The organism is Rhizobium sp. FG113 (assembly GCF_057809895.1).
In genome coordinates this window covers 402,969-1,325,714 of the sequence record NZ_JBMDKV010000001.1, presented here as the reverse complement: position 1 = coordinate 1,325,714, position 922,746 = coordinate 402,969, and the positions used below count along the sequence as shown (strand labels likewise).

General features: G+C 60.8%; 851 protein-coding genes, 6 pseudogenes and 4 riboswitches (2 of these 861 running past the window's edge). Of the genes and pseudogenes, 446 read left to right on the top strand and 411 right to left on the bottom strand.

What is annotated here, in order from left to right; translation table 11 throughout:
- Positions 1-967 carry the 5' portion of an aldo/keto reductase gene (locus ACODTZ_RS05900; RefSeq protein WP_489024452.1) on the bottom strand. It extends 26 nt beyond the left edge of the window, so 967 of the gene's 993 nt are visible here — the first part of the coding sequence; the start codon lies at positions 965-967; its stop codon lies off the left edge, out of view.
- A gap of 249 nt (positions 968-1,216) precedes the next feature.
- Here ACODTZ_RS05900 and ACODTZ_RS05895 point away from each other — a divergent pair, with 249 nt between their 5' ends.
- Positions 1,217-1,597, top strand: coding sequence for a hypothetical protein (locus tag ACODTZ_RS05895; RefSeq protein WP_489024450.1), 381 nt, complete (start codon positions 1,217-1,219; stop codon positions 1,595-1,597).
- On the opposite strand, the gene ACODTZ_RS05890 is transcribed toward ACODTZ_RS05895, so the two are convergent.
- Complete coding sequence (locus tag ACODTZ_RS05890; RefSeq protein WP_489024449.1) at positions 1,594-2,622, bottom strand: methionine synthase; 1,029 nt, start codon at positions 2,620-2,622, stop codon at positions 1,594-1,596. The genes ACODTZ_RS05895 and ACODTZ_RS05890 overlap by 4 nt on opposite strands.
- 27 nt (positions 2,623-2,649) lie before the next feature.
- Positions 2,650-3,633 carry a DUF1852 domain-containing protein gene (locus ACODTZ_RS05885; RefSeq protein WP_489024447.1) on the bottom strand — a complete coding sequence of 328 codons (984 nt, stop codon included), beginning with the start codon at positions 3,631-3,633 and terminating at the stop codon, positions 2,650-2,652.
- Positions 3,634-3,836: 203 nt separating this feature from the next.
- Positions 3,837-4,050: riboswitch (cobalamin riboswitch) on the top strand.
- A gap of 172 nt (positions 4,051-4,222) precedes the next feature.
- On the opposite strand from ACODTZ_RS05885, the gene ACODTZ_RS05880 reads away from it, so the two are divergent.
- The gene (locus ACODTZ_RS05880; protein WP_489024445.1) at positions 4,223-5,110 is read left to right on the top strand and encodes a LysR family transcriptional regulator; all 888 of its coding nucleotides are present in this window, start codon (positions 4,223-4,225) and stop codon (positions 5,108-5,110) included.
- A gap of 130 nt (positions 5,111-5,240) precedes the next feature.
- Here ACODTZ_RS05880 and aztD read toward each other — a convergent pair whose 3' ends face one another.
- A complete protein-coding gene (gene aztD, locus ACODTZ_RS05875) occupies positions 5,241-6,470 on the bottom strand; it encodes a zinc metallochaperone AztD (RefSeq protein ID WP_489024443.1) in 1,230 nt (409 codons plus the stop codon).
- A 218-nt stretch (positions 6,471-6,688) separates the two neighbouring features.
- Positions 6,689-6,910: riboswitch (cobalamin riboswitch) on the top strand.
- A 249-nt stretch (positions 6,911-7,159) separates the two neighbouring features.
- On the opposite strand from aztD, the gene nrdH reads away from it, so the two are divergent.
- From nrdH to nrdF, 4 genes are read left to right on the top strand one after another with little or no spacing between them, the layout of a single operon-like run.
- Complete coding sequence (gene nrdH / locus ACODTZ_RS05870; protein WP_489024441.1) at positions 7,160-7,381, top strand: glutaredoxin-like protein NrdH; 222 nt, start codon at positions 7,160-7,162, stop codon at positions 7,379-7,381.
- A gap of 10 nt (positions 7,382-7,391) precedes the next feature.
- Entirely contained in the window at positions 7,392-7,805 is a 414-nt protein-coding gene (nrdI, locus tag ACODTZ_RS05865; protein ID WP_489024439.1) for a class Ib ribonucleoside-diphosphate reductase assembly flavoprotein NrdI, read from the top strand.
- Complete coding sequence (nrdE, locus tag ACODTZ_RS05860; protein ID WP_489024437.1) at positions 7,775-9,943, top strand: class 1b ribonucleoside-diphosphate reductase subunit alpha; 2,169 nt, start codon at positions 7,775-7,777, stop codon at positions 9,941-9,943. The genes nrdI and nrdE overlap by 31 nt, the downstream gene beginning before the upstream one ends.
- Positions 9,944-9,958: 15 nt before the next feature.
- A complete protein-coding gene (nrdF, locus tag ACODTZ_RS05855) occupies positions 9,959-10,948 on the top strand; it encodes a class 1b ribonucleoside-diphosphate reductase subunit beta (RefSeq protein ID WP_489024436.1) in 990 nt (329 codons plus the stop codon).
- Positions 10,949-11,055: 107 nt separating this feature from the next.
- On the opposite strand, the gene ACODTZ_RS05850 is transcribed toward nrdF, so the two are convergent.
- Positions 11,056-11,937: an AraC family transcriptional regulator gene (locus ACODTZ_RS05850; RefSeq protein WP_489024434.1), complete on the bottom strand. Its 882-nt coding sequence runs from the start codon at positions 11,935-11,937 to the stop codon at positions 11,056-11,058.
- A 142-nt stretch (positions 11,938-12,079) separates the two neighbouring features.
- On the opposite strand from ACODTZ_RS05850, the gene ACODTZ_RS05845 reads away from it, so the two are divergent.
- From ACODTZ_RS05845 to ACODTZ_RS05805, 9 genes are all read left to right on the top strand, one after another.
- A complete protein-coding gene (locus ACODTZ_RS05845) occupies positions 12,080-12,823 on the top strand; it encodes an SDR family NAD(P)-dependent oxidoreductase (RefSeq protein ID WP_489024809.1) in 744 nt (247 codons plus the stop codon).
- 15 nt (positions 12,824-12,838) lie between these two features.
- Entirely contained in the window at positions 12,839-13,234 is a 396-nt protein-coding gene (locus ACODTZ_RS05840) for a VOC family protein (protein ID WP_489024432.1), read from the top strand.
- A gap of 1 nt (position 13,235) precedes the next feature.
- Positions 13,236-14,219 (top strand): saccharopine dehydrogenase family protein, encoded by a 984-nt coding sequence (locus ACODTZ_RS05835; protein WP_489024430.1) that lies wholly within the window; start codon positions 13,236-13,238, stop codon positions 14,217-14,219.
- Positions 14,220-14,232: 13 nt separating this feature from the next.
- The gene (locus ACODTZ_RS05830; protein WP_489024428.1) at positions 14,233-14,559 is read left to right on the top strand and encodes a nuclear transport factor 2 family protein; all 327 of its coding nucleotides are present in this window, start codon (positions 14,233-14,235) and stop codon (positions 14,557-14,559) included.
- Between the two features lie 104 nt (positions 14,560-14,663).
- Positions 14,664-15,134, top strand: coding sequence for a nuclear transport factor 2 family protein (locus ACODTZ_RS05825; RefSeq protein ID WP_489024427.1), 471 nt, complete (start codon positions 14,664-14,666; stop codon positions 15,132-15,134).
- Between the two features lie 195 nt (positions 15,135-15,329).
- On the top strand, positions 15,330-15,713 hold the full coding sequence (locus tag ACODTZ_RS05820; RefSeq protein ID WP_047511429.1) for a glyoxalase superfamily protein: 384 nt from the start codon (positions 15,330-15,332) through the stop codon (positions 15,711-15,713).
- Between the two features lie 298 nt (positions 15,714-16,011).
- The gene (locus ACODTZ_RS05815) at positions 16,012-17,187 is read left to right on the top strand and encodes a helix-turn-helix transcriptional regulator (protein ID WP_489024425.1); all 1,176 of its coding nucleotides are present in this window, start codon (positions 16,012-16,014) and stop codon (positions 17,185-17,187) included.
- Between the two features lie 145 nt (positions 17,188-17,332).
- A complete protein-coding gene (locus ACODTZ_RS05810) occupies positions 17,333-17,854 on the top strand; it encodes a DUF6790 family protein (RefSeq protein WP_489024423.1) in 522 nt (173 codons plus the stop codon).
- Positions 17,841-18,203, top strand: a complete 363-nt coding sequence (locus ACODTZ_RS05805) for a hypothetical protein (RefSeq protein WP_489024421.1) — start codon at positions 17,841-17,843, stop codon at positions 18,201-18,203. The genes ACODTZ_RS05810 and ACODTZ_RS05805 overlap by 14 nt, the downstream gene beginning before the upstream one ends.
- Positions 18,204-18,227: 24 nt before the next feature.
- On the opposite strand, the gene ACODTZ_RS05800 is transcribed toward ACODTZ_RS05805, so the two are convergent.
- Positions 18,228-18,596 (bottom strand): MliC family protein, encoded by a 369-nt coding sequence (locus tag ACODTZ_RS05800; protein WP_489024419.1) that lies wholly within the window; start codon positions 18,594-18,596, stop codon positions 18,228-18,230.
- Positions 18,597-18,972: 376 nt separating this feature from the next.
- Here ACODTZ_RS05800 and ACODTZ_RS05795 point away from each other — a divergent pair, with 376 nt between their 5' ends.
- The 7 genes and pseudogenes from ACODTZ_RS05795 (at position 18,973) to ACODTZ_RS05765 (ending at position 24,428) form a co-directional block, all read left to right on the top strand.
- On the top strand, positions 18,973-19,293 hold the full coding sequence (locus ACODTZ_RS05795) for a GCG_CRPN prefix-to-repeats domain-containing protein (protein ID WP_489024417.1): 321 nt from the start codon (positions 18,973-18,975) through the stop codon (positions 19,291-19,293).
- Between the two features lie 15 nt (positions 19,294-19,308).
- On the top strand, positions 19,309-19,788 hold the full coding sequence (locus ACODTZ_RS05790) for a DUF992 domain-containing protein (RefSeq protein WP_489024415.1): 480 nt from the start codon (positions 19,309-19,311) through the stop codon (positions 19,786-19,788).
- Positions 19,789-19,816: 28 nt separating this feature from the next.
- Positions 19,817-20,092 carry a hypothetical protein gene (locus tag ACODTZ_RS05785; protein ID WP_052214222.1) on the top strand — a complete coding sequence of 92 codons (276 nt, stop codon included), beginning with the start codon at positions 19,817-19,819 and terminating at the stop codon, positions 20,090-20,092.
- A 42-nt stretch (positions 20,093-20,134) separates the two neighbouring features.
- A pseudogene (locus ACODTZ_RS05780) lies at positions 20,135-20,764 on the top strand (hypothetical protein); the annotation flags it as partial.
- Positions 20,765-20,947: 183 nt separating this feature from the next.
- Positions 20,948-22,201, top strand: a complete 1,254-nt coding sequence (locus ACODTZ_RS05775; RefSeq protein WP_489024413.1) for an alpha/beta fold hydrolase — start codon at positions 20,948-20,950, stop codon at positions 22,199-22,201.
- Positions 22,202-22,204: 3 nt separating this feature from the next.
- Entirely contained in the window at positions 22,205-22,969 is a 765-nt protein-coding gene (locus tag ACODTZ_RS05770) for a bestrophin-like domain (RefSeq protein ID WP_489024411.1), read from the top strand.
- A 310-nt stretch (positions 22,970-23,279) separates the two neighbouring features.
- Positions 23,280-24,428: a helix-turn-helix transcriptional regulator gene (locus tag ACODTZ_RS05765; RefSeq protein WP_489024409.1), complete on the top strand. Its 1,149-nt coding sequence runs from the start codon at positions 23,280-23,282 to the stop codon at positions 24,426-24,428.
- A 90-nt stretch (positions 24,429-24,518) separates the two neighbouring features.
- Here ACODTZ_RS05765 and ACODTZ_RS05760 read toward each other — a convergent pair whose 3' ends face one another.
- Entirely contained in the window at positions 24,519-24,953 is a 435-nt protein-coding gene (locus ACODTZ_RS05760; protein ID WP_489024807.1) for a hypothetical protein, read from the bottom strand.
- Positions 24,954-25,932: 979 nt separating this feature from the next.
- Between ACODTZ_RS05760 and ACODTZ_RS05755 the strand changes: the two genes are divergently transcribed.
- Together ACODTZ_RS05755 and ACODTZ_RS05750 are read left to right on the top strand one after the other, a co-directional pair.
- Positions 25,933-26,943 carry an ABC transporter substrate-binding protein gene (locus tag ACODTZ_RS05755; RefSeq protein ID WP_489024408.1) on the top strand — a complete coding sequence of 337 codons (1,011 nt, stop codon included), beginning with the start codon at positions 25,933-25,935 and terminating at the stop codon, positions 26,941-26,943.
- Between the two features lie 75 nt (positions 26,944-27,018).
- A complete protein-coding gene (locus ACODTZ_RS05750; RefSeq protein WP_489024406.1) occupies positions 27,019-28,392 on the top strand; it encodes an amidohydrolase family protein in 1,374 nt (457 codons plus the stop codon).
- A 53-nt stretch (positions 28,393-28,445) separates the two neighbouring features.
- Here ACODTZ_RS05750 and ACODTZ_RS05745 read toward each other — a convergent pair whose 3' ends face one another.
- From ACODTZ_RS05745 to ACODTZ_RS05720, 6 genes are all read right to left on the bottom strand, one after another.
- Positions 28,446-28,820, bottom strand: a complete 375-nt coding sequence (locus tag ACODTZ_RS05745; protein WP_489024404.1) for a glutathione S-transferase N-terminal domain-containing protein — start codon at positions 28,818-28,820, stop codon at positions 28,446-28,448.
- Between the two features lie 262 nt (positions 28,821-29,082).
- Positions 29,083-30,567: an NAD(P)-binding domain-containing protein gene (locus ACODTZ_RS05740; protein ID WP_489024402.1), complete on the bottom strand. Its 1,485-nt coding sequence runs from the start codon at positions 30,565-30,567 to the stop codon at positions 29,083-29,085.
- A gap of 86 nt (positions 30,568-30,653) precedes the next feature.
- Positions 30,654-31,607, bottom strand: coding sequence for a LysR family transcriptional regulator (locus ACODTZ_RS05735; protein WP_209235360.1), 954 nt, complete (start codon positions 31,605-31,607; stop codon positions 30,654-30,656).
- Between the two features lie 88 nt (positions 31,608-31,695).
- Entirely contained in the window at positions 31,696-32,457 is a 762-nt protein-coding gene (locus ACODTZ_RS05730) for an ABC transporter permease (RefSeq protein ID WP_489024400.1), read from the bottom strand.
- A gap of 1 nt (position 32,458) precedes the next feature.
- Positions 32,459-33,241, bottom strand: a complete 783-nt coding sequence (locus ACODTZ_RS05725) for an ABC transporter permease (protein ID WP_489024399.1) — start codon at positions 33,239-33,241, stop codon at positions 32,459-32,461.
- 1 nt (position 33,242) lies between these two features.
- On the bottom strand, positions 33,243-34,082 hold the full coding sequence (locus ACODTZ_RS05720) for an ABC transporter ATP-binding protein (protein ID WP_489024397.1): 840 nt from the start codon (positions 34,080-34,082) through the stop codon (positions 33,243-33,245).
- Positions 34,083-34,368: 286 nt separating this feature from the next.
- On the opposite strand from ACODTZ_RS05720, the gene ACODTZ_RS05715 reads away from it, so the two are divergent.
- Together ACODTZ_RS05715 and ACODTZ_RS05710 are read left to right on the top strand one after the other, a co-directional pair.
- On the top strand, positions 34,369-35,421 hold the full coding sequence (locus ACODTZ_RS05715) for a questin oxidase family protein (protein ID WP_489024395.1): 1,053 nt from the start codon (positions 34,369-34,371) through the stop codon (positions 35,419-35,421).
- Positions 35,418-36,920: an amidohydrolase family protein gene (locus tag ACODTZ_RS05710; protein WP_489024393.1), complete on the top strand. Its 1,503-nt coding sequence runs from the start codon at positions 35,418-35,420 to the stop codon at positions 36,918-36,920. The genes ACODTZ_RS05715 and ACODTZ_RS05710 overlap by 4 nt, the downstream gene beginning before the upstream one ends.
- A gap of 198 nt (positions 36,921-37,118) precedes the next feature.
- Here the strand turns inward: ACODTZ_RS05710 and ACODTZ_RS05705 are convergent, their stop codons facing one another.
- Entirely contained in the window at positions 37,119-38,279 is a 1,161-nt protein-coding gene (locus tag ACODTZ_RS05705; RefSeq protein WP_489024392.1) for an ROK family transcriptional regulator, read from the bottom strand.
- A 183-nt stretch (positions 38,280-38,462) separates the two neighbouring features.
- Here ACODTZ_RS05705 and ACODTZ_RS05700 point away from each other — a divergent pair, with 183 nt between their 5' ends.
- The 8 genes from ACODTZ_RS05700 to ACODTZ_RS05665 all read left to right on the top strand — a co-directional run bounded on the left by ACODTZ_RS05700 (position 38,463) and on the right by ACODTZ_RS05665 (position 46,522).
- Positions 38,463-39,773, top strand: coding sequence for an extracellular solute-binding protein (locus ACODTZ_RS05700; protein WP_489024390.1), 1,311 nt, complete (start codon positions 38,463-38,465; stop codon positions 39,771-39,773).
- Positions 39,774-39,844: 71 nt separating this feature from the next.
- Positions 39,845-40,735 (top strand): carbohydrate ABC transporter permease, encoded by an 891-nt coding sequence (locus ACODTZ_RS05695; protein WP_489024388.1) that lies wholly within the window; start codon positions 39,845-39,847, stop codon positions 40,733-40,735.
- 3 nt (positions 40,736-40,738) lie between these two features.
- Positions 40,739-41,656 carry an ABC transporter permease subunit gene (locus ACODTZ_RS05690; protein ID WP_489024387.1) on the top strand — a complete coding sequence of 306 codons (918 nt, stop codon included), beginning with the start codon at positions 40,739-40,741 and terminating at the stop codon, positions 41,654-41,656.
- A gap of 3 nt (positions 41,657-41,659) precedes the next feature.
- Complete coding sequence (locus ACODTZ_RS05685; RefSeq protein ID WP_489024385.1) at positions 41,660-42,784, top strand: ABC transporter ATP-binding protein; 1,125 nt, start codon at positions 41,660-41,662, stop codon at positions 42,782-42,784.
- Positions 42,781-43,611: a glycerophosphodiester phosphodiesterase family protein gene (locus ACODTZ_RS05680; protein WP_489024383.1), complete on the top strand. Its 831-nt coding sequence runs from the start codon at positions 42,781-42,783 to the stop codon at positions 43,609-43,611. Before ACODTZ_RS05685 ends, ACODTZ_RS05680 begins: the two co-directional genes overlap by 4 nt.
- A 22-nt stretch (positions 43,612-43,633) precedes the next feature.
- A complete protein-coding gene (locus ACODTZ_RS05675; protein WP_489024381.1) occupies positions 43,634-44,464 on the top strand; it encodes a glycerophosphodiester phosphodiesterase family protein in 831 nt (276 codons plus the stop codon).
- The gene (locus ACODTZ_RS05670) at positions 44,461-45,291 is read left to right on the top strand and encodes an inositol monophosphatase family protein (RefSeq protein ID WP_489024379.1); all 831 of its coding nucleotides are present in this window, start codon (positions 44,461-44,463) and stop codon (positions 45,289-45,291) included. Before ACODTZ_RS05675 ends, ACODTZ_RS05670 begins: the two co-directional genes overlap by 4 nt.
- 244 nt (positions 45,292-45,535) lie before the next feature.
- Positions 45,536-46,522 carry a hypothetical protein gene (locus ACODTZ_RS05665; protein WP_489024377.1) on the top strand — a complete coding sequence of 329 codons (987 nt, stop codon included), beginning with the start codon at positions 45,536-45,538 and terminating at the stop codon, positions 46,520-46,522.
- A 20-nt stretch (positions 46,523-46,542) separates the two neighbouring features.
- Here the strand turns inward: ACODTZ_RS05665 and ACODTZ_RS05660 are convergent, their stop codons facing one another.
- Positions 46,543-46,782 carry a hypothetical protein gene (locus tag ACODTZ_RS05660; protein WP_209235346.1) on the bottom strand — a complete coding sequence of 80 codons (240 nt, stop codon included), beginning with the start codon at positions 46,780-46,782 and terminating at the stop codon, positions 46,543-46,545.
- Positions 46,783-46,942: 160 nt separating this feature from the next.
- On the opposite strand from ACODTZ_RS05660, the gene ACODTZ_RS05655 reads away from it, so the two are divergent.
- The 8 genes from ACODTZ_RS05655 (at position 46,943) to ACODTZ_RS05620 (ending at position 56,607) form a co-directional block, all read left to right on the top strand.
- The gene (locus tag ACODTZ_RS05655; RefSeq protein ID WP_489024375.1) at positions 46,943-47,920 is read left to right on the top strand and encodes an AAA family ATPase; all 978 of its coding nucleotides are present in this window, start codon (positions 46,943-46,945) and stop codon (positions 47,918-47,920) included.
- A complete protein-coding gene (locus tag ACODTZ_RS05650; RefSeq protein ID WP_489024373.1) occupies positions 47,917-48,870 on the top strand; it encodes a DUF58 domain-containing protein in 954 nt (317 codons plus the stop codon). Before ACODTZ_RS05655 ends, ACODTZ_RS05650 begins: the two co-directional genes overlap by 4 nt.
- On the top strand, positions 48,870-49,376 hold the full coding sequence (locus ACODTZ_RS05645) for a DUF4381 domain-containing protein (protein ID WP_489024372.1): 507 nt from the start codon (positions 48,870-48,872) through the stop codon (positions 49,374-49,376). Before ACODTZ_RS05650 ends, ACODTZ_RS05645 begins: the two co-directional genes overlap by 1 nt.
- Positions 49,363-50,352: a vWA domain-containing protein gene (locus ACODTZ_RS05640; protein WP_489024370.1), complete on the top strand. Its 990-nt coding sequence runs from the start codon at positions 49,363-49,365 to the stop codon at positions 50,350-50,352. Before ACODTZ_RS05645 ends, ACODTZ_RS05640 begins: the two co-directional genes overlap by 14 nt.
- A complete protein-coding gene (locus ACODTZ_RS05635; RefSeq protein WP_489024368.1) occupies positions 50,349-51,902 on the top strand; it encodes a VWA domain-containing protein in 1,554 nt (517 codons plus the stop codon). The genes ACODTZ_RS05640 and ACODTZ_RS05635 overlap by 4 nt, the downstream gene beginning before the upstream one ends.
- A complete protein-coding gene (locus ACODTZ_RS05630) occupies positions 51,899-53,221 on the top strand; it encodes a BatD family protein (RefSeq protein WP_489024367.1) in 1,323 nt (440 codons plus the stop codon). Before ACODTZ_RS05635 ends, ACODTZ_RS05630 begins: the two co-directional genes overlap by 4 nt.
- A gap of 197 nt (positions 53,222-53,418) precedes the next feature.
- Entirely contained in the window at positions 53,419-55,083 is a 1,665-nt protein-coding gene (locus ACODTZ_RS05625) for an arylsulfatase (RefSeq protein WP_489024365.1), read from the top strand.
- Between the two features lie 78 nt (positions 55,084-55,161).
- Entirely contained in the window at positions 55,162-56,607 is a 1,446-nt protein-coding gene (locus tag ACODTZ_RS05620) for an MltF family protein (protein ID WP_489024363.1), read from the top strand.
- A 70-nt stretch (positions 56,608-56,677) separates the two neighbouring features.
- Here the strand turns inward: ACODTZ_RS05620 and ACODTZ_RS05615 are convergent, their stop codons facing one another.
- Positions 56,678-57,322: a ThuA domain-containing protein gene (locus ACODTZ_RS05615; protein ID WP_489024361.1), complete on the bottom strand. Its 645-nt coding sequence runs from the start codon at positions 57,320-57,322 to the stop codon at positions 56,678-56,680.
- A gap of 72 nt (positions 57,323-57,394) precedes the next feature.
- Positions 57,395-58,678, bottom strand: coding sequence for an ABC transporter substrate-binding protein (locus tag ACODTZ_RS05610; RefSeq protein WP_489024360.1), 1,284 nt, complete (start codon positions 58,676-58,678; stop codon positions 57,395-57,397).
- A 137-nt stretch (positions 58,679-58,815) separates the two neighbouring features.
- Here ACODTZ_RS05610 and ACODTZ_RS05605 point away from each other — a divergent pair, with 137 nt between their 5' ends.
- From ACODTZ_RS05605 to ACODTZ_RS05550, 12 genes are all read left to right on the top strand, one after another.
- Positions 58,816-59,847, top strand: a complete 1,032-nt coding sequence (locus ACODTZ_RS05605; RefSeq protein WP_489024358.1) for a LacI family DNA-binding transcriptional regulator — start codon at positions 58,816-58,818, stop codon at positions 59,845-59,847.
- A 5-nt stretch (positions 59,848-59,852) separates the two neighbouring features.
- On the top strand, positions 59,853-61,709 hold the full coding sequence (locus ACODTZ_RS05600; RefSeq protein ID WP_489024357.1) for a DUF2264 domain-containing protein: 1,857 nt from the start codon (positions 59,853-59,855) through the stop codon (positions 61,707-61,709).
- Positions 61,706-62,716 carry a hydroxyacid dehydrogenase gene (locus ACODTZ_RS05595; RefSeq protein WP_489024356.1) on the top strand — a complete coding sequence of 337 codons (1,011 nt, stop codon included), beginning with the start codon at positions 61,706-61,708 and terminating at the stop codon, positions 62,714-62,716. The genes ACODTZ_RS05600 and ACODTZ_RS05595 overlap by 4 nt, the downstream gene beginning before the upstream one ends.
- Before the next feature lie 302 nt (positions 62,717-63,018).
- A complete protein-coding gene (locus ACODTZ_RS05590) occupies positions 63,019-64,455 on the top strand; it encodes a GntP family permease (protein ID WP_112949266.1) in 1,437 nt (478 codons plus the stop codon).
- 97 nt (positions 64,456-64,552) lie between these two features.
- Positions 64,553-65,131 carry a HupE/UreJ family protein gene (locus ACODTZ_RS05585; RefSeq protein ID WP_489024354.1) on the top strand — a complete coding sequence of 193 codons (579 nt, stop codon included), beginning with the start codon at positions 64,553-64,555 and terminating at the stop codon, positions 65,129-65,131.
- 71 nt (positions 65,132-65,202) lie between these two features.
- On the top strand, positions 65,203-65,901 hold the full coding sequence (locus tag ACODTZ_RS05580; protein WP_489024353.1) for an urease accessory protein UreF: 699 nt from the start codon (positions 65,203-65,205) through the stop codon (positions 65,899-65,901).
- Between the two features lie 62 nt (positions 65,902-65,963).
- On the top strand, positions 65,964-66,485 hold the full coding sequence (locus tag ACODTZ_RS05575) for a YqhA family protein (RefSeq protein ID WP_112981048.1): 522 nt from the start codon (positions 65,964-65,966) through the stop codon (positions 66,483-66,485).
- 40 nt (positions 66,486-66,525) lie between these two features.
- Entirely contained in the window at positions 66,526-67,413 is an 888-nt protein-coding gene (locus tag ACODTZ_RS05570; RefSeq protein WP_489024351.1) for an urease accessory protein UreD, read from the top strand.
- Positions 67,414-67,437: 24 nt separating this feature from the next.
- Positions 67,438-67,740, top strand: a complete 303-nt coding sequence (ureA, locus tag ACODTZ_RS05565) for an urease subunit gamma (protein ID WP_018897749.1) — start codon at positions 67,438-67,440, stop codon at positions 67,738-67,740.
- A gap of 10 nt (positions 67,741-67,750) precedes the next feature.
- Entirely contained in the window at positions 67,751-68,056 is a 306-nt protein-coding gene (locus ACODTZ_RS05560) for an urease subunit beta (protein ID WP_037179617.1), read from the top strand.
- Between the two features lie 9 nt (positions 68,057-68,065).
- On the top strand, positions 68,066-69,769 hold the full coding sequence (gene ureC, locus ACODTZ_RS05555; RefSeq protein ID WP_489024349.1) for an urease subunit alpha: 1,704 nt from the start codon (positions 68,066-68,068) through the stop codon (positions 69,767-69,769).
- Between the two features lie 103 nt (positions 69,770-69,872).
- The gene (locus tag ACODTZ_RS05550; RefSeq protein ID WP_489024347.1) at positions 69,873-70,853 is read left to right on the top strand and encodes an urea transporter; all 981 of its coding nucleotides are present in this window, start codon (positions 69,873-69,875) and stop codon (positions 70,851-70,853) included.
- Positions 70,854-70,901: 48 nt separating this feature from the next.
- On the opposite strand, the gene ACODTZ_RS05545 is transcribed toward ACODTZ_RS05550, so the two are convergent.
- The 6 genes from ACODTZ_RS05545 to ACODTZ_RS05520 form a co-directional block, all read right to left on the bottom strand.
- Entirely contained in the window at positions 70,902-74,048 is a 3,147-nt protein-coding gene (locus ACODTZ_RS05545) for an efflux RND transporter permease subunit (RefSeq protein ID WP_489024346.1), read from the bottom strand.
- The gene (locus ACODTZ_RS05540; protein ID WP_489024345.1) at positions 74,045-75,082 is read right to left on the bottom strand and encodes an efflux RND transporter periplasmic adaptor subunit; all 1,038 of its coding nucleotides are present in this window, start codon (positions 75,080-75,082) and stop codon (positions 74,045-74,047) included. Before ACODTZ_RS05540 ends, ACODTZ_RS05545 begins: the two co-directional genes overlap by 4 nt.
- 380 nt (positions 75,083-75,462) lie before the next feature.
- Positions 75,463-76,512: a helix-turn-helix domain-containing protein gene (locus ACODTZ_RS05535; RefSeq protein WP_489024343.1), complete on the bottom strand. Its 1,050-nt coding sequence runs from the start codon at positions 76,510-76,512 to the stop codon at positions 75,463-75,465.
- Between the two features lie 378 nt (positions 76,513-76,890).
- Entirely contained in the window at positions 76,891-77,952 is a 1,062-nt protein-coding gene (locus ACODTZ_RS05530) for a helix-turn-helix domain-containing protein (RefSeq protein ID WP_489024342.1), read from the bottom strand.
- 264 nt (positions 77,953-78,216) lie between these two features.
- A complete protein-coding gene (locus ACODTZ_RS05525; protein WP_489024340.1) occupies positions 78,217-79,659 on the bottom strand; it encodes a metal-dependent hydrolase family protein in 1,443 nt (480 codons plus the stop codon).
- A gap of 108 nt (positions 79,660-79,767) precedes the next feature.
- Positions 79,768-81,597: an SLC13 family permease gene (locus ACODTZ_RS05520; RefSeq protein WP_489024339.1), complete on the bottom strand. Its 1,830-nt coding sequence runs from the start codon at positions 81,595-81,597 to the stop codon at positions 79,768-79,770.
- A gap of 500 nt (positions 81,598-82,097) precedes the next feature.
- On the opposite strand from ACODTZ_RS05520, the gene ACODTZ_RS05515 reads away from it, so the two are divergent.
- From ACODTZ_RS05515 to ACODTZ_RS05500, 4 genes are all read left to right on the top strand, one after another.
- Positions 82,098-83,039, top strand: a complete 942-nt coding sequence (locus ACODTZ_RS05515; protein WP_489024337.1) for an alpha/beta hydrolase — start codon at positions 82,098-82,100, stop codon at positions 83,037-83,039.
- Between the two features lie 140 nt (positions 83,040-83,179).
- Positions 83,180-83,701: a DUF1269 domain-containing protein gene (locus tag ACODTZ_RS05510; RefSeq protein WP_489024335.1), complete on the top strand. Its 522-nt coding sequence runs from the start codon at positions 83,180-83,182 to the stop codon at positions 83,699-83,701.
- A gap of 57 nt (positions 83,702-83,758) precedes the next feature.
- Positions 83,759-85,573: an SLC13 family permease gene (locus tag ACODTZ_RS05505; RefSeq protein ID WP_489024333.1), complete on the top strand. Its 1,815-nt coding sequence runs from the start codon at positions 83,759-83,761 to the stop codon at positions 85,571-85,573.
- A 150-nt stretch (positions 85,574-85,723) separates the two neighbouring features.
- Positions 85,724-86,761 carry an AI-2E family transporter gene (locus ACODTZ_RS05500; protein ID WP_489024331.1) on the top strand — a complete coding sequence of 346 codons (1,038 nt, stop codon included), beginning with the start codon at positions 85,724-85,726 and terminating at the stop codon, positions 86,759-86,761.
- A gap of 19 nt (positions 86,762-86,780) precedes the next feature.
- Here ACODTZ_RS05500 and ACODTZ_RS05495 read toward each other — a convergent pair whose 3' ends face one another.
- The 3 genes from ACODTZ_RS05495 to ACODTZ_RS05485 form a co-directional block, all read right to left on the bottom strand.
- The gene (locus tag ACODTZ_RS05495; RefSeq protein WP_489024329.1) at positions 86,781-87,086 is read right to left on the bottom strand and encodes a hypothetical protein; all 306 of its coding nucleotides are present in this window, start codon (positions 87,084-87,086) and stop codon (positions 86,781-86,783) included.
- Positions 87,087-87,393: 307 nt separating this feature from the next.
- A complete protein-coding gene (locus ACODTZ_RS05490) occupies positions 87,394-88,365 on the bottom strand; it encodes a DMT family transporter (protein ID WP_489024328.1) in 972 nt (323 codons plus the stop codon).
- A gap of 124 nt (positions 88,366-88,489) precedes the next feature.
- On the bottom strand, positions 88,490-89,692 hold the full coding sequence (locus ACODTZ_RS05485) for an MFS transporter (RefSeq protein WP_489024327.1): 1,203 nt from the start codon (positions 89,690-89,692) through the stop codon (positions 88,490-88,492).
- A gap of 107 nt (positions 89,693-89,799) precedes the next feature.
- Here ACODTZ_RS05485 and ACODTZ_RS05480 point away from each other — a divergent pair, with 107 nt between their 5' ends.
- From ACODTZ_RS05480 to ACODTZ_RS05465, 4 genes are all read left to right on the top strand, one after another.
- A complete protein-coding gene (locus tag ACODTZ_RS05480) occupies positions 89,800-90,738 on the top strand; it encodes an AraC family transcriptional regulator (protein WP_489024325.1) in 939 nt (312 codons plus the stop codon).
- Between the two features lie 251 nt (positions 90,739-90,989).
- Positions 90,990-91,451, top strand: coding sequence for a nuclear transport factor 2 family protein (locus ACODTZ_RS05475; protein WP_489024323.1), 462 nt, complete (start codon positions 90,990-90,992; stop codon positions 91,449-91,451).
- A gap of 61 nt (positions 91,452-91,512) precedes the next feature.
- Positions 91,513-92,094 carry a TetR/AcrR family transcriptional regulator gene (locus ACODTZ_RS05470; RefSeq protein WP_489024322.1) on the top strand — a complete coding sequence of 194 codons (582 nt, stop codon included), beginning with the start codon at positions 91,513-91,515 and terminating at the stop codon, positions 92,092-92,094.
- Between the two features lie 301 nt (positions 92,095-92,395).
- Positions 92,396-93,154, top strand: coding sequence for an alpha/beta fold hydrolase (locus ACODTZ_RS05465; RefSeq protein WP_489024805.1), 759 nt, complete (start codon positions 92,396-92,398; stop codon positions 93,152-93,154).
- Positions 93,155-93,378: 224 nt separating this feature from the next.
- Here ACODTZ_RS05465 and ACODTZ_RS05460 read toward each other — a convergent pair whose 3' ends face one another.
- The 3 genes from ACODTZ_RS05460 to ACODTZ_RS05450 are packed head-to-tail and all read right to left on the bottom strand — an operon-like array spanning position 93,379 to position 95,700.
- Complete coding sequence (locus tag ACODTZ_RS05460; protein ID WP_489024321.1) at positions 93,379-93,963, bottom strand: HD domain-containing protein; 585 nt, start codon at positions 93,961-93,963, stop codon at positions 93,379-93,381.
- Complete coding sequence (locus ACODTZ_RS05455) at positions 93,957-94,679, bottom strand: SDR family NAD(P)-dependent oxidoreductase (RefSeq protein WP_489024319.1); 723 nt, start codon at positions 94,677-94,679, stop codon at positions 93,957-93,959. Before ACODTZ_RS05455 ends, ACODTZ_RS05460 begins: the two co-directional genes overlap by 7 nt.
- Before the next feature lie 34 nt (positions 94,680-94,713).
- Positions 94,714-95,700, bottom strand: a complete 987-nt coding sequence (locus ACODTZ_RS05450) for a GntR family transcriptional regulator (RefSeq protein WP_489024317.1) — start codon at positions 95,698-95,700, stop codon at positions 94,714-94,716.
- Here ACODTZ_RS05450 and ACODTZ_RS05445 point away from each other — a divergent pair.
- The 12 genes from ACODTZ_RS05445 (at position 95,693) to ACODTZ_RS05390 (ending at position 109,754) form a co-directional block, all read left to right on the top strand.
- On the top strand, positions 95,693-96,667 hold the full coding sequence (locus tag ACODTZ_RS05445; RefSeq protein ID WP_489024316.1) for a nucleoside hydrolase: 975 nt from the start codon (positions 95,693-95,695) through the stop codon (positions 96,665-96,667). The two genes, ACODTZ_RS05450 and ACODTZ_RS05445, sit on opposite strands and share 8 nt — an antisense overlap.
- Before the next feature lie 127 nt (positions 96,668-96,794).
- Positions 96,795-97,832 carry a BMP family lipoprotein gene (locus ACODTZ_RS05440; protein ID WP_489024314.1) on the top strand — a complete coding sequence of 346 codons (1,038 nt, stop codon included), beginning with the start codon at positions 96,795-96,797 and terminating at the stop codon, positions 97,830-97,832.
- A 72-nt stretch (positions 97,833-97,904) separates the two neighbouring features.
- Positions 97,905-99,524 (top strand): ABC transporter ATP-binding protein, encoded by a 1,620-nt coding sequence (locus tag ACODTZ_RS05435; protein ID WP_489024312.1) that lies wholly within the window; start codon positions 97,905-97,907, stop codon positions 99,522-99,524.
- Positions 99,525-99,529: 5 nt separating this feature from the next.
- Positions 99,530-100,624: an ABC transporter permease gene (locus tag ACODTZ_RS05430; RefSeq protein ID WP_489024311.1), complete on the top strand. Its 1,095-nt coding sequence runs from the start codon at positions 99,530-99,532 to the stop codon at positions 100,622-100,624.
- Position 100,625: 1 nt separating this feature from the next.
- The gene (locus ACODTZ_RS05425; protein WP_047511308.1) at positions 100,626-101,546 is read left to right on the top strand and encodes an ABC transporter permease; all 921 of its coding nucleotides are present in this window, start codon (positions 100,626-100,628) and stop codon (positions 101,544-101,546) included.
- 52 nt (positions 101,547-101,598) lie between these two features.
- Entirely contained in the window at positions 101,599-102,525 is a 927-nt protein-coding gene (locus ACODTZ_RS05420; RefSeq protein WP_489024309.1) for an NAD-dependent epimerase/dehydratase family protein, read from the top strand.
- Positions 102,526-102,536: 11 nt separating this feature from the next.
- Entirely contained in the window at positions 102,537-103,520 is a 984-nt protein-coding gene (locus tag ACODTZ_RS05415; protein ID WP_489024307.1) for a nucleoside hydrolase, read from the top strand.
- A 35-nt stretch (positions 103,521-103,555) separates the two neighbouring features.
- Positions 103,556-104,845, top strand: coding sequence for a styrene monooxygenase/indole monooxygenase family protein (locus tag ACODTZ_RS05410; protein ID WP_489024305.1), 1,290 nt, complete (start codon positions 103,556-103,558; stop codon positions 104,843-104,845).
- 5 nt (positions 104,846-104,850) lie between these two features.
- Positions 104,851-105,384: a flavin reductase gene (locus ACODTZ_RS05405; RefSeq protein WP_489024304.1), complete on the top strand. Its 534-nt coding sequence runs from the start codon at positions 104,851-104,853 to the stop codon at positions 105,382-105,384.
- Complete coding sequence (gene hydA / locus ACODTZ_RS05400; RefSeq protein ID WP_489024302.1) at positions 105,385-106,797, top strand: dihydropyrimidinase; 1,413 nt, start codon at positions 105,385-105,387, stop codon at positions 106,795-106,797.
- Between the two features lie 7 nt (positions 106,798-106,804).
- Positions 106,805-107,704 (top strand): ribokinase, encoded by a 900-nt coding sequence (locus ACODTZ_RS05395; protein WP_489024300.1) that lies wholly within the window; start codon positions 106,805-106,807, stop codon positions 107,702-107,704.
- An 88-nt stretch (positions 107,705-107,792) separates the two neighbouring features.
- Positions 107,793-109,754 carry a pyridoxamine 5'-phosphate oxidase family protein gene (locus tag ACODTZ_RS05390; RefSeq protein WP_489024298.1) on the top strand — a complete coding sequence of 654 codons (1,962 nt, stop codon included), beginning with the start codon at positions 107,793-107,795 and terminating at the stop codon, positions 109,752-109,754.
- A 67-nt stretch (positions 109,755-109,821) separates the two neighbouring features.
- Here the strand turns inward: ACODTZ_RS05390 and ACODTZ_RS05385 are convergent, their stop codons facing one another.
- Positions 109,822-110,526, bottom strand: coding sequence for an aspartate/glutamate racemase family protein (locus ACODTZ_RS05385; protein ID WP_489024296.1), 705 nt, complete (start codon positions 110,524-110,526; stop codon positions 109,822-109,824).
- Between the two features lie 192 nt (positions 110,527-110,718).
- Here ACODTZ_RS05385 and flgD point away from each other — a divergent pair, with 192 nt between their 5' ends.
- The 3 genes from flgD to ACODTZ_RS05370 all read left to right on the top strand — a co-directional run bounded on the left by flgD (position 110,719) and on the right by ACODTZ_RS05370 (position 112,828).
- Entirely contained in the window at positions 110,719-111,153 is a 435-nt protein-coding gene (gene flgD / locus ACODTZ_RS05380; protein ID WP_489024294.1) for a flagellar hook assembly protein FlgD, read from the top strand.
- Positions 111,154-111,386: 233 nt separating this feature from the next.
- The gene (locus tag ACODTZ_RS05375) at positions 111,387-111,845 is read left to right on the top strand and encodes a DUF6130 family protein (RefSeq protein WP_489024293.1); all 459 of its coding nucleotides are present in this window, start codon (positions 111,387-111,389) and stop codon (positions 111,843-111,845) included.
- A 170-nt stretch (positions 111,846-112,015) separates the two neighbouring features.
- Positions 112,016-112,828, top strand: a complete 813-nt coding sequence (locus ACODTZ_RS05370) for a DJ-1/PfpI family protein (protein WP_489024291.1) — start codon at positions 112,016-112,018, stop codon at positions 112,826-112,828.
- A 115-nt stretch (positions 112,829-112,943) separates the two neighbouring features.
- Here ACODTZ_RS05370 and ACODTZ_RS05365 read toward each other — a convergent pair whose 3' ends face one another.
- Complete coding sequence (locus ACODTZ_RS05365; protein ID WP_489024290.1) at positions 112,944-113,492, bottom strand: nuclear transport factor 2 family protein; 549 nt, start codon at positions 113,490-113,492, stop codon at positions 112,944-112,946.
- A 250-nt stretch (positions 113,493-113,742) separates the two neighbouring features.
- On the opposite strand from ACODTZ_RS05365, the gene ACODTZ_RS05360 reads away from it, so the two are divergent.
- The 7 genes from ACODTZ_RS05360 (at position 113,743) to ACODTZ_RS05330 (ending at position 118,820) form a co-directional block, all read left to right on the top strand.
- Positions 113,743-114,333, top strand: coding sequence for a TetR/AcrR family transcriptional regulator (locus tag ACODTZ_RS05360; protein WP_047511292.1), 591 nt, complete (start codon positions 113,743-113,745; stop codon positions 114,331-114,333).
- A gap of 71 nt (positions 114,334-114,404) precedes the next feature.
- Positions 114,405-115,034 carry a hypothetical protein gene (locus ACODTZ_RS05355; RefSeq protein WP_489024288.1) on the top strand — a complete coding sequence of 210 codons (630 nt, stop codon included), beginning with the start codon at positions 114,405-114,407 and terminating at the stop codon, positions 115,032-115,034.
- A 93-nt stretch (positions 115,035-115,127) separates the two neighbouring features.
- Positions 115,128-115,976 carry a cytochrome b/b6 domain-containing protein gene (locus ACODTZ_RS05350; RefSeq protein ID WP_489024286.1) on the top strand — a complete coding sequence of 283 codons (849 nt, stop codon included), beginning with the start codon at positions 115,128-115,130 and terminating at the stop codon, positions 115,974-115,976.
- On the top strand, positions 115,973-116,749 hold the full coding sequence (locus tag ACODTZ_RS05345; protein ID WP_489024285.1) for a molybdopterin-binding protein: 777 nt from the start codon (positions 115,973-115,975) through the stop codon (positions 116,747-116,749). Before ACODTZ_RS05350 ends, ACODTZ_RS05345 begins: the two co-directional genes overlap by 4 nt.
- A 135-nt stretch (positions 116,750-116,884) precedes the next feature.
- Positions 116,885-117,148: a hypothetical protein gene (locus tag ACODTZ_RS05340; RefSeq protein ID WP_489024283.1), complete on the top strand. Its 264-nt coding sequence runs from the start codon at positions 116,885-116,887 to the stop codon at positions 117,146-117,148.
- Positions 117,149-117,195: 47 nt separating this feature from the next.
- Positions 117,196-117,768: a DUF308 domain-containing protein gene (locus tag ACODTZ_RS05335; protein WP_489024281.1), complete on the top strand. Its 573-nt coding sequence runs from the start codon at positions 117,196-117,198 to the stop codon at positions 117,766-117,768.
- Positions 117,769-117,908: 140 nt separating this feature from the next.
- Positions 117,909-118,820 carry a LysR family transcriptional regulator gene (locus ACODTZ_RS05330; protein ID WP_489024279.1) on the top strand — a complete coding sequence of 304 codons (912 nt, stop codon included), beginning with the start codon at positions 117,909-117,911 and terminating at the stop codon, positions 118,818-118,820.
- Between the two features lie 150 nt (positions 118,821-118,970).
- On the opposite strand, the gene ACODTZ_RS05325 is transcribed toward ACODTZ_RS05330, so the two are convergent.
- From ACODTZ_RS05325 to ACODTZ_RS05315, 3 genes are all read right to left on the bottom strand, one after another.
- A complete protein-coding gene (locus ACODTZ_RS05325; protein WP_489024278.1) occupies positions 118,971-120,164 on the bottom strand; it encodes an MFS transporter in 1,194 nt (397 codons plus the stop codon).
- Between the two features lie 89 nt (positions 120,165-120,253).
- Positions 120,254-121,672, bottom strand: coding sequence for an NAD-dependent succinate-semialdehyde dehydrogenase (locus ACODTZ_RS05320; RefSeq protein ID WP_489024276.1), 1,419 nt, complete (start codon positions 121,670-121,672; stop codon positions 120,254-120,256).
- Positions 121,673-121,741: 69 nt separating this feature from the next.
- Positions 121,742-121,996 (bottom strand): Atu4866 domain-containing protein, encoded by a 255-nt coding sequence (locus ACODTZ_RS05315; protein ID WP_489024274.1) that lies wholly within the window; start codon positions 121,994-121,996, stop codon positions 121,742-121,744.
- A gap of 105 nt (positions 121,997-122,101) precedes the next feature.
- Here ACODTZ_RS05315 and ACODTZ_RS05310 point away from each other — a divergent pair, with 105 nt between their 5' ends.
- A complete protein-coding gene (locus tag ACODTZ_RS05310; RefSeq protein WP_489024273.1) occupies positions 122,102-123,019 on the top strand; it encodes a LysR family transcriptional regulator in 918 nt (305 codons plus the stop codon).
- A 64-nt stretch (positions 123,020-123,083) separates the two neighbouring features.
- Here the strand turns inward: ACODTZ_RS05310 and ACODTZ_RS05305 are convergent, their stop codons facing one another.
- Positions 123,084-123,713 (bottom strand): TetR/AcrR family transcriptional regulator, encoded by a 630-nt coding sequence (locus ACODTZ_RS05305; RefSeq protein WP_489024271.1) that lies wholly within the window; start codon positions 123,711-123,713, stop codon positions 123,084-123,086.
- Positions 123,714-123,782: 69 nt separating this feature from the next.
- Here ACODTZ_RS05305 and ACODTZ_RS05300 point away from each other — a divergent pair, with 69 nt between their 5' ends.
- From ACODTZ_RS05300 to ACODTZ_RS05290, 3 genes are all read left to right on the top strand, one after another.
- Positions 123,783-124,745, top strand: coding sequence for an alpha/beta hydrolase (locus ACODTZ_RS05300; protein ID WP_489024269.1), 963 nt, complete (start codon positions 123,783-123,785; stop codon positions 124,743-124,745).
- Between the two features lie 169 nt (positions 124,746-124,914).
- Positions 124,915-125,874, top strand: coding sequence for an alpha/beta hydrolase (locus ACODTZ_RS05295; RefSeq protein WP_489024267.1), 960 nt, complete (start codon positions 124,915-124,917; stop codon positions 125,872-125,874).
- A gap of 112 nt (positions 125,875-125,986) precedes the next feature.
- Positions 125,987-127,432 (top strand): NAD(P)-dependent oxidoreductase, encoded by a 1,446-nt coding sequence (locus ACODTZ_RS05290; protein WP_489024265.1) that lies wholly within the window; start codon positions 125,987-125,989, stop codon positions 127,430-127,432.
- 36 nt (positions 127,433-127,468) lie between these two features.
- Here the strand turns inward: ACODTZ_RS05290 and ACODTZ_RS05285 are convergent, their stop codons facing one another.
- On the bottom strand, positions 127,469-128,497 hold the full coding sequence (locus tag ACODTZ_RS05285; RefSeq protein ID WP_489024263.1) for a LacI family DNA-binding transcriptional regulator: 1,029 nt from the start codon (positions 128,495-128,497) through the stop codon (positions 127,469-127,471).
- Positions 128,498-128,618: 121 nt separating this feature from the next.
- Between ACODTZ_RS05285 and ACODTZ_RS05280 the strand changes: the two genes are divergently transcribed.
- The 16 genes from ACODTZ_RS05280 to ACODTZ_RS05205 all read left to right on the top strand — a co-directional run bounded on the left by ACODTZ_RS05280 (position 128,619) and on the right by ACODTZ_RS05205 (position 142,870).
- Positions 128,619-129,485, top strand: a complete 867-nt coding sequence (locus ACODTZ_RS05280) for a carbohydrate ABC transporter permease (protein WP_112981089.1) — start codon at positions 128,619-128,621, stop codon at positions 129,483-129,485.
- Positions 129,482-130,414 carry a carbohydrate ABC transporter permease gene (locus ACODTZ_RS05275; RefSeq protein WP_489024261.1) on the top strand — a complete coding sequence of 311 codons (933 nt, stop codon included), beginning with the start codon at positions 129,482-129,484 and terminating at the stop codon, positions 130,412-130,414. The genes ACODTZ_RS05280 and ACODTZ_RS05275 overlap by 4 nt, the downstream gene beginning before the upstream one ends.
- A 3-nt stretch (positions 130,415-130,417) precedes the next feature.
- On the top strand, positions 130,418-131,530 hold the full coding sequence (locus ACODTZ_RS05270) for an ATP-binding cassette domain-containing protein (protein ID WP_047515146.1): 1,113 nt from the start codon (positions 130,418-130,420) through the stop codon (positions 131,528-131,530).
- A 29-nt stretch (positions 131,531-131,559) separates the two neighbouring features.
- Positions 131,560-132,810 (top strand): ABC transporter substrate-binding protein, encoded by a 1,251-nt coding sequence (locus ACODTZ_RS05265; RefSeq protein ID WP_489024260.1) that lies wholly within the window; start codon positions 131,560-131,562, stop codon positions 132,808-132,810.
- Between the two features lie 60 nt (positions 132,811-132,870).
- Positions 132,871-133,347, top strand: a complete 477-nt coding sequence (locus ACODTZ_RS05260) for a VOC family protein (RefSeq protein ID WP_489024258.1) — start codon at positions 132,871-132,873, stop codon at positions 133,345-133,347.
- Between the two features lie 24 nt (positions 133,348-133,371).
- A complete protein-coding gene (locus ACODTZ_RS05255; protein ID WP_047515139.1) occupies positions 133,372-133,848 on the top strand; it encodes a VOC family protein in 477 nt (158 codons plus the stop codon).
- A 61-nt stretch (positions 133,849-133,909) separates the two neighbouring features.
- Positions 133,910-134,728 (top strand): aldo/keto reductase, encoded by an 819-nt coding sequence (locus tag ACODTZ_RS05250; RefSeq protein ID WP_489024256.1) that lies wholly within the window; start codon positions 133,910-133,912, stop codon positions 134,726-134,728.
- A gap of 10 nt (positions 134,729-134,738) precedes the next feature.
- Entirely contained in the window at positions 134,739-135,563 is an 825-nt protein-coding gene (locus ACODTZ_RS05245) for a 3-keto-disaccharide hydrolase (RefSeq protein WP_489024254.1), read from the top strand.
- Positions 135,564-135,577: 14 nt separating this feature from the next.
- Complete coding sequence (locus tag ACODTZ_RS05240; protein WP_489024252.1) at positions 135,578-136,336, top strand: sugar phosphate isomerase/epimerase family protein; 759 nt, start codon at positions 135,578-135,580, stop codon at positions 136,334-136,336.
- Positions 136,337-136,340: 4 nt separating this feature from the next.
- Positions 136,341-137,114 (top strand): sugar phosphate isomerase/epimerase family protein, encoded by a 774-nt coding sequence (locus tag ACODTZ_RS05235; RefSeq protein ID WP_489024251.1) that lies wholly within the window; start codon positions 136,341-136,343, stop codon positions 137,112-137,114.
- 5 nt (positions 137,115-137,119) lie between these two features.
- On the top strand, positions 137,120-138,019 hold the full coding sequence (locus ACODTZ_RS05230) for a TolB family protein (protein ID WP_489024249.1): 900 nt from the start codon (positions 137,120-137,122) through the stop codon (positions 138,017-138,019).
- Positions 138,020-138,238: 219 nt separating this feature from the next.
- Positions 138,239-139,189 (top strand): BadF/BadG/BcrA/BcrD ATPase family protein, encoded by a 951-nt coding sequence (locus ACODTZ_RS05225; RefSeq protein ID WP_489024247.1) that lies wholly within the window; start codon positions 138,239-138,241, stop codon positions 139,187-139,189.
- Entirely contained in the window at positions 139,186-140,052 is an 867-nt protein-coding gene (locus ACODTZ_RS05220; RefSeq protein WP_489024245.1) for an amino acid ABC transporter permease, read from the top strand. Before ACODTZ_RS05225 ends, ACODTZ_RS05220 begins: the two co-directional genes overlap by 4 nt.
- Entirely contained in the window at positions 140,049-140,834 is a 786-nt protein-coding gene (locus tag ACODTZ_RS05215; RefSeq protein WP_047515116.1) for an amino acid ABC transporter ATP-binding protein, read from the top strand. Before ACODTZ_RS05220 ends, ACODTZ_RS05215 begins: the two co-directional genes overlap by 4 nt.
- Before the next feature lie 69 nt (positions 140,835-140,903).
- On the top strand, positions 140,904-141,797 hold the full coding sequence (locus tag ACODTZ_RS05210) for an ABC transporter substrate-binding protein (RefSeq protein WP_489024243.1): 894 nt from the start codon (positions 140,904-140,906) through the stop codon (positions 141,795-141,797).
- A gap of 65 nt (positions 141,798-141,862) precedes the next feature.
- A complete protein-coding gene (locus ACODTZ_RS05205) occupies positions 141,863-142,870 on the top strand; it encodes an SIS domain-containing protein (RefSeq protein ID WP_489024241.1) in 1,008 nt (335 codons plus the stop codon).
- On the opposite strand, the gene ACODTZ_RS05200 is transcribed toward ACODTZ_RS05205, so the two are convergent.
- A complete protein-coding gene (locus ACODTZ_RS05200; protein WP_489024240.1) occupies positions 142,843-143,913 on the bottom strand; it encodes an ROK family protein in 1,071 nt (356 codons plus the stop codon). The two genes, ACODTZ_RS05205 and ACODTZ_RS05200, sit on opposite strands and share 28 nt — an antisense overlap.
- Before the next feature lie 595 nt (positions 143,914-144,508).
- Here ACODTZ_RS05200 and ACODTZ_RS05195 point away from each other — a divergent pair.
- Positions 144,509-145,921, top strand: a complete 1,413-nt coding sequence (locus ACODTZ_RS05195) for a lipopolysaccharide biosynthesis protein (protein ID WP_489024238.1) — start codon at positions 144,509-144,511, stop codon at positions 145,919-145,921.
- A 25-nt stretch (positions 145,922-145,946) separates the two neighbouring features.
- Here ACODTZ_RS05195 and ACODTZ_RS05190 read toward each other — a convergent pair whose 3' ends face one another.
- The 4 genes from ACODTZ_RS05190 to ACODTZ_RS05175 all read right to left on the bottom strand — a co-directional run bounded on the left by ACODTZ_RS05190 (position 145,947) and on the right by ACODTZ_RS05175 (position 151,584).
- On the bottom strand, positions 145,947-146,963 hold the full coding sequence (locus ACODTZ_RS05190) for a glycosyltransferase family 2 protein (RefSeq protein WP_489024236.1): 1,017 nt from the start codon (positions 146,961-146,963) through the stop codon (positions 145,947-145,949).
- Positions 146,964-147,009: 46 nt separating this feature from the next.
- A complete protein-coding gene (locus ACODTZ_RS05185) occupies positions 147,010-148,644 on the bottom strand; it encodes a P-loop NTPase family protein (RefSeq protein WP_489024234.1) in 1,635 nt (544 codons plus the stop codon).
- 7 nt (positions 148,645-148,651) lie between these two features.
- Positions 148,652-150,679, bottom strand: a complete 2,028-nt coding sequence (locus ACODTZ_RS05180; protein WP_489024232.1) for a glycosyltransferase — start codon at positions 150,677-150,679, stop codon at positions 148,652-148,654.
- Positions 150,680-150,852: 173 nt separating this feature from the next.
- On the bottom strand, positions 150,853-151,584 hold the full coding sequence (locus ACODTZ_RS05175; RefSeq protein WP_489024230.1) for a sugar transferase: 732 nt from the start codon (positions 151,582-151,584) through the stop codon (positions 150,853-150,855).
- Positions 151,585-151,869: 285 nt separating this feature from the next.
- On the opposite strand from ACODTZ_RS05175, the gene ACODTZ_RS05170 reads away from it, so the two are divergent.
- The 3 genes from ACODTZ_RS05170 to ACODTZ_RS05160 all read left to right on the top strand — a co-directional run bounded on the left by ACODTZ_RS05170 (position 151,870) and on the right by ACODTZ_RS05160 (position 154,786).
- Positions 151,870-152,982, top strand: coding sequence for a glycosyltransferase (locus ACODTZ_RS05170; protein ID WP_489024228.1), 1,113 nt, complete (start codon positions 151,870-151,872; stop codon positions 152,980-152,982).
- Positions 152,983-153,026: 44 nt separating this feature from the next.
- A complete protein-coding gene (locus tag ACODTZ_RS05165) occupies positions 153,027-154,352 on the top strand; it encodes a polysaccharide biosynthesis/export family protein (protein ID WP_489024226.1) in 1,326 nt (441 codons plus the stop codon).
- A 140-nt stretch (positions 154,353-154,492) separates the two neighbouring features.
- Positions 154,493-154,786 carry a hypothetical protein gene (locus ACODTZ_RS05160; protein WP_489024224.1) on the top strand — a complete coding sequence of 98 codons (294 nt, stop codon included), beginning with the start codon at positions 154,493-154,495 and terminating at the stop codon, positions 154,784-154,786.
- 298 nt (positions 154,787-155,084) lie between these two features.
- Here the strand turns inward: ACODTZ_RS05160 and ACODTZ_RS05155 are convergent, their stop codons facing one another.
- Both ACODTZ_RS05155 and ACODTZ_RS05150 read right to left on the bottom strand, forming a co-directional pair.
- Positions 155,085-156,113 (bottom strand): glycosyltransferase family 2 protein, encoded by a 1,029-nt coding sequence (locus ACODTZ_RS05155; protein ID WP_112981107.1) that lies wholly within the window; start codon positions 156,111-156,113, stop codon positions 155,085-155,087.
- Positions 156,114-156,283: 170 nt separating this feature from the next.
- The gene (locus ACODTZ_RS05150; protein ID WP_489024223.1) at positions 156,284-157,726 is read right to left on the bottom strand and encodes a hypothetical protein; all 1,443 of its coding nucleotides are present in this window, start codon (positions 157,724-157,726) and stop codon (positions 156,284-156,286) included.
- A 206-nt stretch (positions 157,727-157,932) separates the two neighbouring features.
- Here ACODTZ_RS05150 and ACODTZ_RS05145 point away from each other — a divergent pair, with 206 nt between their 5' ends.
- From ACODTZ_RS05145 to fabI, 8 genes are all read left to right on the top strand, one after another.
- Complete coding sequence (locus ACODTZ_RS05145; RefSeq protein WP_489024222.1) at positions 157,933-158,787, top strand: glycoside hydrolase family 16 protein; 855 nt, start codon at positions 157,933-157,935, stop codon at positions 158,785-158,787.
- Between the two features lie 75 nt (positions 158,788-158,862).
- A complete protein-coding gene (locus ACODTZ_RS05140; RefSeq protein WP_348531773.1) occupies positions 158,863-159,174 on the top strand; it encodes an exopolysaccharide production repressor protein in 312 nt (103 codons plus the stop codon).
- Between the two features lie 52 nt (positions 159,175-159,226).
- Complete coding sequence (locus tag ACODTZ_RS05135; protein WP_489024220.1) at positions 159,227-160,651, top strand: phosphomannomutase; 1,425 nt, start codon at positions 159,227-159,229, stop codon at positions 160,649-160,651.
- 35 nt (positions 160,652-160,686) lie between these two features.
- Entirely contained in the window at positions 160,687-162,114 is a 1,428-nt protein-coding gene (locus ACODTZ_RS05130) for a mannose-1-phosphate guanylyltransferase/mannose-6-phosphate isomerase (RefSeq protein ID WP_489024218.1), read from the top strand.
- A 310-nt stretch (positions 162,115-162,424) separates the two neighbouring features.
- A complete protein-coding gene (locus tag ACODTZ_RS05125; protein ID WP_489024216.1) occupies positions 162,425-164,674 on the top strand; it encodes a DUF3141 domain-containing protein in 2,250 nt (749 codons plus the stop codon).
- Positions 164,675-164,690: 16 nt separating this feature from the next.
- Positions 164,691-165,701 (top strand): phosphate acetyltransferase, encoded by a 1,011-nt coding sequence (locus tag ACODTZ_RS05120; RefSeq protein ID WP_489024214.1) that lies wholly within the window; start codon positions 164,691-164,693, stop codon positions 165,699-165,701.
- A 4-nt stretch (positions 165,702-165,705) separates the two neighbouring features.
- The gene (locus tag ACODTZ_RS05115; RefSeq protein ID WP_489024213.1) at positions 165,706-166,905 is read left to right on the top strand and encodes an acetate/propionate family kinase; all 1,200 of its coding nucleotides are present in this window, start codon (positions 165,706-165,708) and stop codon (positions 166,903-166,905) included.
- Positions 166,906-166,932: 27 nt separating this feature from the next.
- Positions 166,933-167,715, top strand: a complete 783-nt coding sequence (gene fabI / locus ACODTZ_RS05110) for an enoyl-ACP reductase FabI (protein WP_489024211.1) — start codon at positions 166,933-166,935, stop codon at positions 167,713-167,715.
- 219 nt (positions 167,716-167,934) lie between these two features.
- Here the strand turns inward: fabI and ACODTZ_RS05105 are convergent, their stop codons facing one another.
- The 6 genes from ACODTZ_RS05105 to ACODTZ_RS05080 all read right to left on the bottom strand — a co-directional run bounded on the left by ACODTZ_RS05105 (position 167,935) and on the right by ACODTZ_RS05080 (position 173,036).
- Positions 167,935-168,420, bottom strand: coding sequence for a MarR family transcriptional regulator (locus tag ACODTZ_RS05105; protein ID WP_047514135.1), 486 nt, complete (start codon positions 168,418-168,420; stop codon positions 167,935-167,937).
- A 120-nt stretch (positions 168,421-168,540) separates the two neighbouring features.
- Complete coding sequence (locus ACODTZ_RS05100) at positions 168,541-169,572, bottom strand: 2,5-dihydroxypyridine 5,6-dioxygenase NicX family protein (protein WP_209235259.1); 1,032 nt, start codon at positions 169,570-169,572, stop codon at positions 168,541-168,543.
- A 44-nt stretch (positions 169,573-169,616) separates the two neighbouring features.
- On the bottom strand, positions 169,617-170,270 hold the full coding sequence (locus ACODTZ_RS05095; protein WP_489024208.1) for an N-carbamoylsarcosine amidohydrolase: 654 nt from the start codon (positions 170,268-170,270) through the stop codon (positions 169,617-169,619).
- Between the two features lie 11 nt (positions 170,271-170,281).
- Positions 170,282-171,034 carry an aspartate racemase/maleate isomerase family protein gene (locus ACODTZ_RS05090; protein WP_047514142.1) on the bottom strand — a complete coding sequence of 251 codons (753 nt, stop codon included), beginning with the start codon at positions 171,032-171,034 and terminating at the stop codon, positions 170,282-170,284.
- A 68-nt stretch (positions 171,035-171,102) separates the two neighbouring features.
- Positions 171,103-171,903 (bottom strand): alpha/beta fold hydrolase, encoded by an 801-nt coding sequence (locus tag ACODTZ_RS05085; protein WP_112982346.1) that lies wholly within the window; start codon positions 171,901-171,903, stop codon positions 171,103-171,105.
- Positions 171,900-173,036 (bottom strand): FAD-dependent monooxygenase, encoded by a 1,137-nt coding sequence (locus ACODTZ_RS05080; RefSeq protein WP_111562482.1) that lies wholly within the window; start codon positions 173,034-173,036, stop codon positions 171,900-171,902. Before ACODTZ_RS05080 ends, ACODTZ_RS05085 begins: the two co-directional genes overlap by 4 nt.
- Before the next feature lie 360 nt (positions 173,037-173,396).
- Here ACODTZ_RS05080 and ACODTZ_RS05075 point away from each other — a divergent pair, with 360 nt between their 5' ends.
- The 12 genes from ACODTZ_RS05075 (at position 173,397) to ACODTZ_RS05020 (ending at position 190,730) form a co-directional block, all read left to right on the top strand.
- Positions 173,397-173,954 (top strand): (2Fe-2S)-binding protein, encoded by a 558-nt coding sequence (locus tag ACODTZ_RS05075; RefSeq protein ID WP_489024205.1) that lies wholly within the window; start codon positions 173,397-173,399, stop codon positions 173,952-173,954.
- On the top strand, positions 173,951-177,493 hold the full coding sequence (locus ACODTZ_RS05070; RefSeq protein ID WP_489024203.1) for a molybdopterin cofactor-binding domain-containing protein: 3,543 nt from the start codon (positions 173,951-173,953) through the stop codon (positions 177,491-177,493). The genes ACODTZ_RS05075 and ACODTZ_RS05070 overlap by 4 nt, the downstream gene beginning before the upstream one ends.
- Positions 177,494-177,506: 13 nt before the next feature.
- The gene (locus ACODTZ_RS05065) at positions 177,507-180,191 is read left to right on the top strand and encodes a carbohydrate-binding protein (RefSeq protein WP_489024201.1); all 2,685 of its coding nucleotides are present in this window, start codon (positions 177,507-177,509) and stop codon (positions 180,189-180,191) included.
- Between the two features lie 18 nt (positions 180,192-180,209).
- Positions 180,210-182,447: an MGH1-like glycoside hydrolase domain-containing protein gene (locus ACODTZ_RS05060; protein ID WP_489024199.1), complete on the top strand. Its 2,238-nt coding sequence runs from the start codon at positions 180,210-180,212 to the stop codon at positions 182,445-182,447.
- A 374-nt stretch (positions 182,448-182,821) separates the two neighbouring features.
- Entirely contained in the window at positions 182,822-183,898 is a 1,077-nt protein-coding gene (locus ACODTZ_RS05055) for an ABC transporter substrate-binding protein (RefSeq protein WP_489024197.1), read from the top strand.
- Positions 183,888-184,802: an ABC transporter permease gene (locus ACODTZ_RS05050; RefSeq protein ID WP_112435501.1), complete on the top strand. Its 915-nt coding sequence runs from the start codon at positions 183,888-183,890 to the stop codon at positions 184,800-184,802. Before ACODTZ_RS05055 ends, ACODTZ_RS05050 begins: the two co-directional genes overlap by 11 nt.
- 10 nt (positions 184,803-184,812) lie before the next feature.
- Positions 184,813-185,592 carry an ABC transporter permease gene (locus tag ACODTZ_RS05045; protein WP_047514160.1) on the top strand — a complete coding sequence of 260 codons (780 nt, stop codon included), beginning with the start codon at positions 184,813-184,815 and terminating at the stop codon, positions 185,590-185,592.
- Positions 185,579-186,628, top strand: coding sequence for an ABC transporter ATP-binding protein (locus ACODTZ_RS05040; protein WP_047514163.1), 1,050 nt, complete (start codon positions 185,579-185,581; stop codon positions 186,626-186,628). The genes ACODTZ_RS05045 and ACODTZ_RS05040 overlap by 14 nt, the downstream gene beginning before the upstream one ends.
- A gap of 2 nt (positions 186,629-186,630) precedes the next feature.
- Positions 186,631-187,221 carry a cysteine hydrolase family protein gene (locus tag ACODTZ_RS05035; protein ID WP_111562489.1) on the top strand — a complete coding sequence of 197 codons (591 nt, stop codon included), beginning with the start codon at positions 186,631-186,633 and terminating at the stop codon, positions 187,219-187,221.
- Between the two features lie 61 nt (positions 187,222-187,282).
- Positions 187,283-187,762, top strand: coding sequence for a MarR family winged helix-turn-helix transcriptional regulator (locus ACODTZ_RS05030; RefSeq protein ID WP_489024193.1), 480 nt, complete (start codon positions 187,283-187,285; stop codon positions 187,760-187,762).
- A 33-nt stretch (positions 187,763-187,795) separates the two neighbouring features.
- The gene (locus tag ACODTZ_RS05025) at positions 187,796-190,159 is read left to right on the top strand and encodes a beta-glucosidase family protein (RefSeq protein WP_489024191.1); all 2,364 of its coding nucleotides are present in this window, start codon (positions 187,796-187,798) and stop codon (positions 190,157-190,159) included.
- Between the two features lie 76 nt (positions 190,160-190,235).
- A complete protein-coding gene (locus ACODTZ_RS05020; protein ID WP_489024189.1) occupies positions 190,236-190,730 on the top strand; it encodes a GNAT family N-acetyltransferase in 495 nt (164 codons plus the stop codon).
- 23 nt (positions 190,731-190,753) lie between these two features.
- Here the strand turns inward: ACODTZ_RS05020 and ACODTZ_RS05015 are convergent, their stop codons facing one another.
- From ACODTZ_RS05015 to pcaD, 10 genes are all read right to left on the bottom strand, one after another.
- Positions 190,754-191,470, bottom strand: a complete 717-nt coding sequence (locus tag ACODTZ_RS05015; protein ID WP_489024187.1) for an ABC transporter ATP-binding protein — start codon at positions 191,468-191,470, stop codon at positions 190,754-190,756.
- Positions 191,451-192,215, bottom strand: a complete 765-nt coding sequence (locus tag ACODTZ_RS05010) for an ABC transporter ATP-binding protein (protein ID WP_489024185.1) — start codon at positions 192,213-192,215, stop codon at positions 191,451-191,453. The genes ACODTZ_RS05015 and ACODTZ_RS05010 overlap by 20 nt, the downstream gene beginning before the upstream one ends.
- A complete protein-coding gene (locus ACODTZ_RS05005) occupies positions 192,212-193,225 on the bottom strand; it encodes a branched-chain amino acid ABC transporter permease (RefSeq protein ID WP_489024183.1) in 1,014 nt (337 codons plus the stop codon). Before ACODTZ_RS05005 ends, ACODTZ_RS05010 begins: the two co-directional genes overlap by 4 nt.
- 1 nt (position 193,226) lies before the next feature.
- Entirely contained in the window at positions 193,227-194,090 is an 864-nt protein-coding gene (locus tag ACODTZ_RS05000) for a branched-chain amino acid ABC transporter permease (protein ID WP_489024181.1), read from the bottom strand.
- Between the two features lie 199 nt (positions 194,091-194,289).
- Positions 194,290-195,462 carry an ABC transporter substrate-binding protein gene (locus ACODTZ_RS04995; RefSeq protein WP_489024179.1) on the bottom strand — a complete coding sequence of 391 codons (1,173 nt, stop codon included), beginning with the start codon at positions 195,460-195,462 and terminating at the stop codon, positions 194,290-194,292.
- Positions 195,463-195,587: 125 nt separating this feature from the next.
- Entirely contained in the window at positions 195,588-196,637 is a 1,050-nt protein-coding gene (locus ACODTZ_RS04990; protein WP_489024177.1) for a 3-carboxy-cis,cis-muconate cycloisomerase, read from the bottom strand.
- Positions 196,638-196,696: 59 nt separating this feature from the next.
- On the bottom strand, positions 196,697-197,311 hold the full coding sequence (gene pcaG / locus ACODTZ_RS04985) for a protocatechuate 3,4-dioxygenase subunit alpha (protein ID WP_489024175.1): 615 nt from the start codon (positions 197,309-197,311) through the stop codon (positions 196,697-196,699).
- Positions 197,311-198,060 carry a protocatechuate 3,4-dioxygenase subunit beta gene (pcaH, locus tag ACODTZ_RS04980; RefSeq protein ID WP_111562499.1) on the bottom strand — a complete coding sequence of 250 codons (750 nt, stop codon included), beginning with the start codon at positions 198,058-198,060 and terminating at the stop codon, positions 197,311-197,313. Before pcaH ends, pcaG begins: the two co-directional genes overlap by 1 nt.
- 9 nt (positions 198,061-198,069) lie before the next feature.
- A complete protein-coding gene (pcaC, locus tag ACODTZ_RS04975) occupies positions 198,070-198,474 on the bottom strand; it encodes a 4-carboxymuconolactone decarboxylase (protein WP_489024173.1) in 405 nt (134 codons plus the stop codon).
- Positions 198,467-199,276, bottom strand: a complete 810-nt coding sequence (gene pcaD, locus ACODTZ_RS04970; RefSeq protein ID WP_489024171.1) for a 3-oxoadipate enol-lactonase — start codon at positions 199,274-199,276, stop codon at positions 198,467-198,469. Before pcaD ends, pcaC begins: the two co-directional genes overlap by 8 nt.
- Positions 199,277-199,369: 93 nt before the next feature.
- Between pcaD and pcaQ the strand changes: the two genes are divergently transcribed.
- Entirely contained in the window at positions 199,370-200,335 is a 966-nt protein-coding gene (pcaQ, locus tag ACODTZ_RS04965) for a pca operon transcription factor PcaQ (protein WP_489024169.1), read from the top strand.
- Here the strand turns inward: pcaQ and pobA are convergent.
- Genes pobA through ACODTZ_RS04945 form a run of 4 tightly spaced genes read right to left on the bottom strand, consistent with a single transcriptional unit; the run spans position 200,314 to position 204,126 of the window.
- The gene (gene pobA, locus ACODTZ_RS04960; protein ID WP_489024168.1) at positions 200,314-201,486 is read right to left on the bottom strand and encodes a 4-hydroxybenzoate 3-monooxygenase; all 1,173 of its coding nucleotides are present in this window, start codon (positions 201,484-201,486) and stop codon (positions 200,314-200,316) included. The genes pcaQ and pobA overlap by 22 nt on opposite strands.
- Before the next feature lie 41 nt (positions 201,487-201,527).
- Positions 201,528-202,733, bottom strand: coding sequence for a 3-oxoadipyl-CoA thiolase (gene pcaF / locus ACODTZ_RS04955; RefSeq protein ID WP_489024166.1), 1,206 nt, complete (start codon positions 202,731-202,733; stop codon positions 201,528-201,530).
- The gene (locus ACODTZ_RS04950; RefSeq protein WP_489024164.1) at positions 202,730-203,422 is read right to left on the bottom strand and encodes a CoA transferase subunit B; all 693 of its coding nucleotides are present in this window, start codon (positions 203,420-203,422) and stop codon (positions 202,730-202,732) included. Before ACODTZ_RS04950 ends, pcaF begins: the two co-directional genes overlap by 4 nt.
- The gene (locus tag ACODTZ_RS04945) at positions 203,419-204,126 is read right to left on the bottom strand and encodes a 3-oxoacid CoA-transferase subunit A (RefSeq protein ID WP_489024162.1); all 708 of its coding nucleotides are present in this window, start codon (positions 204,124-204,126) and stop codon (positions 203,419-203,421) included. Before ACODTZ_RS04945 ends, ACODTZ_RS04950 begins: the two co-directional genes overlap by 4 nt.
- 122 nt (positions 204,127-204,248) lie before the next feature.
- On the opposite strand from ACODTZ_RS04945, the gene ACODTZ_RS04940 reads away from it, so the two are divergent.
- On the top strand, positions 204,249-205,010 hold the full coding sequence (locus tag ACODTZ_RS04940; protein ID WP_489024160.1) for an IclR family transcriptional regulator domain-containing protein: 762 nt from the start codon (positions 204,249-204,251) through the stop codon (positions 205,008-205,010).
- 3 nt (positions 205,011-205,013) lie between these two features.
- On the opposite strand, the gene ACODTZ_RS04935 is transcribed toward ACODTZ_RS04940, so the two are convergent.
- Positions 205,014-205,691, bottom strand: coding sequence for a GntR family transcriptional regulator (locus tag ACODTZ_RS04935; protein ID WP_112435482.1), 678 nt, complete (start codon positions 205,689-205,691; stop codon positions 205,014-205,016).
- Between the two features lie 157 nt (positions 205,692-205,848).
- Between ACODTZ_RS04935 and ACODTZ_RS04930 the strand changes: the two genes are divergently transcribed.
- Positions 205,849-206,523 (top strand): FCD domain-containing protein, encoded by a 675-nt coding sequence (locus tag ACODTZ_RS04930; RefSeq protein WP_112435481.1) that lies wholly within the window; start codon positions 205,849-205,851, stop codon positions 206,521-206,523.
- An 18-nt stretch (positions 206,524-206,541) separates the two neighbouring features.
- Here the strand turns inward: ACODTZ_RS04930 and ACODTZ_RS04925 are convergent, their stop codons facing one another.
- Positions 206,542-208,437 (bottom strand): bifunctional sugar phosphate isomerase/epimerase/4-hydroxyphenylpyruvate dioxygenase family protein, encoded by a 1,896-nt coding sequence (locus tag ACODTZ_RS04925; protein WP_489024157.1) that lies wholly within the window; start codon positions 208,435-208,437, stop codon positions 206,542-206,544.
- Between the two features lie 206 nt (positions 208,438-208,643).
- Here ACODTZ_RS04925 and ACODTZ_RS04920 point away from each other — a divergent pair, with 206 nt between their 5' ends.
- The 6 genes from ACODTZ_RS04920 (at position 208,644) to ACODTZ_RS04895 (ending at position 213,000) form a co-directional block, all read left to right on the top strand.
- Positions 208,644-209,474, top strand: coding sequence for a transporter substrate-binding domain-containing protein (locus tag ACODTZ_RS04920; RefSeq protein WP_489024155.1), 831 nt, complete (start codon positions 208,644-208,646; stop codon positions 209,472-209,474).
- Between the two features lie 97 nt (positions 209,475-209,571).
- Positions 209,572-210,018 carry a type II 3-dehydroquinate dehydratase gene (gene aroQ, locus ACODTZ_RS04915; RefSeq protein ID WP_489024153.1) on the top strand — a complete coding sequence of 149 codons (447 nt, stop codon included), beginning with the start codon at positions 209,572-209,574 and terminating at the stop codon, positions 210,016-210,018.
- Between the two features lie 28 nt (positions 210,019-210,046).
- Complete coding sequence (locus ACODTZ_RS04910; protein WP_047514235.1) at positions 210,047-210,715, top strand: amino acid ABC transporter permease; 669 nt, start codon at positions 210,047-210,049, stop codon at positions 210,713-210,715.
- Between the two features lie 9 nt (positions 210,716-210,724).
- A complete protein-coding gene (locus ACODTZ_RS04905; protein ID WP_047514238.1) occupies positions 210,725-211,366 on the top strand; it encodes an amino acid ABC transporter permease in 642 nt (213 codons plus the stop codon).
- A 63-nt stretch (positions 211,367-211,429) separates the two neighbouring features.
- A complete protein-coding gene (locus ACODTZ_RS04900; RefSeq protein ID WP_489024803.1) occupies positions 211,430-212,158 on the top strand; it encodes an amino acid ABC transporter ATP-binding protein in 729 nt (242 codons plus the stop codon).
- An 11-nt stretch (positions 212,159-212,169) separates the two neighbouring features.
- Positions 212,170-213,000, top strand: coding sequence for a shikimate dehydrogenase family protein (locus tag ACODTZ_RS04895; protein ID WP_209235231.1), 831 nt, complete (start codon positions 212,170-212,172; stop codon positions 212,998-213,000).
- A gap of 33 nt (positions 213,001-213,033) precedes the next feature.
- On the opposite strand, the gene ACODTZ_RS04890 is transcribed toward ACODTZ_RS04895, so the two are convergent.
- From ACODTZ_RS04890 to ACODTZ_RS04805, 18 genes are all read right to left on the bottom strand, one after another.
- Positions 213,034-213,801 carry an anti-sigma factor family protein gene (locus ACODTZ_RS04890; RefSeq protein ID WP_209235230.1) on the bottom strand — a complete coding sequence of 256 codons (768 nt, stop codon included), beginning with the start codon at positions 213,799-213,801 and terminating at the stop codon, positions 213,034-213,036.
- Positions 213,798-214,325, bottom strand: a complete 528-nt coding sequence (locus ACODTZ_RS04885; protein WP_489024149.1) for an RNA polymerase sigma factor — start codon at positions 214,323-214,325, stop codon at positions 213,798-213,800. Before ACODTZ_RS04885 ends, ACODTZ_RS04890 begins: the two co-directional genes overlap by 4 nt.
- A gap of 71 nt (positions 214,326-214,396) precedes the next feature.
- Complete coding sequence (locus tag ACODTZ_RS04880; RefSeq protein WP_489024147.1) at positions 214,397-215,854, bottom strand: YncE family protein; 1,458 nt, start codon at positions 215,852-215,854, stop codon at positions 214,397-214,399.
- Positions 215,855-215,870: 16 nt separating this feature from the next.
- The gene (locus ACODTZ_RS04875) at positions 215,871-216,359 is read right to left on the bottom strand and encodes a DUF305 domain-containing protein (RefSeq protein WP_489024145.1); all 489 of its coding nucleotides are present in this window, start codon (positions 216,357-216,359) and stop codon (positions 215,871-215,873) included.
- A gap of 74 nt (positions 216,360-216,433) precedes the next feature.
- Complete coding sequence (locus ACODTZ_RS04870) at positions 216,434-216,877, bottom strand: nuclear transport factor 2 family protein (protein WP_489024143.1); 444 nt, start codon at positions 216,875-216,877, stop codon at positions 216,434-216,436.
- A 25-nt stretch (positions 216,878-216,902) separates the two neighbouring features.
- A complete protein-coding gene (locus ACODTZ_RS04865) occupies positions 216,903-218,171 on the bottom strand; it encodes an epoxide hydrolase family protein (protein WP_489024141.1) in 1,269 nt (422 codons plus the stop codon).
- A 73-nt stretch (positions 218,172-218,244) separates the two neighbouring features.
- The gene (locus ACODTZ_RS04860) at positions 218,245-218,598 is read right to left on the bottom strand and encodes a putative quinol monooxygenase (protein WP_209192283.1); all 354 of its coding nucleotides are present in this window, start codon (positions 218,596-218,598) and stop codon (positions 218,245-218,247) included.
- Positions 218,599-218,648: 50 nt separating this feature from the next.
- Positions 218,649-219,650: a zinc-binding dehydrogenase gene (locus ACODTZ_RS04855; RefSeq protein ID WP_489024139.1), complete on the bottom strand. Its 1,002-nt coding sequence runs from the start codon at positions 219,648-219,650 to the stop codon at positions 218,649-218,651.
- Between the two features lie 58 nt (positions 219,651-219,708).
- Complete coding sequence (locus ACODTZ_RS04850) at positions 219,709-220,464, bottom strand: SDR family NAD(P)-dependent oxidoreductase (RefSeq protein WP_489024137.1); 756 nt, start codon at positions 220,462-220,464, stop codon at positions 219,709-219,711.
- A 167-nt stretch (positions 220,465-220,631) separates the two neighbouring features.
- Positions 220,632-221,573, bottom strand: a complete 942-nt coding sequence (locus tag ACODTZ_RS04845; RefSeq protein WP_489024135.1) for a LysR family transcriptional regulator — start codon at positions 221,571-221,573, stop codon at positions 220,632-220,634.
- Between the two features lie 148 nt (positions 221,574-221,721).
- Positions 221,722-222,969 carry an amidohydrolase family protein gene (locus tag ACODTZ_RS04840; protein WP_489024133.1) on the bottom strand — a complete coding sequence of 416 codons (1,248 nt, stop codon included), beginning with the start codon at positions 222,967-222,969 and terminating at the stop codon, positions 221,722-221,724.
- A complete protein-coding gene (locus tag ACODTZ_RS04835) occupies positions 222,966-224,543 on the bottom strand; it encodes a gamma-glutamyltransferase family protein (protein WP_489024131.1) in 1,578 nt (525 codons plus the stop codon). The genes ACODTZ_RS04840 and ACODTZ_RS04835 overlap by 4 nt, the downstream gene beginning before the upstream one ends.
- Positions 224,543-225,736: an amidohydrolase family protein gene (locus ACODTZ_RS04830; RefSeq protein ID WP_489024129.1), complete on the bottom strand. Its 1,194-nt coding sequence runs from the start codon at positions 225,734-225,736 to the stop codon at positions 224,543-224,545. The genes ACODTZ_RS04835 and ACODTZ_RS04830 overlap by 1 nt, the downstream gene beginning before the upstream one ends.
- A gap of 96 nt (positions 225,737-225,832) precedes the next feature.
- Positions 225,833-226,933: a BMP family ABC transporter substrate-binding protein gene (locus tag ACODTZ_RS04825; RefSeq protein WP_489024127.1), complete on the bottom strand. Its 1,101-nt coding sequence runs from the start codon at positions 226,931-226,933 to the stop codon at positions 225,833-225,835.
- Between the two features lie 46 nt (positions 226,934-226,979).
- On the bottom strand, positions 226,980-227,900 hold the full coding sequence (locus tag ACODTZ_RS04820; RefSeq protein WP_489024125.1) for an ABC transporter permease: 921 nt from the start codon (positions 227,898-227,900) through the stop codon (positions 226,980-226,982).
- Entirely contained in the window at positions 227,900-228,976 is a 1,077-nt protein-coding gene (locus ACODTZ_RS04815; RefSeq protein ID WP_489024123.1) for an ABC transporter permease, read from the bottom strand. The genes ACODTZ_RS04820 and ACODTZ_RS04815 overlap by 1 nt, the downstream gene beginning before the upstream one ends.
- Entirely contained in the window at positions 228,966-230,537 is a 1,572-nt protein-coding gene (locus tag ACODTZ_RS04810) for an ABC transporter ATP-binding protein (protein WP_489024121.1), read from the bottom strand. Before ACODTZ_RS04810 ends, ACODTZ_RS04815 begins: the two co-directional genes overlap by 11 nt.
- Before the next feature lie 223 nt (positions 230,538-230,760).
- Positions 230,761-231,459: a GntR family transcriptional regulator gene (locus ACODTZ_RS04805; protein WP_489024119.1), complete on the bottom strand. Its 699-nt coding sequence runs from the start codon at positions 231,457-231,459 to the stop codon at positions 230,761-230,763.
- A gap of 331 nt (positions 231,460-231,790) precedes the next feature.
- Here ACODTZ_RS04805 and ACODTZ_RS04800 point away from each other — a divergent pair, with 331 nt between their 5' ends.
- Positions 231,791-233,866 carry a methyl-accepting chemotaxis protein gene (locus tag ACODTZ_RS04800; protein ID WP_489024801.1) on the top strand — a complete coding sequence of 692 codons (2,076 nt, stop codon included), beginning with the start codon at positions 231,791-231,793 and terminating at the stop codon, positions 233,864-233,866.
- 160 nt (positions 233,867-234,026) lie between these two features.
- Here ACODTZ_RS04800 and ACODTZ_RS04795 read toward each other — a convergent pair whose 3' ends face one another.
- Both ACODTZ_RS04795 and ACODTZ_RS04790 read right to left on the bottom strand, forming a co-directional pair.
- Positions 234,027-234,839 (bottom strand): arginase family protein, encoded by an 813-nt coding sequence (locus tag ACODTZ_RS04795; protein ID WP_489024117.1) that lies wholly within the window; start codon positions 234,837-234,839, stop codon positions 234,027-234,029.
- Positions 234,840-234,981: 142 nt separating this feature from the next.
- Positions 234,982-235,923: a hydrogen peroxide-inducible genes activator gene (locus ACODTZ_RS04790; protein ID WP_489024115.1), complete on the bottom strand. Its 942-nt coding sequence runs from the start codon at positions 235,921-235,923 to the stop codon at positions 234,982-234,984.
- A 160-nt stretch (positions 235,924-236,083) separates the two neighbouring features.
- Between ACODTZ_RS04790 and katG the strand changes: the two genes are divergently transcribed.
- Positions 236,084-238,258, top strand: a complete 2,175-nt coding sequence (katG, locus tag ACODTZ_RS04785; protein WP_489024113.1) for a catalase/peroxidase HPI — start codon at positions 236,084-236,086, stop codon at positions 238,256-238,258.
- 117 nt (positions 238,259-238,375) lie between these two features.
- Here katG and ACODTZ_RS04780 read toward each other — a convergent pair whose 3' ends face one another.
- From ACODTZ_RS04780 to ACODTZ_RS04765, 4 genes are all read right to left on the bottom strand, one after another.
- On the bottom strand, positions 238,376-238,573 hold the full coding sequence (locus ACODTZ_RS04780; RefSeq protein ID WP_489024111.1) for a hypothetical protein: 198 nt from the start codon (positions 238,571-238,573) through the stop codon (positions 238,376-238,378).
- Between the two features lie 199 nt (positions 238,574-238,772).
- Positions 238,773-238,988: a hypothetical protein gene (locus tag ACODTZ_RS04775; protein ID WP_413392761.1), complete on the bottom strand. Its 216-nt coding sequence runs from the start codon at positions 238,986-238,988 to the stop codon at positions 238,773-238,775.
- A gap of 9 nt (positions 238,989-238,997) precedes the next feature.
- Positions 238,998-240,014 carry a ParB N-terminal domain-containing protein gene (locus ACODTZ_RS04770; RefSeq protein WP_489024109.1) on the bottom strand — a complete coding sequence of 339 codons (1,017 nt, stop codon included), beginning with the start codon at positions 240,012-240,014 and terminating at the stop codon, positions 238,998-239,000.
- A gap of 62 nt (positions 240,015-240,076) precedes the next feature.
- On the bottom strand, positions 240,077-240,661 hold the full coding sequence (locus tag ACODTZ_RS04765) for a hypothetical protein (protein WP_489024107.1): 585 nt from the start codon (positions 240,659-240,661) through the stop codon (positions 240,077-240,079).
- Positions 240,662-241,049: 388 nt separating this feature from the next.
- On the opposite strand from ACODTZ_RS04765, the gene ACODTZ_RS04760 reads away from it, so the two are divergent.
- The gene (locus ACODTZ_RS04760) at positions 241,050-241,946 is read left to right on the top strand and encodes a fructose bisphosphate aldolase (RefSeq protein WP_489024799.1); all 897 of its coding nucleotides are present in this window, start codon (positions 241,050-241,052) and stop codon (positions 241,944-241,946) included.
- A 43-nt stretch (positions 241,947-241,989) separates the two neighbouring features.
- Here ACODTZ_RS04760 and ACODTZ_RS04755 read toward each other — a convergent pair whose 3' ends face one another.
- The 5 genes from ACODTZ_RS04755 to ACODTZ_RS04735 form a co-directional block, all read right to left on the bottom strand.
- On the bottom strand, positions 241,990-242,295 hold the full coding sequence (locus ACODTZ_RS04755) for a hypothetical protein (protein ID WP_047514307.1): 306 nt from the start codon (positions 242,293-242,295) through the stop codon (positions 241,990-241,992).
- 130 nt (positions 242,296-242,425) lie between these two features.
- Positions 242,426-242,713, bottom strand: a complete 288-nt coding sequence (locus ACODTZ_RS04750) for a hypothetical protein (RefSeq protein WP_489024105.1) — start codon at positions 242,711-242,713, stop codon at positions 242,426-242,428.
- Positions 242,714-242,827: 114 nt separating this feature from the next.
- Positions 242,828-245,938 (bottom strand): efflux RND transporter permease subunit, encoded by a 3,111-nt coding sequence (locus tag ACODTZ_RS04745; protein ID WP_489024103.1) that lies wholly within the window; start codon positions 245,936-245,938, stop codon positions 242,828-242,830.
- 14 nt (positions 245,939-245,952) lie between these two features.
- Positions 245,953-247,149: an efflux RND transporter periplasmic adaptor subunit gene (locus tag ACODTZ_RS04740; protein WP_489024101.1), complete on the bottom strand. Its 1,197-nt coding sequence runs from the start codon at positions 247,147-247,149 to the stop codon at positions 245,953-245,955.
- A 159-nt stretch (positions 247,150-247,308) separates the two neighbouring features.
- Positions 247,309-248,073 (bottom strand): SH3 domain-containing protein, encoded by a 765-nt coding sequence (locus ACODTZ_RS04735; protein ID WP_489024099.1) that lies wholly within the window; start codon positions 248,071-248,073, stop codon positions 247,309-247,311.
- Positions 248,074-248,381: 308 nt separating this feature from the next.
- Here ACODTZ_RS04735 and ACODTZ_RS04730 point away from each other — a divergent pair, with 308 nt between their 5' ends.
- The 3 genes from ACODTZ_RS04730 to ACODTZ_RS04720 all read left to right on the top strand — a co-directional run bounded on the left by ACODTZ_RS04730 (position 248,382) and on the right by ACODTZ_RS04720 (position 250,792).
- Positions 248,382-249,101 (top strand): response regulator, encoded by a 720-nt coding sequence (locus ACODTZ_RS04730; protein ID WP_489024097.1) that lies wholly within the window; start codon positions 248,382-248,384, stop codon positions 249,099-249,101.
- Positions 249,102-250,439 (top strand): ATP-binding protein, encoded by a 1,338-nt coding sequence (locus ACODTZ_RS04725; RefSeq protein WP_489024095.1) that lies wholly within the window; start codon positions 249,102-249,104, stop codon positions 250,437-250,439.
- A 92-nt stretch (positions 250,440-250,531) separates the two neighbouring features.
- Positions 250,532-250,792, top strand: a complete 261-nt coding sequence (locus ACODTZ_RS04720) for a hypothetical protein (RefSeq protein WP_112435447.1) — start codon at positions 250,532-250,534, stop codon at positions 250,790-250,792.
- Positions 250,793-250,886: 94 nt separating this feature from the next.
- On the opposite strand, the gene ACODTZ_RS04715 is transcribed toward ACODTZ_RS04720, so the two are convergent.
- The 11 genes from ACODTZ_RS04715 to ACODTZ_RS04665 form a co-directional block, all read right to left on the bottom strand.
- The gene (locus ACODTZ_RS04715; protein WP_489024093.1) at positions 250,887-251,207 is read right to left on the bottom strand and encodes a hypothetical protein; all 321 of its coding nucleotides are present in this window, start codon (positions 251,205-251,207) and stop codon (positions 250,887-250,889) included.
- Positions 251,208-251,325: 118 nt separating this feature from the next.
- The gene (locus ACODTZ_RS04710) at positions 251,326-251,565 is read right to left on the bottom strand and encodes a cysteine rich repeat-containing protein (protein WP_489024091.1); all 240 of its coding nucleotides are present in this window, start codon (positions 251,563-251,565) and stop codon (positions 251,326-251,328) included.
- A gap of 251 nt (positions 251,566-251,816) precedes the next feature.
- Positions 251,817-252,968, bottom strand: coding sequence for an SAM-dependent methyltransferase (locus ACODTZ_RS04705; RefSeq protein WP_489024089.1), 1,152 nt, complete (start codon positions 252,966-252,968; stop codon positions 251,817-251,819).
- Complete coding sequence (locus tag ACODTZ_RS04700) at positions 252,940-255,597, bottom strand: nitrate reductase (protein WP_489024088.1); 2,658 nt, start codon at positions 255,595-255,597, stop codon at positions 252,940-252,942. Before ACODTZ_RS04700 ends, ACODTZ_RS04705 begins: the two co-directional genes overlap by 29 nt.
- Positions 255,598-255,803: 206 nt before the next feature.
- Entirely contained in the window at positions 255,804-256,139 is a 336-nt protein-coding gene (gene nirD / locus ACODTZ_RS04695) for a nitrite reductase small subunit NirD (RefSeq protein WP_047514341.1), read from the bottom strand.
- A gap of 4 nt (positions 256,140-256,143) precedes the next feature.
- Positions 256,144-258,606, bottom strand: coding sequence for a nitrite reductase large subunit NirB (gene nirB / locus ACODTZ_RS04690; protein ID WP_489024086.1), 2,463 nt, complete (start codon positions 258,604-258,606; stop codon positions 256,144-256,146).
- 4 nt (positions 258,607-258,610) lie between these two features.
- Positions 258,611-259,408: an ABC transporter ATP-binding protein gene (locus ACODTZ_RS04685; RefSeq protein ID WP_489024084.1), complete on the bottom strand. Its 798-nt coding sequence runs from the start codon at positions 259,406-259,408 to the stop codon at positions 258,611-258,613.
- 11 nt (positions 259,409-259,419) lie between these two features.
- Positions 259,420-260,313: a nitrate ABC transporter permease gene (ntrB, locus tag ACODTZ_RS04680; RefSeq protein WP_489024082.1), complete on the bottom strand. Its 894-nt coding sequence runs from the start codon at positions 260,311-260,313 to the stop codon at positions 259,420-259,422.
- Positions 260,314-260,369: 56 nt separating this feature from the next.
- Positions 260,370-261,668 (bottom strand): CmpA/NrtA family ABC transporter substrate-binding protein, encoded by a 1,299-nt coding sequence (locus ACODTZ_RS04675; protein WP_489024080.1) that lies wholly within the window; start codon positions 261,666-261,668, stop codon positions 260,370-260,372.
- Positions 261,669-262,039: 371 nt separating this feature from the next.
- Positions 262,040-263,311: a CmpA/NrtA family ABC transporter substrate-binding protein gene (locus tag ACODTZ_RS04670; protein ID WP_489024797.1), complete on the bottom strand. Its 1,272-nt coding sequence runs from the start codon at positions 263,309-263,311 to the stop codon at positions 262,040-262,042.
- Positions 263,312-263,363: 52 nt separating this feature from the next.
- Entirely contained in the window at positions 263,364-263,966 is a 603-nt protein-coding gene (locus tag ACODTZ_RS04665) for an ANTAR domain-containing response regulator (protein ID WP_413392779.1), read from the bottom strand.
- Positions 263,967-264,196: 230 nt separating this feature from the next.
- Here ACODTZ_RS04665 and ACODTZ_RS04660 point away from each other — a divergent pair, with 230 nt between their 5' ends.
- From ACODTZ_RS04660 to ACODTZ_RS04650, 3 genes are all read left to right on the top strand, one after another.
- Positions 264,197-264,499, top strand: coding sequence for a BA14K family protein (locus tag ACODTZ_RS04660; RefSeq protein WP_489024078.1), 303 nt, complete (start codon positions 264,197-264,199; stop codon positions 264,497-264,499).
- Between the two features lie 92 nt (positions 264,500-264,591).
- Entirely contained in the window at positions 264,592-265,986 is a 1,395-nt protein-coding gene (locus ACODTZ_RS04655) for a sensor histidine kinase (RefSeq protein ID WP_489024796.1), read from the top strand.
- Positions 265,983-266,603, top strand: coding sequence for a response regulator transcription factor (locus tag ACODTZ_RS04650; protein WP_112982887.1), 621 nt, complete (start codon positions 265,983-265,985; stop codon positions 266,601-266,603). The genes ACODTZ_RS04655 and ACODTZ_RS04650 overlap by 4 nt, the downstream gene beginning before the upstream one ends.
- A 3-nt stretch (positions 266,604-266,606) precedes the next feature.
- Here ACODTZ_RS04650 and ACODTZ_RS04645 read toward each other — a convergent pair whose 3' ends face one another.
- From ACODTZ_RS04645 to ACODTZ_RS04580, 14 genes are all read right to left on the bottom strand, one after another.
- The gene (locus tag ACODTZ_RS04645) at positions 266,607-267,149 is read right to left on the bottom strand and encodes a hypothetical protein (protein WP_112982890.1); all 543 of its coding nucleotides are present in this window, start codon (positions 267,147-267,149) and stop codon (positions 266,607-266,609) included.
- 79 nt (positions 267,150-267,228) lie between these two features.
- Positions 267,229-267,516, bottom strand: a complete 288-nt coding sequence (locus ACODTZ_RS04640) for a hypothetical protein (RefSeq protein WP_489024076.1) — start codon at positions 267,514-267,516, stop codon at positions 267,229-267,231.
- A gap of 12 nt (positions 267,517-267,528) precedes the next feature.
- Positions 267,529-267,939: a response regulator gene (locus tag ACODTZ_RS04635; RefSeq protein WP_489024074.1), complete on the bottom strand. Its 411-nt coding sequence runs from the start codon at positions 267,937-267,939 to the stop codon at positions 267,529-267,531.
- 8 nt (positions 267,940-267,947) lie between these two features.
- Positions 267,948-268,253 carry a hypothetical protein gene (locus tag ACODTZ_RS04630; protein WP_052213778.1) on the bottom strand — a complete coding sequence of 102 codons (306 nt, stop codon included), beginning with the start codon at positions 268,251-268,253 and terminating at the stop codon, positions 267,948-267,950.
- A 92-nt stretch (positions 268,254-268,345) separates the two neighbouring features.
- Positions 268,346-268,942, bottom strand: a complete 597-nt coding sequence (locus ACODTZ_RS04625; RefSeq protein WP_162724877.1) for a BA14K family protein — start codon at positions 268,940-268,942, stop codon at positions 268,346-268,348.
- Positions 268,943-269,052: 110 nt separating this feature from the next.
- Complete coding sequence (locus tag ACODTZ_RS04620) at positions 269,053-269,451, bottom strand: DUF1236 domain-containing protein (protein WP_037183745.1); 399 nt, start codon at positions 269,449-269,451, stop codon at positions 269,053-269,055.
- A gap of 202 nt (positions 269,452-269,653) precedes the next feature.
- Positions 269,654-271,831, bottom strand: a complete 2,178-nt coding sequence (locus tag ACODTZ_RS04615; RefSeq protein ID WP_489024072.1) for an Ig-like domain-containing domain — start codon at positions 271,829-271,831, stop codon at positions 269,654-269,656.
- Between the two features lie 229 nt (positions 271,832-272,060).
- Positions 272,061-272,306, bottom strand: coding sequence for a formate dehydrogenase subunit delta (locus tag ACODTZ_RS04610; protein ID WP_112982420.1), 246 nt, complete (start codon positions 272,304-272,306; stop codon positions 272,061-272,063).
- Between the two features lie 3 nt (positions 272,307-272,309).
- Positions 272,310-275,189, bottom strand: a complete 2,880-nt coding sequence (fdhF, locus tag ACODTZ_RS04605; protein ID WP_489024070.1) for a formate dehydrogenase subunit alpha — start codon at positions 275,187-275,189, stop codon at positions 272,310-272,312.
- 264 nt (positions 275,190-275,453) lie between these two features.
- Positions 275,454-277,010: a formate dehydrogenase beta subunit gene (locus ACODTZ_RS04600; RefSeq protein WP_489024068.1), complete on the bottom strand. Its 1,557-nt coding sequence runs from the start codon at positions 277,008-277,010 to the stop codon at positions 275,454-275,456.
- Positions 277,007-277,486: a formate dehydrogenase subunit gamma gene (locus ACODTZ_RS04595; protein ID WP_489024066.1), complete on the bottom strand. Its 480-nt coding sequence runs from the start codon at positions 277,484-277,486 to the stop codon at positions 277,007-277,009. Before ACODTZ_RS04595 ends, ACODTZ_RS04600 begins: the two co-directional genes overlap by 4 nt.
- Before the next feature lie 159 nt (positions 277,487-277,645).
- Entirely contained in the window at positions 277,646-278,542 is an 897-nt protein-coding gene (locus ACODTZ_RS04590; protein ID WP_112982424.1) for a LysR family transcriptional regulator, read from the bottom strand.
- A gap of 198 nt (positions 278,543-278,740) precedes the next feature.
- Positions 278,741-279,601: an urea carboxylase-associated family protein gene (locus ACODTZ_RS04585; RefSeq protein ID WP_209235185.1), complete on the bottom strand. Its 861-nt coding sequence runs from the start codon at positions 279,599-279,601 to the stop codon at positions 278,741-278,743.
- Positions 279,602-279,637: 36 nt separating this feature from the next.
- Entirely contained in the window at positions 279,638-280,342 is a 705-nt protein-coding gene (locus ACODTZ_RS04580; protein ID WP_018898090.1) for a GntR family transcriptional regulator, read from the bottom strand.
- A 399-nt stretch (positions 280,343-280,741) separates the two neighbouring features.
- On the opposite strand from ACODTZ_RS04580, the gene ACODTZ_RS04575 reads away from it, so the two are divergent.
- Both ACODTZ_RS04575 and ACODTZ_RS04570 read left to right on the top strand, forming a co-directional pair.
- Positions 280,742-281,527, top strand: coding sequence for a transporter substrate-binding domain-containing protein (locus ACODTZ_RS04575; protein WP_489024063.1), 786 nt, complete (start codon positions 280,742-280,744; stop codon positions 281,525-281,527).
- 95 nt (positions 281,528-281,622) lie between these two features.
- Positions 281,623-283,119: an amino acid ABC transporter permease/ATP-binding protein gene (locus ACODTZ_RS04570; protein WP_489024062.1), complete on the top strand. Its 1,497-nt coding sequence runs from the start codon at positions 281,623-281,625 to the stop codon at positions 283,117-283,119.
- A gap of 83 nt (positions 283,120-283,202) precedes the next feature.
- On the opposite strand, the gene ACODTZ_RS04565 is transcribed toward ACODTZ_RS04570, so the two are convergent.
- From ACODTZ_RS04565 to ACODTZ_RS04555, 3 genes are read right to left on the bottom strand one after another with little or no spacing between them, the layout of a single operon-like run.
- Entirely contained in the window at positions 283,203-284,915 is a 1,713-nt protein-coding gene (locus ACODTZ_RS04565; RefSeq protein ID WP_489024060.1) for an acetyl/propionyl/methylcrotonyl-CoA carboxylase subunit alpha, read from the bottom strand.
- Entirely contained in the window at positions 284,912-286,534 is a 1,623-nt protein-coding gene (locus tag ACODTZ_RS04560; RefSeq protein ID WP_489024058.1) for a 5-oxoprolinase subunit B/C family protein, read from the bottom strand. The genes ACODTZ_RS04565 and ACODTZ_RS04560 overlap by 4 nt, the downstream gene beginning before the upstream one ends.
- Complete coding sequence (locus ACODTZ_RS04555; protein ID WP_489024056.1) at positions 286,531-287,301, bottom strand: LamB/YcsF family protein; 771 nt, start codon at positions 287,299-287,301, stop codon at positions 286,531-286,533. The genes ACODTZ_RS04560 and ACODTZ_RS04555 overlap by 4 nt, the downstream gene beginning before the upstream one ends.
- A gap of 177 nt (positions 287,302-287,478) precedes the next feature.
- On the opposite strand from ACODTZ_RS04555, the gene ACODTZ_RS04550 reads away from it, so the two are divergent.
- Positions 287,479-288,165 (top strand): GntR family transcriptional regulator, encoded by a 687-nt coding sequence (locus ACODTZ_RS04550; protein ID WP_489024794.1) that lies wholly within the window; start codon positions 287,479-287,481, stop codon positions 288,163-288,165.
- Positions 288,166-288,187: 22 nt separating this feature from the next.
- Here the strand turns inward: ACODTZ_RS04550 and ACODTZ_RS04545 are convergent, their stop codons facing one another.
- From ACODTZ_RS04545 to ACODTZ_RS04515, 7 genes are all read right to left on the bottom strand, one after another.
- The gene (locus ACODTZ_RS04545) at positions 288,188-289,135 is read right to left on the bottom strand and encodes an NAD(P)-dependent oxidoreductase (RefSeq protein WP_112982431.1); all 948 of its coding nucleotides are present in this window, start codon (positions 289,133-289,135) and stop codon (positions 288,188-288,190) included.
- Between the two features lie 63 nt (positions 289,136-289,198).
- Positions 289,199-289,918: a GntR family transcriptional regulator gene (locus ACODTZ_RS04540; protein ID WP_348531769.1), complete on the bottom strand. Its 720-nt coding sequence runs from the start codon at positions 289,916-289,918 to the stop codon at positions 289,199-289,201.
- An 85-nt stretch (positions 289,919-290,003) separates the two neighbouring features.
- Positions 290,004-290,825: an alpha/beta fold hydrolase gene (locus tag ACODTZ_RS04535; protein ID WP_489024054.1), complete on the bottom strand. Its 822-nt coding sequence runs from the start codon at positions 290,823-290,825 to the stop codon at positions 290,004-290,006.
- A 3-nt stretch (positions 290,826-290,828) separates the two neighbouring features.
- Complete coding sequence (locus ACODTZ_RS04530; RefSeq protein ID WP_113234974.1) at positions 290,829-291,674, bottom strand: carbohydrate ABC transporter permease; 846 nt, start codon at positions 291,672-291,674, stop codon at positions 290,829-290,831.
- 1 nt (position 291,675) lies between these two features.
- The gene (locus ACODTZ_RS04525) at positions 291,676-292,614 is read right to left on the bottom strand and encodes a carbohydrate ABC transporter permease (protein WP_113178220.1); all 939 of its coding nucleotides are present in this window, start codon (positions 292,612-292,614) and stop codon (positions 291,676-291,678) included.
- 15 nt (positions 292,615-292,629) lie between these two features.
- Positions 292,630-293,934, bottom strand: coding sequence for an ABC transporter substrate-binding protein (locus ACODTZ_RS04520; protein WP_047503444.1), 1,305 nt, complete (start codon positions 293,932-293,934; stop codon positions 292,630-292,632).
- A gap of 46 nt (positions 293,935-293,980) precedes the next feature.
- The gene (locus ACODTZ_RS04515) at positions 293,981-295,063 is read right to left on the bottom strand and encodes an ABC transporter ATP-binding protein (RefSeq protein WP_489024052.1); all 1,083 of its coding nucleotides are present in this window, start codon (positions 295,061-295,063) and stop codon (positions 293,981-293,983) included.
- Between the two features lie 298 nt (positions 295,064-295,361).
- Here ACODTZ_RS04515 and ACODTZ_RS04510 point away from each other — a divergent pair, with 298 nt between their 5' ends.
- The 16 genes and pseudogenes from ACODTZ_RS04510 to ACODTZ_RS04435 all read left to right on the top strand — a co-directional run bounded on the left by ACODTZ_RS04510 (position 295,362) and on the right by ACODTZ_RS04435 (position 312,647).
- Entirely contained in the window at positions 295,362-296,150 is a 789-nt protein-coding gene (locus ACODTZ_RS04510; protein ID WP_047503451.1) for an SDR family oxidoreductase, read from the top strand.
- A 2-nt stretch (positions 296,151-296,152) separates the two neighbouring features.
- Positions 296,153-296,299, top strand: coding sequence for a hypothetical protein (locus ACODTZ_RS04505; protein ID WP_489024050.1), 147 nt, complete (start codon positions 296,153-296,155; stop codon positions 296,297-296,299).
- 12 nt (positions 296,300-296,311) lie between these two features.
- Positions 296,312-297,292, top strand: a pseudogene (locus tag ACODTZ_RS04500) (pyridoxal phosphate-dependent aminotransferase); the annotation flags it as partial.
- 43 nt (positions 297,293-297,335) lie between these two features.
- Positions 297,336-298,214: an alpha/beta fold hydrolase gene (locus ACODTZ_RS04495; RefSeq protein ID WP_112982436.1), complete on the top strand. Its 879-nt coding sequence runs from the start codon at positions 297,336-297,338 to the stop codon at positions 298,212-298,214.
- Between the two features lie 5 nt (positions 298,215-298,219).
- On the top strand, positions 298,220-299,473 hold the full coding sequence (locus tag ACODTZ_RS04490; RefSeq protein ID WP_489024048.1) for a hydantoinase/carbamoylase family amidase: 1,254 nt from the start codon (positions 298,220-298,222) through the stop codon (positions 299,471-299,473).
- Positions 299,473-300,402: a cupin domain-containing protein gene (locus ACODTZ_RS04485; protein ID WP_489024047.1), complete on the top strand. Its 930-nt coding sequence runs from the start codon at positions 299,473-299,475 to the stop codon at positions 300,400-300,402. Before ACODTZ_RS04490 ends, ACODTZ_RS04485 begins: the two co-directional genes overlap by 1 nt.
- A complete protein-coding gene (locus ACODTZ_RS04480) occupies positions 300,402-301,340 on the top strand; it encodes a nucleoside hydrolase (RefSeq protein ID WP_047503469.1) in 939 nt (312 codons plus the stop codon). The genes ACODTZ_RS04485 and ACODTZ_RS04480 overlap by 1 nt, the downstream gene beginning before the upstream one ends.
- 344 nt (positions 301,341-301,684) lie before the next feature.
- On the top strand, positions 301,685-302,620 hold the full coding sequence (locus ACODTZ_RS04475; protein WP_209235169.1) for an ABC transporter ATP-binding protein: 936 nt from the start codon (positions 301,685-301,687) through the stop codon (positions 302,618-302,620).
- A gap of 22 nt (positions 302,621-302,642) precedes the next feature.
- A complete protein-coding gene (locus ACODTZ_RS04470; protein ID WP_489024044.1) occupies positions 302,643-303,422 on the top strand; it encodes a class II aldolase/adducin family protein in 780 nt (259 codons plus the stop codon).
- A 51-nt stretch (positions 303,423-303,473) separates the two neighbouring features.
- A complete protein-coding gene (locus ACODTZ_RS04465) occupies positions 303,474-304,499 on the top strand; it encodes an ABC transporter substrate-binding protein (protein ID WP_489024042.1) in 1,026 nt (341 codons plus the stop codon).
- Between the two features lie 5 nt (positions 304,500-304,504).
- A complete protein-coding gene (locus ACODTZ_RS04460) occupies positions 304,505-305,293 on the top strand; it encodes an ABC transporter permease (protein WP_112982441.1) in 789 nt (262 codons plus the stop codon).
- Positions 305,290-306,048, top strand: coding sequence for an ABC transporter permease (locus ACODTZ_RS04455; protein WP_047503477.1), 759 nt, complete (start codon positions 305,290-305,292; stop codon positions 306,046-306,048). Before ACODTZ_RS04460 ends, ACODTZ_RS04455 begins: the two co-directional genes overlap by 4 nt.
- 6 nt (positions 306,049-306,054) lie before the next feature.
- Positions 306,055-307,356 carry an LLM class flavin-dependent oxidoreductase gene (locus tag ACODTZ_RS04450; protein ID WP_489024040.1) on the top strand — a complete coding sequence of 434 codons (1,302 nt, stop codon included), beginning with the start codon at positions 306,055-306,057 and terminating at the stop codon, positions 307,354-307,356.
- A gap of 365 nt (positions 307,357-307,721) precedes the next feature.
- Entirely contained in the window at positions 307,722-308,279 is a 558-nt protein-coding gene (locus tag ACODTZ_RS04445) for a TetR/AcrR family transcriptional regulator (RefSeq protein ID WP_112982443.1), read from the top strand.
- 39 nt (positions 308,280-308,318) lie between these two features.
- Positions 308,319-309,512, top strand: a complete 1,194-nt coding sequence (locus ACODTZ_RS04440) for an efflux RND transporter periplasmic adaptor subunit (protein WP_489024038.1) — start codon at positions 308,319-308,321, stop codon at positions 309,510-309,512.
- Positions 309,513-309,518: 6 nt separating this feature from the next.
- Positions 309,519-312,647 (top strand): multidrug efflux RND transporter permease subunit, encoded by a 3,129-nt coding sequence (locus ACODTZ_RS04435; RefSeq protein WP_489024036.1) that lies wholly within the window; start codon positions 309,519-309,521, stop codon positions 312,645-312,647.
- Between the two features lie 80 nt (positions 312,648-312,727).
- Here the strand turns inward: ACODTZ_RS04435 and ACODTZ_RS04430 are convergent, their stop codons facing one another.
- The 3 genes from ACODTZ_RS04430 to ACODTZ_RS04420 all read right to left on the bottom strand — a co-directional run bounded on the left by ACODTZ_RS04430 (position 312,728) and on the right by ACODTZ_RS04420 (position 315,878).
- On the bottom strand, positions 312,728-313,942 hold the full coding sequence (locus tag ACODTZ_RS04430; protein WP_489024034.1) for an MFS transporter: 1,215 nt from the start codon (positions 313,940-313,942) through the stop codon (positions 312,728-312,730).
- Between the two features lie 45 nt (positions 313,943-313,987).
- On the bottom strand, positions 313,988-314,476 hold the full coding sequence (locus ACODTZ_RS04425) for a GNAT family N-acetyltransferase (protein WP_489024032.1): 489 nt from the start codon (positions 314,474-314,476) through the stop codon (positions 313,988-313,990).
- 148 nt (positions 314,477-314,624) lie between these two features.
- Complete coding sequence (locus tag ACODTZ_RS04420) at positions 314,625-315,878, bottom strand: multidrug effflux MFS transporter (protein ID WP_489024030.1); 1,254 nt, start codon at positions 315,876-315,878, stop codon at positions 314,625-314,627.
- 429 nt (positions 315,879-316,307) lie between these two features.
- Between ACODTZ_RS04420 and ACODTZ_RS04415 the strand changes: the two genes are divergently transcribed.
- Complete coding sequence (locus ACODTZ_RS04415) at positions 316,308-323,342, top strand: DUF4082 domain-containing protein (protein ID WP_489024029.1); 7,035 nt, start codon at positions 316,308-316,310, stop codon at positions 323,340-323,342.
- Positions 323,343-323,394: 52 nt separating this feature from the next.
- Entirely contained in the window at positions 323,395-324,615 is a 1,221-nt protein-coding gene (locus tag ACODTZ_RS04410) for a GTP-binding protein (protein WP_489024027.1), read from the top strand.
- 313 nt (positions 324,616-324,928) lie between these two features.
- Here the strand turns inward: ACODTZ_RS04410 and ACODTZ_RS04405 are convergent, their stop codons facing one another.
- Positions 324,929-325,132, bottom strand: a complete 204-nt coding sequence (locus tag ACODTZ_RS04405) for a cold-shock protein (protein WP_018896919.1) — start codon at positions 325,130-325,132, stop codon at positions 324,929-324,931.
- 224 nt (positions 325,133-325,356) lie between these two features.
- Here ACODTZ_RS04405 and ACODTZ_RS04400 point away from each other — a divergent pair, with 224 nt between their 5' ends.
- Entirely contained in the window at positions 325,357-325,653 is a 297-nt protein-coding gene (locus tag ACODTZ_RS04400; RefSeq protein ID WP_112981816.1) for a YkgJ family cysteine cluster protein, read from the top strand.
- Here ACODTZ_RS04400 and solA read toward each other — a convergent pair.
- From solA to ACODTZ_RS04370, 6 genes are all read right to left on the bottom strand, one after another.
- On the bottom strand, positions 325,650-326,807 hold the full coding sequence (gene solA, locus ACODTZ_RS04395; RefSeq protein ID WP_489024025.1) for an N-methyl-L-tryptophan oxidase: 1,158 nt from the start codon (positions 326,805-326,807) through the stop codon (positions 325,650-325,652). The two genes, ACODTZ_RS04400 and solA, sit on opposite strands and share 4 nt — an antisense overlap.
- A 10-nt stretch (positions 326,808-326,817) precedes the next feature.
- A complete protein-coding gene (locus ACODTZ_RS04390; RefSeq protein ID WP_489024023.1) occupies positions 326,818-328,311 on the bottom strand; it encodes an HAL/PAL/TAL family ammonia-lyase in 1,494 nt (497 codons plus the stop codon).
- Entirely contained in the window at positions 328,308-329,084 is a 777-nt protein-coding gene (locus ACODTZ_RS04385) for an ABC transporter ATP-binding protein (RefSeq protein WP_047503518.1), read from the bottom strand. Before ACODTZ_RS04385 ends, ACODTZ_RS04390 begins: the two co-directional genes overlap by 4 nt.
- A 27-nt stretch (positions 329,085-329,111) precedes the next feature.
- Complete coding sequence (locus tag ACODTZ_RS04380) at positions 329,112-329,816, bottom strand: ABC transporter permease (RefSeq protein WP_047503521.1); 705 nt, start codon at positions 329,814-329,816, stop codon at positions 329,112-329,114.
- Between the two features lie 10 nt (positions 329,817-329,826).
- Positions 329,827-330,552 carry an ABC transporter permease gene (locus ACODTZ_RS04375; protein ID WP_489024021.1) on the bottom strand — a complete coding sequence of 242 codons (726 nt, stop codon included), beginning with the start codon at positions 330,550-330,552 and terminating at the stop codon, positions 329,827-329,829.
- Positions 330,553-330,648: 96 nt separating this feature from the next.
- Positions 330,649-331,491, bottom strand: coding sequence for a transporter substrate-binding domain-containing protein (locus ACODTZ_RS04370; RefSeq protein WP_489024019.1), 843 nt, complete (start codon positions 331,489-331,491; stop codon positions 330,649-330,651).
- A 186-nt stretch (positions 331,492-331,677) separates the two neighbouring features.
- On the opposite strand from ACODTZ_RS04370, the gene hutC (ACODTZ_RS04365) reads away from it, so the two are divergent.
- Entirely contained in the window at positions 331,678-332,433 is a 756-nt protein-coding gene (gene hutC, locus ACODTZ_RS04365; protein WP_489024018.1) for a histidine utilization transcriptional repressor HutC, read from the top strand.
- A 322-nt stretch (positions 332,434-332,755) separates the two neighbouring features.
- Here the strand turns inward: hutC (ACODTZ_RS04365) and ACODTZ_RS04360 are convergent, their stop codons facing one another.
- A complete protein-coding gene (locus ACODTZ_RS04360; RefSeq protein WP_489024016.1) occupies positions 332,756-333,358 on the bottom strand; it encodes an outer membrane protein in 603 nt (200 codons plus the stop codon).
- Between the two features lie 344 nt (positions 333,359-333,702).
- Here ACODTZ_RS04360 and ACODTZ_RS04355 point away from each other — a divergent pair, with 344 nt between their 5' ends.
- Positions 333,703-334,590: a DUF6030 family protein gene (locus tag ACODTZ_RS04355; protein WP_489024014.1), complete on the top strand. Its 888-nt coding sequence runs from the start codon at positions 333,703-333,705 to the stop codon at positions 334,588-334,590.
- A gap of 10 nt (positions 334,591-334,600) precedes the next feature.
- Here ACODTZ_RS04355 and ACODTZ_RS04350 read toward each other — a convergent pair whose 3' ends face one another.
- The 7 genes from ACODTZ_RS04350 to ACODTZ_RS04320 all read right to left on the bottom strand — a co-directional run bounded on the left by ACODTZ_RS04350 (position 334,601) and on the right by ACODTZ_RS04320 (position 342,531).
- A complete protein-coding gene (locus ACODTZ_RS04350; protein WP_489024012.1) occupies positions 334,601-335,749 on the bottom strand; it encodes a serine hydrolase domain-containing protein in 1,149 nt (382 codons plus the stop codon).
- 21 nt (positions 335,750-335,770) lie between these two features.
- On the bottom strand, positions 335,771-336,802 hold the full coding sequence (locus tag ACODTZ_RS04345) for a histone deacetylase family protein (protein ID WP_489024011.1): 1,032 nt from the start codon (positions 336,800-336,802) through the stop codon (positions 335,771-335,773).
- 68 nt (positions 336,803-336,870) lie between these two features.
- Positions 336,871-337,905, bottom strand: a complete 1,035-nt coding sequence (locus tag ACODTZ_RS04340; RefSeq protein ID WP_489024009.1) for an ABC transporter substrate-binding protein — start codon at positions 337,903-337,905, stop codon at positions 336,871-336,873.
- 22 nt (positions 337,906-337,927) lie between these two features.
- A complete protein-coding gene (locus ACODTZ_RS04335; RefSeq protein WP_112981824.1) occupies positions 337,928-338,728 on the bottom strand; it encodes an ABC transporter permease in 801 nt (266 codons plus the stop codon).
- On the bottom strand, positions 338,721-339,641 hold the full coding sequence (locus tag ACODTZ_RS04330; RefSeq protein WP_489024007.1) for an ABC transporter permease: 921 nt from the start codon (positions 339,639-339,641) through the stop codon (positions 338,721-338,723). Before ACODTZ_RS04330 ends, ACODTZ_RS04335 begins: the two co-directional genes overlap by 8 nt.
- A gap of 1 nt (position 339,642) precedes the next feature.
- Entirely contained in the window at positions 339,643-340,743 is a 1,101-nt protein-coding gene (locus tag ACODTZ_RS04325) for an ABC transporter ATP-binding protein (protein ID WP_489024005.1), read from the bottom strand.
- A 117-nt stretch (positions 340,744-340,860) separates the two neighbouring features.
- Positions 340,861-342,531: an amidohydrolase gene (locus ACODTZ_RS04320; protein WP_489024003.1), complete on the bottom strand. Its 1,671-nt coding sequence runs from the start codon at positions 342,529-342,531 to the stop codon at positions 340,861-340,863.
- A gap of 186 nt (positions 342,532-342,717) precedes the next feature.
- On the opposite strand from ACODTZ_RS04320, the gene ACODTZ_RS04315 reads away from it, so the two are divergent.
- Together ACODTZ_RS04315 and ACODTZ_RS04310 are read left to right on the top strand one after the other, a co-directional pair.
- Positions 342,718-343,116 (top strand): (R)-mandelonitrile lyase, encoded by a 399-nt coding sequence (locus tag ACODTZ_RS04315; protein WP_111565086.1) that lies wholly within the window; start codon positions 342,718-342,720, stop codon positions 343,114-343,116.
- Positions 343,116-343,817 (top strand): dihydrofolate reductase family protein, encoded by a 702-nt coding sequence (locus ACODTZ_RS04310; RefSeq protein WP_112950392.1) that lies wholly within the window; start codon positions 343,116-343,118, stop codon positions 343,815-343,817. The genes ACODTZ_RS04315 and ACODTZ_RS04310 overlap by 1 nt, the downstream gene beginning before the upstream one ends.
- A gap of 62 nt (positions 343,818-343,879) precedes the next feature.
- Here the strand turns inward: ACODTZ_RS04310 and ACODTZ_RS04305 are convergent, their stop codons facing one another.
- The 5 genes from ACODTZ_RS04305 to ACODTZ_RS04285 form a co-directional block, all read right to left on the bottom strand.
- Positions 343,880-344,494 (bottom strand): alpha/beta hydrolase, encoded by a 615-nt coding sequence (locus tag ACODTZ_RS04305; RefSeq protein WP_489024001.1) that lies wholly within the window; start codon positions 344,492-344,494, stop codon positions 343,880-343,882.
- A 12-nt stretch (positions 344,495-344,506) separates the two neighbouring features.
- Positions 344,507-345,463, bottom strand: coding sequence for a glutathione S-transferase family protein (locus ACODTZ_RS04300; protein WP_489023999.1), 957 nt, complete (start codon positions 345,461-345,463; stop codon positions 344,507-344,509).
- Positions 345,464-345,573: 110 nt separating this feature from the next.
- Positions 345,574-346,491, bottom strand: coding sequence for a LysR family transcriptional regulator (locus ACODTZ_RS04295; protein ID WP_489023997.1), 918 nt, complete (start codon positions 346,489-346,491; stop codon positions 345,574-345,576).
- A 90-nt stretch (positions 346,492-346,581) separates the two neighbouring features.
- Positions 346,582-347,181 carry a nitroreductase family protein gene (locus ACODTZ_RS04290; RefSeq protein WP_489023995.1) on the bottom strand — a complete coding sequence of 200 codons (600 nt, stop codon included), beginning with the start codon at positions 347,179-347,181 and terminating at the stop codon, positions 346,582-346,584.
- Positions 347,182-347,361: 180 nt separating this feature from the next.
- A complete protein-coding gene (locus ACODTZ_RS04285; protein ID WP_489023993.1) occupies positions 347,362-347,580 on the bottom strand; it encodes a hypothetical protein in 219 nt (72 codons plus the stop codon).
- A gap of 168 nt (positions 347,581-347,748) precedes the next feature.
- Here ACODTZ_RS04285 and ACODTZ_RS04280 point away from each other — a divergent pair, with 168 nt between their 5' ends.
- Together ACODTZ_RS04280 and ACODTZ_RS04275 are read left to right on the top strand one after the other, a co-directional pair.
- On the top strand, positions 347,749-348,000 hold the full coding sequence (locus ACODTZ_RS04280; protein ID WP_047503574.1) for a DUF982 domain-containing protein: 252 nt from the start codon (positions 347,749-347,751) through the stop codon (positions 347,998-348,000).
- 121 nt (positions 348,001-348,121) lie between these two features.
- Positions 348,122-349,939: a bifunctional diguanylate cyclase/phosphodiesterase gene (locus tag ACODTZ_RS04275; RefSeq protein WP_489024793.1), complete on the top strand. Its 1,818-nt coding sequence runs from the start codon at positions 348,122-348,124 to the stop codon at positions 349,937-349,939.
- 12 nt (positions 349,940-349,951) lie between these two features.
- On the opposite strand, the gene ACODTZ_RS04270 is transcribed toward ACODTZ_RS04275, so the two are convergent.
- The 7 genes from ACODTZ_RS04270 to ACODTZ_RS04240 all read right to left on the bottom strand — a co-directional run bounded on the left by ACODTZ_RS04270 (position 349,952) and on the right by ACODTZ_RS04240 (position 358,547).
- Positions 349,952-351,673 (bottom strand): glycerol-3-phosphate dehydrogenase/oxidase, encoded by a 1,722-nt coding sequence (locus ACODTZ_RS04270; RefSeq protein ID WP_489023991.1) that lies wholly within the window; start codon positions 351,671-351,673, stop codon positions 349,952-349,954.
- A 59-nt stretch (positions 351,674-351,732) separates the two neighbouring features.
- Complete coding sequence (locus ACODTZ_RS04265) at positions 351,733-353,262, bottom strand: FGGY-family carbohydrate kinase (RefSeq protein ID WP_489023989.1); 1,530 nt, start codon at positions 353,260-353,262, stop codon at positions 351,733-351,735.
- Between the two features lie 7 nt (positions 353,263-353,269).
- Positions 353,270-354,130: a DeoR/GlpR family DNA-binding transcription regulator gene (locus ACODTZ_RS04260; protein ID WP_018896947.1), complete on the bottom strand. Its 861-nt coding sequence runs from the start codon at positions 354,128-354,130 to the stop codon at positions 353,270-353,272.
- A gap of 103 nt (positions 354,131-354,233) precedes the next feature.
- Positions 354,234-355,181 carry a D-ribose ABC transporter substrate-binding protein gene (locus tag ACODTZ_RS04255; RefSeq protein ID WP_018896948.1) on the bottom strand — a complete coding sequence of 316 codons (948 nt, stop codon included), beginning with the start codon at positions 355,179-355,181 and terminating at the stop codon, positions 354,234-354,236.
- Between the two features lie 86 nt (positions 355,182-355,267).
- Positions 355,268-356,320 (bottom strand): ABC transporter permease, encoded by a 1,053-nt coding sequence (locus tag ACODTZ_RS04250; RefSeq protein ID WP_047503584.1) that lies wholly within the window; start codon positions 356,318-356,320, stop codon positions 355,268-355,270.
- A gap of 23 nt (positions 356,321-356,343) precedes the next feature.
- Entirely contained in the window at positions 356,344-357,894 is a 1,551-nt protein-coding gene (locus ACODTZ_RS04245) for a sugar ABC transporter ATP-binding protein (protein WP_047503587.1), read from the bottom strand.
- Positions 357,891-358,547 carry a DUF2291 family protein gene (locus ACODTZ_RS04240; RefSeq protein WP_112981835.1) on the bottom strand — a complete coding sequence of 219 codons (657 nt, stop codon included), beginning with the start codon at positions 358,545-358,547 and terminating at the stop codon, positions 357,891-357,893. Before ACODTZ_RS04240 ends, ACODTZ_RS04245 begins: the two co-directional genes overlap by 4 nt.
- Positions 358,548-359,466: 919 nt before the next feature.
- Between ACODTZ_RS04240 and ACODTZ_RS04235 the strand changes: the two genes are divergently transcribed.
- The 8 genes from ACODTZ_RS04235 to ACODTZ_RS04200 all read left to right on the top strand — a co-directional run bounded on the left by ACODTZ_RS04235 (position 359,467) and on the right by ACODTZ_RS04200 (position 367,380).
- Positions 359,467-361,020 carry an FGGY-family carbohydrate kinase gene (locus ACODTZ_RS04235; RefSeq protein ID WP_112981836.1) on the top strand — a complete coding sequence of 518 codons (1,554 nt, stop codon included), beginning with the start codon at positions 359,467-359,469 and terminating at the stop codon, positions 361,018-361,020.
- 85 nt (positions 361,021-361,105) lie between these two features.
- Positions 361,106-362,620: a glycerol-3-phosphate dehydrogenase gene (locus ACODTZ_RS04230; protein WP_112981837.1), complete on the top strand. Its 1,515-nt coding sequence runs from the start codon at positions 361,106-361,108 to the stop codon at positions 362,618-362,620.
- Positions 362,621-362,631: 11 nt separating this feature from the next.
- Positions 362,632-363,564, top strand: a complete 933-nt coding sequence (locus ACODTZ_RS04225) for a TIM barrel protein (RefSeq protein WP_112981838.1) — start codon at positions 362,632-362,634, stop codon at positions 363,562-363,564.
- Between the two features lie 64 nt (positions 363,565-363,628).
- Positions 363,629-364,564 carry a sugar-binding transcriptional regulator gene (locus ACODTZ_RS04220; protein WP_489023985.1) on the top strand — a complete coding sequence of 312 codons (936 nt, stop codon included), beginning with the start codon at positions 363,629-363,631 and terminating at the stop codon, positions 364,562-364,564.
- A 41-nt stretch (positions 364,565-364,605) separates the two neighbouring features.
- Complete coding sequence (locus ACODTZ_RS04215) at positions 364,606-365,403, top strand: triose-phosphate isomerase (protein WP_489023984.1); 798 nt, start codon at positions 364,606-364,608, stop codon at positions 365,401-365,403.
- Complete coding sequence (gene derI / locus ACODTZ_RS04210) at positions 365,400-365,855, top strand: D-erythrulose-4-phosphate isomerase (RefSeq protein WP_489023982.1); 456 nt, start codon at positions 365,400-365,402, stop codon at positions 365,853-365,855. Before ACODTZ_RS04215 ends, derI (ACODTZ_RS04210) begins: the two co-directional genes overlap by 4 nt.
- Before the next feature lie 358 nt (positions 365,856-366,213).
- Positions 366,214-367,056 carry an alpha/beta fold hydrolase gene (locus ACODTZ_RS04205; RefSeq protein WP_489023980.1) on the top strand — a complete coding sequence of 281 codons (843 nt, stop codon included), beginning with the start codon at positions 366,214-366,216 and terminating at the stop codon, positions 367,054-367,056.
- Between the two features lie 186 nt (positions 367,057-367,242).
- On the top strand, positions 367,243-367,380 hold the full coding sequence (locus tag ACODTZ_RS04200) for a DUF1127 domain-containing protein (RefSeq protein WP_111565103.1): 138 nt from the start codon (positions 367,243-367,245) through the stop codon (positions 367,378-367,380).
- Between the two features lie 36 nt (positions 367,381-367,416).
- Here the strand turns inward: ACODTZ_RS04200 and ACODTZ_RS04195 are convergent, their stop codons facing one another.
- Genes ACODTZ_RS04195 through ACODTZ_RS04175 form a run of 5 tightly spaced genes read right to left on the bottom strand, consistent with a single transcriptional unit; the run spans position 367,417 to position 372,329 of the window.
- A complete protein-coding gene (locus ACODTZ_RS04195; protein ID WP_489023978.1) occupies positions 367,417-368,487 on the bottom strand; it encodes a DUF2218 domain-containing protein in 1,071 nt (356 codons plus the stop codon).
- Positions 368,484-369,311, bottom strand: a complete 828-nt coding sequence (locus ACODTZ_RS04190; RefSeq protein ID WP_489023976.1) for an ABC transporter ATP-binding protein — start codon at positions 369,309-369,311, stop codon at positions 368,484-368,486. The genes ACODTZ_RS04195 and ACODTZ_RS04190 overlap by 4 nt, the downstream gene beginning before the upstream one ends.
- A complete protein-coding gene (locus ACODTZ_RS04185; protein WP_489024792.1) occupies positions 369,308-370,342 on the bottom strand; it encodes a FecCD family ABC transporter permease in 1,035 nt (344 codons plus the stop codon). The genes ACODTZ_RS04190 and ACODTZ_RS04185 overlap by 4 nt, the downstream gene beginning before the upstream one ends.
- 2 nt (positions 370,343-370,344) lie before the next feature.
- Positions 370,345-371,385 carry a FecCD family ABC transporter permease gene (locus ACODTZ_RS04180; protein ID WP_489023974.1) on the bottom strand — a complete coding sequence of 347 codons (1,041 nt, stop codon included), beginning with the start codon at positions 371,383-371,385 and terminating at the stop codon, positions 370,345-370,347.
- Positions 371,382-372,329, bottom strand: coding sequence for an iron-siderophore ABC transporter substrate-binding protein (locus tag ACODTZ_RS04175; protein ID WP_247750381.1), 948 nt, complete (start codon positions 372,327-372,329; stop codon positions 371,382-371,384). Before ACODTZ_RS04175 ends, ACODTZ_RS04180 begins: the two co-directional genes overlap by 4 nt.
- 361 nt (positions 372,330-372,690) lie before the next feature.
- Between ACODTZ_RS04175 and ACODTZ_RS04170 the strand changes: the two genes are divergently transcribed.
- A complete protein-coding gene (locus tag ACODTZ_RS04170; RefSeq protein WP_489023972.1) occupies positions 372,691-374,832 on the top strand; it encodes a TonB-dependent siderophore receptor in 2,142 nt (713 codons plus the stop codon).
- Between the two features lie 56 nt (positions 374,833-374,888).
- Here the strand turns inward: ACODTZ_RS04170 and ACODTZ_RS04165 are convergent, their stop codons facing one another.
- On the bottom strand, positions 374,889-375,779 hold the full coding sequence (locus ACODTZ_RS04165) for a helix-turn-helix domain-containing protein (protein WP_112981847.1): 891 nt from the start codon (positions 375,777-375,779) through the stop codon (positions 374,889-374,891).
- 187 nt (positions 375,780-375,966) lie between these two features.
- Positions 375,967-376,668, bottom strand: a complete 702-nt coding sequence (locus ACODTZ_RS04160; RefSeq protein WP_489023969.1) for a GntR family transcriptional regulator — start codon at positions 376,666-376,668, stop codon at positions 375,967-375,969.
- 121 nt (positions 376,669-376,789) lie between these two features.
- On the opposite strand from ACODTZ_RS04160, the gene ACODTZ_RS04155 reads away from it, so the two are divergent.
- The 7 genes from ACODTZ_RS04155 (at position 376,790) to ACODTZ_RS04125 (ending at position 383,299) form a co-directional block, all read left to right on the top strand.
- Positions 376,790-378,304: an aldehyde dehydrogenase family protein gene (locus ACODTZ_RS04155; RefSeq protein ID WP_489023968.1), complete on the top strand. Its 1,515-nt coding sequence runs from the start codon at positions 376,790-376,792 to the stop codon at positions 378,302-378,304.
- A 253-nt stretch (positions 378,305-378,557) separates the two neighbouring features.
- Positions 378,558-379,508, top strand: a complete 951-nt coding sequence (locus ACODTZ_RS04150; RefSeq protein ID WP_047503633.1) for a sugar ABC transporter substrate-binding protein — start codon at positions 378,558-378,560, stop codon at positions 379,506-379,508.
- Between the two features lie 69 nt (positions 379,509-379,577).
- Complete coding sequence (locus ACODTZ_RS04145; RefSeq protein ID WP_197067282.1) at positions 379,578-380,597, top strand: ABC transporter permease; 1,020 nt, start codon at positions 379,578-379,580, stop codon at positions 380,595-380,597.
- Entirely contained in the window at positions 380,597-381,334 is a 738-nt protein-coding gene (locus ACODTZ_RS04140; protein WP_016554332.1) for an ATP-binding cassette domain-containing protein, read from the top strand. The genes ACODTZ_RS04145 and ACODTZ_RS04140 overlap by 1 nt, the downstream gene beginning before the upstream one ends.
- Positions 381,335-381,365: 31 nt before the next feature.
- The gene (gene kduI, locus ACODTZ_RS04135) at positions 381,366-382,208 is read left to right on the top strand and encodes a 5-dehydro-4-deoxy-D-glucuronate isomerase (protein WP_489023965.1); all 843 of its coding nucleotides are present in this window, start codon (positions 381,366-381,368) and stop codon (positions 382,206-382,208) included.
- Positions 382,205-382,960 carry a 2-dehydro-3-deoxy-D-gluconate 5-dehydrogenase KduD gene (gene kduD, locus ACODTZ_RS04130; RefSeq protein ID WP_489023964.1) on the top strand — a complete coding sequence of 252 codons (756 nt, stop codon included), beginning with the start codon at positions 382,205-382,207 and terminating at the stop codon, positions 382,958-382,960. Before kduI ends, kduD begins: the two co-directional genes overlap by 4 nt.
- Positions 382,961-382,966: 6 nt before the next feature.
- Positions 382,967-383,299, top strand: a complete 333-nt coding sequence (locus ACODTZ_RS04125; RefSeq protein WP_047503648.1) for a cupin domain-containing protein — start codon at positions 382,967-382,969, stop codon at positions 383,297-383,299.
- Positions 383,300-383,512: 213 nt separating this feature from the next.
- Here ACODTZ_RS04125 and ACODTZ_RS04120 read toward each other — a convergent pair whose 3' ends face one another.
- The 6 genes from ACODTZ_RS04120 to ACODTZ_RS04095 are packed head-to-tail and all read right to left on the bottom strand — an operon-like array spanning position 383,513 to position 388,428.
- The gene (locus ACODTZ_RS04120; protein WP_489023962.1) at positions 383,513-384,238 is read right to left on the bottom strand and encodes an SDR family oxidoreductase; all 726 of its coding nucleotides are present in this window, start codon (positions 384,236-384,238) and stop codon (positions 383,513-383,515) included.
- A gap of 24 nt (positions 384,239-384,262) precedes the next feature.
- On the bottom strand, positions 384,263-385,135 hold the full coding sequence (locus tag ACODTZ_RS04115; protein ID WP_489023960.1) for a sugar phosphate isomerase/epimerase family protein: 873 nt from the start codon (positions 385,133-385,135) through the stop codon (positions 384,263-384,265).
- Positions 385,132-385,593: a C-glycoside deglycosidase beta subunit domain-containing protein gene (locus ACODTZ_RS04110; protein WP_112982758.1), complete on the bottom strand. Its 462-nt coding sequence runs from the start codon at positions 385,591-385,593 to the stop codon at positions 385,132-385,134. The genes ACODTZ_RS04115 and ACODTZ_RS04110 overlap by 4 nt, the downstream gene beginning before the upstream one ends.
- A 40-nt stretch (positions 385,594-385,633) precedes the next feature.
- Positions 385,634-386,389 (bottom strand): ATP-binding cassette domain-containing protein, encoded by a 756-nt coding sequence (locus ACODTZ_RS04105; protein WP_209233984.1) that lies wholly within the window; start codon positions 386,387-386,389, stop codon positions 385,634-385,636.
- Entirely contained in the window at positions 386,386-387,402 is a 1,017-nt protein-coding gene (locus tag ACODTZ_RS04100) for an ABC transporter permease (RefSeq protein ID WP_489023957.1), read from the bottom strand. Before ACODTZ_RS04100 ends, ACODTZ_RS04105 begins: the two co-directional genes overlap by 4 nt.
- Positions 387,403-387,453: 51 nt before the next feature.
- Positions 387,454-388,428 carry a sugar ABC transporter substrate-binding protein gene (locus ACODTZ_RS04095; RefSeq protein WP_489023956.1) on the bottom strand — a complete coding sequence of 325 codons (975 nt, stop codon included), beginning with the start codon at positions 388,426-388,428 and terminating at the stop codon, positions 387,454-387,456.
- Positions 388,429-388,563: 135 nt separating this feature from the next.
- On the opposite strand from ACODTZ_RS04095, the gene ACODTZ_RS04090 reads away from it, so the two are divergent.
- Complete coding sequence (locus ACODTZ_RS04090) at positions 388,564-389,817, top strand: ROK family protein (protein ID WP_209233982.1); 1,254 nt, start codon at positions 388,564-388,566, stop codon at positions 389,815-389,817.
- 27 nt (positions 389,818-389,844) lie between these two features.
- Here the strand turns inward: ACODTZ_RS04090 and ACODTZ_RS04085 are convergent, their stop codons facing one another.
- The 3 genes from ACODTZ_RS04085 to rhtA are packed head-to-tail and all read right to left on the bottom strand — an operon-like array spanning position 389,845 to position 394,226.
- The gene (locus tag ACODTZ_RS04085; RefSeq protein WP_489023954.1) at positions 389,845-390,882 is read right to left on the bottom strand and encodes a siderophore-interacting protein; all 1,038 of its coding nucleotides are present in this window, start codon (positions 390,880-390,882) and stop codon (positions 389,845-389,847) included.
- Positions 390,882-391,949, bottom strand: a complete 1,068-nt coding sequence (locus ACODTZ_RS04080) for a GNAT family N-acetyltransferase (protein ID WP_489023952.1) — start codon at positions 391,947-391,949, stop codon at positions 390,882-390,884. The genes ACODTZ_RS04085 and ACODTZ_RS04080 overlap by 1 nt, the downstream gene beginning before the upstream one ends.
- An 18-nt stretch (positions 391,950-391,967) precedes the next feature.
- Positions 391,968-394,226, bottom strand: a complete 2,259-nt coding sequence (gene rhtA, locus ACODTZ_RS04075; RefSeq protein WP_489023950.1) for a TonB-dependent siderophore receptor RhtA — start codon at positions 394,224-394,226, stop codon at positions 391,968-391,970.
- Between the two features lie 169 nt (positions 394,227-394,395).
- On the opposite strand from rhtA, the gene rhrA reads away from it, so the two are divergent.
- The gene (gene rhrA / locus ACODTZ_RS04070) at positions 394,396-395,346 is read left to right on the top strand and encodes a rhizobactin biosynthesis transcriptional regulator RhrA (protein ID WP_112950164.1); all 951 of its coding nucleotides are present in this window, start codon (positions 394,396-394,398) and stop codon (positions 395,344-395,346) included.
- 53 nt (positions 395,347-395,399) lie between these two features.
- On the opposite strand, the gene ACODTZ_RS04065 is transcribed toward rhrA, so the two are convergent.
- The 9 genes from ACODTZ_RS04065 to ACODTZ_RS04025 all read right to left on the bottom strand — a co-directional run bounded on the left by ACODTZ_RS04065 (position 395,400) and on the right by ACODTZ_RS04025 (position 407,279).
- On the bottom strand, positions 395,400-397,205 hold the full coding sequence (locus ACODTZ_RS04065) for an IucA/IucC family protein (RefSeq protein WP_489023948.1): 1,806 nt from the start codon (positions 397,203-397,205) through the stop codon (positions 395,400-395,402).
- Complete coding sequence (gene rhbE, locus ACODTZ_RS04060) at positions 397,189-398,547, bottom strand: rhizobactin siderophore biosynthesis protein RhbE (protein ID WP_489023946.1); 1,359 nt, start codon at positions 398,545-398,547, stop codon at positions 397,189-397,191. The genes ACODTZ_RS04065 and rhbE overlap by 17 nt, the downstream gene beginning before the upstream one ends.
- Position 398,548: 1 nt before the next feature.
- The gene (gene rhbD / locus ACODTZ_RS04055; protein WP_489023944.1) at positions 398,549-399,136 is read right to left on the bottom strand and encodes a rhizobactin siderophore biosynthesis protein RhbD; all 588 of its coding nucleotides are present in this window, start codon (positions 399,134-399,136) and stop codon (positions 398,549-398,551) included.
- Positions 399,129-400,886 (bottom strand): IucA/IucC family protein, encoded by a 1,758-nt coding sequence (locus ACODTZ_RS04050; RefSeq protein WP_489023943.1) that lies wholly within the window; start codon positions 400,884-400,886, stop codon positions 399,129-399,131. The genes rhbD and ACODTZ_RS04050 overlap by 8 nt, the downstream gene beginning before the upstream one ends.
- Complete coding sequence (locus tag ACODTZ_RS04045) at positions 400,876-402,384, bottom strand: pyridoxal phosphate-dependent decarboxylase family protein (protein ID WP_489023942.1); 1,509 nt, start codon at positions 402,382-402,384, stop codon at positions 400,876-400,878. The genes ACODTZ_RS04050 and ACODTZ_RS04045 overlap by 11 nt, the downstream gene beginning before the upstream one ends.
- Before the next feature lie 2 nt (positions 402,385-402,386).
- Positions 402,387-403,742, bottom strand: coding sequence for a diaminobutyrate--2-oxoglutarate transaminase (gene rhbA / locus ACODTZ_RS04040; protein ID WP_489023940.1), 1,356 nt, complete (start codon positions 403,740-403,742; stop codon positions 402,387-402,389).
- Positions 403,743-403,820: 78 nt separating this feature from the next.
- Positions 403,821-405,092 (bottom strand): RhtX/FptX family siderophore transporter, encoded by a 1,272-nt coding sequence (locus ACODTZ_RS04035; RefSeq protein ID WP_489024790.1) that lies wholly within the window; start codon positions 405,090-405,092, stop codon positions 403,821-403,823.
- Positions 405,093-405,354: 262 nt separating this feature from the next.
- A complete protein-coding gene (locus ACODTZ_RS04030; RefSeq protein ID WP_047503689.1) occupies positions 405,355-406,272 on the bottom strand; it encodes a DMT family transporter in 918 nt (305 codons plus the stop codon).
- 179 nt (positions 406,273-406,451) lie between these two features.
- Positions 406,452-407,279, bottom strand: a complete 828-nt coding sequence (locus ACODTZ_RS04025) for a TfuA-like protein (protein ID WP_489023938.1) — start codon at positions 407,277-407,279, stop codon at positions 406,452-406,454.
- A gap of 111 nt (positions 407,280-407,390) precedes the next feature.
- Here ACODTZ_RS04025 and ACODTZ_RS04020 point away from each other — a divergent pair, with 111 nt between their 5' ends.
- The 5 genes from ACODTZ_RS04020 (at position 407,391) to ACODTZ_RS04000 (ending at position 413,034) form a co-directional block, all read left to right on the top strand.
- Positions 407,391-409,331: a hypothetical protein gene (locus tag ACODTZ_RS04020; RefSeq protein WP_489023937.1), complete on the top strand. Its 1,941-nt coding sequence runs from the start codon at positions 407,391-407,393 to the stop codon at positions 409,329-409,331.
- A 26-nt stretch (positions 409,332-409,357) separates the two neighbouring features.
- Entirely contained in the window at positions 409,358-409,576 is a 219-nt protein-coding gene (locus ACODTZ_RS04015; protein ID WP_018901692.1) for a hypothetical protein, read from the top strand.
- Positions 409,577-409,882: 306 nt separating this feature from the next.
- A complete protein-coding gene (locus ACODTZ_RS04010) occupies positions 409,883-411,382 on the top strand; it encodes an aminotransferase class V-fold PLP-dependent enzyme (protein WP_489023935.1) in 1,500 nt (499 codons plus the stop codon).
- Positions 411,369-412,247, top strand: coding sequence for an MBL fold metallo-hydrolase (locus tag ACODTZ_RS04005; protein ID WP_489023933.1), 879 nt, complete (start codon positions 411,369-411,371; stop codon positions 412,245-412,247). Before ACODTZ_RS04010 ends, ACODTZ_RS04005 begins: the two co-directional genes overlap by 14 nt.
- Before the next feature lie 4 nt (positions 412,248-412,251).
- On the top strand, positions 412,252-413,034 hold the full coding sequence (locus tag ACODTZ_RS04000; RefSeq protein ID WP_489023931.1) for a sulfite exporter TauE/SafE family protein: 783 nt from the start codon (positions 412,252-412,254) through the stop codon (positions 413,032-413,034).
- Positions 413,035-413,038: 4 nt separating this feature from the next.
- Here the strand turns inward: ACODTZ_RS04000 and ACODTZ_RS03995 are convergent, their stop codons facing one another.
- On the bottom strand, positions 413,039-413,959 hold the full coding sequence (locus ACODTZ_RS03995) for a DMT family transporter (protein WP_047503708.1): 921 nt from the start codon (positions 413,957-413,959) through the stop codon (positions 413,039-413,041).
- 220 nt (positions 413,960-414,179) lie between these two features.
- On the opposite strand from ACODTZ_RS03995, the gene ACODTZ_RS03990 reads away from it, so the two are divergent.
- Positions 414,180-415,037, top strand: coding sequence for a sugar phosphate isomerase/epimerase family protein (locus tag ACODTZ_RS03990; protein ID WP_489023929.1), 858 nt, complete (start codon positions 414,180-414,182; stop codon positions 415,035-415,037).
- Between the two features lie 44 nt (positions 415,038-415,081).
- Here ACODTZ_RS03990 and ACODTZ_RS03985 read toward each other — a convergent pair whose 3' ends face one another.
- A complete protein-coding gene (locus ACODTZ_RS03985; protein ID WP_489023928.1) occupies positions 415,082-415,963 on the bottom strand; it encodes a sugar phosphate isomerase/epimerase family protein in 882 nt (293 codons plus the stop codon).
- Positions 415,964-416,091: 128 nt separating this feature from the next.
- Between ACODTZ_RS03985 and ACODTZ_RS03980 the strand changes: the two genes are divergently transcribed.
- The 3 genes from ACODTZ_RS03980 (at position 416,092) to ACODTZ_RS03970 (ending at position 419,730) form a co-directional block, all read left to right on the top strand.
- Positions 416,092-417,582 (top strand): GMC oxidoreductase, encoded by a 1,491-nt coding sequence (locus ACODTZ_RS03980; RefSeq protein ID WP_489023926.1) that lies wholly within the window; start codon positions 416,092-416,094, stop codon positions 417,580-417,582.
- Positions 417,583-417,599: 17 nt separating this feature from the next.
- The gene (locus tag ACODTZ_RS03975) at positions 417,600-418,658 is read left to right on the top strand and encodes a Gfo/Idh/MocA family protein (RefSeq protein ID WP_489023924.1); all 1,059 of its coding nucleotides are present in this window, start codon (positions 417,600-417,602) and stop codon (positions 418,656-418,658) included.
- 106 nt (positions 418,659-418,764) lie between these two features.
- Positions 418,765-419,730 carry a VOC family protein gene (locus ACODTZ_RS03970; RefSeq protein ID WP_489023922.1) on the top strand — a complete coding sequence of 322 codons (966 nt, stop codon included), beginning with the start codon at positions 418,765-418,767 and terminating at the stop codon, positions 419,728-419,730.
- 34 nt (positions 419,731-419,764) lie between these two features.
- On the opposite strand, the gene ACODTZ_RS03965 is transcribed toward ACODTZ_RS03970, so the two are convergent.
- The 4 genes from ACODTZ_RS03965 to ACODTZ_RS03950 all read right to left on the bottom strand — a co-directional run bounded on the left by ACODTZ_RS03965 (position 419,765) and on the right by ACODTZ_RS03950 (position 424,770).
- Positions 419,765-420,328, bottom strand: coding sequence for a manganese efflux pump MntP (locus ACODTZ_RS03965; protein ID WP_112950181.1), 564 nt, complete (start codon positions 420,326-420,328; stop codon positions 419,765-419,767).
- Positions 420,329-420,405: 77 nt separating this feature from the next.
- A riboswitch (yybP-ykoY riboswitch) is annotated at positions 420,406-420,502 on the bottom strand.
- A 170-nt stretch (positions 420,503-420,672) separates the two neighbouring features.
- A complete protein-coding gene (locus ACODTZ_RS03960) occupies positions 420,673-422,436 on the bottom strand; it encodes a tetratricopeptide repeat protein (protein ID WP_489023920.1) in 1,764 nt (587 codons plus the stop codon).
- A 142-nt stretch (positions 422,437-422,578) separates the two neighbouring features.
- A complete protein-coding gene (locus ACODTZ_RS03955) occupies positions 422,579-424,333 on the bottom strand; it encodes a peptidoglycan D,D-transpeptidase FtsI family protein (protein ID WP_489023918.1) in 1,755 nt (584 codons plus the stop codon).
- A 119-nt stretch (positions 424,334-424,452) separates the two neighbouring features.
- On the bottom strand, positions 424,453-424,770 hold the full coding sequence (locus ACODTZ_RS03950; RefSeq protein WP_489023917.1) for a hypothetical protein: 318 nt from the start codon (positions 424,768-424,770) through the stop codon (positions 424,453-424,455).
- Positions 424,771-425,034: 264 nt separating this feature from the next.
- Between ACODTZ_RS03950 and ACODTZ_RS03945 the strand changes: the two genes are divergently transcribed.
- Positions 425,035-426,366 (top strand): sensor histidine kinase, encoded by a 1,332-nt coding sequence (locus tag ACODTZ_RS03945; protein ID WP_489023915.1) that lies wholly within the window; start codon positions 425,035-425,037, stop codon positions 426,364-426,366.
- Entirely contained in the window at positions 426,363-427,040 is a 678-nt protein-coding gene (locus ACODTZ_RS03940) for a response regulator (protein ID WP_489023914.1), read from the top strand. The genes ACODTZ_RS03945 and ACODTZ_RS03940 overlap by 4 nt, the downstream gene beginning before the upstream one ends.
- A 16-nt stretch (positions 427,041-427,056) precedes the next feature.
- On the opposite strand, the gene ACODTZ_RS03935 is transcribed toward ACODTZ_RS03940, so the two are convergent.
- A complete protein-coding gene (locus ACODTZ_RS03935) occupies positions 427,057-427,518 on the bottom strand; it encodes a hypothetical protein (RefSeq protein WP_489023912.1) in 462 nt (153 codons plus the stop codon).
- 61 nt (positions 427,519-427,579) lie between these two features.
- Entirely contained in the window at positions 427,580-427,972 is a 393-nt protein-coding gene (locus ACODTZ_RS03930; protein WP_489023911.1) for a hypothetical protein, read from the bottom strand.
- A 296-nt stretch (positions 427,973-428,268) separates the two neighbouring features.
- Between ACODTZ_RS03930 and ACODTZ_RS03925 the strand changes: the two genes are divergently transcribed.
- Entirely contained in the window at positions 428,269-429,279 is a 1,011-nt protein-coding gene (locus tag ACODTZ_RS03925; protein WP_489023909.1) for an iron ABC transporter substrate-binding protein, read from the top strand.
- 751 nt (positions 429,280-430,030) lie between these two features.
- On the opposite strand, the gene hutC (ACODTZ_RS03920) is transcribed toward ACODTZ_RS03925, so the two are convergent.
- The gene (gene hutC, locus ACODTZ_RS03920; RefSeq protein ID WP_489023907.1) at positions 430,031-430,750 is read right to left on the bottom strand and encodes a histidine utilization transcriptional repressor HutC; all 720 of its coding nucleotides are present in this window, start codon (positions 430,748-430,750) and stop codon (positions 430,031-430,033) included.
- Positions 430,751-430,806: 56 nt separating this feature from the next.
- Positions 430,807-432,168 carry a formimidoylglutamate deiminase gene (locus tag ACODTZ_RS03915; RefSeq protein WP_489023905.1) on the bottom strand — a complete coding sequence of 454 codons (1,362 nt, stop codon included), beginning with the start codon at positions 432,166-432,168 and terminating at the stop codon, positions 430,807-430,809.
- Positions 432,169-432,290: 122 nt separating this feature from the next.
- Between ACODTZ_RS03915 and hutI the strand changes: the two genes are divergently transcribed.
- From hutI to hutU, 4 genes are all read left to right on the top strand, one after another.
- The gene (gene hutI / locus ACODTZ_RS03910) at positions 432,291-433,553 is read left to right on the top strand and encodes an imidazolonepropionase (protein WP_489023903.1); all 1,263 of its coding nucleotides are present in this window, start codon (positions 432,291-432,293) and stop codon (positions 433,551-433,553) included.
- The gene (gene hutH / locus ACODTZ_RS03905) at positions 433,550-435,085 is read left to right on the top strand and encodes a histidine ammonia-lyase (RefSeq protein WP_489023901.1); all 1,536 of its coding nucleotides are present in this window, start codon (positions 433,550-433,552) and stop codon (positions 435,083-435,085) included. The genes hutI and hutH overlap by 4 nt, the downstream gene beginning before the upstream one ends.
- Before the next feature lie 205 nt (positions 435,086-435,290).
- Positions 435,291-436,091 (top strand): N-formylglutamate deformylase, encoded by an 801-nt coding sequence (gene hutG, locus ACODTZ_RS03900; RefSeq protein ID WP_489023899.1) that lies wholly within the window; start codon positions 435,291-435,293, stop codon positions 436,089-436,091.
- 42 nt (positions 436,092-436,133) lie between these two features.
- A complete protein-coding gene (gene hutU / locus ACODTZ_RS03895; protein WP_489023898.1) occupies positions 436,134-437,822 on the top strand; it encodes a urocanate hydratase in 1,689 nt (562 codons plus the stop codon).
- A gap of 93 nt (positions 437,823-437,915) precedes the next feature.
- On the opposite strand, the gene ACODTZ_RS03890 is transcribed toward hutU, so the two are convergent.
- Complete coding sequence (locus tag ACODTZ_RS03890; protein WP_489023897.1) at positions 437,916-438,125, bottom strand: hypothetical protein; 210 nt, start codon at positions 438,123-438,125, stop codon at positions 437,916-437,918.
- 63 nt (positions 438,126-438,188) lie between these two features.
- Between ACODTZ_RS03890 and ACODTZ_RS03885 the strand changes: the two genes are divergently transcribed.
- From ACODTZ_RS03885 to ACODTZ_RS03870, 4 genes are all read left to right on the top strand, one after another.
- The gene (locus ACODTZ_RS03885; protein ID WP_489023896.1) at positions 438,189-438,773 is read left to right on the top strand and encodes a HutD/Ves family protein; all 585 of its coding nucleotides are present in this window, start codon (positions 438,189-438,191) and stop codon (positions 438,771-438,773) included.
- Positions 438,774-438,950: 177 nt separating this feature from the next.
- The gene (gene tauA / locus ACODTZ_RS03880) at positions 438,951-439,964 is read left to right on the top strand and encodes a taurine ABC transporter substrate-binding protein (protein ID WP_489023894.1); all 1,014 of its coding nucleotides are present in this window, start codon (positions 438,951-438,953) and stop codon (positions 439,962-439,964) included.
- Positions 439,965-440,029: 65 nt separating this feature from the next.
- On the top strand, positions 440,030-440,821 hold the full coding sequence (locus tag ACODTZ_RS03875) for a taurine ABC transporter ATP-binding protein (RefSeq protein WP_112533824.1): 792 nt from the start codon (positions 440,030-440,032) through the stop codon (positions 440,819-440,821).
- A complete protein-coding gene (locus tag ACODTZ_RS03870) occupies positions 440,818-441,672 on the top strand; it encodes an ABC transporter permease subunit (RefSeq protein ID WP_489023892.1) in 855 nt (284 codons plus the stop codon). The genes ACODTZ_RS03875 and ACODTZ_RS03870 overlap by 4 nt, the downstream gene beginning before the upstream one ends.
- Before the next feature lie 53 nt (positions 441,673-441,725).
- On the opposite strand, the gene ACODTZ_RS03865 is transcribed toward ACODTZ_RS03870, so the two are convergent.
- The 4 genes from ACODTZ_RS03865 to ACODTZ_RS03850 are packed head-to-tail and all read right to left on the bottom strand — an operon-like array spanning position 441,726 to position 445,591.
- Positions 441,726-442,646: an iron-siderophore ABC transporter substrate-binding protein gene (locus ACODTZ_RS03865; protein WP_489023890.1), complete on the bottom strand. Its 921-nt coding sequence runs from the start codon at positions 442,644-442,646 to the stop codon at positions 441,726-441,728.
- 4 nt (positions 442,647-442,650) lie between these two features.
- Complete coding sequence (locus tag ACODTZ_RS03860; RefSeq protein ID WP_489023889.1) at positions 442,651-443,475, bottom strand: ABC transporter ATP-binding protein; 825 nt, start codon at positions 443,473-443,475, stop codon at positions 442,651-442,653.
- Positions 443,472-444,527 carry a FecCD family ABC transporter permease gene (locus tag ACODTZ_RS03855; protein ID WP_489023887.1) on the bottom strand — a complete coding sequence of 352 codons (1,056 nt, stop codon included), beginning with the start codon at positions 444,525-444,527 and terminating at the stop codon, positions 443,472-443,474. Before ACODTZ_RS03855 ends, ACODTZ_RS03860 begins: the two co-directional genes overlap by 4 nt.
- Positions 444,524-445,591, bottom strand: a complete 1,068-nt coding sequence (locus tag ACODTZ_RS03850) for a FecCD family ABC transporter permease (RefSeq protein WP_489023885.1) — start codon at positions 445,589-445,591, stop codon at positions 444,524-444,526. Before ACODTZ_RS03850 ends, ACODTZ_RS03855 begins: the two co-directional genes overlap by 4 nt.
- 293 nt (positions 445,592-445,884) lie before the next feature.
- Between ACODTZ_RS03850 and ACODTZ_RS03845 the strand changes: the two genes are divergently transcribed.
- Positions 445,885-447,327, top strand: a complete 1,443-nt coding sequence (locus ACODTZ_RS03845) for an FAD/NAD(P)-binding protein (protein WP_489023884.1) — start codon at positions 445,885-445,887, stop codon at positions 447,325-447,327.
- A gap of 25 nt (positions 447,328-447,352) precedes the next feature.
- Here the strand turns inward: ACODTZ_RS03845 and ACODTZ_RS03840 are convergent, their stop codons facing one another.
- The 5 genes from ACODTZ_RS03840 to ACODTZ_RS03820 all read right to left on the bottom strand — a co-directional run bounded on the left by ACODTZ_RS03840 (position 447,353) and on the right by ACODTZ_RS03820 (position 451,714).
- Positions 447,353-447,883 (bottom strand): carboxymuconolactone decarboxylase family protein, encoded by a 531-nt coding sequence (locus tag ACODTZ_RS03840; RefSeq protein ID WP_489023882.1) that lies wholly within the window; start codon positions 447,881-447,883, stop codon positions 447,353-447,355.
- 115 nt (positions 447,884-447,998) lie between these two features.
- Positions 447,999-449,015: a diguanylate cyclase domain-containing protein gene (locus ACODTZ_RS03835; protein ID WP_489023880.1), complete on the bottom strand. Its 1,017-nt coding sequence runs from the start codon at positions 449,013-449,015 to the stop codon at positions 447,999-448,001.
- A gap of 179 nt (positions 449,016-449,194) precedes the next feature.
- A complete protein-coding gene (locus ACODTZ_RS03830; protein WP_489023878.1) occupies positions 449,195-449,458 on the bottom strand; it encodes a DUF2934 domain-containing protein in 264 nt (87 codons plus the stop codon).
- Between the two features lie 143 nt (positions 449,459-449,601).
- The gene (locus ACODTZ_RS03825) at positions 449,602-450,681 is read right to left on the bottom strand and encodes a Gfo/Idh/MocA family protein (protein ID WP_489023876.1); all 1,080 of its coding nucleotides are present in this window, start codon (positions 450,679-450,681) and stop codon (positions 449,602-449,604) included.
- Between the two features lies 1 nt (position 450,682).
- Positions 450,683-451,714, bottom strand: a complete 1,032-nt coding sequence (locus tag ACODTZ_RS03820) for a Gfo/Idh/MocA family protein (RefSeq protein WP_489023874.1) — start codon at positions 451,712-451,714, stop codon at positions 450,683-450,685.
- 520 nt (positions 451,715-452,234) lie between these two features.
- Between ACODTZ_RS03820 and ACODTZ_RS03815 the strand changes: the two genes are divergently transcribed.
- Positions 452,235-453,611 (top strand): FRG domain-containing protein, encoded by a 1,377-nt coding sequence (locus ACODTZ_RS03815; protein ID WP_489023872.1) that lies wholly within the window; start codon positions 452,235-452,237, stop codon positions 453,609-453,611.
- Between the two features lie 76 nt (positions 453,612-453,687).
- On the opposite strand, the gene ACODTZ_RS03810 is transcribed toward ACODTZ_RS03815, so the two are convergent.
- Positions 453,688-456,096: an autotransporter outer membrane beta-barrel domain-containing protein gene (locus ACODTZ_RS03810; protein WP_489023870.1), complete on the bottom strand. Its 2,409-nt coding sequence runs from the start codon at positions 456,094-456,096 to the stop codon at positions 453,688-453,690.
- A 357-nt stretch (positions 456,097-456,453) separates the two neighbouring features.
- On the opposite strand from ACODTZ_RS03810, the gene ACODTZ_RS03805 reads away from it, so the two are divergent.
- Entirely contained in the window at positions 456,454-456,759 is a 306-nt protein-coding gene (locus tag ACODTZ_RS03805) for a hypothetical protein (RefSeq protein WP_018901642.1), read from the top strand.
- Positions 456,760-456,761: 2 nt separating this feature from the next.
- On the opposite strand, the gene ACODTZ_RS03800 is transcribed toward ACODTZ_RS03805, so the two are convergent.
- The 6 genes from ACODTZ_RS03800 to ACODTZ_RS03775 form a co-directional block, all read right to left on the bottom strand.
- Positions 456,762-457,115, bottom strand: a complete 354-nt coding sequence (locus ACODTZ_RS03800; RefSeq protein ID WP_489023869.1) for a DUF2147 domain-containing protein — start codon at positions 457,113-457,115, stop codon at positions 456,762-456,764.
- 202 nt (positions 457,116-457,317) lie between these two features.
- Positions 457,318-459,321, bottom strand: coding sequence for an aldo/keto reductase (locus ACODTZ_RS03795; RefSeq protein ID WP_489023868.1), 2,004 nt, complete (start codon positions 459,319-459,321; stop codon positions 457,318-457,320).
- 56 nt (positions 459,322-459,377) lie between these two features.
- A complete protein-coding gene (locus tag ACODTZ_RS03790; RefSeq protein ID WP_489023866.1) occupies positions 459,378-460,463 on the bottom strand; it encodes an ABC transporter ATP-binding protein in 1,086 nt (361 codons plus the stop codon).
- Between the two features lie 14 nt (positions 460,464-460,477).
- Positions 460,478-461,314 carry a carbohydrate ABC transporter permease gene (locus tag ACODTZ_RS03785; protein ID WP_018901638.1) on the bottom strand — a complete coding sequence of 279 codons (837 nt, stop codon included), beginning with the start codon at positions 461,312-461,314 and terminating at the stop codon, positions 460,478-460,480.
- Positions 461,311-462,171 (bottom strand): carbohydrate ABC transporter permease, encoded by an 861-nt coding sequence (locus tag ACODTZ_RS03780; RefSeq protein WP_018901637.1) that lies wholly within the window; start codon positions 462,169-462,171, stop codon positions 461,311-461,313. The genes ACODTZ_RS03785 and ACODTZ_RS03780 overlap by 4 nt, the downstream gene beginning before the upstream one ends.
- A gap of 67 nt (positions 462,172-462,238) precedes the next feature.
- Positions 462,239-463,513, bottom strand: a complete 1,275-nt coding sequence (locus tag ACODTZ_RS03775) for an extracellular solute-binding protein (protein WP_112435662.1) — start codon at positions 463,511-463,513, stop codon at positions 462,239-462,241.
- Between the two features lie 86 nt (positions 463,514-463,599).
- Between ACODTZ_RS03775 and ACODTZ_RS03770 the strand changes: the two genes are divergently transcribed.
- The 5 genes from ACODTZ_RS03770 (at position 463,600) to ACODTZ_RS03750 (ending at position 468,874) form a co-directional block, all read left to right on the top strand.
- A complete protein-coding gene (locus ACODTZ_RS03770; RefSeq protein ID WP_047503809.1) occupies positions 463,600-464,511 on the top strand; it encodes a helix-turn-helix domain-containing protein in 912 nt (303 codons plus the stop codon).
- 132 nt (positions 464,512-464,643) lie between these two features.
- Positions 464,644-466,488 carry an IlvD/Edd family dehydratase gene (locus tag ACODTZ_RS03765; RefSeq protein ID WP_489023863.1) on the top strand — a complete coding sequence of 615 codons (1,845 nt, stop codon included), beginning with the start codon at positions 464,644-464,646 and terminating at the stop codon, positions 466,486-466,488.
- 196 nt (positions 466,489-466,684) lie between these two features.
- On the top strand, positions 466,685-467,845 hold the full coding sequence (locus tag ACODTZ_RS03760) for a fumarylacetoacetate hydrolase family protein (protein ID WP_489023861.1): 1,161 nt from the start codon (positions 466,685-466,687) through the stop codon (positions 467,843-467,845).
- Positions 467,846-468,023: 178 nt separating this feature from the next.
- Positions 468,024-468,269, top strand: coding sequence for a hypothetical protein (locus ACODTZ_RS03755; protein ID WP_449090036.1), 246 nt, complete (start codon positions 468,024-468,026; stop codon positions 468,267-468,269).
- A gap of 167 nt (positions 468,270-468,436) precedes the next feature.
- Positions 468,437-468,874: a helix-turn-helix domain-containing protein gene (locus tag ACODTZ_RS03750; RefSeq protein WP_018901631.1), complete on the top strand. Its 438-nt coding sequence runs from the start codon at positions 468,437-468,439 to the stop codon at positions 468,872-468,874.
- Between the two features lie 130 nt (positions 468,875-469,004).
- Here the strand turns inward: ACODTZ_RS03750 and ACODTZ_RS03745 are convergent, their stop codons facing one another.
- The 5 genes from ACODTZ_RS03745 to ACODTZ_RS03725 all read right to left on the bottom strand — a co-directional run bounded on the left by ACODTZ_RS03745 (position 469,005) and on the right by ACODTZ_RS03725 (position 473,907).
- A complete protein-coding gene (locus tag ACODTZ_RS03745; RefSeq protein ID WP_018901630.1) occupies positions 469,005-470,186 on the bottom strand; it encodes a M20 aminoacylase family protein in 1,182 nt (393 codons plus the stop codon).
- A gap of 105 nt (positions 470,187-470,291) precedes the next feature.
- Positions 470,292-471,071: an amino acid ABC transporter ATP-binding protein gene (locus ACODTZ_RS03740; RefSeq protein WP_112435666.1), complete on the bottom strand. Its 780-nt coding sequence runs from the start codon at positions 471,069-471,071 to the stop codon at positions 470,292-470,294.
- Positions 471,068-472,000: an amino acid ABC transporter permease gene (locus ACODTZ_RS03735; RefSeq protein WP_112435667.1), complete on the bottom strand. Its 933-nt coding sequence runs from the start codon at positions 471,998-472,000 to the stop codon at positions 471,068-471,070. Before ACODTZ_RS03735 ends, ACODTZ_RS03740 begins: the two co-directional genes overlap by 4 nt.
- Complete coding sequence (locus tag ACODTZ_RS03730) at positions 471,997-472,887, bottom strand: ABC transporter substrate-binding protein (protein ID WP_026283574.1); 891 nt, start codon at positions 472,885-472,887, stop codon at positions 471,997-471,999. The genes ACODTZ_RS03735 and ACODTZ_RS03730 overlap by 4 nt, the downstream gene beginning before the upstream one ends.
- A 39-nt stretch (positions 472,888-472,926) precedes the next feature.
- On the bottom strand, positions 472,927-473,907 hold the full coding sequence (locus tag ACODTZ_RS03725) for a substrate-binding domain-containing protein (RefSeq protein ID WP_489024788.1): 981 nt from the start codon (positions 473,905-473,907) through the stop codon (positions 472,927-472,929).
- 101 nt (positions 473,908-474,008) lie between these two features.
- On the opposite strand from ACODTZ_RS03725, the gene ACODTZ_RS03720 reads away from it, so the two are divergent.
- From ACODTZ_RS03720 to ACODTZ_RS03690, 7 genes are all read left to right on the top strand, one after another.
- Positions 474,009-475,337 (top strand): aminotransferase-like domain-containing protein, encoded by a 1,329-nt coding sequence (locus tag ACODTZ_RS03720; protein WP_489023858.1) that lies wholly within the window; start codon positions 474,009-474,011, stop codon positions 475,335-475,337.
- Positions 475,338-475,589: 252 nt separating this feature from the next.
- Positions 475,590-475,745, top strand: coding sequence for a hypothetical protein (locus ACODTZ_RS03715; RefSeq protein ID WP_489023856.1), 156 nt, complete (start codon positions 475,590-475,592; stop codon positions 475,743-475,745).
- Between the two features lie 103 nt (positions 475,746-475,848).
- On the top strand, positions 475,849-477,132 hold the full coding sequence (locus ACODTZ_RS03710) for an extracellular solute-binding protein (protein WP_489024786.1): 1,284 nt from the start codon (positions 475,849-475,851) through the stop codon (positions 477,130-477,132).
- A gap of 85 nt (positions 477,133-477,217) precedes the next feature.
- On the top strand, positions 477,218-478,150 hold the full coding sequence (locus tag ACODTZ_RS03705) for a carbohydrate ABC transporter permease (protein WP_489023854.1): 933 nt from the start codon (positions 477,218-477,220) through the stop codon (positions 478,148-478,150).
- A complete protein-coding gene (locus ACODTZ_RS03700; RefSeq protein WP_047503834.1) occupies positions 478,147-478,989 on the top strand; it encodes a carbohydrate ABC transporter permease in 843 nt (280 codons plus the stop codon). Before ACODTZ_RS03705 ends, ACODTZ_RS03700 begins: the two co-directional genes overlap by 4 nt.
- A gap of 27 nt (positions 478,990-479,016) precedes the next feature.
- Positions 479,017-482,037, top strand: coding sequence for an alpha-mannosidase (locus ACODTZ_RS03695; protein WP_489023852.1), 3,021 nt, complete (start codon positions 479,017-479,019; stop codon positions 482,035-482,037).
- A gap of 132 nt (positions 482,038-482,169) precedes the next feature.
- On the top strand, positions 482,170-483,414 hold the full coding sequence (locus ACODTZ_RS03690; protein ID WP_489023850.1) for an ROK family transcriptional regulator: 1,245 nt from the start codon (positions 482,170-482,172) through the stop codon (positions 483,412-483,414).
- 5 nt (positions 483,415-483,419) lie between these two features.
- On the opposite strand, the gene ACODTZ_RS03685 is transcribed toward ACODTZ_RS03690, so the two are convergent.
- On the bottom strand, positions 483,420-484,493 hold the full coding sequence (locus ACODTZ_RS03685) for an ROK family transcriptional regulator (RefSeq protein ID WP_489023848.1): 1,074 nt from the start codon (positions 484,491-484,493) through the stop codon (positions 483,420-483,422).
- Between the two features lie 403 nt (positions 484,494-484,896).
- On the opposite strand from ACODTZ_RS03685, the gene ACODTZ_RS03680 reads away from it, so the two are divergent.
- Positions 484,897-486,072, top strand: a complete 1,176-nt coding sequence (locus ACODTZ_RS03680; protein WP_489023846.1) for a hypothetical protein — start codon at positions 484,897-484,899, stop codon at positions 486,070-486,072.
- 87 nt (positions 486,073-486,159) lie between these two features.
- Here ACODTZ_RS03680 and ACODTZ_RS03675 read toward each other — a convergent pair whose 3' ends face one another.
- The 4 genes from ACODTZ_RS03675 to ACODTZ_RS03660 all read right to left on the bottom strand — a co-directional run bounded on the left by ACODTZ_RS03675 (position 486,160) and on the right by ACODTZ_RS03660 (position 491,476).
- The gene (locus ACODTZ_RS03675; protein WP_489023844.1) at positions 486,160-487,245 is read right to left on the bottom strand and encodes a quaternary amine ABC transporter ATP-binding protein; all 1,086 of its coding nucleotides are present in this window, start codon (positions 487,243-487,245) and stop codon (positions 486,160-486,162) included.
- Positions 487,238-488,125 (bottom strand): ABC transporter permease, encoded by an 888-nt coding sequence (locus ACODTZ_RS03670; RefSeq protein ID WP_018901608.1) that lies wholly within the window; start codon positions 488,123-488,125, stop codon positions 487,238-487,240. The genes ACODTZ_RS03675 and ACODTZ_RS03670 overlap by 8 nt, the downstream gene beginning before the upstream one ends.
- Before the next feature lie 111 nt (positions 488,126-488,236).
- On the bottom strand, positions 488,237-489,238 hold the full coding sequence (locus ACODTZ_RS03665) for an ABC transporter substrate-binding protein (protein WP_489023842.1): 1,002 nt from the start codon (positions 489,236-489,238) through the stop codon (positions 488,237-488,239).
- A 195-nt stretch (positions 489,239-489,433) separates the two neighbouring features.
- A complete protein-coding gene (locus tag ACODTZ_RS03660; protein WP_489023840.1) occupies positions 489,434-491,476 on the bottom strand; it encodes an oxidoreductase in 2,043 nt (680 codons plus the stop codon).
- 218 nt (positions 491,477-491,694) lie between these two features.
- Between ACODTZ_RS03660 and ACODTZ_RS03655 the strand changes: the two genes are divergently transcribed.
- A complete protein-coding gene (locus tag ACODTZ_RS03655; protein ID WP_111560414.1) occupies positions 491,695-491,940 on the top strand; it encodes a DUF982 domain-containing protein in 246 nt (81 codons plus the stop codon).
- A gap of 76 nt (positions 491,941-492,016) precedes the next feature.
- On the opposite strand, the gene ACODTZ_RS03650 is transcribed toward ACODTZ_RS03655, so the two are convergent.
- On the bottom strand, positions 492,017-493,237 hold the full coding sequence (locus ACODTZ_RS03650) for an MFS transporter (protein WP_489023838.1): 1,221 nt from the start codon (positions 493,235-493,237) through the stop codon (positions 492,017-492,019).
- A gap of 104 nt (positions 493,238-493,341) precedes the next feature.
- Here ACODTZ_RS03650 and ACODTZ_RS03645 point away from each other — a divergent pair, with 104 nt between their 5' ends.
- A complete protein-coding gene (locus ACODTZ_RS03645; RefSeq protein ID WP_489023836.1) occupies positions 493,342-494,238 on the top strand; it encodes a LysR family transcriptional regulator in 897 nt (298 codons plus the stop codon).
- Between the two features lie 82 nt (positions 494,239-494,320).
- Here ACODTZ_RS03645 and ACODTZ_RS03640 read toward each other — a convergent pair whose 3' ends face one another.
- The gene (locus tag ACODTZ_RS03640; protein ID WP_489023834.1) at positions 494,321-494,929 is read right to left on the bottom strand and encodes a helix-turn-helix domain-containing protein; all 609 of its coding nucleotides are present in this window, start codon (positions 494,927-494,929) and stop codon (positions 494,321-494,323) included.
- Between the two features lie 284 nt (positions 494,930-495,213).
- On the opposite strand from ACODTZ_RS03640, the gene ACODTZ_RS03635 reads away from it, so the two are divergent.
- From ACODTZ_RS03635 to ACODTZ_RS03625, 3 genes are all read left to right on the top strand, one after another.
- On the top strand, positions 495,214-495,519 hold the full coding sequence (locus tag ACODTZ_RS03635) for a UBP-type zinc finger domain-containing protein (RefSeq protein WP_489023832.1): 306 nt from the start codon (positions 495,214-495,216) through the stop codon (positions 495,517-495,519).
- Between the two features lie 88 nt (positions 495,520-495,607).
- Positions 495,608-496,225 carry an NAD(P)H-dependent oxidoreductase gene (locus tag ACODTZ_RS03630; RefSeq protein WP_489023830.1) on the top strand — a complete coding sequence of 206 codons (618 nt, stop codon included), beginning with the start codon at positions 495,608-495,610 and terminating at the stop codon, positions 496,223-496,225.
- Complete coding sequence (locus ACODTZ_RS03625) at positions 496,218-498,131, top strand: monovalent cation:proton antiporter-2 (CPA2) family protein (protein WP_489023828.1); 1,914 nt, start codon at positions 496,218-496,220, stop codon at positions 498,129-498,131. Before ACODTZ_RS03630 ends, ACODTZ_RS03625 begins: the two co-directional genes overlap by 8 nt.
- A gap of 39 nt (positions 498,132-498,170) precedes the next feature.
- Here the strand turns inward: ACODTZ_RS03625 and ACODTZ_RS03620 are convergent, their stop codons facing one another.
- The 4 genes from ACODTZ_RS03620 to ACODTZ_RS03605 all read right to left on the bottom strand — a co-directional run bounded on the left by ACODTZ_RS03620 (position 498,171) and on the right by ACODTZ_RS03605 (position 502,210).
- On the bottom strand, positions 498,171-499,868 hold the full coding sequence (locus ACODTZ_RS03620; protein ID WP_489023826.1) for an FAD-dependent oxidoreductase: 1,698 nt from the start codon (positions 499,866-499,868) through the stop codon (positions 498,171-498,173).
- Between the two features lie 189 nt (positions 499,869-500,057).
- Positions 500,058-500,936 carry a 3-deoxy-manno-octulosonate cytidylyltransferase gene (locus ACODTZ_RS03615; RefSeq protein WP_489023824.1) on the bottom strand — a complete coding sequence of 293 codons (879 nt, stop codon included), beginning with the start codon at positions 500,934-500,936 and terminating at the stop codon, positions 500,058-500,060.
- Entirely contained in the window at positions 500,933-501,433 is a 501-nt protein-coding gene (locus tag ACODTZ_RS03610) for an acyltransferase (RefSeq protein WP_489023822.1), read from the bottom strand. Before ACODTZ_RS03610 ends, ACODTZ_RS03615 begins: the two co-directional genes overlap by 4 nt.
- Before the next feature lie 78 nt (positions 501,434-501,511).
- Positions 501,512-502,210: a glycosyltransferase gene (locus ACODTZ_RS03605; RefSeq protein ID WP_489023820.1), complete on the bottom strand. Its 699-nt coding sequence runs from the start codon at positions 502,208-502,210 to the stop codon at positions 501,512-501,514.
- Between the two features lie 325 nt (positions 502,211-502,535).
- Between ACODTZ_RS03605 and ACODTZ_RS03600 the strand changes: the two genes are divergently transcribed.
- The gene (locus ACODTZ_RS03600; protein ID WP_489023818.1) at positions 502,536-503,003 is read left to right on the top strand and encodes a GNAT family N-acetyltransferase; all 468 of its coding nucleotides are present in this window, start codon (positions 502,536-502,538) and stop codon (positions 503,001-503,003) included.
- A 33-nt stretch (positions 503,004-503,036) separates the two neighbouring features.
- Here ACODTZ_RS03600 and ACODTZ_RS03595 read toward each other — a convergent pair whose 3' ends face one another.
- The 3 genes from ACODTZ_RS03595 to ACODTZ_RS03585 form a co-directional block, all read right to left on the bottom strand.
- On the bottom strand, positions 503,037-503,294 hold the full coding sequence (locus tag ACODTZ_RS03595; RefSeq protein ID WP_489023816.1) for a hypothetical protein: 258 nt from the start codon (positions 503,292-503,294) through the stop codon (positions 503,037-503,039).
- 124 nt (positions 503,295-503,418) lie between these two features.
- Positions 503,419-504,573, bottom strand: coding sequence for a YcaO-like family protein (locus ACODTZ_RS03590; protein ID WP_489024784.1), 1,155 nt, complete (start codon positions 504,571-504,573; stop codon positions 503,419-503,421).
- Positions 504,574-504,681: 108 nt separating this feature from the next.
- Positions 504,682-505,125 (bottom strand): helix-turn-helix domain-containing protein, encoded by a 444-nt coding sequence (locus tag ACODTZ_RS03585; protein WP_489023814.1) that lies wholly within the window; start codon positions 505,123-505,125, stop codon positions 504,682-504,684.
- Between the two features lie 357 nt (positions 505,126-505,482).
- On the opposite strand from ACODTZ_RS03585, the gene ACODTZ_RS03580 reads away from it, so the two are divergent.
- Positions 505,483-505,683, top strand: coding sequence for a hypothetical protein (locus ACODTZ_RS03580; RefSeq protein ID WP_047503895.1), 201 nt, complete (start codon positions 505,483-505,485; stop codon positions 505,681-505,683).
- Here ACODTZ_RS03580 and ACODTZ_RS03575 read toward each other — a convergent pair.
- Positions 505,680-505,973, bottom strand: coding sequence for a hypothetical protein (locus tag ACODTZ_RS03575; protein WP_489023812.1), 294 nt, complete (start codon positions 505,971-505,973; stop codon positions 505,680-505,682). The genes ACODTZ_RS03580 and ACODTZ_RS03575 overlap by 4 nt on opposite strands.
- Here ACODTZ_RS03575 and ACODTZ_RS03570 point away from each other — a divergent pair.
- Positions 505,972-507,291: an O-antigen ligase family protein gene (locus tag ACODTZ_RS03570; RefSeq protein WP_489023810.1), complete on the top strand. Its 1,320-nt coding sequence runs from the start codon at positions 505,972-505,974 to the stop codon at positions 507,289-507,291. The genes ACODTZ_RS03575 and ACODTZ_RS03570 overlap by 2 nt on opposite strands.
- A gap of 66 nt (positions 507,292-507,357) precedes the next feature.
- Here ACODTZ_RS03570 and ACODTZ_RS03565 read toward each other — a convergent pair whose 3' ends face one another.
- The 5 genes from ACODTZ_RS03565 to ACODTZ_RS03545 all read right to left on the bottom strand — a co-directional run bounded on the left by ACODTZ_RS03565 (position 507,358) and on the right by ACODTZ_RS03545 (position 512,556).
- Positions 507,358-507,936: a sugar transferase gene (locus ACODTZ_RS03565; protein ID WP_489023808.1), complete on the bottom strand. Its 579-nt coding sequence runs from the start codon at positions 507,934-507,936 to the stop codon at positions 507,358-507,360.
- Between the two features lies 1 nt (position 507,937).
- The gene (locus tag ACODTZ_RS03560; protein WP_489023806.1) at positions 507,938-508,873 is read right to left on the bottom strand and encodes an NAD-dependent epimerase/dehydratase family protein; all 936 of its coding nucleotides are present in this window, start codon (positions 508,871-508,873) and stop codon (positions 507,938-507,940) included.
- A gap of 43 nt (positions 508,874-508,916) precedes the next feature.
- Positions 508,917-510,833 carry a polysaccharide biosynthesis protein gene (locus ACODTZ_RS03555; protein ID WP_489023804.1) on the bottom strand — a complete coding sequence of 639 codons (1,917 nt, stop codon included), beginning with the start codon at positions 510,831-510,833 and terminating at the stop codon, positions 508,917-508,919.
- Positions 510,834-510,914: 81 nt separating this feature from the next.
- Positions 510,915-511,733 (bottom strand): glycosyltransferase family 25 protein, encoded by an 819-nt coding sequence (locus ACODTZ_RS03550; RefSeq protein WP_489023802.1) that lies wholly within the window; start codon positions 511,731-511,733, stop codon positions 510,915-510,917.
- A 364-nt stretch (positions 511,734-512,097) separates the two neighbouring features.
- Positions 512,098-512,556, bottom strand: coding sequence for an Lrp/AsnC family transcriptional regulator (locus ACODTZ_RS03545; RefSeq protein WP_018901300.1), 459 nt, complete (start codon positions 512,554-512,556; stop codon positions 512,098-512,100).
- Positions 512,557-512,743: 187 nt separating this feature from the next.
- On the opposite strand from ACODTZ_RS03545, the gene ACODTZ_RS03540 reads away from it, so the two are divergent.
- From ACODTZ_RS03540 to lpdA, 7 genes are all read left to right on the top strand, one after another.
- Positions 512,744-513,997: a D-amino acid dehydrogenase gene (locus tag ACODTZ_RS03540; protein WP_489023800.1), complete on the top strand. Its 1,254-nt coding sequence runs from the start codon at positions 512,744-512,746 to the stop codon at positions 513,995-513,997.
- Between the two features lie 361 nt (positions 513,998-514,358).
- Positions 514,359-515,546, top strand: a complete 1,188-nt coding sequence (locus tag ACODTZ_RS03535; RefSeq protein ID WP_489023798.1) for an acetyl-CoA C-acyltransferase — start codon at positions 514,359-514,361, stop codon at positions 515,544-515,546.
- Positions 515,547-515,564: 18 nt separating this feature from the next.
- The gene (locus ACODTZ_RS03530) at positions 515,565-516,692 is read left to right on the top strand and encodes an acyl-CoA dehydrogenase family protein (RefSeq protein WP_489023796.1); all 1,128 of its coding nucleotides are present in this window, start codon (positions 515,565-515,567) and stop codon (positions 516,690-516,692) included.
- Positions 516,693-516,754: 62 nt separating this feature from the next.
- Positions 516,755-517,987 carry a thiamine pyrophosphate-dependent enzyme gene (locus ACODTZ_RS03525; protein WP_489023794.1) on the top strand — a complete coding sequence of 411 codons (1,233 nt, stop codon included), beginning with the start codon at positions 516,755-516,757 and terminating at the stop codon, positions 517,985-517,987.
- A 1-nt stretch (position 517,988) separates the two neighbouring features.
- The gene (locus tag ACODTZ_RS03520; protein WP_489023792.1) at positions 517,989-519,002 is read left to right on the top strand and encodes an alpha-ketoacid dehydrogenase subunit beta; all 1,014 of its coding nucleotides are present in this window, start codon (positions 517,989-517,991) and stop codon (positions 519,000-519,002) included.
- Between the two features lie 2 nt (positions 519,003-519,004).
- Positions 519,005-520,267 carry a dihydrolipoamide acetyltransferase family protein gene (locus tag ACODTZ_RS03515; RefSeq protein WP_489023790.1) on the top strand — a complete coding sequence of 421 codons (1,263 nt, stop codon included), beginning with the start codon at positions 519,005-519,007 and terminating at the stop codon, positions 520,265-520,267.
- A 5-nt stretch (positions 520,268-520,272) separates the two neighbouring features.
- Complete coding sequence (gene lpdA, locus ACODTZ_RS03510; protein WP_489023788.1) at positions 520,273-521,670, top strand: dihydrolipoyl dehydrogenase; 1,398 nt, start codon at positions 520,273-520,275, stop codon at positions 521,668-521,670.
- A 37-nt stretch (positions 521,671-521,707) separates the two neighbouring features.
- Here lpdA and recX read toward each other — a convergent pair whose 3' ends face one another.
- The 6 genes from recX to ACODTZ_RS03480 form a co-directional block, all read right to left on the bottom strand.
- A complete protein-coding gene (recX, locus tag ACODTZ_RS03505; RefSeq protein WP_489023786.1) occupies positions 521,708-522,259 on the bottom strand; it encodes a recombination regulator RecX in 552 nt (183 codons plus the stop codon).
- Positions 522,260-522,358: 99 nt separating this feature from the next.
- Entirely contained in the window at positions 522,359-522,574 is a 216-nt protein-coding gene (locus ACODTZ_RS03500) for a hypothetical protein (RefSeq protein WP_018901290.1), read from the bottom strand.
- 129 nt (positions 522,575-522,703) lie between these two features.
- On the bottom strand, positions 522,704-523,546 hold the full coding sequence (locus tag ACODTZ_RS03495; protein ID WP_112981189.1) for an ABC transporter permease: 843 nt from the start codon (positions 523,544-523,546) through the stop codon (positions 522,704-522,706).
- 2 nt (positions 523,547-523,548) lie between these two features.
- Positions 523,549-524,427 carry an ABC transporter permease gene (locus ACODTZ_RS03490; protein WP_489023783.1) on the bottom strand — a complete coding sequence of 293 codons (879 nt, stop codon included), beginning with the start codon at positions 524,425-524,427 and terminating at the stop codon, positions 523,549-523,551.
- On the bottom strand, positions 524,424-525,521 hold the full coding sequence (locus tag ACODTZ_RS03485; protein WP_489023781.1) for an ABC transporter ATP-binding protein: 1,098 nt from the start codon (positions 525,519-525,521) through the stop codon (positions 524,424-524,426). The genes ACODTZ_RS03490 and ACODTZ_RS03485 overlap by 4 nt, the downstream gene beginning before the upstream one ends.
- 57 nt (positions 525,522-525,578) lie before the next feature.
- Positions 525,579-526,754 (bottom strand): extracellular solute-binding protein, encoded by a 1,176-nt coding sequence (locus ACODTZ_RS03480; protein ID WP_113177537.1) that lies wholly within the window; start codon positions 526,752-526,754, stop codon positions 525,579-525,581.
- Between the two features lie 212 nt (positions 526,755-526,966).
- Between ACODTZ_RS03480 and ACODTZ_RS03475 the strand changes: the two genes are divergently transcribed.
- Together ACODTZ_RS03475 and uxuA are read left to right on the top strand one after the other, a co-directional pair.
- Positions 526,967-527,689, top strand: a complete 723-nt coding sequence (locus ACODTZ_RS03475) for a GntR family transcriptional regulator (RefSeq protein ID WP_018901285.1) — start codon at positions 526,967-526,969, stop codon at positions 527,687-527,689.
- 43 nt (positions 527,690-527,732) lie between these two features.
- Positions 527,733-528,920, top strand: coding sequence for a mannonate dehydratase (gene uxuA / locus ACODTZ_RS03470; RefSeq protein ID WP_489023778.1), 1,188 nt, complete (start codon positions 527,733-527,735; stop codon positions 528,918-528,920).
- An 18-nt stretch (positions 528,921-528,938) separates the two neighbouring features.
- On the opposite strand, the gene ACODTZ_RS03465 is transcribed toward uxuA, so the two are convergent.
- From ACODTZ_RS03465 to ACODTZ_RS03425, 9 genes are all read right to left on the bottom strand, one after another.
- Positions 528,939-529,706 (bottom strand): SDR family oxidoreductase, encoded by a 768-nt coding sequence (locus ACODTZ_RS03465; RefSeq protein WP_489023776.1) that lies wholly within the window; start codon positions 529,704-529,706, stop codon positions 528,939-528,941.
- Between the two features lie 79 nt (positions 529,707-529,785).
- Complete coding sequence (locus ACODTZ_RS03460; protein WP_018901283.1) at positions 529,786-530,544, bottom strand: FadR/GntR family transcriptional regulator; 759 nt, start codon at positions 530,542-530,544, stop codon at positions 529,786-529,788.
- Between the two features lie 19 nt (positions 530,545-530,563).
- Positions 530,564-531,625: a four-carbon acid sugar kinase family protein gene (locus ACODTZ_RS03455; RefSeq protein WP_489023774.1), complete on the bottom strand. Its 1,062-nt coding sequence runs from the start codon at positions 531,623-531,625 to the stop codon at positions 530,564-530,566.
- The gene (locus tag ACODTZ_RS03450) at positions 531,622-532,614 is read right to left on the bottom strand and encodes an ABC transporter ATP-binding protein (RefSeq protein ID WP_018901281.1); all 993 of its coding nucleotides are present in this window, start codon (positions 532,612-532,614) and stop codon (positions 531,622-531,624) included. Before ACODTZ_RS03450 ends, ACODTZ_RS03455 begins: the two co-directional genes overlap by 4 nt.
- Entirely contained in the window at positions 532,614-533,621 is a 1,008-nt protein-coding gene (locus ACODTZ_RS03445) for an ABC transporter ATP-binding protein (RefSeq protein ID WP_047503954.1), read from the bottom strand. Before ACODTZ_RS03445 ends, ACODTZ_RS03450 begins: the two co-directional genes overlap by 1 nt.
- On the bottom strand, positions 533,621-534,580 hold the full coding sequence (locus tag ACODTZ_RS03440; protein ID WP_489023771.1) for an ABC transporter permease: 960 nt from the start codon (positions 534,578-534,580) through the stop codon (positions 533,621-533,623). The genes ACODTZ_RS03445 and ACODTZ_RS03440 overlap by 1 nt, the downstream gene beginning before the upstream one ends.
- A 2-nt stretch (positions 534,581-534,582) precedes the next feature.
- Positions 534,583-535,539 (bottom strand): ABC transporter permease, encoded by a 957-nt coding sequence (locus tag ACODTZ_RS03435; protein WP_489023769.1) that lies wholly within the window; start codon positions 535,537-535,539, stop codon positions 534,583-534,585.
- A 158-nt stretch (positions 535,540-535,697) separates the two neighbouring features.
- Entirely contained in the window at positions 535,698-537,347 is a 1,650-nt protein-coding gene (locus ACODTZ_RS03430; RefSeq protein WP_489023767.1) for an ABC transporter substrate-binding protein, read from the bottom strand.
- Between the two features lie 151 nt (positions 537,348-537,498).
- On the bottom strand, positions 537,499-537,624 hold the full coding sequence (locus ACODTZ_RS03425; protein WP_489023765.1) for a hypothetical protein: 126 nt from the start codon (positions 537,622-537,624) through the stop codon (positions 537,499-537,501).
- Positions 537,625-537,651: 27 nt separating this feature from the next.
- Between ACODTZ_RS03425 and ACODTZ_RS03420 the strand changes: the two genes are divergently transcribed.
- From ACODTZ_RS03420 to ACODTZ_RS03395, 6 genes are all read left to right on the top strand, one after another.
- Positions 537,652-538,557, top strand: coding sequence for a dihydrodipicolinate synthase family protein (locus ACODTZ_RS03420; protein ID WP_489023763.1), 906 nt, complete (start codon positions 537,652-537,654; stop codon positions 538,555-538,557).
- 12 nt (positions 538,558-538,569) lie between these two features.
- Positions 538,570-539,754, top strand: coding sequence for a sialidase family protein (locus ACODTZ_RS03415; RefSeq protein WP_489023761.1), 1,185 nt, complete (start codon positions 538,570-538,572; stop codon positions 539,752-539,754).
- A gap of 346 nt (positions 539,755-540,100) precedes the next feature.
- On the top strand, positions 540,101-541,234 hold the full coding sequence (locus tag ACODTZ_RS03410) for an iron-containing alcohol dehydrogenase (protein WP_489023759.1): 1,134 nt from the start codon (positions 540,101-540,103) through the stop codon (positions 541,232-541,234).
- 30 nt (positions 541,235-541,264) lie between these two features.
- Positions 541,265-542,254: a 4-hydroxythreonine-4-phosphate dehydrogenase PdxA gene (gene pdxA, locus ACODTZ_RS03405; protein ID WP_489023757.1), complete on the top strand. Its 990-nt coding sequence runs from the start codon at positions 541,265-541,267 to the stop codon at positions 542,252-542,254.
- Positions 542,255-542,328: 74 nt separating this feature from the next.
- Entirely contained in the window at positions 542,329-543,294 is a 966-nt protein-coding gene (locus ACODTZ_RS03400; protein WP_489023755.1) for a hydroxyacid dehydrogenase, read from the top strand.
- 35 nt (positions 543,295-543,329) lie between these two features.
- On the top strand, positions 543,330-544,391 hold the full coding sequence (locus ACODTZ_RS03395; protein WP_489023753.1) for an Ldh family oxidoreductase: 1,062 nt from the start codon (positions 543,330-543,332) through the stop codon (positions 544,389-544,391).
- 3 nt (positions 544,392-544,394) lie between these two features.
- Here ACODTZ_RS03395 and fhuB read toward each other — a convergent pair whose 3' ends face one another.
- From fhuB to ACODTZ_RS03380, 3 genes are read right to left on the bottom strand one after another with little or no spacing between them, the layout of a single operon-like run.
- Positions 544,395-546,362, bottom strand: coding sequence for a Fe(3+)-hydroxamate ABC transporter permease FhuB (gene fhuB / locus ACODTZ_RS03390; protein ID WP_489023751.1), 1,968 nt, complete (start codon positions 546,360-546,362; stop codon positions 544,395-544,397).
- Positions 546,359-547,264, bottom strand: coding sequence for an iron-siderophore ABC transporter substrate-binding protein (locus tag ACODTZ_RS03385; protein ID WP_489023749.1), 906 nt, complete (start codon positions 547,262-547,264; stop codon positions 546,359-546,361). The genes fhuB and ACODTZ_RS03385 overlap by 4 nt, the downstream gene beginning before the upstream one ends.
- A 20-nt stretch (positions 547,265-547,284) precedes the next feature.
- Positions 547,285-549,417 (bottom strand): TonB-dependent siderophore receptor, encoded by a 2,133-nt coding sequence (locus ACODTZ_RS03380; protein WP_489024782.1) that lies wholly within the window; start codon positions 549,415-549,417, stop codon positions 547,285-547,287.
- Between the two features lie 174 nt (positions 549,418-549,591).
- On the opposite strand from ACODTZ_RS03380, the gene ACODTZ_RS03375 reads away from it, so the two are divergent.
- Both ACODTZ_RS03375 and ACODTZ_RS03370 read left to right on the top strand, forming a co-directional pair.
- A complete protein-coding gene (locus tag ACODTZ_RS03375) occupies positions 549,592-550,521 on the top strand; it encodes a LysR family transcriptional regulator (RefSeq protein WP_489023747.1) in 930 nt (309 codons plus the stop codon).
- Positions 550,522-550,629: 108 nt separating this feature from the next.
- Positions 550,630-551,766 (top strand): calcium:cation antiporter, encoded by a 1,137-nt coding sequence (locus ACODTZ_RS03370; RefSeq protein WP_489023745.1) that lies wholly within the window; start codon positions 550,630-550,632, stop codon positions 551,764-551,766.
- Between the two features lie 6 nt (positions 551,767-551,772).
- On the opposite strand, the gene ACODTZ_RS03365 is transcribed toward ACODTZ_RS03370, so the two are convergent.
- The 8 genes from ACODTZ_RS03365 to ACODTZ_RS03330 all read right to left on the bottom strand — a co-directional run bounded on the left by ACODTZ_RS03365 (position 551,773) and on the right by ACODTZ_RS03330 (position 560,466).
- Complete coding sequence (locus ACODTZ_RS03365; protein WP_489023743.1) at positions 551,773-552,831, bottom strand: ABC transporter ATP-binding protein; 1,059 nt, start codon at positions 552,829-552,831, stop codon at positions 551,773-551,775.
- Positions 552,832-552,835: 4 nt separating this feature from the next.
- Complete coding sequence (locus ACODTZ_RS03360; protein ID WP_047503993.1) at positions 552,836-553,666, bottom strand: carbohydrate ABC transporter permease; 831 nt, start codon at positions 553,664-553,666, stop codon at positions 552,836-552,838.
- A 3-nt stretch (positions 553,667-553,669) separates the two neighbouring features.
- Positions 553,670-554,605 carry a carbohydrate ABC transporter permease gene (locus tag ACODTZ_RS03355; protein ID WP_018901263.1) on the bottom strand — a complete coding sequence of 312 codons (936 nt, stop codon included), beginning with the start codon at positions 554,603-554,605 and terminating at the stop codon, positions 553,670-553,672.
- Positions 554,606-554,828: 223 nt separating this feature from the next.
- Complete coding sequence (locus tag ACODTZ_RS03350) at positions 554,829-556,088, bottom strand: ABC transporter substrate-binding protein (protein WP_018901262.1); 1,260 nt, start codon at positions 556,086-556,088, stop codon at positions 554,829-554,831.
- A gap of 42 nt (positions 556,089-556,130) precedes the next feature.
- Positions 556,131-557,297 (bottom strand): PLP-dependent transferase, encoded by a 1,167-nt coding sequence (locus ACODTZ_RS03345; protein WP_489023740.1) that lies wholly within the window; start codon positions 557,295-557,297, stop codon positions 556,131-556,133.
- Positions 557,294-558,016, bottom strand: coding sequence for a FadR/GntR family transcriptional regulator (locus ACODTZ_RS03340; RefSeq protein ID WP_489023738.1), 723 nt, complete (start codon positions 558,014-558,016; stop codon positions 557,294-557,296). The genes ACODTZ_RS03345 and ACODTZ_RS03340 overlap by 4 nt, the downstream gene beginning before the upstream one ends.
- A 662-nt stretch (positions 558,017-558,678) precedes the next feature.
- Positions 558,679-559,347, bottom strand: a complete 669-nt coding sequence (locus ACODTZ_RS03335; protein ID WP_489023736.1) for a hypothetical protein — start codon at positions 559,345-559,347, stop codon at positions 558,679-558,681.
- 885 nt (positions 559,348-560,232) lie between these two features.
- A complete protein-coding gene (locus ACODTZ_RS03330; protein ID WP_489023734.1) occupies positions 560,233-560,466 on the bottom strand; it encodes a hypothetical protein in 234 nt (77 codons plus the stop codon).
- Between the two features lie 223 nt (positions 560,467-560,689).
- On the opposite strand from ACODTZ_RS03330, the gene ACODTZ_RS03325 reads away from it, so the two are divergent.
- Positions 560,690-562,651 carry a DNA cytosine methyltransferase gene (locus ACODTZ_RS03325; protein ID WP_489023732.1) on the top strand — a complete coding sequence of 654 codons (1,962 nt, stop codon included), beginning with the start codon at positions 560,690-560,692 and terminating at the stop codon, positions 562,649-562,651.
- Between the two features lie 226 nt (positions 562,652-562,877).
- On the opposite strand, the gene ACODTZ_RS03320 is transcribed toward ACODTZ_RS03325, so the two are convergent.
- Genes ACODTZ_RS03320 through ACODTZ_RS03310 form a run of 3 tightly spaced genes read right to left on the bottom strand, consistent with a single transcriptional unit; the run spans position 562,878 to position 565,577 of the window.
- A complete protein-coding gene (locus ACODTZ_RS03320) occupies positions 562,878-563,186 on the bottom strand; it encodes a hypothetical protein (protein ID WP_489023730.1) in 309 nt (102 codons plus the stop codon).
- Positions 563,183-565,060, bottom strand: a complete 1,878-nt coding sequence (locus ACODTZ_RS03315; protein WP_489023728.1) for an AAA family ATPase — start codon at positions 565,058-565,060, stop codon at positions 563,183-563,185. The genes ACODTZ_RS03320 and ACODTZ_RS03315 overlap by 4 nt, the downstream gene beginning before the upstream one ends.
- Before the next feature lie 10 nt (positions 565,061-565,070).
- Positions 565,071-565,577 carry a hypothetical protein gene (locus tag ACODTZ_RS03310; RefSeq protein WP_489023726.1) on the bottom strand — a complete coding sequence of 169 codons (507 nt, stop codon included), beginning with the start codon at positions 565,575-565,577 and terminating at the stop codon, positions 565,071-565,073.
- Between the two features lie 573 nt (positions 565,578-566,150).
- Between ACODTZ_RS03310 and ACODTZ_RS03305 the strand changes: the two genes are divergently transcribed.
- Positions 566,151-566,681 carry a nucleotidyltransferase domain-containing protein gene (locus ACODTZ_RS03305; RefSeq protein WP_489023724.1) on the top strand — a complete coding sequence of 177 codons (531 nt, stop codon included), beginning with the start codon at positions 566,151-566,153 and terminating at the stop codon, positions 566,679-566,681.
- Between the two features lie 152 nt (positions 566,682-566,833).
- On the opposite strand, the gene ACODTZ_RS03300 is transcribed toward ACODTZ_RS03305, so the two are convergent.
- Positions 566,834-568,018, bottom strand: a complete 1,185-nt coding sequence (locus tag ACODTZ_RS03300) for a hypothetical protein (RefSeq protein WP_489023722.1) — start codon at positions 568,016-568,018, stop codon at positions 566,834-566,836.
- Positions 568,011-569,015 carry a nucleoid-associated protein gene (locus tag ACODTZ_RS03295; protein ID WP_489023720.1) on the bottom strand — a complete coding sequence of 335 codons (1,005 nt, stop codon included), beginning with the start codon at positions 569,013-569,015 and terminating at the stop codon, positions 568,011-568,013. The genes ACODTZ_RS03300 and ACODTZ_RS03295 overlap by 8 nt, the downstream gene beginning before the upstream one ends.
- Before the next feature lie 550 nt (positions 569,016-569,565).
- Here ACODTZ_RS03295 and ACODTZ_RS03290 point away from each other — a divergent pair.
- The 5 genes from ACODTZ_RS03290 (at position 569,566) to ACODTZ_RS03270 (ending at position 571,703) form a co-directional block, all read left to right on the top strand.
- On the top strand, positions 569,566-569,772 hold the full coding sequence (locus ACODTZ_RS03290) for an AAA family ATPase (protein ID WP_489023718.1): 207 nt from the start codon (positions 569,566-569,568) through the stop codon (positions 569,770-569,772).
- Positions 569,773-569,982: 210 nt separating this feature from the next.
- Positions 569,983-570,192 (top strand): hypothetical protein, encoded by a 210-nt coding sequence (locus ACODTZ_RS03285; protein WP_489023716.1) that lies wholly within the window; start codon positions 569,983-569,985, stop codon positions 570,190-570,192.
- A gap of 9 nt (positions 570,193-570,201) precedes the next feature.
- On the top strand, positions 570,202-570,441 hold the full coding sequence (locus ACODTZ_RS03280) for a DUF6894 family protein (protein WP_489023715.1): 240 nt from the start codon (positions 570,202-570,204) through the stop codon (positions 570,439-570,441).
- 102 nt (positions 570,442-570,543) lie between these two features.
- Complete coding sequence (locus ACODTZ_RS03275; protein ID WP_489023714.1) at positions 570,544-570,990, top strand: hypothetical protein; 447 nt, start codon at positions 570,544-570,546, stop codon at positions 570,988-570,990.
- Positions 570,991-571,004: 14 nt separating this feature from the next.
- Complete coding sequence (locus ACODTZ_RS03270) at positions 571,005-571,703, top strand: MOSC domain-containing protein (RefSeq protein ID WP_489023712.1); 699 nt, start codon at positions 571,005-571,007, stop codon at positions 571,701-571,703.
- Between the two features lie 3 nt (positions 571,704-571,706).
- Here ACODTZ_RS03270 and ACODTZ_RS03265 read toward each other — a convergent pair whose 3' ends face one another.
- Together ACODTZ_RS03265 and ACODTZ_RS03260 are read right to left on the bottom strand one after the other, a co-directional pair.
- Entirely contained in the window at positions 571,707-573,374 is a 1,668-nt protein-coding gene (locus tag ACODTZ_RS03265) for an FAD/NAD(P)-binding protein (protein WP_489023710.1), read from the bottom strand.
- A 78-nt stretch (positions 573,375-573,452) separates the two neighbouring features.
- Positions 573,453-573,686: a DUF2171 domain-containing protein gene (locus ACODTZ_RS03260; RefSeq protein ID WP_489023708.1), complete on the bottom strand. Its 234-nt coding sequence runs from the start codon at positions 573,684-573,686 to the stop codon at positions 573,453-573,455.
- Between the two features lie 1,281 nt (positions 573,687-574,967).
- On the opposite strand from ACODTZ_RS03260, the gene ACODTZ_RS03255 reads away from it, so the two are divergent.
- Positions 574,968-575,252 (top strand): helix-turn-helix domain-containing protein, encoded by a 285-nt coding sequence (locus tag ACODTZ_RS03255; RefSeq protein WP_489023707.1) that lies wholly within the window; start codon positions 574,968-574,970, stop codon positions 575,250-575,252.
- Between the two features lie 275 nt (positions 575,253-575,527).
- On the opposite strand, the gene ACODTZ_RS03250 is transcribed toward ACODTZ_RS03255, so the two are convergent.
- The 3 genes from ACODTZ_RS03250 to ACODTZ_RS03240 form a co-directional block, all read right to left on the bottom strand.
- Positions 575,528-575,680 (bottom strand): BA14K family protein, encoded by a 153-nt coding sequence (locus ACODTZ_RS03250; RefSeq protein WP_489024780.1) that lies wholly within the window; start codon positions 575,678-575,680, stop codon positions 575,528-575,530.
- A 497-nt stretch (positions 575,681-576,177) separates the two neighbouring features.
- Entirely contained in the window at positions 576,178-576,684 is a 507-nt protein-coding gene (locus tag ACODTZ_RS03245) for an MgtC/SapB family protein (protein WP_489024778.1), read from the bottom strand.
- A gap of 476 nt (positions 576,685-577,160) precedes the next feature.
- Positions 577,161-577,328 carry a hypothetical protein gene (locus ACODTZ_RS03240; RefSeq protein WP_489023705.1) on the bottom strand — a complete coding sequence of 56 codons (168 nt, stop codon included), beginning with the start codon at positions 577,326-577,328 and terminating at the stop codon, positions 577,161-577,163.
- Between the two features lie 248 nt (positions 577,329-577,576).
- On the opposite strand from ACODTZ_RS03240, the gene ACODTZ_RS03235 reads away from it, so the two are divergent.
- Together ACODTZ_RS03235 and ACODTZ_RS03230 are read left to right on the top strand one after the other, a co-directional pair.
- Positions 577,577-577,777, top strand: coding sequence for a hypothetical protein (locus ACODTZ_RS03235; RefSeq protein ID WP_489023703.1), 201 nt, complete (start codon positions 577,577-577,579; stop codon positions 577,775-577,777).
- A gap of 287 nt (positions 577,778-578,064) precedes the next feature.
- A complete protein-coding gene (locus ACODTZ_RS03230; protein WP_489024776.1) occupies positions 578,065-578,598 on the top strand; it encodes a GXWXG domain-containing protein in 534 nt (177 codons plus the stop codon).
- 140 nt (positions 578,599-578,738) lie between these two features.
- Here ACODTZ_RS03230 and ACODTZ_RS03225 read toward each other — a convergent pair whose 3' ends face one another.
- Entirely contained in the window at positions 578,739-579,989 is a 1,251-nt protein-coding gene (locus ACODTZ_RS03225) for a GGDEF domain-containing protein (protein WP_489023701.1), read from the bottom strand.
- A gap of 128 nt (positions 579,990-580,117) precedes the next feature.
- Positions 580,118-580,867 carry a transporter substrate-binding domain-containing protein gene (locus tag ACODTZ_RS03220; protein WP_489023700.1) on the bottom strand — a complete coding sequence of 250 codons (750 nt, stop codon included), beginning with the start codon at positions 580,865-580,867 and terminating at the stop codon, positions 580,118-580,120.
- 276 nt (positions 580,868-581,143) lie between these two features.
- On the opposite strand from ACODTZ_RS03220, the gene ACODTZ_RS03215 reads away from it, so the two are divergent.
- The 3 genes from ACODTZ_RS03215 (at position 581,144) to ACODTZ_RS03205 (ending at position 583,652) form a co-directional block, all read left to right on the top strand.
- Positions 581,144-582,424, top strand: a complete 1,281-nt coding sequence (locus ACODTZ_RS03215; protein WP_489023699.1) for a putative bifunctional diguanylate cyclase/phosphodiesterase — start codon at positions 581,144-581,146, stop codon at positions 582,422-582,424.
- The gene (locus tag ACODTZ_RS03210) at positions 582,414-582,827 is read left to right on the top strand and encodes a BLUF domain-containing protein (protein WP_489023697.1); all 414 of its coding nucleotides are present in this window, start codon (positions 582,414-582,416) and stop codon (positions 582,825-582,827) included. The genes ACODTZ_RS03215 and ACODTZ_RS03210 overlap by 11 nt, the downstream gene beginning before the upstream one ends.
- A 315-nt stretch (positions 582,828-583,142) precedes the next feature.
- Positions 583,143-583,652, top strand: a complete 510-nt coding sequence (locus tag ACODTZ_RS03205) for a lipocalin family protein (RefSeq protein WP_489023695.1) — start codon at positions 583,143-583,145, stop codon at positions 583,650-583,652.
- A 765-nt stretch (positions 583,653-584,417) separates the two neighbouring features.
- Here the strand turns inward: ACODTZ_RS03205 and ACODTZ_RS03200 are convergent.
- Positions 584,418-584,780 carry a hypothetical protein gene (locus tag ACODTZ_RS03200; RefSeq protein WP_489023694.1) on the bottom strand — a complete coding sequence of 121 codons (363 nt, stop codon included), beginning with the start codon at positions 584,778-584,780 and terminating at the stop codon, positions 584,418-584,420.
- Between the two features lie 20 nt (positions 584,781-584,800).
- Positions 584,801-585,784: an SDR family oxidoreductase gene (locus ACODTZ_RS03195; RefSeq protein WP_489023692.1), complete on the bottom strand. Its 984-nt coding sequence runs from the start codon at positions 585,782-585,784 to the stop codon at positions 584,801-584,803.
- A 121-nt stretch (positions 585,785-585,905) separates the two neighbouring features.
- Here ACODTZ_RS03195 and ACODTZ_RS03190 point away from each other — a divergent pair, with 121 nt between their 5' ends.
- On the top strand, positions 585,906-586,421 hold the full coding sequence (locus tag ACODTZ_RS03190) for a pyridoxamine 5'-phosphate oxidase family protein (protein WP_489023691.1): 516 nt from the start codon (positions 585,906-585,908) through the stop codon (positions 586,419-586,421).
- Positions 586,422-586,994: 573 nt separating this feature from the next.
- Here the strand turns inward: ACODTZ_RS03190 and ACODTZ_RS03185 are convergent.
- The 3 genes from ACODTZ_RS03185 to ACODTZ_RS03175 form a co-directional block, all read right to left on the bottom strand.
- The gene (locus tag ACODTZ_RS03185) at positions 586,995-587,321 is read right to left on the bottom strand and encodes a hypothetical protein (RefSeq protein ID WP_489024775.1); all 327 of its coding nucleotides are present in this window, start codon (positions 587,319-587,321) and stop codon (positions 586,995-586,997) included.
- Between the two features lie 62 nt (positions 587,322-587,383).
- Complete coding sequence (locus ACODTZ_RS03180) at positions 587,384-587,575, bottom strand: CsbD family protein (RefSeq protein WP_489023689.1); 192 nt, start codon at positions 587,573-587,575, stop codon at positions 587,384-587,386.
- 221 nt (positions 587,576-587,796) lie between these two features.
- Positions 587,797-589,020, bottom strand: coding sequence for an adenylate/guanylate cyclase domain-containing protein (locus tag ACODTZ_RS03175; protein WP_489023688.1), 1,224 nt, complete (start codon positions 589,018-589,020; stop codon positions 587,797-587,799).
- Positions 589,021-589,215: 195 nt separating this feature from the next.
- Between ACODTZ_RS03175 and ACODTZ_RS03170 the strand changes: the two genes are divergently transcribed.
- The 8 genes from ACODTZ_RS03170 (at position 589,216) to ACODTZ_RS03135 (ending at position 598,075) form a co-directional block, all read left to right on the top strand.
- Positions 589,216-589,659: a PRC-barrel domain-containing protein gene (locus ACODTZ_RS03170; protein WP_489023686.1), complete on the top strand. Its 444-nt coding sequence runs from the start codon at positions 589,216-589,218 to the stop codon at positions 589,657-589,659.
- Between the two features lie 160 nt (positions 589,660-589,819).
- Complete coding sequence (locus tag ACODTZ_RS03165; RefSeq protein ID WP_489023684.1) at positions 589,820-590,068, top strand: hypothetical protein; 249 nt, start codon at positions 589,820-589,822, stop codon at positions 590,066-590,068.
- Positions 590,069-590,704: 636 nt separating this feature from the next.
- A complete protein-coding gene (locus ACODTZ_RS03160) occupies positions 590,705-591,121 on the top strand; it encodes a helix-turn-helix domain-containing protein (protein WP_489023682.1) in 417 nt (138 codons plus the stop codon).
- 161 nt (positions 591,122-591,282) lie between these two features.
- Entirely contained in the window at positions 591,283-594,780 is a 3,498-nt protein-coding gene (locus ACODTZ_RS03155; RefSeq protein WP_489023681.1) for a response regulator, read from the top strand.
- Positions 594,777-595,610, top strand: a complete 834-nt coding sequence (locus ACODTZ_RS03150) for a CheR family methyltransferase (RefSeq protein ID WP_489023679.1) — start codon at positions 594,777-594,779, stop codon at positions 595,608-595,610. Before ACODTZ_RS03155 ends, ACODTZ_RS03150 begins: the two co-directional genes overlap by 4 nt.
- Positions 595,607-596,173: a chemotaxis protein CheB gene (locus ACODTZ_RS03145; RefSeq protein ID WP_489023677.1), complete on the top strand. Its 567-nt coding sequence runs from the start codon at positions 595,607-595,609 to the stop codon at positions 596,171-596,173. The genes ACODTZ_RS03150 and ACODTZ_RS03145 overlap by 4 nt, the downstream gene beginning before the upstream one ends.
- Before the next feature lie 3 nt (positions 596,174-596,176).
- Positions 596,177-597,733, top strand: a complete 1,557-nt coding sequence (locus ACODTZ_RS03140; RefSeq protein WP_489023676.1) for a response regulator — start codon at positions 596,177-596,179, stop codon at positions 597,731-597,733.
- A 186-nt stretch (positions 597,734-597,919) separates the two neighbouring features.
- Entirely contained in the window at positions 597,920-598,075 is a 156-nt protein-coding gene (locus ACODTZ_RS03135) for a hypothetical protein (RefSeq protein ID WP_489023674.1), read from the top strand.
- Positions 598,076-598,217: 142 nt separating this feature from the next.
- Here ACODTZ_RS03135 and ACODTZ_RS03130 read toward each other — a convergent pair whose 3' ends face one another.
- The 4 genes from ACODTZ_RS03130 to ACODTZ_RS03115 all read right to left on the bottom strand — a co-directional run bounded on the left by ACODTZ_RS03130 (position 598,218) and on the right by ACODTZ_RS03115 (position 601,305).
- On the bottom strand, positions 598,218-598,529 hold the full coding sequence (locus ACODTZ_RS03130; protein WP_489023673.1) for a hypothetical protein: 312 nt from the start codon (positions 598,527-598,529) through the stop codon (positions 598,218-598,220).
- On the bottom strand, positions 598,526-600,397 hold the full coding sequence (locus tag ACODTZ_RS03125; RefSeq protein ID WP_489023671.1) for an AAA family ATPase: 1,872 nt from the start codon (positions 600,395-600,397) through the stop codon (positions 598,526-598,528). Before ACODTZ_RS03125 ends, ACODTZ_RS03130 begins: the two co-directional genes overlap by 4 nt.
- A 10-nt stretch (positions 600,398-600,407) precedes the next feature.
- Entirely contained in the window at positions 600,408-601,025 is a 618-nt protein-coding gene (locus ACODTZ_RS03120; protein ID WP_489023669.1) for a hypothetical protein, read from the bottom strand.
- A 112-nt stretch (positions 601,026-601,137) separates the two neighbouring features.
- Entirely contained in the window at positions 601,138-601,305 is a 168-nt protein-coding gene (locus tag ACODTZ_RS03115; protein WP_489023667.1) for a hypothetical protein, read from the bottom strand.
- A gap of 209 nt (positions 601,306-601,514) precedes the next feature.
- Here ACODTZ_RS03115 and ACODTZ_RS03110 point away from each other — a divergent pair, with 209 nt between their 5' ends.
- From ACODTZ_RS03110 to ACODTZ_RS03095, 4 genes are all read left to right on the top strand, one after another.
- A complete protein-coding gene (locus ACODTZ_RS03110; RefSeq protein ID WP_489023665.1) occupies positions 601,515-601,871 on the top strand; it encodes an oxidoreductase in 357 nt (118 codons plus the stop codon).
- A 79-nt stretch (positions 601,872-601,950) separates the two neighbouring features.
- Positions 601,951-602,145 carry a hypothetical protein gene (locus ACODTZ_RS03105; RefSeq protein ID WP_489023664.1) on the top strand — a complete coding sequence of 65 codons (195 nt, stop codon included), beginning with the start codon at positions 601,951-601,953 and terminating at the stop codon, positions 602,143-602,145.
- Positions 602,146-603,449: 1,304 nt separating this feature from the next.
- Positions 603,450-603,794: a hypothetical protein gene (locus tag ACODTZ_RS03100; protein ID WP_489023662.1), complete on the top strand. Its 345-nt coding sequence runs from the start codon at positions 603,450-603,452 to the stop codon at positions 603,792-603,794.
- Positions 603,795-604,059: 265 nt separating this feature from the next.
- Positions 604,060-604,452 carry a CBS domain-containing protein gene (locus ACODTZ_RS03095; protein ID WP_489023660.1) on the top strand — a complete coding sequence of 131 codons (393 nt, stop codon included), beginning with the start codon at positions 604,060-604,062 and terminating at the stop codon, positions 604,450-604,452.
- A 10-nt stretch (positions 604,453-604,462) separates the two neighbouring features.
- Here the strand turns inward: ACODTZ_RS03095 and ACODTZ_RS03090 are convergent, their stop codons facing one another.
- Positions 604,463-606,328, bottom strand: coding sequence for a diguanylate cyclase domain-containing protein (locus ACODTZ_RS03090; protein ID WP_489023658.1), 1,866 nt, complete (start codon positions 606,326-606,328; stop codon positions 604,463-604,465).
- Between the two features lie 149 nt (positions 606,329-606,477).
- On the opposite strand from ACODTZ_RS03090, the gene ACODTZ_RS03085 reads away from it, so the two are divergent.
- From ACODTZ_RS03085 to ACODTZ_RS03060, 6 genes are all read left to right on the top strand, one after another.
- Positions 606,478-606,981 (top strand): DUF2934 domain-containing protein, encoded by a 504-nt coding sequence (locus ACODTZ_RS03085; protein ID WP_489023657.1) that lies wholly within the window; start codon positions 606,478-606,480, stop codon positions 606,979-606,981.
- A 368-nt stretch (positions 606,982-607,349) separates the two neighbouring features.
- Positions 607,350-608,534 carry an acetate/propionate family kinase gene (locus ACODTZ_RS03080; protein WP_489023655.1) on the top strand — a complete coding sequence of 395 codons (1,185 nt, stop codon included), beginning with the start codon at positions 607,350-607,352 and terminating at the stop codon, positions 608,532-608,534.
- Between the two features lie 11 nt (positions 608,535-608,545).
- Positions 608,546-610,924 carry a phosphoketolase family protein gene (locus tag ACODTZ_RS03075; RefSeq protein WP_489023654.1) on the top strand — a complete coding sequence of 793 codons (2,379 nt, stop codon included), beginning with the start codon at positions 608,546-608,548 and terminating at the stop codon, positions 610,922-610,924.
- 572 nt (positions 610,925-611,496) lie between these two features.
- A complete protein-coding gene (gene rnk, locus ACODTZ_RS03070; RefSeq protein WP_489023652.1) occupies positions 611,497-611,910 on the top strand; it encodes a nucleoside diphosphate kinase regulator in 414 nt (137 codons plus the stop codon).
- Positions 611,911-612,445: 535 nt separating this feature from the next.
- On the top strand, positions 612,446-614,395 hold the full coding sequence (locus ACODTZ_RS03065; RefSeq protein WP_489023650.1) for a DNA cytosine methyltransferase: 1,950 nt from the start codon (positions 612,446-612,448) through the stop codon (positions 614,393-614,395).
- 23 nt (positions 614,396-614,418) lie between these two features.
- Positions 614,419-614,799, top strand: coding sequence for a hypothetical protein (locus tag ACODTZ_RS03060; RefSeq protein WP_489023649.1), 381 nt, complete (start codon positions 614,419-614,421; stop codon positions 614,797-614,799).
- Here the strand turns inward: ACODTZ_RS03060 and ACODTZ_RS03055 are convergent.
- The 4 genes from ACODTZ_RS03055 to ACODTZ_RS03040 all read right to left on the bottom strand — a co-directional run bounded on the left by ACODTZ_RS03055 (position 614,787) and on the right by ACODTZ_RS03040 (position 617,130).
- Positions 614,787-615,137: a hypothetical protein gene (locus ACODTZ_RS03055; protein WP_489023647.1), complete on the bottom strand. Its 351-nt coding sequence runs from the start codon at positions 615,135-615,137 to the stop codon at positions 614,787-614,789. The genes ACODTZ_RS03060 and ACODTZ_RS03055 overlap by 13 nt on opposite strands.
- A 598-nt stretch (positions 615,138-615,735) precedes the next feature.
- Complete coding sequence (locus ACODTZ_RS03050; RefSeq protein ID WP_489023645.1) at positions 615,736-615,891, bottom strand: hypothetical protein; 156 nt, start codon at positions 615,889-615,891, stop codon at positions 615,736-615,738.
- A 36-nt stretch (positions 615,892-615,927) separates the two neighbouring features.
- Positions 615,928-616,506, bottom strand: a complete 579-nt coding sequence (locus ACODTZ_RS03045) for an alpha/beta hydrolase (protein WP_489023643.1) — start codon at positions 616,504-616,506, stop codon at positions 615,928-615,930.
- A gap of 171 nt (positions 616,507-616,677) precedes the next feature.
- Positions 616,678-617,130 carry a DUF2383 domain-containing protein gene (locus ACODTZ_RS03040; RefSeq protein WP_489023641.1) on the bottom strand — a complete coding sequence of 151 codons (453 nt, stop codon included), beginning with the start codon at positions 617,128-617,130 and terminating at the stop codon, positions 616,678-616,680.
- Between the two features lie 168 nt (positions 617,131-617,298).
- Here ACODTZ_RS03040 and ACODTZ_RS03035 point away from each other — a divergent pair, with 168 nt between their 5' ends.
- The gene (locus ACODTZ_RS03035) at positions 617,299-617,868 is read left to right on the top strand and encodes a type 1 glutamine amidotransferase domain-containing protein (protein ID WP_489023639.1); all 570 of its coding nucleotides are present in this window, start codon (positions 617,299-617,301) and stop codon (positions 617,866-617,868) included.
- Between the two features lie 85 nt (positions 617,869-617,953).
- A complete protein-coding gene (locus ACODTZ_RS03030; RefSeq protein WP_489023638.1) occupies positions 617,954-618,124 on the top strand; it encodes a hypothetical protein in 171 nt (56 codons plus the stop codon).
- 59 nt (positions 618,125-618,183) lie between these two features.
- Here ACODTZ_RS03030 and lov read toward each other — a convergent pair whose 3' ends face one another.
- On the bottom strand, positions 618,184-619,170 hold the full coding sequence (lov, locus tag ACODTZ_RS03025; RefSeq protein WP_489024773.1) for a blue-light-activated histidine kinase: 987 nt from the start codon (positions 619,168-619,170) through the stop codon (positions 618,184-618,186).
- Positions 619,171-619,379: 209 nt separating this feature from the next.
- Here lov and ACODTZ_RS03020 point away from each other — a divergent pair, with 209 nt between their 5' ends.
- Entirely contained in the window at positions 619,380-619,709 is a 330-nt protein-coding gene (locus tag ACODTZ_RS03020; RefSeq protein WP_489023636.1) for a response regulator, read from the top strand.
- A gap of 534 nt (positions 619,710-620,243) precedes the next feature.
- Here ACODTZ_RS03020 and ACODTZ_RS03015 read toward each other — a convergent pair.
- Positions 620,244-620,531 (bottom strand): hypothetical protein, encoded by a 288-nt coding sequence (locus ACODTZ_RS03015; RefSeq protein WP_489023635.1) that lies wholly within the window; start codon positions 620,529-620,531, stop codon positions 620,244-620,246.
- Positions 620,532-620,941: 410 nt separating this feature from the next.
- Between ACODTZ_RS03015 and ACODTZ_RS03010 the strand changes: the two genes are divergently transcribed.
- The gene (locus ACODTZ_RS03010) at positions 620,942-621,232 is read left to right on the top strand and encodes a hypothetical protein (protein WP_489023634.1); all 291 of its coding nucleotides are present in this window, start codon (positions 620,942-620,944) and stop codon (positions 621,230-621,232) included.
- A gap of 185 nt (positions 621,233-621,417) precedes the next feature.
- Here ACODTZ_RS03010 and ACODTZ_RS03005 read toward each other — a convergent pair whose 3' ends face one another.
- On the bottom strand, positions 621,418-621,822 hold the full coding sequence (locus ACODTZ_RS03005; RefSeq protein ID WP_489023632.1) for a low affinity iron permease family protein: 405 nt from the start codon (positions 621,820-621,822) through the stop codon (positions 621,418-621,420).
- A 457-nt stretch (positions 621,823-622,279) separates the two neighbouring features.
- On the opposite strand from ACODTZ_RS03005, the gene ACODTZ_RS03000 reads away from it, so the two are divergent.
- Both ACODTZ_RS03000 and ACODTZ_RS02995 read left to right on the top strand, forming a co-directional pair.
- Positions 622,280-622,540, top strand: coding sequence for a DUF2188 domain-containing protein (locus tag ACODTZ_RS03000; protein ID WP_489023630.1), 261 nt, complete (start codon positions 622,280-622,282; stop codon positions 622,538-622,540).
- Positions 622,537-622,920 carry a GFA family protein gene (locus ACODTZ_RS02995; protein ID WP_489023628.1) on the top strand — a complete coding sequence of 128 codons (384 nt, stop codon included), beginning with the start codon at positions 622,537-622,539 and terminating at the stop codon, positions 622,918-622,920. The genes ACODTZ_RS03000 and ACODTZ_RS02995 overlap by 4 nt, the downstream gene beginning before the upstream one ends.
- Positions 622,921-623,014: 94 nt before the next feature.
- On the opposite strand, the gene ACODTZ_RS02990 is transcribed toward ACODTZ_RS02995, so the two are convergent.
- Entirely contained in the window at positions 623,015-623,314 is a 300-nt protein-coding gene (locus ACODTZ_RS02990; protein ID WP_489023626.1) for a hypothetical protein, read from the bottom strand.
- 539 nt (positions 623,315-623,853) lie between these two features.
- Between ACODTZ_RS02990 and ACODTZ_RS02985 the strand changes: the two genes are divergently transcribed.
- Complete coding sequence (locus ACODTZ_RS02985; RefSeq protein WP_489023624.1) at positions 623,854-624,096, top strand: hypothetical protein; 243 nt, start codon at positions 623,854-623,856, stop codon at positions 624,094-624,096.
- A 61-nt stretch (positions 624,097-624,157) separates the two neighbouring features.
- Here the strand turns inward: ACODTZ_RS02985 and ACODTZ_RS02980 are convergent, their stop codons facing one another.
- The 5 genes from ACODTZ_RS02980 to ACODTZ_RS02960 form a co-directional block, all read right to left on the bottom strand.
- Positions 624,158-624,325, bottom strand: a complete 168-nt coding sequence (locus ACODTZ_RS02980; protein WP_489023623.1) for a hypothetical protein — start codon at positions 624,323-624,325, stop codon at positions 624,158-624,160.
- Complete coding sequence (gene xth, locus ACODTZ_RS02975) at positions 624,322-625,125, bottom strand: exodeoxyribonuclease III (protein WP_489023621.1); 804 nt, start codon at positions 625,123-625,125, stop codon at positions 624,322-624,324. The genes ACODTZ_RS02980 and xth overlap by 4 nt, the downstream gene beginning before the upstream one ends.
- Before the next feature lie 18 nt (positions 625,126-625,143).
- Positions 625,144-625,383, bottom strand: coding sequence for a hypothetical protein (locus ACODTZ_RS02970; protein WP_489023620.1), 240 nt, complete (start codon positions 625,381-625,383; stop codon positions 625,144-625,146).
- Positions 625,384-625,515: 132 nt separating this feature from the next.
- Positions 625,516-626,679: a zinc-dependent alcohol dehydrogenase gene (locus tag ACODTZ_RS02965; protein WP_489023618.1), complete on the bottom strand. Its 1,164-nt coding sequence runs from the start codon at positions 626,677-626,679 to the stop codon at positions 625,516-625,518.
- Positions 626,680-626,721: 42 nt separating this feature from the next.
- On the bottom strand, positions 626,722-627,597 hold the full coding sequence (locus ACODTZ_RS02960; RefSeq protein WP_489023616.1) for an SDR family oxidoreductase: 876 nt from the start codon (positions 627,595-627,597) through the stop codon (positions 626,722-626,724).
- A gap of 245 nt (positions 627,598-627,842) precedes the next feature.
- On the opposite strand from ACODTZ_RS02960, the gene ACODTZ_RS02955 reads away from it, so the two are divergent.
- Both ACODTZ_RS02955 and ACODTZ_RS02950 read left to right on the top strand, forming a co-directional pair.
- Complete coding sequence (locus ACODTZ_RS02955; protein ID WP_489023614.1) at positions 627,843-628,724, top strand: alpha/beta fold hydrolase; 882 nt, start codon at positions 627,843-627,845, stop codon at positions 628,722-628,724.
- A gap of 122 nt (positions 628,725-628,846) precedes the next feature.
- The gene (locus tag ACODTZ_RS02950; protein WP_489023612.1) at positions 628,847-630,130 is read left to right on the top strand and encodes a cation:proton antiporter; all 1,284 of its coding nucleotides are present in this window, start codon (positions 628,847-628,849) and stop codon (positions 630,128-630,130) included.
- Positions 630,131-630,295: 165 nt separating this feature from the next.
- Here ACODTZ_RS02950 and ACODTZ_RS02945 read toward each other — a convergent pair whose 3' ends face one another.
- Complete coding sequence (locus ACODTZ_RS02945) at positions 630,296-630,553, bottom strand: GlsB/YeaQ/YmgE family stress response membrane protein (RefSeq protein ID WP_489023611.1); 258 nt, start codon at positions 630,551-630,553, stop codon at positions 630,296-630,298.
- Between the two features lie 275 nt (positions 630,554-630,828).
- Between ACODTZ_RS02945 and ACODTZ_RS02940 the strand changes: the two genes are divergently transcribed.
- Complete coding sequence (locus ACODTZ_RS02940) at positions 630,829-631,266, top strand: helix-turn-helix domain-containing protein (protein WP_489023609.1); 438 nt, start codon at positions 630,829-630,831, stop codon at positions 631,264-631,266.
- 128 nt (positions 631,267-631,394) lie between these two features.
- Here the strand turns inward: ACODTZ_RS02940 and ACODTZ_RS02935 are convergent, their stop codons facing one another.
- The 3 genes from ACODTZ_RS02935 to ACODTZ_RS02925 are packed head-to-tail and all read right to left on the bottom strand — an operon-like array spanning position 631,395 to position 633,465.
- Entirely contained in the window at positions 631,395-631,814 is a 420-nt protein-coding gene (locus ACODTZ_RS02935; protein WP_489023607.1) for a hypothetical protein, read from the bottom strand.
- A 50-nt stretch (positions 631,815-631,864) separates the two neighbouring features.
- Positions 631,865-632,401, bottom strand: coding sequence for a DUF4142 domain-containing protein (locus ACODTZ_RS02930; protein ID WP_489023605.1), 537 nt, complete (start codon positions 632,399-632,401; stop codon positions 631,865-631,867).
- Between the two features lie 11 nt (positions 632,402-632,412).
- Entirely contained in the window at positions 632,413-633,465 is a 1,053-nt protein-coding gene (locus ACODTZ_RS02925) for an alpha/beta hydrolase (protein WP_489023603.1), read from the bottom strand.
- Positions 633,466-633,693: 228 nt separating this feature from the next.
- On the opposite strand from ACODTZ_RS02925, the gene ACODTZ_RS02920 reads away from it, so the two are divergent.
- The 5 genes from ACODTZ_RS02920 to ACODTZ_RS02900 all read left to right on the top strand — a co-directional run bounded on the left by ACODTZ_RS02920 (position 633,694) and on the right by ACODTZ_RS02900 (position 639,056).
- Entirely contained in the window at positions 633,694-634,770 is a 1,077-nt protein-coding gene (locus ACODTZ_RS02920; protein ID WP_489023601.1) for a catalase family protein, read from the top strand.
- Positions 634,771-634,820: 50 nt separating this feature from the next.
- Positions 634,821-637,097 (top strand): FdhF/YdeP family oxidoreductase, encoded by a 2,277-nt coding sequence (locus ACODTZ_RS02915; RefSeq protein WP_489023599.1) that lies wholly within the window; start codon positions 634,821-634,823, stop codon positions 637,095-637,097.
- A 128-nt stretch (positions 637,098-637,225) separates the two neighbouring features.
- Positions 637,226-637,537 carry a PepSY domain-containing protein gene (locus ACODTZ_RS02910; protein WP_489023598.1) on the top strand — a complete coding sequence of 104 codons (312 nt, stop codon included), beginning with the start codon at positions 637,226-637,228 and terminating at the stop codon, positions 637,535-637,537.
- 21 nt (positions 637,538-637,558) lie between these two features.
- Positions 637,559-638,161: a general stress protein gene (locus ACODTZ_RS02905; RefSeq protein ID WP_489023597.1), complete on the top strand. Its 603-nt coding sequence runs from the start codon at positions 637,559-637,561 to the stop codon at positions 638,159-638,161.
- Between the two features lie 85 nt (positions 638,162-638,246).
- Positions 638,247-639,056, top strand: coding sequence for a mechanosensitive ion channel family protein (locus ACODTZ_RS02900; protein WP_489023595.1), 810 nt, complete (start codon positions 638,247-638,249; stop codon positions 639,054-639,056).
- Positions 639,057-639,065: 9 nt separating this feature from the next.
- On the opposite strand, the gene ACODTZ_RS02895 is transcribed toward ACODTZ_RS02900, so the two are convergent.
- Positions 639,066-640,118 (bottom strand): YihY/virulence factor BrkB family protein, encoded by a 1,053-nt coding sequence (locus ACODTZ_RS02895; protein ID WP_489023593.1) that lies wholly within the window; start codon positions 640,116-640,118, stop codon positions 639,066-639,068.
- A 180-nt stretch (positions 640,119-640,298) separates the two neighbouring features.
- On the opposite strand from ACODTZ_RS02895, the gene ACODTZ_RS02890 reads away from it, so the two are divergent.
- Positions 640,299-641,276, top strand: a complete 978-nt coding sequence (locus ACODTZ_RS02890; RefSeq protein ID WP_489023591.1) for a L,D-transpeptidase family protein — start codon at positions 640,299-640,301, stop codon at positions 641,274-641,276.
- A 62-nt stretch (positions 641,277-641,338) separates the two neighbouring features.
- On the opposite strand, the gene ACODTZ_RS02885 is transcribed toward ACODTZ_RS02890, so the two are convergent.
- The 10 genes and pseudogenes from ACODTZ_RS02885 to ACODTZ_RS02840 all read right to left on the bottom strand — a co-directional run bounded on the left by ACODTZ_RS02885 (position 641,339) and on the right by ACODTZ_RS02840 (position 656,590).
- A complete protein-coding gene (locus ACODTZ_RS02885) occupies positions 641,339-641,578 on the bottom strand; it encodes a DUF2934 domain-containing protein (RefSeq protein ID WP_489023589.1) in 240 nt (79 codons plus the stop codon).
- 152 nt (positions 641,579-641,730) lie between these two features.
- Entirely contained in the window at positions 641,731-642,366 is a 636-nt protein-coding gene (locus ACODTZ_RS02880; RefSeq protein WP_489023588.1) for a glutathione S-transferase family protein, read from the bottom strand.
- Positions 642,367-642,528: 162 nt separating this feature from the next.
- Positions 642,529-643,368 carry a haloacid dehalogenase type II gene (locus ACODTZ_RS02875; RefSeq protein WP_489023586.1) on the bottom strand — a complete coding sequence of 280 codons (840 nt, stop codon included), beginning with the start codon at positions 643,366-643,368 and terminating at the stop codon, positions 642,529-642,531.
- Between the two features lie 94 nt (positions 643,369-643,462).
- The gene (locus tag ACODTZ_RS02870) at positions 643,463-644,659 is read right to left on the bottom strand and encodes an FAD-dependent monooxygenase (RefSeq protein ID WP_489023584.1); all 1,197 of its coding nucleotides are present in this window, start codon (positions 644,657-644,659) and stop codon (positions 643,463-643,465) included.
- Between the two features lie 330 nt (positions 644,660-644,989).
- Positions 644,990-645,178, bottom strand: a complete 189-nt coding sequence (locus ACODTZ_RS02865) for a hypothetical protein (RefSeq protein WP_489023582.1) — start codon at positions 645,176-645,178, stop codon at positions 644,990-644,992.
- A 230-nt stretch (positions 645,179-645,408) separates the two neighbouring features.
- Entirely contained in the window at positions 645,409-647,661 is a 2,253-nt protein-coding gene (locus ACODTZ_RS02860) for a glycosyltransferase (protein WP_489023580.1), read from the bottom strand.
- Entirely contained in the window at positions 647,658-650,891 is a 3,234-nt protein-coding gene (locus ACODTZ_RS02855) for a glycosyltransferase (protein WP_489023578.1), read from the bottom strand. Before ACODTZ_RS02855 ends, ACODTZ_RS02860 begins: the two co-directional genes overlap by 4 nt.
- 10 nt (positions 650,892-650,901) lie before the next feature.
- A pseudogene (locus ACODTZ_RS02850) lies at positions 650,902-652,041 on the bottom strand (glycosyltransferase family 1 protein); the annotation flags it as partial.
- 39 nt (positions 652,042-652,080) lie between these two features.
- A complete protein-coding gene (locus tag ACODTZ_RS02845; RefSeq protein ID WP_489023576.1) occupies positions 652,081-653,280 on the bottom strand; it encodes a glycosyltransferase in 1,200 nt (399 codons plus the stop codon).
- Positions 653,273-656,590, bottom strand: a complete 3,318-nt coding sequence (locus ACODTZ_RS02840; RefSeq protein WP_489023575.1) for a DEAD/DEAH box helicase — start codon at positions 656,588-656,590, stop codon at positions 653,273-653,275. Before ACODTZ_RS02840 ends, ACODTZ_RS02845 begins: the two co-directional genes overlap by 8 nt.
- Positions 656,591-657,185: 595 nt before the next feature.
- On the opposite strand from ACODTZ_RS02840, the gene ACODTZ_RS02835 reads away from it, so the two are divergent.
- The 4 genes from ACODTZ_RS02835 (at position 657,186) to ACODTZ_RS02820 (ending at position 659,226) form a co-directional block, all read left to right on the top strand.
- On the top strand, positions 657,186-657,728 hold the full coding sequence (locus tag ACODTZ_RS02835; RefSeq protein ID WP_489023573.1) for a YidB family protein: 543 nt from the start codon (positions 657,186-657,188) through the stop codon (positions 657,726-657,728).
- 17 nt (positions 657,729-657,745) lie between these two features.
- Positions 657,746-658,234, top strand: coding sequence for a hypothetical protein (locus ACODTZ_RS02830; protein ID WP_489023572.1), 489 nt, complete (start codon positions 657,746-657,748; stop codon positions 658,232-658,234).
- A 75-nt stretch (positions 658,235-658,309) separates the two neighbouring features.
- The gene (locus ACODTZ_RS02825) at positions 658,310-658,543 is read left to right on the top strand and encodes a DUF6894 family protein (protein ID WP_489023570.1); all 234 of its coding nucleotides are present in this window, start codon (positions 658,310-658,312) and stop codon (positions 658,541-658,543) included.
- A 527-nt stretch (positions 658,544-659,070) separates the two neighbouring features.
- Complete coding sequence (locus ACODTZ_RS02820) at positions 659,071-659,226, top strand: entericidin domain-containing protein (protein ID WP_489023568.1); 156 nt, start codon at positions 659,071-659,073, stop codon at positions 659,224-659,226.
- A gap of 634 nt (positions 659,227-659,860) precedes the next feature.
- Here ACODTZ_RS02820 and ACODTZ_RS02815 read toward each other — a convergent pair.
- Both ACODTZ_RS02815 and ACODTZ_RS02810 read right to left on the bottom strand, forming a co-directional pair.
- Positions 659,861-660,715: a phytanoyl-CoA dioxygenase family protein gene (locus ACODTZ_RS02815; RefSeq protein ID WP_489023566.1), complete on the bottom strand. Its 855-nt coding sequence runs from the start codon at positions 660,713-660,715 to the stop codon at positions 659,861-659,863.
- 560 nt (positions 660,716-661,275) lie between these two features.
- Positions 661,276-661,533, bottom strand: coding sequence for a DUF2934 domain-containing protein (locus ACODTZ_RS02810; RefSeq protein WP_489023565.1), 258 nt, complete (start codon positions 661,531-661,533; stop codon positions 661,276-661,278).
- Positions 661,534-662,055: 522 nt separating this feature from the next.
- On the opposite strand from ACODTZ_RS02810, the gene ACODTZ_RS02805 reads away from it, so the two are divergent.
- Positions 662,056-662,388 (top strand): low affinity iron permease family protein, encoded by a 333-nt coding sequence (locus ACODTZ_RS02805; protein WP_489023564.1) that lies wholly within the window; start codon positions 662,056-662,058, stop codon positions 662,386-662,388.
- Positions 662,389-662,476: 88 nt separating this feature from the next.
- Here the strand turns inward: ACODTZ_RS02805 and ACODTZ_RS02800 are convergent.
- The 3 genes and pseudogenes from ACODTZ_RS02800 to ACODTZ_RS02790 form a co-directional block, all read right to left on the bottom strand.
- Positions 662,477-662,524 (bottom strand): annotated as a pseudogene (locus tag ACODTZ_RS02800) (hypothetical protein); the annotation flags it as partial.
- A gap of 82 nt (positions 662,525-662,606) precedes the next feature.
- Entirely contained in the window at positions 662,607-662,963 is a 357-nt protein-coding gene (locus ACODTZ_RS02795; RefSeq protein WP_489023562.1) for a response regulator, read from the bottom strand.
- Positions 662,964-663,010: 47 nt separating this feature from the next.
- Complete coding sequence (locus ACODTZ_RS02790; protein WP_489023560.1) at positions 663,011-664,642, bottom strand: sensor histidine kinase; 1,632 nt, start codon at positions 664,640-664,642, stop codon at positions 663,011-663,013.
- A gap of 236 nt (positions 664,643-664,878) precedes the next feature.
- On the opposite strand from ACODTZ_RS02790, the gene ACODTZ_RS02785 reads away from it, so the two are divergent.
- The 10 genes from ACODTZ_RS02785 to ACODTZ_RS02740 all read left to right on the top strand — a co-directional run bounded on the left by ACODTZ_RS02785 (position 664,879) and on the right by ACODTZ_RS02740 (position 673,932).
- Positions 664,879-665,784, top strand: a complete 906-nt coding sequence (locus ACODTZ_RS02785; protein ID WP_489023558.1) for a PhnA-like protein — start codon at positions 664,879-664,881, stop codon at positions 665,782-665,784.
- A gap of 23 nt (positions 665,785-665,807) precedes the next feature.
- Positions 665,808-666,308 carry a DUF3597 domain-containing protein gene (locus ACODTZ_RS02780; protein ID WP_489023556.1) on the top strand — a complete coding sequence of 167 codons (501 nt, stop codon included), beginning with the start codon at positions 665,808-665,810 and terminating at the stop codon, positions 666,306-666,308.
- A 37-nt stretch (positions 666,309-666,345) separates the two neighbouring features.
- Positions 666,346-666,849: a YciE/YciF ferroxidase family protein gene (locus ACODTZ_RS02775; RefSeq protein ID WP_489023554.1), complete on the top strand. Its 504-nt coding sequence runs from the start codon at positions 666,346-666,348 to the stop codon at positions 666,847-666,849.
- Positions 666,850-666,918: 69 nt separating this feature from the next.
- Entirely contained in the window at positions 666,919-669,069 is a 2,151-nt protein-coding gene (katE, locus tag ACODTZ_RS02770; protein ID WP_489023552.1) for a catalase, read from the top strand.
- 117 nt (positions 669,070-669,186) lie between these two features.
- On the top strand, positions 669,187-670,110 hold the full coding sequence (gene ypfJ, locus ACODTZ_RS02765) for a KPN_02809 family neutral zinc metallopeptidase (RefSeq protein ID WP_489023550.1): 924 nt from the start codon (positions 669,187-669,189) through the stop codon (positions 670,108-670,110).
- Positions 670,110-670,625 (top strand): hypothetical protein, encoded by a 516-nt coding sequence (locus tag ACODTZ_RS02760; protein ID WP_489023548.1) that lies wholly within the window; start codon positions 670,110-670,112, stop codon positions 670,623-670,625. The genes ypfJ and ACODTZ_RS02760 overlap by 1 nt, the downstream gene beginning before the upstream one ends.
- Positions 670,626-670,633: 8 nt before the next feature.
- Positions 670,634-671,080, top strand: coding sequence for a DUF421 domain-containing protein (locus ACODTZ_RS02755; RefSeq protein ID WP_489023547.1), 447 nt, complete (start codon positions 670,634-670,636; stop codon positions 671,078-671,080).
- Between the two features lie 192 nt (positions 671,081-671,272).
- Positions 671,273-671,602 carry a hypothetical protein gene (locus tag ACODTZ_RS02750; protein ID WP_489023545.1) on the top strand — a complete coding sequence of 110 codons (330 nt, stop codon included), beginning with the start codon at positions 671,273-671,275 and terminating at the stop codon, positions 671,600-671,602.
- Between the two features lie 110 nt (positions 671,603-671,712).
- On the top strand, positions 671,713-671,943 hold the full coding sequence (locus ACODTZ_RS02745; RefSeq protein ID WP_489023543.1) for a DUF6894 family protein: 231 nt from the start codon (positions 671,713-671,715) through the stop codon (positions 671,941-671,943).
- Positions 671,944-672,465: 522 nt separating this feature from the next.
- Entirely contained in the window at positions 672,466-673,932 is a 1,467-nt protein-coding gene (locus ACODTZ_RS02740; protein ID WP_489023541.1) for a sensor histidine kinase, read from the top strand.
- A gap of 52 nt (positions 673,933-673,984) precedes the next feature.
- Here ACODTZ_RS02740 and ACODTZ_RS02735 read toward each other — a convergent pair whose 3' ends face one another.
- Together ACODTZ_RS02735 and ACODTZ_RS02730 are read right to left on the bottom strand one after the other, a co-directional pair.
- Complete coding sequence (locus tag ACODTZ_RS02735) at positions 673,985-674,230, bottom strand: hypothetical protein (protein WP_489023540.1); 246 nt, start codon at positions 674,228-674,230, stop codon at positions 673,985-673,987.
- 342 nt (positions 674,231-674,572) lie between these two features.
- Positions 674,573-674,773 carry a hypothetical protein gene (locus ACODTZ_RS02730; RefSeq protein WP_489023538.1) on the bottom strand — a complete coding sequence of 67 codons (201 nt, stop codon included), beginning with the start codon at positions 674,771-674,773 and terminating at the stop codon, positions 674,573-674,575.
- Between the two features lie 73 nt (positions 674,774-674,846).
- Between ACODTZ_RS02730 and ACODTZ_RS02725 the strand changes: the two genes are divergently transcribed.
- A complete protein-coding gene (locus ACODTZ_RS02725; protein ID WP_489023537.1) occupies positions 674,847-675,251 on the top strand; it encodes a helix-turn-helix domain-containing protein in 405 nt (134 codons plus the stop codon).
- Here ACODTZ_RS02725 and ACODTZ_RS02720 read toward each other — a convergent pair.
- From ACODTZ_RS02720 to paoA, 8 genes are all read right to left on the bottom strand, one after another.
- Positions 675,248-675,724: an NUDIX hydrolase gene (locus ACODTZ_RS02720; protein ID WP_489024771.1), complete on the bottom strand. Its 477-nt coding sequence runs from the start codon at positions 675,722-675,724 to the stop codon at positions 675,248-675,250. The genes ACODTZ_RS02725 and ACODTZ_RS02720 overlap by 4 nt on opposite strands.
- 114 nt (positions 675,725-675,838) lie before the next feature.
- Positions 675,839-676,045 carry a hypothetical protein gene (locus tag ACODTZ_RS02715; protein ID WP_489023535.1) on the bottom strand — a complete coding sequence of 69 codons (207 nt, stop codon included), beginning with the start codon at positions 676,043-676,045 and terminating at the stop codon, positions 675,839-675,841.
- Position 676,046: 1 nt separating this feature from the next.
- Positions 676,047-676,247, bottom strand: a complete 201-nt coding sequence (locus ACODTZ_RS02710; RefSeq protein WP_489023533.1) for a hypothetical protein — start codon at positions 676,245-676,247, stop codon at positions 676,047-676,049.
- Between the two features lie 262 nt (positions 676,248-676,509).
- The gene (locus ACODTZ_RS02705) at positions 676,510-677,151 is read right to left on the bottom strand and encodes a nucleotidyltransferase family protein (protein WP_489023531.1); all 642 of its coding nucleotides are present in this window, start codon (positions 677,149-677,151) and stop codon (positions 676,510-676,512) included.
- Complete coding sequence (locus tag ACODTZ_RS02700; RefSeq protein ID WP_489023529.1) at positions 677,144-678,076, bottom strand: XdhC family protein; 933 nt, start codon at positions 678,074-678,076, stop codon at positions 677,144-677,146. Before ACODTZ_RS02700 ends, ACODTZ_RS02705 begins: the two co-directional genes overlap by 8 nt.
- A gap of 22 nt (positions 678,077-678,098) precedes the next feature.
- Positions 678,099-680,303, bottom strand: coding sequence for an aldehyde oxidoreductase molybdenum-binding subunit PaoC (gene paoC / locus ACODTZ_RS02695; RefSeq protein ID WP_489023527.1), 2,205 nt, complete (start codon positions 680,301-680,303; stop codon positions 678,099-678,101).
- A 5-nt stretch (positions 680,304-680,308) separates the two neighbouring features.
- Positions 680,309-681,259, bottom strand: a complete 951-nt coding sequence (locus tag ACODTZ_RS02690) for an FAD binding domain-containing protein (protein WP_489023525.1) — start codon at positions 681,257-681,259, stop codon at positions 680,309-680,311.
- Positions 681,256-681,903 (bottom strand): aldehyde dehydrogenase iron-sulfur subunit PaoA, encoded by a 648-nt coding sequence (gene paoA, locus ACODTZ_RS02685; RefSeq protein WP_489023523.1) that lies wholly within the window; start codon positions 681,901-681,903, stop codon positions 681,256-681,258. The genes ACODTZ_RS02690 and paoA overlap by 4 nt, the downstream gene beginning before the upstream one ends.
- Positions 681,904-682,041: 138 nt before the next feature.
- On the opposite strand from paoA, the pseudogene ACODTZ_RS02680 reads away from it, so the two are divergent.
- Positions 682,042-682,212 (top strand): annotated as a pseudogene (locus tag ACODTZ_RS02680) (PRC-barrel domain containing protein); the annotation flags it as partial.
- Between the two features lie 398 nt (positions 682,213-682,610).
- Here the strand turns inward: ACODTZ_RS02680 and ACODTZ_RS02675 are convergent.
- The 4 genes and pseudogenes from ACODTZ_RS02675 to ACODTZ_RS02660 form a co-directional block, all read right to left on the bottom strand.
- Entirely contained in the window at positions 682,611-683,504 is an 894-nt protein-coding gene (locus tag ACODTZ_RS02675) for an alpha/beta fold hydrolase (RefSeq protein WP_489023521.1), read from the bottom strand.
- Positions 683,504-683,689 carry a DUF3008 family protein gene (locus tag ACODTZ_RS02670; RefSeq protein ID WP_489023520.1) on the bottom strand — a complete coding sequence of 62 codons (186 nt, stop codon included), beginning with the start codon at positions 683,687-683,689 and terminating at the stop codon, positions 683,504-683,506. Before ACODTZ_RS02670 ends, ACODTZ_RS02675 begins: the two co-directional genes overlap by 1 nt.
- Positions 683,690-683,765: 76 nt before the next feature.
- Positions 683,766-684,377, bottom strand: coding sequence for a flavodoxin family protein (locus tag ACODTZ_RS02665; protein ID WP_489024769.1), 612 nt, complete (start codon positions 684,375-684,377; stop codon positions 683,766-683,768).
- Positions 684,378-684,512: 135 nt separating this feature from the next.
- Positions 684,513-684,869, bottom strand: a pseudogene (locus tag ACODTZ_RS02660) (hypothetical protein); the annotation flags it as partial.
- A 763-nt stretch (positions 684,870-685,632) separates the two neighbouring features.
- Here ACODTZ_RS02660 and ACODTZ_RS02655 point away from each other — a divergent pair.
- Complete coding sequence (locus ACODTZ_RS02655) at positions 685,633-686,220, top strand: type II toxin-antitoxin system VapC family toxin (protein WP_489023518.1); 588 nt, start codon at positions 685,633-685,635, stop codon at positions 686,218-686,220.
- A 376-nt stretch (positions 686,221-686,596) separates the two neighbouring features.
- Positions 686,597-688,741: a DNA cytosine methyltransferase gene (locus ACODTZ_RS02650; RefSeq protein WP_489023516.1), complete on the top strand. Its 2,145-nt coding sequence runs from the start codon at positions 686,597-686,599 to the stop codon at positions 688,739-688,741.
- Positions 688,742-688,798: 57 nt separating this feature from the next.
- On the opposite strand, the gene ACODTZ_RS02645 is transcribed toward ACODTZ_RS02650, so the two are convergent.
- On the bottom strand, positions 688,799-689,494 hold the full coding sequence (locus tag ACODTZ_RS02645) for a hypothetical protein (protein ID WP_489023514.1): 696 nt from the start codon (positions 689,492-689,494) through the stop codon (positions 688,799-688,801).
- A 172-nt stretch (positions 689,495-689,666) separates the two neighbouring features.
- Entirely contained in the window at positions 689,667-689,837 is a 171-nt protein-coding gene (locus ACODTZ_RS02640; RefSeq protein WP_489023512.1) for a hypothetical protein, read from the bottom strand.
- 107 nt (positions 689,838-689,944) lie between these two features.
- On the opposite strand from ACODTZ_RS02640, the gene ACODTZ_RS02635 reads away from it, so the two are divergent.
- From ACODTZ_RS02635 to ACODTZ_RS02550, 18 genes are all read left to right on the top strand, one after another.
- Positions 689,945-690,346: a hypothetical protein gene (locus ACODTZ_RS02635; protein WP_489023510.1), complete on the top strand. Its 402-nt coding sequence runs from the start codon at positions 689,945-689,947 to the stop codon at positions 690,344-690,346.
- A 45-nt stretch (positions 690,347-690,391) separates the two neighbouring features.
- On the top strand, positions 690,392-690,700 hold the full coding sequence (locus ACODTZ_RS02630; RefSeq protein ID WP_489023508.1) for a hypothetical protein: 309 nt from the start codon (positions 690,392-690,394) through the stop codon (positions 690,698-690,700).
- 51 nt (positions 690,701-690,751) lie between these two features.
- A complete protein-coding gene (locus ACODTZ_RS02625) occupies positions 690,752-691,075 on the top strand; it encodes a hypothetical protein (RefSeq protein ID WP_489023506.1) in 324 nt (107 codons plus the stop codon).
- 64 nt (positions 691,076-691,139) lie between these two features.
- The gene (locus ACODTZ_RS02620; RefSeq protein ID WP_489023504.1) at positions 691,140-691,463 is read left to right on the top strand and encodes a hypothetical protein; all 324 of its coding nucleotides are present in this window, start codon (positions 691,140-691,142) and stop codon (positions 691,461-691,463) included.
- Positions 691,464-691,737: 274 nt separating this feature from the next.
- Positions 691,738-692,388, top strand: a complete 651-nt coding sequence (locus tag ACODTZ_RS02615; protein WP_489023502.1) for a hypothetical protein — start codon at positions 691,738-691,740, stop codon at positions 692,386-692,388.
- A 46-nt stretch (positions 692,389-692,434) separates the two neighbouring features.
- Positions 692,435-692,779, top strand: coding sequence for a hypothetical protein (locus ACODTZ_RS02610; RefSeq protein ID WP_489023500.1), 345 nt, complete (start codon positions 692,435-692,437; stop codon positions 692,777-692,779).
- Positions 692,780-692,873: 94 nt separating this feature from the next.
- Positions 692,874-693,467 carry a hypothetical protein gene (locus ACODTZ_RS02605; RefSeq protein WP_489023498.1) on the top strand — a complete coding sequence of 198 codons (594 nt, stop codon included), beginning with the start codon at positions 692,874-692,876 and terminating at the stop codon, positions 693,465-693,467.
- 84 nt (positions 693,468-693,551) lie between these two features.
- Positions 693,552-694,445 (top strand): hypothetical protein, encoded by an 894-nt coding sequence (locus ACODTZ_RS02600; protein ID WP_489023496.1) that lies wholly within the window; start codon positions 693,552-693,554, stop codon positions 694,443-694,445.
- An 11-nt stretch (positions 694,446-694,456) separates the two neighbouring features.
- Entirely contained in the window at positions 694,457-694,867 is a 411-nt protein-coding gene (locus tag ACODTZ_RS02595) for a hypothetical protein (protein ID WP_489023494.1), read from the top strand.
- Between the two features lie 199 nt (positions 694,868-695,066).
- A complete protein-coding gene (locus ACODTZ_RS02590; protein ID WP_489023492.1) occupies positions 695,067-695,396 on the top strand; it encodes a hypothetical protein in 330 nt (109 codons plus the stop codon).
- Positions 695,397-695,508: 112 nt separating this feature from the next.
- Positions 695,509-697,698: a hypothetical protein gene (locus tag ACODTZ_RS02585; protein WP_489023490.1), complete on the top strand. Its 2,190-nt coding sequence runs from the start codon at positions 695,509-695,511 to the stop codon at positions 697,696-697,698.
- Between the two features lie 11 nt (positions 697,699-697,709).
- Entirely contained in the window at positions 697,710-698,786 is a 1,077-nt protein-coding gene (locus tag ACODTZ_RS02580; protein ID WP_489023488.1) for an ATP-binding protein, read from the top strand.
- Positions 698,787-698,788: 2 nt separating this feature from the next.
- Complete coding sequence (locus tag ACODTZ_RS02575; RefSeq protein WP_489023487.1) at positions 698,789-700,600, top strand: TniQ family protein; 1,812 nt, start codon at positions 698,789-698,791, stop codon at positions 700,598-700,600.
- A gap of 91 nt (positions 700,601-700,691) precedes the next feature.
- Positions 700,692-700,892, top strand: coding sequence for a hypothetical protein (locus tag ACODTZ_RS02570; protein WP_489023486.1), 201 nt, complete (start codon positions 700,692-700,694; stop codon positions 700,890-700,892).
- A gap of 104 nt (positions 700,893-700,996) precedes the next feature.
- Positions 700,997-701,497: a hypothetical protein gene (locus ACODTZ_RS02565; protein WP_489023485.1), complete on the top strand. Its 501-nt coding sequence runs from the start codon at positions 700,997-700,999 to the stop codon at positions 701,495-701,497.
- A 1,114-nt stretch (positions 701,498-702,611) separates the two neighbouring features.
- A complete protein-coding gene (locus ACODTZ_RS02560; protein ID WP_489023484.1) occupies positions 702,612-703,280 on the top strand; it encodes a type IV toxin-antitoxin system AbiEi family antitoxin domain-containing protein in 669 nt (222 codons plus the stop codon).
- 304 nt (positions 703,281-703,584) lie between these two features.
- Positions 703,585-703,950, top strand: coding sequence for a hypothetical protein (locus tag ACODTZ_RS02555; RefSeq protein ID WP_489023482.1), 366 nt, complete (start codon positions 703,585-703,587; stop codon positions 703,948-703,950).
- Between the two features lie 117 nt (positions 703,951-704,067).
- The gene (locus tag ACODTZ_RS02550) at positions 704,068-704,322 is read left to right on the top strand and encodes a helix-turn-helix domain-containing protein (protein ID WP_489023481.1); all 255 of its coding nucleotides are present in this window, start codon (positions 704,068-704,070) and stop codon (positions 704,320-704,322) included.
- A 176-nt stretch (positions 704,323-704,498) separates the two neighbouring features.
- Here ACODTZ_RS02550 and ACODTZ_RS02545 read toward each other — a convergent pair whose 3' ends face one another.
- Positions 704,499-707,288 carry a bifunctional aconitate hydratase 2/2-methylisocitrate dehydratase gene (locus tag ACODTZ_RS02545; protein WP_489023479.1) on the bottom strand — a complete coding sequence of 930 codons (2,790 nt, stop codon included), beginning with the start codon at positions 707,286-707,288 and terminating at the stop codon, positions 704,499-704,501.
- A 580-nt stretch (positions 707,289-707,868) separates the two neighbouring features.
- Between ACODTZ_RS02545 and ACODTZ_RS02540 the strand changes: the two genes are divergently transcribed.
- Positions 707,869-708,198: an ArsR/SmtB family transcription factor gene (locus ACODTZ_RS02540; RefSeq protein ID WP_209236294.1), complete on the top strand. Its 330-nt coding sequence runs from the start codon at positions 707,869-707,871 to the stop codon at positions 708,196-708,198.
- 221 nt (positions 708,199-708,419) lie between these two features.
- A complete protein-coding gene (locus ACODTZ_RS02535) occupies positions 708,420-709,223 on the top strand; it encodes an inositol monophosphatase family protein (protein WP_489023477.1) in 804 nt (267 codons plus the stop codon).
- A gap of 5 nt (positions 709,224-709,228) precedes the next feature.
- On the opposite strand, the gene ACODTZ_RS02530 is transcribed toward ACODTZ_RS02535, so the two are convergent.
- The 8 genes from ACODTZ_RS02530 to ACODTZ_RS02495 all read right to left on the bottom strand — a co-directional run bounded on the left by ACODTZ_RS02530 (position 709,229) and on the right by ACODTZ_RS02495 (position 717,306).
- Positions 709,229-710,089 (bottom strand): glycerophosphodiester phosphodiesterase, encoded by an 861-nt coding sequence (locus ACODTZ_RS02530; protein WP_489023475.1) that lies wholly within the window; start codon positions 710,087-710,089, stop codon positions 709,229-709,231.
- Positions 710,064-711,143, bottom strand: a complete 1,080-nt coding sequence (locus ACODTZ_RS02525; RefSeq protein ID WP_489023473.1) for an ABC transporter ATP-binding protein — start codon at positions 711,141-711,143, stop codon at positions 710,064-710,066. Before ACODTZ_RS02525 ends, ACODTZ_RS02530 begins: the two co-directional genes overlap by 26 nt.
- 36 nt (positions 711,144-711,179) lie before the next feature.
- Positions 711,180-712,007, bottom strand: a complete 828-nt coding sequence (locus ACODTZ_RS02520; protein WP_489023471.1) for an ABC transporter permease — start codon at positions 712,005-712,007, stop codon at positions 711,180-711,182.
- Positions 712,004-712,885: an ABC transporter permease gene (locus ACODTZ_RS02515; protein WP_489023469.1), complete on the bottom strand. Its 882-nt coding sequence runs from the start codon at positions 712,883-712,885 to the stop codon at positions 712,004-712,006. Before ACODTZ_RS02515 ends, ACODTZ_RS02520 begins: the two co-directional genes overlap by 4 nt.
- An 11-nt stretch (positions 712,886-712,896) precedes the next feature.
- Positions 712,897-714,042, bottom strand: coding sequence for an extracellular solute-binding protein (locus ACODTZ_RS02510; RefSeq protein ID WP_489023468.1), 1,146 nt, complete (start codon positions 714,040-714,042; stop codon positions 712,897-712,899).
- Between the two features lie 180 nt (positions 714,043-714,222).
- On the bottom strand, positions 714,223-715,170 hold the full coding sequence (locus ACODTZ_RS02505; RefSeq protein ID WP_489023467.1) for a lytic transglycosylase domain-containing protein: 948 nt from the start codon (positions 715,168-715,170) through the stop codon (positions 714,223-714,225).
- 123 nt (positions 715,171-715,293) lie between these two features.
- Positions 715,294-716,283, bottom strand: a complete 990-nt coding sequence (locus tag ACODTZ_RS02500; protein ID WP_489023466.1) for a LacI family DNA-binding transcriptional regulator — start codon at positions 716,281-716,283, stop codon at positions 715,294-715,296.
- Positions 716,284-716,301: 18 nt separating this feature from the next.
- Positions 716,302-717,306, bottom strand: coding sequence for a Gfo/Idh/MocA family protein (locus tag ACODTZ_RS02495; protein WP_489023465.1), 1,005 nt, complete (start codon positions 717,304-717,306; stop codon positions 716,302-716,304).
- A 197-nt stretch (positions 717,307-717,503) separates the two neighbouring features.
- Here ACODTZ_RS02495 and ACODTZ_RS02490 point away from each other — a divergent pair, with 197 nt between their 5' ends.
- The 7 genes from ACODTZ_RS02490 to ACODTZ_RS02460 all read left to right on the top strand — a co-directional run bounded on the left by ACODTZ_RS02490 (position 717,504) and on the right by ACODTZ_RS02460 (position 725,201).
- Complete coding sequence (locus tag ACODTZ_RS02490) at positions 717,504-718,796, top strand: ABC transporter substrate-binding protein (RefSeq protein WP_489023464.1); 1,293 nt, start codon at positions 717,504-717,506, stop codon at positions 718,794-718,796.
- Positions 718,797-718,881: 85 nt separating this feature from the next.
- On the top strand, positions 718,882-719,769 hold the full coding sequence (locus tag ACODTZ_RS02485) for a carbohydrate ABC transporter permease (RefSeq protein WP_047504043.1): 888 nt from the start codon (positions 718,882-718,884) through the stop codon (positions 719,767-719,769).
- Position 719,770: 1 nt separating this feature from the next.
- A complete protein-coding gene (locus tag ACODTZ_RS02480) occupies positions 719,771-720,682 on the top strand; it encodes a carbohydrate ABC transporter permease (protein WP_047504045.1) in 912 nt (303 codons plus the stop codon).
- A 21-nt stretch (positions 720,683-720,703) separates the two neighbouring features.
- Entirely contained in the window at positions 720,704-721,789 is a 1,086-nt protein-coding gene (locus ACODTZ_RS02475; RefSeq protein ID WP_489023461.1) for an ABC transporter ATP-binding protein, read from the top strand.
- 25 nt (positions 721,790-721,814) lie between these two features.
- Positions 721,815-722,561, top strand: coding sequence for a ThuA domain-containing protein (locus tag ACODTZ_RS02470; RefSeq protein WP_209236282.1), 747 nt, complete (start codon positions 721,815-721,817; stop codon positions 722,559-722,561).
- Positions 722,562-722,775: 214 nt separating this feature from the next.
- Positions 722,776-724,230: an NADP-dependent succinate-semialdehyde dehydrogenase gene (gene gabD, locus ACODTZ_RS02465; protein ID WP_209236281.1), complete on the top strand. Its 1,455-nt coding sequence runs from the start codon at positions 722,776-722,778 to the stop codon at positions 724,228-724,230.
- A gap of 443 nt (positions 724,231-724,673) precedes the next feature.
- The gene (locus ACODTZ_RS02460) at positions 724,674-725,201 is read left to right on the top strand and encodes a hypothetical protein (protein WP_209236501.1); all 528 of its coding nucleotides are present in this window, start codon (positions 724,674-724,676) and stop codon (positions 725,199-725,201) included.
- 7 nt (positions 725,202-725,208) lie between these two features.
- Here the strand turns inward: ACODTZ_RS02460 and ACODTZ_RS02455 are convergent, their stop codons facing one another.
- The 4 genes from ACODTZ_RS02455 to ACODTZ_RS02440 all read right to left on the bottom strand — a co-directional run bounded on the left by ACODTZ_RS02455 (position 725,209) and on the right by ACODTZ_RS02440 (position 729,291).
- The gene (locus ACODTZ_RS02455; protein ID WP_489023458.1) at positions 725,209-726,126 is read right to left on the bottom strand and encodes a LysR substrate-binding domain-containing protein; all 918 of its coding nucleotides are present in this window, start codon (positions 726,124-726,126) and stop codon (positions 725,209-725,211) included.
- Between the two features lie 22 nt (positions 726,127-726,148).
- Positions 726,149-727,729 (bottom strand): alkyl hydroperoxide reductase subunit F, encoded by a 1,581-nt coding sequence (gene ahpF, locus ACODTZ_RS02450; RefSeq protein WP_489023456.1) that lies wholly within the window; start codon positions 727,727-727,729, stop codon positions 726,149-726,151.
- 105 nt (positions 727,730-727,834) lie between these two features.
- A complete protein-coding gene (gene ahpC / locus ACODTZ_RS02445; RefSeq protein WP_018901244.1) occupies positions 727,835-728,398 on the bottom strand; it encodes an alkyl hydroperoxide reductase subunit C in 564 nt (187 codons plus the stop codon).
- Positions 728,399-728,586: 188 nt separating this feature from the next.
- Positions 728,587-729,291 carry an SDR family oxidoreductase gene (locus ACODTZ_RS02440; protein WP_026283494.1) on the bottom strand — a complete coding sequence of 235 codons (705 nt, stop codon included), beginning with the start codon at positions 729,289-729,291 and terminating at the stop codon, positions 728,587-728,589.
- A 128-nt stretch (positions 729,292-729,419) separates the two neighbouring features.
- Here ACODTZ_RS02440 and gcvA point away from each other — a divergent pair, with 128 nt between their 5' ends.
- Complete coding sequence (gcvA, locus tag ACODTZ_RS02435; protein WP_489023454.1) at positions 729,420-730,319, top strand: transcriptional regulator GcvA; 900 nt, start codon at positions 729,420-729,422, stop codon at positions 730,317-730,319.
- Between the two features lie 166 nt (positions 730,320-730,485).
- On the top strand, positions 730,486-731,853 hold the full coding sequence (gene guaD / locus ACODTZ_RS02430) for a guanine deaminase (protein WP_489023452.1): 1,368 nt from the start codon (positions 730,486-730,488) through the stop codon (positions 731,851-731,853).
- A gap of 8 nt (positions 731,854-731,861) precedes the next feature.
- Here the strand turns inward: guaD and mmsB are convergent, their stop codons facing one another.
- Complete coding sequence (gene mmsB, locus ACODTZ_RS02425) at positions 731,862-732,737, bottom strand: 3-hydroxyisobutyrate dehydrogenase (protein WP_209236274.1); 876 nt, start codon at positions 732,735-732,737, stop codon at positions 731,862-731,864.
- Between the two features lie 170 nt (positions 732,738-732,907).
- Here mmsB and ACODTZ_RS02420 point away from each other — a divergent pair, with 170 nt between their 5' ends.
- The 4 genes from ACODTZ_RS02420 (at position 732,908) to ACODTZ_RS02405 (ending at position 736,631) form a co-directional block, all read left to right on the top strand.
- Entirely contained in the window at positions 732,908-734,095 is a 1,188-nt protein-coding gene (locus ACODTZ_RS02420) for an acyl-CoA dehydrogenase (RefSeq protein WP_489023450.1), read from the top strand.
- A gap of 95 nt (positions 734,096-734,190) precedes the next feature.
- Positions 734,191-734,649 (top strand): DUF4126 domain-containing protein, encoded by a 459-nt coding sequence (locus ACODTZ_RS02415; RefSeq protein WP_489023448.1) that lies wholly within the window; start codon positions 734,191-734,193, stop codon positions 734,647-734,649.
- Complete coding sequence (locus ACODTZ_RS02410) at positions 734,649-736,016, top strand: FAD-containing oxidoreductase (protein WP_489023447.1); 1,368 nt, start codon at positions 734,649-734,651, stop codon at positions 736,014-736,016. The genes ACODTZ_RS02415 and ACODTZ_RS02410 overlap by 1 nt, the downstream gene beginning before the upstream one ends.
- A gap of 39 nt (positions 736,017-736,055) precedes the next feature.
- Positions 736,056-736,631, top strand: a complete 576-nt coding sequence (locus ACODTZ_RS02405) for a DedA family protein (RefSeq protein ID WP_047504088.1) — start codon at positions 736,056-736,058, stop codon at positions 736,629-736,631.
- Positions 736,632-736,642: 11 nt separating this feature from the next.
- On the opposite strand, the gene ACODTZ_RS02400 is transcribed toward ACODTZ_RS02405, so the two are convergent.
- Positions 736,643-737,686 (bottom strand): NAD(P)-dependent alcohol dehydrogenase, encoded by a 1,044-nt coding sequence (locus ACODTZ_RS02400; RefSeq protein WP_489023445.1) that lies wholly within the window; start codon positions 737,684-737,686, stop codon positions 736,643-736,645.
- A 340-nt stretch (positions 737,687-738,026) separates the two neighbouring features.
- Here ACODTZ_RS02400 and ACODTZ_RS02395 point away from each other — a divergent pair, with 340 nt between their 5' ends.
- The 5 genes from ACODTZ_RS02395 to ACODTZ_RS02375 all read left to right on the top strand — a co-directional run bounded on the left by ACODTZ_RS02395 (position 738,027) and on the right by ACODTZ_RS02375 (position 743,510).
- Positions 738,027-739,052 (top strand): sulfate ABC transporter substrate-binding protein, encoded by a 1,026-nt coding sequence (locus ACODTZ_RS02395; protein WP_313760307.1) that lies wholly within the window; start codon positions 738,027-738,029, stop codon positions 739,050-739,052.
- Positions 739,053-739,060: 8 nt separating this feature from the next.
- Complete coding sequence (gene cysT, locus ACODTZ_RS02390) at positions 739,061-739,918, top strand: sulfate ABC transporter permease subunit CysT (protein WP_489023443.1); 858 nt, start codon at positions 739,061-739,063, stop codon at positions 739,916-739,918.
- Positions 739,908-740,783, top strand: coding sequence for a sulfate ABC transporter permease subunit CysW (gene cysW / locus ACODTZ_RS02385; protein ID WP_489023441.1), 876 nt, complete (start codon positions 739,908-739,910; stop codon positions 740,781-740,783). The genes cysT (ACODTZ_RS02390) and cysW (ACODTZ_RS02385) overlap by 11 nt, the downstream gene beginning before the upstream one ends.
- A gap of 9 nt (positions 740,784-740,792) precedes the next feature.
- Positions 740,793-741,833, top strand: coding sequence for a sulfate/molybdate ABC transporter ATP-binding protein (locus ACODTZ_RS02380; RefSeq protein ID WP_489023439.1), 1,041 nt, complete (start codon positions 740,793-740,795; stop codon positions 741,831-741,833).
- 222 nt (positions 741,834-742,055) lie between these two features.
- Complete coding sequence (locus ACODTZ_RS02375) at positions 742,056-743,510, top strand: sensor domain-containing diguanylate cyclase (protein ID WP_489023437.1); 1,455 nt, start codon at positions 742,056-742,058, stop codon at positions 743,508-743,510.
- A 22-nt stretch (positions 743,511-743,532) separates the two neighbouring features.
- Here ACODTZ_RS02375 and ACODTZ_RS02370 read toward each other — a convergent pair whose 3' ends face one another.
- The 3 genes from ACODTZ_RS02370 to ACODTZ_RS02360 form a co-directional block, all read right to left on the bottom strand.
- Positions 743,533-744,582, bottom strand: a complete 1,050-nt coding sequence (locus ACODTZ_RS02370) for an alpha/beta hydrolase (protein WP_489023435.1) — start codon at positions 744,580-744,582, stop codon at positions 743,533-743,535.
- Between the two features lie 119 nt (positions 744,583-744,701).
- The gene (locus ACODTZ_RS02365) at positions 744,702-745,523 is read right to left on the bottom strand and encodes an endonuclease/exonuclease/phosphatase family protein (RefSeq protein ID WP_489023433.1); all 822 of its coding nucleotides are present in this window, start codon (positions 745,521-745,523) and stop codon (positions 744,702-744,704) included.
- A 95-nt stretch (positions 745,524-745,618) separates the two neighbouring features.
- Complete coding sequence (locus ACODTZ_RS02360; RefSeq protein ID WP_489023431.1) at positions 745,619-747,082, bottom strand: phospholipase D-like domain-containing protein; 1,464 nt, start codon at positions 747,080-747,082, stop codon at positions 745,619-745,621.
- A gap of 291 nt (positions 747,083-747,373) precedes the next feature.
- On the opposite strand from ACODTZ_RS02360, the gene ACODTZ_RS02355 reads away from it, so the two are divergent.
- From ACODTZ_RS02355 to glgX, 5 genes are all read left to right on the top strand, one after another.
- A complete protein-coding gene (locus ACODTZ_RS02355) occupies positions 747,374-747,634 on the top strand; it encodes a DUF2934 domain-containing protein (RefSeq protein WP_489024767.1) in 261 nt (86 codons plus the stop codon).
- 298 nt (positions 747,635-747,932) lie between these two features.
- The gene (locus tag ACODTZ_RS02350) at positions 747,933-748,106 is read left to right on the top strand and encodes a hypothetical protein (protein WP_018901217.1); all 174 of its coding nucleotides are present in this window, start codon (positions 747,933-747,935) and stop codon (positions 748,104-748,106) included.
- A 100-nt stretch (positions 748,107-748,206) separates the two neighbouring features.
- On the top strand, positions 748,207-748,938 hold the full coding sequence (locus tag ACODTZ_RS02345; RefSeq protein ID WP_489023429.1) for a glutathione S-transferase: 732 nt from the start codon (positions 748,207-748,209) through the stop codon (positions 748,936-748,938).
- 78 nt (positions 748,939-749,016) lie between these two features.
- On the top strand, positions 749,017-749,811 hold the full coding sequence (locus tag ACODTZ_RS02340) for an SDR family NAD(P)-dependent oxidoreductase (RefSeq protein WP_489023427.1): 795 nt from the start codon (positions 749,017-749,019) through the stop codon (positions 749,809-749,811).
- A gap of 99 nt (positions 749,812-749,910) precedes the next feature.
- The gene (gene glgX / locus ACODTZ_RS02335; RefSeq protein ID WP_489023425.1) at positions 749,911-752,001 is read left to right on the top strand and encodes a glycogen debranching protein GlgX; all 2,091 of its coding nucleotides are present in this window, start codon (positions 749,911-749,913) and stop codon (positions 751,999-752,001) included.
- 36 nt (positions 752,002-752,037) lie between these two features.
- Here the strand turns inward: glgX and ACODTZ_RS02330 are convergent, their stop codons facing one another.
- Complete coding sequence (locus tag ACODTZ_RS02330; RefSeq protein WP_489024765.1) at positions 752,038-753,558, bottom strand: adenylate/guanylate cyclase domain-containing protein; 1,521 nt, start codon at positions 753,556-753,558, stop codon at positions 752,038-752,040.
- A gap of 532 nt (positions 753,559-754,090) precedes the next feature.
- Between ACODTZ_RS02330 and ACODTZ_RS02325 the strand changes: the two genes are divergently transcribed.
- Positions 754,091-754,921, top strand: a complete 831-nt coding sequence (locus ACODTZ_RS02325; protein ID WP_112436644.1) for an MBL fold metallo-hydrolase — start codon at positions 754,091-754,093, stop codon at positions 754,919-754,921.
- Here ACODTZ_RS02325 and ACODTZ_RS02320 read toward each other — a convergent pair.
- Together ACODTZ_RS02320 and ACODTZ_RS02315 are read right to left on the bottom strand one after the other, a co-directional pair.
- Positions 754,918-755,670, bottom strand: coding sequence for a polysaccharide deacetylase family protein (locus ACODTZ_RS02320; protein ID WP_489023424.1), 753 nt, complete (start codon positions 755,668-755,670; stop codon positions 754,918-754,920). The genes ACODTZ_RS02325 and ACODTZ_RS02320 overlap by 4 nt on opposite strands.
- On the bottom strand, positions 755,670-756,755 hold the full coding sequence (locus tag ACODTZ_RS02315) for a glycosyltransferase family 4 protein (protein WP_489023423.1): 1,086 nt from the start codon (positions 756,753-756,755) through the stop codon (positions 755,670-755,672). The genes ACODTZ_RS02320 and ACODTZ_RS02315 overlap by 1 nt, the downstream gene beginning before the upstream one ends.
- Positions 756,756-756,947: 192 nt before the next feature.
- Here ACODTZ_RS02315 and ACODTZ_RS02310 point away from each other — a divergent pair, with 192 nt between their 5' ends.
- Both ACODTZ_RS02310 and ACODTZ_RS02305 read left to right on the top strand, forming a co-directional pair.
- Entirely contained in the window at positions 756,948-758,666 is a 1,719-nt protein-coding gene (locus ACODTZ_RS02310; RefSeq protein WP_489023421.1) for an adenylate/guanylate cyclase domain-containing protein, read from the top strand.
- Positions 758,666-759,544, top strand: coding sequence for an FkbM family methyltransferase (locus ACODTZ_RS02305; RefSeq protein WP_489023419.1), 879 nt, complete (start codon positions 758,666-758,668; stop codon positions 759,542-759,544). Before ACODTZ_RS02310 ends, ACODTZ_RS02305 begins: the two co-directional genes overlap by 1 nt.
- On the opposite strand, the gene ACODTZ_RS02300 is transcribed toward ACODTZ_RS02305, so the two are convergent.
- Positions 759,545-760,024: a class I SAM-dependent methyltransferase gene (locus tag ACODTZ_RS02300; RefSeq protein ID WP_111560949.1), complete on the bottom strand. Its 480-nt coding sequence runs from the start codon at positions 760,022-760,024 to the stop codon at positions 759,545-759,547.
- A gap of 317 nt (positions 760,025-760,341) precedes the next feature.
- On the opposite strand from ACODTZ_RS02300, the gene ACODTZ_RS02295 reads away from it, so the two are divergent.
- Positions 760,342-761,496, top strand: coding sequence for a DUF3095 domain-containing protein (locus ACODTZ_RS02295; RefSeq protein ID WP_489024764.1), 1,155 nt, complete (start codon positions 760,342-760,344; stop codon positions 761,494-761,496).
- A gap of 10 nt (positions 761,497-761,506) precedes the next feature.
- Here the strand turns inward: ACODTZ_RS02295 and ACODTZ_RS02290 are convergent, their stop codons facing one another.
- Positions 761,507-762,847, bottom strand: a complete 1,341-nt coding sequence (locus tag ACODTZ_RS02290; RefSeq protein WP_489023417.1) for a nucleotide sugar dehydrogenase — start codon at positions 762,845-762,847, stop codon at positions 761,507-761,509.
- 429 nt (positions 762,848-763,276) lie between these two features.
- On the opposite strand from ACODTZ_RS02290, the gene ACODTZ_RS02285 reads away from it, so the two are divergent.
- The 10 genes from ACODTZ_RS02285 to ACODTZ_RS02240 all read left to right on the top strand — a co-directional run bounded on the left by ACODTZ_RS02285 (position 763,277) and on the right by ACODTZ_RS02240 (position 777,893).
- Positions 763,277-764,620 (top strand): adenylate/guanylate cyclase domain-containing protein, encoded by a 1,344-nt coding sequence (locus ACODTZ_RS02285; RefSeq protein WP_489023416.1) that lies wholly within the window; start codon positions 763,277-763,279, stop codon positions 764,618-764,620.
- A gap of 148 nt (positions 764,621-764,768) precedes the next feature.
- A complete protein-coding gene (locus ACODTZ_RS02280; RefSeq protein ID WP_489023414.1) occupies positions 764,769-766,667 on the top strand; it encodes an ABC transporter ATP-binding protein in 1,899 nt (632 codons plus the stop codon).
- The gene (locus ACODTZ_RS02275; protein WP_489023413.1) at positions 766,661-768,571 is read left to right on the top strand and encodes an ABC transporter substrate-binding protein; all 1,911 of its coding nucleotides are present in this window, start codon (positions 766,661-766,663) and stop codon (positions 768,569-768,571) included. The genes ACODTZ_RS02280 and ACODTZ_RS02275 overlap by 7 nt, the downstream gene beginning before the upstream one ends.
- 3 nt (positions 768,572-768,574) lie before the next feature.
- A complete protein-coding gene (locus tag ACODTZ_RS02270) occupies positions 768,575-769,573 on the top strand; it encodes an ABC transporter permease (protein WP_047504155.1) in 999 nt (332 codons plus the stop codon).
- The gene (locus ACODTZ_RS02265) at positions 769,573-770,745 is read left to right on the top strand and encodes an ABC transporter permease (protein ID WP_489023411.1); all 1,173 of its coding nucleotides are present in this window, start codon (positions 769,573-769,575) and stop codon (positions 770,743-770,745) included. The genes ACODTZ_RS02270 and ACODTZ_RS02265 overlap by 1 nt, the downstream gene beginning before the upstream one ends.
- 85 nt (positions 770,746-770,830) lie before the next feature.
- Complete coding sequence (locus ACODTZ_RS02260) at positions 770,831-772,039, top strand: glycosyltransferase family protein (protein WP_047504158.1); 1,209 nt, start codon at positions 770,831-770,833, stop codon at positions 772,037-772,039.
- A gap of 11 nt (positions 772,040-772,050) precedes the next feature.
- Entirely contained in the window at positions 772,051-773,298 is a 1,248-nt protein-coding gene (locus tag ACODTZ_RS02255) for a glycosyltransferase family 4 protein (protein WP_489024762.1), read from the top strand.
- Positions 773,295-774,431 (top strand): glycosyltransferase family protein, encoded by a 1,137-nt coding sequence (locus tag ACODTZ_RS02250; RefSeq protein WP_489023409.1) that lies wholly within the window; start codon positions 773,295-773,297, stop codon positions 774,429-774,431. The genes ACODTZ_RS02255 and ACODTZ_RS02250 overlap by 4 nt, the downstream gene beginning before the upstream one ends.
- Positions 774,432-774,616: 185 nt before the next feature.
- Positions 774,617-777,331, top strand: coding sequence for an ABC transporter ATP-binding protein (locus tag ACODTZ_RS02245; RefSeq protein WP_112435220.1), 2,715 nt, complete (start codon positions 774,617-774,619; stop codon positions 777,329-777,331).
- Positions 777,332-777,425: 94 nt separating this feature from the next.
- The gene (locus ACODTZ_RS02240; protein ID WP_018901196.1) at positions 777,426-777,893 is read left to right on the top strand and encodes a cyclic nucleotide-binding domain-containing protein; all 468 of its coding nucleotides are present in this window, start codon (positions 777,426-777,428) and stop codon (positions 777,891-777,893) included.
- Positions 777,894-777,976: 83 nt separating this feature from the next.
- On the opposite strand, the gene ACODTZ_RS02235 is transcribed toward ACODTZ_RS02240, so the two are convergent.
- Positions 777,977-779,308 (bottom strand): MFS transporter, encoded by a 1,332-nt coding sequence (locus ACODTZ_RS02235; protein ID WP_112435221.1) that lies wholly within the window; start codon positions 779,306-779,308, stop codon positions 777,977-777,979.
- Positions 779,309-779,694: 386 nt separating this feature from the next.
- Between ACODTZ_RS02235 and cyoA the strand changes: the two genes are divergently transcribed.
- From cyoA to ACODTZ_RS02200, 7 genes are all read left to right on the top strand, one after another.
- On the top strand, positions 779,695-780,831 hold the full coding sequence (cyoA, locus tag ACODTZ_RS02230) for a ubiquinol oxidase subunit II (protein ID WP_112435222.1): 1,137 nt from the start codon (positions 779,695-779,697) through the stop codon (positions 780,829-780,831).
- A 49-nt stretch (positions 780,832-780,880) separates the two neighbouring features.
- On the top strand, positions 780,881-782,884 hold the full coding sequence (cyoB, locus tag ACODTZ_RS02225; protein ID WP_113177200.1) for a cytochrome o ubiquinol oxidase subunit I: 2,004 nt from the start codon (positions 780,881-780,883) through the stop codon (positions 782,882-782,884).
- A gap of 4 nt (positions 782,885-782,888) precedes the next feature.
- Complete coding sequence (cyoC, locus tag ACODTZ_RS02220) at positions 782,889-783,509, top strand: cytochrome o ubiquinol oxidase subunit III (protein ID WP_018896979.1); 621 nt, start codon at positions 782,889-782,891, stop codon at positions 783,507-783,509.
- Positions 783,506-783,907 carry a cytochrome o ubiquinol oxidase subunit IV gene (cyoD, locus tag ACODTZ_RS02215; RefSeq protein ID WP_018896978.1) on the top strand — a complete coding sequence of 134 codons (402 nt, stop codon included), beginning with the start codon at positions 783,506-783,508 and terminating at the stop codon, positions 783,905-783,907. Before cyoC ends, cyoD begins: the two co-directional genes overlap by 4 nt.
- Before the next feature lie 50 nt (positions 783,908-783,957).
- The gene (locus tag ACODTZ_RS02210) at positions 783,958-784,710 is read left to right on the top strand and encodes an SURF1 family protein (protein WP_489023405.1); all 753 of its coding nucleotides are present in this window, start codon (positions 783,958-783,960) and stop codon (positions 784,708-784,710) included.
- Positions 784,711-784,807: 97 nt separating this feature from the next.
- Positions 784,808-785,569 carry a histidine phosphatase family protein gene (locus ACODTZ_RS02205; RefSeq protein ID WP_489024760.1) on the top strand — a complete coding sequence of 254 codons (762 nt, stop codon included), beginning with the start codon at positions 784,808-784,810 and terminating at the stop codon, positions 785,567-785,569.
- Between the two features lie 154 nt (positions 785,570-785,723).
- Positions 785,724-786,020, top strand: a complete 297-nt coding sequence (locus ACODTZ_RS02200; protein ID WP_489023404.1) for a hypothetical protein — start codon at positions 785,724-785,726, stop codon at positions 786,018-786,020.
- A 19-nt stretch (positions 786,021-786,039) separates the two neighbouring features.
- Here ACODTZ_RS02200 and ACODTZ_RS02195 read toward each other — a convergent pair whose 3' ends face one another.
- The 4 genes from ACODTZ_RS02195 to ACODTZ_RS02180 form a co-directional block, all read right to left on the bottom strand.
- Positions 786,040-786,873: an ABC transporter permease gene (locus ACODTZ_RS02195; RefSeq protein ID WP_489023402.1), complete on the bottom strand. Its 834-nt coding sequence runs from the start codon at positions 786,871-786,873 to the stop codon at positions 786,040-786,042.
- On the bottom strand, positions 786,873-787,697 hold the full coding sequence (locus ACODTZ_RS02190) for an ABC transporter permease (protein ID WP_489023400.1): 825 nt from the start codon (positions 787,695-787,697) through the stop codon (positions 786,873-786,875). The genes ACODTZ_RS02195 and ACODTZ_RS02190 overlap by 1 nt, the downstream gene beginning before the upstream one ends.
- Before the next feature lie 144 nt (positions 787,698-787,841).
- Positions 787,842-788,975 carry an ABC transporter substrate-binding protein gene (locus ACODTZ_RS02185; RefSeq protein ID WP_489023398.1) on the bottom strand — a complete coding sequence of 378 codons (1,134 nt, stop codon included), beginning with the start codon at positions 788,973-788,975 and terminating at the stop codon, positions 787,842-787,844.
- A 54-nt stretch (positions 788,976-789,029) separates the two neighbouring features.
- Positions 789,030-790,160, bottom strand: a complete 1,131-nt coding sequence (locus ACODTZ_RS02180) for an ABC transporter ATP-binding protein (RefSeq protein ID WP_489023396.1) — start codon at positions 790,158-790,160, stop codon at positions 789,030-789,032.
- A 303-nt stretch (positions 790,161-790,463) separates the two neighbouring features.
- Between ACODTZ_RS02180 and ACODTZ_RS02175 the strand changes: the two genes are divergently transcribed.
- Genes ACODTZ_RS02175 through ACODTZ_RS02155 form a run of 5 tightly spaced genes read left to right on the top strand, consistent with a single transcriptional unit; the run spans position 790,464 to position 795,522 of the window.
- Positions 790,464-791,300, top strand: a complete 837-nt coding sequence (locus ACODTZ_RS02175) for a metallophosphoesterase family protein (RefSeq protein WP_489023394.1) — start codon at positions 790,464-790,466, stop codon at positions 791,298-791,300.
- Positions 791,297-792,460, top strand: coding sequence for an ABC transporter ATP-binding protein (locus ACODTZ_RS02170; RefSeq protein ID WP_489023392.1), 1,164 nt, complete (start codon positions 791,297-791,299; stop codon positions 792,458-792,460). The genes ACODTZ_RS02175 and ACODTZ_RS02170 overlap by 4 nt, the downstream gene beginning before the upstream one ends.
- On the top strand, positions 792,453-793,379 hold the full coding sequence (locus ACODTZ_RS02165) for a carbohydrate ABC transporter permease (protein ID WP_047504204.1): 927 nt from the start codon (positions 792,453-792,455) through the stop codon (positions 793,377-793,379). Before ACODTZ_RS02170 ends, ACODTZ_RS02165 begins: the two co-directional genes overlap by 8 nt.
- An 11-nt stretch (positions 793,380-793,390) precedes the next feature.
- A complete protein-coding gene (locus tag ACODTZ_RS02160) occupies positions 793,391-794,227 on the top strand; it encodes a carbohydrate ABC transporter permease (RefSeq protein ID WP_112949457.1) in 837 nt (278 codons plus the stop codon).
- A 29-nt stretch (positions 794,228-794,256) separates the two neighbouring features.
- On the top strand, positions 794,257-795,522 hold the full coding sequence (locus ACODTZ_RS02155; RefSeq protein WP_018896966.1) for an ABC transporter substrate-binding protein: 1,266 nt from the start codon (positions 794,257-794,259) through the stop codon (positions 795,520-795,522).
- Between the two features lie 51 nt (positions 795,523-795,573).
- Here the strand turns inward: ACODTZ_RS02155 and ACODTZ_RS02150 are convergent, their stop codons facing one another.
- Positions 795,574-796,566: a substrate-binding domain-containing protein gene (locus ACODTZ_RS02150; RefSeq protein ID WP_489023390.1), complete on the bottom strand. Its 993-nt coding sequence runs from the start codon at positions 796,564-796,566 to the stop codon at positions 795,574-795,576.
- 370 nt (positions 796,567-796,936) lie between these two features.
- Between ACODTZ_RS02150 and ACODTZ_RS02145 the strand changes: the two genes are divergently transcribed.
- A complete protein-coding gene (locus tag ACODTZ_RS02145) occupies positions 796,937-798,037 on the top strand; it encodes a DUF2218 domain-containing protein (RefSeq protein ID WP_489023389.1) in 1,101 nt (366 codons plus the stop codon).
- 211 nt (positions 798,038-798,248) lie between these two features.
- Entirely contained in the window at positions 798,249-798,479 is a 231-nt protein-coding gene (locus tag ACODTZ_RS02140; RefSeq protein ID WP_018896963.1) for a hypothetical protein, read from the top strand.
- A 58-nt stretch (positions 798,480-798,537) separates the two neighbouring features.
- Here ACODTZ_RS02140 and minE read toward each other — a convergent pair whose 3' ends face one another.
- From minE to minC, 3 genes are read right to left on the bottom strand one after another with little or no spacing between them, the layout of a single operon-like run.
- Complete coding sequence (minE, locus tag ACODTZ_RS02135) at positions 798,538-798,795, bottom strand: cell division topological specificity factor MinE (protein WP_018896962.1); 258 nt, start codon at positions 798,793-798,795, stop codon at positions 798,538-798,540.
- A complete protein-coding gene (gene minD / locus ACODTZ_RS02130; RefSeq protein WP_018896961.1) occupies positions 798,792-799,607 on the bottom strand; it encodes a septum site-determining protein MinD in 816 nt (271 codons plus the stop codon). The genes minE and minD overlap by 4 nt, the downstream gene beginning before the upstream one ends.
- A 31-nt stretch (positions 799,608-799,638) precedes the next feature.
- The gene (gene minC, locus ACODTZ_RS02125) at positions 799,639-800,361 is read right to left on the bottom strand and encodes a septum site-determining protein MinC (RefSeq protein ID WP_112949416.1); all 723 of its coding nucleotides are present in this window, start codon (positions 800,359-800,361) and stop codon (positions 799,639-799,641) included.
- Positions 800,362-800,755: 394 nt separating this feature from the next.
- Between minC and ACODTZ_RS02120 the strand changes: the two genes are divergently transcribed.
- From ACODTZ_RS02120 to ACODTZ_RS02095, 6 genes are all read left to right on the top strand, one after another.
- A complete protein-coding gene (locus ACODTZ_RS02120; RefSeq protein WP_047504222.1) occupies positions 800,756-801,649 on the top strand; it encodes a substrate-binding domain-containing protein in 894 nt (297 codons plus the stop codon).
- Positions 801,650-801,822: 173 nt separating this feature from the next.
- Complete coding sequence (locus ACODTZ_RS02115) at positions 801,823-803,340, top strand: sugar ABC transporter ATP-binding protein (RefSeq protein ID WP_112981267.1); 1,518 nt, start codon at positions 801,823-801,825, stop codon at positions 803,338-803,340.
- A complete protein-coding gene (locus ACODTZ_RS02110) occupies positions 803,337-804,299 on the top strand; it encodes an ABC transporter permease (protein ID WP_037179243.1) in 963 nt (320 codons plus the stop codon). Before ACODTZ_RS02115 ends, ACODTZ_RS02110 begins: the two co-directional genes overlap by 4 nt.
- A gap of 19 nt (positions 804,300-804,318) precedes the next feature.
- Positions 804,319-805,263 carry a tagatose kinase gene (locus ACODTZ_RS02105; RefSeq protein ID WP_489023385.1) on the top strand — a complete coding sequence of 315 codons (945 nt, stop codon included), beginning with the start codon at positions 804,319-804,321 and terminating at the stop codon, positions 805,261-805,263.
- A gap of 1 nt (position 805,264) precedes the next feature.
- Positions 805,265-806,545 (top strand): D-tagatose-bisphosphate aldolase, class II, non-catalytic subunit, encoded by a 1,281-nt coding sequence (locus ACODTZ_RS02100; protein WP_489023383.1) that lies wholly within the window; start codon positions 805,265-805,267, stop codon positions 806,543-806,545.
- 109 nt (positions 806,546-806,654) lie between these two features.
- The gene (locus ACODTZ_RS02095) at positions 806,655-807,668 is read left to right on the top strand and encodes a LacI family DNA-binding transcriptional regulator (protein WP_113177209.1); all 1,014 of its coding nucleotides are present in this window, start codon (positions 806,655-806,657) and stop codon (positions 807,666-807,668) included.
- 82 nt (positions 807,669-807,750) lie between these two features.
- On the opposite strand, the gene ACODTZ_RS02090 is transcribed toward ACODTZ_RS02095, so the two are convergent.
- Complete coding sequence (locus tag ACODTZ_RS02090; RefSeq protein ID WP_489023381.1) at positions 807,751-808,899, bottom strand: beta strand repeat-containing protein; 1,149 nt, start codon at positions 808,897-808,899, stop codon at positions 807,751-807,753.
- Between the two features lie 371 nt (positions 808,900-809,270).
- Between ACODTZ_RS02090 and ACODTZ_RS02085 the strand changes: the two genes are divergently transcribed.
- Positions 809,271-810,461 (top strand): acyl-CoA dehydrogenase family protein, encoded by a 1,191-nt coding sequence (locus ACODTZ_RS02085; RefSeq protein ID WP_489023379.1) that lies wholly within the window; start codon positions 809,271-809,273, stop codon positions 810,459-810,461.
- 94 nt (positions 810,462-810,555) lie between these two features.
- Here the strand turns inward: ACODTZ_RS02085 and ACODTZ_RS02080 are convergent, their stop codons facing one another.
- Both ACODTZ_RS02080 and ACODTZ_RS02075 read right to left on the bottom strand, forming a co-directional pair.
- Positions 810,556-810,684: a hypothetical protein gene (locus ACODTZ_RS02080; RefSeq protein ID WP_489023377.1), complete on the bottom strand. Its 129-nt coding sequence runs from the start codon at positions 810,682-810,684 to the stop codon at positions 810,556-810,558.
- Between the two features lie 21 nt (positions 810,685-810,705).
- Positions 810,706-811,122, bottom strand: a complete 417-nt coding sequence (locus tag ACODTZ_RS02075; RefSeq protein WP_489023375.1) for an organic hydroperoxide resistance protein — start codon at positions 811,120-811,122, stop codon at positions 810,706-810,708.
- 581 nt (positions 811,123-811,703) lie between these two features.
- On the opposite strand from ACODTZ_RS02075, the gene ACODTZ_RS02070 reads away from it, so the two are divergent.
- A complete protein-coding gene (locus ACODTZ_RS02070) occupies positions 811,704-812,702 on the top strand; it encodes an NAD(P)-dependent alcohol dehydrogenase (protein WP_413391237.1) in 999 nt (332 codons plus the stop codon).
- Between the two features lie 159 nt (positions 812,703-812,861).
- Here ACODTZ_RS02070 and ACODTZ_RS02065 read toward each other — a convergent pair whose 3' ends face one another.
- From ACODTZ_RS02065 to ACODTZ_RS02055, 3 genes are all read right to left on the bottom strand, one after another.
- Positions 812,862-814,178, bottom strand: a complete 1,317-nt coding sequence (locus tag ACODTZ_RS02065) for an ATP-binding protein (protein WP_489023373.1) — start codon at positions 814,176-814,178, stop codon at positions 812,862-812,864.
- Entirely contained in the window at positions 814,175-814,915 is a 741-nt protein-coding gene (locus tag ACODTZ_RS02060) for a response regulator (protein WP_018898117.1), read from the bottom strand. Before ACODTZ_RS02060 ends, ACODTZ_RS02065 begins: the two co-directional genes overlap by 4 nt.
- 96 nt (positions 814,916-815,011) lie before the next feature.
- Entirely contained in the window at positions 815,012-816,052 is a 1,041-nt protein-coding gene (locus ACODTZ_RS02055; protein WP_489023372.1) for an alpha/beta fold hydrolase, read from the bottom strand.
- A 310-nt stretch (positions 816,053-816,362) separates the two neighbouring features.
- Between ACODTZ_RS02055 and ACODTZ_RS02050 the strand changes: the two genes are divergently transcribed.
- The 3 genes from ACODTZ_RS02050 (at position 816,363) to ACODTZ_RS02040 (ending at position 820,627) form a co-directional block, all read left to right on the top strand.
- Positions 816,363-818,135 (top strand): cytochrome c biogenesis protein DipZ, encoded by a 1,773-nt coding sequence (locus tag ACODTZ_RS02050; protein WP_489023370.1) that lies wholly within the window; start codon positions 816,363-816,365, stop codon positions 818,133-818,135.
- A 48-nt stretch (positions 818,136-818,183) separates the two neighbouring features.
- Positions 818,184-818,945 carry an alpha/beta fold hydrolase gene (locus ACODTZ_RS02045; protein ID WP_489023368.1) on the top strand — a complete coding sequence of 254 codons (762 nt, stop codon included), beginning with the start codon at positions 818,184-818,186 and terminating at the stop codon, positions 818,943-818,945.
- A 215-nt stretch (positions 818,946-819,160) separates the two neighbouring features.
- On the top strand, positions 819,161-820,627 hold the full coding sequence (locus tag ACODTZ_RS02040) for an MDR family MFS transporter (RefSeq protein WP_489023367.1): 1,467 nt from the start codon (positions 819,161-819,163) through the stop codon (positions 820,625-820,627).
- A gap of 138 nt (positions 820,628-820,765) precedes the next feature.
- Here the strand turns inward: ACODTZ_RS02040 and ACODTZ_RS02035 are convergent, their stop codons facing one another.
- A complete protein-coding gene (locus ACODTZ_RS02035; protein WP_489023365.1) occupies positions 820,766-822,712 on the bottom strand; it encodes a methyl-accepting chemotaxis protein in 1,947 nt (648 codons plus the stop codon).
- 296 nt (positions 822,713-823,008) lie between these two features.
- Entirely contained in the window at positions 823,009-823,620 is a 612-nt protein-coding gene (locus tag ACODTZ_RS02030; protein ID WP_489023364.1) for a nucleotidyltransferase family protein, read from the bottom strand.
- A gap of 244 nt (positions 823,621-823,864) precedes the next feature.
- Between ACODTZ_RS02030 and ACODTZ_RS02025 the strand changes: the two genes are divergently transcribed.
- Genes ACODTZ_RS02025 through ACODTZ_RS02015 form a run of 3 tightly spaced genes read left to right on the top strand, consistent with a single transcriptional unit; the run spans position 823,865 to position 826,808 of the window.
- Positions 823,865-824,995, top strand: coding sequence for an ABC transporter substrate-binding protein (locus ACODTZ_RS02025; RefSeq protein ID WP_489023362.1), 1,131 nt, complete (start codon positions 823,865-823,867; stop codon positions 824,993-824,995).
- A 2-nt stretch (positions 824,996-824,997) separates the two neighbouring features.
- Positions 824,998-826,062 (top strand): FecCD family ABC transporter permease, encoded by a 1,065-nt coding sequence (locus ACODTZ_RS02020; RefSeq protein ID WP_489023360.1) that lies wholly within the window; start codon positions 824,998-825,000, stop codon positions 826,060-826,062.
- A complete protein-coding gene (locus ACODTZ_RS02015) occupies positions 826,056-826,808 on the top strand; it encodes an ABC transporter ATP-binding protein (protein ID WP_489023359.1) in 753 nt (250 codons plus the stop codon). The genes ACODTZ_RS02020 and ACODTZ_RS02015 overlap by 7 nt, the downstream gene beginning before the upstream one ends.
- A gap of 4 nt (positions 826,809-826,812) precedes the next feature.
- On the opposite strand, the gene ACODTZ_RS02010 is transcribed toward ACODTZ_RS02015, so the two are convergent.
- The 4 genes from ACODTZ_RS02010 to cysP form a co-directional block, all read right to left on the bottom strand.
- The gene (locus ACODTZ_RS02010; RefSeq protein WP_489023357.1) at positions 826,813-827,847 is read right to left on the bottom strand and encodes a sulfate/molybdate ABC transporter ATP-binding protein; all 1,035 of its coding nucleotides are present in this window, start codon (positions 827,845-827,847) and stop codon (positions 826,813-826,815) included.
- Positions 827,844-828,752: a sulfate ABC transporter permease subunit CysW gene (gene cysW / locus ACODTZ_RS02005; RefSeq protein WP_489023355.1), complete on the bottom strand. Its 909-nt coding sequence runs from the start codon at positions 828,750-828,752 to the stop codon at positions 827,844-827,846. Before cysW (ACODTZ_RS02005) ends, ACODTZ_RS02010 begins: the two co-directional genes overlap by 4 nt.
- A gap of 2 nt (positions 828,753-828,754) precedes the next feature.
- The gene (gene cysT, locus ACODTZ_RS02000; RefSeq protein ID WP_489023353.1) at positions 828,755-829,576 is read right to left on the bottom strand and encodes a sulfate ABC transporter permease subunit CysT; all 822 of its coding nucleotides are present in this window, start codon (positions 829,574-829,576) and stop codon (positions 828,755-828,757) included.
- Positions 829,577-829,681: 105 nt separating this feature from the next.
- Positions 829,682-830,668, bottom strand: a complete 987-nt coding sequence (gene cysP, locus ACODTZ_RS01995) for a thiosulfate ABC transporter substrate-binding protein CysP (protein WP_489023352.1) — start codon at positions 830,666-830,668, stop codon at positions 829,682-829,684.
- Between the two features lie 298 nt (positions 830,669-830,966).
- Positions 830,967-831,078, top strand: a riboswitch (TPP riboswitch).
- Between cysP and ACODTZ_RS01990 the strand changes: the two genes are divergently transcribed.
- The 10 genes from ACODTZ_RS01990 (at position 831,070) to ACODTZ_RS01945 (ending at position 845,564) form a co-directional block, all read left to right on the top strand.
- Positions 831,070-831,678 (top strand): YkoF family thiamine/hydroxymethylpyrimidine-binding protein, encoded by a 609-nt coding sequence (locus ACODTZ_RS01990; RefSeq protein WP_047504290.1) that lies wholly within the window; start codon positions 831,070-831,072, stop codon positions 831,676-831,678. (Overlaps the previous riboswitch by 9 nt.)
- 37 nt (positions 831,679-831,715) lie before the next feature.
- Positions 831,716-832,540 (top strand): ABC transporter permease, encoded by an 825-nt coding sequence (locus tag ACODTZ_RS01985; RefSeq protein ID WP_489023350.1) that lies wholly within the window; start codon positions 831,716-831,718, stop codon positions 832,538-832,540.
- Positions 832,537-833,325, top strand: coding sequence for an ABC transporter ATP-binding protein (locus ACODTZ_RS01980; RefSeq protein WP_489023348.1), 789 nt, complete (start codon positions 832,537-832,539; stop codon positions 833,323-833,325). Before ACODTZ_RS01985 ends, ACODTZ_RS01980 begins: the two co-directional genes overlap by 4 nt.
- Entirely contained in the window at positions 833,322-834,362 is a 1,041-nt protein-coding gene (locus tag ACODTZ_RS01975; protein WP_489023346.1) for an ABC transporter substrate-binding protein, read from the top strand. The genes ACODTZ_RS01980 and ACODTZ_RS01975 overlap by 4 nt, the downstream gene beginning before the upstream one ends.
- A gap of 225 nt (positions 834,363-834,587) precedes the next feature.
- Complete coding sequence (locus ACODTZ_RS01970; protein WP_489023344.1) at positions 834,588-836,423, top strand: methyl-accepting chemotaxis protein; 1,836 nt, start codon at positions 834,588-834,590, stop codon at positions 836,421-836,423.
- Positions 836,424-836,859: 436 nt separating this feature from the next.
- Complete coding sequence (locus ACODTZ_RS01965) at positions 836,860-842,370, top strand: glutamate synthase-related protein (protein WP_489023342.1); 5,511 nt, start codon at positions 836,860-836,862, stop codon at positions 842,368-842,370.
- 2 nt (positions 842,371-842,372) lie between these two features.
- Entirely contained in the window at positions 842,373-844,142 is a 1,770-nt protein-coding gene (locus ACODTZ_RS01960; RefSeq protein ID WP_489023340.1) for a sulfite reductase subunit alpha, read from the top strand.
- 254 nt (positions 844,143-844,396) lie between these two features.
- Positions 844,397-844,600 carry a hypothetical protein gene (locus ACODTZ_RS01955; protein WP_018898056.1) on the top strand — a complete coding sequence of 68 codons (204 nt, stop codon included), beginning with the start codon at positions 844,397-844,399 and terminating at the stop codon, positions 844,598-844,600.
- Between the two features lie 166 nt (positions 844,601-844,766).
- Complete coding sequence (locus ACODTZ_RS01950) at positions 844,767-844,991, top strand: hypothetical protein (RefSeq protein ID WP_112981293.1); 225 nt, start codon at positions 844,767-844,769, stop codon at positions 844,989-844,991.
- Positions 844,992-845,309: 318 nt separating this feature from the next.
- Positions 845,310-845,564 (top strand): DUF982 domain-containing protein, encoded by a 255-nt coding sequence (locus ACODTZ_RS01945; RefSeq protein WP_081992903.1) that lies wholly within the window; start codon positions 845,310-845,312, stop codon positions 845,562-845,564.
- A gap of 15 nt (positions 845,565-845,579) precedes the next feature.
- Here ACODTZ_RS01945 and ACODTZ_RS01940 read toward each other — a convergent pair whose 3' ends face one another.
- The 4 genes from ACODTZ_RS01940 to ACODTZ_RS01925 all read right to left on the bottom strand — a co-directional run bounded on the left by ACODTZ_RS01940 (position 845,580) and on the right by ACODTZ_RS01925 (position 850,994).
- Positions 845,580-846,032, bottom strand: a complete 453-nt coding sequence (locus ACODTZ_RS01940; protein ID WP_489023338.1) for a hypothetical protein — start codon at positions 846,030-846,032, stop codon at positions 845,580-845,582.
- 23 nt (positions 846,033-846,055) lie between these two features.
- Entirely contained in the window at positions 846,056-846,550 is a 495-nt protein-coding gene (locus tag ACODTZ_RS01935) for a hypothetical protein (RefSeq protein ID WP_047504318.1), read from the bottom strand.
- Between the two features lie 179 nt (positions 846,551-846,729).
- On the bottom strand, positions 846,730-849,882 hold the full coding sequence (locus ACODTZ_RS01930) for an efflux RND transporter permease subunit (protein ID WP_489023337.1): 3,153 nt from the start codon (positions 849,880-849,882) through the stop codon (positions 846,730-846,732).
- Positions 849,882-850,994 (bottom strand): efflux RND transporter periplasmic adaptor subunit, encoded by a 1,113-nt coding sequence (locus tag ACODTZ_RS01925; RefSeq protein WP_162724784.1) that lies wholly within the window; start codon positions 850,992-850,994, stop codon positions 849,882-849,884. The genes ACODTZ_RS01930 and ACODTZ_RS01925 overlap by 1 nt, the downstream gene beginning before the upstream one ends.
- A 773-nt stretch (positions 850,995-851,767) precedes the next feature.
- On the opposite strand from ACODTZ_RS01925, the gene bcsN reads away from it, so the two are divergent.
- The 7 genes from bcsN (at position 851,768) to ACODTZ_RS01890 (ending at position 862,114) form a co-directional block, all read left to right on the top strand.
- The gene (gene bcsN, locus ACODTZ_RS01920) at positions 851,768-852,778 is read left to right on the top strand and encodes a cellulose biosynthesis protein BcsN (RefSeq protein WP_489023336.1); all 1,011 of its coding nucleotides are present in this window, start codon (positions 851,768-851,770) and stop codon (positions 852,776-852,778) included.
- 59 nt (positions 852,779-852,837) lie between these two features.
- A complete protein-coding gene (gene bcsA, locus ACODTZ_RS01915; protein ID WP_489023335.1) occupies positions 852,838-855,027 on the top strand; it encodes a UDP-forming cellulose synthase catalytic subunit in 2,190 nt (729 codons plus the stop codon).
- Entirely contained in the window at positions 855,027-857,600 is a 2,574-nt protein-coding gene (locus tag ACODTZ_RS01910; RefSeq protein WP_489023334.1) for a cellulose biosynthesis cyclic di-GMP-binding regulatory protein BcsB, read from the top strand. The genes bcsA and ACODTZ_RS01910 overlap by 1 nt, the downstream gene beginning before the upstream one ends.
- Positions 857,597-858,649: a glycosyl hydrolase family 8 gene (locus ACODTZ_RS01905; RefSeq protein ID WP_112435267.1), complete on the top strand. Its 1,053-nt coding sequence runs from the start codon at positions 857,597-857,599 to the stop codon at positions 858,647-858,649. The genes ACODTZ_RS01910 and ACODTZ_RS01905 overlap by 4 nt, the downstream gene beginning before the upstream one ends.
- The gene (locus tag ACODTZ_RS01900) at positions 858,646-861,018 is read left to right on the top strand and encodes a cellulose synthase (RefSeq protein WP_489024757.1); all 2,373 of its coding nucleotides are present in this window, start codon (positions 858,646-858,648) and stop codon (positions 861,016-861,018) included. The genes ACODTZ_RS01905 and ACODTZ_RS01900 overlap by 4 nt, the downstream gene beginning before the upstream one ends.
- Before the next feature lie 130 nt (positions 861,019-861,148).
- Positions 861,149-861,316 (top strand): hypothetical protein, encoded by a 168-nt coding sequence (locus tag ACODTZ_RS01895; RefSeq protein WP_165936891.1) that lies wholly within the window; start codon positions 861,149-861,151, stop codon positions 861,314-861,316.
- Positions 861,317-861,445: 129 nt separating this feature from the next.
- Positions 861,446-862,114, top strand: coding sequence for an HAD-IA family hydrolase (locus ACODTZ_RS01890; protein ID WP_402930221.1), 669 nt, complete (start codon positions 861,446-861,448; stop codon positions 862,112-862,114).
- Positions 862,115-862,186: 72 nt separating this feature from the next.
- On the opposite strand, the gene ACODTZ_RS01885 is transcribed toward ACODTZ_RS01890, so the two are convergent.
- The 6 genes from ACODTZ_RS01885 to ACODTZ_RS01860 all read right to left on the bottom strand — a co-directional run bounded on the left by ACODTZ_RS01885 (position 862,187) and on the right by ACODTZ_RS01860 (position 869,264).
- The gene (locus tag ACODTZ_RS01885) at positions 862,187-863,512 is read right to left on the bottom strand and encodes an ABC transporter substrate-binding protein (RefSeq protein ID WP_489023332.1); all 1,326 of its coding nucleotides are present in this window, start codon (positions 863,510-863,512) and stop codon (positions 862,187-862,189) included.
- An 82-nt stretch (positions 863,513-863,594) separates the two neighbouring features.
- Complete coding sequence (locus tag ACODTZ_RS01880; RefSeq protein WP_489023330.1) at positions 863,595-864,446, bottom strand: carbohydrate ABC transporter permease; 852 nt, start codon at positions 864,444-864,446, stop codon at positions 863,595-863,597.
- Complete coding sequence (locus tag ACODTZ_RS01875; RefSeq protein ID WP_489023329.1) at positions 864,443-865,378, bottom strand: carbohydrate ABC transporter permease; 936 nt, start codon at positions 865,376-865,378, stop codon at positions 864,443-864,445. The genes ACODTZ_RS01880 and ACODTZ_RS01875 overlap by 4 nt, the downstream gene beginning before the upstream one ends.
- Entirely contained in the window at positions 865,371-866,471 is a 1,101-nt protein-coding gene (locus ACODTZ_RS01870; protein WP_489023328.1) for an ABC transporter ATP-binding protein, read from the bottom strand. The genes ACODTZ_RS01875 and ACODTZ_RS01870 overlap by 8 nt, the downstream gene beginning before the upstream one ends.
- 247 nt (positions 866,472-866,718) lie before the next feature.
- Positions 866,719-868,230: an arabinosylfuranosidase ArfA gene (arfA, locus tag ACODTZ_RS01865; protein ID WP_489023327.1), complete on the bottom strand. Its 1,512-nt coding sequence runs from the start codon at positions 868,228-868,230 to the stop codon at positions 866,719-866,721.
- A 107-nt stretch (positions 868,231-868,337) separates the two neighbouring features.
- Entirely contained in the window at positions 868,338-869,264 is a 927-nt protein-coding gene (locus ACODTZ_RS01860; protein WP_018898037.1) for an ArsR/SmtB family transcription factor, read from the bottom strand.
- A gap of 178 nt (positions 869,265-869,442) precedes the next feature.
- On the opposite strand from ACODTZ_RS01860, the gene ACODTZ_RS01855 reads away from it, so the two are divergent.
- A complete protein-coding gene (locus ACODTZ_RS01855; protein ID WP_489023326.1) occupies positions 869,443-869,823 on the top strand; it encodes a hypothetical protein in 381 nt (126 codons plus the stop codon).
- Between the two features lie 57 nt (positions 869,824-869,880).
- Here ACODTZ_RS01855 and ACODTZ_RS01850 read toward each other — a convergent pair whose 3' ends face one another.
- The 6 genes from ACODTZ_RS01850 to ACODTZ_RS01825 all read right to left on the bottom strand — a co-directional run bounded on the left by ACODTZ_RS01850 (position 869,881) and on the right by ACODTZ_RS01825 (position 878,884).
- Entirely contained in the window at positions 869,881-871,251 is a 1,371-nt protein-coding gene (locus ACODTZ_RS01850) for an alpha-glucosidase/alpha-galactosidase (RefSeq protein WP_111560626.1), read from the bottom strand.
- Positions 871,252-871,272: 21 nt separating this feature from the next.
- Positions 871,273-872,940 (bottom strand): ABC transporter ATP-binding protein, encoded by a 1,668-nt coding sequence (locus tag ACODTZ_RS01845; protein ID WP_489023325.1) that lies wholly within the window; start codon positions 872,938-872,940, stop codon positions 871,273-871,275.
- Between the two features lie 14 nt (positions 872,941-872,954).
- Complete coding sequence (locus ACODTZ_RS01840) at positions 872,955-874,088, bottom strand: ABC transporter permease (RefSeq protein ID WP_111560628.1); 1,134 nt, start codon at positions 874,086-874,088, stop codon at positions 872,955-872,957.
- A gap of 1 nt (position 874,089) precedes the next feature.
- A complete protein-coding gene (locus ACODTZ_RS01835; protein ID WP_489023324.1) occupies positions 874,090-875,097 on the bottom strand; it encodes an ABC transporter permease in 1,008 nt (335 codons plus the stop codon).
- 107 nt (positions 875,098-875,204) lie between these two features.
- Positions 875,205-877,292, bottom strand: a complete 2,088-nt coding sequence (locus ACODTZ_RS01830) for an ABC transporter substrate-binding protein (protein ID WP_489023323.1) — start codon at positions 877,290-877,292, stop codon at positions 875,205-875,207.
- Between the two features lie 125 nt (positions 877,293-877,417).
- A complete protein-coding gene (locus ACODTZ_RS01825; RefSeq protein ID WP_047504373.1) occupies positions 877,418-878,884 on the bottom strand; it encodes an alpha-glucosidase/alpha-galactosidase in 1,467 nt (488 codons plus the stop codon).
- 201 nt (positions 878,885-879,085) lie between these two features.
- Here ACODTZ_RS01825 and ACODTZ_RS01820 point away from each other — a divergent pair, with 201 nt between their 5' ends.
- Entirely contained in the window at positions 879,086-879,976 is an 891-nt protein-coding gene (locus ACODTZ_RS01820) for an AraC family transcriptional regulator (RefSeq protein WP_112981306.1), read from the top strand.
- Positions 879,977-879,989: 13 nt separating this feature from the next.
- On the opposite strand, the gene ACODTZ_RS01815 is transcribed toward ACODTZ_RS01820, so the two are convergent.
- Together ACODTZ_RS01815 and ACODTZ_RS01810 are read right to left on the bottom strand one after the other, a co-directional pair.
- Positions 879,990-880,439 (bottom strand): YbaN family protein, encoded by a 450-nt coding sequence (locus ACODTZ_RS01815; RefSeq protein ID WP_489023322.1) that lies wholly within the window; start codon positions 880,437-880,439, stop codon positions 879,990-879,992.
- A gap of 84 nt (positions 880,440-880,523) precedes the next feature.
- The gene (locus ACODTZ_RS01810; RefSeq protein ID WP_489023321.1) at positions 880,524-882,638 is read right to left on the bottom strand and encodes an FUSC family protein; all 2,115 of its coding nucleotides are present in this window, start codon (positions 882,636-882,638) and stop codon (positions 880,524-880,526) included.
- A gap of 119 nt (positions 882,639-882,757) precedes the next feature.
- Between ACODTZ_RS01810 and ACODTZ_RS01805 the strand changes: the two genes are divergently transcribed.
- From ACODTZ_RS01805 to ACODTZ_RS01790, 4 genes are all read left to right on the top strand, one after another.
- Positions 882,758-883,219 carry a MarR family winged helix-turn-helix transcriptional regulator gene (locus ACODTZ_RS01805; RefSeq protein WP_489023320.1) on the top strand — a complete coding sequence of 154 codons (462 nt, stop codon included), beginning with the start codon at positions 882,758-882,760 and terminating at the stop codon, positions 883,217-883,219.
- Between the two features lie 261 nt (positions 883,220-883,480).
- Positions 883,481-884,866 carry an HlyD family efflux transporter periplasmic adaptor subunit gene (locus ACODTZ_RS01800; protein ID WP_112950615.1) on the top strand — a complete coding sequence of 462 codons (1,386 nt, stop codon included), beginning with the start codon at positions 883,481-883,483 and terminating at the stop codon, positions 884,864-884,866.
- Between the two features lie 64 nt (positions 884,867-884,930).
- On the top strand, positions 884,931-886,232 hold the full coding sequence (locus tag ACODTZ_RS01795; protein WP_313760803.1) for a glycoside hydrolase family 88 protein: 1,302 nt from the start codon (positions 884,931-884,933) through the stop codon (positions 886,230-886,232).
- On the top strand, positions 886,217-888,379 hold the full coding sequence (locus ACODTZ_RS01790) for a glycosyltransferase family 2 protein (protein ID WP_489023317.1): 2,163 nt from the start codon (positions 886,217-886,219) through the stop codon (positions 888,377-888,379). The genes ACODTZ_RS01795 and ACODTZ_RS01790 overlap by 16 nt, the downstream gene beginning before the upstream one ends.
- 85 nt (positions 888,380-888,464) lie before the next feature.
- On the opposite strand, the gene ACODTZ_RS01785 is transcribed toward ACODTZ_RS01790, so the two are convergent.
- The 13 genes from ACODTZ_RS01785 to ACODTZ_RS01725 form a co-directional block, all read right to left on the bottom strand.
- Positions 888,465-889,487 carry an LLM class flavin-dependent oxidoreductase gene (locus ACODTZ_RS01785; protein WP_047505334.1) on the bottom strand — a complete coding sequence of 341 codons (1,023 nt, stop codon included), beginning with the start codon at positions 889,485-889,487 and terminating at the stop codon, positions 888,465-888,467.
- A 478-nt stretch (positions 889,488-889,965) separates the two neighbouring features.
- The gene (locus ACODTZ_RS01780) at positions 889,966-890,100 is read right to left on the bottom strand and encodes a DUF1127 domain-containing protein (protein WP_489023315.1); all 135 of its coding nucleotides are present in this window, start codon (positions 890,098-890,100) and stop codon (positions 889,966-889,968) included.
- Positions 890,101-890,265: 165 nt separating this feature from the next.
- The gene (locus ACODTZ_RS01775) at positions 890,266-891,234 is read right to left on the bottom strand and encodes a 3'-5' exonuclease (RefSeq protein ID WP_489023313.1); all 969 of its coding nucleotides are present in this window, start codon (positions 891,232-891,234) and stop codon (positions 890,266-890,268) included.
- A 203-nt stretch (positions 891,235-891,437) separates the two neighbouring features.
- A complete protein-coding gene (locus ACODTZ_RS01770) occupies positions 891,438-893,117 on the bottom strand; it encodes an ABC transporter permease (RefSeq protein WP_489023311.1) in 1,680 nt (559 codons plus the stop codon).
- A gap of 28 nt (positions 893,118-893,145) precedes the next feature.
- Positions 893,146-894,108: an ABC transporter substrate-binding protein gene (locus ACODTZ_RS01765; RefSeq protein ID WP_209193342.1), complete on the bottom strand. Its 963-nt coding sequence runs from the start codon at positions 894,106-894,108 to the stop codon at positions 893,146-893,148.
- A gap of 28 nt (positions 894,109-894,136) precedes the next feature.
- A complete protein-coding gene (locus ACODTZ_RS01760) occupies positions 894,137-895,210 on the bottom strand; it encodes an ABC transporter ATP-binding protein (RefSeq protein WP_489023309.1) in 1,074 nt (357 codons plus the stop codon).
- A 192-nt stretch (positions 895,211-895,402) separates the two neighbouring features.
- Positions 895,403-896,530 (bottom strand): pyrroloquinoline quinone biosynthesis protein PqqE, encoded by a 1,128-nt coding sequence (gene pqqE / locus ACODTZ_RS01755; protein WP_489023307.1) that lies wholly within the window; start codon positions 896,528-896,530, stop codon positions 895,403-895,405.
- Positions 896,530-896,823, bottom strand: a complete 294-nt coding sequence (gene pqqD / locus ACODTZ_RS01750; protein ID WP_489023305.1) for a pyrroloquinoline quinone biosynthesis peptide chaperone PqqD — start codon at positions 896,821-896,823, stop codon at positions 896,530-896,532. Before pqqD ends, pqqE begins: the two co-directional genes overlap by 1 nt.
- Positions 896,823-897,605 carry a pyrroloquinoline-quinone synthase PqqC gene (gene pqqC / locus ACODTZ_RS01745; protein ID WP_162724779.1) on the bottom strand — a complete coding sequence of 261 codons (783 nt, stop codon included), beginning with the start codon at positions 897,603-897,605 and terminating at the stop codon, positions 896,823-896,825. The genes pqqD and pqqC overlap by 1 nt, the downstream gene beginning before the upstream one ends.
- A complete protein-coding gene (gene pqqB, locus ACODTZ_RS01740) occupies positions 897,577-898,491 on the bottom strand; it encodes a pyrroloquinoline quinone biosynthesis protein PqqB (protein ID WP_489023303.1) in 915 nt (304 codons plus the stop codon). The genes pqqC and pqqB overlap by 29 nt, the downstream gene beginning before the upstream one ends.
- A 44-nt stretch (positions 898,492-898,535) precedes the next feature.
- Positions 898,536-898,631: a pyrroloquinoline quinone precursor peptide PqqA gene (gene pqqA, locus ACODTZ_RS01735; protein WP_018896842.1), complete on the bottom strand. Its 96-nt coding sequence runs from the start codon at positions 898,629-898,631 to the stop codon at positions 898,536-898,538.
- 144 nt (positions 898,632-898,775) lie between these two features.
- On the bottom strand, positions 898,776-899,606 hold the full coding sequence (locus ACODTZ_RS01730) for an aldo/keto reductase (protein ID WP_489023301.1): 831 nt from the start codon (positions 899,604-899,606) through the stop codon (positions 898,776-898,778).
- Between the two features lie 22 nt (positions 899,607-899,628).
- Positions 899,629-900,822, bottom strand: a complete 1,194-nt coding sequence (locus tag ACODTZ_RS01725; protein WP_489023299.1) for an MFS transporter — start codon at positions 900,820-900,822, stop codon at positions 899,629-899,631.
- A 130-nt stretch (positions 900,823-900,952) separates the two neighbouring features.
- On the opposite strand from ACODTZ_RS01725, the gene ACODTZ_RS01720 reads away from it, so the two are divergent.
- Positions 900,953-901,846 carry a LysR family transcriptional regulator gene (locus ACODTZ_RS01720; RefSeq protein ID WP_111560645.1) on the top strand — a complete coding sequence of 298 codons (894 nt, stop codon included), beginning with the start codon at positions 900,953-900,955 and terminating at the stop codon, positions 901,844-901,846.
- 78 nt (positions 901,847-901,924) lie between these two features.
- Here ACODTZ_RS01720 and ACODTZ_RS01715 read toward each other — a convergent pair whose 3' ends face one another.
- Positions 901,925-902,914 (bottom strand): aldo/keto reductase, encoded by a 990-nt coding sequence (locus ACODTZ_RS01715; protein WP_313760495.1) that lies wholly within the window; start codon positions 902,912-902,914, stop codon positions 901,925-901,927.
- A 365-nt stretch (positions 902,915-903,279) separates the two neighbouring features.
- On the opposite strand from ACODTZ_RS01715, the gene ACODTZ_RS01710 reads away from it, so the two are divergent.
- The gene (locus ACODTZ_RS01710; RefSeq protein WP_047504423.1) at positions 903,280-903,567 is read left to right on the top strand and encodes a hypothetical protein; all 288 of its coding nucleotides are present in this window, start codon (positions 903,280-903,282) and stop codon (positions 903,565-903,567) included.
- A gap of 35 nt (positions 903,568-903,602) precedes the next feature.
- Here ACODTZ_RS01710 and ACODTZ_RS01705 read toward each other — a convergent pair whose 3' ends face one another.
- A complete protein-coding gene (locus ACODTZ_RS01705) occupies positions 903,603-904,508 on the bottom strand; it encodes a LysR family transcriptional regulator (protein WP_489023296.1) in 906 nt (301 codons plus the stop codon).
- Positions 904,509-904,799: 291 nt separating this feature from the next.
- On the opposite strand from ACODTZ_RS01705, the gene ACODTZ_RS01700 reads away from it, so the two are divergent.
- From ACODTZ_RS01700 to ACODTZ_RS01690, 3 genes are read left to right on the top strand one after another with little or no spacing between them, the layout of a single operon-like run.
- Positions 904,800-906,245 (top strand): c-type cytochrome, encoded by a 1,446-nt coding sequence (locus ACODTZ_RS01700; RefSeq protein WP_489023294.1) that lies wholly within the window; start codon positions 904,800-904,802, stop codon positions 906,243-906,245.
- A gap of 50 nt (positions 906,246-906,295) precedes the next feature.
- Positions 906,296-906,823: a sugar dehydrogenase complex small subunit gene (locus ACODTZ_RS01695; RefSeq protein ID WP_489023292.1), complete on the top strand. Its 528-nt coding sequence runs from the start codon at positions 906,296-906,298 to the stop codon at positions 906,821-906,823.
- Between the two features lie 13 nt (positions 906,824-906,836).
- Positions 906,837-908,471 (top strand): GMC family oxidoreductase, encoded by a 1,635-nt coding sequence (locus ACODTZ_RS01690; RefSeq protein WP_489023291.1) that lies wholly within the window; start codon positions 906,837-906,839, stop codon positions 908,469-908,471.
- A 117-nt stretch (positions 908,472-908,588) separates the two neighbouring features.
- Here ACODTZ_RS01690 and ACODTZ_RS01685 read toward each other — a convergent pair whose 3' ends face one another.
- The gene (locus tag ACODTZ_RS01685) at positions 908,589-909,299 is read right to left on the bottom strand and encodes a transcriptional regulator NanR (protein ID WP_113236075.1); all 711 of its coding nucleotides are present in this window, start codon (positions 909,297-909,299) and stop codon (positions 908,589-908,591) included.
- Positions 909,300-909,489: 190 nt separating this feature from the next.
- Between ACODTZ_RS01685 and oiaX the strand changes: the two genes are divergently transcribed.
- From oiaX to dhaL, 13 genes are all read left to right on the top strand, one after another.
- Positions 909,490-910,749 (top strand): 3-oxo-isoapionate-4-phosphate decarboxylase OiaX, encoded by a 1,260-nt coding sequence (gene oiaX / locus ACODTZ_RS01680; RefSeq protein ID WP_113236074.1) that lies wholly within the window; start codon positions 909,490-909,492, stop codon positions 910,747-910,749.
- 4 nt (positions 910,750-910,753) lie between these two features.
- On the top strand, positions 910,754-912,088 hold the full coding sequence (locus ACODTZ_RS01675; protein ID WP_489023289.1) for a four-carbon acid sugar kinase family protein: 1,335 nt from the start codon (positions 910,754-910,756) through the stop codon (positions 912,086-912,088).
- A gap of 1 nt (position 912,089) precedes the next feature.
- Positions 912,090-912,848, top strand: a complete 759-nt coding sequence (locus ACODTZ_RS01670) for a triose-phosphate isomerase (RefSeq protein ID WP_489023287.1) — start codon at positions 912,090-912,092, stop codon at positions 912,846-912,848.
- A 55-nt stretch (positions 912,849-912,903) separates the two neighbouring features.
- Positions 912,904-913,341 (top strand): D-erythrulose-4-phosphate isomerase, encoded by a 438-nt coding sequence (gene derI, locus ACODTZ_RS01665; RefSeq protein ID WP_489023285.1) that lies wholly within the window; start codon positions 912,904-912,906, stop codon positions 913,339-913,341.
- A gap of 76 nt (positions 913,342-913,417) precedes the next feature.
- Positions 913,418-914,245 carry a phosphogluconate dehydrogenase C-terminal domain-containing protein gene (locus ACODTZ_RS01660; RefSeq protein ID WP_489023283.1) on the top strand — a complete coding sequence of 276 codons (828 nt, stop codon included), beginning with the start codon at positions 913,418-913,420 and terminating at the stop codon, positions 914,243-914,245.
- 76 nt (positions 914,246-914,321) lie between these two features.
- Positions 914,322-915,263: a D-ribose ABC transporter substrate-binding protein gene (locus tag ACODTZ_RS01655; protein ID WP_018896825.1), complete on the top strand. Its 942-nt coding sequence runs from the start codon at positions 914,322-914,324 to the stop codon at positions 915,261-915,263.
- Between the two features lie 84 nt (positions 915,264-915,347).
- Positions 915,348-915,992: a DUF2291 family protein gene (locus tag ACODTZ_RS01650; RefSeq protein ID WP_489023281.1), complete on the top strand. Its 645-nt coding sequence runs from the start codon at positions 915,348-915,350 to the stop codon at positions 915,990-915,992.
- Positions 915,993-915,994: 2 nt separating this feature from the next.
- Positions 915,995-917,539, top strand: coding sequence for a sugar ABC transporter ATP-binding protein (locus ACODTZ_RS01645; protein WP_489023279.1), 1,545 nt, complete (start codon positions 915,995-915,997; stop codon positions 917,537-917,539).
- Entirely contained in the window at positions 917,536-918,600 is a 1,065-nt protein-coding gene (locus ACODTZ_RS01640; RefSeq protein ID WP_018896822.1) for an ABC transporter permease, read from the top strand. Before ACODTZ_RS01645 ends, ACODTZ_RS01640 begins: the two co-directional genes overlap by 4 nt.
- A 3-nt stretch (positions 918,601-918,603) precedes the next feature.
- Entirely contained in the window at positions 918,604-919,638 is a 1,035-nt protein-coding gene (locus ACODTZ_RS01635) for a Gfo/Idh/MocA family protein (RefSeq protein WP_489023277.1), read from the top strand.
- Complete coding sequence (gene apnL, locus ACODTZ_RS01630; RefSeq protein ID WP_489023275.1) at positions 919,635-921,512, top strand: D-apionate lactonase; 1,878 nt, start codon at positions 919,635-919,637, stop codon at positions 921,510-921,512. The genes ACODTZ_RS01635 and apnL overlap by 4 nt, the downstream gene beginning before the upstream one ends.
- Positions 921,513-921,570: 58 nt before the next feature.
- The gene (locus tag ACODTZ_RS01625; RefSeq protein WP_489023273.1) at positions 921,571-922,587 is read left to right on the top strand and encodes a dihydroxyacetone kinase subunit DhaK; all 1,017 of its coding nucleotides are present in this window, start codon (positions 921,571-921,573) and stop codon (positions 922,585-922,587) included.
- Positions 922,587-922,746, top strand: partial view of a dihydroxyacetone kinase subunit DhaL gene (gene dhaL, locus ACODTZ_RS01620; RefSeq protein ID WP_489023271.1) — the start only. It continues 485 nt past the right edge of the window; only the first 160 of its 645 coding nucleotides appear in the window; it begins with the start codon at positions 922,587-922,589; the stop codon falls past the right edge of the window. Before ACODTZ_RS01625 ends, dhaL begins: the two co-directional genes overlap by 1 nt.

The following is a 922,746-nucleotide window of genomic DNA, read 5'->3' as shown; positions in this document are numbered from 1 at the left end:
GATCCGGATAACGGCTGGCATGCAGATCGATCTGCGCGACCGCTGCCTCGATTTCCCGAAGGTCTTCGTCGGAAAGCTCGATTTCCGTCGCGCCAATGTTCTCGTTGATACGCGACAGTTTTGTTGTTCCGGGGATAGGCACGATCCAGGGCTTCTGCCTCAGCAGCCAGGCCAGCGCGATCTGCGCAGTGGTGGCGTCCTTGCGCTTGGCGATTACGGCGAGCAGATCGATCAGAACCTGGTTTGCCTGCCGCGCTTGCGTCGTAAACCGCGGCATGTTGTTGCGCATATCGGTGCTGACGAAGGTCGTGCTCTGGTCAATGCTTCCGGTCAGGAAGCCACGCCCGAGGGGGCTGTAGGGGACAAGGCCGATGCCGAGCTCTTCCAGCAGCGGCAGGATTTCCGTTTCAAGCGGACGCCACCACAGGGAATACTCGCTTTGAAGGGCCGTGACCGGCTGGACCGCATGGGCGCGACGGATCGTCTGGGCGCCGGCTTCGGACATGCCAAAATGCTTGACCTTACCCTCGGCAACCAGATCCTTAACCGTTCCAGCGACATCTTCGATCGGCACATTTGGATCGACGCGATGCTGGTAGAAGAGGTCGATCGTCTCGATATCCAGCCGCTTCAGCGATGCCTCGGCGACGGCGCGGATATGCTCCGGTCGGCTGTTGACGCCGGACCAAGGGGTGCCGTCGGGCTTGATGTCAAAGCCGAACTTCGTTGCGATGATAACCCGATCGCGGACAGGAGCGAGCGCCTTGCCAACAAGACTCTCGTTGATAAACGGCCCGTAAGCCTCTGCCGTATCGAAGAAAGTAACTCCGGCATCCACTGCCCCGCGAAGGACATCAATCATTTCCGTTTCGTCCGGCCTGGTGCCGTAAGACTGGCTCATGCCCATGCAGCCAAGCCCAATCGCGGATACCTCAAGACCACTTTTGCCGAGTAGACGTGTTTTCATACGACTTTTCCTTCAAATTGTCCGATGACCGAACAGTGCATACGGTCCTTCAAGGACCAATGCCGGTCGATGGAGCATTGACGAACATGAGGACGCGCGGTTCACGACAAAGCGGCCAGAGAATTGTCCAAGCACGATCAAGCAGCTCGCGATCTTCAGGTCCATCAATGCATTCGCCAAAATATTCATCCTCAAGATAGAGAGGTATGAAGCATACGGTTAGGTCCTGCCGGCCGATAAGGTTTATGAATGGGGAGCATCAATGCGCAACTACACCGGCGCAGGGGGAGGTTGTCCTATGAGCAGAACGAAGTGCCGCGGCGCTCTGCAGCGATCACTGGATTCAAACAGGCGCTTCTTTCTCCATGTAGTCGCTACCGCGAACTGAACCGACACGACAACCACGTCGTCAGCCTGGATAAGTCCAACAACACCTCGATGGAATTGCCGTCACCGCTTGTAGCGAAGCGCGTCCAGAAGCATCGAAAATGGCGCGCACCATTGCTCAAGAACGTGAATGAGGCATCCCTCCAGAAGATCGGGTTGGACGAGATCCTCAGGAATGAACGCGTCGCCGAAGCGGTGATCCAACATGTTGATGTCGGCCTCCTGATGCTCGCCCATTCCTAGGCCGAGACCTCCCTTCGAATGATCTCGGCGCCGGCGCTCAAGGCTTTCAGTTTGCCCCGTGCGACTTGACGAGATAGGGGCGCCATGCCGCAGTTGGTGCAGGGATAAAGCTTGTCGGCATCCACGAACTGCAGTGCTTTTCGCAGGGTATCGGCGACTTCCTGCGGGGTCTCGATGGCATTTGACGCCACGTCGATGGCTCCCACCATCACCTTCTTGCCCCGGAGAAGTTCGATGAGATCGATCGGCACATGGGAGTTGTGGCATTCCAGCGAGATGAGATCGATATTGGATTTCTGCAGCTTGGGGAAGGATTCCTCGTATTGCCGCCACTCCGACCCCAGGGTTTTCTTCCAATCCGTATTGGCCTTGATGCCGTAGCCATAGCAAATATGGACGGCCGTTTCGCACTTCAGGCCTTCGATTGCCTTTTCAAGGGTCGCGACGCCCCAATCATTCACTTCATCAAAGAAGACATTGAACGCGGGCTCATCGAGCTGGATGATATCAACACCAGCCGCCTCCAACTCCCTCGCTTCTTCATTGAGGATCTTGGCAAACTCCCAGGCGAGCTTTTCGCGGCTTTTATAGTGCGCGTCATAAAGCGTATCGATCATCGTCATCGGCCCCGGCAAGGCCCACTTGATCGGCTGCCTAGTCTGCTGTCGCAGAAACCTGGCGTCCTCGACAAAGACCGACTTTGGCCGAGACACGGCACCGACGACGGTCGGAACGCTCGCATCATAGCGATTGCGAATCCTCACCGTCTCCCGTTTCTCGAAATCAACGCCATCAAGATGCTCGACGAATGTCGTGACGAAGTGCTGGCGCGTCTGCTCGCCGTCGCTGACGATATCGATGCCTGCCTGTCGTTGATCGTCCAGGGCCAAACGCAGGGCGTCTCGCTTGCCTTCGGCCAATTCCTCATCCTGCAACTTCCATGGCGACCAGAGTTTTTCAGGTTGAGCCAGCCACGAGGGTTTGGGCAAGCTGCCGGCGGTTGAGGTGGGCAACAGTTTTTTCATGATAAGCGACCTTGTGTCTTTGGTTCTTCAACGAGCGTGATTGGCAGACCATTGTTCAAGAATGGCCCTGTACGGCTTGATGAAGTGCTCCTCGGCAAACCTTCCTTGCTCGACAGCCAATCGACTTCGTTCCTCGCGGTCGTAGACGATGCGCGTGAGCGAATAATCCTGGTGCTTCAGGTTGGGCTGATAGCAGGCGCCTGCCGCAGAGTTGGCGTTGTAGATCTCGGGCCGATAGATCTTCTGAAACGTCTCCATCGTGCTGATGGTGCTGATCAGTTCAAGATTGGTGTAATCATCGAGCAGGTCGCCGAGGAAATAGAAGGCAAAAGGTGCAACGCTGTTCGGAGGCATGAAGAAGCGAACCTGCAGCCCCATTTTCTGGAAGTAGAGATCCGTCGAAGACAACTCATCCTGTTCGTATTCGACACCCAATACGGGATGCTGATTTCCTGTCCTGCGATATGTCTTGCTGCTCGAGGCGCTGAGGCAAATGACTGGCGCCTTGTGAAAATGCGCTCTGTAGGCATCCGAGTTCAGGAAGCACTTGAACAGGTTTCCATGCAGATCGCCGAAATCGGCTGGGGCCGCGAAAGCAGAGCGATCCCTGTTGTACTCAGGCAGCACGACGCTGAAGTCGTAATCCCGGACGTAGGAGGAGAAGTTGTTGCCGACAATGCCCTCGATGCGCTCGTGGGTCTTTCCATCGACGATGGTCGTCTTCAATATCTCGATCAATGGGAAAACATCATTGTCGCCTTGCGCATCGATGTTCATCTCCACCGAGATGATGTCGAGCTCGACGGCATAACGATCGCCTTTGGGATTGTCCCAATGCGCCAGGGCGTTGAAACGGTTGTCGATCATCCTCAGCGCGTTGCGCAGGTTCGCCTGGCGGCTCTTGCCTCTCGCCAGATTGGCAAAGTTGGTAGTAACCCGCGTATGTTCCGCGGGGCGATAGTCCTCATCGAAGCAAATGCTCTTGATGGTAAACTTGAGCTCTGTACTCATCGCGGTCCGGCATCCTAATGGGGTTCTCAGTCGGCAGTCTCGGACTGTCTCTCCTGAAGCTGTCCGCCTCTTATGCCTGACGGACTGAGCGGGAAATATTGGTTTTATCTCATGGAGCCATGAGCCGTGCTCATGGTTTAAAGGCGGGCGCCGAACCTCGCGCGGCACTGATGATCACGTCTTGACCACTTCGGCGACATCAGACATTGGTTGGTCATCGTGGTTCTCGGGCGCGCCAATGCGCTGGAGCTAAGAGGGAATTCGGTGAAGGTTTGATTTACAGCCCGAGGCCGAAGCTGCCCCCGCAACTGTAAGCGGTGAGCGAAAGTCCATAGAAGTCACTGAGGCCAGCCTCGGGAAGACGGACCAGAGCGACGACCCGTGAGCCAGGAGACCTGCCGCGATCGATAACGTCCACGGGCGGGGTGTCCCGGAGTGCCGCTTTCGCGTCGGCACTCCCGTGCCGTCGTCTCTGCGTCATCGTCCTGCCCTGCCGCAACCTGATGGTAGTGCCGATGACAGAAACCTTCATGATACAAAGATCCGCCCAGCGCGACGTCGTTTCTTTCGATAACGCGCGGGCGTAATGATGTTGGATAGGCAGCATCTATCGATCCTGCGCGAGGTCGACCGACTGGGCAGCCTGACGGCTGCGGCGGAGCGGCTGAATCTCTCGCAATCGGCTCTCAGCCACACGATCCGCAAGCTCGAAGAACGCTATGGCGTTGCGATGTGGGCGAAGGACGGCCGCAACCTTCGTCTCACGGAGGCCGGCCGCTACATCGTGGGACTTGCGCAGCGAGTCCTGCCGCAGATCGAAAGGGCTGAGACTGTCCTGTCGGATTATCGCCATGGCCAGCGGGGCTCGCTCAGGATTGGCATGGAGTGTCATCCCTGCCACCAATGGCTCATGGGTGTCACGAAGCCCTATCTCATGGACTGGCCGGATGTGGACCTCGAACTGACGACATCATTCGCCTTCGGCGGCGTCGCGGCGCTCACAGGATACGAAATCGATATCCTGATCACGCCGGATCCGATCGAGACGCCGGGCATCCACTATCTGCCGGTGTTCGATTACGAGTTGGTGCTCGCCGTGCCGGTCGATCATCCGCTGGCGCTGAAACGACATGCCGAGCCTGCCGACCTTCTGGATGAGACGCTGTTCACCTACCCGGTGCCGCCGGAGCGGCTGGATGTGTTCACGCATTTTCTGGTGCCCGCAAACTGCCGGCCGCGCCACCACCGCAATGTGGAGACGACGGAAATGATGCTTCAGCTCGTCGCGGCGGGCCGCGGAGTGAGCGCCATTCCGAACTGGCTTGTGCGGCGGGAAGCGGCAGAGCTCGGTGTCCGGCCCGTCAGCATCGGGCAAAGGCGAATCCGGAAAAGCATTCATCTCGGTCTAAGAGAAGGCGACGACGCGCTCGATTTCATATCGGGGTTTCTCGCGACGTCGCGCCGGATATCGGCCTGACGTGGCGATATCTTCGATCCGCCTCGACGGCCCACCGCTCTTGCGCGCTGTAACATCACGGGGCCTGTGGGCGCGCAACGTTCGAACTCTTAAGGGGAGCGCCAGCGTGGGCAGGCGCTCCCCTCTGTGGCTAGTGTACTGCACCCGATCCGCCGACCGCGACAATTGCGAAGGGCTGTCCTTCGACGGCGATCGTCCTGTCTTCCTTGAATGTCTCAGCGTCGACCATGCGAACCAGGCTATGGCGCGGATCGGTTACGGCGATGTGGTCGCCGGCAACGGCGAGGCGCGGCCGTGGGTCGCGCCAATGGCCATCCTTGCTATAGGGCTCGGTGACCGATACCGACGTCTTGATGCTGCCATCCACGACGTCCAGCAGATGAAGCTTGCCATCTTCCGTCAGGACATAGGGATTGTGGTGCCTTGCGTGGTCGAGCGCGAAATCGATGCGGCGCAGAGGCAGGTCGATGAGGCGATAGGGCTTTTTGTCGTCGGGATCGATCAGCACCACCTTGTCTTCCCCGTAGTTTCCGAGAAAGAACTGCATGGAGGTTCCGCCAAGAAGCGTCGAGACCTTGCCCTTGGGCATTCCATCGCCATAGCTCAGCATTTCGATCTTCGGCCCATCGATGCCACCAGGCCGTACGACAAGGACACCTTCCTCGCAACCGAAGGCGACAAGACGCGCGGAGGTCGCTTCGCCGTGGAGGCCCGTGCATTTTGCTACATCGCCCACCTGTTTTCCGTCTCTGTCGAGCACGCGAAGACCAAGGCGCGGCGGCAATTCCCTCTCCTTGGCCGGTGCCTCCATGTTTGGCACGGAGACAAGAAGATAATTGCCCATCGGAACGGCAACGCCGTGGTGGGCGGCTGTGGCGTCGTATGGTTTGGGATCTGCCTTGCCTTCCTGCAGCGCGCTTTCCTTTAGAAGGTCGAAGCTGTTTTCACGATCGAAAAATACGGCAAGGTCGTCTCCATGCGCGACCACGTGGCCCGGCTTATGGCCTTTAATCATCGGTGCCAGCAGTTTCGGATCCTTGATCTCGATGTCGCGATGTTCGCCATGGTCGGACAGGGCAATCCCCGTGTCGATCGCGTGGACGACATTCTGGTCGCCCTGGATCGCGAACACGGTGCGGCCGGTATCGCTGAGCGACAGCGCCGCATAACCCTCCAATTCGAAACGACCGATTTGCTTGTCGCTACCAAGATCGATAGCGCGAACGATCGGCTGCGTATGGTCTGCAACGAAGAGGCGCCAGGTCTCGCGGCTTTCCTCCTCGGCGCGCAGCGTCAGGGGCGTAACGGTGCCGGCGATGATCGTTGTGGCGAGGAGTAAAGGAACCTTGGATCGGAACATGGATGTCTCCCAATTTTGAAACTGTCGTCTTTGAGATCTGGCTTCGAGACCGCCAAAGTAAGCCGTCGTGCACGAGCGAGATCCGATGATCTGTAATGTTATACAGTTACGATATAAACTGTGAATTAGTTCTGTGGTCAAGATGGCCTGCGGAAAAATTCCCAGAAGGAAGATGAGGATAAACGATCGCACCCGTTGACGAGATTTTAGCCTCGTATACTATATCTAGTGTTCGAGGTTCTTCCGATTCGCGTCGGAAGCTAAGACGGGAATACGGTGCGTGAGGCCCATGACGGGCTGAGTAATGCCGGAGCTGCCCCCGCAACTGTAAGCGGCGAGCATTCGATCGATACGTCCACTGATGTCTTCAGGGCATTGGGAAGGCAGATCGGATGTGACGACCCGCAAGCCAGGAGACCTGCCTTGCAACGAGAACGTCCACGGGCGGGGTGTCCGGAAGGTCGCGATTGCGTGCGGGATGTTGCCGTGCGTACCGCTTCCCCTGACCGCCGCATGAGCCACTTCGGGGTGAAGTCCTATGATCTTGAGTTTCGAATTCCGTCCGCGCGAGTGACGGGCGCCTGAGCGTCCGGCGACTGCAAGCGGCTGCCTTCATCATCCATCATTTTTGCCCGGACATCGGCGGATGTCCGATCGCTATCGCACGCCTATCCGACACGAGGATTACCATGACCATTACCGTCTACAGCAAGCCCGCCTGCGTCCAATGCACTGCGACCACCCGCGCGCTCGATCGCCAGGGGATCAACTATGACGTGATCGACGTCTCGACCGACATGGCGGCCTACGAACTCGTGCAGGGGCTCGGCTATCGCCAGGTTCCTGTCGTCGTTGCCGGCGATCTGCACTGGGCGGGCTTCCGTCCGGACATGATCAGCGCGCTGGCCTGAGGATCGGCCGATGGGTGAGCTCGTCTATTTCTCCAGCAGATCCGAGAACACCCATCGCTTTGTCGGAAAACTCGGGCTGCCGGCCTCGCGCATTCCCGTCAGTGCGGAGCTCATGCTGACCGCGCAACGTCCCTTTGTGCTTGTTGTCCCGACTTATTGCGGCGACGGAGGCAAGGGCGCCGTGCCCAAACAGGTCATCCGCTTCCTCAACGATGCGGACAACCGTTCGAACCTCCGGGGCGTGATCGCCGCGGGCAACAGCAACTTCGGCGAGACCTTCGGGCTTGCCGGCGACATCATCTCCAGGAAATGCCAGGTGCCTTACCTCTACAGGTTCGAGCTTCTCGGCACCGATGAGGATGTCGCCAATGTCACACACGGATTGGAACGATTTTGGACACGGCAGTTCTCGAACGCCCCTTGAAGGCGACAGACAGTAAGATAGCCGACGCAACGCTCGACTATCACGCGCTGAACGCGATGCTGAACCTCTATGACGAGGACGGCAGGATTCAGCTCGACAAGGATCGGCAGGCGGCGAAGCAGTATTTCCTGCAGCATGTGAACCAGAACACGGTGTTCTTCCACAATCTCAGGGAGAAGCTCGATTATCTCGTGACGGAGGGCTACTACGAGCAGGAGGTGCTGGACCAGTATTCGTTCAATTTCGTCCGCGACCTGTTTGACCACGCCTACGATAAGAAGTTCCGCTTCCCGACCTTCCTCGGCGCCTTCAAATATTACACCAGCTATACGCTGAAGACCTTCGACGGAAAGCGCTACCTCGAGCGCTATGAAGACCGCATCTGCATGGTGGCGTTGGCGCTGGCGCGCGGCAATGAGGGGCTCGCCCGCGACATGGTCGACGAGATCATTTCCGGCCGTTTCCAGCCGGCGACGCCGACCTTCCTCAATGCGGGCAAGAAGCAGCGCGGCGAACTCGTCTCGTGCTTCCTGCTCAGGATCGAGGACAACATGGAGAGCATCGCGCGCGGCATCAATTCGGCGCTGCAGCTCTCCAAGCGCGGCGGCGGGGTCGCTCTTTCGCTGACGAACCTGCGCGAGGCCGGCGCGCCGATCAAGCAGATCGAAAACCAGTCGTCGGGCGTGATCCCGGTCATGAAGCTGCTGGAGGACAGTTTCTCCTACGCCAACCAGCTTGGCGCGCGTCAAGGAGCGGGAGCAGTCTATCTGAACGCCCATCACCCCGACATCATGCGCTTCCTCGATACCAAGCGCGAGAACGCCGACGAGAAGATCCGCATCAAGACGCTGTCGCTCGGCGTCGTTGTCCCCGATATCACCTTCGAACTCGCCAAGAACAACGAGGACATGTACCTGTTCTCGCCCTACGACGTCGAACGCGTCTATGGCGTCGCCTTCAGCGAGATCTCGGTTACCGAGAAATACCGCGAGATGGTGGCCGACTCCAGGATCAAGAAGAAGAAGGTCAAGGCGCGCGACTTTTTCCAGGTGATCGCCGAGATCCAGTTCGAGAGCGGCTATCCCTACATCATGTTCGAAGACACGGTGAACAAGGCGAACCCGATCGCTGGGCGCATCACCATGAGCAATCTTTGCTCGGAGATCCTGCAGGTCAGCGATGCCAGCACCTATGCGGATGATCTTTCATACGACCACCTCGGCAAGGATATCTCCTGCAATCTCGGCTCGCTGAACATCGCCGCGACCATGGATTCTGCGGATTTCGGAAAGACGATCGAGACCTCGATCAGGGCGCTGACCGCCGTCTCCGATATGAGCAATATCACCTCGGTTCCATCGGTCGCCAAGGGCAATGCAGACAGCCACGCCATCGGTCTCGGCCAGATGAACCTGCACGGCTATCTCGCCCGCGAACGCATCTATTACGGCTCCGACGAAGGCGTCGATTTCACCAACATTTACTTCTACACGGTGACCTATCACGCCATCCGCGCGTCGAACCGGCTGGCAGTCGAGCGCGGCCAGAGCTTCAAGGGCTTCGAGAACTCGAAATACGCATCGGGCGACTATTTTGACAAATACACTGAAAGCGAGTGGGCGCCGGCGACGGCGCGCGTGGCCGAACTGTTCGAGACGGCAGGCATCCATATCCCGACGCAGGACGACTGGTTGGAGTTGAAGAAGGCGGTCATGGAAGGTGGGCTTTATAACCAGAACCTGCAGGCCGTGCCGCCGACGGGCTCGATCTCCTACATCAACCACTCCACCTCGTCGATCCACCCGATCGTCTCCAAGATCGAGATCCGCAAGGAAGGCAAGATCGGCCGCGCCTATTATCCGGCTGCCTTCATGACCAACGACAATCTCGACTATTATCAGGATGCCTACGAGATCGGGCCGGAGAAGATCATCGACACCTATGCGGCGGCCACCCAGCATGTCGACCAGGGCCTGTCGCTGACGCTGTTCTTCCGCGACACCGCGACGACGCGCGATATCAACAAGGCGCAGATCTATGCGTGGAAGAAGGGCATCAAGACCATCTACTACATCCGCCTTCGCCAGATGGCGCTGACCGGCACGGAAGTGCAGGGCTGCGTTTCCTGCGCCCTTTGACCTCAGGTGACCAAGATGAACATTCAAGTGAAGACCAAGAACTCGAAGGTCGCCGCGGCCGTGCGCGCCATCAACTGGAACCGCATCGAGGACGACAAGGATCTCGAGGTCTGGAACCGCCTTACCGGCAATTTCTGGCTACCGGAGAAAGTGCCGCTGTCGAACGACATCCCATCCTGGGCGACGCTGAAGCCGGAGGAGCAGCAACTGACCATCCGCGTCTTCACCGGATTGACGCTGCTCGATACGATCCAGAACGGCGTTGGCTCGGTGAAACTCATGGCCGACGCAGTGACCCCGCATGAGGAGGCGGTGCTTTCCAACATCTCCTTCATGGAGGCGGTGCACGCGCGCTCCTATTCGTCGATCTTCTCGACGCTGTGCTCGACACCTGACGTCGACGATGCCTATCGCTGGTCGGAGGAGAACGAGTTCCTGCAGCGGAAGTCGGCGCTGATCATGGAACAGTACGCTTCCGATGATCCGCTGAAGAAAAAGGTCGCGTCGGTCTTCCTCGAGAGCTTCCTGTTCTACTCCGGCTTTTATCTCCCGATGTACTGGTCGAGCCGCGCCAAGCTCACCAACACCGCCGACATGATCCGCCTCATCATCCGCGACGAAGCCGTGCATGGCTACTATATCGGCTACAAGTTCCAGCGGGCAGTCGAGCGTTTGCCGGAAGCCCGCCGCCAGGAAATCAAGGACTTCGCCTTCGATCTGCTGCTCGAGCTCTACGACAACGAGGCGAAATACACCGAGGCGCTCTATGACGGCGTTGGCCTCACCGAGGACGTCAAGAAGTTCCTGCACTACAATGCCAACAAGGCGCTGATGAACCTCGGCTACGAGGCACTGTTTCCGGCGGAAGCGTGCAAGGTAAATCCAGCGATCCTATCGGCGCTATCGCCCAATGCCGACGAGAACCATGACTTCTTCTCCGGGTCGGGTTCGTCCTATGTCATCGGCAAGGCCGTCGCTACTGAGGACGAAGACTGGGACTTCTGAGGTGGCGCACTAGCCGCTTTGGCAAAGAGTGACCACCAGCTTGCGCTGGTGGTCTGCACCCGGCCCGAAGCGGCCGTTGGATGAATGCATCCCGGCCAAGGCGCCCGTCACACAACCTCGCCGCGAAGACGCACGAGATCCTTCGAGGGCGGTAGCCCGAACTGCCTGGCGTATTCCCGGCTGAACTGGTTCGGGCTTTCATAACCAACGCCGAAGGCGACCGACGTTGCCGTTCCTTCTCCAGCCATCAAAAGCCTGCGCGCATGCAGCAGCCGGACCTGCTTTTGATATTGGATCGGGCTGAGCGCCGTGATTGCCTTGAAGTGTCGATGGAACGCCGAGACGCTGAGAGCTGCCATCTCCGCGAGAGCCTCGACCCTGAGCGGCTTGGCGAAGTTTTCCCGGATCCATTGGATCGCAACGCCGATACGGGACAGTGCCGCATCGGGCGCGGCAATGTCCCGTAGCATCCAGCCCAGCGGCCCTTGCAGCACCCTGAAGAGGATCTCACGCTCGTATGCAGGTGCAAGCACGGCGATTTCGTCCGGACGGTCCATCAGCCGGAGCATCCGCACCCAGGCGTCGAGGAACTCGTCGTTGACCGGCGCGACGGAGAAGCCAGAGCCGAAGAGCTTGCTGCAGACCTGCAGGGGCAGATCGCTGATGAGGGCGGCGACCGTCGGCGGGTGAAGCGTCAGGCTTACCGCGAGGTAGGGTTCTCCCGCCGCCGACGGGTGAACCGACCCCACCGCAGGAAGATCGACCGACATGACGAAATACGTCGCCGGGTCGTAGGCAAATGTCCGCTCGCCCACCGTCATCGTCTTCGACCCAGTCAGGATCAGGTTGACCATCGGCTCGTAGACGGCCGAGAGCCGATGCGCGGGAATTTCACCCTGGACCATCGCGACGCGTGGAATTCCCGTTTCCGTGCGGCGGTTTTCCGCCGTCGACGCCAGAGCGCGCAGCTCCTGAAGTTGTTTTTCCATGGAGGCGACCGTGACAGTTCGGGAAGGCCCCTGCAAGCGCAAAGCAGAAATAGGCAAGTTTCGGAGAGGAATAGGTGAGCGCGCGAGATGGTGCAGGCCTAGCTTAAGGTCACAGCAAACGGACAGGGAAACAGCCATGAAGATCGTCATCGTCATCGTCACCGGAGGAAGCCGGGGTCTCGGAGCCAGCACAGCCATCGAATGCGCCCGCAAAGGAATGGGCGTCGTCGTGACCTACAACAGCAACCCGGCAAAAGCGGACGATGTCGTGAAGACGATCATGGAGATCGGCGGCAAGGCCGTTGCGCTAAAACTCGACGTCGGCGACATCGGCGCGTTCCCGGCCTTCCGGGATGCGGTTGCATCGAAACTGCCGTCCGTCTTCGGCCGGGGCGACTTCGACTGTCTCGTCAACAATGCCGGATACGGCCTCTTCAATCCGATCGCGACCGTCACGGAAGAACAGTTCGACGGCCTCTTTAACGTCCATCTAAAGGGGCCGTTCTTTCTGACCCAGATCCTGCTGCCACTGATGGCGGAGGGTGGCCAGATCATCAACATCACCAGCGCCACTTCGCGCGTCGCGACCACAGGTGTCGCGCCCTATGCCTCCTTCAAAGGTGGTCTGGAAGTCCTGACCCGCTACATGGCCAAGGAGTTCGGAGAGCGCGGTATCCGGGCGAACTCGATCGCGCCCGGCGCAATCCGCACCGAACTCGGCGGCGGTTTGAACGACGAGTTCAAGGCCATGCTGGCAGGTCAGACCGCACTCGGCCGCGTCGGCGAGCCTGAAGAGATCGGTGGCGTCGTCGCCAGCCTTCTGTCCTCCGAGAATCGCTGGATCAACGCCCAGAACATCGAGGTCGCGGGCGGCTACATCATCTGAACGAAGGAGAGCAATATGCTCGACCATGTCTTCATTTCCGTCAGCGACATCGATCGCTCGATCGCCTTCTACGAGACGGCGCTGGCCCCACTCGGCATCGTTCACGCCCACGACTACGAGGGGAAGGACGGCCCTCCCGGTCATCCGGATCTGAAAGGGTTCGGGGCGAACGGCCGGGTATTCTTCTGGCTCCGCGAAGGCGTGGTCGAAGGCCGCGCAGTCCATGTCGGCTTCATCGCCGATAGCACCTCGCAGGTCGATGCCACCTTCGCCGCCGCCATGTTGGCAGGCGCCGCGGAAATCCATCCGCCGGGAGCACAGCTCCACTACGACCCCCACTATTACGCCGCCCAGGTCCGTGATCCGGACGGCTACAGCCTCGAATTCGTCTACAAGAAATGGCAGCACTAAAATGACAAAACTGATGATCTACGGCGCGACCGGCTATACCGGCCGCATGGCGGCGGAGCATGCGAAGAAGGCAGGCACGCCGCTTGTTCTCGCCGGCCGAAACGAAGCGACCCTCTCGACGCTTTCTGCAGAACTGGGCGTCGAATACCGCGTCTTTGGTCTCGACGATGCTGCGGCGATCGATACCGGTCTGGCCGGCATCTCCGTCCTGCTGAACTGCGCCGGTCCATTCATGCGCACGGCCGATGCCCTGATGAACGCGTCGATCCGCAACACTATCCACTATCTCGACACGGCTGCCGAACTCGACAGCTATCGTCTGGCCGAGGCTTTGGACGACGACGCGAAGGCTGCAGGTGTCATGCTCATGCCGGGCGGTGGTGGCAGTGTCGCCATGCTCGGTAGCCTCGCCGGGCACGCGGTGTCGCGTGTGAACAACCCTCGCAAGATCAGGATCGCGCTGCATGTGGCAGGCGGACTGTCACGCGGATCGGCGATCAGCGCCAGCGAGAACGTCACCGTCGAGACCCTGGCGCGGGTGGAGGGCGAGCTTGTTGCCATTGCCGCCGACGGCATTCGCAAATTCGATTTCGGCAATGGTGCGGTCGACTGCTTCCCGGTCACACTGCCCGACCTCGTCACCATCTGGCGGGCGACGGGCGTTCCCGATGTCGAGACCTTCGTGCATGTCACCGGCGACGGCTTCCCGCAGGGTGACCTTCCGGCACTTCCGGACGGCCCGAGTGAAGAGGAGAGGCTGGCGAACCGCTATCAAGCGTCCGTCGAAGTCACCGGCGCGGATGGGAAGGTCACCTGTGCCGTCCTCGATACGGTCAACGGCTACACGTTCACGGCCATGGCGGCAGCCGAGGCCGGCCGGCGCGTCTTGAAGGGCGAAGTCCGTACCGGTTTCCAGACGCCTGCGGCCCTATTCGGCACCGGCTTCGCACAGACAATCGCCGACACCTCGATCAGCGATGTCTGAGGAACCCGGCACCATGCAAAAGCTCGTCGAGTCCTTCATCGCGACCGCCAATGCCTTCGATGTCGAAGGGGCACTGTCCCTGTTCGCAACCGACGCCGTCATCGACGATATCTCGGTTGGCGACGCGTTCGTCGGCACTGACGGTGTCCGCCAATACCTCGAGCGGTTCTTCGTCGGTTACAGCACCAGCAGCAAGCTGTTGTCCATCAAGGAACTGGACCGCTTCCATTCGAACGTCCGACTCGATTTTACCGGCGATTTCGGACACGAGATCGGCATCCTGAAGATCGAGATCAATCCCACCGGCCTGATCGAGCGCATCGACGCCGATCTCGAATAGCAGACCCCATCAGTCCTATCGAACCAGAAACATCGGCGCCCAGCGCGCCGATGCCGGGGAAGGTGTGCGTCCCGCAGGCCTCCGGCACAACAAGGGGCACGTTCATGACCACATCGCCATCGTTTACACCGGACGCCGCGGACCGGCTCGCCGTCGTCGAGGCTCTCTATCGCTTCGCCGCCGGTATCGACCTTCGCGACAACAATCTCCTCGCCTCCTCGCTGGCGGAGAATGCCGTCTCCGATTTTCGGCCGGCGGCTGCCAAGGCCGGCTTCGACTATCCGGTCATCGAAGGCCGAGACGTCATCGTTTCCGCGCTGACGACATCGCTCGCCACCCTGGATACGACACATTCCGTCAGCAATCCGCGGGTGACGATCGATGGCGACACTGCACGCATGGATGTGCTGGTCGAAGCACAGCACGTTCCCCGCAGCGATCCCTCGCGTCAATACCTGATGAAGAACCGCTACGATGTCGAACTGAAGAGGAGCGGCGACCTCTGGGTCATCACCCGCAACACGGTCGATAATATCTGGCGCTCCGGAGACATTGGAGTTCTTTCCGGCATCTAGCCTCCACTATATGTGCCCAAGGAGCGCGGCAAGAGACTTTGTCTCCGCCGCTTAGTAGCTTATGGCGACGGGGTAGTGCGATGCTCGCTTGTGGCGCTTTGCGGAAGAGTCGCTCTCGTTTGGCTCGGCCCCTTTGCAGACACATGAATCGACCTGTAGAGTCACCCAGCGGATATCGACGTAGCGGAGACTTGCATGAGCGAAATTGCCCTGACGTCCATCGTCCCGATTCTCTTTGTGCGTGATGTGCCGGCGAGCGCGCAATTCTTCAACGAGAAACTCGGATTTGACGTCGATTTCCTCCACGGTACGCCGCCTTTCTACGGCGCTGTGTCGCGCGGCGCGGCCTGTCTGCATCTTCGATGTGTCAGCAAACCGAATTTTGCCGATCTGGCAGCACGCGAGGTCTCGCTCATTCTCGCTACGATTGAGGTCTCGGACGTGCACGGGTTGTTTGAGGAGCTGCGGGACCGCGGCGCGGAGTTTGCGCAGGAGCCAACCAGCCAGCCCTGGGGTGGAACGGACTTCCATGTCCGTGACCCGGACGGGAACGTGATCTCGTTCGTCGCCTACGAGTGATGGAACCATAGCAGCAGCCATCGTGAAATGCCCGATCGACGGCGTTGGTGGCTCACACTCGAAAGTGACCGACGTGTTCGCGGGGACTGGGGCTCCAGTTCAAATGATCTCGTCCGTGCGCGAATAGTCTCATCCTATTTGCGACAGAATCTTGTCGCATCTTGTTGCGCGAATACAACCTGAAAGGCGTATATGCGCAACATCTTAAGCATGACATTGAAGCATTCCAATTTTGCATTCTGAGCTTCAATGGTTGAATGACACTCTGTCCGATAAGCTTTCCACTGATGACCCGCCAATGTTCAAATATTGGTGTTCTTTGCATTCAAACGTTGTGGGGCGTGGCATGCATATGGATTGTAATTCTCTCATCAGCGACATCTACGATGCATCGACGAGCAACCAAGACTGGTCATCACTGGGTCAGCGCTTGTTCCGGTTCTTTGGCGCCGAAGCGGGGACGTTTCGTTTCCGGGACGGCGACGGCCGTTATACCAATGTCTTTCAGACATCCTCGCCTGACGAGGACAGCTACAGCAGTTACTATCTCCATATCGACCCGGTTCGGTCGGCGACATCACACATGAAGCCCGCAGCATCCGGAGCGGAGACCGTCGTGCTCGTCGACGAAATCGTCGATGGAGAACGCTATCGGCGATCCGAGTTCTACCAGGATTTCGCCAAGCCCAATGGCCGGGAAAACATGCTGATCGGCCTCGTTGGCGACAGCGATCACACCATCATGAGCTTCTTTCGAGATGGGAGGGCTTTCGGAAGTCGAGAGAGGACTGCGCTGGAGCAACTCATGCCGCACGTCCGCCGCGGCCTGAGGATGCGCCAGAAGCTATTTGAAGCCGAGCTTGCATCGCGCCTCACATATGCGGCCTTCGAAGCCTTGCCCGGAAGCGCTGTTGTTGTCGATGGCGATTGCAACGTGCTGTTCGCGAACACAGCCGCTACCAAGACGTTGTCACATCGGGACATTCCGATCTCCTTGTCCAAGGCGCTAAAAACAGGAAGCACGCGACTGGTTGTCGATCGAGGTGAGGGCGCGAAGATCCGGCAAATAGTCCACAGCGCTGCCAATGGCGGCAGTGGCGGTGCCGTTCGGATCGAGTTTGACGCCACCGAGAATTATCGCATCGGTCAACTCGCCGTGTTCGTCACCCCCTTGCCGGCGCAGGGGACCGCGCTCATAGCTGGCACGCCGGTCCTTGTGCTGATCAATGACATCTCGCAGCCACGATCGGCGCCGCCTCGCGTTTTCAGCGAATTGTTCGGGCTGAGCGCAGCCGAAGGCGCTGTCGCGGCAGCCTTGCTCGGCGGTCAAACAGCTGAGATCGTTGCGCGAGATCGCGAGGTATCGCTCGACACGGTGCGCACGCAGATACGGACGGTGCTGCGCAAGACCGACGCAGCCAACCTGCGTGACTTCGAACGCATCGGTGCGCTGTTGGGAACATACGTTCATTGAGTCTATCAAAGCGGCTCAATCTCATTCCGTTTAATCACCAGTTCTGAGGATGCGGCCTTTCGGCCGTGGTCGTAGGTAACGCGCAAGCTCATCGATCGGGTTTCACCGCGATCGGAGCATTGTGGTCGTTTCTACGGAGCTCACTATGATCGCTGATACAATCAGGACTATCCTCACAAACTTGCCAGCGTTCCTTTGTATCGCCGCCATCATCTGCGCCACGTTGATCAAGCGCGATCAACATTGGGCACGTCGATACCTGTCCTGGATCCTGTTGCTGGCCGTGGGCGTCGATGGCTTGTGGGCGGGTCTTTTCCATGTGTTTTTCCCGGCAATAGCATCGGCACAAATCGGATGGCAGCAAAGCCCGTTCGAGTTTGAAGTCGGCGTTGCCGATATCGCGCTTGGCGCGGTCGCCGTCCTCGCATTCTGGCGGAGCCTGTCGTTTCAAAGCGCAGTCGCGCTCTATGCGATTATCTTTTATGTGGGCGTCACGGTCGGTCATTTTGTGCAGGCGTTTCAGAACAATGACTACGCCGCCGATAATTTCGGCCTGTTGCTTGCCCTCACGATTGCCCGCACCATAGCGCTGTCGATCCTGTTGTGGGCAGCCTGGAAACAGGCTCCATCCGAACGACGTCTGGAGGACTATCGTGCTCGCGCATAGTCCCAAGCATGCCCACAGGTGGTTAGTCTCCGCCTTTGGCGGCTGTGTGCTGATTGCGTTGGGAGCGGCACTTGCGATCGACCAGCTCGGCTACCCGTTGCCCTATCGCTGGATGTTTCTGATCCTGCTCCTGCCGGCAGTGAGCGCGATATGGGATAGCGTTCGGCTTGCAAGGATCATGGGCTGGCGAAGCATTCAGCCGTTGTCGCGGCTGATCGCTGGCGCCATCTTTGCCCTCGTTGGAATACTGTTGTCGCTTCGGCTCAACACCGGCCTCATATTGCCTGCGTTAACCATCCTGCTTGGCTTGGCGACGATCTTCCGCGCAGTCTTGAACAGGATCGGCTGATCCTCACTGGAGCCTGCAAGGCGATCAGGAGGCGTTGCACGTCATCGTCGGCGGAGCATTGTCACCCAACGTGGTGTCATAGAGGCTCGCGGAATTTCCCTTGGTCCACCAGATGTACTTTCCAGCCGCATAGCGTGTTCCCGAGCCGGATATCACCGACGTGAACAGCAGCGGCTGCGGCTGTTTGGGCAGAGCCACGAGCGCGATAAAGTTTGGATCGGCGTTGATATAGGTCACCGCAAGCTCGCCCGCCGCTCCGCATTTGTAATCAGCCTGCATGCGTTCGATTTTCGTTTTGCTGTGAAGCTCGATCGTTCCGCTTTCTGCGGCCATGGCCAAGTTCGCTGATAGGCAGGAACTGGCGAGGCAAACGGTAACAGCGATAAGTTTCATGTCTTGATCCTCAATCGGTCGCCCAAAGGGCGGACGCATCGACAAAGGCGGTCGCCGGTCGGTTGCGGGAACTCGGATGTCGGCGTCAGCTTTAAAGCCTGATTTTGCCACTCTTCGTCCGATGAGAGCGAAATAATCTGATCCTGTCTTCATCGCATACCCAGAAGTGGTGATGCGGCAACGGATCGATATCGGCTAATCCCCCGGCCATCGGAGCACACCGACCGGCCATCAATGGCCTGGGACACTCCGGTCGGCAACCGACGCTCTCCCAAGACGACGATCGTCCGACAGACCCGCATTCAACCGCAGTCCAATCGAAATGCAGATTAAGCGAGCGCAACCGCCCGCAGCATTCAACACATCTGGAGTGAACATGAACACGAAATTTGCAGTCATCCTCGGCGCTGCCGCACTGTTCGCGGCACCGTCCATCTCTAACGCAGCGCCGCTGATGCCGACGATCGAGGCGCCTTCCGCGATCACGCTCGTCGCCGGCGGCTGCGGCCCCAATGCGTGGCGCGGTCCTTATGGCGGTTGCCGCACCACGCCGTTCTATGGTCGGCTTCCGAATGGCTACTACCAGGAGCGCCCCGTTGCCAGCAACGCGTGCCCGCCCGGCTACTGGCGTGGTCCCTGGGGCCATTGCCGCAACACGCCCTATCATGGTCGCCTGCCCAACGGCACCTGGAAGTAAGCGGGGAGCCGACCGATGACTATCTCGAAACTCTCCGGCGGGCTCGCGCTTGCACTGGCCCTGGTTGCTGCTTCCGTTGTCCCCGGCCATGCCGACGTTGCCAAGATCGGCATCCTGTCTTGTGACGTGTCCAAGGGCATCGGCGAGATTCTCGCACGCAAGCAATCGCTGACCTGCCAGTTCAAGCCCGATGGCGGCCAATCCGAGACCTATGTCGGAAACATCGACGAATACGGCGTCGAGATCGGCAAGGTCGATCAAGGACACCTGATCTGGGGCGTCGCGTCGGCAACGCGCGGGATCCCTCAGGGTGCCCTTGCAGGCACGTATGTCGGCGTCGCCGCGGGTGCCGCGCTCGGCGTGGGCGCCGGAGCGAACGCTCTGGTCGGCGGCAGCAACCAGTCGTTTTCGCTGCAGCCGATCTCAGTTGATGGCGAGACCGGCATCAACATCGCAACCGGCGTCGTCAAGGTGACGCTCGCGGCCGCCAACTGAACAATCCTCACGAACTTGGAGAACTGACATGACCGAACTCACACTTTCACGCAGAAACATGCTTGCCGCTGCGGGCGTAGTGCTCGCCGCAGGCTCGGCTGCTGCCCTCGTATCGTCTCCTGCCATGGCAGACCAAGGCAATATGGATGCCGCCTTGCGCCAGCTCCAAAATGCACTGAATTCGCTTCACCGGGCGACGCCGAACAAGGGCGGACACAAGGAGCGTGCCGCCGAACTGGTCATGCAGGCCATGGCCGAAGTTCAGGCCGGCATCGACTATGCCGCCGAACATGGTGGCGGCTGATCGCCGAGCCTTCCGCAACGGAACTCACAAAGGAATTCGACAATGATACGCATGAATCCAATCGGACTGTTGTTCGCCGGCTCGCTCACGTTGCTGGCGGGAACCGCGCTGGGGCAGGATGCTGCCAAGGCACCGCATGTGCCCCTGCAAAAGACAGTCGGACAGGTCAGCCAGCAGGCGCCTGTCGCATCGCTCTTGGTCGTCAACGCCGACGGCGCGAAGCTGGAAGGCGACAAGCTGGTCCTCACGGGTGTTGCCACCAACTCGATCATCTTCTCCGATCGTCCGACACGCGCTGCCGGTCACATCGCGACCGACGAAATCGTCAAGCAATGGGGCGCTGGCGCCGACAGCTTCGACAAGGACCCGCCGAATGCGACGGTGTCGGTTCTTGGCGGCGGCTCGAATGTCAGCGACGCCGTGGTCACGCTCAGGTCGCCCAAGCTTGATGGCACGACGCTGACGTTCGACGTTTCCGTGCTGGAAGGCAATCTGACCGGCGCGACCGGTCCCGCAGCGGTGTTCATCGACCATTGGCGCGGCTGGAACAATGCTGGTTGGTACGCACTCGGCGCTGCCTCTGGCGCAGCAATCGGCGCATCGTTGGCCGGCCCTCGCTACGTCGAGCCCTACTATCCGGCGCCTGCATACTATCCTCCTGCAAATCCGTGCCCTCCGGGCTGGTGGCTCGGCCCATGGGGTCATTGCCGTGACACGCCGTATCATGGCCGTCTGCCGGATGGTCAGTGGCAGTGATCATGAGGACAGGGGCGGCTGCCGCCGCCCCATCTCAAGCTGCATGCAGCGCTCTTTGAAATCAATGAACCGGGCGATCAGCCCTATTGGACGACCATCATGACCCGAATCCGCTTCATAGAACCGCCTAGGCACAGGTTGGCACGGGCGAAGGACACGCTCCGGCCGCTGCTGGGATATGGGCTCGCGGCTCTTGTCGTATGGGTACTCCTGACCTGGGGCTCGGCGAGAGCCAACGAGGCGTTCTACCAGCCCGAGAGCGGTGAACTCGCAGGGCGTCCCGGTTCCGTCATCCGCTCGGAGGCCATGCCGTTCTCTCCGCAGGGTGCCACCGCGTCCCGCATCCTCTACCGTTCAGTCGGTCTGCATGGAGAGGCAATCGCGGTCTCCGGTGTCTTGATCGTGCCGGCCGATGGCGACAACAAAAACCGTCCGATCGTCGCCTGGGCACATCCGACCAGCGGTGTTGCCACGGCCTGCGCGCCGTCTCTGAGCCGCGGCGTCTATCGGCAGATACAAGGCCTCGAGCAACTGCTGCAACAGGGCTTCGCTGTTGTCGCGACGGACTATCCCGGTCTCGGTGGCCCCGGCGTCCATCCCTATCTCATTGGCGACAGCGAAGGACGCGCCGTGCTCGATTCCGTCCGGGCCGCGCGCGATCTGCTCGGTGAACGAGAGCCGACCCGCTTTGCAGTCTGGGGTCACTCGCAGGGAGGGCAGGCGGCGCTTTACGCAGGCTTGCTGGCACCCAGCTACGCGCCCGAGCTTAAACTGGTTGGCGTTGCCGCGGCAGCACCGGCAACCGATCTCAGCACGCTGATGCGCGACGACTTCGCCTCGAGTGGGGGTAAGGGGCTGACTGCCCTTACGCTTTGGTCCTGGTCGCGGGTCTTCGACATCAAGCTCGACAATATTGTCTATGCGAATGCGATGCCGACGGTCGACACGCTTGCAGGCGGCTGCATCGAGACGATATTCGATCTTCTGGAACGACGTCTTGAGGAACGCCCGCTGGCCAAGGACTTCCTGACTGTCACGGATATCAGCGCGGCGGAGCCGTGGAACGCCTTGCTGAAACGGAACACGCCCGGCCTTCTCTCCAGGCAGGTTCCCATCTTCATTGCCCAAGGATTGGCCGATGGCATCGTCCGTCCCGACGTGACCATCTCCTATGTTCGCCGTCTCTGTGACAATGGCAGCAGCGTGGAGTTCGTGACGCTTCCAAAAGTCGGACACGGCTTCATCGCCCGCGATACAGCGAAAGACGCTGCCAAATGGATCAGCGGCAGGTTCGCAAGCACAGCCACTCCCAATACATGCGCGCGCCTTCCGCAAGCAGCCGAAGGGGATTGAGGGATGAATGCTCTCCTTCTCGCCGCCGGCGTCTTCATTGTTCTTGGGGTCGCGACCGCGATGGGCATGCTCCTTCGCGACCGTCTTCCATCCCATCATCTGAACTCGGAATCGAAGGAAGTCATCAGGCTTGCAACGGCGATCGTCGGCACGCTGTCGGCGCTGGCCCTCGGTTTGCTGATCGCGTCTGCGAAGTCCGACTACGATGACGCGCAGACGGAACTTGGCGCGACGGCCGCCCGGATCGTTCTGCTCGATCGCTTGATGGCTCAATATGGTCCCGATGCCGATGACGCGCGTCAGTTGCTGCGGGCGCTGATCGAAAGCCGTCTGGACAACGGATGGGCCGTTGAGACAAGCGATGACCAGTTCGCGGGGAGGGCGCCGGCCTATAAGGAAATCGAAGCGGTGCAGGGAAAGCTTCGTGCGCTTGATCCCCATGACGACGCGCATCGCCTTATCCAGGCACGCGCACTTGAAGTCAGTGGTCACCTTGCCGAAGGACATTGGCTTCAGATTGAATCCGCCGACGAAGGTCTGCCCTGGGGCTTCTTCATCGTCCTCATCTACTGGCTCGCCCTTCTGTTCGGCACGTTCGGGCTGCAGGCTCCGGCCAATCCGACGGTGCTGACGATCATCATCGTCTGTGCGCTTTCGGTGGCGGGCGCAGTCTTTGCGATCGCCGACATGGCAAACCCCTATGTCGGCCTCATCCGGATCTCAGACAAACCGTTGCAAGGGGCGTTGGGTCGTCTCGGCACGTCATAGCACCGCGGGGTCCGAAGAAGCGGTTGCCATCCGGTTTATGGAAAACTCCCGCCTTGCTGCCGGGCCAGCGTCGCCGTTCGACGAGGCTTTTTGGTTGAGGTTGGGCGCGCGGTTGCCGATAGAGAACCTGCAGCGGTGCAACGATCGAAGGTCTAGTCGAGCGCCTTGCCGCGTTTCTCTTCAACCGAGATCAACACGAAGGCGCTGAGGTTCGCCTGATAAGGCGAAAAGTCTACTGTTGGTCGCATTGACTCGATGGCATAAGTTGATGCTAAATTGCAGGTATTCTACAGATAGTGCGGGGGCGCTTGTGGAACTCAATTCGATAATCGGGGATATCTACGACGCCAGCGAGAATGATGACAACTGGCTGGCGGTTGGAAAACGCCTCTTCGAACATCTGGGCGCGGACGCCGGCAGCCTTCGCCTCCAGGCAGGTGGCGGCAGATCCGTAAACGTCTTCGAAACGCGCGCCGAGAACGATCACTATGTCGAGCACTACCTCCAACTCGATCCAATCAGAGCCGCCTTGTCCAGCCTGATGAGGCGAAACGAGGCGGATGGTAAAGTTCTGTTGGATGAGGAACTTGTAGACAGCGACGCTTATCACCGGACCGAATTCTATCGGGACTTCGCCAGGCCGCAGGGTCAGGAACACATGATTGTTGGCCTCGTGGGCGACAGTCGCCGATCGATTGTCGGATTCTATCGACAAGGACTCGCATTCGGTGTTCGCGAACGCGCGGCCCTCCTAACCTTGCTGCCCCATGTCCGGCGAGCGCTGCAATTACGCGAGCGGCTGCATCGTGCCGACTTTGACGCGCGATTGGGATATGCCGCTTTCGAAGCCCTTCCCGGTGCCGCGATTGTGGTCGACGGCGACTGCAACGTACTATTTGCCAATTCGTCGGCGACGAAAGCACTTTGCTACCGTGATCGACCGGTCTGCCTTGCGACCAGTCCCACTTCGGGGACGAAGCTCGCTGTCGACAATCGTGGCGAGATGAAGCGATTGCGAGCCATGATCCGCGATGCCGCCGCGACAGGTTTCGGAGGAGCCATGCGAGTTGAATTCGATATGCTCGGTAACAGCGGTCGCATTGGCCAGTATGCGATTTTCGTGTCGCCGCAGTTTCCGGATCGTGTTTGTGATGCGTTAGCCGAAGGTGGCAGTGTGCCGGTCCTGGTCCAGATCAGCGAGTTGTCGTCTCCTCGGGCTGCAAGGCCATCGCTGCTAAGCGAACTGTTCGGCTTGAGTGCGGCAGAGGGAGCCGTCGCTGCGGCTCTCCTCGGAGGTCAAAGCGCTGAGGCAGTCGCGCGCGAACGGGATGTTTCGCTCGACACCGTCCGAACGCAGATCCGCACGGTGCTGCGGAAATCCAATGCTACGAACCTACGCGATTTCGAGCGCATGGGTGCCCTCCTGGGATCGCTGGGCTCCCATAAGGGCGTTGCCTAATCTCGCGACGTCCACGCTCAACAGCTATGGGTATGCTGCAAACTCTCGTGACCTAGATGTTTAGTCCCGGCACCGGTGAGGGCTGTCGGATCAGTTTTTGGCTTTGTTGGAGTTCGACGCCGAGGATTTGCCGTCGAGACGCTTGTAGACCTCGGTCAAAGTCGACGTCGGGGCTGGGCATTTCTTCGATCTGGCAATGTCGGCCAGAACATCGTTACGATTGCGCAATGCGTCGATCTCGACCTTCTCCGGAGATTTCGGATCCATGAAGAACAGTGCCGGCCAGAAGAGCAGGACGCCCGTCGCGCCGAGGGCAACATTCTTGCCCTGGGCCTGTGAGCGTTCCTTGACGGTCGCTAGTACCTGCCGCTCGTTGGCGTCGAACTCTCGCTTGATGCCGGCGCAGTTGAAGACGCTGTCGCTGGGATTGGTCGAGGCGATCGGATGGGCTTCCCGGCCACCGCAACTCGACACGAGCAGGGCACTGGCGAGCAAGGCGGCAAGCGCTGACCGCGAGTGCGGCATCTGAAAATTCGTGAACTGCATGGTTTTCTCCAGAAAATGACTACCAGCGCATTATCGCGCTAGAGGAAATGAGATTGGCGCATCCTTCATTGATGCTGCCTGCAAAGGGTTTTCGGATATCCGATGATCGACACGTTGCGCTCGTGCATTCTAATCTTGCCCGCGTGAAAGATCGTCGGCAGGCGACTGCGCTTGTGCCGTGCTGCTTGCGGCAACGGTAAAGAGTGACAACTGTACAGCGATCGCATGCGCGGCTGCGGGTGTCAGATTAACTTGAGGAATTTCTTGGCTGCTCGCCGGAGTGAGAGAAAATGTTCCGTAAAAACAGATCGATAGAAAGAACTTGCTTAACAACGAGAAAGGAACTTTGGCGGATATATGAAGACGGCGAAACATCAATGGAATACAACTTACGAGCATAGAATTCAAAATTCTCCTTCGGCGTGTTTGCTCCGAAAGTCAACGTATGCTTGTGTCAAATGGTGAATGATTGTTCATTTTGATACAATCCATTCTAGCGATGCGATGCTCTGTGGAAGAGTGGGTGCCATCGATTCAACCGGATCTCGGGAAGGGAGCGGGTGCGATGTGTGCGATCCTGTCGCTCATCGTTCTGCCCGATGCGCCATCAGCGCGGCGGGGGCGGTTGCAGCGACTGGGTCGTGCCGATCTGTAGAGAAAATCTTGGAATTTCGGGTTTATTCCGACGCGTGTTTCGCATCTGCGATCTGATAAGCCCGCACGAGTTCCCCCTGTACGGCGCGCTTGGCGCGTAGCTCCTCTGAAAGCGTTGCCGACAAAGCCGTCGGGAAGTCGTGTTCCTATCGTCCGGTGTTTATGCGCAACAGATATTTTCGCCGTTGCGTTTTTGAGTACGCGTCGGTGACCATTCGATTGTTGTTCGCAACGGGACCACCGTATTAGAAATTTCGGCGTCGACGCCAAGTGCCTATAACCGGCTATCAACACGGAGTTTCAGGTGAAAAAACCTTCATACTTGCATGCACTTGCTGTCAGCTTCTTTGCGCTCGCCGCGGCGTCCGCTGCCCAGGCTGAGGATGCGGCCAAATTGACTGTTGTACTCGGCTATGTTGCCGACGTTGAAAGCTTCGGTGCGATCTACGCGAAGGATAAAGGCTACTTCAAGGATGAAGGGCTTGATGTAACCGTCGTGCCGGCGGGCGTGGGAGTTGACCAGGTTCAGATGGTCTCTTCAGGCTTGGCGACCATCGGGATTGTCGGTCCCGAACTGGTTCTGGCTGGACAGGACAAAGGCGCCGACTTCAAGATTATAGCCGGGCAGTTTCAGCGTACGCCCGTGGCGATGACCTGCACCAAGGCGTCCGGCGTCGAGAAGCCGGCAGACCTGATCGGCAAGCGTCTGGGTGTAAAGCAGATTGCTGCCGCATACGGAGATCTGTTCCTGGAGAAGAATGGCATCAAGAAGTCGGATGTTGAGATCACCCCGATCGGCCCGAATGATATTTCGCTTATCGTCGCCGGCAAGGTCGATTGCATGATGACGACATTTGCCTTTGCCGAACCCCGGATGATCGAAGACCTGGGCGTTCCGGTGAATGTCATCAGCATCGGCGATTTCGGCATGAACGCGCAGATGAACGCCTATTTCGTCAATGCTGATTTCTACAACAAGCCCGGCTCGAAGGACGTCCTGGCCAAATACATGCGGGCGGAGATGAAGGCCTGGCAGGAATACTTCAAGGATCCGGCGGCGGCTGCGAAATACATCGTGGAAAATGGCGTTTCCGATGGTCTGGATGAAGCGCAACAGACCTACCAGGCGGAGCAGCAGGTCGATTACATGCTGAGCCCGCTCACCAAGGAAAAGGGCCTCATGTGGCTTGACCCGAGCATCTGGAAGCAGACTGCGCAAAATGCGCTCGAAGCCAAGCTGACCAACAAAGTCGTCGATACCGACTCGATGCTCACAAACGACATCCTGGAGATCGCGGCAACGCCAAAGCTCTGAGAGCACAGTGAATGCTGAAATGCGAAGGCGGCCTCAGGTCGCCTTCCTCTTTTAAGAGAATAGAGAAAGGCGATTATGGCCTACAAGCTTATTGTCGAAAATGCGGCCCTCATTACGCTGGATCCATCCCGCCCGGCCTGCTTCAACGGTTGGATGGCTGTTGGGTCGGACGGACGGATCGAGGCAATAGGTGAGGGGCGTCCTGTCGGCTCGGCAGATGAACGCCTCGACGCGAGAGGCCGCTTCGTGGCACCCGGCTTCGTATCCGGCCATTCGCATTTGTCGACGTCAGGTTCACGTGGGCTCGGCGCCAATTGTTCCCTTTACGCCTGGGCCGATCACATGACGCGTTATACGCGTCACTGCGATGCCGACGACATATACTGGGTGACGATGCATGGTGCCCTCGATTTTCTTTCGAACGGTACCACTACGGCCTACGATTTCTGCGATAGTCGCCTGTCTTTCTATATGGTTGAAGCCCGCGAGATGGCCTACGGACCTTTCAAGCCGAAGGAGTATGGATTCGAGCAGATCCGCGGCAAAGTGGATGCGGGAATGCGCTTCATCAACTCGATCATGATCAATGATCAGATCGGGACGGATTCTGAAATTTCCGATCGCTTTGGAGAGAGCATTGCGTTTGCCGACTCGCTGGAAAGGCCGGATTTGCACCTCTCGCATGCAATCTCCGGCTCCGTTCAGTGGTCGAGCGACCCTAAGACCGCGCACCGCGAGGTGTCGATCATGCGCTGCTATGGCGTTGTCAATCAGCCGCATTTCCTGGAGACGCCCGAAAATCTCGAATTCCAGCGCTCCAAGTTCGCCTGGTATGAAGAAGCCGGCGCACTCGGCCCGGACTTGATTTTCGGTCAGTTCATCCACCCGACAGAAGAGATGAAGTGCAAGTGTGCCTCGTGCAACGTCGCCATGATCTGGCAACCGAACGCGAATGGCCGGCTTGGATCCGGTTTTGCCGACATTCCCGGCATGCTCGCCAAGGGTATGCGCATCGGAATCGGGCTCGACGATCAGGCTGCGTCCGATATTTCCGATCCATGGCAGAATATCCGCATGGGCCTCTATATGCAGCGAGCGCACAACCAGAATCCGGAGATCCTCAGCGTCGAGCAGATGTTGTGGCTGCACACGATGGGCAGTGCGAATGCACTTGGTATCGGCGATCGCGTCGGCTCGCTAGAGGTCGGAAAATTTGCCGATTTCCTGGTGGTCGACCCGAGGGCACCGGACCTCGGCCCGGTCTGGAGCCCGATCGCGACCTACGTGCTTGCCGTTGGCCCTCGCAATTTGAAAGAGGTCTATGTCGGTGGAAGCTGTGTAAGTCGTGATGGCATATCGACAAATCCGTTGGCTGCACGCGCCTCGCATGAGCTGCATGCCAGGCTTGCCCGGATAGCCGCCGAGCAAAACCTGCCTGTCGGAATGTAAGTCTCTGCTTAGCAATTCTCTGCCGGCGCCGGTGGCCCGGCAGAGAAAAGACATCAGGATTGAGCCGCCGCCTTAAGATCCCTATTCTCGCGGAACAGGTTGCCGAGTGACGTCAGCGGGCCTTCAACGTAGGCCTTCAGGACAGAGAAGTTCTCCAGGGCAACGTCATGAAGCTGCGCGAAATGGTCGATGAGGCCGTCTGAATCTTTCTGGAAGACACCCAGGGCCGTTTCCGCCGCGGGAAACGTTACCTTATCAAAGGCTGTTGCAAGTGTTGCCCTTATCGCTTGCTCCTGCTCGGTGCCGGGTTCGAATTCCACGATCGACACCTTGCCGAGGATGCCTGCTTCGAGCAGGAACAGCCTGACTTTAAAGCAGTAGGGGCAGTTCTTCTTGAAGTAGAGCGTGGGCTGGAATTCAGCAGTCATCATGCGGTTCCTTTGACAAAGTTGGGTTGCGAGGTCAGGCAACAGACCTCGGCTGGATGGGCAGCGCGGCCGCGCAGATCGTGGGCGCCTGTCAGTTTGACATGTTCGGTGCGGATCATGCCGGCCCGTTCGGCGAACTGGCTCACGGCAGGAAATGGTCTTTCAGACTGTCTCCATTGTCGGAGACGGTCCGAGCAAACAGGAGGCCGGGCATCCGAAGGGCCGCCTCCCGCGCAAGGCCTTGATCGATCACATGGCGTAGCTACGCATCGATTAATTCAACGCGGGCCAGTCTTTGCGCTTCTGCCGCCAGCTTGGCTGCCATATTTTCCGGGACGGTCACGCCGGGTGCGTGGAGCGTATCGAGGTAGGGAACGATCTTGTCGATCTGCTCCTCGAACAGCTTTTGCGTCACTGCGTCGGCGAGCTTGCGTGCTCCGAAGCGGAACGCGCCGATCGATACGGCCGCCAGCCCGCCCATGCTGAGAGACGCCAGCGCATTGAAGGCGTATATGCGGTCCAATCCGGGGCCGCTGCCGGGCTGTTTCTCGGTAAAGCGGTAGGCGCCGTCAAGGTAGGGGAAGTTGAGGCGAGGGCTTTCGGCGTCGCCTGCCGGCGGCACGAAGCGGTCGCGCCATAGAGCTGCATTTTCATGAATACGCTTCAATTCGGGCCGCAACATCATGTCGACGCGTACGCCGGTTGCCGCGAAGATGTGGTCGCAACGCCATTTGCCTTGTGGAAGATCGATGACGATCTCCTTCCCATCCCAGCTGACCTCGGACCATGGCGATCCGAGATGGATATTGAAGTTATCGTGCGCACAAGCCTTGTGGAAATGGTGTTCCGCGGGTGCCTGACTGAGGCCACTCATGAAGCGGGAGATTTCCCATTTGGTGGCGTCGGGAATGCGTTCGGCATGGACCAGGTATCCGCCGTTTTCCAGCTCGCGGATAACATCGCGCATCGGCAGCTCTTTGCGACGCAGGAACATGTCGACCCGTGCCGCACCGGCGTCCAGCGCTGCAACGGCCACGTCGAACGCGGCCGCACCGGCACCCAGGATCGCCACCCGTTTGTCCTGCAGATTGGTCTCGTCGAATATATCGGAGGAGTGGTTCCAGACAGAAGCTGGCAGGGATTGCTGGATGTGGTCCGGCGTCTGCCAGCGGCCACCGCCATCCATGCCGGTCGCAAGGATAACCTGCCGCGTCCTGAGATCGGTGCCGTCGGCAAAGCTGAGCGTTACACCCTCAGCGTCGTAGTCGATGTCGACAACGCGTGTCTCGTTGCGGATATCGAGGTCGACGCAGGATCTGAACCAGCGCAGGTAATCCATCCAGATCGTCCGCGGCACGCGCTTCATGCTATCCCAAGCGTCCTGGCCGCAGCGGGCAATGACGTAGCTCTCGATCGCTAGCGAAGCGATACCGCCTTCCATTCCGGTGATGTCCTTCGGGGAACGGATCTCGTAGTTGCGCGCGTAGGTCTCCCACACCCCTTCGTAGCCTTCAGGACTGGCGTCGAGGAGCAGAATATTGATGACACCACGCCGCTTTAGTTCCAGTCCAGCCGCAAGCCCGCTCTGACCGGCGCCGATGATGACGACATCGGGCATCGGCGCCATGTTTGAGGCAGTCGGAACAACCCAGCTCTTCGTCGCGAAGGAAAGAATTTCCATCTCGCGCCGGACCCGGCTCTTCAACTCCTCAAGGCGCCCAACGGCTTGTAAATCCAGATCGAACATGTGCACTCCTTCGTCTTGTAGACGATTGCAACCTATCGATCGGATCGCGGTTTAGAAGCGCTGAATGGCGTTCATGATGTTGCCCTTTAGGCAACGCCCTTTTCCCATGGCTGCAGTCGCTCCTCGAAGTCGGCAAGTCCTTTGATGAGGCGTTGCGTCAGGATGGCGCTGGCGGTTGACGGGCTTCGATTTGAATGGGTCCAGAGGCAGAGTTCGACACCGGGTGCGCGCGGCCCAGCCAGCGGCACGAAACGAAGCGCGCCCGATTCCAAATGTGACATTGCGCCGACCGGCGTGCGGACAGAAAGTCCCAGCTTGGCCAGTGTCAGCTCCAGCGCGGTATCGGAAGAGTTGGTTTCGATGAAGGGTTTGAGGCGCCGGCCTTCCGTCATCACGCGATTGACATGTTCGCCGCCGCCATAGCCCGCGTCACCGAGGATCATTCTTTCACCCGCGAGATCGCCGAGCTGCAGGTTATCAGCGGTCGCAAGCGGATGATCGGCCGGCATGACAACGCCAAGACGAATGGGTATTCCGCCGATCTTGCGAATATCGGCCCGCATCGGCGGGTTCATCGACAAGCCGATTTCGACTTCGGCAGCCGCCACGAGCTCCATGACTGTCGCTGCTGAGTGGATGGCGATGGAATAGATGACACCTGGAAATTCCGCTGAGAAGGCGGATAGCTCCGGGATCAGGAAATCGCGAGCAATGCCATCCTCGACAGCGATTCGGACGTGACCTCGCCGAAGCTCACGCATGCTGTCGATCTGGTTGATCGCGCGATCGAGATCGCGTTCCATATTGCGGATGTAGCCGTAGAGAACCTCGCCAGCGGATGTCAGCCTAACACCATCGGCAACGCGGTCGAAAAGCTTCGCGCGCAGTTGGCTCTCAAGCTTGAGGATCTGTCGATTGACCGCCGATGGCGCGACTGAGAGAAAGTCGGCGGCCTGCCGCATTGAGCCGGCTCTGGCCGTCTCGGCGAAATAGCGCAGCGCCATGATGTGGACGTGGACGAAGCTGTTCGAAATGGGCATGGTCGCTCTCCGGCTCGCGCCTGTCGCTTCCGGGCGGGATGTGGAGCGACGTTTGTGTGCTCCCTATCATACCTGCCAACGTTCGCAATCAGGCGCCCAGCCGGCGCAGTGCCCATTTTTCGACTAAGCCGACCAGCCCGTAGAAGCAAAGCGAGACGATGCAGGCCAATATTGCCGCCGCCCAGACATTGGCGATGCGGTATCCCAGGCCATAGAAGACGATCAGGTATCCCAGGCCCTGCTGAGAGGCCACCCATTCTGCGACCAACGCCGCGACCATCGATCCGCATGCGGACAGCTTCAGCGCCGTGAAAATGAACGGGAGCGCGGAGGGGAGCTGCACGGTGCGAAGGATTTGATGGGGCTTTGCGGAATAGGTGTGGAGGAGTTCCAGCGTATCAGCGCCTGCCGCGTGCAGACCGCGATGGGCGTTCACCAGCATGGGAAAGAAGCTCAGGAACGCCGCGATGAATATTTTCGGGCCCATACCGCTGCCGAGCCAAATGATCAGCATTGGCAGTATCGCGACGATCGGGATCGCTTCGCAAAGAATAGCGATCGGCAGCAGGGCCCGCTTCAGGACGATCCAGCGGCTAAACAGGATGGCGCAAACGAGGCCGACGAGATTGCCAAGTGCAAAGCCGCTTAGAGCCTCCGCGACCGTGACGCCGCAGTTCCGTAGCATTTCGAGCCCGTCGCTGGCGAAAGCGACCGCTATCGCGCTCGGTCCAGCCAGGACGAGCTTGGACACCGCTCCGCTCTGGTAGAGGGCCTCCCATCCCAGTATCAGGACGATGCCGAAGATGGCGGGTGAAAGGACAGTGCGGTCGAGACGCAATGTTTGTGTCATATCAACCTCCCGTCGCAAGCGCGGCATAGCGACCCGCTGCCTTCTCGAGAAGCGCGACAAGCGCCAGAAGTGCCAGAGTAAGCAGTGCAACGAGAAGAATTGCCGCCCACATGGTTGGCAGTTTGAAATATTGACCAGAGACCATGACCAGATAGCCGAGCCCAGAATTGGACGCGATCCATTCCGTAACGACCGTATTGATAAAGGCGGTGCTTGCCGACACTTTCAACGCCGAAAACAGGAAGGGTAGCGAGGAGGGAAAGCGGATCTTCCACAAGATCTGCGTTGGTGTCGCGGAGAAGCTGTGAAGCAATTCCATTCTCTCCGCATCCGTCTGAGCCAGACCGCGCATCATTCCGAGAAAGACTGGAAAATAGGTGGAGATCGCCACGATTATCATGATCGGAAAACTGCCGCGGCCGAGCAGGATTACGATGATCGGAGTGAAGACGACAAGTGGCAATGCTCGGCTTGCGAGCGCATAGGGATACAGCATCGTGCGCAAGGACGGCAATACGGTCATCGTGAGTGCCCCCACCAGACCGGCGGCGACGCCAAGTGCCAGCCCGCCGACCGCTTCCACGATGGTGAAACGCATATGCTTCATCAGGATCGTCGAGTTCTTGAAAAACTCGGCAAAAATCGCTTCGGGCGCCGGCAGCATCCATCTGGGAATATAGGCCGTACGCACGCCCCAGCTCCACAGGCACACCAGGGCGACGATGAGAATGATTGGTGGCAGTATTGTTGCCGCACGAGACTTCAACCGTTGCATTCCGATCATGTCAGTCGTGTCCGAGTGCGAGGCGCAGCTGCTGTTCGTAACGGATGAAACGAGGATCGAAACGGATCTCGGGATTGCGGCCGCGGCCGAAATCGACGTCGATGATCTCCTTGATCTTGCCGGGGCGCGGCGTCATGACGACAACCCGGTCAGACAGGATCACTGCCTCGGAGATGGAATGGGTGACGAGCAGCAGCGTCGCCTTCGTTTCCTCGAGTATGCGCAGCAGTTCGAACTGCAGACGGTCGCGCGTAATTTCGTCAAGTGCACCGAAGGGTTCGTCCATCAGCAGGAACTGCGGGCGCAGGGTCAATGCTCGGGCGATCGCCGCTCTCTGGCGCATGCCGCCGGACAACTCTCCAGGCAGGCTCTTCTCGAAACCCTTGAGGCCGACCAACTCTATTGCGGCAGCCGCGCGCTCGTGCCGCTCAACCTTTGCCACACCACCGATCTCAAGTCCAAGTGCCACATTGTCGAGAACCGAGCGCCACGGAAGCATCGTCGATCCCTGTTGCACGAGTGCATAGAGACGATTGGCCCGTGCTTCCGCCGGCGATACACCATGCAGGCTCGCTTGACCGGACGTTGGCTGGACAATGTCGGCGAAAACCCGCAGGAGCGTCGATTTCCCGCAGCCGGAAGCGCCGATCAGCGTCGCCCAGCTGCCACGTGGGATATTAAGGGTGCAGTCCTGCAGTGCTTGGACTTGCTGCTTATCCCGCTTGTAGACAACGCTGATGTTGGATGCCTCTAAGCCTGCGGCTGATTGCTGTCTGGGCTTGTTGGAGTTTTCAGGCTCCGTCACGAGCGAGGTTGCAGGCGCAAGCGTAGTTTGACGCATTCCATGTTCCCGGTTCTTTTTTGTCTAATCGCAAACATGGCTGGCAATCCGATCATTCACAAACGTCAATTTGCGAGCGCTGCGTTGCACAATCGGCAACACGGCTATGGCGTGGCTTGCCGGTTTTTTGGCAAGAACCCGTTGCCGAAAGTGCAACGCTAAACATAAGTATTTATTTTTGAAGGATTTTCTTTCCTTGTTGCCACTTTTCGAGGCTCGGCCGGTCCGCTTGCCGACTGGCGTTGGGGCAGCATAAGACTTTTCCACCCGATTTGTGGAGACAGGCATGGATACGCCCTCAAACCCATCCTCACGCGAAGTCCTTCGCGATTTGCTTTCCGAGATGCCGGGCTATGGAAGCGAGTTCGTGGGGACGTTCGCCAATCACGCCCCGATGGTCCTGGTCGCGCAGGCGCGAATGGGAGCGAGCGGGTATCAGCTGCGCAGGTTCTTCGAAAACTACAAGGGTTACAAAGGTCTGCTGCCGTTCAAGCCGAGTTTGCTTTCGATTGATGAAACCAATTGGCGTGAGCACCTCGGCGAACGCGAGCATGAGGATGCCTATCGGCGCTTCTTTGCCGATGAGTTCCGGTGCCGCGGACGGGCGGAATTCCTTCACCGTTGGCTGCCGCTGCTGGCGCCAGGGGTCGGCTCATCGGCATTCCATGCCTTGATGCGGGTCGCCTACGCCGTTCTCAACGACGACGATACGGAGGTCGTCAATGGTCTTGCCTACTGGTGTGCCTGCTGGCTGCAGATGCCCACGCCGACCGGCGCGCAACCGCTTTCCAGTGAGCCCGGCGAGGTTCTCGTGCATGCCGGTTCGGTTCCTGCCGCAAAGGGGCAACCCATCCATGCGCTGATCTGGCAAAACATGCACCAATCCTTTGCTTTGCCAGGCTTCGAAACGGCTGGCGACTGGCTTGCAATCGACGAAGACACGATGGCGCGCTGCGCCAATGCTGCGCTGTCGCTGTTTGCCGCCACGCAGGATTTCTGCGCACTGCATGCCTTGACCGGTTTGCACTGGATCCGCGTGCTTGCGCCATTTCACGAAGCGACGTCGGAGATGGTCCGGTATTTTTGGGCCGGTGTAGGCGCCCTGATGAACGAGATGGGATATCCGAGCCTGCCAGCGCCTGAGGCGGTGCAGGCCTGGCGGGATTTGCCTTGCCCGAGTTGGCCGGAGATTTTTGCGGCGGCTTGCCAAAGTTTCGACGAGCATGATCTCAGCCTCGTCTTTTCGTGCTCGCAAGAAGAGGCTGCGTATGGGGACCCACTATATCGCAGAGCTGCCGCCCGCCGCCTGGGTATGATCAAGGAGATGGTGGCACTATGAATAAGGACGTCAATAGCTGCATCGTCGAGGCTGATATCGCGCTGGTGGGCGCGGACGCATCCGGACAGATGCAGCTTCGCCACGACGTGGCGATCCGAATACATGAAGGCGTGATCGCGCAGATTGGTCCCTTGCGCGGGATGCTTGGCGGCAACGAACATCTGCCACGTTATGGCGGCAAAGGCTTCATCGCCATGCCCGGTCTCGTCAATAGCCACCATCATTTCGGCATCACGCCGCTGATGGCGGGTGTTCCTTTCGAGCCACTGGAATTTTGGCTGCCGCAGTTTCGCGCGATGCGTTCGGTCGGCCCACGGCTGGATACGCTGTTCAGCGCGATCGAGATGCTCGAAAGCGGGACAACAACAGTTCACCACATCGCCAGCGGTCTGGCAGGCGACAGTGACGCGTGGCACTCGACTGCCGACGAGGTTATAGCCGCCTATGACGAAATCGGCATGCGCGCCGGCTACAGCGCAATGCTGCGGGACCGCAATGTCCTCGCCTATGATGGCGACGATCCAGTGCTTTCGGACATGCCCCCGGCGGCGCGGGACTGGTTTGCCGCCCGGCTCTATCCGAAAGGCGCCGGTGTAGACGCCTACATCAATTTCCACGAAACGCTTCGTGCGCGTCATGCCGCAAACACCCGGCTTCGCGTCAACTACGCGCCGGCCAACCTGCATTGGTGTTCCGATGGCCTTCTGGAAGCCGTTGCATCCGCTGCCAGATCGTCGGGTTCGCAGATCCACATGCATCTCGTTGAAACCAAGCGACAGGCGGATTTTGCGCGCGAGCGCTTTGGCAAATCGGCAGTCAGATATCTCGAGGGTCTCGGGCTGCTTGGTTCCAATGTCACATTCGGCCATTGCAATTGGCTCGATGAGGGCGATGCCGAGGTGCTGGCTTCGTGCGGATGTTCGGTCTGCCACAATGCGTCCTCAGGTCTACGGCTAGGAAGCGGCCGCGCAGAGATCGCCAAGTTGGCGAAGGCCGGTGTCCGTGTCGCGCTGGGTATCGATCAGTCGAACATTGCGGACGATCGCGACATGCTGCTCGAAATCAAACTGGTATGGGCGCTGCATCGGGGCACGGAACTGTTTTCCGAGCGCGTCGAGGCCACGGAAGTGCTGCGACAGGCGAGTGAGAACGGTGCTCGCACGGTTGGGTTCGGCGGTCTGTCGGGGCGGCTGGAATGCGGGCAGCGGGCTGATGTCGTCTTGCTTGATCGCAGGTTGGTCGAACGGCCGTTCGTGGACATGCGTACGCCGATCTCCGATGTGGTACTGCATCGGGCGCGCCGAGATGCGGTGAGAACCGTCCTTGTCGACGGGCGTCAGGTTGTCGCGGATGGCCGAGTCACGCTCGTCGATCGCGATGATGTTCTTGAAAGGGTTAGGGTGAAGATGTCGGAGGCGCCCAAGAGTGCGGATATGGAGGCGGCAGAGATGGTCGCTCTAGCCATGCCTGCTATTCGCAAACACAACAGCCTATCGTAGGGCTGCCGGCGACCATGACGGACCCCGCCCGCCTTCGTGCTAAACACTGCTCAGCAGCAAGCTCATCCCGCCATTTGAGACGCCCCGATCATTCGTACGTCGCGTGGGACGCGGCCAAAACCTTGAGGTTTGCTGCCCTTGTATTAGCGACGAGGTTCCGGTTGCTCGCGGACCTCGCCGTTATCTCTGACCCGATGACTAATAAAACATCCGGCGGAACGGCATGATGGCGGCCCCCATGGCTGCCGCGTCGCTTGCGATTTCCGATACGATCAGCTTCGGGCCGCCGCGGTGTACGCCGTAGCGAGGGCGGTCGAAAATCTTCGTCCGTTCGATCAGCATGGACGCCAAAGCGGGCGGGATCTGGCCGCCGAAGACGATCGCCTGCGGGTCCAGCGTGGCGCGGATGGCGTTGACGAGACGGATATAGGCCGGCGTCACCTCGTCCACCCATTCCAATACGCCGGGCCAGTCTCGATTGAAATGGCGGCGCATATAGTGGATCGAGGGAACGTCGATGCCATTCCGGTTCACCCGGTCGATCAGATATTGCAGGGCGGGACGGCTGTCTGTCTCAATCTCATCATAGAGGCCGGAAAATTCGCCCGCATTTCCGTTGCCGCCCTGCAGAAGTTCCCCGTCGATGATGACGCCACCGCCGAAGCCGTAATTGAAACTCAGATAGGCGAAGTGCCGGATGAACCGGCCGATGCCGAACATCGATTCCGCGATGGCCCCGGACTTTCCGCCGTTGACCACCCACGCCGGTCGGTCAAACAGGTCGGTAATGATTGGGCCGAGTTCGATCATCGACCATTCGTGAAGCGGCAAGGGCGCGTTATGACGCGTGCCGTCGACATGATAGCCGGCAATCGCAAAGCCGACGCCGAAGAAGTCCTCCTCGGCAAGATTGTTCTGGCGCTGCAGCTCTTCGACCTGCTGTTTTACCAGTCGGAGCGCCTGGTGCATCGTTGTTTCGCGCAGGGGCACTTCCCGCTCGCCGAGAATTTTTCCGGCGAGGTCGACGATGCAAATGCCGATGATGTCGGTGTTGACGGAGATGCCGCAGGCATAAGCGTGGGCGCCATTCAGGTTCAGCATCGGGCTTGGTTGACCGCGTCCCAGGCCCGGTTTTGCCGATCCGAGCCGGATGACATCACGCTCGGCAAGGTGATCGAGGATGCGGTGGACCGATTGCTGCGTCAGGTCGGTATGGCCGGTGATTTCCGATCGGGAGATGCCGGGATTACGCCAGATCAGCTGCAACAACTTGCGCTCGTTGGACGAAACTACCGTGGTCTCGTGCAGTCGCAGAAAGCGTGGGGCAATCAATGCCTCCGGTACGTAAACACCTGCCAAGCCCAAGAACCTTACTGCAAAAGTGTAATAATCGCATTGCCCTTAATGCAACCTAAGCCTGATTACCCGCGAATACCGGTTCTTTCAAGCAATTTCAGCCGTCACGTAATTGTTACACACAAAGTGTAGTAAGCCGCCGTCAGAGATCGAGCGAGGCTCGGTCGACCCGAAAAGGCGAGGGCGATGATGAACAAGTTTACTTTGGCGGCCATAGCTGCCGTGATGGCGGGCACAGGTTCTGCTCAGGCGACCAATATCGAATTCTGGTACGGGAATACCGGCCCGGTGGAGACCGCGATCAAGGCTCAGTGCGATGCGTTCAATGCTTCGCAGAGTGAGCACCACATCAACTGCGTCGGTCAGGGCTCTTACGAAGTGTCCATGCAAAAGGCGATTGCCGCCTACCGCGCAAAGAACCACCCGGTGCTGATCCAGTTCTTCGATGCCGGCACGCTCGACCTGATGCTCTCCGATGCCGTCGAGCCGGTCCAGGATCTGATGCCCGACGTCAAGTGGGATCAGTATATCGCGGGCGCCCGCGCCTATTACGAAACTTCCGGCGGCAAGCTTTTCGCCCAGCCGTATAACTCGTCAACGCTGCTGTTCTACACCAACAAGACCGAGCTTGAAAAAGCCGGCATCACCGAGACCCCGCAGACCTGGGAAGACGTGATCGAAGCCGCGCGCAAGCTCAAGGCCGCCGGCCATGCCTGCCCGTTCGTCACCGATGGCGACACCTGGCGCGTGCTGGAGCAGTTCTCCGCCCGTCACGGCCTGCCGATCGCCACCAAGCACAACGGCTATGATGGTCTGGATGCGGAATATGTGATCAACACCACCTTCGCCGCCAAGCACCTCGCCAACCTGGTTGAGTGGCGCAAGGAAGGTCTCGTTCGTCTGGCTGCCGATACCAAGGCCGGCAATTACACCGCCGCCTTCAATGCCGGCGAATGCGCGATGATGGAACAGTCCTCCGGTTCCTACGCCGCTGCTGCCAAGGCGTTCGACGGAAAGTATGAGCTCACCGTCACCATGGCGCCGATGTACAAGGGCTATGAGCGTCACAACACCTTTGTCGGCGGCGCCTCGATCTACATCATGAAGGGTCACGACAAGGCCGAGATCGACGCCGCCAAGGCTTTCCTCGACTTCCTGCGCAAGCCGGAACAGCAGATGTTCTTCACGGCCAACACCGGTTACGTGCCCGTCACCACCGACGTTCTCGATGCGATCGCCAAGAGCGACGAGGCGAATTCGCCGAAATATGCGACCGCCAAGGTCGGCGTTGAATCCATGAACCAGCCGGCAACGCCTGATACCCGCGGCATTCGCCTTGGTTTCTACGTGCAGTTCCGCGAAGTCTTCATGGAAGAGACGCAGAAAGCCTTTGCCGGTCAGCAGACAATGCAGGTCGCGCTCGACAATACCAAGAAGCGTGGTGACCAGCTGCTGCGCCGCTTCGAGCAGACTTACAAGGGCAAGAAGCTTCCCTGATCCGTTTCGCCTAGCCTTCGTCGCATGGGGCGTCTTTCGCCCCATGCCTTCTCTCATTTGGAAGTGCCTTCATGTCGTCGGATTCCTCTCTGTTCAGCCATCGCTGGCTACCGGCTCTTCTGCTGGCCCCCATGATGCTGCTGATCGTGCTGTTCTTCTATGTGCCGGTCTTCCAGGCCTTCTATTGGTCGTTTTTCCTCGAACAGCCCTTCGGTGGCGGCTCGGAATTCGTCGGCCTGCAGAATTTTCAGCGCGTGCTCGGCGATCCCGAATTCTGGGCGGCCACGGGCCGCACGGTCATCTTCATGCTGACGGCGTCTTCGCTTGCGGTCGTCGTGCCGCTGATGCTGGCGATCGCGGCAGACCGGAAGATCGGTCTCTCCTATACCGCGCGCAACATTCTCGTCTGGCCGAAGGGCATTGCCGGGGCGTCGATCGGCGTCGTCTTTGCCTTCATCTTCAATCCGTTCGTGGGGCTGATGGCGCCGCTCAACACGCTGTTTCCCGGCCTGTGGAACCCCGGCATAAACGGCACGGACGCTTTCGTGACGCTGGTCGCCGCGCATGTCTGGAGTGGCATTCCGTTCAATTTCGTCATCCTGCTTGCCGGCCTGCGCTCGATCCCGCCCACGATGTATCAGGCGGCCGCCATGGACGGCGCCGGCCCGTGGCGCCGCATCTTCGATGTGCAACTGCCGCTGATCATGCCGCAGCTGTTCCTGACTTTCGTTCTGGAATTCACCGAAAGCATCACCTCCGTCTTCGCGCTGATCGACACGATCACCGGCGGCGGTCCAGGCGGCTCGACGACGCTGCTCGTCTACAAGATCTATGTCGATGGTTTCCGCGGCTTCGATCTCTCCGGCGCTTCCACCCAGACGGCCATTCTCATGGTCTTCGTCCTTATTCTCGCAGCCTGCCAGTTCTACTTCCTCGGCCGGCGCATCAATTACGAGCGCTGAGCCATGGTCGAAAACGCACGCTCCATCAACATAGTCGCCAGCATCCTGCTCGCCATCGGCATCCTCTATATCGTCGGGCCTTTGTACCTGACGCTCTCCACCGCCTCGCAGTCCTATGAATACATGCTGCGCAACGGTCTTGCCTGGGTGCCGGGCGGCGAACTGTTCACCAATATGGGCAAGGTCATCCACGATACGCGCATCCCGATCCAGATGCTCAACAGCATGATCGTGGCCTTCTCCAATGCGCTCGCGACCTGTGTTCTGTCCTTCCTGTCAGCCTATGCGATCGTCTATTTCCGTATTCGCTGGGCGGGCGTGGCCTTTGCGCTGATCCTTGCCACCATCATGCTGCCGCTCGATATCCGCGTCATCACCACCTATCAGGTGGCCTCCAACATCTTTTCGCCGCTGAATGCTGTGCTCGATTTCACCGGCCTCAACAGCCTGATCGAGATGGTCTTCGGTTCGCCGGTCCATCTGGAGCTCAGTGTTCTCGATACCCATTTCGGCCTCATCGCGCCGTTGGTCGCGCATGGCACCGGCACATTCCTGTTCCGTCAATTCTTCCTGACGCTGCCGAAGGATCTCTTCAAGGCGGCGCGCATGGATGGGGCAGGGCCGATCCGCTTCCTCATCGACATCCTTCTGCCGCTTGCCCGCACCAGCTTTGCCTCGCTGTTCGTGCTGACCTTCCTCAGTGGCTGGACGCAATATCTGTGGCCGCTGGTCGGTGCCTCGACGCCCGACATGCAGACCGCCGTAGTCGGCCTTGCCCGCCTCGTGCCCGACGCAGACGGCCAGGTGCCCGATTTTCCGATGATCATGGCCGGTGCTGTGCTCGTCTCACTCGTTCCCCTCACGATGATCGCTCTGCTGCAGCGCTTTCTCGTCCAGGGCCTCGTTCTTTCGGAGAAATGATCCATGACCGCCATCGACACCGCCATTCGCGCCGCCGCTGCCGAGATCGATCTGATCGGCGTTACGAAGTCCTATGACGCCAAGAATACGATCATCCAGCCGATCGACGTCACTTTGCGCCCCGGTGAATTCACCGTCGTGCTCGGCCCGTCCGGCTGCGGCAAGTCCACACTGCTGCAGATGATCGCCGGGCTGGAACGTGTCTCCGGGGGCAAGATCGTCATCGGCGGTCGTGAGGTACAGGATCTGGAACCGAAACATCGCGGCTGCGCCATGGTGTTCCAGAACTACGCGCTTTATCCGCACATGACCGTTGCCGAGAACATGGCCTATAGCCTGAAGGTATCAGGTGTCTCCAAGACCGAGCGTACCAAGCGGGTTGCCGACGTCGCCAAGATGCTCGGCCTTGCCGATTTCCTCGCCCGCAAGCCGGGCCAGCTCTCCGGCGGTCAGCGCCAGCGCGTCGCGATCGGCCGAGCCATCATCCGCGAGCCCGGCGTGCTGCTGTTCGATGAGCCGCTGTCGAACCTCGATGCGCAGTTGCGCCACGATATGCGTGTCGAACTTGCCGAACTGCATCGCCGTATCGGCGCCACCAGCGTCTTCGTCACGCACGATCAGGTCGAGGCGATGACGCTGGCCGACCGTATCCTCATCCTCAACAAGGGCCATATCGAGCAGTTCGACACGCCGAAGGCGATCTATCACCATCCGGCTTCCGTCTTCGTCGCAAAATTCATCGGCTCGCCGCCGATGAACATCCTGCAGGTCGAAGGCGATGGTCAGGTGCTGCGGTTGGCCGATGGTCAGGTGGTTGCGAATTACGCCGGTGCCGGCGCGTTCCAACTTGGCATTCGCCCGGAAGATATCACCGTCAATAACGGCGGGTCGATCAAGACCGAAATCCGGTATCGCGAAGATCTCGGCTCGCACGAAATCCTCGAAACCAGGATCGCCGAGCAGGGTCTCAGGATCGCCATGCCCTTCGGCGTCGAGATCGATACATCAAGGACGCTGTCGCTCTCCTTCCCCGAGGCGCGTCTGCATCTCTTCGATGGCCAGACTGGTCGCGCCATTCCCAATGCCTTCCGTGACGCGAACTCGGCTTCGGTGAAAGAATACCAGTGAACTACAGCGAATTTATTGCCGACAAGACCCGCGATTGCGCCGTGGTCGCGCATCGAGGCATCTGGCGCAATGCGCCGGAAAACAGCCTGTCCGCCATCGAGCTCGCCATCTCCGAAGGATACGATGTCGTCGAGATCGACGTCCGTCGCAGCGCCGACGGGGGATTGTTTCTGCTGCATGACGAGACGCTGGAACGCATGGCCGGACTCGACCAGAGGCCGGAAGCTCTCGCGTCAGGCGACCTGGCGGTGCTGCGGCTACGCAACCGGGATGGCGGCGACGGCAACGCCTTCACGCTTGAGAAGCTGCCACGCCTCGCCGAAGTGTTCGAGCTCACGCGCGGGCGCATCTTCCTGCATCTCGACGTCAAGGAACGCGAGGTCATCCCTGAGGTGATCGCTCTCGCCAAGGCGATGGGCGTCGAGCAGCAGGTCGATTTCTGGGCCTCGCTGAAAAGCAAAGAGGACCTTAGCTGGATCCGTGAGACGATCCTGCCGCATGACGTTCTGTTCATGGCCAAGACGCGCCTCAACGTGCCGGGTGCAGCCGCGCAATTGGCGCTGCTCGGTCAACTGATGCCTGGCGTCTGCGAGGTCTATTTCGACGACCTTCAACAGCTCTCCGCGCTCAACGATATCAGACGCCGAAACGGCATGGCGCTTTGGGTGAACACGCTCGACAGCGTCGCCTGCGCCGACTTCACCGATACCGCGGCCCTTGCCGATCCCGATGCCGTCTGGGGACGGCTGATCGATGCCGGCATCTCGGTCATCCAGACCGACGAGGCCGCCGCTCTCAAATCCTATCTCGCGGCTCGCCGCGCCTGAATACTCTCCAAGGAAGAATGAAATGACGCATTACGTAGATTATATCGCCGACCAAAAACGCGATCCCGCCATCGTTGCCCATCGTGGCGCATGGCATGGCGCACCGGAAAACAGCCTCGCGGCCATCGAGCGCGCGATTGCCGTTGGCGCCAACGTCGTCGAACTCGATATCCGCAAGAGCGCCGATGGCGAACTCTTCATCATGCATGACGACACGCTGCTGCGCGTGGCCGGTATCGATCGTGATGCCGAAACGTTCACGATGGCCGAGTTGCAGGCGATTGCGCTTCGTGAAGATGACGGCGGCGAACACCGCGCCGCGACGGACCAGCGCATCCCGACCTTGAAGCAGGCGCTGGAAATCATCCGCGGCCGCATCTTTGCAGATCTCGACCTTAAGGATCGCGGCCTGTTCTCCGAAGTGGCCGCGTGCGCGCGCGAGATGAACGCCGCGCCTTATGTGGACCTGAAGACCCGCGTTATTAGCCGCGAGGAATTGGACTGGGTCCGTGCCCAGAACATTGACGGCGTAGCCTTCATGGCCATGTCGAAATTCACGGGCGAAGGCATCCATGAAACCATGGCCCTGCTGTCTGAGATCAAGCCGTTCATGTGCGAAATGCGCTTCGACCGGCTGGAGACGATCATCGAACAGCGTCAGACATTCCGCGATGCCGGCATGGCGCTATGGATGAACACGCTCAATATGGAAGCCAGCGGCGAATGGGTAGATAAGACCGCGCTCATCGATCCCGACCGTATCTGGGGCCGGCTGATCGATGCCGGAATCAGCGTCTTCCAGACCGACGAGCCCGAGGCGCTCAAGGCCTATCTGGAGGCGCGTCGGGCATGAAAACGATCAACGACGACCTGCTCGAGGAACTGATGAACTATGTGCGCGAGGCGGCGGCGGGAGAAATCCTGCCACGTTTCCGCTCTGTCTCGTCGGACAGCATCCGCGCCAAGACGGTGGCCGACGATATCGTCACCGATGCCGATATCGCATCCGAGCGCGTGCTCAGCGAAAGGCTGAAGGCGCGGCTATCAGGTATCACCATCGTCGGGGAAGAGGCCGTGTCGAATGATGCGTCCATTCTCGAACGTCTAGCCGATGCCGAGCTCGCCGCCGTCATCGATCCGGTCGACGGCACATGGCATTTCGCGCATGGAACGCCGATGTTCGGCAGCATCCTGGCGATCGTGTCCGGCGGCAAGACCATAGCTGGTATCATACACTATCCGGTGCTGGGCGATTTCCTGGTCGCACGACCGGACGAGGGTGCATGGCATGTGGCGGCGGACGGCACGCGCACGCGCCTCTCGGTCGCCGCGCCAACCCCGTTGGATCAGATGCACGGCTTTATTCCGCTGCACATGTTCGAGCCGGAACTGCGGACCAGCCTTGCGCCGAGGCTACTGAAATTCCTGCGGGTCACGACATGGCGTTGTTCCGCATGGGAGTACCGCATGCTGGCCACTGGCGCGATGAGCTTCTGCCTCAACGAGAGCCTGAAGCCCTGGGATCACGCCGCCGGTGTTCTCATCCACGCGGAAGCGGGTGGCCATGCGGCAACCGTTGCAGGTGAAGTGTACCGGCCAACGATGACGGAAGGCCATCTGCTGGCGGCGCCAGATGAGAGGTCTTGGCATGCCATTCGTGAGGCACTGCTGGCGGATTAGCTTGTCTCACCTTTGTAGCGGAACCGCTCCTGCATTCCCCACAGACGACACGGAGCTGCGGATCAACCTTCGGCCGGCGCGGAATGGCGTGGCTGGAATGGAGATTCTCCGGGAGCGGTCCGCACCGTAAAATTTACCGTAACGTACTTTCATCGATTTCTGATTGAGTGAAACATGAGCCGGACAGCAAGGTTCCGAGTGCGATCCTTGTCAATGAGTGAACGCGCAATTTTGCAGGGCCCTCATGCCATCGAACTCATTCGATCAGTTGATGCCATCGGGACTTGCCCTGCCGCCCGGTCAGGTCAAGGAGGAATTGGATCGTATTCTGGATAGTCCGGACTTCAAGTCGACGACGCGGCGCCGGAAGCTTCTCAGATATCTGGTCGAGGAAGTGCTGGCAGGTCGCGACAAGGGGTTCAAGGGCTATACGATCGCCACGATCGTATTCGGACGCGATGAAAGCTTCGATCCCCAAAGCGACCCGGTGGTTCGGCTCGAGGCGAGGCGACTGCGCCATGATCTCAACAGCTACTATGTCTCTGCCGGCCGCAACAGTCCGCTGCGGATCACCATCCCGAAAGGGCAATATGCGCCAGTGATGGAGTGGTGCGACAGCTCGGATGGTTCGATCGCGCATCTCGATGCGGCAAACAAGCCGGCCCCCGATACAACACCCGCACCCGTCGCCAGTGACCTCCTGGAGAGATGGCGGTTCGCAGGCCGCTCTCTGCTTTGGACGATTATGCTCTTGGTCGTCGCGGGCGTCACTGTCACGGCCGTGGTTCTTGCCCGAAACGCAACGATGCAGATGCATGGTCCGGCGCTGGCTGTTCTTCCCTTCAAGACCTCAGACGCGTCGCAGCCGGTCCTGGGCGAAGGTTTCTCCGACGAGGTGCTGGCGAGGTTGAGCCGTTTTCCCGATATCCGTCTCTATATGCCGCAGACCGCCCTGGAGCCGACGGCGGACCCCGTCGAGGTCGGACGGCGGTTGGGGCTGACATATGTGGTCGATGGCGTCATTCAGTCCGTCGCGGGAGCCGACAGCGTCCGCGTGACCGTTCGTCTGACAGAGGTCTCGACGCGGCGGCTTGTCTGGATCGGAAATTATGAACGGCCTGATGTCGGCGGCGCATTTCTCACTATGCAGGATGACATCGCGGCGTCAGTCGCAGCCGCGTTAGGGGCGACGCAAGGGGACGTGCAGTCTGACGAGACGACAACTCCCTGATGGCTCAACGTCGAGGACTGTTAGTGCCTGTTCCAATCCATGGAGTGCTCCAGCAACTCCTGGATTTCCAACTCGATCTCCTCGCTCAATCGGCGGAAATCGTCAGCCTTGCGCTCGTCCGCCTTCCAGCGCTCCAGCGCGCATCGCGCGGTCGCGTAGTCCTCACACAGGCTGCGGAATTCGGGCGCACGGGCATAGAGGCGACGAATGCTCAACTCCTGAGCTGGAAACCGGCTGATAATCGCTGACAATTCCTCCATGGCGACCATTTCCGCATAGGAACTCTGTTGCGATTATTGCGCGCTTGGACGGCGGCGGTAGGTGCGCACATGTACGAACATGTTCACGACTTGCCGCGCCACGGACCGGTAACTAGCTTACCGGAGACAGAGCTGACCGGGCAGCAGCGGAGGAACAAAAGTGGCGGCACGTGAGGATATACTTGACCTGGGAAAGCGTGTCGGGCAGTCGATCATCGGCCAGGATGCGATGGTCGAGCGGCTGCTGCTTGGGCTGCTTGCCAATGGCCATCTGCTCGTCGAGGGCCTGCCCGGCCTTGCAAAGACCCGAGCCATCAAGAGCCTGGCGAAGAACCTGGATTCGGAATTGTCGCGTGTCCAGTTTACCCCCGATCTCTTGCCCGCCGACATCACCGGTTCCGAGATCTATTTTTCCGAGGGCGGGAAGGGCGAATTCAAGTTTCAGCAGGGGCCGATCTTCGCGAACCTGATACTCGCCGACGAGATCAACCGCGCGCCCGCGAAGGTGCAGTCCGCGCTGCTTGAAGCGATGGAAGAGCGGCAGGTGACCGTCGGTGGGAAAAGCTATCCTCTTCCCGATCTCTTCATGGTGATGGCGACGCAGAACCCGATCGAGCAGGAGGGCACATACCCGCTTCCCGAAGCGCAGCTCGACCGCTTCCTCATGCATGTTGAGGTCGGCTATCCCGACGAGACGTCGGAAGGGGCGATCATGCGTCTCAACCGCGACGAAGAGAACGCCTCTCACGACAGGAAGCCGCATTCGACGATCGAGCGACTCAATCCGCAATCGATCTTCGATGCGCGCAAGGAGATCGGTGCGGTCACCGTGTCAGAGCCCGTCGAGAAATACATCGTGTCGCTGGTGATCGCCACGCGATACCCGGATCGCTACGACAAGGATCTTGCCAAGCAGCTGCAGGTCGGCGTCAGCCCGCGCGGGGTGATCGGGCTCGACAAGGTGTCGCGTGCCTACGCCTGGCTGCAGGGACGCGACTATGTGACGCCTGACGACGTCAAGGCGGTTGCGAACGACGTCTTCCGACATCGCCTCATTCTGTCCTACGAGGCGCATGCCTCCAGCACCACGGCAGACCAGGTCATCGATCGCATCGTCGAGCTGGTGGCCGTCTCATGAGCGGCGAGCGGGATCGCGAGGTTGGCGTCCATGTGACGACACAAGAGCTGGTCGCGCTCGAGGGGCGCGCACGAGACCTTACCTTTGTCCAGAAGGCGCGAAGTCACCAGCAGTTGGCCGGGCGCATGCAATCGGCCATGCGAGGCCGCGGCCTCGTCTTCGAGGAGCTGCGCGAATACCTCCCCGGCGACGATGTGCGGTCGATCGACTGGCGCGTCACGGCACGCACCAGCAGGCCTGTCGTCAGGGTTTACGGCGAGGAGAAGGAGCGCCCCGCCATTCTCGTCGTCGACCAGCGCATCAACATGTTCTTCGGAAGCCGGCTGGCGATGAAATCGGTCGCGGCGGCGCAGGCCGCGATGCTGACGGCTTGGCGCATTCTGGGTTCCGGCGATCGTGTCGGCGGTTTTGTCTTCGACGACCAGACCATCAGCGACGTGAAGCCGCATCGCAGCCGAAATGCGGTGATCGCTTTCGCCGACAGGATCGCCAGCCTGAACGGCGGATTGAATGCGACCTACGCGGTTCCCCCGTCGCCGGCTGCGCTCGATGAGGTGCTGCACCGGGTGGCCGAGATCGCCCAGCATGATTTTCTTGTCGTCGTGGTCAGCGATTTCGACGGCCACAGCGAGACGACGCGCCAGCTGCTGCTGCAGCTCTCCTCGCGAAACGACGTCGTCTGTCTGCTTGTCTACGATCCCTTTTTGCTCGAATTGCCGTCCTCCGGTGACATTGTCGTCAGCGGCGGAACGTTGCAGGCCGAGTTGCCGCTGGGCCAGCCGGCGGTGCGCCGGTCCATCGACACGTTCGCCAAGGATCGTGGCGACGAACTTCGCGCCTGGCAGCGTCAACTCGGGCTGCCGATGCTGCCGATCTCAGCGGCCGAGGAGGTCGCGCCTCAATTGCGCAGCCTGCTGGAGCAATCCGCCTGGCGGCAACGGAGGCGGTGATGGAAGAGGAGGCTCGACCCGATCCGATCACCGAGGCTGCCCTTCGCTCTCTCAAGGACATCGCTATCCCGCAGCCCGTTTCCTGGCTGCCGCAGACCTTGGGGTGGCTTGCCTTGGCGCTGATCCTGCTGGCGGCAATCCTGCTCTGCGGGTTGCTTTTCTACAGGCGCTGGCGCCGCAATGCCTATCGCCGCGAGGCGCTGCGGCTTCTCGACGAGATTGCGGGCGATTTCCGAAACGGTCAGACGCGCGCTGGAGCAAGCCCGCGGCTGGGGGAATTGCTCAAGCGAACGGCGCTCGCGGCCTGGCCACGCAAGACGATCGCGGCGGTGTCGGGCAATGAATGGGTCGGGTTTCTGAGCTCTCATGGCGAGATCGGCGACACCTTGAAACGCTACCTCGACGATCTGGAATATCGCGGCTACGCGATACCGGGCGCCGATGCCGCGGATGATCTCCTGCGCGATGCGCGGCGCTGGATCGAGAGGCATCATGTATCAGCTTGATATGCCATGGGCGCTGCTGCTTCTGCCTCTCCCGCTGCTGGTCTGGGGGCTCGTGCCTGCGCATCGAGAGACCTCGGCGTCGGTCAGGCTGGCTTTTTTCGACCAGGTCGCCCGCGCCGCCGGCGTCGAACCCACGATTGGTTCGGTGGTGCCCAGGCGGTCCTGGGCGCAGGTCTTCGTCGATGTTCTCGTCTGGTGCCTCATCGTCGTCGCCCTGGCGCGCCCGCAATATGTGGAGCCGCCATTGGAGAAGACCGAGCCGCAGCGCGACATTCTCCTGGCACTCGACCTCTCCCAGTCGATGGACACCCGCGATTTCGTGGCACCCGACGGAGCATCAAAGGCGCGTGTCGATGCGGTGAGGACTGTCGTCGCAGACTTCGTCGCCAAGCGCCCCGGCGATCGTATCGGCCTGATTGCGTTCGGCGATGCTCCTTACCCTCTGGCACCGTTCACGATGGACCATGCGCTGGTCGAGACATTGGTCGAGGGGCTGCTTCCTGGTATCGCCGGACCGCGAACGGCACTGGGCGACTCGCTCGGTCTCGGCATTCGCATGTTCGAAAAGACCACAGTGCCCGAGAAGGTGATGATCCTTCTGACCGATGGTAACGACACGGCGAGCAAGATGCCGCCACTCAAGGCGGCTGATATCGCCAGGACCAAGGGTATCCTCATTCATGCCGTCGGCATCGGCAACCCGGCCGCGACAGGCGAGGACAAGCTCGATACCGCGTCTCTGCGGAAGATCGCCGAAACCACCGGCGGGCGCTATTTCTTTGGCGGCGACCAGACGCAGCTGCAGGATATATATGACGAGCTCGACCGGATCACGCCGCAGGATCAGAAGCAGCTTTCCTGGCGGCCGCGCATCGAGCTCTTTCACTGGCCGCTTGGCGCAGCCGTAGCGCTAGCCGTCGCGTGGTACGGCCTAACCGGCATGCTTGGCCTCATCCGCAGGAGGGCCAGCGCGTGATCTCGGATTTTCACTTCCTTCGTCCACTGTGGCTCCTTGCCCTCGTCGCGCCGCCCATCATCATCTGGATGGCATCGCGGGCGGGGGATACTCGCAACCGCTGGAAAGGATTGATCGCGCCGCATTTGCTCGACAGCCTGATCGTTCAGCCGGATCGCAGGCATCGCTATGCGCCTGCCTGGGTTCTCGCCGCGCTGCTTGCGCTTGCGACGCTTGGCGTCGCCGGGCCGACCTGGAAACGCGAAGCGCCGCCGTTCGTCGCCGATACCGCCTCGCTGGTGATTGCCGTCGATCTTTCTCCCACGATGGATGCGATCGACATCTCTCCAAGCCGGATCGAGCGGGCCAAGCTGAAGATCGATGATCTGCTTGCGGCGCGCAACGGGGCGCGCACCGCCGTGATTGCCTATTCCGGAACTGCCCATCTCGTCGTGCCGCTCACCGACGATGCGGAACTGATCGAGACCTATACCGATGCACTGGCGACCGCCATCATGCCGAAGCCCGGCAAAGACACCGTGGCCGCGCTCAAGCTGGCCGACGACCTCTTGAAACGGGATGGAACGTCGGGGACGATCGCGCTTCTGACGGATGGCATCGAACCGGCCGCCGCGGCGGGTGCCAAGCAGATCGGCAGCGCCATCGTCGTCCTCGGTATCGGCACGTCGGAGGGTGGCGTGGTGAAGCAGGCTGACGGCAGCTTTCTCGACAGTGCCGGCGGCGCTCGGCTGACGGCTAAACTCGATGTCGATGCCCTGAAAAAGTTCGGCAGCGATACCGGCGCCGATGTCGCGACCATCACGCAGGATGACACCGATATTCAATGGCTGGTGCAGCGTGTCCGAACCAATTTTGTCCAGCAGACGGCGATCCAGGGCGACCGCTGGCATGATCTGGGATGGTGGCTGGTCGCTCCTACGGCGCTGTTGTCGGCGCTGTCATTTCGGCGCGGCTGGCTCGTCAGGTTGTCCGCCGTCTTCCTCGCCATCCATGTCCTCTCGCCAACATCGGCTTCCGCCTTCGATTTCGCGGGAATGTGGCTGACGCCGGACCAGCAGGGGCGCCAAGCCTACCAGAAGGGCGACTATCCGACGGCCGCCGACCATTTTCGCGATCCGATGTGGAAAGGTACTGCGCTCTATCGTGCTGCCCGCTACCAGGATGCGCTCGATGCCTTTGCGTCTGTCGGCACGCCGGAGAGCTGGTACAACCAGGGAAACGCGTTGCTGCATCTGGGCAAGCTCGAAGAGGCGGTCGCCGCCTACACCAAGGCATTGGAGCAGCGGACGGACTGGCCCGACGCCACCGCGAACCTAGCGATCGCCCAACAACTGCTGAAGCAACAGGAGGACGCGGAGCAGGAGCAGGAACAGGACCCCAACCAGAAACCCGACAGTATCCAGTTCGACGACAAGGGTAAGAAGGGCAAGGCCAGCGAAATGACGGTTGCCGAGCAGACTTCCGAGATGTGGATGAAGAACATCCAGGTCAGTCCCGCTGATCTCATGGCCAGGAAATTCGCGATCGAGGCCGGAGGAGCGCAACCGTGATAAAGGCAATCCTCTTCGCCGCTTTGCTTTCCGTCCCCTCGTTTGCACGCGGCGCCGAACCCTTCGCGCGAACAACGGTGGAGGGGAAAGGCGGGATCGTTGTCGGCCAGCAAGTCCTTGTTGATGTGGATGTCTATGTCCCTGATTTCTTCACGTCGCCGCCGCAGTTTCCGCTTTTTGATCTTCCCAATGCCCTGGTCACGCTTCCGGACGAGCGCTCGCAGAACCTCACCGAAACGATCGACGGCGTGCAATATACCGGCATCCGGAAGACGTATGCGATCGTACCGCAGGTTTCCGGCGCCTACACATTGCCGGCTTTCGGCATCGAGTTCGGCCGCGCCTCCGACGGCAAGCAAACGAAAGCGACGGTGAACGCGCCGGCGGTGTCCTTCAATGTCGAGGGGGTGGCGGGCAAGGAGCAGCAGGTGACGTTCGCGGCAAGCAATCTCGTGGTCGAGCAGTCGTTCGATCCCGACGCTCGCTCCATGAAGGTCGGGGATGCGCTGACGAGAACGATATCGATCACCGCGCAAGATACCCAGGCGATGATGATACCGCCGCTGGACCCGGGAAACGCGGTCGGGCTTCACCGATATGAAAACGCACCCGCCATCCAGGATGGTATCGCCCTTGGCCGCAACACGGCCAGCCGACGAACGGAAACATTTGTCTATACGGCCGACAAGGAAGGGGCGTTTGTTTTGCCGGAAGTTTCCTATAGCTGGTTCGATGTGTCGAGCCACGAGAGCAAGTCCGCCTCGTTGCCCGCGATGACGATCAACGTATCGGCTGCCTTGAGCCCCACCGCCGAAATCAAGCCCGTGCTTGAGGACGCTCCCCGCCCGCTTCCTTATGCCCAGCGCCAGAAAGCGGCGATCGCCATCGTGCTTTTTCTTGCGGTTTTAGGGCTGCTCTGGATCGGCTACCGGGCCTTGCCGGCGATCAGGTCACGGGTCGATCGCGCTCGTGGGAGACGCCGCTCGTCCTACAGCCATCGCCTCAAGGGGCTGCGAAAGACGATCCTGACCGCGCCTGAAATGGAGGTCTACAACGCCCTTCAGCAATGGAGCCGCCACCTGGGTTTCCGCACGCTCGACATGTGGGCGCGGACAGGTTCCGCCGAGTTGTCATCCCAAGTGGAGGTGCTTTCGCGAAAGCTCTTCAAACAGGAAGGCGGCAATTTCGATCGCAAGGCTTTGGCGTCCGCCGTCGATGTCAGGAAAACGGCTGGGGTCGTCAATCAGTGCAGTCTTCCGCCACTGAACCCGGAACACGGCTACAGTACGAACGGTACGAACCTCTCGCGCGGTATCTAAAGCGACGCTACGGTCCGGGCTGTCAGGTCTGCCCGGGTCTCTGTGGTGAACAAGAGCTGACACCGATCACACGTAACGCATGACCTACACGTCGCAATGTGTCGGAGTTCTACGCTCGATTTAACGCAACGTCCTTTTGCGGATGCGAGAAGTCGCGCTGTCTATCCTGGCACGGTTCCAATCGAGGAGACTACCAGATGGATAATACCGAAAGTGGCAACCGCGATTCCCAATCGGCATCCGTGAGCCGCCGCAACCTTCTGCTTGGCGGAAGTTCTCTTGCCGTAACCGCTCTGGCGGCTGCCTCCATGGGGAACACTGCCAGCGCTCAAGCACAACAGGCTGCCCAGCCGCAGTCGGGGACGACAGGCAAGAAGCCGAACATCCTCGTCATCTTCGGTGACGATATCGGCATCCCGCAGATCAGCGCCTACACGATGGGGCTGATGGGCTATCGCACGCCCAACATCGATCGCATCGCCAGGGAGGGCGCGATCTTCACGGACTCCTATGGCCAGCAAAGCTGCACGGCCGGACGAGCCTCCTTCATTCTCGGCCAGGAACCGTTCCGCACCGGCCTGCTCACCATCGGCATGCCGGGCGATCCGCACGGGATCCAGGACTGGATGCCGACGATCGCCGACGTCATGAAGACCCAAGGCTACGCGACGGGCCAGTTCGGCAAGAACCACCTCGGCGACCAGGACCAGCACCTGCCGACGAAGCATGGCTTCGACGAGTTCTTCGGCAACCTCTATCACCTCAATGCGGAGGAGGAGCCGGAAGGCTACTTCTACCCGAAGGATCCCGCCTTCCGCCGACAGTTCGGGCCGCGCGGCGTGATCAAGGCCAGCGCGGACGGAAAGATCGAAGATACCGGCGCGCTCAATACCAAGCGCATGGAGACGGTGGACGAGGAGTTCCTGAGCGCCGCCAAGGACTTCATCGGCCGGCAGGCGAAAGCCGACAAGCCTTTCTTCGTCTGGTTCAATTCGACACGCATGCATGTCTTCACGCATCTGAAAGCGGACTCGATGGGCAAAACCGGCAAGGGTATCCATGCCGACGGCATGGTGGAGCATGACGGCCATGTCGGGCAGCTTCTCGACCAGTTGGACGAACTCGGCATCGCTGACAACACCATTGTCCTCTACACTACCGACAACGGCGCCGAGCTTGCGCTATGGCCGGATGGCGCGATGACGCCGTTCCACGGTGAAAAGGGCACGACATGGGAGGGCGGTTTCCGCATTCCGATGATGGTGCGCTGGCCGGGCGTCGTCCAGCCCGGAACCGAGGTCAACGATATCGTCACCCTCATGGACTGGATGCCGACATTCGCAAGCGCTGCAGGCATCGCCAACATCAAGGAGGAGATGAAGGCCGGGTTCACCTCGGGAACCAAGACCTTCAAGGTGCATCTCGACGGCTATGACCTCGCCCCCATGCTGAAGGGTGAAGTGAAGACGGGTCCTCGTGACGCGGTCTACTACTTCGACCAGGGCGGCAATCTCAACGCCATCCGCTGGAACGACTGGAAGCTCAGCTTCGCGATCAACAGCGAGGGTAACATCGCCACGGCCACACGCGAGGTTCCTGCCTGGGCCAACATCGCCAACCTGCGCATGGACCCCTATGAACGCGGACTGCACGAAGGCGGCGGCGCCATCGAGTTCCTCGCCCGCAATATGTGGCTGCTGGTGCCGGTACAGGCAAAGATCAAGGACTTCTTCTCCGACTTCACCGACTACCCCTACCAGGAAGGCAGCAGCCTGAACGCAAGCAACATCAATTACGGCCTGCTGCGCCAGCAGGCCGCATTGAAGCGGCTCAACGAACTCGAGCGGCTGGCGCCGCAATAGTTCTCTTGGATCGCCGCGGCGGCGCGCATAATGCTGCCGCGGCGCTCACCGGACGATGGCTTAGGCTGGGAGGCCGCAATGAGGTTCTGTTTGAAGGCGGGGCTCACTCTGGTCGCGGTCGTGGCGCTCTTCGCCCCCATGGCTGCCGTAGCTCGCGAGCCCGCAGCCCGCGCCCTGATCGAAAAGCACGTCATCGATCTCCAGGCGATGAAGGAGCGTCGCATCATTCGCATTCTCGTGCCGTTCAGCAAGACGGTCTATTTCATCGACAAGGGGCGCCAGTTCGGCACGGCGGTCGAATTCGGGCGGGAGCTGGAGAAGGTCCTCAACAAGGACCGGAAGAAGCAGATCGACCATATCACGAGCGTCTTCGTGCCCATGCCGCGCGACAGGCTGCTGCCGGCGCTCAACGAAGGTCTCGGCGATATCGTCATGGCCAACCTCACCGTGACCGACGATCGCTTGAAGGAGGTCGATTTCACCGATCCGCTTTATAGCGATGCGCAGGAGGTCTTGGTCGCTTCCCCCGGAAGCCCAGCGCCGGAGAGCATCGACGACCTCTCGGGCAAGCATCTCGCCGTCCGGCCATCGAGCAGCTATCACGAGCATTTGCTGGCAAAGAACAAGGGGCTGGCGGCCGCCGGCAAGCCGGAGATCATCATTGATGCCATGGACGAGAGCCTGGAGGACGAAGACCTGATGGAGATGGTCAACGCCGACCTTCTGCCCTTCACCATTGTCGATGGCTACAAGGCCGACATCTGGTCGCATGTCTTTTCTGGCATCAAGGTGCGCGATGATGTCGTCTTGTCGTCTGAAGGGAAGATCGCGTGGGCTATCCGCAAGAACAGCCCCGAGCTGATGGCGGAATTGAATGCCTTCGTGGCGACGCACAAGGTGGGCACCACCTTCGGCAACATCTTGCGTAACAGCTTTTTCAAGCAGGACAAGATCGTCAAACGCGCCTATTCGCCGTCGGACGTCGAACGCTTCCAGACGCTCATCGAAATCTTCCGCAAATACGGCGATACCTACACGTTCGACTACCTGATGCTGATGGCCCAGGGATATCAGGAATCGCAACTCGACCAGTCCCGGCGCTCACCGCGCGGGGCGGTCGGCATCATGCAGATGCTCCCATCGACGGCCAAGGACAAGGTGATCGGCATTAGCGGCATCGACAAGGACCCGGATCGCAATGTCGAAGCGGGCGCGAAATATCTGCGGCATCTGATCAAGACATATATCGACGACGAGGCCCTATCACCGAAAGACCGACAGCTTTTCGCCTTCGCGGCCTACAATGCCGGCCCCGGCAATCTCCGGAAATTTCGAGAGAAAGCAAAGACGATGGGGCTCGATCCCAATGTCTGGTTCGGGAATGTCGAAAACGGTGCCGCGGCAATCGTCGGACGCGAGACCGTGCAATATGTCAGCAACATCTACAAATACTACGTCGCCTATTCCCTGCTTGTCGATCGGATGGCTGAGCGAAAGCAGGTCGGGCTCCCTCAGGCGGATTAGGCGGTGACGGATCACAAGACAGTGGCGGCGCGGCTTCCACGATGCCATATGGCGGCGTGCGCGATCACAGCTAGCCGCGTGCGGCCCAGCTCAAGCCGCGGCGCAGTATCAGCGGCATGTGGGGATGATCAAATTCGGCGGCGATGTGGCCGAGGGCGGAATAGAAGATGCGCCCTGCGCCAAATCGGCGTTTGAAGACGACCGGCATGGTGACGTCGCGGGCTGCAGGGTCATGTTCGCCGGTGAAGGTGGTGGTTGCGAGGATTTCGATCGAGGGGTCGTAGTGCAGGTAATATTGCTCGGACCGATAGTCGAAATCCGGAATGCCCTGCATCACAGGGTCTTCCGGGCGGGTAACCGCGACGCGAAAATCGATGATGTTGCCAGGATGAGCGACCCAGGTCACGCCGGAGACATAACGGAACGGCGCGCTTTCCTTGAATGAGGTCGCGAGCGAGCCGTGATGGCCACCAAGCCCAAGTCCTCCGCGTACGGCTTCCACCAGGGCGTCAGCATGGGCCTTTTCGAGGCTTTCGCCTGTGATCACAGGCACGACAAGATCTGCTTGAGCAAGCTGCGGCGAACCGAAGATGCCGAGATCATTGGTGACTTCGGTCCGGAAGCCGTCTTCGGCGAGAAGGCCGGCAACGATGCGAGCGCATTGCTCCGGCTCATGACCCTTCCAGCCTCCCCAAACGATGATCGCCTTGCGCATGATCTGTCCTTATCCTTGAGGCGCGGAACCGCCGGGCTGTGGCGCGCCGGCGGTCCAACAACACGCATGACCTCAGCTGCGGATCGTGGCTTTTCCTTCTTCGACCAGCCGCGCCGCAGCTTCGGCAGGCGTCGTTCGCTCGAACGCCAGCTCGTCGGCGATCGGACGCAGCACGCGCTGGTCGAACTCGGTCGATCCCAAAGGTGCGGGTGCCGGGTAGTCGCCCACCTGATCCTTGAGCAGGTTCACGTATTTCACGGTATCCTGCTCCGTCGGGTTGAGGTTCGGCAAAATCGCCTCGCGCACTGCCGGCGACAGCGGTACGCCGCGTTCTACACCCAGAATCTTGCCGGCCTCCGGGTCGTTGACGAAGAAGCTGATGAACTGCGCCGCGGCTTCGCCATTCTTCGTCGTCGCGCCAACGCTCCAGATTAGAGCCGGGCGATAGTAGTGGCCTGATGGCCCGCCTTTCTTCTCGCGGGGAAGCATGGTGATGGCGAGCTTGTTCTTCGAGAGGAGTTGGTAGCCGACGAGCTGGTTGGAATAGGCCATGCCCATTGCCGACTTGCCGAGCGCCAGGCAATTGGTGTCGATCGTGTTCTGGTCCAGCGTCTGCACATCGGCGGCGACGGTTCCGCCCTTCTTCCGCAGATCCTCCCAGAAGCTATACCACTCCTTGGCGTCGTCGACGTCGAAGCCAAGCGCCGCATCCTTGTAGAGGCTCTTTCCGCGCTGGCGCAGCCAGGCGTCGAACACGTATGTGTAGCGCGCGCCATAGGGTCCGCCCGCGTAATTGGTCTTTCCTACCGCCTTTGTGAGCTCTACCGCCAGCTTGGCGTATTCATCCCAGGTGAGATCCGGCGTGGGTAACGGAATCCCTGCCGCCTCGAATGCCGTCTGATCAAAGAAGAGCGCGAAGGAATTGAGGCCAAGACCCACGCCGTAGAGCTTTTCGTCCACGGTCGTCAGTTTCAGCATATCTTTGCCGAAGGCATCGATCTTCAACGTCGAGGGCACGAATTCATCGAGCGGCAGGCAGGCGCCGCGCTTCGAGTAGTCGGAGATCGTTCCTGGCTCGAGCTGAAACACATCCGCGATCGAGCGGCCGGCCATCTGTGTCGCGAGCTTGGTCCAGTATCCATCCCCGCTAAGAGATTCGCCGATGATCGACACGTCAGGCGTCTTGCCTTGATAAAGCCTGGCGACATCGAGCGTGCGCTTCGCCCGATCGTTCGAGCCCCACCACATGGCGCGCAGCTGTGTGTCCGCCGCAAAGGCCGGAATGCCGGCGCCGAGTGCAAGGCCGCTCGCCACGCCGGCGGAGCCCATCAGAAATGAACGTCGATTGATCTGCATGCTGATTCCTCCGGTTGTCTGCCCGGCGTCCTCCAACGCCTTTTGGGCATGTGGCGGGAAGAGTACGCAAAAACTTTCCGTTTGCAACAAAATACATTTTGATTGCAAATTTGCGTAATTTGCGTAACTCTGCGCTTATGAGCGAGATTAAATCAAAGCGGCCGCGTCAGGCCGATATTGCCGCCGCCGCTGGCGTCTCCGTATCGACCGTGTCGCGCGTCCTCGCGAACGAGCCCGGTATCAGCGAAAGCGTCCGGCAGCACATCCTGCGGGTCGCGGCCGAGCATGGTTACCAGACCAAAGGCTCCTCGGAGCCAGTGCCTGGTGGTCTCGCCTTGATTGCCAGCGACGGCGCGACCGGCGGGCTGAGCGTCTTTTACGAAACAATCGTCGAAGGCTTGCGGGTGGGTGCGGCGGAGGCGGGAATGTCCTTCGAAGTCAGGCTGGTCCGTGAGGATCGCGCGATGCCTGATCTCATTCGCGATCACATGAAGGCCGCCAATGCCGAAGGCCTTTTTCTTGTTGGTATCGATCCCAACCCCGCGCTGCGACAGTGGATCGAGGCGGAGAAGATTCCGGTCGTTCTCGTCAATGGCACTGATCCGCAGCTTCGCCTCGACGGTGTCTCTCCCGCCAACTTCTTCGGTGCCCTCCAGGCCGGCGAGAGGTTGCTTGCGGCGGGACATCGCAAGATCCTGCATTTCACCGGCTCGCATCGCCACACCATCCGCGAACGCGTCAGGGGCTTCGACGCGGCGATCGCATCCGTGGAGGGAGCCGCGAGCAGGATGGTCCCGATGAGTTTTCAAGGCAGTGCCAGCCGGGAAGCCCACGAATTGATGGCCGCCATCCTGGATGAAAACGCGGGCTTCACTGCCGCCTTCTGCATGAACGACTTCATTGCCGTCGGTGTTCTGGAGGCCGTCACCGAGGCGGGCCTTCGTGTGCCGGAAGACTTCGCGATCGTCGGCTTCGACGATCTGCCCTGCGCCTTGATGACCAACCCGCCGCTTTCCACCATGCGCGTTGATCGGGGCGCTCTCGGCCGCGAGGCCATCGGCCTGATGATCGACAGGTTCCATGATCGGTCAGCGCCAGCCCGCCACGTATGCCATGCGGTCGTCCCTGTTGTGGGCGGCACCGTGCCAATGCTGAAAACCGATGAGTGATAGAGATGACCTATGATCCGGCCAGCGCCAATCCGTTAGCAGGCAACCCGCTGGAGACGCGCGAGGACATGAGCCGCGCGCTCCTTGCTCTCTTCGATCCGTTGCTCCCCTATTTCTCAAAGGGCAACGCACGCGTTCGTCTGGATGGTGCCGGCGCCCATTTTGACCGCGCCGCCGCGGACCTGGAAGGGTTTGCCCGTCCTCTCTGGGGCCTGGCGCCGTTTGGAGCGGGAAAAGGCGACTTTGCCCACTGGCAGCGTTTTGCGGAGGGTCTGGCGAACGGCACGGATCCCGAGCACCCGGAATATTGGGGCGCGGTCAACGGGCGCGACCAGCGAATGGTCGAGCTCGCGGCGCTCGGTTTCGCGCTGGCGCTTGTCCCCGACAAGATCTGGGAGCCTCTCGGCGAGCGGGCGAGGACAAATGTCATTGCCTATCTCAAGCATGCGCGGCAATTCGATTATGCCGACAATAACTGGAAGTTCTTCCGCATCTTCGTCGACATCGCCCTTGATCGCGTCGGTGCCGAGTTCGACCGCAGCCTGACAAGGCAATATCTTGAGGAGCTCGAGGGCTTCTATATCGGTGACGGCTGGTATCGCGACGGGAACGTGCGCCGCGTCGACCACTACATTCCCTTCGCCATGCATTTCTATGGCCTGATCTATTCCAAGCTTGTCGATGACGACTACGCGAAACGCTACCGCGAGCGCGCCGTTCTGTTCGCCAAGGATTTTCGCAACTGGTTTGCACCCGATGGCGCGACCATCCCCTTCGGCCGCAGCCTCACTTATCGCTTCGCCTGCGCCGGCTTCTGGTCGGCGCTCGCCTTTGCCGACCTGGAGGCGCTGCCCTGGGGCGAGATCAAGCACCTCTGCCTGCAGCATTTGCGCTGGTGGAAGGACAAGCCGATGACCAATCGCGACGGCATCCTGTCGATCGGCTTTGGCTATCCGAACCTGCTGATGTCGGAAAGCTACAACTCGGCGGGATCGCCCTATTGGGCATTCAAGGCCTTTCTGCCGCTGGCGATCGCGGATGACCACCCGTTCTGGACCGCGAAGGAGAAAGCGCCTGCACCAGGCAAAAGCGTCTCGCCGCAGCGCCATCCCGGCATGGTCCTGATGCGTGCAGGCGGCGATGTCGTCGCCTTGTCTTCGGGACAAGAAAACCTGCAGATGCGCTTCGGGACCGAGAAGTACGCGAAGTTTGCTTATTCGGCGCGTTATGGCTTCAGCGTCGAAGCCGATGAGCGGAGCTTCGCCGGCGGTGCGTTTGATTCCGCGCTCGCCTTCAGCGACGATGGACTGCACTACCGCGTGCGCGAGACGAACGCCGAGGCAAAGCTCGCCGGCGACGTGCTCTATTCGAGATGGTCGCCATTCAAGGATGTTTCCGTCGAAACCTGGCTGGTTCCTGCGGCGCCCTGGCACATCCGCGTCCACAGGATCAATTCGCCGCGCCCACTGCAGACGGCCGAAGGCGGCTTTGCGATTGCCAAGCGAGACTTCGATCTCGACGTGCTTGAGGCAGGGCCGGGCAGTGCCCACGTCATCGGTGATGCCGACTTCTCCGGCATTGTCGATCTGAGCTCTACGGTAAACCGAACCGGGCTGGCGCAGAAAGCTCTGCCGAATACCAACCTGATCGTCGCCAAGACGCTGGTTCCCCAATTGCGCGGCGAAATCCCGGCCGGCGAGACCGTCCTCATCACAGACGTGCTCGCGTTGAATGACCCGGCCGCGGTTTCCGGCGCATGGGCCCGGCCTCCAGCGGCACCTGACATCTCGGCGCTGGAGGCCCGCATAGCCAGGGACGGCATCACCGTCAGTGCCATCGAAGCGCCGGGGCAGATGCCATGAGCCGACCGGGTATCGCGCTTGCCATGCACCCGGGGCGGACGGAGCACGTTCTGCCCGATCGCCTTCTCGACCGGCTGGAGAGTCTGGGCCGATTGCTTGACCGAGAGCCGTTGCAGACCTTCGCCGACGAACGCGCCAGGCGCATATTGCCCGAAACGGAAATCCTTATAACCGGATGGGGCGCTCCCTATGTCGGCCGCGATGTGCTTTCGGCAGCCGCCGGTCTGAAGATCATCGCCCATGCCGCGGGAACGGTGAAGGGCCTCATCGACGAAGACATATTTCGCGCAGGCATCGCTGTCAGCCATGCGGCCGAGGCAAATGCGGTCCCAGTGGCCGAATTCACGCTCGCCGCCATTCTCTTTGCCGGCAAGCAGATCTTCCGGTTTCGCGACACTTACGTGGCGGACCGCAACCGCGATCGCACCCACTCGATGCAGAAGCTTGCGATCGGGAACTATGGTCGGACGGTCGGCATCATCGGTGCGTCGCGCATCGGCCGGCGCGTGATCGATCTGCTGAAGCCCTTCAATTTCAAGGTTATCCTCTTCGATCCGACATTGAGCGCATCGGAGTGTGCGGAACTGGGGGCGGAGAAAGCTGATCTGGATACCCTGATGCGCGGCGCCGATATCGTCTCGCTGCATGCGCCTTCGCTGCCATCGACACATCATATGATCGACGCTCTAAGGCTGGCGATGATGAAGGACGGCGCCACGCTCATCAATACGGCACGCGGCGCCATCATCGACGAAGCAGCACTTCTCGCCACGCTTTCGACCGGCCGGATCGATGCGATCATCGATGTCACTGACCCCGAGATTCCTGAACCGACATCCGCGTTTTACGACCTGCCGAACGTGTTCCTGACACCCCATATCGCAGGCGCCGTCGGCCTGGAGCGGACAAGATTGGGTGAAATGGCTATCGACGAGATAGAGCGATACTTGTGCGGTCAGCCACTGCAATATGGGATTACAATGGCCGACCTCGATAAAATGGCTTGAGGTCGTGTAGGGCCAAAGGCCGGCTCCCAGCGCGTCAAGGCGGCGGCGATACGGAGCTACGGATGGTGGGACTGTAGCGGACACTCCGCTGAGCGAGAAATCCCAGGAGTGAGCACGGTGTCCATTTCTTGCACCGCCTCATGGCTTTGCGCGCCTGACCGGTCGACACATCCGCAGGGGTGGTTCATGAAACCCGGGTAAGGTCGTGAGTTGTGACGCGCATCATAGCTGCACCTGGACGGGTGAAAGGCAGTGGATCGCATAACATCTCCGCTTATCTGGCTGGATTGAGAGGCGGATCCATGGGGCTGTTTGGAATTCTGCTGGGACTTGGATTGCTGATGTGGTTCGCCTATCGCGGCTGGAGCGTGCTGCTCCTGGCGCCTGCGGCGGCCCTCATCGTTGCCGCGGCCTCAGGCCAGCCACTGCTTCCGCATTGGACCTCAACGTTCATGGGCGGCACGGCGCGGTTTGTCACGCAGTGGTTCCCGATGTTCCTGCTCGGCGGCATCTTCGGCAAGATGATGGATGACAGCGGCTCCATCACCTCTATCGCCCGTTTCCTGACGGAGCGGCTGGGCGTGAAGCGGACCATGCTTTCCGTGGTGCTGGCCTCCGCCGTCGTCACCTATGGTGGCGTCAGCGTGTTCGTCGCCTTCTTCGTGCTCGTGCCGATGGCGCGCGAAATGTTCCGCGCCGCGAACATTCCGGCAAGATTGATGCCGGCGGCGATCGGCCTCGGCGCCTTCACCTTCACCATGTCGGCGATGCCAGGCACGCCCTCGACGAACAACGCGATACCGATGCCCTACTTCGGCACGACGACCTTCGCCGCACCCGGCCTCGGTATCATCGCCTCGATCATCACCTTCGCTTTCGGGATGTGGTGGCTCGCCCATATCGAGGCCAGGGCGCGCGCCGCCAACGAGGGATATACGGAGGACGAAACGCCTGTCGTCATCAGCGAAAAGGTTCGCGAACAGGCAACGACATCGGGCGATTTCGACCCGAGCGAACTTACCCATGGAAAGAAGAGCGACCAGGGACCATCCTTCCTCTTCGCGGTGCTGCCGCTGATCGTCGTCATCGGTGTCAACTTCCTCATGGCGCTGGTGGTGCTGCCGCGGATCGACTTCTCCAGCGCCGAAGCAGCACTTGGCATCAATATCACTTCGACGATCGGCGTCTGGGCCGTCCTCATCGCGCTCGCCGCGGCGATCGTCACCGTGATCGGCCTGAATTACGGACGGTTGGGCGCATTGCGCGAAAGTCTCGACGCGGGCGCCAACTCGGCCGTCTTGCCGATCATGACAGTTGCCAGCCTCGTTGGCTTCGGCGCGGTGGTTGCCGCCATGCCGGCCTTCAACGTCGTGCGCGATGCTGTCTTGCAGATGCCCGGCGGCCCGCTCGTGTCGCTGGTCGTGGCGATGAACGCGCTGGCCGCGCTGACGGGCACGGCGTCCGGCGGCATGGCGATCGCTCTCAACGCGCTCGGCGCCGAATATATGAAGCTTGCGGCCGAACACGGTATCGACCCGGCACTCATGCATCGCCTGACGACGATCAGCGCGGGTACGCTCGATGCTTTGCCGCACAACGGCACGGTGCTTCTGCTCCTGCAGATCAGCAAGCAGACGCACTCGGGAAGCTATTTGGACATGGTGATGACCGTGATCGTCGGCGTCATCATCTCGCTTGTCGCGGTCTTCGTGCTCGGGTCGATGTTCGGCTCGTTCTGAACAGGCCAGATCGCAGTGCCAGCATGAGTTCGATGGAGTGCCTGAACTACTGGATGTCAATCGTTCCTATTCGACCAACCTTAGGGAGATTCGTGCCATGAAGAAGATGCATCTCTTGATCCTCGCGCCGCTGCTTATGGCGAGCACGCCGGCATTCGCGCATGTAGGCCCTGGTGACCATGGGTCCTTCGTCTCCGGGTTTCTGCATCCGCTTTCGGGGCCGGATCATGTTCTCGCCATGGTCGCGGTCGGCCTTGCGGCGGTCATGCTCGGCAGCCGCGCGCGGCTCGCTATCCCCGCGGCCTTCGTTAGTGTGATGATCCTCGGCTTTGTGGCAGCACTCGCGGGTATGCACTTGCCTTTTGTCGAGCCGGTCATTCTTGCCTCGGCTGTCGTCATCGGTCTGCTGGTCGCGGTTGCGCGACCGGCATCGCCCACGCTGGTCGCGGCCATTGTCGGTGGCTTCGCATTCTTTCACGGGCATGCGCATGGCGCCGAGATGGCAGGTGCGAACGCCTTGTCTTTCGGCGTGGGCTTTGTGCTGGCGACAGCATTCCTGCATGCGGTGGGGATGGGAATGGGCATCGCGGCCGGTCGCCTGACGCAAGGCACGACAGCTCTGCGGATCGCCGGCGGAGCCACCGCGCTTGGCGGCGTTCTGCTGTTGGCGAGCTGAAGGACATGGGCATTTGAAGGCCTGGGGCCGGTGTGTAGTCCGGCCACGGGCGATCGTTTCGGGAGATGGATGTGACGTTCCAACCAACATTGGGCCAACCAACATCGAGCGGTTTGCCGCTTCAGTTGCTGCGGCTGGTCAGTCCAAGCCAGCCGGTTGGCGCGTTCGCCTATTCCCGTGGCCTCGAATGGGCGGTCCACGACCGGATAGTTCGCGACGAGGCGACAGCCCGCGACTGGATCTTCAGGCTGATCGAACACAGCTACGCCGTCTGCGATGCGGCACTGTTCTTGCGCATGATGCATGCGCTCGAAGTGGGTGACCGCCCAGCCTTCCTGAAAGCCGATGCATGGCTGTCGGCGGCGCGCGAAAGCAAGGAGGTCGAGCTGGAGGACAAGCAGATGGGCGCATCGATGCTCACTGTCCTCTGCGATCTCGGCGTTTCGTCCGCCAAGACTTTCAGCGGCAAGAAACTGACCTACCCGGCGGTTTTTGCGCTTGCGGCCACGCATTGGAAGATCGCGCCGGCGGATGCGCTGCGCGGGCTGCTCTGGAGTGCGGTGGAAGGGCAGGTATCGGCCGCCGTTCGGCTGGTGCCGCTGGGACATACCGCCGGCCAGCGCCTTTTGATCGCGGCCGCTGACGTCATCGAGCGTGCGGCGCGCACGGCGGAGACGACTGGTGACGACGAGATCGGCAATGCGGCGCCGGCAATGGCGATGGCAAGCGCATGGCATGAAACGCAATACAGCCGGCTGTTTCGTTCCTAGCGCTGACTGGGCAAAGCAAGCCGCGCCCACGCAGTCAAATTGATCCGAGGAGGAAGAGTGCATTGATTTCGTTGTTCCGCGGCCTTCGGTCCATTCTCATACTTGCTGCCGCGGGTGTGCTTTTCGGTGCCTTCCTGATGTTCTGGGAGGCGATCTTGATGCTCGTGGAAACCTTCCGGATGACCCGGCTCAATCCGGATATGTCGGTCATCGTCTCGGTCCTGCGCGCTACCGACAAGATCCTCCTGGGCATCGTGCTGATGGTCGTCGGCTGCGGCATCGCCCTTGGCTTTGCCCTCGATATTCCGCCGGAGCAGCGATCGAGACTACCGCAGTGGATGATCATCGATACCGTCGCGGAGCTGAAGAACCTCTTCTTCCAGATGATCATTCTCTACCTCGTCGTGCACTTTGCGGCCCAGGTAGGTGAATTGCAGACGCCTCCGCAGTGGGAGGCGCTCGTGTTGCCGGTGTCGGCGCTGCTTCTGGCGGGCGCGATGAAGTTGACTGCCAGTTCGCACCATCTTTCCGAAGGCACGCGACACGAGAGAAGCGAGAAGCAGAAACCGAGCGATCAAGCGTGAACGCGCTCTGTGTCACGCACAGGCTTGAGCAGCACATGAAATGTCGAGGTGGCAGAGGGACAGCAACGGCTGCGAGGCCGGATTGGGAAAGGGTTTATCACCGATGGTCGATGGTTGGCATGCCGAGCTAGATTTGTGGTTTGCGAACTCCCACGGGAAGACGCGCCTGATGCGCCGGCGCCATGTCGGGCCGCTAGCTGTGCAGCGCGCCTTTCACCCAGAGGACGATGGCTCCGCTCATGTCTACATCCTGCATCCACCGGGCGGCGTGGCCGGCGGCGATGTTCTCAACATAAGCTGCGGCCTTGCGCCCGAGGCACGCTGTGTCCTGACGACGCCTGGCGCGACGAAATTCTACCGCAGCGAAATCGGCACGAGTACGCAGCGCATGCGGATCGATGTCGGCGCCGGCGCGGTCTGCGAAAACCTTCCGCAGGAGACGATCCTATTTGAAGGCGCGGATGCCGCGATCAGCACAAGCGTTACGCTCGGCGAAGATGCCGCTTATGTCGGCTGGGATTTCGTCAGCCTCGGCCGCCCCGCCGCGGGCGAGGGGTTTGCAAGCGGCCGGCTCGCCCAGCGGGTCGAGATATTTCGCGGTGACGAGCTGATCTGGTTCGAGCGAATGGCGTTTTCTCACGCACCCGAGGTTCTGGACGCGCCCGTCTTTTTTGCCGGAAAGCCTATCGTCGGAACAATGGTCTATGCGGGACCTGCGCTTGAAAACACCGTTCAGCATATCCGCGACGAACTCGGCGAGCAGGCGCGCGGCGTCTTCTCGGCCAGCCAGCTCGAGCGCGTGATCGTCTGCCGCTATCTCGGAAGCCGCATGTCCGAGGGCAAGGCACTTTTTCTGCAAGCGTGGAGCATTCTTCGCGAACGCGGCCTGATGAAGAAGGCCGTCGCTCCGCGCATCTGGGCAACGTGAACAGCAAAACAAGGAGGCAAGCTCATGGAACTGCTACCGCGTGAAAGAGACAAGCTCCTGATCTTTACGGCCGGATTGGTCGCGGAGCGGCGCCGGGCGAAAGGTCTGAAGCTGAACTATCCTGAGGTCATAGCCTATATCTCGGCCGCCCTGCTAGAAGGCGCCCGCGAGGGGAGGACGGTGGCGGACCTCATGTCTTATGGCGCGACGTTGCTGACCCGCGAGGAGGTCATGGAGGGCGTGCCCGAGATGATCCACGACATCCAGGTGGAAGCAACCTTTCCCGACGGCACGAAGCTCGTGACCGTCCACAACCCAATTCCCTGAGGAGGCTATCATGATCCCCGGCGAATATTTCATCGAGAGTGGCTCGATCGACATCAATGCGGGCAGGCAGACACTGAAGGTCGATGTCGCCAACTCCGGCGACCGGCCGATCCAGGTCGGTTCGCACTACCATTTCTACGAGACCAACGAGGCGCTTCTGTTCGACCGCGGGCCCACGCGCGGCTTTCGGCTCAACATTCCGGCCGGCACGGCGGTCCGCTTCGAACCGGGCCAGGAACGAACGGTGGAGCTCGTGGCGCTCGACGGCAAGCGTGAGGTTTACGGGTTCAACGCCAAGGTCATGGGCAAGCTGTAGGAGGCTATGATGGCAACGATCACAAGGCAGACCTATGCCGATCTCTACGGCCCAACCAAGGGCGACAGGCTTCGGCTGGCTGATACCGAGCTCGTCATCGAGATCGAGGAAGACCGCACGGTTTACGGCGAAGAGGTGACCTTCGGCGGCGGCAAGGTGATCCGCGACGGCATGGGGCAGGGGCAGCGCCCCTACGCCGAGGTCGCCGACGTTGTCATCACCAATGTCATCATCATTGATCATTGGGGCATCATCAAAGCCGATGTCGGCATCAAGAACGGGCGCATTTCCGGGATCGGGAAATCGGGCAATCCCGATATTCAGCCGGGCGTCAACATCATCGTCGGCGGCGCGACGGATGTGATCGCTGGAGAAGGCAAGATCCTCACCGCGGGCGGGATCGATACGCACATTCACTTCATCGCGCCGCAGCAGGCGGATGAGGCGCTGGCGAGCGGCACGACGACGCTTGTCGGCGGCGGCGCCGGCCCGACGGTCGGCACGCTTGCGACCACAGTGACGGCAGGTCCATGGGCGATCCACCGGATGCTGGAAGCGGCGGAAGCGCTACCGATCAATGTCGGGCTGCTCGGAAAAGGCAATATCAGCCTGCCCGATCCGTTGCGCGAACAGGTGCGCGCCGGTGTGGTCGGGCTGAAGCTTCACGAGGACTGGGGCACGACGCCGGCGGCGATCGACAATTGCCTGACGGTGGCCGACGAGATGGACGTGCAGGTGGCACTCCACAGCGATACGCTTAACGAAAGCGGGTTCGTGCGCGACACCTTCGCGGCCATGAAAGGACGCACGATCCATAGCTTCCACACCGAGGGCGCCGGCGGCGGCCATGCGCCCGATATCATCACGGCGGCGGGCGAGGAGAATGTGCTGCCATCGTCCACCAACCCGACAAGGCCCTATACGATCAACACGGTCGACGAGCATCTCGACATGCTGATGGTCTGCCACCACCTCAGCCCCCAAATTCCGGAGGACGTGGCCTTCGCGGAGTCGCGCATCAGGCGCGAGACGATCGCGGCCGAAGACATTCTCCATGATCTCGGTGTGTTCTCAATGATGTCGTCGGATTCACAGGCAATGGGCCGTATCGGCGAGACGACGCTGCGGTGCTGGCAGACGGCGCACAAGATGAAGGTGCAGCGCGGTCCGCTGCCCGAGGATAGCGGGCGCAACGACAATTTCCGCGTCAAGCGCTACGTCGCCAAATACACGATCAACCCGGCCCTGACACATGGCTTCGCCGATCAGATCGGCTCCATCCAGGTCGGCAAACGCGCCGATCTCGTGCTCTGGAAGCCGGCCTTCTTCGGGATCAAGCCGCAGCTGGTGCTGATCGGCGGCATGATCGCGATCGCGCCGATGGGCGATCCCAATGCGTCGATCTCGACGCCGCAGCCGGTGCACTACCGTCCGATGTATGGTGTGCTCGGGAGGGCGCTCGGCTCGACGGGGGTCACCTTCGTCTCGCAGGCCGCACTCGACGAGGGGATCGGCGAGAAGCTGAAGCTCTCCAAGCAGCTCGCGGCTGTGAAGGGCACGCGGACGGTGCGCAAGAAAGACATGGTGCACAACAATCTGACGCCGAAGCTGGAGGTCGACCCGCAAAACTACAATGTGCGGGTCGATGGCCAGCTGATCACCTGCGAGCCGGCGGATGTGTTGCCGATGTCGCAGCGATACTTCCTCTTTTAGCCGCAGAAAAGCCCGGGCGTGAGGTCGCGCCCGGGCCGGACCAACACGCCGCGGGAACGAGGCACGCTGTCGCTTCCGGGCCGAGCCGAAGGAGCAGAGATCAATGAATTTGGATCGTTTCCGTGATCATCCGTCCTTGTTCTTCGTGGATTGGTCGCTGCGTGGCGTGGGCCAGGTCGTCTTTCAGAACAATCCGCTGTCGGGGCTCGTCATCCTCGCAGCGCTCGCTTGGAACTCATGGATCTATGCCGCGATCTGTGTGCTCGGCGTCATCGCCAGCACGGCGACCGCCCTTGTTCTCAAGGCCGACAGGGCTGTGATGCGGGACGGGCTATATGGTTTCAACGGCGCGTTGGTCGGCCTGGCGCTCGTTGCCTTCACCAGCGAGGATTTTCGCACGGGCGCCGTCCCGTCCGTGGCCATGGTCGTCTATCTCGTCTGCGCCGCCGCCTTCACGACCATGGCATTTGCCAGCATGGGCGCGGTTCTGGCGCCCTACAAGACCGCACCTCTGACGATGCCTTTCGTTCTCGTCGGATGGCTGTTTCTGTTCGCGGTGCTGAAATTCGACGCGATCGATGCGGGGCCGATGGCAAAGCCGGTGTCGCCCGAACAGTTTTCCGATACGGTGCCCTATGTCTTTGCGACCTGGTACGAGGGGATAGGGACCTCGATCGGGCAGATATTCTTCCAAGACAACTGGATTTCCGGCTACCTCATCATAGTCGCCATCGCCCTGAATTCCCGCATCAGCGCTGCGATGGGCCTGCTCGGCGCGGTGGTCGGCACGCTGGTGGCGGCCGTTTATGGCGGTCCGGAGGGCGCGGTTCGCGATGGTCTCTTCGGCTACAATTCAGCGCTGACGGCGATGGCGCTATGTGGTGTCTTCCTCGCCTTTAATTGGCGAAGTCTGATCTATGCGGTCTTCGGCGCCGTCATCTCCAGCTGGCTCTGGGCCTCGGTCGCCATTTTCCTGACACCGATCGCAATGCCGGTCCTGACCTCCACCTTCGTGCTCGTGACATGGCTGATGCTCTTGGGGCAGGGCGCGTTCAAAGCGCTTGAGCCGGCATCGGCCGAGTAGCCGACGGCGGCTAAGTCAGGTCGGGCCGGACAGGACCGGCGAAAGTATCTATTCGGCGGCAACGTTGGTGACGGGATCGGGTTCGACACCGAAGAGCCGTTGCTTGAGTGTTTCGCGAAGGCTCTGAACGACCAGGTAGAGAACCGGGATCACGACAAGCCCGAGAACCGTGCCGAGAAGGAGGCCACCAAGAACGGTGGCGCCGATTGCCTGGCGGCTTCCCGCTCCGGCGCCTGTTGCGACCACCAGCGGCACGACACCCAAGATCGAGGCAAGCGCGGTCATCAACACGGGCCTGAAGCGCTGCGACGTGGCTTCGGCGGCTGCGTCCAACGTGCTCATTCCCTCCTCGCGCCGTTCCTTGGCGAATTCGACGATCAGGATCGCATTCTTGGCCGCGAGGCCGATCAGCAACAGCATGCCGATCTGCGCGTAGATATTGAGATCGATCCCGCCGATGACGAGTGCGCCCAGCGCGCCGACCACGGCGACAGCGACCGACAGCATGACGGCAACGGGCACGCTCCAGCTTTCATATTGCGCGACGAGGAAGAGATAGGTGAAGACGATGCCGGCGATCAGGATGATCACGGTCTCGTTGCCCGATTGTTGTTCCTGAAGCGCGAGCCCGGTCCACTCGAAACCGAAGCCGTCAGGCATGGTTTCATTGGCGAGGTTGCCCATGATGGCAAGCGCTTGGCCGGAACTGGTGCCGGCCGCGGCCTGACCGTTGATGGAGGCAGATGAAAACAGGTTGTAGCGGTTGACCGAGCTCGGCCCATAGATCGTCTGAATAGAGATCATGCTCTGCAGCGGAACGAGCTCGCCGGACTGGCTGCGCACGCGCAAGCGCTGGATGTCGTCGATGCGCTGGCGATAGCTGGGTTCATCCTGCAGCCGCACCTGATACACTCTCGAGAAAATGTTGAAATCGTCGACATAGGCCGATCCGAGATGCGCCTGCAATGTGCTGAAGATAGCTGCCGGCGAGACGCCGTAGAGGTCGGCCCGTTTCCGGTCGATATCGAGATAGACCTGCGGCACGTCGGCGGAGAAGGTGCTGAACACGCCGGCAAGGCCGGGCGTTCGGTTTGCCTGGATGATGAGATCGCGCATGACCTCGGCGAGCGCCTGCTGGCTCTGACCGGCGCGCGCCTGAAGGCGGAAGTCGAAGCCGCCCGTCGTGCCGAGGCCGGGTATCGCTGGCGGATTGAAGGGCACGATCGATGCCGTTGATATGGCTGCCAGCTGCGGGCGCAGCTTGGCGATGAGCGCGAAGGCGCTCTGGTCGGCGGGGCGCTCGCTCCATGGTTCCAACGCGGAGATGATCATGCCGCTGTTGGAGCCGCCGCCGCCCACCATGCTGACGCCGGCGATGCCGATCGTATTGGCGATCCCGGGCGTCTGCTGCAGGAGAGCGCTGACTTGCGCGATCGTCTGTTGCGTCCTCTCAAGCGATGCGGCGTTCGGAAGCTGCACGTTCATGAACAGGTAGCCTTGGTCTTCGGCCGGCACGAAGCCGGTGGGGAGAACGCGGTAGAAGCCGTAGATGCCGCCGATGACGGCGACGAAGAGCACGCCTGCCAGCACGAGGCGCCGGGCAAACATCGTGAACATGCTGAGGTAGAAGCGACGGGAGGCCTCCAGGCCGTTGTTCATCCGGCCAAAGATGCCGGTCTTGCGTTCAGGTGCCGGCCTCAAAATGAGGACGCAGAGCGCCGGGCTCAGCGTTAGCGCGTTGATGGTCGAAAAGACCACGGTCACGAGGATCGTCACGGCAAATTGGCGGTAGAGTTCGCCGGTGATTCCGGCCAGGAACGCCACCGGGACGAAGAGTGCTGCGAGAACAAGCGTGGTCGCGACGATCGGTCCGGTGACCTGCTGCATGGTGGCGAGTGTCGCGGCTCGTATATCCATTGCCTTTTCGCTCATCAGTCGCTGGGCGTTTTCCACGACGATGATGGCGTCATCAACCACGAGGCTGATCGCCAGAATGACGGCAAAGAGCGTGATCGTGTTCGCCGAATAGCCGAGAACGTAGAGCACGGCGAAGCCGCCGATCAGGGACACCGGGATTGTCAGCGTCGGGATGACGGTGGCGCGCCAGTCCTGCAGGAACGCATAGACGACGGCCACGACAAGCACGAAGGTGATGGCGAGCGTTACGAAAATTTCGCGGATGGTCTCGCGCACGAAAGAGGTCGTGTCGAAGACGAGCGTGTAGGCGACGTCATCGGGGAACTGCTTTGAAAGTCGCTCGACTTCGCCAAGCACGGCGTTCGATACGGCAAGCGCGTTGGCGTCGGATGCCTGATAGACGACCACAGTCGCGCTGGGGCGGCCGTTCAGCGTCGAGGCCGTGTCGTAGGACTGGGCGCCGAGCTCCACGCGGGCGACATCGCGTAGCCGGACAACGCCCCCATCGCGATTGCTGCGAACGATGATATCTCCGAACTCGGCGGCATCCGCAAGCCGTCCGCGCGCCGTCACCGTGAGCTGCAGCTGCTGCCCGGTCATCGCCGGAGGCGAGCCGATCTGCCCGGCAGAGGCCTGGGCATTCTGCGCCCGGATGACGGTCATGAGATCGGCGGCCGTGACGCCCAGCGCCTCCATGCGGTCAGGCATCATCCAGATGCGCATGCTGTAGGTCGGCCCGAACACGGCGGCTTCGCCGACGCCGGGAAGGCGGGAGATGGAGTCTCGAATGTTGATCGTCGCATAGTTGCTGATGAAAACTTCGTCGCGCGTGCCTTTCGGCGAATAGAGCGCTAGGCCGAGCAGCATGCTGGACGAACGGCTGCGCACCGTTACGCCCGCCTGCGTGACGGCGGCCGGCAAACGCGGAGTCGCCAGCGCAAGACGGTTCTGGACGTTGACCTGGGCAATCGCGGGGTCTGTTCCCGCTTCAAAGGTTACGGTCAGGCTGTAGGTGCCGTTGTCGGTGCTTGAAGAAGACATGTACATCATGCCCTCGACGCCATTCACCTGCTCTTCGATCGGTGCGCCGACGCTGTCAGTCATCACCTGCGCGTTGGCGCCTGGGTAGCTGGCCGTGACCTGCACTTCCGGCGGCGTGATCTGCGGGAACTGCGCGACCGGGATCTGCAGGAGTGCCACCGTGCCGGCGATGAGCATGACGACCGCGATTACCATCGCGAAGCGCGGGCGGCCGATGAAGGGAGCGGAAATGTTCATTTCGCCACCGCCGGCTGGGACGTGCTCTTGTCCTCGACGATCTCGACCGCGGATCCCGCGGCCACATTCTGAAGCCCCTCGATGATGACGTTTTCACCGCCTTTCAGTCCGTCCTCGACGATCCAGCTTCCTTCCCGCTGCTCGGAGACGCTGATCCTGCGCTCCTCGGCCTTCTTGTCAGCTGTGACCAGCATGACGTACTTGCCCTCGCGGTCCTGCTGCACGGCCCCCAGCGGAACCGTTGGGCGTTCCTTTCGCGCGGTTTCGGAGACGACGACAGTGACGAACTGGCCGGGGATCAGCAGGAAATCGCTGTTTGGAAAGACCGAGCGGACGGCCAGCGTTCCGGTGCCTTCATCCACCTCGTTTCCGAGGAAGGCGATGGGTGCGTTCTGCGGATAGATCTGTCCGTTGGATAGCCTCAGACGCGTCTGGTAGCGCTGGGCCAGCTCATCCTTGCTGACATTGCCGGCGGCTTCCCGCAGATCCAGCAATGAGCGGTCGCTGACTGAAAAGACCACCCTGACAGGATCCATCTGAACGACGCGCGCCAATGCGGGCGAGGCGGTGGTGATGAAGCTGCCCGGGGAGAATGCGGCGGTTCCGATCCGGCCCTTCAGGGGCGCCACGATGCGGCTGTAGCTGAGATTGAGCTCGGCCTGCTTTACGGCTGCTTCCGCGGATTGCAGGTTTGCCGCGGCGGTGTCTCGCGCGGTTTCGCTCTGTTCGATCGTTGCGCGCGCAACGGTCTGGTTGAGGGACTGGTTGCGTACCATCTGGCGCTCGGCGTCGAGCAGTGTCGCCTTGGCGCGGGCAAGGTTGGCATTGGCGTCGGCGAGTGCGATCTCAAGCGCCCGGCTGTCGATCTTGAAGAGCTCCTGGCCCTCGTCGACCACGGCGCCTTCCTCGAACAGCCGCTGATCGACGAAGCCGTCAATCCGGGAACGGATGTCGACGGCATTCAGCGCTTCCACGCGCCCGACGAATTCGTGCTTCGGTGAAACGTCCTCAACTGCAACGGTGATTGTCGCCACTTTCGGCACATCCTGAGCCTGTGCCGTTATTGCATGCGAGGCTGCGATGAACGAGGCGAGAAAGACACCAGAAAATCTGCCAGGAATTCCCATCCGTCACACTCCTGAAAGCGTCAATGGCCATGGCCGAAGCGGTGGATGGAACGCGAGTTCAGACCTTCCGCTTCGACGGCAGCGCTCGAAGCTTATTTCTGCAGGGCATGGCCCGGAAAGCGGAAAATGCCGTTTAAACAGTGGTTTCACGCTCATTGTCGCAGAAATGGATACTGTGCACGACGCTGGGATAAACTGCACAGCAACGAGCAAGTAGCCACGTTGTCACGAACGCGAATGACGCCGCGAGTGGTCCGGCGGGCTTAGGAAGATGTTTCCGGGAGCGGTTAAGAGCGGTTCGCTATATCGCCGCTCGCCAGCAGAGAGCTCCAAGGCGGGCCGCCGGCGAAATGGGCGGCGGAAAGTCTCGGCGCCTCGTTGATCCGCAGCCATCCCGTCTCGCGGGCTTCCTTCGGCGTCATCCCGAACTCGCGCCGGAAGGTTCGGCTGTATGTCGATGGGTCCATGAAGCCCCATTCCTCGGCAATCAGCGAGATGGAGCGCCTGTCCTTGTCATCGGAAAGGATGTCCCTGGTGCGCAGCAGGCGCTGGCGGCGGATGTAGTTGGAGATGCCACCGCTTGGCTCGAAAATCCGATAGAGCCGGGACCGTGAGATATTCAGATCGCGGCACAGCTTGTCCGGCGATAGATCGCGCTTTGCGAGTTGCGCGGCAATGAGCTTCTTGGCACGCGCCATGATCACGCCGTTGATCGGTCCTTCGGCTTCGACAAGGTGATCGCGCGATGGCGCAAGGCAGGCGGCGAGCAATGTGGTCGTCGCGACCGCGATATGTTCGGCATCGCGCTCCATCCTGTTGGGGAGCGAGCGGTGCAGCAGCTGTAGGTAGTCCACGATCAGCGCTGCCATCTCGGGGCGAATGGCGAGGTCAAAGGGCTGCGAGAACGCGAAATCGCGGGGAAGCAGCAGCGCAAGCGCGCCGTCATCCTCGCCTTCCGCCTCGTAGGGGGCGGCAAGGCAATGCCAGTGCAACTGGCCGGGGATGCTCGGACCGCCATTTTCCGAGACCGTCAGCGGGACGCTAAGGATCCAATGATCGAAAACGGGATCCTTCTTGTTGGTCCAACGGCGGCGATAACCGGTGCCCCGGTAATCCAGGGACATCAGCGCAAGGCTTCCGAGCTGCCAGACCTGCTGATGCGCATTGAAGGAATTGAACTTTTCACGCAGCAGCGTGACATCGCCGAGGTTGGCATTCCAGGATCGGTAGAGATCAAACTGTTCGGCGGGCGGCGCGGCGGAAGTGTCGATGTCGACGACGCATGTGAGGGGAGCTTGGCCCTCGTCCTTGCCGGCAATGTTGCTGTCGTGCTGCATGATCCATCCTGCTGTTGAGCATCTATGTCTGACAGAAGGTTGGTTGCCCGGAGGGGAGGATGTCGCGCGTGTTTACAGGCACGGTGTGGAGGATCGCCAATGCGCTTCCGGCTTTCATAAGCATTACTCCTTGTTCGATGGCGATCACGAAGCGTCGGCTCATCAGCAACAAGGCGCTGGCCGAGAGGAACGGGAAAGCACGTTGGTCGAACTTAGAAAGCAGAGTTGAGGCAGGACATTAGTAGTTGCAATTGCATGTCGATATCACGCAACTCTATTCATATGTTCGGGTTTGAATATATGCATTCCATCCCAATCCTGTGCAGAGTGTCCATTTTTGACCTCCCAAGCGGAAGGAACGAAATCTCGCCAAAATTGTCAGTTGCCCATCGACATGCCGAGTGAATTGCTGATGAGCAGCGTGTTCAATGTGGGATTGCTGCCACCTGCCTGATCCATCTTGAGCGAGCCCGGATGCAGCATTCCCTGCCAGCCCAGCGCCCGCACTTCCTTCGGCGACAGTCCGAATTCGCGCTTGAACATGCGGCTGTAGGTCGATGGATCGGTAAAGCCCATATTCTCCGCGATCTGCGCGATCGAGTGCACATTGGCGCTATCGGCCAGCGCGCGGCGCGTCTCAAGCAGTCGTTTTCGGCGGATATAGTTGGAGATTCCGCCCGCCGGTTCGAAAATCCGGTAGAGGCGCGAGCGCGATACGCCAACACTCTTGCACAGATACTCCGGGCTCAGGCCCGGGTCGGCAAGCTTGGCATCGATCGCCCTTATGGCGCGGGTCGTTATCACGGCATCTATGGGAGCCTGTGCCTGCGCCAGCTTGTCGTGAGACGGCGCGAGCACGGCTGCGAGCATGTGTATGGTCGCTTCGGCGACCCTTGCAACGTTGCTTCGGCGCAGATGAGTGAGATTGTGATGCAGCAGGGTCAGATAGTCTGCGAGGAATTGGGCGTCTTCGTCCGCGATCTCGGGGTCGAGGGAGGCATCGACCGTGTTGTACGGCAAAAAAAGCGCGATCAGCCGCCCCTCGCTTTCGCAGGCATGCGGGGCCGTGAGGTTCGTTATGCCAAGCTTTCGTCGGGAGGTGCTATCGGCGGTGCTCGATGCGTCGCTGTTTTTGACGCTGACGACCCAATTGTCGACGGCCGGCTTCTTCTTGTGCTCCCAGCGCAGGAGATGATCGGGAGACGCGTCGATGACGGCAAAGGCGATATCGCCGAGTTGCCAGATTTTCTCCGTCGCCTCAAACCTATTCGTCTCGCCGCTCTTCAGGCCTACATCGAGGATGGACGAATGCCAGTTTCGGAAAACCTCGAACCGCTCCGGCGCGCGAGCGCGAGCGGTATCACATTCAATGGCGCATCTCAGTGGTTCGTCCGCGAAAGCGGCAGCGGATGTCGACCCCAATTCTACCCGTGCATTCATGATGTCGCTCCTTGAACACAAGACTAAGCAAGCATGAAGTGACCAGTATCGACGCAGGCGGTGGTGCATCCGGAGGGAAGCTGATTTGCACCATGACGGCAATGTTGACTGTGTGCAGAAGGTAAACCTAAAGCGAAGATCACTAATACAATTCTTGCTATGTAAAAGAAAGACGCAAAGCGCGTCCATTTTCCCGGTTAACGTGTTTCCGGATGTGGGAGGAGCTGGGATCTGGCTTGCCCCGCTCGTGAAAGGTCCGCTGTGTTAAAGAGTGTTCTTGTGCAGCCGCCCATCCTTTATGATCGCCAGGAAATTCTTCTGCGGATTTTCGACCAGGGCCAGATCTTCCGTCGGGTTGCCATCAACGACCACCAGGTCCGCCAGAGCGCCTTTCTCGATAACGCCGAGCTTGCCTGGATAAGGGTTGCGCATGTTGGAGAGTTCGAGCAACTGCGCATTGCCCGATGTCGCCATCTGAAGCACTTCGGCGTTCTTGTACCAGTTGCTCAGATGGGTCAGCATGATGTTCTGCCGCGGCCCGAGCTCAGGAGAAAAGAGCACGTCCGATCCCCAGGCGGTGTTGATGCCGTGCTTGCGCGCATATTGGTAGAGCGTCGGGGTTCCCAAAAAGATCTGCTTGGCGCGCTCAACGCCTGGTCCGCTCTGAGAGGCCGCGTCCGCCATCGTCAGGAAGGGCTGGGTGCTGAGCCAGACACCCTTCTCGGCCATCATGATCGCTGTTTCTTCGTCGATCAGATGAGCATGCTCGATGCACGTCACGCCGGCCCTTAGCGCGCGTTGAACGGCGCGGGTGGTGTAGGCGTGGAGGGCGACATAGGTGTTCCAGTCCGCAGCAACGCCGGCCGCGGCGCGCAGTTCATCCTCGCTGAAGGTGATCATATCAAGCGGGCTGCGCGGCGATGAAACACCGCCGCTGCCGACGATTTTCACTTGTGATGCGCCCTGCAGAAGCTGCTCGCGTACCCGAAGCTGCAACTCGGCTACACCGTCGACGATCGCAGCGCCTCCAAAGAGTTCACCGCTGCTTAGCTTGTTTCCGTCCCTCGGAATCTCGGTGGGAAGACGCAGGTCGCCATGCCCGCCTGAGGTGGTGATCATGGCGCCGGACGGATAGATCCGCGGCCCGGGAATAAGGCCGGCGTCGATCGCTTGCTTGAACGAGAACACGGGGCCACCAAGATCGCGCACCGTGGTGAAACCGCGCATCAGCGTGCGCTCGGCTTCGGCGGTCGATGCGGCGAAGACGATACCGGGGTCTCCGCCGAGGAGCAGGTTCAGCGGCACCGCCGCGAAAATCGTGTGCCAGTGCGCGTCGATGAGGCCCGGCATGATGACGCCGTTGCGGCAGTCCAGAACCGTCGCGCCGTCAGGCGGCGGCGCACGGGAGCGATCGACATCGGCAATCTGGTTGTCGCTGATCAGCACCTGGACATTATCGACGACAGTGCCGGCCGTGCTGTCGAAAAGCCGGGCGTTGCTCAAGAGGGTCGTGTTCGGTTTGGCTGCAGTTTGCGCGAGACCTTGCGCGGGCAGGGCGCCAACGAGGGCGGTTGCCGCCAATCCCGATAGGAGATCGCGTCGTGAGAAGGCTTCCAGCCGACGCGAGGCCCGTTGCAGGTCCGGATGCGAGCAGCCGCAGCCCGCGTCGTGAATAAGGTGGCGATACTTTTCTCCCATCCGCAGCATGGGTTTTCCTCCCTGATTTCTTTGCGTTGCGGCCTATCTGCGTGGCCGCGATTTGATCTGTAGTGACGCCCTTGAGGGCGCAGAAAACACGATGGCAGCGCCCTCGACCTAGAAAGGCCAGATGAGCGGGACGATGAAGACGGCAACGACGAAAAACCAAGCGAGCAGCGGCAAGCCGAGCTTCCAGTATTCGCCAAAAGTGTAGCCGCCTGGACCCATAACCAAGGCGTTCGCCGGCGCCGCGATCGGCGTCAGGAACGCTGCCGCTGCCGCGACGGCGGTGCTCATCAGGACGGGACGTGGGGAGATGCCCATGCCGGCCGCCGCCGCAACGCCGATCGGGATCGCGATCAAGGCGGTCGCCATATTGCTGATGAATTGTCCGAGCACCGCGGTCAGCAGAAACAGGCCGGCGAGAAGCATGGTCGGACTACTTTGCCCGACGATATAGAGCAGATGATCGGCGGCGAGTTGCGCGGCGCCGGTTTCCGTTATCGCGGTACCAAGTGGCTTCATCGCCGCGACGAGCACCACCGTCGACCAGCCGATCGCATTATAGGACTGCTCCGCTGTCAGGATTCCCGACAGAAGGATCGCTCCTGCTGCCAGCAAGCCTGCCACCGCTGGCGGCACCAGGCCGGTCGCCAGAAGAAGGATCATCGCAGCCGAGATCGCGGCGGTACGCTTCGCTTCGCCGCCCATCGGCGCAGCTTGCCTGCGAACAAGATCAGGGGAGCCGACGGTCAGCACGTCCGGGTCGCTGAGGCGCGTGTCCAGCGCCTTCCAGGTTCCCTGCAGCAGCATCGTGTCGCCAGCACCGAGCACGACCGCGCCCGTTTGGTTGTTTGTCTCGATATCGTCGATCGGAGTGCCGGCTTTCTGGACGGCGAGGACGATCAGATCGCCGCTCCCGGTCACCATGCCCGGGAAAACGCTTTGCCCAATCAGGCCGGATCGCGGTGGGATCGCCACTTCGGCCAGCCCCGATTTGTGGGTGAAGAGAATGTCGTCGGCGCCTGCCGTCTGCTCGCGAAAGGACAGGTGCGTCTCCGCCGCGAACTTCGCGACGATATCGGCATCGCCGCGCAGGAGAACATGGTCGCCTTCGGCGATGTGCGGCCTGCTGATCGGCCGCGCCGTGTCGCCCTCGTGCACTGCTACCAGCTGCATTCCCTCGTTGCGCGCGACCTCGATTGCCGATGGCGTCTTGCCGACATAGTGGCAAGAGCCGCGAATGCGGAGTCGGTGGACGTCATTGCCCAATCCATATTGCTCGACCAGCGTGCGGGCGTGCCGGCTGAAATCCGCGGGGATGGCTGCGCCGTTTCGTTGCGGCAAAAGGCGCTGGCCAAGCAGCATGATGATCGCCATGCTGCCGAAGAGCAGCGGAAGCCCAACCAGCGCGAATTCGAAGAAGCCAAAGCCAGCGAAACCCGCGTCGATGGCGGCGTCGGAGATAAGGACATTCACCGGCGTACCGGTCAGCGCCAGCATGGAGCCGGCATGCGCCGCGAAGGCAAGCGGCATGAGAAGTTGCGAGGACCTGCGGCCAAGGCGCACCGCGATGACGATGACAACGGGTAGCAGCGCCACGACGGCGCCGGTCGTCCCGACAAACATTGCCAGGATCGCCACGAGGCTCATCATCAAAACCAGAAAGCGGGTGCGGCTTTTTTCGCCAGCGGCGCGGATCAGGTGCTTGCCGATCCAGGCGGTCACGCCGGTAATCTCGAGCGCCGAGCTGACAACGAAGAGTGTCGCGATGAAGATGACGACTGGATCGCCGAAGCCCGCAAGTGCCTGATCGAGACTGAGGATGCCTGAGGCCCAGAGGGACAAGCACACCAGCATTGCGACAACCGCGACAGGCAGCCTGTTCCACACGAAGAGAACGATCGCTGCAGCGACGATAATCGCAACGAGGGCTACCGGACTCAATTCCACTATCCCTTTGAGAAGACCCGATCTTGAGGTGATTTCAAAGGCAATGATGGCCGATCAGAGCATATGAAATCGTCCCACAGGATGAGCCGGGGGATACTAGATGTCATGAGCCGGGCGTCCCGAAGCTACGCTGTGCGTCCCGGAGTATTCCTAGCCTGATCGATTTCAGGCTGGAGCTATTGACCCCGTGCGAAGCCTGGAAGCAGGTGAACGTGATAGGGCTTGGAGAGCGTTTCTGCTATGGTAACCGTGTGTGTTGGCGAAAGGGTCTCGTATCGCCGCCCCGACGTGCCGAGATAACGATGCGCTGGCGGCGGCTGTTCATTGTTTTGGTTCTCAATGCATGCCTGCTGGCATGCGCCGGTCCGCAGGCGGGGCTTTTAAACCTAACCCGCCCTGCAAAAGACGCCGATCAGATCACGCTCATCGCAGCGACGACGCGGGCACCGGTCGAGGACCCGGCGGTACTCTATGGCGGTGAACGGGGCGCATCCGTGTCGTACACTCGGATCAGGATTGCAGTTCCGCCGAACCGAAAGGCCGGCACGCTTGAACTTCCGCGCCGTTCTCCCGGCGATCCCGAGCGGACCTTCGCCGCGACATCGGTAATCCCGATCAAGCGTGAAGATGTCGCCGCCGCGTTTCGTGCTCCAGGCGCCCACAAACGGCGCGCCTTCGTCTTCGTCCATGGTTACAGCACGACGTTCGATCGCGCGGTTTTTCGCTTTGCGCAACTCGTGCACGATTCCGATGCGGATGCTGTCCCGATCCTGTTTTCATGGCCGTCGCGCGGGCGGTTTCTCGATTACAAGCGCGACCTTGATAACGCATCCTACTCGCGATCGGATCTGGCAAACCTGCTTGAGGCAGCGATCGATAGCCAATCGATCAACGAGGTGGTGGTGCTCGCCCATTCCATGGGCGCCTGGCTCACGGTTGAAGCGATCAGGCAGGTCGCTCTGCGCCGTGGCGGCGTGCCGAGCAAAGTCTCTAGCCTCATTCTCGCTTCCCCGGATCTGGATGTCGGCGTCTTTCGCCGGCAGGTGGAGGATATGGGGCCGAAGCGCCCCAGGATCACGATCTTCGTTGCGCGCAACGATTTGGCGCTTCGGTTGTCGCGGTTCATTGCGCGCGGAGACGCTCGTCTTGGCGGCATCGACCCTTCACAGGAAGACTACCGCCAGGCCCTCTCGGATTTGCAGGGCGTCACGGTGCTGGATTTGAGCGCATTGAGTTCGGGCGATCGGGTCAATCACGCGCTATTCGCGACCAGCCCCGAGGCCGTTCGACTGATCGGCGATCGGCTGGTGCAGGGGCAGCAAATCTCGGACGCTGATGTTGCGAGGCCCACGACGGCGGTCGATGCTATCGGCGCCGCCGCGACCTTTGCGGTTGCCGCGCCGATACTGATCTTTGACATGGCGACCAGCCAATGAGACGTCCAGACAGAAAATGGGACGACCGGCGCAATATTGGGATTCGCCGCGCATCATTATTGCCGCGGCAATTGCTAGCGTAGGTGCGGGGCGTGCGTGGGTATCGCCGACGGTCGACTTTTCATCAAAAGGGTGCGGACATGAGCGATCTGATTTTCATCGGGTTCCCAACGGAAGCAAAGGCCGAAGAGGTGCGACAGAAGGTGCTGTCGCTGCAGCAGGAATATCTCATCGAGCTGGAAGACGCCGTCGTCGTCGTGAAGAACGAGAAGGCGCAGATCAAGCTCAATCAGATGGTCAATCTCACTGCACGCGGTGCTGCCTCAGGCGCCCTGTGGGGAACGGTGATCGGGGCGATCTTCCTGATGCCTCTGGTCGGCACGGCGCTAGGCGCTGCCTCCGGTGCGCTTGCGGGCCAACTCAGCGATGTCGGCATCAACGACGAATTCATGAAGAAGGCCGCGTCGGCTTTGCAGCCGGGTACGGCTGGGCTCTTCCTGCTCGTGCGCAAAATGACTGCTGACAAGGTGCTGGCCGATCTCAAGGGCATTGGCGGCGAGCTTCTGCAGACGTCCTTCGACGAGACCAGGGAAGCCGAATTGCGTGAAGCGCTGTCCGCGGCGCAGGCAGAAGCAAAGACGGCGCCAGCGGCGACCTCGTAACGCAGCCATGCATGGGAGGCTTCATCGATACCAGGGCGCTAGGCGGGGAGGTCCTGCTTGACCCCGATCCAGACGACCTGCATCATCATCCTAGCGACCATTGTTCTCTTTGCATGGAACAGGCTGCCCGTAATCGCCGTCGCCTTCGCGGCGGCGCTTACGCTATGGGCTGCGGGGCTCGTCACGCTGGATCAGGCATTGGCCGGCTTCGGCGATCGCGCCGTCCTCTTCGTCGCCAGCCTCTTCATCGTCAGCGCAGCGCTCGAGAGAACCGGCGTTACCGCGTGGTGCGGACAAGCGCTCATCACGCTCGCCGGCCAGAACAACCGCAGCCGGCTTCTGCTCGTTCTCATGATTGCTGTCGGCTGCCTGACGTCGCTTCTGAGCGGCAGCGGGGCAGTGGCGGCTCTGATACCCGTCGCGGTGTTCGCGGCGGTCAGGTTAAACCAGTCGCCCGCGCAACTGTTGATGCCATTGGCCTTCTCCGCCCATGCCGGGGCGAACCTTTTGTTGACGGGCGCTCCCAAGAATTTTCTCGTCTCGGAGGCGCTTGAAGATGCCGGGCTTGATGGCTTCGGCTTCACCGAGTTCGCCCTCGTCGGCGTTCCGCTTCTCGCGGGAACCGTCTTTGTTGTCCTGGTGCTGGGCAAGTATCTGCTTCCCCAGCAGACGAATGCACTGCTGCCCGCCGATTTTAGCGGCCACGCCCAGACGCTGGTCGAACATTATGGCCTTGAAGACGGGCTTTTCCGGCTCCGCGTTCGCCGGGACTCACCTCTCGTTGGGCTGCGCACTGACAAGATCGATCTGGGTGCCGCGAGCGACATACAGGTGATGGCCGTCCAGGTTACCGCATCCGGCCTTCCGGTTCGGGACAGGGCCATGATTGCCGATGACTACCTGCTCGTGCGCGGCACCGCCCAGGCTGTCGCCGAGGTTGCCGCGCGGCTCCATCTTGCCGTTCGCGAGGATACACCTGTGGTCGGCGGCAGCACCGCATTCAATCGCAGGTCCGGCCTGGCCGAGGTGATGATCCCGCCGCGATCCAAGCTGATCGGGCAGTCGATGTTTCCGGGCCTCGCCACCGAGAGCGGCGATCTCGTCGTCCTGGCGGTGCATCGCGGCGGCGCGGAAATTGACTATGCCAGGCCTGAGCTCAAGGCCGGCGACACGATCCTCCTCGAAGGAAGCTGGGAAGCGCTCGATCTGCGCCTGGATGATCCCGATGTGCTCGTGGTCGATTCTCCCGATCTCGTTCGCCGCCACGCTGTGCCTATGGGTCCGGGCGCCAAGGTCGCCGTGGCGACACTGATCGGGCTTGTCGTCATGTTGGCATCGAACATCGTGCCACCCGCCGTCGCGGGCATTTTATGCGCCTGCGTGCTTGTTGCTTCCGGCGCGATAACGGTGGAGCAATCCTATCGCGCGGTGCACTGGACGACGGTCATCCTGATCGGCGCGATGATGCCGATCTCAACGGCGATGATACAATCCGGCACGGCAAAGTTCGTCGCCGACGAACTGGTCTCCGCGCTCGGCTCGGCCGGACCGAGCGCTCTGGTCGCGGGTCTCTTCGTGCTCACGGCCGTGTTGGGGCAGGTCATGAGCAACACGGCGACGACGATGTTGGTCATTCCGATCGCAATGGCGGCTGCGGCGGCGATGCATATCCAGCCGCATCCGGTGCTGATGAGCCTCTGCATCGCCGGATCGGCATCCTTCATGACGCCGATCGCGACGACGACAAACATGATGGTGATGGGCGCGGGCGGCTATCGGTTCGGCGACTATTGGAAACTCGGTACGCCCCTGATGGCATGGTTCTTCATCGTGGCCGTCTTCCTGGTTCCGCGGATATGGCCGTTCACCTAGGTGTCGGCAGGACGGCGGGCAGCTGCGAGCAATCCATCATCACGCAGATTAGAGACGTCAGGCATGCTTTTGGGACAGGCAACCGATTGCCCGCCCAATCATATTTGTGAGGATGGTTGCTCGAAGGCAATCGGAGGGGATGTCGACTGGATGAATAGCCGAGCGGTTATCACTCTCCTGGCGATCCTTGCTGCGATAGCGGTCTTGTGCGTTCTCCGGATGGCTGCCAGCGTCTTCGCTCCCGTTGCCGGCGCGCTTTTCATCATCGGTCTCGTCTGGCCGCTTCAGCAGAGCCTGCAGCGGGCTCTCCCCAAGCTGTTGGCGCTTGCGGTGGTGGTCGCCGTGATCGTCTGCGTCTTCATCGCTCTTGCCTCCATATCCGCCTGGGGCTTCGGCCGCATCGGCCGCTCTGTCGTCAGCGATGCTGCTCGCTTCCAGCTGCTCTATGGCGATCTCGTTCAGTGGCTCGACGGGCACGGCATCGTCATCGCCGGCGTCTGGGCGGACTATTTCAACTTCAGTTCGCTGCTCCGCGTACTGCAGGGCGCGACCGCCCGCTTGAACACGATGATCTCCTTCTGGATCGTCGTGGTCGTTTATGTGCTCCTGGGGTTGCTCGATACAGAGGCCGTCGCGCGCAATATTCGAAAGGCACTGAGTGAAGAGAAGGCGGACGCAATCATCGGCGGCGCGCTGCAGACGGCAGCCAAGCTGCGGCGCTATATGGCCGTACGGACCGTCATGAGCCTTGCCACCGGCACGCTCGTCTGGGTGCTTTCCGCGCTCTTCGGGCTACGCTTCGCCGCCGAATGGGGCGTCATCGCCTTTACGTTGAACTACATCCCGTTCATGGGGCCCTTCGTGGCAACGTTGCTGCCAAGCGCTTACGCCCTGGCGCAATTCGGATCGCCGGAGGCCGCCATCCTCATCTTCGCCGGGCTCAATATCATACAATTCGTCATCGGGAGTTATATCGAACCGCGTGTTGCCGGTTACGCGCTCGCGATGTCGCCGTTCCTGGTGTTGTTTTCGGTGTTTTCCTGGTCGTTCGTCTGGGGCGTGTTCGGCGCCTTCATCGGCGTCCCGATCACGATCGCGATCCTCACCTTCTGCGCACGCTTTTCCTCGACACGCTGGGTGGCGGAAATCCTCGGCGCGCCCAGCGAACCCGATGGCAGGCTCCGATGAAGCTCAGGCTGATGGACGCCTATCGGCGAAGCCTGGTCATGCGGATCACGCGGCCTGTGTGGGCGCTCAAGGCAATCTCGAAATCGCTGCTGCCGCGTCTTGCGTGGTAGATGAATGTTCGGCCCCTGCAATCGACGCGGCGCACATTGCGGAAACCGCGGTTCTGAAGGAGTTGCTGCCCTTGCCTGCAGCTGATCGCGCGACCGAAGTTGAGATCGGAACCAACTTGAATGTTGACCGTCACGGCGTAGGCCGGCGCTGGTGGCGACGCCGTCAGCGCCATCAAGGAAGCCAATGCAAACGCAGTCCATATGTTCAGGCGCATCTTGCCTCTCCATCAATGAAAAGCTCCGCGAGATATTTGCCGCGTTGACGTCTTGTCAATGAGCGGCCACGGCCCGCCCCCACATTAGGGACGCGGCGCCCATCCCTTGGACGATCTACGCAGAAGGAATGTGTTTTTGCTTGGCTTCGCGGCCACGCGTCCGTGGCGTTGGCATGGGAGATTCATATGATCGCGAAGAACGGTCCTTGTGAGCGCGTTTGCGGGCTGGATCGAGGCGTCGTCTCTCGCGCGGGAAGAGGATCACGCAGAGCTCAGACCTGAGGGTTTTGCGCCCATTGCGCGCTCCTCAGGCTTTCGCCGTCACCGCTCTGGTCGGAGGCTTCAGCAGGATGATGAGAAGCAATCCGGCGACGATGAGTGCCGCCCCTTCGAGATGATAGCGTTGCAATTGTTCGCCGAGGATGAGGTAGGCGAGCACGGCGATAAAGATCGTCTGGATGTAAAGCAGCACGCCCGCCCGCGCCGCGCCCAGGGCTTCGATACTGCGATTGAAGAGATAATACATGATCGCGCCGCCGGGGATCGCGACATAGCCGAGCGCGATGAGGCCGCTGGCGTTCAGCGTCGAGCGTTCGTCGGAGGCGAGCTCATACAGGTAGAAGGGCAGCGCCGTCAGCGCGGCGGCGCCCAGTAGCAGCACCAGTAGCGCAAGGCGGTTCACATCGAATTTCGCCCTGCGAAGCAGGACCGTGTAGAGGCTGAAACAGAAGGCGCCGGCGACGATCCACAATTCCCCAGGATTGAAGTCGAGACGCAAAAGTGCGGCCGGGCTGCCCTTGATGATGATGACCACGATGCCCGCAAAGGCGAGGATCGATCCGATCACCTGAAAGCGTCCCATCGGCTCGGCCAGAATGAAGCGGGCAAGGATCATGGTGATGATCGGGATCAGGGCGATGATGATGCCGGCGGTCGTTGCGTCGGCATGTTCGAGGCCGACGAAAATCAGGCCCTGGCAGATCGCAAGGCCGATGCCGCCGATGATGAGCAGTTCGAGACCTCGCGCCCGCACGAGCGCGATCATGGCGCGGAAATGCCGGTAGACGATCGGCATCAGGATCGCCCAGGCGATCAACACGCGCCAGAAGCAAAGTGCCCAGGGGGGCATCTCGGGAGAGACCCATTTGGCGGCGATATAGACGCCTGATGATAGCAGCCAGCAGAAGATGCCCACGGAATAGGCGGCCGCAAGCGAACCGCCCGCCCCCTTTTCCGTCCCGACCGTGCCGCGATGGACTGCCAAGACATGTATCGCCATGGGGCAACTATGCCACAATTCCCGTGCGCTGCACAGATGAAGGAAATGCTTGCTTGGGTGGTTGTCTAAGAACCTAAAGCCCCGCGCGGTTCGTCGCCGTGCGGGGCCTAGGCATCCGGCATTATCAGCCCGCGGCGACCACCCTGCGGCGGCTGGCGACGCCGATCAGCGTGGCGCCGAGCAGGGCCGCGACGCCGGCGAAGGCAAAGACGCCCGCCGCGCCATGGACGTCCACGATCAGTCCTCCAAGCACGGCGCCGCTCGATATCGCGACCTGAAACGTCGTCAGCATGAGAGCGCCTGCGCTCTCGGCCTCGTCGGCGGCGGCCTCGGTGATGAAGCTCTGCACGCTGACCGGCAATGCGCCGAAGGCAAAGCCCCACAGGGCTGTGGCTATGGCGGCCAGCGCCGGCGCTTCACCGGCGAAAGCAAGCAGGAAGGCGGTGACGGCAATGCCTGAGGCGGCAAGCGTAATCGCAAGAGTCGTGTTGCGCTCGGCGATCAGGCCGCCGGCGATGTTGCCGATGAAGCCGCCGATGCCGAAGGCGAGAAGGATGCCGGAAATCGCCTCGACGCCGAAATGCGGTACCGTTTCAAGAAACGGGCGGATGAAGGTGAAGCCTGCGAAATGACCGGCGACGACGAAGAGAATGGTGACGAGGCCAAGGCGGATGGCCGGACGGCGCAAGACTTGGGCCATCGTGCCGAGGCCGCCCGAACTTGTCGGCGGCATGGCCGGAAGCGTGAACGCCTGGACGAGGAATGCGACGACGCCAAGCACGGAGGCGATCCAGAAGGCCGCGCGCCAGCCGAACGCCTCGCCGACCCAGGCGCCGACAGGTGCGGCACAGACGGTTGCGGCCGACACGCCCGTCATCACGATCGCCATGGCGCGCGGCATCAGGCGTTCCGGCACCAGGCGCATGGCAAGCGCCAGCGACATCGCCCAGAAGCCGCCCAGCCCGACGCCGAGCAGCGCGCGCGACAGCAGCAAGGTCACCAGCCCGTTTGCCGTGGCGGCGATCAGGCTCGAGATGATGAGCAGGCTTGTGAGCGCGAGCAGCGTGTAACGGCGATCGAAGCGGGCTGTGCCAAGCACGATGCCCGGCCCCGCCAGCGCGCCGACCACGGCGGTGGCGGTCACCGATTGACCGGCCGCGCCGAGGCTGACGCCAAGGTCATGCGACATCGGCGTCAGAAGGCTCGCGGGTAGAAATTCCGCCGTCACGAGCCCAAATACACCAAGCGACAGCGAAACTACGCCTGCCCATGCGGCAGGTGTCTCGCCCTTCACGGCTGGATGGTTGATCTCCGAGTGAATGTTCATATGCATCTCCGTAAATTCTGCCGCGACGCTACGCCTTAGCGTCTGGCGTTTCCATGCTGGAAAAGCTATAAAGCATAACAATTCGTCCAAACCTGTCGGAGGCCATGATGACCGATCCATTGACCGAGATGCTGCGCGGGCTGCGGCTCGATGGCGTCGAATATGGTCGCTGCCAGCCGTCGGCGCCCTGGGCCACGGCCTATCCGGCTCAGGCGGAAGCGCGATTTCACTTCCTGGCGGCGGGCAGCGCCTATCTGCAGGCACCCGATGGCGAGTGGATGGAGATGCGCCCCGGCGACGCCGTGCTCTTACCGCGCGGCGACGCGCATGTGATCGCGAGCGAGCCGGGCATTTCGCCGACGCCGGTCGACTGCCTGCCGCGCAAGCCGCTCTGCGATGGCATCGTCGACCTGCAATGTCCATGCACCGACAGCAACAACCTAATCTTTTTCGCGGTCATGCGCTTCAATATGGACAAGCGTCATCCGCTCCTCAACCTGATGCCCGATGTGATGCGCACCAGCGATCTTGCCAAGAGCGAGCCGACGATACCGCCGCTTCTCGACGCCATGATGCGCGAGGTCGAGATGAACCGGGTGGGCGCCGGCGGCATCCTCTCGCGCCTTGCCGACGTGCTGACGGCGACGATCATCCGCACATGGGTGGAGCATGGCTGCGGCGACGCGAGCGGCTGGCTTGCCGCCGTGCGCAACCCGGAGGTCGGGCGCGTGCTGGCCGCGATCCACCTCGATCCCGCGCACGACTGGAGCGTGAACGAACTGGCGCGCCACATGGGCGCATCGCGCTCCGGCTTCGCCCAGCGCTTCGTCAGCGTCGTCGGCGAGACGCCGGCGCGTTACGTGGCGCGAATGCGCATGCACCAGGCCCATGAATGGCTGCGCGAGGGGCAGCGAGTGGCAACTGTCGCCGAACGACTCGGTTACGATTCCGAGGCGTCCTTCAGTCGCGCGTTCAAGCGCGTGATCGGTGCTTCCCCGAGCCATTTTCGCGAGAAGCGGAAAGATTACGGCGCCGCTGTTCGGTGACGATACGTTGTAGAAGATGCACTGCATCCGAAAATCTCCTGCATCGTGCCGACAACGGTGGCGGAAAAGATCGCCGATGCTCTGAAGGCAAGCGCGCGTAGTCAGTTTGGTGCTGCCGGCTCAACCATCATCGATTCTATCTCGCGGCGATCGGATCGATAACCGCTGCTGCGAGTCCCGCCCCTCTTGCCAATTTTGTACTGATCGGTACAATGAAAACCGATGGGTACAAATTCATCTAGGAGATTGCCGTGTCTGGTCTGATGCCCCCCTTCACACTCGAAACCGCCACCCAAAAAGTCCGTATGGCGGAAGACGGATGGAATAGCCGTAATCCCGAAAAGGTGTCGCTCGTCTATACGCCCGACAGCCAATGGCGAAACCGCGCTGAGTTCGTCAACGGCCGGGCTGAGATCGTGGCTTTCCTTACCCGTAAATGGGCAAGGGAGCTGGACTACAGGCTGATCAAGGAGATCTGGGCACATGACGGCAATCGGATCGCCGTGCGGTTTGCTTACGAGTGGCATGACGACAGCGGCAGCTGGTTTCGGTCGTATGGAAACGAAAACTGGGAGTTCAATGCGGAGGGATTGATGCAACGTCGATTTGCCTGCATCAACGACATGCCAATCAGCGAGACGGAGCGGAAATTTCACTGGGCTCTCGGCCGTCGCCCAGACGATCATCCAGGTCTCTCCGATCTCGGCCTTTAAGGTCAAAACCCCTGTCCTGATGGAGTTCTGACCTTAATCTTCAGGAAGAAAGTTCGATCTGTTGAAGACACTATACGAGCGTGCGGATGTGGTGCCGTTGCTTGCGGAAATTTTCCGCGAGCTTGGTTATGAGGGAGCCACGCTCACACGCATCACCGCGCGCACCGGCATTGGCAAGGGCAGCCTCTACCATTTCTTTCCGGGTGGGAAGGAGGAGATGGCGGCAGCGGTATTGGAGGAGGTCGACAGCTGGTTCGAACGTGAAGTCTACGCGCCGCTGCGCGAGGACGATGCGTCGGCCGCGATCACCGCCATGTGGCGCAATACAGAGGCCTATTTCCACTCGGGAGGCCGGGTGTGCCTCGTCGGCGCCTTCGCGCTGGACGAAACAAGGTCACGCTACGCCGGCGCGATTACCGCCTACTTCGTTCGCTGGATCGACGCTCTGGCGGGCGCGCTTGTGCGAGCTGGCGCAGGACGCGTCGAGGCCGTCATGATGGCGGAAGAGGTGGTCTCGGGAATACAGGGGGCGCTGGTACTGTCACGCGCACTCGACGACAAAGGTGTCTTCAAACGCCTCCTCGACAATGCGCGGCATCGCGTTGAAGCATGCGTGTCGCAAGCGGCGGCTTTGCGAACCTGACCATGTCAACGAGAAGCGGGGCGTCTGTTTCGCCTGAGTTTCTACAGGCCTAGCGCTCGCCGCTTCGGCGGCCTTGTCGCCGCGCGGTCACCCATCGGTTCGTCATGTGATGCTGTGCCGGAAGCCTCACCTTTCCCGGCGACATATCTGACGGGCCAAGAGAGCCTGCCGATCACAAGCGTGTGACGACTGTAACGTATCCGCCTTGCGAGCCGAATTGCCTCATGTGTCCGCCGTCGCGTGCGGCGACACATCCCTTCAACGGGTTTTTTTGGCATACGTACAAACGAAAGGCATGATCTTGAAACGCTTACTTTCCATCCTCGCCGCTGTTGGCAGTTGCACCCTTGCTGTCGCACAGGTTCAGGCAGCAGAGCCCGTCAAGAATGTCGTGCTGGTTCACGGTGCCTATGCCGACGGATCCGGCTGGCGCGGTGTTGCGGAGATTCTTCAGCGGGACGGTTACAAGGTTACCGTGGTGCAAGAGCCTGAGACGTCGCTTAGCGATGATGTGGCGGCGACGACGCGGGCTATCAGCCAGGCCGGCGGTCCCGTTGTGCTTGTCGGCCACAGCTATGGCGGCATTGTCATAACGCAGGCCGGAAGCGCTCCGCAGGTCAAGGGGCTGGTTTATGTCGCCGCTCTCGCGCCCGACGCGAATGAGAAGATCGGTGAGACGCGCAGCAAGTTTCCGCCCGCAACGAACAATGTGGTGAAGAGCGCTGATGGCTTTCTGACGCTCAATCCCGCGACGTTCCACGACGATTTCGCGGCCGATCTGCCGGAAGCGGATGCAGCCTTCATGGCCATCTCGCAGGTCCCGATCAACGAGAAGGCAATTGCTGCAACGGTCACCGAAGCCGCGTGGCGTTCAAAGCCGAGCTGGTACGCAGTTGCAACGGAAGATCACAAGATCAACCCCGATTTCGAACGGTTCATGGCCAAACGAGCCGGCAGCACCACAGTCGAAATAAAGGGTAGCCATGCGGTCTATGTATCGCAGCCGCAGGCTGTCGCCGAGTTGATCGAGAAAGCTGCAGCCAGCGTCGCTCAGGATTAACGATTGGCCGGAAAATCCGGCTTGTTCAATCTGAGATGTGCTGAAAAGTTGGGAGGCGCGCGATACTGGCGTTCGGCGGACTGTCGGTCGCAAACGAAAATCGTGCGTCTCCGCATCGTCCAGGAAGTCCATTCTTGGGCTCAACAATATCGCTGCCGCAAGTGAACCGTGCTGCGGCGCCCAATCACATCGCATTCGGGCTGAGGTGGGGCGGCAGTTTCGGCTCAGGCCACCGGTGGCTGACGTCCGGCGAAGTGAAGCCGCACCATTTGTTCAATGATAGGCCATACATCAGGGAAGGCCGTCGATATCGCGGGTCCGTACCGCTCCATGACAGTCTGCTCGCCGACGCTGTTCTCTGCCCACGTTCCTCCCTCGTTGACGAGGTTAAGGAGAAGGGGTTGTAGTCGATCCAGCCCCCGGGCAAAAACGGCTTCAGCACTATTGCCGGTTTCGAACTCATCCCACAATGCAAGGCAATCCGCGGCATCGCCAGGCGGCAAAAGACCGAAGATGCGCTTTGCCGCTGCTTTCTCGGCTTCCATCTCGTCTTGCCTGTTGCTGGAATGAAGCGGCGTATCGCCTGCATCGATCTCCACCAGGTCGTGGATGAGCAGAATCGTTAGCGTCTTCAGCAAATCGATCGGCCGGTCCTTGCCGAGTATGAGAGCGAAGAGTGCCAGATGCCAGGAGTGTTCGGCCGAGTTTTCGCGCCGTTGACCGCCTGCCACCTTGGATTGACGATCGACCAGCTTCAGCCGGTCGACCTCAAGGAGAAAGGCAAGGCGTTGGTTGAGATCGTCTACCACATAACGTCTCCGCCATTTGGCGAAATGCTTTGACCGACGAAGAAGCCGGCGAGGTCTGAAGCAAGATACACGTAGGCTGACGCAACCTCTTCCGGCTCCCCCGCGCGTCCAATCGGCAGGGCGGCAAGCTTCGCGTTGACAAATTCTTTCCCTCCGACCCAGAGCATCGCCGTGTTGGTCATGCCGGGGCAGACGCAATTCACGGTGATGCCTGATCCCGCTACCTCCTGCGCCACGCTTGCGGTGAGAGCGGTCACCGCGGCCTTTGACGCACAATAGGCGCCATGACTGCCGACCGGTTTGTGAGCGAGCTGCGAAGAGGTGTTGATGATCCGACCGTAGCCGCGTTCCAGCATATGCGGGATGACATGCTTCATGCCGTAGGCGACGCCCTTCACGTTGACGTCAAAGATTGCTGACCAGACGTCCCAGTCCTGCTGGTGGATCGGGGCACCCGCGCTGGTGATGCCGGCATTATTGACGAGGATGTCGATGTGCCCAAAGCTCTCCAGGGTCCGCAGTATGGTTCCAGCCACCGACATCTCGTCGGTTACGTCGACCTCCAGTGCTACGGCCCGGACTGACAGGGCCTCGAGTTCGGCCAGGAGGGACGCCTTGTCATCCTCCTTGCCAAGGTCAGCGAAGGCGACGTTGGCGCCCGCCTGCGCAAATGCAATGCATACTGCCCGGCCAATGCCGACAGCGCCACCGATCACCAGTGCGTTCCGGCCCCTTAATGTCATGATGCGTTCATCCCCTAACGGTTGCTGGCTTCTTGGGAGCGGCCGAAGCGGCGGACTTGGAATATTTGACCAACACGCTTTCAAGGCTCGGCTTTTCTTCCGGTTTCTCGTCCTGGAGAAGGTCGTGCTCGATGTCATCGAGGTGCCGCTCCATCTTGCTCATGGCGGCAGCGGTGTCGCGTGCGGTCAGGAGCTGAACCAAATTGCGGTGGTCGTGCGCCTTGCAGCACGCCGTAACGTCGCTGTAGGTCGCGATGACCAGGGCGGAACGGCATATGAGGTTGCGCAGGTACACGGCAAGGACGCCGTTGTCGGCGAGCTCGCTTAGCAGGACATGAAACTGCCCCGAAAGCCTCAGAGCCTCGCGGTGGTCATTTCGATGATAAGCGGCATCCTCTGCATCGACATGCGACTTCAGTTCAGCGACATCCTTGTCCGTGGCGATCTCGACCAGCCGCCTGATGATGTACGGCTCGATTGCCTTGCGTGCTGCGATGATGTCCCTTGCCTCCTTGAGGTCGGGGACAACCACGAAACATCCCTTGTAGGGCTGGACGTCGACGAGGCGGTCTTGCTGCAATCGCTGGATCGCAACCCGGACGATCGTCCGGCTTACGCCGTAATGGGTGCAGAAGACCTCTTCGGGGAGTTTCGTGCCGGGATCGAGTGCCCTGTCCAGGATTGCGTTGACGACGGTATCGTAAATTTCGTCCGGCACGCGATCGATGGAGTTCGCCGCCTCTGGCGCCTCGGCGGCGGACGGTCCGGTTTGTAGCTTCTTTGCCATGAAATCACCCCTGGTCTCGATACTGTTTGATATATCTGACGATTGAGCAGCGCTCAACAGAAATTCAACTTGGCGATAAAGTTTGATACGAAAATATAAAATATCGTATTGACTAAGAAAATAATCCGTCCTCCTATTGTCGTGCAAAGCCCGCATTTCCAATCCGGGCTCGTCATCGAAAATCTGCGGAGGCAAATGAATGCGCAAGAAACTCATCCTCGATGTTGATACCGGAACCGACGATGCAGTCGCCATCATGCTGGCAGGGCTGCATCCTGATCTCGATCTGGTCGCCGTGTCGGTCGTCAATGGGAATGTCCCTGTCGAGAACTGCACGGACAACACACTGCGGACGCTGGACTGGATCGGCCGCAGCGATGTCCCGGTCTACGAAGGTCTCAGCCATCCGATCGTGCGCGACGATTTCCCGACGCCGCGGGCAACAAAGCGTGATCCGAAAGTCCATATGGCGGTGCTGCCGCTGCCGCCGGCAACCTCGACTAAGAAGGCCTTGTCAGCGCCCATTTTCTTGAGCCAGGCATTTGCCGAGCAGCCGGGGATGATCACCCTGGTCGCCGTCGGTCCGCTGTCCAATCTGGCTGCAGCCATCGCAATCGATCCGAAATTCCCGGAAAACTGCGCCGAACTGATCATTATGGGCGGTGCCGTCAATAAGTCTAACATCACGCCTTCCGCCGAATTTAATATTTGGGCCGATCCGGAAGCGGCCGCGCAGGTATTTCGGGCGCCGTTCCGCAAAATCACACTCGTGCCGCTTGATGCAACGCATGAGGCGCTGGTCTCGAGAGAGCAGTGCGAGATACTGCGGGCCCTGGGCAGCCCTGCCTCCAAAGCTTCGGCCGATATCATCGAGCACCGGATCAATGGCTATGAGGAAACCCAGCCGACCGGCACGCCGCGGACGGCGCCGGTGCATGATGCCGTTTGCGTAGCCGCGCTCGTCGATCGCGATATCATCGAAACAAAGCATGTGAACGTCGTTATCGAAACGCTCGGTGAATACACGATTGGCCGGACCGTCGTGGATCACGAGAAACGCACCACGAGAGCTCCAAATTGCCATGTTGCGTTCCATGCCAAGCGCGAACCGTTCATCGCGATGCTGTCGGAAGTATTTGCGCCCGTTGCGCCTGACCGGGCGAAGGTCGGCTAGCTGTCGTCTCAATTTTCGTATTGACAAATAAATACGAAGAAAACTATGATCGTATCAACTCGCAGGACGACTTCAATAAACGACAACGGAACACCTGCAAGTTTTCATATCAAACTGGGGATCAATCATGAGAATCTTCAAGACTGCAATCCTGTGCGCCGCTCTATCGCTCGGTGTCCTGACGACAATCGCAGAGGCCGCAACCCGCGTCGCCTTCGTGACGGCCGAAGGCGGCTTGGGCGATCACTCCTTCAACGACATGATCAACGAAGGCCTGAAGAAGGCGAAGTCTGATCTTGGCATCGAATTCGTCGTCATCCAGCCGCGCGCTGTCTCGGACATGCAATCGTCGCTGATCCGGGCCGCCGGCCAGAAGTTCGATCTCGTTCTCGGCGCTTCGTTCGACATGATCGAGCCAATGAAGGCGGCAGCAGCGGCGTTTCCTGATCAGAAGTTCGGGATCATCGATGTCGGCTCCGATCCGATTGCCCCGAATGTCGTCGGCGCCGTCGCGAAGGATTGGGAAGGCTCGTTCATCGTCGGCATCGCCGCTGCCATGACATCGAAGACCGGAACGATCGGCTTCGTCGGCGGCAGGGACATTCCCGTCATCCATCGCTTCTTCAACGGCTATTACTACGGCGCCAAGATGGCGAAGCCCGACATCAACGTGCTCGAGCGCTACTCGGGTTCCTTCACCGACCCAGCCGCCGGCAAGGAATATACGCTGGCGCTGGTCAGCGCGAAGTCGGATGTCAATTTCGCGGTTGCCAACCTGACGGGGGCCGGTGTCATCGACGCGGCCAAGAGCACCAAGACATTCGCCATCGGCGTCGACTCCAACCAGAACGGCAGGGCGCCGGGCACGGTCCTGACCTCAATGGTGAAGCGCGTCGATGTGCTTGCCTATGACATCGTCAAGTCGGTGACCGACGGCAGCTTCAAGGGCGGCGTCAACAAGCAGTACGGCCTGAAGGAGGGCGGTGTCGAAGCTTCGATGGACGACAACAACAAGGGTCTGATCTCCGAAGCAACGCTGAAGACGATGGACGAGCTTAAGGCGAAGGTGATCTCCGGCGAGATCGTCGTGCCGAACTATATCGACCTCGATCCGTCCGCAAAGCAGATGGGTACCCCGCCGATGGACCGTCCGTCGGAAAAGTAAAGCCTCCCAGAATGCCTGGGGTGTCGCTGTGGTGCCCCAGGCATGAAAGACATTAGCCAGAGGAGAGGCGTCATGTCGCAAGCCCATTCGGAAAACAGTCCAGAGGCCAATAAGGCCAATAACCAAATCCTGGTCATTGAAGGCGTTACCAAGACCTTCGGAGAACTCGTCGCCATCGAGAATGCCTCCATGACCATACGCAAGGGCGAGATCCATGCCCTGGTCGGCGAAAACGGCGCCGGCAAGTCGACGCTGATGAATATTCTCTACGGTATTCACGCGCGAGACAGCGGCGAAATTCGCCTTCGCGGCCGCAATGTCCAGTTTTCTGGCCCGGCCGAGGCCATCCGCGCCGGCGTCGGCATGGTCCATCAACATTTCAAGCTGTCTCCGTCGTTCACCGTCGCGGAGAATATCATCCTCGGCTCGGAGCCCATGAAAGGGGCGGGCAGGGTGGACTTCGCCAGAGCGGAGGCCGAGACCCGTGAACTCAGCCGTCGGTTCGATCTTGAGCTCGATCCGCAGGCGATCGTCGCCAAGCTGCCCGTCGGTCTCAGGCAGCGCGTCGAAATCCTGAAAGCCCTCTATCGCAGCGCCGAAATTCTTATCCTCGACGAGCCAACTGCGGTGCTGACGCCGAATGAGACGCGCGAGCTTTTCAATACCATGCGCTCACTGGCGGCCAGCGGCTGCAGCATCATTTTCATCAGCCATAAGCTCAGGGAAGTCCTGGCCGTCTCTGATCGAATTTCGGTCATGCGCCGCGGCCGGATCATGCGCACGTTCGACAACAAGAATGTCACGGCACAAGATATTGCCAACGAAATGGTCGGCCGCTCGGTGTTGCTGCGAGTCGACAAGTCGGCGGCCCGAGACGTCGGCAAGCCGATACTTGAAGTCGAAAATCTCGTTGCCTTCGGCGATCGCGGAGAAAGAGCGGTCGATGATCTCTCGCTTACCGTGCGAGCCGGCGAAATCGTCGGGGTGGCCGGTGTCCAGGGCAATGGCCAGGACGAACTGGTCGAATGCATCGCGGGCCTTCGCTCACCAGCCTCCGGGATGATCGCGATCGATGAGGTGGCGGCGTCGGCAGACCCTCGCAAGGCTCGCGAAGCCGGTCTTGCCTACATTCCGGTCGATCGCGGCGGTCTTGGCCTGTCGCTTGAAAGTCCGCTTTGGGAGAACCTGACCATCGGCCATCTGCCGGCGGTTTCGAACGGTCCCTTCTTGTCGCAGCGCCGCGCGCAGGAGCGCGCTCAAAAGCTGATCCAGACCTATGATGTGCGCGGTGGCGGCATGTTCGCCACGGCGGGTTCGCTTTCGGGCGGTAATCAGCAAAAGATCCAGATCGCCCGCGAGCTGAGCCGCGAGGCTCGGCTCATCATTGCCGAGCAACCGTCGCAAGGTGTCGATATCGGAGCGATTGAATCCATTCACAAAGTGCTGGTCTCCATGCGCAACGCCGGCAAGGCTGTCCTTGTCGTCTCCGCCGATCTCGATGAGGTAATCGCGCTCTCCGACCGCATCGTCGTCATGTATCGCGGCCGGATCGTTGCTGATCTCTCGAGTGACCAGACCAGCTACGAGGAAATTGGTCGGTACATGGGCGGTCTTCATGAAGACGCGCATGCAGACACCGCCTCGACGGGCTCGGGAACGAGCACGCAGGCCGTACAGACAAACGACGGGTGAGCGACATGGAAAATCAAAAGAGCCTGATAAAAAAGCTGGCGTTGCCATTAATCGCCCCCGTGGTCGCGGTCGTCATAGCCTTCGTGGTGGGCGCAATCCTGATCGCCTTGCTCGGACGCAATCCTGTCGAGGTCTACTGGACGCTGCTCGAAGGGGGGCTGTCGGGTTGGCCGAACCTTTCGGTTACCCTGCAGATGACGACGCCGTTGTTGTTCACCGGGCTGTCGGTCGCAATCGCGTTCCGCGCCGGGCTCTGGAATATCGGTGCCGAGGGGCAAATGCTGATTGGCGCGCTGTTTGCCGGTGTGGCGGGCTATGCATTGGTTGGTCTTCCGACCATTATTCACCTGCCGCTCTGCATCCTGCTCGGCTTTCTGGGTGGCCTGCTCTGGGCCTCGATTCCGGCGTTGCTGCGCGTTTATCTCGGTGTCAACGAACTCGTCGTTTGCCTGATGCTTAACCCGATTGCTTTGCTTCTGACGGGCTACGTCTCGACGAAAGCCCTGAAGGCGCCTGGCCCGACAAACAAGCTACCTGATATCGCGCAGACGGCCTATCTTCCGTCGTTCTCCATATATTCACAGCTCAATGCGGGGATCATTCTGGGCCTTGCGATCTGCATCGTCTTCCTTGTTTTCAACGCGACGACGGTGCGCGGCTTCATCTGGAAGCTGATTGGCCTCAATCCCCGTTTTGCCCATTATGGTGGCATCGACGTCAAGGCGAATGCGCTCTGGGTGATGATGATAAGCGGCGGTGTGGCTGGGCTTGCTGGCGTCGAGCAGGTGCTTGGTCAGTATCACTCCTTTTACGACAATTTTTCGCCGGGCTTCGGCTTCGACGGGATCGCGGTTGCCATGCTCGCCAACTCCAATCCGCTCGGTGTGATCGCCGCCTCCTTCCTGTTCGGAACGTTGAACGGTGGAAGCGCCGTACTGCAGATGACCACGGGCCTCAGCAAGTATTTCGTTCAGGTCCTTCAGTTCATCGTGGTTCTTGTCCTCGCTGCGAAATTTACGTGGCGGCGCAGGCCTGCCGTTATCAAGCAAAAAGCCGCCGCGACACCCGCGGAGCCGAAACCTGCCACTCAGGAGGTCTGACATGATCGAAGAACTTGCCTTCTCCGCCCTTCGCATTTCCGCACCGCTCGTGCTGGCAGCCCTTGGTGGTCTGCTGACGTTCCAGGCGGGTATTCTCAACATCGCGCTTGATGGTTTCATGATCATAGCCGCCTTTGCCGCCGTGGCCTTCGCCTATGCGACCGGCAGCCTAACGATCGGCATCCTCGCCGCGGTCATCTGCTCCATGCTTCTGGCGGCCCTTCTGGTCACCTTCAACCTCCGGTTCAGGGCGCATATTTTCATCGCCGGCATCGCCGTAACCTTTATCGCCTACGGCCTGACGGCTTTGCTTCTGGAAGGTATCTTTGGCCAGGACGGCATGTTTACCTCCAACGAAATCCCGACCTTTCCGTCGATCGACATTCCTGTTGTCAAGGATATCCCGTTCATTGGGCCTATCGTCAGCGGTCACACGCTGCTGGTCTATGTCGCCTATCTTGCGATCCCGGTTGTCTATTGGGTTCTCTACAGGACGCGCTGGGGCTTGCGTGTCCGTGTTGTCGGCGAGGCAGAAGCTGCCGCCGCCGCCGCCGGTGTCAATGTCGACCGCATCAAGATCGAGACCATGCTTGCTTCGGGCTTCTTCTGCGGGCTTGCCGGCGCCTATCTTTCGCTTGGCTATGTGTCGCTATTCGCCAAGCAGATGACCAATGACCGTGGTCTGATTGCGATCGCCGCGATCATCTTTGCCAAGGGAAATCCCTTTGCGACGGCGGTTGTCGCGCTGCTTTTCGGTCTGGCTTCGGCCCTCTCGATCAGGCTGCCGGAGGTAACGGGTGTCGCCCCGCAGCTGTTGCAGCTGATCCCCTATGTCGTCACTGTTATTGCATTGATCATCGTCGGCATCCGCAGCGCCCGGACGAGGAACAAGCATGGTAGCTGGAATTTCGACATCACGTGACCGGCACACAGTCCGCGTCCGCTTGGAACCGGCATATTGGGAGTAGCATGCAATGCGTAATTCGATCCTCGTAACGGGCGCCAACGGTCTGATCGGTTATGAAATCGTGAAAAGGCTCGCGAGTGCCGGACGTAAGGTCATCGCCGTGGATCGAACGGTGTCCGATGTCGCAACCCTAACCGAAAATGCCTACGCACTGGAAATCGGTGACCAGCACAGGCTCCATGAACTCGCTGCACGCTTCGGGGTCGACGCCATCGTTCATTGCGGCGGTGTCTCTGGCCCGATGCTTGGTCGTGACAATCCAGCCGCTTTGTTCAACACCAATATTGGTGGCACGATCGACGTTGCGGAGGTCGCGCGCCAGCGTACCGCGCTGGGACACCCTTGCCGGCTGTTGTTCTGCTCGTCGCTCACTGTTTATGGAAACCAGCCACAGGACGATATCAAGGAGAGCAACCCACTGCTGACGCGGCAGTGCTACGCCTCCAGCAAGGTGGCGGGCGAGGCGGTGGTGCTCTCCTATGTCGAGGAGCACGCCCTTGATGCGATCGTGTTGCGCATTGCGGGCGTCTATGGGCCTCGGCGCAGGACGGCTTGTGTGCTGCGGCTGATGATTGACAATGCACTCGAAGGAAAGACGACGCACCTACCCTATGGCCAGGGCTTTCCGCGGCAGTGGGTGCATGTCGACGACATCGCCAGCGGCCTGATCCTGGCACTCGACGTCGAAGCGCCCTCGGAGCGCATCTTCAACCTCAGCGGCGGCATCAATCCGCCGATCGATGAGGCTGCCGACATCATTCGCGCAGCAATCCCCGGTGCCGACATCCGTCTCGATGAAGGTGCCGATCCGGAAGACATTACCCTCGGCCTGCTCAGCATCGATGCCGCTCGGCGGGTGCTCGGATACGAGCCGGCGGTGACACTCAAAGACGGGATACACCGTCTGATACAATTCATAAAAAACGATAGGTGAAGGAGACTCTCATGGAAAAAATCATTCTGGATTGCGATCCTGGACACGACGATGCCATCGCCATTCTGCTGGCGGCGGCCAATCCGGCGATAGACCTGCTTGGGATAACGACGGTGTCCGGCAACCACAATGTCGACAACACGACACGCAATGCACTGTCCACCTGTACTGCCTACGGGATCAAGGTGCCTGTCGCCAAGGGCTCGCGCGGTCCGATCGTCGCCGAGCAGGTTTTGGCCATCGAGATCCACGGCGAAACGGGTCTCGACGGCCCGGAACTGCCGCCGGCTTCCTTCGACCTCGACAAGCGCCACGCCGTCGACTTCATCATCGATACCGTGATGGAGCACGAACCCCAGACCGTCACACTCGTGCCGGTGGGCCCCTGGACAAATATCGCACTCGCCGTCCGCAAGGAGCCGCGCATCGTCGAGCGCGTGAAACGTGTGGTCGGGATGGGAGGATCCTATACGCGCGGCAACATCACGCCAGTGGCGGAGTTCAACATCTATGCCGACGCCGAAGCCGCCGATGTCGTATTCCGCGCCAATTGGGATGTGACCATGGTCGGGCTCGATCTGACGCAGACCCAGGCACTGGCCACTCCGGAGCTCCAGGACAGGGTGCGCGCGATCGACGGGTCGATCAGCAAGTTCATCCTGGACATCTGGGCTTTCATCGCGACGACGCATGGCGACCTCCTGCAGATTGCCTATCCCGCTATCCATGACGCAGTCTGTGTCGCTGCCTTGATCGATCCCACTGTCCTTTCGACCGAAAAGGCCGATATTCGTGTGGAAACCGCCGGGCGCTGGACCCGAGGGATGACCGTGTGCAACTTCGAAAAAATGGGCGGCATGCATCATTTCGGGGGAACGGCCGCGGAGCAGGTCGATTTCCGCCACAATGTCGCGATGACGCTCGACCATCCGAAGTTCTGCGACATGATCGTCGACTCCGTCGAGCGGCTGAGCCGGAACAAAAACTCAAGCTGAACCGGCCAATAAGGCCGCAACAAGGGGAACTAAGAATGAAAAAGATCGCGATCATTGGCTCCGGGCAGGCGGGTTGCATCCTGGCCTATGCGCTTGTGAAGCAGGGCTATGACGTTACGCTCTACTCCGACAAGACGCCGGACCAATGGCTGTATCATTCAGCGCCGACCGGAACCGCCTGCCTTTATGCCGAGGTTATCGACATCGAGCGAGAACTCGGCATGGATTTCTGGTCTGATGGCATGTTCCCGGCGGAAGGGGTGCTGCTCGAGAGTGCCCGATTCCCGAGCGACCCCCAGGCCACCGTCATGAAAGGCCGGATCGAATACGGCCGCAGCGGCGGTGCGATAGACCAGCGCATGCGGATTCATCGCTGGCTTGAGGATTTCGAAGGCATCGGCGGCAGGCTGGTGATCGAAAGCGTTACGCCCGAACGCGCCGACAAGATCGCGCTCGAAAGCGACCTCACGGTTCTGGCTGCCGGCAAGGCGGATCTTGGCAGGCTTATTCCGCGTGATCCATACCGAAGCGTCTACGATCGTCCGCAGCGCAATTTGGCGATGACGATCGTGCGCAGCAAGTCCGGCCGTCATGTACGCGAGTGGTTTTCCGAACGTACGCCTTACAGCTCGACGAAATTCGACTTCTTCGCCGATTCCGGTGAGTATTTCTGGGTTCCCTACAACCACAAGACCTCGGGCCCGACCTACGGCATTCTCTTTGAAGCGCGCGAGGGAAGCCGCATGGACCGCTTTGGCGGCAGCACCTCGGGGCAGGAAGTAACCGAACATGCGCGCAACATCATCCGCGAGTTCGCGCCGTGGGAACACGACATGGTCGATGACATCGAATATGTCGATGAGGATCCGCATGGCTGGCTGGTTGGGCGGTTCCCGCCGACCGTGCGCAAGGCCTTCGGAAGGTTGCCCTCCGGCGGTCTGATTATGCCGGTGGGCGACACAGCCATCACCTTCGACCCGATCTGCGGCCAGGGCGGGAACTTCGCCAGCCGCAGCGCCAAATATCTCGCGCAGGAAATCGCGCGCCACGGCGACGCCGCTTTCGACGAAATCTGGATGACCGAGGTCAATCTCGGCATGTGGGAAAAATATGGTCGCGGAGGCTGCGATCTCACCCGGATCTTTCTTGAGCCTGCGTCGGAGGCAACGCAGATTGTGCTGGATACGGCCAGGGCCGACGAGCGGGCGGCCGACGCGTATTATTATGGCTTCCCGCATCCGGAAAGCATCGTGCCGGCCCTTACCGATATTAACGTCGCAAAGGCATTTGCCGCCCGCCACGGCATCACGCAGCCGGGATACTGACGTCCATGCCCAGATCCGGCAATTTCACCGAGCTCCAGGAGGACGTTACCGTATCCATGCAGGCGTTCCGGGATGGCATGTGCCGTCTCGGCGCTGCCGTGAACGTCATCACCTCCGACGGGCCCGCGGGGCGCCTTGGCTTTACGGCAACCGCTGTCTGCAGCATCAGCGATACGCCGCCGTCACTTCTGGTCTGCATGAACCGCCGCAGCCTGCAAAACGGCCCGCTGAAGCAAAACGGCGTCTTTTGCGTCAATACGCTCTCGGCCGGTCAGCAGGAGCTGTCTGGCGTGTTCTCAGGCGTAGGCAAGCTGGAAATGGATGATCGTTTCAACCACGGCCGCTGGGCAATTCTCGAAACCGGCGCGCCTGTTCTTCTAGACGCGATTGTGTCTTTCGACTGCCGGATCGTCCAGGCTCTCGAGGTAAACACCCACACCATCATGATTGCCGAGGTTCTGGCAGTCAAAAACAGCTCGCAGGTGACCAGCCTGATCTACCTGAACCGCCAATATCACGAACTGCATCCGGAGGCCTGAATGGAACCGAAATTCGATCTTGTCATCCGTGGCGGAACCGTTGTCACGGCGGCCGACACATTTTGCAGCGACATAGGGGTTGCGGACGGCAAGATCGTCGCACTCGCCCGGGGGCTGCCGAAGGGCATTCAAGAGATCGATGCAACGGGTCTGCTGGTGCTGCCCGGTGGTATCGATAGTCATGTTCATCTCGACCAGTACCAAGGCGAGGGAATTGTCATGGCGGATGGCTTTGAGACGGGAAGCCGCAGCGCTGCGGCTGGCGGCAATACCTGCATCGTTCCTTATGCCTTACAGCGAAAGGGTCAATCGCTGCGCGAAGCCGTGGCGGACTATCACGCCAAGGCAGATGGCAATTCGCTGCTCGACTACGGCTTTCATCTGATCATCAGCGATCCAACGCCCGCCGTGCTCGGCCAGGAACTCCCGGCGCTGATCGCCGACGGCTACACGTCGGTGAAGATTTTCATGACCTATGACGATCTGGTGCTGAAGGATCGTGAAATCCTCGAAGTGTTGAGCATCGCCCGACAGTACGGCGCAATGGTGATGATCCACGCCGAAGGTTACGACCAGATCAAGTTTCTTACCGACAAGCTGGAGCAGGCGGGCAAGACCGCGCCCTACTATCATGCCGAATCCCGACCGCAAGTGGTGGAGAGGGAGGCAACCCATCGGGCAATCGCGCACGCCGAACTGGTCGATGTCCCGGTCATGATCGTTCACGTCTCGGGGGAAGAGGCGATGGCGCAGATTGAGTGGGCCAGGTCCAGGGGCATCAAGGTCTACGCGGAAACCTGCCCACAATATCTGGTGCTTACGGCCGATCATCTGAAGGGTCTCAACATGGACCATTCCGGCGCGAAATACGTCTGCTCGCCGCCGCCGCGCGATCACGCATCGCAAGAGGCGATCTGGCGCGGCATCGTCAACGGCACCTTTCAGACCTTCTCTTCCGACCACTGCCCTTTTCGTTACGAGGACGCCGAAGGCAAATCAAATCCGAAGGGGCGCACATCATTCCGCTGGCTGCCGAACGGCATTCCAGGCGTGGCTGCCCGCATGCCGATCCTTTTTTCCGAAGGCGTCGGGAAGGAGCGGATCTCGCTTCAACGCTTCGTTGAACTGACTTCGACCAATCACGCCAAGCTATTCGGCATGTATCCGGCAAAGGGCACGATCGCGATCGGCTCGGATGCCGACATCACGCTCTGGGACGCGGATAGGAAGGTGACCATGACGCAATCCCTCATGCATCACGGCAGTGACTACACGCCCTATGAAGGTATCGAGGTGACGGGCTGGCCGGTGACGACAATCTTGCGCGGCAAGGTGATTTTCGACGATGGGCAAGCGGTGGTCGAGAAAGGTTTCGGCCAGTTTCTCTCGCGCGACATCGCCGGCCGGCTCTAGGTGACTCATGATCGTCGTTCTGGGTTCAATCAATCTCGACATCCGGTTTGAAGTGGAAAGCCTGCCTCAAGCTGGCGAAACGCTCCATGCACATGGGAGGTCTCATTTCGGTGGGGGCAAGGGCGCAAACCAGGCGCTCGCGGCAAGGCGCGCCGGCGCCGACGCCGTCTTGTTTGGCGCTGTTGGCGATGACCAGCACGCGGAGATCGCCCTCCAGGAATTGGTCGAAAGCGGTGTCTCGATTTCTGATGTTGCCATTGTTCAGGAGGACACCGGTTCTGCGAACATCTACGTCGATTGGCAAGGTGAGAACTGTATTGTCGTGGCGGCCGGTGCCAACGGGCTCGTAGATATCGACATGGCTGCCACTGCGGTCGCCAGAGCGCAAAAGGGTTTACTCGTCCTTCAGCAGGAAGTTCCATTTGAAACGAACAAGGCGGCCCTGGAGCTTGCAAGACTTCACGACGTCAGGACGGTCCTTAACGTTTCACCCTTCGATGCAACATCCGCAAATCTGTCGCGGCTCGCGGATGTCGTCATCGCAAACCAGCATGAATGGGCAAGGTTGAGCAACGGCGAGGAAGACCCAGAGGCACTGCGCGCATGGAGCCGTCGAAATAACCAGATACTTGTCGTCACAAAAGGCGCGGCAGGCGTGGCCGTCTCCGCACCTGAGGAATATTTCGAAGTCGCAGCTACTGGAATTCAGCCGCTCGATACCGTAGGCGCCGGCGATACGTTCTGTGGGTATTTCGCGGCAGAACTTGATCGAGGTGGTTCCTTGCGGGAGGCCGCGGAAATCGCAGTCGTTGCAGCCAGCATGGCGTGTCTGCAGGCTGGCGCGCAGCCCTCCATTCCGCGCAGGCCCGACGTGTTGCGCGCGCTGGCCGAACGTCAACGCTCCTGATCCAAAGCGCCTGCTCTGCGCGGATATCTCCGGCGCCAAGGTATTTGTCGCTCGCTCCGTTGGCGGCGTTTCAAGAAGGACACCAGACATGGATATGGAAATCCGTCGGTTCATCGAGAACTCGACGCTCCTTTTCATCGCGTCGCGCAATGCCGAAGGTGCGATGGACGTTTCGCCGCGAGGTGGGCAGCCTGGTGTCCTGACGGTTGCCGAGGACGGGACCCTTTTGTTGCCCGACTACAATGGCAATCGCAGGCTCGACACGATCAGCAACATCCTCGCCAACCCTCGTGTTGCGCTCATCATCGTGAACCGGGGATGTGGCCGCTTCCTGCGTGTCGCGGCGGATGCGGAGGTCTCGTTTCTTGCGGAACACCTCGCGCGGTTCCCAGCTGATGGGAACCCGCCGATCAGCGTGCTTGTGTTGACGCCGACCTCGCTCGAATTCGCTCAAACCCCGGCTTTCGACCAGGCTGGCTTCTGGATCGATCCAGCGCGGCGCTTGCCGCCGCTCGATCTGGGCGCTGTCATTGATGGAGACAAGGCGGCGCAGGCTGCGAGGGGAGCTTCTCCTGTGCCGAGAAGCGAGGCTGAGGAACGGGATCTGCAGGACGCCGGTGTGCGTGAAGTCTATGGCCCTCCAATGGAGGGCGTCGACCAGAAGGTTGGCGGGTTCGCGGGTCCTGGCGCGCTGCAATTCATGGAGAATGCAGTTCTGACCGTTTATGCCCGGGAAGGCGAAAATGCGGAGATCGCACTCGACATTACCGCTGAAGCGCCGCTTGCCGCCATCCCGTTCGACAATAGGCACGCCTACCGCCTTCGCCTTCCCAATGGCACCGCTGCCGTAGCCGACGGGGAATGCGCGCTCCTGACGATGATACCGGGACAGAACGAACTGCTCCGGATCAACGGGCGTTCGGAATCGGAACCGAACGCGCTGAAGATCTCGCCGCGGGAAGTCTACTTTCACTGCTCCGCGGCGTTGTCGCGCTCGCGTGTCTGGCAACAGGACCGCCGCAGTTTTTGGTCCGGCAAGCGCCGGTTCCGATGCGCGGAACGGCACCGCGAAAGCCCTGATGTCACGTCGTTCGTCCTTGAGCCCTGCGACCAAGCGCCGATCGGCCCCGTTCTTCCCGGACAGTACGTTACGGTCTCCGTGCCGGGTGCATCTGGCGCTCTTCGACAGCGTTCGTATTCCGTGTCGCGCCAACCCGACGGGAAAAGCCTGCGCATCTCGGTGCGCCGTGTCGGAAGAGGCGGGGTATCGGACCTTCTTCACGATACAATCCAACCGGGAATGGAGCTGCGCGTGGGCGTCCCTGCCGGGCGCTTCGTGCTGTCGAGTTCGCCAGGGCGCCGGATCGTACTGATCAGTGCCGGCGTTGGCATTACGCCTCTTCTTCCGATGCTGGAGCAAATTGTGTCGGAAGACAGTGGCCGAGAGGTATGGTTCATTCACGCCGCCCGCGATGCGACCACCCATCTTTTCGAAAGGGAGGCTCAAGCCATCGCGGCACGAGCGAGAAAAGGCGGCGTCAGGCTGTTCACCTGCTATTCGCGCCCCCAGAAGGAAGATCACTGCGACTTCGTCGGTCGGATCGACAGCGATATGCTCGCTCGGACGCTGCCGGTGGATGAGGCCGACTTCTATATCTGCGGTCCCGACATCTTCATGACGTCGCTTCGCGATGGGCTGGTCGCACGCGGGGCAGAACCGCTATCCATTCGCTACGAAGCCTTTGAAGCGGCGTCGGGCGGGACGCTCGATCTTGCTGGCAAGGATACGGTCAGTGGCAGTACGGTTACCTTCGCCAGATCGGGCAAGTCGGCATCATGGTCACCGAGTGATGGTACGCTGCTCGACCTTGCGCTCAAGAACGATATCGAGGTTGCGTATTCCTGTCGCCTCGGGGACTGCCAGTCCTGCGTTCAAAAAGTGATCAGCGGGGTCGTTGACCATGTCGGCGACGAGATGCCGCTGCTTTCTCTCAACCAGGCTCTCTTGTGTCTCGCAGTGCCGCGGGGAAATCTCGAGTTGGATTGTTGACCTTGGCTGGTCACGAGGGCGCAGGACTTCGGCAAGTCACGTCTTCGACACTAGCTTTGACTCGTGTCTATGACGGGACCTGGTCATCGAGGGCCATTGCGAGGGCCACATCGCAATGGATCAGGGTCGTGTCAAATACCGGCACAGACACATTCCCCTGGTTAAGAAGCATGCCGACTTCCGTGCAGCCGAGGATCAGGCAATCGGCGCCTCGATCGACAAGACGTTGGGCGATGGCGACATAGGCCTCTTCGCTCTGCTTGGCAACAACATCGCAGCAAAGCTCTTCGTAGATGATCCGGTGCGTTTCGCTTCGATCGCGCGTTTCCGGTATGATCGCCGTAACACCGGCAGCAACCAGCCTGTCGGTGTAGAAGGACTGCTCCATTGTGAATGCGGTCGCCATCAGTCCCGGGCTGCGCAGACCCTCCAGCTTGATGCGTGATGCGGTGGCGTCGGCGATATGCAGCAAGGGGATCGACACGCCGTGCATCATCTGCTCGGCAAGCTTGTGCATGGTGTTGGTTGCCAAGACAATGAAATCCGCGCCGGCGCGCTCAAGGGCTTTGGCTTCTCTGTTCAAAATCTCGCCGGCTTCTTCCCATTTTCCAGCGACCTGCAGGGCCTCGATCCGTGCGAAATCCAGGGAACGTATGAGCAATTCCGGAGAGTGCAGGCCTCCCAGGATTTGTCGGGTTCGATTGCAGAGTTCTCGATAATAGATCTGCGTTGAAGCGGCGGACATACCGCCGAGAATTCCGATTGTCTTCATGTCTGCCGCCGGTCTGTTTCGCTTTCGTACTAACCGTGAAGGGACGCAAATTCAACAGTCAGCTGTTTCCGATTGACGATAAACCTACTAGAAGGTAGGCGTATGTCAACGGTTCGGGGGAACCTCTGCAGGACCGTTTTCAAGGGACGTGCACAATCGCCCCGCAATGCCCGGTCACAGAAAGGACGTCGCATGACGAGCTCTCTCGATAGTCTCACTGCCTCCACAGCAACTGCTTCCAACACCAATGTCCAGCATAAGACGACAGCAGATTATGACGATTTCTTGCAGCTCCTCATCGCGCAGCTGAAAAATCAGGACCCCACCGATCCTGTCGATGCCAGTGAGCAGCTCGCTCAATTGGCGACCTTTTCCCAAGTGGAACAGAGCATCCAGACAAACAAGAAGCTCGATGCTCTGCTTGCTGGCTCTAACCTGACACAGGCGGGCGGATATGTTGGCAAATATATTGAGAGCGCCGACGGATCTGTCAAAGGCACTATCGCATCTGTCAAAATCTATTCCGATGGCATCATTGCGACGACATCGGAAGGTGGCAACATATTGATTCAGCCAGGCATCAGCCTTTCCGACGCTCCGCCGGCAACCGCACGCGACGCAGGGTAAGGCATTCAATGCTCGATCAGCGCCGGGGCCACGTTGATAGGGGTCCCACGCCAGCCAGAGCGGCCACTGCTCGCGGTCTACATCGCATTGGAAGCGCTGCGACAATTTGCACCATGAAAGTCGATTTACATATACCTACTAGTTGGTAGATATATGTGGCCATGCTGTTAAACGCTTCAGCTGATTGCGAGTGTTTGCGGACATGGAACGATCAACCAATCAGGAAGACGAAATTGAAGATATCAGCCTCCGCCACGCTGCTTGCCGTTTGCCTCATGGCTATCTCCACCGCACACGCCGCGGATCACAATCAGATGATGGTTGCAAAGACCACGACTGCCTCACCTCAGGCCGGGGAGGAGGCTAGCCCGAAGCTGATCGTCTCCTCGCCCGACGCAGCGATCCTCAAGGATGGCTATGTCTATCTGCCCTTCCGCGTCGAAAACATGATGATCCTTCCCATCTACACGGAAATCGCGGGCGCGGAGGCCACGAAGCTGAAGCCGACGATCGGTCATATTCATGTCATGGTCGATGGCGCCGGATGGAAATGGATTCACGCCTCGACGGACCCAATCTATTTCGGACAATTGCCGCCAGGCGCCCACAAGGTGGAGCTCGAGCTCGTCAATGCCGCCCACAGCGTGATTGAAGTGCAAACGATAGATGTGGTCGTGCCTGAAAGGGGATAGTTGCACGCGGCAGTGCGCGCTGCCCGCGCGCCGGCCGTGCCTACGACGCTTCTCCCTGGCGGACGGCCCGTGAGTATGGGTTTGCCAATGGCGCTTCGGGCCGTCCGTCCATCAATCTCCGCGATCCGGAAACATCGGGTCTTGGGCGCCTGTAATCAAGGAAGATGACCATGAGCGACTTCAGCCGCCGCGACATTCTCGCGCTTGCCGCGAGCGTGGGTGCCGCCAGCGCTTTTTCGATCCCGGCTTCCGCCCAGCAGGGACCGGGACCCGCAGTTCACCAGATGCCAATCCCCGCTGATGCGCCACGCATCACCATGCTTGTCCATCCACGCATGGTCATGCAGGATCTCGTCGGACCCATGACAGTATTTGATATCCTGCGATGCCGGATCGATCTTGTCTGGAAGGACAGGATGCCCGTTTCGACCGAGCTCGGCATCCCGGTTACCCCGACCAAGACATTTGCCGAGGCCGACGAGGCGCCGGACGTGCTGTTTGTCCCCGGCGGGCTGCTAGGGACGATCGATTGCATGAACGATCCGGAGGTCATGGACTTTCTTCGCCAACGGGGAGAGAAAGCCAAATGGGTTACAGCCATCTGTACGGGTGTCCTGACCCTTGCGGCGACAGGATTGTTGAAGGACTACGACGCGACGGCGAACTGGGTACATGCCGACTTGTTGCCGCTGATGGGGGCAAGGCGGGTCAACAGGCGCGTCGTGAAGGACCGAAACCGGATGACTGGGGCAGGCGTGACCGCCGGTCTCGACTTTGGGCTTGCCCTTGCCGCCGAACTTCGCGGTGAGGACGCAGCGCGGCGCGTTCAGCTTGTTCTCGAATATGCACCAGAGCCGCCCTTTGATGGCGGCACGCCGGAGAAGGAGCCGGAGCGAGCTGCCGCGTTGCGTGCGCGTACGCCCATGATGCGCCAACAGATAGAGCAGGCTGCGGAGGCTGCCGGCAAACGCCTCGGTATCTAGGCGATCATCCAGACTGGGTGGCGGTGGTGAGGATGCGAGCGGCAGTCAGCTTGTGGCTGCCACCGCCATCAGAAACGCTCGCGCCGCGAACCTTCGCGGGCGCGGCGAGCCCGGCCTACTTTTCTCCATCCCGGGCGAAGTACAACTCGTCCAGACTGGTGCGCAACAACGTCTGGTGAGCCCGCGAACCATCAACTGGAAGAAGGGTTCGCCGCGCTACCCGCCAGCGGCCGCCGATGCGATGGAGTTCCCAGCGATTAACAACGGCTCGATGGATACGATATCCGGTCGAGGTGCCATGATTTGGCAGATCGCGCGGCTCACCACCGTGATCAAGATGCACGATCTGGAGATAAGAGGTCACGATCGCGCTGTCACCCCGCAAGTCGATCAGTGGCAGGCCCGCGAAATGCGCCAAGCCTGCGGCAATGGCCTCATGATGCTCGGGGCGTTCGATAAACGCGGCAATGTCTTTTGCGCCGCGTGCGCCATCGAGTGTGGGGCCACGGTCGAATAGACCGTCTTCCTCGTAGACGGAAAGCGTGTACTCGGAATGCCCGGTATCGGCGCTCGGCGGATGGGACGCTATAAGCTCATAAATCGCGAGCTTGTCCTCCACGATGCGCAGTCGGCCTTCAAGGCTGTTGTCTTCCGCTCTGGTCATGTTGTGCTCTCTGGGGGACGTGTCGGACGCTGCCGGCGCAGCCACAATAGCCTTTTAACTACCTTCTAGTCGGATGGCAACGATGGGTCGGTTGCCCGTTTTCGATGGATACGGAGGAAGGTCAGCGACGCTGGCTGGAAAGTTGGAGCCCAGGCTGATAACTGGATCTTATGATCGGCTTTCCGAGCATCGGACAAAATAAATAGCATTGGCGATTGACAGTCTCCCTACTAGAAGGTAGGCATAATGCATGAGCAACTTATCGACGACTTCGGACGACATTCTCGCTTCTGCGCGCAACCTCATCATGAGCGGCGGCTACAATGGTTTCAGCTATGCTGATATCGCTGAAGTCGTTGGAATCCGCAAGGCAAGCATTCATCACCATTTTCCGACCAAGTCAGACTTGGTTCGAAAGCTGCTTCTGCGTTATCGCGAGGATGCGCAGGCGGGCGTCGAGGCACTGGAACGGAATGTCCCGGAGCCACGGGAGATCTTGAAGATCTACGCGGATCACTGGGCCGGATGCATTGAGGACGCAAGCAGGCCCTTCTGCGTCTGCGCCATGCTTGCAAGCGAGCTACCTTCGCTTCCCCCGGAAGTTGCCACCGAGGTTACTGCTTTCTTTCGCTTCCTGTCACAGTGGCTGACCTCGGTGATGGTGCGGGGCGCCCAAGCGGGTACCTTGAACCTGACGAGCGCCCCGGATGTGGAGGCGGAAGCTTTCCTGGCCTGCGTTCATGGAGCGATGCTCTCGGCGCGGGCCTATAGGCAGCCTGCCGTGTTCGCGACTGTGCTCGCGCCCACGTTGGAGCGTCTGTCGAGAACCACCGTTCAATAATCGCCTGGGGCGGTGTCTCGCCCCAGGTAAAACCGCGCCTTGTTCACCTATCAACTAGTAGGAAGATTATCATGATAAAGAACTTCACACCCGCTTTGGCTCTGGTGCTCTCCAGCCTTTCATTGGCAACGATGGTCGCCTTGCCTGTTCATGCCGAAGACGCCAAGGGCAATCGCATCAATGTCAGAGGTAGCGTTGTTTCCTTTGGCGGCTCCAAGCTGACCGTGAAGACCCGCGAAGGTGAGACCCTCGATGTTGCTCTCGCTGACGGCTGGCAGGTTTCGGCTGTGGCGAATGCGAAGATCGAGGACATCAAGCCGGGTGACTTCGTCGGCATTGCGTCGCTGCCCAAGAAAGATGGCGGCGATGGCGCGCTCGAAGTCCTCATCTTCCCGCCGGCGCTTAAGGGTGCGGGCGAGGGTAGCTATGGCTGGGACCTGAAGCCTGAGAGCAGCATGACGAATGCGACTGTCGCCGATGCCGTCAAAGGTGTCGATGGCCGCACAGTGACCGTCGCCTACAAGGGCAAGGAGAAGAAGATCTCGATCCCTGACGGTACGCCGGTTGTCACCCTTGCGCCTGCGACGAAGGACGACCTCGTTCCGGGCGCCGTTGTCTTCGTGCCGGCCGAGAAGGCTTCTACCGGCACTGTCGCCCATCAGCTCGTCGTTGGAAAGAATGGCGTGGTCCCGCCAATGTGACCATGTCTGTCGCCGGTCGGCTGGACCGCCCCTTCCGGTTCGACCGGCGACGATCCTCCAGAAAATCCGCCTCTTTAAGGAGCAAGGCCGGACATGAATGCCACCAACGACAACGTCCAGTATCCCCGGACGATATTCATCCGCCGCCACTCGCTTCTGACGCGTATTACACACTGGCTGAACGTCGTCTGCCTGAGTTTTCTCCTGCTGAGCGGCCTGCAGATATTCAACGCCCATCCCGAGCTCTACTGGGGCCCTTATGGCGCCGATGGCGATCCAGCCGTTCTTACCATTGGGTCTGCGGGAAATGGCGCCGATGCACATGGCTTCGTACGCGCTGCGGGTCTGGAGGTTTCGACCACCGGTGTGCTCGGGATTTCCAATATCGATGGCCAGCCGACGGCAAGGGCATTTCCCGCCTGGGCGACCATTCCCTCGTTTCAGGACCTCGCGGCAGGGCGTCGCTGGCACTTCTTCTTCGCTTGGCTGTTTCTTATCAATGGCCTCGTCTATGCAGGTTTTGGGATACTGAACGGACACTTCAGGCGGGACCTTGCGCCGAAAGTGCGCGAGCTATCTCCCCGTCATCTCTGGCACGAGATCCTTGATCATGCGCGCCTGCGCTTCCCGAAGGGAGAGGAAGCCAAACGCTACAATGCATTGCAGAAGCTGACTTATCTTGCCGTGATCGCGGTCCTGCTTCCGCTGATGATACTGACCGGCCTGACGATGTCGCCCGGCGTAGACGCTGCCTTTCCCTGGCTCGTCGATGTCTTTGGAGGACGACAGTCAGCGCGGACGATCCACTTCGTGACGGCGTCGCTGCTGGTGCTGTTTGTCGTCGTCCATGTCGCGATGGTCGTGCTGTCAGGCACTTGGAACAACATCCGATCGATGGTGACCGGCCGCTACGCGATCAAGGAAACAGGACCGAACCCATGAACCGTTTTCTCACCCGCCGCCGCTTCCTGATCGGCAGTACGCTTGGTGCCAGTGCGCTCACCCTTTCGGGATGCGACCTCTTCGACCAGAACGACAAGGTTGCCGGCGTTATCCGTTCGGCCGAGACGCTGACGATGAAAGCGCAGCGCCTGCTGCAGGGGCGCGATGCCTTGGCGCGCGAGTTCAGCGAGGCGGATATCTCGCCGTCCTTCCGGGTCAATGGCACGAGCTCGCCCGATAGCGAGGAATATGCAGAACTCCTTGAGGGTCGGTTCGCAAAATGGCGGCTCACGATCGATGGCCTCGTGGAAAGGCCGCTCCAGATTTCGCTCGACGACTTGAAGAAACTGCCGGCTCGCACGCAGGTTACTCGTCACGACTGTGTTGAGGGCTGGAGCGCGATCGGCAAGTGGACGGGTGTTTCCCTGGGAACGTTGCTCAAGACTGTCGGGCTTCGGCCGAACGCGCGATTTGCCGTCTTCCATTGCGCCGACGAACTGGAAAAGACGCTCGACGGAAGCGGTCGCTATTACGAGAGCATCGACCTTGTCGATGCGTTTCATCCACAAACCATCCTCGCCTATCAAATGAACGGCAAGGACCTCACCGTCGGCCACGGGGCTCCGCTGCGCCTGCGGGTCGAGCGGCACCTCGGTTACAAGCATGCCAAATACGTCATGCGTATCGAGATCGTCGACAGTTTCGACAGTCTGTGGGGTGGTAATGGCGGCTTCTGGGAGGATCGCGGGTACGAGTGGTACGCGGGAATCTAGACGAGTGATCGCCGATCTCGAATTGGCGCGCTCCAACGTGAATGTCCGGTGCCCGGATCCTGATTTCTGACCGGTCGCCTTGCAGGTGAATGCCCTTAGCAAAGCCGCAAAGGAGATTTCATGACCAGACGAAGAGTGAACAGGATCCAGCCAATATCGGCGACGGCGCCTCCAAGCCCCGTCAGTGCCTGTCAGACAAACTCTATCCTCACAGATCCCGATGGTCGCTGGGTTGCGGCCCGGCAGTCGGCCATCACCGCAGGCCTGGAGCAGCGGCTACAGCAGGCGAAAGCTGAGCGCCAAAGCGAAATGGCGCCCCGATTTTCAGGGGAAAATGATCGCATCGGAAAACAGGCGGACGACGAAAAACGCTTCGGCGATCGCGTCTTCTACATCTGACCGCGTCTTGGACAGACGTTCCAAGCGCAGGAAAAGGAAAGTTCAAAATGAGCAACAAGACATCGAGCACCATCAGCAGCAATGAATTCTGGCTGAAACGCTACTATTTCGCACGAGCAGCCTTCTCCATCGTGTGGGTCATCGCGGCGCTTGCCGTCGGCCGGCAGTCCCCGGGCGTCGCTGCTTTTCTGCTGATCATCTATCCTGCCTGGGACGCGGCGGCGAACTTCGTTGATGCGGGGCGAAATGGCGGACTGGCCGACAATCGCAGCCAAGCCTTCAATTTCTGGGTCAGCTCGCTCATGACCGTGATCGTGATGTTCGCCCTCACGATGAGCATGAACTGGGTTCTGGCCGTCTTCGGGCTGTGGGCGATCTTCTCGGGCCTGCTCCAGCTCAGCGCTGCCGTGCGCCGCTGGAAGACCAATGGCGGGCAGTGGGTCATGATCCTGAGCGGTGGCCAATCGGCGGTCGCAGGCATCTTCTTCGTTCTACAAGCGCGCATGCCCGACGAGCCGTCGATTGCAAACGTCGCCGGATATGCGGGGCTCGGAGCATTCTACTTCCTCGTTTCCGCCATCTGGCTCAGCGTCAGCCATGTACGCGCGGCGAAAGCCTGAGCCGCTTGCCGTCTCCCTCCCACGGCCGTCGGCCGGAAAGATGACCTCTCGTATCGAGAGGTCATCTGTTCTTCCTCCAATCGACAACTGAAAGGCTCCCGCTTGATGGCCCGCGCAGGCCATACCGGATGAAACACCACATGGATCAGATCCAGGCGATGCGCGCCTTCCTAAGAGTTGTCGAAACCGGAAGCTTCACACGCGCGGCGTATGCACTGACAATGCCGAAGGCGACAGTCAGCAACTCGATCCGGAATCTCGAAAGCCACTTAAGCACGAAGCTCATCAACCGAACGACACGGCGGCTCACCGTGACCATGGACGGCGCGCTCTACTACGAGCGTGCGTCCCGCATCATAGCCGAACTCGACGAGTTGGACGCCAGCCTGCTGACGTCCAACATGACGCCGAGCGGTCGCCTTCGCATCGAAATGGCGGGCGCGTTCGCAACCTCGTTGCTCGTGCCGGCATTAGAGGGGTTCTATGAAAAATATCCGGACCTGCACATCGATCTCGGTGTGAGTGCGGGCGATACCGATTATGTCGCCGAGAATGTCGATTGCGCGCTGACCGTCGGGAACCCCTCAAACCCATCCCTGATAGCCAGACGTGTCGGTGAGCTTGATTTCGTCACATGCGCCTCGCCCGGCTATATCGACCAGTTTGGCGCGCCGCGACATCCGGATGATATCGCGGCTGGGCACCGCGCAATCGGCTATTTTCGTTCGCACACGAAGCCATCCGCCACCTTCAGGTTCATCCGAGGTGAAACTGTCATCGACATCGCGCCCGGCTACCTGTTCTCGGTCAACGATAGCCGGACCTTCATAGAGGCACTCACCTCAGGGCTAGGCATTGGCCAGACACCGAACTTTACGGCACGCAAGGCAATTGCAAGTGGCGAACTGGTGAATGTCCTGCCGGAATGGTCTGGTGCAAGCATCCCTCTCTACATCGTCTATCCGCCGAACCGGCATCTCGGTAACAAGGTGAGGGTATTTGTCGATTGGCTCGTGAAGCTGTTGGCGACGGCGAAATTGAACGAATTTTGAGATCACCAAATGTTTTCAACAAGGCCTGATTGCGTCTGCCCGTCGGGATGAGGCGCAGTCCGGCTCGCCTTCAGCGATACTGCGCCCCTCGTGAGGCCTTGAAGCAACGGCGCGGAAATGCTGGCGAGCAGGTTCCCGCTTTCGTGACGCTCAGATGTGCGGAGCAGATGGTCTTTTCGAGGCGGACAGGTTGAGTATCGAAACCAGCAGCGCGAAGACGCTGAAGGCAAGCAACTGACCGCTTACGAACGGCCAGCCGCCAGCGCTCCAGGCCCAAACGCCACAGTAGGATCCAATCGCGCCGCCGATGAAGAAACAGACCATGAAGACGGAATTGATGCGACTATGGGCAGTTTCGTCAAGCTTGTAGATTTGTGCTAGGTTATTGACCTGAGTTGCCTGCACGCCGATGTCCAGAAGGAGCGTCGCCGCGATAAGCGCGATCGTCGAGTTTTGCCACCACTGGCCACACAGAACTCCGAGAATCATCAGGAAGATCGTCAGTGTCTGCATTCGTTCAGGACTACTGCGATCCGCCAGCCTGCCGAAGAACGGGGCGAAAAGAGTTCCTGCAATCGCGACGAAACCAAATAGACCAATCTGGCTACTGTCGAAGGAAAACGGTGCCATGCTCAGATGGAATGTCAGCGTGGTCCAGAATGAACAGAAGGCACCGAAAATCAGAGCGCCGAGCAAGGAAAGTCTTCGAAGTTTCGCAAATCGGAAGAATTGTGAGAGCGTCGATGCCATGAGGTCGCCATAGCTGCCTTGATGCTTGCCGGGTTGGCTTGGAAATGCAGCAAGGATGAGTAGGCTCACACCAAAAACGAGTGCGGCCGACACGATATAGACAGAGCGCCAACCCAACCAGTCCGCCAGATATCCACTGGCTATTCGCGATACGAGAATGCCGGTCAACGTGCCGGTGAACACAGTTCCAACGATCTTGCCCTTTGTTTCGGCGGTCGCCATCGAGGCCGCCATCGGGACAACGATCTGGACCGCGACCGCGAAGACGCCGATCGCGAAACTTGCGGCGTAGACCGTTACCAAGGTGTCGGCGACCGACATGCCGAGCAATGCGCATACGAGAAGAAGCTCAAGGCAGATGACCAGCTTTTTTCTGTCAAGCATGTCGCCCAGCGGCGCCAGGAACAGGAGACCCATGCCGACGCCCACCTGGGTCAGCACCGGAAGGTTTCCGATCTGCGCATCCGTTGCTCCCAGTGTATCGCTGATCTTGGACAGGATCGGTTGGCAGTAATAGACGTTCGCGATTGTGATAGCGGTTGTTACCGCCATGGCGAAGACGCGCCATCTCTGCGGATCTGCTTTCGCATTCATGATTTGTTTGTCCTGGGGGAGATTAAGAAGGTAACGTTTCCGGATCGATGGGGAAACGGCGGCTGTGCCGCCATTTCCAATCGGAAAGTTTAGCGATCGAGGCTCGCCATCAGAACGTATTTGACTTCGACATATTCCTCGATGCCGTAGTAACTGCCTTCGCGGCCAAAGCCGGAATGCTTGACACCGCCAAACGGGACCGAGGCGGTTCCGACGGATGGCGAGTTCAGGATGACCATGCCCGCCTCAATGTCGCGCGACAGCCGAAACGCGCGCGCAAGGTCTTTGGTGTAGGCATATGCAACAAGTCCATACTCGGAATTGTTGGCACGCTTGACGACCTCGTCCTCGCTGTCAAACCGGTAGATCGGAAAAACCGGTCCAAAAATTTCGGTGCGAGCGACTTTCATGTCGTCCGTGACGTCAGCGAGAATAGTCGGTTCATAGAACAAACCGCCCTTGGCGTGAGGCTTGCCGCCGAGAACGGCAAGCGCACCCGCCGCCTTGGCCTCTTCGACGAGGTTCGCAACTTTGTCGAAGCCGATCTTGTTGACCAAGGGGCCGACAACGAAATCGTCTTGAAGGCCCTGATCGACTCGAATTTTGGCCACACGTTCCGCAACAGCGGCAACGAACTTGTCATAGATGCTGCTGTGGACGTAAATTCGGTTCGGCGAGATGCAGACCTGCCCGGAGTTGCGCAGCTTCGCGGACACAATGCCGGCGACTGCGTCGTCGAAATGAGCGTCATCGAAGACAATGAATGGCGCATTGCCACCCAGCTCGAGCGTCATCTTTTTCAGGTTCTTTCCGCTTGCCTCCGCAAGCAGCTTGCCGACGGCCGTGGAGCCGGTGAAGGAAATCTTCCGGATGCGATCGTCACCGGTGAAAAGCGGCCCGATTTCCCGAGGGTCGCCTGTCACCATTTCGAAGACGCCTTCGGGAATCCCGGCCTTTCGAGCATATTCGAGCAGCTTGTAGGCCGTGAGCGGCGTCTCCTCCGAAGGCTTGATGATCATCGTGCAGCCGGCGGCAAGCGCGGTTGCAATCTTGCGCGCGATCATCATGAAGGGAAAGTTCCACGGGGTGATCGACGCTGTCGGGCCGGCCGGTTCCTTGAAGACCAACACCGCTGCGTTGTTCGCATGCGATGGGATGGTGTCGCCATAGACCCGCTTTGCCTCTTCGGCATACCATTCGATAAAGCCCAGGCCGTAATCGATCTCGCCCATGGCTTCCGAAAGGCATTTCCCGTTTTCCTTGACCATGATCTCGGCAAAGATGCGCTTGTCGTCGCGCACCAGCTCAAACCAGCGACGAAGAAGATCGCCCCGTTCTTTTGCGAGTTTGCGCGACCAAGCAGGGAAGGCATCACACGTGCGGTCGATCGCCGCCTTGACCTCTTCGACCGAAAAATGAGGGACTTCGCCGACGAGGCTGCCATCCGCAGGATTATATACCTTTATCATCATGCTCTCTCTTTCTGGGGGTACCCGAAATACCGGCAAACAGTCCGTAGACTTTTGCCGGGGTTTGGCAGCCGAGCCTTAGTGTCAGCTCGGCAGAATGGGCCGGCGTTATTCGCGATGAAATCGTATCCCGACGTGATGCAGGACGCCGTCGATGAATTCGCCGTCTGCGGTGAAACCGGTATCGTCCCAATATTCGATATGGTTCCCGGTAATTTCATAGCGCCCCTGGTAAGCGCTCCTCTTGTTGCCGCGTGCTTCGTCGTAGCGACCGTTCGGCAGCAACTCCTGACGAATGTAGCCATCCTCGGTGACCCACATGCCGACGAAGGAGTGCAGGGCGTTGTCGTCTGTTGTGCGCATATCCGATCCTTTCTGTTGACCGAAATATGCGCCACGCGATAAGGAATATCCAATATATCAAAAGTTTTTTGTGATATCTTTTGTGTATCGATTGAGGAAGGTCAGATGGAGCTGAGGCACCTGCGCTATTTCATTGCGGTCGCGGAAGAGGGCAATTTCCGCCGTGCCGCGGAGAGGGTGGGAATTGCTCAGCCGCCGCTGAGCAGTCAGATCAAGGATCTGGAGGAGGAGATCGGGGTACCATTGTTCCACAGGCTCCCAAGGGGGGCATCGCTCACCGAGGCAGGCGAGGCATTCTTGGCGGAGGTCTATGTAATCTTTGGACAGCTCGACTATGCGAAGAAGATGGCTTTGCGTGGCGCGGCCGGTGAGTTCGGACGGCTGCGGATCGGCTTTACCGGCTCGGCCGCGTTCAATGAGGCAGTCCCGAAGATCATAAGATCGTTTCGGCGTGCCTATCCGAAGGTCGAAGTCACGCTCGCCGAGCTCAACACGTTGCAACTGCTCGAGCAATTGAGGCGCCGATCGATCGATGCCGTGTTCATCCGGCCAGGCCCGACGGCACCTGAAGGCCTGACGGTGACCTACCTCGCCGAGGATGCGATGATGGTCGTGCTCCCCTCCGGCCACCGTCTCGCATCCGAATATGCGATTCCGCTTAGCGCTCTGAAAAACGAACCTCTGGTCTTGCACTCCCGTAGTCTTGGGCCTGATCTTTATGACGAGGTCATCGATGCCTGCCGGCGGGCGGGCTTCGAGCCGGTGATTGGACAGGTCTCCCCTCAGATCACTTCGATTGCGAACCTGGTGGCAGTCGAACTTGGTGTTTCCATCGTTCCAGCTCCCTTGTCCAACATCAACGTGCCAGGCGTGGTTTTCCTGCCGATCATAGGCGACGCGCCGCGAGCTCGACTTGCACTGGCGACCCATCCTGATGATCATTCCGTCGTCACGCGTAACTTTCGCGAGCAGCTGAAGGGAGTTGCCAGGGGCCAAGCCAGCCCCCGCGGAAATACATCATGAAGGTGTACGCTCCCGGATGCAGTGGCGCGCGCGAAGCGGTCTTTGTTCCGGCGGCTTCTACAACCTAATCGGCGTGAACCTTCGCACGAAGGGCTTCAAGGGACGCCGCTGCCAGATCCGCGCTTGCGATCAAAGCATCTCTCGACATCCCGTCTCGGGCTTGCACCGACAGTCCGTGAACTATCGCGGCCACGAAACGCGCCCAAACGTCGCAATCGACATCGGCTTTGACCTGTCCATCCTCTACGCCTCGCTGAAGGCGGGCGCGTACCTGTTCAATACTCTGTGTTCGAAGTTGCTTGCCGAACTCACTTAGAGGTTCTTCTCTATCGCCAGATGGAGCTGTCGTAATCATGCATCCCGGATTGTAGTCGCTGCTGGAAAAAACCAGCGCCGCGTCGTGGATAAGCCGAGCCACTGCCCACACCGCGTCCTTCTCCTCCGCCAGAGCCTTGGTGCCGAACCCCCCGACCGTCGTCTGATAGAGCTCCATGGCCTCGCGGTAGAGAGCGTCCTTTGAGCCAAAGGCGGCATATAGGCTCTGTGCCGATATGCCCATCCGCTCGGTGAGCAGGGGGATGGACGCAAGATCGTATCCACGAGCCCAGAACACTTCCATCGCGCGCATAAGCACGTCATCTCGATTAAAGGCCGCAGGTCGTCCCCGCCGTCGGCTATTTTTCACATCGGTCATTGTTGTAATTAGCTCCGCAATGCTTTATTGGAGTGATCGTTGTGATAAAAATAGCAGGAGATTACATCTGTGACCACTCTTAATCTCGTCGACCGCGAACAGCGGCAGCTCATGGATGGGATGTTGTCGTTTGATCCCAAACTGCATGGCATTGCGGATTTCCGATCGTTGATGGAGGGATTGGGCTCGCTCTTGACGCCCGAGCCCGTCGACTATGAGTTGCGCCAGGCTCCCCGGTTGGATGGCGAAGGTACCATTCGCGTTCTTTTTCATCGGCCTCAGAACGGCGACGCTCTAAAGCCGGCCATCCTCTATCTACACGGTGGCGGAATGGTTGCCGGTTCGCCGGAATTGATGGCAGGGAGCCATCTGAAACTTGCATCCGATCTCGACGCAGTTGTCGCTGCCCCAGGCTATCGTCTGGCGCCAGAGTTTCCGTTTCCGAGCGGCCTCGAAGATTGCTACTCAGTCCTGAAGTGGTTGCATGCCAATGCTGCCGAACTGAAGATTGATCCAAACCGCATCGCTGTAATGGGTGATAGCGGAGGCGGTGGCCTTGCTGCCGCGCTAGCGCTCCTCGCGCGTGATCGCAAAGAAATACCGCTATGCGCTCAGATCCTGCTCTATCCCATGCTCGATATGAGAACTGGCACCGAGGAAGCACCCTTTGACGATCCGCTGACCGGTGAGTTCGTGGTCAATCGTCCTTTGACTGCTTTTTCATGGAACGCGGTAAAGGGTTCTCTCAATCGCGACAGCGATCAGGTGGGTTACCTTTCGCCTGCGCTGGCGGAGGACTTGCATGGGTTGCCGCCAGCCATAGTTGTGACCGGCGCGCTGGATCTGTTCCGAGAAGAGGATGTATCCTACGCTCAGCGGCTCTTGCGTAGCGGTGTCCCCACCGACCTGTTTGTCTACGCGCGTGCCGTGCACGGCTTCGACATGTTGGCTAGCGCGCTAGCAACCCAGGCGCGAACGAACCTCATCGCAAGCATCACACAGGTTCTGAAGTCACAGGCCTCCGCGTATTGAGACCGGTCGCAATGCATTGCGACCGCCTGCCGTAAGCGACCCTGATGGGCCCAACAAACGGGCTCATCACATCAGCCTGGCGCCGACACATCTTCATCCTCCCTGCCATCGTCTCGCGTGTGCGCTTCGATGTTGCACGATTTCGAAACCTCAAAAGGACCCCCATTCCATGAGCACGCTTCACCTTGTTGCTCCAGCTTACCGCGACGCCGCAACAGTCATTCCGATCTTCGACTACGACACGCAGCCGCTGGAGGAAATCCGAGGACACCTGCTCAAAGCCTATGAAGGTGCGTACGGTGCTCCTGATAGCGTCGATTTTGAGGTGAAATTCATCGAGCGCGACGGTGAAAACGCGGTTCGAGCGCTTCTCTTTCGACCCGCCGGCGGTGATGTGCGCGGCGCTATCCTGCATGTGCACGGCGGCGGCTGGATCGCAGGTTCAGCAGACATGTTTGCTCCCTTCTGCGCTGAACTTGCCAATCGGCACAATATCGTCGTTCTATCTGTCGACTATCGTCGCGCGCCTGAAGTCGGTGGTCACGTCGCTCTCGATGAAAGCGTGGCCGCTCTTGGTTGGCTGCATCGCGAGGCGGCAAACCTGGGCTTTGAATCACGATTTATCGCCGTTATGGGCGATAGCGCCGGCGGTAGCCTTTCGGCGGGCGTTGCGTTGCGAGCGCGAGATGCTTCTCTCCCACTCAAGGCTCAGTTTCTGATTTATCCGGCGCTAGATGATCGCCTGGTTAGTTCCGATGGCCCTCCAGCCAATGCTTACGCCGGAGAATTTGTTCTGTCGCTGGCTTACCTGCGACAGGTATGGGCCGCGCGCTTGAAAGATGCGTCGCCCGAAAGCTTGCCCTACCTTGCCGCCGCACGCACGCAGGACCTCTCGAACCTGGCGCCGGCATTCATCGCCGTCGGCAGCATTGACGTCGTGGCTGATGATGCGATCGACTACGCGAAGCGTCTGATTCATGCGGGCGTGCCGACCGAGTTGCATGTCTATGACGGCGTATTCCACGCTTTCGATCTCGTGCCGGGGCCCGAAACAGAAGCCTTCAAAGCAGACTTTTTAGAGCGGTCGAGAAGTTTCTCGAATAGTCCTTGTCGTTTTTCTGCGTCTTGACATGCACCGCCGATGACGACGGAGCTTTCGACCCCGGTTCGTCTGAAACCGTTTCGCATGAGCCGTTTTTTAAACTAGACCTGCAAGACGAGAAAAATTTGCGAGCATACCCATGACCAGCCCATCCTCCGCCGGCGAAAGCGTCTTTGATCCTTCCCGCAGCTACAAGGTGCTTGTCTGCGATCTGATAGGACTGAAGCTTGGGGAGGATGGCAAACCCGACCCATCGGAGGCGAGGGCCTATATTGAATCCCGGGGCGGTGTCTTTCATTTCAGCGCCATCGGGGATGCGGGTCCACTGCAGCCGGGCGTATTGCATTTCTTCTACCAGCCAGATCTCAGCACTGCCGCCGAATTGCTGGCGGCGGCTGGCGAGGGGCAATACGACGCGGTGATCGCGGCAGCCACCTTCCTGCCGGCCGAGACGGTGTTCCCGCTCGGCGGCGTGCGGATTGGCGCCGGTACCGGCAATATGGGGTCGCTCTCATGGGGCGGTGGTGGTGGCGAAGGCGGGGCGGCGCCGCTGATGAACACACCCGGCATCAACAGCCGGGCGACCGCCCAGATGGCGATGAAGGCCATATTGAAGGTCCTGCCCGACCTACCGGTCGATACGCTTCACACCCTGACGTCCAGAGGAGATTTCGATACCGGCCGCCAGCTCCGCGACTATCCGACGGAGAAGTTGGAAGGCAAGACGATCGCCATTATTGGCTATGGCAATATCGGACGTGAGCTGGCCAAGCTGGCGCGAGCCTTCGGTATGCGTGTCGTCGTCCATGCCCGCGCCCATCATCGCAAATGGATCGAGTCTGAAGGCTTCGTCTATGGCGACAGCGTTGCTTCAGCCGCTTCCGGCGCGCATGTCCTCAGCGTGCACGTCGGTCTCGGCAGCCTTGATGCAGCAACAGGACGCTATGCCAATGCGGGCCTGATCGACGAGACAGTGCTTTCCATGCTGGCCCCTGGGGCCGTGTTGGTGAATTATGATCGCGGCGAACTTGTTGATGTCGATGCTTTGGGGAATGCGCTGGCGAGCGGCCAGGTACGGCACGCCGCAATTGATGCCGATCTGTTCAAGAACGCTGCGACCGGCGAACTGGCCGGCCCAATGGTTCCCTATCTGCGCCTGGTGGAGCACTACCCGGATCGGCTGGAGCTTCTGCCGCACGCGGCGGCGGACACCGATCATCCCTCGCGCGTCGCCGGCGCGAAGCAGGCTATCGATCAAATCTACGATGCCATCCGGACGCAAACCGTCACGAACTTGAAGGGGACTTTGCCGGAAGGATATAGCTCCGCAGGTAGCAAGACCCCGGACGGGATAGGAGCGGTTACCGTCCAACACCTGCTCGACCTTTGTCATTCCGGCGGCAAAGCCGCGCAGTTGGAGTTATTATTGTCAGAGCTGACGGATCGCTGGCGTGCCATCGCCTCTGCTTCCGATGATGAGCGCCGCGCAGTGATCGAGGCGAACGGCGAGGATCTGATCAGCGGCATAAATCACCTGTCGCGCTTTATCGAGATGATGGGGTTAAGAGCTCCGTACCGAAGCTGATCCGCAAACGATCCGGTGCCGGCAGGACTTCGAATGCTATGAGCTCTCGCGAATGATAAGGCGCCCAGGTGTGGTGCGTGTCTCCGCGGGTGGCAGCAGCTCCTTGTTGGCAATGAGGAACAAGAGGCGTTCCACTGCCTCTGTCGCCAGTTGTTCGACGTCGTTGTGAATCGATGAAATTGGCGTCGTCGCCTGTGCCACATAATCAGTGTCGTCAAAGCCGACGATCGCCAATTCCTCGGGCACCTTGAAGTTGGACTTCGCCGCCCAGCGTAGGGCGGCGAGGGCGGTCAGGTCACTTGTGGCGAATATGGCGGACGGCGCGTCATCTTGCGCCATGAGCTCGTCCATTGCATGGACGCTTGCTTCGATCGAGTGATCAATGGGGATCGAAACAATGGTCGGGTCATAAGCAATGCCTGCAGCCTCAAGTGCATCGCGATAACCCTGCAGTTTGCCGACATTGCCAACGGTGCTGGTGAATGAAGGTCCCAATGTTCCGATGCGGCGATGCCCGCGTTCGATAAGATGGTTCGTAGCGTCGAACGCTCCCTTTCGTTCGTCAATGCCGACTGCATCGATGCCTGTTGCGTCTGTGTGAATCAACAGCACCGTCGGAAAGTTGTTTCGCCGAAGCGCCTTCAGGTGATCAAGCTTGGAATGTGCGATCGGATAGATGAGAAGCCCGTCGACCATTCGCGCCCGGAAAGCGGCGATCGCCTTGAGTTCCTCTTCCGGGTCGCCGTTCGACGAGGCGAAAAGAACGCTGTACCCGTGTTTGCCGAGTGTCTTCTGAACCATGTGGGCGACACTCGTCAGAACAGGGTTGGTGATCTCGTGCAGGATCAACCCGATCGTGTTGCTCCGGTTTAGCACGAGCGACGCCGCGATCTTGTTGGGCACATAGTCCATTTCGTCCGCTACACCGCGGATCAGGTCCCGTGCTGCCTGCGAGATGCGCGTGCTTCCTCGTAGCGCAAGCGACACGGTGTTTGTCCCGTAGCCTGTCTTAGCTGCAATGTCGGCCAGTGTGACTTTTCGCTGTCGCATCGATGTCGTGTCCAATTTTAGATGATCCTACAGAACCTACTTGCACTCATGCCGTAGTAGCGTTACTACAGCAAGTGTCGCAGCGTTACTACATGGTCGAGGAGGACCATGCTGCTACAAAAAATGGAGGAAAAACATGCCGACCCGCTGGAGTCGCATCACGCCTCAGCTCGCGCTAACGCCGGCTGTGGGGGTGACTGCCTTTGCCTTTGTTGGTTCTGTTGCATGGACGATCATGTTGTCGTTCACCAACAGTCGCCGTTTTCCAAGCTACGAGTTCAATGGCTTCTCGCAGTATGCCAGACTGTTCCGGGATAGCGCCTGGAGTCTGTCTCTCCAGAACATGGTGATCCTCGGGATCGGAAGCCTTTTCTCGATTGTCATCGGCTTCATCCTAGCGGTGCTGGTCGACAAGGAAGTTCTTGGGCGGTCCTTCTTCCGCACCATCTTCCTCTATCCACTCGCCGTGTCGCTCATCGTCACCGGCATTGTCTGGAAGTGGCTCTTCAATCCGTCTCTGGGGCTTCAGCACGCGGCCGAGATGATCGGCCTTGCGGGCCTGAACCTCGACTGGCTCTCGTCAAAAGAGACGGTCATGTACGGCATCATCATCGCTTCGATCTGGCAAAGTACCGGGTTCTACATGGCGTTGATGCTTTCCGGGTTGAAGAACATCAACAGCGAGATCTGGCAGGCTGCTCGCATCGACGGCATTCCCATCTGGCGGCTCTATATCGAGGTCATCATTCCCATGATGAAGCTCACCTTTTTCACCTCGATCCTGCTGCTCTCCATCGGCGTGGTGAAGGCCTACGAGGTCATCGTCGCCATGACCAACGGCGGGCCGGGCGGTGGATCGTTCGTCCCTGCGTTCTTCGCCATCTACACATACTGGCAACGGCAGAATCTCGGCTATGCGAGTGCGGCGGCAACCACGCTTTTGATCATCACTTGCCTGCTGTTCCTGCCGTTCCTTCTGCTTCGCAAGAGGTCCGCATCATGACGATAGGTATAGACACAATGTCCCGCGCGCAGGCCAACACGTCTGCTGTGGCCCAGCGAAGCGTCCGCCGCCGGAAGAGCAAGGCATGGGGGCCGAAGCTTGCGATCTTTGCCTTCCTGGCGATGTACGCGGCGTTCTTCTGCGTGCCGCTCTATGTCATCATCGTCACTGCGTTCAAATCCATGGACGAGATCCGGCTGGGAAATATCTTCTCCCTGCCGCAGGTCTGGACGGTGGAGGGCTGGCACTACGCCATGTTCGAGGCGTGCTCCGGCACCGTCTGCAATGGTCTGTCGGTCGGGTTCGTCAATTCGCTGTTCATTCTGGCGCCGAGCCTTGTCCTGTCGATCGGTGTTGCGCTGGTGACGGGTTATGCGATGGCCGTCTGGAAGGTCAAATGGGCGAACGGGCTTCTGTTCACGATGTTCGTCTGCGCGTTCGTGCCCTTCCAGGTGATCATGTTTCCGCTGATCAAGATCGCGTCGACCCTCGGTGTATTCGGGTCGGTCTGGGGTGTGGCCCTTGTTCACGCGGCGCTGGCGCTTCCCATTCTCACCTTGATCTTCACCAACTACTTCCGCGGTTTGCCCGCCGACCTCATGTCGGCGGCGATGATCGACTCGGGTTCATTCTGGGTCATCCTGCGGGAGGTCATCCTGCCGATGTCGGGAAACATCCTGATCGTCGTCCTGATCCTTCAGGTAACGGGTATCTGGAATGACTTCCTGGTCGGCGCCACCTTCGGCGGTTCCACGGGCCAGCCTATGACGGTGATGTTGAACAACATGAGTTCAACAACGACGTCGGGTGCGGTCTACAACGTGATCATGGCAGGAGCCTTGCTCACGGCCGCTCCGCCGCTGCTGATCTACTTCGTCCTCGGAAAATTCTTTGTGCAGGGCATCACTGCCGGTGCCTTGAAAGGTTGAGCCATGTCCGTTGTTGAATTCCGCAATATCCTCAAGACCTACGGCGCGCTGGTCATTCTCGAGAACCTCAATCTCGATGTCGGCGACGGCGAGTTCCTGGTTCTTCTCGGTCCGTCCGGTTGCGGCAAGACCACCCTGCTGAACCTGCTCGCCGGTCTTATCGAGCCGCAGGATGGTCAGATCATGATCGATGGTCGCGACGTGACCGATCTGGATCCGCGTGATCGCGGTCTTGCGATGGTGTTTCAGTCCTACGCCCTCTATCCCACCAAGACAGTGCGCGGGAACATGCGATTTGCCCTGACGGCTCGTGGTCTTGCCACCGAGGAGATCGATCGGCGTATCGCCTGGGCGGCGAAGATGCTCCAGCTGGAGCATCTGCTGGATCGCAAGCCGGCGCATCTGTCCGGTGGCCAGCGGCAACGCGTCGCGATCGGGCGGGCTCTTGTCCGTCAGGTTGGCCTGTTTCTGTTTGACGAACCGCTCTCGAATCTCGACGCGAAGCTGCGAAACGAGATGCGTATCGAAATCAAGAAGCTGCACAACGAGCTGAAGAATACGATCGTCTACGTGACGCATGACCAGGTCGAGGCCATGACCATGGCAACGCGGATCGCCGTCATGAACAAGGGGCTGGTCGAGCAGGTTGGTACGCCGACGGAAATCTACGACCGACCCGAGAGTGTGTTCGTCGCGGGCTTCGTCGGGTCGCCGGCGATGAATTTTCTCGACTGCACGATCAAGCTCGATCAGGGGCGTCCGCTCGCGACGGCCGACCATGCGCAGGCCACCTTTGATCTGTCGTCTTATCAGTGGACCAAGGCTCCGGCGGACGGCACGCGGATCACACTGGGCTTCCGTCCAGAATCGATTGCTGTTGAAGCCGGCGAGGTGCCGGCGCGCGACAAGGATACAGCGTTGCACCTGCCTTTGCAGATGGTGGAGCGATCCGGCGCGGAAGCGACGGCATTCCTGACATTCTCGCAGAAGGAAACCATCGCGGTGCGGTCGGATCCGGGCGTCATGAACCGCCTGAACGGTTCGGCCCGGCCCACCGTGCACGTTCCGGCCGGCGTGCTCAATCTGTTCAATCGAGAAACCGGCCGCCGGCTCTAGCAAGGCTTACAAGAGGAGGAGGAGAAGTCATGAGGATTAAAGCATTTGGCATCTACGCGGCGCTTGCGCTGTCGACAGCATTGTCCTGGCCGGCTTTGGCCGCGGATACGGAATTGAAGGTGAACTACACCTGGACGTCGCCATCCGAGACCGCGGCGATCAAGGTTCTCATCGATGCCTTGAAGCCTAAAGGCATCAAGTGGTCCGACTTCAACGTCATCGCCCATGATACGGGCGCAAATGTCACGGTTGTGAACATGGTCTCGGGCGGAACGCCGCCGGATGTCTTCATGGATTCCATCCCCGGCCTCTATCGTGATCTTGCCGGCATGGGGCTGGGAGTTCCCCTGGACGATATCTTCAACAGGAGCGGCGCCACTGCCAATTTTCCGCCGGCCATCAAATCGGCGATCACGGTCGACGGCAAGATGGTCAAGGTGCCGGTCGGCGTCCAGATCGACGGCATGCTTTATTACAATCTCGAGGTCGCTCAGAAAGCCGGTGTCGATCCGACCAAGTGGACATCGATGGACGACGTCTGGAAGGACTTCGACAAGGTGAAGGCGGCAGGCTTCATTCCGCTCGCGATTGGTGCGCAGGAATGGCAGGAGCGCTACCTCCTGCACGCGCTGATGGCTGCATTCCATGGAGACGTCTACGACAAGTTCTATGCGGAAACGCCGGATGAAACGGTGTTCGACGACCCGGGTCTGAAGCAGACGATCGATCTCGTCCGTCAATTCCAGCAACATGCCGATCCGGCAGCTACCAATCGTCCATGGAACGACACCACGAACCTGGTGATCACGGGCAAGGCATTGATGCAGATCCACGGTGACTGGATCAAGGGCGAGTTCCGCAATGCCGGTAAGGTTGCTGGCAAGGACTTCGGCTGCATCATGATCCCCGGTGCAACGGGCGTCGCGGTAACCGTCGATGCGTGGGGCTTCGTCAAGTCCAAGGATGAGGCTGTCACGAAGGCGCAGCAAGTGATGGCGGAGACCCAGGTCGATCCGAAGGTCAATGCCGATTTCGCCGCAGCCAAGGGCTCGACACCGGTCGTGCTGAATGCTCCCACGGACAAGCTGGATCAATGCAACAAGGTCGTCCTCGAACAGCTGGCTGACCCTGCCAAACAGCACCCGAACCCGAACAATACCGCCGACGCCGATTGGTACCAGGCGACGGGCCAGGTGATCGATCACTTCTGGAACGACCCCACGATGACATCGGAGCAGGCAATCGAGGAGCTGCGCGCCGAGTACAGTTCAATCTTCTGACCGTTCAGGGCGATGCGCCGGATTGTCGGTGCATCGCCTCGATCAACAAAGGAACCTGAGATGGGCAACGCGTTTCCTGAAGAAGACGCGATCATACAGATATGCTTTGTCACCGATGATGCCGAGCGCACCGCGGCGTGGTTCGGCGACCTCATCGGGCGAAGTGATATCACGAGCGCGAAGGCGGCTGATCCCGAGGCCGCAAAGGCAAGGTATCGAGGCAGGGACGCGTCGGTATCCTGCAAGATCAAGTTCATGCGGTTCGGCAACATCGACCTCGAGTTTCTCGAGCCGGGACCAGAACCAAGTGCCTGGCGCGATATTCTCGAGCAGCGCGGGCCAGGCTTGCACCACATCGCATTTCGCACGAGCGACATGCACAGCCACGCCGCCTATCTGGAGGGAAAGGGCCATCCTCTCCTCCAGAGCGGTGAATTCGACGGCGGAGGAGGGCGCTATGCCTACTTCGACACTCACCAGCAGCTTGGAGCGCTGATCGAACTCCTGGAGTTCGATAGCCATCCAACCCACCCCTGAAACACCATCCGAAGGGCAAATGCCATGAAACACATCACCGGTCTCGGTCATATCGCCATCAAGGTGAAGGACGTGGATGCATCCATGAACTTCTACAACAAGGTTCTCGAACTGCCAGAGATGCTTCGCCTGCATCACGACGATGGCAGCCTGTTCCTGATCTACATCCGCATTACCGACAATGCCTTCCTGGAAATTTTCCCCGGCGCCGAAACCGACCGGGCGCCCGGTATCACGGCGAACGGTGTTCACCACCTTTGCTTTACCGTCGACAAGCTCGAGCCGATGCTCGCCCGCGTGAAGGCAAATGGCGGGCGGTATGTGGCTTGGAAGGACGGTGCATTGGTGACCGTCGACGAGCCGCAGATCGGCCATGGTCTCGACGGCAACCGCGGCTCGTGGCTGGAGGATCCGGATGGAAACCGCATCGAGCTCATGGAGATGAACGAGGACTGCATCCAGTACAAGGCTATCCGCCGACTGCAGGCCGAAATGGCGTGAGCCAGAACTTCACGCGGATGCGGGGCTGCAATGCCCCGCGTTCCAGCCAGGGATCTGACATATGACACATGAAACACAAATGCGGATGCCGAAGATCGGTCTCGGAACCTTCGGCAAGAGCGGAGATATCGGGCTGCCGGCGATGCTGGCCGCGCTCGAATTGGGTTACCGCCGTATCGACACCGCGCAAGGCTACGGCAACGAGGCCAATGTTGGAGAAGCGGTGCGGCAAAGCGGCTTGCCACGCGCAACATTGCATTTGACGACCAAGATTTCCTACGAGAACCTGCTGCCCGAGCGTGTTGTCGATAGCCTCAAGGAAAGTCTTGATCGGTTGGCGACCGACTACGTGGACCTCGTCCTGGTTCACTGGCCGCACCGCGACGCATCGGCGATGCCCGCCTATCTCGAGGCTTTGCGGTCAGCGCGGGAACAGGGGCTGGCGCGTGCGATCGGTGTTTCCAATTTCTCGATCGCGCTGCTGCAGCGCTCCATCGAAATCCTCGGAACCGATATCATCTTCGACAATCAGGTCGAAGTGCATCCATTCCTGCAAAACAAAGCGCTTCGTTCGTTCTGCACGGCAAGCGGTATCGGCGTGACCGGCTACATGCCGGTGGCCGGCGGGCTGGTGGGCAACGACCCGACGATCCTGTCCATTGCCGAACGCCATGGCGCCACCGCGTCACAGGTGGCCATCGCATGGGCGCTTCAAGACGGAGTGAGCGTCATACCCTCGTCCCGCAGTCCGCAGCATCTGGCCGAAAATCTCGCAGCCGGCGATCTGCATCTCGAACCGCAGGAGATGCAAGAGATCGCTGCGCTGGATCGCGGTCACCGTATCATCGACCCAGAAACTATTGCGCCCATATGGGACTGACAGGATCGTCATGACATACTCAGAAATCTCGCTCTTTGATGGCCGTACGACTGCCGGCTGGCATGCCGTTCCGCGCACCGTCGCTCCCCAATGGCCGACAGAGCCGATGCCGGATATTCCGGAACCGGACAGGAGCCGCATCGCAGCCCATACCGGGCGTTGGACGGTCGAAGACGGCGCCATCGTTGGCCGGCAGGATCCGCCGGGCTCCGGTCTCGGAGCCTACCTTGTCAGCGACGAGACATTCGAGGACTTCGAGTTGACCTTCGAAGCGCGCCCCGACTGGCCGGCAGATACCGGTATCATGGTGCGCGCCACGCCGATTGGCTCGCAAGGCTATCAGATCCTGCTTGATCATCGAAAATCAGGAAATATCGGCGGCTTTTACGGAAATGGCATCGGCCGCTTCCACGCGATCAATTTCCAGGTCGACGTCGAACGCGATGCTTCCGGCAAAGCCACGGGAATGAAGCTCGAAGACCCCACGACCACCATCGAGCCGATCACCGACCTCAAGCGATCCCTTCTGACATACGCTGCATCTGGCGAGACATTCATGCGTGCCTGGAAATGGGACGACTGGAACGAGTTTCGTATTACAGTGCGCGGCGAACTCCCCGTGATTTCGACTGCCATCAATGGAACGCGCATTGCCGAGATCGATGTTTCGAAGATGCCGGCAGCCTCCTTCGATCCGGAAGGAACGCGCGCCTTGCTCGGGCGATCCGGGCATATCGCCTTCGAGGTGCATGACAACGATCCCAATATCGGCGACGAGCGCTGGGGCAGGGCCGCAGCATGCAGATGGCGAAATATCCGGCTGCGCAGACTTTAGACCAGGAGAGAAAATTGACTTATCAGATTGGATTTCAGCTTTATTCATCACGCAACTTTCCGCCGCTAGAACCCCAGCTCGAAAAGTTGGCATCCCTTGGCTATGACGGCGTCGAACCCTTTCTTCCGAACTACGAGGCCGATCCTGCCGCGTTTCGGCGCAAGCTCGATGACGCCGGTCTGAAGTGCTTCGGCTTTCATCTGCCGTATGACGGCCTTGTCGCCGACCCGCAGCGCTTCGCCGACATCGCACACACGCTCGGCTCCGACCTTCTGATCCCGCCATGGCTCGCGCCGGAAGATCGGCCCCGTGATGCCGATGGATGGCGCGCGGTCGGCGAAAGCCTGGGCAAGGTTGCGCAACAGCTAAGCGGGCAGGGCCTTCGGCTCGCCTGGCACAACCATGATTTCGAATATCTGCCCCTGCCGGATGGTTCCTATCCGATCGACCATCTCCTCGACGCGGCCGGCGCCGATGTGGGCTTTGAAGCGGACTTTGCCTGGATCACACGCGCCGGCGTGGATCCCGTTGAGGCGCTGATCCGTCACGCCGATCGCATCTTCGCAATTCAGGTCAAGGACACGATGAAGGCGGGGACCGTTGTCGAAGGCGGCTGGGCGGCGATGGGCGATGGCATCATCGATTGGGCAAGGCTCTGGCCGTTGTTTGCCAAGACCCGCGCGGACCACGTCGTGGTCGAACACGATGAGCCCAATGACTGGTACGAGACCGCGCGTCGGTCGATTTCGTTCCTCAAGCGCCTGGAGAGCTGAAGCGATGCATTTGTCGTTCCAGCTCTATACTGCACGTGACATCGAGCCCCTGGACCCAATCCTCGAGCTTCTGGGGAGGCATGGCGTTTTCAGGGTCGAAGGCTGGAGCGGAAACTATGATACGCCCGGATTCGGCACGGCTCTGCGTTCGCGCGGGATGACGATGCCGAGCGCACATGTGCCGCTCGATCTTTTGAAAGATCGCGCTTTTCGGAGGCATTTGGTCGAGGAATTCGGTGTCGCTCGACTGATTGTACCGGGCGTCTCAGCGGAAATTCTTGCCGATAGGCCGTCCTGCCTCGAGCTGGCGAGGGAGCTTGCCGACCTTTCCGCGGATTTGTCAGCAGAAGGCCTGCGTCTCGGCTGGCATAATGGCGGCTCCGAACTGGTGCCGATGCACACCGGCGAGACACCGATCGAGCTGCTTCTGGCTGCCGCGCCGGAGCTCGAATGGGAGTGCGATCTCGGGTGGCTGGCGTCAGCTGGGCTCGATCCTGCGATGGTTCTTCAGCGTCATGGAACACGCATCACCGCCCTGCATATGCGCGATGTCGCGGGCCCAGATGGTGACCCGGCTCAAAAAGGCGGCGCCTATATCGGTTCCGGTGTGCTCGACTGGATAGCGATCGGCCAGGCACTTTCCTTCACCCGCGTCGATCTTCTGGTCATGGAGCATGACCACGCGGCCGATGTGCCGGATTTCCTTATTCGATCAATCAATTATCTCGACGGCTGGATGAAACACGCCGTCGCCGCGCCCTCTCATCAGCAAAGGTAACTGCCATGCGTCCCAAATCACCACGCCGCCTTCACGACGGCCAGATCAGCCAGCTCGTCGTTGCTTCCCGCGATGGCAAGCGGATCGAAGTCATCTACGAAACGGGGGAGCTTATTGAAGCGCCCAACTGGACGCCGGATGGGAAATGGCTTGTCTATAATGGCGACGGCCGGCTCTTTCGCATCTCTCCGGACGGGCTAGATGGTCCAATCCGGATCAACACCGCACCCGTCGAAGATCTCAACAACGACCATGTCATTTCGCCGGATGGCAAGTGGCTGTATATCAGCGCCAATGACGGCCATCTGTATCGCGTTGCGATCGAGGGTGGGAAGCCGGAGCGGGTCTCCAACGAGCAGGATCCCAGCCGTGGTTTTCGCTACTATCTTCACGGCATCTCGCCCGATGGAAAGACGCTGGCCTATGTCGGACTGGAGATGGAGGGTGGAAAGGTCGTCACTCGCGTCTGCACAATTCCCGCGGCAGGTGGAGCCGATGTCGTTCTGACCGACGGCGCTTGCCCCGTGGATGGGCCCGAATACAGCCCGGATGGACAGTGGATTTACTTCAATTCGGAGGCCGCTGCCAAATCGCCTGGGCACGCGCAGGTGTTTCGAATGCGGACGGATGGCTCCGGGTTGGAACAGATAACGCATGACGAGCGCGTCAACTGGTTCCCACACTTGTCGCCGGATGGAAAGCTCGTCTCCTACATTGCATTTCCCTCCGGAACCTTGGGGCACCCCGCGGACAAGGACGTCGTAATCCGGATCATGAATCCGGATGGAAGCGGCATTGTTGACATCGATCGCTTCAATGGCGGCCAGGGCAGCATCAATGTTGCCTCCTGGGCGCCAGATTCAGCTTCCTTTGCCTATGTGCGCTATCCGCGCCGAGACAAATAAGGGGATTGCCGGCGACGGTCGCGTCGCTGAGGCCGGTTTTCGGGGCGACTGGTTGCTACGGGTTTAGTTGAATACCTGTAGCAACCCAAGCCCTGTGAACTCCGACGCTCATTCTTGGCCCCGAAACGCAAACATATAAACAAAACCCAGCTCGCTTTAAAAAGATGCTTGCATCCATTCATTAGTTAGGTAAGTTAACTAATGAAATTGGAGTGACAGATGATTGCGGGCGTAGACGTGGGCGGGACCAAGACACACATCTTGGTCGAACGACAAGACGGCTCCAGGGCGGAACACGTGCTGGAGACCTCCAGGTGGCGTGAGCGGGGCGAGCTGGAAGACGCCAGGAGCCTCGCTGAGCTGGTGCTCGCAGTCGAGGGTGGTCAGCCGGACGTGGTCGTGGTTGGCGCGCGCGGCTGCGACGCGGATGCAGACTGTCTTCGTCTTCAGGCGCTTCTTTCCCAGCAATTTTCCGGCCTGGTGCTGGTCCTGAACGATTCCGAGCTCCTGTTGCCGGCGGCGTCGAAGCCAACGGGTATCTCGGTGATCGCGGGTACCGGATCGATCGCCGTCACCCGCAACCGCCATCGGGAAATGATGTCCGCTGGCGGATGGGGATGGTTCCTGGGCGATGAGGGCAGCGCAAGCGGTCTGGTTCGCGACGCCGCCAGGAAGGTTCGCGCGTCTCTCGATGCGGGATCTCCAATTGACAATCTCGGCAAGGCTTTGCTCGACACACTCGAAGTGCAGAGCCCGGTGGAGTTCGGGCGCGCGCTGTCTCGGCTCGGCTCCGCTGATCGGATTGGTGCGCTCGCGCCGCTCGTTTTCGATGCCGCCGCCTCGGGTTCGCGCATTGCGGACGAGGTCATTGCCGAGGGTGGCGATGCTCTTGCGTTTCTCGTCGAGCAGCTTGCAACGCGGGGAGCGCCCGCGGACGCGGTCGTTGCTGCGGGTGGCGTTATCAGCCGACAGGAGCGGCTGCTCGAAGCCTTCAGGACGGCCTTGACCCGACGTGTGCCGGGGGCGGCGGTCACGCTCCTTGGTGAGCCTCCCGTCGTCGGGGCTATCAAGCTCGCCCGGCTTCTTTCCGAGGGGGGAGCGACGCAGACCCTCCCTATGCCGCACAGGGCCGGGCGTCCTGATGCCAATCAGCCAGGGAGAATGGCATGAACGCCAAGAAGATCGTTCCGGCGAAAAATTGGGGGCAGCGCGCCATAGCGGTCGTGCTGATCGCCGTCGTCCTACTCCTGATCTACATGGTCGCGACTAGCCGGCACATCAGCTGGTCGACGATACCGCAGTACATTTTCGACGAGACGATCCTGGATGGCATCCGCCTGACGATCCTCTTCACAGTGCTCTCGATGGTCATCAGTATCGTCGCGGGCGCAATTCTCGCAACGATGCGGCTATCCTCGAACCCAGTTCTATCAGGCTTCTCCAGCCTCTACATCTGGTTCTTCCGGGGCACGCCGTTGCTCGTGCAGATCATCTTCTGGTTCAACATCCAGCTCTTCATCCCCAGCATCGATATCGGTATTTTCCAGATCGACACCAACGTCATCGTCACGGCGTTCGTTGCCGCTCTCCTTGCTCTGAGCCTGAACGAAGCCGCCTACATGGCCGAAATCATTCGTGGTGGATTGTTGGCCGTTGATGGCGGCCAGGGTGAAGCGGCCAAGGCACTGGGTTATACGCCAGCGCAGGCGATGCTTCGGATCATCTTTCCGCAGGCACTGCGAGTGATCATCCCGCCGATCGGCAACCAGACCATCTCGATGCTGAAGACCACTTCGCTCGTCTCCGTCGTTGCAGCGCAGGACCTGTTGACGAGGGCGCAGAACATCTACGCGCGAAACTTCCTGATCATCGAACTGCTGATCGTTGCCAGCATCTGGTACCTCGTGATGACCACGATCGCCTCCTGCATTCAATACGCAATCGAACAGCGCCTCGGCCGGTCGGCGAAACAGCCTCCCGCTGTCTGGAAAGCTGCGCTCCGGCTCATGCGCGCGGAAGGAAGAAACGGATGAGTGATCGTTCAAAGCAATCTGCCTCCGTCGTGGTTGAGGCAATCGACGTCCACAAGTCCTTCGGGACGCTTGATGTCCTCAAGGGTATCAATCTCACCGTCCGCAAGGGGGAGGTGGTCTGTCTCCTCGGTCCCTCGGGCAGTGGCAAGTCGACATTCCTGCGCTGCATCAATCATCTGGAGACCATGACCAGCGGTCGTATTGTCGTCGACGGCCAGTTGATCGGCTATCACGAGCGCGGCGACGAGCTTCACGAGATGAGTGGAAAGGAATTGGCAGTCCAGCGCCGCGATATCGGCATGGTGTTCCAGCGTTTCAATCTGTTCGCGCATCAGGATGTCCTGACCAACATCAGCCAGGCACCAATTCTGAACCGCGGAAAATCACGTGACCAGGCGGTCGCGCGAGCCAAGCAGCTGCTGAAAATGGTCGACCTGGAGGGCCGGGAAGGCGCCTATCCTTACCAGCTGTCCGGCGGCCAGCAGCAACGTGTCGCCATCGCGCGCGCGCTGGCCATGGAGCCGAAGCTCATGCTGTTCGATGAGCCGACATCGGCACTCGATCCAGAACTGGTCGGCGAGGTCCTGAGCGTCATGCGCAAGCTCGCGGACGAGGGCATGACGATGATTGTCGTTACTCACGAGATGTCCTTCGCGCGCGACGTCGCCGACCGGGTCGTCTTCATGGACCAGGGCGTGGTCGTGGAAGAGGGGACTGCGCGCGATGTCATCGACAATCCTCAACAGGAACGAACCCGAGCATTTCTCAGGCGCATGCACTGACCAGTCGGCGGTGAGAATCTGAAAAGGTCGCACGTCCTTCTCGTGCAATTTACAAAAGGGGAATGACAAATGAAGAACGCATTTAACATCCTGCTCGCCACTGCAGCGATGTCGTTGCTCGCCGCCGGAACCGCCTCCGCCGCAGGTCCGGATCAGAAGCTCCACGACATGCTCCCTGAGAAGATCAAGACCGCCGGCGAGATCAAGGTTGGCACCGAGCCGCAGACGCCTCCGTATGATTTTTACGCGGAAGACAACAAGACGATCACCGGGCTTGAGAAAGAACTGCGTGACGAGATGGGCACGCGCCTGGGCGTGAAGTTCACCGACATGCCCGCGCAGTTCGCCAGCATCATTCCGGGCATTCAGGCTGGACGTTTCGATATGGGCATGTCCGCCTTTGGCGACTTCGCCGAACGCGAAAAGATCGTCGATGTCGTGAACTATATGCTGGAAGGTACCAGCATTATCGTACTGGAAGGCAACCCGAAGAGCGTTCACAAGATGAAGGACACCTGCGGCCTGAAGGCGGGCGCCGTGCAGGGGTCGATCCCGCTTCAGCTTCTCGACAAGCAGAAGACGCTTTGCCCGAGCGACAAGCCGCTTGAGGTCATGCAGTTCCCGTCGAACGACCAGATCAAGATCGCACTGCAGAGCGGCCGCGTCGACGTTTCCATGGATACGACCGGTGTTGCCGCCTACAGCCTCCAGCACCAGCCTGAAGGTGCGAAGAAGCTGGAGCTTGTGACCGGCGCCCAGTATGCCGTCGGTTACCAGGCCATGCTCGTCTCCAAGGAGAGCCCGGAACTGCGCGACGCCCTCGCCGCGACGATGCAGTCGATGATCGACGATGGCAGCTACGCCAAGATCTTCGACAAGTGGGGCCTGGGCGAAAACAAGCTCGACAAGGTCACGATCAACGATGCGGCGCGTTTCGCCGACTACATGAAACTCGACGATTGATTTGAGTGCGCCGGCGGCCGGGGGAGACCTCCGGCCGCCTCATTTTGTTTGAAGTGGATCCGATGATGAACGACAGAGTACCCTACCGCGAGGCGATCGCGCTGCAGCCGACCGCACTTGAGACCTGCATTGCCGCGGTTTCCGAACGTTTGAAAACCCTGGATGTGGCACCGATCCAAAGCGGTCCCGTCGTGCTGGTCGGTATCGGAGCAAGCCTTTATGCGGCCAATGTCGTTTCCGCGCAGATGCGCAGCCAGGGCTTGCGCGCTTTCTCTCTGCCCGGCACGGATCTGTATGACGCTTCCATAGATGCAGGCAGTGCATACATCGCGTTTTCCGCCTCCGGGCGAAGCGAGGAGCCTGCCCGCGCGATGGAGATCCGGCCGGATGCGGCGACCTACGGGATCGCAAAGGCTGATGGCACGCCAATTTCTCGCGTTGTGAAACACATGATCGCAACCGAAAGCGGGACCGATAGCGGTCCGAACACAACCAGCTATCTCGGCTCACTCGTTGCCGGAGCACTCCTTGCCGACAAGGCCGGCACTCCTTCGGGCGCCGACTGGGCCAAGCTTCCGGCATTGGCCGCGACGGTGCTGGAGGCGACACGCGCGCAGGCAGACAAGGCCGCCCGTATGCTTTCCGGCAAGACGTCGATCGACTGCGTTGGCGCCGGTACGGCTTATGGCACCGCCGGTTACGCGGCACTGCTTATTCGCGAGGCCGCTCGCGTGGCTGCTCAGGATTGGGACACACTCAACTTCCTGCACGGTCCGATGGAGCCGAATGACGGCTCGACCGGCGTGCTGTTGTTCGGCGACGGGCGCGAGGTGAAGCTGGCGCAGAACCTCGCCGGGTTCGGTATTCCGTCAGTGCTGATCACGACGCGCGCCGATATCGCCGACGCCGATAATCTCGTCGTAATCCCGGTGCCAGACTTCGGCAGCCAGATCGGTAACGCGGTCCTTCAGGCGCTCCCGGCGCAGCTGTTCATCGCGACGCTGTCGGAGGAGGCTGGTCTTCCAGTCTGCAATTTCCGTTATCGTCAGACCGACACCAAGCGCGACGCCTGATCCGGCGAGAAAAGGAACGCCGCCTTGGCGTTCTCTCCAAGCAGCCTTGCCAGGGCAAAGTCCATGGCAAGGCGCACCGCCCCGACCACCGTGGCCTTGTTCGACAGTTCGCCAACGACGATATCAACCGGCCAGCAAAGCCTTTCGACGGTATTTCTAATCTCAGGCAGAAGACGAGTATTCTGCCCGACGCCACCGCCCACAACGATCAGTTCCGGATCCAGGACACTGACGCATGCTGCGGCCAGATTGCCGATGTCGCGCGCATGCCGATCGACGATCATGCTCGCCGTCGGCTCGCTTTCCACTATGGCAAATAGCTTGCTGGTGTCCCCTGGCGCTTCCTGGGCCGTGGATTTCCAAGTCTCGCCGGCGCGCTCCAAGAGTGCCTTGGCGCCAAGATAGGACTCGACCCCGAGCGGTGCGGGCTGCTCGCTTTCGGACCACGGGAATGGCAGATGCGCAATCTCGCCAGCGCCTCCCTTGAAACCGCGAAACAGCTTGCCGTCGATCACGATGCCCATGCCCACGTTTACGCCGATCTGCATATAGACCGCGAACGAGTGATCCCTCGCAGCACCCTGATGGTATTCTGCGAGCGCGGCGCAGTTTACGTTGTTCTCAAGAAGGATCGGCACCTGGTACGTTTCACTGAGACGCGCGATCACATCCAGAAATCTCTGGCGGTTCGGCAACCGAGCGAGTGTCGGCGAAATCATGTTCGGAAGCGCGATGACAATACAGCTGAGATCGCTCCGCTGCGCCGGGCATTTCGCCAGGATGTCGGAAAGAACGGTTTCGACACGTTCAAACCGCTGGCTGTCCGGCAACGGCTCATAGGTGGTCTCGACCTCTGCGACCTGAAGACCATCGATCCCGGTTGCAATTGCGTGGATCCGCGTCGTGCCGCAGTCCACGCCAATAACCAGACCCGCCTTGTTGCCAATTGAATAGGTAATCGAAGTCCGCCCCACATTCCCGCGGTTGACACCTGCCGGCGTGAGGAATCCGTATTTTTCGAGTTCGCTGACGGCGGCAGACATTGTCGGCTTCGAGAACTGCAACGCCGCGCTCAACTGCGGACGAGTAGCCGGACCATCGGTCGCAATTGCTCTCAGCACAGCACGTGCGCTGTCCGTCAGGGTAGGGGGCTCTTTGACGTATGACTGAGACAAATCGAAGCCTGCTTGTTGAATAGTTAAGGAGCTTTACCATTGGGAATGTTCCTTGACAAATGAATGCCTTGGCGGCTGCCCTCGCGATGAGGGCACGCAAGTGCTGCGCAAAGCCGGGCGTCACGGCTTCGCCTCCGCCAAACACGCCCCAGTCGGCCCCGTGTGATTGGATAATGGGTCGGCGTGTTCGCTGAGGACCGGGCGACATAGCGCTTCATGGGTCACCTGCACCTGCGTTACTCATCGCCGAGAATTCACTTCAGAGCATCCGTAGTGCACTCCCTTGGTCGATGCAAGCGAACGGCAGCAAGATCTTCCAATTCGCATTGCTGCGTCGCACAAAATCTAATTGCAATCCGTCATGAAACCAGAATAGAATTTAATAAGACTATAGAAATACTTTAACGAACCTTGTGGTCGGTGAGTGGCGGCGCACTAATCAAGAAAGACGCGGGGCGTATGAATGCTTGCATTTAAGGCCATCAGAGGAGCTGGATGGCTCGTACTATCGCGCTTCGTCGGTCGGATAATCGATTTCTTCACCCTTCTCGTATTGGCGCGTCTGTTAGCGCCGTCGGATTTTGGCGTGGCGGCGCTGGCAACGTCGCTGGTGGTTGTTGTCGATATGATTCTGGAGGTGCCTGTCACGCAAGCACTCGTCCGCCTGAGATCCATAGACAAAAGCCATCTCGATACCGGTTTCACTCTAGGCTGCTTGAGAAGCATTGTTGTGGCGGTTGTTGTCTTTGCGGTCGCCTGGCCCTTTTCGCTGCTACACAACGACAAGGTGCTTCTTCATCTTGTGTCGGTATTAGCCATTGGGCCGATCGCCAAGGGTCTCACCAGCCCCGCCATGGTGCATTTCTCCAGGGCGTTGCGATTTCGTCCTGCCTTCATATTGGAGTTGTCCGGAAAAATCGGTGCTTGCGTTGTTGTCGCGTTGGTGGTGATGGCGGGCGGGACTTATTGGGCCATCGTTTCCAATTTCTCCACGGCCGCCGTTATCTCAACGGCGCTTTCCTATGTACTCGCCCCGTATCGCCCCAGATTTTCGCTCTCGCAGCGTGCGGATTTTGTCGGCTTCATCCGTTGGTTTAGCGCCGCACAGGTCCTTGCGGCTTTCAATTGGCAATCGGATCGGTTTCTGCTGGGTGGCCTTGGCGACAAGACATCCCTCGGGCGCTATGCAGTGGCGAACGACATTTCGGTCATTCCCTCTCAAAGCATCATCGGTCCGGCGATGCAGCCGGTCATGGCCGCATTCTCGCAGGTTGCTCAAGATCCGGAACGAACGAAATTGGCGTTTCTCAAAGCAGCGCGTTTCGTGATGCTTATCTCGATTCCAGTTTGCTTTGGCATTTCGCTAACGGCGGATTTGGTTGCCGATATTCTCCTGGGACCTCAATGGAAGAGTGCGGCGCCACTTTTGAGCGTTCTTGCCATCTCCGTTGCCCCCTTCCCATATTTTCAGACACTCCACTCCGCCAGCATGGCGCTTGATCGCCCGGTTGTCATATTCAAGTTGAATGCAATAGAGCTATGCTTCAAGATACCGTTGCTTCCCACCGGTTTCTATCTCGGCTCCGCATATGGGGTCAGTATTTCCAGATTAACTATTGCTCTGATTTTATTCGTCTTTTATCTGATTTACGCAAGCCGTCTGCTGTCGCTAGGTATCATCGAGCAGCTAAAGAACATCTGGAAAATACTGACTGCAGGGGTGGTCATGGCGGTGTGCGTCCTGCTTCTTCGTTCTCAGCTGACGGGCATGATGACGCGGTATGATGTTGTGGAGATGGGGCTGGTGGCCTCGACGGGAGCGATGGTCTACGGCTTGACCTTGGTCGCACTCGGGGAAAAATTGCAAATGCGATGACCGCTTCCTTGCGAGGGCATGCCGGTCAGGCCGTTAAGACAGCGCGCAGAAAGCCACCGATTGTCCGCTTTCCTACGTCGAAGCGATAGGCCACGCTTCGACGGGCACGCTTGTTGGGCAGCATGGCGGTCAGCAAGATAAAGAAGCTGATTTCTGTCTTGAATTTCAACGGATATGGGCCTCGCCACAGCACATTGATGAGCTTGCCTACCGTACGCATCGAAACTCGCCGTCCTTCGGATATTGCCAAGAGAAACGAGCGTTCGAGGTAGAAAAACGCGTTGTCCGCTTCTACCAGTTCACGCTGGAACTCGGAACGGCTCAGGATCTGGCGCAAGTGATCCAAGCGATGAACAAAGCGGTCTATTTCCTTGCGCAGCAAACTGGGATCAGGAAGTCGACCGAGTCCTGAATCGTTTCTGCCGTGGACCCTATAACGGCCTAAAGGTTCCGCGAGGCTTACGACATCACCGAAGAATGGCGCCGCGAAAAGCGTGACGCCATCCACCCAATTCTCGTAGTCAACTTCTGTGAGAAGGTCACAGAGATCGCGCCGGAAAACATTGCCCGACGTCGGCGGCGACGTATAGACACCCGTGCGCAAGACGCTGTCGATAAGATGCCGATCGCGAAAAGCTTCGAGCTTCGGCGTCGGGCCGCTTATCACATCGCCGTCCTGATTGATTCTGATTAGCGGGAATTGCAATTTGGCGACGCCCTCATCGAGGTTCGCGACGATCTTTCCAATGCTGCCCGGCACAAGTTCGTCATCCGCGTCGAGAAAGAGAATGAAGGGTGCGCTTGTTTGAGCCAAACCAAACAAGCATGCCGATCTGGCACCACCATTTTCAATGCGGAAGGCATTTACACCCTCGCGGGTGATCACGTCCCAGGATGCATCTGTCGAGCCATCATCGACAACAACAAGCTCGCAATCGTCGCGCAGCTGCGTCATGACGCTTCGAATTGCCTTGGCGACAAACCGTTCATAGTTCCAGCACGTTATGATCACAGCGAGTTTTGTCATTCTGTCGGTCTTCATGGGACGGAGTGTCGTTGCAGATTCATAATTTACGGGCTTCGGAATTTTACTCGCAAAGCACCGTGCCAATGACCTTCGCGCGCGCGCGTCGTAGCTGCTGCACTGCAGAGTTGGCCTCGCCAATCGACGTCTTGCCGATGTGGGCGACAAAGATCACCGCGTCAGCGTAGGTCGCCAGCGCAAGTGCGTCCTTCGAATTCGTAATCGGTGGCAGATCAAGTATGACGTCTCCCCTGTCTCGTGCCGCGGTCAAGACCTTGGAAACCCGCGGATGGCGAAAATCCGCAAGCAAATTGGCGTCGACGTTCGTGGAATGTATCGGCAGCACAGCCACGCCCCGAATGTTCTGGAATGAGAATGGACCGGGCTGCAGATCCGACAAAGCGATGTCAACCAACGAGTGGGACGGCGCACCATCGTTCTCATTTAGCCGATGGAACCACTCCGCGGATTGAAAGAGGGTGACATCACGGCTACCTGCCTTGATAAGCTGGGAGAGGCCCATACTGAGGAAAGAGGTTAGCTCGCCTTCACCCCACGCCACGAAGGCTATCACGAGGCTTCGTTCGTTGCGAAGCGTTGAACATGAGATTTCAATGGATGTTCTGAGATCTCTGATTGATACGGCGCAGTCCGACGACAACTCCCGAAACGGCCCTGCATACCCCTTTTCGGTGTCCAAGAAGGATCCAAGGCACGGGACACCCGTCTCGCGCGCCAATTCCTCCGCACTTGTCACTTTCCTATCCCTCGCGAAATTCAAAGCTATCAAGCTTGAACCTGCCAGAAAGCCCAGGATCCCGCCCAGAATTGTGATCAGAGTAACACGGGGTCCAGATGGCGCCAGCGGTGGCAAGGCCGCGCCGATAACGCGGGCATCGGCATCCGGCGTGGGTATAGCGGGCAATTCGCCGCGTTTCATCGCATCCGATGCCGCGGTCACTTGGGCCGCGAGCGCCTCCAATCGACCCTGAAGGGCCTCGCTCCGGGCGCGCACCGTTTCGGCCTTAAAGGAAACTGCCTGCATGATGTAGCCGGAAACCGCGGCATTTGCGACACGCGCGGGCACGGAAGGATCAACCGACGTGTACTGTATTTCGATAACGTAGGACTGGCCGACACGGCGTACGGCGAGATGCTTGCTGAACTTCCCGAAAGCGGCTTGACGTGCATTTTCTTCGGCTGTTGCCGTGACTTCGGAGGCTGTGTTTACGTCATCCGGGGTTGATGGTCCCGCCAATCCTGTCGTTTGTTTTGCCCAGGCAATGACGGAGCCGATCATCGATGGTGGTTGTGGGCCCAATTCAGGGTTGTCTTCGAGATTAAGTCTCCCGAAGACCTCCGAAAGAAGCCGTTCTGAACTGATGATCTGTAGCTCGCTGTCTGCCCGGTTAAGGTCGAGGTTCTGCTGCGGCCCGGCATCCTGACCGGGAATGGCTGCCTGGCGCGGTTCTAACAGGAGCGTCGCTGTCGAAACATAGGTCCGAGGAAGGGAGTGAGCGTATAGGCCTGCCAGGATAAAGCCCGCGACAGTACATGCGATGAGCCGGTGTCTATAAACCCAGGCGAGTGAGCCGAGTTCACGCACCAGCGCCGCTGGGCCATCATTCATCTCTTCACTGCCGTCGAAATGCCAAAACCGCGATGTGCGTTCAGTCGGAGTCATTTTATTGAACATCATCTATGCCTTAACTCCGATCGATCGGTGCAAGCTTTCTTGCTATCGAGAGTTCCGCGGCGCGTTCGGGCCGAAGGCGACCGCGCAAGACGTCCGCGATACCCATCAGATTTCCCCTTATCCGCCCGCGTCTGTCGATGAAGGGTTCCGGCTGTGCGGCCCGCCCAAAGTTGCTGGCCATATTACGAAATATCTGACCTGCGACCTGGCTCGCCGTCATTGTTCTTTTGCGCAGCATGTACAGGGGATTGATAACCTGGGAGTAACCCAGGCGCTCGCCGTTTACGCGGCCGCCCTTCACGCCCATGTGCACACCGTAGGCCTCGGATGATTTGACCAGTCGGCCGCCGTTGCGGGCAAGCGTCGCTCCGAAGTCGCGGTCCTCAAGCCAGCCATAGAGCACCAGCCGCTCGTCGAACGTAGTCTCGCCGATGGCGGAGGTTCGGAATGCCATATTGCAACCGTAAGGGCTATACCGTTCGACCCATGAAAGCGGCGGCTTTGCTGAAGATCTTACCGTCATCAACGCCTCCTCGAAGGGGATGCCCGGCCCTTTTATTCCATCTGCGATGACTTCTCCGGTGAAACCGACAACGTGGCTCTCATCGCTGAAAGCCTTCACCGCCGCAGCCAGCCAATTTTCATCTGCGACAAAGTCGTCGTCGAAGAACGCGATCACATCGACCGATGATTTTAGATGGGACAATGCTTTATTTCGTTGCGCCGACGAGCCCGGCGGCCCAACCAAGACTGTTACGTCTGGATGGGATGCGAGCTCACCTGCATCCGCAAGGTCCGCGCATGAAACGACGACGGCATCGGGTTTGTGGGTCTGTGTCGCCAGCAAATGCTTGATCGTCTGGCTGACGATATGCGGCCGGCCGCGTGTCGCGCAGGCAACGGCAATTTTGCGGGTGGAAAAGTCTTTTGCGGCGTATGTTTGGAGAATACTGGAGGGTTGCTCGAGCAGTTCCATGTAGCCTTTGGCGGTCTCAGCCCAGGAGAACATCTTCACCTGTTCGCGGCCGCGGTCCACGAGCTCGGACGCCAGCCCGTCGGATGCCTGCAAGGCTTTGATATGGCGCACCCAGGCCTCGCCATCGAACGGCGATGCGAGCAAGGCGGCATCTCCGCAGACCTCCGGCATGCTCGCGCAGTTCGCTGAAATGACCGGACAGCCACGCGCCATCGCCTCCACGATTGGGAGCCCGAAGCCCTCCGTCAGGGATGGAAACGCCAGGCAAAGCGCACGGTCGAGCAGATAGGCAAGATCGTCGTCGGATACGCGTCCGATTCGGTAGACGTTTCTTCTCTCGTCCAGCTCGCCAGCCGCAAAGATGTCGCCGCCTCCGCCGGCAAACACCAGATCGATGCCCAACTCGTCGAGTTGCTCCGCAATGGCGACAAGCAGGCCGAGATTTTTATGTCTGGCGCGCGAGCCGATCGCTAAGACAAAAGGTCTTTCGCCATGACCCGCGATATCGTTGAGAAAACTCGGAGCCGCCTTCGCCAGAGCCGGGTTCCAGCTAAGGGCATGTTCATGGCCGTTCGGCAGGATCGCGATGTCCTGCGCGCGGATGGGAAGATGGCGGGCGAGTTGCCGAGCCGCCGCATGAGACACGGTCGCGATACGTGCCGAACGTCTCACCAATTGGGGATGTAACGTGTGATAAAGGGTCCGGAAGAGCAAAGTATAACTCTCGGGACTGGAGAAGATATTGGCGTCGTGAATGCAGACAATCTGGTCGTCTCTGGCAACGGGAGCCGTATTGCAGAGGTTAAGCAGTCGACCTTCGGAAATGAGTGGAAGGATAGCCTGTTCCCAGGCGTGCCCTGATACCGCGCCGCGCCGTATCCACGTCGTATGTTCCAGATTCGGCTCTGGCGCGTTGGCCGGAGTGGCGATCGAAGCTGAGGCGCCGGCTTCCCCAAGAGCGGCATCCACAGCTTTGACCACATTGGCGGCGTAACGCTGCACACCTGTCGTGTTTTGTGTGAGGAAACGACCATTGATAGTGAAATGCGATGGTGTCGTCATAATTTATCCCTCAAGACCAATGCCTGTCCGACACCTGTTCGACTGCTGACTTCCGCCCCTGAGCCCGCCTCGCGAAAGCGTACCGGCGGCCGTGCCGCCGACCGCCCATCGTCGTCATTCCGGCGGGGCTGCAAGCTTTTCGATTAACGCTGAAACGTTGCGGCAGATATTGCTCAGTAGCTTCCGCGTGTCTGAAGGACGGCGGGGATGGTTTTGAGCATGATGACGATATCGCCCCACGTCGACCTCTCGGAAACATATTGCACGTCCAAATCCACGCGGGTGCCGTAGCTGGTATCGCTGCGTCCGCTGATCTGCCACAAGCCCGTCATTCCGGGTCGCACCATTGTGTAGTGGCCGAAATGGGGGCCGTACAATTCGACTTCGCCTGCAACGATCGGACGCGGCCCCACCAGACTCATCTGACCACACAGAACGTTCAGAAGCTGCGGAATCTCATCAACGCTGCTCTTGCGCAAGAAGCGCCCGAGTGGCGTTACGCGAGGATCGTCCTGAAGTTTTCTGGTCGCATTCCATTCCGCCCGCAGATGCGGGTTCGACGCGAGGTGTAGGGAAAGTGCCTCGGAAGCGTTGTTGACCATCGACCTGAATTTCAAACAGGGAAAGAGAACCCCGTCCTTGCCGATGCGCTTCTGGCTGATGAAGATCGGGCGGCCTTGCGCCACGAGCAGAACAACAACAACCATGGCGATCATCGGGCTGAGGAGGATCAGTCCAAGGGACGCCAGTACAAAATCCAATCCGCGCTTTATCCAGCCGGACAAGGTGCGGCCGATACCCCTCGACAGCTTGGCGCTGCGAGTGAAGCGTTCCGAGCTTCGGTTTATTCCAGTCCGTCTATCAAAGTTACGATTAAGATCGATTTTTAGATCGACTTCTCGCATCGGATAACCCCCGTAAGAATAGCAATTTCAAACGAACATGCAAAAATTCAGACTGTCAGGCATATTTAAATTAACAACTAGTAAACGATTTGACAATGCTTTTATTGCGTCGCACTATATAAGAGTGCAGCGCGGTATGATGAATATATTTAGTATAGATATCTCGATATGAAATATATCTGAGATATTAAATCCAATATCACTTCTTGGTATTGGATTCGGACTGTGCATTTTGAGCCCTTGAGGGTGACCTGTTGCCCTGTTGTTTTGTACGTGGAGCATCTTATGCGTGTAGCGATCATTCACTACTGGTTGGTTGGAATGCGTGGCGGCGAGAAAGTTCTGGAATCTCTATGCCGCATGTTTCCTGAGGCTGATATCTATACGCATGCCTATGATCCGGCGGCCATTTCCGACACGATAAACAAGCATAGGATTCATACGACATTCATCGGCCGCCTTCCGTTGGCGACGAAAATGTACAAGCGCTACTTGCCGTTGATGCCGATGGCGTTGGAGCAGCTCGATCTTAGCGGCTACGATCTTGTCATCAGCAGTGAATCCGGGCCGGCGAAGGGCATTATTCCCACATCGCCGGCAATGCATATTTGCTATTGCCATTCGCCGATGCGCTACATTTGGAACATGTATAACAGGTACTATGAAAGCTCCGGTTTGCTGACCCGAATGATGATGCCGCCGATGGCGCATTATCTGCGGACATGGGATGTCGCGACATCCAACCGCGTGGACGGTTTTATCGCCAATTCGGCAACGGTTGCCCACAGGATCAAGAGCTATTATCGCCGGGACGCCGAGATTATTCATCCCCCGGTTGACACGCAGGCATTCAGCCCGGTTCCTCGTCGGGAGCTCGATGACTATTTCCTGATGGTCGGCGAATTGGTTGGCTACAAGCGGCCCGACCTTGCGGTTGAAGCCTTCAATCGTTTGGGGGCAAAGCTCGTTGTCATCGGTGGCGGGGAAATGCTCGGCCACCTGAGAAAGATCGCGGGTCCGAACGTCACAATTCTCGGCGCGCAACCGTTTGACGTGCTCAAGCATCACTATGCGCGTTGCAAGGCATTGATCTTCCCGGGCGAAGAAGATTTTGGAATTGTACCTCTGGAGGCAATGGCGAGTGGCCGACCGGTTATTGCCTATGGTCGCGGAGGCGCAACCGAGACCGTCGTCTCCCAAAAGACGGGCCTATTCTTCGAAGAGCAAACCGTCGATGCCATTATCGATGCGGTAGAGCGGTGGCAGAAAGTCGACTTCGACCCCAATGACGCTGTTTTCAGGGCTGCTCAATTTAGGACAGATGTGTTCGTGGACAGGTTCAGTGCCTATGTCAGCAAAGCTATGGGCGGCAGTTTGCTGTTGGCGCAGGCGAGCTGAGCGCCGATCGGTCGTTAGCGGATGAACAATGCTCGGAGTATGAGATGCGCCTAAATCTTATAGCGCTTTCAGGCGAAGGATGTGCCGCTGCGATGCGTCTCGCTCGGCAATTTCGGAAGCTCGTTCCGTTGATGTTTGCCATGATGATGGGCGCCGCGTTGCATCCGAATCTGGCTCTGGCGGAAGGCTATGTTCTCGGCGTCCAGGACACTTTGAAAATCCGGGTGTTCGAATGGCGTCCCACGACTGGCACGGCCTTCGAATGGGTGCCATTGACAGGCGAGTTCGTCATATCTCCGGGGGGTAATCTCTCGCTGCCGATCATTGGAGCAGTACCCGCGGCCGGCAAGACCCTCGAACAGGTTGCCGACGAGATCGGCGAAAAGCTTCAGTCGCAAGTCGGCCTGCAGAAGCGGCCTAACGCTTCCGTGGAAGTCGTTGCGTATCGGCCTTTCTTTGTAAACGGGTTGGTCGGGCAGCCCGGAAAATACAATTACATTCCGGGACTCACAGTTGTTCAGGCTTTGAGCATGGCCGGAGGCGTTGGCCCGATGGACTCGAACGTAATCAGCATTCAACGCGACGCGCTTATCAGCAGGGGAGATGTCCGGACGCTTGCCGAAGAGCGGTTGGGTTTGCTTGCCAGGCAAGCAAGGGTAGAAGCCGCACTCGCCAACGCTGCATCGGTGGCTTTCCCCCCGGAGCTGACAAAGCTGGGGACCGATCCCGTCGTGGCCCGCATGATGACGGACCAGCAAGCACTTCTGGACACCCAGCTGAGTTCGATGCAAGCAGAGCTCGATGCGCTAAGTCAGGCAAGGGTTCTGGCTCTAAATCAGGTCGAATCGCTCAAATCAAAGGCGGATTCTCTTTCGAAACAGATAGAGCTTGCGAATAAGGATGTCGGTTCGGTCAATAAGCTCATTGCGCAGGGGCTTACCGTCTCTTCGCGAGAATTGGCCGCCAACCAGAATCTGGCGGAACTCGAGGGACGCAATCTCGATGTCGCGCTCGCGACCCTTAAGACTCAGCAGGACATCACGAAGTTCGATCAAGACACCAAGGAAGTGTATAATCGTTACCGCGTTGCCTCGTTGACGGAAGCGACGAATTTGCGTGACCAGTTGATCGCGAACGCTGAAAAAGCGAAGACAGCGCAATCGCTTATCAACAATCTGGAGGCGCGCGCACCGGCCGCGATCGCGGCCGTAGAAGGTGAACATCCGTCCGATTTTGTCATGACTGTCAATCGCAACGAGAATGGCGTCGTTCACAATCTCACCGTCGATGCCAACGATCTGATCGTTCCTGGCGATGTCCTGACCGTTGAGCGGCCGCGAAAGGAGACTTCCACCGGTGGAAACGGTTAGCGCGTGTGTAGCTCATCTCGCTGCGTAACAGATCGGCAGCTGCTCGAATTTTCAGTGTAGACTACTTGCGACGAACCCTTTGATGGTCGATAACGATACGTGTGATTTGTTATCCATGAGGCTGTCGGAGGCTGTACTAGATGCCATTGGCGATCGTGATCGCATTTATTATTGGCGCAGTATGCGCCGTGCGATTGCCTGTGTTGATTTTCACACTTATCGTTGCCTTGGTGGTCGTCGTCTTTGCCGTTACCAGCCATGGGCTGGGTGACTCGCTCGGTTCTTCGGTGCTGTGGGGATTAGCCTACGCTGCTGCACTGGAGGCCGGTTACGTCTTCGCCCATTGCCTGTTTTACATGGTTTATGTGCGGCGTTCCTCTCGCGAAGACAAACAGCCTTCAGCTAAAATCACCTCAAGATATCCGTCAGAATAGCTAGTCGGCGATTTGGGCGGAGACGTCGGTTTACCAGCTTACGATGCTAATTTGAACGATAGTCGTCCGTTGGCCTCGGTCGCCCATGGAATAGTCGCACCCAAAGACAAAGAAGCGCCTGCGAAGTCGCAATTTTGCCGGCGGCTCTCAGCCCACGCGCCAAGTAGGAGAGCGAATTAGCCTGAACAGCATTGTGAATTTACGCGGTGCCTCCGGAAACAAATTTGGCAATTGGCTCCCGGCCTTCAGCGGGTAGCGCTCTTGCGTTTCATGAGCTTGGCATTCACGGCAAGCCACGTCACTTCAGAACCGGCAGCGCTTTCTTCAATCGAGATCTTACGCGCCAAAAGCGTGCAGGATTGAGCCGAATTTGCGCCAGTTGGCGGCGGCCCCAATCGGGGGTTACAAAAAGAGCGACAGCAAAGCCAGTGAACGCCAGCCGGCGCACCATGCTGGCGTGCTCACGCCAGACCGCCTGAATATAGCGGTGGACCAGGCCCCAGCGTGGCCTCTGCCCCAGCGCAACCGCAGCCAGTATTCGCATTTCCAATACATAGGCGTAGTCTTCTCGAACCTGTAACTTCGCGCCCAATCCGCGGGCATCAATCAACTCGGAAAGATGCTTCAGCCGGCCGACGAAGCGATCCGCGTAACCTCTCATGCGATCGCTTGTAAGTGTCGAGAACGATGAGGCATTGGAATTGTGAATTCTGTATTTTCCGAGCGGCTCGTTGATCGATATGACATTGCCAACAAACGGAGCGAGCAAGTAGGGAACCCCATCGATCCCTCGTTCGTAACTCAAATCGCCCAGATTTTCGTAAACGTCGCGACGATAGATATTACCGGACGTCGGAGGTGTATTGTAATATCCGCGTTTGCGTATGGAGCGTATCAGCGACTTCGATTCATCCAGTGCGTTGAGCTTGGGAAACGGCTCGCCGATCTGCCGCCCATCCTTGTTGATGGGCACGAGCATGAATTGTATCTTCGATACATCCGGGCGCAGGTGCGGCACGATAATCCTAAGGGCGTCAGGCTGAAGCAGGTCGTCCGCGTCAAGGAAGTAGACAAACTTGCCCTTTGCCCGCGAAAGACCAAACAGCGAGCTTCTGAGCGCGCCACGGTTTTCGGTTCGAAAGGCGGTTACCTTGTCCTGGAATTCGCCAATACGTTGCCAGGATCGATCCGTAGAGCCGTCATCTACAACGATTACCTCAACGTCCATTGATTTTTGTTCAAGTACACTTTCAATACACTGCTTTATGTAAAGCTCGTAATTAAAGCATGTTATCACGACGCTCAAGAATGGCTGATTTTCTTTCATGGTCGCCCCGGTCTTCCAGGATATATATTGCAATGCAATATGCCAAATAACGCCATTTAAATCTACTATTTATGATAGAAAAAATACTCTATTTTTTTCGACTTTTTTCCGAAGTGATTTCATGCGAAAGCAAACTCGAAATGGTGCTTTTGCTATTCTGGGCTGTAGATTTAATTCGCTCTTGCATGCATGGCTGCCAGGTCTTGCTTCCTTCCGGCAGTGGTGCTCTTTTTCCAGCCGCCAAGTGGCAGCGTGTACTCATTTTCAGGCTCCGAACATGCAAGGGCTGCCAGAATAAAAAATAGCAGCCCAAGATCGACCATCGCGCCTGCGACCGTCGCCCCGATCAGGAGAAACAGGCATCCGTTGCGAGCGGCAAGCCGCACGTCGGCGTCTGCCGTTCGTTCGACGCCGCGTTTTCGGCCGATCGCGCAGAAGGCAAAGAGGACAAAGAATAAGGTGCCGGGTAGGCCGACATTCGACAGCAGTGCGATCGGAAAGCTTGAAGTCCGCGACGTGCCCAGGCCGACGCCCATGCCCCATGAGTCCAGAAAATTCTGGATTCCATAGGCGTTCCAAGAGGCGCGCTCCACACCGGAGGAGGTTGTCGACTTGCTGAGGATCAAAAGATCGACGTAGTGATAGAGAGTGTCGAAAAGGCCGCTGTTCAATACCACAATGATCCCCGCCAGAATGAACAGCTGCGGCGCGAGTAGGACGACGAGCGTGCTGTTGCGCCTGTCCCTGCCGACCCCACAACGTGCGATCGCCGTGACGTATAGGATTGCCATGCATACCGGCGTCGCAACCAGTCCCGTCGAGGATGTTGAAAGAAGAATGAGCACAAGCGACAGCAGTGCAAGATAGCCCGTCCATCGAGCCTGCCTGCCACAAATCCACATTGTCGCGGTGAACCCAAGCGCTCCAAGCGTCATTCCGGCGAAGGCGGACGCCTCTGGGAACGAACCCACTATGCGCTTTAGGCCCGCTATGGATTCTTTGTCATGAAATGCATACTGGGCATTCCTCATGAAGGCGAGCAGGTCTGCCGTGCCGGTTGCGCCGGTGACAAGGTCAAGCATCGCGAAGACCGCGTTCATCGACGCATACGCGATGAGGCCGGTAACGATGGCGTAAAATCCCCGTTTCGTGGAGGCCACTGCCAAGACAGTGAGGAAGCAAACAAGGTCTGCGGTGAGGTAAACGGTCTGCGTGAAGTTGCTCGACAAAGGTCCCAAAGGCACTGTTCCGCCCGTTTCAGGATACTCGGAACTGCCGACAGGTATGATCTGCGTGGCGCCCGCAAGCAGCCTGGGCATGAAGAACCCCGAAATGGCGCCATACAGGACGAGGCACGCAAGCCAGAAGCCAGGTTGAGCAAATCTTAGGCCGCGCAACGCGACACCCACGTTGAACCGCCATGGAAGCACGGAGAGGACGAGAAACATTAGAAACAAGTGCGCGGGCTGAATACTGGCAGCGCCGGCTATGAACGCTGCCGCGGAACCGAATACCGTCATTACGACGAAGATGATCGCGGTAGCCCTGTAGCCGTAGAATAGGCAAATAAGGCCAATGAAAACGGTAATAACGCCGATTGGTTCTACGCTCACCGACCAATTACTCCATGCCGTATTTTGCTCTTAGTCGCGATCGTCATGCGTATTATCTGTAGTAATCCAAAAATATATTATTATATTGCAGTGCAAAATAAACCATATTATTCTGGGATGAAAGCTGAAATTTCATCAACGGCAACTTCATCATGAGACAGTGCGGCCGGCGTTTTCCGCGTAAGTTTTCCGACAAGGTCATTCGCATGATTACTGCGCGTTCCCGTATTCTTCTTAGTTTATTTATTTTTGGCGGCTCTTTGCTCTGCATAAACGCGCGTGCAAACGAGGCACTCGATGCTTGCGAACTCAAACCCGTGATGATGGAAGAGTTTGACGACGAAAGCATAGCCGTCGATCGTATCGGTCCCGCACGGTGGATTGCGCATACGCCGTGGGGCGGCGATTTCGGTGATGCACAGTTCGCGAATCCCGGTCCCAACGGACCTTTCAGGGTTCGCGATGGCGTGCTCGCCATTACTGCTGCGAAGGATTCCACCGGCAAGTGGACATCGGGTTTGATTGCCGCCGCCGATGCGACGGGCGCGGGCGTCGGCACGCGTTACGGCTACTTTGAGGTGAGAATGAAGATGCCGCCGGGGCCCGGAACTTGGCCGGCATTCTGGCTCATTCCTCTTCGCCCGGCGAGCGCCATGGACGGAAAGGTCGAGATCGATGTGATCGAATATTATGGCCGCGCGACATCGGAGTATCACTCGGTGGTCCATGTCTGGTTTCGCGACCAGGCGAAAAACCGTGGTGATGGCCACATCGTGTCTGTCCCCGACGGCAGCCTGATCGATGACTTCCATACCTTCGGCGTCGATATCTCGCCGCGGAACCTGACCTTCTTTTTCGATCGGAAGAAGGTCTGGCAATATCCCGCGCCTCCCGAGTTGGACAGCGCGATGTATCCTCTCGTCAATCTCGCCTTGGGTAGCGGCTGGCCAATCGACAAGACGCCAAACCCGTCAACGCTACTTGTCGACTACGTTCATGTTTATGGAAGAGGAGCCGGGCCGGCGGAAGGATGCGAACCCGGCCTCCCGCCCTCGAAGTAAGGAAAGCTGGAAAAGCTGCAGCACACATCGCTGCAGTGCCAGACCGCGCTCACGCAAATAGATTGGAAGATCGATATGCAAACTCCTTTTTCGGCGTCGACCGCCGAGCCGCACTCTTCATCCGGCTCGTCACAGGCTCGCGGGGAAGAGCAACAGTCCACACAGGAAAGCGAAACGGCGATCCGCCGGTTTGTGTCCCTGATGCGTGCACCTGCGGTCTATATCAGGATGCTGCTTACGACCGTTGCATTCTGCCTGATTTGTTATCTTCATTATCGGAGTATCGCGACGACGATATACTACGGACTGATCTGTATCGTCCTTATACAGGTCGGATATTTTGGTGGGGTACTATACTTGGTATGGAAAGAGCGCAGCGAGAGATGAGAAGGAACAGGACGTTTCAGGCGCACAGATATTTCGGTTGGGCTTATTCAGAATGAAATTTGGGACAAGCGGGCTTCGAGGCCTTTCCGAGGATCTGAAGGGCCGGGCATCGGCGCTCTATGCTACGGCGTTTGGTCGCTATCTGCTTGAAAGCGGCCGGGCAAAAGCGGGTGATCCCATTCTCGTCGGCCGCGACTTTCGTGATTCCAGCCCTGAGATATCAGCCGACTGCATCAAGGCGCTCGGCAAGCTCGGCTTTGCGATGATCGACTGCGGCACGGTCCCGACGCCGGCGCTGGCGCTCTACGGCCTGCATCTCGGCGCCGCCTCGCTGATGATCACCGGCTCCCATATCCCGGCCGATCGCAACGGCATCAAGTTCTATCGGCCGAACGGCGAGATCGACAAGGCCGACGAAGCCGCCATCACGGCCGCCGCCGCCGATCTCGACCGCACCGGCTTCGAATGGCCGCTGGGTGACCGGCAGGCCGAGGATCGGGCCGCCGAGTGCCTCGACCTCTTCACGGAGCGCAACGCCAGCCTGCTGCCCGCCAATGCGCTTGCCGGCCTGAAGGTCGGCGTCTACCAGCACAGCACGGTCGCCCGCGATCTCATGGTCGATCTGCTCGAGCACTTCGGCGCCGAGGTCAAGGCGTTCGCGCGCTCCGAACACTTCATTCCCGTCGATACAGAAGCCGTCTCGGAAGAGACCATTGCACTTTTGAAGCAGGCTGCACGCGATCATGGCCTCGACGCCATCGTGTCTGCCGATGGCGATGGCGACCGGCCGCTGGTGACCGACGAGACAGGCACCCCGCTGCGCGGTGACCTTCTCGGCCTGATCGCCGCCAACTTCCTCGGCGCGGACGCCGTGGTGACACCGGTGACCTCCAACTCCGGCATCGAAGCATCAGGATCGTTCAGCGTCATCCGCACCCGTGTCGGATCGCCCTTCGTGATATTAGGGATGCAGGAGGCGCTGGCATTACGCAAGACCGGCGTCGTCGGCTTCGAGGCCAATGGCGGCACGCTGGTGGCGAGCGATTTCGAGCTCAATGGCACGACGCTGCTGGCGCTGCCGACCCGCGATTGCTTCCTGCCGATGTTGGCGACACTGGCGCAGGCGGCCGCAAACAAGCGCCCGCTGTCTTCAATCGCATCCGGCTATGCGCTCCCCTTCGCCGCCGCCGACCGGCTTGAGAACTTCCCGGTCGAGACCAGCGCGAAGCTGATGGCGCATCTGCGCGCGAGCCCCGCCAATCTCTCCGACTTCCTGCAGCCGATTGGAGAAGTCGGCAGCACCAGCGATATTGACGGCCTGCGCGTGACGCTTGCCGACAAGCGCATCATCCACTTCCGTCCCTCGGGCAATGCGCCGGAGATGCGCTGCTACGTGGAAGCGGAGACGGAGAGCGCTGCCACCGACCTTCTTGCAGCCGGCCTCGGGCGCATCCGCGCCTGGGCAAGCGCAAACTGATCAACGATTAAAGACCATTTCGAGGACCAATGCAGATGACGCAGAAGATCGTTCCGGTAATCATGGCAGGCGGCAAGGGCACGCGCCTGTGGCCGCTGTCGCGCGCCGCCGCCCCCAAGCAGTTCATCCGTTTCATCGGCGATACGACGCTGTTCCAGGAAACGCTGCTGCGCGTCTCCGACAAGACGCTCTATGAACCGGCGATCGTCATCACCAACGAAGAGTTCCGCTTCCTCGTCGCCGAGCAGGCCCGCGAACTCGACATGACGCTGTCGAGCATCCTTCTGGAGCCGATGGCCCGCAACACGGCCGCCGCCGTTGCCGCCGCCGGCGCGCTGGTGCGTGACCGCTTCGGCGAGAGCGCGATCATGCATGTGCTGGCTTCGGACCACGAGATCGATGCCGATCAAGTCTATTTCGACGCGGTGCGCGCCGCGATCGCCGCCGCATCCGCAGGCAAGCTCGTCACCTTCGGCATCAAGCCGACGGAACCGGCAACCGGCTATGGCTACATCGAGGGCGGCGAGGCACTCCCGAGCGGCGCGCTGACGGTCAAGCGCTTCATCGAGAAGCCACCGCTTGAAAAAGCCGAGGAGATGCTGGCATCGGGCGGCTTCTACTGGAACTCCGGCATGTTCATGTTCCCTGTCGCCAAGCTGCTCAGCGAAATGACGACCTTCGCCCCCGATGTCCTCAAGGCCGCCGGCGAAGCGGTCATCAAGGGCGTCAAGGATCTGGACTTCATCCGTCTCGACAAGGCGGCTTTCGCAGAAAGCCCCGATATCTCGATCGACTACGCCGTCATGGAAAAGACCAAGAACGCAGCCGTCGTTCCCTCGCCCTTCACGTGGTCGGATCTCGGCAGCTGGGATGCGATCTGGAAAAGCGGCAATCCTGACGAAAAGGGCAATGTCGCCGCCGAAAACACCACGGTCGTCAACACCCGCAACTCGCTGGTCATGACGCACGGCGTGCATCTGGCGGTCAACGGCATGGACGACGTCGCCGTCATCGCCAGCGAGGATGCCGTCTATGTCGGCCACCTCAAGGACAGCCAGGACGTCGGCGCCATCGTCAAGATGCTGGCCTCCAAGCCGGCGACAACCAAGCTCACCGAGACACACCCGACCTCCTACCGCCCCTGGGGCGGCTACACCTCGATCTTCAACGGCGACCGCTTCCAGGTGAAGCGCATCTTCGTCACGCCGGGCAAGAAGCTGTCGCTGCAGAAGCACCACCACCGCTCCGAGCACTGGATCGTCGTCAAGGGCACGGCGGAAGTGACGATCGGCGAGAACGTGCAGATGCTGCGCGAGAACGAATCGGTCTACATCCCGCTGGGCGAAGTCCATCGCTTGGCCAACCCGGGCAAGATCCTGCTCGAACTCATCGAAGTCCAGACCGGCTCCTATCTCGGCGAAGATGACATCATCCGTATCGTCGACGAGTTCGGCAGAAGTTGAAAAAGAGCCCGACGCCTGATTTGCGTGTGCTCTTTGGGAAGAGCCGGCAGCGCCCTGCCAGCTGCTGCTCTTTTCGCGCGATGGCAGCGTTGCCGCCGACATTCGTTCACCCGCCCGTCGAAAACATACGTATGCTACCGTAAGATACGTTGGTCGGACTGCCCCGTCTGCCTATGCTGCATCTGCGAGATAACTGAGTGCCCTGCGACAGGCGGGGCGCATTCATAGAGCGGATGCAGAACGAGGATAATCTCAGAGCTGCATTAGGTCTTTGAATGATCGCCATAAGCGATGAACCAGGAGATTCGGCATGCGGTATTCTTCCCATCTCCCCATACCAGATTTCGGCGCTCAGTTCGGTCCTGCCGGGCTTGCTTTCGACTACGCGTTGGATGCGGCGCAACGCTCCGTTCTGTTTTGGGATGTCATGCGACAGCGCGGCACTCAGTATCGCGAACATGCCAAAGCGAACGCGCCGCATGTGCTCAATTTCACGCCCGAGCTCGTGTTGGATGGGCGCACATTGGAGCGACCCGTCAACTACGCGCTGGTCCGCATCCTTCCGCGCGAGGGCATGACGGTCGACGATCTGCGCCGCCCCTTCGTCGTGGTCGACCCGCGCGCCGGGCACGGGCCGGGGATAGGCGGGTTCAAGGCCGATAGCGAGATCGGCGTTGCGCTGAAAGCCGGGCACCCCTGCTATTTCATTGGCTTCCTTCCGGAGCCGGTTGCAGGTCAGACGATCGAAGACATCGCGCTGGCTGAAGCAGTCTTTCTTGAGAAAGTCATTGCGCTGCATCCACAGGCCGACGCCAAGCCCTGCGTCATCGGCAACTGCCAGGCCGGTTGGGCCGTGATGATGCTGGCCGCGATGCGGCCCGAACTCTTCGGCTCGATCATCATTGCCGGAGCGCCGCTGTCTTACTGGGCGGGCGAGCGCGGCAAGTATGCTATGCGCTATACGGGAGGGCTGCTCGGCGGCACATGGCTGACCGCGCTCACGAGCGATCTCGGCCACGGAGTGTTCGACGGTGCCTGGCTCGTGCAGAATTTCGAAAACCAGAACCCGGCCAATACGCTCTGGACCAAGCAGTATAATCTGTATTCGAAGATCGACACCGAGGCACCGCGCTATCTCGGCTTCGAGCAATGGTGGGGCGGTCATGTCAGTCTCAATGCCGAAGAGATCCAGTTCATTGTGGATGAGCTCTTCGTCGGCAACAATCTTGCTGCTGGCCGTATCGAGGCATCGAATGGGGAGGCGATCGATCTTCGCAATATTCGTGCGCCGATCGTCGTTTTCTGCTCGAAGGGTGACAATGTCACCCCGCCTGCTCAAGCGCTCGGCTGGATTTTGGACCTCTACGACGATGTGAACGAGATACGCTCGCACGGGCAGACGATCGTCTATACCGTGCACGAAACGATCGGCCATCTCGGGATCTTCGTGTCCGCAAGCGTTGCCCGCAAGGAACACGGCGAATTCTCCAGCAATATCGACCTCATCGACGCACTGCCGCCCGGGTTGTACGAGGCGATTTTCGAAGCGAAGACTGATGAAACCGTCGGCGGAGACCTCGTCGAGGGCGATTGGATCATGCGCTGCGAGGCGCGGACGCTGGATGATATCCGCGCGCTCGGATGCAATGGCCCGGAGGACGACCGGCGCTTTGCCACCGTCGCGAAGCTCTCCGAGATCAACCTGTCGCTCTATCGCGCTTTCCTGCAACCCGTCGTGCGCGCCATGGTGCCGGATTGGGCGAGCCGCAGCCTTCGCGAGATGCATCCGCTGCGGCTGCAATACGAGGTGTTCTCGGACGTCAATCCGTTGATGGCGCCGATTGCGGATCTCGCCGCCGAGGTGGCCGAAGAGCGCCGCCCCGTCGCATCAGGCAATCCCTTCCTGGCAATCGAGCAGGCAGTGTCGCGCCAGATCGTCGAGGGGTTGGAAGCATGGCGGCAAGGCGTGGAGATGCTGAGCGAGGCGATGTTCCTGTCTGTTTATGGATCGCCGTTCCTGCAGGCCGCGGTCGGTATCGACAGTTCGGACACCAGGCCACAGCGGCGGGCAAGCAAGACAGCGTTGCATGCGCGCGTCCTTCAGGAGAGGATCGAGGAACTAAAGGCACAGATGGACCGAGGAGGCCTTCGCGAAGGCTTGGCGCGCAGTCTGCTTTACGTGGCCATGGCCAATGGTGCTGCCGACGAGCGCGGGTTTGCGGCGATCCGCCGGATGCGGCGCGTCGAAGACGGGATGCCCCCGATGACGCTGGCGGAGTTCAAGGCTTTGATCCGCGACCAGTTCCTGATGCTTGTCATCAACGAGGAGGCGGCCGTTAACGCCATTGCCAGGCTGTTGCCATCTGAGGAAGGGCTGCGCCGGCAAGCGCTGTCCTCGCTGCGCGAGGTCTTGCACGCGCGTGGTGCCCTGACCGGTGAGGCCGAGCGGCGTTGGCTGAGGATCATCGACATCTTCGACGTTTCCGAGGAGCCGATCACCGCCCCCTCTGCGCCACCAGCAAAGACGGCGTCGGTGAAGGCCATCCGCCGTGTGACGTAATCGACCGAATTATCGAATGGCCCAGGGTTTGAACGCGCCTTCCAGCATGGAGCATGTGCAAATGTCGAACTTGGAAAACGTTGGCGACGCCGGCCGGCATGAGAAGTACGAGCGGCTCATCGCGAAGGCCAAGCAGGTTCCCGCGATGAGGACACTCGTTGCCCACCCTTGCGATGAGACATCGCTGCGTGGCGCTGTCGAAGCGGCCGAGGTCGGGCTGATATGCCCGGTCCTTGTCGGCCCGGCCGAGAAAATACGCGGCGTCGCCAAGGCGCATGATCTCGACATCTCGCCGTTCGAACTGCTCGACGCTCCTCACAGTGATGCGGCTGCCGCCAAGGCAGTGGAGATCATCCGGGAAGGCGGTGGTGATCTTCTGATGAAGGGAAGCCTGCATACGGATGAGCTTTTGCGGGCCGTGACGTCATCGGCGACGGGGCTCAGAACCGCGCGGCGGATCAGCCATGTTTTCGTGATGGATGTGCCCGGCCATTCGGAAACGCTCTTCATCACCGACGCCGCCATCAACATCGCGCCGGATCTCGATGCCAAGCGCGATATTATCCAGAACGCGATCGACCTCTTCACCCAGATCGGGCTCGGCACCCCGCGCGTGGCGATCCTTTCGGCCGTCGAGACGGTGACGTCGAAGATTCCGTCGACGATCGAGGCTGCCGCGCTGTGCAAGATGGCGGAACGCGGACAGATAACGGGGGGCGTTCTGGACGGGCCACTTGCCTTCGACAATGCGATCGATCCGGAGGCCGCGAGAATAAAGGGCATCCGCTCTCCGGTTGCCGGCCACGCCGAAATCCTCGTCGTACCCAATCTCGAGGCTGGCAACATGCTGGCCAAGAACCTGACCTTCATGGCGCGGGCGGATGCAGCTGGCCTCGTCCTTGGCGCGCGTGTGCCGATCATCCTGACGTCGCGGGCGGATTCGGTGCGCACGCGTCTCGCTTCCTGCGCCGTCGGCGTGTTGCTCGCGGAAGCGCGTCGTCAGGCGGCGCAGATACAGGGCGGTTGAGGCCATGGACACGATACTGGTGGTGAATGCAGGCTCATCCAGCCTGAAATTCGAAGTCTTCTCTGCTGCCGGCTCGCTCACGCGGCTGGTCAAGGGGAAGATGGACGGGATCGGCACCGCGCCGCATCTCTCGATAAAGAACGCCGTGGGTGACCGACTGGCGAATGAAGACTATCCGAGCGAGGACATCCCGGATCTGCCTTCGGCAATGCGCCTGGTCGGACAATGGCTACGGGAACGGCTTGAGGGGCGCCTGATCGCGGTCGGCCACCGTGTCGTCCATGGCGGGCCGAACCATGCTGGGCCGGCGAAGGTCGATGAAAGCTTGCTGCGGGAGCTGGAGTGGTACACCCCGCTTGCGCCGCTGCACCAGCCAAACAATCTCGCGCCCATCCGGGTTCTGCTGGAGCGGCAGCCCGACCTGGCGCAGGTCGCCTGCTTCGATACCGCCTTCCATCGCGGGCATGATCCGATGACCGATCATTATGCCATACCGACGCGCTATTTCGAGGAGGGGATTAGGCGCTACGGCTTTCACGGGCTGTCCTACGAATATGTGGCGGGACGGCTGACGGACATCGCGCCGGATGTTGCTGGCGGGCGTGTCATCGTTGCCCATCTCGGCAGCGGCGCGTCGATGTGCGCGCTTCGCGAGGGACGAAGCGTGGAGAGCACGCTGGGGTTCACGGCGCTCGACGGCCTGCCGATGGGTACACGGTGCGGGCAAATCGATCCCGGTGTGCTGCTCTACCTGCTTGAGCAGCATGGAATGTCGGTCAAGCAGCTGCAGGATATTCTCTACAAGGAGTCGGGGCTGAAAGGGCTGTCCGGTATCAGCAACGATGTGCGCGATCTGCTCGACAGCCAGGAGGCCGGTGCTGTGCTGGCGCTCGACCATTTCGTTCATCGCATTGGGCTCAATGCCGGCGCGCTTGCGGCCACGCTAAGCGGGCTGGATGCATTCGTGTTCACCGCCGGGATCGGTGAAAATTCGCCGGCGATGCGCGAACGGATCGCCAAGAAACTCGGCTGGCTCGGTGTATCGCTCGACACGGAGCGCAACAATGCCGGCGAGCTGCTGGTGGCGAGCGATGACAGCAAGGTCAAAGTCTTCGTCATCCCGACCGACGAGGAGCTGATGATCGCTCGGCATACCCTCGCGCTTATCGACGCTGGTGGGACCGTGCCTGCCGACACACTCTAGCTATGTGGATGGAAGAAAGGGCTGCTGATGATCCCGATGGTGAAGGCTAAGCTTCTCGAAGGAAAGCGCGGACTGGTGGTTGGCATCGCCAATGATCAGTCGATCGCCTGGGGTTGCGCGCGGGCATTCCGCGCTCTGGGCGCCGAACTGGCGGTGACCTATCTCAACGATAAGGCCAAGCCATACGTCGAGCCACTTGCGCAGGCGTTGGAGGCACCGATTGTCATGCCGCTCGACGTCTCGGTGCCCGGCCAGCTGGAAGCGGTATTCGAGCGCATCGCAGAGCAATGGGGCGAGCTCGATTTCGTGGTGCATTCCATCGCCTTCTCACCGAAGGACACCTTGCAGGGGCGGGTCGTCGATGTGCCTCACGACGGATTTTTGGAGACGATGGATATTTCCTGCTGGTCGTTCATCCGGATGGCGCATCTTGCCGAACCGCTCATGAAGCACGGCGGCACGCTGTTCACCATGACCTACTACGGCAGCCAGATGGTGGTGAAGAACTACAACATCATGGGCGTTGCCAAGGCCGCACTGGAAAGCGCCGTCCGCTATATCGCAGCCGAGCTGGGGCCGAAGGGCATTCGCGTGCATGCGATTTCGCCCGGTCCTCTGGCAACGCGTGCAGCTTCCGGCATCCCCGAGTTCGACGAGCTTCTCAACAAGGCACAGGAAATGGCGCCGACGCGCAGCCTTGTCTCGATCGACGATGTCGGCATGGCAACGGCATTCCTGGCGCATGATGCCGCGCGGCTCATTACCGGCGATACGATCTATATCGATGGCGGATACCACATCATCGACTAGAGCCTTTGTCCGGCGCGGGCAGGATCGGGCGGCGCCAGAGGTGTTGGTCGGCGATCTGGTCTTTGCCATTTCAACACGCCAGTTCTCGATCAAGGGCGAGCCGCTGGTGCTGACGCCAAGAGAGCATGCAGTGCTTGAGCATCTGATCACCCGCTTCGGCTCGATGGGAGAGCCGCGCGCTAGGGTCAAGCCGCTGCCCGTCAGTATCCGAAGCCGAACCTACTGTTCATCGCTTTCGTCATCGGCAATCTTGCGCAACAGATAGAGCAGGGCAACCCGCTCCGCAGGGTTCAACCGCGCCACGGTTTCTTCGCTGATATGATAGGCGCGGGGATACATCTCCTGCAGCAAGGCCTCTCCCTTGGGCAGCAGGGAGATCACGACCTTGCGGCCATCAGCTTCGTCCTTGGACAGGTTGACCAGCCCGCGAACCTTGAGTCGATCGACAATGCCACGGATCGTGGCCTGATCCACGGAGGTCGCCTTGACGAGTTCGACCTGGGAACTCGGACCCAGGTCATGCAGCGCGCACAAGGTCACGAACTGCACCGAGGTCAGGTCCGGGTCGCTTGCGTTGGTCTGGAAGATCGACAGATGCCGCTGATAGGCCTTGCGCAGAAGATGTCCGACCTGCTCCGTAACGTGGTAGCCACCCTGCGATGCTGGCGCTTCCGGTGGCTGCTGGTCGGTGTCTTTGGCGGTCATTCTCAGCGTGATCCATCATTTATGGTGTCCTGCGGTGCTGCATGAAACACCACAGCAGATTGTGACGGTCAAGGCATGGCGCTCCGCGCGGCGTCGCGCGAAGCGCCATGGTGGCTCGTATCACCCGAAGTTATACTTCATTTCCTTGACGGCGATGTCGCCGTTCAGAACCATTGGTTCGTCGTCGAGGAACAGCGAGCAATTGCGCATCGGGATGTCCAGGTGGCAAGCGGTGTCGTTCGGGCCGCCGAGCTCGTTGTTCGGGCCGGTGGAGAACATGACGTTGCCGTAGAACGAACGGGCTTCCATGCCCATGCCGCCGGGGAATTCGCCAGGCACCATGCGATGCCACTTGGCATTCTGGTTGAGACCCCAGCCGACATGGCTCATGCCCATGCCGCGCGGATCGTTGAAGCCGGCCATGTAGGATTTGACCAGCTCGGCGTCGAGGCCGCCGCGAATGTCGGTGATCCAGCCGTTTTCGATCGTGTAGATGATCGGGTCGCGCACGTAGATGTTCTGCGGCAGCAGGATGTCGCCAGGAGCAACGACGATCGTGCCATCGACGCCGTCGTCGTCACCACCCGTGAAGACGAAACCGGACGGCCAATGGTCCCAGCGGCCCGGCTCGTCGGTGCAGGCATATTCCGTGATGGCCGGATAGGTGTTGAGCTTGTAGGTGACGTCGGTGCCGTGCTCGGAGGTGATGCGCATCACCTTCGCCTTGGCCAGAAGCTCGCCGGCGAATTCGACGCGTTCGCGCAGTTCCTTCGTCGGCAGCATGCGGGCGAGAACTTCCGGCGGCTCCACCGCGGTCAGGATACGCGTGCCGGCCGCTTGGATCGCCATCTGCTCCGGGCTGAAGAGCAGGAAGATGCAATCGATGAGCATGTCGGCCGCCTTCAGCGCTTCCACCGCTTCCGGCATGGATGCCAGTCCGGTCTGGCCGACGGCCCATGCACCTGCCGGCGGAACCGGCGGCAAGCGCATGTGGTACATCTTCGCGCCAAGACGCATGCCCGCCGCCATGAAGGCGTCGGCGTAGTCGAGACGCTCGTTGCCCTGGGTGAGGACGATGAGTTTTTCGCCCTCGTGAACGCCCGACATCTTCAGCTGATGCAGGCAGATTTCCGTGAAACTGAATTGATCCATGCTCGTTCCCTTATTTTGCTTGAGGACTTATGTGCCTCGTACAGTTACGGACAGTCGGACTTGGCCCCAGACTGGACCTTGGCGATTTCTGCGATCGCCTCTTCCTTCGAGACGACATCGCCGTACTTGTTGTCGATGTCGAACAGGTTCGCATTGTGCGGATCGGGGTGCCGGTCGCCCACGCAATCGCGCACGACGATCGCCCGGAAACCATATTGAACCGCGTCCACCGCGCTGGCGCGGATGCAGCCGCTGGTCGAGCATCCCGCCATGATGACGGTGTCGATACCCTGCGCATGCAGGTGCGAAGCAAGGCTGGTTCCGAAGAAGGCGCTCGCATACTGCTTGACGATGACAAGTTCGTTCTTGGCGGGCTCGACCTCGTCGCAGAACTCGGCGAGCACATTGCCTTCCACCATCGCCTTCATGACGGGCGACTTCTTCACCCACATGCCGCCATCCGCGCAGTTTTCCGCGAGATAGAGAATGCGCGTATGGATGACCGGAATGCCGGCCTTGCGGGCGGCTTCGATCAGTTCGGGCGTCTCTGCCACTGCCTCGACGACGCCGGGCGCGTAAAGCGGTGCGCCTTCGATCGTATAGGCCTTGAGGAAGTCGACGACGACGAGCGCGGGCCGCTGGCCGAAGCCGATACGGTTGCCCCAGACACCCTGATAATTCGCTTCGGCGCTTTGCATTGCGGCTCTCCTCAATAGGCGCCGGACAGAAGCGCGCCGGCACCCGGCGAAACCGCTTCGAGACCGAGCGACTTCAGCATGCAGTAGGTGGTTGCCACGGCGGCGGTGACCACCGGCTTGCCTGTCATCGCCTCGACCTTGGCGATAACCGGAAGCGAAGGCATCTGAACGCAGGCCGACAGGACGATGACATCGACATCGCTCAGGTCGAGCGTCTGCACGATCGCCGGCAGGTTTTCGGGATCGTGCCGGGCAACGTCGAGATTGTCGGGAATCTCCAGCGCGCGCCAGTCTTTCACCTCGAAGCCTTCCTCGCGGATGTAGTTCACGACGAGCTCGGTCAACGGCTTCATATAGGGCGCGACGACAGCGATCTTCTTTGCCTTCATCACCTTCAGGCCCTCGATGAGAGCGCCGGCGCTGGTGACGACAGGAATATTGGTGCCCTCCTCGATCGTGCGGCCGGTAAGGCGCTTTTCCGATTCGCGGTGGTAGCCGAGGCCCATCGCCATGATCGCAACGAGGCAGGCATAGCCCAGCACATCCACGCGAGCGTCGGAAAGCTCGATGGCGCAACGGTCGGATTCGGCGTCCATGGCCGCGAGCTCTTCCTTGACGACCTTCTTCATGCGCATACGGCTCGAATGGAAGGTGAAGCGCTCCGGCCGGATCGACTGGCGGGCGGTCAGCATGGCGGGGATCTCGGTCTCCATCGTCGTGTTGGAGCTCGGAACGATCTGGCCGATACGGTAAATCTTCTGCACGGACGTATCCTTTGAAGCATGAAACTGGAAAACAGGAACGGCGGGCGCTGGCCCGCCGTGTCGCTAGATCAGCGGGAGAGAAAATCCCCAAGCGCTGCAAAGAAGCCGTCGAAATCGTCCCACGGGATCATGTGGCCACCATCGGGTACACGGGTGATCTCGATGGCGGGCTGGAGCGAGCGTACCTCTGCCTCGTCCTCGGCCTGGATCACGCCGCCGCGCCCGGCCACCATCAGCATCGCCGGATGAGTGAGCTTCGGCAGGTCCGGGAAGATGTCATCCTTGTGGAAATCTTCAAATGCCGTAACGATCGCCGGCTCGTAGCAGGTGTGCAGCCATTCAGCGCGCAGGGTGCGTTGCTCCTCGGTCCATGTCGGGCAGAATGCCTTCATGTCCTCGGCGGTCATTCCCTGCAGCGACTGGCGAATGGAATCCACATACCAGGGCAGCTTGCTCGGATACGGGCGCCGACCCGGGCCGGAAACCGGCGGATCGATCAGCGCAAGCCGCGAGAAGGCCGCGGGTGCGGCGATCGACGCGCGAATGGCGATGCGGGCACCCATGGAGTGGCCAAGCAATGCCGGCTGTTCCAGTCCGAGGGCTTCGACGAAACCGACGACGTCGGCGGCCATCGAATTCAAGCCGTAGTCCAAATCCGGACCGGTCGAGGACAGGCCGCGGCCACGCACATCGAGAACATAGACGTCGTAGCGCTCCGCGAGCCTTTCGGCGACGAAGCCCCAGGTGATCGCCGGGCTGGTAATGCCGGGGATCAGGACGACGGGCCGGCCCTTGCCGCCATAGCGCAGGTAGTGCTGGCGGATGCCGTTCGCAAAGACATTCGCACCGTACAGCGCCGCGCCGCTCATGCCGCGGTCTCGCTCTTCAGCGGCTCGGCGTAGATGTCGTAACCGTAGACCCATGCCGGATCTTCTTGCGCCAGCAGGAAGGTGTTGGCGTTCGACACGGTCTGGACACGGGTGGCGCGGTCGCGGCGATTGGCCTCGTAGAGTCCGAACGCGGTCTTGAAGCCGTTGACGCCGGTTTCCTGCAGGCAACGGGTCAGCATAGCGGCGTCTTCAATCGCCATCGCGGCGCCCTGGGCCATGTGCGGCTTCATTGGGTGGCAGGCATCGCCGAGCATGACAAGGCGGCCCTTGCTCCAGAGCGGCAGCGGATTGCGGTTGAACAGCGGCCACTTGGTCACTTCGTCGGTGCTTTCTATCAGCGCCTGAATGACCGGATGATAACCATCGAACGCGGCTGCCATCTCGTCTCGGCTGCTTTCGACGAAGGCCGAATCGAACTCCCACGCCGGGTGAGGCACGCCGGTGACATAATAATATTCGTCCCGGCGGGAGGTTGTGTAGTAGACCATCATGTGACGGTCCGGCCCCCACCACTTGACGCAATCCTCGAACGTCAGATCGTATTTCTTCAGCTTGTCGGACGAAATGAGCGCGCGGTGACCGACCCAGCCGCTGTAATTCGGCTTCTCTTCGCCCAAAAGCGTTTCGCGAACACGCGAATTGATGCCATCGGCGCCGATGACGATATCGGCGCGCACGGAGGTTCCGTCCTCGAATTCCAGCAGAACATCCGTGCCGTTGTCGTCAACGCGCGAGAGCTTCTTGCCGAAATGCAGAGTGCCGGGCTGCAGCGCTTCGCGCTGAATGGTCTGCAGGTCGCCACGGTGGACCGTGCAGTAGGTGTGGCCGTAGCCTTCCAGCGAAACGCGCGCGGTGTACTCGCCGGTGATGCCGTCGCGACTGAACCAGTGGCTCGGCGTGCTGCTGATGCCGATGACCTTCTGGTCAACGCCGATACGCTCGAAGATTTTCAGGACGTTCGGCCCCATGTGGATGCCTGCGCCCAAACGCGAGAAGCTGGGCGCCTGCTCGTAGATGTTGACATCGAAACCCGCGTGCTGAAGCAGCGCGCCAGCGACCGCGCCGCCGAGGCCGGCGCCGATAATCGCGATCTTTTCTTTTCCGTTGGACATGGCGACCTTTCTTGACTGCCTTATCGGCAGCGTTGTTCCCATCATTATGAAGTCTGCGAAAAAAGTCTAGCGCATACGCTCTAAATTGCAATGGCGAAGCTTTGATTTTCATCAAAAACGCTCAGAAATCTGCCTGACAATTGAATATTATAGCGAATTTCGACCAATTGAATTCGGCTTGTCATTTGTCATTATGGAGCGTATACACTTATAAAAAATATAAAAGGGGCAATAGATGCGAAGAATCGGTAACGATCGCATCGTTATGGTTTGTGGGCGTCTGCATGAGGTCCGCCGTATAACGGTTCGGTCAGCGAGCGAAGGCTGGGTCTGTGTCGAGTTCTCTGCGGAGGGCCTGCTTTGACACTGCCAGTTTGCTTCAGTTTGAATGTGAACGACGCCATCAAGAGCGTTGAAGCAAGCCGGGAAACACCACTCCTTTATATTCTTAGAAACGATCTTTCCCTCAACGGTCCGAAATATGGCTGCGGGCTGGGCGAGTGCGGCGCGTGTGCCGTGCTCATGGATGGCCGTGCGGTCAGATCCTGCACCGTGCCGCTCGGCGCGGTCGGTACGCGTTCGGTGACGACGCTTGAGGGCCTCGGCACCCCTGAGCATCTGCATCCGGTTCAGGCGGCCTTCATCGAGGAAGCCGCGGCGCAGTGCGGATATTGCCTGAACGGCATGATCATCGCCACGGTTTCCCTGCTCAACCGCAATGCCGACCCCAATGAGGACGACATTCGCGAGGCGTTGCGCCATCATCTCTGCCGTTGTGGAACTCACATGGAAATACTTGCTGCGGCCCGGCGTGCCGTCGCCTATGTCAGGGCTGAACGCGCGCGCATTGACATGTCGGATAATCGCGAAGCCGATCGCGCCGCCACATCGGGCAATAAGACTGAGGTTTCGCCATGATCGACCATCGCGAGATACCTAAGACCCGCTACATGTCCGCAGCCGATGCGCTGCTTGTCGTCAATGACGTGTCGCTGGGCGACGCCGCCGAACTCTATATCGCGATCGATGCCGATAGCCGCGTGATTGCCTTCAACGGGCATGTCGACCTCGGCACCGGGATACGCACCTCGCTGGCCCAGATCGTAGCCGAGGAATTGAGCACGCCCTTCGAACAGGTCGAGATGGTGCTCGGCGCCACCTCGGCTGCGCCGAACCAGGGTGCGACGATCGCAAGCGAGACGATCCAGATCACGGCCGTGCCTTTGCGCCAGGCCGCCGCCACCGCCCGCCATCATCTGCTTGCAAGGGCGGCTGAACGCATGGGCGTAGCGCATGAGCGGCTGATCTTGGAAAACGGCATCATTCGCGCCGATGGTGGCGAGAACTGGCAGCTTAGCTTCGGAGACATCGTCGCCGGCGACCACGTCAGGCTCTCGATCGACAATGAGGCTGTCCTGAAGCCCGCAGCGGATTACCGTCTCGTCGGCTCCTCACGGCCACGCGTGGATATTCCTGAAAAAGCGACCGGACGCTGGACCTATGTGCATGACGTGCGCGTGCCCGGCATGTTGCATGGGCGCGTCGTGCGCCCGCCCTATGCGGGCTTCGACCATGGTGATCATGTCGGCAACAGCCTGATCTCGATCGACGAGGCGTCGGTGGCGCACATCCAGGGACTGGTGGGTGTGGTCGCGATCGGAGATTTCGTCGGTGTCGTTGCGACCCGCGAGGAAATCGCCATTGAGGCGGCGAAGAGCTTGAAGGTTGTCTGGCGCACGCCGCCTGCGTGGCCCGATCTCAATGCTCCGGAACAAGCGCTTCGCGCCAACCCATCGACACCGCGAAAGCTCGCCGATCGCGGCAATGTCGATATGGCGCTCGCCGGCAGCGCGCAGCCGATGAACCGAACCTATGTCTGGCCCTACCAGATGCACGGCTCCATCGGCCCGTCCTGCGCTGTCGCTGATTACAACGATGCCGGGCTGACTGTTTGGTCTGGGACGCAAAACCCGTTTCCCATGCGGCGCGATCTGGCGTTGCTTCTCGATATGCCGGAAGATCTCATTCAGGTGGAGCGCCTGGAAGCGGCGGGCTGCTATGGTCGCAACTGCGCCGACGACGTCACGGCCGACGCGGCCTTGCTATCGCGCGCGGTCAATGCACCGGTGCGCGTACAGCTGACGCGTGACCAGGAGCATGCCTGGGAGCCCAAGGGTGCCGGCCAGATCATGGATGTGCGTGGTGGGCTCGATCTGGAAGGCGGTCCATCCGCCTATGATTTCGAAACGCGCTACCCGTCAAACCTGGCGCCGACGCTTTCGCTGATCCTCACCGGCAAGGTGCCGCCGGTTTCCGATGTCGTGCAGATGGGCGATCGCACCGCGATACCGCCCTATGCCTATGGCAACCTGCGTGTGACCGTGCATGACATGCCGCCGATCGCAAGAGCCTCGTGGTTTCGTGGTGTGTCGGCCATGCCGAACACCTTCGCCCACGAATGCTACGTGGATGAATTGGCGGCCGCCGCAGGTGTAGATCCGATCGAATACCGGCTGCGCTATCTTCATGATCCGCGTGCCGTCGATCTCGTCCATGCGCTCGCCGAGCGGGCAAAATGGGTGCCGCACACGACGTGGGGAACCCTCGGCGGCGAGGGTGACCTGCTTTACGGCCGCGGGTTTGCCTATGCCGTTTATGTGCACGGCCCGTTTCCGGGCAAGGCCGCCGCTTGGGCGGCTTGGGTTGCCGATGTCGCGGTCAACAAGAAGACGGGCGAGATCGCGGTCACTAAGGTGACTTGCGCGCAAGATTCCGGGATGATGATCAATCCCGACGGCGTGCGCCACCAGATCCACGGCAACATCATCCAGTCCACCAGCCGAGTGCTGAAAGAGAAGGTCGAATTCTCCTCGACCGCCGTCGAATCGAAAGAGTGGGGCGGCTATCCGCTGATCACCTTCCCCGAGGTGCCCGCGATCGACGTGCTGATGGTGCCGCGTCAGGACGAGCCGCCGCTTGGCGTCGGCGAGTCGGCTTCCGTTCCCAGTGCCTCGGCCATCGCCAATGCGGTCTATGACGCCACCGGCATTCGCTTCCGCGAACTGCCCTTGACGCCAGAACTGGTGCTTGCCGCGCTGAGCGGCAAGGCCGACGAGCCGGTTGCTACGCCAAAGGCGAAGAAGCGCAAGTGGTGGAATATCGGTCTCTCGGCCGCTGGCGCGGTCGCCGCCTTGTCGGGTCTCGTCACTATGGCCTCGCCTTGGCGCCCAGCGATCGGCACGATCCCGCGTCCCGATCTCAATGTCTACAGTGCCGCCACGATCGAACGCGGGCGTCTCGCCGCGGCGGCCGGCGCCTGCAATGTCTGTCACGTCGGCGACGACGGAACGCCTTTCGCCGGCGGACGCCGCTTCGACACGCCGTTCGGCGCGGTCTACGCCACCAACATCACGCCGGATCTGGAAGCTGGTATCGGCGCGTGGTCCTATCCCGCCTTCGAGCGTGCCATGCGCGAAGGCGTGAGCCGCGACGGGCACCATCTCTATCCCGCCCACCCCTATACGTCGTTTGCGGGCGCCGAGGATGCCGATCTCCAGGCGCTCTACGCCTACATGATGACGCAGGCACCCGTTGCCGAGAAGGCGCAGGAGACGAAGCTCAACTTTCCCTACAGCTTCCGCGCGATGATGGCGGGCTGGAACGCTCTGTTCCTGAAGGGTGAGCCCTTCAACTATGTCCAATCCCGCGACGCCCAGTGGAACAGGGGCGCCTACCTGGTGGAGACACTCGGCCACTGTTCCGCCTGCCACACCGAGCGCAATGCGCTTGGCGCGGAAAAGAGCGGCAGCGCCCGGCTTTCCGGTGGCTTTGCCGACGGTTGGGAGGCGCCGGCCCTGAATGCATTCGCCAAGGGGCCGGTCAGCTGGACCGAGGATGCCTTCTACGACTACCTGCGCACCGGGCATTCGCGCGACCACGGCAGTGCCGCCGGCCCGATGGCGCATGTCGTGGAGGTGATGCAGCCGCTGCCGGACAGCGATATCCGCGCGATGGCCACTTATCTCGCAAGCCTCAATGAGACGCCGGTCGAGACCACGGCGCAGAGGGAGGCAGCCATTGTCGCCAGCGACGCCGCCAAGGCGTCGGCCGCCAGGATTTCGCCCAGCGGCGAGCGGCTGTTCAACGGCGCATGCGCCACGTGCCACACCGGCAACACCATCCTGTCGTCTCTGGCGCTGAACAGTAACCTGCATGCAGCGACACCTGACAATCTCATTCAGGCAATCCTGAACGGCGTCGAGGCGCCGGCGATCCTGGCGCAGACCACTGGCCGCGAGGCACCGGAGGTGATGTCGATGCCGGCTTTCCGCCAGCAACTGAACGAGCGCCAGATCAAGGATCTGGCTGATTATCTTCGCGCACGCTTCGCGCCTGATAAACCAGGCTGGAGCAATACGGCGGACGCTATCAAGCGTGTGACGGCAGCAAGCCACTAGAGGAGGAGACGACTTGGACCAGATCCGAACCGGAACGGATACCGATCATCGCGGCCTGTTCGAGAACCCGACGGCCGCGTTTCGCCCATCCGCCTATTGGTTCTGGCATTCGATTCCAACGGAAGAGGTCTGCCACGCCCAACTCAGCGATTTCAAGCTGAAGGGGATCGGCACGATCCTGATCCAGGCGCGGCTTGCAATGTCGCGCGACGACTATTTGTCGCCCGCCTATCTGGAAGCCTATCGGACAGCTGCCGGAATAGCCGCGAGGCTTGGGCTGAAGCTCGGGATTTACGACGATTACAACTGGATCAGCGGACACGCCGGCGGCCGCACCGTTGCCGGTCGCGATGAGTTGCGCGAGCGCCATCTGTTCTGGTCGTCCTCTGAAAAGGCGCAGGGCGAGATCAGCGGCATCCATCCGCCATTCACGCGGACGATGGGCGCTGATATCGTCGAGTGGCAATATGAAGGTAGCGTCTTCGAATGGTGCGAATGGACGGTCGAAGCGGCATTGCTTCATTCGTCGGCGGTGATCGGGAGCCTCGATGAGGTGATCGATGTGACCGAACGCACCTTGATCGTCGATAGCGACCATTCTGCCTGCGCATATGCGTTTGACGGACAGATTGAGGACGGCCAGATGCTGACCGTGTTCATCAGCGCCCGCTCGACCACATCGCGGTTGATCAACTATCTGCTCCCGGAGGCCACGGAGCAGTTCATCGCGGTTGGGCTTGATCCGATGATCGACGTACTTGGCGATCTCGTGCCCGATCCCGTCAGCTTTGTCTTCTACGACCAGCCCGCTGCTGGCTTCTACAAGTGGGATCAGATTTCCGGCAGCCTTGGCAACAGCCTGTTGTTTGCGCCGAGCCTGATCGATGCCGTGGCGAGCGGCACGGGAGAATCGTTTGCCAAGAGCCTGCTCGCCCTTTTGCGCGACGTAGGCTCCACGACGTTGCAGCTGCGCGCCGGATTTTATGCCGCCTATTCCGGATTGATGAACGAGGCCTTCTCCGGCACCTTGCGGAGATGGTCCGAGAGCAAGGGCATTGAACTCACCGGCCATGAAATCCTGCCGCACATCAGCGCCTGGTCGTTGAACGGTGGCTTCACCAGCATCGACCCCCGGGTGGCGCTTGCCGTCGACTTCTTTGGTATCGATGCCTACCGGCACCAGACAGCAGTCGATTCCAACAATTTCGTCGCCCAGCTTGCGCCCAAGATCGGGGATTCCGTTGCGCGTTCCAATGGCCGCAGCCGTTGTGTCGTCGAAACCTATGCCAGCGCCGAGCGGACCCCGGTGCGCGCCGCCGGGCAGTGGGAATTGACGCTGGAGACGATGCGGGCGCAGGCGATCCGGCTCTATTGCCTCGGCACCCGCCAGTTCTTGTGGCATGGCGTCTACCAGACTGATGGACGCGACCACGACCCGACGCCGTTCGCCAATCCGCGGTTCGATTTCGGGCCGGGCATCAATTTCGAGCCCTGGTGGAGCTATCACGACCTGTTCGCGCACGAGACCGCGCGCATTTCCGCCTTTATCGAGCCGGCAACGCCGCGCGCGCCGGTGGCGATCCTCTATCCGCTTCAGACGGCCTACGCCGAAGGTCCGCGCCACAGTCACGCCACCCATATCGGCGCGTGGTGCGAAGGGCTGCTCGCCAGGCGCTGCGACTTCATGTTCGTCAGCGAGGCCGATCTGGTCAAGGCCAGGCTCGATGGCGGCCGCATGCTGGTGTCGGGGCTTGCTTTCGATGCCGTGATTTTGCCATCGGCCTCGGTGCTGCAAGCCGCGGAAACGGTGCAGGCGCTTAACGCGTTCAGCGCTGCCGGCGGAATGGTCGTGTCCTCGGGCGATCGCCTCTCGACCGTGCGCGACGCTGCCGTTCATTCGGATGCGATAGTGTCGAAGCATATCGACCGCATGCCTGACGGCGGTGATATCGAAGCGCTTCTGGAGGCGCTGCCGTCGTTCGGTCCCGTGATCGCTGGTCGTTCCGGGGAATTGCCCTGGCAATGGGTGGGGCAGGACGCCGATGGCTGGTGGCGGATTGTTCTGTTCAATGATGGCGAAACGTCGGTGGTGAGCGAGATCACCTTCGGTGATAGTTTCGACTGCGAGATCTGGTCGGCAGCGACCGGCACGACGGAGCAAACGGCAGCGTTCAACCGGCTGACGGTAACGCTTGAGCCACAGGAGGTGCGTTGCCTGCGTTTGCGCCAGACGACGGACCGTGTGGTCGGCGAAGGCCATCTCACGACGCAGCCGCCGCTCGATCGTGCGCGCTCGGTCTCTCTCGTCGAGGGCTGGACTTTCGCGCCGGAAGGCAGTGCCGGTTTCGCGCCGATCTCGGTGGAGAGCGGATGGGAGACGCAGGGCTTTGCCGAGTTCTCGGGCACCGGCATCTACCGGCTAGCGTTGGAGATCGGCGACGAGGCCGAGTGGTTTCTTGAATTGCCTGACGTCGCGACCGTGGTCGCCGCTCGGTTGGGCGGCCGGCAAGTCGATCGACTTGGCTGGCGACCCTATCGTTTTTCGCTGGGGCGACTGCAACCCGGCGTCCATTCGCTGGAATTGCGTGTCGCGAACACGGCGGCGAACCGCTATTACGCCGACACGCCATATGTCGGCGATACCGTCGACAAGAGCGGACTGTCCGCTGCGCCGAAACTCATCCCGTTGATACACTGACCGGAAGCTAACAGAGCCATGCTACAACATTCGACAATCCCCCTGATGCGCGCCTGGAACAGCTGGTCCACCCGGCCTGCGGAAATGGTCTTCTTGCCGCTTGGCGTGCGGATCACCCCGGTTCTCTATTCGACCCGCAGCAAGACGACCTCCGCGATCGAGCCGCGGCGAGACACGGTCCGCCTTGGCCGTCACGCCATCGACGGCTCGCTGATCGAGCTGGAGACCGATCTCAGCGGGACGACGGTCGCCTTTTCGACGACGAAGACTGATCCTTTCGCCATCCGGGGCAGCTGGAACGGCAAGGTCTCCGCCGAATGGGGGCTGCGGTTCTGGCTGACCTTGGCGATCTCCGCCGATGGCGGTGAAGTCGCCATCCATGACGCGGGCCGTAACATCACGCTCCTGAAGGTCGGTACGCGTTTCGTTGCGGTCGCGACCGCCGAGGCGCCGGTCCATGTGACCGGCCACGACAGCATCGACGCGTTGCGGGCGGACTTCGAAGCGAATGGCTACTTCTATACCGCGACACGAAAGAACGAGGCGCCCGTCATAGCCCTACGTTTCAACCTCGAAATGATGCGCCAGGGCGCATACGGGGCTGGCGTTGCCGATAGTGCCGAACTGGCGATCGCCAAGGCGCAGGCCTGCCTTGCGGCCGGAGCACCGGCTGAGCTTTCCGACGCCCAGACAGGCGTGTTCGAGGGTGCGCTCGACGCGATGCGCGATGTGGTTGCCTGGAACACCATCTGGGACGAAACCAATGCGCGTTCCTACACTGCGGTAACGCGCATCTGGAACCTCGGCAAATTCGCGGTCTGGTTCAACGACCAGATTTTCGCGGCTCTGCTCGCCGGCGTGTTCGATGCCGATCTCGCGCGTGAGAACATGGCGACCGCAATGGCCAGCGCCACCCCGCAGGGCAATATCGCCTGCATCGTCACCTCCAACGACGCCTGGGTCGATCGAACCCAGTTGCCGTTCGGCGCGCTTGTCGCCTGGCAGCTTTATCAGCGCACCGGTGAGCGCTCGATGATCCAGGCGAATTATGATGCGCTCGCTCGCAATCGGCGCTGGTGGCAGGACAATCGCGATCCCGATGGCTTCGGTCTGCTGTCGTGCGGCACGTCCGATGTGGGCGAGGGCCTCTACAAGGGGACCGCGTTTGCGGCCCGCAACGAAACCGGGATGGACAATTCCGCGACCCACGACGAGGCCATCTACGATCCCGTCACCCGTACGCTGTCGACATTCGATCTGGGCTTGAATTGCGCGGCAGCGCTGGACGCGGAAATGCTGTCGAAAATGGCCACGGTGCTTGGCAAGCATGATGACGCGCGCGAATTCGCGGCGCTGGCTGAACGCCAGCGGAAGCTGATCTCCGAGACGCTTTGGGACGAGGCGCGCGGCATCTTCGCTAATCGCCAACGCCACGGCGGCTTCGTCCGCTCGCTGTCGCCGACCAGCTTCTACCCGCTGCTGTGCGGCGCTGCGACACGGGAGCAGGCCGCGCGTCTGCTCGAGCATCTGAGCGACGAGAATACGTTCGGTGGCGATTTCGTGCTGCCGAATGCGACGCGCGACGATCCGGCCTTCTCCGACAACGTTTACTGGCGTGGCCGTATCTGGCCGAATGTCAACTACATGGTCTGGCTTGGCCTGCGGCGCTACGGCTTTATGGCGGAAGCGAGCAAGCTCGCCAGCCAGAGCTATGACCTCTTCATGAAATCCTGGCGCACGGATCGCATCGCCGCCGAAAACTATAATGCCGTAACGGGCGAGGCGATGGATCAGGGCGATACCGATCCCTTCTACATCTGGGCGGCAATGCTTCCATTGATGGCAGCGGGCGAAATCGTCGATTTCGATCCATGGACAGGCTTTACCGTCCGCAACACCGGCCGCGATCTGGCCGTAGGGCCAATGGTCTCTCCGGCGGGAACGCTGGAATTGCGGGGCGAGGCTGGCCAGTTGTCCATGACGCTCAATGGTCGCGCAATGTTGCGGACAGACTTGCAAACGACGCTCTCGCGCATCGTGATGAGCGATGGGCGGCTGTCCTGCACCGTCGCGGCTGTTGCTGCAGCCGGCTACATCGATCTGCCGGGTCTGGAGCCAGGCAATGTCCTTGCAGTGCGTCTCGACGGGCATGATATCGGCTATCGTGCAACTGCTGACGGGCTGCGCCTCTCGATTGCGGAAAGTGACGATGATCGCCGGCTCGACGTCTATTTTTCCGCCACGAACGCAGGCTGACGCAAGGTAGCGCTTGACACTTGTCAAATCGTCATTAATAGTTTGTGTGCAAATAAAAAAATAGAAGACTGATTGCTAAAATCAGAGGGTTGAACTGAAGGTCTGCTAACAATCGATTGATTGAAGCGGATCACTATTGAAGCTGGGTGCTTTTGTGTCGATTGTATAGCGATGTGTCGCCTTCTGGCGGCGCAGGCTTCTGCTCGGCCTGAAGTCATGCGGTTCGAGAATTCGGCCTTCCCTGATTATAGTTTGTACACAAACGGTTTGATGTGCGTTCAGCACGTCTTCTGTTTTCGGCTCTGCCGATCCGTCGAGGTCGCTGACGCAGTCACGATCGTCCATAACCGTGTATGTTCCAGAGGGGTGCCACAATGACTGAACTCACCAGACGCAACACGATGAAGCTGATGTCCGCAGCGCTTGTCGCCGGCGTTAGTTTCTCCAGCCTGCCGCGCAGGGCTTTTTCGGCCGGCACCATCACAGTTCTGAATTGGCAGGGCTACGGCACGGACGAAGCTTGGTCCGTGAAGGCTTTCACCGAGAAGACCGGCATCACAGTCGTTCACGACTACTACAGCTCGGAATCGGAAATGCTGACAAAGATGCGCACCAATCCGGGCGCATATGATCTCGTCGTCCTCAACGCCGCGCGCTGCGCCCAGGCGGTCGCCGAAGACCTGCTGCAGCCGATCGATTTCAGCAAGGTTCCGAATGTCGCGACGGTTGACGAGAACCTCCGTTCCAACGCTAATTTCAACAAGGAAGGCAAGGGTTATGCTGTTCCTTGGGTTTGGGGCATGACCTCGCTCGCCATTCGTGAAGGCATGGCGGTTCCAGACAGCTATGCCGCTCTGGCGGACCCTGCCTACAAGGGCCGCGTCGCGATGGACGACGATGCCATCATCAACGTTGGTGTCGGCGCGCTGATGAGCGGCCAGGATATCAACGACCCGAAGGATCTCGCCGCGGTCACGGCCGCGCTGAAGTCGATCAAGCCGAATGTCAAGCTTCTCTGGTCCACCGAGGATCAGTGGAACAAGTCTTTCGCGGCCAAGGAATTTGACCTCTCCCTGTTCTGGTCAGGTGGTTCGGTGCGCTCCAAGCGCAACTCGAAGCTCCCCGTTCAGTTCGTCGTCCCCAAGGAGGGCGGCATCGGCTGGGTGGATGGCCTCGGCATCCCGGCATCGGCTCCGAACGTCGAAGGCGCGCTCGCTTTCGCCAACTGGATGATCGATCCCACCTTCTATGTCGAATGGGCAACCAAGGTCGGCGCACCGGCTTCGTCCAACTCGGCCGCTCTCGAGGCGCTGCCGGCCGATGACTTGAGCCGCCAGGTACACAAGCCTGAATACCTGAAGACCATGGGCATCGTTTCGGGCATTCCGGATGATCGCCGGGAAGCCTTCAACAACGTATGGCAGGAAGTGAAAGCCTTCTATGCCCAGTAATCAAGCGACATTGGCGTCAGAGCGCGGACCTTCGGGTCCGCGCAGTCGGGGCGCACTCCCGTCTTGGGTTTCGGCGACCGCCTTGCTTCTTCCGACCTATGGTTGGTTGACGCTTGCAGTCTTCCTGCCGCTGCTGACAATGCTGGTGTTCAGCTTCATGTCGGCGACACCGATGGGCAAGGCCCCGATCGTCTTTACGCTGAAGCAGTACCGCGCGTTTATCGATCAGCCTTATCTGGTCGGTATCGGCATCACATCGCTGTTGATCGGCTTCTGGACGACGCTGTTTTGCGCTGTTCTCGGGTTCCTGGCAGCCGTGGCGCTTGTTCGCTCGACGTTCGGCAAGACGCGTGAGATGCTGCTGATCCTTATTCTTCTGCCATTCTGGACCAATGGCCTGGTGCGCGTCTTTTCGTGGACGATGGTGCTCCGGGAAAACGGCTTCCTCGACAATCTGCTGCACATGATCGCACCCGATGTCGGTTCCATCGGCTTTCTCTACACACGATATGCCATCGTGGTTGGTCTCGTGCACGGCTACCTGCCGTACATGATCCTGACCTGCTACATTGCGCTGGTCGCGATCGACGACGCGATCATCGAGGCCGCTGCAAGCCTTGGCGCGCGCTGGTGGACCATCCTGTTCAAGATTCTGGTGCCGCTCGCCGCTCCCGGCCTGATTTCCGGCTCCGTTCTGATCTTCATCCCGGTCATTGGCTCGTTCATGGAGCCGCGCATCCTTGGTGGTCGTGTCGGGGTGACAATGGGCACTGTCATCGAGGACCAGTTCACGCAGGCCTTCAATTGGCCGCTGGGCGCCTCGCTCTCCTTCACGCTGCTTGCCGTCGTGCTTGCAATCTTCGCAACCTTCTCCGGCGTTCTGCGCCGTGGCACGACAGCTTGAGGAGAAGATCATGAAACCGCTTGGACGTGTCTATCTCATCGCGATCCTGATCTTCCTCTACACGCCCATTCTCGTGATGATGGCGATGGGCTTCAACGCATCGCCGCTTTACGAACTGCCGTTCAGCTTCTCGCTGCAATGGTACCAGGCGCTGTGGAACAACTCGGTGCTCCTGACAGCGGGCCTGAACAGCATCATCATCGCCTCGATTACCGCCGTTCTGGCGACGGCGCTCGGCACCATGGCCTCGGTGGCGCTGTCGCGGCGAACATTCCGCGGTAAGAGCTTCCTGCAGCTGATGCTGCTGCCGCCGATCGCCATTCCGTGGCTGATCACCGGCACCGCGATGCTGATCTTCTTCTACTGGAGCGGTATCGGGCGCGGTATGCACGCGCTGCTGATCGGCCACGTCGCGCTTGCGATCCCTTACGTGGTGCTGGTCGTAGGCACCGGTTTCCGGACGATCCGCGCGGACCTGGAAGAAGCCGCGATGAGCCTTGGCTCGACACCGGTTCATGCGTTCTTCTCGGTGACCCTGCCGTTGCTCTATCCGAGTATCCTTGGCGCAGCGCTGTTCGCATTCGCCGTGTCGCTCGACCAGTTCGTTATCTCGTACTTCCTCGCCACGCCCGGCTACACCACGCTGCCGGTGCAGATCTACTCCTCGATCCGCAAGGGCTTCACCCCTGAAATCAATGCGATCTCGACCGTTCTCCTGCTCGGTTCGATGACGATCATCCTGATTTTTGCGCGCTTCGCCAAGCCCGGAGACACCCGTGACAAACGTTAAAGTCAATTCCGTCGCCAAGACCTACGGCACCACGCCGGTCCTGTCCGATATCAGCACCGAATTTCCGGAAGGTTCGTTCACCAGCCTTCTCGGCCCATCCGGCTCCGGCAAGACCACGCTGCTGCGCATCATCGCGGGCTTTATCAAGCCGGACCAGGGCGTCGTGACGATCGGCAACAACGACGTTACCGACATTCCTGTCTGGGGCCGCAACATCGGCATGATGTTCCAGTCCTACGCGCTGTTCCCGCACATGACGATTGCCCAGAACGTGGCTTTCGGCCTCGAGCGCCGCGGCATCAAGGGTGCCGCCGCCCGCAAGGAGGTCGAACGCGCTCTTGAGATGGTGCGTCTGCCCGGCTTTGGCGATCGCACGCCTAAGCAGCTGTCCGGCGGCCAGCAGCAGCGCGTAGCGCTCGCCCGCGCCATCGTCATCAAGCCCAGCGTGCTTCTGCTTGACGAGCCGCTGTCTGCGCTCGACCGCCGCCTTCGCCAGGAGATGCAGGTCGAACTCCTGCGCATCCAGCGCGAGAGCGGCCTGACAACGATCTTCGTGACCCACGATCAGGAAGAAGCGCTGACACTGTCCGACAAGGTGGCCATTCTCGACAAGGGCCGCATCGTCCAGATCGGCGATCCGGAAACCGTATACGAACGGCCGCTGACGCGCTTCGCGGCGGAATTCCTCGGTGACTCGAACTTCCTCTCGGGTACCGTCGAGAACGGCGCCGTGCGCCTTGCCGATGGCACGGTGGTAAAGACGACCGGAACGCTGCCCTCCAGCGGCTCGAACGTGACGCTCGCGGTTCGCCCGGAAAAGATGTCGATCGTGTCTGGCCCGGCAGATGGCAACAGCCTGACGGCGCGGATCACGACGGTCATCTATGCAGGCCCCGTGCTTTCCTATCTGCTCGAGGGGCCCGGTGGTTTACCACTGAAGTTGTTCGCGCAGAACCGCGACGGCAAGGTCCTGAGCGATGGCGACACCGTTACGCTGAGCTGGGGTCCGGAACACACCGTTCCGGTGGCGGACTGATCATGGCGTCCGCGCCGCTTTCTCAGAATGCGTTGCACGTCGTCATCGACATGCAACGTTTGTTTGCCGAAGAGACGGCGTGGCATACGCCGGCGATAGCGGGCATTCTTCCAAACGTGGTCGCGCTCAGCCAAGCGCGACCGGCAGAGACCCTCTTTGCTCGCTTCGTCGTTCCGCGGAACGCTGAAGAGGCCAAGGGGCGCTGGAAGGATTACTACCGCCGTTGGTCGTCGGTGACGCTGGATGAACTTGATGTCGGCATGCTGGACCTCGTCGCACCGCTTGCGGCGATCGCCGGCCCCGGCTCCATCGTCGATAAGGAAACCTACTCGATCTTTGGATCGCCGGCTTTCGCCGAGCGCTTGCAGGGATCGGATATCGATACGCTGATTTTCTCCGGCGTCGAGACCGATGTTTGCGTCTACGCCAGCGTTCTTGATGCCGTGGATGCCGGCTATCGGGTCATTCTGGCTAAGGATGCGCTGGCAAGCGGCGACATGAAGGCGCACGCCATGGTCATCGATATCCTGGCGGCGAGGCTTACCGAGCAGATTGAAATTTTGTCGACAGAAACCATCCTGAATTTGTGGTGAAGCTGAATTCGGCAGCGTGATTGCTGGTCATCACCATGGCGAGGCAAATTTGAGAGATCCCATGGACGTCCCGTTCAAAGATAAGGTTGCAAGAAAGAGAGCAACCGCGCGCGATGCCGACGGCCAGCAGGCCCCGTATGCGCTTGGCGAGCAGATCGGCTTCTATCTCCGTCAGGCGAACCAGCGTCACGTGGCGATCTTTGCGAGCCTGATGGCGGAAAAGCTGACCACCACCCAGTGGGCGGCTCTGGTGAGGCTCAAGGATCTCCAGCCCTGCTCGCAGGGCAATCTCGGCCGCGAGACCGCCATGGACATGGCGACCATCAAGGGCGTCGTCGATCGCCTTGTGAAGCGCGGGCTGGTCCACACCGCACCCGACGCGACCGATGCGCGGCGGCTGGTGCTGACCCTGACGCCGGATGGCGAGGCTATGGTCGATCGCAACCTGGCGGTCGCGCTGCAGATTTCGCAGGAAACACTGAGCACCCTGACGCTTGCCGAGCGGATGATGCTGATGGAACTCCTTCAGAAAATCTGCTGATTACCATCTGAGCGGCAATATCGGAGAGCAAGCATGTTCAACCCCAGCGACGACGAGATCCGGTCGCTTGTCGACCAGATGACGGTTGCCGAGAAGGTCGATCTCTTAAGTGGACGCGGCTTGTGGAAGACGGCGGCGATCGAAAGACTGGGTATACCCTCGATCGTGATGACTGACGGCGCCTACGGCGTCCGCTACTCGACGACCCAGATCGATGCCGGCGACAACGACGAGGATAGTCTTCAAGCGTTTCTCGACGTCGTCGGCCAGCAGGGCAATGGATCGGGCGGAATGTTCGGCACCACCCGCCCGGCAACCTGTTTCCCGAACGGGAACCTGCTTGGTTGTTCGTGGGATGTCGACCTGGCCTATCGCATGGGCGCCGCATTGGCGGCCGAGTGCCAGGATTTCGGTGTCCACCTGCTGCTTGGCCCCGGCATCAACATTCGCCGCACCCCGCTCGCGGGCCGGGCCTACGAGTATTACTCCGAAGATCCTGTCATCAGCGGCGATATCGCGGCGGCGGTCATCTCGGGGCTGCAGGATAATGGTGTCGGTTCCTCGCTGAAGCACTTTGCCTGCAACAATTCCGAGATCGAACGAACGACCACCAGCTCGGATGTCGATGAGCGGGCCTTGCGCGAAATCTATCTGGCAGGCTTCGAGCGCGCGATCGAAAAGAGCACGCCGTGGACCGTGATGAGCGCCTACAATCCGCTGAACGGCATCCAGGCAGCCGAACATCCCTGGTTGCTCACATCGGTGCTGCGCGAGGAGTGGGGCTATGACGGTCTGGTCATGTCCGATTGGCATGCGATCAAGGATCGTGGCGCGGCGCTCAATGCTGGCACCGAACTCGACATGCCGGAAAGCCGGCCGCGCAAGGCGCGCCTGCTTGCGGCGATCGAAGCCGGGGATATCAAACCCGAGGTGATCGATGCGGCCTGCGCGAGGGTTCTGTCGCTGGTCGCCCAATGCAAGACGCATGAGCGGCGCGGCGTCACGGCGGACCTTGATGCTCACCATGCGCTGGCGCGCGACATCGCAGCGGAATCGATCGTATTGCTGCGCAATGAAGGCGCGGCGCTGCCTCTTGATCCCGCGCGATTGGGCAACCTCCTGATCGTTGGCGATGGCGCACTCACTCCCGTCATCCAGGGATCGGGCTCCGCCACCACGAATCCCTATCGCGTTGATAGCCCATTCAGCCAGATCTCCGCGCGGGCGGGGCAGGGCTTCAAGGTTCGGCACCTGCCTTTCTCATCATCCGCGCGTGATGATTTGTCGGCTTCGATTGGCGCGGTCGTCGACGCTGCGTCGGACGCCGATGCCATCCTGGTGTTTGCCGAAAACGAGCCAAGCTTGAATGGCGAAGGCAACGATCGCCACTCACTAAAGCTTGCCCCGAGCCATGACGCTCTCATCGCGGCCCTTTCGGCGACAGGCCGCAAGCTCATCGTCGTGCTCTCTATGCCTGATACGGTCGAGATGCCGTGGATCGAGGATGTCGATGCCGTGCTGGCCGGCTTCTACGCTGGGCAGGGCGGTGGCGAAGGCCTCGCCCGCATCCTGTTCGGCGAGCAGAACCCTTGCGGCAAGCTCTCAGCCAGCATGCCAGCTCGCATGCAGGACATTCCGGGATGGCATACCTATCCGGGCGAACGTGGCCGTCATCTCTATAGCGAAGGCATTTTCGTCGGTTATCGGTTCTATGATCTGAAGGCGATTGCGCCGGCATTTCCCTTCGGGCATGGGCTCAGCTACACCTCGTTCGTCTATGAGACGATCGAGATCGATCAGGACGAGATTGCCGCGGATACGGCCTGCACCGTGCGCGTCACTGTCCGCAACAGCGGCCCGGTCGCCGGCAAGGAAGTGGTCCAGCTTTATGTGCGTCCGCATGCGCCAGGCCTGAGACGGCCGGTCCGCGAACTCAAGGCCTTCAGCAAGGTGGATCTGCAGCCGGGCGAAGCGAAGACGGTGTGCTTCTCGCTGACGTCACGCGATTTCCGCTATTTCGACACGGCGCGCTCGGCCTGGGTTCTCGATGCCGAGGCCTTCGAGATCGAGGCAGCGGCCTCGTCGCGCGACATCCGTCTGTCCAAGATCGTGCCGTGTCGGCCACAAGCCGCCGCGCTGCCCGTCATCCTGCCCAATTCTCCCACCGCGATCGTCTTTGCGCATCCGAAGGCGGAGGCGGCCCTTGTTGACTTTATGGTTGCGGCGCTTTCGATCTCTGAGATCGAGGCGACAGCCCTTCTCGGCAAGACGAAGGGGTCTTTCCTCGGCTTTTACGACACGCTGAGCTGGTATGTCGGCGATAGCGTCAAGGAGAGTGATATCGCTCGGGTCTTCGCGCGCTTGAACGACGACGATGGCGACATTTTGCCGGGCTGAGGCCTGGCTAAAGGCGCGCCATGGCGCGGCCATGCGAAAATTGGTAAGCAAGCCGGGCAACCGATAGGACGATGCCATGACCGCCAGCCCCACTTTCCGCCATCCCGTTCCAGCCGATGCAGTCCGCTGCTTCGAGATCGAAACGGCCGCCTACGAAGGTGACGAGGCGGCGACGTTGGAGAAGATCGCCACACGTATCGCGCAATATCCCGAAGGCTTTCTGATCCTCGAGGCGGAAGGCGGGATCGCGGGCTTTATCAACAGCGGTTGCGCATTCGAAGTCGTGATGTCCGACGAGGCGTTCAAGGAACTGATCGGCCACGATCCGGCCGCGCCGAACGTCGTCATCATGTCGGTGGTCATTGATCCGGCTGAGCAGGGTAAGGGCTATTGTAAGCTGCTCATGCAACGTTTCATCCGGGACATGCGGGAAGCGGGCAAGAAGGGCATTCATCTGATCTGCAAAGAGCAGCACGTGGCCCTCTATGCGAAGATGGGCTACCGGTACACGCAGCCATCCGCCTCCGATCATGGCGGCGTGGCCTGGCACGAGATGGTCATGGACCTTTGACCGAGCGCCGAAAGGCACTCATCTCAGTGCAGGCCGCCCACACCCAGTAGCCGCTCGACGGCGTCGTGGTCTTGAGCCAGCGCCTGCGGCGTGCCGCTCCATGCCAATCTGCCACGCTCAAGGATGATGACCTGATCGGCGAATTCCAGCGCGCTCTGGATGCGCTGCTCGACGAGGAGGATGGTCATGTCGCCGGTCTTAGCGAGTTCGGCGAAAGCGGCCATCAGTTCCTCGCAGATGACGGGCGCCAGGCCCTCCAGCGGCTCGTCCAGCAACAGCACCGAGGGGCGGCCGAGAATGGAGCGGGCGGTCGAGAGCATCTGCTGTTCGCCGCCGGAAAGCTGGTTGCCGAGATTGCGGCGGCGCTCCTTGAGGCGCGGAAACATCTGGTAGGCTTCTTCGATCGCCGTCTTTAGGCGCCCCTTGAGGCCAACGAAGAGGTTTTCCTCGACCGTCAGCGTCGGGAAGATGCAGCGTGCCTGCGGCACATAACCCAATCCCTGGTGCGCCCGCGCCGCACTCGGTATCGCCGTGACATCGGCGGAACCCAGCTTGATGCGGCCGTCGTAGCGTTTTGTCTGTCCGGCAAGCGTTGCAAGCAGCGTGGTCTTGCCCATGCCGTTACGGCCGAGTACCGCAAGCCGCGCGCCGGCAGGAACCGAGAAGGAAACATGTTCGAGCACGCGCGTCGGGCCGTATCCGGCCGATAGGTTCTCGACCTCAAGCGACGTTGCTGGCATTGGCATAGCTCCCGAGATAGGCTTCGCGCACGCGCTCGTCCTTGGTGACATCGGCGGGCGAGCCGTCGAAAATGATGGCGCCGGCGGCGAGCACGATGACGCGCTTGGCGAAGCGGAAGACCAGGTCCATGTCGTGCTCGATCATCAGCACGGCCAGATCGGCGGGCAGGTCAGCTAGGGCCTGTTCGATGCGACCGGTATCGCTCTGCGGTACGCCGGCGGCCGGCTCGTCGAGTAGCAGCACCTTCGGTTTCAGCGCCATGGCGACGGCGATCTCCAGCAGCCGCTGCTGGCCGTAGGCGATCTCGTTGACCTTGCGGTGCATCAGGTTCTCGAGGCCCAGCGTTTGCAGCATGCCGGTGACCTCGTCCATGACACCAGGCATCGACAGAAAGTTGCCGAACATGCGGCCCGTCCGTCCGTCTCGCTGCAGGATGGCGAGCGCGACATGCTCGGCGGGCGTCATGTCCTGGAAAAGCCGGGTGACCTGGAACGAACGGACCAGCCCGCGCTTGACCCGGCCGGCTGCATCCACACGCGTCACGGTCTCGCCGCCCAGCCGGACATCGCCGGAATCAGGCGGCAGATTGCCGGTGACCAGATTGACGAAGGTGGTCTTGCCCGCGCCGTTCGGCCCGATGAGCGCGACGCGGTCGCCGGGATGCATCGAGATTGACACGTCGTTGGTGACAGCCAGGCCACCGAAGGATTTTTTCAGGGAGGCGACTTCGAAGACGGCGCTCATTCGGCGGCCTCCTTGCGTCGCGAAAAGAGGGCTGCGGCCGTGCCGTAAATGCCCTTCGGCGCGAAGAGAACGACGAGGATCAAGAGCGCGCCGACCATGGTCAGCCAATGGAAAGGATTGGCGGCCGAGACATAATCCTCGAATAACATGAAGATGACGGTTCCTGAGAGAGCGCCGAACAGCGAGCCAGTGCCGCCGAGCACGAGCATGACGAGGCTCTCGGCCGAAAGCGTGAAGGACAGGCTGTCGAGGCCGACGACCTGCGTCGAGATCGCGGCCAGCGCCCCGCCGACCCCGGCGACCGCGCCCGATATGACATACATCTTCATCAGCGCCGCCTTCGGCGATGCGCCCATCGCCTTGATGCGCAGCGGGTCTTCCTTGATGGCGCGGCATAGCATGCCGAAGGGAGAGCGCACCAGCAGGCGCAGCAAAACGAACACGACGAGAAGCAACACGACGCCAAAGACATAGGCGGTGTGACCATAGAGATCGAACTCGAAATAGCCGAGCAACGGATCGCTCGAAATGCCGGAGAGGCCGTCACTGCCGCCCGTCCAGGACGAGGCTTTGTTGGCCAATTCGTGGAAGAGGTTGATGAGCGCGATCGACAGCACCAGCTGTGGCAGCCCATGGGCGCGCAGGATGATCGCACCACAGATCAGCCCCGCAACCGCGCCGCCGACGATGCCTGCCAGCGTCATCAGCAACGGATCGGTGATGCCATAGTGGGCGGACACGATCCCCGCTGCATAAGCGCCGCTGCCGAACAAGGCTGCATGGCCAAGCGTGGCAATGCCGCAATAGCCGGTGACGAGGTCGAGCGACAGCACCAGCAGCGCAATGGCGATGATGCGCGTCAAGAGCGCCAGGTTGTCGGGAAACAACAGGTAGCCGATGCCGGCGAGCACAATGATTACCGCGATACCCGCGAGATCGCGACCTGCGGAGCGGTGGCGTCGGGCGGAGGCAGCGGTTGTGTCGGTGTTGGTATTCATGGCAAGCGTCATCCTATTTCGCCCTTCCGGCAAAGCCACGCGGGAAGATGCAGATGATGGCGATGACAGCGAGATAGAAGAAGAATTCACCGAACTCAGGCATCAGGTAACGGCCGGTCGTGTCGATGCCGCCGAGCACCAGGCAGGCGATCAATGCGCCGGGGATTGAGCCCGCGCCACCGACTGAGACGACGACCAGGAAGGTCACCATGTAGCGCAGCGCGTAGTATGGCTCGACCGGCAGCAGCTCGGCGCCAACAACGCCACCGAAGGCTGCAAGGCCGACTGCGACCGCGAAACTCAGCGCGTAGATGATCTCCGTGCGCACCCCAAGTGCCGCTGCCATCGCGGCATTGTCGACCGACGCGCGCAGCTTCACCCCGAAGCTCGTCCGCTCGATCGTGAACCAAAGTGCTACGGCGACGCCAAGGCCGCAGACGATCGCGAAGAGCCGGTGAACGGGAATGGTGCGGAAGCCGAGGTCGGCTGAGCCCTTCAGGCTCTCGGCCAATGGTATCGTCTTCAGCGTTGGTCCCATCGCATAGTTGGCGATGCCGATGATGCAGAAGGTGATGCCGATCGTCATCAGCACCTGCGTCAACTCGGGCGCGCCGTAGATGCGGCGATAAAGGAAGCGCTCCATCGGAATGGCAATGATGATCGTGCCGACCACGGCGGCGATGACGCCGATGCCGTAGCCGAGGCCAAGGTCGCGCACTGCATAGGAGGCGATATAGCCGCCGATCATCGCAAAGGCGCCGTGCGCGAGGTTGACGACCCGCATCAGGCCCATGGTCACCGAAAGGCCGATCGAGATCACGAACAGCACCATGCCATAGGCGAGCGCATCGACGGCTATGCTGAAGACAGTTTGCATGGGTTCGGTATGGTCCTTGTTATTGGCAGGCGGCAGTTCGCAGTTCTTGTGCCGGGTGGCCCCCACATCCGGCCCTAAGGGCTACCTTCTCCCTGTTGGGGAGAAGGGCTGTCAGGCACCGCGGTCACTTCCCCTCTCCCCTGCGGGGAGAGGGTAGGGTGAGGGGGCTACGGACGCAAAGGTCCGCCAGCCGCGTTGCTCACTTCAAAGCAGCAAGCCCCGGGTCGCCCTGCTTCTCGAAGGTCTGGATTTCCTTGTTGATGAACGTGCCGTCGTCGCCCTTGGCAACCTCGCGCAGATAGATGTTCTGCGTGATGTGGCGGCTCTCGGGATCGATGGAGACGGGTCCGCGCGGGCTTGTCCAGGCAAGGCCCTTGACCGCGTCAACAGCCTTTTGCGCATCCTGCTTGCCGCCGGTCGCTTCGATCATCTTGTAGATGACATGCATGCCGTCATAGGCGCCGACAGCCGGAAAGGTGAGCTCAGCGGGGTTGCCGATCGCCTTGCCGGCTGCCTCGACGAAGGCCTTGTTCTCAGGTGAAACGTGCGAGACGGCGTAGTGGAAGGTGGTGAGCATGCCGAGTGCCGCATCGCCGAGCGCCGGCAGGTCGGATTCCTGCGTCAGGTCACCGGGGGCGAAGAGCTGGATGTTGGCGCCCTTCAGGCCGTTCTCGTTATAGGCCTTGACGAAGCCGAGCGTCGTCGGGCCCGACGGCAGGAAGGCGAAGACGCCCTGGGCGCCGGAATCCTTGATGCGCTGCATGATCGGGCTGAAATCATTGGTGGCAAGCGGCATGCGGATCGCCTCGACGACCTCGCCGCCCGCCTTCTCGAACCCCGCCTTGAAGGCGTTCTCTGCATCGACGCCCGGCCCATAGTCGCTGACGACGGAGATGATCTTCTTGACACCCTTGTCGAAGGCGACCTGCGCCATCGGCGTCGATGTCTGCCAGGTGGTGAAGGAGGTACGCACCACGAGCGGGCTCTTGGTGACGATCGCCGAGGTTGCTGCGTTCATGACCACGAGCGGCGTCTTGGCCTGCTTGAGGATCGGCGTGACGGCCATCGCGTCAGGGGTGAAATAGAAGCCGGCCAGATACTGGACCTTTTCCTTGACCACCAGCTCCTGGGCGAGCGACTTCGACTGTGCGGGGTCGGCGGCGGGGAGGTCGCGGTAGATGATCTCGACCGTGTTGTCGCCGACCTTGTTGCCATTGGTCGCCATGTAGGCGTCGATTCCGGCCTTGAAGTTCTTGCCCTGCAGGGCGAACGGACCGGAGAACGGGCCAACCACGCCGACCTTGATCGTGTCGGCATAAGCGCCTGAACCCATGAGCAGGGCCGCGGCGGCGGCCAGAAGCAGCTTCCTCATTCTTTCTCTCTCCCTTTTAGGCGACTCCAACGCCTTACTAGCGCGCGGCTAAAGTTTTCAGGCCAGTTTGTCATGCGAAACGGTGATGTAAAATGAAATAAATGCCATAATTCATGCTCTACAAGTTATGCATCGGCGGTGCCGAGGCGGGCTATGTTACTCGCCAGTTCATGCGCCAGTCGCAGCGCGGCACCGGTGGCGATCGTCATCTGCGGCAGTACCAGCCATTCGAGCGTCCACGCCGCGCCGGAGCGCTCCTGTTCGTGCACCATCGAATGGTGGATGGCGGAGATCTGCGTCGCGTTGAAGCGGGCCAGTGCCACCAGTGTCTCGGCCGCGACCGGGTTCTGCTTGTGCGCCATGGCCGATGACCCGCCGCCACCCGTCAGTCCGATCTCGTCTCCGGCCTGCGCCATCAGCGCGACGTCTTGGCCGAACTTGCCGAGGCTGCCTGAAATCTGAGCGAGAAGCCCGGCAAATTCCGCGATGAAGGCCCGTTGGCTCTGCCATTGCTGGATATCGAGGAGATCAAGTTCCTGCGCCAGCGAGCTCCGAACCGCTGACGCCTTGTCGCCAAGCTTATCGAGCGTGCCGGCCGCCCCTCCGAACTGCAGGGGAAAGCGCAGCGCAGTCAGTGTCTCGCGGTAGCAGCCCAAGGGGGCGCGCCAAGCCTGCAGCCGGTCGGCAACGGTGATCGGAATTGCCGCCTGCATGCGGGTCCGGCCCATCAGCGGCTTGTCACCAAAGGTCTGTTGCAGCTCCCCGAGGCACAGCTCGAGGGCCGCCAGACGCGCCGCGAACACAAAAGCGACGGGCTTCAACCTAAGCATCAGGCTGCTATCGATGACGTCCTGGCTTGTGGCGCCGAGATGGACATGAGGGGACACGCCGCCGACGGCCGCGCGCAGCTGGCGAACGAGCTCGGGAACGACGACGCCGTCGCGGGCAGTGGCGGCGCGAAGAGCGGGGAGGTCGGCGCTGAAGGCGGCGCAGGCGGTTGAAATCGCCTGCGCGGCAGCGTCAGGGATGACGCCATGGGCGGCCTCGGCGCGTGCAAGTGCCCCCTCGAATTGCAGCATGGCGCGGATATCGGCCTCGGCGGTGAACCAGGCCGACGCCTCCGCATCGCCAACAAGGCCGGAGAGAAAGGGGTGGTCGAAGGCAGTCGCGCCCATGTGTCGTCCCGTTGTTCATGGTCTTCGGCGGATGTGGAATGAACGGTTCCGCTCCGTCGTCAGATGTCGAGAAACACGGTCTCGTTTTCGCCCTGCAGTCGGATGTCGAACGTATAGGTAGAACCATCGCGTGCGGCAATAAGCGTTGCGACGCGATCCCGGTGTTCGATGCGCTGAAGCAGCGGGTCCGCGCCGTTCGCTTCGGTTTCTTCCGGAAAATACATGCGCGTTTGCAGGCCGACATTGATGCCGCGCGCGACGATCCAGAAGCTGATATGCGGCGCCTGTCTGCGCCCGCCCTTGAAGGGAACCTTCCCCGGCCTGACGGTGTCGAAGCTATAGACGCCATCCTCGGCGCGGGTTGGGCAGCGGCCCCAGCCGGTGAAATTCGGATCGGCGGCGCCGCGCATTTCCGACGGGCTGTTATAGAGCCCGGCGCTGTCGGCCTGCCAGATCTCGATGACGGCATCGCGCACCAGCGCGCCGGCGCCATCGAAGATGCGGCCGGTGACGGTGATCCGCTCGCCAAGCGTCTTGTCGTTGACCATCGCGACGCCGAGATCGCGTTCGTACACGTCCCCGATGTCGCAGAAATTCGGCGTCAGGCCGATATGGACGTAGGGGCCGGCCGTCTGCGACGGCGTTTCCTTGAGATAGCGCAATTCCTGGGCCATCAGTTGCCCTCCAGCTTGTTTTCGAACATCGTCGAGCGGCGGCCACGCAGCACGATGTCGAACCGGTAGGCTCGGCTGTCCATGGGAATCGTATTGCCCCAATCCATCGGCGCGATCAGCTGTTCGATGGCGGCCTTGTCGGGGATGGTGCCGACGATCGGACACTTCCAGATCATCGGGTCGCCTTCGAAATACATCTGTGTGATCAGGCGCTGCGAGAAACCGTGGCCGAAGATCGAAAAGTGGATGTGCGCCGGGCGCCAGTCGTTGACACCGTTCGGCCATGGATAGGCGCCGGGCCTCACCGTACGGAAGAAATAGCGGCCGTCCTCATCGGTGATCGCGCGCCCGCACCCGCCGAAGTTCGGATCGATCGCCGCCAGGTAGCTTTCCTTCTTGTGGCGGTATCGCCCGCCGGCATTGGCTTGCCAGAACTCGACCAGAACGCCGGCCTGCGGCCGACCGCGTTCATCGAGCACCTGTCCATGGACGATGATACGTTCGCCGATGGCGCTTTCGCCGGGCTTGGCGAAGTTGTGGAGCAGATCATTGTCGAGTTCGCCGATCATCGCATGGCCGAAGACCGGGCCCGTGATCTCCGAGATCGTGCCGTCGAGCGAAAGAAGCGCACGCTTCGGCGAGCGCAGGACCGAGGTCTTGTAGCCGGGCGCATAGGCAGGCGGATGCCAGCTTAGGTCGCGGGCGAAGAAGGCGCCCGTCTCGGGCTTGCGGTTCGGTATTTCGGACATGACTTCCTCTCAAGCCGCCTTTTCGGCGTCCATCTGTTCGAAGACCTGCTTGGCGATCTTGATCGCGTGGTTGGCGGCCGGGACACCGGCGTAGATCGCCACATGCAGCAGCGCTTCGCAGATGTCGTCTCGGCTAGCGCCTGTGTTTGATGTGGCGCGCACGTGCATGGCCACCTCGTCGTCCTGTCCGAGTGCGGCCAGAAGCGCGATCGTGACGATAGAGCGCTCGCGCTTGGTCAACCCCGGGCGCGACCAGACGTGGCCCCAGGCTGCCTCGGTAATGAGGTCCTGAAACGGTTTGTCGAATGCCGTCGAAGCGGCTTCGGCACGATCGACATGGCTGTCGCCCAGAACGGCACGGCGGGTCGCCATGCCTTGCCTGTAGCGCTCGGAGGCAAGCGGAGTGTCACTCATGAGCTTTTCCATCTAATGCGAAGTCGATGAATGCGCGGATCACCGCCGTCAGCGCCTCGGGCTGCTCTACGCAGGGAATATGGCCGGCATCGCGGATGATCTCGTAGCGAGCATTGGGGATCAACTGCGCCAGCGATTTGACGAGGTCGGGCGGCGTCGAACCGTCCTGATCGCCCACAATGCAGATCGTCGGAACGGCGATCGCCTTCGCCGCTTCGGTAAGATCGGCATCGCGCACGGCAGCGCAAGTGGCGATGTAGCCGGCCACCGGCTGGCGGACGAGCATGTTGCAATAGCCGTTATAGGCTGTGTTTTCCGGGCGGCGGAAAGCCGGTGTGAACCAGCGCTCCATGATGGCATCGCACATGATGTCGATGCCGTTTTCTTCAATCGCCGAGATACGCGTGTTCCAGCTGTCGGCGGTGCCGATCTTGTGGGCCGTGTCGCAGAGGATAAGCGCGCTGACGAGATCCGGCCGCTGCCGGTAAAGCGACTGGGCAATCAACCCGCCGACCGAAAGGCCGCAAATAATCGCCTTCTTGATCGCAAGCGTTTCCATGAGGCCGATCAGGTCCGATGCGTGATCCTCGATCGTGTAGGGCGTCTGGCCGACATCGGAGAGACCGTGTCCGCGCTTGTCGTAGAGCAGTATGGCGAAGTCGCCCGCCAGCCGGACGATCACGTCGCGCCATATGCGGAAATCGGTGCCAAGCGAATTCGCAAAGACAAGAACCGGCTTGTCGGCCGGACCGCCGATAACCTGGTAGTGGATCGCGATGTCGTTGACGCGGGCAAACTGCACTGGAAACTCCTCCTGAAAGGAAATTGAATGTTTAATCTGGTTAGGTAAAATGATATTTCGTGGCGATCCTATAACTCTGGAGTTATGTAAGAGATGATCGACAGCCGCATAAAGTTCCGCCATCTGCAAACCTTTGTCGAGGTCGCGCGCCAGAAAAGCGTGATGAAGGCGGCAGAGCTGCTGCATGTCAGCCAACCCGCGGTGACCAAGACAATCCGAGAGCTTGAAGGCGTTCTGGGCGTCGAAGTCTTCGAGCGCGACGGCCGCGGCATCAAGATCACGCGATACGGCGAGGTTTTCCTGAAACACGCCGGCGCGGCGCTGACGGCGCTGCGGCAGGGGCTCGATTCGGTCACGCAGGAGCGCATCGGCGATGCGCCACCGATCCGCATCGGCGCCTTGCCGACAGTATCGACGAGGATCATGCCGCGGGCGATGCAGCTCTTCCTGAAGGAGAACACCTGGAGCCGCCTGAAGATCGTGACCGGCGAGAATGCCGTGCTGCTCGAGCAGCTTCGCGTCGGCGATCTCGACCTTGTGGTGGGGCGGCTTGCAGGGCCGGAAAAGATGACAGGATTTTCCTTCGAGCATCTTTACTCGGAGCAGGTGGTCTTCGCGGTGCGCGCCGGCCATCCGCTGCTCAAGGCAAGGCAGTCGCACTTCAATGCGCTCGGTGACTACACGATCCTGATGCCTACGCGTGCTTCGATCATCCGCCCCTTCGTGGAGGGGCTCCTGATCGCCAACGGTGTGCCCAGCCTTCCCAACCAGATCGAAACGGTCTCGGACAGCTTCGGTCGCGCCTTCGTGCGCGCGAGCGATGCCATCTGGATCATCTCCGCCGGTGTCGTTGCCAACGACATCGAGGATGGCGCGCTGGCGGTTCTGCCGATCGATACGAGCGAGACCAAGGGCCCCGTGGGCCTGACCATGCGCAACGACGCCGTCCCGTCGCTACCGCTTTCGATCCTGATGCAGACCATTCGCGAGGCGGCTAGGGATGTAGCGGCCAGCGTGCCCGGTTCAAAGCCGGACGCTCAGAAGGGCAATCCGACGTAGTTTTCGGCCAGCACCGTCGCTGCGGCATTGGAGTGCGTGAGATAATCGAGCTCCGCTTCCTGGATCTTTTGGCCGAAGTCGTCGGTATCAGGGAAACGGTGCAGCATGGTCGTCATCCACCAGGAGAAGCGGACTGCCTTCCAGACACGCGACAGCGCCCGCTGCGAATAGGCGTCGATCCCGGCGCGCGAACGCTCCGCGTAATATTCCGAAAGGCCTGAAAACAGATAGTGCACGTCGCTGGCCGCAAGGTTCAGACCCTTGGCGCCTGTCGGCGGAACGATATGGGCGGCGTCGCCTGCGAGAAACAGTCGACCGAAGCGCATGGGCTCGGCAACGAAGGAGCGAAGCGGGGCGATTGACTTTTCGAAGGACGGGGCGGTCTGCAGCGCTTCGGCATGATGCGTGGGCAAGCGGCGGCGAAGCTCGTCCCAAAAGCGCTCGTCGCTCCAGTCCTCGATTTTTTCGTCGAGCGGGGCCTGGATATAGTAGCGGCTGCGGGTTTGCGAGCGCATCGAACAGAGCGCGAAACCACGCGGATGGTTGGCATAGACAAGCTCATGACTGACGGGCGCGACATCGGCCAGAATGCCGAGCCAACCGAAAGGGTAGACCCTCTCGAAGGTGCGGATCGACCGCTCCGGCACCGCCTTGCGGCTGACACCGTGGAAACCGTCGCATCCGGCAATGAAATCGCAGTCGATGCGATGGGTCACGCCATCCTTCTCATAGGTTATGTAAGGATTATCACCGTCGAAATCGCGCGGAGTGAAGTTGGCCGCCTCGTAGATGGACGTCGCGCCGCTTGCTTCGCGGTGTTCCATCAGGTCGCGGGTCAGCTCCGTCTGGCCATAGACCATGACGCGCTTTCCGCCGCTCAAGCCGACGAGATCGATGCGATGGTCACGCCCGTCGAATGCGAGCGAGAAGCCGTCATGGAGCAACCCTTCGGCATGCATTCGGCCACCGGATTTTGCCCGGTCCATCAGATCGACCGTGCCTTCCTCCAGTACGCCCGCACGCACGCGGCCGAGAATGTAATCCTTGGAGACACGGTCGAGTATGACGTTGTCGATGCCGGCCTCGGTCAGCAGTTGGCCGAGCAGCAGCCCTGCGGGCCCCGAGCCGATGATGGCGACTTTGGTGCGCATGTTTCCTCCCAGCTTCCTCTCCCCCGAAGCTCAACGGCGCGTCAGGCGCGCTCCAGCGCGATGGCGATCCCCTGGCCCACGCCGACGCACATGGTCGCAAGGCTGAAGCGTCCGCCGCTGGCGGCCATCTCCAGCGCCGCCGTGCCGGTGATGCGCGCGCCCGACATGCCGAGCGGGTGGCCGAGCGCGATCGCGCCGCCGTTGCAGTTGACGCGCGGGTCGTCGTCGGCGATGCCGAGCTGGCGCAGCACCGCGAGACCCTGGCTGGCGAAGGCCTCGTTGAGTTCGATGACATCGAATTGCTGCTGGGTCATGGACAGCCGAGCCATCAGCTTTCGCGAAGCGGGCACCGGGCCGATCCCCATGACGCGAGGCGGCACACCGGCTGATGCGCCACCGAGAATGCGGGCGATCGGCGTCAGGGCGTATTTCTTGATGGCTGTTTCCGAGGCGATGATCAGCGCTGCGGCGCCGTCGTTAACGCCCGACGCATTGCCCGCGGTGACGGTGCCGCCCTCGCGCTTGAATGGCGTCCCGAGCTTGGCCAGCGCTTCGAGCGTCGTGGCGCGTGGATGTTCGTCCCGATCGACGACAACTGGGTCACTTTTACGCTGAGGGATCGAAACCGCGACGATTTCGCTGGCAAGTCTGCCATTCTGCTGAGCCGCCGCCGCTTTCTCCTGGGACCTTAGCGCGAAGGCGTCCTGATCCTGCCGGCTGACCTTATAGTCTTCGGCAACGTTCTCGCCGGTTTCGGGCATGGAATCGACGCCGTAGAGCTCTTTCATGAGAGGGTTGACGAAGCGCCAACCGATGGTCGTGTCGTGGATTTCGGCATGGCGCGAGAATGCTGTATCCGCCTTGGGCATGACAAATGGCGCGCGCGACATGCTTTCGACGCCGCCCGCGATCATCAGTTCGGCCTCGCCAGCCTTGATCGCCCGCGCAGCCGCGATGATGGCGTCCATGCCGGAGCCACACAGGCGGTTGATCGTCGTGCCCGGCACGCTTGCCGGCAGGCCGGCGAGGAGCAGTGACATACGGGCAACGTTGCGATTGTCTTCGCCGGCCTGGTTGGCGCAGCCGAAAATGACATCGTCCACCGCTTCCCAATCCACCGAGGCGTTGCGTGCAATCAGTTCGCGCAGAGGCACCGCGCCCAGATCGTCGGCTCTGACGGAGGCGAGCGCGCCGCCGAAGCGGCCGATCGGTGTGCGGATATAGTCGCAGATATAGGCTTCGGTCATGCTTCACCTCCCGAAAGCGTCGGCACGATCAAATCCAGGACCGGCCCGTCCATATGAAGCCGTGCACCGGTCATGGCCTGCAGATCCTCGATCGCTAGGCCCGGCAGCTTTTCCCGAAGCACGAAACGGCTGTCGACGATGTCGATCACCGCGTGGCTGGTATAGACGCGGGTGATGCAGCCGACGCCGGTCAGCGGGAAGGTGCATTTCTCGACCAGCTTCGGCTCGCCATTCTTGGTCACGTGTTCGGTAATCACGAAGACATGTCGCGCGCCGTGCACGAGGTCCATCGCGCCGCCAACGGCCGGAACGCCCTTCGAGCCCACGCGCCAATTGGCGAGGTCACCGTTCTCGGCAACCTGGTAGGCCCCCAAGATCGCGACATCGAGATGGCCGCCGCGCACCATGGCAAAGCTGTCGGCGTGGTGAAAGAAGGCGGCGCCGGGATTCAAGGTCACGGCGCGTTTGCCCGCGTTGATCAGATCCCAATCCTCTTCGCCCGCCGGCGGCGCCTCGCCGAAGTCGAGGACGCCGTTCTCCGTATGAAAGATCGCCTGTCTGCCGGGCGGCTGGTAACGCGCCACCATCTCGGGAAAGCCGATGCCGAGATTGACATAGGCGCCGTCGGCGATGTCCTGCGCGGCACGCCAGGCGATCTGCGCGTTCGAGAGCTTGTTGTCGTTGCTCATGGGTGTGTCGCTCCCTCGCGGATCAGCTCTTCTTCCTGTTTGGGATTTGCAATCTCGACGACGCGATCGACGAAGATGCCGGGCGTCACGACGTGCTCGGGGTCGATGCCGCCGGGGGGCACGAGGCTTGAGACCTGAGCGATCGTTTGCGCGGCCGCCATGCACATCAGCGGATTGAAGTTGCGGCCGGCCTTGCGATAGGTGAGGTTGCCGTGAGTGTCGCCGACATGCGCCTTGACGATCGCGAAATCGGCCTTCAGCCAGCGTTCCTGCACATAGGGCCGGCCATCAAACTCGGCGATGACCTTGCCTTGTGCAAGTTCGGTTCCGTAGCCTGTCGGCGTGTAAAAAGCCGGGATGCCGGCGCCGCCGGCGCGGATCCGCTCAGCAAGTGTCCCCTGCGGGACGAGCTCAAGCTCGATCTCGCCGGCGAGATATCTGTCCGTGAACGCTCGGGGATCGGAAGAGCGGGGGAAGGAGCAGATCATCTTGCGGACCATGCCCGCATCGATCATCGCCGCGATGCCGATGCGCCCGTTGCCGGCGTTGTTATTGATAACGGTCAGGTTCCGAGGCCCCTTGTCGATCAACGCATGGATCAGTTCGATCGGCGCACCGGAGCCGCCGAAACCACCGATCATCACGACCGCCCCATCGCCAATCCCGTCGACCGCCTCGGCCGCGCTTCGCACTGTCTTGTCCATCGATCCTCCATCGCCGCCTGTCACCGGCAGCGCGCCAATTTGTAGGCGAGGGCGGTGTGGACGGCAATCGTGTTTGTGCGGTATGTAATATTTGTTCGAATATCGCACAGTGGAGTCGGTACATGCAGGTGAAGGAACGTGACATCATGGGTGGCCTCGCCAAGGGGCTAAAGGTGATCGAGGCGTTCACGGCCGAGCACCCGCGTCTCAGCATCTCTGAGGCCGCGGACATATCGGGCTACGACCGCGCCACGACGCGCCGATGCCTTCTGACGTTGGCGGAACTCGGCTACTGCGCCTATGACGGCAAGTATTTCACGGTGACGCCGCGCGTGCTGCGGCTTGGAACCGGATGCCTAGCCTCCATGCCGTTGCCGCGCATCGTCCAGCCATGGCTCGATCGGCTGTCGGAGGAGATCGGCCAAAGCACGTCGGTCTCGATTCTCGATGATGCAGAGATCGTCTACGTGGCGCGCGCCTCACAGCGCCGGGTCATGTCGATCGCTCTGATGCCAGGGTCGCGGCTCCCCGCCTATTGCACGTCGATGGGACGCGTTCTCTTGGCAGCACTTCCTTCGGAGCGGGCGCAGGAATTACTCTCGGCCGAACCGCTCGCGCAACGCACACCGAAGACGCAGACGGACGTGGGGGAACTCCAACGCATCCTGCAGGATGTGAAGGCCGCCGGCTACGCGTCCATCGACCAGGAGGTCGAGATTGGCCTTCGGTCGGTCGCGGTACCACTGGTCGGCGCGCGCGGGCAAACGCTGGCGGCGCTAAATGTCGGTCTGGCGGCGACGGAAGAGCCGATGCGGGCCATGGTGTCGCGCTATCTTCCGGCGCTGCTGCGGATAAAGGCCGAGCTGAGCGGAATTCTGGTCTAGGCCTCAGCTATCCTGCTTCAGCAAACCGCGCGCCAGCGCATGCTCGACACCGCCTTCGATATGTGCGGCAAGGATTTTCTTGGCCGAACCGGCATCACGTTCGAGCGCGGCATCGAGAAGCGCCTGATGCTCGCGCGACGCCACATCGCCGCGGTAAGATAGTGCCACCATCTGATAGCGCAGATACTTGTCGAAAATGACCGAGTGCGTCTCGATCAGAAGCTTGGAGCCACAGGCCGAAATCAACGCCTGGTGAAACTCCCAGTCGTATCGTTTCCAGTCTTCGGCGCGGCTGGCATCACCGGTCGCCATCAGTCGTTCCAGGCTGGCAAGCTTGTAGTGGGCGGATACGAGGCGCGCCTCCCACTCCATGTCGCCCTGCGCGAAGGACTGCTCCAGCGCATGCGTCTCCAGAAGCAACCGCAAGGCGGCGATCTCCTTGAGGTCGGCGACGGAGACCGGGCACACCTGGAATCCTCGCTGGCCCTCCGCCAGCACCAGCCCCTCCGAGGAAAGACGGTTCAGGATCTCACGCAACGTGCTGATCGAGGTCTCGTAGGATTCCTTCAGCGCATCCAGCTTCAACTTTTGGCCCGGTGCGAGCCGGCCGAAGATGATGTCGGCACGGATGCGGCGATAGCTGCTCTCCGCGATTGTCTCGTTTTCTGTCTGCTGCAACATCACGATGCTCTGCTATTTCGATGCGAACTGTGGTGTGCACGTTACCTCATTGTCACAGCCGCTGAAATCCTATCGTCTGCCATATTTAAGAAAGACATAGGAAAGGCAATCTGCTGTATGATTTCCAAATCATGGCGACTGGAGCCCGCGTAACGCAATGCTGAAGAAAACGGGAGAGACGGCCGAAACCGTCAGCGAGGTCGTCTTTCGGCAGATCCGTCAGGATATCATTTCCGGCATCTTGCCGCCGGGATCCAAGATCAAGCTGGAACAGGCGCGCGAACGCTATTCGATCAGCGTCTCGCCGCTGCGGGAAATCCTCAGCCGCCTGACGACGGAAAATCTGGTCGTCGCCGAGGGGCAGAAGGGTTTCGAGGTCAGCCCGGCCTCGCGTCGCGAACTGCTTGAGCTTGCGGACCTCCGCGTGGTGCTCGAAACCCACGCCCTCGATCTCGCTTTCGCCGCAGGCGATCTCGAGTGGGAGGCCTCCATCGTTGCGGCGCACCACAAGCTGGCGGCTGCGGAACGGCGACTTCTCGCCGGCGATGCCTCGCGCACCATCGAATGGGTGCGATATGACTGGGAGTTCCACCAGGCGATCGTCTCGGCGTGCAACTCCGCGACGCTGATGGCGACGCTTTCCTCGGTGTTCGACCGCTTTCTGCGCTATCACATGCTGGCCGAGAGCTTCCGCGGCAAGCCGGTGGTCGAGGATCACCGGGCGCTCTTCGACTTCGCGCTTCGGCGGGATGCGGAGCAGGCCAAGACCGTGATCCGCCGGCATGTGCATAGTGGCGTCGAGCACATCCTGAAGAGCGGCATCGTCGCCTGACCGCATGCTGTTCCCGGCCTAGTCGCTATCGCGCGGCAGGCCCTCCGGGCGCATCTGCTTCTTCAGTGCCGCGATGCGGAAGATGGCATTGGCCGCGCCATAACCTCGATAGCGCTTGCGCTCGACGATCTCGAAGAAGAAGCCTTCGCCGTAGGTGCCGCTGTAGAGCTGGAAATACTCGCCGTGCTCATCGCGGTCGTAGAGAATGTTGTGTTCCTTCAGCCGCTCGGTGAGATCGGGATCCAGCCCAAACCGCGCCTCAACATCCCCGTAGTAGTTCGGCGAAATGTGAAGCGGCTTGAAGCCGGCCTTTCGCAATGCGTCGGCGGTGGCGAAGATATCGTCGGTACTGAAGGCAAGATGCTGGATGCCCGATCCGAACTTCTCAGCGATGAAATGTCCGGCGAGCGTCCGCCTGTTTTCGGCGCCGTTGAGCGTGATCCGCAGCGATCCCTCCGCGTTCTCCACCACCTGGCTGCGCACGACGCCACCAGGATCGATGATATCGACCATTGGCGTCTTTTCGGTCGCGAAGATCGAGGTGTAGAAGAGCAGCCAGGTCAGCATTTCGTCGTAGGCGACGGTCTGCGCGATGTGGTCGATGCCCAGCAGACCTGAGCTCGAAGCCGATTGCTGTTCATCGAGGGGGATGAAGTCGACTTCCGCGAAGCGGCCGAGCGGCGATGTTTCATCGATCAGATAGACGATACCTCCGCCGACGCCGCGGATTGCCGGAAGCTCGAGTTCGCCTTCGGCGACCGGCTGCAGGAAAGGTTCGGCATTGAGTGCCACCGCGCGCCGGTGGGCCTCCCAGGCATCGTCCACGACAAGCGCGAATGCATAGGCAAGCGTCCCGTGAACGGCGTAGGCCGCATTGGCAAAGCCCGCCTGGTCGATATTGACGAGAATGCGGATGCCGCCCTGTTCGTAGAGGCTGACCTCCTTGCTGCGATGCTTGGCCGTCTTGCGAAAGCCCAGCACCTCAAGGATGCCGATCAGCTCGGCCGCATCGCCTTCATCGGCCGTGAATTCGACAAAACCGACACCTTTCACCGTCGCGCGCGGCGGCATGGGCTTTCCAATCGGGTTGTCGCCGCCGAGGCTACGGCGCACCTGATCGCCCAGATAGATCAGCGAACGATGGCCGTCGGCCGCGATCTCGCGCGTCGAGCCGCCACGGAACTGGTCGTTGAAGATCTCCAGCGAATAGTAGCCGTCATACCCGGTCGCGGCGATCGCGGATGTAAAGGCGGTCACCGGCAGGTCGCCTTCACCGGGCATGTTGCGGAAGTGTCGCGACCAGTAAAGCAGATCCATGTCGATCTGCGGCGCGTCCGCCAGCTGGACGATGAAGATTTTCTCCTTCGGGATGGAGCGGATGGAATTGATGTCGATCTTGCGTGAGAGGCTATGAAAGCTGTCCAGCACCAGGCCGATATTGTCGTGGTCGGCACGACGCACGATCTCCCAGGCGTCGCGGTGGTCGTTGATATGGCGTCCCCATGCCAGCGCCTCGTAGCCGACGCGCAGGCCCCGCGCCGCCGCGCGCTCACCCAGTTCGCGGAAGTCGGCAGCGGCGCGGTCGAGGCCGCCGAGCGAGGCGGAGGAGACGTTCGAGCAGACGAGGACGAGGTCCGTGCCGAGCTGCTGCATGATATCGAACTTGCGTTCGGCGCGGTCAAAGGTGCGGCTGCGCAGCGGCTCCGGCATGCCCTCGAAATCACGGAACGGCTGGAACAGCGTGATCTTCAGGCCGAGATCGCGGGCCATCTTGCCGACATCGGCGGGGCTGCCGTCAAAGGCCAGGAAGTCGTTCTCGAAAATCTCCACGCCGTCAAAGCCCGCCCGCGCGATCGCTTCCAACTTCTCCGGCAGCTCGCCGCTGATCGAAACCGTCGCTATCGAGGTTTTCATCTCGCTCATCCTCCTTGGCCGATATCGTCGTGATAATCATTATGACGAATGTCGTGAGAAGTTCAATTCAACGTTTGAAAATAGAAGTCTCATACGATTTGCAAAAACTATGTTGATTTATCGGTCCGTGTAAGGCAGTTTTGGTCTCACAGTCGGAGGAGAAGGAAGGCTGTGCGGTCGCAACGACCATTGAGGAGGAGAAAAAGATGTTGAAATCCATGTTGTCACGTCGCAACGCCATGCTTGGCGCGGCCGCTCTGCTCACCGGCATCGCGCTGGCTCAGCCGGCCGCCGCCGTCACCCCGGAAGAAATCAAGGCCCGCGGCAAACTGATCGTCGGCATCCAGGGCGACAATCCGCCATGGGGCTTCGTCACCAGCGCCGGCAAGCAGGACGGCTTCGATGCCGACATGGGCGCGCTTTATGCCAAGGAACTCGGCGTCGAAGTCGAGTTCGTGCCGCTTGAAGTCAACAACCGCATTCCCGCGCTGACTTCAGGTCGCGTCGACGTTCTCTTCGCAACGATGGCCATGCTGCCCGATCGCGCCAAGGCGGTTCAGTTCAGCCAGCCCTACAATGCCAATGCCATCGTGCTGATCGGGCCGAAGAGCAAGTCGATCAAGACGAATGACGACATGGCCAACATGACCATTTCCGTGGCGAAGGGTGCTGCACAGGATACGCAGGTCACCAAGAATGCACCGGCTTCGGCCACCATTCGCCGTTTCGATGGCGATGCGGCTAGCGTCCAGGCTCTGGTATCCGGGCAGGCGGAGGCCCTCGGCGGCAACATCTTCTACATGGATCGCGTCGAGAAGGCGCGTCCCGGCGAATTCGAGAACAAGCTCGAGTTCCAGAAGCTCTACAATGGTGCCTGCACCCGCCTGGGGGAGAAGGAAATCAACGCCTCGCTCAACACCTTCATCGACAAGATCAAGGCGAACGGCGAGCTGAAGAAGATCTACGACAAGTGGATGAAGGTTCCCGTACCGGAATTCCCGGCGAGCCTCGAAGGCATTCCCTTCGCTGCAAACTAAGCCCTTCCTGATGGGCGATGCGACGGCGGCGCATTGAAGGCGGCCGCCGCCGCTTGGCCGCGGCGATGAATGTCTCGTGCCGAACGCGGGAGCGATGATGAGCAAGACGATTTTTGTACTGAACGGGCCGAACCTCAATCTTCTCGGTCAGCGGGAGCCGCATATCTATGGCTCGACGACGCTCGCCGAGATCGAGCAACGCTGTGCGGCCAAGGCGCGCGACCTCGGCTTCGAGGTGGATTTTCGCCAGACCAATTTCGAGGGAGCGCTGATCGAGAGCATTCACGAGGCGCGCCAGAAGGCGTGCGGGATCATCATCAACCCTGCTGCTTTCACCTTTACGTCGATCGCGGTTCTCGATGCGCTGAAGACCTTCGATCCGCCGAAGATCGAACTGCACATCTCCAATGTCCATGCCCGCGAGAGCATCTACCACAAGTCCCTGATCTCGCCGATCGCGACGTCGATCATGATCGGTTTCGGTGCGGATGGGTACGAGCTGGCGATCCAGGCCATGACGCAGCTGGTCGCTCGCAGCCGCTGACCGGACAGGAAAGGCCAGAAACAAACCCATGAACTATACACTGGACTTCACGCCTGTCATCGACGGTCTGCCAAGCCTGTTGCTTGCCTGTCTCGGTACGTTCCTGCTGGCGATCTCGGGCATGCTGCTTGCGGTCCTGATCGGCATCGGCGGCGTCATGCTGCGCGATTCCCGCTTCAAGCCGGTGCGCTGGCTGGTGATCGGCTTCGTCGAGATCATCCGCAACACGCCTTTCCTGGTGCAGATCTTCTTCATCTATTTCGCCCTGCCGCTCGCCGGCATCAGGCTCGATCCGACGCCGACGGCGATCATCGCGCTCGGCATCAATGGCGGCGCCTACGCGATCGAGATCATTCGCGGCGGGGTACAGTCCATCCCCGCGGGTCAGAAGGAAGCCGGCCTGGCGCTTGGCCTGCATAAGGCGCAGGTCTTCCGCTTCATCGTGCTGAAGCCCGCGCTTCGGGCGATTTACCCGTCGCTGACCAGCCAGTTCGTGCTTTTGACGCTGTCTACCAGCATCTGCTCGGCGATCTCGGCCTACGAACTGACCTCGGTCTCGCAAAGGATCGAGTCGGAAAGCTTCCGCAGCTTCGAGGTCTACTTCACCGTCACGGTTTTCTATCTCGTGATCTCCTGGGTGATGATGCGCCTCTTCGGCCTCTTCTCATCCCGCTACTTCAATTACCCGGTCAAGTAGGAGGCTCCCATGGGTCGCGATGAATTCATCTTCCTGTTGATCGGCCTGAAGTGGACCGTGGTACTCTCCGTCGTTGGCTTCATCTGCGGCTCGATTGGCGGTCTCATAATCGCGCTGCTGCGGACCTGTGGCCTGCCGCTTCTGGAAAGGCTGACAGCCGGCTACATCGCGGTCTTTCAGGGCACGCCGCTCCTGATGCAGCTCTTCGTCGTCTATTACGGGCTGGCGCTCGTGGGCCTGAAGCTCGACGCGTGGGTCGCGGTCGCCATCGGGCTGACGTTGCATGCCAGCGCTTATCTCGGCGAGATCTGGCGCGGTTCGATCGAGGCCGTGCCGCGCGGGCAGACCGAGGCGGCCAAGGCGCTCAGCATCAAATACGTCTCGCGCATGAAGGACGTGATCCTGCCGCAGGCGATCCGCATATCGCTACCAGCCACGATCGGCTTCCTGGTGCAGCTGATCAAGGGGACGTCGCTCGCCGCCATTGTCGGTTTCACCGAGCTGACGCGCGCTGGCAACATCATCTCCAACCAGATCTTCGAGCCGCTGACGGTCTTCGGCATCGTCGGCATCCTCTATTTCATCATGTGCTGCCCGCTGACGATCCTCGGTGCCCGCCTCGAGCGGCGCTTCGCGATGTCGGCGCGCTGAGTACGGATGCCTGTCCGGGAGAATTGAGCCATGACCACTATGTCGAAGACAACAACTGACCCAATGATCCGCCTGGCGCAGGTCGAGAAATGGTACGGCGCCTTTCAGGCATTACACGATATCAACATGGATGTCCGCCAGGGCGAGCGGATCGTGCTCTGCGGCCCCTCGGGCAGCGGCAAATCAACGCTGATCCGCTGCATCAACCACCTGGAGAGCTATGAAAAGGGCGAGATCCGCGTCGGCGGCACGCTGCTCGGACATCGCTCCAAGGATATCGACGCCATCAGGCGCGACGTCGGCATGGTGTTTCAGCAGTTCAATCTCTTTCCGCATCTGACCGTGCTGCAGAATTGCATGCTGGCGCCGATGCGCGCGCTCGGCCTTGGCAAGGCGGAAGCGGAAGAGCGCGCACGCAGCCTGCTCGACCGCGTCAAGATCCTCGAACAGGCCGAGAAATATCCGGCGCAGCTTTCCGGCGGCCAGCAGCAGCGCGTGGCGATTGCGCGTGCGCTCTGCATGCGGCCGAAGGTGATGCTGTTCGACGAGCCGACATCGGCGCTCGATCCTGAGATGGTCAAGGAAGTGCTCGATACGATGATCGGCCTCGCGGAGGAGGGGATGACGATGATCTGCGTCACCCACGAGATGGGCTTTGCCCGCCAGGTCGCCGATCGCGTCATCTTCATGGCGAGCGGCGCGATCATCGAGGAGGCACCGCCCGCCACATTCTTCAGCAATCCGAGGCACGAGCGCACGCGCAAGTTCCTTGGCGAAATTCTGCGTCACTGAAAGTTTTCGGCATGATTTCCGGCACCACCAGGATCATCGCCCATCTGGGCTATCCGACGGAGACCTTCAAGTCGCCGCTGATCTACAACCCGTATTTCGAGAAACACGGCATTGATGCCGTCGTCGTGCCCATGGGCTGCCGGGCGGAGGATTTTCCGGAATTCCTGAGGCTCGTGTTCCGCCTGTCGAACATCCACGGCGCGTTGATCACCATGCCACACAAGGTCACCACCATGGGCCTGCTCGACGAACTGTCGACCCGTTCTCAGGTCGCGGGCGCCTGCAATGCCATCCGGCTGGATGAACATGGCCGGCTGATCGGCGACATGTTCGATGGCGAGGGTTTTGTGCGCGGCGTGCTGCGCAAGGGCAGGCGGGTATCTGGCGCCGATGTGCTCGTCGTCGGTTCCGGCGGCGTCGGTTCCGCGATCGCCGCATCGCTTGCCGCTACCGGCGTTCGAAGGCTCGCGATTTTCGACGCGAACGCGGCGGTCATGGACGGCCTGATGGGACGGCTTCGCCAGCATTATCCCGACGTGGACGTCACGGCCGGCTCGCGTGATCCTGACAAATTCGACATCGTGGTGAACGCGACGCCGCTCGGCATGAAGAGCGACGATCCGCTGCCGATCGATGTGTCGCGGTTGTCTCCCTCAACCTTTGTGGGCGAGGTCGTGATGAAGCAGGAGATCACGCCCTTTCTCGAGGCGGCGCGCGCCGCCGGCTGCGACTTCCAGGTGGGCACCGACATGCTGTTCGAGCAAATCCCCGCTTACCTCGAATTCTTCGGCTTCCCGACCACAACGGCCGATGAGCTCAGATCCGTTGCCCGTATAGGCTGATGTTGGTCGGGCTGCGAATCAAGCCGCCACAAGTCAAATCTGCGACCGTATCTCGTCAGCAATCGTATGGAGATGTTCCGAGCCGATTGCGCCGACGAGGCTATAACCGAGTCCGTTCCTGGCCCAGCTCCATCCTCGAATATCGTGCTGGTCGCTTGCGACCATGGGCTTGTCCTGGTCGACCTGCATGCGCCGGGTCAGCATCACCAATCGGTTCCCCTTGTCGTCGTCGTACATCAGCATGAGCCCGGATCCATGCGGCGTCGGAACCACGCGGCCGCCCATCAGCCGGTAGCCGGCCTTGCTGAGATCGGGGATGATGGCCGGACCACCGATCGTCACGGAAACCAGGTTTTTCAGATCGTCGCTGCCATCAGCCCTGACCTCGACCGGTCGCAGGCGATCAGCGGCAAATGCGCTGTAACTCGCAGACGCTTCCTGCGCCAAGGCGGCAACACCTTCCGTCGGAGGCATGCTGTAACCCTTCAGCAGCCAGCCGCCAGAGGCGCCGACCGCCAACAATACGACGGCAGCGGCCACCATTGGCGCAATCCGAATTTTGTTAGTCGGGCGCTTTCTGTCGATGATGTTGGCGAGGTTCAGCCGGCTTGGGATAGGCTCGGCTGCGATCGGAGCCAGGGCAGATCTAAGCGCCGTAGAACCTTGCTGATAGGCGGAGACACGCTTCGCGGCATCCTTGTTCGTTTCAAGGAATGAAGCCACGTCCTGCTGTCGCTCTGCATCCAAGGCGCCGTCGACAAAGGCCTGAAGGTCATCCTCGTTGATCGGTCTATTCGTCATTTGATCCTCCGGATAAATGGACCAACAGGTTTGGCGCTCGTTGGTTTGGTCTCAAGGATAAGCCTCAGTTGCTCGCGTGCACGAGACAGGCGCGACATCACGGTTCCGACGGGTACGTCGAGTACGGTAGCCGTCTCCGCATAGCTCAGGTCCTCGACCGCGACCAATAGCAGGATGCTCCGATAGTCGGGCGGCAGACGCTCGATGGCGGCAAGAACGTCCTGACCGAACAGCGTGTCGTCCTGGCTGGCATCCACCGTCGCGGTCGCCTCCGGCATCTCGTCGATCGTCACGATGCCCGCGCGTCTGACGTCCTGGCGTATTTTGTTGACCGCGAGATTGTGAAGGATCGCGAATACCCAGGAGCGGGCATTTGCATCGCGTCGGTGCGTCCAGTTCGTGACGACCCGCTCGAGGCAATCCTGGACGATATCGTCAGCCGCTTCGCGATCGCGGATCAGGCCGCGCGCGTATCGCCTCAGCGCCGGGATCATCGGCTCTACCTGTGTCAGCAGATCATCCATGTCTCAAATCCTCGGGGGTGAATGGCCCGCAGTCAAGCCGCGGGCCATCGGTTTACCCCGGTCGGTTCACATCAATCGGCCTGCACCTGCAGGACCTTGCCGGGCTTGCCGTCAACCGATGAGGCGACGACGATATACCTGCGCTCGTCCTTGTGCTTGGACTCGACGATCTGCCGGATCGGGCCAACTGCGTTGACGATCGCCGAGCCTGCCGGGTTCGTCATGAAGTTCGACAAGCCCTGCAGCGGGCCGCTGCCATCGGCCTTGTCGGAGAGTGCCAGCACGTACATCGTTCTCGGTTCCAGACCGGTCACGGATGCCTGCAACACCTGCGTCAGCCCTTGGTCGAAGAGCGTGACGCTCGTCGGCGCCGTCTTTTGCCTGTCGCCCTTTGCCGACAGCGTCAGATGCGCGGCGACGCCTGCGGTGCCGAGCGGCTGCAGGTTCTGCATGCCGTCGCCTTCAGGAACGGCATTCGGCACATAGTTGACGGCCTGCGCCGCCTGGCCGATCGGGATCGTCGCGATGACCTTATTGGTCAGCGTGTCGATCGCGGCCATCGCATCGGCGTTTTCCAGTCCGACATAGACGCGCGTGCCGTCGCCGGAGGGCCAGACACCGTGTGGCAGGTTGCCGACGGGGATGGTCGCGACCTGTTCAAAATTATCGGTACGGAAGACCTTCACCTGATTGAGGCCGCCAACAGTGATGTAAGCGAAGCTGCCGTTCTTGTTGGTGACGAGGTTGACGTGGTTGGTGATCGGGCCAGTGTCGATCGTCTGGATCAGATCGAAGGGCGGCTGCGCATTGAAGACCTGCGTCTTGCCGATGTCCTTGAGCGTGAACCAGACCTGTTTTCCATCAGGCGATGCCGCGATATTCGGGCAGAAGGGGCTTGCCTGCTTCACGTGGCCGACGATCTGGTGATCGGCAACGGTGACGACGACGGTCTCGGGATTGAAGGACGAGCAGATGTAGCCGTACTTACCGTCAGGTGAGAAGATCTGCATGCCGGGACCTGCCGGCACCTTGATCTGGGTCTTCTCCTCGAATGTGGCGGCGTCGATGACGGAGATATAGTCCTCGCCACGGACCGTCACCCAGACCTCCTTGCCATCGGGCGTATAGAATGCCTCGTGCGGCGAGCGGCCGACATAGGTGGTGTGCTTCACCGCGTTTGTCGCCGTGTCGATGAATGTCACGGAGTTCGAGCCGATCGAGACCACCGCGATCGTCTTCTTGTCTGGCGAAAAGCCCATGCCGTGGACCAGCACCTGGCCCTTATAGAGCGGGCTGAGGTTGCCGGGCTGCGGATCGCCGAGCTTGATGACGCCGAGAAGCTTGTTGGTCGCCGGATCGGTCACCGACACGGTGTTGGAGAATTGCTCGGCGGCATAGACGCGGTCCTTGCTGCTGACTGGAATGTCCGGATCAGCGGCGGCGAAGGGTGCCTGCCCAGCGAAGGCGGAAAAAGGCAATAGCATGCTGCCCGCCAGCAAGCTGGCGGCAAAAGATGTACGAATGTTCATTGGGAGGACCTCTGGGTTACATCTTCATGTTGGGGTCCATGTCCTGCATGGTCTTGCTGGGCGTGGATCCGGTGGGGGTAGTCTCCGGTGCGACCTGGGTTGGGGCCGCTTCGGATGGGGGGAGCGGATCGCCGATCGCAAGCTTCATGGCCGCGATCTCCTGCTGCTGATCCACGATGATCTCCTGCGCGATGCGCTTGAGCTGCTCGTTCTTGCCGTATTTGAGGACGGCGAGCGCCATCTCGATGGCGCCCTGGTGATGGGGCGTCATCATCGCCACGAAGTCGCGGTCGACATCGCCTGATGGCTCGACCTCCATGTCTGCCATCATCTTGTTCATGGCTGCGTCGTTCTCCGCGAGGTAGGCCGCCTCGGGGCCGCCGTCGTCCATCTGCATCGCCGAATCGTGCTGTGAGGGATCATGGGCGAAGGCGGCGCAGGCGCCCGCAGTTGCGAGGATGGTGGCCGCAAGGACCATCGACTTTCGGGAGGACCAAAGGTTCATCGGCTTCTTCCTTGTTGTTGCATTGAGGTAGACACCCGGGCAGCGCTTCTATTCCCGAGCGCCGCAATTTTTTCTCACGCTTGCTGGACCGACGCCGCGAGGTTGCCGAGCACTCCAAGCTGGCCGAAGATGATCGTCGCGGCGGTGTAGCAATGGAAGGACGTCACCTTGCCATCCTTCAGATGGAAAACGTCGCAGCATGGTGCGTGCATTTCCTTGCCTGTGGCCGGGATCGTCCCGGCAGGCAAGGCGAGGGGGCCGGAGTGGGTGCCATTGAGGGTCAGTTCGACAATGACCACGTCGTCGGTCACGTAGAAGTTTCCGAGTTCGCGGTGCATGTCGTGGAAGGCGGTAGCGTAGATGTCGACCGTCTTGCCGATGTCGGTGCCGTAATATTTCGCGCCGGCCGATACGTCCCAGAAATAGCCGTCCTCGGCGAAGAGGGCGACGAATGCCGCCACATCCTTCACCTCTGCGGTCCGGTAGAGTTCGCGGATGATTTCTTCGTTGGTAGGCATGTCGTTTCCTTGGTCTTGTGCTGGATCAGCGGATGGATTTGAAGGCCTTGCGCATTTCCTGCGCGAAGAGGTCGGGCTGCTCGAAGGCGGCGAAGTGACCTCCCTTGTCGACCTCGTTCCAGTAAAACAGGTTCGGCCAGTGGGCTTCGGCCCATGCCTTGGGCGCGCGGTAGATCTCCTTCGGAAAGATCGTGGCTGCCATCGGCAGTTCGATCCGGCCGGCGTCGAAGCCGCCGCCGTTGCGGGCGTTTTCCCAGTAGATGCGGGCGGATGAGGCGGCCGTGTCCGTAAACCAGTAGAGCGAGATGTCATCGAGCATCTCGTCGATCGTCAGCGCGTCTTCCGGCTCGCCGCGGTTGTCCGTCCAAGCCTGGAATTTCTCGTAGATCCATGTTGCCTGGCCGACGGGTGAATCCGCGAGCGCATATCCGATCGTCTGCGGCCGCGTCGCCTGCTCCTTGAAGTAGCCGAACTGGTCGTTCGCGAACTTCATCGCCGCATCCATCGCGGCCTTTTCCTCGGGCGTCGGGTTCTCCGGGAATTTCTCCGGAAAGACCAGGGGCCAGTTCACATGGGCTGCCACGAGGCCTCCGGGGCGGACATGTCCGAGCGCATGGGTGACGCCCGATCCCCAATCTCCGCCCTGCGCGACCCACTTGTCGTAGCCGAGGCGCTTCATCAGCGTGGCCCAGGCATTGGCGGTCCGCACCACGGTCCACCCTTCCGAGGCCGGCCTGTCTGAGAAGCCGAAGCCGGGCTGCGAGGGAATGACGACGTGGAAAGCGTCCTCGGCCGTGCCGCCGTGCGCGGTCGGGTCGGTGAGGGGGCCGATGACCTTGAGGAACTCGACGACCGACCCTGGCCATCCATGCGTCAGAATGATCGGCAGGGCGTTTTCATGCTTCGATTTCACATGGATGAAATGGATGCCAAGCCCGTCGATTTGGGTGCGAAACTGCGGAAACGCGTTGATGCGCCTCTCGAATTTCCGCCAATCATATTTGCGCTCCCAATAGGCGATCAGCGATTTCGCCTTGTGGAGCGGAACGCCCTGCGACCAGTCCGAGACGGTTTCCTGGTCGGGCCATCGCGTATTCTTGAGGCGGCGCTTCAGGTCATCGATGGCGGCTTGCGGAACGGAAACCTTGAAAGGCGTGATCGCGTCGGTTGCCGGCGGAAGCAATAGCTCCTCCTGCGCCGCAACCGCCTGGGAAGTCAGCGAGACTACGGCGGGCGCTGCCAGGGCGAATTGAAGAAGGCGCCGGCGCGTTGCGACGGTCGATGGATCGGTCATGTCTTGGTCCTTGGTTTGATTTTCTGTTCCGGCTGCCATGCTGCCGGGGGATCGCGATCCTGTGCCGATGGCGTCAGGAGACGCGGCCGCGCGGGTCGTCGATGTGCTGCTTTGCGACATCGTAGCGGATACCTTGTCGGTCGAGGATCCGGACATTCTTCACCACAGTGCTCAGAGCCTTGAGGAAGATTGGAGAGTTTTCATGTGCTTCGTAGGCAGCTTCGTCTCTCCAGCCCTCGACAAGGTGGAAGGTGTTCGGATCCGTCAGATCCTGCGCGAAGGCGTAGAAGACGCATCCGTCGATCTCAGCTGCCGCCTTCATGTCCGGGATTACCGCGTCGATGAAGGTCTGCCGATCATCCGGATGGACGCGATAATAGGCGCTGACGAGCATGTTCGTCGGCAGTGTCTTGTCGTGGTCGGCCATGGCCGTTTCTCCTTTGGCTGGCTGATGATGTATTTCGGTTGCGGCGGCGCTTAGCGCGACGTGATCAGAACCGTGCCGGATTTGCCTGGCTTTTCGACAAGTGCGGCAGCCTTGCCGACATCCGCGAGATCGAACGTCTGCTCGACCTGAAAGAGCTCCGGCTTGCTGGCTGCGAGCTCAAGCGCGAGCTTCAGATCGGCCTTGCGGATTTCGACAGGCAGGCCCGCCCACCGCCCGACCGTCACACCCGACAGGCGGATGTCGCGCGTCGAAAAGTAAAGTGCAGGGACCGAGATCGGCTGCCCGGAAAGGTCGCCGTAGGACACCAGGCTGCCGCCTTGGGCGAGTAACGCAACCGCCGCACTGGCCGTCTCGCCGCCAACGGGGTCTAGCACGACGCCGATGGGATGGCCGTCGGCGGCTGCAACGACCTTGTCCTGCCAGCCGGGCTTGTCTGTGGAAAGCACCGGCAGATCAGGAAACACGACGTTAAGCTCGTTCACGCCGGCTTCGCGCCGGACGATGCCGACGACGTCGAAGCCGCGATCGAGCAGCAGTCCGATCACCAGTCTGGCAACGGCGGAGCCGGCGGCGGTGAGAACGACGACGTCGCGGCCCGGCTTCGCGCCGGATGTCTCGACGGCCCGCAAGAGAAGCGCCGTCGTCAACGGATTGACGTGAAGCTGTGCTGCGGCTTCGTCCGATACGTCATCAGGAATTTCGGTGACGTATTCAGCCGGGACGATTGCCTTTTCGCTCCACGCGCCTCGGCCGGGGAAGAATGCAACGCGTGTGCCGGGTTTCAGATCGACGCCACTGCCGGCTTCCTCGACGATGCCGTAGCCCTCGAAGCCGACGCGCACGCCCTCTTTCGGTACGACCGCTCCCGGCTGGTAGCGTCCCGATATACCGAGAAGATCGCCGTGGTGAACCGGCCGGAGAAGCACCCGGATCAGCACTTCGTTGTGGTCTGGATGTTTGGGATCTTCGACGTCGACTGCCTGAAGAACGTCCTCAGGCTTCCCATGCTTGAAATAGACTGCGGCACGCATCGCGGGCTCTCCTTGAGAATGAGAAGTGGAGCGGCTGTTCGCCGCTCCTGCTGTGGGGTTAGACCTGAGCCTGGCCGCCATCGGCGAAGAGCTCTGCGCCGTTGACGAAGCTCGCATCGTCGGAAGCGAGGAACAGGGTTGCCTTGGCGATCTCCTCGGACTCGCCTACGCGGCCGAGCGGGATGCGAGAGGCGAGATAGTCGAGCAGGCCCTGCTGCTGTTCCTTGTCGTCGCCGGCGAGTTCGACGAGGCCCGGGGTACGGGTTGCGCCGGGCGAGACGACGTTGACGCGGATACCGGTGCCCTTGAGATCAAGCGCCCAGGAGCGGGCGAGGTTGCGGACAGCGGCCTTGGAGGCGGAGTAGACGGAGAAGGCAGCCGTGCCTTCGGTGCCGGCGGTCGAGCCGGTCAGCACGACCGACGAGCCCTTGCTGAGCAGCGGAAGTGCTTTCTGCACGGTGAAGATCACGGCCTTCACGTTGCGGCCGAAGGTGTCGTCGACCTGTTCCTCGGTGATCTGGCCAAGCGGAAGCATGCTGCCGCCACCGGCATTGACGACGAGAGCGTCAAGGCGTCCCTGTTCCGCCTTCACCTGGGCGAACAGCTTGTCGAGATCAGCGCTATTGGAGGAGTCGGCCTGTACGCCGACCGCGCCATGGCCGATCTCGGCGACTGCCTTGTCCAGCGCATCCTTGCGGCGGCCGGTGATATAGACACGTGCACCTTCTGCGGCGAAGAGCTTGGCGGTCGAGAGGCCGATGCCGCTGGTTGCTCCGGTGACGACGGCGATCTTGTTTTCAAGTCTTTTGGTCATTGTACTCTCCTGATGCTGGGCGCGCGAAAGGGTTCAGCCCGAATGCGCGGCCTGTTGAAGTTCTGAAACTGTTCGGGAGGTGGCGTTGGCTGTTGGCCTCGTCGCCGTCCGATGAGGAGAAGTTAGTTCGTCAGCTTGGCGGCGAGAAGCCGCTCAGGGTGGAGACATTATCCATGGGGATGGATGGTCTCCGTGGTCACATTGCGTCTGGCATCGACGGCTTCGAATACTTTCGCCGCCCATTCCGTGAAGGCGCGCAGTCTGGGATTTGGAAATCGGTCTGCCGGGTAGACGAGATGCAGCGGATGATTGTCCGGCTTCCACTCGGGCAACAGCTCGACCAGCGCGCCGCTCTCGAAGTGCGGTCTTGCCAGGAAGCCGAAGCTCTGGCCGATCCCAAGCCCTGATAGCAGCGCATTCAGGTGTGCGGTGCTCTCGTTCACCGAAATGCCGCTTGTTGTCGGGAGATACTCGCTTCGCTCATCGCCGCGCTGAAAGCGCAATGGAAATCGCTTTCCGGATGACGCGGAGAAGTAACTGACGATCCGATGCTGCTCGATATCCTCCGGCCGCTCCGGCAACTGCAGGCCATCCAGATAGCTGGGCGATGCGCAAATGACGTAGTCCAACTCGCACAGTTTTCGCGCCTTCATCGATGAGTCACTCAACGCCCCGCCGCGGATGACGCAATCGATCCCCTCACTGACGAGGTCGGCGGGTCGATCGCTGACCCCGAGCATGAGATCGATCTCAGGATACTGGTGCTGAAAGTCGGCGAGCGCGGGGATGAGGATCTGGTTTGCCAGCACGGAACCGATATCGACGCGCAGCTTCCCCTTTGGCGCGCTGCGAGAACCCGCGATCGTGCCGTCCATGTCATCCAGATCGGCGAGGAGCTTCAGCGCGCGCTCGTGATAGGCCACACCCTCGGTGGTCATCGTGACCGACCGCGTGGTGCGCTCCACGAGCTTTGTGCCCAGATGCGCCTCAAGATCCTGCACCAGTTTGCTGACGGAGGACCGGGGCAGGTTCAGCGTGTCCGCCGCCTTGGCAAACGAGCCGGCCTCGGCGACGCGGACAAATGTTCGAATGGCGAGTATCTGATCCACGGGAGCCCTGGCTGGTGCTGGTTAGATGACCACCATCTATACCGGATCGCTGAGCTCCGTCATGCAAGTTATTGCTTGATTTGGATAATTGCGCTGTCGATAACGCGCTCCCACCAACGTTTTTGCTCGGTTGCCAAGGCGATCATCGTCAAAGCGGCTTGTGAAGCTGCGGGTGGCCATTGTAGAAACTCGGCCGGCCGGCTTTCCAGCCGGCGACGACCCGGCCGATTTCGCGCACGGCTGCCTTCGGCCCCGCGGTGTCGATGAGAATGATCGTCGCCTCCTCGCCCACGGTGAGGCCGTAGGGGACGCCGAGCTGGCGGGCGGCGGATCGCCCGACCATGTCGAATACGCCTGATATCTCCACATCTCGCGAGAGTTGCGCGACGTTGGCGTAGAGATTGGCCATCCGGATCAGCGAGGCGTCGCCGTAGGGCGTGAAGGGGTTGAGCACGTTGTTGGTCGCAATCGAGGTCACGACACCATGGGCGGTGAGGATATGGGCGGGGGCGACGCCGCGTGGCACCAGATGGTCGTGGCCGCGGCCGTTGAGGAAGAGGTCGGTGGCAGGCAAGACGGTCAGCGCGATCCCTGCTTCGGAGAGGTTCTTTGCGATCTCGATTACGGATGCCTCCGGCAATGCCGAGAGGTTGGTGACATGACCGATCGAGACCCGGCCTTGCCAACCGCGGCGTTTGGTGGCCGCGATGACGGCGGGCAGGTCGGTCTTGTTGGGGTCGAGGCTGAAGTCGAGGTGGAAATCGACGGCGACGTCGTGTTTCACCGCGAGTTCGAAGATGCTGGCGATGTGGGCTTCAGGATCCGGGTCGGTGTAGGGGCAGCCTCCGATAAGATTGGCGCCATCGGCAAGTGCTGCGTCGAGCATCGCCAAGGTTTCAGGCTCGTTGGTGAGGCCGTCCTGCGCGAAAGCACAGATCTCGATATCGATCGCGAAGGCGTAATCCGCCCTGATGCGTTTGATCGCGTGGAAGGAGCGGAAACCGGCACGCGGGTCGATCTCGACGAAGGTGCGCATCCTTACCGTGCCATGCGAGATCGCCTTCTCGACGACGCGGGCGGCTCGCTCGTAAACGTCGTCCACGGTAAAGCCGGATTTGGCGCGCGCCGTCTCCCGCACCGCTTCGGCGAGCGTTCCCTCGCAGATCGAGCAGCGATCGAGAATGCAGGCCTTGTCCAGATGCACATGCGTATCCACGAAGCCGCCGAACGCGAAGCTGCCTTTGCCATCGACATCCGAGACGGCATCGCAGCGGAAGTTCGGTTCGATCGCGGCGATCAGGCCATCGTGCACTGCGATGTCAACGAGAGCAGCATCTTCCTCCACGCGAACATTGCGGATGACGAGGTCGAAAAGATTATCGGACAAACTGCTCATAGGCCGATGGCTCCGCCATCGCTGCGCGGGTCGTGAGCTGCTTGCATTTGTCCGTCTCCATTTATGCGAATGATGCCTGCCTGCCCGCCAAGTGGGCTTAGGGGCGCAATGGTCGCGACTTCGTGGCCCATGGAGCCCAGGGTCGCGAGGGTATCATCTCCGATGTTCTCCTCGATTTTGAGGTTGTCGCGAGTATCGGAAAAGGTGCGGCCGAGCAGGAAGCGCGGCCGCGAGAGGGCGGCCAACGGATCCAGCCCATGGTCGATCAACAAGCTGAGCAGCAGTGCCAGTGTCTGCGGCTGGCCATCCGCACCCTGTGTTCCGTAGACCAGATGCGGGCGTCCGTCCTTGAGTGCAAGGCCAGGGTTCAGCGTGTAGAAGGGCCGCTTGCCGGGCTGAATGAAATTCGGACTGGCGGGATCGGTGCTGAAGGCTGCGCCCCGGTTTTGCCAAAGGATACCGGTGTCACCGGCAACGACGCCGCTTCCCCAATCGAAATAGATGCTTTGCAGCAAGCAGGCGGCCCGGCCGTCGGCGTCGACTGCAGCCAAGAGCGCTGTGTCGCCCTGCCTGTAGGGTACGGGCCAGTCGACGGCGCGGTTGGAATCGATTGCCGAGGCCTTTGCGGCCAGGCGTTCAGGGTCCAGAAGCAGTTTCGTGGCATCGACGGCGAACTCCGGATCCGCGATCAGATGGCGATCGAGGAAGGCCTGTTTCACCGCCTCTACCAGCGCATGGTAATAGGCGGCGCTGTCAGGTGTCTTATCCTTCGGCGCCAGCTTTGCAAGCACAGCCATGATGCCAAGGGTGGTAACGCCCTGCGTCGGCGGCGGTGGCGCCAGCAGAACGGTGTCGCCATAAGCGAGCCGCACCGGCTCCACCATGCGGGTTCGCGTTTCGGCGAGGTCGGCGGCCGTCAGCGGTGAGCCTGCGGCGGCAAGACCGCGCGCGATCCGGTCCGCCAGTTCGCCTTCGTAAAATTCCCTCGCGCCATTCGCGGCGATGGCCTTGAGGGTTTGCGCCAGATCAGTTTGTCGCTGGATGCCCTCGCGTTGAAAGAGGTCTCGAAAGCCCGGCCATGTCGCGGATTCGCTGGCGCGGAAATCATGCCAGAATGTCTGCGACGGGCTGACGGCAAAGCCGTCCTCGGCGAGCGCGATGGCATCGTCAAACAATGCAGAGAGCTGCTCGGAACCGCCCCAGTTCGTGACGGAATGATCGAGCACCTTCTCCCAGCTATCGACCAGGCAGGCGGTTGTCAGCGTCGAAGCCGGTCCGCGCGCGGGGATCGGGCTGTCGATCTCGGCATTCGCGGCCGCCTGGCCGATGCCGAGGAAGGTGCGTGCGTCGCCATCCCGGTCACAGACCATCCAGACGGCATCGCCGCCGAGGCCGCAGAAATGCGGGTAGGTGACGGAAAGCGCGGCGCCCGCGGCGACCAGCGCCTCGATTGCATTGCCGCCACGCGCCAGCACTTTGGCGCCGGCTTCGGTCGCCGCCCAATGCGGCGTCGTCACCATGCCGTCGCGCGATTGCGCAACGGCTGTTTCGGTCTGCCGGCTCCGGTAGTTCATCAGCGGACCACGGCTCCGTTCTCTGCAACCAACCGGCCTTCCTTGAAGACCCGGCGAGGCTTCGGAATGGCGACGACCGCTTCCGGGATGTGCTCTGCCGCAAGCGTCACGAAATCGGCCTTGGCGCCGATGGCGATGCCATAGCCCTCGAGATTGAGTGCCTTGGCGCCGCCTGCGGTCACCACGTCAAAGGCGGCGGCGAGTTCCGTATCCGTGTAGAAGCCGGAGCGATAGGCGATGATCTCGGCGCGGCGCAGCATGTCGCCATCGCCGAAGGGCCACCAGGAATCGCGGATATTGTCGTTGCCGGAGAAGACCGTGACACCTGCCGCCCGCAGCAGCGCCACCGGCGGGAAGTTGTGGTTGCCCGGCGCGTTGGTCATGATCGCGACGCCACTCCTGGCAATGAGAGCGGCGATCTTCTTGATCGCATCCGGTCCAAGGTCGCCGAGGCCATAAGCGTGGCTGACGGCGACATGCCCCTGCATGCCGAGTGCTATCGTGCGGGCGCAGATTTCCTCGATGGTCATCGCGCCCATCGTGCCGGCATCGTGGAGGTGGATATCGACATCGACGCCGCGCTTTTCGGCAATGCCGAAGACCACGTCGAGATGTCCCTTGATGTCACGGTCGAAGGAGAGCGGATCAAGTCCGCCGACAAGATCGGCGCCCATGCCGATCGCCTCGTCCATCAGCTCAGGCGTGCCGGGGCTTTTCAGGATGCCGCTCTGCGGAAACGCCACCAGCTGGATATCGATGATATCCTTGTAGGCCTCGCGTACGGCAAGGATCGTCTCCAGCGATTTCAGCCCGACCGAGCCGTCGACCATGACATGGCTGCGCATCTGCAGTGCGCCGTTTGAGATGCAGAGATCGAGCTGCTTGCGGGCGCGCTCGTCCATCGGCGCGGCACCTGCCATGTTCTCGGCCTGAAAGGCCACGCGCTCATGCACGTCGAAGCCGTTGGTGCAGGCTTTGTGCGGGATCCACTTGTCGCCGTAGAAGCTGGTGTCGAGATGGATGTGCCCCTCGACGAAACTCGGGACCAGAAGCGCGCCGGCAATGTCGACGGTCTTGGCGGAGGCCGCGCTCGTGCCGGCCTTGTTGATTGCCGAGATGCGGCCGTCCGAGACGAGGATATCGTTGAGCGTGCCATCGGCCAGCTTGGCGTTCGTGAACAGTGTTTCGGTCACCGGGGTCTCCCTTGATGTCTTTGTTCTATCGTCGTTTGCAATGCTCCTCCCCAACCAGGGGAGAAGCGATGTCGTGTGGTCGGCGCGGCGCGCCGATCAGTTCTGCGGCAGGGTGCCCTGCACGCCTTCGATCAGCCAGGTCATGCCCTTGATGTCGGCATCGGCGAGTTCTTGACCCTTGGCGACCTTCACGTCGCCCTTCTGATCCTTGATCTCGCCGGCAAAGGGCTTCAGCTTGCCGCTGATAATCGCTGCTTCGGCGGCCTTCATTTCGGCGGCGACCGATTCCGGCAGTTCGGAGTTGCTCGTCGTCATCTTGACGTAGCCGCCGGGTCCGAGGCCGAGCCAGCGGCTCTCCGGCTTCCAGTCGCCGGCCATCACGGCCTTGGCGGCGTTGATATGCGCGGCACTCCAGTCCAGTTCGAAGGAAACCAGCTGCTTCTTCTTTACATAGGCGGAGAAATCGCCGGTCGAGCCGATCGACCAGACGCCTTTCTCCTCGGCGGCCAGTCCCTGCACCGGCGTGTTGGGGCTGCCGGAGATGACGTCGGCTCCCTGTGCGATCAATGCCGCGACGGCGTCCTTTTCCTTGCCGGGATCGACCCAGGCGTTGGCCCAGACAACCTTCAGCGTCACATCGGGATTGACCGAGCGGGCGCCGAGCAGGAAGGCGTTGAGGCTATAGATGACCTGCGGCACGGGGAAGGCGCCGACCCAGCCGAGAACGTTGGTCTTTGTCGTGCGGCCGGCGGCGATACCGGTGAGGTAGGTGCCCTCATAGTGGCGGGCTTCGAATACGCCGAGATTGTTGCCGGCCCCGATGCCGGCGCAGCATTCGAAATGCGACTTGGGCAACATCGGAGCCAGCTTCTTCAGCGAGGCGTATTGCGAGAAGGTGGTGCCGAAGATCAGCTTGTTGCCCTGGGCGGAAAGCTGGCGGAACAGGCGTTCGCAATCCTGCACCTGGGCGATGTTTTCGAGCACTGTTACCTTCACCTTGTCGCCGAATTCCTTTTCGAGCGCTTTCCAGGCGTTGGCCTGGAAGTATTCCCAGCCGGTATCGGAGATGGCGCCCATATGGATGACACCGACCTTGAGAGGCTCTTCGGCGGCGAAAAGGGGCCTTGTGCCCGCGCCGATCGCAAGCGCGCCGGCGGCGCTGGTTCTCAGGAAGTCGCGTCTGGAAAATGTTGTCATTTCGGTTCCCTCTGTTGTTGTTCGGTTTGGATGATGGACGGCTGTTTCAGCCCTCGGCGGCAAATGGCTTGCCGAGGGAAGCGGGGACGTTGAGGCGCATCAGCGCGGCGTTGCGCGAGATCAGCACCAGCACGACGATGGTGACGAGATAGGGAAGGGCGGACATCAGTTCCGACGGCAGGCCGATGCCGGCGCTCTGGGCAAAGAGCTGCGCGATGGTGGCGCCGCCGAAGAGATAGGCGCCAAGGAAGCAGCGCCCCGCCCGCCAGGTGGAAAAGACCACCAGCGCCACGGCGATCCAGCCGCGCCCGGCGATCAGTCCCTCGGTCCAAAGCGAGGTGTAGACGATCGAGACATAGGCGCCCGCGATACCGGCGCTGGCGCCGCCGAACAGCGTCGCGAGATAGCGGATCGTGTTGACGGGGTAGCCGAGCGCATGCGCGGATGTCGGCGATTCGCCGACGGCGCGCAAAATCAGTCCGCTGCGGCTGCGGTTCAGGAAATACCATACGCTGGCGAAGAAGACCCACGACAACCACGTCAGCGGATGAAGCTGGCCGAGAACGACGCCCAGCAGGGGGATTTTCGCGGCAAGCCTGGATGCCGCCGAAGGCTCCATCACGATCGCCATGCCGATGTAGGGCTTGCCGATGAACGAAGCGAGGCTGGTGCCGAAGATCGTCAATGCAAGCCCGACCGCGATCTGATTGGCGCGGAAGCCGACGGCAAGGACCGCGAACATCAGGGCGAGCAGCATGGCGGCCAGCATGGCCGCGAATACGGCGAGCCACAGGCTGCCCGTCGCCATCATGACGATGAAGGCAATCACCGCGCCGATCACCATCATGCCCTCGACGCCCATGTTCAGCACGCCTGAGCGTTCGGCAACGAGTTCGCCGAGTGCTGCGTAGATCAGGGGCGTGCCGGCAACGAGCGTGGCCACGAGAATGGGAAGGATCTGGTCCATCAGGCGGCGGCTCCCTGCCGGTTGGAGGACTGGAAGCGGATGCGGTATTGAATGAAGACATCAGTCGTCAGCAGGAAGAACAGCAGCGTGCTCTGCAACAGACCGGTGATTGAGGACGGCATGCCGAGCGACATCTGCGCGACATCGCCCGAGAGGTAGAGCAGCGCCATCAGGAGCCCGGAGAACAGGATGCCGACCGGGTGCAGCCGCCCGAGAAAGGCCACGATGATCGCCGCGTAGCCATAGCCTGGAGAGGCGGTCGGGAAGATCTGCGCAAGCGGGCCGGCAATCTCGCCGACGCCTGCGATGCCGGCCGCCGCACCGCTCGCCAGCATGCCGATCCAGACCGCACGGCTGACGCCGAAGCCGGCATAGCGGGCGGCGCCTTCGGAGAGGCCGGTGACCTTGAGTTGGAAGCCGGCGAAGCTGCGGTTCATGAACAGCCATCCCACGATGACCGCGCCGAGCGCGAAGAGCACGCTCACATTCGCGCGGGTATCCTCGATCAGGAACGGGAAGAGGGCATCCGGCGCCAGCGGTTCCGACTGCGGGAAGTTGAACCCGGCCGGGTCGCGCCAGAGGCCGAAGATCAGCCAGGACAGCCAGAGTGCCGCGACGTAGTTGAGCATCAGGCTGACCAGGATTTCGCTGGCGTTGAACTTGACGCGCAACAGCGCGGGGATGGCGGCCCAGAAGACGCCGCCGAAGGCGCCGGCGATCACCATCAAGGGCAGAACCCACCAGCCGCCGGCCGGGCCAAACTTCAACGCGACATAGCCGGCGAAGATGACGCCCACGGTCAGCTGCCCTTCGGCGCCGACATTCCAGATGCCGGCGCGAAAGCCGATCGCGAGCCCGACACCGATCAGCACCAGGGGGGCGGCCTTGATCAGCAGCTCGCCGAAACCGTAGAGATCGGCGAGTGGCGCGGTCAGGAAGGTGATCAGCGCTTCAAGCGGGTTCTGGCCGGCAAGGGCAAAGAGCACCATGGCAACGATTGACGTCAGCGCGATCGCGATGACCGGCGACATCAGGATCATGATGCGCGAGGGATTGGGACGCGGTTCAAAGCGCATGGGCAAGCTCCTTGCTGGCGCGTTCATCTGGCTCATCGCCGGTACTCTGGCCGGACATGGCCATGCCGATCGCATCGCGGTTAGCGTCCGCGATCGGTATAGCTGCCGTCAGCCGGCCGCCGGCGATGACGGCGAGCCGGTCGGAGATCTCGAAGAGCTCGTCGAGTTCCTCGGAGATAACGACGATCGCCGCACCCCGGTCACGCAGGTCGAGCAGCGCCTGGCGGATGACGAGCGCCGCGCCAACATCCACGCCCCAGGTCGGTTGCGAGACGATCAGCACGCCCGGCTCCTGCAGGATCTCGCGGCCGATGATGAACTTCTGAAGGTTGCCGCCCGACAGGCTGCCGGCCCGCGCCTGTGCGCCGGGTGTTCTGACGTCGAAGGCCTTGATGCAGCGCTCGGCATAGGCCTTGACGCGATCGAAGCGGATGAGGCCGGCGCGAACGACGCCGTTGCGATTGGCGGTGAGCAGCACGTTCTCCAGGAGCGGCAGCGAGGGGACCGAACCCTGCTTCAGCCGATCCTCGGGAACGGAGCAGAGGCCAAGCCGCCGCCGGCCGGCCGGATCGCGATGGCCCGCCGGCGTGCCGTCGATAGCGATCGTTTGGGCGTTAGAGAGCGGCGTTTCGCCGGAAAGTGCTGCCAGCAGTTCCTGCTGGCCATTGCCCGATACGCCGGCGATGCCGAAAATCTCGCCGCCGCGCACCGCAAAACTGATGTCGCCGAGTGCTGTCCCGAACGGGTCCTGTGTGGCAAGCGTCAGACCGGAAACGCTGAGACGTGTCTTGCCGGCCGACGTGTCGCCGCGATGACGGAAGCTGGGGAGGTCGGCGCCGATCATCATGCGGGCCATCGAGGCCGGGCTTTCCTGCCTCGGATCGCACATGCCGGTAACCCGGCCGCCGCGCAGGATGGTCGCGGTATGGCAGAGATCCCTGATCTCGTTCAGCTTGTGGCTGATATAGAGAATGCTGCATCCCTCGGCCGCGATCTGGCGCAACGTTACGAAGAGCGTTTCGACCGCCTGCGGCGTCAGCACCGAGGTTGGCTCGTCGAGAATGAGCAGGCGCGGATTTTGCAGCAGCGCGCGGATGATTTCGACCCGCTGCCGCTCACCGACCGACATCGTGTAGATGTGCCGCTCCGGGTCCACCGGCAGACCATAACGCGCGGCGACTTCGGCGATCCTTCTCGACAGCGGTTCGATCGCCGGCCGGCCGGGCAGCGCCAGCGCGATGTTTTCCGCCACCGACAGTGTGTCGAACAGCGCGAAATGCTGGAACACCATGCCGATGCCGAGCTTCTGTGCATCGGCGGGCGAGGCGATCGACACCTCGCGCCCATCCCACAACAGTTCGCCGGAATCTGGCCGAACCATGCCGTAGATGGTCTTCATCAGCGTCGACTTGCCGGCCCCGTTCTCGCCGACCACGGCGTGAATTTCGCCCGGACGGACGCAAAGGTCGATTCCGTCATTGGCGACGACGGCCGGATAGGCCTTGCGGATCCCTCGCAGCTCGAGGCGGTGTTCGGTATGTGGCGATATCGTATGTGGCATGATGACAATCTTGGCTACATGATCTCTATAATCACGTATGCAACATTGATGCCAGTCTGTATCGATGAGCGCGTCAAACGCCGCGCTGAAGCCCTATAAGTATGTATTCATTGAGATAAAACGCGCGCGGCGCCCAATGGCGTCCAAAAAGGCGGGAAATCGTGCGCGAATTTTCGTCTACATAAAATGCAAAATCATGTATACGTGATTGAAAAAGCGGCAGTCAGCTCGCGGCGCGAGCGGAGAAACGGGAAAGGATCGAGCCGAGGTCAGGCTCGGCGGCAGGCTCGTCCTCGAACAACGCCCGGCTTTCCACTGACGAGAGGTGGTCGTCCATCAACCGCTCGGCAGCCGCGATATCGCCCTTCTTGAGTGCAGCGATGAGCCCGGAGTGCTCGCTGATGGCACATTCGCTCGAATGCGGGCGGCTGTACATGGCAAGGATCAGCGAGCAACGCGACACCAGTTCGGAGAGATAGCGCTCCAAAAGGGTATTGCCCGCAAGGTCGGCAAGTTTCAGATGGAATTCACCGGCGAGCCGCGTCGAAAGCCGGACGTCACCCTTGGCATGGGCCGCTTCCTCTTCCTGCACGTGCTCGCGCAGGCTCTTCTCGATGGCCGGGCTCCAGCGTTTGGCCACCGCCTTCATGACTTCGCGCTCCAGCGCACGGCGCACGGCGAACGCATCGCGTGCTTCTTCGAGGCTTGGTTGCGCCACGGTGGCGGTGCGCTTGTGATAGGTGTCGACAAGCCCCTGCGCCTGTAATTTGGCCAGCACGGCGCGCACCAGGGTGCGGCTCATGGAGAAGTGCTTGCCGATCTCATCCTCCGGCAGTTTGGTGCCGGCTTTGATCGCCTGCTCGATGATGGCCTGTCTAAGGGTGCGATGGGCGATGTCTACCCGGTCGGAATTCGATGACATGGGACTTCAATGAATGTTTCGATCACGTATACGCTATATTGCCATCAAGCGTACAACAAGTGCTGTAGGCTCTCTCGCAAGCAAACTGTTACATCGCGCAGGAGATTGAAGGCGGACACGCCGGAATGCGGTCGCGAATGCGATGCCGCCACGGCAGCACAGGTTGAGATGAAAGCCGTGAAACGCGCCCATGTTATTTTCTTCGCCAAATCATCAAAGTTTCATCTCCGGTTTGTGAATGCTTAACGTCATGGGTGGTGTAAGCCCGAGACGAAATTGCCGGGGGTGTATCGTGGCCTTACTCTCAAACCTGAAAATTGCCCATCGGGTGATGTTGCTTGCCTTGGTGGCGTTGATCGGGATTGTCGCGATTTCCGCGATCTTCATCGGCCAACGGCAAGTGGAAGCCCGCTATCGGCAGACGGCTGACAGCCTGGCGAAACAGCAACGTGATGTCACAGCCGCGCGGGACGACATTCGCGACACTCTGATCTGGGAAAAGGAATTCCTGCTCACGCAGCAGCTTGGTGCTGTCGAAGACTTCGACAAAGCGCTTCAGAGGGCAAACTCGGTGATCGACAAGCTAAAGGGCGATGCGGCGCCTGAGCAGGCTGGGAAGCTTGACGCGTTGAGCGGTGCGCTTCAGGCCTATGCGGGCACGTTTTCGGCGCTTGTGGCCAAGGACAAGGAGTTGGGTCTCGATCCGTCGCAGGGTCTTGAAGGGGCCATGCGCGATGCCGTGCATTCGATCGAAGGCCAGCTTGAACGCGTCGCGGATGCCGAGCTCAAGGCCAGCATGTTGATGATGCGCCGGCATGAGAAGGACTTCATCCTGCGCCGAAATCCCGATTATCTGGCCAAACACGCCGGCGAAGTCGCGACGTTTACCGATTTGATGAAGAAGGCATTCCGGCCCGGCGCACAGCGCATGCGCGCTACGGAAGCACTCTCCGTCTACCAAAATGCGTTCCGGCTTTATGGCAATGCGACGCTGGAGGAGGCCTCCGCTCGCGAGGCGGTCAGTTCTGCTTATTCCGCGGTGCAGCCGGTGCTTTCGGACATCATTCAAAGCTACGCCGCGGCAGAGGTCGCCACGCTCAAGGAGAATGATCGCGTCGGTCAACGCAATATCACGATCGTTGTCGCGCTGATCGCCGCCGCGATCGGTCTCATTCTGCTCAGCGTTTGGCTGATCGGCCGATCAATCAGCGCGCCGATCCTCATGATTACCGCTGCCATGCGCCGCCTGGCCGAAGGAGACACAGGTCAAACGGCGCCCGGCGCGGCAAGGCGCGACGAGGTTGGGGCGATGGCGAAGGCGCTTGAGGTGTTCAGGCAGCAGGCGATCGCCGCAGCGGCACTTGAAGCGGAAGCGGCAGCGGCGCGCAGAGATGCCGAGGCCAACCGGGCCCAGATGCAGGAGCAGGCCGAGGCGCTGGCGCGCGAACGGCTGCTGCAGGCCACCGGCGACCTTGGCGCGGGCCTTAAGCGGTTGGCCGCGGGAGATCTCTCCTTCCAACTCGTCGAACCCTTCGCACCGGATTTCGAAAGCCTGCGCGGGGACCTGAATGCGACGTTGAAACAGCTGGCCGGTGTGATGGGTGTCATCATGGAGTCCAGCCATTCCATCGACAATGGTACCCGGGAGATCAGCAGCGGAGCAAGCCAATTGGCGCAGCGAACGGAGCGCCAGGCAGCCTCTCTTGAGCAAACAGCGGCTGCGCTCGACGAGATAACGGCAAATGTGTCGAACGCGACCAAACGCGTTGAGGACGCCCAACAGGTGGCGCGAGAGGCCAATGACAGCGCTTCGAAGGGGACGGCGCTTGTTGATGAGGCGGTTGCCATGATGGAACGGATCGAGGGGTCTTCAAAGCGTATCGCAAGCATCATCGCGACGATCGACCAGATTGCCTTCCAGACCAATCTTCTTGCCCTGAACGCCGGCGTTGAGGCGGCCCGTGCCGGTGAGGCTGGTCGCGGGTTCGCGGTTGTAGCGCACGAAGTTCGCGAATTGGCCCAGCGCTCGGCCAACGCGGCCAAGGAAATCAAGGCTCTCATCGATGGTTCGACCGTCGAGGTTGAGGAGGGGGTGCGGGCGGTGAAGGACACAGGTGCGGCTCTCCACGGCATCGGCAGACACGTTGTGGCCATCAACCAGCATATGGAAGCAATCGCTTTGTCTTCGCGCGAACAGAGCATCGGCTTGGTCGAGATCAACACGGCGATGAACGGCATGGATCAGGATACCCAGCAGAACGCCGCCATGGTCGAGGAAAGCAACGCCGCATCCGCAGTGCTTGCCGGCGAGGCCAATCGCTTGCGCGAACTCGTCTCGGTGTTCAGGGTTGCGAGCGAAAAGCAGGCGGAAACGGGGCTGCGGTTGGTTGCCGGCCGCCGAAACTGAGCGCGATCCACCACGCGAAGGTTTACCGAGCGGCTGCTCTCGTCGACCGTGGAGACTGGCAAGTGCTCTGCGCGCGGAAACGCGCAGGTTTTGCGGTTGTCCGCTCTATCGAAGAAGCATTCTAAGTCATCGGTTTGTTCGGTAGGCGCCGTTCACTGCGTTATTTCGATCCAAGCAGCGGCGAGATTGCGTCCATCAGGAAACGCAGCGACGTGGCATCCTTCTCGCCGTCAGAGGATGCCTCGAATTCGGCAAGCTCGACGCCGATAATTTGGTCTACCGGAATTTTCTCGAAGATGGTGCGCAGCATTTCTGGCAGCAGGCCATTCGGCACGGCATAGGCCGCTGGCACAAATCCGGGCTCCAAAGAATCCCAATCGACGTGAATCCATACGGGCCGATCGCCGATAATTGAGACGATCGAATCCGGATCTGTTTTTTCAGCCGAGAGCACGCAGACACCGGCCTGTCTGAGCAGTTCTGCCTCCGCGGGATCGATATCTCGTGCGCCCGCAATCACGACTCTGGCCGGATCGACACCCTCTCCGAGACCACTCTCCCAGAGGCCGCAGACCGCGGCGAGAACCATGCCGCCCAGATATCCGCTTCCGGTGGTCTGAGGGGTGTTGAAGTCTCCGTGAGCGTCGATCCAGAGGATCGTTGCTTCAGGATGGACACGCGCGACAACCGGCAGTGTTGCGAGGCTCGCGGAGCAGGTGTTCATGGCCATCAACGGCCTTTGGCCACGACGAAAGATGTCGGCCACTTCGCTTTGAAGTTCTGTCAGCGTGCCGGTAGCTTCGGGCAGGCTGCTGGACCAGTCGTCTTGTTTGGGTGGCGAAGATGTTCCGACTGAACGCGGTGACAGTCCTGTCAATTCCTGCAAGGCTCTTGCTGTCTTGGCCGCGCCTTCGATCGCGCCAGGCGTACGGTCGGCAATGCGTCCCTGGCAAAAAATGATCTCGAACGTCAAATCGATACTCCGATACTGAAACTGCGAATCGTGCCAACAGGCATGCCGCGACAATCATTATATCTCGTCGGATATATCGATCGCCGCGCCACTTGCAACCCGTCAGACCGCTCAGCGAACTTGGCGAGGTAGGCGGGCTTTCTTACGCGATCAGCGTTGGCGTCTGGGCGGGAAAAGCGCCAAGTTCGATTGTCCTGCGAGCGCCGGCCTCGCGGACGATGTCGGCGATCGGGCCGAATTGCGCCACCAGGGGATTGGTCTTGCGCCAGATCATGCCGATTGTGCGAAAGGGCCGCGGCTCAAGAAGGCGAAATACGCTGACATCGGCTGAGCGGGTCTCGGTGCGCACCGCCATCTGCGGCAGCAGCGTGACGCCGATGCCGGCGCCCACCATCTGTACCAGCGTGGTAAGCGAGCTTCCTTCCATAAGTTCGCGAGGGGGCGCGGCTGCGATGTTGCAGAAAGAGAGCGCCTGCTCGCGGAAGCAGTGTCCTTCTTCGAGAAGCAGCAGACGCATCTCGTGCAGCATCTCGGAGCTCGGAACAGGTTTGCCAGCGTCCTCCAGCGGACGCACCAGCACGAATTCCTCATCGAAGAGCGGAATTTCCTCAAGCGTCGGCTCTGAAACGGGCAGGGCAACGATCGCGGCATCGAGCCTTGCTTCGTGCAGGTCTTCGATCAGCCTCTGTGTCACCGCCTCGCGCGGGCGTGGATCGAGCCCTGGATAGCGCTGCGTCAGAGTCTTGATGACGTCGGGCAGGAGATACGGGGCAATTGTAGGAATGACGCCGATGCGAAGCCGGCCCGCAAGCGTCGTCTGCGTGGCGCGGGCCAGTTCCGCCAGATCGTCGACCGAGCGCAGGATGCCACGCACGCGCTCCGCAAACTCCTCACCGAGGCTCGTCAGCCTGATCTGCCTGCCGCCGCGTTCCACCAGCGGCGCCCCGATCAGTTCCTCGAGCTCACGGATTTGTACCGACAGTGCGGGCTGGGAGATCGCACAGGCTTCGGCGGCGCGGCCGAAATGCCCCAACCGTGCAAGAGCCTCGAAATAACGCAGGTGCTTCATGGATAGGCCTATCATAATCAAAACCTATCAGACCCTTTAGAATATACAATTGGAATTTTTCGAGTGAGTTGCTCATTCCCTATCTCGGGACTTGAAGCCGACACGAGGTTCAACGACCCGCTCAAACACTTGGTACGCGATTTCAACCCGAGTTCGAATTTTAGGGAGAGTTAACGTGGACACGAAGACACAATCGGCCGGCAAGTGTCCGGTCATGCACGGTGGTAACACGGCACTCGGCAAATCCGTTACGCAATGGTGGCCGAACGCGCTGAACCTGGACATTCTGAGCCAGCACGACACCAAGACCAATCCGCTCGGCAGGGATTTCAAATATCGCGAGGAGCTTAAGAAGCTCGACGTAGAGGCTCTGAAGGCCGATCTCCGGGCACTGATGACCGAAAGCCAGGAATGGTGGCCGGCCGACTGGGGTAGCTATGTTGGCATGATGGCCCGCGTGACCTGGCACGCAGCCGGCTCGTATCGCGCCGCGGACGGCCGTGGCGGCGCCAACACCGGCAACCAGCGTTTCGCACCGCTGAACTCCTGGCCGGATAACGTCAACACCGACAAGGGCCGGCGCCTGCTGTGGCCGATCAAGAAGAAGTACGGCAACCGGATTTCCTGGGCCGACCTGATCGCGCTCGCGGGCACAATTGCCTATGACGTCGCCGGCCTGAAGACCTTCGGCTTCGGCTTTGGCCGCGAAGACATCTGGCATCCGGAAAAGGATGTTTACTGGGGTGACGAGCAGGAATGGCTCGCGCCAAGCGATGGCCGCTACGGCGATGTGGCAAAGCCCGCGACGCTGTCGAACCCACTCGCGGCGGTCCAAATGGGCCTGATCTACGTCAACCCCGAGGGCGTCAACGGCAAGTCCGATCCGCTCGCCACCGCCGCGCAAATGCGCGAAACCTTCGCCCGTATGGGCATGGACGACGAAGAGACTGTTGCGCTGACCGCCGGCGGCCACACCATCGGCAAGACCCACGGCAACGGCAACCCCGCTGATCTCAGCGCCGATCCAGAAGCGGCAGGTCCGGAAGCCCAGGGTCTCGGCTGGATGAACACCAAGGGTCGCGGCATTGGTCGCAATACGGTTGTCTCGGGCCTCGAAGGTGCCTGGACCACCGAACCGACCAAATGGGACAACGGCTTCTTCGAAATGCTGTTCAAGCATGAATGGCATCTGGTGAAGAGCCCGGCAGGCGCCACCCAGTGGGAGCCGATCTCGATCGCCGACGCCGACAAGCCCGTCGACGTGGAAGACCCGAGCATTCGCCTCAATCCGATGATGACGGACGCCGACATGGCGCTTCGGGTAGACCCGATCTACCGCGAGATCTCGCTGCGCTTCCGCGACGATTTCTCGGCATTCTCGGATGCCTTTGCTCGCGCCTGGTTCAAGCTGACCCACCGCGATATGGGCCCCAAGGCGCGCTACATCGGCCCGGATGTGCCGGCCGAAGACCTGCTCTGGCAAGACCCGATCCCGGCAGGCAGCACGAGCTACGACGTTTCGGCCGTCAAGGCGAAGATCGCCGCTTCCGGCCTTTCCGTCGCCGACCTCGTCAGCACCGCATGGGACAGCGCCCGCACCTTCCGCGGTTCGGACAATCGCGGCGGTGCCAACGGTGCCCGCATCCGGTTGGCGCCGCAGAAGGACTGGGCCGGCAACGAGCCTGAACGCCTCGCCCGCGTTCTTGCGGTGCTGGAGCCGATCGCTGCGGCAAGCGGCGCTTCGGTTGCCGACGTCATCGTCCTCGCCGGTAACGTCGGCGTCGAACAGGCCGCCAAGGCTGCCGGCTTCGACATCCAGGTGCCGTTCGCAGCTGGCCGTGGCGATGCCACCGAAGCGCAGACCGACGCGGACAGCTTCGCGCCGCTCGAGCCGCTCGCCGACGGCTTCCGCAACTGGCAGAAGGAGCATTACGTGGTCAGCGCCGAGGAACTGCTCCTCGACCGTGCCCAGCTGATGGGCCTGACCGCGCCTGAGATGACGGCTCTTGTTGGTGGCCTGCGCGTCGTCGGCGCCAATCACGGCGGCAGCAGCCACGGCGTCTTCACGTCCAAGGTTGGTGCGCTCACCACGGACTTCTTCGTCACGCTGACCGATATGGCCTATTCATGGGTCCCGACCGGCCGGAACTCTTACGAGATTCGTGATCGCAAGACAGGCGATGTCCGGTTCACCGCGACCCGTGCCGACCTTGTCTTCGGTTCCAACTCGGTGCTGCGCGCTTATGCCGAAGTCTATGCCCAGGACGACAGCAAGGAGAAGTTCGTGAAGGACTTCGTTGCCGCCTGGACGAAGGTGATGAACGCCGACCGCTTCGACCTAAACGCCTAAAGGCGAAACGAGCTGCAGCAGCACTCGAAAAAGAACCTCCCGTGTGCCACAGCGCACGGGAGGTTCTCTGTCTTCTGGCGGGCTATCCGGGCCGTTTTCGCGCCGGCCATCGCCAGACTAGCTGGTCTTTTTCGGGCTACGTCCCGCGCCCGCATCTGACTTCGCCGCGCCTTTGTCGTCTCCCGGTGCTGTCTTATGAGTGGGATTCTTTCCGGAACGCTCGCGTGCGTGTGCTTCCGGTCCGGCAACGATCACACCATTCTGATCTTCGTCGACATGCTCCTTCGCCCGACGATTTGTAACGTCTTTGGCCATTGGTCCAATCTCCTTTCGCTGCTCCTCGCAGGTTAATGACCGGAGACGAGACTGGTTCCCTCACGTGATCGGCTGATGGCGCAATACGGCTCGGAGGCCAACGACGCCCGTGCGCTGCTACGCCAACTGATCGAAATGCGACTGGAACAGGGTCCGTTTATCAAGAGCACCCGCTGACGGGCTCCTGAATGACGTCAGCTTACTTCCTTTCCCCTCGGATATGATCCCTCTTGTCTTCCGGCACGAGATGGCGAATTGCTTCGGCCGCCCCTCGTTCGCCCAATCGTCTCGTATCTTGCAGCATCAAGCGGACCACGGTTGATGGTTTGAGCGCGCTCAAATGGGCAACATTTAGTACGAACGTGTATTGATCGGGCTCTAAACGGATATGGATCTTGGCTGTTTTCTTTTTCAAAGTGCTATCCTACAGAGGTGATGGCAAACCCTCTCGGGCTACGCCGCGATTGCGCCATAGAAGCAATTGAAGCGGTCGGTCGTTTCGAAAGGCGTTCCACGCCTTGATGCTAAGGGCCACGCGCTCCGCCTCCGCTAGCCGTACGCGACGTGACGCACGGGTCTTGATCAAGCGTTCGCGCAGATGACGTATGGGACTGTGTTCCGCCAAATTCACTCCGTCGATCAGCCTTGCGAAAAATACGTCCGCGAGATCGGCATCCTTCTCCGCGAAGGTGCAATGCAGCGCGGCGGCAATGCCGTTTCCCATAATCTCGTGGATCGCCGCCACGTTTCTCAGGCTATTCCTGATCTCTGGAACCGCTTCGAGCAGCTCAAGCAATTCGCCGATAGACGGAGATGAATTCGCGGCCAGAACCACGCCCGTCCGGATCATCCAAAGCCAGCGTAGTGCTGATGCCAGGGTGATCGTATTGGTCTCGCCATGCTCGCGAAGCACGTCGTTCATCGATCTCTTGCGCCCGATGTCGAGGGAGTTGATGACGTCGGTCGGCAGGCCTTCCACAACAATGGCCGGAATGGCCTTCATCGCCTTCTTCACGGCTTCCAGACGATGCTGCCCGTCTAGCAGTCGTCCATCGCTATCTATTTTGATCGTCTGGCCATTCAGTTGCCAGCGACCAGCCTCGATATCGCGCGCATACTTGGCTATGACCGCCGACGATACTGCCCTGTTTGGTCCGCGATCCGCCAATAGCTTATCCGCCATCTCGGGACCGATCATGAGCGCCTTGATCTTGATCCTGTGAGCGTTTAGGGGCGCAGCCTCCAGTTTCTGAGGAGCAATCGCACGGCTCAAAGGTCCCCAGTCGGAGCTGTTTACAATGCGGGGGAAGCTCTCGCGATCTGGCGAAAAGCGCAGCAGCTTGATTGTCCTGCCGGCCAGGAAGGCATTCAGGGCCTTGATTGAAACAGCAAGTATATAGGTCTGCTTCCTGGCGCCACCCTGTCCGCGCGTCGTCTGCAAGATGTCCCGCAGCTGGACGATGGGATCATCAGGGGCGTCAGTTATAGGATCTTGAATTTGCGCTAGAAATTGGCGGCGCGAACGGAATCGACTGCACTTGTCAGGTAATGGAGCGCAATGCCGCAACCATGAGGCATGAGTGGCATGGCGCGTAGCGCCGGCTTGACGCTGTCGCGGATTTCCGGGTGTTCCTCAAGCACACTCAGAAGCGTGGTGGGGGTCGGCCCTTTGCTTGTGCCGGGTGCTCCTCCCCAGTTATACGTCCAAACAATCTTAAGGGCTGCGCCTAGTGCTCGACCGTGCTTTTCCTTGCGCATCGATAGAACATCCGCAAGCGTACGCTTGCGGATTGAATCAATGGTCTCGAAGGCTTTGATATCGACGCCCTGTATCACCAAGGTGTCGAAGGGTGCGTTTGATCGTGCGCAGGCATTAAGTCGTGCCCGGCCGTCAAGTACCTGCCCATCGGAAGACAATACGATAGGAGAGCCATTCAATATCCACCGTCCGTCATGCATATCTCGTTGAAATGCCTGCACGGAAGCATGATCAAGTTTGGCGCTGCCAATGATACGCTCAAGCATAGACTTGGCGATATCGGGCGTAATTCGTTCGACGCGAGAGGTAATATTTGGAAAATCACTCATGACGCCTCCATCGTTACGTTAGCGTACCAAAAAATGGCTTTTTATGAAGTCAGTTTTCTGTCGCACTTACAAATGGCGGATGGATCAAACCCTGAACGATGATTTGATTGGTTAGGCCGTCAATTCCTCGATCTCACGTCGTGATTTTTGCATGGTCGAGACGTTGGTGCTGGCGTTTTGTGAGACGCGGCGAAGGCCACGAATAATCGCAAATCCGCATCCGGCTCTTTGTTCGCCGGCATTGCCGGGCAAGCAGTTTTAGCTTTGACGACCCCCGCAAGGAGGTGGCTGTTTGCGCAGGAATGTGAGAGGTTGCTTGTGTACCGGGATGCAAACCCGGTTGAACGCCATTTGTGAAACACGCGAAATGCAGCACAGGGGGGAAACAATGTCAGACACAAAAATGATGTCCCAGATGGCCGACAAAGCCGGCTTTATCGCAGCGCTCGATCAGAGTGGCGGATCGACGCCGGGAGCGCTGCGTCTCTACGGCATAGCGGATGCGGACTACCATGGCGAAGAAGAGATGTTTCGCTTGGTGCATGAAATGCGTGTTCGCATCATGACCGCTCCGGCATTTTCGGGTGACAAGGTGATCGGCGCCATACTTTTTGAGCGGACGATGGACGGAGAGGCCAACGGCAAGCCGGTTCCCGCCTTTCTTTGGGAAGAGCGCGGCGTGGTTCCGTTTTTGAAGGTCGACAAGGGGCTGGCGGCCGAAGTGAATGGCGTTCAGGTCATGAAGCCAATGCCCGATCTTGACGATCTGCTCGGCCGGGCGGTCAAGAAGGGTATATTCGGCACCAAAATGCGTTCAGTTATTGCCCAGGCCAACAGGGCAGGAATTGCGGCGGTGGTTCACCAGCAATTTTCCGTTGCTCAACGCATCCTTGGACATGGTCTGGTTCCGATTATCGAGCCTGAAGTATCGATCAAGAGTACAACGAAGCGAGAGGCCGAGGTTATCCTGCGCGAAGAGATTCTCCGCGAGCTCGACGCCTTGCCGTCCGGTCAGAAAGTCATGATCAAGCTGACGCTTCCGTCCGTCGCGGACTTCTACAAGCCGCTGATCGACCACAAGTCGGTTATCCGCGTCGTCGCTCTGTCCGGTGGTTACAGCCGTGCTGACGCCTGCGAAAAGCTGAGCCATAATCACGGCATGATCGCAAGCTTCTCCAGGGCTTTGGCGGAAGATCTTCTTGTCACGATGAGCACTGCTGAATTTGATCGAAGCCTCGAGCTCGCGATCGACCAGATCTACGCCGCAAGTGCCTCAAAAAAATAGCGGGTGCCGGAGCGCGGCGGCCTCTTTCAAGAGGCGGGCGATGCTAGATACCAGAGCCGTCCAACTGCAAGCTATCCTCGCCTTCCCAGGGCGTCGGCATTGAGGTGCGGTTGAGGCTGGCCGAGGGCATCGGCATCCAGCACTTCAATTCCGGTTCGGCATATTCGATCAAACGGCCGGGCGAGGAGTCGGACGCGCGCCAACCCTCGGTCCCGAACCGGTCACCATTCGACCAGTAAGCCAAGTCGACTTCCGCCGGTCCCTGCTCGGATGGATAGATCGTGACAAGAATTCGGCTGCCGTCTCTTGGCGCGCTTGCCATGTTGCGCCAACGTTGGGGTTCATCCATCACATCGTCTCCCGGTTCCTCTCGGCAGCGATTGTCGTCCTGTCACTATGTTCGGTCAATTCAAACTTCTCACAACAGCCTACGCGGCGGGTCTGGCCGCGTAGGCTGTCTTCCGTAGGCTCCGCGCACATCAGTTGCAGACGCGGACCGTTTCAACATGAGAACCGCCGTCGTAATTGTTCTCAACCTCGCGATCCTCGTACCAGCAACGCGGGCGCGGCGGCGGCGGATCGACATAACGAGGACCGGAGTTGGCGATTGCGCCACCGATCAAACCGCCGACGACACCAGCGGCTACGCCTCCGGCAATGGCTCGGCCGGTGTTATCGTGGTGGTGGTGATCACGTGCGATCGCCGGGCTCAGGCTCCCGGCCGATATGATCGTCGCGGCAATGATTGCGCCTATTGTCCGTTTCATCGGGGTGCTCCTTTTTCAAAAGCTATCCCTTACTCAACGCTGCGAACGCAATTTTGTTCGCAAAATTGGCCATCCGATCGCGCGCCAACCTGATCGCGGAAGGAAATCACAGGCTCAATGACGCTCTTCCAGCGCACGTATGATCATGTACAGCGCCGGCACGACGAAGACGCAAAGCACCGTCGAGACCAGCATGCCGCTGACCACCGAGATCCCGATCGACCGGCTGGCATTGGCGCCGGCGCCGGTTGCAAGAACGAGCGGAACCATGCCGAGAATGAAGGCGATCGATGTCATAAGGATTGGTCGGAAACGAAGTTTGCCTGCCGTGACCGCGGATTCGAGCAGCGACTTACCTTCCTTGATCCTGAGGTCGCGGGCGAATTCGACGATCAGGATGGCATTCTTGGCTGCAAGCGCAATGAGCAAGACCAGACCGATCTGCGTATAGAGCGTGTTCTGCAGGCCGAGTGCCAGGAGCGCCGCAATCGTGCCGGCAAGGGCGAGCGGGACCGAGAAGATCACGGGCAGGGGGGCGAGCCAGCTGCCGTACTGACCGGCGAGCACGAAATAAACGAGAACCAGCGCCAAGCCGAAAGCGATGTAGATCTGGTTGCCGGTCAGCTTCTCCTGATAGGAGATGGCGGTCCAGTCCGTCGTGGCACCGTCGGGAAGCGAGGTGGCCGCCGCCTTGTCCATGATCGCCATTGCCTCGCCGGAGCTCACATCGGATTGCGGCCGCCCGACAACGGACATGGCGGGGTGGAGATTGTAGAGTGAGATCAGCGACGGGCCGATCTTTTCCTCCACCGTGACGATGCTGCCAATCGGCACCTGCGACCCCGATCCGTTTGGAACGGTCAGCCGCGCAATGCCCTCGGAAACGCTTCTGAACGAGCCCTCCGCCTGGACATACACTTGGAACGTGTGGCCGAAGCGCGTGAACTGGTTGACATAGGTCGAGCCGAGATAGCCCGACAACGTGTTGAATACGTCGCCGATTGGCACGCCCAGCGTCGCGGCCTTGGTCCGGTCGATGCTGACGGCAAGCTGTGGCGCGTTGACGTTGGCGTTCACCTGCACGTTCTGCAGGCGCGGGTCCTTTTTGGCTTCCGTCGCCACACTATTGGCGATATCCGCGAGCCGCCCGAAGTTGCCGCTGCCGTCCGTTAGCTCGACCATCATCGTGAAACCGCCGGTGTTGCCAATGCCCTGGATCGAGGGTGGCGGGACGACCGTCGCGAAGCCGTCGGAGAGGTCGGACAGGCTCTTGGATATCTTTTGATAGAGCGGCAATAGCGCTTCCGATTTGCCGCGTTCATCCCAGGGCGTTAGGACAATATAGGCAAGACCGGCGCTCGGGAGCGGGGCGTTGTTGTCGAGCAATGACACGCCCGCGACTGTGATGACGTTGTCGACGCCGGGCTGGTCCTTCAGCTTAGCCTGCACCTCCTTCAGCGCCTTGTCGGTACGCTCCAGCGAGGCGCCCGCCGGCAATTGCACGGCTGCCACGAGATAGCCTTGGTCCTCGAGCGGCAGAAAGCCGGTCGGAACGCGTGACAAGCCGACGAAGGCGAGCGCCACCACGATCGCGGTCGCAAGGGCAATCACATAGCGAAAACGCAGCATGCGGGAGAGAAGGCTGGTGTAGCCATCCTCCAGACGGTTGAAACCGCGGTCGAAGAGCCTGAACACGATGTTGCGCTCCTCGACCGGCTTGACGGGCCGCATCCAGAGCGCCGCCTGCACGGGCTTCAGCGTGATGGCGTTGATGGCGCTGATGACGGCTGTGCTGGCGATCACGAGCGCGAACTGCTGATAAAGTTTGCCCGTCAAGCCGGGAAGGAAAGCGGCGGGGAGGAAGACGGAGACCAGCACCAGCGTGATGCCGATGATGGGCCCGAACAATTCCTCCATGGCCTTTTCGGCCGCCTTCGGCCCGCTCAGACCATTGGAGATCTGCCGCGCGGCACCCTCGACGATGACGATCGCGTCGTCGACGACGATGCCGATGGCGAGCACCAGCGCGAAAAGGGTCGACATGTTGATCGAGAATCCCATCGCGGCCATGGCGGCGAAGGCGCCGATCAGCGTCACGGGAACTGTGGTGGCCGGCACGAGCATCGCTCGCCAGTCCTGCAAGAACAGCAGTATGACGGCAAGCACGATGATGCAGGCCTCGACCAGCGTCTTGTACACCTCGTCCACCGCCGCGTTGACGAATGTTGTGGTATTGAACGGCACGGAATAGTTGAGGCCCGGCGGGAAGGATTTCGACAATTCGGTCATCCGCGTCTCCACCGCCTTGGCGACGTCGAGCGCATTGGCCTCGGGAAGCTGGCTGATTGCCAGCGAGGCCGATGCCTTGCCGTTGACGCGGAAGACCTGGTTGTAGGATTTCGAGCCCAGTTCGACACGGGCGATATCCTTGACGCGGGTGAGCGCACCGGTCTCGCTGTTTGTCTTGACGATTACATCCTCGAATTGATCGACCTGGTCCAGCCGACCGGAAATCTCGATCGGCGTCTGAAAGCCCTGGCCGGTATCGACAGGCGGCATGCCGATCTGTCCACCGGAAACTGTCTGGCTCTGTGCCTGGATGGCGCTGACGACATCGGCGGGTTTCAGGCCGCGCGCCTGCAGGCTGTCGGCGTCGAGCCAGATGCGCATGGCGTAGTCACCGGCGCCGTAGACCGTGACATCGCCGACGCCTGGAACGCGGGCAAGCGCGTCCTCGAGATTTATCGTCGCGTAGTTTGCCAGAAACAGGCTGTCATAATTCGAATCCTCTGCGTCGAGCGTCACGAAGGCCAGGATTGAGGTCGAGCGCTTGCGCACGGTGACGCCTTGCGACTGCACCGCGCTCGGCAGCTGCGCATTGGCCGCGTCCACCCGGTTCTGCACCAGAATCTGTGCCTCATCGGCATTGGTGCCGATGTCGAAGGTGACGGTCAGGTTGTAGGTGCCGTCGCTGGCGCTTGTCGACTGCATGTAGAGCATCCCCGGGACGCCGTTTACCTGCTGCTCGATCGGCAGAGCGACGGTGTCCATCAGCGTCTTGGCGCTGGCGCCGGGATAGCGCGCGGTGACCTGCACCGTGGGGGGTACGATATCGGGATATTGGGTAATCGGAAGGCGAAAGAAGGCGATGGCGCCCAGCAATATCGTCAGCAGCGCGATGACATTTGCGAGCACGGGGCGCTCGATGAAGAAGCGGGAGAACATGATGGTTGCTCCGATCAGTTGGCGGCCGGATGGGAGCCGGCGGACTGCTTTGCCTCGGACTGGGCTGACGCCGAAGCGTCTTTCTTCTGCACCTTGTCGCCAGGCCGGACGCCGGAGGCGGCATTGCTGATCACCCAGTCCTTCGCGGCCAGAGAGCCCTGGATCTGCTGCAGCTCGTGGCTGCGGTCGAGCGGATTGACCGAACGGCGTTCCACGACATCTTCGTCGTTGACTACGAGCACATAGCGACCTTGCTGGTCGGTGCCGATTGCCGACGGCGGCACAAGCAGGGCGCCGTTCATCACGCCCAAGGGGATGCGCAGGCGCAGAAACAGGTTCGGCACCAGATCGCGGTCCTTTTTCTCGAAGACGGCGCGCACGGAGAGCGTTCCGGTCTCTGCATCCGTCTGCGGGGCGATGTAGTCGAGCCTGCCCTTATGCGGGAAGCCGTTATCGGCCTTGGTCGCGGCTTCGACCGTGATCGTCTCCACGTCCTTCGCCGTAAATCCACGGGCGCGCGCCTGCTTGCGGATGCGCAGCATATCGGTGTCGGAGATCGAGAAGGATACATGGATCGGGTCGAGCCGGACGATGGTTGCAAGCGTTGTCGGGCTTCCGCTGCCGACGAGCGCGCCGACATCGGCCTGATGCTCGGTGACGAAGCCGTCGAAGGGCGCCGTGATGCTCGTGTAGCCCAGGTTGATCTGCGCCTCGCGCAGCGATGCCTTCGCCTGGTCAAGCTGCGCCTTGGCTTCGTCGCGGCTTGCCCGTGCATTGTCGACATTGGCTTGCGTCGTGGTCGACGATTGCGACAACTGCTCTTGGCGGTCGAGTTGCACCTGCGCATTGTTGAAGCTTGCTTGCGTCTGCTCGACCGTTGCGTGAGCCTGCTGGAGCTGTGCCTCGTATTGGTCGGGCTCGATCAGGAACAGGCGCTGGCCGGCTTTGACCTCGGTTCCATCCTTGTAGTCGATGGATTTGAGATAGCCGGAAACGCGTGCGGTGAGAGCGACGCTATCGAGCGCCTTGGCGGTGCCCGTCTCATAGAGGTAACGCGTCACGTCGGCGGATTGCGGCTGGATGACGGCGACCGATTTCGGTGCCGGAGCCTGCGGCGGTTGCTCGTTGCAGGCGGCGAGCGACAGCACGATGGAAAACAGGACAAGGCCGCGTCCGCAAACGCGGGAGAGGGGATTTTTTGTGAGAGACATGCCAACCTGCCTTTACGCGACAATAGTCGATTGAATGCGAATGAGGCCTTGGTTGTCGCAGGCTGGGGTCGCTGTGGAATTACAGCTTTGTTGCAATTTGTTGCGGACGCCGCGGCGAGCCGCAGCGTCCTGTGCGCGATGTTTCCGAGTGATTTTCGCTCAAGGGCGATCGAAGCCACCGTGCCGGATGATGGTGTTTCCTCTCGGGCCACGCGTGATTGAAGCGCCCGCGCATCGCTCGTCGTTGCAGCCGCCAATCGCGGCCTTGCCGCCGCCGCGCGGGCCATGGGTGACTGCTGCGCCGCCGCAATTGCCATCTTGGCAACCGCCCGCGACGTGTCGTCCGCCACCGCGCGGTCCGTGAGTAGAAGCAGCGGCGCCACAACCATTATCGTTGCAGCCGACGGCGACGGAGCGAGAATAGCCGCCATAGTAGCGGTTCCAGTGGCCGTACCAGGGCTGCGCGTGATAGTGGGCGTCCCAATAGGCTACCGTGAAGGCGACGGTGGCGATGCCCACCGCCGGCACGACGGTTGCCGTAAGCACGGTTGGCTGCCCTTTATAGATCACCTGCACATAGCTGGCGGCGACCCAGCCGCGATAGCCGCCCCAGCCGATGTCGCACCACGACTGATCGGCGATGCATCCATAGACGGATAGCGACGCACTGCGGGGCAGCACACTGACGACAGGATAGCGCGTGCTGGGGCCGGCGCGCAGGTTGACGTCGGAAAGCGCTATGCCGCCAGTTGCCGCGAAGCTCTTGGTCACGCCACCGAAGCAAATCACGAACAGGAAACTGATGGATAGCACGACGATCACTATGCCATCCCGGACCCAGCCGGCCACTCGGTGGAGTTTGGCGGCGTGCGCGCCGGCCGTGGCAGCGGCGGTATGGCTGCCTCTACGTTTAACCGCATTCATTGGTGGATACCTTTCTCTGATGAGCCACGGTATCGAGAATGCGGGTCGATCTTTGATGCGCTATTGCAGATTTGCTTCCAAACATTACAGCCGGCTGCTCCGACAAATCGGTCGCGCGATGCTGTCGCCTGCAACAAATTGCAATATTTCTGCAACGCTGGCGAAAGGCGGGTGTCGTTTCATGCGAGTTCGTTTGGACAGCTTGCTTGGTTTATGACGCAAGAGTGACCTCGGCGTTTTGCAACAAGATGCCGTATTGATGACAGAATGCTACTAGGGGCAATGACCGCCAGAGACGAGGAAGCGCAATGGACGAGACGTTGAAGATCCTTGTTGTCGAGGACGACCCGGAGATCAGGGACCTTCTCGACGAATTCCTCACGGGCGAAGGCTTCCTGGTGCACACCGCCGACAGCGCTGCATCCGCCCACCGGTTGATCGAGCGAAAATGGGCGGATCTCGTCGTTCTCGACGTCATGATGCCGCGCGAAGACGGATTTTCGTTCTGCCGGCGCATCCGCGCGCGCTCGCAGGTGCCGATCATCATGCTGACGGCAAAGACGACCGATATCGACCGCATCGTCGGCCTGGAGTTCGGTGCGGACGACTATCTCGGCAAGCCGTTCAATCCGCGTGAACTGCTTGCACGCATTCGTGCGGTCCTGCGCCGTACCTCGCCGGCCGGCGGAGCGCTGGAGGCCGCTAACGGGGTCAAGCGCTTCGCGGGGCTGATCGTCGATCCCGAGGCGCGCACGATCTCGACCGAGGACGGAACCGCCGTGCCGCTGACGACCACGGAATTCGATCTGCTTGCCTGTTTCCTCGACAGGCCGAAGCGCGTGCTGTCGCGTGACCAGCTACTCGATCTGACCCGTGGCGCGAGCGCTGAGACCTACGACCGAACGATCGACGTCGCGATCTCGCGCTTGCGCACGAAGCTCGCCGCTTGCCTGCCGCCAAACGTGCAGGTCATCACCACTGTGCGAAATGCCGGTTATCTCTTCAATCTCAATGTGACGGACGGCTAGATGGGCCGGTTCGGAATTCTCTCGCGCATTGCCCTCATCGTTACGGCGGCGCTGTTTCTCGGCCAGATGGTGGTCCTGCTCGCCTTTCTCTGGCAAAGCGGACGCTCCCCATTGCCGCCTTATGCGATTGCCGATCGTGTCGTCGCGGTCGTCCGTCTTCTCGATGAGACGTTGCCGCAGGCGCGCCAGCAAGTGCTTGATGTCGCCAATGCCCAGGGCTTCGGCGTGACTTATGCCGCTGGCATACCGGCCGATTTCAAGGACAATCTCAGCATCTCAAGGCTTCGTGTCGTCACCCAGGCGAAGATGGAAGAATACGCGCCTGGCCGGATCGTTCGAACCGGCACACGGCTCGGCCAGGCGGATCGCCGCGACGCCTTCACGATTACCTTCGTGGTCGGCCTGAAGAGCGGTGAGGTTGCTATCTTCACCATCTCCGACGAGACGACGCTCAGGATCTGGAATGTTCCGATCGGCTTCCTGGGCGGCCTGTCGGGCATTGTCGTTGCTCTCCTTGCTGTGCTGGCCGTCGCGCGGGAAACAAGGCCGCTGACGGAGCTTGCCCGCAGTATCGACGAACTTGGAAATCGCGTCGAACCGGTCCCGGTCAAGGAGCGCGGCGCGCGCGAACTGCGCACCCTGATCCGCGCGATCAACAACATGCAGACCCGCATTCTGGCACTGCTGACCAATCGCACGCTGTTTCTCGGTGCGGTTTCGCACGATCTGAAGACCTATCTGACACGCTTTCGACTGCGCCTCGAGATGATGCCGGCCGGTCAGCATCGCGACCGGGCGGTGCTCGACGTCGAAGCGATGGAGCATCTGCTGAACGACGTCCTTCTGTTCGCCAGCGAATCCACAAGCACGGAGACGGCAGACGAGATCACCGACATTAACGAGGCGTTGCTCTATTGCGCATCCGGCCTGGACGATGTCAGCGTCGATCTCTCGACGGCGCCCAAGGCGCTCACCGTGCGTATGCCAAGATCGGCGCTGTGTCGGGTGATCGACAACCTGCTTTCCAACGGCGTGCGCTATGGCAATCATGTTCGCGCCTACACCGAACGGCGCGACGGCGTCGCCTGCCTCGTCTTCGAGGATGACGGCCCGGGAATACCGGAGGAGGACCTCTCCATCGTCTTTGAGCCCTTCTTCCGCGGTGAGCCATCTAGAAATCGCGGCCATGGCGGTACGGGGCTTGGCCTTTCGATCGTCAAGCAGATCTTGGATGCCCATGGCGGCAGAGTGGTGCTTTCGAACAGGGATACTGGTCGCGGCCTGCGCGCCATGGTCTTCCTGCCACTCGCGGCCGCTTTGGCGACGGTCACAGACTGAAACAATGTCGAATTAGGCTGGCAAATCGACAGGGCTATGTCTGTGCTTCCCGACGTAGCGTGACGCCGCGTCTCAAGCCAGGAGTTGCATTCATGCCCATGAAACCGAAGCGACAGTATCGACAGCTGCTTCAAGACCCGTTGGTCCGTCAGATGATGACGGCGGACGGTGTGTGCCCGCGCGAGCTCGAAACGCTGTTGAACGAGATCGCCGACCGATTGCGGGACAGAGGAGAGACCAGCTCGGTCACCTACATCATGTTACACTCCAAGGCCGGACGCTCCCTCGACGAACGGCATTCCGGCTCATGCAGCCGGCTTCTGAGAATGGGGTGTTCCCCGACGATGCATTGATCGCATGGAAACGACAAACACCGCAGTCCGCCGGGATTGCGATGTTTGTCATAGCAATGCGAGGGGCTCGTCGGCGACTGAGCCCCTCGCATTGCTATCGCGGCAGCGGACCGTGTACCTTCCATTTGAAATCACCATCGCCGTCCGATTGCTGCGACAGGCTGGTCTTGCGATCGGTGGCGACCAGGCAGTCGATGAGCTGATCGCGCAGCCCATCGAGCGCGTTGGTGAATACGCCGCTTTCGTTTCTGAAGCTGTAGGCGAGGTCGGCGACCTCCGTGAAGGCTATCGCTTCCGAAACGCACTGATAATCGATGTCGCTATCTTCGGCGGATGCAACCGAGGACGTCATGGTGAGCGCCGCAAGAATGGTGGCGGCAAGAGTTATCCTGGAGGCGGTGCTGGATCGTTTCATGTCTGCTTCCTGACGTGGGTTGTTTGTCGGGTGTAGGAAACGCTGCCCGTCCCGCTTGTGGTCGGTCCGGTGGGGACGGGCGGCTTTGATTTCCTGGTGTGGGCAGGACAACAGAACGTTATTTCTTGGCCGCCAACAGCTTGTCGATGGTTGCCGAGCACATGCTTGAGAGCTTGGCCTTGTTTTCCTTCACGCAGGCCATGATCCCGCCTTCACCCGGCTGCACGCCCGGGCATAGCTGCTGGATGTCCTGCTTGCAGTTGTCGCGAAGCTCCATCTTCTGCGACATCGAAAGCTGCTGCTGGGCGGATGCAGTACCCGCGGAGATGAGAAGGAATGTGATGATGTAACGGTTCATCGTGGGTGTCCTCTGCTTGTGGAATGGGCCGCCGCAGGTTACCTCGCGGCGTTTAAGTGCCGACCCGCCGCCACCAGGGAAACGCCATCGACGTGAGGCAACGAAGCCGGTAGGACCGTTTTCGCAGCCGCAGGTCGCATTCCGATTGCAGGATTGTTTCCCAACGTTACAAACTTGGACGCCAAGAGGCGAACACGGAAGCGGTCAGCACCTTCCGGATTTTCGATACACTGGCGCTCAAGGCACGAGTATCATGCGTGAAGCTGCGGGAGGTCCGGCATTCTTCTTGCGCTCGAGGTGGGTGCCGAAACGCTCCGGCGAGCAACCTTGATACCGGCCGCAGGAATTCCGGGAACGATGTCGAACGGAACATTCGCGCGTTCGAGGCATTGGATCTCGGCTCCGGTGCGTCCACAGCTCATCGGATCGCCCATTTTCAATCTGACCACGCGCTTTCCATTCCTGGCCAGCCGGATCATAAGGTCGTCGGCGTCCATCCTGTTACCGTCAGCGCGACTTGCCACCGGCACGCGCTGTGCCTCGCGTCGAGCGAGCTCCAGAACATCAGGCGAGACAAGATCGTCGAAAAGAATGATGTCTGCGGTCTGCAACGCGCGAACGGCTTTCAACGTCAGCAGTTCGGCGTCGCCAGGCCCTGCGCCAACCAGCGTGACACGCCCATTTGTTTGCGTCAGGCTGGATAGCTTTGCGAGTTCGTCTGCGTCTTGAAGCAATAGTTCACCAAGTTCTCGCGCCGGCTTGTCCGAACTTGCGAAAACGCGGTCAACAAACCGCTCCCAGAACAGCCGTCGCAGTGATGCGGTCTGCAAGCGCTGATTGACGGATGCACGGAGTGATTGGGCAAGCTCCGCCCAGGCTTTCAACGTCCTGGGAAGCAGCGTCTCGATCCTCTGCCGGATCGCCTGGGCGAGCACCGGGGCAGCGCCATCCGTCGAGATCGCCACCACCACCGGCGACCGGTTGACGATGGAGCCGAACTGAAATTGGCAGAGCATCGGCTTGTCGATAAGGTTGACCGGAACACCGGCGCTACGGGCGGCGTCAAAGAAGCGTTGCGCTTCCTCCATTGGCTCGCAGTCACCGATTGCGATGGCAGCCCCACTCATGATCGTGGCGTCCCATGCCCGTGGGAGGTGGGTGAGGGTGCCTTGCGGATGGGCGGCACCGCGCGCGAGGAGCGCCTCAAACGTTTCGGATAGTGTCTGCGCATAGATTTGAACCTGTGCACCGCAGGCAGCCAGCAATTCGGCCTTCCAGGCCGCCGCATCGGAACCGCCGGCGACAACAACGCGCTTTCCCTCGAGTGCCCAAAAGACGGGAAGCTTCGCGAGGGCTTCCACGCGCGCTGAGCCATCATTCCGCCGCGGCTGCAAGACATCCATCGATAATCCCCTTGATCTCTGCGCGGCAGGAGCCGCAATTGGTTCCCGCGTTGGTCTGCTTTCCAACGGCCTCGACACTGCTGCAGCCGCCGCGGATGGCGGCAGCGATTTGATTGACCCCGACACTGAAGCAGGAGCAGACGGTGGCGCCCGGGTCCGGCTTATCCGCACCCGGCCGACCTGCGACGAGCGCGAAACGTCTGCGCAGATCGTCGTGCGTGGCGCCAAGCTGCGAGATTGCCCAGTTGCGGGCGACCGCCACCGGCTGCCGGGCGATGAAAAGAGCGGCGATCAAGCGATTGCCGTTAAAGAATGCCAGCCGCATGTCGCCGGATTGACGATCAGCATAACCCAGTGGCTCAATGTGATCCGGGATGGCGAATGTCTCCCGGCACCAGCGATGCCAATCTTCTTGCTGCGCATCGAATGCAAATTCCGTCCGCCAGCCGCCATCGGCTTTCGCCAATGCCCAATAGGCAGAGCTCAAGGCCATTGGCTTGGCGACCGATATGGCGAAGCCGTAAAATGCAGGCTTGAGCGGGCGCACGGAAACGGCGACATTCTTGGAGGCAGGCTGGCCGGAGACAGGGTCCGTAATCGGCGCAACGACGGCATCGATACGGGATTTGGCAGCGAATTGGTCATTCCAGTGCATGGGAACGAAGACGCTGCCACGGGCCTGTCGCTCGGTGATGAGTGCGCGGGCGATGGATTTTCCGTGTGGGCTCTCGATTTCAACGAGCGCGGCATTGCCAACGCCGATTTCCAATGCATCCCTCGGATGAAGTTCCGCGAAAGGCTCGGCAATATGTGAGGAAAGCCGGGCGCTTTTTCCCGTCCGGGTCATCGTGTGCCATTGGTCGCGGATCCGGCCGGTATTGAGCGTGAAGGGATAGACGGCATTGGTGCGATCACAGACGGTAGGCTGGATTGCGATAAAGCGCGCTCTTCCGTCCGCGTGATAAAAGCCACCATCGGCGAAGAAGCGCTTGTCGGATCTTGCGCGGCCCTCTGCCTGCGGCCACTGGAAAGGCGCCAGCGCTTCATATGCGGCGTTGTCCAGGCCCATGTGGGCGCCTATGTCGAAGTCGCGGCTGCCACCGTTTTCGAAGGCCGAAAGAGCTGCGTGCTCCCGGAAGATCTGCGAGGGGGAGCCGTAGGTGAAGGCTTTCGCAAAGCCCATGCGCTGCGCAACTTCGGCCAGCTGCCACCAGTCGGCGCGGGCTTCACCGGGCGCCTCAAGGAAATCGCGCTGGCGCGAGATGCGGCGCTCCGAGTTGGTCACAGAGCCGTTCTTTTCACCCCAGCCAAGCGAGGGCAACAAGACATCGGCATGGCGGGTGGTGTCGGTATCGCGCAGGACATCGGAGACGACAACGAAGGGACACGCCTTGATCGCGGCTTCGACGGCATCGGCGTCGGGCATGGAGACGACCGGGTTGGTCGCCATGATCCAGAGCGCCTTGATGCGGCCATCCGCGACAGCCTTGAACATGTCGACCGCTTTCAGGCCGGGCTTTTCCGCGATGACAGGTGACTGCCAGAAGCGCTGGACCCGATCGCGGTCATTGGCGTTTTCGATCGCCATATGGGCGGCGAGCATGTTGGCGAGGCCGCCGACCTCGCGGCCGCCCATGGCGTTCGGCTGGCCGGTGAGCGAGAAAGGCCCCATGCCGGGTCGGCCGATGCGGCCGGTGGCAAGGTGGCAGTTGATGATCGCATTGACCTTGTCGGTGCCCGATGAGGATTGATTGACGCCCTGGCTGTAGCAGGTGACGACTTTTTCTGTCGTCGCGAACAGGCGGTAGAATTCGCGCAGTTGCATGGCCGGCAGGCCGGTCTGTTCCAGGATGTCGTTGGAGGAGAGCAGCGCGGCGGTGGCGAAAGCCTCGTTGAAGCCGCTTGTATGCTCCGCGACGTAATTCTGATTGATCGCGCCCGCTGAAATGAGATGCGCGAAGAGGCCCATGAACAGCGCGACGTCGCTGTCGGGGCGAATGGCCAGATGCAGGTCGGCGATATCGGATGTCATCGTTCGCCGGGGATCGATGACCACGACCTTCATGCCCGGGCGCGCTGCCTTGGCAGCGGCAAGACGCTGATAGATGACGGGATGGCACCAGGCGAGGTTGGAGCCGGTGAGGATAACGAGGTCGGCCAGTTCGAGATCTTCGTAGACGCCGGGAACCGTGTCTGCACCGAAGGCGCGTCGATGGCCGGCGACGGAGGACGACATGCAAAGTCGGGAGTTGGTGTCGATATTGGCGGAGCCAATGAAGCCCTTCATCAGCTTGTTGGCGACGTAATAATCCTCGGTAAGCAACTGGCCGGAGACGTAGAATGCCACGGAATCCGGGCCGTGTTCGGCGATCGTTTGCGAGAAGCGGTCGGCGACGAGATCAAGCGCTGTTTCCCAATCCGTTCGTTGACCGGCGATTTCGGGGTGGAGCAGCCGTCCGTCGAGATCGATGGTTTCGGCGAGCGCGGAGCCTTTGGAACACAGGCGTCCGAAGTTTGCCGGATGGTCGGGATCGCCTTTGACGGAGACGGAGCCATCATCGGTGACCGTTGCGATGACACCGCAGCCGACGCCGCAATAGGGACAGGTGGTTTTGGTTTCAGTGGGCATGGGGATGCCCTCTCATGGTGCCGAGAGCGTGGCCACCCCCCTCTGTCCTGCCGGACATCTCCCCCACAAGGGGGGAGATCGACTCGTTGCTTGCTCCCCAACCAAATAGTGAGCGTGGAGCGAGCGGGCAAGCCCAGCCAATCTCCCCACCTGTGGGGGAGATGTCCGGCAGGACAGAGGGGGGTAATCTCTCCACCATCGCTCAACTACTCCGCCGCCATCATCAAACTCTCGAACGCGATGAACAGCGCCCCATCCTCGTTCCTCACGGGAATGGTCCTGACCTCGCCCTCATCCGCCCCGAGAGCCTTGCCGGTCTCCAGCGAGATCACCCAATTATGCAGCGGGCAGGTCACTGACTTCGCATGCACGATCCCCTGCGACAGCGGCCCGCCCTTGTGCGGGCAGTGGTCTTCGATGGCGAAAACCTCGTTCTCCGCCGTGCGGAAAACGGCGATCTTGCCCTGAGGGGTCTTCACGCAGCGCGCGCCACGCAGCGGAATGTCGGAGATGTCGCCGATCGAGATCCAATTCATGTCCATCTCCTCACTCCGCTGCCTGGGGGAAGCCGATCGTCGCCATCGGCTTGAATTCGTGCTTGTCTTTGCCGGAGACGCGCTCCGACCAGGGATCGACCTGGGCGAATGTCTGCGAGAAGACGAAACGGTCGTAATAGGCCTTGCGCTTGTCGGCATCGCCGATGATCTGGCGGCGGATTTCCTCCAGTCCGACGCGCTTTGCCCATTTGTAGATGCGCTCGAGATAGCGGGCCTGCTCGCGGTACATCTGCGTCAACGCCACAATATGCTCCAGCGCCTCGTCTTCGGTCTTCACCAGGCCCAGAACCTCGGTGCCCTTGATGTCGAGACCGGCAGCCCCCGCGAAGTGGATCTCGAAGCCACTATCCACGCAGATGACGCCGATGTCCTTGCAGGTCGCTTCCGCGCAGTTACGGGGGCAACCGGAAACAGCAAGCTTCAGCTTGGCCGGCGTCCAGGAACCCCACATGAATTTCTCGATGCGGATGCCGAGGCCGGTGGAGTCCTGGGTGCCGAAGCGGCACCAGTCGGAACCGACGCAGGTCTTCACGGTACGCAGCCCCTTGGCGTAGGCCTGTCCGGAGACAAAACCGGCCTTGCCGAGATCGGCCCAGACGGCCGGCAGGTCTTCCTTCTCGATCCCAAGCAGGTCGATGCGCTGGCCGCCGGTGACCTTCACCATCGGGATCTCGAACTTGTCGACGACATCGGCGATGGCACGCAATTCGTTCGCGTTCGTCACGCCGCCCCACATGCGCGGGACCACCGAATAGGTGCCGTCCTTCTGGATATTGGCGTGGACGCGTTCGTTGATGTAGCGCGACTGGTAGTCATCGGCATATTCGTCCGGCCAGTCGCAGACGAGGTAGTAGTTGAGCGCCGGCCGACACTTGGCGCAGCCGCAGGAAGTCTTCCATTCGAGTTCCTGCATGACGGCGGAGATCGTCTTCAGGCCCTTGGCCTTGATCAGGCGTCGCACGTCGTCATGGCCGAGTTCGGTGCAGGTACACATCGGCGTCACGGCGGCGGGGTTGTAGCTGTCGCCGAGCGTCAGCGACATCAACTGCTCGACCAGGCCGGTGCAGGAGCCGCAGGAGGCGGACGCCTTGGTGTGGGCGCGGACGTCGTCGAGCGACGTCAGCCCCTTGGCCGATATCGTCGAGGTGATTTTCCCTTTGCATACGCCGTTGCAGCCGCAGATTTCCGCATCATCCGGCAAGGCTGCAACGGCCGCCATAGGGTCCAGCGGCGACCCTCCCTGGTAAGCCTGACCGAAGATCAGCGTGCCGCGCATTTCGGTGATGTCGGTCTGCTTTTTCTTCAGATCGTTGAACCATGCGCCATCGGCGGTCTCGCCGTAGAGCACGGTGCCGATGATACGGTTGTCCTTCAGCACCAGGCGCTTGTAGACGCCGGCGGTGGCGTCGCGCAGCACGATCTCTTCGCGGTCGTCGCCATCGGCGAAGTCGCCGAGCGAGTAGAGATCGATGCCGGTGACTTTCAGCTTGGTCGGCGTGTCCGAGTGAACGAAGGCCGGCGAGGTATCGCCTGCAAGGTGCGAGGCGGCGATACGGGCCATTTCGTAGAGCGGCGCGACGAGACCATAGACCATGCCGCCGACCTCGGCGCATTCGCCGAGCGAGAGGATATCGCCATCCGAGGTGCGCATGCCGTCATCGACGACGATGCCGCGATTGACCGCAAGGCCTGCTTCCTTCGCGAGGCCGACATTCGGCCGGATGCCGACGGCCATGACGACCAAGCTTGCCGGAATGATGCGACCGTCGTCGAGCTCGATGCCCTCGACCTTGCCGTTGCCGACGATCGCCTTGGTGTTGGCCTTGGTAATGACCTTGATGCCTCGTTCCTCGACCGCCTTTTGCAGCAGATAACCGGCGGCGGGGTCGAGCTGGCGCTCCATCAGTGTCGGCATCACATGCAGCACGGTCACGTCCATGCCGCGCTGTGCGAGACCAGCAGCCGCCTCCAGACCAAGCAGGCCGCCGCCGATGACGATCGCCTTTTCGCGCGATTGCGCGGCCAGCAGCATGGCCTGCACGTCGTCGAGATCGCGATAGGTGATGACCCCTGGCAAATCCTTGCCGGGGACGGGAATGATGAAAGGTACGGAGCCGGTGGCGATCACCAACTTGTCGTAGCTCTCCGTCACGCCGTGGTCCGAGGTCACCGTCTTGGCAGCGCGGTCGATAGCGACGATCTTGTGGCCCTTGTAGAGCGTGATCCCATGATCGATATACCAGCCGTCGCCATGGATAACGATCTGCTCGTAGCTTTTCTCACCGGATAGAACCGGCGACAACATGATGCGGTCGTAATTGACGCGTGGCTCGGCGTTGAAGATCGTGACCTGATACTGGCCCGGCGCTTTTTCGAACAAGTGCTCGAGCATGCGACCGGGCGCCATGCCGTTGCCGATGATCACGAGTTTTTCGATGCGGGTTTCTGACATGGGGTTACTCCGCAGCTTCGACAAAGCGGTGGCGTTCGTAGAGGAACTTCAGCACGGCTTCGCGGCATTTGAGGTAGGTTCGGTCGGAGGCGAGCTCGATGCGGTTGCGCGGGCGGGCGATCGGAACGTCGAGGACTTCGCCGATCTTTGCCGCCGGGCCATTGGTCATCATTACGATGCGGTCGGAGAGCAGCACGGCTTCGTCGACGTCGTGGGTGATCATCACCATGGTGTTGCCAAGGCGAGAATGGATTTCCATGACCGCATCCTGCAGATGGGCGCGCGTCAACGCGTCGAGCGCGCCGAACGGCTCGTCGAGCAACAGGATCTTCGGCTCCATGGAGAGCGCCCGGGCGATGCCGACGCGCTGCTTCATGCCGCCGGATATCTCGGAGGGACGCTTGTCCTTGGCGTGGGCCATCTGCACGAGATCGAGGTTCGCCATCACCCAGTCGTGGCGCTCGGCCTTGCTCTTGGAATTGCTGAATACTTTGGAGACAGCGAGATTGACGTTTTCGTAGACGGTGAGCCAGGGAAGCAGGCTGTGGTTCTGGAAAACGACGGCGCGCTCGGGGCCGGGAGCATTCACCTCGCGGTTTTCGAGCAGCACGGCTCCGGAGGAGACCGGCGTCAGGCCGGCGATGAGGTTCAGCAACGTAGACTTGCCGCAGCCGGAATGGCCGATGATCGACACGAACTCACCCTTGGAGATCGTCAGGTTGATGGCTTTCAGCACCTCGGCGCGCACACCGGCCCGGTCGAAATGCTTGTCGATATGGTCGAGCTTGAGATAGGCGGTCATGGTCGTTCCCTTCAATTGGCCGAAGCGCCGCGGGTGATCAGCTTGCCGACCGCCGCCACCAGCTTGTCGAGCGCGAAGCCGACGACGCCGATGTAGGCAAGCGCGACAATGATGTCGGGCAGGCGGGACGAGTTCCACGCATCCCAGATGAAGAAGCCGATGCCGACGCCGCCGGTGAGCATTTCAGCCGCGACGATTGCCAGCCAGGAGAGGCCGACGCCGATGCGAAGGCCGGTGAAGATGTATGGGGCGGCCGAGGGCAGCATGATCTTGAAGAAGAACTCGATCTGGTTCAGCCGCAGCACTTGGGCGACGTTGCGATAATCTTGCGGGATGTTGCGCACGCCGACGGCGGTGTTGATGATGACGGGCCAGATCGAGGTGATGAAGATCACGAAGATCGCCGACGGGTTGGCGTTCTGGAAGGCAGCGAGCGAAAGCGGCAGCCAGGCAAGCGGCGGTACGGTGCGCAGCACCTGGAAGATCGGGTCGAGGCCGCGCATCGCCCAGACCGACTGGCCGATGACGGCGCCGACGATGACGCCGACCACGGCAGCCAGGCCGAAGCCGTAAGCCACGCGCTGCAACGAAATCAGCACGCGCCAGCCGAGCCCGATATCCTGCGAGCCGTAGTTGAAGAAGGGGTAGGCGATCAGGTCGAAGCTTTCCTGCCAGACCTGATGAGGGGAGGGCAGCGAGGCCGTCGGCGACGAACAGAGCGCCTGCCAGACGCCGAGCAGGATGGCGAGCACAAGGAGCGGCGGCAGGACGTTGCGGGCAAGCGTTGCCGCCATCTTCGCGACGTTGATCTTGGCGACCGGGCGCCTTGCGAGCGGCAGGATGGTGGCGGTGTTGGTTGCGGCTTCCGATATCGCGATCGTTTGTTTCTTGGCCAAAGCGGGCATTCTACGCTCCTCTTGCGGGATGGAAGAGCCGGCGCGGTCCACGCCGGCGGCACGGATCAGGACGCGACCTTGATCGTCAGGCTGTCGAGATAGGCGGAGGGGTTTTCGGGATCGAAGACCTTGCCGTCGAAGAAGGTTTCCTCGCCGCGCGAGGAGGAGGTCGGGATGTCGGCGGCAGCGACGCCGAGGTCCTTGGCGGCGGCGCGCCAGATGTCCTCGCGGTTGACCTCATCGACCAGTTTCTTGATGTCGGTATCCGGCGCGAGCTTGCCCCAGCGGATGTTCTCGGCGAGGAACCAGCTGTCATGGCTCTTGAAGGGATAGGAGACGCCGCCGGCCCAGAACTTCATGTAGAGGTCGGTCCCCTGGGCAACGCGGCCGTTGCCGTAGTTGATGTCGCCCTTGAGACGGCCGAGCACGTCCTTGGGCGGCACGTTGAACCACTGGCGCTTGCCGAGCAGCGCCGACATCTCTTCCTTGTTGTCCATGCTGTCGCACCATTGCTGGGCTTCCATCACGGCCATCAGCAGCGCCTTGGCGGCATTCGGGTTCTTCTCGACCCAATCCGCACGCATGCCGAGCGCCTTCTCGGGATGGCCCTTCCAGAGTTCGCCGGTCGTCGCCGCCGTGAAGCCGATGCCCTGGTTGACCAACTGTTCGTTCCAGGGTTCGCCGACACAGAAGACGTCCATGTTGCCGACCTTCATGTTCGCCACCATCTGCGGCGGCGGGACGACGATGGTGGAGACATCCTTGTCCGGATCGATGCCGCCGGCGGCGAGCCAGTAGCGGATCCAGAGGTCGTGCGTGCCGCCGGGGAAGGTCATGGCGGCCTTGATCTCCTTGCCCTCGGCCTTCTTCTTCTCGAAGGCGGCCTTCAGCTTGGAGGCGTCGAGCTGCACGCCGGTATCGGCATATTCCTTGGCGACCGAGATACCCTGGCTGTCGTAGTTGAGCCTGGCGAGAATGGTCATCGGCACCGGCAGGTTGTTCTGTGTTACCTTGCCGGTGTGCATGAGATAGGGGAGCGGCGAAAGGATGTGGGCGCCGTCGATGCCGTTGGCCGCACCGCCGAGAACGAGATTGTCACGCGTTGCACCCCAGGACGCCTGCTTGGCGACCTCGACATCGGGCATGCCATGCTTGGCGAACAGGCCCTTCTCCTGCGCGACGATGAGCGGCGCGGCATCGGTGAGCGCGATGAAGCCGAGCTTGGCGCCCGTCACCTCGGGGCCGGCGCCGGCGGCGAAGGCGCCTGATGGGAAGGCGCTGCGCACCGCCGTGATCAGGGCTGCGGTTGCCGTCGTCTTCAACATGCTGCGACGCGTGATGCCGGTCGTGATTATCTTGCTCATTGCGCAGGTTCCCTCTGCTTGGTGCTGGCCGGAATTTTGGGAATAAAAAAACGCCGCTCGGCAGATGCGTCATCGGGAGGGAGGGTCCCGGACTGCAAAGGCCTTGCGACGTCGATGTCTTTTGCGAGCGCTTATCGCGCGCTCATCTCGCACCGATCGCCGTTGACCGGTGCGGTTTAAGCTTTGCAAGGCGCGTGCCAGTTTGAGGTCAATCTACTAATGCGCTGAAAAGACACGAAAATTGGCGACGTTTGGCCGTCTGCCTATTTTGTGTCCTTGGATGTGTCGCGGCTAGTTTTTAAGCGCCTGCCATTTCGGCGGCATTTCTCGATGCCGGGAATTTGTGCAAGGCAGCAAGTTTTTGCAGGCGATCACACGCCGCCTTCGTCGATCGCGCCCCGTCGCTCGCTGCGCACGGCAAAGCTCGATACATAGGCTGCGAAATTTGTGGGGTCGAAGATGTGCCCATCCATGAACCGATCTCCGTCCTTGTCGCCCTCGACGCGAATGTCGGCGTCGGGTGGAGTGCTGTCGGCGCCGAGTGCCGCGCGGTAGAGGTCGGGTCTGTAGGCCGCAGCGGCGGCCCTGGCGTGGTTCAACGACATCTCCGCCTGCCCCCAGCGTACCATCTGGCTGTAGATCCAGAGCGCCTGACTGGGGCGCGGATAATTGGCAAAGCGCGAATGAAACAGGAAGTAATCTTTGACGACGCGCCGGTTGCCCTTGGCGTCGAGGCTGAATTCACCGGCGAGCACGTGGCGAATGATATGAACAGGGGCCGCTATGTACCGCTGGTCTGCCAGCGCTTCTGCCAGCGCATCGTGATTTTCGACACGATCACACCAGCGCGCCGCGGCATCAAGCGCCACGATGAGCCGGGACACAGTTTCCGGGTGGCTCTCGGCCCAGTCGGGCCGCATGCCGATCACCTTTTCCGGGGCGGATGGCCAGATATCCTGCTTGGCGGCAACGATGCGACCAACCCCGCGTTCGGACGCGATCATGTTCCAGGGCGCGCCGACGCAGAAGCCGTCGATGGCGCCGGCCGCCAGCGCGTCGGATGTCAGTGGGGGCGGTACGACGACCAGTTTGACATCGCTATCGGGATTGATGCCGCCGGCGGCCAACCAATAGCGGAACTCGTAATTGTGCGACGAGAATGGGTAGGTCATGGCAAGCGTGGGCAAAGCTTCGCCGCGCTCCTTCATATCCGCCACCACCATTGCCAGAGCGCGCGCGCTTTCGAGTGCGCTGGGCGTCTCCGGAAGTCGCGCCGTGTTGCGCATTCTCTCAAACAGCTGAGACGACAACGTGATTGCGTTGCCGCCGCGACCAAGGGAAAATGGCGTAATCGTGGGCGAGGGGTTCGAGCCGAGGCCAAGCATCGAGGCCACGGGCATCGGCGAGAGCATATGGGCGATATCGAACTGCCGGAAGGCGAGGCGATCACGAACATTCGCCCACGACACATCCTTGACAAGGTCGAGCACAAGGCCCTGCTTTTCGGCAAAGCCGAATTCCGCAGCTGCGATGAGCACCGACGCATCGACGAGTGGAATGAACCCGGCACGCAGGGTCGTCGGTCCTTCCGTCGCTATGCTGGCCGGAGCGGCCAATCCGCTCGCAGAGCTCTGGTTCGTCATCTTGTTCACTCCGGTTTCCTCCGGGCGCCGTGCTGATCGCATGCCGTGGCCATTACATCAGCAATCCGGCAGCGGTCACGACACTTTGCGCGATCTCGGCGATCTTCTTCTTTTCGTTCATGGCTGTCTGCCGAAGTAGCCCAAAAGCCTCCTCCTCCGAAAGGCCGCGCATCTTCATCAAAATACCTTTCGCCCGATCGATGATCTTTCGTTCCTCGAGAGCGGTCTTCGCTTCGGCCAGCTCGCGCTGCAGCCTGTTGAAAGCATTGAAGCGACTGACTGCCATCTCGAGGATTGGCTTGACTCGTTCCTTCTTCAGGCCATCGACAATATAGGCCGAGACGCCGGCTTCCACGGCCGCGACAATGGAATCCTCGTCCGATTTGTCCACGAACATGGCGATCGGGCGCTTAACCGCGCGCGAAATCTGGAAGATGCTCTCCAGCATGTCGCGGTTCGGGTTCTCGAGATCGATCACGATTACATCGGGATTGACCTCCTCGATGCGGCGGGCGAGGCCGTTCATGTCGGCTACGACAGTCACGCGCTGGTAGCCCGCCTCGCGAAGCCCCAATTCGATGATTGAGGCTCGGATGCTGTTCTCGTCGATAACCAGCACATTCAGGCTGGACTTGGATGGTTCAGACGTTGCCACAGGCAGCCAGCATTCCGTTCAAAGAGCGTCAATGTTTGTGATGATGAAATGCTCGATCTGAGCCTAAAAATCAATCAAATATTGAGTTGCTCATAATTTGATCGCTAATATGGCTTGAGTAACTCGAACTCGCCCGAAGCGTGCCGTCGCGTCTTCATGTCCGAACTACGGGCTTGGGAACAAAAACAGAAGACCGCCGTTGTTTTCCCAGTATTACCAAGGAGGCAGCAATGGCCAAGACTTGCAAAACGGCATCTTCACTTATCACGATTGCTCTTCTGCTTGTCTCCTCCGTCGGATCAGCACACGCCTTCAGCCTGGCAGGGGCCGCCGAGAAGATGCAGCCGCATTCGAAAAGCGCCATCGCTGCGTATGCACAGGAGGGAAGCTCTGAGGACAGCGGCGATTTTCTGCTTTCCAAGAAAGAGATTAGCCATATCCGCTGGTGCGCCGAGCGTTATCTGTCCTACCACGCGACCGACAACACTTACGAGAGCTCGGCCGGCACGCGCACCGCTTGCGTTTCCCCTTGAATACATTGCCCACGAGCGCTTGGCTTGCTGCGCGCCTGGAAAAGTTCTGAATGAGCGATAGGTATCCGGGATCTTCTCACAACTGGTTGATCATGAACTGGATTTCCCGCTGGACGGCCCGCTCTCTCGCGCTGCGATTTGTCGTCGTTGGCGGCCTGGTCAGCTTGGCGGCCATGTTCATCGTCGGTTATCTGGTGTCAAAGGTCATCGAAGATGCCGTGATCCACAATTCCGGCGCCGCGACCGCCCTTTATGTCGACAGTGTCGTTGCTCCGCTTCTTCCCGACATGCAGAAGGCCGCGCCGCTCGATGAGGCGAGCGCGCTGGCGCTAGATGAGACGCTTGGTCAAGGGGCGCTCGGAAAGCGATTGGTGTCGTTCAAGCTGTGGCGCGGGGACGGAACAATTCTCTACTCCAACGACAAGGCGCTCGTCGGAAAGCAGTTTACCGTCAACGACAAGCTTCGACAGGCATTCGCAGGAATGCTGGTTGCGCGCTATGAGATCGCTGACGACCCCGAAAGCACAACGGAACGCTCGCTCGGCAAGCCATTGATGGAGATTTATAACCCTGTTCTCCAGCCTTGGTCCGGCCAGGCCGTCGCGGTTCTCGAATTTTACGAGACGGCCGAAGGGCTGGGCGAAAGCCTGACACGGGCGAGATTGTGGAGCTGGTTTGGCGTCGCGGGTCTGACCTCTGTATTCTTCGCGGTTCTCTCAGGACTGGTCTTTCGCGGGAGCCGAACGATCGAGGACCAGCAAAGGGATCTCGCCAAACGCGTTGCGGAACTCTCGGCATTGCTTGTCGAAAACAAGGGGCTGCAGGGCAGGCTACAGCGTGCATCCCAGCGTGCCGCATCCTTGAACGAGACCTATCTGCGCAGCATCGGCGCCGATCTCCACGACGGTCCGGCGCAGCACATTGCATACGCCTCGCTGCGGCTGGATAGCGAACTGTTGATCAGTGCGGAAACCAAGCCCGACGAGCGTGAGAAGGAGCTCACCTGGATCCGCTCCAGCCTTGCCGAGGCGATGACCGAGATCAGGGATATCTGCAAGGGACTGGTGCTTCCGGAGATCGAAAAGGCTTCATTTGCCGAAATCGTCAACCGCGTCACCGAAGCCCATCAAATGAGAACCGATACCACCGTCAACACGGTGATCGAGCAGGACGGCTCGGAGCCGGTGGCGGCGGTGAAGATCTGTATCTACCGGTTCATTCAGGAGGCCTTGAACAACGCCCATCGCCACGGCGGCGGCATCCAGCAAGCCGTTTGGGCCACCCTTCATCGCGGGCATGTTACGATCGAGGTCAGTGATCGCGGCGAAGGCTTTGATCCAAACCATGTCAGGCCATCGAGCCTGGGGCTTGTCGGGCTCCGCGAGCGGGTCGATAGTCTTGGCGGAACGTTCGAAGTGAAGACCGGGGACAAGGGCACGATCCTGACCATGACCTTCGAACCGATGGAAACGGGAGAGCAGAGATGACGTCCATTACTGTTGGGATCGTGGATGACCATCCGCTATTTCGCGAAGGTGTGACGCGCAGCCTTTCCGAAATCAAGGACTTCCTCGTCGTCGGGGAGGGTGCCACCAGCGACGACGCGGCAATGATCGCGGCCGACCAACATCCCGATGTCATGCTGGTCGATGTCTCGATGCCAGGCGGTGGCTTGAGTGCAATAGGCGAGATCCTGCAGCACAGCCCATCGACGAAGGTGCTGATGCTGACCGCTTCCGAGGAGATCGACACGCTCTTGGGTGCACTTCAAAGGGGCGCGATGGGATATGTTCTCAAAGGTGTTGGCTCCAGGGGTCTAGCGGAGGCGATCAGGACCATCCTCAAGGGAACCCGTTATGTGTCTCCAGCGATGTCCGCGAAGGTGGTGGATGTCTCGCTGGACAAGGAGCCATCCAAGAACAGCCTGACGCCGCGCGAACGCGAGGTGATGGATCTGGTGGGAGAAGGCCTGTCCAACAAGCATATCGGACTGCGGCTTGATCTGCAGGAAAAGACCGTCAAGCATCACATGACGCAGATCCTGACGAAACTGGGCGTTTCCAATCGAACCGAAGCGGCCCTGCGCTGGCGCGGCCGAGGTTAGAGCCTATGGGACAAATCGATTCAGCCGGCGAACATCGGTGGCTGTCGCCTGCCTGTCCACGATCGTCCGGCCTTTCGAATCCCGCATGATGTAGCGGCCGCGACGCAGCGTTTCTGTTATGCCGTTGCGGTGGCGGACATCGACACTTCCGTCAGAACTTTCGCTCGCCTGCACGCCTGCGGCTGATGATGCGGAGTTAGACGACGGCGACGAACTTCCGGCCTTGGCGGAGTTGCCGCTTGCGCCGGCGCCTCCGTTGCTTTTTCCATTTCCATCAGCATTGCTGGAGCTGTTGCCCGCGTTACCCGAGCTGTTTCCATTGCCGGCGCCGTTGCCGCTCCCATTGCTGGAACCGTTTCCATTATTGCCGCCGTTGCCATTTCCGCCGCCATTGCCGTTGCCGTTATTGCCGTCCTTCGCATCCGCGGCATTCGTCGTCGGCGTCGGAAACGGCTCGAAGCTCAACGTCAGTGGCATCGCGGAGGTAACAATGGCGACAGTGGCCCCGCATCCCAGTCTCAGCAGGCAGCGCCTTGAAAGCATGATTGCGCCCTTTTCAGCCTTATGCCCTTGTCTACGCAGATGACGGCGCATGGATCTCCGCTGCACCGATCTTTCGCATCGATCATTCGACCTCTGGGCGATCGGTCCGCTGTTTGTGGCGAAATTCGACCACCTGCCGCATCTGCGCCAGGCGAAGCTCAAGCGCGGTCCGATCCATCGATGGGGCAAGCTTGGCGAGTTCATCGGCCAGAATGTCCATTTCCCGGAGGAAGAACAGCAGGTCAAAGCCACGTTCGAGTTCGGTGGCCATGTCGTTGGCACGAGGCGAACCGCTCCGTGACGACGCGGGCTCCGCCAAGATGATCTCGGCGACCGCATCGCCGGCGTGCCTGGCTCGAATGTTTGTCACGATGTGCTCCTGTCAGTGCTGTTGCGGTTTGGACGTGGCATCTCCCGCGCCGTCTTGTGCATTCTGTTGCCGCGTACGGCGGCTGCGCCACGCCGCGGCCTGGCGTAGGCCGTCGACAACACTTGGGGCGCTCGGTGGTTTGACGACGACGTGTACGCCGTCCCGGTCTTCAACAAGATCAGGATTGCCCGTCAGATAGACGATGCCGACGTTGAAATGGTCGACCAGCTGCTTTGCGATCTCCGGCCCTGTCAGCCCATCGGCGAGGCGCACGTCCAGGATTGCGATATCAGCCTCCGGTGCCAGCTCCATCGCTTCGGTCGTGTTTCGGGCAATCCCCGCGATCTCGAAGCCTTCGGCCATCGCGATGTCTTCCACCATCAACGCAAAAGCCGGCTCATCCTCGACAATCAGAACACGCATGATCGTTCCTAATGTATCGTCGGCGACAGGTGGCGGAGGTCGGGGTCCGGTGCGTCAAAGATTCCCAAGAGCTTCTCGAACTCAATCAGCACCAGCTGAAACTCCACATCATCCATGGCGGCGATCTGGATAAGCTCCGAAGACGCTCGTGCGATGAGCGTGTCGAGCCAGATACACTTGTCCGCTCGGATACGCCCCAGCACGTCCTTTCTGATATCGCGCAACTCGGACAGAATGCGAGACACCAGTTCGATGCGCTCATCGTGACCCATCCACTGCAAGCCGTTGCGGGCTTGCCGGATCTCAGCTGTCATTCTTGACGGCATAACCCGCCCTCCTGTCGTATCGATGAAGCTAACCACGACGAACTAGCCGACAACACGGGCTTTGGTCCCAGATGGGTCGACTATTCGTTTGCAGCGACCGTCTGGGCTTCAGCCGGCGGCGTGCACTTCATGCGGGGGCCATCGTAGGGCTGATAGGTGTTGTCTTCCGCACGGTAGGATTTGTAGCGATTGGCGCACCAGATCGCCGCGTTTGCCAATGGGTCGGCGGCAGTTGATGACGTGGACGCCATGGCGTCCACGCTCTTCTCCGATGAGGGTTGGCAGACGCGAACTTGGCCCTGGAATGAACGATAGGTGTTCGTCGCTGGATCAAACGACCGGTAGTGCGACGCGCACCAATTCAGATGTTCGGCCGACATTTCGACCGATGGCGGTGGGATATCGGCGACCACAGGCGCGGCCGCGGCCGGTCGCTTGGCGGCAACCCTCCGGCTGTCAGCCATCGCATATGTGGAAAGTGCGGGAGGCAACCGCTCATAGGTTTGAAACGCGGGATCGACACGTGTGGGTTCCGTCGTCCAGAGATCGGTATCACTCAGACCGCGCAAGCCTTGCTCCGTGTTCTCCGCCATGCCGATCGAGGCCATGGCCGCTGCGACCGTAACCGTGCCCACAACCGTGGCTATTCCAAACGCAACGCTTGCGAGCCCGTTCATTGTCGTCATCCGTTGTTGTGTGAGGATGTTCGCCCGCCACCGCCATCGGCGGCGCCGGATCAATCAGGCCGGGCGGTACGGCATGCGCCACGCCGCCCAACCAAGCCCGATCAATTGATGACCTGGATCACCTTGCGGGACGAAGGTTCGATGATGACCCGTTCGTTGTTGACGATCGCGTAGCCATACTTCGGATTTTCGGGAACTGGTGTGACCACGACAGTCTCTGGCAAGGCATGACCGACGACGACTTTTTCCTGCACCACGACAGGCGCTGCGGGAGCCGGCGCTTCGCGAACATAGGTGACGACCTTTGCCGGCGGCGGATCGATGATGGTGCCGACCACGGCGCCCGTGACGCCGCCAACAGCCGCACCGACGGGACCACCAACGATAGCGCCGGTAACGGCTCCGCCTGCCGCGCCATTAACGGTGCCCGACTGCGCCATGGCAACGCCGGACATGAGGGTGATGGCTGCGATCGCAGTCGCGGTAAGTTTGAAAGACATGTTCATCTCCTCTTCTTTGCGACGCTCTGTCGCTGGGAGACAAACGGCTGTAATTACTACAGGTTCCGGGGTCGGACCTCAGTCGGAGACGCCTCAGACCTTGGTCTGATGTGGCGTTGAAGCGCCTTGATACCGATTAAGGCGCTCGGTCGCGTCCGGTAAATTCTCCGACGGACCTATGACCGCCGGAGAGTTGATCTTGCTATCTGGCAAGGCGTTCGACACGCGTCTCGGGCGTGAGGTTGTCTGCCACCTTGTTGGTGAAAGTCGCACGGTAATTGCCGTCGAGACCAGGGAAGAGAATGTAGTCCACGCCCTTGATCCTTGCGGTTTCCATGGGGATTGGGATACCATCCCGCGCAAGCTCAGAAAGCCTCCCTCCCGCTGTCGAGGAAGGGAGCATAGCGGTCAACATGCCATGGGTGCGGAGATCGCCTGCGATGGTGAACGTCAGGCTTTCGCCATCCCATCGCTGCTCGAGAATATCCGTCCGCGATCTGCCGTCCAGCCAATCCAGCATCTGTCGCGCCGACACCATGGGGATCTCGTATTTCTGTCCAAGATCCATGAGGAACTTGTCGAAATCATTGTGAAAATCGTAATGCGTCCCAAAGGCGCCGAAGAACTCTTCCGGTCCCAAAGCACGCTGGACGAGGCGCTCGACGGCCTCGCGCTCGTCGTTGAAAATCTCATCCACAAGATGCGTTTCTTGCTGGTAGACGTTGATCAATTCGCCTGAGGCAGAACTGAATCTCATGGGAATTCCGGAACCCGTCATGAAGCCGGCGCGACCCTTCAACCAGGTCCTTGGCCAGTAGTAGTAGTTCATGTCGAAGCGGATCCCCCAGTCACGACCGATCTTGGCCTGCGAGGTGAAATCGCTCCACACGATACAATGAAGGCGGCTTGCTTCCTGCACTGGGACATCGGGATAGGCGGCCCGAAAGCGTAAGATATCGGTCGCAAAAGCCTGGTCCAGCGACGCCTTGGACCAGTTCTGGCAGAACGTGCTGGCATGGGAGCCGAGATCAAAACCACTGGAGACATAATCAGCGGCCTCCCGCGCAGTCAGGCCTGAATCGGGATAGAGCCATGACGTTGCGCGGGCGCACTCCCATTTCCTGGCGTCGCAGTTTTCGGCGTCCAGAGTCAGCATCCGGTTGAAGGAATCTCTTGTCCCGCGTTTCGTGCCGTGATCGTCTGCAGCCATGACAAGGACCGCCTTGGCCCGGTTTGGAAAATACCAGAAGCGGGGGATGGGTGCGTCGTCCCTCTGAACATGCTGGATGAGGTTTGTGAGAAGACGCATCTGCTCATCAGCCTGGGGAATATGCACGCGAGCGAGATCGACGAAGTCGGGCTGCGGGTCGGCGCTGGCCGCGCCGAAAAAGAGATCGTTCGGTCGTATGGGCGCAAGGCCATCGCGATCCTGGCCTGCCCATTCGGGATTGCCTTGTCGTGTCAGGACAACGGATTGGGGCAGGTCGAACGCGAAAGCCGCGACCTCGCCTCCCGCGCTGCCCACTGACCTGAGGGTTAGCGCCGGCGTCGAGGCTTGGTCCATGCCACCTGAAAATGATGCAAGCGTCGCCGTGTCGGCATTGGTGACATAGCGTTCCGCTACGCCGTGAAACTGAATGGGCTCTCCGACAAGTCCCTGTCCGGGCGGTCGTTTCGTGTCGATCAGGACATCGCCGGCGGAGATCGCCCCTTCTTCCGATCGCACGCCGGCAAGATCCGCCAACTCGCCCGATGGACGCACGGCAATCAGGTTTCCGCCGCTGGAGACCCAGCTGCGAAGCGCCGCCACCGCCGTATTTGCTATGGTCCCGGCGGTGATGACCAGCCGGTGTTCGGCAAGTGCCGAGGCCTGCAACTCGGGGCTGGTGATCGTCTTGAAATTCGTGAAGCCTTCCGCCCTCAGTATTTCAGAGAGATAGGGTCCAAACGGCGCGCCTTCGCCTAGAACAAGCAGTATAGGGCCGTCGCGCCCCAGATAGAGCGGTACCTTGTCCAGAACGGTGAATCGCCAATCGTGGCCAACATCATCTCGCAGCGCACTGCGCACTTCGATTTCGCCTTCAGGAAGTGGCTGGTAGCTGCGGAAGATGGCAGCCGTTCGTAGTCCGTTGACCTCGACAGCGCCGGAGATATCGAGCTTTGATCCGTCCGGCCTGGTGGCCGATACCTTGAGATCCATTGCCGTCGGGTCGATCGGCTGGTCGAAGGCGATCTGAACACGGACGCCCGGTACATTGACGGAACCCGGCATGGGAAAGGTGGAGACAATCTTCGTCGCATCTTTCGATACCGTGGATACGCCTTCGGCAATGACTGCTGCGATCAGGCAGAAGGCGACAGTTCCAATGATTTTTTTCACGGCTTGTAGTTTCCTCGAGATATTGCGGCTTGCTCACAGAAAGGCACCGATCCGTTGGAAGGCCGGTAACGGCGGCTACATGGCCGCCGAAGCTTTCTGTCGGAGTGTCGCATACCCGAAGGTGGCCGTTGGTGAACCTGCTGGCCTTCTTAGGAGACACTCTGATCGAGAGATATCTTGAGGAAGATGGTAATAAAATATGCACTTATCAGGTAGAATAATACGACTTTTAGATGATGTCAGTTGCAGCCGTCGACGGCCTTCTGATTGAAGGCATTGCTTGCAACACCAAGGGGCTCAGCCCGTTTGCATCCTGCTCCAGTATCTCGAACAGTTGCCTGCGCATGCGCGGCTCCCAGAACTTGTTGATATGCGAGGCCACGCCCTGCGCGGCCTCGGCTTCGGGTTGCGTCGCGAAGAAGCCCGCGATCTGGTTGGCCATATAGACAAGCTTGTCGTGTGTGCCGTGTGACATCGTCTACTCCGCCGCTTCGAGCTTGCCCGAGATCCGTCTGCTCTGCCGCGCCTGCTCGTCATACTCGACCTGCCAGTCTGTCGGCCCGTTGGACGGCGAGACCTGGACCGCGGTCACCTTGTACTCGGGACAATTGGTCGCCCAGTCGGAGAAGTCGGTGGTGATGACGTTGGCCTGCGTGTCCGGATGGTGGAAGGTCGTATAGACCACACCCGGCGAGACGCGATCGGTGATCAACGCGCGCAGCGTCGTATCGCCCGATCGGCTCATCAGCTTCACCCAGTCTCCATCGCGAATGCCGCGCTGTTCGGCATCATGCGGATGAACTTCCAGCCGGTCCTCGGCGTGCCAGACCACATTCTCCGTGCGCCGCGTCTGCGCCCCGACATTATACTGGCTGAGAATGCGCCCCGTCGTCAAAAGCAGCGGGAAGCGCGGACCGGTGCGCTCGTCGGTGGCGATGTATTCGGTGCGGATGAATTTGCCCTTGCCGCGCACGAAGCCATCGGCATGCATGATCGGCGATCCCTCGGGATGCGCCTCGTTGCACGGCCACTGCACGGAGCCCATCTTTTCCAGATAGTCGTAGGAGACCATGGCGAAGCTCGGCGTCGTCACTGCAATCTCGTCCATGATCTCGGACGGATGCTGGTAATTCCAGGCAAGGCCCATCGCCTGCGCCAGCTTCTGCGTCACTTCCCAGTCGGCATAGCCGTTCTTCGGGCTCATCACCTTGCGCACGCGGTTAATGCGCCGCTCGGCATTGGTGAAGGTTCCGTCCTTTTCCAGGAAGCTTGAGCCTGGCAGGAAGACATGCGCGTAGTTTGCAGTCTCGTTCAGGAAGAGATCGTGGACGACCACGCACTCCATAGCCGCCAGCCCCGCCGCCACATGCTTGGTATCAGGATCGGACTGCAGGATATCCTCACCCTGAACATAGAGCCCCTTGAAGGAACCATCGACGGCGGCATCCAGCATGTTGGGAATGCGCAAGCCCGGCTCGTCGCTGATCTTCACGCCCCAGAGCTTCTCGAAGATATCGCGCGTCGCGTCGTCGGAGACGTGGCGATAGCCCGGCAATTCGTGGGGGAAGGAGCCCATGTCGCAGGAGCCTTGCACGTTGTTCTGGCCGCGCAACGGGTTCACGCCGACGCCGGGACGGCCGATGTTGCCGGTTACCATCGCGAGGTTGGCGATTGCCATGACCGTTGTCGAGCCTTGGCTGTGCTCGGTGACGCCGAGCCCGTAATAGATCGCGCCGTTGCCGCCGGTGGCGTAAAGACGGGCCGCACCGCGCAGCATATCGGCCGGCACCCCGGTCAGTGCCTCGGTCGCTTCCGGGCTATGGTGCGGCTCGGCGACGAAGGCCGCCCAGTCCTCGAATTCCGACCAGTCGCAGCGCTCGCGGATGAAGCGCTCGTCAAACAGGCCCTCGGTGACGATCACATGCGCCAGCGAGGTCATGACCGCGACGTTGGTGCCCGGCTTCAGCGGCAGATGATAAGCCGCCTCGACATGTGGAGAGCGAACGATATCGGTGCGGCGCGGATCGATGACGATCAGCTTGGCGCCCTGCCGCAGCCGCTTCTTCAGGCGCGACCCGAAGACTGGATGCCCGTCCGTCGGGTTGGCGCCGATGATGACGACGACATCGCTCTTTTCAACGCTGTCGAAATTCTGCGTGCCCGCCGAGGTGCCGAAGGCCTGGCCTAGGCCATAGCCTGTCGGCGAATGGCAGACGCGGGCGCAGGTGTCGACATTGTTGTTGCGGAAGCCGGCGCGCACCAGCTTCTGCACCAGATAGGTCTCCTCGTTGGTGCAGCGAGAGGATGTGATGCCGCCGATCGAATCGCGCCCATACTGGTACTGGATACGCCGGAACTCGCTGGCCACATGCGCGAAGGCCTCCTCCCAGGTCACCTCGCGCCAGGGATCGGTGATCTTCTCGCGCACCATCGGGTTGAGAATGCGGTCCTTGTGGCTGGAATAGCCGTAGGCGAAGCGGCCCTTGACGCAGGAATGCCCGCGGTTCGCCTGCCCGTCCTTCCACGGCACCATGCGCACCAGCTCCTCGCCGCGCATCTCCGCCTTGAACGAACAGCCGACGCCGCAATAGGCGCAGGTGGTCACGACCGAATGCTCCGGCTGGCCAATTTCGATAACCGACTTCTCGGTCAGCGTCGCCGTCGGGCAGGCCTGCACGCAGGCGCCGCAGGAAACACACTCCGACGAGACGAAATCCTCATGCATGCCGGCCGAGACTCGGGAATCAAAGCCACGGCCCTCGATGGTCAGCGCAAATGTGCCCTGGACCTCCTCGCAGGCGCGCACGCAGCGGGAACAGACGATGCATTTGGCCGGATCGAAGGTGAAATAGGGATTACTCTCATCCTTCGGCGCCCATTTGGCATTGAGCTCGCCATTGTCGCGCGCCTTGACATGGTTGTCGCCGTCATAGCCGTAGCGCACATCGCGCAGGCCGACGGCGCCCGCCATGTCCTGCAGCTCGCAATCGCCATTGGCCGCGCAGGTCAGACAGTCGAGCGGATGGTCGGAGATATAGAGCTCCATCACCCCGCGACGGACGTCCTTGAGTCGGTTCGTCTGCGTCGACACCACCATGCCGGCCGCAACCGGCGTGGTGCAGGACGCGGGCAGGCCGTTGCGTCCCTGGATCTCGACAAGACAGAGCCGGCAGGAGCCGAAGGCGTCGATCATGTCGGTGGCGCAGAGCTTCGGGATCTCGATGCCGGCATCCATAGATGCGCGCATGATTGACGTGCCCTCTGGCACGGTCACCTGGTTGCCGTCGATGGTGAGCGTCACCATGGTCTCGGAGGTGGAGGCCGGCGTGCCGTAGTCGATTTCATGAACGAGGGACATGGTGTGCCTCCTGTCTGGAGCGATATGTGCTGCTTGATGCGATCGGGTTTAGATCTCGGCGCCAGCCGCCACCCCCCTCTGTCCTGCCGGACATCTCTCCCACAAGGAGGGAGATTGGCTGGAAGCGGCCGCTCGCTCCACTTTCATTGTTTGGCTCTGCACAGGCCACGGGTCGATCTCCCCACCTGTGGGGGAGATGCCCGGCAGGGCAGAGGGGGGTATCACAAGCCGCAGCGCTCATGACGCGCGCATCCAGAACCCTCATCATTCCGCAGCCTCCACCATCGGCCCCGGCGCGAAATCGTCAGGAAAATGCGTCATCGCGCTCAGCACGGGATAAGGCGTGAACCCACCCAGCGCGCAGAGCGAGCCGAACTTCATCGTGTTGCAGAGATCTGCAAGCAGCGCTCGGTTCTTCTCCGGCTCGATACCGCTGGCGATTTTGTCTGCCGTTTCCACCCCGCGCGTCGAACCGATACGGCAGGGCGTACACTTGCCGCAGCTTTCCACCGCGCAGAACTCCATCGCGAACCGCGCCTGCTTCAGCATGTCGGCGCTGTCGTCGAAGACGACGATCCCGGCATGGCCGATCAGCCCGTCCTTGGCTGCGAACGCCTCATAGTCGAACGGCGTATCGAACAGCGCGCGCGGAAAATAGGCCCCCAACGGCCCGCCCACCTGTACTGCCTTGACCGGTCGCCCCGAGGCCGTGCCACCGGCGATCTCGTCGACGATCTCGCCAAGCGTCAGCCCGAAGGCGACCTCATAGAGAGCGGGATGCTTCACATTGCCGGCGATCTGCAGCGGGATCGTTCCACGCGAGCGGCCCATACCGAAATCGCGATAATAGGCAGCGCCTTTGTCCATGATGACAGGGACGGAGGCGAGCGAGATCACATTGTTGATGACGGTGGGACAGTCGAACAGGCCCTTGTGCGCCGGCAGCGGTGGCTTGGCGCGTACGATTCCGCGCTTGCCCTCAAGGCTGTTCAACAACGCCGTTTCCTCGCCGCAGACATAGGCGCCGGCACCGGTGCGGATTTCGATGTCAAACGCCTTGCCCGAGCCGAGCACCGACGGTCCGAGCACGCCGGCGCGTCCCGCGATCTCGACCGCCTCGGTCATAGCGGCGATCGCATGCGGATATTCCGAGCGGATATAGACGAAGCCCTTGGTGGCTCTGGTCGCGAGCCCCGCAATCGCCATACCTTCGATCAGCACAAAGGGATCGCCTTCCATGATCATCCGGTCAGCAAAGGTGCCGCTGTCGCCTTCGTCAGCATTGCAGACGATGTATTTGCGCGCACCCGGCGCATCGAGCACCGTCTTCCACTTGATGCCGGTCGGGAAACCCGCACCGCCGCGGCCGCGCAGACCGGAATCGGTCACGTCCTTGACGATATCGGCCGGCTGCATGGAAACAGCGCGCCGTAGGCCAGCCAAGCCGCCATGCGCTTCATAGTCGGCAAGCGACAGCGGATCGATCACGCCGCAACGGGCGAAGGTCAATCGAGTCTGTCGTTTGAGAAACGCGATCTCCTCGACCGCGCCAATACAGAGCCGGTGATCGCCGCCCGACATCAGCCCGGCATCGAACAACTCCGCGACATCCCGCGCTTTGACGGGGCCGTAGCCGATCCGCTTGCCGGCCACCTCGACCTCGACCAACGGCTCCAGCCAGTGCATGCCGCGCGAGCCGTTGCGCACGATCACCGCGTCGATACCGCGATCAGCGATCTCCCTGGCAACAGCAGCCGCGACCTTGTCGGCACCCAGCGCCAATGCGGCCGCATCGCGCGGAATATAGATCCGAACATTCATCGGCGTGCCTCCGTGATCAGCTCTTCGAGATCGGCGACATCGACCCTGCCATGAACCTCTCCATCAAGCATCGCTGATGGAGAGCACGAACAGAGCCCGAGACAGAAGACCGGTTCCAGCGTGATCGCCCCGTCGGGCGTCGTGCCGTGCCAATCGATGCCCAGCATCGCCTTCACCCGCTCGGCCAGACGGTCGCCCCCCATCGACTGACAGGATTCGGCGCGACAGAGCTTCAGCACATGGCGGCCGGCCGGGTGGTTGCGATAGTCGTGATAGAAGGTGACGACGCCGTGCACTTCCGCGCGCGACAGGTTGAGCCCAAGCGCGATGACGGGAAGCGCCTCCTGCGGCACATAGCCAAACACGTCCTGGATCTCGTGGAGGATCGGCAGCATCGGCCCTTCGAGCGTCTTCAGACGATCGACGATGTCGCGTACCTGGTCGGAAATATCGCCGTTGGCGACACGAATATTCATCAGCGGCCCTCCCAGACCAGCAGCGACGCTCACGGACGTTCGGCAAGCCTCCTCCAGAAGCCGTTGGCCGACGATACGGGACCGTCAAATCATTATAGAACTTTCTCAGGGAAGGACGAAGCGATCAATAAAGCTGTCTCGTCAGTCGATAGGAATTTCCTATTGAAGGTCCGGCTTGTCCACGAGGATGCGCGCTTCGTGCAGCAACGCGGACACCAACGGCGTGAAGGGCTCACGGTGGGTCGCGACCAAGCCAACGACATGATGCGCCTGCGGCTCGACAATCGGGATCATCCGGATTTCGGCCGGAAAGCCGAACGATTTCGCGACATTGCGCGGCATGATGCTCGCCCAGCGGCCGGTGCGGACATGCGAGAACAGCACTATCATCGAATTGGATTCGAGCGTGGGCTGCGCCGTCACTCCAGCTTCTGACAACAACTGATTGATAATACGTCGGTTCTGCATGTCGGCCGTCAATAGACAGAGCCTGATATCGCCGACCTCTTTCCAGGTAACGCTTTCGCGATCGGACAATGGGCTGCCGGCCGCCGTGATGAGATTATACTGTTCGGCATAGAGAGGAACGCTGGTCACGCGGCCGAGCGGCTCGTTTTCAAGATAGGTTATGCCCGCGTCGATCTCGAGATTCTCAAGCATGCTAAGCACTTGCAGCGAATTGCGCGAGACGATCGAGAAGGTGACGTCGGGATGGCGCTCCTGAAAGGGCGCGGTCAGCTGTGGCAGCATGGAGAGCGCGGTTGGGATAGCAGCGATCCTGATATGGCCCGCGAGGCCCGATCGGGCGGCGCGCATTTCCTGGCGCATGGTGCGGGCGTCGCCGACGATCCGGCGCGCCCATTCCAGCACGCGCTGCCCTTCAGGCGTCAGCCCCTGGAAACGCGAGCCGCGTTGTACGAGGATGACGCCAAGTTGGTCTTCGAGCTGACGGATGGCGGCGGAAAGGCTGGGCTGGGAAACGCCACATTCCTCGGCGGCACGGCCGAAGTGCTTTTCATTGGCAAGCGCGATGAAGAATTCCAGTTTGTCGATCATGCGGCCTCCCTGCCGGGCGCCACCTTACCGCCATCGTGGCGAATGTGAAGAGCCGAGCGGCAGCCGCGATACGTGCCGTAAGCCGGTGCGGCTTGAGGCTCGCGGCCCAACGGTCATGCCGATGAATCTGGTCCCCAAAAGCGAGAGAGCTCCCGTGAATTTGTCACGAGAGCTCGATTTGGTTGCGACCTGAAGGAGTCAGAGCCCGTGCGTGCCGTCGTAGCCGTTAACCGCGGGCGCGCTCCAGCCTTCCGGCGGATGTGCCGGCTTGTAGATCTCGACCACCAGCGGATAGCAAGCGACGGAATCCGAGGAGTGCTCGGAGGAGCAATCGCCGCCGGGGCAGGCCGACATGCAGCCGAGGAGATCGATCTCGGCGAAGAATTCGAGATAATCACCGGGGCGGACCGGGCTTGCCTTCATGAAATACTGGCCGGTATCGCGCGTGAAGCCGGTGCACATGAATACGTTGAGCACGTCATGAATATAGGTGCCGGCTTCCTGCAGCGACTTGCCGGTCTTCGCGGCGAAGGCGCGCGTCAGGTTGGAGTGGCAGCAGTGGTGATACTGGCCGCCATTGCTGAGCAGATTGTGCGTATAGGGATCGCAGCGCGTGCCGATGACGTCGTGCACCGAGCCGCCGAATTCGTCGAAGCCATACCAGTCGAGCGTGTCGTGGGTGATTGTCGCGATCGGGCGCAGATAGGGCATGTTGGAGAAGAGCTGGTCGCCGAGGCCGACATGCGTGCCGTTGAGCGCCCGGGTCTTGCCGGTGAAGAGGCGTTCCTCGAGATTGTTGGCATTGAAGAGGTTCAGATCGCCCACCTGCGAACCCTCGCTGGAGAGGATGCGGCAAAAATGGCCGGCCGGCACGGTCCAGCAGGCCGCATCACGCGGCGGCACGACCACGCGCTCGACGAATTCCAGATCGTCGCGCAAGGCGCGGTATGCCGCAAGGTCCGGCCGCGGCAGTGTTTCGACGGGATAACAGATGACCGGCTTGATTGCCTTGCGGCTCGCTGCGTCTTCCGGTGCGCTGGTAATCGGCTGGGGCTTCATCCCTCATTTTCTCCTGATATGCCGGGCGGGCTGCCGTCAATCGGCAGGCGTCGCCAATGTCTTCTTGGGGCGGGGCAGGCTCTGCGCGCGGGCAGCTTCGAGCACCACGCGTTCGGATTCCTGCAGATAGAGTTCAAGTGCTCGGGTGGCTGCCGTGCGGTCGCCGTCGCAAAGCAGGCCGCAGATTTCGACGTCGCGCGCCACCCACGGCTCCTGAAACCGGCGGGCATCGGGCGCCATCGAGAAGGCGAGGCGGGCCTGGGCGGCGACGGTCGCGAACACGTCGTTCAATCTCGGGCTGCCGATGAAATCGACGATCTGCTGGTGGAATTCCAACGATGCGGTGCCGCACTGCTGCCAGTCCTTGGCAAGCGCGGCGCGCTGTACCGCTTCGACGCGGGCAACGAGTTCCGACATCGCTTCCTGCGAGGCATAGGCGCTGCAGGTGACGCCGCGCAATTCGAGCGTCATGCGGATCGCGTAGATCTCGCTGATCTCGGTGGAATTCAGCGCCCGCACGGTGGCACCGTAATGCGCGCGGTGCTCGATCAAGCCCTCGGCAACCAGATCCCGCAGCGCTTCGCGCAACGTGTTGCGCGAAACGTTCAGCGCTTCCGCCCACACGACCTCACGCAGCGGCGCGCCGGGCGCAAGCTCGCCACGCAAAATCTTGTCACGCAGCAGGCCGGCGGCGGTCTGCGTCAGGACAAGAGGTCGGTCGGGGGGATTCTGGTTGGTCAATATGGTCTCCTTGGTGATTTATTTTTGTTGAACAACTTACGCATGTCAAGAGAGGTGAAGTCCGCATGTCAGGATGCCGGCGATAAGGCGAGGGACGTTCCAAGACGCCATGCGCTGGAGGTCTCGGTTTCCATGATTGCCAGAGTCATGCGCTTCCTGCTTCGGTATTGGACATGCTGTTACGGCGTGTTTTTCGGCGCATCCGCATGCTGTTATTGCGACGTCTCGTTTTATCTCGTTATTTCAGTCGCTTGTCCGGCGCCCGTCAAGCGACTTCGCCGGGATGCGGATAGTCGATCTGCTCGAAATCCGCCCCTTGATGAAACTTTATGCATCAAGGGGGATTGCAATCTCATAATTGTTCAACAAAAATGAGCCATCAATCGAGAGGAACAGTCCATGAAAAAACTCCTTGCTGGTATCATCATGTTGGCGGCGCCCCTGACGGCGGCCCATGCGGAAACGCTGAAGATCGGTGTCGATCTCACCTACCCGCCCTACAACTACTTCGACGACGCCAACCAGCCCGCCGGCTTCGACGTCGAGCTGATGAAGCTGATCGGCAAGAAGACCGGCAGCGATGTTTCCTTTCATGACACACGTTTCGAAAACCTGATCCTCGGCGTCTCCAGCGACCAGTTCAACGTCATCGCCTCCACGCTCTACGTGACGGCGGCGCGCGCCAAGCAGATCGACTATATCCCCTACATGAAGACGGGCGTCTCGATCGCGGTTTCGGCCGCCGGCGGCCAGAATTTCACCAAGCCGGAAGAGCTCTGCGGCAAGCGCGTCGGCTCGATCAAGGGCGCCGCCTGGATCCCCGAACTCGAGAAGCTGAACACGTCGGTTTGCTCTGCCAACCCGATCGATTCCCGTGAATTCCCAACCTCGCCTGAAGCAACACAGGCTGTCATGTCCGGCGGCGTGGATGCCCAGCTGGAAAACTCGGCGGTGCTTGCCGATGCCGCCAAGAAGCTGAACGGCCGCCTGAAGATCACCTCCACCGAACAGCTCTATCCCGTCATCGTCGGCTTCGGCGTTAAGAAGGGCAACACCGAGGTCGCGTCCTTCCTGCGCGATACGCTGGCGAAGCTCGATGGCGATGCCGATTACGAGGCGCTGTTCGCCAAGTATAGCGTGGCCAAGTCGACGGACGCCGAGTTCAAGGCGGCTGTCGGGCAGTAAGCGTTGCAGGCGGGTGCCGGCGAGGCGCTCGCTGACTGATCAACACAGGAATGCGCGGCGCTTCGGCGCCGCTGCTCTTTTGGGGATATCCGCCCATGAATTTCGACTGGAACTACCTTTTCAGCCTCGTGCTTTATCCGGACTTCTGGCGTGCGACGGCGCTCGTCGCCTGGCTCGGCGTGCTGACCTGGGTCATCGGAACCGTGCTCGGCTTCCTCCTGGCGCTCGCCCGGCAATCGAGCCTGCGCGCGGTGCGCTGGTTCGCGAAGACCTACATCTGGCTTTTCCGCAGCCTGCCGCTGCTGGTGCTGCTGATCTTCGTCTACAATATGCCGCAGTTCATGCCGGCGCTCGGGCCGGTGCTATCCGTGCCTTTCTGGGCCGGGCTAATCGCGCTGGTCATATCCGAAACCGCATATCTCGCGGAAATCCACCGCGCCGGCCTCATCGCCGTCGATCAGGGGCAGCATGAGGCAGCGCACGCGCTCGGCGTCCGCCCCGTCGGCAAGTACAGGCACATCATCCTGCCGCAGGCAATCCGCGTGGCGCTGCCCTCGCTCGGCAACGAGTTCATCACCATCGTCAAGCTGACCTCGTTGGTCTCGGTCATCTCGCTCGCGGAAATCCTGCTCGTCGGCCAGCGGCTTTACCCCCGCAACTTCATGGTCATCGAAACGCTGGTCGCGGTCTCGTTCTATTACGTGCTCGTCGTATCGATCTTCAGCTTCTTCCTGGCGCGCCTCGAGGGTCGCCTTGATATATCCAGGATGACCGGCGCCGAGATCGCCGTGCCAGCAGCCATCGCCCAGGCAAACGTTGCCAGCAACGAACGCCGCGTCGGTGAAGAGGTCGTGGTCGGCATCGATGGCATCAGCAAGAGCTTCGGCGACAAGCGCGCTCTGGCCGACGTATCGCTTCAGGTGCGCAAGGGCGAGGTGCTGAGCATCATCGGTCCCTCGGGCTCGGGCAAGACGACGCTCATTCGCACGATCAACGCGCTGCAGGACATCGACGACGGTCGCATCACGCTCGATGGAAACGAGTGGATCACGGCCGACGCGAAGGGGTACCGCATGGTTCCCGACTTTCATCATCGCGTCACCTGTCTCGGCATGGTGTTCCAGTCGTTCAACCTCTTCCCGCACATGACGGCGCTGGAGAACGTGACCTTCGGTCCGCGCTATCACGGCAATCGCGACAAGCAGGCGGTGCGCGCGGCGGCGATGAACCACCTGGCCCGTGTCGGTCTGGCGGCGCATGCCAATAAGTACCCGCACCAGCTCTCGGGCGGCCAGAAGCAGCGTGTGGCAATTGCCCGCGCGCTCGCCATGGATCCTGAAATCATGCTGTTCGACGAGCCAACCTCGGCGCTCGATCCGGAACTGGTGGGCGAAGTGCTGCAGGTGATCGAGGGCCTTGCCCGCGAAGGCATGACTATGGTCATCGTCACCCACGAAATGCGCTTCGTCAGCCGCGTCAGCGACCGCGTCGTGATGATGGAAAACGGGCACGTCGTGGTCAACATGACCGCTGACGAGCTGCAGAACTCTCCGGTCGACAGCCGCATCCAGCAGTTCATGCGGCAGAGCTGATCTGCTCTATTATCGTCTGAACAAAAGAAAGCCGGCGGATCGCAAGACCCGCCGGCTTTATTGTTTGAGCTCTGCGCTTCCTCTTACGCGATGATCGCCAGCTCTGCGCCGAGGCCGACGCTGTCGCCTACCTTGACGCTATGCTTGATCGTGCCGGCCTTGGGCGCAGCAACGCGTGTCTCCATCTTCATGGCTTCGATGACCGCAACGATCTCGCCTTCGGCAACCGTCGCATTGTCCTCAACCAGCCACTGCCGGAACGTGCCCGGGATGGGCGCGACAACGGCGCCCTCGCGCTGCTGAGACGCTTGTGGAGCGGAAGTCTGCGGGGCGACCGCGAGGCCGGAAAACAGCGCCGCCGGCAGGCCGATCTCGTGGCGCTTGCCGTCGATCTCGATGAAGCTGCGGATGAGGCTGCCGTCGGCGGGCTCGATCCTCGGCGAAGAGGCGACGCCGCGGAATTCGGTCTCGATCCAGTTGGTAAAGACCTTGAAGCCGTCCTCGCCGGTAAAGTCCTTCTCCTCGAGAACGGCGCGGTGGAACGGAAGCACGGACGCCACGCCTTCGATCCGGAATTCAGCGAGTGCGCGGCGGGCACGGACCAGCGCTTCCTCGCGGGTTGCACCTGTCACGATCAGCTTCGCCATCATGGAATCGTAGAGGCCGGGGATTTCCGACCCGCTCTCCACGCCGGTGTCGAGGCGAATGCCGGGACCGGACGCTGCGCGGAAACGGGTAATGAGGCCCGGCGTCGGCAGGAAGCCACGGCCGGGATCTTCGGCATTGATGCGGAACTCGAAGGCGTGGCCGCACGGCTCGGGCGTTTCCGTCACCGACAGCGGCTCCCCATCGGCAATCCGCAGCTGCTCGATGACGATATCGATCCCGGTGGTCTCCTCGGTCACGGGATGCTCCACCTGCAGGCGCGTGTTGACCTCGAGGAAGGAGATCGTGCCGTTCTGCGAGAGCAGGAACTCGACCGTGCCGGCGCCGGCATAGCCGGCCTTGGCGCAGATCGCGCGGGCGGCATCATGGATGCGCTGGCGCTGCTCCTCGGTGATGAAGGGAGCCGGCGCCTCTTCGACGAGTTTCTGGTTGCGGCGCTGCAGCGAGCAGTCGCGGGTGCCGAGCACGACGGTGTTGCCATGGCTGTCGGCGATCACCTGCGCTTCGATGTGGCGCGGCTTTTCGAGGAACTGCTCGGCGTAGCAGTCGCCACGGCCGAAGGCTTCGACGGCTTCCCGAACGGCGGAATCGAAGAGCTCACCGACTTCGTCGATATGGTGCGCCACCTTCATGCCGCGCCCGCCGCCGCCGAACGCGGCCTTGATCGCCAGCGGCAATCCGGCCTCGCGGGCAAATGCAACGGCTTCGGCTGCCGAAGCCAGCGGGCCGGCGGACCCCTTCACCAGCGGTGCGCCGACGCTTTCGGCTATGCGCCGCGCCTCGACCTTGTCGCCAAGTGCCGTGATGACATCAGGCGCAGGACCGACCCAGATCAGGCCGGCATCGATGACGGCTTGCGCGAACTCCGCGCGTTCGGAGAGAAAGCCATAGCCGGGGTGGACGGCGTCGGCGCCGGCGCGCTTGGCGATCTCGAGGATCTTCTCGATGTTCAAATAGGTATCTGCGGGGCGACCGGCGCCGAGGCCATAGGCTTCGTCGGCCAGTTCGGCATGCAGCGAGCTGGCGTCGGCATCCGAATAAATCGCAACCGAGGCGACGCCATAGTCGCGGGCGGCGCGGATGATGCGGATGGCGATTTCGCCGCGATTGGCAATGAGCAGCTTCTTCATGAAATCAGTGTCCTGTGCGGCTCGTTGCCGGCGATGACCTCGCGCGGTTCGAAGGCGGAGGTCGGATTGAAACGGATGCGAGCGCCGATCGGGATCTGGCCGGCGAGGTCGAGATGGTGGCTGGCGACGACGCCGATGACCGGATAGCCGCCTGTCAGCGGATGATCGGCAAGGAAGAGTACGGGCTGGCCGCTATGCGGCACCTGGATTGCACCGAGTGCGGTGCCTTCCGATGGCAGTTCCGCATTGTTGGAACGCTCGATCGCTACCCTGCCGTCGAGGCGCATGCCGACGCGGCTGGATTGAGGCGTCACGTCCCACTCCTGCGATATAAGCGTGGCAACGCCCTGCTCGGTGAACCAGTCCGTGCGCGGGCCAAGCACGATATTGAGCGTCACGACTTCGCCGGCGCGCGGCAGGCGCCGCTGCTCGGTTGGGGTCGGGGTCACCGCAAGTGATCGCCGCTCAGCCGGAACAAGGATGTCGCCGGCTGCGATCGGCGCCGGGCCGACCTTGGCCAGCGTATCGGTCGCCGCCGAGCCGAGAACCGGCGGGACCTCGAACCCGCCGCGCAGGGCGAGGTAGCTCATCATGCCCTCGGACGGGATGCCCAGCACGAGCTCGTCGCCGGCATCAAGGGCGATCGGGCTTGCGAAATTGGCGGTGCTCTCGCTGCCTGTCGCCGTACAGATCGTCAGCGGGCAGGGGGCGCCGGTGACCGCGACGGTCACCGGCCGATCGGCCTTGACGGCGAAGCCTCCGAAGAGCACTTCGATCACGGCGGCATTGCGCGGGTTGCCGAGGCAGCGATTGACCGCAATCATCGCCGTACGGTCGAGCGCGCCGGATTCCGAGACGCCCTGGCTGGCAAGACCCGGTCGGCCGAGATCCTGGAACAGCGCGGGACGGTCCGTGCGGGTGACCAGCAATCCGGCCTTCTGTACCGGCGCCTCATCGACTGGCGGCTTGGGTGAGGGGACCGGGACGACAGCGCTCTTGGCAATATCAAGGAAGCGAACGCGGTCGCCGGGCGCGAGCAGCGCGGCCCGTTCCCGTGTCGTGTCCCACATCGCGAGCGGCGTCTTGCCCAGCAGCTGCCAGCCGCCGGGGCTGTCTGATGGGTAGATACCGCCGAACTTGCCGGCGATGGCGACCGAGCCGGCGGGAATCTTTACCCGTGGGCTCTTGCGGCGCGGCACGTCGAAACGTGGATCGTCTGAGGTCATATAGGCGAAGCCCGGCGCAAAGCCGGTGAAGGCGACGGTGTAGGTCGCCTCGGTGTGGCGCTGGATGACTTCTTCGATCGAGCAGCCGAGCATCTCGGCCACATCGCCCAGGTCCTCGCCATCATAGGAGACTGGGATCTCGAAGAGCTCGCCGCCACGAGACGAGCGTGTGGAAAGGTCGAGAGCGGCGATCTTGTCGTAGAGCCCTGTCGCACTCGTCAGCCACGGATCGAAGCGCACCATGACAGTTCGCGCGCCCGGGATGACCTCACGTACACCAGCGAGCCCCGCCGCCAGAAGCGCGTCGAGCAGGGTCAGGGTTGCGGCGAGATCGTCGAGCTCGACGAGGAAACTGTCGCTGCCAGAGGGCAGGAAACGCAGGCGCTCGCTCATGACGACATATCGACGAAGGACTTGAGCTCGACGCCGCGTGCTTCCAGCGTCTGCCGGAGTGTGCGGGCGATCGCGACGGCCGCCGGCGTGTCGCCGTGAATGCAGATCGACTGTGCGTCGAGCGCGATTTCGGTTCCGTCGATCGCCACAACGCGGCTTTCGTTGACCATGCGCAACATGCGCTCGGCGACGGCTTGCGGATCATGGATCACCGAACCGTCCAACCGGCGGCTGACGAGGCTGCCGTCGACGTTATATGCGCGGTCGGCGAAGGCCTCGCAGACGACGGTCAGCCCGGCCTCACGCGCCTGCGCGACGATCGGCGCGCCGGCCAATGCCATCAGCACGAGGTCTGGGTCGACGGCCTTGATGCCTTCGATGACATCGGCGGCCTGGCGAGCGTCGTGGGCGATGGTGTTGTAGAGCGCGCCGTGCGGCTTCACGTAGCGCACCTTCGTTCCCGCCGCTTTCGCCAAGCCTTGCAAGGCGCCAATCTGGTAGATCGTGTCGCCGACGAGTTCGGCGCTCGACGGGTCCATGTTGCGGCGGCCGAAGCCGACCAGATCGCGATAGCCGATATGGGCGCCGACGGCGACACCGCGCCGCGTCGCTTCTTTTAGCACCGTCAGGATTCCCGAGGGATCGCCGGCATGGAAGCCGCAGGCGATGTTGGCGCTCGTCACCGTCGCCAGCATGGCGGCGTCATCCCCCATCGGCCACGGGCCGAAGCTTTCGCCGAGATCGCTGTTCAGATCGATTGCCGCCATGTTCCATCTCCATTGAAAATACTGACGTCACGGATTATTGTTCAATAAAGCAATATGGATTGTTGAACAATATGCCGGAGCGCATTTTTGGATGTGCTGCTGGTAGCCGGCGATAAGGCCGGTTGGCATGCGCTGGAATTCGATATGGTGCCCTGAACAAAGGGGGAAAGGGCGTTGATGATGCGCACGGCGATTACTGAAATGGACGACGAGCCGTTGACGGCGCAGATTGCCGGAAAGATCCGCGAAATGCTGATCTCGGGCGAGCTTTCGCCGGGCGCCAAGCTTTCCGAACAGCAGATCGCCACCCAGTTCGGGATCTCGCGCAACACGCTTCGCGAAATATTCCGCCTGCTGACGAGCCAGAACCTGCTCGTGCACATACCCAACCGCGGGGTCTTCGTCGCCACGCCGGGCGAGGCTTCGGTGGTGGATATCTACAGGGTGAGGCATGTCATCCAGAAAGGCGCCGTTCGTGCTGCCGTCCGCACACACCCTGCATTGGCGAGTATGCGAGAGCTCCTGGCGCGCACCGAGGCGTCGCGAGAGGCTGGCGACTGGCGAAGCGTGGGCACGATCAACATGGAGTTTCATCGCTCGATGGTCGAGCTATGCGATAGCCCTCGGCTAAGCGCCTGCTTTGAGCTTGTTCTGGCGGAGCTCCGCTTGGTGTTCGCTCAGTTCGAGGATACCGCCCATCTGCATGCTCCCTACATCGCTCTGAATTGCGAACTCCTTGCGTCGCTTGAGGCTGGCGACATCGAGACGGCATCGGATCAGCTAGACGCCTATCTTGTGCGCTCGGAAAGATCCGTTCTTGCGGCACTCCAAACAGTCAAGCCGAAGGCTTTCGGGCGGGCGTGATGATTGAGCCGTTTGATCCCTGTCAGTAACCGCGCACGGGATCGACCAGCGCCTCAAGCTCTTCGCCTTTGAGATAGGCGTCGAGGTTCTTCATCAATCGCTGCTGAAACGCCTGATCCTGATCGCCGCCGGCCCAGGAAATGTGCGGGCTGATGAAGACGTTGGGCAGGGTGTAGAGCGGGTGGCCGTCGGGCAGCGGCTCCGGCGTTGTCACATCTAGCGTCGCGCTGCCGATATCTCCCGCAACGAGTGCCGCCACCAGGGCTTGCTGATCGACAAGGCCGCCGCGTGAGATGTTGATGAGATGCAAACCCGGCTTGGCTGCACCAAGCAATTTACGATCGATCAATCCTTCCGTCTCTGCGGTAAGCGGCGCGGCGATGACGAGATGGTCGGCGGCAGCGAATATCTCATCGATACCGGCCGCGACGATGCCGCCGTCGCCCTCCCAGGCCGTGCGCCGGTTGACCATGACGTTCATATCGAAGGCAAGCGCCCGGCGGGCGATCGCCTGACCGAGGCTGCCGTAACCGATGACGCCGAGGGTCTTACCGTAGACGCGGCCGATGTCGTGCCGGCGCCAGTCCGCTTCGCGGCGGGCACGTGTCTCCTCCAGCCGCTTCTCGGCGCGCAGTATCGCCGCGAAAACGAACTCGGCGATCGGCAGCGCATTCAGTCCGCGGCCGCAGGTCATGACCCGGTCCCGCAGCAAGGTCGGCGGATAGATCTCGATGCCTGTCGTCTGCGATTGCACCCATTTCAGCCGCTCCGGAAATCGCCAGTCGCGTGGCGCCAGTTTCCAATTCGCGAAACCGCCAGTGACGAGGATATCCGCCTCTGCCGCTATTCTCCATGGCTCCGAAGGTAGAGAATCCTGGATCACGACCGGTCGGGAGGGATGTTCTTCGAGAGCCTTGCCGAGCTCAGGACCAAGCTGGTTCAGGATGACGGGGCGTTGTGGGGCGGACATGTGTTTCCTCCTCCGCGCGACGATTGCCGCGCAGTCTCCTTGCGAGCGTGACGCTCGGTCTTGTTACTGAGCGCGGCTCATATGCGCCGGCAGCGACGAGATGAAATCGGTCAGCTGATCGCCGAGCAGCTGGACGTGATCGCTGGCTGCCTTGCGCGCCGCTTCCGGATCGCCGGCATCGATCGCGTCCATGATGCGGACGTGCTCGGTCAGCGTGCTCAGCATGCGGCCGGGCTGGTAGGTGGCGCGCATGCGGTAGGCGCCGATGCGGCGGCGAAGCTGGATCGCCTGATCGGCGATGAAATGCGTGTGGGCGGCTTCATAAAGCTGGTCGTGGAACTTCTGGTTCACCTTGTAGAAGGCGACAGGGTCACCGGAATTGTAGGCTTCGACCAGTTCCTCGTGCACCTTCCGCATGCCGGCGCGTTCGGCCGGCGTCGCGCGGCGGGCGGCGAGCCGGGCACAGAGACCTTCGAGAGCCGACATCACGTCGAACATCTCGATCAGCGCCGGAATGGAGAGCAGTGCTACGTGCGTGCCTTGGCGGCCCCGTGTCTCGACAAGCCCGATCGCCAACAGCGCCTTGATGGCCTCGCGCACCGGCGTGCGGGAAAGGCCGAAGCGACGCGCGAGCTCCATTTCGTCCAGTCGCTCGCCGGGGACGAGCCTGCCGTCGAGGATCATCTGCTCAAGCTGTTCACGCAGCTCGCCGGCGCGGGTCGGAGCGCGCATCCCGTTTGCCGCTTCGGGCAGACGCGTGTCATCCTGATCCAATGCGGTCACTCCTCTCGCCGAACTGCGAATGGCCAATTTGTATTTTGCTGGCGGCATTTATACTTTTCTTTTTGCGGTGCATTCAATGGGGGGATTATGGGTATACGAGTGTAGCAAGGCAGCTTCGAAGCTTTTCCACAATCATCACGGGAGCTTCGATCATCGGGAAATGTCCGGAATCGTATTCGACGACATCAGTGTTGCTGAAGCAGGGCATTGGCTTCGGATCCGCCAGTCTCGCGACCCATGTCGAGTTGAGCATGATCGCCGGGCAGGAGATAAGCGGCCAACGTTCCTCGGCGTCCCAGGCGAAGAGGTCGTCCTTCACATCGAGCGCAAAACTCGCGGGAGCCGAGGCGATCATGTCGTCGGTGATTGCCTGGCGCATCGCCTCGTGTGTGGAGGGATGCACGATGATATCGATCATGGCGCGCATGCGGCCCGCGTAGTCGGCGGCGAACTCCTCGTGGCGTCGGACGAGCTCGTCGTCGGGAACGCGGCCGTAATAATCGCGGTCGGTCAGCGTATCGAGCCCGATCAAAGCCCTCACACGGTCCGGCGCGATGATCGCCACCTCGGTCATGATCGGGCCGCCCATCGAGTGACCGATCAGCGTCGCGCCTTCGATGCCGAGATAAGCCAACAGATGCGCGACAGCGGCGCCCATTGCCCGGATCGTCTGGCCGGCAGGCGGCGGCGGGAGCATTCCGCCGAAGCCCGGATGCGAGACCGCCAGCACCCGGTGGCCGCGCGCCAGTTCGGGCGCGATCGCGTTCCAATGCTCGGCATTGCCGCACCAGCCGTGGATCAGCACCAGCCAGTCGCCTTCAGTTCCGAAGACGCGATAGCCGATCCGACCACCCATCGGGGCGTCCAGTTTCAAAAGCGAGGCGAGGTTGTGGGCCGGTGCGTTCATGGCCTAGCCCTTGATCCCGCTGGTGGTCATGCCTTGCGTGAAATACTTCTGCAGCAGCAGGAAGAGCAGGATGAGCGGAACCGTCGCAACGGTCGCGCCGGCAAAGGTTTCGCCCCAGTTCGGTAGCTGCGTCGGCGAGCCCTGCTGGGCAATCGCCACCTGGATGACCTGGATTGCCGGATCCTGGATGATGACGAGCGGCCAAAGGAAGCTGTTCCAAGAAAACAGGAAGGTGATGAGCCCGAGCGTCAGCATCGGCACCTTCACGTTCGGCAGCACAATCGAGAAGAAGATGCGCACATGGCCGGCGCCATCGATCCGCGCGGCATCCTCGAGTTCGACCGGCAGTTCCTCGAACGCCTGCTTCAGCAGGAACAGGCCGAAGGGGCTGGCGATCCAGGGGATCATGACGCCGAGCAGCGAGTTGGAAAGACCGAGGCCGGAAACCACCTGATAGAGCGGCACCATCATCGCCTCGATCGGCAGCAGGAAGGTGAGGAGGATCAGCACGAAGACGATCTTGGCGCCCGGGAAGCGGATGCGCGTCAGCGAGTAGGCGGCCATCGAGCAGAGCAGCAGCGTCAGCGCCACCTGGCCACCCGCCACGATGGCGGTATTCATCAGCGCGGTCAGCACATTGGTGCGCTCGAACAGCGTGCGATAGTTCTCGAACGTTCCCTCGACCGGCAGGAAGGCGCGCCAGGAGAGCGGCGTGACGTCGTTGAACAGCGTCAGCTGGTTCTTGAAGGACGACGAGACGATCCAGGCATAGGGCGCCAGGAAGCAGCACAGGATGACGACGATGACGAGGGCGACCATGGCGCCGCGCCGGAGATGTTGCTTCTTCATGTCAGTAATTCCAGCGAGAGCGCAGCAGGGCCATCTGCGCCATGGAAATGGCAAGCACCACGAGCAGCAGCGCCACTGAGAGTGCCGAGGCATAGCCGGCCTGCTGCATGATGAAGGCGCTGTTGTAGATGTGGTAAACGATCAGGTTGGTGCTGTCCTGCGGTCCGCCCTGTGTCATCAAGAAGGCGGGCGCGAAGGCCTGCAGCGAAAACACTGTCATGATCACCACGACGAAGAGCGTGGTGCGGGAGAGGAGTGGGATCGTCACGTTCCAGAGAACCTGGCGGCGGGTGGCGCCGTCGATACGGGCGGCCTCCGTCAGTTCCACCGGCAGGCCTTGCAGACCGGCGAGGAAGAGGATGGCGCCGAAGCCGACCTGCTGCCAGAGCGTCATGGCGATCAGCGCCGGAAGCGCCTGGCTTGTCGAAGTGAGAAAGGGCTGGTTGCCGATGCCGATAATGTTCAGAACGCCGTTGATCAGCCCGTTCGAGGGGTCGAGCAGGAAGGACCACATGGTGGCGACAACCACCGACGAGGTCACGACCGGCAGCATGATCATGGTGCGGACAAGGCCGCGCGCCGGCAGCTTCGAATTGAGGAAGAGCGCCAGCGAGAAGGCGACCGGGATGACGAAGACGACGACGCCGAGCGCGAAGAGGAAGGTGACGCCGAAGGAGACGGCGGCATCGTCATAATCGATCATGTCCGTGAAATTGCGCAACCCGACGAACTTGGCGGCGGCCGGGTTGAGCAGGGAGTAGTCATAGACGCTGTTGCGGGCCATGACGAGCAAGGGCACGTACTGGAAGACCAGCAACAGGATCATGAACGGCGCAAGGAAGCCGGCCGCAAACAGCCAATCGCGCTTCTGCCGCTTCGTGGCGGGCTTTCGCGTCTTTGGTTTGGCCGAAGCCGTGGATAGGGTATTTGAGACCGACATTCTTGCGTCCAATGCTTAGCGATCGAGAACTCGCTGTACTTTCTTCTCGGCGTCCGCCATTAGGTCGGCCGGATCGCCGCCGAAGGCCACGGCACGCAGAGCATCGGTGACGAGCTTGTCGTACTGTGCGAACTTCGGACCCGGAGGACGCGGCTGGCCCCATTCCTGCAGCTGATCGACGAAGACCTTCATCGGATACGAGTTGTAGGTTTCGAAGCGGGGGAACAGGCTCTTCAGCGTCGGAAGATTGCCGCGCTGGCTGACGTTCATGTAGGCATATTCACCCGTGGACATGTCGACCACGAACTTCGCCGCGATCTCGGGATGCTTGGAACGCGCCGTGGCGCCGATCGTGGTCGAGCCGGTGTGGACGATCGGGGTCTTGAAGTACGGGATCGGGGTGATGCCCCACTCGATCTTCGGATCCTTGATCAGCGCGCTGCCGGCGGCGGGCGTATCGATATAGAAGCAGGCCTTGCCGTCAAAGAAGGCGTTCGGGATGCCGACCTTGGGTGCGACACCCTCGGAATTGAACAGCGACTGATAGAACTTCAGCGCTTCAATCGCTTCCGGCGTGTTCAGGTATCCCTCGACCGACTTGCCGTCCTTGGAGAGCGCCCAGAAGGTCTTGTACGCGGAGCTTTCCGGATCGGCCTTCGGGTCACCGGCGGAACGCTGATAGATCAGGTCCTGGTAGACGAGGCCGGGCTGGCCGTTACCGAAGCGGGTCGGGCCGAGACCCCAGACGCTCGGTGCGCCGGCCGGGCCCTGCTGGCAGGCCTTGAAAGCAGCCAGTGCTTCGGGCCATGTCCAGGCCTTGTCGAGCGTCTGCGGCGGCTTGATGCCGGCTGCTTCGACGAGCTTCTTGTTGTAGTACATGGCGACCGTGGTCTGCTCGATGCCGGGCGAATAGACCTCGCCTTCATAGCTGTGCTCGGCCTTGGTCGCGGGAAGAATGTCTTCGTCCCAGCCCTTCGGCAGGTATTTGGTGATGGGCAGCAGGATGCCGGAGGCGGCGTAGGACTGGGTGTTCGGACCGTCGTAGACGAGGACGTCAGGAGGGTTGGAGCTTGCGGCCTGAACGGAGATCGTGTCGGCAAGCTGGGCGAAGGGAACTTCGTTGATCTCGAACTTGACGCAAGGGTTCTCCTTCTGCCAGGCCTCCATCGGCGCTGGATAAGGGTAGTTTCCCGGCGTGCGCAGAATGCGCAGCGTCACGGTTTCGCCGGTACAGGCAGCGCTGTCCTGGGCAAATGCGCCGGTGCCGCCGAGCGCGGTGGCGCCAAGCAGGCCGGCGAGAAAGAGTATGCGTGCATTCATCAGCTGTTCTCCTTGTTTTTATGCAGTCGTACAGGCAGTGGTCGCGTCAGATGGCGCGGCCGGTATTCGGGTCGAAGAGGGACATGCGATCACGGGCAATACGAAGCGCCTGCGTCTGCCCTTCGGCCGCGGCAAGTTCCGGCGGCAGCATGGCGGAACAGGAGACGCCTTCCAGCGTGAAATGAACAAGCGTCGTCGGGCCGAGCAGCTCGGCCATGTCGACCGGGACCGAGATTTCGGCTGCACCGTCCGCCAGGAAATGTTCGGGGCGCAGGCCAATCTCGACATGGCTGCCGGCGAAGGCCTTCAAGGTTTCGAGCTTGTCGGCGGGAGCGGCCAGCGTCGCGCCCGCGAACGTCAGCGTCGGCGTTTCTCCGTCCATAACGACCTCGGCCGGCAGGAAATTCATGGTCGGGCTGCCGATGAAACCCGCGACGAAACGCGTGGCCGGACGCTCGTAGAGCTCCTGCGGCGTTCCCTGCTGTTCGATCAGGCCCTTGTTCAGCACAACCACGCGGTCGGCGAGCGTCATCGCCTCGACCTGGTCGTGGGTGACGTAAACGGTGGTTGCCTTCAGTCGCTTATGCAGCCGGCGAATTTCCGCGCGCATCTGCCCACGCAGCTTCGCATCGAGGTTGGAAAGCGGCTCGTCGAACAGAAAGACGGCGGGATCGCGCACCATCGCTCGGCCCATGGCGACGCGCTGGCGCTGGCCGCCCGAGAGCTGCTTGGGGCGACGCTCGAGCAGCGCGGAGATATCCAGGACCTTGGCGGCGTCCTCGACGCGGCGGCGTATCTCGACCTTGTCCATGCCCGACAGCTTCAGCCCGAAGCTCATGTTCTGCGCCACCGTCATATGCGGATAGAGCGCGTAGTTCTGGAAGACCATGGCGATGTTGCGATCCCGTGGCTCCAGCTCGTCAACGCGTCGATCACCGATCCAGATCTCGCCGTCCGTCAATTCCTCAAGGCCCGCCAGCATCCGTAGCGTCGTCGACTTGCCGCAACCAGAAGGCCCAACAAGGACGACGAATTCGCCGCTGCGAATGTCCAGGTTCAGCTTCTCGATCGTATTCGCGGAAGCGTTTTCGTAAGTCTTCCCTACATTTTTGAGGGACACATCTGCCATGAGAATTCCGCCGTCTGTTTCAAAGGTCATCCATGCCCGAGGGCGTGGATGCGACATTATGCCTTTTAGGTATTCGCGCAATAGGTATTCGTATACATAAAATGAGTTTTTAAAAATAGTCGTCAATATGCCGATGAAATAGGCCGCTTGCCTCATTAATCTGCATTGCGTGCGAAATAGTTCCGCATTCTATCACCAAGTGGGAAAATTTTCCAACTTTGTCGCCAAAACACTATGGACATGATCATAAATCGGCGTATGCAAGAAGGCGAAATATGTATTCATATAGGAGATGCAGGTGGAACTTAATCTTGCTGGAAAGACGGCGCTGATCACCGGAGCCTCGCAGGGCATCGGCCACGCCATCGCGAAGGTGCTGGCTGCTGAAGGATGTCACCTTCACCTTGCCGCCCGTAACGGCGCGGCGATGGAAGAGCTGAAGGCGGAGCTGGCGCAGTACCCGGTCAACGTCACGGTGCATGAAGCAGATCTCGGCACGACCGAGGCCATGGTGGCGCTCGACAAGGCCTGCGGCGACTACGACATCCTCATGAACAACGCTGGCGATATTCCTGCCGGCTCGATCGAAGACGTCACCGACGAATCGATCCGCCGCGGCTTCGACCTCAAGGTGTTCGGCTACATCACGTTGGCCCGCGAGTTCTGGAAGCGCCGCAAGGGCCAAGGTGAGGGCAAGGGTGGCGTCATCATCAACGTCATCGGCAACTCCGGCGAGAACTGGGATGCCGCCTACTTCGCCGGCTCCACCGGCAACGCCGCTCTGATGAGCTTCACCAAGGCGCTCGGCGGCCGCAGCATGGATGAAGGCATCCGTGTCGTCGGCGTCAACCCCGGCCCGGTCGATACCCCGCGCATGTTCAAGATCATGAAGCGCAAGGCGATCGACATGCTCGGCGACGAGAGCCGTTGGGAAGAACTGTACGACAAGTATCCGGGCAAGCGTCCGGCAACCGCCGAAGAAGTCGCCGATCTCTGCGTCTTCCTGGCGTCGCCCAAGGCCGCCTATATCAGCGGCACGGTCGTTACGATTGACGGCGGCATTGCCGCACGCGGCTCGGTGATCTGACCATGGCCGCTGATGCACGCACCCGCAACCGTTATTTCGACGACCTGTTCTCCACGTCTGATCTGGCGTGGATGGGTCAGAACACCAACCATGTGCCCGCCCATCCAGCGGTCGCGGAAGCCATGATCCGCTCGGTCGAGGCCGGCTAATTCAACGCCTACGCCCCGCCGATGGGTTTCGAAGCGCTGCGCAGCGCAATCGTTGCCGATCTCGGCGTCGCCGGAACCTCAGCCGAGGCGCTCATTACGGAAGGCGGCGTCAATGCGCTCGCGATGATCTGCAAAGCGCGGTCGAAGCCTGGCACCACGTTTGTCACCACCGACCCGACATGGAAGTGGCCGTGCATGTTCGCCGAGCAGGCCGGCGCGCAAGTGATCCAGATCCCGATCTACGACGCCTCGGTCAACTACAAGCTGACGCCGGAGGCTCTGCGCGCCAACGTCGATGAGCGCTGCGCGATCATCTACATCGTCGATCCGAACAATCCGCTCGGCATTCGCTATGACCGCGAAGAAATCGAGGCTTTCGCCGAGATCGCTCGCTCGGTCGGCGCGCTGCTGATCCACGATTGCACCTACCGCGATTTCGCCGACGGCCATACGCCGGTGCTGCAGGTCGCGCCGGAGGGCACGGTCGTTTCTCTGTCGTTCTCCAAGTGGCTCGGTCTTGCCGGCATGCGCATCGGCGCGCTTGTCGCCGAACCGAAGTTGGTCGACGAGTTCTCGGCGGCCTCCACCTCGGTGCTTGGTGCATCGGTCGTGGCACAGCGTGCGGCGATGGCCGGCCTTTCGGTCAAGCCGGAATGGATGAAGGACGTGCGCCGCATCGACAGCGCCAACAAGGCGATGATCATCGAAGCAGCGAAGGCGACCGGCCTCTCGGTTCCGATCCCGGTCTCGCACGGCAACTTCCTGGTTCTCGAGACCGCCTCCACCGGCGTATCGCCAGAGGCCATCGTCGAGGCCGCCCGCCGCGAGGGCGTGATGATCCGCCAGGGTCGTTACCACACGGCCGCCTTCGGTGATCGCTTCATCAAGGTCTCGACCTCGGTGCCATCAGCCTGGGCGGAGCGTTTCTGCGAAGGCCTGCCGCGCTATATCGAGACCGCGCGCACGCTCAACGACGTACCGGCCCTTTTCTAGGGCCGGCATATCCATCGACGATAAAAGGCAAAGAGGCTTTCATATGTACGCGACCGCCAAGGATGGAACGAAGCTTTACTACGAGACGGCAGGAGAGGGCGGAACGCCTATCCTGTTCATCCACGAGTTCGGCGGCAACTACGATGCCTGGGAACCGCAGATGAGCTTCTTTGCCCGTCGTCACCGTTGCATCACTTATGCCGCGCGCGGCTACGCGCCATCCGATATCCCGGCTGATATCGAGATGTATTCGCAGGCCAACGCCGCCGATGACGCAATTGCCGTGCTCGATGCGCTCGGCATCGAGAAGGCACATATCGTCGGCCTGTCGATGGGCGGATTCGCCGCCCTGCATTTCGGCCTGCGCACGCCGGAGCGCGCCCTGTCGCTGACGATTGCCGGCGCCGGTTACGGTACGGAGCGGGAAACGGCCGACTATTTCCGCAATACCTCGCTGAAGGTCGCCGACAATTTCGAGAGGGATCCGGCCGAATTCTCGAAGATCTATTCGCTCGGCGCCAGCCGGGTGCAGTTCCAGAACAAGGACCCGCGCGGCTGGGCGGCCTTCGCCGAACGCCTGTCGCATCACTCGGCCGTCGGCGCCTCCAACACCATGCGCGGTGTTCAGTGCCGGCGCCCGTCCTTCTGGGATCTTGAAGAGCAGCTTAAGACGATGATGGTACCGACGCTGGTCATGACTGGCGACGAGGACGATCATTGCCTGCAGCCTTCGATCTACCTGAAGAAAATGCTGCCGGCCTGTGGTCTCTCCGTTCTTCCGAAGGCGGGCCATACGCTGAACCTGGAAGAGCCGGCGCTGTTCAATTCCGTGGTGTCCGATTTCATCGCCCAGGTGGAGCAGGGTGCCTGGAAGGTGCGCGATCCCCGCGCTGATCCCGGTCAGGTCATGCGGACGGAGTAAAAGACATGGCGCGGCCCGCAATCTCTCCCGACCGGCTCTGGACCCGCCTTATGGCACTCGGCGAGGATGGCGCGCTGCCCGGCGGCGGCGTCAATCGCCAGGCACTGTCAGGCGAGGAAATCCTGGCCTGGCGGCGGATCATCGCCTGGGGTGCGGCGGCGGGCCTCGAAGCTTCGACCGATCCGGCGGGCAATCTTTTTCTGACGCTTAAAGGCGTGCTTCCCCACCTGGCGCCTGTCGTCGCCGGCAGTCACATCGACAGCCAGCCGACAGGCGGTCTTTTTGATGGGGCTTTTGGCGTGCTGGCGGCCCTGGAGGCCGTGACCGCGATATCAGAGGCTGGGCTGACGCCCGAGCGGTCGATCACGGTCGTCGGCTGGATGAACGAAGAGGGAAGCCGCTTCGCTCCTGGTATGATGGGCTCCGAACTGTTCGCAGGCCTGCGCACCCACGAAGAGGTGATGGCAGTGCGCGACGCCGATGGCATCAGCGTCGGCGAGGCGCTTGGCGCGCTGCATGCGGCATTCCCCGAACTGCCGCATCGCGCGCTTGGCTTCCCCATTCACGCCTACATCGAGCCGCATATCGAGCAGGCCGATGTTCTTGAGACGGAAGGCGCCGTTATCGGCGTCGTCTCCGGCATCCAGGGGAAGAAGACCTACGACATCACGATCACCGGCCGCGAGGCACATGCGGGCACCGAGCCGATGAGCCGCAGGCAGGATGCGGTGCAGGCGTTCGCGCGCATGGCGACGCGGATGCATGACGCGATGGCCGGCGAGGATCTGATCAAATTCACCATCGGCCGCGTCGTCGTCGAGCCCAATGCGCCGTCGGTGGTCCCATCCAAGGTTACATTCCGCATCGATCTGCGCCATCCCGAAAACACCGTGCTGGAAGCGTGCGGCGCCCGCCTTGAGGAGATCGCACGCGCCGAAGCCGGCGCCTGCCAGGTCGAAATCCGCCGCCTCGTCGACGCGCCCTCAAACGGGTTCGACGAGGGGCTGAAGCAGGCGATCCGGGTGTCGGCGGACCGGCACGGATTGTCGCGCCTGGACGTTCTTTCCGCCGCCGGACACGATGCCAGGCAGATGGCGCCGCTGACGCGGTCCGCCATGATCTTCATTCCCTGCCGGGGCGGCATCAGCCACCACCCGGACGAATGGTCCGAGCCGGATCATGTCGCCGCCGGGGCGACCGTTCTTCTCAACCTGCTTCTGGAGGAAGCCGGTGTTTCGTTCAACCAAGGAGATGCATGATGAGCACAGCCAACGACATGGCCGAAATGCCGGTCCAACTGCCGCGCGAGCCCGCCAACGCGGCCGAGGCGCGCAGCCGCTATTTCAATTCCGGCAATGCATTCAACATAAAGCTTCCGGCGGTGCCGGGGCACATCTTCATGGACGAGCCGGCTGAGGCGATGAGGATGGAGAAGACCGGCTTCATCGATTGCGACCAGTCGGACAAGATGGAGTGCGCCTTTGCAGCGACGACGCCGCTGATGCTGGCGCGCTATGCGGTCGTCAAGGCAGGCGAGACGCTGGATACGACGCTCGTGAACACGGCGTCTATCTGGTACGTCATCAAGGGCAGGTCCAGCCTCGTCGTCGGCGACGAGACGGCGACGCTCGGCAAGGGCGACGTCTTTCTTCTGCCGGGTGGCATCGCGTCGGCGATCACCGCCAAGGACGATTGCGTCTTCTGGGCTGTCGGCAACGATCCGCAGCTGAAGTTCGACACCTCCGCTCCGGTGACCGGCGAGGAAGCGGCCGTCCAGTTCGTGCACTATCCGGCCGATGAAATCACCCATCAGCTCGATGTGGTCTACAGCTCGAACGCAAATGCCTCGACATCCGGTCACGCGCTGATCTTCTCGGCCGAAAAGACCGAAGCCGCCCGCAACATCACGCCGACCATGACGCTCTCGCTGAACACGCTGAAGCCAAAGAGCGCGCAGCCGCCGCACAAGCACAATTCGGCCGCCATCACGCTGGTCGTCGCAGGCGACCCCGCCTATTCCATGGTTGCCGAGCAGAAATGCGACTGGTCGCCCTGGGCAACGCTGGTGACGCCTGCCGCCGCCAAGCACAGCCACCACAATGACGGGAACACGCGTGCCGAATTTCTGATCGTCCAGGACGGCGGGCTCTACTATCATGCCCGCACCATGGGATTCGAGTTCTACTGATGCGGCTGATCATCGATACCGATACCGCAGGGGACGATACCTATTCCCTGCTGCTGGCCATGAAGACGCCGGGATCGACGCTGGAGGCGGTGACCGTCTGCGTCGGTAACGTGCCCTTCGACCAACAGGTGGAAAACGCGCTGGCGACCATCGAGGCCGCCGGTTTCTCCGGCAAGGTGCCGGTTTACTGCGGGGCGCGGCGGCCGATGGTCAAGCCGTGGGAAGCCTCCACCATGCACGGCAATGACGGGATGAGCGGCGCCAACCTGCCGATCGCCCGCCAGCGGCCCGAGACGATGCATGCCGTCGATGCGATCATCGAGAAGGTGATGGCCGAGCCCGGCGAGATCGACATCCTCGCCCAGGCGCCGCTGACCAACATCGCGCTGGCCGTGATGAAGGAGCCGCGCATCGCCAAGGCGGTTCGCCATCTCTGGATCATGGGCGGCACCGACAATTCGGTCGGCAACATCACGCCCTGCGCGGAGTACAACTTCTTCATCGATCCGGAAGCCGCGAAGATCGTCTTCGAGGCGGGCTTCAACATCACGCTCTCGACCTGGACGCTCACCATGCGTTCCAGCCTGTTCGAAGCCGATCAACTCGACGAGATCTTCGCGATGAACACGCCGCTTTCGGAGTTCTACCGCAAGGTTTCGGCCACGCCCCGCCAGACGGCGGAAGCACGCTATGGCCGACCGATCAGCACTCATCCCGACTCCTTGACCTGCGCCATGGCGCTCAATCCAGACCTGATCGAGAGTGCGCGAGACGCAGTTGTCAGGATCGAGACCGCGGGTGAAATCACCAGGGGATTTTCGGCCGTTCATCCTCCGGTCCTCGGCAATCGCTGGCCGGAGTTCAAGGTCAACGCGAGGGTCGTCGAAAAGGCATCGAACGGCGGCTTCTTCGATATGATGAAGCGGGCGCTGTCCTGAAGCTGCGACCGCTGAGTTGGCAATTTTGAGAAGCCGGGAACGAGGTTCGCTCCCGGCTTTTTTGTGTCCGGCAACCGGAAGCGATCAAAAAGGCGGATGGCTAAAAATCACTCATCGAATGCACAACAAATAGCACATTGCGAACACGTATATTGAATATTTGTATCCAAATAGCATCATTATGAATACTTATGGTGATTTCTATGCCTCTGGCGAGGATGACGATTGGGTTTTCTGCCTCAAAAATCGTTTTATGAATAAAAAACCACGGCAATTAGCATCTGGCACGCCGCTTGCTTGTATCCTGCAGACGAAGAATTGCATACGTGACAGGAGTTTTGCGAATGACTGATCGGGCGATAACGCCTAACGAGCTCTTCCCGCGTGGTTCGGCCTCCGGCGCCATGGGGTTGATCGAGTTGCTGAAGCCGCGAAAGGCGCAGCCTGTGGCCACAGCTCCAGCCTTGCTTGAAGCTCCCGAGGCCGCCGACGACGGCAAGCCGCTTATCGAGCTTCGGAATGTGTCGAAGACCTTTGGTGCGACGAAGGCGCTGAGCGATCTCGAAGTGTCCATTCGCCCCGGTGAACTGGTCACCGTGGTTGGCCCGTCGGGTTGCGGCAAGAGCACGCTTTTCAATATCCTCGCTGGCCTGGAAGAGCCCGATCCGGGCAATATCCTGCGTCTCAAGGGCGTCAGCTCCACGGCATCCGATCTGCTCGGCAAGGTGTCGTTCATGCCGCAGCGCGATCTGCTGCTGCCTTGGCGTAACGTGATCGACAACGCCATTCTCGCTCTTGAGATCGAGGGCATGTCGCGCGCCGAGGCGCGAAAGCTCGCTATGGAAATGCTTCCCGAGTTCGGTCTCGCCGGCTTCGAGAACCAGTACCCCAACCAGCTTTCGGGCGGCATGCGCCAGCGCGTGGCGCTGATGCGTACCTTCCTGTTCAAACGCGATCTGATGCTGCTCGACGAGCCATTCGGGGCATTGGATGCGCTCACCCGCACGATGATGCAGCGCTGGCTGCTGGATGTCTGGCAAAAGCATAAGCGCACCGTGCTGTTCATTACCCATGACGTCGACGAAGCGATCTTCCTCGGCGACCGCGTGCTGGTCATGACCGCGCGCCCGGGCAAGGTGAAGCTTGAGCAGGTTGTCGACCTGCCGCGCCCGCGCAAGGCTGACATCGTCACATCGCCCGAATTCATAGCGCTGAAAAAGACCCTTCTCGAGGCAATCGAGGAAGAGAGCATGAAGTCCTTCCAGGTTGCTGGACACTGATTGAAGCATGAGGAAACAGATTATGACTGACCATTACTCGGGTCGCCCGGCCCATATCGCCGAAGACGAATGGACGGCGCGCGTTGATCTCGCCGCCTGCTACCGCATGGTTGCCCGCCTCGGCATGGACGATCTGATCTACAATCACATCTCGATGCGCGTGCCCGGTCACGAAGACCAGTTCCTTCTCAACCCCTACGGTTTCCTGTTCGAGGAAATCACCGCGTCGAGCCTCGTAAAGATCGATATCGAGGGCAACAAGCTCGACGATACGCCCTACACGGTCAACAAGGCGGCCTTCGTCATTCATGGTGCACTTCACAAGTCGAGCCATGATGCTGTCTGCGTATTGCACACGCACTCCGATGCCAGCGTCGCGGTATCGTCGCAGAAGGACGGCCTGCTGCCGCTCAGCCAGTTCGCAATGCGCTTCTACAAGCGTCAGGCTTTCCACGCCTATGAAGGCGTCGCCATCGACTTGGCCGAGCAGGAGCGCCTCATCAGCCATCTCGGCGATAACAAGGTGATGCTGATGCGCAACCACGGCATCCTCACCATTGGCCGCACGCCGGGCGAAGCCTTCATGCTGCTCTACTACTTCGAACGCGCCGCCCGCATCCAGCTCGATCTCCAGGCCGCGACCGCGTCCGGCGCCGAGCTGGTCATCCCGCCGCACGATGTATGCGAGAAGGCGGCACGCCAGTTCTGGGAGAGCAAGGGCGACATTCTTATTGCTGGCGAACGGGAGTGGCCGGCCTTCCTGCGCCAGCTGGACAGGGAAGGCTCCGACTTCCGCAAGTAAGCGCATCATTGGGAGGAAAACGCCAAGTCACGAACATCAAAAGAGGGTTTCATGCTTAACAGACGTAACGTGATTGCAGCTTTCGCTGCCGCCGCCATGACGCTTCCCGCGCTCGGCATGTCCGCCAATTCAGCCGGTGCGCAGGAGATGGTCGATGCCAGCCTGCGCCTGAAGTGGCTCACCCAGGCTCAGTTCGCGGGCTTCTACGTGGCGCTTGAAAAGGGCTACTACAAGGACGAAGGCATCAACCTCACCATCAACCCAGGTGGGCCAAACCTTCTGACCGAAAACCTCGTCGCGACCGGCGCCGATACGTTCGGTCTTTCCGGCGGTTCCGACAGCGTGTTCGCCGCGCGCGACAAGGGCCTGCCGGTCGTCTGCATCGGTGTGGCCCATCAGCAGACGCCGTTCGTCTTTGTCTCGCACAAGGACGGGGCGGTCCAGAGTGTTGCCGACTTCAAGGGCAAGAAGATCACCACCTGGTTCACCGGCGCCAACCATGTGCTTGCCGCCATGCTGTCGAAAGCCGGCATCGATCCGAAGCAGGCCGATATCCAGCCGCAACAGGTCTCCGTCACCCCCTTCGTCGACAAGCAGGTCGATGTCGTGACCGCGACCCGCTACAACGAGCTCTACGTCATCAACCAGCGCGTCGGTAAGGAAAACCTCAACATCTTCGTGCCCGAGGATAGCGGCGTTTCCTTCCCGCGCGATACGCTGATCGTCTCCGAGCAGACCGCGCAAGAGAAGCCGGAACTCGTCGAAAAGTTCCTGCGCGCCAGCGTCAAGGGTTGGAAGGAAGCCTTCGCCAACGAGAAGGAAGCAATCGACATCATCATGAAGATCGCACCTACACTCGACCGCGCGCAGCAGGAATTCATGCTGTCCGAGATCAAGACGCTGATGACGGCAGGCAAGGCCTCCACCGACGGTATCTTTACTATCGACAAGGCCGCGGTCGGTTCCGCCAACGAGCTTCTGGCCACGTATGGAGTGATCTCCAAGCCCGTTGATCTCGACAAGGCCTTCAACGCCTCCTTCATCGAAAAGATCCCGGCCGAGGAACGACGCCTGTGAGTGGAATGAATGCTTCTGCGACAAGCCTGCCCGTCATTTCGACGGGCAGGATCTACGCCGCAGTAAAACCAATCCTGTGGCTGGCTGTCGGGTTGTTGGCGATTGAAGTCATCGTCATGGCCTTTGGCATCCGCCCCTATTATCTGCCGCGTCCGAGCGCCATTGCAGCCAACATCATGGCGACACCAGGCGCCTACATCGCCGGCCTGTGGCGGACCTTCCTCGAGACGGCGCTCGGCTTCGTTGCCGGCAGCTTGTTCGGTGTGGCGATTGCGGTGGTCTTTCACCGCTGGTCTGTGCTCCGCGAGCTGTTCTTTCCGCTCTTCATCGTGTCGCAGACCATTCCGGTCATCGCCTTCGGCGCGGTCGTCGTGCTCTGGTTCGGAAACACGCTGTTCGCCAAGGCGGTAATCTCTTTCTACGTCAGCTTTTTGCCGGTTACGGTCAATGCGATCCTCGGCTTTTCATCGGTCGATCCGAAACAGGTCCAGCTGGTGCGCAGCTTCGGCGCCAAGGATGGACAAATCCTGCGGCGGATCTATCTGCCGGCCGCCCTCCCGCAAATCTTCGTCGCGCTGAAGCTTGCCTCTTCGCTGGCTCTCGTCGGCGCCATCGTTGGCGAGTGGTTCGGTGACACCACTGGGCTTGGGGTGTTGCTGCTGCAGGCGATGTACAACGAAAACGTCGTCGGCATATGGGCCACAATCGTCGTCTCAGCCTGTCTCGGGATGGGGCTTTACGGCATCGTCTCCTTTGCAGAGCGCCATTTCGTCTTCTGGGGTAGCGAGAAATGAACAGCCAACCGAATGAAAACCTGCGCCAGATCGGGCGTGGCATCGCCGGCGCGCTTCTGCTTGCGGTGGTCTGGGAGCTCGCCGCACGTGGTCTCAACCTGCCAGCCTATGTGCTGCCCTCGGTCAGCAGCATTCTGGCCGGAATTGTCTCCGACGCGGGTAACCTTCTCGATGCCACCGCCTTCACAGCAGGCGAAGCCCTGGCGGGCTACGTGATTGGCTGCGGCATTGGCATGTCGCTGGCGGTCCTCGTTACCATCATCCCGGCTGCTCGTGGGGTGGTTCTGCCGCTCGCGACCGCGATCAACTCAGTCCCCGTCGTGGCCTATTCGCCGCTTGTCCTGCTCTGGTTCGGCATGGGCATGGCCTCCAAGGTGGTGATGGTCGCGATCGCCGTTTCGTTCACGATCTTCCTGAGCACGATCGCCGGCCTAGATCGGATCGATCGCAAGACGGTCGATCTCATCCGTTCCTTCGGGGCCGGACAGCTCGCCATCGTCTGGCGGCTGCGTCTGCCGACCGCATTGCCGCTGATCATCGCCGGCATGCGTGTCTCCACGGTGCGAAGCGTGCTGGTAGCCATCGTCACCGAGATGCTTGGCGCCTATGGCGGGCTCGGCTGGGTCATCTATCAGGCCGTGCTGCAGATCGATTTCGTCAAGGTCTGGGCGGCCATCATCGTTGCCTCGACGATCAGCCTCGTCTTCTTCGGCCTGATCAGCTTCGTCGAGCGACGCTACGTCTTCTGGAGATAAGCAGGCATGACACGCAAGATTCACTTCGGCCTCTTCCTTCTCGGCACCGGCAGCCATGTTGCCGGCTGGCGTATGCCGGGCGCGATCGATAGCTTCCAGAATATCGATCAGATCCGCACGATTGCGCAGGAAGCGGAGCGTGGTCTTTTCGATCTCATCTTCATGGGCGATAACCTGCACGCCGATCCGGCAGCGCACCCATCCTACACAGCGCGGCTCGAGCCGCTGACGCTGCTGTCGGCTATCGCCGGCGCGACAAAGCATATCGGGCTCGGCGCCACCGTGTCGACGACCTACAGCGATCCCTTCACGGTCGCCCGCGTCTTCGCGTCGCTTGATCATCTGAGCGGCGGTCGCGCGGCCTGGAACGCGGTGACGACCGCTAACCCGACGGCGGCGGCGAATTTCGGGACCATTCATCCTGATCACGCCAAGCGCTACGAGATCGCAGAGGAATTTCTGACCGTTGTTCGCGGTCTCTGGGATTGTTGGGCTGATGACGCAATCGTCGCCGACCGCGAGACGGGTCTCTACATCGATCCGGCCAAGGTTCGCTCTCTTGATCACGAGGGCGCGCATTTCAAGGTCAAGGGCCCTCTGAACATCGGCCGCTCGCCGCAGGGGCAGCCGATCATCCTGCAGGCCGGCGGCTCCGGTCCCGGCCAGGAACTGGCCGCGAAGTCGGCGGATGTCGTCTTCTCGGTCACGCAGGACCTGGGGGAGGCGCGGGCCTTCTACCGCTCCGTCAAGGACCGCTTGCCGAATTACGGCCGCGCCGAAGACAGCATGGTGATCCTGCCGGGCGTGATGCCGATCGTCGGCCGCACGGAGCGCGAAGCGCACGACAAGCTCGGGGCGCTGCAGGGCTTCATCAGCGAAACCAATGCCTTGTCGCTGCTGTCCGATCGCTTCGGCATCGACATGAGCGTCTACGATCTCGACGGTCCCATCCCCGAAGATTTGAAGCCCTCCGACAACTATCACGCCTTCGCCAAGGTCATGCTCGACAAGGCGCGGCGCGAGAACATGCGGCTGCGGGATGTCTACAACCTCATGGCCGCCGCGCGCGGTCACTGGGTGCTGTGCGGCACGCCCGAATATATTGCCGACACGCTTGAGGCCTGGTTTACGACCGGCGCCGCCGACGGCTTCAACATCATGCCGTCGCACTTTCCGGATGGGCTGACCGACTTCGTCGACCTGGTCGTCCCGATCCTGCAGCAGCGCGGCCTTTATCGCACCGAGTACGAGGGCAACACGCTGCGCGACCGCATGGGCTTCGAACGTCCGGTGCGCGACCCATCCTGAAGCTCTGAGCCTGCCGGAAAACGGTGAAGACATCAGCACGCAGTGGGCTGCGTGCGAGCGCCACCGCGCACCTTTCCTGTGGGTGTGGCGGTGATCAGAGAGGCAGTAGTCGCCAGCCTAGTCCTGCTCCACAACGTCGTGTTTGTGCTTCCCCGTATTCGCCGCTTCAGACATCGGCCACGCCGACATTTCGGCCATGGCGACACAATCTGCCTTAGCTGCTAAGCTGTTTCCATCGACCAATTGCGTTCCCGAAAGGGAAGCCGCCATATCTGCTTGAAGGCGTGAGCGTTCAAGCTGGCGGTTTTTTGTTGTTGCATTTAAATCCGATCGTTCGTAAATAAACGCCCGAATTGGAGCACTGCATGGGCCGGACAAGAAAAATCAGCGAGGATGACATCCTGGACGCAGCGGAGCGCGTGGTTGTACGGCTCGGCGCGACGGGGCTGTCGATCGATGCCGTCGCGCAGGAGGCCGGCGTTAGCAAGGCCAGGGTGGTCTACGATCACAAATCCAAGAGTGGCTTGCTTGAGGCTCTGGTTCATCGGAAATTCGAGGCTGACTTGGCGCATATCAATGATTGCGTGCGAGCGTCTCAAGACACGCCTCACCCCGAGCTTTTCGGTCGCATCTCGTCTGCCGAGATCACGGTTGATGAAACCGATCGCGCCGTTGCGATGGCTCTCAGCGCGTCGATGGCAAGCGGCGATAAGCTTCAGGAAACGATGCGCGAGTGGTGTGATCTCGATCTTCGCAAGATGGCGGAGGGAGCCAAGCCAAAAGCAGCTCTGATGGCCTATCTCGCATTAAGCGGTTTTTTCTGCACCGAGCTTTTTGCCTTCCACACCTGGCCGGAGAACGAGCGCCGGCAGATCCTCGAGGGCATACGCTCAATCTATCTCTCCTATGCGGATATGACATGACCCGCTCGACGCGCGGGGCACCTCAAAAAAGGAATGTAAATGCGACGCAGTAGCCGAATGGCGCGCCTGAAGGCGTGTCTGATCGCCACCAGCTTTCTCGTAACCGCCCTTGGTGCGTCCCAGGCCCAAGAGGCAGGCGCGATGCCGCCGCCGGCAGTTGCCGTTATCGAGTTGACGGGCAAGGATGTGCCCGTCGTCAACGAACTTCCCGGACGTATCGCGGCAACGCGCATCTCCGAGGTGAGGGCGCGCGTGTCCGGCATTCTGCAGGAGCGTGTTTTCGAGCAGGGCGCGACCGTCAAGAAGGACGACGTCCTCTACCGGATCGACCCCCGTCTGTTCCGCGTTCGCGTGGCGAGCGCCGAGGCAGCGCTTCAACGTGCGCAGTCGATCCAGGACAATGCGCGGCTTCAACTCGAGCGGCAGAAGAGCCTGCGTGATCGCAACATCGCCTCCGGCATCGAGTACGACACGGCGGCCGTAAACCTCGCGCAGGCGACCGCGGATGTCGCGTCGGCCGAAGCCGGGCTGGACGAGGCGAAGATCAATCTCGAATATACCGAGGTCCGCGCGCCGATATCAGGCGTTATCGGCGCCGCGCTTGTCACCGAAGGTGCCCTGGTCACAGCCGATGGGACGTCGAACCTTGCCCTCATACAGCAGGTCGATCCCGTCTACGCCGATTTTACCCAGTCGGCGCAGGAATTGCTGAACCTGAAAAGGGCGGTGTCCGCCGGCACGCTTGCAAGCACGGCCCCCGGCGAGGCCCGCGTCGAGCTGGTGTTCGACGACGGCTCTCTCTATGCCGAGCCGGGCAAGCTGCTTTTCGCCAATGCCAATGTCGATTCCAACACGGGGCAGGTTACGCTGAGGGCGGAGTTCCCCAACAAGGCCGGCGATCTTCTGCCGGGCATGTATGTGCGCGTCCGGATAGAGCAGGCCGTTCGACACAATGCCTTCACGATCCCGCAGCGCGCGGTCATCCGTGACGATGCCGGTCAGGCCCAGGTATACGTGCTTGGCGCCGATAACGTGGCTGAGCTTCGCAAGGTCACGCTTGGCCAGGCCCAGGGTTCCGAATGGCTGGTCGAGGGCGGCTTGAAGCAGGGTGAAAGCATCATCGTCGACGGTGTGCAGAAGGTGCAGCCTGGCGCCAAGGTTGCGCCGGAAGCATGGAAGCCGGCCGAAGCGGCGGCCTCTTCTTCTCAGCAGCCGGTGAAGACATCGGAGTAATCGATCATGGCACAACTTTTCATTCGCAGGCCGATTCTGGCCTGGGTCTTCGCGTTGTTCATTTCCATCGCGGGCATCATCGCAATCCCATTCCTGCCGATTGCGCAGTACCCCAAGGTCGCGCCGCCCCAGCTGACGATCTCCACCGCATATCCCGGTGCATCGCCGCAGGAGATCTATCAGGGCGTAACACGCCAGATCGAAGATGAGCTCAACGGTGTCGCCGGCCTGCTCTATTTCGAATCGACCTCGGACAATTCCGGCTCGGTCAGCATCAATGCGACGTTCCGCGCCGGGACGGATATCGATCAGGCATCGGTCGACGTTCAAAACGCGATCCGTCGCGTGGAAGCCCGTCTTCCGGCCACCGTGCGCACGCAAGGCGTCACCGTCGAAGAGGCAAGTTCCGGCTTCCTGATGATCGTCTCGATGACATCGACCGACGGCAGTCGCGACGAAGTGGAGCTTGGCGACTACATCAATCGTAGCGTCATTGGCGAAATCCGACGCATCGATGGCGTCGGCCGCGCTCAGCTTTTCGCCGCGCAGCGCGCTCTGCGCGTATGGATCGATCCGGACAAGATGGTCGGCCTCAACATCAACACGGACGATATCAACGCGGCGATCACCGCGCAGAACGCCCAGGTTGCGGCAGGCCAGATCGGCGCCAGTCCCAATCCCATCACTCAAGATCTGACCGCGACCGTCCTGGTCCAGGGGCAGCTGAGCACACCGGAGCAATTCGGCGAGATCATCCTGCGCGCAAATTCGGACGGCTCGACCGTTCGCCTGAAGGATGTCGCGCGCATCGAGCAGGGCGCGGAGTCCTACAACTTCACCAGCCGTCTCAACGGTCAGCCCTCGGCAGCCATCGGTATCCAGTTGTCCTCGACAGGCAATGCCGTTGCGGTCTCTGCCGCGATCAAGGCCAAGATGGAGACGCTGAGCCGCTTCTTCCCGAAGGGCGTTGAGTACAGCGTTCCGTACGACACCAGCCCGTTCGTCTCCGCGTCGATCGAAAAGGTCATTCACACGCTGCTCGAAGCGATCGTGCTGGTGTTCATCGTGATGTTCGTGTTCCTGCAGAACTTCCGCTACACCGTCATCCCAACGCTGGTGGTACCAGTTGCACTGCTCGGCACCTGCGCCGTCATGTACGCGACCGGGTTCTCGATCAACGTTCTGACCATGTTCGCGATGGTGCTCGCGATCGGCATCCTCGTCGACGACGCGATCGTCGTGGTCGAAAATGTCGAGCGCATCATGGCCGAGGAAGGCCTGTCGCCGAAGGCGGCGACGAAAAAGGCCATGGGCCAGATCACCGGGGCGATCCTCGGCATCACGCTCGTGCTTTCATGCGTGTTCATTCCAATGGCCTTCTTCCCAGGCTCGACGGGCATCATCTATCGGCAGTTTTCGCTGACGATGGTCGTGTCGATCCTGTTCTCGGCCTTCCTTGCCCTGTCGCTGACGCCGGCGCTCTGCGCCACCTTCCTGAAGCCCATCAAGGGCGGCCATCATCAGAAGGGCGGCCCGGGCGGCTGGTTCAACCGCAAATTCGAGAAGCTGACCAACCGCTACACCAGCTCGGTCACTGGAATGGCGCGCCGCGCCGGCCGGATGATGATCGTCTATCTCGCGCTCGTCGTTGGGCTCGGCTATCTCTTCGTGAGCTTGCCGACATCCTTCGTGCCGGATGAAGACCAGGGCTTCCTGATCGTCGACATCCAGGGGCCGCCGGAAGCCAGCGCAAACCGCACGATCGAGTCGATCAGAAAGATCGAGACGATCTTCAAGGCGGAGCCGGCGGTCGCCAATATCGTGGCGATCCAGGGCTTCAGCTTCTCGGGCAATGGCGCCAATGCCGGTCTCGCCTTCGTGACGCTGAAGGACTGGTCGGAGCGAGGTGAAGGCAACTCGGTGCAGGATATCGCCAACCGGGCCAACATGCAGCTCTTCGCGCTGAAGGATGCCACGTCCTTCGCTCTTTCACCGCCCCCGATCGAGGGCTTTGGCACCACTGGTGGCTTCTCCTTCCGTCTCCAGGACCGTGCAGGACTTGGCCAGGCCGCGCTCGCGAACGCGACGGCCGAGCTGATGGCGAAGGCCGGGCAGAGCAAGGTGGTCACCGGCGTGCGCATGGAAGGCCTTCCGGACGCCGCCCAGGTGCTGTTCGTCATCGACCGCGAAAAGGCCAACACCTTCGGCGTGACCTTCGCGGATATCAACAATGCGATAACCGCCAATCTGGGCTCGTCCTACATCAACGACTATCCCAACCGGGGCAGGATGCAGCGTGTCATCGTCCAGGCTCAGGACCGCAGCCGACTGCAGATCGAGGATGTGCTGAAAATCAACGTCCGCAATGCGACGGGCGGGATGGTTCCGCTTTCGTCCTTCGCAATCGCGCAGTGGCAGAAGGGCCCGCCGCAGATCGTCGGCTATAACGGCTATCCGACCGTGCGCATCTCCGGCGCTCCGGCACCGGGAGAGTCCACAGGCGCGGCTATCGCCGAAATGGAGCGCATCGCCTCCGAGCTTCCCGAAGGCTTCGGTTTCGAATGGTCGGGCCAGTCGCTGGAAGAAATCACCTCGGGCAGCCAGGCGCCCTTCCTGTTCGGGCTGAGCATCCTGTTTGTCTTCCTCCTGCTTGCAGGTCTTTATGAGAGCTGGTCGATTCCGATTTCGGTCATCCTCGTCGTACCCTTGGGGGTGATCGGCTCGGTACTCGCGGTCATACTCCGCGACATGCCCAACGACCTCTACTTCAAGGTCGGGCTGATCGCCATTATCGGGCTTTCGGCCAAGAACGCGATCCTGATCGTGGAGTTCGCCAAGGACTACTATGCCGAGGGCAAGTCATTGCTGGAATCGGCGGTGGATGCGGCGAGATTGCGCTTCCGACCGATCGTCATGACGTCACTCGCCTTCACGCTCGGCGTCGTGCCGCTGGCGATTGCGACGGGACCGAGCGCGGCGAGCCAGAACGCCATCGGAACGGGCGTGCTCGGCGGCATGATCTCAGCTACCGTCCTTGCGATCTTCTTCGTGCCGGCGTTCTTCGTCTTCGTGCTCAAGGTGATGAGAACGAAGCGACCCGTCGAAGACGACGCCTCGGAGGAGGGGCGCGCTTGAATAGCGACGGGGTGAGTTCCGCAGAGAACTCACCCCGTCAAACACGCCTAGCGCAACAATATCCGGCCGTCCCGGATTGATTACCTGGCTTCTTTCTTGGGCCCCGTGGACACCGAGAGATGATGGCGCTGGATGAGCCAGAGAGCGAAGGCCAGGCAGATCAACCCCATCGCACCGGTCATGATGGCCTTCCATCCCGCCATCTCCCACAAGAGCCCCGCCAGCAATGAACCCAAGGCACCGCCTAGGAAATTGCACGAAACGAAAGCTGTGTTGAGGCGGCTGCGGGCTTCGGGCTCAACGGAAAACAGGCGCGTCTGATTGAGGACGTTGTTGCTTTGGATAGCGACATCGAACAGCAGAACGGCGAGCGCGACCAGCAGAATGTTGCTTGCCCCGATTGCGCCGATACCCAGCGAGACGAATGCGAGGACCAGAGCGGCGCCCGTACCGGCTGCCGAATAGCCGTTGTCATGGAGCCAGCCTATCCGTCTCGCGGCAAGCGAACCGGCGAGCCCAACGACACCCATGAGACCGATCTGGCTGAGCGAGTATGAGAACGGCTCAGAGCTTAGCAGGAATGTGAGGCCCGTCCAGAACATGGTGAACGTGCAAAAACCCACGGTCCCGATCACCAGCGTCACCTGCACGGATCGATGCTTTCGCACCACAGCCGGCACCGAGGCAAGCAGCCGTCCATAGGCGATGCGGGGCCGTTCCTTTTCGCTCGGAAGCACGCGTGTCAGCAAGAAGGAGAAGGATGCGGTTACGGCAGCGGCGAGGAGATAGACGGCACGCCATCCGAAAAGATCGGCAATGACGCCGCTGACGGTGCGCGACAAAAGGATGCCGATCAGGATGCCGCCGACGATCGTTCCGACCGTTCGTCCGCGCTCCTCGGGGCTCGACAGGTCGCTGGCGAGCGGTATGAGCAACTGGCCAGCCACCGTTGTAATGCCGACCGCGGTCAAGGTGGCAAGCAGCGTTGCGTAGGACGGCGCGAATGCGGTGCCGAGCAGTGCCAGAGATGAAAGAAACATGACGATCGGGATCAGTCTGCGCCGGACGACCACATCGCCAAGCGGTACGATCAACACGATGCCGAGCGCATAGCCAATCTGCGTCATTGTCACGAGCGCGCCTGCGGATCCGATCGGGACATCGAGGGACTTCGCGATTGCCGCGAGCAGAGGCTGCGCCCAATAGAGGTTGCCTACCGCTGCCCCGCCGACGATTGCAAACAGCAATGTCATTGCGCCCGACATGCCGGGCGTTGATCGTGTATTATTCGTCATTATTCCATTTCCCGGGAGGTGCGAGATCGCGCGCGCTGGGCGCGATCAATCATTGAGTTCGCAAGTCATCTCCACCATCGTCGGTCGGAAACCCAGTGACGCAAACAATTGCTGCGCCGCCTTGTTGCGATGAGCGGTGGAAAGAACGGCACGTGCGGAGCCGTGTTTTTTTATTTCCGACAGCGCAGCCTCAAGCAATCTGCGTCCGATGCCTTCGCGTCGGCGGCTTTCGTCGACGAAGAGGTCGTGCAAGACGCCTGCTGGTCCGCGTAACGACATGTAATCGTATCCCTCGATCTGGGCATAGCTATATCCCAGCACCGCGTCGTCCTGCACGGCGACGAGCAGGACCGCATTCGGATCGGCAATCTTCTTTTCCAGAAACCGGCTATACCCGGACGGCGTACCGTCCGTCGTCTCGAGAAAGCGCTGCGGGTCGAGTTCGTGATGAAGGGCGACGAGACGAGTACCGAAATCTCCGAGCGTCCCGACATCCGAAGGCGATGCGGGGCGTATGATGACCTCAGATGGCACTGATTGCGTTTTCGTCATGATGTGCTGGAGCCTTGTGGCTGACCGGCGAAGCCGTTCTTCGTATACCGTGTTTTATCTGGTTGAAGGAGATCCGCCAGCCAATCCTTTCAGATATCGTGGCGTCCCGGCAAGTCCGGCGCTCTGCGGATCAACCCCTACCTTTTTCCGAATTTCCCTGTACCACCAGACCCACGCACAGCACGGAGCCAATGCTCATGAGGGCAATAACCCAGCCCATCGGCCATGGCGTCCCATCGGCAAACAAGCCAACGAGGCCGGAGCCGGCAATGCCGCTGCCATACTGAATGGCGCCGACGAGCGCCGACACGGATCCCGCCTGCTCGGGAAAATCAGACAGCGCACCGGCGATCGAGTTGGCGACGATGAAACCGGTCATCGAGACGAACACCAGCAGCGGGATGAACAAGCCCCACAGGCCGCCGGCATCAAAATACGAGGCGACACCCAGGACAAGGCCAGCCAGCATGGCGACCACCGCCCCCCGCACAAGGATCGCGTCCATACCGAAACGGGGGACCAGGCGCGTGTTGACCAGATTGGTGACGACGATGCCAACGATACCCGATCCAAACAACAGGCCGTAATATTCGGCGGGGACGTGGTGATAGGTGATGAAGGCGAAGGGCGTTCCGGCGATATAGGCATACATTCCCGAATAGAAGAACGCGCCAACACCCGCGTAGCCGAGAATCTTCTTCTGCCCCAGCAGCTTACCGTAGCGTCCGAACGCGCCGAGAAGCGAGTCCTGCCGGCGCTTTTCCGGCGGAAGCGTTTCGGGAAGCGTGAAGAGTGCTGCCAGGCTGGCCGCGCCGAGGATCACCAACGTCCAGAAGATCGCCCGCCAGCCGGCGACGGCAGCAATTTGCCCACCGATGATCGGGCCGAGAAGCGGCGCGATCGCCATGACCGCAATCAGCGTCGACAACATCTGGGCGGCGCGCGGACCGGCGTAAAGATCGCGAACCATGGCGCGCGACAAGACAACGCCCGCACATGCGCCCAGCGCCTGAATGATGCGCCAGATGATGATCGCTTCGACGTTCTGCGCCATGGCGCAGCCCGCGGAGCCGATGATGAACAGAACAAGGCCGGCAGCAACCGGCATGCGTCGTCCATACTTGTCGCTCAAGGCGCCCCAGACCAGCTGGCCCAGACTGAAGCCGATCAGGAAGCCGGAGATCGTGAACTCAACGCTGCCTGTGCTGGCGCCAAGCGAAACAGCCATGTCCGGCATGGCGGGCAGATAGAAGTCCGTCGAGATGGAGGCGAAGCCCATCAGCGCGCTGAGAATGCCGAGAACATGCCAGCTGCTGGAATGGGCCGGCTGAGCGTCTGCTTCATTTGCTCCACCAAAGGAGACCGTATCGTTTTCGGATGACATTGTGATCTTTGCAATTCGCTGGATTTGGCGCGAATTTATACTTGGTCATCCTTGCTGATTAGCCGCTTAGTTTGGGATGAACCTATGTCCGGCATTCATGAGTTCGGCGGCCGTAATTCCGGCGACGCAAGCGCCGGCGATCGCGGCCTGCCACTGCTCTAAGCGCGTTGCTTCATCGCGACGAACTCACGGACGTACGACGCCACTCCGATGTCGGGATCGACAGAAACCCGACATGAGTTGCGAGTCGAAGCATTCCCGCGCTGCAAACCGGGTTTTCCGCAAAAGTCCATTCGCCAAAAGGATGGTTTTTCGATCGGTCGAAGTTGGTAGCGCCCATTATTCGCCTTTTCGAATATAGTTAACGCGCAAGCACATCCGACACATTCTCAAACATCCGATCCCGGCAATTAAGCGAGAGGGCATGCCATGTATCGCAGCGCGCACCGATGGGCTCCCCGTTCGATATTAACGGACCTGTTCGATCCTCGTTGGTGGCTAAGCGCTGGCGGAACGACGAAAGCGCGCGCGGCGCCGAAGAAGGAGGAGACGGGCGATGACCTTGCCACCGCTCCCGGCCAGGCCTTGGGTGAGAAGAAATATGATGGTGCGCTTGGACACCTGAGCGATAATTCAGCGCTCGGCGAGAATGGTACCACCCAGGAAGAGGATACGGCTGGCATCGTCGATGCGCGGCTTGACGGCGAGCACTCGCCATCCGCACGCGACGGCAATTCTGCGACAACAGGCGATATCTCGGCGCATGGCGGCCGTCACCCGACGCATTCGCGGTTTTCAACCGTGGCCGGTACCTCTGGCTTTGCAAGTGCGCCTGCATCTGCGAATTTGTCGTCGCTGCACGGTGCGCGCTTCGCAAGCGGATCGATGAGTGGCGATCCGCTTGCTCCGTTCCTGCGGCCGAGTGCTGTGTCCGGCGGACGTGGTTCAGCTGTCTCCACGGGCGGAACCAGCGATTCCGGCCACGTCGTCATCTTGGATTCGGCACCGTCCGGCCAGACAACCGCCCACGTCACGGGCTCGCAGTTTCTGGCCTTCGGCATGCCTTTCAGCGTTTGCGGATGCGGTTACTACAACTCGCCAACCCGGATTCTCGAGCTTGCCAAGGACAGTGGCATTCTCCAGCCCGATGGTCAGCTGCCGGGTACTCGGCTGGTGGAAGGACCGGACTACATCTCGACGGGCAAGTCGGCGATGGGTGCGTCGGTCAGCGATCCGCTTCTTGACCGCAACCTGTCATTCGCCACGACGTGGACGGGAACCGCGAACTGGAGCAACGCAACGGGCCCAGCTGGGTCATTGCCTGGCGGCGGAGAGATGGGCGGCGCAAACGCGACCAAGGGGACCGGCGTGCTGACCGGTTCGGTTACCACGGCGCAACTCACGCAGCGAACCGCGACGCAAAGCTTTGCGGTCACGGCTGCCGCCGCGGCTGCGCCCAATAACATCATCGTCGCAGAGAACCTGAAGCAAGGTAATCCGGAAAGCGAATGGGGCATCGACGGTGCTGGGAGCTCCAATATCGAGGGCTTCGCGACCGATATCAGCGTCGACAACGGTAAGACGATAAGCTTCAAGATCAACACGGATTCCAGCAACTACCGCATCGACATCTACCGCCTCGGCTACTACGGCGGAATGGGTGCCCGCAAGGTTGACACCATCCAGCACACAGGGGTGCAATCGCAGCCCACTCCGCTGCGCAATGCGGCGACCGGGACTGTCGATGCGGGCAACTGGTCGGTATCGGCATCGTGGACGGTGCCCGATGATGCCGTGTCCGGCGTCTACATCGCCAAACTAGTCCGCCAGGACGGGACGTTCGGCGAAAACCATATTCCGTTTATCGTTCGTGACGACGACAGCCACAGCGATATCGTTTTCCAGACCGCGGACCAGACCTGGCAGGCCTATAACGGCTGGGGCGGCGCGAACTTCTATGGCGGCAACGGCCCGGCGACAGGGCAGGGTGCCGGTCGCGCCTACGCCGTCAGCTATAACCGCCCGATCGCGACACGCGGCGAGGTTGGTACATTTGCCGGCCCGCAAGATTATCTGTTCGGCGCCGAATATGCCGGTATCTACTGGCTGGAGCAGAACGGCTACGACGTGTCCTACATCTCGGGTGTCGATGCCGATCGCTACGGGAGCCTGCTTCTCAATCACAAGACGTATGTGGATGCCGGGCATGACGAATACTGGTCCGGCCAACAACGCGCCAATGTCGAAGCGGCGCGTGACGCGGGCGTCAACCTCATGTTCTGGAGTGGCAACGAGGTCTATTGGCGCACCCGCTGGGGCAACGCCTACAGCGCCGATGGCACGCCATATCGTACGCTCATCTCCTATAAGGAGACGTGGTCGCCAGGTGCCAGCATCGATCCCTCAAGCGAGTGGACCGGCACCTTCCGCGATCCACGGCTCAGCCCGCCGGCCATCGGCGGCGGAAATCCGGAAAACTCCCTGACCGGACAGCTGTTCAAGGTCGATGATGTCGGCACCAACCTGCAGTCGATCACCGTCACTTATGACGATGCGAACCTGCGCTTCTGGCGCAACACGAGCATCGCCAATCTGCAGCCCGGTCAAACCGCAACGCTCACCAAGAATTATCTCGGATACGAGTGGGATGAAGCGGTCGATAACGGCTTCGATCCGGCTGGCCTTGTGAAGTTGTCGTCTACGACGCTTCCGGTCAGCACCTATCTCTTCGACTACGGCAACACGACCGGCAATGCCGTCGCGACGCATAATCTGACATTGTATCGTGCACCGAGCGGTGCGCTGGTTTTCGGCGCGGGCACGGTCTATTGGACCTGGGGCCTCAGCGACAACCACGACAATCAGGCGACACCGACCGATCCGCGCGTACAGCAGGCGATGGTCAATCTGCTTGCCGACATGGGCATTCAGCCGGGAACGCTGCAGGCAGGACTGGTCGCGGCGACCGGGTCGACCGATCACACAGCTCCGACCTCTGTCATAACGGTCCCAGCGACGGCGGCGGTCGGATCCAGCATCACCATCACCGGAACCGCGGTGGACGCAGGCGGCGGCGTGATCGCGGGTGTCGAGGTCTCCACCGACAACGGAGCAAGCTGGCATCCCGCGACCGGTGACGAGAACTGGACGTATGCGTGGTCACCGCAGACCGCCGGCACCTACACCATCCTCTCCCGCGCGGTCGACGACAGCATCAACCTTGAAAGGCCGTCGGCGGGGAAAACGATTACTGTCAGCGGACCGAGTTTCACCTCGCTGTTCCTCGGCTCGACGCCAACCATCGTCAATACCGACGACCAGGCCTCCGTTGAACTGGGTGTTCGTTTCCAGACCTCAGTCGCAGGCACGATCAGCGGCATTCGGTTCTATAAGGGCAGCCAGGACACCAGCACGCACACCGGTTCACTCTGGTCGAGCACAGGCGTCCAACTTGGGACGCTGACGTTTACGGGTGAAACAGCGAGTGGCTGGCAGACGGCTTACTTCACCAGTCCAATCACGATCACGCCCGGCCAGATCTACACGGCGTCCTACCACACCGATACCGGCCGCTATTCTTCGACAACCAATTACTTCACATCCGATGTGGTCAGCGGGCCGCTGACCGCGCCTGCGAGCAACAACGGCGTCTATCGCTACGGCACCGGTAGCCTGTTCCCGACCGCCACGTTCCAGGCGGAGAACTACTGGGTCGACGTGATGTTCAATGCCGGCTCCGCGCCTGCGAACACAGCTCCGACGGCGGTTGCAGATACCGGAGACGCGACGGAGAAGGGCGGGGTGGCCAATGGGTCGGGCGGCGTTGCCGCCACCGGCAACGTGCTCACCAACGATACCGATCCCGACAGCGGCGACACCAAGACTGTGACGGCTGTCAGATTCGGATCGACGGCAGGTACCCTAGGCTCGGCGCTCAATGGTACCTACGGCAGCCTCGTTCTGAACGCGGCCGGCACCTACACCTACACGATCAACGAGAGCAGTGCTGCGGTGCAGGCCTTGCGGCTGTCGACCAACACGCTGAGTGAAGTCTTCAACTACACGATGCGCGATACGGCCGGCGCCACGGCCTCCTCGACGCTGACTATCACCATCCATGGCGCCAACGACGCCCCGGTTCTGGCTGCACAGACGGCGGCGCAGAATGCCACTGTCGGCACGGCCTTCTCGCTGGCGCTGCCGGCCAACACCTTCACCGATGTCGACACCGGCGACACGCTGACCTACAGCTCGACGCTTGCCGATGGTTCGGCACTGCCATCCTGGCTGAGCTTCAATGCCGCAACGCGGACCTTCAGCGGCACGCCGACGGCAGCGGGCACGCTCAGTGTGCGGGTCACTGCCACCGATACAGGCGGTCTTGCCACCAACGAGACCTTCAACATCGCCGTGTCGATCCCCGGCAACACGACGCCGACGGCGGTTGCCGATATCGGCGATGCGACGGAGAAGGGCGGGGTGGCCAATGGGTCCGGCGGTGTTGCCGCCACCGGCAACGTGCTCACCAACGATACCGATTCTGACAGCGGTGACACCAAGACGGTCAGCGCGGTCAGCTTCGGCACCACCGCGGGTACCCTTGGCTCGGCGCTCAATGGCACCTACGGCAGCCTCGTTCTGAACGCGGCCGGCACCTACACCTACACGATCAACGAAAGCAGTGCTGCGGTTCAGGCCCTGAGGCTGTCGACCAACACGCTGAGTGAAGTCTTCAACTACACGATGCGCGATACGGCCGGCGCCACGGCCTCCTCGACGCTGACCATCACCATCCATGGCGCCAACGACGCCCCGGTTCTGGCGGCACAGACGGCGGCGCAGAATGCCACTGTCGGCACTGCCTTCTCGCTGGTATTGCCGGCCAACACCTTCACCGATGTCGATACCGGCGACACGCTGACCTACAGCTCAACGCTTGCCGATGGCTCGGCACTGCCGTCCTGGCTGAGCTTCAATGCCGCAACGCGGACCTTCAGCGGCACGCCGACGGCAGCGGGCACGACCAGCGTACGGGTTACCGCCACCGATCTTGGCGGTCTTGCCACCAGCGAGACCTTCAACATCACGTCTACGACGGCGCCGACCACCTACAGCCTGTTTACGGCTGCGAATACGCCGGCACAGACCAATCTCAACGACGGGTCACAGCTCGAACTCGGCGTCAAGTTCCAGTCGAACGTCGCCGGCACGATCACGGGCATCAAGTTCTATCGCAGCGCCAACGACAACGGCCAGAACGTCGTCGATCTCTGGAGCTCGACAGGCACCAAGCTTGCCACGGCGACCTACTCAAGCACCACAGGGAGCGGATGGCAGACGGTGAACTTCGGCACAGCCGTCTCGATCTCGGCTAACACCACCTACATCGCGTCGTATCACACGACGGGTACCTATGTGGCGACCAACAATTACTTCACCAACGCCGTCACCAGCGGCCCTCTGACCGCCATGTCGAATGCCACAGCCGGCGGCAATGGGGTCTATGCCTATGGCGGCTCTGCGACGTCGGGGATCTTCCCCAACGCCACCTATGGCTCATCGAACTACTGGGTGGACGTTGTCTTCAGCAATGGCTCCGCGCCTGCGAACACGGGGCCGGCGGCGGTTGCCGATACCGGAGACGCGACGGAGAAGGGTGGGGTGGCCAATGGGTCCGGCGGCGTTGCCGCCACCGGCAACGTGCTCACCAACGATACCGATCCCGACAGCGGCGACACCAAGACTGTGACGGCTGTCAGCTTCGGATCGACGGCAGGCACGCTCGGCTCGGCGCTCAACGGCACCTACGGCAGCCTCGTTCTATCGGCTGCGGGTGCTTACACCTACACGATCAACGAGAACAGTGCTGCGGTTCAGGCTCTGCGGCTGTCGACCAACACGCTGAGTGAAGTCTTCAACTACACGATGCGCGATACGGCCGGCGCCACGGCCTCCTCGACGCTGACTATCACCATCCATGGCGCCAACGACGCCCCGGTTCTGGCTGCACAGACGGCGGCGCAGAATGCCACTGTCGGCACGGCCTTCTCGCTGGCGCTGCCGGCCAACACCTTCACCGATGTCGACACCGGCGACACGCTGACCTACAGCTCGACGCTTGCCGATGGTTCGGCACTGCCATCCTGGCTGAGCTTCAATGCCACGACGCGGACCTTCAGCGGCACGCCGACGGCAGCGGGCACGCTCAGTGTGCGGGTCACCGCCACCGATACAGGCGGTCTTGCCACCAACGAAACCTTCAACATCGCCGTGTCGATCCCCGGCAACACGACGCCGACGGCGGTCGCCGATATTGGTGACGCAACGGAAAAGGGCGGTATCGCCAATGGGTCCGGCGGCGTTACAGCCACCGGCAACGTGCTCACCAACGATACCGATCCTGACAGTGGCGATACCAAGACGGTGAGCGCGGTCAGCTTCGGATCGACGGCAGGCACCCTTGGCTCGGCGCTCAACGGCACCTACGGTAGTCTGGTCCTGAATGCCGCGGGCACCTATACCTACACGATCAACGAGAGCAGTGCTGCGGTTCAGGCCCTGAGGCTGTCGACCAACACGCTGAGTGAAGTCTTCAACTACACGATGCGCGATACGGCCGGCGCCACGGCCTCCTCGACGCTGACCATCACCATCCATGGCGCCAACGACGCCCCGGTTCTGGCGGCACAGACGGCGGCGCAGAATGCCTCTGTCGGCACTGCCTTCTCGCTGGTATTGCCGGCCAACACCTTCACCGATGTCGATACCGGCGACACGCTGACCTACAGCTCAACGCTTGCCGATGGCTCGGCACTGCCGTCGTGGCTGAGCTTCAATGCCGCAACGCGGACCTTCAGCGGCACGCCGACGGCAGCGGGCACGACCAGTGTGCGGGTCACTGCCACCGATCTTGGCGGTCTTGCCACCAGCGAGACCTTCAACATCACGTCTACGACGGCGCCGACCACCTACAGCCTGTTTGCGGCTGCGAATACGCCGGCACAGACCAATCTCAACGACGGGTCGCAGCTCGAACTCGGCGTCAAGTTCCAGTCGAACGTCGCCGGCACAATCACGGGCATCAAGTTCTATCGCAGCGCCAACGACAACGGCCAGAACGTGGTCGATCTCTGGAGCTCGACAGGCACCAAGCTTGCCACTGCGACCTACTCAAGCACCACAGGGAGCGGCTGGCAGACGGTGAACTTCGGCACAGCCGTCTCGATCTCGGCTAACACCACCTACATCGCGTCGTATCACACGACCGGTACCTATGTGGCGACCGATGGCTACTTCACCAACTCCGTGAGCAACGGCCCGTTGACTGCCATGTCCAGTGCTTTGGCCGGTGGCAATGGGGTCTATGCCTATGGTGGAACCGCGACCTCGGGCATCTTCCCGAACAGCACCTACGACTCGGCGAATTACTGGGCCGACGTCGTGTTCAAACCACTGGCGGCGTAGGACACTGAACGGTCGATCGAATGAGGCAGACACAAAGACGATGGACATGATGATGACCATCCCGCACGAGCGGGGCAAGGAGGCGCCGCAAAGTGTCGTCAAGAAACTGCCGGTCACGGTGTTGGCCGGGTTTCTCGGCGCGGGCAAGACCACGCTTCTGACCCATGTCCTCACCAACCGCGAGGGGCTGCGCGTCGCGGTGATCGTCAACGACATGAGCGACGTCAACATAGACGCCAGCCTTATCCGCAATAGCGGCTGCGACCTGTCGCACACCACCGAGACCCTGATCGAGCTCAGCAATGGCTGTATCTGCTGTACCCTGCGCGACGATCTGCTCGCGGAGGTGCGGCAGTTGGCGCAAGGCGGACGCTACGACTATCTGCTGATCGAGGGGACCGGTATCGCCGAGCCGCGACCGATCGCGGCGACGTTCTCGTTTCGCGACGAGAGCGGCTTTTCGCTATCCGATTTCGCGACGCTCGATACGATGGTAACCGTTGTCGACGCGGCCAATCTTCTCAACGAATACAGCCGCGCCGATCTTCTAAGCGACCGCGGAATGCAGCGAGACGACGAGGACACCCGTACGCTCGTCGATCTCCTCGTCGACCAGATCGAATTCGCCGATGTCGTCGTGATCAACAAGATCGGGGATGCGACCGAGGATCAGCGCGCCGATGTTCGCAAGGTGGTGGCCGCGCTCAACCCGCAAGCACGACAGATCGAGGTCGATTACGGTCGGCTGCCGCTCGATACCATCCTCAACACCGGGCTTTTCGATGAGGAGAAGGCGGCCGAAAATCCGCTTTGGTACAAAGAACTGTACCAACCGGAGGCGCATGTTCCCGAGACCGAGGAATATGGTGTTTCGAGCTTCGTCTATCGCGCCAGACGGCCTTTCGATCCTGCCCGCCTCGTCGCCTTTCTGGATGCGCCGTGGCCGGGTGTTGTTCGCGCCAAGGGGCATTTCTGGCTCGCCACACGTCCGCATCACGTCGGCCTGATGTCGGCGGCGGGCGTACAGCGACGCTGCGAACCTATGGGGTTTTGGTGGGCCACCATTCCGCGCGAGGATTGGCCTGATCATCCGCAGTTTGAGGCGCAGATGCGAGGCCAATGGGACGATGCCTGGGGTGACCGGCGCCAGGAGCTGGTCTTTATCGGTGTCGACATGGATGAGGCTGGTATCCGCGCAGCGCTTGACGGCTGTCTCGCGAGTGCCAATCCGCATGATTGGCCCGAGCTCGAAGACCCGTTCCCTGCTTGGTGATCCCGCGTTGCTTGGCGACCGCCCCTGCACAGGCGCTCAATGCTCAAGACAAATAAAAAGTTCATGGGAAATGAAACTGGATCGACGTTTTCTGCGTAATGGCTCCCAAAATGGCATGGAATTGCGTGGAGCAGCAGTTGCGTCTTTTAATAATGGTGCTTGGTATACTTACGTTACTCGCGTGGATTGTGACTTTTTATCTCACCTCGATCTATCATTAGTATTGGTTGAGCATACGCTAGACCGGCAGCTGGCTCTTCGCGAATCTAGCCTGCCGCACCAGGCGGCAGGCTAGACGTTTTGAAACGTTCAATCAGAGGATGGAGACGTTTTCAGCCTTCGACTTGCCGGTCTTGCGGTCCTGGCCGAGGTCGAAGCTGACCTTGTCGCCTTCGCGAAGCGAAGCGCCGCGCGGCAGGGCGGTGATGTGAACGAAAACGTCGGTTCCGCCGTTCTCTGGCGTGATGAAACCGAAGCCCTTGTCCTCGTTGAAGAATTTAACAGTACCCTCAGGCATGGATATTCCCTTTTAAGTGTTTTGCTTGCAATGGCGAGGCGAACCTATAGTGCTGTCGCGCGTCCATCAACTCCCAGCATGCCTTCGAGCCACTTCATTTGCATGAAATATGAATTTTGGTCCGCCTGTAGCGCGATTAGGCGCGTCGCAGGGGCGATAGCGCCAAAATCGACAAAGTCTCGTTGCATCCTGTGCAGCGAATTCTTCGGAAAAAGAAAGCGCCGATGACCATTTCAGCCGATTTCGATTGTCAGACCTGCGGCGCCTGCTGTTCGTACTCGTCAAGTTGGCCGCGATTCTCCGTCGAAACAGATGCCGATCTCGACCGCTTGCCCGCCCGCTTCGTCGCCGATGATCTAACGGGCATGCGCTGTCATGACAATCGCTGCTCGGCCCTGGATGGCACGGTTGGTTCGGGCACATCATGCATGGTCTACGAGATCAGGCCGCAAGTGTGCCGCGACTGTCTTCCCGGCGACGGCGAATGCCTTGAGGCGCGCGCCGCCTACGGCTTCCGTTAACTGGCTCTCCCGTTAAGGTATCGCCGCATCGCGTCGAAGGAGAAAGCGCCGATCGGAAGCTTGCTCCCGCCATCAAGAGCGAGATCGGCAAGGATTTCACCGACGACGCTGGTAAACTTGAAGCCGTGTCCCGAGCAGGGCGAGGCGACAACGATGTTGGAGCTTGATGGAGCAAGGTCGAGCAGGAAATCCTCGCTCGGCAGCATCGTGTAGCGGCATGTCGTGGCATTGGCGCGTGTACCGGCGGCAGCCGGCAGACGCCTGCCGATAAAGCCATCAAGCAATGCGGTATCGGTATCGTTGACCGGCGGGTTTGGCTGGTTCGGGTCGATCGGCTCGCGGAAATGGGCATGTCGGCCGACCTTGACGCCATCCACGCCGATGGCGGGGAAGCCGAAATAGGATCCTTCGTCACCCTCGTCGCGCAGGAAGCATGGCATGCGCCCGGGCTGAGTAACGAAGCCGTCGCGCGGCTGGTACCAGGCGACGACCTGGCGGATCGGAACGGCATGCTCTCGCAGCTCCGGCACGAGTTCCGCGATCCATGATCCCGTGGCGACAATCACCTTGCGAGAGCGGTAAGTTCCCTCGGCGGATCGGATAGTGACGCCTGCATCGTCGGGGTCGATCGATGTCACGCGCTCGCCGAAATGACGTACGGCGCCATCTTCTGCCGCAAGCTTCAGGTAGCCCATGACCGCCGTCTCCGGACGCAGGTAGCCGCCCTGCGGGTCGAGTACGGCGATCTCGTTCTGGTCGAGCTGGAACACCGGAAAGCGGCGCGCCGTCTCCTCGCGATCAAGCACCTCGTGCGCCAGGCCATGCATGGCACAGGATGCACGCGTCCCGCTGACGATCTTGCTGTCTGGAGCCCCGATCTGCAAGACGCCCGTTATCTCGAGTACATTGGTCCGAAGTCCGGCTTCGAGCGCGCGCCAGTTTTGATAGGCGCGTTGCAGCAGCGGCACGTAGGAGGGGTCCTCGAAGTAGCCGAGGCGGATCAAGCGGCTGTCGCCGTGCGAAGAGCTTAGAGCATGCGCGGGGTAATAGGCATCGATACCGATCACCTTGACACCGCGGGCGGCCAGGAATGCGACGGCCGCACTGCCCATGGCGCCAAGCCCGACAACGGCAACGTCATATTGAGTGGTCATGGCTGTTCCTTCAGGCGATTGACGGCGGCAAGCTGCGCTGGATCAGCGATCGCACCTGTTCCATATCGTGCGATAGCGGCCGGTCGTCTGCATAGTGGGCGACGACGCCTCGAACAGCGGCGTGGATCATGTCGGTGCCGGGGGCGCGCCGCGCCGTTGACGACAGGAAATCATGCGCCTGTGCTGCGGCCATCAGCTCGATGGCGAGGATGTATTCGGCGTTGTCTATGATCGAAAGAAGCTTGTTTGCGGCCGCGGTTGGGTGGGCGAGAAAATCCTCCTGCAGACCGGATGTCAGCCCGCCGTCCAGCGATGCCGGCGCGGCAAGACGGCGGTTTTCGTTGCTCAAGGCGGCTGCCGTGTACTCAGCGATCATGAAGCCCGAATTGCTTCCAGCATCGCTCGCCAGAAACGCTGGCAGGCCGCTGACGAGCGGGTTGACGAGACGGTCCATGCGCCGCTCGCTCATGGCGGCAATCTGTGCGAGCGCGATACCGAGGCTATCGGCCGCCTGGCCAAGCGCCGGTGCTACCGCATGTGCTTCCGATGAGACGATGGGCGCGTCAGGCGTCCCGGATACGGCGGGGTTGTCGGTGACGGAGGCAAGTTCGCGATCAACGACAGCGAAGGAAGTGTCAAACACATCGCGCGCGGCGCCATGGGCATGCGGTACGGATCGCAGGCTCAGCGCATCCTGTGTGCGCTTGCCGAGTGCCGCCTCCACCAGGCCGCTGCCCGCGAGATAGCGGCGCAGCCGCGCGCCGACGTCTTGAATGCCCTTCGAATGCCGCAGTGCCAAAATATCTTCGTCGAAGGCCGCCATCTGGCAGCCGACAGCTTCGAGCGTCAGCGCGGCAATGGCGTCCGCCCAATCGAGCAACCGCTCGGCGCGCGCCAACGCCACGCTGGAAAGCCCGGTCGCACAAGCCGTGCCGTTGACAAGGCTCAACCCCTCCTTGGCGCCAAGCACAAGTGGCGCCAGATTGAGCGCTGCAAGCGCCTCGCCGCCAGACATCTGTTTTCCGCCAAGGTGCGCGTTACCCTCGCCAAGCAGCACGAGCGCCGTATGGGCGTTGTGCGTGAGATAGCCTGCCGAGCCTTTGGCGGGCACATCGGGGATGCAGTCCCGCTCAAGAAACGCCAGGAGATAGCGCAGGATATCGGACCGCACGCCGGAGTGACCGTGGCTGAAATTGGCGATCTGGGCCGCGATGATGGCGCGCACTTCGCGCGGCGCCAGCCTATCTCCGACCCCGCAGGCGTGGCTGAGGATAATGTTGCGGGACAATCGGCTTTGCGACTGGCGATCGACCACCGTATCGGAAAGCGCGCCGACGCCGGTGTTGACGCCATAGGCCCGAATACCGGTCTCGACGATCCGCTCGACAATGCGGCTGGCGTCATCCACGCGCTGCCAGGCGGCCTGCGAGAGCGCCAGTGTGTCTCCGTCTGCGACGCGGGCGATATCGCGCCAGCCGAGGACGCCATCGAGAAGAATTGTCATTGTCCGGTTCCGAAGTGACCGATGAACTGCCGAAACGCCGGCGATCCGCCACCGCCGAACATCTCGTCGGGCGTGCCGCTGCTGTCGACGACGCCTTCGCGCATGAAGACGACCCGGTTAGACACGTTGCGGGCGAAGCTCATTTCATGGGTCACGACAAGCATGGTCATGCCCTCTTCGGCAAGCGCGCGCATGACGCGTAGAACTTCGCCGACGAGTTCGGGATCGAGCGCCGATGTCGGTTCGTCGAACAGCATCACCTTCGGCTTCATGGCGAGCGCGCGGGCGATTGCGGCGCGCTGCTGCTGGCCGCCCGAAAGATGGGCAGGATAGGCATGACGCTTGTCGGCGATGCCGACCTTTTCGAGCAGGGCTTCGGCCTCGGCGATGCATTCGGAGCGCGGGCGCTTCAGAACATGCACCGGCCCCTCGATGATGTTCTGCAGGATCGTCATGTGAGACCAGAGATTGAAGGACTGGAACACCATGCCGAGTTCGGAGCGAATGTGATCGACCTGCTTCTGGCTCGCGGGCCGGCTCTTGCCGCCCTTGTGGATCATCCTGATCTGTTCGCCGTCGACCCAGATTTCGCCATCGGTCGCGGTTTCCAGCAGGTTGATACAGCGCAGAAAGGTCGATTTGCCGGAGCCGGAAGCGCCGAGCAGCGAGATGACGTCGCCATCTTGCGCATCAAGCGAGATGCCGCGCAGGACTTCATGGATGCCGAAGCTCTTGCGGATATTGCGGACCGAAAGTCGGGTTACGCCGGGCATGGGTGCTCCATCGGTTTGGTTCTGCTCTTATGCCTTCAGCGCGGGCGGCGCGGCGCGGCGATGTCGCGAAAGCGAATATTCAAGCAGGGCCATGGCCTGCAGGATTATGAAATTCAACACGAGATAGATGATGGCCGCGCAAAGGAAGACCTCCATCGTCCGGTAGGTCTGCGAGATCAGCCTTTGTGCGACGCCGGTCACTTCCCAGACGGTGACGAGGCTTGCAAGCGCCGTCGATTTCATCATCAGCACGATTTCGGTGGAATAGGCGGGCAGGGCATGGCGGAATGCGATTGGCGCCAGGATGCGGCGCACGAGCAGAAAGCCCGACATGCCGATCGAACGGGCGGCTTCGATTTCGCGCGGCGAGACCGCTCGAATGCCGCCTCGGAAGATCTCGGCCGAATAGCCGGCGGTGCACAACGCCAGTGAAAGCACGGCGCAGATGAAGGGTTCGCGCAGGAAAGGCCAGAGGAACGAGTAGCGGATGAAGCCGAACTGGCCGAGGCCGTAGAAGATCAGGAACATCTGGATCAGCAGGGGCGATCCGCGAAAGACGAAGATGTAGCCCTTGGCAAAGGCGGACAGAACCGGGTTTCCGCCGACACGCATCCAGACGATCAGCAACGCAAGCAGGCATCCGGAGACCACCGACACCGAAAACAGCGCCAGCGTCGTCGGCACCGCTTTCAAGAGCGTCAGCATGGTTTGGGTGAGAAAGGCGATGTCCATGGGCTTGTCCTTATGCCTTTCCCATCGCCGCCGTCGGCATGCTGCGGTTGGCGCGTCGTTCGGCGCCGTTGAAGACGCGGTCCGACAGGCTGGTCAGGATCAGATAGAGAATGCCGCCGACGATGAAGAACAGAAAATACTGCCGCGTCGAACCCGCCGCCACCTGGCTGGTGCGCATCAGCTCGGCAAGGCCGGTAACGGAGATCAGCGCGGAATCCTTCAGGCTCAGCTGCCAGACATTGCCGATGCCGGGAATGGCGAAGCGGAAGACCTGGGGCATGATGATGCGGCGGAAACGCAATGCGCGGTTCATGCCGATCGCCGACGCTGCCTCGAGTTCGCCCTTAGAAATCGCCTGGAAGGCACCGCGAAAGACTTCGGCCTGATAGGCGCCGGAGATGATGCCGACCGCCAGCGCGCCTGCGATGAAAGACGGCATGCCGAGGAAACCCTCGTAGCCCATCGCCTTGCCGATTGCGGTGACCGCCGAGGAGCCGCCGAAATAGATCAGGTAGATGATGAGAAGTTCAGGCACGCCGCGAAAGACGGTCGTGTAGATATTGCCGAGCGTGGCGAACACGAGGTTGCCGGACAGCTTCGCAGCAGCGACGATCGCGCCGATCACCGCGCCGATCACGAGCGCTGTCGCCGTTACGCACAGCGTGATGAAGGCGGCAAAAAGCAGCAGCGCGCCCCATCCGCCGGAGCCGAATCCAATCAGTGACAATGATGCCATGGCACGTTCCCCGCATGCGTCGCTCGATCGGCGACGTTGTCAGACATGCGGTCTCCGGCGCTTGCGTCGGAGACCGGGCTGTGTTTGCCGGAGGCCTTACTGCTGCGGGCTGACGTCGATCTTGAACCACTTCATCGACAGGTTCTTCACGGTGCCATCGGCAAGCGCCGACTTGATCGCTTCGCTGAACTTGTCGCGCAGGTCGGTGTCGGCCTTGCGGATGCCAAGTCCTTCACCTTCGCCCCAGATCGATCCGACGATCTCCGGGCCGGTAAAGGCGAGTGCGCCGCCGGCCGTCTCGAACGCGCTGTTGAAATAGACGGCGTCGTCGAAGCCGAGGTCGATACGTCCGTTCTGCAGGTCGAGGTCCCGATCGGCGCCCGTCTTGTATTCGCGGATCTGGGCGATATCACCGAAGTTGTCATAGACGAACTTCGCATAGACGGTGGCGGCCTGGATGCCGATCGTCTTGCCCTTGAAGGCTTCCTTCAGCGCGTCGATTTCCTTCACGCCGGTCTGGCCGGGCGTCATCTTGATGGTCACGCCAGTGCCGGCAGCATTGGCCAGCGGGCTGTCCTTGGCAGTGGCGAAAGCAGCCGGCGTCGCGGCATAGGGCACCGTGAAGTCGATGATCTGCTTGCGCTCTTCGGTGATCGACAGCGCATCCATGATGACATCGAACTTGCCGGCGTTCAGTGCCGGGATCATGCCGTCCCAATCCGAAGCCACGAGCGTGCATTCGATCTTGGCGCGTTCGCACAGAACCTTGGCCAGTTCGGGTTCGAAGCCGCCGAGCGTGCCGTCGGCATTCGTCATGTTCCATGGCGCATAGGCGCCTTCGAGCGTGATGGTGGCGGTCTTCCAGTCCTTGGCGGAAACGGGAGCGACGAGCCCGGAAAGCGCGACGGCGCTGGAAAGAAGAATGGCTGCGAGTTTCATAGAGATCTCCTCTGAAGTGACGATGGCCTTGCGGCCGCGTGATGCCGATCTACGCCGGCTTGCCTGCCATCCTTCGAAGAGAAGTTGATCAGGTGGTTGTATAGGGTACCATATGAGATAATTTGTGTTATGCAAGAGGAAAGTCGATTGAATGGGCGGATTTCATTCGTGCAAAAGGAATAGGCAATGAAGCATTCCAGCGAGATGAAGCGTGAGCTTGCGCAGAACGATAGCGCGCCGCTCTATGTCGGTGTCAAGCAGATGATTCTCGACCGTATCCAGAGCGGCGAATGGCCGCCGAAATTCCGCGTGCCCTCCGAGAATGAACTGGTCGCCGAACTCGGCGTCAGTAAGATGACGGCGAACCGCGCGCTGCGCGAATTGGCAGCGGAAGGGGAGCTCGTTCGCATCCAGGGCGTCGGCTCGTTCGTGGCGGAGCGCAAAGGCTACTCACCGCTATTCGAGGTCAGAAACATCGCCGACGAGATCGCGGAGCGCGGGCATTCGCACGAAGCGGCGGTCATTGTGATCGCTGAAGAGCCCGCATCTCCGGAGACTGCGGACGCGCTCGATCTCGATATCGGCGCGCCGGTCTTTCATTCGCTGATCGTGCACAGCGAAAATGGCGTTCCGGTCCAGATCGAGGACCGTTTCGTCAATCCGGCGGCTGCGCCGGACTATCTCAGTCAAGATTTTTCGTCCCAGACGCCGAACGCTTATCTGGTAGCTGCAGCGCCGCTCAGTGGCTCCGAGCATGTGGTGGAGGCGGCGATGCCGCAGGCCTGGGAGTGCAAACTGCTGACGATCCTGAGAAGCGAACCCTGCCTGACCATTCGGCGCCGGACATGGTCTGGCCGCCAGGTGGTGTCGACAGCCCGACTGGTCTATCCCGCGCACCGCTATCGCCTCGAAGCGCGAAGCGGCAAGGTGTTCGAAGAGTAATTGGCGCCTATGTTGTATATGGTACTTGAGTCAGGCCGGATTTAGCTCGGGCTCATGCACGGGGAACTGGCCAAGTGGGGAGGGCGTAAGCCCCTGTCTTTCCGGGGTGAGCGTCAGGCTTGTTATCGGCGCTTCTGCGAACGCGAAACAACTCGGGGATCTGCGACATCGGCGCGAAGCACCGCATACCCCTCGCAAGCAATCCATCTGACCACATTGGGCCAGGGCGCACGATCCGGCGCGCGCTGGTGTGCAGGCAGCACCGGAGATCTTTTGCACGAGGAGATGGCGCCAACAATTGCTGACGCCATCCTTGCTGCTGTTAGAAGCTAACGTTCAGGCCGGCTTTCAGCGTGTGGTCGTGGACGTTGCCGGTCGTGCCGACACCGTTGGAGAAGGTACGCACGCTGTTGGTGATCGTGTAGTTATATTCGACGCGAGCCGAAACATTGGACGTCAGCTTCTGCTCGACGCCGGCGCCGAGGATGTAGCCTGGCTTCCAGCCGTCGGGGCCGGCGATGTTGCCGTTGTCGCGGAAGTTGGTCATCGCGAAGCCGGCCGTTCCATAGATCAGCGTCTGGTCGATCGGTGCGCCGACCTTGCCCTTGGCGCTCAGGCGGTGGCGCTCTTTCAGCTTGCCGTCTTCCACTTTCACGCGGCTGTCGCCGCGATAGGAGGCTTCGACTTCGCCGCCAACGACCGCACCGCCAACCATGGTGTTGTAGCCGGCCTGTCCGCCGACGCTCAGGCCCTTGTTGCCGGAGAAGGGGTTGAGGTTCGGGGAGGCCATGCCGCCGTGAACACCGGCATAGGCGCCTTCCCAGCTGCCGGAGGACGGCTGGTCGTAGGCGCCGAAATCGGCGGCAAGAACCGGCGAGGCAAGAAGGCTAACGGCAAGGGCTGCCGCGAAGTGCTTGATACTCATGATACGCTATACTCCATACGCATTGCTACGCACCGTCGAGCGCGTGAGCATTTACTCATTGAACCACGTCATTGGGGTGCAACGCGCGCGAATGCCGCATTGCCACGATCGTCCATCTCTAATTTTCACGATTTCATAAATAGTTTCTTAACTTGCCGGCCAATCTCGCGGATGTGATTGCTGGTGTATTCCTGCCGCTCAACACACATGGCGGATGGTAACGCCGACTGATTTTTTCGCGTTGCAGCATGAATTCGCGATCAAGCGATTGCTAATTCGAATGTATTGAACCATTGTGAGTATGAGCTTTAACTTATAATCCAGCCGCGAAGGTGATGGATTTGGTGAGTGATGCATCACAAGAACAGGTAAGGGTGCCGTTGCGGAGCAATATCCGCAGGTCCGTCTGGTCGATATTCTTCCTCATCCTGCCGTGCTTCGCGGTCGCGGCGCTGTTTCTTGGCGATCCTCAGCGGTTCGAAGACCTCTTTCGCTATGTCGGAGTTCAGATCTTCGATGAGCCGCCACAGCCGCCCATGATTGTCGAGCCGGCCGCGACGTCCACGCCACCGCCGGCGCAACCGGTCGACATCCCCGTTCGCTTGATCGAAGCCCCGGAACCCGACGTGGCGGCTCAGTTCTTGCGCATGTGGCGGGTATCCGGACCTACCGTCTGCAAGGCGCTGCGCGATGCCGGTATAGAGACAAGCGAATGGCGCGCGCCGTCTATGCGCAGCACCAGCCACGAATGCTATTTCCAGCGCATATACAAGAAGAACGACGTTCGGCCGCTGAACTCGGTCTTCCTGAGGGTCAAGGGCAACGCCAGCGGCGACATCGTGGAAATCCGGGGACGGCTCGTCGGTCCGCCGACGGACGCCGAAGGGCGGCTGGACGTCGGTCACATGAAGATATTCGAGACACTGGTCCGCCAGGCGGGGTGGAGCGATTTTCAGGACGCTCTAGCGCCGATCAGCAGTCTTCGTGATTTCGAAAACGAGCGGTTTGGCGCCTATTTCAGCTTCAGGCGCGACCCCGAGAGCCAGGATAGCTACAATTTCATGCTCGTCGTTGCCGCCGGTTCCGGGCCGCAGACCCGCACCAAGGCATATTTCTCGCCGGAGCGATGGGTCGAAGCGCCAGACCCCCGGATTGCCGAACTCTCCTTGCCGATCAACCCGTTGGCGTCGAAGCAAGGTGCGTATCGCCAACAGGGCGTGGCCTCCCGCTGACCGGGAGCGGCTATGAGCCACAGATCGCCCGCATCATCCGCACGATCGCGTGGTCAAGGGCCGGATCAACCGGCAACCGCTGCGACGACAGTTTGACGATGACAGTTTCACTCTCCGGGTGGATCCAAATCCACTGGCCATGAATGCCGATCGCCGCCAGCTCTCCGGCGCCCGTCTCATACCAGTAACTGCGGTAGCTTCCTTCCGGAAACAGCTCCAGCTGATCGCCGTTCTTCCATGCCTCGCGGCGCTTGCGCGACCAGAGGTCGGCGATGAAGTCCTCTGACACGATCCCGGCGCCACGCCTGCGCACGAGTTCTCCCACCAAGGCAAGGTCCCGTGCGGTGGCCGAAATGCCGCCCGCAGCGCGCGCGGTACCGATACGGTCGACGGTGACCATGGCGTCCGCTCCGGCGCCGCTTGCCTTCCACAGGTGGTCGCTGAGCAGCGAGGCGAAGCGCGCCCCAACGGCCCGCTCGAGAACGATGCCGGCAAGGTCGGTGTTCGGCGAGCGATAAGCGTGCTTCTCGCCGTGTGCTCTAGCACCCTTGCCGATGCCGCAGATGAACGTCTTCAGATCCGGTGCGGGATCGCCAGGCTTTTCAGGATTCCATCCGGTGGAGCGGCGGTAGCGCTCGAAACCACCTGAGGTGTCGAGATAGCTCTCCACGAAATCGACGCTGATCTCCATGTCGAAGAGCTGCTGCACCGTTGCATCAGCATAGGCCGAGCCGGCGACCTCGGGTACATAGCGGCTGATCGGGCTTTCGAAAGACAGCAGGCCTTTGTCCGCGAGAATTCCGCCGAGCAGCCCTGTCAGCGACTTGGAGACGGAGAATATGATGTGGGCGCGCGTTGGATCGGAATGCGGCGCCGACCAGTCGGCGATGACGCATCCGTCTTTCATGACGACGAGCTCATCGGTCTCGCTTTCGGCCAGAAAGTCCGGCAGCAATGACGGTGCACCTTTCAGACCCGCAAACGAGATGCCTGACAGTGCACCGAGGCTGATTGGCCCGGTACTTTCTCGTCCGCGCGTGCCCGGGATGATCGCCGAGGGGACAATCTCGCTAACATGCTCGAAGGACCAGCGGCTGTATGGGACGGTGCGCCAGTTGGCGAGTGTCACGTCCGCGCGATTGAAGAGCAGCTCAGGCATTCCATCACTCCCTTCAGGCAATCATGCGCCTTCAAAACCGGTCAGAACGCTGACCGCGTTGACGCCGATCTCCTCGACGGCATAGCCGCCTTCCATGACGAACAGCGTCGGAAGCCCGAGCCTGGCGATCCGCTCGCCGATCTTCGGAAAGTCCTCCGTCCTGAGCTTGAACTTGCTGATCGGGTCCTTCTCGAACGTATCGACGCCAAGCGAAACGACCACCACGTCTGGCGCGTAGGACAGCAGTTTGCCGCAGGCGTCGTCCATGGACTGGCTCCACCTCGTCCAGTCGGTGCCGAAGCGCATGGGGTAGTTGAGGTTGAAGCCTTCGCCGGCGCCGATACCCCGCTCGTCGGCATGGCCGAGAAAATAGGGGTACTCCTGCATCGGATCGGCATGCAGGTTGATGACCTGCACATCATCACGCGCGTAGAAAATCTCCTGCGTGCCGTTGCCGTGGTGGTAGTCCACGTCGAGGATCGATACCCGCTTGGCGCCGTTGTCACGCAGCCATTGCGCGGCCACGGCCGCGTTGTTGATATAGCAATAGCCACCCATGAAACCGGCGCCGGCATGGTGGCCTGGCGGGCGGCAGAGCGCGAAGGCGGCGCGTTCGCCGGATTGCACCAGGCTGGCTGCCGTCAGCGCCACGTCGTGCGAGGATTTGATCGCGTCCCACGAGCCCTCGACGATGCCGCAGCCGGCGTCGAAGGAGTAATAGCCGAGGAGGCCATCGATGAATTCAGGAAGCACGTCGCCACGCAGACCACGGGTCGGCCATGTGAAGGGCAGCGCCGTTCCGCTGCGTCCCTCCGTCGTCCAGCGGTCCCAGATCGTCGGCAGGAAATCGAGATAGTCCTGACGGTGAACCCGCGCCGCCGTCGTCAGATCGTGCTCCGCCGGTTCGATGATTGCGCCAAGTTCGACCGCCGCGACACGGGCGGCGATGTACTCCGCCCGCGAGGTCAGCTCGAAGCCGGGCACGATATCGCCCGCCACGAGCTCAAGCTGGTTGGCATGCCCGCGATGGCGGGGAGAAAAGACGGTCTTCATCAAAACATCCATCTGCGGGAAAAGGGTGGCACCCCGCACCATCAAGGGCGGAGTGCCGAGATCGGGGCTTATTTTTGCAGCTCGGTCCAGATCTTCGTGTAGAGCGCCTGAACATCAGGCGGGCAGGTCTGGGATGGTACGCCGACGGACGCGAATTCCGCCGGAATGTTGATCTCCGGTGCATTCTTCATATCCTCCGGCATGAACTTGTCGGAGCCGGCAATGCCATTTGCATAGCGATGGAAACCGGAATTCATCCCGGCGTTTTCGGGATCCATCATGAAGTTCTGGAACAGCTTGGCGTTCTCGACATTCTTGGCATCCTTGAGGACGGAGAGATTGTCACTCCAGTTGACGTAGCCTTCCTTGGGATAGCCGAACTTGATCGCGGGGTTCTTGAGGCGCTGGCGGAAGGCCGAGCCGTTCCAGTCGCTCGATGCCGCGAAGTCTCCGGAACCCATCTTCTCGATGGTGCCGTACTCCATCGCCACCCAGTCGGGCTTGGCTTTCAGCAGCGTGTCGCGCACTTTCTTGAGCACGGCCAGATCGCCGGTGCACTTCTTGCCGCCATTGTAGAGCACGGCCGCGTCGATGACATCGGTCATTTCGGGGACGACGTTGACCTTGCCTTTCAGCTCCGCCGGCGTGTCGAAGATGATGCCCCAGGTGTTGATGTCACCCTTGTAGACGTCGGTGTTGACGACCGTGCCGACGATACCCATCGCCCACGGAACGGTGTACTTGCGGCCGGGATCGAAGTCGGGGTTGGCCCATTCCTTGGCCACGTTCTTGAAGTTTTCCATCTTGTCCGGATCGGTCTCAAGCAGCAGACCCTCGGAAATCCAGATCGGAATGTAGTTCTGCGAGGGCACGACCATGTCAAAGCCGGAGCCGCCCTGGCGAACCTTGGCAAGCGCCGTGTCGTTGGAATCATAGTCGGTGATCGTGACCTTGACCTTGTATTTGTCCTCGAACTTCTTGATCATCTCGGGGCTGGTGTAGTTGCCCCAGTTGTAGATGTTGAGCTCACCCTCGGCATGGGCGAGGCCCGCGGTGCCAAGAAGTGCCGCCATAAGGGCGATTGTCGAAGTCATCCGTTTCATGCGCATGTTCCCTCTCTTGTTTTCAGGCACGTTTTCGATTGACGACAAAGAAGATGGAGACGACGAGGATCGACAGGCCGAGAAATAGCGTCGAGATCGCGTTCATTTCAGGCGTGATGGAGCGGCGGATCTGGCCGAGCATGTAGGTCGGAAGCGTGTCCTGGCCTGCGGATTTGACGAATTCGGTGATGACGACGTCATCGAGCGAGATGACGAAGGCCAGCATGAAGCCGGCGAGGATGCCCGGCCACAGCAGCGGCAGCGTCACATGGCGGAAGGCCTTCCACGGCGTCGCATAGAGGTCAGCCGCCGCCTTCTCCAGCGTCAGGTCCATGTTTTCGAGCCGCGCTCGGATCGGCAGATAGGCAAAGGGGATGCAGAAGGCCGTATGGGCGGCGATGAGGTAGCCGATGCCGGCGTAGCCGGTCCAGATCTTGATGCGGGCAAAGAAGATCAGAAGGGCGACAGCGGTGACGATCTCGGGGATCATCAGCGGCTGGTTGATGAAGGCATACTTCATCGTCAGGCCGCGATAGGGCGCGGTCCGCGTGGTCGCAAGCGCCGCCATCGTCGCCGCGATCGTCGAGACGACGGCGGCGATCGCCGCGATCTGCAGCGAGCGCAGCGAGGCGTCGATCACCTGCTTGTTCTCGAAGGCCTTCTGGAACCAGCGCAGCGACACGCCGTCGAACGAAGCGAGCGATTCACCGGCGTTGAACGAATAGAAGACCAGCACGCCGATCGGCAAATAGAGCGCCGCGAAGCAGATCATCGCGATCGTCGTGAAGCCGCGCTGGCGCCTGATGGAAAATGATCTAGCCATGCCGGCTCTCCTGCCCGCCCGCATTGCGCACATAGAAGAGCAGGGCGATCATCACGATCATCATCAGCGTGATCGACAGTGCCGAACCGAGCGGCCAGTTACGGCCCTGTCCGAACTGCAGTTCGATCAGGTTGCCAAGCATCAGGTTCTTGCCGCCGCCGAGGATGCTGGGGGTGACGTAGGCGCCGAGCGCGGGGATGAAGACGAGGATGGAGCCGGCGATGATGCCCGGCTTGACCAGCGGAATGATGATCCGGCGCAGCACCTTGGACGGCGTCGCGTAGAGGTCGTATCCGGCCTCGACCAAGCGGAAATCGATCTTCTCCATGCTGGCATAGAGCGGCAGGACCATCAGCGGCAGGTAGACGTAGACCATGCCGGTGAGGATCGCGCCGTCGGTGAAAAGCATCTGTATCGGCTTCGAGATCAGCCCGAAGCGCATGAGCAAGCCGTTGATCAGCCCTTCATTGCGAATGATTTCCAGGATCGCGAAGGTGCGGATCAAGAGATTGGTCCAGAAGGGAATGGTGATCAAAAGCAGCCAGAGCTCGCGTGTCGTCTCGCGGCGGGTGGCGATGAAGTAAGCGGTGGGAAAGCCGATGGCGAGCGTAAGCAGCGTGGTGGCAAGCGACAGGACAACCGAGCGGATGAAGATCGAGACATGAGCGTCGGCCATGGATAGCGAGCCGTCGAAAATGTCCTGCTGCAGTACGACGTTGATCCAACCCTCGATGGAGGGCACCCAGACGACGTCGCCATAAGGCCCCGGCGTCAGAAACGAATAGGCGACGACGATCAGAAGCGGCCCGCTCGCGGCCGCGAGGATGATCAACAGGGCGGGGAGCGAAAGAAGCCAGCGTGTCCGGATGTCCCGGCTCTTTTCCGCTTCGATCACATCCGCCACATGGGTCATGTCAGCTCCTCAGCACCCTGGCGGCATTGGGCTCGATCGCGATGCCGACCCTGTCACCCTCGGCGTACCGCGCAGCCTGCAGCGGCTTGTTCTGCTCGCGCAGCGTGAACAGGGTTTCGTTGTCGGCGAGGCGGACGTGATAATGTGTATCGGTGCCGAAATAGACGATCGTCTCCAGCGTGCCCGTCATCTGGCAGCGCGCATAATCCGCCGGCCCGCAAAGGGCGGCGTGTTCCGGCCGCAGCACCAGGGTGACCTCTCCGTCATCGGAAAAGTTGCTAGGCATCGTCGCCGAAATGCGGCCGGCGGCGGCGGTTTCCACCTCCGCGATCCCTGAATTCACCGCGTGAATGCGCCCCTTCAGGAAGTTCGTCTCGCCGATGAAGTCGGCCACGAAGCGGTCGGTCGGCGCATCGTATATTTCTCTGGGATTGCCGACCTGCAGGATTTTTCCCGCCGACATCACGGCGATGCGGTCCGACATGGTCAGCGCTTCTTCCTGGTCGTGGGTGACGAAGATGAAGGTGATCCCGGTTTCGGCTTGCAGGCGCTTCAGCTCTATCTGCATGTCCTTGCGCAGCTTGTAGTCCAGCGCGGACAAGGGCTCGTCGAGCAGAAGCACCTTCGGCTGTGGCGCCAGTGCGCGGGCAAGCGCCACGCGCTGCTGCTGCCCCCCGGAAATCTGGCTGGTGCGGCGGTTGGCGAGCGCTTCCATGCGCACCAGCTTGAGCATCGCCGCGACCCGGTCGCGGATCTCCTGCTTCGGCCGGCCAAGCATGGTGAGGCCGAAGCCGATATTCTCGGCGACCGTCATGTGCGGGAAAAGCGCGTAGCTCTGGAAGACCGTGTTGATCGGCCGCTTGAATGGCAGCATCGCGGCGATGTTATCGCCGTTCAACATGATCTCGCCCGAGGTCGGGTATTCGAAGCCGGCGATCAGGCGCAGGAGCGTTGTCTTGCCGCAGCCGGATGGCCCGAGAAGGGTGAAAAACTCATTCTGCCTGATGGAAACCGATGCGTCGTCTACCGCGGAAAATGCGTACTCACCAAAGCCGAACACCTTGGAAACACTGCGAATCTCAATCGCGTTCAATCCCGCCATATGCGGCCCACTCGTGGTTGCTGATGCTGCTGTCCCCGCCTTTTCGGCTTTTGGCTAGGTGACCACACGCCTCGCGCATTGACAACCCGATTTTACGCTTCCGGTAGAAAATATTTATCAATCGGAAAAACTAATGCGCCCGCCGCAGATGGTCGTCACGGGCTTGATGGTGTCGAGATCATCGGGGTCGATCGCCTCGATATCGCTGTCGAGAATGACGATATCGGCGACGTAGCCCTGCCTGATCATGCCCTTGCGATCTTCCTTGAACTCGGCGTAAGCGCCCTCGACGCAATAGGCGGCGAGCGCTTCCTGCAACGAGAAGGATTGATCCGGATCGCCGTCGCTCCATTTCTTGCGCGTCACCGCCGCCTTGAGGCCGACCAGCGGATCGATCGGCGACACGGGCCAATCGGAAGCGAAGCAGATATGGGCACCGGCGTCCTTCAGCGCGCGCCAAGCGTAGCTGACCGGCCAGCGGTCCTTGCCGATGCGCGAGATCGTTGGCTCCAGCGGCAGGCCGGCGCAGCCTGGCGGATGGGGAGGCTGCATGGAGGCGATGACGCCGAGTTCGGCGAAACGCTTGATGTCGTCTGGATGCACGACCTCGATATGTTCAATGCGATGGCGGCTGTCGCGCGCACCATTCTCTTCGCGCGCCGCCGCGTAACCATCAAGCACCGCCCGGACGGCGCCGTCGCCGATCGCGTGAACCGCAATCTGCAGGCCGCGCCGATCGGCCTCGACGGCAACCGCGCGAAACGCTTCCGGCGTGAAGAGGCCCTCGCCACGATCGCCGGGCTTGTCGGCATAGGGCTCGACCATCACGGCGGTGCCGCTTTCGATCACGCCGTCATAGAAGAGTTTGACGAGGCCGGAGGAGAGCCAGTCGCTCTTGTAGTTGGCCGCCATGTTTGCGGCTTTCTCCAGCATGTCGAGCGACATGAAATTCTTGAAATGGAAGGGGATCTGCACGCGGCAGGGCAGATGGCCATCCTCTTTCTCGATCGCTGCGAGCAGTTGCAGCTGATAGAGATTGCCGTCCATGTTCTGGACTGTGGTGATGCCGTGGCGGGCGCAATAGGCAAGGCCCGTTCGCATCACGGCGATGTCCTGCGCCCACTGCGCGGCATCCGGATATGGCTCGGGCTCGCCGCCTGTCGATAGACCCAGCCGATAACGATCGAAACCGCCGGCGGCCTGAAGCGGGCTGAAGGCTTCCATTTCCCGGAGCTCGCCGGTTGCCAGCCCGTCGGCGCCTACCACAACCTCGTTGCCGGGTCTGAGGTCGGCGCCGTGGAGAATGCCCACCAGTTCAAGCGCGACGGTATTCGCCCATGCCGTATGGTGATCGGGCGCGAAGAGAACGAGCGGCTGATCTGGCAGGATGGCGTCCAGATGCTGGCGGGTCAGTGGCTCTGCTTCGCCGAGAATATTGTAGTCAACGCCCTGGGCAAAAAGTACCTTCTGCCTTTGCCGACCCTGCGCATAGTCACGGATGGCCTCGGTCAGCGCGGCCAGTCCCGTCACGCCCTTCAACTGAAGATGATCCAGCTCGGCGGCACCGGAAAACAGGTGCATGTGGTTTTCCGAGAAGCCCGGCAATATCGTTTTCTTGTGCGCGTCGATCACCCGCGTTGCGGGACCGTGGAGAGCCTTGATCTCCTCCTCCGTACCGACGGCGATGATCCTCCCATCGCCAAGCGCCACCGCCTGGGCTTCAGGGTGATTGGGATCGAGAGTGAGAACGCGGGCGTTGATTACGAGGATGTCGGCCGTCGATGTCATGGGATGCTCGCTGCTGAAGGACTGTAACGAGCTAAGCCTATGCCCGCGGCGAATTCAACCGCCTCGCGTGCCCAGCCATTCATGAAGTGTTCGCATAGGATTATGCCGTGTCAGACACCTAGTCCTCGCGGGACGTCTGGCCTATGTGGCACAGTGAGTTATCAGACCTGTCACAGGAGCAAGACAATGGAAATCAGGAAAAGCGGCGCAAAAGCCTCTGCAAAGGGCCCGGAAGACTATTTCACCGGAACGGTGCGCATCGATGCGCCATTCAACGGCAGCGGCAGCCTGAGCGGTGCGACCGTGACCTTCGAGCCCGGCGCCCGCACCGCCTGGCACACCCACCCCCTCGGTCAGACCCTGATCGTGCTTTCGGGCCTTGGCTTGATTCAGCGCGAAGGCGGAGAGGTCCAGGAAATCCGGCCCGGCGATATCGTGTGGTTCGAGCCCGGTGAAAAGCACTGGCACGGTGCTTCCCCGGATTGCGCAATGAGCCACCTCGCCATCGCGGAAATGAAAGATGGCTCCGCTGTTACCTGGATGGAGAAGGTCGCAGATCAGGATTACAGGGGCTCGGCCGCGTGATGAAGCCACACATCATCTGCCATATGATCACTTCGCTCGATGGCGGGCTTCACCCTAGCCGCTGGACGGCAAGCCCGGATGGAAACCGGGCGGGGTGGTCGACCGCCTACGAGACAATTCACAAGACGATGAACGCCGACGGATGGCTGGTCGGGCGCGTCACGATGGCCGAGATATCAAAGGCCGGCGCGCATCCGCCAGCCGGACCATTCGACGTCAGCCGGTCGCTGCACGTTGCCAACCGCGACGCCAAGAGCTTTGCAATCGCTGTCGACCAGCACGGCAAGCTGCATTTCAACGGCGGCGATCTCGATGGCGATCATTTCATCGTGCTGCTCGGTAAGGATGTCAGTGATCAGCATCTGGCCGAGCTCGTCGCCGACGGCGTGTCCTATATCGTGTCCGACGGGCAAGAGATGGATCTATCCAGCCTGCTGGAAACACTGGGACGCGAATTCAATATCCGCCGTCTGCTTCTGGAAGGCGGAGCCGGTGTCAACGGTTCGTTCTTCGCGGCGGGCCTGGTCGATGAGCTGAGCCTGCTGGTTGCCCCTGCCATCGACGCGCGCAAGGGGAGCGACCGTTTCATCGAATACGGTCAGGATGGTCTGGCGGGCAAATCCGAGCTTTCGCTGCTTTCCTGCGACAAGCTTGATGATGGCCTGTTGCACCTTAAATACACGGTCAAGGCTTCGGCCTAGCCTTCCGAGAGAGCGTTGCGCCGAGCTTGGCGCAACGCTTCACATTTTGCCGAGAGCTTGAATTACTTAAGCGCTTCAGCCATGAACGCACCCGCCCGGGCAGCGCCATCCGATGAAATTGTATGGCCAAGCCCGGGAACGATGATCGTCTCAACGTCCACGCCAAGCGTCTCGAGAGCCGCCGCGGCACGGGTTGTTTCGGCCGCCGGAATGACCGGATCGGCGCTGCCATGCACCAGGAGCACCGGCGTCTTGACCGCAGGCGCAAGCGGAAGCGGCGAGGCGAGGCGGCCGGAGAAGCCGACGACGGCGCCGACAGGCCACCGCCCAGATGCCACGGCATCGAGCGCCATGATGGTGCCCTGCGAGAAACCCACCAGGACGACGCGATCGAGCCGATCGGCGAAGCCATTCTCCTTGATGATCGACGATATTGTGGCGTCAAAAGCCGGGCGCGCACCCTTGATACGCTCGCTTCTGTTCTCCTCGGTGACACCCGCCACGCTGAACCACTGGTAGCCTGCGCCGAAGCTGGAGTGGCTTGGCGCGTTCGGCGAAGCGAAGACGGCGCCGGGGAGGGCGTCTTTCCAGACATTGGCCAGGGGCGCGAGATCGGCGCCGCTCGAACCGACGCCGTGTAGCATGATCACAAGCATGTGGGATGCGATTGTCGACATGGCTGTTTCCTTTCAGATCTCGAACGGAAGCTGCGGGCCGACGGGAACGATCCCGGTCGGGTTCAGCGCCTTGATCGAGTAATAGCCGCGCTTGATGTGATCGATGCTGACCGTCTGGCGGATACCCGGTATCGCAAGCATCTGGTCGACATAGCGGCTGAGGTTCGGATAATCCGCCAGCCGGCGCAGGTTGCACTTGAAGAGCCCGTTATAGGCGGCATCGAAGCGGATGAGCGTTACGAAGAGGCGGACATCGGCCTCCGTCAGTCGCGTACCAAAAAGGAATGGTCGCTGTCCTTCAAGGCGCGCCTCCAGTTCGTCGAGCATCGCGAAGACCTCGGCAAAGGCTTCCTCGTAGGCGACCTGTGTCGTCGCGAAGCCGGTCCGATAAACGCCGTTGTTGAGCTGCGGATAGATGCGCTCGTTAAGGGCGTCGATCTCGGGGCGCAGATCTTCCGGATAGAGATCGACCGCGCCATCGGCAAGCGCGCCGAAGCCGGAGTTGAGCATCCGCAGGATATCCGCCGACTCGTTGTTGACGATGGTGCGGCGTTCCTTGTCCCAGAGCACAGGTACGGTCGCGCGGCCCGTGTAATGTGGGTCGGCGCTGGTGTAGATCTCGTGCATGTAGGTGGCGCCGTTGAGCTCATCGCGATTGGTGCCTGGATAGTCTCCAAAGCGCCAGCCCTGATCGGATAGCGCCGGTTCGACGACCGAGACCGAAATCACATCTTCCAGCTTCTTGAGCGCCCGGCCGATCAGCGTGCGCGAGGCCCAGGGGCAGATCAGCGCGACGTAGAGATGGTAGCGGCCGGCCTCGGCCTTGAAGCCGCCGTCACCTGTTGGCCCGACGCTGCCATCGGGGGTAACCCAGTTGCGGAAACCCGAAATCTGCCGGACGAAACCGCCCTTGGCATCGGTTGCCTGTACGGGGTGCCAATCGGCGGTCCACTTGCCATCCACGAGCATGACTGAACTCCTGATCTGTTCTTGCGCGTCGTTGGAGCTTGATATGGCGCAATTCCAGATGGATGATTATCCGGTCATGAAGAGAATATTTCCTTCCGAAATGGAAGTAATCAGTCCCAATCCTTGTCCCACACCGGTTGTCCGCGAAAAGCGTCGGCCAGAAAGTCGACGAGCACTCTGACTTTCAGCGCCAGATGCCGGGCAGGGGGATAGACCGCGTAGAGGCCGCGCGGTTCATCCTCGAAATCGGAAAGCAAAGGACGCACCGCCTGAAGACGAAGTCGTGCGCCGGCAACGAAGCTCGGTACGCGCGCGATCCCCAAGCCCGCTTCGGCTGCGGCGACGCAGGCCTCGGCGTTCGAAAACTCAATGCGCCCGCGGACTTCTGTCACGATGGGCTGCGAACCGGCCTTGTCGCGGAAGCGCCAAGTGAGCGGATCGCGGAAATTGGTGTCTATGATGCAGTCGTGAGCCGCGAGGTCCGCCGGCGTCACCGGCAGACCGCGCTGGTCGAGATAGGACGAGGCGGCAACGAGCACGATGCGCGCAGCGCAAAGCTTGCGCGCGATCAGGCTGCTGTCGTCAGGGCGCCCGATGCGCACCGCGGCGTCAAATCCTTCATCGACGAGATTGACGGTACGGTCCGAGAAACTGACGTCGAGATTGATATCAGGAAAAGCCATCGCGAACTGATTGAGCACGGACGTGAGCTGCGTGGTGCCGAAGGTGATCGGCGCGGTTATCCGCAATCGGCCCGACGGCGCGCGCGAGGCATTGCGCACCGAGGCATCAAGCGCGTCGAATTCCTCAAGAAGCGATTTAACCCGCTCGTAATAGGCGCGTCCCGCTTCCGAAAGCGACAGCGCGCGCGTCGTTCGCATGATCAGCTGAACGCCGAGGCTTGCCTCTAGGCGTGAGACCAGTTTCGAAGCCTGGCCGCTACTCGTGCCGAGACGGGCTGCTGCGGCAGCGAAGCTCCCCGTATCGATGACGGCTACGAACATGCGGTCACATTCGAGACGGTCCAAATCGCTGTCCTCTTACCAACGCACCGGCACGAGAGCATTCATCGCCCAGTCAGAAAAACCGGCGGCGCATGACGCCGCCGGCAAGCGTTATCAGCCGAAGACCTTGAAGCGGTCGCTGTCGTCCATAAACGCCTTTTCGCCGAAGGCGGCGGAGTTGGCGCCGAACGGCATCTGTGCGCGCAGCTTCCACGAGGCGGGGATGTTCCACGCGGCTGCGATCTCGGCGTCGGCCAGCGGGTTGTAGTGCTGCAGGCTGGCGCCGATGTCGGATGCGGCCAAAGCCGACCAGACGGCGAACTGCGTCATGCCGCTCGACTGCTCCGACCAGATCGGGAAGTTGTCGGCGTAAAGCGCGAACTTTTCCTGCAGGCCCTTCACGACGTCCTGGTCTTCGAAGAAGAGAACGGTGCCGGCACCGGCGGCAAAGCTGTTGATGCGCTTTTCAGTCGATTCAAACGCATCGGCAGGAACGATCTTGCGCAGCGCGTCCATCACGAAGCCCCAGAGCTTGTCGTTCTCCGCACCGTAGAGAACCAGAACACGCGAGCTCTGCGAGTTGAAGGAAGACGGCGTGTGCTTCACGGCTTCCTGAATAAGCTTGGTGGTTTCTTCCTGGGAGATCGGCAGGGTCTTGCCGAGAGCATACTGGCTGCGGCGCTTCTTGATGGATTCAATCAAAGTATTCGTCATGTGGGGCGCTATCCTTTTTCATATATGCGGCCACCCTGCTGCTGGGAGGAGCAGCGACATGCGGCCGGCAAGAAGGGATAGTGCATGCGAACGGATATGCATATTGCGTTGCATCAAGCGCGCGAGATTTTTTTTGCGTCATCGCGATCTTGTGACCGTTTCGCCCGTGCCCTCCGAAGGCTATGACTTCAGCGGCAACTCGTCGCGCGCCAGCCGCGCGAGCTCTTTCTCTTCCTGCACGCCGAATTCAAACCAGTCGATCAACGCCTTGGCGGTCGCCTGACCCCGGTCACTGCTCACGTCGCAGTTCTGCTCAAGGCACCATTGCCTGAGGATGCGATCCAGCATCTCCATTGCTTCCGATGTCAGCGCCTCTTTTGGCCAGTCTGTCTTCGTCATCGCATCCGCCCCCGTTTCGCACCACCGTAACGCGTATCCGCCGGGGCGCTATGACCGGCGAAGCACAGTCGCGCAAAATCGTCGTCGACCATTCGGTATCGACGATGAGTTCAAATATTGGAACACCACAACCGCACATGCGTTAACCGATATCGGAGGTATTGCGTTATGGACCCGAAACGATGGAGCCGGCCGATCTACTTCCAGGCGAGCAGATACGGCGAATTTCGAACAGTGACGAATACAAGCGAGGCCGCCACGGCGTTGAATACGGCGTGGCCAATCGCGCGCGGGCGCAGTCTGAAGACCGCCAAGCGCACCTGCCAGCAGGTTCTAAGCGGCAAGAGACCGCCTTCGGAGGCACGAAATGCCTTCATCGCGGCAGCTGTCGAGGCCAATGTTTACGTCAAGGAACGATAGCCGGAGCAGAAATCAGAAAAATCTTATTTAGGTAGAGTGCAAAGATAGAAGTTTAATGATGCATTCAATCCGATTTGAACACGAGCGTGCCACTATGGGTTTCGTAATCTCGAGTGGGACAATCATGCTGACGCTGCAGAATGCCATTCTTGAAATGATCGCCAAGGGCGAGCCGCTCGGCGCCGTCGTCCATGATCTTTGCACGCGCGTGGAGGCCGCCATCCCCTGGACCGTCTGTTCGGTGCTGACGGTCAAGGATGGCCGCATGCATCCGCTCGCGGGCCCGTCACTGCCGCTCACTTATTCGCAGGCCGTGGACAATCTGGCCATCGGCCCTCTCGCCGGCTCCTGCGGGACGGCGGCCTATCATGGCGTGCCGGTGACTGTTACCGACATCGAAAACGATGCGCGCTGGCAGGACTTCAAGGCCATGGTTCTCCCCCTAGGATTCAAGGCCTGCTGGTCGACGCCAATCATGAGCGGCGATCGTGTTCTGGCGACCTTCGCCTTTTACTTCCGTGAAAAGCGCGGGCCCAGCCAGCTTAAGCGCGACGTGGTGGATGCATGCGTGCATCTCTGCGCGATCGCCCTTGAGAGAAACGAGCGCGCGCTTGAGCGCGAAGCGCTGACCTATACGGATGCGCTTACGGGGCTGCCCAATCGCGCGCGGTTCAACGAGGTGCTCAAACAGCAGCATCGATCCGCCGAGCGAAGCTGGGGCATGCTGCTTGTCGACGTCGACAACTTGAAGCTGGTGAACGACACGTTCGGTCATGGCGCGGGTGACGCACTCATCCAGGTCGTCGCGCGCCGCATGGCCGCCACCATGCCGACCGAAACGACGTTCCGACTGGGTGGTGATGAGTTCGCGGTCATTTTGCATGACGGCCCGGAGCCGGATCTCGCCGCGAAGGCGGAAGACATTCTCCGCGAGATCAAGAGGCCGGCGCAGTGTGATGGCCACGTGATCTTTCCGGCGGCCAGTATTGGTGGCGCGATTGCCGAGATCGACGACACGCCCGAGCAGGTCCGGCACAATGCCGATGTCGCGCTCTATCACGGCAAGGAGCGTAATCGTGGTCAGTACACAGCCTATCATGCGGGGTTGGGGACCGCGTTGACGCGCCGCTTCCGCGCCATCCGCGACGTCAGTGTGGCGCTGGCGCAGAACCGTATCGACGCCCACTATCAGCCGATCCTTCGCCTCGACACGCGCGAGGTCGTCGGCTTCGAGGCCCTATGTCGCATGACCACACAGGCCGGAGACGTGGTATCCGCGGCGAACTTCCATGATGCGACGCTGGATGCCCAGGTAGCGTCCGAGTTGACCGAGCGCATGCTGTCGCGCGTTGCGGCTGATGTCCGCCGCTGGCTGGATATGGGCCTGCCATTCCAGCATGTCGGTATCAATCTGTCGGCTGCGGATTTTCACGCCGGTCATCTTCAGGAGCGACTGTGCAGCGCATTCGCGGCATCAGGCATACCGCTGAAGCACGTCATCATCGAGGTCACGGAATCCGTCTATCTCGGCCAGGGCGATCATGTCGTGGCAAACGAGATCAAGGCCATGCGGTCCCGGGGCCTTCGCGTCGCCCTTGATGATTTCGGGACCGGCTTTGCGTCGCTGACGCATCTGCTCACCGTTCCCGTCGATATCATCAAGATCGACAAGTCATTCGTCGATCGACTGGTGCCGGGTGACGCGGGCGCGGTCATCATCGAGGGTCTGATGGGGATCGCCGAGAAGCTCGGCATCCGTGTCGTTGCCGAGGGAATAGAAACGGAGATGCAGGCCGAGCATCTGCGCGCGCTTGGATGTCTGCTGGGGCAGGGCTATCTGTTTCACAAGGCGGTCGACCGCCATTCGGCCGCATGGCTGTTGCGCGAGTTCGGTCAGCATCCGACGTCCGACGAGCAGGCGATGTCACGTCTGGCATAAGCCAGGCGACGTCTAGGCGGCGCGCCTGAGATCCTGCCCATGGAAGTCCGCGAGCGTCGTCACGACGTCGTCGATCTCTTTCTCGGTGCGTGCCGCATCCCAGCCGAGCGCTTCGGCGGCGACCCTTGCCATGTCGAGCAAACCTGCCAGCGTCAACGCGCCTTCGATCGCGATCGTCGTCCGGCGAAGGACGATGTCGGAGAGGTGGACGACGAACTCTTTTCTCGCGATCCAGTCGATCTCGAGCAGGCTGTAGTGCTCGGCATCCGAGAGGCGTTCGCTGTCGCGATGGGCGGACGTCGCTTCGTGATCGAGGATCGCGGATGCCGTGGTGCCGTATCGCGACAGAAGCGTTTCGGCGCGCTTCATATCGATACCGCTCTTCTGCACGGCGGCCGCTAGCCAGGCTCGACGCTGAGCGGCATCGCCAGGAAATTGGCGTCCGCCGCCAATTGCCAGCTGCTGTGTCGACTGGCGGCGTGTGCGCTGGAGGCGTTTGAGTACGAGGTCGGCGACCTCCTCTGAGAAGCCACGGAACGTCGTCCATTTCCCGCCGACCAGCGAGACAACAGGGAAGGGACGCTCCGCCGTCGCTTCCATCACCGGTGCTGAGTGATCGCGGCTGATGAGACCTGGGGAGGAGGCGTCGGAGGCCGGCAGCGGGCGGATGCCGCTATAGGTGTAGACCACCTGATCGCGGCTGAAGCGCAGCGAAGGGAGAAGGGAGCGCACGCTCTCGAGGAAATACTCGATCTCCGGCTCCTCGCAGCGCACGTTCTCCGGATCGCTCGCCGGTATGTCGGTCGATCCGACCATGGCGAGGCCCAGGTAGTCGTAGACGAGGCAGATGCGGCCGTCGTCCGCCTCGAAGTAGATCATGTGCCCGTTGAGGCTTTTCACCAGTTCCGGATGATCGAGCAGGATATGTGACCCCTTGGTGCCGCCGATCAGCTTCGAGGGCGCGTTGAGCGAGGCGTTGGCATGATCGATCCATGGTCCGGCGGCGTTGATGACCAGCTTCGGGCGAACGGAGAACGTTTCGCCATTGGCGCGCTTGAAGGTCAGCACGCCGTTTTCCGATGAGATCAGCGTCGTGAAGTTGGTCGCCAGCGCGTTCTCGTTGGCCTGCAGCCCGTCCGCCACCAGTTCGTAGACCAGCCGCTCCGGGCGGCTGATCTTGGCGTCGTAATAGATGCCACCCGCGACGATGGCGGGCGTGACATGCGGCATCTCTTTCAGCGCCTTCTTCTTGAACAGAAAGCGATGGTTCGGCATCACCCGGTTGCGAGAGCCGAAGAAGTCATACATCCGCAGGCCGATCTTGACGAGAACAGCGCCACGGCTGCGCGGTGCGGTGGTCGAGCCGGTCAGCGTCCTCAATGCCGCCCAGATACCGCGCGTCCAGGAGAATACGGGAATGAACGTCGGAAGCGGCTCGACGCAATGCGGCGCGTTGCGCAGCAGCAGATTGCGCTCCAGCGTCGATTGCGCGACCAGCCCGAACTCGCCGGTCTCAAGATATTTCAATCCGCCATGGATCAACCGCGACGGGGCCGAGCTCGTGCCCGAGCCGAAATCCGCCTTGTCCACGATCAGGCAATCGACACCTTGCACGCAAAGATCGCGGAACGTACCCGCGCCGTTGATGCCCGCGCCAAGAATGACGACGTCAATGTCCTTGATCGCGCCGAGGTCTTGGAAACGAAGCGTGTTGGCGGCGGAAATGTCGGTCATCTGAAATCGTCCTGCTGAATGTCATTTGCAAATCGCGCCCGGCGGGCGCGGTTCATATTTCAAGCCGATGGCTTGCCTGCGGTGAGTTTGCCGATCTTCGGCCAGATGGGCGCCATGGCATCGGCGATCTCGCGGAAGAGGTCGTAGCGCTCCTGATACGCGGCACTTCGCGCCGCATCAGGGTAGCAGCGGTGCGCGATGGCCGCCGTGTCGCGTGGATCGTTCCGAGGGCTTGCATAGAGACCGGCGCCCGCGCCGGCGCAAAGGGCGGCACCCCAAGCGGCCGCTTCGTCGGTTTCGGTCACCGTCGCCGGCATGCCGAGGATGTCGGCGAACATCTGCACGACGCGCTTGTTGCGTGAGATGCCGCCGGCAAGGCGCGCCTCGCTGAAGGTGAAGCCATCCCGCAAGGCGTCGACATGGATGCGGTGGTTGAAGGCGATGCCCTCAAGCACGGCGCGCAGCATGTCGCCGCGATTGTGCCAGCCGCCGAGGCCGAAAAAGCCGGCGCTGGCGGCCGCGCCATAGGGCGAGCCGAAGAGATAGGGATGGAAGAGTGCTGTCAGCGGACGCTCGAAGGCGGCTTCGATTTCCGGGGCGAGCAGTGCGTGAACCGAACCACCGGATGCCTCGACGCTCTGGCGCTCGCTGGCGCAGAGCGTATCGAGGAACCAGTCGTAATTGGCGGTCGATGCCGGCGAGATCGACATGTTGTTCCACTGGCCGGGCTCGATGGCATTGCGGCAGAACCAGCGGCGGTCCATGCGCGGATGCGGCGACAGCGTCTCGTTGATGGAATAGGTGCCGGCGATGACGGCAACGACATCGTCGGCATAGCCGCCGGAGCCGAGCGCGGAGGCTGTCACGTCATGCAGGCCGGCGACGACGGGCGTTCCAACGGCAAGGCCGGTGCGCTCGGCCGCATGCGCGGTCACGTAGCCGATGATTTCATCGGAGCGGGAAATCGGCGGCAATGCGGAGGCCATCTCCTCGATGCCGAACAATCTCAGGGCATCGAGATCGTAATCCTGCGTCCGGACATTGGTGAAGGAGGTGCTCGCCTCGGTGCGATCGGTGCCGATGACGCCGCTCAGGCAGAACCGCAGCCAGTCCTTGCACGACAGGATATGGCCGATCTCCTTGTAGCGCGCCGGCTCGTGTTTCTTGATCCAGGCAAGCAGCGCCGAGGGCGCCGAGACATGGGGAACCTGGCCGGTCAGTTCCAGCGCCTCGTCGGCGAGCGGGCTGGCAAGCCAGGCCTCGACGATATCGACCGAACGGCTGTCGAGCGACAGGAGCGCCCGGCCGAGAGGAGCGTTGGCCTTGTCGGTCAGGTAGATGCCGTCGCCATGCGCGGTGGCCGCGATCGCGGCGATGTCGCTGGCCGGTCGTCCGCTGAGTTCGATCGCCTCGCGGATGGCATCGGCCGTCTGTGTCCAGAGTTCGTTCATGTCGCGCTCGACATGGCGCGCATGCGGCATGAACTGGGTTACGCGGCGGCGGGCAACCGCGATCGGCGTCCCGTCGACGTCGAAGATCACGGCCTTGGTGACGGTGAGGCCGCTATCTATTCCAAGCAGACTTGGCATTCAGGCTTTACTCCGGCTGATGTGGTCGCAGACGCGCCTTGTCCTCTCGCGCGATGATCACGTTGATATCGCGTGATCGCATGCGGTCGATATGGACGGCGGGCGTCTTGTCGTCGACGATGATGACGTCGAATTCGCTGAGGGCTGCGAAGCGATGCAGGGCGCGCCGCTCGAATTTGGTGTGGTCGGCCAGGAGGACGCGCTTCGCGGCGCAGTCGAACATGGCGCGCTTCGTGTCGACCATCTCGGGCGACTGGTGAAAGACCAGATCGTCGGTGATCGCCGACATGGAGATGAAGGCGACGTCGGCGCGCAGACGGTGGATTTCGTTGACGGTGGTGCGGCCGACGAAGGCGTTGCACCAGTTATAATATTGCCCACCGAGCGCCAGCAATGTCAGGTCCTGCATGCCCTTCAATGCGTTGATCAGCGTCAGCGAGTTGGTGATCGCCGTGATCGGAACCTTCGCGGGCAGGTGGTCTGCCATCGGCAGTACGGTGGTGGAATCGTCGAAGAAGATCGCTTGTCCCGGCTCGACGAACTGCATGGCCGCAGCGGCGATCATGTTCTTCTCGGCCGATTGGCGGCCGGAGCGGTAGACGTCGCTGGATTCGATCAGGCTGGAGGCGGCTGCCGTCACCACGCCGCGCGTCTTGCGAAACAGACCGCGGCTGACGAGGTCGTCGACATCGCGATGCGCGGTCATCAGGCTGATGCCAAAGCGATCGGTCAGATCCTCGATCCGCATCTGTCCTTCCGCCATCACCGCCTCGGCGATCATCTGCCGGCGCACGAGCTGACGTGTCTGTCTGCTGTCGCTTGGAAGTTCGTCGATGGGGAGCGCGCCTGCGCCTATCTTCTGTGTCACGATGGCCTCTGCGCTCGAACGACTGGTGTGCGCGTTGTATCGCGAAGATACGCAACTGTGGAGGAAAAAGGGGGCGCCTCAGCGAGGCGTCCCCTTCCGTGTCTTACTGCTCGAGAACGAAGGGAGCCGTGTACTTGTCGACGTTGTCCTTGGTGATCAGCAGGCAATCGAAGAGCTGCTTTTCGCTCTTGGCGCCGGTGCTGCCGTTCTTGATGACATTGTCGGCCTGCTTGACGGCTTCTTCCGAGAACACGGCGACCGGCTGCAGGACGGTGTACTGCAGGTCGCCGGCCTTGATGGCGGCTACTGCGTCAGGCGAACCGTCGAAACCGCCAACCTTCACGTTTGCGAGCTTGCCGGCTTCCTTCAGCGCTGCGATCGCGCCGAGAGCCATTTCGTCGTTGCCGGAGATGACGCCGATGATGTCAGGGTTTGCCTGGAGCATCGACTGCATCTTGTTGTGGCCCTGGGTACGATCCCAGTTGGCGACTTCCTTGGCCGACTTCACCAGGTCAGGATACTGGGTCAGGACCGACTCGTAACCATTCGAACGCGTTGCGGCGTTGTTGTCGGAGGGAGATCCGAAGAGTTCGGCATACTTGCCCTTGTCGCCGACAGCTTCAACCCACTGCTGCGCACCGATGGCGGCACCCTGTGCGTTGTTGGAAACGAGCTGTGCCTTGGCCAGGCCTTCCTGGTTGATTTCAGCGTTGACGAGGATGACCGGGATGCCAGCGGCAACGGCCTTCTTGACAGCGCCAACCGAACCATCGGCGTTTGCCGGGTCGAGGATGATGGCAACCGACTTGTTGGTGATCGCGGTGTCGATCAGGTTGCTTTCGGTGTTGGTGTCACCCTTGTGCGCGCCGACGGTTGCGGTGTAGCCGAGCTTTTCAGCGGTTGCCTTGGCAACGTTGCCTTCGGTCAGCCAGTAGGGGTTGGACGGGTCGTTGACGATAACCGTCATCAGGCCCTCAGCCCATGCGGAGCTTACGAAGATCGGCGCTACGGCAACAGCTGCCAGAAGAACGCGCATGCCCTTTTTAAACATAATCTCTCTCCCATTGATGAGTTCGTGTTGTGCCGGCTTCCCGGCGGTGCTTTCCGCATTGTTGCGGAGAAGTTCGGTGGCGTGCGTCAGGAGGATTTGACCCGACGCCCGTATTGGATGCTGTTCATGAGAACGGCGAGAACGATGACCGCGCCGGTGAAGACAGTCTGCCAGTAGGCCGAGACGCCGATGATCACGAGGCCATCCGACAGGAAGCCGATGACGAAGGCGCCGAGCATGGTGCCGCGTACGGTCCCCCGTCCGCCGGTGAGCGCAGCACCGCCGATGACCACGGCAGCAATCGCCGTCAGTTCATAGGTGGTGCCGGCGGTCGGACCGGCGGACGTCAGCTGGGAGGAAAGGACCAGGCCGGCAATGGCCGCACAGACGCCGGAGAACACGTAGACAAGGATCTTGACGCGCTTGACGGGAACGCCCGAGAGCTCGGCGGCGCGTTCATTGCCACCGGAAGCGTAGAGCCAGCGACCGAAAGCAGTCTTGCTGAGCACGATGCCGCAGATGATGGCGAGAGCCGCCAGTACAAGCACGCCGATCGGGATGCCGCCAAGACGGTTGAAACCGAGCCAGTCGAAGCCGGTATTGCCGAGTTCGGGGCGGCCGCCGAGATTGTTGTAGGTGAGGCCGTTCGTCATCAGAAGCGCGATGCCGCGGGCGACGTAGAGAACGCCGAGCGAGGCGACGAAGGCGGGAACCTTGAGATAGGCGATCAGCACGCCGTTGACGGCTCCAACAAGCGCACCCATCGCGCAGGTCAGGACCACGACCGCCCAGACCGGCGTGTAGAGGATGACGCCGAATGTAGGGAGCTGCACGCCCTGCATCAGGAAGCCGGCGATACAACCGGCAAGACCCAGCGTCGAGCCGACCGAAAGGTCGATGCCGCCGTTCAGGATGACGAGCAGCATGCCGATTGCCAAGATCCCGAAGATCGCCACGTGCGAGGCCATGATCAGGAAGTTGTTGAGGCTGAAATAGTAAGGCGACAGGAAGGAGAAGACCGCGATGATGACGATCAGCGCGAAGAACGCGCGACCTTCCAGCAGCAGGCGAATGATATTGAAATCCCGCCGTGGCCCGTTCGAAACTGTCTTTTTGTCGTTTGCTTCAGTGACTGACATAATCAGTGCTCCATAATTCCGGGCTAGTGCGCGACCACTGCTTCGCCAGAGGCGGCCATGATCTTTTCCTTGGTGACGTCAGAGCTGAACTCGGCGGAAATCTTGCCGCGATGCATGACGATGATGCGATGTGCGATGCTGAGGCATTCGGCGACCTCCGAGGTGGAGTAGATCACCGCCAGCCCCTGCTTGGCGCGTTCCGCCAGAAGCTTGAACACTTCGGCCTTGGCGCCGATGTCGATGCCGCGGCTCGGCTCGTCGAGCAGGATGACCTTCGGATGCGTCGCCAACATCTTACCGATGACGACCTTCTGCTGGTTGCCGCCGGAGAGCGAGCCGATGGCAGCCGCGCCGCCGTCGGTCTTGATGTGAACCTTGCGGATCGAATCCGTGACCAGTTCGCGCTCGCGGCGCCCCGAGGTGAAGAGCCCCTTGGTGAAGGCGCCGATGCTGGCAAGCGACAGGTTGGTGCCGACGGTCATCGTCTGCACCAGGCCATCGCGCTGGCGGTCTTCGGGCACGAGGCCGAGGCCGCTTGCGATACGGTTGGCGATGCTGAGGCCGGCCACGTCCTGGCCTTCGAGAAGAATGTGGCCGCCGCTGGCGTGCAGCCGTCCGGCCACGCATTCGAGAAGCTCGGTGCGACCGGCGCCCATGAGGCCGTAGATGCAGACGATTTCGCCGGCGCGCACATCGAGCGACAGGCGGTCGACCGCGTTATAGGCAGCACCGGAAGGGCCGGGAACGGTGAGTTCCTTGATCGACAGCGCGACCTTGCCCATTTCGTAGCCGGTTGGCGGGCTGCCGAGGTCGAAATTCTCGCCCACCATGTTGCGGACGATCCATTCGAGGTCGATATCCTTGCGCTCGGCATAGGCGGTCATGGTGCCGTCGCGCAGCACGACGGCATGGTTGGTGATCTGTAGCGCCTCTTCGAGGTGGTGCGAGATATAGACGATCGAGACGCCGCGGCTGGTGAGATCGCGGATGACCTTGAAGAGCACTTCGACTTCGGTGGCGCTCAGCGCAGACGTCGGCTCGTCCATGATCAGGATACGCGAGTTGACCGACAGCGCGCGGGCGATTTCCACGATCTGCTGCTGGCCGAGGCGGAGATCCTCGACGGGGGTCAGCGGATCGATATCCTCTTCCAGCTCTTCAAGCAGGGCGCGGGTCTGGCGTTCTTCCTCGGCGAAATCGACGGTTCCCGCCGTGATGATCTCGCGGCCCATGAAGATGTTGTCGCGGACGCTCAAGTTGGGCGCCAGGCTGAGTTCCTGGTGGATGATCGAGATGCCGCATTCGCGGGCATGCGTCGAGGACACGAAGTTGACCGTCTGTCCGTCGAGGATGATCTCGCCGGATGTCGGGCGCACGACGCCCGACAGGATCTTCATCAGCGTTGACTTTCCGGCACCATTTTCGCCGAACAGCGTGGTGACCTGGCCGCGATGGATGTCGAAGTTCACGCCCTTTAGGGCCTGCACGCTGCCATAGGTCTTGGCAACGTTGCGGGCGCTGAGCACGACCTCACCGATCTCACCTTTGATCTGGCGTTGGCTTGCCTGGCTCATTTGACTTCAACCTTGACGGGGGTGACGAGCCAGTTCTTCGGATTGATGAGCTTGAAGACGCCGGTGACGGTGACCGTCTTGCCGGTGAGCTGCGTGGGGTCGACGCTCCCGAGCACTGCCTTCTTCATCTCGTTGTTGATCGCCGAACCGGCATCCTGGTACTCAATCTGATTGGTGAACTGGCCGAACTCGATCGTACCCGTGGCGTCGCGAAGATCGGTGCCGTTGATTGCCGGGCCGGTCTGCATGCGAATGACGACTTCAGGCGGCAGGCCATCGACCTTCACTTCGTTGATGTTGCCCTTCCGCTCGCCGACGACGCCGGAGAAGGACACGGGCAGAACCGGACCGGTGGTCGTTGCGACGCCGTATTTCTCGCCCGCCGCCTTCTTGTCGGCGAGGGCGGCCGGCGCAAGCTCGGCAGCTGGGACCGCACGCTTCTCGACATCAGCCGCGATCTTCGGGAACTGCTCCACGCCGTAGGTTTCCGAGGAAAACGCCTGCTGGCGCACATCGTTTTCGGAGCCGATATGGACAACCTTCGTGTCCAGCGCGATCGCACCGACGACAACCACGACGGCCGCAATGCCGGCCGCGATTTTCAGTTTGCCGCTCTTCGGCTGGGAAGCCGCGTAGTCCGTTTCTATGCTCATTTTCTGACAACCTTCGGCGCGAGGCCGGATTTCCTGTTGAGGGAAAGAAAAGGGGATGAGGGATTATCGACGTCGCGACCGGTCGGTCGGGCGACAATCCAGCATGTTAGTTAGGGAGTTTGCGAGGAGGCCGCCAAGCGGCGATCGCGCGTCGGGGCGGAAGTGCTGGCGGAACGCCAAGCCATGTCTGGAAACAGAAATTCGCACCGTCGTGATCCTCCTCAATAACCCGGCGTTTGTTCTCCTCCAACCGCCGGGCGCTTCACGCAGATACCATATCAGCCTGTGGGCTATGGTATCGCCGTGTTATCAATGGCAGTAAAGATGTTATAAAGATTGCACCTTGTCAATCGGCCATTCGGTGGCGTTTTCCGTTTTAGGCGATGTTGATGACTGTAGATAACGATCGGGCTGACGCGCGGAGAGGGCGCTAACAGGGCAACGTTTTGTAATCCCTTGCGTTACCGCCGCATGCACGACCAATCACGCGTCGAGATCACAAGTTATTGATATAGTTGTATTTTCCTGAGATCCACGCTGGCATGCGCTTTGGCGCTAGAGAGCATCCTCGCCGTACTTGCGCAATGGCGCTCAGTCGAGCGCTTCGCCGATCGTGTCTATTTGATGGTTCGCATTATAGCTGAAAAAAATTGCGACAACAGAAAAAAAATTCATTTGCGGTGATAAGTTTGTGTTATATTCTGCATGAAACGAAAATCCGGTGCATGCCGGTTTCCGGTTGCTGCCCAAGGCGAGGTCTTTCAGTCTGATCTCGCGAGGAGCAGTCGCAATGCGACGTACTTGCCTGAGTGGTGGCGCTTGGCGCGGTCCATCGGCGGTCGTCTGGGAGGAGTGACCATGAATGGGATGAGGATGCCGTATCCAGCGGCATGGATGATCGTGGCCGACGAGGCTTTCGATGTCTGAACGTGGACAGATCATTATCGGTATCGATGCCGGGACCTCGGTGATCAAGGCGGTTGCCTTCGAGCTCTCCGGGCGCCAGATCGCGTCCGCTTCGGCGCGCAATCAATATGCGACGGGCGATGACGGTTCGGCGACGCAGTCTTTGTCGCAAACCTGGGCCGACTGCGTGACCGCGCTGCGCGGCTTGAGCGAAAAGGTGCCGGGACTTGCCGAGCGCACCGCGGCCATTTCGGTTACGGGGCAGGGCGACGGCACATGGCTCGTCGGCGCCGAGAACCGGCCGGTTGGCGATGCATGGCTCTGGCTCGATGCGCGTGCGGCTCCGACCGTGACGCGCCTCAGCGCCGGTGAAGGCAATCGCGCGCGCTTCGAAGCGACAGGGACCGGCCTCAATACCTGCCAGCAGGGCGCGCAGATCGCCCATATGGACCGCAATCAGCCCGATCTTCTCGATCGCGCCGAAGTCGCGCTTCATTGCAAGGACTGGCTCTATCTCAATCTCACCGGCGTCCGCGCCACCGATCCCTCGGAAGCAAGTTTCACCTTCGGCAATTTTCGCACGCGGCAGTATGACGACGCGGCGATCGATGCGCTCGGGCTGTCGCGCCGCCGGTCGCTGTTGCCAGAGATCATCGATGGTACCGAGGTCACTCATCCGCTGTCGGCTGATGCTGCTCGGGCCTGTGAGCTTCTTGCCGGTACGCCGGTCAGTCTCGGCTATGTCGACATGGTCATGACCGCACTCGGTGCCGGCGTGCGCAGCGCGGGCCAGAATGCAGCCTGCTCGACCGTCGGCTCCACCGGCGTTCATATGCGCGCCAAGGCGGTGGCCGACGTGCAGCTCAATGCCGAGGGCACGGGTTATGTGATTGCCTTACCGATGCCAGGGATCGTCACCCAGGTGCAGACCAATATGAGCGCCACGATCAACATCGACTGGTTGCTGCAAATGGCCGGCTCGCTGATGGCGGAGGGAGGCAAGACGGTATCGCATGCCGATCTGATCGCCCGCATCGACAGCTGGTTCGCCGAGAGCCGACCGGGTTCGGTGCTCTATCACCCCTATATCTCGGATGCCGGCGAGCGCGGTCCATTCGTCAATGCCGCGGCTCGAGCTGGGTTCACCGGTCTTTCCATGCGCCACGGCTTCGCCGATCTGTTGCGCGCCGTCGTCGAGGGTCTCGGCATGGCGACGCGCGATTGCTACGCGGCGATGGGCGATATGCCTGAAGAGCTCAGGATCACCGGCGGCGCGGCGCGTTCGCGCGCGCTTCGCGGTTGCCTGTCGGCGGCGGTCAATGCGCCGGTCAGGGTATCGCGGCGCGAAGAGGCGGGTGCCGCCGGCGTTGCGATGATGGCGGCGGTGGCGATCGGCGCTTACCGCAACATGGATGATTGCATTGCCGAATGGGTGACGCCGCTGCTTGGCGAGGCTGAGGCGCCCGACAGCGAGCAGGCCGAGCGCTTCGAACGCCTGTTCAAGGCCTACGTGATGGTGCGCGAGGCGGTAGCGCCCGCCTGGGATCAGCTGGTCGCCACGCAATAAACGGAAATCCCGCGCTGGGCCGCGACGTATGCGCGGCCGCGCTGAATGAATGTGTTGATGCAAAAGCATCCGAAGGAGCATGTTGATGACTGAGTCCGGAATGGTGGATCTGTTCGTGATCGGTGGCGGGATCAATGGTGCCGGCATCGCGCGCGATGCGGCGGGCCGTGGCCTGAAGGTCGTTCTGTGTGAGAAGGACGATCTGGCGCAGGGGACGTCTTCGCGCTCTGGCAAGCTGGTCCATGGCGGCCTGCGCTATCTCGAATATTACGAATTCCGGCTGGTACGCGAGGCGCTGATCGAGCGCGAGGTGCTGCTGAACGCCGCCCCCCACATTATCTGGCCGATGCGCTTCGTGCTGCCGCACTCGCCGCAGGATCGCCCGGCCTGGCTCGTCCGTCTCGGCCTCTTCCTTTACGATCACCTCGGCGGCCGCAAGAAGCTTCCGGGCACCCGCACGCTCGATCTGCGCCGTGACCCCGAGGGCACGCCGATCCTCGATCAATACACCCGCGGCTTCGAATATTCCGACTGCTGGGTCGACGATGCGCGCCTCGTGGTGCTCAACGCGGTCGATGCCGCCGAGCGTGGCGCCGAGGTTCTGACCCGCACGGCAGCCGTCTCCGCTAGGCGCGAGAACGGCGGTTGGAGCATCACCACCAAGAACAGCGTCACCGGTGAAACCCGCAATTTCCGCGCCCGCTGTATCGCCAACGCGGCAGGCCCGTGGGTGTCCGACGTCATCGGTCGCGTGGCCGGCGCCAACAGCAGCCGCAATGTCCGGCTGGTAAAGGGCAGCCACATCATCGTGCCGAAGTTCTGGGCAGGAGCGAACGCCTATCTCGTGCAGAACCACGACAAGCGCGTGATCTTCATCAACCCCTATGAGGGCGACAAGGCCCTGATCGGCACGACCGACATTTCCTACGAAGGCCGAGCCGAGGATGTCGCGGCCGACGAGAAGGAAATCGAATACCTCCTCACCGCCGTCAATCGCTACTTCAAGGAAAAGCTCCGCCGCCAGGATGTGCTGCACAGCTTCTCCGGCGTGCGCCCCTTGTTCGACGATGGCAAGGGCAATCCGTCGGCCGTGACGCGCGACTACGTCTTCGATCTCGAAGAGACCGGCAACGCGCCGCTTCTCAACGTCTTCGGCGGCAAGATCACCACCTTCCGCGAGCTCGCCGAGCGCGGCATGCAGCGGCTGAAGCATATCTTCCCGCAAATGTCGGATAACTGGACGGAACACGCGGCACTTCCGGGCGGCGATATGCCGAAGGCCGATTACGAGACCTTCTTCAATAGCCTGAAGGAAACCTATCCCTGGATGTCGCGCACGCTCGCCGGTCACTACGGCCGTCTTTACGGCACTCGCACCCGCAAGATCGTCGGCGATGCAAAAGGTGTCGAAGGCCTTGGCCGTCACTTCGGTGGCCATCTCTATGAGGCGGAGGTTCGCTATCTCGTTTCGTCCGAGTGGGCGCTGACCCCTGAAGACGTGCTGAAGCGCCGCACCAAGCACTATCTGCACCTGACCGAGGCCGAGCAGGCCGCCTTTGCCGACTGGTTCGCCGGCGCGAATCTCGTTGCGGCCGCCTGAGGATACCGATCATGGCATTGACCCTTTCGCTAAACACCAATCCGCTCGTCAATCGTTTCGCCGAGCCGGATGATCTGATCGAAACCGTGGCGCGGGATCTGCGCATTCGCGACCTGCAGTTGACCCACGAGTTCATCAATCCCAGCTGGCAAGCGCCCGTCATCCGCAGGCTGACCCGCAACATGTCGGCGGCACTCCAGCGCACCGGCGTCAGGGTGACCTCGGGCATGACTGGGCCTTACGGCCGCCTCAACCATTTCGGCCATCCCGATGCCGACGTCCGTCGCTATTATGTCGACTGGTTCAAGACCTTCGCCGATATCACCGCCGATCTCGGCGGAACCTCGGTCGGAACGCAGTTTGCGATCTTCACCTACAAGGATTTCGACGATCCCAAGCGGCGCGAGGACCTGATCAAGATCGCCATCGATTGCTGGGCCGAGGTTGCCGAGCACGCGAAGTCGGCGGGCCTCTCCTACGTCTTCTGGGAGCCGATGAGCATCGGCCGCGAGTTCGGAGAGACGATCGCCGAGTGCATGAAGCTGCAGGACCGCCTGACCGCCGCCAACATGGCCGTGCCGATGTGGATGATGGCCGATATCGACCATGGCGACGTGACCTCAAGCAACCCCGATGACTTCGAGCCCTATGCCTGGGCGCGCGCCGTGCCCAAGGTCTCGCCGATCATCCACATCAAGCAGAGCCTGATGGACAAGGGCGGGCATCGGCCGTTTACCGCCGAGTTCAACGCCAAGGGCCGCATTCAGCCACCGGAGCTGCTCAAGGCATTTGCCGAGGGTGGCGCCAAGGATAACGAGATCTGCCTCGAGCTGTCCTTCAAGGAGCGCGAGCCTAATGACCGCCAGGTGATCTCGCAGATTGCCGAAAGCGTCGCCTTCTGGGCCCCGCACATCGACACCGGCGTCGCCGACCTGCATATCTGACCGAAAGGCGAATCGAAAAAAAGAGGCGGGATATGCGCGTGGCCAAATCGGGAGAAGACTGTCGATGAACGATCCGGAAGAATCGCTTGCGGTGCGAGCCGCCTGGCTGCATTACGCCGGCGGCCTGACGCAGTCCGAGGTGGCCAAGCGTCTTGGACTGCCTTCAGTGAAGACGCACCGCCTGATCGCGCGCGCGGTGGCCGAAGGTGTCGTCAAGATCAGCATCGAAGGCGACATCATCGAGTGTGTGGCGCTGGAGAACAGCCTCTCCGAGCGCTTCGGCCTGCAATATTGCGAGGTGACGCCCTATGTCGGCGAAGACGAGTCGATCTTTCGCACGCTCGGACTTGCCGGTTCGAACTTCCTGAAGCGCGAGATCGAGCGCGGCGACAATACCGTGATCGGGTTGGGTCACGGCCGCACGTTGTCGACGGCGGTGCATCTCCTGCCGCGCGTCTCCGCCCGCGACCTGCGCTTCGTCTCGCTTCTCGGTGGCTTGACCCGAAATTACGCGGCCAACCCCTATGACGTCATGCACCGCATCGCCGAAAAGACCGGCATGCCTGCTTATGTCATGCCCGTCCCGTTCTTCGCCAATACGGCGGAGGACCGCGAGGTGCTTCTGGCGCAACGCGGCGTGAAGGAAGTGATGGACCTCGCCAATACTGCCACGCTGAAGCTGGTCGGGCTCGGCACAGTCGATACGCAAGCGCAGCTTGTGCAATCGGGCATGATCGAGGCCCGCGAGATCAAGGAAGTGGCGGCTGCCGGCGGTGTTGGCGAAATCCTCGGCTACTTCTTCGATTCCAACGGTCGCATTCTCGACACCGCGCTGACCGAGCGAACGCTCTCGGCCAGCCTGCCGCAGCCGAGGACGGAGCGGCTGGTGGCGCTTGCGGGTGGCGGCGGCAAGGTCGAGGCGATACGCGCCGTTCTGCGCAGCGGCAGCCTCCACGGCCTCATTACCGACGAACGCACGGCCGAAGCGCTTCTGCGCTAGCCGGACGATTAGACAGACCACGACAGGAAATAGGATTGCACATGGCCAACTCACCGCGTTTCTGGATCGGCACCAGCTGGAAGATGAACAAGACGCTTGCCGAGGCGCAGAGCTTCGCGAGCGGGCTCAAGGCTGCGGATGGCGCACGCGATCCGCGCATCCAACGCTTTGTCATTCCGCCCTTCACGGCGGTGCGCGAGGTCAAGGCGATGCTGGCGGAGACGTCCGTCAAGGTCGGCGCGCAGAACATGCACTGGGCCGATGATGGCGCTTGGACCGGCGAGGTTTCGCCGGTGATGCTCAAGGACTGCAATCTCGACATCGTCGAGCTCGGCCACTCCGAGCGGCGGGAGTTCTTCGGCGAGACCGACGAGACCGTCGGGCTCAAGACCGAAGCGGCCGTACGCCATGGTCTGGTTCCGCTGATCTGCATCGGCGAGACGCTGGCCGACCGCGAAAGCGGCCGCGCGGCTGAGGTGCTGGCGACCGAGGTTCGCGGCGCGCTTTCCAAGCTGACCGGCGCGCAGAAAGAGGCCGAGATCCTGCTCGCCTACGAGCCGGTCTGGGCGATCGGCGTCAATGGCATTCCGGCGACGGCCGAATATGCCGATGCACGCCAGGCCGAAATCATCGCCGTTGCCGAGGACGTGCTGGGTCGCCGAATCCCTTGCCTCTACGGCGGCTCGGTCAACCCCGGCAATTGCGAAGAACTCATCTCAAGCCCATATATAGACGGGCTTTTCATCGGCCGTTCGGCCTGGAACGTCGAAGGTTATCTCGACATCCTCGCGAAATGCGCCGCCAAACTTGACGCCAAACTAGAAGGAGAAAAAGCATGAAACTGGCAATCGCAGGAGACAGCGCGGGCGAAGGCCTCGCCAAGGTTCTCGCCGACCATCTGAAGGACCGCTATGAGGTGTCTGAAGTCTCGCGCACGAGCGCGGGCGCCGATGCGTTCTACGCCGGCCTGTCCGACCGCGTTGCGTCGGGCGTGATCGACGGCACCTATGACAAGGCGATCCTCGTATGCGGCACCGGCATCGGCGTTTGCATCTCCGCCAACAAGGTCCCCGGCATCCGCGCCGCGCTGACCCACGACACCTATTCCGCCGAGCGCGCCGCGCTGTCGAACAACGCCCAGATCATCACCATGGGCGCGCGCGTTATCGGACCTGAATTGGCCAAGGCCATTGCCGATGCGTTCCTGGCGCAGACCTTCGACGAAAACGGCCGCTCCGCCGGCAACGTCAAGGCGATGAACGAACTCGACGCGAAGTACAATCAGCGTTGATTGAATAAGAGATACGGTCCGCGCCTTGCGGGCCGTATCCTCCATGAGCGCGTCGACGAGTTCCGCGTTCATCCCGCAGCGACCCTTCTGCCGTCTGCCAAGCTTTCCCGCACGAATATCCAAACGCCACCGAAAACGACAATCGCCAAGCGCGTCGTTTTCATAAGCTCCTGACATCAAAGGGCGGCGAAGCCGGCTCTGATGATTTGAGACGGAGCGCCTTGTGGCAAACGAATTTTCATTCCCGCTTTCTCGCCGCCAAGCAATGCTTGCTGGAGCAACGATTTCATTCGCGATGGCCACCCCAGCCTTCGCCGCCAAGCAAAAGACACCACACACTGCAAAAGGAGCAACTCCCATGACCGGAAACTTTGTGAAGACGAAAGATGGCGTTGAAATCTTCTTCAAGGATTGGGGTCCGAAGGACGCCCAGCCCATCGTTTTCCACCATGGCTGGCCGCTCTCGTCCGACGATTGGGACGCGCAGATGCTGTTCTTCGTCAGCAAGGGCTATCGCGTCATCGCCCACGACCGTCGTGGCCACGGCCGTTCCGCGCAGGTTAGCGACGGTCATGACATGGACCACTATGCAGCCGATGCCTCCGCGGTTGCCGAACACCTTGATCTGCGCAACGCGGTCCATATCGGTCACTCCACCGGCGGCGGTGAAGTTGCTCGCTATGTCGCCAAGTATGGCCAGCCGCAGGGACGTGTCGCCAAGGCAGTGCTGGTCAGCGCCGTTCCCCCGCTGATGCTGAAGACACCGGGCAACCCGGATGGCACGCCAATGGAAGTCTTCGACGGTTTCCGCACGGCACTTGCCGCCAACCGCGCCCAGTTCTACATCGACGTCGCCTCCGGTCCCTTCTATGGATTCAACCGGCCCGGCGCGAAGGTATCCCAGGGCGTGATCGACAACTGGTGGCGGCAGGGCATGATGGGCTCGGCCAAGGCGCACTATGATGGCATCAAGGCGTTCTCGGAGACGGACCAGACGGAAGATCTGAAGGCGATCACCGTGCCGACGCTGGTGTTGCAAGGCGATGACGACCAGGTCGTGCCCTACAAGGATGCCTCATTGTTGCAGGCGAAGCTTTTGAAGAACAGCACGCTGAAGGTCTATCCCGGCTTCTCGCACGGCATGCTGACGGTAGATGCGGATGTCATCAACCCTGATCTGCTGGCCTTCATCAAGGCCTAACCGGGTATTGATCAGTCACCCTGGCGCATAAGGCCGGCTCATGTCTTCGGCTGCGCACGCCAGGGTGCGCATTTGCCTTTCCGGCAGGGCCGATTGCGATTCTCGGATGCCTCTTATGCAAATTTATCTCTGCTCATTATCCAGGCAATGAGATAAATAATTGGGCATTCAAAAAGGAGAAATGCAATGAAAATCGCCAACAGGATTGTCGAGTATTTTCAGCTCGGCAAAGCATACCGTGAACTTTCCCGCCTTGACGACGCTGCCCTCAAGGACATCGGCGTTAACCGCTCTGATCTGAAGCGTCGCGTATACGGTCGCTGATCAACCTCACTACCTGATTGCTTCCGAAGGGCCTGCTCAAGCGGGCCTTTGTTTTTTCTCCCAGTACCAAGCCACGTACATTCTCTTCCGGTCGTGCTTGATGGCCTTCAAGCGGGCCTTTATCGAACGGATGTCTTCCTTCTCGCAGGCAGCCCAGACGAATGTATCGTCGGTCATCGAGCCAATCGCGGTCTCGACCTCCTTGCGGAGAGTATTGCCTTCGCCCGCTCCATAGCTTCGGCGATGCAACCAGCGGACATCAAGCGCAGCGCCGGATGGCAGTGGTTGCTCTTCGGACTTATCCGCGACTTCGATAATCGCGTGAATTCGCGTGCCCGCAGGCATCTCCGCAACGATGCGCGCGATGGCGGGGAGGGCACTTTCGTCTCCGGCCAACAGCAGATTTCCTGCCTCGGGAAGCGCTCCGCCCCCTGGACCAAGCAAGGCCACCCGGTCTCCCGGCAGGGCATCGCGAGCGAAATCCGCTCCAGGCGTTTCGACGCCGGCAGAGCTATGCTGCAGAAAATCGATCCAGAGCTCGCCGCGTTCGATATCAACCGCGCGGATCGTGTAGACGCGGACCAATAAGGCGTCCTCGCCCTCCGGCCAGGCAACACGACCGTCCTCGCGCAGGCCCGGCCACACAGGCCGGCGGCCTCTTGGCGGGACGAGCAGGCGAACATGCATCTCGCCACCGATGAACGGCCTGACATCGGCGCAGCTGAATTTAACCCGGCGCATATGCGGCGTGACATTCTCGGCCGAGACTACCGTCGCCTCGTGGATATTGGGCAATTGCGCAAGCGCTGCGGATTGGGACCAGGACAGCTCCAGCGCATCGTCACCAGCGAAGTAGAAAAGATGCTCGGCAATGCTGGTGCGGCTCATCTGCAATGCCTGTTGTGAAGGGCAAGTCAGTTCGATCGATAGCCGCTGATCGTCGATGCGTATGTCGGCGCAACCAAGCTTGCTGGTGAGTAGCGCCCCGTTCTCCGTGCGCCTCACGTCGGCATGTTCGACGAAGTGCTCGCAGATCTCGCTCAGCATCTGGGCGGCGTCCCTCGGAATAGCGATGCCGGAGAGCTTGAATTCCTGGGTGGTGTTCATTTCACCTTCTCCTTTGCGCTCACGCTCGGCGCCATGTGGTTGCGACCGATCGGAAGCATGATGGGGCGGCCGGATGTGGGGTCGATGATGATGCGGCTCTCAAGCCCAAAGACCTGCCGGACGTTGTCTTCGGTCAAGACCTCTTCCGGCGCGCCCGTGACGTGCACGCGACCATCGCTCATCGCAACGAGATAGTCGGCGTAGCGCGCGGCGAGATTGAGATCGTGAAGCACCATGACGACGGTGGTGCCGCGTTCCCGGTTGAGATCGGTCAGAAGATCAAGGACTTCGATCTGATGGCTGATGTCGAGGAACGTCGTGGGTTCGTCCAACAGAAGAATATCGGTGGCTTGCGCCAGCGCCATGGCGATCCACACGCGCTGGCGCTGGCCGCCGGACAATTCGTCCACGGCCCGATCGGCGAGTTCCGCCGTGTTTGTCGCAGCAAGAGCGCCATCCACCGCCTCATCGTCCTTGCTGCTCCAGCGCGATAACAGGCTTTGATGCGGATGCCGGCCGCGGCTGACGAGGTCGGCAACCGTGATGCCTTCGGGTGCGACCGGCGACTGTGGAAGCAGCCCCAGAGTGCGCGCCAGCTCCCGCGGCGGTGTCTTGTGGATGGATTTCCCATCGAGAAGCACCTGTCCCGCGATGGGCGACAGAAGCCGCGACATCGCCCGGAGCAGAGTGGACTTGCCGCAGGCATTGGCGCCGACGATCACGGTTATCCTGCCGGGCGGGACAGCGAGGTCGAGGCCGTGCAGGATTTCCGTTTCGCCGTAGCCCGCAGAGAGATTGCCTGCTGTCAGAGTGCGAGCCATCATAGGGAACCTCCGGTCCGGTTGACGCGGACGATCAGGAAAATCAGATAGGGAGCGCCGAGTGCGCCGGTCACCACGCCGACAGGATAGCGGCCGGGTAGCAGGAACTGCCCGATGTAATCGCCGCCGAGCACCAAGACGGCGCCGATGAGCGCCGAGGGGACGAGGAGCGATCCGCTGCCGCCGACGATGCGGGCGGCGATCGGGCCGGCAAGGAATGCGACAAAGGCGATAGGGCCAGTCACGGCCGTCGCTGTTGCGATGACGCCGACGGCGCCGATGATGATCATGATGCGGGTTCGCGATACGCGCACTCCGAGTGCCGCCGCCGTATCATCGCCAAGCCGGAGCGCCTCAAGGTCTCTGCTGCGGCTCAAGAGAAGACCGCCGAAGACGATAAGCGACAGGAGCAGAGGCAGCGCCTGGCCAAGCTGCACGCCGTTGACGCTGCCCGTCAGCCAGCGCATCGCTTCCTGCAGGTTCCACGCCGGCGCCTGCGACAGGATATAGGAGATGATGCTCTCCAGCATGGCCGAGACCGCGATCCCGACCAGAACCAGACGCGTCCCCGCCACGCCGTTTCGTGACGAGAGGCCGTAAACCAAGAGGGCGACACCCAGCCCCGCGACCACCGCGAAGATCGAAACGAATGGTCCCTTCATCGACAGCACGATGATCGCGAACACGGCCGCCGCGCCGGCGCCCGAGCTTATGCCGATGATATCGGGGCTGGCGAGCGGATTGCGCAGCATGACCTGAAAAGCCACGCCGCCGAGACCGAAACTCAAGCCGGCGAGAATGGCAAGCACCGCGCGCGGCAAGCGCAGCTGACCGACCGTGAAGCTCGCGCCCGATACGTTCTCTCCCATCAGCACGCGAAGGACATCGCCCGGCGGTGTCACCGTCTGCCCGACAGAGAGCGTGAACGCGAAGATGGCGATGACGAGCAACAGAAGCGCAAGCACGACGGCCGCATGCCTGCGACCGCGACGGCGACGGCTGGTGGCGGTCAAACCTGATATGGCCGAAGGCATGGTCACAGTTCACGAACCCTTTGGCGTCTGACGATCCATATGAAGAACGGCGCGCCGATCAGGGCGGTGACAACGCCGACATCGAGCTCGGCCGGACGAGCGACGATGCGTCCGACGATGTCGGCGGCAAGGAGCAGGCAGGCGCCGCCGATGGCGGAGAAGGGGAGGAGCCAGCGGTGATCGACGCCGATCAGCAGCCGGCAGAGATGCGGGACGACAAGGCCGATGAAGCCGATCGGTCCGCAGATTGCCGTTGTCGCGCCGCAGAGCAGAATTGCGCCAAGCGCGCCCATGCCGCGCGCCACCGCCACACGTTCGCCGAGCCCGGCCGCTAGATCATCGCCCAGCGCAAGCGAGTTGAGTTTCCGGGCGGAAAGAAAGCTGATCGCAAACCCCACCGCCAGGAAAGGCAGAACCGGCATGATCCGCTCAAAGGCCGCCCCGCCGACGCCGCCGATCTGCCATGAGCGTATGCCGCCGGCGATATCGGCGCGTGGCAGAACCACGGCGATCACCATGGAGGCGAAGGCGACCGAGGTCGCAGCGCCAGCAAGCGTCAGCTTCAGCGGCGTCGCGCCGCCACGGCCCAACGAGCCGATGGTGTAGACAAAGCAGGCAGAGCAGCCGGCACCAACAATCGCTGTCCAGACATAGGCTTCGGCGGAGGCGATGTTGAACCATGCGACGCCGACGACCACGGCAAGCGAGGCGCCCATGTTGACGCCGAGGATACCGGGATCGGCCAGCGGGTTGCGCGTCACGCCCTGCATAATCGCACCCGCAAGCCCAAGCGCGCCGCCGGCAAGCATGGCGAGGACAGTACGCGGGACGCGAACGGCAACCGCAGCCTGGCCGATATCATCGACATGTCCGAAGAGCGCCGCGCCGATATCGCTCCACGGCACCTGACGCGTGCCGACGGTGATCGACAGCGCAAGCAATGCCAGGAGCAGCACGAACAGACCCGCCAGCCACAGGCCCCGGGCGCCGTTCGACCGTGCGGCGATGGCCGCCGGCGCGACCGTCTTTCTCGATGACGTCATTTCGACTTTTCCACGCCCTCGGCAAGCAAAGCGACATAGTCCTTCAGCACCCAGGAGATCGAGAGCGGTGTGGGATTTGCGGCTGTCCCGACGCTGTTTGCGCCGAGAATAACGATCGCCCCCTTTTCGACAGCCGGCATCTTGGACATCAGCAGGTTTGCCGTGACCGCCGACAGCAGTTTCATATTGCCATAGGTCACGACGAGATCGACGTCGTCAAACATGTCGATGCGCTCGGCGCTGATCGAGCCCGAGAATTTGCCGGGTTGCGAGACATCGACAACGCTCTTCGGGCTCTCGAGCCCGAGATCCTTGAAGAATTTCACGCGTGTATCGTTGGTCGTGTAGAAGTTGATTGTACTGAGGTCGAGTGGGTTGAGATGCGTGACGAACATGGCCTTCTTGCCGCGAATCTCCGGGTGCGTGGCTACAGCCGAAGCGATCTCGCCTTCGATCTTCTTGATCAGGGCCTCGCCCTCCGGCGCCATGCCCATGCCGGCGCTATTGAGGCGGATCATCTCGCGCCAGTCGGTGGACCAAGCGGCGTCAGGGTAGGCGACAACCGGGGCGATCTGGCTCAGCGTATCGTAATCGGCCTGACTGAGTCCGGAGTATGAGGCGAGGATGACGTCGGGATGGGTGGCCGCGACCGCCTCGAAATCGATACCATCCCCCTCGTCGAACAGCACGGGCTTGTCGGCGTGAAGTTCCTTCAGCCTCTCAGCGACCCAGGGCAAAAGACCATCACCATCATCATCGCCGAAATTGGCTTTCGCAAAGCCCACGGGCACGACACCAAGCGCGAGCGGCACCTCGTGGTTCGCCCAGGCGACGGTCGCGATCCGTTCGGGCTTTTTCGGAATGATCGTCGTGCCGAGCGCGTGCTTTATGGTGATGGGGTAGGTGACGCCCTCATCGGCGAACGCGCCGCGAATGGGCATCATCAATGCGCATATCACCACCGCGAGGGTAAGGCGCCAGAACCGAAACATTGTGCAAACTCCGCCGAACGTATAAGTGGACCCTCACTTTCAGGTTAAGGCGTGAGCGTCAACGGCAATGCGTTTGTCGAATGGCCAGGCAGGCGAGATTCCCATGGTATCCTACAAAACGCGGAAAACTTACAATACTAGACAATCTCGCTCAAGTTAGAGGCTGTGACCGGGGATGTAGACGAGACCATGCCGGCTGGCGACTGCTTCGCGCATTTCGCAACGTCGTCTGGTGCGTTCCCCTGCAACCGGCATGCACTTTCGGTCTCCACCGGGTGTCTACCATGGTGAAATCAGCTTCTGGAACGCGAATATGAATATCGAAACAAAAGGCCTGCGCTCTCAACGAACCCGTCTTCGCTGGCGCAAGGCGGTGCTGCTGGGATGCACGGCCATCGGCGCTCTTGCTCCTGCCGTCTCCTTTGCGCAGGATGCATCCAGCTCGGATTCGGCGACGACGCTGGCGCCGATCGTTCTGGAAGGGCGCAAGGCCTCGGGCACCAGGATCGATACCAGTAACGATTCGAAGTCGATCGTCGCCACGCAGACCACCGGCGCCGGCAAGTTGGCGACCGAGATTCTGGACACGCCGGCCTCCGTTTCGGTCATTACCTCCAAGGAAATCGAAGAGCGCAATGCCGACACGATGGAGAAGGTGGTGCAGTACACCTCGGGTGTCGTCACCGACTTCTACGGCTCGGACGATCGCTTTGATTATTTCGATATTCGCGGTTTCACGCCCTACACCTATCGCGACGGGTTGGCGATCGGCAGAACGTTTGCCGGTGTCCGGGAGGAACCCTATGCATTTGAACGCATCGAAATCCTGAAGGGCGCCAGCTCCTCAAGCTTCGGTTCGGCGGAACCAGGCGGCTCTGTCAACTACGTCACCAAGACGCCGAAGTCGGAGCGTTTCGGCGAAATCTATGCGACCGGCGGCTCTTTCTCCCACAAGGAAACCGGCTTTGATTTCGGTGACAACATCACCGCGGATGACACGCTGTCCTATCGCCTGACCGGCAAATTGCAGCGGGCGGACGACGAGTACGATTTCTCGCAGAACGACGAGAACTTCATCATGGGCGGCCTGACATGGCGCCCGACCGCCGCGACGAACCTGACCGTGGTCTTCGATCACCTGGACAAGGATGGCGTTCCCGGCAGCGGCGGCCATCCGCTGGGCACCGATTTCGACCGGAGCGTCTTCTTTGGCGAGCCGGACTACTATTTCAACTCGACGAACCGCAACACCGTCAACGTCATGTTCGACCACGACTTCGATAACGGCCTGAGCTTCAGCTCCAAGGCCCGTTACAACAAGTTGAACAGCGGTTTCGGCAGCGCCTACATCGGAAGTACGCCGACCGATGGTTCGACGACGGCCGGCCGCTACTTCTTCGGCAACGACAAGTCGAGCGAGCAGTTCATCATTGATGCGAATCTTGCCTATGAGGCGAACTTCGATGATGTCGAGAGCCGAACGCTTCTCGGTGGCGAATACAACACGTTCAAATCGGATAACGACAATTTCACTAAGGGGGCGCCTTCGATCGACTGGCTGAATCCGGTCTACACAGGTGGACCTGGCCCAATGTCGCCTTACTCGAGCACCTTGAGCGACCAGAAGACAGGCGCGCTATATCTGCAGCAGGACTTGACGTTCTTCGACAGGCTGACAGTGAGTGTCGGCTTGCGCAATGACTGGCTCGACCTCGACGAGACGAACCAGCTCACCGGCGTGACCACCTCGGGCACTCATAGCGAGTTCACCAAGCGCATCGGTGTCAGCTACAAGCTGACCGATGAATGGGCGACCTATGCGAGCTACGCCGAATCCGCTGCTCCACCTGCCGTGGGCGCCGATCCGACGACCGGAAAGCAGTACGAAGTCGGCGTCAAATACAAGCCCGACGCATTTCCTGCCTTGTTCACCGCTTCGGTCTACGACCTGACCAAGGGCAATATCACCGTTGCCGATCAGGTCACCTATCTTCCGATCACGGTCGACAAGGTCCGGCACCGCGGCTTCGAATTCGAAGCCAAGGCGGAGATGACGGACAACATCAACCTGATCGCCAGCTACAGCTACATCGATTCCCGTATCGACGAGCCGGGCGGCGTGAACGACGGTAACCGCTTGATGCGCGTTCCCAAGCATTTCGCTTCGGTGTGGGGTACCTATACGCTGGAAGGCGATGGCCCTCGCGGTGACATGACCTTCGGTCTCGGCGCGCGCTATACCGGCGCCTACTTCACAAACATCACCAACACGATTTCAGCCGACAGCGCGGTCGTGTTCGATGCCGCCTTCACCTACAAGTTCGCCGAGAACACGACGCTCCAGCTGAACGCCAGCAACCTGTTCGACGAAAAGCACGTCGCCAGCAAGGATGGTGGCGCGGTCTACTACAATCCCGGCCGCACGATCATGGCAACGCTGCGCCAGACGTGGTGATCGAACGTTGAAAACACGGACTGTCCCGCCTGCCATGTGCCGGCGGGACTTTCGCTTTAAATACCCTGACGAATTCGCCGCCAGGCGGCCGGCGTTTCGCCAACGATCTGTCGGAAGACCTTGGTAAAATGCGCCTGATCGGAGAAGCCGAGCTGGGCCGCCACGCCGGCAACCGTTACGCCCTCGTCCAGCAAGGTTCTTGCGAGGTCGATGCGCTTGGCAAGCTGCCATTGTAGCGGGGTCTTGCCGGTGGTCTGCTTGAAAACGGTGGCAAACCAGCTCTCCGACAAGCCGACCGTCGCCGCCATGTCGGCAACGGACATCCGGTAATCGCTTGTCCTGTCCATGCGAGCGGTGAGCCTGTTCATCTGCGCTTGCGTCATGCGGCCATCGCGTTTCTCGCTGCCTTCGTCCGGCAGGTCGAGAAGTCCCGTGACGATGCTGCCAATCAAGCTTTCAGCATAGAGGGCATGGCGCGACGGCTTCGATATCTCATCGACGAGCAGCCCGCCCAACGTCTGCACGGCGCCCGCATCCTGGATCTCCACCGGCCGGCGCAGGGCCGATAGCGCGGCCGAGCTGCCAAGCGAAGGCGATAGAAACTTCAAAATCCGGTCCTTGTGCATATGCAGGTTCAGGTGTGAGAACCGGTGCGTGGATCGGCTGGTGGTCCACATCGGCACTCCAGCCGGCACATAGATGGCACGGGTCATCGATCGGGCATTGTTGGAGAAGTCGCCGTTCTGGTTCGACACATGGATCTGAGATGAGACGTCGTTGAAGAAGATCATGATGCGCGGATCATCGGCCAGATAATAGCCCTTCGCCCCCGACTGGCTTTCTGCTTCCCAGTAGGCGCTCACCAGGCCATCGAACTGGCGCCATTTCACCGGAGCAACGACCCGAATTCCCTCGGTGTGCCATTTCATCGTGTGCCAGAAAGCCAATGCCAAGATCCGTTTACGCTGAGATGGCGGCGCATGCGCACGGCATGACCCTTGCGCCATCTCTTAATCATCCACGCCCTTGCCACACCAAGGAGCATATCGAAAGAAAGATGATTTTAATACTCATATTTATTAGCAATAACAAGAGCGGAGAGCATCTCCCTGGCTGAACACCTTCAGCGCCGCATCATTCGAACAGGTCGGGATTGTTCGCCTCGATCTGCGGCAAATCCGACAGGATCCCATTCAGATGCGCGCGCATAGCGCCAGCGGCGGCGTCCGCGTCGCGTCCATCGATCGCCGTAATGATCGCCTCGTGCTCCGCAATCAGCCGCATCATGGAATCGGGGTGGCGAAGCTGCAGATTGCAGACACGGTCCATGTGGGCCTTGATGTCGGCGATGGCGTTCCAGGCCAGGCTGCAGCCGGCGCCTTCGGCAATCGCGATATGGAACTGCTCGTCCTCGCGCCGGAATGCGTTGTGATCGTGCGCCTCCATGGCCATCCGCTGCTTGCCGATGATCGTGTCGATCCGGCGGCGGGTCCAGCTGTCGAAGCTCTCGCTGGCGCGCCGCGCAACGGCGGTCTCCAGCGCCTCGCGCACGAAACGCGCCTCCATCATCTGCCGCGCCGAGATACGGACGACGACCGTGCCTCTGTTGGGGCGCACATCGACCAGCTTCGACCTCCCGAGCGCGATCAGCGCCTCGCGTACCGGCTGTCGCGAGACGCCCATGCGGGTCGCGATCTCCTGCTCGGAGAGCCGCGTTCCCGGCGCCAGTTCCAGCTTGATGATCTGCTCGCGCAGGTCGCGTTCCACCTGCGCCGCAGCGGTTTCGCCGGTCTCAATCTTCAAGGATTCGAGGTTCATGTCTTTCGTCGCCGTCATCCGTTGACATCCAATTTAAACCACCATACAGTACCATACAATTCAAACGCAACATAAATCCGGCGGCCTAAAGCCGGGAAGAAAGGGAGGGCCGGCACGATGTGTCGGCTTGGAGGGAAACGTGCTGTCCAATTTCATTGCGCCTGATTCCAGTGATCCGCGGCTGAACATTAAATCCCGCTACCAGATGCTTGTCGATGGCAAGTCGGTGGATGCCGCATCCGGCCGCACGATTGATCGTGTCAGCCCCGGTCACGCGGGCGCCGTTGTCGGCACCTGGCCGGAAGCCTCGGCAGATGATGTACGTTTGGCCGTTGCCGCCGCCCGCCGCGCCTTCGACACCGGCCCGTGGCCGCGCATGTCGGGTGCGGAGCGCTCGCGCCTGATGTTCAAGGTGGCCGACCTGATCCTCAAAAATCAGGAAGATCTGGCCGTGGCCGAAAGCCTGGAAGTCGGCAAGCCGATCGCCCAGGCGCGCGGCGAGATCGGCTTCTGCGCCGACCTCTGGTCCTACGCTGCTGGTCAGGCGCGTGCATTGGAGGGCCAGGCGCACAACAATATCGGCGACGATCGGCTGGGCCTCGTGCTGCGCGAAGCCGTTGGCGTCGTCGGCATTATCACGCCCTGGAATTTCCCGTTCATCATCGCTTCGGAGCGCGTGCCGTGGGCGATCGGCGCCGGCTGCACCGTCGTCCTCAAGCCGTCGGAATTCACCTCCGGTACCTCGATCCGCATGGCGGAGCTGGCACGTGAGGCCGGCATTCCCGATGGCGTCTTCAACGTCGTCACCGGCTATGGCGATCCGGCCGGTCAGGTGCTCGCCGAAGATCCCGGCGTCGACATGGTTGCCTTCACCGGTTCGGTGCGCGTTGGCACCAAGCTTGGCGAGATCGCCGCGCGCAGCGTCAAGCGTGTCGGGCTGGAACTCGGCGGCAAGGGGCCGCAGATCGTCTTTGCCGATGCGGACCTCGAGGCTGCCGCCGATGGCATCGCCTACGGCGTCTATCACAATGGCGGGCAGTGCTGCATTTCAGGCAGCCGGCTGCTGGTTCAGGAAGGCATCCGCGACGCTTTGATGGAACGCCTGCTCGACATCTCGCGCAAGGTGACCTTCGGCGATCCGCTGAACGACCGCACCAAGATCGGCGCGATGATCTCCGAAGCCCATGTCGGCAAGGTTCATTCCTACGTGGAAGCCGGCATCGCATCGGGTGCGGAGCTGCTGCTCGGCGGCGAGCGCGTCGGCAAGGACACCGGCATCTATTACGCCCCCACCGTATTCGCCGGCGTGAAGCCCGAGATGTCGATCGCCCGCGAGGAGATCTTCGGCCCGGTGCTTTCGACCTTGACCTTCAAGACCGCGGACGAGGCCGTGGCGCTCGCCAATGCCAGCGAGTTCGGCCTTTCCGCCTCGGTCTGGTCCACCAATCTCGAAAACGCGATGCAGAGCATTCGCCGCATTCGCGCCGGCCGCTGCTGGATCAACAGCGTCATCGACGGCACGCCGGAACTGCCGATCGGCGGCTACAAGAAAAGCGGCCTCGGCCGCGAACTCGGCCGCTATGGCTTTGATGAATATTCCCAGTTCAAGGGCGTGCACGTGACGTTCGGGCGACCGGCGCCGTGGTTCGGCTAAAGCATGTCTCCCGAAAGTGGTCACCGGTTTCGGGATAAAGACATGCGACGAAACAAGAAGCTGAAGCGCATGAGCGAATCTGAAAGATCGCGACGCGCTTCAGGGAAATAAAGGGATAGGGCGTTTCCGCTTTTGGGAGAAGGCGGGACGTCTGGGAGGAAAATCTCGGCCGGCGTGATCTTTGGTCGGAGCCCGCCAGCCGAGACTTGGGTCTTTCGACCCACATTGCACATCCATAAGGGAGGATACGCAAATGAAATTGACCAGGTTGAAAACCGCAGCACTCGCCGCGGGTATCGCCACGATGATGACATCTACGGCATTGGCGGCCGACGTCAAGGCAACGATGATCATCTATCTCGATCCGAGCGTCCAGTTCTTCAACCCCGTGGTGAAGGGCGCCAAGGACGCGGCGGCACAGTTCGGCGTCGATCTCGACGTGCAATACGCCAACAACGATCCGGTCCGCCAGAACGACCTGATCGAGAGCGCGACCGCCGCAGGCGTCGATGGTATCGCCGTCGCCATCTCCTCGTCGGACGCATTCGATGAAAGCATCTGCGCGGCCGTGAAGGCCGGCATCGTCGTCATCGGCTTCAACAATGACGACCTGGAAGGCGCCAAGGGCAATTGCCGCCAGGCCTATGTCGGCATGAACGAGTTCTCCTCCGGCTACGAACTCGGCAACCGGATGATCAAGGAATTCGGCCTGAAGTCCGGCGACGTCGTCTTCAACCCGCGCGAAATCCCCGAGGCGAGCTTCGCGGTCGCGCGTGGCGGCGGCATCGAGAAGGCAATGAAGGAAAACGGCATCAAGGTCGAGACGGTTCGCGCCGGGCTTGATCCGGCCGAGGCGCAGAACATCATGGCGCAGTTCCTGATCGCCAACCCCAACGTCAAGGCCGTGTTCGGCACCGGCTCGGTCACTTCGACCGTCGGCGCCGGCGCCATCAAGGATGCGGGCGTCAAGGTCCCGTTCGGCGGCTTCGACCTCGCGGTCGAGATCGTCAATGCGGTCGAGTCAGGTGCGATGTTCGCGACCATGGACCAGCAGCCCTACCTCCAGGGTTATTACCCGATCGCCCAGATCGCGCTCTCGAAGAAATACGGACTGACCCCGACCGACGTCGACACCGGCCAGGGCGCCTTCCTCGACAAGTCGCGCATCAGCTCGGTCAAGCCGCTGATCGGCAGCTTCCGCTAACCGCGTTTCGTGGGAGCCTGCCGGCTAAGCCGGCAGGTTCTCCGTCTCCAATCGATCGAGTACCAGACCGTGACACCAATTCTTGAGACAAGTGCCGCGCCCCGGTCGCGGACGCAGAAACAACCGATTATCCGGCAGATCATGGCGATGCCGGCAGGCGCGATCTTCCTCGTCTTCATGACGCTGCAGATCGTCTGCATCGCAGGCGCGCTTCTCTATCCCGATCAGTTCCGCTACCTCTCGCCGCAAAACCTGACGATCCTGATGAAGGCGATCCCCGTGCTCGGCTGCCTGGCGCTCGGCGCCGGCGTGCTGATGATCGCGGGCGAATTCGACCTTTCCATCGGTTCCGTCTACACCTTCACCGCCATCCTGATGGCAAGCCTCGTCGGCGCCGGAATGAGCGCTTTCATAGCCGCCCCGCTCGGCGTCTTGGCGGGCATCATGATCGGCTTGCTCAACGGCCACATCACACTGCGCTTCGGGCTGCCGTCCTTCATCGTGACCCTGGGTGGCCTGCTGTTCTGGCGCGGCGCGGTGCTGCTCTATAACGGCGCGGTCCAGGTTCGCTTCGATCCGGAGCCGATCTTCACCAGCCTGTTTTCCGGCACGCTGCTCGGCATCAATGCCGCCTTCATCTGGATCGTGCTCTTCGTCGTCGGCTTCCACTACCTCGTCCATCGTCACCGCTTCGGCAACCATGTGTTCGCCACCGGTGGCAATCGCGGTGCGGCGGAAGCGATCGGCATCAACACCAACCGCGTCAAGCTGGTAGCCTTCGCGATCGCCGGCGGCATGGCGGCTGTGGCCGGCATTATTGCAACCGCGCGCGTCGGCAGCGTGCAACCGGGGCAGGGCGCCGGACTGGAACTCCAGGCGATCGCCGCCTGCGTCATCGGCGGACTGTCGCTGCGCGGTGGCCGGGGCTCGATCATCGGCATCTTCCTGGGCGTGCTTCTGATCCACACCATCACCGACGTGCTGCTTCTCTTGCGCGCGCCGGGCTTCTATCTCGACATGTTCATCGCGACGTTGATCGTGCTGGCCGCCATCTTCAACCATCTTATCGAGCGGCGAGGTCTTGCGTGATGTCGGCCCCCAATCTTCTTGAACTGCACAACATTTCGAAAAGCTTTGGTGCGCTGACTGCACTGCGCAATCTGAGCTTCCATATCGGTGAAGGCGAAGTGGTGGGTCTGCTTGGCGACAACGGCGCCGGCAAGTCGACCACGGTCAACCTGATCTCCGGTATCCACAAGCCGACGGACGGCTATCTCAGCGTCGACGGCAAGAAGACGGCGTTTACCTGCCGGTCGGACTCCGCCGATGCTGGTATCGAAACCATCTATCAGCATACGGCGCTGGTGGATTCGCTCTCGATCACCCGCAATATCTTCATGGGCCGCGAACTCACCGATCGCTTTGGCTTCCTGCGCCAGCGCGAAATGCGCGAGATCGCCATGGAGGTGCTGCAGAACGCGGTCCACATCTCCGGCATCGATAGCCCGGATACGCTCGTCGGCAATCTCTCCGGCGGCCAGAAGCAGGCGGTCGCCATCGCCCGCGCCGTCTATTTCAAGAAGCGCGTGCTGCTCCTCGACGAGCCGACGTCTGCGCTGTCGGTGCGCGAAACTGAGGCGCTGTTGAACCAGGTGCTGAAGCTCAAGGCGGAAAACGTCTCGAGCGTGCTCGTGACCCACAATATCTACCACGCCTATCAGGTCTGCGACCGCTTCGTGATCATGAGTCACGGCACCAAGGTGTTCGATGTCGACAAGGCGGACACGACGATCAACCAGCTGACCGAATATGTCGTGCTCACCTGATCCCACCCAACAGACGGAAGGGGCATAGCCCGTGACCATTTCAGTATCAGTACGCCAGGTCGTCGGACCTGAGGATGCCGCAAGCCGTGACACGCAGGGCCTGCGGGACGGCTTCGTGATCGAGAACCTGTTTCGCTCTGGCGAGGCCAACCTCACCTACAGCCACCTCGACCGCATGATCGTCGGCGGCGTGGTGCCGGACACCAAGCCTATCGAGATCGCCGCCATCGCCCAGACCGGCACGGAGCGTTTTCTCGACCGGCGCGAGGCCGCCATCGTCAATATCGGCGGCGCCGGCACCGTCAGCGTAGGAGGTAAGGCTTACGAACTCGGCTTCCAGGAAGCGCTCTATATCGGAATGGGCGAGGGGGCCTTGAGCTTTGCCAGCAAGGACCCGACCCAGCCGGCGCTCTTCTATCTCCTGAGTGCGCCTGCACATCGGACCTGCCCGACAGTGCATATCACCCGCGAGATGGCGAGGAAGGTGGTTGTGGGCTCGGCGGAGGAATCCAACGCCCGCACCATCAATCAGTACGTCCATCCGGATGTCTGCGACAGTTGCCAGTTGCTCGTCGGGCTGACCATGTTCGAGCCGGGTTCGGTCTGGAACACCATGCCGGCGCATGTTCACGATCGGCGCATGGAGGTATATCTCTACTTCGGCATGCAGGAGCAGACACGTATCTTCCACTTCATGGGCGAACCCAGCGAAACGCGCCATGTCGTGCTGAAGAACCACGATGCGGTGCTGTCGCCGGGCTGGTCGATCCATTCGGGTGCCGGAACCGGCCGCTACGCCTTCATATGGGCCATGGCCGGCGATAACATGAGCTTCACCGACATGGACAAGGTGCCGATGGAAGACCTGCGATGAGCCTTTTCGATCTCACCGGCCGCTGGGCCATCGTCACCGGCGCCAATACCGGCATCGGCCAGGCTATCGCGGTTGGCTTGGCTGAAGCGGGCGCCGACATCGTCGGCGTCGGCCGCTCGGCGATGGACGAGACAGCGGACGCGGTCACATCGACGGGGCGCCGGTTCGTATCGCTAAAGGCGGACCTGTCCGATACCGGGGAGGCGAAGGCCGTTGTCGAACGCGCCCTTGCCGCCGGCGCCTCGCCCGATATCCTGATCAATAATGCCGGCATCATCCGCCGCGCCGATGCGCTGGAATTCACGGAAGAGGATTGGGACGCGGTGCTCGACACCAACCTGAAATCCGTCTTCTTCCTCTGCCAGGCCTTCGCGAAGGCCGCGGTCGCGCGCCAAGCGCCGGCGAAGATCATCAACATCGCCTCGCTTCTCTCCTTCCAAGGCGGCATCCGCATTCCGTCCTACACCGCCGCAAAGAGCGGCCTTGCGGGGATTACAAGACTGATGGCGAACGAGTGGGCGTCAAAGGGCATCAATGTGAATGCGATCGCGCCCGGCTATGTCGAAACCAACAACACAGAGGCGCTTCGCGCCGATGCGGAGCGAAGCGCCGATATTCTCAAGCGCATCCCGGCCGCCCGCTGGGCCAAGGCCGAGGATATGGTTGGCACGGCGGTCTATCTGGCGTCGCGTGCTTCCGATTATGTTCATGGCATTGTACTGCCGGTCGATGGCGGCTGGCTTGCTCGATAGGAGATTATGATGGCCGATCACTACACACTTCCCGATGACATTACCTGGACCGAAGTCGCGCCCGGCAACCGTCGCGCTGTGCTGTCCCATCGCCCCGAGGCGATGCTGGTCGCCTTCCGCTTCGAGCCCGGCGCGATCGGCGCGCTGCATTCGCATCCGCATACACAGGTGAGCTATGTCGCCGAGGGCGCCTTTGACGTCACCGTGGATGGCGTCACCACAAGGCTGGATGCCGGCTCGAGCTTCATCGTTGCACCCAACCTGGTGCACGGCGTCGTCGCGCTTGAAAAGGGAATGCTGATCGACACCTTCACGCCACGGCGGGATGATTTTCTTTAGCCGCATCAGTTCCATAAGATAGATTATCGAACAAAAGTATGTAGCCGCAAAGTTAGAATGTCCTGTTTCTGCAAAGTTGGAATGTCACACTCCCCGGGTCTGAAGGATGCGTGGGAGAGTGCGGATGGGACTGATTGCGATGAGCGAGCGTGATCTGCAGCGGATCGAGATGCTATCAAAGTTGATCGCGTCGGCTCCCAGTCGCCCAACCCGTCAGGCGGCCGAGAGGCCGCCATCCAGGGGCATTGAAACGCCGGTGATCATCGATGCCTCGTCGCTCAGCAGAAAGAGGATTGCTTCGGCGACGTCGACAGGGTCGAGAAAGCGGCCCATCGGTATTCTGGCTTTCACCGGAGCGGCCTTAGCCGGATCACTCCAGGCAAGCTCTCCCATCGGCGTCAGCGTGACTGTGGGATTGACGCTGTTGACGCGAATTCCTCGCGCGCCCAATTCCGTTGCCATGACGCGTGTAATGGCGTCCAAGGCCGCCTTGGATGCACAGTAGGCGACATGGTCCTCGATGCCACGTCGGGCAGCATCGCTTGAGACATTGACGATCGCTCCCCCGCATCCACGTGCCATCCAGTCTCGCGCGACGATCTGGGACAGAAGCAGCGGAGCGAGCGTGTTGACGTCAAGAACGCGACTGAAGTCTTCCACCGACGTTTCGGTCGCCCGCTCGAGATGCGTGATACCCGCACAGTTTACCAGAAAATCGACCGGAAGAGCCTGTGTGATCCGGTCGGCGATGGAAGCGTGATCCGAAAGGTCCACGCAGATCGTCTCGCAATCCACCTCGCGGCTTAGAGCATCTAGGTCCGCCTGTGAGCGACTGAGCGCAACCACTGTCGCTCCCCTGCCCGCCAGGACCCGCGCCGTCGCCCGCCCGATACCTTTGCCAGCACCGGTAACAAGCACACGCTTATTCTTCCAGTCCATTTCCCGGTCCTCCGCATTACCCGGTCACGAATGCGACAGGCGCCGAATCAACTCAACGCAGCGCCGTGTCTCGACAACGCTATCACAATGCGGGTCGATATCCGGGATCCAGCCCTCGAATTCGATGTCGAGGACGTGATCGCGCCCACTTTCGCGCACCGCCGCCATCAGTTGCTCCAGAGGAAAGTGCCAGTCATTGCCCGCATCGTCGAGCCGCAGCAGCTTGGCGTGAATGAGCGGCGCGTATGGCAGGCACTTGCGGAAATCGTCGAGTGACGCCGGCTCGGCGACAACGGTCGTCTCCACATGGCTCAGCGGCAAATCTTCGGTCGCATGCCTCCAGGCCTCGAAGTCCGGGACAATCCGGAGACGATCGGATGCGATCTTGTCGACGAGAGCAAGCGCTGCCTGCGGCGTCTGGAAATTGCCGGTTGTGCGGCCGATTTCAAGACCGATATCGACCTTGTAGTGTTCGGCCACCGGCATCAATTGCGTGAGAACGTCGATCATCGCAGCATGCGCCAGATCGACATCGGCGTTCGGACCGCCCTCGCCCGGTGGAAGCGTTATGCGCGGGCATCCAAGGATCGATGCGATCCCCAGGTAGTTCCCAATCTGATGAACCGTCTCTTCGACCGATGTCAGCCGGACGGCCGCGGGAATATCGGTGTAGAACCAGATCGACGCGACGGACAACCCCCTGCTCTCGATCCTGTTTCTCAGTCGTCTGTAGCCGTCGATAGAGGCGTAAGGCGGCAGGCGCAGGAAGTCTTCGTTCAGCTCGATCGCGCTCACTCCGATATCGGCCGCGATATCGATGAGGTCATCGAGGGACGCATCCTTTGTCAATGCGAGCTGCTGCAGCGACCAGAGGCTGCTGGCGATTGTGATGGTCATTGGCAATGCTCCAGCGTTTCCGTCGATGACAGTGTTGCCGAAACCACCTGCTCGAGAGTCGGCCAGATGTCGTCCCGATCAATGATATCAGTGTGAACCTGTAGCGAGATGTGGAAATGGCAGCGAACCTCATGATTGCCCGGATCGACCGGATCGCGCGCGATGTAGAGCTTGGCCTCCTCGCGCATATGCCACCAGATATCCACGATCGTCGGCATGTGCTCGACGCTGATCCACTGTCCGCGAACGACGAAGAACATGTCCTTGCTCGGCACTTCCGCATCATCGAGGAAGACCTGCAGCCTGCGGATCCAGCCAAGCGGGTGGTTGGGGTGCAGGAACTGGTTGAACAGCGAGAACACGACGAAGTTGGTGCCGGGAAACCGTCGCACTGCCTCGTTGCCTATGTGTAAGCCAAGCATTCCCTCTGGAATGCAATAGTTGGTGCCGGCGGGCATATCCGCTCCTATTGAATAGTATTGTCTTGATCTCGGTCGGTCAGTCCGCGTGCGAACCATCGCCCATGATGATGAGCGAGAGGACCTGCTTGCGCGTCGCTTCCTCGGTCTTGAGGTTGCCGACGACCCTGCCCGCCGCCATGACGACGAGGCGGTCGGCGAGTTCGAAGACATCCTCGATGTCGTGGCTGATCAGAATGACGCCGACGCCCTGGGCTTTCAGGCGGTGCACGAGCTCCTTCACCAGAGCCGTCTCTCCCGGTCCGAGCGCGGCGGTCGGCTCGTCCATGATGATGACCTTGGCGTTGAAATAGATCGCGCGTGCGATCGCGATGGACTGCCGCTGGCCACCCGAGAGATAGCGGACGGGCACCGTCAGGTTCTTGAAGCGCGGATTGACCTGCGCGCAAACCGTCGCCGTCGCGTCCTTCATGGCCTTGCGGTCCATCATCCATCCGTACTTGCGGATCTCGCGTCCGAGAAAGAGGTTTCCGACGGCATCGAGGTTGTCGGCAAGCGCCAGATTTTGGTAGATCGTCTCGATCCCATGCGCCTTCGCATCCATGGGGTCGGCGATCGGCGCGGTATCGCCGTTGACTTTGATCTCTCCGCTGTCGGCCACGTAGGCACCGGCGAGGATCTTGATCAATGTCGACTTGCCGGCGCCATTGTGGCCGAGCAGGCCAACGACCTCGCCTCTTCCGACAGTCAGGCTCACGTCGTCCACGGCCTGCACGCCACCGAAGGCCTTGCTGATGCCACGCATCTCCACAAGCGGGGTATTGGAATCCGTCATTGTGATTTCCCCTGCTTCAGGTTTCGCATGCGGCGGGCATCGAGACGAAGCATGAGCTTCGTCGATTCGACGTCGACGACCAGTGCCATGAGAATGAGAAGACCCTGGACGATGATCTGGTAGTTGGCGTTGACGCCAAGGAGATTGAGGCCGTTGCTGATCATCCCCAGGATGAGGCAACCGAAAAAGGTGCCGACCATATCGGCCTTGCCGCCGAGAAGCGGCGTTCCCCCGACCACGACCGCGGTAATGACGAGCAGCATCAGGTTGGAGCCGGCCGCGATCTGCGCGGAGGCCGAGCGTGCGGTCAGAAGCACGGCGGCCAGAGCGTAGCACGCGCCAGCCAGCATGTAGACCTTCAGACGCAACGTCTCGATCTTGATACCGGCAACGCGAACCGCTTCGCTGTTGCCGCCGAGCGCGATCACGTGCTGTCCGAAGACCGAACGTGTTGCGACAAGATAGAAGCCCACCGCCACCGGGATCAGCAGGATGACAGGCAGTGGAATGCCGATAACGCGGGTCCGCGCGATCGCCAGGAACGCCGGCGGCAGGTTCGACACCGGAATGAGGTTCGAGATGATATAGAGAGCGCCGGTAAAAAGCGCGCCGGTCGCGAGCGTCACGATGAACGGCGGCAGATCGAACCGCGACACCATGAACGCGTTCAAGGCACCGCACGCGGCTCCAAGCACGACACCGATCATGATCGCGGCGTAGAACGGCACGCCAAAGTTCACCATCAATTTCGCCATGACCAGGCCGACGAGCGGGATCACGCCGCCGAGAGACAGATCGATCTCGCCCATCGCAAGCACGAGCGTGTAGCCAAGAGCGACCACGGTCATGACGACGATCTGGTCGAAGAGCGACAGAAGGTTTGCTTGCAGCAGGAAGTAAGGCGAAGAGATTGATAGAATTGCCGCCAGAATGACAGCAAACAGAATGGCCTTGTTCGCAAGGAGCAGCCGCCTGCCCGCGGACACGCCGGTCCCGTTGTCAGGAACAGTCATCAGGTTTTCCTCCAGTGGGAGCGCCCGTCGGGACGCCCCCGATTACCTGTTTCAGTTTTTGGTTTTGCTCAGAAAGTCCGCGACATTCGATGGATCGATGGCGTAGACGGGGTTCACGTAGAACGTCTTGTCCTTGAAGGTGTTTTCGGCGAGGCCCACGGCGACGTCGATGATCTGGTTCGAATCCTTCAGGACCGTACCGACCGTCAGGGTCTGGGTGTTGGCCGAAACGCGCTGCACACCATCATCCGTCAGGTCGTAACCAGTCACCATGACATCGGTACGCCCTGCGGACTGCAGTGCATTCGAGGCGCCGAGCGCCATAATGTCGTTCGCGCAGACGACAAGATTGATATCAGGATGCGCGAGCAGCCAGTCCTGGGTCAGGTTCTGGGCAGTGGCCGTCAGCCAGTTACCGTAGCCTTCGGCCACGATCTTGATCCTGTCGGGCTGCTGCTTGGCCAACTCCTTGACGCTGTCGGCGCGGCGCAGCTGGGCCGTCTGCGCGGGCGCGCCATAGACGAGGCCGACATTGAGCACCTTGCCCGGGTTGGCATCCAGATACTTCTTGATCCAGTTGGTGGTCGCCTCCGCATAGCGCACCTCGTCATACGCGTAGAATGCAACGGAATAGACGTCGGGCTCCGGGTCGGATGGTCGCCGATCGATAACAGGAATGCCTGCATCCTTGGCAGCCTGTGCCGCAGGCAGCGAGCCGGCCGCATCGACGGCGCTCAGGATCAGGACGTTGGGAGATTTGATGAGTGCGGTCTGAACATCGGATATCTGTTTGTCGACACTGCTTTGCGCGTCGTAAACGTCGAGCGTGACCTTCACGTCCTTGCGCGACGCATTGATCTCCTCGACGCGGGATTTCATGGCATCGAGCGCCTGGTTCTGGGTCTCGTCGAGCACGTCGACGCTATAGGCGATCGAAATGGTCTTCGCCTCCTGAGCCTGCGCTCCAAAGGCCGCGATAGACGCCAGCGCAACCGCCGCGCAAAGTTTCACCGTCAATTGTTTCAAGGGTCTTCCTCCATATAAGCGTCGACCTCATCGACACTTTTGCCTCCAACAATCCGACTTATGCATATTAAATGCATAAGTGCAACTGGCGCGATGCAAATGTCTCGTGCTATCGGTGGGGAAACGAGGTGTGCCTTGAACGATCAGATTCCATTTAGCCAGACAGAGGCCGTCCGCGATCTGAGCGCCATCCTCTCTCTCATCAAGTCCGGGCGGGCGGCGACGCGGCCCGACCTGCAGCGCGTCTCCGGACTCGGGCGCGGCCTGGTGGCCGAGCGCGTCGCACAGCTCATGACCACGCGCCTGGTGATAGAGGGGGCTGCAGGCGTATCGACCGGAGGAAGGGCACCGAGGCTCCTCGAGCTTAACGCTTCCGTAGGTTTGATCCTCTGCTTGTTCGCGACCTTGGCCGAGGTGCATTTCGCGGTCGCCGACCTCAACGGAAATATCCTTTCGACCTCGCAAGACGGAGGCGACTTCGCGAGTGGGCCGCATGCGCTCGTCGCAAATGCGCACCGCGAATGGAATCGGCAGCTGAAGGCTTTGGGAAAGCGGCCGGACGACGTCTGGGGTGTTGGTGCGGGCATCCCCGCGCATATCAACTCGGCAGCGGGGACATTGATCGATTCACCTTCGCTGCCCTCTCCGTGGATCGGATATGCTTTCGGGCAGGAATTGTCCAAGCCCTATGATGTGCCTTTCTGGCTCGACACCGACGACAACCTTCTTGCCTATGGTGAAGTGCGAGCGGGAACGATCCCGAAGGATACGACGATGCTCTATCTCGCCGCCGACATGGCGATCGGCTGCGGGATCGTGATCGAGGGCAAGCTCTTTCGCGGGGCGCAAGGTGCTTCGGGCAATATCGGCCACATCCCCGGCTACAATCTCAGCAATGTGGCGTGCCGCTGCGGACGACGCGGCTGCATTGAGGCGCAATATAGCGGCGAGGCGCTCCTGCGCGATACCCGGTCCGGCATTCGGGAGGGACGAAGCGCCGCATTGGCCGCAATCGTCGGAGAAAGAGAGCCCACCCTCGCCGATCTCGCCAGCGCCGTGCGGGAGGGCGACCCGCTGGCTGCGGAACTCGTCAGCAATGCCGGGTTCGGTATCGGCCAAGTGCTCGCCGCGACGATCAACATGTTCAATCCGTCCCGCGTGCTTGTGGGCGGTCGCCTTCTCGATACCGGCAACCTCTTCCTGGCGTCACTGAAGGAAGCCGCCTACCGCCATTGCCTGCCCTTCGTCAGCTCCAACCTCCAGATCGCCGCCGTCGACCATAATGGTTCGACAGGGCTTTCCGGCGCCGCCCACATGGCGATCGATCAGATCTTCCTGCCGGAATTCATGGGGCTTTGGTTCGCCAAGGGCACGCCGAGGGACCGCTAGAACGACGAATCTTCGCCTGCCGGCTGATCAGTGCGACGTCCGCCGCCAATATCCGGTAACGAGGTGATCGACATTTTCAAATATCGGCTCTGCCCGCAGCTTGCTGCGAATACGGCGTGCGACTTCGGCCTCGCATCCAACCCAAAGGCAGACCGGCTCGGTGTCGATCGACCGAAGACAGGTGTCGACGACCTGTTCAAGCGGCAAAGGCGTCTCGCAGCGCTTGAGCCAGGTCAGTGTCACTCCGGCGGGGAGCGCGAGCGGCAATGTATCCGCCGCCTCGGAAACCTCCACGAAGACGTCACCCCTTGCGTCCACCGGCAGCATCTCCAGGATCCGGGCGATAGCCGGAAGCGCGGTCTCGTCGCCGGCAATCAGGTACCGGCCGGCCTTGCCGATGCCGATACCGCCGCCGCTCGGACCGGCGACACCAACCATATCGCCCACGGCAAGTGCCGACGCCCACGCGGCGCCTGGACCGTTCCCTCCGTGCAGAAACACGTCAACATCGATCGTACCGTTCGAAACTTCGATCGAACGAACGGTGTATCGGCGCCATATCGCGGCCGGCTTCGCATCATCCTTTGCCTGGGAAAGCGCCGCGAAATTTACGAGCAGTTGAAGGTGAAGCGCATCCTTCCGGTCAAAACGAACGACATCCGGACAGCTGAGCGTGATGCGCTTCATGCTCCTCGATACCATCCGCATCGCCTGCACTTTCAGGATAGAGAAGCTTGGCGGCAATCCGCGCGTCTTCCAGTTTTCCTCGAAGCTGACCCGAACGGGTTCGCCAGCGGCAAGATGCCGAAACGCCGCGTCGAGCCAGCTTCTGACGAAATAGGCCGTTTCCGCATCCTTGGACGTGGCCTGAACGACCAGTTGGCCGTCCTCGCACCACATTCGACCATGCACGTCAGGAAGCGTGACGATCAGCGCGCCATGTTCCTCCGCAAGCTCAAGACCATCTTCCCTCAGATGCTCGGCCAGATGGCGCAGACAGTGTTCAGGTTCAGGCAATTCGGCGCACGCCTTCAAAACGAAGGCAGCAGGCATGCTCACGGTCATTAATTGGTCTTTCGCTCGTCATCGACGGGATGCCAGAGACGATCCGAGAAGAATTTCCGGCGGGATATCTCGACGATGGCGGCCCGTTTGTTGGGTAGCTCCACTGTGCCGGTGCGCGAAAAGCCGGAGCGCTGGAGATTGCGGAGCTGGCGGTGGTGATCGGCCTGCGGCTCCTGGACGATGCGCTCGGTGCGCGGATCGTCCAGAAACATGAAGTGCAACAGCGAGGGCAGCCACGCCGTAAACCAGGCGCGCCCGCGGCAGGCCTCCTCGCCAATGATGACGTGGCATCCCCGATCGTAATCGCCTGCCGCGCAGAAGGGGCCGATCAGGTCCTCCTTGGCCCAGTAGACCTCGAAATATCCGAACGAACGGCCTTCGAAGCGGGCAATCAGAGAGATGATATGTGGATCCGCGAACATGCCCTCGAGATATCGACGATGACGAAGCTCATCGCCGGCCTCCTGCCAGAATTCGTTGACGCGCGGCTGGTTCATCCATCGGTGAACGTCAGGCAGATCGCTAAGCGTTGCGACATCGAGCGTCAGTTCGCCGCCAAGCCAGGGAATGAAGCGCGCATAGACGCGTCCGCTTGGCTTCGGCGGACGTAACGGGTGGAAGGTTCGGCCGTCATAGACATCGTGCCGCGGATAAGGAACGGCTTGCGTCGGGCTCCACAGGCGCGCGGCCTGCCAGAACATATCCGCTCGCACGCTTGGACCGGCCGCGTCGAGATGGCCGCCGATCGCGGATAGGCCGCCGATAAAAGGCTCCCAGCCCTCTCCGCTAAGGTGAACAGCGAGACAGTCCGGTTCCATCGAAAATACGAAACCGAACAGCGCACTGAGAAGGCGCGTGTGGTCTTCTGTCGATAGTTTGCTGTCCGCCCTCGGCTCGGTCAGGCCGTTTGCGTGCGCGGCAACAGTCATGCAGTTGCCGCGCTCGTCGCTTGCCGTGAGAGTTGATCCTTGCCTGATGACGCGCAGGCCGCCGCACGCGTCAAGCGAGAAGCAACGATAGCTGGGAAACGTCTCGGATGCGGTATCCTTGATGCGCGTCGATTGCAAAGCGGTTCTATCTCCCGATCAGAATATCTTGGTCAACGAGACCGCGAAGGTGCGACCGCGACCGTGATAATCGAACACGGATTCGTCTGCGAGCGCACCGTAGAGCGCCTTCGCCCGTGAGCCCCAGATGGTCGTGTAATCCGTGTCGAAGACGTTCTGGATCCCGAAGTTGATCGTGGTGTCGGTGTTTTCGAACGTATAGCTGCCCAGAAGATCGAACAGCGTGTAGCCATCGATCTTGAAGTCGTCGGCATCGGTCAGGCTGAATACGTGCTGACCGGAGAAGCGGAGCTTCAGCTCATCATTGCTCCAGCCGACATAACCGCCAAGCTTCGAAACACTGGCCGTGCCGATCGTGTCGTTTTCCCAGCCGTTGTCGCCCTTGACCTCGGTCTTCACCCATTGGCCGAGCGCGCCGACATCGAAACCATGATCGAGCTTGACGCCGGCCTTGGCTTCGATCCCGTAGACCCGGCGTTCGCGATCAAGCACATCGACGGCAAGCGTGGTTCTGTTGAGCTCGATGGAGCGATCGGAGAACGAGTAATATGCTGCGGTCTCAAGGCTGTAGGTGCCATCGTCGAGACGGTAGCCAACTTCGAAGGAGTTGGTCTTGATAGCCTCAAGTGCAGACGATCCGACATTGACGCTGTTGTTCAGGCTGAAAATGCCGCCGGCAAGGGTATAGCTGCCGACACCATAATATTTGCCGGGATCAGGCAACTCGAAGCCCTGGCTGAAATTGGCATAGACCTGCTGATCCGGTGTGAGTTCGTATGTGACGCCGGCGTTGACCAGAAGCGCATCATAGCTCACCTCTCCGCCGGGAATCGCCGCGGCTGATGTCGCGCGGCCCTGAAGGATCGCGACCTGCTGCGCGGCACCAACAAAATCCGAGACCTCGGTGTTCACGAACTGGTAGCGAAGGCCGCCATTGAGGGTCAGCCGGTCAGTCGCCTCGTAGGAGGCTTCCACGAAGCCGGCGATCGTCGATACGTCGATGTCGGGATACAGACCCGTCACGCCCATGGTTTCGAAATTCAGCCCGCCGGTCGTGGCCGCGGTCAGAAGGTCGAAGACGTTCTGACGTGATGTAAAGCTGTCGCGGTCGGCGTCGATACCATAGGTGATTTTCAGGTTATCCGTCGGCTCGGCGACCAGCGCCGCCTTGATGCTGTAATAGTCAGTGTCCTGCGAGCTCCCGGCGAAATACGAGCCGGTGAATGCGCTTGAGGACGGGAACGGGTTGAACTTCAGCCGTTCGCTGCGGAACGCGCCCTGGAGCAGCAGCTGCTGACCCAGAAAGTCCTCATCGGTATAGGTGACGTTGAACATCGAGCGGCGCGTTTCCGGATTGAAATCCGACTGGTAGCCAGGCCGCGTTTCGAAGAGATCAGGATTGGAAAGTGCTGCGAAGAACGGGCCGTAATAAAGGCCGTATTCGGATTCCTGCTTGCTGTCGAAATACTGGCCGGAGAGCTCGAGGCGCCTGTCATTGTCGATCTGGAAGCCAACCGAACCCATGATGTCGAGACGCTCGTTGAAGGCCGTCGACGTCTGCGTGATATCGGGCACGAGCATCGTACCGCTGCCGTCGTAATAGGCGCCGGTCTTGTTGCCGGAGATCGAGAAACGAGCGTCCCAGTCGTCGCTGTTATAGGTGATCGCGCCGCCGGCATTGCGGTCGAAATCCTTGCTGCCCTGGAAGCCGCCGCCAAGGCCGACGGTGCCTTCGCCATGCAGGCCGGGAGCGGCATCCTTGCCCTTCTTGGTGATGATGTTGATGACACCACCGGTCGCGTTGCCGCCATAGATCGACGTCGCACCCGACAAGACCTCGATACGCTGGATGTTGAAGGGATCGATGGAATCGAACTGCCGGCTGAGCGAGCGCGCCGAGTTCATCGACACGCCGTCGATCAGGATAAGTGCCGTTCGCCCACGAAGGTTTTGTCCGTAGGATGTTCTCGCGCCCTCGCTTGCGGGATCGAAGCTCGGAACCGTATCGGCGAGGATCTGCTGCAGGCTCTTGCCCGATCGCGCCTCGAACTCGATATCCTCGGAGGTGACGACATAGATCGTCTTGGCGGTCTCGGAAATCTGCTGCGGCGAGCGCGTACCCGTTACCACAATGGTCTCAAGCAGCGTCGTGGAGCCTTGTGTCTTGTTCTCCGTTGCCCCAGACTGCGGCCGTTCCTGCGCGATTGCGCCGACGCCCCAGCTTACACTGCCCGCCACCGCGCAAAGTAAAATGCCGCGCTGTCTAATTCTACCCATTCATGCCCCCAAAACAATAAAATCAATTTCGGAACCGCGTTCAGCGGCTCCAATTTTTTCAATAGAAGACTATTTAAGTCATGTTTTATGGGGTAAGGCTGCGAGCCGCTTGGATCAGGGCGAACCTCATTTGGACTGACGCGAACAGCAACAGGAAAGCCAAAGCCCCATGGAGACTATCCGACCGCTGAAATTGGGAGCGCTGTCGTTGCCTGACAATGACAGCAGAATCATGTGCCGCAGCATCCTTCTCGACATGCTCGGCGAAGCAACCATTACCGTGCAAAATGGCGATCTTTCGGGTCTGACCGGCCTGTTCTGGCGCTATGTTTCGCTGTCCCTGGCGACGATCTATCTTCCCCGGACTCCGCTCACGCTCACCGCAAAGGGCGTGGTCGATGCGGGCGTGGTGATCTTGCGATCCATGGATGGTCCGCTTGAACTGAGATACCGACGGCGCAAGATCATAGTGCCGCGTAGCGACGTCATCTTTATCCCGGCGGACGGCCCAACCGATATCGTGCTGCCGGAAGGCGGGCGACTCGATTTCGCGCATTTGCCCGCCTATTCGCTGGCAGCCAAGCGGGATCTCCTCAAGCCGGTGATGCTGAAGCCGATCGACGCCGGATGCCTGCCGCTGCAGCTGTTGACCAACTACGCGGGATATCTGCTGCGCCAGGAACATCACAGCGAGCAGGACGCCGGCATGATGGTGGAGCATTTCTACGACCTGCTGCCGGTTCTCGCCCAGCATATGGGCAACGGTTCGGCGCCAAGTGCGCCGCAGACGCGGCTGGATTCCATCAAGGCGAGGATCGAGGAGAATCTGGCGAGCGGCACTTATTCCGTCAGCGATGTCGCGGAAGCTGAAGGGATCACGCCACGCGCCGTCCAGAAATTCTTCAGCCGCGAAGGCGCGACCTTCTCGCGTTACGTGCTGGAAAGGCGCCTTGCGGTCGCCAAGACGATGATCATCGCGGAGGGCGCCACCCGCCCGATCAGCCAGGTTGCCTATCTCGTCGGCTTCAACGACCTGTCCTATTTCAACCGGACTTTCCGCAATCGCTACGGCATGAAACCATCGGAATGGCGCAAGGTTGCCGCCGGCCGCGAAGCCTGATGTGATCTCAAAGACGGCCGGACGTGGATGCATCCGGCCGTCGGTTTTCATCTCTATGCCGCGTTGCTGCGCCGCTCGAAGACAACGAGAGGATTGTCTACCGTGCCCTGGAAATCGGGCACCGGACGCTCGTCGTCGTCGGCGTAACCATGCGTGAACAGGCGCACGCGGTTGAGGCACAGGCGCGGATATTCGTCACCGAAGAGATCGAATGCCGCGAAGCGATCGGCAAGATCGGGGAAGCGTTTCTGGTAGCGCAGCACACTGTCGCGCGCCAAGCTCCAGAACGTGTTTTCCGACAGACCCGAGCGCTGATCGAGCAGCACCGAGATGTAGCGGAAGACGCAGATGAAGAGCGTCGTCTGGATGAAGTGCACGAGGAAATCGGCAGGAAGCTTCAGAAGCACCGCCTTCACCTCGTCCGGCAGGCTTTCGGTTTCGGGGAAATCGAGGTCGCAGACGATGACGTCATCGATGAAATCGCGCAGCGCAAGACGCTCCGGCCGGCCGTGCTTCAGGATCAGGGTGGCGTTCTGGCCATGCGCCGAAAACGCCAGCCCGTGCTTGGCGAGCAGATGGAAGACCGGCGGGATGACAACGTCGAAGAACCGCGCCATCCACGCTTCGACCGATAGCCCGGCCTTGTCGGCCAGCGCTTCGATGATCGGTCGCCCGTCCGCCCCCGCATGCAGCAGGCCGGCGAGCGGGATGCCTGTCTCGCCGTCCTTCAGATGCCCCGCGAGGCTATCGCGCCAAAGGCAACCGAGCATTTCGTTGAACTGATACGGCGCGCCATCGACCTTCGAGAATTGCGGGTGCACGTAGTGCATGCCGGCGCGCTCTCCGAGCAGCGCTAATCCGCACTCGTCACGCAGGAAGCTGTCGCGCTCGAGCAACCCGTCCAGCCAGGTCGTCAGCGGCGCTGCCGTCAGAGCGCGCTTGCCCGGAATGCCGCGGTAGACGGCGGTATTCAGGATCGTCATGCATAGCTTCAGCGTCGAGGCCTGCGGCCGCGTGACGTTCGATAGCGTTCTCACCGACTGCTGCGGCAGATAGAGATCGTCGCCCTGGCCGAGATAGACGATATGGCCTGCCGCGATGTCGGCGGCGAAGTGCGGCACGATCATGTGATCCCACTGCCATGGATGCACGGGCATGACCGAATGCGTTTCGGCCGAGCCGCCGCCTTTCTTGAGCGTGTCCATGAACTCGCGATAACGGTCTGCGCCGACGGCCTCGGTGACCAGATGTTCGTTGGTCAGCCCTTTCTCGGCGACGAAGGATGCGCGCTCCTTGCTGACGCCGAGCCAAAGGATTGTCGTCGGGGTGCGGTTTTCCGGTGTGTAGGCGAGATAGTCCTGATAGCCGAGGCCGATGCGTCCCTTGCTTACCGTGACCCATGGATGGCCCGTCGTCTCGCCTTCCATCCTGATGTCATCAAGCTCGGCAAGGTCCGCCGCGGTCTTGTCGGCGCTGGCAACGATATGGGCATCCGACACCAGCGTATTGCCGAGCTCCTTGATGAAATGCGCGACGGTCATCGGCTTCACGCCGAGCTGCGGCAGGAACTCGGCGCAGAAGGCCAGCGGATCGGAGATCGGCGTGGCGACCCCGCCGTCATGCCTGACGATGCTGCCCGGCTCGACCGAGAGATTATCGAAAACATAGCGTTTGGCGCGGAAGCGGATGCTCACCGTTCCGATATCAACGCGATAATGCCCCGGCTTTTCGGCGACAGCATCGAAGACGCGCTCATAGGCGAATTCTTCGATCACCTTGGCAAGCAGGCGCGAGGCAGCAAGCTGCCAGACCTGCGCGGAAAAAGCCGAGGGAACGGTGTTGTTAAGAGGCTTGTGCATAGAGATCTCCCGAAATGTCTGCTGTGCTCAGCGCGCCCTGGGGCAAACCGAAATTCTGGAATGCGGCATTGGTCTTCACGCGATAGCGTTCGTGACCGAGTAGCTGGTTGACGATCGCGGCGTTGCGGAAGGCACCCAGGCCAAGATCGGGTGCCCCTACCCCGTGATGGAACGTCTCGGCGTTCTGGACGAAGACCGAGCCTGGCCCGCCATCTGCCCGTTCCGCCCTGAAGTCCTCGCCGACGATCAGATCGCCACGGTCGCAGGTCTTCAAGACGCCGCCCTTCAGCGCCTCGAGCCATGCCGGCCATGCGTGTCGGTAGCCGGTCGCGACAACGACCGCATCGGTTTCGATGATGGCCCGCTCATCGAGTTCGTTATGCCGAATGCCGAGCCTGAAGCCGCGCGGCTCCGCGTCCAACGTCTCGACGGCGCAATTGGAGGCAAGTGTCAGTCCCGGGTTCTTGCCGGCCGCCGAACGGTGGTAGAGCAAATCGAAAATCTCGCCGATCGTCGAGAAACTGATGCCCTTATGCAGCAGGTCCTGGCTCGCCACGATCTGCCGACGCTTGTCCGGCGCCAGGCGATGGAAGTGGTGCATGTAATCGGGCGTGAAATACTCCAGACCGAGCTTCGAATATTCCATCGGGAAGAAGCCCGGCGAGCGGGTGATCCAATGGATCGACGCGCCAGCGGCAACCGCCTCCGGCGTCAGGTCGTTAAAGAGCGCCAGCACGCATTCGGCCGCACTCTGCCCGGAACCGACCACGGTGATGCGGCGGCGCTTTGCAAGCTCGGCCCGGCGTTTGCCGAACTCGCTTGAATGCATAATCGGCGCACGCGCTTTCACGCGCGCCCATTCCGGCATCTGCGGTACCGTGCCGATGCCGAGCGCGATGTTGCGGCTGTCATAGCGGCGTGTCTTGCCGGCCTCGTTCGTCGTCTCGACCATGAAGAGCTCAAGATCCCGGCGATAGATCACTTCCGTCACCTCCTCGCCGAAGCGGCAGGACGACAGACGCTGGGAGGCCCAGCGGCAATAATGGTCGTATTCCTCGCGCGGGATCATGAAGTTCTCATAGAAATAGAACCTGTAGAGCCGGTCGTGAGCCGCGAGGTAGTTGAGGAAGCTCAAGGGGTGCGTCGGATCGGCCATCGTCACGAGATCGGCCATGAAGGGAACCTGCAGCGTCGTGCCGGGAAGGATAAGCCCTTCGTGCCAGCGGAAGGCCGGCTTCTTTTCCAGGAAGACGCCGTCGAGCGTCTCGTTCGACGAGACGAGTGCGGCCAGGCCGAGATTGAACGGCCCGATGCCGATGCCGGTGATATCGAGTGGGGTCATGTCACAATCCAAACTGCTGTGTGAAACGGTCGCGATGGCAAAACATCAGTTTCGCCCGCTTGTCGGGAAGGTCTATCTCGCCCTGCTCCTCGAAGGCGCAGGCGGGCGCATAGCGAAGCAGCCGGCGGGCTGCCACGCTCGGCTCGCCAACCACCTTGGTGGTCGCGGGGTCGTCGAGAAACAGGTAGCGCGTGAAGGCCCGGATGATGGCCGGGGCAACACCGCGACCGAAGAAGGCGGGCTCCCCCACCAGCATATGCCAGCCGCGATCCTTGTCCTCGGCCGCATAATGGCGGCCGAGAATGTCGTCCTTGGCCCAGTAGGCCTCCCAATAGCTCATCGGCTCGCCATCGATCAGGCCGATGTATGGGTCCTGATGCGGATCGGCGAGATTGGTGTCGATGTAGCGCGCGATCTCTTCGATCGGCTTGGCCATCTTCCATTGCGGGACCACATGCGCCTGGTTCATCCAGCGCCACAGCAGCTCGAGATCCGTGGTCTTGTCGAGCAACCGGAAACTGACCGTGCGTCCGATATCGGGGTCGTAGCGTGAATAGGCGAGATCGGCGCGTGACGCGGTATCAAGCATAGGCCAACTCCCGTGTCCGCTCGGCCAGCGGATTGTCGAGCGCCAGATAGACCGATTGCGTCTCAAGCGGTCCGACCAGCTCGTCCATCTGCGCAAAGCGGGTCCTGAGGTTGCCCTTGGTGAGCAGGGTCGGCGCCAGCATCTTGGCGACGAGCTCGGACTGGCCGCCTTCGGCATCATGCAACGACTGCAACTCCGCACGCAGCATGGCCAGGAGCACGGCCTCGTCGACAAGACCTTCACGACCAAGCGCCCCGATCATTCCGAGCGTCGAGTTGATGAAGGCGTAATAGAGCAGGCGCTCGTCGACCGGCTCCTCACCGAAGACGGATTCGCTGGCGATACCCAGCTCAGGAAGCACCTTGACCAGTGCCTCATGCCCGCGGTGGTGATGGAAGAAGCCCTGGTTGTCGCGGTAGAGCGTTCCGACGGGATAGCCGTCCTCGATCTCGATCAGCATGTTCTGCTGATGCGCTTCCATGGCGATGCCGAATTTCAGATAGAGCGCGAAGACCGGCCGCACGAACACGGTGAGGAACCGCTCGAACCACGCGGTCGCCGCTTCGTCCAGCGGTCGCCCTTCCCTGGCCGCTACATCGCGTATCAAGGCTCCGAGCCGACTTCCGCGTTCGGGCAGATGCTCGCAAAGCGATGCGAAGAGGCTGACATTGCGCTCAGCTCCAGCGCCGTGGAAGGGGTTTTCGCGCATCGACACGGACAGTCCGTCGATGACCTCTCCGCTGGAGGTGACACCGAGATAAGCAGGATCCGGGATGAGCGTCAGGCCGGGATAGCGGCTCTGAAAATCCTGCCACAGAGGGCTCGCCCGGAAGCGATACATATCGTCCCCGCGCAGAAGCTCACGGGCGAGATTTACGCGCACCGAATTGGTGATCCCGACGCCGAGCGAGAGCTTCAGCATGAAGGGAGCGTCCGGCCGGTAAAGCGTGCGTACCGACGATGTCGGATACCACAGGCCGCCGGCTTCGCCGCAATCGACGATCAACCCCTTCTCCGCCAACGCGGCCACGTCAGGATCGGCAAGCATGTGATCCGCCTGCCAGGGATGAACCGGCAGCAGCGCGTGGTTGTCGGCCGGGAACCGGGCACGAATGCTCTCGAGTTCCGCTCCGCATGCCTGATCAATCCATGCTTCCGGCGCTGGCGAGCCGGCTGAATGACCGCCATGGGCGACGCGCCGATCGACAGCGAACCAGCGCAACGCGAAACCGGCGGCGAATTCCGGCGAATAGCGGCGCGATTGCACTTCGTTCATACCCTCGCGGCTCTTCGGGCACGGATGGACGCCGTGGCCGGCAATCAGCCCTTGCTCGGCTTCGATGAACGTCACGTGGCTTCCCGCGAGGCCCGCGAGATCACCTTCGCGCGCGTCCAGCGCCTGCGCGATCAGGCGTCGGCTGGATCGCAGGCGGTTCAGAAGATCTTCTCGCCCTTCCTTGGCGGCATCACCCGGCTCCAGTCGCTCGACGATGAGATCGGCGGCTTCGGCAGGCGTCAGGCTGCGCTTCGCGCCAGCTTCCGTCAGGCTGGTTTCGTCACCGAAGAGGTGATGACCCGTTGCCGAACGATAGAGCACCGGCACGGATAGAGTGCCACCCGTTTTCGGGAAAGCGATGACAAACGACAAGCCACCTGCACCATTTTTCCAGCTGGCGATGTCGGAGTATTCGCGTGCAACGCAATTGAGAAGCGAGCGAAGCGAGAGCGTGGCGGCGGTTTCAGCCTGCATCGTTGGTCTCCCTGTCTTGTGAAACTATGTCTTTTGTCTGAATGTCCTCGGCAGCCTCGCCAATCGCGTCGAGCACGCGGTTGACGACATCCGGCGTCGAGCGGGGGTTGAGAAGGGTGAACTTGAAATGCACCCGCCCATCGAGAACCGTTGTTGCCAAAGCCGCGACGCCGGCTTCGAACAGCTGCGCCCGCAGCCTGATCGTCATCTCGTCGTCATGGCTCGGTCCGTGGGCAGATACGTAGCGGAAGACGACCGTTGACAGCGAGGGACGGCGAGCAAGCCGCAGATAGGATCTCGCATCGACGGCGTGCGCGGCGGCGATCGTGTTTTCGAGTGTCCGGTTGATGAGATCGTCGAGACCGTCGCGGCCGAGGGCGCGGGCGGTCATCAGCACCTTCAACGCGTCGGCGCGCCTCGTCGTCTGAAAGGAACGCTCGACCAGATTAGGCACGCCGGGGAAGACGGCGTCCTCTGGATTGAGATAGTCGGCCTTGGTGGCGAGCGGCAGGAAATCCGCCTTGTCGGCCACGAGAAGCACGCCGCAGCTGATTGGCTGGAACAGCATCTTGTGGAAATCGAGCGCGACGGACTGTGCCCGTTCCAGCCCCTTCAGTCTGTTGCCGTGGCGCGAAAACAGGAGCCCGCCGCCATAGGCGGCATCGACGTGCAGGAATACATCGTGCCTGGCCGCCAGGTCGGCAATCGCGTCCAGCGGATCGATCGCTCCGAGGTCCGTCGTCCCTGCCGTCGCAACGATTGCCACCACCGGGCGACCCGATCGCCTGGCCTCGTCGAGACGGCGGCCGAGGGCTTCCGGTCGCATGCGCCCGTCTTCGTCCGTTTCGACCGTCACCACGGCATCAGCGGCAAATCCGAGGATACGGGCGCTCTTTGCAATGCTGAAATGCGCCTGCTCGGAGGTGAAGACCAGGCCGGTATGGCGCGCCTCGAGACCGCATCGCTCGGCTGCCAGATGCAGCGCCGTCATGTTCGACTGGCTTCCGCCGCTGGTAAAGCTGCCGCTTGACGTGGCCGGCAAGCCGGCTGTCTCGCAAAGCCATTCGATCACGCGCTCCTCGACCATAGTCGCGAAGGGCGACTGATCCCAGGAATCGAGAGACTGGTTGGTGGCGGAGATCAGCACCTCCGCCGCCAGCGCCGGAATGGCGACCGGGCAATGCAGATGGGCGACAGCTGCCGGATGACCGACGGCGAGCGCATGCTGGACCGCAGCCTTGCCGATGTCGTTGAGCGCCGCCGAGGTCCCCTGCCCGATTGCCGGGCACGGGTCGATGGCATCGACGAGGCTTCTGAGATCCTCGGCACTCGCGCCTGAGTAAGGGCCGTGCGTATCGCCGGCCTCTTCCAGTGTGAGATCGACGGCCTGCATCATGGCGCGCAGGTAAGCGTGCCGAGAGACGGCGTCCGGGCCAAGAACCTGCGAGAGCGGATCAGGCGCTGGCGCCGATTTTGTCTTGAAGGAGAGTACGTTCATGGTCAGGCCGCCTTTCTTTCGAGGCGATCGAAGGCGTTGGCGAGGGTCGCGCCCACCTGATCGATTTCCGCGTCGGAGATGATCAGCGGCGGAAGCAGGCGCAGGACGCTGCCGAAGCGGCCGCCGGTTTCCATGATCAGACCCTGACGGAATGCATCCGCCTGGATCGAAGCGGCGGCCTCGGCGCCGTGTGGCAGATGTCCGATTGCGTCGCGACGTCCGGCGGGATCGACGATCTCGATACCGAGCATAAGACCGGCACCTCTGACCTCGCCGACATAGGCCGAGTTTCTGGCGATCCGTTCGAGATGACCGCGCATCCGCTCGCCGGCCGCGGCAGCCCGTGCAACCAATCCATCACGCTCGATGATCTCAAGCGTCTTTTGGCCGGCGGCCATTGCCAGCTGGTTGCCACGGAAGGTTCCGGCATGGGCGCCGGGTTTCCATACGTCAAGCGAGGAGCGGTAGACGGTCACCGCCAGCGGCAATCCGCCGCCGATCGCCTTGGAGAGGACGACGATGTCAGGCACGATCCCTGCCTTTTCGAAGGCGTAGAAGCTGCCGGTGCGGCCGACGCCACTCTGGACCTCGTCGATGATCAGCGGGATGCCGAGCTCGGCGGTAACCTCGCGCACCTTGCGCAGCCATTCCGCGGGAGCCGGGATCACGCCGCCTTCGCCCTGCACGGCCTCCAGAATAACGGCGGCCGGGCGATTGATGCCGCCTTCAGGGTCACGCAGTGCCCGCTCGAAATATTCACCCGCCAGCCTGGCTGTCTCCTCGCCGCCGCGTCCGAATGGGCAACGATAGCTGTAGGGGTAGGGAAAGAAGTGGGCGCCCGGCACCAGCTGCCCGACCCCTGCCTTCGGGCCGAGCGAGCCCATCAGCGAAAGCGAGCCCTGCGACATGCCGTGATAGGCGCCGCGGAAGCAGACGATGTCGGTTCGCCCCGTTGCCGTCTTGGCAAGCTTGATCGCCGCCTCGACGGCATCCGTGCCGCTCGGCGAGCAGAACTGGATTTTCGCTTCTTTCCTGAGCTCCTCGGGCAAGGTTGCGAAGAGATCGGACACGAAGCGGTCCTTGACCGGGGTGGTGAGATCGAGCGTGTGAAGCGGCAGTCCTGATGAAAGAACATCCTTGAGCGTGTCGATCACCTCCGGATGATTGTGCCCTAGCGCCAGCGTACCGGCGCCGGCAAGGCAATCGAGGTAGGTCCGCCCTTCGACATCGGTGACAGTGCATCCTTTTGCCGACTTCAGGGCCAGGGGAAAGCGCCGGGGATAGCTGCGGGCGTTGGATTCCCGCTCGGCCTGACGGGCCAGATAAAAGTCATTGCGCAGCAGTTCGGAGGTGTCCATGTGTTCGGCTCCGTTTCTTTGAGGTCAGAAGTGCTGGGAAGTCAGAAGTGTTTGGAGGCCAGGAGGGCCTGACCGCGGTCAGGTGGTGGCGGGCAGCGCCTCCGCGCTGCGCTTGATCTTTTGCAGCATCCAGACCGAAAGGCCGACGCCGAGGACAGAGATCACCGTGGCGATGGAAAACAGCGCTTCAAATCCGAGGCGATCGGCGAGGTAGCCGGCGATCGACGCGCCGATGAGATAGATGACGAGTTCCGCGCAGGTCAGCAGCGTGAAGTCAGTGCCCGGCTGCTTGTCGGAGGACGAGGCCATGAAGAACGAGTAGATCGCCACAAGCTCCATATAGCGGATGAAGGTCTGGAATGCTGACGCCGACAGCGCCACCGCAATGCCCGGCCAGATCCCGAAGGCGTTCAGCGCGAAGGCGAGGAAGCACAGACTGCGCAGGCCACCCAGAAGAATGAGCGTTGCCGACAAGCCCGCCTTGCGGATGATGAGAGCGGCGATCGCAGCGCCGAGCAGGCCGGCGGTCGCGGCAGCCGCTCCAGACATGTAGCCGATCCATTCGGTCGGCACCTTGATATCGACGAGGTAGGTCCCTTCCATGCCACGCACCAGACCTTCGCTGGCGCGATAGCTCAGGGCGAAGGCGAGGATCAGCCATGCGTTCGGCCGGCGGAAGAATTGCAAGAGCCCGATACGCTCCTTGGACTTTTCAGCCGGTTGCGAAACGGGCGACTCCTCGTCCATCCAGAAGGCTGCGACGAGGGGAAGAAGCGACAGCGCGGACACGAGCAGAATGGTCGGCGTCCAGCCAATCCTGTGAACCAGCACGAGAGCAAGCGTTCCGCCGAGGATAACGCCGAGAGCGACAGCGCCGGCCTGCACGGCGTTGCCGACAGGGCGGGACTTCGTGGTCAACCGGCGGACGGCATAGCCATCGGTGGCGATATCCTGGATCGACGAGAGTAGCGTGATGAATAGCGCGATCGCAAACAACGCGCCCGCCTGATCCGGCTCGATAAAGGCCATGATGGCAATACCCGCGCTGACCAAGAGCTGCGTGGGAATGACCCAGCCACGGCGATGGCCAAGGCGCGGAAAGAGCGCGAACCGATCGACGAACGGGGCGATGGCGAACTTCAACACGAGTGGAAGCATGAGAAGCGAAAACAGGCCAATCGCCGTGCGCGACGCACCGGCTTCCCGCATCAATGGCGGCAGCGCCACGAGAAGCAGATAGGTCGGAATGCCCTGAGCGAGATAAAGGCCGCCGAGAATGGCGTAGAGCCTGCTCTGGCCTTCAGCACCCGGCCGGGCGCTCGCGGGTATCATGTCTTTGTGCAGGTCCATCGCGGTCACTGGCGTCTCTTCTTTCACATGCCGGCATGCCGGCTAAATATAACAGGAGTATTTTTGTCATATTTAAAACCGGATGCACGACTTGGCTTGGATCGAAGCGAACCAGAGTTGGACAATAGCGAACATGCAAGTTTTGATTGCATAGAGAGCCGGCCGCAAGCTCGCTGCCTGCGTTTCGCCTATCGTCGAAAATCGCTGAAAAGCGGCTGCTCAGAACGAGCTGTTGCGCTCATTGAGCGTGGCCGGCAGCTGTCTAGCCGTGGCTGGAGTCGTTCGGCACCAGGGGCTCGACATCCTTGACCTTGGCGCGATGGAAGATGAACAACCCTGCAAGAACAATGATGGCGGCGCCGATCAGCGTTTGCCGGTCGGGGAACTCGCCAAAAAACAGCCAGCCGAAGAGGACGGCCCAAAGCAGCAGCGTATATTGCAGCGGCGCCAGCAGGGAGGCCGGTGCAAGCTTCAGCGAGCGCGTGATCATCAGGTGCGCCGAACAGGAAACGACGCCAAGCAGCAGCAGCGCCAGCAGTTGCTGACCGCTGAAAGCGCTCCAGTTGCCAATGCTGAGGAGCGCGCCGGTAGCGAGGCAGCCGAGCGTCTGCCAGGTCACAAGCGTCGCGTCCGGTGTGGAGCGAAGCACGCGGCCAAGCACCAGCGTCAACGAAAAGGAGAGACTGCCGACCAGCCCGAACATCGATGGCCAGGACAGCATCGCCGTCGATGGGCGCAGCGCGATGACAACGCCGACAAACCCGATCAATACCGCCAGCCAGCGCCGCCAGCCGATCGTCTCGCCCAGAAGAAAATGCGACAGCGCGGCCACATAGATCGGCCCGGCCATATAGAAGGTCATGACGTCGGCAAGCGGAAGATAGGCGACGGCAGCGTAAAAGAGGCCGGTGTCAGCGGTGGCGAGGATGACGCGGATCAGCTGCCATTGCGGCTTCTCGACCCGGTAGAGCGACGTCAGTGGTTGGCGCGAGAGCATCGGCCCAAGCACGAAGAATGCGCCGAGCGAGCGCACCAGCAGCACCTGTCCGACAGAAAAGCTTGCAACCAGCCATTTGCCCATGGCGTCGTTGAGGGCGAACATGAAGTCGCCGACGAGCATCAGAAGAATACCGGCCAAGATGGCGTTGCCGCCCAGGACGAAAGCCGCCTGTCTGTTCATGATGTGCGGGCGCTCCACGACGCCATTTGTCCGATGAGGTTCGGGCGGTCAAAATAGGTTTGCACGCTGCCGCCCATATCGATGCCTGTTTGGGTGGCAGATGCTTACTCCGAGGGCACGACATCTTGCAAGCGGCAAGCGCGTCGTTACGTTCGCGCCGCCACTTGCGAACACACAAATCAATCCGAAGGGCCCGCGCCTGCATCCGGAAACTCGGCGTTCCAGAAGTCGGTGGCCTGAAACGTCCAGAGCGTGCTCGGCGTAAACCTCTGGTCAGGTGTAGCCGCAACCACATCCATCAGCAGGGCGGCGTCGCGAAGTTTCACGTTCACGCTATTCGCCCGCAGCAGAGCCAGCATACTTTCCGCGCGCTTCGTCTCGCCGAACGTCAGCCGCACGAGATATCGGTATGTCCGATCCTTGAAGAATATCTCCCGCGCGGCCGCCTGCAGAGCATCATGCTCCGATCCGGTGAGCAAGCCGAGTTCCAGACACCGCGATAAAGTCGCCCGGACATTGACGAGCGGTTCGCTGAGCGGAAGGTACCCCAACTCGGCCGGCGCGTGCGATTGGGCGACGTCGGAATCGTCTTCGAGCGTATTGGAAGCGTAGCCCTCGTAAATCTCACCAATGCCGATCATTCCGAATGGGCTGCACTCCGCCGCACGCAATGCGCCCATGCTCGCTGCGCCGAACATGTGCACGCCCCGCGACAGCCCGAACAGGATCTCCTTGTGCCAGATTGCCGGCACGTGCTCGTAGATGCCGTCGATCAACCCGATGACATTGGCCCCGTCGACGATCGCCCGGTAGACGTCGCCCTGCCTCGCGGGTGGTCGAATATCATAATCGGCACGGGACAGCTCCGCACCGTAAAGCGTTGGCCCGGCAAAGATCACCCGCATCCCGACACCGCCATCCTCACGCCAATGTTCTTTTGCCTTGGCGCAAATATCCGAGATCCGCAGCCGCCAGCACTTCGATCCGCTGCCCGCAGAATAATACAACCTTTGCGTCTCGCAACTGCGAATGCAGCTGTTGAATGTCTGGGAACATCGTGACAGACTGAGGCATGGGACGAGCCGTGCCCAAAGAAAAACGGGCTGATCAGGGGTGAAATGACGTTCGTTCTGGAGACCTTTGGAAAGCTGCGGTTGGCCGACGAGGACGGTAACGTCGTCGCCTTGCCCGAGAAGGGGCTGTTGCTGCTTGCCTACCTGCTGACAGTCGATGAGGGATCGGCATACCGCACCACGATCGCCCGCTTCCTGTGGGGCGAAACGGATAACGGCGCATCCGACACGACCTTGCGAAAGCTGCTATCCAGAGTGAAGGCTTACCAGAGCGATCTTGGTTCCAGCTTCGTATCCTTCGAGGGCAGCACGATCGCGATCGACCGCGCGCTGCTGACGTCGGACATCCAGCTCATTCGGGAGGACGAGGCCGCAGCGCCCTTCGCGCGGCTGCGGCGGCTGGTCAAGCTGCTCGATCAGCCCTTCCTCGGCCCGGTCAAGATCCAGAGCAGGGAGTTCAAGAGCTGGGTCGTCGATGAAGGCAACCGGCATGTCGAGCTTCTCGAGCGGACATTGAGGGAAGCTCACGCCGATGCGCAGACGCGCGAAGACGCGGAAGTCTTGCGCAAGGCAGCGGTCATCCTCTTCCGTTCCGAGCCGCAGGATCCGGAAACGCTGCAGTTATTGCTGAAGATCTTCAATGCCGAGCAAGACGTTGAATCGCTTCAGAATTATTTTGCCAAGCGGCGCGGCTCGATCGAGCGCGGAGCCAAATTCTCGGCATCTGAAAAGGGTAATGGCAGCACGAAGGTTGCGGCTGAAGCGAGAGCGCCTTCGCGCAATGGCGCGGCCGCCGGCTTGGCCGTCGAAGCCGGCAGCATAGCCCATGCGATCCCGCGCCTCGTCCTGCTTCCACCCAGCAACCAATCGGTCAGCCCCGACGCGGGCCTCATCGCCTCGTCGCTGATCGAAGACATCACCATCGGTTTTTGCGCCTTCAACAGCCTGCGGGTAATCGCGCCCTACTCCGCGGTCCAGGTCGGCCACAATGTGGAAACGCAGGCTGCCTTCTTCGAGCGGCAGGCCGTCAACTATGTGCTGGAGACGCGCATCAGCGGCAGCGCAGACGACGTGACGCTGTTTGCCCAGCTGATCTTCGTCGACGACGCGCAGGTTCTCTGGGCCGAACGTTTCGGGCTCCACCGTCTCGACCTGCTGCGCGACAAGCGTGCTATCTCGCGGCAGATCGCGCTCTCCGTCTCGCGCGAAATCGCCCGCCACGAGGAGCAGCGCGCCGATATCGAACTCAATCCCGCGGCCTATCACCGCTATCTCGCCGGCAAGCGCGACATGACGCGCATGACGCTTCCCAACCTCCGGCGCGCGCGCAAGGAGATGAAGGCAGCGCTCGCAGCCAGCCCCGATTTCGCGCCGGCGCTGAGCGCCATGGGGCGCACCTATTCCAAGGAATGGTTGCTCACCGCGCGTGGCGATATCGAGCTCCTGAAGCAGGCGGAGAACCTCTCCAGGCAGGCGATCGAAAAGCGATCGGACTTCGCCGATGGTTACCGCGAGTTCGGGGTCGCCAAGCTGTTGCAGGGCGATTTCGACGAGAGCGCCGAGGCGATGGAAGTGGCCGAAGCGCTGGCGCCGCATTACGCCGACGTCATCGCCGACCACGCTGATACGCTGGTGCATTGCTCTCGCCCGGGCATGGCGCTGCAGAAGATCGAGCGGGCGATCGAACTGAACCCGCTGACTCCGGATATGTATCTCTGGACAGCGGCGGGCGCTAACTACGCGCTCGGCGAATTTGGCTCGTCGATCGATTACATCGGCCAGATGTCCGACCCGAGCCTTGCGGATCGCCTGGCGGCAGCCAGCTGGGCGATGATGGGGCATGCCGACAAGGCACGCATTCTTGTGCGCCGCGTGCGCGAGGCAAACCCAAATTTCGACGTCGATACCTGGCTGGCGGCAGTGCCCAGCAAGGAGCAATGGCATAAGGACCTCTACCGAGAGGGCCTCAAGAAGGCAGGCTTTTAACAGTTCATCTTAGAGGGAAAGAGAACATGAGCGCAGTCGTTGTCATCAGCATCACCGGCGAAGAAGGTCTTTGGGTCGCCGATCTCCGCGCGGGAACCGTCACCCCGCTCGATCCGCCGGCAGGTAGCAAGCTCAAGGAGGTCGCCGATCTCCGCAAGAGCGGCACGTCAATCACGAAGGACGTCAATTTTGCCGTCGTCGTGAAGTCCGCCAAGGAAGCCGCGTCCGGGCACTACGAAGGCTAGTCCGCGCCAGGAATCCAAGCCAGTCAGTTGGCCGGCGCCTTGTCTCGCTCAGGGCGCCGGCTTTGTCGTGCGCTTTGTTTGCGGGAGTGCAGCAACACCGCTTCCGGCAATCCATCATCCTGACTCGCTGCCGCTTTCGCTCAGCAAGATTGCACTCGCCTGCACAGCCATATCAAAACAAGCGGATACGTCTCTACATTAGATCATTTGATCCAATTTCAGCCAATTCCGCCTAAAATCAGGTGAGTTTGCTCGGCCTGTTCCAGATTACAATCCACGTCGCCATCCCCAGCAAGGAGAACGACCGTGGAAACCCCTCGCCTCGCCGCATCGCACACAGCGACAGCATTGTCGAAATTCCGCGACGGTCTCGCAAGCGCCGATGTCATCGCCGCTCTTCGCGACGGGCTTGTCGGAGCGAAAGCGAAGATATCCGGTCCCTATGGCGATAAGAGCCTCGTCTACGCCGACTATGTCGCGTCGGGCCGCGCGTTGCACCAGGTCGAGCGTTTCGTTCTCGAAGAGGTTCTCCCCTATTACGCCAACAGCCACACCGAGGCCTCCTACTGCGGTGGCTTCATGACGCGCATGCGCCGCGAAGCGCGCGGATTGATCGGTGGGTTCTGCGGCGCGAGTGCCGATCATGCGGTCATCTTCACCGGCTCCGGCGCGACAGCGGGCATCAATCGGCTGGTCTCGCTCTTTGGCGTGACGGACGCGATTGCGGCGGGCAAGTCCGTGCGCGTCGTGATCGGCCCCTACGAGCATCACTCCAATATCCTGCCCTGGCGCGAAAGCGGCGCGGAGATCGTCGAGGTTCCCGAGCAAGCATCCGGCGGCCCTGACCTTGGTCTGCTTGAAGCAGCACTGCGCGACAGCGACGCGGATATCACGATCTGCACCCTCTCGGCCGCTTCCAACATCACCGGCATCACCAGCGACGTCGCCACGATCACCGGCATCGTCAAGGCCGCAGGCGCCAGGATGATCTGGGACTACGCCGGCGCCGGCCCCTATGTGCCGATCGCCATGTCACCGGCATCAGGTACTGAGATCGACGCCATCGTCGTCTCACCGCACAAGTTCATCGGCGGCCCCGGCGCTTCCGGCATCCTGATTGTTCGGCGCGACGCTGTCTCGGCGACCAAGCCCTCCTGGCCGGGCGGCGGCACGGTGAAGTTCGTGTCGCCCACGACGCATGACTATAGCGACAGCCTCGAAGCTCGCGAAGAAGCCGGCACGCCGAATGTCGTCGGCGACATCAGGGCGGCGCTCGCCTTCATCGTCAAGGACGCGATCGGTGCGCAGGCGATGGCCGAGCGCAATCATGCGCTTGCCGCGCGCGCGTTCAACGCCTGGAGAGATATCGAGCCGCTGGAAATCCTCGGCCTGCCCGGCCCCGACCGGCTGCCGATCTTCTCGTTCCGCGTAAAGGACGGCAAGGGCAGCTATGTCCACCAGCAGCTGATCACAAGAATGCTCAGCGACCGCTTCGGCATCCAGGCGCGCGGCGGCTGCGCCTGCGCCGGGCCTTACGTCCACCGGCTGCTGTCGATCGATGATCAGCAATCCCAAGCGATCCGGCAGGCCATTCTGTCCGGCGACGAGATCATGAAGCCCGGTTTTATCAGGTTGAACTTCAGCGTCCTGCTTGATGACGAGAAGGTCCGTTTCATTCTCGATTCCGTCGCCCAGATCGCAGCCGATGCGACCGCTTTCGTAGCGGATTACGATTTCGATCCGAGCCGGGCGATCTTCTTCCCGCGCGCAGCGTCCATGGAAGACGAAGTCCATGCCGCAGCCTGAGGTCGCCGGCTTCCACGATGTGCGCACGGGCAGCATCCAGTATGTGGTTTCTTGTCCGACCACCCGCAAATGCGCCATCATCGACCCCGTGCTCGATTTCGACGAGAAATCGGGCTCGACGGCGACGACGAATGCCGACCGCCTGCTTGACCACATCGCGCGCCATGACCTGACGCTCGAATGGATCCTCGACACGCACCCGCATGCCGACCACTTCTCCGCCGCCGCCTACCTTAAAGCGCGCACAGGCGTGCCGACCGCAATCGGCGAGCATGTCGTGCAAGTGCAGCGGATCTGGAAAGAGATCTACAACTGGCCCGACCTCGCTTGCGACGGATCGCAATGGGACCGGCTGTTTTCCGACGGCGACATCTTCAGAATCGGTGACCTCGAAGCCCGCGTGATGCATTCGCCCGGTCACACGCTGGCGTCGATCAGCTATATCGTCGGCGACGCGGCCTTCATCCACGACACGCTCTTCATGCCCGATAGCGGCTCGGCGCGGGCGGATTTTCCAGGCGGCAGTGCCGATAGCCTGTGGACGTCGATCGAGCGCATTCTGGATCTCCCCGACCAGACCCGGCTTTTTACCGGCCACGATTATATGCCCGGCGGACGCGCGGCCTTGTGGGAAAGCTCGGTTGCCGAACAGAGGCAAAAGAACCCGCATGTCACCGGTCGTTCGCGCGCCGCGTTCATCGAGATCAGGGAGGCCCGCGACAGGACCCTGCCGATGCCGAAGCTCATCTTGCATGCGCTGCAGGTCAATATCCGCGGCGGCGCGCTGCCGGAGCCCGAGGCCGATGGCCGGCGCTACCTGAAGATCCCGCTCGACGCCCTGCCCGGATCGGTCTGGGGGAGATGACATCGTGGATGGATCGCTCCAGCATGTCCTTTTCGCGCTCGGCTCCGGCTCGCTTGTTGGATGCACGCTGGGCCTGATCGGCGGCGGTGGATCGATCCTTGCAACGCCGCTTTTGATGTATGCCGTGGGCATGCGTGACGTTCACACGGCGATCGGAACCGGCGCGCTTGCCGTTTCCGCCAATGCCTATCTCAACCTCGCCGGCCACGCCGCCAAGGGTCACGTTTGGTGGCGTTGCGCGCTGATCTTCGCAGCCGCCGGCGCGCTCGGCGCCTATCTGGGTTCGAGCCTAGGAAAGCTCATAGACGGTCAAAAGCTGCTCTTCATGTTCGGGCTGCTGATGATGTTCGTCAGCTTCGCCATGCGCAAGACCCGCGTCGCTTCTGACGTCACCGCCCACTCGCTGACCATGGCGGTACACGGCAAGACGACCGCGATCGCGCTGCTGACGGGTATGTTCTCAGGCTTCTTCGGCATCGGCGGCGGCTTCCTCATCGTGCCGGCGCTGCTGCTGGCAACAGGCATGCCCCTCATCAACGCCGTCGGCACCTCGCTCATGGCCGTTGGCACCTTCGGCCTGACGACGGCCGCCAATTATGCGACGTCAGGCTTGGTCGACTGGCTGACCGCGGGCTATTTCATCGCCGGTGGTATAGGCGGCGGTGTCATCGGAACGATCGCCGCGACGCGGCTTGCCGACCGGCGCAACACGCTGGCGACGATTTTCCGCGCCGTCATCTTCGCCGTCAGCCTTTATGTGCTGTGGCGCAGCTATATCGCGCTTTAGCCGTTCAGGGTCGCTCGGCGATCCCGGAGCCGGAGGCCGGATTGTTCTTGGACTGCGCGCGATGCTCCCGCCACATGGTGAAAAGACCCGCGCCGACGACGATCGCTGAGCCGAGCAGCATGTTCCAGCTCAACGTCTCCCCAAAGAACATCACCGCGATCACCGCGCCGACGACGAGCTGAAGATAGGCGAGCGGCTGCACCTCGGAGGCCTGCAATGAATCATAAGCACGGATCAGGCAATAGTGGCTGACCGTGCCGCAGACGCAGAGTGCGGCGACCATCGGCCAGTCCGAAACGGCGATCGGCGTCCAGTAGAAAGGACCGAGCAGCGAGATCGCGACCGCGCCGCCCACGGCGGTGTAGATGAGGCTCGTAAAGGTGGAATCGTTGCGGCTGACCGCCCTCGTGGCGACGCTATAGGCCGCGAACATGGTCGCGCAGGCGAGCGGCAGCAGAAGATAGAGGCTGAAGGCGCCACCGGTCGGGTTGATGATCAACAGCACACCGAACAGCCCGGCGACAACCGCCAGCCAACGCCGCCAGCCGACATGCTCTCCGAGGAATGGGATCGACAGGATGGTCACGATCAGCGGCGTCGACTGGAAGATCGCCTGGGTGATCGCAAGCCCGGTATGCGCCAGGCCGAACACGAAGAGCGCGATTTCGGCCACCAGCAGCACGCCGCGCATGACCTGCATCAGCGGATGTTTTGTTGTGAACGCGCCACGCACGCCGCCGGGCTTGCGCATTGCCAGCAGCATCACAAAGGCCGCGAACGCCCAGAAGCGGATCATGGTGATCAGGATCGGCGAATATCGTTCGCCAAGATATTTCGAAAAGCTGTCCTGAACGGCGAAGATGAAAACCGCGGCCAAGGTGAATAGGTAACCCTGCAGCTTGGGGCTGCTACTTTTAATGTTCATCGTCTCCGGCACCGCGTCTGCTTTGGCCTTGGACTAGTCCAGCCCGTGCTACCGCTCAAGCCATGACACCCGCCAAATCGGGCACATATCCATGTTTATTTCGCACCGCGGCATGGTCATCGGCGCGAAGTTCGAACTTGCCGCCAAGAGGCGTTGATGGCCTGCGGGTTCAATGACATAGTGCGCCCCGCGCATCCATTTTCCAAGCAAAGACACGAGCATGACCGATCCCGCCGCCTCGCCTTCCCATAAAGCATCGCAGTCCCCTCGCCCGCTGGCGAAGATCAGCCTGAAATGGTCGATGATCGAGGAGGACAAGCTTTCGATCCTGGAAAAGTTCCAGCTGCTGCGGGATCTCGGCTTCGATGGCGTCGAACTCGATTCCCCCAACGATCTGCCATCCCGCGAAGTGCTGGATGCCCGCGACAAGACCGGCGTCGCCATTCCGGGTCTCGTCAACTCCATGCATTGGAAGAGCCCGCTCACCGACGCCGATCCCGCTGTCCGTCAGGCCTGCGTGGATTCGATGATCACGGCGCTTGATGATGCCAAGCTCTACGGCGCCGATACGGTGCTTTTGGTTCCCGGCGTCGTTCGCAACAGCCCGACGAGCTACAAGACGGCTTATATTCGCGCGCTGGAGGAAATCGCCAAGATCACTCCGCACGCCGAGGAGACCGGTGTCTCGATCGCGCTCGAAAATGTGTGGAACGACTTTCTGCTCAGCCCGCTGGAAGCCGCCGCTTTCGTCGATGCCTGCAACCATCCGAAGGTCGGCTGGTATTTCGATGTCGGCAATGTCCTGCGCTATGGCCGGCCCGTCGACTGGATCGAGGCGCTGGGCCACCGCATCCTGAAGGTCGACGTCAAGGAGTACAGCCTCGACAAGATGAACAGCGAGGGTCCGTGGAAGGGCTTCGAGGTCGAGATCGGTGACGGCGACTGCGATTGGGCGGCGGTCAACCGCGCGCTCGCCGAGGTCGGCTATTCCGGTTGGGCTTCCGTCGAGGTACCCGGCGGCGACCGCCACCGGCTGGCGGCGATCAAGGAGCGCGTCGATCGAATCGCCGCTCTCTAAGAACACCGGCGGGCGCTCAAGCCCGCCGATCATCGCCCGCAACTTCAGCCCTTGAGTTCGGCAAACAACCTGCGGGCGTTGGCAAGGCCGGTCTGGCAGCCATAGAGCGTCGGTTCGTTGCCTTCATATTCGAGCGAGACGAAGCCGTCGTAACCGGAATCCACCACGCTCTTCAGCATCGATTTCACCGGCAGGTCGCCAAAGCCGAAGACGGAACCGCGGATAAACTGCCCGTTGAGCGTCTCCAGCCAGCCCGGCCCCGGGCTCTCGGCGCGCACGTAGAAATCCTTGATATGCACGAAGCTTGCATGCGCGATCGACGCGCGCGTACCGGTCACGGGATTCTCATCGACGCAGAGGAAGTTGCCGACATCGAGCGTCATCTTGAAGTTCGGGCTGTCGACGGCGTTCAGCAGGCGCTTGACGCGCTCGCTGGAGTTCATGAAGAAGCCGTGGTCCTCAACGCTGGCGGTTACGCCAAGGCGCTCCGCATGGTCCGCGACCTCGCGGCAGGCATCGACAATCATTGGGAAGGCAGTTTCGAACTGCGCGGCATTCGTCGCCCGCAGCGACCACGGCACGACATCGTGGCGCAGGAAGCGGACATCGAGGCGGTCGCAAAGCTCGACATAGCGCTTCACCCGGTCGATCTGTGCGCGTCGGTCGTCGCCGATGAAGTTCCCGGCGATGCAGAGGCCCGACAGCGGAATGCCGGTCTCTTCCGATGCCTTGCGCAGGCGCTCGATGCTCGCCTCATCCTTGATCAGCTCGTAGTTCAGGTCGTCGCCACCTGGCGCGATCGACAGCGTCGCAAGCTCGAGGTGCTCGCCGCCATTGTCCCTGAGCCAGGTGAACAGATCCTCGATCTGCATCGAACCATCCAACATCAGCGGGCGGAAACTGTAGGAACTCAAACCGAACTTCATGGGGACTCCTCGCGATCTGTGGCGTCACCATCGGAAACGCGGTTGAGACTGTCAATATCGAGATTGACAATCACCGCGATACATCCTTGTTTGTTATCAAAGAGATGAAGTGCATGGAGCATGCGGGAATGGCAATAAAGTCTGCAGACGTCGTCATTGTGGGAACCGGTCCGACCGGCTCGGCCTATGCCCGGGTCATTCGCAACGAGTGGCCCGAAGCGCGCATCGTGATGGTGGAGGCCGGGCCGCAGATCCTGCCGAAGACAGGCGCACATCTCGACAACGTCGCCGATCTCGATGAGCGCGGCGCGCTCGAAGTCCTCGCCCAGGGCGGCGATCGCAGCCCGCGCATGCCGATCAACAAGGAAGAGTGGGAAGCGCGCCGCGCCGGTGGTTTCGATGGCTCGCTGCTGCGCCGCTCGGGTCTCTTCATCGCCAATGACGGCGACCCGCAGGACGAAAACCTGTTTGCCGGCTTCTCGGCCGCCAATGTCGGCGGCATGGGCACAAAATGGTCGACCGGCACGCCGGTGCCGTCGGAAATCGAGCTTGTGCCCTTCATTCCCGCCGGCGAGATGCAGGCAGCACTTGCTACCTCGGCCAAGCTTCTCGGCACCAACACCGACCCGAATGCCGGCGATCCCGCTGCCATTGCGCTTCGCGACCGTCTCGGCGCCGTCTTCAATGCAGGCCGCACGCCCGACCGCTTCGTCCAGCCGATGCCGCTCGCGGCCACGCCCGGCCCCGACGGCCTGCACTATCACGGCACCGACGTCGTCCTCGGCGATCTCGTCGATGAGCCGGCCGAGCGCTTCTCCATCCTGAAGGAGACAGCCTGCCGCCGCGTCATCCACGACGGCAAGACCGTGACCGGCGTCGAGCTCGCCGGCACGGGCTCCGGCGACACCTTCGTGGTCAACGCCGGCACCGTCGTCGTTGCATGCGATGCGCTCCATTCGCCGCAGCTTCTCTATGCATCCGGCATCCGCCCGGAAGCGCTCGGCCGCAACATTAACGACCACTACATCGTCTCGCAGATTTCCGAGATGGAGACCGATGTTCCGATGAAGGCCATGAACTGGATTCCGGCCACCAAAGACCTCCCCTATTCGGTGACCATCGCGCCCGCCAGCCTGCACAGCATGCCGCGTTCGGGCGACATCGTGGGACAGCCGATCGGCATGGGCGTCTTCGTCTCTTCCGATATCAGCGCTGACAATCGCGTCACCTTCGACGACACCCGCACCGACTGGCTCGGCCTGCCCGCCATCTCGATCCAGTGGCGTCAGTCGGAAGGCGACAAGGCGCGCCTCGAAGACGCGAAGAGCCTCGCGGTGAAGATTTCCAACATCATCGGCCGGCCGGCTCCTGGCTTTGCCACCTTCGTGCAGCCGGTGGGCTCGTCGCTCCACTTCCAGGGCACCATCCGCATGGGTGAGGCCGACGATGGCACCAGCGTTTGCGACAAGACGTCGAAGGTCTGGGGCTTCGATAACCTCTATGTCGCCGGCAATGGCGTCATTCCCACCGCAACCGCGACCAATCCCACCCTGTTCTCTGTCGCCCTTGCCAGCATCGGCGCCCGCGCGATTGCCGAAGCGCGCCGGACGGCGGCCTGAGAAACGAGGCGAATGTCATGACAAATCAAAAACTCAAGGTCCTCGTGGTCGGCCTCGGCCAGATGGGCAAGAGCCACGCGCTCGCCTACCACGCGCATCCCGGCTTCGAGATCGTCGGCCTCGTCAACCGCTCGACGCCGACGCTGCCGGAAGAGCTCTCCGGCTATCCGCTGCGTAACGACTATGCCGCCGCGCTGGCGGAATTCTCGCCCGACGTCGTCTCCGTCGCCACGCATACCAACACCCATGCCGACATGGCGGTTGCCGCCCTTGAAAGCGGCGCGCACGTCTTCGTCGAGAAGCCGCTGGCCGCCAATGTCGCCGATGCCGAGCGCGTCGTCGCCGCCGCCAAGGCCAACGGCCGCAAGCTCGTCATCGGCTATATCCTGCGTCATCATCCCTCATGGATGCGGATGATCGCCGAATCGCGCAGCCTCGGCGGTCCCTACGTGTTCCGCATGAACCTCAATCAGCAATCGAGCGGTGCTGCCTGGGACATTCACCGCTCCATCATGCAGACCACCTCGCCGATCGTCGATTGCGGCGTGCATTATGTCGACGTCATGTGCCAGATCACTGATTCCAAACCGGTCGAAGTGCGCGGCATGGGCGTCGGGCTGGCGCAGGGCCTCCCCAAGGGCATGTATAATTATGGCCACTTCCAGGTGCTGTTCGAGGATGGCAGCGTCGGCTGGTACGAGGCCGGCTGGGGTCCGATGATGTCGGAGACGGCCTTCTTCGTGAAAGACGTGATCTCGCCCAACGGCTCGGTCTCGATCGTCATGGACGAAGGCGCAAGCTCCGCCAGTCTGGACGCCCACACCAAGACGTCGCGCCTGCGCGTCCACCACGCCGGGACGGATGCTAAGGGCGCTTTCGCTCGATCCGACGACTGGCTCGACATGCACGACGAGCCCGACCACCAGATGCTGTGCGACCGCGAGCAGGATTTCGTCTATCGCTCCATCACGGAAGATCTCGACCTCGCCCGCCATATGGACGACGCCGTCACCTCGCTGAAGATCTGCCTTGCGGCCGATGAAAGCGTGCGCACCGGCCAGGCTGTCAAGCTCTGAAGCTGCTAAAACTGACGGCCGGCTCACATAGTTTTGACTTGATGAACCGGCCCGAAGGCCCGATGCGGTGGTGGGGAATAAACACGCCAGCCACCGGATCGTCTCAATGGTCATCAGCCGCCGCCATATGCTGCAACTCGCGGGCGTGAGCTCGCTCGCAGCCGCATTCAATCATGCCGTAAACGCCGAAGCCGGCGCGATGCCCGCGGCGGCCGCCTTGCCATATGGGGTGACCACCGCCGCGCATATCAAGAGCGCGGCGCTCCGCGTCCGCGACCTCCCCGGCATGAGCCGCTACTATCAAGACACGCTGCGCCTCCAGGTGCTCGCGGAAAGCGCCGACGAGGTCATGCTCGGCGTGGCCAACGAACCGCTACTTTACCTGACCAGCATACCCGACGCCGGCTTCGAGGACCCGACATCCGCCGGCCTCTTCCACATCGCCTATCTGATGCCGACGCGGGTCGATCTCGCGCGCTGGCTGGTGCATGCCGCCGTCGCCAAGATCCCGCTCGACGGCTTCGCCGATCACAGCGTCAGCGAGGCGATCTACCTGACCGACCCTGAAGGCAATGGCATCGAGGTCTATTCCGACCGGCCGCGAGACCAGTGGCAATGGAAGGACGGCATCGTCACCATGGGCACCAAGGAACTCGACATCGACGCCATCGCGGCACTGACCGACATGTCGAAGGACACCTATGACGCGGCACCCGAGGGGCTGCGCATCGGCCACATCCATCTGCGCGTCGGCGACATCGACGAGGCGAACGGCTTCTACCGCGATCTGCTCTGCCTTGCCGCCACCAGCGCCGAGCGCGACAACGCAGCCTTCCTGTCATCCGGCGGCTATCACCATCACGTGGCGGTCAACACATGGCGCAGCGCCGGCGCCGGCGGCCGCGACAGCTCGAAGACCGGCCTCAGCTGGTTTTCGCTGACGGTTTCCGAACCGCTGCTCTACGAGCAGCAGATCAAGCGCTTCAACACGGCCGGCATCGGCGGCCATGTACCGGGGGGCTATATCGCGATGGATCCCTGGGGAACCGAGGTCCGGCTGATCAAGGCCTGACGGCGCTTCACTGCGGCGCGTTTGCCTGATCGCCTCAGCCGGCCATCAGGTGTTCGTAGAGAATGGTCGAGCCGAGAATGATCAGCGCCACGCCGGCGACACCCTCGGCGTAGCGCCCGAAGCGCTCGCCGATCAGGCGGCCGACCAGCATCCCGCCTGACGCCATCAGGAAAGTGGCGGCGCCGATCGCCACCGCGATGACAAGAATGTTGACCTCCAGGAACGCCAGCGAGACGCCGACGGCCATGGCATCGAGGCTGGTGCCGATCGCGGTTGCGATCAGCATGGCAAAGGACATGCCTGGCTTCTTCTCTTCTTCCTGCTCGCTGCTCATCGCTGCCCGCAGCATGTTGATGCCGACCGCGGCAAGCAGGCCGAAGGCAATCCAGTGGTCGACCGCCGTCACGAAGCGGGCAGCGGCAACACCCGCCGCCCAGCCGATCAGCGGCGTGATCGCCTCGACGATGCCGAAGACGACGCCGGTGCGCAGCGTCTCGCTGAAGCGCGGGCGACCAAGGGCTGCACCCCGGCCGACGGAGACGGCGAACGCGTCCATGGACATGCTGAACGCCAGCACGATGATCGATAGCAATGACATGGTTGAACCCTTCAGGAGATTCGTAGCTGAGCCAATTCACCCTGTTTTGGCCAGGTGACGTCCGCCACGGTCTTGCCGAGCCGATCTCGTCGGCCGAACGCGCCACGTGCTCTCGCACGAGTATGTTGACACGCTCCCGCCCTCAGGCGGTGGCTACTCCCCGATGAGCGCTGGGTAGGCGACCCGCCTCTTTCTGTCAACGGAAAAACGAAAAGAGAAAACAGAAAAAAATCGCTAGTTAACAATGACTTGCAACTGCATCTTCCAGTTTTTAATGCAGCTGCGAAGCATTCGCAGAATGGGGCGTTGATCTGCATAGTGGCGCCAGCCACGACAGCGTCGGCTCACTGCTCGGGCAGACCTGCCTTGCGCAATCCCTCGGCCATCTCATCCGCCCATGTCGGCACAGCGCGAAAGACTGGCCGGGTGAGATAGCGCTGGATCGTGAAGTCCGGCTCCGCGATCAGCAACTTCGCGGCCGCCCAGCGCGCCGTCTCCTCATCCCCCTGCATCGACGCCCAAGCCGTCATCATCCGGTAGGGCCAGGTCACATCGGGATGCCTGGTGACGACCTCCCGGGCGATCGACACCGCTTCGGAGAGAGAGCCTGCGAGAGCCAGCGCCAGTGCGAAGCCCATCCGCATGTTGAAGGCAAGCGGATCGGCCGGGCTAAGCGTCATCGCGCGCTCGAAGCGCTCCCTGGCGCGATCGGGTTCTCCCCTGTAGCTTGCGACCCAGCCAAATCTCGCCCACGCCCAGGAATTATTCGGATCGAGCGACAGCGCCCTCTCCAGATAGACCGCCGCGCGCGGCTGATCACCACAATGGCTGATTGCTCCGCCGACCGCGGTCAGGGCCGTCGGGTCATCGTCGATCGCGCGCGACGCGGCGTCGATCGCGGCAAGCGAGAGCGCGAGTTCCCGTTCCGGGTCATCTGTCCAGATGTAGCCGAGGTTCTGGGCGTGACACCATGCCAGAAACGCGTGCGCGCGACCGTAGGCCGGGTCGACGGCGATGGCATCCCGAAGAAGCGGAATGGCGCGCGCAATGCCATCCTTGTTGTGGCCCCAGAGGTAGGGACAGGCGCGCATGACAAGGTCGTAGGCACGCAGGCTGCTGGGCGGCTTACGCTTCGCCAGCTCGATTTCGGCGCTGCGGATGGCCGGATGGATCGCGCCCGCAACTTGCGCCGCAATCCGGTCCTGGAACTCGAAGAGGTCCTTGGTCATGCCTTCATAGCGCTCCGACCAGAGCTGGGTCCGCCGTTCGGCGTCGACCAGTTGGACGGAAATGCGCAACCGGTCCCCGCCCCGGCGAACCGTGCCCTCGACAACGTAGGCGACCCCGAGCTCCCTGCCGACATCACGGACATCGATGAACTTGCCCTTGTAGGTGAAGGCCGATTGGCGGGCGATGACGAAGAAGTCCCTGACGCGCGACAGCGCTGCCGTGATCTCCTCAACGACGCCATCCACAAAATATCCGTCGCTTGGCCCGCTGAGATTGTCGAAGGGCATGACCACAAGCGACGGCTGGTCCTTGTCGAGCCGGTTGGCGGACCAGGCCGAAGTTACGACCTGATCTTCGCCGGCCTCTTGCGACCAGTCCACGCGAAAGATGGAAATCGGCCTCGGGATGTTCTTCAGGACACGCTCGCCGAGGCTGGCAAGCGCAAACGGAACCTTGCCGTCGAGATGCTCGCGGACGGAGCCGGAAATCGAGATGCCGGACGGGCCGGCTATCTCCTGCAGGCGGGCCGCGATATTGACGCCGTCACCGAGCAGATCGTCGCCAGCAACCACCACGTCGCCGAGGTTGACCCCGATACGGAACTCGAGGCGCCGGTCGGCCGGAAGGCCTTCGAAATGGCGGTGAAGCTGGCGCTGGATCTCCACCGCGCACCTTGTGGCTTGAACCGCGCTGGGGAACTCCGCGACCAGCCCATCGCCGGCGCTGCCGAAGACGCGTCCGCCGTGCTCGCCCACCAAGTCCGCGATATGCCCATGGCAAATATGGAGCGACTGGAGGGTGCGCTCCTCGTCAAGCGCGGCAAGCCTGCTGAAGCCGACGACGTCGGTGCAGAGGATGGCTGCAAGCTTTCGATCCATCGCGACGGCCGCTCCTGCAAGGACAAGATTGTTGCATGGACATGCGCGCTTCCCTGCAACAATCCTACATCCGCTCGCAGCCGAAATCCATCGTGGCGCCTTGGAGGCCGGCGGCGCCTGCCCCCGGGCATCTTCTTGCCGCTCAGTAATCCGCCAGCAGATACTCCGCATCCGGGCTCCCGAAGCGTGGCGCGACGCCAAGCAGCGGCCCGGCGCGGCCGATGATGGACTTGATCATCGGGGCGGCCGTCGAGGCCGCCGTCCGGCCGCCATGCTCACCCGTCTCCGGCGCATCGATGATCGTCAGCACGATGTATTTCGGCCGGTCCATCGGAAATGCGGCGACGAAGGCGTTGAAGTTCTTGTCGCTCGCGTATCGGCCATCGACGACCTTGTCGGCCGTGCCGGTCTTGCCGCCGATGTTGAAGCCTTCGACCTGCGCGCTGCGGCCCGAGCCCTTGATGCCGTTCCAGGTGTAGAGGTAGCGCATGTCCTGGCTCGTCTTGTCGCTCAGAACGAGCTTGGCGATGTCGCCCGCCTGCTGGGAGCTGCGCGGCAGGAAGGTCGGGGGGAGAAGCTTGCCGCCGTTGATCAGCGAGGCGGCGGCGACGGCCGTCTGAAGCGGCGTTGTCGCGACGCCGTGGCCGAAGGAGATCGTCACCGAGTTGATCTTCTTCCAGGTTCGCGGCTGCGTCGGCGTCGCAACGCCGGGCATTTCCGTCTCCATCTTGGAGAGGAGCCCCAGCTTGGTCAGGAACTCCCGATGCCGGTCGATACCGACCATGTCGGCAACGGCCGCGGTGCCGATATTCGAGGAATACTGGAAGACCTCGGGAATCGAGAGAACGCGGTTCTTGCCCTTGAAGTCCTTGATGATGAAGCCACCCATGCGGATCGGCCGCGTGGCGTCGACCATCGAGTTCAGGTTGATCTTGCCCTCGTCCAGACCCATCGCCAGCGTGAAGCTCTTGAAGGTCGAGCCCATCTCGAATGTCGCGTTGCTGATGCGGTTGAACCAGCCCTTCTCGTATTCCTTGTCGACCTTGCCGTTCGCAAGCGTTCGCGACGGCTGGTTGGGATCGAAGTCGGGCACCGACGCCATCGCCAGCACCTCGCCGGTCTCCACGTCGAGAATGACGGCGCCGGCAGCCTCGGCCCTGTACTTGACCATGGCTTCGGCGGCGACCTCGCGCACGATGTTCTGCACGCGCAGATCGATGGAGAGCTTCACCGGCTCCAGCGGCATGTCGCTCGTCAAGCCGGCGGCGCGAAGGTCGAGCAGACCCTGCTGATCAAGATAGCGTTCCATCCCGGCCACACCACGATTGTCGATATCGACATAGCCCAGCACGTGGGCGGCCGTATTCCCACCCGGATAGAACCGCTTTTTCTCCGGCCGGAAGCCGACACCCGGGATGCCCAACTCGAGGATCTGGCTCTGCTGGCGTGGCGTGATCTGCCGGCGCAGCCATGCGAAGCGTGACGATTTCACGGAGAGCTTGGCGTAGGTCCCCCGCCGATCGAGATCGGGGAAGATCGTGGCGAGCTTCTCCACCGCATCATCGACATCGACGATCTTGTTGGGCTCGGCGAACATCGAGACGGTGCGAACGTCGGTCGCCAGCAATTGCCCGTGCCGGTCGAGAATGTCGGGCCGCGAGGCCAGAAGCTTGTCCGATGGCAGGATGCCGGATGTCGCCTCGGGATCGCGAGCCCCGTATTCGACAAGCCGAGCGGCACTGGCCGTAAAGCCCATGACGAGCGCCAGCGCGACCAGAAGCACACGCGTCTTGCCCTGCCGGTAGAGATCGACCTTCTTTCGGCGCCCCTTGTTGAGCGCCGAGACATTGAGATGGCTGCGGCGCTTCGCGAGGATGATTTTCGATACGAGGGTCATCGTGCGCGCGCTCCCGGTATCCGGGCAGATCGCGGCGAGGCAGGAAGGCTCTTGGGTGCGTTGACGAGTAACAACATCGGGGCTCTCTCTCGAGCAGCCCTGGTATCGTCAGGAGATCGTCAGGCTGCTCTGGCTAGGAAATCGGGACGGGAAAGAGCGCCGCCGCCGATCGGCGGCCGATACATGGGATCGAGCGTCCGGCCTTCGAGATGGATCGGGAGATTGGGATGATAGCTTATGTCGGCGAGTTCCCAGGCGCTGGGCCAGGCATCGACAGGCGGCCGCCGCGTCCAGTGCTCAGCGTCATGGATATGGCTGACGTCGCGGCTGTCGTCACCGGAAAGCGCATCGCCTTCCGTGATGACTTCGGTCTGACAGGGTGCGGCAAAGGAGGCGCTCGGCAGGCAAAGCTGCGCACTGCCGATCGTGGTCAGCATGATCATCACAACAATGAGGATGCGCCGAATCATCTTCTACCGAGTAAGGCTTCGTTAACGCTAAGCAGCCTAGCGCCAGAACCTTACCCAATTCTCAATATTTCAGACGACGCATACTCCGCTGTCCGCCCCCCCTCACCGGCTTTCGTCCGTGCAGAACGGCCATTGGTCCTTCTTCTTCTCAGGCGGAAACATCGATATGCTAGCGTAATGAATGTCGTTTCGGTCACCCAACCCCGCAAGATATTGCGCCAAAGGCTTACTTTGGCGTGGCAATTTGGCATCGCCGGTGGCCTTGTGCTCGTGCTCGGCATGGCGCTCATCGGGCTGTGGGTGACAAGCCGCATCGAGGGCGCGGCGGTGCGCAACGCCGCCAACGCCACCGCGCTCTATGTCGACAGCATCATCGCCCCGCTCACACAGGAGCTCGCCTCGGCCACCTCGCTTGGCGAAGGCGCCAAGCTGGCGCTGACCGAAACATTGCAGCAGGGCGTGCTGCGCGACAGGCTCTATTCGTTCAAGATCTGGCGCCCCGATGGAACAGTGCTTTTTAGCAGCGAGCCCAGCCTCGTCGGCAAGCACTTCTCGATGACCGAGGGTCTCGCCACGGCACTTTCCGGTTCGGTTCATGCGGAATTCGACGATCTCAAGGGCGAGGAAAACCAGCTGGAGCAGAAAAGCGGCCAGCCGCTTCTGGAGATCTATAGTCCAATCCGCGAACCCTGGTCGGGCGACATCATCGGTGTCGCGGAATTCTACGAGATCGCCAGCGACCTGCGCGCGGAGCTCGCGGTGGCCAGGCTGCAGAGCTGGCTGGTCGTCGGCACAGTGACGGCCGGCATGCTCGCACTGCTCTTCATCATCGTTGCCCGAGACAGCCATCTGATCGATGTCCAGCGCCGCTCGCTCGACGCGCAGGTGATCGAGCTGTCGCGGATGCTCGACCTCAACCGGGCGCTGCGAAAGCGCGCCGACAGGGCAAACCAGCGCACGGCGACGCTCAACGAGCGCTATCTCCGCCGCATCTCAGCCGAGCTGCATGACGGCCCGGCGCAGCTGCTCGGCTTTGCCGCGCTGAGGCTGGAAGCGATTGCCAAGGGCAAGGCGAAGGGCGACGACGAATCGCTCGTCAGCAGCTCGATCACCGAAGCCATCCAGGAGATCCGCGACATCTGCCGCGGCCTGACGCTGCCCGAACTCGAAACGCTCTCGGGCGACGATGTCGTTCGCCGCGCCATCCAGGCGCACGAGACGCGTTCGCGCACCAGGATCATCTCGAATGTCGGGCCGCTCGATATACCCGCGCAGGCCGCCAAGATCTGCGCCTACCGCTTTATCCAGGAAGCGCTGAGCAACGCCACCCGGCATGCCGGCGCGTCAAAAATTTCCGTCACGGCGGCTGAGGACGACCAGCATATCAGGATCGCGGTCGAAGATAACGGAACCGGCTTTGTCCGGTCGGGCGATGAAGACGGCCTTGGCCTTGCCGGCCTGGAGGAACGGCTCGCCGGGCTCGGTGGACGTCTCGACATTGCGTCCGACTCCAAGGCGGGCACCCGCATATGCATGACACTACCGAGGAGGACGGCGGAATGACGTCAGACATGCTCAGGGCCGCGATCGTCGACGATCACCCGATCTTCCGCAACGGCCTCGCCCGCAGCCTATCCGATGAGCCGGGTTTCGAGGTGGTTGGCGAAGGCGCCAGCGCGGCAGACGCCGTGGCGCTCTTTAGCCAGCAGCGGCCCGACGTGCTTCTGCTTGATCTCTCGATGCCCGGCGGCGGTCACCACGCGCTGAGCATGATCATGAAGACGGATGCGGCCGCAACCGTCATCGTGCTCACGGCCTCGGAAGAAGACAGCGATCTGTTCGACGCGCTGAAGGAAGGGGCGAAAGGCTACATTCTGAAAGGCGTGAACGCATCCACGCTGGTGTCGGCGGTGCGCAATGTGGTGGCCGGCGAGAGCTATGTGTCGCCAAGCCTCGCCGCGCGTATCCTGACGGAGATGAAGGGCGAGGCGGCACAACCGCCGCAGCCAGCCGCAGAACGCACCCCGCAAGAAGATGCCCTGGCCTCGCTGACGCCACGCGAGGAGCAGATCCTCGGCCTGGTCGCCGACGGCAACAGCAACAAGGAAGTTGCCCGCCAACTCAACCTTCAGGAAAAGACGATCAAGCACAACATGACGCGCATCCTGCAGAAGCTGAAGGCGCGCAATCGCACGGAAGCCGCGATGTTCCTGCGCGACGCGCGATCGCGGTCCTGATCAGTCAGGATTTCGATCAACGAAACCGGTCGATATCGCTATTTTTCGCGGCACGACGGATGACGAGGCGACCCTCGGGATCGAACAGCTCGTAGCGGCCGTTCCGGATGCGTTCGCGCCAGCCACCGTCATAGGCGCGATCCTCGCGTTGAGATATTGAGCCAGTTCGATCGTCTCCCCGTCCTTGCCGACCGCTTCCAGACCGGCCGCCGCCATCGTCGTCAGACGATCGCGATCCGGATGAGCCTGAGGAGCCCGAATGCCCGGAACCGGAGGATCCCGAGTGGTCGGAGCCGGACGAGCCCGAGCCGGACCCCGATCCGCTACCCCCGGAGCTGCCACTCCCGCTTCCGCCCGAGCTCCCGCTTCCGCTCGACCCGCCGCCGCTTCCCTTGTCCGCCCATGCGCAGACCGGACCCGCCACGACTGACATCGCGCAGAGAATGACGGTACAGGCGATTTTCGGCCACGTGCTCACGATCGATCTCCTTGAAAACGGTCCCGGCCCTCAGTGGGCCAGGACATGATTGACATCGCGACTAGCGGCGCCCGCCATGATCGTCGCCGCCGCCACCTCCATGACCGCCGTGGTCGTCGTTGCCGCCACCACCGCCGTGGTGGTCTCCACCATGGTCGTCGCCGCCATGATGCTCGTGGCTCGCGCCATCATCGGAGCCGCGCCCACGCGACGAGGAAGATGCCGACGAGAACGACGACGAGCTGTGGCGGACATGGCCCGGACCGTCATCGAGCCCGCGGCCGTGGCGCTTGTGCTTGACGAGATCGTCGGCGCCCTGGCGCACGAGTGTTGCCAGCGGCGGCTTGGTCGCTGTCATGCCGGCATTCGGGGATAATGGCCCTGCCACAACCGCGCCAAGCGCCAGCAGCAGCGATCCGGCGGTAACGCAAGTGTGAACGATGATCTTCTTCATGCGTGTGCTCCTTGGTTTTCCGACCGAAACGGTTGCCATCGGTTGATTGCGACCGGCCGGATACTGCAATTCTCGACGATTGCGCGCCCATTCCTAGCGGCCCCGGCCCTCTACGCCGCCACTAGGGACTTTAGTCCCCATGGTCACGGACCAAGGCTCACGATAAGTGGAGTGCGTTGGAATAGTTTTAGCCGGCAGCGCTGGCCGAGACATTCAGACGCGTGAAAAGACCAATTCATAGCGACCGAAAACTTGAGCCCATGTGCGCTTGGTTTCGCTCCAATCGGGAGTTTGACATGAAGAAATCCATCAGCCTGAAGCTGGCTTCCGCCGCAGCGCTTCTTGCAGCAACAGCCTTCGTAAACGGCGCGTTCGCGCAGGATGCCGAAGGCATCGTCGTGTACAACGCCCAGCACGAGGGCCTCGGCACGGAATGGGCCGAAGGCTTCACCAAGGAAACCGGCATCAAGGTCACCGTCCGCAAGGGCAGCGACATGCAGTTCGCCAACCAGATCGTCCAGGAAGGCGACGCCTCGCCGGCCGACGTGTTCCTGACTGAAAACTCCCCGGCCATGGCGCTGGTCGCTTCCGCCGGCCTCTTCGCCCCGGTCGACAAGGAAACGCTGGCTCAAGTTCCCTCACAGTTCCACCCGGCCGACGGCACCTGGACGGGCATCGCCGCCCGCTCGACCGTTTTCGCCTACGACAAGACCAATCTTACCGAAGACAAGCTGCCGAAGTCGATGCTCGATCTCGCCGATCCGGCCTGGAAGGGTCGTTGGGGTGCTTCGCCCGGTGGCGCCGACTTCCAGGCCATTGTTGGCGCGCTGCTGCAGCTGAAGGGCGAGGAAGCGACCGCTTCCTGGTTGAAGGCCATGAAGGAAAACGCAACGCCCTATAAGGGCAACAGCGTTGCCATGAAGGCCGTCAATGCCGGTGAAGTCGAAGGCGCCGTGATCTACCACTACTACTGGTTTGGCGATCAGGCCAAGACCGGAGAAAACAGCAAGAACGTCAGCCTCCACTACTTCAAGAACGAAGATCCGGGCGCGTTCCTCAGCGTTTCCGGCGGTGGCGTGCTGAAATCCAGCAAGCATCCGAAGGAAGCCCAGGCGCTGCTGAAGTGGATCACCTCCAAGGCCGGCCAGGACGTTCTGAAGAACGGCGACTCGTTCGAATACGCGGTTGCCGGCGACTCGAATGCCAAGCTGGTTCCGATCGCCGACCTGAAGGCTCCGAAGGTCGAAGCTTCCAAGCTCGACAACAAGAAGGTCGTCGAACTGATGACCGCAGCCGGCCTGCTCTAAGGTTTTGAGCCTCCCAAGGCTTTAGAGCCGCGCGTCGAAAGGCGCGCGGCTTTTTCGTGTCTGCGCGTGGCGTGAGGGTTTAGAACCGATAGGTTACACGAAATCTGTTGCTTCAATTTTCCCCATTCGAAAAACCTCGGCCTAGAATAACGCCGTCCCGTCATCGGATACACCGGCAGGCGTGCCGGCGAGGCGGGATCGGCGCGGAGCGTGAGGGTAGGACGCAAAACCTCATGACCCGGGTTCGCAGAAAATGGTCTCCCTCCGGTGACGGCGGGTTCCCTCGCAAGAGGTGGCCGAGTTGAGCCCGGACGTGCCTGTGAGGCACACATGGTTCCGCCGCGAAGTTGGGCGGAAAAGCAGAGAGACCGGAGTTGCGTTCATAAACCGCCGAACGGGGCGCTGGGAAGCGCCATATTCTACTTACTCAATCGAGGTGATTTCCAGCGCCCCGTCCGAGTGAAGTTTGGAATGGTGGAGACACGGGCTTTCGGGCGGCGTGAGGATTTGGTGTGTCTTTGAGGATGTGATGATCGAGAGGTTGTGCCGTGGAATACCCCCCTCTGCCCTGCCGGGCATCTCCCCCACAGGTGGGGAGATTGGCTGGGCGCAGCCGCTCGCTCCTACCTCAATGTTTGGCGAATACCTAACCGCGGGTCGATCTCCCCCCTTGTGGGGGAGATGTCCGGCAGGACAGAGGGGGGTATCCCATGGTAAAACGCCCAAGAGCCATCCAACTACGCCCCCCACCTCAAGACGCCGGCGTAAACCGCGCCACCAACGCATGCTTGTCGCCAGGATAGGTAAACCGCACATGCGTGACCGGGCCGACATTGCTCCAGGTGCGACGCTCGACCACCAGGCAGGCGGTATTGCGCGCAATATCGAGCAACGCCGCAGCCTCACTTCCGGCTGCAACCGCGTGGATCCGGTGTTCGGCGCTCGACCAGGGAATCTGATTGATCAGCCAACTGCCCGGCGGAACCGTCGAGAAATCGGCCTCCTCCGCTTCGGGCACGGTGGCAAGGCTGATCAGCCGCTCCTCGAGACAAAAGGGCCGACCGCCGGCGTTGTGGATGCAGACCACCTCGACGACCGAGGAGCCCGGCTCCACTTCGAGACGCCTGTTATCGTCAGCCCCCGCCTTGCGCTTGGCGCGCCTGGCGACCGAAAACGAATAGGCGAGGTTCAGCGATTTCACCTCGGCGGCGATGTCGTGGATTTCGAGAACGGCGGACTGCGCCTGCGGCTGGGTCACGAAGCTGCCGGACTTCTTGCGGCGCTCGATCAGGCCCGCCTTGGCGAGCTGGGTCAGCGCCTTGTTCACCGTCATCCGCGAGCAATCATACTCCTTGGTGAGCTCGAGCTCGAACGGAATGCGATGACCCGGCGGCCACTCGCCCGAGACGATGCGGCCTTCGATGTCGTTCACGATCCGCTGATGCAAGGTGATGTCCCTGCCCTGATCCATCGTCACGCTCCGCTTTTCTCTCGGTCTATCGGCATTACCCGAGTCGGGAAAGGCCGTCAGGCCGCCAGCAATTCGCTCATGGCCTTGAGGAAGCGCCGGTTGATCGCCTCGCGGCCTACATGCCGGCCACCCTCGACCTTCTTCTCGCCCAATGCCCAGACGCTGTCGACCGCAACGCCGCCGGCAAACATCCAGTGGTCGAGCAGTTGATCGCCGGCGAGATAGGGAACGGCCGATGTATCGAGCGCGACGATATCGGCGTGATGTCCGACGACCAGCCCGCCCGGGGCCTTCAGCGCCGCGCCGCCGCCCGTAATTGCGTGATCGAAGAGGCAGCGCGCAGTCGAGCCGCCGGAAGCGGCAATGACGTTGCGAGCCCGCAGCGCCAGGCGCTGCGAATATTCGAGCTGTCGTAATTCACCGGGCAGCGAGATCAGCACGTTGGAATCGGAGCCGACGCCGTAGCGCCCGCCCTCTTCCAGAAACAGCGGCGCCGGGTAGGTGCCGTCGCCGAGATTGGCCTCGGTAATCGGGCAGAGACCGGTAATCGCGCCGCGCCGCGCCATCTCGCGGGTCTCGCTGTCGGTCATGTGGGTGGCGTGGATCAGGCACCAGCGGCCATCCACTGGTGCATTGTCGAGCAGCCACTCGACCGGCCGGGCACCGGACCAGGCGATGCAGTCCTCGACCTCCTTCACCTGCTCGGCGACGTGGATATGAACAGGCCCCTCGCCCGCCATCGGCACCACCTTGATGAGCTCTTCCGGCGTCGCCGCCCGCAGGCTGTGTGGCGCAAGCCCGAGCTCGGCGCCGGCAAGCCGCGACGTTACCGTGCGGCAGCCGTCCATCAACGCCGCGAAGCTGTCGAGCGAATTGATGAACCGGCGCTGGCCCTCGATCGGTTCTGCGCCGCCGAAGCCGGAATGGGCGTAGAAGACCGGCAGCAGGGTCAGCCCGATGCCAGCAGTGGCACTCGCCGCACCAATGCGCTCGGCCAGTTCCGCGATGTTGGCATAAGGCCGCCCGTCCTTGTTGTGATGCAGATAGTGAAACTCGCCGACGCGGGAGAAACCGGCCTCCAGCATCTCCATGTAAAGCTGCGCGGCCACGGCCTCGACATGCTCTGGTGTCATCGACAGGGCAAACTTGTACATGACGGTGCGCCAGCTCCAGAAGCTGTCGTTGGCGGGGCCCCTCACCTCCGCAAGACCCGCCATGGCGCGCTGGAAAGCATGGCTGTGAAGGTTCCCCATGGCAGGGACGAGCGTATGATGGCGTTCATCGGCAGGTTCTGCCTGAACCGCTGTCTCGATGCGCGATATGCGTCCGCCCGCGAGCGTCAGCCGGACATTCTCCCGCCAACCCTCCGGCAGAAGTGCTGCGCGTGCATGGAGTGTCGTCGCAACGGTTTGTGCCATGATCGATTTCTCTCCTTCTGGCGGAAGCGTCTCTTTCTTTTCCAGAGATACGCCCAAATTTTCCCTTGTCACCTGTTTATTATGTATATACATGTTGAAGCATAAGGAAAGGCGCAAAGCTGATGAACGGGAACAATTTTTCAGACGAGCAGGCCTCCGGAGAGGTTCGCCCGCACCTGTGGCGCAACGCCCGCCTGGCAACGCTCGACCCGAGCAAGGCCGGCCTCGGCGTCATCGAAAAGGGTGCCGTTGTCGTAGAATCCGGCCGCATCACCTATGTCGGCCCGGAAAGCGAGTTGCCGGTTCTGGCGATCGAGCGCGCCGAGATCACCGATCTCGAAGGCCGCTGGGTGACCCCGGGTCTCGTCGATTGCCACACCCACATCGTCTATGGCGGCAACCGCGCCCGTGAGTTCGAGATGCGCCTTGAGGGCGCCACGTATGAGGAAGTCGCCCGTGCCGGCGGCGGCATCGTCTCTTCGGTCAAAGCCACCAATGCCCTTTCCGTCGACGGCCTCGTCGCCGCCTCGCTTCCGCGTCTCGATACGTTGCTGTCGGAGGGGATGACGACGATCGAGATCAAGTCCGGTTATGGTCTCAACGTCGAAGCCGAGCTGAAAATGTTGCGCGCCGCCCGTGCGCTGGGCACTATTCGCCCGGTCCGCGTCGTCACCTCCTATCTCGGCGCCCATGCCACGCCGGTCGAGTACAAAGGCCGCAACGGCGATTACATCACCGATGTCGTGCTGCCGGGCCTCGAACAGGCGCATGCCGAAGGCCTTGTCGATGCTGTCGACGGTTTCTGCGAAGGCATCGCTTTTTCCGTCGAGGAGATGCGCCGCGTTTTCGATCGCGCCCAGCAGCTAGGCCTCCCGGTCAAGCTCCACGCCGAGCAACTCTCCAACCTCGGCGGCGCCCGCTTCGCGGCCTCCTATCTGGCGCTGTCGGCCGACCATCTCGAATATCTCACCGCCGATGATTCCGTCGTCATGGCCGCGGCCGGCACCGTCGCCGTGCTCCTGCCCGGCGCCTTCTACGCCATCAACGAAAAGCAGAAGCCGCCGGTCAAGGCGCTGCGCGATGCCGGTGCCCATATCGCCATCGCCACCGACTGCAATCCCGGCACCTCGCCGCTGACGTCGCTGCTCTTGACCATGAACATGTCCGCCACCCTTTTCGGCCTCACCGTCGAGGAATGCATCGCCGGCGCTACCCGTGAAGGTGCTCGCGCCCTCGGGCTCATCGACGAAACCGGCACGCTCGAAGCCGGCAAGTCCGCCGACTTCGCGATCTGGGATGTCGAGAGCCTTGCCGAACTCGTCTACCGCATCGGCTTCAACCCGCTTCACGCACACGTCTTCAAGGGCGAAAGGATCGACCGTTGACCATCACTCTTCATCCTGGCTCCGTATCGCTCAAGCATCTGGAAACGATCTACTGGGCCGGCGAACCTGCCGTGCTCGACCGCTCCTTCGACGCCGGCATCAACAAGGCCGCTGCGCGCATCGCCGAGATCGCCGCCGGCAACGCGCCTGTTTACGGCATCAACACCGGCTTTGGTAAGCTCGCCTCGATCAAGATCGACAGCGCCGACGTGGCGACGCTGCAGCGCAATCTCATCCTGTCGCATTGCTGCGGCGTCGGCGCGCCGTTGCCTGAAAACATCGTCCGCCTGATCATGGCCCTGAAGCTTGTCTCGCTCGGCCGCGGCGCTTCCGGCGTGCGGCTGGAGCTGGTGCGGCTGATCGAAGGCATGCTGGAAAAGGGCGTCATTCCCGTCATTCCGGAAAAGGGCTCCGTCGGCGCCTCCGGCGACCTCGCGCCGCTCGCGCATATGGCAGCAGTGATGATGGGCGAGGCCGAAGCTTTCTATAAGGGCGAGCGCCTGACCGGCGCCGCAGCACTCGACAAGGCCGGGCTGACGCCGGTGGTTCTCGCCGCCAAGGAAGGCCTGGCGCTGATCAACGGCACGCAGACCTCCACCGCGCTGGCACTCGCCGGCCTCTTCCGCGCCCACCGCGCCGCCCAGGCAGCACTGATCACCGGCGCCATGTCGACCGACGCCGCCATGGGCTCGTCCGCGCCGTTCCATCCCGACATCCACACGCTGCGCGGCCACAAGGGCCAGATCGACACGGCCGCTGCGCTCCGCGCCCTTCTCGACAACTCCGTCATTCGCCAAAGCCATATCGAGGGCGACGAGCGCGTCCAGGACCCCTACTGCATCCGCTGCCAGCCGCAGGTGGATGGCGCCTGCCTGGATCTCCTGCGTTCGGTCGCCAAAACGCTGGAGATCGAAGCCAATGCGGTCACCGACAATCCGCTGGTTCTCTCGGACAACTCCGTCGTCTCCGGCGGCAATTTCCACGCCGAACCGGTAGCCTTCGCCGCCGACCAGATCGCGATCGCGGTCTGCGAGATCGGCGCCATTTCGCAGCGGCGCATCGCGCTGCTCGTCGATCCCGCCCTCTCCTACGGCCTGCCTGCCTTCCTCGCCAAGAAGCCCGGCCTCAACTCCGGCCTGATGATCGCGGAAGTGACCTCCGCGGCGCTGATGTCGGAAAACAAGCAGATGTCGCATCCGGCCTCGGTCGACTCGACCCCGACCTCGGCCAACCAGGAAGACCACGTCTCCATGGCCTGCCACGGCGCCCGCCGCCTGCTGCAGATGACCGACAACCTGTTCTCGATCATCGGCATCGAGGCGCTGACGGCAGCCCAGGGTGTCGAATTCCGCGCCCCGCTTTCGACCAGCCCGGAACTTTCGAGCGCCATCGCAGCAATCCGCGCCGTGGTGCCGACGCTCGAAGTCGACCGCTACATGGCTGACGATCTGCAGGCGGCGAGCGATCTGGTGGCCTCGGGTGGGCTGAATGCGGCGGTGTCTTCGGGCATTCTGCCGGTGTTGGAGGGGTGATGGTGATGTCGGCACTCGTGGCGCCCCCCTCTGCCCTGCCGGGCATCTCCCCCACAGGTGGGGAGATTGGCTGGGCGCTCCCGCTCGCTCCAAAGTCAACCGTTCTGCAAGGCGATAACAACGAATCGATCTCCCCCCTTGTGGGGGAGATGTCCGGCAGGACAGAGGGGGGTAACACCCCCGCAACCCGTGGAGCATTCAACCAATGACCACCCACGAAACCCACCAGGGCACATCCCCCATCATCCTCGGCTTCCCGCACACCGGCACGGACGTGCCGCCTGATATCTGGGACCGCCTGAACGACAACGGCAAGCTGCTCGCCGACACCGACTGGCACATCCACGATCTCTATGACGGCCTCATCGATGGCGTGACCACCGTCCGCGCCACCTTCCACCGCTACGTTATCGACGCCAACCGCGATCCATCGGGCACCAGCCTCTATCCCGGCCAGAACACGACCGGCCTGGTGCCTGAAACGGATTTCGACGGCCTGTCGATCTGGAAGGATGGCGAGGCACCTGATGAAGCCGATATCACTGAACGCCTGCGCGATTTCCACGCGCCGTATCACGCGGCGCTTGCCGCCGAGATTGAGCGGGTGAAGGCGATCCACGGCGTCGCGATCCTCTACGATTGCCACTCGATCCGCTCGCACATCCCCTTCCTCTTCGAAGGCAAGTTGCCGGATTTCAATATCGGCACCGATCTGGGCAAGACCTGCGACCACGCCATCGAACAGGCAGTCGTCTCCGCGACCGCCTCAGCCACCGGTTACGACAGCATCCTCAACGGTCGCTTCAAGGGTGGCTGGACGACGCGGCATTACGGACGGCCGGAGGCCGGCGTGCATGCGATCCAGATGGAACTGGCGCAATCCACGCATCTTCAGACCGAAAAGCCGCCCTTCGCCTACGATACCGCCAAGGCCGACCGCCTGCGCGTCCATCTGAAAGACATCCTGGAGCGCATCGCCGCTATCGCGCCGAACCTGAAGAAATAAGCCTGAAACAACAAGCCATCCAACCCGAATAAGGGGAACGCAATGACCAGCAATCCACGCCACAACATTCGCGATGTCAGAAGCCCTGTTGGCCCCGAGCTCAACGCCAAGAGCTGGATGACCGAAGCGCCGCTGCGCATGCTGATGAACAATCTCGACCCCGACGTCGCGGAAAACCCGCACGAGCTGGTCGTCTATGGCGGCATCGGCCGCGCTGCCCGCACCTGGGCGGATTTCGACCAGATCGTCGCAACGCTGAAGACGCTGACGGAAGAAGAGACGCTTCTTGTTCAATCCGGCAAGCCGGTCGGCGTGTTCCGCACCCACAAGGATGCGCCGCGCGTCCTGATCGCCAATTCCAACCTCGTGCCGCATTGGGCGACCTGGGATCATTTCAACGAGCTGGATAAGAAGGGTCTTGCCATGTACGGCCAGATGACCGCCGGCTCGTGGATCTATATCGGCACGCAGGGCATCGTTCAGGGCACCTACGAAACCTTCGTCGAAGCCGGCCGCCAGCACTATAATGGCGACCTCAAGGGCAAGTGGATCCTGACCGGCGGCCTCGGCGGCATGGGCGGCGCGCAGCCGCTGGCGGCCGTCATGGCCGGCGCATGCTGCCTCGCGGTCGAAAGCGACGAGACCCGCATCGATTTCCGCCTGCGCACCCGCTATGTCGACGCCAAGGCGAAGTCGCTCGATGAAGCGCTTGCCATGATCGCCGAATGGACGGCGAAGGGCGAAGCCAAGTCGGTCGGCCTGCTCGGCAACGCCGCCGAAATCTTCCCGGAACTCGTCGACCGCATGAAATCAGGCGGCCAGCGCCCCGATATCGTCACCGACCAGACCTCGGCGCATGATCCGCTCAACGGGTATCTCCCGATCGGCTGGACCGTCGCCGAACACAAGGCCAAGCGCGAAAGCGATCCGAAGGCCGTCGAGGCCGCCGCTCGCGCCTCGATGAAGAAGCATGTCGAAGCCATGGTCGCCTTCTGGGATGCCGGCGTGCCGACGCTTGATTACGGCAACAACATCCGCCAGGTCGCCAAGGATGAGGGCCTGGAAAACGCCTTCGCCTTCCCGGGCTTCGTGCCGGCCTATATCCGCCCGCTGTTTTGCCGCGGCATCGGCCCCTTCCGCTGGGCAGCGCTTTCGGGCGACCCTGAAGATATCTACAAGACCGACGCCAAGGTGAAGGAGCTGCTGCCCGACAACAAGCATCTGCACAACTGGCTCGACATGGCCCGCGAACGTATCTCCTTCCAGGGCCTGCCGGCGCGCATTTGCTGGGTCGGTCTCGGCGATCGCCACCGCCTGGCGCTGGCCTTCAACGAGATGGTGAAGAACGGCGAACTCTCGGCCCCCGTTGTCATCGGCCGCGACCACCTCGATAGCGGCTCGGTCGCCTCGCCGAACCGCGAGACGGAAGCGATGAAGGACGGCTCCGACGCCGTCTCCGACTGGCCGCTCCTCAACGCGCTCCTCAACACCGCATCCGGCGCCACTTGGGTGTCGCTGCATCACGGCGGCGGCGTCGGCATGGGCTTCAGCCAGCATTCAGGCGTGGTCATCTGCGCCGACGGCTCCGATGATGCGGCCAAGCGGCTTGAGCGCGTACTCTGGAACGACCCGGCGACAGGCGTCATGCGCCACGCCGATGCGGGTTATGACATCGCGATCGATTGCGCCAAGGAGAAGGGCCTGCGGCTGCCGGGGATTTTGGGGAACTGATAGAGCGAGACACCGGGCCTCAGAAAGGTATGAGGCCCGGATATTGAAGAATGGTCGAGAGGCGGCGATCAGCGTCGCCTCGAACGTCCCCGCTCATTCCTTGTCTGCTACGATCGGCTTGATTGGGTCTTCAGGAGGAAAGAGGTCACCGCCATAGAACATCTCTTCGATTTCCTCGGCCATCATCGTGTCGAAGTCATCCGGCGTGGTGAACATGCCTTCCATGAAACCAATGCGGCGCTTCTTCGGCGCCGTTTCCGGTTGATCGATCGGGGTGTCCTTTGCCATGTTGACGATGTCCATCACTCGCCTCCAATGCCCTGAGTGTCCTCCACTCCCCTCTCATTTGCAATCTCCGGAGATCCCATGTCCCGCGCCACAATCCTGACCGCCAGCAGCTATCGCCGCATGCCGTGGAAGAACGGTGGCGGGGAGACGGTGGAGATTGCGGTTTCGCCGGATGGGGCCGCACTGTCCGAGTTCGACTGGCGGATCAGCATGGCGACGGTCGCGACCGATGGGCCGTTCTCGATCTTCCCCGGCATCGACCGGACCTTGTCGATCCTTGATGGCGAAGGAATGTCGCTTGCGATCGACGGCCGCGCACCATTGCTGTTGACGCAAGAGAGCGCCCCGCTCGCATTCCCCGCCGACGTTGAGGTGTCCGCGACGCTCAAATCCGGGCCGATCACCGATCTCAACGTCATGACGCGTCGCGGTGGGCTGTGGCACCGGGTCGAGCGTGTCGTGGTCGACAGCGAGGTCACGTTCGGCGGCGCGGCCGGAACGCTGCTGGTATTCTGCCATCGCGGCACGCTCGATCTCACCTGGACGGACGGCCAGGCGTCGCTTACCGAAGGCGACACGTTGCTGCTGCAGGACGCGGCAGGCATCTCGCTCGAGATGGATGGCCAGGCGCTCTGCTACCTCATCACCATGGATGCCGCCTGACGCGGCAACGACCGACAAGCCGCAATCGTCTGCCCGGCAAATCAGACGCAAAACAATATTGTCGCCATACTCTATAAAATAGATAGTTTTATCTGTGTGCCGCCCATGGCCCGCCGTAGTGTTTTCCCGTCGAAACAAGTTGAGCCGACGCACAAGCGCGGCATTCGGGGGCGAAACATGAATATCAAGGGCATTATCGCAGGACTTACACTTGGCGTGGCCGCCGTGGCAGCGCCGTTGCTGGCGCAGGCAGCCGACAAGAAGGTTGTCGTTGCCTACCAGACGGATGCACTGCCGTCGTCGGTCGCCATCGCAAATGGCGAGTTCGCCAAGGCGACGGGCTACGACATCGACTTCCGCAAGTTCAATTCCGGCGCCGAAATCTTCGCGGCGATCGCCTCGGGCGACGTGCAGGTCGGCTATGTTGGCTCCAGCCCGTTCGCGGCCGCCACCTCGCGCGGCCTCGCCGTCAAGGCCTTCTACCTCTCCTCGATCTCGGGCATCGACGAGGCGCTTGTCGTCCGCGACGGTTCGGGCATCAACTCGCTCAATGATCTCAAGGGCAAGAAGCTGGCAGCAGCGCCCGTCTCCACCGACCACTACCAGCTCCTGGCGCTGATCAAGTCGCTCGGCCTCAGCGAAAAGGACGTGCAGGTCTTCGCCATTCCGCAGCCCGAGATCGTCGCCAGTTACAATCGCGGTGATATCGATGGCGGCTTCGTCTGGGATCCGGCGCTGACCGAACTGAAGAAGAAGGGCAAGGTGCTCGTCACCTCGAAGGACGTCGCCGACAAGGGCGCGCCGACCTTCTCGGCCTGGGTCGCAGCCTCGAAATTCGCCGATGAAAACCCCGCTTTCCTGAAGGGCTTCGCCGGCGTTATCAACACCTATTACGCCTCCTTCGCCAAGGACAAGAAGGCCTGGGATGCCGATAGCGAGAACGCCAAGCTGCTCGCCAAGGCGCTCGGCGGCACGCCCGAGCAGCAGGCGGCGGCGCTGAAGAACCTGACGCTTCTAACACCTGACGTCCAGGCATCCGACGCATGGCTCGGCGGCGGCGAAAAGGCAGGTGCTGCCAAGATCCTCAAGGATACCGCCACCTTCCTGAAGGAGCAGGGCAAGGTCAGCGAAGTGCTGCCGAGCTACGCCGCCTTCGTCACCGCTGATGCGCTGACCAATCCGAGCAACTAAGCCAACTTCGGCCGAAACGCTGGCGCCACACCGCGCCAGCGTCCTCATTTTCAAAGAGACCTGACATGCTCAAAGTCGATCACGCGAGCGTCTATTTCCAGACACGAGACGGCCGGACGGTCCATGCGCTCGACCGCGTCTCGCTCGCCATTCCCGAGAACAGCTTCGTCGTCGCGCTCGGCGCGTCCGGCTGCGGCAAGTCCACGCTGCTCAACGCGATCGCCGGCTTTCTGCCGTTGTCGGAAGGCGCGATCACGCTGGATGGGCGGCCCGTTACCTCGCCGGGTGCCGATCGCGGCGTCGTGTTCCAGAAGGACACGCTGCTCCCCTGGAAGACGGTGATCGACAACGTCGCCCTCGGTCTGAAATTCGCCGGCGTGCCGAAAGGCGCCCGCCGCGAGCGCGCTGAGCAGCTGCTTCATCTCGTCGGCCTCAAGGATTTCGCCGCCGCCTTCCCCTATGAGCTCTCCGGCGGCATGCGCCAGCGCGTCGGCATCGCCAGGGCGCTCGCCACCGAACCCGCCGTCTTGCTGATGGACGAGCCCTTCGGCGCGCTCGACAGCCTCACCCGCGAACAGATGCAGGAGCTGCTGGTGTCGATCTGGAAGGAGACGCATACGCGCATCTTCTTCATCACCCATTCGATCGAGGAAGCGCTGTTTCTCGGCACGCAGGTCGTGGTGATGTCGCCGCGCCCGGGCCGCATCGTTGCCCGCTTCGATCTCGATTTCGTCCGCCGCTTCGCCGAGACTGGGGACGCCAGGGCCGTGAAGACATCGCCCGAATTCGCCAATCTGCGGGAAGAAATCCGCGACATCCTGCATGGATCGGAAGAGTTGAGGAGTGCCGCCGAATGAGCGATTTCACCGAAACCGGCCGCGTCGTCATCGGCTCGCCTGCGGAACAGCTGAAGCTCGTCAAGATGAAAGGCTTCGGCGCGGGCGAAAAGCCGACCGTGCTGATCAGCATCGCGACAGCACTCGTGCTTCTCGCCGCTTGGTGGCTCGTGGCCAAGCTGGCGTTGGTGCCCCATCTCTTCCTGCCAACGCCGCAGGAGGTGTGGACGCAGGTTGGCGCGATCTACAATGACGGCTATGCCGGCGCCTCGCTCTATGAGCACGTCTCCGCAAGCCTGTTCCGCATCGTCACCGCCGCCGCCATCGCCACCGTCGTCGGCATTCCCGTGGGCTTGCTGATGGGGCTGAACCGCTGGGTCAAGGGCGTGCTGGATACGCCCATCGAGTTCTACTGGCCGCTGCCGCCATTGGCCTACTTGCCGCTGATGATCATCTGGCTCGGCATCGGCGAAACCTCCAAGGTAACGCTGCTGGTGCTCGCCATGTTCGCCCCGATCTGCCTCTCGGCACAGGCCGGTGTCCGCTCGCTGCCGATCGAGCGCGTCAACGCCGCACGCTCGCTCGGCGCCCGGCCCTGGCAAATCCTCGTCAGCATCGTGCTCCCCTCGGCGCTGCCGGAAATCCTGACGGGGCTCAGGATCGCTCTCGGCATCGGCTGGGGCACGCTGGTCGCCGCCGAGCTGATCGCCTCCACCCGTGGCATCGGCTACATGATCATGTCGGCGTCGCAGTTTCTGGCGACCGACGTGGTCTTCGTCGGCATCGGCATCATCGCCGCCTGCGCTTTCTCCTTCAGCGCCGCCATCCGCATTCTGGAAGCCGTGCTGGTGCCGTGGAAGGGGAAGAGCTAAAAAAGCGTTCCTGTGGCGATGCAGCTGCACCATCGCCACAGGGATGGGCCTGGCTATGCTTTGAACTTGGCTTCCAGCACGTCGAGCATATTGAAGGCCGTCAGGATGTTGCCGAACAGGTAGTCCGCGGACGGGAGCTCCATCTTGTCGCCCTTCAGGTTGGCGAAGGTCGGCAGCGCCTTGAGTTTCTCGCTCATGGCGCCCGGCCCCTTGGCACCCTCGTCCTCCAAGAGCAGGATGAAATCGGCCTCCAGGAGGTCAAGCCGTTCGAGGCTGATGTTGATGAAGCCGTCATTGCTGGTGATCTGCTGCTGCGGCGGGGCGCGGAAGCCGACATCCTTCAGCACGCTCCAGGTGAAAGAGGTGTCCTGCAGCATGTAACGCACGAGATTGGTGCGAACGCGAGCGATCGTCGCCGTTCCGATATTGCCGCTGATCGCGCTGCGAACCTGTCCGACGCGCCCGTCGTATTTCGCCAGCAACTCGCTCGCCTGCGCCTCACGCCCCGTGGCACCCGCAATCGTCGTCAGCGTCTTGCGCCAGTCCTTGGGCTGCACATCGATGAGCACGGTGGGAGCGATCTGGGTGTAGCGCTCGTACATTCCCTGCAGATCGGGAATATCGTCGTTGCTCATCAAGATGAGATCGGGCTCGAGCGTCAGTACGGTCTCGAAATTGGGTTCCCCCGACGATCCGATATAGCCGATATCAGCAGGCAGACGCTCGGCGACGCCCTTTGCGAAGCCGCCGGTGAAGTTCGGCCGGGATGCGCCGACCGGAATAATTCCAAGCGCGACGGTCGGCTGCAGCACGTCGTCACCATCCGATACGACCACGCGCTTCGGCGACTTCGGCACTTGCACGGGACCAAACATCCCATCCACGGTGATCGTCCCCTCCTCAGCCAGCAAGGGGCTGGCCGCCAGGAGCAGCGATGCGGCAATGATCTCACGTCGTGTCAGTCGCAGCGACAATGTCTTATCCTTTCCTTGTGATATCGGAATTGTCATGCAGTCCGCGCGGCACCACCAGCGGAGTTCCCACAACCGGATCCTTGATGATGACGCTGTCGAGGCCGAACACTTCGCGGACCAGCGTCTCGGTCACGATGTCCCCCGGCCGACCCTCGGCGATGGCGCAGCCCCCGCGCATGGCGATCATGTGGGTGGCATGGCGGCAAGCCTGGTTGAGATCGTGCAGCACGGCGGCAATGGTGTAGCCGCGCTCGCGGTTGAGACGCTCAAGAAGAAGCATCAGCTCCATCTGGTGAGCGATATCGAGGAAGGTCGTCGGCTCATCGAGCAGGAGAAGCGGGGTTTCCTGTGCGAGCACCATGGCGATCCATGCGCGCTGGCGCTGGCCGCCGGACAATTCGTTGACGCGGCGACCGGCGAGATCGTTCATGCCGGTCGCTTCGATCGCAGCCGACACCGCCTGTTCGTCGGCCCGGCTCCATTGGCGCAGCAGGTTCTGGTGGGGGTAGCGGCCACAGGCGACAAGTTCGGTGACGGTAATCCCATCCGGCGCCACCGAACTTTGCGGCATGAGGCCGACGCTGCGGGCAAATTCCTTGGCCGGGATGGTCGAGATGGCGCGGCCGTCGAGCAAAACGGCGCCCTGACCGGGCATCAGCAGGCGCGACAGGGCCTGCAGGAGGGTGGATTTGCCGCAGGCATTCGGTCCGACGATCGCGGTGAACGATCCTGATGGAACCGTAACGGACAGACCTTGAGCGATCACGGACTTGCCGTATGCGAGTTCGACGGCCTGCGCCTCGAGACGGGGAGCGGTTTGAGGCTTCACGCGCGACGTGCCTCCTTGATGATCAGCCAGAGAAAGTAGGTGCCCCCGATACACAACGTCACGACGCCGACGGGGAGTTGGGTGGGGGCGAAACTATGCTGCGCGACATAATCGGCGGCCGACAACAACAAGGCGCCGGTTGCCATGGATGCGGCAAGCGAGGTGCCCGCCGTGCGGGTGATCGCATGAGCGATCGGCGGCGAGGCCAGCGCAACGAAAGGAATGGGGCCGGCAATCGCGGTTACGAGCGCGGTCGCAACGATGGCAATCGCCATCAACGCCAGCCTTGCGGCTTCCACCGGAACACCAAGCGCCTTTGCGCGGCTATCGCCCATTTCCATGAGCTTTAGAGGTCGCGCCAGAATGAGTGCGAGAACGATCACGGGAATGCCCAGCCACAGGACCAGCGACAGCTGCTGACCGCTGATCTTGGCAAGAGAGCCCATGCCCCAGGTGCTCGCGGCCATGGCCGTCGACAGCGAGGACTTGAGCAGGATCCAGTGGTTGGCCGACGTCAGCATCGCGCTCACGCCAATGCCGACGACGATCAGCTGGAAACCCTGGATGCCTTTATGCCAGGTGAGGAGGTAGACGACGAACGCGGTCGCGAGACCGCCCGCAATAGCGCTACCCGCCAGCGCAATCCAGCTGCCACCGGCGAAGGTGATCGCCAGGATCGCACCGGTGTATGCGCCCGCATCGAAGCCGACAACATCGGGGCTTCCAAGCGGATTGCGCGTAATCGACTGGAATACCGCACCGCCCAGCCCCAGCAGCGCGCCAAGGATCGCAGCGCCCGCGGCACGCGGCATGCGCCAGTCCAGGACGACCATGCGCATGCGGCGCTCGCCGCCGCCTGTCAGCACATTCAGCACCTCGATTGCCGGCACGTGCATCTGGCCGCTGACGAGTGCCGCAACCATGACGGCCGCTCCGAGAAGCAAAAGTGCCAGACACGCGATAAGAAGGCGCTTGTCTATCGGCAGAGAAAGCCTGTCGCCGAGCGCGCGAACGACGATACGCCGACGGGTGAAGGCGGGATGCAGGGTCACAGCGCGCTGACCTTTCTTGAACGCACCAGCCAGATGAGCACCGGTGCGCCGACAAAGGCAGTGACGATGCCGACCTGGATTTCGGCGGGCCGCATGCTCAAGCGACCCAGAATATCGGCGCTGAGCAAGACGATCGGAGCAAGCAGCAACGTATAGGCAAAAATCCAGCGCTGATCCGTGCCGCCGATCCAGCGCGCGGCATAAGGCACCATCAGACCGATGAAGCCCAGCGGGCCGGCCGCGGCCGTGGCAGCACCCGTCAGCAGCATGACCGCTATAACGACCATCATGCGCGCTCTGCCGATACCGGCACCAAGTGAACGGGCCTGATCGTCACCGAGTGCGACGACGTTGAGGACAGGCGCCGATACCAATGCAAGCACGATCCCGATGACGACAAACGGCGCCGTGACGATCAGATTGTCGTAACCGGTGATCGCCAGCGAGCCAACCTCCCAATTCAGCATGTGATCGAACGTATTTGGGTCGAGAAAGATCAGCGTGGAGGTGAGCCCGCGCAGAATGGAGCCGATAGCGACGCCAGCCAGCGTCAGTCGCAACGGTGTCGCGCCGGCGCGCCCTCCCATGGCGGCGAGGTAGACCGAGATCGCCGCAAGACCGGTGCCGGCGAAAGCAAACCAGATCAGTGACAATGGATGGGTAATCCCGAGAAGGCCGATGGCGACAACCATGGCGAAAGCCGCGCCCGCGTTGATGCCCAGAATACCGGGATCGGCCAGAGGATTGCGGGTAAGCGCCTGCATGAGCGCGCCGGACAGCGCAAAGGCTATACCCGCCATCACGCCGAGCAAGGTCCGAGGAAGCCTCAGCGACCAGATGGTCTCGCTGTCTATCTGGTTCGCCGACGAGAAGAAGACCGACACGACGTCGGAAACGGATATGTTTCGCGCGCCGACCGCCAGGGAAACGCAGATGACGGCAACGAGAACAACAGCAGCAACCAGAAGACCAAGAACGCGACCCGTGCGGATGCCGACCTTGGCGGCTTGTTCCGCGAAAGCGGCATTCACTGGCGGGGTCGCCGCTGGAGGGTTGGCGCTCATGAAAGCTATCGCTAGTCCTTCGTGAGATCGCCTCCCCTCGATCTATTGCTGACAAATTGTGTCATCTTTTGACCATCTGGCACCTGTCGAGTCAATTCTTTCTTCCGTGAAACCTCCATCAGGAGATTGTGAACGGTGGCAATTTCCCCGGCAGATCAGCGGAAGACAAAAATGCCAAGACTTCTGTGGGTTTGCCAAAAATAGCGCTTTGGGCGATCACTGATGTTTTGAACTGTTACCTATCCGAACTAGAATCGAACAATCTCGACATCGCGTTTAATCGGCAACCACTCATGCATCACGACAATCTCCTTTCCGACCATCAGGACCTGCAGCTACCGCGCAGGCCGCTTGTCGCCATCATCGGTGGCGGCATATTGGGCGCGGGTGTTGCCTACCACCTGGCTTTGGCAGGCAGAGACCGGCCGCCGGCCATCACCGTCTTCGAGCCGCGCGCGGAGCTCGGCCGTGGCCTCGCCTATGACACGAACGACCCCGCGCACCGCATCAACGTGCCAGCAGCCAGAATGAGCCTTCTGCCGGAGCATCCCGGAGATTTCCTCGAATGGATCGAGCTCAACGATGCCATCGCCGACGACCCCGCCGCGCGTCGTGCCGACGGGGCGATCTTTCCGCGCCGTGAGCTGTTCGGGCGATACGTCGCATCGGCATTGCGGCCGCTGGTCGAGACCGGAGCCGTCAGGCACCGGCGGGCGGTTGTGACCGATGTCGAGCGCGACGGCGCATTCTGGCGGATTGCCGATAGTCAGGGTGGCCAGACCTTTGCCGATTATCTCGTCATAGCGACAAGCCACCCCTCGCCCTCCCCGCCATCAGCGTTGATGGCGCTCGCCGGTCATCCGAAGTTCGTCGCCGATTCCACCATGCCGGGCGCGCTTGATGCCATCAGCCCTGACGATCGCCTCCTCGTCGTCGGCAACGGGCTGACAGCCGCTGATGTGGTGGCGTCGCTAGAGATCACGGGACATCGCGGCCCGGTGACGTCGATCTCACGGCGAGGCTTGAGATCGCGCGGCCATCCGGCGGTCGCGCAGGACCCGTTTGGCGTGTTCGAGACGGTGCCGGTCGAGAGCGCCACGCAGCTCTTGCGCCTCGTGCGCCGCACCATCCGCGAGGCCGAGCAAGCGGGGCTGACATGGCATGCGGTGCTGGATCAAGTGCGCGGTCACGGGCACGCGATCTGGCGGGCACTGCCTGTCTCGGAGCGTCGCCGGATCGTCCGCCACCTTCGCCCCTTCTGGGACGTGCACCGCTTCCGTATCGCGCCGCAGGTGGAGGAGGTGCTCGACCGCGCGGTCGCCAACGGCCGCATGGAGGTGCTGGCCGCCTCCGTCGCGAGCATCAGGCGTGAGGGCGATGACATCAGTGTCGTGCTGCGACGGCGCAACGGTGAACGCTTGGAGCGGGTTTACGATGCGATGGTCGTCACCACGGGTCCGGCCCATGGCGGTATCCTGAACAGCCAGCCGTGGCTGGCGAGGCTACACGATCTCGGCCATCTGCAGCTGGACCCGACCGGGCTGGGCATCGCCTGCAACCTCGCGTCCGAAGCGCTTGCCGGCGACGGCCGACCGGATCCGACATTGCTGATCTCCGGTCCCTTGGCGCGCGGCGCGTTCGGCGAGCTGATGGGCTTGCCGCAAATCACCGAACACGCGGTCTTCGTCGCGAGCGAACTTGATCAAAAAGTCGAGAAAGATCTCGAACAGGATTGATATCGCTTGATAAACGATAGTTCCTCTATCGAGCGGCGCCCTCGGCGAATGCCTCAAGCTCCGGATCGAAATCGACCTCGACGACGTTGTTAAAGACGGCGGTGGCGATCATGATGCCAGCGAAGGCGACGAGGTCGACCAGCGTCTTGGCGTCGTAGCGCTGCTTCAGCGCACCCCAGATCTCGCTCGGGATGGCGTTGGAATCGGCGACAATCGCCTTGCCGAACGCGTCGAGCAGCGCCTCTTCCTCGGAGAGCTCAAGCGCATCCGGATCAAAGCCGTTGTTGATCAGCGCGCGGCGGAAGAAGGTGATGGCGATCTTCGACTTGCAGGCCTTCGAAATCGCGTGGGAGAAGATCCAGATCGGCCGGTCGCTGATCGCGGCCAGCTCGGCGCGCAGCGTGAACCATTCCGCATAGATGCGATGCGCCTGAGGCGAATGCAGCAGCGTCCGCTTCATGTTGGTCATCCGACCGCGAACCCTGACTTCCGCGTCGTGGGCCGAGCGGATCTCCTCAGAAGCGGTATCGTAATCGATTTGAGGAATGTGGCTCATGTCTTGGTACTCGTTGGATCATATCGATGCCAAGCTGTTAGCCCAAAAGCGCGTGCCGTGGAAAGCCGCAAGCGGCTGCGCCTGATCACACAATCTGGAGAAAGTCGCCCGTGCCCTAGGCCGCGTGGGTCTGCGACGTGAAGGGCTGGTGGGCTAGGCTGAAGCGGTTCCGGCCTCCGCTCTTGGCGGCGTAGAGCGCGCCGTCGGCGGCCGCGAAGATGTCCTTCGGCGCGAGATAGCCAGCGGCGAGCGCCACGCCGACCGAGCCGCCGATGCCGATATGGCGACCATCCTCGTCGCAGGATGCGGCAAGCGCGGTGACGATGGAGCTCGCGATCCGGGCCGCCTCGTCGCTCGACCCACAGCGATGGAGCACCGCAAATTCGTCACCACCGATGCGCGCCACGAGCTCGGCCCCGCCGAGCACGGATCGCAGGCAGTTGGCCGCCACGCGCAGGCACTGGTCTCCGGCCTGATGGCCGAGCCGGTCGTTGACCTGCTTGAAGCCGTCGAGATCGATGAGGAACAGGGCCACGCTCTGCCTGGAGGCCTCAGTCGCGCACAGCCTCTCGAAAGTGGATTGGAACTGGACGCGGTTCGGCAGGCTGGTCAGGAGGTCGAATTCGGCGAGATAGCGGATCTCGTCGAAGAGCTTCTTCTCGGCCGTGATGTCCTGTTTCATCCCGAAGATGCGGACCGGCTGGTCGCCCTCGCATTCGACGGTGGCGGTGATGCGGATCCAGCGATGGTTGCCCTTGGCCGTGATGATCTCCGCGTCGAGGCTGAAGCCGGATCGCTCCTTGATGGCCCGATCGCGCAGCATGGTCAGCTCGATGCGCGACCGCTCGGTATATAGCTTGACAGTCTCGCCGCGGCTGAGCGGGTGGCCGATCGGCAGGTCGAACAGTTCGTAGACCATGTCGGTCCATGCCAGCGTCTCGTCCGGGAGATTGCATTCCCACACGCCGATGCGGGCGGCGCGCGACGAGTGATCGAACAGCTTCTTCAGATGGACGAGTTCGGCGGACTTATCGGCGGCAAACGCGTCGGCGCTGATCTCGGGCGAATGCGGACGAGCGGACAGGCGTCCCGTAAGCCGTGACCTGACTTCGCGTACTATCGATGAAAACATTCGCCGCCTCTGCCATGCAAGAAGGCGATCATGCCTTCGACTTTGCATATTCTTCAGCAAAGGTTGACGTTGTACTCCAGCGATCGTTTTCCCACTAAATTATAATGGAAACAGATGATTATGCCTAAGGAAACGTTAACGCGCGGCTCAGCCGAATGACGACTTCGTGCCGTAGCAGATCATCTTGCTGAACGGCGCGAGGAAGCTGATTTTTCCGGTGTCTCGGAGCGATCGTCGCGGTCCGCTTCGCGCATGATCCGGCCCATCGTTTTCAAGCGCTCGATCAAGTCGCTTCCGTCGGCGGAGGCTCGCGTCTGCTCCAGCAACTGATACTCGCGGGCCGCTTGTTGCCAATGCTCGCTACCGCGCCCATCGGGCCGGCCTTCCGCCTCCCACAGCGCATAGGCGCGCTGGTTGATCCAATCGTCTTTACTCAAAAACATGAAAGACCTCGAACAACGGATTATGAAAATCAATGGATCCGAGGCTGACAAATGGAGCTTAGCAAGTCGTTACTTCGGCACGACTTTCATCGTCCCCCGCCGCAATATTATCGGTTAAGCTTGGTCGCGATCGTCTCTCCCTGCTAGCGGGCCTCTTCCGGCAGCCAGGAGCGGTAGAGCGGGTGGTCGGGAAGGATCGGCAGTGATGTCGGAAGGCCGGTGCGTTGTGAGTGGTAGGCGGCGGTGACCAGTTCCAGAGAATTGCGCGCGTCGGCAAGCGTCACCGGCGGCTCCTGGTTGCGGACCAGCGCCTGATGGAACAGCTCGAACTGGCGGGTATAGCCGTCCTCCTTGGCCTCGTAGCGGGCGAGCGCCGCGTCCACCTTTTGCTGGTGCTCCTCGTTACCCGCCTTAAAGGTCCAGGGATCGCGGCCCATCGTGTAGGGCTCGATGATGCTTTCCGCCACCAGATCGCGGAAGCAGAAGCGCAGGCGCGAAATCTCCTCGCGCGAGCCGAGCGTCATTGACAGGCTGGCGAGCGATCCGTTCTTCATTTTCACCGACAGTGCTGCCGTATCCTCGACCTCGATCGGATTGACCAAGGTCGCTCCGAAGGAGAAGAGCTCGGCGCAGGGGCCGTGTATATAGTTCAGCATGTCATGGGCATGGATCGCGTGGCCGAGCAGGCCGCCGCCAAGCTCGGTCGCCCATTTGCCGCGCCAGGGCACGGCGTAATAATCGGGCCCGCGCCACCAATGGGTCTCGATCGTCGTCAGGAACGCTTCGCCGGTCAGCCCGAGCTCGATCAGCGTCTTCAGCTTCTGAAGACCCGAGCCATAGCGATACTGGAAGATCGGCATCAGCTGCGGCCCGTTGGCCTTGGCGACGATGCCGGCCATCTCGTCCACTTCGGCAATCGAGCCGAACAGCGGCTTCTCACAGATCACATGCTTGCCCGCCTCGATCGCCTTGCGGCAGAGATCGAAATGGGAACTCGGCGGCGTGCAGATGTCGATGATATCGAGATCGGCGCGGGCGATCATCGCCTCGGCATCCTGTGTGTATTCAGGGATGCCGAACTCCTCGCAAAGCGCCTTGCCGCGATCGGCATCGAGCGAGCAGAGGGCCACGACGTCGAACAGCTCCTTGTTCCAGCTGAAGCCAGACAAATGGCGCGCGGCGATGCCGGCGCCGATCACGCCGACGCGAAACTTCCTGCTCATCTCAGCGCCCTCCGACCGGAGCCTGGCCTTGGCCGATCCTGACCGCGTTTGCCTGCGCTTCGAGCGACAGCCGGCAGACCTCGTAGACATGCGCCTGCGGCATCGCCGTCTCCGTACGGTCGCGCACGTCGGCCAAGAACGCCTCGAAGTAGTCGAGCTTCTCGTCGCTGCAATCGATGTGGGTCATCTCCTTGCCGTTGACGAGGAAGAGGTGATCCTTGCCGGGGCGGCCAGAGATGTCGATGTACTTGCGCAGCTCGATATAGCCCTCGGTCCCCAGGATCGTCAGGCGACCGTCGCCCCATGTCGGCAAGGCCTCGGGCGTGAACCAATCGACACGAATGTAGCCGGAACCCTTGTCGGAGCGCAGGAGCACCTCGCCGAAATCCTGGAAGGCCGGTCGGTCGGGCATGCCGAAATTGCCGACCGAGCTTGCGGCGACCGTGGCCGATGTCGAGCCGGTGTAGAACAGGAACTGATCGACCTGGTGCGAGGCGATATCGACGATGATGCCGCCGAATTTCTCCGGGTCGAAGAACCAGTCGGGCCGCGTCGGCAGCTGCAGCCGGTGCGGCCCCATGCCGAGCGTCTGGATGACTGTGCCGATCGCGCCCGATTGGACCAGCTTGCCGGCCTTGACGGCCGAGCGCACGCAGTGGCGTTCGGAAAAGCAGATCGAGAAGATGCGGCCCGTCTCGGCCACCGTATCCTTCACCGCCTGCAACTGCGCCGATGTTGTCACGCCGGGCTTGTCGGTCATCACGTCCTTGCCAGCTTTCATGGCGCGGATGGCGAGATCGGCGCGGTCGGCCGGGATAGCTGCGATGCAGATCACGTCGATGGAGGGATCGGCGAGCAGCTGCTCCCGGTCGATCTGCGGCGCATCGGGATAGGTCTTCTCGAACATCTCGCGAATGGCGGGAACGGATGTCTTCGGGCAATAGCCGACAAATTCGGCGCCGGCGGCGAGCAATCCCTTCACGTGATCGAAGGTATGCCCATGGTCGATCCCGACAACGGCAAATCTCAACATAGAAACGCGTCCTCCTCACTTGCAGCGCGAAGCCCAGATCTATCAGGCTTCACCGCACTCCTCGTGACAAGACAGACAGCGAAAGCGATATGCTGTCAAGATCGGACAATCAGGTTGGATTGCCGGAAATCAACCTATCTAGTTGTTTTTAAAATACAATATTTTGTATCTAAATAGTTATTTACTGGCGCAATTACCGCGCCAGACGCTTTATTCCAACGCCGACTGACGACAGCTAGCCGCACGCCGCCCAAAGCATAAGAGCGCGTGCATTCAAAATTGCTTGCAATTTATGCTATGCCTGCCAACGTCAACAGAACGACTGCATTACGAGAAGCAGGCCCTCCCCAATCTCGAGCGGAAACGCAATACTGGCGATTGTGGGCGCGGCGGCTTGGCGTTGGGACCTCAACCCATGGGGCCCGTTGGTGCGAGACAATGGTCGTTCTCCTTATGCTGCCTATAGTACCCAGGTATCCGATGTTATCGGTCGACGACCGCCCCGAAAGGAATTGACGCCTTGTTCAACCTCATAATGTTGTACGACGGGTCCGACTGGCAGGTGCCGCTCAATACGATCCGAACGGCAACCTTTCCCCTAGCGCGCCTATTTGAGTATACGATTCCCGACATAGAGGGGCAGTTCACACCCGTGGTCCCTTCCTCGTTGGCGCGCCTCGCAGGTCTCCCAACGGTATTCATGACCGAACTTCAGTCGGACCGACAGAAGCCGGGCGGAACAGTTTGGGTGAAGATCGGTCGGGTTTTCGCCTTGTCCATCGAGAGCACCGAGATCCGGTATTCCTTCGTGATCGAGCGTGATTTCGGCCCTCGGACAGTTCCCGATCTCAAGCCGTTCGAGAAAGCCTTCGGGATGGGAAAGTTCGAGATCCATCGAAGCCATTGGGCGGTCAAGAGCCATGATGTTGTCGGCGCGCTACGGGCAGCCGATCTTCTGACTCAAGATGAAGATTGGCCTGCCCCGACGCCGAGCCTCGCAGTGCCGTTGAACCCAGCTCCACCCTTGCCAGTGGAGCCAAGGCCAGCATCCACCGTTGTCGAGAACCTTGAACAGTTCATGCAGGTCGTGATGACGTTGCAGGTGCCTTCTGATCACGAAGTTTTCTATCGGGGCCACTCGGACTCACGCTACAAGCTCGAACCATCCCTCTATCGGAAGACGGCCTCGGGCGAGTATAAATATCTTCAGAACGAAGCGCGCATGATACTGGAACTCTTGAGTGCCCAGTCCTCTGCGTTCAGCAGTGACGCGTATATGCTGGATCGACTTGTCCGTATGCAGCATTTTGGACTGCCAACACGACTGCTCGACGTGACGTCGAATCCGCTCGTGGGGCTCTATTTTTGCTGCTCCACGGCCAAATTCGACCAATCCAATCACGAAATAGACGGGGAGGTCATCATCCTAACGACGCCAAAGGAGCAAGTTCGCTTCTTCGAGTCCGACACTGTCAGCTGCATCGCAAACCTCGCGATGCTCGAGGAGCAGGCGAAAGAGCGCTTGGACACCAGCCGGTCCCTCGAGGCGTTCAACCGACTACCTGAATGCGGGAGGCTGCTGCACTTCATCAGACGCGAGAAGCCGTATTTCGAGGCCCGCATAGTGCCAAGCGATCTGGAGAGCATTCAATTCGTTCGCGCCCGAAGCACACATGAGCGTATCATGTCGCAATCAGGCGCCTTTCTCATCTTTGGTAAAGACGCTGTCCTTCCTGAGACCGGGCACAGCGGGCTCAACATCAGGCGCGTCACGGTGAGAAACAAGCAGTCGATCCTTGAGCAGTTGGCCAAGCTAAACATCAAGTCCAGCACAATCTACCCTGGCCTCGAAAAGACCACTGCTGAGATTGCGAAACAATACGAGCTCCTCGGATAAACCATCCGATCAGCGTCGGAGGGTGGGCTATGTCGATCTTTGAGAGAGGGCATGCGGGAGCGGAACTCTCAGATTATCAGAACGTCACCATCAGCCGCGCATTCACACCCTGATCGACAGCGTCCCGCGACAAGGCAGCATTGTATGACAGGCCGAGTCTCGTATTGTCCGAAACCAGGGCATCAAAGCCGAGCTCGATGAGCGCCGCGTTCCTGGTTGCTGTGAGCCCGCTCACACCGAAGGACGAGCCACCGGAAAAGGCGACGACGTCGACCGGCGCGAGATCGCCGAACGCATAGCGCCAGCCGATCATCCCTCTGGCTTCGACGGTGACGTCCTCGATGGAGAAGGCCGACGTGGTTCGTAGCCCCAAGGTGGTGAGCCCGACATTGTCGTTGCCATCGTCCACCCGAAGCGCGGCATCCCCACCGCTTTCGGTGAAAGAATTGGAGCGCACGTTGACATAGGCGGCGCCGGCGAATGGTTCGAGCGTTGCCTGACCGAGGTCGATCGCGTAGCCGGCCTCGCCGAAAATCTGCGCCGTCGCCGCCGAATAATCGGCTGAGAGCCTTTCGTTGAACCCGGGGAAGACGACATCGCGTTTCGTATCGAGGTCGTGCCAGGTGTAGGCAACGCCGCCTCTAACCCTGACCTGGCCGAAGTCCGCTCCGGCGTAGGCCGCGATGTACCAGTCGTCACTGTTCGCGCGGGCATTGCGGCCGTCATCGTCGAAAGACGATCTGCTGTAGCCGCCGGCGAGGCCAATCCTCACAGTGTCGCTCATCTCGCCATCGCCGCCGAGGAATAAGCCGCCGATGGAGCGGTCGAGAGCGGATGCCTCCGAGGTTGCGTCGCGGGTGGCCCATGAGCCCACGCCTTGAAGCCAGAAGCCGTTTGCGGCCTCCTCGCTCCGCGCTGTCTGCGCGGTTCCATAGAGCCGGTCGTTGAGTGTGTCCCTGATGAATCGGCTGTCGTCGATCATCGAGGAGCGGATGGATGCGTAGCTTTGGCCGGAGAGTTGATCGAGGGCCGTGTCGATGGCCGTCGTTGAGACCTGCCCCACGATGGCGTCGAAAACGGGATCGCCCGAGCCCAATGACTGCACGCCGGTTCCCGTGCCAATCCGCGCAAAGCTTCGCGCCGCGATGGCGGATGTGATGGGCTGGCCGTTATAGGTTACGTCGAGATAGCCGCTGGCGGTATCGTAGGCGAAGGCGAGGTCGGCCAGCGGGAGCTGCTGCGGCGTGTTAGCGAAGAGACCACTGACGCCGCCGGTGGCCGTGATCAGCGTGTAGCGGGCCGGACGAAAGAACGAGCCGACAAGATTAAGCGACGAGCCGCCGATCGTAGCCACGCCCGTGACATCGAGAAGATCGCTGGTCCGCACGCTGCCTGCATAGCCGATGTCCGCGCGATAGGTCGCACCGGGCGCCAACAGCAGATTGCCCGCGATGGAGAGCACGCCGATATCGTGGCCGGTGCTGCCGGGCGAGATGAAGCCGCCCGCGTTTACCGTCGTCGACGGCAATGTGCTGTCATAGCCGGCGATCGTGCCGCTGGAATTCACGGTAAGCGAGCTGGAGCTCGACAGGTCCATGCCGTTGATGGCGAGAGTACCGCCATTGACGATTGTCGCGCCGGTATAGGCCGCCGTTCCCGAAAAGATCTGTGTCCCGGCGCCGGTCTTGACGATACCAAGCGGACCGGCGGAGAAGCTGCCCATAAACGCCACTTGCCGCCACGCCGCCGTATCGATGGTCAGCGTCGCCGCACCGCCCGACGTGCCGACGTCTCCGGAACCCGCGAGCGAGCCGATGGTCGCCACATGGCCCAGGAGGTCGAGCCTGCCGTTGACGACAAAGCCGCTCGTTGGAGACAGCACATTGTCCGCGCCCGCCTGCAAGGTGGCGGCGGATTTGATCGTCGTATCTCCGGTGTAGCTGTTCGCTCCGCCAAGGGTGAGCAGGCCGCTTTGCAGCGTCAGCGCGCCGCCGCCCCTGATCGCGCCCGATATGGTCGTGTTGCTTGCGCCGACAGCCAATTCGCCGTCTGAAATCAGGATGCCGCCAAGCAGCGTCGCGCCGGTCGAAAATCCGAGAAAGGTCGAGCCGCCGGTCTGCAACCCGTCCGCGCGCGTGGCGCCATCGCCACTCAAGCCGCCACTGATCGCGCCACCGTTGATGATCGAAAGGTCGCGGCCGATAATGCCGACGCCACCCGCGCCCGCCGCCCCAGGCGTGCCAGAAGCACCGCCCGATCCACCGGCTCCGCCAGCGCCGCCCGTGACCGTCGCGCCTGTGCCGATCGTGATCGCGGTCGGGACAGTTGCGAGGAACCCAGGGCCGCCCGCACCGCCGGCGCCGCCGGTGGATCCCGGCGAGCCTGAAGCCGCACCGCCCGCGCCCCCTGCCCCACCCGAAATCGTGGTGCCCGGTGCAACGTCGTACGGGACGCGCTCTTGTGCTTGTGAATGTGCAGGCGCCAAGAAGGCGGCGGTGCAGAGCATGAGTGCCAGCGGAATTTGGAGACAATGGAGAGGCGGCGCCCCGGCGATATGCTCGCGGTGGCCGGTCTTGCGATGACGAAATAAGCGCCAACGATTGATAATGGACGTGTCCCCTTTGCCCAGAATCACAACGTAAAAAAGTATTTGCTAATTGTCTAATGGATAGAGACAGAAATCTCGATTCGGTAATGCCAATTTATCCTGATGGTAAATTTCGATGGCCGGCGCGCGGGGCCATCACAGAAGATTTCATCCGGCCGGCGCGGGCCAACCGACACATTGCGCTTGGCACAAGATATGCATCATCATCTTCGGGTTCTTTGCTTGGAGGGAAGAATGACGGCTTTGGTCACTGACATCGTGAGTGCCACCGGACAGCTTGAGACCGCCATCCTGAACGCGACGATTGCGTCGCCGGATATATGGATCGGTTCCAAATCCATGAAAACGAAAGCAAAACTGCTTCCGCACGTGCTTGTGCAGCAATATCCCGAACTGTCCGAGATCGAATGCGAGCTGCGCGGACTGTTCGAGACATGCTCAAAGGCGATTGACCGGAATTCGATCAACCCCGTGGTTGCAAAAGCGGCAATCTCGCTTGCGCACGAATATCAGGCAGTCATCGAGGGACTGCGCCGCTAATTTTAGAGGCGCGTCCAGATCAGCGAACGGCAGATGACCTTCATCGTGCAGCCGCGCATCTTCACCGTGTCGCCGGAGACGGTCAGCACGCCGTCAAACGTCTTCTTGCTGTCGGGCTCGATGATCGTGCCGGTGAAATTGCCGTTCTCGCCGGTAAACGTGCCGATCTTCTGGCCGGCATGATCGCCAGTCTTCATAGTGATGCAATAGCCGTTGCCGCATTCCGAAATCGTCGCCGTCGTCCCGACCTGCGTCTTCCACACACCGACCACCGGCTCCTGGGCCAACGCGATCGGCGTCAACGCCAGCTGCGTCACGAGCGCCAGGGGCGCTGCGATTGAAAAGAGCGGTTTCATGGGATGCTCCTGTATCGTTCATGCCTAAGCGCGGGGTCGCCAAACGGCCGATCGCGCGAAATTGCGCCCATCCGAGCGCTGCTCCAACCCTTCGTCGGAACGCTGAGACCGATATAGGTCGAATGGCGGCGAACGCCAGAAAAAAAGCGGGAATACGGAGCCCGAATTCCCGCTTTCTCACATCATCTAGAAAGACGATGGATTATGCCTCGAGCCACTTCACCTGCTCGGGTGTCAGCTTGATATCAAGCGCCGAAAGGCTGTCTTCCAGCTCGGCGATCGTGCGTGGTCCGATCAGCGGAATGACCGGGAACGGCTGCGCGATGACATAGGCAAGCGCGATGTGGATCGGGCTACGGCCAAGCTTGTTGGCCAGTTCGATCGCGCGGTCGCGGCGCACGAAGTTGCGGTCGGAATACCAGCAACGAACGATTTCCTCGTCGTCGTGCTTGTCGCGGCCGGCACGGTCGGTGAAGAAGCCGCGGCCCTGGCTGGACCATGCGAAGTTCGGCACCTGCCGCTCATTGAGCCATGTCTTCCATTCGTCGGTCGACGACGTCACGCAACCGGCCCAGATCGGGTCGAGCATTTCGGCGAGCGAATAGTTGTTCGACAGCGCTGCCAGCGCCAGCTTGCCGTTCTTCGCAGCATAGGCCGCCGCCTCGTCCATGCGCTCGCGGGTCCAGTTGGAACCGCCGAAAATGCCGCGGATGCGGCCGCGCTTGACCTCCGCGTCCATGGCATCGACGAACTCGCCGACCGGCACATCGGTGTTGTCGCGGTGCATGAAGTAGATGTCGACATAGTCGGTCTTCAGGCGGTTGAGCGACTGGTCGAGCTGCTTGGCGATGACATCGGGGTAGACCAGCGGCGAATGCGCGCCCTTGCCGATCAGCACGATCTCCTCGCGGTTGACATTGCGGCTGGTGTGCCAGTCGCCGAAGATGCTCTCCGTCTTGCCACCGCCATAGACAAAGGCGGTGTCGAAGACATTGCCGCCGGCTTCATAGAAGGCATCGAGCGTCAGCGAGGCGGCGGCGAAATTCGGGAAGAACTCGAAGCCGAGCGTGACGACCGAGGCAGGCTTGGAGATACCGGGGATGGCGCGCTTGGGAATGCTGTTGCCGAGCGTGACCTTGTCGCCGGCAAGATTGGTCACCCGCTTTGCCGCCTTCTCGACGCTGTATTCCAGGCCGATCGACGCGCGCCACTGGTCGAGCACACGCAAATTGCCGACGGAATCGGCCCAGCCCATGCCGGGAGAGGTGAACTCCTGTTGGCCGGCACGGACGGCGTCGCCTGCCGCATCGACTTCGAAGGAATAGAGCCAGCGATCTTCCTTGACCTCGATCGTCTGCTGCTCGTTGCCCTTGAAGAGCTCGATCTTGCCGACGCCGCCCTTGTGGCCGGACGCGAACCAGAAGTCCTTGACCTCGATGCGGCCTTCCGAGCCGATGATGCGCAGCGTGTTGTCCTGGTTAGCCATGATCGAGCACGAGACCTCGGCGATGACGCCGCCCGGGAACTGCAGCACGGCGGATGCCCACTCATCGACGCCAGACTGGCCGAGATGGCCGACGCCCGCGACCTTTTCCGGCTCAAGGAATGGCTTGCCTTCGGCAGCCCCCGCGATCAGCCGCGCCATCGAGACCGGATAGCCGCCGACATCGAGAATGCCGCCGCCGGCGGTCTCGTTCGCGAAGAGGCGGTGTTCCGGGCGGAACGTGCCCATGTTGAAGCCGAAGCTGGTGCGGATGATGCGCAGCGCGCCGATCGCGCCCGATTTCACCAGTTCGACGATCTTGGCCGTCTGCGGATGGACGCGATACATGAAGGCCTCGCCCGCGAAGACGCCGGCCTTCTTGGCTTCATGATAGATGGCGTCGGCATCGTATGAAGTGAGCGCGATCGGCTTTTCGACCAGCACATGCTTGCCTGCCCGGATCGCCTTGATCGCCCATTCGGCGTGGCCGGTGTGCGGCACGGCGATGTAGACGGCGTCGATCTCGCTATCTTTAAGCAGCGCCTCATAGCCCTTGACGATACGAGCGCCGGGAAAGCTCTCAGCGAGGCCCGGCTTTTCGGGATTGCGGGTGGCGATGGCGACGAGCTTGCCGGTGCGCGAATGCGCGATGCCATCGGCGAATGTGCGCGCAATGGTGCCCGGGCCGATGATACCCCAGCGGATCGGTTGATCTGAGCTCATGGGAAAGTCCTCTTCTTTCATGTCAGTCAGTTGCAAGTCTTGGGATGGAAAGTTGGTCAGCGCAGGCGTTTGCCCGCGCTGTCGAACAGGAAGACGCGTCTTGCGGTGAGCCCGACCGTCAGCGTGTCGCGCTCGGCGGCAGTGCGTGATTCCGGGCGCTCAATGATCATTTGCTCGCCGCCTTTCGTGGTGGCGTAGATGTAGCTGGTGTTGCCGAGGTGTTCGGCGACGTCGATGGAGACGGTCAGATCCGTGTCGCCCTGCCCGGCATCGCTGAAATGCTCCGGGCGAATGCCGACCGTGACGTCAGCGCCCTTCTCGACCGCCGAGGTGATCGGTAGCGTCAGGCGCACGTTCGGCTCGCCGGCGATGGCGACGGTAGTCGTTCCGCCCCCCGTCTCGATCACCTTGGCCTTCAGGAAGTTCATCTTCGGCGACCCGACGAAGCCGGCGACGAACTGGTTGGCGGGATCGTCGTAGAGATCGAGCGGCGCGCCCACCTGTTCGATGTTGCCGGACCGGAGCACGACGATCTTGTCGGCAAGCGTCATCGCCTCCGTCTGGTCGTGGGTGACGTAGATCATCGTGGTGCCGAGCTGCTTGTGCAGCCGCGAGATCTCGACGCGCATCTGAACGCGCAGCTCCGCATCGAGGTTGGACAGCGGCTCGTCGAACAGGAAGACTTGCGGCTCGCGCACAATGGCGCGGCCAATGGCAACGCGCTGGCGCTGGCCGCCGGAGAGCTGCTTCGGCCGCCGCTGCATCAGCTCGTTGATCTGCAGGATGTTGGCGGCATGCTTCACGCGCTTTTCGGTATCCGCCTTGGGATTACCGTTCATGCGCAGGCCGAAGCTCAGATTCTCCTCCACCGTCATGTGCGGGTAGAGCGCATAGGACTGGAAGACCATGGCGATGCCGCGATCGGCCGGCTCGACATCGTTGACGACCTTGCCGCCGATATTGATCTCGCCGCCGGAGATATCCTCCAGCCCGGCGATCATACGCAGCAGCGTGGACTTGCCGCAGCCCGACGGGCCGACGAAGACGACGAACTCGCCATCCTTCACGTCGAGATCGGCGCCATGGATGATCTCGAGCGCGCCGAAGCGCTTGACCACGTTTTTCAAAGAAAGTTCAGACATCAGGCGTTCCCCGACTATTTGACTGCGCCGGCCGAAATGCCGGCGATGAAGTGACGTTGCAGGAACACGAAGACCACGAGGATCGGCGCGGTGAGCAGCATGGCGCCGGCCATGATGCCGCCCCATGAAACCTTGGTGAGACCGATCAGCGATCCGAGCGCCACCGGCGCGGTCATCATTCCGGGCTTGGAATTGATGAGCAGCGGCCAGAGGTAGTTGTTCCACGACGCCAGGAAGAGGATGATGGCGAGCGCCGCCATCGTCGGGCGTGCCAGCGGCAGTGCGATCCGCAGGAAGATCTGCCGCTCCTTGACCCCTTCGACACGGGCGGCATCGAAGAGTTCAGCCGGCATCATCGAGAAGGCCTGACGCATGAACAGCACGCCGAGCGAGTTGAACAGCGGCGGGACGATCAGCGCCACCCAGGTGTTGGCGAGCTTAAACTCGCGGGCCACCATGATGAACTGCGGGATGACGACGACGGCGAAGGGCAGCGTGATGGTGCCGAGAATGATGGCCACGACCATCGACTTTCCGACGAAGCGATAGCGCGCCAGCGCCCAGCCCGCCATCGACGTCAGAAGCACAGACAGGAAGGTATAGACCGAGGCGACCACGACCGAGATGAACATGGCACGCACGAAGTCTGTATCGGCCTGCAGGTTCTTGAAGTTCTCGACGAAGTTCGTCGACGGCCAGAGCACGATGTCGGGGCTGAAGATGCCGTAATCGGGCATGGTCGAAAAGACGAACATCATCCAGATCGGAAACAGCCAGACGATGGCGAGCGGCGTCAGCACGACATGCAGCAGAACGGTCTGCAGCATCTTGGATTGGGATTTGGACTTCATTTCTGTTCCCTCCCGACCCAGAGATTGAGCAGCGAGATGGTGATGGCGAGGATGGCCATGGTGTAAGCGATCGCCGACGCGTAGCCGAAGTTCAGAGACAGGAAGCCCTGGCGATAGAGCAGCAGGCCGAGCGTCTCGGTGCCGCCGCCGGGACCACCGCGATTGGTGATCAGGAAGGGCTCCGCGAAGAGCTGCATCGTGCCGATGACCGACAGGATGACGCAGAACAGGATGATCGGCTTCAGGAGCGGCAGGGTGATATGGATGAACTGCTTGGTCTTCGACACCTTGTCGAGCGTTGCCGCCTCATAGACATCGTCGGGGATCGATTGCAGACCGGCGAGCAGGATGATGGCGTTGTAGCCCGCCCAGCGCCAGGTGACGGCGATGATGACGAGCGCCATCGCGGCATTGGCGTTGTCGAACCAGGAAACGGGAGACAGGCCGACCGAGGTGATCAGCTTGTTGACGATGCCGAAATCGATGCTGAACATCAGCCGGAAGACGGCGGCATAAGCCACCTCACCGACGACGACGGGCGCGAAGAAGGCAAAGCGATAGAGCGGGCGCGCCTTCAGGAGCGGCGAGTTCAACAGCACGGCCATCAGCGTCGCAAGCGCGATCATGACGGGCACCTGGATCACCAGGATGATCAGCGTGTTATAGAGCGCATTGTAGAAGGCGGGATCGCCGATCAGGCGTCCCCAATTGACGGAAGCGCTGAATTTCCAGGGATTTACGCGCGTATTCTGAAACGAGATCAGAAACGAGCTGATGATGGGCCACAGCCAGAAAGTGGCGAAGACGAGCAGATAGGGCGCAAGAAAAAAGTATGCGCTCCGGTTCCGGATCGGCATTTCATTCTCCTCAAAGTCGAAGCGAGAGATGGAAACCGGGCACCCACAGGATGCCCGGCATCGTCACTCATTCCGCAATGGGAAGGCCGGTAGCGGTCTCGATCTGCTTGGCGGCGTCGTCGAGCGCCGTCTTCGCATCAGGATAGCCGCCAGCGAAATACTTGGTCTGCGTTGCTTTGTAGATGGCGTCGGCATCCGTCTGGAACTGCGTGCCGCGGCTCGGCTTGATCTTCGGCAGGGTCGAGAGAATATCGGCCCAGACCTTCTGGCCGCCCCAGTAGGGCTGTGCCTCGTTGACGAACGGATCCTGTACCGCCGACAGCAGCGACGGCACGAGACCGAAGGACTTCAGCATCGCGACCTGGCCTTCATTGGTGCCGAGCGCGTAGTCGACATAGGTCCAGGCGGCTTCCTTGTTGGCCGAGTTGGCGGCGATCGCCAGCGACGAGCCGCCGAGGTTGGCCGCATGCGGCCCATCCGGCGTCAGGCTCGGCATCATGTAGACGCCCCACTTGCCGGAGAGATCGGGCGAGCCCGAGCGCACGGTGCCTTCGTACCAGCCGCCATACATCTGGCTGGCAGCCTTGCCGGCGGTGTTGGCCTGGATCTTTTCGTCCCAGATGGCGGCCGTCAGCGTACCGGCGTCCTTCATCTCCTTGACCTTCTCAAGGGTGGCGACGCAAGCGGGCTGGTTGATGGTGATGTTCTGGCCATCCGTCGAGAAGTAGCCGCAGCCCTGCTCGTTGGAGATCATGCGGAACCATTCGCTGTCGCCGTTGAAGTCGGCCTGCGCCATGACGACGCCGGGATTGGCGGCCGAGATCTTCTTGCCGGCGGCGATGAAATCGTCCCAGGTCTTGATCGATGCCGGATCGACGCCGGCCTTTTCGTAGAAGTCGCGACGATAGAAGACGGCGACCGGACCGGAATCCCACGGCATGGCATAGGCGACATCGCCCACTTCAAGCTCGGTGCGCTTGAACTCAGGGAATTTCCCTTGGATTTCAGCCGTATAGCCGAGGTCCTTCAAGTTGGCGAAGCAATCAGGGAATCGATTCCAGAAGATTTCGGCCTCGAAGTTTTCGACCGTTACGATGTCAGGCAGGCCCTCGCCGCCGGCAGCACATGCTGCAAGCATCTTGTCGAAAACCTGTTGGTTTCCAAGGTCTTCCACCGTGACCTTGATATCCGGGTGGAGCTTGTTGAAGCCCTCGAGCGTGGACTTCAGCGCCGATGCGGCAACGTTCCAGCTCCAGATGGTGAGATTGGCGGACTGCGCGAATGCGGAGCCGGATGCAAGAAGTGCAACAGCAGCGGTTGCACCGATAAGTTTGAAGCGCATTGAAAATCCTCCCTTTTCAATTGCCGTCCCTTAGCGAACGTGACTACACTAACCGCAAGGGAGCCGCTGTCTCCTAAAAAGGGAATATGGATTTGGCGGAAAGTAAGATTGAACAGAGGGCTGTCTATCAGCCGGGAGCGAGCAGCATCGAGGGATTGCCGACGGCACTCCAGATGTTTCACAACCATCCGCCACCAATGCTCATGCCGCATTGGCATGTGCAGGTGGAGCTGAACTACATCATGCGTGGTGAGGTGCACTACCGCATGAACGGCCACGACATCAGCATGAAGGCCGGCGACATGTGCCTGTTCTGGGGCGGGCAGCCGCACCAGATGGACGAGAGCAGCGATGATTCGATCTATGCCGGCGGGCATCTGCCGCTGGTCTATTTCTTCCGCATGCGCGTGCCGATCAACATTTCGAGCCGGTTGATGAAGGGCGAGATTCTCTTCACATCCGCCACCGATGCCGCCGACATCGAGAACTTTCCGCGCTGGGTGGCCTATGCGAAATCCGGCGATGCCGCCAAGGCGCAGCACGCCGTGGAGGAAATGCTTCTGCGCATCGAGCGCATCGTGCTCGAGCCCTATTCGATGCTGGCGCCCAACGGCTTGTCGGCGACGGATGATGTCGAGCAGGCCTATCCGCAATCCTCGCGCAGCGTCGCGCGCATGTGCGACTTCATCGCCTTGAACTTCCTGCACGAGATCGATTCGGTCGATATTGCCCGCGCCGCCGACCTGCATCCGAAATACGCGATGAACCTCTTCAAGAAGACGACGGGCATGACGCTCAGCAAGTACGTCAACCTGCTCAGGCTGTCGCGCGCGCAGGCGATGCTGATGAACGAAGAGGCGAATGTGCTGCAGGTGGCGATGGATAGCGGATTTGGCTCGATCAGCGCCTTCAACAAATCCTTCCGCCATATCGCCGGCATGTCGCCATCCGATTTCCGTCGCGACGCGCGCTTCATCTCGCAGTACGTTCCGGCCTGAGGAGGCAGCGCCGTAAACGTTGCCGGAGTGACGTGAGCCGTTTCGCGCGCCGACAATCCGCCATGTTACCGATGATACTTGGACGTACCGATCGGCTAACCGCATGACTATACCGCAGCAAAACCAAGGAAAATGATCGTGGTCGAGAAAACACCCGCCTCATCCAGCAACACCGTAATCGACGAGAAGACAGGGAAGCCGCAGCTTCGCTCCAGGGCATGGTTCGACAATCTGGCCAATCCCGACATGACGGCGCTCTACCTCGAACGCTACATGAACTTCGGCCTCAGCCAGGAAGAGCTGCAGTCGGGCCGGCCGATCATCGGCATCGCGCAGACGGGCTCGGACCTGTCGCCATGCAACCGCCACCATATCGAACTGGCCAAGCGCGTTCGCGAAGGCATCCGCGACGCAGGCGGGATCGCGATCGAGTTTCCGGTGCACCCGATCCAGGAAACCGGCAAGCGCCCGACCGCCGGCCTCGACCGCAACCTCTCCTATCTCGGCCTCGTCGAGGTGCTATACGGCTATCCGCTCGACGGCGTTGTGCTGACGATCGGCTGCGACAAGACCACGCCGGCCTGTCTCATGGCCGCGGCAACCGTGAACATCCCTGCGATCGCGTTGTCCGTCGGCCCGATGTTGAATGGCTGGTTCCGCGGCGAGCGCACGGGCTCGGGCACGATCGTGTGGAAGGCGCGCGAGATGATGGCGCGCGGCGAGATCGACTACCAGGGCTTCGTCAAGCTCGTCGCCTCCTCGGCCCCCTCGACCGGCTACTGCAACACGATGGGCACGGCGACCACGATGAACTCGCTTGCCGAAGCACTCGGCATGCAGCTGCCGGGCGCCGCCGCCATCCCTGCTCCGTATCGTGACCGCCAGGAAATCTCCTACGAGACCGGCCTGCGGATCGTCGAGATGGTGCGCGAGGATCTGAAGCCATCCGATATCCTGACCAGGGAAGCCTTCATCAACGCGATCAAGGTGAACTCCGCGATCGGCGGCTCGACCAATGCGCCGATCCATCTGAACGCGCTTGCCCGCCATGTCGGCGTAGAGCTCTCGGTCGATGACTGGCAGACGCATGGCGAGGAAATCCCGCTGCTGGTCAACCTGCAGCCGGCAGGCGAATATCTGGGCGAAGATTATTACCACGCCGGCGGCGTCCCCGCTGTCATGGGCGAGTTGATCAAGCATGGTCACCTCGACACCAACGCGATGACGGTCAACGGCAAGACGGTCGGGGAGAACTACACGGCTTCGATGATCGAGGACGAAAAGGTCATCCGGCCGTTCGACCGGCCGCTGAAAGAGCGCGCCGGCTTCCGCGTGCTGAAGGGCAATCTCTTCTCCTCGGCGATCATGAAGACCAGCGTCATCTCGCCCGAGTTCCGCGACCGCTACCTCTCCAATCCCAATGACCCGGAAGCCTTCACCGGCCGCGCGGTCGTCTTCGACGGGCCGGAGGATTATCATCACCGCATCGACGATCCGTCGCTGGCGATCGACGCCGCGACCATCCTCTTCATGCGCGGCGCCGGCCCGATCGGCTATCCGGGCGCTGCCGAAGTGGTGAACATGCGTGCCCCGGACTACCTGTTGAAGCAGGGCATCTCGTCGCTCCCCTGCGTTGGTGATGGTCGCCAGTCGGGCACATCAGGCTCGCCGTCGATCCTCAACGCCTCGCCGGAAGCAGCCGCCGGTGGCGGGCTTGCGATCCTGCAGACGGGCGATCAGGTGCGCATCGACCTCAAGAAGGGAACCGCCAACATCCTGATCAGCGACGAAGAGATCGCCAAGCGGCGCGCGGAACTGGTTGCGGCCGGCGGCTATGTCTACCCGGAAAGCCAGACGCCGTGGCAGGAAATCCAGCGCTCCTATGTCGGGCAGATGGAGACCGGCGCGGTGCTGGAGCCGGCGGTGAAGTATCAGCGCATCGCCCAGACCAAGGGTATCCCGCGCGATAACCACTAAGCGGCGACGTCTATCATGGGCCGGCGTCAAACAGGCGCCGGCCCATGAGTGTTTTCGCGGGTAGGCGATCATTCCCCAGCATTCCGGCCTTGCCCGGCGCCGGCGAATATGATCGATTTTGCTGCCGCTGGGTTGGAGGGCGGCGCATCCCCTGGCTCATAGAGCGCGTCCATCGCTCGCGTGACGGAATATTATCATGCCTCATACCCTTCTCGACGCCGCTGCCTCGGGCGGCCTGTTCGTTGGCCGTGTCTGGAACCCTGCCGCCGAAGGCCCGAGCATCGTGACGATCCGCGATCAACAGGTGATCGATCTCACCTCGAAGGACGTGGCCACGATGAGCGCGCTTCTGGAGCGACCAGATCTCGTCGCCTTCGTCCGCGCGGCTAACGGCAAGTCGCTCGGAACGCTCGAGGACATCGCCGCCAACAGCACCGCCAGACCGGATGCCTCGCGCCCCCATCTCTTGGCGCCGGTCGATCTGCAGGCGGTCAAGGCTTGCGGCGTGACCTTCGCGCAGTCGATGATCGAGCGGGTGATCGAGGAGAAGGCGGCGGGCAATCCTGACCGGGCTGCCGCGATCCGCGAGCGTGTCAGCACGCTGATCGGCGGCAGCCTCAACAATCTGAAGGCCGGATCTCCTGAAGCCGCCACGGTCAAGCAGGCGCTGATCGAGGAAGGGATGTGGTCGCAATATCTCGAGGTCGGTATCGGCCCGGATGCGGAAGTCTTCACCAAGGCGCCGGTGCTCTCCTCCGTCGGCTGGGGTGCCGATGTCGGCCTGCATCCGGTCTCGACCTGGAACAATCCGGAGCCGGAGATCGTGCTTGCGGTCAACAGCCGTGGTGAAATTCGGGGGGCGGCACTCGGCAACGACGTCAACCTGCGCGATGTCGAGGGACGTTCGGCATTGCTGCTTGGCAAGGCGAAGGACAACAACGCCTCCTGCTCGATCGGCCCCTTCATCCGCCTGCTCGACGAGAGCTTCGACCTCGATGCGGTGCGCAGCGCCGAGCTCGACCTGAAGGTAACCGGCGAAGACGGCTTCGTGCTTCATGGCAAGAGCTCGATGTCGAAGATCAGCCGTGATCCGTCCGACCTCGTGCGCCAGACCTGCGGCGCGCACCATCAGTATCCCGATGGCTTCATGCTGTTTCTCGGAACGCTGTTTGCCCCGACGCAGGACCGCGACGCGCCGAACCAGGGGTTTACCCACAAGATCGGCGACGTCGTGGAGATTTCGTCGGCCGGGCTCGGCTCACTTGTGAATACGGTGCGCCGCTCGAACGACTGCGCCCCCTGGACCTTCGGCATCGGCGCGCTGATGGCCAATCTGGCGAAACGCGGACTGCTCTAGGCTCGTTGAACAAGTGAGACGCGATGGCGGCGCTTGCCGCCGCCATCAAAAAACATCCGGGATAAGCCGGTAGCGCCTGTCCATTCCAAGCCGCGACCATATATGCACAGGTCAAGCGAAGCGAAGATGTGAGGGTGCGATGAAACGGACTGTGGTTGCAATTGTCGCGCTGGTTCTCATGGCAGGATGCACGACGGGCAAGGACTACTCCGCACCCGGCCTGACGCCGATTCCAGGCAGCATCATCTATAGTGGCCAGCCTCGAACGAAGCTCACCAAATCGCCGATCGGCTCGACCTTCCCGCACAGCTTCATCGACCAGTACGGACAGGAGGTCGAGGAGACCTACATGATCCAGCCCGACCGGACGCTAAAGATTGTCCACCGTGTGATCCGGCCGATCCGCTTCGGCGGTAGAGATTGAGCGAAACGCACGTATGGCGCGCATCTTCGGGGTTTCAGCCCACAGATCACCTTATCGTCATAATCCTGAGGTTGAATTTGATCGCTTGCTAAGACAAACTGTTGTTGCTGGATAGAGCCGGTTTGCCGGGGACTGTTTCGCTTTGATTCCGGCATAGGACATACAGGATGAATGCTAAGACACCGAATGCAATCGATAGCTATGTGGGTTCCCAAGTCAGGATGCGCAGGCAGTTGCTGGGACTAAGCCAGGAAAGGTTGGCCGAGCAGATCGGCGTGACGTTCCAGCAGGTGCAGAAGTACGAAAAGGGAATGAACCGGATCGGCGCCAGCCGGCTGCAGCGTATCGCTGAGGTTCTGAATACCACGCCAAGTTTCTTCTTTCAGCAGGATCCGTCGGAGCCCCTGTCGCTCGCCGGCCTCGATCTGACGGCAACGACCGATCCGGTCGCCGAATTCCTGCATTCCAAGGAAGGGCTCGCGCTCAACAAGGCGTTCATCAAGATCACGGACACGCAGCTGCGCGAAAAGATCGTGGCGCTCGTGAAAGCGATGGCGCAGACGCAGGTTGCCGCGGACAAATCCGCCGCCTCGTCCAACCAGTAATTGGACTTACCGGCCGACGGCGCATCCGCGCCGCGGCCCGCATGATATAAAAGCCTGCATGACATGAAAGAAGGGGCGCCTGTTGCGGGCGCCCCTTCTTCGTTTCTTGGGAGAGTTCGATACCGAGCGATTACTCGTCGAGATAGCGTTCTGTGAGACGCGCCCACATTGCGGCACCCGCCGTCAGGCTGTCGTCGGCGAAGTCGTATTTGGCGCTGTGGAGGATCGCCGAGTTCATGCCGTTACCCAAGCGCAAGAAGCTGCCGGGCTTGTGCTGCAGGAAGTGGGAGAAGTCCTCGCTACCAGGGATCAGCGGGCAAAGCGCGACATTGCCCTCGCCGACCAGCTCCTCGGCCACCATGCGGGCGAACTCGGTCTCCTTCTCGGAATTGACGACGACAGGGTTGCCGTAGGCGTAGTCGATCTCGACGGTGGCGCCGAAGCCTTCGACCAGCGATGTCGTCAGCGCCCGGATGCGCTTTTCGAGGATCTCGCGAACCTTCGGGTCGAACGAGCGCACCGTCAAAAGCATGCTCGCGCTTTCCGGAATGACGTTGGCCACTTCACCGGCATGGATCGCGCCAACCGTGACGACAGCCGTCTGCGTCGGATCGACGTTGCGCGAGATGACCGTCTGCAGCGAGACGACGAGATTGCAGGCGACGACGACGGGATCGATCGTCAGGTGCGGACGCGACGCGTGGCCGCCCTTGCCCGTGATCTTGATCTCGACGGTGTCGGCAGCCGCCATCAGCGGACCCGAACGCATGAGCCAGCTGCCTTCGGGCGCGCCGGGGTGGTTGTGCAGACCGAAGATGGCGTCGAACGGGAAGCGCTCGAACAGGCCGTCATCGATCATTGCCTGGGCACCGCTGAAGCCGCCGGCCTCTTCGGCTGGCTGGAAGATCAGGTTGACCGTGCCGTTGAACTTGCGGGTGCGCGCCAGATATTCGGCAGCACCCAGCAGCACCGTCGTGTGGCCGTCGTGGCCGCAGGCATGCATCTTGCCGGGCACCTGGCTGGCATAGGGCTTGCCGGTCTGCTCGGTGATCGGCAGCGCGTCCATGTCGGCGCGAATCGCGATGCTCTTCTTGCCGGCGCCCTGCGTCATGCGGGCGACGACGCCGTTGCCACCGACGTTGCGGGTCACTTCATAGCCCCAACCCTCGAGCTTTTCTGCGACGAAGCGGGCGGTTTCCGTCTCTTCGAACGACAGTTCGGGATGGGCGTGCAGATGCTGGCGGATGGCGCGCAGTTCGGCGTCCATGGGCTCGAAATCCGAAAGGCGTGCGAAATCGTTGTCGATGGTCATGTCCGTTCCAATTCTTTGCATGCGTGGTCCGCTACCGGCCCCATGACAGGGCCGGCCGGGTCTTCGATTGCATCATGAGCGGCTTTGCGCCGGATGAGCTGGACGTCAGAGAAAGCGCGACAGGAAGGCCTGCGTGCGCGGATGCTGCGGATTGCCGATCACATCCTCGGGCTTGCCCTGCTCGACCACGACGCCACCGTCCATGAACACCACCCGGTCGGCCGCCTCGCGGGCAAAGCCGATCTCGTGGGTGACGACGATCATCGTCAGGCCCTGCTTGGCGAGATCGCGCATCGTCGAAAGCACTTCGCCGACGAGTTCGGGATCGAGTGCCGAGGTCGGCTCGTCGAAGAGCATCAGCTTCGGCTTGATAGCCAGCGCCCGGGCGATCGCCACGCGCTGCTGCTGGCCGCCGGAGAGCTGGCGGGGATAGGCATTCGCTTTCTCCGACAGGCCGACACGCTGCAGAAGCTGCTTGGCGTTTTCGATCGCGTCCTTGCGGTTCTCACCGTGAACGCCGACCGGCGCCTCGATGATGTTCTGCAGCACCGTCATGTGCGGATAGAGATTGAACTGCTGGAACACCATGCCGATCTTGCGACGCTGGCGGGCGATGCCGTTGGGCGAAAGCCGCTCCAGCCGGTCCTTGCGCACCCGATAGCCGATCTGCTCGCCATCCACCTCGATGTATCCCTTCTGGATCGACTCGAGGTGGTTGATACAGCGCAGGAAAGTCGACTTGCCCGAACCCGACGGGCCGAGAACGACGACGACTTCGCCAGGCATGATGTCGAGGTCGATGCCTTTCAGCACTTCGAGATGATCGAAGGACTTGTGGACATTGCGCGCCTGAACCAGCGGCTTGGTATTGGAGACGGCGGTCAATGGCTTGCCTCCTCTGCAGCGGCCGCGGCGGCCGGCTTGGCGGTTGCGCCATTGCGGCGTTCGCTGCGGCCGTAATAGGCTTCGATGTAGCTCTGGCCGATGTTGAGCACCGAGGTGATGAGCAGGTACCAGATGACGGCGACCAGCAGCATCGGGACGATCTCGAAGGTGCGGTTGTAGATCGACTGCACGGAGTAGAGCAGATCGGCCATGGCGATGACGCTGACGAGCGAAGTCGCCTTGATCATGCTGATCAGCTGGTTGCCGGTCGGCGGAACGATCGAGCGCATCGCCTGCGGAATGATGATCCGCCACAGCGCCCTGCCCTTGGTCATGCCGAAGGCTTCGGCGGTTTCAGCCTGGCCGCGATCGACCGACAGAAGGCCGCCGCGAATGATTTCGGCCATGTAGGCCGCTTCGTTGAGCGCGAGGCCGACGATGGCAGCCGTCATCGGCGTGATCACCGCATTGGTGTCCCAGCTGATGAGCGACGGGCCGAAGGGAACTGATATCGACAGCTGCGGAAAGAGCGTCGACATGTTGTACCAGAAGATCAGCTGCACCAGCAGCGGCGTGCCGCGGAAGAACCAGATGAACAGCGAGGCAAAGCCTTTCGCCAACCGGTCGTTCGACATGCGCATGATGGCGATGATCAGGCCGAGCGCGACGCCGAGGATCATCGCGATGACGGTCAGGCCAAGGCTGACATAGAGGCCGCTGATGACGGTCGGGTCGAAGAAGTATTGGGCAACGACCGGCCAACCGAAATTCTCGTTGTTGGCGACGATCCAGACGAAATCGATGACGACGATGGCGATGATCGCCCAGAGAACGAGGCGTCCCGTTCTGAACGGCGTATGCGCGGTAACGACGTCGCGGAAGTCAGCACCGCCCGAAGGCGGTGCATTGGTCGTGGTGTTGGTGCTCATTTGGGAAGCTGTCCGCCGAGGTTGAGGCCGGGTTCCTTGATCATGTTGTTCTCAAGGCCCCACTTTTTCATGATCGCGGCATAGCTGCCGTCGGCCATCAGTACCTTGATGGCGTCGATCAGGATAGGGCCGAGCGGCGAGCCCTTGGGAACGACGGCGCCCTGGAAGATGTCTTCGAAGCCGTTCTTCTGGCCAACGCCGGTCAGTTCGAGCTGGCCGTTTGCCTGGCTGACGAAATAGGTGAGCGGCGCCTGCGAGGAGAAGAAGGCGTCGGCGCGCTTGGAGCGCACGGCGAGGATCGAGCTTGGCTGGTCGGTGTAGGACTGGACTTCGACGCCGCTCTTGCCGTCCGCCTTGCACTTGTCCGACTGGGTCTTGATCACGCGCTCGGCCGAGCCGCCAGCCATGACCGAGATGCGCTGGCCACAGGCCGTGTCGAGCGAGGTGATGCCCTTCGGGTTGCCCTTCACGGTCGCGAAGACGACGAATTCCTGAACCCAGTCGACGAAGTCGTTGGACGCTTCGCGATCCTTGTAGTCGCCAACGGGGCCGAAGGCGAACTGGTAGCGACCGGAGTTGACGCCGGCGAGAAGTGCAGGCAGGCCGCCGACCGTTTCATGCTCGATCTTGACGCCGAGGACGGCGCCCAGCGCTTCGGTCAGATCGGCGCTGGCGCCGGTCATGACGGTGCCGGTGACGATTTCATAGGGAGGGAACGAACCGTTGTTGACGGAGATCATCTTGCCCGAGGTCTTGATCGCGTCGGGCAGCTTGTCATGCAGCGCGGCGTTGAGCGCGGGCTTCGGCAAGGCCGCGTCCTCTGCCATCGCGGCGCTGGTGGCCACGGCGCTTGCCAGGACGAGGTAGGTCATTTTCTTCAGCAACATGTTCATTCCCCTTATTAATGCTGTCTTGGTTGCATGCGGTTAGAGGTTGGCACCGGTACGGCTGCCGTCGGTATCGAACGGGAAGAGCTCAAGCGGCGTCATCTCGCGAGCGAGAATGCCCTGGGCGTGCAGCTCGGCCGAGAAATCGGCGATCATCTTCTCGTTGGCGGCAAGGCCGTTTTCATCCCAGTTCGCAGGGAGTTCGAGGGAGGTCTTCAGGAGCTCGTCGAACATCCACGGCGACGTATCCGCATATTTGCGGCGCTTGTTCAGCCACATGCGCTGCGACTCTTCGATCAGCTGGCTGAGTTCTGCGATGATCCAGGGGTTCTCTTCCACGATCTCAGCCTTGATGCCGATGAGGTGCATGCCGGGTACATAACCCACCTCGTCGAAATATCGACGCTCAGCACCACGGAAATCGGACAGAACCTGCCGGAAAGGTGAACCATTGGCAAAATAGCCATCCGGCATGAACGGCGTGAAGATCGCGTCGAGCTGGCCTTCGCGCAGCAGATCGACCATCGGACGCTCGCCGGGAGCCGCTTCGATCAGGCCGGGGCGGCCGAAACCGTCGAGCCGATCGACAACAGGATGCGCTTCCGTCAGGCGGCCAGCATACCACATCGCGTCCTCGACCTGAACGCCTTCGCGACGCACGGCGGCGCGCGTCCAGGTATTGCCCGAGTCGCGCCAGCCGGTGACGCCGATGCGCTTGCCTGCAAGCTGCGACAGCTCGGTGATCGGGCTGTCCTTCATGGTGATGACGCAGCGATGGCGGAAGCCACGCATGATGAAATTAGGAATGCCGACGACGCTGTGGTCACCATCGTAGCGCAGCTGGGTGTAGCGGCTGAAGGACATTTCGGCTGCGTCGCAAGTGTCGCTCTTGCCGACATGCGAGACCAGGGTGCCGATGCGCTCGACCTTGACGTCGAGCTTCGACGACGAGACGTCGCCGAGAATGAGAGGGGTCATGTAGTCCCAGTCGCGAAGGGCAAGGCGAAGTGTGATCGGCATCTGCATTCACTCTCGAAATTTCTTGTCTGGCGCATCGTTAAATGTTCAAATGAAGCCGATCAAATGTTATTACGTTATTGAACATTAAATACGGTGCAAAAATGAGCGATAGTCGGGATGCGGCGTGGTTTGCCCAAAAAATAACCGATCGGACGATTCGCGGGATTGCGCTTGAGACGAGCGCCCTCATCCGTGGCGGTGCTTTGCCCGTCGGCACCAAGCTTCCGGCCATTCGCGACCTAGCCTTTGCGCTCGGTATCAGCCCGGCCACGATCTCCGAAGCGTGGAGCGAATTGCGGCGCCAGAAGATCATCAGCGGCCGCGGGCGCAACGGGACCTGGGTGAGCGGCGACCGCTTCGTCGCCAAACCGGAGCGCTTAGCGAGTTCCGGCAACTACGGCGAAGATGTGCTGAACCTGACGGCGGCCGTGCCCGACGTGACGCTTCTGCCGAAGCTCGAGCAGGCGATGATCTACGGCGCTTCCGCCGAGAATCTCAACAGCTATGAGCGCAACCGCATTCTGCCTGAGCTAGAGGCGGCGGTCAGAGAGACGTGGCCCTACGAGCCCGAGGCGTTTTTGGCGACCAACGGCGGCTACAACGCCGTCTACACGCTGATGCATGCGCTTGTCATGCCCGGCGCCGCTGTCGCGATCGAGAATCCGACTGCCATGCGTCTGCTTGATATTCTCGAAGATCGCGGGGCGCGCATCATTCCTGTGGAGTGCGACCATGAGGGTCCACTGCCCTCGTCACTGCGCCAGGCCATGGCCTATCGCCCCGTCGCCTTTATCTTCCAACCGCGCATCCATTCAGTCACCGGCCAGACTGTGACTGCCGCGCGTATGCAAAGCCTGGCCGACGTCTTGCGCGGTGCCGATACGCTGATCGTGGAAGATGATGGCGTCGGTGATATCTCCGATGCACCGAGGCAATCGATGGGGAATATCTTCCCTGATCGGGTGATCCACATATTCTCATTTTCGAAGACTCACGGCCCTGATCTGCGCTTGGCCGCCCTCTCCAGTTCGCGGGCGATCGTCGAGCAGATCCAGTCGTTCCGCAGCTTCAGCGCCGGCTGGACGAGCCGCATCCTGCAGGCGGCGGGTGCTTGGCTGATCCGCGATCAGGAGACTCAGGAGACGGTGCGCAAAGCGCGCGACATCTACGCTCGACGTCGCCATGATCTGGTGCAGGCATTACGCGACCGAAACATAAACGCCGCGCATGGTGCCGGCCTATGCGCCTGGGTGCCGGTCTCCTCGGAGCCGTTCGCGATGGTGACGCTTGCAGCGCGCGGGATCGCCGTGCATCCGGGCGCGAAATTCTCGCTGCTGCCGGGAAACTATCTGCGCGTGGCAACAGCCATTCTGTCCGACCGCTGCATCGAGGTCGCGGATTCAATCGCGCTTGCGGCATCGCATGATTAAGCTGCCGGCGCAGCTCTTCGCCTGCGGAAGCAGGCCGAATAGCTTGACCTGAAGGTCAGTAGCTACACGTCCAATTGTTGGTTGGTCTGAATCCAGCGTTGCAAGCCGGGTTCACCGACGTCCGAGGATTATAGTAGTTGTCAGCCGGATTATAGTTGGGGCCTGTCGTGCACGCGGAAGTGAGCACAGCCACGATTATAACTACCCCGGCAGATACGCACCTTTGAACTGTGTCCATTAGACTTCCCCCCGATGGCTTACCTCGATCCGAAAAATGCTCCGCTGACGCAGGAGATGCAAGACCAGGATCGGATTTCCGCCACCGCCCCAAACCGCGCCTGCCTCAGCGTTGACGCGACGCGTGCAACCCAACAGAACTTCGACCTGCTTGACACAAAAGAAAAGTGACTTAATCTAGTCGATGGATCGGAGGAGACCCGTTGTTGTGGAGGCAGCGGCTCGGAATGGGATCCTGAATCGGGAGGAAATACTGGTGAAGAACAAGGCAATCATGCTCGCCCTTCTGGCGGGTTCGTTCCTGGCCGCGCCCGTTATCGTGGCGGCTCAGGATCTGATCACGGGCGACATCGTCGGCAAGCCCGATGCGCCCAACAAGCTCATTTTCCGCATGACGACCGACGGGCCGCGCAACAACGAGCCTGCTTATGCCGAAGGTTACAGCAAGCTCTTCAACGATTTCATCGCCAAGCGCCCTGACTGGCAGATCGAGCTGCAGATGATGTCTAGTGATATCGGCCAGGAGCAGGCGCGCATGCTCGAGCAGGCGAAGTCCGGCTCGGCGCCCGATTGCGCCGCGGTCGATTCCTTCGTGCTGCCGCTCTTCAAGAAGTCCGGCGTGTTGCAATCCTTCTCGCCCTATTTCAGCAAGGAAGAGATAGGCCAGCTGTTTCCCTTCATCCGTGAGGGCATCACCGGTGATGACGGCAACATCTACGCCTGGTGGTGGTCGACCGACCTGCGCGTTCTCTACCGCAACAAGGAGATCGTGCCCGACGCGCCTCAGACCTGGGACGACCTGAAGAAGGCCGCGCTGCACTCCGTCGACGAAGGCATGGAGGGCATTCTCTTCAACGGCAGCCGCTACGAGGGCACGACCTTCGACTGGCTCGCCAACTTCTGGGGACAGGGCGGCAAGCTGGTCGACGACCAGGGCAAGCCGATCTTCGGCGAGGGCGACAACCGCGACAAGTTCATCAAGGCCGTGAACTACTATCGTGATCTGGTGGAATCGGGTGCGGCTCCCAAGCGTGTCGCGACGCTCGGCAGCTATGACGATTTCAATGCCGCTGCGGCAGCCGGAACGACGGCGCTCTTCGTTGGCGGCAACTGGCAGTATGCGCAGCTGAAGACCGCGCTCGACGAGGACGAATTCGCCAAGTGGACCTTCTCTCCCCTTCCCGGCCCGACCGCCAATGAGCGCTCGACCGGCACCGGCGGGTGGACCGTTGCCGCCTTCAGCAAGGATGCCGCCAAGGTGAAGGTCTGCGCTGACCTTGCCCGCGAAGTCTACATGGGACCGGCCAACGCGCTGCAGGAACAGCTGCCGACGCGCGCCGATCTCTACGACAAGTACGAGGTCTTCTCGACACCGGCAAACAAGACCTTCGCCGAGGCCCTTAAGGTTGGGCAGGCGCGGCCGGGAGCCGCCGTCTACCCCGAAATATCCAACCAGATCCAGATCATGATGGGGAAGGTGCTAACAGGCACGCAGGCGACGGAAGCCGCCGTCGACGAGGCTTTCACCGCCTCGCTCAGCGCCTTCAAACGGAGCTGAGCTGATGATCGGTGGCGCGGGGTAACCTCACCCGCGCCACCGATGCCGACTGCCTGATCTCAATGACACATGACCGGACGGATCGATGACCAATCTCAGCATTGCGGCCGAGACTGCGCCTACCGGAAGCAGGCTTGCCGCGGGAAAATTCTACCCCTCGCCCGCGCCGTGGCTGATGCCGCTGATCCTCGTTCTCGGGGTCTTCTATCTCTATCCGCTGATCGACGTCTTCCGCTTTGCCTTCACCAACATATCGATCGTCGGCAACGACGAAGAGTACACGCTGCGGACGATCGCCAACACGCTTTCAAAGCCGGAATTGCTGCAGATTCTCTGGGTGACGCTCGTCTTCACCGGGTCCAGTGTCATTGCCCAGCAGGTGCTCGGCCTGTTCATCGCCCAGGTCGTCGTGCGCAGTGAAAAGCGTGGCCTGTTCGGCTCGACCATCGTGCGCACCACGGCGCTTGTCGCCTGGGTGGTTCCGGGCATCGCCGGCGGCATCATCTGGAAGATGCTGTTCAACGAGGCGCCCTTCGGCGGCCTCAACAGCCTGCTCAGGATGCTCGGGGCCTCGCCCGTTCAGTGGTTGTCCGATCCGAACATGGTCATGTGGTCGGTCGTCATCTCCAACGTCTGGCGCGGAACGGCCTTTTCGATGGTCGTCATGTATGCCGCCATCAAGGCGATCGACCCGGAGCTCTACGAAGCCGCCGAGATGGACGGTGCCAATCCCTGGCAGCGGATGATCTACATCACGCTTCCACAACTACGCGCAGCGATCCTCGTCAACATGATCCTGATCACCATCCAGACGCTGAACACCTTCGACGCGATCATCTCGCTGACCGGCGGCGGCCCGGGCCGGGCGACCGAGGTTCTTTCGCTCTATACGTTCAACGTCGTCTTCCGGAATTACGATCTCGCGGCCGGTGCGGTGCTGTCTATCCTGATGCTTGTCATCAGCCTCAGCCTGGCGCTCGTCTATGCCCGCTTCCTGCCGAAGGGAGAACCCCAATGATCAATTCGAGACAGGAACGCATCGGCGATCTCTTCAGCTATCTCTTCATGCTGATCACCTTCCTCTTCTTCGCCTGGCCGCTGGTCTGGCTGCTGTCGCTGGCGCTGCGCACCCGCAAGGAGGTGTTTCTCGGCGTCTCCAGGCTGATCCCCAAGTCGCCGACGCTCGACAATTTTATCGCGATCCTCTCCTCCGACAAGTTCGCGGGTTATCTCTGGAACGCGCTCATCCTGTCGGCGTCGAGCGCGATCGGCTGCCTGATCGTGGCATTGCCGGCGGCCTATGCCTTCTCGCGCTTTCCTTTTCGCGGCAAGGGGCCGTGGATGATGGTGCTGCTTGCCTTCCAGATGATCTCGCCGCTCGTCATCATGGTGCCGCTCTACCGCTACATGGCCAAGATCGGCCTCACCGACAGCCATTTCGGCGCGACGATGGTCTATATCGCGCTTGCCGTGCCGATGGTCACTTGGATTCTCAAGGGCTTCATCGACGGCATCCCGCGCAGCCTCGACGAGGCGGCGCTGATCGACGGATGCAGCCATTTCGGCGTCTTCTGGCGGATCATTCTGCCGCTCTCGACACCGGGGATCGCCTCCGCCTTCATCATTTCCGTCATCGCCGGCTGGTCGCAATTCCTGGTGCCCTTCCTGCTGATTAGCAAGGAGGCGCTGATGCCGATCGGCGTCGGCATCTTCCAGTATGCCGGCACCCAGAACGATAGTTCCATCCAGCTGCTGGCGGCCGCCTGCCTCGTGTCTGTCGTGCCCGCCATCGTCGCATTTCTTTCGCTCCAACGCCTCATTCTCGGCGCCATGACGGCCGGTGCCGTCAAGGGCTGATGTCTTTTCAAACCTCAGGATATGATCATGTCGCTTACGCTTGCCCAACGCCTCGACCGCATCCGTGTCCGCATGTCGGAACTCGAACACTGGCGCGCCCGTGAAACCGTTCAGATCAGCGATTGGACCTTCGACGGCGAGCCGATTGCGATCGGCGCCGCATGGCCGCGCAAGGACGGCACGGTGAGCTTCGCAGCCTCAGCGCGCGTGCCGGAGCATTGGCCGGTCGAGGAAGCGCGCCTCAGCCTCAATCTCGGCGGCGAAAGCCTGATCACCATCACCGACGAGGCTGGAGACGAAACGCAGCTTGGCCTCGACCCCTACCACCAGGAATTCCGCCTGACGTCGCGCCGGATCAAAATCTCCTCGGAGACGGTCGCGCGCCTGCCGTTCGGCGAGCCCGTCCGCGCGCCCAGGCTCGAGCGGGCGAACCTCTTGTGGCTGGACGGGCCGGTCGACCGGTTGTGGCTGCTGCTGCGCCAGATCTCGGAGGCGGTCGATACGCTTGAAGGACATGAGGTCATTCCGCATCTGATCGATATCGCCGAGGCCGCCATGCGCGGGCTCGACTGGCCCTCATCGACGGCCGCCTATATTGCGCGCATGTCGCCATCGGTCGGCCAGCAGAAGATCTGGCAGCTGCCCGAGCTCGAAACGGCTCCCGAGGGTCTCAACCAGGGGCAGCGTGCCAGCGTGGTCGCGGCCTACGACACGCTGATCAAGGAGCTGAAGCAGCTGCGCGAACGCTTCCCGCCGCAGGGCGAGATCGCACTCACCGGTCACGCGCATATCGACCTTGCCTGGTTGTGGCCCTACCGTGAGACCCGCCGCAAGATGCGCCGCACCTTCCACACGGCACTCTCGCTGATGGAACAGTCGTCCGACTTCCGCTTCAACCAGTCGACGGCGCACTACTACAACCAGATTGCCGAGGACGATCCCGAGCTCCTGAAGCGCATCGTCGAGCGCGTGAAGGAAGGGCAATGGGAAACGCTCGGCGGCATGTGGGTCGAGCCCGACACCAATATGCCGACGGGCGAAAGCCTCAGCCGGCAGATCCTCTACGGCCAGCGCTACTTCGAAAAAACCTTCGGCGTTCGCCACACCGTGTGCTGGCTGCCGGATTGCTTCGGCTTCTCCGGCGCCCTGCCCCAGCTTCTGCGCCAGGGCGGGATGAAGAGCTTCTTCACGATCAAGGTGAACTGGTCGGAGACCAACAAATTCCCGGCAGACCTCTTCTGGTGGGAAGGCCTCGACGGCAGCCGGGTGCTGACCCACACTTTCGACAACCCGATGCATGGCTATAACGGCTTCGTGCAGCCGGATTGCTTCGTGCCCACCTGGCGGAACTTCCAGCAGAAGGACAAGCACGAGACCACCCTTTTGGCCGTCGGCTATGGCGATGGCGGCGGCGGCGTGACGCCGGAGATGATCGCCCGCGAGGAGCAGTTGCGCGCCTTCCCGGCGCTCCCTGCCGCGCGCTGGACCAAGGTGCACGACTTCTTCGAGGGGGCGCACAAGAGTGCCGCCGAAAAGGAGCTCACCACCTGGCAGGGCGAGATCTATCTCGAGCTGCACCGCGCGACGCTGACCAGCCAAAGCGTCGTCAAGCGCCTGCATCGCAAGGCCGAGCGCAGTCTGATAACCGCGGAAACCCTTGCCGGACTGGCGCACCTCATGGGCGGCGACAAGCCGGCATCGCTGGAGAACGAATGGCGCGTCGTTCTGAAAAACGAGTTCCACGACATTCTGCCGGGCTCCTCGATCGCCGAGGTCTATGCCGACAGCGCTGAAGAACTCGACGGCGTGATCGCCGATGGCCAGGCGGCACAGGCAAGCGCCCTCGCGGCCATCGCCAAACAGCTGCCATCTGGAAGCGGCAGCAACGTACTGGTGGTCAATCCGTCGCTTGACGAACGGCCCGTACGGCTGACGCTCGCCGATGGCAGCCACGTCGCGTCACGCGACAGCATCGCCCCGCTCGCCATCGCCGTCATAGACATCGCCTCGCTGAAGGCCCAGCCGGGCCTTTCGGCGAGCAGCAGCCATCTCGAGAACGAAACACTGAAGGTGACGCTGGCCAAGGACGGCTCGATTGCGAGCATCCTGCACAAGCCGAGCGGCCGCGAGGCGCTCGAAGGCGCCGGCAACCGACTGTTCGTCTACCCGGCCGACAAGCCGCGCAACTGGGACGCCTGGGACGTCGAGGAGGATTATGCCGCGCGCGGCGAGGAGATCACCGCGCTTGATAGCATCGAGCTGATCGAAAACACGGCACACCGCGCCGCGATCAGGATCGTGCGCACCTGGCGCCACTCGCGCATCACGCAGATCCTGTCGCTCGGCGCCAATGCCCGCCGGCTGGACATCCAGACTGAGCTCGACTGGCACGACCGCCGCGCCTTCCTCAGAACGCTGACAGCGGTTGCCGTGCGCAATGCACGCGCCACTTGTGAATGCGCCTATGGCGTTGTCGAGCGGCCCACCCACTCGAACACCTCCTGGGACGCCGCGATGTTCGAGGCGCCGGCGCATCGCTTCGCCGATCTCTCGGAACCGGGCTTCGGCGTCGCGATCCTGAACGACGCGAAGTATGGGCACAGCATCCGCGGCAACGTGCTCGGGCTCTCGCTGCTGCGCTCGCCCATCTATCCGGACCCGCTGGCCGATGAGGGACTGCAGAGCTTCACCTACTCGCTGATGCCGCACGAAGGCTCGTGGTACGAGGGCGGCGTGCGCGAGGAGGCCGACGACCTCAACCAGCCGCTGGTGGCGATGGCCGTGTCCGACCGTGCCGTCGGGGCGTGGCAGCCGATCAAGGCTGAGGGTATCGATGCCGCTCTCTCGGCGATCAAGCCGTGCGAGGATGGCGATGGCCTGATCCTGCGCGTCTACGAGCCCGCCGGCCGCCGTGGCGCCTTCGGTCTGACGCTGCCGCAGGGATGGCGCAACGAGGGAACAGTGAGCATTCTGGAAGAGCCGATGCGCGATGTGGCGGTCGAGGGACTGATGCCGTTCCAGGTCAAGAGCTGGCGTATTTCGCGCTAAGTCGACGTCAACGAATGGTTGGAGCCCGGTCACGCGGTGGCTGGGCTCTTTCCGTTTACGACACAATGACTTAGACTCGATAGGTCTTGTGGCGGTTCAACATACCAGACATCTAAGGGGAGAAGACGGAAGGTGCAGGTTTCGGGTTCTAATCCTGAGCAGGCGGCGGCGGCCAATCGGGCCATGATCTTGAGCGCGATCCATCGCGGCGGGCCGATTTCGCGCACCGAGCTGGCGGCGCGATCGCGGCTGACCAAGCAGGCCGTGACACGGATCGTCGATCGGCTGCTCGATGAAGGCCTCGTCATGGAGGCGCGGCGCCGGCACGGGCTACGCGGGCAGCCGGCGATCGAGCTGGAGATCGATCCGGAAGGCGTGTTTTCGATTGGCGCCAATATCGACCGTGATCACCTCACCATCGTTGCCGTCGACGCTGTCGGCACGGTGCGCGGGCGCATTCACCACGAGGCACGTTTTCTGCTGCCGGATGATTTCGTGGCGCTGATGGCCGATGCACTCTCTTCGTTCCGCAGGCGCAAGGTCATCGAAGAGAGCCGGCTGGCCGGGATCGGCCTTGCCATTCCGGATTGGCTCGGCGAAGTGCCCGTTGTCGGCTTTCCGCCGGAATACCGGCGCTGGAGCGGCTATGATGTGCGCGGCGCGCTCGAGGCGATCTCCGACCACCCCGTGTTCATCGACAACGACGCCAACGCGGCGGCTCTGGGGGAGATCGAATACGGGCTTGGTACCGAGATCGGCAGCTTCTTCTACATACTGGCGAACGCCTGCCTGGGCGGCAGTCTTGTCATCGACGGCATCCGCCACAAGGGCGCCAGCGGGATCGGCGGCGAAATCGGCTGGCTGCCGGTGCTGTTCGACGACGGCCCATTCGCCGGCAGCACGCAGCCGCTTGGCGAGATGTTTTCACTCTTCATCCTGCTCGACTACCTGAAGCGGAATGGGGTCGAGGCGTCCACGCCGGCCGACCTCTTGACGCTCGATGCGAACGGACGTGCGCTTGTCAGCGCATGGCTGCGCAAGGTCAGCGTCAAGATCGCCCAGGCGATCGTTCATATCGGCATGATTGTCGATCCCGAGGGTGTTCTCATCGGCGGGCGTTTTCCTGTCCGCATCATCGACGAGCTGTTGCTTTATGTTCACGAGGAGATCGGCCGCCTCGGCGCCAAGGCGCCGTCGCTGCATCGCGCGGCCGGCTCGGAGGATGCGGCAGCACTCGGCGCGGCGGCCATACCTCTCGCGCATCGTCTCGGCCTGCCATCGGCCGAACCGGCGCAGCGGTTCCGCAATCCGATCGGCGGTCTCGCGAACAACATGGAGAGATGGCCTGCGGCGACACCAGAGTTTGCGGCCGGCTGACGTCGTCAGGCGGGAAACAGTGTCTCGTTGAAAGGCCGAAGGGCAGCGCCCAGCACCACGCCGTCTTTCGCATGGGTCGCCGGTTGCACCACCGGGATCCACGGGGCGATTACCAGATCGCGGATTTTCTCTTCCCGCTCCCGCGCCATACTCGATATGACAGAACCCAGAATATCATCGGGCAATGATCCGCCAATGAGGATCGCGCCCGGCGCGATGAAGCCCGAGATCGCCAGAACCGCTTCGTGGAGGTGGCGCGCGGCAACCGTGATCCACGCATCCGCCGAGGCGTGTCCCGCCGCCATGTGACGCTCAAGCGAGGGCAATGTCGCAACCTCGTTCAGCGTCGCGCCATCCACGCCCGACCGCATGTCGCCGATCTGGCCGGCGAGCCCATGAATGCCACGAAACGGTCGGCCGCCGATGAGAAGCCCCGCGCGAACAGTCTCGTCGATCAGGATGGTCACCAGCCCGCCTTCCGGATCGCCGATCCCGAGCGCGCGTTCGGCGCCGATCGCGGCTTCGCTGTCGTCGAGCACATAGAGCGGCCCTACCCTCTCTCGGATGCTCTCCTCAAGGCTAGTGCGGTCGATGGACGCTCCCGGCGCGATGGCGACGCCGCAGCCGACGAGCTTGCCCGACGCGATATGCTGGATGCTCCCGAGAGCCTCAGCGATCTCGTCGATGTGAGCGAAGCCGATGCGTGCGCGGATCGCACAGGAAAGGTCGATGACGACGATCTCGCCTCCATGCGGAACGATCGAGATTCCGAGCGAAAAGGCAGCGTCGGGACAGAGCGCGAACTCCAGCGCCGCGTAGCGCGTCGTGCTGGCACGCTTGCGCCCGGCGACCAGGCCGGCATTTGCCAGGCGCTGCACGATCCCCGCGATCGCCGGTTCGGTGAGCCCGAGGCGTCTCGACAACTCCTGCCGTGTGAGCGGACCGAAGCGGCGCAGAAGCCCGAGCGTCGTTCGCGAGTTGTGATCGGCGATATCGACGGGGCTGATGCCGGGACGTGCGTCCGACGGGTCGCGCGCCCTTGGCGAGCCGGAAACTGAAAGCCGCCGCGCCGTCTTCAACCGCGATATCCTTGAACCATGTTCTTGGCGCAGGTCACCAACAGCCTCCCCCTATTCGCGCAATCCAGTCCGTTGAAATATCGCGCAATTTTCCATGCGCAGCAAGAAAGCCGTCTCCGATATGCCCCCGACGCCCAAGAAATGTCGAGCCAAGCGCGGCAACTCGCCGCTTTTGACGAAAAGAAAGGTGAGAGGTCTTGTTGTTTCCATAGTCGGCTCATAGATGAGCTTCCGAAACGACCACTCATTTTTTAAGGGTTTTCTGTTTCAGTCTTTGCGACTGGACTGGTGCGCACCCCGAGAATGTCAGTGGTCTACCGTCCACCATCGTCCGTAAAGAACGACATGGCCCATCGACAAGGGCCGGTCGTCGCATTCCGATTTTCTGCCAGGGTCATAAACATTGAGTCAAAGAGCTGCCATCAACCCCGTGGCCAATCCGCTGGTGGAAAAACGCGTCGTTTTGCATTTCCCCGGTTTCGAGCCGCTTGATTCAAAGGCCCACCATGCGCGCTATGCACGGGCCGCCAAGCTGAGCGCCAAAGCCTGGAACCTCGACCTCGATGTCGGCGCCTTCAGGGATGGCGGTTCCTTCGACGTCAACTGTCGCTCTCAAGGGGAGAGAACGTCGAGCCGCGTTTTCGTCTTCGACCACAACGAGCTCGTCCGCAAGTACAGCGACAAGAGCCTTCTAAAGCGCCTCGCCTCCGGCTATGCCAGCGCCGCCAGCGTCATCCTCCAGGGCGGTTTTGTCGGCTATTTCCGGCATGCCTGGCGGTTCGGCCTGTTCTTCGTGTTCCCGTTCGCACTGGTTCTGCTGGCACTTCTCGTCAGCGCCACGATCGCGGCTGCTCCTCATATTCTCGGCCTTCAGCGCTGGAACTTCCTCTGGACCGTGCTGCTTGGGGTGATGTTCTTCCGCTTCGTCTTCCTGCCCTTCGCCGCAAGGTTCCACACGCTGCATCTCTTCGCGGACTGGGATCTCGCCGTGGCGCTGGCGAAGCTCGACGATCCCGCCATCGTGCAGTGGCTCGACCGCTGCAAGGCGCGGGTGCGCGATGCATTGCGCGAAGATGCCGATGAGTATCTGATCACCTCGCACAGCATGGGATCGAGCGTCGCCAGCCATGTCATCGGCATGCTGGTCGAGGAAGAGCCCGCGCTTTTTGCCAATAAGCAGGTGGTTTTCGTGACACTCGGCGGCGCTATTCTGCAGTGTGCCCTGCTACGACGGGCAAAGAGCCTGCGGGCACGAGTTGGCGCCATTGCGCACTCACGCCAGATCTTCTGGCTGGAGATCCACTGTCTGACCGACGTGATCCATTTCTACAAGTCGCGCGTCGTGGCGCTCTGCGGACATGCAGACGCGCCGCAGGCCTCGATCGCCACGATCCGCATGCGCCATATGCTGACAGGCGAACACTATCGTAAGATCCGCCGCGATTTCCTGCGCGTGCATCGGCAATACGTGCTGGGCTCCGATCTGCGCTCCGCTTTCGACTTCACGCTGATGACCGCCGGCCCGCTTCCCGCCGCCTCCTTCGCAGACTTCGACCAGAACTGGATGCCGAAGGCTTAAGCGCTTGCTCCGAAACAAAAATGCGCGGCCGAGACTTTGTCCGACCGCGCATGCTTCACGCTCAATGCAACGCTATTTGCCCGCCGATCACGGGATCGCCGACATGGCTTCGGCAACGGCCGCAGACGACGCCGCTTGCGATGTTCCCGGCTCCTGACCGACGAGGCAGCGTATCAGCTCACCCATGCTGACGCTGCCGATCTCCTGACCGTCTCCATTCACGACAGCGGCCGAGGACGCGTTGGCGGCCGATAGCTGCCGCAGCGCTTCCTCGACGGTCGTGCCGGTGGGTATACGAACGCCGGACTTCGCCGACACTGGCGGTGGCGCCATGACCGCATCGACATGGATAACCCTTGCCCGGTTCACTTCCTTGACGAAGGCCGTGATGTACTCGTCGGCGGGCCTGAGCACGATATCGGCCGAGGTACCCTGCTGGATCACCTCGCCGTCTCTCAGGATGGCGATGCGGTCGCCAAGCCGCAATGCCTCGTCGAGGTCGTGGGTGATGAAGACCACGGTCTTCTTCAGCTCCTTCTGCAGGTCGAGCAGCACCGTCTGCATATCGACGCGGATCAGCGGATCGAGCGCCGAATAGGCCTCGTCCATCAGCAGGATTTCGGCATCGTTGGTCAGCGCGCGGGCAAGACCGACACGCTGCTGCATGCCGCCGGAGAGCTGATTGGGGTAGTGGTTGGAGAAGCCGTCAAGACCGACGCGCTTGATCCAATGCTGCGCGCGCTCCTCGCGCTCGCCCTTCCCCACGCCTTGGATTTCAAGGCCGTAGACGGCGTTCTGCAACACGTTTCGATGCGGCAGCAGGCCGAACTTCTGGAAGACCATGGCGGTCTTCTTCTGGCGGAACTGGCGCAGCTGCTCCTTGTCCATGCGACAGACATCCACATCGCCATAGCGAACCTCTCCCGAGGTCGGGTCGATCAGGCGGTTGATGTGGCGGATCAGCGTTGATTTGCCGGAGCCCGACAGCCCCATGATGACGGTGATGCCGCCGCCGGGGATGGTGATGTTGATGTCCTTCAGACCGAGGACATGGCCGTGCTCCCGGTTGAGCTCGGTTTTCGACATCCCGCGCATCACGGGCTCGACGAAATCGCGAGCGCGTGGGCCGAAGATCTTGTAAAGGCTGCGAATATCGATCGACTGGCTAGCCATGGACGACCTCCCGGTGCTTCTGCAGACGCAGACCGTAAGCCTGGCTGATGCGGTCGAAGATGATGGCGATGCCGACGATGGCGAGGCCATTGAAGACGCCGAGGGTGAAATACTGGTTGGCAATGGCTTTCAATACCGGCTGGCCGAGACCCTGCACGCCGATCATCGAGGCGATGACCACCATGGCGAGCGCCATCATGATCGTCTGGTTGATGCCGGCCATGATCGTCGGCAGCGCTAGCGGCAGCTGGACATTGCGGAGCTTCTGCCAGCTCGACGAGCCGAAGGCGTCGGCTGCTTCGAGCACATCGCGGTCGACCATGCGAATGCCCAGATTGGTGAGCCTGATCATCGGCGGCAAGGCATAGATGACGACGGCGATGACGCCGGGCACGCGGCCGATACCGAGCAGCATAACGACGGGAATGAGATAGACGAAGCTCGGCATCGTCTGCATGACGTCGAGGATCGGGTTGACGATCTTCTGCAGCCGGTCCGAACGCGACATGGCAATGCCGATCGGAATGCCGATCGCGATCGAAAGCACGGTGCAGACGAAGATCATCGAGACCGTCTTCATCGTGTCTTCCCACATGTCGAAATAGCCGATGAGCAGTAGTGTGACGATACAGCCGACGACGATCCGCCAGCTGCGTGTCGCCAGCCACGCGATTGCGCCGATGAGCGCGATCACCAGCGGCCATGGCATGCCCGTCATCAGGCGTTCAGCCCAGATCAGAAAGCTTTGCAGCGGGCTGAACAGATTTTCGATGCCGCTGCCATAGCCGCGGGTGAAGGCGCGAAAGCCTTCATCCACGCTCTTTTTCAAGGCGCGCAGCATATCCTCGTCCATCGACGGAAATTTCCAGAGCCAATCCATGTCGGTTCCCCATGACAAAATCGGCGGCGGCTTTGATTATTGTTGGCCGTCTCGCCGGTGCGTAGGCGGGCGGCCATCCCGTAACCGGGCCGCCCGCTGTCGATGCGGCGCTTAGAGCGAAGCCTTGATCTTGGCGGCAACCTCGGGCGAAACCCAGGTGCTCCACATCGCTTCGTTGTTCTTCAGGAAGTATTTCGCGCCTTCTTCGCCGCTGGCCTGGTTGTCAGACATCCAGGCGATCAGCTTGTTGACGGTGTCGTTGGTCCAGGCGCGCTTGTTGAGGTAGCCGACGACATCGGGGCCGGCGCGATCGGCGAATGTCTTGGTGACCAGCGTCTCGACATTGTCGGCCGGCCATGCGTTTTCCTTCGGATCGGCGCAATCGGCAACCGAGGTGCAACGCTTCCATTCGGCGGCGTCATATTCGGCGCCATAGCCGAGCTTCACCATCTCGTACTTGCCGAGGAGTGCCGTCGGCGCCCAGTAGTAGCCGACCCATGGCTGCTTGGCTTCGTAGGCCTTGGCGATCGAGCCATCGAGGCCGGCGGCAGAGCCGGTGTCGACGAGCGTGAAGCCGGCCTTCTCGCCGCCATAAGCCTTGAAGAGCTGCGCGGTCACGACAGTGCCGCCCCAGCCCTGCGGGCCGTTGAAGACGGCGCCCTTGCTCTTGTCTTCAGGCGCCGGGAAAAGCTCCGGATGCTTCATCAGGTCGGGGATCGTCTTCACGTCAGGATGCGCGTCGGCGAAATACTTGGGGATCCACCAGCCTTGGATGGCGCCATCGGAGAGAATCTTCGCGGCCTTGATGAACTTGCCGTCGGTCAGGCCGCGGTTGACGATCTCGGGCTGCAGGCTGACCCAGGCCTCGGGCGCGATATCGGGCTGGCCCTTTTCTGCCATGGAGGTGAGCGTCGGGACGGTATCGCCGACAACCAGTTCGGCCTTGCAGCCATAGCCTGCCTCAAGGATCAGCTTGTCGATGTTTGCCGCCACTTCAGCGGACTGCCAGTTCATGTTGGCGATGGTGACATCACCACATTCGGCGGCGGATGCAGCACCGCCAAGGCCAAGCAGGCCGGCGGCGAGGACGGTGGAAGCCAAAAGCATTTTCATTTTCTTGTTCCCTCTGGTCGCGGTGCAACGTGAACCCGGGCGCCGGCAGCACCGCGTCCGCCAGCCTCCCCATTGAGCCGTCATTGGCCCGGCATGCGCCATTCCGATTGCGTCAAAAAATGGCGCATTGGAGCTTTCTTTCAATGTTCTCATGTAACGGCAGTCGCAATAAGATCATCCTTGTCGCAGCTGATCTCAAAGAAGTGACGCGAAGCGGAAGGCTTCGTAGATCGCGGCGTGGATATTGCGGCTCGCCACCGCGTCCCCGATTCGAATGAGATCGAAGCGGCCGTCCGGATTGCGCTGGCGCAAGGGCGCTCGTCTCGCGATCAAGGCGCCGTAGTCGACCGCCCCCAGATTGCGCGACAGCGGCTTCAGCTCGAAATAGAGATCGGCATTGGCCATGGTGCCGTGCTCGACGACCACCTGCGACACCCGGCGCTCCCACGCTGTCGCTTCGGCGTAGTCTGAGCCGAGGACAGCCACCAGCTGGTTGCCATCGCGGCGCACGGATTTCAGGCGTGTGTTGATGGTGAGCTTGACGTTCTTCTCGGCGAAAACCTTCGCATAGGGCACATGGTTCATGCCGCCGATCTCCGGCGCAAAGAAGCGCTCGGGCGACACCAGTTCCAGCTCGGCGCCTGCACCGGCAATCACTTCGGCCGCCGACATGCCGGGATGGGCGCCGTTGTCGTCGAAGAGAAGCACGGTCTCGCCCGGCTTCGTCGAGCCGGCCAGGATATCCCATGACGATGTGACCAGCTCATCGCCGGCATCGAGCGCCGGGGACTGCGCGATGCCGCCGGTCGCCACCACCACCAGGTCCGGCTCGAAGGCCAGGACATCGTCACCGCCGGCAAAGACATTGTAGTGGATCGTGACACCAAGCCGTTCAAGTTCTTCCAGGCGCCAGTCGATGATCCCTACCATCTCACGCCGCCTTGGATTGCGGACCAGCAGATTGATCTGGCCGCCCGCCTCGCCGCTCGCCTCCAGAATGTCGACCGTGTGCCCGCGCTCGGCCAGCACACGCGCGGCCTCAAGCCCGGCCGGCCCGGCGCCGACGACCACCGCCCGCCGCGGCGACTCAGCCGGCGCGATCTCGTGCGACAGTTCCGTTTCGCGGCCCGTGACCGCATTGTGAATACAGAGCGCCTCGCCGCCCTCATAGATGCGATCAAGACAATAGGTCGCGCCGACACAGGGGCGGATGCTCGCCTCTTCGCCGGCTTCGATCTTTCTGACGATATGCGGATCGGCGATATGAGGCCGCGTCATGCCGACCATGTCCAGCTTGCCCTCGGCGATCGCGTGCCGCGCGGTCGCGACGTCTGAGATGCGGGCGGCGTGGAACACCGGAAATTTCGTGGCGGCCCTGATATCGCCGGCGAAATCCAGATGCGGCGCAGACGGCATGCCCTGGATGGGGATGACGTTGTTGAGCGCCGCGTCGCTATCGATATGACCGCGGATGACATTCAGAAAATCGATCGACCCGCCGGCCACGAGCCGTCTTGCAATCTCCACGCCCTCCTCGCGCGTCAGTCCCTTGTCCCACTGCTCGTCTGCGACAAGACGGATGCCGACGATGAAATCGGGACCGACCGCCTTGCGCACAGCCTCTGTGACCATCGTCGAAAAACGCATGCGGTTTTCGAGCCCGCCACCGAATTCGTCCTCGCGGATGTTGGTGGCGGGCGACCAGAAGCCGTCCATCAGGTGGCCGTAGGCCTCGAATTCGATGCCATCGAGGCCGGCGGCCTGCATGCGTTGCGCGGCCGAGACATAATCTTCGACGATCCGCTCGATATCCCACTCCTCCGCCTCCTTGGGGAAAGCGCGGTGGGCGGGTTCGCGGATGGGACTTGGCGCCAGTACCGGCAGCCAGTCGCCCTTGTTCCAGCCGGTGCGGCGGCCGAGGTGGGTGAGCTGGATCATCACGGCCGTGCCGTGCTCGTGACAGTCATCGGCCAGCCGCTTCAGCCATGGCACGATCTCGTCGCGATAGGCGTGCAGGTTGCCGAAGGCCGGCGGGGAATCCGGAGAGACGACCGCCGAGCCGGCCGTCATGGTCAGCGCGATGCCGCCCTTGGCCTTTTCGAGATGATAGAGCCGGTAGCGATCGGTCGGCATGCCGTCTTCGGAATAGGCCGGCTCGTGCGCGGTCGACATCAGCCGGTTCTTCAGGGTGAGGTGTTTCAATTGGAATGGTTGAAGTAGGGGATCCTGCGAAGCCATCGATTTGCACCACCAAACAAGAGAAAGGCCGATCTTCACCTAAAAAGATGCCGGGTGCGATGAACAAAAACGCCATGAAACGCCCCCAATGCGTCGCCCGGTGATTTTTGCGCGACACGATGGTCGTCGACCGGTCGCTATATGAGCATCACCTCATCTGAAATTATCGGCGGAACCAAATCCTCTGGCCCGCGTTTAGGCCGCCGATGAGGTGATGCATGACTGATGAAAAGCTCTGGAAGAGACCACTCACAATCGCGATTGGCTCCGTGAAATACGTGGTGAAAAGCACGCGCGACGCGGCTTGGCTGCTGGCCGACAAATGGCCGGTTTTGACCGGTGAATCCTTTGTTCGCGCGCTGAAGGCGTGCGCCGCCGTGCTGGAAGGAAAGCGTGGCGGCGGGCACGCGAGGCAAGCACTGATCGCAGCCGCGCGAGATGCCAACCTTCAGATCGAAGGCTGATTTTCACGTTTAATTGAATCGAAAGCGCCAGCCGAAAACACGGCTGGCGCTTTCTCTTTACGCGTTGATGTCTCGCCTAGAGATGTTTGGCCGCCGCCTTCGGCTGTGCCCTGTGGTCGAGCAGCCGGACGCCGAGCGACACGATGGCGAGCAGACCGCCGAGAACGGTCACGGCAGGCCATGCGCCATAGCCCCAGGCAAGGGTCGCAAGCGCTGATCCGGCGGCACCGCCGAGAAACATGCCGGTCATGAAGATGGTGTTCAGCCGGCTGCGGGCCTCGGGGTCCAGCGCGTAGATGATGTGCTGGTTCGAGACCAGCGCGCTCTGGATGCCGAAATCAAGGACGATGACGCCGATGATCAGCGCGGCGATCGACCACCACACACCGAAGACGATCCAGGCGACAAGCGTCAGGAGAGCCCCGAGCCACACCACGAAATGCGGGCCGCGTTTGTCCGCGATGCGCCCGGCCACCGGCGCCGCGAAGACGCCGACCGCGCCCACTATACCGAACAGACCCGCGACATCAGCACCTAGACCGAAACGTGGACCTTGCAGATAGAGTGCCAGGATCGTCCAGAAGCTGGTGAACGATGCGAAGAGAGCTGCCTGCACGAAGGTCGCCGTGCGCAGCGCCGGATGCTGCTTCCACAAGTGGGCGAGCGAACGGATCGCGGTGTGATAGCGCATGCGCGAAGTCGGGCGATGGTTCGGCAAGGCGGCAAACATCATGGTTGCGGCCACCAGCGCCATCGGAACGCCGATCCAGAACATCGCGCGCCAGCCGGCATGCTCTCCAACAAAGCCAGACAGGGTGCGGCTGAACAGGATGCCCGAGAGCACGCCCGCCATTACAGTGCCGATCGTGGCACCGCGCTTTTCAGGCGATGCCAGCGAGGCCGCGAAGGGCACGATCTGCTGGGCGACGGTTGAGCTCGCGCCGACGACGAGAGATGCCGCAACCAGTGTCCAGGCCGTGGGCGCGATCGCCGCAAGCGCCAGCGCGACGGCGAGTATCAGGAATTGGCCGATGATCAGACGCCGGCGATGCACGAGATCGCCAAGCGGCAGCAACAGGAACAGGCCGAGCGCGTAGCCAAGTTGGGTGGCGGTCGGGATCAGCCCGGTGGCGGACTGGCCGGGAAAATCGGCTTCGATGATCCCGAGCATCGGCTGGTTGTAGTAGATATTGGCGACGGCGATGCCGCTGGCGGCGGCCATGGCGAGAAGGCCGATCTGGCCTATGCCGGCCGATGTGGCTGCCCCCGGCCTTTCGATTGTGGTGACGGTGGTCATGCTGTTTGCCTTTCTGGCTTCAGAAGATGGGATCTATCTATTATTTTCTCGCATCTCGCGGTACTGATCGAAAATGTTCAGCCTGAATATCGAAAGTCGATATAATGAATACCGAGGACGTCAGGGTTTTCGTCGTTGCGTCAGCCGCGGGCAGTCTCTCGGAAGCAGCGCGGCGCCTTGGGATCGCGCCGATGGTGGCGACCCGTCGTCTCGCCTCACTTGAGGCAGCGCTGGACGTACGGCTGATGCATCGGACCACGCGGTCCCTTTCGCTGACGCCGGAGGGCGAGACCTTGCTGCCGTTTGCCCAGGCGCTGGTGGAAAACGAGGATGAGGCCAGAGCCCGCCTGCGAACGGATGGTAAGGGCGCGGCGGGGTTGCTGCGCGTCTCGGTGCCCATTGCCTTCGGCCTGAAGATCGTCATGCCGATGGTGCCGAAGTTGCTGGACGACAATCCGGATCTCAGGATTTCCGTCGACATGAATGACGGCTTGCCTGACCTCGTTGCCTCCGGCACCGATCTCGCGCTCCGGATCGCGCGGCTGAAGGACAGCAGCCTGATCGCCCAGAAGCTCGCCGACAACACCCGGTCGCTGGTCGCCGCACCCGCTTACATCCGCAGGCGTGGGGTGCCGGTGAATACGCATGATCTGCTTGAGCACGACTGCCTTCCGATGACCGGCGTCACGCACTGGACATTCATGCGCGGGGGCACGCAAGGTGATGAGGAAGCGCATGTGCGGTTGAATGCACGCTTCTCGTCGAGCAGCATCGCCGGTTGCCACGCCGCCTGCCTTGCCGGCGGCGGCATTACGCTGCTGTCCGACTGGAATGTCGAAGACGACATCCGCGCCGGCCGCCTGGTTCGCATCACGCTCGAGGACGCTGTACCCGAAACCAACGCGATCTGGGCAGTTTACCCGACGACCCGGCTGATCCTGCCAAAGGTACGGGTTTTCATCTCCGCAATCCGATCGGCGCTTGCCGAACCGGCTGGCTGACCCAGCGATCGGAGTCCCTGGTATCTGTGGCGCGGGTGCCTTGTGTTTCATTGCTTGCCGCCTCGTGCGTTAGAAGCCGCGGTCAGACAGTCAGTGCGACTTCGTATTCCACAGCTCCGCGCTTGGAGGCGGGGCGAAGGCGGAAGCGGCGCCAGGCGCTGGGGGTCGTGCCGGTTGCGCGGCGGAAAATCCGCGAGAGGTGCGCCTGATCGGCAAGGCCGCAATCGAGCGCGATCTCGCATAGGGGCGCATTGGTGGAAAGCATCAGCTGCTTGGCGCGCTCGACGCGTTGGGCGATAACATAGCTGTGCGGCGACAGACCGAAGCTCGTCTTGAAGGCCGCCGAGAAATAGCTGGTGCTGAGCCGAGCCTGTTCCGCCAGCTCGTCGATCGCAACGGTCCGCGACATGTTATCTTCGACGTACCGCTTGACCCGCGCCACCTGCCACGGCGCCAACCCGCCCGATGCCGCCCTTTCGCGCGGTACCGCATTGGCCGAGACGGCTGGGGTTGGCTTCAGCAACATCGAGGCGCGTTTGACGAGATCGATGGCGATCGCCTCGTCCTGATCGACGCAATGGATGGCGCGGGCGAGGAGCAGCGATACTTCGGAGGAGGCCTGCTGAATGACGCCGAGGGCGCTGATGTTCGGCTCGTGGTGTTCAATCGCAATCATCGCGGTCGCCTGCATCGTCAATCTCCGTCCTGAAACCGTTGAAGTGTGATTTTCCGGGTTCATTCTGGTGAGGGGACCGCGCCGACGGAATCCTACTATGATCAAGTTTGCATAGACCTGGGTCTTGTGGGGGCATACCTGGGTATAGTTGCCCGCACGCTGAACGACTGCATAAGTCTCTTGAGTAAGCTGCGAATCCCCCATGCCATGCGCGGGAAGCCCCTGATCGCGGACTCGCAGGAAGCGATTGCCAATAGCCGAAGTCGCCCGCATAAATTCAGCAAACGAGAGGAAGAACCATGTCGCATACTTGCAAGCATGTTCGCCTGGTCCGCGACGTCCACCCAAGGACGCGCGGTTGTGAAGAGTGTCTGGCGATCGGCCAGGCCTGGGTGCATCTGCGACTGTGCCGGGAATGCGGCCATGTCGGCTGCTGTGACCAGTCGATCGGCCGGCACGCCACCGGTCATTTCCATGAAACCGGTCATCCCGTCATGGAGGGTTATGATCCGCCGGAGGGATGGGGATGGTGCTATGTGGATGAAATCATGGTTGACTTGCCTGATCAAACCGAACAGGTAGGGCCGATCCCGCACTTCTATTAGGTCTTGCCAAGGCCGTGCGGATCCCGCGCACGTCAGACCGATCCGGCCCTGGATCTCACGCATTTTGAATTCAGATGGGAACCCATACATGGCCAAGGTGCTCGTGCTTTTCGCCCACCCCGGACAGCGCCATTCGCGCGTCAATATCCTGATGGCCAAGATCGCCGGCGGCATCGAAGGTGTGACCTTCGTCGATCTCTACGCCGAGTATCCCAAGCTCGATATCGACATCGACGTCGAACAGGCGCGACTGCTGAAGCACGACGTCATCATCTTCCAGTTTCCGATCTACTGGTATTCGACGCCATCCATTCTGAAGGAGTGGCAGGACCTGGTGCTGGAGTATGGCTTCGCCTATGGCCACACGGGCGACAAGCTGGCGGGCAAGATCTTCCTGCCTGTCATCACCGCCGGCGGCCCGGATCATGCCTATACCGAACAGGGCAGCAACCATTTCCGCCTGCGGGCGCTGCTTTCGCCGCTGGAGCAGACGGCAAATCTGTGCCGGATGCGCTTTGTCGCGCCGTACGCGCTGTTTGCCGCGCACGATGCACGTGGCGACGGCCGGGCCGAGCCGCATCTGGAGGGCTACCGCAGGCTGCTGGAGGCTCTGCGCGATGAAACCTTCGACATCGACGCCGCCGCCGGCATGGAACTGCTGAGCGCCGAGACGCTTCCGCTTCGTGAGAGCACGCCCCATGAATAGCTTCATCTTCCAGGCCTTCATCTATCTGCTGGCAGCCGTTGTCTCCGTACTCATCGCCAAGCGGCTGGGGCTCGGCTCCGTGCTCGGCTATCTCATCGCCGGCATCGTCATCGGCCCGGCGCTCCATCTTGTTGGTAACGAGACGCAGGATCTGCAGCATTTCGCCGAGTTCGGCGTGGTGATGATGCTGTTTCTCGTCGGCTTGGAGCTACAGCCGCGCGCGCTTTGGGAGATGCGCGCCAAGCTCCTCGGGCTTGGCGGGCTGCAGGTGATCGTCACCTCGCTTGTTGTCATGGGCTGCGCCATGCTGCTCGGCCAGGTCTGGAGCGTCGCGCTGACGATCGGCTTCATCTTTTCGCTCTCTTCGACCGCGATCGTCTTGCAGACGTTGGGCGAAAAAGGGCTGCTGCGCTCGTCCGGCGGACAGGCGAGCTTCTCGGTGCTGCTGTTCCAGGATATCGCCGTCATTCCCATGCTGGCCTTCATCCCGCTGCTAGCGCTGCCGGAGCTTGTGCGTCATCCCCTCGGCAGCAATGCGGAGAGTGGCGGCCACCACTCGTTCAGCCTCGTCGAGGGGCTGCCGGGCTGGCAGGTGACGCTGGTGACGATTGTTGCCGTCGCCTTCGTCATTGCTGCCGGCCACTATCTGTCGCGGCCGATCTTCCGGCTCATCGCCCGCTCCAAGCTGCGCGAGATCTTCACCGCCGCCGCCCTGCTGCTGATTATCGGCATCGCGCTGCTGATGACCGTGGTCGGCCTGTCGCCGGCGCTCGGCACGTTTCTGGCCGGCGTGGTGCTCGCCAACAGCGAATTCCGCCATGAGCTCGAAAGCGATATCGAGCCGTTCAAGGGACTGCTGCTCGGTCTGTTCTTCATCACCGTCGGCGCCAGCATCGATTTCTCGCTGCTCTATGCGCAGATCTGGTCGGTGCTCGGGATAACGCTTGGCGTGATGGTGCTGAAGGCCATCGTGCTGCTGGCTCTCGCCTTCGTGTTCAAGCTGCGCGGCACCGACCGCTGGCTTTTCGCGCTGGGGCTGGCGCAGGCGGGCGAATTCGGCTTCGTTCTGATCTCGTTCACCGTCCAAAGCGCGGTGCTGCCACCAGATCTGGCAGCGATCCTGTTGCTGGTCGTCGCGGTCTCCATGCTGTTCACGCCCGCCCTCTTCATCATCTTCGACAGGCTGATCGTGCCGCGCTTCGATCGCCGGCAGGAGGACGAGGCCGACGAAATTCCCGAGCCGGGCTCCGTCATCATCGCCGGCCTCGGCCGCTTCGGGCAGATCGTCAACCGCATGCTTCTCGCCAATGGCTACAAGACCATCGTGCTCGACCACCAGGCTGATGTCATCGACGGCCTGCGCAAGTTCGGCGTGCGCTCGTTCTTCGGCGACGCCAGCCGGCCGGACCTCTTGCATTCGGCCGGGCTTCACGAGGCCAAGGTCCTTGTCGTCGCGATCGACGATCCGGAACGGGCGATCGAGATCGTCAAGCATGCGCGCCGGGAGAACCCGCATATCCACATCATCGCCCGGGCCTTCGACCGCACCACCGTCTACCGGCTCTATGAGGCCGGCGCGCACGATATCGTCCGCGAGGTCTTCGACAGCTCCGTGCGCGCCGCCGGCTACGCGCTGAAGGGGCTCGGCATGCATCCTTATGATGTCGAAAAGAGCAAGGCCGTGTTCGTCCGCCAGGATGTCCGAGGCCTTCGTCAACTCGCGCCTCTGTGGCGGGAAGAGGTCGAGGTGTTCGACAACAAGGAATATATCGCCAAGGCCAAGGAAATCGCCGACTTGCTCGAGCAGGCGATGATGGGGGACCGCAGCGCGCTGGGCGAAAAGGCCGAACGCGGCTGGACGCCGCCCGATATCGCAGCGGAGCAGCTGGAAAAGAACATCGACTGAGCGATCAGCGAGCCGGCGCTTGAGCCGGCCTCGCTACGCTTATCGCGCAGCCGTGGCGGTGCGTTCCGGCTCCTCATGCTCGATATGACGCTGGCGCTCAAGGAACTGGTGGATCGCGGCGATCACCACCGACCCTTCGCCGACAGCCGATGCAACGCGCTTGACCGAACCGGCGCGCACGTCTCCGACCGCGAAGATGCCGTCCTTCGAGGTCGCATAGGGCGAAGGCGGGGTGTCGCCCACAGTGGCCATGCCGGTTTTGACGAAGCCGTGCTGGTCAAGATCGAGGCAGCCGTCGAGCCAGCCGGTGTTCGGGGACGCGCCGATCATCACGAAGATGCTGGTAACATCAAGTTCATGGCTCTCACCGGTGCGGTGATCAATCCAGGTCACGCCGTTCAACGTCTTGTCGCCATGGAGCGCGGTGATCTCGGCCTGCTGGTAGAGGCTGATGCGCGGCGACCGTTCGATGCGCTGAACCAGATAGTCGGACATTGTCGAGGCGATACCGCTGCGCATCAGCATGTGCACGTGCTTGACCGTTCGCGACAGGAAGACGGCTGCCTGGCCCGCGGAGTTGCCGCCGCCGATCACGACGATGGTTTCATCCGCACAAACCTGCGCCTCCATGGCCGTCGCCGCGTAGTGGATGCCCTGCCCCTCGAACTTGTCGTAATTCAGCACATCAAGCTTGCGATAGCGCGCGCCTGTCGCGATCACGATCGAGCGCGCGCGCAGCGAAGTCTCGTCATCGAGAAAGAGGCGATAGGGGTGCGAGGAGCAATCGAGCTTCATGACCTCGTGCGAGACCGAAATCCTGGCGCCGAACTTCTGCGCCTGTATATGGGCCCGGCCGGCGAGCGCCTGGCCGGAGATACCCGTGGGGAAGCCGAGATAGTTCTCGATCTTGGAAGAGGTTCCGGCCTGCCCGCCCGGGGCGAGCGTTTCAAGCACGATGGTGCTGAGGCCCTCGGATGCGCCATAGACCGATGCGGCGAGGCCCGCCGGACCGGCGCCGACCACGGCGACGTCGTAGACCGTGTCTGTCTCCGGCGGTTCGTTGATCCCAAGCAGATCGGCGAGTGTAGCGTTGGACGGGCGCGACCAGACTTTCCGGTCAGGCGTCACCACGACGGGGAGCGCATCCGCTGTCAACGCCAGGCTCTGCATCAGCGGCAGAGCCGTCGGCTCGGTCGCGGGATCGACGACGGCAACCGGATAGAGGTTGCGCGTCAGAAAGCGCTGGATACGGAGAACGTCGGCATGATGCCGGTCCCCTATCAACAGGACGCCACCTTCGGAATGGCGCACGAAACCGGCGCGGCGCAGGATATAGGCGCGGATGATCGTCTCGCCGATATCGGGCTCGCCGGTGATGAAGGCATGGAAATCGCGATTGGTAATCCGCAGCAGGCGCGAACCGGATTTTGCCAGCCCCGACAGGAGCATGGGTCGTTTTGTGAAGATATTCTGTTCGCCGGAGAACTGGCCGGGATGATAGGTGAAGACCAGGCGGCGACCGCGCCTGACATCGTCGATGAACAGCTCGATCTCTCCTTCCAGGACCAGGAAGAAATCGATCCCGCGCTGGCCGCGTTCGAAGACGAAGTTGTCGTCGGTTATCACCTCTTCGCGACCATAGCCTTTGGCGCGCTCGATCATCTCAACGGAAAGCACCGGAAATGTCTGCGCCTGGCGCAGCCATGGATCTGTCGGGTCGATGGGCGTGGCAATCATCATCCGTCTCCGTCGCGATGGACATCCTTGTTTCCGGGATGCCGCGGCTTCCATTCAGGCGGTGGCTCGTCGACCGCCGCCAAGCAGCATAAAGCGATTGCCGGCGGAGGATTGTACGGATGGATCGTGTTTGCAAGGATCGGGACATAATGCGCCATTGCGGGCACTGCCGACACAGGTCTTGGCGGATCAGCCCTTGTCGTCGCCTTTCGACTCCATCGATTCCCACCGGCGCTGCTTGCGCGACTTTGGTTTCAAGCTCTTCCAGGTCCGATCCAGGAAGCGAAGGAAGCGCGTGACGTCCATCAGGCGATCGACGATCGAACTCAGGTTGCCGAGCCGTTCATCGATGATCTCATTGGCGGTGAGCTCGATATCGGCGGGTGTGAATTCGGGAAAGTGCGCGGAGAGATCCGCATAGGGGTTGGACGCCTCACGCCCGACAATGTTGATCTTGCCCTTGCGGAACATCAGCCGCAGCAGCACCTGCTCGAATGTCCAGTCGTGAACATCGAGAACCTTGTAGCGCTCACTTCGCTTCGACGAGAAGCCGGCCAGCGTGATCCTGGTGCCAAGATTGAGCGTTGTCAGCCAGAAGCAGAGCGCAAACCCCGTCGTCGGCACGCTGGCGCGAGGATAGAACGGGGTGAAGACGTCAGTCAGATCGAGATGCCTGACCTGAACGTCGCCGAAGTCTGATGCCGGACTGAGCTGCTCGTCGGGTCCGGCCTTGATGTTCACGACACCGTGGAAGGTGCGCGTGTCGAAATAGGGCAGAACCTTATCGACCTTGCCGCTCTTCACGAGATTGGCGCCTAGGGTTCCGCTTCTGGAGAAGAGCATGGAATGGCGGGTGAAAGGTTCGCTCAGAACCTTGAAGACCTTGTTGAAGAAGATGAAAAGCGTCGTGTCGGGAAAGCGCGCCTTGAGGTCTTCGATGTTCACTTCATCGCTGTTCGCGACCAGAACGACATCGCTATAATCCGCCAGTAGGGATTTCCACTCCTCCGCGGCAGCGGCAGCGGGGTTGGTCGTCTTGAAGCGGGCATCCCCATCTCTGTCGATCATTGTTCTCTCCCTGTCGTGTCGGGCCCCCTCGTCTCGGGCCCTCTCGTCTCGGGCAAGGCGCGCCTTTTAACCAAGCGCGCGGGCGAGCCCACATAGACGCCAAACGGCTCCGTCGTCCCCTTGATGACGCTGTTTGCGCCGATGACGCAGCCGTCGGCGATGTTGCTCCCGGCAAGCACCTTTGCGCCCGCGCCGATCCAGACATCCCTGCCGATTTCTACCCTGCCCTTTTTGATCGGCTGATCTTTGATAAGGACCGTGGCGTCCTCGTAACTGTGCTCGAACGAGACGATGACGGCATGTGCCGCGATCCTGGTACCGTCGCCGATGCGGACACCGCCATGTCCCAGCACGATCGAGTAATCGTTGAGCGAGACATCGTTTCCGATCTCGATCTTACCGCTCTGCGCATCGAGTATCACACCACATTGAGTGAAGAGCCGGTCACCGATTTCGATTTTGCCGCGCCGATAGCGAAGCTCTGGCAGATACCGCATGTTCGGTCTCGTCCCGATCCGCAACGCTCCGCCCGAAAAGGCGGCGCGGAGGCGGACCAGAAATCCGAGGTTCACGGGTCACACAGGTGCGAAATGCGGGTCGAGCGCGCGTGCCTTTTCAAGCCAGACATCCGCATATTCGACGTCCTGCCAATTATGGAACCATGGGCCGCCATTGGTGTAGTGCACGGCTTTCGGAAGGCCCTGGGTCGGCTTGGTGCTCCACCCCTCCAGCCAGTTCCATTCTTCCGGAATCTCACCGATCTCGCTGTCTTGCGCCCACTGAAGACGGTGAAGATAGGCGCCGGTCTGTGAATTGACGAGCTCGGGTGTCAGCTGGCGGGTGGAGGGGTGCTCGCAATTGAACAGCATGAACGAGGACCAGTTCTTGCGGGGGTAGTTGGTCTGCACCTTGCCATCCATCTTCACGCCCTCCTTGGGCGTATAGTCGTGATGAACGCAGGCTACGGCCTTGCTGTCGTCCTTATAGCGCAGCAGCTCTGCGACATCACCGAAGAACAGGAAGTCGCAGTCGCAAAACAGCGCCCAGCCCTTGTAGTCGGCAAGCCACGGCGTGAAGAAGCGGGAATAGGTAAACTCGGTCGAAGCCAGAGGATCGACTTCACGGGTGTAAACACCGCGATCGACCAGCTCTTGCAGCTTGATGGGGTGAACCTCGACATCAATGGATGCGTTCTTGAGTAGGGTGGCCTTGGCAACCTGATAGGCAATATCTTCGCGGGAATCCCATCCAATATAAACTGCTAGATCCGCCATGCATTTCCTCCAAACGTCAGCGCGAAACAATCAAAGATAAGCATCTGGAATGCTGAATGCTAAAGTCAACATCTGAGCCCGATCTCGCCGCATGATACCGGTCGGCAATAGGGCTCCATCGCATGGGCTCTGTCGTGCGCCACCGCTTATGCGAAGCAATCATACCTTGCGTTCACCCCAGTTGCATTCGGGGATGTACGTAGTGCGCCTCGGATTCCCCCATAAGCTGTGTCACGTCGAAGTCACAACATCTGCAGGCATGCTTATGTTTTAGTGGGCTGGTTGACGCAAAGAGAGCATCGGTCAGGTCAGCAGCGGGTTCGGTATGACGTTCAGCGTAAGACGAATTGATCACGCAGAGGCGCTAGGCGGCGCGGATATTCTGGTTCAAGCCTATGCCGAGCCCCCTTGGGAGGAGGCGTGGACAATGGAGAATGCCAGGAGGCGGCTGGTCGAGCTGTCTTCGGCATTGGACGCCATCACGCTTGGGGCTTTTTATCAAGGCCAACTCGTCGGTTTCGTATTTGCGTCACCGCATACGTCGGCAATCGGCACCGGCCTGTATGTCGCAGAGATTGCCATCTCGCCATCCTATCAAAGAATGGGTTTCGGAACCGCCCTGCTCTCTCATGTCGAGCACACGGCGATTCAACTAGACTATCTGCAAGTGTGGTTGGTTTCGCGCCAGATTGGCGGTGTCGCAGACTATTACAAGACGAACGGCTACAGCCGGTCCAACGCTTTATGTGTCTACTCAAAAATGCTCGGCGCGACTGTCTTGCAAAACACGTAGCTCAAGATCGCCGATCGCGCCGACTCACAAATGTCAGTGCGTACTGCGGCTGTCCGTCGTTGTCCCGAGGTAGGGCGCAACGAGCTCCATGTTCGGCGAAGCGAGAATCTCCCGGTTTACCGCCTGGATGGCGAGCTCAAGCCAATGAACAGCACCGACAAGCTCGACATCCTCCGCCGCAGCGCGCGCGTAGCCGATCAAGCGCGCGAGCGCCGCGAGCTCCTTGATATCTTCTGGAGATCTTGCGTTCTCGCCGTGATCATCCCCGTGGTCTTTGGGCATTGCACTCATGTCTCTTCTCCGCCAACACGACGCAACATAGGCCCGCGACGCAGGCGGCGCCCGTGAATAAAGTGTGAAACAACTTGAGGGTGGTATGACGCACCGGCCGCTTGCAGCTACCAGGATAGTTTCCCTAAAGCACGAAAGTTCTTGAAAGCGCTCGACTTCCGAACCGCCGCGCTCGTTTGCCATCCGGATTTTCCAGCTCTGCTATCAGCACCTTGACCACACTGAAGGGAATATCCGGACCGCTTAATTCAACCGTGGCGACCGTGGCGATGCCTGCGGCGCGCAGTCTGCCCAGCACATGGCCCAGATACTGCTGAAGCGATCGGCCACCGGTATAGGAAAGTGCTGCGGACGCAATGGGTTCGCTGAGGAAGCTGTCACTTAGCTGCGCGGGCAGCTGCGCTTGAAAGGCGTTCGGCGCGATATCGTCGCGCGCGCCGCTGATAAATGTCAGCCGCGATTGCACGGCTTCGGTTATCGCGCGAATGGCTGCGCGGACAGGAGACGGATGCGCGCCGCTCCCACCTGTTACCTCGGCAAAGCGCACGGTCGTGTCCGACAGAACGCCCCGTGGCCCAAGCAACGCGGTGAAGCAGGGAATGGCAACGTCACTGGTTATATCGAACAGTTTCAGCATGAGGCCGGCTGCGCTTATCTGCTCAACCAACCGATTGAGAACATCGTCGCCGTACAATGCAGGGTCCACGCATCGGGAGCGCCTGAAGCGGTCGTCTCCTATTTGCCAAAGCACATAGGCGTCCCGCTCGATGCGTTCGAGTATGCCGTGCAACACGGCTTCGTCGAGGGTGTTTCCAGACGCCAGCCCATCGGACGACATCCAGAAGCGCGACTGCAGCGTTCTGTTCAAGACGACAGCCTCGAATGGCACATGTATGGGCGCGCCCGACATCAATTCGCGCCCGATCACCCAGTCCACATGTTCGTCCGGACCGATATCGGCCTTATGTAATCCGGTTAGACAGGCTAGCGTCGTTACTTGATGTCCTTGCACCTGCAACTCCCGGACGGTAGCCCTAAACGTCGACACCGCCGGTCGGCTGGCAACGGCTCGCTCAAGCGCCTCCATGATTGCAGAGACCTTGGCGTCGTCGTCGGATAGTCCCTTTCCTTGCGCCACGACGGCCGATGGCGCGTTCGGGGCATAGGCGCACCATACGGGTATGCCGATATGATCAAGGCCCGTGTGACGTGCCACGCGCGTTACGCCGAACTGGGCCAGAAGCGGCGTGACGCGAGACAGCGTCTCGCACGCCGGCAGGATCCGGTCCGAGTATCCTGATGGCTCGATAATTACGGTCAGCGCTGGTCACCCACGGAAGGCACGAGCCAACAACGTGTCGAGTTGGCAGATGAATGGCGCCATACGCTAATTGCCTTCGAGCTCCGCCTGATCCGCGCTGTCGCGATCATTTATGACGATGCCGGAAGAGCCAAGGCTGCGCGTCAAAGCGAGCAATTTTTGGCGGACATTCGGGTCTTCAATGGCGATGAAAGCCTTGCCGAGCGCCAGCCCCTCCTTCGAGGCCATGAATGCGGCGACAGCGTCCGTCTCCGGGCGGGTGCCGTCATCACCAGTGCTTGTCGCACCGTTCTCGAAGAAATAGCCGACGGTGACGCCGAATATCTCCGCCATCCGCAAAAGTCGGCTGGCGCCGATGCGGTTTATGCCCTTTTCGTATTTCTGAATCTGTTGAAACGTGATGCCCAATGCTTCCGCAAGGCTGGCTTGGCTCATGCCGAGCATCTTGCGACGCAGCCTAACCCGTTCCCCGACATAGCCGTCGATCGCGTTCGTCGATTTCGCCTTCATGGCGTCCCTCGCCTGCAATATTAGGAATGTTGCTGCATAATGAAGCCGCCGCGAAAAAATGCAACTAAAAGTAAAGGGATGGCGAAGAATCTTTATTCACCGTTTGTAACGTTGCAAAAACCTGCACCGCATTGCCCGCCAAACCGTGAGATCAGCTACCTCGCTGGGTGAGTATTTAAGAAAAAACCACTTAAAATCGTGTCACGTCGATTTCACGCGAACCGGCAAGCTTACGCTCTATAGTAGGATGCGAAGATCGGGGCATGCGTGTGGCCATGTCGCTTCGGCGACTGTTAGCGCCGAAGTAATCAGGGCACGAAACTTCGTTTCAGGCGCAGCACATTGGGGACAAACGTCATGCAGATACCTGCCATTGAAATAAGCCACGCCGACCGATTGTCGGCCTGCCGTCAGCAGATCGAAGAAGCCGTTCATCAGATGATCTTCGGCGAGAAACAGATGGAGTTTTCGCCGGCGGAAATCGCGATGGCAATTGCCGACATCGCCGACGACTATATTCTCAGCCTCTCCAAGCAGAACCGTACGGCGACACACTAAGGCACTGAAGCCGAGCACAGCTGCTCAAAGCCCTCGACTACCGGCATCGGAAGTTCGCGTGTCTTTCGCTCCGTTACAAAGCTTTTGCAGTGAACTGTGGCCGAAGCGGTCTTGCCGGCCACACTATTTTCGTAAATATCGATTTTGTAAGCCAACGCACCGCGCTCGAAATAAGCGCCGGTGCGCGTCATGTTTTCGATGAGAGCGGCCGTCGACATTGACGCAGGAACACGCGCGCAGGCAGAAGTAGACATCTTGAACAATTCGTTTCGCGCCTCCAGCGCCGCCATGAGCCCTGCCCTCAGAATATTCGGCTGTCTTCTGTGGCTGCTCGCGTCATCGGCGCTGCTCGTGGAGAGCGATACCTATCGCTACGCATGCGCGATCCTGGCCATTATCGCGCTGGTTTACTACGCGAAAGAGCCGTCACGGCCGCGCACAAACTGGCTGGGCTGGCTCTGCATGGGCTGGGCCATCTATGTGCTCGCCCGCTTCGCGTTCATCTACATCACGACCGAGCATCACGATATCGGCGGGTCCGACTGGCTCTTCGCCTTTCCGCTGTTCTTCCCTATCCTCGGAATCGCCTTCGCACTCTATGAGCGTGAGATGGAGAAGATCGTCGCGGCGTTTTTTGTCATAGCGTTGATCATGCTCGCCGTCACAGTGGCGCTGACGATTGGTACGATCGCCACCGGCGTTGCGGTTCGCCCGCTCGTCATGAACAATCAGATTCACGGCGCGGTCGCCTGCGGCCTCATCTTCGTGATGTCGACCTTCTGGCTTCTTCATTATCTGACAACTCCCGCCGCCGACCGCCGGTTTGCACGGCTCGCCTACGTGGTTTCTCCGCTTATTCTGGTTCTATGCGTGATCGCCATCTATGGCGCGAAGTCCAAGGGCGTCTGGCTCGCGATGGCTTTGACGCTGCCGGTTCTCGCCATCATAGGCATGCGATACATCAAGGTGCGCGCTCGCAGCGGATTGGTGATTGCATGCGCGATAGCACTGCTTGGTGTCGGACTATACGCCGTCCGCCATAATCTCGATCAGACAGCTGGCCCCACGATCAAAGCGACTGCTTCGATGTTCAGCGGCATTGTCGGCAGCTCGAACAGCGCAGACACCATCACGCAGACTATTCAGTCGGGCAATACACCCGTCGCAATGGATGAAAGACTTCAGCTGTGGTCGAACGGCTGGGAACTGTTCTCATCCGCCCCGATCTTCGGCTGGGGCAACGAATGGCTCGAGCGCTGGCAGCACACCCGCTACGCCCACGTTTCCTACACGCTGCTGCACAACGGATATCTGGAAATACTGGTCCGGTTCGGCCTGTTTGGGGCCTTCGTTATGGGGCTGATCCTGGCGAGTTTCATTTTCTTTGTCTGCAAGGCCTATCGGCAAGGCATTATTCCGCGCGCGGCGATGTATGCCTATCTTGTCGGCATCTTCTTCTTTGCGCTCACGCTTCTCAGCAATTCAAACAACAGGTTGGCGATCGGCGAAAGCCTCGCCCTCGTGACATCGGCGTTCGCCTGCTGGTGCAATCTTCGCTTGCGGCCAACTGAGGCGAATGTGCCGGATTTGCAGGCTGCGGCCAGATAGGAATCTTGGGAACGCGGCCTAGTCTCGCGTTATCTGATTGACCGCTGCATCAAGCATAAAGCAGCCCTATTTCAGCGCAGCGTCGCCCTTTCCCTTGCCCATGACGGAGCCGAAGATCATGGCGATGTCGTTCCACAGGCTGGCGGTCTTGACGTATTCGGCATCGGCGGCTGCAAGTTTCTCCGGGGTCGACATGTCGATGCCGGCAATTTGCGCAAGGCCGGTAATACCGGGGCGAACGGCAAACACGCCCTTGGCTCTACGGGCAGCGATGACATCCGGCTGGCTTGGGAGGCACGGGCGGGGGCCTACCAGGCTCATCTCACCTTTCAGCACGTTGACGAGTTGCGGCAGTTCATCGAGCTTATAGGCGCGAAGCGTCTTGCCGATGGGCGTGATCCAGCTTTCCGCGGCGTCATGGGAGCCGACATCAGGTGTGCCGGCCGCCATCGTCCTGAACTTCAGGCAGGTAAAGGGAACCTCGTCCCGGCCGACCCGCTGCTGGCGGAAGAAGGCGCCGCCGGGCGATGAGCGCCGGACCATGATGGTCAGCACAAGCAGAACGGGAGACAGAACGACGAGGCCACCCGACGCCGCGCAAAAATCAAACGCCCTCTTGATCCCCTGGTTGAGCTTGCTTGTCATGTCAGTCCTTAATGGGTTTTGCGGGGCCAAGCGTTCGCGACAAAGCGTCGGCCATCTCGAATGGCGGCGTCCAGCCGAGCCGGCGGCTTGTTTCGGAGATGTCGACGTGTAGCGAGCGCGTCAGGCGGTGGACCAGTTCGCGTTTTCCAGTCACATTTCCAGCAAACTCCAGCAGCGCCGGCGGGAACGGCAGCAGCGAGGCCGACGAGCCGGTTGCCGCGGCAATCATCCGCACGAGTTCCGGTGTCGATGGGCTCTTGCTATCGGCAACCATGAACGTTCCGCCTGCGGCGTCCGGATGGTTGGCAGCGGTCACGATCAGATCGGTCAGGTTCTCCAGATAGACCATCGACCTGCGGTTATCGATCGAGGCGAAGGGCAGCGGCAGGCCGCGTTGGACAAGCCGCACCAGCGCCTGGAAGCTTCCACGCATGCCGGGCCCGTAGACCAGCGGCGATCGGATGATAACGATCTCCATCGTCGTGCTGGCGCCAAGCGCGTGTAGCAATCGCTCGGCTTCGAGCTTCGTTCGGCCGTAGTCAGTCTCCGGAGTGGGCGTGCCCTCGGCCGTGAACGGCTTGCCTTTGGTCGTCGCCTCGCCGCTCGCCTTGATCGAACTCAAGAACACGAACCGTCTCACACCCGCAGCCGCCGCCTGACGCGCCAGGTTGATCGTCCCCTCGACATTCACGGATCGATACTCGGCAAGCACCGCCGGCGACCCTTCGACGACATTCTGATTGACGGCCGCGAGGTGGACCACGACATCGATGCCGTCAAGGGCGGCAGACCAGTCGGTCGCGCCGTGAATATCCCTGATAGCGAGGAGCTCGCCACTCCCGCCCCTGCCTGTGCCACGAAAGGGAATGCCGCGTTGCCGCAGTGTGCGCAACAGCCCCTGGCCGACAAAGCCGGAGGCGCCGGTTACGAGGAACATGCCAGCCTCCGGCGGCCTTGGCCGTCTTGCATGGCGCGGACCATCATTGCGATACCTCCTGCCGCAGCGCGACGAGATCCACCACGCGCTCCATGGGGCTGTATCCCGGCACCAGATCGCTGAGCGCCGCCTTCAGCCGCCTTGCATCCCCATCCCGCGCGAACTGCGCGAGCGCGTCGAGCTTGGCTGATAATTGCGCCCAGCCGAGGAACTGTTCGCGCGCGCGGCGGATCTTCGGATGGTCGGTCACTTCGGGATTGTCGTTGATCAGCAGCTCTTCATACAACTTCTCGCCCGGCCGCAGGCCTGTCGTCACGATGCTGATATCGCCGCCCGGGTTCTGCTCGTCCTGGACCGTCAGGCCCGACAGTTCGACCATGCGACGCGCGAGATCGATAATCTTCACCGGCTCGCCCATGTCGAGCAGGTAGACATCGCCACCGGATGCCATTGCGCCAGCTTGAATGACGAGCTGCGCTGCTTCCGGCACGGTCATGAAGAAGCGCGTAATGTCCTCATGCGTCAGCGTGATCGGACCACCCCGGCTGATCTGCTGGCGAAAGAGCGGCACGACGGAGCCCGACGAGCCCAATACGTTGCCGAAGCGCACCATGGAAAAGGTCGTGCTGCCGTGCTGTTCGGCGAGCGCCTGCAGGATCATTTCGGCCAGGCGTTTCGTGGCGCCCATGACATTGGTCGGGCGGACAGCCTTGTCTGTACTGACCAAAATCATGCGCTCGACACCGGCAGCCAAAGCCGCTTTGGACACCGTCAGCGTCCCGAATACATTGGTCTTGACGCCTTCGGCGGGGTTTTGTTCGACGAGCGGCACATGTTTGTAGGCCGCGGCATGATAGACCGTGGCCGGCTTCCAGGTCTGGATGATGGTATTGATGCGGTGTTCGTCGCAGACATCGGCAAGCAGCGGAACGATCGGAAATGGCGGCTCGGCACCTTCACCAGCCAGCTCGCCCTGCAGCGAATAAATGCCGAACTCGTTCTGATCCAGCAGCAGCAGCGCCTTGGGATGCAGCTTGGCGATCTCGCGACACAGCTGACTACCGATCGAGCCGGCGGCACCGGTGACAAGGACGATCCGATCGCGGACGTTCTGGTCCAGCAACGCAGTGTTCGGCAGGACTGCGGTGCGACCCAGGAGGTCCTCGACATCCAGGTCCTGAAGGTCGGTCAGCTGCGCCTGGCCAGTCGCAATTGCGCTGATATCGGGAACGGTGCGAACAGCGACCCGAGCGGAACGCAAGCGTTCGATGATCTCGTTGCGTCGGGAACGATCGATCTGCGGAAGAGCGAGAAGAACGGTCTTGACCTCGAGATCGGCGCAGACCTTCTCGATGTTAAGAGGGCTGTAGATCTTCACGCCGTTGAGCGACATCCCCTTCAGGCCCTTATCGTCATCGAGAAAGCCGACGACCTTGAACTCGGCCGAATGCCCCAAGGCGCTCACCAGTTGCCGTCCCTGGGAGCCAGCGCCGTAGACCAACGTGCGGATCGGCGCGGCCTCGCCGAGAATCTCGCTATAGGCATCGTAGAGGAAATAGCGTGCCACGAAACGCGACAGGCCAACGGCCAGCAAGAGCAGCATCGGCTGCAGGATGCCGACGGTTCGCGGGACGGTCGGAACGCTGATGACCGTGAAGATCACCATATAGACCGCGCCGTAGATCAGCACGCACTTGATGACCGTCGAAAAGGCTGCCCAGCCCATGAAGCGGAAGATGGCGCGGTAAAGCCCGAAGGTGATGAACAACGGCAGTGCAATGACGAGCGATACAGGGATCGTCCAGAACTGCACACCCGTCATCAGGTACCAGTCGTTGAAGCGAAAGCAGAAAGCGATCCAGACCGTAATGATGCATAGGCAGGCGTCGAAGAGCAGCGCGATCACCCGCTTCGCCGGTCGCGGCAAGGCAAGAACCTGCTGAACATAATTGTCAAACATAGCGCTGGCTCGATCGTGACTGGTTTGGCGATAGCAGCCGACACGCGATGCTATGGCAAAAACTGGAAAGGAAAAGATGGCTCATGAAACTGCGTACCGTACCCGACGAAAGAGTTCCACCATGCGCCAGATATGCGTTGGAATTTTGCGGATGCCACGTAGCTTGATCGATCGATACCGAGCGCGATCAGCGATCTGGCTCTCTTTCGACCGAACCGACAAGGCAATCAGATCGTCCTTCACGGTGTAGACCTTCACGCCGGTGGCCCACCCACGCTCAAGCGCTATGTCATAGGGGCATGTGATGACCTTGAGGGCCTCTACCAGCTTCTGCGCGCCCGCACGGGTGACGAGGTAGCATGCCGCGGACCCCTGGGGGCCAAACAGGCATTTTCCAATCACATCGCCACCGACCGACCTCGCGATCGGCCTGAACCAGACAACGCGATGGTTGAGCAATTTCAACACTTCGGCGAATGGCGCAGCCTGGTGCGCGCTGTAGGCGCGAGAGACGAGATCGGCGCTGAGATTGACATCATCCTCCATGATGACCGCGCACTCCGCCCGGCTCTCGAGAAACGCATTCAGCGCTTTGACGTGCGCGAGATAGCAACCGTATTCTTGCGGCAGCATCGGGCGACCATTGCCGCGAACGAAGGCGGCGCGGTCATAATCTGGCCACTGCGTTGCGCTCGCAGGGTCGATCTCGACGCCGGCGATACGCTGGACATCCAGGCGGAACTCTTCGGCCTGGCTCTTTATATGTTGCCAGCGGTCCATCGAGCGATCGAGGTTGATGACGTAGGACACGATTTCCCGTCGAGACAGGGCCTGACCCGTTTCGGATGGATGCGCATTGCTGATATCAGCCGCGCTCTCGATCTGCTGGCGTTCACGCACAGTCGTCTCCTGGGGCATCCATCGGGCGCCAAGCTTGCTACAGGTCTCTTCGCTAAGGCACACGTCTCGGCCAACCGCGACAGCCAATAATATGTATAGGAGGCGTGTGCAAGGCTCTACCCAAACGGGCAAAGCGTTTTCACGGGAAGAGTGACTCAAGAGCCGGCCATCGCCCACGAGCCAAATGGGGTGACGTGTCGCCAACGGATGACAATCAAGGCCACGCTCGGCTGCCAAGTCAGTTGTTTTTACCTGCAATCACACTGCGGAGTGGCAATTTTCGTCGATCACCATTTTTGTCTCCCGAACGCCAACTCGACACGCTCGTGCCAAGGTATGGTTGCAACCTAGGGCATCATCCGGATCAGCCCTTACGCGGTCCCCGCTTCAGCACGTCCCTGATCGAGAAGCTCGAATGGATACGCGCGACGCCGGGCAAGGTCGACAATATGTCCTTGTGGATTCGCTCGAAATCGCGCGCGCTTTCGACTTCCACCTTGAGAATGTAATCCGATCCACCGGTCATCAGGAAACATTCCTGAATCTCCGGATATCGGCGGATGGCTGCCTCAAACCTGTTCAGATGCTCCTCAGTCTGCCGATCGAGCGTGATGTTGACGATAACCGCCAGCGCGTCGTCGCTGTCCGAGGTGCCGATCAACGCCGTGTAGCCCCTGATATGACCGGATTTTTCCAGTCTTGCGATCCGTCGAAGACATGCTGAAGGAGAAAGGCCGACTTCCGCTGCAAGTGCCGTGTTGGCGATGCGCGCATTCAACCTGAGCTGACGCACGATGTTTCGGTCGATCGCATCCAGGATCATACGCAATAATTCCTCTTTTGGCGCGTGATAATTTCGTATTCGACAATCGAATGCAATATCGGCATGCTGATCAGCAGGAAATTGTTCAATTGTTTCTCTATTTTTATCGCAAGCACCAAAGGTGCATCGGCCGACGTCGTAAGCGCCAAATACACTTGGCAAAAAAGCATAGATAAAAGGGGCAAGCATGAAAGTGACCATTCTCGGCGCCGGTGTCATCGGGGTCACCAGCGCCTACTATCTGGCCAAGGCGGGACATCAGGTCACCATTATCGATCGCCAGTCCGGTCCGGCGCTCGAGACCAGCTTTGCCAATGCCGGCGAGGTGTCCTTCGGTTATTGCTCTCCCTGGGCGGCACCGGGTATTCCGCAGAAGGCGCTGAAGTGGCTGTTCATGGAGCATGCGCCGCTCGTCCTCCGCCCGAAGGTCGACTATGCGATGATCTCCTGGATGATCAGGATGCTCTCCAACTGCACCTCCGAGCGCTACGCGATCAACAAATCGCGCATGCTGCGCCTTGCCGATTACAGCCGTCAGTCACTCGCCGAGCTGCGCGCCGAGACCGATATCGCCTATGACGAGCGCATGCAGGGAACGCTGCAGCTCTTTCGCACGCAGGCGCAGCTCAATGCATCGGCAAAGGATGTGAAGGCGCTGGCGGCTGACGGTATTCCCTATGAAGTGCTGGACCGCGAGGGCTGCATTCGCATGGAGCCGGCATTGCGCCACGTCAGCGACAAGATCGTCGGCGGTCTGCTGACGCCCAAGGACGAAACCGGCGATTGCTTCAAGTTCACCAATGCACTTGCCGCAAAGTGCGTTTCGATGGGCGTCACCTTCGACTATGGACGCCAGATCCAGGGGCTTGCGATCGAGGCCGGACAGGCCAAGGGCGTCGTGACCGATACCGGTACCGTTTTCTCGGATGCCGTCGTCGTGGCGCTCGGCAGCTATTCGCCGCTGCTGTTGAAGCCATTCGGGATCAAGCTCCCCGTTTATCCGGTCAAGGGCTATTCGCTGACCATCCCGATCACCGATGCGTCGCGCGCGCCTGAGTCCACCGTTATGGACGAGACCTACAAGATCGCCATCACGCGTCTCGGCGACCGTATCCGCGTTGGCGGCATGGCGGAGATTTCCGGCTATACGAACGACCTCGGCCCCGCGCGCCGCAGAACCCTGGAGCATTCGGTCAGCGATCTCTTCCCCGGTGGCGATCTGAAGGCCGCGAACTATTGGTCGGGGTTGCGGCCGATGACGCCGGATGGCACGCCTGTCATCGGCGCGACCAACATCCGCAATCTCTTCCTCAACACCGGGCACGGAACGCTTGGCTGGACGATGAGCACGGGTTCGGCGCGGGTGCTGACGGATGTCGTCAGCGGCCGAAAGGCGGATATTGACGTCAGCGACCTGTCGCTCGCCAGATACGGCCGATAAAGGGCGGAATCGCCGGACGACTATGCTGGAGCCGGGGGCGCAACCCGGTCCAGCACCGCAGCTGAGCAGCGCCGCAACGATCGGTCTGACGCAGCCATGCATGCGGCAACTTCCTTGCCTGCTGCCGATAAACATCGCAACAATTTGCCATCGCTTTCAACGAAGAGCGCGCATAGACTTTGCATCATCTTGATTGCCTGAAGTGCTGCTGGAGGTTGATGCAGCGAAGTGCAATCCGCGAAATGATGCATGGGAGGAGAACCGTGCAGCTTGATGACGTTTGTTCTTCCCGGTTGCGGGAGGGGCAATTGCGTTATGGCCTGCGGGAGATCCCGATGCCGGCTTCGAGGAGGAGGTCGCGATGACGATGCAGGATCCGATTGTGATCACAGGCGCCGCCCGCACGCCGATCGGTGGCTTTCAGGGAGCTTTCTCGTCCCTGGCCGCACCGCAACTAGGCGCATCGGCGATAGCAGCGGCGCTCTCGCAAAGTGACGTCCCAGCTGAGAGTGTCGACGAGGTCATCATGGGCTGCGTGCTTGCAGCCGGCCAGGGTCAGGCTCCGGCACGACAGGCCGCGATTGGCGCCGATCTGCCCTTCTCAACTGCTGCCAGCACCGTCAACAAGATGTGCGGCTCCGGCATGAAAGCCGTGATGATCGGCCATGATCTGCTCGCCGCCGGCAGCGCTTCGGTGGTGATCGCGGGTGGCATGGAAAGCATGACCAATGCGCCCTATCTACTTGATCGTGCTCGCGGCGGCTATCGGCTCGGCCATGGGCGTGTGGTCGATCATATGTTCCTCGATGGGCTCGAGGATGCCTATGACAAGGGGCGCTTGATGGGGACATTCGCGGAAGACTGTGCCGAAGCCTACCAATTCACGCGCGAGGCGCAGGATGCCTATGCCATTACATCGCTCACACGGGCACAGAAGGCGATAGAGGGCGGCTATTTCGATCGTGAGATCGTGCCGGTATCGGTTGTCTCTGCGAAAAGCGAAGTGACGATCCGTGAGGACGAGCAGCCCGGCAAGGCCAGCATCGACAAGATCCCCAGGCTGAGACCGGCCTTCCGCGAAGGCGGCACTGTGACGGCCGCCAATGCGAGCTCGATTTCCGACGGCGCCGCCGCGCTGGTGCTGATGCGCCGCTCGCGGGCCGACCAACACGACATTGCACCCCGCGCGACAATCGTCGGGCACGCCACGCACTCGCAGGCCCCCGGCGAATTCGCCACGGCGCCGATCGGCGCGTTGAGAAAGCTCTCCGAGCGCACGGGGTGGCCGCTATCGAGCGTCGATCTCTTCGAAATCAACGAAGCCTTCGCCGTCGTGCCGATGGCCGCCATGCGTGATCTCGATATCCCCCACGACAAGGTCAACGTCCACGGCGGTGCATGCGCGCTCGGCCATCCGATCGGTGCGTCCGGGGCCCGTGTCATCGTCACGCTGCTGGCGGCGCTGGAGCGATACGGGATGAAGCGCGGGATGGCGGCGCTCTGCATCGGTGGCGGCGAGGCGACCGCTATCGCCATCGAGCGGCAGTGAGCGGGAAAGGAGGCGCTGATGATCTTGTCTGACACGCAGAGCCAAATCCGGGACCTCGCGCGCGATTTCGCACGCGAACGACTGGCGCCGGGCGCCGCTGAGCGGGACCGTACACATAGCTTCCCGCGCGACGAACTGAAGGAGATGGGCGAACTCGGCCTTCTCGGCATGCTGGTGCCGGAGGCCTATGACGGCTCCGACACGGGAACGGTCGCTTATGCGGCGGCGCTCGAAGAGATCGCCGCCGGAGATGGCCCCTGCTCGACGATCATGAGCGTGCATAGCTCCGTTGGCTGCGTTCCGATCCTCAAATTCGGAAACGAGGAGCAGAAACAGCGCTTCCTTCCGAAGCTTGCCACCGGCGAATGGATCGGTGGCTTCGCGCTGACGGAACCGCAGGCCGGCTCCGACGCCTCCAATCTGCGCACCCGGGCGCGACGTGACGGCGATGACTATGTGCTTGATGGCGCCAAGCAGTTCATCACCTCGGGCAAGAACGGACAGGTCATCATCGTCTTCGCTGTCACGGATGCGGCAGCCGGCAAGAAGGGGATAACCGCCTTCATCGTGCCGACGGACACGCCGGGATACGAGGTCATTCGCGTCGAGCACAAATTGGGCCTGCACGCCTCCGACACCTGCCAGATCGCCTTCAACGACATGCGCATTGCCGCCGATCTTCGCCTCGGCGAGGAAGGCGATGGCTACAGGATCGCGCTTGCCAATCTCGAAGGCGGCCGGATCGGGATCGCGGCGCAGGCGGTCGGCATGGCGCGTGCGGCTTATGAGGCAGCGCGCGACTACGCCCGCGAGCGGGCGGCGTTCGGCAAGCCGATCATCGAGCATCAGGCCGTCGCCTTCCGGCTCGCCGACATGGCAACCCAGATCGAGGCCGCGCGGCAGTTGGTGTTTCATGCGGCAAGCCTGCGCGAGGCGGGTCTGCCTTGTCTCTCCGAGGCATCGATGGCCAAGCTCTTTGCGTCGGAGATGGCCGAGCGCGTCTGTTCCGACGCGATCCAGATCCACGGCGGCTACGGCTACATGAGCGATTATCCCGTCGAGCGCATCTACCGGGACGTCCGCATTTGCCAGATCTACGAGGGAACGAGTGACGTGCAGCGCATGGTGATCGCCCGCAATCTATAGGGAGAATACGCCGCGTCGGTCTTGAGGAGAGGATCGATGCGAGCGGAGGAGGAACACAGGAAATGCCAGACAGTCAGCGACTGAGCCTCTACGTCCCCGAACCCGCCGTTCGCCCTGGCGGTCTACCCGATTTCTCCAACGTCAAGATCGCCAAGGCCGGCGCCGTGCCGCGCCCGGAGGTGGATGTCGCGTCCGAAGACATCCGCGATCTTGCCTATTCGATCATCCGCGTGCTGAACCAGGAGGGCGAGGCCGTTGGGCCCTGGGCGGGGTTGCTCTCGGACGAGGCGCTTTTGACCGGGCTGCGCAACATGATGAAGCTGCGCGCCTTCGACGCACGCATGCTGATGGCGCAGCGCCAGGGCAAGACGTCCTTCTACATGCAGCATCTTGGCGAAGAGGCGGTCAGTTGCGCCGTGCGCAAGGCGCTGAACAAGGGGGACATGAATTTCCCGACCTATCGGCAGGCCGGCCTCCTCATCGCCGACGACTATCCAATGGTCGAGATGATGAACCAGATCTTCTCCAACGAGAACGATCCACTGCGCGGGCGGCAATTGCCGATCATGTACTCCTCCAAGGAGCACGACTTCTTCACCATCTCGGGCAACCTTGCCACCCAATATGTCCAGGCAGTCGGCTGGGCGATGGCGTCGGCGATCAAGAACGACAAGCGCATCGCCGCCGCCTGGATCGGTGACGGTTCGACCGCGGAATCCGATTTTCACTCGGCCCTCGTCTTTGCCTCGACCTACAGGGCGCCGGTGATCTTGAATATCGTCAACAATCAGTGGGCGATCTCCACATTCCAGGGCATCGCGCGCGGCGGCTCCGGCACGTTCGCCGCTCGCGGGCTCGGCTTCGGCATCCCGGCGCTGCGTGTCGATGGCAACGACTATCTGGCGGTCTACGCCGTGGCGCGCTGGGCGGCGGACCGGGCGCGGCGCAATCTGGGTCCGACGCTGATCGAGTATGTCACCTATCGCGTCGGCGCCCACTCGACCTCCGACGATCCGAGCGCCTATCGACCGAAAACCGAATCCGACGCATGGCCGCTCGGAGATCCCGTGCTGCGGCTGAAGAAGCATCTGATCCTCAAGGGTGTCTGGTCCGAGGAGCGCCATGTTCAGGCCGAGGCCGAGATCCTGGACGAGGTGATCGATGCGCAAAAGCGGGCCGAGGAACACGGAACGCTGCATGCCGGCGGCAAGCCTTCGGTGCGGGACATTTTCGAGGGTGTCTATGCCGAGATGCCGCCGCATATCCGCCGGCAGCGGCAGAAAGCGGGGTATTGATATGGCGCGCATGACCATGATCGAGGCGGTGCGCAGCGCCATGGATATCTCGATGGCCCGAGACGAGGACGTCGTCGTGTTCGGCGAGGATGTCGGCTATTTCGGCGGCGTGTTCCGCTGTACGCAAGGGCTTCAGGCGAAATATGGCAAGACCCGCTGCTTCGATACGCCCATCAGCGAATCCGGCATCGTCGGCACGGCGATCGGCATGGCGGCCTATGGGCTGAAGCCCTGCGTCGAGATCCAGTTCGCCGATTACATGTATCCGGCCTACGACCAGATCACCCAGGAGGCGGCGCGCATTCGCTATCGCTCGAATGGCGATTTCACATGCCCGATCGTGCTCAGGATGCCGACAGGCGGCGGGATATTCGGCGGGCAGACGCACAGCCAGAGCCCGGAAGCGCTGTTCACCCACGTCTGCGGCCTCAAGGTGGTCGTTCCCTCCAACCCCTATGACGCCAAGGGGCTGCTCATCGCCGCGATCGAGGACCCTGATCCGGTGATGTTTCTCGAGCCCAAGCGGCTCTACAACGGCCCCTTCGATGGCCACCACGAGCGTCCGGTCACGCCATGGTCGAAGCACGAACTCGGCGAGGTGCCCGAAGACCACTATGCAATCCCGATCGGCAAGGCGGAGATCCGCCGCGCCGGAAGCGGGGTCACGGTCATTGCCTATGGCACGATGGTGCATGTGGCGCTCGCGGCGGCCGAGGATACCGGTGTCGATGCCGAGGTGATCGATCTGCGCAGCCTTTTGCCGCTCGACCTCGATACCATCGTGCAATCCGTGTCGAAGACCGGCCGTTGCGTCGTGGTTCACGAGGCAACGCTGACGTCTGGCTTCGGGGCGGAGATCGTGGCGTTGCTCCAGGAGCATTGTTTCTACCATCTGGAGGCGCCGATCGTGCGGGTCGCGGGCTGGGATACGCCCTATCCGCATGCGCAGGAGTGGGACTATTTCCCCGGTCCCGCGCGCGTCGGACGGGCGCTTCGTGAAGTCATGGAGGCGTGAGGATGGGCGAGTTCACGATCAAGATGCCCGATGTCGGTGAAGGCGTGGCCGAGGCGGAGCTGGTCGAATGGCACGTGAAGGCTGGCGATCCGGTTCGCGAGGACATGGTGATCGCGGCCGTGATGACTGACAAGGCCACTGTCGAGATCCCGTCACCGGTCAGCGGCACGGTGACCTGGCTCGGCGCCGAAGTGGGAGACACCGTGGCGGTGAAGGCGCCGCTGGTGAGGATAGAGACAGCGGGCGGAGATGATGCGCCGGCGCCCACTCAGCCCGCGCCCCTCGCGGCGGAGAAGCCGTCCGCCGCAGCCAGTGTAAGCGAGGCGCCCGTTCGACAGCAACCGGCCAAGGCCAAGCAAGCGCTGTCCCAGCCGACAAACAGCGGTCAGCAGGAGAAGCCGCTGGCATCGCCCTCCGTGCGCCTCTTCGCACGCGAGAGCGGCGTCGATCTCAGACAAGTGCCGCCAAACCGTCCGGATGGACGCATTCTGCGCGAAGATGTCGAGCAATATCTTGTGCGCGGTGCGTCTTCGCTTGCCGCCCCTGTCCCCTTCGCGAGGAATACGACGACCGAAGAGGTCAAACTGACCGGCATGCGGCGGCGGATCGCCGAGAAAATGTCGCTCTCCACCTCGCGTATCCCGCATATCACCTATGTCGAGGAAATCGACATGACGGCGCTGGAGGATTTGCGGGCGACGATGAACCGGGACCGCAAGCCGGAGCATCCGAAACTGACGATTCTTCCCTTCCTGATGCGGGCGATCGTCAAGGCTGTTGCCGACCAGCCGGATATAAACGCCACCTTCAACGATGATGCCGGCATCCTCACCCGATCCGGCGGCGTTCACGTCGGCATCGCGGCACAGACGCCTGCCGGCCTCGTGGTGCCGGTGGTGCGGCACGCCGAGGCCCGCACGATCTGGGACTGCGCCGGCGAGATGGCGCGCTTGGCGGAGGCTGCACGCAATGGAACCGCGACGCGTGACGAACTCACGGGCTCGACCATCACCATCAGCTCGCTGGGCGCGCTTGGAGGGATCGTCTCGACACCCGTCATCAACCACCCGGAGGTCGCGATCATCGGCGTCAACAAGATCGCCACCCGCCCCGCCTGGGATGGGACGCAATTTGTGCCGCGCAAGATGATGAACCTTTCCTCCAGCTTCGACCATCGCATCATCGACGGCTGGGACGCGGCGACCTTCATTCAGCGCATCCGCGTGCTGCTTGAAACGCCGGCGCTGATTTTCATCGAAGGCTGAGGGCCATGAAAGAGATCATCTGCAAATTACTGGTCATCGGCGCTGGGCCCGGCGGTTACGTCTGCGCCATCCGCGCGGGTCAGTTGGGCATCGACACCGTGATCGTCGAAATGGAAAAGCCCGGCGGCACCTGCCTGAATATCGGCTGCATTCCCTCCAAGGCGCTCATCCATGCGGCCGACGAATTCGACGCCGCGCGCCGTATGGCAAGCGGTCGAGACCCGCTTGGCATTCGCGCCGAAGGTGTGGCAATCGATCTCGCCAGGACGATCGCCTGGAAAGACGGCATCGTCGGCCGTCTCACTGGCGGCGTTGCCGCCTTGCTGCAGAAGGCAAGGGTGAAGCAGCTCCATGGCCGGGCGCGGTTCCGCGACGGGAAAACGGTGGAGGTCGAGACGGAGACCGGCGCACAGATCATCCGCGCGGAGAACATCGTGATCGCGACGGGCTCGGAGCCGGTCGAACTGCCTGGCCTTCCATTCGGTGGAAGGGTTATCTCCTCCACGGAGGCGCTGGCGCTGCAGAGCGTGCCGGAAAGACTGGTGGTGGTCGGCGCCGGCTATATCGGCCTGGAACTCGGCACAGCCTTCGCCAAGCTGGGCTCTTCGGTCACCATCGTCGAGGCAACGGGCCAGATACTGCCGCAATACGACGCCGAGCTTGTCCGCCCCGTCGCAAAGGCGCTTAGGGAGCGCGGCATCGAGCTTCATCTGGCGGCCAAGGCAAAGGCGCTGTCCGATGCCGGCGAAAGCCTGATCATCGAGCAGGCCGATGGCCGCGAGGTCAAACTGCCGGCTGACAGGATACTCGTCACCGTCGGGCGCAGGCCACGAACAACAGGCGCGGGATTGAAGGAACTCGATCTCGATCGCGCCGGGCCGTATCTGCGCGTTGATGATCGGTGCCGCACCTCGATGCGTGGGGTCTACGCCATCGGCGACATCACCGGAGAACCGATGCTCGCGCACCGGGCAATGGCGCAGGGCGAGATGGTGGCGGAGATCATCGCCGGCCGGCCGCGCAGCTGGGACAAGCGCTGCATTCCCGCCGTCTGCTTCACGGACCCGGAGATCGTAAGCGCCGGCTTGTCACCGGAAGAGGCGCGCGCTCAGGGTTACGAGATCCGCGTCGGCCAGTTCCCCTTCTCGGCCAATGGACGGGCCATGACTATGCAGTTCGAAGATGGCTTCGTGCGTGTGGTGGCCCGCGCCGACACCAATCTCGTGCTCGGCCTGCAGGCAGTCGGCCGCGGCGTTTCCGAATTGTCGGCGGCGTTTGCGCTGGCGATCGAAATGTGCGTTCGCCTGGAGGACATCGCCGGAACGATCCACGCTCATCCGACGCGCAGCGAAGCGGTTCAGGAGGCGGCGCTAAAGGCGCTCGGGCACGCGTTACACATGTGAGGGATGGCACCCGAAATTCGAGTTCTATCGCTTGCGTCTAAGACCGTGGCTCGTCGAGCACGGTCTCGGCTTCATCGCGGCTCATGCCGAGAACGGAGCGTCCCAATTCGAAACCGAAGCCGTTGCGGGCGAAAGCGGACATTTCCTTGTTGTAGCGCTTCTCGTCGGCCTCCTCGCGCCGAAAGGGGCCGAAGCCGCGTTTGCGGGCGAAGTTGATCGCGGCCACGAGGTCGTCGCTCTCTTCGAGCGCGATGACGGCGGTCTCGCGGTCGATGCCCTTGATCGCGAGCTTCTGCGCCATGATCCGCTTCGACCGGCCGCTGCGCACGCCGGATCGCACGCTGATCTCGGCGTAGACGACATCGTTCAATCCGCCCTGCTCATGGCCGAACTTGACCGCGAGATCGGCGAGCGCCTTGATCTGAGCTTCGGATATGTTCTCGAATTTCTGCTTGGCCTTGCGCGAGATCGCATCGGCCAGCTGCTTCTCGGTCATCATCTGCCGTCCCAAGCGGTAGATGGTCGAGTTGCGCGCCCAGCTCTGCATGCGGCTGGTAGGTATATCGGATTGCGTGTCTTCGTCGGCCATGGCGTTCCGGATCGCGTCCAGAATCGCCTGGAGCAGGTCGTTTCAGCCAGTTAATGCCATCCGGCAGGGATTTCCAGCACTCTCCTGCCTCACCCCGCCTCAGGCAACGTGCAGGACTTCCGCCGACAGAAGCAGAAGGAAGGTATCGTCATCCAGCCGCTCGGCGATCTCGCCGGTGTCGGTAACGTAATCGGTGCGCGGATGCGTTGCGACATCAAGCGCCAAACGCGATGTCAGGATCTGCTCGATAACAACGTAATGCGCGCCCGAACTGCTCTCACAGTGAAAGCGGTTGGTCTCTTTGTACTGCGCCATGATCAAATTCCTCAAGAAATGACCGTCACGCCCACAATACTTGGCAGCCACCTGCCGATAGTCAAGAACACCCACCCTACTCAATAAGTTTTCTGTTAACAGAAGGATTAATTCCGCGAGCGGCCCGGCTCAGTGCGCGGGCTGCTGCTTTGCCCTCGCGACGATCTGCGTAGGGTTGACGAACTGCAACGCGATCACCAGCCAGAACAACGTCGTCACCATGTAGACGACCGCCATGGCATCGATCGACTGGCCAGCCCGCACGCCGGATGCAAACACGGCATAATAGAGCGACACGACGAGGGTCTGCGTGGTCGGCCCGGCAATGAGGAAGGTGAGCTCGAACATCGCGATGGTGCGAACCAGCACCAAGAGCAATGCTGCCAGCATGCCGGGCAGGAGCAGCGGCAGCAAGATGCGCAGGAACAGGCTGGTGGTGCCTGCGCCAAACACACGGGCGGCGGCTTCGATGCGTGGGTCGATCTGCTCGATGAAGGGGATCATCACCAAGACCACGAAGGGAAGCGACGGCACCACGTTGATGAGAACGACGCCCCAGAAGGTTCCGCCCAGTCCGAGCTGATAAAGCACCGTCGCCAGCGGGATGCCGTAGGTGAGCGGCGGGATCAGCAGAGGCAGAAGGAAAAGGAGAATGACCACGCGCTTGCCGGCAAAGTCGCGGCGCGCCAGCGCATAGGCCGTCATCACGCCGAGAATGCCTGAAATGATGACGACGGTGAAGACGATCTCGAAGGTGACGAGGACGACGCTGGAGAGCTGGAATTCCTTCCAGGCGCTGAAATACCATTTCGTTGTCCAGCCAGCCGGCAGCCATGTGCCCAGCCATCGTGTCGCGAACGAGTTGACGACGACGGCGGCGATGACCGCCAGCAGATTGAGAACAAAGAGCGTGGCGAGCGCCCAGATGGCGAAACGCCAGATCTTCGAGGTGAGGCCTTGGTCGCGGATCATGGTCAGCCTTTCGTGCCGCCGGCGGGGCCGCGGTAGAAGAACGAGCGTGCGCCGAGAACGGCCAGCACCACTAGAAGCTCGACGCCGCCCATGATGAGCGCGATCGCCGAGCCCAGCGAGTGATCATACTGCTCGAACGCGGCCTGATAGGCGGCAATCGAGATGACGCGGGTCGGCCCCGCCGGTGCGCCCAGCAGCACGGCGGACGGAAACACCGCGAATGCCTGAACGAAGGCAAGGCAGAAGGTCACCGCAAGCCCCGGCACCAGCAGCGGCAGAAAGACGCGCATGAAACGCTGCCTCGGCCCGGCCCCAAGCGTGGCGGCGGCCTGCTCGATCGCCGGATCGATGCCGGTGATATAGGATAGCGTCAGCAGGAAGGCGAAGGGGAAGCCGGTGATCAGCAGCGATGCGAAGACGCCCCAGTAGTTGTTGGTCAGCTTGATCGGATTGTCGATGAGGCCGATCATGAGAAGCGTGTGGTTGAACCAGCCGCGCGGTCCGAGGAACGTCAGCAAGCCGTCGGCGACGAACACCGTGCCGAGCGTGATTGGTAGTACCAGAATGGTCGTCAGCAGACGCTGGCGCTGCATCAGCCGGACACGAAAGGCAACCGGCACGGCGAAGGCGAGGTTGATAATCGTCACCGGCAGCGCCAGCCAGAGCGTCGCGCCGATGGTGTTGTACTGGAAGGGATCGCTGAAGAACTTGGCGTAGTTGGCGTACCAGGCGCCATCCTTCGGCGTCAACGAATCCACGACGCCATAGAGAAACGGATAGACGAATAACGCGATCATGAAGGCAAGGCCGGGCAGGATCAGCATGGTGGTGCCGTCGAAGCCCCGGGCGGCCAGCCGCGTTCGAAGCGACGGCGCGCTCATCGTGCGCTGTCCCCGAACAGGAGCGCCCTGCCCGCTATCGGCTTCAGCCGCGTTGCCGTTCCGCGCGGCAACGCGTCGTCGGCGCGGAAATAGAGGTCGGAGCCGTCGGCCGAGCGCGCCAGTCCGAAGAAGGCGCGGCCGCGATATTCCATGCTTGATACGCTAGCGGCAATCCCCTCGTCGGCAGCCACCAGATCCTCGGGCCGCACGGACAGGATGGCGGCGTCGCCGGGCTTGAGCGGCGTGCGCATCGTGCCGGTGATGCGTGCGCCGGCAACGTCGATCTCGGCCTCATCACCGGAGACCGAGACGACCTTGCCGGGCACGCGGGTGCGAAAGCCCATGAAGTCGGCGACGCCGACATTGACGGGGCGCTGATAGAGATCCTGCGGCGAGCCGATCTGCTCGATGTGTCCCTGGCTCATGACCACGATGCGGTCGGCCAGCGACAGCGCCTCGTCCTGGTCATGCGTGACGTAGATGGTCGTCGAGCCGATCTGATCGTGAATGCCGCGGATTTCGGCGCGCATCTCCAGGCGCAGCTTGGCGTCGAGATTGGACAAGGGCTCGTCCATGAGCACGATAGGCGGGCGGATGACGATGGCGCGGGCGATGGCCACGCGCTGCTGCTGGCCGCCGGAGAGCTGCCCGGGTAGCTTGTCCGCCTGGCTTTCCAGACGCACCAGCGCCAAGGCGTCGTTGATCCGCTTGTCGGCCTCCGGTCCCTTGATGCCCTGCATGGTGAGACCGAAGCCGACATTCTTGCGCACGCTCATATGCGGGAAAAGCGCGTAGCTCTGAAACACCATCCCGAACCCGCGACGTTCGGGCTCAAGCTGGTCGATGCGCTTGCCGCCCAGACGTATCTCCCCGCCGGACAGGCCCAGAAGGCCGGCGATACAGTTAAGTGCCGTGGATTTGCCGCAGCCGGACGGGCCAAGCAGGGCCACGAATTCGCCGGGCTCGATCGCAAGATCGATGCCATCTAGCGCGTTGTAGGCGCCGAAGGAGCGGCTGAGCCCATCGAGTTCAAGACGCGCGGTGCCGCGCGAAGAGGCCACCGTATTCGCTACCGAGTTCAAACCACTCTCCATGTCACGACGGAAATGGCCGGCACCGGCTATCGTAGCCGGCGCCGGCGATGTCAGCGATCAGCCCTTCTTGGCGCCGATCTTTTCGTCCCAGATCCGGAAGGCTTCAACGAGCTGCTTCGGCTCAAGCGGCACCTCCAGCGGATTGTTGGCAATCCAGTCGGCATATTCGGGCCGGCCGAACTCCTTGATCGTGTCCTGGCTTTCCTGCGGCGCCATCTCGATCGTCACGTCCTTGACGGCGGGACCCGGATAGAAATAGCCGGCGTCATAGGCGATCGCCTGCTGCTTGGGCTGCAGAATGTAGTTCAAGACGTCGATCAGCACCGCGATCTTCTCGTCGGAGACGCCCTTGGGGATAACGGCGTAGTGCGCATCGGTCACCCAATGGAAGCCTTCGAGCTTCTGCACCTTCGCTTCGGCGGGAACGATGCCGAGCGCACGCGGGTTGATGTCCCAGCCGGTGGTGGAAACGACGATGTCGCGCGTCCCCTCGCCGAGTTCCTTCATCACCTGACCGGTGCCGGTCGGGTAATATTCGATGTGTTCGCCAAGTGCTGCCAGATATTCCCAGGTCTTGTCCCAGCCCTTGACCGGATCGCGAGGATCGCTGTCGCCGAGCAGATAGGGCAGGCCCATGAGGAAGGTGCGGCCGGGGCCGGAATTGGCCGGGCGGGCGTAGATGAAGCGGTTCTTGTTGGCCTTTGCCCATTCCAGCAGTTCCGGCGCCGATTTCGGCGGCGTGGCGACCTTGTCTGGCATGTATTCGATCAGCGGGCCCGAGGGATAATAGGTGATGACGATGCCCTGATCCTTGGCGAGCGCCTGCATCTTGAATGCCTGCGGTTGCAGGATCTTTTCGATGTCGGGAAGATCCGCCTTGTGCGCGGCAAGATCGAGCCAGAGGCCCTGGTCGAGGCCGGCCGAGAGCGCGTCGGTGCCTGTTAGTACGAGGTCGATATCGACCTTTCCGGCCGCCTGCTGCGCCTTGATCTTGCCGGGAAGTTCCGGGGCCGGCGCCTTGGTGAAGGCGAAGTTCGAGACCCAATCGGCCTTTTCGGATGCATAGGCTTCAAACATGCCCTGCGTCAGCGCCAGGTTGCCGGCGACGTCAGCGATGGTGATGGTCACGGGGCTTGCGGGCTTCTTGGCCTGCGCCCAAACCTTGACGGGAAGCATGGCGGCGACGGCAGCGCTGGCTGCGGTCCCGACGAATGTTCTACGGGTAAATTTCATGCTGTTCTCTCCTCCTCTTTTGGCCGCACAGAGCACACCAAATCCGTGCACGTGCGTATCCTGATCCATTTATGCGGTCGGATTTTCTGGCCGGCTTTGTTTGGAACCTCCTGAATTTCTTGCCAGAAACACCGTTCCTCCACGGTGTATCTTGGCAGCCATGTAGAATTGATATACTAGTATGCACATTCAAGTCAACGTTAGGGCCCTACATGCATCCAGCCGCAGCCACCGCCATTCCCGAGCTTTCGGCGCAGGCCGAGCGGCCGGCAAAGCTGCGGCGCGTTACGACGGCGGACGCCATTTTCGACCGGCTCTACAACGATATCGTCTCGCTGAAGATGCCGCCCGGCATGGCGCTGCAGGAAAAACGGATCGCCGAGGATTTCGCGGTCAGCCGAACGCCCGTTCGCGAGGCTCTGCTCAGGCTGTCGGAAGGCGGGTTGGTCGATATCTATCCGCAGTCGGGCACCGTCGTGTCGCGCGTACCGGTTTCGGCGATCCCCGAGGCTGTCGTGGTGCGCAAGGCGCTGGAGGGAACGACGGTCGAGCGTGCAACGGAGATCGCCTCGGCGGCTGACCTTTCCCGTCTCGACGCCATCATCACGCGGCAGCGGGCGCTGTCCATTCTGGGCGACACTTCCGGTTTTCACGAAGAGGATGAAGCCTTCCACGAGGCCATCGCGCAGATTGCCGGCTATCCAGGCATCTGGGGCATCCTCAAATCCGTCAAAGTCCAGATAGACCGCGCTCGGCGGCTGACGCTGCCGGTGCTCGGCCGCATGGAGAATGTGGTGGGCGAGCACGCGATCATCCGCGACGCGATCGCCGCGCATGACGTGGAGGCCGCCCGCGCCGCGATGACGCATCATCTGAGCGCGGTCATCCCTGATGTGGCGGAGCTGCGCACGCGCTACCCCGATTATTTCTGCTGACGAACGGCGACACCAAAACAAAAGGCATTGAAGGAGGAAACAGATGCGGCAGGGTTGGAGATGGTTCGGACCGGATGCGCCGGTCGCGCTCGACGAGGTGAGGCAGACCGGGGCAACCAACATCGTGTCATCGCTGCACCAGGTACCGATCGGCCGTGCATGGACCGAGGCCGAGGTGCGCGAGCGCCAAGCGATGATCGAGACGACGCCATCAGGGCGCTCGCCGCTCACGTGGTCCGTGGTCGAGAGCATTCCGATTCCCGATGCCGTGAAGCGCAAGGGTGGAGAAGCGAAGGCGGAGATCGAGGCGTGGATCGCAAGCCTTGAAGCGGTTGCTGCCTGCGGCATCCCGATCGTCTGTTACAATTTCATGCCCGTCGTCGACTGGACCCGAACCGACCTCGACCACGAGATCGACACCGGCGCGACGGCGATGCGGTTCGACCATGAAAAGTTCGCCGCCTTCGATCTCTTCATTCTTCAGCGCGATGGCGCCGATGCGGCCTACTCCCAGGACGACAAGGCCCGCGCCCGCAAGGTCTTCGACGCCATGTCGGAGAGCGACATTGCCGACATCACCCGCAACATCACCTCGGCCTTGCCGGGATCAACCACCGAACCACTGACCATTCCGGAATTTCGCGACCGCCTCGCCGCCTATGCCGGCATCGACGCGGGCCGGCTGCGTCAGCATCTCATCGAGTTTCTTGAGGCTGTGGCGCCGGTGGCGGAAGCCCGTGGCGTCAAGCTGACGCTCCATCCCGACGACCCGCCACGCTCGTTGTTCGGCCTGCCGCGCATCGCCTCCACCGCCGAGGATTATGCGGCGCTGTTCAATGCTGCCCCGTCACCGGCGAACGGCATGTGCTACTGCACCGGCAGTCTTGGCGTACGAGATGATAACGACCTGCCCGCAATTGCACGCCGGTTTGCCTCGCGCATTCACTTCGCGCATCTGCGGGCGACGAAACGCGAAGGCGACGGCCGCAGCTTCCACGAAAGCGCTCACCTCGAAGGGGATGTCGACATGGTCGCCGTGCTGAAGGAACTGGTCGCCGAGGACCGTAACCGCAAAGCCGATGAGACGATCGTTTTCCGCTCCGACCATGGCCACCGCATGCTCGACGACCTCACCAAGACCACCACGCCGGGCTATCCGGCCATCGGTCGCCTGAGAGGGCTTGCCGAGCTTCGCGGCATCCTGCACGCGCTGGGCGCGCCGCCGACCTGACGAAAGCGTTCCCACATCTTACAAAGAGGTGGTGATGCCGCCATCGACATAGAGAGTGTGCCCATTGACGAAAGAGGACGCCGGCGCTGCCAGAAACACGGCGGCGCCGATCAACTCGTCAATGTTACCCCAGCGTCCGGCGGGCGTGCGTTTTTCCAGCCATGCGGTGAATTCCTCGCTGTCGACCAGCGCCTGATTGAGCGGCGTATCGAAGTAGCCGGGCGCGATGGCGTTTGCCTGCAGGCCGTGCTTGGCCCAATCGGCCGACATTCCGCGCGTCAGGTTCTTCACCGCGCCCTTGGTTGCCGTATAGGGCGCGATGCCCGGACGGGCCAATTCGCTTTGCACGGATGCGATGTTGATGATCTTGCCACGGCCCCGCGCGATCATGTGCGTTGCGACTGCTTGGCTAACGTAAAACACGCTGGAAATATTGGTGTGCAGCAGCTGATCCCATTTGTCCGACGGGAACACATCGAGCGGCGCGCGAAACTTCATGCCGGCATTGTTGATGAGGATGTCGATCGGCCCGATATCGCGCTCGATCGCATCGACGGCGCTCTTCACCTCGTCATGATCCGTGACATCGAAGGTGGAGACATGAACATCGTGGCCGGCTTCAGACAGGCTACGCGATGCCGTGGCGAGCTTGCCGGCGTCGCGCCCGTTGATCACGACCGACGCGCCGTGTTCGGCGAGCCCCCGCGCCAAGGTCAGCCCGATGCCTTGCGACGATCCAGTCACCAGCGCGCGCTTGCCTGTGAGGTCGAACAGCGGAAATGTCATGCCAAGTCTCCATGCAGCCTGATCCGGTCTACATGAGCGCGAAACGCTGCGGCGGCAAGCCACCCGATGTCCAAAAGCATCAAAACGACAGATCGAGCGCCCTGCCCTCGAACAATCGATCTCGGGAGCCTTCGAGATGCGACTGCATCAGGTCACGCGCCTCTTCGGCCCGGCCTTCGGCAATCGCCTTGTAGATGGTGTTGTGCTCCTGGAAGACCTGCTCCAGCCCGGGTCTCGGTCCCAGCAAGGACAGCCCGTGGAGATGCATGCCAACCGCGATATGAGCTTTGAGCGCATCGATCGAGGCGGTGTAATAGTGGTTGTTGGCAGCTTCCGTCACAGCGCGGTGGAAATTGAAATCCGCATCGGTCCGGTGCAGCTGATGGCTCGTGGCTTCCCGGAGATCGGCAAGCGCCGAGGCGATCTTCTGGATCGCGGCCTCGTCGCGGCGCTTGGCGGCGAAATAGGCGGCGGCCGGCTCGATCGTCAGGCGGAATTCGTAGCAGCGCTGGATATCGGCGATCGTTTTGACCGGCGAATAGGAAAGATGCGTCGTGGGCGAGCTGTTGGCGCTGACGAAGGTTCCTGCTCCCTGGCGGGCATAGACCATGCCCTGGTCGCGCAGCTTGGCCAGCGCATCGCGAACGATCGGCCGGGAAACGCCAAGCATGGACGCCAGCTCGTGCTCGCCGGGCAGCCTTGAATCCGGCGGATAGTTTCCGGCACGAATACGCTCCTGCAACTGATCGAACACACGGTCCACCAGTTTCATAGGCTTGCCTCGCTCCGGCTTCGGCGCCGGGGTTGCCGGCGCACCGTTTGCTTCATCCACGTCCATTCTCCCCGCCGGCATTACTTTACGCCGCCTGATTCTGAGGAATCAGTCTTAGCAAACTATCGGAATTCCCAAAGCCCCCGGATTTTACCGCACAACGGAAATGGCGACCATCGACATCGGTCACATCGAACCAGGGTATCCCCGCCTCTATTTCCCCCTTGGGCAGCAAGGTGCGAACGCCAAGCGCGCGAAACACCGCCAGCGCCGTATCGCCTCCGCCGACCATCAGCATATCGGGCCGCGTCCGCTCGATCGCCGATTGAACACCCTTGGCGAAGCGATCGGCGACGGCTACCGCATCCTCCGACATTTCCCCGGTGCAGCACAGCAGCGCCGGCAAGCCCAGCGTTTCGATCGCATCGAGCGCGCCCATCGGCGCTGAGATTGACGTCCGCAGGGCGCCCGATGTCTCAAGCCGAGCCATCTGCTCAGCGGTGATCGGGTCGCGTGAGCCAAAGGCGAAAAGTGTGTTGCGGGCCGGTTCGAATACAATCGTCGCATCGTGTCCACGGCGAAGACGACGGGCAATGGCGCTGCCGAGGCCGCGCGCGCCGACGGCAAGCGTCGTCTGCCAATCGTGTCCGGAGACGAGCCGGTCCAGATCGGCATCGCTGTCGGCATCGACGACAACAACCCGGTCTTCACGACCCTCAAAAAGAGCGGAAACCGACAAGGGCTTCTCAACGCCGCGTCCGACGACACGGCCGTCGCGGGTAAAGCGCTGCTGGTCGGGAATGGCGGGGGCAATCGTGATCTCTCGATGGCCGAAGACGGCGGCAATGGCGGCACTCTCCGCTGCCACATTGCCCTTCAGCCGGGAATCGATCTTCTTCAGGACGATATCGGGATGTGCGGCAAGAAGAGCGCTGGCCGCGAGGCCGGCCCTTCTCGCCGCTTCCCCCTCCGGGAGAGCGCGCGAGGCGGTGTTAACAACTGCCACCTCGCAACCAGTCGCCAGAGCATCGTCGATGACTTCGATCTCGATCGCCACGGCAACGGAAAGACCGGCGTCGACGAAGGGGGTTCCCGTGTCGAGGGCGCCGGTCAGATCGTCGGCGATGATCGCGACCTTCAACGTCATGCAGCCTGTCCCGTGTTGACCGCGTGGCAGGCGACGAGGTGGCCGGGCTTGGCTTCCTTCCACTCCGGCACGACCTTGCTGCACACATCCATGGCGATCGGGCAGCGCGAATGGAAGCGGCAGCCGCTCGGCGGATTGAGCGGGCTCGGCACGTCGCCCTGCAGGATTTGCCGGGTGCGGGTGCGCTCGAGCTCCGGATCGGTTTCCGGAACGGCCGACAGCAACGCTTTGGTATAGGGGTGCAGTGGGTTTTCGAACAATTCCTCGCGGGTCGCGAGCTCCGCCAGGCGGCCGAGATACATAACGCCGACGCGGGTGCTGATATGGCGCACGACGGCGAGGTCGTGGGCAATGAACAGGTAGGTCAGGCCGTATTTTTCCTGCAGGTCAAGCAGCAGGTTGATGATCTGCGCCTGGATCGAAACGTCGAGCGCCGAGATCGCCTCGTCGCAGACGATGAACTTAGGCTGACAGGCAAGCGCGCGGGCAATGACGACGCGCTGGCGCTGGCCGCCGGAAAGCTCGTGCGGATAGCGCTGCGCGAAGCGGGTCGGCAAGCCGACGTCGGTGAGCAGTGCCGCGACGCGGTCCTTCAGCTCGGCCTTGGTGCAGAGCTTGTGGAAAAGGATCGGCTCGCCGACGGCCTCGCCGATCGTCATGCGCGGGTTGAGCGTCGAGTACGGGTCCTGGAAGACGATCTGCAGGTCGCGGCGGAAGGGCCGCATCTGCTTTTCATCCAGCGTCGCCAGATCCTGTCCCTTGTAGACGACCTTGCCTGACGTCGCCTTGTAGAGGTTGAGGATGGTGAAGCCGGTCGTCGACTTGCCGCAGCCGGATTCGCCGACGAGCGAGAGCGTTTCGCCCTCCATGATGTCGAGATTGACGTTGTCGAGCGCATAGACCGTCGCCGAACGTTCGCCGAAGGCGCCGAGCTTGACGTGGAAATGCTTGACGAGGTTTTCGACCTTGAGCAGCGGTTGGGCACCCATCACGCGGCCTCCTGCATTTTCTGGACGACGAAGCAGGCGGTGCGGTGGTTTCCGGCGCCTGAAATGGGTTCAAGTTTCGGCACGCGCTCGTGGCAGACGGCTTCCGCCAGCGGACAGCGCGGGGCAAAGGGGCAACCCTTGGGGCGACGGCCAGGCTCCGGCGGCGTGCCGCCGATCGAGCTCAGCCGGCTTGCCGGCGCATCCGACAGCTTCGGGATGGAGGCCAAGAGGCCGCGCGTATAGGGGTGGCTCGGACGGGCATAGAGCTCGTCGACCGGCGCATCCTCGACCACGGTGCCGGCGTAAAGCACGGCGACGCGATCGACGAGACCGGCGATCAGCGCCAGATCGTGGGTGATCCAGACGACGGACATGCCGAGCTTGGCGCGCAGGTCCTTCACCAGATCGACGATCTGCGCCTGGATGGTGACGTCGAGTGCCGTGGTTGGCTCGTCGGCGATCAGGAGCTTCGGATTGCAGGCAAGGCCGATCGCGATCATCACGCGCTGGCGCATGCCACCGGAGAGCTCGTGCGGGTAGGCTTGCAGCCGCTCTTCCGGGCCGGGGATGCCGACAAGGCGTAGAAGTTCGACGGCGCGCGTGCGCGCCTCGGCCTTCTTCATGCCGCGGTGATAGATCAGCGGCTCGCAGATCTGGTCGCCGATGCGCATGACCGGGTTCAGCGACGTCATCGGGTCCTGGAAGACGAAGCCGATATCGCCGCCGCGCACCTTGCGCAGCTCCTTGTTCGACATCTTCTGCAGGTCGTGGCCATCGAAGCTCGCCGAACCCTTGGTGACCTTGATCTTGTTCGGCAGAAGCCGCATCAGGCTCAGCATCGTCAGGCTCTTGCCGCAGCCGGATTCGCCGACGACGCCGAGCGTCTCGCCCTTGTTGACGTAAAGGTCGATGCCATCGACCACGACCGCCGGACCGTTCCTGCCGTCGATCTCGACGGTCAGGCCGCGGACATCGAGCAGTTTCTCATTGGATCGCGTCGTGTTCATTATTTGGAACCCCGCGGATTGAGGGCGTCGTTGAGGCCATCGCCGAGGAAGCTGAAGGCGACCGAGGCAAGGCCGAGGACGGCGGCCGGAGCGGCGAGCAGATGCGGATAGTGCTGCCAGACACGCAGGCCGTCGGAGATCATGTTGCCCCAGCTGGGCGTGGGCGGATTGACGCCGACGCCGAGGAAGCTGAAGGCGCTCTCGAGAACCATGGCCGTTCCGAGACCGGCGCTGACCGAGACGATCAACGGGCCAAGCGCGTTCGGAATGACGTAGCGCTTCATGATGATCCAGTTCGACAGGCCGAGCGCCTGGGCGGCGGTGATATAGGGACGGCTGCGGATCGACAGGACCTGGGCGCGAACGAGGCGCGCATAGGGCGGCCAGGAAATGAGCGCCATCGAGCCGAAGACCAGCATGAAATCGACCCAGATCGTCTGGCGATAGAAGGGATTGAGGGTCGCCAGATACTGCGCTTCCATCCACTTGGTGATCGGCGACTTCAGCGATGCGTTGATGACGACGACGAGAAGCAGGTTGGGCACCGACATGGTCATGTCGGTCAGCCACATGATGACGCGATCGAACGGATTGCCGAAGAAGCCGGCGATGGCGCCGAGCAAGGTGCCGATGAAGACCGCGATGACGGTGACGATGACCGCGACCAGGAAGGCCGTGCGGGTGCCGAAGACGACGCGGCTGAAGACGTCGCGGCCGAGATCGTCGGTACCGAAGAGATGCGTCAACGACGGAACGGCGTTGCGGGCCTGCAGGTCCTGGCTGAGATAGTCATAAGGCGTCAGATAAGGGCCGAAGATCGCGACGAAGGCCAGAATGAGCACGACTGCGAGACCGAAGACGGCAAGCTTGTTGCGCTTCAGGCGATACCAGGCATCGCGCCACAGGCTGACGGGTACCTCTTCTTGAGCGGCGACGGGAGAGAGAGGGATGGCAGACATGGTCAGCGGCTCCTTCTTGCATCGTTGGCACGCGGATCAAGCAGCGGGTAGAGAACGTCGACCAGAAGGTTCGACATCATCACCAGGAAGGATCCGATAAGCGTGATCGCCAGAATGACGGGATAATCCGAATTGGTGAGCGCCTGCACGGTCAGGCGGCCGAGGCCGGGTAGACCGAAGACGAGCTCGACGAAGATCGCGCCGTTGACGATGGTGATCATGATCAGGCCGAGCTGGGTGACGACAGGCGTCAGCACCGGCCGCAGGATATGGCGCAGCGCCACCACCATTTCAGGCACGCCCTTGGCGCGGGCGGTGCGGACGAAATCCTCCGACAACACCTCGATGACGGCGGCGCGCGTCTGGCGCACGATCAGCGCGATCGGCTGGAAGGAGAGGACGATCAGCGGCAACAGGATGCGCACGTCGAAGACGCCGCCCCAGCCATAGGGCACCTTGATCATCGGCATCAGCACGATCAGGCCGACCATCAAGAGCGGGCCGGCGACATAGGCCGGGATCGCCCAGAGGAAGAGCGCCGAACCGAGGATGGTGTAATCGAGGCGGCTGTTCTGGTTCATCGCGGCGATCATGCCGAGCGGAATGGCAATGACCGTGGTGAGGATGATGGAACAGAGCGCCAGCTTCAACGAAACCGGGGCGGCGGCCGAGACCATGGCCCAGACCGAGCGGCCCGATGTCAGCGAATTGCCGAACTGGCCATGCAGGAGGTTCCAGATGTAAAGGCCGAACTGCTCGATGAAGGGCCTGTTCAGGCCGGCACTTTCGCGGATGGCTTCGATGCGCTGCGGGTTATAGGCGACGTCGCCGGGCGCGCGCAGAAAAATCAGCTTGATCGGATCGCCAGCGCCATAGAAAGCCAGCGCATAGACGGCCAGCATGACGATAAGGACTGACGGAATCCAGATGGCAAACCGGGTTAGCACGTAGCGTAACAAGGTCACCTCCCACCGGTTGGTAGACACGTTTCCGCGCTCACGCGGACATGCGATGTCTTCTTGAAACTTGCGCGAAGGCCTTGCGGTCTTCGCGCGGTTGCTAAGTTGCCCGAAATCCGATTCCTGGCGGGCTATCTGTTCGTAGGTTTCGGACCGGCTCAGCCGATCGAAATGTCCCAGGGCGCCACGACCTGCCAGTCGAGGTTCTTCTCCATGCCCTTGACCTCCTTGGTGGCCCAGCGCGACATCGCCTGAGAGTACCACGGAATGAAGGCCCAATCTTCGCGGAATGCCTTCTGAGCATCCTGGGCGAGCTTGATGCGATCGGGATCGTCGGCCGCCTTGGTCGCGGCTTCCGCGAGTGCGGCATCGACCTTGTCGTTCTTGTACCCGCCGAGCTTGTTCTGGGCGTTGGACGAGGTCGAGGCGATGCAGCCGGCGAGATAGGAGACCGCGTCAGGCACGCGGGTGCCGACGTCGTCGCGGAAGATCTGCACCGCGTTCTGGTCCGGGCCGGCGTAGGAATCCTGCTGCGGCTTCATGTCGACGGCGGTGATGCCGAGGTTCTGGCGCCACTGCTCGGCAATATACTGAGCCGCTGCCTGAATGGCCGGGGCGGAGATGCCGACGAAGAGGATCTTCGGCAGGCGTTCCGGGCCGCCATAGCTCGATTCGGAAAGCAGCTTCTTGGCGGCTGCCGGATCATAGGGGAAGGGCTCGAAGCCGGAATTGTCGGCGCCGGGAACCGAATTCAGGATCTGGTCGGCCTTCTTGTGCGGACCATCGGGATAAGAGGCCTTGAAGAGACCGTCGCGATCGATCGCCATGATCAGCGCCTGGCGAACCTTCGGATCGTCCATCGGTGCGCGCGTGACGTTGAACCAGAAGTGTTGGCTCGTCGGGATCAGCGGGCCTGCGGAGAATTCGGGGCCGAGATCCTGGATGATCGTCGAGGTGACGAGCTCGGTATGGGCATTGAATTCGCCCGACTTGATGAGCGACGTCGCGGTGACGTTGTCTTCGATCGAGGTGATTTCGATGCGTGCCAGCTTCGGCTTCGGGCCGAAGAAGTTCTCGTTCGGCTCGAACACCAGCTTGCCGGCGTCGATATCGATGCTGGTGAGCTTGAACGGGCCGGAATAGACGGCGCTGCTGTCGGGCTTGTACCAATCGGCCACTTCCTCGCCATCGCTGCCGCGAGACTGCGCCGCCTTGGTGATCGGCGCGATGTGGTTGGCAAGACGCATGAAGAAGATCGGATCGGCTTCCGTCAGCGTGACGACGACGGTGCCTTCGTCAGGCGTGGCGACGCCCGTCAGCTCATTGCCGGAACCGGCGCCGATTTCCTTGTAGCCCTGAACCTTGTTCAGCACCTGGTCGGCGCGCTGGCTCTTGGTGTTTGGCATGGAAGCGACTTCCCATGAGCCCTTGACGTCGGCCGAGGTGATCTTGCTGCCGTCGGAGAAGGTCGCCTTCGGGTCGATCTTGAAGGTCCAGACCTTGTTGTCAGGCGATTCCCAGCTGGTGAAGACGTAAGGCTTGATCTTGCCTTCGCTGTCGAAATACATCGGCGAGGCCCACCAGATCGAGTTCCAGCGGAACGGAACGCCGCCGCCGCGCAGCGGCGACCAATCCTGGTTGAACGCCGGGTTGGCGACCTTCAGCACCTGGCCGTCATCGGCGAGCACGATGCGTGCATTCAGGCCGAAAACCGTCAGGCCAACGCCTGCGGCGAGGCCAAGCTTCAGCGCCTCGCGACGCGACATTCCCTGCTGCTGGCCTTTATTTTCTTTAGTCCGATCAGTCATTCCATCCTCCCATGACAAAACCGATGACGCTTGGCTCTTTCGCTCCATCCCGAAAGTGCGTCATGACATGGCGCAGACACTCGCTCGATAATGTAAATATGTCAACAAAAATTAATTCATCCACACTTCGGCAAAATCGCCAAAAATTTTCTCACATAATTTCAATTGCTTGAAAAATACGATCGATTGAAATGCTTATTGTCATATTGACAACATGCCAGGCGAGCATGAAGAAAACCGCATCTTGCAGGCCGGGTTTCCCGCCTTTTGCCGCCATATGCGGCGTTCATCCGAGGAGGACGACATGAACAAGCACAAGATCACTGGTGTCTATAGCGCCGCCGCGACCCCACTCAATGCCGATGGAAGCCCGGATCTCGGCCTCTTCACCGAACATTGTCAACGACTGCTGTCCGAGGGATGCCACGGCGTGGCGCTGCTTGGCACAACGGGCGAGGCAAACTCGTTTTCGTCGAGCGAGCGAAACGCGATCCTTGAGGCAGCATTGAAGGCCGGCATCCCTGCTGACAAGCTGCTGCCGGGCACCGGCGTCGTCGCCATCCAGGAGACGGTCGATCTCACCAAGCATGCCCTGTCGCTCGGCGTCACCAAGGTCGTGATGCTGCCGCCCTTCTATTACAAGGGCGTTTCCGACGACGGCCTCTTCACCGCCTATTCGCAAATCCTGGAGAAGATCGCCGACAGCAAACTACAGGTCATCCTCTATCATATTCCGCAGGTTTCGGGCGTGCCGCTGTCGGTTCCGCTCATCGGCCGGCTGATCGAAGCCTTCCCCGACACGGTTGTCGGCATCAAGGAATCGGCGGGCGATTTCAACAACATGCAGGCAATCATCGCCGCCTATCCCGGCTTCTCGGTTCTCGCCGGCGCCGATCCGCTGTTGCTGCCGCTGCTGAAGGCCGGTGGTGCTGGTTGCATCACCGCGACCTCCAATCTGGTCGCGGATTCGCTGCGCACCGTCTATGACAAGGTCCACGACAAAAGCGGCGCTGAGGCGGTAGAGACCGCACAGGCGCGCATCAACGCCTACCGCACGCTCTCCAACTCCTATGTGCAGATCCCGACGATCAAGGCGATGGTCGGTCTGAAAACCGGCAACGCGGCCTGGAAGCGCACGCGCGCACCGCTTATGCCGATCAGCGACGCCGATTACGCATCGCTTGCCGAAGCCTACAAGACGCTGCCCTAAAGGAGGAAGACCATGGCCTTCACGGGTTTGCAACCGGACGCCGTTCCGGCTCTTATGACCGGCGAAATCATCGCCAATCCCGCTAAGAGCGGGCGTTTCGACGCCTATCTCCCCTCCCCCTGCATCCAAAACCACGCCGCCAACCTGGCATTTCTGCCAGACGGGACGCTGACCTGCGTCTGGTTCGGCGGCACAATGGAAGGCATGGGCGACATCTCGATTTACATGTCGCGACTGGCGCCCGGTGCCACGCAATGGTCGCAGCCGGAAAAGATGTCGGACGATCCGGCAAAATCCGAGCAGAACCCGTTGATTTTCAATGCGCCTTGCGGAGATGTCTGGCTGCTTTACACGTCGCAGACATCCGGCAACCAGGATGGCTCGGTTGTCAAATGTCGGATCTCCACGGATGGCGGCCACACCTTTGGCGAGGTGCGCGTGCTGTGCGATATCCCCGGCACATTCGTGCGCCAGCCGATCGTCGTAAACAGCGCCGGTACCTGGCTGCTGCCGGTTTTTCGCTGTATCGGACTGCCCGGCGAACGCTGGACGGGTGACGCCGATACCGCGGGCGTGCTGATCTCGCGCGACGCCGGCAAGAGCTGGGCGATGACCGACGTGCCCGACAGCATCGGCGCGGTGCATATGAACATTGTGCCCCTGCCAGACGGTGAATTCGTTGCCTTCTATCGCAACCGTTTCGCCGAATCCGTACTGTCCAGCCGCTCGCGCGACGGCGAGAGCTGGAGCGCGCCGGAGCCGATCGACCTGCCGAACAACAACTCGTCCATTCAGGCGGTGAAGCTGGAAAATGGCACAATTGCAATGGTTTACAACCACTGCAACGCCTCAATGTCCGACGCGCGACGCCTGTCGCTCTACGACGAAATCGAGGGCGATGAGCCAGCCGCACCGGTCGCCAGCGCGCCGAGCGAGAGGCGCAAGGCGATCTGGGGCGTACCGCGCGCGCCGCTCAGCCTCGCCTTTTCGACGGATGGCGGCCGCAGCTTTCCGCGTCGGATCGACCTCGATACCGGCGATGGCTACTGCCTGAGCAACAACTCGAAGGACGCCGTCAACCGGGAATTCTCCTACCCGTCGATCACCCAAGGGGCCGACGGCACGGTGCATATCGCCTACACCTACTACCGGCGCGCAATCAAATATGTGCGGCTATCTCAGGATGCGCTTGGCTAACGCGGGAATTGCGCGTCGCTTGTCAAATCGGCGTGCCAACGGATTCGTTTGGCGCGCCGACCTGGTAGTTTGCTGCCTTTAATTTACAAATTCGTTGCTCACGCTTGAGCGCGTCGCTTGAAGCGCGGCCGCAGGCGACAAACTTCGCCGTTCGCCAATTAATACGCAATATCAATTAGATAAATCGCCATGAAAGCCGACGCAATGGCCGATAATCGGCAGCGCATCGCATTTTTCCAGGCAAACGTGATGTCCAAGCTTGCCAAGGCGACACAGCTAGTATAACAAATTTACATCTTGGCGACATCGAAAGATGCCGCGATACCGCAGGGGGAGGAGTAATCCGGTGGTCAGCTTGGATTCGCCTATCACAATCATCAGGCCCGAAATCATCGAATTCGGCGTCGGGACGGCGGAGCGCCTGGGGAAATGGGCGAGCGACAAGGGCTACGCCCGTATCCTGGTCATTTCCGACGCATTCAATGCCACGCGTGTCGACACGCTCGGCCTTAGGGGTGAAATCACGGTCTTCGCCGATGTGACGCCGGAGCCCGATACCGCCAATCTCGACAAGGTGCTTGCAGCCGCCAATGCGGCGGATGCGCAGTTGGTCGTCGGTTTCGGCGGCGGCAGCGCGATGGATCTTGCCAAATTGGCAGCCGTGCTCGCCGGCTCATCGCAGACGCTGCGCGAGGTCGTCGGCCCGAACAAGGTTCACGGACCCCGCCGCGTCGCGCTGGCGCAAGTGCCGACCACGGCTGGAACGGGGAGCGAGGCGGGCATTCGCGCGCTGGTCACCGATCCGGAGACGATGGCCAAGCTCGCCGTCGAAAGCATTCACATGCTGGCCGACATCGCCGTCATCGATCCGGCGCTGACTTTCACTGTTCCTGCCCGCACGACGGCGGCTACCGGTGTCGACGCCATGGCGCATTGCGTGGAGGCGTTCACCAACCGCAAGGCACATCCGATGATCGACCTTTACGCGATCGAGGGAACGCGGCTGGTCGGCAAATATCTCGCCCGCGCCGTGAAAGATGGCGCCGACGCGGAAGCCCGCGCCGGGCTGGCGCTCGCCTCGCTCTATGGCGGCTTCTGTCTCGGGCCGGTCAACACCGCCGGTGGCCACGCGCTGGCCTATCCGCTCGGCACGCGCTGGCATATCGCCCATGGTGCGGCCAACGCGCTGATCTTCCCGCATGTGCTGGCCTTCAACACGCCGTCTGTTCCCGAGAAGACGCGGGCTGTGATGGACGCGCTTGGCCGCAAGACATCGGACGACGTACAGTCGGTCTTCGACGCGGCCTATAGCTTCTGCGCCGATCTCGGCATCGAAATGAAGCTCTCGGCGCTCGGCGTGCCGGATAGCGATCTCGACGCCATGGCGGATGATGCCTTCGCCATTCGCCGCCTTCTCGACAACAACCCACGCGATCTCGCGCGCACCGACATACGTTCGATATACGAAGCCGCCTACTAGGTGCGTTTGACCCAACAAGGAATGTGACTGATGGACAGAAATGCAAAGGTCGCGGTGACGCTGGGTGATCCCGCTGGTGTGGGCCCCGAGGTGATCGTCAAGGCGCTGGCGACGTTGCCGGAAATCGAGCGCCGCGATTTCGTCATCGTCGGAAACACCGAGGCGCTTGAGCGTGCCAATCGCTCAGCCGAGACGGGCCTGCGGTTCGCGCCTGCCGGTTCCGCCGGCGAGAACAAGATCGCCGTCGACGAAGTAGACCTTGGCGCTGCCCTGCCCGAAATCGGCAAGGTCAGCCCAGTCGCGGGCGATGCCTCGGTTCGCTATATCACCCGCGCCGTCGATCTGGCGATGTCGGGCGAAGCCGATGTCATCGTGACCGCGCCGATCAACAAGGAGGCGATGAACCTCGCCGGCCATCATTTCGACGGTCATACGGGGCTTCTGGCGCACCTGACCGGCTCGAAGAGCTCGTTCATGCTGCTCGCCTCCGAGCGCCTCAACACCATTCACGTCTCCACGCACATCTCGCTGAAGGGCGCGATCGAGCGGGCGCGCACGGAGCGCGTGCTGGCGACTATCGAAGCCGGGCACAAGCATTTCCTGCGGCTCGGCAAGAAGGCGCGCATCGCCGTTGCCGGCCTCAATCCGCATTGCGGCGAAAACGGCCTGTTCGGCACCGAGGACACCGAATTCCTGACGCCTGCCGTCGAACTGGCGCAGGCCAAGGATATCGACGTCGTCGGTCCGATCTCGGCCGATACCGTCTTTGCCCGCGCCTATAACGGCGCCTTCGATCTGGTGATCGCGCAATATCATGATCAGGGGCATATCCCGATCAAGCTCGTGGCGTTCGAGACGGCCGTCAACGTCTCGCTCGGCCTGCCGATCGACCGCGTCTCGGTTGACCACGGCACGGCCTTCGACATCGCCGGCACCGGCAAGGCCAATCACGTCAACATGCTCTCGGCGATCGCCTATGCCCGACTGATGGCCCGCTCGCCGCGCCGTCAGGCAGCCTGATCCGGGTTGAGATCTGAAGCGCCCTGGCGCCACCGCGCGCCGCGGCCTGCCATTCTCTCGGGAGGAGATGAGCAATGGACAAGACGGTTATCGTGCTCGGCGGCCAGCTGGCGCCGGAAGGATTCTCGTTGCTGGTTGAAGCCGGCGCCACGGTCGTAACGACGGATCCCTATATCGACCGACAGGCCGTGATCGACATAATGAAGGCGCACAAGCCCGATGCGGTGATCATCCGCCTGCTGACCGACAAACTGGGGCCCGAGGAGATGAAGGCCGGCGGACGGCTCAAGCATATCGCCAAGCACGGCGTCGGGACCAACGATATCGATGTCGCGGCGGCCGCCGCACTCGGCATTCCGGTATCGATGACAACAGGCAGCAACGGCCACTCGGTCGCCGAACACGCGCTCGCGATGATCATGGCGCTCTCCAAGGATCTGCCGCGACAGGACGCGTTGATCCGTGACGGTATCTGGGACAAGAACCAGTATCAGGGCCGCGAGCTGCGCGGCCAGACGCTCGGCATCGTCGGCTTCGGCTTCATCGGCCAGACGCTCGCGAAAATGGCCGGCGTTATCGGCATGGAGATTATTGCATTCGATCCGCATACGCCGGACAGCGCCTTTACCTCAGGTATCCGCCGCGAGACTGATCTGGATCTGCTGCTTTCGTCGTCGGATATCGTCAGCCTGCACTGTCCGCTGACGCCGGAAACGGACAAGCTCATCGATGCGCGCCGGATCGGGTTGATGAAACGCGGCTCGCTGCTGATCAATACGGCACGTGGCGAAATTGTCGATGAAGCAGCCCTTGTCCGCGCACTGCAGGATGGCCATCTCGCCGGCGCCGGCCTCGACAGCTTCGAGCGAGAGCCGCCGGGCGTCGACAATCCGCTGTTCCAGCTGCCGAACACACTTGTTTCGCCGCATGTGGCGGGCGTGACTGTGGATGCCAAGCGCGCGGTCTCGGTGATGGCGGCAAGGAATGTTCTGGATGCGCTTGATGGAAAAGCGCTCGAGCCGCGCTTTCTCGCGCGCTGAGCACATCGCAGCTTCAACAACCGACGGAGAGACTGGTGAGCGACACCAACGATATCCGCTACGCGCCGGACGCGCTGCGCAGCTTTGCCAAGAACCTGTACGCGGCCTCCGGCCTTGAGGACGACAAAGCCGAGGCCGTGGCCCGCTATCTCGTCGAAGCAGACTTGATGGGGCACACGACCCATGGCCTGGCGCTCGCCGGCTGGTATCTGCAGAGCATCGCCGATGGCGTGATGACGCGCGAGGGTAGCCCCGATGTCATATCGGACCGTGGACCTGCGGTTGCCTGGTCCGGAAAGCGCCTGCCCGGCGCATGGCTGACGTCGGAGGCAGTCAAGCTCGCCTGCGATCGAGCCGAGACCTACGGCACGGCGACGATCACCATCGCAAACAGCCACCATATCGGCTGCCTCGCCGCCTATCTGTCGATCGCGACCGACCGGGGTTATATGGTGAGCATTGCGAGTTCGAGCCCCTCGGGCGCGCAGGTCGCTCCATTCGGCGGGCGGAAGGGCGTCTACACGCCGAACCCGGTGGCGCATGGTATTCCGACGTCGGGCGATCCGATCCTGATCGATATCAGCGCTTCGATCACCACGGTCAACATGGCACAACGCCTGATCCGGGAAGGCCACCAGTACGAGCATGAATGGCTGATGGACGCAGACGGAAACCCCAGTCGCGACCCTAAGGTCATCGAACACGGCGGCACGCTGCTCCCGACCGGTGGGCTGGACCACGGCCAGAAGGGATACGGCATGGCGCTGCATGTCGAAGCCTTTACGCAAGCGCTATCAGGCTATGGCCGCGCCGATGCACCGAAGGGCACGAATGCCGCCGTCACGGTCCAGGTGTTCGATCCCGCCGCCTTCGGCGGTCGCGAAGCTTTCCTGCGCCAGACCGGATGGCTCGTCGATGCCTGCCACGACAATCCGCCGCGCCCCGGCGTCGAGCGCGTCCGCCTGCCCGGTGAGAGTGGCCTGGCGCGCAAGCGTGACGCGCTTGCTCAGGGAGTCCGCCTGTTTCCGGGGATTATCGACTCGCTACGCGGCCATGCCGAGCGGCTCGGCGTTACGATGCCGCCTGTGTTGCCTTGACGCTCACCGCCTGCGGGCGATGAGCCAGACGAGATAAGGCGCGCCGGCCAGCGCCGCGAACAGGCCTAGCGGCAACTCGTAAGGGAAAGTCGCCGTGCGAGCGCCGAGATCGGCGATGATCATCAACAGCGCGCCGATCGCCGATGATGCCAGAAGCTGATGCGCCGGTTTTATGAAGCCCGCCCGGTGCGCGATATGCGGTCCCATCAGCCCGACGAAGCTCAAGGGGCCAACCAGCAGCGACGCCGCGCCGGTCGCAAGCCCGGCAACGAAGATCATCGCCGTGCGCGCCGAGCGCACCGGCACACCAAGCGCAACCGGCACCGCGCTGCCGAGCGGCAGGATCGTCAGCCAGCGCGTGAAGAACAGCACGATCCCCGTGCAGACGATCGCCAGAACCGCGAGCACGATCGACGACGCCGGCGTTGCCGTGTTGGACGAACCGCCGAGCCAGGACAGGATCTGCCATGAGCGCTGATCGCCGATCGCAAGCAGGGCCGACAAAATAGCTGAGGTCAGCGAACTGACGGCGATGCCTGCGAGCAGCAGCCGTTCGGGAGAGAGTTGACGCCGACTGGCAAAGGCGACGACGATGATCATCACGATCATGGAGCCGATGCCCGCGCCAGAGAAAAGCTCGGCGACGCCGGCCGCCGGCACGATGGTGATTGCCGCTGCAAAGCCGACGCCGGCTCCACCGCTGACGCCCAAGACCTCCGGGCTTGCCATCGGATTGCCGGTCAGCCGCTGCAAGATTGTGCCCGCGATCGCGAGCAGGCTACCTGCGGCGGCCGAGGCCAGCAGCCGTGGCCAGCGTATGGGCAAAAGATCGGCGAAGTCCTGCGCCGAAAGCAGTATGAAACCGGCGGGTGTCCGCGCCAGGAAAAGAACCAGCAGAGCGACCGTCGGCAGGAAAGCGAGAAGCAGGATCAGCCATGTGCGCGGCGCCCTCGCCTGGGCCACATGCTCGCGCTCCTCGTGCAGTTCCACCGGCTTCACTTTCGGCAGCAGCCAGAGCAGCAGCGGGCCGCCGATCAGCGCCGTCATCGCGCCTGTCGGAAAGGTCTCGCTGGTGGTGGAGCCGAGGAATTGCACCAGTCCATCGCACAGCCAGAGCAGCAAGCCGCCCGCGATGGGCGATGCGAGGATGATGGTATGCGGCTTCCGGACACCCAGGCCGCGCACCAGGGCTGGCCCGGCAAGGCCGACGAAGCTGACCAGACCGACGCTTGCGGCAACACCCGCCGCCAAGCCTACAGCGATCACCGCGACCGCTACCCGTATGCCAACGAGCCCCACGCCGAGCGATTTGGCGCCGCTATCGCCGAGGCCGAACAACGCCAGCGGCCTGAGCAGCAGGATGCTGGCGGCAAGGCCGGCGAGCAGTTCCAGCGCCAGCGTCGAGGCGACCGACCAGTCCTGCTGGCCAAGCGCGCCGCCGTTCCACGTCACCAGCGACATGAGATATTCGCCCTGCGAAAGCGTCATCGCGGCCGACAGCGCACCGCAGGTGATGCCGACGAGCAGTCCTGAGACAACCATGGTGAGCGGATCGAAACTGCGACGCCAGCCGAGCAGGAAAACCAGCGCCGTTGCGCCGGCGGCACCAGCGAGCGCCACAAGCGCGCGGTATCCATCGAGGACCGCGGGAAAAAACAGCGTCGTCGCGACGATGGCGAGCTGGGCGCCGGCCGAGACGCCCAATGTCGAGGGGTCGGCGATCGGGTTTCGGAGCAGCCTCTGCAGCAAGGCGCCGGCAAGACCGAGTGCGGCGCCGGCCAATATAGCGACGGCGGCTCTCGGAAAGACACCGTAGGCCAGGATGATCCGCTCGGTGGTCATCCCATCCGGCATGAGCGGCAGCGATGGCCAGGCGGTAAGCGGCAGAAAGGCGAGCGCCTGCCGCAGGAAGAGCAGGACCGCAAGCGCGGTCGCAGCGGCGAAGAAGATCCAGGCTGTGCGCGATGTCAAAGCGTCTCTCCGCCTTTGACGAGCACTTCGCTCAAGAGCCGCGCGAAGCGAAGGCCGGCGGTGATGCCGCCATAGGGGTTGACGTTGCCGATGTTGACGACACGCCCTTCTTTGACCGGCTTGAGCGACTTCCAGATCATGCTGTTGCGAAGGCTGCTGCGCGCTTCGACGGGGATATCGGAGGCGATGACGATACGCGCCTCGGGATTGGCGGCGAGGTTTTCCATGGGCACCGGTGCTGCGAAGGTGAAGCGCGATCGGTCCGTCCAGGCATTCGGCAAGCCGAGCCGCTGCAGGATATCTCCGAACATGCTGTCGGCGCCGAAGGCGCGGAAGTGACGGGAATCGCCGATATTGATGATGTAGGTCGGCCGCGCCGCGAACGGGGCGAGGTGCGCGCGAAGGCCAGCCAGCAATGCGTCCTGATCGGCCAGCACCTTGAACGCGGCATCGGCGCGACCGAGCAGATCGCCCAGTTGCGAGACGGCGTTGAGCGCCTTGGCATAGGGCGGCTCGCCCTGGACGTAGAAGGGCAGCGAGTAGACGGGGGCGATCGCCTCCAGCGCTGGTTGATGCCTGACATAGAAGGGCGAGATCAGGATGAGCTCGGGCTTCAGCAGGTGCAGCAACTCGAAGTTCGGCGAGCCGCGCAGGCCGAGATCGACAACGGAAGACGGGATCTCCGGCTCGACGGCATCGCTGCGGAACTGAAGGAGCTCGGTGGCGGCAATCGGGGTCACGCCGAGCGCCATAATGGTTTCGAGCATCGCCCAGTCGATCGCCGCGATGCGGCTCGGCGTTGTCGCCGCCTTCGCATCCCACGCAACGGCAAGGGCAGCGAGCAGGCCAAGAGCCTGCCGCCGCCCGATCAGAGCTGATTTATTGGAATTGTCTGAAATCATACGCCCACTTTATCTGCCGCCTACCAGGCAAAACTCAATCTGGCCATGACCGTGCGACCATCACCATAGGTGCAGCCGAACGAGGAGCAGCTTGAGACATAGTTCTTGTCCGCGATGTTCTGGAGGTTGAGCGACGCGGTAACGCCATCCTTCTTGTAGCGGATCGCCGCATCCAGCAGCGCGACACCACCGAGATCGAATTTATTGGCCGTATCGCCATAGCGTTGTCCCACATATCTCACGCCACCGCCGATGCCGAAGCCATCGAGATCGCTTCCCTCCTGGAAGGTGTAATCGAGCCAAAGGCTGGCGGCGTTTGCCGGAACGTTGTCCAGGCGATTGCCATTGTCCGTTCGCCCCAGAATTTCCGTGTCCATGTACGTGTAGGCGGCGTGCAGGTCCAGCCCGTCGGTGAGACTTGCCACACCTTCGAGTTCCACGCCCCGCGCGTGCACCTCACCGATCTGCGCGATCGTCGTTCCAAGGCCGCCTGGCAGGGATACTGTATTGGACACATTATTCTGGCGAAGATCGAAGACGGCGGCGGAGAAGAAGCCGTTCCAGCCCTCGGGCTGATACTTGACGCCGATTTCCACCTGCTTGCCTGTCGTCGGGTCCAGCAGCTGGCCCGTTGTCGGCACCGGAACCGGCTCGAAGGAGGTGGCGTAGCTGATATAGGGCGCAATGCCGCTATCGAAGACGTAGCCCAACCCGGCGCGACCGGTCAGCTTGTGATCATCCTTGTCCAGCGACCGCTCGACATTGGTTCTTCCATTCAAGGAGGTGCCGCTCGTGCTCGCCCAATCCTGCCGGAGGCCGAGCGTCGCGCGCCAGTTGTTGTAGGACATCTCGTCCTGGATATAGATGCCGAGCTGCTGCAGGTCGGAGACGACATGCGCGTCCGTCGTCTTGGACGTCAGCCTGATCGGACCACCATAGACGGGATTGAATGCATCAAGCGGCGTCGCGCCCCAGAATTGCGTGCTGGCATCGTTGGCGAAGTATCGGTAGTCGAGGCCGACAAGCAGCTTGTGATCGACATCGCCGGTATCGAATTCGGCCAGGAAGTTGTTGTCGATGTTGAAGGTGTTGAGGTTTTCGTCCTGGAAGGTCGCATTGCGATTGATGGTCCGGCCATCGGCGGCGAGACCTGACGTGGCCATGCCGAGCGCCTGGTAACTCCAGTCGAAATTGGAATAGCGAACATTCTGGCGGAAGGTCCAGACGTCGTTCAGGCGATGTTCGAACTCGTAGCCAAGGTTCGTCAGCGTCCGCGAGGAACGGTCGAAGCTATCGTCGCCGACGAAGAAATCGCGGGAGAGCCGATTGTTCGTCGCGTTGAGCGTCAGCTGGGCGGGCAGGCTGGATGGGGTGCTTGGGTTGTCATGCTGGACGCTGGTGAGGATCGTCAGCTTTGTGTCGTCATCGGGCTGCCATGTCAGCGCCGGAGCGATGAAGTAACGATCGTTATCGATATTGTCGGTCTGTGCACCGGCGGCGCGCACCAGGCCCGTGACGCGATAGGCGAAGTCCGAGCCGTCGCTGACGGGACCGCCCACATCGAAGAACGAGCCGTAAGTGTCATAGCTTCCGGCCTGTAGGCCGACTTCGCCGAAACGCTCGAACACCGGCCGCTTGCTGATCAGATTGATCATGCCGCCGGGATTGCCCTGGCCGTACATGACCGATGCCGGCCCCCTCAGCACCTCGATGCGCTCCAGCTGATAGGGATCGACCGCCGGCGCGCCGGCGGTGCGCATCATCTTCAGGCCATTCAGATATTGCGACTGGCGACCATCAAAGCCTCGGATTCGAGGCGAATCGAAGCGCGGATCGGAGCCATAAGGCGTGCCGGAAACACCGGGCGTGTATTCGACCGCCTGCCCGACCGTTTCGGCGCCCTGGGCGCGAATCTGATCGGTTGTTACGACCGAGATGGATTGCTGGGTCTCCAAGAGCGGCGTCCCCGTCTTGGTCGCGGTCGAACTGGTCTTCGCGACGAAGCCTTTTACCGGTGCCTTCGGATCTTCCGCGCCCTTGGTCTGCACGGTGATCGGCGCGAGCGCTGTTGCGCTGTCGCCATCTTCGGCGCGCAGCTGGCCCGAAGCCGTTACCGATACGCCTACCACTGCCGTTGCTGCCAGCGCTTCCATGAAACTAAGGTGTCTTGCCACTCTACCGCCCAATCCAGTCACGATCCGAAAACTGGACTTGTTTAGTCACCTTATCCTATTTCATCCAATAAATGACAGGGGGTATTTTCATCATTATTGCTTATGATATTTTCAGACACTCATAGTTTATAATTATTCTGAAGCGCGCATCACATGACGAGCCCGGACTCACGAAGGCCACCCCGCAATCCTTCCTTCGAACTACGCCACCTCAAATATTTCGTGGCGCTTGTCGAAGAGCGCAATTTCGAGCGCGCGGCAGCAAGGCTCGGCATCGCCCAGCCGGGCTTGAGCCAGCAGATCATGAGCCTCGAGGAGATTCTCGGAACATCGCTTCTCGATCGCACGAGACGGTCTGTCCATCTCACGCAGTCCGGCCAGGTGCTCTACGACGAGGCGATCAAGATCCTCGCGCAGGCGGATGTGGCGATGGTGGCGGTCAACAGGGTCAGTCGCGGCGAGACCGGGCGGGTCTCCATCGGATATGTGGCCTCGGCGGCCTATTCCGGCGCCGTCGTGCAATCGATCAAGGCCTACAAGCGTGATCACCCCGGTGTCGAGATCGAACTGACGGAGATGGAGCTGCGCAAGCAGCTCGCCCGCATCGTTGAGGGGCTGCTCGACTTCGCCTTCATCCGCGGCCCTGCCCCCATTCCGGATGGCCTTGCCACCCATATCATCCGCCGCGAGCCCATCGTCCTGATGGTGCCGGATGGGCATCCGCTGACGCTGGAGCGCGGCGCCGCCAATCTTGCCGGCCTTGCCGGCGACGTGTTTCTGACACCGCAGCAACCGCGCGACGTCGGCTTCCACGGCACAACCTATGCTGCCTGCAAGGAAGCGGGGTTCGAGCCGAACATCAATTCCACCTCTTGGGACTTCACAGGTATCGGCAGCATGGTTGCGATTGGGGCAGGCGTGGCGATCGTACCGAAATCGCTTGAATGCGTCAGGCTGCCGGGTATCCGATACGTGCCGCTGCCGCATGCCAACGTAACGTCCGATCTCGTCGTCGCCTATAGAAAGACCGAGGCGTCTCCGGCTGTGCGGGCATTCATCGCCCACAGCAAGCGCAACCTCTGACCCCAAGGATAGCAACCTCGCGCGAAACGCTCGGTTGATTTGAGCTTGAGGCCGATCAAGGCCCGTGCTTTCATCACCTGGGGCGGAAAGCTGTGGGAGAATTGCGACGTGACAGCAGATGCGGGAACGCTGCACCGCCCTCCAACCGGCAGTCTGCTGCAGCGGGAGTGGTTTCTTGCGATCAGCGCGCTGACAAGCCTCGCTTTCCTGTTTCACGGTCCGGCGCTGTTCGCGCTGCTCGCCAATCCCTTCTGGCTGACGCTGATCTTTATCTGGCTCTTCTCAGTCGTGCTCGGCTCGGCACTGGCAGTCGTGCGGCATGCGGATCACCTTGCCGAGCGCCTGGGCGAGCCCTACGGAACGCTCATACTGACGCTCGCAATCACCACGATCGAGGTCGTGGCGATCACCGCCGTGATGCAGCATGGCGAGAACAACCCGACGCTGGTCCGCGATACCCTGTTCGCCGTCGTCATGATCATCCTGAACGGAATGGTGGGGCTATCTCTGCTCCTCGGCGCCTGGCGGCGGCATGAGCAGAGGCATAATCTGCAGGGCGCGAACGCCTATCTCGGCGTGATCGTGCCCTTGGCGACGCTCAGCATGATCATGCCGAATTTTACGCACCCTAACGGCGGGCCGGGCTATTCAACCGTCCAGCAGACGGTGCTGGCGTTCATCTCGGTCGGGCTCTACGGCGTATTCCTGATGCTACAGACAGGACGTCACCGGGGCTTCTTCATCGACGATACGGAAGAAGCCGCGCCCGCGCGTCACCACGCGGATCATCAAGGCCCGCTCTGGTGGCCGATCTTGATGCTCGCCCTTTACATGTCGTTGGTCGTGTTCCTGGTGGAGCAATTGGCGCCGCCGATCGATTATTTCATCGAGACGCTACGCGCGCCGGCGGCCCTTGGCGGCGTGATCATGGCGGTTCTGGTGGCGACGCCCGAGGCGATCAGCGCCGTGCGCGCGTCGGTCGCCAACCACCTGCAGCGATCGGTGAATATCTTCCTCGGCTCGGTTCTCTCGACCATCGGCCTCACCGTCCCCGCCATGCTTGTCATCAGCCATCTCACGGGAAACCCCGTCATTCTCGGCCTCGATCACAGCAGCCCGATCATGCTGGTGTTGACGCTCGCCCTGAGCATCATCACCTTCTCGAGCGGCCGCACGCATCTGATGCAGGGAGCGGTGCATCTCGTTCTCTTCGTCGCCTATGTCCTCTTGATCTTCGAGACTTAGAGGCGGTCAGCTCGCCCTGTCGCCTTTCGCGTCGAACACATGGACATGCTGTGCGGGGAAGCCGACATTCACATCAGGCCCCGCCGCCAGTGCTGCCCGGTCGAGCGTGAAGATCTTGAACGGCAGACCATGCAGCGAGAGATGGAGGATAATGCCGAAGCCCGTCGGCTCGATCAGCTCGACGCTTGCCTTCACCCCCGTCTCTTCCGACGTCATGACGACATGTTCGGGACGAATGCCGAGTGTAACCTTGTCGCCGTCTGCAAGCTTGAGCGGATTGGACAGCGCAACAACGGTGCCGTCCTTCAGCTGCGCGCCGCCGTTCCTATAGGTCGCCTCGAGGAAATTCATGCCCGGGGAGCCGATGAAGCCGGCGACGAAGAGATTGGCGGGGCGATCATAGAGCTCGAGCGGGCTGCCCACCTGCTGCACCACCCCGCCATACATGGCGACGATCCGGTCCGCCAGCGTCATTGCCTCGATCTGGTCGTGGGTCACGTAGATCGAGGTCGCCTTCAGGTCGCCATGCAGTTTCTTGATCTCGGCGCGCATCTGCTCGCGCAGGCGGGCATCGAGGTTGGACAGCGGCTCGTCGAACAGGAAAGCCTTGGGCTGGCGCACAATGGCGCGGCCCATGGCGACGCGCTGGCGCTGGCCGCCGGACAGCGCCTTTGGGCGGCGTTCAAGCAGCGGATCGAGCCCGAGCTTGGAGGCCGCCGCGCCGACGACGCTGGCGATCTTGTCCTTGGCCGTCTTCCTCAGCTTCAGGCTGTAGCTCATGTTTCCGGCGACATTCATATGCGGATAGAGCGCATAGGACTGGAACACCATGGCGATGTCTCGGTCCTTCGGATGCAGCTCGTTGACCCGGTTTCCGGCGATCCGGATCTCGCCCGAGGTCACCTCCTCGAGACCGGCGATCATTCTAAGCAATGTGGATTTGCCGCAGCCGGAGGGCCCGACGAGCACGACGAACTCGCCATCCTCGATCTTGAGTTGGACGTCCTGCAGGACGTGGACATGGCCAAAGGATTTCTTGACGTTCTGGATATCGATCGATGCCATGTGATTAACCCTTGACCGCGCCGGCCGTCAGGCCCTGGACGAGGTAACGCTGGATGAGAAGGAAGAAGAGACCGGCCGGGATGAGCGCGAGAACACCCGCCGCCATCATCTGGCCGAAGTCGACCGAGAATTTGCCCACGAAGGTTAGCAGCCCGACCGGGAAGGTCGCGGCGTCGTTGCCGTTGATCAGCATCAGTGCGAAGAGCAGCTCGCTCCACGCCGCGGTGAAGACGAAGCCGAGCGTGGCTGCGATCCCCGGCAATGTCAGCGGCAGGATGATCTGGCGAAACGCGGTGAATTGCGTCGCGCCGTCGATCATTGCCGCTTCCTCGAGATCCTTAGGAATGCCGTCGAAGAAGGACTGCATCAGGAAGGTCGCGAAGGGGACGTTGAAGGCGGTGTAGACGACGACGAGGCCGGTCAAGCTGTTGGTCAGATGCAGCGGCGTCAGGATCTTGAAGATCGGCGCGACCAGCATGACCAGCGGGAACATCTGGGTGAGCAGCATCAACGCCACGATCCAATATTTCGCCCGGAAATTGAACCGCGAGAGCGCATAACCAGAAAGCGATGCACAGATCGTGACGACGACGGCGGTTGAGGCGGACACGATCAGGCTATTCTTGAAGAAGGTCGGAAAGGCGCTGTGCTGGAGGACGAAGCTATAGTGCTCCCAGGTCGTGCGCGACGGCCACATCCGGACACCCTCTGAATAGAGAAGGTCGTTCGGCGTCACGGACACCTTGAGCAGCCAGAACAGCGGAAACAGCGCGAAAACGATGTAGCACAGGATCGCCAGACGGTGCGCGATAGTGGGGATGATGGATCGTCTCATGGCTCAATCCTTGTTCAGCAGGGTCTGCCGCAGCAGGATAATCAGCATGGAATAGGCGAGCAGCAACACCAGCAGCACAAGCGCGATCGCCGAGGCGTAACCAAAGTCGAGCCGCTTGAACGCCTGGGTGAAGATATAGCTGGCAACGATCTGCGTCCTGTCGGCCGGGCCGCCGCCGGTCATGACGACGATGAGATCGGCGAAGTTCGACACCCATACGGTGCGAAGGAGAACGGTGATCGCGATCGTCGGCGCCAGAAACGGCAGCGTGATCGAGCGGAACCGCTGGAACCATGTGGCGCCGTCGATGGAGGCCGCCTCGTAGAGGTCACGCGGGATTGCCTGAAGGGCCGCGAGCAGCGTGATCGCGAAGAAGGGAATGCCCCACCAGACATTGGCGATGATCGGTCCCCACATGGCATATTGCGGGTCGGAAAGGATATTGCGCGGCTCGCTCATAAGGCCGAGCGCGTAGAGCCAGTGCGGGATTGGCCCGATGACGGGATTGAACAGCCACGCCCAGTTGAGGCCGGCGAGAAACGACGGGACGGCCCAGGGCAGGAACACCAGCGCCTGAACGAGGCCCCTGCCCCAGAACGGCTTGTCGAGCAAAAGCGCGAGGATGAGCCCGAAGATGAACTGCAGCACGACCGAGGCGCCAGTCCACCAGAGCGTGTTCTTCAGCGCGCCATAAAAGGCGGCATCCTTGGAAAGGTCGCGAAAATGCTCCAGCCCGACAAAGCCGCCGGAAAAGGGGTTCAGAAGCTGGATATCGCGGAACGCGTAGGACACGCCGATCACCAGCGGCACCAGCATCACGGCGATGATGAGGACGAGCGATGGGGCGCTGTAGAGATAGGGTTCCGAGGCATCGGCGACGCGCTTCAGCCACGACCGGCGGTCACGGCGACTGTCTAGCGTATCGGCGGTCATGGTCATCTTGGGCGGCTTTCATGGTTACGTTCAGTTTGCCCGCAGTAGGGCCCGCGGCCCCCTCATCCCCGGTGCAACAAGTTGCACCTGAGCCTTACCAGGCCACCTTCTCCCCGTTGGGGAGAAGGGAACGGAGAGGTTGCGGCGGAACCCCTTCTCCCCAACGGGGAGAAGGTGCCGGCAGGCGGATGAGGGGGCCACACATGCGAAGCCCCCTTTTCCAGCCCGCTTACTTCTTCGCGAGGTACTTTTGCTGAGCCTTGGTCAGATAGTCCGCCCACTGGTCAGCCAGTTCCTTCGGCGTGATATCGCCGAGAAGCGCCTGCTGCGTCGTCTTGATGGCGAGCGAATCCTTGAAGAAGGCGAACTCCTCGAGGTAGGTCGGCATCACGGTAGGAACGATGTTCTTGTCGGCCAGTTCGTCGAACCAGCCCTTGAACTGCTCGCTCGCATAGAAGGGGTCCTTCTCGGCCGAGGTGTGAACCGGCAGAGCACCGGTGCGCTTGTTCCACTCGATGTTGCCTTCCGGCGATTCAAGCGTTTCGATCAGCTTCCAGGACAGATCCTTGTTCTGGCTGGTGGTGAACATCGACCAGCCGGCGAAACCGATCGTTGTAAAGCCCTTGCCGCTCGGACCGACAGGCATCTTGGTGACGCCGAAATCCTCGGGCTTCATGCGCTGCGCAACCGCGATCAGAGCATCCGGATCCTGGTCGAGCATCGCGCAGGTGCCGGAATAGAAGCCAGCGACGGTCTCGTTGAAGCCCCAGTTGACGCTGTCCTTCGGCGCCAGGCCCTTCTTGTAGAGATCGACGACCCATTCGAGACCCTTCGTCCAGCCTTCGCTGTTCATGGTCGAGGTGCCGTCGTCGTTGAAGAACTTGTTGGAGCCGGCCATCGTCGCGCCGAACATCACCCAGCCGTTCAGGCCGCCCGGTCCGCCGCGCAGGCAGTAGCCGGACTTGCCGGGAAGCTTGGAGACCTTCTCAGACGCAGCGACGAATTCATCCATCGTCTTCGGCGGCTCGGAAACCCCGGCTTCCTTGAAGAGGTTCTTGTTGTAGAACAGCGCGCGCAGGTAGAAGCCGTACGGCAGCATGTAGGCGGTGTTCTTGACGTCGCGGCCGAGTTCCAGCGCACGCGGCGTCAGGCCCTTGGTGTATTCCCACTTTTCGAGGTAGGGCTCGAGGCTTTCAAGCATGCCGTTGTTGGCGTAAAGCGAAAGCCAGGTATCCGGCATTTCCATGACGTCAGGGGTGTCGCCTGCCGATACCATGGTCGCGAACTTCTGGAACGCTTCGTTCCATGGCAGCGAGATGATGTCGACCTTGGTGCCGGGGTTGGCGGCTTCGAATTTGCCGACAAGCGATTTCAGGGTTTCGGTGCGCTCGGGGCTGGTGATCACCTCGACGAGCTTCAGCGTCGTGTCGGCCATCGCCGTACCCGCCATCATCGTGGCCAGCAGCGTTGCGGTTATCAGTCTTTTCATGCTCAGTTCCCCCTTCCAGGTTTTTCCTCTGTTTCTGGACTTTTACGAAGCGACGGAAAGCGCCTCCTCGATGTCTCTCCACAACGCCTCGGTTCCTTCGAGGCCGACATGGAGGCGTACGGACCGCGCATGAATCCCGAAGGTATGCGCGGAATTGGGCTGTGCCTTCTGCTGAAGGACGACCTCGCCTGGTACGATCAGGCTTTCATGCCCACCCCAGCTCACTCCCAGTTTGAAGAGCTTGAGGTGATCGGCGAAGGCGCGGATATCGACGCCTTCGCGGAATATGAACGAGAACAGCCCCGACGTGCCGTTGAGGCCGGCCGGCAGGCGGTTGGCCAGTCCCGGATGGCAGACCGTCTCGACGACATCGAGATCCTGCAGGCGCTTGGCGATCGTCATGCCGGCCGCCTCGTGCGCCTTCATGCGGATCGGCAAGGTGCGCATGCCGCGGATCAAGAGCCAGGCATCGAAGGGCGACAGCTTGCCGCCGAGATAGGGATAGGATTCCGCCTTGACGCGGGCGACCATTTCCTTCGATCCGGCCACGACGCCCGCCACGACATCGCTATGGCCGCCGAGATATTTAGATGCCGAGTGAATGACGAGATCGACTCCGAGCGTGATCGGCCGCTGGAAGACTGGGCTTGCCCAGCTGTTGTCGATCATCGAGATGACGCCGTGTTTCTTGGCGAGCGCTGCCAGCGCGCCGACATCATGCGCTTCCATGACCCAACTCGTCGGGCTTTCCATGTAGAACAGCTTGGCGCCGGGCAGCGCCTTGGCCACGGCCTCTTCGTCACGGCCGTCGACATAAGTCACCTCGACCTTCATTCGCTTCAGGACCGTGCCGAACAGGCGGAAGGCATCGGGATAGACATGCTTGACGGCGACGATACGGTCGCCCGACTCGACGAAGGCGAGCACCGCCGACGAGATCGCCGCCATGCCGCTCGCAAACCCCAGCGCGTCTTCCGCACCCTCGAGCTTCGCCAGCATCTCCTCGAACATCCGCACCGTCGGATTGAGGCCGCGCGTGTAGATCGGGCGTACCTTCTCTCCGCGATAAGAGGCGATCATGTCGTCATAGTCGGAGAAGGTGAACAGCGAGGTCTGGAAGATCGGCGGCACCACGGCTTCGGCGAAGTTTCCTTCGTCGTGCGCGGTGATGAGGGATGCGAATTCGAACGGGTCTGAACCGTTGCTCATTGGGACATTTCCTTGATGTCTTCCTCGACGACCGCGAGGATTTTCAGTGTCTCTTCGCGCGCCGCCTCGGGATCGCGCGCGGCAATCGCGTTGAAGAGCGTGCGGTGAAAGGGAAAGGAACGGCGGGCGAAATCCTGCCGCTCGAAAGGGTGCTGCCAGAACTGCCAGAAGGTCTCGCGCATCTGCTCGAGAAGCTGGCGAAACAGCGGATTGTGGCTGGCATCGTAGATGGCGAGGTGGAAGGCCAGATCTTCCGGACCCGAGGTGCCCTTTTCCAGATGGACGCGCTCCATCTCGTTGAGCTTCTCTTCGATGACGATGAGATCCTGAGCGGTGCGCTTCTTCGCCGCCACCACGCCGGCCTCGCACTCGATGCCGCGGCGCACTTCCAGCGTCTGCAGCAAGGCGTTGCGCAGATCCGTCGCATGCAGCGACAGTGGCATATGAATGGTCGCCTTGGTAATCGGCTTCAGCAGATAGGTCCCGCTGCCCTTGCGCGTCTCGATCACGCCGAGCGCCTGGAAATGCCGGATCGCCTCGCGAATGGTCGAGCGCCCAACCCTGAGGTCCGCCATCAGCTCGCGCTCGGCGGGCAGCCGGTCGCCGGCCTGCAGGCGCGCATCCTCCACATAGTCCGCCAGCGCGTCCGTTACCTGACGCGCGCGATCCATCGCCGGAAGCGGCCGGATAACCGGCCTATCGCTGTTTGGTGCCTTCATGGTTCCCCAATATTTTTATAGGCAGCCGACCTTTAAATTGGTCTGACATCTTAGCATTTCACATGGATTAGTGACTCGTCAAGATGCCGTGACTGGCTGCGGATTTCCTTTAGCAGTGGACTCTTTTCCCGGTTGCGGGCTACGGTTTACCCCAATCGCTGTCCCGCTCGATAGCGAAACTGCCAAGCTATTTTAAATGAAGCAGTAGGTAGATTGTCAGCAACCGTGCGACAGCAGCTCGCTATTGCTCAGCCCCATGGGCAGGAGAGCAAGATGCTCTGTGAATTACCAGCGCGATATCGTTCGCCAACGCTGACAAATCTGCTGCGGAAAGCTCGCACATTGTTGTATGCCGTAACTGCTTTCTGAGCAGCGGCACCAAACGTTCAATTACCGTCTCCTGAGATGGAGGCATATCTGATCTGATTACGTCCTGCATTTTCTTGCTTTGCCCAAACTCCGGAAAACAGTAATAGGCGACAGCCCCGTTAGGTAGGATGGCATAGACTGGAAGTCTCTCCCTCTACCTTCAGGCTGCTTCAACTGCACAGGACAGGGGGCTCGCCACTGTCCAAAGCTTCAGCGTAGTCCGTGGCTCCGTGAATGACCCCTCCAGCCAACCTATTTGCCAGCGCCCTCGGTTCGGCAAAAGTTTTCACTAACTAGCCTTGGACGCCGCGGCTAGCCTGGAGTGACGGTCCGAACGCAGGCGGCGACATGACGTTTTGCAACGCCGCGCTTTTCTCAGTCTCCCTGGTGGAAAGTCGATTTGCCCGGTGATGGCGTTGCTCTAGCGCCGCTTCGAACAGCGATCGTGTACCAAAATTCCGGCTCATCAATACTGGGGTCGATAGGATTCCAGGCACCATCTCCGCGACACTAAGCATGTCGATGACAAACGACGTTTTGAAAACGACGCCGAAGTACGCGTACTCAAGAGCATTTTCCCAAGTCGGGTCAATCACGCGCCCCTGGTCATCGAGCAGCCAAGCATGCTGAATTGGTAATCCCTGACCGCCTCTGTCGGCCGCATAGCCCTCGACGTAGAAAAGCTCTCCGTTGGCCGTCGAAGAGGTGAGAAGCGCCTTAACGCAGTTTGCGTAGCACTGACGCTTCTGTCCCGCCGCAAGATGCGCCGGACGGCTCCGCACTTCGAACATGGCTTTGCCATAAGCCAGCAAAGCTGTCTCTGGGCCGAAGTAGGTCTCGCTGGCCCCGTCGGCCAGCCAGCCGATATGCGCCATGATTAACTTGTCCCACTTGCCGCCAGTCATCTCGATGTCCTTCGTTGCTAATGAAACCAGCGTGGCGTCGATTTTTCGTGTCGTCAACGACGCCTAGTCCATATGGAGCAAGATTCACCAGCTCGGGCTAACCACTGAATCCTTCTGACTTCCGTCGGAAGGACGTCCAGTCGAAGTGCAGGCGTCCATGTGCGTGTCGCCGATTTAGAGGCTAATCGACTGCGACCGAGAGACACTTCCTGCTCTTCAAGCACATGCGGAAGAGGGATTCAGGCGAGTTGAGACGGTCGATCATCGTGGCGACGTCAGGCATTCGCAGGACTATTTCATAAACTGCCAAGACGCCGAGCGGATCCCCGTCGGATCGATCGTTCGAAAAGCGTCGCGATAGGTTTCGCACCCGATTGGGCGGCTTCGAGTTTGACGGCGAAGTGGAGCCCCACATCTGCTCTGGAAATGATCTCATGGCAATAGACGATGAGTCATCGGGACTTCGGCTACCATTCAGTCACCATCTCTCCCGCCACTATTACGATCGCAGATCCTTGCTGGGCCACGTGAACGCGCTCATTTCTGTCGATCAGCAGTGTTCCATCGACGACAAGTTCGACGGCCAGCCGCATTCGTTGAGCCTTCTTTGCTCAGCAACTCCTTAGGTTTCACCAATAGGCTAGAGACCAACCATCACCGCGGACCCAGCTCTGTTCCGGCGGCGGATTATGGCCGCGATGGAGCCTCGTAACTCTTCTGGGATCGGCACTTTCGAAGGCTTCCGCGGCGGCCTTCTCCGACACCTTGTCGGGCCAGTCCAGCTTTCGCAAAACCCGAATAATGTCCGTCCAATCGGTGTGATGCACTTAGCGGTCCGCCCAGTCGATCATCGTAAATTTTGTCGAACGGTGGGCCAATCAGCGTCTCGAGCACGAAGACGCCGCACCCGTCATCCCTTGGCAATTGGGTACGAAATGAACCTCAATGAAATGTCGCCGCGTTCACTCGCGTGGCCCAAAGTCCGACATACGTGCCGATCAGCATCGTCGAAATGTCGTCGATCGAGTTGTAGCTTTCATTGAAGAGGTCGAGCGCTTTTGCGCACAGCAGGTTGGAAGCCCGTTCATCGGGTTTGACCTCGTAGTATTCGAACCATTGGCTCACGGCCAGCGACATCACCCGGAAGTCCTCGTCGGACGGCGCCCGATCAATCATGCAATCCTCCCACAGAAGACAATAGCTAGAGCTGTCCTAACTCACTCAATTGCCACAACCCGGCTCTCGATAAGATCACGCCATCATCTGGCCGCCGGGATTAGCTCTCGGCGGCGGCATCGCCATCACCGCGCGCAAGGCAATTTTAACCTCACCTCTTATCAAGGCTGTAAGGCGCGCCCGGCTACTACGTCTCAGAATGCAGTAATGGACGGAGACCGACGTGAACGAGACTGCCGCTGCACTGGCTAGCGCCAAGCGCGAGATTGCCAAGCTCCGCAAAGCAATCACCGAGAAGTTCATCAAGCTTGCCCAGGAAGTCGAGAAGCTCGAATCCGCCGTGCCTTTGGAAGAGAGCCGCGAGTTCCTGATGACGCGCTGCGGCATGGTGCCAAGCGAGATCAGGACCTGTTCGCAGTTTTCCCGCAAGCTGAAAGGATACGAGCAGTTCCTGCAGGATCGCGCAGTCCCTTACGAAGTCGTCCGCGGGTTGATTGCTACAAATGCGACAGTCCGAGAGATGGCTATCGCGCGTATCGCATCTGGTGTCCGCTTCGATTTGAAGGATCTGAGGGCCGTCCGGCGATATGTCGCCGACAGCAAGATGTCGGACTTCGAGCACCGGGCCAACGCAAGCAAGAAATCCCTGCTCGATGCCGCACGTCGCAGGTCGATCGTCGCCGTGGACGAGTTTAGAAACAACACGGCCGCGCTACTCGACAAAATCGCTGAACTTCCTTGCGCCAGGACCGTCGCAGCATCTTCCAAACAGATGTCGTCGATCGCAAAAGATGCGTCGCGACTGCTGCCGGCGTTCGAGGCCATTGCAGGATCCACTCATCCTATCTTTGGCCAGCCCGGATGGCGGGAGGCAAAAGAGCTAGAGCGGCGAGCTGGGGAAGTCCACAGACTCTTGCAGTCGCTTTCCACGCCGAAAGGTAAGGCTCGAAATGAGATGGCACATCGCGCAGAACGGCTTATGGCCGGTCGAGCTTCCGCCATCGGCAAGCTTGCCCGCTATGTGGGCAACGAAGATTACATGTCGATGTTCAGGCCTCTCGATGATGGCCTTCGGACAACGCTTCCCGAACGTCGGTTGAAGGCCTTGGAAATATGCGCCGGCGCCGGCGGAATGGCTCTGGGGTTGGAAAGAGCCGGCTTCGACCACGTCGGTCTAGTGGAATTTAACAGGGACGCGGCGGCGACTATGCGTCTTAACAGGCCGAACTGGCCGGTCATCGAGCAGGACCTTACCACGATCGACTTCACGCAGTTCGCTGGCAAGGTCGACTTGGTCTGCGGCGGGCCACCTTGCCAGGCATTTTCAGAAGAAGGCATCGGACTGGGGAAAGACGACGGACGGGACCTGCTTCTGGAAGGGGCTCGGGCCGTTAGAGAGATCAAACCAAAGGCATTTGTTTTCGAAAATGTCCGCGGCGCCTTGTTCGGCAAGCATGGCGACCACATTGCCGCGTTTCTTAAGGAGCTAGGGGAAGCTGGCTATGTTACTCAGATCGTTGAAGTGAATACCGCCGATTACGGCGTCGCACAGAACCGCCCCCGCATCCTATTTGTCGGGCTGAAGGCCTATCACGCACGCCGTTTCGAGATGCCACGGTTCCCAAAGCGCAGAGCGAACGTAGGCGACGTTCTTTACGACCTAATGGCCGCGAACGGCTGGAGCGAGGTGGACGACTGGGCGGAATATTGCAGGACAGTGACCTTCGAGTTGGACGATGGAACCGTCTTGCAGGGCGCCCAGGCGTCGACGCTCACCGGCCGGAAGGGCAAGGCTCAGGAAAAGGAGCGTATCCGTTGGGCACGAAATGGTCTCACCCCAGCCGGCGTCCCTGACGAGGCGCCGACCGACGAATTAGCACGCAAGCTCGGGCCTGACTTCGTGCCTGGGTTGACACTCAGGATGCGTGGACGGCTCCAAGACTTTGACGACAGTTACGTTTTTGTCGGCGGTAAGGCGTCCGTTGCCAAGCAGATTGGCAACGCGGTTGCTCCGAGGATGGCACAGGCAATTGGTCTAGCGCTCCACTCTGTGCTCACCGGATATCGGTTTGACATGGAGGCGCTGCTTTGGCCGCATGAGGGCGAGCACGTTCGAGCGAGAGCGGTGGTCGAGCCGCCGTCGCTTTTCCCCGAGTTGACGCATGCAATTGTGGAAGAGGCGTGAGCAGGCGTCCTTTTGATTTTCCGGCGTCGAGGTGAGAGCAGGCAAGACATTACACTCCCGTTCCGATGGCTGAACCATTCCCACAAGAACTCCTGTCATGCACATCGGCAGGCCAGTTTTGCTATGGCGTTTCTGCGTAACGTGTCTGATGTTTGCCGCACGGCGATCCGCCGGTCAGCTATTCGAGGATAAACTCGGTCGCGGAACAATACCTGGGCTGTGGTCACTAGGACGGTTCTCGGAAATCCTTTGTCCGAGTTCCCCAAACCACCTCGTGGAGCGTCGGCGACGGGTCCACAACCACTTCAACAAGGTCATCCAGCGAGATAAGGCAGACCAGACCGGCGTCGGTTTCGATGATCGCGGGCAGGCTCTCCGACGCCTGCTTCGTCAAGATGAATAATCGACGGCGTGCTTCCCGCAGCTTGAACGGTTTTCCTACAGCATCGAGGATCGCCTCTCTCACGAGCGAACGCCCCCTTGCATCGGGCTCGGCTTTAAAGCTGCGGATCACAAGTTTCCACGGCGTCATCATGGAAGTAAGGTCTCCCGCTCGCTCTGTACCTTCCGCATCATAAACGCGATTTCAGACCCTTCGATATGGCCACGGATTTCAAGCTCGGCAGCGACCTTTTGGATGACTTCCCGCTTGTCGCGCACGATCTCCCGGCATCGCGCCATCTCGCGAGCCAGGATGCGCTCGACACGCGCGGCAATGGTTCTGTCGCTGCGCCGTAGGAGGTCCCTTAGCGCGGACGTACCAGCGGAATGATAAGAGAGCCCTTCGCCCATGCCGAAAGCCACCTCCATCAAGGTGGCGATATCGGTGGCCTGCTGGAGATCGGAACCTTCGACACCACCTGCGCCCACGTGGGCCGTTCCTAGGAATTCCTCCTCTGCCGCTCGTCCCGCAAGGAGCACGGCGATGCTATCCTGATGATACTTGCGGTCAGGCTCGCGGTCGTCATGTGCTCTGAATTGAGCAAACCCGGCCGGTTGGGCGCCGCGTGTTTCAAACGGCACGACTACGGCTTCGAGCTTTCCAACGTCGAGATGAACACCAACGACCGCGTGGGCCGCCTCGTGCACGGAAACAATCTTCCGTCGCCTTCCTACCAACCTCGACGCTTCTGGCAAGCCACGCATGGCAATGGCGCAATCGATAGGTTCTCCCGCGCGCCTCGCCTGTCTTTTGGCTTCACGGCCGGCTCGCTCGAAATCCGCGCCTGTGAAGCCCGCGGTTGCCACTGCGATTGCCTGTAGGTCCTCATCTGAGCGATGTTCCCCGAAATACAGGCGCGCAAGGTGGCGTCGATCTTCGAGATTTGGAGACGAAATGATCACATGTTTGTCGAGACGACCGGCTCGCCTCAAGGCTGGATCGATATTCTGGGGATGGTTCGTTGCACCCACGACCACGACGCCCGTCGGCTTAGCATGACCATCGATGAACTCCAGCAAGAGGTTGAGCACCTGCGTCCAGTAGAGGCGGTTCTGATCGTTCGCCATCGTGGCCCTGTCGCCGATGGCGTCCATCTCATCAATGAACAGGATACAGGGCGCTTTTCTGATCGCTTCCTCGAAGACGTCCCGCAATGCTTTCAACGTGTCACTTAAGTATCCCGCGGACTGCCATCTGGCGACAGACGTCGCCACGATACCCATGCCGCATTGACGTGCTAACGCACCAGCGAACATCGTTTTCCCGGTTCCAGGCGGGCCGCTTAACAGAATGCCGTGATCGACATCGCTCCATGGGAGACGACCACTCTTCCAATCGCGAATATCTTCCGCCAGCGACATTCCCCAGTCGCGAGCCTCTCCGTAGCCGACCAGGCTCTGGAGACTTGGTCCGACGGAGGGTTTTAGCGACGCTGACTGCGCCAGCTTTTTCAATGTTTCTTCGGGTGGACGACCTGGCCTGAACGCCGCGAAAACGGCAGACGGAGGATAGACGAGCATCTTCTCGGCGTCTTCAGGTGCGATAATTTGTCCCGAAACAACCTTTGCAGCGGCAACGAGATGGCTCGATCTCACTGGTGGAACATCGACAACCCTGTCGGCATGGAGCTCGAGTTCGTTTGGAAGTTCATGGGTGGACGGCCATAGAACCGCGACCGCTGGAGAAGTGCGCAACGAACCATAGTACGGCCCGAGATCCATACGGCCTCTACGGTCAGGTTTCGGAACGACGATCTTGAAGCGCTGCAGCGCCTCAATCTCAGAAAAAAGAATGTCTGCAGCCACACCGTACTCGCCGATGTCCGCCGCCTTGGGAAGACGAAGTACGATAACAGACTGTCGGCCGTCTGCGGCTTTGAAAGCGCCGCCGAGACGGACGGCGGTTTTCAGCGCAATCCCGTACGAGACGCGCTCCAATGTGACCGAGCGCGTAAATTTATGTCGCATCAGGGAGCCCTCACCGCTGAAACCGACGCAGGACCGTTTCCGGCCCGAGCATCCGCTCGTCGAGTTCCGCCATAAGAAAGCGGTGCAGCAGCATCCAGGAGATGGCCGTCATTGGCTGGACCTCGCGACATAACTGAAGGCACTCGCCGATATTGAGACTCCCGGCTTCCTCGATTGCCGCCAAGATTCTCATCCGGTCGTTCAACGGCGTGCGATAGGTCGCGTATCTCAAAAGATCTCTGGCATTGGATAGACGGAAGCCAGCTTCGATTTCCGAACGTGGCACATACCGATGATAGAGGCGCATGCAAGCCGCCCCCTCGGTGACCGCCAGATCGCCGTTCTCCTCACAGGCGTCGGGGAAGACCCGGCGCCCGTCGTCGTAGTCCGCCATCAGGTCGGGAACGTGGACGCCTTCGAGCGTCTTGATCTCGCCCGGCAGACACATCCAGCCTACGACCCTGTCGTCGACGTCGAGCAGGCAGGCCAGATCCCTGGCCAACTGCGATCGAAACATTACCTCGCCTGAGCAGCGAACGGTTCCTCTAGGAAAAAAGCTGTTGGCCGCGGCTTGCGAATAGGCAGCATAAAGCGCCTGCGGCATCTCGTAATGGGAATGACTCATGACAAATACCCGAACAATGTTGATCCGTTCCGCCCGTGGGCGAATGCGACATCATCAACGTATTCGGCGTATTCGTAGCTCGTGGGTCACGGTGAACAAAATATGAACAAATTTGGCGAAGTCAAGCGATTTCGAATCGAGGTGGCTTGGGCGGTGCTGCTACCCTCTTTAATTCACCGATCAAACGATCGACGAAACGATCTCAGTTGCTGGCCATCATCGCCGATAGGGCGAGGTCATGTCGCCGATTGGTCCTCGGAATAACATAAACGCGCGTTGTGGCGGTCACATTGCCGCGGGCCTTTCCGCGACCGCGAATTCGGGCGGCATCACCTGCTCATTTTCGCAGCGAGGGGGTGCCGCGATGAAAAGCTCGATAATCGCCTCCAATCCTGTTATTGGTTCGATCGGTCCAATTTTTGGTGCGATATGATTGACTGGATGCTTTCGACTCGGCAGCAAAGAATGTTGGTTGCGCTCGTCCTCCATCCCGACCGCTCATACCATACGAACGAGTTGATAGCGATCGGAGGTCCGGGAACGGGGGCGGGTCGACGGGTTATCGCGGCGTTTGAGAAGCACGGCGTCGTTTCCAGGCGTCGGCGCGGCAACCAGGTGATTTATTCCGCCAACGTCAACAATCCCATCTTTCCTGAACTGCGCTCAATCTGTATCAAGACCTATGGCGTCGCCGAGCTGATCGCAAACGAGCTTATCCCATTCAAGCAAAGGATCGAGTTAGCTTTCCTCTTCGGCTCGATGGCTGCCGGCAACCCACGTTCGGACAGCGACGTCGATCTGATGATCGTTGGCGATCTCGAGCTGTTTGAGCTCGGCAAAGCTGTGGAGCGAATCCAACTGACACTCCAACGCGACTTGGATCTCAACCTGCATACCCCCGAGGAGTGGCAGCTACTCAGCCAGGACAGAGTGATCCAGCGAATAGTGGAAGGGGACAAGATCATCATTTTCGATCGACACGGTTCGACAGCTTGAATCGCTCGTAGATCTCACAAAGGCAGAATTGCCGAGCCAATCCCGAGGGTAGTTTTTGGATTGCGCCGTAGGGCGGCCGTGTTTACGCCAGCTCAGATTCTTCGGTTGCAAAGCCCTGCACCTAAACCCCCTCCGAGGCCGCTCGCAACGCTTCACACGCCGATGCAATAGCCGATAGGTCTGGTACTGAGGTGCACATATGAAATAGTAGCCACTACGGCCGCCGCCACCGCTACAAGCCCGATGATAACCAGCGCGCTCTTGTGATATGTAATTCGACCATCCAGCCCATCGAAGGCGGTGGTAATGGTGTCTCCGAGAGCCGCATACTCGTTTTTCAGCTTGCTCCTTTGCCTCGCGACATCCTCTGCAATCACCTTCAGCGTCAGGTACTGGTTTATGATCGCAATCGTCAGCAGAGCGATAAAAACCCATGCGCCAAAAATCACGGCGCTGTTGCCCCAGAAAGGCAATCCGCAGTCGGGAGCGTCTTTAAGCTGTGTGGCAACGACAATTGTCGCCACCGGTATGCCCAGGAGCTGGCCCTGAATATCGACGATGGTCTTGTGGATCTTGCCGATCAGATCCACGCGCGCCGCTTCCATTTCGCCTCTCACCTTCGAATAGGAAAAGCTCGACGCGAATAGGCGATAGCCGTTGGACACTTCGTCGACGATCTTGTCCAGGTTTCGAAGTGCGAATGCCAGCCGAGCCGAGGCGCCCTGGCTCGCGACAAGCTTGATCAACGATTGCGCCAGAATCGCGAGTTTCTGCTCTCGATGGATAGCGTCCGAAAACAACCCGACCCACTTGGCGGTTATTGAGACGTCGAGCTCCTGGACGTCGCGGCCGGACAGTCGAAGCGGGATGACGACCTTGGTGTCAGTGATGAAAACCAACTCGCGACGAGTCTCGTCGACGTAGGACGCGGCCTCCGCCATGAGCTTCATCACGCCAATAAGCTGGCGATATCGAACCTGGATTTGATCCGAAGGACGATCTTCGCTGCTGATTTTCTCTTCGATCAGGAAATACCGCGACGGTTCCCTCAGCAAGGCCCCATCGGTCATAAGAAGAGCGTCGAAGTTTTTAACGAGCAGTCCTAGCGAAGTCCTTGGTGGCCCGACATGCAGCCTGACACTACGTCCGACCTTCAGGTCACCGTCCTCGGCGTCGAGAAGCGAAATCTGCGCGGCGTTGTAGTTGTCTTCATTGACGACGAGCTTGAGAACAGACACCAACTCCTCGTTCTCGAGCAGTATTGTCCCTTCGCCGGCATCGTCGATGTCGGTTCGCCGATAGATTTTCAGAAGGTGCTCGAACGAGAGGTTATCCATCGTCAATATCGGAACGGAGGTCGGCGATCAATTCTTCTGGCAGATCACGTATTATAAGAACGTTGGCTTCCCTATCATAGGAAATAGGACCCGTCTGCAACGCCTCCCTGTCGAATTCCAGGCTCCAGTGCTTGGTTCTCGCCTGGAACCGGACAAGACGAGCGAGACTAGGACGGTGCGGCACGAAGTTGTCATTCAGCTTTCGCTCGGGATCGGTGAGCGTCTCAAGAAGATCCTCAGGACCGTCCGGCTCCATTTCGTTCGAAAACGCCGTGAACGACAGCTCCTGTTGGCTTTTCGAAAGTCTGTCGCAGATGTCCTTGGCCCTCTTTAGAAAGGCCTGCTTGTCCTCACCTTTCAGACCCTTGGAATCTGCGTATTCGCCGAGAGCCTTCACAAGGGTTTGCGTATCGTATCGCTCCGCGACTGAGGTATCGCAGCCTAGGAACTCCTTGAAGTACTCCGCGATATCGCCCTTGCCCTTCAGAAAGCTGATGTACCGATCTTCGCCGCCGCTCCAACCGGTCATATTGATACGGCCAGCGAAGCGGAACCCATCCATGTCCAGATGCTTCACATCGGTGACGTCGAGATCGTCAGTGAGGGCCGCGCCGAGAGTGTCATTGATGATCGCGACGAGAAGATAGTCCTTTCCGTCTCGGTGGAAGTGAGAGAAGAAGACATGCCCTCCTCGGGCGTTCTTCTGGCTCGCTTCCTTCTTCAGCGTCAGCATCATGTCGGCGGTCAAGGTGTTGAAATCGGCGAAATCACCGTCGATGTAGGCGCCAACGTGTATTTGTGTCGGATAGTTGACTTCATCATCCGCAAACTTGCCATGCGATTTCGAGGCACGCCGGTTATACAGGCTATACAGTAGGTCGATGACGCGTTGCGCAGTGTTGGTTATTGGCAGATCGTTTTTTCCGAGCTTCACCTCGAATCCACGACCGATCGGCTCGAGGTCGTGAATAGCCACTTTTCTAATAATATTTGCCAATTTTTGAAGTCTCCAAGTCTCAACTCATTATCAGTCGTGAGTCGGTAGTAAAATACAAGCATTACACGAAGGAGGGTCGCAGCGCTCGCGAACGGTGGGCGTCTCACCGGAGCGATCGGCGTCGGCTTCAACCCGAACTGGATCGGCCTTTGCTGCGATCGCGAACGCCTCGAATCCTTCGTGCGCAAGAATTCAAGGCTGCTGGAACATTCGCTCATAAAGCTCTTGGCAGGGCGAAGAACACGCGGGCTTTAGCATGGTCACGTGTCCGTCCTTGACTGGCGGTGACCGCCGGTGGAGCACAGCTTTTCATTTGCAATCAGATCTTAACTCCGGACGCGCTGCTTCGACTGGAAAGGGAAGCGCGAGCAATGAGTAAACCCGCGGGCAGCTACGTTGGCGACTACTCAGTCAATGTAATCATTGCGCGCGGCGCGGACTCGAACAGTCGGCATGCATCAGATCTCGATCCGACCTAATCGGTAGTATTCAGCGCCTGTTGATAATCAGGAGATTGTTGTAAACTGTCGAATCTTCTAAGACTTCGAGCATGGTGATCATCACCAACATACGGTCCATGCAAGGCATGGGAATCCATGTCGATCGCAATGCGCGAACGCCGTCGCTCCGCGTCCGTCGATACAACCTGATCTACGGATTTAACGGATCGGGCAAAAGCACTTTGTCACGCCTTTTCGCGAGTTTGGAGTCAGCAGAACTACATCCCAAGCTCCCCGACGGGCTCGTTCGAGGTTGAACTGGTATCAGTAATGGTCTGGTTCATTTCTCGGTAGCTTCCAACACCGGATTTCGTTCCCGCGACCCATCAGGCACCTGAGATCCGAGGCATCAGGCTGCCCGAGTAGCGCTTTGGCCTATGCCCAGTGCAATCCAATCCATTCCTACCTTTAGCACGTGGAACAAATTGCCCTCGCAGGCATTACGCCGCCAAATAAAGGAGGGTAGAATGGAAGACAGAGTTGTGGAGCGCGGAAGGGTTCTACGGGGTAGGCCCTACTCAGTCGAGGAGTTTCGTGCGAAATATGCCTTGGAACTTCACGATGCCGAAGACCTTTTCAGACGCTTCGGACCATCATCCGTGGAGCTTGATCTCTTGATGGCGGCGAAGCGCCGTAAGCCGTCGTTCCAGGCTGTCGCCGTCGACGTTATCCTGTGAGGCGGATTGATGCCCACATTCATTTTCCAGCTTCTCGACGGCAGTGGAGCCGACGCTACCGAGATCCAGCACGAGATCGACACTATTGATGAAGCTCGTTCAGAGGCGAGGACTTTGCTCCGTGAGTTGGTGTCCAAGGGATCACGCGAGGAGTTCGGAGACATGGTGAGTGTCGAGATCTTCGACGCCGAAAGGAGACCCATTGTAGAACTGAGGCTCACATTCGACGAGATCGCAAAGACATCGTAGCGGGACGGAGCGCTCAGACACACCAAGCTTTTGCCTTCGGTGTGAGTTTTAACCGGAACCGAAATCGAAGTTGAATGTTCTCCATCGGAACAGGAGGCAACCATGACCGATCCCAAAAAATCCCCCGCCGTTCAGTCCTGTAATGCCGAGAAGGCCCGCTCGGGTGCTAGTGAAGGCGATACGCTTGAACAGGGCCTCGAAGATACTTTCCCGGCGTCCGATCCTGTTTCGGCGACGCAATCCTCCGTCGCGACCACGATTGACGGGAACAACAACGACGACCGTGACGAGTTTCCGCTTGTCGATAACGCATTGAAGTCGACCGGAGAGTTTAGCGGCGCTGAAAATCGTGGGCGTGTCCACTCCCTTGGCCGAGACGCTGTCCGCCTGTCCGACCAAGCCTCCGAGGTCGCCAGCGGTGCCGTAGCGGCTGGAAAGGCCGAGGCCAAGTCTATCATCCAGAATTTCGGAGAGATGGTGAGAGAACGCCCGCTCACAGCAGTCGGTATCGTCGCTGCGGTAGCTTGGTTCTGGGGAGCGACCAGATAGAGGTCGCGGCAACGGTGCAGGCTCTATGGCGCTATCCAGTCTGTTCGCTGCGCGGAGAACGGGTCGACACCCTAGCCGTTACTATTAATGGCGTTAGAGGAGATCGCAGTCACCTTCTCGTCGACCTTGTGTCGGGAGAGATAGCTGCACCAGAAAAAATCGCCCGCTGGCGTCCGGCACTAATGATTGATGCTCGCATCGACGATGGGGACCTTGTGATCTCCTCGGGTAATTGGAACTTCTTCGTCGATGATCCCAAGTTGGATAACGCGCTGTCGGACCATTTTGGCTTCCGCTGTGCCATCCGTCGGGTTGGCAGCACTCTCCCGACCGACGAGGGCGAAGTCACCTTGTGCCCTCGATATGCCGCGAGCCCACTCCATTTGCTCTCAACCAGGTCACTGTCTGACTTGTCTGGGATCATGCCGCATGCTGTCCTGAACATCCGCAGATTTCGCCCGAATATTGTGATAGATACCAGTGCGAACGAGGACGATTGGATTGGTAGTCAAATCGCCATCGGTACCTACCGTGGCACGATCACGGAGAAAACCAAACGCTGCGGAATGACCATGATCGCGCAGACTGACGTGCCCGAAGATCCCGAAGTCCTGCGCACCGTCGTCCGGAGCCGCCAGCGGTGTTTCGGTGTATACGCCGATGTTGGTTCTGACGGCCTCATCTTCGCTGGAGACACGATCTCTGTCGAGTGAGCGTTAGCCAGAGTGGAAAAGAAGATCAGAGTTCGCTATCGCATCGATGATCGTCGCTGCCACGTTGCTTCCCATTTCATGAGCACTGGTGATGCCTTGTATGAACGGCATTTTATGCAGCAGGAACGGGACTGAGACACAGTAGAGATTGTTCGACAGCCCAGCTTCAACGCGGGGCCGAAAGTCGTCGTCAATCTCAATACCACCTGTTCGCCGGGTCTCGTCGGTTGCGCTGGCCCCGGCCCTCTGGGTCTTTGCGTCCTTGATTGCGCCGGTCTGACGGAGGCTGGGAAATGGGAGATCGGAAGCGGAGAGCGCGTGTTGTCCAGTAGCGTCAATGAAGGCGTCGTACTTGCACTCAAATCCGTCAACGATCACGACGGCTCCTGGCTCTTCATCACGTCGTCTTATGTCGTAGTCGTCGCCCAGTGCCTTCACGGACAACTTGCCTGCCTGATGCAGGGCAAGGAGCCGTTCGACGGATTCGTGCGGAACCGTCGCGTAATCGTCGACGAAAACTGTCTTGAAATCCTTGTGGAAGCGCTTCAGATCTCGGTCATTCAAACGAGGAATGGCAAGCGCGATGACTTCGTGCATCCTGAGGATGGCGTAACGCCACCGGACGGTTTGCCGCTCGGCTTTGTTTTTCTTGGCTTCCGCAAGGTTCTCAGCGGCCCAGACGAAGGGATCGGCGTGTTGTCGCGCTCGAAAATAGCGGTCGGCAATGTCCTCCACGGAGGCCAACGCAAGTCCAATGCGGGCAGCGTAGTCAGGATCGGCTGCGGCAAGCTCTTGCCGGAACAACTCGAAGACCTCATCGAGAAGCCGCTCCCGCTTTTGCTCCATCAGCAGCCGTACGGCTTCTTGAGTGCAAAACCTGAGAGGCTCGTATGGGATCGGACAATAGAAGTCCGCCTCGGGCAACAAACCCTTACGAGACATCATAGTGATAGAGAAGCCGGTGCTTGAGGCGTCAGGCTCATATCGCAACGTTCCATTGTCGTCCCGAAGGAACATGCCATGGGCGGTGGCGACGGAGACGACTGCGTCAATACCGCTAAGCGACGTGCCCAAGACACCGACCTCAACAGCGCCAATCCTCTTGATCGCGGCAGCAGGCCACGGCGACACAAAATACCCCGGCGACGTTTCCGTGTTCTCGGGCCGATCGTGACCTGTGGCCATGACGACGTGGTCGAAGGACATCGCAGCATCCTCGCCACCGTGCCTCTTGAACTTGAGCGTTATGTCATCTTTGCCAAGCTTGATATCGAGGATACGGTGGCTGGCTTTCACATCTATGGAGTGGCCGCGAGAGAGCCCCCGGTTCACCAGTATCCAGAATTGTGCTGCCAGGAACTCGCCAAGAACAATCCGAGGGTAGAACTCACGTTCTCCGATTGCTGACCTTTCGACGCCTAGCTCTTGAAGCTCGCTGTCACGCCGAGACGATAGCCACTCGACGAGCGTATGCTCAATGCGAGGGATTTCAACGCTGGCGATATTTGCCAGCATAGCGCGGTCATTGACCGCCGGATGGTAGGGCGTTCCCTTCCCCGCGTCAGGTGTTTCCTCGAAGATAGTGATAGACAGCGGCGTGTCGCTGAAAATTAATCCGCAAAGCGAATATATCCCGGTGGGTCCAGATCCGATGATGGCGATTCTTGGCATGGTGGCTGGTTAGTCTCGAATGGAAGGCGGCGGGGAGAGAACAAATAAGGAGCCGCTCGAAAGCGGCTCCTGAAACAATCAGTTGGCCGACGACCACTGACTGCGGACGTCTTCAGCGCTCTTGTTCAGGTGGACGTGCTGATCAACATGGTCGACCCAATCAAGTGGAATAAGGTGGTGCTGACCATCGTCAGAGTCCGACTTCGTCAGCTTGATGCGCGATGTGCCATCCATGTGGTCTACCGTACCAACATGCGCACCATCGACGCCGATGACTTCCATATGCTCGCGAACCTGTTCTGCAGAAATCATAGTGTTTTCTCCTTTGTTTAGATCGCATCGGGGCAACGTCCACTGAGAGGCTTGGTTCCCGGAAGGATGGGACCACTGCGGACAGGTCGGGCGCTCGACTGCCACTGCGTTGGCCATGGCGAGAAACTGGAAAAACCGCCATGTTCACCATCCCTGTCGCGTCCAGTTGACACGCTCGTGGTCCCGATAAAGCAATGTCCGGATCCTTCGCGTGTTCCATTGAAAAGTTCTTGCGTACGCTGGGGTACAATCGCGAGGTTTCGGCGACAGAGCCTTTCGCTTCCAGTTCAGGTCTCCAGGACCGGAACTGTGCTTATTTGTCCACAAGCACCCGAAGATTCCAAGTTGTGTGTAAGACAGGACACGAACATCTTCCGAACAGAAGCAGACCCTGCGCGAAAGGGGTAGGCAGTTTCTGCTCTTCGCGCAGTAGCGTGGTGGGCGCTGGATCGGCTTCTCGTTAACGTGGCGTTGGCATGAACGCCGGTCCGGCAATTGCCCGTCGTGAGCAGTTACGCTCATGGCGGGCTTTCATGCAAGCGGACGGAGGAGCTACCAGGTCCCATAGATTGACTCCCGACTGGCTTGTCGCCGACCAATTCCCATTGCTATGGCGTAGTATAGTATCCACAAGCGCCGAACGCGTCGAAGCGAACCCAAGTGCTGCTACCCGCTCCCCTGGTCGTCGCACGTACTGGTAATTCCGCGCTATGAGCCACAGACCTATCGTCTGCGTGTTCTCGTCTGTCCAGATACCGCCGGGACTAGATGAGGAAAGCACCTAGCAACACAACTCAGCAACGGTGCCGCCTGGGAACCTCACCGATAAAACAAGGTTCTGCATATTGGCGAAAGGAAATCCTTATGCAGATCGTTGAACCCTCCGTTCGGATAGCTATCTTGTTACAGAGTTTAAATATCGTGACCTTTGAGGAATTACCGTGGCAGGTCGGGAGGAAAACCGTCACTCGCGCGGCAGATGCTGGTCTGGTCGAGGTTGAACCTGGCTACACCCCACGCCCTCGGTGCCGTTTGACGGAATTGGGCCTGTTGTATCGAAAACAGCATTCTTGGATTGTCGGTTAAATCATAGTGTGAGGGGTCGCCACACTGAGCGGAACCATGTTCCCACGCTGTAGTTCTATTCGTGTCGATACGGTTTGCGTATCAAGACCGTCCCGGCAAGGCGAAGGGTTCGCCCCCCACTCTCCGTGCTACCCTTCGCCGCTCCTTTTGCTCGCGGCAATTACTTTTCCTGACAGTGATCCATCCAACTGACCGTTGCGCTATTACTCACATGATAACCTACAAGGAGTTGAGCAGTTGGTAGCCGAACACACAGCCTCATGGGTCAATGAAAAGCTAGGCAAGCGCTTACGGTCTGCTCGAAAGGCTCAGGGTTTAAGCCAGACACACGTCGCGAAAACATTGGGAGTTAGCTTCCAGCAGGTCGGCAAATACGAGAGCGGCCAGAACACCATGTCGGTGCCCGTGTTCCTTACGATCTGCGAGGCTCTGCGCCTTCGTCCCTCGTTTATCCTCGAACAGGTGATCGAGAACCAGTAGCACGTGAATGCTGGAGCAAAGGGCGTCCTCTCAAAGACACCCGCAGTGAGCGGTGCGAAAGAGCGTGTTCATCCGCTCGATCAAAGAGGCCATCGCGAATTCTAGTAAAGGTTGCGGAGACCATTGTGACGCAATAGAACGCCGAGCAAACAGCGCCCTGATGATGGGGCCGTTCCTGACGGCTGAGACCGTCGTTCAAATCTGGAAAATGAAGCTTTTTATCAGGATTATGCGCTAAAGGGCCGCAGCTTGGCGATCTGTTGTGGTTCGGCCCCTTAGGTCTGCGATAGGGACACGTGGTGGCCCCCGAACGGTGAAGAACAGGTTTTGATCCGGCCACTGAAAGACCTGTAGGTATTTGTCTTCTCGTCGAACGACCGGTACCGGCTAGCACACCATTCAATATGTTGCGCATATTGCGCGGACATAGCTGGGACGCTGTCCGACAACGTTGTCGGCTCGATCTTCCGATCCATCGATGGGTTGGCGTTGGCAACGCGGATGGGCGACGACGCATATGTCGACAGGAGAGCGGGCAGACGCTCGAAAGACTGCGCGGCACGGTCGATCTTGACGGGCGTCGCGGTCCACAATTCGGATGCGCTCGGCATCAGGGACGGTGGCTTCCTTGGTTCAATGACAGAGGCCACGGATCCTACGCCGAGAGACGCACCTACGACGCAGATTATTCCGAAAACGAGAAATGCGATTTTCTTCATGCGACCCCGAGAGTTTGGAATTCGTCGGGGTGAACGCATCAAACCGCTCTCAGTTCATTCGATGGTGCAAATCGTCGACATTTCTCGCCCCTCGCGGATCAAAATTTGATAATGCGTGGCACACAGCCCTTCCCGACGGGCTGTTTAGCAAGCCTCCACAGCCAAATGGTCCGCTGAAATGAACTCACTGCGGGTGGGCTTGGAGTTTATCGTTCAGAGGACGGCCCGTCTTCCGCTCGGCTGATATCTATACGGTCCGACCCCACGATCGTCTTTGGCCCCGACGCATCCGACCCTCCCTCGTCGTTCCCTTCCGACTTGAAGGTCGTCATGAAACGAAGGGTGGCAAAGGTAACAATGGATAGAACGATCGCAGTCTCGTAGGCGCCTAGGCCGACCGCAGCTCCTATTGCGCCCGTCGCCCATAGGCTGGCTGCCGTGGCTGTGCCTCGAATGCTCGCCTTTCCAACGAGAATGGCACCGCCCCCGATGAAGCCGACACCGTTGATGAGACCTTCGACAATCCTCGCCGTCGCCTCCGGGTTGTCGCGTGTGACAGTTTCGGCGGCTTGGATGAAACCACAGGCTGCGATCGCCACAAGCGGGAAGGTCCTCAAACCAGCGCTGCGCTCGTTTCGTTCGCGGTCCCACGCTATTGGTAGCGCGAGCACGTAAGAAAATAGAAGAGCGACGAGGTGTGGGAGAAAATGCATGTCGAACTGATAGTTGGACAGCCATCCAAGCATGCACCCACCTCCCCTGAACGTTGTTGTCGCAGTGAAATGGAGCACTGTTGACCTGCGGCAAGGCGGCGCCTCATTGCCAAGTAGGCCGTGTCATTCGAAAAATGACAGACATCTTGGCGGTGGGTAGCGCCCGAAACGTCTTGGCGAGCTTTGCGGCGGATGCCGAATACCGGTCGAATTTATTGTCATTCGAGTGAGCCTAGTGCGCAAGCTTACTGGAACGAAAGACGAACCTGACGAATGATGGCCAAACGTTTCACACGACGCTCGCGAGGGTCACGCGCTGGGCACTTCATCTTCCCGATACCATAGTGCATCGGCGGCGTATTGTACTCGCCTCCTTAGGCGCCAGGCGGCAGGCGCTCGGAGCCGGGAAGCGACCTGCGCGACTGCGAAGGCCGCTTCCCGAACCCTCCCTTCAATTGCTGCGCGACGAAGCAATCTTACGGCGAAAGGCACTCCTCGCAGATACCGCAACAGTCTTCGTCCATGACAGCCGACCGCCCACAACAGTCGCAGACGGTTTTCCCTGCGCCGCAGGATAGGTCGTCAGGCGGCAAAATTTCGATCTGGTCAACGTCGAAAACGGTGATGGCGACGAGGTCGTTCATGTCCTGGCTCCGGGGATTGACCCTGAGATAGTGATGGCGGAAAGCCAATCAAGATCGGCATGCCGAGTGTCGGAAGGCGGACGACATTTCCAATGCGCTGCACGACGTACCACGTCCGCTTTCACGGACCCGTCATTTGCATTTCCATACGAGAGGTATACAGGTCATAAATCGGCCCATGGACTTACCTTGGCGGGACCGCTTGGGAGTTTGTACGCGCTCTTGCCGGTTCAATGGAGGGCTTCGTAATGCTTCAATCCCTGATTTCTCTCGAAGATCGTGACGTTGATTCAGTGCTGGATGCTGTCAACCATTGGTGCGCTGGCGAGGGTATTGCTATCGACAGTGCCGACGGTCGTCGTGCCGTCACAGCGGCGGTCGATCTGGTTTCCAGTCATGGTCCGGCCGAACTTTTGCAGGCTTTGACGACCCGTCTTGCCGCACAATAAAGTTGATGTGGTACGCGCTCCATTATTGGTCGCATGGATGATGCGGATCGTGCAGCTCGTTTTGGTTCGACTAGACGCTACGTCGGAGATCGCCGCTCTCATGCCGGGTCCCCTACGAAACTATCCTGGATGTTCGACATTTTCTTTTTCGATCGCGAGCCGTGTCAACCGGACGCGACAGGGATGGCGAACATCGCGATTTTTCCGGTTTCCCGCGATGGTCAACGAAACGGCAGACGAGCGCCCCACCTGTCCGGCATCGCCCTCACCCATTTACAGGAACTTGTATGCCGGACGATCTTCAATCGGAAAAGATAGCTTGGTTTGGGTCGCTGTCGTCGGTCCTTCCTGGCGAGATGACGGGCGTCTGGCGTGGCGAAGGCATTCCCTCCGGGCACCCGCTCGACGGCGTCCTCGAAAACCTGCAATGGTTTGGCAAGCGGTTCAATGCGAATTTGAGCTCCGATGCTCTTCTCTTCCAATGGGATCCCGGCCGCCTCGTTCCGATCGAGCCAGCCTTTTTCCCGATAAGATTGGCGATCCGCCTCGCGGCGTTTGGCAGAACGTCCGTTGCTCGCAACTGGTTTGCGCACATCAGCAAGATCGTTCGATCCCGCGGTACGACCGCAATGGTTAAATTGCGAATGATCGACGGCGCGGAGACCGCGGCGATGGTCTACGACAAGCAGCCGATCGTCGACTATCTTCGTCGGATCGGCAACGACGAGGTTGCAGGCATGATGGTCATTGAAGGCGACGACCGCAGATACTTCTTTAAACTCCGACGTGTCGATTTCCCCGGACATCAGGTGCGACCGTGAAAAACGTTACTGCTCTGCAGACGCCGTATGGGCATTGCATCATTGTTGGGGATTAGCCCCGCTGGTGCTAAATCCTAACCGCACAAGTTAGGCGGGTCGCCAATACGTCTTGAAGCCCAGGGTGCATGCGCATGCCAATTTCATCCTGCCGGCTTCCCTCGGACTTTCGAAAGGCGCTCTTGGACTTGTGCTGAGCGATCGGCGACGGCTCTGTTCCTGCCGCCGCTTTTCGCAAGGTAGAGCGCCTTGTCCGCCTTGGAAATCAGATCATTCATTTCAGATGCACCGTTCCGCAACGTAAACGAAACACCGATACTCGCCGTCAATGTCAGTGAGTTCTCGCCTTCCAGCGGAATGCGCATCGCTTCGATCCGACGGCATACGAAAGCCGCGTCCAGCAGGGCCTGCCCTTCGTTATCCGCATTGTAGACGATTACGAACTCTTCGCCTCCATATCGCGCTGCCAGAGAGCTCGGGAGGCGATCAAGCGAGAGAAGGAGAAGAGCCAAGCTCTGGAGGCATTGGTCACCGACCTGATGTCCGTGGCGGTCGTTGATGGATTTGAAGTGATCCAGGTCGATCAGCAATACCGCAGTTCCACCAATCTTGTTGGTGTTGGCAAGCGCGGCCTGTAGAAAGGTTTCGAAAGTTCGACGGTTGGCCAGTCCAGTCAACGGGTCTTCCTCAGCGAGCGCCTGCAACACCACGTTCTTTCGTCGGAGTTCGTTTGCAGTATCTCCGTAAGAAAGCACGGCGTCTCCGATCATCGCGAGCTCCGCGAGAACCGGACGCGTCTGAACAGGTACGGTTGGTGTATTTTCACTGATGCGCTTGAGGTTTCCGATCGCCGACAGGATCGGCTTTGCGAGATGCCGCCGAGCGAGCAGAAGTAGCACGACGCAGAAAAATCCTGGCATTACCAATGTCACCAAGACGGTGTTTCTGGTGCTTGCGGCTCCCGCCTCTATTTCCTGGGCAAGCCTGTCGGCCGCGAGCGCCGCGTCTCCGCTTAACTCCTTGCCCATCTCGTCGATAATTTTGATCGCTTCGCTGTATGCAGCGGTCGCACGTTCTTCAAAGGTGAAGGCGGTGGTGTTTTGCCCGGCGCTATCACGGGCTTGCTGCCGAGCTGCGGCGATCTCTTTCGCCAGGTTCGCCACGTTTTTCGACCCGGAAACGACGCGCTCCCCCGCATCGAAAGGGAAACCCTGCGCTAGAGCCTGTATCTGTAGCTGTATTTGCCGTTCGAGACGTCGGTCTCGTGCGAGATAGATCGCCCTAACCAGAGACGCCAACCGCTCGGCTTTAACGGCATTACGGGTCTGCGAAAGGATCAGCGGCAACTGCGTTTCACGCGTGAACCTCGCTTCCCGTTCGATCTTGGTCAGCAATACGCCAGTGAAAATGGCAGCCGCGCATGTGTAAACGAGTGCAATTAGGAAAAGCCCCCTTCCCGCTGACCTAAGCGAGATTTGATGCGACGACCTCCATTGTGACCAAGGCTTCAACATTGGCAACCTTAGTAGATGCTGAAGGGGAAGTAGGCGTCATTGATCCGATCGTATGTGCCGTTGAGTTTGATTTCCTTGAGAGCAGCATTGACGCGGGTGAGAAGAGCCTGGTTGCCCTTGTGCGCGGTGATGTGTGCAGAGCTTTGCAGGAAGTCGCTCGAGATCGGGTCTCCGACGTAGCTATACGCAGACCCTTCTGGCGTCTCCATGAATGTCAGGAGCTCAATGGCATCACCGATGAGGAGATCGGCCTTCTTTTCGATCAGGAGTTTTCGCGCGGCTGGCTGGTCTTCGCCAAGAAGGATCGTGCTCTTGGAATAAGCCTTCTTGAGATACTCGGCTTGGATCGTCCCGCTTTCAACTGCGATACGCGCGCCTGCCAGAGCTTCCGGCGAACTGTCCTGGAACTTCTCATCGCCCACCAGAACGGAGTGAGAGCGGTAATAGGGTTCGGAGAAATCAATCCGGGCAGCGCGCTCTTTCGAGTAAGCCATACTGGCCACGACCAGATCGTATTTGTTGGCTTCCAAACCTGCGATGATGTCGTTCCACGGAACGGCCTGGAATGCGCACTCCACAGACATTTTGGCGCAAATCGCCTTGGCAATGTCGACGTCAAAGCCCTTTAGCTCACCATTCTGGATGAAGTTGAATGGGGGGTAAGCTCCTTCAGTCGCTATTCGTAGCGTCTCCGCATGACCCACTCCAGCGGCCAAGAGAGCCGTCAGGCCAAAAGCGATACTCAATTGTCGAAGCATTGGTTCATCTCCTCAGGCCTCAACCATAGCCTGCGACGGCTAATAAAGATTTTCGAAATAAACTTAAATGTTATCCCGGTAACAAGACGATTGTGGTGATTGAACCTCGGCTTCAGAACTATGATTCAGGAATCTATGTGCCCGGCCCCATGAGATCGGGATGCGCCTAGAATCCCCGAAGCGATCGACTCGCGGAAGCACGAAACAACAAGGGAGCTGGCATCATTCTTTAACGCTTGTGAGCCATTGTTCGGTTTCGAAGTGAGGGAGACCGCCTTGACAGATGGATCGCTGACCCGAGATACGGCCATGCCGGCGAACGAGGAGGCAGCGCCGCCAAAGTTCGAGATGTTCGATGCGATCAAACAGAGGCGAGCACGCAGCCATCTGCTTATGGTAGCGTTCGACCAAGGCGTCTCGTGGGATACGCTGAGTGACGAACTGGTTGATCGTATCGAATCCACTGTCCTTGACAGACTTCGCCGCAAGGTTGGGCGGCACGCGGTATACCGCGGTTCTAGGAACACGTTCTTGGTTCTACTGGACGAACCGGACGACGCCCTTGCCGTCACATTCGCTGAACACCTTGTGGAAGTTGTCAACCGTGCAATGCTACTCGGCGGCCAAGCGGTACATGTGCGTAGCGCGGTCGGAATGACTGGTATTGACTTGGGCATTCCCGTCGAAACGACGCTTCAGCATGCGAGAATTGCTTTGGTGGCCGCATGCCAGTCATCGAAACGCGGCGTATCCATCTTCAATTCTGAGATGCTTGGGGACGTGGAAGCGCGTCGTGATTTGGAGGCGGACCTCCGTCAGGCGGTTTCTTTGAACGAATTTGCCATCGTCTTCCAGCCGCAATTCGATATCCTGAGTGGCCGCCTGGTCGGCTTCGAAGCATTGCTCCGTTGGGTGCATAGCGAACGTGGGCCAGTCTCGCCAGCAGTGTTCATTCCTCTTGCGGAGGATCTTGGATTAATTCAGAGGATTGGCGCATGGGTCCTTCGACAAGCGTGTCTCGTCGCCGGCGGGTGGCCCCCCGGCCTGTCCGTCTCGGTCAACGTGTCTCCAGCGCAACTTGAGACTGGAGACTTTGAGGCGATGGTGGAAAGCGCTTTGAATGCCGCCAAGATCGAGCCCGGAAGGTTGGAGCTTGAAGTCACGGAGGGTGTACTCCTGCCGAACGACACCGCCATCATTTCGTTGATTGATCGCTTACGCCGCCGTGGCGTCCGTTTAGCACTGGACGATTTCGGAACAGGCTATTCCTCACTGGCATATTTGCAGCGTTACTCATTTGATAAGCTAAAGATTGACCAGGCATTCGTCAGGTCAGCGCCTTCGAAAGCAAACCAGGCCATCATCCGGGCGGCGATTGGTATAGCGGAGGCTTTGGATATGAAAACAGTTGCCGAAGGTGTGGAGACCGAGGATCAGCTAGCGCTCGTTCGCGAAGCTGGCTGCTCCCAGGTCCAAGGTTACCTGACAGGGCGTCCGATGTCTGCCGAAGATGCTACACGGATCGCAAACAGCGCAGAGGGCCAAAGTGACTTATAGGTTAGTCTACTACAGCAGGAACTCAGAGCCCGGCTTCGGTCATGACGAGATCAATGCCATATTGCGCGTCAGCCAACACAATAACGCTGCGGCAGGTGTAACGGGCGCCTTGATGTTCGATGAGGGATATTTTGCCCAGGTTCTTGAAGGCTCGCAGTCTGCCATCGAAGAAACTTTCGAGCGCATCCAGATGGATCCGAGGCATCACGATGTTCAAATCGTCGACTATTCGCCGGTGGTCAATCGCACCTTTCCTCGTTGGGCAATGACCTACGCAGGAACTAATGCTACCTCTCCGGTGGGTGGGATAGCTGGTCCAAGCGGTTTTGATCCTCGATCACTCTCCGGCCAGGAGATCTTCCAGAAAGTTGCGGGTCTGGTATTTAATGACCGCCAGTCCTAACCAGCATTCTTTTAACGTTCATGAGATGCAATGAGACATTCTCGCGCGATCCTCGGATCCCTGCAGGACAAAAAAACGCTGCGTGCGGATAAGTCTCAACAGTTCGCCTTGACACAATCCGTGGCTTCTCGCACGGCTCATATCAACCGCCCAAGACCGACTCCGCGGGCGGTTGTCCTGGCAAGGCCGCAGGCGAACATAATTTTCAAGTTGCTTTTAATCCGGTCGAAAGGTCTGCGGTTTTGCCGGTCGCTCGGCGCTATGGAACCGGATGGAGTGGCGCCCGTTTCGAACTAGGTACAGAAGGAAGAAACGATGAGCGACGTCAAGGCAATTCCAAATCTCGACCTGAAACGCTATCTCGGACGCTGGTATGAGATTGCTCGGCTTCCGATTAAATACGAAGACGAGCACGCGTCCGATGTCACCGCGAATTACTCCATCAATCCAAATGGAAAAGTTCGCGTCGACAATCGGTGCTTTGACGAACATGACAAGCCGACCAACGCGGTTGGCGAGGCAGATCCTGTTGATGGAACCAAATCGAAGTTGAAGGTCAGCTTTCTACCCGCTGCCCTTCGCTGGATACCTTTCACTGATGGGGATTACTGGGTCCTCAAGATCGATCCAGACTATCAGATCGCTCTGGTAGGCACTCCAGACCACAAGTTTCTCTGGGTTCTAGCAAGAGCGAGTTCCATATCGGAAGGCTTGCTCGAAGAGTATCTGGACGAGGCTCGACGACAGGGCTTTGACCTCAAAAACCTTATTAGAACTCCGCACACGGGCCGTGAAGTGAGCGACACCATGCTGGAGAGCGGTTGACTGCCTCTACTCTCTTGCCCGGATGATCAAAACGAGGGATGCGAGCGGTGAAGGCCACGCGCCGGAAGCTCCGACGATATGCAGAGAGACGACAAGGCGATGATGGGGAGTGATCGTGCCCCGAGTGGCCAACGGCGCTCAACCGGAGGAAGGGAGCGGCCGCCTCATATCCCACGCGCATACCGTCACGTAGAAGCTCACGGATGTCGCTACAGAGTCTAACGGTTTGAGGCATGGCCTTCAGGATGTGATGTTGAGGCAGTGATCCTACTATGCATCGCTGGCCGTCGTACGCTAACGGACACTCGTCGCAGCTTAATGCGATCAGCGCACTCACCAGTCGCTGTCATGGCGTGGCAAATCCTTCAGATCTCGTGCCCATCGCTTACTCGAGGGCGGAAGCACACGAAAAGCTGTCCCCTGGAGCTCGTACACCTAATTGACGGTTCCCAGCAGAATGCCGACCTGCCCTAGATGCTTTTCCTCGCCGGTCGTGTAAATCGGCGACGCGCAGCTTGGGCAGAGGGACTGCAACGTTCTTGGCAGCCACGTTCACATAGAATCGAGGCTCTCCGACGGCGATCTTGAGCTTTTCTCGACGCACGCTACTGCAACCTGTTACGCGGCGCCGGTCAGTCGTTGACAGTTTGTGCAATGGCAGATCGCATGTCGTCGTGATCGATTTACAACTTGTAAGCCAACTATCTCCAGCGGCTCCGGCCATCGATAAGCATTCCGCTTCGCCATGATAAGTCGATCAGACTACTATTGCGTCTTTTCCGTCCCGTTCGGCGTCGTCACTTGTGTTGGTCCACTGCCGCTGCCGCTCGGAGCTGGCGAGCGATCGGTCGCTTCGGGTGGCTTACTCGAACCATCGGCCGGGTTGTCGTCAAAGGTGCCTGCGCCGGACGGCTGGGAGTTGATTGGATCTTTCGCCGACGTTGCGGGCGCTTTGCTTTCCGTCCGATCGATGCTTTCTCCCCACATTTCGACGCCGCCCCAGACGATCATTGCCAGTACGAGCCCGCCGACAAGCACCATCAGTACCGGCTTCCCGCGCCGGCCTTGCCGAGCCTCCGTGGCGGTCTCCGTCACTGGCGCTTTCCGCTTTGAACTGATCTCGGTCATCCTGACCTCCATTGTCTGAATTAATAGCCGCCAACGATCGGAATGATTTCGCCGGTGATGTAGCTCGACATCTGCGGGGACGAGAGGAAGACGTACGCCGGTGCGATTTCCTCAGGCTGGGCCGCTCTCTTCATCGGGGTATTGCTGCCGAACTGTGCGACGTCGTCGGCCTGTTTGTCGGACGGATTGAGCGGCGTCCAGACCGGCCCCGGCGCGACGGCGTTCACGCGGATACCCTTCGCCACGAGCTGGCTCGACAACGCCTTGGTGAACGCGTGTATGCCGCCCTTGGTCATCGAGTAGTCGAGCAGCTCCTTGGAGCCTTCCAAACCGGTGACGGAACCAGTGTTGATGATCGCCGACCCGTTCTTCAGGTGCGGGATTGCCGCCTTCGCCATGTAGAAGTAGCCATAAAGGTTCGTCTTTAGCGTTTCGTCGAAATGCTCGTCAGTGAGGTCCTCAATGTCGGCGGTGTGCACCTGAAAAGCGGCGTTGTTGACGAGGATATCAAGCCTGGAGAACTGCATAAGGGTCTTCTCGACCGCCTTTCGGCAGAAGCTCGCGTCTTTCACGTCACCGCGGATGACAAAGCATTTGCGGCCTTCCTTTTCCACTGCAGCTTTCGTCGCTTCCGCGTCGTTGGCTTCGTCGAGATGGACGATCGCGACGTCGGCACCCTCGCGGGCAAACAGGATGGCAACGGAGCGGCCGATCCCGGAGTCGCCGCCCGTGATCAGGGCTACCTGGTCCTTTAGCTTTTCCGATCCCTTGTAGAAAGGGGCGTCACACATGGGGGCAAGCGGAAGGTCCGCCTCCGATCCCGGCTTGTCCTGATGGACCGCTGGGAACGGCGGCTCGGGGTAGCGGCGGGCTCCCGCCTGCATTGCGCCGGAGACCTTCGGCTTTTGCTTCTTGTCGGCCTGTTCAACCTGATCCTGGATTTCGCGCTGTTTCGCTGCTGTCGCTTCTGATGTTACTGGAACCTCCCTGGCTTTGAAAGACAACGTCGAACTCCCCAAAAGGTTACGGACGCGCCGCGATGGTCTGGACACGTACGGTGCGAAGCCATTGGAACAATCGGCCGAGGTGTGGCTTCTCTGAAAACACTTAAGCGGGAGAGAGACGATGGCGTCCATGACACTTGAAGAAATATCGGAGAAGCTAAAGAAGATCGACTTCTGCATGCTGTCGACGAACGGCGGGTCCGGGCGTATTTCCAGCCGTCCCATGAGTAACAACGGCGACGTCGAGTACGACGGCGATTCTTGGTTCTTTTCCTTCGACGACACGAAGAAGGTTTTGGAGATCGACGGCATCGATGTCGTCTCTCTCACGTTCACGGCGCCGCCTACCCTGCTTGGCAAACCTGGGATCTTCATCGCGATCGAGGGAGCGGCCTCGCTAATCCGCGACAAGGCCGCCTTCGAGGAGCACTGGGTTCCAGACCTCGAGCGGTGGTTCCCTGACGGCGTGGATACGGAAGGTCTAGTCCTGATCAAGGTCAAGGCGATTTCGATCCAGTACTGGGACGGTGAAGAAAACGGCGAGGTCTCGCTTGGGGTTCATGACGACGGTCAAGAGCACGCTGATGGCCTGTTTAAGACAACAGGAGCGTCACCGAGGCGGCTCTCATCAGGCTAAAGGCGTCGGAGCGACGCGGGCATCCGTCTCAAGCCGAGCTACGAAGCGTATAGCAGAGTAGCGGGAGGGTGGGATTGCGGGCGGGCTAGCCGACCGGTTCTCGCCCCGCCGCGAGATTTTCTTGTTGTCAGCCTCCGTGGACGAGGGCAGTTGCGTCAAGTTGCGCGAAATCCTCGACGACCATGGCTGGATCGATGGAAGGCTGGACGGCGGACCGATCAGCAGGTTGGGAGCGACGAAGAACAAAGTTCTGCAACCTACGCAACTTCAAGCCGAAGTGCCTACCGCGCTCGAGATCCGCCTCGCACACGCCGGCCTTGTCCCAGAGGCATTCAACCGCCTGAAATACGAAAGCGATGCGTTAACTGCGAGGGGAGTGTGTCGTCGCAGGGGTAAGAGACCTGTCGGAACTGGTGTGCCAGGTGTTGAAAACTAGAAGTGCGATCATAAGCAAGAACAGCGAGAGCCCCACCATTGCCCATATGGAAATGCCGCGCTTTTTTCCTGAGTCGGGTGTCCGCCTACCTTGGTAGGGGGTACGCTCTCTCTGCCTATCGAACTTCGGAGGCTCGCTCATTGTGCCGTAAAGAACGTGAGGAGAACCTTGCCCTTGTCACCTAGTAGGCAGACAAAGCGATCAGGTTTCCCGGTCTTTTCCTTGCGTGCAATGTAGGCTTCACCGAGGACGACCATCTTCACGGGGACGTCGCCGACCTTCGTGTCTGCTTTTGTGACCGCTAAGCTTTCGATGTCCATCACTAAATCGGTTATGTCTGGGGACCGCTCCTGAAGCGCAAGAAGCCCAGTCGACTTGCAAGCATCGACGGTCGGATCCGTGGGTGTTTGTCCAAGTGCACTTCCCGCGACAAGCGTGAACGTCACAGCGCCCATCAATCTCATTTCAAATCTCATTCGATTTCCCCTTGACGAGAGCACGGCAACCGCGTGCTCCCACGCCAGCATCAAGCCTTATCGACGACGTTCTTGATCGCGTCTTTGGCTTCTCCCTTGGCGACCTGAGCTTTGCCCTTGGCTTCCTGGATGCTGCCTTTGACCTGTTCTTCGTGATTGTCTACGGCCTCGCCGGCAGCCTGGCGAGCTTTGCCAGCAACCTCGTTCGCCGTTCCTTTGATCTTGTCGGATGTGCTTCCCATGGTCGTTCTCCTAAATGCGGGTCCACAAGAAAGGCGCCGGCGAGATTATCGTTCCATCGCCAGGCATGGAAAACGACGGCAGGCCGAGGCGGGCGAATTCGAACGATGCTTGACCCGGAAAAGTTCCGGCAACAGCGAATGCGTTCTCGCTGTCTCGCTTGGAGGCGCAATGGTGGACGTGACATACGATTGGTGGCGGCAGCGCGCACACCGAAGAATGCTCAGGCAGGAGAATGTTCGCGCACGCGGAATGCACTTACCGGCTGAGCAATGTTTTTCATCTTTTTAAAGCCCAAGTCGTCGAAAACGAGAGGACGCTGCTTTCGGACGTGGTCCCGCACCGTACGCGAAATACAGATACCACCGGGCTCGGCAATCGACTCCAGGCGCGCAGCGACATTGACAGTATCGCCGAAAACGTCGCCTTCTTGGACTATGACGTCTCCGACGTTGATGCCTATTCGAAAAAGAAGGGGGGCCGCATCATCGGATGCTGATTTTTCACCTGACATCGCCCGTTGAATCTCCAGAGCGCAATCAACCGCCGACAGCGCGCTGCTGAAAGCGGCTAGTACGCTGTCGCCTGCCGTCGTGACGATCGTGCCGGCGTGATTTTCGATGATAGGGTCGATCAGGTCTCGGACAGCCTGCAGCCGCGCCAAGGTCGCGGCCTCGTTGCCTTCCATCAACTTGCTGTAACCCACAATATCTGCGGCCATGATCGCAAGCAGCCGGCGGTCAAGGCGCGATAGAAGTTCATCACGCGTCAACTCCGCCGATCGGGCCCGCCGTGATGTTGCACGCACTGCTAAAACCGCAAAAATCGCGGTAATCACGGCGAGGACGAAGACAATCAGTTCCATCCGCCGATCGACTATCCGCGCTTCAGACACTCGTTCGGCTAGTTTTCTGCTTTCTTCCGCCCTCATGTTCTTCAAAGAGTCGCGGACGCCGTCCATGAGCATCTTGCCCTGTCCCGTTCGCATTATCGCGAGAGCGCCGTCACTGTTACCCTCTGCTCGCTGGGCTACACTTTGGCGGAGCTCTGACATCTTCTGAGAGATCATCGACCGCAGCACTGCGACATTGCCGTCTTGACGGCTGTTGTCGGACACGCCCGCAGCAAGGTCGTCCATGGCTTTAGCTACGCCATCCAGAGCGCCGTCGTATGGCTCCAGATAGACGCGGTCGCCAGTGAGGAGGTAACCGCGTTGTCCTATTTCCGCGTCCTGGAGCAGAGACTGTAGCACCGACAACAGCCGCTCGTTCCCTATGGTGTGCGCGATGGCCTGCTGTGCCTGACGTTCCCGATGCGAAATGTAAAGTGAGGCGGCGATCGCGGCTGCCGCAAGCACGATGACAGCAATGGTGATTATGCCGGCACTCTGACGAACCTCACTACGGGCACGAAGAAACAGCTTGTCTACAGATGGTCTCGTCATCATTGCCTTTGCGAGCGGCGCTACATCCAAGGTGATAACTATGTTTCGCTCCAAAGATTGGAAGGGATCGACATTTCGTGAGCAAGGTCGGGCGATGCAGGCCGTCGGCTAGAATACCCTACGGACCTCTGGAACTTTATAGTCTCGCGCGCATTTGCTGGTGCCCGCTTCGAAGCGCGGGGATTAAAAGGAGCATTCATGAAGTCGATCATCCTAGCTACCACCGTATCGCTCACGCTGTCGGGAGCTGCCTTCGCCCAACAAACTGTCGCAACCGGTTCCGACGCCACCATGGCAGGCCCCGGCATCGCGATGGGAAGCGCCGCAACCGTGCCGCTGAAGTACGTTGAGATCAAGGATGCGGACCTGGTCGCGTCTAAACTTATCGGCGTCAACCTGTACAATAAGGCAAATGAGGATGTTGGCGAAATCTCCGACATCGTCATCGGCGACGGCAAGACCGTCATTGGCGTGGTCGCCAGCGTGGGCGGTTTCCTAGGGATCGGCGAAAGCTACATCGTGATCGACCCAGCTTCCATCGCTCTTGCCGACGACAACGGCACCTGGAAGGCTTTCGTCGACACGAACAAGGACGACCTGTCGAAGGCGCCGAAATTCGATTACTCGAAACTGAAGAAATAATCGACCATGACGAAGGCGGCTCTGTGGCCGCCTTTTTTCATGGCTTAAATGATCTGCTCGCCAAACAGCTCCAGGTCTTCAGGCTCAATGAAACTCCGCGGAGCGGAACAAAGGTACCGACCCCTCATTATCCACTGAGAATGATGTGGAGGATAGTGACATGTTTCGCGATTTCAACCGAAGCGACGATAGCGTGCGTCAGGCAGGATTAGGCGCGTCGTTACAAGCAGCACTTGCCGCAGATCCTCTTTGCGGCGGCGCGGATCTCTCGATTTCATTTCTACCCGACGCTGTTGTTATCGAAGGGCGAGCGACCTCTGAAATAGCGATACGTGCTAAGGCAATCGTGTCCGACATCGTTCGACCAGGCGCTGTGCTTGACCGTATCGTATGGATTCGTCTTCAATAGCGACAACTAACTTTGGCGAGCAGCTAGCTCCTGTCTCGAACGCAGAAAAGAGTTGCTTTTGAAATAGTTCTTTGGGGCTTGGTGAGCGTAACGGACGATATGATCATGAGGCGATACGAAATTTGCTCACACCCTGACGGCACATGGAGCGTTATGGATTTCCACAAAGGTCGGGTTGCGGAAATGGAAGGAGAGTTTCTAAACCGATTGTCGTTTTCCCTCGCTCGAAATCTCAGGGAGCTCTTAAACTTCGGTGATGGGAATGGAGGTGACAACGGATCTCGTGTGTCGGATGCATCGCTGCTAGTAAAGGGAATCGAAGTCCGCTGAACCCTGTCGCTAGCGGCAATTCCTCAAAACCACGTGTCACGACAAGCTAGTCGAGGCACACCGGTTAACCGAAGATCGCGTATTTATGGGTATAGTTTTACGCGGTTGGTCAAATCGGTGGGGAGAAGCTTTTGAGCGAACTCCCCACCTTCGGCTACGGTGCTGAGATGGTCGCAATGAACCACCGCGTAGCCTATTATGACAACGTCCTCCGGCGTGGCCCGTTCCCTCGAAGAACGTTTGATCCATCTCCCGATGCATATATATCAATATCAGAATGTAAAGATTCGATTCGAAGGTTACTCAATGGCGGAAAAACTTACCTATCGAGCGTCTGGGATTCCTCATCCGGTTGATGCCCACGTAGGATCTCGCATTGAACTGGCTCGAAAGCTTAAACGCATGTCGCAGAGCGATCTGGCCAACGCGGTCGGAGTCAGTTTCCAGCAGGTTCAGAAGTACGAACGGGGCACGAACAGGGTCAGCGCCTCGGCATTATTTGCGATCATGCAGGCTCTGAATCTTACAGCGTCCTACTTTTTCGAAGGACTGGCGAGCGAATATATTGGAGAGAATGCAACGGCATCCGACGCTGAGCTCATTCCTTCGGAGGTGAGCGCCTTTATGGGCAGCAGACATGGCATCCAACTCATTCAAAGCTACCTAAGTGCACCAACCGGCGTCCAAAAGGCGCTTGCTGCGCTGTTGAGCGAAATCCCTTAGTCGATCGCTACGGTACCAGGCGGCGCCTCGGAAGCCAAAGTGCCGGCCGCGTCCGGCGTTTTATGGCTTTTTCCGAGGTGGGAAGGATGCTCTTTAGATTGTAAAGTCGATATTTGTAAGATAGCCGGTTCAACGAGATTGAACATGGCTGGCGAAGCACTATGTCGGCGACGCTGCACGCCATTTTTCATAGTTACTTCGCCGCGCTCGCCTCAGGGGATTTCATGCCGCACACCGCATCGCAAGGCCATTCAAAACGAGGTCTTGGCCTCGACCCCGTCATCTCCTTCAGTCTCGCAGGTGCGATCGTTTTCTTTTTGATCAGTGGCGCTTTCGCCTACATAAATCTGAAGACGCTACGCGTGAACACGGACGCGATCGTTCATTCTCACGAGGTGATCATTGCTCTCGATGAGCTTCTTTCCACGACCCAGGATGCAGAAACAGGCCAGCGCGGGTTTCTGCTAACCAACAGCGATCGGTATCTCGAGCCCTACAATCGGGCGCTGACCGTGATCCCTGGGCAATTGCAAAACATTGCTGATCTCACAAGTGACAATCCCGCTCAAGTTCGCCGCCTCCCGATTTTGCGACAGCACGTCGAAGCTAAACTTTCGGAACTGAAACAGACGATCGAGCTCCGTCGCGCGGACGCCGCCGACTCGGCGCTGGCCGTTGTCAATTCGGACCGTGGCAAGGTCGAGATGGATGCTATCCGCGGTCAACTCTCAGACATGAGCCAGGAAGAAAAAAACCTGCGCGTCCGCCGATTGGACGAGATGAACGACGCCTATGGGACAGCGCTGACCAGCAGCGTGCTCGCGGGCGCGCTGGGGATCCTCCTGACAATCGCCATCGGCGTTCTCATACGACGGTCGACGATGGCTCGCCGCCGCGAGGAATGGCTCCAGGCGAGCAGTCTGGGGCTGGCAGCAGCGATCATGGGCGATCAGAAAACTGAGCAGCTTGGCGAGAGTATTCTAACCTATCTGGCGAACCATCTCGGGGCTATCGCAGGTGCCATCTTCGTCGGAACCCAGGATTTCTACCGACGAGCGTCGACGTATGGCGTTCCAGCGGATGCGAAGGTGCCTGAAGAGATCAAACCGCGAGAGGGTCTGCTTGGCCAGGCCGTCGTCGAAAAGAGGCCGGTAATCGTTGACGACGTGCCGGAGGGCTACCTGGAGTTCGGATCTGCACTAGGACGCGATAAGCCGCGGCAACTGGTCATCGCGCCGGCCGCAATAGATTCAAGTGTCAATACCGTGGTTGAGCTGGGCTTCATAAGACCCGTCGATGAACAAGTCCTGGCATTCCTCGATCAGGCGTCATCCACCATCGCTACGGCTATCCGATCTGCGAACTACCGCAGCGAGCTACAGAATTTCCTGGAGGAGACGCAGCGTCAGTCCGAAGAACTGCAGGTCCAGAGTGAAGAGCTGCGCGTCTCCAACGAAGAACTGGAGGAGCAGAGCCGCGCGTTGAAGGAGTCGCAAGCTCGGCTTGAACAGCAGCAGGTAGAGTTGGAGCAAACCAACTCCCAGCTCGAGGAGCAGGCTCAGCAGCTAGAGTCTCAGCGCGACGATCTCGAGCGTGCCAATTCGTCGAGCCTTCTGAAGGCCCGCGAGTTGGAACAGGCGAGCCGCTACAAGTCGGACTTCCTGGCAAACATGTCGCATGAACTCCGGACGCCGCTCAATTCGTCGCTGATCCTGGCAAAGCTGCTTGCCGATAATCCCGACGACAACCTGACTGCCGAACAGGTGAAATACGCGCAGACGATACAGTCCTCCGGAAACGATCTTCTCAATCTGATCAACGATATTCTCGATCTCTCGAAGATTGAGTCCGGCCATGTCGACATTCGTCCGGAGCCGGTTTCCGTCGAACGGCTTGCGAACAACCTGCGTCAGGTTTTCGAACCGATTGCCCGAAACAAGGCTCTCGCGTTCCAGATCGACATCGTGCCGGGATCTCCACCGGTCATCGAGACCGATCTGCAGAGGCTGGAGCAGGTTCTTAAAAACCTGCTCTCCAACGCGTTCAAATTTACCGAACGGGGTTCGGTAACGCTGGCTATGAACCGGACGGGTGACGGCCAGGTCGCGTTCGCCGTGACTGACACTGGCATCGGGATCGCCGACGAGCAGCAGAAGAGAATTTTCGAGGCCTTCCATCAGGCAGATGGCACGATCAGCCGTAAATATGGAGGCACCGGTCTCGGACTGTCGATCTCCCGCGAACTCGTGCGGCTGCTAGGTGGCACGATACAAATCAACAGCCGCGAGGGTCAAGGCAGCACGTTTTCGATTACGCTTCCGCAGACCTACGATCCATCGATCGTCGTTCCACGAGCCCCCGTGGGTAGTGCGGTTGTGCCAACAGATCCTGTCCCAGCCTCGGCCCCGAAACCCTTAGGCTTCCCGTCTCGTTCTATCGTGGAGGACGATCGCGCCGTGCCCGCCGATGACCGCCGGATTCTGCTGGTCGTTGAGGATGACGACACCTTCGCGGCCATTCTACGCGACCTCGCGCGCGACATGGGATTCCGTTCCCTCGTCGCTGGGACTGCGCAGGACGCGCTCGACCTCGCCCAGCAGTTCATGCCGAGCGCCATCGTACTGGACGTCGGGCTTCCCGACCAATCGGGCCTGTCGGTTCTCGATCGATTAAAGCGAGATGTTCGTACGAGACACATTCCGATCCATATAGTCTCGGCCGACGACTACACCGAAACCGCATTGTCACTCGGCGCTGTCGGCTACATGCTCAAGCCAGTGCAGCGCGAGCAACTCGTCGAAGTCCTGAAGACACTGGAAGCAAGGCTGTCGCAAGGGGTACGCCGCGTCCTGATCGTCGAGGATAACGACGTTCAGCGCGAGGCCGTGGCAAAGCTGTTAACGTCGCACGACGTCGAGACGATCAGTGCCGGCACTGCCGCAGAAACCCTGGCTCTTCTGAAGGAGCAGACGTTCGACTGCATGGTGCTCGATCTTTCACTGCCGGACGCATCCGGCTATTCGCTGCTGGAGACGATAAGCCAGGACAGTACGCATTCCTTCCCGCCGGTGATTGTCTACACAGGGCGCGTCCTGTCTTCCGACGAGGAGCAGAAGCTTCGAAGGTATTCCAAGTCGATCATCATCAAGGGTGCAAAGTCGCCGGAGAGGTTGCTCGACGAAGTCTCGCTGTTCCTGCATCAGGTGGTGTCGGAACTACCAGACGAGCAACAGAAGATGATCAGGAAGGCACTGCACAGGGACGCGCTGCTGGAAGGGCGTCGGATCCTCATTGTCGAAGACGACGTTCGCAACGTCTATGCCCTGACCAACATCCTCGAGCCGCGCGGGGCGTTGGTGCAGATTGCACGGAATGGTCAGGAAGCCCTCGACGCTCTTGAAAAGTCTGAAGGTAATCCGGGGTCCAAGATAGATCTCGTTCTGATGGACGTGATGATGCCCGTGATGGACGGGTTGACCGCTACACGGGCTATCCGAAAGAACCCCGATTGGAAGAAGCTGCCAATCATAACCCTGACGGCCAAAGCCATGCCCGACGATCAGCAGCGTTGCATCGACGCTGGCGCAAACGACTACATGGCGAAGCCATTGGACGTCGAAAAACTTCTTTCACTCGTACGCGTGTGGATGCCCCGGTGACAAAGACATTCGAGAAAATCGAGGATATCGAGATCCGCCTCCTCCTGGAGGCACTCTATGTGCGGTACCATTACGACTTTCGCAGCTATGCAATGGCTTCTATCAAACGCCGTTTGCGGCAAGCGCGCGAGCAGCTCGGCTTCTCGACGATCTCCGCCCTGCAGGAGGCGGTCTTGCATGATCCTGGCATGCTCCCTCGCCTTCTCGGCTATTTGACCGTGCAGGTCAGCGAGATGTTCAGGGATCCCGAATACTTCCGGGCTATTCGCGAGAACGTCGTTCCCCATCTCAAGACCTATCCGTCGCTCAAGATCTGGATCGCCGGCTGCAGCGGCGGCGAAGAGCTCTACTCTTTCGTGATCCTCTTTCGCGAGGAAGGACTGGAGGAACGAACAATCTTTTATGCAACGGACATCAATCAGGACGCACTGCGGATTGCGGAAGCTGGCGTTTACGATCTTGATCGTATCCAGCTTTTCACTGAAAATCACCGCAAGTCCGGTGGGAAAACCTCGCTCTCCGACTACTACTCTACAGGCTATGGGAGAGCGTCGTTCGATAAGACGCTTCGCCAGCATGTCGTCTTTTCCGACCATAGTCTTGTTACGGACGCCGTGTTTGGCGAGATGAACCTCATTTCCTGTCGCAACGTGATGATCTATTTCGATCGTCCGCTTCAGGATCGAGCGATCGGGTTGTTCAAGGATTCGTTGAGCCGTAAGGGATTCCTAGGATTGGGTTCTAAGGAAAGCCTTCGATTCTCTAGCCACGGACCATCGTTCGTGGACTTTGTCCGAGACGAAAAGATCTATCAGAGGTCCGGGCGATGATCGAAGCTTCCCCAGAGGCGATAGTTATCGGTGCGTCCGCAGGCGCGCTTGAAGCCCTCTCGACCATCCTGCCGGCCCTGTCGGCGGATTTCCGATTTCCTGTAGTCGTGGTTGTTCATATTCCGCCAGACAAACGCAGCGTGCTTGCTCAACTTTTCGAGGCGAAGTGTGCTCTCAACGTTGTGGAGGCCGAGGATAAAGAGCCGCTAAAACCCGGCACCGTATACTTTGCTCCGCCCGACTATCATTTGCTGGTAGAAGCAGACAGGTCGCTCGCCTTGTCGAGCGACGAGCCAGTGCTTTTCTCACGGCCGTCCATCGATGTTTTGTTTGATACGGCCGCCGACGCTTATGGCGCCGCGCTGATCGGCATCATTCTCACCGGTGCAAATCAGGATGGTGCAGCGGGACTGAAGGCGATCGCCGATGCCGGAGGCACCGTGCTTGTTCAAGATCCACATGAAGCGTTCCAGGACGCCATGCCTCTAGCTGCGATCGACGCTGTTCCAGACGCTTCTGTGCTTTCGCTTACTTCGATAACGACTTTTTTGCAAAAGGTTTGAGCCATGACCCCCGTCAAGTTTTTGCTTGTCGACGATCTCGAAGAAAACCTCCTGTCACTCGAGGGTCTGCTTCGCCGCGAAAATCTTTCCCTGTTGAAGGCCCAATCAGGGGATCAGGCTCTCGAGCTGCTGCTCGAGCATGATATCGCGCTCGCGCTGGTCGACGTTCAAATGCCGGGACTTAACGGCTTTGAACTAGCCGAATTGATGCGTGGGAACGAGCGGACACGACGGGTTCCGATCATCTTCGTCACCGCCGGCAGCACCGACGAGCGCCGCCGCTTCGAGGGTTATGAGGCAGGTGCGGTGGATTTCATCCAGAAGCCGATCGAGCCCGATGTTCTCCGTCACAAGGCAGAGGTATTTTTTGAGCTCTACCGTCAACGGCAGCAGATCGAGAGCCAGCGAGACCAACTACAAGTTCAGGCAGAAGCGCTAAAGGAGGCAGACCGTCGCAAGGACGAGTTTCTGGCGACACTCGCGCATGAACTTCGTAATCCACTCGCCCCGCTTCGTAGCGGCCTGGATGTGCTACGTCGTAGTCCCGATGGCGAAAAGGCCGCCCAAATACGCGATATGATGGACAGACAGCTCGACCACCTCGTGCGGTTGATCGACGATCTCATGGACGTTTCTCGCGTCAGCCAAGGTAAGATCGAGCTGCGCCGGGAGAAAGTCAAAGTCGCAGACGTCGTACATTCTGCGGTCGAGGCCAGCCGCCCTCTCATCGATGGTGCGGGTCACGCGTTCGACATCGATGTGCCGAGTGCGGATCTTTGGATCGATGCCGACCCTACCCGCGTATCCCAGGTGATCTGCAATCTGCTTACCAATGCTGCGAAATATACGCCGGCTGCCGGACGTGTGAACCTGTCCGTCACTGCTGATGGAGGCAAAGCGGTCATTGCTGTCGCGGACAACGGGATCGGAATTCCGGCCGAATTGCAGAGTGACGTGTTTCGGATGTTCGCACAAATCAAGGATCATCGCGAGCTATCCCAAGGAGGTTTGGGGATCGGTCTCGCTCTCGTACGGCAACTGATCGAAATGCATGGTGGAACGGTCAACGCTTCGAGCGGAGGTGTCGATCAGGGCAGCGTGTTCTCAATAACCCTTCCGCTGGCCGCCGCTCCACAGGAGCCATCGTCGCCGTCTATAGAAGCGCCAGAACTGTCGGAAAAACCACACCGCCCGCTGAAAATCCTGGTCGTCGATGACAATCCGATTATTGCCGATACCATGGGAATGCTTCTCGAAGACATTGGACACGAGTTTGAAGCCGTTCATGACGGAAGAGAAGCGCTTGATGTCGCGAGACACTATCTCCCGGATGCGATCCTGTTGGACATTGGCTTGCCGGGCATGGACGGCTATGAGGTCTGCCGCGCATTCCGACAGGATCAGTTATTTGAGGGGACAACAATAATCGCGCAGACTGGATGGGGTCAGGAGAAGGATAAGCTACTGGCGAAGGAGGCCGGCTTCGATTTTCATCTCACAAAGCCTGTCCCCCTCGGAGATCTTAGGAACATCCTTTCGAGTGTCTCGCCCAGGGACTGACGTTGGCGCGCATAATTGTCTGCCCAGTGTATGAATGCTGAAAGCTCACGGGGCTCGGGCGTAGGTGAGTAGCAAAAGTTGCGACATCCAGGCCCGGCGCCTTGCGGTTAGACATTTGGTTGAACGTTGGAACTTAAGCGGTTGATAGCGCGTTGGCTTTTCGGAATGTAAAGGAGCAAGAATCGCATGTCTACTGATGCCAAGCCTCGCCGCCGGATGTACGCTTTCGTCGCAGTCATTTTCGCCGTCGGCGTTGTGATCGCAGGCGCCTACGTCATCACCGCCAAACCAGGCGAAAGCGACGACAAGCCCGTATCAGAAGTGGTCGATCCAAACAGCTAAGTTGGGCACCCCTCGCTGAGAGAGGTCGATTGTTCGTGGGAAGCTTGACCTAAAGTCTCGTGCAACTGTCGACTTCCCGGCAAACCGTAGCCCGGTCTTTCGAAATGAAGTGACACGCTCTGGCCTGCCAGGCATCACGGATTCAACTTTGCCTGATTGTCTGCATCACCTCAGCCAGCGTGGGCCCTCTTTCCATCACGAATTCCATGAGATCGTCGAGCGCGACCAGGCACACCAGTCCAGCTTCCGTTTCAACAATGGCCGGCCGTCCGTCCGCTGCAGCGGTCGTCAGGATGAACAGCCCTCGACGAGCGTCGCGCAGACGAAGAGGAACACCTGCAACCTCCAAGATGGCTTTCTCCGCATCCGCTCGCGCTTCTGGCGTGCCTTTCCCTTTCAAGCTGCGAACGACCAGCTTCCAGTTCACCTGCGGTGTCGAGCTTGCTTTCTTCATCTCGGCACCCCTTGGAGGATACTTCTAACTTCACTTCCATCAATGAGCGCTTTCTCCACCAGGATGTTCGCGATCTTATCGATTGCCTCCCGAAACCCGATTGCGATTTCACGGCATCGCTCCATCTCGGTCTTCAGGACGCGCTCTACCCGTGCTGCGGCGATCGGATTGCCCTGACGAAAGAGATCGCGTTTTTTGACAGATTGCAGATCGAAGTACGCTAGCCCCTCTCCCATGCCGAACTGGAACTCCAACGATGTCGCCAGGTCACTTGCCTTATGGAGGTCAGAGCCTTCCCCCGCTCCCGCGCCATCGAATACAGTACCCAGGATCACTTCCTCAGCGACGCGACCTGCCAATAGGAGCGCAATTCGGTCCAGATAGTCTCGCCTATTCAACAAAGTGGTCTCATCGAAGTCGAAGTGAGCGAAACCTAAAGGTTGTGATGCGTGGACCTGCCATGGAACGGCTACGGTCGAGAGGGTGCCGACCCCAAGCCGAACACCGACCACGGCATGTCCGGCCTCATGGATCGCGATAATTCTTCGCTGATCGCTGACGATCTTTCTGGGTGTCGGAAAGACGCCGAGAACGTCATCCGAGCAGATAGCGCGCCCAGCCCTTCGCGCAATCCTCCTGGCTTCCCGCCCAGCTTTTTCGAAATGAGCGCCGGACAGGCCTGTCGAAGCAGCCGCGATCACTTCGACGTCTGCATCGGAGATGTCACTGCCGAGATAGAAGCGTGAAAGCTGCTTTCTCTCATCTGCATCCGGCAACAGGATTTTGATATGACGGTCGAGTCGTCCCGGCCGTAAAAGCGCGGGGTCGATCCCATCGGGATAGTTCGTGGCCCCAATGACTACGACGCCTTCGAGCCTCTCGTGCCCATCGATCAATTCCAGAAGGAGATTGATTACCTGTGTCCAGTAGGTCTCATGCTCGTTGCCGACCATACGCGCCCGATCACCGATCCCCTCAAATTCATCAATGAACAGAATACTGGGCCTGCGAGTGATGGCCTCCTCGAAACTCCGACGCATGGCTTTCAATGTGTCGCCGAGATGACCTGCAGATTGCCACCTGGCCACCGAAGTGGAAACCAGATGAGCGCCACAGGTTCGAGCTAGAGCGCCGGCGAACGTTGTTTTACCCGTCCCAGGTGGCCCGCTCAGGAGCAGGCCTCGGTCCACATCCGACCATGCGAGCTTTCCGTTACGCCAAGCCTTGATATCTTGGGCTAGTGAGAGGCCCCACACCTTTGCGTCACCATAACCAACGAGATCGTCAAGATACGGGCCGGTGTCGAGGGGTATTACGTCGACGGTGGGCTGAGCAAGTCGCTCCAGAATCGCCGAGGCGGGTCTTTTCGTCCTGAATGCCGAGAAAACATCAGGCAGCGGATAGCTAAGCATTCTTTTAGCATCATCCAAATCCAGGACCTGACCGGCAAATCGCTTGGCGGCAGCGACGAGGTGAAAGGGGCGAACCGCTCCGACGCCGACAACACGATCAGCAATCAATTCCATCTCTCTCGGCAAATGATGCTCGGCCGGCCAGACGACCACCAGCGGCCGACCAAGTTTCAATTGCGTGTTGATCGGTTCATGAATGAGAACTCCTCTTTGGGATACCGTTGGCGATGCCACAGTGTATTGCCTCAGGGGCTCGGTCTCGCGCACAAGAATTTTCGCCGCAGCAGCGTACTCGTAAAAGTCGGCCCCGGCGGGAAGACGCAACACGATTACATATTGGCGGCCGCTTTCGATACTCTTGAAGGCTCCGCCGAGACGGATGGCCGATCTCAGTGCAATGCCGTACACAACGCGCTCGAATGTCACCGTCCGGCGACCATGAGAAAGGTTCTGCATGTCACCTTCCTCAACGCCGAACACGACGAATGACGGTCTCGGGACCAATCATCGCGTCGTCGAGGTCAACTACGATAAGCCTGTGGAGCACCATCCACGAAACACCGGTCATCGGCGGTACCTCGCGGAAAACATTCAAGCATTCGGAAACGGTCAGGGACCCGGCCTCTTCCAAAGCCGAAAGCATGCGGATCCTGTCGTTGAGCGGCGTTCTGCAGTTCGCGTAGCGAAGCATGTCGCGCGCGTTCGCTAGACGGAAGCCGCTCTCGACCTCCTCACGGGGGACGCCGCGATAGTGGAACCCCGCCAGCGCCGCTCCTTCCTTGTTTGCCGGAGATTCCGAGTGATCAACTGCATCCAGCAGCGCGCGAGGACCGTGCTCGTAGTCGACGAGGAAATCTGGAACATGCCGACCATATTCAGTCTCAAATTCGACTGGCAGGCAGAGCCATCCGATCACATTTGGATCAACGTCGAGAATGCAGGCTAGGTCTCGTGCCGCGCGAGTTCGAAACATAGCGTCGCCTGAGCTGCGAACCGTACCTTTCGGATAAAAAAGCTGATTGGAAGCCTCTGCGACAGCGGCATAAAGTGCCGCATCGAAAGCGATGTGCGAATGGCTCATCATGAACACCCCGTATAGGAAAACGATGCATGCGCGCCGCCACGGGGCGGCCGGCCGTTCAACCTATTCGAGATATTCGCAGGAGCTTGATCATGGTGAACAAAATATGAACAAATCAGCAAGAGTCAACTGGCTCTTCCACGATTTTATGCCAGGTGCCCGGCTCCTTGCTTTGAGACGCAATATTGAAGCGATGCTTTTCCAGCGCACGTCCCGTTCCCAGAGCGTCAATACGGATATCTTTAATCTTCAAGGCCAAGCCGCGTTCGAGCGACGCTTTCATGGAGACGAAGTGCCAACTAACATTGCCTCTAGGAGAGCGTCTCCGATGGAGAAGCTCGCGATAATTCACCTCCTCAAAACGGTATAGCGTGTATCGCACAATGCGACCATTTCAGAACGTCTTGTGAAAGAATGTCCCCCGCAGACCGGTATCGCAGGGAACCGATCCACTCTGCCAAGGTTGTCATTGGCAACCAAGGAGGAAAAGTGATGTTTTTGAAAATCGCAGCCGCAGCGCTGTTATCGATAAGTATGGCGAGTTCTGCTTTCGCGCAGACGGCAGGCAGTGCTGGCCAGGGTTCCGGTTCCGGAAGCGGCACCAGCCAGAGTGAAACAGGTGGCGATGCAGGCACCGGGTCGAACAGCGGCGCTGGTAACGGCTCCGGAGCAACCGGATCTGGGGACGCCGGCGCATCGAGCAATCCGAACCAAAATGGCCAAAATGCCGGCGCTTCGGGCGGCGACGCTAACGACTGCCAACGCCAGCATGCGGGAGACACTTCAAACCCGTCCCCAACCTCGGGCGACCAGTCGAACAAACCCGACGCAGCTAACGCCTGCAAGTAGCGTAACCGCCGCCTCGGTTAACTTCTGAGGCGGCGTGTCATCGAGGCGCGGGCGCGCCAGCTTCTGTATGGAGACCATCATGGCAGAAAAGATCTGGTATTCCGATCAAACCCCGAAAGAGGAACAACCACCGGTTACGCAAACCTCGGACAAGACTGCGGGCGGGCCAGTTAATGACTTAGAGCAAGCTGACGGAAATCGGCGCGCATTGGAAGAGAAGGCGAAAGCAGGGTTGAAGAATGCGGCGGGACAGCTCCCACGAGATCAAATTTAGGAAAGAGCTGTGGTTGCGAACGGACGAAATTCCCGGCGCGCATTGCGCTAGATGTTCGCAGTGTTCATGGCCGCGATACTCATCGCTGGCATCTTAAAACTCTTCCGCACGGATGATAGCGTTCACCGCCAGCCGCGTTGCAACAGTAGACGAGGCCATCTTCCTAAAAGGCGGCTGACTAAGAAAGCCCTCGATACCCGAGACGCTGAAGGCAACTCTCCAACAGCTCCTCCCCTAAACGCCGACGACTCGGTCTGCGCACAACGGACTATCGTTGTGAGCCACCACTTCGATACTTGCATTCAAACACAAAGACATCATGAGCTGAAATCGTCCTGCCGACCCATGAAAGGAAGACAGATGCAAAGCCGACATCCATTGACATCGGTGGTCGAGCGAGCTGTAGTCTCGGCGATGCCCCTCAAGTGCGAATCGAGGATGCGACCACGCAAAATAAAGGGCGCAGGTCGAGACACATTTTTACATCTGCATCATTCTACGCCATTCATTGGAGATGAGATGGAAGACAGAAACGAGACGTGGGCGGACGAGGGTATCGAATTTTTAGCTCTGAGTTTTGGGCTGCTGTTTTCTCTTGTCGCGATCCTCGCAGTCGTGCTCTGGATGGCGTTGCTTTAATCGGTATCCGTCATGACTAGTTGAAATTCTACGCCTCACTAGGAGGACCGGCTTATCTCCGCCGAAAGACCGTGGAGAGGCCTCCGTTCCGCCCGGCCGGCGTCTCGGGCCGCCGGCAGCCGGCCGCCGCGACTGGCCACATCGCTTCAAGAATTCGAATCTCCTCCTGAAACATGTTTCGTTCGGCGATCGCCTTTGCTGGGGCTTTTCCTTGCGGGTGATTTCGTCCGATTGCTGACAGCCTTCCGCCGATCCTTTACCGGTTGGGCCGCGAGTTAACCGACTTCGGCCTGGCGTGTAGCTACCGGTATGCAATGTCGCGATTGTCGCGGATAGCCCAAGGCTCTGGTCGAACGAAAGCCCGAGGTCGCCGGTCCAAGCTACAGCGCCCTCCTTTGCCACATCCAGCCTCTTTCCGAATGTCTGATCTATTTCGCCGCCAAAAAATGTACGCCGGAATGTAACCCGGACAAGGTCGATCGGTTGCTGGCAACAATCTATAGCAATCTCTTTCAATGGATCAACGGCGACCTACAGGCGCGCGTTCATCATTCGTTCCCATTGTCAGCCTAGCAATGATATTTTCGTGATCCCGGCTGCTGGAACATGTGGCTGCAGCGCAGGTTCCAATCCGTCAAAGAAAATACAGAACGAAGGATTTACACATGCGTATGAAATTAGCAGCGGCTTCAATTCTGGCTTTCGGCATGCTGACTTCGATGACCTATGCCCAGTCCAATCCAACTCCAAATAGTATGTCCGGCGACAAGACCCAAGGTCAGGATGCTGGGGGCGGCGCGAATGGCGACATCCAAAATCAGACAGGTACCAACCAGCCAGCGGTCGTGGATCCGGGCGCGACCAATGGCACAATGGGAACCAACTCCAATGCAACCGGGACGGTTGATCGCAGCAAGTGCCCGGATCGCGCAGCGCCCGGTGCTGTCGACACGCAAGGCGGGAACAGCGGTGCTTCGGTGAGCGATGCATGCCCTGACAATAGCCAGTGACCGAGCTACGTACGGGGGCCGGCCAGGTCGGCCTTCGTGGCGTGTCTTCAGATTGCAAATGGGGCTAGCGAGCCTCCGGCTAAGCTGCCCGCCCCGTCCCAGGCCAGTCGTTTGGCCTGGTCTCGCTGCCCTAATTCAACTGTCCGAGTTCGCCTGCCTAGAACGGGTCTTCTGTAAAGCAATCGTCCTCCGATTGGAACCTTCCCGCATCGCGGGCGTATTGATTCCTTAGCGTGGAGGAGTCGCAATGCTTGTACGAGAATTGATGACAACGAAGGTCGTGACCGCAGCACCTGACGCTAGCATACGCGACGTCGCCAGGTTGATGTCGGAAATCGATGCAGGCGTAATTCCCATCGTTAACGACGAAGTTCTTGGCATAGTCACCGATCGCGACATCGTCGTTCGCGTGGTGGCAGAAGGAATCGATCCTACCCAGGCGGTGCGAGTCATAATGACCGAAGGCTTCGAGAGCTGTCTGGAGAACGACGATGTTTCCGAAGCGGCTCGTAGGATGTCCGAACTGCAGATGCGCCGTCTCCTTGTCTTCACCAAAGACGGCGATTTTAGCGGTATTATTTCACTCGGAGACATCGCCGGACTGAATGAACAACTTGCAGGCGTGACGTTGGAAGAGATTTCAAACGACGACGGGTAACCGCGAGACCTCAGGCGCGGATCCCTCCGACCTCTGGAAGCCCTTCGCGCACGCAGTCTCGCCCTGCGCCTTTCGCTGCGTACAGCCCGGCATCTGCCGCCCTGAGAGTCGCTTGGTAGTCGCTCCGGCCGCAGTAGGCGACTCCGACACTTACTGTCACCACGCGTTTATCGCTGTAATCGTGCCGGATTGCGAGCCCTCGGATGGCGCTGGAAGCGAGCTGACCGGCGGAAAACGCGCTCGTCTCCGTCAGTCCTGGAAGAATAACGGCAAACTCCTCCCCGCCGTAACGCGCAACGACTGCATTGCGGTATGTCGAAAAGATCTGCGATAGGCAGGCAGCGACAGCTCGCAGGCACGCGTCCCCTTCGGGGTGCCCATACCCGTCGTTAAAAGCCTTGAAACGATCAACGTCGATCATGAGCAAGGAAAAAGGACCGGCATCCGCAGCGTTCGTCAAAGCGACATCGAAAGCTCGTCGATTCACGAGCTCGGTTAGACCGTCCGTCTTCGCGAGGACGGCGTATTTCTTGTTCAGCTCTCTTAAACGCTCCTCTCGTTCGCGGTGGATTGTGACGTCCGCAAAAACGATTATCGATCCACCGTCGCTGGTAAGACTGGTACGGGCATCGAAGGTCCGCCCGTCCGTTAGACGAAGCGCACGTTCGCCGGCCTTCATCAGGACGTCCGCCGTCCATTCGACCACGGATTCGAAATCGTTCGTCGGTCTCTCAATTTCGCCCCTTACGAGAGAGGCGCGCACGATCTCGCTGATGTTCGCCCCTGGAACACGAACGTCGGCCGTCAATGGGAATAGAGATCGAAAGTGCTCATTGTGGAGTACGAGAACCCCGTGCGCGTCGAACATCGCAATTCCTTCAGTCATACTCTCGATCGCATCGCGCAGCCTTGCCTGACTCTTTTGAAGATCGCTTTCCAGTCGTTTGCGCTCGGTGATCTCACGATTGTGAGTGACGACGCCGAGAATTTTGCCGCCTTCGTCGCGCAGAGGAGCCTTCAGCGTCGAGAGCCACGTCTCCGCGCCATCATTGCGCGTAAACCGTTGTTCGACGGTTACGGGAATCCCGGAATTTAGAACGTCGAGCACCGGCAGCCTGAATAGATTCGCCGTGTGCTCGGCATAGAAGTCAGAATCCTTCCGTCCAATCAGCCCAACAGCGTCCGTGCCCATCAGCGCGGCCGTCGCCGGATTGGCAACAATAAACCTACCATCTCGATCTTTCGCGTTGAGGCTATCGGGTAGGGCTTCGATCACGGCACGGTAAAGATAATTCTGGTGTGTCGCCGCTTGGCGCTTGAGTTCTTGAATGAAAGCTAGGCCTGACAATAGCGTGGCCCCGAAGAGAAGTGTCGCCAGCGGAAGCGTGGTAGTCGTGATTTCCAGCCAATTCGATACCGGATAACGGACGTAGAAGCCGGCGGTCCCGCAAGCTGCCGACCATGCTGCGAGAACGAACATTGGGCCGAACTTGAAAAGCCCCGCTTTCGCTAGGTGGTGCAGCAGCAGCCCTCCCAAGCTCGCGGCGACGATCTGGGGGACGGCTACAGAAACTCCCAGTCCACCGATCCAGACGCGACGAACGATCGCAACTACGAGCGGCGGAAGAGCGCCAAGTGGTCCACCGAAGTAGGAGGCCACCGCAAGCAGCGTGTACCTTGCGTCAAGGAGGACGCCCGGAATGAACTCGAAGGGAATGGCCATCGTACCGAGCACGCCTGCTGCCATGACGATCCCCAGCAACAGATTGCCTGTGCGCTCACCGAGCTTGAAAGTGTAGCGGCGCCCAAGCGTCCACACCGACGTAGCGATCGCGACGACGGCAAGGTTCGGAAGCAGCTCGCGCCACACGCTCATGAAGTTCCTCCTATAATTTCGGTCATAATGGCGTGTATTGGTAAACAAGCTGCAGCCTACGCGGCGCTCGCGGAAGAGCACTTTTTCGGAGACCCGATGAGGAACCGGGCGCACCGGTTCGTAGTTTTCGGCTAATCGGAGGTTTATCCATGCAGGACGACGCTTACAATTGGATCAGTGTGCGGGCCCATGATATTTGGCTAAGGGAAGGATGCCCGACCGGCCGCGACAAGGAACATTGGTCGCAAGCAGTTGAGGAATGGGAAAAACAACCTCCCGAACCCACCACGCACAAGGATCACGTTGAACGGGTACTGGTCGTTGATGACGAGCCCCTGATCCGCTTCGCCACCGTGGAAGCGTTGGAGGACGCCGGATTCGAAGTCTTGGAAGCGGGAAACGCTGACGAGGCGCTAGTGGTGCTGCAAAATAATGAAGTCGACGCGGTTTTCACCGACGTCAATATGCCGGGTACCACGGATGGCCTGGGGTTGATGGCGAAGGTCCGGGCGCGCTCGCCGCATACTCGTGTGATCGTGACGTCCGGTCATGTGCGGCTAGGCGCGTTTGACCTCGCGAGCGGAGTCTCCTTCATGCCCAAGCCTTACGCTCATGGCGCACTCGTCGCGATGTTGAAGGCGCCTGTTGAATAAAACTTTACGGATCCAGATTTTACGTTCCACATCGATGCCCGTTTGAACGATCCGCAGTGAGGCATGCCTGCGTGTAGCCTTTGAGCTAATCCTCTTGGGATTTTACGACGAGGGAATGGGATGCGCTGAACAAAACCAGGCGAGACCACGTTAGACGGCGTCGGGAATCGAGATCGCGGCTCGTGCCAGACTGCGTTCGACCTGGCATGCACACTTACGATTTGCCGCGGTCCGTCAGTCAGGATGTCGTCGTAGGCGACACGTCGAGCCAGTCTCAGCCAGCTTCAGCGAATAGCCGTCGAATGCGTGGTCGAAGGAATTCCGAGCGCTACCTACAAGGAAGCCAAACTCGACACCTGAGGAATTTCATGCCCGAAGACGTGCTTCTGACATTCAACGCTGGCTCGTCCTCCCTGAAGATAGGCGTCTTCGAGATGGCGTCCGGCGTCGCCCGATCCACAGGACGCGCCAAGATCGACTTCGAGACCAGTCCGCTCCGGCTCATCGGAAAGATCGGAGGACTTGCTTTCGAGCGGGAGCTGTTCGGGGATCCGGAGAGCGACTTCGGGGAGATCGTCAGCCAGGTGATCGATCATATCGATGCCGTCGTGCCGGGCAGGATCGCGGCCGCAGGACATCGTGTCGTTCATGGCGGCATGAAATTCGAGCGTCCGGTTCATCTTGACGACCGAGTGATAGACGAGATCGAAAGCCTGGTGTTGCTTGCACCACTCCATCAGCCGGCGGCCCTGCGGGTGATCCGAGCCGTTCGAAACAGCAAGTCGGAGATCTGGCAGACGGCCTCTTTCGACACGGCGTTTCACGCCTCGCAAGCCGATGTCATCCGTCGCCTGGCAATCCCGCGAGCGATGCACGACGATGGCGTCAAGCGGTACGGGTTCCACGGACTGTCCTATGCATACATCGCCAGGGAGCTTGAGAAGATCGACCGTCAAGTCGCGGCGGGCCGTGTCGTGGCGTGCCATCTCGGCAGCGGCGCCAGCGTCTGCGGGATATTCGGCGGCAGAAGCTGCGACACGAGCATGGGGTTCTCCGCGCTGGACGGCATTCCGATGGCCACGCGACCCGGCTGGATTGATCCCGGCGCCCTGCTCTACCTTATGCGGAAAGGAATGCGCCAACCGGAGCGCATCGAGCAGTTCCTGTATCATGAATGCGGCTTGCTCGGCGTCTCGGGCATCAGCGGCGACACGCGCGTTCTCCTCAAGGATCCAAGTCATGAAGCGACCGAAGCCGTCGACCTCTTTTGCATGCGGGTGGCGGGAGAGATAGCGCGTCAGGCAGCCACACTCGGCGGGCTCGACGGCGTAGTCTTCACTGCCGGGGTCGGAGAGAACCAGCCGGAAATCCGAGGCCGGATCGCGGAACGGCTGGGCTGGCTCGGGCTTGAACTGGACGACGGCCGCAATGAAGCGAACAGTCAGATCATCAGTACGTCGAACAGCCGCATCAAGGCGTTCGTCATTCCCACCGACGAGGAGCAGGTAATCGCCGACGAAGCGCTTTCCGTCCTCTCGCACCACAGGCTTTGAAGGAGAAGATCGTGAACGACGTCGCTACGAATGTCATCGATGATAACGAGCTTGCCCTGATCGACCGCTACTGGCGCGCCGCCAACTATCTTTCGGTGGGCCAGATCTATCTCATGGACAACCCGCTGCTTCGCGAACCTCTGAAGCCAGAACACATCAAGCCGCGACTTCTCGGTCACTGGGGGACGACGCCGGGCCTGAACTTCATCTACGCGCACCTCAACCGGGTCATTAGGAAGCGCGATCTCGACCTTCTATACGTCTGCGGCCCAGGCCACGGTGGCCCCGGCATGGTCGCCAACACCTATCTCGAAGGCACCTACAGCGAGGTTTATCCAGACATCCCCGAGAACTCGGAAGGGCTGCGGAAGCTGTTCAAGCAGTTCTCGTTCCCCGGCGGCATCCCCAGCCACGTGGCACCCGAAACGCCCGGATCGATCCACGAGGGCGGCGAGCTCGGCTATGCTCTGGTGCATGCGTTTGGCGCAGTGTTCGACAACGCTGATCTGATCGCCGCCTGCGTCGTCGGTGACGGCGAAGCGGAAACCGGGCCGCTTGCTGCCGCATGGCACTCGACCAAGTTCCTCAATCCTTCCCGTGATGGCGTCGTGCTGCCCATCCTTCATCTCAATGGCTACAAGATCGCCAACCCGACGATCCTCGCCAGGAGCAGCGACGAAGACCTGACCAGCCTGTTTCGCGGCTACGGATACGAGCCGATCTTCATCGAGGGCCATGATCCGGCTTTGATGCACCGAAAGATGGCTGAGACAATGGAGTATGTCTTCGAACGGATCCGAGAACTCAGGGACGAAGCTCGCGCCAACGCGCAGTCACCCGGCGTTCCTCGCTGGCCGATGATCGTCCTGCGCAGCCCCAAAGGATGGACGGGACCGAAGGAAGTGGACGGAAAAAAGGTCGAAGGCTTCTGGCGCGCCCATCAGGTGCCCGTCGCCAACTGCCGCGGCGACGACGGACATCGAAAGATCCTCGAGAACTGGATGCGATCCTACGATCCGGACGATCTCTTCGATGCCGACGGGCGGCTGAAGGACGAGCTTCGCGCGCTGGCTCCTGGTGGAAGGAAGAGAATGGGAGCAACGCCGTTTGCGAACGGAGGACTGCTTCGCAAGGAATTGCTGGCGCGGCCCATCCGAGACTTTGCCGTCAAGATCGGCGAGCGCGGCTCCCAGCAGGTGCAGTCGACCGAGATCCTCGGCCACTACCTCAGGGAAGTCGTGAAGCTGAACGCGGACACGAAGAACTTTCGCGTGTTCGGCCCCGACGAGACTGAGAGTAATCGGCTCGGAAGCGTTTTCGATGAGACGCAGCGGGTTTGGATGCAGGCAATCGAGGATTACGACGTGCACCTCTCCCGCGATGGCCGGGTGATGGAAGTGCTGTCGGAGCATCTGTGCCAGGGGTGGCTGGAGGGGTACCTGCTTACAGGGCGGCACGGCCTCTTCTCCTGCTACGAGGCGTTCATCCACATCATCGATTCCATGTTCAACCAGCATGCCAAGTGGCTGAAGGTGACCCGCGGGCTCGAATGGCGGGCACCGATCTCGTCGCTGAACTATCTCCTGACCTCCCACGTCTGGAGGCAGGATCACAACGGTTTCAGCCATCAGGATCCGGGCTTCGTCGATCTCGTCGCCAACAAGAAGGCCGACATCGTCCGCATCTATCTGCCGCCGGACGCCAACACGCTGCTGTGGGTCGGCGACCACTGCCTGAAAACCTACGACCGCATCAACGTGATCGTCGCGGGCAAGCAGCCGGAGCCTCAATGGCTTTCGATCGACGAGGCCGAGGCGCATTGCAAGGCGGGCGCTGGCATCTGGGAATGGGCGAGCTACGAGGACAACACGATCGCTCCCGATCTGGTCATGGCATGCGCGGGCGACGTCCCCACCATGGAGACGCTGGCCGCCGTCATGCTGCTGCACGAAGCAATACCTGACCTAAAGATCAGGACCGTAAACGTCGTCGACCTTCTGTCCCTGCAGGATCCCGAACAGCATCCGCACGGACTTCATCATGGCGACTTTGACAAAATCTTCACGAAGGATAAACCGGTCGTCTTCGCGTACCACGGGTACCCTTATCTGATCCACAGGCTGACCTACCGACGGACGAACCACCAGAACATCCATGTGCGCGGCTTCATCGAGGAAGGAACGACGACGACGCCTTTCGACATGACGGTGCTGAACGAACTCGACCGGTATCACTTAGCCTTGGAGGCTGTCGCGCGGGTGCCGGGGCTGGCGGAGAAGGTGCCGGAGACGATCGACAGCTTCCGTGCCAAGCTCGTCGAGCACCGCGCCTACGTGCAGGAGCACGGCGAAGACCTTCCCGAAATCAGGGACTGGCGTTGGAAGCGCTAACCGCAGATCCGTCGTCTGTCCTAGGTTCGATAAAGGGCAGACGGCTCGCCCGTGGGGTTTTTCCCGCGGTGGCCCGATCAGGGCCGCATCTGGTGGCATATCGAAAGCGACCACGCATTTCTGACTTCAGCGCTACGCTCCAGATGAGGAGCGATCGAGGTCGCCTTCCATCCTTAAAAGGTCGAATAACATCGGTCCGCAGCTCGCCGCTTTCACCTCCACGTCGACGCGAGGAACGAAATCGCCGAGCTTGACGAGAAGAGACCTGATCAGATCGAAAAGCTTCGCGAGGGACTTGGGTATTCGATTATGCCGCGCCATCTTCCTTCGTGCTTGACTGAAGATCTCGCTGGAGCCAATCTGGCTGGATGCTGATCTCACGCCTCGATACCGTTCTGGAAAGAGTGTTTCCCACCGCGGGCAGCTAGCCCCCGGCCCGGTCGCGTCGCGCCCGGCCGAGGGGTCGACGTTCGGTAAAGATCAGCAGCCGAACCCTCCAGCGACGACATCCCTAAAGGCAATTGATATCGCCGCGGCGCCGGAATGCGGCCGCCAACGGCAGGAGAACAGCCATGGCATCCAGAAAGGCACGCAAACCCTCGATCGCGATCGCACGCTCGGAGCACGAACGCCTGACGAAGCTCGCCGAATCTTTCGCGGTTCGAACTCCAGAGGTGTCCGACGAACTTCTGACGGAACTCGAGCGAGCCCGCGTGGTCGACGACGCGAAGATACCGGGCGACGTCGTTAGGATGGGGTCGTCGCTTCGATACACGAGCGATCTCGGCGAGGATCGCTCGGTAACGCTCGTCTATCCCGGCGAGGCGGACATTGCGGCAGGCAGAATTTCGATCATGACCCCCATCGGTGCAGCGCTCATCGGTTTGTCTCCGGGCCAGTCCATCGACTGGAGGGCTCGGGATGGGCGGGTGCATCGGCTCACCGTCCAGGAGGTTGCCCAAACGGCGTTGGAAAGTCCGGCTTGACGACCGTCAACTGTCATCGGCAGCCAGCCGCTTTCTTAGTAGCCGCTTCGAGTGTCTCGCGATGACTTGTGTCAGGTCACGCCGGCGAAAAAGCGTGTGTCGACGAAGTGGTGTCTGTCGGCGCGAGTTGGGCGGCCGTACGCTTAGGATCGACCCTAACCTGAGAGGATCGAACTAGCTGCGGTCATGAGCGCGCCGAATCCTTCCCCCTCAAGGATTCGAGCCGATGACGCAGCGTTGCAGTTACTGACACCTTAGAAACGCGGCATTCCCGCATACTAGGTTGAAGCCGCTCAGCCGATCGCGTTCGCCGCTACTGCATGCAACTATGACAAAGCCCTCGAGTGCTGGTGCTGGAAAAGCCATTACTTGGACCTGGATGATCGCACCCTGCCGTTTCGCATGCCCGCAGTGTGTATTTCGTTAAGAACGAGATTGGTGCCAGCTCCGTTGAGATCGCTTGCATTTGAACGATCCGGTTACCGGCCTTGAAAGATCCGGTGTCGTATGGACGTGCCGAAAGGGGACACTCTTCATGGCTGACATCGACCCGAAGGCGAACGCGCTTTCCGCCGCAATGACCAGGATCATTGAGCTTCAGAAGCAGATGACCGACCGCGTCCTGCAGATGGCCGCGGAAGTAGCGAAGCTGACGGACATCGTCCCTGCCGCGGAAGCGAAAGCTTTCCTGAAGACGCGGTGCAATCTGCCCGCGACCGAACTGTCGACGTACCTGGGATTCGCGACGACGCTCAAGGGTTCGGAAGGCGTTCTTCAAAAGAGCCGCGCATCGTTTCCGGTCGTGAAGGCTCTGGTATCCGCCGATGCCGAAACCCGACGTGATATCCTGGAGCGTATGGAGATCGGCGCCCGTATTGATACGAAGGACGTCGCGACTATCCGCAGGAAGCTTGCGGCCGCGAAGCTGACTGTCGCAGAACAAGAGGCGATCATCAGACGCAAGGCCGCAGCAGCGACCGCGAGACGACACACCTGCGATGCGATGGCTGCCTTCCAGGCCGGGCTAGAGGCCTTTATCGGGAAGGTCTCGGTTCTATCGCACGAAGACCGGATTGTCCCTTCTCCACTGATGGACGAGGCCGCCGGCCTGTTGTCCGAGTTCGAATCCTTGTTCGGCGACAAACACCCGTCGATCACCGGGTTGCGGGAGCGCGATGCTGGATACTGGGCAGCGAGAGCACATCTTGCTTTGAAACGCTTCCGCGACGGTCGGTTCGAAGGCGATCGAGGTTATGGTTTCGGGCTGCGTGACAACGACCTCGGCCCTACGGCAATCGACGCCCTAGCGGCGATGACCGGGAAGCCGACGAAAGCATGGGGCGTAGTTCGCATGCCGTCGGTGATGGCTGTGCTTCCCCCGGAACGCTTCCGTCCCCGCGTACTCGAACTGTGCGCGGGCGCCGGAGGTCTTGCTCTGGGCCTCGAACGCGCAGGATTCAAGCATGTCGGCCTTGTCGAGTTTGACAGGAACGCCGCGGCCACCCTGCGGAAGAACCGGCCGGACTGGAACGTCATCGAGCAGGATGTCCGGAAGGTCGACTTTACGCAGTACCGGAACCAGCGCGTTGACCTGCTGGCGGGCGGCCTCCCCTGCACCCCGTTCACGACAGTGGGCAAGCGCAAGGGCAAGGCCGATGAGAACGATCTGATGATGGAAGGTGTCCGGGCCGTGCGGGAGGTCTCCCCCAAGGCGTTCGTCTTCGAAAACGTCGAAGGACTGCTTCATTCCAAGCATTCGGACTATCTGGCCTTCCTTCTGCGGAAGTTCTCGAAGGCGGGCTACGTGACGGACATCCACCGCATCAACACGCGGGATTACGGCGTCGCGCAGGATCGCTCGCGGATCATGATCGTCGGGTTCCGCAAGGACTCGGCGGGTGCCTTCAAAATGCCGCCGAAATTTCCGAGCATGGCGACGAACATGGGCGACGTCCTTTGTGACCTGATGTCGGCGAACGGTTGGAATGGTGCGGACGACTGGGTGCGCATGATGCGAGAACGGCCCGAGTTCGACCGGTTCGGCAATCCTCTTGGGGTCGGCGCGTTATCCGACACGATCCGCGGTTATCAGGGCGGTCCAAAAGAAGGCGAAGCTCGCCGTGCGCTCGTGAACGGTGTCTCGTATGCGCCCCCGGCGAAGGCCGCGCCGACGAACGCGGAAGCCTCGCGGGAAGGATTCGTGCCCGGTCTTACGGCGAGAATGCGAGCGAGGTTGCAGGGATTCCCGGATGCGTGGGCATTCGCAGGCGGGATCGGAAGTGTCGCCGATCAGATCGGGAATGCAGTCGCGCCGGCTGTCGGGCAAGCGGTGGGGCTGGCGTTGGTGTCGGTATTGATGGGGTGTGAGATCGACTGGAGGAATTTGGTAACGAACCGAATCCTTGTTGGCTCGCCACCACTCGACGGATGGCGAGTTTTTACTCAGCACAACTCGCGCTCCGCGAACCAACCCGCACTCTCCTGAAATCGAAAACTAAGGACACTGAAATGACGAGCTTGTTGCGTCTCGACGGCAACGGAATGCTTTGCTGGGCGGTGGTGGGAGACGACGGCCAGATCGTTCTCCTTCCGTTTTTCAACAAGGAGCAAGCCCTGATTGCCACAGGTGAGCTGGAAGAAAATTGGCCGGCGGTACGAAGAGCGTCATTCACATGGATGGCCGTTCCCGGCGGCCAGAGAGGCTACCACTTTTTCGCTCGGCTCGACGTCGAATGCAGGATAGTTGGCGTCGTTGTCTCCGGTCCATACGGGATGCTTCCGGGTGTGTACCCTAGTCTCGAAGCTGCTGCTGAAGCCGCATGGGAGGACTGGGTCGAGCATAATCCCGACGCAGAGTATGTCCCGATATCATCAGGCTATACCGGTTGAATGCTCGGGCGTAAGAGCGTCTGCAATTTCATCACTCCGGTCTGTATCAGCATCCGGTTCAGGGGATGATCGAGTTTGAGAAGGCTGCCTCGGCCGGCCATCCGCTCGTGATCGAGGGCGGACTGGGCCCTTTTGCAAAGTGCCTCGTACTCCTGAAGCTCCTCGTTCGTTGCACCGCTACGGAATTCTCCGTCGTTCTCACGGAAACGTAACGCTAGGACGTGATAAGCGCCGCGTTCCTCGCTTAGTTTCATGCACTTCAAAATGAATGTCGCACCGTTGGGTACGCATTGATGGGATGTTTGATTGCCTAGGGTGTTCATCGTCTTGTCGTCCACTCTAACAGTCATTGGCTGCAACAGATCGTCATTATATGGTCTGTCGTGGTATGGCCGGCGGCAAGGGATGGCGCGTCGCGGACAGGCAGGGTCGAACTGGTTTCTGGGGCCTGCGAGCCTCCCGTAAGGACTCGGACGTGGCACCCAAAGGATTCCGCCTCGTCGCGTTCGTCAGTCGGGTCTGGCAACCTCCACCATAAGGAAGCGGCTGCAAAAAACTCGCAATACGTGTCGAATCTTGTGGAATACCTTTGAGATGCATGGAGCCATCATGTCGTGGGCCGGCTGGAACCGGATACGTTAGTTGGAGTGATTCGCCCGTATGGATTCGATCTCTTCGACAACGGCAGTAACCTCCGGCAGGAACGGAAGATTCCGCGACATCCGGTTCAGGTCGTCCTGCGCCGACGAAAAGTCTTCGTCCGCGTCGATGTGATCCTGATCAAGGAACTGGAAGACCCGCGCCGCTTCGACGCCGCGCCTGTAGGCGACGTGCCGAAGATCGTCAAGGATTCGATCGGTCGCGGCCCGGTCGAACCGGGTGCCGCCCCTCGTCCGGAACAGAGCCGTCTTCGCCGTCAGAAGTGGGCGGTGTCGCTCAGACCCTTCCAGCCGGCTTCGGCGTCGGGAGATTCGTGGTGTCGTAAGGTTTCAGCCCGTCGACGATCTGCTTGTCCGTCAGATGGCCGCCGCCGATCAGCTCGAGCCAAAGGCCCACGTCGACGTCGTCCTGTTTGGTGTATTCGTCAGCCATGGCGGGGAAACGATCTCGACTTCGACCGGTTGCGTTTCAGAGAAACGACTTCTTGAGGAAGGATAGCGCCTTCTGCGCGCCGGCGCTGGAAATCGTGTGCCCAGTGCCGCGCTCGATATCCAACTCGACCTTGAAGCCAGCCGTGCCGAGCTGCGCGGCGGCAAGCCTGGATGCCATGGGCGGGATGGTCGTGTCTTTCTCTCCGTGCACGAGAAGGACGGGCGTCCCCTTGCTCGCGGAGGAAACCGGCTGCGGCGGAAGGAGGCCGGAGAACGCGACCAGCGCGCCGATCTTCCAGCGTCCGGAAGCGACAGCGTCGAGGCCGACGATCGCACCCTGCGAGACGCCGACGAAAGCGATCCTGCCATGGAGGCCTTCGAATCCCTCGCGACGGACGACGTCAGCGATCAGCTCGTCGAAGGAGCGGCGGGCTTCCTGGATCCGGGCCGGATCGAGTGGGTTGCCTTCGGTCGAAAACCATTGATGCCCGAACTTGGTGTGCATCGGTGCGTCGGGAGCAACGAACCGCGCATCCGGGAGGCTGGTCCGCCACGACGATGCCAGCGGCGTGAGCTGCGCGCCGGAGGCGCCGATGCCGTGAAGGAATATGATCAAGTGGTCGGCCAATTGCCCTCGCTGACTGTTTGAAAACAAGCCGAGGGCGCTCGACCCGTCATGGGGAGCGCCCTCGATCACCCGGACGACCGCGTGCGCGCGAAGTATCCGCGGCTCGCAATCATGTTGGTTCGGGTGGTAGCCCTTAGATGGTGTTTTCCACGTCGACGATCAAGAGAGCGTCTCCGCCGTGGTCTCGATCCAAGCGCGATGCGTCTCCTCGTCCTGATGAGCCTTCATGAAAAACGCCTTCGACGCTGGGATTGCATCCTCGTGGCGGATCGCCCGCTCATATGCGGTCACCGTGTCGTCCTCGTTCGTCTTCATGGCCTTGAGGATCGCGGGATCGCCAAAGATGTCGGCGAGTGCGATCTTCCCGGTCGTCAGCATCTGTTTCATGTCGCCGTCGGTCGGCGCTTCGATGCCGAGTTCTCGTGCCATGCCGCTCAGAACCTGAACGTGCTGAAGGTGGTCTTCCTTGAAGGCGGCGATCTGGTTGGCCAGTTCACGGCTGTCGAGGCGCTCGATGCAGGAATCGTAGGCTGCGATCGCGTCGTGCTCCAAGTAGAGCAGGTTCTTCACCAGGTCTTTGATGTCGGATTCATTGCCAACCATCGTCACCATGTCTTTCTCCTTTTGGGCTTGAGGAGATCAGTGAACGTGATGGGGCCGCCATTGTTCCGCTGGCATCGAGACTGTCCTCATTCCGGGAACTCCGGCTGGAACTTCGGCTGTCCGCGCGGGTTTCGACTTAGACGTTTCCGTCCAAGGCTCATGTAAATGGAGATACCCATGACTCTCACAGGGAAGAAGATTGCCATCCTGATCGCACCGCGCGGCACCGAAGAACCCGAATTTACGAAGCCAAAGGAGGCCGTCGAGGCAGCCGGTGCGACTGTGACGGTCGTCGGCATCGAGGCGGGCCAGGCCAAGACGAACAACGGCGATCTCGATCCGGGCGGCAGCTACGCCGTGGACAAGGCTGTAAAGGATGTTTCGGCCAGCGACTTCGACGGAGTGGTGATCCCAGGTGGCACCGTCGGCGCAGACAAGCTGCGCGCAGACGCCGACATCGTTTCGTTTGTGCGATCGTTCTTCGAGCAGGCCAAGCCGGTCGGCGTGATCTGTCATGGGCCCTGGTTGCTCGTTCAGGCCGACGTCCTGAAGGGGAGAACCGTGACGTCGTACGCGTCGATCCGGAAGGACATCGAAAACGCGGGCGGCACCTGGGTGGACGAGGAAGTTGTGACAGACAAGGGGCTGGTTACCAGCCGGAAGCCCGACGACCTGCCAGCGTTCTGCGCGAAGATCGTCGAAGAATTCGCCGAGGGCAAACATCCCGAACAGGCCCGTAGCGCGTGAGGCAGACACGGGGAGCGCCGGTTCGCTGGCGCTCCTCAAGGCACTGCCTGCTTTCCTACGCGTATCGACAGTCCGGAGTATGGCAATGCCTAGCATGGTACATGAATACAACGGCTATCGCATTGCCATCTACAGTTCACTCAGTCACTTTACCGTCGTCACGCCGCCGGGGTGCAACTCCGTCATCGATGTGAAGGATCGGCAACCGCGGGCGTCCGTAGTCGAGGGGCCGCTGCTCTGCCTTGATCGTGCCTAAGCACTTGTCGACACGATCATCGCGGAAAGCTGAAAAGCCGCTGCACTTGGTGCGGCGGGCTATGGTGTGGATTTAAGACTGCGCCCGACCCGATCGAGAGAGGGCAGTTCGATGCGAAGACGAAGGCCATCGTCGCGCCAATCACGGGTGATCGTTCCGCCAAGCTGCCTTTCGAGCACGGCGCTCAGAAGGACATTTCCGAAACCTTTGCCTGCCGGTTCCCGTGCCTGAACCGCGCCGCTTTCAGACCAATCGAGAACGATGCCCTTGCCCTTCGTCGTCCATCCGACGTGAAGACGTCCACCCTTCCTGGATAGAGAGCCGTGAACGGCTGCATTGGCCGCGAGCTCGTGGATGGCTAGTCCCAGCGGCTGAACCGACGGTGCCGGGATCGTCACGTCCGATCCTTCAATTTCGACGCCGTCATTGCCGATAGCCTCGACCTGCAGACAAACGATGTCGCGAAGCGACGCCTGCTGCCATCCGTTGTCCGCCAGGAGCATGTGGGTTCTCGACAATGCCTGGACACGCTGCTGCACCGAGGCGGCGTAGACGGCGGGGTTGTCGGACCGGCTCAGACGTACAATGCTGTCGACGATCGCGAGCACGTTCTTCGTACGATGATCGACCTCGAGAAGAAGACGATGCTCTGCCTCCTCCAGCTTCTGGATCTTTCGGTACTCGGTAACGTCGATCTGGGAGGCGAAATAGTAGACGAGGCGTCCATCGTCGTCGCGGATCGGGCTGAGGTGTAGCTGATTCCAAAAGGGCGTGCCGTCCTTCTTGTAATTCAAGATCTCGACCGTCCCCTCGCGCTCATGCGCGATGATAGCGCGGATTTCGGCGACCGCCGTTCTCGACGTGTCCTTGCCCTGCAGCATTCGACAGTTCTTCCCGAGTAGCTCGTCTGCAGAATAGCCGGTGAGGTCAAGGAAGGCGTCGTTGGCAAGGACCATGGGATAGTCGGGCTGGCGGACGTCCGAAATGACCAGGGGCATTCGAGTCCTCTGGAAGGCGAAAGTTGCCAGCTCCTTGTGATCCGCCATCCCCTGCCTAGAGGCTGCGGCAGGACGGTCGCCATGAATGTCGGACTGTTCAGCTTCGGGCACGCGACACCTCTCGTTATTCTGCGACGTAAACGTGGGTGTGGCGCAATGGTTTCAGCGGCTTCACTCTGGTCGCGAAACGTTAACTTGCAGAATTTGGGGCGAGATCGTAAATTCCGACAATGGAAAAACATACGGAAATAGGCCACGTGCTGGTGCTCGAAGACGAGCCTTTCATATCCCTGGATATGGAGGAAATGCTGCGCGAGTTTGGTGCGGCGTCGGTCACGACGTTCGACACGAGAGCCGACGCCTTGACGTGGCTGCAGTCCAACACGCCAGATGTCGCGGTCGTTGATCCGCGCTTGAACGACGGCGTGTGCGTTGACGTCGTCGAGCACTTGGTGGCGGAGGGCGTTCCGTTCGTGGTGTATTCAGGCGCGGACGTGGACGAAACGGTCTTCAAAAAAGGTGGTTGGATTAGCAAGCCCACTATGCCTGAAACGTTGAGCGAGACGCTCGCGCGGCTCCTACCCTAAATACCCCACCGGAATTATGTTGGCGCCTTGAAGTAAGCTGAAGCCGACCGGTTGAAATTTCACAAAGCCAGTCGTGACGTCAACTTCTCCAGAGGCAAGCCCATGCAAGGGCCGGACCAGCTTTGACTGTCAATGTTCAAGGATTTCGTTCGGGCGGCAAACTGCTTACAGTTGGTGGGATGATGACTGGAGATCACTCCTGCAATTGCGTTCCTTGCTGATCGACCTGGCTGCATGGATCTGGAAGCCCCTACGCCTTCGCGCTCGTCGCGAGCAACGGTCTTTCGCGGCTGATTTTCAGCCCCAAGACGTTGGAATGGCACGGCCTCGCGACCCTTTCATGACCTTGTTTATTTCGCGGGTGGAGGTGACGCTCAAGCAATCCAAGCCAAGCTCGATGGTCTCCATATCCATCGCGACGCCCGAAACGAGATCACCCAGCTCGACGAAAAAGGAGCCCGAGCAGATCGAGAGGTATTGCGAACAGCACACTCGATACGGCTAGCGGCGTTTGATGGGGCACAGCCGGCGGCGTCACGCAGCTTGCGCCATTCGCAGTCGTTCCAGTTCGGCGGACAACGCCGGATCGACCGACAGGTCGCTACGGATCAAGCCGTGGCTCCAGCGACTGCGGGAACGAGGTGAATGCCAGGGCGGGCAGTCCACGATCGGATACCAGCACACCCCTGCGATCTCGGCGCCGTGCATTCGAGCGACGTCGACCTGATCGAGGACGTGCCGGAGCCATCCTCCTTTGTGGAAACCGGGATACCGGCGGTGATGAACTGGATGCCCTTCGTGCCAGCTCGTCTCCGACACCATGATCGGCTTCCTGTATCGCCGCCAGGTCTTGACGAGCACCTTCGACAGGATGGTGCGCGCCGTATGAGGGTATTCACGCCTACGACGTCGACGCCCACCGCAGAGATGATGGCGTCGGTCGCTTCGAACTGTCGATCACCCACACCAGTGATCGGGTCGTTGGTGAGGATACCGACATCAGGGTGATGATCTCTTCCCGCGCGAGCCATCGTGACTGCCATGTCGATCGCCTGACGCCGGGGCATGCCGGCGAGATGCGGATACAGCGACGGTTCGTTGACAGGACAAAGCCATAGCCGTTCGCGTCCCGAAATGGCCAGGGACGCCTGGGCCACAATTCGCGCACAGCGAACGGCGTCGAGGTTGCGGTGATAATGAAATAAGTCCCAAATGCCTTGAACTCCAGCAGCGTGGGCAGCTTTCAGCCGATCGATCACGTGGTGACCGGGAACCAGACCATCCCTCACGGTCGTCATCCCATGCTCGGCGGCAATCCTGAAATGAGCATGCATGCGATCCGCAGGCGTGTGTCGCGTCAAAAGAAGCGGATCGTGGCGGCCAAGATGCACGAGACCGCATTCGAAGCCGGCGATCATCTCGCTCTGAAACAAAGGCTGCTTCGCGCCGAAGCTGAGCTGCTGGACGTTCATGAGGTCAGCTTTTACGAGATTCGCGGCATCTTGGGAGGCAGTTTCCTTTAGGCCCCGCAAGAATCTAAGGAGGTACGGCTATGGTGGCGTAAGTACTCTAAATTCTTAGGCCGTAGTCTCCTTGGGTATCAAGTAGCACGAAAGCTCTCCCAGCCGCGATTACGATGTTGACCGGCGGGGTTCGACCGAAAATCTCTGACGGCATGGAGGTTCGTTACGAAGCAAGAAGATGGGGATCAGCGCCTTTCAGCGGCCTTCTCTTCGGCGACGTCCTCAACGCATTCGGCTTTTTCGGCGAGCGTCTTGCTCATCTCGCGTAGCTGCTGTTCGTCTAGTTTCTCGATACCTACAAACTTGTTTTGCGCCTGCGACGACAAAATGAGTTCGTCGAGCTTCGCCTGAAGAGCTTTGCCGTCCCGGTTCTGGCTGTTTTGCAGGACGAACACCATCAGGAAAGTTATGATGGTGGTGGAAGTGTTGATCACGAGCTGCCAAGTCTCTGAGTAGTCGAAGAACGGGCCGGACCCGGCCCATACGAGCACGAGGACCACCGCGAGCACGAAGGTCGCGGGCTTTCCCGAGAGATCGGCAATGGCGGTAGCGAATGTTGAAAAGAAGTTGGAAACGGAATGTTCGCTCATGCATGAATGCCTCGAGTTGCCCCCCGGCCAACGTTAACGCGTCGCGCATTCCTTGGTTCCGGCCGCAGCGTCAGCGTACGCTGGAAGACCAATGGCAAGAACTTAGCGTCGCCTGGTGACGGGTTGTGCTTACAGGAGTTTGTCCAGCGTGATCGGGAGGTCGCGAAGGCGCTTGCCGGATACATTGTAAATTGCGTTGGCACGCCTGTGCCGGTACCGCCTGGACCAGCGCATCGGACAGGCCGCGCCTCGGATCAATTTCATGAAGGCGATACTAAGCCTGCACAGCTTCTGACATCGTCTTGAAGTCTGGATCGTTATCCCTGGACGACATTCTGCGCTCCTTTTCCTTCCTATGGCGTAGGCCTGAGACGAGCGCCTTCAACCCGCAAGGAACGAGGGAGTTGGATCGCGCAGACCACCGCCCTAGATATGTTTGTTCAACGGAGGAGACGGGATGACGAAACTCACATATCATGTTGGCGAGCACGATGGCGGCTACGGATATAGGCTCGAAGACGTCTGGTCGGAGACGTTCGCCGATCATGACTCAGCGCTTGCCGCGGCGAAGTCGGCGGCACAGCGACAGCACGTCGAAGGACGCGACGCCGAGATTTCGTATCAGCTACAGGACGGCCGCTGGCAGAGCGAGCACGTCGACGGTGGAGATCGGCCGGATACCGAAGTCGCGGACGATGACGCGGGAGTTCCGAAATGACGACACTGACTGGATCGTGCAAATGCGGAAACGTTCGGGTCGCCGTGCGTGGCAATCCGCTCAGGATCGGCATTTGTCACTGTACGGATTGCCGACAAGAGAGCGGATCTGCCTTCACGTTCTTTGCTGTATGGCCAGCGAGTGGTTTTGAAACACGAGGCGGAACAAGCGAATTCGAAGGACGGCAATTCTGTCCGAACTGCGGATCGAGACTGTTCTCGGCAAACGAGGAAGAGGCCGAGATCAAGCTCGGTATGCTGACCGAGACGCCTACGCCGCTCGTTCCCACCTACGAACTGTGGATCAAGCGCCGCGAGAAATGGCTCAGGCCAATCGAGGGCGCCGAGCAGTATGACGAAGATCGGCCTGCGCAAAACTAGGTCGTGACGCTGCCAGCGCGCCGTCACACTCACCGGCTTACAACGACCGTAAGACCGGGGATGATTTTCGAAGGCCATCCCCGGCGCAACATTCTTACTGCCCCAGCCACCGGTATTCGGCGATCGACGCCTTTTCTGACTTCTTATCGTAAAGGCAGATCACGTTGACCATCTTCTTTGACTTGGCGTTCTTCTCGCGAAGCAGGATAGCGACCTTTCCCGTCGCGTCGTCGAAGGCCACCGGCGCGGTCGCTTCCGGAGACACCATTCGCGATTGACCGATGCAGGTGCCATTCGCCTTGGCGAACAACGCGTTCCATGCGCCATCACTGGAGGCGTTGGCAACCTGGGTCAGAACGAGCACAGCGATGGCGGCGGCAAGAACAGGCTTCATATCAAATTCCTCATGTCGGTCAGAATCACGCCTTGGCGTGGTAGGCGTTGATCGCGAAAAAGGATGGCAGGATCACGACGTCGGCGTGCGGGAACAGCCTCGAGGTGTGGGAGTTCCTACTTCAGAAGGAGAAACAACCATGGCCACGAACGCTATTCCCAGCTCTGCAAAGCTTCCGCCAAAGTCCCTGAACGAAGACACGCAGGACGACGAGTTGCCTGAGACCAATGTCGATCCCCAGCGTGCACCACCCGTAAACATGGGCAACAGCCGAGAGGCCGGCGACGGCGTCACGGACGCTGACCCGAGAACAGGGAGAGCTGACGCGAAGGATCGAATGCCCGCCCCCCAGGCGGCTAACCGGGAGTAGCTGAGGATGGCGGTAGAAAAAGGCTACGTGAACACCGACGAACTCCAGGCGGATGACGACTTGTCGCCCCGCCCGGCTCGTGAGGAAAAGGCGGCCGACTCGCCTCCGAAAAAACATAACGACGTGGCGCGAGAAGCCCCTCGACCCGCCACGTCGGAGTAACCGCTAGATGCCCGGTGCATTCATAGCCATAAGCATTTTCGCGTTCGATCTCGACAAGCGCGGGCAGCCGAACCAAGTCTGGGAGACCGTCGTCGAAGGGAGTGAGGCGGACGCGGTTGAAGAGGCGAAGGAACTCGCTCTCAGCCACGCAGGCACTCTCGTCGTGAAGCGGGAAGGCAGACCTGCCATCGGAGACGTGGGTGATCCGATCATCGTCTTCCAGACGGGGCGGATCGGCGACTTCGACTAGCCAACAGCGGAGTTTTCAATCTTTCTGCTCGCCGGCCAGTCGTTGGCCGGCTCCCCGATCGCTATAATTCGTCGTCGGCTGGATCCGGATCGATTTCCAACGCCTCGCGGAGGCGGCGGACCTCTTCCACGATCGCCTCGAAGACGTCCTCCTGTTTTGCGCCGTTGACCACGAAACCGTCGACGAGTTCCTCCAGCTTCGCTCGAAGCGACCCTCTCCATTCGGTCATTTCGTCGTCCTCGCTTTCCTTATGGGTTTCTCCTTGAGCTCGATCCAGACAGGCGCATGATCGCTGCTGTGATCCCAACCCCGGACGTGCTTGGCTACCTCTGCTTTCGAGAGGCGCGCCGCCGCTTCCGAACTCAGTAGGAAGTGGTCGATACGGAGACCAGCGTCGCGGCCATAGGCATTCCGGAAGTAGTCCCAGAACGTATAGATGCGCGCGTCCGGGTGCAGATGGCGCAGCGCGTCCGTCCAGCCTTGATCGACGAGGGCCTTGAATGCATCACGAACTTCGATGCGGAACAACGCATCGTTCGCCCAGCGCTCCGGCTTGTAGACGTCGAGTTCGGTGGGCATGACGTTGTAGTCGCCGACAAGGACGACAGGCACTTCGAGTTCGAGCAGTTCGGCGGCGTAGACATGGAGTCGCTTGAACCAGCGGAGCTTGTAATCGAACTTCGGCCCTGGATAGGGATTGCCGTTCGGGAGGTAGAGGCCGCCGATCACGTGCCCGTCGACGATCGCCTCGATGTAGCGGCTGTGTTCGTCTTCCGGTTCGCCGGGCAGTCCCTTTCGAGTCAGATGCGGTTCCTTTCCTTTCGTGAGGATTGCAACGCCGTTCCACGACTTCTGGCCCTGCCAGACCGCACCGTATCCTGCGGCTTCGATCGCCTTGATCGGAAATTTCTCCTGCGGCGCCTTCAGTTCCTGAAGACAGACGACGTCGGGCGACGCTTCCTTCAGCCAACGAAGAAGCACTTCGAGACGGCCGTTGACCCCGTTGACGTTGTAGGTGGCGATCTTCAAGGCCGGTCTCCGTCTTCGTCAGTGCACAGAGGCGGACGTCGGCGCGTTTACCCGCGTCGCATGGATGCCGACGTAACTACCGATAAGGGCGGTCGCGATGTCGTCGGAGCTATGATATCCGTCTCTATAGAGGTCGATCGCCGCTCGGCACAGCAGGTCAGAGAGGCCGTTTTTCGGATCGATTTGATAGAAACGATACCAAGCCTGCACGGCTTCTGACATCGTTTTGAAGTCTGGATCGTCACCCTTCGAAGACATTCGGCGCTCCCTTTCATTCCTATGACCTAGGCTTGAGACGGAGGCCTTCAAGCCGCTTGCAAGGAGCAAGTCGGACCAGCCGTCCCGTCGCCCTCCGGTGACGGCGTCGCAACCGTCACCGGAGGGTTCGGCTCAGCCGTTAGGACGGATGACCACTTTCACGCAGCCGTCCTGTTTGTCGCGGAACGTCTTGTAGGCCTCCGGTCCTTCTTCCAGACCGATCCGATGGGTGATCAAGAAGGACGGGTCGATAGCGCCTTCCTCGATCAGGTCCATCAGTGGCTGCAGGTAGCGCTGTACGTGCGTCTGGCCGGTTTTCAGCGTGAGGCCCTTGCCGATGAACGCCCCGAGCGGCGCAGGGACAGCCGGCCCGACGAAGACGCCCGGCAGCGATACAACGCCGCCCGGACGGCACGCCATGATCGCCTGGCTAAGGGCGTATGGCCGTTCGGTCGAGGTGAGCTTCGTCTGCATCGTCTCCATGACGCCGCCGGCCCCGTGGCTTTCCATGCCCACGGCTTCGATCACGGAGTCGGGACCCTGCCCGCCCGTCATTTCGAGGATTCGCTGCTGAAGATCCTCGTCGGTATAGTCCAGCGTCTCGGCGCCCGCCCCCCGCGCGAGTGCAAGGCGTTCAGGAACCGTGTCGATCGCGATCACGCGCTCTGCACCGAGCAAGAACGCGGACTTGATGGCGAACAGACCGACCGGGCCGCAGCCGAACACGGCCACTGTGTGGCCCTGCTTGATGTCGCAGTTCTCGGCCGCCATGTAGCCGGTCGGAAAGATGTCCGACAGGAACAGCACCTGCTCGTCCGAAAGGCCGTCCGGCACCTTGATCGGGCCGATGTCGGCATAGGGCACGCGTAGATATTGCGCCTGGCCGCCGGGGAAACGACCGTAGAGCTCGGAATACCCGAAGAGACCAGCGGTGGGGTAGCCGACCTGCTCGGCCTGTTCCGCGCCATTGGGGTTTGAACGCTCGCAAAGCGAGAACTGTCCCCACTTGCACTGGCGGCATTCGCCGCAGGAGATGGTGAAAGGGACGACAACGCGGTCACCCACCTTGAGCTTGGAATTTCCACGGCCGACTTCCACGACTTCGCCCATCGTCTCGTGGCCCATGACGTCGCCCGCATGCATGCCTGGCACGAAGCCGCCGTAGAGGTGCAAGTCGGAACCACAGATGGCACAGCTCGTCACCTTGATGATGGCGTCGCGGTCGTCTTGGATGATCGGGTCGTCGACTTCTTCGCATCGGATGTCGCCGCTGCCGTGCCAGGTTAAAGCTTTCATTTCTTTTCTCCTTAGGAATGTGCGTGTGCGAGCGATGAGCGCTTACGGCTGCCCGCCGCCGCCGGCTGCTCCGTAGACCTGCCCGGTCGCGTAGCTTGCCTGCGGATCCGCGAGCTGGACGTAGATGGAAGCGAGCTCCGCAGGCTGGCCGGGACGGCCCATCGGCGTGTCGCCACCGAACTTTTCGAGCTTCTCCATGGTTGCGCCGCCGCTGACCTGAAGCGGCGTCCAGATTGGACCCGGCGCGACACCGTTCACACGGATGCCCTTCGGCCCGAGCTGCTTCGCCATCGACTTCGTGAAGTTCATCACCGCCGCTTTAGTCATGGCATAGTCGACGAGATTCTCGGACGGATCGTAGGCTTGTTCCGACGTCGTCTGGATGATCACAGAACCCGACTGCATGTGGTTCACGGCCGCCTTCGTAAGCAGGAAGGTCGCGTAGATGTTGGTCTTCATGGTCGCGTCGAACGCTTCATACGTAATGTCGTTGATCGACTGCGCCTGCTGCTGCCGTCCCGCATTGTTGACGAGGATGTCGAGACCTCCAAGCGCCTTTGCGGCGTCGTCGACCAGTTTCTCGCAGAAGGCCGCGTCGCGAAGATCGCCAGGAAGCGCGACGCCCTTGCGTCCTTCCTTCTCGATGAGTGCGATGACTTCCTTCGCGTCCGGTTCCTCGTCCGGCAGGTAGTTGATCGCTACGTCGGCGCCTTCTCGGGCATAGGCGATCGCGGCCGCGCGACCCATGCCGGAGTCCCCTCCTGTGATCAGAGCCTTGCGCCCTGCAAGGCGACCGGATCCCTTGTAGGAAGTTTCGCCGTGGTCGGGCTTCGGGTCCATCTTGCTTGCGAGGCCGGGAAAGGGCTGGTTCTGCCTCTGGAATGGCGGCTTCGGGTACTTGGTCGTCGGGTCGTCCATCTTCGTTTTCTCCTGCTTATTCGAAGCCGGCCAGGCGGCGGCCGGGAAAACAGAGCTTGCAAGTGTCGCGCTCGCCGCCGCCAAGACGGCTCGTCGGCTAATCGGGAATGGTGAGCGAACTGTCATGAAGCCCCTTGGAATTTGGGGCGGTGTTGCCCAAATCACCAACTTCGGTGGCAGCTCGTTGTTCCGTTAACGGAGGGGAGAGCGGACCGTGTTTCCAGCGTCGAACAAGGATTTTTCCCATGCCGCATCTCGACACGCCCGACCTGCACATCACCTTCGACGAGACCGGCGCGCAACACGGCCATCCCGTTCTGCTGCTGCATGGATGGCCGGACGACGCGACGACATGGGACGCGGTATCGTCCCGGCTCCAGGATCGAAACCTTCGCCTGATCGCGCCCTACCTGCGGGGCTTCGGCCCGACGGTATTCAGGAACGAGGAGGCTTTACGCACGGCGAACGGCGCCGTCCTCGCGATCGACGCGATATCCCTCATGGACGGTCTCGGCATAGATCGATTTTCCGTCGTCGGCCACGACTGGGGATCGAACATCGCAGAGGCCTTGGCCATGGGGTGGCCGAGCCGCGTCGACCGAATGGCGCTGCTTGCTTCGCTGCCACGCATGGGCGGCCTCAAGACGCCGCCCTTCAGGCAGGCGCAGCGCTACTGGTACCATTGGTTCATGGCTACCAAACGCGGCGCGGAAGCAATCGCGAAAGATCCGCATGGTTTTGCTCGCATCCAGTGGGAGAACTGGAGCCCAGACGGCTGGTTCGACGAGGCGACATTCAACGCTGTCGCGAAGTCTTTCGACAATCCGGACTGGGTAGCGGTCACCCTGCATAGCTACCGGGTCCGGTGGGGCGAAGCCGAGCCTGATCCGGATAGCGTCTGGCTCGAAGATCGCATCAAAAAGACGCACTCGCTTTCTCTACCAACGGTCTATTTCCAGGGCATGGACGACGGCGTCAATCCGCCCGATCTCTCAGAAGACCTCTACAAGAAATTTACGGGTCCCTTCGACAGGATCGTTCTTCAGAACGTGGGTCATTTTCCGCAACGCGAGGATCCGGAAACCGTCGCACAGGAGCTTGCCGTTTTCCTCGCGTCATCTCCATAACGGAACAGCAACGGAAAACGGACGTTTTCCTGCGGCCGTCGGAGGATTCACGAAGCCGCATTCACAAAAGCGAAGGCCCCGCAGGTCCGGTGCGATCGGACCGGAGAGCAGTTGAGGGAGAAGTGAACGAGTTGAACACCTACGTCGTCACGCTCCTGATCTTCGGTGCCATCGTGCTCTTGACGGCGTGGCTCCCCATGGCGCTCAAACGAGTTCCCCTCTCGTTGCCGATATGCTGCATAGCCATCGGGATGGCGCTCGCCTGGTCTCCATTCACGCCGCTGCCTCAGTTCAATCCCCTCGAGAACATGAAGTGGGCCGAACACCTGACGGAGTTCGTAATCATCGTCGCTCTGATGGGCGCGGGCCTGAAGATCGACCGGCCACTCGGCTGGTCGAGATGGATGATCACCTGGAGACTACTCGGGATCGCCATGCCTCTTACGATTGCGGCGATCGCCCTCCTCGGGTGGAGCGTCCTCGGTCTCGGCGCGGGATCCGCCCTTCTCCTCGGCGCCGCGCTTGCGCCCACCGATCCCGTCCTGGCGGCCGACGTGCAGGTCGGACCACCACAGACCGGTGAGGAGGATGACATCCGATTCGCGCTGACGTCCGAAGCCGGGCTTAACGACGGGTTGAGCTTTCCCTTCGTAATGGCGGCAATTGCCATCGCGGGCAGCGGGGGCCAAACGACGGACTGGCTGGGTTCCTGGCTGCTTTTCGACGTCGGGTGGAAGCTTGTGGCGGGCGTCGGCGTAGGCTGGCTCGTCGGCCGGGCGCTTGGATATCTGACCTTTAAAATTCCAAAAGGCGGATCCATCGCGAAGACGGGCGACGGATTGGCGGCGTTGGGATTCACATGCGTGTCCTACGGGCTGACCGAACTAGCCCATGGATACGGCTTCGTGGCGGTTTTCGTCACCGCGTTGACACTCCGCAGCGTCGAACGACGGAGCAGGTTCCACGGTGAACTGCACGACTTCGGCGAGCAGATCGAGCGGATGCTGATGATGGTGCTTCTCGTGTGCTTTGGCTCAATCGTCGCGGAAGGTTCTCTCCTCCAACATGTCAACTGGCGCGTCGCAGTCGTCACAGTCGCTACACTCGGCCTAGCGCGGCCATTGACAGCGTGGATCAGTTTGATGGGCTGCCGTCATCCGCTGGCCGAAAGGGCGATCGTGTCCGTCTTCGGTATTCGGGGACTTGGTTCCATATACTATTTAGCCTACGCCTCGTCGAAGGCTAGGTTTGACGGCATAGAGACCGTCTGGGCGACCGTTCTGGTGATAATTTTGGCGTCGATCATCCTACACGGGATCACCGTCACGCCAGTGATGAGATGGATCGACCGCCGGCGAGGTGTTGACAGCATGAGGCCGATGACTAAGGAGCACGCGAACCCGTGAATACTAACTTTATACGTGCGCGGGCGGGAGCCAGTGGCAGGCTGAGGATAGCGCGCACGGCAAAGGGTTCAACCTTAATCGAATAACTCAGCAGGCGGTGCGATCTCGGTTCGATCAATGACCGGTGGGAAGACGACGGCGCATCGGAGCGCCGTCGGCATTGGTTCAAGCGGTCCGGCGTATCATGCGCGCGAGCGCTATCAGTACGCATGCTCCGATGAACCCGGCGATCAGATAACCCAGCCAGCCGCCAAGGACGACGCCAAAGAGCGAGAGAAGAAAGTTGGCAACCATCGCACCCACGATCCCAAGAATTATATTCATCAAGACGCCCATGTTGGATTTCATGAACATTTCGGCGAGCCAGCCGGCGATCCCACCGATGATGATAGCTGCGATCCAGCCGATGCTTGCATTTTCCATATTTGTCCCCTTTGATTGAGTTGAATTTCTGCCCCGGCGAAACGACCACCAGACCGCGGAGAAACATTCTCGGCGACGAAAGGTTCCGCCCGCAACCGAGGCGGGGAAATGCAGACGTTGCCGTGGGCGACAAGCATGTAGAAAGCCCGTTCCAGAAGTAGCACCGGGTGTATATGCGAATTGCGCCGGATTATTCTGGAAAGCATATGAGGATTATCATATATGTACATCTTCGAATTGTGTGATGTCAAAATACTGACCAGAAATTTTAAAGCATGATGAAAAAAAGTGTAGACCGGTCGCGGCTAAGCAAGTCGCCGGGGCAGCCGCACCCAGTGGATGTTCATGTGGGAAAGCGCCTCGTCCTTGCGCGAAAGCTCAAAGGCCTTTCGCAATCACAATTAGGCGACGCGCTAGGTGTTACCTTTCAGCAAGTTCAGAAATATGAGCGCGGCACCAACCGGGTCAGCGCCTCTTCCATGTTCGTCATCATGAATTTCCTGAATCTTCCGTCCTCTTACTTCTTTGAAGGTTTAGACTACCAACACATCGACGAACCTGTTCCCCAAGCCGTACCGTTATCCGCTGAAGTGCTGCTCTTTTTATCTTCCAAGCAGGGTCTGCATCTGGTCGAGCAATTGGCCAGAGCACCGAAGCGAGTTCAGAACGCGTTCGCCGCCATTCTGGATATTGAGCCGAGGGAAAACGACTAGCGCCGAGGCAATGGATACGAAGTCCTGCCGTCGCCTGCATCATGGATTCGATCGATATATAGGGATTACGGTCATAGATCACACCGTCGTCGACCCGCATGTGAGGCAAGACGACGTTGGCGACCTCCTCAACGCTCGCCGCCCTTCGGACGATTGACGTCCTGCGGTGCTTCTTGAAGAACGCGGCTGCGAGTTCCTCGACTGACACCGCCAGTCGTTGACAGATCGTAGCGTTGCCTTCGTGGGACTCTTTTGAACATCGTGCTGAAATCGAAGTTCACGGAGAGATATTCACGGGAGCATGAGCCCCCGTCCGGCGCAAGAAAGTCTAATCCGTCCGGGGAAGACGATCGAGGCGAGGTTATCGTTTCAGGAGCTTCACCAAACTCACGAGGCGAACCTGCAAATGAGAACGAAGTGCCATCTTCAACCTTATTTGCTGCACAGCCAGGAGTTTGAGCGATCAATGGAAAAGCGGAAGCGGCGAGCACCGCGCTAGGCGTGGTCAAAATCGATGGTCGCCTGATAATGAAAAGCGGCTCGCGCATGAATGTTTCCCCAGGCCGGGCGGGGTTGCCGCCCGGCGCCTGTCGTCACCCTATTGAGCCGCGACGAGCTTCTGGACGTGCATCTTGTGCATCTCCAATGTCGGCAGCGTCTTCTTGGCGAAGGCTTTGACGGCTGGATCGTCGCCACCCTTAGCGGAGGTCGCGAACAGGCTGACCGCCTCCATATGGGCAGCAGCCTGCATTTCGATATAAAGTGGCTGGAAATCCCGGTCCGATGCGCCGTTCAGAGTTTCGAGCATCGCCGCATGCTTCGGAGCGAGTGGCGGCTCGCCGCCCTCCGTCTTCGCCGCCTTCTTCAGTTCCTCGGCTGCCTTGGTGTGATCGGCGATCATCTGTTTGGCGAATTCCTTGACGTCGCCGTCCTTCGCCTTTTGCTCGGCCAGCTTGCTGGATTCGATCTCGAACGCGTTGGAACTGGAGACGGCCTTGACGAACGACGCCTTGTCGACGCTGAACGGCGCGGCGGCCGTGTCGGCGGAAGCAGGCGACTTGGCGTAAACAGCAGGAACGGCCGTCATGGTCAGGCAGGAGGCGGCAACGAATGCCAGAGCGACTGTTTTCTTCATGGGGGCAATCCTTACTTGGCTTTATCGAAGGCGGCGGTGAGATCGGCGATCGCCATGTCCATGGCCTCCTTCGCCTGCGGGACAACCTTGGCCATTCCGAAGAACTCGTGGGTGACACCGTCAAAGGTCTTGGCATCGACGGCAACGCCTGCGGCCTTCAGCTTATCGGCATAGGCCTGGCCCTCCGACCGGAGGGGATCGAACTGCGCGGTGATCACCGTCGCAGGTGCGACCCCTGCGAGGTCGTCACGGCCAACGAGGTTGAGACGCTTGTCCGAGGTCTGGTCCATCGAGGTGAAGGTGTTCTTCACGAACCATTCCATGTCCGCCTTGCCGAGCGGCTTGGCATCGGCGTTTTCCTTGTAGGACTCCGTGTTCATGTCGTTGCCGGCGACCGGATAGACGAGGAGCTGGTAGATGGGCTGCTTCGTCTTCATTTCCTTCGCCATCAGCGCAACATTCGCGGCGAGGTTCCCGCCGGCGCTCTCGCCAGCCACCGCGATCTTGTCGGCATTGCCATTGAGTTCGTGGATATTTTCGACGACCCACTTGTAGGCGGTCCAGGCATCCTCGTGCGCGGCCGGGAACTTGTGCTCCGGGGCATGGCGATATTCCACGGAGACGACGATGGCATGCGCGCCGAGCGAGAGCGCCCGTGGCGCACTGTCATAGACGTTGACGTCGGCAACGACCCAGCCGCCGCCGTGGAAGTAGACCACGACAGGGAACGGTCCCTCGCCGCCTGGCATATACACGCGGGCGGCAAGCGCTCCGTCCTTCGACGGAATGGCAATGTCCCCGGTGGTCACCTGCGCTTCCGGATTCGAAGAGATGCGCTTGTCCCATTGGACGGCGTGTGCTGCATCCGAAGGACTTGCCTGAGTGCGGGCCTCGGGGACCGTCAGCGTCGAGAAAGGCTTGGCGTCGAGAGCCTGAAGCTTGTCGAGCACGGCCTGCATTTCGGGGGTGGGCTTGCCGGCATCGTCGGCGAAGCTTGGAATCGCGGATGTTGTGAGCAGCGCGCCGATCAGCAGGGCTGTCTTGATTGACGTTTGTTTGAGCAATGGGGTCACTCCTTTGGCGGTGATGCACAACCTCTATTCGTCGAGGTTGTTCCGGTTTAAAGCGTGCAAAGATTTCCACCGGGTCATGATCCAATTTTTTAACGGTGACGTACGCGCGAACCCCGCCGTTTTTCGTAAGGAACTAAATCCGCCCACGCCGGTTGCGCTTGCAAGGGATGGCGAGGCTCGCCTCACCGCTTGCCCAAACTCGCTAACGGAGACCATGAGATGACCGTGAAGCCCCCAGTCACGTTCTCGCCGGATGTAGAAGTCTTTGAAGACGACGAAACGAAGACGATTGCCAACATCAACGAGGCGTTCGATACGATTCTCGAAACGACTGCTGAAGACTACGGTCACGCCGTCAGGTCGGTGCATGCGAAGGCCCACGGAATCCTTGAGGGAACGTTCGTGGTGAAGGACGGATTGCCGCCTGAACTCGCTCAGGGACTTTTCGCGCGCCCTGGTACCCACAAGGTCTACATGCGCATATCAACGAATGCTGGTGACATTCTCCCGGACGCCGTTTCGCTTCCGCGCGGATTGGCGTTGAAGGTGGTCGATGTCGAGGGAGCGCGTCTTCCTGATGCCGAAGGCCATACGCAGGATTTCGTAATGGTCAACGGACCTGTCTTCCAAGCGAAGACTGCCAAGAAATTTCTGGGCAGCCTGAAGATGCTGGCGAAGACCACGGATCGGTTGGAAGGCACGAAGAAGGCGATGTCGACGGTACTACAGGGCTTAAACACGGCGCTGGAGACGGTAGGCGTATCGAGCACGACAGTGCAGTCAATGGGCGGAGCACCGAATATCGATCCGCTTGGTGAGACCTACTTCAGCGTTACGCCATTCCGCTACGGCGAATACATTGCCAAGTTCAGCCTGAAGCCGGTGTCGCAAGACCTCAAAGACCTGACCGGCAAGGAGATCGACGTCGCCGACCGTGACGATGCCATCCGCGAGACTGTCCAGGCAGAAATGAACCATATCACCGGAGCGTGGGAGTTTCAGGTTCAGCTCTGTCGCGATCTGAAGAAACAGCCGATCGAGGATCCGACCGTGCAGTGGGAAGAAAAGGACGCTCCGTTCGTGACGGTAGCGACCATTCACGCCGGACCTCAGGATAGCTGGGCGCCGGAACAGGTTCGCAGGGTCGACGAAGAAATGCGCTTCAGTGTCTGGACAGGCCTCGATGCCCACCGTCCGCTTGGCAACATCAACCGTGCCCGCAAGGCGCCCTATGAGCATTCCGCGCACTTCCGGGAGCGGTTCAACCGCTGTCCGATCCACGAACCCGATGCGTGAGGATCCCAGCTCCCCTCTCGATTGTTTCCACCCGCGTCCGGAGAAGTTCCTTGGCAGACCGCATTGAAAATACCGATGGCGAAGGTCCCGCAGGCGGATGGGGGTCGCTCAAATCCATCGCGCGCATTTACGGCGATAGCTGGCCGACGCCGGCCGCGATAGAAACGCTCGCCAGGCAGAACAAGCCGGGCGGCTTCATGTGCGTGTCTTGCGCGTGGCCTAAGCCTGAGAACTACCATCCGTTCGAGTTCTGCGAGAACGGCGCGAAAGCGACCCTTTGGGAGTTGACGTCGCATCGCTGTACGCCGGACTTTTGGAACGAGCATACGGTCGCAGAGCTTCGTGGTTGGAAGGACCATGATCTCGAAATGACCGGCCGGCTGACCCATCCCCTGAAGTACGACCAAGGCACTGATCGATACGTCGAGGTCACATGGGAAGAGGCGTTCGCCGGCATTAGTGAGATTCTGAACCGTCTCGAGCGGGAGAGCGTCGTCTTCTACTCGTCGGGCCATGCCGGGCTTGAGGCGTCATATCTATATGCACTGCTCGCTCGCGTCTATGGCAACAACAACTTGCCGCAAAGTTCGAACATGTGCCATGAGACGACCTCCGTAGGTCTGAACAATGTCATCGGATCGCCGGTGGGAACGGTTGTTTGGGAGGACCTGGAGAAAGCAGACGCATTCTTCTTCTTTGGACAAAACCCAGGCTCGAACAGTCCTAGGTTCCTCCATCCGCTGCAGGATGCAAAGAAGCGCGGCGCGCGGATCGTTACATTCAACCCCATCCTTGAGCAGGGTCTTGTATCCTTCGTCAATCCGCAGAGCCCTGTCGACATGTTGACCGGGCACGAAACGCAGATCTCCGACCAGTACTTGCAGGTGAAGGCCGGCGGCGACATCGCAGCCATCCTTGGGCTCTGCAAGCACGTGATCGATGCCGACGATCTGGCTGTCCGGGACGGTAACGACCGCATCCTCGACATCACTTTTATCGAGGAGCACACCACGGGCTTTGAAGAGTTTATTGCGGTCGTCCGCGACACCTCTTGGATCGACATTGAGCGCGAGAGTGGTCTGACGGAGGGTGCGCTGCGAGATGCCGCCGATATCTATGTCAACGCCAAGAACGTCATAGGCGTCTACGGGATGGGTCTGACCCAGCATGTGGAGGGAGCGCTCAACATCGGCATGGTCGTCAACCTCCTTCTTCTGCGCGGTAACATTGGGCGCAAGGGCGCGGGCTGCTGTCCGGTGCGCGGTCATTCCAACGTCCAGGGGCAGCGAACAGTCGGGATTGCCGAAAAGGCTAAGCTGATCCCGATGGACAAGCTCAAAGAACTCTTCAATTTCAACCCGCCGACAAAAGACGGCACGCCGATCGTCGACGCTGTGAAAGGTTTAATGGCCGGCGAGATCAAAGCTTTCATCTGCCTTGGCGGAAACCTCGTCCGGGCAGTGCCCGATCAGCAGGAAATGGAACGGGCGTGGGCTGCTCAGGAGCTTTCAGTCATTGTCTCCACCAAGCTCAATCGCAGCCACCTCTTCCCCGCCAAAGAATCCTATATCCTCCCTTGCCTTTCGAGAACTGAGATAGACAACCAGGCGACCGGGCCGCAGGCGGTGACGACGGAGGACAGCTTCTCGCATATCAGTGGAAGCATCGGCAAAAGGTCGCCCGCCTCGCAGCACCTCAAGAGCGAGCTGGCGATCGTCGCGGGGATCGCCAAGGCAACTCTGCCTGCTAGTCCGAAGTTGAAATGGGATGAGTGGACCGCCGACTATGCCCTCGTCCGTGACCTGATCGAATACACCTACCCGAAGGATTTCAAGGACTACAACAACCGTATGTTCCAGCCCGGCGGGTTCTATCGAGGCAACAGCGCCCATGAACGGGTCTGGAACACAAAACCGAAGAAGGCGATTTTTACTGCGCCCGGCCGCTTGAACGCCTTGTCTTTCGATGACCGTGCCGGCCGCTATCGTCTCGTGACCATCCGGTCGAACGACCAGTTCAACACCACTATATACGGCTACTCCGATCGGTTTCGCGGTGTCGAGGGAACCCGCGACGTGGTCCTGATGGCCGAGCAAGACGTCCTCGATGCAGGGCTACGCGAAGGGCAGAGGATCACCCTGCAAAGCGATTTCGAGGACGGCAAGCAACGACGGCTCGGAGGTCTCGCTATCAAGATTCATCACCTGCCCCGTGGAACCATCGCCGCGTATTATCCCGAATGCAATGTCCTCAATGCAATTGACCATCATGACGTCCTTTCCAAGACGCCAGCATCAAAAGCGATCCCGGTAACAATCGCTCTTTGAGTTTAAGGCTAGGGCAGCGCGTTTCCGCACATTTTCGTGTTTGGCAGCAATTTTGAGAAATCCGTCGTAAGCCATGGAACAAACTCTCTTTTTCGAGGTTCTCCCACTGCAATAGAGGAGACACCCAAATGAAAAAGATCACAGCCATCTCAGTCGGTCTGCTTCTGTCGGCGACAGCGGCATTCGCTCAGAGCGAAACCCCGTCGACTTCGCAGACGACACCGGCGGTCAACACCGAGCAGAATGCGGGCGCTCCTGTCGCAGGGAAAAACAGCTTCACCGAAGCGCAGGCAAAGGAGCGCATCGAAGGCGCCGGCTACACTGACGTCGCGGGCTTGAAGCTTGACGACCAGGGCGTGTGGCGGGCCACCGCCAAGAAGGACGGCAAGGACGCGGGCGTGTCTCTGGACTTCCAGGGCAACGTCACGATGGCCAAGTAAGAGAGCGCGAGGAGAATAATCATGCGTACGATCACGGGACTTTATGACAGCTACAATGATGCTCGCGCGGCCGTTAAGGCGCTCGAGAACGCAGGCATTCCCTCTGACGACATCAGCATCGTCACAAACAAGGCAAACGGCGTTGAGGTCGAAGGCCAGGGTAGCTATGCCGAGGAAGGCGCGGGCACCGGTGCCGGCATCGGCGCTGTCGCAGGCGGAGCGGGCGGTCTTCTCACGGGTCTCGGCCTGATGGCGATTCCAGGCGTTGGCCCTGTCGTTGCCGCAGGTTGGCTCGCTGCAACCGCGGCAGGCGCTGTGGCAGGCGCGGTCGCTGGCGGAGCGGTCGGCGGCATCGTCGGTGCGATGATCAAGGAAGGCGTTCCTGAAGACGAGGCGAATTTCTACGCCGAAGGCATCCGCCGTGGCGGCTCGGTCGTCACCGCGAAGGTGGACGAAGGCAAAGTGCCAGAAGCTCAAGCAATCCTCAACAGCTCCAGGCCGGTCGACGTTACTGCTCGTCGGGCAAGCTACGCCGAGCAGGGCTGGACGCGATTTGACGAGGCAGCAGATCCGTACACGCCGGAGCAAATCGAAATCGAGCGCCAGCGATATCGTCGGAGCTAATTTTAACTGGACCAACTGAAGGGCGACCGCAAAGGTCGCCCTTTTGCTTTTTTGAAATGGGCTTTGAGTAGTAAGGGTCAGCTCTATGGAAACACCAGCCGCCAACGTCATTGTCGCAACACGGACAGCGTTCACTCAAGCCACCGCACTTGCCGTGCAATACGGGTTCTCAATCGTCGGAGCCCTGCTCCTGCTTGTTGGGGGCTGGATGCTATCCGGCATCATCAGCAGATGGGCGTACCAAGGCATCTCTCGTATCCATGGGATTGACGAAACGCTCGCGAGGTTCTTCGAGAACGTTTTGCACTACGGACTTCTGATTTTGGTCTTCGTGACCGTGCTCGGCCAGTTCGGCGTACAGACTGCATCCATTATCGCCGCGCTCGGCGCCGCCGGTCTAGCGGTGGGTTTAGCTCTGCAGGGAACGCTTCAGAATATCGCAGCCGGCATCATGTTGCTTGTCCTTAGACCTCTACGCGTCGGTGAGTACATCGAAACGGGAAGCGTAAAGGGCTTCATTGTCGAAATCGGCCTCTTCGCCACCGAGATGAAGACCGCGGACGGTCTTTATCTCATGGCGCCGAATTCCACTCTTTGGAACACGCCGATCACGAATCACAGTCGTGAGTCCAGCCGCCGACAGGAACTGTCTGTCGCCATCGGCAACGACACGGATGCCAATGCCGTCAAAAAGGAAATAATGGCGATCGTCACCGCTGATCATCGCGTCCAGAAGCAACCTCAGCCGCGCGTGTTCTCCAACGACCTAACGGCAGACAAGACAGTCCTAACGTTGCAGTACTGGGCTCAAACCGCTCAATGGTCGGAAACGCGTTATGAAATAATTGATCGGTTGAAAGATGGGTTGGCCGCCAAGGGCGTTGCGCTGAAGTAGCTGATCGGCTCAGTTGGATGCTTCGCCCAAGGTGTCCGCGACGTATGCGCCGCGGGCCCCCATCGGCAAAGGTAACCCGGTGGTCGTATCCTTCGACGTCTGGTGTTCCAACTCCGCATTCAATTCGCCGCCTACGATGAGGATCAGCACCGAAAGCCAAATCCAGACGAGGAACCCGATCAGCGCACCCAGCGTCCCATAGGTGGCATCGTAATTGGCGAAGTGACCAAGATAGAATGAGAATCCAAGCGACATAACAAACCATGACACTGTGACGAGTACGGCGCCCCACGTCAGCCAACGGAACTTGGCCGGCTGACGGCTTGGCCCGAAGCGATAGATGGCCGTTGTCGCAGTGGCGACGATGAGAAAGAGGATTGGCCAGCGCACGACGAGCGCCATTTGCTCCTCGAACCGATCCAACCAAACATAGGATAGAATTAACGGGATCAAGGCGACCAGACCCACGATGACCGCAGCCGATACCATGGCGCACAACGTGAACGCCAAACCGACCAGGTTTAATCGTAGTAGTCCCCGTTTCTCATTCTCGTCGTAAGCGATATTCATCGCATCGAAGATCGCCAGTGTGGCGCTGTGTGTACTCCAAACTGCGATGCCCAAGCCGATAAAAAAAGTGATACCGAGTGTCGAACTGCGGCTAGCAGCCAAACTATCGATCCGCTCGGCGATGAGATCGAAAGCACCCGGAGGCAGCATGCTCGATAACTCGCGAAGATGCTCCGCCATCGTCGAGGGATCGGCAGCCAATCCGTATAACGACACGAGTGCGGAAATAGCCGGGAACAGAGCCAACAGCAGATAGAACGTTACGCCGGCGGCAATCAGCGTCACCCTGTCCTCGGAGACCTGGTGTAAGACGCGCCAGAGGACATCTTTTAGACCCTTGACCGGGATCGCCTCGGGCGTTTCGGCATCTCTTCCGCGGCGATCACCATGAGAACGATCGGGATTTTGGTCTGGGTATACCGAACGACTGACAACAATAACAGCGGTTATCGCTGCAAGTCCGACTGCTACCGCCACAGATCCCTTACGCATCAACTCTACCCTCGCACTAGCTATCGTACATATGGCAGCCTAAAAAGGTGACCAGTGACGACGTCTGAGATGTTTTCGCCCAATTGCTTTAGATACATATTGGCTCAAGACCGACCTGCTTGATTACCTGAAGCGGTCAGCTTGCTGGGAACCAAACGCCTACCTCAAGCTTTCACTCGCATGAAAAAAATCTTCGCGTTGGGCCACTTGGCTATACTCTTGGTCGTTGGCAGCGCAACGGCGCAAGAGCTAACCCCTCAAATTATCAACGGTGCGGATTTCGGCGCCCTGCAGGTCGATCGCGAGATAGTTGGCGAGCCGGTCCCCGACCCCGCGATCATCCGCCTTCAGGTCATACTCGACAGAGCAGGCGCGTCGCCCGGTGTCATCGACGGACTCGATGGCGCGAACCTGAAAAAGGCGATCGCGGGCTTTGAAGCCATGCAGGGGCTTACGGTAGATGGCAAGCTCGATGCTGAGGTGTTATCACGCTTGAATGACAATGACCCGGTCATTGGTCCTTACAAAGTCGAGACAGACGATCTTGCTGATCTCGTTACGAGCATCCCGCAAGACTATGCCCTGCAAGCCAAGATGCAGCACCTCGGCTTTACCAGCATTGAGGAGAAGCTTTCGGAACGGTTCCACATGGATATCGATCTCCTGAGGCAGCTAAATCCGGGATCAAATTTCACAGCAGGCCAGACGATTGCCGTTGCTGTCGTCGGCTCACCGCGCACGGGCACGGTAAAGCAAATTGAAGTGCGCCGTGACACTGGCGCGGTTCTCGCGTACGCCGACGACGGATCGATCATCGCAGCCTACCCTGCGACCATTGGCAGCGAAGACAACCCTTCGCCTAAGGGTCGCCACAAGGTCAACGGTGTCGCCCGTAACCCGAAGTACGAATACAATCCCAAAATAAACTTCCAGCAAGGAAAGAACAAAACGAAGCTCACGCTGCCCAGCGGGCCCAACAATCCTGTCGGTAGTGTGTGGATCGATCTGTCGGAGCCCACCTATGGGATCCACGGGACGCCAGAGCCCAGCAAAATTGACAAGGCCGGATCCCACGGTTGCGTCAGGCTGACGAACTGGGATGTCGAAGAGCTCGCGAGCATGGTCAAACCGGGAGTCGAAGTCGATTTCGTGAAGTAGCGAATTGGCGGTAGGTAATCGTGGTGCAGCACCTCCCATGGCGTGCACCACGATTGCTCCCGTCAATCAGCGCTCGATGTGGATGGCGGCCGAAGATCGGTCGCCGCACGACCGCCGTCCGCTTCGTTGAACGCCTCGTTCGCTTTCTGATTGGCTTGCGTGACGTCGTCGGCCTCTTCCTCATCAGCCTGGTGTTGTTCTGCTGCTCTATGCCAATGATCGAGGTCGCGACCTTCCTGTCGACCTTCTTCTTCCCAGATTTTGTATGCTCGTTCGCGCTGCTTCTGCTCGCGGTCTTCCATTTTCATTCCTCCTTCAGTTAGCGGGATGGAAACGTCGGTTCGGACGTCGCGTTCCATCACGCAATCTGGAGCACGACTGCTACGACCAAATGTCAGAAGACTTCAAAGGCAATGGCGTGCCACTTCACACGGTGAGCGACAAGCTCGTTGCGCTAATCGACGAAACTGTAGGGCCCGCCTTTGGCTAGCGCTCGCAGATAAGCTGGGCGGGCGTGTATACGCTTCAGCCACTCAATTGTTGCCGGCCGCGACCGATCCACGCCCGCTTTCGCCTGCGCGGCTTCTAACGGGAAACTCATCATGATGTCAGCGGCAGAAAGCGCGTCACCCGCGAACCAAGGACGCGAAGCAAGCTCTGCCTCGATGTAATCAAGATGGACAGTAAGCATCGGACGAAGCTTTCGCGCAGCATAGCTACCAAGCAATGGCACACGCGAAACGACGAGCAGTGCAAATAGCACTGGCATCACCGAACCTTCAGCGTAATGCAGATACTGTTGGTATCGGCGAATGCCGTCAACGCCATCAGGCGGCCCAAGAAGGCCGCCTGACCGATCCACAAGATATTCGCAGATCGCGCCGGTCTCGACTAAAACCGTTCGTTGACCGTCTACATAGTCTTCAATGACGGGAGACTTGCCAAGTGGGTGTACCTTCTTCAACTCGTCTGGAGCACGCATGTCGGCCAGACGCTCATACTTTCGGATTTCGTACTCAATTCCCAGTTCCTCGAGCATCCACAGGACGCGTTGAGACCGACTATTGTTTAGGTGATGGACTTTGAGCACGAACTCTCCCGTCTTTTCCCGACATATCAATTGTTTACGTGCCGTGGATCACTTTGTGTCGAATTCCCCGTTCAATGGGGTCACGCGGCACTGTACAAGCGGCGACCGCTGATGTTGGCAAAACGCTGGGTAAATCGCAGGGTTCTAACGCCTTTGATCAAGTTACACACTCGAAAGGAGATCGGCCGCCTGCCCTACATCTGCTACCTCCGCATACGGTAACCAGTCGGGATTCCCGGCTTCGCCGCGCCTGTTGACCCATATGCCCCTAAATCCCAGCTCGTGGCGCGCCTTCATGTCCCAAAACATGCCCATCGCGACATGGACAGTCTGGTCCGAGGTGACCCCCATCACCCGATAAGCGTGCTCGAAGAATTCCCGCGACGGTTTGTAGGCCTGCGCCTGTTCGGCCGTGATGACGTAGTCGAATGGAACCCCGATCCGCTCAACCGTAGGTACGATCAGGTCGTTGTCAGAGTTCGTGAAGATCGCCAACTTGTAGCGCTCCCGGAGCCGCCGCAGCGCGTCAGGGACGTCGGGGTGCGGTCCCATCGCCATCGGCGAGTTCGCGATACGCTCGATATCGTCCCGGCTTAGCTCGACACTGTGCTTGCGAAATGCGACGTCGAAGCCCGATCGGAGAATTTCTTTATAAGGCCTGTGAGGTTTCTCGGCCGTCATTCGCTTGGCAACAGCAGTGAATTCGTTGAGAACCATTATTGCTTCGATGTCTGCCCGTCCGTTCTTCGCAAGCGTCAGTCCAACCTCACCAAGAAGAATTTCGTACCACTGCACCAAGGTGCCGTAACAGTCGAAAGTGATGATCTGTGGAACTGGGCACAGTTCGAACGGGGGACGCGACGGGACGTTGGTTGCGGATGGGACGCGCTCGAACGAGTGATGGTCGACCGCGGTGTGAGCGGTTGCTTCGACGATGTCGAACGACCGTTTCTTCGCTGGCCAATCGCTGTCGAACTCCTCGGGGCGTTTATCGTTGCTCATGACGTACCTCCGGCAACTTGCTTTCGGGTGCGCCAAGGCCCGAGAGCGGAGCGAGGCGGCGTATCATTGGGTGTAGATTCGACATCGATCTCGCTCAACTCGTGAGAGCTGGATACTGGGGCAGATCTACGGATTCCGCGTTGCCCGCAAAGAGGCCGCCCGACACCTTCTGTAAAAATGGCGACGCCATGATACGAAGCACACCGTGAAGCGCAGCAATGCCCATGCGGGTGCGCGGATGCACCAGCCTCGGCACGATCTTTGGAATTCCTTGTGCCTTCTTCACGAAAGGCCGCATGACGTTTTCGTATTTTCGGAATGCGTCCTCGACATCACCGTTGGTCCCAAGTTCTCCGGCGAGCACGTAGGCGCCGCAGATCGCAAGCGTCGCCCCGACGCCGCCCAAAGGCGTGGTGCACCACGCCGCGTCCCCGAGCAGCACTACCCTGCCCCGCGACCAACCCGGCATCCGAACCTGCCTCAGAACGTCGAGATAAAAGTCAGGCGTCGTCTCCATCGCATCAAGGACACGTGGCGTCTGCCAACCGGCGTCGCGGAACTCGTCCCGAAGCCACGCCTTCTGGCGGCTCGGATCCCAGTCTGCTTCGTCGCCATGCTTCCGATTAATCGAGAGGTTCGCCCGCATCGTTCCGTGCATGTCCGGACGGATCGAGACGCTCTGGCAGCCGGGGGCGTTGAACCAGCGCCAAAGCTGGTCGTCCCCTTTCTCCCGCGGAATCGTGAAGTAGGCCATCGTCATGTCCATCCAGCGCGGATCGTTCTGCCCCCTGAAAACCAGTTCGCGCGTCGAGGAGCCGACGCCTTCCGCGACGAGAAGGATATCGTATTCCTCCTTCGCTCCGCTGTCGAAGCTGACGGAGACACCCTGACTGGTGGGTGCTACCGATTTGATCGTCTCGCCGAACCTGAAGTCCGCCCTTTCGCTAGCTGGCTCGTAGAGAAGTCGCGCAAGGTCACCTCGTAGGATTTCCATTTCGGCCGTCGGGCCGTCGGAGCCAAAGTGCGCGGCGACGATCTTCGCGACCACGTCGTCGTTCTCGTCGACCCAGGCTATGCCTTTCTCGCCGGTGCCGTGAGCGAGTGCGGCAGCCTCGAGGCCCATGAGACGAAGCACTTTGCGGCCCTCACCTCGCACGTCGACGTTCTGCCCGCCGTCCCGAAACTCCGTTGCCTTCTCGATCACGGTGACATCGAAGCCGATCCGGCCGAGCCACCAAGCTACGGCGCAGCCTGCGATACTGGCACCTGAGATGAGAACCCTGCGTGGCATCGGACCTTCCAATGTTTAACACGTCTTATGCGAGCGGCGACTTGCACACCTAGTGAAGCGTAGGGCCGACGGGACACTGCGGATGTCTCAGGTGGAACGTTGTGATCAGCCCGATCGCGCGCATAGCTATGTCATCGGCCAGATAAGGCTCGTTGTGGGCAAGGTCACTGGCTACCGACAATAACGCCGTTCCGACCGACCGCATAACCATCTCCAGAGCCTTGTCACCCTGCTGCCTCGCCCACTCGGAATCTTTCTCGAGCGTCAGCGCGAGCCGCTCGAGAAACGCCTGTCTCTCGGCTGACGGCAAATCGAGAAACGACCGGCCACTCACTGCTCGTGCTTCACGTGATGGTCGCCGCGGTCGCCCTCGCCGGGCTTTGCCGGGGTGTTGGATTCATGCCTTTTGTCCGCTGACAGAGAGCGGCCGACATCGGTCGATTGGTTGAACTGCCCCTCCTTATCGCGGCGCACGTAACGCTTGTCAGCTCCGGTATCGATGAGTTCCCGCCTAGACATGAGTGTCTTCCTCCTTTGATCACGGAAAACGCGCAGGATTCCAAAATGTTGCAGAAGAGGTCGGGTATAGTTGCGAGACTATTTACGGGGATGAACGCATAGTTCTTTAGCAAAACTTCCTTCGGTCAAATGAAAAGATCCGGCCGCCTGTCTTTACCGCAGCCGCCTGTTTCGTCGGAATGCTTTCTCAGAGTGTCATTTCGTCTATGACGGTGCTTCCCAACGCGCCATCAGGGAAAACGGGCGAACACGCGCTCGAGACTCTGGGCAAAATCGTGATCAGAAACGGGGCGAAAGTTCGGACCGACCGACGATGACAGAAGACCATTTCGGCAGTCACGTTCGTCGTCCCAGCCTGGGTGGTCAAGGATTGGATAGAGACATATTCCTTCAAGGGGAACGCCGGCAGCGATCGCCGCTGAAGCTTCCTCGGCAACGTACTGGATCCACGAAGCCCTCCGATCGCCTTCTATACCGGTTTCGGCTATTAGGACAGGTCGACCGTAACGAGCGTACGTCTCCACGAGAATATTCCTAAGCGGTTTGTATTGTCGGTGTCCGATATCGATCGGAGGCCCTCCATGGATCCATTGATTGTTAAAGTAATAGTTGACGCCAACGATATCCAGGTAGTCAGCTCGGCCTCCGATCTGTGGCCAAATCCTGCCTTCGATCAAATCCCAACCCTGAAACTGTGCGAGCCGGTGGCCCTCCGCGGCGACAGTTTCCCAAGGGCGCGCGCGATCCGCGACGACGTTGATAATCGGATCGCAATGGACAAAACGGGCGCGTGCATCGACCTCTCGGATCGCATCCATGGCTGCGATCGAGGCGCGTGCTAACTGAACCTTCAACTCGAACCCACGATGTCGCGAGAAAGGATTCAAGTATGCCGCGTCGCCTCCGCCCCATGCGAAGAACGAAATCTCGTTCACTGGGCAGTAGAACGGAACCAGGTCGGTTTCATCTCGCACAACATCGGCGCATGCTCCGGCAAATTTTGCGAAACGCTCGACGAATTTCGGCGACCAGATGTCCAGATCGTCAGGCCAACCATAGTGGAGCAGATCCCAAATGACCTGTGTGCCCGAGAGTGATGCCGCCCTTAGCATTGAGCGTACGCTCGACCAATCGTAGCTACCTGCTCTGTCGATCAGGTGCCATCGAAACCCGTCGCGGACCGTTCTTATGCGGAACTCCTGTAGGCGCAGATAGTCTTGGTAAGCGTGGTCCTCATGCCGCGTAGCGTGGATGATATCCAGACGACGCCCGTACGGTTCCCCTTCCCTTTGGCGCAGACGATGGGTTGAGCATTCAAAGCCGCCTTGCAGGAAGGATTTGAAAATCTTCTTGGGGCGCCCCGCCTCGCGGTCGAGCAGAACGTCCGAGAACAACTTCTCCCACAGCGGCAGGACAGCCGAAACGCTGTAATGCTCCTCGATTTTGAGCCGCAGCCGTTGACCTAGCCGTCTACGCTTATCTCGATCGTGGATCAGCCTCTGAATCCCGACCGCCACCGCTCCCACATCTGCGTGCGGAACCAATATGCCGGAAACTCCATCCTCAATTTGCTGTAGAGCGCCGTTGTCCGGAGTTGCGATGACCGGAAGAGATGCAGCGCCTGCCTCTGCGATCACGTGGGGCATTCCCTCGCCCTTGGAAAGCCAGACGAAGATATCCATTGCTGACAGGAGATCCGGGACGTCCGTCCGGTCTCCAAGGAAGGTCAACCTTGTGCCGAGACCGAGCGCGGCTGCACGCTGACGGAGCTCAACAGCGTAGTTGGGGTGAAAGGCGTCAGGGCCGCCGACGACGACGAATTTTGCAGTTGGACAGCTTCCCTGAAGTGATGCCGCCGCGTCGATGAAATCCTCGACGTTCTTTTTGGGGTCCAGTCTTCCCACCCACCCGATAAGGACCTCGCTTTCGTCGATCCCGAGCTCCGATCGAACCGCGCTACGTCGACCGTTTCCGAACTCGCTGAGATCGACCATAGAGGGAATTTCGACTGCATGGGACTCGCGTCCTGGCATTCGGGCTGCAGCCGCCTCGGTGATTGTGCGACACACACCAACGTAACGGGAAGTGAAATGCTTTGGCCCTGCCTCGGCTTCAGATACCAGCCCCCCATGCTCGATTAGCGGCGGGCGCAGCTTAAGCCTTTCCAAGGCAGGGTATATGTCGGCGACGTTCTGGCAGGAGACGACGAGGTCATATGCCGGCACCTTCCCGGCGAGGTAAGCGACCGTGTCATCGAATGAGAGATCGTAAGGTGTTGTGTCGACGTGTACGCCGAGCGCTTCAAGTTGCTGGTGTGTTTGTTCCGGCATCCCAGGTTTACGAAAGCACGCGACGACATCTATCTTGTACCGGTCAGGATCCAGGTTGGCTGCAAGAAGACGAATTTCCGTCTCCTCGCCGCCGACGACGAGCCAGGCGAATACAAACAAAATTCGAGTAGGCGATTTATCGTCCCCGATCATAGGTCAGCCTGAAATACGATCTGGATAAAGTCCGGTCGATTGTCGATCAGACTTCGCAGGAACACGGGGCCATCCGACATCGGCACAATATCGGTTATCAGATGGTCTCTGATAGCCTGGCCATCTCTGCGGAGTAGTTCGACCGTATCCGCTGCCAGTCGGCGCCTGTCCCAGCTCGCAGAGAGCCCCCGTGGCACTCTGTTAATCTGAGCGCATTTGATGCTTAAACCGTTGTGATGGAATTCCTCTCCAAGTCTCAGCTCGGGAGAACCGCCCTGATAAAACGCTAGATCTATGACGACACCTTGGGGCCGCAATGCTTTCATTGCGAGATGCAGGCTTTCAGCGCTCGCTCTGGTCTGGAACACAATGTCGGCGCCCCGACCCATGGTCCCGTCGTGCCATCTCGCCTTGGTGTATTGCCACGCCTCGTCATCGGTGAGCGCGACGAATCCCAAAGCTTCGGCCCTTGCGCGTCGGAATGACGACGGGTCGGTGATCACCACTTCAGACGCCCCCGCTTTCCGGGCGAATAGAGCGGTCATAAATCCGACAGGCCCTCCGCCGCAGACAAGCACGGGACGTCCGGCGATGCTCGCGCCGAGCGATGGAACTTGGGATCCAAACACTTCGGCATCGGCGTGAAGGATACCGTTGGCAGCAATCGGACCCATTTGGGCGGCGAAGACCCCAAGAACCGGGTCGACGTCATCTGGAAGTGGGATCAGCGTTTCGTGAGAAGGGTCTGCGGTATGCCCGCTTTTATGGCCATAAGTCCCACAAACAATCTGTCCATCCTGGAAACCCGCCGCCCTGGATTCGACCACTTTCCCTACTTCCATGTAGCCGAGGAAGGGAACCGGATAATGCAGATCGGGCTCGTTTCGCAAGAAGACGCCGCGCTGACCGTCAAAGCGAGAATGGAAGTACGGATTGGTATTCTTGAGGAACGTTAGTTCCGTCCCCGCTGACAGTCCCGTGTACAGCGTCTCCAGCCTGACTTGTCCGTCAGGCGTTGGTCCTTCCTCATATTCAAACAAATAGGCTTCCGACGGGCCATGAACGCCAAGAGATCGGACTAACCGGTGGCCAGCCGGCAAAGGCTGGTCAAGATCATCGACGTGTTGCGATTGAAGCGGCCGCAAGGTGTTCCTATCGAATGACGCAGGCTCCAATCTCACAGGATCGCCGCTGTTGGCCGACGCAATAACAGCGAGAGCAAGCCGGTGCGTAACAAGCGCGTCGCCGTAAGGGCAACGAATGTTGTTCGGCCCCCCTCCTACCGCATCGATGAAATCCCTATCTTCCCTCCACACCGGGTCACCAACGGCTGCGCGAACTGGGCGACCCCGACCGACATCAACCATGATCTCATGATCGTTTAGTTCGATCGCCAGTCTGTCTGCGAAGATGTGGAGACCGACCCGATGGCTCCAACCAAGCAGACAGGTCGATGAGATGTTGGCCAATACGCCAGACTCGAAGGTCAGGTTGGCTGTGGTTACAGTTGGAACGTCAAGGCCGGGAAAATCCCCGCGGTCCACGTGACCCGTCCTGCCATAAACCTCAGTGACTTCGCCGACAAGAAACCGGGCAAGATCAAGAAGGTGCGTCGTTTGCTCGACCATCTGCCCGCCGGACTGCTCCTCCTTCCACCACCACTGAGGAGGCGGTGTCGAATCGAGCCAATACCCGGAAAGGAGCTGCGCTGGATTGTCTTGAAGTAACTCGCGCGCTTCATCGACAGTATCAAGGTATCGCCAGTGGTAGCCAACGCCTGTGACCAGGTCTGCGGCACTGACCTTGTTAGCGATTTCTTCTGCAAGCTCGATGTCCCTCGTCAGTGGCTTCTCGACGAAAAACGGAATGCCCCGCTCAATCAAGTCAAACTCCGGCTCGCCATGAGCAAACGGTGGAATGCAGATATAGACCGCATCCATCTCCTCGGCGTCGAGCATCTCTTTATGCGATGTATAGGATCTGGCGCCAAAGCGGGAGGCGGCCGCGTCCGCGCGACCAAGGTCCGGATCGCAAAAGGCAACAAGTTCAACGTCGTTGAAAGTCGCAAGAATGTTCAGGTGGCGTTGCGCGATACCGCCAACACCAATGAAACCGAGGCGCGTCTTCGTCATCGTGTTACCCTTCGAGCTTTGAGAGCTTACGTGGCGGCCGTAAACCTCGGCCGTCTCACTAACCATACGGGAGGCGGTGAAATGGCGTCGGTACCTTTCAAGCCCAGCTTCGCTGGCAGCCTTTAGTCGGTCAGCATCCTGGAGCGCCCGGATGACGACCTCGGCAATGGAAGTATCTTTTCCCGGCTCAGCGAAATACGCATGTGCTTCTCCCAAAGCCTCGACGCTTCCGCCAATTCGGGTCGAAACGACCGGCAATCCGACCGACATGGCTTCGAGGACCGCTAGAGGGAGCCCTTCGAACTGCGATGGGAGAATGAAGAGATCCGCCGCCACCATCAGGTCAGCGACGTCGGCTCTCGATCCCAGAAAACGCACAAGCGATGTAAGCCCGAGATCCTCCACAAGAGCTTCCAAATTCGACCGCTCCTCCCCCGTTCCCACGAGCAAAAGAATAGCCGCCGGGACCGCTTGCAAGATCGTGGGGAAAGCTCTGATGAGGGACGCGTGGTCCTTTTGCGGGGTAAGACGCGCAACGGTCAGCAGAACAATCTTCCCCGCAATCGCAAGTTCTTCATCAATCGAGCCCGACGGTTTGGTCGGTGTCATCGGCTGAACGCCGTTCCTGACGACGGTGATGCGATCGCTAGAGACCCCTTCCGCTAGGTAACTTGCCTTGGCAGCCGCGGAGACTACGATGTGTTGGGAGATACGTTCCGTGGCTGAGCGGTAACGCCGTTTTTGCTCGGGATCGGTCAGCAAATATGGAAGGTGCTCGGTCCGGATAACGGGGACATTGCAATCGATACCGGCCGAGGAAAGTTCATGGCCTTCCCAGCCTATTCCAGCGTGGACGTGCAAAAGATCAACGCCGGCACCCTGCAACCAGCCGCGGAACTCTACATCATCTCTCGCCGACTTTACTCGCAGGCCGCGCCGAGCCGCCCGCGGGAGTAAGCCAGTCCGATCGTCGCCAACGAGCGCGAATGTTACGTCGAACGTCTCTTGCAAGCCTTGTCCGAGGTCGAGCATGTGCTCCCCCAACCCCGACGGCTCCAGGCTGTCTGTGGCGATAACCACGCGTTTGGCGTCAGACATGGAGTTCTTCTCGTGCGACCGCGTGTTCCACCAAGGCGCTCATCTTTGCGAAAGTCTTGTCCCAAGACGACTCGGAAAGCTTTTCATCGATCGCGGCAAGCCAGGCCGGATCGCAGGGATCCATTCGACAAGCCTCGTCACAGGCTGCAGCGAAATGTTCCGCTCCATCCACGAGAAACACGCCCGGTATATTGCCGTAACCTGCCACGACATCCGCGATACGCGTGCTAACGACCGGAACGCCGGCAGCAAGATATTCAGGGGTCTTTGTGGGACTGATATAGCGGGTGGCATCATTGTGCGCGAATGGCATCAAAGCTGCTCGCCAGCCGCTCAGATATGCTGGAAGCTCATGGTAGCTTTTTCGACCGAGATAATGCAGGTTTGCTCGTTTAGGCAGGTCCGATGGGGAAATTTTCACGACGGGACCCACGAAGACGAACGAAAAGTTCGGCCGGATTCTCGCGACTTCATCTACTAACTCGAGGTCAATCCGCTCATCGATGACGCCAATATAGCCGAGGCGCGGCAAGTCGATCGATGTCTGGTCGTTAGGCGTGCCATTAAGGGCTCTCGCCGAGCCGAAGTGTGTGACATCGACACTCGACGGAAAACAGTGGACGTTGGTGTGACGATTGCTTTTGGCTTCGAAAAGGCTCTTTCCGCCAGTAAATACCACATCCGCCCGGCTCAATAGCGCACCCTCGGCATCCTTCAGGTCGGGTGGTGCAAACTTGAAATTTGCGAGTTCATCCATGCAGTCGTAGACAACCGCATCCGCGTCGACATGACGGGCAAAAGAGAACATCAAAGGGGTGTAAAACCACAAAATCGGCTTGGCTCCGCAAAACGAAGCGATAACCTCATCGAGCAGCCGCGACAAAGCAGCTTGCCGCTCAGCTTCGGACCACCAATGAGGGACCCGCGGTCGGACCGCTTTAACCGCTGTTCCCTCGAAGCTATGCACTTCGAAATATGCCAAATGGTGGTCGGTTGGAATGAACTCTTCGAAAAAAATGACCAGCCGATCGCAAGAGAATCGTTCCATCAGATGCTGCGGTCGTTGAACCACAAAGTCCCAACGGAGGTGGGAGAAACAAATTATCGGTGAGCGATGATCAAGCGCCTTGAAAGCCGTCACAAGATTCATGCCAAATCCCCACGCTGTGTTGCGTTAGTGAACCTGCATTTATGACGATGGTTCCTTGCTCTCAAAAATAAGATGCCCCCTCGGATTTGACCGGATGGCGTGTGCAAGCTTGTTAATCGAGGCGGGCCAAAGCCAGTTTTCACAGACGGTCTGTCTTGGCGAAAAATCACTCAGTCTCGCGAGCATTTCGACGATGCCTTGGGCGAACAGAGCACCGTCTACAGCCAAGCCAGTTTCACGCGTGATGTACTGGAGCCCGCAGGCAAGTTTTTCGTTCGCCAGCACTGGAATTCCTGCCAGCATGTATTCCGTGAGAATTGCCGGCGCGCCGTCATCCACGCCACAGACCACCCCGATCCTTGATTGGCTCATGTATCTGTTGACTTCGTCGTAGCCCACGCCTGGCGGTCCGATGAACTCGACATCCAGGCCCAGCTCCGTCGTCCGGGCTCGAAACGAGTCAACCAACTCTCCGTAACCGCAAATACAAAGGGCTTTAAGCGGTAGGGGAATTTTTGCCAACGCCTCGAAGAGCACGTCGTGACGCTTGTAGGGTTGCGCTGCGGCTACATAGATGACGTCATACACCTTCTCCAAGCCCAGGGGCCTGAACATGGTCTCGGAGGCGAATTCAGGCCCAATTGGTAGCACCAATGTTGCCATGCCTGGATGGACGCGCTGCACTTCCGCAGACTGCCAATCGGCGCCGGTTAGGATAAGATCGAAATGTCGGCTGACTTCAGGCGGGATGCGTAGCGCTGGCGCATCGATCGAATTGTAGATTTTAAAACTTCCGCTGCAAGCGCGCATGATTTCTTCGTCAACGCCGAGCCCCCACACGCATAAAATGTCGGGTGCTCCGAAAGCGGCGATGTAGCCCAACATGTCGTTTGACGAGAATGGAGGGACTGGACCATTCATCCTGAATGACCTGCGGGTCAGCGGCCCCTTATCTCGATTGGCAATAGCCGGATCGGGACTTCGACTGTGGGTCCAAATCTCGGCGCTATCGACAAGCCTAGATCGCAAGAACGCAAGCGGGAGACGCTCCATGTAGCTGCCTGCTACATCGAACTTCTCCTTGTAATCCGCTCCAAAAGCGGATCCTTCTCCGCCACGTGCTTCCCATGTAGCTCGAAAATCGGCGACCGACGGAAGCTCCACATCCTCAAAACATCCTTCCTGATAGTCGCTGATAACCACAAGCCGCCGTTTAGCGTGGCCAAAAATCTCATTCATAGCTCTTGCCTACGGTGTCTTCACCTGCGGACGCCGCGAAAAGTGTTTCGAGAAACGGCAATCGCTCATCGGCATCGATCTTCAAGTCAAAAAGGAGCCGCTTACCTTTAGCCTCTGGTTTCGCGCACTTTTTCCTTTCTGCCAGTAGGCAAGCATCTGCGCGTTCGTGAAATTCGATTGCGGTTCCGTCCGGGCCTGTACGGACCGATGCAATGCCGAGCTGACTAGCCCGCGCTCGTAAACGAGCTGTCCGAAGCAATATTGCCACCGGGTCGGCGAGGTCTCCGAAACGATCCAACATCTCCTCCTCCAACTCATCGAACTCTTCCGTCGACGTCATCTTCAGAAGACGAGTGTAAAGGCTAAGTCTCACCGTTGGATCAGGAACAAATTCGGAGGGAATAAAGCCGATTATACCGACTTCGAAATCAGGCAGCTCAGGGGACGCAGTTTCCTCTCCGCGAAGCGAGCTTATCGCGTTTGCAAGAAGCTCTTGATAGAGACCAGTTCCAAGAATCTTAATGTGTCCCGCCTGCTCTTCGCCCGCCACGCTACCACCGCCGCGCAGCTCAAGGTCATTCATCGCCACGTCAGTACCCGATCCCAGACGATCGAACTGGAGCAGTGAGGATAGACGCTGGCTACTATCATCGCTTGTCTTGGCGTCAGTCTCGGTTAACATGTACGCCAGCCCCTGCGATCTGCCTCTCCCTACGCGGCCGCGCAACTGATGAAGCTGTGCCAAACCAAATCGGTCGGAACGCCAGACGAAAATCGTGTTCGCGCGGGGTACATCGAGACCGCTCTCGACGATGTTGGTTGAAAGTAGAATGTCGGCCTCGCCTTCGGAAAAGCGGACCACAGCATCTTCCATTTTATCTACCGACATTTTGCCGTGCGCCACCAGAACTTCCAGCTCTGGCGCTATCTCCCCAAGCATCGCTTGGAGCGGAGCGATGTCGGCGACCCTTGGGGCGACAAAAAAGGACTGTCCGCCACGACGTCGCTCACGCAGCAAAGCTGCCCGGATTGTTGCCGTATCGGTTCGTAGGATAGAGGTCCTAACGGGGCGGCGACGTGCTGGTGGCGTTGTGAGCAAGCTTACGTCTTGAACGCCGATGAGAGCGGATTGCAGGGTGCGGGGAATAGGCGTCGCAGAGAGGGCCAGCACATGGATGTTTGGCGAAAGTGCCCGCATAGCGGCCTTGTCAGCAACGCCGAAACGGTGCTCCTCGTCGATAATAACCAGCCCCAGCCTCTGAAAGCTCAGGTCCTTCCCCAGGATTGCATGGGTTGCGATTACAATATCGACGGTCCCATCATTTATCTCATCAATCGTTCGCCTCGCCTCGACGTCTTTCACCGCGCGCGATAGCAGGCCGACTTTAAGCCCGGATTTCTCAAACCGCTTCTTAAACACATCGTAGTGTTGCCTGGCCAGAATAGTTGTCGGCGCCACCACTGCAACCTGCATGCCGGACATTGCAGCCGCCGCGGCAGCCCTCAGAGCAATTTCGGTCTTTCCGAATCCTACATCCCCGCAGATCAGACGATCCATAGGACGGCCACTGGCCATATCCGCCAGACATTCACCAACTGCATTCATTTGGTCTGTTGTGAGACTATAGGGGAATCGTGCCGCGAATTTCTGAAACCGATCCTTCGGTGGCAATAGCGGTTTCGATTTCACCTCGGAACGTCGACGGGCGACATCTACGAGATGTTTGGCTGCGGACAGGATATCCCGCTGCAGGTCTTTTCGTTTCTTCGCCCATCCATTCGTGTTGAGCCGATCCAGGGTTACGGACGAGGCTTCGGCGCCGTATCGCCAAAGGAGGCCAAAATCCTTCATGGGAACAATGATCGAAGCACCCCCATGATATTCTAACCGCACGGAGTCAAATTCTACGCCGTCGACAACGGTAGTTTCGATTGCCCGCAAAAGTGCAACCCCGTGCTCTTCATGAACAACAACGTCTCCAATCTGGAGATCCGGAGCACGGAGCGTCGACGCCGTGGGGTCGCGTTGATCGTCGACCGGCGGACCAAGAATGTCTTGGCAAGCCACCACAACCAACTTTCGCTTACGATCTATGTATCCTTCTTTCCACGGGACCCTTCCGCTTCGGACACTCGGTCCTGTCTCCAAGAGTTCTTGCAAAGACTGAGTCGTCACCACGTTAGTGGTCAGCGATTTTCTCAGGCGATCCGTCAATCGGCTCAACTGAGCTTCGTCTCCTACTATGGCGAGGGACGCTCCGTCGGCGGCCGCTTTGTTGACAAGCCTGGTTAGGGCTCTGAACCCTTTACCACCTGTTTCCAGCGGTAAATATCCCTCTGTATCGAGCCTCGACCAGCCGGGCGACGTGCGCGCGTTTTCCCAGGATTCGCGATCGAGATAGAGCGAGCGTTGCGTCGAAGGCGCCCCGGCGGATATCCGCGCGTCCTCTATAATCTCGAGATATTCGTCGACCCTTCCGTCCACCTCGTCCTCTATCAGAAAGGTAGCGGGTTTCAACAATTCAAATACTGTTTGCAGTGCGCCGTAATTTGCAAACATCTGGGCGTAAACAGTCTGCCCATCGGTCGATTCTACGTTCTTCTCGGGCGTAAAAATGACTTCGGAAGCGGGTCCAAACAACATTGTTTGAACACTCGCTAGCGTCCGTTGCGTTGCCGGATCGTAAAACCAGAGTTCCTCGACAATACCATCTTCGTTCATATAGCATCGCATCGGTTGCCTGCCGCCGGCGGGAAATATATCAACGACGTCCTTCAGGATGGCTACCTCGCCGGGCTCATCGACGACGCCGTCAACCGCGTAGCCTGTCTGCGAGAGGAAAGCTTCGAACGATAAGAGATCGAACCGGCTGCCGACATCGACCTTGAAGTAGGCCGACTGAACAACGTCCGCAGGTGGGACGCGCTGCAGCATGGCTTCCAATGATGTCACACATAGTCGCCCGCCCCGCTCTGTCGCCATCCAATCGCGCAGGGCATCCATTCTCATTCCCATTGAAGCTCTCGATGGCGGAACTCTGTCGTATGGAAGACAGTCCCACGCGGGCAGATAAATGAGTTTGCTCTCCAACGAGATGCAATCGCATGCGTCAACGACGCGCTTTGCGCGCCCCTCCGAGCGGGCGACGAAGACAATGTCTTTACTGCCGTTAGCTTCAACACGGCGCGCAAGCTCACTGGCGACGAAGGATGAATTTGCAGCGCTATTTTGGCCTTGGGGATTTCTTGACATCAAGCTGAACCATGTATCGGGGAAACGGGCATAATGGCGGTAGTCAACGACGGTCACGTGACTAGGTTCCAGAGGCGGATGCCCGCACGATCGATGCCGCAACGTTTGGGCCATAGCGGACAAGTATTCTTTCAGCACCTGCCGCTCCGGCCGCGCAGACGGCTTAATGCACACCGTCAGTTGCTTCATAGACCGCAAGAAGCGGGTTAGAACATCAGCCACTGTTATCGGAACCGCGTCAGAACACGTCTCACGTCGCCTGGAACTCAATCGGTAAACGTAAGTTGCAGTTCGGATCGCTGCGGTTTCGTCCCTTGTCCGCCTAGGCGATCGGCGAAGGACCGGCTTTCGCTGATCCTTCGCCGCCTCTCCCAAGAAAGCTCCCATTTGGGGAAACGCCTATCATCCCAGTTGGATTGTCTGGACCTTAACGCCTGCTGTTTGGTTATTTGCAACTTGAGAAACCTGGAACCAAATAGCTAGGCGTTGGTTATCGCGTCAACCACGCGCCCTTCTCAAGGAGCTATTACTATGACCGCGCCATCTGCAACCGTCGCGCTAAGGGCGAAGGGAAGACCGCAAAGCGCGTCTGATCTCTCCGGCCGAGGACCAGCTAATCCTCGGCCACCTTTCCACCATAGGAGTACACGCTATGATGAGCGGACCCATGAAAGCGCTTCTCGGGGCCCTGGTTGTCGCCGGATATCAAAACCGGGACAAAATCGGCGAATTTCTACGGGGCATTCAAAGCCCGCCAGCGTCGGATGGCGACATGAGCGCCAGTCACCCAGGATCACCGCAGACCAAAGGGCAAGGCGGAATGTTCTCCGGCCCTGGGGGCCTCGGCGATCTTCTCGGAGGCCTTACGACTGGCGGAATACTCAGTGGCGGACTTGGCGACCTGCTGAAGACGTTCCAGCAGAACGGTCACGAGGATAAGGCAAAGAGCTGGGTGCAGTCCGGGCCTAACGTGCCAATCGATAACGATCAGCTTTCCGAAGCACTCGGCCCTGATGTCATTGACGAACTGGCGGCGAAGACCGGATTGTCCCCGCAGGAAATCATCGATCGCTTGAGCCGCGATCTTCCCACGGCTGTCGATGATCTCACCCCGCACGGGCGGGTGCCGGACGCCGGAGATGAATTCTTGAGTTCATCGAGCGCCGCCACGACCGGCGGCCGAACCCAGGTCTGACTACGAAAGGAGCCGAAGTGCCAGATCCAAAGAAATCACCTGCTGTGCAGTCGATGCTGAACGAGCAAGCCAAGCAGCGCGTGAATGCGGGTAACGGCGAACTGGATGAGGCACTCGAAGAAACGTTCCCGGCCTCAGATCCAGTATCAGCGACGACAACCTCGATCCCGGCAGGTCGCACGGACACAGATGAAGCTTCTCGTGTCGCTGGCGACCCCTCCTCCGCTAGCGACGACGGAGACTATCCACTTGTGGACGCTAACCTCGCCGCAACGGGCGAGAGTATGAGTGGCTTAGATCACGGCCGCCCGCGCGAAGATTTCCTTCGCCGCGACGCAGGCCGCTTGTCACGTTCGGTTGGCGAGATCGCGGAAGGCGGCGCCCATCTTTTCAAAGCGGAGGTCCGGGGGTTCCGGAGAGACGTCGAAGCCAAGATCCACGAGCGCCCGCTGACAGTCATCGGGATCGTAGCCGTTATCGCGTACCTTTGGGGAGCCACGCGATAACTTGTAACGGTCCGGGGGATCGCGAATGAGACCGCAAGACGTCACCCAAGCCGTCTCAAACAGATGGACTATCAAATGCGATTTTACTTTCATGTGCGTTCGGAACGCGGCTACGACGACGACAAGGAGGGTATCGAACTGGCGTCTCTTGAGGCGGCCAAGCGCGAAGCAGAAGCGTCGGCTAGGGAGATGGTGGCCGAACGCGTCGTTCAGCAAGAGAGAATCGATGGAACGTGCTTCGAGATAGCTGATGAGCGAGGCCGGGTGTTGGCTATTTTGCCATTCCTTGACGTGGTCAAACTTCGGTGAACGATCGTGGAAGTGCGGTTCGGAACTAAATGCTGACAATTAGATTACACTTCAAAACCGGAGAGAACACCATGACTTATGTTGCTTCCCCAAGCCATTCGATCGGCGACATCGCCCGAACGGAAGACCTCATGCAGTGTCTTGAAACCGCCCGCAAACATCTGAGCGAGACCTCCCGAGCTTCATATACGGAGAGACAGCACGAACTCGTGTCTTCCGCAGTAGCCGCTGGTTGGGAAGAGGATGAAGTTCGGGCGGCAATCGCGAGCGCGGATGATCAACCGGCCCACGACGGATCCTTGAAGCCGAGCCTTGGCATCGTTCCGTCGTCGTAATTGTAAGTAAAGTGCGCGCGTTCGGTCACGGGTATTTTCCGAATTCTAACACCGTAGGTCCGCCTTGTTCGGCAGATGGTCGCGCAACTTGAAGTCATCTTTAACTGACGAAAATGGGACATAGACTAGAGTTCGGAACTTAAGAGTTTTGCCGGCGTTAGGCCGGTATCTGTAACGAAACAGGAGACTCCGATGAAAGCCATTTCTACAATTATCGCTGCGACCATTTTGACGCTCGCGCTCACGGCATGTGGCAACACCATCCGTGGCATGGGCAAGGACACCGCAAATACGGTAGACGCTACTCAAAGTGCCGGTCATCGCGTCAATCGCGCAGCTTCAAACTAGTCGCCTAGGTTATGTGCGGGTGACCAAGCGGAGCGATATGAACGATACGGAAAACCCACCGACCGTCACATACAACAGGATGAACAGGAAAGCATTCTTTCACCTTCCGGCGCCATCGTTATGAACTTGCTGGCACGTACAGTAGTTTAGCCGAGGCGCAGTACGTGGCGGAAAGGCAATGCCGGTCCATGGGGTGGGAAGGGAAAGCCTCCGGATGAGGCTCTCCTCCCGCGGCGCAATCTCAAGCGCTCCCTGAACGCTGCCACATGCATGCGGAGCGGCCTGAAGCCCGTATTTAGATACTCGCCTTTTTTCATCGGACCCAAAGTCTTTATATGCTCTCTCTTTCAGTGAAAACGAGCACCACCTTTCGTTCCGTCCAGGTGCCATCAACATGATGTTTCGGGATTCTTGGCTGCCCGTTTTCCGCTTTCGACGCTATGTGTCCGCGCCCCTGAGCGATCAAACTCCCTGCATAAGTCGCCCTAGTTCGTTACCGGGACTGGGGTAGCCGGCGTGACCGGCGTTTGCGAGGATAGGATACACAGCCTAGATCGGGGCCGTGCTCCTTTCCCTACATGCGGTTGTTAAGCCTAGTGGGTGTTCCAACTCTGGTGGAGAGCGTTAGCCCGATTCAATTGATGAACCGGATTGCGAGCATCAACCGGTCTCCCCGAGTTGGCGGCGATGCGCGATGATAGCAAGATGTGTCCTGAACGAAACCCGTCCCGGCGGGCCCTTCGATTGTCAGCTCGTTCTCCCGCCCGAATTGCTTATATACTGCTTCGGGTGTCGCTCTCGCTGATCCAAAAAGCATCTTCAAAGGCTTCGATTTGTGAGAACGTTTCATCATGACGTGTGCGCCAGAAAAGCGATCCGTATCAGTAATGTAGAAGCTCGCGTAGACGAAGCTGTATCCCCCGACATCGTAATGATAGTCGATAACGCCATGTTTCAAAGCACGTCTCTCCTCATCATTCATCGACGATGCGAAGCTCCAATCCAGGATTGTAACTATTCTCCGCGGCTCATGACCTAGATATTTCCGCACGATTGACCGAAGTATCGGGTCCTCGATGACCTTCTGCACGGCAGCGCATCGTTCCGGTTTGGATATCCCGCCGATCGGCATCTTGCGGCCATCGGCCGCGACACCATCTTTCACCTCCGAATAGAAGAAGGTTGGGCCCGTTGGATCATAAATGGCGTGGAGCGGCTGGGAGAGCGCGAATTCCAGGATCTGGTCAACGAGGAGCTTCGGCAAGTTGAGCCCCACGAACACAGCATCATCGCGGATAGTTTGCACGATCTCTGGAACTTTTGCCTCTGGAAACGCGGTAGGCAGGCTCCACCTACCCGCGGGTTCGCGCTTGAAAATTTCAGCAGCACCTCTGGCGGAGCTGTAACTTAACCTGACCATGCGAAATCGTCCCAGCAAGTACGCGAGATCTTTAGACTTGATGCGACTGAAAATGCCTCCCGCAATCATGGCTCACTCCCCTATTAGCGCCCATGTATTGTTATATAGTAATATAATAATCCTTCTTCAGATCGGTTTCATATTGTCTGAATGAGGTAACCACCCCATATTTTCGATGCATACGCTGTACAAACCGGGTCGCGACTGCCCTACTCCGGTTCATTGGCTGTATGATATTGGCATTCCCGCATACGAGGTTGAAGCCCTCAGCAGGCCGCCTTCGCTGCAACTGCATATTACGTTGATGGCTTCACGCCGCTCCGTGAAACACAAAACGCTATTGCGGCCGTTCGTTTTCGCCTGACGATTTGTTATGAGAAGAACCGCGGCCCGATGTTCCCTATCGGGATCGGAGCCACGCGCGCCAACGACAGCCCAGCACTGCGCCCACCAGTGAGGAAATGGATGGCGGACCTCTTTTCAGCGGGTGAACCAAGCCATTGCACGCAAGGCGACACTTGGTGTTCCCGTCGTCATCCCGCCACGTCGTCGCTTGGAGCGAACACAACGTCGTCAACAGCAACTTTTAACTCTTTTTCGTTCAGGTTCGGCGAGGTGACCGTCGTGAACTACTTGTTTTCGGATGCGAGTTCTCCTGGCTTGAAATTGCCGGGTTCGCTCGAAGGAATCGCATCAGATCTTTCCCCTCGACCCGATGGAGGTGTCACTCCTCCAGAGTGATCTGATGACCATGTTTGAGGAACGCCAGTGGACGTTCCCAACAGTTCCGCTTCCGCCTCGTACCAATGACGATCGTGCTGTCCTTCAGGTCGACCCTCGGCCTCCCACTTGGCATAAGCGGCCTTCTTGGTCTTTTCCTCGTCCATCGCCGTCTCCGATCCTAGTTTTCTCGAGCTTGGTGCTCGGCCTGAAGTCGTGCTTGGCGAAGACGATCGGTCTTTGCATCTCGCCGTCGGCGCTCTTCAGCCAACATTTCGCGAGCGACTTCATCCGTCCTGTCTCGAGCCGCAAGTCGATCTACCGCGCTCATTGATGTTCGGGTGTTTCTTTTATCTTCTGCCATTACAACTCCTCCCTTAAGGGAGGAACGCGCGAGCCCCATCAATCGCCCAGTACAGTAGCGAACAAATACGTGAGATTTTTGCTCCTTGCTTCTCGCAGCTTCTCCACGGTTTCCTGCGCCTGCTTGAAATAGATTGCTGTCGCTTTCCTTGCCTTCAGGGCCTCACCCCCCTTTGGACGGTTGCCGTATATGTCCAAGGGCTGAACATGTGTCTCGCAGCATAAGCATCTGTGCAAGACAACAGAGCGCAGCCTATCCGACGACCAAGCAACTGATCTTTGGAACCAGCTCGGCTTTCGAGCATTTCACGCGGATGGAGCCGTCAATGCTTACCATCTCTCAAACTGTCGCCCGGTTCGCAGGGCACCGGGTCACAGTGGCAGCGACCTTCGCCATCGCATTGATCTGGTGCACATTCGGAGTAGCGCTCGGTCTGCCAACCGAATGGTTTTTGCTTTCGAACATCATCGGCACAATGACGGCACTTTTTGTCCTTCTGATCATGCAGCAATCGCAAAACCGTGACATGGCGGCTTTGCAGGTTAAGGTCGACGAGCTAATTCGCTCGAGCGAAGCCGGCGACCACATGATCGGGATCGAACGGCTCGAAGCAGACGAGCTTTCGCGGCTTGCTGTAGAGCGTCAGGCCGGGGTCTGATCTCGCGAGCGGCTTTTCCGCCTTTTCACCGGCGACGTCCTCCACGCACTCGGCTTTTTGCGCCAGCGTCTTGCTCAAGTCGAACCCGTCAGGAAAAGATGATGGTCGTGCTGGTGTTGATGACGACCTGCCACGTCTCCGAATAGCAAAAGAACGGACCCGAGAACGATCACCAGGAGGACGGCGGGCACGAAGGGTCTCGCTTTCGTACACATAGATCAGGCAGCCATTGTGTGAAACTGCTGCGCCATCTTCCGCACGTCAAACGGTTTTGAAAAGAATATGCCGCCTGCCGGCAATTCGCTTGCGGTCGGACGCTGCTTCCCAGACACCACGATGATCGATATTGGTGGCCAACGGTCGCGAACGATAGCGGCCAGCTTAAGCCCGTCCACGCCTCCCGGCATATCGATGTCAGTCATCACAATGCGGATGTCAGCATCAGTTTCAAGGAGCAGGATCGCCTCAGTCGAATTTGCGGCCTCGAGCGCCAGGAACCCAGCTTCCTCGACAAGATCGACGGCTAGCATACGCAGGAGCGCTTCGTCTTCGACGATAAGTATTTTCGCGGGCATGCCAATTTTCCGGAATTTCCAGGATCCCGAGTAACTCCGATAGATGCTCACGGTTCCGTGAGATCGAAACTAATTTGAAAGCGCAGGCCGTCGCTCGCGAAATCGACCTCCGTGGCGGCGTGAGCCTTGCCAGGAAAAGCCTTTTCGATGAGTGTTGAGCCGAAGCCTTTTCGAAGAGGCGCGGTCACCGGGGGGCCGAGCGACTCCTTCCACGTAAGATTTATACGGTCGCCGTTTGTCCATCGTAGTGATACCCTCCCGTGCTCCGCCCCGAGACTCCCGTACTTCGTCGCATTAGTCGCCAACTCGTGAACAACCAGCGACAAAGGCATTGTCAAGTCTGCGGGCACAACGACTTCGGGACCTTCCATCGAGATGCGACCGGTATCCTGGGAATGTGCTTGCAGTGCAGCCGCCAAGACCTCGCGGATTGGCGCCGCTGCGCCCTCCTTGGAAAGGATGAGATCATACGTGCTTGCGAGGGCCCGCAGCCGGTCTGAAAAGGATTCGTATCGCTTCCGGTCGGACTTTGCGAAACTCTGGCGAGCCATCGCCTGAACGAGAGCAAATCCGTTCTTCACACGGTGAGCAAGCTCGCGCACCAAGAGGTTCCGATCCTCCTCCGCCTTTTCGTTCTGCACGCGCCGGCAGTCCAGTTCGTCGAGGAGGCTGTCGAGCGAGGCGCCGACAGCGTGAAGTTCGTCGGTGGGCCTCATCATTGTGCGCGCTTTGGTCTTGCCATCCCGCCAATTCTCCATGACGGCCGAGATGCGCGAAATTGGCACTAGCAAAAACTGGCGGCCGATGAACATCGCGAGTATCAAGGAGACGAGGGCTCCGACCGCAATGCCGACGACGTTCGTGATTGTAGCGCGGTTGATCGGCGCGAACGCTTCCGCCATCGAAAAGCCTGCGCTCACGTACAAGGGACTACTCGGCAGGGAAATCGGTCGATATCCGAGGACGCGGTCAGTGCCGTCCTGACTTCTCACCTCTACGACGCCCGGCGCATCGGCATGAACGAGCTTCTGGTAGTCTTCCGGGATGACAGTTCCAACGAATCGTTCGGGCAGCGGGACTCGCGCCACGATAGTGCCGTCCCGATCCGCAAGAGTGACCGCGTTGCCCTGCGCGACGCCGCGCTCGGTGATACGGGTCTGAAGCCAGTCAAGCCGGATTCCGCTGACGACGACGGCAGTGACCGCGCCGCCCTCGACGATCGGGAACGCGAGCGGCAATACGGGGTTCCCGGAGATGCGGCTCTTCGTGTAGCGGCCGACAACGAAGCCCTTAGAGGCGACGGCCTCCTTGAAATAGTCCCGGTCGGCGAAATCCGCCCCCGCTGGCATCGCCGCGCTCCCGCAAACTGGCGTACCGTCAGGCCGCAGGACGAAAAGCGTCCGTATATTGGGAACGCTGGATGCTAGCGATGTCAGGGCTTCATTGCAGACCGGAACGACGAGATGTCGAACGGAGGGCATTGAGCTCACAGCTACGAGCAGCGACCGCAAACCCTCGACGATGCGTTCGACTTCCGACGAAGCCTGCCGGGCGGCCTGAGCCGCATTGGCGCGCACCTCCTCGGCGCGCTCCTGACGGATCGCGTACTCGTTGTAACCCAGCATGGCGACCACCGGCGCAAGCGCGGCAACGGCCACTGCCACGAGCTTCAGCCTCATGGGAATCCCTCCGATCGGAGATCGATAGCACGCGATTTGGCGGAAGACCATCGGTGCGTGACCGTCTCATCCTGACGGTTTGCAAAACGCTCAACCATGGCCGGATATGCTCCGTCGTCGGGCGTTAGTATCGTTGTCCAACTCTTCTTTTGTTGCGCGTTCAGGGGGTTGGAACAAAACGACGACATGAAGGTTATCCGCTCATTCACGAACCCGTGATCAAGGAGGGATAATCAGTGACCGAGCCAGTTTCAACAGTCGCCCACGTCCACACGCGCGACGACAACCCGTACCTCAACGCGGCCTTCAACAAGGTGTCGTGGGGGGCCATTTTCGCAGGCGTGGCAGTCGCACTCGTCGTGCAGCTTATACTGAATCTGCTTGGAGCCGGCATCGGCGCCGCAGTCATCGATCCCGCTTCAAGTGACAACCCATCGGCCACAACGCTGTCCGTCAGCACTGCCGTCTGGTTCGTCGTGAGTGGCCTGATTGCTTCGTTTGTCGGCGGCTACATCTCAAGCCGGCTGTCTGGTCGCCCGGTCCGATCGACGGGCGCGCTCCACGGCGTGGCTTCCTGGGCTGTCACGACACTTGTCGTCATCTACCTGTTGACGACATCGGTTGGCGCGCTTGTCGGCGGCGTGTTCTCCGGTCTCGGTGGTATCGTTTCCAGCGCAGGCTCCACGGTTGCGACTGCAGCCACGACTGCCGCCCCTGCCCTCGCGACCGCCACGGATCCAATGGCGAGCATCGAGCGCAATGTTCGCGATGCCAGCGGCGGCAACGATCCGGCTGCCCTGCGCGATGCCGCGGTAGCGTCCGTGCGAGCTGCTCTTACAGGCGACGAAGCCAAGGCGGAAGAAGCCCGCAACCGCGCCGCCGATGCTATCGCCAAGGCACAGAACATTCCTGTGGATCAGGCCAAGCAGCAGGTGGCCCAATATGAACAGCAGTACAAGGACGCCATTGCACAGGCGAAGCAGCAGGCAACGGAGGCAGCCCAAGTGGCGGCGACGGCATTCTCAGCGGGCGCGATCCTCGCCTTTATCGCGCTAGCCGTTGGAGGCATTGCAGCCTGGATCGGCGGCGCCGTGGGCACCACGCACGTCGTTCGCGATCAGGATATTTACGTCACCCGCTAAACACATCTGAAGGAGAGTTTTCAATGAGCATTTTCGACCGCATCAAGCACGCAATCTTCGGCGAGGCACATGCTGCCAGCGTCCAGCAGTCATCGGCCGGCGGCGAAGCCCAATCGACCGGCGGCGCTACGTCGCCAGCGCAGTCGGCACCTTCTTCGCCTGCAGCAAGCCCCGCACCGAGCACGGCACCCTCGGCCGGACAAATGGCTTCGCCCGCTCCGTCGCAGAACGCCACGACCACATCGCCTGGAACCGCATCGCATTCGAGTGTCGATATCGAGCCGATCCTCAACGATGCGGTGAAGAAATCGGGGCAGAAGCTGGACTGGCGGCACTCGATCGTCGACCTCATGAAGGCGCTCGGAATGGACGCAAGTCTCGAAGAGCGCAAGGAACTTGCCCAGGAGCTCGGTTTTACGGGTGACGCCCACGACAGCGCCAAGATGAACATCTTCCTGCACAAGGCCTTGATGAAGAAGCTTTCGGAGAACGGGGGCAAGGTGCCCGCCGATCTGCTCGATTGATCGACCTTCATAAGCGTAACCCAAAGGAGACCTACCAATGGCTAGCATTAAAACTCTCGACGACCTTTTCCTCGACACCCTCAAAGACATCTACTTCGCGGAGAAGCAAATCCTGAAGGCTCTTCCTAAGATGGCGCGTGCGGCCCAGTCGGAAGAAGGCAAGGCAGGGTTCCTGCACCATCGCGACGAGACCCAGGGCCAGATCGAACGTCTGGAGCAGGTATTCGAAATTCTCGGCAAGTCGGCCCGCGGCAAGACCTGCGAAGCAATCCAGGGCATCATCGCTGAAGGCGAGGAAATCATGGAAGAATTCAAGGGTTCCCCGGCTCTCGACGCAGGTCTAATTTCGTCGGCGCAAGCAGTCGAGCACTACGAGATTGCTCGATATGGCACGCTGATCGCATGGGCGGAACAGCTTGGTCTGAAAGACGCTGTTCCTCTGCTCCAGGCAACCCTGGCAGAGGAGGCAGCGACCGACAAGAAGCTGACGGAGCTCGCGAAAACCCAAGCTAACGCCAAGGGCGCAGGCACAGCAGCCTGACTTTCATCATCTCGACCGAAGGCCGTCCTTGGAGCCGGCCTTCTTTCATTTTAACGAAGGGGAAGGTCAATGGCCAAACGTAGCACAAAAAGCTCATCCGCCAGCTCGGATGCGAGCAGCGTAACCATCCACGATCAACAGCTTCACCGCGGCGCCGGCGGCGAACTCCATCAGGTCGCGGAGGACGGGCACGAAGTGCTGACCACAGCGCAAGGCGGCCCCGTCAGCGACGACCAAAACATGCTGCGCGTCGGAGCGCGCGGCCCGGCGTTGATCGACGACTTCCATTTCCGCGAAAAGATCTTCCACTTCGATCACGAACGAATTCCCGAGCGTGTCGTCCACGCTCGCGGTTACGGCGCGCACGGCTTCTTCGAGACCTACGAATCCTTGTCCGACATCACCCGCGCGGACGTCTTCCAGCGCGCTGGCGAAAAGACTCCGGTCTTTGTGCGCTTCTCGACGGTCGCCGGCAGCAAGGGATCCTTTGATCTTGCCCGCGACGTGCGCGGTTTCGCCGTCAAGATGTACACCAAGGAAGGCAACTGGGACTTGGTGGGGAACAACATCCCCGTGTTTTTCATCCAGGACGCCATCCGCTTTCCGGACATGGTCCACGCGGTCAAGCCGGAGCCTGACCGTGGCTTCCCGCAAGCTCAATCTGCACACGACAATTTTTGGGATTTCATCAGCCTGACCCCCGAAAGTATGCACATGATCATGTGGATCATGTCCGACCGGGCGATCCCGCGTTCGTTCCGCTTCATGGAAGGTTTCGGCGTTCATACCTTCCGGTTTGTCAATGCCGAAGACCGATCGACATTCGTCAAGTTTCACTGGAAGCCGAAGCTCGGGCTGCAGTCCGTAGCGTGGAACGAGGCCGTGAAGATCAATGGCGCGGATCCAGATTACCACCGCCGCGATCTGTGGCAGTCGATCCAGGCGGGCAACTTTCCGGAATGGGAGCTTGCAGTCCAGCTCTTCGACCAAGACTTCGCAGATAGCTTTGATTTTGACGTTCTCGATCCGACAAAGATCATTCCCGAGGAGATCCTTCCTGTGCGTCCTATCGGACGGTTGGTCCTAGACCGGATGCCGGACAACTTCTTCGCGGAGACAGAGCAGGTCGCGTTCATGACGCAGAACGTGCCTCCTGGCATCGACTTCAGCAACGATCCGCTGCTGCAGGGCCGTAACTTCTCGTACCTTGATACTCAGCTCAAGCGACTGGGCGGACCGAACTTCACTCACCTGCCAATTAACGCACCAAAGTGTCCCTTCCACCATTTCCAGCAGGACGGACACATGGCGATGCGCAATCCGGCTGGGCGTGTCAACTATCAGCCCAACTCCTTCGGGGTCGGGCCGAGAGAGTCGCCGTCTGCCGGCTATCGCCACTTCCCGGCTGAGGAACAGGGTACGAAGGTTCGACTACGTCCGGAGAGCTTCGCCGATCACTACAGCCAGGCGCGGCAGTTTTACGTCAGTCAAACTGGTGCAGAGCAACGGCACATTGCCATGGCCCTGACGTTCGAACTCAGCAAAGTCGAAACTTCGGCGATTCGCGAAAGGATGGTCTCGCACCTTTTGAACATCGATGAAACGCTCGCCACCACAGTCGCGCAGAAACTCGGTTTCCAATCGATGCCAAAACCGGCCGATGCGGCCATGCCGACACGCCAAGACCTCGAACCTTCGCCGACCCTGAGCATCGTCGAGCGCGGTCCTAAGCGGTTCGAAGGGCGCAAGCTTGGGATTCTCGTCACCGACGGGGTCGACGCAAAGCTGTTGAAGGCCTTGGGCGCGGCGATCACCAAAGCGAAGGCGTCGTTGGAGATCATCGCTCCCAAAGTTGGCGGCGTCACTGCTGATGATGGAAGCTGGATCGAGGCTCATCACATGATCGACGGGGGACCATCGGTCCTTTTCGACGCGGTTGCGCTCCTGACGTCTCATCAGGCCGTCGAAGATCTGGTGAAGGAGGCGACGGCTCGCGACTTCGTGGCGGACGCTTTTCAGCACTGCAAGTTCATCGGATTCGATCAGTCGGCGCTCCCCCTCCTCGACAAGGCAGGAATATCTGTCGCGCTGGACGAAGGAACGATCCCCTTGGCGAGCGCGAAGGATATCAGCGCGTTTGTCGATGAAATTGGGAAGCTCAGGGTCTGGGGACGCGAGCCGTCTGTGAAGCTCGGCAAAGCGTCGCCGCCTATCCAGTAAAGATTTAGGGCGCGGAGTAATCCGCGCCCAACCTTGTGCAGGGTCCGCGACCCTCGCTGGAACAAGCGACGTCGCCACGTGTTTCGCCCTGCCTGAAAAGAAACAATGGAGCGCAGTATGGAATGGCAAGGAAGAAGGCAGTCGCAAAACGTCGAGGATCGCCAAAATGAACGTGGCGGGCTGGGCGGTGGTACCTTCGGTGGGCGCGGCGGGTTCGGTCTTCCGATAGGTCGTCGCGGCGGCGGCATGAGCATCGGCACGATCGTCTTTCTGGTAGTGATCTATCTGGTGTTCAAGGCGATGGGCATCGACCTGATGCAGGTCCTGGACAGCGGAACAAGCGACGGCTCCGGCTACGAACAGAGTGAGCAGCATTCCTTGCCCAGCAGCCAAAACGGATCTAGCAACGAGATGACGGCCTTCGTGAAGACCGTGCTCGCGGAGACCGAGGATACCTGGGAAGGCATCTTCCAATCGGAGGGCCGCGCGTACAAAGATCCGACGCTTGTACTGTTCCGTGGGCAGACGAGATCCGCGTGCGGTGCAGCCTCGGCAGCGTCAGGACCGTTCTACTGCCCAGAAGACCAGAAGGTCTATCTCGATACCGCGTTCTTTGACGAGCTCAGCAATCGCTTTGGTGCAAGCGGTGATTTTGCCGAGGCTTACGTCGTCGCGCACGAGGTCGGACACCATGTGCAGAATCAGCTTGGCATCCTCCCAAAATTCAACGAAGCCAGGCAGCGAATGGATCAGGCGCAGGCCAACAAAATGTCTATCCGCGTCGAACTTCAGGCAGATTGCTTCGCCGGCATCTGGGGAAAGTTCACACAGCAGAAGGGCATCCTGGACGCAGGCGATCTGGAGGAAGCATTGAACGCCGCTCAGCAGATCGGCGACGACACGCTGCAAAAGCGAACACAGGGATATGTCGTCCCGGATAGCTTCAACCATGGAACGTCAGCGCAGCGAGTGAAATGGTTCAAGCAGGGATTCGATAGTGGTCAACTCTCGGCCTGCGACACGTTCTCCGGGCCTATCTGATGCCGTCTGACAAGGGGCGAAGGACAGCCACGCGTCCGGCACTACCGGAAGGAGTCGAGGACCGCGGTTCGTTTCAACGTCGGTTCTGGATTGCACAACGTGTCGCGTGGATTGCGTTCGGTTTGATACTCGGCGCCTGCCTGCTGGGTCTTCTAGGTCGAGGGGGCGTGTTTTCGAGGAAGACCGTCGAATTTTCGGGCGGGCACATCGAGCTGCCGGCCATCTCGCGCTGGAACGCTCCGGACGAGATGCGCGTGAGTTTTTCGGCCAGCGGCGGAGATCGGATGGTATTTGTCGACGCGCGGTTTTTCGAGACATTTTCCATCGACGGCGCGGACCCGCCGCAGAAGGGAACGACCAGAAAGGGCGGCCTCATTGGATATATATTCGGAGCAGATCCAAGCGCTTCTGCGACGGTCGTCTTTCGGCTGCAGACCCAGGAGCCTGGACGCCGACGTTTCCTTATCGGTATTGACGACGACGTAACCGAGCAATCGACCCTAGTTTTGCCTTAGGAGAAACGATGGACGCCGTCATTCGCGGGTTAGCAATCTATTTCACCCTCCTCGTCATAATACGGCTTTCCGGTCGTCGCACGCTGGCACAGATGACACCTTTCGATCTGGTGATTGTCCTTGTAATCTCGGAAACGACGCAACAAGCGATGCTGGGCGACGACTTCTCGATCACCAACGCGGTACTTCTCATTTTGACGCTGTTCACGACCGACATCGCGCTTTCCTACCTGAAACGATGGTGGCCTCGAGCGGCTCATGTGATCGACGGCGTCCCGACCATTCTCGTCATCGATGGCGTCTACGACATCAACGCGCTTCGAGGCTGCCGGCTCGACCGGGAGGACGTGATGGAAGCGGCGCGAAGCCAGGAAGGGATCGAGTCCGTGAAGGACATCAAGTTCGCCATCCTGGAAGTAAGCGGAGCGATCAGCATCGTCAGGAAAAATGGATGATCTCGCCTGCGCCGGTCTCTTGGCAGACCTGCGGGACCGCCCTGACAGAGAAGCACACGATGCTTGCCGCTTTCCTTTGCTAAGTGTCGGCGGACGCCCATTTTGGGAAATGGGCGACGAAGGGACTGGAACAAGGGAGTTATTTCCAAGTTGGTCCTGGTGACGAGAAAAAGTACATCGAGGAGATAACAAATGCGCATGAAATTTTTCGCTGCGTCCGTGCTCGCCATCGCGACGGCAACTTCCGCCTACGGCCAATCCAACCCGGCTCCCGCTGGATCGACGATGGACAAGAATCAAACAGATACTGGTGGAGGTGCCAACGCCGACGCCACGAAACCCATGGCGAAGGACATGAAAAAGCCCATGGCTAAAAACACTTCTAACAAAGCCAAAGGCGCCATGGATAAAGAAAAGTGCAAGGATCCGGCGAGCAGTGCCGGAACAGGCAAACTCCAGACCCAGGGCGGCAAGAGCAATGCTACGCCCGAAGACGAAGCCTGTGCGGCACACAATAACTGATCGCTCAGCGATAGAGGCCCTGACAGCTCGTAGCTATCAGGACCTCTCTTCAAATGCCTGCTGCACACACAGCCTGCGACTTCGATTGCCGTCTTTTTGAGGAGGAACCAGTGCTCGACCCGACGCTCAGGCGGTTCTACTTACATGTCCGGCAGGGCGACGAAATCATCGCCGATCGAGAGGGGATCCTGTTGCTAGACGTCGGAGAGGCCATCACCGAAGCGCTGGTTTGCGCGCAGATGTACCGGGCGGCAGGCAGTGGCAGCGAGGCGAACCGGAGAATCTTTGAAATTCGAGATAACGAGGGAAAACTCTGGGCGACCGTTCCAATTTCAATATAGTGAATGGGCTATAAAAGTGCCCCCTCACCGCCCCCGATTTTAAGTTGGTGGTTTAGCATGAATATTTTCCGCTTCAAAAAGAGCCGATGACGAACACGTAATGATCCGGATCGGGGGCATTTCCTTCGTGACGCGCGACGTAGGCTGGGATCGCCCGGCAATACCAGCTTTGTCAACCGCTTACGTCGTCGCGTCTCACGTTAGGCTGTTACGATCCTTGAACTGATCGACCTCGTCGGGGACCCTGCGGGGGCTTGGCCTCAAGACAGCATCATCGCGAGGCAAAAGGGCCTCGTAGAGATTGAACCGTTGGCCGAAGGCTGGTGGTTCAGGGTTAACGCGAGAGGGCGGCCGATATTGTCGCGGTTCCTTGCTGAGCGTTCCTACCTACAATATAACAGATCCAGCGAGCGAAGCACCTTTGTCGCATCAACACGGCTCTCAGGCCGTTGCTGAAAAGCTAACTTGAGTGATATGGTCCGAAACTCTTGGAACGGCCCTCGGGTCAATGGGCCACGCTTTATGAATGATAACGGAAATGCACGAGAGCTTCGCCGTCTGCGGGTTCTCGAGGATTATGCGGTTCTTGACACTGCGCGCGAGAAGGATTTTGACGAAATCGCGCAGCTTGCGTCAGACATCTGTGGCACGCCTATCGCTGTCGTGAACCTGATTGGCGATCGTCGTCAGTTCTTCAAGGCCGAAGTCGGTTTGGGTGTCCGCGAAACACCGTTCGACAGTTCTTTTTGTGCGAAGGCGATTCTGGAGAACGATTTCCTGATGGTCCCTGACGCGACGAAGGACAAGCGTTTCGACTGCAACCCCCTCGTAACGGGAGAGCCGCATCTCAGGTTCTATGCTGGGGCCATTCTCAAGTCTCCATCAGGGCTGCCGCTCGGGACGGTCTGCGTGCTGGATTACGAACCGCGGGAACTGAACGAGCTCCAGCAAAGGACACTCCGCGTTCTGGCTTCGCAGGTGATGACGCAACTCGAGCTGCGGCGTGTCGCGGCCTCCGAAGCTACTGCGCGGCGATCGGAGTCGGACGAAAAGGCCCGCTATAAGGCGGTTTTCGACAGTGCGACCGACTACGCAATCATCGTCATGGACCGCGCCGGCCTGATCACAGACTGGAACGAGGGGGCTACGCGCGTTCTAGGTTGGGAGCGATCGGAAGCTTTGGGACAAGACGTCTCTTTCTTTTTTACTCCCGAGGATCGAGAAGCAAGGATACCGGAGTTAGAAATTCGGTCGGCGCGCTCCAATGGCCGCGGTTTGGACGAGCGATGGCACCTGCGAAAGAGCGGCGAGCGGTTCTGGGCGAACGGAGAGCTTATGCCACTAACGGCCGAAGACGGTTCGTTGCAGGGCTACGTGAAGATCCTTCGTGATCAGACAGGCAAGCGACTCCAAGAGGAGCAGAAGCAACTCCTTCTTGAAGAGATGGCACACCGGGTTAAGAACAGTTTTGCGGTGGTACAAGCTATCGCATCCCAGTCTCTCCGCGGGGTCGATCGCGATGTTGCATCGACTTTCCAGGAACGCATTGTCGCCTTAGGGCGAGCCCACGACGTCCTACTTCAGACAAGCTGGCAATCGACGCACCTTCAAGCTTTACTAGAGGGCGTGCTGCTGACTCAAACTTTCCCCGACCGCTTTGACATCGACGGGCCCGACGTCGTCCTCGGATCTAAAACTTCGATGTCGCTGTCTCTTCTCATTCATGAGATGGCCACCAACGCGTTGAAGTACGGCGCTCTGTCCGTGACGAACGGGGCGGTTGTCATCCGATGGACTCTCGAAGACGGAGTATTCGAGTTCACTTGGCGGGAGACCGGCGGCCCGCCGGCTACATCGCCGTTGCGCAAAGGGTTCGGCTCGAAACTGATTGAGATGGGAGTAAACGGTAATCGCGACGTCGGGCTCGACTTCGGCAGCGCAGGGCTGCAGGCAAAGTTCCGTGCGCCGTCGACAACGCTGTCGTTCTAAGCTGTTCGCAGGCTTCGCTTATCCAGCGTGATCCGCGGCTCGTCATCGCATGTTAATGGGAGCTATCGGATGTTGGCGCGTTGACGCGCGTTGCCCATCTTCCTACGTAGGTGCCGATGAGCAGCGTCGAGATGTCGTCTGAAGACTGATAGCCGTCGTTGAAAAAACGGATTGCGGCGGTGCAGAGAGTTTTGGAAACCTTTTCGTCGGGCGAGACCTCGTAGTAGCGGTACCAAGTCTGGACCGCATCCGAAATCGTACGGATATCCCTCTCGTCATACAGGTGAGCCGCGTCCATGGGAGTTCCTCCCCAGCACTGAACATAGGGCCGGTCGCTGGCTCGTCAATCGTGCAGCACCCGCGGCCCCGCCCCCCGGTGAATTCGCAAATAATCCGACAAACACGAGAAATCCGATCAATCTGTTTCAGTTGGGCGAACCGGCGATTTCGACTACGGGATCCACACAGCTTGAAGCGCTCCTGCCGCCATCCCCGCGCCTCGACGATAGACTTGGCGGTCATAAGTCAACGGCGCAAATTATCGTCAGTCGCTTAACCGGAACCCAAAACCTAGCGGAGCATTTGAAACGCTGCAGGCCCTTCGTTTCTTCCACGGAGAGAGGATTGGACACCTAAATCGTCACTTTTCTTCATTTTTGGCGCTATCGTACTGCTGACGACGTGGCTGCAGCTTGCCCCCAAAGCGCATGCCACTCTCACTTCCGATATGCTGCATCGTGATAGGCATGCTTTTGGCCTGGTCGCCGCTCACATCTCTACCCTGGTTCAACCCTTTGGAAAACATCGCATGGGCTGAACATTTGGCCGAACTGGTGGTCATCGTCGCTCTGATGGGTGCCGGGCTGAAGGTGGCCAAGTCGGCTGTACGCTAGTGGACAAGAGCCTTCAAACTGTTGACTAGGCTCACTTATAAGCAGGAACTCTCAAGGAAAATTGATGTTAAGCAGGCCCAGAAGACCCTGACCGTGCAACAGCGCGTCGATCTTCGCATCCACGAACAAGATCGCGATCGACCCTTCGGGGAAAGAGTCCGCTTTACGAAGACAAGAGCGAGCGACTTCGCAATCTACGGCTGGCGGCGGAAAACAGCATTGGATCACATTGGAATTGGAAACTTTTCGGCGGGCCAACTTGAAAAGGTTGGCGCACGCCTACGCGACGCGCGCATCGCGAAAGGTTACAGCCTAGAAGACCTTGCGAGCGCAACTGGCTTTACCGAGGTTGAGATCGCTGGGGTTGAGAACGGCATTCCCGCTGACGACCACCACATTGAGCGCATCGGGCATACTCTAGGCTAGTTAGAGGAGGCCTCGCCAAACCGGCGGATAAGCTTCTCGAGCCCCGGCTCGGCGACTAGCCGGGCCGCCTCTTCGACTGCAACCCACGCGAGGTCGCGCTCGCGATGTTCCGGGAACTTCCTTTTCGACCTCCTCACGTCAAGAACATGCACCTCGACCGTCGCCCGCACCTGCTCTCCGCTGTCGAGCTTCTTGATGTAGTCGTAGTTGCCAATTGGTCGCTTGTGGGCCCGGCCTATCACCCCGGCCTCTTCCCAAGCTTCCTGCTCCGCAACTTGATAGGGCTTCCTTCCCTTGATCGGCCAGCCCTTGGGGATCGTCCAGCGCTTGGTCTCGCGGGTTGTGATAAGCAGGACTTCCGGCGCGGCGAGAGGCGATCCTCGGACGCACAGCGCCCCGAACTGGGCGACGCCCGCCTCTCTCGGATCGGAGATCTCATAACCTGCGCCGGGCGCCTCTAGGCTCTCATTCATCGACAAGAAATAGGGTCTCGTTGTTTTAAGACAACGGCGGCGACCGTACCGATGTCCAGTCTTTCGCAAAGCTGGCCGCGCGGTCAGCGCGGCTTCGCGCCGGTGCGATATCTTCTAGCGCATCCGCCCTTCGTTCTCGTCCGCCGGATCGAAGTTGACGTCCCAGTCCTTGGCGGGCTTCTGCCCCGGCGGCGCTTTATGCACGGTCGCGTCCTCGGAGCCGGTGATCACCGTTGGTTTGGCACTATGGACGCCCGTCGACTTTCTGTCGGCGACGGACTTGGCAAACTGCCCCTTGGCATCCTTTTCGACATCGGACATTTCACTCGCCCTTCTGCTTGAGGCCGTCTGAAACCTTCATGACCTCAGGATCGCGATTGCTTTCGCCATTGGCATCCTTCGCCTTGTCCGGATCGTCGCTCGCCGGCATGTATCCCGGCGGCCTGCTCTCCTGCGGGCCTTCCCATCGCGGCGATTGGTCAGTCGTTCCGGGAGTGCCGTCCTTTGGGTTGTTCATTCCCATTTCGAGTTCTCCTCTTCGATAAAGGTAACCGTCGCCACCCCCCGCTTGTTCCCTTCGAAAAAACTTGCTGGGAAGCGATTTCCCCTAGGCCATCGGCGTCAAAAGGGCTTCCTGCTTTCTTGGTAAGGCGCGGCGCCCTCGATCGGTTTCGGCGACAGGGGGACTGCGGCGTCGAAGTGTGGATAGTGGCGCCTCGCTTCTAATGCGATCCGGATCTTTGCAGGTGGAGTTTATTCCGTGAGGGGGCCTCCAGGAACTCCTTTCATCGCTCAGAGCATGTTGAAACACACCAACCAGCCGCCCTGAGATTTTCCAAAGTGTCGAAATCGCTTCGCGAGGCGTTGCCGATCTCCACGTGCCTGACGATTGACCGGTAGCGTTCGACGATCTCACGACCACCAACGTCGCCCGTCAAAGCCAGCAGATCGTGGAACACGTGCCGAGGAAAGATGATCGGGTGACCGGGAACGCCATTGTCCGCAGCCCGAATGAGCATCTCGCCTCCAGCATCTACGAACGCCTTCGCAAGACCAGTGAGATGATCTCTCGTCAGGCGGGGCATGTCGGCTAGACAGATCATCAGACCCGAAGCTTTGACGCCGATCGCCTCTCGCACCCCGGCGACGATCGAAGTCGACATTCCCGACGCGTAGAAAGGATTTCGTACGACGCGTACGGGCAGGTCGGCCACCTCTTCGTGGACCTGCTCGGCGCCGTGACCGATGACGACGAACACCGGATTGCATCCCGATCCGACGGCGGCAACCGTCGACCAGCGAACCATTGAAACGCCATCGAATTTTGCAAGGAGCTTATGCGCGTTTCCGCTGCGGGTCGAACTTCCCGCAGCAAGAACAACCGCGGCGATGATGGGTGTTGAACCATTGGCCGCGACATCATGCATAGGCGGCAAGTCTTGAGGCTGCGACGTCGGCCAGTATCGACAGGGCTAGCGACGTCGAATCCTTGGCCGGCCCGAACATCCCGATCGGCGCCTTTATGCGGTCTATCTGGCCGTCGACAATTCCCGCATGTCTCAGACGCTCGACGCGACTTCGATGCGTGCGCGTGCTGCCGAGCGCGCCTATGTAGAACGCACTCGATTGCAACGCCATGCCAAGGGTTCGCTCTTCGGCGTCCAAGTCGTGATGCAACAGTACCACCGCCGTATGCTGATCAAGAATTGAAGGGGTGAGATCGCCGCCAGATGCTCCCAGGACTACGACGTCATGTCTGGCCGCTTCGGCAATCCGTTCCAGCGCGACCGCCTCGGAAGACTGCCCCGAAATCACGACGCGTATCCGCGGCCGGTAGACCGTTTCGAAGCTCCCGTTTCCCCACCCGCATCGCAAAGGCGGCGCGATGCTATTGATGGCCTCCTGGGTCGGTGAATATGAAAGCCCGGCCGTCCGACGCTCCCGCACCGCGGTGACGACGGCTTCCAAATTCTCGACGTCGACGTCGCGCAGGACATGAATGGCGATCGTGATGCCGCCTCCACAAGGAAGGACGACATCGAAAAAGGGCGAGCCGTCGCCGAAGTGAACGGTTCGATCACGGCCCGCCTCCAGAGCCAGCAGCGCCTCAGAAGCGACCGCCGCCTCGACGCATCCGCCGGAGACGTAGCCTAAGAAGCTGCCATCGGCCGCGATGGCGAGATGTGAACCAAGGGCGCGGGCCGCGCCGCCGCGGATATCGACAAGGGTTGCGAGCGTCGCCCCGCCGTTCTTGAAGGAAGCGATTGCGAACTGCAGAATGTCCAAAGGGTCGTCGCTGGTGGACGACCGCTTCGGCACATTCAGCTCCATCGTGTTCAGCATCAGGTTCATGCGTCTTGTCCTGTTAAAACCATCATGCGACCTCTGGAAGCCCACTGATGAGCTTGTCGAGGGTCATTGGATAGTTCCGAAGACGGATGCCAGTTGCGTTATGAATCGCGTTGGCAATCGCCGCCGAGACTCCACACAATCCTAACTCGCCAATCCCCTTTGCTTTCATCGGCGAGGAAATGGGATCGGTCTCGTCCATGAAGACGACCTCCTGATGCGGAATGTCGGCGTGCACCGGCACCTCGTATCCGGCAAGGTCGTGGTTGACGAAGAAGCCACGGCGGCTGTCGACGGCGAGCTCTTCGGTGAGCGCGAGCCCCGCTCCCATCGTCATGGCACCGATCACCTGGCTTCGGGCTGTGATCGGGTTGAGGATCCGCCCGGCCGCGCATACCGCGAGCATGCGGCGAATACGGGTTTCACCGGTCGCCACATCGACGCCGACCTCGACGAAGTGCGCGCCGAAGGTCGACTGCTGATGGCTGTCGGAAAGCTTCTCCCATTCGACCTTGTCCTCGGCCACAAGTCCTTGGGCGCCTGCCACTTCGGCAAGAGGAACCGAGCGCGTGCCTGAACGAACCTGACCATCTTCGAAGACGACGTCCTGCTCATTGAAACCGAGTTTCTGCACAATAGCTTCGCGGAGCTTGACGCAGGCGGCATAGACGCCCGTCGTCGAGCAGTTGGCGCCGAACTGGCCACCAGAGCCCGCCGATACGGGAAAGCGGGAATCTCCGAGCTGGACAGCGACCTTGTCGATCGGCAGTCCCATCATCTCTGCCGCGGTCTGCGCGATAATCGTATAGCTGCCCGTTCCAATATCCGTCATGTCAGTCTCGACGGTAACGACGCCTTCGTTGTCAAGGCGGACCCGCGCACCCGACGGGATCAGCAGATTGTTACGGAAAGCGGCTGCAACCCCAATACCGACCAACCAGTTTCCTTCGCGACGTGACGCGGGGCGAGTTCGGCCATCCCAGCCGAAACGCTCCGCTCCGAGCTTGAGACAACCGACGAAGTCGCGATGCGAAAATGGCCTGTCTGGCTTTTCGGGATCAACCTGGGTGTCGTTTAGGATACGAAATTGCACGGGGTCGATGCCGAGCTTTTCCGCCATTTCGTCTATCGCTATCTCAAGCGCCATCAGCCCCGGCGCCTCTCCTGGCGCACGCATGGCGTTGCCTTCGGGAAGATGAAGCGTTGCCAACCTCATCGCGGTCATCCGGTTCTCGCCCGCATAGAGAAGCCGCGTTTGCATCGCCGCCGTTTCGAGCTGACCATCGGGCTGGTCGCCCGACCAACTCTCATGAGCGATTGCCGTGATCTTGCCGTCACGTCTGGCGCCGATCCGAATTCGCTGAATGGTTGCCGGACGGTGCGTCGTGTTGTTGACCAGAAACGGCCTCGGCAGTGCCACTTTGACGGGACGGTTAGCAGCCCTTGCTCCAAAAGCCGCAAGGACCGCGTCGGCGCGGAGAAAGAGCTTGCCTCCGAAGCCCCCGCCGATAAAGGGAGACATGAGGTGGATCTTCTCTTTGTCGACGCCAAGCGTCGTCGCGAGGTCAGAGCGCCACCAGTCGATCATCTGGCTTGATGTCCAAACGGTGAGTTCGTCGCCGTCCCAAGCGGCGATGGAAGCATGCGGCTCCATCATCGAATGCGACTGATCCGGGGTGGTATAGGTCTCGTCCAACGTCACTTCGGCAGACTTGAACGCCCCCTCGAAATCGCCGACAGCGGTATCTGGCGGCGCTCCGCCAGCATCCTTCGGCTTCACGGCCGTGTCCTTCGCATCGGCGAGATCATAGACGCCCTCTTCTTCAGCGTAGTCGACCTTCACGAGAGCGGCGGCGGCGCGGGCCTGCTCGAACGTCTCGGCGACAACCACCGCAATCGCCTGATGATAATGCACGATCTCATCGCCACCGAAGAGTTTTGCGGTATTCAATTTGCCCTTTTCCCGCTTGCCGACGTCTAGCGTGGTGACCACGGCAAGAACGCCAGGTGCACGCTTGGCGGCGTCGACATTCATCGACGAGATGCGCCCTTTGGCAATGGCAGAACCTACGGGATAGCCGTAGGCGTAAGGCATGTTGGGATCATGCCATTCGTAGGCATACATCGCCCGGCCCGTGGTCTTGAGCTGGCCGTCAATGCGATGGATAGGCTGGCCGACTACCTTGAGCTGGTCGATTGGATTGGTGGTTGCTGGAGTGTCGAACTTCATGACGGTCAGCCTCTCGCTTCGGCGATCACTGCGCCGAGCGTACGCTCGACGAGATCGACCTTGAATTTGTTCTGCTCGGTCGGACGGGCATCGGCAAGGAGAGTTCCCGCGGCGGCTTTCGCTCCTTTGGACAGCGCGGTGTCGGCGGCTTCGACGCGCCATGGTTTGTGCGCGACACCGCCGACTGCCACTCGACCCGTTCCGTCCGGCTGAATCACGGCTCCGACGGAGACGAGGGCGAACGCGTAGGACGCTCGGTCACGGACCTTGCGATAGATATGCGTGCCGCCGATCGGAGGCGGTAGCACGACGGAAACAATAATCTCGCCCTTCTCTAGGGCTGTTTCGATTTGCGGTGTGTCGCCCGGCAGGCGATGGAAATCGGCGATTTGGATCGAGCGGCGGCTCCCATCCGGCTTGACGGTTTCGACAACTGCATCGAGGGCCCGCATGGCAATTGCCATGTCGCTTGGATGCGTCGCAATGCAGGCGTCGCTAACACCGACTACGGCATGCTGACGGCTGAAGCCCCCAATAGCCGAACAGCCGCTTCCGGGCACCCGTTTGTTGCAGGGTTGAGCCGTGTCATAGAAGTACGGACAGCGCGTCCTTTGAAGCAGATTTCCCGCGGTCGTCGCCTTGTTACGAAGCTGGCCGGAAGCGCCTGCCAGCAAGGCCCGCGACAACAGCCCGTAATCGCGCCGGACGGTTGCGTCTGCTGCAAGGTCGGTGTTGCGGACCAGCGCTCCGATCCGAAGACCACCCTCGGACGTCTTCTCGATCTTGTCGAGGCCGAGCCCATTGACATCAATCAAGTGGGTCGGTGTTTCAATTTCGAGCTTCATCAGGTCCAGCAGATTGGTACCGCCGGCAATGAACTTTGCGCCAGCGTTCGCAACGTTTGCCTTGGCGGCAGCCTCTATCGTGGAGGCCTTCTCGTATGTAAAGGCCTTCATGATTTTGTCCCCGCGACTTCGACGATTGCCTCGACGATGTTGGAATAGGCTCCGCAGCGACAGATGTTGCCGCTCATGCGTTCGCGGATCTCACCCTCGCTGAGTAACGTCTTTGCGTTGAGGTCGCCGGTGACGTGGCTCGGGATGTTCGCCTTGATTTCTTCGAGCACCGCCACGGAGGAACAGATCTGTCCAGGCGTACAGTATCCGCACTGGAAGCCATCGTGCTTGACGAACGCAGCCTGCATGGGATGCAGTCTGCCGGGCTCGCCTAAGCCTTCGATGGTCGTCACTTCGTCGCCGTCGTGCATGACGGCCAAAGAAAGACACGAGTTGATGCGGCGTCCATCGACCAAGACCGTGCACGCTCCACATTGACCGTGATCGCACCCTTTCTTGGTACCTGTCAGGTGAAGATGCTCGCGCAGAGCGTCGAGAAGTGTCGTTCGATTATCGACGTCAAGGTCTCGAACCTGTCCGTTAACCTTTAATGACAGGGTTGAAGCTTGGGTCATGCGGTCTCCTGTAGATTGTGCTGTCGCGTCGCCGGCGACAGTGGTGGCCGCAAGTGTCGCGACTGAGGAGATAAGTAAGTTGCGGCGTGAAAGTTCAGATTGACTGATGCTTGACATGGTCAGCTCCACAGTTCGTAGCTGCCGCCTATCAGTGAGGCTCGGCGCATGGTCCTAAACTAGCGCCTGCTGCCGATAAGGTTAGGGGCGGTCCAGCTATTCGAAGAGATCGACGCAGATTGACAGAAAGGCGCTTTCGATGTCCGCGAAAAGATCGACCAGATTCACGGCGCAGGCACCGGCGGCTCGGCCGTCATCGCCGTCGGTTGCTTCTTGGGTATCGGTGCAAAGCCGGTCGCGGAACCGATTACTGATCTTAAGTTCATGCCCGGCCAGGATGGCGACGTCCATGTGGTAAAGAGCTGGACGAAGGACGAGCTGAATAGGACTACCCGCGTCATCTTGAGGGTCGTCTGTTCTGTGAGCGTCCGTGGAGACAGGGAAGGCGCAGAAGACGTTCGTCGCTCGATATCAGATTGTGAAGTCGATGGACCTCCTCCAGGCCGACGCGCTGGCTGAAGTTGACCGACATATCGGCTGCTGAGAGCCGTAAGCCACGAACTATGTCTCCTACGAGCAGGGCGAGTGTTTTCAGGAAGTGAGGATCACAGCCAGTACCCTCGACGAAGCTGCAATCGCCAAGCGAAATGGCAAGCAGGTCTCGGCAGGTTTGGACATGAAGCCGCGCGGGAGAAATGACTAGGTTGAAGACGGGTTCAACGCGCAGGTAAAAACGAAAGCGAACAAAGCCGGAGCGATCGTGTACGTCCACTAAGCTATCAGGGTGCCAGGAATTCACGTATTGCCTTGGCGAGAGCTTCTGGATTCTCCTCTGCGATGTGGTGACCGCTATCAATGCCGAAGCCTCGAACGCTTGTCGCCCAGTTGCGCCAGATCGCGACAGGATCGCCGTAGATTTTCTCCAAATCGTCCCGTGTAGACCACAGGCAGAGCATCGGGCATTTAATCCGCCTCCCACTTTCCCGGTCAGCCAGGTCGTGTTGGTGATCGATCCGGATGCCAGCACGGTAGTCCTCGATCATGCCGTGGATCGCGTCGGGATTATGGATGACATCGAGCATGTCGTCGTAAGCCGCTGCGCCCATGAGACGGGGAGACAATGCTGAATACCACCCGCACGGATCTGCAAGGATCGCCCGTTCCGGTTTTTCCGGCTGAGCGAAGAAGAACCAATGGTACCAGTCCCTCGCAAATCTCCAATCGGCGCGCTCGAGATGTTCAAGGATCGGAATGCCGTCAACGGTGATCAGCCGCGTTATCTTCTCGGGGTAGTCCATCGTCATCCGGAAGGCTGTGAGACTACCACGGTCGTGGCCCAGGACCGCGAATTCTCGGTGTCCGAGATGTTCCATCATCTCGACCAGAACGGTCGCTTTTGAGCGTTTCGAGGAGTGCCTGCTGTCTGGCGCGTCGACAGGGATAAATGAGCGTCCGAAGCCAGGGAGGTCGGGACAGACGACGGTGAAGGACGTCGAAAGGATGTCGGCGACACGGCCCCAGGTCATATGGGTTCGTGGATGGCCGTGCAGAAGCATAACCGGTAGCCCGCTGCCACCGTGACGAACTCGAAGCTGCCCGGCCGCGACCTCGATCAAGTCAAGAGCGAAACCAGAAAAGCCATGCTCATTTGTCTGGCTGGCAACGACGTTCATCAGTGTGAAACGTGCTGGGGCTTGCCCTTGCGTTTCGTCGAGGCCATCTCGTCGAGTTCTTTCTCGGTCATGGAGTCGGCCATCTGTTTCGACGCGCCCTTAAGCTTGCTCTTGGGTGTGTCGCCGCGCTTCGCCGACAGGGCCGCGCCGGCTGCCTTCTGTTGCGCTTTGGATTTCGCTGGCATGGGAGTTCTCCATCTAAAAGTCTTAAAGCAAAAACCTTCGTGGAAGGTGTAAGTTCCCAGTCCGCCCCGCGTGCAGCTACTTCTCTCCAGGAAACGGGTTGTCCTTGATGAGCTGCGCTAGGTGCGCCGTGTTTCGTGCGAGCATGTCGACGGTCTTCTGGACGGATTCCGGCACCTTCGGCAAGTCGATGAAGTTGGTGCTGCCCATAGCCTCCCCCACCCAGTACGCGACTCCGTTCGGTGCAAGTGTGAAGCCGACGTCGTTCAGGCCCTGATACAGTTCGGCCGAGACGTGGTGAGCGCCGTCCTCGTTGCCGACCACTGCGACCGCAGCAACTCTGCCGTAGGAGACCATTCGCCCCGCTTCGTCGGTTTCATCGAAGAATGCGTCCATCCGCTCAAGGACGCGCTTTGCGATGCTGTCAGGCTGCCCCATCCAGATCGGGCAACCAAATACGAGAATGTCGGCGTCGAGGATTTTCTGACGGATGCCCGGCCACTCGTCGCCATCGCCTTCGTCGGAGGTGACGCCGGGCTTCATGTTGAAGTCGGCGAGCTGGATCGTTTCCGTTGCGACGCCGACCTTGTCTAGCGCCTCGGCGATAAGCGACAGCATTCGGTCCGTCGACGACGGTTCTCCGCCTGATGATTTTAGCGTGGCGTTTAAAGCGATCGCCTTGAGTGTCATGGTCTTCACCGGGCCTCCCAATTGGTGTTTGGCAAACACTGCCGCGTCCTCATTGTTCCAAGGAACGGACGACGAAGAATGCTTTTGTTCAGTGACAAACCGGTTCGCTGATGCGTGATAGCTTTAAAGACTGCATTAATCGGCTTGGAACCCAAAAGATGGAGTTCGATTATTTTCGGGCGAGTGCTTAAATGCAATTGATGATTTGTGCCACGTCTCCGGCACAGGCTTCACCCGATCCCGTAAATCCGGGCTGCCTGGCGATCCATGCGGGATCTCGATGCCCCTTCCCGTCGGCAGATCGGAATCCATGTCGCGGTCGGCGTGTCAGGACACAAAGTCGCCGGAGAGATCGAAAAGCTGTAGTTTCACGAGATGGATCATGTCGTCTCCGCGTCAGATCTCGCAGTGGATCGCCATCATCGATGAGTTCAGCACGACGCGACGCCGCCGTTCGAAAGGCGAAGGCCACACCACGACGCTGGCTATCCCGAAGCCTCGGCTTGCTGAGCGAGCGAGCGCCGCTTTTTAGTCATCTGCCAAATGTTCAGCAAATTAAAAGGGGGCTTCCTGCCGGAGAAGACCTCGCTATGACGGAAGCCTTCTGATCGAAACCGTGTCGCTTGCTAGACATTCCCCCACGCGAGCGCGGACCGTGTCAACCGAACGCGACAGGGATAGTGAACATCACGGTTTTTCGGGTTTCCCGTAATGGCCAACGAAACGGCAGACGAGCGCCCCACCTTCCGGTATCGCCTCACCTCTTTTTTCAGGAGCAAGCATGACCGACGACCCGCAATCAAGGGAGATAGCTTGGTTCCACTCATGCCGCCCGTGTTGCCGATGTGCTCGTTGAAGAGGTGGTGTTGGCGTCCGGATACCATAAAGGAGGACGACTGCGGACAACGGAAAACCACTTTACGGTTAACGAATCCTTGCCTAACTGGCGCCGAAATTTAGCCCTTTGGACGAGACCGAAGAAGAAATCGCGCAGCGTCCTCCTTGGTGGAATCAGCACGAATTCTGAGCACATAAATACCCGTATCGTCCACGATTTCCTGGGGACCATGAACTCGAGCCTCTTCAAGCAGACGCACAAATTCACCTGCGGCCTCTTCACTCGTCCATTTCGCCTCTGAAACCATAGCTGCACTCCAAGGACTCAGACGGTAATACTTTATCAGCTTTTCGACGCCTAGCCTAATTCTGTCCTGCAGTGGCCAATCAAGGAAGCGGCGCCGCGATGGAAAGGCTGATGCTGGATACCAATATCTTGAGTAACGCCTACCTACCCCAGCCTCCCCGCTGGTTGTGGGAGTGGCTTGCAAGCCTGCCACCCGGAGCTATCGTCGTTCCATGGACGACCATCTACGAGACGGAATATGGCATCCGGGCCGTCCAACGCTACAACCCTGCCAAGGCTCTGGAGCTCCTAGCTTGGTTCACCGAATTCCTCGATACCTGCTACACCTTCCCAGAAATGGACGTAAATGCCGCGCGACTCCTCGGCCACATGGCGGCCACGCCGGCGATGCAGCATTTCTTTCTAACGGAAGAGCGAAAGAACAAGCATGGGGAGCCAATCAAGACCGACCGAATACGCCTGGGCGGAGACGCCATGCTGGCCGCATTGTCGATTTCTCATCGTATCCCGATAGCAACGATGAACGTCAGAGATTTTCTCTACATTCACCGCCTGTTCCCACTTCCGGGCCTCTACAATCCGCAGGATGACCTATGGATAGTCGAGCCATCGCTGGCCGCCGCTAGCGCAGAATATGCCAATGACGACCATCCTGGCGATGAGCCGGACTGGATCCGCAGGGGGCCGAGGGCTCGGTAGCGTTGGATTGGATGGTTCTTGAACCGATATTGGTAGGAAACTTCTCAGTTTGTGCGCTTCCACTGCGCGCCCAGCAGCCGTAGCGCCTGACGGTCACGTGCTTACCGATGCGGTCCACCTAGGCCGGATGCGGAATACGTCAGGTTGACGGGACGCGACAGCCTCGACGTCGGTGATAGTTTCACGGAAGATAGACGCCGTCCGGTAGCGAACCGAGATTTCGATCACGTGTCTACGGCGCCCGTCCGCTGCTGCCAAATGCTCTCAGCCAGACGGATATCGACGGCCGCCCTGCCATTGCGACCGCCCTATGACCGGCAAAGATTCATAGTCTGCAAATCTTCGTGTCCTATAAAGGACTCAACAGGAGCAGAAGATGGCCGGCTACACGATTGGAACCGAAGAGCTCGACAGGAAGCGGAAAGCTGACAAGGAAGTTGCGGACCAGCAAAGGGCAAAAAGAAAAACTCTCTTCAACGCCCAGACCACTCTACTAAAATTTCGCAAGAAGCAGACGGAATACTTTCTCAACGTAGCGGCTGAAGTCCAGGCTCTGCAAGCCGCCATGAGCGCAGACCCTGGTTTCGACATCACAAGCTGGCTGAGGAACAACCTTGGCTTTTCGAAAGAGCAGGTCGAGGTCGCTCGTGCGATACATCCTGACCTTATCGCAGAGAAGGCGACATTTATTAAGCTCGCCACTCCCCCTGACACACTTTACGCGCTGTCCCGCTGCAACACGGAAAAACGCGACAAGTTCGTCGAACGTCTGAAGTCGGGCGAACACCTCGGAAGATCGACGATCAATCACCTTGAGCGTGCCGACACTATCAGAAGCGTGACTGCGCACGAGATCGCCCTGCTTCGTCGGAAGGGCGTGCTGGACCTTGGAGCAAAGCGTGCCGGCGCCGCTCTTGTTGAAAGACTTCAGCACGAGGCGATCAAGCTCTGCGAGCTTTTTGACATCGCGGTTTCAGGGCTTGGTCATTGGCTTAGCGAGCGCGCACGTGAACACGACTACATTCCACTTGTTCACGCGGTCGCTGAGAAGGCAGGCGAGGTTCTATCGATGTATCACCAGATTTTTGGTCTCCTCGGACCTCTTGAAGCAGACGATCCCGACGTAACCGCACGAGAGGATTTCGTAGCAAGTATATCCTTTGAAGTCGCGGCTCAAACCCTTGAGCAACTGAAGCTCGGCACCAATGGATTTCGGGAGAGAACAGATTCCTATCTCTTAAGAACGCGACGCCACGCGCATGAGTTGGACCCGCGCGCTCTTCGTAACTATGGTGGCTCCGATCCTGACCTCGAGTTGGATGTGCGAACGCATCTCCAGTTCCTGGCTGGGGACATTCCGCTCGCAGTCCCCGGACACGTCGCGGCTGGCTCCCACCCCCGACGTTGGCCTGGCCCCTCTTTCGTCGACATCGACGCCGGCGTCGGCGGAATGGCGCTAGGACTCGTTGCTGCAGGATTCCATCCTGCTTCCATATTCACGAAGACGCTTGCTACCAAGGACGCAATTGCTGCAAATCGACTCCTGAAAAATGTCCATTTGGCTCGCCAGACCGACTTTGACGAAGCGCTCCGAAACTTGGAAGCATCCGAGCCAGATTTGATCACCTGCGGGATTCCCTGGCACGAGCACCAGCACGGAGATGCGATACAGGCCTTCAAGAACGCCTTGCAGGCTGTCATTCGCTTGAAACCGAGAGCATTCGTATTCGAGGCTCGTTCGGAAGCTTTCGACGCCGATCACGCGCAGGGTTTTCGCGACAATGGCTACGACATCAAATGGCATGAAATAAACGGCGCCGATTTCGGACTCGCTCAAGCGAAAAAGCGGAAGCTGATGATCGGGTCGAGGGGCGGGTATCTGGACGATCTCATCATGCCCACGCTCCGCTACCCGCGTTTCGTCTACCTCCATGATGTGATCGGCGACCTTCTCGGAGGACACGTCTTCCAAGAGCCGCTCAGTCCTGATGCTAAGAAAGAGTACGACACGCTTCTCGATGAGAAGCGTGGAAAGTTGACCAAAAAGTCGGCCCCAGCATTTCCAAGTCCATTCGACTTCCGATGTGTGAAGGAGTGGAAAGCCCGCGGCATCAACATAAAGGGCGGCTTTACCGATAGCCCACCATCACTCGAAGAGTTGAGATCTCCCAATGGCTTCCATCTCAGTACCGCGATGGTGAAGCGTATCCAATCCTTTCCCGACGACTGGATTGTGGGCTCGGACTCCAACTCCAACGCAGAAGAAACTGCGGACGCCTTTCCGCCAGTCCTTGCCAAGATGATGGGACTGGCAATGCACTCCGCAATGCTGGGCATTAAATTCGACTATGATCGCGCCATTCAGCGACATTTGGTCGGTATCACCGACGAACATCTTGCGAAGAAGCCGGTCTGGGAAATCCCTCATCCGCGCTACGCCGTCGCCAGCACCAACTCGTCATTTGAACCAGCGCGGTTTAAACGAGCTACCATCAAGGCGCCGACTGCGGACGCCGGGTAAAGGGGCGAACTATGCGTTCTCTGAACCGCCACGAGCTCGATTGCTTGATCGCAGCAGTCACCACTTGTTCTGCCTGGTCGCCAGGTCGAGCTGGGTTTCGAACATGCACTTGAAGTCATTCTCGTCAAACTGGAATTTACTCATGACATGAACAAGGGAGCCATCTCTGAAAAGCTCGAGTTCGCCTATGACCCCGACAAGTTGGAAACTGGAACCAGCGTAGTCAAACTCAAAATATTCTTGTTCGTCCTCGTCTCGTCCGAACAGGACCTCGTCGATACCCTTTCTTTTGCAGAGTTTCTTCAGGCCAATCCATGCTCTTGCCAGTTCGCCGTCATCGAGAATGTATGGAAGACCAGTGCTCTCGGGCAGCAGCGGAAACCTGCGCAGGCCGGTCGCCGCCATCTTGAACGCTCTGTCCCAGGTCTCGATGTAGTTTCCACGCTCGATCTCGTATCCTCGATGGTCATAGTCTCCGGCATAGACCACCCAGCCGTTTGTACCAACCGGCACAACCTTGCTTTGACCGTATCCGAAAGCCACGTTGCCCCACGAGACTTCGGTTTCGCCGGTGCGGGAGGGCGGCTCGAAGATAAAGCTCACTGTAGAACGCCACACTACCCCTTCATCTGTCCGCTGGAAAAAGAGGTGGTACCTCTGGCCCGACAGTTCGAGGCACGGGCTTAGTCCTAGCTCGGACAACACCGCGCCAAGACGTTCCTCAATATCCCTCAGACGCGCTTCAAAATACATCGCTCGCTCCTTGTACGTGGAGCCGATGGTCTCGATGCGGCGTGCAAGACACAATTGGCCGAAGGGAACCCGCCGTCCTGCAGAAGGAGCGTTAACCATTCTTAAAATTTTATTAAAGCATTACGTTGACGCCGAGGGCTGGGCGCCTTTGAATAGTGTCGAATTCTTCGCTTCAGGGATCCACCCAATGCGACATGCGCTGATAATCGGCCTGATAGCGGCCCCAATAGGCCGCCAAAGAGCCTAAGCGCTTCTGCGGAGATAATCCGCCGAAAAAATAACTCATCTCTTTCATATCGCACAGGAATACCTTCTTTTTGGAACGGAAGAAGAACGTTCCCATTTTGGCACAACGTCGAAAGATTCGAGAAGGTTTTGAAAAGCCGGCACCCGTTTGGGATTATGGATGCAGACGAGAAATTCAGTTGCCGATCTGGCAAGGAGCAAACGATGGAATTCCGAATTGCAGACCTGAAGGGCATCAACAGCGCCATCACATCTTGGATGAGCACCAAGTACGGCGACGCCTGCTCCAGGAACGACCTTCTCATGGTCCTTGCCGCCTCCAGATTCGCCTTCAACTTCAATGACGACTGGTCGGACCATTATCGGCGGCTTGTTCAACTGATCGGAACGATTTCCTACCTGTCGAAGCGTCCTCTGCTGATCCCGTCCATCAAGGAATTCTACAACCTCGTTGACGACTTCTGGGATCAGCCGGAAATCCGGGCTCTCCACTTTTCGAAGAAAAGGCCGGTCTACGCCCATGTCGACGGCGACGTTATGGCTGCGGTCGTGCGCTACGAGAGGCCGGCGAAGCTTGCCCGGATAGGGACGGCTATCGCGGCATAGCCCGCGAGCCCCAACAAGCAACATCATCTGAATAGGAGAACTGCCATGCCGCAGAACGACTACCTGCGTCCAAATTTTCTTGAGCCCGCAAGTCGCTCAGGGATCACGCCGGTCACACACGAGATCGAACGCCTCATTGCTCTGACCATCGAAGACCAGCTTCATTCGCCGTTGCTGCCGACCGTCCGGATTGCCTGGTTGAAGCTTCGACACGAGTTCGACCTTCGCGGCATGTTCCCGCCCTTCAGCGAGAGGACCTTTTACCGACGGGTCGCGATCGAACGCAGTAGGCGCCGTCGCGAGTTCCGCTTCGCAAGGGATCGTCCCGGTCCCTCGGATCCCGAGCTCGCGTGAGTTCTGATCCGGCCACTGAAATGCACCAACCAATCGAAGAGAGAGATTTTCATGAACATTCGCTCAGTACTGCCGCACCCAGCGTTTGAAGGGCTTCTCGATCCCGGCGAATTCGTCGCGGGATCCAAGGCCGTCGCCGTCCGTCTTCCGACAAAGGAGGCGTACCGGATGATGGACGCTTTCGCGACCGAGGCGGTGGACGCAGGCCTTGAAGTACAGGCTGCATACGAGGAATTCGTCGAGCACGTCGCCTTGCTCAACGAAGGACTGGACGAGGAAGAAGAGGAAGACCTGATCCTGGTAGCTCCGAAGCTTCGCTTTTTCAAGGCGAGCTTCGCATCCGCGGCCGCGGCCGCTCCTCGCCGCCTGAACTAGCGTCGATGCGGTGTCGGACGGCCTCGGCCGTCCGCCCGACACGTTTTCACCGATGGAGAAGAATATGACTGCATCGCAAATCGCCATGCCTGCAATGCCCCGCGCGCCGAAGATTCACCCCGACTCCCTCTCGCCGGGCGATCACGCCATTCAACTCGGCTTCACCCGCCTGACAATCGGACGAAAACGCGTCTCAGAGCACACGGCCTATGCCGCCTACGAGAGATCGGTCTGCCGGGAGAATTCGTACGCGACGCTTGTCGGCAGTGGCTGCATCAACCTCGCCAGTCGCGCCGACTTCTTCGCAACCGCTCGGGCAGAGCGAGCTGAACGCGACGCCCTTGGAGTGCTCGCTGCCTACAACCACACACAGTCTTCGAAAGGGTGAAAAATGCGCAAAGTCCCATGGCATACCGTTCAAGCAGCGCTGGATTCGATCTCCGACGTTCCTGTGAGTTTCCCAAGGCCAAAGTCGTTGGCGGTGCTGGTTTTCTTGAACGCTTCGGCTTTCGACCGGCGTCGGGGGACCGAATTCCATCAGGCGGGTAGCGACCAGCCCGACGGCCTCGCAGGTGAGGTTTCCGCGCCACGTCCCCGATACCTCCATTGAGCGTCGGCCGGCCCAGAATCCCGCCCGACCCGCATCTGAGAAGGAACATGAAATGAAACTTACCCGTCGTTCGGAACTGTTTGTGGAGGCATTACCGTCTCCTATTCGATCTGCCTTCGAATCGGCAGTCGAGCGCATCCCCGTCGATGCACTTCCAGAGAAACCGGCAGAAGTAATTTTGGCTGCGATGATCGAGGAAGCTCTTTGCGTATCCTTCATGGAGCGTAGCTATTCGCCCATCAGACAAGTCTTCTGGTCGTTGGAGCTCGAGATTGCAACATCCAACCGGTCTCGTAGGGTGAAGGTGAGCCTCCCTTCCGTGGAGGAATTCATCGGGCTGGTGAAGGTCGAGCGGGCGAAGCGATGGTTTGATCGACGATATCGAGCTCGAGCGCCTGGGCTCGCGATGACCGAGCACCAGTTCCTAGCGTCCACCGTTGTACGGCTTCCGCATCAGAAAGTGGAGTGCTGGAGCGTCGCCGAAATGCTTCATCGCCTGCACGGTTGGCACGGCCTGTTGGTCATGGTGAGCGAGCTATCTTTCGAGAAGCTTCTTCGGAGCCATGGCGGCGAACTGATCGAACCTGATCCGAAGCGATACGTCGAGACGATCGTCGAGGAATTCGAACCCTACCTGCCTAACCCGCAACAGGGAACTCCACCCTTCCGGGGTGTGCTCGAACACTGGGGTTCGTGGGGCTGAACTAGCGCTTCGCAGTCAATCACCCGACAGTTTGAAAGGAACAACTATGAGCATGAACGACCGCCTTTCCCAGAGCGCGCACCGCCTCGCATCAATGGCCAAAGACAGATTCTCGAGCGGCGACCCCTACCACCTCGAGGTGAACACCGACGTCATGTCCGCCCGGAAGCTGCTCGATTTCCATGGCATCGATGCCGCCTCTCTGGATCCCGCGGCCCTCAGAGAGCGTAGATATGGCGTCCATGTCGTGATCGATTGCGCGACCCGCTGCATCATCGGCATCCACGTGGAAAGCTTTCCACGGACCGAGGTCAGCGTTGGTTCGCACCGCCACGTCTTTAAAAGGGTCGGTTACCGGCAGGACCTCGACGCCATTTCCTACGTGAGCTGAACGTAAACCCGACAGCATCGTCCGACGCGTTCGCGTCGATCGCCGCCGTCCAGTCGGACGGCGGAGGGAACCTGCATGCAAAATGGAGACGGCAATGAAAAAGAAAGACTTGGTGATTCAGTTCCCCCCGCACGGCGATGCCGAGGCGGTCAGGCGCTTCGAGGAACTAACGGGCATCATCCAGGTAGTGATTGTCGAGGACCCCGAGACGTATCAGCTCCTCAACGGCCTGATGTCGGATGCAGTCGAGTTGTGCTTCGACCCGGATCTGTTCTGCATCGAGGAAGCCCACGACTGGCTGCGAGGGAAGATCGCGGCTCTCAACGACCATCGCAGTATTGAGATTCCGCTTCCGTCGTTCGGGTCGTTCAGGATGAGGGTGTCCTTTGACGAGCGAAGTGTCGGGTGCCGGCACCTCGGGCTGCCGCGCAGGAGCCAGCGACCGAGAAGAAATCCAGAAATGGAGCGGCGGAAGCGGGCTTTCTGGTCCGACGCCTGCGACCTGTTCGTCGAGATGCGTGCGGCGGGCATGTCCATCGATGGGCGGTCGCCACGGCTCGACAGCAAATCCCTTGCAGCGATCCTGCCCGCACTCAACCGCGGGGTTGGAGGTCAGAGGGCGGGGTTCGAACCACCGCCGGCACGGTGGTTCCGGCGCAAGGTCGGCAGAATGGAATTAGACGACTGAGAGTGCGTCGCCCTTGCCTCCGCCGGCCGCCGGCCGCCGTCCGCGCGGCCGCGGATCCATCGTCAATCCTCCGAAAGGAAAACCATGCAGAACGACCGGAACCCCTTCCCAACGATGATCGCAGGCGTCCCGGCCTCCGAGATCTACAAGAAGCTCTACGGCCATCGCGGCCGCCTGCGCAACAAGCGCGGAATTCTGGAACGCATCCTATACGAACGCGCGGGCGTCGTGCCTGACAATCATGTGCCAGAGGACACCGTCTATCTCAAGCCGGATGCGGAATACGTCGGGCTGACGGAGCGGGACAGCCTCGACATCGGCGACATCTGGATGGAGGCGACGCCGTCAAGCGGCTTGCGTTCGGTCGACTTCGTCTCGAAGTCTTCGTTCCGCGGTCATGTTCCATACCGCGGCCAGAACACGAGCCTTTCCGCCGAAAGCATGATCGAGGCGCGACTGGCGAAGATTCTGCAGGTGCACCGTCGTGTGGTGGACATCCGCTCACAGTATCCGCGGGTGCAGTACCTCGATGATGGGGTACTCTGCGAGACCATCTTCGACTATTGGGTCAAGCTGAACGACCAGCGGCGTATTGCCATTGCTGCGAAGCCAGCCGGACGCGTGCGATCATCGGGAATTCTCAGGACACTGAAGCTCACCTCCGATCAAGGAGTCGGCGGGTATGCCGATGGCGTCGCACTGTTCACCGATGCTCGCGCGAGCCTCGACGACGAGTACAACGCCAAATGGATCCTACGATCGAGGCGGGCCTTCAACCAGGCAGAATTCGACCAGGCGCTCGACCGCATCAGCATTGTCTACGGTTCCACACGCTTCATCGACCTTCTAGCCGGCGCTGGCAGCCAGGCCGGGCGTCGGACCGCGATCTGGAACCTTATCGATCGCGGCGAACTCGAGCCCGAGGAACGTGGCCGCATCTCCGACCTTTCCTGGCTTCGCCGAAACTTGCTCAACTAAGGAGACTGAGAATGACAGCAGAAAACAACAGTTCGGACCATGCATCGCGCATCGAAGGCCTCCGGGCGCGGATGGCTCCTAGGCTTTTCCACGTCGAACGGCCGCGGTGGTGCGTGTCTCCCTCCGATGTCGAAGGACGCCAGCGACTGGTGGATGAGGCCGCCGACCTGTACCTCGAGCTGAAAGCGGCGAGAATTCCGATCTCGGGGCGTCGGCCGGGTCTTTCGACGCCGGTGCTCCGGGTCATCTTGCCCGTGATCGAGCACGAGATCGGTGCCGGAAGGTGCTTCGGGCTCACGCAGAGCCAGCGTGCTTTCCGACTGGCGGTCAAGGGACGTCAGGCGGCTCTTCGCGCAGAAAATAAGGAGGATGGCCTGGCAGACGACCAAGCCACGATTTCGGTTCGGCGCACGATCCATTGAGCGCTACCAGATAGCTTGTCTTACATGTGCCGCCCTGTCAGGGCGGCGCGGTGGGTTAGGCGTCCCGAGGCCAAACGAGCGCGGTACCCGACCGACCTCGGACGGACTCCGTCTGACTTGTCTCTCAAGGCGACGCGTTTGCGTCGCGCCTGTCCAAACGATGCCGGGTTTCCGGCATCCCCATCTGGAAAGGTAGACCATGAGAAAACGCAGATCCCTCTACGCCTCCCGAGTTCCGCGATATCGCATCTCCCTCGACGCGAAGGTTCACATCGCCGGCCGGCCGTTTCGTGCAGTTGCATGTAGCGTCTATGGCCACGTGTTCCGCGACATGGAGTCGGACGAGGTCCGCTTCATCACGCATGACGAAGTCAGCATGATGATGGAGATCGGCGAGATCCAGATAGCGCCGGTCGCCTCGCGGCGCCGAGACAGACCGGAGATCGCGCTCATACGCGACATCGCTGTCGAGGACATGCGCCGCTTCTTCGGAAGACGCCCGTATCCTGACTGCGATCCCAACGACTAAGCCAAGTTTTAGTTTCGGCGTTCCGCGCCGAGTACTCGCGACGACGCGATCGCGTCGGCGGCGCCGGTCTGCGCGCCTCCTCCCATCGATCGTTTCCCGAAAGGACGACAGAATGAACGAGATCCTTCGCAACTTCCACTACCCGGTGCCACGCTATCGCATCTGGAAGTCCGCCCTAATCACGATCAACGGCAAACAGCAGTACCGGCTGGTCGACACCAATGACGAGGGACACACCATGGTGCCGGTGGACCGCCCCGACGAGCGCCAAAAGTTCACCCATCTCCGCTTCTACGACCTGATGTCCAAGGGACATGCCGAGGTGCAGCAGTATTACTTCGCCGGTGGGCGAAGGAAGCGCGACAGCGGACCGGAGCTGCCGACCGTCCTCGACCTCGCAGAAGACAAGATGCTTCGCGTCGTCAACTTCCAGGCCGTTCTCGACGCTTTTTTGCGCCGAAAGCACGCCGCAGAAGACGATCCCACGTTGCCGAAGATCACGCTGAGCGACGCCTCTTTGAAGCGGGTCCTGCCTGAGATCAAAGCCGAGCTCGAACCGAAGAAGGTTCAGGCCGGAACTGTCATGTCCACCGTGAGAATGCCGAGCCCCCGGCACTTCCGGCGGCTAATCGCCCGCTACCAGGAGAGTGGCTATGACGCGATGAGTCTCGTCAAGCTCTCCGCAGGCAGGACGAAGAATCTCGAATTGCACATGGCGCAGGACGTTCAGATCTGGAGCCAGTTCGCCCATGAATATGCCAACCCGAAGAAGCCGTTCGTGACCGACGTGCACAAGGCGCTTGTAGCTCGCCTCGTGGAACTCAACACGGCTCGTGACGCCCAGAACCTCCGCTTGCACGTCATCCCATCGTACAAGCAGTTTCTGAAGCTCGTGAAAAGCCTCAACGGCTTCTGGGTCTCCGCCGGCCGTGAAGGAAAGGAAGCCGCGCGGAAACTTTACCGCATTGCTTACGGCAACCACGAAGTCGAGCGCCCTGGAGAAGTCGTGGAGTTCGACGAGTGGACAGTAGACCTCATCGCGTGGTTCGCGTGGGCGAAGCTCCTGGACTTCCTGACCAAAGAGGAACTCGCGGCAATCAAACGCGTGCGCCTGAAGGTCATCGTCGCGATCGACGTCGCCACCAAGTGCATCTTGGCCATGAGGTTCACGCCAGCCGCGGCCACCGAAAAGACGATGATCGACGCCATCGAAATGGTGGTCACAGACAAGTCCAAGCTGGCGAAGCTTGCCGGCGCCTCCTCGTCGTGGCCCTACCATTGCCTCATGGAGTCGGCTGTGGCGGACAACGGCGGCGCGCTCGCGGGCAACATGGTGCGGGCCGTGTTCTCCGCGCTTGACGCCCAGTACATGCATCCGCCGGCTGGCGTACCCTGGCTCCGCGGGTCGATCGAGGCCGTCTTCCGGACTTTTGGCGGTCAGCTTCTCGCGTGGTTCGAAGGCAGGACGTTTGGCGACATCTTCGAGCGGGGCGACTATAGGTCGTCAGAACGCGTATCGCTGTCGATCGATCAGCTCAATCTGCTTCTCGTGCAGGCCGTGGTGGACATCTACCACCATCAGCCCCATTCCTCGACAGGCGAGACGCCGCACAGCCGTTGGATGAGGCTGTCGGAGAAGTTCGGCGTATTTCCGCCTCCACCCCGCAGCGTGCGCAGAGCGATCTTCGGCACACGAACCTATCGCGACATCACCGAGATGGGCGTCGTGATGTTCGGCATCCATTACCAGTCGAAGCAGCTCCAGCAGTTCCGTCTCGCGTCGAAGAGTTCGATCTTGATCCGCGTCGATCGTTTCAGTCTCGACGCCGTCTCGGCATGGAACGGCGAAGGCTGGATCACCATCCCTGCGACGATCCGCATTCCGGAGGACGTCTCCATCTGGGAGTGGACTGCCGCAGCGCGGGCCGTCGCCGTGGAGAACGCTGGAAACGCCGAACCTGGACTGGCGTCCATGCTCGATGCGGTGAACCGCCTGCGCCTTTCCGGCGAGGCCGCATCCGCTCGTGCGGGAATCGCCACGGCGCCGATCGACGAGGCCGCCTTGCTCAAGGCGCAGACAGCGTACTTCGACAACGTGGCGTTCATTGACGATCTCGGTCACCGGGATCCTCAGCTCGCGCCTCTCGTCCTCGCCGAAGATCCGCTCATGGTCGGCATTTCCGGCCTCGACGACGACCTCTTCGCATTGCGCGGCGATGAGCCCGCAGACCCCATCCTCAGCACCGCGATGATCCCTGCGGCGCCCACCACCATCCGCTCCACTTCCGACATCAAGATTTGAGGAAACCTACCATGACCAACAAAAACGGAACCAACCTGGCGGCTTCTGCCGCCGCTCGCCTTGCCGCCGCACTCGACCCCGCCGCTCGCGCCCGAACGGAGGCGATCGGCAAATTGAACGGAATCTACATCGAGTCCGAACAGCACGAACGCGTCAACAACGGCGCGACCGAAATCATCGAAAACGCCGCCTCCGCTTTCGCTGGCGAGGTCGGCAAGCGGCGTGCGCTCTTCGTCCTTGGCGAGAGCGGGTCCGGAAAGACGACGGCCTTGAAGCACACGCTTCTGAGCCGCCCGGAACTGATGCCGTATTTCGACGAACGGGGCAACGAGATCAGGCCGCTGATCCACTTCGAAGCCCCCAAGCCGACGTCGATGAAGCTTCTCGGGCGCAAGATCATCGAAGCGACCGGCTACCCGCTCTCGGATGCCTCCCGCTACACCGAGAACGAGCTGTTCGAACTCGCGAAGCGGACGCTGAGGGAGCGACAGGTCATGTTCCTTTACATCGACGAGATGCAGCACGTTCTCCGCGCCAACAAGAAGGCGGAAATCGTCAACGTCGCCGATACGCTCAAAAGTCTCCTGCAGATCGAAAACTGGCCACTGCATCTCATCATTGCTGGCATGCCGGTTCTCGCGAAGTTCATGGAACATGAAACCCAGCTTCGCAACCGAAGCCTGATCGTGTCGCTGGAGCAGGTCAAGTTTCCCGCCGATCTTGAGCGGGTCAAGGTGATCGCGATGGGCGTCATCCGCGGGCACGCTGGCCTCAAGGTCAGCGACGCCTTGTTCACCAACGACTTCGTTCAGAAGCTCATCAAGTCGGCGGACGGCGGATTTGGCACGATCATCCAGATGACCCGTGGCGCGTGCCAGATCGCCATGCGGAAGGGTTTGACGGAAGTCGTGAACCAGCATTTCGCCGACTGCTATGCGCTCGTCACCGGCAGCCAACCCGAGCACAACATCTTCCTGTCGGCAGACTGGATGGTTCTTTCGCCGTCGACGACGCTCGCCGATCTCGCGGCGAAACAAGCCCGAGCAGACCGCGTCGCGAAGGCTACTGCAGCAGCCAGGGAGGGTTGATAATGTTGAAGCGCGTTGAATTTCATACCGCCGAAACGCTGAAGAGCTTTCTGTCACGTACCGCGGCCGTAAATGGCGCGGGCGACATGCGGGCCCTTCTGAAGCACCTTGGCACCACTTGGGGCAAGGTTTCCGGCGACATGCGATTTGACGTAAGCCACCTTTCCACCGAGCTCGGCATCTCGGTGGAGAGGCTTAACTTTGCGAAGTTCCAGAGAATTAGCCGAACGCGCGTGAGCGTGAACGGCCACGAGTTAAGGGCGGGTTCTTTCCGCCCTGGACCATATCACTATTGCCCGCTCTGCCTTGTGGACGACATGTCTGTGCACACCGGCAGCAACATTGAGAGACCATTTGCGCGCTTGTCGTGGGCGATGACAACTATTGATGTCTGCACAGTCCATGGCGTTCGCCTCGCCGTGGCGGAGGATTTTGGGCGGGCGTCCGACGACTTCGTGCGGTGCGTCTCTTTACGCTGGGCGAAAGTCGAACATCAAGCATCACGATGCGCGGCCATCGAAGTGAGCCCGTCGGTCCGGTACTTTTCCGATCGGCTAGGCGTCGGCTCAATCCGAGTCCCGCTGCTCGACGAGCTGACGTTCCAAGCGGCAGTTGACGTCTGTGAGCATCTCGGATGTCAACTTGGGCACGGCTCGGAAATCGTAAACGTCTCCCAGCAGCCGCCGGAAATGAGGGCGCGCTTTCAGAGTGATGGCTTTCGTTTGATCGCCCAAGGAGAAGAAGCGCTACGCGCACATCTTACCGATGCGGCAAAGCGTTACTGGTCGACAGCCGCGTGGCATCCCCTATCGTCATTGTTCGGCAACCTCCACCTAGTCCTAAGCCGACATGTGGAAGCATATCCCAGGCTGACGAGGCTCCTGCGGGAAATCGTTCAGGAAAACCTGCCGGTGGGGCCCGAGGACACCATTCTGGGCGCGCCTTGCGAGCGGCGCATCCACACCGTCTCGACCATTGCGCGACAGCACAAGATCCCAAAATCGACAGTAAGGGCGATACTCGGACGCGCTACCCTGCTGGACAGCTCCGATCGTTTCAAAGGAGATGCCGAGATCACCTTCGGAAACGACGTGCTTCGACACGAGTTCGAGCGAGAGGCTCACCTCGTTCCTTATGGCACCTTGGTCCGGAGGATGGGACTGATGGATCTCGCCGATACGTGTGTTTTCGACCCAAGCTGGGAGTTCGCGCTTCGCAGGCGACCGACGTTTGATCGAGGGGAGCTTTACAGCGTGTTGGAAGCAGAGCAGCTCTTCGATCGCATGACTAAATCAGCCGGCGGCCGAGCAACCGACCTCGTCAGCATTGGAGAAGCCGCGCGTCTGTCACTCGCTTCGCCGACTGAAGTCGTCCAGCTTCTAGCCGGCGGCGCACTACACTGCGTTGGAACATTCGGGCGGCGTTTCTCCGGGATCAAAGTCTCATTCAAGGAGGTGCGAACGAAGACCGCGGTGCCGTATGACTTCGACATCCTTCACTATGAAGACGTTGCAGTCGGACTGGCAATTTCTGTTGCTCTCGCGAAGACGCTGATGCGCGAGGAAACGTTGCCCGTTTCGATCATCGACCTGCCAGGATACTCCAAGTCCTATCCGGTCATGAGCCGGGCCGCGCTGGATTGCTTTCAGGGCGAGCACGTTTCGGTGGACGAGTGCGCTAGCGAAAGGGGGATTCACCGCGACACTCTGATCGCCTCCCTTGAGCACGCGAAGGTGCGTCCATCGATCACAACTGATCGCGGCCTACCCGTGTTCTTCAAGCGGGAGGACGCCGAGCGCGGGCTTCCGAAATAGCCCGCAAAAGTCTTGACGCCGCGGGTGCGGCGCCGGAGCATTGTTTCCAGCCACCCATCAACCGCCATAAAATGGCGAAAGGACTTGCAGCATGTTCGATAACCTTAGCGCGGAAGAACTTCAGCTCCGCGAGGACGACATCATCGTCAAGTACATGGAGCGCAAGTGGGCACTAGACACGATGGGCGTCCCGTGGACGCACGACAAGGCTTTCTGTCTCTACAGGTGGCAGCTCGACAAAATCGAGGAGGCGAAGGCTGCGCTTGCCGCGGCGGATCGGACGGCCTCGTAACTGCCCGGCCGTCGGCGACATAATGCCGGCTATCACCTAGTGACCCCACTATGCTGGTCAGCTAGGTAGAGAGCCGGCTTCACGTAGTCTCATTGGAGTTCAACATGCTGCTGTATCACTACACCTCACCAGCGCACCTTCGCGGAATAGACCGCCACGGGCTGACCATTGGCGACGTGGTCACCGACTTCGGCAATTTCGAAGGACTCGTCGGAGTATGGCTGACGTCTTCGCAAAGCCCAACCGGGCACGGGTTGGGCGGCAGCCCCCTAGACAAGACGAAAATCCGCTTGACCGTGGACGTTTCCGAGGATGGCAAACTTGTCAGGTGGGCGGATTGGGCGCCCATGCACATTTCGCTCGACACCGCTCGGCGATTAATCGCGGTCGGCGGTCAGTCCGCCGACTCCTGGTACATCTACTTCGGACATATCCCGCGCAATCGAATCCTCTCCGCGGAGAGCGTCGAGGATGGGAAGCCGATCCTCGACCTGGCTGGCCATTGGCCGGAAGAGAAAAGCGTTCGTGCAGTTCCTTTCGAGGCGCGGTACGTTTGGCACAATCGCCTTCTTCGTGACGTCAAACGGGCTTCCAGGCGCTGCTAGTGCCTCCCGGTCCAGAACGCACCGCTTTTCCATCCTAGCCTAGCCAACCCGGAGACCTCCCCTCCGCTGACGGCGCTATCACGAAGCTGGAAAAATTGATCGGCGTAATACAATCTTTGGATTGCGCCGATACGCCACCGCACTCTCCAGAATAACCTCCTTGGATACCTCTCCTTCAGCTTCCAGCTCCGCCATTACCACCGGCCTATTCCCTCGGGGCAAGTGTAGTCCGGGAGGCAGTCGGCCGAGCGACAGGCCCAAACTAGAGGCGAGGTCCACATCAAGGCTACATCGCCAACGCATTTATACGACAGGGCTCACCACTGCCTGGCAGCGCGACAAGTGTTTTCAACCAAGACTAGGACAACGTGCTCTATGGGAAGCGCCGGATTGCCGAAACTACACTCAGCCATTGGTTCAACGGCTGCCCTCAGATCTGCTTGGATGAGGAGATAGTGGGCCTTTGATCGTATTGACACACCCTGACGGTGCTCTCAAGCGATGAGCTCGCGGAAGATCCCGACGGTGGCGAAGAGGCAGATGAGGAAGCAGAGCTCATCGAGAGCTACACTCTCCGATTTGCGTAGGGGCGATAGCGGCGTGCTGCGCCGAGAAAATATGACCCCGAAGACCTCATCAAGTGCATGGCCGACCCGCCATAAGGCGATCTGCTTCCACAATTGGCAGCTCGACGAAATCGAGGAGGCATAATTGGCGCGAGGGATAGAGCGCGAGCCGTGAGCCTTGGCCTCCCGTTGCTACCGTCTCCCCTCGGTTATTCTTCTTCCGGCCGGCCTTGTGTCGATCTACTTATTTAAACGGCAAGTCTACAGGCGCGCGAGGACGGACTCCACGTAGTGGCGCTTTCACCACTTACCCGTCTTCATGACAATACGCTGGCCAACCAAGTTCGATATTCAGGCGTCCGTTGCTAGATCGGGGTTCCGCCATCGACAGGGCAAGCCGCATGGCACCTGACGTTATGATCCTTGCAACGATCCAGCTTATGATTTTCATGCCGCAGATTTCATCCGCGAGGCGGCCGGATCGCGTGCCGCTCTCCCGTTCACGCTCTGCAAATTGAAGTTTCCAGCGATGGGCTAGGATTGAACAGATGGCCGAGAAGCGGCGACTTTTTCCCGACAGATTGTATTCCTCATGGGAACTTGCCGAACTTGGATACTCCAGGACAGCGACAGGCCGCCTCGTGGAGGCGGGGGTGCTCGCCTCGCCGCTTCGTGGCGTCTATCGGCCGATAGGTGGCGACGAGGCACCGCTCATGGACAAGCTTGCCGCCATGTCCAAGCGTTGTTCCGGCGCCGTCTTCTTTCTGTTCACCGCTGCGGCCGTGCACGACCTCGTCACGCGTGAACCGACTTACGAGCATATCGGACTGCCGCCCAGCCAGCGCGCCGCCCCGATCTTCTCCGACGCAGAGCTCCCGGTCGACGTCGTGCGCTGGTCACGTTTGGAAGACTGGGAAGTTGGCGTCGATGTGCGCGATCATCTCGGAGTCGAGATCCGGATCACCTCGCCAGAGAGAACCCTCTTTGACCTGTGGCGATACTCCTTTAGGAATCCGACCCTCAAGGGGACGCACGAGCGCGTCACGGACGAAAACCTTTTCGACGGCTTTTCGGCCTACTTCGACAAGGTATCCAGAGGCACGGCGGGACTGAGCGATCTAGCGGAAGCGTTGGAAACGCGAGCGACGACGCTTCATGCCTACAGCGACTTTCTGCTTACCTTCGAGAGAGGCTTCAACGCTCACCTAGTGTTCTGAACCTGCTACCCAACAGAGCCGACGATCGGGCTTTTTCTCGTCCTTAGAGCAGCACGATTGGCCGTTCGTGGATCCCCAAAAGCTCGCGGGACGCCGTTATAGGGAAAACACAGTCATTGGATGGGAAAAGCTCCAAGCGCCAACTCTATATATTTCAGACACTTGGCTTCGGAGCCGAGGACAGTGTTAAAGGGCATTCGCACTGGCCGAGCCAAAATCTTGACTTGGCGAGCCGACCGACGCTCATCGAAACATTGAAATTGTCTTTCCGAACCACGATCTAGATGGCATCAGGAGGCTTCCAATGACGTCAATCATCATCGTGCTCTGCGCCGCCTTGTGCGCATTTTCAGCCGCGCGATATTTCGCGGCAAGAACGCGCCTCGTCGAGAAGAAGATCGATGAGGCCATTGCCCGCAAGCTGCGCGCCTCTCCCGTCTTGGCCGAGATGCAGGAGATCCGGGAAACAAACGCCGTCATGCGCAATCTGCTGATCGATATGGTCGAAAACGAAGCCTCGGCCACGCCGACCGATATCCAGACAGCCGATCAGGAACGCGCCTACAAGCTTCGCCATCAGAGACGGCGTGAGATTTTCGGCGAGGCGGTCTTCGTTCTTCAGCGCACCGAAGGTGCTCGCGCTGGAAATTCTCAGAAGACCGTAGGCTGAGCGACTTGGCTGCCGAGTGAACCATTCCGTACAACGAATAGTGAATTCAGTGGCATTGCAATTGTTAGCGTACCACCTAAATTGTGTCGGAAAGTGGACACATTTGGAGAAGCGCACATGTCACGATCCTACGGCAATATCGAGGATTCAAACGTTCCCACACCATTGACCATCGACCTTGGCGAAGCCGTGCGCTCCGCAAGGACCGTGGCTGGCTACAGCATCGAACAGGTGGCCGTGACCTGTGGGCTGACCGAGATGGAAATTGCCAAGGTCGAAGCCGGGCATGAGGGAGATAAGCGTCTCGTGACGCGGATCGCCAAGGCCCTCGGGATAACCGCGACCGCACTGTTTCCGTCCGTCGCCGCCTAACTCCGGATATCCAATATCGGTTCAAGCACTGCCCCGCCATTCAACGGCCGGAGCGGGGACCGGTGCGCTGGGCGATTGACCGACCCGCTCACAGGTTCAGTCTTGTCATCTACCCCTAGAACGCAAAACGCCCCTCAATGGATCGCATTGCGGGGCGTTTCTGTCAGATCAGAGCCTTAGTAGTGAACCGACCGGCTATCGATCGGCGTCGTCTTCGGCGGGGCGAACTTCGTCAGGTTGATGCCTTCGACGGCCACGCGATACTCCTCGATGCTCGGCGTGCGGCCGAGGATCGCGGATAGAACCACCAGCGGCGTCGAGGCGAGCAGCGATTCACCCTTCTTCTCGGCGGTGTCTTCAACGACACGGCCTTGGAACAGGCGGGTCGAGGTGGCGAGAACGGTATCGCCCTTCTCAGCCTTTTCCTGGTTGCCCATGCAAAGGTTGCAGCCCGGACGTTCGAGATAGAGGATGTTTTCGTACTCGGTGCGGTTCGCAGTCTTTGGCTTCACGTCGTCGAATTCGAAGCCCGAATACTTCTGGAGAATTTCCCAGTCGCCTTCGGCCTTCAGCTCATCGATGATGTTGTAGGTCGGAGCGGCGACGACGAGCGGCGCCTTGAACTCGACCTTGCCCTCGTTCTTCTCGATGTTCTTCAGCATCTGAGCGACGATCTTCATGTCACCCTTGTGCACCATGCAGGAGCCGACGAAGCCGAGGTCCACCTTCTTGGTGCCGCCATAGTAGGAGACCGGGCGGATCGTGTCGTGGGTGTAGCGGCGCGAGACGTCGGCATTGTTGACGTCGGGGTCGGCGATCATCGGTTCGTCGATCAGGTCGAGATCGACGACGACTTCGGCGAAATACTTCGCGTTATCGTCAGGGGTCAGCGCAGGCTTTTCGCCGGAGCGAATCTCGGCGATGCGGCGGTCGGCCTTGGCGATCAGGCCCTTCAGAGTCTGCGCTTCATTATCCATGCCCTTGTCGATCATGATCTGCATGCGCGACTTGGCGATCTCCAGCGACTCGATGAGCGTCTCGTCTTCGGAGATGCAGATGGAGGCCTTGGCCTTCATCTCGGCCGTCCAGTCGGTGAAGGTGAAGGCCTGGTCGGCGAGCAGCGTGCCGATATGCACTTCGATGATGCGGCCCTGGAAGACGTTGTCGCCATGCTGTTTCAGCATCTGCGCCTGGGTGGCGTGAACCACGTCGCGGAAGTCCATGTAGGGCTGCATCGTGCCCTTGAAAGTGACCTTGACCGACTGCGGGATCGGCATGGTGGCTTCGCCGGTGGCGAGCGCCAGCGCGACAGTGCCCGAGTCGGCACCGAAGGCCACGCCCTTCGACATACGGGTGTGGCTGTCGCCGCCGATGATGATGTCCCAATCATCGACAGTGATGTCGTTCAGCACCTTGTGGATGACGTCGGTCATCGCGTGATAGGCGCCCTTCGGATCGCGGGCAGTGATGACGCCGAAGTTGTTCATGAAGGACATGAGCTTCGGAATGTTGGCCTGAGCCTTCTTGTCCCATACGGATGCCGTGTGGCAACCGGACTGGTAGGCGCCGTCGACCAGCGGCGAGATGACGGTGGCCGCCATCGCTTCCAGTTCCTGCGCTGTCATCAGGCCTGTCGTGTCCTGGGAGCCGACGATGTTCACCTTGACGCGAACGTCGGAGCCGGCATGCAACACCTTGCCGGAGGTGACGCCGACTGCGTTGCGGTTGAAGATCTTCTCGACCGCAGTGAGGCCCTGGCCGTCGATGGCGATTTCCTTGTTCGGCGCGAAAACCGGGGTCGCTTCGACGCCGAGTGTCTGGGCCGCGAAGGTCTGGAGCTTCTTGCCGAAGACGATGGCGTAGGACGAGCCGGCCTTCATGAACTCCATCTTCTGCGGCGTGAAGGAAGACGCCACATCGACCAGCTCGTTGCCGGCCTCGTCGCGCAGCTTCTTGTTCTTGGCGTCGATCTTCAGCACGGTGCCGGTTTCGACCGAGAACTTCTGCTCAAGGATCGGGTTGCCGTCATTGTTGAGGATCGGTTTGCCGCTGTCGTCGAGCTTCTTCACCCAGTTCTTCAGGTTGAGGCCGATACCGCCGGTGACGTCGACGGTGGTCGCGAAGATCGGCGAAATGCCGTTGGTGCCCGCGACAACAGGGGCGAAGTTGACGAAGGGAACGTAGGGGCTCGCCTGCTTGCCGGTCCACAGCGCCACGTTGTTGACGCCGGACATGCGCGAGGAGCCGACGCCCATCGTGCCCTTTTCGGCGATCATCATCACCCGCTTGTCGGGGTGCTGCTGCTGCAGGGCAACGATCTCGGCCTGTGCCTCAGGCGTGATCATGCACTGGCCGTGCAGCTGGCGGTCGGAGCGCGAGTGCGCCTGGTTGCCGGGCGACAGAAGGTCGGTCGAGATGTCGCCTTCGGCGGCGATGAAGGTCACGACCTTGATCTCGTCTTCGACATCGGGAAGCTTGGTGAAGAATTCGGCCTTGGCGTAGCTTTCGAGAACGTCCTTGGCGACGGCATTGCCCGCCTTGTAGGCATCGCGCAGGCGGAACATGTCGGCGTCGTAGAGGAAAACCTGGGTCTTCAGCACGTCGCCGGCCTGACAGGCAATCTCGGCGTCACTGCCGAGCGCTACGTCGAGCAGAACTTCGACCGACGGACCACCCTTCATGTGCGACAGCAGCTCAAGGGCGAATTTCGGCGTGATCTCGGGGACGATGGCCTCGCCGAGAATGATCTTCTTCAGGAAGGCGGCCTTGACGCCGGCGGCGCTCGTCGTGCCCGGGAGCGTGTTGTAGATGAAGAATTTCAAAGCATCGGCGCGGTGTTCGCTGCCGGTATCCTCGATCAGGGCAATGATTTCGCCGGTCAGCGCGCCGTCATCGATCGGCTTGGGGGCGAGCCCTTGAGTTTCTCTGCTTTTGATTTCGGCCAGGTATTCCAAGTACAGGTTCATCGCAATCCCAACGTCATGGTGTGTGGGGCGCTGACGCGCAGCGCCACCGAACGGCAGTGTTCATCAACCGAGGTCTTTACAGCTTTCATGCGCGTCAACCAAGGCCATCCGTGCAGATACCGCAATTCAACAAAAAAAATATTACTTTAGATCAGCCACTGATGATTTTCGGTTGCAATCGCGCTGGCGCGCCGGACGGTGCTTGGCCATGACATCGTCCGCAGATGAGCGTGCGTCCGGCATCCATAACTCTAATTTTTCATGGGTTTGAAGCGCAGTCGTTAACCATCTTTTCAACAGTGTGAACGATTGTGGCAGAGTAACTTCAACCGGGTGAACATGATGTCCACTATTTCATCACAGCATGGCCAGCCGCCCCTTATGGCGGAAAATGCGCTGTTGCCGCTACGGCTTCGTTCCGCCGGCTTCCACATTGGCTTCCAATCCATTCATCCGTCGACCCGCGCGCGGCTGTCCGCCGTATCGGGCTAGTCGCTACGTTTGTACTTAAACATCGGGGGACAACGGACCACGCGATATCGTGGACGACGCTTCCCGTCTATTTCATTGGGAAAATCATATGCAGGAAGACAATCAGAACCCGCAGAGCATTGCTGCTCTGGCGGAGCAACTCGCGGTTCTCGGAAACGCCAACCGGCTCGCGATCCTGACCAACCTCGTCGAGGGCGAGATCCAAGTCAACGTACTCGCCAAGAAGCTCGGCCTCGGCCAATCGGCGCTCTCGCAGCACCTCGCCATCCTGCGGGCCTGCGAATTCGTCTCGACGCGGCGCGCCTCGCAATCCGTGTTCTACTCGATACAGCCGCGCTCGATCGCAGCGACGCTCGCAAATGTTCGAGATCTGCTGGTTGGCGCGCGAGATGGCGAAGCGGAGCGAGCGATCGGGTAGCTCTCGGCAGAGCTGAGGCGCCAAGAGCGCGCGGTGGAAAGCTTCGGCGCGGGCAAAGCGAACGACCGTCGTCTCGCGAGCTATCCGGCGCAGGCCGATTGGAGGCGTGGCCAAGGCTGGCCTCAACATCATGTTTGGAAAGCGCCGCGTACGTCACGAAATCGTCACGCGGCTCTGCCATGCGTGCTGGCCGTATTGCAGTTTCATTACCCGGGTTCCCAATGACATCCTCCCTCATCTCCCCGCGCCTGATCACTCTCGCAACGACGGTGGTGAAAGCCGGCGAAACGGCCCGCCGGTCGTTGCAGCGCCGGCGCATCAGCGATGTGGTTTCAAAGGCGCCGCGCGATTATCAGACCGAGATTGACGTTGCTGTCGAGCGGATCATCGTGACCGATATGATCGCGGCCTTCCCCTCCTACTCCATCAAGGGCGAGGAGGATGTCGGCAACCGGGTGGTGGAGGCGGATGCGCCGATCATCTACATCGATCCGATCGATGGGACGACTAATTTCGCCTGGGGCATCCCGCATTTCGGCATGACCATCGCGATCGCCGAAGGCGGCCAGATCGTTGCCGGCGTGGTCTATGACCCGATGCTCGACGAGCTGTTCAGTGCCGAACTCGGCGGTGGCGCCTATCTCAACGGCGAGCGCATCTCCTGCGTCGACAATGCCGATATCGAAAACGTCGTGGTCGGCGCTGGTCTGCCGGTTCCCGGCCAGGTCAAGGCCGTTGCAACGGACGTCTATTTCGAGGCTTTGAAGCGATTGATGGGCAACACCGCCGGCGTAAGGCGGCTGGGGTCGGCGGCATTGTCGATTGCTTACGTCGCAAGCGGCCGCCTGGACGGTTTCTTTGAAGATGGCCTGTCGCCGCATGATTATGGCGCGGCGGTACTCCTGGTGACAGAAGCCGGCGGCACTGTTTCAGCGTTCAAGGGTGGCCCCGTGACGGCGAATGGCGACATTCTCGCCGCCAACACCGCGCTGCACCCGTGGCTCGTAGAAGGCTTCGAAGGCTAACAGCCCTAGCCGAGAAGCAACGCTTCAAGGCCGACCGGGTCATCGGTGGTGATCTGGTCGACCTTCAGCGCCAGAAGGCGGCGCACGACAGGCAATGCCGCCGGAATTGCCGAATTGATGGTGTAGGCGTCGATGCTGCGCCCGGCGCGATGGAAGGCCGCAACGAGATCGTATCCGGCATCGTCGGCAAATAGCACCAGCTGGTGATGCAGATAAATCATCCGCGCGCGCGGTGAGGCAGCCACGGCATCGGCAACGAAACCGTCGAAGTCACGGCTTTCCTTCAGCCGCTCGATCGCGCCGTGATGGCATGGGTCGTAGCCAATCGGCATATCAGGAACGGCCAGGGATAAGCGTTCGACAGCCTCTGGATCGCCGGCCGAGAGAATGACCGACTTTGCGACCGGCGAGATCGCGGCGGCGAAGGCGGCGATATCCTCGTCGCGGATATCAGGGGAATCTTCCTTGAGGTCGAGCTGCAGCACAGCACCGCCATCGCGGCCGACGCGCTTCAGCAGTTGGCCGAGATCATCGATCAGCATCACCCTGTGGGCCGTAGGCTCGCCGAAGGGGTCGCGCAGATGCAGAGCGCGCAAGTCGCTCTCCGTCGCATCGATCACACGCCCCTCGCCCGTTGTCGCCTTGTTCAGCGTCTCGTCGTGCAAAACGGCGAAGCCGGCGCCATTGAAGCGGACCAGATCGATCTCGATGCTGGCGCCCAGCGCCATCGCCTCGGCAATGCGTTGTCCCGTAAACGAGATGTCGCCGGCATAGCGGTGGCCGCGATGCCATTTCAACCACGTCTTGTGGCCGGCCTGATCAATCGCGATGCCGCTGCGATCAAGCGTTGCCGAGGATTCGATCATGATGTCGTTCGCCTGAGGTTGCCGATTGGTAGACCAACTGGTTGTCACGGAAAGCCCGGAATGCTGAAGCCGTCGGTTCGATGCCCACGCCCTTGACCCAGTTGCTATCCGGTGCCGTCATTGCCTTCAAGCGTGTCCCGTCGGCAAGGTCGATATCCACGATCTTGTGCGTGCCAAAATCGATGCTGCGATGGACGATGGCGGTCGAGAGCGACTTCGATGGCTGCAGCGACAGTGCCTCAGGACGGAACGCCAGGACGACGTCGCCATCCTCGATCGGCACGGCAACTGGAAAGGCCGGGTGCTGGCTGACGCCGCCACGGATGCTGGTCTTGACGAAATTCATCGAGCCGATGAAGCCCGCCACGAATTCCGTCTGCGGCTCGCGGTAGACGATATCTGGTGGAGCGATCTGTTCGGTGCTGCCGTCGCGCATGACGACGATACGGTCGGCGAGCGCCAATGCCTCATCCTGGCCGTGGGTCACGAAGAGCGTGGTGATGCCCACGCGCTGCTGGATGTCGCGCACTTCCTCGCGCAGCCGTTCGCGCAAATGCTGGTCGAGGCTGGCGAATGGCTCGTCGAGCAACAGGATTTTCGGCTCCAGCACGAGAGACCGGGCAAGCGCCACGCGCTGCTGCTGGCCACCCGACAACTGCGTCGTCATGCGTCGCCCGTAATCGGCGAGACCGACCAGCGCCAGGGCGTTTTCAACGCGTTCGCGGATTTCGGCCTTCGGCAGGCGACGAAGCTTGAGGCCGAAGGCGATGTTGTTGAAGACGTCCATATGGGTCCAGAGCGCGTGGCTCTGGAAGACCATGCCGGTCGGACGCTTTTCCGGCGGAAGCGTCGTCACATCTTTGGCGTCAATCAGGATCGAGCCGCCGCTCGGCTGCTCGAAGCCGCCGATCATGCGAAGCAGCGTCGACTTGCCGGATCCGGACGGACCAAGCAGGCAGACGAGCTCGCCATCTTCCACATCGAGCGAGAAATCACGGACCGCGAACGAGGTGCCGAACGTCTTGGAGACGTTCTTGATCGTCAAGCGTGCCATATCAAGCCTTTCCTCGGGCGACGCCCGATCCTAACGTCACGCGCCGAAGCCGCGAGCAAACGCACCCGTTCCGACGACACGGCGGGCAAACATCAGCGCGATGAACGACGGCACCCAGAGCATCACCGAGAGAACGGCGCCATATTGCACCACGATCTGGTTGTTGATGAAGGTGATCATCAACACCGGCATGGTGCGGATTTCAGGCGCGCCGATCAGCCATGCGCCTTCGGTTTCATAAAATGTGCCGACGAAGGTCAGCAGCAATGCGGCAAAGATCGTTGGCGCTGCCTGCGGCAGCGTGATCGACCAGAACACGCGCAAAGGCCCGGCGCCCGCATCGCGCGCGGCCTCTTCCATCCGGCGATCGATATTCTGGAAGGCCGCCACCGGGATCCAGATCATCAGCATCAACGTCCCGACCAGCTGGATCAGCACCACGCCCCAAAAGGTGCTGATCAATCCGAGTTTGAGAAAAATACCGGCGATCGCCACCAGCAGGCCGAACTTCGGAAAGGCATGCGATGCCAGGAACGACAGGAAGAGCACGTTCTTCCCGGGAAACGACATACGCGCGAAAGCGTAAGCCGCCGGCAGGCAGATGATGGCCGAGAGAAGCGTGACCGTCGTCGTCAGCCTCAGGCTCAGGAAGAGCGCATCCCACACATCCGCGCGCGACAGTGTCTGCGACCAGAAGCGGAAGCCGAACTGCTGCGGAATGACCGAGGGATATCGCCACACTTCCGTGAACGCCCAGGTGCCGACCACGACCAGCGGCACGGCGATGAAGAGCGTGAGCAGCACGGCAAACAGCATGCCCGCCCAATCGATCTCGGAACCGTTGACCTTGCTTGCGATCTTCATCGCGACGCCTCCCGGTTTTTGGCGATCGAGCGCACATAAAAGATGCCGAAGACCAGGCAGAAGCCGAACGAGATCACGGCCTGAGTCAGCGCATTCAGGGGATCGTTCACATCGGAGAAGGTGCGCTGCATGAACGGCCCCATCATTTCCGGCGATGCCGGGCCGAGTACATAGGGCAATGTGAAGGACGAGAAGATGCCGAGGATGGTGAAGGACGCCGTCACCAACAGCGAGTTGCCCATGCGCGGCAGGATGATCGAGACGAAAACGCGCATTGGCGAAGCACCGACATCACGGGCAGCCTCGACCGAGCTCTTCGGAATATTGCCAAGCCCCGCCGTCAGCATCAGCACCGTCAACGGCAGATTGTCCCATACCAGCCCGATGACCGGGCCCCATGGGGTCAGATAGGGAGACGGGATTTTCGGCAGTCCGACAGCGTTCAACAGCAGATCGACGGTGCCGTTGGGCCCGATCGTGCGGATCAGTGCGTAGGATAGGATGATCGACGGCACGAACATTGGGAAAATCGCCATACCCTGCACATAGGCGGGAAGACGCCCCTGCGAAAAGCGCAGATAGAGGGCGATCGGCAAGCCGATCACCAGCAGCAGAACGCCACAGACAACAGTCGTCCACAACGTCACCCATAGATTGGCGAGGCTGTAGGAATCGCTGAAGAAAAACGCATACGAGGCCAGCGATACCGACCTCGTGCCATCCGCCTGCGGGACGAACACGGTGGTGATCACGGCCGAGAAGATCGGGTAGACGATCAGCCACCCGAGCAGGAATACCGGCAGGGCGACCAGGAGAAGCCCCACCGGATTTTGCGCCTTGCCCGGCGCGGTTGCCCGCGCCGGCAGCGATAATGTCATGCCTTTACGCATCAGGTGCGGCTGATGCCCGGAGCAACGTTACGGTACCAACCGTCGTTGATGTTGCTTTCCCAATCGCCGGCCGGGAAGGTCGGGATCGTGGTCGGGATGACGTCGGCGTATTTCTGGCGGAGTTCGTCAGAGATATGATCCCAGGAAACGCCGGGGAAGCCACCGATCTCGGTGATGATCGCTTCCTGGATTTCCTTGGTCAGCATGAAGGCCGCCAGCTTCAGCGCAGCGTCCTTGTTGGCGCCGTTCGTAAACACCGTCATGCGCGAGAAGCCGCCGCAGAGCGCCAGATCGCTGAGCTGAACAAGACCCGTCGTCTCAGGCAGAACGCCTTGCGACAGAGCCTGCAGCACCTGGTCGGACCAAACAGGCGTCATCGTGACAACGCCCTGGGCGAGCAGCTGGATCGACTGCGTGTTGCCGGCCGTGTAGGCGCCCTTTTCGTAAAGCGACGGCGCCAGATCGTTGAGGATCGCCCAGGCTGGCGTCAGCATCTGGTTGCCAAGCTCGGCGGTGTAGTTGTCGGTGGTGAACTTCTTCGGATCACGGCCATTGGCCTCGTGGATCGCGCGGCGCACGAAGTTGCCGCCGGAGCCACCCTTGTCCGGGCGGTTGTAGATGAACTGACCGGGATTGGCCTTGATCCAGGCCGTCAGCTGTTCCCAGGTCTTCGGCGCATCCTTGGGGTCGAGCTTCGTTTTGTCATAGGCGAGCAACACCTGCGAACCGCGATAGGGGAGCGAATATTCGCTGTCGACGCTCAGCGGATTGACGTTCGCGAAGCCGTCGATGTTTTCGGCCGAGAACTTGACCCAGAGGCCGGCATCGATAGCGCCAGCAGGCAAACGCGGATCGAAGTGTTCGAAGATATCCGACTGCGGATCTGTCTTCGACTTGAGCGCCGCAAGCGCACGGTCTGCAATCGCACGCAAGCCGGCGTTGTCGCCTGCATCGGTGACCTTTACGGCAGCTTCAGGGTGGGCCTTCTTGAAGGCCGGAAGCACCGTGTTGTTCCAGAAATCGATGATGTTGGCGTCGGAGCCACTATAGAGGTTGATCGTGCCATCTGCAGCCATTGCAAAGCGTGGCAGGGCCAGCAGACCGGCTGCCGCCGATGATGTGACAAGAAACTCGCGTCTGTTCATGACCGTCTCCATTCGGTTTTGGGGCACTGCCCTTAGGACTGTGGTTTTGCTATCGCCGACGCGTAACAGTGACATGACAAGATAGGGCCGGAATTCATTTTTTGCACACCCGTGCAATTTAATTCGCCGAATAGGCCGGGGGCGTCGCGGAAGATCGCGAATGCGGCCGAGCGCAACACCTCAATTCTTGAAAACCAGGCAGATCTGGTTGGTCTTGCGGATCTGTTTGCAGACATCATTGGCCTCCTCCCTCGTCTGCCGCGCGATGCGGGTCACATAGCGCGGCCGGAAACCGAAACTGCGGTCACGCTGCCGCAGGATCAGCGGCTGCTCCTGATCGAGCGGCGCCGGAAACTGCGCAACCGCCTCGAAGAAGAGGCGACGGGCGACATCGGGATTGGCGCTCGCCGCGATCTGCACGCCCCAAGGCGCCCAGTTTCCTTCCGGCCGCCAGACCGGCTCGGCCATCTTGCGGCGATCGGCAAGCGCCACGCAGCTTTCGATGAACGGCTGATCCTCGGCCAAGGGGCCAGCCGCCTTGTCGGGTGCCGAGGATTTCCACTCCTCGACGCTATGGGCGGTGATCGCCATCACGTAACTGCGCGTCTCCGTCGGCAGGCCGCCGCCATTGAGGAAGTTGGACAGCCCGTTTTCGCCGGCATTATACGCGGCGGCGGCAAGGCCGAGATTACCGAAGCGGTCGCGCAATTCGTCGAGATATTCGGCCGATTTCTGCAAGGCTTCCAAAACATCATAGCTATCCTGCAGCCCGCGCAGCTTGGCGGTACCCGGCATGAACTGCGCGATGCCCTGCGCACCCTTGTAGCTCAGCGCGTCCGGCCTGAACCGGCTCTCGCGCCAGATCAGCCGGGCGAAGAAATCCGGCGGCAGGTCGTGTTCGCTCGCGGTCCGTTCAATCGCGCCGCAGAGATCGCGATTAAAGCTGTCCTTGCGAATGCAGAGTGTCTCCGCCGAGCCGGTCATCGAGCGCGTGTAGAGGCAGGCTGCCTCCGGCTGGGCCTCGGTGGGCTCGGCAGCGCTGGCGGAGCCAATGAACGTCATGCAAAGGGAGAGGCGGAAAGCCCACGACACGAATAGACCGATGCTGCGCCGCCTGATCGCGATCATTTGCTCTCGGCGCCACGCTGGCGGCGCCGCCGTTGGATGATGTCAGGCGTGCATACCATTTGGTTTGGAGCGCGTAGTCAAGCCACCCCTAAACAGCGGCCTCTCCGCGTGACGCGGACCGCGTCAGGCGGTGGATCCCCAGCGGGCATTACAGGTCAGCGTTATGCTGTGCGGCCCCGGCAGATCGGCATCGTGGCGTTCGATGAGATCGACAACAGCGTCTATGAAGGCGACATGATCGAGGCTCAGCGTCGTCAGATCGTTGCAATCCCATGCCGCCATGGCAATGCCGTCCTGACCGACGATGGCGATATCATCGGGCGTGTTCTTGCCGAGCATGCGCCGTGCGGCGTCTCGCGCGCCGATCGCCATAACGTCGTTACCGCAAATGATGGCATCGACCTTCGAGCGATGCAGCAGCAGCACCGCTTCCTTGAAGCCGGAATCATAGGTGTAGTCCCCGAAGGCCTCGGCCTCGATGGCCAATCCGCGCTTGCCGAGCGCATCGGCGAACCATTTGCGTCGAAGCTTGTCGATCCAGCTCGATTTGGTGCCGGAGAGATAGGCGAAGCGCTTCTTGCCATCATTCACGATCTTCTCGATGATCTCGTCGGCCGCAGCCGAGCCATCGATGCGGATATTGGAGACGTTCTCATTCTCGAGCGGTTCGAACGAGACGATGATCGGCTTGGTCGTATGGAAGATATCGACCGCGTCCTGCATCGACACCATGTCCGAGAAAACCACGACATGATCCACCTGATAGGTGGATGCCAGCCGCATCAGTTGCAGCCGGTCGTCGTGATCGGCGCAACACAGGATGATTGGAAGCAACTGGCGCGCCTGCAGTCTGTGGACCAGCAATTGCTGCTCTTCGGCCTCGCAAGGGTTTCCGATTGCATTGACGACGAGGGCGACCAGCCTTGAGCGTTGATTGTTCAGCGAGCGGGCAATTGCGTTCGGCTGATAGCCGTGTTCGCGCGCGACCGAGAGAATTCGATCGCGCGTGGCGCTGCCGATCCTGGAATCGGGCGAGAATGCGCGGGAAATGGTGGCGGAGGATACCCCGGCGAGCTTTGCCAGTTCCTTCGAGGTGATCCGCCGCTTGTTCATGTCTGGTGTCCGATATGTCTATTCGGCGGGCCGGACGGGCATGCCGTCGGCTGCCGCCGATTCCTTGATTGCATCCCACAGCCTAGCGAAACGCAGACCCATTTCAACGGAGCCGGTGTTTTCCATTTCGCCTGCGCGAATGGCAAGGAAGTTCTTCATCGGGTTTCCGAGAATTTCGGCCTCCTCGCGCGGCTCGCTGACCCGCCCGACGCTGATTTCGCGCCAGCCGCCCCAGGCATCGATCCGAACGATCGCCTTCGAATAGAAGAAGGTGATGTAGGAGGCGCAGCCGGGAGGCCCCTCGCCTGCCGCCGTCAATGTCGCCATGGCGCCGTTCTTCAAGCGGGCGGAAACGGCGGTGGCGATATCGACCTTGCGGCCGTGCCTGTTCATATAGGCCGATACACTGGCGAAATCGGAATTGGCCAGCAGGCAGACGGTGTTCATCATGTGTGCGCCGGTGTCGAACATGAAGCCGCCGCCGGAGATTTCCGGCTCCTGCTTCCAGTGACCGGCATAGTTGTCGGCCCAGCTTTCCCAGATCATGCCCGAAATCGCGATAAGCTCGCCGAACTCGCCAGCAAGCGCGCGTTTGCGCGTATCGATCACCAGCGGCGAGAGGCCGCCCTGGAAAGCAGTGACAACCGTGACGCCGCTCTTGTTCTGCGCCGCGATCAGCGTCTCAGCCTCGGCAACGGTCGTGACCATCGGCTTTTCAAGGAAGAGATCGATGCCGGCTTCGACGACGGCCGCCGCCTGCTCGCCGTGAAAGGCGTGCGGGGTGGAGATATAGACGATGTCGAGGTCATCCCGGCATTTCGAGAGCATCTCGCGGTAGTCCTCGAAGCTCTTCGGTGCCGCTGCGCCGGCTGCGGTGCAGACGTCGATCAGACGCTGGCGCGACGAAGCGGTCGTATCCGCAAGCGCTACGAACTCGATCTCCGGCATTGTCGCCCAGCTCGCCGCATACTCGGCAGCCTTCAGGCCGGCGCCGATCACGCCCAGCCGCAATTTCTGTGTCATGAAACTCCTCCCACATGATTGTGTACACGATTACACAAATGAAAAACTCGGTGCAAGTTCTATTTTATCACGTAAAATCAATATATTATATGTCGCAATAAATTCTTTCAGAAATCCGCCTTGCCTCATTTAGGAATGCGTGTACATTTTTCACACGGTGCTGGAGGGCGCCGCCAATCAAAAAGGGAGGACTTCCGTTGAAGAAGACGGTCATTGGTGGCCTGTGCGCCATTTTGCTGAGCGCGGTCTCGACGCTGGCACATGCCGAAACAATCCGAATTGCAAATCACGGCCAGGCCGGCATCGACGCCATGAAGTCGACGGTCGAGGCGATCGAAAAGAAATACGGAGTGACCGTCGAGGTCGTCGAATACCCGGCGCCCGACAAGGACTACCTGACGAAACTGCTCACCGAGCTTGGCGCCGGCAATGCGCCCGATCTCTTCTCGATCCCGTCGACGGCGGCCGTGGCCGATATGGTCGAAGCCGGATACCTCGCCCCTGTAACCAAGGAGATCACCGCCTGGGACGGCTACGCCAACTTCTATGACGTCGCAAAGCAGCTGGCCGTGAGCCCCGACGGCGAAACCTACGTCATGCCGTTCATGCTCGGCATCCAGGAGATCTACTTCCGCAAGGATGTGCTGGAGAAAGCCGGCATTTCGACCGAGCAACCGAAGACCTGGCAAGACCTGCTGGATCGTGCCGCTGAAGTGAAGGCGAAGACCGGCGCTTACGGCCTGCTCTTTCCGGCCGGCGTGTCCTGGGGCAGCGGCGCCTTCGATGAAGGCTTCCAGCATCTGCTCGTCGGCTCCAAGACGCCGCAACTCGTCGATGCAGATGGAAAGCTCGATCTCAGCGGTGAAGGCATCAAGGATGTCTTTGGCGTTTACAAGGAGCTGATCGACAAGGATCTGATGCCGACCCAGCCGCTGCTTGGTCCAGAGCCGTGGGTTATTCCCAAGTACCAGATGTTCCCTGAGGGCAAGCTTGCCGCAACCACTTGCGGTTCCTGGTGCTACATCTTTGATTGGGGCCGCGAGAGCAAGAACCCGATCCCAGAGGTGACAAAGATCGTCGGCACCTGGACCGTTCCCGGCCAGACGGGCGGCCAGTACGTGCTCGCGAACCTTGCTGCTCCGTGGGCCGTCAATGCAAAGTCGGCGAACGTGGAACTGGCGACGAAGGCACTGCTTGAGATCGGCTCGGTCGACACGCAGGTCTCCTACGCCGCGCGCATCGGCAATATTCCGGCAAGCAAGGATGCAGCCAAGAGCGCCGAATTCCAGAAGCTGACGGAACTCGTTCCGATCCACGCCGCGGCCGGCAACGGCGTCTTCCTGAAGCAGGCTTCCGGCTTCGGCACCATTGCCGAAGGCGTGGCACGCGCAACCGAAGCGCTGCTGCGCAAAGAAACAGATGCCGCCGGCGCCCAGAAGATCCTTGTCGATTACGTCAAGGAAACGCTCGGCGACGACGTGGTGAAATAAGCCTCAAGCCCTTCAACGTCCGCCCAAGACTGCAGGCGCGGCCCATTGGCCGCGTCTGCGATCATCAGACAAGGTTGCGAGCTTCATGGTCCTCAATTCTCACGAACGACGCGTTGAGCGGCAGCTCCTCGTGATCCTGCTGCCGTCGCTGGTCCTGCTTCTGGCCTTCGTGATCTATCCCGCACTTTATTCCGTCTATCTGAGCTTCACCAACGAAGCCCTCACCGGCGCCGCAGCGCTGCGTCCGCGCTTCGTGGGCATTCGCAACTACATGCGGCTTCTGAACGACGCGAAATTCTGGAACGCGCTCATTGTGACGTTCTTCTTCGTGGTCGGCTCCGCGGTGATCGGCCAGTTCGTACTCGGCCTGATTTCAGCTGTTGCCCTGCGTCGGCAGATCATGTTCCGCCAGATTTTCTCCTCGATGATCCTGCTGCCCAACGCGGCACCCGAGGTCGTTGCCGGTTTCATGTGGATTTCGATGCTGGCCGGCGGCGAGAACGCCACGCTCAGCCGCATCGTGAGTTTCTTCGGCGTGACACCCACCGACTGGCTTCAGGTCTTCCCGCTGACGATGATCATCGTCGTCAACACTTGGCGCGGCATCGCCACCGCGATGATCCTGTTGACTGCGGGCCTCAGCACCATTCCGAGCGAAATCTATGAGGCTGCCCGCATGGACGGCGCCACACCATCGCAGATGTTCCGCCGCATCACGCTTCCCCTGATGATGCCGACGATCCTTCTCTACATGCTAATTTCCGCCGTTTCGACGATCGCGGTCTTCGGTCTCGTCTATGCGCTGACGCGCGGCGGCCCGGGTGGCGCGACCGAAGTGATCAGCATCTACATCTACAACCAGTCCTTCACTGCCTTCCAGCTCGGCTACGGCGCCGCGGTCGCGGTCGTCACTCTGGTGATCTCGCTGATCCTCGGCATCGCATACGTGCGGGCAATGAAGGTGGAGGTCTGACATGGCAGTGCTTTCCCCGACAGAAAACGCCAACAAGACCCGATCGGATCTGCTTGCCTATGCCACGCTGTCGCTGATCTCGATCTTTTGCGCCGTCCCGTTCCTATGGGTTCTGCTAGCGTCGCTCGATGGTAACGCTCAACTGTTTCTCCGCTGGCCGGAGCAATGGACGCTCGACAATTATCTGCGGGTGTTCACCAAAGAGGACGGGGCGAAGTGGCTCTTCAATTCGCTCTTCGTCGTCGGCTCCGCGACCGTATTGGTCATGGTGCTGGCCGGCCTTGGTGGCTATGCCTTGTCGCGTACGCGGGCTTGGTGGAAACTGCCGTTTCTCTACGCGATCCTTCTGATCCGCGTCTTGCCGCCGACCGCGCTGGTGGTGCCGCTCTACAAGTTCCTGCTGACGCTCAACAATGCCGAAGGCGCGATCCTTCGGCCGATCTTCGGCGAGTACGCCCGGCCGATCATGCGCTGGACGGGCTTTATCGACGGTTACCTCGGCCTGATCCTGGTGCTTGCGACCATGCAGCTGCCGCTGGCGCTGTGGATCATGAAAACCTTCTTCGACGGCCTTCCGCGCGACTATGAGGAAGCAGCCCTGATGGATGGCGCAACAATGACGCAGCGCATCCGCCGCGTCCTGATCCCGCTGGCGCTGCCGGGGCTGGCCGCGGCCGGGTTGTTTGCCTTCATGTCGGCATGGGGCGATTTCCTGCTGCCGCTGATCTTCCTCTCGTCACCGGAGCTGCAGACGCTTCCCCTCGGCCTCTTTCGCGCTTTCCTGCGCATCAACGAGATCGATTACGGCCTGCTCGCCGCCCTCGCCTTCATCTACCTCCTGCCGGCTGTGATCGCCTTCGGCTTCGCGCGGCGCTTCCTCGTCCAGACCTTCGCGGGCGGCGTCAAAGGCTGATATCCAGAAAGAGTTTCACAGATGATCAATCTCAAGAACGTTCGCAAATTCTATGGTGCCCTGGAGGTCATCAAGGGCGTCGACATCACCGTCGAGGACGGCGAGTTCGCCGTGTTTGTCGGCCCGTCCGGTTGCGGCAAGTCGACCCTTTTGCGGATGATCGCCGGGCTGGAAGGCATCGACGACGGCGACCTTATCTTGAACGGCAAGCGCATCAACGACGTGCCGCCCGACAAGCGCGGTATCGCCATGGTGTTTCAGTCATACGCGCTTTATCCGCACATGACGGTGGCGCAGAACATCGGCTTCTCGCTCAGCCTGAAGAAAGTGCCGGAAGCGGAAATCCGCAAGCAGGTGGAAGGCGTCGCCGAAATCCTGCAGCTGACTGACTATCTCGACCGCCGCCCCGCCGCGTTGTCCGGCGGTCAAAGACAGCGCGTCGCGATCGGCCGCGCGATCATCAAGAAGCCGTCGCTGATCTTGTTCGATGAACCGCTGTCGAACCTCGATTCCGCGCTGCGGGTACAGATGCGCGCCGAGTTGCAGCGCTTGCACCGCGAATTGAAGGCGACCGTCGTTTACGTCACCCACGATCAGGTCGAGGCCATGACCATGGCGGACCGCATCGTCGTCCTGAACAAGGGGCTTGTCGCCCAGCAGGGCGCGCCGATGGATCTCTATCATAAGCCCGACAACGAGTTCGTCGCCACCTTCATCGGCTCTCCACGCATGAACACCGTTCCCGTGACGATCAGCAAGCCACAGGCCGGCGCGTTGCGCGTGCAGAGCCCGATCGGATTGGCGCTCGACCTGCCGGATGGCGCTGGAACGGTGCCCGAGGGGGCCGCCACGCTCGGTATCCGCCCGGAGCACTTCAAGATCGCGCCCGAGGGTCAGGGAAATTTCACGGCCGATGTCGTCATTGTCGAGCGCCTTGGCGTCGAGACTTACATGACCGTCGGCTCTGAGGAACAGCCGATCGTCGTGCGCGCCGAAGGCGATATCGCGGTGCGGCCGGGAGACCGCATCTCGCTCACAGCCGATAGCGCTGCCTGCCACCTGTTCGACACCACCGGGCGGCTCATCCGCTCGGCTCAAGCATCCTAATCACGTTGATAACATCGAGGACATCATGACGATCAAGGTCACCATCTGGAACGAGGGACGCCACGAGCAGCTGCACAAGGAGGTTCAGGAGATCTATCCTGACCGCATCGATGGTGCGATTGCGGCAGGCATTGCGCATCCCGATTTCGAGATCCGTCGAGGCACGCTCGATGATCCTGATGAAGGCCTTCCCGACTCGGTACTCAACGACACCGACGTTCTGCTCTGGTGGGGCCATATGGCGCACGAGGACGTCAGCGACGGACTGATCGATCGCGTCCAGCAGCGCGTGCTCAAGGGGATGGGGCTGCTCGTCCTGCATTCCGGGCACCACTCCAAGCTCTTCCGTCGCCTGATGGGCACGAACGCCAACCTCTCTTGGCGCGAAACGCCGGAGGGCGATCTCGAGCGCGTCTGGGTGGTCAACCCGTCTCACCCGATCGCGGAGGGACTGCCGCCCTATTTCGAGGTGAATGCATCCGAGATGTATGGCGAGCCCTTCGATATTCCGCAGCCAGATGAGCTGGTGTTCATCTCGTGGTATTCGGGTGGCGAGGTATTTCGCAGCGGCTGCACCTTCCAGCGCGGCCGAGGACGCATCTTCTTCTTCAGCCCGGGGCATGAGACCTACCCGATCTACCACGACAAGACCATTCACAAGGTCATCTCGAACGGGATCCGCTGGGCAAAGCAGAACCACACCGACGGCCGCATCCTGGAAAACTGGCACCGCGCCGAGCCGCTGCACGGTCGCCCTGCGAAAAAGGTCTGACACCTGCCGATCCGTTGGCTGAACACCGGCGCGGCCCATGGTCGCGCCGCTTCCGGCACTGAAAAGCCACCAATGGCTCCGGTTGCAAGTCCTGGGCAATTCGGCCAATTTGATCTTGCCGGACGGGACACCAGTTTATCCTTCGCACCAGAAAGACGCTGAGGCGATCAGTGCCGGCGTCAATGCGGGCAACTTGTCAAACAGGATGAATGCGATGCAGCTGAAAGACCCTTCCCTTTTTCGCCAGGCCGCTCTTGTTGGCGGAAAATGGATCGACGCCGATCCGGCCAATGCGATCGAAGTGAATAATCCGGCCACCGGCGAGATCATCGGTCGCGTGCCCAAGCTCGGTGGTGCCGAGACGAAGACGGCGATCGAGGCCGCGCGCGTCGCGCAGAAGGGCTGGGCCGCCCGCACCGCCAAGGAGCGCGCCGGCATCCTGCGCAAGTGGTTCGATCTGATGATCGAGAACAAGGACGACCTTGGGCGCATCCTGACGCTCGAGCAGGGCAAGCCGCTTGCCGAAGCCACCGGCGAGATCGTCTACGGCGCGAGCTTTATCGAATGGTTCGCGGAGGAAGCGCGGCGCATCTATGGCGACCTGATACCGGGCCACCAGCCAGACAAGCGCATCATGGTGATGAAGCAGCCGATCGGTGTGGTCGCGGCAATCACGCCCTGGAATTTCCCGAATGCGATGATCACCCGCAAGGCTGGCCCGGCGCTGGCGGCTGGTTGCGCCATGGTGTTGAAGCCGGCATCGCAAACGCCGTTTTCGGCAATCGCAATTGCCGTGCTTGCCGAGCGCGCCGGCCTGCCGGCTGGGCTTTTCTCGGTGCTAACAGGGTCTGCTGCCGCGATCGGCGCGGAGATGACGTCGAACCCGACCGTGCGCAAGCTCACCTTTACCGGATCGACCGAAATCGGCGCCGAGCTCTACAAGCAGAGCGCGCCGACGATCAAGAAACTCGGGCTCGAGCTCGGCGGCAATGCGCCGTTCATCGTCTTCGACGACGCCGATCTCGATGCCGCCGTCGAGGGAGCCCTCATCGCCAAGTTCCGCAACAACGGCCAGACCTGTGTGTGCGCCAACAGGCTCTACGTGCAGGATGGCGTTTACGACGCCTTCTCCAGGAAGCTCGCGGATGCCGTCGGCAAGCTGAAGACCGGCAATGGTTTCGACGAGGGCGTGATCCTCGGGCCGTTGATCGACAAGCCTGCGCTTGAGAAGGTTGAGGAGCATGTGGCCGACGCGCTCGCGAAAGGCGCCAACATCATCCAGGGTGGCAAGCCGCACGCGCTGGGCGGCACCTTCTACGAGGCCACCGTCCTCGCCAACGTCACGAAGGATATGGCCGTCGCGCGCGAAGAGACGTTCGGCCCGCTTGCTCCCCTCTTCCGCTTCAAGGATGAGGCGGATGTGATCGAACAGGCCAACGACACCGAATTCGGCCTCGCTTCCTATTTCTACGCCAAGGACCTCGCGCGTGTGTTCCGCGTGGCCGAGGCGCTGGAATATGGCATGGTCGGCGTCAATACGGGCCTGATCTCGACGGCGGAAGCGCCGTTCGGTGGCGTGAAGCTCTCAGGTCTCGGCCGCGAAGGCTCGCGATACGGCATCGAGGAGTTCACCGAGATCAAGTACGTCTGCCTCGGCGGCATCAGCTGACGCAAGACCACGAAAGGCGCGCAAGCCGAATGGTTTGCGCGCTGGCGCTACCGTTTGATCCGGAAAACTGAAAGCTGAAGAACGCGTGGGCCAGAATCGAAAAAGCCTGCCGCGGGAGGAGGTGCGACAGGCTTTTCGAAAATAACCGAATGACAGCTGGGAGGAGGAGTGCTGTCATTCCCGCAGGCGCCCTTGGGAGGAGGATAAGGCCACCTGCAACTCGAAGCTCTGCGGGAGGAGGTGCATCGCTTCGATGATTTGTTTATACAGCAAGCGCGCTCAAATCATAGGCACAATTCTGCAGAACAGCTATGCGCTATGCGCGTGACGCGCAGCTTCTGTCGCAGATCTGCGCCACATGGCCGTTGCGGCGCAAGTCGCTCGCCCCCTTGGAATTTCCGCGTTTTCTGCTACCACGCGCCGGAAAACATGAGGAAACGCCGATGAGCGCCGCATTTTATCGTGACTATGTTGTCGATCTGAAGGCACGTATCGACGATCTGCATACCGACCCCAGCGCCTATCAGACTTACGATCTGACTATGGAGCTACTCGCCCAGAAAAACCTGATCAGCTACGCCATGAGCCGCAAGCAGGGCCAGGTGGACAGCCTCTTCTATCGTCGCGACACGGCAAGCGGACAGGGCACGCAGATGTCGCAGGAGACGGCGTACCGCGTGTTTTCCGGTTTCTTCGGACTGGGCCAGTTCCTCGCGTCGACGGGCCGGGCCAACGGGCTCGGAGAGGAAGCGTTCGCGGAGACGCTGACGGCGGGATGGGAATATCCCACCTGCGCGGTCCAGTTCGCCTACAGGAAGAAGGGTCAGCCGCGCGGAGCTTCGATGAAGATGCTGTTCGTCGGGCTGAATGGTGACGCCGATGCCGCGACTTTCGAGGCCAAACTCACGCAACCCGATCTATTGATCGGCGCACGGCCGTTTTCCACCAAGCTCCTGTGGGAGTGGAAGTGAAGTCGTTTTAAGCGGCCGGTGAGCGCCTGATATCGGCAAGCAGCTCCTGGGCAACTTCGCGCAGGAGACCGGCGATACTTTCCAGAAAAGCGCCCATCGCCGAACCCGTGCGCCAGCACATGCCGATCCGCCGGTTCGGCGATATGCCTTCGAAACGCAGCAGCCTGATATCGCCCGACGCCGAATGCAGCGCGGCGAGCTCCGGCAGAAGCGTGATCCCGACATTGGCGCCGACCATCTGACGCAGCGTCTCCAGGCTGGTGGCGCGAAACGAGGTGCGCTCGCTCGCACCCGACAAGCGGCACAAATCGAGCGCCTGATCTCGAAGGCAGTGCCCCTCTTCGAGCAGCATGAGGTCGTAACGATCGAGGTCTCCGAGCTTCAGCGACCGCCGCTTTGCCAGCGGATGGGCGCCGGGAACAGCGAGCAAGAAGTCCTCCTCGAAGAGAAACTCTGACTTCAGGTGATCGTCGTTGATGGGGAGAGCGAGGATCGCCGCATCGAGATTGCCGCTTCTGAGCCGCGCCAGGAGCGCATCGCTCTTTTCTTCGATCAGCAGCGTCTCCAGCCGCGGGAACTGCCTATGGATGCGCGGCACCGCATGCGGCAGGAAATAGGGTGCAAGCGTCGGGAAGATGCCGAGACGCAGGGTGCCAACCTCGGGATTGAGGCTGCGCAAGGCCGATGACTTGATCTCGGCGACCTCCTGCATGATGCGCCTTGCCCGCTTGACGGTATCCTCGCCGAACGGTGTCAACATGACCGTGCGCGGCGTGCGCTCGATCAGCGGAGCGCCAAGGGTCTCCTCCAGTTTCCGGATCTGCATGGAAAGTGTCGGCTGGCTGACCAGGCACGCCTCGGCGGCCCGGCCAAAATGCCGGTGGTCCGCCAAGGCAATCAGGTACTCCAGCTCGCGAAGCGTCATTTCAGGACCGTGTCGATCAGCCTCAAGCCGCCTTCACCGCATCCTCGTCCGGGCTAGACGTGCGGATCAGATGATCGAAGGCCGCAAGCGATGCCTTGGCGCCCTCGCCGAGCGCAATCACGATCTGCTTGTACGGTACCGTGGTGCAATCGCCGGCGGCGAAGACACCGGGAACCGACGTCTGGCCGTGGTGATCGACAATGATCTCGCCGCGCGGCGACAGTTCGATGGCGCCCTTCAGCCATTCGGTGTTCGGAAGCAGGCCGATCTGGACGAAGATACCTTCGAGATCAAGCGTGTGGCGCTGACCTGCAACGCGGTTTTCGTAGACGAGACCGGTCACCTTCTGGCCGTCGCCCAGCACTTCCGTCGTCTTGGCGGAAAGCAGGATATCGACATTGGGAAGGCTGCGCAGCTTGCGCTGCAGGACGTCATCGGCACGCAGCTTGTTGTCAAACTCGACCAGCGTCACGTGGCTGACGATGTTGGCAAGATCGATCGCCGCCTCAACGCCGGAATTGCCGCCGCCGATGACGGCAACGCGCTTGCCCTTGAAGAGCGGACCGTCGCAATGCGGGCAATAGGCAACGCCCTTGTTGCGATACTGATCTTCGCCGGGAACGCCTATCTGCCGCCAGCGCGCGCCGGTCGACAGGATCACCGTCTTCGAGCGCAGAGTGGCGCCGTTGGCGAGCTCGACCGCGATCATGTCCTTGCCGGGAACGAGCTTTTCGGCGCGCTGCAGGTTCATGATATCGACGTCGTATTGCTTCACATGCGCTTCGAGCGAGGCCGCGAACTGCGGACCCTCGGTGTGCTGCACGGAGATAAAGTTTTCGATCGCCATCGTGTCGAGCACCTGCCCACCGAAGCGCTCGGCGGCAACGCCAGTACGGATGCCCTTGCGCGCGGCATAGATCGCAGCGGCAGCACCAGCCGGACCGCCGCCGATGACGAGCACGTCATAAGCTTCGCGGTTATTCAGCTTCTCAGCAGCACGCGCCGCGGAATTGGTGTCGAGCTTGGAGACGATCTCCTCGACTTCCATTCGGCCCTGACCGAACAGCTGGCCGTTGAGATAGACCGTCGGCACCGACATGACCTGGCGGCTTTGAACCTCGGCCGGGAACACGCCGCCATCGATCGCCACATGCTTCACGCGCGGGTTCAAGACGGCCATCAGGTTCAGCGCCTGCACGACGTCGGGGCAATTCTGGCAGGTGAGCGAGAAATAGGTTTCGAAGAGGAAATCGCCATCGAGATCCTTGATCTGATCGATGATCGCCTGCTCGGTGCGCGGCGGGTGGCCGCCGACCTGCAGCAGAGCGAGCACCAGCGAGGTGAACTCATGGCCCATCGGAATGCCGGCGAAGCGCAGGTTGATGTCGTGGCCTGGGCTGGTCAGCGCGAACGAGGGTGCACGTTCGCCGTCATCACGCGTTTCAACGACCGAGATCTTGTCGGAAAGCGCGACCAGTTCGGCGAGAAGCTCCGACATCTCTTTCGACTTGGCGCTGTCATTGACCGAAGCGGTGATCGCGATCGGGCGAACGACCCGTTCCAGATAGCCCTTCAACTGGGATTTCAGATTGTCGTCGAGCATGGGACACTCCGCTAAAAATGGATGGCCGCGCCGCGTTTAAGGCGCTGAATATGGTATTGGGTGCCGCCTTCCGGATGGACCGGAAGGCGGCTTGTCATTTGAACGTCAGATCTTGCCGACGAGGTGCAGCGACGGAGCGAGCGTCTTTTCGCCCTCTTCCCACTTGGCCGGGCAAACTTCACCTGGATGCGCGCGGACATACTGAGCAGCCTTGATGCGCCGCAGCAGGTCGACGGCGTTGCGGCCGATGCCTTCGGCGGTTACTTCCATCGCCTGGATGACGCCATCGGGATCGACGACGAAGGTGCCGCGATCGGCAAGGCCTTCGGATTCGCGCATGACTTCGAAGTTGCGGCTGATCGTGCCCGTCGGGTCGCCGATCATCGTGTACTGGATCTTACCGATCGTCTCGGAGCTGTCATGCCACGCCTTGTGGGTGAAGTGCGTGTCGGTCGAGACCGAATAGACCTCGACGTCAAGGCGCTGCAGCTCGGCGTAGTGATCGGCAACGTCGCCGAGTTCCGTCGGGCAAACGAAGGTAAAGTCAGCAGGATAGAAGAAGAATACCGCCCACTTGCCCTTGGTGTCGGCATCGGTCACTTCAATGAATTTGCCCTGCTTGAAGGCCTGCGCCTTGAAGGGCTTAATGGATGTGTTGATAAGGGACATGAAGGCTCCTGTGAAATTGCTGCGAAGCGAAAACCCGCTTTCGCAGCGCAACATAAACAGGGGCCGGCGATAAATGAAATAGATAAAGAAAAATATTTCGATAGACAGCCTCTATCGAAGGCCTGCGACGTGACGTTTATCAAGCGGCCGTCAAAAGCCGCTTGATTCCGCGACGTCAACGGTTTCGATCAAACCGATCGGCCGAGCCCGCCATCCACCTTGATATTCTGCCCGGTGATATATCCGGCACCTTCCGATGCCAGGAACGCGACAGTCGCCGCGATCTCTTCGCTTGTGCCATAGCGCTTCATCGGCACCGATTCGCGGCGCTCCTCTGTGGCCGGCAAGCTGTCGATCCAGCCCGGCAAAACGTTGTTCATGCGGATGTTATCTGCCGCATAGGTGTCGGCGAAGATCTTGGTGAAGGAGGCGAGACCGGCGCGGAAGACCGCCGACGTCGGGAACATCGCCGACGGCTCGAAGGCCCAGGCGGTGGAGATATTGACGATCGCGCCAGACTTCTGCGCCTGCATGATCGGCGTCACGATCCGGGTTGGGCGGATAACGTTCATCAGGTAGACGTCCATGCCCTTGTGCCAGTCCTCGTCGGTGATATCGAGGATCGGCGCGCGCGGACCGTGTCCGGCGCTGTTGACGAGCACATCGATCCGGCCCCAGGCCTGCATGGCGAGATCCACAAGGCGTTTGATATCGTCATTCGACTGGTTCGACCCCGTGACGCCGACGCCACCGAGCTCCTTGGCCAGCGCCTCGCCCTTGCCCGAGGACGAGAGGATGGCGAGCTTGAAGCCATCGGCCGCCAGACGCTTGGCGGCATCCGCCCCCATACCGCTGCCGCCTGCCGTCACCAGCGCCACTTTTTCTACTGTCATGACATCCACCCTTTCGTCGCTCTTCTTGCGCACCGCGCTTGTTTTCAGCCTTGATGCTATATGATACCATCAGGGAGGCATCGCTTCGAGCCAATTCGATTGGCATCAATCAGTAGAAAATCTATCGCATGAACGACCCGCTTTTTCGCCTGCCGCCGCTGAATGGTCTCCGCGCTTTCGAGGTCGCCGCTCGCCATCTCAACTTTCGCGCCGCAGCCGAGGAGCTAGGCGTCACGCAGGCTGCCGTGGCGCAGCAGGTTCGCGGATTGGAGAAGGAACTGAACCTTGCCCTATTCGAGCGCCTCCCCCGCAAGCTTGCCTTGACCGAGGCCGGACGGGGCTATGCCGAAAGTATTCGGCGCGCCTTCGAACTGATCTCCGATGCGACCGTGACCTTGAGACCGGAGCCCCTGCGGCTGACGATCAGCGTCACGCCGACTTTCGCTTCGAAATGGCTGATCCCGAGGCTGCCGGATTTCCTGGCCGCCCACCCGGACCTCGATATGCGCATTCTCGCCAGCGAACGCGTCGCCAACTTCCAGTCAGATGACGTTGATATCGCCGTCCGGCTGGCGCGGCCACCCTTTCCGACCTCGCTGGAGGCCAATCTGCTTTTCGAGCAGAAGCTTGTCCCGGTCTGCAGCCCGGCGCTGATGCCGGCAACCGGGCCGCTCGACCCCGCCGATCTCGCGCGTTTCGTGCTGCTCCACGATACCCATAATCAGTGGCCGGAATTCATCGCTACGATCGCTGGCGCAAGGCCCGTCGCCACCTCGAAGGGCGTTCGTTTCAATCAAACTTCTCACGCCATCGAGGCTGCGCTTGCCGGCCAGGGTATCGCGCTGGCAAGCGCGGTCTTCGTCAACGAGGATATCGCCGCCGGCCGGTTGGTGCCGGCGTTCACGGAAACGATGCGTGCGCAATCGGACTTTTACGTCGTCTCGCTCCGCAAGCCGAGACAAGCCCAATCTGTAGCCAAGGTCAGGGCGTGGTTGCTTCAGCATGCCGAGCAGTCCACTCGCGCCTGATAATCACGGCGACAGCTGCCCAGACGACCAAGCGTCCCATCATTGCACGGCAGCCACCGTAAAAACGCAGGGCTCCTGCGATGGACCCCGTGGCCATTCGCTATAGATTTAAATTCGTGCATACGTGCGCGAATACTGACGCATTGATTGAATTGGGAATACAGCATTGGACTTGCGCAATAAAACGCTCTGCGCCTCCGGATTTCACGCTCCGGAGCGCGGAAAGATCGATATCCTGGACGAGGTGCTGATCGATATCGGCGCGGATGGCACGATCGCCGCGATGCATCGGCCGAGCGATCCGAACTACCGGACCATTCGCGAGGCCCGCGAGGAAAGCGGCGAACTGGTCACGCTGCCAGTAGGCTCTTATCTCCTTCCGGGTTTCATCGATCTTCACGTCCATGCGCCGCAATATCCCCAGCTTGGCAGCGCGCTCGATGTGCCGCTCGAAGTATGGCTGCAGAAATATACCTTCCCACTGGAAGCCCGCTACGAGGACCTTGCCTTCGCGAAGCGCAGCTACAGCCTGCTCGTAGACGACCTCCTCGCAAACGGTACGACCACGGCGCTCTATTTCGCCACCGTGCACCAGGATGCGACGCGATCGCTTGCGGACATATGTCTGGAGAAGGGCCAGCGCGCGCTGATCGGCAAGGTGGCGATGGACAATGCTGACGAGTGCCCGGATTACTACCGCGACGCCTCGCCGGATGAAGCCATTGAAGGCACGCGCGCACTGATTGAATACATCAACGATCATCCTGACAACGTTGAAAAGAAAGTGCTTCCAGTCATCACGCCACGCTTCGTGCCGTCCTGCTCCGATGCGACGCTCAAGGGGCTGGGTGCCCTGGCGAAGGAGTGTGGCTGCCACGTGCAGACCCACTGTTCGGAGAGCGATTGGGCGCATGGCTATGTGCTGTCGCGCTATGGCGTGACCGATACCGAGGCGCTCGATCGCTTCGGCCTGCTCGGTCGCCGGACGGTGCTAGCGCATGCCAACTTCCTGACGGATGATGACATGGACAAGGTGCGGGAGCGCGAAGCAGCAGTCGCCCACTGCCCGCTCTCCAACGTCTATTTCGCCAATGCCGTCTTCCCGCTCAAGGCCGCCCTCGACAAAGGCATGCACGTCGGTCTAGGCACGGATGTCTCCGGTGGGCCGAGCGCCTCGATGCTCGAAAACTGCCGCGGTGCGATTCTGATGTCGCGTGCTTTGGAGAGCGGTGTCGATCCAAAGCTCGACGCCGAGGCGCGCGCCAGCTACGGGCCGGCGCAGATCGATTTTCGCGATGCGTTCTATATCGCGACGGCAGGCGGCGGCGTGGCGCTCGATCTGCCGATCGGCCAGTTCAAGCCGGGCTATCTCTTCGATGCGATCGTCATCGACACCAAGGCGCCGAAGGGCTCGGTGCGCCTGTTCGACGAATTCGATAGCGGCGAGCAGATCCTGCAGAAGATCATCAACACGGCCTCGAAGCCCAATATCGCAACCGCCTGGGTCGGCGGCACGAACCTGCGCCTGCCGTAAGAAAGGCATCAGCCGCGCAGCATCTCGATGATCGCCGAGAAATCGCGGCCGCCATTACCCTGCTTTTCGAAGAGCGCGAACAGTTGCGCGGCTTCGGCGCCGAGCGGCGTCGAGGCGCCGGTGGCAAGGGCAGCCTCCTGCGACAGGCGGAGGTCCTTTAGCATCAAGGCGGCCGCGAAGCCCGGCTTGTAATCGTTGTTGGCGGGTGACGTCGGCACCGGGCCGGGAACCGGGCAGTAGGTGTTGATCGACCAGCATTGGCCCGATGACGTCGAAGCGACATCGAACAGCGCCTGGTGAGAGAGGCCGAGCTTCTCTCCCAGCGCGAACGCCTCGCAGACGCCGATCATCGATATGCCGAGGATCATGTTGTTGCAGATCTTCGCCGCCTGCCCCGCACCTGCCTCTCCGCAATGGACGATCTTCCGACCCATCGCTTCGAGTACAGGTTTGGCTCTGGCAAAGCTCTCCGGCGTTCCTCCCGCCATGAAGGTCAGCGTGCCGGCCGCCGCCCCGCTCGTTCCGCCGGAGACCGGTGCATCGAGCGACGGGCAATCGGCCGCCTTTGCCATCTCATGCGCCTTGCGCGCGCTGGCGACGTCAATCGTCGAGCAGTCGATGACGAGCGTTCCCGAGGGAATAGCGCCAAGGATGTCTGTCCACGCCGTCAGGACGTGCCTGCCCTGTGGAAGCATGGTCACGACGACATCGGCACCGCTCACAGCTTGGGAGATGTCACTCGCCGGCTGCACGCCGGTCGCTTCGGAGGCTTGAAGCAATGCCGACACCAGATCAAAGCCCGCGACCGTGTGCCCTGCCTTGACCAGATTTGCCGCCATCGGCCCACCCATATTACCGAGGCCGATAAACGCGATTTTTGTCATGTCCTGCTCCCATCGTCAGACGATCCCATTTGAGGGGCCCATTGAGGGATAGCTATGTCATGATCGCGCGCAGTCGAGAGCGACAGAGGCGGCGCCGTGTTGACGCTCCCTCGCCCCGGCAGTATCCCAATAGGGTCCGCGACATGCCGATGGATCGAGGAGGATGAACCATGCAGCACACCCGCGAGAGTTTCGACTGGTCCGATCCGTTCCGGCTCGTCGAGCAATTGACGGATGAGGAGCGCATGGTGCTCGACACCGCGCATTCCTACGCGCAGGAAAAGCTTGCGCCGCGTGTGCTCGAAGCCTTCCGCCATGAGAAAACCGATCCGAGCATCTTTCGCGAAATGGGCGAACTCGGCCTCCTCGGCCCAACGATATCGCCCGAATATGGTGGCGCGGGCCTCGGATACGTCGCCTACGGGCTGATCGCCCGCGAGGTCGAGCGCGTCGACAGTGGCTATCGCTCGATGATGAGCGTCCAGTCCTCGCTGGTCATGGTGCCGATCAATGCCTTCGGCTCGGAGGCGCAGAAGCAGAAATATCTGCCAAAGCTCGCCACCGGAGAATGGATTGGCTGCTTTGGCCTCACCGAGCCGAACCATGGTTCCGATCCGGGGTCGATGGCGACGCGCGCAAGAAAGGTCGACGGCGGCTACAGTCTTTCCGGCACCAAGACGTGGATATCGAACGCGCCGATCGCCGATGTGTTCGTGGTCTGGGCAAAGACAGAGGATGGCGTGATCCGGGGCTTCATCCTTGAAAAGGGATGGAAGGGCCTGACGGCGCCCGCCATCCACGGCAAGATCGGCCTGCGTGCCTCCATAACCGGCGAAGTGGTGATGGACGGCGTATTCGTGCCGGAAGAGAACCTGTTGCCTAACGTCTCCGGCCTCAAGGGCCCGTTTACGTGCCTCAACTCGGCCCGTTTCGGCATCGCCTGGGGTGCGCTCGGAGCCGCCGAAGATTGCTATGCGCGGGCACGGCAATACACGCTCGACCGCAAGCAGTTCGACAGGCCGCTTGCCGCCAATCAGTTGATACAGAGGAAGCTCGCCGACATGGCGACCGAGATCACGCTCGGGCTGCAGGGCTGCCTGCGCCTCGGCCGCATGAAGGAAGACGGCCACCCGCCGGTCGAGCTCACCTCGATCTTGAAGCGCAATTCCTGCGGCAAGGCGCTCGATATCGCCCGAATGGCCCGCGACATGCTTGGCGGCAACGGCATCTCCGATGAGTTCGGCGTCGCCCGCCATCTCGTCAACCTTGAGGTGGTCAACACCTATGAGGGAACGCACGACATTCACGCCCTGATCCTCGGCCGTGCCATAACGGGAATAGCGGCGTTCTCGAACTGATCGAGAATTCTTCGCCGCCAAATTGCAACGGACCCGACAATGTGCAAACTTTCCCTCATCGCGGGGAGAGCCTGCGCTGCGATGGGGGATTGCGCATGCTTCTATTTCTCGCATTTCTGATTGGTATCATCGCCGGGCTGCGCGCGCTGACAGCGCCTGCGGCTGTCGCCTGGGGAGCGGCGCTCGGCTGGTTCGATGTGTCTCAGACACCGCTCGCCTTCATGGGCTATCGCTGGACACCCTGGATATTCACGCTGCTGGCGATGGTCGAACTGGTGACGGATCAATTGCCGTCCACGCCTTCAAGAAAAGTGCCGATGCAGTTCGGCGCGAGGCTGATCATGGGCGCGCTATCAGGCGCCACCATCGGCGCTGCCGGCGGATCGCTGATACCAGGGCTCATCGCCGGCATTCTTGGCGCTGCTGCGGGCACACTCGGCGGTGCTGCCGCGCGCGCCAAATTGGCAAGCGTGTTTCGGAGAGACCCGCCGGCCGCCATTCTCGAAGACGCCGTCGCCATTGTCGGCGCGATCCTGATCGTGGCGTCGGTCTGATGCGCAGTTTCGACGCCATCGTTGTCGGTGCCGGCCAATCCGGCCCCTTCCTCGCAGCCCGGATGGCGGAGAAGGGCATGAAGGTCGCGCTGATCGAGCGCAAGTATCTTGGCGGCACATGCGTCAACGCCGGCTGCATGCCGACCAAGACCCTCGTCGCCAGCGCTCGCGCCGCCTATGTGGCCCGCAATGCCGGCGGCTACGGCGTGACGATCCCGGGCGCGATCGGGATCGACATGGCGATCGTCCGCAAGCGAGCCGAGACGGTGACTATGGAGGCCCGCAATGGGCTGATCTCCTGGTTCGCGGGCATGGACGACGTGACCGTGATCTACGGCCATGCCTGTTTCGAAAACGAGCGCACAATCAGCGTCAACGGCGAGTTGCTCACCGCGCCGCGCATCTATCTCAACGTCGGCGCGCGACCGGCCATTCCAAATATGCCCGGCATCGGCGACATCGACTATCTGACCAGCACGTCGATCATCGCGCTGGACACGCTGCCCCGGCATCTGGTGGTCATTGGTGGAAGCTATATCGGCCTTGAGTTCGCGCAGATGTATCGCCGCTTCGGCGCCGAGGTTACGGTCGTCGAGCGTGGCCCCAAGCTCGCCTCACGGGAGGATGACGATATCTCGGACGCGATCGCCGATATTCTGCGCGTCGAGGGAATTGCGGTCCACACCGGCGCGGACCGCATCGGCTTCAAGAACCGGGTGGAGGGAATCGAAACCTCGGTCGCCGACGGCATCGCCGAGATCACGGCGAGCCATGTGCTGATCGCAACCGGCCGCGTGCCCAACACCGACGATCTCGGCCTCGATCGTGCCGGCGTCGCCACCGACAAGCGTGGCTACATCACCGTTGACGACAAGCTGGCGACCAATGTCGAGGGCATCTGGGCTCTTGGGGACTGCAATGGCCACGGCGCCTTCACGCATACGTCCTACAACGACTTCGAGATCGCGGCCGCCAACCTGCTCGACGGCGAGGATCGCAAGCTCAGCGACCGCATCCTCGCCTATGCGCTCTATATCGATCCGCCGCTCGGCCGCGTCGGCATGTCGGAAAAACAGGCGCGCGCATCGGGCCGCGAGATCATGATCTCGACCCGGCCGATGACCAAGGTCGGCCGCGCCAAGGAGCGGGGCGAGACGAAGGGCTTCATGAAGGTGATCGCCGACGCGCAAACCAAGCAGATCCTGGGTGCCGCCATTCTTGGCATAGAGGGCGACGAGGCGATCCACGGCTTCATCGACGCGATGAACGCCGGGACAACCTATCCCGAGCTGAAATGGGCCGTGCCGATCCACCCGACGGTCTCCGAATTGATCCCGACATTGCTTGGCGACCTCAAGAGCGTGTAGCCTTCAACCCGGCAGGCCAGAAACGCTGAGGGATCAATCGTGTCCATAGAACATCTGATCGAACACTATGGGATTATCGCGATCTTCCTTGGCACCGCATTCGAGGGCGAGACCGCGGCCTTTTTAGGCGGCATCATCTCCCATCGCGGGCTGCTCACCTATTGGTCGGCCTCGCTGATGGCGTCGGCGGGTTCCTTCGCCGGAGACCAGATGTGGTTCTTCGCCGGCCGCTATGCATCACGCTGGCACGTCGTTCGCCGGCTGATGGAGACGCCGACGCTGGCGCAGGTCACGTCCCTCTTAGAGCGCTACCCGACAGGTTTCATCCTGGCGTTCCGCTTTCTCGTCGGCCTGAGGACAATCAGTCCGATCGTGATCGGTACCACCCGCATCTCGACCGGCAAGTTCGTGATGCTGAATGCGATCGCGGCGCTTGTATGGGGACAGCTGTTCACGGCGCTCGGCTATCTCTTCGGACACGGGATCGAGCAGATCCTCGGTCGTCTGCCGCTGCATCATCACCTCTTCGTCGGACTCGGGGCCGCGGCTATCGTGGCTGTCGCGGCCCTTGTCTTCAGAAGAGCTTTCAGAAAAGTGTCGGCTAGCACGAGCTAGCCGACAGGCGCCTAGTCCATCACGATCTGCAGCTTCACGTCGCTTGGGCGCGCTTCGACCGCGCGGTCGAAAGCCTTGATCGAGTCCTCGAAGCCGAAAGTCTCTGAAATCAGAGGCTTCAGATCGACGCGACCGGAGCCGAGCAGCGCAATCGACCGCTCATACTGATGCGCGTAGCGGAAAACCGTTTCGATGCGGATTTCCTTGGTCGAAGCGGTCGATACGTCGAAGCCGATTGGATTGACCGGCAGGCCAACGGCAACGATGACGCCGCCGGGGCGCGCCAGATCCATGATGGTCTCCCAGGCCTTCGGCGAACCGGAGCATTCGAAGATCACGTCGGCGCCCCAGCCGTCCGTCAGCCGCGAGACCTCGTCGACAAGGTTCGTTTCGCGGATATTGACCGGGATGACGCCCTGATACTGGGCGGCGATATCGAGCTTCGGCTGGGCGAGATCGGCCACGATCGCGCGAGCGCAGCCGCCGGCGAGTGCCGCAATGGCGACCATAGTGCCGATCGGACCGGCGCCGAGCACGACGGCGGTATCACCGGGCGCGATCTTCGCCTTGGTGGCGGCCTGCATACCGACGGCGAAAGGCTCGACCATGGCACCTTCGGCGAAGCTGACATTGTCAGGCAGCTTGAACGTGTAGTTGGCAGGATGCACGACCTCGGGCGTAAGCACGCCGTGAACGGGCGGCGTTGCCCAGAAGGAGACGGCGGGATCGACATTGTACATGCCGAGCCGGCTTGCCTTCGAATTCGGATCGGGAATGCCCGGCTCCATGCAGACGCGATCGCCCACCTTCAGATGTGTGACGCCGGCGCCGACTTCGACGACGGTGCCCGCCGCCTCGTGCCCGAGCACCATCGGCTCGTTGACGACGAAGGGGCCGATCTTGCCGTGCGTGTAATAGTGAACGTCGGAGCCGCAGACACCGACCGTGTGAATCTTGATCTTGACCTCGCCCGGCCCGGTTTCCATCGGCAGATCGATTTCACGGATTGCGAGCTCATGCTGGCGCTCCAGCACCAGTGCGCGGACTTTGGTCATTTGCAGTTCCTTCCCTTGCCTCCCCGCGCGCGAGTCGAGCGCGGCGTCGGCGGACTATAATCGCCGAACACAGCGGATTTCAATTCCATCGCCGAGGCTTTTGCTCATCGCGCGATGGAATGCCCGCGTCTGCTCGCAGGTCGCTTTAGAAACGTGGCCATTCCTGAATTGCGAGAGTCAAATCGCAGCCAGCCGTGGTGCAGGTTCGACAGCACAATCATTTCAAAACGGCGAATGAAATGGCACGCCATTCCGGAACCGCCGCATGGAACAGAAACAATCTTCGTTTCATTATACGACCAAGTTGGTAGAGTTTGGATCACAAACGAAGGAGGTTCCCATGCACGCACAACGGATTACCCGGCTTCTCGCGGCCGCGGTTCTGGCCGGCAGTTTCGCCATCGGCGCTGTCGCACCAGCTTTTGCCGACCAGACACTTCTCAACGTATCCTACGATCCGACCCGGGAACTCTATAAGGATTTCAACGCCGCCTTCGCACAGAAGTGGCAGAAGGACACCGGCGAGACGGTGGCGATCCAGGCGTCGCATGGTGGCTCCGGCGCACAGGCGCGCTCGGTCATCGATGGTCTCGACGCCGATGTCGTGACCCTCGCCCTCGAAGGCGACATCGACGCGATCGCTGCAAAAACCGGCAAGATCCCCGCCGACTGGAAGAGCAAGCTTCCCAACAACTCGACGCCTTACACCTCCACCATCGTGTTCCTGGTGCGCAAGGGCAACCCCAAGGGCATCAAGGACTGGGCCGATCTCGTAAAGGACGATGTCCAGGTGATCACGCCGAACCCGAAGACCTCGGGCGGCGCGCGCTGGAACTTCCTGGCTGCCTGGGCTTGGGCCAAGCAGGCAAACGGCGGCGATGAGGCGAAGGCTCAGGCCTATGTGACGAGCCTGCTTCAGCATGTTCCCGTTCTCGACACCGGCGCACGCGGCGCCACCACCACTTTCGTTCAGCGCGGCCTAGGTGACGTCCTCCTTGCCTGGGAAAACGAAGCATACCTCTCGCTCGAAGAACTCGGCCCCGATCAGTTCGAGATCGTAACGCCGAGCTTCTCGATCCGTGCGGACCCGCCGGTCGCCGTGGTCGACGGCAATGTCGACAAGAAGGGCACGCGCAAGGTCGCCGAGGCCTATCTGAACTACCTCTATTCCGACGAGGGCCAGAAGATCGCGGCCAAGCACTATTACCGCCCGATCAAGCCTGAAGCAGCCGACCCTGCCGATATCGCCCGCTTCCCGAAGCTGACGCTCGCAACCATCGACGACTTCGGTGGCTGGAAGGAAGCGCAGCCGAAATTCTTCGGCGATGGCGGCGTGTTTGACCAAATCTACAAGCCGGCACAATAATACATCGCATGAGAGCACATAGCCCCGCGCGGTGGCGGTTCAGGCGGCCGAGTGTCATTCCAGGCTTTGGAATGGCACTCGGCTTTACCTTGATCTGGCTCACCCTTCTTATCCTCATCCCCCTCTCGGGCCTCGCATGGCGTTCGAGCGAACTCGGCTGGGAAAAATTCTGGTCGATCGCCATTGATGCCCGCACGGTGAACGCGCTGCGGATCAGCTTCGGCACCGCATTCGCGGCCGCCTGCGTCAATGTCGTCTTCGGCATCGTGCTTGCCTGGGTCCTGGTGCGTTACCGCTTTCCCGGCAAACGCATCATCGACGCCATGGTCGACCTGCCCTTCGCGCTGCCGACCGCCGTCGCCGGCATCGCGCTTGCGACCCTTTATGCGCCCAACGGCTGGCTTGGCCAGTTCCTGACGCCGCTCGGCATCAAGATCGCCTTCACCCCCGTTGGCATCGTCGTGGCGCTGGTCTTCGTCGGCCTGCCCTTTGTCGTGCGCACGGTGCAGCCTGTGATGGAGGAGATCGACAAGGAGGTCGAGGAGGCAGCCGCCACGCTCGGCGCGAACCGACTGCAGACGATCACCCGGGTTCTGTTGCCTGGTCTGGCGCCTGCGGTTCTCACGGGCTTCGCGCTGGCTTTCGCGCGCGGCGTCGGCGAGTACGGATCGGTCATCTTCATCGCCGGCAACCTGCCGTTTAAATCGGAGATCGCCCCGCTGCTGATCGTCATCAAGCTCGAAGAGTATAACTACGCGGCCGCCACCGGCATCGCCGCCGTCATGCTGGTGCTGTCCTTCGCCATGCTTCTCGTGATCAACCTTATCCAGAGCTGGAGCAGACGGAGGTATGGCAATGGCGCATGAGACCCACGCTTCGCCCGCCAGGAAAGTGCGCTCCGTCGTCACCGAACATCGGTGGGCGCGGTGGACGCTGATCGTCGCCTCGCTGGTGTTCCTGACACTGATCCTGATCCTGCCGCTCACGGCCGTGTTCGTTGAAGCATTCCGAAAAGGGCCGACCGCCTTCTTCACGGCCTTGCAGGATGCGGAGACTTTTTCTGCTATCCGGCTGACCCTGGTCGTTGCGGGCATCAGTGTGCCGTTGAACGTCGTCTTCGGCGTGGCTGCCGCCTGGGCGATCGCCAAGTTCGAGTTCAAGGGTAAGGCCTTCCTGACAACGCTGATCGACCTGCCCTTCTCGGTCTCGCCGGTCATATCGGGTCTGGTCTTCGTGCTGCTGCTCGGCGCCAACACCTATCTCGGGCAATGGCTGAGCGCCCACAGCATCAAGATTCTCTTCGCGGTTCCAGGATTGATCCTGGCGACCATGTTCGTCACATTCCCCTTCGTCGCCCGCGAGCTCATCCCGCTCATGCAGGAACAGGGAACCGGCGATGAAGAGGCCGCGATCTCGCTTGGCGCCAGCGGCTGGCAGACCTTCTGGCACGTGACCTTGCCAAACATCAAATGGGGGCTGCTTTACGGCGTGCTTCTCTGCAACGCCCGTGCCATGGGCGAGTTCGGCGCCGTCTCGGTCGTTTCCGGCCATATTCGCGGCCAGACCAACACCATGCCGCTGCAAGTGGAAATCCTCTACAACGAGTATAATTTCACCGGGGCTTTTGCCGTTGCCACCCTGCTGGCGCTGCTCGCGCTCGTCACCCTTGTTTTGAAGACCTTGCTGGAAATGCGATACAGCGATGAAATCGCCGCGAGCCGGCGGCACTGAGGAATTAGAATGGAAGTTCGTGTTCAAAACCTACGCAAGGAATTCGATCGATTTCCGGCTCTGCATGACGTGTCGCTCGATATCCGCTCCGGCGAGCTGATCGCGCTGCTTGGTCCGTCGGGCTCCGGCAAGACGACGCTCTTGCGCCTGATCGCCGGGCTCGAAAGCCCGACCGAGGGACTGATCTACTTCGGCGACGAAGACGCGTCTCGCAAGAGCGTGCAGGAGCGCAACATCGGCTTCGTGTTTCAGCACTACGCGCTGTTCCGCCACATGACGGTGCTCGACAATGTCGCCTTCGGCCTGAAGGTCCGCCATTCCTCGCGCCGCCCTCCGAAGGACGAAATACGCCGCAGAGCGCTGGAACTGCTCGACCTCGTCCAGCTCCCCGGCCTCGAAAAGCGCTATCCCGCGCAGCTCTCCGGCGGCCAGCGGCAGCGCGTGGCGCTGGCGCGCGCGATGGCGGTGGAGCCGAATGTGCTTCTGCTCGATGAGCCGTTCGGCGCGCTCGATGCCCAGGTCCGCAAGGATCTGCGCAAGTGGCTGCGCGAAATTCACGACAGGACGGGGCACACGACCATCTTCGTTACCCACGACCAGGACGAGGCGATGGAGCTCGCAGACCGGGTCGTCGTGATGAGCCAGGGCGCGATCGAGCAGGTCGGCACGCCCGATGATGTCTACGATCACCCCAATTCGCCCTTCGTTTTCGGCTTCGTCGGCCAATCGAACTGTCTGAAAGTCAAGATTTCCAACGGCGAGATCTGGTTCGACGGGCGCTCGCTTGGCATCCGCGCCGAGGGCGAGGCTGACGGCGAGGCGAGCCTCTACTTCCGCCCGCACGACATCGAAATTCGCAATGGCGCCGAAGGCATCGCCGGTGTCGTCACCAGCAGCCGCCGCGTTGCCGGAACGCGTCACGTGGAGATCGACATCGGGCAAGGCCATCCGCCGATCGAGCTTGAACTGCCGCCGGCAGCGGCGGGCGGCCTTGACCACGGCGGCATTGCGTTTCGGCCGACCCGCTGGAAGCTCTTCAGGTCCGCCTGAGGCTGACCAGGGAGCGAACTAATACAGAAAGAACGGCGCGCTGCCGTTCTTTTTGCTTATATGCCGCGGCGCGCCTGACGGCGGCCCCACGTGAAAATGCGCTCTGCCCCTGCATTATCCGTATTCTCGTCAAGCTCGGCTTTAGAATTGAGCACTAAGGATAAGTGGGCTATCGCCGCGCTGCGATGGTTTGAAAACTGATCGCATCGAAAGACCGCCGCCATGACAAGCATTGCTTCCGACCTCGACATTTTTGATCTGGCGCCGATCGCCATGTGGATTGAGGATTTCAGCGGGGTTGCGGCGCAGTTTGATATCTGGCGGCAGGAAGGGGTCACCGACTTCAGGAGCTTTCTGAAAGAGGATATGAGCCGCGTGGCAGCCTGCTCGCAGCGGATTCGGATATTGCGGGTCAACCAGAAGACGCTCGACCTCTTCGAGGCTGAAAGCCAGGACCACCTGACCGCCAATCTCTCGTCCATATTCCGGGACGAGATGCTGGAAAGCCATGTCAACGAACTCACTGCCCTTTGGGACGGACACCTTGAGTTCGACGGCAGCGCCGTCAACTACGCGCTCTCGGGCCGACGCCTCGATATCCAGCTGCGCGGTTCGGTGCTGCCGGGCTATGAGAAGACGCTCGAACGTGTACTGATCACTACCGAGGATGTGACCGCGCGCGAGACCGCGCGACGTGCCGAACAGGAAAATCGCCTCTATGCCGAGGGCATTTTCGAGCACTCTCCCGTGTCGCTCTGGATTGAGGATTTCAGCCGCGTTAAAGCGTTGCTTGAAGACGTTCGCCATCGCGGCATCGTGGATTTCCGTGTGTTTACAGATGTTCATCCGGAGTTTGTCGTGCAATGCATGAGCGAGATCAGCGTGATCGAGGTCAACAAGGCGACGCTCGATCTCTTTGGCGCGCCGGATCGCACCACCCTCCTTCATGGCATTGCGAGCATCTTCCGTGATGACATGGAGAAGACCTTTCGCGAGCAACTGATCGAGCTCTGGAACGGCAGTCTGTTTCATCAACGCGAAGTCATAAATTACGCGCTGGATGGCTCCGAGCGCCACGTGCTGCTGCAGTTTTCCGTGTTCCCTGGCCATGAGAAGGACTGGTCACGCGTACAGGTCGCCCTGACCGACATCACCGCACGCAAGAAGGCCGAAGCCTATCTCGAATATCTCGGCAAGCACGACGTCCTGACGAAACTGCATAATCGCGCCTTCTACATGGATGAGCTCAACCGCTTGCAGCGCAAATCGCTGCGGCCGGTATCTGCCTTGATCATCGACCTCGACGGGCTGAAGATCGCCAATGACCAACTCGGCCACGACGCGGGCGACGCGCTGCTGCGCCGCCTCGGAGAAGTGCTGAACGGCGCCGTTTCGATGCCGAACCACGCTGCCCGCGTGGGCGGGGACGAGTTCGCGGTTCTCATGCCCGGCGCCGACCGGCAGGCAGCCCAGGCGATGCTCGAGACCATTCAGGAGCTGTTGAAGATCAACAACCAGTTCTATTCGAATGCGCCCCTCGACATATCGGTCGGCCTTGCCACCAGCGAAGAGGGCGAGACGATGGAGGCGATGGTCCGGCGCGCCGATCTGGCGATGTACGAACAGAAGCGGGCGCATCACGCAAGCCGCAAGGCTGCTTCGGCAACGGCTCTGTAGGCGACGACTGTCGAAACTCTCGCTACTGACGCGGCTTGTCGGCGAAATGCTCAAGCGCGAATTCGGCGGCACGCTGGTTGGACTTGCGGGCATCGTCGAGCCAGAACGGGAACAGCTGCCATTGGTGGATCATTCCCGGCAGCACCTCCGTCGTTACGTCGACACCTGCCTGCTTGGCCTTGTCGGCAAGACGCAACGTGTCGTCGAGCGAGATCTCTTTGGAACCGACCTGCATCAAGAGCGGCGGAAAGCCCTTCATGTCGGCATAGAGCGGCGACACGCGCGGATCTGTCGGCGAGCGATCTCCGAGATAGGCTTTGCGCGCCGCCTCAATCTGCAATGCATTGCCGAATGGATCGTTTAAGGCGTTGGTCTTGATCGATGCACCGGTTGCCGCAAGGTCGGTCACTGCGCTGATGGTGATCACAGCCGCAGGCGGCGGCCCTTGGAGCTTGATCTGCCGCAGCACCGCTTCAATCGCGAGGTTGCCGCCGACGGAATCACCGAGCACAACGATGTTGCCGCTTTCATATCCGGAATCGAGCAGCCACAGGTAGGCGGTCAACGTGTCGTCGATCTGGGAGGGATAGGGATACTCCGGCGCGAGGCGATAGTCGATCAGCAGCACATCCGCCGATGCTGCCTTTGCAAAGGATGCGGCCGATGCGCGGTGCGTATCCAACGAACCGCTGTAGAAGCCGCCGCCATGGACATAGAGGATGGCGCGCTTGCCGATCGAATAGTGAAGCCGCGCCGGCCATATCATTTCGGCATCCACGCCACCGGCGTCGACCTCCTTGATCTGCACCCGTGATGGGCCCGGCGTCTTTTGCATCAACTGCTCGAAGGCGTCGCGGCGTTCGGAGAGCGTGCTCGCCTTCGCATAATGCTCGCCCATCTTGTCCAGAAGCTTCGCGACCTGTGCTCTCGACGCCTCGGTCTGCACGGCTTCGTCTGCAGCGAGCGAGGGAGCCGCAAGACAGAGCGAAAGCAGAGAGACGGCTGCGATGGCGCGCCGCGCCGTCACAATCGACCGCCTGACCGCATCTCCATGATGGCGTGCGCTTCGCATTTCCAGACCTCTCCGTGCCGGCCCTGTGCCGATCCGCGCAGACCCTCTCACGACTGGAAGCTGTGTCAAGGTGCGCGAGACGCCTATGGTAAACCGGTGCGGTTACAGCACCTCTCCTATCAGGCGGACTTGGCGTCTTCCTGCAGATTGACGAAGGCCTTGATCGGCAGATGGTCGGATGCGACGCGCGACAATGGCGTATCGTGAGCCTCGACCGTGGTCAGCACGCCCGTGCGATTTGCCATAATGCGATCCAGCGCAAGCACCGGCAAACGCGCCGGGAAGCTCGGCACGGCGAGTGGCTGCGGACCGAAGATCGACTGAAAAGAATGAAGCGACGAGCGGTCGCCCAGGCGCCATTCGTTCAAGTCGCCAAGCAGGATGGTCGGCATGTCGGACTTGTCAGCCATCAACTCAAGCAGCACCTTCGCCTGCTGCGCTCTCGAATGCCGGAGAAGGCCGAAATGCGCGGCGATGATGCGCAGCGCGCCGCCTCGTTCCAGATCGAGTTCGGCGACGAGCGCGCCGCGCGGCTCCAATCCTGGAAGCTTGATCTGGTGGACGTCTCGCACGAGGCCCTTCTTGAACAGCACCACATTGCCGTGCCAGCCATGCGCCTTGTTCACGCCGCTGATCGGCACCGGCACCAACCCGCTCTCTCTTTCCAGGCGCGGCAGATCAAGAATGCCCGTCCGTTCGCCAAAGCGTGTGTCCGCTTCCTGAAGGGCGATGACGTCGGCGTCGATTTCATGGATCACGCGGCTGGTGCGATCAGGGTCGAAGCGTCTGTCGTTGCCCACGCATTTATGCACATTGTAGGACGCAATCAGCGTGCCTTCCGGGCGTGACACTGGACTGGCATGAGCCAGTTCGACGCGCTTCCTGTGGTTTCGGATGGAAGCAAGAATGCTTGCTGGCAGATTGTTGTTCCTGGCATGCATCGCCGTTTTCCGGTGCTCCATGAAGCGAATGGGTTCCCTGGCTTCAGTATAGGCGCTCCGCTCAAACTTGCCATGTCAGAGCACGCAAAAATTGCTCAGAGATAGGGCGAGCCGAGCCAGAGGACCTTGTTCAGCAGGCGCACCGGAAACGGCGCGGACCGCAAGCCTTGCAGCGTAACCGGAGCTGCGGAGCGGATCGCCTCGTCGATATGTTCCTCGATCTCGTTGGCGAAGCCCTCGTTCAAAACTTCGAGATCAATCTCGAAATTCAGCCGCAGCGAGCGCGGATCGAGATTGGACGAGCCGACATAGGACCAGACGCCATCGATCGATAGCAGCTTTGAATGGCTGAACGCGCCGCTGGCGCGCCAGATGCGGCAGTAGTTGCTGACGATCTGGTCGAATTGCGCGGTCATTGCCCTGTCGACCAGAACGAGATTGTTGGCGGCGGGAACCACGATATCGACCTCGACGCCCCGGCGCGCCGCCGTCGCCAGCGCGCTGATCAGTTCGCGATCCGGCAGGAAATAGGGCGACATGATCTTGATCGACGTGCGGGCGACCGAAAAGGCGCCCATCAGCATCTTGTGGTTCGTCTCCACCCGTCTGTCCGGTCCGGAAGCGACCACGCGCATGAAGACGGGATCACCGGGCTCCCGCTCGGGTGCTGCGATCCGCCACTCGTCGCCGGTCAGCTCCTCGCCCGTCGTGAAACGCCAGTCCTCGGCGGCGATGTCGAACAAGTCGGCGACAACAGGTCCGGTGACCATGAAATGGGTGTCGCGCGCGAAGTCTTCGCCGGCAAACTCGCGTGTGAAACCCGACCGGATGTTCATGCCGCCGGTGAGCGCCACCCGGCCGTCGACGATCACGATCTTTCTGTGGGTTCTGAGGTTCGCGTAAGGCAGGCGCAGCCCGATGATGACGTTGCCGTTGAACACGGAAACCGAAACGCCGCCATCCTCCAGATAGCCGAGGATGCTCGGCACCGAGTAGCGGGCGCCGACGGCGTCGATCAGCACGCGAACCTGCACGCCGCGCTTCGTCGCCGCGATCAGCGCATCGGCGATCCTGAGGCCGATCGGGTCGCGATCGAAGATATAGGTTTCGAGAAGAACGCTTCGCTCGGCGCCGTCGATCGACGCCTTCATCGCGGCGTAGCAGTCATCGCCGGTTTCGAGCATGTCGATCGTGTTGCCGGTCGCGATCGGGCTGCGGGCCACGCGGTCGCCGAGCGTCTGCAGGGCGGCGAAACGACGGCCGAAACCGCTGATGACCATCTCGGCTTCGGCGTCGAAGGTCTCCAGTTCATCGAGATCGGCCTGCGGCATCAGTGCGTCGCGGCGCAGGCTCAGGGACGCCCTCCTTATGCGGTTGATGCCGGCGATCGCGTAAAGCACGGCGCCGACGATGGGGGACAGGACGATGACGCCGACCCAGCCTATCGCGGCGCGCACCTCTTCCTTCGTCATGGTCGCGTGGATTGCCGCGGCAGCCCCCATGAGCAACGAAATAACAAACAGGATATGCGGCCAATAGGTCGATATGAGATAAAACATATCACGAAGATATAGCGGCAATTCAGGACTGTTCAATCACGCCCTTGGGTGGCACATACCGCACGCTATCGGCAGGTCTCCGGCGTGGTGTGATGACAGTATAACCGCGCCAGCCGCCGCCCCGGAATGCCCGTATTTGGGGCACATGCCGCGTCTTCGTTAAGCATCGTGCTGCAACGCCACATATATTTTTGCAGTGTGTCAGAAATTACTTGAAACAATCCGATTCGTCTGGAACTCTTCAATCAGTATCGCGTTTGAACGATGGCATCCCTGCAGTGGAGATCGGCGATGACGGAAACTCAAAGAGAGTGGGTTCAGAAGCGCGCGTATGCGCTTTGGGAAGAGGAAGGCCGCCCCAGCGGGCGTGATCATGAACATTGGCAACAGGCGATGAAAGAGCGCGCCGCGCTCGAAGGGTCCGCCGCGTCCGCCGATGGCAAGGAAGTCAAGACCAGAGCGAAACGCGCAGCTCCCGAGATCAAGGTGAGCAGCGCCGCCAAGGCGACCAAAGCAGCCCCTAAGAAATCCACGCCGCGAAAGTCGGCATGATCTCTGCAAATTATTGATTTAAAAGGGCGCCTCCGGGGCGCCCTGTTTTCATTCCAGTCACATCTCTGCATTAATTCAGTCGTATTGAATGAATGCCAGAAAGATCTTCAGTCGCAGCGCAATTTCCGACTTTCTTAAAAGTGCTGTGGCGGCGGTTCCCAATGGAACAAAAGTGACCTTTTGACGGTTCTCCTGCAAAACTGGGAGAATGATCATGAACCGCAGCTACTTCGACGTAATTCTCGTTTCCCTCATCGTAGCAGGTTGCTACATGTTCATCGCTCCGGTGTGAGATAAAATGCCGACCCTAGTCCTTGCTGCAACGGCTTATCTGGCGCTCGCCATGCTGCTTGTCGTCGTTGTCGACAATCTCGTGGCCTTTTTCTTCCGAGAAAAGCCGGCTGCCATTTCAATGCGCCGATCGGCATTTGAGCGCATCGCCGCCGTTTCACGCTGGTATGGCCGCAAGTAATACTGGCCGCGATATAAAACGCTGACAATTTGACCCGATAATTTAAACAGGCGGCGTCTGCACGACGATCGGGCGACCAGGCGCCCTTAGGGAGGCGCGGATGGCCTATGAACTCTTCTATTGGAATGGCATTCAGGGACGCGGCGAGTTCGTGCGACTCGCGCTTGAGGAAGCGGGCGCCGATTACGTCGACGTCGTGAGACACGAGCAGCAGGGCATGGGCACCGATGTCATGCTGGAGATCCTGGATCACGGGGTGAATTCGACGACCGTATTTGCTCCGCCGTTTCTGAAGGATGGCGACATCCTGGTTTCGCACGTCGCCAACATCCTCTTCTACCTTGGGCCGAAGCTCGGGCTCGCGCCTTCCGATGAAAAGCTGCGCTACACCGCGAACGGGCTTCAGCTGACGATCACCGATTTCGTCTCCGAGGTTCACGACACCCACCATCCGATCTCGACAGGGCTCTACTATGAGGATCAGAAGGTCGAAGCGAAGGCCCGTTCCACGGCGTTCATCGATGAGCGTATCCCGAAGTATCTCGGCTATGTCGAGCGCGCGCTGCGGCAGAACCCCAGTGGCCCACGGCACATCGTCGGCTCGGAGCTTTCCTATGTCGATCTCTCGCTATTCCAGGTGATCGAAGGTCTCTGCTACGCATTTCCCAACGCGATGAAGGGTTACCAGGATCGCTACGCCGCCCTGTCCGATCTGCATGCGGCGGTTCGCGAGCGCCCCCGGATCGCAGCCTATCTCGCCTCCCCTCGCCGGCTTGCTTTCAGCGAAGACGGCATCTTTCGTCATTATCCGGAACTTGACGCGGGCAACTGATCTCCAATCTACTCCCGGCGGGACATCATCGCGGCCGGACGCGCGTCGGCCTTTCGATAAAACTGGGAGATCGTTTTCATGGCACATCTTGCGCAATCGCTTGCGGCAATCAAAATTCCCGATCTGGCCGGCAAGGCCGTTCTGATCACCGGAGCTTCGACAGGCATTGGAGCGGCACTCGCAAGGGCGCTTGCGGCGCAGGAGATGAAGGTCGGAATTCACTACAACTCGAGCCGAGAGCAGGCAGAAGCGCTGGCCGACGAGATCAAGGCGGCGGGCGGTCACGTCCATCTCGTCCATGGCGACGTGTCGAAGGAGGGTGAGACCGAGCGCGTGGTCGAAGAAACCGCCAAGACATTCGGCCATCTCGATGGCTTGGTAAACAATGCCGGCGGCATGCTCGGCCGCAAGCCGACCTCGGAATTCACCGACGAGCATTACGAGAAGGTGATGGACCTGAACGCCCGCTCCGTGCTGGCCGCGACCCGCGCCGCCCACCCCTGGCTGAAGAAGCAGGGCGGCTTCATCATCAACACCACATCGATCGCGGCGCGAAACGGCGGCGGTGGCGGCGCCATTCTTTACGCCGCGGCCAAGGGCTTCGTCTCCACCATCACCCGCGGCCATGCGAAGGAATTCGTCGCCGACCGCATTCGCGTCAACGCGGTGGCGCCAGGCGTGATCGCCACGCCGTTCCACGAGCGCTACACCAACGACGAGCAGATGGAGATGCAGCGCAAGTCGATCCCGATGGGCTTCGTCGGTACGCCGGAGGATTGCGTCGGCGCCTATCTGTTCCTCGCATCGCCGACACTGTCAGGCTACGTCACGGGCCAGATCATCGAGGTCAATGGCGGACAGCTGATGCCTTGATTCTTAGTGGCGCAGATCGATACGCTTACGCTGTGAACCAAGGAACTTTTGCAGCGCAACAACGTTCCCTGCAGGCTAACAACCAAGCGGGGGGGTTCGATGAGCTTTTCGTTTTCAGAACTCGACTTTCTCAAGCCCGAACTCGGTGCTGAATACACCGGCCAGGGAACGCATTTCGCGGTGTTTTCCGCCCATGCCGAACAGATGGAACTCTGCCTCTTCTCGCCAGATGGCAAGGAGGAGGTTGCCCGCATGGCGCTGCCAAAGCGCGAGGGCGACATCTGGTCCGGCTACATCGCCGGCGTCGGCCCCGGCACGGTCTACGGCTATCGCGCCCACGGCCCCTACGATCCGCAGGCCGGCCACCGCTTCAACCCGAACAAGCTGCTGCTCGACCCCTATGCCAAGCAGGTGCTCGGCGAGCTCAAATGGGACGACGCGCTTTACGGCTATACGATCGGCGCCAAGGACGACGATCTGTCCTTCGACGATCGCGATAGCGCTCCCTATATGGTCAAGGGGATCGTGCAGGATCCGGATTTCGACTGGGATGGCGACCAAGCCATCCGCCGAACCTGGACGGACACGATCATCTACGAGGCGCATGTGCGCGGGATGACGATGACGCATCCTGATGTGCCCGACGAGCTGCGCGGCACCTTTCTCGGAATGTGCAGCGAGCCGATCATCGACCACCTGACCAAGCTCGGCATTTCGGCGATCGAGCTGTTGCCGATCCAGCATTTTCCAAACGACCGCTATTTGCTTGAGAAGGGTCTCACCAATTACTGGGGCTACCAGACGCTCGGCTTCTTCGCGCCGCAGCCGAGATATCTTTCGGGAAGCAAGATCACCGAGTTCAAGACGATGGTGAAGGCGTTCCACGCCGCCGGCATCGAGGTCATCATGGATGTGGTCTACAACCACACCGCCGAGGGCAGCGAACGCGGACCGACTCTCTCCTTCCGCGGGCTCGACAATGCCAGCTACTACATCCTCTCCCCCGACGATCCGCGCCACACCTACGACACGACGGGCACCGGCAACACGCTGAACGTCGCCCACCCCATGGTCATGCGCATGGTGCTCGACAGCTTGCGCTACTGGGTTGGCGTCATGCACGTCGATGGTTTCCGCTTCGACCTTGCAAGCACGCTCGGGCGCCAGGATCTCGATTTCGATCGCCAAGGCATTTTCTTCGGCGCAATCCGCCAGGATCCGATCCTCTCAGGCGTGAAGTTGATCGCCGAACCCTGGGATGTCGGCGAAGGTGGCTACCAGGTCGGCGGCTTTCCGCATCCGTTCCGGGAATGGAACGACAAGTTCCGCGACGACACCAGGCGCTTCTGGAAGGGCGACGGCGGCATGGCGCCTGACATCGCGTCGCGCCTTACCGGTTCGCAACTTCAGTTCAACCACTCCGACCGCGCGGCGACATCGTCGGTCAACCTCCTGTCCGCCCATGACGGCTTCACGCTGATGGACACGGTGTCCTTCAACGACAAGCACAACGAGGCGAACGGTGAGGACAATCGCGACGGCCATTCGGACAATCACTCCGACAATATGGGCGCCGAGGGTGCCACCGACGATGCCGGCATCCGCGATGCCCGCGCCCGCCGCCGCCGCAACATGATGGCGACGCTGCTTCTCAGCCAAGGCATTCCGATGATCGTGGCCGGCGACGAGGTCGGCAACAGCCAGGCCGGCAACAACAACGCCTATTGCCAGGATAACGAGATCGGCTGGGTCGACTGGTCGGGCCTTGACGATCCCTTCCTCACCTTCTGCCAGAAGATGATCGCGTTGCGCAAAGACCACCCCGAGCTTCGCCAGGAGCGCTTCCTGACCGGCGCCGTCGGTGAGGATGGACGAACCGAGATCGCCTGGTATCGGCCGGATGGTGAGCAGATGGCCGAAGAGGATTGGAACGATCGGGAGCTTCGCCTGCTCAGCGTCTACATGTCCTACAGCGCCAACACGTCTGAGGCTGACAAGAGCGCTGGTGTGTTCATGGTCTTCAACGCCGGCGGAGACTGCGAGGTCCGACTGCCTCAGGTCAACGGGATCGAGGAGTGGCGCCGTGTGCTGGCGACTGGCGCGGACGAGCCATTCACCAGACTTGATGTCAGTGAACCGCTGACCGTCGAGCGCGAAAGCGTGGCCGTGTTCATCCCGAGGACCAGCTAGGCAAAATCCGAGCGCGCGCAGCAGCGGCGATTAATCTCAACGCTGCGCGTCGCGCTCATCGAGCGCGGCCATCGCCTCGGCAAGCGCCGCGCGCACCCGCGCGCGTTCCTTGGGGTCCAGTTGCCCGATATCGAGGTGCAGGTCGAGCCCAGAAAAATGCTCGCTCATGACACGGATCGCGTGATCCTCGCCAAGCAGCAGGCCTTTGACGGCATAGGGCACGATCTCTCGCTGGATGCCCTTCATGGTGATCGGCGGCAGCGGCGTGGCATCGACGATGTCCTTCACCAGCGCATAGGTTTCGTAGCTGATCACGATCTTGCCACCCTCGGCGATCGATTGCAGGCGGGCCGCCAGATTGGCCTCGGCGCCGATGATCGTATAATCCATCCGGTCATTGCTGCCGAAGTTGCCGACATTGCAGTAGCCGCTATTGATCCCCATGCGCACGACAAACGGCTCTTCGGTGCCGTCGCCGCGCCATTTCGCCTTCAGTTCGCCAAGCCGGTGCTGCATGTCGATCGCCATTTTCAGACAGGCTTTCGCATCCTCCGCCGCCCCATTGGTTTCAGGATCGCCGAAGAAAACCAGCACGGCGTCGCCAATGAACTTGTCGAGCGTGCCGCCATGCTTCAGAGCGATCGCCGACATCTCGGTCAGGTATTCGTTGAGCATTTCCGTCAACGCCTCGGGCTGCAGGCGTTCGGTCGTCGCGGTAAAATCCTTGATGTCGGAGAAGAAGATCGTGAGCCGCTTGCGTTCGGTATGAACCACGACATCCTTCTGGCCGCTGAAAATCCCCTTGTAGATTTGTGGCGACAGGTAGCGGGAAATCTTCATCGATATGCTGGCCAGGAATTCGTTGGCGGATTCCAGATCGCGGTTGAAGCCCTGGATCAGCGTCGCCTGCCGTTGCTGCAGCAAAATCAACGCCATGCCGAGACCAGCTGAACAGAGAAAGTAAAGCAGCAGGTATTTGAAGGCGAAGACGTTGGCGGCGAAGGGCTGGCGGATGATGACCTCCTGAATGCCGCGAACGTCGCCGATCTTCCAGTCCCTCTTTGGGCTCTCCGGATGCGTGTTATGGCAGGCAACGCAGGCCTGAGCCATGAGCACCGGTGTGACCAGACGAAACGTATTGGTGAACCCGCTTCTCTTGATGTCGCTCAAGGTCTGTTTTGGATCGGCCCGCAGCGCGGCCAGGGACGCGGTCTCGAAACGGTCGAGATCATGCGGCGCTCGCTTGTTGAACGGCAGGTCGGAAACGAAGCGATAAGTGATGTTCGCCTGCTGTTGCTTGATCACATCTCCAAGCTCAAGAGAGAGCGTGGCGGGTATGGGGATCGCGCCAGGAATGGTGGCGTATTCGTGGGTGACCGGCGTGCCGCTATCCATTCCAGCCGCGTGTGCCGCCAGTATCCGGCCGACGACATTGGTCGCGTAGTAGGAGCGAATGCTTGTTATCAGCGAGCTCATGTCTTGAGCCTGCCGCTTCAGCGCGCTTTGCGACAGATTGCTCACATCCATCCACACGGCAAGCGGCAATCCGGCCAGCATCGCGATCACCACGGCGGTGATGAAGTAGCCGTTCTTCCTCGCAATCGAACCATGATCAGCATCGCCTGCCACGCACCACCTCGTTCTCAACACGGACCGTCCTGTTCCGGACGCGAACTTGAAAGACTGAATGCCATGAAGATGCAGTCGCGCGGAATCGGACGATCAGGCGGCGACGCACTGGAATAATTACACGGCGCCCGATCAGCGTCGAGCGAGACGGCAACGAAACCTTCGACTTAAGTGGGATCTGCAGCCATTTGCATTCCCGTATGCGAATTCCCATATATTTTGAAGGAAAATCAGGATTCGGCACTGCAAGCTGGCCAAAAGCGCACCGCAATTTACGGAAATCGAACCATAAGCTGTTGCTTTCTGCAACAAAACCCGGTTGCTTAAGAAATTCGACCGGTCGGGTTGATAGGGTGGATGCGGTACGTAAAACAAGACGGCTTGTGAAATGCCACGCTTGGCATCAGGTTCAAATGATGATCACGTTAGCGCGGTGGGGTCGGACCATTTTGAAAAAGCGATGAGTAAAGATCTCTTTCAAGTAAAGTTCTGGGGCGTTCGCGGCAGTATCCCGGTCTCCGGACCTGAATTCGATCGCTATGGTGGCAACACCTCATGCATCGAGATACGCTGTGGCGAACACCGTATGATCTTCGACGCGGGCTCCGGCGCGCGCGAGGCCGGGCTCTGCATGCTCAACGAGCAGGTCCGGGATGTCGACCTGTTCTTCAGCCACTGTCACTATGACCACATCATCGGGCTACCGTTCTTCAAGGCTATCTACTATCCGTCGATCGATCTGCGCATCTGGTCCGGCCATCTCGATGGCAAGATGACCACGCGCGAGATGATCGAGCAGTTCATCAGCCCGCCATGGTTCCCTGTGAAGACCGATATCTGTCAGGCGACGATGAGCTTCCGCGACTTTCGCGCCGGACAGATTCTGGAGCCGCATCCAGGCGTCAGGATCAAGACCTTCATGCTGAACCACCCCGGCGGGGCCATCGGCTATCGCGTCGAGTATCAGGGCCGCTCCATCGCGCTGGTCTACGACATCGAGCACACCCCCGGCACTCATGACCCCGTTGCGCTGGAAATGATGAAGGACGTCGATCTCGCCGTCTACGACTGCACCTACAACGAAGACGAAATGCAGCGTTTCAAGGGCTTCGGCCACTCGACGTGGGAGCATGGTATCGAGCTGGCGAAGATGGCGGGCACCAAGCAGTTCGCGCTCTTCCACCACGCGCCCTCGCGCACCGATGCGCAACTGGAAGACATGGAAAAGCAGGCACAGGCCGCCTTCCCGAGCTCGTTCGCGGCTCGGGATAACCAGGTTCTCGAACTCTAGGCTTCGACCAGCGCCGCCGCCGATTTCCAGGCGACGGCGGGATGGGCGCTCGTCTCGACCAGAAGATCGGAGAGGAATGCCCAGGCGGTCTCGTCATGCACGAGATGGTGCGTGAGAATGCCGATCGGCTCGGCATCATCATCGAAGCGGGCCCGCAGTTCCTTCACCACGTCAGCCACCAGCTCGTCATGCGGCCTGCCGCCACGGATGCCGTGCCAGTTCATGATGTCGACGTGGGTATTCAGCAGCCGTATTGGGCTTCCTGCCTTCGCCGCTCCGTAGACGGATAGAGTTTCGAGGCCAAGCGCCGGCAATTCCGCGATAAGCGCGCTGTTGATCCTGTTCCAGGGCGGCACCAGCATCGAGATGAAATGCGGGCCGAACAGCCGTTGCAGAATGGCAAAGCCGTCGCGCAACTCGCCAAGCACGATATCCGGCGCGCGATGGGCGCCGAGTTCCTGCTTCTTCTCGTCGGGTCCCGCGTGATTGGTGTGTGACCATCCATGCAAGGCCACCAGCACATGCCGCTCGTCAGCCAACCGCGCTGCCAGCGCCTCGCCCGTGGACGCCGGGATGACGGCGAGCGTCAACGGCGCGTTGGCGTCCTTGGTGATCTTCAGCAGCTGCTCCAACGCCGGCGTCGGCTCGATCGCATCGTCGTCGCGAAGCCAGAAGCGGGCGGTTTTGTCGGTAGCCTGCCACCGGTCGAGCTCAGCCCGCAATGGCGCCCAGATGTCGTCAGCCGTCATCATTGTTTTCCTATGTATCTGCATAAAATCTCGTCGATCGCCTTTGCCGCAATCGCAAGCGACCGTTCGCCCAGCACGAAGCGGCGGGCCGCGTTCGCCATCTCGGTGCGTTTCGAGGCATCGTCGAGCAATTCGCTGATCGCCGAAGCGTAGGCGGCGATATCCCCTTCAGCCGTCAGCAATCCGGTCAAGCCAGACTGGACGACTTCCGGAACGCCTGCCGTGTTCTGCGCGACCACAGGCAGACCAGCCGCCTGTGCCTCGAGATAGGCAAGCCCATAGGCCTCGCCGCAGCCCGGCCATGCGTAGATTCCCGATCTGCCAAGCTGGCGGGCTATATCGTCAGCGCCACGCTCTCCGAGCCAATCGATCCGCCCCGGCTCGAACGTTGAGAAGAGGCGTTCGACCTCACCACGCATCGGACCGCCACCCACAATCGCCAGCGTCCACGGCTTGTCCCTTATCGTGGTCAGCGCTTCGGCGAGCATCGCGTAGCTCTGCATCTTGTCGCCGGCGCGCATCATCGCGACGCTAATCAGCCGTGTCGGTTCCGGCACTGGCTGAATGTCTTCAAATGTCGCCGTGTCGATAAAGGGGGCAAGTGCGGCGATGCGCGCCTCGGGGATTGCCCTTTCGAGACCCTGTCGGTCGCGCCGCGTGAAGCCGATATTGACCGCTGCGTCTCTGACCATCGCGCCGATCCGCGCCTGATATGGCGACCAATCGGTCTGATCACGTTTGGGGGAATAAGACGCTTCCGCGGTGACAAGAGGAACGTCGAATTCCGCGCAGAGCACCGGCCCGAACGGATCCAGCGATTTGTAATAGGGATGATAGCAGAACCAAAGATCGGGCTTGTCTCCGCCCGACCACTTGGCCCGCAATCTCTGCAGCTCCAAGGCCGCTTCGCCTTCGACCTTTGCCGCCGCTTCCGGCGACGACGCGAAACTGCGGAACTCCGACGCGACGTCGACAGTATGGCCACCCATTTGCAAGGCGCGGATCAGCAGCTGCGCCATAAGCCGGTCGCCCGAGGGCACCGGATGGTTGGGCGACTTCAGCGGTGCGTAGAATGCTATGCGCATGTGGTCACGCACTTTGAGACGCAGTGTTCAAGACCGGCCCCTGTGCCCGCCGGGCGAAAGTTTGCTATGGTCTTCATCCTTACGGCTTGCTGACGAACATGTGACGTGCACGGACGGTCGAAAGGCGGCAATAAAACCTCAATTGCCCTATCACTAGTGCAAATGTGATTTGGGTTTCAAGAACGGTATTGAATGGCGAGCGGCGCAGTCAGCAGCATTTTTTCGGAACGCTCGATCAGGCGCGCGCGGCTCGGCTCCGGCCTTGTCATGTTCGCCTTCGCGTTCCTGCATTTCTCCAATCATGCGCTCGGCCTCATTTCCGTTTCAGCAGCCGAAGACGGCAGGCGGTTTTTCACCGCGCTGTGGAGAAATCCCGTCGGCACGCTGGCGCTCTACGGCGCGATCTTCACCCATATCGCGCTGGTCTTGCGCTCGATCTACATCCGCCGCAGCCTTGTCATGCCCAAGGGCGAGCTTGCCCAGATCATTCTCGGTCTGGCAATTCCCATCTTGTTGATCGACCACGTGATCGGCACGCGCGTCGTTCATGCGCTCTACGGCTACCGCGACAACTACGAAACGATCATGCGCACGCTGTGGATCACCGCACCCGGCAATGGGCTACGCCAGGTGGTCGCGCTCGTGTTCGTCTGGTTCCACGGCTGCATCGGCCTCCACTACTGGCTGCGTTATCGCAACTGGTACAACGACATCGCTGCGTCGCTGCTGGTCGTGGCCATTCTCGTGCCGGTTCTCGCCATTCTCGGCTTCATCGAGATGGGCCGCACCATTGCCGAACCAGCCTATGAGGGGATTGCAGATAACAGTCGTTACGAGTCCAATCTCAATTCGCGCTACATGAAGGACCCGGAAGCGATCGCGGAAGTCAGGATGATCCGCACCGGGCTTTACGGCTCGTTCGCCGGCGCCTTGTTTCTTGTCGTCGCGGCCAGAACGCACCGCCGATGGAGGGAACGCGTCGACCAGATCACGGTGCACTACCAGGGTGGTGAAGTGGTGCGCGTTCCACGCGGCTTCACGGTTCTTGAAGCAAGCCGGCTGGGTGGGATACCGCATTATTCCGTCTGTGGCGGCAAGGGCCAGTGCTCCACCTGCCGGGTGCAGGTGCTGAGCAATCTCGAGGCACTTCCTGCTCCAGACCGGATGGAGCAATCGACACTGAAACGGATCAACGCCGCACCCGATGTCCGACTTGCTTGCCAGTTGCGCCCGACACAGGACGTGACCGTGGTGCCGCTGCTGCTGCGCGCGACGGAGACCGCGCTTCCCGCCAACACGCAGGAGACAACGCCCGGCCGCGAGCGCGAGATCGCCGTCCTCTTCTGTGACATACGCGACTTCACGGCGCTCACCGAGGACCGCCTGCCCTTCGACATCGTCTTCCTGTTGAACCGCTATTTCGCGCTGGTCGGCAATGCGGTCGAGAAGGCCGGCGGCCGGGTCGACAAGTTTATCGGCGATGGCGCCATGGCGCTCTTCGGGATCGGCACCTCGCCCGAGGAGGCCTGTCGGCAAGCGCTGACGGCTGCGGCGTCGATCGCGCGCGACATCGAAAAGCTGAGCGACGAACTGTCGGACGAACTGTCCATGCCGCTGCGTATCGCTATCGGCATTCATACCGGCCCGGCGGTGGTGGGAACGCTGGGCTTCGGCCGCGCCCGCAGCACGACGGCAATCGGCGACATGGTGAACGTCGCCAGCCGCCTGGAGGCCGCCGCGAAGGAGTTCGAGGTCGCGCTTGTCGTCTCCGAACCGGTAGCGGCTCTCGCTGGCGCCGACATGGGCGGCATAGAAAGTCGTGAAATCAGCGTCAGAGGCCGTGCGTTGCCCTTGAAAGTCTATGTCATTCCGCGAGACAAGGCGATCGAACTGCTCGAAGGACAGACCTGATGCCCAGCCAACCGCGGCTGACCGCCAAATACTGGATGAAGCGCTGGCGCAAGATGCGCAACGCGATCGGCCGCAAGCTATTCGATACGCGCACCGGCCGCCGTGTCCTGATCGAAAGCATAGGACCGCGCGTGGTCTCGATGACCGTCGATGCCGGCGATCACCTGATGACCTTCTCGCCCGCCGATTACATCGGCCGCAAGGTGTTCCGCAAGGGCCATTTCGAGCGCGATCACGTCGATCGCTTGTTGACGATCCTGCGGCAGCGCGGTCTGTTGCACAGCGACAGCCATCTGCTGGAGATCGGCGGCAATATCGGCACGCAGACGGTCTATTTCGCGCTGAGTGGCGCCTATCGGCACATCGTCACGATCGAGCCGGACCCCCGCAATTTTCCGCTTCTGCAGCTCAATCTGCGGCAAAATCAGCTCGACAGTAGAGTGACGGCGGTCAATTACGCGGCCGGTGACACGTCGGGCGAGATCGATTTCTTCATGAATGCCAACAATCATGGCAAGAGCAGCGCGATCCGGCAAAGCGCCAGCGACACGAAGATCAGCGTCCCGGTCCGGCCGGTGACGGAAATCCTGGCCGATCTTTCGATCGACCCTGCCGCAATCGGCCTCGTCTGGATGGATATCGAGGGATATGAGCCCGTGGCGTGCCGGTCCATGGTGCCGCTGATGTCGCGACGCGTGCCGCTCTATATGGAGTTCACGCCGAGCTTTTATGGCCCCGCGCAGACAGGCGAGTTCATCGCCACGCTTGCCGGTTTCTACAATCGCTGCCTTGTCTTTTTCGAAGACGGGGAAAAGGAAATGGCCGTGAAAGACATGCCCCGCGACATCGATCAGTACGACGTGCCGTTCCTGCCCTAATCAGCGCCGGCGATAGAGGTAGTAGCGACCTTCCTTGATGCCTGGTGGAAGCGGCAGCGGCTCGAGCTCGGGCCGCTCGATCGGCAAACCACTGACGGCAATGCCGCCCGTTGCCAGAACGCCAACCATCAGTTGCGGCAGCCATGTCAGCGTCACCGCGTCGATCTCATCATGACCCGTGCCAATATCGGCATGCGCCAGAGCAGCGCCGATGCCGAGGAAGGCTTGGCCCGACTCGCGAATCTCGCCGGTTACCATGTTCTCGGCCGGCGGCGTCGAGGACGAATAGGAGCGTACATCGCGGTCGAAGGCGATGATGCGGCGATCGGGAAAGTGCTCGCGCAGATGATCGTAGGTGCGGCCATTGCCAAGCCCGAATTCGAGCACGGGGCCGTCAATCTTTTGAACCAGATCGACGATGGAATTAAGAATATCACGCTGGGCCGTCAAACGGCGAATGAAGCTGTCGAGGCGGCTCATTTGCAACTGTGTCCGTTCGTAGTTCTTGAGAGCGGATGTAGACACATCGCGCCTGTGAGATGGATGCATACCTGCTGTGGGCGCATTGCCGCAAAGGCTATACTTAGCGGTTTCGCAGCCACGCGTTGCAAGCATGGATGTTGGCGACAGAGCTAGCGGCAAAGGTCCGAGCGTGCAAGCCGACATGCGCCGGCATACGGCAAACTCACATGAAGGTTATCGTCTTCGTCGCCCGCGTGAAGAATTCGAATTGGCCAAGATCGGTCCGCACCGAAAATGCCATTGCCGCCGATCGGGCTGTCTGTTCTAACTCTCATATGAACGACATTTCCGATGACAGCTTCTTCGCCAGCGTGCCGGTCTTCGATCAATTCGAGGGCGTGACCGATACCAACAATTATCGCCGCCTGCCCGATGATTGGGTGTTGGCGGTTGCCGATATCGTCGGGTCGACGCAGGCGATCATGGATGGTCGCTACAAGGACGTGAACATGGCAGGCGCGAGCGTCATCTCCGCCGTGCTCAACGCGCTCGGCAAGGGCGACTATCCTTTCGTTTTCGGCGGCGACGGCGCAATCGTCGCCCTGCCCGGCTCGATGGCAACGGCGGCGAGAGAGGCCCTTGCCGCCGCCCAGCGATGGGCCGAGGAAGATCTGCAGCTGACACTGCGCATTGCTCTCGTCCCGATCGGCGACATCAGGCGCGAGGGATTGGACGTGCGCGTCGCGCGCTATTCGGCGAGCCCGTTCGTCAGCTACGCGATGTTTGCGGGCGGTGGCGGCAACTGGGCCGAGAGGCAGATGAAGGAAGGACGCTACGCCATCGAGCCGGCGCCGGCGGGCACGCGTCCTGATCTGACCGGTCTTTCCTGTCGCTGGAACCCGATCGAATCCCACAATGGCGAAATTGCCTCGATCATCGCGGTGCCGGGCGAGCGTGGCGTGACGCCGGAATTCAGGCAGCTGGTTAGCGACGTGGTCGCCATTTCCGCCGAACAGAGCCGCGACGCGCATCCGGTACCGGCCGACGGGCCCGCGCTTGGCTTTTCGCTGAAAGGTATCAACCGGGAGGTCCGGGCGACGGCGCCGCATGCGGGGCGGCTGCGGCAGCGAATTATCATCATGCTGCAGATCGCGCTCACCGTAATCCTGCACAAGCTGAACCTGAAGTTCGGCACCTTCGATGCGCGGCTCTACAAGCGCGACGTCGCGGGAAATTCCGACTTTCGCAAATTCGACGATGGCCTGAAGATGACGCTCGATATCGATGCGCATCGCCTCGGCCTGATCCGGGCGCTGCTTGAAAAGGCACAGGCCGACGGCATCGCGCGCTATGGCCTTCACAGCCAGACATCGGCACTGATGACCTGCTTCGTGCCGACGCCGCTATCGCGCGATCATATGCATTTCATCGATGGAGCGAGCGGCGGCTATGCTGTGGCCGCCAGCCAGATGACCGGCAAGACGCTGTAGATCGACGAAGTCACGCCTTGACGATGGTCTCGGCGGTAATCCCGAGCCGCGCGAAGACGTTGCGCGTGTCGACGATCAGCGCGCCGCTTTCGGCAAGGCGCTTGTAGTCGACGCCGTCGTGATCCGTTGCGATCAGGATCGCGTCGTACCCTGCAAGCACCTCGTCGGTGAGTTCAACGGACTGACGCCCCTTCAGCGCCTGGTACTCACGCGTGGATGGGATCTCCGGCACATGCGGATCGTGATAATCCGCGTGGCCACCACGTTCCTCGATCACCTCGATCAGCCGCAAGGACGGGCTCTCGCGAATGTCGGCCACATTTTTCTTGTAGGCGAGGCCGATCATGAGAACGCGCGAACGGCTGAGCGCCTTGCCGACACGGATATCCAGCGCTTCGGCGAGCTTGCCGACCACATAGCGCGGCATCGCTGAGTTGATTTCGCCGGCGAGCTCGATGAAACGCGTGGGAAGTTCGTATTCCCGCGACTTCCAGGTGAGGTAGAAGGGATCGATCGGGATGCAGTGACCGCCCAGCCCTGGTCCCGGATAGAACGGCATGTAGCCGAACGGCTTGGTCTTGGCCGCATCGATCACTTCCCAGACGTCGATACCCATCGCCGCGTAGACGGTCTTCAGCTCGTTGACGAGGGCGATATTGACCGACCGGAAGATGTTCTCCGTCAGCTTGACGGCTTCCGCGGTCGCATTCGACGACACCGGAACCACCGTCTTCACGGCAGCGCCATAGAAAGCCGACATCAGCGACAGAGCCTGGGCGCCGTCGCCGGCGACGACCTTGGGGATCGTGGCCGTATTGAAATGCTGGTTGCCGGGGTCCTCGCGTTCCGGCGAAAAGCCGACGAAGAAATCGGTTCCGGATTTCAGGCCGGTCTTCTCGAGGATGACCTTCACCACATCATCGGTGGTTCCAGGATATGTCGTCGATTCCAGCACGACGAGTTGGCCCTTGCGGAGATGCTCGCCGATCGTCCGCGATGTCGCTTCGACGAAGGACAAGTCCGGATCGCGGTGCTTGGTGAGCGGCGTCGGCACGCAGATAACGATCACGTCGCACTCGGCTAGGCCGGCAAATTCGGTCGTCGCGGCAAAGCGGCCGGCATCGATCTGAGCCTGCAGGTCGGCGCTGGTGACCGCATCGATATAGGAGCTGCGCGCATCGATGGCGACGATCTTCTTTGGATCGACATCGAAGCCGGTGACCGAGAAGCCGCTACGGGCGATCGCCATGGCGAGCGGCAAGCCGACATAGCCGAGGCCGATGATGCCGGCGCGCGCCGTGCGGGTCTCGATCTTGTTGGAAAGATCGTCGAATACAGAGGTGCTTTGCAAAGCGGGTCTCGCCTGAAACAGAAAGGAACTCTGATCTAGTGTAAGATCGCGGCGAATTAAACCCGCCAAACGGCATATTGGGCAACTGACGCGAACGTGAACACGCGGCGTCATCTGGCAGGCTGTTCGCCGCGGTGTTGCTAAAATGACTCGGCCTCCCGCAGACATTTGACGGAGCAGCGGAATTTGGTCCGCGCCCATTGTCTCGTGCGGATCGCGGACCTATCTAGGGTGTATAACCAACCATCAAAAGGCAGCTTATCCGGCCATATTCACCTGTGGCCTGACAGGTACCTCCGCCGCTGTGGCGGATCGTTGACACAATAATACTGCTCGTTCATCCTCATTTCGCCTGGCGCACATGGTGCGGCTGGACGATTATCCGACGTTTTTTCGGGGGTGACGCGCCTTATGAGGATATTAGCAGGCATGGGCGCGATCGATACTCGGGTTTCTTCAATTCTACTGGACCGTGTTGCCGAGTGGCTGACGAACTCGTCGCTGGCCGGCGACGATCTCGAAAACATCGTCCGCGGCTTTTGCGAGCGCATCGCGGCTGCCGGCCTTCCGATCGCGCGTGTCCACCTGACCTTTTCGATGCTGCATCCCCTGTACGATGCGCTGAGCTTCACCTGGCGGCGGGCAAGCGGGGTGACGATCGAAGGGTATCGCCATGCAGCCGGCCAGAAGCCTGATCGGTTCCTGCAGAGCCCGTATTACTATCTCCTCGACAACAATCTGCAGCATATACGACGCCATATCCCGGCCGATGGACCGGTGGAGTTTCCCGTGTTCGCCGATCTGCGCGCCGAGCGGATCACCGATTATCTCGCCTTCGTGCAGCCTTTCGGCGATGGCTCTGTGCAGGGCATGATGGGCTCGTGGTCGACCGACAGCCATTCCGGCTTTTCCGACGACATGATCGACGCCCTGTTGCGCATGCAGAACCACCTCGCCGTTGCAGCCAAGATGGCGGTGCTCGGCAAGCTCGCCAATAACATGCTGACCACCTATCTCGGCGGCGATGCGGGCAAGCGCGTGTTGAACGGCCAGATCCGCCGCGGCGATGGCGAAACCATCCGCGCCGCACTCGTGATGGGCGATATGCGCCAGTCGACGGTCTATGCCGAGAAGGAGGGCCGGCAGAATTACATCGATACGCTGAACCAGTTCTTCGATGCGATCGCGGCACCTTTCAACCGCAATGGTGGCGAGATCCTGAGCTTCATCGGCGACGGCTTTCTTGCCGTCTACCCGTGCGGCCGCCACAAGGATCCGTCGAAAATCGCCTGTCAGTCGGCCTTGTCTGCCGTTCACCAGGCGCAATCGCGGGTGGCCGAGCTCAACAGCGAGCGGCAGGCCAATGGCCTCGGCAAGATTTCCTACGGCATCGGTCTGCATGTCGGCAACGTCATGTTCGGCAATGTCGGCCTGAAGGACAGGCTGACATTTTCGGCCTTCGGCTCCGCTGTCAACGAGGTCCAGCGGCTGCAATCGCTGACCAAGAAATATTCGCGAGAGGTCGTCGCGAGCCAGGCCTTCGCCGGCTATTGCGGCGGAGAATGGACGACGCTGGGTGAGGAAAAGCTGCGCGGAGTGCGCCAGAAGATTACGGTGCTGCAGCCGCATGCGCCGGCCCCGCATCCGCATACCGAGCAGAGCTTCCACGACGTGCCCCAGGACGCCCTGTCGGAGGCAGAGCAGGTCATCCTCCTACACCGTGATGCGCGCAAGCATGCCAAGGCGCCAACGGCCGACAAGTTCATGCAGTAACCGCTTCGGCCAGACCGCCTGGGGATGGCCGGATAAAAATGCTGAAATGCCCCCAATTTCAATGTGTTCGTCATCAACTGGACACCCTGATTGCCGTACGCTAGTGTCTTCGTAACGGGAACGAAGAAAACTGGGGAATTTCATTGGTATGGCGTCCGCGTCCGATCTGCTGCGCATCGAAAATCTGGATATCTCCTTCTCGGTTTTCGGCGACAAACTGCGTGTCGTAAAGAACGCGAATTTGCGCATTTTGCCCGGCAAGGTGACGGCGCTGGTTGGCGAGTCCGGTTCGGGTAAGTCGGTCATCAGCCAGAGCATCATGGGTATCCTGCCCAACCCCGCGCAGGCATCGGGAAGCATTCTCTTCACCGACCCTCTTGATGGTAAAGCCACCGATATCCTGAAATATTCGCGCGACAGCGAAGAGATGCGCGATCTGCGCGGTCGACGTATGGCGACCATTTTCCAGGAGCCGATGACATCGCTGTCGCCACTGCACACGGTTGGCAACCAGATCAGCGAGTCGCTGCTGATCCATACGGACGCGACGAAGAAGGAAGCGCGGCAGAAGACGGAAGAGATGCTCGGCCTCGTCGGCTTCGCCAATCCCAAGCGCACGTTCGACATGTACCCCTTCGAGCTCTCGGGCGGCATGCGTCAACGCGCCATGATCGCCATGGCGCTCATCTGCAACCCAGCCCTGTTGATCGCCGACGAGCCGACCACCGCGCTCGACGTGACGATCCAGGCGCAGATCCTCGAATTGCTGCGCGATCTGCAGCACAAGCTCGGCATGGCGATGCTGCTGATCACCCACGATCTCGGCGTCGTCGCCAACATGGCCGACGAAGTCGTGGTGATCTATCATGGTGAGATCATGGAAGCCGGGCCGGTGGAATCGATCTTCCGCAATCCGCAGCACCCCTATCTCAAGGGCCTGATGGCCGCCGTTCCGCACTTCGACATGAAGGAAGGCGAGCGGCTGAAAGCGCTGCGCGACGTTCCGGTCAATCTCGAATCCCTCGTCGGCAAGAAGAAGGCCAAGGTGGCGGCCGAGGGACCGGAAGTGTTGTTGTCGGTCAATAATCTCACGAAGACCTTCAAGACACGCAACCGCGGCCTGTTCGGCATGCGCGATCACGCGGGCGTCCGCGCTGTCGATGATGTCAGCTTCGATATTCGTCGCGGCGAATGCCTCGGCCTCGTCGGTGAATCCGGCTGCGGCAAGACCACCGTCAGCAAGATCCTGATGCGGGCGATGGCGCCGGACAGCGGCTCGGTGATTTTCAACGACGGCAAGGATGTCGTCGATGTTCTGTCCGTCACAGGGGATGATCTGCAGGAGCTGCGCACCAATATCCAGATGGTCTTTCAGGACCCGGTGTCGTCGCTGTCCCCGCGCATGACTGTGCGCAACATCCTCTCCGAGCCGCTTGAGATCCACGATCGCGGCGACAGCGCGGAGCGCAATCGCAAGGTCGAGGCGCTGATGGGCGCGATCGGGCTGGATAAGCGCTATCTCAACCGCTACCCGCACAGCTTCTCCGGCGGCCAGCGCCAGCGGATCGGGATCGCGCGTGCGTTGGCACTCGGACCGAAGCTCATCATCCTCGACGAGCCCGTCTCGGCACTCGACGTTTCGGTCCAGGCGCAGATCCTCAATCTCCTGAAGGATCTTCAGAAGGAACTCGGGCTCACCTATCTGTTCATTTCGCACAATCTGGCCGTGGTCGATTACATGGCCGACCGTATCGCGGTGATGTGCAAGGGACGCATCGTCGAGATCGCGCCGCGCGAGATCATCCTGCGCGATCCCGTCCACCCCTACACCAAATCGCTCCTGGCAGCCGTCCCCTTCCCCGATCTCGACCGTCCGCTCGACTTCGAGGCGTTGCGCAAGAACGGCGCGGCCGACAAACAGAACTGGGGCGTGACCTTTACCGCCGAGCACGACGACGCATCGGAACTCGACTATGCCGATCTCGGCAACGGGCATTTCGTGCGCGCGCGAAAAGGCGCCGATGCTAGGGAGTTGCGCGCATGGTAACGCGTCGTGGTTTCATCGGTGGACTGGTTGGCGCGGCGATTTCGCCATCACTGGCGAAAGCAGTGGGAGATCGGGATATCGAGCCCGAATTCCTGCGCGACTGGCTGCGTGCAGATCGCATCCCGCCGATGGTGGAGCGCCTGCCGACCCATCCGAGGATCATCAACATGAAGGCCACCGGGCGGCAGCCCGGCGTTTACGGCGGCACCGTGCGCACCATCATCGGCAGCGCGAAAGACATCCGCTACATGACGGTCTACGGCTACTCCAGGCTGATCGGCTACGACACCAAGCTGCAGTTTCAGCCCGACATCCTGATGGGCTTCACCTCGGAAAACGACTCCGTCTTCACCTTCCATTTGCGCGAGGGACATCGCTGGTCCGACGGGTCACCGTTTACGGTGGATGATTTCCGCTACTGGTGGGAAGACGTCATCCTCAACAAGGACCTGACGCCGGGAGGCGGCGCGCTGGAGCTTCGCCCGCATGGCAACCTGCCGCGCTTCGAGGTGCTTGATCCGCTGACCGTGCGCTACACCTGGGATCGGCCGAACCCGAATTTCATGCCGGCGCTTGCCGGCCCGCTGCCGTTGGTCATCTACGGGCCGGGGCATTATCTGAAGCAATTCCACAAGAAGTATCAGGACGACTTTCGTCTGTCCGCGCTGATGAAGCAGAACCGGGTCAAGAAATGGGCCGATCTGCACATCAAGATGTCGCGCGCCTCGCGACCCGAGAATCCCGATCTGCCGTCGCTCGACCCCTGGGTCAACACGACGCCGCCGCCGGCCGAGCAGTTCGTCTTCGTGCGCAATCCGTTCTTCCATCGGATCGACGAGAACGGCGTGCAGCTGCCTTACATCGACCGGTTCATCATGGGTGTCAGCTCGTCCTCTATCATCGCCGCCAAGGCGGGCGCGGGTGAATCCGACCTGCAGGCCACCGGCGTCGACTTCAACGATTACACCTATCTCAAGGACGCCGAAAAGCGCTTCCCCGTGAAGGTCAATCTCTGGAAGCAGGTGCGTGGCTCGCGAGTGGCCTTGCTGCCAAACCTCAACTGCGCCGACGATGTCTGGCGCAAGCTTTTCCGCGAGACGAGCTTCCGGCGCGCGCTTTCGCTCGCGGTCGACAGGCACGAGATCAACATGGTGGCTTTCTACGGCCTCGGCAAACCGAGCGCCGACACCGTTCTGCCGGATAGTCCGCTGTTCAAGCAGGAATATGCCGACGCCTTCATCGCCCATGATCCTGATGAAGCCAACCGCCTGCTCGACGAACTGGGGCTGACCCAGCGCGACAGCGAAGACATCCGCCTGCTGCCGGATGGGCGCCGCGCCGAGATCACGGTGGAAACGGCCGGCGAGAGCAATCTCGATACCGACGTGCTCGAACTGGTGCGCGATCACTGGCGCGAGGTTGGCATTGCGCTCTACACCCGCACCTCGCAACGCGACGTCTTCCGTGACCGCGCCATGAGCGGACGCATCATGATGTCGATCTGGTTCGGCATCGACAATGGCGTGGCGACCGCCGACATGTCGCCCAGCCAGCTGGCGCCGACCATGGACGACCAGCTGCAATGGCCTCTCTGGGGAATGTATCATTTGTCAGCCGGGCAGGCCGGAACGGCGCCTGATCTGCCGGAAGCCGAACAGCTGGTCAGCTTGCTCAGCCATTGGGGCGCGACCTCTCACTTCGAGGAACGCCAGGCGATCTGGCACCAAATGCTGTCGCTCTACACGCAGCAGGTCTTCTCGATCGGATTGATCAACAGTACGCTGCAACCCATTCTGAAATCGGCGAAATTACAGAACGTGCCGGAGCAGGGCCTCTATGGCTTTGACCCGACATCCTATCTCGGCATCTACATGCCAGACACCTTCTGGTTCAAGGAGGCCTGAGCGATGTTGAGATATATCCTCTGGCGCATCGCCGCCATGGTGCCCACGCTGTTCATCATCTCGGCGCTGGTCTTCACCATCATCGAACTGCCGCCTGGCGACTTCTTCGAAAGCCAGATCGCCGAATTGCGCGCGCAGGGCGAGAACGCCAACCTGCAGGAGATCGAGGAACTCAGGAAACAGTACGGTTTCGACAAGCCGGCCGTGGTCCGCTATTTCTACTGGGTCGGCGGCATGCTGCATGGCGACTTCGGCTATTCGTTCGAATACCAACTCCCGGTCTCCGAAGTGGTGGGCGACCGGCTGTGGCTGACCATTCTGGTCTCTTTCGCCACTATCCTTTTGACCTGGCTGATCGCCTTCCCGATCGGCATCTATTCCGCCACCCATCAGTATAGCTGGGGCGACTATGGCCTGACGCTGTTCGGCCTGCTCGGAATCGCCATTCCGAACTTCATGCTGGCGCTGATCCTCATGTATTTCGCCAACATCTGGTTCGGGGTGTCGATCGGCCATTTGATGGACCAGAAATATCTCGCCGAGCCGATGAGCTGGGAGAAAGCCAGATCGATCCTCTCGCATCTGTGGATCCCCGTGATCATCGTCGGCACAGCGGGTACTGCTGGCATGATCCGACGACTTCGCGCCAATCTGCTCGATGAGATGCAGAAGCAATATGTCGTGACTGCGCGCGCCAAGGGCCTTCATCCGCTGCGCGCACTGCTCAAATATCCGCTGCGCATGGCGCTGAACTTCTTCGTCGCCGATATCGGCTCGATCCTGCCTTCGATCATATCGGGCGCGGAAATCGTCGCGATCGTGCTGTCGCTTGAGACCACCGGCCCGATGCTGATCAAGGCGCTGCAGAGCCAGGACATGTATCTCGCCGGCTCGTTCCTGATGTTTCTGGCCTTCCTGAATGTCATCGGCGTGCTGATATCGGACATCGCTCTCGGCTTCCTCGACCCGCGTATTCGCCTGCAAGGCAGGAGCACCAAATAATGTCGCCCTTGCCCCCACCCGGCGCACCGATGCCGCACTATGTCTCGACCGCGCCATTCGACCCGATGGCCACCGAAACGATGACGGCGGCGCAATCGCGCATCCACCTTGCTTCGCAAAAGCAGCTCATGTGGTGGAAATTCAAGCAGCACCGCCTGGCGCTGGCCTCGGCGATCTTCCTGATCGCCGTCTACCTGATGATCATCGTCGTGGAATTCGTGGCGCCCTATGGGCTGCACACCAAGAACGTCGATTTCATCCATTCGCCGCCGCAACGTGTGCACTTTTTCAATGACGGCAAGTTCGTCGGGCCGTTCGTCTATGGCCGCACCATGTCGCTGGATATGGATACGCTGCACCGGCTCTACAGCGACAAGCCTGATGATGTGCAGCCGATCCGCTTCTTCTGCCGCGGCGACGCCTACAAGTTCTGGGGCGTGTTCGATTCGAACCTGCATATGGTCTGCCCTGCCGAGGGCGGACAGATGTTTCTGCTCGGGACCGACCGTCTGGGACGCGACGTGCTTTCGCGCATTCTCTACGGTGCCCGCATCTCGCTGACGATCGGCCTGATCGGCATCTCGATCAGCTTCTGCCTCGGCATCGTCATCGGCGGCCTTGCGGGCTATCGTGGCGGCGTGTTCGACCTGATCGTGCAACGTCTGATCGAAGTGCTGCAATCGCTCCCGAGCCTGCCGCTATGGATGGCGCTGGCGGCGATCATGCCGGTGACGTGGAGCCCCCTCGTCATCTATTTCGGCATCACCATCATTCTCGGCATTATCGACTGGACCGGTCTGGCGCGCGCCGTGCGCTCCAAGCTGCTGGCATTGCGCGAGGAAGATTATGTGCAGGCTGCCCAGCTGATGGGCGCCAGCACTTCGCGCGTGATCGGGCGGCATCTCGTGCCGGGCTTCATGTCGCACCTGATCGCCTCGGCAACAATTTCCATTCCGAGCATGATCCTGGGCGAGACCGCGCTGAGCTTCCTCGGGCTTGGCCTGCGCCCGCCGATTACCAGCTGGGGCATTCTGCTGACGGAAGCCAAGAGCGTAAGTGTTATTGCGTTCTATCCGTGGTTGCTTTTCCCGATTATACCTGTGGTCTTGGTGATTTTGGCGTTCAACTTTCTGGGAGACGGGTTGCGCGATGCGGCTGATCCCTACAAATAACGGCCTGCGGCGATCCACCGTGATCCGTCGCAAGCGTCGTTGAAAGCGGCGGTGCTAGATGATGTATAGCCCGGAAGGAATGTCCATGGCCCGGCGCCTGGAAGACGCACGCATCCTCATGTATAGCCACGACACGTTCGGGCTCGGCCATCTGCGCCGCTGTCGCACTATTGCGCATGCCCTGGTCGAGGATTATCGCGGCCTGAACATCCTGATCATTTCAGGCGCGACGATCGCCGGTGCGTTCGACTATCGCGCCCGCGTCGACTTCGTGAAGGTCCCGAGCGTCATCAAGCTGCGCAACGGCGAATACACGTCGATGGCAAGCCATATCGATCTTCAGGATACGCTGAAGATGCGTGAATCGATCATCCGCCACACGGCCGAGACGTTCCAGCCCGACATCTTCATCGTAGACAAGGAGCCGATGGGACTGAAGGGCGAGGTCGAGGAGACGCTCAACTATCTGAAGGCGCGCGGCACGACACTGGTGCTCGGCCTGCGCGAGATCATGGACGCCCCTCACCTGCTCGACGCCGAGTGGAAGAAGAACGGCGTGATGCAGAAGATCGATCAATATTACGATTCGATCTGGGTCTATGGCCCGCCTGATTTCTACGACCCGCTTGTCGGCCTCGATGTGCCCGCCAGTGTTCGGCGCAAGATGGACTTCGTCGGCTTTCTGCAGCGCAGCGTTTCGGCCAACAAGACCTCGATCAATGCCCGCAGCGACGATTATATTCTCGTCACGACAGGCGGCGGCGGCGATGGCTCCGATCTGGTCCACGACGTAATGAATGCCTACGAGCAGGACCCAACCTTGCAGCAGAAAGCGCTGGTCGTGCTCGGCCCCTATATGCCTGCTGCCGAACGCACGACGCTGGTCCAGAAGGGGTCGAAGATCCCCTATATCCAGGTGATCGAGTTCGACAACAACATGGAAGAACTGATCGCGGGTGCTGCCGGCGTTGTGGCGATGGGCGGCTACAACACCTATTGCGAAATCCTCTCCTTCGACAAGCCGGCGCTGATCGTGCCCCGCGTCAAGCCGCGTGAGGAGCAGTTGTTGCGCGCGCAACGCGCCAGCGACCTCGGCCTCGTCGAGATGCTCCTGCCGGAAGCGTCGGCCGACGCCGCCGTCATGGCAGACGCGCTGAAGCGCCTGCCACACCGCCAGCCGCCCTCGATGAGCGGCTCCAACATGCGGCTTGAGGGCCTCAACCATATCTCCGAGACAGTCGGCAGCTGGCTCGACAACCGTGGCCGCCACCTTTCCGTCGTCGGCGCCGAGTGAAAGTCGTATCATTGCCGCCACGCCGGAAATTGCTTGTCGTCTTGAAGGGCTACCCACGCCTTTCGGAAACCTTCATCGCGCAGGAATTGCTGGGGCTAGAGAAGGCCGGGTTCGACCTGACCCTGATCTCCATGCGCCGCCCAACCGACAAGAAGCGCCATCCCGTCCATGACGAGATCAAGGCGCGGGTCGTCTACCTGCCGGAATATCTGCACGAAGAGCCGGTGCGTGTGCTGAAGGGGCTATTCGCCAGCTTAAGGAAGCCGGGCTTCGGCGCGCTGATGAAGCGCTTCTTCAAGGATCTGCCGCGAGATATCTCGCGCAATCGCTTTCGCCGGCTCGGCCAGGCCATGGTGCTCGCCCATGAATGGCCCGACGGCGGAGAGTGGTTGCACGCGCATTTCATCCACACGCCCGCCTCCGTCACAGAATATGCGAGCCTTTTGACCGGCGTGCCGTGGACTTGCTCGGCACATGCCAAGGACATCTGGACATCGCCCGACTGGGAGCTGACCGAAAAGCTTTCCAGCGCCCGCTGGGCCGTGACCTGCACCCGAAACGGCTACCAGCACATGCGCACGCTGACACCACGCAAGGATGCGGTGCATCTCAGCTATCACGGCCTCGATCTCGCGCGCTTCGGCCATTTCGCCGGCAAGCGATCCGGCCAGGATGGCAGCGACCCGACGAAACCCGTCTTTCTGCTCAGCGTCGGGCGCGCGGTGGAGAAGAAGGGCTACGACACCTTGCTGCGTGCGCTTGCGCTCCTGCCCAGCGATCTGAACTGGCGTTTCGAGCATATCGGCGGCGGTGATGAGCTGGCCAAGCTGAAGGCGCTGGCGAGCGAACTCAAGCTCTCCGAGCGCATCACCTGGAAGGGCGCGCTCGCCCAGGAAGAAGTCCTCGATCACTACCGCCGCGCCGACCTCTTCGCTCTCGCCTGCCGCATCGCGGCCAATGGCGATCGTGACGGATTGCCGAACGTTCTCGTCGAGGCATCCAGCCAGCGTCTGCCTTGTATCTCAACCTCGGTATCCGGCGTGCCGGAGCTGCTGGTTGATGGCGAAAATGGCCTGCTGGTCGAACCCGATAATCCCCAGGCGCTGGCGAAGGCGCTTGAGGCAGCCATTCGCGATCCCGTCTTGCGGCAAAGGTTGGGCGACGCCGCCGAGATGCGCGTGCGCAGCCACTTCGACTACAATGCCAGCATCGTTCAGCTCAGCCAGCTGTTCCAACAGGAGTGGCAGAAAGCATCATGAGCGCTCCGAAGGTTTTCTTTTACGTTCAGCACCTGCTCGGCATCGGCCACATCGCGCGCGCAAGCCGCATCGCCAATGCCCTGCAGAATGACGGCTTCGATGTCACCGTCGTGACCGGCGGCCTGCCCGTCGCGGGCTTCCCGGCGGCGAGCTTGAAGACGGTGGCATTGCCGCCGGTGGTGGCCAGCAACGCCGGCTTCTCCGGCCTCGCAGATGAACGCGGCATTGCGGTCGACCAGGATTTCCTCGACCGCCGCCGCGATCTGCTGCTGCAGGCGTTTCACGATGCGCGCCCCGACGTCGTCATTATCGAGGCTTTTCCGTTTGGGCGCAGGCAGATGCGTTTCGAGCTTCTGCCTTTGATCGAAGCGATCGAAACGTCGAACCCGCGACCGAAGCTGTTGAGCTCGGTGCGCGACATCTTGCAGGAGAACCGCAAGGCTGGGCGCGACGCCGAAACCGTCGGTCTGGTGCGGGCGCATTTCGATGGCGTGCTCGTTCACGGCGACCCCGATTTCGTCCGGCTCGAAGACACATTCCCGCTGACGGCGGATATCGCCGACAAGGTCTCCTACACCGGGATCGTTGCGCCGCCTCCGCCTGAGCAGGCATCGGAGACGTTCGACATCATCGCCTCCGCCGGCGGCGGCGCGGTTGGGATGGAGCTGTTGAACGCAGCCGGTGAAGCCGCGAAGATGCTGCCGATCGATCTGCGTTGGCTGCTGATCAGCGGCCCGAACCTGCCGGAGGCGGATTTCGCGGCGCTGTCGCAAGCGATCCCGTCCAATGTCACGCTCGTCCGGTTCCGAAAGGATTTCCCCTCGCTGCTTGGCGCCGCGCGCGTGTCCATTTCGCAGGCTGGCTACAACACAGTGGGCGACCTCATGCGGACCGATTGCCGGCCGATCCTGATCCCGTTCGTCGCGGGCGGGGAGACGGAGCAGACCGTCAGGGCCGAGCGCCTTGCCATGCTGGGATTGGCAGAGTTGCTGCCTGAAAAAGGGTTGACGGCGGATCATGTGGCGGCGGCGGTGAGTGCAGCACTTGCGGCCCCAAAGCGCACCACCAGCATTGATATCGACCTTGAAGGCGCGAGACGAACGGCCGAAATCATTCGCGCTATGCTCGCGTGAAACTCTCGCCCTTTATGAAAATCATGTGATATAAAACAGACTCTCGCGTGAATCGGTGTCCAGCAATACACGTCGCTTCGCGTTGTTTTTATTGAGCGATCCGGTAGCATGATCCTGTTCTCGGTACCACCGCCCTCTCGTGCAGGATTGATGTCTCAAATTTTCCAGACAATCGACGGTTAGCAATGGAAAAAAGCCTCGCGCGCTACATCTGGTCGAACACGCGGCTGCAGCAGCTTTGGATTCTGGCGGTCGTCGCGCTCTCTATGGTGCCCTACTTCCTGTCGTTCGACCTGCCCAAGCAGATCGTCAACGGACCTATTCAGGGCTCCGGCTTCGAGGGTGAAGGCGCCACGCAGACCTTCATGCATCTGTCCTACACGTTTCCGTTGATCGGAAAGGTGGAGATCTTCCAGGGCATCCAGCTCGGGCGCGAGCAGATGCTGATGGCGCTCAGCCTGGTTTTCCTGGCGCTCGTGGTGCTCAACGGTCTCTTCAAGTTTTACATCAACACCTACAAGGGCCGGCTCGGCGAGCGCATGCTGCGGCGTATCCGCTTTCAGCTGATCGACCGTGTTCTGCGCTTCCCGCCCAATCACTTCAAGCGCGTGAAGTCCGCTGAAATCGCCACCATGATCAAGGACGAAGTGGAGCCCATGGGCGGCTTCACCGGGGATGCCTTCGTCTCGCCCGCCCTACTCGGCGGCCAGGCGCTGACGGCCCTCGCCTTCATCATCGTGCAGAACTTCTGGCTGGGCATGATCGCGGCTGCGATCGTCGGTGTTCAGGCCGTCGTCATTCCCCGCATGCGCAAGCGACTGTTGGAACTCGGCCGCCAGCGCCAGCTGACGGCGCGCGAGCTTTCCGGCCGCGTCGGCGAGATCGTCGACGGCATCGGCACGATCCACGGCAACGACACATCGAACCTCGAACGTGCTGACATCGCCGCGCGCCTCGGTCTCATCTTCTCGATCCGCTACGATCTTTATCAGTGGAAGTTCCTGGTCAAGTTCTTGAACAACTTCCTGGCGCAGGTAACGCCGTTCCTGTTCTACGCGATCGGCGGTTATTTGGCGCTCCAAGGCCGGCTTGATATCGGGCAGCTGGTGGCCGTCATCAGCGCCTACAAGGATCTTCCGGGCCCGCTGAAGGAACTGATCGACTGGGACCAGATGCGCCAGGACGTGCAGGTCAAGTACCAGCAGGTCTACGAGCAGTTCAATGTCGAGCCGCTGATCGACGACAGCATCCACAAGGTCGCCATAGAAGATGTCGCGGCCTTGGCTGCACCGATCGTCGTGACCAACCTTGCCGTCAGCGACGACAGCGGCGCCAAGCTGATCGATCACGTCTCGGTCGAAATCAAGCCGAACGAGACGGTGGCTGTCGTTGGGCCCAATTCGAGCGGCGCGGAAGCATTTGCCGAGGCGCTCGGCCGCGTGGTCTGGCCCAACTCGGGCCGTATCACCATCGACGGAAAGGACCTGCTGGAACTGCCGGAATCGGTTTCGGGCCGCCGGATTTCCTATGCCTCGTCCGATCTCTACTTCTTCCAGGGAACGCTGCGCGACAACCTTCTTTATGGCCTGAAGCACGCGCCGCTGAAGGATCCCGAATACGACGAGCAGACGGCCCAGGAAGCGAAATGGCATGCCGCCGAAGCGATCAAGGCCGGCAACCCGACGCTCGATCCGAACAGCGACTGGGTGGACTACCGCGCGGCCGGCGCCACCGGTCCAGGCGATATCCTGACGGCCATGCGCCCGGCTCTCGACGCCGTGCTGATCACCGAGGACATTCTCGACCTCGCGCTGCGCTCGACTGTCGACACGCACGTCCACACCAAGCTTGCCGAACATATCGTCGATCTGCGCGCCGCGCTGCGCGAAAAGATGCAGCAGTCGGAACTCGGCAATATCGTCGTTCCCTTCGACTTCGATAGCTACAACGCGCAGGCGACCGTCGGCGAGAACCTGCTTTTTGGCTCCATGAAGCGGCCGATTATGAACAACAGGCGCCTGGCGGCGCATCCTTATTTCCAGACACTCTTCCGGGAAACGGGACTGAGCAACGACCTCTACGCCATGGGCCTGGAGATCGCCGAGAATGCGGTCGAACTCTTCCACGACCTGCCGCCGGACCACCCATTCTTCCAGCAGCTGACTTTCATGACGGCGGACGACATTCCGACCTATCAGGCGCTGTTGCAGAAGCTGAGCAGCCGGAAGTTCGACGACGCGACGCCGGAAGAGCGCTCGGCCATCATCCGCCTGAGCTTCGCCTATATCGAACCTCGCCACCGCTTCGGCCTCCTGACCGACGAGTTGACGGCCAAGATCGTCAGCGCGCGCAAGCAGTTCCATGAGAATATTCCGGATGATCTCGCCGCCGTCATCGAGCGCTACGACCCCGAGCACTTCATCTCGTCGGCGAGCCTGATGGATAATGTTCTGTTCGGCCGCATCGCCTACCAGCGCGCCGACGCGTCGGAAAGCATCCGGTCGATCATGGTCGGCCTCTTCGAAACGCTCGATCTCTTCGACGACGTCCTGTCGATCGGTCTTGAGTTCGACGTCGGCTCCGGCGGCAAGCGATTGACGATGGTTCAGCGCCAGAAGCTGAACCTGGCAAGAACGCTGCTCCGGCGTTCGGACTACATCATTCTCAACCGGCCGCTGTCGGCGCTGGACCAGCGCGTGCAGGACCAGATCACCAACAACCTCGTCAACGAGCTGCATCACGAGGGCGAGCGACCGGCGATCGTCTGGGTTCTTTCGAACGCCAGACTGGCCGCCCTTTTCGATCGGATCCTGCTTTTCGACCGAGGAAGCCTGGTCGAGGCCGGCAATTTTCCGGAACTTTCCGAACAGAACGGGATGTTCAAGGAACTGTTATCGTAATATTCTACAGGGGCTACAAAAGTGACGTCCTGCCAAAAAGGACGCACGTCATTCTAGCAAGCGTGCCACGAGCGCGCAGGGAGAAAATAAGCTCATGCTGCTTAGAGACGAAGTCGAGATGCTACGGCGCGTGCCGATCTTTTCACGGATTGCACCAGCCAAGCTCAAACTTTTGGCCTTCACCTCGGACCGCATGACATATAGCGCCGGTCAGGATCTGTTCCGGCAAGGCGACCCAGGGGACGCAGCCTATGTGGTGCTCTCGGGGACAGCCGACATTCTCGTTCGCTCTCCGGCCGGCGACATCAAGGTCGCCGATGTCGATCCCAATTCGATCGTCGGTGAGATCGCGATCCTCTGCGACGTCTCACGTACCGCAACCGTTCGCGCCACGTCGGCGCTTGAAGTGCTGCGGATCAGCAAGGAGCATTTCCTCAAGCTGTTGAGCGATTTTCCCGAGATGGCCGTCGAGATCATGCGCGTCCTCGCGGACCGCCTGAACCACACGACCGCCGAACTGACCGCCGCCCGCGCTGCAAAGAAGCCGGAGCCGGTGAACTAGGCCACCTCTTTCAGCCTATACGGAAACGCAAAAAGCCCGCCCGAACGTCAGTTCAGGCGGGCTTTCTTTGTTGCGCCAATCAATCAGTCACGCTGCTCGAGCGCGCGGCTGAAGGCCAGGGCGGCCAGCGTACAGATGGCACCCGACAGCAGGTAGTAGCCAACGAAGGTCAGGCCGAAGCGGCTGGACAGGCTGAGTGCCACGAGCGGCGCGAAGCCGGCGCCGACGAGCCACGCCAGGTCGGACGTGAACGCCGCGCCTGTGTAGCGGTATCCCCGGCCGAAGCGCGACGAGATGGAACCCGTGGCCTGGCCGAAGGACAGGCCGAGGACGCCGAAGCCGATGATCACGAAGGCATCGTGGCCATTCGACCCCGAGCCCAGCATGATCGGGCCGACGAAGCTGAAGATCGCAATCAGCACCGCGCAAACCGCGAGCTGCCCGCGCCGACCGATACGGTCGGCCATCAGGCCCGACGCGATGATCGCCAAGATGCCGACCATGGCACCGACGGTCTGCACCAGCATGAAGGCGCCGATCGGCTGGTCGCCGTAGAGGCTCATCCAGCCCAGCGGGAAGATCGTGACGAGGTGGAACATCGCGAAGCTTGCCAGCGGCACGAAGGCGCCGATCAGAATATCGCGACCGTGGATGCGCACGACATCGCGAATCGGGGCGGCTTCGAGCTCGTGCTGTTCCAGCGCCGTGCCGAATTCCGTCGTCATCACCAGGCGCAGCCGCGCGAAGAGCGCGACGACGTTGATGGCGAAAGCGACGAAGAACGGATAGCGCCAGCCCCAGCTGAGGAAGTCCTCCGACGACAGATTGGCGACGAAATAGCCGAACAGCAGGCTCGCCAGCGCAAAGCCGATGGGCGCGCCGAGCTGCGGGATCATCGCGTACCATCCGCGGTGATTCTTCGGCGCGTTCAGCGCCAGAAGTGACGCCAGGCCATCCCATGCGCCACCGAGCGCGAAGCCCTGCCCCAATCGGAACAGCGCCAGAAGCGCAATCGACCAGACGCCGATCTCATTGTAGCCCGGCAGAAACGCGATGGATGCCGTGGATCCACCGAGCAGGAAAAGGGCGATGGTGAGCTTTGTGCCGCGGCCATACAGGCGGTCGATCGTCATGAAGACCACCGAGCCAACGGGACGTGCCAAGAATGCAAGCGAAAAGATTGCAAAGGAATAAAGTGTTGCTGTCAACCTGTCCGGCGCGAACGGAAAGACAAGTTGCGGAAAGACCAGCACCGAGGCCAGCCCGTAGACGAAGAAATCAAAGAATTCGGATGTGCGTCCAATGACGACACCGATTGCAATGCTGCCCGGCGAAACCGGCTTATCAGCATGAATTTGTCTTGCGTCACGTTCCATCGACGTAGACGAAGGACCATAGTTAGTCACAGTAGCCATATTCAAAACGCCTCCCTCGTTAAGACGCTTGCGGCAAAGCGTCTCAGGTAAGATTTTGAACTAACTGTCGTGCTTATCAAGGGTGGAATGCAGAAATAGTTTATGACCGCCTTCGAAAATTAGCGCCGCGTGAAGAAATGTGCGCGTGAGCGCTAAAATAAGACCCTGAACGGTGGTCGAAGGGCCGTTCGGGGATATATAGTTGCACGAATGCGGCGGCGTGCAAAAAATGCCTCTTTTCGCCGCTTCAAGTTTTTGACATCGCACGCGCTCCGTCGTATCCCGCACTGCGGCAATTCTGCTGCGCTGCGACCAAACACCTCATGTTGCTACAAGTTATAGTGCTTTAGTCGTGGATCGGACGAAACAAAAAGAGCAATAACGACGTGCAAAAGCTGTCAAAGTTTTCCCGCCATCTCGTCATTCTGCCGCTGTTTTTCATGCTCGCAGGATGTAACCTGGTGGTCATGTCGCCTTCCGGCGATATCGCCATGCAACAGCGAGACCTGATCATCGTATCAGTCCTGCTGATGCTGTTGATCATCATCCCGGTGATTTGTCTGACGCTGTTCTTCGCCTGGCGCTACCGCCAGTCGAACACCTCCGCCACGTACGATCCGGAATGGCATCATTCCACGCGTCTCGAAGTGGTCATCTGGTCCGCTCCGCTCGCGATCATCATCGTGCTTGGTGCGATCACCTGGATCACCACGCACAAGCTCGATCCGTATCGTCCGCTCGACCGCATCGATGCGGAACGCACGATTCCCGCCGACGTAAAGCCCCTGACCGTCCAGGTCGTCGCTCTCGACTGGAAATGGCTGTTCTTCTACCCGGAACTGGGCATCGCAACCGTCAACGAACTGGCGGCTCCGGTCGACGTTCCGATCAACTTCGAGATCACCGCGTCGTCCGTGATGAACTCGTTCTATATCCCCGCACTCGCTGGCCAGATCTACGCGATGCCCGGCATGCAGACCAAGCTGCACGCTGTCATCAACAAGGAAGGCGTGTACGACGGTTTCTCCGCGAACTATAGCGGCGCCGGCTTCTCCCACATGCGCTTCAAGTTCCATGGCATGAACCAGCAGGGCTTCGAAAGCTGGGTGGCTCAGGTCAAGAACCAGGGCACCGCGCTGAACCGCGACGCCTATCTCAAGCTCGAACGTCCGAGCGAGCGCGAGCCGGTTCGCTACTTCGCCACCGCCGACAAGGATCTCTACACCGCGATCCTGAACATGTGCGCCACCCCCGGCAAAATGTGCATGAGCGAAATGATGCACATCGACATGATGGGCGGCGCCGGCAAGGAAAGCCACGAGAATCGCGACAAGCTGAAATTCGATGGTGAGCCGATCGACGGCATCCACCTTCCCGAACCAGCTGCCGCAGGCGATGCCCCCGCCCATGGCGCCGACAACATGGAAAACATGCCCGGCATGACCATGTCCGGTACGACCATGCAGCACGACGGCCATACCATGCCGTCGTCCGACGCGAGCGCGCCTGCTGCGACCAAATAATTCAACCTGGCGCTTTGCGTCTAAAAGACACCAATGAACGGGTTACTCCATGTTTTCCAATCCTGACCTTCTGAAGTTGATCTTCGGCCGGTTGACGATCGAGGCAATCCCCTATCACGAGCCAATTCTCGTCGCCACGTTCGGCGCGGTCGTGGTCGGCGGGATCGCGGTCCTCGGTCTCATCACCTACTTCAAACTCTGGACCTATCTCTGGAAAGAGTGGTTCACCAGCGTCGACCACAAGAAGATCGGCATCATGTATGTCATTCTTGCCCTGGTCATGCTGCTGCGCGGCTTTGCCGACGCCCTCATGATGCGTACCCAGCAGGCGATGGCCTTTAACGGCAATCCCGGCATTTTCCCGCCTCACCACTACGACCAGGTCTTCACGGCCCACGGCGTCATCATGATCTTCTTCATGGCCATGCCGTTCGTTACTGGTCTTATGAACCTCGTGGTTCCGCTTCAGATCGGCGCACGCGACGTCTCCTTCCCCTTCCTGAACAACTTCTCGTTCTGGATGACGACGGCCGGCGCGGTCCTGATCATGATGTCGCTGTTCGTCGGCGAGTTCGCTCGTACCGGCTGGCTGGCCTATCCGCCGCTCTCGGGCGTCGAATATAGCCCAGGCGTTGGTGTCGACTATTACATCTGGGGCCTGCAGGTCGCCGGTATCGGAACGACGTTGTCGGGTATCAACCTGATCGCGACGATCGTTAAGATGCGCGCGCCCGGCATGACCATGATGAAGATGCCCGTCTTCACCTGGACCTCGCTCTGCACCAACGTGCTGATCGTCGCCTCCTTCCCGATCCTGACCGCAACGCTCGCGCTGCTGTCGCTCGACCGCTACGCCGGCACGAACTTCTTCACCAACGACCTTGGTGGCAACCCGATGATGTATGTGAACCTCATCTGGATCTGGGGTCACCCGGAAGTTTACATCCTCGTGCTGCCTGCCTTCGGCATCTTCTCCGAAGTCGTCGCAACCTTCACCGGCAAGCGCCTGTTTGGTTACGCCTCGATGGTTTACGCCACCGTCGTCATCACCATCCTGTCGTACCTCGTCTGGCTGCACCACTTCTTCACCATGGGTTCGGGCGCAAGCGTGAACTCGTTCTTCGGCATCACCACGATGATCATTTCGATCCCGACAGGGGCGAAGATGTTCAACTGGCTGTTCACGATGTATCGCGGTCGTATTCGCTACGAAGTGCCGATGCTGTGGACGATCGGCTTCATGGTGACCTTCGTCATCGGCGGCATGACCGGCGTCATGCTGGCTATCCCGCCGGCCGACTTCGTGCTGCACAACTCGCTGTTCCTCATCGCCCACTTCCACAACGTCATCATCGGCGGCGTGGTGTTCGGTCTGATGGCCGGCGTGACCTACTGGTTCCCGAAGGCTTTCGGCTTCAAGCTCGATCCGTTCTGGGGCAAGATGTCCTTCTGGTTCTGGCTGGTCGGCTTCTACTTCGCCTTCATGCCGCTCTACGTTCTCGGCCTGATGGGCGTAACCCGCCGCATGTCGCAGTTCGAAGATCCGTCGCTGCAGATCTGGTTCATCATCGCTGCCTTCGGTGCCTTCCTCATCGCGCTCGGCATCGGTTCGTTCCTGATCCAGCTCGTCGTCAGCTTCCTGAAGCGCGAAGAGCTGCGTGACACGACCGGCGACCCGTGGGGTGCCCGCACGCTCGAGTGGTCGACCTCGTCGCCGCCTCCGGCCTACAACTTCGCGATGACGCCGATCGTTTACGATCATGACAGCTGGTACGACATGAAGGCTCGCGGCCACGTCCGTCCGACCGAAGGCTTCAAGCCGATCCACATGCCGAAGAACACCGGTACCGGTGTCATCCTCGGTGCTCTGAGCGTCGTCTTCGGCTTCGCGATGATCTGGTACATCTGGTGGCTGGTCGCGGCCTCCGCGCTTGCGATGCTCGTGGTCACCATTGGCCATACCTTCAACTACAAGCGTGACTTCTACATCCCTGTAGAGGAAGTCGTGGAAACGGAAGACAAGCGCACCAAGCTGCTTGCCGAGCAGGTGTAAGATCATGAGCAACTCTGCAATCGATACGGCTGAAAAGCCCGAATTCTACCTGACGGAAGAGCATCACCCGGAAAACAGCACCATGCTGGGTTTCTGGCTCTACCTGATGAGCGACTGCCTGATCTTCGCGATCCTGTTCGCCACCTACGCCGTTCTCGGCCGCAATTATGCGGCCGGCCCGTCGCCGGCAGATCTCTTCGATCTGCCGCTGGTGGCGATCAACACCTCCATGCTTCTCCTCTCCTCCATCACCTATGGCTTCGCCATGTTGCAGATGGAGCGGGCGAAGAAGGCTGAAACACTGTTCTGGCTCGCCGTCACCGGCGTGTTCGGCGCCGTGTTCATCGCGCTCGAACTCTACGAGTTCATCCACCTGATCCACGAAGGTGCGGGCCCGCAGCGTTCGGCGTTCCTCTCGGCCTTCTTCACGCTGGTCGGCACGCACGGTCTGCACGTCACCTTCGGCATCATCTGGCTGGTGACGCTGATGGTGCAGGTTTCGATGCACGGCCTGATCCCTGAGAACAAGCGTCGCCTGATGTGCCTTTCGATGTTCTGGCACTTCCTTGACGTGGTCTGGATCGGCGTCTTCTCGATTGTTTATCTTATGGGAGTACTCGGATGAGTTCGCACGCACCCGCACACGAGGATGCTCACGAAGCCCATCATGGGCACAGCCATGGGCATGAAGCAGCGCATGGCAGCTTCAAGAGCTACATGATCGGCTTCGTCCTGTCGGTCATCCTGACGGCCATTCCGTTCTGGCTCGTCATGGCCGGCGTCTTCGACAGCAAGGCTGTCACCGCTGCCCTGATCATGATTTTCGGCGTGATCCAGATCGTCGTTCACATGATCTTCTTCCTGCACATGAACTCTCGCTCCGAGGGTGGCTGGACGTTGCTGGCGCTGATCTTCACGATCTTGCTCGTGGTCATCGCACTCTCCGGCTCGCTCTGGGTCATGCATCATCTCAATACGAACATGATGCCGATGAATCCGGAAATGATGAAAAACATGCCCTGACAGGCACAATGGACGGGCGGCGGCAACGCCGCCCGTTACGGTTTAAGACCTTGACAAACTCCCCTGCAGACCAAGCCCCCAAACGCCGTTCGGCGATCGCGCTCACGATCTTCTGCGGCTTCCTCGTCGTCGTCCTTTGCGCGGTTTTCGCGCTTGGTGTCTGGCAGGTCGAACGCCGCGCCTGGAAACTGGATCTGATCGCCCGCGTCGATCAGCGCATCCATGCCGAACCGGTGGCTGCTCCCGCCCGCGCTGACTGGGGAAATATCACCAAAGAAAATGACGAATACCGCCGTGTAACGGCTGAAGGCACCTTGCAGAACGACAAAGAAAGCCTCGTCTACGCGGCAACGACGCTTGGCGCCGGCTATTGGGTGATCACGCCCCTGACGCTCGGCGACGGGACATCCGTGATGATCAACCGCGGCTTCGTGCCGACGGACAAGCGCGATGTAAACGCCCGCCTTGACGGCCAAGTTTCCGGCCCCGTCAAGATCACCGGCTTGCTCCGCCTCAACGAGCCGGGCGGCACCTTCATCAAATCGAACGACCCGGCAAACGACCGCTGGTACTCGCGCGACGTGGACGCGATGGCCGCCAAGCGTGGTGTCACCGATATCGCCCCCTACTTCATCGATGCCGATGCCACCGCCAATCCTAGTGGTTTTCCCGTTGGCGGCCTGACGCAGGTCAGCTTCCCCAACAACCATCTCCAGTATGCGCTGACCTGGTTCGCCCTCGCCGCGATGGTGGCCGGCCTGCTGGTCTTCGTCTTGCGCAGCGAGCTGCGCCGACGTCGATAACGGGTCGGGCCTTTGCGCCCCGGCGCCCCGGCGTTGCCCTGGGCGGTCGTACCCGTCATGATACGGCGATTCCATTTCGGACAATCCAGGCCGCATGATGCGCATATTTCTCGTTCGCCACGGCGAATCCCTCGGCAATCTTGATGAGCGGGCTTACGGCCAGTTCGGCGATCACAATGTCCCCCTGACTAGGTGGGGACACCGGCAGGCGATTGGCGCGGCCGAGGCGATAGCATCTCACCTTAGAACCTTGGCCGACGTTAGACAGCTGCAGATCTGGTATTCGCCGTTTCTGAGAACGCGCCAGACCAAGGACGCCCTGCTCAAGGTTCTGCCGGCTGATCTCATAGCCAAGGTTCGGGAAGACTATCTCTTGCGCGAGCAGGATTTCGGCCTTTTCACCGAGATCTATGACCACGCCGAGCAGAGGCAGAAGTTTCCCGACGAATTCGAGAAATGGGCGCGGCTGCGCAACAACAGCGGAAAGTTCTACGCGCGGCCGCCGGATGGCGAAAGCCGCGCCGATGTCGCGCAGCGCATGCGCCTGTTTATCCAGACGGCACTGCACGACGCCCGCGATGGCGACGACACCGTCATCATCGTCGGCCACGGCGTCACCAACCGGGCATTCGAGATGAATTTTCTGCAGCAACCGGTCGACTGGTTCGAGCGATCCTACAATCCTGGTAATGCCGACGTGACGCTGATCGAGGGATCACACGCGGCGGGATACGCGTCGACGCTGCTCCATCACGCCGCCGATCGCCGGCCGGGCGAGGAAAGTGAGATGCGGGAGGCCTATGGCGCCCATGTCACGATCGCGACGAAGCCCGATACTCCTGAAGGGAGTGGGACGTGATTTGCGCACATATGGGGCTTTGTTGTCTGCGATGGTCGACGTGACAACCTGTAGCGCGGAGCCCCGCTCCTGCGGCACCTGCACTTTGTGCTGTCGGCTGCCTGAGATCGATCAGCTCTCGAAGCCCGCGAATGCGCTGTGCGTGAACTGCGTCATGGACCAAGGCTGCCGCATCTACGACGATCGCCCGGATCTCTGCCGGGATTTTCTCTGCGCTTGGATGACGAACTCCATGCTCGGCCCCGAATGGGACCCTGTCGCCGCGAAGATGATGGTCTATGGCCAGGGCGATCAGCTCACGGTGCTCGTCGACCCCGACCACCCGCAAGCGTGGCGCCAGGAGCCATACGCCACCCAGCTAACCGCATGGGCAACGGAAGCAGCCGCGCGTGGCGGCTATATCATCGTCTTCGTCGGAGACGACGTCTACAAGGTCGCTCCGACCAATTAGCTACCACCAAAATGAAGCCTCAGTGTCCGACGCGCGACAGCACGTCCGCCTTCAGGAACCGCTCGACGATCAGCATGAAAACGAGCGATGGGATCAGTAGCAGCAGCGCCGTGATCGAGGCGATCTGGTAGTTGCCGCCAGAGGCCGTCGTGTAGAGCAGCAACGGCAGCATGTTCACGTCGGGCGCCCCGACGAAGTAGCTGCCGGTGAATTCGTCGAGGCTTTCTAGGAAGACGAAGATCGCGCTTGCCATCAAGCCGGGAGCGGCGAGCGGCAGCGTGATGTCGAAGAAGGTGCGCAAGGCCCCTGCCCCGGTCACGCGCGCGGCCTGCTCCAGTTCAGCATCGATCGCTGAAAAGGCCGCTGTGGCGATCCACACCGCGTAGACCAAGCCGTGCGAGACATGCACGAGGACCACGCCTGGGATCGTGCCATTGAGGCCGATCTCGTAGAAGATACGTGCGACATTCACGTAGACCGTGAGGTTCGGGAAGGCCTGCGGGATGAGGAAGGCGAGCAGGATTGCGCTGCGCAGCGGCAGCTTCAGCCGCGCCAGCGCATAGCCCGCCGGAATGGCGAGCAGCAGCGAGACAATGACAGTCAAGACCGCGACGACAAGCGAGTTGCGCAGCGAATCCAGCGCCCCGCCACGCGGCGCAAAGACCTTTACCCAGGAGCTGAAGCCGTATTCGAGCGGCAGGCTATGCGGAAAGTACCATTTCTCGGCGACCGTCCATAAGACCAGATTGGCGAGCGGGCCGAAGATGAAGAAGGCCATCAGTCCGAAGACGATGCCGCGCGGCACCCACCACAGCGCGGCGAGAGAAGCTCGCGATCGAGATATGGTCGTCATCACGCGCGCTCCTTCAGGCTTTGGCGGAGATAGATCCAGGCCACGGATGACGCCAGCACCAGCGAGACCAGGCCGAGCGCGTTGGCGACGCCATAGTCGCCATAGGCGTTGACGCGGAAAGCGATATCGGCGGTGAGCATGGTCGGCGATTGCGCGTTGATCATCAAAGGCACCGAAAGCACCGACATCATGGTGACGAAAGAGAGGATCAGACCGACGGTGAGCGTGACGGCGACCTGAGGGACGATGATCTCCAACAGCAGTCGTAATTTCGACGCGCCGAGATTGCGGGCCGCCTCGATTGTATCGCGATTGATGGATGCCATCGCACCGGCGACGAGCAACGCCACGAACGGTGTCTGCTTCCAGACGAAGGCTATGACGATGCCGCGCCAGTCGAGGAAGCTCACGGCATCGAGCGGGGTTATCAGGCCCAGGCTGACGGCGGTGTTGTTCATCATGCCGTTCTTCGAGAGAAAGGTGCGGAGAATCTGGCCGACGACGATGAACGGAATGAACATCGGCCAGCGATAGAGCCAACGCAGAATCGCGACGGCACGCGGATGTTCGCCAAGCGTCAGATAGCCGCCGATCGCGATCGAGCCGAGGCCGATCAGCACGGTCGAGAGACCGACGATGACAACGGTAAAGATGATGTCGCTGGTGTAGAGGTCGAAGGTCTTGACGAAATTGTCGAAGCCGAGCGCTCCCCCCTCCACCCTGAAGGCGCCTACCGCCGACATGATCAGCGGAAGAATGAACAGGGCTGCGATGACCGCCAGCGCGGGCAGGACAAGCAGGAGACCGAGTAGGCGTTTCGACATGTGACGACCTTGAGACGCGAGCGAGGCGGATGAGAGGAGGCGGTGACAAAGACCGGCGCCGCCGAGATGACGGCGACACCGTGTGCCACCTCTCATCCGGTCAATCGAACCGCCTCCCCCCGGGAGAGAAGGCGGTTCGCAGGCTTACTTTACGGACTTTTCGTAGGCTTCGAGGATCGCGGTATTGTAAGGCGCGATAGGGAAAGGCTTGCCGTTGTTGGCGAGATCGTCAGGCGTGATGTCGACGAAGAGCTTGTTCCAGGTCGCATCGTCGAGCTTCGGCTTGACGAAGTTGGCGTCGATACCCGGATACCAGTTGAAGCGCTTGACGATGCCTTCGGCCTGAACTTCCGGGCTGGTGGCGAGCGCGATGAACTTTTCGGCAAGCGCCTTGTGGCCCGACTTTTCAGGAACGACATAGTGCATCGGCTGGCCGGGCATACCCGGTGCCGGCAGCACCAGCTTCATTTCCGGCGGTAGCTGGCCATTGGCCTGCCAGCTGTAGAACATGTCGACCCAGACAGGGCCCATGGCAATTTCGCCACGGCTGAGAAGGTCGAGCGTGCCGGCGTTGCCAGGTGTCAGCGTCGCGTTCTTGGTGAAGTCGGCGAGGCTCTTGAAGGCGCCGTCCCACTTCGTGGTCTCTTCCTGCTTGAACGGACCCGTCATCAGGTTGTTGGCATCGCCGCCGCCGAAGGCATAAACCCAGCCCATGACGAAGGACACGCCCGAAGCGCCGCCCTTGATGCCGTTATAGCCGAACTGCTTCGGGTGGGCCTTTGCCCATTCCGCGAGTTCCGCGTAGCTCTTCGGCGGGTTCGGAACGAGTGCCGGGTTATAGGCGATTGCCGTCTGGCTGTTGAACATCGGCATGACGAAGCCATCGACATCCGAGCCGAGCGCGTTCTTCGCGTTGCCGCGCGTCACGAGCTTGCCGGTATCGATGTTGCCACGATACTTCTCGAGATAACCCTTCTGGACCATCGGGCCGGCGAACTTTTCGTGGACGACGGCAACGTCGACGTCCCAGACCTTGGCTTCGGCCGCTGCCTGCGCGTCGAAACGCTCCAGGATCTTCTGCGAGCCCGCATCACCGGGGCCGGTGCCGACGGCGCGAACAGTGTCGCCCGGATTGGCCTTCTCGAACAACGGTCCGAGATACTGGTTGATGTAGTCGACCATGTTCTGGTCGCCTGCGGTGGCGACCGTCAGCTCTTCGGCCTTTACCGGCAACGTCGCGAGAGCAACGGCGATAGCGGCATACGTCAATCTCTGCATCAGGCTTCTCCTTGTCATGAAAATGTGAGGTTCTGAAAGTCAGGCATCAAAAGGTCAGGCGTGGACTTTCCCGGGCGAAACCTGGGAAATGGCGTTTGCCGGCTCGGTGCTCGGCGAATTGAAGAGAAACAGAGCCTCGGCTGGCACATGAACGCGGACGCGCTCGCCCGGCTCGAATGCGCGGGTAGCGTCCGCCATGATCTCGCGGTCGCCGACACGAACGGCATGGCGCCAATGGCCACCTGGATAGCTCACGGCTGCGATCTCGCCATCGAGCGTAACGCCCGACCCGACAATCGCTGTCTCGGCAGCGAGGATTTGCGCCGCCTCCGGCCGGAAGCGCGCCTCGACGGTGCCTTGCACGAGGTCCCGCCCCATCAGAGCGACATGGCCTGCGGCATTCGTTGGGCCCGCGGCGATAACGAAGTCGTTGCCATCAGGCGCGCCGGTCAGCGAGATCACGTTCTCGGCGCCCATGAAGGCCGCGACGAAGGCCGAGGCCGGCCGGTTGTAGACGTCTTCAGGCGTGCCCTGCTGGGCGATCCGGCCGGCATTGAGGATCACGATCCTGTCGGCCATCACCATTGCTTCTTCGCGGTCATGCGTCACGTGCACGGCGGTGATGCCGAGGCGCTTCTGCAGCGCGCGCAACTCGTGGCGAACGCTGAGCCTTATGCGGGCGTCGAGATTGGAGAGCGGCTCGTCGAGCAGCAGAATCTCCGGATCGACCGCCAGAGCGCGTCCAAGCGCGACGCGCTGGCGCTGGCCGCCGGACAAGGCAGCCGGCTTTCGCGCGCCCAGCCCATCCAGCCCCAGGAGAGACTGCATGGCGGAGACCCGCTTGTCGATCTCGCTGCGCTGGACCTTCTTCAGCTTCAGACCGTAGCCGATGTTCTGCGCCACTGTCATATGCGGCCAGAGTGCGTAGGACTGAAAGACGAGCGCCATGCCGCGCTTGTCGGGCGGCAGGTGCGTCACCTCGCGATGGCGCACGGAGACTGATCCCGATGACGGCGTCACGAAGCCGGCCAGAACACGCAGCAGCGTCGTCTTTCCGCAGCCAGACGACCCCAGCAAGGCGACGAATTCCCCACGCTCGATATTGAGGTCTATGTCCTCCAGAACCTGGGTGTTGCCATATCTGCAGGCAACCGACCGCAATTCCAGAAACGCGCCTTGGCTCATCTTTCAACTCCCGTTGCACAGCTGTGCAATATGCCCAGGAGCTAGTTAGAATGTTTCCTTTACAGTTAGATGACGGTTGCCGCCTTCTGGCGATCCACTGCATCGAATGGATGATCCTTGCGCGGCTTTGGCCCTGATCTCAGGCACTAACAAGCAGCCGGTATGCGCAGTGACAATTCGATGACGAAAATGAAACGCGGTTGGAAAGCCGTGTTACGCCCACGACACATGATCGCTCTAAAGAGGCGCCGGAAGACGTCGCTGGCCTGAGCTTGGCCGGCGGCTTGGAACCGGAGAAGCGCCGTGAAGATCATCCATATCACCGATACACATCTGAGCCCCAACAAGCCGCATTTCAACGGCAACTGGGCGCCCTTGGTCCGCTGGATCGAAGAGACCGGCGCCGACCTGATCGTCCACACCGGCGATCTCAGTGTCGACGGCGCAGACAAGGACGAAGATCTGATCTTCTCCATGGATCTGATGCGCGAAGTGTCGATCCCCATGCTGATCGTTCCCGGCAATCACGACGTCGGCCACCTCCCTGGCTCCGCTCAGCCGGTCAATCCGGAGCGTCTGGCGCGCTGGCGTAATCTCGTCGGCCCCGACTATTGGGTCAAGGACATCGGCGAGTGGCGCATCATCGGTCTCAACAGCCTGCTGATGGGCTTCGAGGACGCGGAAGAGCAGGCGCAGTTCGACTGGCTGCAGAAGACGCTCGCCGAACGCGGCGACCGCCGTGTCGCGATCTTCGCGCACAAGCCGCTCTTCGTGGACGACGCCAATGAGGGCGACACCGGCTACTGGAGCGTGCGCCCGACGCAGCGCCGCAAGCTCTACGACCTGATCGCCGCCCACGACGTGGCGCTGTTCGGCAGCGGCCACCTGCATTGGACGTGGAAGGGCGAATTCGGCCAGACCTCCGTCGTCTGGGCGCCGCCAACGGCCTTCATCCTCGACACGATGGAACGTGAGATGCCGGGCGAGCGCCTGGTGGGTGCAGCCGTGCACGAGCTTGGAGACGACGTCACCACCGAACTGGTCGCCGTACCAGGGATGACCGCCTACTTCCTCGACGATGTCGTGGAAGAGGTCTATCCGCAGGCAGCGCCGAAGAAGCAGCGGGAGCGAGCGGAATGAGCGCGCTTTCCCTTCGCGGCATCACCAAGTCCTTTTCCGGCAACGCCATCCTCAAGGGCGTCAGCCTCGACGTCGAGCCGGGCGAGTTCATCGCGCTGGTGGGTCCATCGGGCTGCGGCAAGAGCACGCTGCTGCGCATCCTTGCCGGCCTCGACCATGCCGACCAAGGCCAGATCATCATCGGCGGCGAGGATATGTCAGCCATTGCGGCCGCCGATCGCAACATCGCGATGGTCTTCCAGTCCTACGCGCTCTATCCGCATCTGACGGCCGGCCAGAATATTGCCGTTCCGCTTGCCATGCGCCGCCTCTCCGGCGCGCAGCGCCTGCCATTCGTCGGCTCCATGCTTCCCGGCCAGCGGGCCATCAGCGCGGCGATCGCGCGTGATGTCGCCGAAATGGCGAAGTCACTGAAGATCGACCATCTGCTCGACCGAAAGCCCGGCCAGATGTCGGGCGGCCAGCGCCAGCGTGTGGCTCTGGCGCGTGCCATGGTGCGCCATCCGAGCGTGTTCCTGATGGACGAGCCGCTGTCCAACCTCGATGCGAACCTGCGCGTCCACGCCCGCGGCGAGATTGTCGAGCTGCATCGGCGCGCCGGCGTGCCGACGGTCTACGTTACCCACGACCAGGCCGAGGCCCTGTCGATGGCCGACCGCGTGGCCGTGATGATCGGCGGCAACCTGCTTCAGCTGGCAAGCCCGCAGGTCATTTACGATGACCCCGCGCATATCGAGGTTGCCCGCTTCGTCGGCCAGCCGCGCATCAATGTCGTGCCGGCGCTTGCCGAGAGCGGCATGGTGTCCTTCGGTGGTGTCAGGCTCGGCCTGCACACCCCGGTTTCGGCCCGCACTCCGGTGAGCCTGGCGATCCGCCCCGAATTCGTCCGATTGGCGGAGAACCGTCAGGATGGTCTCGCGGCCAAGGTCGAGCGCATCGAGTTCCTCGGCTCCGAGGTCATTTTATACTGCAAGCTCGATGCGATCGGCGAAATCATGATCGCCAAGCTCTCGCCGGCGGAGGCCAGCGGCGTCTCGGCAGGAATGCCCGTTGCTCTCTCGCTGTCGGCGGACAAGGCCATGGTCTTTGCCGAGGACGGCAGCCGCCTGAAGGCAAGCCCGATTACGATCGACGCGACGCTGGAGAAGGCTCATGGCTAGCATCGCCATGGACGCACCCGCGGCCCGCAAGACCACGGCAGCGCGCGAACGCAACGAAGCGCGCACCGCCTGGCTTCTGGCACTGCCCGCCATCATCCTGATCTTTGTTTTCGTGCTGCTGCCCGTGGTTGCCGTCGTTCTGCTCGGCTTCACCGATTTCGAGCTCGGGATGGGCAAGTTCCGTTTTGTCGGCTTCGAGAACTACGCGCACCTGATCAACGATCGCGCCTTCCGCAAGGCTTTGTGGAACACGACCTGCTACACGGCGATCGTGGCCCCTGTTTCGATCGTTCTCGGCCTGGTCGTCGCTCTGCTGATCGAAAGCGAGACCACCGCCCGCAGCTTCTTCCGCACGGTATACTTCCTGCCGGTGGCATCGCTGATCGTCGCCATGGCAACCGTCTGGCAATATCTCTTCCACCCGACCATCGGGCCGATCAACAGCCTGCTGGCGCTGGTCGGCATCCCCGGCCCGAACTGGCTGGCAGCCTCCAGCACCGTGCTCTACAGCCTGTCGATCATCGGTGTCTGGCAGTCCGTCGGCTTCAACATGGTGCTCTTCCTGGCCGGCCTCACCGCCATTCCGCGTGAGCTCTATGCGGCTGCCGAAGTCGATGGCGCCCGCTCGGCTTTCGATCGGTTCCGTCTGGTAACCTGGCCGATGCTCGGACCAACGACGCTGTTCGTCACGACGATCAGCATCATCAACTCGGTGAAGGTCTTCGAGACCGTCCAGACCCTGACCCAGGGCGGGCCGAACCATGCATCCGAAGTGCTGCTCTTCAGCATCTACCAGGAAGGCTTCGTCTATCTGCGCGTCGGTTATGCCTCGGCGATGACCGTGGTGTTCCTCGCCATCCTGATGGTGCTCACCTTCCTCCAGTACAATGTTCTCGACCGCCGGGTGCACTACTCATGAGCGTAAACACGATGACCGCCAACCGGTGGACCCTCGGCCGCGTCAGCCGCCTGGCGCTGCTCTCCTTCGGCGCGCTGCTGTTCCTCGCGCCCTATGTCTTCATGCTGTCGACGGCAGGCAAGGCGCAGAGCGAGATCTTCACCTCAGCCCTGTCGTTGATCCCGACGAACTTTTACTACGTTGCCAACTTCACCAAGGCGCTGACCCGCGTGCCGATGGGAACGCTTCTGTGGAACGGCGTGCTGGTCTGCGGGCTGATCTTTTTCTTCCAGGTGCTGATCGCCATTCCCTGCGCCTACGCCATGGCGAAGCTGAAGTTCCGGGCGGCGCGGCTGATGATGGTTCTCGTCATGCTCGGCCTGCTGGTGCCGATCCACGCGACCGCCCTGCCGCTCTATGTCGGCTTCAACAGCCTGTCGCTGCTCAACAGCTACACCGCGCTGGTGGCGCCGTTCTCGATCTCGGTCTTCGCGATCTTCATGTTCCTTCAGTTCTTCCGGTCGATGCCCGACGATCTGATCCATGCGGCGCGCCTGGACGGCATGTCGGAACTCGGGATTGTCGCGCGCGTCATCGTGCCGAATGCCTGGCCCGCCGTCACCGCCTTTTCGATCTTTTCGGTCGTCGCCCACTGGAACGACCTTTACTGGCCTCTCGTCGTCATCACCAAGCAGGATTACGCCACGCCGCCTCTCGGCCTGATGTACTTCCGCGCCGCCGAGGCCGGTGACGACTACGGCGCGCTGATGGCCGCCACCATGATCATCACCCTTCCCCTCGTCGCCGCATTCCTGCTCGCGCAGAAGCGCTTCGTCGAGGGTATCACCATGACCGGTCTCAAAGGTTGACCGGTCGCCCCAACCCAGGAGAACGAGCGATGAAACGTATCACCCAGCTTCTCGCCGCAGCGGCCATCTCGATGGCGACAACCGTGCCGGCTTTCGCCGAGACGACGCTGACGGTCCATTACCCGATGCCGGGCTTCTTCAAGGACGTGATGGACACGATCTCGAAGAAGTTCATGGAAGAAAACCCTGATATCAAGATCCAGTTCGCAAGCCCGTCCGCGACCTACGAAGAAGGCATCCAGACGATCCTTCGCCAGGTCGGCACGTCGGAAATGCCCGACCTGACCTTCATCGGCCTGAACCGCCTGCGCATGATCGACGAGCGCGATGTCGCCGTCGATCTTGGCCCGCTCGTCAAAAAAGACGGCAACATGGCCGAGCAGGGTTTCTCGGACACGATCCTGAAGCTCGCCCAGGTCAAGGGCAAGCAGATCGGCCTCGCCTTCGCGACCTCGACCCCGATCATGTACTACAACGCCGATCTCGTTAAGGCCGCCGGCGGCGACCCCGAGAACCCGCCGAAGACCTGGGACGAAGTCATCGCGCTCGGCGGTAAGATCAAGGCGCTCGGCAACGGCGTCGATGGCATCGACTTCCGCTGGCAGGGCGACGACTGGATGTTCTCGGCGCTGCTCTTCGGCGCCGGCGGCTCCATGCTCAGCGAGGACGAAAGCAAGGTCACCTTCAACGGTCCGGAAGGCCAGAAAGCCGGCGAAGTCATCGAGCGCATGGTCAAGGAAGGCGGCCTGCCCGTGTTCACCAAGTCTGCCGGCGAGCAGGCATTCGCGGCCGGCAAGGTCGGCTTCGAGTTCCAGACGACAGGCGCTCTGCGCAACACCATCAAGAATGTCGGCGACAAGTTCGACCTGCGCACGGCTCCGCTGCCGCTGCTCGACCCCGCCAAGGGCCACCTGCCGACCGGCGGCAACGCCGTCGTCATCCTGACGAAGGATGCCGCCAAGCAGGAAGCCGCCTGGAAGTTCGCCAAGTTCGCGGCCGGCCCTTACGGCGCCTCGGTTGTCGTACCGGGCACCGGCTACGTTCCGAACAACGAACTGGCCGCCAAGTCGCCTGACTATCTCGGTGATTTCTACGCCAAGAACCCGCTGTTCCAGGCCGGCCTGAAGCAGATGCCGCTGATGGTTCCGTGGTACGCCTTCCCGGGCTCCAACGGCGTTCGCGTCACCCAGACGATCGTCGACAACCTCTCGCGCATCGTCGACCAGTCTTCGGCGCCGAAAGAAGCACTCGACGACGCAGCCGCCGACGTCGAAGGCATGCTGCCACGCAGCTAAGCGCGACCGGATGGTCCTATCGAGCCGTCGCACCTCGTGCGGCGGCTCTTTCTATTTGGATGGTTTGTTCAGATCGCGCACGGTCCCGCCCTTGTGCAGCGAATAGGCGAGTTCGAGATGCCGGTCTGGCGCTGCGTTCTCGACCATATCGAGAAGCAGCGACGCCGCCGTCGTGCCCATACTGGCATCCGGCATGTTCATTGTCGTCAGGGGCGGATCGATCAGCCGGCCGATGACGATGCCGTCGAAGCCTGCCACCGACATGTCTCGCGGCACTGCCAGGCCCTCGCGACGCAGCGCTGCGATCACCCCCAGCGCCAGGAGGTCATTCGAGCCGATGATCGCGGTCGGGCGACCGTCCCGGATGGCGGTCAGGATGTCGATCTGGTCGTATTCCGAGACAAAGGAGATTTGCATGGCATCGATCGGTGGCTTCCCGACTTCCCGCAGCGCTTCGAGATAGCCCTGATAGCGGCGCGCGGCGCGGTCGGAAGCGGCGAAGCTGCCGGAGACGAACAAAATGCGCTCGTGGCCCATCTGCAGGAGGTAGCGCGTGAGGTCGCGGCCGGCCGCGAAATTGTCGACGGTGACGGCCGCCGGATGGCGCTCCGTCGGAAGATTGTGCAACAGCACAGTTGGCGGCAAATCGCCAAGCAGCGCCTGGCTGGTCAGGCCGTTGCATACAGTCAAGATCAATCCGGTCGGCCGTTCGCTCATCAAGCCCGACACGGCATCCGCTTCCTGCAGCGGATCATAATTGGATTGAGCGATCAGCACACTGTGACCGGCGCTCAGCATGCGGTTCTGGATACCCGACAGGGATGCGGCGAAGACAGGGTTTGTGAGGCTGGGCACCAGCACGCCGATGACGGGTCGCCGGCCGCCCTTGGCGGTGGCGCCGGGAGCGCGATAGCCGAGTTCGCCGGCCGCCTTGCGCACCTTGCCGACCATGGCGGGGCTGACTGGCCCGCTATGGTTCAGAACGCGGCTCGCCGTCGCCGTGGAGCAGCCCGCACGTTCAGCAACTTGGCGCAGTGTCGCCATGGATCGTTTTCCCGTGTTCTCGGACAGAGCCTCCCGCAGCCGGCTTTAGCAGGGATGGCGAACTACGCGCAAGAATACGCGCGGTTGCACCTTGTCTCATATGCCCGGCACGCGCCCCCACTAACCGGTCAGCCGAATTCACCCATCTCCTTGCCGATTGGCAAATTTGCGCACGTCTAAAGCCGGCATAGGTATAGAAAACCCGCGAAACGTCGCCTATACCGATCCGTGCATGCGCACCTCAGGGCGGGTACAACGGTAATGGCAACAACACAAACTTCGGGATCATTCCACGGGCGGGATCGGGGTGTCCGATGTCCCATCGGGGATGGCTTGCCATTCCCCGGCCGTTTACCCGAGGTGATACCCGATGACCGAACTCACACGATTGCGCTGCAGCACTGACATCCGTCTGCTGAAGCTGCCTGAATATCTGCATCTGATCGTCGACCGGCTGGCGAGCTTCGATGCCGCCGTCGTGCAGACCGATGACAGCGTGACCTTCGAATTCCCCTTCGCCAACGCGCGCTTCGACATGACGCCCGAGCGGCTGACGATGGAAGCCTCCTCGCCTAACGAAGAGGGCCTTCGCCGCGCCAAGGAACTACTCGGCGTCGCCGTCGAACTCTACGCGAAGAGCGAAAAGCCGCAATTCGTCTGGTCGGGCGATCTCGCCGGCGACACGACACTCTCGTCCTTCCGGCTCATGCGCGTCGAGCGCGCCTGGCAGGTCACGCCGGGCATGCGACGCGTGCGCCTGACGGGCAGCAATCTCGAGCGCTTCGACAATCCCAACAGCATGCACATCCGGATGTATTTTCCGACAGCCGATGTTCCCGAGCCGGTATGGCCGATCGCCGGACCGAACGGCCTGACATTCTGGCCGTCTGAGGAACGCAAGCCGGTCGCGCGCGTCTACACCATCCGCGAGATGGATGCGAAGGCAGGCTATATCGACGTTGATTTCGTCGTCCACGGCGATGGAGATGGCGCGCACGAAGGTGTGGGCTGCGCCTGGTCCATGCACGCCAGAGAAGGCGACGAGGTCGGCATCATGGGACCACTCGGTCGCCCGGTGAGGCCGGCGGACTGGTACATCATGGGATGCGACGAGACGGGTTTGCCAGCGCTGAGCCGTATCCTGGAGCGGCTGCCGGCCGATGCCCGTGGCCACGCCTTCGTGGAAGTCGCGAGGGCGACCGACGAGCAGCCGATCACACATCCCGAGGGTATCGAGCTTCGCTGGATCCACCGCAACGGCGTTCCCGGTGGCGAGCACGGCGAATTGGTCCGCGCGATCCGCGCCGTGGAGTGGCCAAAGGGCGTCTCAAGCTTCGGCTGGTTTGCCTCCGAGAACGAGGCCACCAAGGAGATTCGCGAATATTGGCGCGACACCCTGTCCTACGGGCGCGACCAGACGCTGGCTGCCGGCTATTGGAGGCGGGGCGTGACCGGACTGATGGCCGGTTGATTGCAGCGACCCCGCATGCCTTTATAGGGACAACGGTGACATGGTGAAGACATCCGACGCGTCCATCGCCGCCTCGGCGCATGATCGCAAGCGCAGGCCGAGGTGACATTCGGCTTGCGGAACGCCATATGTCTGCAGTAGGTCACGCTCTCAACCTTCGCGGCCGCGTATGTCGGTCGAACAGCGGCACGTGTCGACAAGGAGTGCTCGAATGAATGAAGCCCAGTTCATGGCACTATGCAAAAGCGGGAAATTCAAGGAAGCACTGGCGCTTGCCCTGGACGGCAAGGAAAAGGCGAAGTTTTCGCCGAGCCGCTTCGCAATCGATAAGAAGTCGGGCACGCCAATATTCTACCGCGGCAACAAACGCGTCGAGATCGGCGCCGATGGCGAGTGGGAACTGGCCAAAAACAACTGGCAGCCTGGCGGTCCACAGGACTGAAGTCCGCCATACCGTCATTTGAAAGCGGCACCTTATGTGCCGCCTCCCCTATTCTCGCTCAGGCAGCGCGGGCTGCGTTCAGCGGAATCTCGACGTCGATCTCAAGGATCGACATGTGCTCATCGCGGTCCATCTTCACGTGCACACGGTCGTTGTCGACCTGCACGTGCTTGGCGATGACAGCGAGGATTTCCTCGCGAAGAACAGTAATCAGATCGGAGCCGGTCGACGACCGCTCGTGAGCCAGGAGCACCTGCAGGCGCTCTCTGGCGGCCGGTGCGGTTCTCTGTTTTCCAAAAAGCCGAAAAATGCTCATGCGGCCTTCCTTCCAAAAATCTTGCCGAAGATACCGCGCTTCTCGCCCGGAACCGTCATTGCTACCTCTTCGCCAGCCAGGCGGCGTGCGGCGTCGAAGTAAGCCATGGCGGGCGCGCTCTTGCTGTCCGCGAGCGTGACCGGAGCGCCGATGTTGGAAGCACGCAGAACGTCCATGCTTTCAGGAATGATCCCGAGCAGCGGAATGGAGAGAATCTCCAGCACGTCGTCGACCTTGAGCATGTCGCCGCGCTCAGCGCGGTTCGCATCGTAGCGGGTGAGAAGGAGATGCTTCTCCATCCGCTCGCCGCGCTCGGCCTTGAGCGTCTTGGAATCGAGCAGGCCTATGATGCGGTCCGAGTCGCGAACCGACGAGACCTCTGGGTTGGTCACAACGACGGCAACGTCGGCATGGCGCATGGCAAGCGTCGCGCCGCGCTCGATACCAGCCGGGCTATCGCAAATGACCCAATCGAAATGGCGCTTCAGGTCGGCCATGACGCGCTCGACGCCCTCTGCCGTGAGATTGTCCTTGTCGCGGGTCTGCGAGGCGGGAAGGAGGAAGAGCGTTTCGAGGCGCTTGTCGCGGATCAGCGCCTGCGACAGCTTGGCGTCACCCTGGATGACGTTGATCAGGTCGTAGACGACCCGGCGCTCGGCGCCCATGACCAGGTCGAGGTTACGCAGCCCGACGTCGAAGTCGACCACGACGACCTTCTCGTTTCTTTGTGCAAGAGCCGCTCCAAGTGCCGCGGTGGAGGTTGTCTTTCCAACTCCGCCCTTGCCTGAAGTGACGACGATGACTTTCCCCATCTTTCTCTCCTAATATCTGGCCAACCTGGGCTCAGCTAAGTTTCTCGGCCTTGATCGCGTCGTCTTCCAGCCAGAGCTGGACTGCTTGTCCGCGAAGCCCCGGCTCCAGGTCTTCCGCCATTTTGTAAATGCCATCGATGGCAACCAGTTCAGCCTCGAGCCTGCGGCAGAAGATGCGCGCCGAGGCGTTACCCAGCGACCCCGCCATCGCCCGTCCGCGCAAGGCGCCGTAGACATGGATCGAACCGCCGGCGATCACTTCCGCGCCCGATGAAACCGACCCGATGATGGTCACGTCGCCTTCCGCGAAAATCACCGACTGCCCGGAGCGAACCGGCTCCCGGATAACCAGTGACTGCGGAGTTTGCCGCGTCTCGATTGCGTCAGGCTTGCGTGGCGCTTCGAGAACAGGTTCGTTCTGCGGCATTTCGAAATCGGAAACCGGACGCCCGCCCTTCAGCGCCGGCGGCATGCCTGGCCCGATCAGCGAAGGACGCCCACCTTCGATGCCCATGATGCTGACATTGCGCTCGCCGAGTGCTGCGATCAGCTCCTTCAATTGCGCGCGATCAACCTCCAGCTCGCTGATATCGAGCACGACGGGGCGACCTAGGAAGAAGCCGGCCGATCGCGCGGCCAGATCATCCAACCGCACCAGCCAGTCATCGAGCGGCAGGTCCGGCGATAGCATCACCGCCAGAAACGAGCGGCCCTTGATACGGATGGAGCGGGCGTCTGTTAGCAATTTGGTCATCTACGTTAAGAAATCGTTGAGAATTTATTAACGATGATTTGGTTAACAAAAGGTTAACGCCAAGGTCTCGACAGCGTGAAGCCGACATCGCTCGCGCGACATTTTCGAGACCGTGTCGGCATCCATTCGACACGCCGAGAACGCCCTGAAACTAGCTCCATTGGCACCGCCTGAGCCAACAAGAGGAACCAAAAGTCACGAAATTCAGGGCCGGAATTTCGCGGCCCAGTGGTTGCCTGAGGCATTGCGTTCTCACCAATTAAATTGACGCACACAGATTTTAAAGTTGACGCGCGCAAAGTTTAATGATGAATAGGCGACGTCGGTTGGCTCAGGAGGCGGCCAGATCCGGCGGTCCCAAGCACAGGCCTCGATACGTTTCCGGGAGGAAAAATTGACTATTTCTCGCATCGCAAAGTCGCTGCTCGTTTCCGCCGCCTTCACGCTCGCCGCTTTCTCCGCACAGGCTGAAGGCATTGGCGCATCGCTTCTCACGCAGCAGCACCCATTCTATAACGAGCTTGCAAAGGCGATCACCGCTGAAGCCAAGGCGAAGAATGTCTCCGTCGAGATCGCGATCGCCAATCAGGACCTGAACAAGCAGCTCGCCGACATCGAAGACTTCATCGTCAAGGGCGTTGACGTCATCATCATGTCGCCAGTCGACAGCAAGGGCGCGCTCGCAGCCGTCGCCCGCGCTGAGGCAGCCGGCATCAAGGTCATCACCGTCGACGTTCCGGTCGAAGGCGCCAAGGTTTCGTCCTACATCGGCACCGACAACTATGCCGGCGGCGTCAAGGCTGGCGAACTGATGGCCGAGCAGCTCGGCGGCAAGGGCAACGTCGCGATCATCGACTACCCGCTGGTCCAGTCGGTCGTGAACCGCGTCAACGGCTTCAAGGAAGCCATTGCCAAACACCCCGACATCAAGATCGTGTCGATCCAGACCGGCATCACCCGCGCCGAGGCTCTCGCCGTCGCGCAGAACATGCTGCAGGCAAACCCAGACATCAACGGCATTTTCGGCTTCGGCGACGACGCGGCTCTTGCTGCAGCCGTTGCAGTCAAGTCATCCGGCCTGACCGGCAAGGTCAAGGTTATCGGCTTTGACGGCATGCCTGAGGCGATCAAGGCTGTCGACAGCGATCCGGACATGGTTGGCGTGATCCAGCAGTTCCCGGACCAGATGGGCAAGCTCGCCGTCGATACCGCACTCGACATCAAGGCCGGCAAGGACGTGCCCGCCGAGCAGCCGATCGTTCCCGGCGTTTACGTCAAGAAGCAGTAAAGTCCTCCCAAGGCGCACTGTGCGAAGGTCCCAAGTATCGCACAGTGACCGCTCCTTCCGGCGGCCGGGTTCTTTTGAAGGGCTGGCCGCCGGAAAGCAGCGATATCCTCGCGACAAATCAGAGCGCCCACGCATCCGCCCGATGCCTGCGGCTCTTGGTGAAAGGTGACGCCATGGAAACCTCCGGCGACAACGCGATCCTCGAGATCAAGGACATTACGAAAGTCTTCGGCGCGGTGACCGCGTTGAAGAACATGCAGCTGAAGGTCCGCCCCGGCCGGGTTCATACGATCCTCGGCGAAAACGGCGCCGGCAAATCGACGCTGATGAAGATCCTCGCCGGCGTCTACCAGCCGACATCGGGCTCGATCCTTCTCGACGGCAAACCCTATGCGCCGGCCAATCCGCAGGATGCGGCGGCGGCGGGACTGACGATCGTCTTCCAGGAGCTCAGCCTCTGCAACAATCTGAGCGTCGCCGAGAACATTCTCGCGACCCGCGAGCCGACCAGGGCCGGCTTCATCAACGACAAGGCGCTGGTGCGCCAGGCGGCGGCGATCGTCTCCGATCTGAAACTGCCGATATCGGTTCAGGAGCGCGTCGGCGACCTGTCGATCGCCCAGCGCCAGCTGGTCGAGATCGCCAAGGGTCTGAGCATCGACGCCAAGGTCGTCATCCTCGACGAGCCGACATCCTCGCTCAGCGACAGCGAAGCCGAAATCCTGTTCGAGATCATCGCGCAGCTGAAGGCGCGCGGCGTGGCCGTGATCTACATCTCGCACCGCATGGAAGAGATCATGCGGCTCAGCGACGACATCACCGTCGTCCGCGATGGTAGCTACATCACCACCCGCGACAAGTCCGAAGCCACGATCGACGAGCTGATCGCCCTGATGGTCGGCCGCGACATGAACGAGATCTATCCACCGCGCGATGTGCCGGCTCCAGCGCTTACCGAAAAGCCGGTGCTGGCGGTGAGCGGGCTTTCCAGCCACGACGAGTTCGAGAACATCTCATTCGATGTGCGTCCCGGCGAGATTCTCGGCTTCTTCGGCCTGATCGGCTCCGGCCGTTCGGAGGTGATGAAGACGCTGTTCGGCATGACGCAGCCGACATCGGGCACCATCTCGATCGACGGCAGCGCGGTGACCATCACCTCCCCCGTCGATGCCATCAACCGTCGCATCGGCTTCGTCACCGAAAACCGCAAGGAAGAGGGGCTGGTGCTCAGCCACAGCGTCGAGAGCAACATCTCGATGGTGGCGCTAGACAACTATTCCAGCCCCTTCGGCTTCCTCAAGCGGCGCCACGAACGCGACGACGCGAAGGTGGAAGTCGGCCGGCTCGCCATCAAGACGGCGTCGCTCGAGACCTCGGCGGGATCGCTGTCCGGCGGCAACCAGCAGAAGATCGTGCTGGCCAAGTGGCTGCTGACCAAACCGAGGATCCTCATCCTCGACGAGCCGACACGCGGCGTCGATGTCGGTGCCAAATTTGAAATCTACAAGATCATCCGCCAGCTGGCGGCGGAAGGCACAGCAATCCTGCTGGTGTCCTCCGAACTCCCCGAAGTCATCGGCATGAGCGACCGCGCCGTCGTCATGAGCGAAGGGCGGGCGACCGCCATCGTTGCAGGCGATCAGATGACACCGGAGAAGATCATGAGCTTTGCTACGGGATTTGTATCATGAGCGACAAGAGCGCAGCCAATGCCGCATTCCGGCAGGTAATGAAGCAGTATGGCGGTATTTTCCTATCGCTGATCGTCCTTTGCGTGATCTTTTCGATCACCAATCAGCGGTTCATGTCCGTTGCCAACTTCCTGAACGTGCTGCAGCAGGTTTCGGTCATCGCGATCGCCGCCTTCGGCATGACCTGGGTCATCCTGCTTGGTGAGATCGACCTGTCGATCGGCTCGATCATCGCGGTTGCCGGCATGGTCGGCGCGCAGTGTTTCGCGTTCGGCATGGGCTTCGTTCCCGCGCTCGTCCTGACGCTCGCAGCCGGCGCGCTGTTGGGTCTCGCCAACGGCGTCCTGACGGCAAAGTTCCTGCTGCCGTCCTTCATCGTCACCGTGGCCACGATGGGTATTTATCGCGGCATGGTCAGCCTGCCGACGAACGGCGCGCCTGCCATGATCATGGAGCCGACCTGGACGGCCATCGGCACGCAGAGCTTCATCGGCATCCCGATCGTGATCTGGGTCGTCGCGGTACTCTTTCTCTTCAATCACATCCTGCTCAGCAAGACCAAGTTCGGCCGCCGCGCCTATCTGACCGGCGGCAACCGCGAGGCAGCGCTCTACTCCGGCATCAAGGTCGATCGCCTGAAGATCATCATCTTCATGATCTCGGGCATCATGGCGGCGATCAGCGGCATCCTGCTTTCCTCGCGTCTGTTCTCGGCCCAGACCAACGCCGGCATGAGCTACGAGCTCGACGCCATCGCGGCGGCCGTTCTCGGCGGCACGAGCCTTGCCGGCGGTGTCGGCACCATGATCGGCACGCTGATCGGCGCACTCATCATCGGCGTGCTCAACAACGGCATGAACATGCTGTCGGTGCCTTACTTCTACCAGCTGATCGTCAAGGGCCTCGTCATCCTCGTCGCCGTCTATCTCGACGTGCGCTCGAAACGCGCCAAGCAGTAAACTTCAAGAGCAAGCAGCCATGTCGAAAATCCTTACCATCGGCGAAATCCTGGTCGAAATCGTCGCCACCAATCGCGGCAACGGCTTTCGCGAAGCCGTGCCGCTGATCGGCCCCTTCCCTTCGGGCGCGCCAGCCATCTTCATCGATCAGGTCGGCAAGCTCGGCCAGGATTGCGCGATCATCTCGCGCGTCGGCGATGACGATTTCGGCTGGGTCAACATCAACCGCCTGACCGAGGACGGCGTCGATGTCTCCGGCATCGAGATTGTCCCGCAGGGCACGACCGGCAGCGCCTTCGTGCGCTATCGTGAGGACGGCAGCCGCGCTTTCGTCTTCAACATCCGCCACAGCGCATGCGGCGAGATCGAGCTGTCGGATGAGACGCTGGCGCTGATCGACGGCTGCACGCACATGCATGTCATGGGCACCGCTCTCTACGCCCCGAGCGTGGTGAAGAGCATCCTCACCGCCGTCGAACGCATCAAGGCCGCCGGCGGCACCGTGTCCTTCGACCCCAATCTGCGCCCTGAAATCCTTGACAGCCCCGGCATGCGCGAAGCGCTGCAGACCGTTCTCTCCGTCACCGATCTCTTCATGCCGAGCGGCGAGGAACTGTTCCTGTTCGCCGAGGCAAAGACGGAAAGGGAAGCCGTCGCCGAGCTGCTCGCCAAGGGCATCAAGGCCATCGTCATCAAGCGTGGCGAAAAGGGTTCCAGCTACTTCGACAAGACCACCCAGATCGATCTTGAGGGCTACAAGGTCGAGGAAGTCGACCCGACCGGCGCCGGCGACTGCTTCGGCGCGACCTTCGTCACCTTCTGGCTGAAGGGAATGCACCCGGCCGAAGCGCTGCGCTACGCCAACGCTTCCGGCGCCCGCGCCGTCACCAAGGCCGGCCCGATGGAAGGCGCATCCACCCAAGCCGAACTCGACGCCCTCATCAAAGCGCAAGGACAAGCCTGACATGCAGAAGAGCTACCTCACGGATATCGCACAATGGCGCCACGGCAACGGCGTGAAGGGTATTCCCTCGATCTGCTCGGCTCATCCTCTCGTCATCGAGGCGTCTATGCTGCATGCCCTGAAGCAGGATGCATGCCTGCTCGTCGAGGCCACCTGCAACCAGGTGAACCAGGATGGCGGCTATACTGGCATGACGCCCGCCGACTTCCGCGCCTTCGTGGAAAAGATCGCGGCCGAGACCGGATTCCCGCTTGAAAAGTTGATCCTCGGCGGCGACCACCTCGGCCCCAATCCATGGAAGAGCCTGCCCGCCAACGAGGCGATGGCCAAGGCCTGCGTCATGATTGAGGCTTTCGCCAAGGCCGGATTCACCAAGCTGCACCTCGACACCAGCATGGGCTGCGCCGGCGAGCCGGTTGCCCTGCCCGATGCGATCACCGCTGAGCGCGCAGCAAAGCTCGCCTCAGTGGCCGAGGCGGCGCTGAAGAGCTCTGATGGCATTAAGCCTGTTTACATCGTCGGTACGGAAGTGCCGATCCCGGGCGGCGCCATGGAAGAGCTCGAAGAGCTCGAGGTGACCAAGCCGGACGCCGCGCGCGAAACCATCGCCATCCACCGCAAGGCTTTCGAGGCCGCCGGCGTGTCGGACGCGTTCTCCCGTGTTGTCGGCGCCGTGGTCCAGCCGGGCGTGGAGTTCGGCAACGAGAACGTCATCCCCTACGCTCCTGAAAAGGCTGCGGCACTGAGCGGCACGCTCTCGGACATGCCTGGCATGGTCTTCGAGGCCCACTCCACCGATTACCAGACCCGCGACATGCTTCGGCAGCTGGTCATGGACGGCTTCGCCATCCTCAAGGTTGGCCCCGGCCTAACCTTTGCGCTGCGCGAGGCCTATTACGGGCTCGACCAGATCGCTGCGTTCCTGTTTCCAGACATGCGCAAGGAGACGCTGGTTGCCACCATCGAGCGCGTGCTGACCGCGGATCCGAAGAACTGGGACAAGTATTATCACGGCACGGACGCCGAAAGGCACATTCAGCGCCACTTCAGTTACAGTGACCGTATCCGCTACTACTGGCCGCAGCCGGAGATCGACGCGGCGGTGAAGGCGCTGTTTTCGTTGTTGGATGGCGTGCAGATTCCGGAAACCCTGATCAACCAGTATCTCACAGGCGCCTATGTCGGCGTACGCGACGGCAAGGTCAAGCCGGATGCCCGTTCGCTGGCGCTTGCGGCCGTCGACCGCGTATTGGAAGATTATTTCGAAGCCTGCCGCGCCTAACGGCGCGGCTTGCACCGGCGCAAAAGTTTTGATTGAACTGCGTCAAATATTTCAATCGATTAAAAAAAGCGGGTGGGACGCGCGTTTGTCAGACAGGCCGATCAAAACGATGGAGGACTTTTCCGAGTATGTCGGCCTATCGCGGCCGACGGTCTCGAAGTATTTCAACGACCCGAGCTCCGTGCGTCGCAAGACCCGCGACATCATCGAAGCCGCGCTCAAGGAGAGCGGCTTTCGCCCCAACCTCTTTGCCGTCAATCTCAATCGCCGGCGCAGCAACATCATCGGGATCATCATTCCCAACTCGACCGACCCGTTCTACATGGCGCTGACGCGGCGGGTCGAGCTCATCGCCAACGATGCCGGCTTCCTCGCCTTCGTGCTGTCGTCGGATGGCAATGCCCTGATGGAAGCTCGCGCCATCGAAACGCTGAAGTCGATGAACGTGGCGGGCGCCATCATCGCCCCGCTCGGCGTGCAATCGCACCACGAGACGCTGCTTGCGCTGTCGGCGTCGATACCGCTGATCTTCGTGGACTCACCACTGGATGACGTCTCGCCCTTCGTCGGCACCAACAACCGCCAGAGCTTCCAGCTGATCGTGGATTATCTGTGCCGATCCGGGGAGCCGCCATGCTATCTGGGGATGCCGTCGGTCAACACCAATGCTTCGACGCGTGAGACCGCCTATGTCGAGGCGATGACAGAACTGCGGATGGAGCCGATCGTGCTGCCGATCGAAAAAGCGGCAGGCTGGGACTTCGAAAAATTTGGCTATGACGAAACGAAGCGAATTCTTGAGGGTGGCGGCTTCCCGACCGCGACAGTTCTCTGCGCCAACGACCGTGTAGCATTCGGGGCCATCGCGGCGGCCTTTCAGGCGGGCGTTAAGATCGGCCGCACGCCCGATTGCAGCCTGCGCATTGCCGGCCACGACGACCACCCACTGTCACGCTATGCCTGCCCGCCGATTACGACCGTCGCGCAGAGCTACAACGACATCGGCCGCATCGCCATGCAATTGTTGCTGCAAAAACTGGACCAGGAGGCCGAGGGATCGGCATCGAGCGTGCCCGAGCAAGTCCTGCTGAACGCAGAGATCATCCTCAGACAATCCGCATAAACCAGCCGCCATTCGTTTCACGCGCTGGACATCTGCTCGAGCGGATCGGGGCGCCGATGCCGACGCCCCGAATGCAGTGACATCAGCGGGTGGCAATGACCATCTTGCAAAGGCTGACCAAGCTGGCTTCAAAGCCACCCGATCGCACGACGTCCTTGCAGCGCGTCTTTGCCTTCGCACGATCTCTGGCGGACATGTCGTTGATCATCGCAAGGCTGCGATCCCGTTCAGGGGTTACGCCGCTATCGCTGCTATCGTTGCTGCCCGTGCCGGTACCGGGGGTGCCAGGATCGACAGAACCCGGGCCGGAGGGGGGTGTCGTCGACGGGATGGCTAGGCTGATTTCGGCAAGTGTATTGTCACCCAGTCCGACATTGGCCATCGCGTTGGCGCTGGCAAGGCCCGTGCCGCCTACGGTGGCATCAACATCCGCATTCACACCGCCTGAACCGCCGATGCTTGCAGTGACACCGGTGTCGAGCAGCGGACCACTTGTCGAACCATTGCCACCGGAACCGGCGGTGTTTCCGCCGACCGCGACATTGGCGTTGACATCGGCAAGCGTATTATCGCCGGCGCCGACATTGGCAACCGCGCCCACGGCCGCGATGTTGGAGCCGCCCACCGTAGCGCCGACATCGGCATTCACACCATTTGTGCCGCCAACGCTGACAGTTGTGCCAAGATCGACCAATTCGGCGGGGTTACCACCGGTACCGGCAGCCTCGCCGCCAATCGCGACATTTGCATTGACGTCCGCGAGCGTGTTGTCTCCAGATCCGACATTTGCGAGCGCGTTCACGGTCGCAAGGTTAGAACCGCCGACCACCGCATCGACATCCGCGTTGACGCCGCCGGTTCCACCGATTGTTGCTGTGGTGCCGACGCCCAGGCCACCGGAAGAACCGCCGTTACCGCCGACAGAGGTGGCACTGTTGATGCCGCCGGAACCACCAACCGATGCGTTGACACCAAGACCGCCGCTAGAGTTGCCTCCGACATCCGCGTTGACGCCGCTGGCCCCGCCAACGGAAACATTCGCGAGGTTCGAGCCGCCGCCGACGGTGGCGTTGACCCCATTCGTGCCACCAATGGACACGTTCAGTCCGCCGCCGCTACCGTTGACGCTGATCCCGTTGGAGCCGCCAATATCAAAGGCTGCGGATGGCAGCGGAACGAGGACGCTGGCACAGCCTGCGGCCAATGCGGCAATAGTTGACTTCATGTACATCATTTTTCTCCTCCGTTATGTCCTGAAGAGGACTGTGCCTCGGGTCAAAAAAAGCGGAAGTGCGCACTTCGAGAGCGATGCGGTGAGACCGGCGTGGGGTCTACGACCGTTCATCAATCGTATATGAGTAAAGCTGCGAGCACGCGGTAGGTTCCTGACGTGTGCGGGGCAGCCAACGAAGCTGCCTAACGAAAGCTTAACGCCGCCCCGACATTGACAATAATACCCGCCCGGCAGATCGAACGGAGCCGGAAAGGCACGCGGCGCTGAGGAAAGGACTTTTCAATCCCGTAATAGTTTATGGATTTAATGTTCTTTCCTTTCCTCTTCCGATCTCCCATCCATTATGAACCTCAGCCTGGGAGAGCGAGATGGACACGATACCTTACCCAACGGATCGAATTCGGCAGCTGACGGCACGTTTGATAAGCGAGGAGGAGGCGATTGCGGCGGCGCACCAGTTAGCGCATCGTCTGCGGGAGAGAGCGGATACCGATCAAGCGCCAATATCGTTGCATGAAAAGTGCCAAGCATTGGCGCAATCCGGGCTTCTGGCGATAACGGTTCCGCCGGAATATGGCGGGATTGACGTCTCGAATACCATTCTTGCCAAAGTGATCGCGATCCTGACGGCCGCCGATGAGCACATTGGCGAGATCCCGCGTGACCATTTCTACATTCTCGAGGCATTGCGGACCGATGGTAGTGAAGAGCAGAAGAGCTTCTTCTTCCAGCGCACGCTGTCGGGCGACATCTTCGCCGGCAAGGAACGCGACGCCACCGCAAGCAGCACACTCGGCACACGGATCGAACGCGACGGCCTTGGTTATCGGATCAACGGTCGAGAATCCTGCTCCGCCGACTTGGCCTCGGCGAATTGGATCGCGATCTTCGCGCTGAATGAAGACGACAAGCTGAGCCTCGCCTTTGTGCCGCCCGGCGCCGCCGGCATCGAGAAAATCAGGAACATAAGCGGCAGCGCACCAAGCGATACCGCGATAATCAACAACACCTACGTTCAGGCCGATGCCGTCATTCCGCATTACAAAGGTTTTGAACGCCCGACGACGATCTGTCCCGCTGGCCAGATCATCGACGCCGGCATCCATCTCGGCATTGCGCGCGCGCGATTTGCCGAGACGATCGATGTGATCAAAGCACTTTCATACCCGTGGACCGTCCGAGGCAAGGCATCGGACGATCCGAAGACGATCGCCAGAGTGGGAGAAATTGCAATCAGGCTGGAGGCGGCAACGGCATTGGTCGAAAGCGCCGGCCTCAAGATCGATATCGCGCAGGTCGAGACAACGGGAGACAGCGTCCTTGCCGCAACGCTTGCCGCCGCCGCTGCTCAAGCCGTAACATCGGAGATCGCCGTCCAGACCTCTGATGCATTGCGTGAACTTACCGATCTGCTCTTTGCCAATGACGGCGCGGCAACCGATCGCGCTTGGCGTGACGGGTGTACGCATGCAGCGCATGATCCCACACGCCAGCGATACCACGCAGTCGGCAACTACCATCTCAACGGCGTGACACCACAAGCAAGTAGCGTCTTCTAGCGCACCACGCGGGAAGACGGGCGCGCTGGCGTCGCCGCTGGCATCTGAATTCGTCGAGGGCAGCAATCGACCACCCGGTCGATCGCTGCTTCACTCAATACGCCGCCTCGGAAAGGGCCAACGCGCTGGCGAGCGGAGACGGCTCGTTCGACATGGCATCGTAGATGCAGGGCGATGCGAGGACCGCCGCGATCATGATCGCGAAGACAGCTATCTTCATCATCACGTCTCCCCTGCCGCTTTCTCAGACCAATGTCAGCTCGACGGCGATATTGCCGCGCGTTGCCTTCGAGTAGGGGCATGTCTGGTGCGCATCCTCGACGATCGCGCGGGCGAGTTCGGGATCGATCCCCGGCAGGCTGATCGCCAGGCGCGCCTGCAGGAAATAGGCACCATCGGTGGTTCCGAGATCGACCTCGGCGTTGACCGCCGTTTCGGCTGGGAGCCTGAGCTGGCGCTTGCCGGCGGCCTTGGTCATCGCGCCGATGAAGCAGGCCGACCAGCCGGCCGCAAAGAGCTGCTCCGGATTGGTCCCCGGCTTGCCGCTGCCGGGAGGCGACAGGCGAATGTCGAGCTGCGCGTCATCGCTGCGGGCAGATCCCTCGCGACCGCCTGTGGTGTGGGTCTTGCCAGTGTAGAGAACGGTATCGATCTTTGTCATGGAACACTCCTTTGTTGCGTCGCTTTGTTTTGTCGCTTGGGCGACGTCCGGTGACGGGGAGTGTTTTGATGGATCAGCGTATCCGGCATGTTTCGGAAAATGCCGGAAGTGTATCAGAACGTAGGCAACGGCTTCGTCGACATTTGGGCGTGGGCTGGCTGCCACGAACTTTGTCATTTTGGTGTGAAACAAGGCGCAAGTGTCTCACCCGCGCCAGGTGCCTTCAAAGCCGTATCCGTTGATGCTACCCGGCACTATATTTGCCGCCCGTGGCACGTAGGCTTCGCGGAACGTGGCTGGGCTGTTCGTCACCGGCCTGATGTTAGACGACCGTCATTCATGCATGGGCGTCATAGGGTTATGCCGGTTCATTCGACTAATCGTAGGCATAAGACGTCGATATAGTTCGGCCTCCCGTGGAGTGCCGGTATCCCGGCTGAGCATGACATCGGTACGCGAATGCTGCCCATGGCGGGCATTGTCGCGACGTGACGAGAAGCATCATTCTAAAAGGCAGACCAGATATGACCCTTGCAATCAAAGCCGTAGGCACCCAAGCATCGGACCAACAGCTCGGCGTTATGAACATCGAACGTCGTGACTTGCGACCCGATGATGTGCAGTTCAACATTCTATATTGTGGAATCTGCCATTCCGATCTTCATCAGGTGAAGAACGACTTCGGCGCGAGCAGGTATCCGATGGTCCCTGGGCATGAAATCGTGGGACGTGTGACAGCCGTAGGCTCCGCGGTCACGTCGTTCAAGGTTGGAGATCTTGCAGCAGTCGGTTGCATCGTCGATTCCTGCGGCACATGCCCTGCTTGCCACCGTGACCTTGAAATGTTCTGCGAAGGTGTCGAGGGTACGACCTTGTCATATAATTCCCAGGACCGGGTTCTCGGCGGCATCACCTATGGCGGCTTCTCGCAAACATATGTCTGCAAGGAAAAGTATACTCTTCGGGTTCCCGAAAACCTTGATCTCGCAGCCGCCGCACCACTTCTATGCGCAGGCATCACCGTGTACTCACCGCTCAAGCACTGGGGCGCCGGAGCAGGGAAAGTCGTCGGGATCGTGGGTATTGGCGGGCTCGGCCACGTAGCGATACGCATAGCGAAGGCGATGGGTGCGCATGTGGTCGTATTTACGACGTCTCCGTCCAAGGTTGAGGATGCCAAGCGTCTTGGTGCTCACGAAGCCGTTCTCTCCACCGATCCGGAACAGATGAAGAAGTTCAGCTCCAAGATCGACATCCTCCTGGACACCGTCTCGGCCTCCCATGATGTCAACAGCTACCTGAATCTTCTGGCGATCGACGGCAACCTCGTTCTGGTCGGCTTGCCCGCAAAACCGCTCGAAATTGGCGCCTTCAACGTGGTCAAGGGGCGGCGCAGCTTCTCCGGTTCCAATATCGGCGGCATCGCCGAAACTCAGGAAATGTTGGACTTTTGCGCCGAGCATGGGATCGTCGCGGATATTGAACTGATCCGTGCGGACCAGATCAACGAGGCTTTCGAGCGCCTTGAGAAGAATGATGTTCGCTATCGGTTCGTTGTGGACATGTCGACGTTGAGCTAACGTCCGCGCGCTTAAGAGCCCCTCGTAGCAGCATTTTCCATGCTGCTACGAGGCTGAGTTACTGGCGTGGCGGCCGAGCTTGCCAACGACTGTGATGTTGAAAGACAAGATTGCAATCGTCACCGGCGGCGCCTCAAGCGACAGTAGCGGGGACCGGCCTTAGCGGAACCGGACCTCGGCCGCCAAACCGCCATCCACGCGGTTGTAGAGCCGCACCGAGCCGCCGATCGTTCCGGCCAGCTGCTGGGCGATCGCCAATCCAAGCCCCGTCCCGCCTGTATCACGGTTGCGTGATGTCTCGACCCTGAAGAAGGGCTGCATGGCGCTTTCCAGCATATCGTCGGGAATACCCGGTCCGCGATCCAAGACGGTGACGACGACATCGCCCTCCCCGCTCCGCTCGACGGCGATCTCGGCGCTACCGGCGAACTTCAGCGCATTGTCGATGAAATTCGTGAGAATGCGTCGCAGCGCATGCGGCTTGGTCGAGGCCGTGCCTTGAACGACGCCGAGCACGGTCACCGCCTTGCCGGTGTCCTGATAATCGTAGGCAATGCTGTCGATGAAAGAGGAGAGATCGATCCGCGAGTTTTTCTCGCCGCTGCCATGCGAGCTTCTCGCATAGGCAATGCCGTCCTGCACCAGCCGCTCGATTTCGCGTAGGTCGTTGACCAGCTTGTCCCTCTCCGGCGAATCATCGGCCATGTCGGCGCGTAGCCGCATGCGGGTGATGGGTGTCTGCAGGTCGTGCGAGATCGCGGCCAGAATCTGCACGCGCTCCTCCAGATAATGCGCGATCCGGTCGCGCATCGCGTTGAAGGCGCGGGCGGCGTGGGCGACTTCGCTCGGCCCCCGCTCGCTCATCGGCTCGCCCTTTTTTGCCGGATCGAGCGTGTCGGCGGCGGTGGCGAGCGCGCTCAGCGGGCGGATGGCCAGACGTACGGCAAACCAGGTGCATATAAGGAGAAGCGCCATCTGCGCGGCGAAGACGTAAGGCAGCCACTCCGCCAGCGGCATGACGCCGCGCGGCGTGACGTCGATCGTCAGCGGCGCACCATCGGACAGCGTCAGATGAGCCTGAAGCCTCTTACCGTCACCGGGGATGGATTCGACCTTGAGCGGAAATTTGTGCCCTGCCGCTTCCTCTATTCTTTCAGCGATCTCGGCGCCGCGGCCGGACATGTCGGAAACACCGGGCAAGCCGGGGCCGAGAACAAGGCGATAATTGCCGCGGCTCAGGCGATCGACCCAATCGGCCCGCTCATTGGCGGGCAGACGGTCGATGACGGCGATCGAGGTCGCCAGATCGCTTTCCAGCGTGCCCAGCATGACGGCTTTCGCCGACATGTAGCGTTCGGCAAAGAGGATGCTGAACGACAGGCCATAGGCGATTGCCAGTCCCGCAAACAGGATGAGAAAAAGCCGCGAGCGCAGCGAACCCGGCCACCAGCCTATGCGAGGGCGCGCCTCGCTCATGTCCTCGGCTCCGATATCTCCACCGGAACGGAGAAGACATAGCCTTCGGCGCGCACCGTCTTGATATAGGTCGGCTCGCGCGCATCGTCGCCCAGCCGCTGGCGTACGCGGCTCACCAGAAGGTCGATCGAGCGGTCGAACAACTCCGCATCGCGGCCCTGCGTCAGGTTGAGCAGCTGGTCGCGATTGAGCACGCGTTGGGGATGATCGATGAAGACACGGAGCAGCCGGTATTCGGCGCCGCTCAGGGCGATCTCGGTCCCCTCCTTGTCGAGCAGGTGGCGGCCGACGGTATCGAGACGCCAGTCACCGAAGGTCAGGAGCTGGCCGGCCTCGGTGATCTGCAGATTGGGCGGTAGCATGCGCGTCCGGCGCAACACCGCCTTGATCCGCGCCAGAAGCTCGCGCGCTGCGAAGGGCTTCGGAAGATAGTCGTCGGCGCCCATTTCGAGCCCGATGATCCGGTCCATCTCGTCGTCACGCGCCGTCAGCATGACCACGGGTATGGCCTTGTGCTTGCCAGCCCGGAGCTCGCGGCACAGCACGAGGCCGTCATCACCCGGCATCATGACGTCGAGCACGATCAGATCGACGGAATTGCCTTCGAGAAAGCTGCGCATCTGGCGGCCATCGGCGGCAACGGTCGTGCGCAGGCCGTTCTTCTTCAGGTAGCTCGATACGAGCTCGCGAATCTCACGATCGTCATCCACGATCAAAATATGGTCGATGTGCTCCATGTCTCGTCTTTCACACGATTCGCAGGCTTGAAGTGAGCCATTAGTTTCGCGTCGGCCACCGCGAGTAAAGCGCATTTCGCGCGGTGGCCGATCGCTTTAGAACGACGCGACGTCGATCACGGCCTGGGCAAAAGCCTCGGGCGCCTCCTGCGGCAGGTTGTGCCCGATGCCACCGGTTACGTTGCGATGCTCGTAGCGGCCCGAGAACTTGGCCTTGTAGGCCGACGGGTCGGGATGGGGCGCGCCATTGGCGTCGCCTTCCATGGTGATGGTAGGCACGGTGATGACGGGGCCCATGGCCAGCTTCTTTTCATAGGCATCGTACTTCGCTTCGCCTTCGACGATGCCGAGACGCCAGCGATAGTTATGGATGGTAATGTCGACGTGGTCGGGATTGTCAAAGGCGGGCGCCGAACGATCGAAAGTCGCGTCGTCGAACTTCCAGGTGGGCGACGCGGTTTCCCAGATCAGCCGCACGAAGTCGCGGGTATTGGCGGCATAGCCTGCACGGCCGCGCTCGGTGGCAAAATAGAACTGATACCACCAGGCAAGCTCGGCCTTGGGCGCGAGCGGCTTCTTGTTGATCTCCTGGCTACCGATCAAATAGCCGCTGACGGAGACAAGCGCCTTGCAGCGTTCCGGCCAGAGGGCTGCCATGATGTCGGCGGTGCGCGCACCCCAATCGTAGCCTGCCACAATCGCGCTCTCGATCTTGAGTGCATCCATCAGCGCGATCATGTCGGCTGCGAGCGCGGCTTGCTGGCCGTTGCGCGGCGTATCCTTGGAGAGGAAGGTGGTGGTGCCGTAACCGCGAAGATAGGGGACGATCACGCGGTATCCCGCATTGGCGAGGATCGGAGCGACGTCGACATAGCTGTAGATATCATAGGGCCAGCCATGCAGCAGCAGGACAGCGGGACCGTTCGCTGGGCCAGCCTCGGCGTAGCCGATATCGAGTACGCCGGCCTTGATCTGCTTCAGCGATTCAAACGACTGATGCCCGCCAACCTTCCTTGCAGGCGAAGCAGCAGCGGTCTGCGCGTTTGCCAGCGTTGCGGCGCCGAATTCGACGGCAGCGACGGTCATTGCGGCGATGCCGAAGAAGCGGCGGCGATCGAGGTTGATTGCGTTGGTCATGGGTCTCTCTCCTGTCCGTGTTGACTATGATCGCCATAAAGCCGGCCGCGTGTATCCCCGTTGTGTCGCCGGCGGGCGGTTATTGCATGCGACTGTAGCGACGGCCCGTCCGGATACATTGCGATACAATCGCCAAGCCCTTTCGCCGCCGATTGTTTCGCTCTGTAGCACCGCCCGCGATCACTACAGTTCGACACACTTCTCCTAGAGACCGGACACATGCCGGATACGTCGTCACAACAGATTGTCGTCACTGCTGATCGAGCCAGTCGCCCTTCAGCATCCGCACCTGGTTTCAAAGGAAACGACGATGACGCTTCTCATCATTGCCTATCTCGGAGGGGCGCTGACCATTCTCAGCCCCTGCATCCTGCCCATTCTCCCCTTCGTCTTCGCCCGTGCCGGCCAGCCGTTTGTCCGCAGCACATTGCCGATGCTGATCGGCATGGCCGCCACCTTCGCGGTTGTCGCGTCGCTTGCGGCCGTAGGCGGCAGCTGGGCGATCCACGCCAATGAATATGGTCGCCTCGCTGCCCTCACCCTGCTCGCCATCTTCGGCGTCAGCCTGCTCTCGCCGCGCGTAGCAAGCACCATCACACAGCCGGTCGTCGATTTCGGCAATCGGTTGATGAAGGCCTCCGGCAAGCCGGACGCAGCACCGACGGCGCTGAGCTCTTTGATCCTTGGTGTCGCGACCGGTCTCTTGTGGGCACCCTGCGCCGGCCCTATCCTTGGGCTCGTTCTGACGGGTGCCGCCCTGCAGGGCGCCAATCTGCAAACGACCTTCCTGCTCATCGCCTACGCAGCCGGTGCCGCCACTTCGCTTGCCGTGGCGCTGCTTGTTGGCGGCAAGGTGTTTGCCGGCATGAAGCGGTCGCTGGGTGTCAGCGAGCGTGTTCGCCAGGTACTCGGCGCAGCAGTCCTTGCCGGCGTCGCGGCAATCGCGCTCGGTGCCGATACCGGCCTTCTGGCGCGGCTGTCCTATGCCAGCACGACATCCTTCGAACAGGCAGTTCTCGACCGCTTCAACGCAAAGCGCGATCTGGTGGCACCCGCAGAGGTCGCGAGCAACGGAGCGATGACTGCCGCCGCCAGCAACGCACCGTTCAAGGCCAACCTGCCGGTCGAAGGCATTGCGCCATCGCTTGACGGTGCCGTCGAATGGCTGAACTCGCCACCGCTGACCTCCGAACAGCTACGTGGCAAGGTCGTTCTCGTCGATTTCTGGACCTACTCCTGCATCAACTGCATCCGCACCACGCCCTTCGTCCGGGCCTGGGCCGAGAAGTACAAGGATCAGGGTCTCGTCTTGATCGGCGTGCACGCCCCGGAGTTCGCCTTCGAGAAGAAGATCGACAATGTCCGCAAGGCCGTCGCCGACGCCAAGATCACCTACCCTGTCGCCATCGACAACGACTACAAGATCTGGCGCGCCTTCGAGAACAACTACTGGCCGGCCCACTACCTGATCGATGCCAAGGGCCAGATCCGCTACCACCACTTCGGCGAAGGCAACTATCGCCAGACCGAACAGGCGATCCAGGACCTGATCCGCGAAAACGGCAGCGCGAAGGTGACCGCCAGCACGGTAGCGCCGGATGCCAAGGGCGCGGAAGCAAGCCCTGACCCCAAGGACATCCGTTCCGGCGAGACCTACATCGGCTACGAACAAGCCACCAACTTCGCCTCTCCCGAGGGCCTCCGCAACGACGCCAGCAGAACCTATTCGGTCGGCGATCTCGGCCTCAACGAATGGGGCCTGTCGGGCGCCTGGACCATCGGCCGTGAGCAGGCAACGCTTGAGCAGGCGGATGGCGGCATCGCGTACCGGTTCAGCGCCCGCGACCTGCATCTCGTCCTCGGTCCGGATGCATCGGGAAAGCCCGTCCGCTTCCAGGTGACGATCGACGGCAAGGCGCCCGGTGCCAACCACGGCGCGGACACTGACGCCGATGGCAACGGCACCGTCACGTCAACCAGGCTTTACCAACTTGTCCGCCAGTCCGGCGACGTCGAGGCGCACAGCTTTCAGATCCGTTTTCTCGACCCCGGCGTCGAAGCCTACGCCTTCACCTTCGGCTGAACCTAACCCTCTACCCAACCTGAACATCGATCCAAAGGAGACACTTCCATGAGCCATCGCATCATCGCCACCCTCGCCCTTGCATTCGCCACCAGCGTTGTCGCCTACGCGGCCGAGGCTGCCGAGGTAAAGAACATCGTCATCGTTCACGGCGCGCTCGCCGATGGTTCCGGCTGGCGCAAGACCACCGATATCCTGGAGAAGCGCGGCTTCAACGTCACGATCGTGCAGGAGCCGATCACCTCGCTTGCCGATGACGTTGCCGCCACCAACCGCGTGCTTGATCTTCAGGATGGCCCGACCTTGCTTGTCGGCCACAGCTATGGCGGCATGGTCATCACCGAGGCCGGTCACAACGCACATGTCGCGGGCCTCGTCTATGTGGCGGCCTTCCAGCCGGACAAGGGAGAAAGCCTGCTGTCGCTGGCAAGCTCCAAACCGGCGGGCGGCATGAACATCCGCGAGACGAAGGATGGGCAGTATCTCTACCTCGACCCCGCCGCCTTCGCCAACGACTTCGCCGCCGACTTGCCCAAGGACGAAGCTGCTTTCCTCGCCAAGTCGCAGGTCTTCGCGGCAAAGCAGGCCTTCGCCGCCAAGATCGGCGATGATCCGGCCTGGAAGACGAAGAAGAGCTGGTCAGTGGTCGCAACCGACGACCGGTCGATCAATCCCGAGCTCGAGCGCGACATGGCAAAGCGCGCGGGAAGTGCCGTGACGGAGATCAAGGCAAGCCACGCGGTCTTCGCCTCGCAACCGGACAAGGTCGCGACCGTTATCGAAGCCGCCGCGCATGAGGCTGGGAAATAGAGACCGGGCCTTAGCCTATTGTCTGGACACAAAAGATAACGAGGGGAGCGCGAAGACAACGCGCTCCCCTCTCCCGTTCATCCAACCGCTGACGACAAGTTCACGGCCAAAAGCTCTTGACGCAGCGGCTGCGAGGAATAGTAAGGGCACTACCCAATAACCGTCGACGCCGCATTCTTGATTGTCTACGCCGACGTTTGCCTCGAAAGCCTCCTATGACACAAAGAACTTCGCATCGCGGACTGGTCGTTGTCGCGATCATGGCAAGCATGGCGATGATCGCCATCGAAGCGACGATCGTCTCGACGGCAATGCCGCAGATCGCAGCCCAGCTCGGCCAGATCAATCTCTATTCCTGGGTCTTCTCGTCCTTCCTTCTGACGCAGACCGCCACGACCGTGATCTTCGGCAAGCTCGCCGACATCTACGGCCGCAAGCCGATGCTGCTGGTCGGCATCGCGCTGTTCCTGCTGGCCTCCATACTCGCCGGTTTCGCATGGTCCATGCCCTCGATGATCGCGTTTCGCTTGTTGCAGGGTATCGGCGCCGGCGCCCTTCAGCCTGTCGCGATGACCGTGGTCGCCGATCTTTTCCCAGGCAACCAGCGTGGCAAAGTGCAAGGGTACCTCGCAAGCGTATGGGCGCTGTCTGCTGTTGTCGGGCCGCTTCTTGGCAGCATCATCATTCACAACCTCCCATGGGCCTGGATCTTCTGGATCAACATACCCGTCGGTCTTCTGGCGGCGCTGTGCTTCATCTTGTTCCTGCATGAGGAAAAGCGGCCGCGCGTCGTCTCCATCGACGTGCTCGGCGCCGCACTTTTCGCTGTCTCGATTTCCGCCTTAATGATCGCGCTCACCGAGGTGGAGACCGGCCTCTCCGGCTACACCATCGCCGCCTTCATCATCTTCCTTTTCGCGCTCGTCGCCTTCATCTGGCAGGAGCGTCGCGCCGAAGCGCCGATGGTCGCCCCTGACCTGTGGCTGAGGCGGCCGATCGCCTTCGCCAACCTGGCCGTCTTTTTCGCCAGCATGTCGATCATGGGCCTGACGACCTTCCTGCCGATGTATGTGCAGACCGTGCTCGACCGCTCGCCGCTCGTCGCAGGCTTTGCCCTGACCATGCTGCTGCTCGGCTGGCCCTGCGGCGCGACGATCGCGTCGCGTCAGTTTACCCGCTTCGGCCTGCGGCCGATCATGATTGTCGGCAGCCTGTTCATACCGGTTGGGACCTGCCTGCTCGTGCTCTTGGCACCCTCCAGCTCTCCCGTGCTGGCGGCTGCCGGCTCGCTCATCATGGGCTTCGGAATGGGCTTGCTGAATATCGGCGCCCTCATCCTGACCCAGGAGAGCGTGACGGCTTCCGACCGGGGCAGCGCCACCGCTTCCAACGTATTTTCGCGCAATCTCGGCAGCACGCTCGGTGCCGCTGTGCTGGGCGCGGTTCTGACCTATGGTCTGGCACACGCCAACAACGGGCAGGCGATCACGCCCGAGCAACTGCGGGCTCTGCTGAACGGCACCGGCGCAGCCCTTGGCGGCGGCGACGAGATCCGCCTGGCTTTGCAGCAGGCGCTTCACGCGACCTTCATGGTGATGATGCTGATCGCCGTGCTGATTGTTCCGGCCTGCCTGCTGGTGCCGCATCAGCTAGCACCTCAGGCGGCTCCGAAGAGCGCCTGATAGGGCCGCGCGCGACGCTTGGCCGGCAAGAACATGCGTCGCCTGGTTTGGCCTAAGACAAAAAAGATCGGCCATGAAACATGGCCGATCCGCAATCATGTCTGCGCGGCGCCGTCACTAGACGCCGCAAGCTCAAGATCAGAACTCTTCCCAATCATTATGAGCGACCGCAGCAGCGGCATTTCCACCCTTGAAGCTGGATGCCAGGCGCTGCGTCAACGCCCGCGCCTGCGATACCACCGGTCTCGACGTTTCGGTGGCAACCGAGGGCGATGTCCGCGCCGGCGAGCGAGCATGCTGGTCGAGCGTGAACTGACCAAGCAGCGCATTCAACGCGCTGGCTTCCTTGGCCAGGCTATGGCTCGCGGCATTGGTCTGTTCAACCATCGCCGCGTTCTGCTGCGTGCCTTGGTCCATGGTGTTGACCGCGGTATTGATCTCCTGAATGCCCGTCGACTGCTCGCGCGCGGCCTCGACGATAGCGCGGACATGCCGGGTAATTTCGGTCACTTCCGCTTCGATCTGGACAAGCGCCGTGCCGGTTTCTCCGACGAGATTGACACCGGTGCTGACCTGCGTTTCTGACGTGGTGATCAGGAACTTGATCTCCTTTGCCGCCTTGGCCGACCGCTGCGCGAGTTCGCGAACTTCCTGGGCAACGACAGCAAATCCCTTGCCGGCTTCGCCGGCACGCGCCGCCTCGACACCCGCGTTCAAGGCCAGCAAGTTCGTCTGGAACGCGATGTCGTCGATAACGCCGATGATGTTGCTGATCTCGCCGGATGATTTGGCGATCTCGTTCATGGCCGAGACGGCATTGCGTACAACGCCACCCGATTTTTCAGCACCAGACCGCGTGCGCTCGACGAGCACGCTTGCCTCTTCGGCGCGTTTGGTCGAATCGCGCACCGTTGTGGTGATCTGTTCCAGAGCCGCTGCGGTTTCCTCGAGGGAAGCGGCCTGCTGTTCAGTGCGGCGCGCGAGATCATCGGCGGCAGAGCGAATTTCCGCGGCGCCGGAATTGATGACACCGGCATTCTGGCCTACCGCCTGCAGGGCAGCCTGCAGCTTGTCGAGCGACAGGTTGTAGCTGTTGCGCAGAGAATCCAGGTGATCGACGAATGGCTTGGATATGCGATGAGAAACATCGCCGTCGGCAAGCCGGCTGAGGCCGAGCGCGAGCGCTTCGACAGCTTCGCGGGTATCGGCGGCGTCCTTCTCCTTGCCAGCTTCACGAGCCCGGCGCTCATGTTCCGACAGCGAGCGACCTTCATCGGCTTCGCGCTCAAGACGCGAGCGTTCGAGCGCGTTATCGCGGAAAACCGCGACCGCCGCGGCCATCTGGCCAACTTCGTCCTTGCGATCCAGGCCTGGGGTCTCGCTTGCCGTATCGCCGGATGCCAGCGTCCGCATGCGCTCGCGAAGACGATCGATCGGCGTGGTGATGCCGCGCGAGGCGACAAAGAGACCTAGGGCGACGATGGCAAGCAGGGCAACGCCAAGTGCCGACAGGCCGGTGATGATCGTGTGGTCGGTCGTTGCCTGGAGGTCGGCCGTTCCTTCTTCCATCATCTTGATCAACTGATCGTTGCCACCAGCAAACAGCGGCAGTATCGCCGTCAGCTGATTGCCGGCGCGGCGCATGACCACAACGGCTTCGTCACGCTTCCCTTCCCTGACCAGCGAAATGACCTGCTGACCCGTCGTGTCGAAGGCCGCGATAGCGGTCAGCATCGCCGCGGCCGGCTCAGCCCTCGATTCGACGAGGCGTCCGGTGGTTACGATGCGCTCCTTCATCAGAGCCAGGTTGTCGTTGTAGATCTTGATGGACGCCGCGAACTCGGGAGATGCGGGATCGTTGATCATCATCAGGCCCAGCTGGAATCCAAGCTGCAACAGCCCGCCGGTCGCCCTGGCATTGAGGGTCGCCGCCATGCTTTCATGCGACAGGAAGCTTGCATATCGGCTGTCCGCATTCTTGAATTGCGTGCTGACATAGGCAAGTCCGGCGATCGCGGTGATACCCATCAAGGCAATCACGGCGACAATTTTCGTGCGAATTTTAGCGTTTTGAAGAAAGCTCATGGCAAGGCCTGACGCGCGGCCGGATACTGTTCATCGCTTTACCGGCGGGCCCACGCATTCACGGGTCGACCAGGCATGCACGAACATCTACCGACATATGGAGGGGCATGGCAGCGCAACTCCACCGTCATGGCGAATAGCTCCTCCCAGAACTGCCGAGATCCATTCGTCATACAATTAACTTACAAAACCATTAAAATTGTCCGGATTGGCTGGCAACATGCTGATCTCGCCAATGTTTTTTCCTGGCGGGTTTGGCTGGGTGCGGCAACCAGAGCGCGATGGCGTTTCAGCGGCTAGGCCTTTAGCACCCCACCGGCTTTGACGATCGCTTCCGGCGTGTCGAGATCGAGACGCGCCGCCGCACCGATTTCCACACCGATGATGGGCATGCCGCATGTTTCGATAATCCCGCGTGCGCCCATATCACCTTCAAGGCGCAGAACCGCGTCTTTAAGGGAGTTCGGCAGAATGACGGGATTGCCGGGTTGGCCATCGGCGACGCAGCGGATGATCGCCTCTCCACGCGCGCTTTCAAATGTCTCGATCAACTGATTGATGTTCGCGATGGATATCCCGGGCATGTCACCCATCATGACGAGAATTCCATGCGCGCCGGAGGATTGCCTGGAAGCAAATCCGGCCTTGAGCGAACTCGCCATGCCCGAACTGTAGGCGGGATTTTCGATGATGTGAAGCGGCAGATCGTGCAGGGCGTTTCTGATCTCGACCTGGCGATGTCCGACCACAACGATAACGGCTGAAGCGTCGGAGGCCAACGCAGCCCGCGCGACGCGACGAATAAGGGGAACGCCATCAAATTCGGCCAGCAACTTGTGAGCGCCGCCTTCTCCCATCCGGCTGGCTCGTCCAGCGGCGAGCACCACGATAGCGACCGAAGGTTTCATCCTGTTTCCAATCTCCCAGATCGCGATCAGGCGAGACCTGCCAGTCCTCGTTCCTACAACGCGGTCAATATGTTAACACCGCCCGTTGGTAGTAGCCATGGGTCATCGGCGCAAGCACGATCAGTATGGCGTCAAAGTCTTGACGATCGGTCGAGCATAGCTCTCGCATGCTAATCAAGATATAACTTGACTAATAAAGTCATAAAATAATAGACGGAGGTCAATTCCAAGGGAGTGACCACCAATGCGCCTCACCGGCAAGATCCAAGCACTAGCAGCCGCCCTCTTCCTCTCGACCGCCTTGCCGGCTCTGGCCGATACCGTCACCATCAAGGACGTGACGGGCCGAAGCGTCGAAGTGAATACGCCCGTGAAGCATATGATTCTCGGCGAAGGCCGCCAGATCTACTTCCTCGCCGCGCTCGACAAGGAGAACCCCTTCGAACACGTGGTCGGCTGGCGCGACGATCTGCCGAAGGCGGATCCGGAATCCTACGACGCCTATCTCGCCAAGTATCCCGATATTGCCAAGCTGCCGACATTCGGCGGCATGAAGGATGGCACCTTCGATATCGAGCAGGCCGTGGCGCTGAAGCCCGACGTCATCCTTATGAACATCGACGCCAAGACCGCGACGGAAGAAGCAGGCTATATCGAAAAGCTCGGCAAGGTCGGCATTCCCCTCGTCTACGTGGATTTCCGCGAGAAGCCGATGGAAAACACCGAGCCCAGCATGCGCGTCATGGGCCAGCTGATGGGCAAGGAGGCGGTCGCCGAGGATTTCATCAAGTTCCGCGCCGACAGCATCAAGCGCGTGACCGATGTCATCGAGAAGAACAACCCGAAGAAGCCGGTGGTCTTCGTGGAACGTGCCGGTGGCTATTCGGATGATTGCTGCATGTCCTTCGGCAACGAGAATTTCGGCAAGATGGTCGAGATCGCCGGCGGCATCAACATGGCCAAGGAGATCATTCCCGGCACGTTCGGAACGGTCAATCCGGAGCAGGTGATCGCGTCCAACCCGGATCAGATCATCGTGACCGGTGGCAATTGGGACAAGTACGTTCCAGGCGGCGCCTGGGTCGGCGTCGGCTATGGCGCTGATCTAAAGGAAGCCCATCGCAAGCTCGAGGCACTGACCAAGCGTCCGGCCTTCACGGGCGTCAAGGCCGTTGCCGACGGCAATGTCCACGCCATCTGGCACCAATTCTACAACAACCCCTATCAGTTCGTCGCGATCCAGGAGATGGCGAAGTGGCTGCATCCCGATCTCTTCGCCGATCTCGATCCTGAAGCGACCTTCAAGGAACTACATGCCCGCTTCCTGCCTCTGGACTACAAGCAGGGTTACTTCGTCTCTCTGAAGGACATGTGAGCATGGCTGTCAGCGCCATCGAGACATCGACAACGGGGCGCGTGCAATATCGCGCCCTTGCCTTGCGCCGCATCCTGATCCTGCTCGCGCTCACCATCGCGCTGTGTTTCAGCATCGCGCTCGATATGGCGCTCGGACCGGCCAACTATTCGCTATCGGACGTGCTTTCCGCACTTGCCGACCCGAGTGCGGTGGCCGCGCAGCTGCGGGTGATCATCTGGGATATCCGCATGCCGATCGCCCTGATGGCGGTCACGGTCGGAGCATCCTTGTCGGTTGCCGGCGCGCAGATGCAGACCATCCTCTCCAATCCACTCGCGAGCCCGTTTACGCTGGGAATCTCGGCGGCGGCGAGTTTCGGCGCAGCACTGGCTTTGGTGGGCGGCGTTTCGCTGTTTCCCGGTGCCATCCAGTACATGGTGCCGCTCAACGCTTTCCTGATGGCAATGGCTGCGGCGCTCTTCATTCATTTCGCCTCGACGATGCGCGGCGTGAGCGTCGAGACCATCGTGCTGCTCGGCATCGCGCTGGTCTTCACCTTCAATGCGGCCCTGTCGCTGCTCGAATATCTGGCCTCCGAGCACGCGCTTGCCGCCGTGGTGTTCTGGACCATGGGGAGCCTCACCAAGGCGACATGGCCGAAGGTCTGGTTCACGGCCGGCGTTCTCGTCGTGACCGTTCCCCTATTCATGAAGGACGCCTGGGCGCTGACCGCACTCAGGCTCGGCGACGACAAGGCGGCCAGCATGGGCGTCAATGTGCGTCGGCTACGGCTGCAGACGATGATGATCGTCAGCCTGCTCGCCGCCATACCGGTCTCCTTCGTGGGAACGATCGGCTTCGTCGGACTGGTCGGTCCGCATATCGCACGCATGGTCGTCGGCGAGGATCAGCGCTTCTTCTTGCCGGGAGCCGTCATCTGCGGCGCGCTTCTTCTGTCCGTGACATCGGTGGTGAGCAAGATGCTCATTCCCGGCGCCATCCTGCCGATCGGCGTGATCACGGCGCTGGTAGGCGTGCCGTTCTTCTTCGTCCTCATTTTCAGCAACAGGAGACGCGCATGGTAGCGCTCGCGCTCAAAAACGTTGGCGCGACCTATGGTCGGGTCAAGGTTCTCCAGGATGTCGGGATCGACGATCTTCGCGGCGGCAGCGTCACCGCGATCATCGGCCCGAATGCGGCTGGAAAATCCACGCTATTCAAGCGCATCGCCTCGCTGATCAAGGGGCCGGGGCTGGTCGAACTCTCCGATACCGAAGCCGGCGCGCGAACGATCTGTTACATGCCGCAGGACACCGGCGCCAATGCCGTGCTGACGGTCTACGAGTCCGTCTTGCTGTCGGCAAAGCAGGGCAGCGGCTGGCGAGTGGCCGACGAGGAACTGGCGGCGATAGACCGGCTCTTGAAGGCGCTGCGCATCGACGATCTCGCGTTTCGCGGGCTTGGCGAACTTTCCGGCGGCCAGCGCCAGCTGGTCTCACTTGCCCAGGCGCTCATCCGCAATCCGGAAGTCCTGCTGATGGACGAGCCGACCTCCGCACTCGATCTGGATCGGCAGGTGGAGGTCCTGGACTTCATCTCCGCCACCGCCAAGCGCGACGGCATGATCGTTCTCATCGCGCTTCACGATCTCAATCACGCGCTGCGCTATTGCGAGAACACCGTCGTTATCAGCAACGGCAAGATGGCGGCGAGCGGCAAGACCGGCGACGTGATCACCAAGACCATGCTGCGCGATATCTACAAGATCGACGCGCGGATCGAACACTGCTCGCAGGGAACGCCGCTCGTCATCGTCGACGGCGCCATCTGATCGCTTAGACTGTAGCCTGCGCTGCGCCAAACACCTTGGCGCGGCGTACCGTGACGAAGCCGCGATCCCCTGCCCGAACAGCACGCTCGGGCTCGACATCGAATTCCAGCTGCACGCCGCTCTCGGTGCTCGCCAGAATGCGCCGACCATCCGGCCTGTCGAGAACACGATCGACGCTGGCGCCGATGCCGGGGCCGTCTCCGGACCAATCGAGGTCGGCCGGGCGCGCATAGATCTCGCCGGTGCCATCAGCAATGCCGGGTGCCGCGACCGAGGCGCCGCCGGCATAGGCGACGCCGGAGCGGATTTCGGCCGGCAATACGTTTGCATCACCCAAGAATTTCATCACGAAAGCCGATTGCGGATCGCGGCAGACCTGCTCGGGCGTGCCCTCCTGAACGATCTTGCCGTCCTTCAGGATGACGACGCGGTCAGCGAGATCCAGCGCCTCTTCCTGGTCGTGGGTCACGAAGATGGTGGTGATCCCGAGCTCGTGGTGGATCTCGCGCAGCCAGCGGCGCAGATCGTGACGGACATTGGCGTCGAGCGCGCCAAACGGCTCGTCGAGAAGCAGCACCTTCGGATCGACCGAGAGTGCGCGGGCGAGCGCCACGCGCTGGCGCTGGCCGCCGGAGATTTGTGCCGGGAACCGGTCGCCCAGCCCCTCCAGCCGCACGAGACGCAGCAGTTCGCTGACGCGGGCTTCGATCGCGGCCTTGTCGCGCTTGACCTTTGAGACCTTCATGCCGAAGGCAATGTTTTCGGCGACCGTCATGTGCGGGAAGAGCGCGTAATGCTGGAAGACGAAGCCGACGCCGCGATCGCGCACCGGAATGTCGGTCGCATCCTGGTCGCCGAAGAATATCTGGCCGCCATCCGAATATTCGAGGCCGGCGACCATCCGCAGGATCGTGGTCTTGCCGGAACCCGATGGCCCCAGCAGCGCCAGAAGTTCGCCACTGCGGATATCCAGCGATACATCACGCACGGCACGGAACGTGTCGAAGGTTTTGACGACGTGGTCGAGGCGGATCTTCATGGGTTTTTCTCTGCTGGCTGGGCAACGAGGGTCGGGCGTGCGGCGGGCTTGGCGCTGCTGGAGCGGCGGCCGGCGCCCTGGCGCTCGAGCGCCACCTTGGCGATGATGGTGAAGATGGCGATGACCGCCAGGATCGAGGCGGCGGCAAAGGCGCCGGTTGCCTGATAATCGTGATAGAGCAGCTCGATGTGCAGCGGCAGCGTATTCGTCTGGCCGCGGATATTGCCCGAGACCACCGACACGGCGCCGAACTCGCCCATCACGCGCGCATTGCAAAGCACGACACCATAGAGCATCGCCCACTTGATGTTCGGCAGTGTGACCGAGAAGAACGTGCGCCAGCCGGACGCGCCGAGCGATGTTGCCGCTTCTTCGAGATCGCGCCCTTGCGCCTGCATCAGGGGGATGAGTTCGCGCGCGACGAATGGCGCGGTCACGAACATCGAGGCGAGAACGATGCCTGGAATGGCGAACAGGATCTTGATGTCATAGGCCTCGAGCGTCGGCCCGAAGATGCCTTGCAGCCCATAGACGAAGAGATAGGCAACGCCGGCGACGATGGGCGATACGGAGAACGGCACCTCGATCAGCACGAGCAGGAAGCGCTTGCCCCAGAAATCGAACTTGGTGATCGACCATGCAGCTGCGACGCCGAAGGCGGTGTTGATGGGCACGGCGATCAACGCGGTCAGCACCGTCAGCATGATCGCATGCAGCGTATCGGGATGGCTGATCGTGGCGCTATAGACCTGCCAGCCCTTGGCGAAGGCTTCGACGCCGATGATAACGAGCGGCGCGAGGATGAGGAACGCGCCGATGATAAGCACGAGGCTAATCAATGTGCGTCGGACGATCGGCTGATCGCCGACGCGCGGCGGTTTGCGGCGGGTGGGAATGCTGCTCATGATCAGTTCCTCACCGTATATCGCAGCGCCCGCGCCTGCATCCAGTTGGTCAGCGCCAGCATGAGGAAGGCTGTGAGCAGCAGGACAGAGGCGATCGCGGCGGCCGCCTGGTAGTCGTATTCCTCAAGCCGGATGAAGACGAGCAGTGCGGTGATCTCCGTCGACATCGGCTGGTTGCCGGCGATGAAGATGATGGCGCCGAACTCGCCAAGCGAGCGGGCGAAGGACAGAGACACGCCGGCAAGCAGCGCCGGCGTCAGCAGCGGCAGCATGACCTTGCGGAAGATCGTCCAGTCCGAACCGCCAAGCGACTGCGCCGCCTCTTCATAAGCCGGGTCGAGATCCTCCAAAACCGGCTGAACGGTGCGCACGATGAAAGGAAGGCTGGTGAAGCACATGGCGACCATGATGCCGATCGGCGTATAGGCGACCTTGATGCCGATACCTTCAAGCACCGAGCCGAACCAGCCATTCGCGGCAAACAGCGTCGTCAGCGCGATACCGGCCACTGCGGTCGGCAGCGCGAAAGGCAAATCGACCATAGCATCGACGAGGCGCCAGCCGGGGAAGCGATAGCGCGTCAGCACCCAGGCGAGCGCGAAGCCGAAAAACAGGTTGAAGATCGTGGCGCCGAGCGCCGAGAGCACCGTGACCCGATAGCTGGCGAGCGCGCGCGAGGATGACACGATGCGCCAGTAGTCCTCTGGCCCAAGGCTTGCAGCCTTGAACACCAGGGCGGCCAGAGGCAGGACGACGATAAGGCCGACATAGAGAAGGGTCACACCCAGCGACAGGCGTAATCCGGGCAGGACATTGCGTCTCAAGCGGTCATTCCCTGTTTCATAAGTCCTGCTCTGCAAGCACGATGACGAAAGCGGCCCGGCGGGCAAACGCCAGCCGGGCCAAGCGATGTGATATCTTGTTAGGGCTTACCGGCTGCCATAAAGCTTGTCGAGAATGCCGCCGGAAGCGAAGTGTTCCTTCTGGATCTTTTCCCAGCCGCCAAACGTATCGTCGACATTGACAAGGCGGATCGCCGGGAACTGGTCCTTGAACTCGCCGATCACCTTCTCATCGCGAACGCGATGGCCGAACTGCGCGGCAATCCGCTGGCCTTCCTCGGTGTAGAGGAAGTCGAGATAGGATTTCGCGAGCGCTTCGGAGCCATGCTTTGCGGCGACCTTGTCGACCACAGCGACGGGGAATTCGGCAAGCAGGCTGACCGACGGGATCACGCCCTGAACCTTGTCGGAGCCGTACTGCTTCTCGATGCCGCGTGTCTCGGCCTCGAAGGTGATCAGCACATCGCCGGTCTCGCGCTCGACGAAGGTCGTCGTGGAGGCGCGGCCACCGGTGTCGAAGACCGGCACGTTGTCGAAGATCTTGGTGATGTAGGCTTCGATCTTACCCTCGTCGTCCTTGTAGGCTTCCTTCGCCCAGGCATAGGCGGCGAGATAGGTGTAGCGCGCATTGCCCGATGTCTTCGGGTTCGGGAAAACCGCATGCACGTCGTCACGCGCCAGATCGCCCCAGTCCTTGATGTTCTTCGGGTTGCCGGCGCGCACCAGGAAGGATGGGAAGGAATAGAAGGGCGACGCGTTGTTCGGGAAGGCCTTTGCCCAATCCTTGGAGACGAAACCGTTCTTTGCCAGGAAATCGATATCCGTCGACTGGTTGAACGTCACGACGTCTGCCTCCAGCCCCTCGATGATCGAGCGCGCCTGCTTGGAGGTGCCGGCATGCGACTGGTCGATGGTCACACCGGGATGCTGCTTGATGAAGGCTTCGTTCTCCGAGGCGAAAAGCTCGCGCGAAACGTCGTAGGAAGCGTTTAGAAGCTTCTTCGGCTCTTCGGCATGGGCCTGAACGGAAAGGAGGGCGGCAAGCGCTGTGCCGAGAATCAGAAGGCGTTTCATCTATCGCTCCGGTGTTTTACTGTGCGGTGAAACTAATCGGACCGCCTCCAGATCGCGAGGAACCACCGCCCCCGCTTGCGGACAGGCTTAGAAATTCTGTCCTTTTTTCGCCATATTTCGCGGTGGTTTTGCTTCATGCGGCGCTACACTCTACTCGCGAAGCATTCCTAAGCCTCTGCCAACAAACCGCTTTCCCCGAGCCGGGAATTTGAGAGGGCCGAATAGAAATTACTGCGAAGTCTCGGCTCCTCAGTCCACGACATGGCCCTTGCGCTCGTCCAGGCTTTGGCGTATCACCCCGACATCACAGGGGTGCTCCGTAATGCCGGGGCTGAGATACGATCGCATGATCGTGGACCCTCAAGCTGATCTGGATAATGCCAGCGGAGCGAGGTAGAGCGATGTTTTCCGGCGCGCAGATTTCACTGTATCCCATGACCGACGATTTCGTCGGCGTCATCACCCATGCGCTTTCCGCGCTCGATCCCCATCGTGACAGGTTGCGGATCGAGACGGACGACATTTCGACGCTGATCATCGGCACTCCCGACGTCGTTTTCGCCGCCATGCGCGATCTGTTCGCGGCGGCCGCCAGCAGCGGCAAGCATTGCGTCTTGCACGCGACCATCTCGCGCGGTTGCCCCGGCGAGCCTGACGACCCGATCTGCCAGACGCCCGAACTGACCGGCCCCATGGCACCGCTCGACGAGCGCAAGGCCCGCGCGCACCAGGCGGTCAAGGACGCGCCTGTCATCGGTCAGGAAACGGCCGCGCAGTTTTCGCTCTATACACTCGGGATCGATGGCCACATGGACGAGATCTACGGCTGCATCGACTTCCTGAAGAATTCGGGCGTCTTCGAAAAATCGAAGAACTTCTGCACGAAGCTGCGCGGCGACACCGGCGCGGTGTTTTCGACCGTGCACGAAGCGCTGGTGCGCTTTGGCCCGCCAGCAGGCCATGTGACGATCGACCTTACCGTCTCGGCAAACAGCCCGTCCAAGCGCTAAGCGCCGCCCCACGCTCGCGCCCCAAACGGTTGCTCCCATGTCGACATCACGTCTGCCTTCGCGGCAGGTCGTTTCCGACCTGCACCATCATATCCGTACTGGTCTGAGCCAGGCTCTGCCGGCAATCGCGGCGGTCTGCCTTCTGGTGGCGGCTTGGGAGGCCTATGTTCGCCTGTCCGGCATCTCGCCCACGACCTTGCCCGCGCCGTCCCGCGTGCTTGCGCAGACCTTCCAGTCACGACAGGCGCTGTTCGACAACACGCTCCCGACCTTGCGGGCGACGCTCGCCGGTTTCGGCTGCTCGCTCGCGGCAGCCTTCATCCTGTCGGTGCTAATTGACTTCTGCCAGCCGCTTCGTCGGGCGCTGTTTCCCCTCTTCATCATCAGCCAGACGCTGCCGCTGGTCGCCATCGCGCCACTGATCGTTCTGTGGTTCGGCTTCGGCCTGACGCCGAAGATCCTGCTGGTCGCACTCGTCACCTTCTTCCCGATGCTGGTAGCGCTTTGCCAGGGCTATCAATCGACCGAAGACGAGTTGCAGCAACTGGTTGCCTCGATGGGTGCACCGCGCTGGAAGCAGTTCCTGCTCGCCCGGCTGCCATCCGCCCTGCCATTCTTCTTCGCCGGGCTGCGTATATCCATCACCTACGCCGTCGTCGGCGCGATCTTCGCGGAATATGCGGGTGCTGCCAAAGGGCTCGGCATCTACATGCTGAACGCCAAGAACAATTTCCGGCCCGATCTGGTGCTGGCCGCCGTGTTCGTCAGCGCCGTCCTCACTCTTACTCTATTCGGCCTCACCGTCATCGCCGAACACCTGGCCATGCCATGGGCAAGACGCGGAAAGGGAGGCGCCCGATGACCGTGCCGCGCCTGGAACTCGACCACATCACCTGCCGCTACGACGAAACGCCTGTTTTGTCGGACATCTCGCTGACGGTGAAGCCCGGCGAATTCGTCTCCATTCTCGGGCCTTCGGGCTCCGGCAAGTCAACGCTCTTCAAACTGCTGACCGGCGCGCGCAGGCCTGAGAGCGGCAGCATGCGCTTCGACGGCCAACCGCTTGACGGAACGATCCGCCCCTTCGCCTTCATGCCGCAGCGCGACGCGCTGATGCCGTGGCGGCGCATAATCGACAACACCACGCTTGGCCTTGAGGTCCAGGGCATGCGCCGCGCCGAGGCCCGCCGGCGGGTGCTGCCTTTGTTTTCCGAATTCGGCCTCGACGGCTTCGAACAGCACTATCCGGCGGCATTGTCCGGCGGCATGCGGCAACGGGCGGCACTGCTGCGCACCGTGGTGCAGCACAAGCCGATGCTCTTGCTCGACGAACCCTTCGGCGCGCTCGACGCATTGACGCGCGCAGGCATGCAGCGGTGGCTGGAGGAGATGTGGTCGCAGCACGACTGGACCGCGATGCTCGTCACTCATGATGTGCGCGAGGCGGTCTATCTCTCCGACCGCATCTATATCTTCTCGCCCCGCCCTGCCCGCGTCATCCGCGAGATCACCGTCGATCTGCCGCGCCCGCGCATATTGGACGGCGCGGCGCGCGCGCTTGCGGCCGAGATCGAGGCCGACATCCTCGACACTCTCTTCAATGCCCCTAACGACGCCACAACGACCAACCTGGAGGAACCACGATGAAAAACCCGATGCTGACCCGCCGCGCAGCCCTGGCTTCAGCCGCAGGGCTTGCGCTTACGCTGCCAATGTCGCCGCTTCTCTCGAAGTCGGCCTGCAGCGAGGAGAAGCGCCCCGTCAAGGTCGCCCTGGACTGGACACCGAATACCAACCACATCGGCCTGTTCGTGGCCCGCGACAAGGGATTTTACCGCGATGCGGGCCTCGACGTGGAGATCCTGCCCTATACGGACACCTCGGCCGGCACACTCGTCGCCAATCATGTCGCTGACTTCGGCATTGACGGCGCCATCGGCCTCATGACGCAGCGGACAGCCGGCGCCGATCTCATGGCGACCTATGCCATCGTCCAGACCGAGACCGGCCGTCTCGTCTTCAATGCCGATCGCGATGACATCCGCAGCCCCAGGGATCTTGACGGCAAGACCTATGGTGGCTTCGGCAGCGCCTGGGAGAACGCGCTGATCGGCTCGCTTATCCGCCATGATGGCGGCAAGGGCGAATTCGAGACCGTGACGCTCGGCACCTCCGCCTATCAGGCACTCGCCAACGGCAGTGTCGATTTCACGCTCGAGGTCTACACCTGGGAGGGCGTGCAGGCGGAACTCGAGGGTGTGAAGCAACGCGCCTTCCGCTACGCCGATTATGGCGTTCCGGACGAGCACACCACGCTGCTCGCCTCCAGCCAGGCATTTCTAGACGAGAAGCCGGAACTCGCCCGCGCCTTCCTGCAGGCGACGCGCAAGGGCTACGACTTCGCGGTCGATCACCCCGACGACGCGGTCGATCTGATGATCGCGGCCAATAGCGACGCGCTGACCAATCGTGCGCTTGTAGAGGCATCGCTGAAGGCGCTGATCGCGGGACACTATTTCCGCACAAACGACGGCATTACCGGTCGCATCGATCCGGCCAAGATGACGGCGATCGGCAACTATCTGTTCCAGGCGAAAATCCTGAAGGACGCCGACGGCAAGGCGCTTGAGGCAGCACCTGATTTCACCGGCTATTTCACGAACACGCCGCTCGACGCCGCCTGACAGCCGGCATGCCTGCACCATCCACGACACTCCTCCAATCGGTAGCCGGTTGGAGGAGTGCTTCCCGTGGCCGAGGCGATCAAGAGCACAAGGCCAAGCGAGTAGCCTAGCGTGCAGTTTGATTAAAGCTTTACCGAAAATTCATGATGTAGCGCCGATTGCTAGCGGGCGAATTATTTATACCATTACGGCGTTCTCGCCACTTTGATTTTCGGAGCTTTCATTTTGAAAAACCTAAGGATTTCACGCCAACTTTTTATGCTCGTGGGCCTGCTGCTCGTCATATTCTCGGGCATTGTATACATGCAGATCAGCACATTGCGTGATGCCATCTACACCGAACGTTTCGAAATGATGCGCTCGCAGGTCGAAAGCGCCATCAGTGTGCTCGACACCTTCTACCAGCAGGAGAAAGCCGGAACACTGACGCACGAAGCCGCACAACAGGCAGCCTTCAAGGTTGTCGAGAAGATGAAATACGAGCCTTCAGGCTATTTCGTCGGCTTCGACTACAATGTCGTCCAGATCTTCAAGGAAGGCTCCAAAAGCATCGGTCAGAACCAGTCCGGCACACAGGACAAGACCGGAAAATATATCTCCAAGGAGCAGGTTGATCGCGGTATCGCTGGCGGCGGCCGCACGATCTTCTACTGGCAGAAGCCCGGCCAGCCGGCTGATCAGCTCTTCCTCAAGGGCAATTATTCAAAAGCCTTCGAACCCTGGAAGGTCGTTGTTGCGACCGGCGTCTACATGGATGACGTGGAGGCGCAGATCTGGGATGCGACGATTGAAGTCGTTGGTCTCTGTCTCATCGCGCTGTTCATCGCCGTCGCCATGGCTTTCTACATCATTCGCAGCATTTCGCAGCCGCTGACTGCGATCCACGACGCGTTGGGCGCGGTTGCCAATGAGGATATCAGCAAGGTCATTCCGCACACCGACCTGCGCAACGAAGTCGGTATGATGGCGAAAGCCACCAAGTCGCTGCAGGAAAAGGTGCGCGATCGCCAGCAGATGACCATCCGGCAGGAAGAGCAGCAGCGCGAGCTCAATGCCGAGCGCCAGCGCAGCGTCGATGCGCAGTTGCTTGACGCCGAGCAGCAGGCGCATGTTGTCTCGACAATCGGAAGTTCGCTCGAGAGGCTGGCGAACGGCGACCTCACCGTCCGTTGCGATGATCTCGGCGCCAAATATGCCGGCCTGCGCGACAACTTCAACGATGCGCTCGCACGGCTTGAGCAGGCGATGTCGCGCGTCAGCCTGAAGGGCAACGACATTGCCGTCAGCAAGGAAGAAATTCGCCGCGCCTCCAACGAGCTCGCGCAGCGCACGGAACGCCAGGCCGCGAACCTCGAGGAAACCTCCGCGGCGCTCGACGAACTGACGGTTGCCGTCAGGCAGACCGCCGATGGCGCCCGCGAAGCGGCGCGGCGCGTCTCAAGCGTCAGCAGCGAAGCGCAGCAAAGCGACGCTGTCGTAAGCGAAGCGATCAACGCCATGAACGGGATCGAACAGTCCTCCGCCGAGATCACGAAGATCATCGGTGTCATCGACGAAATCGCCTTCCAGACGAACCTTCTGGCCCTCAATGCCGGCGTCGAAGCGGCCCGCGCAGGCGAAAGCGGCAAGGGTTTCGCGGTTGTCGCGCAGGAGGTTCGCGAACTCGCGCAGCGGTCCGCCGCGGCGGCGAAGGAAATCAAAGGCCAGATTTCCAGCTCCTCGACGCAGGTCGCGCATGGTGTGGATCTCGTCGGACGCGCCGGTGAAGCGCTGAAGAGGATTTCAAGCCAGATCGAAAGCGCCAACGAGATCGTCTCGAAGATCTCTCACAGTGCCCAGGAGCAGGACACAACGTTGCGTTCGATCTCGCAATCGATGAACCAGCTGGATACGGCAACGCAGCAGAATGCCGCGATGGCGGAAGAGACGACCGCATCCGCCGAGGTGCTCGCCAACGACACCGGCGATCTGCTCGATCTGATCCGGGGCTTCCGCATTGCTCAGAGGGATGGGGCGACGTCGCTTCACGACATGGGCCAGAAGATGCGGCTCGCAAGCTAACTCTCCGACGCGATCGAGTCGGCTCGATTATCGGAATAGATGTGGCGGCGTCTCCCCAGGCGTCGCCACATTTCGTTGTGCTCATAACCTTTGCCGGCGAGGAAGTTTGCAAGCAGGCCGTGAGGAAAATCGCGCACACCCCCGAGTCAAACTTGACTCTAGCAATCAAGATAAGTAAGCAATGCTGACGTAATCAAAGGTCAGCCATCGGCGGCCGTTACGCGGGTCCATTTCGACGATGACAGCACGCGCCTACAGCAAAGTGACGGTCCTCACGGCAGCGATTGAGCAGCCGGCCGCCACGCGTGCGTCCACGCATACCGCCAATAAAAAACGCCTTTAAATCGCCAGCGGAGGAGCGTGCCAGGTCACCTGCGGCTCCGCCTGCGGGACTGAAACGACACGCGCCAAGGCGCGACCAAAGGGAGACGGGCAGATGAGCGCACAAGACAGGGTCACGGGCCTTTACGACATCAGCGAAGACAAGAGCAGCTGTGGTGTCGGCTTCATCACCCGCAAGGACGGCGTTCAGACCCACGACGTGCTGAAGAGGGGGCACGAGGCGCTCTGTGCCGTCCCGCATCGCGGCGGCATGTCGGCGGAGGGCGTCGGCGATGGCGCCGGCATCTCGGTCGATCTCTCCCTCTCCTTCTTCCGCGGCCTCACCGGCAAGCCTGATCTCGCGACCGGTCGCTTCGGCGTCGGCAATTTCTTCCTGCCGAACAACCCGAATGAGCACCAGCGCGCGGCTGATATCATCGAGGCGGCGCTGGCCGATGAGGGGCTGCCCGTGCTTCTCGTCCGAGACGTGCCCGTTGACAATGATGCGATCCGCCCGATCGCTGTGCGCTACCAGCTGCCGATCCGCCAATGGGTGTTTGCCGCTCCCGACGCCGCGAGGACGCCGGCGGAGTTCGACTGGCGCATCCACAAGGCGCTGCTTGCGATCGAAGCCATTGCCTATACCGATCCGGCCTTGGCCGGCTTCTATCCGCTGTCGCTCAGCGCCCGCACGCAGGTCTTCAAGGGTCGGCTGAACTCCAACGAGGTGCTGCCCTACTTCCGCGACCTCGTGGACCCCGCGCACGAAATCCACACCATGTATTTCCACACGCGCTTTTCCACCAACACCGACCCGCACCCATCCATGGCCCAGCCCTTCCGGCTGATGGCGCACAATGGCGAACTGAACACCGACAAGAAGAACCGCCTCTCCGAGGCCGCGATCGCGCTTGCCCGCAACTCCGCGATCATCCGCCCGAAGGGCCAGTCCGACAGCTGCCGTCTCGACCAGACCCTGCAGAGCCGCGTCATAGAAGATGGCCTCGACCTCGTCACCGCCGTCGTCTCGATGATGCCGCCGGCCTGGGAGAACGACGAAACGCTGTCCGACGACGTCAGGGCGATGTTCGAATACTTCTCGCTTTACGAGGAGAAGAACGACGGCCCGGCTGCTCTGATCTTCGGCAACGGCACTATCGTCGGCGCAAGGCTCGACCGCCTCGGCCTACGGCCGCTGCGCACCGTCGAGACCTCCGATTATCTCTGCGTCATGTCGGAAGCGGGCCAGATCGCCTTTCCGCCCGAGAGCGTTCTCCGGCGCGGCCGGATCGAGGCCGGTGGCATGCTCTACTTCGACCACGCGGCCGGCCGATCCTTCTCGACATCGGAAGCGCTCGATATGCTCGCCGCACAGCGCGACTACCGGACGCTTCTCGCCGACGCCCGCATCCGCCTTGAGGACCTGCCAGACGTGCCGGCCGACCAGCAGGGATCCCCGCTGCGCTACAATGGCGACCTCGAGCGTCATCAGCGTTACGTCGCCTATTCCCATAATCAGGAAAGCTTCAAGTTCCTGATGGATCCGATGCTGGCGACGGGTGCCGAGAAGATCTCGGCAATGGGCTACGGCAATGCCATCAACGCCCTTTCCGACCAGGAAGGCGGCGTTGCCAAGTATTTCTCGCAGCGCTTCGCCCAGGTGACCAACCCGCCGCTCGACAGCATCCGCGAAGCCGACGGCATGACGCTTCGCGTCGCGCTTGGCGCCAAGCCGAACATCGGCACCAAGGCTGCCCGACAGATCGTCGTGCGCTCGCCGATCCTCACCCATCTCGACATGCTGAAGATCCGCGAGCAGAGCGAGACGCCGTTGCGCCGCTTCGAGATGCTCTATACGCCCGTCGCCGGCGATCCCAAGGCCAACGAGCTGGCGCTGGAGGCCGCGATCTTCAGGCTTTGCGACGCGGTGGAGGCCTTCGCCGCTGAAGAAGGCGGCATCGCCGTCGTCACCGATCGCCATGTGGCCCGCGACCGCGCGGCCCTGCCGATGATCATCGTCATCTCCGCGCTTAACCAGCGCCTGATCGAGACCGGCCTTCGCCTGCGGGTCTCCATCATCGCAGAGAGCGGCCAGATCTCCTCGTCTCATCATATTGCCGCAGCGCTTGGCTTCGGTGCTTCCGCCGTTTATCCGCTCGGCGTCCAGTTCCGGGCCGAGGAGAAGTTCGGTGTCGATGCCGACAAGGCGTTCAAGCGCTTTGCCAAGGCGGCGGAAAAGTCGCTGATGAAGACCATGGGCAAGGTGGGTCTCTGCACCGCCGAAAGCTATATCGCCGGCGAGTTCTTCGAGCCGAACTTCCTCGACACCAACGATCCGGTGCTGCACCGCTATTTCCCGAATGTGAAGACACCTGTTGGCGGCGTGAACTTCGCCGTCATTGCCCAGGCGGTGTGCGACTGGCACATGCGGGCGCTGACCGTCACCGGCGAAAGCGAAATCCCGCTGCTCGGCCTTTTCAAGGAGCGCGCTGAGGGCGCCGGTCACTCCTATGGAACGACCGCTGTCCGTGGCTTCGTCGACATGACCGAGGAGAAGATCGATTTCGAGCGGATGGCCGGCGAGACCGACCAATCGGAATTCTTCCGGCTTCTGCCGCTCAACCGTCTGGAAGATGCCTTCGGCCTCAACGACGCCGCCTATTACAGCACCAGCTTCGAGAAGCTGACGCCCGAGGCGATCGACCGCTTCGAGATCACGCCCGGCTACCGCGCCTTCGCGCGCATGATGATGGAAGAGCGCATGCGGCGCCCCGCGGCCTTGCGCGACGTGCTGGACCTGCCCGCCGATGTCAGCTTCTGCGGCAATGCTGAAGATTTCAAGCGCGAGATGGGACGGTTTTCCCGCAAGGGAAACAACGCCTTCATGGTGCGCGGCCTTGCCTGCGAGCGTGTTGGCGAGGACGAGTTCCGGCTGCGGCTGACGACCTCCGGTGGCAGCCAGCTGACGCTGCTTTCGGCGCTCGCACAGTCGCTCGTCATGCGCTTCGGAACCGACATTGTCGGCCACTGGCTGGAAGCAGGCGCTCTTGCTGTGCAGGCGAAGGGCGAGGCGCGCGACTATCTCTCGCTGCTGCGCACGGCACCTGCCAGCATCCCACTTTCCGAGGTTCAAAACGCAAGCGAGATCACGCCGCTGCTTGCCTCCGGCGCCATGAGCCACGGCGCGCTGGTGGCCGCTGCCCACGAAGCGGTCGCCCACGGCACCAATATGGCCGGTGGCATGTCGAACTCCGGCGAGGGCGGCGAACATCTCTCACGCTATGGCACGATCCGCGCGTCCAAGATCAAGCAGTTCGCCTCGGGCCGCTTCGGCATCTGGGCAGGCTATCTCGCCGATCCGATGCTGGAGGAGATCGAGATCAAGATCGGTCAGGGCGCCAAGCCCGGCGAAGGTGGCCAGCTCCCCTCGCCCAAGGTGACCGTCGAGATTGCGGCTGCCCGTGGCGGCACGCCCGGCGTCGAACTCGTCTCGCCGCCACCGCATCACGACACCTATTCGATCGAGGATCTCGCGCAGCTCATCCACGATGCGAAGGCGGCGCGCGTACGCGTTGTTGTCAAGCTCGTCTCGTCGGAAGGGATCGGCACGATCGCCGTCGGCGTCGCCAAGGCAGGCGCCGACGTCATCAATGTCGCCGGCAATACCGGCGGCACGGGTGCCGCCGCCGTAACCAGCCTGAAATACACGGGACGCGCCGCTGAAATCGGTATCGCGGAGGTTCACCAGGCGCTTTGCGCCAACGGCTTGCGCGATAAGGTCACGTTGCGTTGCTCGGGCGCGCACCAGACGGCAAGCGACGTCATCAAGTCAGCCCTGCTCGGTGGCGACAGCTTCGAATTCGGCACGACCGCACTGATGATGCTGAAGTGCGTCATGGCGAAGAACTGCAACATCAAGTGCCCGGCCGGGTTGACCACCAACCAGGAGGTCTTCAACGGCGATCCAAGGGCGCTTGCGCAATATCTGCTCAACATCGCCCACGAGACCCGCGAGCTTCTGGCATCGCTCGGCCTGCCGTCGCTGCGCCAGGCACGTGGGCGCTCCGACCTCCTTCATCTCCTCGATCACCCCTCAAGCGTCGGGCAGCTTGACCTCCGCGCGATGCTCGCGGTGGTCGAGGAGGTGAAGATTACCGACCCCGTCTATATGGAGAAGGATTACGTCGTCGATGACGGGTTCCTCGACCTCGTGCAGTCGGCGCTGATCGAGAATGGCAAAGCAACCGTCGAACTCGGCGGCAATCGCTTCCTCAACAATTGCAACAAGAGCGTCGGCGGACAGTTGGCGGTCGATATCGAGCGGATGCTGAACTACGAAATCGACGCGGCCACGGCAGCCACCCTGCCAGCGGTTCGCCAGGACGAGCGCGGCCGCCGCTTCCTTGAGCCCGGATCGGTCAACATCGCAACCTCCGGTTCGGCCGGGCAATCCTATGGCGCGTTCTGCAATGACGGCATGGTGCTCACCCATACCGGCACCTGCAATGACGGCGTCGGCAAGAGCGCCTGCGGCGGCACGATCGTCGTCAAGTCGCCGGGCGGCGGCTCCGACGAGGCCGGCGGCAATGTGCTGATCGGCAACTTCGCTCTCTTCGGCGCCACCGGTGGCCGCACCTTCGTGGAAGGCCAGGCTGGGGACCGTTTTGCCGTGCGCAATTCCGGCGCGACATCAGTTGTCGAGGGCGTCGGCGACTTCTGCTGCGAATACATGACAAATGGCGCTGTTCTCAATCTCGGAAGCTTCGGCAAGGGCTTCGGCAACGGCATGAGCGGCGGCTTCGTCTATCAGTACGATCCCTATGGCGATCTGCCGAAGAAGGTCAGCCACGACTCGATCCTGCTCGGCTCGATATCCGACGAAGGGGATGAAGCTGCGATCCATAGCCAAGCCGTGCACATGCTGCTCACCTGGCACCTGACCGCGACCGGCTCGTCCAAGGCGCGCTGGCTCCTGGAGAACTGGGAGAGCGAACGGCACAACTTCGTCTACGGCATGCCGCGGGCGCTGCTGCTCTATCAGGACAGCGATCAGATCCTGAAGGCCAAGCCGCGCAAGGAGCTGATCGAGGAACTCGCCTCGGCATTGGCTGCCCATCAGGTCCGTAAGTTCAAGCTGGCCTATCGCGACCGCAAGCCGGTGCTCAACGGCCGTGTGCCTGGTTACGGCGAGACCGATACGGACGAGATGTTCGCGCTGCTCAACAATTACACCGTGCTTTCCATGGCGCAGGGGCTGGCGATGGCGCGTGTGCCCAACGCACTCGGCCCCTCCGAGCCAGCCGTAGAGAAGGCTGTGCGCAACCTCATCCTGACGGAGGATTTCGCGCTGATGAGCAAGCTGATGCGGCACGCGCGCGACGCCATCGATAGCCACAGCGACGAACAGCTGGCGGTGATGATCGCCGCCAAGCGGCTCGCCGACTACAAGGAAGCGCTGGCGCGCCGCAACATCCTGTCGATGGACAGCCCCGGCACCTACGGCTGGATCATCCACCAGTACGCCCGCAACATCGACAGGATCGGCCGCCTGCCGAGCTTCGAGGAGCTGTTCGCCAAGCGCGCCGTCTCCGACCTGACGACATCTGCCAGAACCAGCCGAGTGTGACGATGAAAGTGCCCTATATCCCCGCAGACGCCCCCTTCAATGGCGACCAGCGCGCCTGGCTTTCCGGCTTCCTGGCTGGCCTCCACTCTCGCCTGGCGATCGATGGTGACGGCACTGCTGCCACAGCAACTGCGCCGCAGCAGCAGGCATCAAGCCCACTGCATATCCTCTATGGCACACAGACCGGCAATGCCGAGGGTGTCGCCATGGATGCGGCAACTGCTGCCCGCGCTGCCGGGATGCAGCCGGCAGTCGAGGCGCTCGACGATATCGACATGGCTCGCTTCGCGACCATGAAGCGGGTGATCGTGGTTGTCTCCACCTATGGCGAAGGCGAGATGCCTGATAATGCGCAGCTCTTCTGGGAGGCGCTTTCGGCGGACAACGCGCCGAGGCTGGAAGCCATGAACTTCGGCGTGCTGGCGCTCGGCGACACCGGTTATGATGGCTTCTGCCAGGCGGGCAAGCTGATCGACACCCGGCTGGAGCAACTCGGCGCCCAGCGGATGGCGAACCGCCTGGATTGCGACGTGGATTACGAGGATGCCGCATCGGCCTGGGTGGGCGAGACCCTGCCGGTCGCAGCAGCGATCGAAGGTGGAGCCACAGAGCCGGCCGCGCCGACCGAAGCGACAGCCTTGCCTGCCCGCGAGAAATCGCAATGGAACCGCAAGTCGCCTTATCCCTCGACCCTTGCCATCAACCGGTTGCTTTCGGGGATCCGATCCGCCAAGGAGATTCGGCATTTCGAGTTCGATCTCGGCGATAGCGGACTGGCCTATGAAGCGGGCGATGCCCTGGGTGTCATGCCGGTGAACAATACGGCACTTGTTTCGGCCATTCTGGAGCGCCTGGGCGCTGACGCGGACGCAGCCGTTGCCGGCCTCGCCCGGCCGCTGGGCCAGGAACTGACGACCAGCTTCGAGATTTCCACGCCGTCGCGTGAACTGATCGCGGAGATCGAACGGCGCGCCGGCCATGAAGAGCTCAGCCATATCCTGCGCCATGGCGACAAGGAAGCGCTGGAGAGCTGGCTGTGGGGCAAGGATAGTCTCGACCTCCTGCAATTGCTGCCCGAGAACGCGATGAGCGCCGCCGATTTTGTCGGCCTGCTGAAACCGCTGCAGCACCGCGCCTATTCGATCTCCTCGAGCCCGCTTGCGGCCGAAGGGCGCGTGCACCTGACCATTGCTAGCGTGCGCTACACCACCAACGGGCGCGAGCATGGCGGCGTTTGCTCGACCTATCTGGCGGATCGGGCGGAGGGTGACATGGCCGGCATTTTCGTGTCGCAGAACAAGGCATTCCGCGTGCCCCTAGATGATGCGGCCCCAGCCATCATGGTCGGCCCCGGCACCGGCATCGCGCCCTTTCGCGCCTTCCTGCAGGAGCGGCAGGCCCGCGGCGCCACGGGACGGAACTGGCTGTTCTTCGGCGACCAGCACCGGGCCGACGATTTCATCTATGAAGAGGAGTTGGCTGCGATGAGCAGCGCAGGGCTACTGACGCGGCTCGATCTGGCCTTTTCCCGCGACCAGCAGGAAAAGATTTACGTGCAGACCCGCATGCGCGAGAACGGCAAGGCGCTCTACGCCTGGCTGGAAGAAGGCGGGCATTTCTATGTTTGCGGCGATGCGACACGAATGGCGCGCGACGTGGACCAGGCCCTCCACGACATCATCGCTGTCCACGGCAGCCATTCGGCCGATGCTGCGACCAGCTATGTCAACGAGCTGAAGCGCCAGAAGCGCTACGTGCGCGACGTCTACTAGGGCCAGGACTGGCTGAGCCCGTCACAATCCCCAAATGCCATCGAGCGGTCGAGACATTCGGCCGCTCGAACGCGTTTATCACCCCGGACCATGTGCCGGGTAGGAAAGCGTGCGCGTTCGTGCTCTCCTGGCACTATCAGGTGTCATTTCGGGACGCTGATGGCTATAGTTTATTGGATATTAAGAACGTTGAACGAGACTCGCCTAGCCGTGACAGCGAAGCATGTAAATCGATGCAAGCAAGAATCGCTTGCATGAATGGCATGGCGGAAAACATGGAACATGAAGGTTTCGATTTACCGTTCCTCCTCAAGGAGATTGATATCCTTGCGGATGAACTCAGCAAGCTGCCCCCGTCGATGGACAGGACAGCGCTGGAACTTAGACTGGCACAGATGCGCCAGATCGTTGAACTGCGGCATACGCGCCGTGGCATGAAAAACCTCGATCCAAACTAACGGTTCGACTGTTATCATGTGGCACACTCGCCTGCCGCGGCTGCGGCAAGCGTCGACCCAGCCACCCACTCATGACCTGAGCGCGTTGTGGCCGTAGCGAGGATTGTGCTTCGATATTCCCGCCAAAGAGGCTAATAAGCGCGCAAGCGAATGAGAGGAATTGGCCATGGAACCGGAAACCGTAACGATCGACAACCGCAACGACTTCTCGCTTTGGGCGATCGAACGCGCCAAGCTGATCGTCAGCGAACAGGGCACGGCGCTTGCGCTTGCCGCGCGAGACATGGACGACACGGAGATCGGCCAGGCCGGCAATGCGCTCGGCCAGGCGATCGCCGACGCCATGCTCGAAGTATTCGACGGGCTGATGAACGGCGTTGCCGAGGAATAACGGGTTCACCGTTGCACCGTTGACCGAAAGATCGGCAAGAATTGCGCCCGATCTTCTTTGGGAACCTTTTCTGAGCTGAAGGGTTTTAACTGCGCAACGTTTTGAAATCCGCGTTGCTGGATCAGCAAGCCCAATGCAGTCCAACCAAAAGCCCGGTGCAGCCCCTCGCACCGGGTTTTTTCATGCGCGGCACCGGAGCGCCCACGCTTGATGCATAAAGAACATACTATATGTTAAGGGCGCGGTGGCAACGTTGCACGGCTGCCGCCAATCAAATGCGCTTCGAGGGGGTATAGAGCGTTGGACACGAGACCATGGATGATCCCTGTTCTGATCGCCTGCCGGCGCAGTGGCGCCGTTTATACGGTCACGAGTACCCGTGAAGCGCTCAAACTGCTTTTCACTGCATGGCCGGTCGCTGAAGGCAAGGCCTACTTTTCCGCCCTGGAAGTGTGCGACGGCGTGGCCATCGGCAAGGCGTCGCCGGAAGATGCCCGCCTCGCCTTCATCGCCGCGGCCGATGAGGCCAAGGTGCCGTACGACGTGGTGCCCGCCGCACCGGTTCCGCTTTAGGCAGAGTCGCCGCGCTCACTCCTCGACGCCTTCCTCGAACGTGTAGGACGCGCACATTTCGTCGGAGCTTTTCGGCGCATGCCGACCGTTGAACACCGCAATCGCGGACAAGCCATCGCCGGCGGACCAATTTGCGACATAGGTGACCGGACCGGAGCCGCAGAGACGATTGCCGTTCAGCAACTCGGGATCCGAAGGATCGGCGACGCGATAGACGGAAGCCGGCACGCGCTCGCCATCGACCATGAAGTGATCAGCAACCAGATTGGAGAACGAAAGCTCATCACCCGTTTCAAAGGTGATGCTGAAGTCGTCCATCGAGATGTCGCCGGTAACGGACATGGCGGTGTTGCTGACGGCCTTGTACGCGTCGGCCCATGACGGGCTCGCGGCCGACAGCACGGAAAGCGAAAGTAGAATACAGGATTTGAAGAAGCGCACGGTGACCTCGGGGGAAAAGGCGGGCACGGCAGAGCCGTGCCCGCGCGATATTATTCGGCTGCAGGTTTCAGGGAGCTGATGATCGCCTGCAGTTCAGGTCCATGCGCCTCCTGCGTTCCCTGCGAACCCCAATAGGTGATGACGAGGAGCTTGCCTGGTTTCGGCGAGAGCAGCGAGAGGCCGATGTTGACGGCGCCGTCATTGTCGGTGCCGGTCCAGTCGAAGTTGGTCATGTCCATGCCGTTGATCGGCTCATCGGACTTCTTCTGCGTCGAGCCATCGACCTTCACGCCGTTCTTTTGAAGAAAGGCAATGGCATCGTCGATGACCTTGTCCGTGCTCTTTTCGTCGGCGACGTCGATCGAGAGGTAAATGGCCGAGTCATCGGACGTCGCCTGAATCCCGGTTTCCGTTTCCTCGGGCTCCCAGCTATCCGGAATGGCGATCTGAGCGATGGGGGCGTCGCTCGGGAATGCAAGCGTCTTGGCCTGGCTGATGCCGGGTATGAGGGCGGCGAGGAGCGCCCCGACGAGAATCGTCTTCATGTAAGGTCCCTGGGGGTTAGAGAACATGTGTACGGGCGCATATTAGCGTTGCGGCGTTAAAAAGATCCGCACACCGCCATCGCACGTTCGCTCCGCCCCAGAAATGGTTCAGGCCTAAAAAAAGTTCGGGCCGGCGTGGACATCATGTCCGCGCCGGCCCGTTGTTCGAAAGACCGCTGTTACTCGCCGGGAACGATCGCCGGGTTGTTGCCGGGAGCCGCTTGCGGGCTATCCGCAGGCTTCGGCGCCTTCCAGGCGATCAGGCGGTAGAACATCGGGATGAAGAAGGTCGCGATGAACGTCGCCGCGAGCATGCCCCCGATAACGCCGGTTCCGATAGCGTGACGGCTGGCCGAGCCCGCGCCCGTGCTGATGGCCAGCGGCACGACACCCAGGATGAATGCCAGCGACGTCATGACGATCGGACGGAAACGCAGGCGGGCGGCTTCGATCGCAGCCTCGCCGGCCGACAGTCCCTCCTGGCGCTTCAGAACGGCAAACTCGACGATGAGGATGGCGTTCTTGGCGGCCAGACCGATCAGCGTGACCATGCCGATCTGGAAGTAGACGTCGTTGGTCAGCCCGCGCAGCATCGTTGCGAGCAGTGCACCGAACAGCGCGAACGGGATGGCCGTGATAACCGCCAGCGGCAGCGTCCACTTCTCGTACTGCGCGGCAAGGATGAGGAACACCATGATGATGCCGAAGAGCATCGCCTGCGTTCCCGCGCCACCCGTTGCCAGTTCCTGGTAGGCCGAACCTGTCCAGGCGATCTGGTAGCTTGCCGGAAGGGTCTCACTCGCGACCTCCTGCAATGCGCGGATGGCGTCACCCGAGGTGTAGCCAGGAGCCGGGTTGCCGGTGACCTTGGCCGAGTTGAACGCGTTGAAGCGTTCGACCTGGTCGGGGCCGATGATGCGCGTGACCTTCACCAGCGCATCCAGCGGGATCATGCTACCATTGTTCGAGCGGACGAAGACCTGACGGAGATCGTCTGGCGACTGCCGGAAAGCAGATTCCGACTGCAGATTGACCTGGTAGTTGCGGCCATAGAGCGTGAAGTCGTTGACATAGAGGCTACCGAACGTGGCCTGCATGGCATCGAACACCGTGTTGATCGGCACGTCGAGCGCCTTTGCCTTCTCGCGATCGAGATCCGCATGGTACTGCGGAACGCTGGCATCGAAAGTGGTGCGCACGGCGGTCAGTTCAGGGCGCTTCGAAGCCGCGGCCACGAGAGCATTCGCCTGTTCGGCAAGGTTCGCGATGCCGTTGCCGCCACGGTCCTGAACATAGGCTTCGAAACCACCCGTGGTGCTCAAGCCCTGGATCGGCGGCGGGTTGAAGGCGAGAACCATCCCATCCTTGATATCGCTATTGGCGCCGATGATCGGCCCCGCCATGTTACGGGCATCCAGCGCCGCGGTGGTGCGCTCCTTCCAGTCATCGAGAATGATGAAGGACACACCTGCGCTGCTCTTGATGCCGCCGGCGAGGATATCGTAGCCGGAGACCGCGAAGACGTCGTGAACGCCTTCAAGCTTCGAAGTGTTTTCGACCACCTGGTTCATGACTGCTTCGGTGCGCGGAAGCGCTGCTGCCGGCGGAAGTACGGCAACCTGCAGCACCCAGCCCTGGTCTTCGTTGGGAACGAGCGATCCCGGGAGGGTGTAGAAGAGGTAGGCGGTCGCGCCAAGCAGAGCGCCGACGAGGACGAGACCGATGGCGAAACGCTTGACGAAGAAGCGAACGCCCGCCGTATAGCCCGACGTCAGACGGTCAAAGGCGCGGTTGAACACGCGGAACGGCAGCGCCGGCTCATGATGACCCGGCTTCAGGATCAGCCCGCAGAGCGCCGGCGTCAACGTCAAGGCCACGATGCCGGACAGGATCACCGAGATGGCGATCGTGACGGCGAACTGCTTGTACATCTGACCCGCAAGCCCGCCCATGAAAGAGACCGGGATGAAGACCGAGCACAGCACGAGCACGATTGCGACAACCGGTCCCGTGACTTCGCCCATGGCCTTGATAGCCGCGTCCTTGGGCGGCAGCTTGTCTACCGTCATCAGGCGTTCGACGTTTTCCAGAACCACGATGGCGTCGTCCACGACGATACCGATCGCCAGCACCAGGCCGAATAGCGTCAGCAGGTTGATCGAAAAACCGAGCAGATACATGCCGGCGAAGGTACCAATGATCGAGATCGGAACCGCGATCACAGGGATAAGCGTTGCTCTCCAGTTCTGCAGGAACAGGAACACCACAATGACCACGAGGGCGATTGCTTCGAAGAAGGTGTGAATGACCTCTTCGATCGAGACCTGGATGAACTTCGTCGTATCGTAAGGAATGCGATAGTCGATACCGTCAGGGAACGACTTCTTCAGTTCAGCCAGGCGCGTCGAAAGCGCTTCCATCGTGTTCAAGGCATTGGCGCCCGGCTGCAGATAAACTGCGATCGGAACGGCCGGCGTGCCATTGAGGCTGCTCTGTACCGAATAGCTCTTGGTACCCAGCTCGATGCGAGCGACATCCTTCAGCCGCAGCGTCGCTGCATTGCTGGTCGAGCGCAGGATGATGTCACCAAAGGCTTCCGGGTCAGCCAGGCGACCCTGCGTGGAAACGCTGTAGGTAAAGGGCTGTCCGGTGGCGCTCGGCTGATCGCCGAAACGGCCGGCCGCGAACTGCGAGTTCTGCTCCTGGATGGCCGCCGACACGTCGCTCGGCGTCAGGCCGTACTGCGCCATCTTGTCTGGTCGAAGCCAGACGCGCATGGAATAGTCGATATCACCGAGCACGTTGACATCGCCGATGCCGGGAAGACGCTTGAGATCGTCGATGACGTTCAAGAGCGCGTAGTTGCCGACATAGGCGCGGTCATACTGCGTGTTGTTGGAGAACATCGCCACGAAAGCGAGAATGGAGTTCGAGCGCTTGGCGACAACGACACCCTGACGGGTCACTTCCTGTGGCAAGGTCGAAGTCGCACGCTGGACACGGTTGTTCACGTTGATCGCGGCCTGGTCGGGATCCGTGCCAAGCGCGAACGTCACCGTGATCTGCATGGTGCCGCTGTTGGAGTTCGTCGATTGCATGTAGAGCATGTTCTCGACGCCGTTGATCTGTTGCTCCAGCGGAGCGGCAACGGTCTGCGCGACAGTTTCCGCGCTGGCGCCGGGATAGTTCGCCGTAACGACGACCTGCGGCGGCACCAGTTCGGGATATTGCGCGATAGGCAGCGCCCGCAGGGCCAGAAGGCCCGCCAGAACGATGACAATGGAAATGACCGCCGCGAAGACCGGCCGGTCGATAAAGAACCTGTTACCCATCAGTTGGCCGCCGTCTCTTTCGTATCCTTGCCGGCATCGGCAGCAGCCGCTTCAGCCGTCGCGTTGACGGCCGAGCCCGGACGTACCTTGATGATGCCTTCTGTGATCAGCTGGTCGCCGGCATCGAGGCCCGAATTGATGATCCAGTTGCTGCCGACCTTCTGGCCGAGCGTTACCGCGTTGATCTTGGCCTTGCCGTCCTTGCCGACGGTATAGACGAACTGACCCTGCGGGCCCTGCATCAACGCTATCTCCGGGATGACGATCGCGTCATCGGCAGTCACGCCACTCACTGTCGCGCGTACAAACTGGCCCGGGATGAGCTGGCGATCGGGATTGTCGATGATCGCACGTGCCTGAATGGTGCCCGTATTGACGTCGACGGTGGCCGACGTGAAGTCGACAGATCCCTCGTGGTCATAGGTCGAGCCATCGCCAAACGTCAGCTTGACGCGCAGCTTCTGCTCCTGGCCCTTGCTCTTCATCAGATCGATGAGATGGCGGATTTCCCGTGCCTCGGAATCCGAGAAGGAGAAATTGACGTAAACCGGGTCCAGTTGGGTGATGTTGGTCAGCAGGCTGGAATCAGTGCTGATCAGGCTGCCTTCGGAAACCTGTTCAAGGCTCGTAATGCCGCCAATCGGCGCAGTCACCTTGGTGTAGCCGAGGTTGAGTTCGGCGGTCTTGACCTGGGCTTCGGCGGAAGCGACAGCCGCTTCGGCAAGTTCGCGCGCGGAAATCGCGTCGTCGCGACTCTTCTGGCTGCCGACATTCTGATCGAAGAGGCTGATGTTACGCTTTTCCTCGCGAATGCCCTGGCCGAGCTGGGCCTGAGCCTGCTTCAATCCGGCCTGCGCCTGCATCAGTGCCGCTTCATAGGGCGCAGGATCGATGAGAAACAGCACATCGCCGGCCTTGACCTGAGCGCCTTCGACGAAATTACGCTTCAGCAGGATACCGCTCACGCGAGCGCGCACTTCCGTCTGACGAAACGCCGAGATGCGAGCAGCATATTCATAGCTGAGCGGGACCGAGCTTGCGGCAACATTCACGGTTGTGACGGATGGAGGCGGTGGGGCCTCGGCCTGCTGGGCCATTGCCGCGGAAGACATGAATATCGATACAGCCGCTACAAGCACGCCGCTGCGAACGGTGGAAAAATGCCGCTGATTTTTATTTTGCACTTTTATTCGCCTTTACTTGGGCTCGATTCAACCGAGCAACCTTGGTTCCCTCCTCCCCTTGGCTCCTCCGCCAAGCTTTATTCCGTTGTGAAATTGGCGTGCGAGACCCCATCCACAAGCAACCAAACGAATTCCGTTAGTCGCTCGCCTGCCTCGAAGAACCTGCGCACGTCGATGAGGAAACAGCTGCCACTTCGCATCTGCTTCCGATTTTTCGTTTTTATATCCCGTATTTAACAGCCGACCGGAGCCGGAGCTCGGCCTTAGCATTTACGTAACAGCTCGGTCCGAACATGTTAAGATGCCGAAATCCGCATAAGGCCATGAAGCATGTTCATGAATGGCCTTCGATTGACCACAGGCACGGATAGCCCTGCGTGCTTCGCAGTCTAGAAAATAGAATTTTGGGCGGCCAGAAACCGCCCTAAAGTATCTTTTTGTCTTTGTTATTATCCGAGCCTAATTTAGTCGCCTCAACGTGCGGGAAGGCCGAGCCTTACGACCCGGATGGCGGCGTATCGACGCAAGCAACTTTTTGTGTTCGCGAACCCAATCGCCACTACCTCAATGATCCGTAAATTAACGATTGGTTAACCATATCCGTCGTTTAGAATGATTAACGGCCGTCTGGTCGTTGATTCGAAGTCCGGTTGCCAAAATTGCGCCGGATACGGGGAAATACGATTGCGGCGATCGGAAACATGGGTTTGCTAAGATTGATGGCCCTTGCGGGGTTGGCTGGTCTTGCTGCCGGCTGCACATCGACTGGAAATATCAGACAACCGAGCGCCGCTGAAACAATCGCGAGCGAGAAAGCGCTTGTCCTGCCGCCACCCGGTGGACCCTCCATCGTGAGCGTCGTCGAGCAGAAGCGCGGGAATGGCGTCGATCAGTCGATTTCGCTGTTCACCTCGTCCTCGGTTCCCGGCCAGAACTTTCTCAAGGTGCAGTTTCTCGGCGGGCGCGGCGAAAATCCGGGCGCCGGGAACTCCACCTACAAGATGGTCAACGAGAGCGCTATTGCGCGCGAGATGGCGACGGCCATCCCCGGTGTGCGGATGGCGCGCTCCGCGACGTTCCTGCAGAACAGCTATGGCCCCTTCGGCTATGCCTCCGGCACCAGCCACAACGGCGACACCTGTGTGTATGGCTGGCAGCAGATCCGCTCCAGCCGTTCGGACCAGACGCAGGCCCGCAATTTCGGCATGATCCAGGTTCGCCTGCGCCTATGTGATGCGCGCGCAACCGAGCGCCAGTTGCTGGGCGTGATGTACGGATATACCGTCATCGGCACCTTCAACGGCGAGATCTGGAACCCCTACGGCACGATGCAAGGTGGCGACCCGACCGTCGGGCGTCCCGGAAACCCGATCTATCCCGACGAAGGCGGCTATCGCTCAACGCCGATGCCGATCGGCTACGAACCGGCCCCGACGCAGACTTTTTCGCGCCCAGCACCGGCGCGCCGCGCAGCGGTTCGCCCTGCCGTCACAGCGCCTGTGGCGCCGGCCTTGCCGCAAGCGATCGGCCCTCGCGTGCCGGGACCTGACCTTTCCGAAAACCTGCCGCAAGCTCCGATGGGTGCACCCGCTTTGCCCAATGCGCCCACCTACCAGCAAGCCCCGCAACAGACGATGACCGCGAGCGGCGTGAACGTGCCCTCGCCCGAATGCATCGGCAACACGGTGGCAAGTGCCGCCTGCCAGAGATGACGATCAGCTAGGCCGGCACCGGAAACGGTAACTGGCGCAATGCCTTTGAAGGAAAGCCGATGCATAAGGCCCGCAGCATCTTGATCTGGGCAGTGGTTGCGATCTGTGTGGTCGCGCTGGTGACCCTGCCGGTGAATTTGCAGGCACAGCTGATCGCCAGCATCACCGTGGTCGCGGTCATGGCGATCATCAAGGGGCTCAAGGGTGAAGGCACGTGGCGCCTGATCGCGCTCGCCTTCGGTACTGCGATCGTCATGCGCTATGTCTATTGGCGAACGACCAGCACCTTGCCCCCGGTGAACCAGCCTGAGAACTTCATTCCCGGCCTGCTGCTCTATCTCGCAGAAATGTACAGCGTCGCCATGCTGGCGCTCAGCCTCTTCATCGTCGCCACACCCTTGCCGCCACGTCCTTCGCGCGTGGGAAAGCTCCAGCGTTTCCCGCATGTCGACGTCTTCGTGCCGACCTATAACGAGGATTCCCACCTTCTCGCCAACACGCTCTCGGCCGCGAAAGCAATGGACTATCCAGCGGACAAGCTGACCGTCTGGCTGCTTGACGACGGCGGTACCGTGCAGAAGCGCAACTCGAACAAGCTGCTGGAGGCGCAGGCAGCCGTCGCGCGCCACAATGAACTGAAGCAGCTCTGCGAGGAAATCGGCGTCCGCTACCTCACGCGCGAGCGCAACGAGCACGCCAAGGCCGGCAATCTGAACAACGGCATGCAGCATTCGACCGGCGAGCTAATCGCGGTTTTCGATGCCGACCACGCACCTGCGCGCGACTTCCTGCTCGAGACTGTCGGCTATTTCGACGACGATCCGAAGCTTTTCCTAGTGCAGACGCCGCACTTCTTCATTAATCCCGATCCGCTGGAGCGCAATTTGCGCACCTTCGACAACATGCCGAGCGAGAACGAGATGTTCTACGGCATCATTCAGCGTGGGCTCGACAAGTGGAACGCGGCCTTCTTCTGCGGCTCTGCGGCGGTTTTGAGCCGCAAGGCGCTGGAATCGCAAAACGGTTTCAGCGGCATCAGCATCACCGAGGACTGCGAGACGGCACTTGCGCTGCACGGAAGCGGCTGGAACAGCATCTATGTCGACAAGCCGCTGATTGCCGGCCTGCAGCCTGCGACGTTCGCGAGCTTCATCGGCCAGCGCAGCCGCTGGGCGCAGGGCATGATGCAGATCCTCAGGTTCCGCTTCCCGCTGCTCAAGCGCGGGCTGACGATACCACAGCGCTTCTGCTACATGTCGTCCACGCTGTTCTGGCTGTTCCCCTTCCCGCGCACGGTCTTCCTGTTCGCTCCACTCTGCTACCTGTTCTTCGACCTCGAGATCTTCACCGCCTCCGGCGGCGAGTTCCTGGCCTATACGCTCGCCTACATGCTCGTGAACCTGATCATGCAGAACTACCTCTACGGTTCGTTCCGCTGGCCCTGGATCTCGGAACTCTACGAGTATGTGCAGACGGTCCATCTGCTGCCGGCGGTGATCTCCGTCATGCTCAATCCAAGAAAGCCGACCTTCAAGGTGACCGCCAAGGACGAGTCGATTGCCGTCAGCCGCCTGTCGGAAATCAGCCGTCCTTTCTTCGTCATCTTCGCGGTGCAGATCATCGCGCTAATCGTCACCATCTACCGCATCTATACCGAGCCTTATAAGGCCGACGTCACGCTCGTCGTCGGCGGCTGGAACCTGATCAACCTGATCATGGCGGGCTGCGCGCTAGGCGTCGTGTCGGAACGCGGCGAACGCGCCTCGTCGCGCCGCGTGCGCGTCAACCGTCGGGCGGAGTTCGGCATCAATGGCAAGTGGTACACAGCGTCGATCGAGGATGTATCGGTCCACGGCGCCCGCCTGCATGTGTTCGACAAGGAGTTGGAGCAGTCGCTGGTCGGCGTGGAAGGCGAAGTTCGTTTCCGTCCCTTCAGCGGCGCCGATCTCGAAACGCTACCGCTGGTGGTGCGCAACATCCAGCCGACGGACGGGCTGCTTGCCGTCGGCTGCCAGTATGTCCCGAAGAGCGCGCTGGATCACCGCCTGATCGCCGACCTGATGTTTGCGAACTCGGCACAGTGGACGCAATTCCAGGAAGGCCGTCGCCGCAACCCCGGCCTGATCCGCGGAACGATCTGGTTTGTCGGCCTTGCTTTTTACCAAACGAGCCGAGGTCTCGTCTATTTCTTCCGCAGCATGCGGCCGGAGCGTGAAGAGCAGCGGCAAGTCTCGAAGGTGAATGGCTGATGCGCAAGATCGCCACATCCCTGGGCTTCCTGCTTGCTGCCACGGCGCTGGCCTACGCGCAGACGTCGCCCTTCGACATGTCGGGCGAACGTCCGCCGGAGGCGATTCCCGCCGTGCCGCGCTTGACGCTTCCGGCGACGCCCCCTGCCTCCGCTCCAACAACAACGCCGGCGCCGGCAGTTGCAACACAGCCGCCCGCGACACCCGCACCCGCCGCCCCGCCGTCAGCCGTGACACCTCTGCAGCCTTTTGCCGTCACTCCCGCGACACCGAGCGCGCAACAACCAGCATCTCCGCCAGCGCAGGCTGACGCACCCGCCACGCAGCCAAGGCCAGCATCGCCGCCGCCAGCAGGGCAGGCTGCAACACCAGCAGCACAGCCGCCGCAGAAACCGGCAACCGCGACGGCTCCCGCTCCGCTACCTCCCGGCACATCGCGCCGCTACGTCGTGCCTTTCGCAAAGCTGGGGCTGGACGGCGAATATGACCGCAAGTCGTGGTCTGTCTACCTGACGCCGGAGCAGGCAGCGGCACAGGCAACCTTCAACTTCACCTACCAGAACGCCATCGTCGTCGCGCCGGAGAGCTCGCAATTCACGATCCTGATCAACAACAGGGTCATCGGAGAGCAGCCCGTCGGCTCGCCTGATGGAGCGTCCACCGTCTCCCTGAGCATCCCGCCGCGTCTGCTGCAGCCGGGGGCTAACCTGCTCACGATCGAAGCAAAGCAACGCCACCGCACCGATTGCACCGTGCAATCGACCTACGAGCTCTGGTCGGATATCGACCCCTCGCAGACCTATTTGACCTTCGTCGGCGAAGAGGCGGCGAAGTTCTCCAGCACCGACGCCATCCGCGCGATCGGCGTGGACGGCGCCGGCCAGACCGCGTTCAATTTCGTCGTGCCCGCGCTCGAGCAGCCGGGAACCACGAAGCCGCTCCTGAGGCTGGTGCAGGGTCTCTCGATCCTGAGCGGCATGCCGAACCAGACCATGTCGTTTACGAGTGGTTCCCTGCCCGCCTCGTCTCCTGGCCGGATGACGGTCGTGGTTGGCACGCCCAGCGAATTGCAGCCGCTGTTTGCCGTGCCGGTCGCCGCGCAGACGGCACCGCTCGCGACCTTCGCAACCGATCCACGCTCCGGCCAGACTGTTCTTTTGATTACGGGACCATCCTGGCCGGCCATAGCAACAGCCATCGAGACCATCGTCTCCACCACCGATCGTGCCGTTACGGTGCGCCGAGACGCGCTGGCCACGCAGCGGTGGACCGCGCCTGACGCGCCGCTTATCTTTTCAGACAGGACGATCGCCTTCTCACAGTTGGGTGTCAAATCGACCGAGTTCTCTGGCCGCCGCTTCCGTACGACCTTCAACATCGCTGTCCCGGCCGACTTTTACGCCAACGCCTATGGCGAGGCGACGGTGCTGCTCGACGCCGCCTATACGCAGACCGTGCTGCCGGGCAGCCATATCGATGTCTACGTCAACGGCAACATCGCCTCAACGCTACCAATCACCACGAAAGGCGGCGGCATCTATCGCCATCTGCCAATCCGCGTGACGATGCGACATTTCAAGCCCGGCTTGAATTCGGTATCCATCGAAACCATCCTGCAGACGGATGAGGACAATGTGTGCGTGCCGGGAACGGCTGCCGGCGCGGGACCGCGCTTCGCGCTGTTCGACACCAGCGAGTTTCACATGCCCGACTTCGCCCGGGTTGGCCAACGCCCCAATCTGGCAGCACTCGCCGGCACAGGTTACCCCTACAGCCGTGCCGCCTCCCCGACACCGCTCTTCATCGACCGCGTGGACCCCGACACGCTCTCCGCCACGGCAACCGTGCTCGGCCAGATGGCCTTGATGGCTGGTCGGCCGATCGACGTCGAACCCGCCGCTTCTCCGGGCGCGATCGGCGAACGCGACGCAATCTTCGTCGGCTCCATCTCGCAGATGCCGCAGGCGGTTCTCTCGCAGCTCAACATCGCGACGACCAGCCAGGCAACATGGCGGCCGCTCGCCGCGACGCAGACGACGCCCAGCGAGACCAACGTTATGTTCGACGAATGGCGCTCCAAGGTGAGCGGCGGCGTCTGGCAGGGCCAGATCACCTCCTTCCAGGAATGGCTGCGTCGCAACTTCGATATTTCGCTGAGCACGCTGCAATTCATACCCGGCGCCGAGCAGGTGTTTACGCCCTCCAACACGAACAGCTTCCTGATCGCCCAAGGCGCGAATACAGCAGGTAACGGCACCTGGACGATCGTGACGGCACCATCCGCGAAAGACCTCAGGGAAGGTGCTAATGCCATGACGTCACAGCTGAACTGGCCCGAGATCGAGGGCCACGTGACGACTTATTCGGCCGCGACCGGCAAGATCGATACCGTGCCGGTCAGCCGTTTTGATTTCATCGCGACGGAGAGCTGGACCTTCGCCAACTATCGACTGATCGCGGCGAACTGGCTCTCGACCAACGTCTTGTCCTACGCGGTGCTGCTCGTCGTCTTGTCGCTGCTGATCGGTGTTGCCACGGCTGGCATGCTTGGAAGACTGGGCCGCCGGCAATGAGGGGGTGGCTGACGATAATGGTGGCGGTGGCGCTCGCATCGCTGCTTGGCTTGCAGCAGCCCGCATCCGCGCAGACGGCGAAGATCGATGCCGCGTCGTGGAGTGCCTACAAGGCGAAGTTCCTCGACCCCACCGGTCGGATCATCGACAATGCGAACGGCAATATCAGCCATAGCGAGGGCCAGGGCTACGGCATGTGGCTCGCCTATCTCGCAAACGACCAGGCCGATTTCGAGCAGATCTGGTATTTTACCCGGACCGAGTTGCTGCTGCGCGACGACGGACTTGCCGTCTGGAAATGGGATCCATCGGCCAAGCCACATGTCACCGACGCCAACAACGCATCCGATGGCGACATGCTGATCGCCTATGCGCTGGCGCTGGCAGGCTCTGCCTGGAAGAACAACGACTACCTCGAAGCCGCCGCCAAGATCGCCAACGCGCTTTTGGCCAACGCCGTCGTCAAATCGGGCGGGCGCACGATCCTGCTTCCCGGTGTCGAGGGCTTCAACGCTCCCGGCCGCAAGGATGGCCCGGTCATCAACCCCTCCTACTGGATCTACGAGGCCATTCCCGTCATGGCGCTGCTCGCCCCTTCCGACGCGTGGGGTGCGCTAACCGAGGACGGATTGACGTTGCTGCGCACCATGCAGTTCGGACCACGCAAGCTGCCGGCAGATTGGGTGAGCCTTCACCGTCAGCCGCAACCGGCCGAGGGTTTCGATGCCGAGTTCGGCTACAACGCCATCCGCATTCCGCTCTATCTCGCCCGGGCGGGAGTTTCGGACAAGGAACTGCTCTTACGATTATCGTCGGGAATGACCGCCGGCAATGGTGCGCCGGCAACGATCAACCTGAAGGACGGCCAGCCGAAACAATCACTTGGTGACGCTGGTTATCGAATTGTTAACGATGTTGTGGCCTGTGTAGCACAAGGAACGAAGCTGCCCGCGTCGTCCCGGCAGTTCGCGCCATCGCTCTACTATCCATCGACCCTTCAACTCCTGGGGTTGGCCTTCGTCGCGGAGAAACATCCAGAGTGCCTTTGAAATCCTCGCTTGTCGCAGTGTCGGTCGCAGTGGTGGTGGCAGGTCTTGTCACCGCGCTGAAAGATCGCGCCGCCATTCAGGATATGCTCGGCCTCAACCAGCCCGCGGCGGCGCCTCAGCTGATGCTGATGGGCCGGATCAGTGGACCTGACGGTCCACCCAAGCAGCCGGCGGACATGCAGTCGATCGCCGAGCAGATACAGGCAACGGCAGGCGCGCAAGCCCCGATCAACGCGCAGCCGCAAGGCGAACCCGCCGCCCCGCAGCCAGACGCCGTCGCCCAAGCACAGCCGCAGCCGCAACAGCCGGCAGCGCAGAGACCAGCCTCCGCGCCTACGAACGCCCAGCCTGCGGCGCCAAAGGTCGACGAAAGCGCGCTTCGCTATTTCGCGAGCCGTGGCGACAAGGCGCGGTTGCAGGCCGAGATATCGCGCCTTCAGGCGCTCTATCCGAACTGGGTGCCTCCGGCGGATCCGCTCGCCGTTCCGCAAAGCGGCGACAAGCAGCTTGAGGCCATGTGGCAGCTCTATTCCGAGGGCCGCTACGCCGAACTTCGCAAGTCGATCGCCGACCGGCAGGCCGCCGAAGCCGGCTGGCAACCGCCGGCCGATCTGCTTGACCGCCTGGACGTCGCGGAAGCGCGTGCACGCCTGGTCAATGCCTCCGATCTGAAGCAGTACGCGACCGTCGTGCAGATCGGCGCGGCGACGCCAAGCCTGCTCACCTGCGCCGATATCGACGTGCTGTGGCGCGTGGCGGAAGCGTTCGCCCGCACGGATCGTATGCAGCGGGCGCAAGACGCCTATACCTACATTCTGAAGGCCTGCACCAATCCGCAGGAGCGTCTGGCGACCATGCAAAAGGCGTCCGGCCTGTTGCCATATGCGCCGATGCAGGTTCTCCTCGGGCTTGAGCGACCGGATGGAAACGGCGGTCGTGAATTCGACAGCATTCGCAACGACCTCGCGCGCAATTTCGTCGCCGCCGGCAATGCCAATCCCGACCTCGCCGTATCGCCCGACTACCTGACGCTGGTGCAGCGGCTGGCGGAGACACAAGGGCTCGCCTCCGACAATCTGCTGCTCGGCTGGTATCACCTGCGACGCGAGAATTACGCCGACGCGGAAAAGTGGTTCCGTGCCGCGCGCGCAAAGGAAGATTCCGCCAGCGCTTCGCAAGGCCTCGCCTTGGCGCTGATCGCGGAGAAGAAGGAACAGGAAGCCGAAGACGTCATGTACAAGTGGCGCGGCGATTCCAAGGATGCGACCGCGACCTATCTCGCCGCCACCGCCAACCTCATGGGGCTGCAGCCGCCGGCGAATATTCCCGAGGAGGTGCTGAGCCGCATCGCAACCGAAATCATCGCGCAGAAATACGTGCCGACAGCGCAGCAATTCGGCTGGTACGCGCGCTCGCTCAATCAGCCGCAGACGGCTGCGCGCTGGTTTGAAACGGCGCTGCGCTGGAAACCGGATGACGAACCCTCGGCATATGGTCTGGTGATCACGCGCGAGCAACTGAACGACCACCGGGGCGTCGCGGAAGTGCAGCGCCTGTGGGCCGGACGCTCGGCGCGCATCGCGCAACTCGGCGAAACCTCGGCCCTGACTCCGCAAGTGCGCACACCCCTTCCCGGACCCGGCCAGGCTCCACAGCTTCAGCAAGTCCAGCCGCAACAGGTCCAGGCGCCGCAGACGCAGACACAGACCTACCAGCCGCAGGTGATCGCTGAGCCCGCCCCCGTAATGGCTGCAGCCGCTCCGGCCCAGCGCCCCGTGCCGCGACAAGCAGAGGCGATTCAGCAGGCGTCGCGCCCCGCCCCTGCCACGCGTAGCGCGCGCCAGGTCCGCGGTTGTTCGACGACGGTCGATGCGCGGCTGCTCGATCCCCAAAGCGCGCTGACCCGTGGCTGGTGCCTGATGGACCTGAACCGTCCGATGGAGGCCGTCGAGGCGTTCGAGGCGGCACTCGCCAGCCCGACCCGCAAAGTCCGCGAGGACGCGGCCTATGGACAGAGCCTTGCCTATCTGCGCGCCGGGCTCTCCAACAATGCCGCTGTCGCCGCAACCAAGGCGCCGCAGACCCGGCAGCGAGCAGCGGAACTCCAGGTTTCCATCCTCGCCGATCGCGCTCTGGCCGCTTTCACCGCGAAGCGCTACCGCGAAGCGCTTGTCTATCTCGACCAGCGCGCGCAACTGCAGCAGGAACGCATCGACCTGATGGTTCTCAGGGGCTACAGCTACCTGAACCTGCAGATGTACGGAGACGCCGAGCGCATCTTCAATGCCGCCGCATCCGTCGGCAGCAAGGATGGATACCGTGGCCTCGCGGATCTGAAGGATGCGACGCATCCCGAAGGCAAACAATAAGCCCTGTAAATCCCGGTGATACACGTGGCGTATCTCCGCAGCCAATCCCTCGCAAAGCGTGCTCAAGCTGACCGCTCTTGACGTTCTTCTAAAAATAGAACATAACAAGAACAAATAGCGAGGTAAGCGTATGACAAGAACTGAGGAAGTCATAGCAAACGCATTGGCGGTCGTGGCCGCGTCGCGGGCGGAGCGAGAGCGCGATGCCGAACGCCGCCGCCGCGTCTTCGGCAAGATCGAAATCGGCCTGCCGCTCCCCAAGATCAAGGGGCAGCAACTCAGCCTGGATCTACACTGATCCGGGCTTGGAGGTCGGGTTTTCTCTTTCTGGACTGTTTCAATGTCGGGGCGGATCAGGTATCCCCGCTGGCAAGAAAACGAAGACGGGCGAGCACGTTTGTCCGTCACAGATGAGAAAGCTCGTCCATTGTCGGATACCACGCCTTCCTGCTTCGACCGCCCCTACTCCGCCTTCCTTTTTGACATGGATGGCACGATCCTGAGCTCCCTTCTCGCCGCCGAGCGCGTCTGGGGCGCATGGGCCGCACGGCAGGGGCTTGATGTCGAGGCATTCCTTCCGACCATGCACGGCGCGCGCGGCGTCGATACGATCGCCAAGCTTAACCTGCCGGGTGTTGATCCGGTCGCGGAAGCCGCCGCCATCACCGAAGCCGAGATCAATGACGTCGAAGGTGTTTTCGCGCTGCCTGGCGCTGCCGCATTTCTGGCCGCGCTGCCGACTGACCGCTGGGCGATCGTCACTTCGTCGCCGCTTCGGCTTGCGCATAAGCGCCTGGAAGCCGCGGGCCTGCCGATCCCGAAATTCATCGTGACTGCCGAGGATGTCGAGATCGGCAAGCCCAATCCACAATGCTACATCCTGGGCGCCGAACGCCTGGGCTTCAGCCCGAGCGAATGCCTGGTGTTCGAAGATGTTCAGGCGGGCATCCTGGCAGGCGAAGCCGCCGGCTCCGATGTTCTGGTCATCACGGCAACCCAGCACCACGATCTCGAAACTTCGCACCCGACGCTTCACTCCTACGAGGACGTCAAGGTTCGGATTTACGAGGACGGCAAGGTCGGCCTCGGTAAATAACAGCAGAAATGAAAATGCCCGCCGCGAGACCTGCGGCGGGCATCTGCTCTTCGGCTCGGGAGAGAGTGAGCCTTAGATGTTGGCAAGCAACTCGTTGATGCGCGACTCCATGTCGGTAAGGGCGGCGTCGACGTCCTTCTGACCGGTAATCGCGGCGCTCATTTCCTGGCCGATGATGTCCTGGATCGCGAACTGACGCTGGACGGTCGAGGGCAATGCGGTACCGAGCGTTGCGATCGAGGCGATCGTGTCGCGGTGCGGCAGCGCCTTGAACTCCTTGGAGTCGAGAACGGCCTTGACCGCCGGCAGGTGGCCGGTGCGCGACCAGTCGAAATCGTTGTCGTGGAAGAACTTCAGGAACTTGCCGATCGCGGCATTTTCCTCATCGGAGCGATCCTTGGTCGAGACGGCCCAGCTGTGGCCATCCGCATACTGCGCCTTCTTGCCGGCGAAGAGCTGCGGATACGGGTAGACGGCGTAGCCGCCCTTGTTGAGCGCAGTGCCCGCCGTCTCGGACGAGGCGTTGTAATCGCCGATCACCCAAGTGCCGTTCAGGTGCACGCCGCCTTCGCCAGCGAGGAAGGCATTGATGCTGGCGGCGTAGTCGAGATCCTTGACCGTGTCGCCATTGTCATAGATCGCCTTGTACATCTCGAGGACCTTCTTGGCCTCGGGCGTATTGATCTTCACCTGCTTCGGATCGGCGAAGAAGGCGGAATCCTGCTGGAAGAGATAGGTGTAGAGGTTGCGCGTGTAGAGCGCGACTTCGTTGGCGAGGTTCTGAACGAAGTAAGGCTTGCCGGTCTTTTCCTTGAACTGCTTGGCCTGCGCCAGAAGCTCTTCCGGGCTGGTCGGCAGCTTCGGCGTGCCGTCGGCGTTGACCAGTTCCGCCTTTTTGAAGAGGTCCATGTTGATGTGGTAGAGCATGGTCCAGTTGTCGATCGGCAGGCCGTAGATCTTGCCGTCTTTGGTCACGCCGCCGAGGCTGGCGTCGGTGAAATCGGTCGGCGCGACGCCGACGGACTTCAGCACGTCGTCGAGCGGCATAATCAGGCCCTTGCTCTGATAGTCCGCGAGAACCGACTGGTGGATGGTGACGATATCGGGCGGATCGCCGGCGGCAAACTGCGCGGTCAACTGGTCATACCCCGGCCATTCGACCGTGGTCACTGTAACGTGCACATCCGGATTGTCGGCGTTGAACTTATTGATCAGCGAGGTGATGATGCCGCACTCGCCGACCGCCTTGCTGACATCGGTGTTCTTGCCCCAATCGGCATCGCAGGCGCCGAAGAAGCGCTGCACCGTGAGCTCGGTCGCGGCGAATGCCGGCGACGCGCCGACGAGCGCGATCACGGACGCCGCCGCCAGCATGTATTTCCTCAAATGATGTGTCATGCCCTTCTCCTCCTCTTCGGGGCTTTGCCCCTTTGGCTGGCCTCCTCCCCGGAAGCCGGTTGCGACGTCATCGCGTCTAGCCTCAGCGCACGGCGGCGCCGGAGACTGCCGTCACGATGTATTTCTGGAAAAACAGGTAGAGAACGAGGATCGGCGCGCTGGCAAAGACCGCCTGCGACATCAGAAAGCCGAGGCCTTCCGACTGCGCGAAATTGGTCTGTGTCGAGGCGATGCCGACCGTCAGCGTATACATTTCCTTCTTGGTGCCCGAGATCAGCGGCCAGAAGTAATCGTTCCAAGCGCCGAGGAAGGTGAAGATGCCGAGCGTCGCCTGCGCCGGAACCGTCAGCGGCAGAAGCACTTTCCAGAAGATCTTGAAGCGGCTTGCATTGTCGAGCAGTGCCGCCTCGTCGAGCTCCTTCGGGATGGCGCGAAAATACTGCGTCATCAGGAACACGCCGAAGGGCGCCGACAGGCCGGGCAGGATCAGCCCGTGATAGGTATTGTGGAACTTCAGCCAGCTGAACAGCTGGTGACGGGCGATCAGCACCGCCTGCTCCGGAACCGCCAGCCCCAGCAGCACGATGATGAACAGCGTGTTGCGAAAGGGAAAGTTCAGCCGCGCGAAGCCGTAGCCTGCGAGCGACGAGAGCACGAGCGTGCCGATAGTGAGCCCGCCGGCGACGATCACGCTGTTCAGCACCCAGCGGAACACAGACGAGGTCGCCAAGATGTTGATATAGTTGTTGATCGTGTAAGGTGCGTTGAAGACGGAGTTCATATCCGCCATCAGTTCCTTGTTGTCCTTCAGCGACAGGCCGATCACCCACAGCACCGGTGCAAGCATCACCAGCGCGCAGAGGATGGCGAGGAAAAGGATCACGCGGTCGCCCAGCGAACGGCCGACCATATTGCCACCTGTTGCGACACTCATCCTTCTTCTCCCTTCCGACGCGAAATGACGTACTGCGCCATGGCAGCGATGAGGATCAGCATGAAGAGGATTTCGGAGGCGGCAGCGCCCAGCCCGAGATCCCATTTGGTGAAGGCCGCTTCGTAGATGTAGAAGACGATAGGCTTTGAGACGTTGTTCGGGCCGCCCATGGTCATCAGCTTGGCCTGGCCGAACAGCTGGAACTGCAGGACGATCTGAATGATCACGACGAGCGCGAAGGTGCGGCGGATCGACGGCAGCGTGATGTACCAGAGCGTGCGCCAGCGGCTGGCATTGTCGAGCGCCGCCGCCTCGTAGATATCACCCGGGATCTGCTGCAAAGCGGAGAGGAACAGCATCATCGGCAGACCGATGCACCACCAGATGGTTGCGATCGCGATGCCGATCATCGCCAGCTTCGGATCGGACAAAAACGCCGGCGGCGTGGCGCCGAACCAGCCGTAGATGGTGGCGAGCAGACCGAAATTGCCGATGAAAACGATACGCCAGATCAGCGTGACGATGGTGACCGACAGGACCGACGACGAGAAATAGATCGTGCGCAGCGCCGCAGCCGTCCGCGTCTTGCGGTTCAAGGCGAGCGCCAGCATCAGGCCGATGATGGCGAGCGCCGGCACCGTGAGCAGCACGAAGTAGAAGGTGTTGCCGATCGCCTGGATGAAGATCTTGTCGCGGAACAGCCTGAAGTAGTTGTCGATGCCCACGAAGCGGCCGACGCCGAAGGCATCCGCCTTGTGCAGACTGAGCCAGATGCCCCAGAACAGCGGCACGACGAGCAACGTGACGAAGAAAAAGAGATAGGGCAGAACGAAAATCGCATTGCGCCAGAGCGGCGCATTGATGTTCTGCACCTTCAGGCGCGCGGAAGCCTTGGCGAGCGTGGCGGTGGCGGACAGCGTTGTCTCAGCCATGCCCTGGCTCCTCATTGTGCCAGGCGCGGCCTTCGGCATCGAAAAGATGCGTTCTGCTGCCATCGAGCGTCAGCCCCACCTCGTCGCCGATCGCGACACGGCTGTTGCCGATGTCCTCGGCGACGACGACGCTGCCGTCCTTGAGCCTGGTATAGAGCAGCGTACGGTCGCCAAGGCGCTCAAGCACATCGACCTTGCCCGTCGTGGTGGCCGGAACGCCGTTTGCGAGCTTCACCGCCTCGGCGCGGATGCCGAGCGCATGGCTGCCGCCTTTGAGGCCGGCGGCGCGGATGGCGGTCTTGAGCTGCGTGCCATCAGGCAGGCTGGCGCTGACGAAGCCGTTTTCCTCGGAGATCCCAACGTCGAGAAAGTTCATCGTCGGCGAGCCGACGAAGGTGGCGACGAAGCGGCTGGCCGGGCGGGAGTAGATCTCCATCGGCGAGCCGATCTGCTCGATCTTGCGGTTGTTCATGACGACGATGCGATCGGCCAGCGTCATCGCCTCGATCTGGTCGTGGGTGACGAAAATCATCGTCGACTTTACGCGATTGCGAAGCTGCGCGAGTTCGACGCGAGTGCGCACGCGTAGCGCCGCATCAAGGTTCGATAGTGGCTCGTCGAAGAGGAATGCCTTCGGCTCCTTGACGATGGCGCGGCCGATCGCGACGCGCTGGCGCTGGCCGCCGGAGAGCTGGCCGGGCTTGCGCTCCAGAAGATGGCCGATCTCGAGCATGCGGGCAGCTTCCGCGACTCGCGCCGTGATCACATCTGTGGGGACCGCGATGTTGCGCAGCCCGAAGGCCATGTTGTCGGCAACGGTCATGTGCGGATAGAGCGCGTAGCTCTGGAACACCATGGCGATGTCGCGCTGGCCGGGTGGCAGCGTATCGATACGCTCGCCGTTGATCGAGATCGTGCCTTCATCGACACTCTCAAGCCCGGCGATCATCCTCAGAAGCGTGGACTTTCCGCAGCCGGACGGGCCGAGAAAGACCATGAACTCGTTGGCCTTGATCGACAGCGACAGGCCGTCGAGCACGGTCATCGAGCCGTAGCGCTTGCTGACATTGCTGATTTCGATATTGGCCGTCATCCGGCTGCTCCCAAGCTGCAGTCAGAATCCGAAAATCCGATATGAACACATGGCTGGCACGAAACGGCGCGAATGGCGCCTGCTCTAGCAAGCAGGCCGCCTTTCGTCCATGATGGTGCCAAAACAGAAGCGGTTGCTCCCATCTTCTCCTCCCAGTGGCACGTCAAATCTGGTGCGCTGACGTTAAATCATACAATTACGATGTCAACATATCTTCGATATGTATCAGTTATCGTGATTTAATGGATCAGGCCTGCAGCCGGATCACGCGGTAGGACAGTGGCGCGATCTTCGCCGTCAGCTTGCCATCGGCGAATACCGAACCGCTCGCCTTCACCGGCACCACATTGTCTGGCTTTTCGGCCGTGTTGGTGATGGTGAGATCCGAATGGGCGACGACCTGGTCGTCGATGACCTTGAGGTTGCCGAATTCGAGCAGGCTGGCGTCGAGATCGAGCGCTTCCGTGCCGTGGCGGTTGACGATGAAGAAGGTGACGGTCTTGGCGTCCTTGTCGTGGACGGCTGAGACGTCGAGATAGGGCACGCTGCCGACATCCTCGACCTCGTAAGCCGGGCTGTCGACCATCAGCTTGAGCGCCGTGCCGCGGCCATAGACCGAAGCGAAGTAGTAGGGATAGAAGATCGTCTGGCGCCATGCGGCACCGCCAGGCGTCGTCATGATCGGAGCGATGACGTTGACCAGCTGCGCCAGGCAGGCGATCTTCACGACATCGGCGCGGTTGATGAAGGTGTTCAGGATGCAGCCGACCTGCAGCACGTCCTCGAAATTGTAATCGTCCTCAAGCAGCGCCGGGGCATGCGGCCAGCCATTGGCGCCGGCGAGCGTCGCCTTGTCGCGCTCCTTGGAATGGTACCAGACGTTCCACTCATCGAAGGAGATGTAGACGTCCTTGGTCGAGCGCTTCTTCGCCTTGATATAGTCGATGACGCCGGCAACCGTGCCGATGTAGTTGTCGAGCTCGATGCTGCGGGCCAGATAATTGGCCGTGTTCTTGGCGCGGTTCTCGAAGTACATGTGCAGCGAGATGTAATCGACCTCGTTGTAGGTGTGATCGAGAACGGTCGCTTCCCATTCGGGATAGGTCGGCATGTGGGCGTTCGACGAACCGCAGACGACCAGCTCAAGCGAGCTGTCGAAGGCGCGCATCGCCTTGGCGGTTTCGTGCGCCAGGCGACCATATTCGTCGGCCGTCTTATGGCCGATCTGCCAGGGGCCGTCCATCTCGTTGCCGAGGCACCAGAGCTTGACGTCCCAAGGCTCGGAGCGGCCATTGGCGATGCGCTTGTCGCTCCATTCACTGCCGCCGGGATGATTGACATATTCGAGGAAGTTGCGGGCTTCATCGAGCCCGCGCGAGCCGAGGTTGACGGCCAGCATCATCTCGGTCTTGGCGGATACGCACCATTCTGCGAATTCGTGCATGCCGACCTGGTTGCTCTCCGAGGTGTGCCAGGCGAGATCAAGACGCGTCGGGCGGCTTTCCTTCGGGCCGATGCCGTCTTCCCAGTTATAGGCCGAGACGAAGTTACCGCCGGGGTAGCGCACGATCGGAACGTTGAGTTCCTTGACGAGATCGATCACGTCCTTGCGCATGCCGTTTTCGTCAGCGGTCGCATGGTCGGGTTCGTAGATACCGGTATAAACGGCGCGGCCCAGATGCTCGATGAACGAGCCGTACAGGCGCGGGTCGATGTCCGAGATCGTGTATTTGCTGTGCGCGGTGACCGCAGCCTTCATGATATCCTCCACTATATCATTTTTTGTGATCTATATCACAATTTGAGGTGAATAAAGCGGAAGCCTCGGCCGGGGTCAAGGGCAAAATTCAGAAAATCGGGTACAGTCTAGCGTGTTCTGATACGCAGCAGTATGTCTTGGTCGTAATTGCCGAAGCCACGGCCGAAAATATTGATGCCGCCAGGATGCTTGGCGTCATCGCGAACGCCGATGCGCAGGCGAATCGAATGATGCTCGTCGAGCTTCAGGTCCGAAAGCGCCACGTCGGAAATGCGCAATCCATCGACGAAAGCGCCCTCGTCATTGATGCGGAAGCTCTTCAGCTTGCCGTACTGCGAGCCCTTCAATTTCCACCAATCCGGCGTGAAAACCCCGCGTTTGTCGCCGAAATCGCCGGGAGACGTCCACGTTCCGATGTCGATGCCATTGACCGTGAGCGTGATATCGGAGGGCCAGTCGGCGCTGGTGCCGGGTACTTCCGAGCTCAGTTCCATGACGAACTCGATCTCGCGGATGCGGGTGTTGGTCAGTCTCGCATTGTTGGGAAACTGGTATTCAACATGCCCGCGCGTGAACCAAATCAGCGCCGTCTTCATGCGATCCGGATCAAGGAAGGTGTTGGGCACGTCGAGCAGGCCGATGATGCCATCCACCGAACAGAGACCGCAGGGCGCGGTCACATCGTAGCTGGTGTAGAGACCAAGCGGCATCGCCACTTCGATCGCATCCGGTTCGGTTTCCTTGATTTCATTCTTGAAGACGACGAGGATCTCGTCATAGACGCTGTGACAGACCTTCTGGTTGCCCTTGCGCGCCTTTTGGGTCTCGGTGCGGATCAGCCCCGCTTCCTCCAACATCTGCACATTGGTCGAGACGCTGGACTGCGGTAGCTCAAGGATATCAGCGATTTCGTTGACGTTGAGTGGCCCCTTTTCGTGCAGAAGCTTCAATACGGAAACCCTTGCCGGCGATGCCAGCCCCTTCAGAATGGGCATGCCCTCCTCGGGATCGACGACAAGAAAATTGCGGCTCATATGAATCCCGTTCGCGGAAGATGAAATGCGTATTGCTGTTGTATATCGAATATTTTGATTTATTCAATTGCCCGAATTGAAATCGCCTGCTTGTTCATGCGTTTCCATTCCCGGCTAATTTTACCGGCTGCGTTTCCGTCGTGGTCATGATCCCATGCTAAGAATGGATCATCGCAACATGGGGTCGCCGATCTTGAGAGCCACGTTCCGCACGACATTCCTGCTTCTGACCGCGCTGGCGCCAACGCTGGTGGCAGCCCAAGGCTGGCAGAACGACGGCCGGGGAACCTCCATCTGGAGCGTGGCGCCGTCCGAGGGACAGTGCAATGTCAGCCAGGCGAAGAACCTCGCGCGGCGTGCAGGCATCATCCGCACCGATGTCGTCTATCAGGACAACGACACGCTGACGCTCCGGGGACTGACGGAATGGGGCGAACGCCGAGACATCATTTTCGCCAATGTTCGTGGCTGCCCCGAGATCGGTTTCCAGGATGTGCTGCCGTTGAATCAACGTCAGCAACAGCCCCAGCCACAACCGCCGCCAGTTCAGAGACGCTGAAAAAGCCCCGCGGCTGAGCCGCGGGACTTCTTGAGGCCGTGACCGGGAGAGAGTTGGTCAGGCGGCCTGAACCTTGCGCGCGGTGCGCGCCCATGCCGGCAGCCAGTCGCCGTGCGCGGCCAGCAGTTCGTCAGTCATCGCCCAGATCTGGTCGAGGTCGAGTTCGGCCGCGGTATGCGGGTCCATCATCGCGGCGTGGTAGATGTGCTCGCGATTTTCAGTCATCAGCGCCTGAACCGTCAGTTCCTGCACATTGATGTTGGTGCGCATCAGCGCGGTCAGCTGCGGCGGCAGGTCGCCCACGAAGGTCGGCTGAATGCCGGATGCATCGACCAGGCACGGCACTTCGGCGGCGCAATTGTAGGGCAGCGAGGTGATGCAGCCATTGTTCCGGACGTTGCCGTAGATCACCGAGGGTTCGCCGGTCCAGACCGAGTTGATGATCGAGGACGCATATTCCTTTGATTGCTTGACCTCGATCTTGTCGGCCGAGCGATAGGCTTCCGCCTGGCCCTTCCAGCGCTCGATCTGCTCGATGCAGCGCTTCGGATATTCGTCGAGCGGGATGCCGAACTTTTCGATCAGGTCCTCGCGGCCTTCCTTGATGAAGTAGGGTGTGTACTCGGCGAAGTGCTCGGAGCTTTCGGTGACGAAATAGCCGAGGCGGGTCAGCATCTCGTAGCGCACCTTGTTCGGGCAACGCGGGTTCCAGCCCGGCTTCGGAGCGCGACCTTCACGGTAGGCGCGCACGAGATCGGGATAGAGATCCTTGTAGGAGCCGTCGGGCTGGCGATGCTCGAACTTCAGGTAGAAGGCCATGTGGTTGATGCCGGCCGAGCGGTAGCGGATATCCTCGTAGGGGATATCGAGATCGTGGGCGAGTTCCATCGCCGTGCCCTGCACCGAGTGGCAGAGGCCGACCTGCTTAATCGTCGGATACTTCTCGGCGATCGCCCAGGTGTTGATCGCCATCGGGTTGACGTATTGCAGCATGATCGCTTCCGGGCAGACCGCGAGCATGTCCTCGCAGATCTTCCAGAGGTGCGGCACGGTGCGCAGGCCGCGCATGATGCCGCCGACGCCGAGCGTATCGGCGATCGTCTGGCGCAGGCCGAACTTCTTCGGAATGTCGAAGTCGGTCACCGTACAGGGCTCATAGCCACCGATCTGGAAGGCCACGACCACGAAGTCGGCGCCTGTCAGCGCCTTGCGCTGGTCGGAATAGGTCTCGGCCTTGGCCTTGACACCCAGCGTCGAGATCAGCTTGTTGACGACGATGGCGCTTTCTTCCAGGCGCTGCGGATTGATGTCCATCAGGGCGATGGTCGCGCCCGACAGCGCGGGTCGTTGCAGCACGTCGCCGATAATGTTCTTCATGAAGACGGTGGAACCAGCTCCGATGAAGGTGATCTTGGGGTTTCTTGCCATAATATCCTCCGGCATTGGCAATCAGGCTACCTCGAAAGCGGCTTTGACGAGCCGTTCGGTGTAGGCGGTCTTGGGATTGGTGAGAACTTCGTTGACGGGTCCCTCTTCCATGATCTTGCCATGCTGCATGACAATCACCCGGTGGCAGAGGGCACGCACGACCTTGAGATCGTGCGAAATGAAGAGGTAGCTGAGGCCGCGCTCGTCCTGCAGCTTGCGCAAGAGCTCGATGATCTGCGCCTGAACCGAGAGGTCGAGCGCCGACGTCGGCTCGTCGAGCAGAATGAACTCCGGCTCGAGTGCGATCGCCCGCGCAATCGCGATACGCTGGCGCTGGCCGCCCGAGAATTCGTGTGGAAAGCGCGACAGGATATTGCCCGGCATGCCCGCCGCGATCAGCGCCTCGCGCACGCGGTCCAGCCGCTCGGCCTTGGTGGCGCCGAGCTTGTTGACCACAAGCCCTTCCTCGATGATCTGGCCGATCGTCATGCGCGGATTGAGCGATGAGAACGGATCCTGGAAGACGATCTGCATGCGCGAGCGCAGCGGCCGCATCTCGGTACGCGACTTGCCGTGGATCGGCTGGCGGTCGAAGTAGATCTCGCCATTGTCTGCGTCGTTCAACCGCAGCAGCGCCTGTCCGAAGGTCGTCTTGCCGGAGCCGGATTCACCGACGAGCCCGAGCGTCTCGTGCTTGCGCAACGTCAGCCCCAGGCTGTCGACGGCCACGAGCTCCTTGAGCTCCGGCTTGAAGAAGCTGCCGTGCCGCATCATGAAGGACACGCGCACGCCCTTGGCGTCGAGGATGACCTCAGAGCCCTCGGGCAGCGGGTTCGCCTGGCCGCGCGGCTCCGAACTCAAGAGATGCTTGGTGTAGCTGTGCTGCGGATTGGCGAAGAGCTTTTCCGTCGTGTTGTGCTCGCGCATCTCGCCGTGCTGCATCACGTAGACGTAGTCGGAGAACTGCCGGACGACGGTGAGGTCGTGGGTGATCAGGATCACCGCCATCCGCATTTCCTTCTGCAGGTTGCGGATGAGGTTGAGGATCTGCGCCTGGACTGTGACGTCGAGCGCGGTGGTCGGCTCGTCGGCGATCAAGACGTCGGGTTCGTTGGAGAGCGCCATGGCGATCATCACGCGCTGGCGTTGGCCGCCGGACAACTGGTGCGGATACTGTTTCAGGCGCGCTTCGGGATCAGGGATCTGCACCTGCTTCAGAAGTTCGAGCGCACGCGCTTCCGCCTGCTTCTTGCTCACCTTGCGATGCACGCGGATCGCTTCGACGATCTGGCTGCCGATCGTGTAGATCGGGTTCAGCGAGCTCATCGGCTCCTGGAAGATCATCGAGATGCGGTCGCCGCGCAGCTTGCGGCGCTCGCGCTCGGGATATTTCAGGATATTGGCGCCGTCATAGTCGACGGTCGATTTCGGCGCAACGACGCCGCGCTTCGACAAGAGCCCCATGACGGTGCGGGCCGTCACGGACTTGCCGGAGCCGGATTCGCCGACGATGGCGATGGTTTCCCCGCGGTAGAGCTGGAAGGAGATATCCTTCACCGCTTCCACGGTTCCATGCTCGACCTTGAAGTTGACGCCGATGTTGCGGGCGTCGATGACGGGGTTTTCCGTGTGCGCATCGTGATCGAAGCGGACGGGCGGGGCAAACGAGTTGACGAGTGCGAGAGCCATGTTCTTCACCTCAATCAATAGGGATCGACCGCGTCGCGCAGACCGTCGCCGAGCGCGTTGAACGCGAAGACGGTGACGAGCACGAAGCCGACGGGGGCGAGGATCCAGGGGTAGGTGCCGATCACCGAATAGTTGGCGGTGTCCTGCAGCATCAGCCCCCAGGAGATCAGCGGCGGCTTCACGGCAAAACCCAGGAAGCCGAGGAAGGATTCGAGCAGCACGACGCTCGGGATATGCAGCGTGACGGCAACGATGACGTGGCTCATCACGTTCGGGAAGATGTGCTGGAAGATGATGCGCCGGTCGGTGGCTCCGACGGCCATCGCCGCGCGCACATAGTCGATGCGGGCGAGCGCCAGCGTCTTGCCGCGCACTTCGCGCGACATCTGCGCCCAGCCGAGCGCCGACATGACGACGATGACGAAGGCGAGGAAGACATTGGTCGGCGCCGTCACGGGGATCAACGAGGTGAGCGCCAGATAGAGCGGCAGCTGCGGAAAGGCGAGCACGATCTCAACGAAGCGCTGCACCCAGGCATCGAACGAGCCGCCGAAATAGCCGGAGACCATGCCGACGGTCGTGCCGATGACGGTGACGATGAAGACGACCGTCAGCGCGATGGTGAGCGAGATGCGCGAGCCGATGATGGCGCGAGAGAGAACGTCGCGGCCGAACTTGTCGGTGCCGAGGAAGTGCACCGGCTGGCCATCGACGGAGCCGAAGAAGTGGCGGTCGGTCGGGATCAGGCCGAGAAGGTTGTACTCCGAGCCCTTAACGAAGAAGCCGAGTACGCGCGGATTGTCGTAATCGGGGCCGACGATCGGCTGGAAGGTGACCGGATCGAGCTCCTCGGATTCGCCGAGTGCATAGACGCGCGGCGGATAGGTGAGATTGCCGTCCTTGTCGTGGAAGCTCACCATCTGCGGCGGCGCGAAGCCGGTATCGGTGGCCTTGGGGTCCATCGGCGCGAAGAAATCGGCGAAGACGGCCATCAAGAGGAGCAGGCCGACGAGCACGAGACCCATCATGCCGGTCCAGGACCGGCGCAGGCGACGCCAGACCAGCGAAAGATAGCTTTCGTTGCCGTTATGCAGACCCTTGACGGTCTCTTCGTGCGGTGGCGGGGGAGCGGAATCGAAGGCGAGCATATCAGGCTCCTCCGTACTGGCGGACGCGCGGGTCCAGCATGGCAAGCAGCATGTCGGCGATGATGTTGCCGACGATCAGCGTCGCCGAAAGAACCATCATGAAGGTGGCGGTGACATAGACGTCGCCGACCGCCATCGACCCGACGATCGCGGGGCCGACCGTCGGCAGCGAGAAGATGATCGCCGTCTCGATTTCGCCGGTCAGCATATAAGGGAGCACGACGCCCTGGTACATGACGAGCGGGTGCAGCGCATTGGGCACCGCATGGCGCATCACGACCGCGCTGCCCGACAGCCCCTTGGCGCGGGCCGTCTCGACATATTGCGCGTTCAGCGTATCGAGCAGATTGCCGCGCATGACGCGCATGTTGTAGGCGAGGCCGCCGAAGGTGGCGATGGCGACGACCGGCCAGACGTGGCTGACGAGGTCGACGAATTTCGCCCAGGACCACGGCGCTCCGCCATATTGCGGCGAGAAGAAGCTGCCGATTTCCGAGACGTTGAAATGGAACACCATCAGGTAAACGATGATCAGCGCCATCAGAAAGCGCGGCACCGTCATGCCGAGGAAGGAGATGCCGGAGAGCAGGCTATCGATCCAGCTATACTGGCGGGTGGCCGCCCATATACCGAAGCCGATGCCGAGTATCGATGCGAATATGTGACAGACCAGCGCCAGAAGCAGCGTGCGCGGCAGGCGCTCGCCAACGACGTCGGCAACCGGCTTGTTGTAATACATGCTGTAGCCGAAATCACCCTGGGTGATGATGCCTTTGATCCAGGCGAAATATTGAATGACCATCGGCTGGTCGAGGCCATGCGCAACGCGGTAGGCCTGGGCCTGCGCTTCGGCGGCTTCGAAGGACGCACCGCTCTGGTTGATCAGCTGCGACCGTATGTAGTCGGCATAGTCGCCCGGCGGAGCCTGAATAATCGCGAAGGTCACGATGCTCAGGATGATCAGGACGGGGATGGCGGACGCTATGCGCACGAGCAGGAAGCGTAACATCGGGCTCGTTTCTCCTTGCTGCCAGTCGCGCCTTTCGGTGCGGCCGGCTTGTTGATCTTGCCCGGCCGCGCATCACGCGCGACCGGTCCGTTCGCTGGGAGGAGAACTTAGTTGATCGGGCCCTTTTCGCCGGGCTTGCCAGGCAGCTGCTCAGGGAACAGCTCGTACTTGCCCTGCTTGTCGGCAGCCACCCACAGGCGTTCGCGGATGACGGAATCTTCAGCCCAGTTGAACATGAAGATCGGCGTTCCCGCTGGCACGTTCGAGAAGCGCTTGTTGATGATCAGCGCACCCGGATACTCCGTGAGGCCAACCGTATCGACATTCTCGGTCGCGATCTTCTGGTACTGCTTCATCAGGGCGACGCGTTCGTCATTGTCCTGGCTCGTGCGGAACTTGTTGACGATGTCGACCAGCTGCTGCTCGTAAGGCATCAGATCGACCTTGTCGTCCTTGCCGGCGCGGTGCTGCCAGCTGGTGCGCGGTCCAACCGGAGCGAGCTGCTCGGTATTCTGCACCACGGAGGCCAGTTCCGTCGGGTTGCGCTGGATCAGCCAGTCGAAACGGCCGCCGTAATGGGCGTCGTCACGCTTCGGACCATCGAGGGCATTGAGAATGACCTTGATCCCGAGCTTTTCCATCTGCCCGACGACACCTTCCGCAAGGCTCTTGTCGGTGCTGTAGGTATTGTTGACGAGCAGCACGATCTCGAGGTTCTTGCCGCCTTCGGTGCCGGCGGGGAAGTTCACGAAGCCGTCGCCGTCGGTATCCTTCAACCCAACCTTTTCAAGCAGCGCCTTGGCACCCTGGAGGTCGAACGGATAATAGACCACTGAATTGCGATCATAGAAGCTCGTGCCCGAAGACAGGCCGCCTGGATAGATCGCTGTGAACGGACCCTTGACGAGCGAGTCGCCGATCGCCTTGCGATCGAGAGCCATGGTGACCGCCTTGCGGAAGTCCTCGTTGCGGTTCAGCTCGCGGATCGCCTGGCTGCGTCCATCCGGTTCGCCCCAGCCATTGGCTGAGAAGTTCATGCGCAGATTGTAGCCGATCAGGCGCGGGCCGAAGGCGAGACGGGCGGGTGCCGTCTTTTCGGCGGCTCGCTTCAGCGACGCCACGAAGTTTTCCGGCTGCTCGAGGTTCGAAATGTCGCCGGAGCCGGCAACGGCCTGCACGTCGCGGTCCGCCCAGGTGGAGAGCTTGTAGTGCAGCTCGTTGAGGTAAGGCAGCTGGTTGCCCTTCTCGTCCACCTTCCAGTAATAGGGGTTGCGGCGCATCACGATGATATCGTCGGGACGATACTCGACCGGCACCCAGCCACCCATGACAGGCATGTTCATGTACTCAGGCGGGAAGGCATTCTTGAACTGGTCGTAGGTGTTCTTCGAATATTTCGGATGCTGTGGCTTGAGGATATGCGACGGGCCCGGGCAGAAATTCGGATAGGCCATCGTGTAGAGATACTGCTTCGGGAACGCTTCCTTGAAGGTCCACTCGACGGTGTAGTCGCCGATCTTCTTCAGCGTGGTTCCCTCGCCGAAGGCCTCGGGCGAAGCGCCGCCGCCGAGCGGTGAGACGTTGGGATCGATGACTTCGTCTTCCCAGTAGAACATGATGTCGTCGGCATTGAAGGCAACGCCGTCAGACCACTTGGCGCCTTCGATCAGGTGCATGGTGAGCTTGTGGCCGTCCTCGGACCATTCCCAGCCCTTGGCGAGGTTCGGAAGCGGCTCGGTGTCCTTGGCTTCGACCTGGAAGAGCGGTGCGGTGCGCGTCAGGCATTCGGAAAGGCCGATGTCGATGCCGCCCCAGCCTTGTGTCTGGCCGGCGCCGTAGTTCCAGCCCTCAGGCCGGCCGCCGATGACATGGCGCAGCGTGTCGCCATAGACGCCGATGCCATCGACCATGTTGTCGGTCTTGAAGACCAGCGGCTCCTTGGGGAGACGGTCCTTGACCGGGGGAAGCTTGCCGGTATCGACAAAGTTCTTCTTCACCCAATCCGGCTCGTTATACGAGGGAAGCGCCTTGAACTCCTCGATGGAGTCTCTCGATACATAATTGATCTTGCCTTCCGCCGGAAACTGCGGCGGAACGGGCGGTGTCGTCGGCTCGGAGGCGTAGGCGCTCAAAGCCTGGACCGAGACGCTCAGCGCCAGTCCGGCCAGAATGCCAAGGTTGCGGTAATGTCTCATCGTCTCTCCCTTTTTGTATCGGGACGCTTGTCGGCTGCCCCGGTTCTCCTCAACGATCCGGAAACGGGCTTGCAGCGATGGCGTCCCCTCCTTGGAACCCCATCGCCACCCGTCCTCCGGGGAACTTACACGGCCTGCTTGAGCGCCGCCTTCTCGGCGCGGAGCTCATCGATCGAGCGGACGTTGCGGCGTGCCGCACCTGCCCATTCACGGGTCTTCACCGTCGACTTCGCCAGACGTTCCTTGGCGGCCGGAACCGCATCCGCATATTGCGGTAGCCAGCGCGCCTGGGCGACAACCATTTCATCGACCATCTGCCAGACCTCTTCCGGCGTCGCCACCGCGCCGACCAGCGGGTCGTGCAGGACGGCGAGCTTCAACAGGTCGATGTCGCCGCTGATGGCGGCATGGACCGACATGCGCTGGACGTTGATCGAGGCCATGCAGGTCGCGGCACACGCTTCCGGAATAGTGATGCCGGAGACCATGTTGATGCCGAAGCGATCGACGAATCCGGGCGATTCGATGATCGCATCCGATGGCAGATTGGTGATCACGCCGTTGTTCTTGAGGTTGAAGTGACCGCGGTAGACTCGGCCGGTTTCCAGCGCTTCTAGAATGTGGCTGGCGTGCTCGTTGGAGCGCTTGGCCGGATCGATCGGCTTTTCGGCCGACGCGAGGAACTGCGGGAACTCCGTTTCGAACCAGTTGCGGGTTTCGGTGGAGTGGCGCAGATAGCCGCCGGTCTCGCCGTGGATCCAGTCGGACATGTCGATCCACTTGGTGATTTCGTCAGGCCGCTTGCGGTACCAGGGCAGGTATTCCGACAGGTGGCCGTTGCTCTCCGTCGAATAGACGCCAAAGCGCTTCAGGACGTCGATGCGCAGCTTTTCCTGCTGCGAGAAGACAGGATGCGCCTCGAAGGCGGCAACCAGCTCGTCCTTGCCGATCTTGCGACCGTTGAGCTTCAGGTCGACGAACCACGTCTGGTGGTTGATGCCAGAGCAGATGTAGTCGAGCTCGGAGACAGACTTGGCGCCGAGCACTTCGGCGATCTGTTCGGCGCCGTGCTGGACACCGTGGCAGAGACCGACGGTATCGACCTTGCCGTATTCGATCGCGGCCCAGGTGTTCATCGCCATCGGGTTCGCGTAGTTCAGGAACTTGGCGCCCGGCTCGGCGACTTCGCGGATGTCCTTGCAGAAGTCGAGGATGACAGGGATGTTGCGCTGGCCGTAGAGAATGCCGCCGGCGCAGATCGTGTCACCGACGCACTGATCGATGCCGTATTTCAGCGGAATTCTGATATCGTCGGCATAGGCTTCGAGACCGCCGACGCGTACGCAGCTGATGATGTAGCGCGCGCCGGTCAGCGCTTCGCGGCGGTTGGTCGTCGCAGTCACCTTGGTCGGCAGTTTGTTCGATGCAACAATAGTGTCGAGGATCTGCTTGATCATCTGAAGATTGTGCTCGCTCATGTCGGTGAGCGCGAACTCGATGTCCCGGAATTCAGGAACGCACAGAATGTCGGTGAACAGCTTTTTCGTGAAGCCGACGCTGCCTGCGCCGATGATAGCGATTTTGAAACTCATGATCCTAGCCTCGATGCGATTAGAATGCCGGGATTGGATAACAGGAAGAAGAATAGGCCGCGGACTTGCGTCCGACGCCGAAAAAGGCCAGAAATCCGGCTTATTCTCCTCCCCGCCGCTACTCAAGCCCGGCGGTGTTCTCTCTCTTGGGGCGGATTATGCGTAAAAAATTCTGGGCCGCCAGAGAAGGATTATGCTTTCATGGGTAATTCTGTGCTGCAAGATTTGATCGACCGCGGACCGTCCATGCGCACGGTTTCGCTGCCGCGCGGCCGACAATCCCTGCACACCATGCCGACAAGCACCGGTTACGAGCTACGCGAGAATGCCACCTATGACTGGGACGGCCGCAAGCGCGGGCAGACGCCTTTTACCGTATTGCAGCATACGATCAGCGGCGCAGGCAATCTGCGCTATGAGAATCGCGAGTTGCGGGTGAAGGAAGGCGAGACCCTGCTTGTGCTGGTGCCGCACAATCACCGCTACTGGCTGGAGGATGGCGATCGCTGGGAGTTCTTCTGGATCTCGATGAACGGCGAGGAGGCGCTGCGCATCCACCGATCCATCCTCGCGGTCACCGGTCCCATCCTCAAGCTGCAGCCGCAGACGATCGAGCATCTTGCCGATTGCAGCCTGCGGCTGATCACCGGCGGCGAGACGCCGGGACTGGCATCGTCGATCGCTTATGAGGCGGCGATGGCGCTCTACGATGACGTGTTCGGTTCGCATCCGGTGTTCAGCGAGGAATACCGGACGATGCAGCACGTGATCGACTACATCACCGACAATCTGGAAAAACCGCTGCCGGTGGAGGACCTCGCTAGGGTAGCAGGCCTCAGCCGCGCGCACTTCTCGCGCATGTTCGCCGCCAACGAAGGCCTGCCGCCGGCCGAATACGTGCTGCAGAAGCGGCTGAAACGGGCCGTCAAGCTTCTGACGAAGACCGCGCACATGCCGGTCAAGGAGGTGGCGATCCGCTCCGGCTTCGAGGATGCCAACTACTTCTCCAAGGTCTTCCGCCGCGTCTATGGCACCAACCCCACGGAATTCCGCACCACAGGCATGTATGCCAGCGTCGGCAAGCCGCGCTGAAGGTCGGGCCGGACTAATCGGTGGGCTTTTCCGGCGCAGCACCGTGATCGGCGTCCGAGGGCGTCGGTGCTGATGGTAGCGGCCGCGAGCCTACATAATAAGCACATCCGCCGATCACCAAACCGACGAATAACGCCAGCCATATGCCCGGGCTCGCCGCCAGATAGAACACCACATAACCGCCGGCCATGCCGGTCAGCGCCATGGCCTTGGCACGCATCGATATCGCGCCCTGGTCACGCCACGCGCGCAATGTCGGGCCGAACGTCTTATGGTTCAGCACCCAGGCTTCGAGCCGTGGCGACGAGCGGGTGAAGCACCAGACGGCAAGGATCAGGAAGATCGTCGTCGGCATTAGCGGCAGCAGCGCACCGATGAAGGCAAGGACCAGCATCAATATGCCAAGGACGAAATATCCTGCACGCAGAGTATAGGCGGTGACGCGGCCGGGTTTCACAGACATCTTCCGGTTTATAGAGGGCTGGATATCCCTTTCACGACACTGTCGCGGAATGCAAGGGCATAGCCGTCTTTCCGGTACCCGGCACTATTCCGCCGCCTCTCGCAACGTCAACGGTTCGATATGGTGAAGCTGGTCGGCATTGGGGAACAGATTGTGCCGGAGACCGACCAACGCCATCAGGACCTTGCGCACCGCCGCCGATGACCTGACAGGCGCGCGAACGGTATCGATCGCAGCATCGACCGCCTGCAAAAGCGAAGAGGCTGGCTTCGTCTCGGCCCTGTGCCTTCTTTCCATATAGAAGGATGCAACCGCATCGAGGACCTCGTCAACGGCTGCGCGTTGATCGGCGAGAAGCAGACCCTTGTACCCCTGCAGATCGACGACGCTGGTGCCGACCCGCATGTCCTTCAGCATATCCGCCTGGATGACGGCGGAACCCTCCGCGATCGAGGCGAGACGCGGCGCCATCAGCGAGAGCCGATCCAGCATGGTATAAAGCAGGGCCTGGGGATCGCGCTTGTGCGACTTGCGCGCCACCGAAGCGATGTCCGTCCACGCCGCCTTCAAGAGCCTGCGCGCGCTCCAATCCGCACCAACCGAGCGAACCACGGCGGCAATGCCGATCGCCATCAGCGTTCCGAGGATGGTTGAGAGATTGGTGTTCAGGAAGGAGGCGAGATCGAAGCTCGGCCGCGATTGCAGTGTCAGCATGGTCGGGATGTTGGCGGACAAGGCCATGCCGAGCAGAAAGGTGGATGGCCGGGCGATCAGCACGCCGAGCGGCAGGAAGAGGAAACTCAGCGCCAGCACCAGCGAGGAAAATCCGGTGAGAACGGGCATGACCGCGAAGACGAAGACAAAACTCAAAACGACCGCCACCATGCTGAAGATAGTGAACTTTCGGATCATCGGCGTCGGGTTGTCCATCGCGGCGAAGAAGCAGATGAGAATGCCCGCGATGACGGGCGCGCCGGCGCCGCTGCTCCAGCCTGTCATGATCCAGAAGACCGTTCCAAGCACGATGGCTAGCGCCGCCGCGAAGCCGGAGAAGAGCGCCATGCCATAGTCTTTATGAGTCGGGCGCGTGGTTGCCTGCGCAAGACCGGACGAATGCATCTTCCGGGCGGATCGTGATCCCGAGGCAATATCCTGTCGCAAGCCTGCGCACTCATTCCAAATCTGCAAGAGGTCCCGCAGGCGAGCGACGAAGTCCAACAGGAGGAGATCCTGCCATCGGCTTGAGGATTTCGCTTCGGTCTCAAGCTCCTGAAGTGGCGCCACGAACTCGCTGAAGCGGTCCGCCGACATCGGCTCTTTCGTCCGCATCCACTCATCCGCATCGACGATGAGTTTCGCTACCGCGGATGTGTGCTCATAGCCCGTCCTCGCGAGCTCGGCATCCACATCAACAAGACCGGAAACCACGGGAAGCAGTGTGATCATCAGCCCCTGAAGTTCACGCGAAGCGCCGACGAGATCACTGTGGCTCGAGGTGTCGTAGGACACATGGGTCGTGAACATTCTGATGTCGGCGGCCTCGGCCGCAAGACGGCGGGAGGTGCGGACAAGCGTGGCGTCCTCGGGGCGTCTGTCGAGTGCTGCCGTTATCAGAACGGACGCATCTCTCAGCCAGGCATCAATACGCGCCGTCAGCACGGGCCCGGCATGGCGCGGGAAAACCACTCTGTTGATGATTGCCGCGCAGATGATGGCCACGAAAATCTCGATGACGCGCGAAGTGGTATAGGTGAAGACCGTCGCCGGATTGTCGACCAGCGGAAAGCTGGTGAGCGCTGTCGTATAGCCGGCGAGCATGAACCCGTAGCTGCGCGGCGTGCGGTCAAGAAGACTGATGGCAAGGCAGCCGGCGACCCATAGCGCGATCGCCAGGGTCAGCAATTCCGGCGCATTGACGAGATTGGGCACGAGCACGATGCTCATCGCGCCACCCGCCGCCGTGCCGACCAGACGGTAGACCGCCTTGGACGTGCTTGCGCCCGATAGCGGATGCGCGACGATATAGACGGTGGTGACAGCCCAATAGGGGTTAGGCAGGTCAAAGCACAAGGCGATGAACAGCGCCAGCATGGCTGCGATGAATGTCTTTATCGAGAAAACCATGTCCCACGTATCGGGGAGCCAGGTGAGCTTCTTGCTTGCCATGAAAAACCGGAAGGGAGCGCAGCCGCTCGTCATGAATTAGATCGCCTACGTACTATTTGCATACGAATGAAAATAAAACAATATGCTTTACTGCGCGACCGCGCGCCTTTAGCGCTCTTTCAACGAAGGCCGGCGCGGGGAGGACGAGCAGCATGACAAAGCAGACGAAACCCTTGAGCCGCAGAGCGGCGGTCACGTCCAGTATGCTGCAGGCGGGAAGCATCTGGAAGCGGATGGCGGAAAAGGCGCTGACCGAAGATGGAATTTCGGCGTCACGCGCCAACCTCCTGCTCCTTGTCAGCCGCTCAGGCGGCGGTGTTCGCCAAGTGCAGCTTGCCGACAGCCTGGGGCTTGCCAGCCAGTCGCTGGTTCGCCTGCTGGACGAACTGACCGCCAGCGGTCATATCGAGCGCAGGGACGATCCCGATGACAGGCGCGCCAAGACCATATGGCTGACGCGAGACGGACAGGAATTGGCCGATCGCGTCGAACGGCTCATCGCGTCATTGCGCGATCGAGTGCTTCGCAACGTCGAGGACGCGGACATCGAGGCCGCCTACCGCGTTCTCGATGCCATCGTACGGGCAAGCGGCGAAAATTCTACCGATGATTGAACGCAAGAAGAATTGATACAAAACCGTCACAAATAAAGAGCACGAAAATACCAATAACGAATACTCTCCTCAACTATTGCTGTCATTATTGCAACAGCAAGCGAATCAAATGAAAATTTCTAGTCAATACATCATTTTGAATACGCACATTTTATTTGCCTGAATATTTGGACTGCTATAAAAGACATTCCAAATAAAAAATACTACCCCGGAAACGCCCTTCAAGTTACCTGCAGCATGATGATGTCAGGATTGAAGAAGATGAAGGCCGCAACCACGAGTATCGATCCGAGGGACCGTAAGATACTATCTGTATCGCGTATCCTAGGTTATGCGTTCGCATTTATGCTGATCTTCATCATCGCGATGGCGATGATCCCCAACCAGTTCTTCATCGTCTCGACACGGGCGGTGATCAACGCACCGGTGCAGATGATCGCCTCGCCCATCTACGGCAGGGTGGACAAGATTTCTTTGCAGGTCGGCCAGGTGGTCAATCTCGGCGACGTCATGGCGACGGTTTCGAACCCGAACCAGGATCAGACATCGCTGACCGGGCTCAGGCTTGAGAAGCTGGATCTGACCGAAAAGCTCAACAACACGACGAGCGTGGCTGCCGAGCGCACAGAACAGCTGAACAAGGTCAAGTCGCAGATCGACAGCGTCAAGGCCGGCGTTTTGAGCGAGCTGTCGGCGGTGATCGTCAATTCCGAATTCAACGTGCAAAACTATCAGGCCCGCCTCGCCGAGCAGGACGCGCTGCTGCAGCGCCAGCAGACACTGCTGAAAAAGGGCCTGATCTCGGATACGAGCCTTGAGCCGCAGCGCCAGAAGCGCAATGCGGCCCAGGCCGAGCTCGATTCCGCCAAGGGCGAGCTGCGCCGCAACGAGATCGTCCAGTCGCTTGTCGGTCGCGACATCTATACCGGCGGTACCGTTGCCGCGAACCTGCTGACACTTGAGATGCAGCGCACGAAGCTCGCCGGCGACATCGCCGAGGACAATATCGAAATCAACCAGATGACCGAGCGCAAGCAGCAGGTCGAAAACCTGATCTCGCGCGAAGAAGGACGCCTCGGCAAGACCGGCGCGGCCGAAGTCACCGCCGAGCGCCACGGCCAGATCGTCAGCGTCGATGCATCTTTCGGCGATTTCGTCATGCAGGGCCAGCCGGTGGCAAAGTCTCTCGACTGCACCGAGGCTTTTGCGGCCGCCGTCTATCGAAGCCGCGATGTGACCGCGCTCGAGATCGGCACGCCGGCGATGGTCAACTTCCGCAGCCTGGGCGTCAAGCGCAGCGGGCACATCTATAAAATCGTCCGATACTTCAACTCCGGCCCCGAGAACCGCTATTTCGCGAAATTCCCCGAGGCCGAGGGGCATGAGGTCTATGTTCTCGTCAAGATCGACGAGCCGACTGCCCAGGACGGCAGTGTCGCTCAGCAGAACAACGACAAGTTCTTCGGATGCCACGTCGGCGAAGATGTCATCGTCTCTCTCGGCGAGACGATCACCTCACGTATCGCGCGGTACTCGATGGCTGTCGTTGCCGGGCTGACATCGCCGGCAAGCATTCTCTCGGCTTCCACATCGCTGGACAAGGGCACCGGCCCGCGACTGCCGGCCAACAAGACTGCGACACCCTGAAGAACCAAGCTGAACGTTTGTCTGCGTATCGCGAGGGGCGAAAATGAAGGGCATGAACTCGTCAATGCGTGAGGTTTGGCGCGCGGTGGTCGCATCGCTCCTTGCCACCTTACTGTTTGCGGCTGCAATCGACGCCGCGCGTGCCGATGATACAGCGAACAAGCAACTCGCTTGCTCGATGTGCGACGCGCTGGCAGCGAAGATGACGGGCGAGCCGGAGCAGCCCTTCGTCTTTCGCAGTTTCGAGCCGGCCAATGGCGGCTCGGCGCTGCATCCGTCGCTGGAAAACACCGGCTTCACCTACGACAACGCGCTTGCGATGATGGCGCTCTACGGCTGCCAGCGCACGGCCGAAGCCCGCCGTGTTGCCGATGCGCTGGTGGTCGCGCTCGAGACCGACCGCCACTACCACGACGGACGCCTGCGCAACGCCTATCGCTCGGGCGCGGTCATTCCCGGCAAGGAAGGCATGCTGCTTCCTGGCTATTGGAGCACGGCCAGCAATTCCTGGATCGAGGACGGCTACCAGGTCGGCACGGCCACCGGCAGCACGGCCTGGGGCGCGCTTGCCCTGCTGATGGCCTATGAGGAGACCAACCAGCAAGCCTATCTCGACTCCGCCCGCAAGATCATGGATTGGATCCACCGCAGCACGGCCGACCCGAAGAATGTCGGCTATCTCGGCGGATTCTTCGGCCATGAACCAACCCCGGAGCGGATGACCTGGAAATCGACGGAGCATAATCTCGACGTCTACGCCGCCGATAGCTGGCTCGCCCGGCTGGACGCGGGTGGCGACTGGACACACCAGGGCGACAGCGCGCTGCAGTTTCTCAAAGCCATGTGGAACGAGGCGGAGGGCCGCTTCTATATCGGGAGCGTGCCCGACGGCAACGCACCGAATGTGGGCATGTCGGGCCTTGATGCCGAACTCTGGCCATTGATCGCTGTTCCGGACTTCAAGTCCAAGGCCGATCGCGTGATGGAATGGACGGATCTCAACCACGGAGTGGAAGGCGGCTACGACTTCAACAACGACCGCGATGGTGTCTGGCTGGAAGGCACGGCGCAGGCGGCGCTCGTGCTTCGCGAGACCGGCCACCCCGAGAAGGCCGAGCCGCTTTTTGCCACCATCGCCAAGCAGCGCGAGCCCGGCGGCCTCGTCTACGCCACGGAAAACGAGCAGCTGACGACGGGCCTGCAGGTAGGGCCGAACTCGGCGCCCGGCGACTTCAAATACTACCGACTGCCGCATATCGGCGCGACCGGCTGGGCCGTTCTCGCCGCTCTCGACATCAACCCCTTCGTCGGCCGCAAGGGCCAAGCGACGGCCAGTAGCAAGGATGGTCCATGTCCCCCGAAGTAGTCACCTTGTCGGACTCGATTCTCTTCTCACTGCTGGCGATCGCCCTGATCGTGGGCTGCGCCTGGCTGCTGGACGCCAATCGCGGCAAGGACCGCGTCATTTTCGGCACGATCCTGGTCGTCATGCTCCTGAACTATCTGTATTTCCGCATCACCAAGACCCTGCCGGATTTTGAGTGGAGCGCCTACGCGGTCTGGCCCCGCTTCTATCTCGGCTTCGAAGTGGTCGTTATCTTCTACACGGTGCTTTCGATCGTCTTTTTCTTCAAGCGGACCGACCACAGCGGCGCGGCCGACGCCAGCGAAGCGCTCATCGCGCAGCATTCCCGCCACCCGGCCGTCGATGTCTTCATCTGCACCTACAACGAAGAGCTTTCCATTCTCGAGCGCACCATCCTGGCCGCCAAGGCGATCGACTACAGCAATTTCACGGTCTGGGTGCTGGATGACGGACGTCGCGACTGGCTCGAGGACTACTGCAACGAGGTCGGCGTGCGCTATCTGCGCCGAAACGACAATGTCGGCGCCAAGGGTGGCAATATCAACAATGCGGTCAGGCGCTCGGCCGAGGACACCAACGCGCCCTTCATCCTCATTCTCGATGCCGACTTCGCACCGCAGCGCGGCATTCTGAAAAGAACGGTGGGCCAGTTCATCGACACAGAAATCGGCCTGATCCAGACGCCGCAGTTCTATTACAACGCCGATCCCGTGCAGCATAATCTGCTGGCTTCGAAGGCGTGGGTCGACGACCAGCGTATTTTCTTCGACGTCATGCAGCCCTCCAAGGATGGATGGGGTGCTGCCTTCTGCGTCGGCACATCCTGTATTGTGCGCCGTGATGCGCTCGATCTGATCGGCGGCATGCCGCAGGAAACGGTGACGGAGGATATTCACCTCACCTACCGCCTGATGCAGAAGGGCCTGAAGACGCGCTGGCTCAACGAACGTCTCAGCGTTGGCCTCTCGGCCGAAAGCCTCTCGGGCTATATTACCCAGCGCTGCCGCTGGTGCCTGGGCACGATCCAGGTGGCACTGCTAAAGGACGGGCCGTTTCTCGGTCGCGGCTACACGTTGATGCAGCGGCTGCACTATTTCCACGGCCTGCTCTTCTGGTTCTGCCGGCCCTTCATCCTGCTGCTGATGGCAGCCCCCCTGCTCTTCTACTTCCTCGGCCTTCCCGCCATTCTGATGGAGCCGGAGGCGTTCTTCCTCTATGCGCTGCCGATGGTTGCCGGCATGTGGACGTTCCATTCCTGGGTTTCCGGACGGCGCAGCCTGCCTCTTTTCACCGAGGTGTCGCAGATGGTTTCGGCCATTCCGATCACCATCGCCCTCATTCACGCCCTCTTCCACCCCTTCGGCCGGCCATTCAAGGTCACGGCCAAGGGTGAGGATCGCGGACGCGTGGAGGTGCTCTACCCGATCGCCGCAACGTTCTTCGCCATCATCGTGCTGACCTTCATCGGCATGCTCAACGGACCGTTGCTCGGCACCTATAACGATCTCGACGGCTTCAGTGTCGCCTGGGGCATGGTCGTCATGGTCTACGCCTTCGTGTCAATGCTCGTCTGCATCGAACTCCCCCGCCCGCCCCTGGAAAAGCTGGAGCTTGCGCTCGCCCGCGAAGGCCAGGTCGCCGGCGGCGGAAAGGCGGCTCCCTGCATGATCGATACGATCTCGGTCGATACGGCCAAGATCACGATGCGCGAGGAGAGCGCGCTCAGCAAGATGCGCCTTGGCGACATCCTGATCTTCGCACCCTTCGACAGTTTCGACGTCGCCGGGCAGATCATCAGCATGGATCGGGCGAATTCGGGCCTGTCGCTCGCGATCGTCGCCATCAGGGACCGGCGCGACGATTACGAAATCAAGAAGGGCGCCGAGGACATCAGGCGCAAGATGGTCCAGCGCATGTTCAGCGAAATGCCGGAGGTTATGCCAGCGCGCGCCTATCCTGTACTCGCCGTTCAGGGGCTGATGCAGCGCATGTTCGCACGGCCCGCGGTACTGGTCGGCGACATCGAGCCCTATACGCTGAATGGACGCGAAGTGCCGCGCAAGTTTCACAAGCCGCGCTTCTTCTCGCCGAAGGTTCCGCTGCTGCAACTCGGCGGTGGCGCCACTCCGCCAGCGGCGGCCGAGTGACCCGGCCTTATTGACGCAAAGAAAAATGCCGGGCCTGCTGGAGGTCCGGCATCTCTGTCAGTGGTTAGCCGTTGGGCGAAGCGGTTCAGCGCCAGCCCAGGGCGGGCGCGACGTGCTTCAAGATCTGCTCGACCACATGCGCGTTGTAATCGACGCCCAGCTGATTGGGGACGGTCAGCAGCAAGGTGTCGGCCTCAGCGATCGCTTCATCCTTGGCCAGCTGCTTCACGAGCGCATCGGGCTCGGCGGCATAGCTGCGGCCGAAAATCGCCCGCGTCTTCTCGTCGATAAAGCCGATCTTGTCGTCGCCCTGCCCGCTGCCGCCGAAATAGGCCCGGTCGCGATCGTCCACCAGCGCGAAGATGCTGCGGCTCACCGATACGCGCGGCGTGCGCGTGTGGCCGGCTTCCTTCCAGGCTTCGCGGTAAGCGCGGATCTGAGCGGCCTGCTGCACATGGAAAGGCTCGCCGGTCTCATCGTCCTTCAGCGTCGAACTCTGCAGGTTCATGCCAAGCTTGGCCGCCCAGACGGCCGTGGCGTTGGAGCCCGAGCCCCACCAGATGCGTTCGCGCAGCCCCTCGGAGTGCGGCTCCAGACGCAGCATGCCGGGCGGATTGGGGAACATCGGGCGCGGGTTCGGCTGGGCGAAACCCTCGCCGCGCAGAACGTCGAGCAGGACTTCCGCATGGCGGCGGCCGATATCGGCATCGGACCCGCCCTCGGGCGGCTGATAACCAAAGTAACGCCAGCCGTCGATCACCTGCTCCGGCGAGCCGCGACTGATCCCGAGCTGCAGACGCCCGCCTGAGATCAGGTCTGCGGCGCCAGCATCCTCGGCCATATATAGAGGGTTCTCGTAGCGCATATCGATGACGCCGGTGCCGATCTCGATACGGCTGGTCTTGGCGCCGACGGCGGCAAGCAAGGGAAACGGCGATGCGAGCTGGCGGGCGAAGTGGTGAGCGCGGAAATAAGCACCGTCGGCCCCAAGCTCCTCAACAGCAACCGCAAGATCGATGGACTGGAGAAGCGCGTCGCCCGCCGAGCGTGTCCCGGATTGCGGCGACGGTGTCCAATGTCCGAACGAGAGGAAACCGATTTTCTTCATGATGTAGCACCGTGGAAGCGTGATTGACGAATTCGTGCTTCATCGCACAGTTCCGGCCGCGGATACAGCGGTCCGGGTGTGACCACAGTGTCAACGCTTCACCGCATCGAGCGTCAGTTTCCCGTCGATAAGTATGGCCCAGAATCGAAAAAGCCTGCCGCGGGAGGAGGTGCGGCAGGCTTTCGAAAAGAACCGAACAACAGCTGGGAGGAGGAGTGCTGTTGTTCCTCAGACGACCCTGGGAGGAGGAGTGGGGCGCCTGAACCACGAAGCTCTGCGGGAGGAGGTGCATCGCTTCGTTGAAATTGACTATATCCAATTCCTGTTCATTTTCTAGGCATCATTGTGCAGTGCAGCTATGCGCCCAGCGCATGGAATAAAATTCGACCTGTATGTGAGGTAATTTGCGGACCAAAACGCGGAAACGCCCGCTACGATCGAGCGGGCGTTTCCGGATTTGAATGTGTCTGCGAAAAGCTTAGAGCGCTACCGAAGCGCGGGCTACGGCGCGAATGTCGCCGCGGTCGTTCAGTTCGCGGTTGCTCATGCGGCCAAGTTCGGTGACGGTCTGACGGTACTTGCGCCAGTTGTTCAGGCTGCGTGCTACGTTCATGATGATCCCCTTTCCTGAGGTTCGCTTGACGTCAGCAACCGTGATTGGCTCCGGCGTCTTTTGATGTCGCTAATATAGGTGCTTCTTTCTGAGCAAAACAGCGACAATGCATCACGCCACCCATGCATGAAATGCAGAGGTTAACCTATCGGCGATAAAAGAGAGTTACGCCCTGAAGCGATCGAAGGCCGTCAGGCGCCGGATTGGCGGATCGGCGTCCGGCCAGCGATAGATATCCGACCGGAGAAAGGCGAGCTCATCCTCAAGCGCTTCCTCATCCACCTCGACCCACCAGGACTTCGGACGACCGTCGCTGCCGTCCGACCAGCGATAGCCGCGTGCCTTGAGATGATCCTTCATGTCGAAGGGGCTGTTTTCGGCATAGATGCGGATGCGCGCGTGCTGGCTGGCCGCATAGAGTTCCGAAAACGCGGTGCCGGCGCCCGCATTCTGGCAAAGCACTTCGAGCAATGCGAAACAATCGTCGACCGCGCGATGGCCATCGTGGAAATAACCCGCCTGCCCTACAAGGTAGCCAAGCTTCGTCCCCTCGAAACTACGGGCCGACCAGTCGATTTCCGCGTTGGAGCAGGCCCAGGCCTTGCCGGCGAAAATCTGCGAGAACGCCTCGCAGAACGGCCGGTCGAAGCCGGCATTGTGGGCGATGATCAGGTCGGCGGGTTCGATCAGGGCCTTCAGCGCCCCGAGATCGATTTCCTGGCCGGCGACCATCGCATCCGTGATGCCGGTCAGCTTGGTGATCTCTGACGGTATAGCCACCGTCGGCTGCTGCATGCCGCCATAAACACCGGTCACGTCGCCGATATTGCCATCGTGGTCGAAGCTGAACGCGATGACGCCGATCTCGATGATCTCATCCTTGCGATGGCTGAGACCGGTGGTTTCGGTATCGAGGATGACGCCACGGAGCGGAAAGCCGGGGCGCAGTGTTGCTGCGACGGCGCGTGGCTCAAGCTTCTTCAAGATCCGGTAGCGGCCTGTTTCAAGCAGGCAATCGACCATGCCCTGCTCGCTGACATCGCTTGGAGGCTGCCTCTTCAGCGATACCTTGCGCGCCGTTTGTCCGGAGGCCTGGCTTGCGCCGCCCGAGAACATGTCGAACTGTTCTGCCATTATCCCTGATCTCTGCCGTCGTCCCCGTTTCGCCGCTGCAGCGAACGAATCGAGTGGATATACCCGTAAAAACAATGGGGAAATCGAGCAGATCGGCAAGGATAATCGGCAAACGGAGACGGCCAGCGCCGGCAAAGCCCATATACGCTGTGGACAAAACGAGGGGAACGGCCGGCGCCTCAGCGCTGCAACGAAGCGGGAAACTACTCCGCGACGAGCCCGCTGCGCCTCAGAAGCGACAACAGAACCAGCGGGATCAGCGTCGTCAGGACGACGGTAACGAAGGCCATCGCCATGCCGAGACCGATCGATCCCTGTTCGAACTGCCGCCAGATGAAGACCGAAATCGTCTGCATGCCGACGGGCGCGACCAGGATCGACGCGACGAGTTCGCGGGTGGCGACCGCGAAGACGAGCAGCATCGCCGTGACCAGGCTCGGTGCGATCAACGGCAGCAGGATGCGGCGAAACGCGGTGAAGGCGCTGGCGCCACAGACGCGCGCGGCGGCTTCGAGATTGTCGCCGATCTGGTGCAGCGCCGCGGTGGTGTAGCGCATCGGCTGCGGCAGCAGGATGCAGCAATAGGCGAGAAGCAGAATAAGCGGCGTGTTGTAGGGCGTGATCGGCAGCACCGGCTGGTTCCACGCCAGGATGAGCCCGACGGCGACGACGACACCGGGCAAGGCGTTCGGCAGGGCCGTCAGGATATCGAGCATCATGCGTCCGCGGAACCGGGTTTTCGCCACTGCATAGGCCGAGACGGCGCCGAGGATGCCGGTCAGCAAGGCCGTTCCCAATCCGAGCGCGAAGCTGTTGCCGAGCGCCCGCAACGCGCCGGCGCTGTTATCGGCGATCGCAGCGAAATTGGAGAGGCCGAGGTTGCTAACAGCAAGGCCGCCGGAGATCGTGTTCGACAGCGCGGTCGCCAGGATCGCCAGAAGCGGAATCACCGTGGCAAGCGTCGTTACGAGGCCGAATAGCAGGAGAACCGGAATAGTCAGTACCCCAAGCGGGCGCTTGTCCTTGGCCTGCGGCTTGCCACCCGTCGTCACATAGGAGCGGCGGGCGAGGATCCACCGCTGCGCCATGAAGGCGGCGAGCGACAGGATCACCAGCATCAGCGAGAAGACGGCGGCGCCGGCAAGGTCAATCGGCCAGTCGGAAATGCGCAGATCGATCTCTGTCACCAGCACATCGAAACCAGACCGCCGCCCAAGTGCTGCCGGCGTACCATACTCCTCGATCGCCGCGGCGAAGACGAGGAGCAGACTGGCGGCCAGCCCCGGCGTGGAAAGCGGCAGCGTGATGCGCCAGAAGGCGCGCCAGGATGACGCGCCGAACACGCGGCCCACATCGGCATAGCGCGCTCCGACCGCTTCGATCGTGCGCGAGACCGCGAAATAGACCAACGGAAACGTGTTGAGCGCCATCACCGTCGTCATCCCAGCCAGGGAAAACAGGAAGGGGGCGAGGTGAATGCCGGTCAGCTGCTGCAGATACCCACGCGGCTGCAGCGTCATGATCCAGCCGAGCGTCGCGATATAGGGCGGGATCATGAAGGGAACGAGCAGCGCCACATCCCAGAAAATCGCAAAGGGCACCTTGAACAAGGCGCGAAAGACGGCAAGCGGCACGGCCAGCAATGCGGCCGCCAGCATGACGCAGATGCCGAGAATGACCGAATTGCCGCCCATCCGCAAAAGCTTGGGATCAGACAGCATCTCGGGAAGGTGCAGGAACGGGGCGGCGAGAGAACTCCGCCCCAGTTCAGGGAAAATCGCCTGGAGGACGATGAAGACGAACGGCACGGCCACGACGACAATCAAACCCGATGTCGCCACCCATGCTATCGGCCCGGTGCCGGCTGCGCCGTTCGCTTTCATGCTCTTCAGTCTCGATTATTCTTCAGTCTCAGTTGCCGGCAGCGAAGATCTTGCCGAATTCCTTCAGCGTCTCGTCACGCTTGCCGTAAACGGCAGCGGCGTCGATCTGCAGAACCTTGAGATCGGCAACCAGCGGACGGTTTGCCGGGATGTCGCTGCGGGCCGGCATCAGGTAGGTGGCGGCGACCAGCTTCTGGCCTTCGTCGGACAGCATGTAGTCGATGAACTGCTTGGCTTCATCCTGATGCTTCGACCAGTTGAGGATCATTGCCGGGCGCGGCGCGACAACGGTGCCGGAAGCCGGGAAGATGACGTCGATCGACTCGCCCTTTGCCTTGCCGGCGAGCGAGATGTAATCGACCGCGCCGAATACGGCGGCCTTTGCACCTTGGAGAACCGGGTTCAGCGCTTCGGCATTGGCGCCGGCGACAACGGCGCCGTTGGCATCGAGCTTGGTGAAAAGGTCCCAGCCCTGGCTACCAGCAAGCGCGGCCACCAGTTCGAAGCTGGCACCCGACTGCGCCGGATCCGGCAGGTTGACGAGGTCCTTGTATTCAGGCTTTGCGAGGTCGGCCCATTCGGTCGGCTTCGGCGTGTTGCTTGCCGGGTTCCAGGCGATGCCGAGCGCGGAAACACCCTGGGCAACAGCCGTTTCGGACTTGAGGAAATCAGGAACCTTGGCAGCGTTCGGGCTCGTATAGGAAACCAGCCAGCCGCGCTTGGTAAAATCGGTCGCCGTATCCCAAGATGCCGAAATCAGCACGTCGACGACAGGATTGGCGGCTTCGGCTTCGATGCGCGCCATGATCTTGCCGGTCGTTGCCTGGAACACCTCGACCTTGTGGCCGGTCTGCTTGGTGTAGCCGGCGGCAAGCTTCTCGATCAGGCTGCCGGGACCGGCAGAGTAGACGGTGATGTCAGCGTGGGCGACGCCTGCCGCAAGTACGCCAGCGATGAGGGCGAAGCCCGCACCAAGAAATGATCTGCTCATATGTGCCTCCATAAGTGTTTGATATGCTTCAGTTGCGCGTGAACCAGTGCATGTCCCCGCTATCGATGACGAGGTTGACCACCTCACCCGCGACAGCGCGCTGACGCGCCAGGAATGTGAGTTCGCTTGCTGCCGGCCGGGCGCCCAGCGCGACAGTGGTCAGATAGCCATCGCCACGAAACTGCGAGTGGACGACCTCGGCGGGGAAACCCTCCCCCGATGTCAGGCGCACGGCCTGAGACGGCAGCAACACATGGGTCGCGCCGGCGGGAGCATTGTCGTCCTTCAGGACGATACCGGTTTGGTTGAGACGCAGACCGCCCTCATCGCGGGCGACGGGCACGACACAGCCGAGGCGCAGGAATTCCGCGACTTCGGGCGTCGCCGGCGCGCTTACCAGCGTCTCGGGCGCCGCCATCTGCTCGATAACACCGCCGCGCATCACGGCAACCTGATCGGCCAGCGAAAACGCCTCGCTCTGATCATGGGTGACATAGATGGCGGTGAGGCCAAGATCCGACATCAAGGCGCCGATTTCGCGCACCATGGTCTCACGAAGCTCGCGGTCGAGGTTCGACATGGGTTCGTCGAAGAGGACGATTGCCGGCTCGGCGACGATGGCGCGGGCGATTGCAACGCGCTGCTGCTGCCCACCGGACATGTCGCTGATGCGCCGGGCGCCGAAGCCGCCAAGACCAACGCGTTCAAGTGCTGCCGCAACGCGCCGCTCGCAATCCTTCCGACCAACGCCGCGCATCTCCAGCGGAAAGGCAATATTGTCTGCTACACTCAAATGCGGCCAGAGCGCATAGTCCTGAAACACCATGCCGAGGCCACGCTTTTCCGGCGGCACGAACAGGCCACCGGCGGCATCGGCCACCACGCTTCCGTTAATCCTTACGCTGCCCTTGGTCGGCGCCAGCAGGCCGGCGACCAGCCGCAGAAGCGTGGTCTTGCCGCAACCGGACGGGCCGAGCAGCGCAAGAACCTTGCCCTTTTCAAGCGCAAGATCGACGTTATCAAGAACGGTGTTTGAGCCGAAATGCAGGCTGAGACCCGTCACCGACACGGCGGCTGGTTGTGCAGAAAAATTGGTTATCATGACTATCAACGGAAAGAAATTTAGCCGCTTATAGTCAGACGGAATGACACTTTCGTGACACAATTGTTAACGTGGGATGTATGACATCACAGAGTTGTGGCCCGGCAAACCGCTCGCATTCGGGCGGGCGGCCGAAATCGGCACGGCTTTGTTTCCGGCGGCGATTGATCTCACAGAGCGTGCGCGTGATTGCTATCGACCGCGATAGACGAACTCGCCAGGGATAGCCGCCGCATCCTTGTCGGCCTGCAATGTCAGCGCGTCGCGCAGCGGCGAGCGAATGCAGACGGGGTCGGTTGCGCTGGCATCGCCGGCAAGCGCCATTGCCTGGCAGCGGCAGCCGCCGAAATCGATCGCCTTGCGGTCGCAGCTGCGGCAAAGCTCCGGCATCCACTCTTCGCCACGATAAGCGTTGAAAGCCGAGCCGTGATACCAAATGTCGGACAGCGACTTCTCGCGAACATTGTCGAAGGTCAGCGAGGGGATCGTCTCCGCCGCGTGGCAGGGAAGAACCCGACCCGAAGGCGTGACGTTCAAACCGATCCGCCCCCAGCCGCCCATGCATGCCTTGGGATAGGACGAATGGTGGTCAGCCGGCACGTAGTCGATGACCAGAATACCCTCCAGGCGCTTGCGCGCTTCGATGACCGTCTTGTTTGCCCGCTCGACCTGTTCGCGCGTCGGCATGAGCGCGGCGCGGTTTCTTTCGGCCCAGCCGTGAAACTGCACGGTGGCGATCTCGATACGCCGAGCGCCGAGCTTCACAGCGAGATCGAGCATATCGTCCAGCTGGTCCATGTTCTGCTTGTGGCAGACGGCATTGACCGTGAGCGGTATGCCGCTTGCCTTGACCCAGGCGGCGACGGCCATCTTGCGGTCGTATCCGCCCTTGTAACCGCCGACGCGATCGGCGCTTGCGGGGTTCGTTCCCTGCAGCGAGAGTTGCACGTGGTCGAGGCCGGCATCGGCGAGCTCAAGCAGGCGCTTCTCGGTGAGGCCGACACCCGAGGTAATGAGATTGGTATAAAGGCCGGCCGCCGCACCGGCCGCCGTCAGCTCTACGAGATCGCGCCGCGAGGCTGGCTCCCCGCCGGAAAGATGCAGATGGAGCACGCCCATTTCGGCGGCCTGCTGGAAGACGCGGACCCATTCCTCGGTCGACAGCTCTTCCTTGATGCCCGTGAGCTCCAGCGGATTGGAGCAATAGGGGCAGGCAAGCGGACAGCGATGCGTGAGTTCGGCAAGCAGTGCCATTGGCGGCGGCGCTACTGAAGACAGCGGAGCGACCGTTTGCTTGACGACCCTTGCCTCGACGCCCATCACAGCACCTGCAGCATGCGACGATTGGCCAGTTCGCGGATGAATGCCAAGACATCGGTCGCGATCCGCTCGCGCGGCGCCTGGAATTCGGCGGCGAAGTCGTCGGCAATCGTGTCGAGATCGCGCTTGCCATCGAGCGCTTCGACGATTTTCACGGCGATCTCATCGACCGCCATCGCCAGTTCGGGTGCGAGCAGAACGGTCTGCCCGCGCACCGGATCGTGCCGCAAACGCACGCCACGGGCCAGCTTGACGACCATGCTGCCGTTTATCGCGACCGTGTCTTCGCTCATCACGCGATCTCCTCGAGCTCGCCGATCACGCCCTCGCGACCGTCCCAGCCACCCGGCGGGATCAGGCCCGGCGTAACATAGGCGAAATGTAGCGCATCGAGCTGCGCCCACAACACCTCGGTCTTGAACGTCAGTGCGGCGGCTGCCGCATCCTGCTTCTCCAACGTGTTCGCGTTGTCGAGCACATAGGCAAGGCCGAAGGCCACATCGACGGGCGCCTCGTTCAGACGCTGGCGGAAATAGGAGAGCGCCTGATCGTCGGCGAAGGCGTAATGCTCAAGCAGGCCGGCGATACGATCGGCATGGATCTTTGGCGCGAAAAGCTCCGTCAGCGATGAGGCAACGGCCTCAAGCAGCGGCTTCTCGCGGACGAAGTGAACATAGGCTTCGACGGCAAAGCGCGTGGCGGGCAGGATGCCGCGACCGGAAGCCACATAGTCAGGATCGAGGCCGACGGCTTCGGCCAACTTCAGCCAGCGTCGAATACCGCCACCTTCGGTGAGCCCGCCATCGTGATCCTCGATGCGCGAGCGCCAGGCGCGCCGCATGTCGGCATCCGTGAGGCGCGACATGAAGGCGGCGTCCTTCATCGGGATATGGCTCTGGTAGCAATAGCGGTTGATCACCCAGGCGCGGACTTGCGTCATGGTGCACTGGCCGCCATGCAGCATTTTGTGGAACGGGTGCTTGTCGTGGTAGCGATCCGCGCCGATTGCCATCAGCCGCGCTTCGAATGCCTGCCGGTCAGGTGCTTCAGTCAAAGTCGATCTCCATGCCGTCATGGCCAATCTGGAAGCCGCTCGCCTCGAGCATGTCGCGCTCGGGCCCGGCCCGCCAGATCGGATTGGTGTTGTTGATGTGGACGTAGATTTTCTTGGCGATATCGAGCTTCGACAGGGCCGCTAAGCTGCCATCCGGCCCACTGATCGCCATATGGCCCATGCGCTGCCCGGTCTTCTGGCCGACGCCAAGCGTGATCATCTCGTCGTCGGTGAACACGGTGCCATCGAAGAACAAGGCGTCGGCGCCGTCGATCCGTGCGATGAGGCCATCGTTGATATGGGCGCAGCCCGGAATGTAATACACACGCTTGCCCCCGCCGATCAGCTCGACGCCGACCGTCTGCTCGCCTTCGAGCTGAAGCTCGGGTTCGCCATTTTCCATGAACAGCGGCACCTTGCCGGGGACCGCGAAAAGCCGGGCCTCGACGCCCGGGAGCAGCGAAAACGGCTGCTCGAGCGTTATCGTGTGGCGCTTTACAAAGGCGGGATCAAGGGCGCGAAAGACGGGATTGTCGTCAATGATCTCGGCAATTGCCGCCGTTACGAAGATTTGCAGCGGCTGCTTTTCGCGCAGGATCAACAGGCCGGCCAGGTGGTCGATATCGCCATTGGTGATCAGCACGCTCTTGATCGGACTGTCGCGCAACGCCTTGGGATGCAGCGCGCTATTGTCGATGATCTGCTGCCTGATATCGGGAGAAGTGTTTAAAACCGCCCAGCTGTGGCCATCGAGACTGACGGCGAGCGATGATTGCGATTGTGGCCTGACACCGGATGCCGGATCGCGCGCAAGGCGGCAATTCTGGCAACCGCAATTCCATTGCGGAAGGCCGCCGCCCGCGGCGGCCCCAAGAACCAGACCGCGAAAGCCAGATGAATCTGTCACGCGCGGACCTCAAAAATTACAATACAAATTAAGTTTAGCCGACCTTAGAAAAGGATCGGTTCGTTGCCGTCGGCAGGAGCGTAACGGTTGATTTCCATACCGCAGCTGACTTCAATGAACTTAGGGGCGTGCCAAGACATGTGTGTCTCCATTCATGCTGGTTTATCTACAAGAGTTCACCTAGGCCCACTGATGCTGCACTGCAATAGCGTTTTCAGCATGGCTGCCCGCCCAATGTCGCAAGGCCATCACAATCGCGAGATCGGGCGGGCAAAGCGGCCAGATTAGGCGGCCGGGTCCCATTCAGGCGCCAGACCGTCGGGGCTGACGATGCGGCCGTCGGCCTGAGCAAGCGCGTGGATGCGCGCCATGTCTTCATCGCTCAGAGCGAAATCGAAGATCGCGGCGTTCTCGGCAGCGCGGGTCTCCGATACGGTCTTCGACAGCGTGACGAAGCCCTGCTGAACGATCCAGCGAAGCACGATCTGCGCGATCGAGCGGCCATGCGCGGCCGCGATGTCGCTGAGGACAGGATCGCTCAGAACCTTGCCATCGGCCATTGCGTAATAGGCGGTGAGTGACATGCCCAGCTCACGCGCCACCTCGATGACCGGACGCTGATCGAGATATGGGTGATACTCGACCTGGTTGTTGGCGAGCGGCCGTTCGCTCAGGCGCGCGGCATCCCTCATCAATGTCGTGTTGAAATTGGAGACGCCGATGTGGCGTGCCTTGCCTGCCTTGGCGACGTCGTTCAGCGAGGCGATCTGCTCTTCCAGGCTGACGGCGGTGTTCGGCCAGTGCAGCAGCAAGAGATCGACATAGTCGGTCTTGAGCTTCGCCAGGCTCTCATCGACAGAGGCCAGGAAAGCGCTGCGCTTGTAGTTCGCGACCCAGACCTTGGTGGTGAGAAAGATATCGGCGCGGGCGACACCCGACGACACGATCCCTTGGCCTACGGCGGCTTCGTTGCCATAAATCTGCGCGGTATCGACGTGGCGGTAGCCGGTCTTCAGCACATGAGAGACCATCCGCTCGGTATCGGCGGCTTCCATGCGGAACGTGCCGAATCCGAGCGCCGGGATGGATGCGCCATTGGCGTTGACGAGTTTCATGAGGATTTTCCTTTCCATCGTATCAGGCCGCGGAAGCGGCGGTCTTGGTTGAAGCAAGCGTGCGGCGGTCGAGCGAGCCGCTCCAGAGCGTGAGAACGAGAGCACCGACGACGAAGATGGCGCCGACCCATGGCGTCGCCCCAAGGCCGAGCGACGAGGCGACCACGAGGCCGCCGACCCAGGCGCCCGCCGCGATGCCGAGATTGAAGGCGGCGATGTTCAAGGCCGAGGCGACGTCGACCGCTGCCGGGCGAACCACGCCGGCGAGCTGCACGACATAGATTTGCAGGCCAGGCACGTTGGCGAAGGACAGGAAGCCGAGGGCGGCCAGCGTCGGGATCGTCAGCCATGGCGACACGGCGGTGAAGCTGAAGATGGCGAGCACTAAGGCCTGCGCGGTGAAGAGCCAGGCCAGAGCCTTGATCGGATCGCGGTTGGCTAGGCGCCCGCCGGCGATATTGCCGATGGCGATCGCGATGCCGTAGAGCACCAGGATCAGGCTGACGGCCGAGGCCTGGAAGCCAGTGACCTGCTCAAGGATAGAGGCCAGGAAGGTGAAGGTGACGAAAGTGCCACCGTAACCGAGAGCGGTCATGGCGAAGACGATCAGCAGACGGCCGCTGCCGAGAACCTTGACCTGCTCGCCGATCGTCGCCGCCGGCGCCTTCTTGAGGTTTGACGGCAGCAGGATACAGAGGCCCGCGAAGGCAATGACGCCGAGGCCGGCGACAGCCGCGAATGTCGCGCGCCAGCCGAAGGTCTGGCCGATGAGCGTGCCAAGCGGAACGCCGGTGACGATTGCGACCGTCAAGCCCATGAACATCATGGCGATCGCCGAGGCGCGCTTATTCTCGGGAACGAGGTCAGCGGCGATGGTCGAGCCGACCGAGAAGAAGACGCCGTGCGCGAAGGCGGAGAGAACGCGGGCGACCAGCAGCGGCGCATAGCCCGGGCTAAGTGCCGCCATCGTATTGCCGAGGATAAAGAGGGCCATGAGGCCGAGAAGCAGCAGCTTGCGATCGAGGCGACCGGTGAGCGCGGTCAGAATAGGCGCACCGAGGGTGACGCCGAGCGCGTAAACGCTGACGATCAGCCCGGCGAGCGGCAGGTCGATGTTGAGATCATTGGCGACGGTGGGCAAGAGCCCGACGATGACGAACTCCGTCGTGCCGATCGCGTAAGCCGCGACCGTTAAGGCAAAAAGGGCAAGGGGCATTGTGAATCCATCCAGTGACGATGCCGGACAAGCGGCGATTTGGGATGGCTGGAATATGGACCACTGACATTATCGCGATAAGCAGCTACATTTCCCCAATAGTTATGAATTGAATTCACAGGAGTAAGCAGTGGATAACACCGTCGGCGAGATGGAAGTCTTCGTGCATACGGCGAGGCTACAGAGCTTTTCGGCGGCCGGACGCCTGCTGCGCATGTCGCCTTCGGCGGTCAGCAAGCTCGTAAGCCGGCTGGAGGAACGCTTGAAGACCCGCCTGGTGGTCCGAACCACGCGCAGCCTGCAACTGACACCGGAGGGTGAGGTCTATCTCGAGCGCGCGCAGCGCATTCTCGAAGACATCAAGGAGGCCGAGCAGATCGTCTCGACAGGCGGCGAAGCTGCGCCGCGCGGACGGCTGCGGGTCAGCGCATCGGTCGCCTTCGGCGTTCGTCATGTCGTGCCGCTGGTGCCGGAGTTCCTGGCTCGATACCCAAACGTCCAGCTCGACCTTTCGCTGACCGACGGGATCATCGACATCGTCGAGGAGCGTGCCGATGTCGCGATCCGCTCGGGCAATCTCCGGGACACCTCGCTGAAAGCCCGCAAACTGATGGACAGCCGGCGCGTGGTCGTGGCGGCACCGAGCTATATCGAGCGCATGGGAAACCCCGAAAAGCCCGCCGATCTTGACCGGCACAACTGTATGACATTCAACTTCCGGCAGACTTGGGAGGAGTGGCCGTTTCGGGACCCCGCAACCGGGCAGACCTTCTCGAAAGCGGTCCACGGCAATGTCGAAGTGAACAACGGGCCGACCATTCGCAGTCTCTGCCTCGCGGGCGTCGGGCTGATCCGGGTAGGGACCTTTCACGTCCAGGAGCACATCGACGAAGGCCGTCTGGTGCCGGTGTTGGAAGCGTTCAATCCAGAGGATATCGAGCATATCCACGCCGTCTATCCCGGCCACCCACATCTCGCGAGCCGGATCCGGGCCCTGATCGACTTTCTCGCCGAAAGGATCTAGCTGCATACGTCAGCCGGCAAAATGAAAACGGCGCACCCGAGGCGCGCCGTTTCCAAGTTCGAATTCCGGGCTCGTATCTCAGAGACCGGTCGTCTTCATCAACTGCTCCGGATAACGCTCACCCTCGACCTGGATGGCGGCGGCAGCCGTCTCGATCTGCGCGAGATCGTCGGCGCTCAGTGCCACGTCGGCCGCACCGAGGTTTTCCTCAAGGCGATGCAGCTTGGTCGTGCCGGGGATCGGGACGATCCAGGGCTTCCGGGCCAGCAACCAAGCCAGTGCGATCTGCGCCGGCGTCGCCTTCTTGTCTTCGGCGATGCGCTTCAGAAGATCGATCAGCGCCTGGTTCTTCTCCATCGCCTCGGGCGTGAAGCGCGGCAGCATCTTGCGGAAATCGCCTTCGCCGATCTTCGTGTCCTTGTTCATGGCGCCGGTCAGAAAGCCCTTGCCGAGCGGGCTATAGGCCACCAGCGCGATGCCAAGCTCCTCGCAGGCTTCGAGAATGCCGTTGGTCTCCGGCCCGCGTGTCCACAGCGAGTATTCGTTCTGCAGCGCGGCGACAGGCTGCACCGCATGGGCGCGGCGGACCGTCTGTGCGCCCGGCTCGGACATGCCGAAGTGCTTCACCTTGCCTTCCGCGATCAGATCCTTGACCGTGCCGGCCACGTCCTCGATCGGCACGTTGGGGTCGACGCGGTGCTGGTAGAGCAGGTCGATGACATCGACCCCGAGGCGCTTCAGCGAACCTTCGGCCGCCTTGCGGATCTGCTCGGGGCGGCTGTTGACGCCGGCCATTTTGCCATCGACGATATTGAAGCCGAACTTCGTGGCGATCACCACCTGATCACGCATGGGCCGGAGCGCCTCGCCGACGATTTCTTCGTTGGTGTAGGGTCCATAGACCTCGGCGGTATCGAAGAACGTCACGCCGCGCTCGACTGCCTGGCGCACCAGCGTCACGCTCTCCTGGGTGCTCAGCGCATGGCTATAGCTGAAGTTCAGGCCCATGCATCCGAAGCCGAGAGCAGAGACCTCTAGTCCGCTTTTTCCAAGTATCCGCTTTTGCATTTTACGCTCCTTAAGGACGACCTTGGCCGTCTCACATCGGTATAAACAGGAAGTGCCTATGGCGCCTCGGAGCAGAGGTTGAGATGCATCGCTCATGGCTCAAGGCGCCAAATACTCCCGCGCGGTTAACGTAGCACCGGTGCTGGGATGGCATTAGATCACCATTTCTGCATGGAGTTATGTCTGCGGCTCATGAGTTGGCGAAATGACCGATGACCAGGCAAACAGCGCCGCCGTTGCCGTCCGGTCTTAGCCGACGCGCTCAGGGAGAGAAGAGGGTGCATTGATGAACCGGCGATTGCGCCTACATCAAGCATTATTGGCTGCTATCAGCGCGCGCCTTTCAGGGAAGGGGGTCGTCCATCATGAAGGGATCCAAGACCATTGTGCAAATGAGTGTCCGCGAACGGCAGGACATACTGGCGGCCGTTGCCGATGCGCTTGAGACCAGTGCCAAGGAGGCATTGATAGAAGGCAACGCCAGCTTCGCCGCGAGCTCGGGTAACCTGGCGCTGACCATTCGCGGCAGCGTGCATGGTCTCGCCAACACTGATCTCAAGGCCGCCGAATTCCTGCTGCAGCAAGCCATGACATTGATCGAGCAATTCCGATTCCGCGACCCGCATCGGCCCGAGACGCTGACGCTTCACTAAAGCCAGCATGGGACCCGAAGAGATATCCGCGATGTTCAGCGGCCATCATCAAACGTCTGCACGTACTGCCTCAGGTGCGCCAGCAGCATCCTTGCATAGCCCGGAAGCTGCATCTCGTTCCTGACGCAAACGTAGAGTTCGCGGTCCGCCCAGGGCTCCGCGATCGGCACGACCTTGAAATCCATGAAGTGCGCATAACGTCGCGCGGCGCTTTCGGGAATGATCGATACGCCAGCGCCCTGTTCGACAACGCGGCACGTTGCCTCAAATCCGGCAATCAGCATCCGGAAATGCGGCGTGCGCCCGAGCTCGTTCGCGTGACGCTCGAGAAACTGCATCAAGGCCGGATTGCCTTGCTGGCCAATCAGCTTGAAATCCAGGATGCGCGGAAACGGGACTGCATCGGATGGCACATCCAGGTCGCGCGGCGCGATCAGCACCAGCCGATCCGGAACGAAGCGAAAGCGCTCAAGCCCGGTCATATCCGCCGAGGAGGCAACGATGGCGATTTCGGCCTGCCCCTGTTTCAGCAGCTTCACGGCCTCAAGGCTCGGCTTGTCCTCAACGCTGACACTGATATCCGGGCTTGCTGCAAGGAAGGCGCCAAGCGCCTGCGGCAAATGTTCGGCAAGCATGTTGGTATTCGACAGCAACCGGACATGGCCGCTGCGACCATCCGCGAAGGCGTCGAGATCGGCCTCGATCCTGCGGGCATCGTCCAGGATCTGACGGGCATGGCTCGCCAGCATCTCGCCCGCCAAAGTGGGCTTGATCCCCCGCCCCGTTCGCTCGAAGAGCTCAAGATCGAAAGCCTCTTCCAGCCTCCTGAGGCGCGCGCTCACAGCCGCCACGACGACATTGTTTCGCCTGGCGGCAGCGGTCAGACTACCCCCATCAACGGCAGCCAGGAACATACGCAAATCGATTAGGTCGAATTTCACTGCTGAGCTTTCATTTTCTGTGAAAACTGTTTGTATGACAAATTGATTTTCAAACGCAGCATAGCGCGGTTATGACGATTGCCAAGTCGCGAACGTGACAGATCGACGCATAAAGTCATATCCTCATTTAGAGTGAATTTGTAAAGCAACTTCAGTAGTTTGCCTTACTAACATTGGCTTTGAGCGGCGCTTGTCGCATTCAGCCTCGCGGCGACGTGGATTGGCTACGCTCGTGGGAGGTGATGCAAAGCCTGTTGTCGTTTATTCATGCTTGATGAAAGCACGTCGATAATGCATTTGCACACCGCTATCTCTCGACCCCAATTCAAACGCCTGCGATCAATCGCACTCTGTCTGTCCGCGCTGGTGTCGATCACCGGCGCAGCCTCGGCGCAAGATCAGACCGCGACGCAAAACGACCTGATTACGAGGGGACGTTACCTGGCGACCGCGGCAGACTGTGCCGCTTGCCACACCGCCCCGAACTCGGGACAGCCCTTTGCCGGCGGCTATGCGATCGAATCTCCGCTCGGCAAGATTTTCTCGACCAACATCACGCCATCCAAAACCGACGGCATCGGCACATATAGCGAAGAAGACTTCGCGCGCGCTGTTCGCGACGGCGTTGCAAAGGATGGCAGCCATCTTTATCCGGCGATGCCTTACACGGCCTACGCCAAGATTTCCGACGAGGACATCTCGGCGCTCTACGCCTATTTCATGCAGGACGTGAAGCCGATCGATCACGCGCCGGAAAAGACCGCGCTGCCGTTCCCGTTCAGCATCCGCGCCTCCATGTCCGTGTGGAATCTGCTCTTCCTCGACAAGGACCGCTTCCAGCCGGATGCATCCAAGTCCGCCGAGTGGAACCGCGGCGCCTATCTGGCCGAGGCTCTCGAGCACTGCAGCACCTGCCACACGCCGCGCAATCTCTTCATGGCGGAGAGCGGAAGCCAGGCGCTTTCGGGCGCCTCCATCGGCTCCTGGTTTGCACCGAACATCACCTCCGACAAGGTTGATGGCATCGGCGGCTGGTCCGACGACGAACTCGTTCAGTATCTGCGCACCGGCCACGTCGCCGGCAAGGCGCAGGCCGCCGGCCCGATGGCGGAAGCCATCGAACACAGCATGCAGCACCTGACCGAGGCCGACCTCAAGGCGCTCGTCGTCTACCTGAGGGACACGAAGCCGATCACGACGGGCGAAGCCACGCCGCGCTACGATGTCGGTGAGCCCTCCACGGCGGAACTCGATCTGCGCGGCCTGCCTGGCCAGGCGGTCACCGAGAAAGGCTTCCATATCTTCAGCGGTTCGTGTGCCGCCTGCCATCAGGTTGATGGCGAGGGCAACGACCACTATCCTTCGCTCTTCCATAACACCGCGACTGGCGGCGACAACCCGGACAACCTGATCGCAACGATCCTGTTCGGCCTGTCGCGCACGATCGACGGCGTACCGACATTCATGCCGGCCTTTGGCGAGAACGCCGCCTACACGGATCGGCTTTCCGACAAGGACGTCGCCGATGTCAGCAACTACGTGCTTGGTCATTTCGGCAACGGCAAGGTGACGGTCACTGCAGCAGATGTCTTGCGTGTTCGCGAGGGTGGAGAGAAGCCGGTGTTGGCCGCGGTCGCGCCGTTCATCGTGCCGGCAGTCGTCGTGGCGCTGATCCTTGTCGCGCTCGTCATCGCGCTGCTCGTTGCCCGCCGCAGGCGGCAGCCGGCCCACGCCTGATCGTTTCACCCTTTCTCCCAGTTCTGACTGCCTCATCGAGGATATCAGCGATGCCAATCGACCCGAACAATGCGGGCTCCATCGTGAGCCGTCCCCTCCACCGCCGAGACCTCCTGCGCGCCACCGTGGCCGTTGGAGGACTGGCAGTCCTCTCCTCTTTCACGACACCCGTATCGGCGTTCGCAGCCGACGACGATGTGCAGGGCTTTACCAAGCTCTCTGAATTCCTGACCGGCTATGAGCTCGACCCGGTGCTCGGCGGACGCTTCTTCGCAGCACTCTCCAAGCGCAGCGCGACGCTCAAGGCCGATATCGCCGCCTTGCAGCAGGCCGTGAGCCAATCGGGCGCCAAGGACATGGATGGCTTTCTCGCGACGAAGCCCGCCGAACCTGAGATGAAGACTTCCGCGAAGATCGTCTCCGCCTGGTATCTCGGCGTGGTCGGGGAACCGCAGGACGCGGAACTCATCACCTACGAGAAATCGCTCATGTACCGCCCGACCAAGGGCCTCCTTCCCACTCCGACCTACGGTCCCGGCCCGAACGCCTGGGGACCGAGGCCCGGCAGCAAGATCTGACAGGATAAAGACAATGGCAAACGACGCATATGATGCGGACCTGATCGTTATCGGATCAGGTGTCATGGGCGGCATCGTCGCCGCGCAGCTCGCCAAGGCCGGCAAGAAGGTGATCATTCTCGAAGCCGGCCCGCGTGTCGATCGCCGCGAGATCGTCGAGACCTTCCGCAACGCTCCGGTCAAGCTCTCGCTGGCAAACGCCAAGCTGCAGGGCGCGGGTTCCCCCTTCCCGAGCATGCCCTGGGCGCCGTCGACCTATGGCGACTACCTGCAATATGAAGGCCCGGTGAAATACAACACCTCCTACCTGCGCGTCGTCGGCGGCACAACCTGGCACTTCGGCTCGGCGCTCTGGCGCATGATCCCGAACGACTTCAAGATCCAGTCGCTTTACGGTCGCGGTCGCGACTGGCCGATCGGCTATGACGATCTCGAAGACTACTACAACAAGGCTGAGCTGGAGCTCGGCGTTACCGGCACGGACGGGCAGGACGAAAGCGGACAGGGCGGCCGACCGATGCCGCCGCGTTCCATGCCCTTCCCGATGAAGCAGCTGAATTCCAGCTACATGTTCACGACGCTGGCTGAGAAGCTCTCGGTCGGCGGCTTCAACCCGGTGCTCGAACCGCATGGCCGCGCCTCGCGTCCGTACGGCAACCGCCCGGTCTGCGCCGGCAACAACAACTGCAACCCGGTCTGTCCGATCGGCGCCAAGTACGACGGCTCGATGCATATCGACGAAGCCGAACGCCATGGCGCCAAGCTGCTGGACAACTCGCCTGTCTACAAGGTGGAAGCCGGCGACGACGGCAAGATCACCGCCGTCTGGTACAAGAAGCCCGACAATTCCGAGCATCGCCTGACGGCGCGCTACTTCGTGCTGGCCGCTTATGGCATCGAGTCCGCCAAGCTGCTGCTCATTTCTACCTCGGACAAATATCCGAACGGTATCGCCAACTCTTCGGATCAGGTCGGCCGTAACCTCATGGACCACACCGGCATCAGCATGAACATGCTGACAAAGGAGGACATGTGGCCGGGCGAAGGCCCGACCGAGCTGCTGGTCTATCTCAACCAGCGCGATGGCGCCTTCCGCAAGGATTACCCAAGCTACAAGATCAAGGTGCGCAACACGGTACCGACAGCCCAGATGACCGAAGGCTTCATCAGGAAGGGCATCATGGGCTCCAAGCTCGACGAGATGATCCGCCAGTATTCGGCTCGCTCGCTCAACTGGGCGATCGACTTCGAACCTCTGCCGCTCGCCGAAAACCGCGTCACGCCGTCGAAGACCAAGTTCGACGCGCTCGGCATCCCGGTTCCGGTCCTCTACTACTCCGTCACCGACTACTGGAACGCCGGTCGCGATCGTGGCCTGGAAGATCTGAACAAGATCGCCCAGCTGCTCGACGCCGAGGTTCTGTCGACCGACGTGAAGTGGCAGAACCGCCAGCACGTCATGGGCACCACCCGGATGGGCGACGATCCGAAGGACAGCGTCGTCGACCGCGATTGCCGCACCCATGATCACCCGAACATGTTCATCGCCGGCACCAGCGTCATGCCGTCGGCATCGTGCATGAACCCGACATTGACGGGTGCGGCACTCAGCGTGCGTATCGCCGAGCAGCTGATCAAGGAGATCTGATTTCAGCGCTCAAGAAGGTCTCGGCCGTACTGGTCGAGACTTTCCCGATCTCAAAACGAAAACAGCGACCGCCTCACAGGCCTGTCGCTGTTTTCGTATTCGCCGATGAAAGCGACGTCAGTCGCGATTGGTATAGAGCGCGCTGGAGCGCTCAAGGTGCTTCAAGATAGCAGCTTCCGCGCCATTCGCATCGTTGGCGGCGAGACAGTCGAGGATCTGCTCATGCTCAACCAGCGTGAACTTCTCCTTGCCGGTCCAGATCAGCATGTCCGTGTGATAGGCCTTCAGCCATGCCAGCATCGCCTCGCTGACGGCGACGAAGATCGGGTTGCCGGAGATCTGCGCGATACGCGTATGGAATTGCATGTCGGCGGCGATGAATTCTTCCGCGTTGCCAAGCGAGCGACGCTGCTCTTCGATGATATCGCGAAGATCAGTGATGTCTGCGGGCGTTGCCTTGACCGCCGCCTCGCGCGCCATGCCGCGTTCGAAGAAGATACGTGAGCTCTTGAGGTGATCGAGCGAGTCGGCGGATTGCGCCAGCATGATCTTCGCCGTCAGATCCACTTGGCGGAAAATCGATCTTGCGGTCAGCTGCAGAACCTTGGCGCGCTCCCCGTGCGAGATGTTGACCAAGCCCATATTGGCCAGCGACTGCATCGCCTCGCGGATCGCCGGCCTTCCAACCCCGAAGCGCTCCATAAGCACCCGCTCCGACGGCATTTCGTCGCCTGGCCGAAGCTCGCCCGAGGTGATCATTCTCTCCAGCCGATCAAAAACCTCATCGGATAGTTTGCGACGCACGATCTGTTCGATTGGCTGGTTCATGATGTCTCGCTGGCTCACAATATCCCTCCTTTATGCATGCTAGCGTCCCGGCACGAAAGGCCGTCGTCTAAAATCGGTCTGTGCTCTTTCAAAAAATTTTCATTGCAGAAATTGGAATACTCATTATACCAGTTCACGAGTTGACGCCATGGCAAACTTTTGGCCGCGGCAGGAGGAGCAACGAAACCTCATGATGATCACAGTTACCTACCGCATCGAAACGACCGGCAGCGTCGAGGCCATGGCCGCCAAGATCGCCAGCGATCAGTCGACCGGCACGTTCGTCCCCGTTCCCGGCGAGACGGAAGAGCTGAAGGCGCGCGTCGCGGCACGCGTCATCGCCATCCGTCACCTTCCCGATGCGGAATACCCGACCTGGCCTGAAGTCGCGCCCGGTAGCGGCCCCATCCACCGCGCCGATGCCGATATTGCCTTCCCGATGGACGCGATCGGCACCGATCTCTCCGCCCTGATGACGATCGCCATCGGCGGCGTATTCTCGATCAAGGGCATGAGCGGCATCCGCATCGTCGACATGAAGCTGCCCGAAGCCTTCGCCACAGCCCATCCCGGCCCACAGTTCGGCCTGCCCGGCAGCCGCAAGCTTACCGGCGTAGAAGGTCGGCCGATCATCGGCACTATCGTCAAGCCGGCGCTCGGCCTGCGTCCGCATGAGACGGCGGAACTCGTCGGCGAACTGATTGAGTCCGGCGTCGACTTCATCAAGGACGACGAAAAGCTGATGAGCCCGGCCTATTCGCCGCTCAAGGAGCGCGTCGCGGCCATCATGCCGAAGATCCTCGATCACGAGCAGAAGACCGGCAAGAAGGTTATGTACGCCTTCGGCATCTCGCATGCCGATCCCGACGAGATGATGCGCAATCACGATCTCGTCCTGAAGGCCGGCGGCAACTGCGCCGTGGTCAATATCAATTCGATCGGCTTCGGCGGGATGAGCTTCCTGCGCAAGCGCTCGGGCCTTGTTCTGCATGCGCACCGCAACGGCTGGGACATCCTGACCCGCGATCCGGGCGCTGGCCTCGATTTCAAGGTCTATCAGCAGTTCTGGCGCCTGCTCGGCGTCGACCAATTCCAGATCAACGGTATCCGCATCAAGTATTGGGAGCCGGACGACAGCTTCGTCGAATCCTTCAAGGCCGTGAGCACGCCGCTGTTCAGCAAGGCCGATTGCCCGTTGCCAGTCGCAGGCTCCGGCCAGTGGGGTGGCCAGGCGCCGGACACCTATAACCGCACCGGCCGTACCACCGACCTGCTCTATCTATGCGGCGGCGGTATCGTCAGCCATCCGGGCGGTCCAGCGGCCGGCGTTCGCGCCGTGCAGCAGGCCTGGCAGGCCGCGGTCGCCGACATCCCGCTCGACGAATACGCCAAGGATCACCCGGAACTCGCGGCCTCGATCGCGAAGTTCGGCGACGGCAAGGCAGCTTGAGACCATGACCAAACCTTTGCTTACCTATTACGGTGACGATTTCACCGGTTCCGCCGACGTCATGGAAGCGCTCGCTTCCAACGGCGTACCGACCGTGCTCTTTCTCGGCATCCCCAGCGCCGAGACCGCAAAGCGTTTCGCCGATTACCGCGCCTTTGGCATCGCCGGCACCAGCCGCAGCGAAACGCCGGAGTGGATGGATAAACATCTACCGGCGATCTTCGAATGGCTGAAGGCGCTCGATGCCGACATCTGCCACTACAAGGTCTGCTCGACCTTCGATTCCAGCCCTGATATCGGCAACATCGGCAAGGCGATCGAAATCGGCAAGGCGATCTATGGCCAGCCGGTAGTTCCTGTCGTCGTCGGCGCACCGCAGCTAAAGCGCTTCACCGCGTTCGGCAATCTCTTCGCCGCCTATCAAGATCGCTACTACCGCATCGACCGCCATCCCGTCATGAGCCGCCATCCGGTAACGCCGATGGCCGAAGCCGACCTGACACTGCATTTGGCGAAGCAGACGGCTCTGCCCGTAGCACTCGCCGATCTCGTCACCACCGCGGCCGCCGATGCCGACCAGCGCATCGACAAGACGATCGCGGACCTCGATGGCATCCTGCTGATCGACGTGGATAGCGCCCAGTCGCAGGCTCTCGCCGGCCGTCAGGTCTGGCGGGCCAAGCGCGACGGCGGTCTCTTCACTGCCGGCTCTTCCGGCGTCGAATACGCGCTGTTGCAGGCATGGAAGGCTGAGGGTCTGCTTGGCGAACCGACGACCTTCGCCGAGCCCGGCAAGGTCGACCGCCTCGCCGTCGTCTCCGGAAGCGTATCGCCCACCACCGAACGGCAGATCCGCAACGCTACTGAAAACGGTTTTGACGGCATCGCTGTCGATCCGCTCGATCTCGTCGGCGAGAGCGGTGATCGCGCCATCGACGCGGCTGTCGCCGAGGGCGTCCAGCGCCTGAAGGATGGCCGCAGCGTCATCCTGCACACGGCGCTTGGCTCATCGTCGGACAAGGGAACCGATATCGATCGTATTCCCGGATCCCGCCATCGCCTCGGCTCCGCTCTCGGCACGATCCTACGCCGGTTGATCGAGGCCGAAAAACTGCCCCGCGCGGTCATCGCCGGCGGTGACACATCGAGCCACGCGCTGCAGCAGTTGCGTGTGGACGCTCTGACGACCTTGCTGCCGCTGCCGCAGACCCCAGGCTCGCCGCTCTGCACCGCGCACGGCAACTACGCGCCGACCAACGGTCTGCAGATCGCGCTCAAGGGCGGCCAGGTCGGAACCGACGGCTATTTCGCACAGATCCGCGACGGACGGAGGGCTTAAGATGCGCTACTGGGTTGGCACCAGCTTCAAGATGAACAAGACGCTCGGCGAGGCTCTGTCCTTCGCCGAAAAGCTCGCGGCCGCCGATGGCGATCGTCACGCCGATATCCAGCGCTTCGTCATCCCGCCCTTCACGGCGGTGCGTGAAGCGAAGAAGGCTCTCGCCGACAGTTCGGTGAAGGTCGGCGCGCAGAACATGCATTGGGACGCGGCCGGCGCCTGGACTGGCGAGATCTCGGCCCCGATGCTGAAGGATTGCAACCTCGATATCGTCGAGCTCGGCCACTCCGAGCGTCGCGAACACTTCGGCGAGACCGACGAAACCGTCGGCCTGAAGGTCGAAAGCGCCGTCAACCACGGCCTGATCCCGCTGATCTGCATCGGCGAGACGCTTGCCGAGCGCAATGCCGGTGATGCCGACGCGGTGCTGAAGCGGCAGGTTGAGGGCGCGCTGGCGCGCGTCACTACATCAGGCAAGGACGCGGAAATTCTGCTTGCCTACGAACCGGTATGGGCGATCGGCGTGAACGGCATTCCGGCGACCGCCGATTATGCCGACGAACGCCACGCGCGCATCGCCGATGTGGCAGCGAAGGCGCTCGGTCGCGCGGTTCCGGTTCTCTACGGCGGTAGCGTCAATCCTCAGAATTGCGAGGAATTGATCACACAGCCGCACATCGATGGCCTGTTCATCGGCCGCTCTGCCTGGGCCGTCGAAGGCTATCTCGACATTCTGAAGCGCGTTGCCGCGGTCATCTGATCGCAGCGACCAATTCCACTCATCCAGCCCCCGAATGATTGAAAGGACACGGACCATGAAAATCGCCATCGGAGCGGATAGCGCCGGCAAGCCCTTGCTTGACGTGATCGCCGCCCACCTCGCCACCAAGGCGGGCCTTGAAGTGCACGATCTCAGCCAGGCCGGCTTCTATGCCGACCTGTCGCAGAACCTCGCGCAGACCATCGTCGACGGCCAGCATGAACGCGGCATCCTGATCTGCGGCACCGGCATCGGCGTTTCAATCTCGGCCAACAAGGTTCCCGGCATCCGCGCCGCGCTGACGCACGACACCTACTCGGCAGAGCGCGCAGCGAAATCCAACAATGCACAGATCATCACCATGGGCGCACGCGTGATCGGTCCGGAGCTTGCCAAGTTGATCGTCGACACCTGGCTCGCCTCCGAATTCGACCCTAAGGGCGCTTCGGCAGGCAACGTTGACGCCATCAACAGGCTCGACGCGGTTAAGTAATACTTATTCTGGGGTGGTGATTGACTCATCATACCAGCAACGTTAACAATTCCAGCAAAACACGAAGTGAGGAAACATGACTTCCATTGCTCTGTTCGGCGCCGGCGGCAAAATGGGCTACCGGCTTGCAAAGAACCTCAAGGGTTCGCGCTACGACGTTCGCCACGTCGAAATCAGCGATATCGGCAAGGCACGCCTGAAGGACGACCTCGGTCTTTCGACCGTTGACGTGGACGCAGCGCTTGACGGCGTCGACGTCGTCATCCTGGCCGTTCCGGATACGCATATCGGCAAGGTTGCCGCCGGCATCAACGACAAGCTCAAGGCCGGCACCATGGTTGTCGCGCTCGACGCTGCCGCGCCGTTCGCTGGACACTTCCCGGAGCGTCCTGACCTGACGTACTTCGTCACGCATCCATGCCATCCGCCGATCTTCAACGACGAAACCGACATGCAGGCCAAGAAGGACCACTTCGGCGGCCTCTTCGCCAAGCAGCACATCGTTTCGGCTCTGATGCAGGGTCCGGAAGAAGCCTACGCCGTCGGCGAAGAAATCGCCAAGACGATCTGGGCACCGGTCATGCGCTCGCACCGCGTCACCGTCGAACAGATGGCAATGCTGGAGCCGGGTCTCTCCGAGACCGTTGCCGCTTCGCTGCTCGTCGTCATGAAGCAGGCCATGGATGAGTGCGTCGCGCGCGGCGTTCCGGAAGAAGCTGCCCGCGACTTCCTGCTCGGCCACCTGAACGTTCTCGGCGCCGTCATCTTCGGCGAAGTCCAGGGCGTGTTCTCGGACGCTTGCAACAAGGCTATCGAATTCGGCATCCCCGCCCTGATGAAGGACGATTGGAAGCGCGTTTTCGAACCGCAGGAGATCGCTGACAGCATCAAGCGTATCACCTGATACCGATCCCGGGAGGGGGCAACCCCTCCCCTTTCACCGCCCTGCTGGGAACAGGGCTTCTTTTGGGAGGAAACCAATGAGACTGACACGTAGACTGACCGTCGCTGCCTTTGCCAGCGCGCTTGCATTTGGCGTTGCCATGCCCGCTTTTTCGGCGGACCTGATCGCCATCATCACCCCCGCACACGACAACCCGTTCTTCAAGGCTGAAGCCGTAGGTGCTGAAGCCAAGGCGAAGGAACTGGGCTATGAAGCGCTCGTCATGACCCATGACGACGACGCCAACAAGCAATCCCAGATGATCGACACCGCCATCGGTCGCGGTGCGAAAGCCATCATTCTCGACAACGCCGGCGCCGATGCGACCGTTGCCGCCGTCAAGAAGGCCAAGGACGCGGGCATTCCGTCCTTCCTCATCGACCGCGAAATCAACGCCACGGGCGTTGCCGCAGCACAGATCGTTTCCAACAACTACCAGGGCGCCCAGCTCGGCGCGCAGGAGTTCGTCAAGCTGATGGGCGAGAAGGGCAATTATGTCGAGCTCGTCGGCAAGGAATCCGACACCAATGCCGGTATCCGCTCGCAGGGCTATCATGACGTCATCGACGATTATCCGGATCTGAAGTCGGTCGCCAAGCAGTCGGCCAACTGGAGCCAGACGGAAGCCTACGCCAAGATGGAAACCATCCTGCAGGCAAACCCGGATATCCAGGGCGTCATCTCCGGCAACGACACGATGGCCATGGGCGCGATCGCCGCTCTCCAGGCTGCCGGCCGCAAGGACGTGATCGTCGTCGGCTTCGACGGCTCCAACGACGTCCGCGACTCCATCAAGTCCGGCGGAATCAAGGCCACCGTCCTGCAGCCCGCCTACGCACAGGCGCAGATGGCTGTCGAACAGGCCGACGCCTACATCAAGAACAAGACTCTTCCCAAGGAAGAGAAGCAGCTGATGGATTGCATTCTCATCAACGCCGACAACGCCTCCAAGCTCGAAACCTTCGCGATCGCCAAGTAACGACAGCTTGAGACCAATGGCGAAGGGCGCGATCATCCGCGCTCTTCGTTCTTTATCCTATTCCATAAGATTGGAGTTTCGTGGATGGCGAGGGTCAGAAGTGCGGTTGTAATCGCATTGCTTGCGATGGCACTGCCGGGCTGCAAAATCATCAAAACGCCGACGGCGGAAGAAAAGGCGGCGGAAACCGCCAAGAGCGCCTTCGATCCCGCGGCAAAGGTCGAGGCCATCTGGCAGTCGCAGGCAATTCCCTATCTGCAAAAGCGGGCCGGCGAGCTGAAGGACGTCGTGGCGCTTGCCGCGTCGAGCCCGGACCAGGCCGGCGAGAAATACGGCAATCCCCGCAAACAGGCGAGCGCGCCCTGGACCTATGCGGTCAAGCTCAGTGGCAAGGTCGTCGCTGCCGATACGGCATCGCGGGCGGCCACGATCGATGTGGACGCCGATGGCGACGGCAAGGCTGACGCCAAGGTGCAGATCGGCCCCGCCGTGCGCGGAACGGCGCTGCGCGATACGCTGGAATTCGTTAATTTCAACGAGTTCAAGAACCAGATCGAATGGGCGCAGTTCGGCAAGGCGTTCAACGAGAAGATCAACACCGCCCTCCTGGCGCCCCTACCGCGCGACGGCCTGACCGGCAAGACCGTCACGGTCACCGGCGCCTTCCCGCTGCCGGCATCCGGCCAGTTGCCGCTGGTGACCCCGGCCGAACTGACGGTGGGGCCGTAGCGATGAGCGAAACGATCGAACACGACGTTATCCTGCGCCTCGAAGAGGTGTCCAAGGTCTATTCCGGCATCGTCGCCGTCAAGCGCGCCGACCTCGAGCTCCGGCGTGGCGCGGTGAATGTGCTGGTGGGCGAAAACGGCGCTGGAAAATCGACGCTGATGAAGATCATCGCCGGCGTCGAGCGGCCAACCCTTGGACGTATCGTCCTCGATGGCGAAACGGTTTCCTTCGACAGTCCGGCGGACGCCCAGGCCCACGGCATCGGCATGATCTTCCAGGAGCTCAACCTCTTCGCCAACATGACGGTGGCCGAAAACATCTTCGCCACCCGCGAGATCACCCGCGGCATTCGCGGCATCGATCACAAGGCGCAGATCGAAAAGGCCAACGCCTTCCTGAAACGCCTGGATGCCGGCATCAATGCCGAGACCATGGTCGAGGACCTGCCGATCGGCCAGCAGCAGCTGGTCGAGATCGCCAAGGCGATGTCGCTCAACGCCCGCATCCTGATCATGGACGAGCCGACCTCCGCGCTTTCGGCGGCCGAGGTCGAAATCCTGTTCAAGGTCATCGCGGAATTGAAGGCGCAGGGTGTCGCCATCGTCTATATCTCGCACCGGCTGGAAGAGCTGATGCGGATCGGCGATTACATCACCGTGCTGCGCGACGGCCAGATCACCGGCCATGCGATGGTTCGCGACATCGACACCAAGTGGATCGTCCGCTCGATGATCGGCTCGGACGCCAAGGATTTCGCCAAAGCAGCCGACCATGAGCTCGGGCCGGAGGCCTTCCGCGCCGAGGAAATCAGCCTGCCGCGCAGAACCGGCGGGCTGGCCGTCGACCACGTCTCGCTTTCGGTGCGCGCAGGCGAGATCCTCGGCATCTACGGCCTGATGGGCGCTGGACGCAGCGAGTTCTTCGAATGCGTGATCGGCCGTCACAAGCACTCGACCGGCAAGATCTTCATCGACGGTCGGGAGGTGCGCGCGCAAGACACGACGGGGCGGATCAGGAAGGGGCTTGCCCTCATCCCCGAGGACCGTCAGCGCGAAGGACTGGTGCAGGTGCTCTCCATCGCCAGCAATCTGACGCTCGCCAGCCTCGATCACTTTACGCGGCTCTTTCATATCAAGGCCGGTGCCGAAAGGCAGGGCATCAACGATATGATCCGCGATCTCTCCATCAAGGCGCCGAACCCGGAATTCGAGGTCACCTCGATGTCCGGCGGCAACCAGCAGAAAGTGGTCATCGGTAAGGCACTGATGACCAATCCAAAGGTTCTGCTGATGGACGAGCCCAGCCGCGGCATCGACGTCGGCGCCAAGGCGGATGTGTTCCGCACCATGCGCAAACTGGCCGCCAAGGGCCTTGCAATATTGTTTTCAACCTCAGACCTTGAAGAGGTCATGGCCCTTTCCGACCGCATCGCCGTTCTCAGCAACGGCAAGCTGGTCGCCGTCTTCGACAGAAGCGAAGCAACGGAAGAGGCTATCATCGCGGCATCTGCCAAAGGTCACGGACACCAAGGAAAGCTCGCGTCATGACGGCGGACACCTCTTCCACATTCGGGGCCAAGCGGTCGAGCGGCTCCATTCTCCTCACGCTGATGAAGCTCAGAACCTTCATCGCCCTTTTTGCCGTGATCATCTTCTTCGCGATCTTCGCGCCGAATTTCACATCCACGGCCAACATGATCCTGATGTCGAAACACGTCGCGCTCAATGCCTTCTTGGCCATGGGCATGACCTTCGTCATCATCACAGGCGGCATAGACCTTTCAGTCGGCTCGATCGTCGGTCTGTGCGGCATGGTCGCCGGCGCTTTGATCCTCAACGGCGTGGAACTGCCGATCGGCTACACTATCTTCTTCAACATCTATGAGATCGTGCTGATCACGCTGGCCGTTGGCCTGGCAATCGGCCTGATCAACGGACTATTGATCACCAAGCTCAACGTCGCGCCGTTTATCGCCACGCTCGGCACGCTTTATATCGCACGCGGCCTCGCGCTGCTCTCCTCCGATGGCCAGACCTTCCCCAATCTCGTCGGCAAGCCGGAATACATGACGACGGGCTTCGACGTCTTTGGCGCCGGCCGCATGCTGGGCCTGCCGGTTTCGATCTGGATTCTGATCGTGCTCGCCCTAATTGCCGCCTACGTGGCGCGCTCGACGCCGATCGGCCGGCATATCTTCGCCGTCGGCGGCAACGAGCGTGCGGCGCGCATGTCCGGCATCCGGGTCGATGTGGTGAAGATCTTCGTCTACATGTTCTCGGGCCTGTGCGCGGCGATCGTCGGCCTCATCATCTCGTCCGAGCTGATGGCCTCGCATCCGGCCACCGGCGAAAGCTTCGAATTGAACGCGATCGCCGCGGCGGTGCTCGGCGGCACTTCGATGTCGGGCGGACGCGGCACGATCGGCGGCACGATTATCGGTGCCTTCGTCATCGGCATCCTGTCGGACGGACTTGTGATGATGGGCGTCTCGTCCTTCTGGCAGATGGTCATCAAGGGGCTGGTGATTATTATCGCGGTTGTGGTGGATCAGGCGCAGCGCCGTCTGCAACAGCGCGTGACTCTCATGCAAATGGCAAAGGCAGGATAAGCAATGACGGAATTGAATGGCGCACTCATCGGCTGCGGCTTTTTCGCGGTCAACCAGATGCATGCGTGGCAGGACGTTGCCGGGGCTTCGATCGTGGCGATCTGCGATCGCGACCCCGAGCGGCTGAAAATCGTCGGCGACCAGTTCGGCATCGACAGGCGCTATAGCGATGCGGCCCAGATGTTCGCCGATGGTGGCTTCGATTTCGTCGATATCGCCACCACCGTCCAGAGCCACCGCGCTCTGGTCGAGATGGCCGCCGCGCACAATGTACCGGCGATCTGCCAGAAGCCATTCGCAAAGACGCTCGATGACGCCAAGGCCATGGTCAAGGTTTGCGCCGATGCCGGGCTGCCGTTGATGGTACACGAAAACTTCCGTTGGCAGACGCCGATCCAGGCCGTGAAGAAGGCCCTGGAATCCGGCGCCATCGGCCAGCCTTTCTGGGGCCGCTTCTCGTTCCGTTCGGGCTACGACGTCTTCTCGGGCCAGCCCTATCTCGCGGAAGGCGAGCGTTTCATCATCGAAGATCTCGGCATCCATACGCTCGATATCGCTCGCTATATCCTGGGCGACGTGGCAGCGCTCAGCGCCCGCACGAAGCGGGTCAACCCGAAGATCAAGGGCGAGGACGTCGCCACGATCCTGCTCGACCACGAAAACGGCGCGACCTCGATCGTCGATGTCAGCTATGCCTCCAAGCTCTCGACCGAGCCCTTCCCCGAGACGCTGATCGAACTCGACGGCACCGAAGGCAGCATCCGCTTGGTCCAGGGCTACAAGCTCGAAGTGACCGGCAAGAACGGCACCGAGATTTCGGACGTGTCGCCCACGCTGCTCTCCTGGGCATCGCGCCCCTGGCACAATATCCAGGAAAGCGTCTACGCCATTCAGCAGCATTGGGCCGAGCGGCTGGCCGCCGGCGGCGAGACCTCGACCTCGGGCGCCGACAATCTCAAGACCTTCGCACTTGTCGAGGCCGCTTATGACAGCGCCGCCAGCGGCCAGACGGTCGACGTCAAGGCGATGCTGCGATGAGCACGTCGTCGGACAGCTTCCGGATCTACGGAACGCATGCGCTCGAGCAGAAGCCGGTCCGCCTCACCGCTGGCAGGCTGACTGCTGATCTGAGCGATGGCAATCTGCGCACGATCGCCTATGACGGCGTGGAAGTGCTGCGCGCCGTCTCCTATCTCGTGCGCGATCGCGACTGGGGCACCTACGCGCCCGAGATCGCCGACCTGACAATCGAGCAGGGAGACGATGCCTTTTCGGTCCGCTACACCGCCCGTTGCAAGGGGCCGGATGCGACCGAGCTGGCGATCGGTGTGCGCATCTCGGCGCAAGCTGGCTCGCCACTCGTTTTCGAGGCCGATGCGATCTCGAGCACGGGCTTTGAGACGAACCGCTGCGGCTTTTGCATTCTCCACCCGATCGTCGGCGTGGCCGGCACACCCGTCACCGTCGAACATGCCGACGGACAGCGCGTCGAGACCCGGTTCCCTGATCTGATCGAGCCGTGGCAGCCGTTCATGAACATGAGCGCGATCACCCATACCGTCATGACCAACGTGACCGCGCGGTGCGGCATGGAAGGCGACGTGTTCGAGGTGGAAGACCAGCGCAACTGGTCGGATGCCTCCTACAAGACCTATGTGCGCCCGCTCGCTTTGCCCTGGCCCTACCAGATCCCGGCGGGTGAAACGGTCAAGCAGCGCATCGTCCTCGATATCGCCGACAAGCGCCCCAAGCCATTGGCCGCGACGGCGAATGGGTATTCGCCGCTCACGACACTGACGCTCGGCGAGCGGCGTGGGCGGATGCCTGCGATCGGCGTGATCGTCACGCCGGAAGAGGCGGACGCCGTCGTCAAGGCGAGCGCCGTGCTCGCCGAGATCAAGCCGCAGGAACTGCTCTTCCACTTCGACCCGACAGCCGGACACGAGGCGGAAGCCTTCCACCGCTTCGCCGATGTGGTCAGACTTCATCCCGGCACATCGACGCTTGAGATCGCCCTGCCGTGCAAGCAGCCGCTCCTCGACGAGACCACGCTGATCGCAACGCAGATGCGCGATGTCGGCTTCAAGCCGGACGCGATCATCATCTCGCCATCGGTCGATCGCCAATCCACTCCGCCGGGCAGCAAGTGGCCGGAATGCCCGCCGCTCGAAGATGTCTACGAGGCCGCGCATGCGGCATTCCCCGATATCCGCATCGGCGGCGGCATGCTGAGCTACTTCACCGAGCTCAATCGCAAGCGTGTTCCTTCCGCGCCGCTCGCTTTCATCAGCCATTGCACCAACCCGATCGTCCATGCCGCCGACGACCTCAGCGTCATGCAGACATTGGAGGCCCTGCCCTTCATCACCCGATCGGTCCGCGCTATCTATGGCGACAAGCCCTATCGCATTGGTCCATCGACCATTCCCATGCGGCAGAATCCCTACGGAAGCCGAACGATGGACAATCCGAATGGCGGCCGGATACCGATGGCCAACACCGATCCGCGTCACAACGGGCTCTTCGCGCAAGCCTTCGCCATGGGCTATGTGTCGAAGGTACTGGACGCCGAGCTGGAATGCCTGACGCTGTCGGCTTTGACCGGAAGTTTCGGCCTCCTTGCCGGACAGAATGAGCGCTTCACCGCTGATGGACACCGCCCGCTCTTCAACGCTGTCAAGACACTCGCCGGTCTCGCCGGCACCGAGTGGCGGGAGTGCCTCTCTTCCAACCCATCGCGCGTTCTGGCGTTCGCGACAAAGACGGCGACGGCGTCGGCACTCTGGATCGTCAACATCACCGACCAAGACCAGGAGGTTGATCTCGGATCGCTGAGGCTCGCCGACGCGCTGATGGGCGGCGTGCTCACTCTTTCCCCATATCAGGCGACCTCTGTCGCGCTTTCGGATTGATCTTGCGTCTGGAAGGCGTAGCTATAGCCTTCCAGACGCAGCAATCGGGAGGACCAGCGTGAAGACCAAAAAGCTTATCAATGACGGCGGCGCGGCGGTCGACGAAATGCTAGAGGGCATCCTCGCGGCACATCCCGATCATCTCTACGCCATCGAAGGATCGCCGCGATCGATTGTTGCGAAAAACGGGCCTCGCGATGGCAAGGTGGGGCTGGTGATCGGCGGCGGCTCCGGCCATGAACCGAGTTTCCTAGGCTTCGTCGGCAAGGGACTGGCGGATGCTGCCGCTGTCGGCAATGTCTTTGCCTCGCCTCCGCCCGATCCGATCATCGAATGTGCAAATGCGGTCGATAAGGGCGCCGGTGTGCTCTTCATGTACGGCAACTACGCCGGTGACGTGATGAACTTCGACATGGCGGCGGAAATGCTTGCCATGGACGATATCGATGTGCGCACCGTGGTGACCACCGATGACGTCGCCTCCGCACCGCGCGACCAGAAAGAAAAGCGCCGTGGCGTGGCCGGCAACGTCTTCGTCTTCAAGGCGGCCGGTGCTGCCTGTGATCTGATGTACACGTTCGACGAGGTCGAGCGCGTCGCGCGCAAGGCCAACGACCACACCTTCACCATGGGCGTCGCCCTGTCCCCCTGCTCGCTGCCGCAGACATTGCGGCCGAATTTCGAGATTGGCGGCGACGAAATGGAAGTCGGCATGGGCATCCACGGCGAGCCTGGCGTCTCGCGCGAAACGCTGAGACCGGCCGACGCTGTCACCGACGAACTGATCGATGCGATCCTAAAAGATGCCAACATCGCGCCGGGAACCCGCGTGGCCGTTCTGATCAACTCGCTCGGCTCCACGCCGCTGATGGAACTCTACATCATCATGCGCCGGGTGAAGGCGCGGTTGGACGAGGCTGGCCTTATCATTCACACCTCGCTCGTCGGCAATTACTGTACCTCTCTTGAAATGGCTGGTGCATCAGTCACGCTCATGGCCCTCGATGACGAATTGCAGACGCTGATCGATCATCCGTGCGACTGCGCGATGTTTCGCAGTGGAAAGGCGATCTAATGGGTGACGTAGCCACCAAGGACCTTCAGCGCCTCTTCCAGGATATCGCCGACGTGATGACCGCCGAGCGAGACAATTTATGCCAGCTGGACGGCGTCATTGGCGACGCTGACCACGGGATCGCGATGGAGCTCGGCTTCACCGCTGCAGCCAAAGCGA

Coding starts and splice junctions, on each gene's coding strand:
- ACODTZ_RS05895 (WP_489024450.1), top strand. CDS start 1,217: ATGGGGAGCATCAATGCGCAACTACACCGGCGCAGGGGGAGGTTGTCC.
- ACODTZ_RS05890 (WP_489024449.1), bottom strand. CDS start 2,622: ATGAAAAAACTGTTGCCCACCTCAACCGCCGGCAGCTTGCCCAAACCC.
- ACODTZ_RS05885 (WP_489024447.1), bottom strand. CDS start 3,633: ATGAGTACAGAGCTCAAGTTTACCATCAAGAGCATTTGCTTCGATGAG.
- ACODTZ_RS05880 (WP_489024445.1), top strand. CDS start 4,223: ATGTTGGATAGGCAGCATCTATCGATCCTGCGCGAGGTCGACCGACTG.
- aztD (WP_489024443.1), bottom strand. CDS start 6,470: ATGTTCCGATCCAAGGTTCCTTTACTCCTCGCCACAACGATCATCGCC.
- nrdH (WP_489024441.1), top strand. CDS start 7,160: ATGACCATTACCGTCTACAGCAAGCCCGCCTGCGTCCAATGCACTGCG.
- nrdI (WP_489024439.1), top strand. CDS start 7,392: ATGGGTGAGCTCGTCTATTTCTCCAGCAGATCCGAGAACACCCATCGC.
- nrdF (WP_489024436.1), top strand. CDS start 9,959: ATGAACATTCAAGTGAAGACCAAGAACTCGAAGGTCGCCGCGGCCGTG.
- ACODTZ_RS05850 (WP_489024434.1), bottom strand. CDS start 11,937: ATGGAAAAACAACTTCAGGAGCTGCGCGCTCTGGCGTCGACGGCGGAA.
- ACODTZ_RS05840 (WP_489024432.1), top strand. CDS start 12,839: ATGCTCGACCATGTCTTCATTTCCGTCAGCGACATCGATCGCTCGATC.
- ACODTZ_RS05835 (WP_489024430.1), top strand. CDS start 13,236: ATGACAAAACTGATGATCTACGGCGCGACCGGCTATACCGGCCGCATG.
- ACODTZ_RS05830 (WP_489024428.1), top strand. CDS start 14,233: ATGCAAAAGCTCGTCGAGTCCTTCATCGCGACCGCCAATGCCTTCGAT.
- ACODTZ_RS05825 (WP_489024427.1), top strand. CDS start 14,664: ATGACCACATCGCCATCGTTTACACCGGACGCCGCGGACCGGCTCGCC.
- ACODTZ_RS05820 (WP_047511429.1), top strand. CDS start 15,330: ATGAGCGAAATTGCCCTGACGTCCATCGTCCCGATTCTCTTTGTGCGT.
- ACODTZ_RS05815 (WP_489024425.1), top strand. CDS start 16,012: ATGTTCAAATATTGGTGTTCTTTGCATTCAAACGTTGTGGGGCGTGGC.
- ACODTZ_RS05810 (WP_489024423.1), top strand. CDS start 17,333: ATGATCGCTGATACAATCAGGACTATCCTCACAAACTTGCCAGCGTTC.
- ACODTZ_RS05800 (WP_489024419.1), bottom strand. CDS start 18,596: ATGAAACTTATCGCTGTTACCGTTTGCCTCGCCAGTTCCTGCCTATCA.
- ACODTZ_RS05795 (WP_489024417.1), top strand. CDS start 18,973: ATGAACACGAAATTTGCAGTCATCCTCGGCGCTGCCGCACTGTTCGCG.
- ACODTZ_RS05790 (WP_489024415.1), top strand. CDS start 19,309: ATGACTATCTCGAAACTCTCCGGCGGGCTCGCGCTTGCACTGGCCCTG.
- ACODTZ_RS05785 (WP_052214222.1), top strand. CDS start 19,817: ATGACCGAACTCACACTTTCACGCAGAAACATGCTTGCCGCTGCGGGC.
- ACODTZ_RS05775 (WP_489024413.1), top strand. CDS start 20,948: ATGACCCGAATCCGCTTCATAGAACCGCCTAGGCACAGGTTGGCACGG.
- ACODTZ_RS05770 (WP_489024411.1), top strand. CDS start 22,205: ATGAATGCTCTCCTTCTCGCCGCCGGCGTCTTCATTGTTCTTGGGGTC.
- ACODTZ_RS05760 (WP_489024807.1), bottom strand. CDS start 24,953: ATGCCGCACTCGCGGTCAGCGCTTGCCGCCTTGCTCGCCAGTGCCCTG.
- ACODTZ_RS05750 (WP_489024406.1), top strand. CDS start 27,019: ATGGCCTACAAGCTTATTGTCGAAAATGCGGCCCTCATTACGCTGGAT.
- ACODTZ_RS05745 (WP_489024404.1), bottom strand. CDS start 28,820: ATGACTGCTGAATTCCAGCCCACGCTCTACTTCAAGAAGAACTGCCCC.
- ACODTZ_RS05740 (WP_489024402.1), bottom strand. CDS start 30,567: ATGTTCGATCTGGATTTACAAGCCGTTGGGCGCCTTGAGGAGTTGAAG.
- ACODTZ_RS05735 (WP_209235360.1), bottom strand. CDS start 31,607: ATGCCCATTTCGAACAGCTTCGTCCACGTCCACATCATGGCGCTGCGC.
- ACODTZ_RS05730 (WP_489024400.1), bottom strand. CDS start 32,457: ATGACACAAACATTGCGTCTCGACCGCACTGTCCTTTCACCCGCCATC.
- ACODTZ_RS05725 (WP_489024399.1), bottom strand. CDS start 33,241: ATGATCGGAATGCAACGGTTGAAGTCTCGTGCGGCAACAATACTGCCA.
- ACODTZ_RS05720 (WP_489024397.1), bottom strand. CDS start 34,082: ATGCGTCAAACTACGCTTGCGCCTGCAACCTCGCTCGTGACGGAGCCT.
- ACODTZ_RS05715 (WP_489024395.1), top strand. CDS start 34,369: ATGGATACGCCCTCAAACCCATCCTCACGCGAAGTCCTTCGCGATTTG.
- ACODTZ_RS05710 (WP_489024393.1), top strand. CDS start 35,418: ATGAATAAGGACGTCAATAGCTGCATCGTCGAGGCTGATATCGCGCTG.
- ACODTZ_RS05700 (WP_489024390.1), top strand. CDS start 38,463: ATGATGAACAAGTTTACTTTGGCGGCCATAGCTGCCGTGATGGCGGGC.
- ACODTZ_RS05695 (WP_489024388.1), top strand. CDS start 39,845: ATGTCGTCGGATTCCTCTCTGTTCAGCCATCGCTGGCTACCGGCTCTT.
- ACODTZ_RS05690 (WP_489024387.1), top strand. CDS start 40,739: ATGGTCGAAAACGCACGCTCCATCAACATAGTCGCCAGCATCCTGCTC.
- ACODTZ_RS05685 (WP_489024385.1), top strand. CDS start 41,660: ATGACCGCCATCGACACCGCCATTCGCGCCGCCGCTGCCGAGATCGAT.
- ACODTZ_RS05675 (WP_489024381.1), top strand. CDS start 43,634: ATGACGCATTACGTAGATTATATCGCCGACCAAAAACGCGATCCCGCC.
- ACODTZ_RS05670 (WP_489024379.1), top strand. CDS start 44,461: ATGAAAACGATCAACGACGACCTGCTCGAGGAACTGATGAACTATGTG.
- ACODTZ_RS05665 (WP_489024377.1), top strand. CDS start 45,536: ATGCCATCGAACTCATTCGATCAGTTGATGCCATCGGGACTTGCCCTG.
- ACODTZ_RS05660 (WP_209235346.1), bottom strand. CDS start 46,782: ATGGAGGAATTGTCAGCGATTATCAGCCGGTTTCCAGCTCAGGAGTTG.
- ACODTZ_RS05650 (WP_489024373.1), top strand. CDS start 47,917: ATGAGCGGCGAGCGGGATCGCGAGGTTGGCGTCCATGTGACGACACAA.
- ACODTZ_RS05645 (WP_489024372.1), top strand. CDS start 48,870: ATGGAAGAGGAGGCTCGACCCGATCCGATCACCGAGGCTGCCCTTCGC.
- ACODTZ_RS05640 (WP_489024370.1), top strand. CDS start 49,363: ATGTATCAGCTTGATATGCCATGGGCGCTGCTGCTTCTGCCTCTCCCG.
- ACODTZ_RS05625 (WP_489024365.1), top strand. CDS start 53,419: ATGGATAATACCGAAAGTGGCAACCGCGATTCCCAATCGGCATCCGTG.
- ACODTZ_RS05620 (WP_489024363.1), top strand. CDS start 55,162: ATGAGGTTCTGTTTGAAGGCGGGGCTCACTCTGGTCGCGGTCGTGGCG.
- ACODTZ_RS05615 (WP_489024361.1), bottom strand. CDS start 57,322: ATGCGCAAGGCGATCATCGTTTGGGGAGGCTGGAAGGGTCATGAGCCG.
- ACODTZ_RS05610 (WP_489024360.1), bottom strand. CDS start 58,678: ATGCAGATCAATCGACGTTCATTTCTGATGGGCTCCGCCGGCGTGGCG.
- ACODTZ_RS05605 (WP_489024358.1), top strand. CDS start 58,816: ATGAGCGAGATTAAATCAAAGCGGCCGCGTCAGGCCGATATTGCCGCC.
- ACODTZ_RS05600 (WP_489024357.1), top strand. CDS start 59,853: ATGACCTATGATCCGGCCAGCGCCAATCCGTTAGCAGGCAACCCGCTG.
- ACODTZ_RS05595 (WP_489024356.1), top strand. CDS start 61,706: ATGAGCCGACCGGGTATCGCGCTTGCCATGCACCCGGGGCGGACGGAG.
- ACODTZ_RS05590 (WP_112949266.1), top strand. CDS start 63,019: ATGGGGCTGTTTGGAATTCTGCTGGGACTTGGATTGCTGATGTGGTTC.
- ACODTZ_RS05585 (WP_489024354.1), top strand. CDS start 64,553: ATGAAGAAGATGCATCTCTTGATCCTCGCGCCGCTGCTTATGGCGAGC.
- ACODTZ_RS05570 (WP_489024351.1), top strand. CDS start 66,526: ATGTCGAGGTGGCAGAGGGACAGCAACGGCTGCGAGGCCGGATTGGGA.
- ureA (WP_018897749.1), top strand. CDS start 67,438: ATGGAACTGCTACCGCGTGAAAGAGACAAGCTCCTGATCTTTACGGCC.
- ACODTZ_RS05560 (WP_037179617.1), top strand. CDS start 67,751: ATGATCCCCGGCGAATATTTCATCGAGAGTGGCTCGATCGACATCAAT.
- ureC (WP_489024349.1), top strand. CDS start 68,066: ATGGCAACGATCACAAGGCAGACCTATGCCGATCTCTACGGCCCAACC.
- ACODTZ_RS05550 (WP_489024347.1), top strand. CDS start 69,873: ATGAATTTGGATCGTTTCCGTGATCATCCGTCCTTGTTCTTCGTGGAT.
- ACODTZ_RS05545 (WP_489024346.1), bottom strand. CDS start 74,048: ATGAACATTTCCGCTCCCTTCATCGGCCGCCCGCGCTTCGCGATGGTA.
- ACODTZ_RS05535 (WP_489024343.1), bottom strand. CDS start 76,512: ATGCAGCACGACAGCAACATTGCCGGCAAGGACGAGGGCCAAGCTCCC.
- ACODTZ_RS05530 (WP_489024342.1), bottom strand. CDS start 77,952: ATGAATGCACGGGTAGAATTGGGGTCGACATCCGCTGCCGCTTTCGCG.
- ACODTZ_RS05525 (WP_489024340.1), bottom strand. CDS start 79,659: ATGCTGCGGATGGGAGAAAAGTATCGCCACCTTATTCACGACGCGGGC.
- ACODTZ_RS05510 (WP_489024335.1), top strand. CDS start 83,180: ATGAGCGATCTGATTTTCATCGGGTTCCCAACGGAAGCAAAGGCCGAA.
- ACODTZ_RS05500 (WP_489024331.1), top strand. CDS start 85,724: ATGAATAGCCGAGCGGTTATCACTCTCCTGGCGATCCTTGCTGCGATA.
- ACODTZ_RS05495 (WP_489024329.1), bottom strand. CDS start 87,086: ATGCGCCTGAACATATGGACTGCGTTTGCATTGGCTTCCTTGATGGCG.
- ACODTZ_RS05490 (WP_489024328.1), bottom strand. CDS start 88,365: ATGGCGATACATGTCTTGGCAGTCCATCGCGGCACGGTCGGGACGGAA.
- ACODTZ_RS05485 (WP_489024327.1), bottom strand. CDS start 89,692: ATGAACATTCACTCGGAGATCAACCATCCAGCCGTGAAGGGCGAGACA.
- ACODTZ_RS05480 (WP_489024325.1), top strand. CDS start 89,800: ATGACCGATCCATTGACCGAGATGCTGCGCGGGCTGCGGCTCGATGGC.
- ACODTZ_RS05445 (WP_489024316.1), top strand. CDS start 95,693: ATGCGCAAGAAACTCATCCTCGATGTTGATACCGGAACCGACGATGCA.
- ACODTZ_RS05440 (WP_489024314.1), top strand. CDS start 96,795: ATGAGAATCTTCAAGACTGCAATCCTGTGCGCCGCTCTATCGCTCGGT.
- ACODTZ_RS05435 (WP_489024312.1), top strand. CDS start 97,905: ATGTCGCAAGCCCATTCGGAAAACAGTCCAGAGGCCAATAAGGCCAAT.
- ACODTZ_RS05430 (WP_489024311.1), top strand. CDS start 99,530: ATGGAAAATCAAAAGAGCCTGATAAAAAAGCTGGCGTTGCCATTAATC.
- ACODTZ_RS05425 (WP_047511308.1), top strand. CDS start 100,626: ATGATCGAAGAACTTGCCTTCTCCGCCCTTCGCATTTCCGCACCGCTC.
- ACODTZ_RS05420 (WP_489024309.1), top strand. CDS start 101,599: ATGCGTAATTCGATCCTCGTAACGGGCGCCAACGGTCTGATCGGTTAT.
- ACODTZ_RS05415 (WP_489024307.1), top strand. CDS start 102,537: ATGGAAAAAATCATTCTGGATTGCGATCCTGGACACGACGATGCCATC.
- ACODTZ_RS05410 (WP_489024305.1), top strand. CDS start 103,556: ATGAAAAAGATCGCGATCATTGGCTCCGGGCAGGCGGGTTGCATCCTG.
- ACODTZ_RS05405 (WP_489024304.1), top strand. CDS start 104,851: ATGCCCAGATCCGGCAATTTCACCGAGCTCCAGGAGGACGTTACCGTA.
- hydA (WP_489024302.1), top strand. CDS start 105,385: ATGGAACCGAAATTCGATCTTGTCATCCGTGGCGGAACCGTTGTCACG.
- ACODTZ_RS05395 (WP_489024300.1), top strand. CDS start 106,805: ATGATCGTCGTTCTGGGTTCAATCAATCTCGACATCCGGTTTGAAGTG.
- ACODTZ_RS05390 (WP_489024298.1), top strand. CDS start 107,793: ATGGATATGGAAATCCGTCGGTTCATCGAGAACTCGACGCTCCTTTTC.
- ACODTZ_RS05385 (WP_489024296.1), bottom strand. CDS start 110,526: ATGAAGACAATCGGAATTCTCGGCGGTATGTCCGCCGCTTCAACGCAG.
- flgD (WP_489024294.1), top strand. CDS start 110,719: ATGACGAGCTCTCTCGATAGTCTCACTGCCTCCACAGCAACTGCTTCC.
- ACODTZ_RS05370 (WP_489024291.1), top strand. CDS start 112,016: ATGAGCGACTTCAGCCGCCGCGACATTCTCGCGCTTGCCGCGAGCGTG.
- ACODTZ_RS05365 (WP_489024290.1), bottom strand. CDS start 113,492: ATGACCAGAGCGGAAGACAACAGCCTTGAAGGCCGACTGCGCATCGTG.
- ACODTZ_RS05360 (WP_047511292.1), top strand. CDS start 113,743: ATGAGCAACTTATCGACGACTTCGGACGACATTCTCGCTTCTGCGCGC.
- ACODTZ_RS05355 (WP_489024288.1), top strand. CDS start 114,405: ATGATAAAGAACTTCACACCCGCTTTGGCTCTGGTGCTCTCCAGCCTT.
- ACODTZ_RS05350 (WP_489024286.1), top strand. CDS start 115,128: ATGAATGCCACCAACGACAACGTCCAGTATCCCCGGACGATATTCATC.
- ACODTZ_RS05345 (WP_489024285.1), top strand. CDS start 115,973: ATGAACCGTTTTCTCACCCGCCGCCGCTTCCTGATCGGCAGTACGCTT.
- ACODTZ_RS05335 (WP_489024281.1), top strand. CDS start 117,196: ATGAGCAACAAGACATCGAGCACCATCAGCAGCAATGAATTCTGGCTG.
- ACODTZ_RS05330 (WP_489024279.1), top strand. CDS start 117,909: ATGGATCAGATCCAGGCGATGCGCGCCTTCCTAAGAGTTGTCGAAACC.
- ACODTZ_RS05325 (WP_489024278.1), bottom strand. CDS start 120,164: ATGAATGCGAAAGCAGATCCGCAGAGATGGCGCGTCTTCGCCATGGCG.
- ACODTZ_RS05315 (WP_489024274.1), bottom strand. CDS start 121,996: ATGCGCACAACAGACGACAACGCCCTGCACTCCTTCGTCGGCATGTGG.
- ACODTZ_RS05310 (WP_489024273.1), top strand. CDS start 122,102: ATGGAGCTGAGGCACCTGCGCTATTTCATTGCGGTCGCGGAAGAGGGC.
- ACODTZ_RS05305 (WP_489024271.1), bottom strand. CDS start 123,713: ATGACCGATGTGAAAAATAGCCGACGGCGGGGACGACCTGCGGCCTTT.
- ACODTZ_RS05295 (WP_489024267.1), top strand. CDS start 124,915: ATGAGCACGCTTCACCTTGTTGCTCCAGCTTACCGCGACGCCGCAACA.
- ACODTZ_RS05290 (WP_489024265.1), top strand. CDS start 125,987: ATGACCAGCCCATCCTCCGCCGGCGAAAGCGTCTTTGATCCTTCCCGC.
- ACODTZ_RS05280 (WP_112981089.1), top strand. CDS start 128,619: ATGCCGACCCGCTGGAGTCGCATCACGCCTCAGCTCGCGCTAACGCCG.
- ACODTZ_RS05275 (WP_489024261.1), top strand. CDS start 129,482: ATGACGATAGGTATAGACACAATGTCCCGCGCGCAGGCCAACACGTCT.
- ACODTZ_RS05270 (WP_047515146.1), top strand. CDS start 130,418: ATGTCCGTTGTTGAATTCCGCAATATCCTCAAGACCTACGGCGCGCTG.
- ACODTZ_RS05265 (WP_489024260.1), top strand. CDS start 131,560: ATGAGGATTAAAGCATTTGGCATCTACGCGGCGCTTGCGCTGTCGACA.
- ACODTZ_RS05260 (WP_489024258.1), top strand. CDS start 132,871: ATGGGCAACGCGTTTCCTGAAGAAGACGCGATCATACAGATATGCTTT.
- ACODTZ_RS05255 (WP_047515139.1), top strand. CDS start 133,372: ATGAAACACATCACCGGTCTCGGTCATATCGCCATCAAGGTGAAGGAC.
- ACODTZ_RS05250 (WP_489024256.1), top strand. CDS start 133,910: ATGACACATGAAACACAAATGCGGATGCCGAAGATCGGTCTCGGAACC.
- ACODTZ_RS05245 (WP_489024254.1), top strand. CDS start 134,739: ATGACATACTCAGAAATCTCGCTCTTTGATGGCCGTACGACTGCCGGC.
- ACODTZ_RS05235 (WP_489024251.1), top strand. CDS start 136,341: ATGCATTTGTCGTTCCAGCTCTATACTGCACGTGACATCGAGCCCCTG.
- ACODTZ_RS05230 (WP_489024249.1), top strand. CDS start 137,120: ATGCGTCCCAAATCACCACGCCGCCTTCACGACGGCCAGATCAGCCAG.
- ACODTZ_RS05225 (WP_489024247.1), top strand. CDS start 138,239: ATGATTGCGGGCGTAGACGTGGGCGGGACCAAGACACACATCTTGGTC.
- ACODTZ_RS05220 (WP_489024245.1), top strand. CDS start 139,186: ATGAACGCCAAGAAGATCGTTCCGGCGAAAAATTGGGGGCAGCGCGCC.
- ACODTZ_RS05215 (WP_047515116.1), top strand. CDS start 140,049: ATGAGTGATCGTTCAAAGCAATCTGCCTCCGTCGTGGTTGAGGCAATC.
- ACODTZ_RS05210 (WP_489024243.1), top strand. CDS start 140,904: ATGAAGAACGCATTTAACATCCTGCTCGCCACTGCAGCGATGTCGTTG.
- ACODTZ_RS05205 (WP_489024241.1), top strand. CDS start 141,863: ATGAACGACAGAGTACCCTACCGCGAGGCGATCGCGCTGCAGCCGACC.
- ACODTZ_RS05200 (WP_489024240.1), bottom strand. CDS start 143,913: ATGTCTGCCGCCGTCAGCGAACTCGAAAAATACGGATTCCTCACGCCG.
- ACODTZ_RS05195 (WP_489024238.1), top strand. CDS start 144,509: ATGCTTGCATTTAAGGCCATCAGAGGAGCTGGATGGCTCGTACTATCG.
- ACODTZ_RS05190 (WP_489024236.1), bottom strand. CDS start 146,963: ATGAAGACCGACAGAATGACAAAACTCGCTGTGATCATAACGTGCTGG.
- ACODTZ_RS05185 (WP_489024234.1), bottom strand. CDS start 148,644: ATGATGTTCAATAAAATGACTCCGACTGAACGCACATCGCGGTTTTGG.
- ACODTZ_RS05180 (WP_489024232.1), bottom strand. CDS start 150,679: ATGACGACACCATCGCATTTCACTATCAATGGTCGTTTCCTCACACAA.
- ACODTZ_RS05175 (WP_489024230.1), bottom strand. CDS start 151,584: ATGCGAGAAGTCGATCTAAAAATCGATCTTAATCGTAACTTTGATAGA.
- ACODTZ_RS05170 (WP_489024228.1), top strand. CDS start 151,870: ATGCGTGTAGCGATCATTCACTACTGGTTGGTTGGAATGCGTGGCGGC.
- ACODTZ_RS05165 (WP_489024226.1), top strand. CDS start 153,027: ATGCGCCTAAATCTTATAGCGCTTTCAGGCGAAGGATGTGCCGCTGCG.
- ACODTZ_RS05160 (WP_489024224.1), top strand. CDS start 154,493: ATGCCATTGGCGATCGTGATCGCATTTATTATTGGCGCAGTATGCGCC.
- ACODTZ_RS05155 (WP_112981107.1), bottom strand. CDS start 156,113: ATGAAAGAAAATCAGCCATTCTTGAGCGTCGTGATAACATGCTTTAAT.
- ACODTZ_RS05145 (WP_489024222.1), top strand. CDS start 157,933: ATGATTACTGCGCGTTCCCGTATTCTTCTTAGTTTATTTATTTTTGGC.
- ACODTZ_RS05140 (WP_348531773.1), top strand. CDS start 158,863: ATGCAAACTCCTTTTTCGGCGTCGACCGCCGAGCCGCACTCTTCATCC.
- ACODTZ_RS05135 (WP_489024220.1), top strand. CDS start 159,227: ATGAAATTTGGGACAAGCGGGCTTCGAGGCCTTTCCGAGGATCTGAAG.
- ACODTZ_RS05130 (WP_489024218.1), top strand. CDS start 160,687: ATGACGCAGAAGATCGTTCCGGTAATCATGGCAGGCGGCAAGGGCACG.
- ACODTZ_RS05125 (WP_489024216.1), top strand. CDS start 162,425: ATGCGGTATTCTTCCCATCTCCCCATACCAGATTTCGGCGCTCAGTTC.
- ACODTZ_RS05120 (WP_489024214.1), top strand. CDS start 164,691: ATGGCCCAGGGTTTGAACGCGCCTTCCAGCATGGAGCATGTGCAAATG.
- ACODTZ_RS05115 (WP_489024213.1), top strand. CDS start 165,706: ATGGACACGATACTGGTGGTGAATGCAGGCTCATCCAGCCTGAAATTC.
- fabI (WP_489024211.1), top strand. CDS start 166,933: ATGATCCCGATGGTGAAGGCTAAGCTTCTCGAAGGAAAGCGCGGACTG.
- ACODTZ_RS05105 (WP_047514135.1), bottom strand. CDS start 168,420: ATGACCGCCAAAGACACCGACCAGCAGCCACCGGAAGCGCCAGCATCG.
- ACODTZ_RS05100 (WP_209235259.1), bottom strand. CDS start 169,572: ATGGATCAATTCAGTTTCACGGAAATCTGCCTGCATCAGCTGAAGATG.
- ACODTZ_RS05095 (WP_489024208.1), bottom strand. CDS start 170,270: ATGCAAAGCGCCGAAGCGAATTATCAGGGTGTCTGGGGCAACCGTATC.
- ACODTZ_RS05085 (WP_112982346.1), bottom strand. CDS start 171,903: ATGAGCGGCGCGGCGCTGTACGGTGCGAATGTCTTTGCGAACGGCATC.
- ACODTZ_RS05080 (WP_111562482.1), bottom strand. CDS start 173,036: ATGTCCAACGGAAAAGAAAAGATCGCGATTATCGGCGCCGGCCTCGGC.
- ACODTZ_RS05070 (WP_489024203.1), top strand. CDS start 173,951: ATGATCGACCATCGCGAGATACCTAAGACCCGCTACATGTCCGCAGCC.
- ACODTZ_RS05060 (WP_489024199.1), top strand. CDS start 180,210: ATGCTACAACATTCGACAATCCCCCTGATGCGCGCCTGGAACAGCTGG.
- ACODTZ_RS05055 (WP_489024197.1), top strand. CDS start 182,822: ATGACTGAACTCACCAGACGCAACACGATGAAGCTGATGTCCGCAGCG.
- ACODTZ_RS05050 (WP_112435501.1), top strand. CDS start 183,888: ATGCCCAGTAATCAAGCGACATTGGCGTCAGAGCGCGGACCTTCGGGT.
- ACODTZ_RS05045 (WP_047514160.1), top strand. CDS start 184,813: ATGAAACCGCTTGGACGTGTCTATCTCATCGCGATCCTGATCTTCCTC.
- ACODTZ_RS05035 (WP_111562489.1), top strand. CDS start 186,631: ATGGCGTCCGCGCCGCTTTCTCAGAATGCGTTGCACGTCGTCATCGAC.
- ACODTZ_RS05030 (WP_489024193.1), top strand. CDS start 187,283: ATGGACGTCCCGTTCAAAGATAAGGTTGCAAGAAAGAGAGCAACCGCG.
- ACODTZ_RS05025 (WP_489024191.1), top strand. CDS start 187,796: ATGTTCAACCCCAGCGACGACGAGATCCGGTCGCTTGTCGACCAGATG.
- ACODTZ_RS05020 (WP_489024189.1), top strand. CDS start 190,236: ATGACCGCCAGCCCCACTTTCCGCCATCCCGTTCCAGCCGATGCAGTC.
- ACODTZ_RS05015 (WP_489024187.1), bottom strand. CDS start 191,470: ATGCCAGCAACGTCGCTTGAGGTCGAGAACCTATCGGCCGGATACGGC.
- ACODTZ_RS05010 (WP_489024185.1), bottom strand. CDS start 192,215: ATGAGCGCCGTCTTCGAAGTCGCCTCCCTGAAAAAATCCTTCGGTGGC.
- ACODTZ_RS05005 (WP_489024183.1), bottom strand. CDS start 193,225: ATGACGCTTGCCATGAATACCAACACCGACACAACCGCTGCCTCCGCC.
- ACODTZ_RS05000 (WP_489024181.1), bottom strand. CDS start 194,090: ATGCAAACTGTCTTCAGCATAGCCGTCGATGCGCTCGCCTATGGCATG.
- ACODTZ_RS04995 (WP_489024179.1), bottom strand. CDS start 195,462: ATGAGGAAGCTGCTTCTGGCCGCCGCCGCGGCCCTGCTCATGGGTTCA.
- ACODTZ_RS04990 (WP_489024177.1), bottom strand. CDS start 196,637: ATGGGCGCGACTGCCTTCGACCACCCCTTTCTCTCCGGCCTTGTTGGC.
- pcaG (WP_489024175.1), bottom strand. CDS start 197,311: ATGGCCCAGGAATTGCGCTATCTCAAGGAAACGCCGTCGCAGACGGCC.
- pcaH (WP_111562499.1), bottom strand. CDS start 198,060: ATGTCCGAAATACCGAACCGCAAGCCCGAGACGGGCGCCTTCTTCGCC.
- pcaC (WP_489024173.1), bottom strand. CDS start 198,474: ATGAGTGACACTCCGCTTGCCTCCGAGCGCTACAGGCAAGGCATGGCG.
- pcaQ (WP_489024169.1), top strand. CDS start 199,370: ATGATCGACAGCCGCATAAAGTTCCGCCATCTGCAAACCTTTGTCGAG.
- pobA (WP_489024168.1), bottom strand. CDS start 201,486: ATGCGCACCAAAGTCGCCATCATCGGCTCGGGGCCCGCAGGGCTGCTG.
- pcaF (WP_489024166.1), bottom strand. CDS start 202,733: ATGACCGAAGCCTATATCTGCGACTATATCCGCACACCGATCGGCCGC.
- ACODTZ_RS04950 (WP_489024164.1), bottom strand. CDS start 203,422: ATGAGCAACGACAACAAGCTCTCGAACGCGCAGATCGCCTGGCGTGCC.
- ACODTZ_RS04945 (WP_489024162.1), bottom strand. CDS start 204,126: ATGGACAAGACAGTGCGAAGCGCGGCCGAGGCGGTCGACGGGATTGGC.
- ACODTZ_RS04940 (WP_489024160.1), top strand. CDS start 204,249: ATGCAGGTGAAGGAACGTGACATCATGGGTGGCCTCGCCAAGGGGCTA.
- ACODTZ_RS04935 (WP_112435482.1), bottom strand. CDS start 205,691: ATGTTGCAGCAGACAGAAAACGAGACAATCGCGGAGAGCAGCTATCGC.
- ACODTZ_RS04930 (WP_112435481.1), top strand. CDS start 205,849: ATGCTGAAGAAAACGGGAGAGACGGCCGAAACCGTCAGCGAGGTCGTC.
- ACODTZ_RS04925 (WP_489024157.1), bottom strand. CDS start 208,437: ATGAAAACCTCGATAGCGACGGTTTCGATCAGCGGCGAGCTGCCGGAG.
- ACODTZ_RS04920 (WP_489024155.1), top strand. CDS start 208,644: ATGTTGAAATCCATGTTGTCACGTCGCAACGCCATGCTTGGCGCGGCC.
- aroQ (WP_489024153.1), top strand. CDS start 209,572: ATGAGCAAGACGATTTTTGTACTGAACGGGCCGAACCTCAATCTTCTC.
- ACODTZ_RS04910 (WP_047514235.1), top strand. CDS start 210,047: ATGAACTATACACTGGACTTCACGCCTGTCATCGACGGTCTGCCAAGC.
- ACODTZ_RS04905 (WP_047514238.1), top strand. CDS start 210,725: ATGGGTCGCGATGAATTCATCTTCCTGTTGATCGGCCTGAAGTGGACC.
- ACODTZ_RS04900 (WP_489024803.1), top strand. CDS start 211,430: ATGATCCGCCTGGCGCAGGTCGAGAAATGGTACGGCGCCTTTCAGGCA.
- ACODTZ_RS04895 (WP_209235231.1), top strand. CDS start 212,170: ATGATTTCCGGCACCACCAGGATCATCGCCCATCTGGGCTATCCGACG.
- ACODTZ_RS04890 (WP_209235230.1), bottom strand. CDS start 213,801: ATGACGAATAGACCGATCAACGAGGATGACCTTCAGGCCTTTGTCGAC.
- ACODTZ_RS04885 (WP_489024149.1), bottom strand. CDS start 214,325: ATGGATGATCTGCTGACACAGGTAGAGCCGATGATCCCGGCGCTGAGG.
- ACODTZ_RS04880 (WP_489024147.1), bottom strand. CDS start 215,854: ATGAACATTCGTACATCTTTTGCCGCCAGCTTGCTGGCGGGCAGCATG.
- ACODTZ_RS04875 (WP_489024145.1), bottom strand. CDS start 216,359: ATGAACCTTTGGTCCTCCCGAAAGTCGATGGTCCTTGCGGCCACCATC.
- ACODTZ_RS04870 (WP_489024143.1), bottom strand. CDS start 216,877: ATGCCTACCAACGAAGAAATCATCCGCGAACTCTACCGGACCGCAGAG.
- ACODTZ_RS04865 (WP_489024141.1), bottom strand. CDS start 218,171: ATGACCGATCCATCGACCGTCGCAACGCGCCGGCGCCTTCTTCAATTC.
- ACODTZ_RS04860 (WP_209192283.1), bottom strand. CDS start 218,598: ATGGCCGACCACGACAAGACACTGCCGACGAACATGCTCGTCAGCGCC.
- ACODTZ_RS04855 (WP_489024139.1), bottom strand. CDS start 219,650: ATGCGTGCCGCAGTCTATTTCAAGCATGGGAAGCCTGAGGACGTTCTT.
- ACODTZ_RS04850 (WP_489024137.1), bottom strand. CDS start 220,464: ATGACCAAAAGACTTGAAAACAAGATCGCCGTCGTCACCGGAGCAACC.
- ACODTZ_RS04840 (WP_489024133.1), bottom strand. CDS start 222,969: ATGAGCAGTTTGTCCGATAATCTTTTCGACCTCGTCATCCGCAATGTT.
- ACODTZ_RS04835 (WP_489024131.1), bottom strand. CDS start 224,543: ATGAACTACCGGAGCCGGCAGACCGAAACAGCCGTTGCGCAATCGCGC.
- ACODTZ_RS04825 (WP_489024127.1), bottom strand. CDS start 226,933: ATGACAACATTTTCCAGACGCGACTTCCTGAGAACCAGCGCCGCCGGC.
- ACODTZ_RS04820 (WP_489024125.1), bottom strand. CDS start 227,900: ATGGACCAGATCCTTCCCATTCTCGTGGCCACGCTCGTTGCCGGCACG.
- ACODTZ_RS04815 (WP_489024123.1), bottom strand. CDS start 228,976: ATGCGCTTTGAACCGCGTCCCAATCCCTCGCGCATCATGATCCTGATG.
- ACODTZ_RS04810 (WP_489024121.1), bottom strand. CDS start 230,537: ATGCCACATACGATATCGCCACATACCGAACACCGCCTCGAGCTGCGA.
- ACODTZ_RS04805 (WP_489024119.1), bottom strand. CDS start 231,459: ATGTCATCGAATTCCGACCGGGTAGACATCGCCCATCGCACCCTTAGA.
- ACODTZ_RS04800 (WP_489024801.1), top strand. CDS start 231,791: ATGTTGCTTGCCTTGGTGGCGTTGATCGGGATTGTCGCGATTTCCGCG.
- ACODTZ_RS04790 (WP_489024115.1), bottom strand. CDS start 235,923: ATGATAGGCCTATCCATGAAGCACCTGCGTTATTTCGAGGCTCTTGCA.
- ACODTZ_RS04780 (WP_489024111.1), bottom strand. CDS start 238,573: ATGGCCAAAGACGTTACAAATCGTCGGGCGAAGGAGCATGTCGACGAA.
- ACODTZ_RS04765 (WP_489024107.1), bottom strand. CDS start 240,661: ATGAGTGATTTTCCAAATATTACCTCTCGCGTCGAACGAATTACGCCC.
- ACODTZ_RS04760 (WP_489024799.1), top strand. CDS start 241,050: ATGTCAGACACAAAAATGATGTCCCAGATGGCCGACAAAGCCGGCTTT.
- ACODTZ_RS04755 (WP_047514307.1), bottom strand. CDS start 242,295: ATGGATGAACCCCAACGTTGGCGCAACATGGCAAGCGCGCCAAGAGAC.
- ACODTZ_RS04750 (WP_489024105.1), bottom strand. CDS start 242,713: ATGAAACGGACAATAGGCGCAATCATTGCCGCGACGATCATATCGGCC.
- ACODTZ_RS04745 (WP_489024103.1), bottom strand. CDS start 245,938: ATGTTCTCCCGCTTCTTCATCGAGCGCCCCGTGCTCGCAAATGTCATC.
- ACODTZ_RS04740 (WP_489024101.1), bottom strand. CDS start 247,149: ATGTCTCTCACAAAAAATCCCCTCTCCCGCGTTTGCGGACGCGGCCTT.
- ACODTZ_RS04735 (WP_489024099.1), bottom strand. CDS start 248,073: ATGAATGCGGTTAAACGTAGAGGCAGCCATACCGCCGCTGCCACGGCC.
- ACODTZ_RS04730 (WP_489024097.1), top strand. CDS start 248,382: ATGGACGAGACGTTGAAGATCCTTGTTGTCGAGGACGACCCGGAGATC.
- ACODTZ_RS04725 (WP_489024095.1), top strand. CDS start 249,102: ATGGGCCGGTTCGGAATTCTCTCGCGCATTGCCCTCATCGTTACGGCG.
- ACODTZ_RS04720 (WP_112435447.1), top strand. CDS start 250,532: ATGCCCATGAAACCGAAGCGACAGTATCGACAGCTGCTTCAAGACCCG.
- ACODTZ_RS04715 (WP_489024093.1), bottom strand. CDS start 251,207: ATGAAACGATCCAGCACCGCCTCCAGGATAACTCTTGCCGCCACCATT.
- ACODTZ_RS04710 (WP_489024091.1), bottom strand. CDS start 251,565: ATGAACCGTTACATCATCACATTCCTTCTCATCTCCGCGGGTACTGCA.
- ACODTZ_RS04705 (WP_489024089.1), bottom strand. CDS start 252,968: ATGGATGTCTTGCAGCCGCGGCGGAATGATGGCTCAGCGCGCGTGGAA.
- ACODTZ_RS04700 (WP_489024088.1), bottom strand. CDS start 255,597: ATGCCCACTGAAACCAAAACCACCTGTCCCTATTGCGGCGTCGGCTGC.
- nirD (WP_047514341.1), bottom strand. CDS start 256,139: ATGGACATGAATTGGATCTCGATCGGCGACATCTCCGACATTCCGCTG.
- nirB (WP_489024086.1), bottom strand. CDS start 258,606: ATGTCAGAAACCCGCATCGAAAAACTCGTGATCATCGGCAACGGCATG.
- ACODTZ_RS04685 (WP_489024084.1), bottom strand. CDS start 259,408: ATGACCGCCTATCTCAAGCTCGACCATATCGACAAGCATTTCGACCGG.
- ntrB (WP_489024082.1), bottom strand. CDS start 260,313: ATGCCCGCTTTGGCCAAGAAACAAACGATCGCGATATCGGAAGCCGCA.
- ACODTZ_RS04675 (WP_489024080.1), bottom strand. CDS start 261,668: ATGAGCAAGATAATCACGACCGGCATCACGCGTCGCAGCATGTTGAAG.
- ACODTZ_RS04670 (WP_489024797.1), bottom strand. CDS start 263,311: ATGACGAACCAGAGCTCTGCGAGCGGATTGGCCGCTCCGGCCAGCATA.
- ACODTZ_RS04660 (WP_489024078.1), top strand. CDS start 264,197: ATGGCCAAGACTTGCAAAACGGCATCTTCACTTATCACGATTGCTCTT.
- ACODTZ_RS04655 (WP_489024796.1), top strand. CDS start 264,592: ATGAACTGGATTTCCCGCTGGACGGCCCGCTCTCTCGCGCTGCGATTT.
- ACODTZ_RS04650 (WP_112982887.1), top strand. CDS start 265,983: ATGACGTCCATTACTGTTGGGATCGTGGATGACCATCCGCTATTTCGC.
- ACODTZ_RS04635 (WP_489024074.1), bottom strand. CDS start 267,939: ATGCGTGTTCTGATTGTCGAGGATGAGCCGGCTTTTGCGTTGATGGTG.
- ACODTZ_RS04630 (WP_052213778.1), bottom strand. CDS start 268,253: ATGACAGCTGAGATCCGGCAAGCCCGCAACGGCTTGCAGTGGATGGGT.
- ACODTZ_RS04625 (WP_162724877.1), bottom strand. CDS start 268,942: ATGAACGGGCTCGCAAGCGTTGCGTTTGGAATAGCCACGGTTGTGGGC.
- ACODTZ_RS04620 (WP_037183745.1), bottom strand. CDS start 269,451: ATGTCTTTCAAACTTACCGCGACTGCGATCGCAGCCATCACCCTCATG.
- ACODTZ_RS04610 (WP_112982420.1), bottom strand. CDS start 272,306: ATGTCACACGGCACACACGACAAGCTTGTCTATATGGCCAACCAGATC.
- fdhF (WP_489024070.1), bottom strand. CDS start 275,189: ATGTCCCTCGTTCATGAAATCGACTACGGCACGCCGGCCTCCACCTCC.
- ACODTZ_RS04600 (WP_489024068.1), bottom strand. CDS start 277,010: ATGAATGTTCGGATCTATATTCCGCGCGATGCGGCCGCATTGGCGCTG.
- ACODTZ_RS04595 (WP_489024066.1), bottom strand. CDS start 277,486: ATGAATATTCGTGTCGCCAACGGCGATATTTCCGACCAGGTACGCGAC.
- ACODTZ_RS04590 (WP_112982424.1), bottom strand. CDS start 278,542: ATGATCGACAAACTGGAATTCTTCATCGCGCTTGCCAATGAAAAGCAC.
- ACODTZ_RS04585 (WP_209235185.1), bottom strand. CDS start 279,601: ATGAAGCCCCAGCCGATTACCAGCGCACCGGAAGACGCAGCGAGCCGC.
- ACODTZ_RS04575 (WP_489024063.1), top strand. CDS start 280,742: ATGAAAAAACTCCTTGCTGGTATCATCATGTTGGCGGCGCCCCTGACG.
- ACODTZ_RS04570 (WP_489024062.1), top strand. CDS start 281,623: ATGAATTTCGACTGGAACTACCTTTTCAGCCTCGTGCTTTATCCGGAC.
- ACODTZ_RS04565 (WP_489024060.1), bottom strand. CDS start 284,915: ATGAAGAAGCTGCTCATTGCCAATCGCGGCGAAATCGCCATCCGCATC.
- ACODTZ_RS04560 (WP_489024058.1), bottom strand. CDS start 286,534: ATGAGCGAGCGCCTGCGTTTCCTGCCCTCTGGCAGCGACAGTTTCCTC.
- ACODTZ_RS04555 (WP_489024056.1), bottom strand. CDS start 287,301: ATGGCGGCAATCGATCTGAACAGCGATCTCGGCGAAAGCTTCGGCCCG.
- ACODTZ_RS04550 (WP_489024794.1), top strand. CDS start 287,479: ATGATGCGCACGGCGATTACTGAAATGGACGACGAGCCGTTGACGGCG.
- ACODTZ_RS04545 (WP_112982431.1), bottom strand. CDS start 289,135: ATGTCCGCCCCACAACGCCCCGTCATCCTGAACCAGCTTGGTCCTGAG.
- ACODTZ_RS04535 (WP_489024054.1), bottom strand. CDS start 290,825: ATGAACGCACCGGCCCACAACCTCGCCTCGCTTTTGAAACTGGACGCC.
- ACODTZ_RS04530 (WP_113234974.1), bottom strand. CDS start 291,674: ATGAAGAAGCAACATCTCCGGCGCGGCGCCATGGTCGCCCTCGTCATC.
- ACODTZ_RS04525 (WP_113178220.1), bottom strand. CDS start 292,614: ATGTCGGTCTCAAATACCCTATCCACGGCTTCGGCCAAACCAAAGACG.
- ACODTZ_RS04520 (WP_047503444.1), bottom strand. CDS start 293,934: ATGAATGCACGCATACTCTTTCTCGCCGGCCTGCTTGGCGCCACCGCG.
- ACODTZ_RS04515 (WP_489024052.1), bottom strand. CDS start 295,063: ATGGCAGATGTGTCCCTCAAAAATGTAGGGAAGACTTACGAAAACGCT.
- ACODTZ_RS04505 (WP_489024050.1), top strand. CDS start 296,153: ATGGCCGCTGATGCACGCACCCGCAACCGTTATTTCGACGACCTGTTC.
- ACODTZ_RS04495 (WP_112982436.1), top strand. CDS start 297,336: ATGTACGCGACCGCCAAGGATGGAACGAAGCTTTACTACGAGACGGCA.
- ACODTZ_RS04490 (WP_489024048.1), top strand. CDS start 298,220: ATGGCGCGGCCCGCAATCTCTCCCGACCGGCTCTGGACCCGCCTTATG.
- ACODTZ_RS04485 (WP_489024047.1), top strand. CDS start 299,473: ATGAGCACAGCCAACGACATGGCCGAAATGCCGGTCCAACTGCCGCGC.
- ACODTZ_RS04480 (WP_047503469.1), top strand. CDS start 300,402: ATGCGGCTGATCATCGATACCGATACCGCAGGGGACGATACCTATTCC.
- ACODTZ_RS04475 (WP_209235169.1), top strand. CDS start 301,685: ATGACTGATCGGGCGATAACGCCTAACGAGCTCTTCCCGCGTGGTTCG.
- ACODTZ_RS04470 (WP_489024044.1), top strand. CDS start 302,643: ATGACTGACCATTACTCGGGTCGCCCGGCCCATATCGCCGAAGACGAA.
- ACODTZ_RS04465 (WP_489024042.1), top strand. CDS start 303,474: ATGCTTAACAGACGTAACGTGATTGCAGCTTTCGCTGCCGCCGCCATG.
- ACODTZ_RS04460 (WP_112982441.1), top strand. CDS start 304,505: ATGAATGCTTCTGCGACAAGCCTGCCCGTCATTTCGACGGGCAGGATC.
- ACODTZ_RS04455 (WP_047503477.1), top strand. CDS start 305,290: ATGAACAGCCAACCGAATGAAAACCTGCGCCAGATCGGGCGTGGCATC.
- ACODTZ_RS04450 (WP_489024040.1), top strand. CDS start 306,055: ATGACACGCAAGATTCACTTCGGCCTCTTCCTTCTCGGCACCGGCAGC.
- ACODTZ_RS04445 (WP_112982443.1), top strand. CDS start 307,722: ATGGGCCGGACAAGAAAAATCAGCGAGGATGACATCCTGGACGCAGCG.
- ACODTZ_RS04440 (WP_489024038.1), top strand. CDS start 308,319: ATGCGACGCAGTAGCCGAATGGCGCGCCTGAAGGCGTGTCTGATCGCC.
- ACODTZ_RS04435 (WP_489024036.1), top strand. CDS start 309,519: ATGGCACAACTTTTCATTCGCAGGCCGATTCTGGCCTGGGTCTTCGCG.
- ACODTZ_RS04430 (WP_489024034.1), bottom strand. CDS start 313,942: ATGACGAATAATACACGATCAACGCCCGGCATGTCGGGCGCAATGACA.
- ACODTZ_RS04420 (WP_489024030.1), bottom strand. CDS start 315,878: ATGTCATCCGAAAACGATACGGTCTCCTTTGGTGGAGCAAATGAAGCA.
- ACODTZ_RS04415 (WP_489024029.1), top strand. CDS start 316,308: ATGTATCGCAGCGCGCACCGATGGGCTCCCCGTTCGATATTAACGGAC.
- ACODTZ_RS04410 (WP_489024027.1), top strand. CDS start 323,395: ATGACCATCCCGCACGAGCGGGGCAAGGAGGCGCCGCAAAGTGTCGTC.
- ACODTZ_RS04405 (WP_018896919.1), bottom strand. CDS start 325,132: ATGCCTGAGGGTACTGTTAAATTCTTCAACGAGGACAAGGGCTTCGGT.
- ACODTZ_RS04400 (WP_112981816.1), top strand. CDS start 325,357: ATGACCATTTCAGCCGATTTCGATTGTCAGACCTGCGGCGCCTGCTGT.
- solA (WP_489024025.1), bottom strand. CDS start 326,807: ATGACCACTCAATATGACGTTGCCGTTGTCGGGCTTGGCGCCATGGGC.
- ACODTZ_RS04390 (WP_489024023.1), bottom strand. CDS start 328,311: ATGACAATTCTTCTCGATGGCGTCCTCGGCTGGCGCGATATCGCCCGC.
- ACODTZ_RS04385 (WP_047503518.1), bottom strand. CDS start 329,084: ATGCCCGGCGTAACCCGACTTTCGGTCCGCAATATCCGCAAGAGCTTC.
- ACODTZ_RS04380 (WP_047503521.1), bottom strand. CDS start 329,816: ATGGACATCGCCTTTCTCACCCAAACCATGCTGACGCTCTTGAAAGCG.
- ACODTZ_RS04375 (WP_489024021.1), bottom strand. CDS start 330,552: ATGGCATCATTGTCACTGATTGGATTCGGCTCCGGCGGATGGGGCGCG.
- ACODTZ_RS04370 (WP_489024019.1), bottom strand. CDS start 331,491: ATGAAACTCGCAGCCATTCTTCTTTCCAGCGCCGTCGCGCTTTCCGGG.
- hutC (WP_489024018.1), top strand. CDS start 331,678: ATGAAGCATTCCAGCGAGATGAAGCGTGAGCTTGCGCAGAACGATAGC.
- ACODTZ_RS04360 (WP_489024016.1), bottom strand. CDS start 333,358: ATGAGTATCAAGCACTTCGCGGCAGCCCTTGCCGTTAGCCTTCTTGCC.
- ACODTZ_RS04350 (WP_489024012.1), bottom strand. CDS start 335,749: ATGCCTGAGCTGCTCTTCAATCGCGCGGACGTGACACTCGCCAACTGG.
- ACODTZ_RS04345 (WP_489024011.1), bottom strand. CDS start 336,802: ATGAAGACCGTCTTTTCTCCCCGCCATCGCGGGCATGCCAACCAGCTT.
- ACODTZ_RS04340 (WP_489024009.1), bottom strand. CDS start 337,905: ATGAAACGGATGACTTCGACAATCGCCCTTATGGCGGCACTTCTTGGC.
- ACODTZ_RS04335 (WP_112981824.1), bottom strand. CDS start 338,728: ATGGCTAGATCATTTTCCATCAGGCGCCAGCGCGGCTTCACGACGATC.
- ACODTZ_RS04330 (WP_489024007.1), bottom strand. CDS start 339,641: ATGACCCATGTGGCGGATGTGATCGAAGCGGAAAAGAGCCGGGACATC.
- ACODTZ_RS04325 (WP_489024005.1), bottom strand. CDS start 340,743: ATGGCGGGATTGAACGCGATTGAGATTCGCAGTGTTTCCAAGGTGTTC.
- ACODTZ_RS04320 (WP_489024003.1), bottom strand. CDS start 342,531: ATGACATCGACGGCCGACATCCTCGTAATCAACGCCCGCGTTCTCACT.
- ACODTZ_RS04315 (WP_111565086.1), top strand. CDS start 342,718: ATGGAAATCAGGAAAAGCGGCGCAAAAGCCTCTGCAAAGGGCCCGGAA.
- ACODTZ_RS04310 (WP_112950392.1), top strand. CDS start 343,116: ATGAAGCCACACATCATCTGCCATATGATCACTTCGCTCGATGGCGGG.
- ACODTZ_RS04305 (WP_489024001.1), bottom strand. CDS start 344,494: ATGTCGACAATCGCATCCCACATGCTTGTGATCATGCTACACGGCGTC.
- ACODTZ_RS04300 (WP_489023999.1), bottom strand. CDS start 345,463: ATGCTCGTGGATGGCAAGTGGACCGCCGATTGGCACCCCGTACAGGCA.
- ACODTZ_RS04290 (WP_489023995.1), bottom strand. CDS start 347,181: ATGACGAATACTTTGATTGAATCCATCAAGAAGCGCCGCAGCCAGTAT.
- ACODTZ_RS04285 (WP_489023993.1), bottom strand. CDS start 347,580: ATGACGAAGACAGACTGGCCAAAAGAGGCGCTGACATCGGAAGCAATG.
- ACODTZ_RS04280 (WP_047503574.1), top strand. CDS start 347,749: ATGGACCCGAAACGATGGAGCCGGCCGATCTACTTCCAGGCGAGCAGA.
- ACODTZ_RS04270 (WP_489023991.1), bottom strand. CDS start 351,673: ATGACCGACATTTCCGCCGCCAACACGCTTCGTTTCCAAGACCTCGGC.
- ACODTZ_RS04265 (WP_489023989.1), bottom strand. CDS start 353,262: ATGCCAAGTCTGCTTGGAATAGATAGCGGCCTCACCGTCACCAAGGCC.
- ACODTZ_RS04255 (WP_018896948.1), bottom strand. CDS start 355,181: ATGTTTAAAAAGGGCATGCGCGTTCTTCTGGCAGCTGTTGCCGTAGCG.
- ACODTZ_RS04250 (WP_047503584.1), bottom strand. CDS start 356,320: ATGTCAGTCACTGAAGCAAACGACAAAAAGACAGTTTCGAACGGGCCA.
- ACODTZ_RS04245 (WP_047503587.1), bottom strand. CDS start 357,894: ATGAGCCAGGCAAGCCAACGCCAGATCAAAGGTGAGATCGGTGAGGTC.
- ACODTZ_RS04240 (WP_112981835.1), bottom strand. CDS start 358,547: ATGAGCATAGAAACGGACTACGCGGCTTCCCAGCCGAAGAGCGGCAAA.
- ACODTZ_RS04235 (WP_112981836.1), top strand. CDS start 359,467: ATGTCTGAACGTGGACAGATCATTATCGGTATCGATGCCGGGACCTCG.
- ACODTZ_RS04230 (WP_112981837.1), top strand. CDS start 361,106: ATGACTGAGTCCGGAATGGTGGATCTGTTCGTGATCGGTGGCGGGATC.
- ACODTZ_RS04225 (WP_112981838.1), top strand. CDS start 362,632: ATGGCATTGACCCTTTCGCTAAACACCAATCCGCTCGTCAATCGTTTC.
- ACODTZ_RS04220 (WP_489023985.1), top strand. CDS start 363,629: ATGAACGATCCGGAAGAATCGCTTGCGGTGCGAGCCGCCTGGCTGCAT.
- ACODTZ_RS04215 (WP_489023984.1), top strand. CDS start 364,606: ATGGCCAACTCACCGCGTTTCTGGATCGGCACCAGCTGGAAGATGAAC.
- derI (WP_489023982.1), top strand. CDS start 365,400: ATGAAACTGGCAATCGCAGGAGACAGCGCGGGCGAAGGCCTCGCCAAG.
- ACODTZ_RS04205 (WP_489023980.1), top strand. CDS start 366,214: ATGACCGGAAACTTTGTGAAGACGAAAGATGGCGTTGAAATCTTCTTC.
- ACODTZ_RS04200 (WP_111565103.1), top strand. CDS start 367,243: ATGAAAATCGCCAACAGGATTGTCGAGTATTTTCAGCTCGGCAAAGCA.
- ACODTZ_RS04195 (WP_489023978.1), bottom strand. CDS start 368,487: ATGAACACCACCCAGGAATTCAAGCTCTCCGGCATCGCTATTCCGAGG.
- ACODTZ_RS04190 (WP_489023976.1), bottom strand. CDS start 369,311: ATGATGGCTCGCACTCTGACAGCAGGCAATCTCTCTGCGGGCTACGGC.
- ACODTZ_RS04185 (WP_489024792.1), bottom strand. CDS start 370,342: ATGCCTTCGGCCATATCAGGTTTGACCGCCACCAGCCGTCGCCGTCGC.
- ACODTZ_RS04180 (WP_489023974.1), bottom strand. CDS start 371,385: ATGACGTCATCGAGAAAGACGGTCGCGCCGGCGGCCATCGCCGCACGG.
- ACODTZ_RS04175 (WP_247750381.1), bottom strand. CDS start 372,329: ATGATGCCCATTCGCGGCGCGTTCGCCGATGAGGGCGTCACCTACCCC.
- ACODTZ_RS04170 (WP_489023972.1), top strand. CDS start 372,691: ATGAATATCGAAACAAAAGGCCTGCGCTCTCAACGAACCCGTCTTCGC.
- ACODTZ_RS04160 (WP_489023969.1), bottom strand. CDS start 376,668: ATGACGGCGACGAAAGACATGAACCTCGAATCCTTGAAGATTGAGACC.
- ACODTZ_RS04150 (WP_047503633.1), top strand. CDS start 378,558: ATGAAATTGACCAGGTTGAAAACCGCAGCACTCGCCGCGGGTATCGCC.
- ACODTZ_RS04140 (WP_016554332.1), top strand. CDS start 380,597: ATGTCGGCCCCCAATCTTCTTGAACTGCACAACATTTCGAAAAGCTTT.
- kduD (WP_489023964.1), top strand. CDS start 382,205: ATGAGCCTTTTCGATCTCACCGGCCGCTGGGCCATCGTCACCGGCGCC.
- ACODTZ_RS04125 (WP_047503648.1), top strand. CDS start 382,967: ATGATGGCCGATCACTACACACTTCCCGATGACATTACCTGGACCGAA.
- ACODTZ_RS04120 (WP_489023962.1), bottom strand. CDS start 384,238: ATGGACTGGAAGAATAAGCGTGTGCTTGTTACCGGTGCTGGCAAAGGT.
- ACODTZ_RS04115 (WP_489023960.1), bottom strand. CDS start 385,135: ATGACCATCACAATCGCCAGCAGCCTCTGGTCGCTGCAGCAGCTCGCA.
- ACODTZ_RS04110 (WP_112982758.1), bottom strand. CDS start 385,593: ATGCCCGCCGGCACCAACTATTGCATTCCAGAGGGAATGCTTGGCTTA.
- ACODTZ_RS04105 (WP_209233984.1), bottom strand. CDS start 386,389: ATGACGGATTCCAATACCCCGCTTGTGGAGATGCGTGGCATCAGCAAG.
- ACODTZ_RS04100 (WP_489023957.1), bottom strand. CDS start 387,402: ATGACTGTTCCTGACAACGGGACCGGCGTGTCCGCGGGCAGGCGGCTG.
- ACODTZ_RS04085 (WP_489023954.1), bottom strand. CDS start 390,882: ATGACCGTGAGCATGCCTGCTGCCTTCGTTTTGAAGGCGTGCGCCGAA.
- rhtA (WP_489023950.1), bottom strand. CDS start 394,226: ATGGGTAGAATTAGACAGCGCGGCATTTTACTTTGCGCGGTGGCGGGC.
- rhrA (WP_112950164.1), top strand. CDS start 394,396: ATGGAGACTATCCGACCGCTGAAATTGGGAGCGCTGTCGTTGCCTGAC.
- ACODTZ_RS04065 (WP_489023948.1), bottom strand. CDS start 397,205: ATGCACAAGCCTCTTAACAACACCGTTCCCTCGGCTTTTTCCGCGCAG.
- rhbE (WP_489023946.1), bottom strand. CDS start 398,547: ATGACCCCACTCGATATCACCGGCATCGGCATCGGGCCGTTCAATCTC.
- rhbD (WP_489023944.1), bottom strand. CDS start 399,136: ATGCTTGATACCGCGTCACGCGCCGATCTCGCCTATTCACGCTACGAC.
- ACODTZ_RS04050 (WP_489023943.1), bottom strand. CDS start 400,886: ATGCAGGCTGAAACCGCCGCCACGCTCTCGCTTCGCTCGCTTCTCAAT.
- ACODTZ_RS04045 (WP_489023942.1), bottom strand. CDS start 402,384: ATGAACGTACTCTCCTTCAAGACAAAATCGGCGCCAGCGCCTGATCCG.
- rhbA (WP_489023940.1), bottom strand. CDS start 403,742: ATGGACACCTCCGAACTGCTGCGCAATGACTTTTATCTGGCCCGTCAG.
- ACODTZ_RS04035 (WP_489024790.1), bottom strand. CDS start 405,092: ATGGACCTGCACAAAGACATGATACCCGCGAGCGCCCGGCCGGGTGCT.
- ACODTZ_RS04030 (WP_047503689.1), bottom strand. CDS start 406,272: ATGAACAGACAGGCGGCTTTCGTCCTGGGCGGCAACGCCATCTTGGCC.
- ACODTZ_RS04020 (WP_489023937.1), top strand. CDS start 407,391: ATGACGTTCGTTCTGGAGACCTTTGGAAAGCTGCGGTTGGCCGACGAG.
- ACODTZ_RS04015 (WP_018901692.1), top strand. CDS start 409,358: ATGAGCGCAGTCGTTGTCATCAGCATCACCGGCGAAGAAGGTCTTTGG.
- ACODTZ_RS04005 (WP_489023933.1), top strand. CDS start 411,369: ATGCCGCAGCCTGAGGTCGCCGGCTTCCACGATGTGCGCACGGGCAGC.
- ACODTZ_RS03995 (WP_047503708.1), bottom strand. CDS start 413,959: ATGAACATTAAAAGTAGCAGCCCCAAGCTGCAGGGTTACCTATTCACC.
- ACODTZ_RS03990 (WP_489023929.1), top strand. CDS start 414,180: ATGACCGATCCCGCCGCCTCGCCTTCCCATAAAGCATCGCAGTCCCCT.
- ACODTZ_RS03985 (WP_489023928.1), bottom strand. CDS start 415,963: ATGAAGTTCGGTTTGAGTTCCTACAGTTTCCGCCCGCTGATGTTGGAT.
- ACODTZ_RS03980 (WP_489023926.1), top strand. CDS start 416,092: ATGGCAATAAAGTCTGCAGACGTCGTCATTGTGGGAACCGGTCCGACC.
- ACODTZ_RS03975 (WP_489023924.1), top strand. CDS start 417,600: ATGACAAATCAAAAACTCAAGGTCCTCGTGGTCGGCCTCGGCCAGATG.
- ACODTZ_RS03970 (WP_489023922.1), top strand. CDS start 418,765: ATGGTCATCAGCCGCCGCCATATGCTGCAACTCGCGGGCGTGAGCTCG.
- ACODTZ_RS03965 (WP_112950181.1), bottom strand. CDS start 420,328: ATGTCATTGCTATCGATCATCGTGCTGGCGTTCAGCATGTCCATGGAC.
- ACODTZ_RS03960 (WP_489023920.1), bottom strand. CDS start 422,436: ATGGATCGAAAGCTTGCAGCCATCCTCTGCACCGACGTCGTCGGCTTC.
- ACODTZ_RS03955 (WP_489023918.1), bottom strand. CDS start 424,333: ATGACCCTCGTATCGAAAATCATCCTCGCGAAGCGCCGCAGCCATCTC.
- ACODTZ_RS03950 (WP_489023917.1), bottom strand. CDS start 424,770: ATGCTGACCACGATCGGCAGTGCGCAGCTTTGCCTGCCGAGCGCCTCC.
- ACODTZ_RS03940 (WP_489023914.1), top strand. CDS start 426,363: ATGACGTCAGACATGCTCAGGGCCGCGATCGTCGACGATCACCCGATC.
- ACODTZ_RS03930 (WP_489023911.1), bottom strand. CDS start 427,972: ATGAAGAAGATCATCGTTCACACTTGCGTTACCGCCGGATCGCTGCTG.
- ACODTZ_RS03925 (WP_489023909.1), top strand. CDS start 428,269: ATGAAGAAATCCATCAGCCTGAAGCTGGCTTCCGCCGCAGCGCTTCTT.
- hutC (WP_489023907.1), bottom strand. CDS start 430,750: ATGGATCAGGGCAGGGACATCACCTTGCATCAGCGGATCGTGAACGAC.
- ACODTZ_RS03915 (WP_489023905.1), bottom strand. CDS start 432,168: ATGGCACAAACCGTTGCGACGACACTCCATGCACGCGCAGCACTTCTG.
- hutI (WP_489023903.1), top strand. CDS start 432,291: ATGAACGGGAACAATTTTTCAGACGAGCAGGCCTCCGGAGAGGTTCGC.
- hutG (WP_489023899.1), top strand. CDS start 435,291: ATGACCACCCACGAAACCCACCAGGGCACATCCCCCATCATCCTCGGC.
- hutU (WP_489023898.1), top strand. CDS start 436,134: ATGACCAGCAATCCACGCCACAACATTCGCGATGTCAGAAGCCCTGTT.
- ACODTZ_RS03890 (WP_489023897.1), bottom strand. CDS start 438,125: ATGGACATCGTCAACATGGCAAAGGACACCCCGATCGATCAACCGGAA.
- ACODTZ_RS03885 (WP_489023896.1), top strand. CDS start 438,189: ATGTCCCGCGCCACAATCCTGACCGCCAGCAGCTATCGCCGCATGCCG.
- tauA (WP_489023894.1), top strand. CDS start 438,951: ATGAATATCAAGGGCATTATCGCAGGACTTACACTTGGCGTGGCCGCC.
- ACODTZ_RS03875 (WP_112533824.1), top strand. CDS start 440,030: ATGCTCAAAGTCGATCACGCGAGCGTCTATTTCCAGACACGAGACGGC.
- ACODTZ_RS03870 (WP_489023892.1), top strand. CDS start 440,818: ATGAGCGATTTCACCGAAACCGGCCGCGTCGTCATCGGCTCGCCTGCG.
- ACODTZ_RS03850 (WP_489023885.1), bottom strand. CDS start 445,591: ATGAGCGCCAACCCTCCAGCGGCGACCCCGCCAGTGAATGCCGCTTTC.
- ACODTZ_RS03845 (WP_489023884.1), top strand. CDS start 445,885: ATGCATCACGACAATCTCCTTTCCGACCATCAGGACCTGCAGCTACCG.
- ACODTZ_RS03840 (WP_489023882.1), bottom strand. CDS start 447,883: ATGAGCCACATTCCTCAAATCGATTACGATACCGCTTCTGAGGAGATC.
- ACODTZ_RS03835 (WP_489023880.1), bottom strand. CDS start 449,015: ATGTTTTCATCGATAGTACGCGAAGTCAGGTCACGGCTTACGGGACGC.
- ACODTZ_RS03830 (WP_489023878.1), bottom strand. CDS start 449,458: ATGTTTTTGAGTAAAGACGATTGGATCAACCAGCGCGCCTATGCGCTG.
- ACODTZ_RS03825 (WP_489023876.1), bottom strand. CDS start 450,681: ATGAGCAGGAAGTTTCGCGTCGGCGTGATCGGCGCCGGCATCGCCGCG.
- ACODTZ_RS03820 (WP_489023874.1), bottom strand. CDS start 451,714: ATGTTGAGATTTGCCGTTGTCGGGATCGACCATGGGCATACCTTCGAT.
- ACODTZ_RS03805 (WP_018901642.1), top strand. CDS start 456,454: ATGACGGCTTTGGTCACTGACATCGTGAGTGCCACCGGACAGCTTGAG.
- ACODTZ_RS03800 (WP_489023869.1), bottom strand. CDS start 457,115: ATGAAACCGCTCTTTTCAATCGCAGCGCCCCTGGCGCTCGTGACGCAG.
- ACODTZ_RS03795 (WP_489023868.1), bottom strand. CDS start 459,321: ATGAGCTCAGATCAACCGATCCGCTGGGGTATCATCGGCCCGGGCACC.
- ACODTZ_RS03790 (WP_489023866.1), bottom strand. CDS start 460,463: ATGTCTGAACTTTCTTTGAAAAACGTGGTCAAGCGCTTCGGCGCGCTC.
- ACODTZ_RS03785 (WP_018901638.1), bottom strand. CDS start 461,314: ATGAAGTCCAAATCCCAATCCAAGATGCTGCAGACCGTTCTGCTGCAT.
- ACODTZ_RS03780 (WP_018901637.1), bottom strand. CDS start 462,171: ATGCCGATCCGGAACCGGAGCGCATACTTTTTTCTTGCGCCCTATCTG.
- ACODTZ_RS03775 (WP_112435662.1), bottom strand. CDS start 463,513: ATGCGCTTCAAACTTATCGGTGCAACCGCTGCTGTTGCACTTCTTGCA.
- ACODTZ_RS03770 (WP_047503809.1), top strand. CDS start 463,600: ATGGATTTGGCGGAAAGTAAGATTGAACAGAGGGCTGTCTATCAGCCG.
- ACODTZ_RS03765 (WP_489023863.1), top strand. CDS start 464,644: ATGATCGTGGTCGAGAAAACACCCGCCTCATCCAGCAACACCGTAATC.
- ACODTZ_RS03760 (WP_489023861.1), top strand. CDS start 466,685: ATGCCTCATACCCTTCTCGACGCCGCTGCCTCGGGCGGCCTGTTCGTT.
- ACODTZ_RS03755 (WP_449090036.1), top strand. CDS start 468,024: ATGGCAGGATGCACGACGGGCAAGGACTACTCCGCACCCGGCCTGACG.
- ACODTZ_RS03750 (WP_018901631.1), top strand. CDS start 468,437: ATGAATGCTAAGACACCGAATGCAATCGATAGCTATGTGGGTTCCCAA.
- ACODTZ_RS03745 (WP_018901630.1), bottom strand. CDS start 470,186: ATGACCATCGACAACGATTTCGCACGCCTTTCGGATTTCGAGCCCATG.
- ACODTZ_RS03735 (WP_112435667.1), bottom strand. CDS start 472,000: ATGAGCACCAACACCACGACCAATGCACCGCCTTCGGGCGGTGCTGAC.
- ACODTZ_RS03730 (WP_026283574.1), bottom strand. CDS start 472,887: ATGTTGCTGAAGAAAATGACCTACCTCGTCCTGGCAAGCGCCGTGGCC.
- ACODTZ_RS03725 (WP_489024788.1), bottom strand. CDS start 473,907: ATGCCGATCACACTTCGCCTTGCCCTTCGCGACTGGGACTACATGACC.
- ACODTZ_RS03720 (WP_489023858.1), top strand. CDS start 474,009: ATGAGCGATAGTCGGGATGCGGCGTGGTTTGCCCAAAAAATAACCGAT.
- ACODTZ_RS03715 (WP_489023856.1), top strand. CDS start 475,590: ATGGCTTACCTCGATCCGAAAAATGCTCCGCTGACGCAGGAGATGCAA.
- ACODTZ_RS03710 (WP_489024786.1), top strand. CDS start 475,849: ATGCTCGCCCTTCTGGCGGGTTCGTTCCTGGCCGCGCCCGTTATCGTG.
- ACODTZ_RS03705 (WP_489023854.1), top strand. CDS start 477,218: ATGACCAATCTCAGCATTGCGGCCGAGACTGCGCCTACCGGAAGCAGG.
- ACODTZ_RS03700 (WP_047503834.1), top strand. CDS start 478,147: ATGATCAATTCGAGACAGGAACGCATCGGCGATCTCTTCAGCTATCTC.
- ACODTZ_RS03695 (WP_489023852.1), top strand. CDS start 479,017: ATGTCGCTTACGCTTGCCCAACGCCTCGACCGCATCCGTGTCCGCATG.
- ACODTZ_RS03675 (WP_489023844.1), bottom strand. CDS start 487,245: ATGGCTAGCCAGTCGATCGATATTCGCAGCCTTTACAAGATCTTCGGC.
- ACODTZ_RS03670 (WP_018901608.1), bottom strand. CDS start 488,125: ATGGATTGGCTCTGGAAATTTCCGTCGATGGACGAGGATATGCTGCGC.
- ACODTZ_RS03665 (WP_489023842.1), bottom strand. CDS start 489,238: ATGAAAATGCTTTTGGCTTCCACCGTCCTCGCCGCCGGCCTGCTTGGC.
- ACODTZ_RS03660 (WP_489023840.1), bottom strand. CDS start 491,476: ATGGCTTCGCAGGATCCCCTACTTCAACCATTCCAATTGAAACACCTC.
- ACODTZ_RS03655 (WP_111560414.1), top strand. CDS start 491,695: ATGACTGATGAAAAGCTCTGGAAGAGACCACTCACAATCGCGATTGGC.
- ACODTZ_RS03650 (WP_489023838.1), bottom strand. CDS start 493,237: ATGACCACCGTCACCACAATCGAAAGGCCGGGGGCAGCCACATCGGCC.
- ACODTZ_RS03645 (WP_489023836.1), top strand. CDS start 493,342: ATGAATACCGAGGACGTCAGGGTTTTCGTCGTTGCGTCAGCCGCGGGC.
- ACODTZ_RS03640 (WP_489023834.1), bottom strand. CDS start 494,929: ATGCAGGCGACCGCGATGATTGCGATTGAACACCACGAGCCGAACATC.
- ACODTZ_RS03635 (WP_489023832.1), top strand. CDS start 495,214: ATGTCGCATACTTGCAAGCATGTTCGCCTGGTCCGCGACGTCCACCCA.
- ACODTZ_RS03630 (WP_489023830.1), top strand. CDS start 495,608: ATGGCCAAGGTGCTCGTGCTTTTCGCCCACCCCGGACAGCGCCATTCG.
- ACODTZ_RS03625 (WP_489023828.1), top strand. CDS start 496,218: ATGAATAGCTTCATCTTCCAGGCCTTCATCTATCTGCTGGCAGCCGTT.
- ACODTZ_RS03620 (WP_489023826.1), bottom strand. CDS start 499,868: ATGATTGCCACGCCCATCGACCCGACAGATCCATGGCTGCGCCAGGCG.
- ACODTZ_RS03615 (WP_489023824.1), bottom strand. CDS start 500,936: ATGATCGACAGAGATGGGGATGCCCGCTTCAAGACGACCAACCCCGCT.
- ACODTZ_RS03610 (WP_489023822.1), bottom strand. CDS start 501,433: ATGCGGTATCTGCCAGAGCTTCGCTATCGGCGCGGCAAAATCGAAATC.
- ACODTZ_RS03605 (WP_489023820.1), bottom strand. CDS start 502,210: ATGGCGGATCTAGCAGTTTATATTGGATGGGATTCCCGCGAAGATATT.
- ACODTZ_RS03600 (WP_489023818.1), top strand. CDS start 502,536: ATGACGTTCAGCGTAAGACGAATTGATCACGCAGAGGCGCTAGGCGGC.
- ACODTZ_RS03595 (WP_489023816.1), bottom strand. CDS start 503,294: ATGAGTGCAATGCCCAAAGACCACGGGGATGATCACGGCGAGAACGCA.
- ACODTZ_RS03585 (WP_489023814.1), bottom strand. CDS start 505,125: ATGAAGGCGAAATCGACGAACGCGATCGACGGCTATGTCGGGGAACGG.
- ACODTZ_RS03580 (WP_047503895.1), top strand. CDS start 505,483: ATGCAGATACCTGCCATTGAAATAAGCCACGCCGACCGATTGTCGGCC.
- ACODTZ_RS03570 (WP_489023810.1), top strand. CDS start 505,972: ATGAGCCCTGCCCTCAGAATATTCGGCTGTCTTCTGTGGCTGCTCGCG.
- ACODTZ_RS03575 (WP_489023812.1), bottom strand. CDS start 505,973: ATGGCGGCGCTGGAGGCGCGAAACGAATTGTTCAAGATGTCTACTTCT.
- ACODTZ_RS03565 (WP_489023808.1), bottom strand. CDS start 507,936: ATGACAAGCAAGCTCAACCAGGGGATCAAGAGGGCGTTTGATTTTTGC.
- ACODTZ_RS03560 (WP_489023806.1), bottom strand. CDS start 508,873: ATGTTCCTCGTAACCGGCGCCTCCGGCTTTGTCGGCCAGGGGCTGTTG.
- ACODTZ_RS03555 (WP_489023804.1), bottom strand. CDS start 510,833: ATGTTTGACAATTATGTTCAGCAGGTTCTTGCCTTGCCGCGACCGGCG.
- ACODTZ_RS03545 (WP_018901300.1), bottom strand. CDS start 512,556: ATGATCCTGGATGCGATCGACCGAAACATCGTGCGTCAGCTCAGGTTG.
- ACODTZ_RS03540 (WP_489023800.1), top strand. CDS start 512,744: ATGAAAGTGACCATTCTCGGCGCCGGTGTCATCGGGGTCACCAGCGCC.
- ACODTZ_RS03535 (WP_489023798.1), top strand. CDS start 514,359: ATGACGATGCAGGATCCGATTGTGATCACAGGCGCCGCCCGCACGCCG.
- ACODTZ_RS03530 (WP_489023796.1), top strand. CDS start 515,565: ATGATCTTGTCTGACACGCAGAGCCAAATCCGGGACCTCGCGCGCGAT.
- ACODTZ_RS03525 (WP_489023794.1), top strand. CDS start 516,755: ATGCCAGACAGTCAGCGACTGAGCCTCTACGTCCCCGAACCCGCCGTT.
- ACODTZ_RS03520 (WP_489023792.1), top strand. CDS start 517,989: ATGGCGCGCATGACCATGATCGAGGCGGTGCGCAGCGCCATGGATATC.
- ACODTZ_RS03515 (WP_489023790.1), top strand. CDS start 519,005: ATGGGCGAGTTCACGATCAAGATGCCCGATGTCGGTGAAGGCGTGGCC.
- lpdA (WP_489023788.1), top strand. CDS start 520,273: ATGAAAGAGATCATCTGCAAATTACTGGTCATCGGCGCTGGGCCCGGC.
- recX (WP_489023786.1), bottom strand. CDS start 522,259: ATGGCCGACGAAGACACGCAATCCGATATACCTACCAGCCGCATGCAG.
- ACODTZ_RS03500 (WP_018901290.1), bottom strand. CDS start 522,574: ATGGCGCAGTACAAAGAGACCAACCGCTTTCACTGTGAGAGCAGTTCG.
- ACODTZ_RS03495 (WP_112981189.1), bottom strand. CDS start 523,546: ATGATCCGCGACCAAGGCCTCACCTCGAAGATCTGGCGTTTCGCCATC.
- ACODTZ_RS03490 (WP_489023783.1), bottom strand. CDS start 524,427: ATGAGCGCGCCGTCGCTTCGAACGCGGCTGGCCGCCCGGGGCTTCGAC.
- ACODTZ_RS03485 (WP_489023781.1), bottom strand. CDS start 525,521: ATGGAGAGTGGTTTGAACTCGGTAGCGAATACGGTGGCCTCTTCGCGC.
- ACODTZ_RS03480 (WP_113177537.1), bottom strand. CDS start 526,754: ATGAAATTTACCCGTAGAACATTCGTCGGGACCGCAGCCAGCGCTGCC.
- ACODTZ_RS03475 (WP_018901285.1), top strand. CDS start 526,967: ATGCATCCAGCCGCAGCCACCGCCATTCCCGAGCTTTCGGCGCAGGCC.
- uxuA (WP_489023778.1), top strand. CDS start 527,733: ATGCGGCAGGGTTGGAGATGGTTCGGACCGGATGCGCCGGTCGCGCTC.
- ACODTZ_RS03465 (WP_489023776.1), bottom strand. CDS start 529,706: ATGACATTTCCGCTGTTCGACCTCACAGGCAAGCGCGCGCTGGTGACT.
- ACODTZ_RS03460 (WP_018901283.1), bottom strand. CDS start 530,544: ATGGACGTGGATGAAGCAAACGGTGCGCCGGCAACCCCGGCGCCGAAG.
- ACODTZ_RS03455 (WP_489023774.1), bottom strand. CDS start 531,625: ATGACGTTGAAGGTCGCGATCATCGCCGACGATCTGACCGGCGCCCTC.
- ACODTZ_RS03450 (WP_018901281.1), bottom strand. CDS start 532,614: ATGGGTGCCCAACCGCTGCTCAAGGTCGAAAACCTCGTCAAGCATTTC.
- ACODTZ_RS03445 (WP_047503954.1), bottom strand. CDS start 533,621: ATGAACACGACGCGATCCAATGAGAAACTGCTCGATGTCCGCGGCCTG.
- ACODTZ_RS03440 (WP_489023771.1), bottom strand. CDS start 534,580: ATGTCTGCCATCCCTCTCTCTCCCGTCGCCGCTCAAGAAGAGGTACCC.
- ACODTZ_RS03430 (WP_489023767.1), bottom strand. CDS start 537,347: ATGACTGATCGGACTAAAGAAAATAAAGGCCAGCAGCAGGGAATGTCG.
- ACODTZ_RS03425 (WP_489023765.1), bottom strand. CDS start 537,624: ATGGCGGCAAAAGGCGGGAAACCCGGCCTGCAAGATGCGGTTTTCTTC.
- ACODTZ_RS03420 (WP_489023763.1), top strand. CDS start 537,652: ATGAACAAGCACAAGATCACTGGTGTCTATAGCGCCGCCGCGACCCCA.
- ACODTZ_RS03415 (WP_489023761.1), top strand. CDS start 538,570: ATGGCCTTCACGGGTTTGCAACCGGACGCCGTTCCGGCTCTTATGACC.
- pdxA (WP_489023757.1), top strand. CDS start 541,265: ATGGACAGAAATGCAAAGGTCGCGGTGACGCTGGGTGATCCCGCTGGT.
- ACODTZ_RS03400 (WP_489023755.1), top strand. CDS start 542,329: ATGGACAAGACGGTTATCGTGCTCGGCGGCCAGCTGGCGCCGGAAGGA.
- ACODTZ_RS03385 (WP_489023749.1), bottom strand. CDS start 547,264: ATGATTTCAGACAATTCCAATAAATCAGCTCTGATCGGGCGGCGGCAG.
- ACODTZ_RS03380 (WP_489024782.1), bottom strand. CDS start 549,417: ATGGAAGCGCTGGCAGCAACGGCAGTGGTAGGCGTATCGGTAACGGCT.
- ACODTZ_RS03375 (WP_489023747.1), top strand. CDS start 549,592: ATGACGAGCCCGGACTCACGAAGGCCACCCCGCAATCCTTCCTTCGAA.
- ACODTZ_RS03365 (WP_489023743.1), bottom strand. CDS start 552,831: ATGGCATCGATCGATATCCAGAACGTCAAGAAATCCTTTGGCCATGTC.
- ACODTZ_RS03360 (WP_047503993.1), bottom strand. CDS start 553,666: ATGAGACGATCCATCATCCCCACTATCGCGCACCGTCTGGCGATCCTG.
- ACODTZ_RS03355 (WP_018901263.1), bottom strand. CDS start 554,605: ATGACCATGACCGCCGATACGCTAGACAGTCGCCGTGACCGCCGGTCG.
- ACODTZ_RS03350 (WP_018901262.1), bottom strand. CDS start 556,088: ATGAAAAGACTGATAACCGCAACGCTGCTGGCCACGATGATGGCGGGT.
- ACODTZ_RS03345 (WP_489023740.1), bottom strand. CDS start 557,297: ATGAGCAACGGTTCAGACCCGTTCGAATTCGCATCCCTCATCACCGCG.
- ACODTZ_RS03340 (WP_489023738.1), bottom strand. CDS start 558,016: ATGAAGGCACCAAACAGCGATAGGCCGGTTATCCGGCCGCTTCCGGCG.
- ACODTZ_RS03330 (WP_489023734.1), bottom strand. CDS start 560,466: ATGATTGATCGGGCGCCGTCCGACGAGGACTTCCGGGTGATGTCGCTG.
- ACODTZ_RS03320 (WP_489023730.1), bottom strand. CDS start 563,186: ATGATGACGCCGTGGAAACTTGTGATCCGCAGCTTTAAAGCCGAGCCC.
- ACODTZ_RS03315 (WP_489023728.1), bottom strand. CDS start 565,060: ATGCGACATAAATTTACGCGCTCGGTCACATTGGAGCGCGTCTCGTAC.
- ACODTZ_RS03310 (WP_489023726.1), bottom strand. CDS start 565,577: ATGTTTCGATCGCAGTTGGCCAGGGATCTGGCCTGCCTGCTCGACGTC.
- ACODTZ_RS03305 (WP_489023724.1), top strand. CDS start 566,151: ATGTTGGTTGCGCTCGTCCTCCATCCCGACCGCTCATACCATACGAAC.
- ACODTZ_RS03300 (WP_489023722.1), bottom strand. CDS start 568,018: ATGGATAACCTCTCGTTCGAGCACCTTCTGAAAATCTATCGGCGAACC.
- ACODTZ_RS03290 (WP_489023718.1), top strand. CDS start 569,566: ATGGTGATCATCACCAACATACGGTCCATGCAAGGCATGGGAATCCAT.
- ACODTZ_RS03285 (WP_489023716.1), top strand. CDS start 569,983: ATGGAAGACAGAGTTGTGGAGCGCGGAAGGGTTCTACGGGGTAGGCCC.
- ACODTZ_RS03280 (WP_489023715.1), top strand. CDS start 570,202: ATGCCCACATTCATTTTCCAGCTTCTCGACGGCAGTGGAGCCGACGCT.
- ACODTZ_RS03275 (WP_489023714.1), top strand. CDS start 570,544: ATGACCGATCCCAAAAAATCCCCCGCCGTTCAGTCCTGTAATGCCGAG.
- ACODTZ_RS03265 (WP_489023710.1), bottom strand. CDS start 573,374: ATGCCAAGAATCGCCATCATCGGATCTGGACCCACCGGGATATATTCG.
- ACODTZ_RS03260 (WP_489023708.1), bottom strand. CDS start 573,686: ATGATTTCTGCAGAACAGGTTCGCGAGCATATGGAAGTCATCGGCGTC.
- ACODTZ_RS03250 (WP_489024780.1), bottom strand. CDS start 575,680: ATGTCCGCGCAATATGCGCAACATATTGAATGGTGTGCTAGCCGGTAC.
- ACODTZ_RS03245 (WP_489024778.1), bottom strand. CDS start 576,684: ATGCATTTTCTCCCACACCTCGTCGCTCTTCTATTTTCTTACGTGCTC.
- ACODTZ_RS03240 (WP_489023705.1), bottom strand. CDS start 577,328: ATGAACGACCTCGTCGCCATCACCGTTTTCGACGTTGACCAGATCGAA.
- ACODTZ_RS03235 (WP_489023703.1), top strand. CDS start 577,577: ATGCTTCAATCCCTGATTTCTCTCGAAGATCGTGACGTTGATTCAGTG.
- ACODTZ_RS03230 (WP_489024776.1), top strand. CDS start 578,065: ATGCCGGACGATCTTCAATCGGAAAAGATAGCTTGGTTTGGGTCGCTG.
- ACODTZ_RS03220 (WP_489023700.1), bottom strand. CDS start 580,867: ATGCTTCGACAATTGAGTATCGCTTTTGGCCTGACGGCTCTCTTGGCC.
- ACODTZ_RS03205 (WP_489023695.1), top strand. CDS start 583,143: ATGAGCGACGTCAAGGCAATTCCAAATCTCGACCTGAAACGCTATCTC.
- ACODTZ_RS03200 (WP_489023694.1), bottom strand. CDS start 584,780: ATGACCGAGATCAGTTCAAAGCGGAAAGCGCCAGTGACGGAGACCGCC.
- ACODTZ_RS03190 (WP_489023691.1), top strand. CDS start 585,906: ATGGCGTCCATGACACTTGAAGAAATATCGGAGAAGCTAAAGAAGATC.
- ACODTZ_RS03185 (WP_489024775.1), bottom strand. CDS start 587,321: ATGAGATTGATGGGCGCTGTGACGTTCACGCTTGTCGCGGGAAGTGCA.
- ACODTZ_RS03180 (WP_489023689.1), bottom strand. CDS start 587,575: ATGGGAAGCACATCCGACAAGATCAAAGGAACGGCGAACGAGGTTGCT.
- ACODTZ_RS03175 (WP_489023688.1), bottom strand. CDS start 589,020: ATGATGACGAGACCATCTGTAGACAAGCTGTTTCTTCGTGCCCGTAGT.
- ACODTZ_RS03170 (WP_489023686.1), top strand. CDS start 589,216: ATGAAGTCGATCATCCTAGCTACCACCGTATCGCTCACGCTGTCGGGA.
- ACODTZ_RS03165 (WP_489023684.1), top strand. CDS start 589,820: ATGTTTCGCGATTTCAACCGAAGCGACGATAGCGTGCGTCAGGCAGGA.
- ACODTZ_RS03160 (WP_489023682.1), top strand. CDS start 590,705: ATGGCGGAAAAACTTACCTATCGAGCGTCTGGGATTCCTCATCCGGTT.
- ACODTZ_RS03155 (WP_489023681.1), top strand. CDS start 591,283: ATGTCGGCGACGCTGCACGCCATTTTTCATAGTTACTTCGCCGCGCTC.
- ACODTZ_RS03145 (WP_489023677.1), top strand. CDS start 595,607: ATGATCGAAGCTTCCCCAGAGGCGATAGTTATCGGTGCGTCCGCAGGC.
- ACODTZ_RS03140 (WP_489023676.1), top strand. CDS start 596,177: ATGACCCCCGTCAAGTTTTTGCTTGTCGACGATCTCGAAGAAAACCTC.
- ACODTZ_RS03135 (WP_489023674.1), top strand. CDS start 597,920: ATGTCTACTGATGCCAAGCCTCGCCGCCGGATGTACGCTTTCGTCGCA.
- ACODTZ_RS03130 (WP_489023673.1), bottom strand. CDS start 598,529: ATGAAGAAAGCAAGCTCGACACCGCAGGTGAACTGGAAGCTGGTCGTT.
- ACODTZ_RS03125 (WP_489023671.1), bottom strand. CDS start 600,397: ATGCAGAACCTTTCTCATGGTCGCCGGACGGTGACATTCGAGCGCGTT.
- ACODTZ_RS03120 (WP_489023669.1), bottom strand. CDS start 601,025: ATGATGAGCCATTCGCACATCGCTTTCGATGCGGCACTTTATGCCGCT.
- ACODTZ_RS03115 (WP_489023667.1), bottom strand. CDS start 601,305: ATGAAAGCGTCGCTCGAACGCGGCTTGGCCTTGAAGATTAAAGATATC.
- ACODTZ_RS03110 (WP_489023665.1), top strand. CDS start 601,515: ATGTTTTTGAAAATCGCAGCCGCAGCGCTGTTATCGATAAGTATGGCG.
- ACODTZ_RS03105 (WP_489023664.1), top strand. CDS start 601,951: ATGGCAGAAAAGATCTGGTATTCCGATCAAACCCCGAAAGAGGAACAA.
- ACODTZ_RS03100 (WP_489023662.1), top strand. CDS start 603,450: ATGCGTATGAAATTAGCAGCGGCTTCAATTCTGGCTTTCGGCATGCTG.
- ACODTZ_RS03095 (WP_489023660.1), top strand. CDS start 604,060: ATGACAACGAAGGTCGTGACCGCAGCACCTGACGCTAGCATACGCGAC.
- ACODTZ_RS03090 (WP_489023658.1), bottom strand. CDS start 606,328: ATGAGCGTGTGGCGCGAGCTGCTTCCGAACCTTGCCGTCGTCGCGATC.
- ACODTZ_RS03085 (WP_489023657.1), top strand. CDS start 606,478: ATGCAGGACGACGCTTACAATTGGATCAGTGTGCGGGCCCATGATATT.
- ACODTZ_RS03080 (WP_489023655.1), top strand. CDS start 607,350: ATGCCCGAAGACGTGCTTCTGACATTCAACGCTGGCTCGTCCTCCCTG.
- rnk (WP_489023652.1), top strand. CDS start 611,497: ATGGCATCCAGAAAGGCACGCAAACCCTCGATCGCGATCGCACGCTCG.
- ACODTZ_RS03065 (WP_489023650.1), top strand. CDS start 612,446: ATGGCTGACATCGACCCGAAGGCGAACGCGCTTTCCGCCGCAATGACC.
- ACODTZ_RS03060 (WP_489023649.1), top strand. CDS start 614,419: ATGACGAGCTTGTTGCGTCTCGACGGCAACGGAATGCTTTGCTGGGCG.
- ACODTZ_RS03050 (WP_489023645.1), bottom strand. CDS start 615,891: ATGGCTGACGAATACACCAAACAGGACGACGTCGACGTGGGCCTTTGG.
- ACODTZ_RS03040 (WP_489023641.1), bottom strand. CDS start 617,130: ATGGTGACGATGGTTGGCAATGAATCCGACATCAAAGACCTGGTGAAG.
- ACODTZ_RS03035 (WP_489023639.1), top strand. CDS start 617,299: ATGACTCTCACAGGGAAGAAGATTGCCATCCTGATCGCACCGCGCGGC.
- ACODTZ_RS03030 (WP_489023638.1), top strand. CDS start 617,954: ATGCCTAGCATGGTACATGAATACAACGGCTATCGCATTGCCATCTAC.
- lov (WP_489024773.1), bottom strand. CDS start 619,170: ATGGCGGATCACAAGGAGCTGGCAACTTTCGCCTTCCAGAGGACTCGA.
- ACODTZ_RS03015 (WP_489023635.1), bottom strand. CDS start 620,531: ATGGTGTCGGAGACGAGCTGGCACGAAGGGCATCCAGTTCATCACCGC.
- ACODTZ_RS03005 (WP_489023632.1), bottom strand. CDS start 621,822: ATGAGCGAACATTCCGTTTCCAACTTCTTTTCAACATTCGCTACCGCC.
- ACODTZ_RS03000 (WP_489023630.1), top strand. CDS start 622,280: ATGACGAAACTCACATATCATGTTGGCGAGCACGATGGCGGCTACGGA.
- ACODTZ_RS02995 (WP_489023628.1), top strand. CDS start 622,537: ATGACGACACTGACTGGATCGTGCAAATGCGGAAACGTTCGGGTCGCC.
- ACODTZ_RS02990 (WP_489023626.1), bottom strand. CDS start 623,314: ATGAAGCCTGTTCTTGCCGCCGCCATCGCTGTGCTCGTTCTGACCCAG.
- ACODTZ_RS02985 (WP_489023624.1), top strand. CDS start 623,854: ATGCCCGGTGCATTCATAGCCATAAGCATTTTCGCGTTCGATCTCGAC.
- ACODTZ_RS02980 (WP_489023623.1), bottom strand. CDS start 624,325: ATGACCGAATGGAGAGGGTCGCTTCGAGCGAAGCTGGAGGAACTCGTC.
- ACODTZ_RS02970 (WP_489023620.1), bottom strand. CDS start 625,383: ATGTCTTCGAAGGGTGACGATCCAGACTTCAAAACGATGTCAGAAGCC.
- ACODTZ_RS02965 (WP_489023618.1), bottom strand. CDS start 626,679: ATGAAAGCTTTAACCTGGCACGGCAGCGGCGACATCCGATGCGAAGAA.
- ACODTZ_RS02960 (WP_489023616.1), bottom strand. CDS start 627,597: ATGGACGACCCGACGACCAAGTACCCGAAGCCGCCATTCCAGAGGCAG.
- ACODTZ_RS02955 (WP_489023614.1), top strand. CDS start 627,843: ATGCCGCATCTCGACACGCCCGACCTGCACATCACCTTCGACGAGACC.
- ACODTZ_RS02945 (WP_489023611.1), bottom strand. CDS start 630,553: ATGGAAAATGCAAGCATCGGCTGGATCGCAGCTATCATCATCGGTGGG.
- ACODTZ_RS02940 (WP_489023609.1), top strand. CDS start 630,829: ATGATGAAAAAAAGTGTAGACCGGTCGCGGCTAAGCAAGTCGCCGGGG.
- ACODTZ_RS02935 (WP_489023607.1), bottom strand. CDS start 631,814: ATGCGCGAGCCGCTTTTCATTATCAGGCGACCATCGATTTTGACCACG.
- ACODTZ_RS02930 (WP_489023605.1), bottom strand. CDS start 632,401: ATGAAGAAAACAGTCGCTCTGGCATTCGTTGCCGCCTCCTGCCTGACC.
- ACODTZ_RS02920 (WP_489023601.1), top strand. CDS start 633,694: ATGACCGTGAAGCCCCCAGTCACGTTCTCGCCGGATGTAGAAGTCTTT.
- ACODTZ_RS02910 (WP_489023598.1), top strand. CDS start 637,226: ATGAAAAAGATCACAGCCATCTCAGTCGGTCTGCTTCTGTCGGCGACA.
- ACODTZ_RS02905 (WP_489023597.1), top strand. CDS start 637,559: ATGCGTACGATCACGGGACTTTATGACAGCTACAATGATGCTCGCGCG.
- ACODTZ_RS02900 (WP_489023595.1), top strand. CDS start 638,247: ATGGAAACACCAGCCGCCAACGTCATTGTCGCAACACGGACAGCGTTC.
- ACODTZ_RS02895 (WP_489023593.1), bottom strand. CDS start 640,118: ATGCGTAAGGGATCTGTGGCGGTAGCAGTCGGACTTGCAGCGATAACC.
- ACODTZ_RS02890 (WP_489023591.1), top strand. CDS start 640,299: ATGAAAAAAATCTTCGCGTTGGGCCACTTGGCTATACTCTTGGTCGTT.
- ACODTZ_RS02885 (WP_489023589.1), bottom strand. CDS start 641,578: ATGGAAGACCGCGAGCAGAAGCAGCGCGAACGAGCATACAAAATCTGG.
- ACODTZ_RS02875 (WP_489023586.1), bottom strand. CDS start 643,368: ATGAGCAACGATAAACGCCCCGAGGAGTTCGACAGCGATTGGCCAGCG.
- ACODTZ_RS02870 (WP_489023584.1), bottom strand. CDS start 644,659: ATGCCACGCAGGGTTCTCATCTCAGGTGCCAGTATCGCAGGCTGCGCC.
- ACODTZ_RS02865 (WP_489023582.1), bottom strand. CDS start 645,178: ATGTCTAGGCGGGAACTCATCGATACCGGAGCTGACAAGCGTTACGTG.
- ACODTZ_RS02860 (WP_489023580.1), bottom strand. CDS start 647,661: ATGATCGGGGACGATAAATCGCCTACTCGAATTTTGTTTGTATTCGCC.
- ACODTZ_RS02855 (WP_489023578.1), bottom strand. CDS start 650,891: ATGTCTGACGCCAAACGCGTGGTTATCGCCACAGACAGCCTGGAGCCG.
- ACODTZ_RS02845 (WP_489023576.1), bottom strand. CDS start 653,280: ATGAATGAGATTTTTGGCCACGCTAAACGGCGGCTTGTGGTTATCAGC.
- ACODTZ_RS02835 (WP_489023573.1), top strand. CDS start 657,186: ATGATGAGCGGACCCATGAAAGCGCTTCTCGGGGCCCTGGTTGTCGCC.
- ACODTZ_RS02825 (WP_489023570.1), top strand. CDS start 658,310: ATGCGATTTTACTTTCATGTGCGTTCGGAACGCGGCTACGACGACGAC.
- ACODTZ_RS02820 (WP_489023568.1), top strand. CDS start 659,071: ATGAAAGCCATTTCTACAATTATCGCTGCGACCATTTTGACGCTCGCG.
- ACODTZ_RS02815 (WP_489023566.1), bottom strand. CDS start 660,715: ATGATTGCGGGAGGCATTTTCAGTCGCATCAAGTCTAAAGATCTCGCG.
- ACODTZ_RS02810 (WP_489023565.1), bottom strand. CDS start 661,533: ATGGACGAGGAAAAGACCAAGAAGGCCGCTTATGCCAAGTGGGAGGCC.
- ACODTZ_RS02805 (WP_489023564.1), top strand. CDS start 662,056: ATGCTTACCATCTCTCAAACTGTCGCCCGGTTCGCAGGGCACCGGGTC.
- ACODTZ_RS02795 (WP_489023562.1), bottom strand. CDS start 662,963: ATGCCCGCGAAAATACTTATCGTCGAAGACGAAGCGCTCCTGCGTATG.
- ACODTZ_RS02790 (WP_489023560.1), bottom strand. CDS start 664,642: ATGAGGCTGAAGCTCGTGGCAGTGGCCGTTGCCGCGCTTGCGCCGGTG.
- ACODTZ_RS02780 (WP_489023556.1), top strand. CDS start 665,808: ATGAGCATTTTCGACCGCATCAAGCACGCAATCTTCGGCGAGGCACAT.
- ACODTZ_RS02775 (WP_489023554.1), top strand. CDS start 666,346: ATGGCTAGCATTAAAACTCTCGACGACCTTTTCCTCGACACCCTCAAA.
- katE (WP_489023552.1), top strand. CDS start 666,919: ATGGCCAAACGTAGCACAAAAAGCTCATCCGCCAGCTCGGATGCGAGC.
- ypfJ (WP_489023550.1), top strand. CDS start 669,187: ATGGAATGGCAAGGAAGAAGGCAGTCGCAAAACGTCGAGGATCGCCAA.
- ACODTZ_RS02760 (WP_489023548.1), top strand. CDS start 670,110: ATGCCGTCTGACAAGGGGCGAAGGACAGCCACGCGTCCGGCACTACCG.
- ACODTZ_RS02755 (WP_489023547.1), top strand. CDS start 670,634: ATGGACGCCGTCATTCGCGGGTTAGCAATCTATTTCACCCTCCTCGTC.
- ACODTZ_RS02750 (WP_489023545.1), top strand. CDS start 671,273: ATGCGCATGAAATTTTTCGCTGCGTCCGTGCTCGCCATCGCGACGGCA.
- ACODTZ_RS02740 (WP_489023541.1), top strand. CDS start 672,466: ATGAATGATAACGGAAATGCACGAGAGCTTCGCCGTCTGCGGGTTCTC.
- ACODTZ_RS02735 (WP_489023540.1), bottom strand. CDS start 674,230: ATGGACGCGGCTCACCTGTATGACGAGAGGGATATCCGTACGATTTCG.
- ACODTZ_RS02730 (WP_489023538.1), bottom strand. CDS start 674,773: ATGACCACCAGTTCGGCCAAATGTTCAGCCCATGCGATGTTTTCCAAA.
- ACODTZ_RS02720 (WP_489024771.1), bottom strand. CDS start 675,724: ATGAATGAGAGCCTAGAGGCGCCCGGCGCAGGTTATGAGATCTCCGAT.
- ACODTZ_RS02715 (WP_489023535.1), bottom strand. CDS start 676,045: ATGTCCGATGTCGAAAAGGATGCCAAGGGGCAGTTTGCCAAGTCCGTC.
- ACODTZ_RS02710 (WP_489023533.1), bottom strand. CDS start 676,247: ATGGGAATGAACAACCCAAAGGACGGCACTCCCGGAACGACTGACCAA.
- ACODTZ_RS02705 (WP_489023531.1), bottom strand. CDS start 677,151: ATGCATGATGTCGCGGCCAATGGTTCAACACCCATCATCGCCGCGGTT.
- ACODTZ_RS02700 (WP_489023529.1), bottom strand. CDS start 678,076: ATGAACCTGATGCTGAACACGATGGAGCTGAATGTGCCGAAGCGGTCG.
- paoC (WP_489023527.1), bottom strand. CDS start 680,303: ATGAAGTTCGACACTCCAGCAACCACCAATCCAATCGACCAGCTCAAG.
- ACODTZ_RS02690 (WP_489023525.1), bottom strand. CDS start 681,259: ATGAAGGCCTTTACATACGAGAAGGCCTCCACGATAGAGGCTGCCGCC.
- ACODTZ_RS02675 (WP_489023521.1), bottom strand. CDS start 683,504: ATGAACGTCGTTGCCAGCCAGACAAATGAGCATGGCTTTTCTGGTTTC.
- ACODTZ_RS02670 (WP_489023520.1), bottom strand. CDS start 683,689: ATGCCAGCGAAATCCAAAGCGCAACAGAAGGCAGCCGGCGCGGCCCTG.
- ACODTZ_RS02665 (WP_489024769.1), bottom strand. CDS start 684,377: ATGACACTCAAGGCGATCGCTTTAAACGCCACGCTAAAATCATCAGGC.
- ACODTZ_RS02655 (WP_489023518.1), top strand. CDS start 685,633: ATGCTGGATACCAATATCTTGAGTAACGCCTACCTACCCCAGCCTCCC.
- ACODTZ_RS02650 (WP_489023516.1), top strand. CDS start 686,597: ATGGCCGGCTACACGATTGGAACCGAAGAGCTCGACAGGAAGCGGAAA.
- ACODTZ_RS02645 (WP_489023514.1), bottom strand. CDS start 689,494: ATGTATTTTGAAGCGCGTCTGAGGGATATTGAGGAACGTCTTGGCGCG.
- ACODTZ_RS02640 (WP_489023512.1), bottom strand. CDS start 689,837: ATGGGAACGTTCTTCTTCCGTTCCAAAAAGAAGGTATTCCTGTGCGAT.
- ACODTZ_RS02635 (WP_489023510.1), top strand. CDS start 689,945: ATGGAATTCCGAATTGCAGACCTGAAGGGCATCAACAGCGCCATCACA.
- ACODTZ_RS02630 (WP_489023508.1), top strand. CDS start 690,392: ATGCCGCAGAACGACTACCTGCGTCCAAATTTTCTTGAGCCCGCAAGT.
- ACODTZ_RS02625 (WP_489023506.1), top strand. CDS start 690,752: ATGAACATTCGCTCAGTACTGCCGCACCCAGCGTTTGAAGGGCTTCTC.
- ACODTZ_RS02620 (WP_489023504.1), top strand. CDS start 691,140: ATGACTGCATCGCAAATCGCCATGCCTGCAATGCCCCGCGCGCCGAAG.
- ACODTZ_RS02615 (WP_489023502.1), top strand. CDS start 691,738: ATGAAACTTACCCGTCGTTCGGAACTGTTTGTGGAGGCATTACCGTCT.
- ACODTZ_RS02610 (WP_489023500.1), top strand. CDS start 692,435: ATGAGCATGAACGACCGCCTTTCCCAGAGCGCGCACCGCCTCGCATCA.
- ACODTZ_RS02605 (WP_489023498.1), top strand. CDS start 692,874: ATGAAAAAGAAAGACTTGGTGATTCAGTTCCCCCCGCACGGCGATGCC.
- ACODTZ_RS02600 (WP_489023496.1), top strand. CDS start 693,552: ATGCAGAACGACCGGAACCCCTTCCCAACGATGATCGCAGGCGTCCCG.
- ACODTZ_RS02595 (WP_489023494.1), top strand. CDS start 694,457: ATGACAGCAGAAAACAACAGTTCGGACCATGCATCGCGCATCGAAGGC.
- ACODTZ_RS02590 (WP_489023492.1), top strand. CDS start 695,067: ATGAGAAAACGCAGATCCCTCTACGCCTCCCGAGTTCCGCGATATCGC.
- ACODTZ_RS02585 (WP_489023490.1), top strand. CDS start 695,509: ATGAACGAGATCCTTCGCAACTTCCACTACCCGGTGCCACGCTATCGC.
- ACODTZ_RS02580 (WP_489023488.1), top strand. CDS start 697,710: ATGACCAACAAAAACGGAACCAACCTGGCGGCTTCTGCCGCCGCTCGC.
- ACODTZ_RS02575 (WP_489023487.1), top strand. CDS start 698,789: ATGTTGAAGCGCGTTGAATTTCATACCGCCGAAACGCTGAAGAGCTTT.
- ACODTZ_RS02570 (WP_489023486.1), top strand. CDS start 700,692: ATGTTCGATAACCTTAGCGCGGAAGAACTTCAGCTCCGCGAGGACGAC.
- ACODTZ_RS02565 (WP_489023485.1), top strand. CDS start 700,997: ATGCTGCTGTATCACTACACCTCACCAGCGCACCTTCGCGGAATAGAC.
- ACODTZ_RS02560 (WP_489023484.1), top strand. CDS start 702,612: ATGGCCGAGAAGCGGCGACTTTTTCCCGACAGATTGTATTCCTCATGG.
- ACODTZ_RS02555 (WP_489023482.1), top strand. CDS start 703,585: ATGACGTCAATCATCATCGTGCTCTGCGCCGCCTTGTGCGCATTTTCA.
- ACODTZ_RS02550 (WP_489023481.1), top strand. CDS start 704,068: ATGTCACGATCCTACGGCAATATCGAGGATTCAAACGTTCCCACACCA.
- ACODTZ_RS02545 (WP_489023479.1), bottom strand. CDS start 707,288: ATGAACCTGTACTTGGAATACCTGGCCGAAATCAAAAGCAGAGAAACT.
- ACODTZ_RS02540 (WP_209236294.1), top strand. CDS start 707,869: ATGCAGGAAGACAATCAGAACCCGCAGAGCATTGCTGCTCTGGCGGAG.
- ACODTZ_RS02535 (WP_489023477.1), top strand. CDS start 708,420: ATGACATCCTCCCTCATCTCCCCGCGCCTGATCACTCTCGCAACGACG.
- ACODTZ_RS02530 (WP_489023475.1), bottom strand. CDS start 710,089: ATGATCGAATCCTCGGCAACGCTTGATCGCAGCGGCATCGCGATTGAT.
- ACODTZ_RS02525 (WP_489023473.1), bottom strand. CDS start 711,143: ATGGCACGCTTGACGATCAAGAACGTCTCCAAGACGTTCGGCACCTCG.
- ACODTZ_RS02520 (WP_489023471.1), bottom strand. CDS start 712,007: ATGAAGATCGCAAGCAAGGTCAACGGTTCCGAGATCGATTGGGCGGGC.
- ACODTZ_RS02515 (WP_489023469.1), bottom strand. CDS start 712,885: ATGACATTATCGCTGCCGGCGCGGGCAACCGCGCCGGGCAAGGCGCAA.
- ACODTZ_RS02510 (WP_489023468.1), bottom strand. CDS start 714,042: ATGAACAGACGCGAGTTTCTTGTCACATCATCGGCGGCAGCCGGTCTG.
- ACODTZ_RS02505 (WP_489023467.1), bottom strand. CDS start 715,170: ATGATCGCGATCAGGCGGCGCAGCATCGGTCTATTCGTGTCGTGGGCT.
- ACODTZ_RS02500 (WP_489023466.1), bottom strand. CDS start 716,283: ATGAACAAGCGGCGGATCACCTCGAAGGAACTGGCAAAGCTCGCCGGG.
- ACODTZ_RS02495 (WP_489023465.1), bottom strand. CDS start 717,306: ATGACACAGAAATTGCGGCTGGGCGTGATCGGCGCCGGCCTGAAGGCT.
- ACODTZ_RS02485 (WP_047504043.1), top strand. CDS start 718,882: ATGGTCCTCAATTCTCACGAACGACGCGTTGAGCGGCAGCTCCTCGTG.
- ACODTZ_RS02480 (WP_047504045.1), top strand. CDS start 719,771: ATGGCAGTGCTTTCCCCGACAGAAAACGCCAACAAGACCCGATCGGAT.
- ACODTZ_RS02475 (WP_489023461.1), top strand. CDS start 720,704: ATGATCAATCTCAAGAACGTTCGCAAATTCTATGGTGCCCTGGAGGTC.
- ACODTZ_RS02470 (WP_209236282.1), top strand. CDS start 721,815: ATGACGATCAAGGTCACCATCTGGAACGAGGGACGCCACGAGCAGCTG.
- gabD (WP_209236281.1), top strand. CDS start 722,776: ATGCAGCTGAAAGACCCTTCCCTTTTTCGCCAGGCCGCTCTTGTTGGC.
- ACODTZ_RS02460 (WP_209236501.1), top strand. CDS start 724,674: ATGAGCGCCGCATTTTATCGTGACTATGTTGTCGATCTGAAGGCACGT.
- ACODTZ_RS02455 (WP_489023458.1), bottom strand. CDS start 726,126: ATGACGCTTCGCGAGCTGGAGTACCTGATTGCCTTGGCGGACCACCGG.
- ahpF (WP_489023456.1), bottom strand. CDS start 727,729: ATGCTCGACGACAATCTGAAATCCCAGTTGAAGGGCTATCTGGAACGG.
- ahpC (WP_018901244.1), bottom strand. CDS start 728,398: ATGTCCCTTATCAACACATCCATTAAGCCCTTCAAGGCGCAGGCCTTC.
- ACODTZ_RS02440 (WP_026283494.1), bottom strand. CDS start 729,291: ATGACAGTAGAAAAAGTGGCGCTGGTGACGGCAGGCGGCAGCGGTATG.
- gcvA (WP_489023454.1), top strand. CDS start 729,420: ATGAACGACCCGCTTTTTCGCCTGCCGCCGCTGAATGGTCTCCGCGCT.
- mmsB (WP_209236274.1), bottom strand. CDS start 732,737: ATGACAAAAATCGCGTTTATCGGCCTCGGTAATATGGGTGGGCCGATG.
- ACODTZ_RS02420 (WP_489023450.1), top strand. CDS start 732,908: ATGCAGCACACCCGCGAGAGTTTCGACTGGTCCGATCCGTTCCGGCTC.
- ACODTZ_RS02415 (WP_489023448.1), top strand. CDS start 734,191: ATGCTTCTATTTCTCGCATTTCTGATTGGTATCATCGCCGGGCTGCGC.
- ACODTZ_RS02410 (WP_489023447.1), top strand. CDS start 734,649: ATGCGCAGTTTCGACGCCATCGTTGTCGGTGCCGGCCAATCCGGCCCC.
- ACODTZ_RS02400 (WP_489023445.1), bottom strand. CDS start 737,686: ATGACCAAAGTCCGCGCACTGGTGCTGGAGCGCCAGCATGAGCTCGCA.
- ACODTZ_RS02395 (WP_313760307.1), top strand. CDS start 738,027: ATGCACGCACAACGGATTACCCGGCTTCTCGCGGCCGCGGTTCTGGCC.
- cysT (WP_489023443.1), top strand. CDS start 739,061: ATGAGAGCACATAGCCCCGCGCGGTGGCGGTTCAGGCGGCCGAGTGTC.
- cysW (WP_489023441.1), top strand. CDS start 739,908: ATGGCGCATGAGACCCACGCTTCGCCCGCCAGGAAAGTGCGCTCCGTC.
- ACODTZ_RS02380 (WP_489023439.1), top strand. CDS start 740,793: ATGGAAGTTCGTGTTCAAAACCTACGCAAGGAATTCGATCGATTTCCG.
- ACODTZ_RS02375 (WP_489023437.1), top strand. CDS start 742,056: ATGACAAGCATTGCTTCCGACCTCGACATTTTTGATCTGGCGCCGATC.
- ACODTZ_RS02370 (WP_489023435.1), bottom strand. CDS start 744,582: ATGCGAAGCGCACGCCATCATGGAGATGCGGTCAGGCGGTCGATTGTG.
- ACODTZ_RS02365 (WP_489023433.1), bottom strand. CDS start 745,523: ATGCATGCCAGGAACAACAATCTGCCAGCAAGCATTCTTGCTTCCATC.
- ACODTZ_RS02360 (WP_489023431.1), bottom strand. CDS start 747,082: ATGTTTTATCTCATATCGACCTATTGGCCGCATATCCTGTTTGTTATT.
- ACODTZ_RS02355 (WP_489024767.1), top strand. CDS start 747,374: ATGACGGAAACTCAAAGAGAGTGGGTTCAGAAGCGCGCGTATGCGCTT.
- ACODTZ_RS02350 (WP_018901217.1), top strand. CDS start 747,933: ATGCCGACCCTAGTCCTTGCTGCAACGGCTTATCTGGCGCTCGCCATG.
- ACODTZ_RS02345 (WP_489023429.1), top strand. CDS start 748,207: ATGGCCTATGAACTCTTCTATTGGAATGGCATTCAGGGACGCGGCGAG.
- ACODTZ_RS02340 (WP_489023427.1), top strand. CDS start 749,017: ATGGCACATCTTGCGCAATCGCTTGCGGCAATCAAAATTCCCGATCTG.
- glgX (WP_489023425.1), top strand. CDS start 749,911: ATGAGCTTTTCGTTTTCAGAACTCGACTTTCTCAAGCCCGAACTCGGT.
- ACODTZ_RS02330 (WP_489024765.1), bottom strand. CDS start 753,558: ATGCTGGCCGGATTGCCGCTTGCCGTGTGGATGGATGTGAGCAATCTG.
- ACODTZ_RS02325 (WP_112436644.1), top strand. CDS start 754,091: ATGAGTAAAGATCTCTTTCAAGTAAAGTTCTGGGGCGTTCGCGGCAGT.
- ACODTZ_RS02320 (WP_489023424.1), bottom strand. CDS start 755,670: ATGACGGCTGACGACATCTGGGCGCCATTGCGGGCTGAGCTCGACCGG.
- ACODTZ_RS02315 (WP_489023423.1), bottom strand. CDS start 756,755: ATGCGCATAGCATTCTACGCACCGCTGAAGTCGCCCAACCATCCGGTG.
- ACODTZ_RS02310 (WP_489023421.1), top strand. CDS start 756,948: ATGGCGAGCGGCGCAGTCAGCAGCATTTTTTCGGAACGCTCGATCAGG.
- ACODTZ_RS02305 (WP_489023419.1), top strand. CDS start 758,666: ATGCCCAGCCAACCGCGGCTGACCGCCAAATACTGGATGAAGCGCTGG.
- ACODTZ_RS02300 (WP_111560949.1), bottom strand. CDS start 760,024: ATGAGCCGCCTCGACAGCTTCATTCGCCGTTTGACGGCCCAGCGTGAT.
- ACODTZ_RS02295 (WP_489024764.1), top strand. CDS start 760,342: ATGAACGACATTTCCGATGACAGCTTCTTCGCCAGCGTGCCGGTCTTC.
- ACODTZ_RS02285 (WP_489023416.1), top strand. CDS start 763,277: ATGGGCGCGATCGATACTCGGGTTTCTTCAATTCTACTGGACCGTGTT.
- ACODTZ_RS02280 (WP_489023414.1), top strand. CDS start 764,769: ATGGCGTCCGCGTCCGATCTGCTGCGCATCGAAAATCTGGATATCTCC.
- ACODTZ_RS02275 (WP_489023413.1), top strand. CDS start 766,661: ATGGTAACGCGTCGTGGTTTCATCGGTGGACTGGTTGGCGCGGCGATT.
- ACODTZ_RS02270 (WP_047504155.1), top strand. CDS start 768,575: ATGTTGAGATATATCCTCTGGCGCATCGCCGCCATGGTGCCCACGCTG.
- ACODTZ_RS02265 (WP_489023411.1), top strand. CDS start 769,573: ATGTCGCCCTTGCCCCCACCCGGCGCACCGATGCCGCACTATGTCTCG.
- ACODTZ_RS02260 (WP_047504158.1), top strand. CDS start 770,831: ATGGCCCGGCGCCTGGAAGACGCACGCATCCTCATGTATAGCCACGAC.
- ACODTZ_RS02250 (WP_489023409.1), top strand. CDS start 773,295: ATGAGCGCTCCGAAGGTTTTCTTTTACGTTCAGCACCTGCTCGGCATC.
- ACODTZ_RS02245 (WP_112435220.1), top strand. CDS start 774,617: ATGGAAAAAAGCCTCGCGCGCTACATCTGGTCGAACACGCGGCTGCAG.
- ACODTZ_RS02240 (WP_018901196.1), top strand. CDS start 777,426: ATGCTGCTTAGAGACGAAGTCGAGATGCTACGGCGCGTGCCGATCTTT.
- ACODTZ_RS02235 (WP_112435221.1), bottom strand. CDS start 779,308: ATGGCTACTGTGACTAACTATGGTCCTTCGTCTACGTCGATGGAACGT.
- cyoB (WP_113177200.1), top strand. CDS start 780,881: ATGTTTTCCAATCCTGACCTTCTGAAGTTGATCTTCGGCCGGTTGACG.
- cyoC (WP_018896979.1), top strand. CDS start 782,889: ATGAGCAACTCTGCAATCGATACGGCTGAAAAGCCCGAATTCTACCTG.
- cyoD (WP_018896978.1), top strand. CDS start 783,506: ATGAGTTCGCACGCACCCGCACACGAGGATGCTCACGAAGCCCATCAT.
- ACODTZ_RS02205 (WP_489024760.1), top strand. CDS start 784,808: ATGCGCATATTTCTCGTTCGCCACGGCGAATCCCTCGGCAATCTTGAT.
- ACODTZ_RS02200 (WP_489023404.1), top strand. CDS start 785,724: ATGGACCAAGGCTGCCGCATCTACGACGATCGCCCGGATCTCTGCCGG.
- ACODTZ_RS02195 (WP_489023402.1), bottom strand. CDS start 786,873: ATGACGACCATATCTCGATCGCGAGCTTCTCTCGCCGCGCTGTGGTGG.
- ACODTZ_RS02190 (WP_489023400.1), bottom strand. CDS start 787,697: ATGTCGAAACGCCTACTCGGTCTCCTGCTTGTCCTGCCCGCGCTGGCG.
- ACODTZ_RS02185 (WP_489023398.1), bottom strand. CDS start 788,975: ATGCAGAGATTGACGTATGCCGCTATCGCCGTTGCTCTCGCGACGTTG.
- ACODTZ_RS02180 (WP_489023396.1), bottom strand. CDS start 790,160: ATGAGCCAAGGCGCGTTTCTGGAATTGCGGTCGGTTGCCTGCAGATAT.
- ACODTZ_RS02170 (WP_489023392.1), top strand. CDS start 791,297: ATGAGCGCGCTTTCCCTTCGCGGCATCACCAAGTCCTTTTCCGGCAAC.
- ACODTZ_RS02165 (WP_047504204.1), top strand. CDS start 792,453: ATGGCTAGCATCGCCATGGACGCACCCGCGGCCCGCAAGACCACGGCA.
- ACODTZ_RS02160 (WP_112949457.1), top strand. CDS start 793,391: ATGACCGCCAACCGGTGGACCCTCGGCCGCGTCAGCCGCCTGGCGCTG.
- ACODTZ_RS02155 (WP_018896966.1), top strand. CDS start 794,257: ATGAAACGTATCACCCAGCTTCTCGCCGCAGCGGCCATCTCGATGGCG.
- ACODTZ_RS02150 (WP_489023390.1), bottom strand. CDS start 796,566: ATGGCGACACTGCGCCAAGTTGCTGAACGTGCGGGCTGCTCCACGGCG.
- ACODTZ_RS02145 (WP_489023389.1), top strand. CDS start 796,937: ATGACCGAACTCACACGATTGCGCTGCAGCACTGACATCCGTCTGCTG.
- ACODTZ_RS02140 (WP_018896963.1), top strand. CDS start 798,249: ATGAATGAAGCCCAGTTCATGGCACTATGCAAAAGCGGGAAATTCAAG.
- minE (WP_018896962.1), bottom strand. CDS start 798,795: ATGAGCATTTTTCGGCTTTTTGGAAAACAGAGAACCGCACCGGCCGCC.
- minD (WP_018896961.1), bottom strand. CDS start 799,607: ATGGGGAAAGTCATCGTCGTCACTTCAGGCAAGGGCGGAGTTGGAAAG.
- minC (WP_112949416.1), bottom strand. CDS start 800,361: ATGACCAAATTGCTAACAGACGCCCGCTCCATCCGTATCAAGGGCCGC.
- ACODTZ_RS02115 (WP_112981267.1), top strand. CDS start 801,823: ATGGAAACCTCCGGCGACAACGCGATCCTCGAGATCAAGGACATTACG.
- ACODTZ_RS02110 (WP_037179243.1), top strand. CDS start 803,337: ATGAGCGACAAGAGCGCAGCCAATGCCGCATTCCGGCAGGTAATGAAG.
- ACODTZ_RS02105 (WP_489023385.1), top strand. CDS start 804,319: ATGTCGAAAATCCTTACCATCGGCGAAATCCTGGTCGAAATCGTCGCC.
- ACODTZ_RS02100 (WP_489023383.1), top strand. CDS start 805,265: ATGCAGAAGAGCTACCTCACGGATATCGCACAATGGCGCCACGGCAAC.
- ACODTZ_RS02095 (WP_113177209.1), top strand. CDS start 806,655: ATGGAGGACTTTTCCGAGTATGTCGGCCTATCGCGGCCGACGGTCTCG.
- ACODTZ_RS02090 (WP_489023381.1), bottom strand. CDS start 808,899: ATGTACATGAAGTCAACTATTGCCGCATTGGCCGCAGGCTGTGCCAGC.
- ACODTZ_RS02085 (WP_489023379.1), top strand. CDS start 809,271: ATGGACACGATACCTTACCCAACGGATCGAATTCGGCAGCTGACGGCA.
- ACODTZ_RS02080 (WP_489023377.1), bottom strand. CDS start 810,684: ATGATGAAGATAGCTGTCTTCGCGATCATGATCGCGGCGGTCCTCGCA.
- ACODTZ_RS02075 (WP_489023375.1), bottom strand. CDS start 811,122: ATGACAAAGATCGATACCGTTCTCTACACTGGCAAGACCCACACCACA.
- ACODTZ_RS02070 (WP_413391237.1), top strand. CDS start 811,704: ATGAACATCGAACGTCGTGACTTGCGACCCGATGATGTGCAGTTCAAC.
- ACODTZ_RS02065 (WP_489023373.1), bottom strand. CDS start 814,178: ATGAGCGAGGCGCGCCCTCGCATAGGCTGGTGGCCGGGTTCGCTGCGC.
- ACODTZ_RS02060 (WP_018898117.1), bottom strand. CDS start 814,915: ATGGAGCACATCGACCATATTTTGATCGTGGATGACGATCGTGAGATT.
- ACODTZ_RS02055 (WP_489023372.1), bottom strand. CDS start 816,052: ATGACCAACGCAATCAACCTCGATCGCCGCCGCTTCTTCGGCATCGCC.
- ACODTZ_RS02050 (WP_489023370.1), top strand. CDS start 816,363: ATGACGCTTCTCATCATTGCCTATCTCGGAGGGGCGCTGACCATTCTC.
- ACODTZ_RS02045 (WP_489023368.1), top strand. CDS start 818,184: ATGAGCCATCGCATCATCGCCACCCTCGCCCTTGCATTCGCCACCAGC.
- ACODTZ_RS02040 (WP_489023367.1), top strand. CDS start 819,161: ATGACACAAAGAACTTCGCATCGCGGACTGGTCGTTGTCGCGATCATG.
- ACODTZ_RS02035 (WP_489023365.1), bottom strand. CDS start 822,712: ATGAGCTTTCTTCAAAACGCTAAAATTCGCACGAAAATTGTCGCCGTG.
- ACODTZ_RS02030 (WP_489023364.1), bottom strand. CDS start 823,620: ATGAAACCTTCGGTCGCTATCGTGGTGCTCGCCGCTGGACGAGCCAGC.
- ACODTZ_RS02025 (WP_489023362.1), top strand. CDS start 823,865: ATGCGCCTCACCGGCAAGATCCAAGCACTAGCAGCCGCCCTCTTCCTC.
- ACODTZ_RS02020 (WP_489023360.1), top strand. CDS start 824,998: ATGGCTGTCAGCGCCATCGAGACATCGACAACGGGGCGCGTGCAATAT.
- ACODTZ_RS02015 (WP_489023359.1), top strand. CDS start 826,056: ATGGTAGCGCTCGCGCTCAAAAACGTTGGCGCGACCTATGGTCGGGTC.
- ACODTZ_RS02010 (WP_489023357.1), bottom strand. CDS start 827,847: ATGAAGATCCGCCTCGACCACGTCGTCAAAACCTTCGACACGTTCCGT.
- cysW (WP_489023355.1), bottom strand. CDS start 828,752: ATGAGCAGCATTCCCACCCGCCGCAAACCGCCGCGCGTCGGCGATCAG.
- cysP (WP_489023352.1), bottom strand. CDS start 830,668: ATGAAACGCCTTCTGATTCTCGGCACAGCGCTTGCCGCCCTCCTTTCC.
- ACODTZ_RS01990 (WP_047504290.1), top strand. CDS start 831,070: ATGTTTTCCGGCGCGCAGATTTCACTGTATCCCATGACCGACGATTTC.
- ACODTZ_RS01985 (WP_489023350.1), top strand. CDS start 831,716: ATGTCGACATCACGTCTGCCTTCGCGGCAGGTCGTTTCCGACCTGCAC.
- ACODTZ_RS01980 (WP_489023348.1), top strand. CDS start 832,537: ATGACCGTGCCGCGCCTGGAACTCGACCACATCACCTGCCGCTACGAC.
- ACODTZ_RS01975 (WP_489023346.1), top strand. CDS start 833,322: ATGAAAAACCCGATGCTGACCCGCCGCGCAGCCCTGGCTTCAGCCGCA.
- ACODTZ_RS01965 (WP_489023342.1), top strand. CDS start 836,860: ATGAGCGCACAAGACAGGGTCACGGGCCTTTACGACATCAGCGAAGAC.
- ACODTZ_RS01960 (WP_489023340.1), top strand. CDS start 842,373: ATGAAAGTGCCCTATATCCCCGCAGACGCCCCCTTCAATGGCGACCAG.
- ACODTZ_RS01955 (WP_018898056.1), top strand. CDS start 844,397: ATGAATGGCATGGCGGAAAACATGGAACATGAAGGTTTCGATTTACCG.
- ACODTZ_RS01950 (WP_112981293.1), top strand. CDS start 844,767: ATGGAACCGGAAACCGTAACGATCGACAACCGCAACGACTTCTCGCTT.
- ACODTZ_RS01945 (WP_081992903.1), top strand. CDS start 845,310: ATGATCCCTGTTCTGATCGCCTGCCGGCGCAGTGGCGCCGTTTATACG.
- ACODTZ_RS01935 (WP_047504318.1), bottom strand. CDS start 846,550: ATGAAGACGATTCTCGTCGGGGCGCTCCTCGCCGCCCTCATACCCGGC.
- ACODTZ_RS01930 (WP_489023337.1), bottom strand. CDS start 849,882: ATGGGTAACAGGTTCTTTATCGACCGGCCGGTCTTCGCGGCGGTCATT.
- ACODTZ_RS01925 (WP_162724784.1), bottom strand. CDS start 850,994: ATGTCTTCCGCGGCAATGGCCCAGCAGGCCGAGGCCCCACCGCCTCCA.
- bcsN (WP_489023336.1), top strand. CDS start 851,768: ATGGGTTTGCTAAGATTGATGGCCCTTGCGGGGTTGGCTGGTCTTGCT.
- bcsA (WP_489023335.1), top strand. CDS start 852,838: ATGCATAAGGCCCGCAGCATCTTGATCTGGGCAGTGGTTGCGATCTGT.
- ACODTZ_RS01910 (WP_489023334.1), top strand. CDS start 855,027: ATGCGCAAGATCGCCACATCCCTGGGCTTCCTGCTTGCTGCCACGGCG.
- ACODTZ_RS01905 (WP_112435267.1), top strand. CDS start 857,597: ATGAGGGGGTGGCTGACGATAATGGTGGCGGTGGCGCTCGCATCGCTG.
- ACODTZ_RS01895 (WP_165936891.1), top strand. CDS start 861,149: ATGACAAGAACTGAGGAAGTCATAGCAAACGCATTGGCGGTCGTGGCC.
- ACODTZ_RS01885 (WP_489023332.1), bottom strand. CDS start 863,512: ATGACACATCATTTGAGGAAATACATGCTGGCGGCGGCGTCCGTGATC.
- ACODTZ_RS01880 (WP_489023330.1), bottom strand. CDS start 864,446: ATGAGTGTCGCAACAGGTGGCAATATGGTCGGCCGTTCGCTGGGCGAC.
- ACODTZ_RS01875 (WP_489023329.1), bottom strand. CDS start 865,378: ATGGCTGAGACAACGCTGTCCGCCACCGCCACGCTCGCCAAGGCTTCC.
- ACODTZ_RS01870 (WP_489023328.1), bottom strand. CDS start 866,471: ATGACGGCCAATATCGAAATCAGCAATGTCAGCAAGCGCTACGGCTCG.
- arfA (WP_489023327.1), bottom strand. CDS start 868,230: ATGAAGGCTGCGGTCACCGCGCACAGCAAATACACGATCTCGGACATC.
- ACODTZ_RS01860 (WP_018898037.1), bottom strand. CDS start 869,264: ATGAGCCGCAATTTTCTTGTCGTCGATCCCGAGGAGGGCATGCCCATT.
- ACODTZ_RS01855 (WP_489023326.1), top strand. CDS start 869,443: ATGGGGTCGCCGATCTTGAGAGCCACGTTCCGCACGACATTCCTGCTT.
- ACODTZ_RS01850 (WP_111560626.1), bottom strand. CDS start 871,251: ATGGCAAGAAACCCCAAGATCACCTTCATCGGAGCTGGTTCCACCGTC.
- ACODTZ_RS01845 (WP_489023325.1), bottom strand. CDS start 872,940: ATGGCTCTCGCACTCGTCAACTCGTTTGCCCCGCCCGTCCGCTTCGAT.
- ACODTZ_RS01840 (WP_111560628.1), bottom strand. CDS start 874,088: ATGCTCGCCTTCGATTCCGCTCCCCCGCCACCGCACGAAGAGACCGTC.
- ACODTZ_RS01835 (WP_489023324.1), bottom strand. CDS start 875,097: ATGTTACGCTTCCTGCTCGTGCGCATAGCGTCCGCCATCCCCGTCCTG.
- ACODTZ_RS01830 (WP_489023323.1), bottom strand. CDS start 877,292: ATGAGACATTACCGCAACCTTGGCATTCTGGCCGGACTGGCGCTGAGC.
- ACODTZ_RS01825 (WP_047504373.1), bottom strand. CDS start 878,884: ATGAGTTTCAAAATCGCTATCATCGGCGCAGGCAGCGTCGGCTTCACG.
- ACODTZ_RS01820 (WP_112981306.1), top strand. CDS start 879,086: ATGGGTAATTCTGTGCTGCAAGATTTGATCGACCGCGGACCGTCCATG.
- ACODTZ_RS01815 (WP_489023322.1), bottom strand. CDS start 880,439: ATGTCTGTGAAACCCGGCCGCGTCACCGCCTATACTCTGCGTGCAGGA.
- ACODTZ_RS01810 (WP_489023321.1), bottom strand. CDS start 882,638: ATGACGAGCGGCTGCGCTCCCTTCCGGTTTTTCATGGCAAGCAAGAAG.
- ACODTZ_RS01805 (WP_489023320.1), top strand. CDS start 882,758: ATGACAAAGCAGACGAAACCCTTGAGCCGCAGAGCGGCGGTCACGTCC.
- ACODTZ_RS01800 (WP_112950615.1), top strand. CDS start 883,481: ATGAAGGCCGCAACCACGAGTATCGATCCGAGGGACCGTAAGATACTA.
- ACODTZ_RS01795 (WP_313760803.1), top strand. CDS start 884,931: ATGCGTGAGGTTTGGCGCGCGGTGGTCGCATCGCTCCTTGCCACCTTA.
- ACODTZ_RS01790 (WP_489023317.1), top strand. CDS start 886,217: ATGTCCCCCGAAGTAGTCACCTTGTCGGACTCGATTCTCTTCTCACTG.
- ACODTZ_RS01785 (WP_047505334.1), bottom strand. CDS start 889,487: ATGAAGAAAATCGGTTTCCTCTCGTTCGGACATTGGACACCGTCGCCG.
- ACODTZ_RS01780 (WP_489023315.1), bottom strand. CDS start 890,100: ATGAACGTAGCACGCAGCCTGAACAACTGGCGCAAGTACCGTCAGACC.
- ACODTZ_RS01775 (WP_489023313.1), bottom strand. CDS start 891,234: ATGGCAGAACAGTTCGACATGTTCTCGGGCGGCGCAAGCCAGGCCTCC.
- ACODTZ_RS01770 (WP_489023311.1), bottom strand. CDS start 893,117: ATGAAAGCGAACGGCGCAGCCGGCACCGGGCCGATAGCATGGGTGGCG.
- ACODTZ_RS01765 (WP_209193342.1), bottom strand. CDS start 894,108: ATGAGCAGATCATTTCTTGGTGCGGGCTTCGCCCTCATCGCTGGCGTA.
- ACODTZ_RS01760 (WP_489023309.1), bottom strand. CDS start 895,210: ATGATAACCAATTTTTCTGCACAACCAGCCGCCGTGTCGGTGACGGGT.
- pqqE (WP_489023307.1), bottom strand. CDS start 896,530: ATGGGCGTCGAGGCAAGGGTCGTCAAGCAAACGGTCGCTCCGCTGTCT.
- pqqD (WP_489023305.1), bottom strand. CDS start 896,823: ATGAGCGAAGACACGGTCGCGATAAACGGCAGCATGGTCGTCAAGCTG.
- pqqC (WP_162724779.1), bottom strand. CDS start 897,605: ATGACGGCATGGAGATCGACTTTGACTGAAGCACCTGACCGGCAGGCA.
- pqqA (WP_018896842.1), bottom strand. CDS start 898,631: ATGTCTTGGCACGCCCCTAAGTTCATTGAAGTCAGCTGCGGTATGGAA.
- ACODTZ_RS01730 (WP_489023301.1), bottom strand. CDS start 899,606: ATGAAACTCGTCAACGCCAATGGCGCATCCATCCCGGCGCTCGGATTC.
- ACODTZ_RS01725 (WP_489023299.1), bottom strand. CDS start 900,822: ATGCCCCTTGCCCTTTTTGCCTTAACGGTCGCGGCTTACGCGATCGGC.
- ACODTZ_RS01715 (WP_313760495.1), bottom strand. CDS start 902,914: ATGCAAAAGCGGATACTTGGAAAAAGCGGACTAGAGGTCTCTGCTCTC.
- ACODTZ_RS01710 (WP_047504423.1), top strand. CDS start 903,280: ATGAAGGGATCCAAGACCATTGTGCAAATGAGTGTCCGCGAACGGCAG.
- ACODTZ_RS01700 (WP_489023294.1), top strand. CDS start 904,800: ATGCATTTGCACACCGCTATCTCTCGACCCCAATTCAAACGCCTGCGA.
- ACODTZ_RS01695 (WP_489023292.1), top strand. CDS start 906,296: ATGCCAATCGACCCGAACAATGCGGGCTCCATCGTGAGCCGTCCCCTC.
- ACODTZ_RS01690 (WP_489023291.1), top strand. CDS start 906,837: ATGGCAAACGACGCATATGATGCGGACCTGATCGTTATCGGATCAGGT.
- ACODTZ_RS01685 (WP_113236075.1), bottom strand. CDS start 909,299: ATGAACCAGCCAATCGAACAGATCGTGCGTCGCAAACTATCCGATGAG.
- oiaX (WP_113236074.1), top strand. CDS start 909,490: ATGATGATCACAGTTACCTACCGCATCGAAACGACCGGCAGCGTCGAG.
- ACODTZ_RS01675 (WP_489023289.1), top strand. CDS start 910,754: ATGACCAAACCTTTGCTTACCTATTACGGTGACGATTTCACCGGTTCC.
- ACODTZ_RS01670 (WP_489023287.1), top strand. CDS start 912,090: ATGCGCTACTGGGTTGGCACCAGCTTCAAGATGAACAAGACGCTCGGC.
- derI (WP_489023285.1), top strand. CDS start 912,904: ATGAAAATCGCCATCGGAGCGGATAGCGCCGGCAAGCCCTTGCTTGAC.
- ACODTZ_RS01660 (WP_489023283.1), top strand. CDS start 913,418: ATGACTTCCATTGCTCTGTTCGGCGCCGGCGGCAAAATGGGCTACCGG.
- ACODTZ_RS01655 (WP_018896825.1), top strand. CDS start 914,322: ATGAGACTGACACGTAGACTGACCGTCGCTGCCTTTGCCAGCGCGCTT.
- ACODTZ_RS01650 (WP_489023281.1), top strand. CDS start 915,348: ATGGCGAGGGTCAGAAGTGCGGTTGTAATCGCATTGCTTGCGATGGCA.
- ACODTZ_RS01645 (WP_489023279.1), top strand. CDS start 915,995: ATGAGCGAAACGATCGAACACGACGTTATCCTGCGCCTCGAAGAGGTG.
- ACODTZ_RS01640 (WP_018896822.1), top strand. CDS start 917,536: ATGACGGCGGACACCTCTTCCACATTCGGGGCCAAGCGGTCGAGCGGC.
- ACODTZ_RS01635 (WP_489023277.1), top strand. CDS start 918,604: ATGACGGAATTGAATGGCGCACTCATCGGCTGCGGCTTTTTCGCGGTC.
- apnL (WP_489023275.1), top strand. CDS start 919,635: ATGAGCACGTCGTCGGACAGCTTCCGGATCTACGGAACGCATGCGCTC.